At 47.1% G+C, this 922,746-nt stretch carries 854 protein-coding genes, 11 tRNA genes, 3 rRNA genes, 1 other RNA gene, 4 pseudogenes and 2 riboswitches (2 of these 875 running past the window's edge); of the genes and pseudogenes, 169 read left to right on the top strand and 704 right to left on the bottom strand.

The genetic code is table 11. The features are described from left to right. The 4 genes in view from F4V51_RS12080 to F4V51_RS12065 are tightly spaced (at most 30 nt apart) and all read right to left on the bottom strand, a layout consistent with a single transcriptional unit that may run on beyond the window. A protein-coding gene (locus tag F4V51_RS12080) for a class I SAM-dependent methyltransferase (RefSeq protein ID WP_153978140.1) crosses the window boundary here: on the bottom strand, positions 1–1,467 show its 5' portion. Its footprint begins 714 nt before the window's first position; only the first 1,467 of its 2,181 coding nucleotides appear in the window; the start codon lies at positions 1,465–1,467; the stop codon falls past the left edge of the window. 30 nt (positions 1,468–1,497) lie between these two features. Next, positions 1,498–2,313 (bottom strand): aminoglycoside phosphotransferase family protein, encoded by an 816-nt coding sequence (locus F4V51_RS12075; protein ID WP_153978139.1) that lies wholly within the window; start codon positions 2,311–2,313, stop codon positions 1,498–1,500. A gap of 17 nt (positions 2,314–2,330) precedes the next feature. Beyond that, positions 2,331–2,921 (bottom strand): GNAT family N-acetyltransferase, encoded by a 591-nt coding sequence (locus F4V51_RS12070; protein WP_201281197.1) that lies wholly within the window; start codon positions 2,919–2,921, stop codon positions 2,331–2,333. Between the two features lie 6 nt (positions 2,922–2,927). Further along, positions 2,928–3,374, bottom strand: coding sequence for a RidA family protein (locus tag F4V51_RS12065; protein WP_153978138.1), 447 nt, complete (start codon positions 3,372–3,374; stop codon positions 2,928–2,930). 370 nt (positions 3,375–3,744) lie between these two features. Between F4V51_RS12065 and F4V51_RS12060 the strand changes: the two genes are divergently transcribed. After that, positions 3,745–4,689, top strand: coding sequence for a glycoside hydrolase family protein (locus F4V51_RS12060; protein WP_153978137.1), 945 nt, complete (start codon positions 3,745–3,747; stop codon positions 4,687–4,689). 132 nt (positions 4,690–4,821) lie between these two features. On the opposite strand, the gene F4V51_RS12055 is transcribed toward F4V51_RS12060, so the two are convergent. Then, entirely contained in the window at positions 4,822–5,694 is an 873-nt protein-coding gene (locus tag F4V51_RS12055) for an AraC family transcriptional regulator (protein WP_153978136.1), read from the bottom strand. A gap of 125 nt (positions 5,695–5,819) precedes the next feature. Here F4V51_RS12055 and F4V51_RS12050 point away from each other — a divergent pair, with 125 nt between their 5' ends. From F4V51_RS12050 to F4V51_RS12020, 7 genes are all read left to right on the top strand, one after another. Then, complete coding sequence (locus F4V51_RS12050) at positions 5,820–7,109, top strand: Gfo/Idh/MocA family oxidoreductase (RefSeq protein WP_153978135.1); 1,290 nt, start codon at positions 5,820–5,822, stop codon at positions 7,107–7,109. A gap of 133 nt (positions 7,110–7,242) precedes the next feature. Then, complete coding sequence (locus F4V51_RS12045) at positions 7,243–9,060, top strand: cache domain-containing sensor histidine kinase (protein WP_153978134.1); 1,818 nt, start codon at positions 7,243–7,245, stop codon at positions 9,058–9,060. Next, positions 9,038–10,639 (top strand): response regulator transcription factor, encoded by a 1,602-nt coding sequence (locus tag F4V51_RS12040; protein WP_153978133.1) that lies wholly within the window; start codon positions 9,038–9,040, stop codon positions 10,637–10,639. The genes F4V51_RS12045 and F4V51_RS12040 overlap by 23 nt, the downstream gene beginning before the upstream one ends. Positions 10,640–10,764: 125 nt before the next feature. Further along, on the top strand, positions 10,765–11,679 hold the full coding sequence (locus F4V51_RS12035; RefSeq protein WP_153978132.1) for a carbohydrate ABC transporter permease: 915 nt from the start codon (positions 10,765–10,767) through the stop codon (positions 11,677–11,679). A gap of 5 nt (positions 11,680–11,684) precedes the next feature. After that, the gene (locus tag F4V51_RS12030) at positions 11,685–12,524 is read left to right on the top strand and encodes a carbohydrate ABC transporter permease (protein ID WP_153980665.1); all 840 of its coding nucleotides are present in this window, start codon (positions 11,685–11,687) and stop codon (positions 12,522–12,524) included. A gap of 41 nt (positions 12,525–12,565) precedes the next feature. Then, complete coding sequence (locus F4V51_RS12025) at positions 12,566–13,882, top strand: ABC transporter substrate-binding protein (protein ID WP_153978131.1); 1,317 nt, start codon at positions 12,566–12,568, stop codon at positions 13,880–13,882. Between the two features lie 32 nt (positions 13,883–13,914). After that, positions 13,915–15,561: an MGH1-like glycoside hydrolase domain-containing protein gene (locus tag F4V51_RS12020; protein WP_153978130.1), complete on the top strand. Its 1,647-nt coding sequence runs from the start codon at positions 13,915–13,917 to the stop codon at positions 15,559–15,561. A gap of 125 nt (positions 15,562–15,686) precedes the next feature. Here the strand turns inward: F4V51_RS12020 and F4V51_RS12015 are convergent, their stop codons facing one another. Then, positions 15,687–16,031 carry a hypothetical protein gene (locus tag F4V51_RS12015; protein ID WP_153978129.1) on the bottom strand — a complete coding sequence of 115 codons (345 nt, stop codon included), beginning with the start codon at positions 16,029–16,031 and terminating at the stop codon, positions 15,687–15,689. A gap of 121 nt (positions 16,032–16,152) precedes the next feature. On the opposite strand from F4V51_RS12015, the gene F4V51_RS12010 reads away from it, so the two are divergent. Then, positions 16,153–16,560: a hypothetical protein gene (locus F4V51_RS12010; protein WP_153978128.1), complete on the top strand. Its 408-nt coding sequence runs from the start codon at positions 16,153–16,155 to the stop codon at positions 16,558–16,560. A gap of 186 nt (positions 16,561–16,746) precedes the next feature. Here the strand turns inward: F4V51_RS12010 and F4V51_RS12005 are convergent, their stop codons facing one another. The 13 genes from F4V51_RS12005 to F4V51_RS11945 all read right to left on the bottom strand — a co-directional run bounded on the left by F4V51_RS12005 (position 16,747) and on the right by F4V51_RS11945 (position 32,399). Beyond that, positions 16,747–19,920 (bottom strand): bifunctional cytochrome P450/NADPH--P450 reductase, encoded by a 3,174-nt coding sequence (locus F4V51_RS12005; protein WP_153978127.1) that lies wholly within the window; start codon positions 19,918–19,920, stop codon positions 16,747–16,749. Between the two features lie 363 nt (positions 19,921–20,283). Beyond that, positions 20,284–20,841, bottom strand: coding sequence for a glutathione peroxidase (locus F4V51_RS12000; protein ID WP_153978126.1), 558 nt, complete (start codon positions 20,839–20,841; stop codon positions 20,284–20,286). A 237-nt stretch (positions 20,842–21,078) separates the two neighbouring features. Beyond that, on the bottom strand, positions 21,079–21,804 hold the full coding sequence (locus tag F4V51_RS11995; protein WP_153978125.1) for a LutC/YkgG family protein: 726 nt from the start codon (positions 21,802–21,804) through the stop codon (positions 21,079–21,081). Further along, entirely contained in the window at positions 21,794–23,311 is a 1,518-nt protein-coding gene (locus F4V51_RS11990; RefSeq protein WP_153978124.1) for a LutB/LldF family L-lactate oxidation iron-sulfur protein, read from the bottom strand. Before F4V51_RS11990 ends, F4V51_RS11995 begins: the two co-directional genes overlap by 11 nt. After that, on the bottom strand, positions 23,308–24,036 hold the full coding sequence (locus F4V51_RS11985) for a (Fe-S)-binding protein (RefSeq protein WP_095358490.1): 729 nt from the start codon (positions 24,034–24,036) through the stop codon (positions 23,308–23,310). The genes F4V51_RS11990 and F4V51_RS11985 overlap by 4 nt, the downstream gene beginning before the upstream one ends. A gap of 91 nt (positions 24,037–24,127) precedes the next feature. Continuing rightward, a complete protein-coding gene (locus F4V51_RS11980) occupies positions 24,128–24,889 on the bottom strand; it encodes a DeoR/GlpR family DNA-binding transcription regulator (RefSeq protein WP_153978123.1) in 762 nt (253 codons plus the stop codon). A 2-nt stretch (positions 24,890–24,891) separates the two neighbouring features. Beyond that, positions 24,892–26,385, bottom strand: a complete 1,494-nt coding sequence (locus F4V51_RS11975; protein ID WP_153978122.1) for a rhamnulokinase — start codon at positions 26,383–26,385, stop codon at positions 24,892–24,894. Between the two features lie 204 nt (positions 26,386–26,589). Then, positions 26,590–27,105: a DUF2500 domain-containing protein gene (locus F4V51_RS11970; protein ID WP_236146745.1), complete on the bottom strand. Its 516-nt coding sequence runs from the start codon at positions 27,103–27,105 to the stop codon at positions 26,590–26,592. A 109-nt stretch (positions 27,106–27,214) separates the two neighbouring features. Next, complete coding sequence (gene pepF / locus F4V51_RS11965) at positions 27,215–29,017, bottom strand: oligoendopeptidase F (protein WP_153978121.1); 1,803 nt, start codon at positions 29,015–29,017, stop codon at positions 27,215–27,217. A 179-nt stretch (positions 29,018–29,196) separates the two neighbouring features. Next, positions 29,197–29,556 carry a winged helix-turn-helix transcriptional regulator gene (locus tag F4V51_RS11960; protein ID WP_095287596.1) on the bottom strand — a complete coding sequence of 120 codons (360 nt, stop codon included), beginning with the start codon at positions 29,554–29,556 and terminating at the stop codon, positions 29,197–29,199. A 204-nt stretch (positions 29,557–29,760) separates the two neighbouring features. After that, a complete protein-coding gene (hxlB, locus tag F4V51_RS11955) occupies positions 29,761–30,324 on the bottom strand; it encodes a 6-phospho-3-hexuloisomerase (RefSeq protein ID WP_153978120.1) in 564 nt (187 codons plus the stop codon). 4 nt (positions 30,325–30,328) lie between these two features. Further along, entirely contained in the window at positions 30,329–30,961 is a 633-nt protein-coding gene (gene hxlA / locus F4V51_RS11950; RefSeq protein WP_153978119.1) for a 3-hexulose-6-phosphate synthase, read from the bottom strand. 355 nt (positions 30,962–31,316) lie between these two features. Further along, positions 31,317–32,399 carry a lactonase family protein gene (locus tag F4V51_RS11945; RefSeq protein WP_153978118.1) on the bottom strand — a complete coding sequence of 361 codons (1,083 nt, stop codon included), beginning with the start codon at positions 32,397–32,399 and terminating at the stop codon, positions 31,317–31,319. A 214-nt stretch (positions 32,400–32,613) separates the two neighbouring features. On the opposite strand from F4V51_RS11945, the gene F4V51_RS11940 reads away from it, so the two are divergent. Continuing rightward, entirely contained in the window at positions 32,614–33,546 is a 933-nt protein-coding gene (locus F4V51_RS11940) for an AEC family transporter (protein WP_110822519.1), read from the top strand. Here F4V51_RS11940 and F4V51_RS11935 read toward each other — a convergent pair. From F4V51_RS11935 to F4V51_RS11915, 5 genes are all read right to left on the bottom strand, one after another. After that, positions 33,521–34,111 carry a DUF2062 domain-containing protein gene (locus F4V51_RS11935; RefSeq protein ID WP_153978117.1) on the bottom strand — a complete coding sequence of 197 codons (591 nt, stop codon included), beginning with the start codon at positions 34,109–34,111 and terminating at the stop codon, positions 33,521–33,523. The two genes, F4V51_RS11940 and F4V51_RS11935, sit on opposite strands and share 26 nt — an antisense overlap. 56 nt (positions 34,112–34,167) lie before the next feature. Continuing rightward, positions 34,168–34,626: an OsmC family protein gene (locus tag F4V51_RS11930; protein WP_153978116.1), complete on the bottom strand. Its 459-nt coding sequence runs from the start codon at positions 34,624–34,626 to the stop codon at positions 34,168–34,170. A gap of 197 nt (positions 34,627–34,823) precedes the next feature. Then, on the bottom strand, positions 34,824–35,597 hold the full coding sequence (locus tag F4V51_RS11925; protein ID WP_153978115.1) for a DeoR/GlpR family DNA-binding transcription regulator: 774 nt from the start codon (positions 35,595–35,597) through the stop codon (positions 34,824–34,826). A gap of 145 nt (positions 35,598–35,742) precedes the next feature. Continuing rightward, a complete protein-coding gene (locus tag F4V51_RS11920; RefSeq protein WP_153978114.1) occupies positions 35,743–36,873 on the bottom strand; it encodes an NADH-dependent flavin oxidoreductase in 1,131 nt (376 codons plus the stop codon). Between the two features lie 240 nt (positions 36,874–37,113). Beyond that, positions 37,114–37,791 carry an SOS response-associated peptidase gene (locus F4V51_RS11915; RefSeq protein WP_153978113.1) on the bottom strand — a complete coding sequence of 226 codons (678 nt, stop codon included), beginning with the start codon at positions 37,789–37,791 and terminating at the stop codon, positions 37,114–37,116. 307 nt (positions 37,792–38,098) lie between these two features. Here F4V51_RS11915 and F4V51_RS11910 point away from each other — a divergent pair, with 307 nt between their 5' ends. Continuing rightward, positions 38,099–40,096 (top strand): beta-galactosidase, encoded by a 1,998-nt coding sequence (locus F4V51_RS11910; RefSeq protein WP_153978112.1) that lies wholly within the window; start codon positions 38,099–38,101, stop codon positions 40,094–40,096. A 461-nt stretch (positions 40,097–40,557) separates the two neighbouring features. Here the strand turns inward: F4V51_RS11910 and F4V51_RS11905 are convergent, their stop codons facing one another. From F4V51_RS11905 to F4V51_RS11880, 6 genes are all read right to left on the bottom strand, one after another. Next, positions 40,558–40,983 (bottom strand): SMI1/KNR4 family protein, encoded by a 426-nt coding sequence (locus F4V51_RS11905; protein ID WP_153978111.1) that lies wholly within the window; start codon positions 40,981–40,983, stop codon positions 40,558–40,560. A gap of 38 nt (positions 40,984–41,021) precedes the next feature. After that, positions 41,022–42,125 (bottom strand): colicin E5-related ribonuclease, encoded by a 1,104-nt coding sequence (locus tag F4V51_RS11900; RefSeq protein ID WP_153978110.1) that lies wholly within the window; start codon positions 42,123–42,125, stop codon positions 41,022–41,024. Between the two features lie 355 nt (positions 42,126–42,480). Further along, on the bottom strand, positions 42,481–43,029 hold the full coding sequence (locus tag F4V51_RS11895) for a hypothetical protein (protein ID WP_153978109.1): 549 nt from the start codon (positions 43,027–43,029) through the stop codon (positions 42,481–42,483). 416 nt (positions 43,030–43,445) lie between these two features. Next, the gene (locus tag F4V51_RS11890; RefSeq protein WP_153978108.1) at positions 43,446–45,992 is read right to left on the bottom strand and encodes a beta-mannosidase; all 2,547 of its coding nucleotides are present in this window, start codon (positions 45,990–45,992) and stop codon (positions 43,446–43,448) included. A 202-nt stretch (positions 45,993–46,194) separates the two neighbouring features. Beyond that, complete coding sequence (locus F4V51_RS11885; protein ID WP_153980664.1) at positions 46,195–47,235, bottom strand: LacI family DNA-binding transcriptional regulator; 1,041 nt, start codon at positions 47,233–47,235, stop codon at positions 46,195–46,197. A 182-nt stretch (positions 47,236–47,417) separates the two neighbouring features. Beyond that, positions 47,418–48,365: a DMT family transporter gene (locus F4V51_RS11880; protein WP_236146744.1), complete on the bottom strand. Its 948-nt coding sequence runs from the start codon at positions 48,363–48,365 to the stop codon at positions 47,418–47,420. 162 nt (positions 48,366–48,527) lie between these two features. Between F4V51_RS11880 and F4V51_RS11875 the strand changes: the two genes are divergently transcribed. Next, on the top strand, positions 48,528–49,403 hold the full coding sequence (locus F4V51_RS11875) for a LysR family transcriptional regulator (RefSeq protein ID WP_153978107.1): 876 nt from the start codon (positions 48,528–48,530) through the stop codon (positions 49,401–49,403). Between the two features lie 130 nt (positions 49,404–49,533). Here the strand turns inward: F4V51_RS11875 and F4V51_RS11870 are convergent, their stop codons facing one another. The 6 genes from F4V51_RS11870 to F4V51_RS11845 form a co-directional block, all read right to left on the bottom strand. Then, positions 49,534–50,016 carry a tetratricopeptide repeat protein gene (locus tag F4V51_RS11870; protein ID WP_153978106.1) on the bottom strand — a complete coding sequence of 161 codons (483 nt, stop codon included), beginning with the start codon at positions 50,014–50,016 and terminating at the stop codon, positions 49,534–49,536. A 140-nt stretch (positions 50,017–50,156) separates the two neighbouring features. Further along, positions 50,157–51,014 carry a heme o synthase gene (cyoE, locus tag F4V51_RS11865; RefSeq protein ID WP_153978105.1) on the bottom strand — a complete coding sequence of 286 codons (858 nt, stop codon included), beginning with the start codon at positions 51,012–51,014 and terminating at the stop codon, positions 50,157–50,159. A gap of 151 nt (positions 51,015–51,165) precedes the next feature. Then, a complete protein-coding gene (locus F4V51_RS11860; RefSeq protein WP_153978104.1) occupies positions 51,166–51,732 on the bottom strand; it encodes a hypothetical protein in 567 nt (188 codons plus the stop codon). Between the two features lie 198 nt (positions 51,733–51,930). Next, entirely contained in the window at positions 51,931–52,275 is a 345-nt protein-coding gene (locus F4V51_RS11855; RefSeq protein ID WP_153978103.1) for a DUF3243 domain-containing protein, read from the bottom strand. 93 nt (positions 52,276–52,368) lie between these two features. Continuing rightward, on the bottom strand, positions 52,369–52,911 hold the full coding sequence (locus F4V51_RS11850; RefSeq protein ID WP_153978102.1) for an MFS transporter: 543 nt from the start codon (positions 52,909–52,911) through the stop codon (positions 52,369–52,371). Then, complete coding sequence (locus tag F4V51_RS11845) at positions 52,908–54,353, bottom strand: FAD-binding oxidoreductase (protein ID WP_236146743.1); 1,446 nt, start codon at positions 54,351–54,353, stop codon at positions 52,908–52,910. The genes F4V51_RS11850 and F4V51_RS11845 overlap by 4 nt, the downstream gene beginning before the upstream one ends. 123 nt (positions 54,354–54,476) lie before the next feature. On the opposite strand from F4V51_RS11845, the gene F4V51_RS11840 reads away from it, so the two are divergent. Next, on the top strand, positions 54,477–54,668 hold the full coding sequence (locus F4V51_RS11840; protein WP_153978101.1) for a hypothetical protein: 192 nt from the start codon (positions 54,477–54,479) through the stop codon (positions 54,666–54,668). A gap of 104 nt (positions 54,669–54,772) precedes the next feature. On the opposite strand, the gene F4V51_RS11835 is transcribed toward F4V51_RS11840, so the two are convergent. The 28 genes from F4V51_RS11835 to F4V51_RS11700 all read right to left on the bottom strand — a co-directional run bounded on the left by F4V51_RS11835 (position 54,773) and on the right by F4V51_RS11700 (position 77,783). Beyond that, positions 54,773–55,702 carry an NAD(P)/FAD-dependent oxidoreductase gene (locus F4V51_RS11835; RefSeq protein WP_153978100.1) on the bottom strand — a complete coding sequence of 310 codons (930 nt, stop codon included), beginning with the start codon at positions 55,700–55,702 and terminating at the stop codon, positions 54,773–54,775. A gap of 188 nt (positions 55,703–55,890) precedes the next feature. Next, on the bottom strand, positions 55,891–57,522 hold the full coding sequence (locus tag F4V51_RS11830; RefSeq protein WP_236146742.1) for an S-layer homology domain-containing protein: 1,632 nt from the start codon (positions 57,520–57,522) through the stop codon (positions 55,891–55,893). Positions 57,523–57,626: 104 nt separating this feature from the next. Then, on the bottom strand, positions 57,627–58,229 hold the full coding sequence (locus F4V51_RS11825; RefSeq protein ID WP_153978099.1) for a nitroreductase family protein: 603 nt from the start codon (positions 58,227–58,229) through the stop codon (positions 57,627–57,629). A 124-nt stretch (positions 58,230–58,353) separates the two neighbouring features. After that, entirely contained in the window at positions 58,354–58,602 is a 249-nt protein-coding gene (locus tag F4V51_RS11820; RefSeq protein ID WP_153978098.1) for a hypothetical protein, read from the bottom strand. 110 nt (positions 58,603–58,712) lie between these two features. Continuing rightward, positions 58,713–59,468 (bottom strand): acyl-[acyl-carrier-protein] thioesterase, encoded by a 756-nt coding sequence (locus tag F4V51_RS11815; protein WP_153978097.1) that lies wholly within the window; start codon positions 59,466–59,468, stop codon positions 58,713–58,715. Positions 59,469–59,535: 67 nt separating this feature from the next. Beyond that, positions 59,536–60,393: a helix-turn-helix transcriptional regulator gene (locus F4V51_RS11810; RefSeq protein ID WP_153978096.1), complete on the bottom strand. Its 858-nt coding sequence runs from the start codon at positions 60,391–60,393 to the stop codon at positions 59,536–59,538. 101 nt (positions 60,394–60,494) lie between these two features. After that, positions 60,495–61,043, bottom strand: a complete 549-nt coding sequence (locus tag F4V51_RS11805; RefSeq protein ID WP_127536166.1) for a glutathione peroxidase — start codon at positions 61,041–61,043, stop codon at positions 60,495–60,497. Between the two features lie 109 nt (positions 61,044–61,152). Then, positions 61,153–61,788, bottom strand: a complete 636-nt coding sequence (locus F4V51_RS11800) for a hypothetical protein (RefSeq protein ID WP_153978095.1) — start codon at positions 61,786–61,788, stop codon at positions 61,153–61,155. A gap of 107 nt (positions 61,789–61,895) precedes the next feature. Beyond that, positions 61,896–62,549 (bottom strand): GntR family transcriptional regulator, encoded by a 654-nt coding sequence (locus F4V51_RS11795; protein ID WP_162009927.1) that lies wholly within the window; start codon positions 62,547–62,549, stop codon positions 61,896–61,898. Positions 62,550–62,707: 158 nt separating this feature from the next. Continuing rightward, positions 62,708–63,712: a tyrosine-protein phosphatase gene (locus F4V51_RS11790; protein ID WP_153978093.1), complete on the bottom strand. Its 1,005-nt coding sequence runs from the start codon at positions 63,710–63,712 to the stop codon at positions 62,708–62,710. Between the two features lie 47 nt (positions 63,713–63,759). Then, a complete protein-coding gene (phnE, locus tag F4V51_RS11785) occupies positions 63,760–64,599 on the bottom strand; it encodes a phosphonate ABC transporter, permease protein PhnE (RefSeq protein ID WP_153978092.1) in 840 nt (279 codons plus the stop codon). Continuing rightward, positions 64,596–65,387 carry a phosphonate ABC transporter, permease protein PhnE gene (phnE, locus tag F4V51_RS11780; RefSeq protein WP_153978091.1) on the bottom strand — a complete coding sequence of 264 codons (792 nt, stop codon included), beginning with the start codon at positions 65,385–65,387 and terminating at the stop codon, positions 64,596–64,598. Before phnE (F4V51_RS11780) ends, phnE (F4V51_RS11785) begins: the two co-directional genes overlap by 4 nt. Position 65,388: 1 nt before the next feature. Then, positions 65,389–66,156, bottom strand: a complete 768-nt coding sequence (phnC, locus tag F4V51_RS11775) for a phosphonate ABC transporter ATP-binding protein (RefSeq protein WP_153978090.1) — start codon at positions 66,154–66,156, stop codon at positions 65,389–65,391. A 32-nt stretch (positions 66,157–66,188) separates the two neighbouring features. Then, positions 66,189–67,109 (bottom strand): phosphate/phosphite/phosphonate ABC transporter substrate-binding protein, encoded by a 921-nt coding sequence (locus F4V51_RS11770; protein WP_236146741.1) that lies wholly within the window; start codon positions 67,107–67,109, stop codon positions 66,189–66,191. 393 nt (positions 67,110–67,502) lie between these two features. Beyond that, a complete protein-coding gene (locus F4V51_RS11765) occupies positions 67,503–68,054 on the bottom strand; it encodes a GNAT family N-acetyltransferase (RefSeq protein ID WP_153978089.1) in 552 nt (183 codons plus the stop codon). Between the two features lie 51 nt (positions 68,055–68,105). Further along, positions 68,106–68,600 (bottom strand): P-loop NTPase family protein, encoded by a 495-nt coding sequence (locus F4V51_RS11760; protein ID WP_153978088.1) that lies wholly within the window; start codon positions 68,598–68,600, stop codon positions 68,106–68,108. Between the two features lie 278 nt (positions 68,601–68,878). After that, the gene (locus F4V51_RS11755) at positions 68,879–69,304 is read right to left on the bottom strand and encodes a GNAT family N-acetyltransferase (RefSeq protein WP_153978087.1); all 426 of its coding nucleotides are present in this window, start codon (positions 69,302–69,304) and stop codon (positions 68,879–68,881) included. Positions 69,305–69,337: 33 nt separating this feature from the next. After that, a complete protein-coding gene (locus F4V51_RS11750) occupies positions 69,338–70,114 on the bottom strand; it encodes a class I SAM-dependent methyltransferase (protein WP_153978086.1) in 777 nt (258 codons plus the stop codon). A 66-nt stretch (positions 70,115–70,180) separates the two neighbouring features. Beyond that, complete coding sequence (locus tag F4V51_RS11745) at positions 70,181–70,744, bottom strand: GNAT family N-acetyltransferase (RefSeq protein ID WP_416226535.1); 564 nt, start codon at positions 70,742–70,744, stop codon at positions 70,181–70,183. A gap of 171 nt (positions 70,745–70,915) precedes the next feature. Further along, positions 70,916–71,413 (bottom strand): GNAT family N-acetyltransferase, encoded by a 498-nt coding sequence (locus F4V51_RS11740; RefSeq protein ID WP_153978084.1) that lies wholly within the window; start codon positions 71,411–71,413, stop codon positions 70,916–70,918. A gap of 50 nt (positions 71,414–71,463) precedes the next feature. After that, a complete protein-coding gene (locus F4V51_RS11735; RefSeq protein ID WP_153978083.1) occupies positions 71,464–72,360 on the bottom strand; it encodes a hypothetical protein in 897 nt (298 codons plus the stop codon). After that, a complete protein-coding gene (locus F4V51_RS11730) occupies positions 72,357–72,608 on the bottom strand; it encodes a hypothetical protein (RefSeq protein WP_153978082.1) in 252 nt (83 codons plus the stop codon). The genes F4V51_RS11735 and F4V51_RS11730 overlap by 4 nt, the downstream gene beginning before the upstream one ends. Positions 72,609–72,920: 312 nt before the next feature. Continuing rightward, positions 72,921–74,003, bottom strand: coding sequence for a Gfo/Idh/MocA family protein (locus F4V51_RS11725; protein ID WP_153980659.1), 1,083 nt, complete (start codon positions 74,001–74,003; stop codon positions 72,921–72,923). A 67-nt stretch (positions 74,004–74,070) separates the two neighbouring features. After that, positions 74,071–75,243, bottom strand: coding sequence for a Gfo/Idh/MocA family protein (locus tag F4V51_RS11720; RefSeq protein ID WP_153978081.1), 1,173 nt, complete (start codon positions 75,241–75,243; stop codon positions 74,071–74,073). Then, positions 75,240–76,130 carry a sugar phosphate isomerase/epimerase family protein gene (locus F4V51_RS11715; protein WP_153978080.1) on the bottom strand — a complete coding sequence of 297 codons (891 nt, stop codon included), beginning with the start codon at positions 76,128–76,130 and terminating at the stop codon, positions 75,240–75,242. Before F4V51_RS11715 ends, F4V51_RS11720 begins: the two co-directional genes overlap by 4 nt. A 268-nt stretch (positions 76,131–76,398) precedes the next feature. Further along, positions 76,399–76,896 (bottom strand): metallophosphoesterase family protein, encoded by a 498-nt coding sequence (locus tag F4V51_RS11710; RefSeq protein WP_153978079.1) that lies wholly within the window; start codon positions 76,894–76,896, stop codon positions 76,399–76,401. 33 nt (positions 76,897–76,929) lie between these two features. Next, positions 76,930–77,364, bottom strand: a complete 435-nt coding sequence (locus tag F4V51_RS11705) for an Rrf2 family transcriptional regulator (RefSeq protein ID WP_110822552.1) — start codon at positions 77,362–77,364, stop codon at positions 76,930–76,932. A gap of 41 nt (positions 77,365–77,405) precedes the next feature. After that, on the bottom strand, positions 77,406–77,783 hold the full coding sequence (locus tag F4V51_RS11700) for a DivIVA domain-containing protein (RefSeq protein WP_095287646.1): 378 nt from the start codon (positions 77,781–77,783) through the stop codon (positions 77,406–77,408). Positions 77,784–78,036: 253 nt separating this feature from the next. Here F4V51_RS11700 and F4V51_RS11695 point away from each other — a divergent pair, with 253 nt between their 5' ends. Then, entirely contained in the window at positions 78,037–78,603 is a 567-nt protein-coding gene (locus F4V51_RS11695) for a TraR/DksA C4-type zinc finger protein (RefSeq protein WP_153978078.1), read from the top strand. Between the two features lie 130 nt (positions 78,604–78,733). Here the strand turns inward: F4V51_RS11695 and F4V51_RS11690 are convergent, their stop codons facing one another. The 3 genes from F4V51_RS11690 to F4V51_RS11680 all read right to left on the bottom strand — a co-directional run bounded on the left by F4V51_RS11690 (position 78,734) and on the right by F4V51_RS11680 (position 82,153). Continuing rightward, positions 78,734–79,378: a winged helix-turn-helix domain-containing protein gene (locus F4V51_RS11690; protein WP_153978077.1), complete on the bottom strand. Its 645-nt coding sequence runs from the start codon at positions 79,376–79,378 to the stop codon at positions 78,734–78,736. A 108-nt stretch (positions 79,379–79,486) separates the two neighbouring features. Continuing rightward, entirely contained in the window at positions 79,487–80,764 is a 1,278-nt protein-coding gene (locus F4V51_RS11685) for an MFS transporter (protein ID WP_153978076.1), read from the bottom strand. A gap of 405 nt (positions 80,765–81,169) precedes the next feature. Then, a complete protein-coding gene (locus F4V51_RS11680) occupies positions 81,170–82,153 on the bottom strand; it encodes an LLM class flavin-dependent oxidoreductase (protein ID WP_162009926.1) in 984 nt (327 codons plus the stop codon). A gap of 462 nt (positions 82,154–82,615) precedes the next feature. Here F4V51_RS11680 and F4V51_RS29055 point away from each other — a divergent pair, with 462 nt between their 5' ends. Continuing rightward, the gene (locus F4V51_RS29055) at positions 82,616–82,930 is read left to right on the top strand and encodes a hypothetical protein (protein WP_236146857.1); all 315 of its coding nucleotides are present in this window, start codon (positions 82,616–82,618) and stop codon (positions 82,928–82,930) included. 56 nt (positions 82,931–82,986) lie between these two features. Further along, complete coding sequence (locus F4V51_RS29050; RefSeq protein WP_268893545.1) at positions 82,987–83,442, top strand: transposase; 456 nt, start codon at positions 82,987–82,989, stop codon at positions 83,440–83,442. 121 nt (positions 83,443–83,563) lie between these two features. Here F4V51_RS29050 and F4V51_RS11670 read toward each other — a convergent pair whose 3' ends face one another. The 3 genes from F4V51_RS11670 to F4V51_RS11660 form a co-directional block, all read right to left on the bottom strand. Next, complete coding sequence (locus F4V51_RS11670) at positions 83,564–84,568, bottom strand: Gfo/Idh/MocA family protein (RefSeq protein ID WP_153978074.1); 1,005 nt, start codon at positions 84,566–84,568, stop codon at positions 83,564–83,566. A gap of 2 nt (positions 84,569–84,570) precedes the next feature. Then, the gene (locus F4V51_RS11665) at positions 84,571–84,945 is read right to left on the bottom strand and encodes a replication termination protein (protein ID WP_095287651.1); all 375 of its coding nucleotides are present in this window, start codon (positions 84,943–84,945) and stop codon (positions 84,571–84,573) included. A gap of 305 nt (positions 84,946–85,250) precedes the next feature. Further along, positions 85,251–86,399, bottom strand: a complete 1,149-nt coding sequence (locus F4V51_RS11660; RefSeq protein WP_153978073.1) for an acyltransferase — start codon at positions 86,397–86,399, stop codon at positions 85,251–85,253. A 63-nt stretch (positions 86,400–86,462) separates the two neighbouring features. Between F4V51_RS11660 and F4V51_RS29375 the strand changes: the two genes are divergently transcribed. Both F4V51_RS29375 and F4V51_RS11650 read left to right on the top strand, forming a co-directional pair. Then, on the top strand, positions 86,463–86,642 hold the full coding sequence (locus F4V51_RS29375; protein ID WP_153978072.1) for a DUF202 domain-containing protein: 180 nt from the start codon (positions 86,463–86,465) through the stop codon (positions 86,640–86,642). 43 nt (positions 86,643–86,685) lie between these two features. After that, positions 86,686–86,868 carry a hypothetical protein gene (locus F4V51_RS11650; RefSeq protein ID WP_153978071.1) on the top strand — a complete coding sequence of 61 codons (183 nt, stop codon included), beginning with the start codon at positions 86,686–86,688 and terminating at the stop codon, positions 86,866–86,868. A gap of 191 nt (positions 86,869–87,059) precedes the next feature. Here the strand turns inward: F4V51_RS11650 and F4V51_RS11645 are convergent, their stop codons facing one another. The 11 genes from F4V51_RS11645 to F4V51_RS11595 form a co-directional block, all read right to left on the bottom strand. After that, complete coding sequence (locus tag F4V51_RS11645) at positions 87,060–87,662, bottom strand: general stress protein (protein ID WP_127536191.1); 603 nt, start codon at positions 87,660–87,662, stop codon at positions 87,060–87,062. Between the two features lie 233 nt (positions 87,663–87,895). Continuing rightward, positions 87,896–90,415, bottom strand: a complete 2,520-nt coding sequence (gene hrpB / locus F4V51_RS11640; RefSeq protein WP_153978070.1) for an ATP-dependent helicase HrpB — start codon at positions 90,413–90,415, stop codon at positions 87,896–87,898. Positions 90,416–90,527: 112 nt separating this feature from the next. After that, entirely contained in the window at positions 90,528–91,334 is an 807-nt protein-coding gene (locus F4V51_RS11635; RefSeq protein ID WP_095287656.1) for an SDR family oxidoreductase, read from the bottom strand. Positions 91,335–91,545: 211 nt separating this feature from the next. Next, positions 91,546–92,376, bottom strand: coding sequence for a protein phosphatase 2C domain-containing protein (locus tag F4V51_RS11630; protein ID WP_227779378.1), 831 nt, complete (start codon positions 92,374–92,376; stop codon positions 91,546–91,548). A 20-nt stretch (positions 92,377–92,396) separates the two neighbouring features. Further along, positions 92,397–93,149 carry a vWA domain-containing protein gene (locus F4V51_RS11625; RefSeq protein ID WP_095287658.1) on the bottom strand — a complete coding sequence of 251 codons (753 nt, stop codon included), beginning with the start codon at positions 93,147–93,149 and terminating at the stop codon, positions 92,397–92,399. Between the two features lie 33 nt (positions 93,150–93,182). Next, on the bottom strand, positions 93,183–95,276 hold the full coding sequence (locus tag F4V51_RS11620) for a protein kinase family protein (protein WP_153978068.1): 2,094 nt from the start codon (positions 95,274–95,276) through the stop codon (positions 93,183–93,185). A 156-nt stretch (positions 95,277–95,432) separates the two neighbouring features. After that, positions 95,433–95,708, bottom strand: coding sequence for a WXG100 family type VII secretion target (locus F4V51_RS11615; RefSeq protein ID WP_017689071.1), 276 nt, complete (start codon positions 95,706–95,708; stop codon positions 95,433–95,435). 197 nt (positions 95,709–95,905) lie between these two features. Then, positions 95,906–96,454 (bottom strand): WXG100 family type VII secretion target, encoded by a 549-nt coding sequence (locus F4V51_RS11610; protein ID WP_095287660.1) that lies wholly within the window; start codon positions 96,452–96,454, stop codon positions 95,906–95,908. Positions 96,455–96,460: 6 nt separating this feature from the next. Next, positions 96,461–97,291: a hypothetical protein gene (locus tag F4V51_RS11605; RefSeq protein ID WP_153978067.1), complete on the bottom strand. Its 831-nt coding sequence runs from the start codon at positions 97,289–97,291 to the stop codon at positions 96,461–96,463. Between the two features lie 16 nt (positions 97,292–97,307). Continuing rightward, positions 97,308–101,312, bottom strand: a complete 4,005-nt coding sequence (gene essC, locus F4V51_RS11600; protein WP_153978066.1) for a type VII secretion protein EssC — start codon at positions 101,310–101,312, stop codon at positions 97,308–97,310. A gap of 55 nt (positions 101,313–101,367) precedes the next feature. After that, positions 101,368–101,688, bottom strand: a complete 321-nt coding sequence (locus F4V51_RS11595) for a hypothetical protein (protein ID WP_062326145.1) — start codon at positions 101,686–101,688, stop codon at positions 101,368–101,370. A gap of 422 nt (positions 101,689–102,110) precedes the next feature. On the opposite strand from F4V51_RS11595, the gene F4V51_RS11590 reads away from it, so the two are divergent. Next, entirely contained in the window at positions 102,111–102,350 is a 240-nt protein-coding gene (locus F4V51_RS11590; protein ID WP_095287663.1) for a hypothetical protein, read from the top strand. Between the two features lie 99 nt (positions 102,351–102,449). Here F4V51_RS11590 and F4V51_RS28830 read toward each other — a convergent pair whose 3' ends face one another. The 6 genes from F4V51_RS28830 to F4V51_RS11565 all read right to left on the bottom strand — a co-directional run bounded on the left by F4V51_RS28830 (position 102,450) and on the right by F4V51_RS11565 (position 107,634). Beyond that, positions 102,450–102,602, bottom strand: coding sequence for a hypothetical protein (locus F4V51_RS28830; protein ID WP_167301694.1), 153 nt, complete (start codon positions 102,600–102,602; stop codon positions 102,450–102,452). Positions 102,603–102,804: 202 nt separating this feature from the next. Further along, complete coding sequence (locus F4V51_RS11585) at positions 102,805–104,280, bottom strand: aldehyde dehydrogenase family protein (protein WP_153978065.1); 1,476 nt, start codon at positions 104,278–104,280, stop codon at positions 102,805–102,807. Between the two features lie 101 nt (positions 104,281–104,381). Next, positions 104,382–104,930: a GNAT family N-acetyltransferase gene (locus F4V51_RS11580; protein WP_162009925.1), complete on the bottom strand. Its 549-nt coding sequence runs from the start codon at positions 104,928–104,930 to the stop codon at positions 104,382–104,384. Positions 104,931–105,043: 113 nt separating this feature from the next. Beyond that, on the bottom strand, positions 105,044–105,382 hold the full coding sequence (locus F4V51_RS11575) for a L,D-transpeptidase (protein ID WP_153978063.1): 339 nt from the start codon (positions 105,380–105,382) through the stop codon (positions 105,044–105,046). Positions 105,383–105,437: 55 nt separating this feature from the next. Beyond that, positions 105,438–106,529: a ribosome small subunit-dependent GTPase A gene (gene rsgA, locus F4V51_RS11570; protein WP_236146740.1), complete on the bottom strand. Its 1,092-nt coding sequence runs from the start codon at positions 106,527–106,529 to the stop codon at positions 105,438–105,440. Positions 106,530–107,040: 511 nt separating this feature from the next. Next, on the bottom strand, positions 107,041–107,634 hold the full coding sequence (locus F4V51_RS11565; RefSeq protein WP_095358552.1) for a DUF2087 domain-containing protein: 594 nt from the start codon (positions 107,632–107,634) through the stop codon (positions 107,041–107,043). A 170-nt stretch (positions 107,635–107,804) separates the two neighbouring features. Between F4V51_RS11565 and F4V51_RS11560 the strand changes: the two genes are divergently transcribed. The 3 genes from F4V51_RS11560 to F4V51_RS11550 all read left to right on the top strand — a co-directional run bounded on the left by F4V51_RS11560 (position 107,805) and on the right by F4V51_RS11550 (position 109,948). Then, positions 107,805–108,803 (top strand): YpdA family putative bacillithiol disulfide reductase, encoded by a 999-nt coding sequence (locus tag F4V51_RS11560; protein WP_153978062.1) that lies wholly within the window; start codon positions 107,805–107,807, stop codon positions 108,801–108,803. A 5-nt stretch (positions 108,804–108,808) separates the two neighbouring features. After that, on the top strand, positions 108,809–109,252 hold the full coding sequence (locus F4V51_RS11555) for a DUF441 domain-containing protein (protein ID WP_095287669.1): 444 nt from the start codon (positions 108,809–108,811) through the stop codon (positions 109,250–109,252). Positions 109,253–109,435: 183 nt separating this feature from the next. Then, positions 109,436–109,948 carry an ADP-heptose synthase gene (locus F4V51_RS11550; RefSeq protein ID WP_095287670.1) on the top strand — a complete coding sequence of 171 codons (513 nt, stop codon included), beginning with the start codon at positions 109,436–109,438 and terminating at the stop codon, positions 109,946–109,948. An 84-nt stretch (positions 109,949–110,032) separates the two neighbouring features. Here the strand turns inward: F4V51_RS11550 and F4V51_RS11545 are convergent, their stop codons facing one another. Both F4V51_RS11545 and F4V51_RS11540 read right to left on the bottom strand, forming a co-directional pair. After that, entirely contained in the window at positions 110,033–110,482 is a 450-nt protein-coding gene (locus F4V51_RS11545; RefSeq protein WP_153978061.1) for an NUDIX domain-containing protein, read from the bottom strand. Between the two features lie 125 nt (positions 110,483–110,607). Further along, positions 110,608–110,904, bottom strand: coding sequence for a HesB/YadR/YfhF family protein (locus F4V51_RS11540; RefSeq protein WP_095358555.1), 297 nt, complete (start codon positions 110,902–110,904; stop codon positions 110,608–110,610). Between the two features lie 495 nt (positions 110,905–111,399). Between F4V51_RS11540 and F4V51_RS11535 the strand changes: the two genes are divergently transcribed. Then, positions 111,400–113,145 carry an ABC transporter ATP-binding protein gene (locus tag F4V51_RS11535; protein WP_153978060.1) on the top strand — a complete coding sequence of 582 codons (1,746 nt, stop codon included), beginning with the start codon at positions 111,400–111,402 and terminating at the stop codon, positions 113,143–113,145. A gap of 12 nt (positions 113,146–113,157) precedes the next feature. Beyond that, on the top strand, positions 113,158–115,248 hold the full coding sequence (locus tag F4V51_RS11530) for an ABC transporter ATP-binding protein (RefSeq protein WP_153978059.1): 2,091 nt from the start codon (positions 113,158–113,160) through the stop codon (positions 115,246–115,248). Positions 115,249–115,474: 226 nt separating this feature from the next. Here the strand turns inward: F4V51_RS11530 and F4V51_RS11525 are convergent, their stop codons facing one another. The 7 genes from F4V51_RS11525 to F4V51_RS11495 all read right to left on the bottom strand — a co-directional run bounded on the left by F4V51_RS11525 (position 115,475) and on the right by F4V51_RS11495 (position 122,371). Further along, entirely contained in the window at positions 115,475–116,122 is a 648-nt protein-coding gene (locus tag F4V51_RS11525) for a YdcF family protein (protein WP_162009924.1), read from the bottom strand. Next, complete coding sequence (locus tag F4V51_RS11520; RefSeq protein ID WP_236146739.1) at positions 116,115–116,669, bottom strand: hypothetical protein; 555 nt, start codon at positions 116,667–116,669, stop codon at positions 116,115–116,117. Before F4V51_RS11520 ends, F4V51_RS11525 begins: the two co-directional genes overlap by 8 nt. Positions 116,670–116,769: 100 nt before the next feature. Beyond that, a complete protein-coding gene (locus F4V51_RS11515) occupies positions 116,770–117,480 on the bottom strand; it encodes a hypothetical protein (protein ID WP_153978057.1) in 711 nt (236 codons plus the stop codon). Further along, positions 117,477–118,544 (bottom strand): ATP-binding cassette domain-containing protein, encoded by a 1,068-nt coding sequence (locus F4V51_RS11510; RefSeq protein ID WP_153978056.1) that lies wholly within the window; start codon positions 118,542–118,544, stop codon positions 117,477–117,479. Before F4V51_RS11510 ends, F4V51_RS11515 begins: the two co-directional genes overlap by 4 nt. Positions 118,545–118,550: 6 nt before the next feature. After that, a complete protein-coding gene (gene argS, locus F4V51_RS11505; RefSeq protein WP_153978055.1) occupies positions 118,551–120,278 on the bottom strand; it encodes an arginine--tRNA ligase in 1,728 nt (575 codons plus the stop codon). A 619-nt stretch (positions 120,279–120,897) separates the two neighbouring features. After that, entirely contained in the window at positions 120,898–121,233 is a 336-nt protein-coding gene (locus F4V51_RS11500) for a four-helix bundle copper-binding protein (protein WP_095287680.1), read from the bottom strand. Positions 121,234–121,300: 67 nt separating this feature from the next. Continuing rightward, positions 121,301–122,371 carry a CobW family GTP-binding protein gene (locus F4V51_RS11495; RefSeq protein ID WP_153978054.1) on the bottom strand — a complete coding sequence of 357 codons (1,071 nt, stop codon included), beginning with the start codon at positions 122,369–122,371 and terminating at the stop codon, positions 121,301–121,303. A gap of 173 nt (positions 122,372–122,544) precedes the next feature. Between F4V51_RS11495 and F4V51_RS11490 the strand changes: the two genes are divergently transcribed. Then, the gene (locus tag F4V51_RS11490; protein WP_095287682.1) at positions 122,545–123,063 is read left to right on the top strand and encodes a MogA/MoaB family molybdenum cofactor biosynthesis protein; all 519 of its coding nucleotides are present in this window, start codon (positions 122,545–122,547) and stop codon (positions 123,061–123,063) included. Between the two features lie 99 nt (positions 123,064–123,162). Here F4V51_RS11490 and F4V51_RS11485 read toward each other — a convergent pair whose 3' ends face one another. From F4V51_RS11485 to F4V51_RS10970, 104 genes are all read right to left on the bottom strand, one after another. Then, complete coding sequence (locus tag F4V51_RS11485) at positions 123,163–123,720, bottom strand: hypothetical protein (protein WP_153978053.1); 558 nt, start codon at positions 123,718–123,720, stop codon at positions 123,163–123,165. Between the two features lie 77 nt (positions 123,721–123,797). Continuing rightward, on the bottom strand, positions 123,798–124,817 hold the full coding sequence (locus F4V51_RS11480; RefSeq protein WP_153978052.1) for an acrylyl-CoA reductase family protein: 1,020 nt from the start codon (positions 124,815–124,817) through the stop codon (positions 123,798–123,800). A gap of 37 nt (positions 124,818–124,854) precedes the next feature. Continuing rightward, positions 124,855–125,508 carry a hypothetical protein gene (locus F4V51_RS11475; RefSeq protein ID WP_153978051.1) on the bottom strand — a complete coding sequence of 218 codons (654 nt, stop codon included), beginning with the start codon at positions 125,506–125,508 and terminating at the stop codon, positions 124,855–124,857. Between the two features lie 383 nt (positions 125,509–125,891). Next, on the bottom strand, positions 125,892–127,346 hold the full coding sequence (locus tag F4V51_RS11470) for a nicotinate phosphoribosyltransferase (protein WP_153978050.1): 1,455 nt from the start codon (positions 127,344–127,346) through the stop codon (positions 125,892–125,894). 165 nt (positions 127,347–127,511) lie between these two features. Next, positions 127,512–128,075, bottom strand: coding sequence for a cysteine hydrolase family protein (locus F4V51_RS11465; RefSeq protein ID WP_153978049.1), 564 nt, complete (start codon positions 128,073–128,075; stop codon positions 127,512–127,514). A gap of 71 nt (positions 128,076–128,146) precedes the next feature. Further along, complete coding sequence (locus tag F4V51_RS11460) at positions 128,147–128,950, bottom strand: NUDIX hydrolase (protein ID WP_095287688.1); 804 nt, start codon at positions 128,948–128,950, stop codon at positions 128,147–128,149. A gap of 58 nt (positions 128,951–129,008) precedes the next feature. Continuing rightward, a complete protein-coding gene (locus F4V51_RS11455) occupies positions 129,009–129,434 on the bottom strand; it encodes a PaaI family thioesterase (protein WP_153978048.1) in 426 nt (141 codons plus the stop codon). A gap of 298 nt (positions 129,435–129,732) precedes the next feature. Continuing rightward, positions 129,733–130,146: a YlbF/YmcA family competence regulator gene (locus F4V51_RS11450; protein WP_095287792.1), complete on the bottom strand. Its 414-nt coding sequence runs from the start codon at positions 130,144–130,146 to the stop codon at positions 129,733–129,735. Positions 130,147–130,412: 266 nt separating this feature from the next. Next, positions 130,413–131,969, bottom strand: coding sequence for a tRNA (N6-isopentenyl adenosine(37)-C2)-methylthiotransferase MiaB (gene miaB / locus F4V51_RS11445; protein ID WP_127536216.1), 1,557 nt, complete (start codon positions 131,967–131,969; stop codon positions 130,413–130,415). Positions 131,970–132,382: 413 nt separating this feature from the next. Further along, positions 132,383–132,955: a phosphate propanoyltransferase gene (pduL, locus tag F4V51_RS11440; protein ID WP_017689107.1), complete on the bottom strand. Its 573-nt coding sequence runs from the start codon at positions 132,953–132,955 to the stop codon at positions 132,383–132,385. A 200-nt stretch (positions 132,956–133,155) separates the two neighbouring features. Further along, complete coding sequence (locus F4V51_RS11435) at positions 133,156–134,121, bottom strand: dipeptidase (RefSeq protein ID WP_153978047.1); 966 nt, start codon at positions 134,119–134,121, stop codon at positions 133,156–133,158. Between the two features lie 103 nt (positions 134,122–134,224). Then, positions 134,225–134,485: a stage V sporulation protein S gene (locus tag F4V51_RS11430; protein ID WP_019005392.1), complete on the bottom strand. Its 261-nt coding sequence runs from the start codon at positions 134,483–134,485 to the stop codon at positions 134,225–134,227. Positions 134,486–134,602: 117 nt separating this feature from the next. Beyond that, on the bottom strand, positions 134,603–135,397 hold the full coding sequence (locus tag F4V51_RS11425; protein WP_095358572.1) for a TIGR00282 family metallophosphoesterase: 795 nt from the start codon (positions 135,395–135,397) through the stop codon (positions 134,603–134,605). Positions 135,398–135,553: 156 nt separating this feature from the next. Further along, complete coding sequence (rny, locus tag F4V51_RS11420; protein ID WP_153978046.1) at positions 135,554–137,095, bottom strand: ribonuclease Y; 1,542 nt, start codon at positions 137,093–137,095, stop codon at positions 135,554–135,556. Positions 137,096–137,401: 306 nt separating this feature from the next. After that, positions 137,402–138,139: a regulatory protein RecX gene (locus F4V51_RS11415; protein WP_153978045.1), complete on the bottom strand. Its 738-nt coding sequence runs from the start codon at positions 138,137–138,139 to the stop codon at positions 137,402–137,404. 279 nt (positions 138,140–138,418) lie between these two features. Further along, positions 138,419–139,483 carry a recombinase RecA gene (gene recA / locus F4V51_RS11410; protein WP_095287695.1) on the bottom strand — a complete coding sequence of 355 codons (1,065 nt, stop codon included), beginning with the start codon at positions 139,481–139,483 and terminating at the stop codon, positions 138,419–138,421. A gap of 236 nt (positions 139,484–139,719) precedes the next feature. After that, positions 139,720–140,976 carry a competence/damage-inducible protein A gene (locus F4V51_RS11405; protein WP_153978044.1) on the bottom strand — a complete coding sequence of 419 codons (1,257 nt, stop codon included), beginning with the start codon at positions 140,974–140,976 and terminating at the stop codon, positions 139,720–139,722. 108 nt (positions 140,977–141,084) lie between these two features. Further along, the gene (pgsA, locus tag F4V51_RS11400; protein ID WP_153978043.1) at positions 141,085–141,672 is read right to left on the bottom strand and encodes a CDP-diacylglycerol--glycerol-3-phosphate 3-phosphatidyltransferase; all 588 of its coding nucleotides are present in this window, start codon (positions 141,670–141,672) and stop codon (positions 141,085–141,087) included. Between the two features lie 322 nt (positions 141,673–141,994). After that, the gene (locus F4V51_RS11395) at positions 141,995–142,486 is read right to left on the bottom strand and encodes a YajQ family cyclic di-GMP-binding protein (protein ID WP_153978042.1); all 492 of its coding nucleotides are present in this window, start codon (positions 142,484–142,486) and stop codon (positions 141,995–141,997) included. Between the two features lie 149 nt (positions 142,487–142,635). Further along, complete coding sequence (locus tag F4V51_RS28825; protein WP_164764158.1) at positions 142,636–142,800, bottom strand: hypothetical protein; 165 nt, start codon at positions 142,798–142,800, stop codon at positions 142,636–142,638. A gap of 73 nt (positions 142,801–142,873) precedes the next feature. Next, a complete protein-coding gene (locus tag F4V51_RS11390; protein WP_153978041.1) occupies positions 142,874–143,929 on the bottom strand; it encodes a helix-turn-helix domain-containing protein in 1,056 nt (351 codons plus the stop codon). A gap of 71 nt (positions 143,930–144,000) precedes the next feature. Further along, the gene (locus tag F4V51_RS11385) at positions 144,001–144,768 is read right to left on the bottom strand and encodes a DUF3388 domain-containing protein (RefSeq protein WP_095287700.1); all 768 of its coding nucleotides are present in this window, start codon (positions 144,766–144,768) and stop codon (positions 144,001–144,003) included. Between the two features lie 187 nt (positions 144,769–144,955). Further along, on the bottom strand, positions 144,956–145,219 hold the full coding sequence (locus tag F4V51_RS11380) for a DUF3243 domain-containing protein (RefSeq protein ID WP_095287701.1): 264 nt from the start codon (positions 145,217–145,219) through the stop codon (positions 144,956–144,958). A 120-nt stretch (positions 145,220–145,339) separates the two neighbouring features. Continuing rightward, positions 145,340–146,089 (bottom strand): elongation factor P 5-aminopentanone reductase, encoded by a 750-nt coding sequence (gene ymfI, locus F4V51_RS11375; RefSeq protein ID WP_397332215.1) that lies wholly within the window; start codon positions 146,087–146,089, stop codon positions 145,340–145,342. A gap of 22 nt (positions 146,090–146,111) precedes the next feature. Beyond that, a complete protein-coding gene (gene yfmH, locus F4V51_RS11370; RefSeq protein ID WP_153978039.1) occupies positions 146,112–147,392 on the bottom strand; it encodes an EF-P 5-aminopentanol modification-associated protein YfmH in 1,281 nt (426 codons plus the stop codon). Between the two features lie 3 nt (positions 147,393–147,395). Further along, positions 147,396–148,676, bottom strand: coding sequence for an EF-P 5-aminopentanol modification-associated protein YfmF (yfmF, locus tag F4V51_RS11365; RefSeq protein ID WP_153978038.1), 1,281 nt, complete (start codon positions 148,674–148,676; stop codon positions 147,396–147,398). A 130-nt stretch (positions 148,677–148,806) separates the two neighbouring features. Beyond that, positions 148,807–149,634: a spore cortex-lytic enzyme gene (gene sleB / locus F4V51_RS11360; protein ID WP_153978037.1), complete on the bottom strand. Its 828-nt coding sequence runs from the start codon at positions 149,632–149,634 to the stop codon at positions 148,807–148,809. 190 nt (positions 149,635–149,824) lie between these two features. After that, positions 149,825–152,554 (bottom strand): FtsK/SpoIIIE family DNA translocase, encoded by a 2,730-nt coding sequence (locus F4V51_RS11355; protein ID WP_153978036.1) that lies wholly within the window; start codon positions 152,552–152,554, stop codon positions 149,825–149,827. Between the two features lie 90 nt (positions 152,555–152,644). After that, a complete protein-coding gene (locus F4V51_RS11350; protein ID WP_095287706.1) occupies positions 152,645–152,875 on the bottom strand; it encodes a YlzJ-like family protein in 231 nt (76 codons plus the stop codon). Further along, a complete protein-coding gene (locus tag F4V51_RS11345) occupies positions 152,872–153,645 on the bottom strand; it encodes a ClpP family protease (RefSeq protein ID WP_236146738.1) in 774 nt (257 codons plus the stop codon). Before F4V51_RS11345 ends, F4V51_RS11350 begins: the two co-directional genes overlap by 4 nt. Positions 153,646–153,861: 216 nt before the next feature. Then, complete coding sequence (locus F4V51_RS11340; RefSeq protein WP_095287708.1) at positions 153,862–155,541, bottom strand: ribonuclease J; 1,680 nt, start codon at positions 155,539–155,541, stop codon at positions 153,862–153,864. 472 nt (positions 155,542–156,013) lie between these two features. Further along, entirely contained in the window at positions 156,014–156,892 is an 879-nt protein-coding gene (gene dapA / locus F4V51_RS11335; RefSeq protein WP_153978034.1) for a 4-hydroxy-tetrahydrodipicolinate synthase, read from the bottom strand. 46 nt (positions 156,893–156,938) lie between these two features. Then, entirely contained in the window at positions 156,939–158,156 is a 1,218-nt protein-coding gene (dapG, locus tag F4V51_RS11330; protein ID WP_095358586.1) for an aspartate kinase, read from the bottom strand. 417 nt (positions 158,157–158,573) lie between these two features. Then, a complete protein-coding gene (locus tag F4V51_RS11320) occupies positions 158,574–159,170 on the bottom strand; it encodes a dipicolinate synthase subunit B (RefSeq protein WP_153978033.1) in 597 nt (198 codons plus the stop codon). Further along, positions 159,167–160,066 carry a dipicolinate synthase subunit DpsA gene (dpsA, locus tag F4V51_RS11315; protein ID WP_095358588.1) on the bottom strand — a complete coding sequence of 300 codons (900 nt, stop codon included), beginning with the start codon at positions 160,064–160,066 and terminating at the stop codon, positions 159,167–159,169. Before dpsA ends, F4V51_RS11320 begins: the two co-directional genes overlap by 4 nt. A 139-nt stretch (positions 160,067–160,205) precedes the next feature. Then, positions 160,206–160,652, bottom strand: a complete 447-nt coding sequence (gene dut / locus F4V51_RS11310) for a dUTP diphosphatase (RefSeq protein WP_170948039.1) — start codon at positions 160,650–160,652, stop codon at positions 160,206–160,208. Beyond that, complete coding sequence (locus F4V51_RS11305; protein WP_110822591.1) at positions 160,612–161,895, bottom strand: M16 family metallopeptidase; 1,284 nt, start codon at positions 161,893–161,895, stop codon at positions 160,612–160,614. The genes dut and F4V51_RS11305 overlap by 41 nt, the downstream gene beginning before the upstream one ends. Before the next feature lie 95 nt (positions 161,896–161,990). Then, a complete protein-coding gene (locus F4V51_RS11300) occupies positions 161,991–162,986 on the bottom strand; it encodes a polysaccharide deacetylase family protein (RefSeq protein ID WP_153978032.1) in 996 nt (331 codons plus the stop codon). A 176-nt stretch (positions 162,987–163,162) separates the two neighbouring features. Then, on the bottom strand, positions 163,163–165,265 hold the full coding sequence (pnp, locus tag F4V51_RS11295; RefSeq protein WP_153978031.1) for a polyribonucleotide nucleotidyltransferase: 2,103 nt from the start codon (positions 165,263–165,265) through the stop codon (positions 163,163–163,165). A 233-nt stretch (positions 165,266–165,498) separates the two neighbouring features. Next, complete coding sequence (gene rpsO, locus F4V51_RS11290) at positions 165,499–165,768, bottom strand: 30S ribosomal protein S15 (RefSeq protein ID WP_056700672.1); 270 nt, start codon at positions 165,766–165,768, stop codon at positions 165,499–165,501. Positions 165,769–165,927: 159 nt separating this feature from the next. Then, positions 165,928–166,866, bottom strand: coding sequence for a bifunctional riboflavin kinase/FAD synthetase (locus F4V51_RS11285; protein ID WP_153978030.1), 939 nt, complete (start codon positions 166,864–166,866; stop codon positions 165,928–165,930). Between the two features lie 70 nt (positions 166,867–166,936). Further along, on the bottom strand, positions 166,937–167,860 hold the full coding sequence (truB, locus tag F4V51_RS11280; protein WP_153978029.1) for a tRNA pseudouridine(55) synthase TruB: 924 nt from the start codon (positions 167,858–167,860) through the stop codon (positions 166,937–166,939). Next, complete coding sequence (locus F4V51_RS11275; protein WP_153978028.1) at positions 167,854–168,831, bottom strand: DHH family phosphoesterase; 978 nt, start codon at positions 168,829–168,831, stop codon at positions 167,854–167,856. The genes truB and F4V51_RS11275 overlap by 7 nt, the downstream gene beginning before the upstream one ends. A 19-nt stretch (positions 168,832–168,850) precedes the next feature. Then, the gene (gene rbfA / locus F4V51_RS11270) at positions 168,851–169,210 is read right to left on the bottom strand and encodes a 30S ribosome-binding factor RbfA (protein ID WP_095358595.1); all 360 of its coding nucleotides are present in this window, start codon (positions 169,208–169,210) and stop codon (positions 168,851–168,853) included. A gap of 25 nt (positions 169,211–169,235) precedes the next feature. Then, on the bottom strand, positions 169,236–171,806 hold the full coding sequence (infB, locus tag F4V51_RS11265) for a translation initiation factor IF-2 (protein WP_153978027.1): 2,571 nt from the start codon (positions 171,804–171,806) through the stop codon (positions 169,236–169,238). Next, entirely contained in the window at positions 171,799–172,128 is a 330-nt protein-coding gene (locus tag F4V51_RS11260; protein ID WP_170948040.1) for a L7Ae/L30e/S12e/Gadd45 family ribosomal protein, read from the bottom strand. Before F4V51_RS11260 ends, infB begins: the two co-directional genes overlap by 8 nt. After that, positions 172,118–172,426, bottom strand: coding sequence for an RNase P modulator RnpM (rnpM, locus tag F4V51_RS11255; RefSeq protein WP_095287722.1), 309 nt, complete (start codon positions 172,424–172,426; stop codon positions 172,118–172,120). The genes F4V51_RS11260 and rnpM overlap by 11 nt, the downstream gene beginning before the upstream one ends. Positions 172,427–172,452: 26 nt before the next feature. Further along, on the bottom strand, positions 172,453–173,550 hold the full coding sequence (gene nusA, locus F4V51_RS11250; RefSeq protein ID WP_095287723.1) for a transcription termination factor NusA: 1,098 nt from the start codon (positions 173,548–173,550) through the stop codon (positions 172,453–172,455). Between the two features lie 123 nt (positions 173,551–173,673). Next, a complete protein-coding gene (gene rimP / locus F4V51_RS11245; protein WP_095287724.1) occupies positions 173,674–174,135 on the bottom strand; it encodes a ribosome maturation factor RimP in 462 nt (153 codons plus the stop codon). A 256-nt stretch (positions 174,136–174,391) separates the two neighbouring features. Beyond that, positions 174,392–178,714: a PolC-type DNA polymerase III gene (locus F4V51_RS11240; protein ID WP_153978026.1), complete on the bottom strand. Its 4,323-nt coding sequence runs from the start codon at positions 178,712–178,714 to the stop codon at positions 174,392–174,394. A 146-nt stretch (positions 178,715–178,860) separates the two neighbouring features. Beyond that, a complete protein-coding gene (proS, locus tag F4V51_RS11235; RefSeq protein WP_153978025.1) occupies positions 178,861–180,315 on the bottom strand; it encodes a proline--tRNA ligase in 1,455 nt (484 codons plus the stop codon). 62 nt (positions 180,316–180,377) lie between these two features. After that, positions 180,378–181,649 carry an RIP metalloprotease RseP gene (gene rseP / locus F4V51_RS11230; RefSeq protein ID WP_153978024.1) on the bottom strand — a complete coding sequence of 424 codons (1,272 nt, stop codon included), beginning with the start codon at positions 181,647–181,649 and terminating at the stop codon, positions 180,378–180,380. Between the two features lie 113 nt (positions 181,650–181,762). After that, positions 181,763–182,902 (bottom strand): 1-deoxy-D-xylulose-5-phosphate reductoisomerase, encoded by a 1,140-nt coding sequence (locus tag F4V51_RS11225; protein WP_153978023.1) that lies wholly within the window; start codon positions 182,900–182,902, stop codon positions 181,763–181,765. A 77-nt stretch (positions 182,903–182,979) separates the two neighbouring features. After that, positions 182,980–183,774 (bottom strand): phosphatidate cytidylyltransferase, encoded by a 795-nt coding sequence (locus F4V51_RS11220; RefSeq protein ID WP_153978022.1) that lies wholly within the window; start codon positions 183,772–183,774, stop codon positions 182,980–182,982. Between the two features lie 16 nt (positions 183,775–183,790). Beyond that, positions 183,791–184,558: an undecaprenyl pyrophosphate synthase gene (locus F4V51_RS11215; protein WP_095358604.1), complete on the bottom strand. Its 768-nt coding sequence runs from the start codon at positions 184,556–184,558 to the stop codon at positions 183,791–183,793. Between the two features lie 89 nt (positions 184,559–184,647). Further along, positions 184,648–185,202, bottom strand: a complete 555-nt coding sequence (gene frr, locus F4V51_RS11210) for a ribosome recycling factor (protein WP_095287800.1) — start codon at positions 185,200–185,202, stop codon at positions 184,648–184,650. Continuing rightward, positions 185,202–185,930, bottom strand: a complete 729-nt coding sequence (pyrH, locus tag F4V51_RS11205) for a UMP kinase (RefSeq protein ID WP_095287801.1) — start codon at positions 185,928–185,930, stop codon at positions 185,202–185,204. The genes frr and pyrH overlap by 1 nt, the downstream gene beginning before the upstream one ends. 229 nt (positions 185,931–186,159) lie before the next feature. Further along, the gene (gene tsf, locus F4V51_RS11200) at positions 186,160–186,810 is read right to left on the bottom strand and encodes a translation elongation factor Ts (RefSeq protein WP_153978021.1); all 651 of its coding nucleotides are present in this window, start codon (positions 186,808–186,810) and stop codon (positions 186,160–186,162) included. A 120-nt stretch (positions 186,811–186,930) separates the two neighbouring features. Next, positions 186,931–187,629 carry a 30S ribosomal protein S2 gene (rpsB, locus tag F4V51_RS11195; RefSeq protein WP_047842496.1) on the bottom strand — a complete coding sequence of 233 codons (699 nt, stop codon included), beginning with the start codon at positions 187,627–187,629 and terminating at the stop codon, positions 186,931–186,933. A gap of 272 nt (positions 187,630–187,901) precedes the next feature. Beyond that, the gene (locus tag F4V51_RS11190; protein ID WP_153978020.1) at positions 187,902–188,537 is read right to left on the bottom strand and encodes an endolytic transglycosylase MltG; all 636 of its coding nucleotides are present in this window, start codon (positions 188,535–188,537) and stop codon (positions 187,902–187,904) included. A 3-nt stretch (positions 188,538–188,540) separates the two neighbouring features. Beyond that, on the bottom strand, positions 188,541–189,110 hold the full coding sequence (locus tag F4V51_RS11185) for a DUF6115 domain-containing protein (RefSeq protein ID WP_153978019.1): 570 nt from the start codon (positions 189,108–189,110) through the stop codon (positions 188,541–188,543). A 66-nt stretch (positions 189,111–189,176) separates the two neighbouring features. Then, on the bottom strand, positions 189,177–189,491 hold the full coding sequence (locus F4V51_RS11180) for a hypothetical protein (RefSeq protein ID WP_153978018.1): 315 nt from the start codon (positions 189,489–189,491) through the stop codon (positions 189,177–189,179). 51 nt (positions 189,492–189,542) lie between these two features. Continuing rightward, on the bottom strand, positions 189,543–190,952 hold the full coding sequence (locus tag F4V51_RS11175) for a flagellar assembly protein A (protein WP_153978017.1): 1,410 nt from the start codon (positions 190,950–190,952) through the stop codon (positions 189,543–189,545). 69 nt (positions 190,953–191,021) lie between these two features. Then, positions 191,022–191,810, bottom strand: a complete 789-nt coding sequence (locus F4V51_RS11170; RefSeq protein ID WP_153978016.1) for a FliA/WhiG family RNA polymerase sigma factor — start codon at positions 191,808–191,810, stop codon at positions 191,022–191,024. A gap of 15 nt (positions 191,811–191,825) precedes the next feature. Further along, positions 191,826–192,269, bottom strand: coding sequence for a hypothetical protein (locus tag F4V51_RS11165; protein ID WP_153978015.1), 444 nt, complete (start codon positions 192,267–192,269; stop codon positions 191,826–191,828). A 4-nt stretch (positions 192,270–192,273) separates the two neighbouring features. After that, entirely contained in the window at positions 192,274–192,771 is a 498-nt protein-coding gene (locus F4V51_RS11160) for a chemotaxis protein CheD (protein ID WP_153978014.1), read from the bottom strand. After that, positions 192,764–193,384: a chemotaxis protein CheC gene (locus F4V51_RS11155; RefSeq protein WP_153980656.1), complete on the bottom strand. Its 621-nt coding sequence runs from the start codon at positions 193,382–193,384 to the stop codon at positions 192,764–192,766. Before F4V51_RS11155 ends, F4V51_RS11160 begins: the two co-directional genes overlap by 8 nt. A gap of 9 nt (positions 193,385–193,393) precedes the next feature. After that, entirely contained in the window at positions 193,394–193,852 is a 459-nt protein-coding gene (locus tag F4V51_RS11150) for a chemotaxis protein CheW (RefSeq protein WP_153978013.1), read from the bottom strand. A gap of 36 nt (positions 193,853–193,888) precedes the next feature. Beyond that, positions 193,889–195,958, bottom strand: coding sequence for a chemotaxis protein CheA (locus F4V51_RS11145; RefSeq protein WP_153978012.1), 2,070 nt, complete (start codon positions 195,956–195,958; stop codon positions 193,889–193,891). A gap of 33 nt (positions 195,959–195,991) precedes the next feature. Beyond that, positions 195,992–197,404: a protein-glutamate methylesterase/protein-glutamine glutaminase gene (locus F4V51_RS11140; RefSeq protein WP_153978011.1), complete on the bottom strand. Its 1,413-nt coding sequence runs from the start codon at positions 197,402–197,404 to the stop codon at positions 195,992–195,994. A 33-nt stretch (positions 197,405–197,437) separates the two neighbouring features. Next, the gene (locus F4V51_RS11135; protein ID WP_153978010.1) at positions 197,438–198,325 is read right to left on the bottom strand and encodes a MinD/ParA family protein; all 888 of its coding nucleotides are present in this window, start codon (positions 198,323–198,325) and stop codon (positions 197,438–197,440) included. Next, positions 198,322–199,674 (bottom strand): flagellar biosynthesis GTPase FlhF, encoded by a 1,353-nt coding sequence (flhF, locus tag F4V51_RS11130; protein WP_153978009.1) that lies wholly within the window; start codon positions 199,672–199,674, stop codon positions 198,322–198,324. The genes F4V51_RS11135 and flhF overlap by 4 nt, the downstream gene beginning before the upstream one ends. Continuing rightward, positions 199,671–201,704, bottom strand: coding sequence for a flagellar biosynthesis protein FlhA (gene flhA, locus F4V51_RS11125; RefSeq protein ID WP_153978008.1), 2,034 nt, complete (start codon positions 201,702–201,704; stop codon positions 199,671–199,673). The genes flhF and flhA overlap by 4 nt, the downstream gene beginning before the upstream one ends. Positions 201,705–201,728: 24 nt before the next feature. Then, a complete protein-coding gene (gene flhB, locus F4V51_RS11120) occupies positions 201,729–202,811 on the bottom strand; it encodes a flagellar biosynthesis protein FlhB (RefSeq protein ID WP_153978007.1) in 1,083 nt (360 codons plus the stop codon). A gap of 23 nt (positions 202,812–202,834) precedes the next feature. Further along, complete coding sequence (gene fliR / locus F4V51_RS11115) at positions 202,835–203,623, bottom strand: flagellar biosynthetic protein FliR (protein WP_153978006.1); 789 nt, start codon at positions 203,621–203,623, stop codon at positions 202,835–202,837. A gap of 10 nt (positions 203,624–203,633) precedes the next feature. Further along, positions 203,634–203,903: a flagellar biosynthesis protein FliQ gene (gene fliQ, locus F4V51_RS11110; RefSeq protein WP_024630226.1), complete on the bottom strand. Its 270-nt coding sequence runs from the start codon at positions 203,901–203,903 to the stop codon at positions 203,634–203,636. 25 nt (positions 203,904–203,928) lie between these two features. Continuing rightward, positions 203,929–204,684 (bottom strand): flagellar type III secretion system pore protein FliP, encoded by a 756-nt coding sequence (gene fliP, locus F4V51_RS11105; protein WP_153978005.1) that lies wholly within the window; start codon positions 204,682–204,684, stop codon positions 203,929–203,931. Next, a complete protein-coding gene (locus tag F4V51_RS11100; protein WP_236146800.1) occupies positions 204,681–205,217 on the bottom strand; it encodes a flagellar biosynthetic protein FliO in 537 nt (178 codons plus the stop codon). Before F4V51_RS11100 ends, fliP begins: the two co-directional genes overlap by 4 nt. Before the next feature lie 11 nt (positions 205,218–205,228). Continuing rightward, positions 205,229–205,594, bottom strand: a complete 366-nt coding sequence (locus F4V51_RS11095) for a response regulator (RefSeq protein WP_095287820.1) — start codon at positions 205,592–205,594, stop codon at positions 205,229–205,231. Positions 205,595–205,622: 28 nt separating this feature from the next. After that, a complete protein-coding gene (gene fliY / locus F4V51_RS11090; protein ID WP_153978003.1) occupies positions 205,623–206,891 on the bottom strand; it encodes a flagellar motor switch phosphatase FliY in 1,269 nt (422 codons plus the stop codon). Continuing rightward, complete coding sequence (fliM, locus tag F4V51_RS11085; RefSeq protein WP_095287822.1) at positions 206,881–207,879, bottom strand: flagellar motor switch protein FliM; 999 nt, start codon at positions 207,877–207,879, stop codon at positions 206,881–206,883. Before fliM ends, fliY begins: the two co-directional genes overlap by 11 nt. A 39-nt stretch (positions 207,880–207,918) precedes the next feature. Beyond that, the gene (locus F4V51_RS11080; protein WP_153978002.1) at positions 207,919–208,380 is read right to left on the bottom strand and encodes a flagellar basal body-associated FliL family protein; all 462 of its coding nucleotides are present in this window, start codon (positions 208,378–208,380) and stop codon (positions 207,919–207,921) included. Then, positions 208,380–208,601: a flagellar FlbD family protein gene (locus F4V51_RS11075; protein WP_153978001.1), complete on the bottom strand. Its 222-nt coding sequence runs from the start codon at positions 208,599–208,601 to the stop codon at positions 208,380–208,382. Before F4V51_RS11075 ends, F4V51_RS11080 begins: the two co-directional genes overlap by 1 nt. Positions 208,602–208,669: 68 nt before the next feature. After that, a complete protein-coding gene (gene flgG / locus F4V51_RS11070) occupies positions 208,670–209,485 on the bottom strand; it encodes a flagellar basal body rod protein FlgG (RefSeq protein WP_110822614.1) in 816 nt (271 codons plus the stop codon). 80 nt (positions 209,486–209,565) lie between these two features. Further along, positions 209,566–209,952 carry a TIGR02530 family flagellar biosynthesis protein gene (locus F4V51_RS11065; protein ID WP_153978000.1) on the bottom strand — a complete coding sequence of 129 codons (387 nt, stop codon included), beginning with the start codon at positions 209,950–209,952 and terminating at the stop codon, positions 209,566–209,568. Continuing rightward, the gene (locus tag F4V51_RS11060; protein WP_153977999.1) at positions 209,949–210,482 is read right to left on the bottom strand and encodes a flagellar hook capping FlgD N-terminal domain-containing protein; all 534 of its coding nucleotides are present in this window, start codon (positions 210,480–210,482) and stop codon (positions 209,949–209,951) included. The genes F4V51_RS11065 and F4V51_RS11060 overlap by 4 nt, the downstream gene beginning before the upstream one ends. Positions 210,483–210,501: 19 nt before the next feature. Beyond that, positions 210,502–211,812 (bottom strand): flagellar hook-length control protein FliK, encoded by a 1,311-nt coding sequence (locus tag F4V51_RS11055; protein ID WP_153977998.1) that lies wholly within the window; start codon positions 211,810–211,812, stop codon positions 210,502–210,504. A 27-nt stretch (positions 211,813–211,839) separates the two neighbouring features. Beyond that, a complete protein-coding gene (locus tag F4V51_RS11050; RefSeq protein ID WP_153977997.1) occupies positions 211,840–212,778 on the bottom strand; it encodes a MotE family protein in 939 nt (312 codons plus the stop codon). A gap of 44 nt (positions 212,779–212,822) precedes the next feature. Then, entirely contained in the window at positions 212,823–213,275 is a 453-nt protein-coding gene (gene fliJ, locus F4V51_RS11045; RefSeq protein WP_153977996.1) for a flagellar export protein FliJ, read from the bottom strand. A gap of 11 nt (positions 213,276–213,286) precedes the next feature. Continuing rightward, positions 213,287–214,606 carry a flagellar protein export ATPase FliI gene (gene fliI, locus F4V51_RS11040; protein ID WP_095287830.1) on the bottom strand — a complete coding sequence of 440 codons (1,320 nt, stop codon included), beginning with the start codon at positions 214,604–214,606 and terminating at the stop codon, positions 213,287–213,289. After that, complete coding sequence (locus tag F4V51_RS11035; RefSeq protein ID WP_153977995.1) at positions 214,593–215,447, bottom strand: FliH/SctL family protein; 855 nt, start codon at positions 215,445–215,447, stop codon at positions 214,593–214,595. The genes fliI and F4V51_RS11035 overlap by 14 nt, the downstream gene beginning before the upstream one ends. Then, positions 215,440–216,456 (bottom strand): flagellar motor switch protein FliG, encoded by a 1,017-nt coding sequence (gene fliG / locus F4V51_RS11030; protein WP_095287832.1) that lies wholly within the window; start codon positions 216,454–216,456, stop codon positions 215,440–215,442. The genes F4V51_RS11035 and fliG overlap by 8 nt, the downstream gene beginning before the upstream one ends. A gap of 11 nt (positions 216,457–216,467) precedes the next feature. Then, complete coding sequence (fliF, locus tag F4V51_RS11025; RefSeq protein WP_153977994.1) at positions 216,468–218,051, bottom strand: flagellar basal-body MS-ring/collar protein FliF; 1,584 nt, start codon at positions 218,049–218,051, stop codon at positions 216,468–216,470. 147 nt (positions 218,052–218,198) lie between these two features. Continuing rightward, positions 218,199–218,510: a flagellar hook-basal body complex protein FliE gene (fliE, locus tag F4V51_RS11020; protein ID WP_127536266.1), complete on the bottom strand. Its 312-nt coding sequence runs from the start codon at positions 218,508–218,510 to the stop codon at positions 218,199–218,201. Between the two features lie 58 nt (positions 218,511–218,568). Further along, positions 218,569–219,018: a flagellar basal body rod protein FlgC gene (gene flgC / locus F4V51_RS11015; protein WP_153977993.1), complete on the bottom strand. Its 450-nt coding sequence runs from the start codon at positions 219,016–219,018 to the stop codon at positions 218,569–218,571. A 5-nt stretch (positions 219,019–219,023) separates the two neighbouring features. Next, a complete protein-coding gene (flgB, locus tag F4V51_RS11010) occupies positions 219,024–219,431 on the bottom strand; it encodes a flagellar basal body rod protein FlgB (protein WP_153977992.1) in 408 nt (135 codons plus the stop codon). Positions 219,432–220,419: 988 nt separating this feature from the next. Further along, positions 220,420–221,820 (bottom strand): ATP-dependent protease ATPase subunit HslU, encoded by a 1,401-nt coding sequence (gene hslU / locus F4V51_RS11005; protein WP_153977991.1) that lies wholly within the window; start codon positions 221,818–221,820, stop codon positions 220,420–220,422. A 130-nt stretch (positions 221,821–221,950) separates the two neighbouring features. Beyond that, positions 221,951–222,493: an ATP-dependent protease subunit HslV gene (hslV, locus tag F4V51_RS11000; protein WP_095287838.1), complete on the bottom strand. Its 543-nt coding sequence runs from the start codon at positions 222,491–222,493 to the stop codon at positions 221,951–221,953. Between the two features lie 27 nt (positions 222,494–222,520). Beyond that, positions 222,521–223,864, bottom strand: a complete 1,344-nt coding sequence (gene trmFO, locus F4V51_RS10995; RefSeq protein ID WP_371859911.1) for an FADH(2)-oxidizing methylenetetrahydrofolate--tRNA-(uracil(54)-C(5))-methyltransferase TrmFO — start codon at positions 223,862–223,864, stop codon at positions 222,521–222,523. A 15-nt stretch (positions 223,865–223,879) separates the two neighbouring features. After that, positions 223,880–225,979 (bottom strand): type I DNA topoisomerase, encoded by a 2,100-nt coding sequence (gene topA, locus F4V51_RS10990; RefSeq protein ID WP_153977990.1) that lies wholly within the window; start codon positions 225,977–225,979, stop codon positions 223,880–223,882. Positions 225,980–226,090: 111 nt separating this feature from the next. Further along, the gene (gene dprA / locus F4V51_RS10985) at positions 226,091–227,221 is read right to left on the bottom strand and encodes a DNA-processing protein DprA (protein WP_153977989.1); all 1,131 of its coding nucleotides are present in this window, start codon (positions 227,219–227,221) and stop codon (positions 226,091–226,093) included. A 242-nt stretch (positions 227,222–227,463) separates the two neighbouring features. After that, entirely contained in the window at positions 227,464–228,393 is a 930-nt protein-coding gene (gene sucD, locus F4V51_RS10980; RefSeq protein WP_095287842.1) for a succinate--CoA ligase subunit alpha, read from the bottom strand. A 181-nt stretch (positions 228,394–228,574) separates the two neighbouring features. Next, positions 228,575–229,735, bottom strand: a complete 1,161-nt coding sequence (gene sucC, locus F4V51_RS10975; RefSeq protein ID WP_153977988.1) for an ADP-forming succinate--CoA ligase subunit beta — start codon at positions 229,733–229,735, stop codon at positions 228,575–228,577. A gap of 257 nt (positions 229,736–229,992) precedes the next feature. Next, on the bottom strand, positions 229,993–230,448 hold the full coding sequence (locus tag F4V51_RS10970; RefSeq protein WP_095287844.1) for a MarR family winged helix-turn-helix transcriptional regulator: 456 nt from the start codon (positions 230,446–230,448) through the stop codon (positions 229,993–229,995). 228 nt (positions 230,449–230,676) lie between these two features. Between F4V51_RS10970 and F4V51_RS10965 the strand changes: the two genes are divergently transcribed. Beyond that, complete coding sequence (locus F4V51_RS10965; RefSeq protein WP_153977987.1) at positions 230,677–231,105, top strand: organic hydroperoxide resistance protein; 429 nt, start codon at positions 230,677–230,679, stop codon at positions 231,103–231,105. Positions 231,106–231,379: 274 nt separating this feature from the next. Continuing rightward, positions 231,380–232,984: a YifB family Mg chelatase-like AAA ATPase gene (locus tag F4V51_RS10960; RefSeq protein ID WP_153977986.1), complete on the top strand. Its 1,605-nt coding sequence runs from the start codon at positions 231,380–231,382 to the stop codon at positions 232,982–232,984. A 143-nt stretch (positions 232,985–233,127) separates the two neighbouring features. On the opposite strand, the gene F4V51_RS10955 is transcribed toward F4V51_RS10960, so the two are convergent. The 8 genes from F4V51_RS10955 to rplS all read right to left on the bottom strand — a co-directional run bounded on the left by F4V51_RS10955 (position 233,128) and on the right by rplS (position 240,255). Next, entirely contained in the window at positions 233,128–233,685 is a 558-nt protein-coding gene (locus tag F4V51_RS10955; RefSeq protein WP_236146737.1) for a nitroreductase family protein, read from the bottom strand. Positions 233,686–233,942: 257 nt separating this feature from the next. Next, positions 233,943–234,347, bottom strand: a complete 405-nt coding sequence (locus F4V51_RS10950; RefSeq protein ID WP_153977985.1) for a YraN family protein — start codon at positions 234,345–234,347, stop codon at positions 233,943–233,945. After that, positions 234,341–234,649 (bottom strand): EscU/YscU/HrcU family type III secretion system export apparatus switch protein, encoded by a 309-nt coding sequence (locus tag F4V51_RS10945; RefSeq protein WP_110822623.1) that lies wholly within the window; start codon positions 234,647–234,649, stop codon positions 234,341–234,343. Before F4V51_RS10945 ends, F4V51_RS10950 begins: the two co-directional genes overlap by 7 nt. Next, positions 234,646–236,697, bottom strand: coding sequence for a DNA ligase (locus tag F4V51_RS10940; protein ID WP_153977984.1), 2,052 nt, complete (start codon positions 236,695–236,697; stop codon positions 234,646–234,648). The genes F4V51_RS10945 and F4V51_RS10940 overlap by 4 nt, the downstream gene beginning before the upstream one ends. Before the next feature lie 30 nt (positions 236,698–236,727). Further along, positions 236,728–237,426 (bottom strand): ribonuclease HII, encoded by a 699-nt coding sequence (locus F4V51_RS10935; RefSeq protein WP_153977983.1) that lies wholly within the window; start codon positions 237,424–237,426, stop codon positions 236,728–236,730. Between the two features lie 544 nt (positions 237,427–237,970). Beyond that, the gene (gene ylqF, locus F4V51_RS10930; protein WP_153977982.1) at positions 237,971–238,834 is read right to left on the bottom strand and encodes a ribosome biogenesis GTPase YlqF; all 864 of its coding nucleotides are present in this window, start codon (positions 238,832–238,834) and stop codon (positions 237,971–237,973) included. Positions 238,835–238,996: 162 nt separating this feature from the next. Then, positions 238,997–239,614 carry a signal peptidase I gene (lepB, locus tag F4V51_RS10925; protein WP_153977981.1) on the bottom strand — a complete coding sequence of 206 codons (618 nt, stop codon included), beginning with the start codon at positions 239,612–239,614 and terminating at the stop codon, positions 238,997–238,999. 299 nt (positions 239,615–239,913) lie between these two features. Next, positions 239,914–240,255: a 50S ribosomal protein L19 gene (rplS, locus tag F4V51_RS10920; protein WP_018883527.1), complete on the bottom strand. Its 342-nt coding sequence runs from the start codon at positions 240,253–240,255 to the stop codon at positions 239,914–239,916. A gap of 307 nt (positions 240,256–240,562) precedes the next feature. On the opposite strand from rplS, the gene F4V51_RS10915 reads away from it, so the two are divergent. Next, positions 240,563–241,528, top strand: a complete 966-nt coding sequence (locus F4V51_RS10915) for a polysaccharide deacetylase family protein (RefSeq protein WP_153977980.1) — start codon at positions 240,563–240,565, stop codon at positions 241,526–241,528. Between the two features lie 3 nt (positions 241,529–241,531). On the opposite strand, the gene F4V51_RS10910 is transcribed toward F4V51_RS10915, so the two are convergent. The 21 genes from F4V51_RS10910 to F4V51_RS10810 form a co-directional block, all read right to left on the bottom strand. After that, positions 241,532–242,779: a hypothetical protein gene (locus F4V51_RS10910; protein WP_153980654.1), complete on the bottom strand. Its 1,248-nt coding sequence runs from the start codon at positions 242,777–242,779 to the stop codon at positions 241,532–241,534. A gap of 148 nt (positions 242,780–242,927) precedes the next feature. Next, positions 242,928–243,305 carry a VOC family protein gene (locus F4V51_RS10905; protein WP_153977979.1) on the bottom strand — a complete coding sequence of 126 codons (378 nt, stop codon included), beginning with the start codon at positions 243,303–243,305 and terminating at the stop codon, positions 242,928–242,930. A gap of 223 nt (positions 243,306–243,528) precedes the next feature. Next, positions 243,529–244,302, bottom strand: coding sequence for a tRNA (guanosine(37)-N1)-methyltransferase TrmD (gene trmD / locus F4V51_RS10900; RefSeq protein ID WP_153977978.1), 774 nt, complete (start codon positions 244,300–244,302; stop codon positions 243,529–243,531). Between the two features lies 1 nt (position 244,303). Next, positions 244,304–244,816 carry a ribosome maturation factor RimM gene (gene rimM / locus F4V51_RS10895; RefSeq protein WP_095358712.1) on the bottom strand — a complete coding sequence of 171 codons (513 nt, stop codon included), beginning with the start codon at positions 244,814–244,816 and terminating at the stop codon, positions 244,304–244,306. A gap of 249 nt (positions 244,817–245,065) precedes the next feature. Then, positions 245,066–245,296 (bottom strand): KH domain-containing protein, encoded by a 231-nt coding sequence (locus F4V51_RS10890; protein ID WP_024630185.1) that lies wholly within the window; start codon positions 245,294–245,296, stop codon positions 245,066–245,068. 23 nt (positions 245,297–245,319) lie between these two features. Continuing rightward, positions 245,320–245,592 (bottom strand): 30S ribosomal protein S16, encoded by a 273-nt coding sequence (gene rpsP / locus F4V51_RS10885; protein WP_024630184.1) that lies wholly within the window; start codon positions 245,590–245,592, stop codon positions 245,320–245,322. Between the two features lie 54 nt (positions 245,593–245,646). Beyond that, positions 245,647–247,023, bottom strand: coding sequence for a signal recognition particle protein (gene ffh, locus F4V51_RS10880; protein WP_024630183.1), 1,377 nt, complete (start codon positions 247,021–247,023; stop codon positions 245,647–245,649). Positions 247,024–247,083: 60 nt separating this feature from the next. Beyond that, positions 247,084–247,434 (bottom strand): putative DNA-binding protein, encoded by a 351-nt coding sequence (locus tag F4V51_RS10875; RefSeq protein ID WP_153977977.1) that lies wholly within the window; start codon positions 247,432–247,434, stop codon positions 247,084–247,086. A gap of 226 nt (positions 247,435–247,660) precedes the next feature. Beyond that, the gene (gene trhA, locus F4V51_RS10870; RefSeq protein WP_153977976.1) at positions 247,661–248,308 is read right to left on the bottom strand and encodes a PAQR family membrane homeostasis protein TrhA; all 648 of its coding nucleotides are present in this window, start codon (positions 248,306–248,308) and stop codon (positions 247,661–247,663) included. A 123-nt stretch (positions 248,309–248,431) separates the two neighbouring features. Next, a complete protein-coding gene (gene ftsY, locus F4V51_RS10865) occupies positions 248,432–249,445 on the bottom strand; it encodes a signal recognition particle-docking protein FtsY (RefSeq protein ID WP_153977975.1) in 1,014 nt (337 codons plus the stop codon). Between the two features lie 73 nt (positions 249,446–249,518). Further along, positions 249,519–253,094 (bottom strand): chromosome segregation protein SMC, encoded by a 3,576-nt coding sequence (smc, locus tag F4V51_RS10860; RefSeq protein WP_153977974.1) that lies wholly within the window; start codon positions 253,092–253,094, stop codon positions 249,519–249,521. A 195-nt stretch (positions 253,095–253,289) separates the two neighbouring features. Next, positions 253,290–253,988, bottom strand: a complete 699-nt coding sequence (gene rnc, locus F4V51_RS10855) for a ribonuclease III (protein WP_095287860.1) — start codon at positions 253,986–253,988, stop codon at positions 253,290–253,292. Between the two features lie 13 nt (positions 253,989–254,001). Then, a complete protein-coding gene (fabF, locus tag F4V51_RS10850) occupies positions 254,002–255,240 on the bottom strand; it encodes a beta-ketoacyl-ACP synthase II (RefSeq protein ID WP_095287861.1) in 1,239 nt (412 codons plus the stop codon). A gap of 178 nt (positions 255,241–255,418) precedes the next feature. After that, entirely contained in the window at positions 255,419–255,652 is a 234-nt protein-coding gene (gene acpP, locus F4V51_RS10845; RefSeq protein WP_024630176.1) for an acyl carrier protein, read from the bottom strand. A 152-nt stretch (positions 255,653–255,804) separates the two neighbouring features. Next, a complete protein-coding gene (gene fabG, locus F4V51_RS10840; RefSeq protein ID WP_095287862.1) occupies positions 255,805–256,554 on the bottom strand; it encodes a 3-oxoacyl-[acyl-carrier-protein] reductase in 750 nt (249 codons plus the stop codon). Between the two features lie 37 nt (positions 256,555–256,591). After that, on the bottom strand, positions 256,592–257,524 hold the full coding sequence (gene fabD / locus F4V51_RS10835) for an ACP S-malonyltransferase (protein WP_153977973.1): 933 nt from the start codon (positions 257,522–257,524) through the stop codon (positions 256,592–256,594). Between the two features lie 27 nt (positions 257,525–257,551). Beyond that, complete coding sequence (locus F4V51_RS10830; protein ID WP_153977972.1) at positions 257,552–258,541, bottom strand: beta-ketoacyl-ACP synthase III; 990 nt, start codon at positions 258,539–258,541, stop codon at positions 257,552–257,554. A gap of 8 nt (positions 258,542–258,549) precedes the next feature. Then, positions 258,550–259,545 (bottom strand): phosphate acyltransferase PlsX, encoded by a 996-nt coding sequence (gene plsX / locus F4V51_RS10825; RefSeq protein ID WP_153977971.1) that lies wholly within the window; start codon positions 259,543–259,545, stop codon positions 258,550–258,552. Beyond that, entirely contained in the window at positions 259,542–260,090 is a 549-nt protein-coding gene (gene fapR, locus F4V51_RS10820) for a transcription factor FapR (protein ID WP_221192561.1), read from the bottom strand. The genes plsX and fapR overlap by 4 nt, the downstream gene beginning before the upstream one ends. Positions 260,091–260,506: 416 nt before the next feature. Beyond that, complete coding sequence (gene rpmF / locus F4V51_RS10815; protein WP_090923906.1) at positions 260,507–260,680, bottom strand: 50S ribosomal protein L32; 174 nt, start codon at positions 260,678–260,680, stop codon at positions 260,507–260,509. 63 nt (positions 260,681–260,743) lie between these two features. Continuing rightward, positions 260,744–261,250, bottom strand: a complete 507-nt coding sequence (locus F4V51_RS10810) for a YceD family protein (RefSeq protein ID WP_153977970.1) — start codon at positions 261,248–261,250, stop codon at positions 260,744–260,746. A gap of 454 nt (positions 261,251–261,704) precedes the next feature. On the opposite strand from F4V51_RS10810, the gene hmpA reads away from it, so the two are divergent. After that, positions 261,705–262,943, top strand: a complete 1,239-nt coding sequence (gene hmpA, locus F4V51_RS10805; RefSeq protein WP_153977969.1) for an NO-inducible flavohemoprotein — start codon at positions 261,705–261,707, stop codon at positions 262,941–262,943. A gap of 257 nt (positions 262,944–263,200) precedes the next feature. Further along, positions 263,201–264,433 (top strand): nucleotidyltransferase, encoded by a 1,233-nt coding sequence (locus F4V51_RS10800; RefSeq protein WP_153977968.1) that lies wholly within the window; start codon positions 263,201–263,203, stop codon positions 264,431–264,433. Between the two features lie 158 nt (positions 264,434–264,591). Here F4V51_RS10800 and F4V51_RS10795 read toward each other — a convergent pair whose 3' ends face one another. Beyond that, positions 264,592–265,632, bottom strand: a complete 1,041-nt coding sequence (locus tag F4V51_RS10795; protein ID WP_095358723.1) for a SepM family pheromone-processing serine protease — start codon at positions 265,630–265,632, stop codon at positions 264,592–264,594. Positions 265,633–265,837: 205 nt separating this feature from the next. Between F4V51_RS10795 and F4V51_RS10790 the strand changes: the two genes are divergently transcribed. After that, positions 265,838–267,088: a nucleoside recognition domain-containing protein gene (locus tag F4V51_RS10790; RefSeq protein WP_153977967.1), complete on the top strand. Its 1,251-nt coding sequence runs from the start codon at positions 265,838–265,840 to the stop codon at positions 267,086–267,088. On the opposite strand, the gene coaD is transcribed toward F4V51_RS10790, so the two are convergent. The 16 genes from coaD to F4V51_RS10710 form a co-directional block, all read right to left on the bottom strand. Further along, positions 267,066–267,572, bottom strand: coding sequence for a pantetheine-phosphate adenylyltransferase (gene coaD / locus F4V51_RS10785; protein WP_095358817.1), 507 nt, complete (start codon positions 267,570–267,572; stop codon positions 267,066–267,068). The two genes, F4V51_RS10790 and coaD, sit on opposite strands and share 23 nt — an antisense overlap. A 1-nt stretch (position 267,573) precedes the next feature. After that, on the bottom strand, positions 267,574–268,182 hold the full coding sequence (rsmD, locus tag F4V51_RS10780) for a 16S rRNA (guanine(966)-N(2))-methyltransferase RsmD (protein ID WP_153977966.1): 609 nt from the start codon (positions 268,180–268,182) through the stop codon (positions 267,574–267,576). Positions 268,183–268,931: 749 nt separating this feature from the next. Then, positions 268,932–269,594: a hypothetical protein gene (locus F4V51_RS10775; RefSeq protein ID WP_153977965.1), complete on the bottom strand. Its 663-nt coding sequence runs from the start codon at positions 269,592–269,594 to the stop codon at positions 268,932–268,934. A 717-nt stretch (positions 269,595–270,311) separates the two neighbouring features. Continuing rightward, the gene (locus tag F4V51_RS10770; RefSeq protein ID WP_153977964.1) at positions 270,312–270,737 is read right to left on the bottom strand and encodes an Imm44 family immunity protein; all 426 of its coding nucleotides are present in this window, start codon (positions 270,735–270,737) and stop codon (positions 270,312–270,314) included. Between the two features lie 26 nt (positions 270,738–270,763). Further along, the gene (locus F4V51_RS10765; protein WP_153977963.1) at positions 270,764–271,054 is read right to left on the bottom strand and encodes a hypothetical protein; all 291 of its coding nucleotides are present in this window, start codon (positions 271,052–271,054) and stop codon (positions 270,764–270,766) included. 102 nt (positions 271,055–271,156) lie between these two features. After that, a complete protein-coding gene (locus F4V51_RS10760; RefSeq protein ID WP_153977962.1) occupies positions 271,157–271,462 on the bottom strand; it encodes a hypothetical protein in 306 nt (101 codons plus the stop codon). Positions 271,463–271,619: 157 nt separating this feature from the next. Beyond that, the gene (locus tag F4V51_RS10755; protein ID WP_153977961.1) at positions 271,620–274,667 is read right to left on the bottom strand and encodes a beta-galactosidase, LacZ type; all 3,048 of its coding nucleotides are present in this window, start codon (positions 274,665–274,667) and stop codon (positions 271,620–271,622) included. Between the two features lie 163 nt (positions 274,668–274,830). Next, positions 274,831–275,661, bottom strand: a complete 831-nt coding sequence (locus tag F4V51_RS10750; RefSeq protein WP_153977960.1) for a carbohydrate ABC transporter permease — start codon at positions 275,659–275,661, stop codon at positions 274,831–274,833. Further along, entirely contained in the window at positions 275,654–276,541 is an 888-nt protein-coding gene (locus F4V51_RS10745; protein WP_095287984.1) for a carbohydrate ABC transporter permease, read from the bottom strand. The genes F4V51_RS10750 and F4V51_RS10745 overlap by 8 nt, the downstream gene beginning before the upstream one ends. Positions 276,542–276,687: 146 nt before the next feature. After that, entirely contained in the window at positions 276,688–277,971 is a 1,284-nt protein-coding gene (locus tag F4V51_RS10740) for an ABC transporter substrate-binding protein (protein ID WP_153980653.1), read from the bottom strand. A gap of 365 nt (positions 277,972–278,336) precedes the next feature. Beyond that, entirely contained in the window at positions 278,337–280,109 is a 1,773-nt protein-coding gene (locus F4V51_RS10735; RefSeq protein WP_153977959.1) for a sensor histidine kinase, read from the bottom strand. Positions 280,110–280,127: 18 nt separating this feature from the next. Continuing rightward, positions 280,128–281,657, bottom strand: coding sequence for a response regulator transcription factor (locus F4V51_RS10730; protein WP_153977958.1), 1,530 nt, complete (start codon positions 281,655–281,657; stop codon positions 280,128–280,130). A 354-nt stretch (positions 281,658–282,011) separates the two neighbouring features. Next, complete coding sequence (locus tag F4V51_RS10725) at positions 282,012–282,941, bottom strand: SMP-30/gluconolactonase/LRE family protein (protein ID WP_153977957.1); 930 nt, start codon at positions 282,939–282,941, stop codon at positions 282,012–282,014. Then, positions 282,917–283,579 (bottom strand): SGNH/GDSL hydrolase family protein, encoded by a 663-nt coding sequence (locus tag F4V51_RS10720; RefSeq protein WP_153977956.1) that lies wholly within the window; start codon positions 283,577–283,579, stop codon positions 282,917–282,919. The genes F4V51_RS10725 and F4V51_RS10720 overlap by 25 nt, the downstream gene beginning before the upstream one ends. Before the next feature lie 47 nt (positions 283,580–283,626). After that, the gene (locus F4V51_RS10715) at positions 283,627–284,418 is read right to left on the bottom strand and encodes an alpha/beta hydrolase (protein WP_201281196.1); all 792 of its coding nucleotides are present in this window, start codon (positions 284,416–284,418) and stop codon (positions 283,627–283,629) included. Positions 284,419–284,612: 194 nt separating this feature from the next. After that, the gene (locus F4V51_RS10710) at positions 284,613–285,503 is read right to left on the bottom strand and encodes an AraC family transcriptional regulator (protein ID WP_312027117.1); all 891 of its coding nucleotides are present in this window, start codon (positions 285,501–285,503) and stop codon (positions 284,613–284,615) included. Positions 285,504–285,598: 95 nt separating this feature from the next. Here F4V51_RS10710 and F4V51_RS10705 point away from each other — a divergent pair, with 95 nt between their 5' ends. From F4V51_RS10705 to F4V51_RS10695, 3 genes are all read left to right on the top strand, one after another. Beyond that, positions 285,599–287,626 (top strand): beta-galactosidase, encoded by a 2,028-nt coding sequence (locus F4V51_RS10705; RefSeq protein ID WP_153977955.1) that lies wholly within the window; start codon positions 285,599–285,601, stop codon positions 287,624–287,626. Between the two features lie 452 nt (positions 287,627–288,078). Next, a complete protein-coding gene (locus F4V51_RS10700) occupies positions 288,079–289,050 on the top strand; it encodes a helix-turn-helix transcriptional regulator (RefSeq protein WP_153977954.1) in 972 nt (323 codons plus the stop codon). A gap of 17 nt (positions 289,051–289,067) precedes the next feature. Next, complete coding sequence (locus tag F4V51_RS10695) at positions 289,068–289,748, top strand: AlkZ-related protein (protein ID WP_153977953.1); 681 nt, start codon at positions 289,068–289,070, stop codon at positions 289,746–289,748. 176 nt (positions 289,749–289,924) lie between these two features. Here F4V51_RS10695 and F4V51_RS10690 read toward each other — a convergent pair whose 3' ends face one another. Both F4V51_RS10690 and F4V51_RS10685 read right to left on the bottom strand, forming a co-directional pair. Beyond that, positions 289,925–291,439 carry a UxaA family hydrolase gene (locus tag F4V51_RS10690; RefSeq protein WP_153977952.1) on the bottom strand — a complete coding sequence of 505 codons (1,515 nt, stop codon included), beginning with the start codon at positions 291,437–291,439 and terminating at the stop codon, positions 289,925–289,927. After that, a complete protein-coding gene (locus F4V51_RS10685) occupies positions 291,436–292,953 on the bottom strand; it encodes a tagaturonate reductase (RefSeq protein WP_153977951.1) in 1,518 nt (505 codons plus the stop codon). The genes F4V51_RS10690 and F4V51_RS10685 overlap by 4 nt, the downstream gene beginning before the upstream one ends. 191 nt (positions 292,954–293,144) lie before the next feature. Here F4V51_RS10685 and F4V51_RS10680 point away from each other — a divergent pair, with 191 nt between their 5' ends. The 3 genes from F4V51_RS10680 (at position 293,145) to F4V51_RS10670 (ending at position 296,790) form a co-directional block, all read left to right on the top strand. Then, the gene (locus tag F4V51_RS10680; protein WP_153977950.1) at positions 293,145–294,014 is read left to right on the top strand and encodes an AraC family transcriptional regulator; all 870 of its coding nucleotides are present in this window, start codon (positions 293,145–293,147) and stop codon (positions 294,012–294,014) included. A 107-nt stretch (positions 294,015–294,121) separates the two neighbouring features. Beyond that, positions 294,122–296,095, top strand: a complete 1,974-nt coding sequence (locus tag F4V51_RS10675) for an elongation factor G (protein ID WP_153977949.1) — start codon at positions 294,122–294,124, stop codon at positions 296,093–296,095. A 17-nt stretch (positions 296,096–296,112) separates the two neighbouring features. Then, complete coding sequence (locus F4V51_RS10670; protein WP_153977948.1) at positions 296,113–296,790, top strand: tetratricopeptide repeat protein; 678 nt, start codon at positions 296,113–296,115, stop codon at positions 296,788–296,790. Positions 296,791–296,923: 133 nt separating this feature from the next. On the opposite strand, the gene F4V51_RS10665 is transcribed toward F4V51_RS10670, so the two are convergent. The 4 genes from F4V51_RS10665 to F4V51_RS10650 form a co-directional block, all read right to left on the bottom strand. Then, positions 296,924–297,979 (bottom strand): phosphotransferase, encoded by a 1,056-nt coding sequence (locus F4V51_RS10665; protein WP_153977947.1) that lies wholly within the window; start codon positions 297,977–297,979, stop codon positions 296,924–296,926. A 144-nt stretch (positions 297,980–298,123) separates the two neighbouring features. Then, complete coding sequence (locus F4V51_RS10660) at positions 298,124–298,750, bottom strand: GDSL-type esterase/lipase family protein (RefSeq protein ID WP_153980650.1); 627 nt, start codon at positions 298,748–298,750, stop codon at positions 298,124–298,126. Between the two features lie 182 nt (positions 298,751–298,932). Beyond that, positions 298,933–302,100, bottom strand: coding sequence for an MMPL family transporter (locus tag F4V51_RS10655; RefSeq protein ID WP_153977946.1), 3,168 nt, complete (start codon positions 302,098–302,100; stop codon positions 298,933–298,935). Next, positions 302,097–302,555, bottom strand: coding sequence for a MarR family winged helix-turn-helix transcriptional regulator (locus F4V51_RS10650; protein WP_153977945.1), 459 nt, complete (start codon positions 302,553–302,555; stop codon positions 302,097–302,099). Before F4V51_RS10650 ends, F4V51_RS10655 begins: the two co-directional genes overlap by 4 nt. 211 nt (positions 302,556–302,766) lie before the next feature. Here F4V51_RS10650 and F4V51_RS10645 point away from each other — a divergent pair. Continuing rightward, positions 302,767–304,121, top strand: a protein-coding gene (locus F4V51_RS10645; protein ID WP_153977390.1) for an IS3 family transposase whose coding sequence is annotated in 2 segments (ribosomal slippage) — positions 302,767–303,220 and positions 303,220–304,121 — 1,356 coding nt in all. Because the reading frame shifts where the segments join, the coding sequence is not laid out codon by codon here. Positions 304,122–304,227: 106 nt separating this feature from the next. Here F4V51_RS10645 and F4V51_RS10640 read toward each other — a convergent pair. The 9 genes from F4V51_RS10640 to rpiA form a co-directional block, all read right to left on the bottom strand. Beyond that, on the bottom strand, positions 304,228–304,665 hold the full coding sequence (locus tag F4V51_RS10640; RefSeq protein WP_153977944.1) for a GNAT family N-acetyltransferase: 438 nt from the start codon (positions 304,663–304,665) through the stop codon (positions 304,228–304,230). Positions 304,666–304,730: 65 nt separating this feature from the next. After that, the gene (locus tag F4V51_RS10635; protein ID WP_162009923.1) at positions 304,731–305,717 is read right to left on the bottom strand and encodes an N-acetylglucosamine kinase; all 987 of its coding nucleotides are present in this window, start codon (positions 305,715–305,717) and stop codon (positions 304,731–304,733) included. A 105-nt stretch (positions 305,718–305,822) separates the two neighbouring features. Beyond that, positions 305,823–306,536 carry a class I SAM-dependent methyltransferase gene (locus F4V51_RS10630; RefSeq protein ID WP_153977942.1) on the bottom strand — a complete coding sequence of 238 codons (714 nt, stop codon included), beginning with the start codon at positions 306,534–306,536 and terminating at the stop codon, positions 305,823–305,825. 21 nt (positions 306,537–306,557) lie between these two features. Further along, positions 306,558–306,908, bottom strand: coding sequence for a hypothetical protein (locus F4V51_RS10625; protein WP_153977941.1), 351 nt, complete (start codon positions 306,906–306,908; stop codon positions 306,558–306,560). 51 nt (positions 306,909–306,959) lie between these two features. Then, positions 306,960–307,913, bottom strand: a complete 954-nt coding sequence (locus F4V51_RS10620) for an alpha/beta hydrolase (RefSeq protein WP_153977940.1) — start codon at positions 307,911–307,913, stop codon at positions 306,960–306,962. Between the two features lie 132 nt (positions 307,914–308,045). Then, a complete protein-coding gene (locus tag F4V51_RS10615; RefSeq protein WP_153977939.1) occupies positions 308,046–309,752 on the bottom strand; it encodes a hybrid sensor histidine kinase/response regulator in 1,707 nt (568 codons plus the stop codon). A gap of 14 nt (positions 309,753–309,766) precedes the next feature. Next, complete coding sequence (locus F4V51_RS10610; protein WP_153977938.1) at positions 309,767–310,855, bottom strand: cobalamin B12-binding domain-containing protein; 1,089 nt, start codon at positions 310,853–310,855, stop codon at positions 309,767–309,769. Between the two features lie 240 nt (positions 310,856–311,095). Beyond that, the gene (locus F4V51_RS10605) at positions 311,096–311,557 is read right to left on the bottom strand and encodes a MarR family winged helix-turn-helix transcriptional regulator (RefSeq protein WP_153977937.1); all 462 of its coding nucleotides are present in this window, start codon (positions 311,555–311,557) and stop codon (positions 311,096–311,098) included. Positions 311,558–311,702: 145 nt separating this feature from the next. Continuing rightward, positions 311,703–312,374 carry a ribose-5-phosphate isomerase RpiA gene (rpiA, locus tag F4V51_RS10600; protein ID WP_095287900.1) on the bottom strand — a complete coding sequence of 224 codons (672 nt, stop codon included), beginning with the start codon at positions 312,372–312,374 and terminating at the stop codon, positions 311,703–311,705. 666 nt (positions 312,375–313,040) lie between these two features. On the opposite strand from rpiA, the gene F4V51_RS10595 reads away from it, so the two are divergent. Both F4V51_RS10595 and F4V51_RS10590 read left to right on the top strand, forming a co-directional pair. Further along, positions 313,041–314,783: a methyl-accepting chemotaxis protein gene (locus F4V51_RS10595; RefSeq protein ID WP_153980649.1), complete on the top strand. Its 1,743-nt coding sequence runs from the start codon at positions 313,041–313,043 to the stop codon at positions 314,781–314,783. A gap of 42 nt (positions 314,784–314,825) precedes the next feature. Continuing rightward, positions 314,826–318,539 (top strand): non-ribosomal peptide synthetase family protein, encoded by a 3,714-nt coding sequence (locus tag F4V51_RS10590; RefSeq protein ID WP_153977936.1) that lies wholly within the window; start codon positions 314,826–314,828, stop codon positions 318,537–318,539. 68 nt (positions 318,540–318,607) lie between these two features. Here F4V51_RS10590 and F4V51_RS10585 read toward each other — a convergent pair whose 3' ends face one another. Together F4V51_RS10585 and F4V51_RS10580 are read right to left on the bottom strand one after the other, a co-directional pair. After that, the gene (locus tag F4V51_RS10585) at positions 318,608–319,228 is read right to left on the bottom strand and encodes a TraX family protein (protein WP_227779358.1); all 621 of its coding nucleotides are present in this window, start codon (positions 319,226–319,228) and stop codon (positions 318,608–318,610) included. 57 nt (positions 319,229–319,285) lie between these two features. Beyond that, the gene (locus tag F4V51_RS10580; RefSeq protein WP_153977935.1) at positions 319,286–319,753 is read right to left on the bottom strand and encodes a GNAT family N-acetyltransferase; all 468 of its coding nucleotides are present in this window, start codon (positions 319,751–319,753) and stop codon (positions 319,286–319,288) included. A gap of 196 nt (positions 319,754–319,949) precedes the next feature. On the opposite strand from F4V51_RS10580, the gene F4V51_RS10575 reads away from it, so the two are divergent. From F4V51_RS10575 to F4V51_RS10560, 4 genes are read left to right on the top strand one after another with little or no spacing between them, the layout of a single operon-like run. Further along, complete coding sequence (locus tag F4V51_RS10575; RefSeq protein ID WP_153977934.1) at positions 319,950–321,398, top strand: spore germination protein; 1,449 nt, start codon at positions 319,950–319,952, stop codon at positions 321,396–321,398. Further along, positions 321,395–322,543, top strand: coding sequence for a Ger(x)C family spore germination protein (locus F4V51_RS10570; protein WP_153977933.1), 1,149 nt, complete (start codon positions 321,395–321,397; stop codon positions 322,541–322,543). The genes F4V51_RS10575 and F4V51_RS10570 overlap by 4 nt, the downstream gene beginning before the upstream one ends. 45 nt (positions 322,544–322,588) lie before the next feature. Beyond that, entirely contained in the window at positions 322,589–322,795 is a 207-nt protein-coding gene (locus F4V51_RS10565) for a hypothetical protein (RefSeq protein WP_153977932.1), read from the top strand. Positions 322,796–322,810: 15 nt separating this feature from the next. Beyond that, a complete protein-coding gene (locus tag F4V51_RS10560; protein ID WP_153977931.1) occupies positions 322,811–323,911 on the top strand; it encodes a GerAB/ArcD/ProY family transporter in 1,101 nt (366 codons plus the stop codon). Positions 323,912–323,955: 44 nt separating this feature from the next. On the opposite strand, the gene fucU is transcribed toward F4V51_RS10560, so the two are convergent. Further along, positions 323,956–324,429, bottom strand: a complete 474-nt coding sequence (gene fucU, locus F4V51_RS10555) for an L-fucose mutarotase (RefSeq protein ID WP_153977930.1) — start codon at positions 324,427–324,429, stop codon at positions 323,956–323,958. Positions 324,430–324,678: 249 nt separating this feature from the next. On the opposite strand from fucU, the gene F4V51_RS10550 reads away from it, so the two are divergent. Both F4V51_RS10550 and F4V51_RS10545 read left to right on the top strand, forming a co-directional pair. Further along, positions 324,679–325,101: a MarR family winged helix-turn-helix transcriptional regulator gene (locus tag F4V51_RS10550; RefSeq protein ID WP_095358757.1), complete on the top strand. Its 423-nt coding sequence runs from the start codon at positions 324,679–324,681 to the stop codon at positions 325,099–325,101. A gap of 33 nt (positions 325,102–325,134) precedes the next feature. Further along, positions 325,135–326,430, top strand: coding sequence for an MFS transporter (locus tag F4V51_RS10545; protein WP_153977929.1), 1,296 nt, complete (start codon positions 325,135–325,137; stop codon positions 326,428–326,430). A gap of 83 nt (positions 326,431–326,513) precedes the next feature. Here F4V51_RS10545 and F4V51_RS10540 read toward each other — a convergent pair whose 3' ends face one another. The 4 genes from F4V51_RS10540 to yicI all read right to left on the bottom strand — a co-directional run bounded on the left by F4V51_RS10540 (position 326,514) and on the right by yicI (position 334,424). Then, on the bottom strand, positions 326,514–327,812 hold the full coding sequence (locus tag F4V51_RS10540; RefSeq protein ID WP_153977928.1) for a bacillibactin exporter BcbE: 1,299 nt from the start codon (positions 327,810–327,812) through the stop codon (positions 326,514–326,516). 187 nt (positions 327,813–327,999) lie between these two features. Beyond that, a complete protein-coding gene (locus tag F4V51_RS10535; protein WP_153977927.1) occupies positions 328,000–330,927 on the bottom strand; it encodes a glycoside hydrolase family 3 C-terminal domain-containing protein in 2,928 nt (975 codons plus the stop codon). A gap of 15 nt (positions 330,928–330,942) precedes the next feature. Continuing rightward, positions 330,943–331,968 carry a phosphotransferase family protein gene (locus F4V51_RS10530; protein WP_153977926.1) on the bottom strand — a complete coding sequence of 342 codons (1,026 nt, stop codon included), beginning with the start codon at positions 331,966–331,968 and terminating at the stop codon, positions 330,943–330,945. 137 nt (positions 331,969–332,105) lie between these two features. Then, positions 332,106–334,424 (bottom strand): alpha-xylosidase, encoded by a 2,319-nt coding sequence (yicI, locus tag F4V51_RS10525; RefSeq protein WP_153977925.1) that lies wholly within the window; start codon positions 334,422–334,424, stop codon positions 332,106–332,108. Positions 334,425–334,598: 174 nt separating this feature from the next. Here yicI and F4V51_RS10520 point away from each other — a divergent pair, with 174 nt between their 5' ends. Further along, positions 334,599–335,513, top strand: a complete 915-nt coding sequence (locus F4V51_RS10520) for a helix-turn-helix domain-containing protein (protein ID WP_153977924.1) — start codon at positions 334,599–334,601, stop codon at positions 335,511–335,513. A gap of 68 nt (positions 335,514–335,581) precedes the next feature. On the opposite strand, the gene F4V51_RS10515 is transcribed toward F4V51_RS10520, so the two are convergent. From F4V51_RS10515 to F4V51_RS10415, 21 genes are all read right to left on the bottom strand, one after another. Continuing rightward, entirely contained in the window at positions 335,582–336,502 is a 921-nt protein-coding gene (locus tag F4V51_RS10515) for a hypothetical protein (protein ID WP_153977923.1), read from the bottom strand. Between the two features lie 437 nt (positions 336,503–336,939). After that, positions 336,940–338,796, bottom strand: coding sequence for an adenine deaminase (gene ade / locus F4V51_RS10510; protein WP_153977922.1), 1,857 nt, complete (start codon positions 338,794–338,796; stop codon positions 336,940–336,942). Between the two features lie 277 nt (positions 338,797–339,073). Next, positions 339,074–341,449, bottom strand: coding sequence for an RNA polymerase recycling motor HelD (gene helD, locus F4V51_RS10505; RefSeq protein ID WP_153977921.1), 2,376 nt, complete (start codon positions 341,447–341,449; stop codon positions 339,074–339,076). A gap of 291 nt (positions 341,450–341,740) precedes the next feature. Then, positions 341,741–342,202 carry a pyridoxamine 5'-phosphate oxidase family protein gene (locus F4V51_RS10500; protein ID WP_153977920.1) on the bottom strand — a complete coding sequence of 154 codons (462 nt, stop codon included), beginning with the start codon at positions 342,200–342,202 and terminating at the stop codon, positions 341,741–341,743. Between the two features lie 132 nt (positions 342,203–342,334). Further along, positions 342,335–343,399: an FUSC family protein gene (locus F4V51_RS10495; protein ID WP_153977919.1), complete on the bottom strand. Its 1,065-nt coding sequence runs from the start codon at positions 343,397–343,399 to the stop codon at positions 342,335–342,337. Positions 343,400–343,761: 362 nt separating this feature from the next. Beyond that, positions 343,762–344,475: an HD domain-containing protein gene (locus F4V51_RS10490; protein WP_236146735.1), complete on the bottom strand. Its 714-nt coding sequence runs from the start codon at positions 344,473–344,475 to the stop codon at positions 343,762–343,764. A gap of 2 nt (positions 344,476–344,477) precedes the next feature. Next, positions 344,478–345,917 (bottom strand): NAD-dependent malic enzyme, encoded by a 1,440-nt coding sequence (locus F4V51_RS10485; RefSeq protein ID WP_153977918.1) that lies wholly within the window; start codon positions 345,915–345,917, stop codon positions 344,478–344,480. A gap of 176 nt (positions 345,918–346,093) precedes the next feature. Further along, positions 346,094–348,166: a beta-galactosidase gene (locus F4V51_RS10480; protein WP_153977917.1), complete on the bottom strand. Its 2,073-nt coding sequence runs from the start codon at positions 348,164–348,166 to the stop codon at positions 346,094–346,096. A 36-nt stretch (positions 348,167–348,202) separates the two neighbouring features. Further along, positions 348,203–349,315 carry a glycoside hydrolase family 53 protein gene (locus F4V51_RS10475; protein WP_153977916.1) on the bottom strand — a complete coding sequence of 371 codons (1,113 nt, stop codon included), beginning with the start codon at positions 349,313–349,315 and terminating at the stop codon, positions 348,203–348,205. A 37-nt stretch (positions 349,316–349,352) separates the two neighbouring features. Then, positions 349,353–350,231: a carbohydrate ABC transporter permease gene (locus F4V51_RS10470; RefSeq protein ID WP_062321957.1), complete on the bottom strand. Its 879-nt coding sequence runs from the start codon at positions 350,229–350,231 to the stop codon at positions 349,353–349,355. A 29-nt stretch (positions 350,232–350,260) separates the two neighbouring features. Beyond that, positions 350,261–351,151, bottom strand: coding sequence for an ABC transporter permease (locus F4V51_RS10465; protein ID WP_153977915.1), 891 nt, complete (start codon positions 351,149–351,151; stop codon positions 350,261–350,263). 248 nt (positions 351,152–351,399) lie between these two features. Next, positions 351,400–353,082, bottom strand: a complete 1,683-nt coding sequence (locus F4V51_RS10460; RefSeq protein ID WP_153977914.1) for an extracellular solute-binding protein — start codon at positions 353,080–353,082, stop codon at positions 351,400–351,402. Positions 353,083–353,211: 129 nt separating this feature from the next. Continuing rightward, entirely contained in the window at positions 353,212–354,834 is a 1,623-nt protein-coding gene (locus F4V51_RS10455; RefSeq protein ID WP_153977913.1) for a response regulator, read from the bottom strand. A 72-nt stretch (positions 354,835–354,906) separates the two neighbouring features. Beyond that, a complete protein-coding gene (locus F4V51_RS10450; RefSeq protein ID WP_153977912.1) occupies positions 354,907–356,673 on the bottom strand; it encodes a sensor histidine kinase in 1,767 nt (588 codons plus the stop codon). A gap of 306 nt (positions 356,674–356,979) precedes the next feature. Further along, positions 356,980–357,678, bottom strand: a complete 699-nt coding sequence (locus F4V51_RS10445; protein WP_153977911.1) for a hypothetical protein — start codon at positions 357,676–357,678, stop codon at positions 356,980–356,982. Between the two features lie 130 nt (positions 357,679–357,808). Beyond that, positions 357,809–359,332 carry an ABC transporter substrate-binding protein gene (locus F4V51_RS10440; RefSeq protein WP_153977910.1) on the bottom strand — a complete coding sequence of 508 codons (1,524 nt, stop codon included), beginning with the start codon at positions 359,330–359,332 and terminating at the stop codon, positions 357,809–357,811. 151 nt (positions 359,333–359,483) lie between these two features. Continuing rightward, positions 359,484–360,392: a carbohydrate ABC transporter permease gene (locus F4V51_RS10435; protein ID WP_153977909.1), complete on the bottom strand. Its 909-nt coding sequence runs from the start codon at positions 360,390–360,392 to the stop codon at positions 359,484–359,486. Positions 360,393–360,410: 18 nt separating this feature from the next. Further along, positions 360,411–361,397, bottom strand: coding sequence for an ABC transporter permease (locus tag F4V51_RS10430; RefSeq protein ID WP_176476010.1), 987 nt, complete (start codon positions 361,395–361,397; stop codon positions 360,411–360,413). Positions 361,398–361,594: 197 nt separating this feature from the next. Then, positions 361,595–363,208: a response regulator transcription factor gene (locus F4V51_RS10425; protein WP_153977908.1), complete on the bottom strand. Its 1,614-nt coding sequence runs from the start codon at positions 363,206–363,208 to the stop codon at positions 361,595–361,597. Between the two features lie 4 nt (positions 363,209–363,212). Next, positions 363,213–365,009 carry a sensor histidine kinase gene (locus tag F4V51_RS10420; protein ID WP_153977907.1) on the bottom strand — a complete coding sequence of 599 codons (1,797 nt, stop codon included), beginning with the start codon at positions 365,007–365,009 and terminating at the stop codon, positions 363,213–363,215. Between the two features lie 86 nt (positions 365,010–365,095). Next, the gene (locus F4V51_RS10415) at positions 365,096–365,263 is read right to left on the bottom strand and encodes a hypothetical protein (RefSeq protein ID WP_153977906.1); all 168 of its coding nucleotides are present in this window, start codon (positions 365,261–365,263) and stop codon (positions 365,096–365,098) included. Between the two features lie 214 nt (positions 365,264–365,477). Here F4V51_RS10415 and F4V51_RS10410 point away from each other — a divergent pair, with 214 nt between their 5' ends. Further along, positions 365,478–366,851, top strand: a complete 1,374-nt coding sequence (locus tag F4V51_RS10410) for a hypothetical protein (RefSeq protein ID WP_416226534.1) — start codon at positions 365,478–365,480, stop codon at positions 366,849–366,851. Positions 366,852–366,862: 11 nt separating this feature from the next. On the opposite strand, the gene F4V51_RS10405 is transcribed toward F4V51_RS10410, so the two are convergent. The 3 genes from F4V51_RS10405 to F4V51_RS10395 form a co-directional block, all read right to left on the bottom strand. Further along, positions 366,863–367,462 (bottom strand): DUF4269 domain-containing protein, encoded by a 600-nt coding sequence (locus F4V51_RS10405; RefSeq protein WP_153977904.1) that lies wholly within the window; start codon positions 367,460–367,462, stop codon positions 366,863–366,865. Positions 367,463–367,481: 19 nt separating this feature from the next. Beyond that, complete coding sequence (locus F4V51_RS10400) at positions 367,482–367,688, bottom strand: YwbE family protein (protein ID WP_153980646.1); 207 nt, start codon at positions 367,686–367,688, stop codon at positions 367,482–367,484. 128 nt (positions 367,689–367,816) lie between these two features. Beyond that, positions 367,817–368,281, bottom strand: coding sequence for a hypothetical protein (locus F4V51_RS10395; RefSeq protein ID WP_153977903.1), 465 nt, complete (start codon positions 368,279–368,281; stop codon positions 367,817–367,819). A 159-nt stretch (positions 368,282–368,440) separates the two neighbouring features. Between F4V51_RS10395 and F4V51_RS10390 the strand changes: the two genes are divergently transcribed. Next, entirely contained in the window at positions 368,441–369,076 is a 636-nt protein-coding gene (locus tag F4V51_RS10390; RefSeq protein WP_153977902.1) for an efflux RND transporter periplasmic adaptor subunit, read from the top strand. A gap of 9 nt (positions 369,077–369,085) precedes the next feature. Beyond that, complete coding sequence (locus tag F4V51_RS10385; RefSeq protein WP_153977901.1) at positions 369,086–370,627, top strand: DHA2 family efflux MFS transporter permease subunit; 1,542 nt, start codon at positions 369,086–369,088, stop codon at positions 370,625–370,627. 78 nt (positions 370,628–370,705) lie between these two features. Here the strand turns inward: F4V51_RS10385 and F4V51_RS10380 are convergent, their stop codons facing one another. The 3 genes from F4V51_RS10380 to F4V51_RS10370 form a co-directional block, all read right to left on the bottom strand. Continuing rightward, a complete protein-coding gene (locus tag F4V51_RS10380) occupies positions 370,706–371,470 on the bottom strand; it encodes a polysaccharide deacetylase family protein (RefSeq protein WP_153977900.1) in 765 nt (254 codons plus the stop codon). A 67-nt stretch (positions 371,471–371,537) separates the two neighbouring features. Further along, complete coding sequence (locus tag F4V51_RS10375; protein WP_153977899.1) at positions 371,538–372,476, bottom strand: aldo/keto reductase; 939 nt, start codon at positions 372,474–372,476, stop codon at positions 371,538–371,540. 116 nt (positions 372,477–372,592) lie between these two features. Continuing rightward, on the bottom strand, positions 372,593–374,617 hold the full coding sequence (locus tag F4V51_RS10370) for a Na+/H+ antiporter (RefSeq protein ID WP_153977898.1): 2,025 nt from the start codon (positions 374,615–374,617) through the stop codon (positions 372,593–372,595). 210 nt (positions 374,618–374,827) lie between these two features. On the opposite strand from F4V51_RS10370, the gene F4V51_RS10365 reads away from it, so the two are divergent. Then, on the top strand, positions 374,828–375,127 hold the full coding sequence (locus F4V51_RS10365; protein ID WP_153977897.1) for a hypothetical protein: 300 nt from the start codon (positions 374,828–374,830) through the stop codon (positions 375,125–375,127). Positions 375,128–375,215: 88 nt separating this feature from the next. On the opposite strand, the gene F4V51_RS10360 is transcribed toward F4V51_RS10365, so the two are convergent. Continuing rightward, a complete protein-coding gene (locus F4V51_RS10360; RefSeq protein ID WP_153977896.1) occupies positions 375,216–375,698 on the bottom strand; it encodes a MarR family winged helix-turn-helix transcriptional regulator in 483 nt (160 codons plus the stop codon). Between the two features lie 187 nt (positions 375,699–375,885). Between F4V51_RS10360 and F4V51_RS10355 the strand changes: the two genes are divergently transcribed. Together F4V51_RS10355 and F4V51_RS10350 are read left to right on the top strand one after the other, a co-directional pair. Then, positions 375,886–376,410 (top strand): NAD(P)H-dependent oxidoreductase, encoded by a 525-nt coding sequence (locus F4V51_RS10355; protein WP_127536391.1) that lies wholly within the window; start codon positions 375,886–375,888, stop codon positions 376,408–376,410. A 243-nt stretch (positions 376,411–376,653) separates the two neighbouring features. Then, positions 376,654–377,787 carry an FAD-dependent monooxygenase gene (locus F4V51_RS10350; protein ID WP_153977895.1) on the top strand — a complete coding sequence of 378 codons (1,134 nt, stop codon included), beginning with the start codon at positions 376,654–376,656 and terminating at the stop codon, positions 377,785–377,787. 73 nt (positions 377,788–377,860) lie between these two features. On the opposite strand, the gene F4V51_RS10345 is transcribed toward F4V51_RS10350, so the two are convergent. The 8 genes from F4V51_RS10345 to F4V51_RS10310 form a co-directional block, all read right to left on the bottom strand. Then, complete coding sequence (locus tag F4V51_RS10345; protein ID WP_153980645.1) at positions 377,861–380,437, bottom strand: beta-mannosidase; 2,577 nt, start codon at positions 380,435–380,437, stop codon at positions 377,861–377,863. Positions 380,438–380,517: 80 nt separating this feature from the next. After that, positions 380,518–382,104, bottom strand: a complete 1,587-nt coding sequence (locus F4V51_RS10340; protein ID WP_153977894.1) for a helix-turn-helix domain-containing protein — start codon at positions 382,102–382,104, stop codon at positions 380,518–380,520. Next, complete coding sequence (locus F4V51_RS10335; RefSeq protein WP_153977893.1) at positions 382,101–383,852, bottom strand: sensor histidine kinase; 1,752 nt, start codon at positions 383,850–383,852, stop codon at positions 382,101–382,103. Before F4V51_RS10335 ends, F4V51_RS10340 begins: the two co-directional genes overlap by 4 nt. A 29-nt stretch (positions 383,853–383,881) precedes the next feature. Further along, positions 383,882–384,736, bottom strand: a complete 855-nt coding sequence (locus F4V51_RS10330; protein ID WP_236146797.1) for a carbohydrate ABC transporter permease — start codon at positions 384,734–384,736, stop codon at positions 383,882–383,884. 40 nt (positions 384,737–384,776) lie between these two features. Beyond that, positions 384,777–385,655, bottom strand: coding sequence for a carbohydrate ABC transporter permease (locus F4V51_RS10325; protein ID WP_153980644.1), 879 nt, complete (start codon positions 385,653–385,655; stop codon positions 384,777–384,779). Between the two features lie 170 nt (positions 385,656–385,825). Then, entirely contained in the window at positions 385,826–387,139 is a 1,314-nt protein-coding gene (locus F4V51_RS10320; RefSeq protein ID WP_153977891.1) for an extracellular solute-binding protein, read from the bottom strand. Positions 387,140–387,333: 194 nt separating this feature from the next. Next, entirely contained in the window at positions 387,334–389,418 is a 2,085-nt protein-coding gene (locus F4V51_RS10315) for an acyltransferase family protein (protein ID WP_153977890.1), read from the bottom strand. A 591-nt stretch (positions 389,419–390,009) separates the two neighbouring features. Further along, on the bottom strand, positions 390,010–392,661 hold the full coding sequence (locus F4V51_RS10310) for an adenosylcobalamin-dependent ribonucleoside-diphosphate reductase (RefSeq protein WP_153977889.1): 2,652 nt from the start codon (positions 392,659–392,661) through the stop codon (positions 390,010–390,012). 335 nt (positions 392,662–392,996) lie between these two features. Between F4V51_RS10310 and F4V51_RS10305 the strand changes: the two genes are divergently transcribed. The 3 genes from F4V51_RS10305 (at position 392,997) to F4V51_RS10295 (ending at position 397,249) form a co-directional block, all read left to right on the top strand. After that, positions 392,997–394,757 (top strand): DEAD/DEAH box helicase, encoded by a 1,761-nt coding sequence (locus tag F4V51_RS10305; RefSeq protein WP_153977888.1) that lies wholly within the window; start codon positions 392,997–392,999, stop codon positions 394,755–394,757. Between the two features lie 2 nt (positions 394,758–394,759). Beyond that, on the top strand, positions 394,760–396,010 hold the full coding sequence (locus F4V51_RS10300; protein ID WP_153977887.1) for a YqhG family protein: 1,251 nt from the start codon (positions 394,760–394,762) through the stop codon (positions 396,008–396,010). A gap of 180 nt (positions 396,011–396,190) precedes the next feature. Beyond that, positions 396,191–397,249 (top strand): hypothetical protein, encoded by a 1,059-nt coding sequence (locus F4V51_RS10295; RefSeq protein ID WP_153977886.1) that lies wholly within the window; start codon positions 396,191–396,193, stop codon positions 397,247–397,249. A 101-nt stretch (positions 397,250–397,350) separates the two neighbouring features. Here the strand turns inward: F4V51_RS10295 and F4V51_RS10290 are convergent, their stop codons facing one another. After that, positions 397,351–397,575, bottom strand: a complete 225-nt coding sequence (locus F4V51_RS10290; RefSeq protein WP_095358801.1) for a YqzE family protein — start codon at positions 397,573–397,575, stop codon at positions 397,351–397,353. Positions 397,576–397,797: 222 nt separating this feature from the next. Between F4V51_RS10290 and F4V51_RS10285 the strand changes: the two genes are divergently transcribed. Next, complete coding sequence (locus F4V51_RS10285; protein ID WP_153977885.1) at positions 397,798–398,559, top strand: N-acetylmuramoyl-L-alanine amidase; 762 nt, start codon at positions 397,798–397,800, stop codon at positions 398,557–398,559. Here the strand turns inward: F4V51_RS10285 and F4V51_RS10280 are convergent. The 4 genes from F4V51_RS10280 to F4V51_RS10265 form a co-directional block, all read right to left on the bottom strand. Continuing rightward, positions 398,534–399,421, bottom strand: a complete 888-nt coding sequence (locus tag F4V51_RS10280; protein ID WP_153977884.1) for a divergent polysaccharide deacetylase family protein — start codon at positions 399,419–399,421, stop codon at positions 398,534–398,536. The genes F4V51_RS10285 and F4V51_RS10280 overlap by 26 nt on opposite strands. Before the next feature lie 141 nt (positions 399,422–399,562). Beyond that, positions 399,563–401,173 (bottom strand): extracellular solute-binding protein, encoded by a 1,611-nt coding sequence (locus tag F4V51_RS10275; RefSeq protein ID WP_153977883.1) that lies wholly within the window; start codon positions 401,171–401,173, stop codon positions 399,563–399,565. A 141-nt stretch (positions 401,174–401,314) separates the two neighbouring features. Further along, positions 401,315–402,208, bottom strand: a complete 894-nt coding sequence (locus F4V51_RS10270; RefSeq protein WP_153977882.1) for a carbohydrate ABC transporter permease — start codon at positions 402,206–402,208, stop codon at positions 401,315–401,317. Between the two features lie 21 nt (positions 402,209–402,229). Beyond that, entirely contained in the window at positions 402,230–403,186 is a 957-nt protein-coding gene (locus F4V51_RS10265; protein WP_153977881.1) for an ABC transporter permease, read from the bottom strand. A gap of 223 nt (positions 403,187–403,409) precedes the next feature. On the opposite strand from F4V51_RS10265, the gene F4V51_RS10260 reads away from it, so the two are divergent. Further along, a complete protein-coding gene (locus tag F4V51_RS10260) occupies positions 403,410–405,167 on the top strand; it encodes a cache domain-containing sensor histidine kinase (protein WP_153977880.1) in 1,758 nt (585 codons plus the stop codon). An 81-nt stretch (positions 405,168–405,248) separates the two neighbouring features. Here the strand turns inward: F4V51_RS10260 and F4V51_RS10255 are convergent, their stop codons facing one another. The 11 genes from F4V51_RS10255 to F4V51_RS10205 form a co-directional block, all read right to left on the bottom strand. Beyond that, the gene (locus F4V51_RS10255) at positions 405,249–409,019 is read right to left on the bottom strand and encodes an S-layer homology domain-containing protein (RefSeq protein ID WP_153977879.1); all 3,771 of its coding nucleotides are present in this window, start codon (positions 409,017–409,019) and stop codon (positions 405,249–405,251) included. Between the two features lie 261 nt (positions 409,020–409,280). Beyond that, positions 409,281–410,822, bottom strand: coding sequence for a response regulator (locus F4V51_RS10250; RefSeq protein ID WP_153977878.1), 1,542 nt, complete (start codon positions 410,820–410,822; stop codon positions 409,281–409,283). Positions 410,823–410,920: 98 nt separating this feature from the next. Beyond that, the gene (locus F4V51_RS10245) at positions 410,921–413,248 is read right to left on the bottom strand and encodes a glycoside hydrolase family 95 protein (RefSeq protein ID WP_153977877.1); all 2,328 of its coding nucleotides are present in this window, start codon (positions 413,246–413,248) and stop codon (positions 410,921–410,923) included. A gap of 111 nt (positions 413,249–413,359) precedes the next feature. Then, on the bottom strand, positions 413,360–415,414 hold the full coding sequence (locus F4V51_RS10240; protein ID WP_153977876.1) for an alpha-galactosidase: 2,055 nt from the start codon (positions 415,412–415,414) through the stop codon (positions 413,360–413,362). Between the two features lie 149 nt (positions 415,415–415,563). Beyond that, positions 415,564–417,948 carry a glycoside hydrolase family 95 protein gene (locus F4V51_RS10235; protein ID WP_153977875.1) on the bottom strand — a complete coding sequence of 795 codons (2,385 nt, stop codon included), beginning with the start codon at positions 417,946–417,948 and terminating at the stop codon, positions 415,564–415,566. A 155-nt stretch (positions 417,949–418,103) separates the two neighbouring features. Then, positions 418,104–419,750 (bottom strand): extracellular solute-binding protein, encoded by a 1,647-nt coding sequence (locus F4V51_RS10230; protein WP_153977874.1) that lies wholly within the window; start codon positions 419,748–419,750, stop codon positions 418,104–418,106. Between the two features lie 63 nt (positions 419,751–419,813). After that, on the bottom strand, positions 419,814–420,713 hold the full coding sequence (locus tag F4V51_RS10225; RefSeq protein ID WP_201281195.1) for a carbohydrate ABC transporter permease: 900 nt from the start codon (positions 420,711–420,713) through the stop codon (positions 419,814–419,816). A 17-nt stretch (positions 420,714–420,730) separates the two neighbouring features. Next, entirely contained in the window at positions 420,731–421,615 is an 885-nt protein-coding gene (locus F4V51_RS10220) for an ABC transporter permease (protein WP_227779402.1), read from the bottom strand. Positions 421,616–421,944: 329 nt separating this feature from the next. Then, the gene (locus tag F4V51_RS10215; RefSeq protein ID WP_236146734.1) at positions 421,945–424,155 is read right to left on the bottom strand and encodes a helix-turn-helix domain-containing protein; all 2,211 of its coding nucleotides are present in this window, start codon (positions 424,153–424,155) and stop codon (positions 421,945–421,947) included. A 277-nt stretch (positions 424,156–424,432) separates the two neighbouring features. Then, the gene (locus F4V51_RS10210; protein ID WP_153977872.1) at positions 424,433–428,320 is read right to left on the bottom strand and encodes a X2-like carbohydrate binding domain-containing protein; all 3,888 of its coding nucleotides are present in this window, start codon (positions 428,318–428,320) and stop codon (positions 424,433–424,435) included. A 349-nt stretch (positions 428,321–428,669) separates the two neighbouring features. Continuing rightward, a tRNA-Leu gene (locus F4V51_RS10205) sits at positions 428,670–428,754 on the bottom strand. A gap of 362 nt (positions 428,755–429,116) precedes the next feature. Beyond that, positions 429,117–429,248, top strand: a riboswitch (cyclic di-AMP (ydaO/yuaA leader). Between the two features lie 5 nt (positions 429,249–429,253). On the opposite strand from F4V51_RS10205, the gene F4V51_RS10200 reads away from it, so the two are divergent. Further along, complete coding sequence (locus F4V51_RS10200) at positions 429,254–429,718, top strand: C40 family peptidase (RefSeq protein WP_127536424.1); 465 nt, start codon at positions 429,254–429,256, stop codon at positions 429,716–429,718. Positions 429,719–429,797: 79 nt separating this feature from the next. Here F4V51_RS10200 and F4V51_RS10195 read toward each other — a convergent pair whose 3' ends face one another. The 4 genes from F4V51_RS10195 to F4V51_RS10180 all read right to left on the bottom strand — a co-directional run bounded on the left by F4V51_RS10195 (position 429,798) and on the right by F4V51_RS10180 (position 431,598). After that, a complete protein-coding gene (locus F4V51_RS10195) occupies positions 429,798–430,127 on the bottom strand; it encodes a carboxymuconolactone decarboxylase family protein (RefSeq protein WP_095287967.1) in 330 nt (109 codons plus the stop codon). A gap of 129 nt (positions 430,128–430,256) precedes the next feature. Next, positions 430,257–430,472: a hypothetical protein gene (locus F4V51_RS10190; RefSeq protein ID WP_095358831.1), complete on the bottom strand. Its 216-nt coding sequence runs from the start codon at positions 430,470–430,472 to the stop codon at positions 430,257–430,259. A gap of 118 nt (positions 430,473–430,590) precedes the next feature. After that, positions 430,591–430,920 (bottom strand): hypothetical protein, encoded by a 330-nt coding sequence (locus F4V51_RS10185; RefSeq protein WP_095287969.1) that lies wholly within the window; start codon positions 430,918–430,920, stop codon positions 430,591–430,593. A 96-nt stretch (positions 430,921–431,016) separates the two neighbouring features. Further along, complete coding sequence (locus F4V51_RS10180) at positions 431,017–431,598, bottom strand: xanthine phosphoribosyltransferase (RefSeq protein ID WP_153980641.1); 582 nt, start codon at positions 431,596–431,598, stop codon at positions 431,017–431,019. 203 nt (positions 431,599–431,801) lie between these two features. Between F4V51_RS10180 and F4V51_RS10175 the strand changes: the two genes are divergently transcribed. Beyond that, positions 431,802–432,860, top strand: a complete 1,059-nt coding sequence (locus F4V51_RS10175) for a YkvI family membrane protein (protein WP_153977871.1) — start codon at positions 431,802–431,804, stop codon at positions 432,858–432,860. Positions 432,861–432,996: 136 nt separating this feature from the next. On the opposite strand, the gene F4V51_RS10170 is transcribed toward F4V51_RS10175, so the two are convergent. Next, positions 432,997–434,159, bottom strand: a protein-coding gene (locus F4V51_RS10170; protein WP_416226484.1) for an IS3 family transposase whose coding sequence is annotated in 2 segments (ribosomal slippage) — positions 432,997–433,895 and positions 433,895–434,159 — 1,164 coding nt in all. Because the reading frame shifts where the segments join, the coding sequence is not laid out codon by codon here. Positions 434,160–434,281: 122 nt separating this feature from the next. Further along, positions 434,282–435,412 carry a glycosyltransferase family 4 protein gene (locus tag F4V51_RS10165; RefSeq protein WP_153977870.1) on the bottom strand — a complete coding sequence of 377 codons (1,131 nt, stop codon included), beginning with the start codon at positions 435,410–435,412 and terminating at the stop codon, positions 434,282–434,284. Between the two features lie 192 nt (positions 435,413–435,604). Between F4V51_RS10165 and F4V51_RS10160 the strand changes: the two genes are divergently transcribed. Further along, positions 435,605–436,999: an RsmB/NOP family class I SAM-dependent RNA methyltransferase gene (locus F4V51_RS10160; protein ID WP_153977869.1), complete on the top strand. Its 1,395-nt coding sequence runs from the start codon at positions 435,605–435,607 to the stop codon at positions 436,997–436,999. 110 nt (positions 437,000–437,109) lie between these two features. Here F4V51_RS10160 and F4V51_RS10155 read toward each other — a convergent pair whose 3' ends face one another. The 5 genes from F4V51_RS10155 to F4V51_RS10135 all read right to left on the bottom strand — a co-directional run bounded on the left by F4V51_RS10155 (position 437,110) and on the right by F4V51_RS10135 (position 442,780). Then, positions 437,110–437,655, bottom strand: coding sequence for a GNAT family N-acetyltransferase (locus F4V51_RS10155; RefSeq protein ID WP_153977868.1), 546 nt, complete (start codon positions 437,653–437,655; stop codon positions 437,110–437,112). Between the two features lie 102 nt (positions 437,656–437,757). Further along, a complete protein-coding gene (locus F4V51_RS10150; protein ID WP_153977867.1) occupies positions 437,758–438,831 on the bottom strand; it encodes a hypothetical protein in 1,074 nt (357 codons plus the stop codon). A gap of 101 nt (positions 438,832–438,932) precedes the next feature. After that, positions 438,933–439,736, bottom strand: coding sequence for a Cof-type HAD-IIB family hydrolase (locus tag F4V51_RS10145; RefSeq protein ID WP_153977866.1), 804 nt, complete (start codon positions 439,734–439,736; stop codon positions 438,933–438,935). Between the two features lie 645 nt (positions 439,737–440,381). After that, complete coding sequence (locus F4V51_RS10140) at positions 440,382–441,128, bottom strand: pseudouridine synthase (RefSeq protein WP_153977865.1); 747 nt, start codon at positions 441,126–441,128, stop codon at positions 440,382–440,384. Continuing rightward, entirely contained in the window at positions 441,125–442,780 is a 1,656-nt protein-coding gene (locus F4V51_RS10135) for an RsmB/NOP family class I SAM-dependent RNA methyltransferase (protein ID WP_153977864.1), read from the bottom strand. Before F4V51_RS10135 ends, F4V51_RS10140 begins: the two co-directional genes overlap by 4 nt. 217 nt (positions 442,781–442,997) lie before the next feature. On the opposite strand from F4V51_RS10135, the gene F4V51_RS10130 reads away from it, so the two are divergent. After that, entirely contained in the window at positions 442,998–443,543 is a 546-nt protein-coding gene (locus tag F4V51_RS10130) for a thioredoxin family protein (protein ID WP_153977863.1), read from the top strand. Positions 443,544–443,712: 169 nt separating this feature from the next. On the opposite strand, the gene F4V51_RS10125 is transcribed toward F4V51_RS10130, so the two are convergent. From F4V51_RS10125 to F4V51_RS10115, 3 genes are all read right to left on the bottom strand, one after another. Continuing rightward, a complete protein-coding gene (locus F4V51_RS10125; protein WP_153977862.1) occupies positions 443,713–444,213 on the bottom strand; it encodes a DUF309 domain-containing protein in 501 nt (166 codons plus the stop codon). Next, positions 444,200–445,015 carry a GTP diphosphokinase gene (locus tag F4V51_RS10120; protein WP_095288001.1) on the bottom strand — a complete coding sequence of 272 codons (816 nt, stop codon included), beginning with the start codon at positions 445,013–445,015 and terminating at the stop codon, positions 444,200–444,202. The genes F4V51_RS10125 and F4V51_RS10120 overlap by 14 nt, the downstream gene beginning before the upstream one ends. Before the next feature lie 140 nt (positions 445,016–445,155). After that, positions 445,156–446,253, bottom strand: a complete 1,098-nt coding sequence (locus F4V51_RS10115; RefSeq protein ID WP_153980640.1) for a quinone-dependent dihydroorotate dehydrogenase — start codon at positions 446,251–446,253, stop codon at positions 445,156–445,158. A 270-nt stretch (positions 446,254–446,523) separates the two neighbouring features. Between F4V51_RS10115 and F4V51_RS28820 the strand changes: the two genes are divergently transcribed. Further along, a complete protein-coding gene (locus F4V51_RS28820) occupies positions 446,524–446,661 on the top strand; it encodes a hypothetical protein (RefSeq protein WP_164764163.1) in 138 nt (45 codons plus the stop codon). A gap of 78 nt (positions 446,662–446,739) precedes the next feature. On the opposite strand, the gene F4V51_RS10110 is transcribed toward F4V51_RS28820, so the two are convergent. From F4V51_RS10110 to F4V51_RS10100, 3 genes are all read right to left on the bottom strand, one after another. Then, positions 446,740–448,182: a L,D-transpeptidase family protein gene (locus F4V51_RS10110; protein ID WP_153977861.1), complete on the bottom strand. Its 1,443-nt coding sequence runs from the start codon at positions 448,180–448,182 to the stop codon at positions 446,740–446,742. A gap of 231 nt (positions 448,183–448,413) precedes the next feature. Further along, positions 448,414–448,656: a ferredoxin gene (locus F4V51_RS10105; protein ID WP_062322102.1), complete on the bottom strand. Its 243-nt coding sequence runs from the start codon at positions 448,654–448,656 to the stop codon at positions 448,414–448,416. 118 nt (positions 448,657–448,774) lie between these two features. Then, the gene (locus F4V51_RS10100; protein WP_153977860.1) at positions 448,775–450,076 is read right to left on the bottom strand and encodes a DNA polymerase IV; all 1,302 of its coding nucleotides are present in this window, start codon (positions 450,074–450,076) and stop codon (positions 448,775–448,777) included. Positions 450,077–450,591: 515 nt separating this feature from the next. Between F4V51_RS10100 and cimA the strand changes: the two genes are divergently transcribed. After that, positions 450,592–452,211 (top strand): citramalate synthase, encoded by a 1,620-nt coding sequence (gene cimA / locus F4V51_RS10095; RefSeq protein WP_153977859.1) that lies wholly within the window; start codon positions 450,592–450,594, stop codon positions 452,209–452,211. Positions 452,212–452,285: 74 nt separating this feature from the next. Here cimA and F4V51_RS10090 read toward each other — a convergent pair whose 3' ends face one another. Continuing rightward, positions 452,286–452,834: a TlpA family protein disulfide reductase gene (locus F4V51_RS10090; RefSeq protein ID WP_153977858.1), complete on the bottom strand. Its 549-nt coding sequence runs from the start codon at positions 452,832–452,834 to the stop codon at positions 452,286–452,288. 242 nt (positions 452,835–453,076) lie between these two features. Between F4V51_RS10090 and F4V51_RS10085 the strand changes: the two genes are divergently transcribed. After that, positions 453,077–453,565, top strand: coding sequence for a M67 family metallopeptidase (locus tag F4V51_RS10085; RefSeq protein ID WP_153977857.1), 489 nt, complete (start codon positions 453,077–453,079; stop codon positions 453,563–453,565). Here F4V51_RS10085 and F4V51_RS10080 read toward each other — a convergent pair. The 3 genes from F4V51_RS10080 to F4V51_RS10070 are packed head-to-tail and all read right to left on the bottom strand — an operon-like array spanning position 453,551 to position 456,816. After that, entirely contained in the window at positions 453,551–454,288 is a 738-nt protein-coding gene (locus F4V51_RS10080; RefSeq protein WP_153977856.1) for an exonuclease domain-containing protein, read from the bottom strand. The genes F4V51_RS10085 and F4V51_RS10080 overlap by 15 nt on opposite strands. Next, positions 454,285–455,370, bottom strand: a complete 1,086-nt coding sequence (locus F4V51_RS10075) for a DUF294 nucleotidyltransferase-like domain-containing protein (RefSeq protein ID WP_153980639.1) — start codon at positions 455,368–455,370, stop codon at positions 454,285–454,287. Before F4V51_RS10075 ends, F4V51_RS10080 begins: the two co-directional genes overlap by 4 nt. Positions 455,371–455,412: 42 nt before the next feature. Next, positions 455,413–456,816, bottom strand: a complete 1,404-nt coding sequence (locus F4V51_RS10070; RefSeq protein ID WP_095288008.1) for an ammonium transporter — start codon at positions 456,814–456,816, stop codon at positions 455,413–455,415. Positions 456,817–457,171: 355 nt separating this feature from the next. Between F4V51_RS10070 and F4V51_RS10065 the strand changes: the two genes are divergently transcribed. Continuing rightward, positions 457,172–457,600, top strand: coding sequence for a MerR family transcriptional regulator (locus tag F4V51_RS10065; RefSeq protein WP_095288009.1), 429 nt, complete (start codon positions 457,172–457,174; stop codon positions 457,598–457,600). Positions 457,601–457,628: 28 nt separating this feature from the next. Further along, the gene (locus F4V51_RS10060; RefSeq protein ID WP_153977855.1) at positions 457,629–458,309 is read left to right on the top strand and encodes a zinc metallopeptidase; all 681 of its coding nucleotides are present in this window, start codon (positions 457,629–457,631) and stop codon (positions 458,307–458,309) included. A gap of 40 nt (positions 458,310–458,349) precedes the next feature. On the opposite strand, the gene F4V51_RS10055 is transcribed toward F4V51_RS10060, so the two are convergent. Then, a complete protein-coding gene (locus F4V51_RS10055) occupies positions 458,350–459,261 on the bottom strand; it encodes a glutamate biosynthesis transcriptional regulator GltC (protein WP_095288011.1) in 912 nt (303 codons plus the stop codon). A gap of 79 nt (positions 459,262–459,340) precedes the next feature. Beyond that, positions 459,341–459,970: a rhomboid family intramembrane serine protease gene (locus tag F4V51_RS10050; protein WP_153977854.1), complete on the bottom strand. Its 630-nt coding sequence runs from the start codon at positions 459,968–459,970 to the stop codon at positions 459,341–459,343. A 146-nt stretch (positions 459,971–460,116) separates the two neighbouring features. On the opposite strand from F4V51_RS10050, the gene tpx reads away from it, so the two are divergent. Continuing rightward, positions 460,117–460,635, top strand: a complete 519-nt coding sequence (tpx, locus tag F4V51_RS10045) for a thiol peroxidase (protein WP_095288013.1) — start codon at positions 460,117–460,119, stop codon at positions 460,633–460,635. Between the two features lie 73 nt (positions 460,636–460,708). Here tpx and F4V51_RS10040 read toward each other — a convergent pair whose 3' ends face one another. From F4V51_RS10040 to F4V51_RS10025, 4 genes are all read right to left on the bottom strand, one after another. Further along, positions 460,709–461,101: a DUF1499 domain-containing protein gene (locus F4V51_RS10040; RefSeq protein ID WP_095288014.1), complete on the bottom strand. Its 393-nt coding sequence runs from the start codon at positions 461,099–461,101 to the stop codon at positions 460,709–460,711. Positions 461,102–461,286: 185 nt separating this feature from the next. After that, positions 461,287–461,479: non-coding RNA, 6S RNA (gene ssrS / locus F4V51_RS10035), on the bottom strand. Positions 461,480–461,530: 51 nt separating this feature from the next. Beyond that, positions 461,531–462,340, bottom strand: a complete 810-nt coding sequence (locus tag F4V51_RS10030; RefSeq protein ID WP_095288015.1) for a YesL family protein — start codon at positions 462,338–462,340, stop codon at positions 461,531–461,533. Between the two features lie 205 nt (positions 462,341–462,545). Beyond that, positions 462,546–464,108 carry a degradosome RNA helicase CshA gene (locus tag F4V51_RS10025; RefSeq protein ID WP_153977853.1) on the bottom strand — a complete coding sequence of 521 codons (1,563 nt, stop codon included), beginning with the start codon at positions 464,106–464,108 and terminating at the stop codon, positions 462,546–462,548. A gap of 303 nt (positions 464,109–464,411) precedes the next feature. Here F4V51_RS10025 and F4V51_RS10020 point away from each other — a divergent pair, with 303 nt between their 5' ends. The 4 genes from F4V51_RS10020 to F4V51_RS10005 all read left to right on the top strand — a co-directional run bounded on the left by F4V51_RS10020 (position 464,412) and on the right by F4V51_RS10005 (position 468,486). Continuing rightward, positions 464,412–465,233, top strand: coding sequence for a YitT family protein (locus F4V51_RS10020; RefSeq protein ID WP_095288017.1), 822 nt, complete (start codon positions 464,412–464,414; stop codon positions 465,231–465,233). A gap of 174 nt (positions 465,234–465,407) precedes the next feature. Continuing rightward, positions 465,408–465,596 (top strand): hypothetical protein, encoded by a 189-nt coding sequence (locus F4V51_RS10015; RefSeq protein ID WP_170948057.1) that lies wholly within the window; start codon positions 465,408–465,410, stop codon positions 465,594–465,596. Positions 465,597–465,759: 163 nt separating this feature from the next. Next, positions 465,760–466,941 (top strand): putative glycoside hydrolase, encoded by a 1,182-nt coding sequence (locus tag F4V51_RS10010; RefSeq protein ID WP_153977852.1) that lies wholly within the window; start codon positions 465,760–465,762, stop codon positions 466,939–466,941. A 180-nt stretch (positions 466,942–467,121) separates the two neighbouring features. After that, a complete protein-coding gene (locus tag F4V51_RS10005; protein ID WP_153980638.1) occupies positions 467,122–468,486 on the top strand; it encodes an MATE family efflux transporter in 1,365 nt (454 codons plus the stop codon). Between the two features lie 94 nt (positions 468,487–468,580). Here F4V51_RS10005 and pfkA read toward each other — a convergent pair whose 3' ends face one another. Beyond that, positions 468,581–469,552, bottom strand: a complete 972-nt coding sequence (pfkA, locus tag F4V51_RS10000) for a 6-phosphofructokinase (RefSeq protein WP_127536449.1) — start codon at positions 469,550–469,552, stop codon at positions 468,581–468,583. A 54-nt stretch (positions 469,553–469,606) separates the two neighbouring features. Beyond that, the gene (locus tag F4V51_RS09995; RefSeq protein ID WP_153980637.1) at positions 469,607–470,632 is read right to left on the bottom strand and encodes a tetraprenyl-beta-curcumene synthase family protein; all 1,026 of its coding nucleotides are present in this window, start codon (positions 470,630–470,632) and stop codon (positions 469,607–469,609) included. Positions 470,633–470,865: 233 nt separating this feature from the next. On the opposite strand from F4V51_RS09995, the gene F4V51_RS09990 reads away from it, so the two are divergent. Together F4V51_RS09990 and F4V51_RS09985 are read left to right on the top strand one after the other, a co-directional pair. Continuing rightward, a complete protein-coding gene (locus F4V51_RS09990; RefSeq protein WP_153977851.1) occupies positions 470,866–472,206 on the top strand; it encodes a polysaccharide biosynthesis protein in 1,341 nt (446 codons plus the stop codon). 35 nt (positions 472,207–472,241) lie between these two features. Then, a complete protein-coding gene (locus F4V51_RS09985) occupies positions 472,242–473,417 on the top strand; it encodes an MFS transporter (protein ID WP_153977850.1) in 1,176 nt (391 codons plus the stop codon). 131 nt (positions 473,418–473,548) lie between these two features. On the opposite strand, the gene F4V51_RS09980 is transcribed toward F4V51_RS09985, so the two are convergent. Continuing rightward, positions 473,549–473,746, bottom strand: coding sequence for a cold shock domain-containing protein (locus F4V51_RS09980; protein WP_095288023.1), 198 nt, complete (start codon positions 473,744–473,746; stop codon positions 473,549–473,551). Between the two features lie 163 nt (positions 473,747–473,909). Here F4V51_RS09980 and F4V51_RS09975 point away from each other — a divergent pair, with 163 nt between their 5' ends. The 5 genes from F4V51_RS09975 to F4V51_RS09955 all read left to right on the top strand — a co-directional run bounded on the left by F4V51_RS09975 (position 473,910) and on the right by F4V51_RS09955 (position 477,981). Beyond that, positions 473,910–474,143, top strand: coding sequence for a hypothetical protein (locus F4V51_RS09975; protein ID WP_095288024.1), 234 nt, complete (start codon positions 473,910–473,912; stop codon positions 474,141–474,143). A 3-nt stretch (positions 474,144–474,146) separates the two neighbouring features. Continuing rightward, positions 474,147–474,332, top strand: a complete 186-nt coding sequence (locus F4V51_RS09970) for a hypothetical protein (RefSeq protein ID WP_095288025.1) — start codon at positions 474,147–474,149, stop codon at positions 474,330–474,332. 197 nt (positions 474,333–474,529) lie between these two features. Beyond that, on the top strand, positions 474,530–476,320 hold the full coding sequence (gene pepF, locus F4V51_RS09965; RefSeq protein WP_153977849.1) for an oligoendopeptidase F: 1,791 nt from the start codon (positions 474,530–474,532) through the stop codon (positions 476,318–476,320). A gap of 137 nt (positions 476,321–476,457) precedes the next feature. Further along, the gene (locus F4V51_RS09960; protein WP_153977848.1) at positions 476,458–476,841 is read left to right on the top strand and encodes a LapA family protein; all 384 of its coding nucleotides are present in this window, start codon (positions 476,458–476,460) and stop codon (positions 476,839–476,841) included. Positions 476,842–476,940: 99 nt separating this feature from the next. Further along, positions 476,941–477,981, top strand: a complete 1,041-nt coding sequence (locus F4V51_RS09955; protein WP_153977847.1) for a M42 family metallopeptidase — start codon at positions 476,941–476,943, stop codon at positions 477,979–477,981. Positions 477,982–478,087: 106 nt separating this feature from the next. Here the strand turns inward: F4V51_RS09955 and F4V51_RS09950 are convergent, their stop codons facing one another. The 9 genes from F4V51_RS09950 to F4V51_RS09910 all read right to left on the bottom strand — a co-directional run bounded on the left by F4V51_RS09950 (position 478,088) and on the right by F4V51_RS09910 (position 487,518). Continuing rightward, a complete protein-coding gene (locus F4V51_RS09950; protein WP_153977846.1) occupies positions 478,088–479,026 on the bottom strand; it encodes a hypothetical protein in 939 nt (312 codons plus the stop codon). 148 nt (positions 479,027–479,174) lie between these two features. Further along, positions 479,175–481,106 carry an ABC-F family ATP-binding cassette domain-containing protein gene (locus F4V51_RS09945; protein ID WP_153977845.1) on the bottom strand — a complete coding sequence of 644 codons (1,932 nt, stop codon included), beginning with the start codon at positions 481,104–481,106 and terminating at the stop codon, positions 479,175–479,177. Positions 481,107–481,173: 67 nt separating this feature from the next. After that, positions 481,174–481,752, bottom strand: a complete 579-nt coding sequence (locus F4V51_RS09940; RefSeq protein ID WP_153977844.1) for a TetR/AcrR family transcriptional regulator — start codon at positions 481,750–481,752, stop codon at positions 481,174–481,176. Positions 481,753–481,765: 13 nt separating this feature from the next. Beyond that, positions 481,766–482,575, bottom strand: coding sequence for a DUF92 domain-containing protein (locus tag F4V51_RS09935; protein ID WP_153980636.1), 810 nt, complete (start codon positions 482,573–482,575; stop codon positions 481,766–481,768). 225 nt (positions 482,576–482,800) lie between these two features. Continuing rightward, entirely contained in the window at positions 482,801–483,574 is a 774-nt protein-coding gene (locus F4V51_RS09930) for an ABC transporter permease (protein ID WP_095288032.1), read from the bottom strand. Positions 483,575–483,591: 17 nt separating this feature from the next. After that, a complete protein-coding gene (locus F4V51_RS09925; protein WP_153977843.1) occupies positions 483,592–484,368 on the bottom strand; it encodes an ABC transporter ATP-binding protein in 777 nt (258 codons plus the stop codon). A gap of 24 nt (positions 484,369–484,392) precedes the next feature. Beyond that, a complete protein-coding gene (locus F4V51_RS09920) occupies positions 484,393–485,421 on the bottom strand; it encodes an ABC transporter substrate-binding protein (protein ID WP_153977842.1) in 1,029 nt (342 codons plus the stop codon). A gap of 39 nt (positions 485,422–485,460) precedes the next feature. Next, complete coding sequence (locus F4V51_RS09915) at positions 485,461–486,909, bottom strand: aryl-sulfate sulfotransferase (RefSeq protein ID WP_153977841.1); 1,449 nt, start codon at positions 486,907–486,909, stop codon at positions 485,461–485,463. A 51-nt stretch (positions 486,910–486,960) separates the two neighbouring features. Beyond that, entirely contained in the window at positions 486,961–487,518 is a 558-nt protein-coding gene (locus F4V51_RS09910; protein WP_153977840.1) for a MarR family winged helix-turn-helix transcriptional regulator, read from the bottom strand. A 354-nt stretch (positions 487,519–487,872) separates the two neighbouring features. On the opposite strand from F4V51_RS09910, the gene F4V51_RS09905 reads away from it, so the two are divergent. Then, positions 487,873–488,280 carry an SHOCT domain-containing protein gene (locus F4V51_RS09905; RefSeq protein ID WP_153977839.1) on the top strand — a complete coding sequence of 136 codons (408 nt, stop codon included), beginning with the start codon at positions 487,873–487,875 and terminating at the stop codon, positions 488,278–488,280. Positions 488,281–488,389: 109 nt separating this feature from the next. Here the strand turns inward: F4V51_RS09905 and F4V51_RS09900 are convergent, their stop codons facing one another. The 6 genes from F4V51_RS09900 to hemE form a co-directional block, all read right to left on the bottom strand. Continuing rightward, the gene (locus tag F4V51_RS09900) at positions 488,390–489,022 is read right to left on the bottom strand and encodes a fumarylacetoacetate hydrolase family protein (RefSeq protein ID WP_153977838.1); all 633 of its coding nucleotides are present in this window, start codon (positions 489,020–489,022) and stop codon (positions 488,390–488,392) included. Positions 489,023–489,073: 51 nt separating this feature from the next. After that, positions 489,074–489,817 (bottom strand): glycerophosphodiester phosphodiesterase, encoded by a 744-nt coding sequence (locus tag F4V51_RS09895; protein WP_153977837.1) that lies wholly within the window; start codon positions 489,815–489,817, stop codon positions 489,074–489,076. Between the two features lie 34 nt (positions 489,818–489,851). Further along, complete coding sequence (locus F4V51_RS09890) at positions 489,852–491,276, bottom strand: CapA family protein (RefSeq protein WP_153977836.1); 1,425 nt, start codon at positions 491,274–491,276, stop codon at positions 489,852–489,854. Between the two features lie 164 nt (positions 491,277–491,440). Next, complete coding sequence (hemY, locus tag F4V51_RS09885; protein ID WP_153977835.1) at positions 491,441–492,865, bottom strand: protoporphyrinogen oxidase; 1,425 nt, start codon at positions 492,863–492,865, stop codon at positions 491,441–491,443. Further along, positions 492,865–493,815 carry a ferrochelatase gene (gene hemH, locus F4V51_RS09880; RefSeq protein WP_153977834.1) on the bottom strand — a complete coding sequence of 317 codons (951 nt, stop codon included), beginning with the start codon at positions 493,813–493,815 and terminating at the stop codon, positions 492,865–492,867. The genes hemY and hemH overlap by 1 nt, the downstream gene beginning before the upstream one ends. Beyond that, on the bottom strand, positions 493,808–494,872 hold the full coding sequence (gene hemE, locus F4V51_RS09875; protein WP_153977833.1) for a uroporphyrinogen decarboxylase: 1,065 nt from the start codon (positions 494,870–494,872) through the stop codon (positions 493,808–493,810). The genes hemH and hemE overlap by 8 nt, the downstream gene beginning before the upstream one ends. 194 nt (positions 494,873–495,066) lie before the next feature. Here hemE and F4V51_RS09870 point away from each other — a divergent pair, with 194 nt between their 5' ends. Next, positions 495,067–496,278 carry an MFS transporter gene (locus F4V51_RS09870; RefSeq protein WP_153977832.1) on the top strand — a complete coding sequence of 404 codons (1,212 nt, stop codon included), beginning with the start codon at positions 495,067–495,069 and terminating at the stop codon, positions 496,276–496,278. Positions 496,279–496,367: 89 nt separating this feature from the next. On the opposite strand, the gene F4V51_RS09865 is transcribed toward F4V51_RS09870, so the two are convergent. Continuing rightward, entirely contained in the window at positions 496,368–497,573 is a 1,206-nt protein-coding gene (locus F4V51_RS09865) for a cytochrome P450 (protein WP_153977831.1), read from the bottom strand. A gap of 422 nt (positions 497,574–497,995) precedes the next feature. Here F4V51_RS09865 and F4V51_RS09860 point away from each other — a divergent pair, with 422 nt between their 5' ends. After that, entirely contained in the window at positions 497,996–499,210 is a 1,215-nt protein-coding gene (locus F4V51_RS09860; RefSeq protein ID WP_095358945.1) for an asparaginase, read from the top strand. A gap of 125 nt (positions 499,211–499,335) precedes the next feature. On the opposite strand, the gene F4V51_RS09855 is transcribed toward F4V51_RS09860, so the two are convergent. Then, entirely contained in the window at positions 499,336–499,968 is a 633-nt protein-coding gene (locus F4V51_RS09855) for an O-methyltransferase (protein WP_153980635.1), read from the bottom strand. Between the two features lie 240 nt (positions 499,969–500,208). Here F4V51_RS09855 and F4V51_RS09850 point away from each other — a divergent pair, with 240 nt between their 5' ends. From F4V51_RS09850 to F4V51_RS09835, 4 genes are all read left to right on the top strand, one after another. Further along, positions 500,209–501,360 (top strand): THUMP domain-containing class I SAM-dependent RNA methyltransferase, encoded by a 1,152-nt coding sequence (locus tag F4V51_RS09850; RefSeq protein ID WP_095358946.1) that lies wholly within the window; start codon positions 500,209–500,211, stop codon positions 501,358–501,360. Positions 501,361–501,561: 201 nt separating this feature from the next. Then, positions 501,562–503,556, top strand: coding sequence for an LTA synthase family protein (locus F4V51_RS09845; RefSeq protein WP_153977830.1), 1,995 nt, complete (start codon positions 501,562–501,564; stop codon positions 503,554–503,556). Positions 503,557–503,615: 59 nt separating this feature from the next. Then, entirely contained in the window at positions 503,616–504,041 is a 426-nt protein-coding gene (locus tag F4V51_RS09840; protein ID WP_153977829.1) for a cytidine deaminase, read from the top strand. A 215-nt stretch (positions 504,042–504,256) separates the two neighbouring features. Continuing rightward, the gene (locus tag F4V51_RS09835; protein ID WP_153977828.1) at positions 504,257–504,994 is read left to right on the top strand and encodes a DsbA family oxidoreductase; all 738 of its coding nucleotides are present in this window, start codon (positions 504,257–504,259) and stop codon (positions 504,992–504,994) included. Between the two features lie 151 nt (positions 504,995–505,145). Here the strand turns inward: F4V51_RS09835 and F4V51_RS09830 are convergent, their stop codons facing one another. From F4V51_RS09830 to F4V51_RS09820, 3 genes are all read right to left on the bottom strand, one after another. After that, positions 505,146–506,051 (bottom strand): prenyltransferase, encoded by a 906-nt coding sequence (locus F4V51_RS09830; RefSeq protein ID WP_153977827.1) that lies wholly within the window; start codon positions 506,049–506,051, stop codon positions 505,146–505,148. Positions 506,052–506,348: 297 nt separating this feature from the next. Then, complete coding sequence (locus F4V51_RS09825; protein WP_095288052.1) at positions 506,349–507,179, bottom strand: aldo/keto reductase; 831 nt, start codon at positions 507,177–507,179, stop codon at positions 506,349–506,351. Between the two features lie 178 nt (positions 507,180–507,357). After that, positions 507,358–507,639: a hypothetical protein gene (locus F4V51_RS09820; protein ID WP_095358951.1), complete on the bottom strand. Its 282-nt coding sequence runs from the start codon at positions 507,637–507,639 to the stop codon at positions 507,358–507,360. Positions 507,640–507,841: 202 nt separating this feature from the next. Here F4V51_RS09820 and F4V51_RS09815 point away from each other — a divergent pair, with 202 nt between their 5' ends. Further along, positions 507,842–508,240, top strand: coding sequence for a hypothetical protein (locus tag F4V51_RS09815; protein WP_153977826.1), 399 nt, complete (start codon positions 507,842–507,844; stop codon positions 508,238–508,240). A gap of 82 nt (positions 508,241–508,322) precedes the next feature. Here F4V51_RS09815 and F4V51_RS09810 read toward each other — a convergent pair whose 3' ends face one another. The 10 genes and pseudogenes from F4V51_RS09810 to F4V51_RS09765 all read right to left on the bottom strand — a co-directional run. After that, positions 508,323–508,544: a YuzB family protein gene (locus tag F4V51_RS09810; RefSeq protein ID WP_095288055.1), complete on the bottom strand. Its 222-nt coding sequence runs from the start codon at positions 508,542–508,544 to the stop codon at positions 508,323–508,325. Between the two features lie 21 nt (positions 508,545–508,565). Further along, complete coding sequence (locus F4V51_RS09805) at positions 508,566–508,868, bottom strand: heme biosynthesis protein HemY (RefSeq protein ID WP_095288056.1); 303 nt, start codon at positions 508,866–508,868, stop codon at positions 508,566–508,568. A gap of 150 nt (positions 508,869–509,018) precedes the next feature. Then, complete coding sequence (locus F4V51_RS09800) at positions 509,019–509,270, bottom strand: hypothetical protein (protein ID WP_095288057.1); 252 nt, start codon at positions 509,268–509,270, stop codon at positions 509,019–509,021. A 148-nt stretch (positions 509,271–509,418) separates the two neighbouring features. Then, positions 509,419–510,651 (bottom strand): M14 family metallopeptidase, encoded by a 1,233-nt coding sequence (locus tag F4V51_RS09795; protein ID WP_153977825.1) that lies wholly within the window; start codon positions 510,649–510,651, stop codon positions 509,419–509,421. Between the two features lie 237 nt (positions 510,652–510,888). Beyond that, positions 510,889–511,698 carry a glutamate racemase gene (gene racE, locus F4V51_RS09790; protein ID WP_095288100.1) on the bottom strand — a complete coding sequence of 270 codons (810 nt, stop codon included), beginning with the start codon at positions 511,696–511,698 and terminating at the stop codon, positions 510,889–510,891. A gap of 229 nt (positions 511,699–511,927) precedes the next feature. Beyond that, complete coding sequence (locus F4V51_RS09785; protein ID WP_095288059.1) at positions 511,928–512,323, bottom strand: YtxH domain-containing protein; 396 nt, start codon at positions 512,321–512,323, stop codon at positions 511,928–511,930. A 179-nt stretch (positions 512,324–512,502) separates the two neighbouring features. Beyond that, positions 512,503–513,468 carry a DUF4261 domain-containing protein gene (locus F4V51_RS09780; protein WP_162009922.1) on the bottom strand — a complete coding sequence of 322 codons (966 nt, stop codon included), beginning with the start codon at positions 513,466–513,468 and terminating at the stop codon, positions 512,503–512,505. 11 nt (positions 513,469–513,479) lie between these two features. Next, on the bottom strand, positions 513,480–513,941 hold the full coding sequence (locus F4V51_RS09775; protein ID WP_153977823.1) for a DUF86 domain-containing protein: 462 nt from the start codon (positions 513,939–513,941) through the stop codon (positions 513,480–513,482). Positions 513,942–514,116: 175 nt separating this feature from the next. Next, a complete protein-coding gene (locus tag F4V51_RS09770; protein ID WP_153977822.1) occupies positions 514,117–514,404 on the bottom strand; it encodes a Dabb family protein in 288 nt (95 codons plus the stop codon). A 250-nt stretch (positions 514,405–514,654) separates the two neighbouring features. Continuing rightward, positions 514,655–515,038 (bottom strand): annotated as a pseudogene (locus tag F4V51_RS09765) (holin family protein); the annotation flags it as partial. Between the two features lie 447 nt (positions 515,039–515,485). On the opposite strand from F4V51_RS09765, the gene F4V51_RS09760 reads away from it, so the two are divergent. Then, positions 515,486–516,082 (top strand): helix-turn-helix domain-containing protein, encoded by a 597-nt coding sequence (locus F4V51_RS09760; protein ID WP_095288064.1) that lies wholly within the window; start codon positions 515,486–515,488, stop codon positions 516,080–516,082. Positions 516,083–516,305: 223 nt separating this feature from the next. Here F4V51_RS09760 and F4V51_RS09755 read toward each other — a convergent pair whose 3' ends face one another. After that, positions 516,306–517,454, bottom strand: a complete 1,149-nt coding sequence (locus F4V51_RS09755; protein WP_153977820.1) for a sn-glycerol-1-phosphate dehydrogenase — start codon at positions 517,452–517,454, stop codon at positions 516,306–516,308. Positions 517,455–517,612: 158 nt separating this feature from the next. Between F4V51_RS09755 and F4V51_RS09750 the strand changes: the two genes are divergently transcribed. Continuing rightward, on the top strand, positions 517,613–517,804 hold the full coding sequence (locus F4V51_RS09750) for a hypothetical protein (protein WP_153977819.1): 192 nt from the start codon (positions 517,613–517,615) through the stop codon (positions 517,802–517,804). A 116-nt stretch (positions 517,805–517,920) separates the two neighbouring features. Here the strand turns inward: F4V51_RS09750 and F4V51_RS09745 are convergent. Beyond that, positions 517,921–518,005 (bottom strand) — tRNA-Leu (locus tag F4V51_RS09745). A 200-nt stretch (positions 518,006–518,205) separates the two neighbouring features. On the opposite strand from F4V51_RS09745, the gene F4V51_RS09740 reads away from it, so the two are divergent. Together F4V51_RS09740 and F4V51_RS09735 are read left to right on the top strand one after the other, a co-directional pair. Beyond that, entirely contained in the window at positions 518,206–519,198 is a 993-nt protein-coding gene (locus F4V51_RS09740) for a Gfo/Idh/MocA family protein (protein ID WP_153977818.1), read from the top strand. Between the two features lie 218 nt (positions 519,199–519,416). Continuing rightward, positions 519,417–519,779 carry a winged helix-turn-helix transcriptional regulator gene (locus tag F4V51_RS09735; RefSeq protein WP_153977817.1) on the top strand — a complete coding sequence of 121 codons (363 nt, stop codon included), beginning with the start codon at positions 519,417–519,419 and terminating at the stop codon, positions 519,777–519,779. Between the two features lie 80 nt (positions 519,780–519,859). Here the strand turns inward: F4V51_RS09735 and F4V51_RS09730 are convergent. The 5 genes and pseudogenes from F4V51_RS09730 to F4V51_RS09710 form a co-directional block, all read right to left on the bottom strand. Next, a pseudogene (locus F4V51_RS09730) lies at positions 519,860–521,244 on the bottom strand (diguanylate cyclase). Between the two features lie 399 nt (positions 521,245–521,643). Continuing rightward, complete coding sequence (locus F4V51_RS09725; RefSeq protein WP_236146733.1) at positions 521,644–522,387, bottom strand: spermidine synthase; 744 nt, start codon at positions 522,385–522,387, stop codon at positions 521,644–521,646. 231 nt (positions 522,388–522,618) lie between these two features. Next, positions 522,619–523,521: a LysR family transcriptional regulator gene (locus F4V51_RS09720; RefSeq protein ID WP_153977815.1), complete on the bottom strand. Its 903-nt coding sequence runs from the start codon at positions 523,519–523,521 to the stop codon at positions 522,619–522,621. 57 nt (positions 523,522–523,578) lie between these two features. Next, positions 523,579–524,316 (bottom strand): SDR family oxidoreductase, encoded by a 738-nt coding sequence (locus tag F4V51_RS09715; protein ID WP_153977814.1) that lies wholly within the window; start codon positions 524,314–524,316, stop codon positions 523,579–523,581. Positions 524,317–524,334: 18 nt separating this feature from the next. Next, positions 524,335–524,619: an Atu4866 domain-containing protein gene (locus tag F4V51_RS09710; protein ID WP_153977813.1), complete on the bottom strand. Its 285-nt coding sequence runs from the start codon at positions 524,617–524,619 to the stop codon at positions 524,335–524,337. A gap of 159 nt (positions 524,620–524,778) precedes the next feature. On the opposite strand from F4V51_RS09710, the gene F4V51_RS09705 reads away from it, so the two are divergent. Next, a complete protein-coding gene (locus tag F4V51_RS09705; RefSeq protein ID WP_153977812.1) occupies positions 524,779–525,711 on the top strand; it encodes an AraC family transcriptional regulator in 933 nt (310 codons plus the stop codon). 80 nt (positions 525,712–525,791) lie between these two features. Here the strand turns inward: F4V51_RS09705 and F4V51_RS09700 are convergent, their stop codons facing one another. Continuing rightward, the gene (locus F4V51_RS09700; protein WP_153977811.1) at positions 525,792–526,226 is read right to left on the bottom strand and encodes a MerR family transcriptional regulator; all 435 of its coding nucleotides are present in this window, start codon (positions 526,224–526,226) and stop codon (positions 525,792–525,794) included. Positions 526,227–526,431: 205 nt separating this feature from the next. Here F4V51_RS09700 and F4V51_RS09695 point away from each other — a divergent pair, with 205 nt between their 5' ends. Then, positions 526,432–527,313: an SDR family NAD(P)-dependent oxidoreductase gene (locus F4V51_RS09695; protein ID WP_153977810.1), complete on the top strand. Its 882-nt coding sequence runs from the start codon at positions 526,432–526,434 to the stop codon at positions 527,311–527,313. 86 nt (positions 527,314–527,399) lie between these two features. Here F4V51_RS09695 and F4V51_RS09690 read toward each other — a convergent pair whose 3' ends face one another. Beyond that, positions 527,400–527,918, bottom strand: coding sequence for a MarR family transcriptional regulator (locus tag F4V51_RS09690; protein WP_153977809.1), 519 nt, complete (start codon positions 527,916–527,918; stop codon positions 527,400–527,402). A 136-nt stretch (positions 527,919–528,054) separates the two neighbouring features. Then, entirely contained in the window at positions 528,055–528,615 is a 561-nt protein-coding gene (locus tag F4V51_RS09685) for a nitroreductase family protein (protein ID WP_153977808.1), read from the bottom strand. A gap of 292 nt (positions 528,616–528,907) precedes the next feature. On the opposite strand from F4V51_RS09685, the gene F4V51_RS09680 reads away from it, so the two are divergent. Both F4V51_RS09680 and F4V51_RS09675 read left to right on the top strand, forming a co-directional pair. Next, complete coding sequence (locus F4V51_RS09680) at positions 528,908–530,071, top strand: oxalate decarboxylase family bicupin (RefSeq protein WP_153977807.1); 1,164 nt, start codon at positions 528,908–528,910, stop codon at positions 530,069–530,071. A 78-nt stretch (positions 530,072–530,149) separates the two neighbouring features. Next, a complete protein-coding gene (locus F4V51_RS09675) occupies positions 530,150–531,289 on the top strand; it encodes a zinc-dependent alcohol dehydrogenase (protein ID WP_153980634.1) in 1,140 nt (379 codons plus the stop codon). 116 nt (positions 531,290–531,405) lie between these two features. On the opposite strand, the gene F4V51_RS09670 is transcribed toward F4V51_RS09675, so the two are convergent. The 8 genes from F4V51_RS09670 to F4V51_RS09635 all read right to left on the bottom strand — a co-directional run bounded on the left by F4V51_RS09670 (position 531,406) and on the right by F4V51_RS09635 (position 540,369). Further along, positions 531,406–532,191 carry a class I SAM-dependent methyltransferase gene (locus F4V51_RS09670; protein WP_153977806.1) on the bottom strand — a complete coding sequence of 262 codons (786 nt, stop codon included), beginning with the start codon at positions 532,189–532,191 and terminating at the stop codon, positions 531,406–531,408. A gap of 161 nt (positions 532,192–532,352) precedes the next feature. Beyond that, positions 532,353–534,320: a PTS fructose transporter subunit IIABC gene (locus tag F4V51_RS09665; RefSeq protein WP_153977805.1), complete on the bottom strand. Its 1,968-nt coding sequence runs from the start codon at positions 534,318–534,320 to the stop codon at positions 532,353–532,355. Between the two features lie 86 nt (positions 534,321–534,406). Further along, complete coding sequence (pfkB, locus tag F4V51_RS09660) at positions 534,407–535,318, bottom strand: 1-phosphofructokinase (RefSeq protein ID WP_153977804.1); 912 nt, start codon at positions 535,316–535,318, stop codon at positions 534,407–534,409. 2 nt (positions 535,319–535,320) lie between these two features. Beyond that, positions 535,321–536,067, bottom strand: coding sequence for a DeoR/GlpR family DNA-binding transcription regulator (locus F4V51_RS09655; protein WP_153977803.1), 747 nt, complete (start codon positions 536,065–536,067; stop codon positions 535,321–535,323). A 264-nt stretch (positions 536,068–536,331) separates the two neighbouring features. Continuing rightward, positions 536,332–536,706: a hypothetical protein gene (locus F4V51_RS09650; protein ID WP_141236946.1), complete on the bottom strand. Its 375-nt coding sequence runs from the start codon at positions 536,704–536,706 to the stop codon at positions 536,332–536,334. A 242-nt stretch (positions 536,707–536,948) separates the two neighbouring features. Continuing rightward, positions 536,949–538,376, bottom strand: a complete 1,428-nt coding sequence (locus F4V51_RS09645) for an NAD(P)-binding domain-containing protein (protein WP_153977802.1) — start codon at positions 538,374–538,376, stop codon at positions 536,949–536,951. A gap of 398 nt (positions 538,377–538,774) precedes the next feature. Continuing rightward, entirely contained in the window at positions 538,775–539,728 is a 954-nt protein-coding gene (locus tag F4V51_RS09640) for an SDR family NAD(P)-dependent oxidoreductase (protein WP_201281192.1), read from the bottom strand. A gap of 119 nt (positions 539,729–539,847) precedes the next feature. Then, complete coding sequence (locus F4V51_RS09635) at positions 539,848–540,369, bottom strand: TetR/AcrR family transcriptional regulator (protein ID WP_153977800.1); 522 nt, start codon at positions 540,367–540,369, stop codon at positions 539,848–539,850. A 407-nt stretch (positions 540,370–540,776) separates the two neighbouring features. On the opposite strand from F4V51_RS09635, the gene F4V51_RS09630 reads away from it, so the two are divergent. From F4V51_RS09630 to F4V51_RS09620, 3 genes are all read left to right on the top strand, one after another. Beyond that, positions 540,777–541,196 (top strand): MarR family winged helix-turn-helix transcriptional regulator, encoded by a 420-nt coding sequence (locus F4V51_RS09630; protein WP_095358982.1) that lies wholly within the window; start codon positions 540,777–540,779, stop codon positions 541,194–541,196. 30 nt (positions 541,197–541,226) lie between these two features. After that, positions 541,227–541,877 (top strand): nitroreductase family protein, encoded by a 651-nt coding sequence (locus tag F4V51_RS09625; RefSeq protein WP_153977799.1) that lies wholly within the window; start codon positions 541,227–541,229, stop codon positions 541,875–541,877. A 90-nt stretch (positions 541,878–541,967) separates the two neighbouring features. Beyond that, the gene (locus tag F4V51_RS09620) at positions 541,968–542,264 is read left to right on the top strand and encodes a putative quinol monooxygenase (protein WP_153977798.1); all 297 of its coding nucleotides are present in this window, start codon (positions 541,968–541,970) and stop codon (positions 542,262–542,264) included. A 192-nt stretch (positions 542,265–542,456) separates the two neighbouring features. Here F4V51_RS09620 and F4V51_RS09615 read toward each other — a convergent pair whose 3' ends face one another. Together F4V51_RS09615 and F4V51_RS09610 are read right to left on the bottom strand one after the other, a co-directional pair. Continuing rightward, on the bottom strand, positions 542,457–544,487 hold the full coding sequence (locus F4V51_RS09615) for a YheC/YheD family protein (RefSeq protein WP_153977797.1): 2,031 nt from the start codon (positions 544,485–544,487) through the stop codon (positions 542,457–542,459). Between the two features lie 234 nt (positions 544,488–544,721). Then, positions 544,722–546,206: an amidase family protein gene (locus tag F4V51_RS09610; protein WP_153977796.1), complete on the bottom strand. Its 1,485-nt coding sequence runs from the start codon at positions 546,204–546,206 to the stop codon at positions 544,722–544,724. Positions 546,207–546,395: 189 nt separating this feature from the next. Here F4V51_RS09610 and F4V51_RS09605 point away from each other — a divergent pair, with 189 nt between their 5' ends. Then, positions 546,396–547,898: a hypothetical protein gene (locus F4V51_RS09605; RefSeq protein ID WP_095288093.1), complete on the top strand. Its 1,503-nt coding sequence runs from the start codon at positions 546,396–546,398 to the stop codon at positions 547,896–547,898. Positions 547,899–548,814: 916 nt separating this feature from the next. Then, entirely contained in the window at positions 548,815–550,029 is a 1,215-nt protein-coding gene (locus F4V51_RS09600; RefSeq protein WP_153977795.1) for a helix-turn-helix domain-containing protein, read from the top strand. Positions 550,030–550,665: 636 nt separating this feature from the next. Here F4V51_RS09600 and F4V51_RS09595 read toward each other — a convergent pair. Together F4V51_RS09595 and F4V51_RS09590 are read right to left on the bottom strand one after the other, a co-directional pair. Continuing rightward, entirely contained in the window at positions 550,666–551,139 is a 474-nt protein-coding gene (locus F4V51_RS09595; RefSeq protein WP_162009921.1) for an NUDIX domain-containing protein, read from the bottom strand. Between the two features lie 10 nt (positions 551,140–551,149). Continuing rightward, positions 551,150–551,995 carry an AraC family transcriptional regulator gene (locus tag F4V51_RS09590; protein WP_153977793.1) on the bottom strand — a complete coding sequence of 282 codons (846 nt, stop codon included), beginning with the start codon at positions 551,993–551,995 and terminating at the stop codon, positions 551,150–551,152. Between the two features lie 242 nt (positions 551,996–552,237). Between F4V51_RS09590 and F4V51_RS09585 the strand changes: the two genes are divergently transcribed. Together F4V51_RS09585 and F4V51_RS09580 are read left to right on the top strand one after the other, a co-directional pair. Further along, positions 552,238–552,783 (top strand): RNA polymerase sigma factor, encoded by a 546-nt coding sequence (locus tag F4V51_RS09585; RefSeq protein WP_153977792.1) that lies wholly within the window; start codon positions 552,238–552,240, stop codon positions 552,781–552,783. After that, positions 552,758–554,407, top strand: coding sequence for a DUF4179 domain-containing protein (locus F4V51_RS09580; RefSeq protein ID WP_153977791.1), 1,650 nt, complete (start codon positions 552,758–552,760; stop codon positions 554,405–554,407). Before F4V51_RS09585 ends, F4V51_RS09580 begins: the two co-directional genes overlap by 26 nt. 113 nt (positions 554,408–554,520) lie before the next feature. On the opposite strand, the gene F4V51_RS09575 is transcribed toward F4V51_RS09580, so the two are convergent. The 4 genes from F4V51_RS09575 to F4V51_RS09560 all read right to left on the bottom strand — a co-directional run bounded on the left by F4V51_RS09575 (position 554,521) and on the right by F4V51_RS09560 (position 559,149). Then, positions 554,521–555,042: a MarR family winged helix-turn-helix transcriptional regulator gene (locus tag F4V51_RS09575; RefSeq protein ID WP_095288105.1), complete on the bottom strand. Its 522-nt coding sequence runs from the start codon at positions 555,040–555,042 to the stop codon at positions 554,521–554,523. Between the two features lie 48 nt (positions 555,043–555,090). Beyond that, a complete protein-coding gene (locus F4V51_RS09570) occupies positions 555,091–555,900 on the bottom strand; it encodes an alpha/beta hydrolase (RefSeq protein WP_153977790.1) in 810 nt (269 codons plus the stop codon). A gap of 395 nt (positions 555,901–556,295) precedes the next feature. Then, positions 556,296–556,366: transfer RNA gene (locus F4V51_RS09565), tRNA-Ser, on the bottom strand. Positions 556,367–557,661: 1,295 nt separating this feature from the next. Next, on the bottom strand, positions 557,662–559,149 hold the full coding sequence (locus tag F4V51_RS09560) for an outer membrane protein assembly factor BamB family protein (RefSeq protein WP_236146732.1): 1,488 nt from the start codon (positions 559,147–559,149) through the stop codon (positions 557,662–557,664). A gap of 555 nt (positions 559,150–559,704) precedes the next feature. Between F4V51_RS09560 and F4V51_RS09555 the strand changes: the two genes are divergently transcribed. After that, the gene (locus F4V51_RS09555; protein ID WP_236146731.1) at positions 559,705–560,286 is read left to right on the top strand and encodes an Ltp family lipoprotein; all 582 of its coding nucleotides are present in this window, start codon (positions 559,705–559,707) and stop codon (positions 560,284–560,286) included. Between the two features lie 1,210 nt (positions 560,287–561,496). On the opposite strand, the gene F4V51_RS09550 is transcribed toward F4V51_RS09555, so the two are convergent. The 4 genes from F4V51_RS09550 to nrdR all read right to left on the bottom strand — a co-directional run bounded on the left by F4V51_RS09550 (position 561,497) and on the right by nrdR (position 563,763). Next, the gene (locus F4V51_RS09550; RefSeq protein WP_153977788.1) at positions 561,497–561,886 is read right to left on the bottom strand and encodes a hypothetical protein; all 390 of its coding nucleotides are present in this window, start codon (positions 561,884–561,886) and stop codon (positions 561,497–561,499) included. Positions 561,887–561,945: 59 nt separating this feature from the next. After that, positions 561,946–562,101: a hypothetical protein gene (locus F4V51_RS09545; protein ID WP_153977787.1), complete on the bottom strand. Its 156-nt coding sequence runs from the start codon at positions 562,099–562,101 to the stop codon at positions 561,946–561,948. A gap of 937 nt (positions 562,102–563,038) precedes the next feature. Next, positions 563,039–563,111: transfer RNA gene (locus tag F4V51_RS09540), tRNA-Ala, on the bottom strand. 184 nt (positions 563,112–563,295) lie between these two features. Beyond that, entirely contained in the window at positions 563,296–563,763 is a 468-nt protein-coding gene (nrdR, locus tag F4V51_RS09535) for a transcriptional regulator NrdR (protein WP_095288107.1), read from the bottom strand. 113 nt (positions 563,764–563,876) lie between these two features. Here nrdR and F4V51_RS09530 point away from each other — a divergent pair, with 113 nt between their 5' ends. Further along, positions 563,877–564,101, top strand: coding sequence for an alpha/beta-type small acid-soluble spore protein (locus tag F4V51_RS09530; RefSeq protein ID WP_095288108.1), 225 nt, complete (start codon positions 563,877–563,879; stop codon positions 564,099–564,101). Positions 564,102–564,251: 150 nt separating this feature from the next. Here the strand turns inward: F4V51_RS09530 and F4V51_RS09525 are convergent, their stop codons facing one another. From F4V51_RS09525 to F4V51_RS09470, 12 genes are all read right to left on the bottom strand, one after another. Continuing rightward, positions 564,252–564,815 (bottom strand): lytic transglycosylase domain-containing protein, encoded by a 564-nt coding sequence (locus F4V51_RS09525; protein ID WP_095358995.1) that lies wholly within the window; start codon positions 564,813–564,815, stop codon positions 564,252–564,254. Further along, complete coding sequence (coaE, locus tag F4V51_RS09520; protein ID WP_153977786.1) at positions 564,812–565,408, bottom strand: dephospho-CoA kinase; 597 nt, start codon at positions 565,406–565,408, stop codon at positions 564,812–564,814. Before coaE ends, F4V51_RS09525 begins: the two co-directional genes overlap by 4 nt. Positions 565,409–565,417: 9 nt before the next feature. After that, positions 565,418–566,173: a manganese efflux pump gene (locus F4V51_RS09515; protein ID WP_153977785.1), complete on the bottom strand. Its 756-nt coding sequence runs from the start codon at positions 566,171–566,173 to the stop codon at positions 565,418–565,420. Between the two features lie 372 nt (positions 566,174–566,545). Continuing rightward, complete coding sequence (gene mutM, locus F4V51_RS09510; RefSeq protein ID WP_095288112.1) at positions 566,546–567,376, bottom strand: DNA-formamidopyrimidine glycosylase; 831 nt, start codon at positions 567,374–567,376, stop codon at positions 566,546–566,548. A gap of 113 nt (positions 567,377–567,489) precedes the next feature. Continuing rightward, positions 567,490–570,144: a DNA polymerase I gene (gene polA / locus F4V51_RS09505; RefSeq protein ID WP_153977784.1), complete on the bottom strand. Its 2,655-nt coding sequence runs from the start codon at positions 570,142–570,144 to the stop codon at positions 567,490–567,492. A 222-nt stretch (positions 570,145–570,366) separates the two neighbouring features. Further along, positions 570,367–571,026, bottom strand: coding sequence for a phosphate signaling complex protein PhoU (phoU, locus tag F4V51_RS09500; RefSeq protein WP_095288114.1), 660 nt, complete (start codon positions 571,024–571,026; stop codon positions 570,367–570,369). Positions 571,027–571,090: 64 nt separating this feature from the next. Continuing rightward, positions 571,091–571,846 (bottom strand): phosphate ABC transporter ATP-binding protein PstB, encoded by a 756-nt coding sequence (pstB, locus tag F4V51_RS09495; protein ID WP_095288115.1) that lies wholly within the window; start codon positions 571,844–571,846, stop codon positions 571,091–571,093. A gap of 232 nt (positions 571,847–572,078) precedes the next feature. After that, complete coding sequence (locus F4V51_RS09490; RefSeq protein WP_153977783.1) at positions 572,079–573,254, bottom strand: methyl-accepting chemotaxis protein; 1,176 nt, start codon at positions 573,252–573,254, stop codon at positions 572,079–572,081. A 149-nt stretch (positions 573,255–573,403) separates the two neighbouring features. Beyond that, entirely contained in the window at positions 573,404–574,135 is a 732-nt protein-coding gene (locus tag F4V51_RS09485) for a response regulator transcription factor (protein ID WP_153977782.1), read from the bottom strand. A 117-nt stretch (positions 574,136–574,252) separates the two neighbouring features. Then, positions 574,253–576,082: a two-component system histidine kinase PnpS gene (gene pnpS / locus F4V51_RS09480; protein WP_153977781.1), complete on the bottom strand. Its 1,830-nt coding sequence runs from the start codon at positions 576,080–576,082 to the stop codon at positions 574,253–574,255. A 28-nt stretch (positions 576,083–576,110) separates the two neighbouring features. Continuing rightward, a complete protein-coding gene (locus F4V51_RS09475) occupies positions 576,111–576,458 on the bottom strand; it encodes a cupin domain-containing protein (RefSeq protein ID WP_153977780.1) in 348 nt (115 codons plus the stop codon). 288 nt (positions 576,459–576,746) lie between these two features. After that, positions 576,747–577,616, bottom strand: coding sequence for an SDR family oxidoreductase (locus F4V51_RS09470; RefSeq protein WP_201281191.1), 870 nt, complete (start codon positions 577,614–577,616; stop codon positions 576,747–576,749). 362 nt (positions 577,617–577,978) lie between these two features. On the opposite strand from F4V51_RS09470, the gene F4V51_RS09465 reads away from it, so the two are divergent. Next, complete coding sequence (locus F4V51_RS09465; RefSeq protein ID WP_153977779.1) at positions 577,979–579,538, top strand: histidine kinase N-terminal 7TM domain-containing diguanylate cyclase; 1,560 nt, start codon at positions 577,979–577,981, stop codon at positions 579,536–579,538. Between the two features lie 156 nt (positions 579,539–579,694). Here the strand turns inward: F4V51_RS09465 and F4V51_RS09460 are convergent, their stop codons facing one another. The 4 genes from F4V51_RS09460 to citZ all read right to left on the bottom strand — a co-directional run bounded on the left by F4V51_RS09460 (position 579,695) and on the right by citZ (position 583,768). Next, on the bottom strand, positions 579,695–580,120 hold the full coding sequence (locus tag F4V51_RS09460; RefSeq protein WP_153977778.1) for a hypothetical protein: 426 nt from the start codon (positions 580,118–580,120) through the stop codon (positions 579,695–579,697). A 135-nt stretch (positions 580,121–580,255) separates the two neighbouring features. Beyond that, positions 580,256–581,197, bottom strand: coding sequence for a malate dehydrogenase (mdh, locus tag F4V51_RS09455; protein ID WP_153977777.1), 942 nt, complete (start codon positions 581,195–581,197; stop codon positions 580,256–580,258). Between the two features lie 15 nt (positions 581,198–581,212). Continuing rightward, entirely contained in the window at positions 581,213–582,505 is a 1,293-nt protein-coding gene (icd, locus tag F4V51_RS09450) for an NADP-dependent isocitrate dehydrogenase (protein ID WP_153977776.1), read from the bottom strand. Positions 582,506–582,655: 150 nt separating this feature from the next. Beyond that, a complete protein-coding gene (citZ, locus tag F4V51_RS09445) occupies positions 582,656–583,768 on the bottom strand; it encodes a citrate synthase (RefSeq protein WP_153977775.1) in 1,113 nt (370 codons plus the stop codon). A 468-nt stretch (positions 583,769–584,236) separates the two neighbouring features. Here citZ and ytvI point away from each other — a divergent pair, with 468 nt between their 5' ends. Then, positions 584,237–585,355, top strand: a complete 1,119-nt coding sequence (gene ytvI, locus F4V51_RS09440; protein WP_127536527.1) for a sporulation integral membrane protein YtvI — start codon at positions 584,237–584,239, stop codon at positions 585,353–585,355. Between the two features lie 88 nt (positions 585,356–585,443). Here ytvI and F4V51_RS09435 read toward each other — a convergent pair whose 3' ends face one another. The 8 genes from F4V51_RS09435 to F4V51_RS09400 form a co-directional block, all read right to left on the bottom strand. Further along, complete coding sequence (locus F4V51_RS09435) at positions 585,444–585,845, bottom strand: FxsA family protein (RefSeq protein ID WP_153977774.1); 402 nt, start codon at positions 585,843–585,845, stop codon at positions 585,444–585,446. Further along, positions 585,846–586,352, bottom strand: coding sequence for an acyl-CoA thioesterase (locus F4V51_RS09430; RefSeq protein ID WP_153977773.1), 507 nt, complete (start codon positions 586,350–586,352; stop codon positions 585,846–585,848). A 135-nt stretch (positions 586,353–586,487) separates the two neighbouring features. Beyond that, on the bottom strand, positions 586,488–587,915 hold the full coding sequence (gene pyk / locus F4V51_RS09425; RefSeq protein ID WP_095288128.1) for a pyruvate kinase: 1,428 nt from the start codon (positions 587,913–587,915) through the stop codon (positions 586,488–586,490). 107 nt (positions 587,916–588,022) lie between these two features. Continuing rightward, positions 588,023–589,063 carry an acetyl-CoA carboxylase carboxyltransferase subunit alpha gene (locus F4V51_RS09420; RefSeq protein ID WP_153977772.1) on the bottom strand — a complete coding sequence of 347 codons (1,041 nt, stop codon included), beginning with the start codon at positions 589,061–589,063 and terminating at the stop codon, positions 588,023–588,025. After that, a complete protein-coding gene (accD, locus tag F4V51_RS09415; RefSeq protein WP_095288130.1) occupies positions 589,064–589,957 on the bottom strand; it encodes an acetyl-CoA carboxylase, carboxyltransferase subunit beta in 894 nt (297 codons plus the stop codon). Between the two features lie 409 nt (positions 589,958–590,366). Beyond that, a complete protein-coding gene (locus F4V51_RS09410) occupies positions 590,367–590,555 on the bottom strand; it encodes a hypothetical protein (RefSeq protein WP_017689496.1) in 189 nt (62 codons plus the stop codon). A 251-nt stretch (positions 590,556–590,806) separates the two neighbouring features. Continuing rightward, entirely contained in the window at positions 590,807–591,295 is a 489-nt protein-coding gene (locus F4V51_RS09405; RefSeq protein WP_095288131.1) for a phosphatidylglycerophosphatase A family protein, read from the bottom strand. A gap of 224 nt (positions 591,296–591,519) precedes the next feature. After that, a complete protein-coding gene (locus F4V51_RS09400; protein ID WP_153977771.1) occupies positions 591,520–595,509 on the bottom strand; it encodes a DNA polymerase III subunit alpha in 3,990 nt (1,329 codons plus the stop codon). A gap of 243 nt (positions 595,510–595,752) precedes the next feature. Here F4V51_RS09400 and F4V51_RS09395 point away from each other — a divergent pair, with 243 nt between their 5' ends. The 3 genes from F4V51_RS09395 (at position 595,753) to F4V51_RS09385 (ending at position 597,030) form a co-directional block, all read left to right on the top strand. After that, positions 595,753–596,082: a YtrH family sporulation protein gene (locus F4V51_RS09395; RefSeq protein ID WP_095288133.1), complete on the top strand. Its 330-nt coding sequence runs from the start codon at positions 595,753–595,755 to the stop codon at positions 596,080–596,082. Between the two features lie 21 nt (positions 596,083–596,103). Then, the gene (locus F4V51_RS09390) at positions 596,104–596,592 is read left to right on the top strand and encodes a sporulation membrane protein YtrI (protein WP_095359015.1); all 489 of its coding nucleotides are present in this window, start codon (positions 596,104–596,106) and stop codon (positions 596,590–596,592) included. A 96-nt stretch (positions 596,593–596,688) separates the two neighbouring features. Further along, entirely contained in the window at positions 596,689–597,030 is a 342-nt protein-coding gene (locus F4V51_RS09385; protein WP_153977770.1) for a YtpI family protein, read from the top strand. Positions 597,031–597,183: 153 nt separating this feature from the next. On the opposite strand, the gene F4V51_RS09380 is transcribed toward F4V51_RS09385, so the two are convergent. The 3 genes from F4V51_RS09380 to F4V51_RS09370 form a co-directional block, all read right to left on the bottom strand. Further along, positions 597,184–598,518, bottom strand: coding sequence for a DRTGG domain-containing protein (locus tag F4V51_RS09380; RefSeq protein ID WP_153977769.1), 1,335 nt, complete (start codon positions 598,516–598,518; stop codon positions 597,184–597,186). Between the two features lie 171 nt (positions 598,519–598,689). Beyond that, positions 598,690–598,977, bottom strand: a complete 288-nt coding sequence (locus F4V51_RS09375) for a hypothetical protein (RefSeq protein WP_076289792.1) — start codon at positions 598,975–598,977, stop codon at positions 598,690–598,692. Between the two features lie 96 nt (positions 598,978–599,073). Next, complete coding sequence (locus F4V51_RS09370) at positions 599,074–599,421, bottom strand: YlbF/YmcA family competence regulator (protein ID WP_095288137.1); 348 nt, start codon at positions 599,419–599,421, stop codon at positions 599,074–599,076. A 279-nt stretch (positions 599,422–599,700) separates the two neighbouring features. Between F4V51_RS09370 and F4V51_RS09365 the strand changes: the two genes are divergently transcribed. The 5 genes from F4V51_RS09365 to F4V51_RS09345 are packed head-to-tail and all read left to right on the top strand — an operon-like array spanning position 599,701 to position 606,049. Then, positions 599,701–601,068: a YheC/YheD family endospore coat-associated protein gene (locus tag F4V51_RS09365; protein WP_153977768.1), complete on the top strand. Its 1,368-nt coding sequence runs from the start codon at positions 599,701–599,703 to the stop codon at positions 601,066–601,068. 30 nt (positions 601,069–601,098) lie between these two features. Then, complete coding sequence (locus F4V51_RS09360; protein ID WP_153977767.1) at positions 601,099–602,289, top strand: YheC/YheD family endospore coat-associated protein; 1,191 nt, start codon at positions 601,099–601,101, stop codon at positions 602,287–602,289. A 60-nt stretch (positions 602,290–602,349) separates the two neighbouring features. After that, entirely contained in the window at positions 602,350–603,723 is a 1,374-nt protein-coding gene (locus tag F4V51_RS09355) for a YheC/YheD family endospore coat-associated protein (RefSeq protein ID WP_153977766.1), read from the top strand. Then, positions 603,723–604,829, top strand: a complete 1,107-nt coding sequence (locus tag F4V51_RS09350; RefSeq protein ID WP_153980631.1) for a YheC/YheD family endospore coat-associated protein — start codon at positions 603,723–603,725, stop codon at positions 604,827–604,829. The genes F4V51_RS09355 and F4V51_RS09350 overlap by 1 nt, the downstream gene beginning before the upstream one ends. A 35-nt stretch (positions 604,830–604,864) precedes the next feature. Continuing rightward, positions 604,865–606,049 carry a YheC/YheD family endospore coat-associated protein gene (locus F4V51_RS09345; RefSeq protein ID WP_153977765.1) on the top strand — a complete coding sequence of 395 codons (1,185 nt, stop codon included), beginning with the start codon at positions 604,865–604,867 and terminating at the stop codon, positions 606,047–606,049. A 158-nt stretch (positions 606,050–606,207) separates the two neighbouring features. Here the strand turns inward: F4V51_RS09345 and F4V51_RS09340 are convergent, their stop codons facing one another. Then, a complete protein-coding gene (locus tag F4V51_RS09340) occupies positions 606,208–606,894 on the bottom strand; it encodes an HAD hydrolase-like protein (RefSeq protein WP_095359022.1) in 687 nt (228 codons plus the stop codon). A gap of 294 nt (positions 606,895–607,188) precedes the next feature. Between F4V51_RS09340 and F4V51_RS09335 the strand changes: the two genes are divergently transcribed. Further along, positions 607,189–608,907 carry a methyl-accepting chemotaxis protein gene (locus F4V51_RS09335; RefSeq protein ID WP_153977764.1) on the top strand — a complete coding sequence of 573 codons (1,719 nt, stop codon included), beginning with the start codon at positions 607,189–607,191 and terminating at the stop codon, positions 608,905–608,907. 142 nt (positions 608,908–609,049) lie between these two features. On the opposite strand, the gene F4V51_RS09330 is transcribed toward F4V51_RS09335, so the two are convergent. Further along, the gene (locus F4V51_RS09330; RefSeq protein ID WP_153977763.1) at positions 609,050–610,039 is read right to left on the bottom strand and encodes a Gfo/Idh/MocA family protein; all 990 of its coding nucleotides are present in this window, start codon (positions 610,037–610,039) and stop codon (positions 609,050–609,052) included. 415 nt (positions 610,040–610,454) lie between these two features. Between F4V51_RS09330 and F4V51_RS09325 the strand changes: the two genes are divergently transcribed. The 4 genes from F4V51_RS09325 (at position 610,455) to F4V51_RS09310 (ending at position 614,050) form a co-directional block, all read left to right on the top strand. After that, positions 610,455–612,083, top strand: coding sequence for a thiamine pyrophosphate-binding protein (locus F4V51_RS09325; protein ID WP_153977762.1), 1,629 nt, complete (start codon positions 610,455–610,457; stop codon positions 612,081–612,083). Positions 612,084–612,099: 16 nt separating this feature from the next. Then, positions 612,100–612,468, top strand: a complete 369-nt coding sequence (locus F4V51_RS09320) for a carboxymuconolactone decarboxylase family protein (RefSeq protein WP_153977761.1) — start codon at positions 612,100–612,102, stop codon at positions 612,466–612,468. 184 nt (positions 612,469–612,652) lie between these two features. Continuing rightward, complete coding sequence (locus F4V51_RS09315; RefSeq protein WP_153977760.1) at positions 612,653–613,003, top strand: hypothetical protein; 351 nt, start codon at positions 612,653–612,655, stop codon at positions 613,001–613,003. A 54-nt stretch (positions 613,004–613,057) separates the two neighbouring features. Further along, positions 613,058–614,050: a 3-oxoacyl-[acyl-carrier-protein] synthase III C-terminal domain-containing protein gene (locus F4V51_RS09310; RefSeq protein WP_153977759.1), complete on the top strand. Its 993-nt coding sequence runs from the start codon at positions 613,058–613,060 to the stop codon at positions 614,048–614,050. Positions 614,051–614,138: 88 nt separating this feature from the next. On the opposite strand, the gene F4V51_RS09305 is transcribed toward F4V51_RS09310, so the two are convergent. From F4V51_RS09305 to F4V51_RS09275, 7 genes are all read right to left on the bottom strand, one after another. Further along, a complete protein-coding gene (locus tag F4V51_RS09305; RefSeq protein ID WP_153977758.1) occupies positions 614,139–614,708 on the bottom strand; it encodes a manganese catalase family protein in 570 nt (189 codons plus the stop codon). Between the two features lie 139 nt (positions 614,709–614,847). Continuing rightward, positions 614,848–615,123: a spore coat protein CotJB gene (locus F4V51_RS09300; RefSeq protein ID WP_153977757.1), complete on the bottom strand. Its 276-nt coding sequence runs from the start codon at positions 615,121–615,123 to the stop codon at positions 614,848–614,850. Beyond that, on the bottom strand, positions 615,113–615,352 hold the full coding sequence (locus F4V51_RS09295) for a spore coat associated protein CotJA (protein ID WP_095359029.1): 240 nt from the start codon (positions 615,350–615,352) through the stop codon (positions 615,113–615,115). The genes F4V51_RS09300 and F4V51_RS09295 overlap by 11 nt, the downstream gene beginning before the upstream one ends. Positions 615,353–615,581: 229 nt before the next feature. Next, entirely contained in the window at positions 615,582–616,955 is a 1,374-nt protein-coding gene (locus tag F4V51_RS09290) for a hemolysin family protein (protein ID WP_153977756.1), read from the bottom strand. A 58-nt stretch (positions 616,956–617,013) separates the two neighbouring features. Continuing rightward, complete coding sequence (gene yfkAB / locus F4V51_RS09285) at positions 617,014–618,150, bottom strand: radical SAM/CxCxxxxC motif protein YfkAB (RefSeq protein ID WP_095359031.1); 1,137 nt, start codon at positions 618,148–618,150, stop codon at positions 617,014–617,016. Positions 618,151–618,372: 222 nt separating this feature from the next. Further along, positions 618,373–619,491 (bottom strand): HD-GYP domain-containing protein, encoded by a 1,119-nt coding sequence (locus F4V51_RS09280; RefSeq protein ID WP_236146730.1) that lies wholly within the window; start codon positions 619,489–619,491, stop codon positions 618,373–618,375. 69 nt (positions 619,492–619,560) lie between these two features. Next, the gene (locus tag F4V51_RS09275) at positions 619,561–620,994 is read right to left on the bottom strand and encodes a bifunctional metallophosphatase/5'-nucleotidase (RefSeq protein WP_153977755.1); all 1,434 of its coding nucleotides are present in this window, start codon (positions 620,992–620,994) and stop codon (positions 619,561–619,563) included. A 120-nt stretch (positions 620,995–621,114) separates the two neighbouring features. Here F4V51_RS09275 and F4V51_RS09270 point away from each other — a divergent pair, with 120 nt between their 5' ends. Together F4V51_RS09270 and F4V51_RS09265 are read left to right on the top strand one after the other, a co-directional pair. Then, complete coding sequence (locus F4V51_RS09270) at positions 621,115–621,864, top strand: molybdenum cofactor biosynthesis protein (RefSeq protein WP_153977754.1); 750 nt, start codon at positions 621,115–621,117, stop codon at positions 621,862–621,864. Positions 621,865–621,984: 120 nt separating this feature from the next. Further along, positions 621,985–623,034: an HD-GYP domain-containing protein gene (locus F4V51_RS09265; RefSeq protein WP_095359034.1), complete on the top strand. Its 1,050-nt coding sequence runs from the start codon at positions 621,985–621,987 to the stop codon at positions 623,032–623,034. A gap of 135 nt (positions 623,035–623,169) precedes the next feature. Here the strand turns inward: F4V51_RS09265 and F4V51_RS29045 are convergent, their stop codons facing one another. The 9 genes from F4V51_RS29045 to F4V51_RS09225 all read right to left on the bottom strand — a co-directional run bounded on the left by F4V51_RS29045 (position 623,170) and on the right by F4V51_RS09225 (position 631,076). Continuing rightward, a complete protein-coding gene (locus tag F4V51_RS29045) occupies positions 623,170–623,301 on the bottom strand; it encodes a YjcZ family sporulation protein (protein WP_218029803.1) in 132 nt (43 codons plus the stop codon). A gap of 136 nt (positions 623,302–623,437) precedes the next feature. Further along, positions 623,438–624,160 carry a M23 family metallopeptidase gene (locus F4V51_RS09260; RefSeq protein ID WP_153977753.1) on the bottom strand — a complete coding sequence of 241 codons (723 nt, stop codon included), beginning with the start codon at positions 624,158–624,160 and terminating at the stop codon, positions 623,438–623,440. A gap of 208 nt (positions 624,161–624,368) precedes the next feature. Continuing rightward, positions 624,369–625,766: a Fe-S cluster assembly protein SufB gene (gene sufB, locus F4V51_RS09255; protein WP_095288223.1), complete on the bottom strand. Its 1,398-nt coding sequence runs from the start codon at positions 625,764–625,766 to the stop codon at positions 624,369–624,371. Between the two features lie 20 nt (positions 625,767–625,786). Beyond that, the gene (gene sufU / locus F4V51_RS09250; RefSeq protein WP_095359036.1) at positions 625,787–626,218 is read right to left on the bottom strand and encodes a Fe-S cluster assembly sulfur transfer protein SufU; all 432 of its coding nucleotides are present in this window, start codon (positions 626,216–626,218) and stop codon (positions 625,787–625,789) included. Further along, positions 626,208–627,428 carry a cysteine desulfurase gene (locus tag F4V51_RS09245; RefSeq protein WP_153977752.1) on the bottom strand — a complete coding sequence of 407 codons (1,221 nt, stop codon included), beginning with the start codon at positions 627,426–627,428 and terminating at the stop codon, positions 626,208–626,210. The genes sufU and F4V51_RS09245 overlap by 11 nt, the downstream gene beginning before the upstream one ends. Next, a complete protein-coding gene (sufD, locus tag F4V51_RS09240) occupies positions 627,425–628,729 on the bottom strand; it encodes a Fe-S cluster assembly protein SufD (protein WP_095288226.1) in 1,305 nt (434 codons plus the stop codon). Before sufD ends, F4V51_RS09245 begins: the two co-directional genes overlap by 4 nt. A gap of 24 nt (positions 628,730–628,753) precedes the next feature. Further along, the gene (sufC, locus tag F4V51_RS09235) at positions 628,754–629,536 is read right to left on the bottom strand and encodes a Fe-S cluster assembly ATPase SufC (protein WP_095288227.1); all 783 of its coding nucleotides are present in this window, start codon (positions 629,534–629,536) and stop codon (positions 628,754–628,756) included. 365 nt (positions 629,537–629,901) lie between these two features. After that, complete coding sequence (locus F4V51_RS09230; RefSeq protein WP_153977751.1) at positions 629,902–630,477, bottom strand: DUF1802 family protein; 576 nt, start codon at positions 630,475–630,477, stop codon at positions 629,902–629,904. A 137-nt stretch (positions 630,478–630,614) separates the two neighbouring features. Continuing rightward, positions 630,615–631,076, bottom strand: coding sequence for a Dps family protein (locus tag F4V51_RS09225; protein ID WP_153977750.1), 462 nt, complete (start codon positions 631,074–631,076; stop codon positions 630,615–630,617). A 298-nt stretch (positions 631,077–631,374) separates the two neighbouring features. Here F4V51_RS09225 and mtnK point away from each other — a divergent pair, with 298 nt between their 5' ends. Next, entirely contained in the window at positions 631,375–632,592 is a 1,218-nt protein-coding gene (gene mtnK, locus F4V51_RS09220; RefSeq protein WP_153977749.1) for an S-methyl-5-thioribose kinase, read from the top strand. Between the two features lie 22 nt (positions 632,593–632,614). Then, a complete protein-coding gene (gene mtnA, locus F4V51_RS09215; protein WP_153977748.1) occupies positions 632,615–633,688 on the top strand; it encodes an S-methyl-5-thioribose-1-phosphate isomerase in 1,074 nt (357 codons plus the stop codon). 163 nt (positions 633,689–633,851) lie between these two features. Here mtnA and F4V51_RS09210 read toward each other — a convergent pair whose 3' ends face one another. Next, positions 633,852–634,154 (bottom strand): YunC family protein, encoded by a 303-nt coding sequence (locus F4V51_RS09210; protein WP_153977747.1) that lies wholly within the window; start codon positions 634,152–634,154, stop codon positions 633,852–633,854. A 336-nt stretch (positions 634,155–634,490) separates the two neighbouring features. Between F4V51_RS09210 and F4V51_RS09205 the strand changes: the two genes are divergently transcribed. After that, complete coding sequence (locus F4V51_RS09205) at positions 634,491–635,066, top strand: hypothetical protein (RefSeq protein WP_153977746.1); 576 nt, start codon at positions 634,491–634,493, stop codon at positions 635,064–635,066. A 136-nt stretch (positions 635,067–635,202) separates the two neighbouring features. Here the strand turns inward: F4V51_RS09205 and F4V51_RS09200 are convergent, their stop codons facing one another. Then, positions 635,203–635,589, bottom strand: coding sequence for a DUF423 domain-containing protein (locus F4V51_RS09200; RefSeq protein WP_153977745.1), 387 nt, complete (start codon positions 635,587–635,589; stop codon positions 635,203–635,205). Between the two features lie 283 nt (positions 635,590–635,872). On the opposite strand from F4V51_RS09200, the gene F4V51_RS09195 reads away from it, so the two are divergent. Together F4V51_RS09195 and F4V51_RS09190 are read left to right on the top strand one after the other, a co-directional pair. Beyond that, positions 635,873–636,307, top strand: coding sequence for a hypothetical protein (locus F4V51_RS09195; RefSeq protein ID WP_127536554.1), 435 nt, complete (start codon positions 635,873–635,875; stop codon positions 636,305–636,307). 53 nt (positions 636,308–636,360) lie between these two features. Then, the gene (locus tag F4V51_RS09190; RefSeq protein ID WP_153977744.1) at positions 636,361–637,209 is read left to right on the top strand and encodes a DegV family protein; all 849 of its coding nucleotides are present in this window, start codon (positions 636,361–636,363) and stop codon (positions 637,207–637,209) included. A 100-nt stretch (positions 637,210–637,309) separates the two neighbouring features. Here F4V51_RS09190 and pdaA read toward each other — a convergent pair whose 3' ends face one another. Both pdaA and F4V51_RS09180 read right to left on the bottom strand, forming a co-directional pair. Further along, positions 637,310–638,092, bottom strand: a complete 783-nt coding sequence (gene pdaA, locus F4V51_RS09185; protein WP_095359049.1) for a delta-lactam-biosynthetic de-N-acetylase — start codon at positions 638,090–638,092, stop codon at positions 637,310–637,312. A 120-nt stretch (positions 638,093–638,212) separates the two neighbouring features. Next, positions 638,213–638,611 carry a hypothetical protein gene (locus tag F4V51_RS09180; RefSeq protein WP_153977743.1) on the bottom strand — a complete coding sequence of 133 codons (399 nt, stop codon included), beginning with the start codon at positions 638,609–638,611 and terminating at the stop codon, positions 638,213–638,215. A gap of 149 nt (positions 638,612–638,760) precedes the next feature. Between F4V51_RS09180 and cysC the strand changes: the two genes are divergently transcribed. After that, positions 638,761–639,396: an adenylyl-sulfate kinase gene (gene cysC, locus F4V51_RS09175; RefSeq protein WP_153977742.1), complete on the top strand. Its 636-nt coding sequence runs from the start codon at positions 638,761–638,763 to the stop codon at positions 639,394–639,396. Between the two features lie 105 nt (positions 639,397–639,501). Here cysC and F4V51_RS09170 read toward each other — a convergent pair whose 3' ends face one another. From F4V51_RS09170 to F4V51_RS09130, 9 genes are all read right to left on the bottom strand, one after another. Continuing rightward, positions 639,502–641,340 (bottom strand): ABC transporter ATP-binding protein, encoded by a 1,839-nt coding sequence (locus tag F4V51_RS09170; RefSeq protein ID WP_153977741.1) that lies wholly within the window; start codon positions 641,338–641,340, stop codon positions 639,502–639,504. A 3-nt stretch (positions 641,341–641,343) separates the two neighbouring features. Then, the gene (locus F4V51_RS09165) at positions 641,344–642,534 is read right to left on the bottom strand and encodes a nucleotidyltransferase domain-containing protein (protein WP_153977740.1); all 1,191 of its coding nucleotides are present in this window, start codon (positions 642,532–642,534) and stop codon (positions 641,344–641,346) included. After that, positions 642,524–643,006 (bottom strand): lasso peptide biosynthesis B2 protein, encoded by a 483-nt coding sequence (locus F4V51_RS09160; RefSeq protein ID WP_095288242.1) that lies wholly within the window; start codon positions 643,004–643,006, stop codon positions 642,524–642,526. The genes F4V51_RS09165 and F4V51_RS09160 overlap by 11 nt, the downstream gene beginning before the upstream one ends. 4 nt (positions 643,007–643,010) lie before the next feature. Continuing rightward, positions 643,011–643,310, bottom strand: a complete 300-nt coding sequence (locus F4V51_RS09155) for a lasso peptide biosynthesis PqqD family chaperone (RefSeq protein ID WP_153977739.1) — start codon at positions 643,308–643,310, stop codon at positions 643,011–643,013. Continuing rightward, positions 643,307–644,251: an aldolase gene (locus F4V51_RS09150; protein ID WP_153977738.1), complete on the bottom strand. Its 945-nt coding sequence runs from the start codon at positions 644,249–644,251 to the stop codon at positions 643,307–643,309. The genes F4V51_RS09155 and F4V51_RS09150 overlap by 4 nt, the downstream gene beginning before the upstream one ends. Before the next feature lie 137 nt (positions 644,252–644,388). Continuing rightward, the gene (locus tag F4V51_RS09145; protein ID WP_110821067.1) at positions 644,389–644,520 is read right to left on the bottom strand and encodes a paeninodin family lasso peptide; all 132 of its coding nucleotides are present in this window, start codon (positions 644,518–644,520) and stop codon (positions 644,389–644,391) included. A 55-nt stretch (positions 644,521–644,575) separates the two neighbouring features. Then, on the bottom strand, positions 644,576–646,513 hold the full coding sequence (locus F4V51_RS09140; protein WP_153977737.1) for an asparagine synthase-related protein: 1,938 nt from the start codon (positions 646,511–646,513) through the stop codon (positions 644,576–644,578). Continuing rightward, entirely contained in the window at positions 646,510–647,781 is a 1,272-nt protein-coding gene (locus tag F4V51_RS09135; protein ID WP_153977736.1) for a sulfotransferase family protein, read from the bottom strand. The genes F4V51_RS09140 and F4V51_RS09135 overlap by 4 nt, the downstream gene beginning before the upstream one ends. A 376-nt stretch (positions 647,782–648,157) precedes the next feature. Further along, positions 648,158–649,489: an MFS transporter gene (locus F4V51_RS09130; RefSeq protein WP_153977735.1), complete on the bottom strand. Its 1,332-nt coding sequence runs from the start codon at positions 649,487–649,489 to the stop codon at positions 648,158–648,160. A gap of 261 nt (positions 649,490–649,750) precedes the next feature. Between F4V51_RS09130 and yhbH the strand changes: the two genes are divergently transcribed. Together yhbH and F4V51_RS09120 are read left to right on the top strand one after the other, a co-directional pair. Further along, complete coding sequence (gene yhbH / locus F4V51_RS09125) at positions 649,751–650,917, top strand: sporulation protein YhbH (RefSeq protein WP_095288248.1); 1,167 nt, start codon at positions 649,751–649,753, stop codon at positions 650,915–650,917. Further along, positions 650,914–652,350, top strand: coding sequence for a SpoVR family protein (locus F4V51_RS09120; RefSeq protein ID WP_153977734.1), 1,437 nt, complete (start codon positions 650,914–650,916; stop codon positions 652,348–652,350). Before yhbH ends, F4V51_RS09120 begins: the two co-directional genes overlap by 4 nt. A 92-nt stretch (positions 652,351–652,442) precedes the next feature. On the opposite strand, the gene F4V51_RS09115 is transcribed toward F4V51_RS09120, so the two are convergent. The 4 genes from F4V51_RS09115 to F4V51_RS09100 all read right to left on the bottom strand — a co-directional run bounded on the left by F4V51_RS09115 (position 652,443) and on the right by F4V51_RS09100 (position 659,560). Further along, positions 652,443–654,923: an EAL domain-containing protein gene (locus tag F4V51_RS09115; protein ID WP_153977733.1), complete on the bottom strand. Its 2,481-nt coding sequence runs from the start codon at positions 654,921–654,923 to the stop codon at positions 652,443–652,445. Between the two features lie 356 nt (positions 654,924–655,279). Then, positions 655,280–656,284, bottom strand: a complete 1,005-nt coding sequence (locus F4V51_RS09110; RefSeq protein ID WP_153977732.1) for a LacI family DNA-binding transcriptional regulator — start codon at positions 656,282–656,284, stop codon at positions 655,280–655,282. Positions 656,285–656,414: 130 nt separating this feature from the next. Continuing rightward, the gene (locus tag F4V51_RS09105; protein WP_153977731.1) at positions 656,415–657,419 is read right to left on the bottom strand and encodes a globin-coupled sensor protein; all 1,005 of its coding nucleotides are present in this window, start codon (positions 657,417–657,419) and stop codon (positions 656,415–656,417) included. A gap of 245 nt (positions 657,420–657,664) precedes the next feature. After that, positions 657,665–659,560, bottom strand: coding sequence for a PrkA family serine protein kinase (locus F4V51_RS09100; protein ID WP_095288253.1), 1,896 nt, complete (start codon positions 659,558–659,560; stop codon positions 657,665–657,667). A gap of 358 nt (positions 659,561–659,918) precedes the next feature. Between F4V51_RS09100 and F4V51_RS09095 the strand changes: the two genes are divergently transcribed. Further along, entirely contained in the window at positions 659,919–660,785 is an 867-nt protein-coding gene (locus F4V51_RS09095; protein WP_153980629.1) for a DUF2161 domain-containing phosphodiesterase, read from the top strand. A gap of 110 nt (positions 660,786–660,895) precedes the next feature. Here the strand turns inward: F4V51_RS09095 and F4V51_RS09090 are convergent, their stop codons facing one another. The 3 genes from F4V51_RS09090 to F4V51_RS09080 form a co-directional block, all read right to left on the bottom strand. Continuing rightward, positions 660,896–661,585, bottom strand: a complete 690-nt coding sequence (locus F4V51_RS09090; protein WP_397332082.1) for an FMN-dependent NADH-azoreductase — start codon at positions 661,583–661,585, stop codon at positions 660,896–660,898. 185 nt (positions 661,586–661,770) lie between these two features. Beyond that, positions 661,771–662,994: an aminotransferase-like domain-containing protein gene (locus F4V51_RS09085; RefSeq protein WP_153977730.1), complete on the bottom strand. Its 1,224-nt coding sequence runs from the start codon at positions 662,992–662,994 to the stop codon at positions 661,771–661,773. A 140-nt stretch (positions 662,995–663,134) separates the two neighbouring features. Then, on the bottom strand, positions 663,135–663,791 hold the full coding sequence (locus F4V51_RS09080) for a response regulator transcription factor (RefSeq protein ID WP_153977729.1): 657 nt from the start codon (positions 663,789–663,791) through the stop codon (positions 663,135–663,137). 428 nt (positions 663,792–664,219) lie between these two features. Here F4V51_RS09080 and F4V51_RS09075 point away from each other — a divergent pair, with 428 nt between their 5' ends. Then, positions 664,220–664,630 carry a uroporphyrinogen-III C-methyltransferase gene (locus tag F4V51_RS09075; protein WP_095359067.1) on the top strand — a complete coding sequence of 137 codons (411 nt, stop codon included), beginning with the start codon at positions 664,220–664,222 and terminating at the stop codon, positions 664,628–664,630. Next, positions 664,627–665,691: a phosphodiester glycosidase family protein gene (locus tag F4V51_RS09070; RefSeq protein ID WP_153977728.1), complete on the top strand. Its 1,065-nt coding sequence runs from the start codon at positions 664,627–664,629 to the stop codon at positions 665,689–665,691. The genes F4V51_RS09075 and F4V51_RS09070 overlap by 4 nt, the downstream gene beginning before the upstream one ends. A gap of 347 nt (positions 665,692–666,038) precedes the next feature. On the opposite strand, the gene F4V51_RS09065 is transcribed toward F4V51_RS09070, so the two are convergent. The 7 genes from F4V51_RS09065 to F4V51_RS09035 all read right to left on the bottom strand — a co-directional run bounded on the left by F4V51_RS09065 (position 666,039) and on the right by F4V51_RS09035 (position 677,256). After that, positions 666,039–667,055 (bottom strand): LacI family DNA-binding transcriptional regulator, encoded by a 1,017-nt coding sequence (locus tag F4V51_RS09065; RefSeq protein ID WP_153977727.1) that lies wholly within the window; start codon positions 667,053–667,055, stop codon positions 666,039–666,041. 150 nt (positions 667,056–667,205) lie between these two features. Then, positions 667,206–670,577: a GH36-type glycosyl hydrolase domain-containing protein gene (locus F4V51_RS09060; RefSeq protein WP_153977726.1), complete on the bottom strand. Its 3,372-nt coding sequence runs from the start codon at positions 670,575–670,577 to the stop codon at positions 667,206–667,208. A gap of 122 nt (positions 670,578–670,699) precedes the next feature. Further along, a complete protein-coding gene (gene bglX, locus F4V51_RS09055; protein ID WP_153977725.1) occupies positions 670,700–672,865 on the bottom strand; it encodes a beta-glucosidase BglX in 2,166 nt (721 codons plus the stop codon). 81 nt (positions 672,866–672,946) lie between these two features. Continuing rightward, positions 672,947–674,542 (bottom strand): type 2 periplasmic-binding domain-containing protein, encoded by a 1,596-nt coding sequence (locus F4V51_RS09050; protein ID WP_153977724.1) that lies wholly within the window; start codon positions 674,540–674,542, stop codon positions 672,947–672,949. A 54-nt stretch (positions 674,543–674,596) separates the two neighbouring features. Then, entirely contained in the window at positions 674,597–675,502 is a 906-nt protein-coding gene (locus F4V51_RS09045; RefSeq protein ID WP_153977723.1) for a carbohydrate ABC transporter permease, read from the bottom strand. A gap of 18 nt (positions 675,503–675,520) precedes the next feature. After that, on the bottom strand, positions 675,521–676,480 hold the full coding sequence (locus tag F4V51_RS09040) for an ABC transporter permease (protein WP_153977722.1): 960 nt from the start codon (positions 676,478–676,480) through the stop codon (positions 675,521–675,523). Positions 676,481–676,491: 11 nt separating this feature from the next. Then, positions 676,492–677,256 (bottom strand): alpha/beta hydrolase, encoded by a 765-nt coding sequence (locus tag F4V51_RS09035; protein WP_153977721.1) that lies wholly within the window; start codon positions 677,254–677,256, stop codon positions 676,492–676,494. A gap of 466 nt (positions 677,257–677,722) precedes the next feature. On the opposite strand from F4V51_RS09035, the gene F4V51_RS09030 reads away from it, so the two are divergent. Further along, a complete protein-coding gene (locus F4V51_RS09030; RefSeq protein ID WP_153977720.1) occupies positions 677,723–678,652 on the top strand; it encodes a serine hydrolase domain-containing protein in 930 nt (309 codons plus the stop codon). A gap of 89 nt (positions 678,653–678,741) precedes the next feature. On the opposite strand, the gene F4V51_RS09025 is transcribed toward F4V51_RS09030, so the two are convergent. The 16 genes from F4V51_RS09025 to F4V51_RS08950 all read right to left on the bottom strand — a co-directional run bounded on the left by F4V51_RS09025 (position 678,742) and on the right by F4V51_RS08950 (position 696,891). Continuing rightward, positions 678,742–678,996, bottom strand: a complete 255-nt coding sequence (locus F4V51_RS09025) for an AbrB/MazE/SpoVT family DNA-binding domain-containing protein (RefSeq protein WP_024629045.1) — start codon at positions 678,994–678,996, stop codon at positions 678,742–678,744. 171 nt (positions 678,997–679,167) lie between these two features. Beyond that, positions 679,168–679,632, bottom strand: a complete 465-nt coding sequence (gene trmL / locus F4V51_RS09020; RefSeq protein WP_095288268.1) for a tRNA (uridine(34)/cytosine(34)/5-carboxymethylaminomethyluridine(34)-2'-O)-methyltransferase TrmL — start codon at positions 679,630–679,632, stop codon at positions 679,168–679,170. A gap of 137 nt (positions 679,633–679,769) precedes the next feature. Continuing rightward, the gene (gene serC / locus F4V51_RS09015) at positions 679,770–680,858 is read right to left on the bottom strand and encodes a 3-phosphoserine/phosphohydroxythreonine transaminase (RefSeq protein ID WP_153977719.1); all 1,089 of its coding nucleotides are present in this window, start codon (positions 680,856–680,858) and stop codon (positions 679,770–679,772) included. Between the two features lie 229 nt (positions 680,859–681,087). Next, the gene (gene glnA, locus F4V51_RS09010; protein ID WP_095288270.1) at positions 681,088–682,512 is read right to left on the bottom strand and encodes a type I glutamate--ammonia ligase; all 1,425 of its coding nucleotides are present in this window, start codon (positions 682,510–682,512) and stop codon (positions 681,088–681,090) included. A 402-nt stretch (positions 682,513–682,914) separates the two neighbouring features. Continuing rightward, complete coding sequence (aroF, locus tag F4V51_RS09005; protein WP_095288271.1) at positions 682,915–683,979, bottom strand: 3-deoxy-7-phosphoheptulonate synthase; 1,065 nt, start codon at positions 683,977–683,979, stop codon at positions 682,915–682,917. A gap of 236 nt (positions 683,980–684,215) precedes the next feature. Further along, complete coding sequence (locus tag F4V51_RS09000; RefSeq protein ID WP_153977718.1) at positions 684,216–685,169, bottom strand: 4-hydroxy-3-methylbut-2-enyl diphosphate reductase; 954 nt, start codon at positions 685,167–685,169, stop codon at positions 684,216–684,218. 67 nt (positions 685,170–685,236) lie between these two features. Beyond that, a complete protein-coding gene (locus tag F4V51_RS08995; protein WP_095359077.1) occupies positions 685,237–686,697 on the bottom strand; it encodes a sensor histidine kinase in 1,461 nt (486 codons plus the stop codon). A gap of 1 nt (position 686,698) precedes the next feature. Beyond that, positions 686,699–687,388, bottom strand: a complete 690-nt coding sequence (locus F4V51_RS08990; protein ID WP_095288273.1) for a response regulator transcription factor — start codon at positions 687,386–687,388, stop codon at positions 686,699–686,701. Between the two features lie 188 nt (positions 687,389–687,576). Then, entirely contained in the window at positions 687,577–689,256 is a 1,680-nt protein-coding gene (locus tag F4V51_RS08985; RefSeq protein ID WP_153977717.1) for a S1C family serine protease, read from the bottom strand. A 147-nt stretch (positions 689,257–689,403) separates the two neighbouring features. Then, positions 689,404–690,066 (bottom strand): response regulator, encoded by a 663-nt coding sequence (locus F4V51_RS08980; RefSeq protein WP_153977716.1) that lies wholly within the window; start codon positions 690,064–690,066, stop codon positions 689,404–689,406. After that, the gene (locus F4V51_RS08975) at positions 690,063–691,100 is read right to left on the bottom strand and encodes a HAMP domain-containing sensor histidine kinase (protein ID WP_201281190.1); all 1,038 of its coding nucleotides are present in this window, start codon (positions 691,098–691,100) and stop codon (positions 690,063–690,065) included. The genes F4V51_RS08980 and F4V51_RS08975 overlap by 4 nt, the downstream gene beginning before the upstream one ends. 3 nt (positions 691,101–691,103) lie before the next feature. Continuing rightward, positions 691,104–692,138: a cell wall-active antibiotics response protein LiaF gene (liaF, locus tag F4V51_RS08970; protein WP_153977715.1), complete on the bottom strand. Its 1,035-nt coding sequence runs from the start codon at positions 692,136–692,138 to the stop codon at positions 691,104–691,106. 180 nt (positions 692,139–692,318) lie between these two features. Next, on the bottom strand, positions 692,319–692,537 hold the full coding sequence (locus F4V51_RS08965; protein ID WP_153977714.1) for a hypothetical protein: 219 nt from the start codon (positions 692,535–692,537) through the stop codon (positions 692,319–692,321). 112 nt (positions 692,538–692,649) lie between these two features. Further along, positions 692,650–693,300 carry a 3D domain-containing protein gene (locus tag F4V51_RS29370; protein ID WP_153980627.1) on the bottom strand — a complete coding sequence of 217 codons (651 nt, stop codon included), beginning with the start codon at positions 693,298–693,300 and terminating at the stop codon, positions 692,650–692,652. 283 nt (positions 693,301–693,583) lie between these two features. Next, on the bottom strand, positions 693,584–695,521 hold the full coding sequence (gene thrS, locus F4V51_RS08955) for a threonine--tRNA ligase (RefSeq protein WP_153977713.1): 1,938 nt from the start codon (positions 695,519–695,521) through the stop codon (positions 693,584–693,586). A gap of 416 nt (positions 695,522–695,937) precedes the next feature. Beyond that, a complete protein-coding gene (locus F4V51_RS08950; protein WP_153977712.1) occupies positions 695,938–696,891 on the bottom strand; it encodes a putative sporulation protein YtxC in 954 nt (317 codons plus the stop codon). A 172-nt stretch (positions 696,892–697,063) separates the two neighbouring features. On the opposite strand from F4V51_RS08950, the gene F4V51_RS08945 reads away from it, so the two are divergent. The 4 genes from F4V51_RS08945 to F4V51_RS08930 all read left to right on the top strand — a co-directional run bounded on the left by F4V51_RS08945 (position 697,064) and on the right by F4V51_RS08930 (position 700,526). Beyond that, the gene (locus tag F4V51_RS08945; RefSeq protein ID WP_095359083.1) at positions 697,064–697,468 is read left to right on the top strand and encodes a hypothetical protein; all 405 of its coding nucleotides are present in this window, start codon (positions 697,064–697,066) and stop codon (positions 697,466–697,468) included. A 304-nt stretch (positions 697,469–697,772) separates the two neighbouring features. Continuing rightward, positions 697,773–698,267, top strand: coding sequence for a cation:proton antiporter regulatory subunit (locus F4V51_RS08940; protein WP_153977711.1), 495 nt, complete (start codon positions 697,773–697,775; stop codon positions 698,265–698,267). A 4-nt stretch (positions 698,268–698,271) separates the two neighbouring features. Beyond that, on the top strand, positions 698,272–699,510 hold the full coding sequence (locus tag F4V51_RS08935; protein ID WP_153977710.1) for a cation:proton antiporter: 1,239 nt from the start codon (positions 698,272–698,274) through the stop codon (positions 699,508–699,510). Positions 699,511–699,620: 110 nt separating this feature from the next. Next, positions 699,621–700,526, top strand: coding sequence for a YitT family protein (locus F4V51_RS08930; RefSeq protein WP_153977709.1), 906 nt, complete (start codon positions 699,621–699,623; stop codon positions 700,524–700,526). A 126-nt stretch (positions 700,527–700,652) separates the two neighbouring features. Here F4V51_RS08930 and F4V51_RS08925 read toward each other — a convergent pair whose 3' ends face one another. From F4V51_RS08925 to F4V51_RS08895, 7 genes are all read right to left on the bottom strand, one after another. Next, the gene (locus F4V51_RS08925; protein WP_153977708.1) at positions 700,653–701,666 is read right to left on the bottom strand and encodes a zinc-binding alcohol dehydrogenase family protein; all 1,014 of its coding nucleotides are present in this window, start codon (positions 701,664–701,666) and stop codon (positions 700,653–700,655) included. Next, positions 701,663–702,628: an aldo/keto reductase gene (locus tag F4V51_RS08920; protein WP_153977707.1), complete on the bottom strand. Its 966-nt coding sequence runs from the start codon at positions 702,626–702,628 to the stop codon at positions 701,663–701,665. The genes F4V51_RS08925 and F4V51_RS08920 overlap by 4 nt, the downstream gene beginning before the upstream one ends. 214 nt (positions 702,629–702,842) lie before the next feature. Beyond that, complete coding sequence (gene mqnC, locus F4V51_RS08915) at positions 702,843–703,982, bottom strand: cyclic dehypoxanthinyl futalosine synthase (protein ID WP_095288286.1); 1,140 nt, start codon at positions 703,980–703,982, stop codon at positions 702,843–702,845. 381 nt (positions 703,983–704,363) lie between these two features. Then, a complete protein-coding gene (locus tag F4V51_RS08910) occupies positions 704,364–705,533 on the bottom strand; it encodes a trans-sulfuration enzyme family protein (RefSeq protein ID WP_153977706.1) in 1,170 nt (389 codons plus the stop codon). Then, positions 705,526–706,713: a PLP-dependent transferase gene (locus F4V51_RS08905; RefSeq protein ID WP_153977705.1), complete on the bottom strand. Its 1,188-nt coding sequence runs from the start codon at positions 706,711–706,713 to the stop codon at positions 705,526–705,528. Before F4V51_RS08905 ends, F4V51_RS08910 begins: the two co-directional genes overlap by 8 nt. A 24-nt stretch (positions 706,714–706,737) precedes the next feature. After that, on the bottom strand, positions 706,738–707,655 hold the full coding sequence (gene metA, locus F4V51_RS08900) for a homoserine O-acetyltransferase MetA (protein ID WP_153977704.1): 918 nt from the start codon (positions 707,653–707,655) through the stop codon (positions 706,738–706,740). A gap of 239 nt (positions 707,656–707,894) precedes the next feature. Continuing rightward, a riboswitch (SAM riboswitch) is annotated at positions 707,895–708,020 on the bottom strand. A 261-nt stretch (positions 708,021–708,281) separates the two neighbouring features. Further along, the gene (locus F4V51_RS08895; RefSeq protein WP_153977703.1) at positions 708,282–708,425 is read right to left on the bottom strand and encodes a hypothetical protein; all 144 of its coding nucleotides are present in this window, start codon (positions 708,423–708,425) and stop codon (positions 708,282–708,284) included. Between the two features lie 49 nt (positions 708,426–708,474). On the opposite strand from F4V51_RS08895, the gene corA reads away from it, so the two are divergent. Then, a complete protein-coding gene (gene corA, locus F4V51_RS08890; protein ID WP_095288290.1) occupies positions 708,475–709,410 on the top strand; it encodes a magnesium/cobalt transporter CorA in 936 nt (311 codons plus the stop codon). 98 nt (positions 709,411–709,508) lie between these two features. Here corA and F4V51_RS08885 read toward each other — a convergent pair whose 3' ends face one another. The 8 genes from F4V51_RS08885 to F4V51_RS08850 form a co-directional block, all read right to left on the bottom strand. Further along, positions 709,509–710,510 carry an HRDC domain-containing protein gene (locus F4V51_RS08885; RefSeq protein WP_153977702.1) on the bottom strand — a complete coding sequence of 334 codons (1,002 nt, stop codon included), beginning with the start codon at positions 710,508–710,510 and terminating at the stop codon, positions 709,509–709,511. Positions 710,511–710,691: 181 nt separating this feature from the next. Further along, positions 710,692–711,570 carry an ROK family protein gene (locus tag F4V51_RS08880; protein WP_095359093.1) on the bottom strand — a complete coding sequence of 293 codons (879 nt, stop codon included), beginning with the start codon at positions 711,568–711,570 and terminating at the stop codon, positions 710,692–710,694. 70 nt (positions 711,571–711,640) lie between these two features. Beyond that, the gene (locus F4V51_RS08875; protein ID WP_153977701.1) at positions 711,641–712,330 is read right to left on the bottom strand and encodes an MOSC domain-containing protein; all 690 of its coding nucleotides are present in this window, start codon (positions 712,328–712,330) and stop codon (positions 711,641–711,643) included. A 30-nt stretch (positions 712,331–712,360) separates the two neighbouring features. After that, positions 712,361–713,467, bottom strand: a complete 1,107-nt coding sequence (locus F4V51_RS08870; RefSeq protein ID WP_227779417.1) for a phosphodiester glycosidase family protein — start codon at positions 713,465–713,467, stop codon at positions 712,361–712,363. 5 nt (positions 713,468–713,472) lie between these two features. Beyond that, entirely contained in the window at positions 713,473–714,366 is an 894-nt protein-coding gene (locus F4V51_RS08865) for a 5'-3' exonuclease (protein ID WP_153977699.1), read from the bottom strand. 174 nt (positions 714,367–714,540) lie between these two features. After that, on the bottom strand, positions 714,541–714,906 hold the full coding sequence (locus F4V51_RS08860; protein WP_153977698.1) for an arsenate reductase family protein: 366 nt from the start codon (positions 714,904–714,906) through the stop codon (positions 714,541–714,543). Positions 714,907–715,100: 194 nt separating this feature from the next. Beyond that, the gene (locus F4V51_RS08855) at positions 715,101–716,084 is read right to left on the bottom strand and encodes an RluA family pseudouridine synthase (protein WP_153977697.1); all 984 of its coding nucleotides are present in this window, start codon (positions 716,082–716,084) and stop codon (positions 715,101–715,103) included. Then, positions 716,081–716,656, bottom strand: a complete 576-nt coding sequence (locus F4V51_RS08850) for a cob(I)yrinic acid a,c-diamide adenosyltransferase (RefSeq protein WP_153977696.1) — start codon at positions 716,654–716,656, stop codon at positions 716,081–716,083. Before F4V51_RS08850 ends, F4V51_RS08855 begins: the two co-directional genes overlap by 4 nt. Before the next feature lie 227 nt (positions 716,657–716,883). On the opposite strand from F4V51_RS08850, the gene F4V51_RS08845 reads away from it, so the two are divergent. Further along, positions 716,884–717,495, top strand: a complete 612-nt coding sequence (locus tag F4V51_RS08845) for a DedA family protein (protein WP_153977695.1) — start codon at positions 716,884–716,886, stop codon at positions 717,493–717,495. A 123-nt stretch (positions 717,496–717,618) separates the two neighbouring features. On the opposite strand, the gene F4V51_RS08840 is transcribed toward F4V51_RS08845, so the two are convergent. The 7 genes from F4V51_RS08840 to F4V51_RS08810 all read right to left on the bottom strand — a co-directional run bounded on the left by F4V51_RS08840 (position 717,619) and on the right by F4V51_RS08810 (position 721,884). After that, positions 717,619–718,158, bottom strand: a complete 540-nt coding sequence (locus F4V51_RS08840) for a bifunctional adenosylcobinamide kinase/adenosylcobinamide-phosphate guanylyltransferase (RefSeq protein WP_162009919.1) — start codon at positions 718,156–718,158, stop codon at positions 717,619–717,621. A gap of 34 nt (positions 718,159–718,192) precedes the next feature. Continuing rightward, complete coding sequence (locus F4V51_RS08835; RefSeq protein WP_153977693.1) at positions 718,193–718,744, bottom strand: type 2 periplasmic-binding domain-containing protein; 552 nt, start codon at positions 718,742–718,744, stop codon at positions 718,193–718,195. Between the two features lie 158 nt (positions 718,745–718,902). Beyond that, positions 718,903–719,124 carry an aspartyl-phosphate phosphatase Spo0E family protein gene (locus tag F4V51_RS08830; RefSeq protein ID WP_307721001.1) on the bottom strand — a complete coding sequence of 74 codons (222 nt, stop codon included), beginning with the start codon at positions 719,122–719,124 and terminating at the stop codon, positions 718,903–718,905. A 189-nt stretch (positions 719,125–719,313) separates the two neighbouring features. Further along, on the bottom strand, positions 719,314–720,522 hold the full coding sequence (locus F4V51_RS08825) for an aminotransferase class I/II-fold pyridoxal phosphate-dependent enzyme (RefSeq protein ID WP_153977692.1): 1,209 nt from the start codon (positions 720,520–720,522) through the stop codon (positions 719,314–719,316). A gap of 13 nt (positions 720,523–720,535) precedes the next feature. Next, positions 720,536–721,036, bottom strand: a complete 501-nt coding sequence (locus tag F4V51_RS08820; protein ID WP_024628343.1) for an Lrp/AsnC family transcriptional regulator — start codon at positions 721,034–721,036, stop codon at positions 720,536–720,538. Between the two features lie 183 nt (positions 721,037–721,219). Continuing rightward, the gene (locus F4V51_RS08815) at positions 721,220–721,615 is read right to left on the bottom strand and encodes a spore coat protein (RefSeq protein ID WP_095359105.1); all 396 of its coding nucleotides are present in this window, start codon (positions 721,613–721,615) and stop codon (positions 721,220–721,222) included. A 38-nt stretch (positions 721,616–721,653) separates the two neighbouring features. Next, entirely contained in the window at positions 721,654–721,884 is a 231-nt protein-coding gene (locus F4V51_RS08810) for a hypothetical protein (protein WP_153977691.1), read from the bottom strand. A gap of 99 nt (positions 721,885–721,983) precedes the next feature. On the opposite strand from F4V51_RS08810, the gene F4V51_RS08805 reads away from it, so the two are divergent. Next, positions 721,984–723,204, top strand: coding sequence for an NAD(P)/FAD-dependent oxidoreductase (locus F4V51_RS08805; RefSeq protein WP_153977690.1), 1,221 nt, complete (start codon positions 721,984–721,986; stop codon positions 723,202–723,204). A 71-nt stretch (positions 723,205–723,275) separates the two neighbouring features. Here the strand turns inward: F4V51_RS08805 and F4V51_RS08800 are convergent, their stop codons facing one another. The 4 genes from F4V51_RS08800 to F4V51_RS08785 all read right to left on the bottom strand — a co-directional run bounded on the left by F4V51_RS08800 (position 723,276) and on the right by F4V51_RS08785 (position 728,159). Beyond that, on the bottom strand, positions 723,276–724,490 hold the full coding sequence (locus F4V51_RS08800) for an MFS transporter (RefSeq protein WP_153977689.1): 1,215 nt from the start codon (positions 724,488–724,490) through the stop codon (positions 723,276–723,278). 120 nt (positions 724,491–724,610) lie between these two features. Further along, entirely contained in the window at positions 724,611–725,177 is a 567-nt protein-coding gene (locus tag F4V51_RS08795) for a hypothetical protein (RefSeq protein ID WP_153977688.1), read from the bottom strand. 125 nt (positions 725,178–725,302) lie between these two features. Then, on the bottom strand, positions 725,303–725,680 hold the full coding sequence (locus F4V51_RS08790; protein ID WP_095359229.1) for a DUF350 domain-containing protein: 378 nt from the start codon (positions 725,678–725,680) through the stop codon (positions 725,303–725,305). 112 nt (positions 725,681–725,792) lie between these two features. Then, complete coding sequence (locus tag F4V51_RS08785; protein WP_153977687.1) at positions 725,793–728,159, bottom strand: endonuclease MutS2; 2,367 nt, start codon at positions 728,157–728,159, stop codon at positions 725,793–725,795. Between the two features lie 188 nt (positions 728,160–728,347). Between F4V51_RS08785 and F4V51_RS08780 the strand changes: the two genes are divergently transcribed. Beyond that, positions 728,348–728,713, top strand: a complete 366-nt coding sequence (locus tag F4V51_RS08780) for a phage holin family protein (protein WP_095288311.1) — start codon at positions 728,348–728,350, stop codon at positions 728,711–728,713. A gap of 244 nt (positions 728,714–728,957) precedes the next feature. Beyond that, positions 728,958–729,350, top strand: a complete 393-nt coding sequence (locus tag F4V51_RS08775; RefSeq protein ID WP_323131808.1) for a cupredoxin domain-containing protein — start codon at positions 728,958–728,960, stop codon at positions 729,348–729,350. 102 nt (positions 729,351–729,452) lie between these two features. Here F4V51_RS08775 and F4V51_RS08770 read toward each other — a convergent pair whose 3' ends face one another. From F4V51_RS08770 to leuB, 15 genes are all read right to left on the bottom strand, one after another. After that, a complete protein-coding gene (locus F4V51_RS08770) occupies positions 729,453–732,260 on the bottom strand; it encodes a hypothetical protein (RefSeq protein ID WP_153977686.1) in 2,808 nt (935 codons plus the stop codon). A 138-nt stretch (positions 732,261–732,398) separates the two neighbouring features. Continuing rightward, a complete protein-coding gene (gene pheT / locus F4V51_RS08765; RefSeq protein WP_153977685.1) occupies positions 732,399–734,852 on the bottom strand; it encodes a phenylalanine--tRNA ligase subunit beta in 2,454 nt (817 codons plus the stop codon). Between the two features lie 69 nt (positions 734,853–734,921). Further along, the gene (gene pheS / locus F4V51_RS08760; RefSeq protein ID WP_153977684.1) at positions 734,922–735,956 is read right to left on the bottom strand and encodes a phenylalanine--tRNA ligase subunit alpha; all 1,035 of its coding nucleotides are present in this window, start codon (positions 735,954–735,956) and stop codon (positions 734,922–734,924) included. Between the two features lie 417 nt (positions 735,957–736,373). Next, positions 736,374–738,269, bottom strand: coding sequence for a ribosomal protection-like ABC-F family protein (gene abc-f, locus F4V51_RS08755; protein ID WP_153977683.1), 1,896 nt, complete (start codon positions 738,267–738,269; stop codon positions 736,374–736,376). Positions 738,270–738,827: 558 nt separating this feature from the next. After that, positions 738,828–738,898, bottom strand: a tRNA-Gly gene (locus F4V51_RS08750). An 11-nt stretch (positions 738,899–738,909) separates the two neighbouring features. After that, positions 738,910–738,983 (bottom strand) — tRNA-Pro (locus F4V51_RS08745). 142 nt (positions 738,984–739,125) lie between these two features. Further along, on the bottom strand, positions 739,126–741,252 hold the full coding sequence (locus F4V51_RS08740) for a bifunctional diguanylate cyclase/phosphodiesterase (protein WP_153977682.1): 2,127 nt from the start codon (positions 741,250–741,252) through the stop codon (positions 739,126–739,128). Positions 741,253–741,630: 378 nt separating this feature from the next. Continuing rightward, positions 741,631–742,587, bottom strand: coding sequence for an aldolase catalytic domain-containing protein (locus F4V51_RS08735; protein WP_095288318.1), 957 nt, complete (start codon positions 742,585–742,587; stop codon positions 741,631–741,633). Between the two features lie 99 nt (positions 742,588–742,686). After that, on the bottom strand, positions 742,687–743,997 hold the full coding sequence (locus tag F4V51_RS08730) for a DUF4129 domain-containing protein (protein WP_153977681.1): 1,311 nt from the start codon (positions 743,995–743,997) through the stop codon (positions 742,687–742,689). Further along, the gene (locus tag F4V51_RS08725; protein WP_153977680.1) at positions 743,994–745,118 is read right to left on the bottom strand and encodes a DUF58 domain-containing protein; all 1,125 of its coding nucleotides are present in this window, start codon (positions 745,116–745,118) and stop codon (positions 743,994–743,996) included. Before F4V51_RS08725 ends, F4V51_RS08730 begins: the two co-directional genes overlap by 4 nt. Positions 745,119–745,120: 2 nt before the next feature. Beyond that, positions 745,121–746,089: an AAA family ATPase gene (locus tag F4V51_RS08720; protein ID WP_153980625.1), complete on the bottom strand. Its 969-nt coding sequence runs from the start codon at positions 746,087–746,089 to the stop codon at positions 745,121–745,123. Between the two features lie 124 nt (positions 746,090–746,213). Further along, positions 746,214–747,317: an ATP-binding protein gene (locus F4V51_RS08715; protein ID WP_153977679.1), complete on the bottom strand. Its 1,104-nt coding sequence runs from the start codon at positions 747,315–747,317 to the stop codon at positions 746,214–746,216. A gap of 465 nt (positions 747,318–747,782) precedes the next feature. Continuing rightward, positions 747,783–748,199: a hypothetical protein gene (locus F4V51_RS08710; protein WP_024628323.1), complete on the bottom strand. Its 417-nt coding sequence runs from the start codon at positions 748,197–748,199 to the stop codon at positions 747,783–747,785. 362 nt (positions 748,200–748,561) lie between these two features. Beyond that, positions 748,562–749,101 carry a peroxiredoxin gene (locus tag F4V51_RS08705; RefSeq protein WP_062320195.1) on the bottom strand — a complete coding sequence of 180 codons (540 nt, stop codon included), beginning with the start codon at positions 749,099–749,101 and terminating at the stop codon, positions 748,562–748,564. 288 nt (positions 749,102–749,389) lie between these two features. Next, positions 749,390–750,475, bottom strand: coding sequence for a 3-isopropylmalate dehydrogenase (leuB, locus tag F4V51_RS08700; RefSeq protein ID WP_095288324.1), 1,086 nt, complete (start codon positions 750,473–750,475; stop codon positions 749,390–749,392). A 215-nt stretch (positions 750,476–750,690) separates the two neighbouring features. On the opposite strand from leuB, the gene F4V51_RS08695 reads away from it, so the two are divergent. Beyond that, positions 750,691–751,671 (top strand): aldo/keto reductase, encoded by a 981-nt coding sequence (locus F4V51_RS08695; protein WP_153977678.1) that lies wholly within the window; start codon positions 750,691–750,693, stop codon positions 751,669–751,671. A gap of 169 nt (positions 751,672–751,840) precedes the next feature. Here F4V51_RS08695 and F4V51_RS08690 read toward each other — a convergent pair whose 3' ends face one another. From F4V51_RS08690 to ilvB, 4 genes are all read right to left on the bottom strand, one after another. Then, positions 751,841–753,382, bottom strand: coding sequence for a 2-isopropylmalate synthase (locus F4V51_RS08690; protein WP_153977677.1), 1,542 nt, complete (start codon positions 753,380–753,382; stop codon positions 751,841–751,843). A 123-nt stretch (positions 753,383–753,505) separates the two neighbouring features. Beyond that, positions 753,506–754,498 carry a ketol-acid reductoisomerase gene (ilvC, locus tag F4V51_RS08685; protein ID WP_095288327.1) on the bottom strand — a complete coding sequence of 331 codons (993 nt, stop codon included), beginning with the start codon at positions 754,496–754,498 and terminating at the stop codon, positions 753,506–753,508. A 301-nt stretch (positions 754,499–754,799) separates the two neighbouring features. Then, positions 754,800–755,282 carry an acetolactate synthase small subunit gene (gene ilvN / locus F4V51_RS08680; RefSeq protein ID WP_095288328.1) on the bottom strand — a complete coding sequence of 161 codons (483 nt, stop codon included), beginning with the start codon at positions 755,280–755,282 and terminating at the stop codon, positions 754,800–754,802. Further along, positions 755,279–757,030 (bottom strand): biosynthetic-type acetolactate synthase large subunit, encoded by a 1,752-nt coding sequence (gene ilvB / locus F4V51_RS08675; RefSeq protein WP_153977676.1) that lies wholly within the window; start codon positions 757,028–757,030, stop codon positions 755,279–755,281. The genes ilvN and ilvB overlap by 4 nt, the downstream gene beginning before the upstream one ends. A gap of 601 nt (positions 757,031–757,631) precedes the next feature. On the opposite strand from ilvB, the gene F4V51_RS08670 reads away from it, so the two are divergent. Next, positions 757,632–758,075 carry a GNAT family N-acetyltransferase gene (locus tag F4V51_RS08670; RefSeq protein ID WP_415752995.1) on the top strand — a complete coding sequence of 148 codons (444 nt, stop codon included), beginning with the start codon at positions 757,632–757,634 and terminating at the stop codon, positions 758,073–758,075. A 6-nt stretch (positions 758,076–758,081) separates the two neighbouring features. Here F4V51_RS08670 and F4V51_RS08665 read toward each other — a convergent pair whose 3' ends face one another. From F4V51_RS08665 to F4V51_RS08625, 9 genes are all read right to left on the bottom strand, one after another. Then, a complete protein-coding gene (locus F4V51_RS08665; protein ID WP_095288331.1) occupies positions 758,082–758,456 on the bottom strand; it encodes a hypothetical protein in 375 nt (124 codons plus the stop codon). Positions 758,457–758,663: 207 nt separating this feature from the next. Further along, complete coding sequence (locus tag F4V51_RS08660) at positions 758,664–759,626, bottom strand: ABC transporter permease (protein ID WP_153977674.1); 963 nt, start codon at positions 759,624–759,626, stop codon at positions 758,664–758,666. Then, complete coding sequence (locus tag F4V51_RS08655; RefSeq protein WP_153977673.1) at positions 759,627–760,706, bottom strand: ABC transporter permease; 1,080 nt, start codon at positions 760,704–760,706, stop codon at positions 759,627–759,629. It abuts the gene before it with no gap. Continuing rightward, the gene (locus F4V51_RS08650) at positions 760,699–762,237 is read right to left on the bottom strand and encodes an ABC transporter ATP-binding protein (RefSeq protein ID WP_153980624.1); all 1,539 of its coding nucleotides are present in this window, start codon (positions 762,235–762,237) and stop codon (positions 760,699–760,701) included. The genes F4V51_RS08655 and F4V51_RS08650 overlap by 8 nt, the downstream gene beginning before the upstream one ends. Before the next feature lie 343 nt (positions 762,238–762,580). Continuing rightward, entirely contained in the window at positions 762,581–763,621 is a 1,041-nt protein-coding gene (locus F4V51_RS08645) for a BMP family lipoprotein (protein WP_095288334.1), read from the bottom strand. Positions 763,622–764,176: 555 nt separating this feature from the next. Next, positions 764,177–764,536, bottom strand: a complete 360-nt coding sequence (gene rplT, locus F4V51_RS08640) for a 50S ribosomal protein L20 (protein WP_095288335.1) — start codon at positions 764,534–764,536, stop codon at positions 764,177–764,179. Positions 764,537–764,625: 89 nt separating this feature from the next. Beyond that, positions 764,626–764,829 (bottom strand): 50S ribosomal protein L35, encoded by a 204-nt coding sequence (gene rpmI / locus F4V51_RS08635; RefSeq protein ID WP_017689665.1) that lies wholly within the window; start codon positions 764,827–764,829, stop codon positions 764,626–764,628. A 24-nt stretch (positions 764,830–764,853) separates the two neighbouring features. Further along, a complete protein-coding gene (gene infC, locus F4V51_RS08630; protein WP_153980623.1) occupies positions 764,854–765,348 on the bottom strand; it encodes a translation initiation factor IF-3 in 495 nt (164 codons plus the stop codon). 305 nt (positions 765,349–765,653) lie between these two features. Continuing rightward, positions 765,654–766,892 carry a glycosyltransferase family 2 protein gene (locus F4V51_RS08625; RefSeq protein ID WP_153977672.1) on the bottom strand — a complete coding sequence of 413 codons (1,239 nt, stop codon included), beginning with the start codon at positions 766,890–766,892 and terminating at the stop codon, positions 765,654–765,656. Positions 766,893–767,592: 700 nt separating this feature from the next. Between F4V51_RS08625 and F4V51_RS08620 the strand changes: the two genes are divergently transcribed. Continuing rightward, entirely contained in the window at positions 767,593–768,120 is a 528-nt protein-coding gene (locus F4V51_RS08620; RefSeq protein WP_153977671.1) for a phosphatase PAP2 family protein, read from the top strand. Between the two features lie 50 nt (positions 768,121–768,170). Continuing rightward, entirely contained in the window at positions 768,171–769,319 is a 1,149-nt protein-coding gene (locus F4V51_RS08615) for an MGDG synthase family glycosyltransferase (RefSeq protein ID WP_153977670.1), read from the top strand. A gap of 104 nt (positions 769,320–769,423) precedes the next feature. Here the strand turns inward: F4V51_RS08615 and F4V51_RS08610 are convergent, their stop codons facing one another. The 3 genes from F4V51_RS08610 to F4V51_RS08600 form a co-directional block, all read right to left on the bottom strand. After that, the gene (locus F4V51_RS08610) at positions 769,424–770,977 is read right to left on the bottom strand and encodes an ABC transporter substrate-binding protein (RefSeq protein WP_415752989.1); all 1,554 of its coding nucleotides are present in this window, start codon (positions 770,975–770,977) and stop codon (positions 769,424–769,426) included. 98 nt (positions 770,978–771,075) lie between these two features. Continuing rightward, complete coding sequence (locus tag F4V51_RS08605) at positions 771,076–771,978, bottom strand: carbohydrate ABC transporter permease (protein WP_153977668.1); 903 nt, start codon at positions 771,976–771,978, stop codon at positions 771,076–771,078. Between the two features lie 30 nt (positions 771,979–772,008). Then, positions 772,009–772,914: an ABC transporter permease gene (locus F4V51_RS08600; protein ID WP_153977667.1), complete on the bottom strand. Its 906-nt coding sequence runs from the start codon at positions 772,912–772,914 to the stop codon at positions 772,009–772,011. A 402-nt stretch (positions 772,915–773,316) separates the two neighbouring features. On the opposite strand from F4V51_RS08600, the gene F4V51_RS08595 reads away from it, so the two are divergent. Next, on the top strand, positions 773,317–775,569 hold the full coding sequence (locus F4V51_RS08595) for an AraC family transcriptional regulator (protein ID WP_153977666.1): 2,253 nt from the start codon (positions 773,317–773,319) through the stop codon (positions 775,567–775,569). A gap of 101 nt (positions 775,570–775,670) precedes the next feature. On the opposite strand, the gene trmB is transcribed toward F4V51_RS08595, so the two are convergent. Both trmB and F4V51_RS08585 read right to left on the bottom strand, forming a co-directional pair. After that, on the bottom strand, positions 775,671–776,420 hold the full coding sequence (gene trmB, locus F4V51_RS08590) for a tRNA (guanosine(46)-N7)-methyltransferase TrmB (RefSeq protein WP_153977665.1): 750 nt from the start codon (positions 776,418–776,420) through the stop codon (positions 775,671–775,673). A gap of 151 nt (positions 776,421–776,571) precedes the next feature. Next, the gene (locus F4V51_RS08585) at positions 776,572–776,772 is read right to left on the bottom strand and encodes a hypothetical protein (RefSeq protein WP_095288345.1); all 201 of its coding nucleotides are present in this window, start codon (positions 776,770–776,772) and stop codon (positions 776,572–776,574) included. Positions 776,773–777,077: 305 nt separating this feature from the next. On the opposite strand from F4V51_RS08585, the gene F4V51_RS08580 reads away from it, so the two are divergent. The 4 genes from F4V51_RS08580 to F4V51_RS08565 all read left to right on the top strand — a co-directional run bounded on the left by F4V51_RS08580 (position 777,078) and on the right by F4V51_RS08565 (position 780,815). Next, complete coding sequence (locus tag F4V51_RS08580; RefSeq protein WP_127539338.1) at positions 777,078–778,031, top strand: tRNA modification radical SAM protein MnmL/YtqA; 954 nt, start codon at positions 777,078–777,080, stop codon at positions 778,029–778,031. A gap of 1 nt (position 778,032) precedes the next feature. After that, the gene (locus tag F4V51_RS08575) at positions 778,033–778,617 is read left to right on the top strand and encodes a tRNA 5-(aminomethyl)-2-thiouridylate-methyltransferase MnmM (protein ID WP_153977664.1); all 585 of its coding nucleotides are present in this window, start codon (positions 778,033–778,035) and stop codon (positions 778,615–778,617) included. Positions 778,618–778,829: 212 nt separating this feature from the next. Further along, the gene (locus F4V51_RS08570) at positions 778,830–779,807 is read left to right on the top strand and encodes a type I phosphomannose isomerase catalytic subunit (RefSeq protein WP_095288348.1); all 978 of its coding nucleotides are present in this window, start codon (positions 778,830–778,832) and stop codon (positions 779,805–779,807) included. A gap of 27 nt (positions 779,808–779,834) precedes the next feature. After that, on the top strand, positions 779,835–780,815 hold the full coding sequence (locus F4V51_RS08565) for an alpha/beta fold hydrolase (protein WP_153977663.1): 981 nt from the start codon (positions 779,835–779,837) through the stop codon (positions 780,813–780,815). A 124-nt stretch (positions 780,816–780,939) separates the two neighbouring features. Here the strand turns inward: F4V51_RS08565 and odhB are convergent, their stop codons facing one another. The 10 genes from odhB to F4V51_RS08515 all read right to left on the bottom strand — a co-directional run bounded on the left by odhB (position 780,940) and on the right by F4V51_RS08515 (position 789,985). After that, on the bottom strand, positions 780,940–782,223 hold the full coding sequence (gene odhB, locus F4V51_RS08560) for a 2-oxoglutarate dehydrogenase complex dihydrolipoyllysine-residue succinyltransferase (RefSeq protein ID WP_095359138.1): 1,284 nt from the start codon (positions 782,221–782,223) through the stop codon (positions 780,940–780,942). Positions 782,224–782,228: 5 nt separating this feature from the next. After that, positions 782,229–785,102 (bottom strand): 2-oxoglutarate dehydrogenase E1 component, encoded by a 2,874-nt coding sequence (locus tag F4V51_RS08555; RefSeq protein ID WP_153977662.1) that lies wholly within the window; start codon positions 785,100–785,102, stop codon positions 782,229–782,231. A 560-nt stretch (positions 785,103–785,662) separates the two neighbouring features. Then, positions 785,663–785,736, bottom strand: a tRNA-Pro gene (locus F4V51_RS08550). A 211-nt stretch (positions 785,737–785,947) separates the two neighbouring features. Beyond that, on the bottom strand, positions 785,948–786,379 hold the full coding sequence (locus F4V51_RS08545) for an NUDIX domain-containing protein (protein ID WP_153977661.1): 432 nt from the start codon (positions 786,377–786,379) through the stop codon (positions 785,948–785,950). Between the two features lie 155 nt (positions 786,380–786,534). Continuing rightward, entirely contained in the window at positions 786,535–786,891 is a 357-nt protein-coding gene (locus F4V51_RS08540; RefSeq protein WP_153977660.1) for a cupin domain-containing protein, read from the bottom strand. Continuing rightward, positions 786,888–787,373 (bottom strand): GNAT family N-acetyltransferase, encoded by a 486-nt coding sequence (locus F4V51_RS08535; RefSeq protein WP_153977659.1) that lies wholly within the window; start codon positions 787,371–787,373, stop codon positions 786,888–786,890. Before F4V51_RS08535 ends, F4V51_RS08540 begins: the two co-directional genes overlap by 4 nt. 193 nt (positions 787,374–787,566) lie before the next feature. After that, complete coding sequence (locus F4V51_RS08530) at positions 787,567–787,989, bottom strand: GNAT family N-acetyltransferase (protein WP_153977658.1); 423 nt, start codon at positions 787,987–787,989, stop codon at positions 787,567–787,569. 142 nt (positions 787,990–788,131) lie between these two features. Next, on the bottom strand, positions 788,132–788,506 hold the full coding sequence (locus F4V51_RS08525) for a YybH family protein (protein WP_153977657.1): 375 nt from the start codon (positions 788,504–788,506) through the stop codon (positions 788,132–788,134). A 49-nt stretch (positions 788,507–788,555) separates the two neighbouring features. Then, positions 788,556–789,050, bottom strand: a complete 495-nt coding sequence (locus F4V51_RS08520; protein WP_153980622.1) for an 8-oxo-dGTP diphosphatase — start codon at positions 789,048–789,050, stop codon at positions 788,556–788,558. Between the two features lie 149 nt (positions 789,051–789,199). After that, a complete protein-coding gene (locus tag F4V51_RS08515; RefSeq protein WP_153977656.1) occupies positions 789,200–789,985 on the bottom strand; it encodes a DUF3891 family protein in 786 nt (261 codons plus the stop codon). Between the two features lie 196 nt (positions 789,986–790,181). Between F4V51_RS08515 and coaA the strand changes: the two genes are divergently transcribed. Then, complete coding sequence (gene coaA / locus F4V51_RS08510; protein WP_095359147.1) at positions 790,182–791,111, top strand: type I pantothenate kinase; 930 nt, start codon at positions 790,182–790,184, stop codon at positions 791,109–791,111. A gap of 61 nt (positions 791,112–791,172) precedes the next feature. Then, positions 791,173–791,535, top strand: a complete 363-nt coding sequence (locus F4V51_RS08505) for a DUF423 domain-containing protein (protein ID WP_110821130.1) — start codon at positions 791,173–791,175, stop codon at positions 791,533–791,535. Positions 791,536–791,606: 71 nt separating this feature from the next. Here F4V51_RS08505 and F4V51_RS08500 read toward each other — a convergent pair whose 3' ends face one another. From F4V51_RS08500 to F4V51_RS08400, 22 genes are all read right to left on the bottom strand, one after another. Next, positions 791,607–792,140 (bottom strand): histidine phosphatase family protein, encoded by a 534-nt coding sequence (locus F4V51_RS08500; protein WP_236146796.1) that lies wholly within the window; start codon positions 792,138–792,140, stop codon positions 791,607–791,609. 43 nt (positions 792,141–792,183) lie between these two features. After that, positions 792,184–792,966, bottom strand: coding sequence for a glutamate racemase (gene murI / locus F4V51_RS08495; protein WP_153977654.1), 783 nt, complete (start codon positions 792,964–792,966; stop codon positions 792,184–792,186). A 98-nt stretch (positions 792,967–793,064) separates the two neighbouring features. Further along, positions 793,065–793,451, bottom strand: coding sequence for a hypothetical protein (locus F4V51_RS08490; RefSeq protein ID WP_153977653.1), 387 nt, complete (start codon positions 793,449–793,451; stop codon positions 793,065–793,067). A gap of 24 nt (positions 793,452–793,475) precedes the next feature. After that, on the bottom strand, positions 793,476–793,916 hold the full coding sequence (locus F4V51_RS08485; protein WP_153977652.1) for a hypothetical protein: 441 nt from the start codon (positions 793,914–793,916) through the stop codon (positions 793,476–793,478). Between the two features lie 91 nt (positions 793,917–794,007). Beyond that, entirely contained in the window at positions 794,008–794,703 is a 696-nt protein-coding gene (locus F4V51_RS08480; protein ID WP_153977651.1) for a GNAT family N-acetyltransferase, read from the bottom strand. A gap of 1 nt (position 794,704) precedes the next feature. Then, a complete protein-coding gene (locus tag F4V51_RS08475) occupies positions 794,705–795,070 on the bottom strand; it encodes a hypothetical protein (protein ID WP_153977650.1) in 366 nt (121 codons plus the stop codon). A gap of 139 nt (positions 795,071–795,209) precedes the next feature. Beyond that, a complete protein-coding gene (locus tag F4V51_RS08470) occupies positions 795,210–796,079 on the bottom strand; it encodes a protein kinase family protein (protein ID WP_153977649.1) in 870 nt (289 codons plus the stop codon). After that, positions 796,076–796,624, bottom strand: coding sequence for a GNAT family N-acetyltransferase (locus F4V51_RS08465; protein WP_236146729.1), 549 nt, complete (start codon positions 796,622–796,624; stop codon positions 796,076–796,078). The genes F4V51_RS08470 and F4V51_RS08465 overlap by 4 nt, the downstream gene beginning before the upstream one ends. Continuing rightward, a complete protein-coding gene (locus F4V51_RS08460; RefSeq protein ID WP_153977648.1) occupies positions 796,621–797,202 on the bottom strand; it encodes a DJ-1/PfpI family protein in 582 nt (193 codons plus the stop codon). Before F4V51_RS08460 ends, F4V51_RS08465 begins: the two co-directional genes overlap by 4 nt. Positions 797,203–797,222: 20 nt before the next feature. Beyond that, positions 797,223–797,345, bottom strand: a complete 123-nt coding sequence (locus tag F4V51_RS29250) for a hypothetical protein (RefSeq protein ID WP_261780056.1) — start codon at positions 797,343–797,345, stop codon at positions 797,223–797,225. Positions 797,346–797,382: 37 nt separating this feature from the next. Then, positions 797,383–798,240, bottom strand: a complete 858-nt coding sequence (locus F4V51_RS08455) for an SDR family oxidoreductase (protein WP_153977647.1) — start codon at positions 798,238–798,240, stop codon at positions 797,383–797,385. A 98-nt stretch (positions 798,241–798,338) separates the two neighbouring features. Further along, a complete protein-coding gene (locus F4V51_RS08450) occupies positions 798,339–799,655 on the bottom strand; it encodes a F390 synthetase-related protein (RefSeq protein ID WP_153977646.1) in 1,317 nt (438 codons plus the stop codon). Next, positions 799,652–800,512: an MBL fold metallo-hydrolase gene (locus tag F4V51_RS08445; RefSeq protein WP_153977645.1), complete on the bottom strand. Its 861-nt coding sequence runs from the start codon at positions 800,510–800,512 to the stop codon at positions 799,652–799,654. The genes F4V51_RS08450 and F4V51_RS08445 overlap by 4 nt, the downstream gene beginning before the upstream one ends. Then, positions 800,506–801,501, bottom strand: a complete 996-nt coding sequence (locus tag F4V51_RS08440) for an NAD-dependent epimerase/dehydratase family protein (RefSeq protein ID WP_153977644.1) — start codon at positions 801,499–801,501, stop codon at positions 800,506–800,508. Before F4V51_RS08440 ends, F4V51_RS08445 begins: the two co-directional genes overlap by 7 nt. Further along, complete coding sequence (locus F4V51_RS08435; protein WP_153977643.1) at positions 801,498–802,718, bottom strand: ATP-grasp domain-containing protein; 1,221 nt, start codon at positions 802,716–802,718, stop codon at positions 801,498–801,500. The genes F4V51_RS08440 and F4V51_RS08435 overlap by 4 nt, the downstream gene beginning before the upstream one ends. Beyond that, positions 802,708–803,709: a beta-ketoacyl-ACP synthase III gene (locus tag F4V51_RS08430; protein ID WP_153977642.1), complete on the bottom strand. Its 1,002-nt coding sequence runs from the start codon at positions 803,707–803,709 to the stop codon at positions 802,708–802,710. The genes F4V51_RS08435 and F4V51_RS08430 overlap by 11 nt, the downstream gene beginning before the upstream one ends. 169 nt (positions 803,710–803,878) lie before the next feature. Beyond that, positions 803,879–804,760 (bottom strand): TIGR01777 family oxidoreductase, encoded by an 882-nt coding sequence (locus F4V51_RS08425; RefSeq protein ID WP_153977641.1) that lies wholly within the window; start codon positions 804,758–804,760, stop codon positions 803,879–803,881. A 79-nt stretch (positions 804,761–804,839) separates the two neighbouring features. After that, entirely contained in the window at positions 804,840–805,361 is a 522-nt protein-coding gene (locus F4V51_RS08420; protein WP_153977640.1) for a hypothetical protein, read from the bottom strand. A gap of 186 nt (positions 805,362–805,547) precedes the next feature. Further along, positions 805,548–806,279 carry a YdcF family protein gene (locus F4V51_RS08415; RefSeq protein WP_153977639.1) on the bottom strand — a complete coding sequence of 244 codons (732 nt, stop codon included), beginning with the start codon at positions 806,277–806,279 and terminating at the stop codon, positions 805,548–805,550. A gap of 180 nt (positions 806,280–806,459) precedes the next feature. Beyond that, a complete protein-coding gene (locus F4V51_RS08410) occupies positions 806,460–807,011 on the bottom strand; it encodes a nucleotidyltransferase family protein (RefSeq protein ID WP_323131807.1) in 552 nt (183 codons plus the stop codon). 277 nt (positions 807,012–807,288) lie between these two features. After that, entirely contained in the window at positions 807,289–808,146 is an 858-nt protein-coding gene (locus tag F4V51_RS08405) for an EamA family transporter (RefSeq protein WP_153977638.1), read from the bottom strand. A 50-nt stretch (positions 808,147–808,196) separates the two neighbouring features. Next, positions 808,197–809,153 (bottom strand): metallophosphoesterase family protein, encoded by a 957-nt coding sequence (locus tag F4V51_RS08400; RefSeq protein WP_153977637.1) that lies wholly within the window; start codon positions 809,151–809,153, stop codon positions 808,197–808,199. A 211-nt stretch (positions 809,154–809,364) separates the two neighbouring features. On the opposite strand from F4V51_RS08400, the gene F4V51_RS08395 reads away from it, so the two are divergent. The 3 genes from F4V51_RS08395 to F4V51_RS08385 all read left to right on the top strand — a co-directional run bounded on the left by F4V51_RS08395 (position 809,365) and on the right by F4V51_RS08385 (position 811,944). Next, positions 809,365–810,135 carry a DeoR/GlpR family DNA-binding transcription regulator gene (locus F4V51_RS08395; protein ID WP_153977636.1) on the top strand — a complete coding sequence of 257 codons (771 nt, stop codon included), beginning with the start codon at positions 809,365–809,367 and terminating at the stop codon, positions 810,133–810,135. 73 nt (positions 810,136–810,208) lie between these two features. After that, positions 810,209–810,754 carry a TetR/AcrR family transcriptional regulator gene (locus F4V51_RS08390; RefSeq protein WP_153977635.1) on the top strand — a complete coding sequence of 182 codons (546 nt, stop codon included), beginning with the start codon at positions 810,209–810,211 and terminating at the stop codon, positions 810,752–810,754. Positions 810,755–810,795: 41 nt separating this feature from the next. Then, positions 810,796–811,944, top strand: coding sequence for an MFS transporter (locus F4V51_RS08385; RefSeq protein WP_236146728.1), 1,149 nt, complete (start codon positions 810,796–810,798; stop codon positions 811,942–811,944). Between the two features lie 334 nt (positions 811,945–812,278). Here the strand turns inward: F4V51_RS08385 and F4V51_RS08380 are convergent, their stop codons facing one another. From F4V51_RS08380 to F4V51_RS08345, 8 genes are all read right to left on the bottom strand, one after another. Continuing rightward, positions 812,279–814,168, bottom strand: coding sequence for a rhamnogalacturonan lyase family protein (locus F4V51_RS08380; protein ID WP_236146795.1), 1,890 nt, complete (start codon positions 814,166–814,168; stop codon positions 812,279–812,281). 236 nt (positions 814,169–814,404) lie between these two features. Beyond that, a complete protein-coding gene (locus F4V51_RS08375; protein WP_153977633.1) occupies positions 814,405–815,922 on the bottom strand; it encodes a sulfatase family protein in 1,518 nt (505 codons plus the stop codon). Positions 815,923–815,951: 29 nt separating this feature from the next. Further along, the gene (locus F4V51_RS08370) at positions 815,952–818,357 is read right to left on the bottom strand and encodes an AraC family transcriptional regulator (RefSeq protein ID WP_153977632.1); all 2,406 of its coding nucleotides are present in this window, start codon (positions 818,355–818,357) and stop codon (positions 815,952–815,954) included. Positions 818,358–818,400: 43 nt separating this feature from the next. Further along, a complete protein-coding gene (locus F4V51_RS08365) occupies positions 818,401–819,273 on the bottom strand; it encodes a carbohydrate ABC transporter permease (protein ID WP_153977631.1) in 873 nt (290 codons plus the stop codon). Between the two features lie 56 nt (positions 819,274–819,329). Next, positions 819,330–820,301, bottom strand: coding sequence for an ABC transporter permease (locus tag F4V51_RS08360; protein ID WP_153977630.1), 972 nt, complete (start codon positions 820,299–820,301; stop codon positions 819,330–819,332). A 24-nt stretch (positions 820,302–820,325) separates the two neighbouring features. Next, positions 820,326–821,912: an extracellular solute-binding protein gene (locus F4V51_RS08355; protein ID WP_236146727.1), complete on the bottom strand. Its 1,587-nt coding sequence runs from the start codon at positions 821,910–821,912 to the stop codon at positions 820,326–820,328. A gap of 190 nt (positions 821,913–822,102) precedes the next feature. Next, positions 822,103–822,285 (bottom strand): hypothetical protein, encoded by a 183-nt coding sequence (locus F4V51_RS08350; RefSeq protein ID WP_201281189.1) that lies wholly within the window; start codon positions 822,283–822,285, stop codon positions 822,103–822,105. 97 nt (positions 822,286–822,382) lie between these two features. Beyond that, a complete protein-coding gene (locus F4V51_RS08345) occupies positions 822,383–822,901 on the bottom strand; it encodes a GrpB family protein (RefSeq protein WP_153977628.1) in 519 nt (172 codons plus the stop codon). A gap of 211 nt (positions 822,902–823,112) precedes the next feature. On the opposite strand from F4V51_RS08345, the gene F4V51_RS08340 reads away from it, so the two are divergent. After that, positions 823,113–823,394 (top strand): SunI/YnzG family protein, encoded by a 282-nt coding sequence (locus F4V51_RS08340; protein WP_153977627.1) that lies wholly within the window; start codon positions 823,113–823,115, stop codon positions 823,392–823,394. Between the two features lie 111 nt (positions 823,395–823,505). Here F4V51_RS08340 and F4V51_RS08335 read toward each other — a convergent pair whose 3' ends face one another. The 10 genes from F4V51_RS08335 to F4V51_RS08290 all read right to left on the bottom strand — a co-directional run bounded on the left by F4V51_RS08335 (position 823,506) and on the right by F4V51_RS08290 (position 837,458). Then, positions 823,506–824,468, bottom strand: a complete 963-nt coding sequence (locus F4V51_RS08335) for a glycosyl hydrolase (RefSeq protein WP_236146726.1) — start codon at positions 824,466–824,468, stop codon at positions 823,506–823,508. A gap of 91 nt (positions 824,469–824,559) precedes the next feature. After that, positions 824,560–825,570: a carbohydrate ABC transporter permease gene (locus F4V51_RS08330; RefSeq protein ID WP_095359178.1), complete on the bottom strand. Its 1,011-nt coding sequence runs from the start codon at positions 825,568–825,570 to the stop codon at positions 824,560–824,562. A gap of 30 nt (positions 825,571–825,600) precedes the next feature. Continuing rightward, a complete protein-coding gene (locus F4V51_RS08325; RefSeq protein ID WP_153977625.1) occupies positions 825,601–826,500 on the bottom strand; it encodes a carbohydrate ABC transporter permease in 900 nt (299 codons plus the stop codon). Continuing rightward, positions 826,497–829,082 carry a DUF5696 domain-containing protein gene (locus tag F4V51_RS08320; protein WP_153977624.1) on the bottom strand — a complete coding sequence of 862 codons (2,586 nt, stop codon included), beginning with the start codon at positions 829,080–829,082 and terminating at the stop codon, positions 826,497–826,499. Before F4V51_RS08320 ends, F4V51_RS08325 begins: the two co-directional genes overlap by 4 nt. A 14-nt stretch (positions 829,083–829,096) precedes the next feature. Beyond that, on the bottom strand, positions 829,097–829,717 hold the full coding sequence (locus F4V51_RS08315) for a YIP1 family protein (RefSeq protein ID WP_153977623.1): 621 nt from the start codon (positions 829,715–829,717) through the stop codon (positions 829,097–829,099). After that, entirely contained in the window at positions 829,698–831,164 is a 1,467-nt protein-coding gene (locus F4V51_RS08310) for an NHL repeat-containing protein (RefSeq protein WP_153977622.1), read from the bottom strand. The genes F4V51_RS08315 and F4V51_RS08310 overlap by 20 nt, the downstream gene beginning before the upstream one ends. Positions 831,165–831,175: 11 nt before the next feature. Then, on the bottom strand, positions 831,176–832,039 hold the full coding sequence (locus tag F4V51_RS08305) for a carbohydrate ABC transporter permease (protein WP_017689719.1): 864 nt from the start codon (positions 832,037–832,039) through the stop codon (positions 831,176–831,178). 2 nt (positions 832,040–832,041) lie between these two features. Continuing rightward, positions 832,042–832,953 carry a carbohydrate ABC transporter permease gene (locus tag F4V51_RS08300; RefSeq protein WP_095288390.1) on the bottom strand — a complete coding sequence of 304 codons (912 nt, stop codon included), beginning with the start codon at positions 832,951–832,953 and terminating at the stop codon, positions 832,042–832,044. 75 nt (positions 832,954–833,028) lie between these two features. Further along, complete coding sequence (locus tag F4V51_RS08295) at positions 833,029–835,956, bottom strand: extracellular solute-binding protein (RefSeq protein WP_153977621.1); 2,928 nt, start codon at positions 835,954–835,956, stop codon at positions 833,029–833,031. Positions 835,957–836,075: 119 nt separating this feature from the next. After that, a complete protein-coding gene (locus F4V51_RS08290) occupies positions 836,076–837,458 on the bottom strand; it encodes an ABC transporter substrate-binding protein (RefSeq protein WP_416226519.1) in 1,383 nt (460 codons plus the stop codon). Between the two features lie 517 nt (positions 837,459–837,975). Between F4V51_RS08290 and F4V51_RS08285 the strand changes: the two genes are divergently transcribed. Further along, the gene (locus F4V51_RS08285) at positions 837,976–839,016 is read left to right on the top strand and encodes a LacI family DNA-binding transcriptional regulator (RefSeq protein WP_236146725.1); all 1,041 of its coding nucleotides are present in this window, start codon (positions 837,976–837,978) and stop codon (positions 839,014–839,016) included. Positions 839,017–839,109: 93 nt separating this feature from the next. On the opposite strand, the gene F4V51_RS08280 is transcribed toward F4V51_RS08285, so the two are convergent. Together F4V51_RS08280 and F4V51_RS08275 are read right to left on the bottom strand one after the other, a co-directional pair. Next, on the bottom strand, positions 839,110–840,288 hold the full coding sequence (locus F4V51_RS08280) for a DUF4272 domain-containing protein (protein WP_153977620.1): 1,179 nt from the start codon (positions 840,286–840,288) through the stop codon (positions 839,110–839,112). 72 nt (positions 840,289–840,360) lie between these two features. Continuing rightward, positions 840,361–841,581 carry an RtcB family protein gene (locus tag F4V51_RS08275; protein ID WP_153977619.1) on the bottom strand — a complete coding sequence of 407 codons (1,221 nt, stop codon included), beginning with the start codon at positions 841,579–841,581 and terminating at the stop codon, positions 840,361–840,363. A 291-nt stretch (positions 841,582–841,872) separates the two neighbouring features. On the opposite strand from F4V51_RS08275, the gene F4V51_RS08270 reads away from it, so the two are divergent. From F4V51_RS08270 to F4V51_RS08260, 3 genes are read left to right on the top strand one after another with little or no spacing between them, the layout of a single operon-like run. Continuing rightward, entirely contained in the window at positions 841,873–842,379 is a 507-nt protein-coding gene (locus tag F4V51_RS08270) for a DUF6773 family protein (protein ID WP_153977618.1), read from the top strand. A 23-nt stretch (positions 842,380–842,402) separates the two neighbouring features. Then, on the top strand, positions 842,403–842,606 hold the full coding sequence (locus F4V51_RS08265; RefSeq protein WP_095288443.1) for a helix-turn-helix transcriptional regulator: 204 nt from the start codon (positions 842,403–842,405) through the stop codon (positions 842,604–842,606). 56 nt (positions 842,607–842,662) lie between these two features. Further along, the gene (locus F4V51_RS08260; protein WP_323131806.1) at positions 842,663–844,120 is read left to right on the top strand and encodes an erythromycin esterase family protein; all 1,458 of its coding nucleotides are present in this window, start codon (positions 842,663–842,665) and stop codon (positions 844,118–844,120) included. Between the two features lie 51 nt (positions 844,121–844,171). Here the strand turns inward: F4V51_RS08260 and F4V51_RS08255 are convergent, their stop codons facing one another. The 19 genes and pseudogenes from F4V51_RS08255 to F4V51_RS08170 form a co-directional block, all read right to left on the bottom strand. Beyond that, the gene (locus F4V51_RS08255; RefSeq protein WP_236146724.1) at positions 844,172–844,594 is read right to left on the bottom strand and encodes a hypothetical protein; all 423 of its coding nucleotides are present in this window, start codon (positions 844,592–844,594) and stop codon (positions 844,172–844,174) included. Between the two features lie 79 nt (positions 844,595–844,673). After that, entirely contained in the window at positions 844,674–845,111 is a 438-nt protein-coding gene (locus F4V51_RS08250; RefSeq protein ID WP_153977617.1) for a GNAT family N-acetyltransferase, read from the bottom strand. Between the two features lie 52 nt (positions 845,112–845,163). After that, a complete protein-coding gene (locus F4V51_RS08245) occupies positions 845,164–845,589 on the bottom strand; it encodes a GNAT family N-acetyltransferase (RefSeq protein ID WP_153977616.1) in 426 nt (141 codons plus the stop codon). 169 nt (positions 845,590–845,758) lie between these two features. Then, positions 845,759–847,843: an S-layer homology domain-containing protein gene (locus F4V51_RS08240; protein ID WP_153977615.1), complete on the bottom strand. Its 2,085-nt coding sequence runs from the start codon at positions 847,841–847,843 to the stop codon at positions 845,759–845,761. A gap of 131 nt (positions 847,844–847,974) precedes the next feature. Next, positions 847,975–850,602: a winged helix-turn-helix domain-containing protein gene (locus tag F4V51_RS08235; RefSeq protein WP_153977614.1), complete on the bottom strand. Its 2,628-nt coding sequence runs from the start codon at positions 850,600–850,602 to the stop codon at positions 847,975–847,977. Between the two features lie 176 nt (positions 850,603–850,778). Next, a complete protein-coding gene (locus F4V51_RS08230) occupies positions 850,779–851,387 on the bottom strand; it encodes a hypothetical protein (RefSeq protein ID WP_153977613.1) in 609 nt (202 codons plus the stop codon). A gap of 32 nt (positions 851,388–851,419) precedes the next feature. Beyond that, positions 851,420–852,013, bottom strand: a complete 594-nt coding sequence (gene pgsA, locus F4V51_RS08225) for a CDP-diacylglycerol--glycerol-3-phosphate 3-phosphatidyltransferase (protein WP_323131805.1) — start codon at positions 852,011–852,013, stop codon at positions 851,420–851,422. 327 nt (positions 852,014–852,340) lie between these two features. Further along, a complete protein-coding gene (locus tag F4V51_RS08220; RefSeq protein WP_153977612.1) occupies positions 852,341–854,266 on the bottom strand; it encodes an FtsX-like permease family protein in 1,926 nt (641 codons plus the stop codon). Next, positions 854,263–855,018 carry an ABC transporter ATP-binding protein gene (locus F4V51_RS08215; protein WP_153977611.1) on the bottom strand — a complete coding sequence of 252 codons (756 nt, stop codon included), beginning with the start codon at positions 855,016–855,018 and terminating at the stop codon, positions 854,263–854,265. Before F4V51_RS08215 ends, F4V51_RS08220 begins: the two co-directional genes overlap by 4 nt. 100 nt (positions 855,019–855,118) lie before the next feature. Next, positions 855,119–856,123 (bottom strand): sensor histidine kinase, encoded by a 1,005-nt coding sequence (locus F4V51_RS08210; protein WP_153977610.1) that lies wholly within the window; start codon positions 856,121–856,123, stop codon positions 855,119–855,121. Further along, entirely contained in the window at positions 856,120–856,809 is a 690-nt protein-coding gene (locus F4V51_RS08205) for a response regulator transcription factor (RefSeq protein ID WP_153977609.1), read from the bottom strand. Before F4V51_RS08205 ends, F4V51_RS08210 begins: the two co-directional genes overlap by 4 nt. A gap of 105 nt (positions 856,810–856,914) precedes the next feature. Continuing rightward, entirely contained in the window at positions 856,915–857,637 is a 723-nt protein-coding gene (locus F4V51_RS08200) for a class I SAM-dependent methyltransferase (protein ID WP_153977608.1), read from the bottom strand. A 297-nt stretch (positions 857,638–857,934) separates the two neighbouring features. Continuing rightward, positions 857,935–858,447, bottom strand: a complete 513-nt coding sequence (locus F4V51_RS08195; protein WP_153977607.1) for a GNAT family N-acetyltransferase — start codon at positions 858,445–858,447, stop codon at positions 857,935–857,937. Next, positions 858,444–858,947: an NUDIX domain-containing protein gene (locus F4V51_RS08190; protein WP_153977606.1), complete on the bottom strand. Its 504-nt coding sequence runs from the start codon at positions 858,945–858,947 to the stop codon at positions 858,444–858,446. Before F4V51_RS08190 ends, F4V51_RS08195 begins: the two co-directional genes overlap by 4 nt. Before the next feature lie 18 nt (positions 858,948–858,965). Then, positions 858,966–859,490, bottom strand: coding sequence for a YfiT family bacillithiol transferase (locus tag F4V51_RS28955; protein ID WP_201281209.1), 525 nt, complete (start codon positions 859,488–859,490; stop codon positions 858,966–858,968). Between the two features lie 90 nt (positions 859,491–859,580). After that, positions 859,581–860,015: pseudogene (locus tag F4V51_RS28950) on the bottom strand (GNAT family N-acetyltransferase); the annotation flags it as partial. A gap of 23 nt (positions 860,016–860,038) precedes the next feature. After that, positions 860,039–860,590, bottom strand: coding sequence for a hypothetical protein (locus tag F4V51_RS08180; protein ID WP_153977605.1), 552 nt, complete (start codon positions 860,588–860,590; stop codon positions 860,039–860,041). Between the two features lie 20 nt (positions 860,591–860,610). Next, positions 860,611–861,054, bottom strand: coding sequence for a hypothetical protein (locus tag F4V51_RS08175; RefSeq protein ID WP_153977604.1), 444 nt, complete (start codon positions 861,052–861,054; stop codon positions 860,611–860,613). Between the two features lie 30 nt (positions 861,055–861,084). Next, positions 861,085–861,771, bottom strand: a complete 687-nt coding sequence (locus F4V51_RS08170) for a class I SAM-dependent methyltransferase (protein WP_153977603.1) — start codon at positions 861,769–861,771, stop codon at positions 861,085–861,087. 226 nt (positions 861,772–861,997) lie between these two features. Between F4V51_RS08170 and F4V51_RS08165 the strand changes: the two genes are divergently transcribed. Further along, positions 861,998–862,771, top strand: coding sequence for a sporulation protein (locus F4V51_RS08165; RefSeq protein WP_153977602.1), 774 nt, complete (start codon positions 861,998–862,000; stop codon positions 862,769–862,771). Between the two features lie 169 nt (positions 862,772–862,940). After that, positions 862,941–864,314, top strand: coding sequence for a hydroxysqualene dehydroxylase (locus F4V51_RS08160; RefSeq protein WP_236146723.1), 1,374 nt, complete (start codon positions 862,941–862,943; stop codon positions 864,312–864,314). A 107-nt stretch (positions 864,315–864,421) separates the two neighbouring features. On the opposite strand, the gene F4V51_RS08155 is transcribed toward F4V51_RS08160, so the two are convergent. Beyond that, entirely contained in the window at positions 864,422–864,712 is a 291-nt protein-coding gene (locus tag F4V51_RS08155) for a hypothetical protein (protein WP_153977601.1), read from the bottom strand. 102 nt (positions 864,713–864,814) lie between these two features. Continuing rightward, positions 864,815–865,384 carry a DMP19 family protein gene (locus F4V51_RS08150; RefSeq protein ID WP_153977600.1) on the bottom strand — a complete coding sequence of 190 codons (570 nt, stop codon included), beginning with the start codon at positions 865,382–865,384 and terminating at the stop codon, positions 864,815–864,817. Positions 865,385–865,611: 227 nt separating this feature from the next. Here F4V51_RS08150 and F4V51_RS08145 point away from each other — a divergent pair, with 227 nt between their 5' ends. Continuing rightward, positions 865,612–866,772: a glycosyltransferase family 4 protein gene (locus tag F4V51_RS08145; RefSeq protein WP_236146722.1), complete on the top strand. Its 1,161-nt coding sequence runs from the start codon at positions 865,612–865,614 to the stop codon at positions 866,770–866,772. Between the two features lie 95 nt (positions 866,773–866,867). Here the strand turns inward: F4V51_RS08145 and F4V51_RS08140 are convergent, their stop codons facing one another. The 45 genes and pseudogenes from F4V51_RS08140 to F4V51_RS07925 all read right to left on the bottom strand — a co-directional run bounded on the left by F4V51_RS08140 (position 866,868) and on the right by F4V51_RS07925 (position 895,957). Next, positions 866,868–867,530, bottom strand: a complete 663-nt coding sequence (locus F4V51_RS08140) for an HAD family hydrolase (RefSeq protein WP_153977599.1) — start codon at positions 867,528–867,530, stop codon at positions 866,868–866,870. Positions 867,531–867,580: 50 nt separating this feature from the next. After that, entirely contained in the window at positions 867,581–867,724 is a 144-nt protein-coding gene (locus F4V51_RS08135) for a hypothetical protein (protein WP_153977598.1), read from the bottom strand. Positions 867,725–867,796: 72 nt separating this feature from the next. After that, a complete protein-coding gene (locus F4V51_RS08130; protein WP_153977597.1) occupies positions 867,797–868,573 on the bottom strand; it encodes a Cof-type HAD-IIB family hydrolase in 777 nt (258 codons plus the stop codon). Between the two features lie 145 nt (positions 868,574–868,718). Next, entirely contained in the window at positions 868,719–869,288 is a 570-nt protein-coding gene (locus F4V51_RS08125; RefSeq protein WP_153977596.1) for a GNAT family N-acetyltransferase, read from the bottom strand. A gap of 32 nt (positions 869,289–869,320) precedes the next feature. Next, the gene (locus F4V51_RS08120) at positions 869,321–869,737 is read right to left on the bottom strand and encodes a YhfM domain-containing protein (RefSeq protein WP_153977595.1); all 417 of its coding nucleotides are present in this window, start codon (positions 869,735–869,737) and stop codon (positions 869,321–869,323) included. A 17-nt stretch (positions 869,738–869,754) separates the two neighbouring features. Next, positions 869,755–870,456, bottom strand: a complete 702-nt coding sequence (locus F4V51_RS08115; RefSeq protein ID WP_153977594.1) for a hypothetical protein — start codon at positions 870,454–870,456, stop codon at positions 869,755–869,757. An 87-nt stretch (positions 870,457–870,543) separates the two neighbouring features. Next, entirely contained in the window at positions 870,544–871,323 is a 780-nt protein-coding gene (locus F4V51_RS08110; RefSeq protein ID WP_153977593.1) for a hypothetical protein, read from the bottom strand. 109 nt (positions 871,324–871,432) lie between these two features. Further along, positions 871,433–871,585: a hypothetical protein gene (locus tag F4V51_RS28815; RefSeq protein ID WP_167301692.1), complete on the bottom strand. Its 153-nt coding sequence runs from the start codon at positions 871,583–871,585 to the stop codon at positions 871,433–871,435. A gap of 515 nt (positions 871,586–872,100) precedes the next feature. Next, positions 872,101–872,173, bottom strand: a tRNA-Lys gene (locus tag F4V51_RS08105). A 9-nt stretch (positions 872,174–872,182) separates the two neighbouring features. Beyond that, positions 872,183–872,256: transfer RNA gene (locus tag F4V51_RS08100), tRNA-Trp, on the bottom strand. A 4-nt stretch (positions 872,257–872,260) separates the two neighbouring features. After that, positions 872,261–872,336, bottom strand: a tRNA-Val gene (locus tag F4V51_RS08095). 124 nt (positions 872,337–872,460) lie between these two features. After that, positions 872,461–872,532: transfer RNA gene (locus F4V51_RS08090), tRNA-Glu, on the bottom strand. Between the two features lie 90 nt (positions 872,533–872,622). After that, positions 872,623–872,739, bottom strand: a 5S ribosomal RNA gene (gene rrf / locus F4V51_RS08085). A 183-nt stretch (positions 872,740–872,922) separates the two neighbouring features. Beyond that, positions 872,923–875,849: ribosomal RNA gene (locus F4V51_RS08080) — 23S ribosomal RNA — on the bottom strand. 270 nt (positions 875,850–876,119) lie between these two features. Beyond that, positions 876,120–877,671: ribosomal RNA gene (locus F4V51_RS08075) — 16S ribosomal RNA — on the bottom strand. Together the 16S, 23S and 5S rRNA genes with 4 tRNA genes alongside form the textbook arrangement of a ribosomal RNA operon. 545 nt (positions 877,672–878,216) lie before the next feature. Beyond that, positions 878,217–878,549 carry an HIT family protein gene (locus tag F4V51_RS08070; protein ID WP_153977592.1) on the bottom strand — a complete coding sequence of 111 codons (333 nt, stop codon included), beginning with the start codon at positions 878,547–878,549 and terminating at the stop codon, positions 878,217–878,219. A 17-nt stretch (positions 878,550–878,566) separates the two neighbouring features. Then, positions 878,567–879,022, bottom strand: coding sequence for an NUDIX hydrolase (locus tag F4V51_RS08065; RefSeq protein ID WP_153977591.1), 456 nt, complete (start codon positions 879,020–879,022; stop codon positions 878,567–878,569). 49 nt (positions 879,023–879,071) lie between these two features. Continuing rightward, a complete protein-coding gene (locus F4V51_RS08060) occupies positions 879,072–879,662 on the bottom strand; it encodes an HD domain-containing protein (protein WP_153977590.1) in 591 nt (196 codons plus the stop codon). Positions 879,663–879,856: 194 nt separating this feature from the next. Next, positions 879,857–880,288, bottom strand: coding sequence for a cytidine deaminase (locus F4V51_RS08050; RefSeq protein ID WP_153977589.1), 432 nt, complete (start codon positions 880,286–880,288; stop codon positions 879,857–879,859). A 78-nt stretch (positions 880,289–880,366) separates the two neighbouring features. Beyond that, positions 880,367–881,128: an aminoglycoside adenylyltransferase domain-containing protein gene (locus tag F4V51_RS08045; RefSeq protein WP_153977588.1), complete on the bottom strand. Its 762-nt coding sequence runs from the start codon at positions 881,126–881,128 to the stop codon at positions 880,367–880,369. 27 nt (positions 881,129–881,155) lie between these two features. After that, the gene (locus F4V51_RS08040) at positions 881,156–882,049 is read right to left on the bottom strand and encodes a PhzF family phenazine biosynthesis isomerase (protein WP_153977587.1); all 894 of its coding nucleotides are present in this window, start codon (positions 882,047–882,049) and stop codon (positions 881,156–881,158) included. Position 882,050: 1 nt separating this feature from the next. After that, positions 882,051–882,707 carry a Type 1 glutamine amidotransferase-like domain-containing protein gene (locus tag F4V51_RS08035; RefSeq protein ID WP_153977586.1) on the bottom strand — a complete coding sequence of 219 codons (657 nt, stop codon included), beginning with the start codon at positions 882,705–882,707 and terminating at the stop codon, positions 882,051–882,053. A gap of 125 nt (positions 882,708–882,832) precedes the next feature. Next, positions 882,833–883,207, bottom strand: coding sequence for a hypothetical protein (locus F4V51_RS08030; RefSeq protein ID WP_153977585.1), 375 nt, complete (start codon positions 883,205–883,207; stop codon positions 882,833–882,835). Then, positions 883,204–883,716, bottom strand: a complete 513-nt coding sequence (locus tag F4V51_RS08025; RefSeq protein WP_153977584.1) for a nucleoside deaminase — start codon at positions 883,714–883,716, stop codon at positions 883,204–883,206. Before F4V51_RS08025 ends, F4V51_RS08030 begins: the two co-directional genes overlap by 4 nt. A 45-nt stretch (positions 883,717–883,761) precedes the next feature. Then, positions 883,762–884,328, bottom strand: coding sequence for a histidine phosphatase family protein (locus F4V51_RS08020; RefSeq protein WP_153977583.1), 567 nt, complete (start codon positions 884,326–884,328; stop codon positions 883,762–883,764). 8 nt (positions 884,329–884,336) lie between these two features. Further along, positions 884,337–884,828 (bottom strand): NUDIX hydrolase, encoded by a 492-nt coding sequence (locus F4V51_RS08015; protein ID WP_153977582.1) that lies wholly within the window; start codon positions 884,826–884,828, stop codon positions 884,337–884,339. 128 nt (positions 884,829–884,956) lie between these two features. Further along, positions 884,957–885,823 (bottom strand): P-loop NTPase family protein, encoded by an 867-nt coding sequence (locus F4V51_RS08010; protein ID WP_153977581.1) that lies wholly within the window; start codon positions 885,821–885,823, stop codon positions 884,957–884,959. A gap of 59 nt (positions 885,824–885,882) precedes the next feature. Further along, on the bottom strand, positions 885,883–886,389 hold the full coding sequence (locus tag F4V51_RS08005) for a hypothetical protein (protein WP_153977580.1): 507 nt from the start codon (positions 886,387–886,389) through the stop codon (positions 885,883–885,885). Between the two features lie 26 nt (positions 886,390–886,415). Then, the gene (locus F4V51_RS08000; protein ID WP_153977579.1) at positions 886,416–887,135 is read right to left on the bottom strand and encodes a class I SAM-dependent methyltransferase; all 720 of its coding nucleotides are present in this window, start codon (positions 887,133–887,135) and stop codon (positions 886,416–886,418) included. A 45-nt stretch (positions 887,136–887,180) separates the two neighbouring features. After that, positions 887,181–887,846, bottom strand: a complete 666-nt coding sequence (locus F4V51_RS07995) for an HAD family hydrolase (protein WP_153977578.1) — start codon at positions 887,844–887,846, stop codon at positions 887,181–887,183. Between the two features lie 174 nt (positions 887,847–888,020). Beyond that, positions 888,021–888,524, bottom strand: a complete 504-nt coding sequence (locus tag F4V51_RS07990; protein WP_153977577.1) for a GNAT family N-acetyltransferase — start codon at positions 888,522–888,524, stop codon at positions 888,021–888,023. Positions 888,525–888,578: 54 nt separating this feature from the next. After that, positions 888,579–888,767: pseudogene (locus F4V51_RS29035) on the bottom strand (hypothetical protein); the annotation flags it as partial. A 42-nt stretch (positions 888,768–888,809) separates the two neighbouring features. Next, positions 888,810–889,229, bottom strand: a complete 420-nt coding sequence (locus tag F4V51_RS07985) for a hypothetical protein (RefSeq protein WP_153977576.1) — start codon at positions 889,227–889,229, stop codon at positions 888,810–888,812. Positions 889,230–889,244: 15 nt separating this feature from the next. Further along, positions 889,245–889,655, bottom strand: a complete 411-nt coding sequence (locus tag F4V51_RS07980; protein WP_153977575.1) for a hypothetical protein — start codon at positions 889,653–889,655, stop codon at positions 889,245–889,247. Beyond that, the gene (locus tag F4V51_RS07975) at positions 889,652–890,098 is read right to left on the bottom strand and encodes a LytTR family DNA-binding domain-containing protein (RefSeq protein ID WP_153977574.1); all 447 of its coding nucleotides are present in this window, start codon (positions 890,096–890,098) and stop codon (positions 889,652–889,654) included. Before F4V51_RS07975 ends, F4V51_RS07980 begins: the two co-directional genes overlap by 4 nt. Positions 890,099–890,313: 215 nt before the next feature. Further along, positions 890,314–890,658, bottom strand: coding sequence for a hypothetical protein (locus tag F4V51_RS07970; RefSeq protein WP_153977573.1), 345 nt, complete (start codon positions 890,656–890,658; stop codon positions 890,314–890,316). 12 nt (positions 890,659–890,670) lie between these two features. After that, on the bottom strand, positions 890,671–891,180 hold the full coding sequence (locus tag F4V51_RS07965; RefSeq protein WP_153977572.1) for a hypothetical protein: 510 nt from the start codon (positions 891,178–891,180) through the stop codon (positions 890,671–890,673). 50 nt (positions 891,181–891,230) lie between these two features. After that, a complete protein-coding gene (locus F4V51_RS07960; RefSeq protein ID WP_153977571.1) occupies positions 891,231–891,713 on the bottom strand; it encodes a GNAT family N-acetyltransferase in 483 nt (160 codons plus the stop codon). A gap of 57 nt (positions 891,714–891,770) precedes the next feature. Beyond that, the gene (locus tag F4V51_RS07955) at positions 891,771–892,070 is read right to left on the bottom strand and encodes a hypothetical protein (protein ID WP_153977570.1); all 300 of its coding nucleotides are present in this window, start codon (positions 892,068–892,070) and stop codon (positions 891,771–891,773) included. An 11-nt stretch (positions 892,071–892,081) separates the two neighbouring features. Beyond that, positions 892,082–892,723 carry a hypothetical protein gene (locus F4V51_RS07950; RefSeq protein WP_153977569.1) on the bottom strand — a complete coding sequence of 214 codons (642 nt, stop codon included), beginning with the start codon at positions 892,721–892,723 and terminating at the stop codon, positions 892,082–892,084. Positions 892,724–892,819: 96 nt separating this feature from the next. Beyond that, the gene (locus F4V51_RS07945; protein ID WP_236146721.1) at positions 892,820–893,215 is read right to left on the bottom strand and encodes an NUDIX domain-containing protein; all 396 of its coding nucleotides are present in this window, start codon (positions 893,213–893,215) and stop codon (positions 892,820–892,822) included. A 98-nt stretch (positions 893,216–893,313) separates the two neighbouring features. After that, positions 893,314–893,802 carry a cysteine hydrolase family protein gene (locus F4V51_RS07940; RefSeq protein ID WP_153977568.1) on the bottom strand — a complete coding sequence of 163 codons (489 nt, stop codon included), beginning with the start codon at positions 893,800–893,802 and terminating at the stop codon, positions 893,314–893,316. Positions 893,803–893,922: 120 nt separating this feature from the next. After that, the gene (locus F4V51_RS07935; protein WP_416226517.1) at positions 893,923–894,405 is read right to left on the bottom strand and encodes a DinB family protein; all 483 of its coding nucleotides are present in this window, start codon (positions 894,403–894,405) and stop codon (positions 893,923–893,925) included. Positions 894,406–894,469: 64 nt separating this feature from the next. Beyond that, positions 894,470–895,210: a metallophosphoesterase family protein gene (locus F4V51_RS07930; RefSeq protein ID WP_153977566.1), complete on the bottom strand. Its 741-nt coding sequence runs from the start codon at positions 895,208–895,210 to the stop codon at positions 894,470–894,472. A gap of 39 nt (positions 895,211–895,249) precedes the next feature. Then, positions 895,250–895,957 carry an AAA family ATPase gene (locus tag F4V51_RS07925; protein WP_153977565.1) on the bottom strand — a complete coding sequence of 236 codons (708 nt, stop codon included), beginning with the start codon at positions 895,955–895,957 and terminating at the stop codon, positions 895,250–895,252. A gap of 377 nt (positions 895,958–896,334) precedes the next feature. On the opposite strand from F4V51_RS07925, the gene F4V51_RS07920 reads away from it, so the two are divergent. From F4V51_RS07920 to F4V51_RS07910, 3 genes are read left to right on the top strand one after another with little or no spacing between them, the layout of a single operon-like run. Further along, positions 896,335–897,219, top strand: a complete 885-nt coding sequence (locus F4V51_RS07920; RefSeq protein WP_236146719.1) for a PRD domain-containing protein — start codon at positions 896,335–896,337, stop codon at positions 897,217–897,219. Continuing rightward, on the top strand, positions 897,216–897,722 hold the full coding sequence (locus F4V51_RS07915) for a PTS sugar transporter subunit IIA (RefSeq protein WP_153977564.1): 507 nt from the start codon (positions 897,216–897,218) through the stop codon (positions 897,720–897,722). The genes F4V51_RS07920 and F4V51_RS07915 overlap by 4 nt, the downstream gene beginning before the upstream one ends. Positions 897,723–897,753: 31 nt before the next feature. Further along, positions 897,754–899,211, top strand: a complete 1,458-nt coding sequence (locus tag F4V51_RS07910) for a PTS transporter subunit EIIC (protein ID WP_153977563.1) — start codon at positions 897,754–897,756, stop codon at positions 899,209–899,211. Between the two features lie 149 nt (positions 899,212–899,360). Here F4V51_RS07910 and F4V51_RS07905 read toward each other — a convergent pair whose 3' ends face one another. The 8 genes from F4V51_RS07905 to F4V51_RS07875 form a co-directional block, all read right to left on the bottom strand. Next, positions 899,361–900,374: a bifunctional glycosyltransferase family 2/GtrA family protein gene (locus tag F4V51_RS07905; RefSeq protein ID WP_153977562.1), complete on the bottom strand. Its 1,014-nt coding sequence runs from the start codon at positions 900,372–900,374 to the stop codon at positions 899,361–899,363. A gap of 2 nt (positions 900,375–900,376) precedes the next feature. After that, complete coding sequence (locus tag F4V51_RS07900) at positions 900,377–901,372, bottom strand: phosphodiester glycosidase family protein (protein WP_153977561.1); 996 nt, start codon at positions 901,370–901,372, stop codon at positions 900,377–900,379. A 238-nt stretch (positions 901,373–901,610) separates the two neighbouring features. Further along, positions 901,611–902,567 carry a radical SAM protein gene (locus F4V51_RS07895; RefSeq protein ID WP_153977560.1) on the bottom strand — a complete coding sequence of 319 codons (957 nt, stop codon included), beginning with the start codon at positions 902,565–902,567 and terminating at the stop codon, positions 901,611–901,613. A 330-nt stretch (positions 902,568–902,897) separates the two neighbouring features. After that, positions 902,898–903,572, bottom strand: coding sequence for a hypothetical protein (locus F4V51_RS07890; RefSeq protein WP_153977559.1), 675 nt, complete (start codon positions 903,570–903,572; stop codon positions 902,898–902,900). A 126-nt stretch (positions 903,573–903,698) separates the two neighbouring features. Then, complete coding sequence (locus tag F4V51_RS07885) at positions 903,699–904,256, bottom strand: GNAT family N-acetyltransferase (protein ID WP_153977558.1); 558 nt, start codon at positions 904,254–904,256, stop codon at positions 903,699–903,701. A gap of 78 nt (positions 904,257–904,334) precedes the next feature. Then, complete coding sequence (locus F4V51_RS29245) at positions 904,335–904,715, bottom strand: pyridoxine 5'-phosphate oxidase C-terminal domain-containing protein (RefSeq protein WP_265333667.1); 381 nt, start codon at positions 904,713–904,715, stop codon at positions 904,335–904,337. 49 nt (positions 904,716–904,764) lie between these two features. After that, the gene (locus F4V51_RS29240; RefSeq protein WP_265333668.1) at positions 904,765–904,992 is read right to left on the bottom strand and encodes a pyridoxamine 5'-phosphate oxidase family protein; all 228 of its coding nucleotides are present in this window, start codon (positions 904,990–904,992) and stop codon (positions 904,765–904,767) included. A 407-nt stretch (positions 904,993–905,399) separates the two neighbouring features. Further along, positions 905,400–906,050, bottom strand: coding sequence for a histidine phosphatase family protein (locus tag F4V51_RS07875; protein WP_153977557.1), 651 nt, complete (start codon positions 906,048–906,050; stop codon positions 905,400–905,402). 415 nt (positions 906,051–906,465) lie between these two features. Between F4V51_RS07875 and F4V51_RS07870 the strand changes: the two genes are divergently transcribed. Beyond that, positions 906,466–907,404 (top strand): hypothetical protein, encoded by a 939-nt coding sequence (locus F4V51_RS07870; RefSeq protein ID WP_153977556.1) that lies wholly within the window; start codon positions 906,466–906,468, stop codon positions 907,402–907,404. Positions 907,405–907,425: 21 nt separating this feature from the next. On the opposite strand, the gene F4V51_RS07865 is transcribed toward F4V51_RS07870, so the two are convergent. From F4V51_RS07865 to F4V51_RS07830, 8 genes are all read right to left on the bottom strand, one after another. Next, complete coding sequence (locus F4V51_RS07865; RefSeq protein WP_153977555.1) at positions 907,426–907,719, bottom strand: RNA polymerase alpha subunit C-terminal domain-containing protein; 294 nt, start codon at positions 907,717–907,719, stop codon at positions 907,426–907,428. A 55-nt stretch (positions 907,720–907,774) separates the two neighbouring features. Then, complete coding sequence (locus F4V51_RS07860) at positions 907,775–908,818, bottom strand: alpha/beta fold hydrolase (RefSeq protein ID WP_153977554.1); 1,044 nt, start codon at positions 908,816–908,818, stop codon at positions 907,775–907,777. 55 nt (positions 908,819–908,873) lie between these two features. Beyond that, positions 908,874–909,386, bottom strand: coding sequence for a DUF4275 family protein (locus F4V51_RS07855; protein ID WP_153977553.1), 513 nt, complete (start codon positions 909,384–909,386; stop codon positions 908,874–908,876). 44 nt (positions 909,387–909,430) lie between these two features. Beyond that, on the bottom strand, positions 909,431–909,982 hold the full coding sequence (locus F4V51_RS07850) for an NUDIX hydrolase (RefSeq protein WP_236146794.1): 552 nt from the start codon (positions 909,980–909,982) through the stop codon (positions 909,431–909,433). A 155-nt stretch (positions 909,983–910,137) separates the two neighbouring features. Further along, on the bottom strand, positions 910,138–910,815 hold the full coding sequence (locus F4V51_RS07845) for an ABC transporter ATP-binding protein (RefSeq protein ID WP_153977551.1): 678 nt from the start codon (positions 910,813–910,815) through the stop codon (positions 910,138–910,140). Further along, positions 910,812–911,936, bottom strand: a complete 1,125-nt coding sequence (locus tag F4V51_RS07840; RefSeq protein WP_153977550.1) for an ABC transporter permease — start codon at positions 911,934–911,936, stop codon at positions 910,812–910,814. The genes F4V51_RS07845 and F4V51_RS07840 overlap by 4 nt, the downstream gene beginning before the upstream one ends. A 65-nt stretch (positions 911,937–912,001) precedes the next feature. Then, on the bottom strand, positions 912,002–913,378 hold the full coding sequence (locus tag F4V51_RS07835; RefSeq protein WP_153977549.1) for a sensor histidine kinase: 1,377 nt from the start codon (positions 913,376–913,378) through the stop codon (positions 912,002–912,004). Continuing rightward, positions 913,375–914,052 carry a response regulator transcription factor gene (locus F4V51_RS07830; RefSeq protein ID WP_153977548.1) on the bottom strand — a complete coding sequence of 226 codons (678 nt, stop codon included), beginning with the start codon at positions 914,050–914,052 and terminating at the stop codon, positions 913,375–913,377. The genes F4V51_RS07835 and F4V51_RS07830 overlap by 4 nt, the downstream gene beginning before the upstream one ends. A 341-nt stretch (positions 914,053–914,393) precedes the next feature. On the opposite strand from F4V51_RS07830, the gene F4V51_RS07825 reads away from it, so the two are divergent. Then, a complete protein-coding gene (locus F4V51_RS07825; protein WP_153977547.1) occupies positions 914,394–915,362 on the top strand; it encodes a cation diffusion facilitator family transporter in 969 nt (322 codons plus the stop codon). Between the two features lie 128 nt (positions 915,363–915,490). On the opposite strand, the gene F4V51_RS07820 is transcribed toward F4V51_RS07825, so the two are convergent. The 13 genes from F4V51_RS07820 to F4V51_RS07765 all read right to left on the bottom strand — a co-directional run. Further along, positions 915,491–915,778 (bottom strand): SHOCT domain-containing protein, encoded by a 288-nt coding sequence (locus F4V51_RS07820; protein WP_162009917.1) that lies wholly within the window; start codon positions 915,776–915,778, stop codon positions 915,491–915,493. A 133-nt stretch (positions 915,779–915,911) separates the two neighbouring features. Next, on the bottom strand, positions 915,912–916,451 hold the full coding sequence (locus tag F4V51_RS07815; RefSeq protein ID WP_323131804.1) for a hypothetical protein: 540 nt from the start codon (positions 916,449–916,451) through the stop codon (positions 915,912–915,914). 15 nt (positions 916,452–916,466) lie between these two features. Next, positions 916,467–916,967 carry a DUF6985 domain-containing protein gene (locus tag F4V51_RS07810; protein WP_153977544.1) on the bottom strand — a complete coding sequence of 167 codons (501 nt, stop codon included), beginning with the start codon at positions 916,965–916,967 and terminating at the stop codon, positions 916,467–916,469. A 15-nt stretch (positions 916,968–916,982) separates the two neighbouring features. After that, the gene (locus F4V51_RS07805) at positions 916,983–918,023 is read right to left on the bottom strand and encodes a glycine-rich domain-containing protein (protein WP_153977543.1); all 1,041 of its coding nucleotides are present in this window, start codon (positions 918,021–918,023) and stop codon (positions 916,983–916,985) included. Positions 918,024–918,154: 131 nt separating this feature from the next. Next, the gene (locus F4V51_RS07800; protein ID WP_236146718.1) at positions 918,155–918,535 is read right to left on the bottom strand and encodes a hypothetical protein; all 381 of its coding nucleotides are present in this window, start codon (positions 918,533–918,535) and stop codon (positions 918,155–918,157) included. A gap of 94 nt (positions 918,536–918,629) precedes the next feature. Then, positions 918,630–919,103, bottom strand: coding sequence for an NUDIX domain-containing protein (locus tag F4V51_RS07795; RefSeq protein ID WP_153977541.1), 474 nt, complete (start codon positions 919,101–919,103; stop codon positions 918,630–918,632). Positions 919,104–919,175: 72 nt separating this feature from the next. Beyond that, complete coding sequence (locus F4V51_RS07790) at positions 919,176–920,039, bottom strand: DUF4085 family protein (RefSeq protein ID WP_153977540.1); 864 nt, start codon at positions 920,037–920,039, stop codon at positions 919,176–919,178. Between the two features lie 17 nt (positions 920,040–920,056). Then, on the bottom strand, positions 920,057–920,200 hold the full coding sequence (locus F4V51_RS29365) for a hypothetical protein (RefSeq protein WP_323131816.1): 144 nt from the start codon (positions 920,198–920,200) through the stop codon (positions 920,057–920,059). A 43-nt stretch (positions 920,201–920,243) separates the two neighbouring features. After that, positions 920,244–920,600: an HAD-IIIA family hydrolase gene (locus F4V51_RS07785; RefSeq protein WP_323131803.1), complete on the bottom strand. Its 357-nt coding sequence runs from the start codon at positions 920,598–920,600 to the stop codon at positions 920,244–920,246. A gap of 101 nt (positions 920,601–920,701) precedes the next feature. Next, a complete protein-coding gene (locus F4V51_RS07780; protein WP_153977539.1) occupies positions 920,702–921,250 on the bottom strand; it encodes a GNAT family N-acetyltransferase in 549 nt (182 codons plus the stop codon). A gap of 15 nt (positions 921,251–921,265) precedes the next feature. Next, complete coding sequence (gene yqeK, locus F4V51_RS07775; RefSeq protein ID WP_153977538.1) at positions 921,266–921,886, bottom strand: bis(5'-nucleosyl)-tetraphosphatase (symmetrical) YqeK; 621 nt, start codon at positions 921,884–921,886, stop codon at positions 921,266–921,268. A gap of 60 nt (positions 921,887–921,946) precedes the next feature. Beyond that, complete coding sequence (locus F4V51_RS07770) at positions 921,947–922,489, bottom strand: GNAT family N-acetyltransferase (RefSeq protein WP_153977537.1); 543 nt, start codon at positions 922,487–922,489, stop codon at positions 921,947–921,949. A gap of 31 nt (positions 922,490–922,520) precedes the next feature. Next, positions 922,521–922,746 carry the final stretch of a DUF5071 domain-containing protein gene (locus F4V51_RS07765; protein ID WP_153977536.1) on the bottom strand. 383 nt of this gene lie beyond the right edge of the window, so only the last 226 of its 609 coding nucleotides appear in the window; its start codon lies beyond the right edge, outside the window; it ends in the stop codon at positions 922,521–922,523.

Raw genomic sequence — 922,746 nt, 5'->3', positions numbered from 1 at the left:
TATCGGCTCCACTTCCGGCTTCTCCTGCTCAATAAGATCCAGCAGAACTCCGCCACCTGGACCGATATCGAGTACACGCTTGCCAACGATATAGTCCAGCAGCACTTTTTTATAATCCCCCGAGCTGTTCATGTCCGCCAAATACGTTTCTTCATTATGGAACCGGTCATACGCATCACGCCGCAGTCCGAACAAATCAAAGAGCAGCAATACAGCCTTCTCATATAGCGGTGATTTCTCCGCTTCAATACAGAATGCAATCAGCTTCTCCGCCGCCGGCGAGAACTCAAAGGTCACAAAAACCGTATCCGGCAGGTCCGGTTGACGTACTAGGCGATGAGTCAGATGCGGATAAACGACCGACTGTTCCTCTTCAATCTGCTCCCATGACCATTGTTCAAGGTACTTTTCAATCATTCGTTTTTTGTAAATGTTCAGCTTTTTGACACCTTTATAGTCGTAATACATCGTATTCATTAACGGTTCAAAACTGATATGACGTACATCGTCTCTGTTGTCTGCCGTTTGAGACATATCTCCATGATGCAGTGAGAGAAGGAACACTTTTACCATTTCCTGCAAGGAAAAATCCCGCAGGGCAGATTCCACATACCACAATGTACGATGAGACAGAGGAGCCAGCATGTTGTCTACATCAATCTCTGTTTGCAGCTTAGCGTACGCCTCATCCAGCGCCTCCCCATTGCGAATGGAAGAGCTTCGGAGCCGGGATAAACGTTCCTTCAAATGCCAGTCTGCGTGACTCGGTTCGCTGATAATCCATCCAACTATTCGTTCTACTTCCGCTTCAACCTGCCGCCATAGCTTCGGATCAACGCCAGCAATGATGCATTGGTTGAGCGCCATCAGAACCGTGTGCAATTCTTCAGCTGTCAGCCAGCCATGAGTAATAAAAGCATGCAGCGGAGCATTCTCGGCAAAAGGTATCTCCCCGCGTATGTATTGTCCAATCAGTCCATGGGTTCCAATGAGAGCATAGATCATTTCCTGTCTTGGCGTAGCTTTTTTCTTCTGAACTGGATTCTCCTCATTAACTTGGGCCGCAGCTTTATCGTCACTACCGATGTTTCCTGTACTGCGATGGATAACATACTCCCTGTATAACTGTGCAGAACCCCTATTGTGTACAAACAGATTCACCCCTGCGCGCTGCCACGCCTTCCTTTGATGCAATGAACCTGCCTTGGCTATCTCTGACCAGACCAGTACTTCCTCCACGATCTCTCGCACCCAAAAGGAAATGTTCAGTTGATCTAGGACGTGCAAAGTCCGCTCGACGTAATCCAGAACGGGATTGGTTCCCTCCAGTTCAGCCATGGAATGAATGCGTTCAAGATTAATATGAGGCTGCTCGGCCGCCGCCAGCAGCTGCAGCCATAATTGCTGCTTATCCTCTGGGATGTTGCCTGTTCTATAAGAATGTATGGCTTCTAATGAGTGCAGCATGTGACATTCACCTCGTTATTTTAGTTCAATTCATCTGTCTAGACGGTTCAATCGATCCTTCACAAGTTTCAGCACCTTTTCTGCTTCATTCCCAGGCAAACTCTCTTCCAGGCGAGCAGCTGCAACGGGCAGAATCCATCGTTCGATCTCCTGCCAGGTTAAGCCTGATAGATGCATGTAATGGTTGATATACCCGTCCACTAGCGTATCACGAGACCTTTCAAACCCCAATCGTATCGCAGGATCAGCATCCTCCGGCAGCGATGCGCTCGTTAAGATAACCCAACTGCGCGCCACATCACCTGCAGGATCGCCTGACATGCCTGTCATCCAATCGATAACATCGTAGCCGTTCTTGATCTCGTTCATCATGACATTATCGGGATGGTAATCACCGTGACAGATCTGTATTTGCTCAGGGAGACGGGTGAGATAATCAAGTATCCGGGCTTTGTCTTCTGCAGACAATAGCTGTGTTCTCTGAATGGCCCCTGACAAAACCTGCTTCTGGGAAGGCAGAACTCTCTCATCATCACTTTGGGCATGAAGCACCTGATGACAGGCAGCCATCTGATGTACTAAATCTTGAAAGCTTGAAGGCTGATGGAACATCATGGAGAATATCGTCTGACCTTCGATCCGTTCAAATACAATACCTGTACGATCTCTTTCAACCATAATTTTTCGTGCCTGAGGCACGGGTAATTTCTTATCATTTAACAACTGTGTAATTCTGAATTCATTATGGATGGCTTCAAGTGAAAAGTTACGATGATACAGCTTCAAAATTTGATCGGAAGTGTAGGCGTAGATGTCCGCAGTTCGACCTTGACCGATAAGCTTCATACTTTAGCCTCCAGCGTTTATTCGAATTCCTTGCCTCTGATTTTGCTAAACACCATGACATCGACCAGGATACCTGTACTGTCCCGGCGCACACTTCGCAGTATGCCTTCCAGGGTGTAACCTGCACGCTCAGCGACCTTGGCACTGCGTACATTCCGAGAATCACAGCGAATCTCCAGACGGTTAGCGTTCAGATATGTTATTGCAAATTGCTCAATTCCCTGGACAGCTTCCGTCATTAATCCTTCACCTGCACGCGACGATCTGATCCAGTAGCCGATCTCGAAGCAGCGTGCATTCCAATCGATACGATGCAGGCCGCTGCTGCCTACAAAATCATCAGTATGCCTATCTCGCAAATGAAGAACAAGATCTGTCCGCTCCATAAACTGTAATCTTGCTTTGCGGACATGTGCTTCAGATTCTTCAAGCGAAGGTACCTTTTCGGCAAATGGCAGCCATGGCCGCAGCTGCTCAACACTCTCGCGAATAGCCTCGTTGACTTCTGAGCCATCTCCCCACTCTGGAGCTCGGATCATGAGACGAGCTGTGTCGAAGCGCTCGGGAAAGGACAGCATAATTGGATTTATTGGTTCCATGTTAGACATCGTCTCCTACTCCTCTACTTGGAATATCGAATCCACAATAAGGGGGAGGTTATCCCGGACGGAAACAGCTCCAAAAACCGAACGTGCATGCACGCCCTTTTCCTCAAATACATCCATCATTAAATCTGAAAACCCGTTCAACACCTTGTGATGTTCCTGATAAGAAGCCGATGCGTTAACAAAACCCTGAACTTTGACCACACGTTTCACCAGGTCCAGTGAACCCAGCACATCCTGGACTACAGCGAGCACCTGAATCCCGGCATTTCGGGCAAATTCATATCCCTGTTCGGTCGTGAAGTCCTCTCCCAATTTGCCACGCTCCAACGTATCCGGACCTTTCCCTGATACATACATTAATCCATTTACTATAACCGCATTAGCATACTTTGCAGCCGGAGCACTTGCCTCAGGCAAAATAATCCCCAGTTCATTCAATCTCGCTGCTATCATCGCTTTCCCTCCCAAGAGACAATGTTTAAGCGTAAACCTATCAATATATTACTATTTTGGATAAACATTAATATACGCTCCATCTTAGGCTTAAGCAATGATTCGCTTTGAACATGATGAACTATAACTTTTCGATTTCTATGAATGTCACTTTGATGAAGTAACGTTATGCTCTAATCTCGCTACTTATAGTTTATCAGATCATTGGATCATCCAAAAACACTTCTACGTTGCAATCCCTCTCACAGGATTATTCCATATATTAATTCTATCCTTTTGAAAACGTTATATTGTAATTCCTGTTATTCTCTATTACGATAGTTATAAACAAGTACAGAAATGATCTGTCTACTCAAAGGAGGACGTTATCTTGAATGCACCCTTATTCCGTGACCCCATCTTCGATGGAGCCGCTGATCCGGTCGTGGTATGGAACCGCGCTGAACAGACCTGGTGGATAATCTACACCAACCGCAGAGCTACCGCAGGAGGACCGAAATTCGCCTGGGTTCATGGCACGGATCTCGGCGTTGCCTCATCCTCCGATGAAGGGCAGACGTGGACCTATCGTGGTACGTTAACTGGTTTGGAGCATGAATGGGGACATAATACGTTCTGGGCGCCGGAAATTTTCTGGCATGATAACACATATCACATGTATGTCAGTTATATTCAAGGCGTGCCCCATGACTGGCCGAATCATGACCGCCACATTTTGCATTACACAAGCCCGGATCTGCTGACCTGGACTTATCATGGCAAACTGGAGCTCAGCTCGAACCGTGTCATTGATGCCTGTATATATCCGCTGCCGGATGGGCGGTTTCGGATGTGGTACAAAGATGAGGCAAATGGATCGCATACCTATGCTGCAGACAGCACGGATCTTTACCACTGGGATGTTATCGGTCCCGTCATTACAGGTCGCGCCCACGAAGGACCCAACGTTTTCCGCTTTCATAACACCTACTGGATGATTGTGGATGAATGGAGAGGACAGGCTGTATACCAATCGGATGATCTGGAGAATTGGGTATGGAACAGCATGATTCTCGACCAGCCGGGGACACGTGAAGACGATGGCGTTATCGGTTTGCATGCAGATGTAGTGGTCCAGGATGATACAGCTTATATTTTCTACTTCACCCATCCCGATCGCATTGAAGGAGTAGATCATGCCAGTGAGCCTGCTCGTCGTTCCTCCATTCAAGCTGCACGCCTGGATGTGGTGAATGGGGTGATGGTCTGTAATCGGGATGAAGAACTGCAATTGAAGCTCCGTCCGGAGACAGATGCGAGTCCTATTTCGGTTTGAACCCATGAGGTAGATGATTAGCATCTTTATATTGTGAAAAATACGGAAAAGACCTGAACAAGTTCCTGCTGATGCAGGCTTAATCAGGTCTTTTTGGATGATCTGCGCATGATCCTGTAATCGCTGCATTGATTATGAAGGACGCGACTTCCCATCCCCCTGCCTGTATGTTCGTGGAGACATCTGTACGGTTCGCTTGAACACTTTGCCAAAATGAGAAAAGTTGCTGAAGCCTGCCCGCCAGGCGATCTCCGTAATGGAGTCCTCGCTCTCGCGCAGCAGCCGCTGCGCTTCCTTCACGCGTAGCAAATTCAAATAATCAATGAAAGTAAAACCCGTGGTTTGTTTAAATAACCGACTGAGGTAATGTGGACTAATTCGAAATTCTGCCGCAACTTCTGGCAGCGTTAGAGGGTTCCGATAATTATCATTCAGGAAGCGAACAACGGCTTGCGTCTTCGGATGAAGGACCGGCTCGCTCTCGACAGGATATACCCTCCCCTGCTCCTGATTGCGATATGCGAGAAGCAGCAATTCAATGGAGCGGTGGCGGAGCAGCAGGCTGCTCCCAGCCTTAGGCTGAATCATCTCATCAATCATTTCTTGAATGATCCGTTCTGCCGTTTCGCTAATAGGTGATGGAAGTCTTAACATCGGAACTTCCCATTCAAAGGGCTCTTTTAACCCCTCCATCAACGCAGGGGCAATACTCATTTCTTCAAAAAGCTCCTGCTTCAGATACAGTACAATTCGTTCATGATCAGGCCTTCCGCTTTCCAGGGTTTTATGTACAGCATTCCGGTCAACAAATACAAAATCCCCGGCTTTGACATGGTAGGAACGGTCTTTAATAAAATAGATGCGTTCCCCCTTCAGGAGATAATAGAGCTCATAATGATCGTGGAGATGATCCGCGGTCATGGAATAATAGCCCACCCTGCGATCATATTCAATATCCAGATGTCCGGTGGAATCGTGGTAAACCGCTCGAAACGGCTGTGACATGAAGCAGCCCCCTTTTCAAGGATTATAGCAAAATAAGCGGGGTTTGAAAGCGATTACGCAAAAAATGCGGCGAAAGAAGTATTCCCTTGTTATAGGCTAGAGCTATATTCAAGGAGGCGATAGATATGGGTAGCAAAAAACGCTATGTACTGGTCGGCACCGGTGGCCGTGCAGAATTTTTTTATGGAGCATTAGCGAAAAATTTCCGTGACCAATCTGAGCTTGCAGCTTTTTGTGATATTAATCAAACGCGGATGAATTATGCGAATCAACTGCTGCGAGAACGATATCAATACAATGAGGTTCCTACCTATACAGCAGACCAGTTTGACCAGATGATTGAGAACGAGAAACCCGATGCCGTCATTGTGACCAGCGTTGACCGTACGCATCACAAGTATATTATTCGCGCGATGGAGCTAGGATGTGACGTCGTGACCGAGAAACCCATGACCATCGATGAGCACAAATGCCAGGATATCCTCGATGCTGCCAAACGGACCGGGCGAAATATCCGCGTTACCTTCAACTACCGATATGCTCCCCATCATACCAAGATCCGTGAGCTGATCATGAACGATACCATCGGTAAAGTAACCTCCGTTCATTTCGAATGGCTGCTCAATACCCGGCACGGTGCAGACTACTTCCGTCGCTGGCACCGCGACAAACGTAACAGCGGAGGTTTACTCGTCCATAAATCCACCCATCATTTTGATCTCGTCAATTTCTGGATGGGCTCCCAGCCCGAAACGGTCTTTGCCTTCGGTGATCTCATGTATTATGGGCGGGAAAATGCCGAAGAACGCGGCGTTACCCAATTTTACAATCGCGCCACCGGCAACCCGCTCGCTAAGGAAGATCCTTTTGCCCTCCACTTGGATTCGGATGCGCACCTCAAAGCGATGTATCTGGATGCAGAGCCCGAGGACGGTTACCAGCGTGATCAGAGCGTATTCGGAGATGGCATTAACATTGAGGATACGATGGGCGTGCTTGTCCAGTATCAGAACAAAGCCATTTTGACGTATTCCCTTGTTGCCTACCAGCCGTGGGAAGGATACCGTATAGCCATTAACGGCACCAAAGGACGAATCGAGATGTCCATCGTTGAACAGTCCTATGTCAATTCACTCGGGGATAAAAGTCTCGAAGGCGCCCTGATCGGCAAAACGCTTCGTGTGCTGCCCATGTTCGATGCTCCATATGAGGTGCATGTCGAAGAGCAAAAAGGCGGCCATGGCGGAGGCGATCCGGTTCTGCTCAATGATCTGTTTGGCGAGCCTGCGGAAGATCCGTATGCTCGTGCTGCCAACCATATTGATGGAGCAAGATCGATCCTGACCGGTATTGCAGCCAACCGTGCGATTTCAACCGGGTTGCCGGTCCACATCAAGAGCCTGGTTCAGTTTTAATTTGATGGCAAGTTGATCCTCGAACGGTCATGATTCAAGGCTGCGTATTTACGCGGTCTTTTTTCCATTTGCAATCTCTTCTTAAGAGCCAGAAGCGAACATGGAATGATCACCAAGTTGAAGGAGGAAATGGATGTTCTTTTCATTAAAAAGCCGATTAATTGCCTTGATTCTTGTCCTGTTCGTCCTCTCGTTCGGCACGCTCTCCTTCCTGCTGTTTGCGGAATCCAGGGCTGTAATTCGTTCCTATATCGAGTCCTCTGCTCTCGAGAAAATGGAGGAATACGGCTCTTACATCGATATGGTACAAATGCAAATTTATGATGTAGCCTCTCTCGTCTTCAATAGCGATATGGCGAAAAGCTGGGATAACGCCATGAGTGATCCACAACTGTCCGAGGGGGAGAAAATGCTGGCTAATCTCGCCATGAGCCGTTTTCTGACGCAGGCCACGAACAGCTATACCAGCATTTCCGATGTGTCCATCTATCGACTAAACGGGCTCCGGATTGGCGGCGAAAATCAGGTCGTTAACAATCCTTCGTTTTTTCAAGAACCATGGTATACGAACTTCTTCACATCTGGAGACCGGTGGCTGGCTGCACATACCGACGTTCATGAAAGGGTCAGGGACCATGGCAACCCGGTGGTGAGCCTGCTGATGCCGCTGGGTACCTTCCATCATGCTACAGCGCGGAATGTCATGAAGGTCAATGTAAGCGAGTCCTATTTCCTCGAACCTCTCAGCCGGATTCATCTGGCCAAGAACAGCACCATTTTTCTGCTCAATGAACAAGGTCGCCCCCTCCTCTCCCAACAAGCACACGAGCTTGGGGCCGGAACGCTATCCGACATCGAGCATATTCGAAACCGCACACCAAAATCAGGCGTTGAATACCTGACCAATGATGTGGGCGGACGAGACATGATGGTATACAAAAAACTCGGGCGAACAGGCTGGATGCTGGTCGGTCTGGCACCGGAAAAAGAGATGTATTCCTCTCTGCACAAACTCCAAACGACAACATTTGTAGTGACCATTGTCATCATCCTGGTGTCCCTGTGTGCTGCGGCCTGGCTGTCCTACGGCGTAACCAAGCCCTTAACTCGCCTGGTTCTGGCGATGAGACAGGTACAGCGGGGTGCATTTGACCAGGCCGAATCCCTGCTTCCCCCAGACCAGAATGTTAAGAGCGAGATTAGTTATGTGATATCTACGTTTCGTTACATGATCATCCGGCTTAGACAGCATATCCAGAATGAATTTGAGCTGAAGCTGCTTCGACAGCAGGCGGAATATAAGGCCCTCCTCATGCAGATTAATCCGCATTTTATGTTCAACACGCTGGAACTGGTCAGCAGTCTCGCGATGCAGCGCCGAACGGACGACACGGTGCAGGTCATTGAGGATCTCGGGAAAATGATGAGGTACTCCATGCATACGAATGATGATCGTGTGTTACTGGCCGAGGAACTTACTTACGTGCGCCACTACATCTCCATTCTTCAAACCCGCTTCGGACCCAAGCTCGATATTTCCACCCAAGAATCGGGCAGGCTGGAACACCTCGTTATAGTCAAGTTTATTCTGCAGCCGCTGATCGAAAATGCAGTCAAATACAGTTTTCAACATCAAACGACTGCTGAGGTGCATATTCGAATCTGCAGGAACAAGGAACATCTGCACCTCCAGATTAAGGACAATGGTCCGGGGGTGCCTCAGGATATCATCACCAGGCTGCAGGATTCTGAGAGTGTTACAGCCCAGCTTGAACCCATGCTTCGCCATTCAAGCTGGCATATTGGACTTGGCAACGTAGTTGCCCGGTGCCGGCTGCATTACGGTTCCCTCTTTGCCATTCATATAACGAACGGGGAAACCCAGGGTACTTGTATTGAACTGGTTCTTCCCGTACAGGAGGAAAATCATGTACAACGTATTGATCGCTGATGATGAGATTGAGGTCCGTGAAGGCCTGAAGCTGAAAGCAGACTGGAGTGGAATGGGTTTTGTCATCTCAGGTGAGGCCGCAAACGGAGTGGAAGCCGCTCGGTTGCTCCAATCGGGACACTATGATCTGCTCCTAACCGATATGAATATGCCGGTCATGGATGGCGTGCAGCTGCTCGACATCTGTAGAACCGACAATCCATCTATTGAAATCATTATTATCACGGGATATGAGGACTTCCAATATGCGAGAGCCGGTGTTCGTAATCATGCCATGGACTACTTATTGAAGCCGGTAACCCGGGGAGAATTGAAAGCGGCATTGATCAAAATCAAGGATGAACTGGATAAGAAACGCAAGGCTCGGGATGAATCCGAAAGGATGCAATGGCGTCTGTCCCAATACTATCAACAGATGAAAACACACTTTATTCTGGATCTCGTCAAGGGTAACAAGCTGCCTCCTTCTTCACTGCCTGAACGAATCCGATTATTTCATCTGGAAGAATGGCAGCATTCGGACGTCTGCTTCCTGACTGCAGGTTTGCGGGAAACGAGCCATGCCCCTGCTTCCGAAATCCGGATTCCGGAGGACATGCATCTCCCATTTCAAATGGTCTGTCATGAGATTGCTGAATCTTATACAGGAACTGCACTTGTATTTCAGGACACATCACATCCTGGAATCATGCATTTCATGATCTTGGACGGAATGCAGCATGAATTCGCGGAAAGGCTCCGCGTACAGATCATGTCCTATCTGACAATGGAAGTGCAGATTGGAATTGGGCTGACGGTGGCTGGACTCGAACGCTGGAAGGAAGGCTACGTCCACTCCCTGCTGGCATGGAACCTGGCTGGACGACAGTCTGGGTACGCTCAGACAGCAGAGGTAACGGATCACAGTCCCCTGATTCCCGAGGAGATCAACCGCGCCATGCATCGTTGTCTTCTCCGGGGGGACCTGGATTCCTTTCGCAGCATGATTCGAAAAGAGCTGGACGATGCCTTTCACAGATCCACTTCCCGTCTAATCCGCTGTCTATTGCAAATTTCACTGCTGATGGAGTCTGCCGCCATGGACTGCATGCGACAAGCTTATGGTACATCATCTCACTGGATCTCTCCTGAATGGGTACTGTGGCTGGAGACTCCCGAACAAGCAGAACGGCTGCTGATGCAGTGGGCACAGGATTTTGTAGACGGACAGCAGTCACCTGAGACCACAGAAGCAACCATGATCGAATCAGCGAAAGGTTATATCGAAGATAACTACATGCAGGAAATTACGCTCACCTCCATCGCAGAGCAATTTAACTATCACCCTTCGTATTTCTCTGAAATGTTCAAGGAAGGTGCAGGCATCTCATTTATTCAATATTTGACGGAAACCCGGATGAAACACGCCACACGCTTACTCAAGGAAACTCAATTGAGTGTATGGGATATCACTGAGCTTACAGGCTTCTCTTCCCCGAGCTATTTCAGCGCTCGTTTCAAAAAGATGCATCACATGAGTCCTTCGGAGTACCGGGTGCTTCAATCCGAAAAAATCACTAGTCAGAATCCGAAGAAATGAGATTCCGGCCGCGTCGGCTCCCAGGTAAGATGAGGTTATCAGAACGTTCACCGTTATCATGTAAGCGGATTCAGTGATTGGAATTGTGAATGTTCAACCACTCTTAGCCTGAAGGGAGGCAAATCATGAAAAAAATGTCCACGCCCTTATACGGCCAGCAAAATAAGACAGCCTACTTGTTCCTGTTACCTTGGCTGATCGGACTGTTCTGTCTAACGCTGGGGCCAATGGCTGCATCGCTGTACTTATCCATGACCAAATTCAATCTGTTATCACCGCCGACGTGGACGGGGCTCAGCAACTATGTACAAATCTTCAGTGAAGACGATACATTTCGCAGATCGCTCGGACTGACCTTCTTTTATGTATTTTTGTCCGTCCCGCTCCGCCTCGCTTTTGCCCTGCTGGTAGCGATGGCGCTAAACAAGGGCATTCGCGGCCTCGGTATATATCGAACCGTGTATTACATCCCTTCCCTTCTGGGAGGAAGTGTTGCCATCGCCATCGTATGGCGCCAAATCTTTGACGGTAACGGACTCGTTAATCAATTCCTGAACTGGTTCGGCATAGCGGGACCTTCCTGGATCGCACATCCCGACTATGTCATTTATACCATCGTGACTTTATCCGTGTGGCAATTCGGCTCGGCGATGGTCATCTTCCTCGCTGGCCTGAAGCAGATTCCGGCCGACCTTTACGAAGCGTCGGATGTGGACGGTGCGAGCAAGCTGCGTCAATTTTTCCGCATCACACTGCCCATGCTGTCACCCGTCATTTTTTTCAACCTGATCATGAGCATGATCAATTCCTTCCAGGCCTTCACTCCGGCATATGTCATCGGAGATGGTCGCGGAGGACCACTCGATGCCACCATGTTCTACACCCTGTATCTATACCTGAAAGGCTTCTCGTTCTTTGATATGGGTTACGCCTCGGCACTCGCCTGGATCATGCTGGTCATTATCGGTATATTCACTGCAATCGTCTTTCTCACATCCAGATTCTGGGTATTCTATGGCGACAATCAGGAGGGAAGGTAATGCATATGCCGTTCAAACGAAAGCTGATTCAGACCGGAAGACACACGGTTATCATCCTTCTCGGTCTGCTGATGCTGTACCCGGTGTTATGGCTGATCTTCAGTTCGTTCAAACCTAACCAGCTAATCTTTACCAACAGCAGTCTGATTCCGACCAGCTTCACACTGGATCATTACGTGAATGGCTGGAAAGGATTACAGGGCGTTTCCTTCGGCCGATTCTTCGGCAATTCAGCACTTATCTCGGTCATGAGCGTACTGGGAAATGTGATCTCCTGTTCGCTCGCTGCCTATGCTTTTTCCAGACTCCGCTTCAAGTTAAAAACGCTGTGGTTCAGCATCATGCTGGTCACAATTATGCTGCCTTACCATGTAACCCTTGTACCTCAGTATATTCTGTATAACGAGCTGCAGTGGATCAATACGTATTTCCCGCTTATTTTGCCTAAATGGCTGGCACAGGACTCCTTCTTCATTCTGCTAATGGTCCAATTTATCCGCGGTATTCCGCGGGAACTTGACGAGAGCGCAACGATTGACGGGTGCGGACAATCCCAGATTTTTTTCCGAATTGTGGTGCCTCTCCTTGTTCCTGCATTGATCACAACGGCAATCTTCACCTTTATCTGGAGCTGGGATGATTTCTTCAGCCAGATGATTTACTTAAGCAAAATCGATCTATTCACCGTACAGCTGGGCATACGTTCCCTGTTTGATCCATCAGGACAATCCGATTGGGGAGCATTGCTTGCCATGTCCACGTTATCCCTGCTGCCTGTAACGATCATCTTTCTGATATTTCAGCGCTATTTTCTCGAAGGCATTGCTACTACAGGTCTGAAGTAAGTTCTATTTTCACAATCACCAATTCGTTAGGAGGATGAACGATGTTTAAGCGACTCATGATGGGAATGGCCGCCTCACTCCTGCTATTTGCAACCGCCTGCTCGGGTACGGATCATACGGGTGCTGGCGGTAATACGGATCAAGGTAACGAACCAAACGGCCAGGTCGAACTGCGTATGATGTGGTGGGGTGATCAGAAACGGGCAGATATTACAAACGAAGCTCTTCAAGTCTTTCAGGAAAAACATCCGGACATCAAAATTGTAGGTGAATTCGCCCCTTCCTCCGGATATTTTGACAAATTAAATACACAGCTGGCCTCAGGCACGGCACCCGATGTATTCTTCCTGGGTGGCAACGTGGTCGATTATGCCAAAAAGGATGTCTTGCTCAACCTCGATCCATATGTCGGAAATGAACTGAACCTGGACGGCATGGATCCCACCATGGTGGAATACGGTCGTCTTGACGGGAAGCTTCAGCATATTTCAGCAGGCGCCAACGCACGCGGAATTGTAATCAACAAGGCGTTGTTTGAAAAAGCGGGCATCCCTCTGCCTGAGACGGACTGGACCTGGGAAGATTATGCCGCAATCAGCAAGGAGCTCTCTGACAAGCTCGGCGATGGCATATTTGGAACGTATAACTTTACGGTGGACGGGATGGATATCTACCTGAAGCAGCGTGGCAAACAGCTGTATGACATGACCAACGGTACGTTGGGTTTTGCACAGGAGGACGTTCTCGAATGGTTTCAATACTGGGAAAAGGCTTCCGCCGACGGTGGTGTAGTCACACCTGAATTGCAGGTCTCCAATCCGCATGATGACACGAGCAAATCGCTGCTGATTACAGGCAAAGCGGCCATGACCCTGCTTCCGTCCAACCAGCTCGCTGCATTCCAGAGCCTGACGGAGGATCCGCTCATTCTGCATCCAGTTCCGCGTGGACCCAAGGGTACAGGTGTGGTATTCGAATCCAGTCAGGGATTGTCAGGCTATGCGAATACCAAACATCCCAAGGAGGTTGCCATGTTGATGGACTTCTGGATCAATGATCCGGATGCGGCCCGAATTCTTGGCAATGACCGCGGCGTTCCGGTTACGGAAACCAATCGGAATCTTCTTCAGGAAGAAGCCGGAGCCGTTGAAGAGCTCGTTTATGACTATACCAATTTTGTATCTGAAGCCACCAAAACGGAGCCTTTTGACGTAAGTTATAACCCTCCTGGGTTTGCAGAATTCTCCAAGCTCGCTCAGACGACAACCCAGGAAATTGGATTTGGACGTAAAAGTGTCGAGGAGGCGGTATCCAGCTTCTACAGCGGTACGCTTCGGATTTTTGAATCCAACCAATAGCAATAACCACCACATCCCCTTAGGAGGCGAACATGGCAGAAGCACTATTAAACCGGCTGCGCCAGATGTCCATTCCAAACCTTATTCAGCCCAGTAAGCCGGAAGACGCAGCTATCTTGCAAGAGTGGCAGGAATCGGGAGTCCGTTTTACCGCTTCAGGCGGAGGTCTGGAACAGGCTTATTATGCAGCAGTAGAGCAACTGCTGGCCTGCATCGTTCCCATGAGAAGCGGAGATCCTGTTCTCCAGGAAGGAGGCATCTATCTCGGCTGCTGGCTGGAGAGCACGGGCACAATTAACGCAGAAGTGCTCTCCCGCCTGCTTCCTTCCGTTTCCCGAGCAACCTATCTAAGCTTTGCAGCTCATCAGCGGGAGGATGGATTACTTCCTTACAAACTGACAGAGACTGGTCCCTCCTTCCGCCAGATTCAATTGGTTACTCCGCTTGCACGAAGTGTATGGAATCACTATCAGCTTCATGGCAAGGACCGGAGTTTCCTGAGTACGATGTATACAGCCATGACACGTTATGACGAATGGATTGCGAAGCACCGGAATACCCGGGGAACCGGATGTGTAGAGGCTTTCAGTACATTTGACACCGGACATGATCTATCACCCAGGTTCTGGCATGTGCCGGATACGCCTTACCAGAATGATCCTGGTGCATATCACCCGGATTCTCCAATATTGCCGTTCCTGGCACCGGATTTAACCGCCAATATCTATTGCCAGCGGATGTATTTGTCCCGTATGGCAGAGGAGCTTGGCGAATCGGGTCTGGAATGGAAAGCAAAAGCTGAATTCAGTCTGGACCGACTCTTTCGCTGCTGTTATGACGAAGAAGATCTGTTCTTTTATGATCGTGATCGCAATGACAAGTTTGTTCGAGTTCAATCGGATGTGCTGCTGCGCGTGATGGCCTGTGAGGTGGGTGACCAGCATTTGTTCGACCAGCTGCTGCAAAGATATCTGCTCAATACAAGCAAGTTTTTTGCCCGATATCCCTTTACGTCCCTAGCCATGGATGATCCCCGGTTCGACCCTTCATCCACCTATAACAGCTGGGGTGGGCCGTCTAATTTCCTGAGCCTCATTCGGGCTCCCCATGCCTTCGAACATCACCATCGCTATGTGGAATTGACATGGGTGCTGAATCCGATCCTGGCTGCGTTATCCAGAGCGAGGCGTTTTGCACAAACCCTTAGTCCATGGACCGGTGAAGAAGGCTTCACAGACACCTACTCTCCGGCCATCCTGTGTCTGCTTGATTTTGTGGAAAGGTTATGCGGCATTATGCCTGTCGGTTCAGACCAGCTGTGGTTTACCGGACTTCTTCCCCCAGCCATGGACCATGGCGAAGAAGTTGCCGGGAGTACGGCCTACAGCCGAACGGTTGACGGGCAACCGTTTGAACTGGTGAATACCTCAGATCAGATGATGGTCTATCGAAAAGGCAGCATTCATATTCAGGCTCCGTCTGGAATCCGGGTGATCACCGATCGTGATGGAAGGCTGGAAAGTATCATTGGGATGAGTGCGCGAACGATTGAGGGTGAGCTTACCTATCAGGGGAAATCCTTTCCGATTCGAATTAAAGGAAATGAGATGCAGGCCTTTACTGGGGATGGTTTGCAAACCGTCCGGGATATTGGCATGATCTATCCAAGCTATCAATAGTAAAAAGGCGCAAGTGCGGAGAAGTCTCCATGCACCTGCGCCTTTGCTTATCCCTAGCATGTCCATTACCGCGGAGAGGGTGTCCATTTCTCACGGTTTATGATGCTGTAGCGTAACAGACTCACTTAAGCTTTTCGCTGCCACGACGGGTGGCGATAAAACTCAATTGTATCAATGAAACTTACGTTGTATTCCTGCTCTACTGCAGACAAATCCAGCAGTTTGCGGTCCATTTCTTTTAATCCCATGACCACGTCATGCCGGAGCAGGTCCATTGCAATTTTGCCTAGAAACCCGCCCTCGCTCTCCTTGTGTCGATTACGAAACTCTTCATTGTATATGAATTCCGGGGTAAAGGATGACTCCACAAACGCATTGACGAGTGTTAACTCTTTCCCTTCCTTGTGCACCGCAATATAGTAATTTCCGCGGTCATCCTTGACCAGATCTTTACTCAGTTCCACGTTCATTGGAATCACTCCCTATATCTCAAATAATGTGCCAATACGATAAAACATGGGCAGGCAATTGCTCACCACCTGACCTGATCCGTTCATATAGTAGGTATAAACGGAGAACGGAGGATGACTTATGAAGTGGCATCATCTCCATACAGGCAAAACGCTGCAGCAGCGTCTGGCGGAGCTGCAGGGACATCTGGCCGAGCTCAATACACCGCGGTCAGGACTTGAACCAGGCCGGATCAAACGGGTATATCCCCGCAATTTCATCAAAGTGAATCGACAACTGTTTATTCCGCTCAGCCTGTTGTCCATCCGTGTGTTTGATACACCTCAGACACGCCGGGGTGTTCGAGTAGGCATTCGTACCGTGTTCCCATCCAAAAATGCTTTTCGAAATATCCGGCTGGTTGGCGTGGGACTTGATTATCTGGAGCTGCAGGGAACCGGCAAATTCCCTTCCCGCATCCTGTTTCCCCTGAGTCAGATCGAATCCATCCATCGTCCAACATTCAAGAAGAAAAAGCAGACACGTTAATCCGCGCTGTTCCCTCTAATCCATACGGCCCATATCATTATAACGCAACCTGCATCGATTTGCCTGCTTAGCGCTTCACGGCAAAAACGGTGAGCACAGAAATTCTCTGTGTCTCACCGCAAAGTTCATTAATTGAAGTTTATCCATGTCATGAACACTGTATTCGACTCTACTTGAGTTATCTCATTATAGCCCTGTCCATACATCCTTGGCATAACGGCCTTCCTGCTGTAAGCGTTCGAGCCATGCATCTGCCTCATCTACAGGCTTGCCACTAATGTCGGTGTATGCCTGCTTGAGTGTTGCCTCCACATCAGGAGCCATCTTGCTGCCGTCTCCGCAAATATACAAATGTCCGCCCTGCTCAAGCAGAGGAATCAGTTTTTCGGCGTCATCCCTCATCAGATGCTGAACATAACATTTATCCTGTCCATCGACTCTGGAAAAGGCTGTGTGAAGCTGGACAAGTCCTTCTTGCTGTGCCGCTTCAAGCTCATTTTTATACAAATAATCATGCTCCGGATTGCGGCATCCAAAGTACAAATGAGCTTCGCCCACGCTCTGTCCCTGTTCCTTCAGAACCCGTCTTGCTTGCAGGAATCCACGGAATGGTGCCACTCCCGTTCCTGGACCCACCATGATAACCGGCACTTCTGCATCAGATGGCAGTTCAAATCCGGATTCAGGCGTTCGGATAAACATGACCACCTCTTCACCCGGTTTCAGGTTTGCCAGATAATTGGACGCAATGCCTTTATACTCCCCTTGTCCGCTCCAAGCCGGAGCACGAACCACACTGACCGTAATACTTGCCTGCTCTGGCTGTACGCGAGGCGAACTCGAGATGGAATAATATCTCGCTTTGAGTGAAGGCAGCAGTTCGAGGAAGCGTTCGAACGGCATTTCGCACGCCTCATACTTGACGAGATAATCCAGCATCGATACGCGCTTACCCCGCACTTCTTCCATATATACCGATTCGTCCAGAAGTGCTTCAAGCTCCTTCTTGTGCGGCGGGCATACGGTGTAGGCTGCCAGCTCTCTCAGCTGTGCACGTGTTGCTGCCTCCTGCAATTCCACGCTGTGGCTGAGCAAGTCATACAGATTAACCGGCTGATGCAGTGGCAAGTGCGCAGCGCTTCGACCGGATGCATCCAAAACCAGGTGTTCCGTACCCGTAAAGCCATAACGCTTGAGTACACGCTCCACGAGTTCCGGTGGATTTTGCGGGAGAACTCCCAGATGATCGCCTTCTTTGTAATTCATGCCTTCAGGCAGCTGAATCTCCAGATGACGCGTGCTCCGGAGGCTGCCAGCATCATGAAGTTCCCGATTTTCCAACACGTGAGCCACATGGGCATCGTACGTATCTGCAAGCGGCGTCACCGCATGCCCACTAACAAATTGCACGGACAACGAGCTGCGCTCACTGCCTGAGCTGCTGTTCAGCTTCAATCCCATCGCCTGTGCCAGATCCGGCCACAATTGTTCGCTCCAGTCCTCAACCTGCTTCTCGAAATCTCCGCTGGCATCACTTTCGCCAAGTGGGGACAGCCGGGTTGCCCCCTTGGAAGAGAGCTGTTCATCAATCAAACGCGGAATACGCTGATACGTGCTGGCCCAGTTATGATCCCCGCAACCAAGAACTGCAAAGCGTACGCCTTCAAAAGCATTGGCTTCTGCATGCTGAATCCATTCCACAAAATTTTTGGCGTTGCTTGGCGGCTGACCGTTGTAGGATGCACTAACAATAATGATGGCACCTTCCTTCGGCAGGTTGCCTACCCGATTATCCAGTGCCTCTACTTCGCTCCGAAAGCCCTGATATCGCGCTGTATCTGCAATCTCACGTGCAATGCCTTCCGCAGTACCCAGGTTGGAACCGTACAGAACCAGCATCGGGGTATGATGGGCATTTGCCGTGTCCAGCTCTTTTCGTTTGACAGCAGGAGTCGGCTCTTCCAACGCTACACCCGGTACAGCCATGACAGGCTGCCCACCACGGGCACGAACACGGATGGTGAATTGGTCCGGCTTCAGCGTCAAGGTCTCTTTCACCTTCAACTGATAATCCGTATGATCAATGAAGTCAAAATGTTTCAAAACCATGCCCAGCACCAGCGTGGCCTCTTGAAGTGCAAATTGCTGCCCAATGCACGCCCGCTGACCGTTGCCAAAAGGTTTATATGCATCGTGCGGCACCTTGCTTGGATCCTCAAATCGCTCCGGACGGAACTCTTCCACATCGTCGCCCCAGGCATCGCGGTCACGATGCAGCTTGGGAATGAGCACACTAACGCTGTCCCCTTTTTTCAACGGATACTCTCCGGCGAGCACAGTATCTTCTTTGGCGTAGAGGGAGAACGCTGGAGCTGTTGGCCACAGACGAAGTGCTTCGTTCAGTACCATACGGATATATTTTAGGCTCCGAACCTGATTGTACGTTGGAACCGGATCCTTCAGAATCTGGTCAGCCTCGGCTTGTGCCTTAGCCAGTTTATCCGGATTTTTCATCAAATAATAAATGGCAAAGGATAATAGTCCGCTTGTTGTCTCATGTCCTGCAATCAGGAACGTAATGATCTGGTAGCGGATATTTTCGTCATCCAGTGTTTCACCCGTCTCCGGGTCCTTACCGCTGAGCATATGGGATAATAGATCGTCTGCGCCCTCCTGAGGCTGCTCTTTACGCTCGGCGATAATATGATCGACCAGCGCGAACATGGAGCGAATATCCTGCTCAAATTGTTTCTTTTTGCTAATCATCAATTTGTCCTGCAAACGGAGACGCTGCAGCGAACTCATGGATTCATCCAGAGCGCGTACCATACTTGTAATAAAGGGGTGAGGTTCTTCCCGATAAAAGCTGTTAAACCGGTAATTGAATCCGCATAACCCGATTGTATCCAGCGTTAGACGTGTCATATCATCGGGTACATTTACCGTTTCATCCGGATTCAGCCGCGACCATTTTTGAACAAGCTGTACGGCCAGATCGATCATTTTATTATGATATCCCTGCATGGCACGCTGACTGAAGCTGGGAAGAAGCACATTATGCGCCTTTTTCCAGTTGGGCTCATCCGTCCAGCTTGTAAATAAGCCATCTCCAGCAAACGCACGAACTTTCGCAAGCGGTGCCCATACACGCTTATCGAATTTGGATTCATCCGTCACCTCGGCAACCAGCTTATGACCCGAAATGTACAGCTCACTCCGTCCCGGGTATTCCATTCGAAAGATCGGTCCGTATTCTTCCGCAAGCTTAACCAGGGATTGCACCGGTTCATCTAAGTTCAATTGTGGCAAGTTACCCAGTGGTCCGTAGGTTTTGGGCTGGGGTACTGACATTGACGACATCTTCTTCACTCCTATTCCAACTCATATGGTCGACCCAATCATAGATAATGACTCTGTTAACTTCAGCAATTGAATAAAAAGGTATACCATCATTTTCTACAAGTACTCACATTTGATTCAAATCATGATAAAACATAATAGAACCAACTGACCAATTTGGTATATCGGTCATTTTTGAGTAAAAAAAATGAGGTGCTTCGTTATCTTACTTTTACCCTAACATTTCCAGTTCCAATCTTCAACAGTCTCAAAGTCATAGGACCATGGGGTCGCCCATGCTCATTGGCCTAGGTGGTCGCTAGGCCTGAAACCTATTCAGGCCTTTCCCACTCTTGATTTTTTACGGCAGCTTCACCACGTAATCTAGCGTTGCCTCAGCAGTTCCCTGATTTTCGTTTCCATCATCAAAGGTTCGACTGTCGTTTCATAGCGGGCACTAACCTCGCCATCCGCTCGGACTAAAAACTTGGTGAAATTCCACTTGATCCCGTGCCCGTCATACAATGCAGGATGTTTTTCCCTTACAAAATGATCCATCCACCGACCTTCTTCCGTTTCAAGATCATATCCCTGGAATGCAGCCTTTTCGACCAGATGACAAAATAGAGGATGAATGGATGTTCCGGTAACCTCAATCTTATCAAACATCGGAAAGGTCACATGAAAATTGCTTTTGTAATATTCGGTGATCTCTGCATTATTACCCGGTTCTTTTTGATTGAACTGATTGCAGGGAAACGCCAAAATTTCCAGGCCTTGTTCGCCATACTTGTCATAGAGCTGCTGCAGCTCCGAAAATTGTCTGGAATAGCTGCACTTGCTGGCCGTGTTGACAATGAGCAGAACCTTTCCCTCAAACCTTGATAAATCAGCAATATGTCCATCCTTTGAAGAAACTTGATAAGCATAGATAGGATTCATATATAGCGCCTCCCATAAGTGTAGACTATAATAAGTTCTTTAACTAAATTATATCTACGCTCCTCTTATAGATGAAATATATAAAACATATTAACTTAATAGTTAACATCTATTATGTATCGTGAAAGTATGCCAAAAAAACAACTGTCCTGAGCAGAGAAAGGATCTACTCCAATGGACAGTTGCTGTGCTGGGTTATTAAAAAATTGATAAATTCGGAAGATTCAGACGTTCACTTTACCCCATAATCAGGCCGTAGACTACACCCGGACCATGTACACCAATCGTCAGATCGTTTTCGATATCGGAAGACCGGCTGGGACCGGAAATAAAATGAATACCTGCAGGAAGGTTCTCTCTTCCTGCTTCATCAAAGCGATTCAGCGTCTCGCCCAAACGGGTATGCAGGCGTTCTACCGGAATGATAATGATTAATACAGTTGGCAGAAGGCTCACAGCGCGTCCCTTCTCCGGTGAAGACATCACCGTAACTGAACCTGTGTACGCAGTCGCATAATCCGCCATGACCACGCCAATATCGGCCTCTGCGGCCCGGGCTTTCCAGTTTTCATCCGGTTTGCTGTTCCATACGGAAATCTGCACTTCCGGCAGCTCTGCTTCAAGCTGCAATTCATCCAATTCCTGTTCGTTCTGACGAATCACATACTTTGCTCCCAGTTCATTGGCTTTCGTAGTAATAAAGGTGGAGGCTTCCTCCAGATTCTTCACTCGAACAATGTGGGCACCCACACTTACAAAGTTATCGGTAAATGCCTGTATCCGTTTCTCTTCATCCCATTCCAGTTCATTCCAGAATGACGGTGCACCTCGAAAAGGCTGCGTTGGTGCATGATTTTGGCGGGGCCTTCTTAGCTTGGCAGCAATACCATTCATGAACTTTTCCTGTTTCTCGCGCGACCGCTTCTCCAATTGGTTCAGCCACTGCTGATGCTCAGTGCTCATGTCTGCTGCCTCCTTGCTCCCGTTCTCGCAAAATGTGCTCCATTCGGTTGCGAACGTTGCTATCCATTTCTTTTGGATTTTGATCCAGTTCCTGATCCAGCTTGCTCCACTGCTGGCGGAATGAACGTTTGGCCAGGCTCGGTGCAACTCGGTATGTGTTCCAGCCCTTGAGCGGACCAAGCTTGAGCGAGATTCCTTCATTGCGTACAACAGCCTTCTGGCCAAGCTGGCCCAGACGAATAGCTGCACTGAAACGTTTGGAGCTAGACACCACTGCGGCAAATCCCTTCATGCCGGCTCCCTCCAGCTTGTTTCCGTGGCCTTCTTCAACCTTGCGTCTGCGTAAATACACGAGCATATCATGTAAAGGTATTTTGACAGGACAGGCCTCATAACAGGCCCCGCATAAACTCGAAGCACTGGCAATATCGTTCCACTCGTCTATATTTCCGTTCAGTGCTGGGGTCAACACCGCGCCAATCGGACCGCTGTAGGTACCACCATAGGCGTGACCGCCTATATGACGGTATACCGGACAAGCATTCAGACAGGCTCCGCAGCGTATGCAATTCAGCAGTTCCTGAAATTCAGGATCGCCAAGCTGCAAGGATCTTCCATTATCCACGATAATAATATGCATTTCATCAGGACCATCCCCGTCTGCTGTTCGGCGCGGCCCGGTAATGCCCGACATATACATGGTCAATTTTTGTCCTGTCGCTGAACGCGGCAGCAGCGTGGCCATCACTTCAAGATCGGTCCAGGAAGGAATGATACGCTCCATTCCCATCAAGGTAATCTGTGTCTTCGGTACAGTGGATACCATACGGGCATTGCCTTCATTTTCGAACAGCACCATGGAGCCTGTCTCCGCAATGGCGAAGTTACAGCCCGTCATGCCGATGTCAGCCTCGAGGAATTTTTCGCGCAGCTTTTTGCGTACAAACCCGGCGAGAACGGTTGTATCCGGTTCAAGGGTTTCCCCAGCTTCTTTTGATAATAAATCCGCAATCTGATAACGATTTTTGTGAATCGCCGGAATAACGATATGTGAGGGGGCTTCCCCAGCCAACTGGATGATATATTCACCCAAATCGGTCTCAATGGCTTCAATGCCGGCAGATTCAAGCGCATGGTTCAGATGTACTTCTTCCGACACCATCGATTTGGATTTGACCACGGACGCAGCTTCATTGTGGGCCGCTATATCGAGGGCAATTGCGGCTGCCTCGGCCGATGTATCTGCAAAATGGATATGGACACCGTTAGCACGAGCATTATTGACGAATTCGTTCAGATAATAATCCAGATGTGCGATGGTGTGCAGTCGAATCTGGCGGCCCCGTTCCCGCCATTCATCCCAGTTTCCGTGTTCCTCCGAAGCGGATTTCTTTCCGTTCCGCAGACGTTCTGTTGTGAACTTGACGGCTTTACGCAGAAAATCATCATTAAGCGCGAGTTCCGCACGCTTCTTCACAGACACATCCATTACACCAGGCTGACTCATCCTGTTTGCACCCCCTCATACAGTAATTCCGCCAAATGCATGACACGTACCGGTTCATTCCGGTAACGCAGATTGCCTGCGATATTCATGAGACACGCCATATCCAGTCCAACAAGTACCTCGGCTTCGGTCTCTTTGATATGATCCACTTTCTCGGTAACCATGGCACCGGATATATCCGACATTTTTACGGCAAATGTTCCCCCGAACCCGCAGCAATCCTCTCCATACGGAAGCGGTACAAATTCCAGCCCTTTCACTGCAGACAACAGCGCCATCGGTTCGTCTTTCACTCCGAGCAGCCTGCTGCCGTGACACGATGGATGGTACGTAACCTTGTGAGGAAAATGTGCGCCCAGATCCGTTATCCCGAGCACCTGCACCAGAAATTGCGTAAATTCATAGGCTTTTGCTTCCAGCCGTTTCGCCTTTTCGAGCCACACCGGATCATCCGCAAACAGCTCGGGATAATGATGAATCATATACGTGCAAGAGCCTGAAGGACAGACTACAAAATCACTGTCGTCAAACGCTTCCAGAATCGTTTTGGCTGCCACTCTCGTCTCATCCCAATACCCGCTATTATAAGAAGGCTGACCGCAGCAGGTTTGGACAGGTGGAAATTCCAACCGAACGCCGTGAGCGGCAAGCAGTCTGACCATCGCTTCTCCGACACGCGGGTAGATGGCATCGCTGAGGCAGGTAATGAACAAGGAGACCTTCATAAATACACGCTCCCATTATCAATTAGTAGTGGGTCTATTGAAGTTAACGTTAAGTATCAAGTCAGAACGAGCTGACTACGTGCCCATTTTCTTATACTGTCGTAATTTGGATGTCATAGTCCTTCAATCGTTTCATGAGATCATCATCAAGCTGCTCATTGAGTATGACCGCATGAACCGCATTCAATCCGGTTACCCTTGCGAACGCTCGCACACCAAACTTGCTGGCATCTGCAAGCAAAATTACCTGGTCGGAGATGCCGACCATTTTCTGTTTCAACCTGGCTTGCAGTTCATTGGATTCGCTAATTCCGCCACCATCCAGATGGACCCCCTTGCAGGACAAGAACAGTTTATCAACGTGATACGTTTCCAGTGAACGTTCGGCAAGCGGCCCGACAAACGATAGCGAACGCTGTGCCAATTGCCCCCCGGTAGAGATCACCTCTATCTTGTCCTTGCTGCTAAGTTCGGTCGCTACCTGAATCGAGTTGGTTAACACCGTCAGGGGAATATCCGGCATGTTCGCAGCCATATAACCTGCAGTGGTGCTGGCATCCAAGAGTATTCGATCCCCGGGGTGAATCATGGCAAGGGCTGCCTGAGCAATTCGCTTCTTCTCTTCCGCATGGGTCGTTTCCCTCACGCGATACGGGATCTCCGGCTGATCATCCTTGATGCTTACAGCTCCCCCATGGGAGCGTTTTAATCGTCCGGCTTGCTCCAGCCGATCCAGATCGCGGCGAATGGTCTCTTCGGTTACCCTGCAGCGATCACTTAGCTCGGACACACGCATGCTTCCGCTTTCATTAACCATCTCGACAATCCGATCATACCGCTCAGCAGCCAGCATGGTTACACCTCACTTCCGGCCTGTGATTTCGATGAGTCCGATAACCTGAGAAATCTGCCGTAAGCCTCTTCCCAAATCAATCTGTCCTTCGGTTCATACTCGGTTACCGGGAACGAATCACGAATGACCCTGCGAGCCTCCCAAATGTCCTTGAACGCTCCGCTGGCAATCCATTGGACAGCCATGTTACCAATTGCACTGCCTTCTGCCGGCCCTGCCCATACCGGTCTGCCAATAGAGCTTGCCGTCCACTGGCACAGCAATTGATTCTGGATGCCTCCGCCGACCATGTGCAATCCATTAAAAGACTGACCCGATAATTGTTCCGTCCATTCCAGTACTCTTCTGTATTTCAGGGCAAGGCTCTCCAGGATGGATCTGGCAATAGCTCCTTGATCCTGTGGTTCTTGCTGTCCCGTATCTCGGCAATACTGGCGAATCCGAATCGTCATGTCACCTGCTGGCATAAACAGATCGTCATCCGGGTCAAACAAACTTGCAAATGGAGGAGCCGCTTCAGCTTGTTGTAATAATTCAGCGTAACTGATCCCTTTCCCCTGACGCTCCCATTCACGCATGCTCTCCTGCAGGATCCAGAGTCCCATAATGTTCTTCAGCAGACGGAATGTTCCGCCAGCTCCGCCTTCGTTCGTAAAATTCAGGGCCAAACTTTCCGGAGTAATGGCAGGATAATCGATCTCCGTTCCCATCAAGGACCAGGTTCCACAGCTCAAATAAGCAAACGAACGATCCGTTGCCGGGACAGCGACCACTGCTGAACCCGTATCATGTTCGGCTACCGCAATAACAGGAATTGATGATATCCCCAATTCACTAGATATACCGCTGCGGAGTTGACCTACTCGTGTACCCGGCATCACCGCATCACCAAACAGCTGATCCGAGACTCCGATGTGAGCAAGTAATTCTCCGTCCCACTGCCCGCTCACCGGGTTGTAGAGCTGTGTTGTCGTTGCATTGGTAAACTCATTTACCGCTTCTCCAGTCAAAAAGTACCGAAGCAGGTCCGGAATCATAAGAAAACGATCTGCTGCATCAAGCAACGGTGAACCGTTCCGCTGCAGGGTTGCGAGCTGGTACAGGGTATTAAAACTTAAAAATTGAATGCCTGTTCGCTCAAAGATCCGCTGGGAGGTTAGCTCATTGCGAATCTGTTCCATCATGCCGTTGAACTGCCCATCACGATAATGATAGGGGTTACCAAGCAATTCTCCATTGTGGCCCAGAAGTCCAAAGTCAACTCCCCAGGAGTCGATCCCCAAACTGCCTGGCTGCTCTCCCTGCTGCTTGACCAGATGCAAACCTTGCAGCACTTCATGATGCAAACGCAGAATGTCCCAGTACATTCGCTCGCCTGCTCTGACCGGCTCATTCTTGAATCGATGAACTTCAGTGGCCGTTATACCCCGGTCATTCAGATGACCCAGCAGCGCCCTCCCGCTGCCAGCTCCCAAATCATATGCCAACACGCTCACTGCCCTACACCAACCTTTCTATACAAATGTTGCTTTTTACCTGCACTTAATTGTTTGTTTGTTTTTGTTTTATACTGTTTAGCTTTATTTTTCGAGTATATCACTGTTGTAAGCGTTTGAATACCCTGTGTTTTGTTCTTTCCCAACAAAAAAACGACCTGATCCTATGGATAAGTCGTTCTTATGTTTGGCATTGCGTTTCGATTACGTATAAAAGCGGCCATTGCTTACACCGGACTGGGGCTGCACATCTCTCTCGAAATGCTTGAACCTTGTGCCCTGGTATGTCAGCATGCCTTGGTCATTTTCCACCAGCATGCCGTAGTTGCTTCCGCCGACGTTCAGTTCCACACGTTCTCCGTTATCAAGTTGAAAGGTTGCATAGTACCAGGTGGAAGCACTGCTATCTCCGCTTCCTCCGGTAACTTGGGTTCTCTTCGCCACCACGGTGCAGTGCAGCGTGAGCAGTGCTGCTGCATTATTAGAAGACCATGTTCGAACCCCTGAAATGATGGCGTACACAATCACACATGCAATGATGAGAAATATAGCACCAATAAATATGGATCCGAATGCACTCATGGCCCCAAACTCATTAAATCCCGAAAAAAAACCTCCCTGATTCCCCTCAAATCCCGGCACACTATTCATGTCGTCAAATACACCGAAGCCGTCTGTGGTTAATCTGCCCATCGATGAGGATATGTTGATCGTTGTCATTCATCATCGTTCCTTTCCGGCTCCAAAATAAGAATGCACCGTCCCTTGCCAAGGAGACGGTGCACGTGAACAACCTTACTAGCCTTGTCCGTATACTATATGAACGTAATTAGGAATACAGACGTTCAAGTTCATCAACCAGATTGCCTACATACGCCACGGCTGCACGAATCGGCTCAGGTCCGGACATGTCCACACCCGCAAGTTTCATGAGCTCTTGAGGTGCCAGACTACCTCCTGCTTTTAATGCTTCGAGCCAGCGATCCACGGCAGGCTGGCCTTCCTCGCGAATCAATCCGGCAGCTGCAGTTGATGCCGTCAAACCAGCTGCATAGGTGTAAGGGTACAGACCCATATAGTAATGAGGCTGTCTCATCCAGGTTAGCTTCGCCCCTTCATCTACAACCAGGTCAGGACCCCAGAACGCGGAAAGAATGTTTCCTTTCAGCTCACTGAGCAGCTTGGCTGTAATCGGTTCATCCTTGGTCGCAAGTGCATATACTTGGCGCTGTAATTCACCTTCAAGCAGATGGGTTACGAAGTTATGATAATACGTGTTGAGCAATTGCAAGATTACCCACCGACGCATTCTTGGATTGTCAGAGCGTTTTAACAGATGATCAGCCAGCAGCATTTCATTCATGGTAGATGGTGCCTCGATGAAATACAGAGAAGGCCTTGTATTGGTGATCCGCTGATAGCGTCCGGCAAGCATGAAATGTCCAGCATGTCCGACTTCATGAGCGAGCGTAAACGCACCGCGCATATTGTTAGCCCATGAGATAAGGATATATGAATGCGCGCCGTAAATGGATGAACAGAAAGCACCCGTTGACTTGCCGGCATTATCTGCGTAATCCACCCAACGTTCGCTGAATGCCCGCTCCACAATTTCGCCGTATTCGGGTCCAAGCACAGCAAGCGCTTCACGGATGAGCGTGCAGGCCTCCTCATATGTAATAGCCGGACTGAATTCAGGGTCCAGTGGAGCCTTGAGATCGCAGAACATAAGCTTGTCCAGCCCCAGCTCGCGTTTCTTGAGAGCCGCAAGTTTGCGCATATGCGGTGCCAACTCCTGTTGAATGATATCCAGGATATTGTTGTACATCTCTTTGCTAACTTGCTGCGGGCTAAGCAGCATATCGGTGACGTCGTCGTAACCGCGAAGCCTGGATAGAACAACCTGTTTCTTTACTTCGGTTGCATAACCTTCGGCAAAAGTATTTTTGTAATCGTTAAGCTTGGAGCTAAAGGCTGCATAAGCAGAACGGCGCAGCTTGGTATCGGAAGACATTTCGTAGTTATTTTCATAGAACGACCAGGAGAGTGGACGGTTGTTGTCATCTCCATCCAGCGCATCGTCGAAAGTCATGTCTGCCAGTTTACCGCGGAGGTAGATCCGGTATGGCGAATCCAATACTTCACCGAGGGAAGCCAGCACCTTTTCCGTCTCCGGTGAGAGACGATGTGCTTTTTCCTGAAGCAGAAGATTCAGGCTGCGAGCATAAGGCTCCAGTCCGGGAAGTTCTTCAATATAACGTTCCACTGTACCCTCGGGAAGATCCGCAATTTCCGAATTGACAAAAGACAAGGAAGACGACAGAGAAGATAGGATATCTCCCGCTTTGGCCGAGTTCTCAATGTTTACCGGATTGGTACTATCCTCTGATTGTTTCAGTCGTGCGTAGGATGCGGTCTTCACAATCCGTTCCTGAAGTGCTTCACGAGCGTCCAGACAAGCCAGCAGCTGTTCTGCACCTTCGCCCAGACGTCCTTTGAACGTTTCAATATCGACAGCTGCTTCTGGAAGTGATCTGAGTTCCTGTTCCCACTCCGCATCAGTCCCAAACAAATCGGTCAGATTCCATGTCGACTCCTGGCTTACCTCGTCGCGTGTACGTATTTTTTCCATCTGTATATGTCCTCCTCCTTGCATTTCCAATATCTCTCATCGTATCATATTACGACCGTTTATACCTGACATCTCCCAAATTGAGACTTTTGGTTCAAGCTGAATCAAAATAAACCGCTAAGGTGTGGAAATATTCCATACCTCGGCGGTTTAGTTGACTTAGGTTATTTGACTCTGACTTATTCTGATTTCCAGATTACATTTTCACCGTAATTTTTGCCCCAATCGTACATGGCTCGCAGGACTGGCATCAGACTATGTCCATGGTCCGTCAAGCTGTATTCTACCCGAGGAGGGACTTCTGCATAAACCTTTCGCTCAATCAGCCGATCTTCCTCCAGCTCCCGAAGCTGGTTTGTCAGCATTTTTTGGGTGATATGAGGGATCAACCGTTTCAATTCACTGAATCGCTTGGTTCCTTCCAGGCCCAGATGCCACAATATAATAAGTTTCCATTTGCCGCCAATAACAGCAAGGGTCAATTCTTTCTCACAGTTGATTTCTTTCAGATTTATCCGTTCCTTGACTTCGGCTGCCATGGCTCCGAGCCCCCTTAACTTACATTCTTATATCAATAGGTACATTATTCGATATAGCTTCTCTTCATTCTACTACAGCATGACCCGAATGCATAGGAAACGTGATCTACACCGTCAAAAGCATGACAGAAAGGACCGGCTTCCCTCTTATATATAAGGGACCGGTCCTGCCTATGTTTTGCATTAAGATCTATGAGCGATATTCTATTCCAAATTCGCGTGACGGCCAAACATGTCCGCCCCGCTCATCTCTTTCTTTTCCATCAACGTGAGTACCAAAGCATCCATAGCAAGCAGCAATCCTTGTTCAAAAAGCGAACCCATCGGCTGAATCGTGACTGCTGCGCCTGACGTTGCCGTGTCCTCTTTCGCAGATGCAGGCAAACGAACGACGGTGCTGGCCAATTGACCAATGGTGGACTCCGGCTTGATCGTGATCAGACCGACAGGAGCCCCAGCTTTACTGGCCTTTTGAGCCATCGCCGCCAGACTGCCTGTTTCTCCCGAACCCGAGCATAACAAAAGAAAATCCTTCGGACTGATGCCTGGTGTGACAGTCTCCCCGACGACAAATACCCGGAGTCCCATCTGCATCAATCTCATGGCAAAAGCTTTCCCCATTAGTCCGGAGCGTCCGGCACCTGCCACAAAAATCTGTTCAGCATTCAAAATATGCTCAGCCATCGCCTGCATCTCCGAATCGTCGATCTGGCTTAGTGTACGTTCCAGCTCCTTGAGAATGTCAGCTGCGTATTGTCTGCTGCTCATTCGGTTACCCTTGTTGAACAAGACGTTGCATTTCAGCCGCAACTTTGGCTTTGTCTTCTTGTCCAGTGATTCCGCCGCCTACAATGACCAGATCCGGTTGTGCTTTGATCACTTCAGGCAATGTTTCCAGCTTGATGCCACCAGCTACAGCCGTTTTTGCGTTTTTCACAGCAGCTTTGATTGTTTGCAGATCTTCGAACGGGCTTTGTCCTTCAGCTTGCAGGTCATATCCTGTGTGTACACAGATGTAATCTACGCCAAGCGAATCCACTTCACGGGCACGTTGTTCAAGGTTAGGCACGTTGATCATGTCCACAAGAACTTGTTTGTTTTGTTTCTTCGCTTCTGCGACTGCACCTTTGATCGTACTGTCATTGGTTGCTCCAAGCACAGTGATCAGATCCGCACCAGCTTCAGCTGCTTTCATGATTTCATAACCACCAGCGTCCATAATTTTGAGGTCTGCAAGAACTTGCAAATTAGGGAATGCTTCCTTCATCGCTTTTACGGCGTGCAAGCCTTCATTAATAACGATTGGTGTACCAATCTCGACGATATCGATATATTGTTCCACTTCTTTAACGAGTGCGATACCTTCAGGAATATTTACCAGATCAAGTGCGAGTTGCAATTTCATGATTCATTTCTCCTTTGTTGTTCAAGTATGTGTATTGCTATATAGGATTCTAAATATTATCCTGCACCAATCAGCCTCTTCAGATGCATGCAACGTTTATTTTGGCTACTCATTCATTGTAGAGGCTGACTTTCCATTCAGGAAGTACGCACTTTGAAGTCAGGTAGTTACCTGCACGATACTATTGATTCATTAATGTTGTTATATGAAGCATAATGAGCAAAATCAATTCAGGAACACTCTGTAGAGAAGTAGCGAAAACAAACTTTTTCCTCAATATCATTAAAAATACCCTGCCATATGGCAGGGTATTTTTTCATGTATCTAAGCATGTACAACTGGATCTATATTCGGTTTAGAAATAAACGGGTTTTACACATACCGGCTTGGATGCACCTGTACTATGTCCTGTGTATTTCAGACGTCCGCTTTCTTGATCTACAGTGAACGTAACGATGTTGTTGGTATCACGGTTGGCTGCTATGAGCAATTTACCGTTCGGTGTCAATGCAAAGTGACGTGGATGTTCACCTTCTGCAGAAACGTGTTCTACCAGTTTCAAATGTCCTGTTTCAGCGTCTGCTGCAAATACTACGATGCTGTCATGTCCACGGTTTGATCCGTATACAAAACGGCCATCATTCGATACGGTAATTTCAGCAGTTGTATTTTCAGCGCCTTCATAGCCATCCGGCAAGGTCGATACAGTGGATACTTCAGTCAGTGTACCTGCTGCTGCATCATAACGGTAAGACGTAATGGAAGAATCCACTTCGTTAATCACATAAGCGAACTGGCCATTCGGATGGAACGCCAAGTGACGCGGACCTGCTCCTGCATGGGTTTTTGTTTCGCTATGCAGAACAAGCTCATTGTTGTCAGCATCGATTGTGTAGATGGCAATCTTGTCAGCACCCAAATCCTGTACCATCATGTATTTGCCATCCGGGCTGAAGAAAGCAGAGTGAACGTGAGGCTTGTCCTGACGCTCTGGATGTGCACCTTTACCCTCATGTTTTTTCTCGTCCAAAAGTGCTCCGACTTCGCCGTTATCCGTCAGCGATTGCAGACCTACCAGTCCACCGTGATAGCTGGAAAGGATCAGGTAACGTCCTGAAGGATCGCGCTGGATATGACATGGTGGAGCTGAGATGGAATCATTACGATTAAGTAAGGATAGTTTCCCTGTGGAAGGATCAATGTTCAGAGCAACCGCTTCGGACATTTTGTTTCCCTCTGGAGACACAGCTTCCCCAATCGCATACACTTTGTTGTTTTCGGCATTAACGTTTACAAACGTTGGGTTTTTCACACCCGCGATGCCGTCCAGCTTGCTTAAGCTGCCTGTATCCTCATTCAATTCATATGCGTAAATGCCCTCATTTTCCGCTTCGGCATAAGAGCCGACCAATACGAGCAAGCGTTTTGATTCACTCATTACAGTTTCCTCCTCTATGTGTATGTAGTCTAGCTGCACCTCTTCTATAATAAATCTGCCATATCAAAATAGCAATCCGTCACCCCTCTTCACGCTCAACCTACAGGGGCTCAAGCACGTTATTGGAGAAATATCATGCGGGTATCCATTCACGATCCAGGACAACTTCTGCTATGATTAGATAGGTTTTTCATCATGAAAGGACTGAATTCGGTTGCTGCAATCATTTCTGCTTACGTTGTATCATGTTTTTTTGCCCATATCCCTGCCAGTCATCGGAGGCATTCTGCTAAAGCGGTTCAAAAATTGGGATACCCGGTCACTATCAACCTTCTCCCTCTATATTCTGAGCCCTGCGCTTATCTTTGATACGCTGCTGCATGCCGAAATTACCTGGACGGACGTCACAGGTACGTTCTGGTTTTCCATTATTAATCTGATCGCGTTATGGGCGCTGGCCGAACTATTAAGCCGGATCTTCCACCTGGGTGCAAGCGAAAAAGCAGGACTCACCCTTGTCTCCACGTTTACAAACTGTGTGAATTACGGGCTCCCGCTCGTTTTGCTTGCCTTTGGACAACTGGGGTTGGACAAGGCCTCGGTCTATGTGATCGGACAGATGATTATTGTGAATACGGTCGGGATCTTCTTTGCAGCCAGGTCGGAATTCACGGTCAAACATGCCATTTTGTCCGTATTCCGTATGCCGTCCATTTATGCCGCAGTCATTGCAATCGTTCTACGGTCCACCGGTATCCGTCTTCCTGAAGCTCTGGATGGTGGCATCGCGATGCTTGCAGCGGGGTATTCCCCAGTTGTGCTTGCCATATTGGGTGCACAGATGTTACGACCACGCGGTTCCGCTGAGCCATGGCAGCCTAATGTACGGCGTGCATTCTGGACTGGACTTGTCGTGCGTCTCGCTGCGGCGCCGGTACTATCTTACCTGATCTTGACCGCACTTCAGGTCGAGGGCACTTTATTTAGTGTACTGCTGATTCTGGCATCCATGCCGACGGCAGTAAACGCAGTAATTTTGGCTGAACAATTCAATGCCTCACCGCAATTTGTATCCCGCTGCATTCTATGGACAACCGCCGCATCCATGGTCATTCTGCCAGTTATGATTGTGATGTCTTCCGGATAAGCACGGGTGCTGGCCCAGGAGACATCGCCGCAAGGCGGCGCTTCTCCAATCTTCGTTCATGGCGACGCCGGAGAGCTCTGACATAGAAGAATTTGACCACAAAATACGAAATGAACCCCAGGATTACGCCAAAGACAGACATGCCTGCGAGGATATCAAGCCCACCCAGCAATAGTTCGCTCAGCGCAGACCAATTGCCTCGAAACAGCTCCATGAAGGCACTCTCGTGCACTGGGCCCTGTCCCATGCTGTGCGCTGGCAATATCCATGACCCGATCTGCTTGGCTAGCGGCATGAGCAGAATCGGCAGAAAGGTCAGTTTTCCGATCACATTGCCCACGATGGCAGCCGGAAGTGAACCGCCAGACAAACGCACAATGGGGTAAAACACGAGATAGATCAGTGATGCCGTGGAGATAACGATCAATTCGAGACCAAAGCCGATCGCAAATCCGGTGGAAACCTTATGTGCTCCTCCTGGAGCACGTAACAATTTAAGAAAATTCAGCTTCAACGCACGCGTCAAACGCGCGAATCGGTTCGCTTTGCTTTTCTGTGAATTCATACCGAACTTCCCCTTATTTTACACAAATGACGGCTCGCGCTGTCTCTTCATTTCTTTTAGACTGTTTTAACATCAGCTGTGACAATGACAGGCTGCGTTTCGATGGTTACATTCCCTGCGACCGCTCTTGATATCATACATGACTCTTCTGCTTTATGTGCAAGTCGATCCGCTTTGGTCAGCTCAGCCTCTGTTGCGTTAGACTGAAGCACAATGCGTGGGCGATGCACAATTCGTTCATACGTAAAAATATTATTGGTGACATCCACCGTTGCTTCCGACTCCAGTGTCAGCTCATGCGGTGTAATATCCGAGCGTTCCAGCATGGCCGCCAGGGTAATTAGATAACAGGTGGAGGCTGCACCCAGCAGCATTTCATCCGGATTGGTTCCTGTACCTGGCCCCCCCATCTCCTGAGGAATGGATATGACCGATTTTAATCCTCCCGCATCAATTGTTCCTTCACTGTTACGTCCACCGTTCCATACGGCTTTCAGATGAAAAGGATGTTTCATTTCACTCATTCCTTTCTTGAAAAGTAAAAAATTGAATCCACACAAGAGAACTCCAAAGTCAGAAAACTTTCAATCGCTGTTATCCCCAGATTTTTCAATCCCTTGTTATAGGGGAAATCCGGTGATAAATGCGACCGCTCCGCTTTTCCAGTTCTTCTGCCCTCTCCGTTCAAGTGTGGATATTCGATTATACTTTTCTATAAATACACTCGTTTACAAGGTATGGATTGTTCGTTCAGTGCGCTCACAAGCTCTTCATTCAACCCCACATCGGTAATAACCTGGGTCACACTGCTGAGTTCTGCAACTCTCGTAAAAGCCTGTATATCGAACTTGCTCGAATCGGCAAGCAATATAACTTCATCCGCAATACTGATCATCTTCTGTTTCACCAGAGCCTGCAATTCGTTCGATTCGCTGATGCCTTTGGTCAAATGCACCCCTTTGCAGGACAGAAACACCTTGTCTACATGGTAGGCATCCAGTGAACGTTCAGCGAGCGGGCCTACAAAAGACAATGACTTGGAAGCGAGCTGCCCTCCCGTGGCAATAACCCTGATCTGTTCCTTGCTGCTTAGTTCAGCGGCCACCTTGATGGAGTTGGTCAATACAGTAAGCTGAATATTCGGCAGCCCTGCAGCCATATACCATGCCGTTGTGCTGGCATCCAGTGCAATCCGGTCGCCTGGCTGTACCATCTTGATGGCTTCTTCGGCTATTCTCCGCTTTTCTTCAGCATGTGTAATCGCCCGTTCAGGATAAGGGATCTCCGCTTGTCCTTCTTCTTTGTATTTTACGCTTACCGCACCGCCGTGGGATCTTCTAAGCCGCCCTGCTTGCTCCAGCTTGTCCAGATCGCGGCGAATCGTCTCCTCCGTCACCCCGCAGCGCTCACTAAGCTCGGTTACACGCATGCTTCCCTGCGCATCCACCCATTCCACAATTTTCTCATAACGTTCAGCCACGAGCATTATTTCTTCACTCCAAACCGTTGATATCCAAGATGAATCCTGTACATCCCATCATACCACAGTGCTACCTGAAGGAGAATTTTATCGGGATGAAGAACGTGCAAAAAGAGGGAGCCTATGCTCCCTCCGTCATTGCTGAGATGTATTATTTATCGTCTGCCAAAGGGAACCAGCCCGGTGTGTTAATGATGGCATTCCACAATCCGTCAGGGATAACCAGACGCTCTTGATCCGCTTTTGTCAGAACGGTCTCGATATCCTCTTCTCGTCCGCTCTCGATTTTCTCTACCCAATCCGGTTCAATAATCAACTCACGTCCGATGGCAAGCAGTGGCACGCCAGTCTGAAGAGCTTCCGCTGCCTCGTCTGCCGTATGGATTGCGCCCACACCAATAACCGGCAATTTGCCGCCTACACGGTCCAGGATAAATTCAATTCTGGAACGGGTATCAGCTTCGCCACGGCGTGGTTTGGACCAGAACTCGTTTAGGGATACATGCAAGTAATCCAGATTTTTTTCTTTCAGCGCATCAATGAGTGCGTAAGTCTCTTCCATAGTCAAACCTGGTGTTTCCGGTTCTTCAGGAGAGAAACGGTATCCGACAATAAACGGAAGCTTGGTATGTTTCGCTACAACCTTATTTACTTCATCCACTACGGCCAGCGGGAATGTCAGGCGTTTCTCAATGCTGCCACCCCAGCGGTCTTCGCGACGATTGGAATGCGGAGAGACGAACTGCTGGATCAAGTAACCGTTCGCACCGTGGATCTCTACACCGTCGAATCCGGCTTCAATGGCGCGACGTGTCGCTTCACCAAAATCGTTGATAATGGACGTAATCTCTTCATCAGACAGTTCTCTCGGTTGAGGAGATCCTGGACGTTCACTGGCAACTGCACTTGGTGCTACCACTTGACCAGCAGGTACAGCCTGTTCCGGAGTGAGACGTCCGGCATGGAAGATCTGAAGTACTGCTTTGGAACCTTGCTGCTTGATCGTGTCGGCGAGGCGTTTCAGGCCCGGCACGAAGCTATCGTCATAGGCTGCAAATTGCGCCGGAAATCCGATACCGTTCGGTGTAACATACGTTACGGCAGTCACGGACATGCCTGCACCGCCAGTGCGACGAGCATAATAAGCGAGTTCAGCATCCGAGACGGTACCGTCGGGATTCGAGGACATATGAGTCATAGGAGCGAGTACGATCCGGTTTTTGAGACTAATGCCGTTTGGTAGTGAAACTTGTTCAAACATTTGGCTATACTTTGGATTCATTCGTGGTTCCCTCCTGATTATAATATCTCTTTAAATAGATATATGAATACGTGTTTCGATTACTGTAACCATTATAGTTACTATTACTCCACATTTCAACTTTTCATTTTTCTAATCTTTTTTGGACGATTCAATTCCTCCATTTATATAAACACAATCACGCTGCATCAAGCTCACAGCAAAAAGGGCGAAGTGAAATTCAACACTCCGCCCTATGGATCACCATCCACAAATATGCGTTTAGAAATTGCGTACATACGCGAGCTTCAGATCCATCTCTTCCACACATTCATAACAATCATGTTCATCGTTAGCAACCATAGGTGTCACCGGGTACAGATTCATATCTGTCGTGTTATACGATTTGAGAAGAGGCAGCAGCTGTGTCACCCGTGTATTAGCGGGGTCAAGCCATGTGTTGATTTCGTCTTCCGAGAGAATCGCCGGCATTTTGCTCCCGAACTCCCGGGTCACCATGTTGGCACCAGTCATTAGCATCGTACAGGTGCGAAGCGGCTGTTTGCGGGTATCTTTCCAAATTTCATATAACCCTGCGATACCAAATAATCCCCGATCCGGCATTACCACTCGTACCGCATAGCTTTTTTTGCCTTCTTTGCGCCAGTAATACAGTCCGTTACATGGGATAACGCATCGTTTCGTTTCCACCAGTTTGTAATAGGATGGGTTCTCATGCACAGTCATCAGGTTGGCATTGACGGCATCACGCCCCCAGAACGGAATAAATCCCCAGCGAAACTCGTCCAATACCCGTTCACCGTCCTGATGCAAAATGATCGGCGTATGCTGCGTCGGACTAATGTTATACCGGTTCTTGTAGTAATACATCACGCGTTCAATCTTGAAATGATCCCTCACTTCATCCAGATCAGCTGCCAATGAAAAACGATTGCACATGCTCAACGCTTCCTTCCCTGTGTGAATTTGAATGTATTGTTTGTAATTAAAGGGAAATTATGCATGGCAATATGCAAAGGATTGATGCGCAACCCAAGCGTTCAAGACGTTACATCTCGAGAAACTTATGAAAATGACAAGATCCTGCTAATCATCACAACATGATGTTATACTCCGCTGAAAACATCCATTATACAATGAGTTAGAAGCACCTTACGTTCATAGGATGACGTTGCTGATATAACCGTTTCAAGCATATGAACTTCATATGCCGTTTACTATTTCGACAACAAAGGAGCTAATTCATATGGAATTCAACCGTCCCGTTCGAATGGGCGTCGATTATTATCCAGAGCATTGGGACTCTGCGTTATGGGAACAGGATGCCCGTTTGATGGCCGATAGCGGTGTACACATTGTGCGTGTGGGTGAATTTGCATGGAGCCGTATGGAGCCTGCGGATGGGCAGTTCGATTGGAAGTGGCTTGATCAGGCGCTGGATATCCTGCACTGTCATGGATTAGAGATCATCATTGGAACACCCACCATGACACCACCACGCTGGCTCACGGAGAAATGTCCGGATATTCTGCCTATCCTTCCCAACGGTCAACGATACCACGAAGGGGTTCGTGGCCACCGCTGCTATAACAGTCCGAGCATGAGAACGTACAGTGCACGCATCGTGCAGAAACTGTCTGAACGCTATGCCAAGCACCCGGGCGTAGTAGGCTGGCAAACAGACAATGAATTCAGCTTCACGGATTGCCAGTGTCCCGCTTGTGCGGACGCTTTTCGCGAATGGGTTCAAGCACGTTATTCGACGCTGGAACAAGTCAATCAACGCTGGGGTACTGTGGTGTGGAGCGGTGAATACAGTGATTGGGAACAGATCACGCCGCCCTATGGGGGATCCACGTTTCAGAATCCTTCATTTTTGCTGGACTATTCCCGTTTTCAGTCGGATTCCATCGTTGCCTTTCAGCAGATTCAGGTCGACATCATTCGCCGTAATTGTCCAGACCATGTGATTACGCATAATTTCCATAGTTATCCGCAGAAGGCGGATCAATATAAAATTGCAGCAGAGCTCGATTTCGCTTCTTTTGATTATTATCCGAATCCATCACCAAACAAAACCGAAACAGCACCATACAGCGGGGCGCTGTCTCTGGATCTGACACGTGGCATCAAACGCCGCAATTTCTGGATTATGGAACAGTTAAGCGGACCGCCAGGATGCTGGTTCCCGATGTGGCGTGCACCACGTCCGGGATTTCTGCGTGCTTACTCGTGGCAGACCATAGCCCGCGGAGCAGATGCCGTTGTGCATTTCCGCTGGCGGAGTGCTACCGTTGGAGCAGAACAATTCTGGCATGGCCTGATTGATCACAGCAATGTGCCCGGCCGGCGGTTTAAAGAATTCCAGCAGCTGTGCACGGAGGTGAACAGACTCGGCGAGCGTCTGCAAGGTTCAACGCTGGACAATGAAGTTGCCATCCTGCATTCGCATGAGCAATTATACGCCCTGCACATTCAACCTCAGGCTCAAGGATTAGACTACTACGAAAATATCAAAGTATGGCATCGTGCCTTGACCAAATTGGGGATCAGTACAGATGTCATCCACTCTTCCGCATCACTGGACGGATACAAAATCATCATTGCTCCTCATCTGTACCTCCTGGACGAGGCAACCGCAGAGCGACTCCAGGCATTTGCGGCTGCAGGAGGAACCCTGATCCTAACACATCGTTCCGGCGTTAAGGATGACCATAATGTATGTGTGATGGCCCCGCTGCCGGGCTTGTTGTCCGCTTGTTCCGGTGTGAGAGTGACCGAATACGACCCGGTAGGCGGCGACACCATCACGATTCGGGATGATCAGGGCAATCGATATGCCGCATCCCAGTGGGCAGATGTGCTTGAACTCGATACGGCACAACCAATCGCTGTATATGCGGATCAATTCTATGCCGAAAGTGCAGTCGTTACACGAAACCAGTGGGGTGCGGGTGAGGTCTATTACATAGCCACCCAGCCGGAAGAGGCTTATTTGCGCAAGCTACTGCGAACGATTGGCGACAAACGCCAGCTTGCGGAAATTGAAGCTCTACCTGACGGGGTACAGATCACCACCCGGACGGGTCCGAATGGATCATTTCGTTTTATTCTGAACTTAAGCCCCGAACCTGTTTCCCTCCAGTTGAATGATACCTATACGAGTGCTCTGGATGGCACAGTCAAAGGCCCTCATCTGGAACTCGGTGCTTACGATATTGAAATTATAGAGATTACTGAGTAAGCAACATCCCGTCCCTCGAATAATGTGTTTATACGAAAAGGCCCGGTATGCAAGTTAAATGCAACCGGGCCTTAACATTTAACATTTAAGTAGATACCATTAGTATACTTGTAGAAATTAAGTGCCCACTCATCCAGTAAAGTTTACTGCAGCTACAGAGCTTTCACTCGTTATTTATCTAATCTTTTTCTTAATGATTTTTTCAACTGCAGGTAAGACAGCAGTTTAGCTTTCCCTAAATACAAATCATTTTGACCATGGAGAGTTCATCTCTAGTTTCATAATATAGCAAATTTGAGCTTCTGGTCTCTCGTATCTCACTAATTTTAGAGTCCAGGAAAATCACGTAATTATTCAATGTGAAGGTAGCGTTTCGCTGACCTACTTCATTTATAATCGTTTCTGTGTTCATTGAGCATAGGAATCAAGTATAGATTCTAGCCATACTGAAGTCAGATCAGCTAATTAAATTGTTGGATAAACTCTGTAAAGTCTGCTGCGATATAAGTATGCAGAGGGTTGTCAGAACGTATCGTTTCTACATAAATAATGCTAGGATCAGGCAAGTTACTGAAATTAAAGCAAAACAGGTTACCCTCCTCATCTATAGCAAAAGGAAAATGATTAAGAGGAAGACTGTTCTTTTGCTCATTGTATACATCTAATATATCAAGATCATCAAATGCGATGAATGTTAGGAAGGAAGAAAACATAACTTTCTTTCCATTGATATTCAATGTCCGTTGTACAGGCTCTGCACCGTGATATTTTTGAATAAAGTTAATGTACTCTGAAGGAAACTGTATACCCCATTTTTTTTCTACTAACCTTACTGCACGCATATCAACAGAAGAATACTCCGTGCTCCAGGTATTATTATCGACCATATGCTCTACTCCCTATTTATGATTTAAATGAATTGTATCTATTTAATCCATTTGATATCATCATCTGACCAGTATGTGCTCCAATCGGGGTCATCCACTTGACTAACTTGGATAATTTCTCCCGTATCATTTCTTCTAACAACATAACCACTATCTTTGTGATAATATACTGTAACCGGTGCATTATTCTGTCCTTTTCTTTGATCAACCCAGTCTACAGTCCCTGCTGGTTCATTTATAGCTTCACTCAGTCGTTGATCATTCCAACCACGTTCAGTAATTTGATCTGCAATACTTTTGCCACCTCTTTTTGTAGGTTCTTGGCTATAGTGAAAGGGCTCTCCAGAATAACTATTCATTTGAGAATTCATCCCATGTCCATTACTTCCACTCGAATCGGTATGAGGTGAATGATGCTGCTTACCATCGATGGACTTTAATCCAACCCTTCTTCCAAAGACACCAAGTAGCATGGAAGTTGTAATATTTGCAGCATACTCTGCCCCGCCCTCCTGCTTCATTTTATCGAACTCAGCTGCTATTTGCTTCTCTGCCTGTTCGCGGGTATCTCCATTGTCCCAACCATAGTTCCAAGTGAAGGCAATTCCGTTACCTATATCCGTAACGGTACCAATGGTATTATCATACAAAAGCTCCCCTGCGGTATCCAGAGGATGTTCTATGAAATCTTTACCTAGTTGGAGAATAGAATCCCCAATTACAGCTACATTCTCCCCAGCCTGATTAAAGAAGGCATCCACATGTTCCTCGATACTTCGTTTAGGAGGTGGGTCATTGGGGCCGCATACGAGATCATTGGTAAGGGATGTACTTTGGTTCGCTTGATAATCGAGAAGCGCCGAGATATTAACCATAGTGGAATCGGTATCCACAAAGCGATCACGTATTTGTTCCAACCGTAGGGACACCATGTGGAGCAGCTCCAGAGTGTTATTCAAGTTTTTCTCCGCATAGCGGTATAGATGGGCAAAACGCTCAGCTGTCTCTCCTTCAAATCCACCAATCAACGGAGTAAGATGGCTGTTTACTTTATCTAGAATTTGCTGCAAGTGCCCGTGGCCTAACTTAAACAGTCCAATCGTATGTGTCATTTGATCCACAGGAATCTGTATCTTTGTCATTGTCTCAACCCTCAGTTCTAAATCTATCCTACAGTTTAATCGATGTTAGACGCTGTTTTTAAGGAGCGATAGTTCTATTTATGTGTAACCATTTTACTATATTTCCCAAACTGAGATTATATTGAATTGTACTTAACTCCGTTGACTTAAATGAAGACAAGGCTTACCTGTATCAAATTCTTATTATGACCTTCCTCGTTCCGATACGTGTTACTTCGTCTAGACCAATCGGGTTTCCTAGGATTAAACTTTAACTGGAAATAGGTTAAAACTTTTTTTGTTACTATGAAATCGTTAAGTCTTAGCGTGGTGCACACGCTTTTTTTGAGAATAAGATGCTTCTCCGCTTTAGTTTTCATGGTGTGTTAACCTTGAAATTATTAACATATGCTTTGAAGTTTTTATATGCATTTTCAATATCGACTACACGAATATCCTGGTTATCTGCGTCGCTTATTTCTGGAATTGGCAGTGGTCCATAGTCTTTAATCTCTGTCGAAATCGGCTCAATACTGGAGAAATATTCAAAAGAAACGATGCGAGCCTGAGTAAACGGTGTCTCTCCTCGATACATTGCTGCCATTTCAGCTAATAACTCGGTTAAGGATTGTGGCTGGGTTTCAGGGAATTCCATTTCTGCAACCTTACCAGCATCATCTGGTTTAATTGGGCCATGTGGAGCAACATACCACTCATCTGCAGTTGCTAACAGACGTTTATAAGAAAGAGTTTCGGGAAGAACTCCTATTGATTTATAGTCGATAGTATTATTTGTTTCTTCAGAAGAAGATTGAGGCCCCTCTGTTTCAACCATGGAGCTATTTTTTGTTGTTGTCATATATCCAATAGTACCAGCTCCAACAATCAAAACTAAAACGATAACAACAATCCATTTTTTATTCATTTGTTCTCCACCTTTATGAAGTAATGATTCCTCTTGTATTTCCGCGTTTAACTTGGCACATCGTCCCATAATATCACTAATGTCCTTAGCTTTAAGGTCCCAGGATTGAACAAATATACACTGTGATTTGATACGACTCTGCGCTAAAAACAACTCCTATATTATACCAAATAAAGTGAAAAAACATAGAAAACCCTACTTCGGAATTTACTTGCAGGTAAGCCAAGAAATTCACCCCAAATCATGGTTTTTATATCTCTTGAGCACAATGATGCCGAAATTCAAAACGCTTCTCTATAATCCTTCGAAGATAAAGTCTTTTAATCCTAATTAACAAAAAAACCGTTGTCTCCCTGGTAAGAAGGAGAATCAACGGTTTTAAATTAAAGAGTTTCTTAGTTAACCAGAATCGAAGATTACAGCTTAATAAAATCAGCCATCGAACGAACTTCAATCGTACCAGTTTCCGAGGCAGCACCAGCATGCTGTAACCCTTCTCTGGACGTGAACTTGACCTTCACCGGAATGCCAGGAATGAGATCGAAGAAGTTATCGGAGAACACGCCTTCAGCTTCTGTAGAGATCCATACCTGTTTAGCCAGGGTATCACTCTCCAGAACCACATATGAACCATCGGACTCCTGCACTTCAGTCACCTGGATCGCAGCTTGCTTCAAGGCAAGATCCTTCGACGGTGCAAAATAGTGTTCCTGTACAATGTCTGCGTGACCCTTCCGCTTCAGTTCCAATCGCAACAGGGTTGCTGCCGCATCGCGGCCTTGGAGCCAGTCGGCGTTGTTCAGGGTCAGGACCTGTTTGCCGGAATTCGACTCCAGACTCACTGCGTGCTCTTCCTCCCGGTATACCGTACCATCGAACCCTATGAGCTGCACTTGCAATTGACCCTCAACCGGCTGCAGCTGATCCGAAATCAGGTAAACATCCGTTCTATCTTCGTTCGTACCATCCACCGAAACCAGCACGTCACTGAAACTGCGTTTGGCATAATACTGCAAGGCCTTCCAGTTACCGAAGTAGTCCATACCTGCCCACGAAGCGACCGGCCAGCAATCATTCATCTGCCAGTAGAGTGTTCCCATACAGTACGGTTTACGGCGGCGATGTGCCTCAATGGCTGTTTTCATTGCTTCAGCCTGAAGCACTTGACTCATGTACAGGAAGGATGGGAAGTCCTTCGGTTCATGCATGTACATGTCCATATACTGCTTGATCAGACGGTTACCTGCACCGTTCTTCTGGTGTGCCAGCATCACTTCGGATTCCAGTGCCAGATCCTCTTCCTCCGCATATCTGCGAACCGACTTGTATTCCGGGAACGACTGGAATCCATATTCGCTCATAAAACGGCCAACGTAAACGTTGTAGTTTTCGAATGGTTCAACGCTGTGCCACACGCCCCAGTAGTGAATATCCCCTTCCGACGTCGATGGATTAGCATGCTGCTTCTCATCATTCGTCAGAGATACGAGTGGCGAAGAAGGCCAATAGTCCACACCTGGTGCATAGGCTTCAACCACTTCCGGAAGTAGCTCATGGAAAATGGCTTCATAATCTGCCCAGATCTTCTCGCGCTGTTCGGCATTATAATCCTTTTTCCAGCCCCAGCCACCGTCTTCAATGTAATGAGCCCAAGCCGAGTCGATTTCGTTATTTCCGCACCACAGTACGATGCTTGGATGATTGCGCAAACGTTTCACATTATCAATGGCCTCATGTCTCACGCTGTTCAGGAACGCTTCGTCACCCGGATACATGCTGCATGCAAACATAAAGTCCTGCCAAACCAGCAAGCCGTACTCATCGCATAATTCATAGAACACATCTTCTTCATAAATACCGCCGCCCCAGACCCGCAGCATGTTCATGTTAGACTCGGCTGCTGAGACAATCTCATGCCGATAACGCTCTGCCGTAATCTCCGTAATAAAGCTGTCATTTGGAATGTGATTGGCACCTTTTGCAAACACGGCAACACCATTCAACTCAAAGTAGAAAGAAGCTCCAGCTTCATCCTTGTCCCGCACCAGGCGAATAGATCGAAGTCCTGTCTTAACAGTCGAATCGGCCAAAACCTGCTCTCCCTTGAGCACTTCCGTAACAAAGGAGTACATATGCGGATCACCTAATCCCCTGCTCCACCACAGCTTCGGTTCGTTAATCGAAAATGGAATTTCGATCGTTTGCACGCCTGCCTGCAGTGAAGCAGCCTGTTCCCATGTCTGTCCATCCGAACCAATACGAATGATAGTTTCAATCGGGTTGAACGTTTCAACCTCCACGATGGCCGTCAGCGAGGCAGCGGAAGCGGTTACTTCATTTTGCCTGATGAATACATCATTGATTTTCACTTCGGACCAGCCTTCCAGACGCGCTTCACGCCAGATGCCGCTGGTTACGAAGCGGGGACCCCAATCCCAACCGTAGTGATACGGTGCTTTCCGGGCAAAAATACTCACCCGTTTATCACCAAGTCCACCGACATCGGACTGATCATTGGATGCGGGCAATGCATAACCCAGCTTCTCAAGCTTGGGCAAATCCTCCTGGATCGGTGACCGAAAACGAATTCGGAGTACGTTACCACTGGCCTTCACAATGGACTTCACATCCACATTCCACACGCGGAACATGTTGTCAGCGGACAATACGTGCTGGTCATTCACATATACATCCGCATATGTATCGAGACCGTCAAATACAATCTCCAGATGTTCCTGTGACAACAAATCCTCGTTTATATCAAAAACTGTCCGGTATTCCCAATCCTTCTTGTCAATCCACTGAATTTCTTTCTCGTTCGTTCCATAAAACGGGTCAGGAATCTTATCCAGTTTCAGCAAATCCGTATGCACACAGCCTGGCACCTGAGCCGGCAACCATTCTTGATCTTCACAAGCCTTGAACGTCCAATTTTGAAAAATCTGTGATTGTATTTTACTCATAACAGCCTCCGTTTATCGATGAAGTGTCTTAAGCGAAACAATTTGTTAGGTTTTGTTATCAAATTATCGAATAACTTACAAAACAAAATTAACATGATAACCCACTTAACGTCAATCCGTTTTTCTCAAATAACAAAATAGGAAAACAAAAAAAGACATGAGCCGTTCATTGCTCATGTCTTCTTCTCTATTCGCTATGCATTTATTCACTTTGATCTTGCTCACGAATGGCATTGTACTCATCCCGGACAACCAAATCGGAATAGATCAACTTGCGTTCATACGGCTCGTGGGGATGATCCATACGCCATAATAATTGATCTACTGCCCTAAGGCCGAGGTTCTCCTTATTGATATGAACCGTGGCCAGAATAGGCTCATCTACACTCGTATTATCAAACCCCGTTACCGCACAGCGCTCTGGCACCGCAATGCCTCGACTCTGTAAGGCACGCAGTACGATTACTGCCGTATGATCATTGGTACAGACGATGACTTCTGGAATATCTTCTAACGGCATTTCGGTTATTGCCTTCTGAATGAGCTTGAGATCCGGTCCCAGCAAGTCAGCATGCTGCATTGTTGGTAGCTGCATTTCTTCAAGCACCGTTCGGTATCCTAACCAACGCTCTCTGAAGCTTGCTGCATCAGGAAGCTGGCCGGCAAACTGGAATCGTCTGTACCCCTTGCTTACGAGCATCAGCACCAGTTCTTTCATACATTTAATATTATCCGTAAATACGGTATCCCCGTGAATAGCCGGGTCTTCATGATCCACCATTACGAGTGGAATTTGAAGTCTATAAATTTCAAGCAGTATAGGGGTGGAGATGGAACCCACGGTTATAATGCCGCTAATCGCTTCAGGATTAAGTACCGAGAACATCCGGTCCGAAGATGGTTCGGTTAATGTTAATATGTCCATCCCCTGTTCGTTAAGGCGGGCGGAAATACCGTCAAATACAGGCCCCCAGTACAGTGAGGAGCGATTTTGGGAACGAATATTGGGAAACAAAATGAGAATCGTGCCTGACTGCACGGGCTTGCTGCTGCGTACAGGCTGTGGCTCAACAGGATATCGCTTGGTTTCTGTTTTGAAATACCCCAGTTGATCTGCCGTTCTCACAATCATTTCCCTGGTTTGTTCACTCACCCCTGGTTTTCCCGTCAAAGCACGCGAGACTGCGAATTTCGACACCCCCGCAGCATCGGCGATTTGCTGCATGGTCACTTTTTTGCCCATATTACTCACTCACCCGTTCTCCCTTAATTTACATTTAGTGTAGCATAAAAAACATAATCCAACAAAACAAGTTATAATTTTGTTTGTTTTGTTAGCCAACACAGATTGCAATTTATATCAAAAAAAGAGTTCGTCCACTCTTCTGGTAAGAGAGGTTCGAACTCTTTTGTCTTATGCCCATTTTATATTCCGGAAGCTCCCTGCTCCCCTAGTTCTGCAGGCAATGTTCCCCGCTTCCTGCGCCAAAACCTGACGTCCAATGATTTAATTTCTGTTATTAATACACCCAGCAGCATCAATGCGGCTCCCGTATAACCTTGCAGCGTTAATGTCTCTCCCTGGAAGCTAAAAGCAAAGGCTGCTGCAAACAGCGGTTCAAGAGAGAAAATGAGACTGGTCCGGGTAGGCGATGCATGACGCTGAGCCAGTGTCTGGAGGATATATCCAATACCACTGCACAGTACCCCAAGTCCGAGAATAGCTACCCACGATTCCGGTGTATCCGGCAATCGCGGACTCTCGAACAGGAACGTAGCCCCGATTCCCCAGATTGCTGCAACCCCCAGCTGAATGGTGCCAAGCGTTAAGGGATCATGTTTCGGAATATACCTTCCAGCAATCATGATATAAATAGCATACGTAAGAGCAGCCAAAATACATAGGATATCACCAGTATGCAGGCTAAGCTCATGCTGGAGTGTGAGCAGACCAAGCCCGGCAACAGCCACAATAATGCTAATCATCAGCCTTGTATCTGGCATGCGTCTATGTAAGATGGTGCTTAGGATCGGTACAAAGATTACGGCCAAACTAATCAGAAACCCTGCCTGCGAAGTCGTTGTCCGCTGTACTCCATAAGTAATCAGCACAAAAGCTGCAAATAATGCAGTACCCATGATGGTTCCTGCCACAAGTGTTTTCAGATCCATTCGGAACAGTCGCCGGTGGAAAATAACCGCTGCGGCAATAAAAGCGATACTGAAGCGAAAAGCAACCAAATTGAGTTCTTGCATGGACTCCAGACCTGACTTCATGAATAAATAGGAGGAACCCCAAATAACAGTTGCGAGCAGCATCTGCAGATCTGCTCTTCTTGAAACATTAACTTGTTTTCCAATGACTCTACCCACTCTGCTTCAACCTTCATTCTATGTATTGTTCTATGCTGAGTCCGTACAAATAACTCGCCTTGGCAAGTATAAACGATCTCTTTCCATTATAAAAATGAATATTTATAATAGTATTTATGAAATAAATTCATGTATTACTCACCGGAAGGAACGGATTGAATTATGTCATTGGTTAAGTATGAAATTCTAAATGCCGTCGTAGAATACGGAAGTCTTACCAAGGCTGCGGATGCCCTGAATATTACTCAGTCTGCTATCAGTCATGCCATTGCCAGTCTGGAGGCGGATTGCGGATTTACATTGTTGAATCGAGGCCGAACAGGTGTGAAGGTTACCGCTGAAGGGGAACGGATTCTTGGTTATACGCGTGAAATATTGCGTTGGAACGAGCTCATGAACCAGGAAATATCCCTGATTCGCGGAGCTGAGGTCGGCACAGTGCGCATTGGAACATTTGCCAGCGTCTCGACCCAATGGCTGCCTGGAATACTGAAGCAGTTCCGCTTACGGCATCCGGGTATAGAGATCAAACTGTGGGAGGGTGACTATGCTGAAATCGAAGCCTGGCTGGCGGGCGGGGCTATTGATCTCGGCTTTTTATCCCTTGGCGAATCGATGTCTTATGAGACCATCCCATTGCAAAAAGACAGGATGATGTGCATCCTGCCTCTAGGTCATCCACTTGCAGATGAGACTTCCGTATCGTTTGAATTGCTCCTGGAACAGCCTTTTATCCTGCCCCGCTGGGGTGGTGACAATGAAATCGAACGTTTAATTCGTCAGCACGCCGCCAAGCTGAATGTAGTCTATGATGTTGCTGAAGATCAGGCCATCATGGCCATGGTTCGAAACGGACTCGGGATCAGTCTCCTGCCTGAGATGGTATTACAAGGTCATACGAATGAACTGGCTCTTGTACCACTCCGCGGTGACCCTTACCGTACCATTGGGCTAGTCTGCCCTTCTCTTGCCAATCTGTCTCCAGCCACCCGCCGGTTTATTGAAGCTGTACAAGAATGGCTGGCGAATACCCCTTAGACTGAAAGGAGGATTCAAGATAAGCTGCAGGATTCCCTTCATTTTTCGAGCTTATGTGCATAGCACGTTTCTTCTTAACTGGGGAGTGAACCTCCCCGGTTATCTTATTTTCATTAAATAAAAATCCGTTTTACTCCCAGATGCGATCCAGTTGATCCGAATAAAAGCGGATGGCCTTATGATAATCATGTATTCCTGGATCCGTTGATGTATCCGCCAGCTGAACCAGCAGCCGTTTCATGGCTTCCGCATGTTCCCCTGTATTGTAGAGTACCATGGCATAGAAGACTTCGAATTCCCGCTGTTCCGGAAACTCTTCCATTCCCGTTTCCAGCCATTTCTTAGCCTGTTCATATTGACCCAAAGTCCGATATGTACTGCCGAGTCCCAGAATGGCTCCTGCTCTGTCTTCCCCCGTTAATCCCTGGCTTAGCGCTGTTTCATAATATGGAACGGCTTGGCGTTCCAATCCAAGTGAATCATGTGCCCAGGCCAATTGATACCATACGTCTGCATTACCCGGTTCCTTCTCCGCCATGGTATGTAATAACTCGATCGCTTCCTGCGTCTTGCCTTCCTGTCTTAACCGTATTGCCTGCTCTAGTTGACTCATATCTCTACACCCTTTTATCCTAAAATTATCCACTTCAATATGAAACATCTGTTAATTATAACAAAAAAAACACCTCTGGTCCTTAATGAAGACAATCAGCTTGTCCACACGTTGTTCCATAAGGCGTTCGTTTTGATGGGTTACCTCCAGGTCGTGTTCACAACCATCAAGATAAAAATAAGCATTAAGTAATTAACCGAAATCAAAAAGTTGATTTTGGCCCATTTCTCGTCATCCTGCGTCTTCAACCCGCTAAGGGTATGGATGAACCAGACCACACTGCTTAGCAGCGATACGATCAGAAAAACAAGTCCAACGTAATTGTAGTAGTACAACAAAAATACAGCAGGGAGCAGCAGGAACACATAAGGCACCATTTGAAACTTGGTCCGTGTAATCCCCTTCACAACAGGCAAAAGCGGAAACCCCGCTGCACGATACTCCTCAACCCGCCGGATCCCGAGCGACCAGAAGTGTGGCGGCTGCCATAGAAATAACAGTGCAAACAGCAACCATGCCCCCATATCAATCTGATTGGTCACCGCACAGTAACCAATTACCGGTGGCATCGCCCCGGCTATGCCGCCAAGAGAGGTGCTCCAGGTAGAGCTGCGCTTCAGCCACATCGTATAGATCACGATATAAGCAAACCACCCAAGAAGCGAAAGCCAGCCTGACAGCGGATTCACCCAGACGTATAACACGGCGAAACCGGCAACACCCAGAATAATACCGTACCATAGCACAAAGGCGGGACGAAGATGGTTGATATACTCGATGCGTTTTTTGGTTCGCTCCATCTTCTGGTCGAGCTCTCGATCCCAGTAATTGTTGATGACACATGCCGAGGCGATAACCAGAGTGGATCCAATGATGACAAGCAGCAGGGATAACCACGAGATATCCCATTTTGAAGCGACCCAGAATCCTACCGCCACCGCAAATACATTGAGCCGCAGAAGTCTGGGCTTCGTTAATGCAATCATGTCTTTAAGCATGAGAAGCCTCCTGAACTATGTAAAAACACCATTCCAATAATGATACATGTACCTCCAATGAATTACAATCTTCTTTAACATTTTGTCATAATCAAAAAAGCATCCCTCCCCGTTCTGACGAACAGGAGGAATGCTATCGAAGCTCATAATGTTATGGGATATATTGCTGAACGATTTTTGTAACCTTACCATCCTGCACCGTAAGGTGATATGGGAATACGGACAGATCCACAATGTTTTTGTTATCGTACAGGGATTCAAATTTGCTGAGAGCAATCGGTTCATTCCACTGAATCTCTGTTCCTTTGACCGTTCCATCGCGATCATACAGCTGCATTAGCACTTCGGCATTGCTGCTTACTTCAATCTTGTCCTGTTCCTTGCTGTCGTTGATAATATAGTATCCATCCGGAGCTCCATCTATACCCGAATCAGGGTTGCGCTGCTCGAACACTTTATCCGCTTCTTCTCCCTGATACCAACCAATCCGGTCCACGATCAAATAGAGTTTGCCATTCTCCTGCTCAAGCTCATCCACATAGGCTGTATACATCTCGGAATTGGCTGCCTGAGCTTCTTTTGCGGAAGCCTGTGAGGAACCGGCACTTTCCTCGGCATTCGCCGGTGTAAGCAAATATGTAGTAAGCACGATGATACCAAGCAACAGTGCAGCAGTACCGAGTATTTTTAATTTCCATTGTTTCGCCGCGTTCTTCATAGGCAGCATCTCTCCTTATATGAACGTTACTATTTCCTTAACCGGAAGGGTTTGTCTTCAAACGGTCATGTGAAAAATCATTTAAACTTTTACTAAAATCATCATACTTGTTTACAATCATTTAAAAGTATCAGCGAGATGAAAAATAGTTACAATAAAAAGAACCTTGAATGCCTCGCATCCAAGGTTCTCTTGTTTTTAATGAGTGTGCTGTGCAAGACGGACCAGCATATGAGCCAGCATATGTCGTTCCTCTTCCTTACCCACATTCCATAGCTCCTGCAGCAATTTCTCTTCACGGTTACGCGGCTCTTCCTTGGCTGCCAGATAATCGGCTACCTTCTCGGCAATTTTAGCCATCTGCTCTTCACCCAAGCCTATGGATTCTCCCAAAGCGATCCGTTTACCCAAATACTCTTTAAATGCATCGAAGTTTTGCAGAATCTGTTCTCTTTCCTCTGGTGCAATTTTGTCGATTGCATTCTCAACCTTCTCCGTTGCCACTTGACCATCTTTATGAATTACATGATTACTCTCATTCATTTTGAATTCCTCCTTGAGCGTAATATTTGGCTTGTCATCTATAATATAAACGTCTCGCTGGAGTTTAATCAGGCTATTTCAATACTTCATCTATTAACGGGTTGCTGCATCATGTGACCGCCATATGGATATACTTCCCCAAACATACAACATAGCACTTAGATAAAACAAAACATCAATCGTAAGCCAGTCGATCAGCAGTCCACCGATAATCACGGCAAATCCTGATGCAGCCGATGTCCAGAAATGATAATTGCCAACCGGCTTGCCCCGTTTACCTGGCTCCGTATTGTCTGCAAGCAGCACCCGTTCACTCATTCGCTGCATGGCATTGCAGAGCCCCATGATGATCTGCAGCAGCAATACCCATATGTAGCTTGTAATCCACGGAAAAGCAATCATTGCTCCTGCCATGCCCAGCGAACTCATCATTAGCCACCGTTTTGCATACACGTCCAGCCGAGGGCCCAGCCACTGTGATGCAGCCGCTGAACTGATTGTAAAAACAGCAAAGGCAAGTCCATATTTGGAGAAGCTGTTACCGAGATTTTTAAGAAACAACAAATAATAAGGATAAATCATACCTGAAGCAAGGGTAACCATGCTCTGTGAACGGACCAACCACTTCATATTCATTTACCGTTCCCTCCGTATTGCTCCATAAAATAGTTCATAAATACATGCTCTGGATCGTACTGTTCCTTCGCTGCAAAGAAAACGTCCTTATGAACGTAGGCCTGATCGAATTGATCCGCTGTGGCATATGCCTCATAGGGCAAATAATAGGTCCCTTTGAAGCGAATCACCGAATCTATGATCCTCTGCAAACTAGCCTTGAACTTACTCTGTTCATCGTCCGACAGCGAGGCATGGAATAGGCATACCAGGCCGAACATATCCTGTGTTGCATAGGATAGAACGGCTTCATCGTCTTTCGGCACATAACGAACGGTTATGTTCAGCAGATCGAGTTTCTCTTGGGAAACGATCTCCCCCATCTCCTTAACGAAAGCAGGAAAAGCATCCATAGGGATAAAATACTCCTGCAGCAAGTCGTTCGTGCCGGGCTGATGATATTCCATAAACGCTGATGGGGAAGCCATCGCATTATTCCGGCTGATCCTCGTTCCGTCCTGTGAATCGAAATATCGCTGCTGCAGTTCCCAAAACCACTCTCTGCCCCAAACCGTTCCGCGATTAAGGTTGAATAGAATTTTGGCAGGCAGCACGCCAGGTTCGCGTACAGACATTTTATTATATTCCTGAAGCGAGGCCCCCGTATCCATCGCATAATTAAGAGCATACATATCGCTAAAATACCCTTCACCCGGCTGAAGTGAGATGCGGGCCAGATGCATCCGCATGTCCGGATCGCCGAGTACATTTTTACGGAAATACGTTGGGTACGCTGATGCCTGAATTCGGTCTACGTTAAGTTGATATAATTCATCGTCCGTCAGCGTCAGTGTCACATCCAAAATCAGGCCAAAGAGTCCATATCCGCCCAGAACCAACGGAAATAGTTCCGAATTGGACGTACGGCTCACTTCCCGGATCTGCCCATCAGCAGTCAGGAGACGAAAGGACTCCACGCTCTGAATCAATGATCCGTTGCGAAGCTCCCTCCCGTGGGCATTCACACTAATCGAACCTCCGACCGTAAAGATGTTTTGAGACTGCATATTTTTGAGCGAAAGGCCATACGGATTGATTGCTCGCTGCACATCCGCCCATGTTGCACCGGCCTGAACGGTTATCCTTTTGGCTTCCGGCTGAATGTCCAGTATACGGTTATAAGAAGTCATATCAATAATGATGCCGTCTCGGTAATAGGTGTGTCCGCCCTGACTATGACGTTGTCCTGCTATGGACACCGTCAGATGATTCTCCCTTGCATCCTTGAGCAGCTCTACAAGCTGCTGTTCCTGATGACCCTGCACGACGCGTTCCACTTTTACCGGGTGTAGGCGACTGTAATCTGTAATGAGATATGGATTCTGATCTTCTCCACCCGTTCTCCAATACGTCCAAATGCATAAAACAAGGAGCAGCAGGAGTACACTCATTTTTTTGAACACATAACGACCTCCTTCCACCCAAAACGTTTCAAACCCATTCCAGCGGTTAATCGTTTACATATACATTACAACGTTTGGAGATGTTAAGGAACACCCTAGACCTGATTGATAAGGAGGATACACATGAGTGAACCTAAAAAAGAAAAGAAAAACAAAGATCTTGAGCCAGGTGTGAATACTGTCCTTCATCCTGATCCCAACAATCCTGGCCCGACAGACATGATTGAGGATGCGATTGGAGATATCGTGGACAATATTTCCGGACATCCCAAAGACAAGTCGGCAGCAGCCCACCAAAATAAAGCAAACAATTAGATTCGCAACCTATTTGCAGCTCAATTAAAAAGTCCTTCAACCTAAACAGGCTGAAGGACTTTTCGTATATCTATAAAAGGAAAACCTGGTCGTACCTGCTTTGTCTACAACTGCTTCACTTTATTTTCCTTTTTGATCTTCTGTAACTCCTTGTGAATCCAGATAGCTGCTATAGAGCCTTCGCCCATCGCTACCGTAGCTTGCTCCGCATGAAGTCCCAAATCTCCTGCAATCCAAACATTTGGGGCTGCCTGCAAACTTCGATGATCCGCTTCAACATGCTTATTATCAGCGATAACCGCTCCAAGCTGCTCTGCAAGCTCGAAATGCACCCGGTTGCCACCAAAAGCAATAAATCCGCGTTCTGATTCATAGATCTGCCCATCTTCGGTCAGTACCCCTGTAATATATCCGTCCTCTGTTTGTTGTACTTCCTGGACCGCAGCTTCAAGATAACGTACGCCTGCCTCCTTCATGCTTCGGTGAAGCTCGGCAGAGATCGGTTTCTGTTCATGGTTGATATACAGAAGATCATTGGTACGCTCGATCAGAATCATGGCCATATTGGCACCAGCTTCTCCTGATCCCAGCAATATGGTGCGACGATCCTGAATTTCATATCCATCACAGTCCGGGCACACGTAGACTGATCTGCCTAGCGTTGGCCGGAGTCCCGGAATCGCAGGGAAACGGTCACTAAGCCCGGTTGCCAGCAGTACAGTTCTTGCTGAATATATAGTGCCAGTGGAACCCGTTAATTGAATCTGTTCCCCAACCCGTTCTGCTTTAACAATACGATCCTTTTCAAATGCAACTCCAGTCTTCTCGGCTTGCATTCTGCCTTTGGATCTTAATTCTTCACCTGATACACCCTCTGGAAATCCCAAAATATTATGATAGGTTCGGCACAGGGTTGACCTGCCTTCTCCAGCATCCACCACCAGCAGCTGATGCGAACTGTAACGTCCCAGCTGAATGGCAGCCTGAAGTCCTGCGAGCCCGCCACCTACAATGATGCAATCATATTCTCGCAACCTTCATCTCCTCCAGTCCATCCTTTTGTCTTGGTATATGTAGATCGCTTCCGATCCTTCTATACATTAAACCGCTCAATCAGACTCAAACGTCCTAGCTCTAGCTTGTACAAAAAATAAATAACCCAAACCGTCCGCATGGTTCACAGTCCGGTTTGGGCCCCTTATTCCTTAGATCCCGATAAAAATTAAAACAGATATGATTCAAAGCGAGAAGCGTTGGAGATGGCATTCCAGACATCTGCGGTTTCCCCGCCCATATACCAATAAGCCAGCCCCGCTATCTTCCGGTCTGTACTCATTCTAACTTTGGCAGTTAAGGATCGGCTCTCCTCTGCCCAGATGTATCTTGCCAAGCCGTTACTCGAATACCCAATAATATATTGCTCCAGACTTGCATTCCACTGTCTCACAGAGCCCGCAGCATGTGCCCGTGTTCCCTGCTCCGCAAGGGTAATATCCCATGAACCTGTTGCCGGGCTAGCCGATGACCAGTCTCTGGTGTAGAGCGGAAGCGCCAAAATAACTTTGGCACGCACAACGTTCGTAAGCATGGTATCGAGGGCATTTTCTACCCAAGGAAGTGAGGCAACCGACCCGGCTATAGGATCTCCATTCCAATGTTCCTCGTATCCCATAAGAACCATGTAATCGGACACGGCGCCAAGCTTGGCATAATCGAATGCTTCCGTCCAGTCCGTACCCAGATCAGGGGATACATCCACCGAGACGACAGCACCAATCGTATGCAGCGAAGCCGCAAGCGACGTCACAAAAGCAGTCATGCCTGCCCGGTCTTCTGGCAACACGTTTTCAAAATCCACATTAATACCATCCAATTGGTATTTCTTCACATAAGCAGTAACCTGAGTCACGACCGACGTCCTGTTCGCTGAACTGGATAACATCTGGTGCGTCATCGCAGCATCAGAACGGTTGCCAAGCAGAGGCCAAACTTCCCGATTGGTTGACGATGCCCATGTGAGCAGCGTAGCGTCTGTATGATCTGTAATCTGCATGCTGCTGTTCAAAAAGAACCACCGGGGAACCAGAGTATTCACCTCGGATTGTTCAACCTGCTTCTTGAATTCGGCTGTAGTGGAGTTATACTGCCAGCCCAGCTGTATTCCCAAGGAATCAGCATTCCCAAGCTGCTGCGACCATTCTTTCTTTTGTAAAATCGCATCCAGCATCACAGCTGCTTCCTCGCGAGTCACCTGATCCTGCGGTCGGAATAAACCATCACTACCACGCATCAGGCCGAGCTGATATACCTTCTGTACATAAGGCTTGGCCCATACCGAAATATCCGATGCATCAACATAAGTTGTAGACAATAGTCCTGTAGAACCGGACGTCTGTTTCAGCATTCTCACAAGCAGGGCAGCCGCCTCTTCTCTCGTTATGGAAGCGTTCGGTTGAAACGTTCCCTGCCCTTTCCCCTCCAGAATGGAAAGGTTGGTCATTGCAGAGACATTGCCGTAATACCAAGCTGTGGTACGGGTATCACTGTATGGACTAATATTATTTTTAACAGGTTTCAGGCCGAGCAATCGAACTGCAAAAGTCGCAAATTCAGCTCGTGTCACGGCCTTCTTGGGCTCGAACCTGGTTTCTGACGTTCCGGCAGCAATACCCTCGCTCACCAAATGAGTTATCGCTTCTTTCGCATAACTGGTGTTAATGTCCTGGAACTGCTGTTTAGACACTGCTGCTTCCACCGAGATGGGGAAGAATGGTACCAGTGCAAGTATACAGAGAGCAACAAACAAGACTGCTGCCACTTGTCGACCAGCACATTTCTCTATTCTATTGTTCACATCAAAAAGCCTCGCTTCATTGGAGTACGATCTTACTCATCGTATCAAATTGAAGCGAGGCCGTATGTGTTTAAATGTTGGAAATCCGCCTAAAAGTTATTACTTTATTTGTGTACTTTAACACGTTCTTCAATCGGCTGGAATTCTTTCTCGCCTGGTGTTGCTGTTGGCTTACCAAATGGCATTTGAGCGATCAGTCTCCAGTGTTCTGGAATATTCCATTCTTGTTTCACTTTCTCATCAATCAGTGGGTTGTAGTGCTGCAGGGAAGCTCCAAGACCTTCCTGCTCGAGTGCTGTCCAGATCACGAGCTGCAGCATGCCGTTGGATTGATTAGCCCAGATTGGGAAATTATCCGCATAGGCTGCAAAATTTTGTTGAAGTTGTGCAATGACATTGTTGTCTTCGAAGAACAATATTGTACCGTATCCGCTGCGGAATCCGGCCATTTTCTCAGCTGTGGATTTGAAGGCTTCTGCATCCCCAACCACTTCACGCAGGATTTCTTCTGTGTGGTTCCACAGTTTATCATGTTGTTCACCAAGCAAAACCACTGCACGGGAAGTTTGTGAGTTAAACGAAGTTGGCGTATACTTTACGGCTTCTTCAACGATTTCTTGAATTTTCGCATCCGAGATTGTGGATTCCTTGCTGATTCCGTAATAGGATCTTCTGTTTTTCAAAGCGTCAAAGAAAGATTTAGACATAACGATTCGCCTCCACATTGGTTTAATATCAAGATTTTTAAAACTAACATTAGTAACTATAATATAGTAACATACATTAGTCAACAAACTATTTTAATCTCACTGAATATCCAAATAGGCAAAATCAATCTTGATTCGTCTCCCGATAATCCGCACGGTATTTCTCTTCAGTCGAAGAGTTGCTCTTGGTTTGATCCTTATTTTTCTCTTCCTGCTGTTCCATATTCAGATCCTCCAAGGGAATGGGGTCCACGGTCTGCTCTTCTTCATACTGGTCAAGCAAACTTTCCTTCTCCGTCGGGAATTGTTCAGGATTATCGTGCGCATGTGCCTTATTCGATTCTTTATTCTGACCTGGAATCTGATTTTTCATTCTTAAACGCCTCCTCTGGTTTCATTACCCTTTCTTTACCTTTTCTGCCTGTCTTCTAAACACAACAAAAAGACCACCCCGAGGATTTGGGCAGCCTTTAATCTCAATATTTAAGCAGCAACATCTTCAAAACTTAACTTTGCTTCAAAAATAATATGCTGCGCATCGGCTCCTGATCGTCCGCGAATCCAGATAACGCCATCTATCGCTTCTGTTCGTTCCACAACCAGTTCTTCTTGCATTCGAATTTCCCGGTGATACGATATCTGCATGCCTGTCAGACGAGCAGCAAGTTCTTCAGCCGTAAGTGCGTCACAGCACACATCGGCATATCTCGCATTATTCATATGACCGTTGCTGTCCGTGCTGCTGTATCGAACAATCAGGCGGTAGTCTTCCTGTGTCTTCAATCCTGAAGGAAGGATCACTTTCTCCGGGGATTCACCCAGCGATAATTCGGGATGTGACTTCACTTCAAAAGGCAGTGCTGCTGGTCTGAGGAGCTTTCGTTTCTCCAGATCGACAAGCGCCCAGGAAGTCCGCGCCTCTGCGATATGATTCCCCTCTGTATCGGTAAGAACATAATCCCTCAGCCACATGACTCCTTTATTGCCTTTATGCCAGGTCTGGAGACTGACTTCTTCCTCCAATCGAGCTTGGCGGAATAGGGTCAAATCCGTCGTGATTAACATCCAGCCCAGCCCCTGATCCAGCATTTCCGATACGGTAATACCCATCCGTGCCAGATCGCGGTCTGCTGCAAGCTGCATATGTTCCAGCAATGCAGAAGGCCGGTATAATGACTTATAGTCTGATTCGGATGACCCAATTCGGTACTGAAATGCATAAGGTAATTCCGTTGTCATTCGCTAAAACCTCCTTCGGTTCGCACCAATTGTGTGTATTAATAAGAGTAATATCATGCCGCATTCATCATTGGGTCTTGTGTAAGCGAGTACGATACAAGTCAGGTGCACAGCCCACATTTTGTTTGAATATGCGGCTGAAATGTGACAAACGCTTAAACCCCGACAATCGACTTGCCTCAGTTACCGAAATATCAGGTTGAAACTGAAATAGCAGTTTGGCCTGATTGATACGGCGGTCATACAGATACTTGAATATGGTGCTGCCCGTCATTTCCTTGAACAACCCTGCAAGGTAAGGCTTGGATAAATGAAGCTCGTTCGCCAGATCATCCAGACCGATATCCTGCATATAATGCGTATCTACATAACCCATGATGTGCTGGACATGACGCTCCTTATCCGATGAAGGGCGATGATCCACCACGATGCCATGGCAAATGCCAGCCACAAAATATAACAGGTCGCACAAACGTGCTGTCATTCGTTCCTGTTTGAACTCACCCGAATGAACGGATAGTTGATCCAGGTTCAGCAGCAGGGATTCGAATTCCGCACGGATGTCACCCGTCAGATTGATTCGGCAGTTTCGGAGCTCATCAAAAGGCATAAGTACCTCGCTGATTCGATCGGGATGAAGGCTGCTGCGAATAAGTGATGGATCAAAGTGCAGTGTTGTGCGTTCATATAATCCGCCAGGTACCGGATGAGCCCGGTGAAGCGTCATCCCATGCATTAGAATGAGGTCTCCTGGTTCCAGGCTGTATACACGGTCGCCTATAATATAGGTGCACTCTCCGGCATGAAAATAATAGACCTCATAGTGCGGATGAGAATGGAATCCGTCTGACGCCCCACTGAAAAAAGTGCGCGTTGAACGATAACTGTATTCCAGCGGTGCATTAAACTGATGCATACGTGTCATTTTGAGCGCCCCCTATGGGAGAGGTTTTCTTATCTAGCATAGAAGCCATGAACGTACCGCTGTTCACGGTTCAACTCATGGCCTCTTCAAAACTTCTATAATTACAACAGCTGCTCAATGCTAGCCTGAACTTCATCCATGGAATCCACAGGTTCGAAGCGTTTAACGACTTGCCCTTCGGCATTAATCAGGAACTTCGTGAAGTTCCACTTGATTGCATCACCGTGCAGCCATTCAGGCGCCTTATCCGCGACCATTAACTTCAGCAGCTTGGCTTGCACATCGGACTCGTCAAATCCGGCGAAAGGCCCTGATTTTTTCAGAAAGTCATACAGGGGATGTGCCGTGTCGCCATTTACATCCATTTTGGAGAACATGGGGAATTTCACTCCATAATTAATCTGGCAGAACGAAGCCGCTTCTTCACTGCTTCCGGGCTCCTGTTCAGCAAATTGATTGCATGGAAAACCGATAACCTGAAGGCCTTGATCCTTATACTTATCGTACAGCTTCTGGATATCATCAAACTGATGAGTATATTTGCATTTGCTTGCCGTATTCACAATCAGCACGGGCTTTCCTTCGTATTGATAGAGCGGGAATCGTTCTCCGCTAGTTTTGGTAACTGTAAAATCGTAGATTGTTGCCATAGATTGGTGCACCTCGTTGTTATGTAGTATGTAGAATGATACGTGTCCTCTATTATATACGAAATGGTCTCTGCTGTATTAAAAAAGTATGGACCCCATCATTTCAGTACTACCTTAACGGATAGACCAGTTGAATCGGTTCTTTGATTAGTGTCTCTTGGAACAGATCATTATGATCGGCTCCTACAATACACAGAATTCTCTTATCCGGATTCGAATCAATTGTGTTTTTCACCCGCTGAATCATAATTTGATTACGCACGACCCAGCGAATGTTGTGAGCTGTTGGATTGATCTGGTTTAACCATTCATATTTCAGACGGGTCATCTCATCAAACTCCACCGAATTGAAGGGTATGTTTCCCGCTGCATGTGTACTCATTTGTTTCAAAAACCATTCATCGTCGATTCGCTGTAATTCTTCACGCTGCTCTTCGGAATAACCTCCAAATGGATCGAAATGATTCCACACATCTAGTTCAAACCAGTCAATGGGTACAAATTCAATCTGGTTTTCCTCACATAATGGAAATATGAGCTCCCAATATTCGCTTGCCGGCTCTCCCCAATATCCCTTATTATTGCGGTCCTTGAGGTATTTCTGCCAGCTTAACGGGTGTACTTCTCCGCATATAATATCCGGTTTAAATTCAGTAATAAGAGATTCATATAGGGCGAGTGAACAATGATATGTTTCTCTCAATTCCGGATTATGAATGGTTCCGAGTATACCTACAACCGTCATTTTCCTCACCTTCCTCTAACAAAATAAGCAGCCCGTGGAGGCTGCGTTATATCCTTCTGAAGCATGTGCATATGAAAATAACCCATACCTTTTTCATAGAAAAAAAGTTAAAACTGACCTGTAGCAAGCATACGCTCTCTGGTAATCGGAATGAGAGATAACACAACCTCTTGAGCTGCGCTATAATCATTGCTGGATAAGGCGTGCAGCGTATCCCGATTAATCCCGATCGCACTGTAGTGTTTGATATGTGGAGTTCGCTTGAAGCGGACGATGGAATACATGTAGAGTTTATCCCGAAACGAATCAAATGTGTTCAGCATAACGCCATTGTTCAAGGATTCCACGATCTCCCGCATGAAAAGAAAATGATGCTCGGTGTATAAAGGATAATCATTCCTTTTCTCGGCGGTTCGCTGAACCTCCACATGAGCTGCGAGTGATTCCAGATTTAAATAGATCTCTCGGTTCGGTTTTTTCATCATTTCAAAAGAATAAAAAAGCATGGATTGTATCTGTTCGATTAGATCTAGAAATTCTTTCCCGCCGACATCCTTAACCAAGACACCGCGATTTTTGAGAGCAGTTACATAACCTTCGGATTCAAGACGAGCAATGGCATGACGAATTGGGGTACGGCTCATCTGGTACTCCTCGGCCAACTCGTTCTCAGATAGCAGGGTTTCGGGCATTAATTCTCCGCAGACCATTCGCTCACGCAGCATCATATATGCTGTATCGACAAGCGATATTTTGTTCATATCATAATCCCTTTCTCCCATTGATGAGGACTTCATTTGAATTTTAACGCAATCTACACATTTCACCCTATATTACCAGTCTTAGGAGAAGTTACGCAACCTAGACGGAGGCAAGAAGGAGTCCGAGCACTGTATTCCAGTGTCTGGACTCCATTTTATTAAGCCAGATATTTGTTTTGAAGAGCTGTCCTTTGCTCTGAGGTAATGCCTAGTCCCTCTGAAAGATACTGCTCGAAAGACCCGTAGTTTTCATCGATTGCTTCGAGTGCAGCCTGGATGAAGGCCGCTTTCATCATTTCCGGAATCGCTCCCTGTAGTTCAGGCATTTGATCCATATATTTCTGATAATCCTTGTTGTTTCCGGATAGGAAACGCTGCATGAGACCGTCCACCGCGAGATTCGTCAGCTCATAGTCTTCAATAACTACTTCTCGCGGCACACCCAGGGTGAGAAGAATCAAGGCACATACAACTCCGGTTCGGTCTTTACCAGCGGCACAGTGGAATAAGGAAGTGTCCCGCTCTTCTTGTAATAGTTCATTTAGAATAAGTGTGCATTTCTCCGTATTTAAAATCATGGCTTTGTAGCCTGCATGCAGATCATGTCCGATCTTCTGCATTTCCTCCGGACTTGCTTCCGCCATAAAGGGAATATTCGTGTTGATCGCATGGCCAATGGCTGGACTTGGACGGCTGGCTACTTCAAAATCGCTGCGCAGATCACAAATCCAGTCAATGCCGAGCGCAGCTGCCGTTTGCAGGTCCTGCTCACTAAGCTCATGCAGATCAGCAGATCGCAGCAGCATGCCCCAACGGGTCGTACGACCATCTTCTGTAAGGTAACCACCCATATCCCGGAAATTAATTACGCCATCCGTGTAGATCATGCGGTCGTTAATGGTGGACACCGACCCATTCGTGAATTTCACATGATAATAGTTGCGGCCAGGAGCCACCGTTCTCGTAAATACCGCTCCTGCCGGGTCAATCTGTATATCTAAAAGCGTGCTGCTGGATTCAATAAATTCCGGACTCACAGAATGGTAAACTGCCTCCACCTCCATGGACTCTGCCATATTCCAGGCTAATGCTATCCCGTTATTCTCGCTATACTTAGCCTGAACCTGGGGGCCTTGTTTTAAAAGTGAATTAGATGTTGACATTGTGCTTCCTCCTCCAAATGATACTTATAATTATGAATGTAAATGAATTAGTTCTGACGTGTTTTTAGCTTCATTTTATATCGGTTTGCCACAAACTCCACGCTGAATACCATGGCGAATACGACCAATCCCACAAATAATGCTGCTGCAAAGTTATAGGATTTCATGGCATGAGTCATCTCATATCCAATACCTCCTGCGCCAACCGCACCAAGAATTGTGGATTCGGCAATGCCGCCTTCCAGCTGCAGCACACACCAGGCGATAAAGGCTGTTTTCACTGTAGGTAAAATACCCTGCATGACAATCTGCAGCCAGCTGGCACCGGTAGAATGCATCGCTTCGAGTACGCCCTTGTCGATCTCCTCCAGTGACTGGGCAAATACTTTGACAAGCATACCTGCCGCAGACACAGCGATCGCAAGCACTCCGGGAAGCGGTCCAAGACCCACAGACACGATAAAGATGAGAGCCCACACGATAGTGGGAATCGCACGAAGCAAGGAAGCAGCGCTTCGAATGATCCAGGCAACGAACGGATGAGGCGTCAAATTGCTTGCAGCCAAAAAGGAGAGAAAGAACGCTACGACAATTCCCAGCACCGATCCAAGAATGGCAACCTGCAATGATTCTACAGCCGCGAGCAGAACATGGCGCCAGGCCGAGAAATCAGGTGGAAACATGGTTCCCATGTAACCGCCGAGTTTCGTAAAGCCTTGGGCAATCTTGGCATAGTCGAACTGCAGCTGGACGAGACTGAACACAAAAAGCACGGCAATAAGCGGCAGACCGATCACTAACAGCTTGTTCCTCTTCGGCTTGGGTGGCTCTGGCATGGAAGTATACAGCGTAAAAGATGGCTTCACTTCGTTCATTTGCATACTCATATGATTCGCTCCCTTACGCGATTGGTGATCGTTTCCACAACAAGAACGATAACGAGCACAAGCAGCACGGCCATGCTGGCTTCCTGATACTGAAACAGCTTCAGCTTGGATTGCAGGATAAATCCAAGGCCACCGCCTCCAACCATACCTATAATCGTGGATGCGCGTACGTTGATTTCGAAGTTGTACAAGCTCCAGCCGATAAACCCGGGAAGGAATTGTGGAAATACGGCTTGGGACAACACTTGAAAATAACTTCCGCCGGCAGCACGAACCGCTTCTACCTGCCCCATATCAATCTCTTCAAGCACCTCGGCAAAGGAACGCGTCAGCATACCGATCGAGATAAGGATCAGTGACATTGTACCGACTACAGCACCCAGTCCAAACGCTGCAACAAGCAGTATCGTCCAGATAATGACCGGAATGTTACGAAACAGAGATGTAGCTGCACGAACAAATACCTGAAGGTAAGGGTGCGGGCTTGTTGTGGCTGCGGCTAAAAAGGATAACATTCCTGCTACAACCGACCCGATGACCATCGCTACCACGCTCATATACAGAGTCTGCAGAGCAGGTTCAATGAGCTGGGAAAGTGTAGAAAGATCAGGTGGAAGAAAATCGAAAAAGATAAATCGAAAGCTCTCTCCTATCCCTGCAAATAAAGTACCTAATGAAAACTCTGCGCCGATGGAAGACCAGATGATGAGAGCGAGCAGCACAATAACAAACAATATCGTCTGGGTGCGTTTCATTTTTCGGGCAGATTGCAACTGAGCCGCATTCATGTCAGGCTGTCTCCTTCACTTGGGGATTGGTCTGGTTGTAAATGAGCCGGATCATATCTTCCGTCAGTTCTTCAGGTGTTCCGTCAAAGACCTTGGACCCTTTATGAATGCCGATGATACGGGTTGCATATTTCTTCGCGATATCCACCTGATGCAGATTGCACAGACAGGCAATGCCTTCCTCTTTGCAGATCGTATACAAGTAATGCATGATCGTCTCCGAGGAAGCAGGGTCGAGACTCGCTATCGGTTCATCTGCCAATATCAAATCCGGCTTCTGCGAAAGCGCTCGTGCAATGCCTACTCTCTGCTGCTGACCTCCACTGAGTTCATCTGCCCTCTTGTACATCTGTTCATGTAAACCAACACGGTGGAGCATAACCTTGGCTGCATCTGTATCAGCTTTGGAGTAGAGACCCAGTGCGCCTTTGAGCGGATTCATGTAGCCTAAACGTCCATGCAGTACGTTATGAAGAACGGATACGCGAGTGACCAGGTTATATCCCTGAAAAATCATACCCATATGGCGTCGAAGTTCACGGAGCTTTTTCCCCTTGATGCCCATGGTTTCACTGCCTTTGAACTGAATCTTTCCGTTAGTCGGCTCGATCATTCGGTTCAGGCTTCGCAGCAAAGTGCTCTTCCCGGCGCCGCTCGGTCCAATGACGACAACGAACTCTCCGGCATTAATCGTCAGGTTCAAGTTATCAAGTGCTTTGGTTCCGTCGGGATATACCTTGGACAACCCTTCCACCTGTAAAAGTGTCATATTATTTCCTCCTTATCTTTCACGTTTGAATTCTATTTCTTGAGCAGTTCCTCTGGGGACATATCCAGTGCTTTGGCGACTTCCCGGATTGGATTAAAATCACTGTCGCTGCCTTCTACAAAACGGGCTGCGCCTACACTTTCGAGGAATTTAGGGTTTTTCGTATCATAGTCCAGCATGAGCTCACGCAGCTGTGTAACCAATTCTTCTGGCAAGTCTTGACGGTAAAGCAGTCGAGCCCCACCGACGATCGGATCCGATTCGGCAATCACGCGGAAATCTTCCTCTTTAACAAGTCCGGATTCAGCCATCATCGGCACCATGAGACTTGACGTACCAATCGCATCCGCATTGCCATTGGCCAGTGCAAGCAGTGATTTGTCATGTCCACCGGAGAACGCTACACTGCCGAAGAAGGAATCCAGCTCCTTATTGGAAAGACCCAGCTCTTTCATCAATGTGGCACGTGGGTACAAATTGCCGGAGGTTGATGCCGGATCAGCAAACAAAAAATCTTTTCCTTTAAGGTCCTGTACACTTTGATATGGAGAGTCATTACGAACGAGGATAACCGTATTCGATTGTTGATCACTTTCAGAACGGACAAGCAGCTTGGCATTGGCCCGTTCCGTAGCGATGATGTAACCAAACGGCCCGATCAGTCCAATTTCGATTTTGCCTGCGCGCAGGGCTTCGATAACCATGTTATAATCTTCAGCTACAAAAATTTCAGCAGGGATACCGGTTGCTTCGGTAATATCTGTTGCTAGCTGTTCCTGGGAACGGTTCATCTCGCCCTCTTCGCTTGGCATAATACCAATCCGAATGACTTCGGGCATTCCACCTTCACTCGAGCTTGAGCTAGCTGAGGCCCCGCATCCCGACAGGATGACAAGCATAAATACTAGCGAGAGGATCAAGCTTTGATAACTTTTGCGTTTACTATTTTTCACAATGTATACCCTCCTGAAATGTGGTTGATTCCATACCGGATTCTCTGGTACACAAGTAGGATACAAGTTGAATGTAAGAAGAATGATTTGGTAAATCACCGAATTTGTAAAACATTCAAGGGTATTAGTAGTCATAAAATTGAATAAACATACTAAATTATGGGCTGAACTACTATCTTCAGGGAGAATATTTGTTGGTTTTGAATGGAAGGGGACGTGCTGATTTACTCATATCGGAGGGATCAATTTACGTTTTCGAAAACCAAAAAAAGAAGCAGAAAATGAACGGATGCACCATGTACCGTCAATGTCTGCTCATTCATTTTAATGATGCGAAATAAAGCTGTGAAATTTCTATCTTCTGTTTACAACCCTGAGGATCATAAGCTCCGTTTATTCCTCTTCTCTTTTTACAATTCCATAATAGATTAGACTTTCGTATTGACCCTCCTTCTTCACATGATCCATGAGGACACCTTCCTGAATCATACCTATCCTTTGAAGAACTTTTCCAGACGCCGGATTAGAGGCAAAGTGTCGTCCATATACTTTATGAAATCTCTTCACATGAAAGGCAAAGTGCAATATCGCTTGTGAAGCTTCTGTCGCATAACCCATCCCCCAATACGCTTCACCGATCCAATAAGCCATTTCGCCATGATCATACCGATGATCATAAGATAAGGCTATCGCGCCATATAGTGTTCCTGTTGCCCTATCACAAATCGCAAATTCATAGTGTTTCTCTTTCTCGAAATTGTGTCGGTGATGCTGAATCCAGGATAACGCACAATCCAATGTGTAGGGATAGGGTAACGTAAGTGTGCTTTTATAAATATTGTAGTTGTTACACAGCTCAGTGACGGTGGCAGCATCGGATTCCTCGAACAATCTCAGGCACAGCCTCTTCGTAGTCAGCGTTTGTTGAATGTCATCATACTGCATGAGGGCCCCTCCTTTCCATTGATGCTTAGCTTTTGATTCTCTTCACAACAACTATGGATGGATTAACTCCAGTTTTTTGTTATCCGTTAAGATGATCAGTTTATGATGGTATGGTTGCAATCTTTTTTCAAACTCCACTCGATTTCGCTCAAAATCCCTTGTCCATTTGTACATCATTTTTAACATCTGTACATCAGCTGTGTAATGACTCTTTTCAATTCCGAGATTTTGTTTGATAAATCGCAATAAGATTCTCGTTTTTCTTTTCCACAAGGGTGTATCCAAAAAGATAATCCGATCTGCCATGTCCCATAAGCAACGGTAAGATGCCCGATCCGTTCCTTCGAATATCCATGCTCCGTGACGATCAATGTCCTGAATCACCGCAATTTGCTCATCCGGTGTACGTTTATTTCTACCAAGAGGTGTCTCATGATGGACTATAGTATCCAGCTCATACCACGGTATATTTATCTTTTGAGAGATTTCCTTAGCCAATGTCGTTTTGCCACTCGCCACAATACCCAAGATTAGAATCTTTTTCATTTAAAATCTCTCCTACGAATTACGCTCTAAGGACCGTGCCGAACGAAATTTTCATACTGGGTGCATACGTAAGCCAGGACTCCTGATTGAAACTCTTGGAAAACGTTAATTCAGCTTCATACTGCTCGCGTGCTTCCTCAGGCTGTAATTCTCTATTAACTAAGTTGTCTAAGATCTCATCGGAATCACCAGGTTCCTGCCCAATTCCTGTCCCAATAGTATTCAGACATGATCTCATACTCCCCTTTGTTATGTAGAATGCTGTGTATAAAGTTTATTTACCGTTCCCTCAAATCATCAGGAAGTCTTACCATGAATCGATCCTGGTTTCTATGGAATTGATACTGTTCGTATAGTTCATGTGCATCTAATGTTCCGAGTAGTCCCATTACATTTTTGAAGCGGTCCGACTGTGTGATTACTTCAATGAGTTTTTTCCCCAGGCCCTGTCCCCGATAATCTTCATGGATAAACACATCACAAAGCCAGAACATGGTAGCCTCGTCTGTTACCACCCTCGCAAATCCCACTTGAATCTCCGCTTTGTAGATTCCATAACATATGGAAGAATGGATGGATTTCTCAATGATTTCCTCTGAGCGCTTGTTCGCCCAGTAGCTCCTTGCAAGAAAGCCTTTTACCGTAGGGAGGTCGATCTTCTCTTGGTTATCACTAATAAGATATTCTCCATATACGAAATTCATTGTCCCATCTCCTTCGGATATGTTTCTCTCTTCCTACAATAATTTTCTCCCTAAAAATAATGCCACTCTGTGTTCTTTATCAATTGTTCCGCCTGATCTATCAATTGAATTTTTAATCTTATTTAATAAGATATCTTTTGGTTTATCGGGAAGCTGTCTATGCTTCGAATTCGTGTTAAGTAATGCAACGTAGTCTCCGCTTGAATATGTAAGAATTTCACTATATTCTCGCACTACTACATTGGTAAAGATTCCTGTCTCCTCCGTGATAGCTCTTCTTTTTTCGATGGATTCTTCGGGGGTTTGGAACGTTGAATCATCCAAATGTGGTGCAAGCTCTTTATAGTGTGATCGTATTTCGTTATGGAGCTCATCAAACATGGGCACATGTATGGTCCAAAAAAAGGCAATCGAACCCGAACTCTCAAGAAGTTCCCATACTTTACGATAACCAAACTTGGGTTCGATAAAATGAAATGCTGTGCCTGAAATAGCTAACTTAAAAGGCCCACCTTCACCGTTCCATTCTTCAAAGGAGCTATTAATCACCTTGATCGTTTCATAGGATTTAAATTTCTCTGCAGTGAACTGGGCCAATCTGTCACCGTATTCAATACAGGTAATTTGTTTGTAATCTCTTTCGACCATTCCTCCCGTGGCTTGTCCTGTCCCGCAACCAATCTCCAGAATTTTATCTTCTCTATCCAGATTTGAATAATCAAATATATCGTTATACATTTCATTTGGGTAGGTAGGTCTATATTTTTCATATTCATTTGCAATTGAATTAAACGTCTCTTTATTCTCCAATTCAATAACCTCCTACGATTCTAATTTAATATTCATCTGCATGACTGAAGTGAATGGCAAGTATACTCAAAATTGTTGGCTCATCCATTCCTCTCTTAATAATCCCATACGGATCGAATCATAGTATGTATTATTGTAAAAGCGGCACTTCCGAAGTCTTCCTTCCAGCTGCATGCCCAGTTTCTCTGCGACCTTCATCATCCTTTCATTTCCTGACCATGTTGTTAATCCTACTCGGACTATAGGTAGCTTATTGAACAAATAGTCGATCCACATCTTCAAAACAGCCGTTCCATATCCACCATTCCAATACTTTGGTTTATATATGACGATCCCCACTTCCATCCAATTGGACGGTTTGTGCTCCCAATAATAATTCACTGTGCCTACGATCTCATCATTAATTTGAATGATCATTCTATGAGCGGGCTCACCGTCTTCTAGCATTTCCTTACTCGTATATTCTTGAAATACAGTATAACTGACATGCTCCAACGGAAAATAAGGTGCGTCCCACTTTTTCCACTCCGGTTGTTCATCTTCATATATCAGCTCGTAGAGCTCAGGGATATCTTCGTGCTCTATCTCCCTAATTAGAACCTTATGATTTAACACCATGGTTTCACTTATGATCATAGAGGGTTTAACTCCTATTCTTTTTCAATGTATTAGTCCTATGTTCAGTTAATTGTGTAGTGGTGTTCGTATAATCGAACAATATATATCACCCTTCTTTTTAATCCATCTCATGACTTCACTGTCTGAACCGCTATTAATTTCATGAAGATCCAGCTTTCACATCTATAATTCCAATTCATATTTAAGCTGTTTTTTGGTATCACCTCCGATTACTTCAACCTTTTCTTCTGTTTCTTTAAATCCACACTTCTCATAGAACCCTTTTCCTATATCATTGTCTTTCGCAACCCAGGCAAATAGATGCTTTATCGGTGCTAACGCTTGAATATATCTCTGAATGAAGCCTGTTCCAATTCCCAGCTTGTGATACTCTGGCCGTATATAGATTCGGATTAATTCATACTCTTCTTCTTGAACTTGAGTTGTTTGGGCAAATCCAGCAATGACGTTGTTATATTCCGCTATTAAAAACTTTCGTTTGGAACTTTGCTGGTCTCTCTCTACAGAACGACTTAAGTTCTCGGTCGAATAAGCAACATTTAGAAAGTTATGAATGTAATCTTTGGAGTAAATGTCCCCATAAGTAAACATCCACGTATCGCGAGCAATAGATTGGATATGAGAGATATCCTCGTCCGTAACAAATCGATATGTAATCATGTGGTCACCTTTCTTCCGTTAAAATTGTAACTTACACGGAAATTCATGAGTTACACGGTTTCTTCTTTTCGGTATATCTCGAACTTGTATGCCTTCCACTCCTGCCTAAGTTCGTCCCAGTTCATAATTCTCCATGGATTAAAAAATGTCTGACCATTTTTATTAAAGAATACATTGTGGCTAATATGGTAGGATGCATGCTGGACCATTCCACCTTCGTTCACCCAAACGACAACATCGCCATGATGTAATTCTTCAGTGTTTATAATAGAATAGTTAGCTCTCTTTAATCCTTCCAAAAATGTTTCGGGATGAACCCACTCATGGATGATCCATTCTTGTTGATTTACAGCAAATAATGTTGCAGACAAGCAATTGCCACCTGAAAGTAAAGGAAAAGTATTCGCATACACTCTTAAATGTGGCGGTGCCGATTCAGGCAATTCAACACATGTCCAATCATCCCATTTGGATGCGTATTCAATTAGTAAATTTTCTTTGATCTCATAAGGGAGTGTTCGCCATATCTCCCGATGAAGCACGATATACTGCTCCTCCTGACCCTGAACTAAATACTCCTCCGGAAAAGAATAATTACTGCAGAAAGGCGTAAGCGGCAAAATTAAGCCTCTGTTTAACTCGAATTGAATATGATTGATTTGCTTTTGTACATTCCTAGATAGATTGGCAAACCATTCAGAATTACTTATAACAACATATTGAACTTCATTTGATAAATTCCAATACTCGAAACTGTTTACCAGTTGAATTTGCTTATAAGAAGCGTGGTTAAAGAATTCTTCCTTAGGGATAATTAAAGTACGGCTAAGAGAATCAGCTATTAGCGATAAGTCCTCTTCTTTAAGAAACAGAAATTCTCTTACTGGTACATATATCTCCAACCAATGATCAATCACATCATTCGGTGGTTCTATCTTTATTTTCATTTTTCTCTCCTCCGATAACTTCCCGGAAAGCCGGAAACGAGCAGCACAAATCCGATAAAAAAGAGGAAGTAGACAAGCCAGCCTGATCCATTGTCATTCAGTGATACAATCTCTCTTGGATTGCCACCGGACGCATAACCTGCTTCCACAATTGCTGCAGAAAGTCTTACGGAGATTCGCTCTACGGTTACCAAACCTACACTTCCCAACATTAGCGCCGCACCTAGTATCTTATTCGTATTATTCATAAGTTAGCACTCCTATTCAGCAAATTCTGCAATATCTCATTATCCTCATTAAGGACGATTACAATTGCAGAAACGATAAATTTCATAAAAATCTCTCCTTGTGTATGATGTACTTACGACTCTCAATTCTAAAAAACACCCTTCTTATCTATGTAATCATATTTACTATTATTTTTAACAACTCACTAACTTCATCCATGATAACCCATATAATGCCATTTGCGAAGGTCTAATAAAAAAAGCAGCCTGGCTGCAGGCTGCCCTCTCAACATTGAAGATGACTCATAAACTATAGATTCACTTGAATAACCTTTACTTCGCGCCGCTACTCCAGACAACTCTTTCACTCATGGCTTTATGCTGGGCAATCAGGCAAAGCTCTGCTGCCTTGAATGCATGTTCCTGTGTCATAGCCGTCTCCGTCCGCTCCAGACAATCCCGGATGAGATCTCCGAAGAACGGATAGCCGACCTGTCCTTTGACACTGTAGCGGTATTCACCTTCATGGTTAACCAGATAGACCTGATCTCCCACCCGCTCTCTCGCGACATCGATATATTTCCGCAATTCAATGTACCCGTCTGTTCCCAAGATTACAGTACGCCCATCTCCCCATGTCCCGAGACCGTCCGGTGTGAACCAGTCTACCCGGAAGTAACCCGATGCCCCATTGTTTCCAATGAGCGACGCTTCGCCGAAGTCCTCCAGTTCAGGGAATTGTGGATGATTGAAGTTATGCACCCGGCTGAACGCCACTTCCGCATCCGTACATGAGGCGAACGTGAGGAACTGTTCAATCTGATGACTTCCAATGTCACAGAGGATACCACCATATTTATCATGTTGGAAAAACCACTCTGGCCGTCCTGGAGCATTCAATCGATGCGGCCCTGTGCCCATCACCTGCACAACCTTACCAATGGCTCCTTGCTCAATCAGCTGCCCGGCATAGATTGCACTTTCAACATGCAGGCGCTCACTATAATAAACCATGTATTTCTTCCCGGTCCGTTTAACTTCTTCCCTTGCCTTAGATAATTGGTCCAATGTAGTGAATGGGGCTTTGTCCGTAAAATAATCCTTGCCTGACGCCAAAACCCTCATGCCTAGTGGCGCACGTTCCGAAGTAATGGCTGCTCCGGTCACTAACAGCACCTGATCATCTGCCAGCACTTGTTCTTCCGAAGCTGCGACCTGTGCTTGTTGGAACTGTTTGCGAAATGCCTCCACTTTGGCAGGATCCGGATCATATACCCACTTAAGGGTTGCCCCTGCTTCCAATAAACCTCCAACCATACCATAGATATGCCCATGATCGAGTGCAACAGCAGCAATAGTGAACTCACCTGGTCCGCATACCACCTCTTTTTTCACACTTTTGGGTGCATAAAACATTCCATCTTTAGCCACGTCATCTCCACCTTTTTCATTAGATTCAAGTACAACGCTTGATATAAACTGTCTACTTAAATGTTTGCGTCAGGTCCGCAGGCTGGCTGCTGCTGTAACTTTTGTCTTTCTTGGTGTTCGAACTGGCAATACGCTCCTGCAAATGTTCATAAAACAACTCTTCATCGATGGGCAGCTCAACCCAATTGTCCGTCCAGGTCGAGAGAAGCATTGCATTAGACAAGGTTAATCCGTGTATACCTTCTTCTCCTGGAGCAATGAGCGTGGCACCTGTTCGGATGGCGTCAATCCAGTTTCGAATCAGTCCTGGGTGGCCGGATTCTGTACCTGTAATCGGAACTTCACACTTCCAGCATTCCGGCTGTCCAAAACCTCCGGTAAACCGTTTATTAAATTCAGGCTCGGATTCCCGAAGGCGCCAGAAGGTCAGCTGACCATCCTCAATCACGATTTTACCGCGGTCTCCGTTGACCTCGAATCGGTTGGTACCTGGAGCTTCACCCGTAGTTGTTACAAATACGCCTGTTGCTCCGTTTGCGTACTCCACATAAGCTGTCACATCATCTTCCACTTCAATATCCCGGTACTTGCCAAACGAACAGAATGCACGCATTCGCACAGGCATCATGCCGACAGTCCACTGCCACAGATCAAGCTGGTGAGGATCCTGATTGATCAGCACGCCGCCTCCTTCACCTGCCCAGGTTGCCCGCCAACCGCCGGAGTCATAGTAACTCTGTGATCGGTACCAATTCGTGATGATCCAGTTCGTGCGTCTTACTTCCCCGAGTTCTCCTGAAGCAATAAGATCTCTCAGTTTGATATATAGAGGATTGGTCCGCTGATTGTACATCATGGAAAACACTTTGCCGCTGGCTGCAGCAGCTTCATTCATCTTGCGCACCTGTTTGGTGTAAACACCGGCAGGTTTCTCGATCATGACATGCAGACCGTGCTGAAAAGCCTGGATTGCCTGCTCAGGGTGATCATAATGAGGTGTTGCAATAATGACCGCATCTATAGTGCCGGATGCCATCATCTGCTCCGCATCCTGCCAGTAACTGACCGAAGCAGGGAAATGACTGGCCACCCAGCTCTCCATTTCCTTTCGGACATCACATACGGCTACCAACTCCGCACCAGGCACATCTCCGACTAACAGGGTTCTTGCATGTGCGGCACCCATGTTTCCAATGCCAATTACGGCTACTCGAATCAAACTCATACCTGTACCTCCTCTTCCAGACGACGCTCGATTTCGCCGAATACCTCAGCAAAATGCTGCAACATCGCTTGGGAATTAAACTCTCCACTGAAATCTTCAATACCGTAGTATCCGTCATATCCCACTGATTTCAGGTCACGGAACACTTGCATCCAATCCACGATACCTTCAGTCAGCGGTGACCAATGACATCTCCATTTCGCAGATACAGAACTCTCCGCACTCTCTCCGTTTTGTTCCTCCTTGTACCACGCTGCATTCTTGACATGGACGTGGGCAAGGTAAGGACCCAGCAGCTCCAGTCCCATTCGATAATTTTCATATCCTTCGTGTACCATGTTGCCTGGATCATACAACACGCCAACATGCTGGGCATCCAGCGACTGCACCAGTCGGTAGGCCAGTGAAGCAGTTGGAGCGATCGTCTGGTGATGCGTCTCTACCACGGCTTTGACATGATACTGCTGAGCCATCTCCTGCACTTCGGATAAATACCTAACGGCTTGGCTGTACAGCTCGGGATAACTAGTATTACGATCATATCCCGGTACACCTACACGCATCATGGATGCACCCAGATCAGCCGCTGCCTGAAACGCCTGCTCGGTCGCTTGAAGATCTCCACAGCTCAGATACGGTACCAGCGCAATGGAACGTCGACCATGTTTTGCAGTTGCTTCACGAAAATCAGGGACCTGTTCCTCCCATTTGGCCGGATCAATTGAACTCCGGTTATGCCTCCAAAAAGAGGGTTCCTCCGTACGTGCGTCTTCCGGTATTCCGCGGAACCTCCACTCGATTCCGTCGATACCTGCAGATTCCGCCGCTGCAGCCAGTTCTTCTGCGTTCAGGTCAGGCGTCGCTACAGTAAATACAGACAGTTTCATCTGGTCATCTCCTTATGTAAACGTATTCAAATTTATTGGATAAACGAATTGTATCATTCCTGCATATGTACAAATAGTGTTCTGCTCCAATAGATGAATAAGAGATAAACGTGGGGCAACATTCCCCATTCAGGGATAACTGCAACATGGCTGTGGTGGATGTCTCCTTACTTCTTCAAGGGTATATGCATACGCAAAAAAAACATCCCTGTTCAGATGTTCATTCTGAATGGGGATGTCATGGTTATTTCATTCATTTAGTCGTTACTTATTTTCGATCAAAAAACACATGCTCCGCATGCAATTTTCCAAGACGAGTCGTCATGATTCCAAATGAATACTGCGGCTGTCGGCGCCGATCCGTCGGTGAACCCGGATTAAATATCAGCACATCGTTGACGGTATGCATCAAGGGAATGTGCGAGTGGCCAAATATGATGGCATCCACCTGCTGACCGGCAAATGTATGAATGGCATTCTGCTCGGTCGTTTTCGATCCCTGGTGTCCATGCACCAGACCTAGACGCAAACCGTCCGCCTCCACGATGCGGGAAAAGCCCAGCTTCTTGCCAATTTCCGGCGGATCCGTATTGCCTGCTACGCCTGCAACGGGAGCATACTCGCTTAACAGCTTATATACACTCCAATCCGACCAGTCGCCTGCATGTAATATGAGGTCAGCCTCCGGCAGCACTTGAAGCAGTGGTTCTGGCAGCTGCTTAGCTCTTTTGGGCAAATGTGTATCCGAAATCACGATTATTTTCATATCTAAGCACACCTCCCTGGTTCAGACAGTAGCCTACTCTGCAGACGGAGGCACAGTCTCCATCTGGGAGCAGGAACGTTCCATATCTTCAAGCGTAATCGATGCGAAGAACTGTTCGACTTTTGCCTCTGCCACCTGATACAGATTCGTCAGCAGACTGTCTATGCGAAGTCCAACATCACAATTGGGGTTGCAGTTACCATGAATCGGAAATAGCGGACCTTCGTCCTTGGCAGCCTGATAGATCATGGCCAAGGTAATTTCACTAGCCGGTTTGGCGAGATAAAACCCTCTCGTTCCGGGAGAGGATTCGACCAAACCTGCCTTTTTCAGCCCGCCCAAAATACGCCGGACAACAACAGGGTTGGTGTTGACGCTTCCTGCAATCATTGCGGAAGTGATTCGTTCAGGCGCGCTGAAGGACAACAACAACAAACAATGCACACTGACCGAAAAATGTGTACTCATGATTAACCACCTTTAACGTAATATAATCCTGGTGTTTCATTCTATTCAGGGAACAAACTCTGTTCCGGGCGTGCCTTGATTTTCAGCTGCCTCACGCTGTATTCCAGCTGCTTCACAATATCATCCAGCTGTTTGCGATCGATTTTCGTCGGATCATCGACGGGTCTGGCCGTCGACTTAAGATCTCGGATCGTAAGCTGCTGCTCCTGCCATTTATCCATCAGATCGGCAATATTGGCATAAAATCGTTCGTAATCCTTGATGACCAGGTCAAGATATGCATCAACTTCATCCGGATCATAGCCACGGAGCTTATAATTGAATTGTTTTTCATGAATTGATAAGGCATCGAGCTGTACGCCCAGTTGTTTAAACAATTGTCTCTGTTTATCCAATCTTCGTTTCATATGTTCATCCATCTTGACAACCTCCATTATAAGAAAAACGTCTATCGACGTATGTTCAAAAGTAGCCGGGACCGTCTCTTCGAGGAACACGGTGCAATACGACTTCGCGGGGAAATCGCGGCAGTTTCTCTCTCTATTTTTTATAACACATTATCGGCCAGATATAAAATCAAACGCCTCTTCAAGGATGCAAAATGATTGTACACCCCCAAAATCGGGTAAGGACAGACTACACACCCCTAAAGCGGGAAAGGAGCATGTCGTTATGAGTACATTAACCAAAGATCAACTTCAGGAACTTAAGAGCGCTCTTCTGGAGCAGCGTGATAATCTGCAGCGTCATTTTGAATCCAACATGGAAGATGGTGCTCCAACTGCGTCACTCAAAGATTCTACAGGCGAGCTGTCATCATACGATAATCACCCGGCTGATGCGGGGACGGAGACATTTGAACGCAGCCGTGATCTGGCTGTAGACGATACATTAACGGATGAATTTAACCAAGTAATTGATGCCCTGGAGCGTATGGAAAAAGGAACCTACGGAACATGTGTCACATGTGGACAGGATATTCCGTTTGAGAGGCTTCAGGCCATTCCATACACGGCCTACTGTATTGACGATACACCGAACCGGGAGCTCAGCAATGACCGCCCTGTGGAAGAGCAGGTGATGACCATGCCTCCAAGTGGTGCCGGGGAGGTCAGACAGCGGAACGCCGGCAAGTTCGATCATGCGGAAGCTTGGGAAGCTGTTGAGGATTATGGTACATCCAATTCGCCAGCTACCGCAGCCAAACGTGAAGTTCGGGATTACGATGAGAACATGTAATTCTGAACATGATTGCGACCTCTCTCCATGTAGATATGGTAGGGTTGAGCAGTGACCATTGGTCCTCATCACACATCAAAAAGCCGCCTTCAGGCGGCCTTTTCTTTGTTGTCGCTTCGGTCTCCCTATATCATTTTTCCTTTGCATCGTCCTTCGGATCCGAACCCTGGTCTCCCGGCTGATGCGGTGGCATTTTACTTTTCGGAGATTCAGTCGGTTCATCCACATGTTGCGACAATGTCGTAAACAGCTGAAAAACCTCCTGATTTTCCTTCTGATCATTCCGCTTCGTATAAGGCTCACACATTTTCGTGATATCCTTGTACAGCTTCTCGACTTCCTCACGGCTCGCATATAACGTCATGTCCGAGATTTGTCCAAACATGTTATCACCGTGCTTCGCCTGTTTCATAAACATCTGGCGGCTCTGTTCATACATTTCATTTAACAGTTTAAGCGTCTCAGAACGAAAAACCTGCTTCAGTGGGGAGTGCTCCCCATCTTCATGACGAAGATGGATTTCTCCCTGAAAAGGTTCGTAGTATTTGGCAATGATGCCATTAATCTCTCGCGTGGATACGATGGTAAGCAAACCAATCTTCTCCAGCTTTTTCACGTGATAATGTACTTTCGCGGGCACTTCCCCAAGTTTATCAGCTATTTCTTTCACGGTAGAAGGTCTTCCCTGTTTATTAAACATATTCAGGATCTGGATCCGATACGGGTCGGAGTAGATCTTGATCTCTTCGATCGTTGACAGTACTTTCTGCTGCATACCTGTATCCTCATTTCCGGAGTACCGTTTGTCCTTATATATGCATATTATACCGTTCAGTCTGGTCCCCGGTCAAAACAGGTCTTACAGAAAGATACAGGAATTAGGCTACATACTGCGCCGGAATGTTTTGCTGAGCAGGAGCGATATGGCCGACATGGCAAGCAAAATGCCAAAAGCAATAAATAACACAGGCGTGGACAGCACTTCTGCTGCAGCACCCGCAACCAGACTTCCAAGCGGTATAGCACTTACGATCAGCATACTTTGTAGTGCAGACACCCTGCCGAGCATACCGGCTGGCGTAACCTCCATCAGATATGAAGCGAGAGGGGTCGTAGCTAATGGTATGCCGAGCCCCATCATCAAGCAAAACATAGCTGCCAGCGGTAGCTGATAAGTGGACATATACGCAGGAAGCGCGGTCATGGCATAACTAAGACCCAGCATGGTAATCCCACTAATAATCAATACACTCTTCCGATATCTGCTGCCTCTGTGAGTCATCCACAATCCACTCAGCACCATACCACCCACCATTAACCCGCTCAGCAAACTTAAGCCCCCTGCTCCAGCATGCAGAATATCGATAACATATGGAGTTCGGAGAACATTGAATGGCATCAGGCAGAAGTTGACAAAGGCAAATAAAAGGGAGCCAATCAACAGCAGGGCATGCTTGCGCATGAAATGAAAGGCTTCAATCATATCCGAAAGCAAACTTCTGGGAGCATCTGTGGAGGATAACTTCTCAGAGGATCCTTCTTCCATGCTGGGATCGGATGGATAGACAACCCGGCTCATTAGCACAGCACTTAATGCAAATAGGCCAGCATCCATCAAAATCGTCCACGTTATTCCAACAGTTGCAATAAGAGCACCTGCAAAGGCAAGCCCGGCAAGTTCAGCCAATCGGGTAGCCGAAGACGACATGGCATTGCCGGAAAGCAGCATGGATTGCGGCAGCAATCGCGGCACGCTGGACATTTCGGCAGGTGACGAGAAGCATTCAAGCAGCGAATTGAGAATCGTGACGACGAACAAATGCCATACTTGCAGTTCTCCCATACCAAATAACAGAGCAGTTACGCCAACAAGCAGTCCCCGGCCCGAATTCGTCAGCACGATGACCTTCTTGAGAGATATGCGATCCACGACCGCTCCGGCAAAAAGGCCGAGCAGAATGTTCGGCAGAAAGTTGACTGCGAGGAGCGTACCCATTAGTAGTTTGGAACCCGTTAACATGTACACCATCCAGCTATATGCAATAGAGTCAATGGAATCACCAAACCTCGCTACCATTTTCCCCAGCATAAACTGCATATAAGGTTTAACTCGTATTAATTCCCCAATCCCTGGCTTGTTTACCGCTGTGCCTTCTCTCATTATTGGATTCCGCCCTTCAACGTTAAAATATTTTTAATGTTAATATTATTTTAACGTAGAATCTCTGGAAATCAACCCTTCCGTGAAAATTTTTTTAACGTTTTGCCGATTGGGTTTACACTAAAAAGGGGGTGTCTCAAAAGCCATGAAATGGCTGCTTGAGACACCCCCTTAGAGTTGGAGATACGTTAGCTCTTGGTGAGGACGCCCTGCGGACGGACCAGACTGGCCGATCCACAGCTGGAACATAGGCCTTGTCCGCCTCATTGCCAAACCGAACGTTTACTTTCAACACATCTCCCCCAAAAAAAATGGTTATACAGCTATCGATTCCAGCCGGAGGTTAAACCGTTTCGGCAGAAAAGTCCTATGTCCAAAGTCCGTACGCAGCCAGCAAAGAAAGGCTCACGCCTGCCTCATTACCTCAGCGAGCAGCTCATACATCCGGCATTTATGTCCAAAATCCGGCGATACCGTAGCCAGCATAATCTCATCGGCATTGTACCGGTCCGCCAGCCGGATCAGCTGGCGCTTCATCCGTTCCGGGCCGCCGACAAGCATCCGTCCGCGTCCGGCCGCCATGATCTGCCGCTGCTCTGGCGTATACTCTCTGGCGGCGACATTCTCGATGGACGGAACCCTCAGCAGTCCGCCGCCTTCCCGGATGTTCAGCAGATAATCGTCGAACACGCCGGCCTGCTTCTCCGCCTGCTCGTCCGTCTCCCCGCAGACGGCAAAAGCGGACACCAGCACCTGCGGTTTCCCGCCTGGAGCTGCGGGAACAAATTGCTCCCGGTATGCCTTCACGGCCTCCGGTCCCCCTTGCCCGCTGATGAAATGGCCGAACGCAAGGCCCATCCCGTGCCGCGCGGCAATTTCAGCGCTGCCGGAGCTGGAGCCCAGCAGCCATAAGTCCGGCGGCTCCGTTGGAACCGGCCTTGGCAAGGGCTGCTCGTCGGAGCGGCGGACATAACCGGCCAGCCGGGCAATCTGATCCGGATAGTGCCGGAACGAGCCGCTGCGCCCGTCCAGCAGCACCCGCGATACATCCGCCGGGCCTCCGGTAGAGCGGCCAACGCCGAGGTCGATCCGCCCCGGGTAAAGGGCGGCCAGCACCGCGAAGCTTTCGGCCACCTTGAACGGGCTGTGCATCGGCAGCATGACGCCGCCGGATCCAGTCCGGATCCGGTGGGTGCCGGCAGCAATAGCCCCTGCGAGAATTTCCGGCGCAGAGCCTGCCAGCACATTGTTGCCGTGATGCTCTGATACCCAATACCGGTGGTACCCCCACCCCTCTGCAAGCCGGGCCAGCCGGACGGAATGAGCTAAAGCCTGTTCGGGTGTCTCCCCTTCGGCAATTTCCGAATAATCCAGGATCGACAACTTCACTGTGATACCTCCTATGACAACAGGCGCCTTCTTTCCGACACCGGTGCTCACTGATTTCTATTCATTCCTGTTTAGTTTATCCATGTTATGCCCAGGCGTCCAATGAAGGAATAGAATGCCGGCTGGCCACGCCCTTTAAATACGTTTAGCGGTTATTCCCTGCCCCGTGATTCATGCCGCCAAAGACGAAAAAAGACGCCCCCTGCGACGCCAGCACAGGAATCATCTTCTGTTAATACACAGCCTTCCTTTCCGTATTACATTTTTCCGCAGCGGGACTATTCTGCCTGCACCTTCAGATTAGTGAGAATTCCCTCAAACCACCCTGCTGCATAATAATTGTGAATCGCCTTTTCGGCTAACGATGTACATTCTTGTCGTTGGGTTTCAACAAGAACACATGGTAACGCTCCGACTTCCGCACCCTGAATCGCTTCCGTTCCCAGCGCATGAAAAGTGTCCTTGAAACCGTATTCACTGCCGTGCTTCAGTTTCTGGTTGACGAAAAAATACGTATCGCTGGAGCATTGCTTTGTGGATGGCACCAAGATCGAGGCCAATGCCAATCGCTACACCTTTGTTTGGCGCAAAGCGGTCAGCAAACACAAAGCGAAGTTGCAGGAGAACGTCCATGCTCTGTTTGCAGACATTCAAGCGGCAGAGCACCAAGAAGAACAGGAGTGCCGAGGAAAAGACCTTGCCGAACTCGGCGAATGTGGCGAGATGAGTAGTGAGAAACTGGAACACCTGACAAGGAAGAGATTCAAGTGGGCGTAAAATACGCCAGCTATCACAAAGAAAAAGTAAAATCCTAGAAATCAAATGTCGGCAAGATTGAGAACTGGACGTACAGCGAAACCCAGGATACGTGGACGTGCCCCGCCGGAGAAACGCTGCATTTCCGCAAAGAGAGCAAGGAGACTCTCCCAAGTGGCTATGAAATTCACAAACGTCATTACCGAAGCCAGAGCTGCGAGGGCTGTCCGCTGAAGGAACGCTGCACGATGGCCGCAGGAAATCGGGAAGTGGTTGTCAGTCTGGAGAGGCTGCATTACCAGAATCAGGCTCGAGACCTCCTGCGAAGCGAAGAAGGTTACGCCCTGGCCGTACGTCGAATGACGGAACCGGAAAGTGTATTTGGACAACTGAAGAACAACCGGGGCTTCCGGCGTTTTCTGCTTCGCGGCATGGAGAAAGTGACGCTCGAGGTCGGTTGGCTTTCGCTTGCCCATAATGTACTGAAGCTAGCGGCAACGGACCAAAAACGCAGAGCAGCGATTCTCCAATAACAGGAGAATCGCTGCTCTGCTTAAATTTTAGACTTTTGAGAAGAGAATGAGCCCGTCACTATCAGTAGAATATCTACTTATGGGACAGCCTCCTGGTGTACATATTGTTTAAATCGTTTTTTTAAATCAATGAAACGCGCTGCCGTGTCCGTGCCGATTGCAAACAGGCATCAATCACCCGCATATTCGCTATCGTGTTATCCGGAGTAAATGGCAGTGGTGTCCCATCCAGCACAGCGGCAGCAAAGGTTTCCGCCTGCAGAACATAAGAATTGGATACGGATACCCGTTCTTCCCGACTGACCGAATCCGTATGAATGATAATTTGCGGTGGAATATCACTATTCTCCCAGCCGAAGACTTTTGGCAACTCAATTCGTCCGTCTGTCCCGAGGATCTCCATCTCCGCCCTCCCGGAAGCCCACATGCCGCAATCAAACGTTAACGCCACGGATCCCGGAAATTCAACAAGCCCCGAAGCCATCATATCCACTCCATCATGTTCCTCGGAGAATAAGGCATGTACCGTAACCGCTTCGGGTTCCTGGCCCAGGTACATCCGTGCTGCCGAGATGGGATACACACCAAGGTCAAAGAGCGAGCCTCCGCCCATATCCCGTTTGAACCTTACATTATCCTTATCATCCGCTGTATTACAGGTAAAGTTGCCATGGATCGCACGAACAGCACCAATCTCTCCACTCGCGATAATCTCCTGAACACGCCGATGCTTGGGATGATAACGATACATGATTGCCTCTGCGAATAGAACGCCGTGCTCCTTGCATACCTGAATCATTTCAGCAGACTCGTCCGCATTCAGTGCAGCTGGCTTTTCGCATAATACATGCTTTCCGGCCTGAGCGGCTTTTATCGTCCATTCCTTGTGCATATGGTTAGGCAACGGAATATATACGGCTTCAATATCGGGATCTGCAATGAGCTCTTCGTAACTTCCATAGCATCTAGCAATGTCCAATTCTTCGGCGAGCGCTTCAGCCTTCTCCTTGCTTCGACTCGCAATCGCAAGCACTTCTCCCCGTTCAGATTGCTGGATTGCCGGAATTACCGCATTCTTTGCAATGGTGGAAGTACCGAGTACTCCCCACTGTAGCTGCTTATTCATGCTCATCTTCCTTTCGTCCCGTAATTGTCCTCTTCTGCCTTGTGCAGCATGCCTAGACAACGGTCTAGGTCTGCCTTGACCTGCTTTTTGTACAATTCGGCTTTTTCCGCTCCATCATCCGTAAAGTGATATAAAACGATTTCCTGAAAATCCACTTTGGGATCGCTGCCCTTCAGCTTCTTCGTCCGATAAAATACACCCTGCTGTACCAGTTCATGCAATGCTCGATATACCTCACTCTGAGGCGGAACATAGCCGTAATCTTTAAATTCCTGCTTCATGGCCTCCAGCATTTCGTATCCATATCCTCTATGCTGTTCAACCATGGTAATGAGATACAGCTTGATAAATGCCCGCTGGGCGATCATAAAAGCCATGCTTGTTCCCCCTATCCTCTACCGCTCTACTTCATATTATAAAACTTGTGTTCGGTTTCTGCCATCATTCTCCGTTTTTCCCGGTTAAGCTGCAGGTGAGAACAAAGCATAGGATAGATACGCAGAATAGTGTGGTAGAACGGCATTAGGGTTATTATTATGAATTTTTCATATAATGATTTTTTAAAATGTAAACCCAGATAAGCTTCCGTTCGACAAAAGCAAACGCTGACTTACATCACAACCCTAGATCACTACCTTCAAGAATGATCACTCTATTGTGAATTTTTCATTTATTGCCTCTTTCACTTTCTGAAATTGGCCTTCGGTACAGTACCCACGATCCATTTTAACCAGCTTACACGCGAAATGCACCAAGTGAGCACACAGGATAGCGCTAAGGCAAGTGCCCACGTTAGAATCATTCGTAAAGTCGGATTCAGGCCCCATGCCACGTAAACATATTCATCTGGAATGTAACTGTACCGCAGCATGAGCATATGCATCAGATAACCGCCGTAAGAAACGCTGCCGATCCATCCAAGCCAGCCCACGGCCAGGTGGTTATGCAGTTTGCCTGCGAGCTGATACATGACCATGATCGACGCAATTAGAAAGAGAGCCATATCCGGCCTAATCAAGCTAACGGTATAAAATGAGATCTGAATGCCTTCCGGCTTTTGAAATTCCAGCATTAATAGATATGTAAACCGAAGACCCATGATTATAAACACGGTCCAATATACCCAGCGCAGCCGATGAATCCACATATTCCAGCTTTTAACAGATAATCCGGCAGCAGCACCTAACACAAAATAGAAAAAGAAATACAGGAAATTTCGATCGGCATAGGTTGTGAATACATCGGTCAGTACAGGAATATTGAGCCGCTCCATAACTCTTGCAATATTCCTCAATTGATCGGCTAACACGAGGTATACAGCTCCCGTAATCAGGACAGCAACCAGGCGTCCCCGTGAATCATAACGGTTATATACATATCGTACGGCCTTTAGAAACAAGGGAAACAGCAAATAAAATTGAATCAGCATGATAATGTACCAAAAATGAGATGTGGTCTTGCCGGTAAGCAGCTTCAAACCAAGTTCAGGGAGATCCTGCCAACTGATGCCGGCCCACCCTTGTGGTGTCAAGGTGAAGTACACCAACGACCACACGACATAAGGTGCGATGACATCCGTTAATCGTTTCTGCATGAAACGGCCGTATTTCAGCTGTTCTCCTGTGTTATAAAACAATACCATGCCCGTGATGAAAATAAATAAAGGGACAGCAAATTTGGAAGTCATCAGCAGGATTGCAAGCAGAACCCCATCTTCCAGTCCGGCTTCCGGAACTAGCGAAAAATGGGCAATGGAATGCTGGAGTACAACAGCTGCAAAGGCAATCCCCCTTAAACTTTCAATTTCTGCAATTCTTTCTTTAAGTGGCATAACGTCCAGCCGCCTTTCTTGGTTTTACAGTAAAAAATAAGTACAATGATAATCGTATAAAAGATGAACGGAGGGATTCCTATCGCTGATTCCGAACTAGACACCCCCACAATTGACTCTCAATACGTACAACAGCATATGGCCAATGAACGGACATTTCTGGCCTGGGTTCGTACAGGAATAGCCATGGTCGGCGTCGGATTCCTGGCTGCCGGATTGGGGGTTCAATTCTTCCTCTTATGACCAGATTGCACACATTGCAGCCATTATAACCGGAGTAACCTCCTTGGTCAGCGGCATTGCCATTATTCTGTGTTCTGCTGCTTCTTATCACCGCAAACGCAAACAAATTAATCGGCAAACCTTTCAAGCCTCAACCCGATTGATTCGCTTCCTGACACTTACTCTGTTGGTCATTGGCCTGGCGCTTGCTATTCTGCTCTATGTATTGTTATTCCCTGCTCCTTAGACTTACCTTTAAACACAGTCAACACTTCATCATGATTCCAGGATGGGATTACTGGGACAAAAGCCGGCTTCCTCGAAGGAAACCGGCTTTTTGAACGCCTGACGGCTCACATAAACCAAATCATGATTTATTGTGGTGCCCCTGTTTAACCTTGTATACCAATCCAGTGTACTAGCCTGAACAATCCAAGCTTACAGGAACGTGTTGTTTCCAAATCGTGCAGCTTTCTCCTGAGCTTCCAATCTCCGCTCTTCCATATCGAGATCCGTTCGCTCTGCTGGCACATCCGTACCATGAGCTGCGTATCGATCACGATTCAGATAGCTCGTGTTGCTGAATACATCATAGACATCCGAATCGCGATCGGTGGAGTCAACCAGGAGAAGGATTTTGCCGTTTTGTACATATTCCTCATACTGTTTGGCATCCTCTTCGGGAATACCGAGTCCGACAAGTCCACCGACCAAACCGCCTGCACCGGCGCCTACTGCCGCTCCCGTAAACGCTGCTGCAATCGGACCTGCCGCCAAAATTGGACCTATACCTGGAATGGCCAGAGCCCCGATACCCGCCAACAGCCCGGCTACGCCACCTAATACGCCACCAGTGGCTGCACCTGCTGCCACACCTTCCGGCGCCTTGGTTCCCGTCTCTTCCCGGATGGCCTTCAACTCGTCCCGATCCTGCGTCACTACCGAAATTTCGTCTGAACTGAATCCTTGCGCTTTCAAGCCCTCTATGGCTTGAGATGCCTCACGTTCTGTATCAAAAACACCTACGATTTTCTTCTGCATAGTGAATTCCTCCTAATTATTTAAGAGTTCGCTTCGCTATGTTATTACCCGCACCATTTTCTTTCAAACGCTTCCAGCCATTATATCGTGCGCAAACACGAATATATACAGCTTTATTCCCTCATAAAACATAAGCTTATGAAGCCATTTTTATCAAAGGGTTCTCTGAAAAGCCAGATCAATATCCAAGCTTTTGAATATGCATTGGTGAGCGAAAAAAAACATCAAGCTCTCTATGTGCGCGGCTTCGCCCGATTGGTCGCCATGGCCTCCAACGGATTGTCTGGCCAGTAATGCTTTGGATATCGGCCTTTCAAGTCTTTTTTCACCTCGAAATACGTCTCCCGCCAAAAGTTCGTCAAATCCCGGGTCACCTGAACAGGGCGGTGCGCAGGGGACAGCAGATGCAGGGTTAACGGCACCCGACCTCCAGCAATACGCGGTGTATCCTGCTGCCCGAACATTTCCTGAAGTCGTACCGCCAGTGTAGGATCTTCAGGTCGGCTATAATCTACCGGAATGCGTGATCCGCTGGGAACCTGAATATGAGTTGGCGCCTCCCGGTCCAATTGCTGCCGTTGTTCCCAGCTCAATCCGCTAAGTAACACGTCCTGCATGGACAGTTTCTTCAGATCCGAAGCTGAACGCATTCCTGCCAAAAAAGGACTGAGTTGATCTTCAAGTTCCGCTGATACATGATCCGCCGCGAGATCCGGCCACCCCGGCAGATGACGATGCAGAAAACGCAATCTGTCCGCCAGCTGCCTGGATGATTTGGTCCAAGGCAGACAGTCCTGACCTTCTGTGCGGATTCCGCTTAGCAGCGCCTCCAGCACCAGATCTTCCGGAGGCTGTGCGATACTGCTCTCCTTCATCAGGATTGCTCCAATTCGCAGCCTTCGATGAGCCCGCACACTTCGTGTACTGCGATCCCATGCAATCTGCACATCCTCTTCTATGAGATCAGCACCATAGTCCAGCAAGAGCTGCTCACCCACCGGTGCAGCCAGCAGGATGCGTGCATCCGCGCCCTGGTCGTCCGCCTCGGCAGCGACCAGATAGGCTGAACGGCTCAGCGACTCCGCCTGGCTGAGCCGTACCCCGCGGCCGCTGCTCAGCAGGTAGCGGCCGTCCTCCCGGCGCTGCCCGATCCGGTCCGGATAGGCGAAGGACAGCAGCAGCCCGCAGCTGTCCTCGTCCGGCCGTTCCGGATCCTCCGGCGCCGGGCCGAGAGCCGTGCGCAGCTGTCGGCTCTCCTGAAGGATGCGCCGTACGGCAGCGAGGTCTGCGACCGACGCAGCCGCTTGCGGCGTACCGCTGCTGCTGGCCAACAGCAGCGCTTCCACGCGCGGGCGCAGATCGGTGCCCGCGCCTGCACTGCCACTGCTGCGGAGGCCGGCAGGCTCCTGCAGCAGTGCCGCCAGCATGCTGGCGTAGCTGGCCAGCCCAAGCTCCGCCGCGCGGAGCAGCATGCTGGCCAGTCGCGGATGCACGCCAAGCGCGTTCATCCGCCGCCCGAAGGGCGTGATGCGGCCTGCGTCATCCAGGCCGCCCAGTTGGCGCAGCAGCGCCTGTGCCTGGCCGTAGGCCGCGGCAGGCGGGATGTCCAGCCACTGCAGTTCTGCAGGGGACTGGACACCCCAGGCGGCAAGCTCCAGCGCCAGCGGTGCGAGGTCCGCGGAGGCAATCTCCGGTCTGGCTGCATCTGGCAGACCGTCATGAACCTCTTCGCTCCACAATCTATAGCACACCCCAGGTGCAATTCGCCCTGCACGCCCCCGCCGCTGATCGGCTGAAGCCTTGGACACCGGCTGGGTAACAAGCCGGCTCATGCCTGTGCGCGGTGAAAATACGGATGCACGACTCTGTCCGGCATCGACAACCACTCTGACACCCGGAAGCGTAAGGCTTGATTCCGCAATGGAGGTAGATAGCACGACCTTACGATTTCCTTCCACTGCCGGGCTCACAGCCTCATCCTGACGTTCAATCGGCATGCTGCCATACAGGCAATGCACCTCGACATGAGAAGCAAGATTAAGCTTCGACAGTTCTCGCTCTGTCCGGTGAATCTCTCTGGCTCCTGGAAGAAAGACCAGTACGTCTCCTTCCTGCTGTGCCAAAGCTTTTACAACCGCTTGAGCCGTGAACGCCTCCAACACAGCTGAAGCGGGTTTTGATACATAACGGGTTTCCACTGGAAACGTGCGTCCCGGACAATCAATCGAGCGGGTCCCTTCCCCAAGCAATGTACAGATCGGGTCAGGGTCGAGCGTTGCCGACATAATCAGAACCTTCAGATCTGGACGCAGCATCGCCCGTGATTCCAGAGCCAGAGCCAAACCAAGATCGCCGTGCAGATGACGCTCGTGAAACTCATCAAAGATAATCATCGCTGTATCTTCAAGCCCCTGATCCTGCTGAAGCATGCGTGTAAGTACCCCTTCTGTGACAACTTCGATCCGCGTGGCCTGACTGACCCGAGTGTCCATGCGGACACGGTACCCTACCGTCTGTCCCACGTTTTCATTCAGAGTTGCGGCCATCCGCGCCGCGGCTGAGCGCGCCGCAAGTCTGCGGGGCTCCAGCATTATGATCTTGCGCCCGTCTAACCATGGTTCCTCTAATAAGGATAGAGGGACTACGGTTGTTTTACCTGCCCCGGGCTCTGCGATAAGCACACCCGTATCCTGCTCTCGAAATAGCTGTTTCAGCTCAGGCAAAACCTGTTGTATCGGTAATTCTATATTCATATTATCGCTCCTAATTCATAAGGCACCATACAATATAATCAATCCAAAGTGAATGTTAGCATTATAACAAAAAAAGCCGTCCCAGAGGAACGACTACTTTGGATCAAGTGTATTAACGCAGCAACGATTCGGCGCCATCAATGACAATCTCTGCACCCGTAATGTGTTTGGATTCAGACGATGCCAGGAAGGCGACGAGATTGGCCACATGCTCCGGCTGACCAGGGCCATCTGCGAGCGGCTGCTCCCCTTCCGGGAACTCCATTGGAATAACGATTTGGTGCAATTCATCCGTTTTTACCGTGCTTTGATCAATATTCGTTGCGATGGCTCCCGGACATATGACATTAACCCGGATTTTGAACCTAGCCAATTCCAGTGCAGCCATCTTCGAAAAGGCAACCTGTCCCGCTTTCGATGTACTGTATGCCGACATCCCAAAGCTGGTGAACCGTTGGTTACCATTAATGGAACTCGTAATAACAATGCTTCCCCCGCCGCGTTTCTTCAGATGTGGGAGAGCGTACTTGATTGTAAAGAAGGTGCCATCCAGATTGGTCGTAATGATCCGCTGCCAATCCTCCACCTGAATTTCCTCAATTGGTGCCGAGACACCGTTAATGCCAGCATTGGCAAACACAATGTCCAAACCGCCGAACAGCTCCACCGTTTCCAGCACCGCTTTTTCCACCCGGGCCGGATCGGAGATATCCACATCGAATGCGCGTGCAGCACCTGGATGTACGGCATTAATTTCGGCTTCCGTCTGAGAGATTCGATCATTCACCAGATCAAACAACGCAACGTGAGCACCTTCATTCGCCAATTTTAACGCCGTTGCCTTACCAATGCCGGAACCGGCTCCAGTAATGATAGCTATTTTGTTTGCAAACCGAGACTTGTCGTTATGTTGTGTCATGCTCCATTCCACTCCTTCTCAGCAATTATGTAAGAATGTACATCCAAGACTTGTGTATCAGCATGATGCAGCATGCTAACTAAGTAGATTCTTCACAAGATTACCCAAAAAGAGCGCCTTTTAAATCAATAACGACAAGTTTTTTCTCAGCTGTTTTTTTACCGCTAATGAAACATAATCAAGACGAAGGATTTATTCGAAAGTAGTTCATCTACCATTCCAGCTCAATGAAAGCGGCATCATCTTCAAGCCCCCCGGTGTGGGCAGCATCCAGCAGTACCTGAATGTGTTCATCCGGGATATATGCCTGTATGGCATCCAGATCATTCAAACCATCTGTGTACAGCTGCAGACGAATTGGTTCATTGGATAGCTTCGCCTCATAAATATGAGGCTTGCCTCCAACTGGCCCTTCCAGGGTAGACCAGCGTTCATTCGTCCGGCAGTGGTTCTGAAAAGCTCCGGATTGTTCCTGACCATTGCGCCACAGACGTATGCGTGAATCCCCTTGCCAAGCCATCCAGATACGGCTTTTTCCCATACCACGAGACAGCTCAATTCGACCACAGACATACATCGCCTGGCTACCTCTGCTTCGCTTCTCCATTAACACTTCGCGTAAAAGCAGGGGCGAGTTGTCCAATAGCTGAATTTTCTTCAACTGCTCTGATGCGGGAACCGTCAGTTCTTGAAGCAGATGCTCCATCGCTTCTACTGTAGGATTAGAGGTTTTTTCCAACCACTCGAGGAGCGCATTGCCCAGAAAACGCGCGGCAAAATCTCCAAGGTAACTCATGCCCACACCATCACACATGACGAACGTACATACATTCCCGTCCATGCGAACGGCAGCAAAGTCTTGACCCGAATCCCCCTGATGAACCGTCTCTGCAGCTCTTCCATAGCCATAGCGACACTTAAAAGCACCCTGATAACGAGTAAGCGGCTGTTCACCGGTCTGTGCGCTAACATAACGAAAGATTCCACGACGCTGCTTCCCTTGGCTTCCTCTCTCACCAGCAGGCAATGCTGCCAATCGCATCGTTTTCAAATAATCCCCTCCTATCTCACAGGCGTAGCAGCAGACATCTGAAACCCGATGGACACCAGTTCTGCACATGTGCCTGGCAGCATCATCAATGCACCGGGTGCGAGCAAATAGTCCGCCTCGACAAGCATTTCACGGTAACTTTCAGGCAGAACCGAAGACATATTGCGCAGCTTCTCTCCATGCTCATCCTTAAGAACGGTTTCCGGTGATATCCCTTTCCATCTTCTCGGTTCAGGGATAGGACCTTCCAATAGGTGATCGGATATAAAAATGTTTTCGACGAGTACATTGCCATCAGGCACACTCATGCCCATAATTCGTTTGGCAATGGGTTCGGGATCTTCGCCCGTAGCCACTCCATCTGTCATATGACAAACGAGCGGCGCAGGACAATCCTGCATATTCGGTATTTCAGCCTGCAGAATCTTCTCTGCCTGCAGAAAGGCTTTGGCCGAATCCGAGAAACGTTTAGGTGTCAGGTCTGGCAACGAACCAACCGCTGCAATTTCGTCGATTCCCTTGATTCCATTCAACAAGTCATAGACGTCATCGCTGTATGCAAGGATGGCAATCCGATAGCGAGGTGTCAATCGATTTCCTTTCGTTGAGCGAAACACCATCTGGCGGATGGCCAAGGCCAGGGCATCATAGACGACATCAATCCGTCTGCGGTTTTCCAGAACCATATTCATGGAGGCACTGATATCAATGAGATAAATAATAAGTGCGGGTGTGCGCTGGGATGCTTGTATTGTATAGTTCATCTGGGCCTGAGCCACCTCCGTCGTTCACTTAATTTACAAGTTGGGAAGATTATAGTTGTTATTGCTCAAAAATTTATTAATGGCACTCATTCGCGCTGCGACTTTGCCTACCCCTTTGAAGTATGAAGCATCCGAGTTATACAAATTTTTAAAATCCCGGGCATAGGACTCTGCGTTTTCGATCTTTTTACCTTTTTGTGCATTATACGCCTTGTTATAATGAGCAATCAGCGTAACCACGTTCTGAGCACGTTTTTTCTTAAGTGCAGCCTTTCGAGCAGCTTCCTCGGCTGCTTTTTGCGCTTCCAATTTGCGCTGAGCTTCAGCCGCTGCCTTGCGCTCCGCTTCCTGCTTCGCTACTTGAGCATCATGCTCTTTCTTCCAGACCAGGTAGGCTTCATACTTCGCCTGCTTGTCATACTTCTCCTGCAGCGCCTTCTTGGCTGCATCTTTCTTCTGCTGTTCCTGCTTTGCGAGATAAGCCTCGTATTTTGCCTGTTTATCGTATTTCGCCTGAATAGCTTTCCGTTCTTCTTCCTTTTTCTGTGCTTCAGCCAGTTTTTGCTTTTCCTCGGCTTCCAGCTTCGCCGCTTCGGCCTCCTGCTTCTTCTTCTCTTCTTCCTTTTGCTTCAGCGCAGCAGCTTTTGCGGCTTCTGCTTCTTCGGCAGCCTTGATCTCTGCCAGTCTTGCTGCTTCTTGTTCCTCCTGCTGCTTGACTTCGGCCTGATCAGCCAAAATTTTGACAGTCGGCACGGTACCGGCGAGCAATACAACAAGGACAGCGGAAGAGATCATGAACTTTTTGGATTTGTAAAAAGGAACGCGGACAGGCTGTGCGGCTTCTTCCTTGGGATTCAGCTTGGCATCCAGCCCGGTGATGGCAGCCTCAACTTCCATCTGCATCGCACTGTTAGCCGGAATGAAATGATACAGCGAACGGTATACTTCCAGGGCTGCTGCAGGCTTATCTTCATCCTCAAGAGCGCGGGCCTGCAGGAAGAGTCTGTTGACCACAGCTTCCTGTCCAGGCGGTGCTTCAGGTATCGACGTGGACGAATGATGTCCATTAGCTGAATTCGAATCGGCTACGCCAGTATCCGGTGCACTTGCGACTGTCTGGCTCGCCGCTTCACCATTGGCCACATCTGCTGCTTGGTCCTCAGGTTCCTTCACTCCAGCCGCTTCCGCCCGACTGGCATTAGCTGATGCCAAGGCAACAAACCATTCACCAAATGTTGGGCAGCTGCTCAAATCGTGACTCTCCCAGGCACGGATGAACAGATCGGATATTTTGGAACCCCATCGATTCTGAAGTGAGTCCCGCATGGCAAAATAGCGTTCACTCACCGTTTGCATTTCATGCTGGTCAAAATAGCTTTCTCCCCATGCCTTCTCCACAATGTTCGAATCAGACCAGCTCAGCATCTCGGCGATAATAACTGCACCAGCAAAACGATCGGCATAGGAGCTCCACAGACCACTATGTACTGCCCGGTGAGCTGCATACCCAGGTGAACCGGCAAGTAGAGCATCTGGACGATCCATTTTGGAACCGTACATCTGCTCTACATCGACAAGTTCAACCGCGGATGGAGCTCCCAGGTTTTCCACTTCGGAAAAAAACGGAATCATCACATTGGGTGCGGACAAATCACAATGAGCAAGTCCTCGTTGCTCCATGGCCGAACCAGTCCCTGCTAGTGCTCTGGCCAACTTCAGACTTTCTTCTGCAGTCAGCTGTTTCTGATCACTGATTACATCAAACCAGGTCAGACCCTGCACCCACGGCATCAAAACCGCGTACAACAAATCGGGATGTTCACCAATGAGCGCTCCGTTTCTTTCCGGAGTGAGCACATCACGCTTGCATACCTGCAAACCTGGCAGTTCACTATAAGGCTCCATATGCTCAGACTGATAGACCATAGCCGGGATACGGAATTTAGGGAAAAATACTTTTAGTGCTTTGGCCCCACTTATTGAACCATTTCGGGGTATTAACTGGTAAACGATCCCTTGCCTTCCGGCTTGGGCGTATGCCAGACCGGGCGCAGCCGGGTGCTGCCCAATGGTATAGGCAATGTCATTGATCACCACTTCATCCCCGGGATTCGGTTGAAAAGACATGCTCATCCCTCTCTCTGTCATTCTGTCATAGTGCAGCAAAAACCGGGAGTCGTAAAACGCCCGGTTTTTGCTGTAGTTATACATCTTCAGCTTGCTGCCTGCGTACGATCCAGTGCCGGGTCAGACATGACATCGGCCTGATCTATGTAAAGCAGTTTAGCGAGCTTGGTCAGCTGTACGGAATTTGTTGGCAATAGCCGTCAGTTCCGCGCTGATGCTGTTCAGCGTTTGAACGAATGATTGCATTTGTTTGCTTGCTTCCTGGAACTCTTGGAAGAAGCGTTGTTTTGTCATACCTTCCCATTGTCCTTCCATGCTAGTGATGGATTGAGTCAATGTAGAAACGATTTGCTGACTTTGCTCACCGCTTTGTTTGAATTGGTTGGAAACCTGATCAAGTTGTTCTGGGGTAACTAAAATGCGTCCTGCCATGTGTAAATTCCTCCTTGGTTTGTGCAATTAAATTTTTGCTTGTTCAAATTGTACTATACCAAGATCGATCGAACAAAAGCCGAAGGACCTAATCCTATTTACCCCATTTTTGGTGATTGAAACTTCCCCTAACAGACTATTTACATAAATGATTCACTTTCTGCTGTCCTTATTTCGCACTTCGGTAAACGGCTTAATCAGGATACCACAGGTTCGGTTCCTCTTCTCCCCCGAAAGGTAGGATCTGTGAATCTCCACGCTACAGGTTCAGGCTGCATCGCCTGGATCAATGTAGCCGGAGAACCGTCGGGCGGCGCAGCATCCTGCACCCGGTATACTGCCGCCACCGCGGAAAGGGGATCGGATACTACAGCAGCAGCTGCGGCGTGTGTAGGCATGATTTCCCCTACACGATTGTTTTCTAGAACGTTAAGCATATTGACCGCATTGCCATAGGCTGTGTTCACATGACTCAGCACTGTACGATACTCCATGTCTGCCTGCTGGAATAACAAGGCTTTGCGTCCCAACTGCACGCTTAAGTCCATAAAACGACGCACCGCATCTTCGCCAAGTCGCTTGCTGTGACTCCATTCACTCATCACCGCAGCCCGGGCCTCAATATCCCACTCCAGCGAATGGATTGCCTGTTCCAACACTGTCATCTTTTGCTGTATTTGCTCCGCCGCATACTGAATCTGCCTGCTCAGTGCCCGAAGCACATCCGGTTCCACACGAATGCGCATTTACCATCACCTTTCCTCTTCCCCTGCAGGCTGTTTAAGCCAGTCCAGCAGCATCTCGTGAAACTGTTCTCTCGTCGTCAGCGCCGCTACAAGCCAATCATCTGAAGCGGCTGTACTCATGCGGAACAACCAGTTGGATACAGCGCTAGCAGCGAATGCTGCTGACTGTGACTTCCAACCTTCTCCGTTCCATACAAGCAATCGCAGTTCACCGTCCGATTCTTTGTTAACCAGACAACGTGCAAGAGCCAGCGAACCTTCCGGGTCGTTTGTCTCCTGTGCCAGTTCATCAGCAACTGCAGATTCTTCTTTGTTGTTAAGCTCGTTCATAACATCATAGAATTTTTTCTTGGAGCACATCAATGCTGGCTTCTCTGCTGGTGAATGGCCACTCCATTTCATCCTTTGAATCAGGAAGTCAATCGCTTCACGAACGTTCCCGAGATCGGATAACCGGAAGGAGTCTGGTTCATCAGCAACACGGGAAACTTCAACGACCCGTTCGTCCGTGCAATGGATATAACTTTCATACGAAGTGCCGCTGGATGTGTAGCGAATCCAGCAAGCCCTGTCTGACAATCCAGCAATGGCTACTCTGGAGAAAACGGTCGGTGTCATGATCAGCTCATTGCTGTCCTGATCCTGAATCAAATATCCCTTTTCGAGCAGAGAAGTTTTGACGTGCTCCCATTCCACAGCGATGTCTTCTGCCATGTAACCGCGGAAGGGGTCTTCAACGCCAAGCAATCGGTCTGAACCGAGAATCCCGGCCAGGAAAAAAAGTTCTTTTATTTGCAAAGTGACTACCTTTTGCTTGGAATCATGAACCGTCAACATTATGAGCCACCTCCCCTCAAACTACAACATGCCATCGGTCACGAATTTCAGAAATCCAATCTGTCATTTTCCAGGTGTCATCACAAGGAACTGCACCTTTAACCCTGGAATATTTGCGTTTAACATAATAACCTTGACCTGGTGGCAGTACCTTCAGCCCAGCTGAACTGCCCCCAGATTCGGTATAAGGAATACGGAAGAACGAGAGATCGTTAGGGTCTAAAGTCCCGAACAACAATCCACTCTGGGAAGCCTTCACATCACTTACCCAGTCTGAACCAAACGTTGGGAAATCAGCTGGAACACCCGAAAGTATAACATGTATCCCGCGATCCCGTCCTTGACGAACAATCGCTCCCAATTGATCTTTCACATTAAAATCATTCAACTGCTTGGATAGGGTATCCGCATCATCGATGACAAGCACGATCTCCGGTCCACCCTTTAACTCGCCTCTTTTTAGAACTTCATCGTACAACTGTTGGATCACAGGCGCAAGCTGTTCTTCACGAGACACATGTCCGCGGACATGGGGCAAACTGCTGATCTCTCCCAGTCCTCCGGTACCATATCTCATATCTACCGTATATATTTGCACATCTTCAGGAGAAGCATGATACGCCAGAGATAACATCCATGTCAACAAAAATGTTGTTTTACCGCCCTCCATGGGACTAGTGACCATAAAATGCGGACCTTCACGCAGGTTCAGCAAGAAAGGCTCGAGATCATCGGTCAACAAGCCTACAGGAACATTCACCGTTGAGAATTCTCCTGCTTGGGCAAATGCCCCCGTACTTCCAAGTAAATCCTTGAGCTTCACTTCTTCAGGAAGCGGAGCAATCTGCGGAGCCTCTTCTCCTGTCCAGCTATCCCGAATCTCTGCGATCAACCCGCGGAGAGCAGACGAACGTTTCCCTTCATCCTCACCGGACGAAGGCAAAGCCGCTTGGAACATTAATGGTGGCACCTGTCCTTTTACAAGACCTCTGCCTGGTGGAAGCTGGCTTGGTGCCTTGGAAGGCCGTCCAACTGCGTAATAATAGTCACTTGGATCGGATAGTTCAAAGGAGACCGCGTTTGGTATGTTGCTTCTGAACTTCTCGAAGACATCAGTCACCCGATTCGCAGTCAGAATGAACGTGATGCCAAGACTTCCACCTTCACGAAGAATCGTTTCCAGCAGTTCATTCTCTTCTGGATAAGCATTACGGAATGATAGATAACCATCAATTACAACAACAATCTGTGGAACAGCAGCATGTGCTGTACGACGATAAGCCGAAATCGTTTTAACCCCTGCCTCCGAGATCATATCCTTGCGCTGTGCTGACAGCTTCAGAATATACCGGAAAAGCCGCTTGATACGATCCTCTTCTTCGGCCATCAGAACGCCACCGATCTGCGGCAGTCCTGTAAAGTCCTTCATCATCCGTCCCATATCAATAATGTATCCATGCCATGGATCCGTACGACGAGAACGTGCCAGTGACATCAGCAAAGTCTGGACAAACGTCGTTTTACCCAAACCAGGCATACCGTACACAATCAAATGTCCTTGATCTACGGGGAGTGCAAGAGGCATCTGACGCTGGTTAGGCAGGTCGTCAAGCAACCCAACCACCGGCTTCAATCCACTTGCTCCGCCGTCAAGCAGCAGCTCTCTGTGCTCTTCATCCTGCCAATCCGTCAGACTGTCCCATTCGAGTGTCTCTGGAAGGGGAGGCAGCCATGGACCAGGCAATCTTTTGATACCTGCATCTGCCGCAGACTGTGCCACATAATCAATGAAGACCTGTAGTTGTTTAGGAACATCTTCGCCTTTGAGGACTGCCCTGCGTTCGCCAGTCAAAAGCGGTTCTCTCTTACCGTTAAGACGCACTTCCATGACAGGCAGTACAGTTGATGTGTCCTCCTGCTGGTTATAAGGCGCACCACTCCAGGCAAACTGCATCTCCTCAAATACCTCATCACTGCCGACCTGGAAATATCCGCGGCCTGGCTTAGTAATCCATGCTGCATTAGGGATTTTAATCATATCCCGGCTGTCTCCCTCGCTCTGTACACGAAGACAGATGCGGAAACGGGAGTTACTCCAAATTTTGTCATCCACTACGCCTGCCGGCTTTTGAGTTGCCAGAATCAGATGGACACCCAGTGTTCGGCCAATAGCCGCAATACTAATCAACTCGTCCATGAATTCCGGCTGGTCCCGTTTCAATTGGGCAAACTCATCAATAATAATGACCAAATGAGGCAATGGCTGTTCGTGTCTGGAACGTAAAATCTTGTAATATTCATCAATGTGCTGAAGGTTGCCGGCATCATTCAATATCTTCTGCCTTCTGACCAATTCGGCACGAAGCGAGATGTTGGCACGTTCAATCAAATTGCCATCCAGGTTGGTGATCGTACCCACCACGTGAGGCAGGCCTACAAACGTATTGGACATCCCGCCACCTTTATAGTCAATCAACATAAAGGCCAGGTCATGGGGATGGAACTCGGCAGCCAGGGAGGCCACTATAGACTGAATGACCTCACTTTTACCGGAACCCGTCGTCCCTGCGATCAATCCGTGTGGGCCGTGACCCTGACGTTCAATTTTATCATGCAGGTTGATGGCAATTTTCTTGCCACCTGCGCGCACGCCCATGGGTACAGGAAGCGTATCCGGATATCGTGTCTGGCCCCAGCGGGTGATTACATCTAGGTCTTCAACACGTGAGGTGCCAAGCATATCAAATAACGGAAGGATTTGCGGGATGTCCGAAGCCGAAGATCGCTTCAACCGAATGGGAGACATGTAACGTGAGAGTGCCTCAGCGGTCTCTTTTGATATTACATCTGGTGTGTACGTCTGCTGTACAACGTCAGCATCTTCCGTTTTTTTGATGTACACGCCTTTGCCTTTGGATGCTTCCATGATCAATTGACAATGCATCGGAAGGGATTCCTTGCGGTTTGCCAAAATAATGGTACACACATCAATTTCCTGTGCAGATTCAAGCAATAATGGAAGAAGAGGCTCTTCTTCAATAAGCTGCGTGTCCGAGAGAACTACCACATAACATGGAGTCTGCACACTTTTTTTGTATCGGTCCTCTTTGTTGTTCCGACGACGGTTTAACACGGAAAACAAGCTGTCCGCCAATTGATGCGCACCGCTGTGCCTGTCGGCCATATAGCGTTGTCCCTGATCTTCATCCCAGATATGGGGTAACCAGCGCAGCCAGTCCCATTCCTTCGCTTCTTTTTCTTCATAAAAAGCAGCAAGCTTCAATTCATCCGGCGAATGCCGCACCGTGAGTTGTGAAATGATGACGCGCAGGGAAGCAAGCACTTCCTCCCGATTCCCCACCAATCCCATCACTTTCGACTGGAACAGCGGGAGTGTAATGGAAGCATCGGATACCGTCTCAAATTCTGCTGCAAGTTCATGAGCTGCCTCAATTAATTCATCTTTTTCATAACCATCCACTCGTGGGACCTGCAGTTTAATTCGGAATGGAATTTCTCCCGTACCGATCCGGACCTGCAAGAAATCGTCATCTTCCGGTGAACGCTCCCATAAGGAGCTGTTGCGATTCTTCACGACTTGAAGACAAACATTGGGATCACCATGAATTTCGTACAGGCTCTTGACCTGCTCGGCTTGAGCTTCCTTGAGCTCTTCACGGTGCTTATCCAGTTGTGCTCGGTACATGGCCTTACGTTCTTCGATTTTTTTGCGATACGTCTTTTTGTTACTCAGATACACAAAAAACGGAATGGTATATGACGTAAGCATCATCATGACAGTCATCATCTGAAACATCATAAAACTGGGGTTGCCCATTTTGCCCGTCATGTTGATATATACGTAGAATCCGATACTGACCATCGTCATCATGATCGGTATTATAATAGAAATCATTGAAAACGTAGGTTTGCTCGGCTCTGTTGGAGGTCTGAGAATTTCCAGCCTTTCTTCCTTAAGAACCGGTGTCATTCTTGGAGAACGTTGATATAACACATTCACGAAGAGAAGACCTCCTTATCATTGGTTCGATAATGAATGTATACGTCAAGTAACCTCATTCGTTGCTGTCCTGCTGAAATAATGAACGTCTTCCGTATACAGGTGCTTCTTCTGTAGTGGTGGAGAAAGCCCGCTGAACCCGTACACAGCTTCCTTGCCGCAGGCCCGTTTCCATCAGCTGCTGCGAGTTCTGCGGAGAGAACCACAGACCTTCGGGAAATTTGGCTTCAAGGATGTACTGGATACCATCACCAGGCGCCTGTCCAAAGATCCGAACCCCCAGCAATGTTTTTAAATGTTCAATCGTACACTCATCCGGGACTTCAATGTCGAACCATTCACCTTCCTCCCGGCCGGAATACACGGTAAGAATCATCATAATCCCTCCCATGGTCTCATATGTAAATTGTCCTAATGTCAAATTAAATCAAAAAAATGCGGATGAATCGTTATTCCAACCCTATTTTCTTACATTAACACCCTGTTTGCAATGTACAACCTGTATTTTTGTTACATATGACCCACATAATTATTAAAATATCGTCCGATGGACTCAGAACTTTTGAGGCATTAATCACGTTACTGGTTGCGAGGATGCGAAAACGCTTCTCTTTTTCCCATATAAATGGGAGAGAATATTCTGTATTCGGGACTTCCTATTCCTTCGTCCACAATCAAATTGTGAACACTTTTCAAACATTGCCCACCTTTATGTTTTCATAAGCTGATTTTAAGGTAATTTTAAGCATTGGAATTTAATATAACCAGTATGAAATAACTCTCGTGAGGTGATTTCTAGTGAGAACACTAATAACTTTTCAAAACAAATCAATCCCTGTATATTTCAATCAAGAAAACAAACAACCTATGCAAAAGACATTAAGACTGCTTAGCAGTGCCCTTGAGCATAAAATCAGTAATGGGAAACGTGCTTTGCAAAAATGTCTGCACTCTTTGATTAGCATTGAGATTGTCGGCTGTGAGGCCATTCTGCACAGCCGCAGTGAAAATGACTCTCTAGCCTTGTCACTTTATTAAAGCAGAGTCGGTAAAGAAATTGCATATGCAAGGAAAAAAGGAAGCTGTCCATGAAGACAAGCTTCCTTTTTTTGATAAAGGCAAGGTTCTCTATTTATTTTAATGTACTTTGCTGACAGCATAAGTAGTCTCATACTCCTCTGCAATTTCGGCTCTGCGGATCCGAATGACAAACAGCCGAACCAGATTGGCACGTGTATGCTCTTCCTGACAAGTGTTCAATTTTCTCAAAATAAAACGGTCAATGGACATGGAATTCAAGCCCCTTTACCTTTGGATTTACGGATCGGTACTCCCGTGTATCCATAAATAACCAGATTGGACGAGCCCCAAACAGGTTTTCCCTCGGATTTCTTCATGTCCAAATTGATGATGTAAAAACGTGCAAAAGCCCGCTACCTCAAGGTAGGAGCGGACTTTCGCATTCCATGTCGATCTATCTCGAACGATTGGTTTAATTGATGCCAGGATAATCCCGGTATTCATGCTGCAGACTGATCCAACGGGTACGTGTGAATTTCTCGATGGCCCAATCGCCACCAAAGCGGCCAATCCCGGAGGATTTTTCGCCGCCAAACATGACATGTGCCTCATCATTTACAGATTGGTCATTCACATGTACCATGCCGGATTCAATACTCTGAGCTACCCGGTAACCTCTCTCCAGATTGCTTGTAAATACAGAACCACTTAATCCATATGGTGTATCATTCGCCAGACGGACAGCTTCTTGCTCGTCCTCTGCTCGCATGAGGACGGCCACCGGACCAAACAGTTCCTGTTGGACAATATCCTGTTCAGGTTTGACATCCACAAGCACCGTCGGTTCCAACACACTGCCCTTACCTGATCCGCCATGAAGCAAACGCGCTCCCTCTTCCTGAGCAGTTTGAATCCATTCCAACAAGCGTTCTACTTCTTTTTCACGAATAAGGGGACCTATCATCGTTTCTGAATCTGCAGGGTCGCCTGTCCGTAAGCGCTTCGTTTTGTCCACGAACGATTTGACAAATGAGTCATATACGTCAGCATGTATGATGATCCGGTTGAGTGCCATGCAGATCTGCCCCTGATGAAGAAATTTGCCAAAAACCGCAGCCTCGGCGGCTTGCTCAATGTCTGCGTCTTCGAGTACCACCATTGCATTATTACCGCCAAGCTCAAGTGCTGTTTCTTTCAAATGTTCTCCTGCCAGCTTCCCGATCCCCTGCCCGACCTTGGTCGATCCTGTAAAGGAAATCACCTTGGGAATGGGATGAGCAACAAAATAATCTCCTATTTCACCGCCACTTCCGGCAACCACATTCAGGACACCTTCAGGTAATCCGGCTTGTTGAAATAAATCCGCAATCAACCAGCCTGCCGTAATTGGCGTGTCCGATGCCGGCTTAATAACTACACCATTCCCCAGTGCAATGGCCGGAGCAACGGAGCGAAGACACAAATGGAGCGGGAAGTTCCAGGGTCCAATGACGCCGACCACACCCTTGGGTTCGCGTATGACTCGGTTTTCTTTGCCTGGTGTGTTAGAAGGAATCAGCTCACCTTTCATTCGGTAGGGGAACGAAGCTGCTTCATCCACTATACGTTTCGCTGCGGCAAACTCCGATTCTGCCTTAATACGCGTACTCCCCGATTCTGTAATCAGCAGATTCAATATTTCTTCTTTGCGATCGGTCATCAAGGATGACACTTTTCGCAATATGCCTTCTTTTATACCTGGCAGGGACTTTCTCCATTCCAATGAACTTTTTTGGGCGGCTTCATATGCCCGATCTATGTCCGTCTTACTGGAAGAACGCCACGTTGCAATCACTTCGCCTGTATAAGGGTTCATGTTCTCCATCGTTTTCTCACCGGAGCCTTCAACCCATTCGCCATTGATATACTGTTTGGTCCAAGTTGCAGGTGTTTTCTCCATTAAAGTCATCTGGCTGCGCCTCCTAATCAAGATTAGATGTCCTTCTTCTATAAGAAGTGTAGTACTTCATTAACCTGATTAAAGATTGCGCAAACGCGTCACTGATGACTCTACCAATCCGACGGAGGCGCCTCCTGTCTGGCAAACTCATTCAGATTCTCCCAGCCGTAGGCTATCTCAATCAGATCTTGCTCTCCTATTCGTATGGGTTGTGTATGGACAGGACTTCCACCCATCTTTTCATAAAAACGGCATGCCGAATTTCGCTCCAATGCCCAGATCAACAGACCCTTCATGTCCAGAGAATGAAGATACCGAACAACTTGCACAGCCAGTTGCTGACCAATTCCCTTTTGCTGCACATCTTGAAGCAAATAAATGGCATACAACTCTGCATCATAAGGCAGCTTACCTTCGCGCTCCCTTCCTCCGCAGGCAAATCCGACAATATTCCCTCCCGGCTGTTCAGCCACCACCAGAATCTGATTTTTTTCGTCAGAGCGAATGGTTTGCTCCCATTGAGATATTCTTGATTCTGTAGTTAAATGATCCAAAAAATCATCCGGTACAATATTGCGATATGTCGTCTTCCAACTCTCTGTATGTACACGGGCAATTCCTTCTGCATCCCCTTCACGGGCTCGTCTTATCTGTACCAAAAACACTCACCTACCTCTCGGATTGTAGTGATTGTACATTATTATAAGCATGTCAATCCCATTCACCAAATATATCCACAAAATCCGATTTAAGAGAGAGTAGCGATCAGCCCTTAGGGCCGGATCGTTACTCTTGTGCCTACGGATACCTTGGAAGAGAGATCCAACACGTCTGGATTGTACATACGGATACATCCGTGTGATACAGACTTGCCGATAGATGAAGGTTCATTCGTCCCATGGATGCCATAATGAGGTTCAGATAACCCCATCCATAGAACACCAAAGGGTCCACCCGGATTTTCTTGTTTATTGACTATGGTAAATTCTCCGTTTGGAGTCTGCGTAAGCATCTTCCCTGTTGCTACAGGATACCCCTTAACTACCTGATCGCCATCTAGAAGATATAACATGTGATCGGACAGATCCACGATAATTCTGTATTCCGTCATTACGACATCCCTCCTGACCTATTCTATGCGGAAGCCATAAGGATGCCCGCCTAATTTAAGCCTCTTCCCAATCGTTCACTCTCCGGGCATGTTTGGGTTTACGTGAATTCGAAGGTTTGCTTGTAGCAGTCCGCCGCTTGGAAGCAACTGCTTCTTTCCGCTGCTGATACTGCAATTCCTTCTGCATTTTCAAGTAATTGTTTAGCCTTTTTTCTTCCAGAGACCCATTTTGAATGGCTTCGATAACAGCACAGCCCGCTTCACGTGTATGACTGCAGTCTACGAATCGGCATGCTTCTGCAAGTTGTTCAATTTCACCAAACGCCTGGGAAAGTCCATCATTGCCTTCATCCCACAGGTTCAGTTCACGCATTCCAGGTGTATCAATGAGCACAGCCCCTTGGGGCAAAACGAACATCTCCCGGTGGGTAGTCGTATGCCTTCCCCGACTGTCGTCCTCCCGAACGGATTGGGTAAGCTGCACATTCCGTCCCATCATCCAGTTGACAAGAGTAGATTTGCCACTCCCAGAAGAGCCCGTCAAGGCTACTGTGGTCCCCGGTTGCAGATAAATTTCAAGTGAAGCTTTCCCATAATCCTCAGCAGCCGACAGCGCAAGCACTTCAATACCTGGGGCAATTCCCTCTACCATTGACCTTTTTTCCTCTACATCAGTGCAAAGATCACTCTTGCTCAGAACGATGACTGGTCTAACCCCTCCATTCCAAGCCATCATAATATACCGCTCCAACCGTCTAAGGTTAAAATCATGATTAAGCGCTGCGACGATCAGCAACGTATCTACATTGGCAGCAATCAGCTGCTCTTTCGTTACCGACCCGGCAGCCTGCCTGGATACTCGGCTCTTTCTTGAGAGAATACCGTGAATTGTAGCCTCTTCTCCGGGCTCTCCCGTAATGGCTACCCAATCCCCTACCGCAGGAAGTGTCCCTGTCTCCAGGTTGTCATGACGCATACGTCCCGATACCCTTCCCCAGCATTCGCCACCGGCTGTAATAAGACGCTGCAATTGTCCGTGGTCGGCTATGACTCGCGCGGGTTTTCTCAGTTGCTGTTCCATCCCGGATTGCTGCCAAAATTCCTGCCATTCAGCAGACCAGCCGTACTTCTCCATGTAATTGTTCAAATTAGAATTTCCTCCTAAAATATGTTTTTATAACTACCTACCAATAATGTGAACGAGCCCTCCAGATTGGATTAAACGCAAATAAAATAAACCACGAGTGATAAACCACCCGCGGCAATTCGATGTTACAGAATCAAGATTTTCCTATAAGCACTATCCGCAGAATGTTACGTTTAACAACCTGCAGCATGCAATACAGGACACCCTTCTTTTCCGATAATCAAAAAAAGCCACGGGTGCGTCACCCGTGACTTCATCTGCACATGTAATCGTACGCTATACGAATGTGGACACACCTGTCCAATCCACATACATTTACATGCTTTGATCCGTTCCGGAGACGCTGTCCATATTCAAATTAACGTATACTGCCGTTAGGTTTGTCATATAACATCGCCTCCCTTGTAGATTTATCCAACATGTTACACACTGTACTCTGCTTTTGTCAAGCCTAATTATACGCTTCCTGTCTGATTTAATTTCATTGCTTTCATTTCTTTTATGATAATCGCTATTTTACCTGATCCCAGCGTGTCCACATTTCCTTCGGATTAAGCTCGTAGATCCCATCTTCCCGATACATAAATTGATGCATGATGAATTCACGGCGAATGGTGGCAAAATCCTCATGGTACGTACGTATAAATTCATTGATTTCTTTCTCCGTATACTTGCGTCCGAATTCAAGCTGTTCAACCAGATGACCAAGCACGATCAGCTTCTTCTTGTACTGCGCAGGAATTTGACGCAAGCGTCCATCTTTGGAAAAGAAATTTCGCATAACCGATGCTTTTAGCGTTTCGTTCACATCACTCATATCGGCTACCTCCTCCCTTTTAAAAATAAAGTCAACGGAAGCCTGAGCATGCTCCCGTATAAAGGATGGGTTAAGGGAGAAAAACACCGTATTTTTCTCTCTCCGTTCCTTGATCAATGCTGCTTCTCTCAACTTGGATGCGTGATGAGTAACTGTGGGCTGTGACAGATTCAGCTTCTCGGCAAGAGCCTGTCCGTGCAGTTCACCCTCAGACAGCAATAACAGCATACGAAGCCGGGTAGGATCAGCCAAGGCTTTGTGGTAAGCCACGATTTTCTCCAATTGCATAGGCGTCGCCTCTTTCGTTTAGATAAATATCTAATTTGATGTTAATCTTTTCTCTCAGGAAAGTCAAACCTGTTATTCGGAATTTTCTTCCGTCAATTCCTGGCGTGAACTGGCATTACATGACTATTTACGGTAGGATAATATTGCTTGAATGAAGGAGGAGTAAGAACATGGAAGATGTAATTATCATTGGCGGAGGCCCTTGTGGTCTATCTGCTGCCATCGAATGTGAACGGCTGGGTCTGTCAGCTGTCATTGTAGAGAAGTACAATATTGTCCAATCCATCTATCTGTATCCAACCCATATGCAATTTTTTAGCACAGCGGAACTGCTCGAGATCGGAAATGTCCCGTTCAGTTCGCCAAATGACAAACCTTTTCGCTACGAGGCACTCGCCTATTATCGCAAAGTAGCCGAACACTTCGGCCTGCGTGTTCATAATTATGAGGAAGCCCGCGAAATCAAACGTAGAGACGATGGAACCTTTGAAGTACATACGGTCAACCGCCGCGGGGAAAGCCTTGTTCATCAGGGACGCAATGTCGTTGTCGCAACAGGATACTTCGACCACCCGAATTACCTCGGTATTCCGGGAGAAGACAAAGATAAAGTGACTCACTATTTCCGGGAAGCACATCCCTACACCCGTACGCGTGTAGCAATTATCGGTGGCAGCAATTCGGCTGTGGATGCAGCGATGGAGCTCGTCCGTGTAGGCGCCCACATTGACATGGTATATAGGGGTACGGGTCTGTCCGAGCATATCAAGCCATGGGTACGCCCTCTATTTGAGAGCATGGTCCAGAAAGGCCGCATTACGCTCCATCTCGGTGCACGGGTTAATGAGATTTTGGATGATTCCATTCGCCTGCTTCATGCAGATGGATCAACAAGTGAACTTGATAACGACTTCGTTCTGGCTTTGACCGGTTTCCGTCCGGATCGCAAACTGCTTTCTTCCGTCGGCGTTGAAATGTCAGATGACCTGGACAAACCAGTGTACAATGTGGAAACGATGGAAAGCAGCGTACCAGGAGTTTACGTTGGCGGAGTCATCGCCTCAGGACGCAATGCCAATGAAGTATTCATCGAATCCGGTCGCTGGCATGGAAAATATATTGCGGAGCATATCGTAAGTCGGCAACGCGGGCAGGCTGAAGGGAATTGAAATCCATGGATATGACCTCTTTGCTGTTGCTCGTCTTTGCAGCACTTGGTATTATCAGCAGCAATACCCCTGTGACCGTAGCCATGGTATTTTTGCTCCTGTTACGTGTATTGAATGTGAACCAGGCTTTTCCCTGGCTTGAAAAATACGGACTAACGCTTGGCATCATCATCTTGACCATCGGGGTCATGGCGCCCCTTGCCAGCGGCAAGATGAGTCTGCAGACGATCGGGGAGTCTTTCCTTCACTGGAAATCGCTGCTTGCCATAGGTGTGGGCTTACTGGTGGCTTATCTGGGTGGACGGGGCGCTACGCTCATGAGCACGCAGCCAACCGTTGTTGCTGGGTTACTTATTGGAACCGTACTTGGGGTTGCCCTATTCAAAGGAGTCCCTGTAGGACCACTGATTGCGGCAGGGATACTATCCCTGCTGCTCGGCAAATCCTGATTGAAGTTGGGACTTGACATTCTACTGACTGGCTGTATTTCCCACCGTTGTATGATATACTACTATTCATGCAATTCATGCATCCATGTCCATAGCAGAGAAATCAATTTAATTTGTATTCGTTTGCATAACCAAATTGATTCACCTCGCAATTATTAATGGCCGCAGGAGGATTCAGGTACCATGTCACGTCAGTTTATTACAGAAGCCGTGATGGTGGCTATTTACGGTCAATTGCTCGCGCCACCCGCGCCTGTTGAATATATTGTTCCTTATACCACCGTCTTGGAGTTATATGAATTTCAGGTCAGCCCGGATCCCTTGATGGATAACCCGGCTGATGATCAGCATGTTAAATCAAAAATTAACGAGATTATTTCTTATTTTGAAGAACCGCTGAATAAGAAAAAGATTGAACGTGCCCTATCCGTTCCTTGGGCAAAAAGCCCGTCCATCCTGTTTGGTGATCAGGTGTCCATCGCTATTATCAATGCGGTGGATACAGCTCAGTATGGGGAGTATTTCGATCCGATTGAGACAGAGCTGCTGCTCACTTCACAGCGCCTGAGCATCCCCATTCTCACGGATCAGGTTGAACTGATTGCACGAATTATAGAGTCATCGGCCCCTGTACAAGTATTTGATATTGATGACTTTGATTTTGCGATGGACGAAGAACCGCTCGATCAGGTCTAGCTGATCTGAAGAGTTCTGTATGCGCATGTGATAATAGACCAAAGAAGCCTTCCCCCGTTGGAAAGGCTTCTTTGGTCTTGACGTTTAATCTAGTATTTTACCGTCAAGCAACATACGACTTAGACTATTCAGCACCGGAAGTGATTTCGGGTCAAAAAACTTCAACCCTGCCTCGCTGTTTACTCGCGACTCCACCAGATGATCCTGAATGATTCGGGCTCGGAACAGGGCGATCACATAATAATCTTCATCCCCGCTGGAATGCAGTTGTCTCAGGTCGGGACCCGAATGCAGTGTTTCAAGTGTCATGCTGTTTGCTGTCCATCCCGTCTCCTCCCACAATTCCCGATGAGCTGTATCTTCAATGGCTTCGCCAGGACGCATCTGTCCAACGGGAATACGCCAATGACCTTGCTCGGCGTGCTGGATCAACAACAATTCACCTCGTTCGTTTTCAGCCCAAACTGCAGCCTTCACCACAATATGGGAGCGGTGTGCAATATATTGGGCCAAATCTCGGGCTGGCGGATTCAATTCCTATCCCTCCTGTTCGAAGCCGGCAGAAGCCAGCGGTACAATCCATGCTTAGACACATCTCAATTCAGTTCCTTCACCTCGTTGCACAGGACGAACTGAAGGTATCGCGAGAACAACCCTGATTAGACCTCAGTATAACGATATTCGATATCTTGTCCTTCTTCCACTACATCGACATGCAGCTTGTGGCCCTTCAGGTACCAATAATCGTGATCTTCCATAAAAAAGCGAATCCCCGAAACTTCGGTTTGTTCAGCCGGGTGACGCGGTTCCTCAACAGCGATTCCCAGTGAAAAACCAGGGTGAAGACCTCCGCCGGAGCTATAACGCGCAAAGAATCGGATGCTGTCTCCTTCGTTCAGGTTTAGTTCCTCTTTATACCAGCGGGCAGCGCGGTCAGATACATGTATGGTACTCATTTGATGTCAGCTCCTTCTCTATATATATGTTACATCATATCGCTTGATGGGCTTGAGTTCAAACATTACACCACAGAAATAAACAAAAAAGAGCTGCTCATGTAATTGTGAAAAAAGTTTGACAGATCCCAAAAGGCGGTGTTAAGATGCAAACATACGAGATCCACATTCAATTTATTTCCAAAACAGAAAGGGTGATTACGGTGTTTAACATTCATATGGATGGTCTATTCAGCTCACAATTAAATACCGGAGCGCCCTCGAAATCGTTATTCCGTACTTAAGTCAGCACTGCAGTAATCCTGAATAAGGTTAACTGCCGCGCACACTTTCGAAACTTATGTTCAGCGGTGGCTCTGCTCTCGGAGCCATGCGCCGTATGATTGATATCCAAGACATACCGCCTGCGTGCGGTATGTCTTTTTTTGTGGGTAGAAACCGGTACACATGAGTAGATAACGTATTTCACTGACACTTGAAAGGAAGGGATACCACTTGTTCTCTGTACTCAAAAACCTGGCCTGGTTCTTCCGGCTGGAACGCAAACGATACCTGATTGGTGTCATTTTGCTTATTCTCGTGGGTGTAGCCGAACTGCTCCCCCCTCGTCTGCTAGGCAATGCCATTGACGAGATTGTGCGCGGTTCCATTACTGGTGCCTCACTCACACGTTACATTTTACTTATTCTAGGAACAGTCGTTATTATCTATCTAACCACGTACATATGGATGCACAAACTGTTTGGTGGTGCGAATCTGGTTGAACGCTTGTTGCGTTCACGCTTCATGGATCACCTGCTGCGGATGACCCCGCCTTTCTTTGAGAAGAACAGAACGGGAGATCTGATGGCTCGTGCGACCAACGACCTTCGTTCTATTGCCACAACAGCAGGCTTCGGCATGCTGACACTAACGGACTCAACGGCCTTTCTGGCAACCGTATTGTTCGCGATGGGTTTTCTGGTGAGCTGGAAACTGACCCTTGCTGCGATTCTGCCGCTGCCATTTATCGCGATTGCCATGATGATCTACGGGAAAGCCGTCCATCAACGTTATACCTTGGCACAAGATGCGTTCGGGGACATGAATGATCAGGTTCTTGAATCCATCGCGGGTATTCGTGTGGTTCGTGCTTATGTTCAGGAACGTCTGGACCAGAAGCGGTTTGCTGATGTCACCGAAGACGTTTATCGCAAAAACCTGGCTGTAGCCAAGATGGATGCACTGTTTGAACCTACCATTCGGCTGTGTGTCGGTCTCAGTTATGTAATTGCGTTAGCCTATGGGATATATCTCGTGTTCCACAATGAAATTACCCTCGGAGATCTCGTATCGTTCAACATGTATCTGGGGATGATGATCTGGCCTATGTTTGCCATTGGCGAACTGATTAACTTGATGCAGCGCGGCAGCGCCTCACTGGACCGGGTTAACGAAACTTTATCTGTAGAGCCTGCTGTCCAGGACGTTGATCAGCCAGCTCATATTAAGAATCCTGAAGAGATTTCGATGCAGGATGTGACATTCCGTTATCCAAGTTCCACTGTCGATAACCTTAGTCATGTCAGCTTCTCGCTTCGCCGTGGTCAGACACTCGGTGTCGTGGGACGTACGGGAAGCGGTAAGTCCACCCTGCTTAAACAGCTGCTTCATGAATACCCTGCCGGTTCCGGTACATTAAGCATATCGGGACATCCGATTCAGGAGATCGCCAAGGATGACTTACACAGCTGGATCGGTTACGTTCCGCAGGAACAAGTGCTGTTCTCCAAGTCGGTTCGTCAAAACATTCAATTCGGCAAGCCGGGTGCAAGCGATGAAGTCATTATGGAAGCCATCCGTACCGCAGCCTTTGACGGAGATTTGGGGACATTATCCGATGGACTGGATACGCTTGTTGGTGAAAAGGGAATTGCACTGTCGGGCGGACAAAAACAGCGGGTATCTCTGGCACGTGCCTTTATTGCCGATCCGGATATTCTAATCCTCGATGATGCCTTATCAGCAGTCGATGCAAGAACGGAAGCCAAAATCATTGAAAATATACGCAACAAACGCTCGGGCAAAACCACGCTGATCTCAACACACCGCCTGTCCGCCATTGAACACGCAGACCGGATCATCGTACTGGAGCACGGGAAAATTACGGAAGAAGGAACCCACCAGGAACTGCTTGCCATGAACGGCTGGTACCGTGAGCAATATGAACGGCAACAGGTGGAATCCAATCTGTCCACGTAGGAGGTCAACGTTTTGAAGTCGAATACAGGCAAAAGGCTGCTTCAATATGCCCTGAAAGCCAAAGGTACTTTTATTGCAGCATTAATCATGTTAACGATCGGTGTAGCCGCTGAGCTCGCTGGTCCGTTCATCGCCAAGTCGATGATTGACAATCATCTGCTCGCCATTGAACAGCCGTTCTATGAAACGGAGGCTTCATCCGAAGCCGCTGTATACAACGGCAAGAATTACAAACGAGAAGGCAGATTCGAAGCCGGTGAAGTGAAAGGTGCCGAGGTCAGAGTACTTCAAGCCGGCAAAAGCTTTTATTTCGTCAATGAAGCCGTAACTGCACCCGATGGGGATCGTTCATATGAGAATGGAACCTTAACGGTTACGCGTGCGGGTGAAGTGACCGGCCAATATGCGGCAGAGCCGCTTTCCGCTGGTGAACTCTTTGCTTTTTACAAACCTGAAATGCCAAGCATCTATCAATTAATTGTATATTACATGATCTTTCTCGTGATCTCGGTCATTATGGAGTTTGGTAAAACCTACTGGCTGCAATCCTCTGCAAACAAGGTCATTCAAAGGCTTCGTAATGATGTCTATGCCCATATTCAAAGGCTGCCCGTACACTTTTTTGATAATCTTCCCGCAGGTAAAGTCGTTTCTAGGGTCACAAACGATACGGAAGCTGTTAAGGATCTGTTCGTTGCCGTGCTATCGAACTTTTTCTCAGGGATCATTACGATTACAGGTGTATATGTCGCCCTCTTCCTGCTGGATTTCCGCCTCGGACTGATCTCGTTGTTCGTTGTACCGATGCTGATTCTGTGGATTGTGCTCTACCGTAAGTTCGCTACCCGTTACAATACCATTATTCGTTCACGGCTGAGTGAGATCAATGCGATCATTAATGAATCCATTCAAGGGATGTCCATTATTCGCGTATTCCGTCACCAGAAGCAGACCAAACAGGAATTCGAAGATCTGAACGACGATTATATGAAACATCAGAACAAAATGCTGAACCTGAACGCCTTCACTTCTCACAACCTGGTAAATGTACTGCGGAATATCGCATTTGCCGTTGTCCTATGGTACTTCGGCTCTGGGGTACTGGGCGGAACAAGTATCATCTCACTGGGTGTTCTGTATGCATTCGTCGATGTTCTGGGTCGTTTGTTCCAGCCGATCACCGGCATGGTCAACCAACTGGCAAACCTGGATTCCTCCCTCGTATCCGCTGGACGTGTATTTGAGCTCATGGACGAACAGGGTGAACCTGTAACCGATGGCTCGATGCCGAGGTACAAGGGAAATGTGGTATTTGACGATGTATCCTTCGCTTATAAAAAGGACTACGTGCTGAACAATATTTCGTTCAAAGCCTCCCAGGGCCAAACCGTTGCCTTGGTTGGTCATACCGGTTCGGGTAAAAGCTCGATTATTAACCTGTTATTCAGGTTCTATGATCCGCAAAAAGGCAAGATTACCATCGACGGTCAAAACGTCAAGGAATTGCCGAAACAGTGGATTCGGCAGCATATGGGGATCGTGCTTCAGGATCCATATCTGTTCACCGGCACCATTGCGTCTAACGTAAGTCTTGGAGATGAACGAATCACCCGAGCACAGATCGAGCAGGCGCTTCGTGATGTGGGAGCAGAACGGATCCTGGCACATCTGCCTCAAGGATTCGATGAACCCGTAATCGAAAAAGGAAGTACGCTGTCTGCCGGACAACGTCAATTGATTTCTTTCGCCCGAGCACTTGCCTTCGATCCGGCTATTCTTATTCTCGACGAGGCAACGGCCAATATCGATACGGAAACGGAAGCCTTGATTCAAAATGCACTGGAAGTCCTCAAAAAAGGACGGACCACATTCATCATCGCTCACCGACTCTCAACGATTCGTTCTGCTGACCAGATTCTGGTCCTGCACCGCGGTCGCATTGTGGAACAGGGTGCTCATGATGAACTGATGGAGCTTCAAGGACGATATTATCAGATGTATCAGCTTCAACAAGGGGCACAAGCGGTTGGCGGAGGAAATGAGAGCAGAAGCTCAAGTCAGGCTATTCCTACAACCCCTTCCTTGGCTGGAGGTAATCTATAACTCTTTATTCGTAAAACATTCATTGACCATACAATGTCTAAAGTTCTCTTTTCCCGCCCTGCGTGCAGACTTTCCGGTCTGCGCACAGGGCGTTTTTCTAATGTAAACAAAGCGAAGTGCACAAGGAGGTTCATAAAATGAGGAGGCGTACGATTGAAAACGGATGGACTTATCGCAGCTGCCCAGTTGTGCAAAAAGAAAAGACAACCCACATTTCGCCCGAAGGCTACTGCAGATTGTCTATCCATCCTTTTACCGTATACCCCATATATAACACAGTCTCTCGTGCCAAAAATGGAATTTGGCTGCGCCAGGTCTGATAGGCTGTCGTTTGTGTTGGAGACGGAACAGCATCCATGCCTAGCTCGCTTGCCAGCTTCATGGCCCGCTTCATATGCAGCGGGTCACTTACAATGGTATATTTCTGGTATCCTGCCTGATCCCCAATCGCAATGGTATTAACCAGGTTCTCCTCTGTAATTCTTGATTGTGTTTCGATCAGAATATCTCTGGGATCTACACCATGTTCAACTGCGTAATCCCTTCCCACTTCTGCCTCAGAGCGCTCCCCCTCACGTCCAGAACCGCCGGTAAAAATGAGTTTGGGTATTATACCCTGACGATATAATGCAATCGCATGTTCGATTCGCTCTCGAAATACAGATGAAGGACGATCCCCGTCCACAGCAGCACCAAGAATGACAGCCGCATCACTTTGTCTGGTCGATTGCTCTGATGTGTATTCCGTGATCAGCCAGGCCGTAATGAGGGTCCAGAGAATGCCTATCAGCGCCAAGAAAGTAATGGCAATGAACAGCCAGCTTCGCTTTCCTCTTCTTTTACGTTTTTGTTCCCCTACCTTGCCTTCAATCACGCTGATTCTCCTCGTCCATGCTTTGAGCATGCAAGCTCTCTGAATGCATTTGTTCAAGCCGCCGCAGCGCCGCAGCCGACTCAGCATTCAATCCAAGCTGTGCTATCCAGGCACCCGTATACTGTTGAAGGCTGATCTCAAGCTCCTGCGCACGGGATTTGAAATCCTCCAGTTCCTTGATCATGCGCGATCGTCCCTCAGGACTAAAGGTTTCGTGAATTCGTTCCTTGAAATAATGGTGCACAATGCTGTTCCGCTGCTTCCATAATTCATTCAACTGACGGGTTTCTTCATCTGAAAACGTAAAGTGATGCTTAACCTCATGAATGAGTTGCCCAAGTGAACTGCTCATTTTCCGCTCATACAGATCTTCCAGATCTTCATCGGATACAACTTTGCCTTGAGACAGCTTCATCAACAGGATCAGATTGACCAGCTGCTGCTCAAGAGCCTGTCCATAGTAAACAGCTAATCCATAGTATGCAAACAATTCTCTGGAGTGTTCGCTATCCAGCATGTCACCATGCTGCATGTCTGAGTTTTGCAAAAGCGAGCGCCCCTTTCATTCCCGTACCCATTTCCCGTTTTATGTTCCTCTATCGTAACTAAAGAAAGAGCAACATTCAAGTCGTAGGGATTAACGGCTTCTAACTCCGTAGATCACTTCTTCCAGCAAGCCATATATGAACGGAGAGCAGGATGAATGCGTACATTATAGCCCACAGGATGGGCACTAAGAGAGTTCCCCACTTCGCTTCTTCAAATAACATCATTTCACGCACAAGATAGAAAGCTGGGGGCAAGACTTTGCTTAACCATTGCAGCCAGTTTGGCAAATGACTTGCGAGTGAACCCTGCACAAATGAAAGAAGCAGCATAACAATCAAACCAGACAGACTGCGACTAAGCCGGGGAATATACGATTTTTGAAAGAAAAGACTTACAGCTAAACCCAGTAGAGATAATGCCAAATGTCCCGACCACGCCATCGTCCACTCTCCGCCAGTCGGCCGTCTCTCGAACATGCCAAACATCACAGGATACAGCACGGTGATCACCACAAGCGCACATTGCATCAGCCAGGTGCACCATAATTGGCCAAGGATAACTTTTCGTCGGTTTCCTGCATGCAGCACAAGCAATTGAATTTGCCCTGCTGGCTCTGCGTTCATTACGGTCAATCCCAGCCAGGCAGATCCAAAAAATAGAAGCATGGCCGTAACACTATAACTGTCCGCCACCGGGTTCGGCTGATATGAGTAGATCAGGAGCATGGAGATGATATACATCACAACGGGTGCAAAATACTTCTGTGAACGGATGTATTGCCTAAGCAAATACCGGGTTAGATAAATCATGGAGATTCTCCTTCCATCGTTTCCAAGCGAGAATGGGAGGAAGCAGGTTCGGCGGTGCTTTTCTTCCGATGATCGGCCGGATGATGACCTTCCAGCAAATGCTCCATATGTACTCGGCTTTCCTCTTGCAAAACAGACACAATCGAACCACCCGCCGCAATAATTTCATGGATCACATGATCGGTGGTACTGCGTTCAACTATCCAGTCCCATACTACCTTGTTGCGATCAGGCATCTCCCCATGACGATGGATCTGCAGAACACCCTCCTGTTCAACAAGTTTCGAATATGTATTGAACAGCTCCGTATTCGATCCCTTCATTAAACTCTGGACTTGGACAATGGGCTCTCCCAACTCTTTTAGATCTTCGCGTTTCCAATGCCGTAATACACGACCGTTTTGAAGCACATAGACCTGATCGGCCAAACGCTCAATAAATAGCGGTTCATGACAAGCTGTCACAATGGAGGTGCCTTCCTTCTTCCATTGCTGCAGCAGGGTTACGACCGCCTCCTGGGCAGGGAGGTCCAGGCCGGATAACGGCTCATCCAGCAGCATGAGCCCATCTGGACCTGGCAGCATCGCTTGAATCAAGTTGACCTTTTGAAGCGTTCCTTTGGATAACAAGGATAATTTCTGATCGAGCGCAGACCCAAGATAGAGTAACTCACTCAGCTCGTTTATTCGTTGTCGCAGCAGCGCAGGTCGGATGCCACGAATCCGGCCCATTTCCCACAAATATTCGTCTGAAGTGAATGGCAAACGTGGCAATCCGTCGAGCGCGTACATCTTCTTTTCTTTTATCGTCTGATACACCAAGCCATGATCAGGAACCAGGAATCCTGCCAAGGTGCGCAGCAGGGTACTTTTACCTGAACCATTTCTGCCCACCAGCACAGCGCATTCTCCAGCTTCCACATGTAAATTAATCCCGCTCAATACGGACACGCCTCCGAGTCGTTTGCTCACATGCTGAAGCGAGATACCTTCGCGCAACTTGCCTGCTTCCTCATGTTTAGTACCATCTGCTTCACAACCAGTTTTACGCTTCCCCCATTTCACAGTACATCACATCCGCTCAGGTGCCCGGACGCCGAGCAAATAGAGACTGCGGACAATACGTTCAGCTGTGCACTTGGTTAGATTCACCCGGAACGGCCGTACTTCAGCGGGGGCGTCAGCGATCCGTTCGGCGTGATAGAAACGGTTGAATGCCTGAGCCAGATCAATTGCATACTTGGCAATCACCGAAGGTTCATTGCGCCCAACGGCTTTTTCAAGATATTGCGGATAATCAGCCAATAACTTAAGCAGCGTCCAAGAAGTGTCTCCAACGGTTGCTGCACGATCTGTCACATCATTAAACTCTGTATCATTTGAGGAAGTCACTTGGCTATTTTCATTATCATTGTTCGCATCCTTCACCTTGGCAAGTACACTGTTAATCCGCGCATAGGTGTACTGCACATAAGGTCCGGTCTCCCCTTCGAAACTAACTGCACTTTCCAAAGAGAAATCCACATCATTCAGCCGGTTATTGCGCAAATCACCAAAAACAATCGCTCCTACACCTACGGCTTCCGCAACGTCCTGCGCGTTGTCCAGGTTTGGGTTCTTCTCTTCAATGATCTGTAAAGCCCGAGCAACCGCTTCATCCAGCACTTCCTGCAAAAAGACGACTTTACCGCGCCGGGTGGACATCTTCCGCCCTTCAAAGCGCATCAATCCGAACGGAATATGCTCACAGTTCGCAGCCCACTCATATCCCATCCGGGACAGTACGGCAAACACCTGTTTGAAATGCAGCTTTTGCTCTCCCCCAACGACATATAACAGCTTATCTGCCTTCATCACATCATGACGATAAACGGCTGTCGCCAAATCCCGTGTCGGATAGATGGTTGTTCCGTCTTTTTTGATAATCAGGCAAGGCGGCATATTCTCTTCCTCCAGACGCACGACTAGTGCTCCGTCGCTCTCTTCCAGCAGACCCTTGGTTTTGAGATCTTCCACAACGGCTCCCATCTTGTCATTGTAGAAGCTCTCACCGAGAGTATGATCAAATTGTACATTCAGACGTTCATACATCCGGTCAAATTCCTTCATGCTCACCTCAACAAAGAACGCCCATAACCGTCTGGCCTCTTCATCTCCCTGTTCCAGTTTGCGGAACCACTCACGTGCCTCGGTCTCCAGGGTTGGGTCATTCTCCGCTTCGTCGTGGAACCGTACATAGAGTTCAAGGGAAGTACGGATAGGTTCTGCCTGAAGCGCTTCATCGTTACCCCAGCGTTTGTAGGCAGCAATTTGTTTACCAAACTGGGTTCCCCAGTCTCCAAGATGATTAACACTCACCGGGACATATCCCGCTTCACTGTATAACCGATATAGCACTGCACCAATAACCGTTGAACGAAGATGTCCAATACCGAACGGTTTCGCGATGTTGGGAGATGACATATCAATTAATACACGTGCATCCTCGCCGATCTTGAGCTTACCGAACGAAGGTTGGTTCACCCATTCCAGTAATTCCGAGGACCACTTTTCCCGGTTAAACTGGATATTCACATAAGGCCCTGCTGCTACAACTGTAAGGTCTGCTGTCTTCAGTTCGCCGGCAATCTCCGCAGCAATCGCAGCAGGTGCTTTCTTCCGTGATTTGGCGAGTACAAAACAAGGGAATGCTGCATCCCCAAGCTCCGGTTGTGGGGGGATTTCCAAAAGCTTGAGAACCTCTTCTTCCTCCAGCCCCGTAAGAGGAGCAAGATGAGCTGCCGCTTGTTTCATTAACATAATAAACACTCCTTTATCTGATATGGATTAACAACATATAAAAATAAAAAAGCTCTCGTCTCTATAAAAGAGACGAGAGCTGATCTGACAGTTCCCGCGGTACCACTCTAGGTGAACAACCTCGTACGGCCATATGTTATATGGCGCCCGAAGCTGCTCCGCTTGGTGCGAATAACGGCCGCATGCCGGATTACCCTCATGAAGATGCTTCGTCTTTCACTCCAATAAGCATCACTTCGGATAACCATCTCACGGGTGCGGTTCACACAGGTCATGTCATACCGGCTTTCACCTGCTCCGGCTCGCTGTTAAGCATGATTCTGGTTACTCTCCCGATCACGGATATTCATCGTTTCAATTCATTGCCATCATTATACATATCGCTTATGACTTTGGCAACCTGCGGGAAATATTCTCCGATGAAGACAGCTCCGCTTCTATCATCCTATTCTGTAGGCATCCCATATGCGGTGCATGCTTTCACGTGCTCCTCATCGCAAAAATCCCCTCCTGATTGCAACGTATCCGCACATCTGGTTTGATGTACTCTGCGTTGATTTCAAGAGGGGATTGCGCCAATCATATTCAAATCCATTTGGCCGCTCATTCATGCATCTATTTAAGCTACTGCTGCCATCAAACGGCAAGCTTCTGCACATTTACGGCAAGCTTCGGCGCATGCCTGACAGTGATCGTGTTCATGTTTGCTGCATTCTGCTGCACATGCTTCGCAAGCCTTTACGCAAAGTTCGCAAATTTCAGCGATAAAATCACTTCCACGCGTCATGGCTTGAGCAGCGAAACCACAGATTTCGGCACATTCGCGGTCCAGTCGGATACAGTCACGAAGCATCGCCAGATCGTATTCTTTCAAGCTGGATATGTAACATACATTGCAAGCATTCATGCACTCCAGGCAAGCATCAATACATTGTTGATATTGTTGTTGTGTCATTTAAAGTTACCTCCCAGGCAAAGTTTGCTATGCTTCTTAATACCCAGTTCGGAGGAACCTTGAATCATCAAGCCTGATTTATGGATTCCATTTCCAGTAATTGATGACGAATAACAGCCTGGTCAAAATGCTCACCTATGAACACAGCCACATTGGGCACGTCTCCCTGAGGAGTGATTTTCATATAGTCCGATTCCCGATATGCATACTGAAACCAGAAGCGGCTAGCTGTATCACTAAAGGAGAGAATGCCCTTGGCTCGGTAAACATCCCGCGGCAATCCAGCTATAAACCGCTCAAAAGCTTCGCTGTTCACCGGTTGGTTGAAATAGTGCGTATACACCATAACATGCTCATGTGATGCGTGCGGGGTGTGATTTTCATGATGATGTTCATGGTGATGTTCATGACTATGACCACAACCATGCTCTGAACATGCCTCAGTATGGACATGCTCTGTCGCAGCCTCTTGATGATCCGATTCAGCTGCAGCCTGATAGGCATGCACACCCTCCCCACTTTGAAGGAGCATATCCATGTCGACTTCACATCTCACGGCTTGAATAACCGGGGCAAAACCGTTCCACTTCGTGAGCAGCTGCTGCAGATCACTTATTTCCTGTTCACCAACCCGGTCTGTTTTGTTCAGAATCAGTACCGAGGCACAGCGAATCTGCTCCTGCATCAGCTTGAACGTCTGTCCCTTCTGCTCTTGGTACAAGCCAGACAGATGTGCTGCATCCACAACGGTAATCAGACTTTTCAGCTCAAGACGCATATACAGGGACGTCTCTGTCACGGCATCCAGAATTTCCATCGGGTTGGCTGCTCCCGTCGCTTCAATGACAATGACATCCGGCGACTCCTCCTGCACAAGATCAGCAAGCTGAAGTCCCAGGTCTCCTCGAACCGTACAACAGATGCAGCCCCCGAGCATTTCGGTCATGGGTACTTCAGCATCTACCACCTGACCATCGAGGTTTACCTCACCAAGCTCGTTCATGACTACTGCAGGACGCAAGCCTGCTTGCTGCCAATGTTCAATCAACTGCACAAGAAGCGTCGTTTTTCCGCTCCCCAAAAAACCTGACAATATATATACGGGTACAGACTTTTCTTTTTCACTCGTTACACTCATTGCTATACACCTCTCTGGCTGACCATTGTGTGAAACATACTAGTTCTATATCTTGCGAGTGTACACCATCCTGCATTCAATGTGCAATATGGAGCAATTCTTTCCGGCCGCGCATTGCCTGAAACTGCCGAATGGTCTATGCTATGAGAAAATATGGATTAGGAGGGTGTCTCATGACCAACTCAGTGGAACAACATCGTCAAGAAGCACCGGACAAGGTCTCTTGCATGATTGTCACCGTATCCGATACCCGCACCAAAGACACGGATACCAGCGGACAACTCATGCATCAACTGCTGACCGAGGCAGGATATGAAATAGCCGAATATATCATTACGCCAGACGAAACCGAGCGTATCCGCACCATTCTGCAGGATGCAGCCGTACGGGATGATATTGAAGCCGTACTGCTCAGTGGGGGTACCGGGATTGCTCCCAGAGATACAACGTATGAAGCCGTATCCTCCCTGCTTGACAAGGAACTGCCCGGCTTTGGTGAAATCTTTCGTTTCCTCAGTTATACCGAGGATATCGGTTCAGCTGCGATTCTGAGCAGAGCCGTAGCCGGAACGATTGGACGTACGGCTGTTTTCTCAATGCCGGGCTCCAAAGGTGCAGTCAAGCTTGCAATGGAAAAAATCATTATTCCAGAGCTGCGGCATGTGATGCGCGAAATATACAAACCCGTCTGAATCATCAGACGGGTTTGTTATTTTTTATCCATTTATTTAATTCATCCCATGAATGAACAACTAAGTTTGACGATGCTGCTGCTTTTCCTGCCTTTGGGATCAGTTCAACTGATTCAGAACATGCTGAAACACTTGGGTTACCTTTTCTTCATAAATGTCCTTCTCTCCACCTGAAGCGGTGTATACAAGTGACACATACCCTTTGCTTCGAATCGTTGTTTGGCCAAGTGCATTTTCAATCACTGCCTGCTCGTCAGAAATCCCGTACATTTCTTTCATTCGTGCGGTTCGTGTGTCCGGATCACCAAAAATGTGAACCTTCACAATATGTCGGCCGCTGCCATTCAGCAGGTACATATAGGAGATTCCACCTTCGCCATCATCTGCGGACATGTTGTTCATTAACTTGATGTCTTTGGTGGCAAAAGCTTTATCCAGCTCCTGTATCAGTGGTCCGTTTAAGCCGTGTCCCTGACTCTTGGCTCTCATGTTGCCCTCTTCCGTAGCTTGCCCACTGTACACCTTTCGCTCCTGCTGAACTGATTCATTTGAACAGGCAATAAGCGATCCCAGGCATAGTACGATCATAACTCCAGCAAACAAGGACCTCGAACCTCTTTCTACTGCCCACCGCGTTCCTTCTTTTTCAACACGCATACGTTCCCTTCCTTTCGCACCACTTCTTGCTTCGTGGCAATCTTAGGTAGGATTAGCATGTCTAGGAGAAAAGAATCTTATTCGGTTGGTATGTCTGCCAACGTATTTACCACGGTACGACCGACCGCGCCACCCTGCAAAATGTTCTCCAGCGTGTGTGGCAGCTGTGCCCAGGTGATCTCCTGAATGCCCAGCTCCAGCGCACGATCCGGCTTCCAATCCCCGCCAAGGAGGTTCCACAAGCGTTCCCGTCTCTCCATCGGACAATACACTGAATCAATCCCGATTAACTGAATGCCCCGTATGATAAACGGAAATACGGTAGATTCAAACCGGGATCCAGCAGTCAATCCGGATACAGCAACGGCACCACCATATTGAACCTGTTTCAGGCGTTCGGCCAGTGCCGGGCCTGCAGCAGGATCCACAACCCCTGCCCACAGCTGTTTGCCCATCGCCCCTTTGGCCGGAGCGTCAGCTTCTTCGCGTGTAATAACGTGTGAGGCTCCAAGATCTATAAGCAGCTTCTCCTGCTCTTTCTTTTTTCCGGTACTAGCTGTTACTTCAAAGCCAAGCTTCGCCAGAATGGCCACGGCCATACTCCCAACGCCGCCGGTTGCTCCCGTAACCAAAATCTTGCCCATGTCTGGTGTAACCCCTGCCTGAAGTAAAGCATCTACCGACAACGCCGCCGTAAAGCCAGCTGTACCGATTGCCATCGCTTCCTTCTCGCTGAGACCTGGTGGCAGCGGAACCAGCCACTCGCTCCGTAGACGAGCGTATCTGCTGTAGCCTCCAAAATGAGACACCCCTGGCTCAAAGCCTGTGCTGATCACCCGGTCACCCGGGGCAAATCGTCCACTTACGGACTCTTCTACCATACCTGCCAAGTCGATGCCAGGTACCATGGGATATTCACGAACAACTCCGCCTTTTTCGATTGTAGCGAGTCCATCCTTATAATTGACACTGGAATACTGTACTTGCACAGTCACATCTCCATTCGGCAGATCTTCTTTTTTCAACTGTTCTACCGCTGCCTTAACTCCGCCTTGTTCTTGACTTCGAACGACATATGCCGGAAACGTATTCTCCATGTAAATCCTCTCCTTATGTTTGGTGATTTTTCTGATCTTAAGCTGTACTTCTTCTATCCACTAGCAAATACACGAGCGGTCCAATCAGTGGCACCAATCCTGTTAATGCCCATACACGCGATCTGCGGCTGAACACGGCATCCCTATAGATTGCAATAACGGAGAGCAGTGTCAGCACAACAAAATCAATCGTCATAATATGTACAAAGGAAGATTGCCTGAATGCTTCCATATATACAGCCGGATGGCCTTGAATGAATCCGTAGCATGCCGTACCCAACGTCAACAATAAAAGTATACCATACGTCAGTTTGTGTCCTGCAATCCGCCCAATGATAGATCTGCGACGATAGCCAAAATGAAGCTGTTCCGTTCCCCGTCTACTCCGCTTTGGTGACGACCATGCGAAATAAGGAAGCAGGGCAAAGGCTCCCAAGCCAAAAGACAAGAGCACGAACGGCCAAACAGGCATACGGCTTCCACGCTCATTGGCAGGTGTTTTCAACAGGAGACATGCAAAGATCGCTGGATAAATGCCCAGCCATGAGAACACGGTCATCAACCATGCTTCCTTGCTCTGCAGCGTAATCAGCTCTCTGAACACAGGATCGCTCCCCACCTGCTTTCCAGGCGCCCAAATCCATGCATATGCCAAGAAGGCAAGCCAGATCATTCCCAAGATCCATTTCACGATGAACACCTCCCTCAATTTTTCATCCCCCGAGGCTGCAGGCTTGAAACAGAAAACGTACGATTCTAGAATTGCTCGCGAATTGGATTCTGTCCGTGATGTCCATGTGCCACTCCTTAAGACTATGCAGATCCATAATTTCTGAACGATGTAGAATTTTGACGTCTTTTACCATTTCCCGAGAAATAATGAAGCCATGTCCAATTACATTCTATCTTCAATCCTTAGTATACTGCGACTCCTAGACCATCTGTCATGAAGTTGGACACAGCCGCATGAATTCATAAAACCAAGCCTGCTGCAGTCGATGAACGGCTGCAGAACAAATCTGAAACCAAAAAGGCATAACTCGGTAAATATACCGATTATGCCTTCTTCTGTTCTCATTCCTCTGTAAATTGTACGTGTTCAGCAATCAGCTTCTGCTTCATATTCCATGCGGCCGGACTGATGTTCACACGGTAAATCTCCGGATTGAGTTTACGCAAATACTCTGGCCAGAACAGATCCATCTGTTCACGATGGTATCTGCGGATTTCATCCAGGGTAGGCAGATCATATACTTTCAACCCATTCACAAAGATTGGTTCAAGCATATTTACCGCTTCATAGCGCGTTACGGTCTTTTTGAGATACGGGTGTAGCGGGTTGAACAGCTTGAGCGGCCCGCCCTGAAGCGGCTGTTCTTCTCCAGGATAGCAGATATAGTCTGCAATGGCCTTGCCATGCTTCGGATCAATGATCCGGAATACTTCTTTTTTGCCTGGGGTGGATACCTTCTCGGGGTTGGCCGATATTTTGATCGTTGGCAGCATCGCACCATCCACTTCACGTTCGACCAGTTTGTAAACACCGCCAAGGGATGGCTGATCGGATGCTGTAATCAGCTGTGTACCCACGCCCCATGTATCGATGCGAGCGCCCTGAGCTTTCAGGTTGAAGATCGTGTTCTCATCCAGGTCATTGGACGCCACAATTTTAACGTAATCCAGTCCTGCCTCATCCAGCATTTGACGTGCCTGAATGGACAGGTAGGCAAGGTCACCGCTATCCAGACGGATGGCATTCATTTTCTTGCCCTGGCTTTCGAGCATTTTGGCGGTTTTGATCGCATGAGGTACTCCACTGTTCAGGGTATCAAAGGTATCTACGAGCAAGGTCACCTGATCGGGCAGCACTTTGGCATAGACGTCAAACGCCTCCTGCTCACTCATGAAACTCTGTACCCAAGAGTGGGCATGTGTTCCTGCTGTCGGAATGCCAAAACGTTCTCCTGCCAGCATGTTGGACGTTGCATGGAATCCCGCGACATATGATGCCCGAGCACCCCATATGGCTGCATCAGCTTCCTGAGCCCGCCTGGTTCCGAATTCTAGCAGCGTGTCCTGACTCGCCACCTGTTTGATCCGCGACGCCTTCGTTGCAATCAACGTCTGATAGTTCATGAAGTTAAGTATTGCCGTCTCCACCAGTTGGGTCTCCATAATGGAGCCTTCTACCCGAATGAGCGGTTCATCAGGGAAAACGAGCGCACCTTCCTTCATGGAATGAATTGTCCCCTGAAATGAAAACTGGAGCAACTCTTCCAGAAAGACCGGATCGTAATTTTCCTCTTGTTTGGATAAATACTTGATGTCTTCCATGGTGAAGCGAAGCTGGCTGATATAGTTCACAATCCGTTCCAATCCGGCGAATACGGCATAACCGTTACCAAAAGGAAGCTTGCGGAAATAGGCTTCAAACACCGCTTTTCGTTTGTGAGTTCCATTCACCCAGTGTGCATACATCATATTAATTTGATATTTATCCGTATGTAAAGCCAGGCTAGTCGTCTGCATTTGTCTCATCCTCTCTGACTTCCGCTCGTTACACAAGTGTATCCTGTGCACTCGGGTCAACATGTGGAGACTCCTTACTTTTGTATCAGAACATGTGTAAGGATACGAGTCTCCGGATTATTTCCTGCTCATCATCATTTTATTAACACCATCGCTGAACCCAGGCTAAGCCCTTGCAAGTACGGTCTCACTGGCCTTAATGACCTGAGCCCCAAGGCTTGATTGAAAATGTCCGAGTGCCCATTCATGTCCCGCCGGGTTGAAGCTGGCAACGGCATCTTCATACACCGTAATGTGAAAACCTTTGTTGTACGCATCCACTGCCGTATGCAGAACGCAAATATCCGTACATACCCCAATCAGTGCAATGTCTGTAATCCCGCGTTCACGCAGCCTGAGTTCCAGGTCTGTACCACAGAATGCGCTGTATCTTGTTTTGTCCATCCACCGAATATCTTCATGACGTTCCTGCATCACCTGTGCCAGACGGCCATATAGCTGCCTTCCCTCAGTCCCTCTAACATTATGCGGTGGGAAAAGAGCCGTTTCCGGATGGTACGGATCACTCTCTTCATGCAGATCAACTGCCATGATGACTTCATGCTTATTATTACAATATGCTTCCGTTATCGCGGCAACTGTCTCCTCAATCTCGATCGCAGGCTGGCCTACAGGCAAGGATCCGTCTACGAAATCACGGGTAAAATCAATCACAATCAGTGCTTTCATCGTCCACACTCCCTTTTGAGAAATAGGTTGGGTTGATCCAGATACACTCCTTAATGATGAACCTTCCGAAATTAAGTATAGATCGACAGACGGGGTACAAGTTCCGTGAAACGATAAAGCTGTGCCGGACGCTGTGAGTACTGGTTGGAGCTTAGCAGGTTCCCTTCTTCGTCTCGCACCTCTTCCACAATCCCTTTTCGACTGCGAGTGGAAGTGATTTTCCGAATGAAGTTTGGTTCTTCAAAATCTGGTACCACACTCTGAATGACCTGGTATAATTCGCTTAACGTAAAATCACGCGGCAGAAACTGTCTTGCAATCGTCGTTTCCAGCATCTGCTGCTGTATGCGGCGATATGCATCCTCAATGATTGTCCGGTGATCAAAGGCAAGCTCCAGCTCCTGCAATGCTTCCTGTATGGTAAACAGGCCTACATCTTCAGCATCATCTGCCGCCTGGCGATGCTCCAGCATCCATTCTTCTACAAGCGCGAAAAATGCATGAGAGATGATCCATCCCCTCGGATCACGCCCGGGTTGACTATATACATTTAGATATTCCAGATGTCCGCCGTCGACACCGGTCTCCTCCATTAGCTCCCGCTTAGCAGCATCATAGATGGACTCATTTTCCTGACAGAATCCACCGGGCAAAGCCCAGCGACCTGCAAAAGGCCAGCCTTTGCGCTTGATCAGCATCACTTTCAGTTCACGAATGGGAAGTGTCTTGGTTACCGTCTTGCGTTCTCTCTTGGTTAAGGTGAACATCACGATATCCGCAGGAACGCCATCGGGGGTACGATATTTCTTGGAACTATAGGCAAGTGCTGCCTGTTCATCGTTCTCTTCATTGACGTGTTCGTAGTTTTCGCTCATGGGCACCACCGACTACTTTCATTTTGATAATCTCATTATGACATAATTATGCCGTTTGTCAACCTTTGGATTCTGTGCTTGGTGTTTTTGATCGTGCTACACGGAATGTGGCTGTTGCCATACATCCCAATGTACCTGATGCATCACGAATTTCCGCTTGAGCGGTGAGGCTCCGTCCGGCTTGGTGCAGCACCGTTGCTGTCACCATTAACTCCCCCTGTTTCATCGGTGCCAGAAAATGCACATTCAGATTGGTCGTCACGCAGCTGTCCACGGCCATTGCTGCAGTGGCTACCATCCCCATCGCTTGATCCATCAGGGAAGTAAGCACTCCGCCGTGAATAATCCCCATCGAATTCGTATGATGTTCGCCAGCCGTTAATGCGATCTGTACTTCCTTTTCATTTCCTTTGATATAACGACAACCCAGGAACCCCCAGAATCGTTCACTGCCCTCTTCGACCATTTTATCCAAAATATCCATTTTCCATTTCCCCTTTGTTGCACATTAATGTTATCGACTAAGTTGTCTATAATTTTTATTGCACCTGTAATTCTGCTGCGGACTCTCGGATGCTATCTCCTTCATACCGTTGGTCATTACTAATAAGCCTGCTCTTGCCAGCCTGGTCTTATTCCTGTTAGGCGTTCGTCAACCGTACACGCACAAAAGAACCCCACTGCGTGGAGCTCTTCGAAATGTATTTCAAGATCGATTGTGTTAGCTCCCTCTTCCTATAAGTCAAAAAAGGCACGGACCGCGTCCGCACCCTTCTTGTCCATTAACCGCAGCTGGTCGGAGGTGAATCCGTGCCTGCCTCCACATTCACTTTTTCGGAAACGGTATCCCGAATGACAGAGATGACAAGTTGAAGCAGGTAGTTGATATCGCTTTGGCTCTGCTGGAACTCGGTTACCAATGGGATGCTGTCCAGTTCATCCTGCAATTCTTCAATTTCCTGTTCAATTTTGCTGACCATCTCAGCATTTTTGAAGCTTTCGAAGGCAACGATCTCCTTCTGTTTCTTCTTGATTGTTGCAATCAATTGCTGGATACGCTCATGATCGCGAATTTTGGACTCAGCCTGTTGGAAATGTCTTACTTCCTCGCTTGTGCCGAGCATATCAGCCAATTCTTTGGCTTTTCCCATAATGTCGTCGCGTATGACCAGATTGCGCGTATCGTAGGTAGGCATTCCATAATGGTTGTACTGCACTTCTTCTTCCTGCGCCACTGAAATCGCTCCATTTCTATGAGATATTATAAGATGAATGTTTATTTTCGCATCAGCCGCTCCGATTACATTGCCATCTTTCAATCGCTGTTACCCCCGGATTTTCTGAACTAATTTTCATAGGGTAAAATCCGGTTGTAAAGGCGAACGCTACGCTTTTCCAGATTGGCACTGCACTCTCCACTACGTGCAAACCCAACATTCATCTTATTCGGTTGTGTTGAGTATTACTGATTAGCGGCTACCGGCTCGGTAAGCAGGTTGCCACGGATATAAAAAGTCATCGGATCGGTAATTTCCACGTTCACAAAAGTACCAATCAATTCTTTGGGTCCTTCGAAATGTACCAGCTTATTACTGCGTGTACGTCCTGCCAGGACGTTGGAATTCCGCTTGCTCTCACCCTCGACGAGCACTTCAACGATCTTGCCACGCTGCTGTTCATTGCTTCTGTGGCTGTATTCGTTGATGGTTTCATTCAGGCGTTTCAAACGTTCCTTCTTCACTTCCATCGGCACGTTATCCTCCATCACCGCAGCAGGCGTACCTTCGCGAGGAGAATAGATAAAGGTATAAGCAAAGTCATACCCTACTTCGCGCACCAGTGACAACGTGTCTTCGAACTGCTCATCTGTCTCACCTGGGAAACCCACGATAATGTCCGTGGTCAGAACGACATTAGGGATCGCTCTCTTAATCTTATCCGCCAGCTGGAGATAGTGTTCACGGCTGTACTTACGGCTCATGCGCTTCAACACTTCCGTGCTACCAGACTGTACTGGCAAGTGGATATGTTCCACCAGGTTTCCGCCCTTGGCAAGCACCTCAATCAGTCGATCATCGAAATCACGAGGGTGACTGGTTGTAAACCGCACACGCGGAATGTCGATTTTGCGAATATCGTCCATCAGGTCACCGAAGCTGTATTTCAGATCCGTAAAATCCTTGCCATAAGCATTCACGTTCTGCCCCAGCAATGTGATTTCCTTGAATCCCTGTCTTGCCAGCTCACGAACCTCGGCGATTACATCTTCCGGTCTGCGACTGCGCTCTTTCCCCCGTGTAAATGGAACGATGCAATATGTACAGAATTTGTCACAGCCATACATGATATTCACCCAGCCGCGCATGCCTTCACGTTTCTTCGGCAGGTTCTCGATAATGTCGCCTTCCTTGGACCAAACCTCAACAACCATTTCCTTGCTGAAGAGTGCTTCCTGAATCAGATGTGGCAATCGGTGAACGTTATGCGTACCAAAGATCATATCCACAAAGCCATGCTTTTGCATGATCCGGTTCACGACACCTTCTTCCTGAGACATGCACCCGCATACGCCAAGCAGCAGTCCTGGACGCTCCGTTTTCAGCGTTTTGAGGTGACCCAGCTCACCAAACACCTTATCTTCCGCATTTTCACGGATGGCACATGTGTTCAGCAATATAATGTCCGCTTCTTTGCGGTCCTCGGTTGCCTGATAACCCATGGATTCCAGGAGTCCCTTAATGGTCTCGGAATCATGCTCGTTCATCTGACAGCCGTACGTGTATACGATATAGTGTTTGCCTTTACCAATCGTTTTCAGTTCATCCGGCACTGCATTCTCATAGAGCACCTGAACGTCTTCCTTGCCCCGTTGTTTCTCCTGACGATGATTAGGCTCCGACTTGATGTTGATCTCACGGCCCCGAATTCGAATCTTTTTGCTGAATTCATCTTGCGAAATTACTTTGGCATCGGAGAAATCAAAATACTGGGAGTAATCCTTTTTTGAGTCTTTAGCCATTTCCTTCGGTCACTCCTTACAGCCTCTATTAATAAAAGTTTCAAGTTCTTAAGACAACACGCTGCATCAGGCAGTTGTATATACGTTCGATATGAGCAGCAACCTCTACAAAAAAAGTCACCATCTCATATTTCTAACTTCGTTATCTCTCTTGGATTCTTATCGATTTCATGCAATATGCACCAAAAGAGCATTACATCAAATTATAACATGAACTGGGCTGTAATTCCACATTCCAAGCCGCCATTGATTTAACTATCCTACCATACAAACTCTGCGTCATACGTGACACAAAATACACAAAAACCCGAGCACAACCCCCTTCGCTGTGTAAAACAGCTTACCAGGATGTACTCAGGTTTTTTTAAGTTACACCAACCGAAGAAAACTCAGTTGAATGTCGGTTCATTTGATTAGTCGATGATTTCAGCAGTGTCGCCGTTACGAGCGCCAGCAGCATTTGCTTCATCTGTGTCAATATGCATGTCCAATGCGAAAGAGTCAGATACACGAGCCAGTACATTTTCAAGTACCAGTCCACGATCTCCGCCAAGGCGAACTTTCAGCATTTGTTTGTCTTCGATACCCCATTTAGCAGCATCGGAAGTATGGAAGTGGATATGACGGGCAGCAACGATAACACCTTTATCAATCGTAACTTCACCAGCTGGGCCTTTGATCGTGATACCAGGTGTACCTTCAATGCTTCCGGACTCGCGAACAGGTGCCTTAACGCCAATGGCGAAAGAGTCTGTCATCGAGATTTCCAGTTGTGTCTCAGGACGCACAGGTCCAAGGATACGCACTTTATCAAACTGTCCTTTGGAACCGATAACTGCTACTGTTTCGTTCGCAGCATATTGACCAGGTTGGGACAGAGGTTTAAACTCAGTCAATTCGTAGCCTTTACCAAACAAAATTTCAACGTGCTCTTGGGATACATGAATGTGACGGGCAGATACGCCCACTGGTACTGTTTTACTCATCGTGAATTTCACTCCTTGTTTATCTGTGGCCTACGATTAGGCTCTTAACAATCCAATGGTATTATACCCCTTTTTGACGTGAAATGAAAACGAACTGCTGAAAATTCATGAAATACACTTATTTCACTATCAATAATATCCTTATTCTGTAAAACAATCTGTAGTGAATGCAGTGCTCTCGCTGTAGTAATTGGTGTTTATTACAAATTCCCCTCAGGCAGATGTTTCCCAAGATAACTCATGGCATTATCCCACAACCAGCCGCGTACCAGCTTCTCGTCGTAATGTTGGAGAAGGTTTTCGATCAGCCTCGGGTACTGGCCAGTGTGTTCAAGATCTTGAATGTATGTGGGTATGCCATCAAAATCCGAGCCCATCATCAGGTGCTGCTCCCCGCCAAGCGAACAGATCTGTTCAATATGAGGCAGCAAATGTTCGATTCTAACTTCTCCCTCCTGCTTCACAAACCAGGGAACAAACGTTAGCCCAATTCGCCCTTCCCGTGCAATGATCGCCCGGATCTGGTCATCCTTCAGATTACGCACATTTGGACAAACCGTATAGCTATTGGAATGCGAAGCAATAAACGGACGCTCACTCAGATCAGCCAGTTCCCAGAATCCCCTCTCCGTGAGATGTGACACATCCAGCAGCATGCCAATCCGGTTACAAAGACGGACCAGCTCCCTGCCCCTCTCGGTCAATCCTGCTCCGCGCTTCTCCAACACACCATCAGCTGCCCAGTTGGCATAATTCCAGGTGAGCCCTACTATCCTTACTCCCATTTGGTAACATAGCTCTAGATAAAACAGGTTCCCCTCGAGTCCGTCTACACCTTCCAGCGTCAACAGCCCCCAAGGATTTGACGTTTGACCGACCTCACCAACCTGTTCCCGCCATAATAATTGGTTTACGCCCCTAAGCCGTTCAGGGCTCTTCTCCACACGTGTGCGATATACTTCCAGCTGACCAACCACATGTTCAAACTTGCCCCTACCGAGCACTTCAGGCAAATAAATGGCAAATGCCTGCAGAGCCACATTCCCTTGCATCATCCGCTCCAGATTGACATCCAGTGCGGCACCATCCTCGAAGGACAGTTCAGATTGCATTAACATTTTGCTGAGCGCATCACAGTGAAAATCGGCTACTTGCCACTTGGTCATGATTAACCCTCCCTATGTAAACCCTAATTCGTATTAAACCTATAGACAGAATGCAAAAAAACCTGTCTACTCTGTAAACAGGTTCAATGCATGATCACATGTATTATCTGGGCTCCACAATCAGCTTAATGGCCGTTCGATCCTCACCGTCTATCACAATGTCTGTAAAAGCTGGAATACAAATCAAGTCAACTCCGCTTGGTGCTACAAATCCCCGGGCTATCGCTACCGCTTTAATGGCTTGGTTCAGTGCTCCCGCTCCAATGGCCTGCAGTTCAGCATTTCCACGTTCACGAAGAACTCCTGCAAGTGCGCCGGCTACGGAATTGGGATTGGACTTTGCTGAAACTTTTAATACTTCCATGGTAAGTACCTCCCTGGGAATGTTGAATGTTTGTTTCCACTTACTAGATGTTATTCGCGGGAGGTAAAAAAATTCCTTCTTTTTAGACGGGTTTCCTTGCAAAATGGGACAATACCCCTATTCCATGCGCCACTCGTCTTCCATCAGTCGGATTTTTTCAATTTTCGTTGCTGCACCTGTGGACTCGTCAATTTCAACGAATACACCGTGGAAATGCCACTTGCCGTCATCAACTACAAAGCGTACCGGCAGCTGGGTGTAAAATTTCCGCAGCACCGCTTCACGCTCCATACCGAGTATACCGTCACGCGGCCCAACCATGCCTGCATCCGTCAAGTATGCTGTCCCACCCGGTAAAATACGGTCATCGTTGCTTTGTACATGTGTATGTGTGCCTACTACCAGTGACGCACGCCCATCCAGATGCCAGCCCATGGCAATTTTCTCGGATGTCGCCTCGGCATGCATATCAACCAAAATGCATTTATGATCCCGGCGCAATTCATCCACAATCTCATCCGCAACGCGGAATGGGCAATCAAGTGCAGGTAAAAACGTACGACCCTGCAAATTCACGATCGCCAGCTCCTTGCCTTCACCCTTGACCACCGTGTATCCTCTGCCTGGTGTTCCTGGTGGAAAGTTGGCAGGTCGGATCATGCGTGGTTCGTCATCTATAAAATCAAAAATGTCCTTATTGTCCCAAGTATGGTTGCCAAGCGTAATCCCGTGCACACCCCAGTTGAAAAATTCGTTGGCAATAGCCCCCGTGATTCCACGGCCAGCTGCTGCATTTTCCCCATTTACAATAACCACATGTGGTTTATATTTCGTCTTCAGATATGGCAAGTTCTCCTTCAAAGCCTTACGTCCAACATTACCCACAATATCACCGATAAACAGCACTTTCATTGCATTGCCTCCTTAATTCCCCGCAAGCTTAACTTGGTATAACCAGCATCAAGCCTTTGCGGGTATCCCTAACCCATTAGTTCGTCCAATCAAGCCCATTACCGGGCTTTCAACAGGAAAAGTGGCCCACTACAGCGGCCACTTTTCCGTAAAGCTCTATTTAGCGTATTCAACCGCCCGGGTTTCCCGGATGACGGTGACTTTGATATGACCCGGATAATCGAGTTCATTCTCGATCATCTTCGTGATGTCACGTGCGAGACGGAATGCTTCCGCATCGTCGATTTTCTCAGGCTGCACCATAACGCGAACTTCGCGTCCAGCTTGAATGGCATACGATTTCTCGACACCTTCGAACGATTCCGAAATCTCTTCCAGTTTCTCCAGTCGCTTGATATACGTTTCCAGTGTTTCGCGGCGAGCACCCGGTCTTGCTGCAGACAGTGCATCTGCTGCACCAACCAGCATGGCAATGACCGAAGTTGCTTCGCAATCCCCGTGATGGGACGCGATACTGTTGATTACTACCGGATGTTCTTTGTATTTCTTCGCCAGCTCCACGCCGATTTCAACGTGTGATCCTTCCACTTCGTGATCCAGCGCTTTACCGATGTCATGCAGTAGACCTGCACGTCTTGCAAGTGTAACGTCTTCTCCGAGTTCGCCAGCCATCAGTCCAGCCAGATAAGCGACTTCCATCGAATGCTTCAAGACGTTCTGACCGTAACTTGTACGGAACTTCAACCGGCCCAGTATTTTGATCAGATCCGGATGCAGACCATGTACACCCACTTCAAAGGTAGCTTGCTCACCATATTCACGGATGCGCTCGTCCACTTCTTTGCGGGATTTCTCCACCATCTCTTCAATGCGTGCCGGGTGAATGCGTCCGTCAGCTACCAATTTCTCGAGGGCAGTACGGGCAATCTCACGACGGATCGGGTCAAAGCCCGACAGAATAACTGCTTCTGGCGTATCATCGATAATAAGGTCAATCCCCGTAAGGGTTTCAAGTGCACGGATGTTACGTCCTTCACGACCGATAATCCGGCCTTTCATTTCTTCGTTAGGCAAAGTGACAACAGATACGGTTGTCTCTGCCACATGGTCAGCCGCACAACGCTGAATGGCAAGGGTAATAATTTCGCGGGATTTCTTGTCCGCTTCTTCCTTCGCCTGCTGTTCAATGTCCTTGATCATTTGAGCCGTCTCATGACGAACTTCCTGTTCTACGTTGGACAGTATGATACTGCGTGCATCTTCCATGGTGAGGTTGGAAATACGCTCCAGCTCCGTCACCTGATTTTTGTAGATCATTTCGATCTGCTGCTGTGTCTCATCAATACGTTTCTCTTTGTTGGCCACTTGCTCTTCTTTACGTTCGAGTGATTCCATCTTTTTATCCAGCGACTCTTCTTTTTGCAACAATCGTCTTTCTTGTCGTTGAATTTCGTTCCGACGTTCACGAGTGTCTTTTTCAGCTTCGGCCCGAATGCGATGAATCTCATCCTTTGCTTCCAGCACCGTCTCTTTCTTCTGTGCTTCTGCCTCTTTCTTCGCGTTCTCAACAATCTGTACGGCAGCTTGTTCCGCACTGGAGATTTTAGCCTCTGCAAGAGATTTGCGAATAAAATATCCGACTCCGAACCCAATAACGAGCGCGGCCACAACGAGAACGATCGTGATTGCAGGATTCATACTGTTCACCTCCTCGTTGGTTCCTCCAAGGCACTCCTTGGGTCAATTTGCTGTTTTCAAGCTTACATATGTTTGGGAATAACGATACCTACGGCGATCCCCCGCCGATTTTCATTTCAAGTGTACATGTTACCACGTACTATTCGCCGCCTTCAGCGAATCCATAATCATGAAGGGTAAATCCTAAGAAACCGAAACCGCTTTTTTGGAAGGAAAAAGGGTTGTCCATTTCTTACAGACTCATGTCCATTTTAGTATTTGACGAAAGAAATTGTCAAGAGAATGCAGTACACTGTGTAGTCTCTGTTAATCCCATGGTAACAACTCGTCATCTTCAGAATCTTCGGCTTCATCTTCTTCAATTAAACAATTCACAACCTTACGTACCATATCCATAGGAAATCCACGTCTCATCAAGAAGGGAAGCGTTTTGCGTTTCTTCTCTGCAATGTCCCCTTTGACTTGGTTCCATTTCTTCCGCCCTGCGGTCAAAGCTGTCTCAAACTCCACATCCGCATCGACGCCTTCAAGCGCTTCAACGATGAGCTCATTGGCAATGCCCTTTTGACGAAGCTCTTGCCTTATCCACAGTTTTCCCTTCCTCTGGCCTGTCATACGCTGCCTTGTCCATTCCTTCGCAAACCCTTCATCGTCCACAAGCTTCTCCTGCTCAAGCCGGTCCAGCACTTCTTCAATTAATGGTGCTGCAAACTCTTTCTGACGAAGTCGCTGGCTTAATTCATGCCTTGTACGCTGTTTGTGCTCTAAGTAACGTAATGCCTGAACATAGGTTTGCTGCCGCTCATCCGCTACTATGATCTCTTCGAGATCTTTCTTCACAAATGTGTTGCCCCGGGTCATTCTATATTTGATCATTACATCTTCCAGAACCGTAATCGAGTACATACCGAACGTGATCCGGTACCGGGCCTGCCTGCTTTTTGTTCGTTCTACCCGTGTAATCGTAAGTTCTTCGTTATCCGGGAATTGGGAGATCCCCTCCAGTTCTGCTGTTTCGTACAAATCATCATCATGTTGATCCATTCAGGTCTCTCCCTCCTTTTTGTTTTGTTCAACTCTTTATCTTTCTGATTATGAAGTACCTATCTACTTAAAGAAAACTGCGACCAAAATGCAAAAAGCCGGGATTCCCACCCGGCACCAGCTCACTCAATAAATGTGCTAACAGCTCCTGTCCAATGGACAGGAGCTGTTAGACAGCGCGAGATCACGCGCCGTCTCCCTAGCAGGATCGAATCAATTCATCCCAATCCGGGAAGTCCAGTAAATGAACGCCTTCTGGGGCCTCCCAGCCAGGAAGAATTACTCGTTAATCTCAAACAATTCTTGTTCTTCTGCTTCTTCTTTTTGTTGATCTTCGCTCGTTGGAGCTGGAACTACTGTCGTCAGATTGCTCGCTTCACGAATTTTTTGCTCGATCACTTGAGCGATCTCTTTATGTTCTTTCATAAACTGCTTCGCATTTTCGCGACCTTGACCCAGGCGTTCGCCTTCATAGGAATACCAAGCACCGCTTTTATTAACGATATCGAGTTCTGTACCAATATCAATGATACTACCCTCTCTGGAGATACCTTCACCGTACATGATATCTACTTCTGCTTGTTTGAACGGTGGTGCAACTTTATTTTTGACAACCTTCACACGAGTACGGTTCCCGATGATGTCATTACCTGATTTAATACTCTCAATACGGCGAACATCCAAACGAACTGTAGAGTAGAATTTCAGGGCACGTCCACCAGGTGTTGTCTCAGGGTTACCAAACATTACGCCAACTTTTTCACGAAGCTGGTTGATAAAGATGGCAATGGTTTTGGATTTGCTGATTGCACCAGACAATTTACGCAACGCCTGAGACATCAGACGTGCTTGCAAACCAACGTGGGAATCCCCCATTTCGCCTTCGATCTCAGCTTTTGGTACCAAGGCAGCAACAGAGTCAACAACGATAATGTCAACAGCACCACTGCGCACAAGTGCTTCTGCAATTTCCAATGCTTGTTCGCCCGTATCCGGCTGGGACAAAAGCAATTCATCAATGTTAACACCCAGTTTACTAGCATACGTTGGATCAAGTGCATGCTCGGCATCGATAAATGCAGCTTGTCCACCGACTTTTTGCACTTCAGCAATCGCATGCAATGCTACAGTTGTTTTACCTGAAGATTCAGGTCCATATATTTCAACAATCCGGCCTTTAGGCAAGCCGCCTGTTCCAAGTGCTATATCCAGAGCCAAGGATCCGCTGGGTATGATTTCCACTTGCATGTGAGTTGACTCACCCAGTTTCATGATAGATCCTTTACCAAATTGCTTCTCTATTTGACGGAGCGCCATATCAAGCGCGGCACGACGGTCTGACAATATGCTCACACCCTTTACTGTTTATAAGATAATGATACCTTGTTTTAACACGTTTGCCAAGCTTTTTTTCGAACATACATTCGTTTTTTTTGTAAGGCCGAGGCGCCTCTTCCTGGGCAAAACTTGCAATGAAACAGAAAAAAGAACCGCAAACAAGGCTAAATGCCTAATTCTACGGTTCTTCCGTCTGCTATGATTATACTTGATTACCGCTTTAAAAGCAATTCAAGGTATACCTAGTCCATCGCGACGAGTTTGCGCCATAAGCGGTATAAAATAGCCTTGGTCGAACGGATGCGGACCGTCTCCCGATTACCATTGATACGCAATTCGTGAATCTCCGTCTCTTTTCCCCGCTCAGCAAGAGCGATAAAAACCAGACCTGGAGGCTTACGCTCAGAGTAACCTGGACCTGCTACTCCTGTAACGGCCAGACCAAAATCGGAATCCCCTATCATGCGTACCTGCTCAGCCAATACTTTAGCAACTTCAGGGCTTACAGCCCCGGGAGCATCTTCCCCCTCCAGATAGTCATGAGGAACATTCAGCAGCTTTTCCTTGATCTCGTTGGAATAACATACGATTCCGCCTTTGAGCATGGAAGCACTGCCTGGAATCGAAGTCAGACTCTGCATGACAAGCCCTCCTGTACAGCTCTCAGCGGCGCTCAGGGTCAGACCCATATCAGCCATCATGGTTACAATTGTGTACTCTATAGGCACATCCTCGTTCGCGTAGAGGTGTTCAGGCAACCGTTCCCGAATGAGTACCTCCATGGCATCCAGCTTTTGCTTGGCCTCATTCTCACTCGGCGCCTTCGTGGACACCCGTACCGTTACTTCTCCTTCACTTGCATAAGGTGCAATCGTAGGGTCGGTTTGGCTATCAATCAGGTCGAGCAGACGGTCTTCCAATGCCGACTCACCGATCCCGGCAAATTTCAGCATTTTCGAATAAATTGGCATCTCTTTCGTAAGAACATGCTGGAACAACCAAGGTTTGACCTCCTGCTCAAACATGGGGATCAGTTCTTTCGGTGGCCCAGGCATGACAATATAATGCTTCCCGTTATCTGAGATGGCATTACCCGCAGCAAGGCCGGTTTCATTAGCCAGCGGGGTCCCTCCTTCAACCACGATGGCTTGACGCCGGTTATTCTCCGTCATCTCCACATTGCGATCCCTGAAGAAGCTTTCGATTTTATCCATGGCCATCCGATCAATATGTAGGCTGCGTCCCAACACTGCTGCTATGGCATCCTTGGTTAGATCATCCTGCGTAGGTCCGATACCGCCTGAGAACAAAATGACGTCAGCACGCCCTTGGGCAATTCGAATAGCTTCACTTAGACGATTCAGATTGTCCCCTACTACAGTTTGAAAATAAACATCAATCCCGATAGCAGCCAATTCACGGGATAAATATCTGGCATTCGTATTTACGATCTGTCCGAGCAGCAACTCTGTTCCGACTGCGATAATTTCTGCCTTCATTCAGCATCCTCCTGTATACAATGTGAGTGATCAAAGGGCAATAGGATGTTTTCCTATTGCCCTTTGCGCAAGCTGTCCTTCATAAATTACCCGTTTTACCTTAAACTTTTACGCTTTTGATAAATTAAGCAAATTTTTGTTTTTGATGAAATAATCAATGCCGGACCAAATCGTAATGATCGCTGCCGCCCAAACGGCTATAACATCAACATGTACGCCCGTATAAGAGAACGGGAAGTTGTTAAGCAGAAGCAAAACGATGGCTACGATCTGTATTACGGTTTTCAGTTTGCCCCAGCTGCTGGCCGCCACAACCGATCCATCCAGCAGAGCAATTTGGCGAAGGCCGGTCACCGCAAACTCCCGGCTGATAATGACAACAGCGATCCATGAATCCAGCTTACCCATCTCAACAAGTGAAATGAGTACTGCAGTCACTAACAGCTTGTCAGCCAGCGGATCGAGCAGCTTGCCCAAATTGGTGACCATATTGTTTTTCCGTGCCAGGTATCCATCAATTCCATCCGTACTGGCTGCAATGATAAAGATAATAGCAGCGATCAGCTGATTATACGGAAGCGAAAAACTTCCAATCTGCATAGGCTCCGGATAAAATGGAAAGTCCACGAGCAGAAACACCATTAAAAAAGGGATTAAGCAAATTCGTGCAAGCGTAATCCGGTTGGGTAAATTCACAAGACGCCCTCCCTCTTATCCTCCAATACTTCAAACAATCATCTTAATCCCGTATCCATCATTCGGAAGGTGAACATGTAAAATGCACTGAGTACACCACGGATCTCATATGTAAAAACGCAAAAAATAAAGTCAACCGTTCAAACGCAAAATCGTTTAAAACGTTCCGGCGACCTCCAAAAGATGTACTGCTTTTCACAAAGTCAGCAAAACGATGATGACTGGGCTTTATGCTTGATTGCTAGCAATGCACACTTAGTATAATATACGCCAATTGCAGTGTCAAAACACGTTTTTCACAACAAAAATGGACGTAACAAACTTATTTGAAATTGGTATATTGCAAATCAAGAGGCAGATTGGCACCATTCAAAAGCTGCATAACCGCTTGCAAATCATTTTTACTCTTACCAGTTACCCGGAGCTGGTCCCCTTGAATCTGGCTCTTCACTTTCATTTTGGAATCACGAATCAGAATATTGATCTTTTTGGCGACATCCTGGTCAATCCCCTGTTTAAAACTCAGACGCTGGCGCACTGTCCCGGATGAAGCTGGCTCCACTTTGCCATAGTCAATGTTCTTGAGCGGCAGATTCCGCTTGGCCATTTTGGATTGAAGTACATCAATGACAGCCTTAAGTTTGGTCTCATCGTCGGATACGATTGTCAATGCATCCTTATCCAGCTTCAAGCTGCTTTTGCTGCCTTTAAAATCGTAACGTGTGCTGATTTCCTTTTCGGTCTGTGTAACGGCATTCGTTAATTCCTGCAAGTCCATTTTGGACACGATGTCGAACGAATTTTCTGAGCTCAATCTGGTCACCCTTTCAATTAATCATTTGTTCTGTGTAACATTATAGAGGATTCGCCCCGGAAAAGTCTAATTTTGAGGGGTAAACAAACGAAAAAGCATTTTCAGCCACCGCTTTTGCAGTAACCAAAAATGCTTTAACGCACAGCAATCTAATATCGGCTGCGGTTGGGCTGTCTGAACATGTCGAGCACACCCAGAACGACGTGCGCAAGTCCGAAGCCCAAAATTCCGTAACCCCAAGCGCTTGGAGTCAAATAATAACCCAGGAGGCTGACAATGATTCCTAAACCTGTGACGATCCAGCTGACTGTCATAGCCATCCACCTCGCTTTACCGAAAGTTAACTGCTAGTGAAGACAACCTTATTGTCCCCCGCAGTTAAAGCCCTTATTCGCCGCTTGTGGCAGAGCCTTCGGTTCCTGCATCGGAGCCTTCGACAGAGTTCGCATTCGTTCCGGACGACGCGCCTGTGCTTTCATCTCCCAATTGGAGACGAATCCGGTTCGTGGCCTTACCATCTGTTACGACTTGCCCACCAACTTCAATGGTCGTAGCCGCAGCATATCCAGACTTAATGTACAAGCCGGTACTATCCAGATCAAACGACATACTGTCTCCATCGGCTGTCATACCAAATTGCAGTTTTTCTCCGCTTGAATTCTCACCTTTGTACACTTCCAGCCAGCTCTGACCTGAAGCATTAATGGTAACCTTAACCGGTTTACCTGCACTTCCGTTTACTTTGAAATTTGTAATATTACCGGATTTACCATCTTCAGCAACCGTTACAGTCCCAGCATTATCTGCAGGCTCTTGGTCTTCGGTGTCATCCGGAGTTTGTTCGTCCGTCTGACCTTCGGTACCCTCACCAGTCACGTCAGTACCCCCACCATTGCCGCCTGCTTCTCCTTCTGGTTGACCGGTTTCTTGTCCTCCAGATTCGTTATCCGGTGGAGTAGACGCTTGACCGTTATCCGTCGTCTCATCCGGTTGATCATTCGGCGTTTGCTCACTATCTGTAATTTTGGTTTGATCCACGCCTTGTGTATCCGCGTCATCCCTGTTCATGACTACATACACGTACAGCAAGGCAACAATCAGAATCGGAAATGTCCACATTAACGCTACAGACATCCATCGATTGCTGCGCTCCACAGGTCGACTCGACCGTTTTTGAATCACGGGCTCCATGGTTGCTTCCGTTTCCTCTGCCGGTACATCTTTCTTGTGTCCCTCCAGCAGCTCATCAGGGTTTAGTCCCACCGTCTCCGCATAGGTTTTAATGAAAGCTCGCACGTAGAAGCTGCCAGGAAGCACTTTATAGTCCCCAGCCTCTATTGCTTCCAAGTACCTCTTGCGAATTTTAGTCATTTCCTGTACATCGTCGAGACTCATCCCTTTTTGCAGCCGGGCCTCTCTTAACTGCTGACCCAGTTCAGACATGCTATCTCCTCCTTATGTTTATCTTTTTCTCTTTGGTTGTTGCTATCTATTCCATGATTCCGTACGGAGCATTACAGTTCGTCGGTGTAACTGGCCGTAAACGTATCATAAATAATTTCCTCATTCGGATTGTTGCGAAGTTCAATAATGATATCAAAATCGTTATAGTCATATTCTGATTCCTGCACAAAAATATCAGGATGCTCAATGACCTTGGTACTCGGCATCGTCATAATGTCCTGCAGCAGATTATAATGCCGTTCACTGGAACGAATCGTACTTACAATACCATCAATGATGAAGACATTGTTTGGGTTCATTTCGTCCTCGGAGAGTTGGCTTCTTATCGTTTGACGAAGCAAAGTAGACGAAACAAACGTCCATCGTTTCATCGCACAGACGCTACCAGCGATAATGGATTCCGTTTTTCCGACACGAGGCATGCCCCGAAGGCCAATCACCTGATTGCCTTCCCTTTTAAATACTTCACCCAAAAAGTCCACGAGTAACCCAAGTTCGTCCCGTGTGAAACGAAAAGTTTTGCGATCGTCCGAGTCGCGGTCAATGTAACGGCCATGACGCACAGCCAAGATGTCGACCAATTTGGGTTGGCGCAGAGCGGAAACCGTAATGCTGTTCACCTTTGCAAGCATTTCACCCAGCAAACGAATCTTCTCATCGTCGTCGGATTCAAGCAGCATTCCTCTTGTTTTGCCTTCAACACCATTAATGGTCAATATATTTACTTCAAGCATCCCCAGCATGGAGGCAATGTCCCCCAACAAACCGGGTCTGTTCTTATGTATTTTATATTCCATATACCATTGTTTAGATTCCATTTAAACACCCCGTAATGCAATATTCCACATTGTTCGACAGCAACAGATCGTGCCCGAAGGACACCGAACTGAGACATCTTCTAAAAATGGGTCACGTTAATGATATATAAAAAGAAAATGAATTACAAGAACAGGTCTGTAATCATTAGAGAAAAGCCCCCTTGCGGGAGCTTTCCATCGGTGAATCTTATGCGTTTTGTTTGGCCAATTTGACCATCAGGCGCGCAATCGTACGACGCTCTTCAGCATCGCCGACATCCCATATTTCCTTCAATGCCCGGTTGGAATGGTTCGCTGGATCCACTTTCTCATCCAGAAAGTCACCAATCTCATACGCAAGTTTGTTGATGGTATCTTCACTCATCCCCATCTTCTCTGCTTGCTGTACGCGATCACCCAAGAACTTTTTCCATGTGTCAAAACTGCTGAGCACCGTTTTTTCTGTTGACATGATAAATCCTCCTTAGCTGTCGCATGAGATTTAAAATCAACAGTTGTAATATGTGCCTATCGAGCAATTAATATTCAGGATAAATCATCCAGCAGCCTAGCCCCACCAAACTGCCAGTCTTCAGGTAAGCCAGCCGCCATTCGGGCTAATGATCTGGCCGTTAATATATCCGGATTCCGGTAGTGCGAGAAAATAAACAAGAGAAGAAATTTCATCAGGCTGCGCAAGTCTCCCGGCTGGAATTTCCTCCTCCAGCATTTTCAGTTCATCCTGATCCAGATGATTCAGCATGGAGGTCTGAACGGCTCCGGGGGCAACTGCATTTACAGTAACACCGGAAGGTGCAAGCTCTTTCGCAAGAGCTTTTGTAAAGGCATTTACACCCCCTTTCGTGGTGGAGTACAGTACCTCACATGATGCACCTGATAAACCCCAGATGGAGGATACGTTAATAATTCGTCCGTATCGCTGTGAAATCATGTGAGGCATCATGATCTGAGTACACAGAAATGTGCCTTTCAAGTTAATGGCCATTACTTCATCCCATATTTCATCCGTTACGTCGGACAACAACCCATAATGCGATATGCCTGCGTTATTTACCAGAATGTCAGGCAATAATCCATGAGACTCCAATTTCTCACGCATACGCTCAATCTGTTCCCGGCTGCGGAGATCCGCTGACACCGTCATGACTTTGCCGCTGCCCTTTTCCATGCACCTTCTGGCTGCTTCATTGGCTGCCTCATGGGATTTCATATAGTGAATAACCACGTTCATACCGACCATTGCAAATCGTTCTGCAATAGCCGCTCCTATACCTCCGCTTGCTCCAGTAACCAGTACTGTCATGTCTCCAATCGGCTTCATTTGTCCTGTTCCCCTCTCCATATTACGGACTCACGACAAGCGATACAGCCAGCTGTTCCCAGCGAATATGCTCTTCCAGTCTGCGATTTACTTCTTCGAGTGTGATGGATTCATAGATCGGAATCATGTTGAAGAAATCACCGCCACGGAACTGCTCACGTGTAAATTCATGAGCAATATTCTCCGGTGAATTAAGCATGCGCAGATATCCCCCGATTTTCTTTTTGCGTGCGCGCTCAAAGTCCGAAGCTTCGAATCCCTTTTTTACAATGACATCAACTTCTTCCCGTATGCGGGCCAGCAATAGATCCGGGTCTTTCGTATCACCACCAACAACCGAGAATGCATACTGCGGCGAACTAATGTATTCGTGTCCGAAGCTATCCGAGATGAGATCCTCATCATACAGTTTTTGAAATAGGGCCGTGCTAGCGCCAAACAAAAGATCCAGCATTAACTTAGTCGTCATATCACGCCGGAGCAGGTCTTCCCCCGAGAATCCAACTTCCGTTTCCTTAAAGCCAAACAGACACTTGGGCAACGAAACCGCGAGTCGTGCTTCTCTCCTGGACTCCACAACCCCAGCAGGCTCCTGTTCAAATATCCGTTTGATTTCACCTTGAGGTTCGTAGTTTTTCTCTGCCTGGTTCGAACGAACCATATCCATGACTTCTTGAGGCTCTACTCCACCTACAACAAATAAAAGCATATTGCTTGGATGATAAAACGTATTGTAACACGTATACAGCGTCTCTTTGGTTATCGTGCCGATCGATTCCACCGTTCCCGCAATATCGATATGGACGGGGTGTTTCTGGTACATCGCTTCAATCAATCCAAAATAGACACGCCAGTCCGGATTATCGGCATACATATTAATTTCTTGTGCAATAATGCCTTTTTCCTTGTCCACATTCTGGTCCGTAAAATAAGGATTTTGCACAAAGTTGACTAATGTTTGTATATTTTCATTCACATGTTCTGTCGCAGAAAACAAATATACCGTCTGGTCGAAGCTCGTAAATGCATTGGCAGATGCCCCATTGGATGCAAAAGTTGCAAAAATATCACCTGTTGGCTCCTCAAACATTTTATGTTCCAGAAAATGAGCGATACCGTCGGGAACCTGAACTTCTTCCTGACCTTTCACCTGAAAATGATTGTCTACAGAGCCGTATTTGGTTGCAAACGTGGCAAACGTTTTTTGGAATCCGGGTTTAGGCAATACATAGACATGAAGCCCATTATCCATGACTTCGTAATACAGCGTTTCCTGCAAATGTTCGTAATGTATGCTCTCCACCAGTTATTCCCCCTTCTCATCCCGCAAGAAGTAGATCGTGTCCAGACGGAATTGCTCTGCCGCCTCACGAACGTTTTCTTTGCTGATTTGCTCAACCTGAGCGAGCAGCTCGTCAGCGGTCCGCTCCTTACCCGATAACTGACGATTGAAGTCGTACGCAATCATCTCAAAAGCGGAATCCTGCATTTCTTTGAGCAGATTGCGGATCATCGCTTTGGTCTGGGACATTTCCAGATCACTAATATTTCCGTTTTTCATTTCATCTAACTGCTGCTTGATGATCGTCACGGCTTTTTCATAGTTGGGGATTTCAATTCCGGATTGGATCGTTGCGATACCTTTATGTCCGTCATACCGGGAGGAAGCATAGTACGCCAGACTCTCCTTTTCACGAACATTAACGAACAATTTGGAATGCGGATATCCTCCAAGAATACCGTTGTACATTAATGCTGCAGCATACTGCGGGTCGCCATACGTAATGGATGTGCGAAGTCCCATATTCAGTTTACCTTGGTTAACATTTAGTCGTTCAACGACCGTCTCCACTTCTTTGTCACCGCGAACGGCCTGGTTGGTCTCATAGTTAGAAGAATGGGTACGATTTACATCGAAGTGTTTTTGAACTAGACTCTCCACTTCTTCGAGCGTTGTATCGCCTACAACATACAGATCCATGCTGGCCTGCTGCAGCCACGTCTGATAAGCGGTCGTTAGCACATCGGGTTCAATTCCCGGCAGATCCTGACGTTTCCCTAATGGATGCAAGCGGTACGGCTCATTTTTACACATTTCCTCGATACAGCGTTCTGCCGCATAACGCATTTTATCATTAACAACAGACTCCAGCTGTTTGCGGACGGTCTCACGTTCTGAATGCACATAGGTCTTTCTGAAATGCCCATCTTCCGTTGCCGGACGGGTAAGTACCTCCCCCAAAAATGCAAAGGAACGATCCAAAAGCTGTTCATCCCCACCTACAAAGGAATCATTAATTGTATCCATCCGGAACTGTACAATCTGATAGTCTCCACGCTTGTATACGTCAAAACCAAAACCAGCTCCATACAAATGCTCCAACTGTTCACGGAACTCCGTTGTTTCAGGATAAGACTGGGTACCACGACGGAGCACAAATGGCGTAAGCGCTACTTTGGTGACCGTTTCTTCCTGCAGCGGGACTCCTGCATATAACGAAATGGCAAAAGTCTTGAAACGTTTAGTGGGCAATACATGGATACGAAACTCCTTTTGACTGCCCCGTTCAAATCCTGATGTATTCAAATGTCAAAACCCCTTTACGGCGTCATTTGTTAGGCAATATTTCAGTAACTCTCAAGTGCAACAACCATTTTAACCCATGCAAAAGGCAAGAAGCAACCGAAGACGCGTCTTCTGGTTGCTTCCAACATCATCACATACAAAAGATATGCTGACCGATTGTTTTCACCTGAGGACGGGTCCAGATCCACTTGGAAGTAGCCGTCTTGGGATTGAAGTAATACAGGCAGCCACCGGATGGGTCCCAGCCATTCATTGCCTGCTCAACCGCTTTACGGGCCTGAGCATTGGGTTCCAGATAGATCTGCCCGTCAGCTACAGCGGTAAATGCACCAGGCTGGAAAATGACACCGGATGGTGTATTTGGAAATTCCGGTGATCTGACACGATTCAATATAACTGCAGCTACGGCTACCTGACCTTCGAAAGGTTCACCCCGGGATTCACCATATACTGCATTGGCCATAATCTTAATTTCATTTTCGGTAAGGCCCATGGAATTGGCGGAACCCATGTTGTCCTGCTCTTTGTTTGCATTGTCGGTTTTGTCCGTACCCTGGCCTGACGATTCCTTGTGCAGTGGAGGCTCGGTCGGGGACCATTGTTTAGTTGCATTGTACAATTTCAGTTTAGTTTTGGCACCAACCACGCCATCCGCTTTCATACCGAATTCAGATTGAAACCACTTTACGGATTTTAGCGTGCTGCTGCCAAAGTTACTATCGATTTTACCATTGTAAAAACCTAAGTACTTCAGTCTGCCTTGTAGCTCGTATACATCCTGCCCATAACTTCCATATTGCACGGTGTTGCTGCTGAAGGTGGGCATCGATTTCTCTTCCATCTGGGAAGGATTTGGTTTGGATTCTTGGGTTGCCGAATGGTCAGGGAGCAAATAACGAATTCCCAATGCAGACATCAGCAAGATCGCAGTGAAAAGCCATATGTTCATTTTTCGCATCGACTGTGCTCTACCTTTCTCTTGTGGGATTAACAGAATCGCTAACGTTATTATGACAAGCCTGCTTGCTTCCTATGCACCAAATCATCCGATCTTTGGACAACATGGCAAAACCTCAACGACCATCAACAACAAAAAAAGCCCCCAACTTATTGTCAGGGGCTTGCATAGATACAATTCTTAGTCGTACTTAAGAACTTATTTTGTTTTGTTGATATTGTTCCAGCGAAATTAGAACCTCCCTAGGCTTACTGCCCTCATACGGGCCAATAACGCCACGTGCCTCCATGGAGTCGATCAGACGTGCAGCGCGAGTATAACCCACACGCATGCGCCGCTGAAGCAAGGATACGGAAGCTTGCTTCGCTTCCAATATAATTTGTACAGCCTGCTCGTACAGTTCATCCAGTACTTCATCTGCCGCTTGAACGGAGTCATCGACTTCAGGAACAAGTGATTCATCGTACTGGGCTTCGCCTTGTCCACGCACATAATTAACAATATTCTCAACTTCTTCATCACTCATGAAGGCTCCCTGCACCCGTACAGGCTTGGAAGCGCCCATTGGCATAAACAGCATATCGCCGCGACCCAGCAGTTTCTCGGCTCCTCCCATATCTAAGATCGTCCGGGAGTCCACCTGTGATGACACACCGAATGCGATCCGGGAAGGGATATTGGCTTTGATGACACCTGTAATGACATCTACGGAAGGCCGCTGCGTGGCGATGATGAGATGGATTCCGGCTGCACGTGCCATTTGCGCAAGACGGGCAATGGCATCTTCCACATCCCCGGCTGCAACCATCATCAGATCCGCAAGCTCGTCCACTATAACAACGATATATGGCAACACGGCTGCCGGATTATCCTTCATCAGATTGTTGTAACCTTCGACGTTCCGTGTACCCGATTTGGAGAACAGCTCATACCTTTTCTCCATCTCGACCACTATCTTTTTGAGGGCCAGCGAGGCTCTCTTGGGATCCGTAACTACCGGAGCCATCAGATGAGGAATGCCATTGTATACATTAAGCTCAACCATTTTCGGATCGACCATCAGAAATTTAACTTCGTCCGGTTTCGCTTTGTACAGAATACTTGTGATAATCCCGTTAATACATACCGATTTACCAGAACCCGTAGCACCTGCAACAAGCAAATGGGGCATACGGGCAAGGTTGCCAATGATGGTCTGACCAGAAATATCCCGTCCAAATGCAATCGTCACTTTGGATTCTGCATCCTGAAACGTAGATGTTTCCATAACCTCACGCATCGTTACAACGGAAACTTCACCGTTAGGCACTTCGATACCGATTGCTGATTTACCCGGAATCGGTGCTTCCATCCGAATATCCTTGGCCGCTAATGCCAGTGCAATATCATCCGTCAAACTTACAATTCGGCTAACTTTTACACCTATATCCGGCTGAATCTCATAACGCGTAACAGCTGGTCCTCTAACCACTTCAAGGACTTTCGCCCGCACACCGAAGCTTTCCAGTGTGGCTTCAAGCTTCCGGGCCGTTTGCATATAATCTTTTTGATCTCCGCCCTTACCGCCGTTATTAGGCTTCGCAAGCAAACGGAACGAAGGCAGTTTATAAGGCTTCGGAGGTGGTGGAGGCGGTTTAACAGGCTCCATTTCCTGCCCCTCAACACTTTCGCCGTTCATCACCGAAGATGAATCATTTACCCCACCAGATTGTCCTTCCGGGCTGTTCTCCATTTCACTCAGGTCATCAGCACCCGCCTCGTTTACAGGCCAATCCGCTCCATCTACCAGTTCATCACTAATTTTGATCGGAATGTCGTCATCCTGGCTTGAATCTGAAATGTCATCAGGAAACGGGTACGCATCGTCCAAATCGTCATCCTTCACATGATCCTCGGATCTGACGTGTTCGAAGAAATCACGAATAATCGGAGCTGAACTGGTTTTCGGTGCAGCAGTCCTTTCAGTAGAGGCTGGAACATCTGAGACAAATGATGGCTCCTCAGTCCATGATTCTGCGAAATGATCCGGCTCAGCGCGGTATAACACTTGCTCTGCCGGTGGCTGCTCTTGCTCCATCTCTCGGTCTGATTTGGTTGTCTCCCGATCCGCACCCCACTTACCAAACAATTGAAAGAAAATGGGTGCTTTCCGCTTGGGAAGATGCATCTCTTCCAAGTCATCCTCTTCATCGTCTTCGATATCCGCCGGAATAGGAACCACTTTACGTGCTGCTCCACCTTTTTTCCCCGAGGTTGTTACAGCAGATCGTGCGGATGGTCTGGACTCCAGCTTTTTGTAGATCGAACTGCCGGCATCCCATACCTTGGTTCTGAATATACGCACCAGATCGACATAGGACAGATTCGTAATCAGCATAAAACTGATAATAAACATCACGATCATGATCAAACGCGCGCCTAGACTGCCGAACAACCACAGGAACAGAGCAAACTGAGCAGCCCCAATGTAGCCGCCACTTATGTCCTTATTCAACATGGAATCACGTTCACCTGGGGCAGGTTGAAGCAGTTCGGTTTGCATATCATTATGTACTTGTGTAATAACCGCTCCAGGCTCGAGCGCACCCACAGGGATGAGCTTCTGATGCATTGCAGATACGGTACTCATCAACGTTAACGCAAACACCAGAAGAACAAGCCCCGTCTTGCGAGTAGTCCAACCGCTTGGCCACTTTCGATGAATCATAACCATCAATCCGTAGTAGATCCCAACCAGCGGAATGGCAAAATAGAACTTCCCTAGCATTAATCCGAACATTTTGGATAGTGAACGTCCTACGGTTGCTTCTCCGGATAGAGCGATAACCGCGAGAGTAATGAGCACAATACCATAGATTTCATATTTTAAAACGCCGCTGAACGCAGCGCCTTTTTTCTTCTTCTTTTTTCTTCTGGCCAAAATCAGGTCACCCCCAGAAGAATATTATACCATACAAATATAATCCGTACATATGTTCTTTTCTTGCCCTATTTGTCTTTTTTCGTCATGTTATGTTGGTCCCGGGTTACCGGAAAGAGGAACTTTGGAGCCAGGCATATTGGCAGGATCAAGGTACGCTTCCAGCGGGCAGTCAAGCAAACGCACGATAACTGCTTCGCTCTCACTAACCGGTCTGATCTGCATCAATAAACCGTTAATCTTGACTTCACGCGTATCCTCCCCTTCATTCCACATCCCCGACCAGAGATGTTCCGGCGGCATTACAGTATACATGGTCATTGCGTAAGCCCTCCTGCCTGCAGGGTCTGTCTCTTGTCTCCGATAAGTTTGTTCAGCTGGGCAATGGCTTGTCCAATGCCGCCAACCGCATCCATTAATCCGTATTTGACTGCATCAGCACTCCCTACAGCTGTACCGATATCCCGGTTCAATTCCCCTGTCTTAAACATGAGTTCTTTGAACATGTCCTCCGAAATATTCGAGTGCGTGGTGACAAAGCGAACAACCCGTTCCTGCATTTTCTCCATATACTCGAATGTTTGAGGTACCCCAATGACCAGTCCATTCATTCGGATGGGATGAATCGTCATTGTTGCACTTCCGGCAATCAATGAATAGGTGGAAGCTACTGCAATTGGAACCCCAATGCTGTGTCCTCCCCCAATAACAACGGTAACGGTAGGCTTGCTCAGAGAAGCTATCATCTCGGCAATGGCCAACCCTGCCTCTACGTCTCCTCCCACAGTGTTCAGAATGATCAGGATGCCTTCAATCCGGGAATTCTGTTCAGCAGCAACCAATTGCGGGATAATATGCTCATACTTCGTTGTTTTATTTTGCGGAGGCAGAATCAAGTGACCTTCAACCTGTCCAATAATCGTCATACAGAAAATATTGGACTCTCCTGCAGGTGACTGAGTCTGTCCGAACTGCTGGATGGCCTCAGTAACGGGAGCCAATCCTTTGTCATCTTGGGCAGGTATGCCAGGTGTCTCTGTCTCGGGTTGATTCGACTTGGATGTCTGTTTGCCATTTATATACTCACTCATTAGATTAATCCCCTTCCCCATAACCATTTTAATGTATTCCTTAGTATGGGGAATTTTCCAGCCTACTTATACCCAATGATCTGCCAAAAATCCCTCACACCCTCCATGAATCCAATCCAAAAAAAACAAAAAAAGCCCCTGATCTACGAGGAACCGTCCAATATTACTCGTAGATCAGGGGCGACTGTGTGCCTGAATATATAATTTTAATGTATTTTAAACTTCCATGATAATTGGCAAAATCATCGGTCTGCGACGAGTTTGCTCATACAGGAAGCGTCCCAGTGCGTCTTTTACATTCGTTTTGAGTGAAGCCCACTCGTTTACGTTCTCACTCATCAACTTTTGCAGAGTGCTGCTGACAATACGGTTGGCTTCATCAAGCAATCCTTCGGATTCCCGTACGTATACAAATCCACGGGAGATAATATCCGGACCAGATACAATTTTACCATCCTGTTTGCTCAGGGTAACTACAACGACAAGAATACCATCTTGGGATAACAGTTTGCGATCGCGCAATACGATATTACCTACATCGCCTACACCCAATCCGTCGATCAGTACATTGCCTGCAGTAACTTTACCAGCCTTGCGTGCTGCTCCGCCCTGAATCTCAACCACTTCACCGATATCCGTGATGAATATGTTATCAGGGTCGATACCTACAGATTCAGCAAGAACGGCATGGCGGCGCTGCATACGGAACTCCCCGTGAATTGGCAGGAAGAATTTAGGTTTCATCAGGTTAAGCATCAGCTTGAGCTCTTCCTGGCTACCGTGTCCGGATACGTGTACACCGCTGTTCGCACCACTGTAATGCACATTAGCTCCGAGACGGAACAGTTCATCAATGGTACGGCCCACATACTTCTCGTTACCTGGTACCGGTGTTGCTGCGATAATAACGGTGTCTCCAGGAAGAATGTCTACTTTACGATGAGTAGAACGAGCCATCCGAGTCAATGCAGACATTGGCTCGCCTTGACTACCTGTGCAGAGAATAACAACACGGTCAGCAGCCATTTTACCTACTTCTTCAGGTTCAATGATCATGCCGTCCGGAATATCCAGATAGCCCAGATCCGAAGCAATACCTACAACATTCACCATACTGCGTCCAATGACAGCCACTTTGCGGCCAGTTACTTCTGCTGCATTAATGACCTGTTGAATCCGGTGTACGTTGGAAGCAAAGGTAGCCACAACAACGCGCTGGCTCGCTTTACGGAAGATATCTTCTAGAACGATACCCACATTTTTCTCGGAAGGCGTAAAGCCTGGTTTCTCGGCATTGGTACTGTCAGACAAAAGCGCAAGTACGCCATTCGTACCGATCTGTGCCATACGTTGAAGATCCGCATATTGACCATTTACTGGTGTGTGGTCGAATTTGAAGTCACCTGTGTGAACTACAGCACCTTCTGGTGTTTCAACACATACACCAACGGAATCCGGAATACTATGGTTAGTAGCAAAGAATGTTGCTTTCAATACTGATCCAAGTTGGATCTCGGAATCAGCATCAATCAGAATGCGTTTGGTTTCACCCAGCAAATTGGCTTCTTTCAGCTTGTTTTCCACCAGTCCGAGTGTAAGCTTCGTTCCGTATACAGGAACGTTAAGGTGTTTCAGAACATACGGCAATCCACCGATATGATCTTCGTGACCGTGAGTCAAAATGATACCTCTTACTTTGTCACGATTCTCAGTCAGGTACGAAATGTCAGGAATGACAATGTCGATTCCAAGCATATCTTCTTCAGGGAATTTAAGGCCAGCATCTACGACTACAATGTCGTTAGCGTATTGGATAACATACATATTTTTACCAATCTCGCCTACGCCGCCCAGTGCAAAAATCATCAGTTTATCGTTATTATTTTTCTTAGACAAATGAATCTGAACCTCCTATGGTAGTTGGACGTCGTACCTTATTATTTTATTTATTGTAAGTTAAAAAAGTAATCTCCACATGACAAACCAATAGATAGGCATGTATGCAAAAGAACACCTTTATTCACGATATTTGGAAGAAGTTCTTCGAAGCAATTCCCCTTCACCAACAAGTTGGATTTGAAATCATTCCTTCTTAGCCGTTCCTTCCCTTTTCACCGCAAAGCCACATCTCGAAACGATGTCGCTTTCAATTTCAAAAAAATACCGCACCCAGTCACTTGACATCATTATACATGATTAAAAACAAAAAAAACAAGTCACTCTGTCGTTGAGCACTAGGTTTCCCTTTATCAGCAAGGTTGAAACAACCCAAAAAAGCGAAAAAGAACCGCTTCTTCTTTCGCAGAAGAGCGGTTCCTGTCTGATTAAAATAGGTTACCAAGATTAATAATTTCAAGTCTTGTGACTGCTATTCATTAAACAAGGCACGGATAAAGCCCTGCTCGTCTTCGGTTGGGGCAATGAGCGGCAGACGTACAGAACCCACATTCATCCCACGTAACGTCAGTGCATATTTCACTGCAACCGGGTTCGGCAAAGGCTGAGGACACTCAAACAAACCTTTGAACACCGGGAAAAGCTTCTGATGCAATTTCGTTGCATTTTGAGTGTCTCCGCCGACAAAGGAATCAATCATCTGCTTCATCTCTGAACCAACCACATGGCTCGCGACGCTAACAATGCCGTAAGCCCCCACTGTGATTGCTGGTAAGCCTGACGCATCGTCTCCCGTATATACTTTAAAGTGATCGGGTGCACCTGCAGCGACGAGTGTCACATGCTCCAACGAAGCACATTCTTTCGTAGCCACGATATTCGGTATCTGAGCCAGTCGAAGCGTTGTAGCAGCAGACAAACAGGCTGAGGTACGCCCTGGGACGTTATATAGCATCACGGGCAGTTTGGTTGAGCTCGCGATGGCTTCGAAATGTTGGAACATGCCTTCCTGGCTTGGTTTGTTGTAATAAGGAACGACCAAAAGGACCCCATCCACGCCGACACGTTCAGCTTCTTGAGTCAGATGGATCGAATGGGCAGTATTGTTAGACCCTGTTCCGGCAATGATTTTGCATCTTCCTGCAGCATGCTTAACTGCAAACTCAAAAAGCTGCACCTTCTCACTGTCGCTAAGTGTAGGAGATTCACCGGTTGTACCGGACACCACAAGTGCTTCAGATTTTTGATCTGCAATTAAATAGTCTATTAGCCTTGCAGTTTCCTCCCAATGAATCTCCCCCTGTTCGTTGAACGGAGTGACCATTGCTGTAATCAATCTTCCAAAGTCCAATTCGATTTCCTCCTTCAAAACAGGTCTGGCTCCGATCGCTTCTAAATTACAGATGAAGTTCGAATGAGGTATGAAGCGCCCTCAGGGCCTGAACCATATCTTCTTTTTTTACAAGTACCCAGATGGTTGTGTTCGAATCTGCCGATTGCAAAATCTGAATGTCAGCCAGTGTTAACGATTCAACGATTCTTGCCATGATGCCAGGCACACCGTTAATTCCACCGCCGATCACCGAAACTTTGGCACAGCCGGACAGACTTTGAGGTTTAAGACCAATCTCTTGCAATACTTGAATTGCTTTTTCAGAGTCACTGTCAAATACCGTATAGACGACTCCTGAAGGGGTAACATTAATAAAATCAACACTAATCGAATTTTCAGCCATGGTTTTGAAGACTTTCAGCTGCAGCCGGTCTGCGCCTCCAGGTACATCTACTGTGATTTGGGTCACATTGCTAACGTAAGCAATACCCGTCACATAACGATCTACTATGCCTGTCTGCACATCCTGGAAGCCTTCCGGATGGGTAACAAGGGTTCCTTCGCTGTCTGCAAAAGTGGAACGCACGCGCACAGGAATCTGGGATTGCATTGCAATTTCAACTGCTCGGGGGTGAATAACCTTGGCCCCGTGATGCGCCATATTACAGATCTCCGCATAACTCACCACAGTTAACGGACGTGCATCCTCTACAATTCGCGGATCGGCAGTCAAAATGCCGTTTACATCCGTGTAGATATCCACCATCTCCGCATGAAGAGCAGCCCCCAATGCCGTTGCTGATGTATCACTACCCCCACGACCTAAAGTGGTAAAGTCCCCGCTCTCTGTCTGCCCTTGGAAACCCGTAACAATAACAACACGATTCTTTTGAAGCTCCTCCAGCACACGAACAGGACGGACATCCAAAATCCGGGCATTCCCGAAATTGTCGTCCGTCACAAAGCCTGCCTGCGCACCAGTCAGTACAGTGGTGGGGATGTTTTCATGTTCCAGAAGACTGCTGAGCGTTGTAGCTGATATGATTTCACCGCAGCACAGTAATAAATCCTTTTCACGTGCAGACAGCGAATTACCATTTTGTGCTGCCCAGTCGAGCAGTGTATCTGTAGCATAGGGTTCACCCCGGCGGCCCATAGCGGACACAACAATGACAAGACTAAGTCCTGCCTCAAGTTCACGTTTAATATGACGGAGCACGTGCTCTCTCGCCTGAACTGTAGAGAGCGACGTGCCTCCAAATTTCTGTACCATGATACGCATCTTAATTCCTCCATTTGTGTACGCAAGAAGACTGGACACGGTCAAATCAACAAATGGATCAACCCAGGGAGCGTTCCGATGCAATAAATTCAGCAATGATTACGACATTATATGCCGTTTTTCCTCTGTAGATTGCTCAAAGCAATTCACAAACTGAAGCTCGGTTGTACACCGATCACGACATGCATATCTTCATGAACGCATCCCGCTTGCGATCATTTCACTGCAAGCAGGAATGCCCTTCAACGACAGGAACGCGTACACAGAAAGCTGTTAAACTTCCGACATATCGTCCCCCATGATTTTCTTTGTCTACCCTAACCAAGTTCAATTCTTCATGCGTATAACCGTTATCCTGGAACTTCTCCACTGTGAAATCAAACCCGTAAACATTAGTTAAACTTGGTTAATAAACGATTAAGCCTGTGCAGAACGTTCCACAATCATCGGCTGTAACTGTTTACCTTCCAGTGCACTCCAGCATGCTTCCGGAATAAGTTCCATTTTTGCTACTAACGAGTTTGGTTTCTTCACCGGATCATCCTGCCCAAACGGTACAAAGTACATATATTTTGCCACAAGCAGTTTGGCGATGTTCGCGGCATTCAGTCCCAGACCATCATTTGTGGAGATGGCAAGCACGACCGGACGCTGATTCCTCATCTGGGCTTTGGCTGCCATCAGCACAGGGCTATCGGTCATCGCATTAGCCAGCTTACTGGTGGTGTTCCCTGTGCAGGGAGCAATCACGAGCACATCAAGCAATTTGGATGGCCCGAGCGGTTCCGCCTCAACAATTGTAGAAATGATATCATTACCTGTTATATCTTTCAACTGTTTTTGCCAGTTCTGAGCCGTACCAAAGCGTGTATCCGTTGTTAATACCGAATTGGAAATAATTGGAACGACATTTGCACCCTCAGCCACAAACCGGCTAATTACCGGCATAACCTCTTCAAACGTACAATGAGAACCCGTAATCGCATAACCTACCGTTTTACCCTTCCAGTTCATAGTTCAACCTCCCGTGCGTTTTGTTCTTCCAAAAGCAAACGGATCAACACGTCGGCAATAATGCCGCCAGCCGTTTTGGGAGCAACAATGCCGGGGAGGCCTGGCGCTAGAAGCGCTTTGATGCCGCGTTTTTCAGCATATCTGAAATCGCAGCCGCCAGGAGCGGATGCGAGGTCAATAATGACTGCTTTTTGCGGCATTCTGGACAGGATTTGTGCTGTGATTATCATAGTCGGTATCGTATTAAAAAGCAAGTCAACTGCCCCGGTTTGAGCGGCCAAATCCGTTGTCATGAAAGGCTTCCAGCCCATGATGTTAGCCCGGGCCGCATCTTCTTCCCGCCTGATTCCCACCCGTACATTTGCCCCTAGACCCTGGAGCGTTTTCGCCATTGTGAATCCCGTTCGGCCGAGCCCAAGCACAATACATTCCGACCCGTGGATCGTGAAGTCCGTCTCCCGAATCGCCATAGCGACCGCTCCCTCAGCTGTCGGTATCGAGTTGTAGAGCGCAATATCATCACGATCCAATACCTCAATAAGCCGCAATCCGTTATCCACGCACAACTCACGCAAAAATGGCTTTGCCATTCCTGTGAAAACAATACAATGCTCTGGCAATGCCGCTATCTGTTCTTTTTTAAGGAAAATCGGCAAGTCACTGAATGAGGTGCTCACTTTCCCCTGATCATCACATCCAACCACGGGCAGCACCAGCACATCCGCTGATGCCAACACCTCATCCTCCAGCTCATGATGTTCGATCCCCGGAATAGAACGCTCCAGCTTGTCGAAACCGACCACACTCACTGTGGCATCCAGCTCTGCGCATTTTTGAATGACTTCAAGCTGCCGCGCATCTCCGCCCAGGACTACTATCCGGACTCCGGTCAGCATCGGGACGTCACTCCTTTCACCACATGTATGCCTTATCGTATGCAGGGGCCCACAGGGGGGTGAAAACATTTCCTATCTCTTCTTCAAACAAAAAAGGCCTTCCCATATGGGAAGGCCCTTCGTCATTCGTAGCCGTTTATTATTTTCCGGTATGACCGAATCCGCCTTCGCCGCGAACCGTTTCCGAAAGCTCGCTCACTTCGGTTAGTTCAACAGCAGGCACAGTCTGAAACACGATCTGAGCAATGCGTTCACCCCGTACAATAGTGAATGGCTCCTGGCCTAGATTAATCAAAAGCACTTTAACCTCACCCCGGTAATCCGCATCGATGGTACCCGGTGTGTTTAAACAGGTAATGCCATGTTTGAACGCCAGGCCACTGCGTGGGCGAATCTGTGCTTCAAGGCCCGCAGGCATAGCCATAGCCAGACCTGTCGGAATCAGCGTGCGCTGTCCCGGCTGCAGTACAACGTCCTCCTGAAGCGCAGCAACTACATCAAAGCCTGATGCAAGCTCCGACATTTTTTGAGGCAGTTTAATATCTTCATTGCCCGGTAACTTTTGAATTTGAACGTAATGCAACAAAATCATCCCTTCTTAATCCAGCAATGGTGCGATCAGAGGCACCGACCATAGCAAGCGCAAACGGCTCCGCGAACATCAGGTCAAGTACAGCATCGATATCTTCCATCGTTACTTGTTCAATTTTGGCTATCATCTCATCCAGCGTATGGTGTCTGCCCAGCATCAGTTCGTTTTTACCCAAACGATTCATCCGGCTTCCCGTGCTTTCCAAACTGAGAATCAGGCTTCCCTTCAGCTGTTCCTTTCCTTTGCGCAGCTCATCTTCCGTCAGACCGTTAACGGCAAGATCCTGCAGAACCTCTTTGGTCAGATCCAACACTTCTTTCGTTTGTTTCGGTGCAGTACCTGCATATATCGTAAACAGCCCGCTGTCCGCATGAGAACTGTGATAGGAATATACGGAATATGCCAGTCCGCGTTTTTCACGAATTTCCTGGAACAGTCTGGAGCTCATGCCGCCACCAATAGCATTGTTTAATACTACCATGGCAAACTGCAGTGGGTCTCCAATTTTGCAGCCCGGGAACGAAATACAAATGTGGTTCTGTTCCGTTTTCTTCTTGTGAAAGAGCTGCCCGCTCTGGAATTTGGGAACGGTAATCTGTTCGGCCGCACCATGAACGTCAAATGATCCAAAGTGTTTTTCCATCAACTCAATGACACTGTCATCAATATTACCTGCAATACTAATCACGGTGTTCTCAATGGTGTAGTGCTCTTTCATATAAGCACGCAGATCGTTCGAACCCATCGCTTTGAGTCGTTCCTCCGTACCCAAAATCGGGTAAGCCAGTGGATGCTCTCCATAAGCAGCCGTAGCCATCAGATCATGCACCATATCATCCGGTGTATCCTCGTACATTGAAATCTCTTCCAGGATGACGTTTTTCTCTTTGATGAGCTCGCCATCATCCATTTTGGAGCGGAAAAACATGTCAGACAATACATCTACAGCGATAGGCAGATGCTCATCCAGTACTTTAGCATAATAACACGTGTATTCTTTTGAAGTGAACGCGTTTACGTTACCGCCGATAGCATCAAACTGTTCCGCAATTGCCTTGGCATCGTAACGATCCGTTCCCTTGAACAACATGTGCTCAATAAAATGTGATACTCCATTGTTAACAGGCTGCTCGTTGCGCGATCCTGTCTTGACCCATATACCAAAAGACACGGAACGACAGGTCGGAATCTGTTCCATGACTACCCTGAGGCCATTGCCCAGCTGAATTTTTTTCACGGTTGGCCCTCCTACATCTCTATAATTGCCCTGATCTCCAAAAAACGAAATCGACATTTGGTTCCAACTGTTTGATATTAACAAAAAAACGCCGCTCACTCAACCGCTGGAGCTTTTATGCGTTCCGAAGATAACGTCTCACTTACTGTACCAAGAACGAGGCCTTTGGCACGAATCGACTCAATCATGCCTTTCAGTGCTCCTGACGAGGATGCCGTGGGATGCATCAAAATTAACGTACCCGCTTCCACTTTTGCCCCAATTTTATTTACAATGGAAGCTGAACTTGGCTTTCTCCAATCGACGGTGTCCAGTGTCCACAGGACGGTTTGCAACCCCATGCTTGAGGCAATGTCCACCGTTTTTTGATTAAAGTCACCTGACGGGGGAGCAAACCAGCGGTTTTCCACCCCTAGCGTCTCCTTGAGCAGATCCTCTGTCATGCTTATCTCAAGTCTGGCCCGTTCTGCGCTCAATCGACTCATGTTCGGATGAGAATACGCATGGTTGGACATTTCATGACCTCGTTTCTGAATCTCTTTGGCGAGCTCCGCATTTTTCTTTAACCAGCTTCCATCCAGAAAAAAGGTCGCCTTCACCTTCTCGGTATCGAGCGTGTCAAGCATCGGGATGATATACTCATTCCCCCAAGCCACATTAATCATAAACGAAACCATCGGCTTTGCCGGATTCCCCCGATATACCGGATGAGCCCCAAGATCCTTGAGCTGGATTTCCGGTTCAACCTGACGATAAACATATGCAATTTTGGTATTGAGATTGCCACCAAGTGCCTTGCGATACGTGGCTTCCACATCAATCTCCCAGCCGTTATATCCCGGTATCGCCTTCCATACCCTGTCCACTTTGGCGTTGACCGGAGCTACTTTTGTTTCGGCCGCTTTATCCCGGATCGCCGACAACAGGGCATCCTCTCCAGTCGCCTCTTGAAACATATCAAATGCATTTTGTGTCCCCGGGCCATCCCGAATCTCCGTAATGTATGTACGTACACTGCCTACTTGTCCGACCAGTATGACAGCCGCCACACCCGCCAGAACTGCAACCAGCTTTTTAGATTGGTTTTTCACAGTTCCATCCTCCCGCCGTCTTTGTCCCCATCATATGAGGACAAGGGCAAGAATATGAACAAATTCAGGCAGTCTTTCGAAACCCATTACCGTTTCCGATTTTAGGCGTTAAAAAAAGAGCCAGAAATACACATTCTGTCTCTTCATTCAATGGATCTGTAAAAAGTAAGCAGAGCTTAGGACTGTGCCGGAGCTTCAGCCGTCAATACTGCTTTGCGGGACAAGTTGATGCGACCTTGTTGGTCAATTTCCGTTACTTTAACGGTAATGGAATCACCTACGGCTACAACATCTTCTACTTTGGCAACACGCTCTGTTGACAGTTGTGAGATGTGAACCAGACCCTCTTTGTTCGGCAGAACTTCGACAAATGCACCGAATTTCTCAACACGTTTTACTTTGCCGACATAAATCTCGCCGACCAGCACTTCGCGTACGATTCCTTCGATAATCGATTTTGCCTTATCGTTCATGTCCTGGTTGGAAGAAGCGATAAATACGCGTCCGTCTTGTTCAATATCAATTTTAACACCAGTTTCCTCGATGATTTTATTGATAATTTTACCACCAGCACCGATAACATCACGGATTTTATCCGGATTAATATGCATAGTCGTAATTTTTGGTGCATATTGAGACAACTGCTCACGCGGTGTTTTCATTACTTCGGTCATTTTGCCCAGGATATGCATACGGCCTTCTTTGGCTTGAGCCAAAGCTTCGGACAAGATTTGACGGTCAATACCATCAATTTTAATATCCATCTGGATCGCTGTCACACCTTCAGGTGTTCCTGCCACTTTGAAGTCCATGTCACCCAGGTGATCTTCCATACCTTGAATATCACTAAGAATGGATACATGCTCTCCATCTTTGATCAGACCCATAGCCACCCCTGCAACCGGAGCTTTAATTGGTACACCAGCATCCATCATGGCAAGCGTACTTGCGCAGATACTTGCTTGTGAAGTTGATCCGTTTGATTCCAATACTTCTGATACCAGACGAATGGTGTACGGGAAGTCCGTCTCCGAAGGAATAACTTTAGCAAGAGCACGTTCACCCAATGCACCATGTCCAATTTCACGACGTCCCGGAGCACGCAATGGACGAGCTTCACCCACGCTGAATGGCGGGAAGTTGTAATGATGCATGAAGCGTTTGGTTTCTTCCAAGCTGATTCCGTCCAGAATCTGAACATCACCCAATGCACCCAACGTACAAATGCTAAGCGCTTGTGTTTGACCACGTGTGAACAAACCGGAACCATGTGTACGCGGCAGCAATGATGTATCACACTCAATTGGACGAATCTCCGCAAGTCCGCGTCCGTCCGGACGAACCTTATCATGTGTGATCAAGCGACGCACTTCTTCTTTGACAATGTCGTGCAGCACTTCTTTCACGTCTTTGAGCAGTTCAGGAGTTTCGATGTATTGCTCTTCAAAATGAGCAACAGTTTCGTCATTCACTGCATCAATCGCATCTTGACGAGCATGCTTCTCAGCGATTTTAACCGCTTCTACCAAGCGAGCACTCGCATATTCACGTACAGCACTGTTCACTTCAGCATTTACTGCGTGCAGTTTTACAGCCATTTTTTCTTTGCCGGCCACTTGAACTAGCTCTTCAATGACAGCCACAATGTTCTTGATTTCATCATGTCCGAACATGATGGCTTCAAGCATGACTTCTTCCGGAACTTCGTTTGCTTCTGCCTCTACCATCATGATGGCATCTTTGGTTCCTGCAACAACGAGTTCAATTTCACTGACTTCAAGCTGTGCAATGGTTGGGTTAATAATGAATTCGCCATCAATACGTCCAACTTTTACACCACCGATTGGTCCGTTGAATGGTACGTCCGAAATGCTCAATGCAGCCGATGTACCGATCATGGCAGCAATCTGTGGTTCACAGTCCTGATCAACACTCATAACGATGTTAAGAACTTGTACATCATTACGGAAACCTTCAGGGAACAACGGACGAATTGGACGGTCTGTCAGACGACTAGCCAGAATAGCTTTCTCACTTGGTCTTCCTTCCCGTTTAATGAATCCGCCTGGAATTTTACCTACAGCATACAATCTTTCCTCATAGTTCACCGTGAGTGGGAAAAAGTCCAGATCTTTCGGTTCGCTTGATGCTGTAACGGTACACAAAACAACCGTATCTCCGTATGTTACTTTAACAGCAGCATTTGCCTGTTTAGCCAAACGTCCTGTTTCAAGCACAAGCGTTCTTCCACCAAGCTGCATTTCAACACGCTTTTCCATGAAATCCCTCCTTCTAATCGTTCCTAACACATTGGATTCTGCATTTTCTCAGTATTTCCTGCTTGTCCTGCATTCATTAACTTGCAAAACAAAAGCTCCTTGCGGAGCTGTCATCTACAAATATATGGCAACATGTTCATCTACAAAACAACCCGGCTGTAAACTCCGCTTGTCCCTCAATACAGAGGAACGACGGAAAACAGCCAGGTTGGTTTTGAAAACATGTACGATAATTAACGACGCAATCCGAGTTTCTCGATCAGTGCGCTGTAACGTTTAACATCTTTGTTTTTCACGTAAGCCAAAAGCTTACGACGTTGACCTACCATTTTCAAAAGTCCACGACGTGAGTGGTGGTCTTTCTTATGCGTACGCAAGTGGTCTGTCAAACTTCTGATGTTTTCCGTAAGGATAGCAACTTGCACCTCAGGTGATCCAGTATCGGACTCATGAGTTTTGTGCTCGTCGATCAGTTGTTGTTTACGTTCTTGAGTCAATGCCATCCTATTCACCTCCTTCATTATAATCGCCATTAGCCTCGTTACCGCCGGTGAGAGCGTGCAACCAAGCCAAGGTTGTCTGTTGTCTCAAACGACAACGTAGTACATTATATCATAGTTGCCTAACCAAAGTAAATGTAAACATACATTTTACTCAGAATTTCAACCTAAGAGTCTTGCCGCAGTCAAAGCATCTTCCCGAATCTGGCTGATCAGAGCGTCGATGGAGTCAAACTTGCGTTCTTCCCGAATATAGTGAACCAGTTCTACCTTCAGTTCCTCATCATAGAGATGCCCTTCAAAATCAAGCACATGTACTTCAAATGTAGGCTTCATCCCGCTATCGTGGAACGTAGGCTTCACACCGAGGTTCATTACCCCTCGCAACGACTGTTCACCATGATATACGCGTACAGCATACACACCTTTTGCTGGTGCCACATAATGATCTGTCAACTCGAGATTGGCAGTAGGGAAACCAATGGTCCGGCCGCGTTTCTCTCCGTGGATAACGGTTCCTCTGATACTGTAAGGACGTCCAAGCCACTGACTTGCCTCATCCATTTCTCCACGTTTAAGCAAACCACGAATTAATGAACTGCTGACCTTCTCCCCATTAAGCAGGAAAGGAGGCACAGTTTCCACAGCCATCTCACTGCCGCCGAGCGAGCGAAGCATCTGTTCATCGCCGGCTCCCTTGTGACCAAAGCGGAAGTCAAAGCCAACGACCGCCGTTCGTGTCTGAAGCGGAATCAACAGATCATGTACAAACTGCTCCGGTGTCAGATGTGAAAATTCTTCATTAAACTCCACAACATATAACACGTCAACGCCCATCTCTGCCAAGATATCTTCCTTATCTCTCAGGGGCGTCAAATAACCTTCATAATCGCCTTTGCGCATGACTTCCTTCGGATGCGGATGGAAGGTCATTACCGCTGACTGCATGCCCTTTTCACGAGCAATACGGACAGCTGACAGAATGACGCTTGCATGTCCGAGATGCATTCCGTCAAATTGGCCAATGGCCAGCACCTGGGGTTGTCTACGCAATTCATCGGAAGTTAATGTCTGCGGATACGTTAGCATTACGGTTTTCATACAATCATTCACCTGCATTTCACTTAATAGACCGAGCTTAACATCACATGAACCTAAACTCAAGGCCTCTTTATTCCGGTAAAAAAACCTTAACAGCTCGAACTGTTGGTTTATGTTCATCCCGTTCGAAAATACCGAGAAATGTGCCATCCTGAGCATATAACCGCAGAAGCCCTGGCTGTTCCACGGGCGGCTCCAATAAACGTGCAGACAATTTCTGACCTTGGAGAGCGCCTTTGGTGTTATCCTCTGGAACTTTATGGGCAGGCATGTAGTCAACGGCATCATCTACCGAAATCAGCACTTCAGCCAGCGTATCTGCGGACATGTGCTGCTCCACATCCTCAAATCGCAAACACCGATCCGCTGTAATTCCCGCAGAAATGGTACGCTCAAGCTGTACCATGGTAGATGGGTATCCCAGTTCTCGGCCGATATCTACGCACAATGTTCGAATATATGTCCCTTTGGAACATAAAGCACGGAAGGAAATATCTGTCGTATCGCCATGCGTTTCGATTCCGGTCAGTTCAATCTCGTAAATCGTAACCTCACGGCTCTTACGCTCCACTGTTTTGCCTTCACGTGCAAGCTCGTACAGACGTTTACCGTCGACTTTTACCGCTGAATACATGGGTGGAACCTGCGAAATTGTACCCTTAAACTGTTTCAGGACCTCAAGCACCTGTTCTTCGGTAACTTGGACTGGATCTTCCGAACGTTCAACAACCTCACCTGTCAGATCCTCCGTGTCCGTAGACAGGCCCAAGCGTAGTGTTGCCAAGTACTCTTTTGGAAGTTCCTGCATGTATTCGACTACCCTTGTGGCCCGTCCAAGGCAGAGCGGAAGTACACCAGTAACTTGTGGGTCCAACGTTCCGGTATGTCCAATACGCTTCATTTTCAGAATGCGTCGCATTTTGGCAACAACATCATGCGAGGTGAAGCCTGCAGGCTTGTATACAGGCAAAATCCCTTCAAGTGGTTTTACCATTGCGCATTCACCTGCTTCAGCACTTTGGCTACAATCTCTTCCAACTCACCTTCCACACGACACCCGGCAGCCAGTACGTGGCCTCCTCCGCCAAATGTCTGTGCAAGCGCTGCAACATCAACTTTACCTGCCGAACGAAGAGACACTTTTACCGCGTTATTGTTGATGACTTTGAAAAAAATCCCCACTTCTACCCCTTGAATATTACGGGGATAGTTTACAACGCCTTCAAGATCCTCGTTAGCCGCTCCACAAGCAATCATATCTTCCGGCGTAATAACCACCCAGGCAATTTTTCCATCCTCTGTCATTTGCAGACTCGAAAGCGCCTGATTCAAAACCCGAACTTGGGGAAGCGTAACCTGTTCAAGCAAAATTTGCGCAAGGTACGGTCCATTTACACCGTGCTCCAGCAATTTGGATGCTGTTGTCATTACATTGGGACTGGTATTCGCGTACCGGAACCCGCCTGTATCCGTAAGCAGCCCTGTATAGATAGCCGTTGCAGCATCTTGATTCAACGTCACCGGGAACATGTTTACAAAATCAAACAGGATCTCGGCAGTAGCTGCTGCATCCGGCTTAATGATATTAACCGTTCCATAAGCATCATTGGTGGGATGGTGATCAATATTTAGAATAACAGCATCTTCTTCGAAATAATGGCGAGTTAGGCCCACTCTTGCAAAGTCTGCACAGTCTACACAAATCACTGCTTTATATTTACGCTGCGGTGGTTGTTCGGTCATGTTCACGATCTCGTCAGCATTCCACAAAAAACGCATACGCTGCGGGATTTCACCTTCATTGATCATCGTGAATGTCTTCCCCAGACATGACAGCAGCCAGCCCACTGTTACCGTCGAGCTGACTGCGTCACCGTCCGGCTGTACATGCGACACGACCAGGTAATCATCATGCTCCAGCAGGAATTGCTTTCCTGCCTGAAGCGCCTGTTCATAAGTGTGCATTGCCGTCTCCTTTATGCTGTTACTGGGATTCGTTCTTGTCGGTACCGATGTCGCCAAGCAGCTTCTCAATCCGGCTACCATAAGCGATCGATTCGTCGATCTTGAATATCAATTCAGGTACATGGCGAAGTCTAATTCGCTTGCCCAGCTCGGAACGCAAAAATCCATTTGCTTTATCCAGTGCTTTAAGCGAGTTATCCTTTTGCTCCTGTTCACCGAAGACACTCAGATAAACTTTGGCTTGCGACAAGTCGTTAGTCACGTCGACACCTGTTACGGTAATGAAGCCGATACGTGGATCTTTCAGTTCGGACTGGATGAGCACGCTCAATTCTTTCTTGATCTGCTCGCCCACTCTACCTGTACGAATCTTGGCCATAGTTGTTCACCTCATGCTTCCTTGCTTATCGTTGTACCGTCTCCATAACAAAGGCTTCGATAACGTCGCCTTCTTTGAGATCGTTATAGTTATCAAGAGTAATACCACATTCGTAGCCTTGAGCTACTTCTTTGGCATCATCCTTGTAACGTTTCAGTGAATCAAGCTTACCTTCGTAAAGAACAATGCCATCACGAATCAAGCGTGCTTCAGCAGAACGTGTAATTTTACCAGAGGTAACCATACATCCTGCAATGGTACCCACTTTACTGATTTTGAACGTGCTGCGAACTTCAGCATGACCGATAACATTTTCTTTGTAGATCGGATCAAGCATTCCTTTCATCGCCTGTTCAATCTCTTCGATTACGCTATAGATGACACGGTGAAGACGAATGTCTACCTGCTCTTGATCTGCAGTTACTTTCGCCTGATTATCAGGACGAACGTTGAAACCGATCACGATGGCGTTAGATGCCGCTGCCAAGATAATGTCGGATTCAGTAATTGCACCAGCACCGCTATGAATGATCTTCACGCGTACGCCTTCAACCTCGATTTTGGCAAGTGAACCCTTCAATGCTTCAACAGAACCTTGAACGTCACCTTTGATAATGACATTCAGATCTTTGATTTCGCCATCTTTGATGTGTTGGAACAGATCGTCCAGTGTTACGCGTGTGTTGGTACCCAGATCGGATTCACGCTGCGTAATCGCACGTTTATCAGCGATAGAACGAGCTTTACGCTCATCCTCGAATACCATGAACGGATCTCCCGCACCTGGAACTTCAGTCAAACCTGTAATTTCTACAGGAGTAGAAGGTCCAGCTTCTTTCAGACGACGACCTTTGTCGTTCACCATTGCACGAACGCGACCGAAGCAGTTACCTGCTACAAAGGCATCTCCAACTTTCAACGTACCATGCTGTACCAAAATACGGGCAACTGGACCGCGTCCTTTGTCCAGCTCGGCTTCAATGACTGTACCACGGGCACGTTTGTCCGGGTTCGCTTTGTACTCGTTCACTTCAGCAACGAGCAGGATCATTTCTAACAAACCTTCCAGACCCATTCTTTGTTTCGCCGAAACGTTAACAAAGATGGTATCTCCGCCCCACTCTTCCGGAACGAGTTCATAGTTGGTCAATTCCTGTTTAACTCTGTCCGGATCTGCACCTGGCTTATCGATTTTGTTAACCGCAACGATAATTGGAAGCCCCGCTGCTTTTGCGTGGTTAATAGCCTCGACAGTCTGTGGCATAACGCCGTCATCCGCTGCAACAACGATGATGGTAATATCCGTTACTTGTGCACCACGAGCACGCATCGCGGTAAACGCTTCGTGACCCGGTGTATCCAGGAACGTAATTTTTTTGTTGTTGATTTCTACCTGATACGCACCGATATGCTGCGTGATACCGCCAGCTTCGCCGCCCGTTACATTCGTTGAACGAATGGCATCAAGCAGGGTTGTTTTACCATGGTCAACGTGACCCATAATCGTTACAACTGGAGGACGGGATTGCAGATCTGCAGGATCATCATTTTCTTCGACAGTCTCGAAGCGATCGTCTTCCACCACAATTTTCACTTCAACCTCAACACCGAATTCGCCTGCAAGCAGAAGAATCGTATCGATATCGAGCTCTTGGTTAATTGTAGCCATAACACCCATACCAATGAGTTTCTTGATAACTTCGGAAGCATCTTTGTGAAGCAGCTTCGCTGTTTCACCCACAGTCATATCACCACGTACGATGATTTTCTTAGGTGTGTTATCAATTTTCTCGCGTTGTTGGTACTGCTGCTGGTTTCTGTTACGGTTGTTCTTGCCACCACGATTACCGCGGAAGTTGCCGCCACGGTTGTCATCGTAACGACGTCCTCCGCCGCCGCCACTGTTTGAACGGTTGCCGTTGTTATTACCGGAATTTCCTTGACCGCCTCTGCGCTGACCTTGACCTTGGTTCTGTCCTTGGCCACCGCTGCGGTTGCCGCTATTGCCAGTGTTGCTTGGTCCAGCACTTCTTACTTGACCGCCACCACTGTTGTTCGTACGTTGTCCTGAACCTTGTGGACGTGAAGCTGTACTGCTCTGTCCGCCTTGCGAAGGTCTGGAGCGATTACCTGTTTGTCCGCCCTGGCTGGAGCCTTGGGCAGAGTTCGTTCTGTTGCGGCTATCTTGGCCGCTGGGTCTTTGGGAGCCGTTGTTATTGTTTGAATTTGGTCTATTGTTCATACCTACCTGCTTTTCCTGTTGTATTTTTGTTTGTACGGGACTACCGGATGAATTACTGTTGTTCGGCGTGTTCGCTCCGCCGGCCGGCTTACTGCTGTCCACTGTTTTTTCACTGCGCACGGAGGAAGTAGCGACTGATTTTGCCTCGCTGCTCTGTTTGGATGCTGCAGTGGATTTTATATCTTTAAAAAATTGTTCCACCTTACCCACTGAACCATTCTCCATGACGCTCATATGATTGTTTACGGGAATATCCAGTTTTTTAAGAATGGTTATAATTTCTTTGCTGCTCATATTAAGGGACTTCGCATATTCATAAACTCGCAATTTATCCTTGTTTTCCTGTTTACTCAATATACTCCACCTCCGACATTATACCGACTTGCTTGGAGATCATTTTTGCAAACCCACGGTCCGTTACCGCAAGAACAACCCGCGTTTCTTTACCGATACTTGAACCCAGACTATCCCGGTCAAATCCGATCACTAGCGGAACTTTGTAGGTTCCGCATTTGTCGCGAAATTTCTTCTGTGTATTGGCCGAGGCGTCACCCGCAACAATAACCATCTTAGCTTCGGAAGAACGGATCGCCTTGAGCACGATTTCTTCACCTGTCACCAGTTTGCCTGCGCGCATGGAGAGTCCCAGATAAGACAACGCTTTGTTATTCATCATGATCACGCTCCTGCGCTGCGATGAAATCATCTTCAACCGAAGCGAAATCAGCAGCCAATTGCTCGTAAATTTCAGGTGAAACCTTGCCTTTCAACGCCCGGTCCAAAGACCGGTTTTTGAGTGCAAGTTTAAAACAGGATTCCTTGCCGCATAAATAAGCGCCACGTCCGGACTTTTTGCCAGTCAAATCGATCAGCACTTCATCCTCTGGCGTTTTAACGATACGGATCAGTTGCTTTTTGGGCATCATTTCTTGGCACGCCACACATTTGCGCAGCGGCACTTTTTTCTGTTTCATACGTTAGCGCCCCCCCGTGCTTTACTTTAATCGACGGAGACGGAATCTTGGTGCATTTCTGAAGAAGAATCTTTTTCTCTGCCGAATTCCTGTTCCGCCTGGCTCTCGCTCTTAATGTCGATTTTCCAGCCGGTCAGCTTCGCTGCCAGGCGGGCATTTTGCCCCTTGATGCCGATAGCCAGGGACAGTTGATAGTCCGGTACGATGACACGGGCCATTTTCTCTTCTTCAAATACTTGAACTTCCAACACTTTGGAAGGACTCAATGCATTAGCCACATATTCGTCTACCTGTTCGGAGTAACGAACGATGTCAATCTTTTCACCGCGCAGCTCACCCACAATGGTCTGCACGCGCATGCCTTTAGGGCCTACACATGATCCAACCGGGTCAACTTCCTCATTGCGGGAATGTACGGCAATTTTGGAGCGGAAGCCGGCTTCACGTGCAACGGAGCGAATCTCAACGACTCCGTCAAAGATTTCAGGAACTTCCAGTTCAAAGAGACGTTTCAATAGACCCGGGTGTGTACGGGACAAGATGATTTGCGGCCCTTTGGTCGTATTCTCGACCTTGGTGATGTATGCCTTAATGCGGTCACCATGAACAAATTTTTCATTCGGCATCAATTCAGTTAACGGTAATGCCGCTTCGATTTTGCCCAGATCGATGTAGATATTGCGCAAATCCTGACGCTGCACCACTCCCGTAACGATATCCTCTTCCTTGTCTACGAAAGCGTTGTAGATCAGGCCGCGTTCGGCTTCACGAATCCGCTGGGTCACTACCTGTTTGGCAGTCTGTGCGGCGATACGTCCGAAATCGCGCGGCGTAACCTCAATCTCCGCAATATCTTCCAGCTGGAAGTGTGGGTTAATTTCACGTGCAGCAGGCAACGAAATTTCGGTGCGTGAATCGAGTACTTCCTCCACGATTAATTTACGTGCATATACACGAATAACTCCAGTGTTACGGTTCATATCAACACGCACGTTTTGAGCGGTGTTGAAATTACGTTTGTAGCTGGAGATTAATGCCGCCTCAATCGCTTCAAACAGCACATCCTTGCTGATCCCTTTTTCCCGCTCCAATTCATTCATTGCTTCAATAAAATCCATACTCATGAATGTTGATCCCCCTTTCAAACATGGCATCTCATACGTAAAACGGCGAAAGGCTCAAAACTCATGAGCACCTTGCCGTTATCGTGAGATGTGTCTTTTTCATTAATAAAGTGAACAAGGCACTTAAAACAGAATGGCCAAGCGCGCACTGGCTACCTTATCATAAGGAACCGTGTACTGCTTCTTGCCTGCTTCGATCACAAGTTCCCCGTTATCAAAGGAAAGCAATTTACCTTCAAACTCCTTCATTCCATTCACTGCTTCGTAGGTCGTAACAAATACGTTTTTCCCTACGGATTTTGCAACATCCTCCGCTTTTTTCAGTGGACGTTCAGCTCCCGGAGAAGACACTTCAAGGAAATAGACGGTTGGAATCGGATCGTTCTCATCCAGCTTGGCGCTCAGCTGTTCGCTGATCAAGACACAATCATCGATGTCGATGCCACCCTCTTTGTCGACATACACCCGTAAAAACCAGTTGCTGCCTTCTTTGACGTAATCGATGTCAACCAGCTCGAAGCCTTGTTCATTCAAGTAGGGTTGGATCATTTCTTCCACGGTAGATTTAATCTTCGTTGTGCTCAAAACCGATAACCTCCAACTTAGGTTACGCCGACATGTTAAGCCGACAATTTCGTAATACCCAAGATTCTTGTATACCAAAGACTAAAGAGTGGGTTTCCCCACTCTTCAGAAATTCGTACTATCTCGTTCACTTCAGAAATTATAACATAGTCTGGTAATAGTGACAAGTAAGCGATCTTTCAGGTCGATTGTGTACTAATGAAGAAAAAATTACGCAACCTTCTGACAGGTGCTTTTTTGACGGGTTAAGCTTCCATTAAAACAGGGATAATTGATTGCTTTCCGGCAGCCCTCGGAAACAGCCCATCCCCGACAATAGTTCGACAATCGTTTTACTTGCCTTGGATTTTTGCTGAAAGTCTTCAATCGACAGAAACTCACCATGATCTCTTGCCGCCGCAATATTACGTGCTGCATTATCACCGATCCCCGCAAGTGCGGAAAATGGAGGAATCAGTGCATTTCCGTCCACGATAAATTTTGTAGCTTCAGAACGGTACAAATCAATCGGCTTGAGTGAGAATCCACGAGCTGCCATTTCCAGAGCCATTTCAAGCACAGGAAGCATGTTTTTTTCTTTTGGCGGTGCCTGGAATCCCAATTGTTCAATTTCAACAATTTTCCGATAGATCGCATCGTACCCCTGACACACCAGCTCGATGTCAAACTCATCTGCACGAACTGTAAAATAGGTTGCGTAGAATTCAATCGGATGATACAGCTTGAAGAATGCAGTACGAACTGCCGAAATAACATAAGCGGCCGCGTGGGCCTTCGGGAACATGTACTGGATTTTGAGACAAGAGTCAATGTACCATTGTGGCACTTTGCAGTTTTTCATCTCATCAATCCACTCCTGAGGCAACCCCCGCCCTTTACGAACACTCTCTGTAATCTTAAAGGCCAGACTTGCGTCCATCCCTGCTTTATAGATGAGGAATAACATGATATCATCCCGGCAACCAATTACCGTTTTAATGTTACATGTACCATTCTTGATCAGTTCTTGTGCGTTTCCAAGCCATACCCCTGTTCCGTGGGACAACCCCGAAATCTGCAATAAATCGGCAAAGGACGACGGCTGGGATTCGACAAGCATTTGACGCACAAACTTCGTCCCCATCTCCGGCACACCAAAGGTTGCAACAGGTGAACGGATCTGTTCAGGAGTTACTCCCAGTGCTTCCGTAGAGTTGAACATGCTCATGACTTTTGGATCATTCATCGGAATGGTGGTTGGATCGACCCCGGTCAGATCCTGCAGCATACGCATCATGGTGGGATCATCATGTCCTAGGATATCCAGTTTCAACAAGTTCTCTTCAAAGGCGTGATAATCAAAGTGAGTTGTTTTCCACTCTGCAGTAACGTCGTCCGCAGGATATTGAACAGGAGTAACATCTTCCACTTCAATATAATCCGGTACAACGACAATGCCCCCGGGATGCTGTCCCGTGCTCCGCTTGACCCCTGTACAACCTGAAGCCAGTCGATTCAATTCTGCTCCGCGCCATTTCTTATGATGCTCTTCCTCATATTTCTTGGCGAAACCAAAGGCTGTTTTCTCGGCAACGGTACCGATGGTGCCAGCTCGAAACACGCTTTTTTCACTAAAGAGTACTTTCGTGTAGTTGTGAGCATGTGGCTGGTAATCACCCGAAAAGTTCAAGTCGATATCAGGAACCTTGTCCCCCTTGAAGCCAAGGAACGTCTCAAACGGTATATCTTGCCCTTCTCCCTTCAGTCTGCCTCCACAGTCGGGGCATTCCTTCTCTGGAAGGTCGAATCCACTTGGTACACTTCCGTCCAGGAACCATTCGCTGTGTTTACATTCAGAGTTTACACAGATATAGTGAGCCGGAAGCGGATTAACCTCGGAGATGCCAAGGAAGGTTGCGACAACCGATGATCCTACAGATCCCCGGGAGCCTACCAGATAACCATCCTGATTCGATTTTTTTACCAGACGCTCCGAGATCAGATAGTTGGCAGAGAAACCGTATTTGATGATCGGCTGTAGCTCTTTCTCTAGACGTGCCACGATGACTTCAGGCAGGTCTTCCCCATATATCGACTTTGCCGTATTGTAGCAGGTGTTCCGAATTTCTTCGTCTGCACCTTCCAATATTGGCGTAAACAGCTTGTCCGGGAACAGCTTGATTTCCTCAAAGCGATCAGCAAGTTCAATCGTATTTGTGACGACAACCTCGTAGGCTTTGTCCTGACCCAGGAACTGGAATTCCTCCAGCATTTCTGCTGTGGTTCTAAAATGGGCATCCGGTTTACGCTGGTCTTTCAGCGGACTGAAACCGGTAATTCCGTGGATGGTAATATCCCGATAGATTTTATCCCTTGGCTCCAAATAGTGCACATTGCCTGTAGCAATAACCGGCTTGTTCAATTTGGCTCCGATATCAACCACTTTGCGAACTGCAAGTTTCAATTCTTCCGGTGTGGCCACGAGTCCCTTATCCACGAGATGCATATACATCGTGAGGGGTTGAATCTCCAAAACGTCGTAAAACTCGGCGATTTCTTCGGCCTCTTCCAGTGATTTATTCAGAACTGCCTCGAAGAACTCTCCTTTTTCACAACCGGATATAATAACCAGTCCTTCGCGCAAGCCGACCAGCTTGGACTTCGGAATACATGGGACACGCTTAAAGTATTCCGTATGAGACAAGGACACCAGCTTGTACAAATTCTTCTTGCCGACATCATTCAATGCGTAAATCCCGCAGTGGAATGGACGTGTATTCGACAAATCAACCCCGACGTAATCGTTCAACCGGTCCAGCATGGTTAAGCCTTTTAACTGGGCTGCATCATTCACGAGTCCATTCAGGATTCCAGCAAGGGCAATCGTATCATCAATCGCCCGGTGATGGCTTTCCAGTGCGACTTTGTATTTATCAGCCAGTGTGTTGAGTCGGTGGTTTTTCATTTTTGGATACAAAAGCCGTGCCAATTCCAGCGTATCCAGTACAGGGTTTGGCAGCTCAGGCATGCCCAAATTTTTAAGGGACGCCTGGATAAAGCCCATATCGAATCGTGCATTGTGCGCGACCAGCACACCATCACCCGCAAACGCAACAAAGTCACGAATGACCGGTTCAAGCTCCGGTGCATCTTTGACCATTTCATCCGTAATGTTGGTCAATTGCTGAATGTTGTACGGAATTCGTTCGTGTGGATTTACAAATGTGGCAAACCGGTCGATCTCTTTGCCCTCTTGCACTTTGACCGCAGCAATCTCAATAATCTTGTTCTGTGTAACGGATAGACCCGTTGTCTCGATATCGAATACGATGTAGGTCGCTGTTTTCAGATCAATTGGCTGTGGTGCCAGAACAACGGCAACGGAATCATTCACTACATTGGCCTCTAGGCCGTATATCATTTTGATGCCGTTTTTCTTCGCTGCTTTGGCTGCCTCCGGATAGACTTGTACTCCACCGTGATCCGTGACAGCAATTGCCGTGTGTCCCCACTCCGCAGCAGTTTTCACATATTTATCGATGGAGGTTACAGCATCCATGGTACTCATGGTTGAGTGCAGATGGAATTCCACCCGTTTCTCCTGCGCGGTATCTTTTCGTGATGGAGGTGCCTTGATTTCGGTCAGATCCGAAGGAATCATGGCCAGTTCAGGAATTTGCATAAATCGGTCGTACTCTACGCGTCCGCGAACCTTGACCCATTTCCCATTGGCCAGAAGGCTCAAGATTTTAACATCCTCTTTTGTCTTCGCAAACATCTTCATTTGCATCGAATCTGTAAAGTCGGTCAGATAGAAGGTAAACAGTGTATTTCCGTTCCGCAGCTCCTTGCGGTCCAGACCAAAGATCGAGCCTTGAAGCGTAATTTTCTTCTCTTCATCCTGAACGTCCTGCATCGGTACAGCCGGCTCTTTGATCTCATAGCCCATCTGCAAGCGTACATCGCCATGATCCTCGTCTTCCGGCGCTTCCATTTCGGTCACTTCGCTCATCATCTGTTCGATGACCTGTCGCTCCTCAACCTTCTTCTGAGCCTGAAACTGTTCCATCGCTTCCTTATTGCTTCCCACTTCACCAACTTGTAGTTTAATGCGGAGCGGGAGATGAAAATATTTTTCATAGAATGTTGTAATCGCCTGATCAATCTGTTTCTTACGCGCGAGCTCCATCGATGTAGAATCACTCATGGTCAATTGCAGCAAATCTGCTTCACATTCAAAGGTAGTTCGGTTCATCCATCCATTTACGGATGGAATCTCGCGAGTGACCCATTCCAGAAACAGATTCCAATATTCACTTACAATATCACTTGGCTGCACTTGCTCTGTATACTTAAAACCAAATGTAATTTTGGCGATATGATTCATTTTCTCCTGAATATGCAGGCTAAACGTACGATAGATCGGTGCAGGAACTAACGTATCCTTACTGATCAGGATATGCCATTCCCGGTTGCTGCGATTCGTCTCTACCTGTTCAATCCATCCGTCCAGAAAATAGGGATCGGTCAGACCTGCAGGCAGTTCTGCCTGTTTCATCAACAATTCAAACCGTTTTCGTTTCTCCTCGAATCCACTCATCGTGTTCCTCCTTGTACCCCCTTAAAACATGAAAAGCTTCTGCAATCAAAAATGTCCCCGATCCGAACCCGCACCGACTCATTTTATCCGACAGAAGCCTTCCATTACTTACTCATACGGTGAATAGTCCTGATGTTAATGATGACCTAGTAGGCTCTTGCAAACACGACTGTGTTCTTCGCCTTTTCACCACAAGCCAGGCACGTATGCTTTTCTTCCGCAGGCTGGAACGGAATGTTCCGGCTTGTTGCACCTGTTACTTCTCTTACTTTATCTTCGCAAGCTTCGGAGCCGCACCAGCCGGCCAGCGTGAAGCCACGTTTGTTTTCCATCAATTCCTTCATCTCATCGAGCGTATCTACAGAGTAGAAGTTGTCCGACATAAATGTGCGTGCACGTTCCAGCATATCAGATTGAACCTGATTGAGCATATCCTGAATTTCTTCCACCAGATTCGCCTGCTCTACTACTTTTTTCTCACCAGTAATCCGAGACACAAGCACACAAACACCATTTTCCATGTCACGAGGACCAATCTCGAGACGAACTGGAACTCCGCGCATCTCGTATTCATTGAATTTCCAGCCTGGACGAACATCACTGCGGTCATCCATTTTAACACGAATGCCTGCTTTTTTCAGTTCAGCGAACAATTCGTCCGCACGACCCACAACGGCATCACGCGTTTTTGGCGGTCCAATCGGAATCATCACGACTTGGGTTGGTGCCACTTTTGGAGGAAGTGCCAGACCACGATCATCACCGTGCACCATGATCAGCGCACCGATCAAGCGTGTACTTACGCCCCACGATGTCGTATAGGCATGCTCAAGTACATTTTCACGGCTGAGATACTGAATTTCAAATGCTTTGGCAAAGTTAGTACCCATGAAGTGAGAAGTTCCGGCCTGTACGGCACGTCCATCTTTCATCATCGCTTCGATGGAGTATGTATCCACCGCACCTGCAAATTTCTCTGAAGGCGTTTTTTGACCACTGATAACCGGGATAGCCAAATACTCTTCCACGACTTCGCGATAGATTTCAAGCATGCGCATCGTTTCCTCACGTGCTTCTTCTTCCGTTTCGTGAGCTGTATGACCTTCCTGCCAGAGAAATTCGCTTGTCCGTAGGAAAGGCAATGTTCTTTTCTCCCAACGAACAACGTTAGCCCACTGGTTGATCAGAACAGGCAGATCACGATAGGATTGAATCCATTTGGAATACATGTGACCAATGATGGTTTCGGAAGTCGGACGAATTGCCAGACGTTCTTCCAGCTTTTCACCACCAGCTTCGGTAACCCAAGGCAATTCCGGGTTGAATCCTTCAACATGCTCTTTTTCTTTTTGGAAAAAGCTCTCTGGAATGAACATCGGGAAATACGCGTTGCGATGGCCCGTTTCGCGGAAACGACGATCAAGTTCATCCTTGATATGTTCCCAGATCTCAAATCCATCCGGCTTGAACACAATACATCCGCGAACCGGCGAATAATCCATCAGATCGGCCTTTTTAATAACATCAATGTACCAACGGGAGAAATCCTCGCCCTGTGGTGTGATTTCAGTCACGAATTGTTTATCATTTTCCTTTGACATAAGACTCCAGCGTCCTCCCATAACGACCCGCTCTGCAAATTCAGAGTGTAGTCAAACCATAATTATCCGTTAATTAAACGTAGTATATCATTATATGTTACAGCCAGCATCAGTACAAACAGCATGGCAAAGCCTATAAAGTGAACCATACCCTCACGGTTAGGATCAACAGGGCGTCCTCTTAGCGCTTCAATTCCAAGGAATACCAATCGGCTGCCATCCAGCGCAGGTATTGGCAACAGGTTGAAGATTCCAAGGTACAAACTCAAAATAGCCGCCCATCTTGTTAGCTGTTCAATGCCCTGTTTGGCAATCTGACCTGTTACTTCAAATGTACGTACCGGTCCGCCAATGTCGTCCATGTTAAACTGATTAATCAGATGTTTGAAACCTTCAAAGATGACTTTTGTGGTATCCACCATGGCTAAACCTGATACTTTGAACGTTTCTGCAAATCCAACAGATCGGGTTGGCAGTGTTGGCACAATTCCTACCTTACCACCCTCTTGTCCCTCTACAGTCCGGGGGGTAATCGTTATATTGAATGTTTCTTCTCCCCGACGCAGGGTCCATTCCATTGGCTTGTCTTTCGACTCAGCAATCATAGCCACCATTTTTTGCGAATCCGTACCTATAGCCGTACCATTGATAGTCTCAATGATATCTCCTTCTTTCAGGTTGGCCTGGTCGGCAGCGCCGCCCTCAAGTACTTCACCGATTTGCAGATTTTTAGGGTTTTCCACCGGAACTCCGGCCATTTGTGCATACACAGCAAACAAGACAAAAGCCAGAATGAAGTTCATCAATGGTCCAGCAAAAATCGCCATCGCCCGTTGTCCAACCGTCTTGCTGCCAAACTGCCGGTCTTTCGGAGCAATCTGTGTTTGTTTACCGCGACTAACGAGCATTGCTTGTGGATGTATGCGGTATTGTTGTACCTCTCCATCAACATCCAATTGCATTTTCAACGCATTCTCCATATCAATGGAGATCACTTCGCCACGTATTACATTTTTACGATTATCCAATTGGTCCAAATAAATCATTTTCACTTGATCATCCGACGGTCTAACCGCAATGGTCTGACCCTCTTGGATTTCTACAAGCTCGGGGTCTTCACCAGCCATGCGTGCATATCCGCCAAATGGAAGCAAACGCAATGTAAACTGGGTCTCGTTTCTTTTATATGAGAACAATTTGGGACCAAAACCGATCGCAAATTCCCTTACAAGAATACCGGCGCGTTTGGCAAAATAATAATGCCCCCATTCATGAACCGTCACGATGACAAAGAACATGAGCACCGTTAGAAATACAACTTGTATGGTTTCCAATCCCTATCCATCCTCCTTCACGGCACGAACCGAAGTCTGTCCCTTTAGATTATCATTATTCCAAGGTGCCGCACAAGAGAATCACTTCTTCCATATTTGTGATGAAAAAAGGATTACAGACTAAAAGCATGTTTACGACTTTCCTGGTCACATCTTGCAATTTCTTCGAGATCAGGATTGTCCACATTGCGGTGTGCATCCAGCACGGAAGCAATAATATCCTCTATTTTAAGGAACGAAATCTCTTTGCGCAAGAAGCGTGCTACAGCAACCTCATTCGCGGCATTAAATGCCGTAGTTGCAGTCCCTCCCATTTTACCACACTCATAAGCGAGTCTTAAACAAGGGAACCGTTCCATATCCATCTCACGGAATTGCAGCTTGCCTGCTTGGGCCAAAGATAGTCGCTGTGCTGGTGAAGGCAGCCGATCCGGATAAGTTAACGCGTACTGAATCGGAACACGCATGTCCGGATTGCCAAGTTGAGCAATGATGCTCGTATCCTCAAATTCAACATAGGAGTGTATGATACTCTCTGGGTGAAGCAGCACGTCAATCTGGTCATAGGTCAACCCGAACAACCAATGAGCCTCTATCACTTCCAAGCCTTTATTCACCATCGTTGCGGAATCAATCGTGATTTTGGAGCCCATCGACCAATTGGGATGCTTCAGTGCATCTTCAACCGTAACATTCTGCAGCTGTTCACGTGAGTAATCGCGGAAAGAACCCCCTGAGGCCGTAAGGGTAATACCTGCTACCCGGTTACGGTTTTCTCCGTTCAAACATTGAAATATCGCAGAGTGCTCGCTATCGATCGGCAGCAGAGAGACACCCTTTTCCACAGCTCGCGCCGTCACAATATGTCCTGCCGTCACCAGTGTTTCCTTATTAGCAAGCCCTATTTGTTTGCCTGCTTCAATGGCAGCCAGTGTTGATTCGAGCCCTACGCTCCCCATGACAGCTGTCACTACAGTATCTGCGTCTGTCCCGGCCGCTACTTCTACCAAGCCCTCTTTTCCATAGAAGAGCTGCGTTCCCGCAGGTAAGTGCGGGGCGACCGTCTCAGCCAATTCTTTGGTTCCTACCGATACCTTTTTTGGCCGATAGCGATTGGCTTGTTCGATTAAAAGTTCAGTATTTCCTCCGGCAGCCAAACCCTCCACCTGAAAAAGCTCAGGATGCATGTCAACGACATCCAATGTTTGAGTTCCAATCGAACCGGTGGATCCGAGAATTGCTATTTTCTTCATGCTGCACCTCATCTTTATTTATCCATTGCGTGCATAATTTCGAATCCATTTGTTATACACGTCTTATGTTCAAAACATTAGTAAGGCAGAAGCATTAATATATGTACAAATGGAAACACAACAATCCAGCTGTCGCACCGATCCAGAATACCTCCATGCCCAGGAAGAAGGTTGCCGGAATCCTTAATATTGTACACACGTTTGTAAGCGGATTGGATCAGGTCTCCCATTTGGCCGACTACAGCACAGGCGAGGCCAATCCATATTGCTCTCTGCCAAGATAACAAGCCATCCGATAACATCGCAAACACAACAGATGTTACAATAGCAATCACAATACCGCCCAACGCGCCTTCCACTGTTTTGTTAGGACTTATTGATGGCCACAATTTGTTCTTCCCCATAAGTTTCCCAACAAAGTAGGCACCTGCGTCACTGGCCCAGATCGAGCCTAATAATAGGAATGTCCAAAATAGCCCGTGATGAAGATGTCTGGACTCAGCAATATAATAAAAACCGATGCCTATATACAGCACACCCAAAAAGAGCATGGCTATTGTATTCACAGGAATCCTGTTCTTGGTTATCACCGAGGCCGTCATTAAAACAAGCATAACCAGCCAACTAATCTGGAACAGCGTCAGCGGTCTGCCTTCCCACACCATTTCCCATGGAAAGACAAGTGCAAAAACACCTGCATATCCAATCAGGGCTACACCTGAAAAAGGTTGTACCCCCGTCATTTTCACAAATTCATAATAACCGATGAGAGCCATAAGCAGTACCAGGCCATGATACCATGGTCCGCCCAGCATGCAAAAACCCAAAAACAACACACCTGCTACTATCCCTGTCGTTAATCGCTGTTTCAACGGCTTCATCCTCCATCTATTTCAAACCGCCGTAACGCCTTGTTCTGCGCTGATATTCGGCTACTGCTTCAAGCAAGTGCTGTTTGCCAAATTCGGGCCAGTATATATCCGTAAACCATAGCTCGCTATATGCAAGCTGCCAAAGCATAAAATTACTGAGCCTTAATTCTCCACTTGTCCGGATTAACAGATCCGGATCAGGCATATCCACAGTCAACATATGTTTGTCTATGAGCTCAGGTGTAATGTCTTCTGCCGAGAGTTCCCCCGACTGGACCTGCAGCGCAATCTGCTTCACACAGTCCGTCATTTCTCGTCGACTTCCATAATTCATTGCAAAATTCAGTACAAGCCCCGTATTGTGTTCCGTGAGACGAATTGCTTCACGTAGGGCATTAACGGTATGTGAAGGTAACTTCTCTTCCTGCCCCATCATGCGTATGCGGACATTCTTCTCTATAAGTTCATCTAACTCAATCGCCAGAAATTCTTGTGGAAGTCTCATTAGAAAATCCACTTCTTCTTTTGGACGTGTCCAGTTTTCTGTCGAAAAAGCATACATCGTCAGATATTTGATGCCCAGTTCATCCGCCGCGATGGTTGCACGTTTTACTGCCTTCATGCCATTCTGATGCCCAGCTATGCGTGGCAGACCCAGACGTTTGGCCCATCGACCATTCCCGTCCATAATAATAGCAACGTGCTGCGGGATATTATCCTCGGATATAGTCAGCGTTTCCTGCTTTTCAGCCCCATTCCACCACGACCGAACCCGTTTGATCATTCCTGTTCCTCCAAAATCCCTGAAGTTTCTTCACCTGAAGACTAGAAAAAGAGACAAAACCCCACCGTATTGGAGGGGCTGCGCTTGTCTTACACTTCCATAATTTCTTTTTCTTTGGCAGCGAGTACCTTATCGACTTCAGCAATAAACTTGTCGGTCGATTTTTGGATATCGTCCTGATGTCTCCGGGACTCGTCCTCGGAAATCTCTGACTTCTCCATTTTTTTGATATCATCATTCGCATCACGACGAATGTTACGAATCGCAACTTTTCCTTCTTCGCCGAACTTTTTCGTCAGTTTTACGAGTTCTGTTCTGCGCTCCTCCGTAAGTGGCGGAATGGACAAACGAATCATGTTACCATCGTTGGCCGGTGTCAATCCCAGATCCGACTTCATGATCGCACGTTCGATTTCGCCCATAGAAGATTTGTCCCATGGCTGAATCATCAGCGTACGGGAATCTGGTGTGCTAATATTCGCGAGTTGATTAAGTGGTGTCATTGCTCCATAGTACTCTACCTGAACCCGGTCCAGCAGAGCTGGAGTTGCACGTCCTGCACGCAAAGTGGCAAGATCACGACGTAACGCTTGAATTGCTTTATCCATACGTTCTTCGGCATGTTTTTTAACCGCTTCTGGCATTAATCTACACTCCCTTTAACGATTGTTCCGATACGTTCACCCAGAACTACACGTTTGATGTTACCTTGTTCTGTAATGGCAAATACGATCAACGGAATGTTGTTGTCCATACAGAGTGAGGACGCCGTCGAATCCATTACACCAAGATTTTTGTTAAGTACATCGAGGTAAGTCAATTGCTCATATTTCTCAGCTGTACTATCCTTGAACGGATCGGCCGAGTATACGCCATCAACTTTGTTTTTAGCCATCAGGATGACTTCTGCTTCGATCTCCGCTGCGCGCAGTGCTGCTGTTGTATCCGTGGAGAAGAACGGGTTACCTGTACCTGCTGCAAAAATAACGACACGGCCTTTCTCCAGATGACGAATGGCTCTGCGACGGATATATGGCTCTGCAATTTGCTGCATGGCAATTGAAGTCTGTACACGGGTAGGCACTTCAATCTGTTCCAATGCATCTTGCAGTGCTAGCGAGTTCATTACTGTAGCTAGCATTCCCATATAGTCGGCTGTTGCTCGATCGATGCCGTTTTCGCTGCCGGCGATTCCACGCCAGATGTTTCCGCCACCACATACGATGGCAACCTGCACACCAAGTTCAACAACTTCTTTTACCTGCTGAGCAATCGACGAGATCGTCTCTGCATCAATACCATAGCCGTTTTGACCGGAAAGGGACTCCCCACTAACCTTTAAGACAACGCGTTTGAATACTGGCTGTTCCAATTGTTCACCCTCCACTTTAAACTTGAGCACCTTCGGTGTTCAATCAACAAAACTTCTCGCGCATGGCCTCCTGCTTAAAAAGAAAGGAACACGACTGTGTTCCACTCTTTTAGAAAAACGTTTAACCGGTTAGGCACTGTTTTCCTGAGATATAAGGGAGCTCTGCTTCGAAGTTTTATCATTCTTATATCTTCGAAAACCAATTTCTGCTTGCCGGTATAAAACCGTCTTATTTGTTCACTTGGGACATAACTTCTTCTACGAAGTTATCTACTTTTTTCTCCAAACCTTCACCCAGCTCGTAACGAACGAAACGACGGATGGAGATGTTCTCACCGATTTGGCTGATTTTTTCGTTCAGCAATTGGGAGATTGTTTTGTCTGGATCTTTAACGAAAGATTGTTCCATCAGGCAGTACTCTTCGTAGTATTTACCGATACGGCCTTCAACCATTTTCTCAACGATTTTTTCTGGTTTGCCTTCGTTCAGCGCTTGAGCTTTCAAGATTTCTTTTTCTTTTTCCAGCTCTTCTGTAGGAACTTCTTCACGAGTTACGAATTTCGGACTAGCTGCAGCGATTTGCATAGCGATGTCTTTAACGAAATCTTTGAATTGGTCTGTTTTACCTACGAAGTCAGTTTCGCAGTTAACTTCTACCAGGACACCGATACGGCCACCAGCGTGGATATAAGATTCTACAGTACCTTCAGTAGCTGCACGTCCTGCTTTGTTTGCAGCTGCGGAAAGACCTTTTTCACGCAGAATTTCAGCCGCTTTTGTGATATCACCATTTGCTTCTTCCAGTGCTTTTTTGCAATCGAGCATACCAGCGCCCGTTTTTTCACGAAGTTCTTTTACTGCACTCGCGTTAACTGCCATTATTAATTCCCTCCAAAATAAGTATTGTACGTACACGTACACTCTAAAAAAAGGGCAGTGAGAGGTTATCCACCTACCAACCACCCTTTTCATTTAGTTCATTCGTTATGTTCGAATCTATTAAGCGGAAGTTTCTTCGCCTTGGTTAGCTTCGATCACGGCATCAGCCATTTTACCTGTCAACAACTTAACAGCGCGGATTGCATCGTCGTTACCTGGGATAACATAATCGATTTCGTCCGGATCGCAGTTTGTATCAACGATACCTACAATTGGGATACCCAATTTGCGAGCTTCAGCAACAGCGATACGCTCTTTGCGTGGATCGATGATGAACAGGGCGCTTGGCAGGCCTTTCATATTTTTAATACCGCCGAGGAATTTCTCCAGACGATCTTTTTCTTTGCGAAGCAAGATAACTTCTTTTTTAGGCAATACAGCGAATGTACCGTCTTCTTCCCAAGCTTCCAGTTGTTTCAAACGATCAATACGTTTTTGAATAGTTTGGAAGTTAGTCAGAGTACCGCCCAACCAACGTTGGTTAATGTAAAATTGACCAGCGCGTTCAGCTTCTTCTTTAACAGAATCTTGAGCTTGTTTCTTAGTACCCACGAAAAGAATTGTACCATTCTCTCCTGCGATTCCTTTAACGAAGTTGTAAGCCTCTTCGACTTTTTTCACCGTTTTTTGCAAATCGATGATGTAAATTCCGTTTCTTTCAGTGAAGATATAACGATCCATTTTTGGGTTCCAACGACGAGTTTGGTGACCGAAGTGTACCCCAGCTTCGAGAAGCTGCTTCATGGAGATTACTGCCATCTTCACACACCTCCTAATATGGTTTTTATTGTGTCCTCCGCCGGCATCATTTTTCGCCAAGACTCTCCATCAGGAAAGCACCCTCAACAAAATTAGCACATGCGTGTGTTTTAACACCGTTATCTAATATAGCATAACTGTTTGGCTGATGCAACAGTCTTTGAAAGCAAAAATACCTGGTCGCACAACGTTTTTATGTTATGTGAAATCTGCAACTATAATTATTGCTCAATTAGACTATAAAATAAAAGAACCGTCTTGCCTGAGTGTACTCAGCTTGACGGTTCTTGAGTAATTTTGGCGATGATGGATTCGAAGCTTTCCCCTTTTTCAAGTGTGTACGTTCCCACCTGAATCTTGGTGTTGATTCGCTCTGCCTTTCCCGCCCTAATGAAGGCCTGGGCATCATCTACTATGCCAGCTTTCTCGAGATTTCCAGCGACAATCGCCAAACTGTTACCAGAACGCACTCTAAATGTGACTGTTGCCTTTTGAGGCGTATTCGGTGACGATGGCTCCGCTGCTTTTGGCTCGCTCACATTATTCGGACTCTCATTGCCACTTGAAGCGGGCTGCTGAGGCTCCGTGGGAGCTTCCGGATCACTTGTATCCTCTGCCTTCTCCGGAGCAGCAGCCGTTTCTCCCTGCATTTCACTGCTCTCCTGTTTCTTCTTTTGTACCCATTCGGCTTCCGTATACAGTTCTTCCTCTGTACCCACAAGCTTCAAATCCATGCTTTTGGCAGCCAACTCCAACTCTTCCTTCGTCAGATTGGCTGCAGTTGCAGCCGGATCCGTTTCCAAACTGCTGTCAGTTAGGGCGTTTTGTCCCACTGTGGCAAGCTGAAGCAGTATTGCTCCAATGATCATGCCCGTTCCAATTCCAATCCATAGGGAGCGCTTGTCCATCTCTTAGCCTTCCTCCCGTTCTGCCAGCTGAAGAATCAGCTGTACTTCTCCACGTTGTATGCCAGTCTGTTTTGCGATCGCATCCACAGATTTGCCTTCACCATACAAATGAAACACTTCTGAATACCGATCTTTGATTGACTCTCGCTCATTGACAGGCTCTTGGCCACTTGGTGTTGGCTCAGCTACTGAAACCTGCTTTGCGGCATCATCTCTCACGCTGGCCACAAGAGCCTGAGCCTGCAACGCATTGAATTCATCCTTTGAAATATCTGAAACATGATGAATTTCGGACTGTTTGCTTTTTTCAAGTTCATTGAGACGCTTCTGCAATTCTTCAAGCTGCATTTGCATGCGTTGATCTGCAGCTGCCGCCTCTCCCTTCATTTCAGCAACACGCTGAATAAGGGCATCATTATCACTTTCGATTTCAGCCATGTAATGTTCAAGTGTGGATTCCATCTCTTGCACTAATTGTTGGCTCGGTTCTGGCGTCTTATTTTTCTTGGGCATGATGAATGCATATGCAATGGCACAGGCACCTAATATGACAATAATAACCCATGGTGACAAATTGGTTCCTCTCCTTTGGATATCGCCTTCAAAGCTCAAGTCTTCATTTTTGTAATACGGAAAGGGTTACAATGACAGATCCACATGCTTTCCTTTGTACGGATGCTCCGCAGGTTTGACTTGCTCTGACATCTGGATCGTCTCCTGCTCCCGGGAGCCCCCTTCGTGCTCTCCATCACTAGATTGACCGTCTCGTACACCTGTATGTGCTGTTTCTTCCATCGCTTCACTGCGCTGTCTTGCCTCTTCTGCTTCCTTGGCCGTCTGCACCGCCAGTAAACTCTGGTCTGTGACCGGCCGCTGCTGATATTCGCTCTGATACCGACCGGCTTCACTTGTTCGTGGTACTGCAATCTGCAACTCTACTGCCTTAAAACTCATACGCTCACCTCACGGTTTCGAATGGTTTTCTACCTGTGCCTGATGCTGTACTTAAACGAATGGAGTCATCGTAATGTCCCCGTCATGATAATAAAATGAAATTCTACTAACTGGATTTTTAATAAATTTGGTGTATCTGCCGATAACTATTTTAGACCCACCGTTAATTATTTTCAAAATGTCTACTCGGGCTCTGTTCGTATCCTCAAGTACATTTTCAATTTCAAGTATACGTACTTTGGTTTCTTCATTAAGCCGAATTGCTGATTTTTGTGTAGCCGTAAGCTTAACTCGCATTGCCATTTTGTCAGGACTCAATTGTCCAGCAGCAGCTAACTGATCCAGCAATACCAATGCTTTTTTCGTTTTGTCTAATGAATCCATCTGTTCCCTTAGCCCTTTACGCAATTCACTCAGTTCGTTACGCAGTTTGGGTAGAACACCAACTTCTATCGAAGTTACTGTCGACATGCTGTTCCCCACAATTCGTGCTGAAACATGTTCACCTGCTTGAATGGATCCACCAACAATAAGGCCTTTGGTACCGGCACAGATCACGCTCCTGCCTGCACGGATGTTGGAATGCATGATGCTTTGGGAGACGAGAACATCTTCACCTGCATCTACGTTACCTTCCTGAATAAAGGTGCATTTGACATTGTGACCCGCCTGAATAAGCCCTTTGTTATATCCGATAATACCACCAGTGATCTCAACAGAGCCCCCTGCTTCTAGCTCTGCACCTTCGACACCGCCGACAACGCGAATGTCACCCGCTGCTTTTATTTTAAAACCAGTTAGCACATTGCCACGTATGACCACCGTACCTACAAAATCAATATTACCGATATTGTAGTCTACATCGCCATTTATTTCGTATACCGGGAATACATTCAGTTTGTTCCCTTCCGTTTTGGTCACCAATCCATCCAAAGCGGCATACATTGCAGATCCATCCGGATTAACAACAACATTCTTCCCTACTTTGAATCGTACGTCTTTCCCTGGTCGAAATGGAATTTCTGCACCAGTAACGGCCTGGCCTACTGAACCATCCACTGGAGGGATGCGCTCGGCAATGATTTGACCTGATTTTACATTATTCAACCGAGTTACTTCTTTGTAATCCACCTTGCCATCTTCCGCTTCGAGAGGACGACGTTCATTCTCATCCTCCATGCCGACCAATAATTTGATGTATCCATCCGTCCCAGGCACAGCTGCTATACCCTCTGCAATTTTTAATTGCGTATTCATATAGGCTTCAGGTTGGTTCACAAAAATGAGTAAGGTCTCACGAAGTACACCATACTTTATGCCCTGACCCGCAATAAACTGTTCCAGTTCATCAAGCGTGCAGGTGAATCCTTCTTCCTGCTTGGAAAACTCAAGGTAGGCCGTACTTTTATCTTCCGATAAAACAACACTTAGGCATTGCTCCAAAGCAATTCGCTGTGTCAATGCAGTTCATCCCCCTTTTAGACTTTCCACTCCCCGAAATCCGTATAATTAAGAACTCTATTAAATATATTAATCTTTGCGCATCAACAAATCTTTTTGTTTCTCTAGCGTTCCACGCAATCTTAAAATTGCTTTGGAATGCAATTGAGATATACGTGACGGTGAAAGAGACATTACTTCAGCAATCTCACTAAGTGATAAATCTTCATAATATAAGAGGGAAACCACTGTTCTCTCTTTTACTGTCAACTTATCCAGTCCCTGAACTAACGCATCTTTCAGATAAAACTCATTTACTTTGTAATCCGGATTTTTGGCCTTTTCATCGACCATTAAAGAAAGACGAGTCTCTGACTCTTCTTCCCGAATCGGGTCTTCAAGAGAGCACAGTGACATTACCGCTACTTCCTGGAGCATATGTTGGAAGTCCTTTGTCGACACGTCTAGATACTGACTCATTTCTTCATCGCTTACTGACCGTAGATAGGTTTGCTCCAACTGCTGATAAGCATCTTCGATTCGTTTAGCCTTTTCTCGCACGGAACGGGGAACCCAGTCTCCTTGACGCAAACCATCCAGGATCGCTCCACGAACTCGCCATGAGGCGTACGTCTCAAATTGAAGACCTCGTTCATAGTCGAATTTCTCAAGAGCATCGATTAGTCCCATGACACCGTTACTTTCAAGATCATCTTTAGGAACGTTTTTGGGTAACCCCACTGCCAAACGGCCAGATACATAATTTACAATATGAAGATATTTTTCAATCAACAATTTCTTGGCTTCCAGATCTCCGTGCTCTTTCCACTTTTCCCACAGATCAGCATGGTTCAAATGTGAAGCTTTACGCTCGTCCAATTGCTTTCACCCTCCTTATTTGTCTGTCAGGTGACGAACGGCCTGCGCCAATTCTTCCGGATCTTTGGTCCGTACCAGTTTAGGCGGATCCAATGGGGCGAAACCCGTTGGAGCTTTCGTCTCGGATGGCGGAATTTCTTCCCCAGAGGAGGCGTTCTGTCCACTCTTGAGCAAGTCGTTCAGCTCTTGTCCATCATCTTCGAGTTTAATGTCCACCTGTGAACCTCTTACTTCTGCAGTACCTTGAGGATCGTAATCAAATCCATTACTCCCTGCGGACGGGGCAAGCAACAACCCCAGCCCCCAGCGGATACCAAAAGCAAGAACGTACCAGGCTACGAATCCGATTAACCCGCGAATTAAACTGGTCATCAACAAATTGCTGCTGTATGCTACAAAAAAAGTCAGAATAAATCCGACTATGCCTGCTCCAAGATTAATGCGGTAGTTTCCTATCATAGTTTTATAATTCCTTTACACCCATTTGTACACTTCTAATATTTAAAATCCCTGTTTCACAGTCCATTTCAATGGTCCGGCCGTAATTTCCACCAGTGTCTTCAGCAAGAAGAGGAATATTAAGCTTTTGCAACCATTCCCGGCAAGACTCCGCATTCCTCGGCCCAATACGCATGGTATCTCCGGCTCCTGAAAAAGCAAACATCTGAGCACCACCCGCCATTTTGGACACGATACGTGAACGAGATGCACCGAGTTTTAACATCTTTTCTAATAACTCAGGCAACGCCGTATCGGCATATTTAGCTGTGTTCAATTTTCCTTCTCTTGCAATCTCTGAAGAAGGAAGCATCACATGCGCCATTCCAGCCAGCTTCAACTGTGGATCATACATCGTTAACCCCACACAAGAGCCAAGCCCTGTCGTGCGGATTATGCCAGGAAGGTGAGCAATGTTCAAATCCGCCATACCGACTTTAACGACGCTTTTTTCTTCAATCATGATCCAGAGGCACCCCTAAAGATTCAAATATCTTGGCAAATGACAATGGATCGGGAATCAGGAAAAATTGACCTTCCACCTGATCTTCTCCTTCGAAGAACGATGTGTCAATCAAAAGTGCATCGTCTCCCATTTCGCCAAATTGCAGCAGTCCATAGCTGAGTATTGCCCCTGCCATGTCAATAGCAAGTCCGGGAACCGTTGGATACATCGACAGTTTGGTGAAATCTGCAAGTGATGAAAGATATGATCCAGCCAGAATATTACCGATTTCCGATAATGCAGACTGTTCCATATCCGAAAACATGAGGCCATCTTTCAGCTCAAAACCAGCAAGTCGGTTAAGCAGCATTTTGGCGGCTTCCGGGGTCATCATGAAGAACAGATTACCCGGTGCCTCGCCTTCAACACGTAAAAAGACAGTCACCACGATTCGTTCGTCACCGCCCACTTTTTCAGCCACTTCTTCAAAAGGGAGCATCTGTACTGTCGGCACGCCCATGTCAATCGGTCTATTTAGAAGTTGAGACAACGCGGTTGCGGCGTTGCCTGCTCCAATGTTACCGACCTCTTTGAGCACATCCATTTGGAATCCCTCAAATCGGTTGAACATCTCCACGTGTTAGCCCTCGACACTTTCCAGCTGTACAACTTCGCTTTTATTCAAAACTTCATGCAGATTAAGCATGATCAACAAACGCTCATTTTCCAATTTAGCCACTCCGCGCAGATATCTCGCTTTTACTCCACCCACTACTTCCGGCGGACTGTCAATTGCGCTGCTCTTAATGTCAATTACATCATTGGCAGCGTCAACAATGAATCCAACCTGCATTTCACCTACAGCTACAATGACAATTCGAGTTTGATCCGTATATTCTGTTTCAGGCAGAGAGAACCGACCACGCAAGTCGATAACAGGGATAACAACCCCGCGAAGATTAATAACCCCTTTTACGAAGGAAAATGTCTTAGGGACACGAGTAATTGGCATCATGCGTTCAATCGTCTGAACTTTTTCAACCTCGATACCGTATTCCTCAGATCCTAGTTTAAAGACGATGACTTTCAATTCTTCCATGAATAAAACCTCCCTATAAGTGTAAGGCTTAGTTGCTTATTTAATAAATGCGTTAGGATCAACGATGAGAGCTACTTGTCCATCTCCCAGGATGGTTGCTCCGGAGATTCCTTCAATGGAAGGAAGATAGGTTCCCATGGATTTGAGAACAATCTCGCTCTGTCCGATAAACTCTTCCACGGAAACCGCTGCTAGACGATCTCCTTTGCGGATGACAACGATTTCTGTTTCCGACTCATCCTCATCATTGAAATCAGGTACGCCAAACACTTCGTTTAGCGACAAGTACGGAATGAGGGATTCACGGAACGTAATCATTTTATTACCATGAATATTACGAACTTGTTCACGCTGCACAATGGCCGTCTCCACGATGGAGGACAACGGAATCGCATATTTCTCGGAACCAACTCGTACAAGCATTGCTGCGATAATTGACAACGTCAATGGCAGTTGAACCGAGAAATTAGTGCCTTTGCCTGGTGTGGAATGGATGGTTACATTACCCCCAAGCGAAGTGATTTTGGATTTTACAACGTCCAAACCTACTCCGCGACCAGAGATATCCGAGATTTTGTCAGCTGTACTGAAACCAGGAGCGAATAAAAGCTGATTAACTTCATCGTCGCTCATCTTCGCACCCTGCTCTTCCGTCACGACACCGCGTTTAATGGCAGTTTGTAAAAGCTTCTCACGATAAATTCCTTTGCCGTCATCTTCAATCTCAATGAAAACATGATTGCCACTGTGGAAAGCTCGAAGGTTAACTGTACCCATTTCCGGTTTTCCGGCAGCAACACGTTCTGCGATGGATTCGACACCGTGGTCCACAGCGTTACGCAGCAAATGCACCAGTGGGTCACCGATTTCGTCAATGACCGTACGATCCAATTCGGTTTCTGCACCAGTAATGACCAGGTCAATTTTTTTATCCAATGTTTTGGCTAGGTCACGAATCATTCGTGGGAACCGGTTAAATACGGTATCTACAGGTACCATCCGCAGCTTGAGAACGATATTTTGCAGGTCTGAGCTCACTCTGCTAAGATGAGCCACAGTATCGGATAGATCATTATTACCCGTTTCACTTGCCAACTGCTCCAGACGCGACCGATCAATCAGCAATTCGCTGAATAAATTCATCAGTACATCCAATCGCTCAATATCCACTCGGATCGTACGCGAAGGTGCGGCCCCCTGTTTAGTTGGTGCAACAGGCTGTTTGGCTGCTGGTTTTTCTTCTGTTTTGACCGCAGTTGCGATCTCTTGTGATACAGCTGTTGCTATGGCGACTGTTTCAGCTTCAACTGCAGCTGCAGCCTGATTGGTCATCTGCTGAAGAGTTTCTTGATCTAGCTGAATGACTTTGGCACTTTCTATCTCAGAAATGCTTAAAATACTTTTTTCCAGTTCCTGCGCTTCTTTGGTTGTTATGTAATACAACGAGAAACTGCGCTCAAACTTCTCCTGCTCAATATCCTGAACCGTAGGGAAAGACTTCACAACTTCACCCGAACGCTCCAAGAGATCAAAAACCATGTAGGCACGTACACCTTTCAGCTGACTATCCTCACTAACAAGCACATCAATGTAGAAAACTCGATGCCCTTCCGCGATAGACTGGTCTAGAACAGAATATTGGAATTCATCCAGATCAACAGCTAATGAAATGCTTTCTACCTGCTTAGCCGTTGTTGTAGCAGTTGGAGTTTCACCACCTGTCCATTCACCACTTTCAATGACTTGAAGGGAAGCGACAATTGCGGAAACATCGGCTTTACCTTCTCCACCACTGGTAATATCCTGAACCATGGATTCAAGCGCGTCCAAACTCTTAAACAGAGTATCAAAAATATAGTCCTGCATTTTCAATTTCTCATTACGCACAAGATCTAACACATTTTCCATTTTGTGAGTCAATGATGCCAAATCCTCAAAGCCCATTGTTGCAGCCATACCTTTCAAAGTATGAGCAGAGCGGAAGATGACTTGGACTATACCCAGATCCTCCGGATTGCCTTCGAGTTGAAGCATATTGTCGTTAAGGGATTGCAGATGATCATTAGACTCATCAATAAACATGGATAAGTATTGGTTCATGTCCATTGTGAGGCACCTCCTCCATGAGTTACACTCCGTTTATTTCACTGCTTGAACAAGTTTTGGGGCGATCTCCTGCAAAGGCAGAAGATGACGTACGCATTGCAGCTCTACAGCTGAACGCGGCATTCCATACACCACACAGGTCTCTTCATTTTCCGCAAAGGTAGAAGTTACACCCGCTTCATAAAGCTTTTTCATCATTCTCGCTCCATCACTGCCCATACCCGTCAGCAAAACTAAATGCCGCTGAAGCGACGTAAAAGGCAATAACGACTCAAACATCGTATCCACTGAAGGCCGATGGCCATTCACCGGATGCTGCTCCGTAAGCTTCAGGATATACTTTCCATCGGTTGTTTTAGTTACGACGATGTGATATCCACCAGGAGCGATATAAGCGGAACCTTTCTTGAGAACCATACCTTCTTCAGCCTCAACGACATGCAGCGGACTGAAGGTATTCAGCCGTTGTGCCAGAGACCTTGTAAAATTGGGTGGCATGTGCTGCACAATAATGACAGGTGCAGGCAAATCAGCGGGCAGTTCCTCAAGCAAAGTTTTAAGGGCTCTTGGGCCTCCCGTAGAGCAGCCAATTGCAACAATTTTGTTGAATGCACTATCAGTCCCCGTTACTGCTTTTGGTAATGGTTGACTTGAGGATGCAGCCGTTTGCTCCATTGCCGACCGTATTGGTTCAGCATTCCGCAACTCCTTCGGAGTGTGAAGAGGCTTAATCGGTTTAGGCACCTTAGCTTCTCTTGTATTAGGGACACGATCTGGGCTCTTTCCAGCTTCCAGTTTTTTGTCTGGTCGCTCTTTTTTCTGGTCCGCCAGCGGCATGTTTCGATGCAGCACCTTGGACGGTGGTCGCTCACTTGGTTCACTGTTCGGCCTTGTAACTGGTTGAACAGGATCAATCCTTTTTTGAGCGGGTTTTCTGCGAACTTGTGCAGGAGCATCACGCTGTACTCGCTGAGATTGACGCAAGAGATGTTCCTGAATCTCTTTCGTCTGTTTTAAAGACTCCTCACGCTCTGCTTTTCGCTTGATTTCGTTCATGGCCGCCCGCATCCGCTCGACGAGGGCCTTGCCTACCTGAGCAATATCCTGATCATGTGAAATGGAAGGCTTACGTATAAAATCAAAAGCTCCTGCCTCAAGCGCCATGATGGTTTCCTTCATACCTTGCTCATTGATACCTGATAGCATAATTACAGGCACCGATGACTTCTGCATGATCGATTTCAATGCATCCAGCCCATTCATCTCAGGCATTTCTACATCCATCGTAATTACATCAGGCTTTAAATCCACTGCTTTTTCAATTGCTTCCTTGCCGGTTGAAGCTGTTGCCGCAACTTTAAATTCCGGGTCAGCTTCAATCAAATCCGTGACAATTTTGCGCATAAAAGCGGAATCATCGACAACCAGTACTTGATACACCGCCATGTTTTGTCCACCTCTGTTTCCTTTATTCAAGAATCATGTTGTCTTCCTAAGCCACTTTTTCATAAATCCCCTGATTCCTGTCAAGGTTTCGGCTTCATTAACCGCAGGTTCAGCCAAATATCGAAGGGCTAGCCGCTGTATATCTCTGGAAGCTTTTGAATGGGGATAAGCCAAGCTGTAAGGCACTTGTCTCTTCACCGCTTTAACAACATTCGGATCTTCAGAAACATACCCAAGCAGGGGGATATCCGTTTGTAAAAAACGCTTGGCTACTCCTGCTATTTTTTCCGCCACCTGTTCCGACTCTTGTTCATTTTCAACACGGTTAACGACCATCCGAAAAGGTGTAGCATTTTCCTGACCATGCATCACTTTAACCAGTGCATATGCATCTGTTATGGAAGTGGGTTCAGGTGTGGTTATAATCACACATTCGTCAGCTGCACCAATAAACTTCATATTCTCACGGGAGAGCCCCGCTCCAGTATCAAATATGACGTAGTCCATTTCCTGCGCAACCATTTCCACTTGCTCTGCAAAGAATTCCAAATCACGGTCCGACAACGAAAATAACTCTTTCATGCCAGATCCACCAGCAATGTATGGTAGTCCATTCGCACCAAGCTGAATGATTTCCTGTATGGACTTCTGCCGATACAATAAATGATACAGATTATAGGAAGATGAAGTCCCCATAAGAACATCAATATTAGCCATTCCGATATCTGCGTCAAATACCAGTACCTTCCTGCCCAGCGTTTGCAGCGCAAGGGCAAAGTTTAACGTGAAATTGGATTTCCCTACCCCGCCTTTGCCGCTGGCAATCGTTAAGATTTTCGAAGAGCGTCCACTGCGCAGGGTTTTGTCCAATGCACTCGGTGCTGACACCAAACTTCGAAGAGAGGCTGCCTGGTCCTTCATTTCGCGAGTTCTCCCAGCAATTGTTTAGTCAATGAAGCCGGATCTGGTTTGAGCAAGTCATCCGGAACATTCTGTCCATTGGTCACATAGGCAATTTTCAACGGGAAGTGATGCAGCAGATTAATCATTGGACCACAAGTGCCCGTTTCGTCCATCTTGGTGAAAATGATCTTATCCAGCCCATACTTGCTGAAATGTTCGGTAATTTCAAACATGTCCGCGCTTTTGGATGTCATGCTCATGACGAGAAATGTCTCACTGTTCTCTACTGGTGCAAGCAGGCTTTGCAACTCCGAAACGAGCAATTCGTTTCTATAATTTCTTCCTGCCGTATCCATGAAGATCAGGTCACAATCCTGCAAACGAGATATGGCTCGTTGTGTATCTCCTGGAGACTGTACAACCTCAAGTGGAACATTCAAAATGGAAGCGTAGGTTCTAAGTTGTTCTACTGCTGATATACGGTACGTATCCGATGTAATGAATCCAACTTTCCGATGATGCTTAAACATCTGCTCTGCAGCCAGTTTGGCTATAGTTGTTGTTTTCCCCACACCTGTGGGTCCAGCAACATAAACAATACGAGTGCCAGGCAATATCCCAGCTTCGATACGTTCCTCCAGAAACGTTAAAATCTGTTGCTGAACGGATTGAACGATCTCATTTTCGTCCAGCTCTTTCGCATTCAACTGTGTCTGAACCGTTTCAAACCATGACTCAAAAACTTCCGTCCGCACCTCTTGATCACTCAGCCGCTCTTTAAGATAAAGAAACTCTTCGGGTAGAGAGTCAGCCAAATCATTCTGTCTAGATAATTGAGTCATCATCTTTTTGAGTTCTTTCAGTTCAGACATCAGTTCTTGTTGGCCCTGTTTGTTTGGTTCCTGCACGTCAGACGATGAACCCGAAAAATCCGCCCCTTCCGGTCGCGGTTTATAATCCGTGCTTGACTCAAATTTACCGCGCCCTCTATCTGAATCAATGTTCTTCGATTCAGCATGAGCAGCGGTTTCGTTACGTTGTTCATCGTCGTATTGTTCAACAGCCTGAGCAGCAGATTTCGATTCACTGGCTTCGTTTACAAATGAACGAGCCGTCTGCCTGTACGCTTCAGGAACATACGAACGAGGCACTGGGGCAACTTGGTTCTTTATCTGCTTCTTGGCTTCTTTTTTATCTTCCTCTTCAACCGCAGCTACAACTTCAATTCTCTTTTTGCGAAACATTCCCATCATTCCGCCCACCTTAATTTCTTTGGTGGACAGAATGACAGCGTCACTTCCTAGATCTTTCCGAATTTGAAGCATAGCCTCGGGCATGGTTTCAACAATATATTGTTTTACTCTCATAAGTTCACCACTCCGACACTTTGGATTTCAACATTCGGTTCCAACTCACTATAGGAAAGTACCGGTATGTCCTGCATGGTACGTTCAATGACTTGACGCAGGTACATACGAATGGTTGGAGAAGTTAATACGACAGGTTGTTGACCTGATTGGATTAATCGATTGACCTGCTCGGTCAATTTTTGGTACACACTTTGTGTAGACGCAGGATCCAGTGCAAGGTAACTTCCTTGATCGGATTGTTGTACACTTTCGGCAATTTTCTTTTCCAATCCAGGCCCAACGGTAATCACTCTAAGTGTTTCACCTTTTTGGGAGAACTGTTGGGTGATTTGACGGGAAAGCGATTGTCTTACGTACTCTGTCAGAACATCCGGGTCTTTGGTATACGTCCCGTAGTCAGCCAGTGTCTCGAAGATTGTAACCATATCCCGGATGGAGATTTTCTCGCGCAGAAGTTTTGCCAGCACTTTCTGTACGTCCCCAATGCCCAAAACCGATGGAATCAGTTCGTCGACAAGTGCAGCATAGTTCTCTCTGAGATTGTCCACAAGCGCCTTCGTTTCTTGTCTGCCAAGAAGCTCATGTGCGTGTTTCTTAATCAGTTCTGTCAAATGGGTGGCCACTACGGATGGTGGATCCACAACCGTGTAACCAGCAAGCTCAGCTCGATCTTTGGTAACTTCATCAATCCATAGAGCAGGAAGGCCAAAAGCCGGTTCCGTAGTTTCAATTCCTGTTACAGATTCTTCTTCGTACCCAGGGCTCATAGCCAGATAATGATTCAGCAGCAATTCACCGCCACCAACCACATTACCCTTGATCTTGATGACATACTCATTAGGTCTCAATTGAATATTATCTCGAATCCGAATGACTGGGACAACGAGCCCTAATTCAAGCGCACATTGTCTACGTATCATAATAATGCGATCCAGTAGATCTCCGCCCTGCTGGTTATCAGCCAGAGGAATCAAACCGTAACCAAACTCGAACTCGATTGGATCAACCTGAAGCAAGTTAATTACACTTTCTGGACTTCTAACCTCTTCGATCTGTTGTTCCTCCTCCATCTGTTCTTCTGCCTCTTGTTTGGATTTTAGCGTATTTTGCATCCTCCATGCGGCAAAAGCCAGTATACCTGCCAAAGGTATGGTCGTAATGGCGTGAATTGGAGTGAAGAAACCAAGCATTGCTATTACAAAAGCTACAATATATAAGAGCGTCGGGTATGTAAACAACTGCCCCGTAATATCATCTGCCAAGTTACCTTCGGATGACGCTCTAGTGACGATAAGACCCGCTGCTGTAGAAATCAGAAGTGCAGGAATCTGACTGACCAATCCATCCCCGATTGTTAATACAGAATAGGTGGACAATGCATCTGCAAACGAGAGACCATGTACGGTCATACCGATAATAAATCCACCAATGAGATTGATCAGCAAGATGATAATACTCGCGATTGCGTCTCCTTTTACGAATTTACTGGCACCGTCCATTGCACCGTAGAAATCAGCCTCTCTCTCAATTTTGGAACGACGCTCACGCGCCTGTTGTTCATTGATCAAGCCTGCGTTTAAGTCCGCATCAATACTCATTTGTTTACCCGGCATCGCATCGAGTGTAAATCGTGCAGCAACTTCAGCTACACGTTCTGAACCCTTGGTGATGACGATAAACTGAACAACGACCAGTATGAGGAAGACGATAAAACCAATTGCAATCTGACCGCCCGCGATCCAGCTTCCGAAGGTTGCTACGACAGACCCCGCATTTCCATTTCCAAGAATCAGCTTTGTTGTTGAAATGTTCAATGCTAATCGGAACAATGTCGTAATCAGCAATAATGCCGGAAAGATAGAGAATTGCAACGCTTCCTTGCTGTTCATCGCTACGAGCAATATCATTAATGCAAGTGAAATGTTGACAACTAGCAGCATGTCCAACAACCAGGTTGGGATCGGGAGAATCATCATCAACACAATGCCAATGATACCCGCAAGGACAGCAATATCTTTTGTTTTCAATGAATGTACGGCCTCCGATCCCTTTTATTTCGTTCTGCCCTTTAATTTATATACATAAGCCAGCACTTCGGCTACCGCTTGAAACAAATCAGCCGGTATGGCGTCGCCAATCTCGGCTCTCTGGAACAATGCCCGTGCCAGCGGCTTGTTTTCCATAGTAATGACACCGTGCTCTTTGGCAATCTCCCTGATGCGCAAGGCGACGTAATCCTGACCTTTGGCAATAATCTGAGGTGCTTCCATCTCAGACCCTTCATACTTCAGCGCTACTGCGAAGTGCGTCGGGTTTGTGATGATCACATCTGCATTTGGAACCTCCTGCATCATGCGCTGTACAGCCATGCGACGCTGACGTTCCCTGATTTTACCTTTTATCAGCGGGTCACCTTCCATTTTTTTGTACTCGTCCTTGATGTCCTGTTTGGACATCCGAATGTTTTTCTCGTAATCATATTTCTGATACATATAGTCGAACACTGCGAGTACCATTAAGGCCACAGCGATTTTGACACCCAGATTAAGGGTAATTGAAGCCGAAAAATGTAATATGGCATCCAAAGAAAAATGAGAAAGTGAAGCAATATCCGATTGATAACTTGTAATCGTACTGTAGACTAGATAACCGATAATCGACATTTTCAAAATGGATTTTGCAAACTCCACTAATGAACGGAGTGAGAAAATGTTTTTGAAACCTTTGATTGGATCAAGCTTCTCAAGCTTGGGCTTCAATCCTTCTCCTACTAGTAAAAAACCAACCTGCATATAATTAACAATCAAGGCAACAACCGCCGCACCTATCATTACGGGTCCAAGCAGCAGCATGACTTCAATGCCGTAGCGCATCATTAGGGCCATTACATTCTCGCCGGTAATCTCCAAGCTCAGCCGATTCATAAAGATATCTGTAAATAACCGAACAATGCGTTCTTTGTAAAAATCACTGAATACCATCATGATTAAAAAGGTAAATAGGAGAATGGATGCCCCAGATATCTCCATGCTCTTGACAACCTGTCCCTTTTTGCGTGTATCCTGCCTCTTTTTTGGGGTGGCTTTCTCCGTTTTTTCACCTGCGAATAACTGAAGGTCAAGCTGAAATTTCATTTAAACCCTGTCCTCCGTTTCCTTTAGCCTGGCCTTTGTCCGATCGTTCCAAGCAACTTTTCCATAGATCTGAACATCGCTTCGAACAATTGGCTAAATACAAAGGCGAAGCTCGGAACCATCAAAAGTAAAATGACGATCCCTACCAGAGCCTTTAACGGCATACCGACAGCAAACACATTGAATTGAGGTGCAGTTTTAGCCAAAAAACCCAATCCCACATCCGTCAAAAACAAAGCCACTACAATGGGAGCCGACATTTGGAAGGCTAACATAAAAGTCTCACCTAGCGTCTGAACGAGAAATTCCGCAATGCTTCCATCGGCCATCCGGATAAAAAAGGCGTTGGATAAGGGTATCCACCGATAGCTGTAAACAATGGCGTCCAGGAGATAGTGGTGTCCATTCATCGTCAGAAAGAGTAGCATTGCAAAAGCATATTTGAAATTACCTGTCAGTGGTGCAGAAGCACCAGTCATCGGATCAAATACATTCGCCATACCAAAACCAATCTGAAGGTCAATGAATGTTCCCGCCGTCTGCACGGCTGTCATAATCAGATAGGCTACGAAACCTAGCAGCAATCCTATTAATATCTCCCGGATAATCAACAGAATGTAACTCAGATCAGTAGGCACTTCCTGATTCATGCCATAAACGACATAAACCGTTAATGTTACAAATGCCGAAAGACCAACCTTAATGGAATTCGGCACATTTCGAGCTGAGAATACTGGAGCTGTTACAAAAAATGATGCAATTCGACAAAACATAAGCAGAGCGACAGGAAAACTTTGCAACAATGTCTCCATGTGCGAAAGCCTACCCTATATATCTGTATAAATTATCGAGAATGTTATACGTAAAATCTACCAAAATATTTAAGATCCAAGGTCCGAATAAGAGCACTGCCAAAAGTACGGCAATAATTTTCGGAACAAAAGCTAATGTCTGCTCCTGAATTTGGGTCGTTGCTTGGAACACACTGATAATGAGACCCACAACTAGAGCCAGTATAAGCATGGGTGCGCTAGCCAGCAGCGACGTATATACTGCTTTCCCGGCCAGACCTATAATAAATTCTGAAGTCATGACCGTCCTCCTTCAACTTTCCTGCTCATGTGTTAAAGCTCAGCAGCAGTGACTTCACTACAAGATACCAACCGTCCACAAGGACAAATAGCAATATCTTAAAAGGTAATGAGATCATGACCGGTGGTAGCATCATCATCCCCATAGCCATGAGTGTACTTGCAACCACAATGTCTATGACTAGAAACGGAATGAAAATCATGAATCCCATCTGGAATGCTGTCTTTAATTCACTGATCGCATACGCTGGCACCATGACAGTGATCGGTATGTCTTGATATGTTTCTGGTTTTTCGGTCTGATTATATTTCATAAAAAGCAGTAAATCTTTCTCCCTTGTGTGGGAGAACATAAATTTCTTAATGGGATCTTGTGCCTTTTCAAGCGCTTCCGTTTGCGTAATGTCTCCTTTGAGATAAGGCTGAAGAGCTACCTGATTAATGGAAGACAGCGTCGGTGACATGATAAACAGTGTCAGGAAGAGCGCTAAACCGACAAGCACCTGATTGGGTGGCATTTGTTGTGTCCCCAAGGATGTTCGTATAAAACCAAGAACGATAACAATTCGGGTGAAGCTTGTCATTAATACCAGTATTGCAGGCGCTATACTTAACACCGTAATTAACAGTATTATGGACAGAGAACTACTACTTGGTGTTCCACCATCTCCGCTTCCGATTTGGATATCGATGTTTGGTATCGGTTCGGCAAAGGCAACCGTCACAGATGCCAGGCTGATAAGCCCCATCAAACAACATGCTAGCCAAATCTTTTTCTTCATGAATCCCTCGACCGATCTGTAGTATTGTCTTCTTCCAGGAGCTTGTCCATCTTTTCTTTTCGGTTAGGCATCTGCCGCAGCTTCGACTCGAATAGCTCGTGAAAAGAGGCAGTATCTTCTAGTTCCATTTCCCTTGGTGGTTCTTTCTTACGTAAGCGGGATGCCAACTTGTTGATTAATGGTGAAAGGCTTCCCTGTTGTGAAGAAGCTTCTCTCTCAAAAGAATCAACAATTCTTTGTGCCTCTTCCAAATCTGAAATTTTGTCTAGCAATTGTATATTTTCGCCAACACCGACCAGATAAACATTGCCACCAATTTCTATGATCTGAAGTGACTTGTTCGGCCCCAGCCCTACACCACCTAAAATGCGGACTGTACCACTTCGAAACCATTGCTGATTCCTTTTGTTTAAAAAGCGGAGCAAGTAGACGATAAGGACCAGGATGACGGCCAGGACGACAATCACCCATACAAGCTGAAAATAATAGTTGGTCCCAATGTCAGCTCCTCCAGGAGTATCACCCTGCGCCATCATCATGTATCTTAAACTCCCAGCGTTTTGCTGATCGCTTCGATGACTCGGTCAGACTGGAATGGCTTAACGATGAAATCTTTGGCACCAGCCTGAATCGCATCAATTACCATCGCTTGTTGTCCCATAGCTGAACACATAATGACTTTAGCATTCGCATCGATTTTTTTGATTTCTTTCAGTGCAGCAATACCATCCATCTCAGGCATGGTAATATCCATCGTGATCAGATCAGGACGAAGTTCCTTAAATTTCTCAATTGCTTGTGCTCCGTCCTGAGCCTCGCCAACGACCTCATATCCGTTCTTGGACAAAATGTCCCGGATCATCATTCTCATAAATGCAGCGTCGTCCACGACTAAAATTCGGTTTGCCATCTTGATTCAAGTCCTCCCTAAATTGTGCTTATTGTAATTTCTGAATTCGGTCCCATTGGCTTACGATATCTATAACACGAACACCAAAGTTTTCATCGATAACGACGACTTCTCCCTTAGCGATCAGTTTGTTATTGACCAAAATATCGACAGGTTCGCCGGCCAGTTTATCCAGCTCGACAATTGAACCTTGTGAGAGTTCCAATATATCCTTAATTTGCTTCTGGGTCCTTCCTAATTCTACGGTGACTTTAAGGGGAATGTCCATCAATAAATTCAAATTATTTTCGTCCACCTGACCGTAAGCCCCATTTTGCAAATTGGCGAACTGGACGGGTTGTACATTCACATTCCTATTTGGCATACCGCCGTAGTGTTGTGGTGCACCATACGTTTGCTGTGGCGGCATCCCGTAAGGCTGTTGTGGCGGCATTCCTTGCGGCATATCCATTGGTACCTGTCCATATCCATTATAGTCTGGAGCAGGCTGTTGAGGCGCCTGTGGAGGCATTTGCTGATGAACCGGTAGTTGTTCCGATGCCACAGGTGGAGCTGCCGCTGCTGGTGCTGCATGCGATGGTGTTGTCACTGGCGCATTAGCGGTTGATTCCTGTGCTCCGCCGATCAACATATCCACCATGTGTTTGGCGAAATCAACAGGCAAAAGCTGCATCAGATTGGAGTCAATCAGATCACCAATCAGGAGGCGAAACGATACTCGAATCAACGTTTCGTCATGCGGCAGACTGCTCACACCCTCGCCACTTTCCATATTGAGAATATCAATGCCTGGCGGAGAGATATTCACAAATCGGTTGAAAATCGTAGACATGGAGGTTGCTGATGAACCCATCATTTGGTTCATTGCTTCCTGCACTGCACTAATATGGATCTCATTCAATTCTTCATCCGCAGGATTGCCTTCGCCTCCAAGCATCAGATCAGCAATGACTTGTGCATCGCGCTTTTTGATAACTAGTGAATTGATCCCTTCAAAACCATCCACATAATTGACATGTACTGCAACATGTGGCTTGGGAAACGCTTCTTCGAATTGCGAACGGCTGATGATGGATACCTTCGGTGTTGTAATATCTACTTTTAATCCCAATAGCGTGGACAATGCTGTCGCTGCGCTACCAAACGTAATATTACCGATCTCTCCCAATGCATCTTGTTCCAGCTCAGTCAAAAAATCATCAACTGTTTTTTCAGAAGGATCCGTGCTACCCATCGATTCGGATTGCCGGAGCAAAGCATCGATTTCTTCCTGGGACAAATAATCCTTACTCGTCAAATTCTTCAACTCCTTCGGTGACAATCTTATCTATTTGTACAGCCACACGGTCTTTTATCGTTCCCGGACTGCCCATATACTTCAACCTGTCGCCCACTTTGATGGATAACCCCTCATCAACCGGTTTGTTCAACGTAATGACATCGCCGACCGAAAGTCCAAGGAATTCCGAGATCGAAATTCTGGATTCACCGAGTTCCGCAACAACTGGCAATTTGGCTTTGTTCACACGTTCTCTAAGAGCATCGTATTCTTCTGGCGCTCTTGTTTTCTTCTCTGAAACAAACCACTGATGTGTCGACAGCCTTGACATAATAGGTTCAAGAACGACATGTGGGATACACAAATTGATCATGCCCGTAGTGTCACCGATTTTGGTGCTCAGCGAGATCAAAGCAATCGTTTCGTTGGGTGATACGATCTGCATAAACTGTGGATTTGTCTCCAGTGCTTCCATTCTCGGTGATATGTCTAACACTGTCTTCCAAGCTTCCTGCAAACTTTCGAACGCTCGGCTGAAGATTCGCTCCATAATTGTCGTTTCTATTTCAGTCATTGAAGCTATTTTAGTCGGCGCACTTCCCGTACCACCCAGCAATCGATCTAACATCGCATAACCAACATTGGGGTGAACCTCCAGCACCATTCGTCCTTGCAACGGTTCTGCTTCAAATATATTTAATATCGTCATTTTAGGGATTGAACGAATAAATTCATCATAAGGCAACTGTTCGACCTGAACGACATTAATTTGAACGAATGTCCTTAATTGGGCTGAAAAATAAGTGGTGAGAAAGCGTGCAAAGTTCTCGTGAATTCGAGTCAAACTTCGGATATGATCTTTGGAAAAGCGAACCGCCCGTTTAAAATCATACGATCTAATTTTTTTCTGAGTTTCTTCCTTTTTTAATTCCTCGGCATCCATCTCACCTGAGGAAAGTGCTGCTAATAGGGCATCAATCTCATTTTGTGATAATACATCCACCATGTTCTCACCCCCTTACCGTTTTACAGCGTGCTCTGTTCATTACATTGATGCCATCAAAAAATAAGTAAAGTTCGTGCTGCTCAGCTTCGGTTCAGGCAATGCTTCATTGATCAGTTTCGTCAGTTTTTCATTAAACTGAGAACGTCCCTTGGCTGTTTTCAACTCTTCTGGCTGTGCATCCGCAAAAGTCTGAACAATAATTGGTTTTACGGTAATTTCTTTAATTTTCTCGAAATCTTCTTTTGCTGTAGCGTCATCCAGTTTAAAAGCCAGGTTGACTTGTACGATATGATTGGTGTCTGCCAAATTGGTTTTGATGTCGGTAATCTCGGAAGTAACTTCGACAATTTCATCGGCAGTCATCTTTTTGGCTTCAGCAGCCGAAGCTACGTCTGTTTCAGCTTTGTTACCCGTCTGTCCTTGCATAAATACAAACACAACCACGACAATGAGTGTTATGGCAAGCAAAATCGTTGCCAGCCAGGGCATCATCTTTTTCATCAGGATTCCTCCGTTTGCTGCACTTTGATAGTGGCTGCCTGAACCCCGATTTCACGGTTGTACACTTTGATTTTGGAAATGACCTCATCTGCCTTTTCAAGGACAATCAGTCTCTTTCCTGTTACCAGAGTAATATACGTATCCGGCGTTTCTTCTACAATCTCTACCATTAGTGCATTTAACCACATGGGAGAACCATTTAACCGCGTTACCGAAATCATGCTAAGCCCCCTCTCGATCAATGTGGAGGAGCTCGCTCCTCCACGAATTAAAGCTTTCTAATCAGTTATTAACGTTTCAGGTTAACAACTTCCTGAAGCACTTCATCGGATGTAGTGATGATCCGTGAGTTCGCCTGGAAACCACGTTGAGCGACGATCATCTCCGTAAATTCTCCCGTCAAGTCCACATTGGACATTTCTAACTGACCTGTAATAATGGCGCCAGTTCCTTCCTCTCCATCATTGGCAGTTAAAATCTCCAATTCACCATCTTCATTGGCATTAGCTGTCATCCTATAAAGGTTACCCCCCATCTTCTCTAACCCTTCTGGATTGACTACCTTTCCTATACCAATTTGCGCCCCTGCATTCAAAGTTCCGTCCCCGAGAGTTTCGGTAATGATGCCATCTTGTCCAATAGTAAATGAAACAGCATCTTCGCCAATTGTGATAGGATCACCGCCTGCATCAACTACGAAAAGCCCATCCGAAGTAACGAGGTTGCGAAGAGCATCAACATGGAAATCACCTGCACGTGTCAGATAGGGGACCTCCTGATCCTCACTCAATTTAACAAGAAAAAAACCATCTCCGTTAATTCTCAAATCTGTAGGATTATTTGTTGTTGTTGGACTTCCTGCTAAATGTAGTGTATCTATCGAACCTACCGAAACTCCTAATCCAATTTGTCTTGGATTCACCCCACCGTTAGCATCCGTTGGAGCAGTGGCTCCTCCAGTTGTTTGGCTCATGATATCTTTGAACATCACTCGACTTCCTTTAAAACCTACCGTATTCACATTGGCAATGTTATTACCGATGACGTCAAGTTTTGTTTGAAAGCCCCGCATGCCGGAAACGCCTGAATACATTGATTTCAACATAATTGAAAAGCCTCCCAAATCTACTAGATTACCGCATCAATCGGTCAGCGGCATTCCGGCTCCCATTTAGGGCCAGCCGTTTAAGGAATAATAACAGCACTGTCAATTTGTGTAAAAACATTATCTTTCATGCTTTCACTATCCATAGCTGTGACTACAGTTCTATTTTTAACATTTACAATGAAAGCCATATCCTGCATCAATATTAGTGATTCCTTAGCTCCTTTGGCAGCTGCCTTATCAAGCGCCGTTCCAATCTGCTCCATTTGTTCACTTTTTAATTTGATGCCACGCTGTTCTAGCCTTTTCAGTGCGTGATTACTCAGCTTCAGGAGATTATCCTCAAGCATTTGAGCAAAAGGTTTCTCCCCAGTACTTGATAATTCAGCGCTTTTGTTTGCTCTATGAATTAAACTTGGTGAAGTTGGCCCTGAATACAACCGACCTACCGTTATTCGCTCGTTCATATTAAATTTCCTTGCTCAGCAGTTTGATTATCTCCTAATTGTGGATCTTCATTGTTAGAGACTTCTGAGTCAACGGGACTTTCATCAGCTTCTTCTGATTTAACTTTATTCACCTGAATAATTTCTTCCAATTTAATTTCATCATTACCAACTTTTGCGTATTGAACGCCATCTCTTACAATTATTGAATCAACAACGCCCTGCCGTATGTTAGTACCGTTCGACTCATCCCCAGTAATCCAACTGACTTCCATTCCGATCATGCTAGAGATACTGCCTAAAGACTGATTTAACATTTTTAATTGCGATGAAATGTTAACCAATTGCTCAACAGAGCTGAACTGCGCCATTTGAGCAATGAATTCTTTGTCTTCCATAGGCTGCATAGGATCTTGATTTCGAAGTTGAGTAATTAAAATTTTCAGAAATTGGTCTTTACCTAAGTCCTTACTCGCTGTAGTTGTTGTGGCTTTATTTGCAGCTGAATAGTTAGGCCATGTGTTATTCGTCGATACAATTTCATTAGCCATATTATCACCTCGTCCCCAATTAAGCTTCTGCTGTAAAGGAATCCCTTACCATACTCTCTTCTTCATGATCACTGCGCCAATTACGCAACTCTTCTTGTATACTTGCCGTTGCTATAGCTTCTTCAGAGTGTTCTTCACGTTCACGAGAACGTCTTTGTTGCTGGGATTGACCACCAGACTGACGGCCTCCATCTTGATACATCTGAGATCCGAGAGAACTATTCTGAGTCACTTCAATTCGCTCCACTTGAATACCTTGTGATTGAAGTGAAGTACGAAGCTGCATGATTTGCTGCTCCAATAAATCCTTAGCCATCGTATGTTCTGTCATAAAACGCGCAACCATGTGGCCATTTTGCATCGAAATTTGAACATCTAATTTCCCTAAATGCTCAGGTCGCAATGATATAATCGCTTCTGATAGGCCATTTTTTTGAACAATATCCAACTTCCCAACTACGAATTGAGTCATTTCTTTAGCGAAGTTTGAAGCTTGCATTACGGGTTCTGCAGCTTTGAGCACTTTAGTACCAGAAGTTCTCAGCGAAAGTTCTCCTGCAGTAATGATTCCCTGATCATTTTCTCCATCAAAAATCTCACTTGTCCCAGTTTCAAGATCATTGTGTGGATTTGGAGGCTGTGAACTCACCAGTCTGATTTGTTCAAATTTCTCTATATGATTAGATGTTTTATGCTCTGCATCTGCCTCTGAACTTAAAAGAGAGTTTAACATTTTCCAACCTTCATTAGTGCTAACATCCATACCTGAATCTTTTAATTGATTCTGTATTTGTTGGATTAAATGTCTAAATTCAGTTTGCTCTTTGATTCCTGATACCTTAGGCTCTCTAACAATTGTTATAATCTGCGTTAATGCATCTTGTAATACAAAGCGTGCCGCCGTTGGATGCTCCGACAAATCTAAATTTGATATTGAATTTGCATTCATAACTTCTGGATTGTCAGGGCTCTCTTTTTGCATTCCATTAAGCAGAGAATAGATTTGTTGAATTAAGACCTGTAGATTTTGGAGCATTTCCGGATTATTCTCAAAAACTGAATCCAATGATTCATGATCAGAGAAAATCGAATCTACTATTTTGATTAATGTATCTCCTTCGTCTTCATTTGAAATAAGTGAGAATAAAGTGTTTCCGCCTTCTAAGGTTAAAGAAGAAGTTGGGGCTTTCTCCATTTCACCATTCATTGATTTTGACAAAGACTGCCCAAAAACATCTGATGCTCCAGTTACAGCTTTCCCTTTTGCTCCGATTCCTTGTGATGCAGACACAGCTGCAGATGGGGAATTCACCTGATTAACCATCGACATCTTTTCACCTCCTTTCAGTAAACGTTATTACTTATTTCCCATTAACCGGTTTAAGATTTTCGCCGTTTCAGCTGAATTCTCTGTAGACATATTCTCAAGTAATTGTGAGCGCGTTGCATCGTCTACCGAATTCAAAATGGTCAAAGTTTTATCTGGACTGAGTTTATACGTCTCTAGCAGCAATTTTGCGCCGCTTGAGGCTGACATTGAAGAGAACGTTTGGCTAAGCTGGGTTTTGTCCAGGTTTTTCGAATTGGTAGTAGACGTCGTTGTGGTCGCAGCCGTTTCTTTCTTCAATCTGGATTGCAACGCATCGAGTGCCAGATCTCCGGATGGTTTTGCATCCTTCATCATCATCGTGACATCTGCCGCCGTTTTCGGATCCATTTTCTCCAATACTTTCGTACGCGCAGTCGACTGCATCGCACTTAGAAGAAGCACCATTTCTTCATTAGTCATGTTCTGTAATATAGGCGCCGCTTTGCTTGGACTCATATCCGCATACATTTTGGCCAAATCCTTAATCTGTTTCTGATAATCAGACTCGCTCTCCGGAACCTCAGCGGCTGCAGCTTCAGCTGCTTTTTCCGTTTCATCCAATTTCGCTTGCAGATCACTTGCCTTTTTTGCTTCAGTCGTAGCAGCCTCTTTTGCTGCCTGGAGCTCAGTTTCTTTAGCCGCTACCTGTGACTTCAACTTTTCAATTGTCGCTTCAGCACTTTCCACTTGCTTTTCGCTTTCGTCCAGCTTTTCCTTTTCTGGATCCAGTACAGGATCAGGCACCCAATCCTTGACTACCGGAATTTTGTTAGCTAGCTCAAGCATGTTATTGCGTATATCTACATTAAATAAGGTGAGCAGCACACCGAGCAGTACGACGGTGAAGACAATGGGGATCGAAATCATTAGAAACTTTTCCCAACCGCTACCTGATTCTTTCTCGATATCTGTGTCTTTAACAGCCATTATTCCATTCCTCCTTCACGAGACAACTTCGCTTGCGAAGCCCATCAGATTGCGCGTCCGGCCTTTGCAGCGAAGCGTACAGTAGCCATCTCGTCCAGATCGTTCTGTTCCCGGAGGAGCATCTCCTGCTGAAATTTGATTTTGGCTTTGTCTCTCGCTTCAAGCCACACTTTTTCATCAACCATCTTACCGTTCAAGAACGTCTGATTTCGCTGCACATTGACCTGAGCGTGTTTAACATCCGTATTCTTTTTGGTGATGCACTCATCCAGATGATACACGTATCGCTGCATTTCTTGCAGACTGGATACAGAAGCAGTGCTCTCCGTTGCGGATTGAATGACACGAATCAGTTCGTTTTTATCATTCATAAGTTGTAAAAGGTGTTCTTCTTCTGTTTGAAGTTTGCCGATTGCTGTGGATAACATCCACTCCGCTTGTGTTTTTTCATTGCTCTTCAGGTCAACTACCTTTTGGAAATGATACCGAAATTTCATCGTTTAACCTTTCATCTCCTTGCAAATTCAAGAATCAAACGTTCCTGCACTTCACTCAGTGTTACTTTTTCATCCACTTTTTGCTTGGTAAAGTTCCATATGCTTTCGATCTGATCCATCGCTTCATCAATAGCTGCATTCGACCCTCTTTGATAAGCCCCAATGTTGATAAGATCTTCCGATTCCTTGTACACGGCCATCAATCGCTTCATATTATTAACGGCTTCCAGCTGCTCTTCAGGCGCGATATCTTTCATGACACGACTTATGCTCGCTAACACATCGATTGCAGGGAAATGTCCTTTGTTCGCGATGGACCGATTCAGCACAATGTGACCGTCCAGAATCCCCCTAACCGCATCTGCTATCGGTTCATTCATATCGTCACCATCAACGAGTACCGTGTAAAATGCTGTTATGGAACCGGTTGGTCCAGTTCCCGCACGTTCCAGCAATTTAGGCAAACTCGCAAATACGGAAGGTGTGTAACCTCTCATCGCTGGAGGTTCACCCACAGCAAGTCCAACTTCCCTTTGAGCCATGGCATAACGAGTAACGGAATCCATCATCAACATGACATTCATGCCTCTGTCCCTGAAATATTCCGCTATCGTGGTGGCAATGACTGCCCCCTTAATTCGAATTAATGCCGGTTGATCTGAAGTTGCGACTATGACGACCGAACGCTCCAGCCCTTCCGGCCCAAGATCACGTTCAATAAAATCACGAACCTCACGTCCCCGTTCACCTACAAGGGCTATAACATTCACATCAGCGGCCGTATTACGGGCAATCATGCCCATCAATGTACTTTTACCAACACCCGATCCGGCAAAAATACCCACCCGCTGACCTTTACCAACAGTCAACAGACCATCAATTGCTCTAACGCCTACACCCATAGTTTCCAGTACACGCGGTCGTTCCATCGGATTCACAGGTTTATTCGATGTAGAGAACATCGGCATCCTTGAAGGCAGCAGCGATCCATCCAGAGGTTGACCAAGTCCATCAAGCACTTTGCCCAGCAGCTCTGAACCCACCTGAACTCCAAGCGGCTTCCCGGTACCTACGACATCGCACCCCGGACCAATCGATTGCAATTCACCCAAAGGCATCAGCAGCACCTTGTTATCCCGGAAACCAACGACTTCTGCTTGAATCGGCTTCTCTGATTTCCCCGGGTAGATGTAGCATACGTCACCGATACTTGCGTCAGGACCTTCGGATTCAACCATCAGCCCGATAACCTGTGTGACCTTACCATTAACCCGAACAGGATCAAATTGGCGTAAGTGCTCCATGTAACGCTGTGAACTAAGAACCTTCATGTTGATTTTTTCGCCCCTCATCCTCAAGTGCTATGCGGACCAGTTCTTTTTTTATTTCAGAAAGTTGTGTATCAATACGGGCATCCACGCTTCCAAAAGACGAGCGAATGACACACCCTTTGTCTTTTACCGTTGCATCCGGCAATATTTGAAGTTCGGCTTGTGAGTCGATGGATAAAGACAACTCTTCACGCGCAGCTTGTACAAAAGCAAACTGTTCTGGAGCTACACACAAGGCAATCATTCCTTGTTCACGTTTCCGTGCGAGGTTCTGCCGGATCAATTCGAGAGTATGCTCTGGTTCAACAGTGAGCTGCTTATCAATAACCTTCTCTGCAATTCCGCATGCCAGCTCTACAAGGAAAGGCTCTGCTTCCTGAATAATTTGATCTTTCGCTACATAAGCCTCTTGCAGTACTTCCTGTGCTTCTTTCATCATCTGTTCGATCTGCACTTGGAGATCCAGTTCAGCTTGTACTTTGCCTTCATCAAAACCCTGCTGAAAACCTTGTGAGCGCATCGCTTCAATTAAATGTTCATCCTGCTGACGCTGTTCTTGCCACCAGCTATCGATCTGCTCACGGGCTTCTTTAAGCATGCGTTCCGCTTCCTCGGAAGCTTCGCGTACCTGCTTTTCTGCAAACTCCTTGGCATCCTCCAGCATCTCCGCAGTCAGACGTTTAGTTTCTTCGTCTACACGAGCCTGTAACGCCTCTGTCTCTGCACCTTCTACTTCACTATCTGTTCCGTCAGCTTCAGGACCACCATAATGATGATGATTTTCAAGGCGTTTGCGGTCATCAACCGGCACATACTGGAAAGATTTAATCAAATTAGACAATGATATCATCTCCTCCGCCGCGAGCGATAATGATCTCACCAGCTTCTTCCAGTCTGCGGATCGTTCCTACGATACGAGTCTGGGCTTCTTCCACATCACGCAACCGAACAGGCCCCATGAATTCCATTTCTTCCTTGAATGTCTCGGACATCCGTTTGGACATGTTGCGGAACACTGCATCGCGAACTTCCTCGCTCGCCACTTTGAGTGCAAGCTGCAAGTCTGCGTTGTCGATATCGCGGATGATACGTTGAATGGAACGATCGTCCACGTTGACAATATCTTCGAATACAAACATGCGTTTTTTGATTTCTTCGGCAAGTTCCGGATCCTGAATTTCCAGAGAATCCAAAATGGTGCGTTCTGTACCCCGGTCGACCCCATTCAAAATCTGTACGATCGACTCGATGCCGCCTGCATTTGTATAATCCTGTGTAACCGTTGACGACAACTTTTGTTCCAATACACGTTCCACCTGAGAGATAACCTCAGGGGATGTGCTGTCCATGACAGCGACTCTTCGTGCAACATCAGCCTGCTTCTCCTGAGGCAATGAGGATAGAATTGCTGCTGCCTGCTCGAATTGCAGATAGGATAGTACCAAGGCAATCGTCTGCGGACTTTCGTTTTGAATAAAGTTTAATATTTGGTTTGGATCCGCTTTGCGTGCAAAGTCAAATGGTCTCACCTGCAGCGTAGCTGTCAAACGATTAATAACTTCAAGTGCTTTTTGCGATCCAAGTGCTTTCTCCAATATTTCTCTTGCGTAAGTAATACCGCCCTGAGAGATGTATTCCTGAGCCAGACAGATCTGATGAAACTCCGCCATAATCATATCTTTTTCGGAAGCATCTACTTTACGAACATTGGCAATCTCCAATGTTAATTGTTCAATCTCCTCATCACGCAGATGTTTGAAGATTTGTGCCGACACTTCCGGACCTAGTGTAATCAACAAAATTGCTGCTTTTTGTCTTCCAGTCAAACCTTGACTGCTTGCCTTTGCCAATACGTCCACCTCTATTCGTCAGCCAGCCACGTACGCAGCAGATTGACGAATTCGTCTGGCTTTTTCTTCGCCAAACTCTCCAATTGTTTGCGCACTTGGCTTTCGTTCGTTACACTGTCCAACGTAATGGACGGGAACTCTGTTGCTACTGGGAGAGGAATCTCTTCTTCTTCCTCTTCGTTTTGTTTGCGTCGACGGCGTACGAGGAGGATAACGACTGCTGCGATTAACGCGGCCACCAATGCTCCTACGCCCCACATCATACCTGTTGATAGCTGGAATCCTGTTTCTGCAGCGGCTGCAGTCTGGAAACCTTGGGATATAACCGAAACTTTTTTGGTCAGATCAGCGTCTGTAATTACATTACCTGAATCTGCAAGTGAAGCACGAACGATATTCACCAAAATATTTTCAATTGCATCCTGGACAGGTTGTTGTAATTCTGTTTGTCCTTCAGGTGGTTCAACAGCTACGTTAATGGTTAAATCTTTTACAGTATAAGGACTAGAAATGATATCTTTGGCAATTCGATTGACTTCATAGTTTACAGTGCTTGATGATTCCTCAGAAGTAGAATTCCCCGTTGCATCCGCTGAAGGATACCCAGGAACTTCTTCTTGACCGGTACCTGCGACACCTCCTGTTGGAGTACTCGCACCTGTATAACTCTTTTGAATCTCCTGGACACTGATTTCGATGCCCTTCATGTTCTCTTCATCCACTGGTGTAACCAGATTCTCTTTGCTTGTCACTTTATCGAAGTTAAGCTTGGAAGCAACGAGTACATTTACTTTGTCTTCGCCTACGATTTGAGACAGAAACTGTTTTACATTGTTGCGTACGTCATTTTCGAACTTCTTCTGCAAAGCCATGTTTTCCTGGACTTCGGAAGATAATCCACCACTGCCTCCACGGGCAGTTGGAATCAACTCGGCTTCGTCCGTGTTGGTGATCGTAATATTTTCAATCGGCAGGTTGGGAATAGCAGTTTTCACCAAGTTAAAGTATCCATCCACCGCTGCCTGATTCGGGTGATATCCCGGTTTAAACTGCAAAGCTACGGAAGCGGATGCTTTGTCTTGCTCTTCCAGGCCGGCAAAGATATTATCTTTCGGCATATTGACCAAGACTTTTGCATCTTGAATACCCTGCATGCGCTGGAGTAACTGTTCGACTTCTCCGTTAATGGCATTGTTGTATTTAACATCGAATTCCTTGTCTGTCATCCCGATCGGCGATGAAGACTCCTCAAATGATTTATATCCCAATGAACCATTCTGAATAATCCCTTGTGATCCTATGTTGACTTTTGCAAGTGCAACATCCGTGCTTGGTACCGATATGGTTTTCCCGTCTGCGCTTAATTTGTAGGGGATATTGGATGAATCCAGGTAGCTAATGACTCCTGCTGAGTCACTGGAATTCAAATCAGTAAATGCCACTTCATATTCTGTTTTGGACAGCTGCATAGTTAGTACAACCGCTGCCAGAATTAAAAATAAAAAGGTGGAAACCAGTAAAACTTTCTGTTTTTTGCTGAAGCTATTCCAATACTGGGTTGCTTTATCCCTGTACTGGGCGATTCTCTCATTCACTCTGTCACCCCATCCGAAACTTTGCTTAGTCTGTCCCAAGCCATCAAAGTACCTCTATTACTAAAGTACGAGATTTGCCTCAGGAGCAGCATCGCAGCTGCTTGTTGTAATGATCAGCGCTGGTATCGAAGCGCAATCATGCTCTTTTTACATTTGCGTACGCATAATTTCTTGATACGCTTCGACTACTTTGTTCCGGACTTGCGACGTGAGCTGCAGACTCAACAGGGCCTGTTCTGAAGCGATCATTACCTGATCCACGTTCACATTACCCAATAGAAATTGATTGGACATTTCATGTGCCTGAGTCTCCTGTGTTGCCACGGACCCTAATGCCTCTTGTAAGTATGTACCGAAGCTCTGAATGGTTTCGGCTGGTGTTGATGTTTTGCTAACGGAAGCATTTTGCATCTGCAACGGTTGAACTACCTGTGTGTTAAACATGTTGTTCTGAATCATCAATGTCTCCCCTTTATCCCATTATTCATGTTAAAAATCTCATTGACATTACCGTAATCTATCTTCCGATCTCTAAAGCTTTTGTTATCATTGCTTTGGTTGAATTTAGCGCCGTTACGTTTGCCTCGTAGGACCGAGAAGCTGATATCATGTCAACCATCTCTTTCGCAATATCCACATTTGGCATATACACATACCCTTCAGCGTTGGCATCTGGATGAGAAGGATCATATACAGGTTTCAAAGGTGATTGATCTTCACGAATCTCTGATACTCTAACTCCCTCACCCGAGGACTTATTCCCCATCTGATTCTGGAGGATACTGCTAAACGAAGCTTTGTTTGGTTCGAGAACTACCATTTTTCTTTTGTAGGGAACGGCCTCGCCATTGGATACACTGGCGCGAGTCGTCTCAGCATTAGCGATGTTTGATGATATTACGTCCATCCTCAAGCGTTGGGCTGTAAGGGCCGATGAGCTAATGTCAAAACTATTACTAATATTCACCTAAGTTATCTCCCTTCTACTCCAACACGCATCATTTTAATCTGTTCATTCACTTGTTGAATATAAGCGTTGTAACGCAACTGGTTCTCCGCCAGAAGGCTCATTTCTTTGTCGATATCGACATTATTCTGGTTATTATTCATGGATGTCGAATGATCCATTGTTACTACAGGAGTAGGAACGGAAGAGGAAGGTCCTATGACAAAATGCCTTGAGTCCGTTACTTTCCCCTTAAGAACTGGCATATCTCCATCCGTTTGCTGCTTTAAAATTTTTTCAAAAGATACGTCAGAACGCTTGTAGTACGGGGTGTCTGCATTCGCAATGTTGTCTGCAATCGTTTGTTGTCTAGTGTTGGACGCATCGAGTGCACCTTGTAATCTTTTAAAGCTAATATCATTCAAAAGATTCACGTTTTCCCTCCTCTCCTTAGAAATTATGGGAAAAGATTCAACCTTTTCCCTTTAAATCGCTTATGTTTTTCGACAAAAACATTCGCCTTTTCGCGTTTTTCTAGGACTTAAGTAGAATTAACTCTGATGTTGTCGTATAACATAAGTTTCTTCGAGATTGGCATTTATTACAATAAGAAAAAAGCCCTATCTTTTCTGAAAGACAAGGCTTTTTGTGTATTTTCTGCAAATTATGAATTTTTTCGCAAATATCGAGGCCCATATCATTTTTTAGTTCACATATACAAAACATACGTTTATACATTTTTAAAATTTTGACCAGGTTCTCCCTTTACTTTTATAAACCTGTATGCTGGATAAAATTCATTTATGGGAATATTTCACTTAATTGAGTTAGCAATATTTGCCGTTACAATAAGCTTTTTAGTAACTTACATTCTATAGTTAGAGTCCCTACAAACTAAATAATTGACTTCCCTAAGTTGTTTCCTTAATGGTTCACCTACAAATTAGACAACACTTTTTTAACAATTAAATTTTCCATTAAATATGGAAGTCAACGAAAATGTTTTACTACATCAGCGTATTACTCTGATAGAATTTTTGCGCATTTGCGCAATATTTGTCGGCAAGGTCATTAAACTGATAACCAGACTTGGATAAAACATACAACCTTATATTGGAAGCTGTTCCACCTGCAAACATGAACTTTTTCGAGTTCTTACGACCTCGAATCCTAACAACTGCGGCAAAAGTCCTATTTTTTCCCTACCTTAAAATGTAACTTCAATCTTTTTATCGGCTTATCAATAGAAATCCATTAGCCGGGAACAAAAAAAGGCAGCATTCATCTGCCATAAAAATAAGCAATCACCAACCGATCAGGATTATTCCTTCAACAGTAGTTCAACTTATTTCTATTAAACAGTGAATACCACCATTAAACTTCAATATCATCAAGTTCTTCTGAATACCGTGAAAAGTCTTATTACAGAATATATTGACTCAGGTCACGATCCTGAGCAATATCGTTCAGTTTCTCTCGCACATACTCCGGAGTAATCACCATTCGCTCCAGCGTGAGCTCAGGAGCCTCATAGGACAGATCCTCAAGGAGTTTCTCAAGAATAGTATGCAGACGCCTAGCGCCAATATTCTCCGTATTTTGGTTTACGGATTCAGCAAGCTTGGCAATCTCACGAATAGCCTCATCCGAGAATTCGATTTCAATATTTTCAGTACGCAGCAAGTCGACATATTGTTTTGTCAACGCATTTTGAGGTTCGGTCAAGATTGATACGAATTCCTCCAGAGATAGGCTATTCAGCTCAACCCGAATTGGGAAACGTCCTTGAAGCTCGGGGATCAGATCCGAAGGTTTGGCCACATGGAACGCTCCAGCCGCCATAAACAGAATATAATCGGTTTTGACAGGTCCGTACTTGGTCATCACAGTAGAACCTTCCACGATAGGCAAAATGTCCCGCTGCACCCCTTCACGAGATACATCCGGTCCGCTGCCACGTCCCTGGCTGGCCACCTTATCAATTTCGTCAATAAAAATGATACCCGTCTGTTCAGCTCTGCGAATGGACTCTTGCGTAACGTCATCCATATCGATCAGCTTGCCTGCTTCTTCCTGGATCAGGACTTTACGAGCTTCTTTGATCGCCAGCTTGCGTTTTTTGGTACGTCGCGGCAGCAGGCTTCCAAACATCTCCTGCATATTCATACCCATCTGGTCATTTCCCTGCCCAGCAAACATATCCATCATATTCGGAGCCGTATCCTCAACATCAATCTCGATAATGTCTTCTTCCAGTTTACCGGATAACAAGTCGAATTTGATCTTGCGACGCCGCTCTGCGACATTGGTGTCCGGTTCTGGTTCTTCCTGCTCGGGCGTATTGTTTCCGTTATTGCCAAATATCATTTCAAACGGGTTACGTTGATTTTTGGACTTGGATTGGGAAGGAGCCAGGATATGTACGATACGTTCATTGGCAGCTTCTTCAGCCTTGTCTTTTACCTTTTCGGTGCGTTCCAGCTTAACCATCCGCATGGAGGTTTCAATCAGGTCACGGATCATGGATTCCACATCACGACCAACATAACCCACTTCCGTGAATTTCGTTGCCTCTACCTTAACAAAAGGGGCTCCCACCAGTTTAGCCAGACGGCGGGCAATTTCCGTTTTACCAACACCTGTCGGTCCAATCATCAATATGTTTTTAGGGACAATATCATCCTGCGTATGCTCTGGCAAAAGGCTGCGGCGATATCGATTGCGCAAGGCAACAGCCACCGATTTTTTGGCCTGTTTCTGACCCACAATATACTTATCAAGCTCTGCAACAATTTGTCTTGGTGTTAACGCTTGTGTTTGCATTTCGCTTCCCTCCTACCAGTCTACTTAAAAATCCTGCATAGAAATATGTTATCAAAATTAGGGATAACCCCGCAAATTGATAGGAATAGCCCTAACGGCCATGCTCTATGTTTCAGTTTGCGGGGTTATCTTACAGTTCTTCTACAATGATATTATTGTTGGTATACACACATAACTCTGCTGCAACCTGCAGCGACTCACGGGCAATGTCCTTAGCTTCCAGGTTAGTTGCATGACGTTTTAATGCACGTGCAGCAGACAGAGCGAAGTTCCCACCAGAACCGATCGCAATGACATCATCATCCGGCTCAATGATTTCGCCTCCGCCAGAGATAAGCAGCATTCCTGTCTTATCCATAACGATAAGAAGCGCTTCGAGCTTGCGCAGAATGCGATCCTGCCGCCAGTCCTTGGCAAGCTCCACCGCGGCACGTTGCAGATTTCCATGATGCTCTTCCAGCTTACCCTCAAACTTTTCGAATAGTGTAATGGCATCCGCTACTGAACCGGCAAAACCAGCTACAACCTGTCCGCGGTATAGACGTCTTACTTTTTTGGCCGTATTTTTCATCACAACGCTTTGTCCCATGGTCACCTGACCATCTCCGGCAATCGCTGCCTTGCCATTATGACGAACTGCACAGATCGTTGTAGCATGAAATGACATATCCATGATTCAGCCTCCTCCCACGAAACTAATTTATACGCGTCCCGGAACGGTTAGACCTTCTGCAGCTGCAAAACGGGCAATTCCATCCAGTGCGCGCTGTGCAAGAGCTTCATTTTTTTCTTTTTTGTTACGGATCTTCGTTTCCAGTTTTGGCAGCAAGCCAAAGTTTGCATTCATCGGTTGGAAGTGTTTGAAGTCAGCCGTAGTAATATACTGTGCCATACTGCCTAGCGTTGTCTCTACTGGCAATACTACAAGTTCCTGTCCAAGCGCCGCTTTGGCTGCATTCATCCCCGCAATCAGACCTGAAGCAGCAGATTCAACATACCCTTCAACACCTGTCATTTGTCCTGCAAAGAACAGATTTGGACGTTCCTTGAATTGATACGTCGGACGCAGCAATTTGGGAGAATTAATGAACGTATTGCGGTGCATAACACCATAACGTACAAACTCCGCATTTTCCAGGCCAGGGATTAGCGAGAATACCCGTTTCTGCTCTCCCCATTTCAGATGTGTCTGGAATCCAACCAGGTTATAAAGGGTTCCTGCTGCGTTATCCTGTCTGAGCTGTACTACTGCGTGTGGCAATTCCCCTGTATGCGGGTTAATGAGACCAACAGGTTTCATCGGACCAAACAGAGCCGTTTGTTTTCCTCGCTTCATCATGACTTCAATCGGCATGCAGCCTTCGAAGTAAATTTCCTTTTCAAACTCTTTTAATTGGGCAACCTCTGCCGTAATCAGAGCATCATAGAAAATATCAAACTCTTCTTCTGTCATCGGACAGTTTAGGTAGGCTGCCTCACCTTTATCGTAACGGGAAGCAAGGTACACCTTGTTCATGTCAATGGAGTCTTTTTCAATAATCGGAGCAGCTGCGTCGTAGAAATAGAAGTATTCCTCGCCCATCAGCGCCTTGATTTGTTCGGATAATGCTGGCGAAGTCAGTGGACCGGTAGCTACAACAACGATACCGTCCTCTGGCAAGGAGGTCAGTTCTTCGTTGACAACCTCGATGAGTGGATGCTGATGAAGCGTGGATGTAATCTCTCCCGAGAATCCATCACGGTCAACAGCAAGTGCTCCTCCCGCTGGAACAGCATTTCGATCAGCTGCACCTAGTACCAGGGAGTTCAGCATTCTCATTTCTTCTTTCAACACACCAACTGCATTAGTCAAACCGTTGGCACGCAGCGAATTGCTGCACACCAGTTCAGCAAATTTATCGGTATGATGAGCCGGTGTTTTTACAACCGGTCTCATCTCATATAGTTTCACACGTACACCGCGACTTGCAATTTGCCAAGCGGCTTCAGTTCCTGCCAGCCCGGCTCCAATTACCGTTACTACCTGTTCATTCGTCAAAATCATTTACCCCCATATATGCTAATCCGCTGTTTCTTCTTCCGGTTCCTCTACCGGTTCCTGATGATCACAGGATGTACATTGCAAACGTGTCCCCTGCTTGTTTCGTTTCTCAACCATGAGAGAACCACAACTTGGACAAGGTTTGGCCGACGGTTTATCCCACGATACGAAATCACACTCTGGATACTTGTCGCAGCCATAGAAAATACGTCCTTTTTTACTGCGACGTTCAACCACATGCCCTTCCTTACATTTCGGACAAGTTACGCCAATATCCTTAATAATCGGTTTGGTATTCCGGCAGTCCGGAAATCCGGAGCACGCAAGAAACTTGCCGAACCGACCCAGTTTGTATACAAGCGGCTTGCCGCATTTCTCGCAGATTTCGTCCGAGACCTCATCTTCAATTTCAATCTCTTTCATTTCTTCTTCTGCGAATTCGAGTCTTTTCTCAAATGATTCGTAAAATTCAGCAAGCACTTTGACCCAGTCTTCCGAGCCTTCTTCCACATGGTCAAGATCACCTTCCATATTGGCAGTGAACTCTACATTCAGAATTTCAGGGAAAAACTCCTCCATCTGCTCGATGACCAGTTCTCCAAGCTCAGTCGGCATGAATTTTTTCTCTTCGATTGCCACATATCCACGCTTCTGAATGGTTTCCAGGGTTGGTGCATATGTACTTGGACGCCCTATGCCCAGCTCTTCCAGCGTACGTACAAGTCTTGCTTCCGTATACCGGGGCGGTGGTTGAGTGAAGTGCTGTTTCGGTTCAATCTCCTGCTTCTCTAACCGATCTCCTTTTTTTAGTGGAGGCAGCAAACGATCTTCTTCCGTGGTACCATCATCGTTCCCTTCCACATACACCTTCATGAAGCCTTGGAAGCGAACCTTGGAGCCAGCTGCACGGAAAATGGTATCTCCAGCTGCGATGTCCACAGAGAGTGTATCGAGGACGGCAGAGGACATTTGGCTAGCCACGAAGCGCTCCCATACCAGTTTATACAGTCTGAACTGATCACGGCTCATAAATGATTTGATGGAATCGGGATCACGCAAAATGGATGTTGGACGAATAGCTTCGTGAGCATCCTGCGCATTGGCAGCCTTCTTGGAATAGTTTCTTGGCGTCTCGGGTGCAAAAGCTTCACCGTACTTGCCAACAATATATTCTTTGGCTTCTTCCTGAGCTGATGCCGCAATCCGAGTGGAGTCTGTACGCATATACGTAATGAGACCCACTGTGCCTTCTTTTCCGAGGTCTACGCCCTCATAGAGCTGTTGTGCAACCGACATCGTTTTGGAAGCCCTGAAATTCAATTTCCGTGCAGCCTCCTGCTGCAAAGAACTTGTCGTAAACGGAGCGGATGGATTCCGGCTGCGTTCTTTCTCTTTCACTTCTTTGACGGTAAAATCCGCATTCTCAATTTGTTTCAGGATTGCTTGTACTTCGGCTTCGCTTCCGAGTTCGGTTTTTGCACCGTTCAATTGATGGAACTTCGCTTCAAACGGGTTGCCGTCAGCAGTCAGCTTCGCCGTAATGCTCCAGTATTCTTCTGGAATAAAGTCATCGATTTCATTTTCGCGATCCAAAATGATTTTGACTGCCACCGACTGTACACGTCCAGCGGACAATCCTTTTTTGACTTTCTTCCATAATAAAGGACTGATTTTATATCCGACAAGCCGATCCAGAATTCGTCTGGCCTGCTGTGCATTAACCAAGTCCATGTTAATTTTGCGCGGTGTTTTGAACGCATCCTTGACTGCCTGCTTCGTAATTTCGTTGAAGACAACTCGGCAATCCTCGGTGTCATCCAGTTCAAGTGCATGAGCCAAGTGCCATGCAATAGCCTCGCCTTCGCGATCCGGGTCAGCTGCGAGGTACACTTTTTTCACTTTCTTTCGTGCATCCTTCAGTTCTTTCAAAATCGAACCTTTGCCGCGGATCGTAATATATTTCGGATTAAAATCATTCTCCACCTCAACGCCGATCTGACTTTTCGGCAAATCGCGCACATGTCCCATCGAAGCCTTCACGATGAACTTGCTGCCTAAATATTTGCCGATTGTCTTCGCCTTTGAGGGCGACTCCACGATTACGAGTGAATCCGCCATAGGTTCATCCTCCTCTCAGTCATGAAACTGCTTGTTCCTTTTCATCCTTGTCAGCAATTAAATAACTTCCGTTAATAATCTATTTTCACATGCCGCGTAGTCACAGCATTGTCATACCCTTGCATATTTGGTTCCAGGTAATTGGCTAATCTGTTTTTTTATGATTAAAGATAACAGAACTGAATGCAAATGTCCAAAATCCCAACCGAGCTGCTCTACAAGTTGATCCAAAGATCTTTCGTCCTGCTCCAGCAGGGAGATGATCCTTCTCTCATCAGATGAGAGACTCACCTTAGGAAACATATCCGGGTGATTACCTGCTCCCTTTTCTGGGGAACGTCCTCTATTGTAAGGAAGTTGTTCGGGATTTGGCAAGTCCATTCGGTACTCTTCAAGCAGATCATCCGCGCAGGTGACCAATTTGGCCCCCTGACGGATCAGATTATGTGACCCTCGACTCTTGGGTGATGTAATGGGGCCCGGAACAGCAAATACATCTCTTCCTGCCTCCAGCGCTGCATCTGCAGTAATAAGAGAGCCGCTTAGTATATCCGCTTCTACAACCAGCGTTCCAAGTGTCAAACCGGCAATTATTCGATTACGCTCCGGAAATAGTCCTTGATGAGCACGGGTGCCTGGTGGATATTCCGACAGCAATAGACCTGTTTCAGCAATTTGCTCAGCTAGTTTTTTGTTCTCAGGTGGGTAGATCTTATCAATTCCTGTGCCAAAAACGGCAACGGTTTTACCTTTTGCGCGAAGAGCGGCCTCATGACAAGTGCTATCAATACCACGGGCAAGACCACTTACTATGGTCAACCCTGCATGACAAAATTCTGTCGTCAGTTTCTCGCCTACTTTGCGACCATATACTGTTGGCATTCGAGTTCCTACCATGGCAATTGCCTTTGTATGTAACAAATTCATGTCCCCACGGCCGTACATAACCCAAGGTGCCTGAACGGTTTCCTTCATTAATATGGGGTAATCTTCATCCAGATAGGTAATAACCTGAATTCCTTGTTTATAAACCGCTTCACGCCTATGCTCAATCCAGTCTGCATCGAAAGTATTCACAAGCCTGGTGGCCTGATCTTTACGCAGCCCGGCTTGAACCCAATCTCCTTCGTCATAATGAAGCAAATCCGGAAGGTTGTGCCCCCCTGTCATTAATTTCGAGATCGTTTTCTTCCCAACACCATCCATTTCATGCAAACCAAACAGAATCAAGCTTTTCTCCATACTGTAAGCCTCCCGAGCGGGAAGAACACTTCCCTCATATTGTGTAGGTTGTGACGACAGAATGCAAGCGTTTACTTTATAGAGAGCAATTCAGTTCTCTCATTTGGCAAGTAATTCAACGCAAAAAAGCAACCTTTCACCCCGTTTAAGGGCAAAAGGTTGCTTACCTTTTCCGTATCACAATAGTCGGTTACGAGAGTTATAACTCTCCGCACCGTTTCTACTATTATAATGGAAAAGAATTAATGTGTCGTGCACAAATTTAAAATACCGCGCTCTTCCAGTACACTTACCAGCGTGGAGCCCATCTCGGCAGGCGTAGGCGCAACTTTGATACCACAGGACTCAAGCTTCGCGATTTTTTCCTTGGCTGTACCTTTACCTCCAGAGATAATGGCACCAGCATGACCCATGCGTTTGCCTGGAGGCGCAGTAACACCACCGATAAATCCAACAACCGGTTTGGTCATATTGTCGCGAACCCACTCTGCAGCGTCTTCCTCTGCTGTACCACCGATCTCCCCGATCATGATGACAGCATGAGTCTGAGGATCTTCATTGAAACGTTTGAGGATATCAATGAATTCGGAACCTTTAACCGGGTCTCCCCCGATTCCTACCGCTGAAGACTGTCCAATGCCACGTGTAGTCAGTTGATGAACAGCTTCATACGTGAGCGTTCCGCTACGGGAAACGACGCCAACATGTCCAGCCATGTGGATATAGCCTGGCATGATCCCGATTTTACATTCACCCGGTGTAATAACACCAGGACAGTTCGGTCCGATCAATACCGTCTTTTTGCCTTCCATGAAACGGTCTACCTTCACCATATCAAGGACAGGGATGCCTTCTGTAATACAGATTACAAGATCAAGCTCTGCGTCAACAGCTTCCATGATGGAATCCGCTGCGAATGCAGGTGGCACATAGATAACACTCGCTGTTGCACCTGTAGCTTCCTTCGCTTCTTGTACCGTATTAAATACCGGAAGACTAACAACTTTGCCATCTTCCAGCGTGATATCAACATTAGTCCCGCCTTTGCCTGGTGTTACACCGCCTACCATTTGGGTTCCGTAATCCAATGCGCCCTTCGTGTGGAACATTCCCGTTGAACCCGTAATGCCTTGCGTAATGACTTTTGTATTTTTATCGATCAAAATACTCACGTTGCTTCACATCCTTACGGTTATTTTTCAAGTTCCGGACAGCTCCGGCACTAAGAAAGCAATTTATATCATTCGATTCCATCGCTGGCGGGAACATGAATTAGACGACTGAAGCATTCCGATATAATTCATGAAGATTGCGACCGCTCTTTGGATTGATATAAATGGCCCAGGAATGAACTTATTTTACGAGGGCAACGATTTTTTGTGCACCGTCAGCCATGGAATCAGCAGGTACAATATTCAGGCCGGATTCACCCAAAATTTGTTTGCCAAGTTCCACGTTCGTTCCTTCAAGACGAACAACCAGCGGTTTAGTGAGGCCAAGCTGCTTCGCTGCTTCAACCACACCATTTGCAATGACATCACAGCGCATGATTCCGCCGAAAATGTTAACGAAGATGCCCGCCACTTTGGCGTCAGACAGAATGATTTTAAAAGCTTCTGTTACTTTCTCCGTTGTTGCACCGCCCCCAACATCAAGGAAGTTGGCCGGGTCTCCACCGTAGTATTTGATGATATCCATCGTAGCCATCGCAAGTCCCGCACCGTTAACCATACAGCCGATGTTGCCATCAAGTGCTATGTAGCTGAGGTCGTATTTGGAAGCCTCGATTTCTTTTTCGTCTTCTTCATCCAAGTCGCGAAGTTCCAAAATATCCTTGTGACGGAACAATGCGTTGGAATCAAAATTCAGTTTCGCATCCAGTGCGATAACGTTTCCATCTCCAGTAACAACAAGAGGGTTGATCTCGGCAATGGAGCAATCTTTTTCCACAAATGCAGTGTACAATGCAAGCATAAATTTGACCGCTTTGTTCACCAATTCATTCGGAATATTAATGCTGTAGGCCAATTTACGTGCTTGGAACACTTGTAATCCAATAGCAGGGTCAATAATTTCTTTGAAAATTTTCTCAGGAGTAGCTTCAGCCACTTCTTCGATCTCCGTACCGCCTTCTTCGGATGCCATCATCACGACACGGCCCGTTGCACGGTCAACTACAACACCCACGTAGTACTCTTTGCGGATATCGCAGCCTTCTTCGATCAAAAGACGTTTGACTTCCTTGCCTTCCGGTCCGGTCTGGTGTGTCACCAGTACTTTCCCCAAAATTTCGGAAGCATACGCTCTAACTTCATCTGCGCTCTTCGCTACCTTTACGCCGCCGGCTTTTCCCCGGCCACCTGCGTGAATTTGCGCTTTGACTACAGTCACCGGACTGCCCAGTGCCTCTGCGGCCGCAACCGCTTCATCGACTGTATAAGCAACCTTCCCATTAGGAACGGCAACTCCATACTGTTTCAGTACTTCTTTTCCTTGATATTCATGGATATTCATTCTCGAATCCTCCTATCAACATGACTGCAACAAGGCGGGTTGGTTGACTACCAAAAGACAAATGTTGACTATTTTCACTTAAACCCAATTCATTGTAACACGTTTTTAAAACGCTTTCCTTAAAAAAGTAATGGTTAATAGACAGCTTTTTGATATGGATATCATCCCATATTGTGAATGCTTGGATATTAATGGAAAAACCTCAGACTAATATGTCTAAGGTTTCTCCTTTTCGTTATATCAAAATTATTTCCAGGTTATTTTCTAGCTTCTTTCATATTCGTTTCATGTACCTTCTGAAGAAGCCCTTTAAACTGACCAAGCAGCGATTCAAATTCTGTACTGCTCAGGCAAGCATCCCCCTGAATAGAATCCGGAATGGACAGAGCCTTATTGCGAAGCTCCTTACCTGAATCAGTCAACGTAATAAGCACTTTACGCTCATCCTGTGCTGAACGTTCACGATGAATGAGTCCGGCAGATTGCAGGCGTTTTAATAGCGGTGTCAACGTTCCCGAATCCAAGTAGAGCGCCTCTCCGATTTCTTTAACCGTGCATTCCTCTCGCTCCCACAATACCATCATGACCAAATACTGCGAGTAGGTGACACCCAGCACCTCGAGATATGGCTGGTACATCTTCGTGATTTCACGTGAACAAGCATATATGGCAAAGCATAATTGGTTATCCAGCTTCAAAGCATCCGTTTGCATAATATTAATCCCACCTGCCTATTGTACATTTAATTTCTTATAGAAAGCTCTGTGTTAAGCCTGTATTTTGCACGCTTATATGCACAACCTAAAGACTCTCTCTATATATATTATCACAAATTAGAAAAAAAACAGAATAATTGAGCACAAGGGATTTTACTTTTCCATCTTATTGTTATAAATTAAATTGTATAAAATATAATTGCGAACACAAAGGAGCGAATTGACATGATGACTATTCAACAAAAAATGTATGAAACTACGGTAAAAGCAGTTGGCGGACGTAACGGTTATGTAGAATCCTCCAGTCCAGAACTTCATTTAGATGTTCGCACACCGAAAGAAATGGGCGGTGCAGGTGGAGAAGGTACCAACCCAGAGCAATTGTTTGCAGCAGGTTATGCAGCTTGTTTTGATAGTGCACTAAATATGGTTGCTCGCATGCAAAAAATCAAGTTGGAAGGTACTGAAGTCACAGCTACCGTTCATTTCGGAAAAGTGGAAGACGGAGGCTTTGGCATCGCGGCAACACTTGACGTTCTTGCAAAAGGCGTAGATAAGGCTACAGCTGAGAAGCTGGTAGAAGCAGCTCATCAAGCCTGCCCTTACTCCCGTGCAACACGCGGCAATATTGATGTTGAACTAAACGTACTTTAATTCAATTCGTAAAACAGTTTCATTTCCTCTACCTTGAGGCGGTTAGTATTATTAACGTTATACCCTATTCAGACAATGATTTTCTGATGATATCCATGAGAGTGGATTAATAAAATTCAGAATTCAGGGTTAGAATTGCAGCGATGATGAAGACAGGTTGACGCCCTGATTTCTTTTATATACAATGCTTATTAGAAGCTGAGGAAGCACCTTAATTCGCACACTGGCCCGCATTATGCGCAGCCAAGGACGAAGTGAGGTGTTTCTTTTTATTATGTACGGAAAATTATATAGCGCATGTTTATATGGAATTGACGGGGTATTAATCGAAGTGGAAACGGATTTATCCAATGGATTGCCCCAAACTTCCATTATCGGCTTGCCAGATTCGGCCATTCGTGAAGCAGTAGAGCGTGTTCGTGCTGCTGTAAAAAATTGCGGTTATCAATATCCATTACAACGGATTACGATTAATCTAGCCCCTGCTGACCTGCGTAAGGAAGGCTCTTCATTTGATCTTGCCATTGCTGTAGCTTTGCTAATGACTAGTGGGCAGCTCGTGCTGCCATCCCAGGAAAGAACACTTTTACTCGGCGAACTCGCTTTGGATGGCTCAGTTCGATCCGTACCAGGTGTACTTGCCATGGTGGATCTGGCTAAGCGTCAAGGCTTCACTTCCGTTCTCCTCCCCGTTGATAATCTGGCAGAAGCTTCGTTAATTAGCGGTATTAACGTATATGGAATTGGTCATCTAAGAGACATTGCGCCAGATAAGCCTGATTCCCAGACAAAAGATGGGGTCTTGTCCAAAGCGGGAACGGTTGTTTTGAATAACTTCGCTCACCTTATGAAACCAGCTGCATCTGAACAGGGTCTCTCCAACCCCAATGCCAATACTCTTATTCCGGCTTCGTTAAGCGATGACTACAGTGACGTCCTAGGCCAACATCATGTGAAGCGTGCACTGATGATTGCCGCAGCAGGGATGCATAATATATTGCTAGTGGGTCCACCAGGGACTGGCAAAACGATGCTGATCAAACGTCTGCCCACTATTCTCCCTCCGTTATCCGAGGAAGAATCACTGGAAGTTACCAAAGTGCTGAGTGCTGCTGGGAAACTGAAAGAAACGTCCAACGGTTTGGTCACGGAACGCCCCTTCCGGTCCCCACATCATACGATATCCACCTCCGGCCTCATCGGTGGTAGCGGTATTCCGAAGCCGGGCGAAGTCAGCCTTGCACACCGCGGTATTCTGTTCCTTGATGAGCTTCCTGAGTTTCATCGTCAAGTGCTTGAAGTTTTACGGCAGCCGCTGGAGGATCATACGGTCACCATAAGCCGGGCAAGAGCTGCTTTTACGTTTCCTGCGCAGTTTATGCTTGCATGCTCCATGAATCCCTGCCCATGCGGATATTTGTCCGCTCAATCCGAGGATCAGCGCTGTATCTGCAGCCCTTCCCGCGTTGCAGCTTATCGGGCCAAAATCTCGGGCCCTTTGCTGGATCGGATAGATTTGCAGGTCGAGGTTCCTCCACCTGGCGAATGGCGGAAGGCAGCACCTTCCCCCACTTCTGCCGAGATGCAAGCCAAAGTTGTCCACGCTCATCATATCCAGGCTAAGCGTTATGCGAGCAGCTCTGTGCGTTGGAATAGTCAGTTATCCGGAAGACTGCTCCGCCGAACTGCACGTCTTCCCTCAGAAGCAGACCATCTGCTCCAGCACACACTGCAGGCTCTTAACTTAAGCATGCGTGCTCACGATCGCATTATCAAGATGGCACAGACGATTGCCGATCTGGATCATGACGGCGAAATTTTAACGGCTCATGTAGCTGAGGCGATTCAGTATCGGCAGTTGGATCTGAATTTGTTTTAGACCCTTAGCAGCTCCAGCTCATAACATATAAAATCTCTTCAATGACGCCACTAAAAAAACCGTTCAAGTTATCTCCCTCATTTCACTGAAAGGAGACCTTGAACGGTTTATTGGTTAAGACACGGACAGGGCATTCTATTTACTTAATCAAAAAGGGTAAGTTTGTCTTTGGCCGGTGTACGTTCTTTCGCAGAAGGGATGACCTCCGGATAACCCATGTAGACCATACCGACAATTTTCTCGCCAGCCTCAATCCCCAGTGGTTTGCGGAATTTCGGTGCATACAGGAAAGGCTTGGTTACCCAAAAGGTTCCAATATCTTCACTCCATGCAGCCAGCATAAAGTTCTGCACCAGTGCACTTACTGCAGCAAAATCCTCATCCCATATATTTTGTCTTGGATCCTCTTCCAGAACCACAAGCATGATCGATGGTACCTGCATAACATTGGCTGAAAATTTGTTATCTTCGCCCATCTCTGCTTCAATCGCTTCTGCAAGCTTCTTCCGCCCATCTCCGGTAAATAACAAAAATCTCCAAGGCTCACGCAATTTATGGTTTGGTGCCCACACAGCCGTATCCAACAGCTCGATAATCTGTTCTGTAGGCACAGCTTCTTTCTTAAACTTTTTAACGGTACGCCGGTTTTGAATGGCACTTCTTACTTCATTGACTGTACCAATATGTGTAGATTTAGTCACTGAACTTACCTCCCTATGGAAAATTCTCCATCACAGCCAATTCCCATTGCGCTGCTAACGGACTTTTATAATAAATAAAATGCAATACGATTGGTTACATTCTTGATTATACAACGAACCGTTCTTCAGATTCAAAGAACGCCCATAGAATGAGCTTTGGCTATGTTTCACACAAAAAAGGTGTTTCTAAAATCTGAATTCCATGAGAATCCATTCATTTTAGACAACACCATGTTTAACTAATTCAGTTTATTAATTCAGAACGCATTTTCTATGTGCTCAATAGTTACAATCTGACCTGCCGCATCCAGCATCACAGCAACCACATCAAAACGAATTTGTAATTCTCTCCCTCTTGATTGTTGAAGGTATACGGCTGCCGTGGACCGAACCTGCTGCATCTTACGAATATCTACCGATTCCTGCGGTGTACCATACTTCCCTGCTCCACTACGGCTTCGTACCTCGACAAAGACAAGCAGATTACCATGTGAAGCGATAATATCAATCTCACCACGGCGGCAACGCCAGTTTTGTTCCATAATCAGATAACCTTGCTCACGCAGCCACCTGCAGGCCGCTTCTTCACCCAACTTGCCTTTTTGCTGACGCGTAAGTTTCGGAGTAGAGTTATGTCCAGGTTCAGGCGAATGGCTCACCATGTATCCTCTCCCTCACGTCCGGAAGCGAGGCGGTCTGCTCGGTAAATATAGGTTAACACCTCAGCCACCAGTTGATAGAGCTCTGCCGGAATTTGTTCGTCCAAGTCAAGCTTGGACAAAACTTCCACCAGTGCTGCATCCTCCTGAACAGGAACTCCGTTTTCCTTAGCTTTATCAAGGATTGCTTCCGCGACTTTGCCGCGGCCTTTAGCCACGACGACCGGCGCTTCACTTTCGCCGGGTACATATTTTAAGGCAACAGCCTTTTTGGAAAGAAGATCTGGCTGCGGCTCATCTTTCATACTCGCATATCCACCCCTTTGTAGCGATCAGGGCTGTAGTCGGACGCATTTATTTTTCGCTCAGCACCCGGTTCCTGGCCAACTGGCCAGGGCTCTGTCTTAAAGGTTAGTAATTGATAGCCCAGCTTGTCCAGCGCCTCTTGAATCACTTCCCGCCCGCTATCCAGAAGCGGACCCATGCCCTCCCGATCGTTGAGAACCCGAAGACTGACAATATTGTTGATGACATGCACATCTACCAGTGTTGGTCCGAGACTTTTCATGTCCAGATCAAACCACAATCTGCAATTGGATGCATCCAGTTCACCGCGCTGACCACGCCGGGATTGGATCTGTACCGAAGCCGTTTCTTCTCCATTGGGTCCGGTAATCGGGATGAACCAGTGCATCTGGGCAAAGGTAGAGCCCCGGTCCGTTGTCAGCAGCAACTGCTGACCCGTCAGATATTGCACAGCCTGCCCGGCGGCTTCCTTCAGGGCCGCCGGCGCACTGTCGCTGCTGGCAAGCTGCAGCAGCAAGCCCTTCAGCGAGTCCGCGGTGCCCGGACTCGCCGCTTCACCCACGCGCGGCTGCGCAGCCGCGCCGTGCACCGCCTGCTGCTCGTGCTCTGCACCGAGCAGCTTCAGTACGCGCCCCACCCACGGGTCCCCCTCGTGGGTGACAGGCGCGTGCTGTGCGGTAGCGCCCGCAGGTGCTGCCGCATTTCCCCCAGCCGGCTGCGCATCAGCGCCGGCTGGTACAGGCTGCGGCACGCCTCCGGCAGCCGCAGCCGCCTGGCCGCCCGCAGGTGCAGGGGCGGCCTGTGCTGCCGCACCAGGCTGTGCCGGTGCGGCAGTGGACGCGCTGCGCAGCGCGTCCAGCAGGGCCAGCAGCTTCGGCGCCAGCTGCGCCGCTGTTGGTGCTGCTGCGCCTGTCTGCGCTGCTGCAGGCGAAGCGCTCGCAGCTGCGGGCGTCTCCGCGCGGCCATCTGGTCGCCCAGCCGCGCTTCCTTCCTGCTGGCCGGCAATCCCTCGTCCAGCTGCTACATCCGCTGCTGCCCCAGGTATACCCGGGCGGCCCGCTTCCGTGGAACGCTGGCTCTCTCCAGCGATTCCCGTCCCCGCCTGAATGCCTTGCCTAGCTTTTCCAGCCATTTCCGCTTGTCCGTCTCCAGATTTTATCCCAGCCTCAGGATGCCCTGTGCCTGTGGTGGATTGCACACCACCTCGCACGTCTGTCGCTTCGCCGCTGTTTGACATCGGAGCAGCTCCTGTTCCTGCTCCTGCAGGCGTTGTTGCAGCACCGTACGGCAATGGTGCCGTTTGGCCAGAGGTTCCCGCCTGACGCCCTCCAGCCGGAGACATTCCTGCATCGTCCGTTTGCTGCCCTCCGGCTGCTGTTATAGGCAAACCACCCGACGCAGGCAGCTTTGGTGTGGCTGCCTGTTCACCCATGACCACGGTTTTGCCCGCATTCTGAGTAAGAAATGTTTCGAGCTGCTCCGTTAACCCATTTAGCAGCTGATGAAGGGGTGGACCAAATACCGTTTGATGCAATCCTTTTACCGTTTCCGCCGTAATCGGCAGACCACGCTGAAAAGCAATCCCCGTTGCCTGCACCCACTCTTCCATAGGTACCTGAGCTGGTTTGACAGTCATCATACTTTGAACCATAGCCACATTATCCTTCGTAAGCGGCACACCACTGCGCTGCATAGCAAGCAGTAGTTCCCGATTTCCCTTGGTATCCGGTAAACCTACCTCTTGAAGCAGATTATTCAAGGATGCTTGCGGCAATTCAGACAAATTGCCGGCCAGCGGCTTCATAACGGTCACGCCATTCTCTCCCGGCGGCTGCACTTGAAGTAGTGTGGTTTCCCCTGGGCGAAGTGGTGTCTCGAGCTTGGCACGTACCTGTACGCCCTGAATTTGCAGAACAGCCTCTCCACCATCCTCTGAGACACTTACGACAGATCCACGTACAACTTGACCCTCCTTAAGCTCCAGCGGCTTGGCATTCCCCGGCTTGCTGTCTCCCAGGAGACCACGAATCATCGAGCTAATATTCACAGTTCTCTCCCTCCTTCCTGTACGTCTTGGTTAAAATAAAGTATGCTGCTCGCCGAGCAGATTGCCGAGAAAGCTCCGCCTGTGCATCGGCGTGGCTCCAAGAGCCATGATCTGTTCGCGATGAAACTTTGTTGCATATCCCTTATGTATCGACAGACCATACTCCGGATATAACGTCTCCCATTCCTCCTTGCAGAGCCGATCGCGGGTTACCTTCGCAATGATGGATGCTGCTGCGATGGACTGGCTGTTGGCATCGCCTTTGATAATGGAGATCTGAGGTACATTTACGTCCACTTTTTCGGCATCAACCAATAGATAGTCAGGTACACCATCCAGGGCCTCCACGGCACGCTTCATTGCAAGTCTGGTGGCCTGTTTAATATTGAGACGATCAATCGTTTCTGCATCCGCAAAACCAACTCCTACGGACAAAGCCTTTTCCATAATAACGTCATACAGAGCTTCACGCTTCTTCTCTGTTAGTTTTTTGGAATCATTAACCCCTTCCAGTATCAGATCACGAGGTAATATGACAGCAGCGGCCACCACATCTCCGAATAGACATCCCCTGCCCACCTCATCAATGCCTGCAATTCGCTCAAAACCACTCTCCCAATACTCCCTCTCATGAATCAGCAGATCACGAGGTTCAATCTCTGCTTTTTTCTTCTTGGATTTAGAAGGTTCCATTGGTATCAGTTCATTCATTTCATTATGTTCAGTCATTGCTTTCATCTCCTCTACCCACGCAAGCTTTAACATGTTTCTCTCTATAAGTCATCCATGTCTCGTGTCCCTAAGCACGGCTCGGGAAGTCCCAATTTTTTGACACCCTAATATGTTCAGTCCAAGTAAATTACTTACTCTCTTGATCACACCCTGAACGTGGTACTTTGTTATAGACGCAGATTCTAGCTCTTTGTTTTCAAATTAGCAAAAATTACTTCGTCTTCATTAGCACCGTGATATGCATATATAATAATAAGAGTTTGTTTCTTCATTTATCGGTATCTGAAGATTTAAATTGAAGATATCCTGTGGTCAACCAGGCCAATTGCCTGAACTCTCATCATAGCACGATTTTTACACCTCAGATATATACACAAGACTATCTCATCCTTTCCTATTTGTGGTCATCTTTCATTCCTGTTTTATATTCGCTGCTCTATCATAAGTTCGTTATTTTTTGTATAAATGAAAAAAGCGACCGCTCCCGGTAATCCGGTAACGGCCGCTTCTTTCGGCTCTATATTGCATATGCAAATTCCTTTTAATATGGAGCTTCCATAGAGAAGCGTCCCATCTTGCCTGCACGCAATTCACGCAGAAAAGCACGCGATGCTTTTTCCAGGTCCACACGCCCACCGCTAACAATACAGCCCCGTTTACGACCAACCTGTTCCATGATGGCTATAACGCTATCCGAATCATCTGCATCCTTGGAGAACTCCTGAAGCTCATAGCGTTCCTCCAGAGCATCCCAGTAGTAGCGCATCAGGTAGCTGATTGCAAAGAAGGCGATATCCTCGGCATTAAGGATCTCTTCCTTAATGGCTCCTGTGACCGCAAGCCGATAACCTACGTTCTGGTCCTCGAATTTGGGCCACAAAATACCAGGCGTATCGAGCAGCTCCATCTCTTTACCTACTTTAATCCATTGCTGACCCTTCGTTACACCAGGGCGATCTCCCGTCGCTGCAATATTTCGTCCAGCAAGCCGGTTAATCAATGTGGATTTCCCTACGTTGGGAATACCTACAATGAGCGCACGAACGGCACGCGGGTTAATACCCTTCGCCAGCTGACGGTCAATTTTCTCTTTGAGCAGCAACCGGGCCTGTGCCGGAATGTCTTTTACGTTGGTCCCTGTGGATGCATCCACAGGGAACGCAGTAATTCCTTCATTTTTGAAATAGGCAATCCATTCCTGTGTCACCTTGGCATCCGCAAGATCAGACTTGTTTAACAAAATCATGCGAGGTTTACCCTGTAAAATTTCATCAATCATCGGATTTCGGCTGGAGACAGGCAGACGGGCATCCAGCAGTTCGATGACCACGTCAATCAGCTTTAACTTATCCTGAATCTGGCGTCTGGCCCGGGTCATGTGACCTGGAAACCATTGTATCGTCACCTTGTCTTCACCTCATTATTTAATGATATATAAGCTAAAGCTACAATTCACTTGATTCCTTCATTGGCAAAACACGTTTCCGGTCACGGGTATCCCCATTCTTATTTTGCCCTCTCTGGTATGGAGTAAACGATATATTTAGCTTATATATCCTGAACTTGATTAGTGGTTAATCCACTTGATATCACCGATCGGCCAGAAAATAACATCTGCACGTCCTACGATATCCTCTAGAGACACGTAACCAATCATTCGGCTATCCGTACTGTTCGGACGATTGTCGCCCATTACAAACACATGGCCTTCTGGCACCTTGCCATCCGGGAATTGCTCATTCGGGAAGTCCTTCACATTATAGGTTCCGCCATTCGCTTCGGCTGCGTCAATCGCTCCCTGAATGTAAGTCTCATTCACTTTCTCCCCGTTTACCATAACCGTATCCCCAGTCACCTGAACAGTATCACCCGCTACAGCAATGACACGTTTGATGAAATCACGTCCTTCTGAAGGAACATGGAATACGATAACCTCTCCGCGCTGTGGTTCCCGGATATCGTACAGGATTTCATTTACGATGACACGTTCACCTGTATGGAAATTCGGCTGCATGGAAGGTCCGTCCACGACAAACGGTTTGAATAATAACCATCGAATTAAAATAACGAGCACCAATGCGATCACAATCGCTTTGAGCCATTCGACAATCTCATTTTTGGCTTTTTTGGATCGACTGCCCTTCTCTTCGGCAGAATTGTCCTGGTGTTGAACTTCCTGTTCCATTATTGATCTTCCTCTCTTCACGGTACATGTTATAGCAGTTTACACATCCAGCTTTTCACATCATTCATTTCATTGAATTCATGCAAAATTCTCAAATCAGTTATGTACTTCTACACGAGCATTTCATTTTAGTACAAATGATCCGCATATTACCTATGCTCTAACTGATTACACAAGCCTCCCGGACTCTCACGCGTGTGCCGCCATACCATTTTACTCGGAAGTGTACCTCCGGTTCAACTTTTCCCGGACAAAAACGAAAAGGGCTTGTCTCCAAGCCCTCTCCGGTATCCGTTATATTAACGAATTTCTTTAATTCTCGCTGCTTTACCGCGTAGTTCACGAAGATAATAAAGCTTCGCACGACGCACTTTACCACGGCGAGCCACATCGATTTTATCGATTTTAGGGGAATGAAGCGGGAAAGTTCTTTCCACACCTACACCGTAAGAAATTTTACGAACTGTAAAAGTCTCACTGATTCCACCACCACGGCGCTTGATCACAACACCTTCGAACAATTGGATACGCTCACGAGTTCCCTCGATAACCTTAACGTGCACTTTCAAAGTGTCACCAGGACGAAAACTCGGAATATCTTTGCGAAGTTGTTCTTGAGTAATCGCTTGAACGATATTCATCTATGACTCCCTCCTTCCGTACAGGCGTTCATACTTCTTCCGGAGAACTCCCTGTCTCCTTCATTATCCATAGAGGACCGCCGTATTCCACACAACAGAATTATTGTACCATGCCCTATATCAAAACACAAGGAAAAATAAACATAATATCACAAACAACTCTTCCACCTGAAGTCAACCACATTACGGAAAAAATAATGTAACTTTCTGTCAAGAATGTTCGTCTATGATATAGCTTGGTAGAATACTGAATACCTGTCTGAATTGCACTAAGAAATGAAATTGTATAAGGAGAAACAACCGAACTATGAAACATTGGAAAAGATTTACCCTTGCTTCACTAGCTGCAGTCACTTGCATCATTACGCTGTATGCCTATGCTGTTAATCATCCGACAAATGCACTATCGCACAAAGCATGCACATCCTGGGACATGGTCAAGCGTAAAGCATTCCTGATGTCACACACGGACTACTCTAGCAAGACCGGGCTGAATCTGGCTACCTTTCAAGTTGCGCCTGGTACTGCTACGGAAGTTCCTGTACTCATGTATCACTACATACAGCCCAAAGTGAATAATCACGAAACAGGAAACAAGTCCATCATTAATCTTGAGGATTTCGAAGACAATATGAAGTACTTGCATGATGAAGGGTACAATACGATTACATTGGAGCAGTTGGAAGACTACGTAAATGGTCTGATCTCACTACCCAAGAAGTCCATTGTCATCACTTTTGATGACGGATATCAGAACAATTATACACTTGCCTATCCCGTACTCAAAAAATATAATTTTCATGCTTCTCTCTTTGTCATCGGCAGCAAGATTCAGGATCAACCTGCTGATTTTGATCCCGCCAAAAAAACGTTTATCTCCGAACCGGAGATGAAGGCTGCAGCAGATGTATTTGAGTTTAACAGCCACACCTATAACTTGCACCACAAGGGGTTTATGCGCTGCGGTGAGAGCGTGCCTGTAGGACTTGATACAAGCCTGCTGAACGATGATATCAGGATGATGAAGGAAAAGGGAATCGACACGCCCTATTTGGCATATCCTTTCGGTTACACCAGCACGCAGATGATTTATCAGCTGCAGCAAAATGGGTATCGCATGGCTTTCTCGGTTCGCTCAGGTTTTGTTCATCCGGGAGATAACCCGATGAAGCTCCCAAGACTAACGGTGACGACCGGAACGGATTTAGCCAAGTTGCTTAACCCGGAGGCAGATCAGTCAGATATACTCCCTCTGGTCGACATTAGTCAATAGTAGTTAAATCAACACTTCTCCGCCAGGATATAGAGTCGAGCTGTACAGTCTTTTGGACTGTGGCTCGGCTTTTTTGGAGGTCCATGAGGTCAGTTCAATCTTGGAGCTGGAATACAGGACAGCTTCATTCGCATCATAGATGATGATCTGTTCCTTCCCCGTCTGACAGAGATCCGCATGTACGGCATATCCTTCTTTTTCGAATACTGCAACCGATTGCATCTGTCCATCTACCAAAGAAGGCAGTACACCTCCGCCTCTGCGATAAGCTAATATATAATCCAGTCCACTATCATCCCAGTCCCGTACAGGCTCTATAATCGTTAGCCAGCCACGTGTCGTGCGATCTTCCTTCCAGAGTTCTTTTCCCTCGTAATCCAGCAAAAACATTCCGTCTTTTCCATGCTCATCACCGCGAATGATACGATCAAGACCAGCGATCTGCAAACCGGGCAGCCCGTCGCAAAACTTTCCTAACGCGATGTGCTGCGATTCAATAGAATCGGCATAGCGCCATATCTCGTGGCCGTAACGGTCCATCATTACCGTTACACTGCCGCCGATAACTATTTCAACATGACCATCTCCGTTCACATCTCCAAACCAGATACAATCGGCATGATCGTCCAGATCAGTGCAAGACCATAGTAATGTTCCGTCATGATCAAGCATGTCATAGCCTGCCATTACCTCATCCTTCCCATCTGCATCGATATCGTATACCCATGGGAAATGTCCTACATTGCCTTCGTGCTTCCATAGAAGATTGAAATCATGATCAAGGGCCCATAAGGTTTTATACCGATCTTTGAGTAGGACATCCAGCTTCTGCTCATCCCCGGTCAGATTCGCAAGAATAATGCAGTCATGTGCCTCGTCACCCGGTAAAGAATGTGTGCTTTTAATATCTCCGGTTTTACCGTCCAAAATCAAAAACTGCTTACCCATGATACAAATGACTTCATTGTTCCCGTCTCCATCCCAATCCGCAATTTGAGCGGGGTAATCCGATCCAGGACCACCAGCATCCGGATCAGGCTTTCCCACTTGCCAGAGGAGCTCTCCATCCAGATCATATGCGGTCAGACAGGATACCTGGTGCGGAACATAACGGTCATCGATTCCGCCGTCAGCTTGAACCAGCAGCATCTCTAATCGTCCATCCCCATTCAGATCCCCGAGAAACATTTTGCACCGTTCCCCGGCTTTACTTATATCTATTCTGCCGATCTCGTAAGGCTGATGATTCATCATTTTCCTCCTCCGTTTAATCGTTATAGATTGCTCACCCTAAATTTAACATAAAGATCTCATCTGTTTTTGATAGCTCTTGTTCTGAATTCCTGAAAAAATAAACATTCACATGGTTTACTCTGCAGGATATGAACGCTGCCTCATCTTATTTAGTCCATTCCAAAAATTCCATCCTATTGCCAAAAGGATCGTGAACATAGAAGCGTTTTACTCCTTCATCCGTTCTCGCATCATCATCTATGATATGAACCTGTTTGCTGCTTAAATGATCCTTAAGTAAGTCTAGGTTCTGAACGTGAAATGCCGGATGAGCTTTGGTAGCGGGCACAAAATCTTTTTGTACTCCGATATGAACCTGATGCGTTCCACATAGAAACCATACGCCACCACGTTTTTTTAGAGCTTCAGGTTTCGGAATTTCTGTCCATCCCATAAGGTTATGAAAAAAACTCCGTGCCTCCGCTTCGCATCCTTCTGGTGCCGCAAGTTGGACATGATCCAGACCATAAAAGGTATAATTCATTTCAGTAACCCCTCCAAGTTTCATTTAGTGAAACAACGTTTCATAATTACATTTTATAATAGTTTGCTTATTTAATCCATCTTTTTACATTTTCGAACATCACGAAATTTCCACCCTATACTTCCACAACAACAAAAAAGACCAACCTTATTACCTAAGGGTGGCCTGTATATCTTGTAATCATAGCAATGCTACTTACCATGCGATCTTAAAATATGTGCAGCTACTCGGAAGTCCGTTCCATCTCAGAACGAAGTTTATCGAGCCATAGCCGTTCTTTTTCGGTCAATTCAGCAGTATCCAGCATATCCGGTCTGCGCTCCAACGTACGAATCAGAGATTGTTCTCTGCGCCATGCATCAATATTCAGATGATGTCCAGATAACAGCACATCCGGTACCTTCATGCCTCTGAATTCAGGCGGTCGTGTATAATGCGGATATTCGAGCAGCCCTGTGCTGAACGAATCCGTCACAGCACTCGTCTCGTTTCCGAGTACACCCGGGATCAGACGAGCAACACTGTCAATGGCAACCATTGCAGGCAGCTCACCTCCGGTTAATACATAATCTCCAATGGATAATTCGTCGGTGACGAGAAATTCGCGAATACGCTCATCATAGCCTTCATAATGTCCACAGATAAAAATCAGATGATCTTCTTGTACCAGCTCTTCTGCTTTTTTCTGTGTAAACGTCTCACCTTGCGGACACATTAGAATAATGCGAGGAGGTTTGCTCGATGCTGCGGCTGACTCTTCGCTGTGCTTTTCAAGAACATCCTCTACAGCAGCAAAGATCGGATCAGGCTTTAATACCATCCCTCCGCCTCCGCCATAAGGTGTATCATCAACCGTATTATGTTTATTCGTAGCGTAGTCCCGGAAGTTTACTGCATTCAGTGACACGAGCCCCTTCGTCTGAGCTTTGCCAAGAATGCTTGTCCCGAATACACCTTCGAACATTTCTGGAAATAACGTTAGTACATCTACTCTCATGTTACAGCAATCCTTCCATCAGATGAACCTTTACCAGTTTCTCATTCACATCGACATCAAGCACTACATCGTCAATAACGGGTAACAGAATTTCCTTGCCTGCCGCCGTTTTAACAACCCATACGTCGTTGGCTCCAGGTGTAAGAATCTCGGAGATGGTTCCCAGGTTCTCACCTTCTTCAGTCACAACAGTACATCCCACGATTTGGTGGAAGTAATACTCATTCTCCTCCAGCTCAGCCAAGTTCTCTTTGGAAACTTTGGCTATACCGCCTTTGAACTTTTCCACTTCATTAATGTTTCCGTATTCCTTCAATCGGACGATATACATATTTTTATGCAAGCGCGCGGATTCCACATGAACCAGCACAGGGTGGTTGTCGGGTGTAAACAAATACAGCTCCGCATTTTTTGCAAAACGTACTTCCGGGAAATCGGTTAAAGGCATGATTTTCAACTCACCACGAATTCCGTGTGTATTGACGATTTTACCTACATTCATAAACTCTGCCATACGTTCCTCCTGCATTTCATTCAATATTGTTCGTAGTTATGATCTTCCTACAGTCGTTCCGGTTATAGATCGTTATCCAATCGCTATAATCCTCTAATCTTAAATTTCATGATTCAAAGGTTAAAATTCAGTGATAAAGGCAAGCGTGAGCGTGATTCACGTTTGACGAGCTAGTCAATCATAGTATTTAAGTTTCAGCATGCACGAAAAGGGGCTAGGACATGCATCCTAACCCCCTTTCGTATATCTTTAAGATATGATATCGACGGTAACCCGTTTATCCATCTTAACTGCTGCTGATGTGACGACCGTACGAAGAGATTTTGCGATTCGCCCTTGTTTACCAATAACCTTCCCGACATCGTCAGGATGAACAGTTAACTCGTAAACGACAAGCCGGTCTTTCTCAACCGTCCGAACCGCCACATCTTCCGGATGATCGACCAAAGCCTTAGCAATTATGCTTACTAATTCTTCCATAGATGACCCTCCGAATCAGCACCTTATTTAGTCAATTTAGACTCGTGGAACTTCTTCATCACGCCCGCTTTGCTCAGCAAGTTGCGGACAGTGTCGGATGCTTGCGCACCGTTTTGAAGCCATTGCAATGCTTTATCTTCATCGATCTTAACAACAGCCGGTTGTTCAACCGGGTTGTAGTAACCGATCTCCTCGATAAAACGACCGTCACGTGGGGAACGGGAATCCGATACCACTACGCGGTAGAAAGGAGCTTTGTGAGCACCCATACGTTTCAGACGAATACGAACTGCCATTTGAAAATTCACCTCCTTCAATGAAATCTGTATATTCCTCAGCAACCCTTGTAATCAACGGAAAGGAAACTTCATTCCTTTACCAAGACCCTTCAGCTGCTTCATTGCCTTGTTCTTGCCGCCTTTAGGTCCCATCATATCCGAGAACTGTTTCATCATGCGGCGCATTTCATCAAACTGCTTGATTAGACGATTAACCTCAGCCAGAGATGTACCACTACCTGTAGCAATACGTTTCCGGCGACTATGATTGATCATGTCGGGGTTGCGCTTCTCCTCGGTAGTCATGGAGTACACAATCGCTTCAATCCGGCCCATTTGCTTGTCGTCCACTTTCAAGTCCTTGGCTTGCTTCATCTTGCCCATGCCGGGAATCATATCCATGATCTGATCGATAGGTCCCAGCTTCTTCACCTGATCCATTTGCTCCAGGAAATCCTCGAACGTAAATTCTGCATTACGCATTTTGCGTTCCATTTCCTTGGCTTTTTCGGTGTCAATGTTGGATTGTGCTTTCTCAATCAGGGAAAGCATATCCCCCATGCCGAGGATCCGTGAAGCCATCCGTTCCGGATGGAAAGGTTCAAGAGCATCGAGCTTCTCGCCGAGTGACGCAAACTTGATCGGGCAGCCAGTGACTGCTTTTACCGAAAGGGCAGCACCACCGCGCGTATCGCCATCCAGTTTGGTCAAAACGACTCCGGTCAAGTCAAGCTGCTGGTTAAAGTGTTCCGCCACATTAACAGCATCCTGACCTGTCATACTATCGACCACAAGCAGGACTTCGTCCGGATTCACTACGCTGTGAATCTGGCGCAGCTCTTCCATCAGTTCCTCATCTACATGCAAACGTCCCGCGGTATCGATGATGACATAGTCATTGCCGTTATCCTTGGCATGCTGCAGACCCTGACGTGCGATCTCTACCGGGCTTGTCTGATCTCCCAATGTAAACACCGGAGCCTTGATCTGCTCACCCAGTACTTGCAATTGCTTGATCGCTGCCGGACGATAGATATCCCCCGCGACCAGCAATGGTCGGCTGTTCTGCTTCTGCAGCATTTTAGCGAGCTTACCGGATGTCGTGGTTTTACCAGCACCCTGCAAACCGACCATCATCAGCACCGTAGGCGGCTTGTTCGCTTTAGCCAGTTTCGACTGGCTTCCACCCATCAAGTCCGTCAGTTCCTTGTTTACGATGTCGATGATGACCATGCCTGGCGTGAAGCTTTCCATAACTTCCTTGCCGACAGCTTTCTCTTTCACCTTGGCGATGAATTCCTTGACCACTTTGAAGTTTACATCCGCTTCGAGCAATGCCAGACGTACCTCACGCATAGCTTCGGCAACATCTTCATCCGACACCTTGCCCTTGCCGCGCAGCTTGCTGAACACATTCTGCAATCGGGTCGTTAATCCTTCAAATGCCATGATCCCACCTCCTTAAGCTGTAATACTGTTTTTAGAACCGATACGTTCCATCCCATTTCCTCATTCCCGGAGCTGGTGAACAATATCGTTTATTTGTTTGTTGTTATCAATGGAGACGCCTGCGCGTTCCAGTGCATTTTGCAATTCTTCAAGATTGCGGCTGCGTCGCTCGTGCTTCTCCAGCAAGCCCAGCTTGCTTTCGTAATTTTCCAGCACCTGCTCAGCACGCTTGATATGCTCATATACCGCCTGGCGGCTGATCTCAAACTCGGCTGCAATTTCACCAAGCGAGAAATCATCATGAAAGTAATATTTCAGAAATGTTTGCTGTTTCTCAGTAAGCAAACGTTCATAGAAAGCAAACAGCAAGTTAATCCGGTTTGTCTTCTCAAGCCGGTTTTCTTGACTCATATCAGGGCACTCCCTTCGTCAAGGAAAAACACTTTACACTCTTGCAACGTTCCTAATAATACCGAAAACAAATCAGGATGTCAAGCAAAAATACTTGTCACGAAAAAAACATCTATTTGAAGCATCCAAAACATTGATTTGTGGCTTTTTTCTTCATATCCAACACCTCCAAAACGAACAAAAAACGAATACGTCTCCGTTGAGAAGTCGATTCGTTTTTACGTTTCTATCTGAGCGGCGTAAGGTACAACAGAACGGCAAAGAAATGAAGAATACTGCCAGCGAGCACAAATACATGCCAGATCGCATGATGGTATGGAAAGCCGCGCCATACATAAAATAGTGTCCCAAGTGTATACATCAGACCACCTGCAACCAAGAGGACTATTCCTCCAGAAGGGATCGCCGCAACGAGCGGTTGCCAGGCAATGACGATAAGCCAGCCCATGGCAATGTAGAAGATCGTGGACATAAACAGGAATTTTTTCGTAAAGAAGGCTTTGAAAATCACTCCTGCGATTGCAATGCCCCAGATGACTCCGAACAGACTCCATCCGAGCGTGCCGCGAACAGCTACAAACAAGAATGGCGTGTACGTACCTGCAATAAACAAATAGATCGAGGAATGGTCAAAAAACTCGAACAGATCCTTGGCCTTGCCTTCTTTCAATGCATGAACCATTGTCGAATTCGTATAAAGAAGCAGCATCGTGATCCCGTAGATCGTGAAACTGACGACATGCCAGACTGTACCTTTCATACTCGAAAAAACAATCAACAGCACCAGTGCTGCAACGCTGAGCGCAGCGCCGATTCCATGAGTCACTGCATTAGCGACTTCTTCACGGCGGGAATAGGTGTAGGTATTGGCCATATCAACCGTCCTTTCTAACCCTATTAAGATATCTACATTCTTCCATTATACACCTATTGCCGGTGACTTAACATGTATGTACACGCTCATCAACGGCAATAGGGCTTATCATTTTATCAACTTTTAGGTATTCGCTTCTTCTTCCTCTGTGCCTTGAGCTGGCTGCTCCTGAATCAATCCGGCAAACAAGGCATGTACAAATTGCTCGGAATCGAATGGCTGCAGGTCGTCAATTTTCTCACCAAGACCTACCATCTTCACTGGCAGATCCAGTTCCTGACGAATGGCAACGACAATACCACCTTTCGCCGTACCATCCAGCTTCGTCAGCACGAGTCCAGTCACGCCGCTTTTCTCCCCAAACAGTTTGGCCTGGTTCAATGCATTCTGTCCAGTTGTTGCGTCGAGAACCATCAATACTTCGTGTGGAGCTTCCGGGATTTCACGCTGAATAACACGATAGATCTTGTTAAGCTCCTCCATGAGATTGGATTTGTTCTGCAGACGGCCTGCCGTATCGCAAAGCAAAACATCTGCTCCACGCTGTTTCGCTGCTTGCACAGCATCATACATAACCGCAGCCGGATCAGATCCCGCCTGCTGCTTGATGACTTCAACGCCGGCACGCTGTCCCCATACCTCTAGCTGCTCAATTGCACCGGCACGGAAGGTATCACCAGCAGCCATAATGACTTTTTTGCCCTCCTGTTTGAAACGATGTGCCAGCTTACCGATCGTTGTTGTTTTACCTACGCCGTTGACACCGACAAACAGAATGACGGTAATGCCATCTGGATTCATCTTCAGTTCGTTATTTTGTTCACCGCGCAGGAGGTCTGTCAATTTCTCGGACAATACAGGCTGCAGTTCAGCCGCGTCTTCAATTTTGCGTTTTTTGACCTCAACACGCAGGTCTTCAATCAGGTTCATGACGGTATTGACCCCAACATCCGCTCCAATCAGGATTTCTTCTAGTTCCTCATAGAATTCCTCATCGATCTTTTTGCGGCGAATAACGAGATCGGATACTTTCTCCACAAGCCCTTTACGAGTCTTCTCCAGTCCATCCTTAAACTGTTTTGTTACCGACTCCGTTTTGCTTGCAATGCTGTCTCTCAGCTTCTTAAAGAAACTCATAAAGCCCCTCCATCGTGTACGTAATCTTAGTGCTGTTTATTTAATTAACAAGTTCCTGATGCATATAGATTCTTTAAGCACTGGCTATTTCGGCTTCCTCATCTTCCAGTCTAACCGAAACGAGCTTCGATACTCCGCCCTCTTCCATGGTGACACCATATAGTACATCTGCTTCTTCCATTGTGCCCTTCCGGTGAGTGACAACGATAAACTGTGTCTGTTCGGAGAATTCCCGCAAATACTGAGCGAAACGTACCACATTGGCCTCATCCAGCGCTGCTTCGACTTCATCCAGCACACAGAACGGTACTGGCTTCACGTGCAGGATGGCAAATAGCAGCGCCATGGCCGTTAATGCGCGTTCTCCGCCAGATAAGAGCTGCAGGTTTTGCAGTTTCTTGCCTGGTGGCTGGGCAACGATATCAATTCCGGTTTCCAGAAGCCGTTCCGGGTCCATCAGAACCAGATCCGCACGCCCACCGCCAAATAGCTTTGTAAATACCGTACCGAACTCACGGCGGATTGCATCAAACGTTGTCTTGAAACGTTTAGCCATCTCATCTTCCATCTCACGGATGACTTGATACAACGTCGTTTTAGCTTCCACCAGATCATTTTTCTGCTCATTCAGGAACTCGTAACGTTCGTTAACCCGCTGGAATTCCTCAATTGCCCCAAGATTGACTTCTCCCAGAGCAGAGATGCTGCGCTTAAGCTTCTGTACCTCTGCCTGAGTGCTCTCTACATCTTCAGGTACGGGGTATCGCTCTTTCGCCAGCTCATAACCAAGTTCATAGTCGTCCATCAGTTTACGCAGTATGTTTTCAAGTTCAACATCAAGCCTGTTTACGGAAATCTCCGTCTGACGCATCTGTTCCTCTACCGCTTTTAACTGTGTACGCTGTTCCTTCGTTTCACTCTCCGCAAGTTCAAGCTTCTTCGACAGCTCACTTCGTGCAGCACGCTTGAAATCCAGCTGCTCGGAAGCTTCCGTTTTCTTCAGCTTGAACTGGTTCAGATCTTCAATCTGTTTGACGCTCTCCACCTGCGTTTTCTTCAGGTCTGCTTCCATGGAAGCCAGCAATGTCCGGTTTTGACGTAAATCTTTGACCAAAGACTCCACTTCCCGCTCCAATCGGCGCAGCTGCTCCTCATTCGAGAACCGTTCCTGATCCAGCTTACCCTCTCTGACTTTCAATTCGGTCAACTGGCTCTGCAGCTCTTCCTTCGCAGACTCATTCGCTTTGCGGGCAAACTCTGCAGCATGAATGGCACGGTGAGTTGCCTTCTCTTCCTCTTCCAGCTGCTCCAGCTTCTGCACAGCTGCTTCGCGTGCCGTATCCATCTCTTTGATTTCTTCGGTGAATCCGCTTTTCTCCTGGCCGGCTACCGCAACCTGTTCCAACACGTGGCGCAGCTCGTGCTCAACCTGTTTCATTTCCATCGATGCCTGCTGTTCGGCATTTCGTGTATCATCACCCGATTGACGCAGCTCATCCAGCTTGTCCTGGCATTGTTCCAACTGGGTTTTCACATCGTCAACACTGCGGTGCAGCTTCACAATCTGGTTTTCGGTATCCAAAATATCCTGGTCCAGTTGGTCCAGCTGCCGTTTCCGGCTGAGCAGACTTACATTTTTTTTGTGCTGGCTTCCCCCTGTCATGGAACCGCCCGCATTGACTACATCCCCTTCAAGGGTCACAACGCGAAAACGGTACTGACAGCGTGCCGCGATTTTATTGGCGTATTCCAGCGTTTCGGCAATGATGACATTCCCGAGCAGGCTTCCAATGATATTCGCATAACGGGAATCAAAGTGTACAAGATCCGCACCAATTCCCACGAAACCATCCATGCCTTCAATCATGGAACGCTCACTGGAACCAACGGTACGTGGACGAATGACATCAAGCGGCAGGAATGTGGCCCTACCGAGCTGACGCTGCTTCAGGAATGCAATGGCCTGTCTGGAGACCGACTCGTTTTCCATAACGACATGCTGAAGTGCAGCACCCATTGCCGTTTCCACAGCCAATTCGATTTTTTCAGGAACTTTAACCAGTTCCGCCACGGCTCCATGTACACCGCTAAGAGTGCCCTTGCGAGAAGCTTTGAGGACTTCTTTGACCCCAAGCATAAATCCGTCAAAATCATCCTGCATCTCTTTCATCGTATCCCGGCGGGAGACCTGAGCTTCGCGCTTCTGTTCCCATTTCCGAACCGTACTGCGACTCTCTTCCAGCAGCTTTTGCAAAGATTGCAGTCGTTCACTTTCAGTTATATATCCGCCGCGCAAGTCACTGATTTCTTTACCCAAGCGGACTACTTTTTTCTCAATCTCGGCTTTTCGAGCTTCGAGCGTTTGCTTCTGCTCTTCCCACTTGCCGGATTCCTCGGATGCACGGTTCATGCGACGTTCAAGCGACTCTTTCTGCTGATCGGCGTACCGGATCTCGTTGCGCGTCTGAGCCATCTGGTTCATCAATTCCAGCAAATTACCCTTAAGGCTCTCTTCCTGCTGCTGACTGATACCGCCCGTAACGCCAATAAGCTTCGCCTCTTCTTCAGACAGACGGTTTCGCACGTCACCCAGTTCCTGCTCCAGCTTGCCAAACTTCTCGCGTAATGCAAGCAGCTCAGCCTCACGTTCCCGATGTCGTTCTTCACTCGCAGCAAGTGTAACCGTGAGCTGCTCATGATTGGTTTGCAGATGACGAGAACGTTCTTTGAGCAATTCGCCCAGACCTTCACTTTTCTCCGTGGCTTCACTGAACTGCAGCAAGGCAGATTGCAGCTCTTCTGTCTCCGATTCCAGAATTCGCAGTGCATTCCGGTCGCTTTCCAGCTTGGCATCATGTGTGGAAACAATGGCGGCAAGACCAACTTCCTCTTCTTTTAGCGACTGTAACCGTTCATTCGCCTTGCTCCAGGACGCATGAATCTGTTCGATCTGGTAGACATACATGGAGATTTCCTTCGACTTGAGCTGTCCACGCAATTCCTTGTAGTGAATCGCTTTTTCCGACTGCTCTCTCAGCGGGCCAATCTGGTCCTCCAGCTCTGTAACCAAATCGTGAATCCGCAGCAAGTTCTGCTCCGTCTCGTCCAGCTTGCGTGTGGCATCCCGCTTACGGGATTTGTACTTCACAATACCGGATGCCTCTTCAAAGATACCCCTGCGATCTTCAGAACGAGTACTCAAAATTTCCTCGATACGACCCTGTCCAATAATGGAGTAAGCTTCCTTACCGATCCCGGTATCCATAAACAATTCCGTTATATCTTTCAGCCGACAGGACTGTTTGTTAATAAAATATTCACTGTCCCCGCTGCGATGTACACGACGTGTCACTGTCACTTCACCAAAATCAAGGGCAAGCGCGTGGTCTTCATTATCCAGCGTTAACGACACTTCACCGTAATTGACGGCTTTTCTTGCATCACTGCCAGCAAAGATGATGTCTTCCATCTTGCCGCCCCGTAGTGATTTGGCACTTTGTTCCCCAAGCACCCAGCGAATTCCGTCTGAAATATTACTCTTGCCACTTCCGTTCGGACCCACTACAGCCGTAATGCCGCGAACGAATTCCATCTCTGTTTTGTCGGCGAATGACTTGAATCCACCCAGTTCAATTCGTTTCAGAAACATAGGGTATCCCGTCACCTCCTCTTGCTTATTTCATGTGCTCCTTCAGCGCTGAACTTGGATTAGGAATGAATCTTTTTTCCCATCCTCTCTTTACAAAAAAAAGAGCAAAAAGCAGTCCGGCCGATAATTTCCGCCGGGGCGGACCCGAGGGGCTGCTCTTTGCTCTTCGTTTGTCTATGCGCTACCCGGTAAAGCTCAGGCTTCCGGAAGCTTCAATCGATCAAGCGCTGCGGATGCAGCCTGCTGCTCGGCTTCCTTTTTGGAACGTCCTGTACCTCTGCCAAGCCGTTCTTGACCCATATGGACCTCCGAGACAAACTCACGTTCATGGGCAGGGCCCCGTTCTTCGACGATCCGATACTCAAGAGCTCCCATATTGTGATGCTGAGTGAGTTCCTGTAGTTCCGTCTTGTAATCGCTCATCTGAAGCTTGCCGCCCAGTACGATCAACGGAAAAACATGCTGGTCCAGAAACGTTCTGACTGGCTCCAGTCCCTGATCCAGATACAATGCACCGATGAAAGATTCAAACACATCAGCCAGCAAAGCCGGCCGTGTTCGTCCTCCCGTCAGTTCCTCACCTTTACCAAGAAGTACATACTGACCAAAACCAAGTGCTTCTGCAAATTTGACGAGGGAAGGCTCGCAGACAATTGATGCCCGCAGCTTCGTTAATTCACCTTCCGGACGGTTAGGATACAAATGATACAAGTATTCCGATACAGTCAACTCAAGCACCGCATCGCCCAAGAACTCCAGACGTTCGTTATCCTGGTGCTGACTGAATCGGTGTTCGTTTACATAGGAAGCATGGGTAAACGCTTGTTTTAGAAGCTGCCTGTTGTCAAATTTGATTTGAAGTTTGTGTTGTAACTGCTTCAGATCTTCACTCAAACGAACTAGCCCCTTATGCTTCAAATTTTTTGAGGATAATGGTAGCATTGTGACCGCCGAATCCAAACGAGTTGGACATGACTACGTTCACGTTGGTTTCACGCGGAACATTCGGAACATAATCCAGATCACATTCCGGATCCTGATTTTCCAAATTGATCGTAGGTGCGAGTGTCTGATGAGTCAGAGACAATCCGCAGATTACGGCTTCCACGCCACCAGCTGCACCCAGCATGTGACCTGTCATAGATTTAGTGGAACTTACTGCAAGCTTGTACGCGTGATCACCAAATGCCTTTTTGATTGCCAGCGTTTCGGATCGGTCACCCACAGGAGTTGATGTACCGTGTGCGTTGATGTAGTCCACTTCTTCCGGTTCAATTCCGGCATTGCGAAGGGCCATCTTCATGCAGCGTGCTGCTCCATCCGGATCCGGCTCAGTCATATGATGCGCATCGCCAGTCAGACCGTAACCGATCACTTCACCATAGATACGTGCACCACGTTTTTGAGCATGTTCCAAGGATTCCAGAATCAGAATACCTGCTCCTTCACCCATAACGAATCCGTCACGTCCTGTATCGAAAGGACGACTTGCCTTAGCCGGCTCGTCATTGCGTGTAGACATCGCGCGCATTGCACAGAAACCAGCCAGACCCGTTGGTCTGATTGTCGCTTCCGCACCACCGCAGATCATCGCGTCTGCATCACCATTTGCAATCATCTTGAAAGAGTCCCCAATGGAATGCGTTCCTGTAGCACAGGCTGTTACTACGTTGGTGTTCGGACCTTTAGCTCCGAGAGAAATCGACATTTGGCCAGAAGCCATATTAGAGATCATCATAGGGATGAAGAATGGGCTAACCCGTTTTGGACCTTTTTGCAGCAATGCATTGTGCTGGTCCTCCCAAGTTCCCAATCCGCCAATACCTGAACCGATAGATACGCCAAAGCGCTCGGCTTCGATGTTCTCATTAATTTTCAAGCCACTGTCTTCAACAGCTTTGAAACCAGCTGCTACAGCAAATTGAACAAAACGGTCCATTTTGCGAGCATCCTTGCGATCCATATATTCATCCGGGTTGAAATCCTTAATTTCGGCAGCAATTTGTGTCGTGTATTCACTCACATCAAAGGCCTCAATCTGAGAGATTCCGGACTTGCCTGCCATTAAACTTCCCCAGAACGTTTCCAAATCTTTTCCAAGCGATGTCATTACGCCCATTCCGGTAATTACTACTCTTTGTTTCAAACCGACTCACCTCTATATCGACTGCTTGCGCAATTATTTTGTGGGAATATCCGCAAGCGGATGCTCACCCATCCCGATTCGAAAATCAAGCTGGATCAGCATCGCTGCGGAATGAGAAAAACCAATGAATGATGAGAAGTCCCGCCTGTTCGAAAACAGGTGCGGGACTGAATTGACTTTAGGTATGAGATTGTATGTAGTTTACAACTTCACCTACGGTCGTGATTTTTTCTGCATCTTCATCAGAGATTTCCAAATCGAATTCATCTTCCAATTCCATGACCAATTCTACTACATCCAAAGAATCAGCACCCAAATCTTCTTTGAAAGATGCTTCAAGTGTAACTTCAGCTTCGTCTGCGCCCAAGCGGTCGACGACGATGCGTTTTACACGCTCCAATACATCGGACATCCGGTTCACCTCCTCCTTGGTATTATACGAGAATCGCAGGCAAAATGCCATAGAAGACATATGCGGCTCCCGGCCGGGGAATCCGGCCTTTTTCCGGCATTTCGGATCGTCCAGCGCCTGTTCCCCGACTATTAATTTAAGTCCGGGACGTTTTACATGTACATGCCGCCATCGACGTGCAATGTCTGCCCTGTCATATACGATGAAGCTCCCGATGCCAGGAATGTAACAACTCCGGCAATTTCATCCGGCTGACCCAGTCGGGACAGCGGAATGCCACTCAGCATACCATCTACGAGTTCCTGTGACAATTCCTTGGTCATGTCCGTCTCAATGAACCCTGGTGCTACACAGTTAACCGTGATGCCACGGGAAGCCAGTTCACGAGCCGACGCCTTAGTCAGACCGATGACCCCTGCCTTTGCAGCAACATAGTTGGCTTGTCCGGCATTACCCAGAACACCAACCACAGAAGAGATATTGATAATTCTGCCCGAGCGTTGTTTCATCATTGGACGAGTAACGGCTTTGAGGCAGTTAAATACCCCTTTGAGATTGGTCTCAATAACCTGATCAAACTCTTCCTCTTTCATGCGCATGATCAGATTATCACGTGTAATCCCTGCATTATTAATCAGAATGTCCACATTGCCCCAGGCTTCAAGAGTAGTCTTGACCATTTGTTCAGCTTCATCCATTACTCCAACATTGGCCTGAATGGTGATGGCCTGAACTCCCTTGGCACGAATCTCTTCCGCCACTTCTTCAGCAGCAGCCTGACTGCCTGCATAGTTTACGGCTACATTCGCACCAGCTTCAGCCAGAGCAAGTGCAATGCTGCGGCCAATTCCGCGAGATGCCCCTGTAACCAGTGCGTTTTTACCTTCTAACGGTTTAGACAACCTAATTCCTCCTTTCCCCAAATAACCTGTCATTTAATCACTTTAATGCAGCTGCAGTAGCTTCAAGCGTTTCAAGACTGTTCACATTGTACAATTTTACGGATTTATCTGTTTTTTTAATCAATCCGGTCAATACACTTCCAGAACCAATCTCAACGAAGGTATCTACACCTTGCTCAATAAGCCATGTCACACTGTCTTCCCATAAAACCGGAGAATAGACCTGTTCCGTCAACAATTGCTGAACCTGTCCATTTTCCACAGGTCTTGCTGTCACATTAGCGACTACAGGAACCTTGGCTGGCGAGAATGTTACAGTCTCCAATTTCTCTGCCAGTTTCCCAGCAGCTTCCTTCATCAATGAGGAATGAAAAGGACCGCTAACTTCCAGTGGAATAGCACGTTTGCCGCCAGCTTCCTTCACCCGTTCCGCTACAGCAGCCACACCTTCCTTGACACCGGAAATAACAATTTGACCCGGACAGTTCATATTAGCAAGTTCAACCGCGTGACCCGTTTCGGATACGTCCCGGCAAAGCACCCCCAGCGCTTCCCGATCCGCACCCAGAACTGCAGCCATTGCTCCTTGCCCGCCTGGTACTGCTTGTTCCATATACTGACCACGTGCCCGTACAATGCTCACGGCGTCAGCAAATGTCAGCACGCCCGCTGCAACGAGCGCACTGTATTCACCCAGACTGTGTCCAGCCGTATAGTCGGGCTCAATCCCTTTTTCTTTAAAAGCCTCAAGCAATGCAATACTCGCAGTGAGCAGAGCCGGTTGTGTATTTGATGTCTGTTTCAACTCAGTCTCTGGTCCTTCAAACACGAGATTGCTCAACGAGAAGCCCAGCACATCATCGGCTGTACGGAAAATTTCTGCTGCCGCAGGCACAGACTCATACGCGTCCTTGGCCATGCCTACAGCCTGTGATCCCTGTCCGGGAAATACAAATGCGATTTTGCTCATTAGATTTATCTCTCCCAGCTAACTAATTTACCAAACGAGTACAGATGCACCCCAAGTCAGTCCGCCACCGAACCCAACCATCAAGATGGTGTCACCGGCTTTCATGCGGCCCTCTTCTGCTGCCTCCACCAAAGCAAGCGGAATGGATGCTGCCGAAGTATTGGCGTATTTGTCTACGTTGACAACCACTTTTTCTTCCGGAAGCTCAAGTCGCTGCATAGCGGATTGAATGATACGAATATTGGCCTGATGAGGAACAAACAGATCCACGTCCGTGCGCTCCAACTCCGCTTTACGCAGAACTTCATCCGTTGCTGTACCCATTACACGCACCGCAAATTTGAACACTTCACGGCCATTCATGTAAATGTAGTGTTTTTTATTCTCAACTGTCTCTGCGGATGCAGGCAGACGGGAACCGCCGCCCTCTAGTTGAAGCAGGCCGCCACCAGCACCTTCCGCTCCAAGGTCAAACGATTTGAATCCGCGACCTTCAGGAACTTCACCAATAACGACCGCGCCCGCTCCGTCACCGAACAATACACATGTGTTACGGTCTGTATAGTCCGTGATCCGGGATAGACAATCCGCGCCAATAACAAGCGCGTTGTTGTACATGCCGCTTTGGATAAAGCTGGTTGCTGTTGCCAGGCCATATACAAATCCTGAACATGCAGCGGACAAATCAAATGCCGCAGCGCCTTTGGCGCCGAGCTTATCCTGCAAAATGCAGGCCGTAGACGGAAATGCCGAGTCTGGCGTAATTGTGGCTACGATGATGAGATCCAGATCACTGCCTGTCATTCCAGCAGATTCAAGCGCCTTCATCGCTGCTTCGTATGCCAGGTCCGAAGTGGCCTGATCCGGAGCTGCGATATGACGTTCCTTGATTCCAGTGCGGCTAACGATCCATTCGTCATTGGTATCTACCATTTTCTCAAGGTCACTGTTGGTCAAAATTTTCTCCGGTACATATTTACCTGTACCAATAACCCCTACCGGGCGCAAATTATTCATGTCGTCACTCACTTCCCGCTAATTTCCTTAGATATGCTTTCCACCAATTGGTTCTGCACTGCAATTCTAGCTTGGCGAACAGCGTTTTTGATCGCATTGCCATCGGCTGATCCATGACTCTTCACTACCAGTCTGCTCAACCCGAGAAGCGGCGCACCGCCATGCTCGGTATAATCCAGTTTCCGTTTCAGGCCGCGCAGCTCCGGCATCAGCACCGCTGCAGCCAGTTTGCTTTTGAACGAAGATGAGAACTGTTCCTTAAGCAATGCAAAGATGGCACCTGCTGTGCCTTCCAGCGATTTCAGCAATATGTTGCCGGCAAATCCGTCACAGACAAGCACGTCGCATGCACCTGTAAGTACATCGCGAGCTTCCACATTACCGACAAATCGAATCGGTAGCTGCTCCAGCAGCGGATATGCGTGCTTCGTTAGTTCGTTCCCTTTGCCCGGCTCCGTTCCGACATTGAGCAATCCCACCCGGGGTGAGTCGACTCCTTGTACTTTCTGACGATATAAGCTACCCATAAGTCCATATTGTGCCAAATGTTCGGGCTTGGCATCCATGTTGGCACCCAGGTCAAGTGCAAGTACCCCAACATCATCAATTGTTGGAATCATCGGGGCGAGTGCCGGCCGTTCAATACCTTCCATGCGGCCCACCACGAGCAAGCCGGTTGTCATAAGCGCTCCGGTATTACCTGCAGAGATCATGGCATCCGCTTCGCCTTCCTTAAGCATGCGGCCCGCGACCACCATGGAAGCATCCTTTTTGCGACGAACAGCCTTAACAGGCTCGTCATCCGAACCGATCACTTCCGAAGCATGACGGACTGACAGGTTAGCCGGCTTGATCGCTGACTGATTCAAAAGCGGTTCCAGCTTGGCTTCATCGCCAACAAGCACGATCTGTGTATCTGCCCATTCCGTGGCCGCAGCTATTGCACCTTCTACCGTTGCCTGGGGTGCATGATCGCCTCCCATGGCATCAATGACGATTTTCATTCCAGATGACCTCCCTCTAGGCTGTCGTCTCCACCCGAACGGTAGATGACAAAGTTGCCTTGAAACACCATTTCCTCACCTACATAGGTGAACACTTCAACTTTTGCTTTTCCCTTTTGACCCGAGATCGATCTCACATACGCTTTCGCAATACATTTCTCGGCCAGATGAACTGAACGAACAAATCGAATATCGGCCGAAGCCGTCAATGCAATCTCGTCATTAATGACAGCGACGGCCAGGGAGTTAGCCTGGGCAAATACATAGTGACCACGAGCAATTCCCGTTCTCGAAAATACATGCTCTTCCTTGATCTCAAACAAGGAGATTCCACTTTTGTCCAGCTGCAAATCTACAATATCACCGATAATCTCATGCAGAGGCAGCGAGCGTACCTGGTCATACGAACGCTCTGCCATCAGTTTCATTCGTTCACGAAGCTCAGGAATTCCCAGCTCCAGACGGTCGAGGCGAATCGTTTGAATACTCACCTTCAATTGGCGCGTAAGTTCCTGATCCGTCACAAACGGATTGTCTTCGATCATTTTGGTCAATTGCTGCTGCCTCTGTCTCTTCGGTACACGTTCGATGCCTGACACCCCCCGCTGTATCGTATAAGAAAGCGTCCCCTGCAGGTCCGTTCTATCATTTCACTTCGTTCTCTATAATGGAGCCTCTGATCTTCAGAGGTCATTCAACATACGAATTCATGGTTCTTCTCTATGTAACCCCAAATCTTAGAACCTGGTACTAAAGCATAGTATATCTCATCCTGTGTCAAAAAGAAAGACTGGGCGGGCAAAAACCACTCTCTGCTAAACAGCCGCTCTCCTGCATTCTACGAATCTTTCTTCTTGAAACAATCAACCGAAGTCATCCCGGCCCTTAACACAAACATGAATTTGAACATTCAAAAAAAGTAGTACCTCATCGAAATGAAGTACTACTTGATGTCTAACTATTATTGAGAGATGATCTCTCTTGCTTTGTACGTTCCGCACACTTTGCACACGTGGTGAGCAAGCTTCAATTCGCCGCATTGTTCACATTTCACCATGCCCGGTACAGCCAATTTAAAGTGAGTGCGACGTTTGTCGCGACGCGTCTTGGACGTTCTCCGTTGAGGTACTGCCATTATTCCCACCTCCTTATCAAAATCAACCTTTGCAGGTAGTTGTTACACTAGATTTTCATTTGCTCATTTAAAAAAATCCTTGAGCCCTGCAAGCCGCGGGTCGATAACTTCGTTATCGCAACCGCAGTCACCCTCGTTCAGCTCATGGCCACACTTTGGACATAGCCCTTTGCATGTATCGCTGCATAGCGGTATAAACGGTAGGTGCAGCAGAAAAGCTTCCTCGGCATATAGCTTCAGATCGATGTCCTCTCCATCCACATAGACAGTATCATCTTCTTCAGGCAAGTCCTCCGGCTGTTCTCCCTGCTTGAATTGCTCATGAAAATCAATATGAAGATGTTCACTAATCGGCTTGAGACAACGTGAGCACAACATGTCCACTCCTGCTGACACTTTGCCATGAACATCCACCACGCCCCCCGTTGCTTGTTCTGCAGATAAATCCGCAGTCAGCGGGGTAACGGCTGTGATATCTTGTCGGTTAGAAATCAGTTCCTGAATATCCCACTGTTCATTGAACTGCAGGGGTCGGTCACTGATAGCCACTTTGCGAAATGGCAATAACATTTCCCATCACTCCAAACGAAACCAATTTCATAATTCAGGTTAAATGCTATACGGCAGTTATACAGATCAAGTCTGATCGTTATGCACTTCATATCTTGACTGTATGTATTCTGACGATTCATCGTTAAAAGTATTATGAAATTGACTTAACAAACAAAAATCATTATACCGATTTTCCAAGACGTTTGTCAACACTTTTAACTTTACACCCTTTTGGGAAAGAAAGATACCCGAACGATAAAAACACTCTTCCGCATTATAAACTTTCTCTCCGCCATACGACAAGCTAATCCTTTTACTTGCTTGACGGACACATTTCCTTAATTATTCGTGTGATGTAGATCACACGTCCCCCTTTAGACCCTATCTATACTTGCTATGTGCCACGCATAATAGATCCATGGCGCAAGGGTATCCATCTAATTCGTCAATCCATTTATAGGAGGAAAAATCCATGTTAAGCGAAAATACAATTCGAGTGATCAAATCCACCGTACCTGTACTTGAAGTTCACGGCGAAGCCATTACCAGCCATTTCTATAAAACGATGTTTGCACATCATCACGAACTGCTGAATATTTTCAATCACGCGAACCAAAAACAGGGACGGCAGCAGGCCGCTCTTGCCAACATGGTATACGCTGCCGCCCTGCATATTGATAATCTCGCCGCAGTCCTGCCAGCCGTGCACCAAGTCGCGCACAAACACCGCAGCCTTGGCATCGCCCCGGAACAATACGAAATCGTGGGCACGTATTTGCTGAAAGCGATCAAGGATGTGCTGGGTGATGCTGCGACCGAGGAGATTATTGCTGCGTGGGCAGACGCCTACAATGTCATTGCGGGTGTCTTTATCGGATTAGAGAAGGACCTGTACACAGCGAGCGAGAACCAAAACGGCGGCTGGGAAGGTTTCCGATCCTTCCGGGTTGCTAGAAAGGTGAAGGAAAGCGACCTGATTACTTCCTTTTATCTAATGCCAACGGACGGCAAGCCCATAGCCACATATCTACCTGGACAGTATATCAGCCTCCGGATGAAACCCGAGGGGAATGCATATGCCCAAATTAGACAGTACAGCCTTTCGGAAGCTCCAGGAAAACCGTATTATCGTATTTCCGTTAAACGTGAGAGTGCTCGGATGGAACGGCCGGATGGTGTTATATCGACCTATCTGCATAATCATATCACAGAAGGAAGCTTGGTCGAATTGTCTGCTCCTGCGGGCGATTTCACACTGAACACGGAGGATTCACGCAATGTCGTATTATTAAGTGGTGGCGTTGGGCTCACTCCGATGATCAGCATGTTGAACACGCTGGTTGACAGTCATGTCCAGCGTTCCGTCACTTTTGTTCATGCTGCCCTGAATGGCGAAGTTCATGCTTTTCGTGATCATGTAAATACATTGGCTGAACAGCATGAGAACATACAGGCATTTTATTGTTATGCACAACCGACCCCAGATGACCGCGAGCAATCGCGTTTTCACAGAGAGGGTTATATTGACGCAGCCTGGCTGTCACAGCTGATCCGCGAGCCTCTGGAATCCGAATACTATTTGACCGGTTCTGTCCTCTTTATGCAGGCGATGTATGCGGCACTAGGCGAGATTGGCGTTTCACCTGAGAATATTCATTATGAGTTCTTTGGACCCAAAACAAACCTGATTCCTGCGTCGGAAGCCATTTAATTTATCTCCAGAAGTAATAATAATGGACCATCCATGACTCACCTGAAAGCACGGACCGTATTCATCCGAATGCGACACCGTGCTTTTTTGGCGTTTTCTTAACGCTTTTATTTGAATAACGACGCTCGTATCCCCTATTATTAAGCAAGACGTTTCTGCTCGGTGAAGCAGTAATGACATTAAACGACCCATTTGAACAAAATCCCCAGTCAGGTATTGTACATACACAACCTTGTTATTGAAAGGAGTGCACGCTGATGAAAGCTGTAGGTGTAATTGTTGAATATAATCCGCTGCATAACGGACATGTCTATCACTTAAATGAAGCCAGACGGCTAAGCGGTGCAGATGCCCTTGTGGCCGTCATGAGCGGCCCTTTTCTCCAGCGGGGGGAACCCGCCATTGTGGGCAAAAGGGCTCGTACGGAGATGGCGCTGCACGCAGGCGCCGATCTGGTGATTGAGCTGCCGGTTGCCTATGCGGTACAACCGGCGGAATGGTTTGCCTTCGGTGCGGTCTCGCTGCTGCACCGCACCGGGGTCGTGGACTCGCTCTGCTTCGGCAGCGAGTCCGGCGACCTGGACAGCCTGCAGCGCATTGCGCGCGTGCTGGCTGTGGAGCCCGCAGGGCTGCGCGAGAACATCGCGCGCCGCCTGCGGGAAGGCGCCAGCTACCCCGCCGCGTACGCAGGCGCTGCGGCAGCGCTGGCGCCCGGCGGCGTGAGCGAAGTTGCCGCCGCCGCACTGCTCGGGCAGCCCAACAATTCGCTTGGGCTGCACTACCTGATCGCGCTGGAACGACTCGGCAGCGCGATCCAGCCCTTGACGACGGCACGCACCGGTGCCGCGTATCATGAGGCGACGCCCGGACCGGGGGCGATCGCCAGTGCAACAGCCGTCCGCCGCCTGCTGATGGCGGACGGGCCCCAAGCCGCCGCGCCGTACGTGCCGGCGGCAACACTTGCCATTCTGCAGCGCGAATGGCAAGCAGGACGCGCTCCCGTGCACTGGGAGCGCTTCGCCCAGCCGCTGCTGCACACCGCGGCGACCCGCCGTGCCTCCGAGCTGGCAAATGTCGCCGAAGTCACGGAAGGATTGGAGCACAGGCTGCTCCGCACACTGGCCCAGCTTCCGGAGCCAACGGTCGAATCGCTGCTGGATGCACTCAAAACCAAGCGGTACACGCGCACCAAGCTGCAGCGAATGTTGACCCATATTCTGTTGAATCATGCCAAGGCTGAATTTACCCCGGACAAGCTTGCGGAAGGCCCTGGTTATCTTCGTGTCCTTGGATTCAATTCACGGGGACAAAGTCTCTTGAAACAGATGAAAACGGCCTCGTCCCTGCCTGTTGTGCTGAAACCGTCTGCCTTTACTCACAATCAGCTGGAGCTTGATGTGCAGGCACAAGCAGCATATGCCCTCTCTTATGAGCAGACGGACACACGAACCATGTACAGCGACTATTATGAGCCGCCAGTTCGTTGCTAAATATTGTATTGTAAATAAATTGTTCATAAATGTTCTTATCAAAAAATCCCCTATGCCGTGTCGTTTATTCAAACGATCGCATAGGGGATTTCAATTGGTCTGCTCATTCTTTCCTTGATAACGCGCTTGCTTCTAATCACATTATCCATATCAAGCTTTTATGATTTGGCGGATAGTGTTTTTAGATAAGCGAGGGCATCATCTACCGTATTCACAGGAACCAGCTTCATTTTAGTGCCAATCTGTTCGGCTTTGGCTTCAGCTTCCTGATAATTCTGTTTTGGAACGAAGAAAATCTCCGCTTCTTTTCGATCCGCAGCAACGATTTTATGCACCACACCACCAATGGGACCGACTACGCCTTCTTTGGTGATCGTGCCCGTGCCCGCAATTCGGTGACCTTGGGTAAGATCCCCGGGAGTAAGCTGATTATAAATTTCCAGGGTAAACATCAATCCGGCGGAAGGACCGCCAACCTGAGTATCCGTAAACGTAATTTGTTTATTCGAATCTTCGGGTTTTACTTTCTGTACGGTTCCAATCATTACACCCAACCCAGGCCGGGTAGCACCCGTTTTGCTGTCTTTTACTTCAATCAGCTTCACATCACGGCTAATCGTCTCGCCTTCGCGTTCCAATTGCATTTCTACCGTATCTCCCACTTTTTTATCCTTCAACTGGGCCGATAATACGGTGTTATCCGGTGTAGCTGTGCCATTCACGCCGAGGATAATGTCGCCAGGAGCAATATCTCCTTGGGGTTTCGGATCCTCCGATAAACCAAACACGAAGATATGTTCAGGAACGATGGAATACTTAACCCCCGCCTGCTCGTAAGCCGCTTCCATGGCGGAAGATTGGGAATCGCTCATGAACCATACCTGTTCGGCAGAGTACTCTGCTTCCGTTTTTCCTTGCAGGCGGTCTTCCTTTTTGTCAATCTGCATATTTCGGTTAAACAAGGACGTACCCAGCAAAAACACATTGGCATACGTTGCCGACACCGTCGTCATCATGAATACACCACGTTCTTCCTGGTCCCCATCCTTAACCGTAACCATTGGTTTTACTTCATCCGCGCTGCCAGGCATATAGATGATGTATGGCGTTGGCATATACACTGCAACATAGACAACCAGAGCCACCACGATCACAAAGATCGAAGCTCTGAAGCCGCCAGATTTTCGAATCCGATTCATCGCATGAGCCCCCGTTCTTTGCGTTTCTTCTATAATTATAAGTCTAACATCCTCAATCTCACGCATACAATGGTACAGGCCGGATAGGCCGCAGTATGCTGTCGCTTGTCCGGTCAAGGCCGAAGCGTCCCCTGGACGTCATTCGGCCGTCCAATCCGATTACTGCAGCCGAATGAATCGGCGCTATTTCATATGAGGTGAAACGATGACAATGCAGACCGAGGTTACAGGATCCAACCCGATCAGGTCGGTACTACTTAGTACCGGCGCTTTGTTACTGGTCGTCGCTGTAGTTGTATCTCCAAAAGATGCCTTCGATGCCTCCATTCAAGGATTGGACATCTGGTGGAAAATTATCTTCCCGGCAATGCTCCCATTTTTGATGCTGTCGCAAATGCTCACTGCATTTGGTTTTACAGACGCTCTCGGCGTCTTGCTGGGACCCCTGATGCAGCGTTGGTTTCGCCTCCCCGGCGAAGCTGGACTAGCCCTTGCCGTCGGCATGTGCGGAGGATTTCCTGCTGGGGCGGACACAGCGTCCCGTTTGGTTCGGGATCAGCAAATAACCGGCAAACAGGCCATTATTCTGGTCGCTGCAGCTCATTTCACCAATCCGATGATGATCATTTTGGTCATAGGTGCCGCTTTTCTTCACCAGCCTGCTGCCGGATACTTTCTGCTTATAATTCATTGGCTCAGTGGATGGATTGCTGCAATCATTGCCATTCGTTTCAATCGCAGTCATCACAAACAGTCCACTACAGTCAGTCCCCCCAAGCGAAGCCAGCACCAAGGGCTTTGGTTTCAAATGATGAACGCAGCCCGTGAAGCCCAGGCCCGAGATGGCCGCGGGTTCGGCAAACTGCTGGGTGACACCGTGTCTCATGCGGTTCAGACGCTAATGATGACTGGTGGTTACATCATCGGTTTTGCCGTGTTCATACGACTTCTGGGCCTATACATCACACCCGGCAGTTCGGCTGCCCTCTGGCCTTCTGTATTGGAAGTGCATTTGGGCACATACCATTTAAGTCAAACGCCATGGGCTCCCTTGCTTACAATTCCCCTGATTGCTGCGGTTCTTGGTTGGGGTGGACTGTGCTCCCATTTACAAGTCTCCGCTGTGATGAAATCCGCCGGAATGGCAGGCAAAAGCATGATCTATTTTGCTGCTGTACGTTTCCTTCATGCATTGACTGCCTTTTCATTAAGTGTTTTCCTCTGGATACCCTTCAGCCGCTATAGTGCAGAGGTATGGGCTCCGTTCTGGCCTTCTGCAGTCGCTGATGAGACAACTCTGCTGCCGCTGCAATCCCAGCTTGAAGGCAGCACCGCTGCGGCAGAGATTTTATGGAGCAGCTTCCCGGCAGTCTGTATCGGACTTGCGATCATTCTTGCCGTTATGATCAGCCTGTCGGGCTTGACCCACTGGTTTAACCGCCGTTTTTCTCGCTGATTTTCCGGCGTAGTGCCGTTTCCACTTCCGGGGACACCAGATCGGTTACATCTCCATGGTAATGAGCAATTTCCTTGACGATACTGGAGCTCAAATACGAATATTTCGGATTGGTCATCATAAAGATGGTTTCCGCATCCGGGTTCAGCTTGCTGTTGGTCGAAGCAAGCTGCAGCTCATATTCGAAATCAGTCACGGAGCGTATACCACGAACGATGACCTGAGCTTCCTTTTGCCGAACATAATTGGCTGTCAGATCACGGAAGCTATCCACTTCCACATTAGACAGATGGCCTGTAACTTCTGTAATGAGCGCTTTACGCTCTTCCACCGTGAACAGTGGATTTTTGCTCATATTATTCAGTACAGCCACGATGACGCGGTCAAATTGCTTGGACGCCCTGGCGATAATGTCCAGATGGCCCATCGTTACAGGATCAAAACTCCCGGGATATACGGCAATCCGTTCCTGCCTGTGTATCATTTCAGTCATGAGGAGCCTCCTCTTCTGCTATGCTGTTTTCTCCATCATTCGATGCCTCAGGTGCATAATTATAGATGGACACAGCTGTCTCCCCATACACAGCCTTGCGCGTTTGTTCAAACGGGCCGAATTGCTCAGGGTAACTATATTTGGATTCATATTCAAGCACGATCGTCGCTTCCGGTTTAAGCAGTTCAAGTTCATGCATCGTAAGCATCAGCTCATCCCCGTTTTTCATCCGGTAAGGCGGATCGAGAAACACCAGATCAAAGCGTGTCGTTCGCTTGGCAAGTGCTTTTAACGCACGACCTGCATCATTACGGTATATAGCTGCCTGATCCTCCAGCTTGGTTGCCTTCAGATTGGCGCGGATCACTTCAATACTTTTGGATTCCAAATCAACAAAAACAGCCTTGTCCATGCCGCGGCTCAGCGCCTCAATTCCGAGACCACCACTACCCGCAAACAAATCCAATGCTGTACCGCCCTCAAAATAAGGGCCAATCATGCTAAACAGCGCTTCCTTCACCTTGTCGGTGGTCGGACGTGTTCCATTGCCAGGAACAGCCTTCAGCGGTCTGCCTTTCGCACTCCCGGATACCACTCTCACTGATGAGTCACCTTTTCTCTCTATGTAAGTTTATTGATACAGCTATCGTACCACATAAAGACCTTATTTGAAAAAAAGAACTCCAATCCAACTATATTTAGATCATTGCATTAGTAAAGTAGTTATAAAACAGCTATGTAGACATACTTCCTTTACCACGAGCTATTTCGTGTTGATGGATCATATAAATATCAATGCATGAATCCTGCTCAAGTTGAGTATGGGGAACTCATTAACACTTGATCTAATTAAACTTGGGCCTTAAAAAGGCCCGGGTTTATAGATCCTCTCACAAATCTTTTCAAAGAAACTTATAAATCCTTAAACTCTAAACTTAATTCATCATCATTAGAACGATATGCTGTAAATTGCATTTTAGATAAATTCCCCTAATAAGATTTATAAATTTATCTCACTATGATTTTAGCCTAAATATATATTTTCCCGCTGCAAAACTAAAGTTGTCTATTATTGAAGAGAATGACTATAATTCTTGATCATTCATGTCTTTTTTTTATTTTCTAATTGAGAAACTCTCTTTTTAAGTCTCGAAAATCTACGAAATATAGAGTATAAACCAAATAAAAATATTAACAAACCAAAAGAAAGAATTATAAATTCAGGCCAATAAAACCAGCTCATGTTCATCTCCTCCTTAGTAGCGAAAGTAATACTTAAACCGTGGATCGCTCAGTAAATTATATAAAAAAACGTGAATGTCAACATTCACGTTTTTAATAACTGACAATTTACCAAGGCTTTACAGTGCTAATTGTTACACTATTTGCTTCAGTATTTGCTGAATTAAATATTTGTCCTACCGGAGCAGCATTTCCATATGCTAAAACACCTGAGAATGGCGTAGTTCTATCCATGGTACATTCTCTAGTTTGGGTACATGAGTTAGTTTGTGTGAAACCTACTATTTTACCAATAAGGCCATCACTTCCAACAACGCCGTATCCAGAAAAGGTTACACTATTCGTTATTTTAGGTCTTATTTTCATATCCCTATCGTAGGTGGTCATTTGGGTTCGAAGCGAATGATTTATTGTGCCTTTGGACATTTGGAAAAAACCTTGAATCCCACCATTAATGAAACTATTACTCTTATATCCTTCGAATAATGATGTTTCCGCTGCCATTGTTTGGATACTATTATTTTTTTCTTGATTTAATCTAATAGGAGCGTACTCCTTAATAAAATTCGCATCTTCTTCACTCAATACATCTCCAACTTCATACTTATTGTCGATATTTTGAAGTTCTACAAAGATATCCTGTTCTGACAATTGTCCAACACTACTTAATAAACTTGAGTCATTCGAATCATGTAATGGAGTTGCTAAGACTGAATTAGAGGCTACAAGTAGCATTGACGCAGCTCCAATGGAAGCAATAAGTTTTTTCATTTCTTTTTCCCTCCGTTAAGTTATTATTAAACCTCAAATTAATTTAACAAGAAACTATAGAACCAAATCGTTCTCTTATAATTATACGTTTGAATCAAACCACTTGGTTTCTCTATAGAACTTATCGAATTAACTTATTAAACAATAACTATATTCGGAGTAAAAGTATATAAAATATTACTATTTTGGTTATAAAGTCCTTAAAAACAATAATTTCACCCACAAAAATCGACAAAATAATCTATTCTCTGTCATTCTCATTAAGAACAATCAGATGATCAAAATGACTTTTTGAGAAAAGATTAATATTGCCCATATTAATTGATGTTATAGCATTCCCCTTTACTAATTAACATAAATTCCAGTATTATCTTTCGCCAATCTACCTTCATATCTTGAAAAAAAATATCTATACAAGCATTTGATTGGACGACCACGTAGAATACGACAGACTTGTCCGTTCAGTATCCGACAATACGTCGAAAGACATTTTTTTTAATTTAACATGTATAAAAAGGAAACATTTCGGCCATTCTATAATTATCGACATCACAAGTGTCGTAGACAACCGCGGAGAAGACTTACGTTTCCCCATAAGCTCTTCGTCCGGTTTCTCCTCTCCCATGAAAAATAGGCCCTCGAAAGAGGGCCTGTTTTTATTTACTTTTCTAATATGTATGGAAACTGGAAACCATTCATTACGACTGTATGCCTTCTTCAATAAGCTGTTACATCTTCTTCCACATATATTTCAGGCTCCAGCCAACCGATTTCTTTGAGCCAAACTTCCATGTCATTCAGAAACGCTGCATGATCCAAATTCGCTATTTTGTATTTCTTTATCTTCTCACTCAAAAAAGCATAAAAGGAATGACTTAAATCAAACCGTTGTCTTCTTTTACTGAACTTTTTGTAAAGGTCCTCGTTAACCGTCATGTCAAAATAAAGCACCTGCTCCTTTTTGGCATATCTGACCGAAGACTTTCGTTCATATTCTTCCGGCAGGCAGCGAAAAACAAAAAACAGCTCGATATCACATGCCGGATACTTCATTTCAGCCTGTTCGAAAACAGGCTGTAATTCGTCAGATAGGGAGGCGACGTATGTTAACCCGGACGTATCGGATGTTTTGCCCATTTTCACAGTAACCTACCTCCTTGATTTTTTGATTATTCATGGTTCTCCATCTCCCGGTATTTCCGATTGGAACGCCGCAAGTTAACCATGGAGACCAGCAGAAGAACTACCGGTATGAACAGATTCCAATTCTGCTTAACAATCATCACAATACCGAAGAACGCTATCCCCAGCCAAACCAGAATTTCAATAGACTCAGCCTTGGTTAGCGTAAGCTTAAACGCTTTTTTGGAGATGAGACGAACGAGGTAATACACAAGCACAGCATAGAACACACCCATACCTAGGATTGCGACTAGAGCCATTAGCATTTCCATGAACATGCCCCTCTCACCTCCAAATTGGTTTATCTTAAGTTCCTTTATTTTCCATATATGAAAATGTGTGTCTCAAGTTAGACTCCAAGATATTTTTTCGTTTCCATGTTATTTCTCTTCTGTAATAACCGTTGCGTTGTAGATCACAACACGTTTTCCATTCAGATCAAATAACACTTTATTGCCATATTCCGTATCCTGCACATCGATTTTCCCTTCGTAGGTCTGTATCAGCTCACCGGAGTCACTGTACACCTTAACGACCCGCTCCAGACCCCCGGAGTTGTTGGATCTCATCGTTTTCAGCGCCCGCTCACCCGAAGCCGTATTGAAATACCAGATAAAACACCCCACAAAGATGCCGAGTACAGCCAGTACGGTAACCCATACACCTGCTTTTGCCTTTCTGCTCATAATGAAGCCCCTCCCTTTGTTCCATGTTCCCGTATAGTACGAAGTAGCTTCGATAGCGGTTTCACCAAATGTAGTTCCCTACTTTCTTCCCACAAAAAAAAACAGAGGCCTCCGTTACACGGAGACCCCTGTTCTACATTTATTAAGGATATGACTTTTACAGTGAACGAATGACAAATTCAAATTCCAGTTTGCCGTCCGAGGCAATGCGATATTCCGGATGAACCGGCGCACCCCAGCTATCATCACCGCCAACACCCATCTGTTTGCCTGCTACAGTAACCACTGTATAATGCACTGGCGGCAGCTCGTATACATGCTGCGCGTTTTCCAGTTCGAATGCCGTATACGGCGATACGTTCAGCTCAACTGGAGCTGCAGAAGCCTCAATTTTGAAGCCGCGTCCTGCATCATCCGTCAGTTTCGCCCAGCGTACTCCTGTGCGGTTGCCCGATTCCTGTGGTACCAGGTATGGCGCAACCGTATCCGCCACTTTGCTGCCATGAATGCCCAAGCGAGCACCAAATGCACGATCCGCATAGTTTTCTTCCGGACCCATGGCCAGCCATTCCACGTTGCCATATTCCGGCGAAGTTTTGAAAGACAAGGCATGAATCGGAAGGTCAGGCAAGCCTGCCGTTCCTTTGTAGGCGTTATGAACATGCACGCTTCCATCAGCACGTACAGTATAAGCCACTTTTACCTGTACATCTGCAGAAATGTTGAGCTTGTACGTGAACTCAATGCGATATTGATCCGGTTTCTGTTCTGCCTTCCACTCCACACATCTTGGCAGCAGACTAGCGGCATACCACGCACCCAGTTCGAAGCCCATGGCAGTCCCTTTATCATTATCCGTCGTTGCCCGCCAGAACAATGGTGCAGGAGGCTGAGCAATCGTCTCACGACCGGACAGTTTGAGGGATACCAACGTTCCGAAGGCTTTGGAGAACAATACGTGTGTTTGTCCTACACGGACACCAATATTCACATCCCCTTCAACCACCTGAATATCACTTGTCAGATTCAGATCCTCTGCAGCGGTTGCAGCAGAATCTTGTGTGAAGATAAACTGGCCAAATGCAACTTCGTCTCCTTTATCCGCCCAGAGGGTAGCCTCTTTGAGAACAAACGCAGTATTAACTGCATATTCTCCACCAGCCAGAGTATCTGCATCCAGCGGAAGACTTACTGTTTTCTCGCTTTGTGCTGGTACATTGACTTCCAACGTTCCGCGCAGCACTTCATGTCCTTCACGTTCCAGGCTGTACACCAGTTCCAATGCTGATGTATCTGCGAACAGGTTGCCGTTTACGATTTTGACCCCTTCACGATCCGGGAACAGCTTGATATTTTGATAAAGGTACTTCACTTCCTGCATTTTGGCCGTTACTTTGCGATCCGCATGCACGATGCCGTTCCCACAGAACGAGTAGTCCGAAGGACGATCGCCAAAATCTCCACCGTATGCGAGGTATTCCTTGCCGTAACGATCTTTCTTGTAAATGGATTGATCAATGTAATCCCAGATGAATCCACCCTGATACATCGGGTATTTGTCTTCCAATTCCGTATATTTGTGCATGCCACCGATGGAGTTACCCATGGCGTGCATGTACTCACAGCTGATGTAAGGCTTGGTCGGATTCGCATTCAGGAATTCCTCAATGTCTGCTGGTTTGGCATACATGCGGCTCTCCATATCACTTGTCTCATCGAAACGGCGATCATGGAAAACTCCCTCATAATGCACCAGACGCGTTGGGTCAGCTGATTTGAAGTATTGGGACACTTTATAGATAACTTCACCACCATGTGACTCGTTACCACAGGACCAGATCAGAATGGACGGGTGGTTTTTGTCACGCTCCACCATGGATACAGCCCGGTCCATGACAATGTCGTGCCACTCTGGTTTGTCTCCAGGAATGACCCAGGAAGGCTCAACGGCACCAAGCTTTTGCCAGGAACCATGTGTCTCCAGGTTCATCTCATCAATAACATACAATCCATATTCATCACACAGTTCATACCACAGGCTTTGATTCGGATAATGTGATGTACGAACCGCATTCATATTGTTCTGTTTAATGGTACGCACATCCCAGAGCATGTCCTCTTTGGTAATGGCACGGCCACGGCGCGGGTTGAACTCGTGACGGTTAACGCCTTTGAATACAATGCGTTTACCGTTGATATGCATCACTTTATCGATCATTTCAAATTTGCGGAACCCAACGGACTGGGGAACCACTTCAACCAGCTGACCTGCAGCATCATATACACGGATGTATAAACGATACAAATACGGTATTTCCGCACTCCACAGGTTTACCTTGCCGAACTCTTCCCGAAGACTAACCAGACCATTCGTAACTTCCACACCACCAAATGTTCTCAAGATGTTCCCTTCAGCATCACGCAGCTCAGCTTCAACTCGTGCTCCCGCAGCAGCTTGACCTTCCAGCTTCAGATCGAGGTTCAGCGTGCCGTTGGTATAAGATGGGTCCAGATCCGTTACCACACGCAGATCCCGGATATGTGCTGCTGGTACTGTATAGAGATATACATCTCTGAAAATGCCGGAGAAGCGCCAGAAATCCTGGTCTTCCAGCCAGCTGCCCGTGCTGCGTTGATATACTTCCACAGCCAGTTTGTTCTCTCCATCCTGAAGGAACGGTGTCAGATCGAAGTCCGATGGAGTGAAGCTATCTTCACCGTATCCCACGAACTGTCCATTAAGCCACACATAGAATGCGGATTCCACTCCCTGAAAGGAAATGAATACCGGATTGTTCTGCCATCCTGATGGCAGGTGGAACGTCCGAATGTAGCTTCCAACTGCATTTTTGTCCTGTGGCAGTGCTGGCGGACGCAGTTCGTTCAGTCCATCCCAAGGGTATTGTGTATTTACATATTGAATTTGGCCATATCCTTGAAGCTGAATGTGACCAGGCACTTCGATGTCATCCCAGCCTTCACTGGAGTAATCCGATTGATAGAACAGCTCCGGCCGACAATCCGGACGAATGGCATAATTGAATTTCCAGGTTCCGTTCAGGTCATAACGCATTTTCATGGTTCCTGCAACCTGAGCTTCCTCCATAGTGCTGTAATAACGATGATCCGAGTAAGCGTTTAGACGGTTGACCTCAAAAACGCTTACATTTCCCAGCCAGTTGATATCTGCTTGTGTTGCTTTCATCGGCTCTCTCTCCCTCTAGTGCGAAATGTATAGTATGAATTATTCAAGATTCAAACCTGTATTTCCTCTTCCAATAACAAACAGAAAGACAGAGGTACACCATTGCTGGTGTCCTCTGCGTTTTTTTCTACATCAGTCTTTTCAGATGACATCCACTATTCCTTTATTTCACAGAACCAACCATACCAGCGACAAAGTGTTTCTGCATAATGAAGAACACTAATGCTGTAGGCAGCGTGGCGATGACAATTGCTGTCATGATCACCCCATAATCCGGCGAGTAACTGGAGCCAAGATTAGAGATCAGCAATGGAATCGTTTGTTGATCTGGTGTCTGCAGCACAACGAGTGGCCACAGGTAGTTATTCCAGCTGCTCATGAAAGTAATGATCGCTGCTGCCGCATATGTTGTTTTCATTGTAGGCATGTAGATCTTCAGGAAGATACCCAGTTCGCTAAGACCATCGATCCGGCCTGCTTCCAGCATCTCTTTCGGGAACATTTTGGTGTTCTGACGGAAGAAGAAGATCAGGAAAGCTGTTGTGATGGTTGGCAGTATCACTGCCGCCATTGTATTGATCCCCATAAACGGTGCAATTCCCGAGATGGTAGCGAACATCCGATAGAGCGGTACCATCAAGGCTGCGAACGGAATCATCATGGAAAGCAGCAGGATGTTGAAGACGATGTCACGTGATTTCGTCCGGTACACTTCAAAGCCGTAACCAGCCATGGAACCAATCAATAGGGCAAGCACTGTGGAAATAATGGATACAATGGCCGAATTCCCCAGTGCCTGTACCAGATTGGTCGTATCCAGCAGCTTCGTGAAGTTATCCATGAAAGCCGAGCCGGGTAACAATCTGCCTTTGGTGACATCTACCGAAGCATTCGTGGAGCTGACGAGCATCCAGAAAAATGGGAAGATCGATATGAAGGCCACAAGGGACAGGAATACATAGGTGAAAATGCGTTTCACTTTGTTCTTAGCCATTTTTATCACCTGCCACTTTAAACTGGATGATGGACAATACAATAATCATCAGCACGATGGAATACGAAACGGTTGCCGCATATCCGAAGTCCGGTGAATATTTGAACGAAAGGTTATAGATGTATTGCGAGATGGACATCGTTGCATTACCCGGTCCACCCTTGGTGATGTTCATGATCTCATCAAAGATTTGCAAGGTACCAATCGTTGATGTAATGGATGTGAACAGAATAATCGGTTTAAGCAATGGTACTGTAATTTTGAAAAATTGAGTAAATGCATTCGCTCCATCAATACGCGCTGCTTCATAGATCGATTGGTCGATATTTTGCAGGGATGACAGATAGAAAATCATGTTATATCCGGTCCAACGCCAAGTAACGGCGATTATGATCGTAATTTTAGCCCAGAACGGGTCAGTGATCCATTGAATCGGTTCAGCAATGACATGCAGATTCATCAGGAATTGATTGACCATTCCATCTGCAGAGAACAAATACTTGAATACAACAGAGTAGGCAACCAGTGAGGTTACACAAGGCAAAAAGATTGCAGTACGGAAAAAGCTGCGGAAGCGCAGTGTGCTGTCATTCAACAGAACGGAAATAAACAATCCGAGAATGATCATGACAGGGACTTGAATGATCAGATACAAAAATGTATTGGATACGGCTGTACGGAATGTTGTATCAATAAACAACCTTTTATAGTTATCGAGCCCCGTAAATTCAAGATTGGCACCCACGCCAGACTTGAAAGATAAGAGCAGTGCCTGCAGCATCGGATAGAAGTAGAATGCAACGATCCCGATGACAGCGAGCGAAATAAAAGCCCATCCAGTCAAATTATTTTTCTTTTGGAGACTGTCTCCTGTATTCATGGCTTTCACAGTATGGCTCCTCTCTCTCCATGCAACATGGATAGAACCCATGGAGCCTTCCACCATGTCCGGTCGGCAGTGTGCTTCGCCAGACGGTGGAACGGCTCCGATGCTTCCTTGGGTTCTATAAGTTACCGTGGATCATCTTAGTTTAATTGAGCTTCAGCTTGTTTCTGTGCATCAGCCAGAACGTCGTCGATCGCTTTGCCGTTCAGGAAGTTTTGCATTTCAACAACCAGAATGTCCTCGATTGCATAGGTGTTAACACCGTAATTTACGCTAGGGATTTCTTGAGTCCATTTCGCAAAATCAGCAAAGATTTTTTGTCCACCGAAGTAGTCATCGGCTTGTTCAAACGCTTCACCTTCTGCAGCTGGTTTGTAAGTACCAATAGCACCAATCTTGTTCAAAAGATCTTGGTACAACTGCTCGTCAGAACCAAATGTTTTACTCAAGAAGTCAGCAGCTTCATCAGCACCAGCAACATTATTCATGACATAGAATGAGCTACCACCTAAGTTAGAAGCATGAACAGAATTTGCCTGACCAGCCATCTTCGGAAGAGGTGCTACAGCCCATTTACCTGATTGGGAAGCTTCTTGACGGATGGAAGGTGTAATCCAGTTACCTGTAGGAACGGAATAAACGTCACCGTTATTGAATGCAGATACGAATTGACTCCAGTCAGAGTTCAGCTTAACAATGTTGGCATCCATCATTTTTTTGTAAGTGATAAACGCTTCTTTTAAAGCTTCATTGCCCGCAAGATCTGGTGTTTTACCATCTTCAGCTGAGTACCATTTACCTGCGGATTGAATCATCATACGAATTAAACCTAAGTCATTTGGATCAAGCGTAAGAGAATCTTTACCAGTTTTCGCTTTCACATCTTTACCGATTTGGATGTAGTCGTCCCAAGTAATGTCTTGAAGGTCCTCTGCTTTGTATCCAGCCTCTTCCAGTAGGTCAGTCCTGTAATAGAAACCAGTTACACCGGAGTCAAACGGAACACCATATTGTTTGCCATCAAAAGAAGTCGGCCCCAGTTTGTAATCAGCAAAATCAGAAGCATTGATGATAGAAGACAAGTCTTTAAAAGCATCAGGATAAGCATTCAGGAAGCTTTGTGCACGGTAGTCTTCAATCAGTACGATGTTTGGAAGACCATTTGTTGTGCCAGAGTTCAAACCTGTGTTCAACTTTTGAATAATCGAGTCTTGTGCATTTTCAACGATGTTAATTTTCAGGTCAGGATGATCTTTAGCGTAAGCTTCTTTTGCTGTATTCAATGCAGCAATGTTGAACGATGGGTCCCATGCCCAGATCGTAATCTCATTGGATGCTTTCTCACCCTCGCTAGCCGTGTTGCCTCCTCCTCCGGAAGAACATGCGGACAACAGCAGGACAGTAACGAGCATCAATACCCACATTTTTTTCAAATCATTCAACTCCCCTTCAACCTCTTTGTGTGTAATTTGTTTGCGTTTTCTGAAAGCGGTTGCTTTCGATGTATTCATCTTATCATTCCCAAATCGGCATTCGTTAGTAATAATTTTGTACGGATTTGTCATCTTATTGCCACAATGAAAACCTTTACAGAAACCGTTTGCATTAAATTTGTTTTTTGGTAATTCCTTTTGATTTTGGAGTAAATCGAGCCAAAAATTTTACCATTGAAGCAAAATACCGCTTTCATTTATCAAAATAAAAAAAGCCCTTCGTGTAGAGAACTCTCCACAGAAAGACTTTTGATGCGTGTTAGTTTATAAACTCGTATTGCATCTGTGCCATTTCTTCAGCTTGTAATGAGCGGAAGTGTAACCGTCACTCTAGTCCCCTCGCCTGGGGTACTCATAATCGTCACACCATAAGGGGCACCATACAGCAGTTCAATCCGGTCATGCACATTACGAATACCAATGCCGCTAAACAGCTGCCGATTATTTTTGGGATTAGGCAATGATTCGCCCATTGCAAACCCTTCAATACCATCTCCGTTATCCATGATCTCGCAGATGAGCGTTTCCCCTGCCCGAGAGACAAGAACATGAATGGTGCCGGTCTCTTTGCGGTTAAAGGCGTGGAAGAAGGCATTTTCAATAAACGGTTGGATGACAAGTTTGGGTACATGGTAGTGATTACAGTCGGGTGCTACATAGAAGGCCGCTTTGATTCGTCCACCATAACGGACATGATTGATGAAGACATAGTTCCTCAGGTTCTCCACTTCCTGCTCTACCGTGACCGTCTCGCTTACATCACTGATCGTATTTTGCAGTAAGGCAATCAATGCATTAATCGTCTCTGCTGCCCGATCCTTGTTCCCCTGCTGCACGAGTACCTTCACCGAAGCCAAGGTATTATACAGAAAATGAGGATTGATCTGGCTTTGTAATGCCGCAAGTTCTGCATTGCGCTGTTCCCGCTGGGTCAATACGAGCTGATCCACATAGTCATGAAGCTCATCAAGCATGTAATTGTACGCATGACCAAGCTGCCTGCTCTCATAACTTCCACTAACCGGAATGTAGTTATCGAGATCGCTTTTTGTAATATTGGACATTTGCTTCACGAGCTTGCGCAGCGACTTTGTAATCTGATTGGTGATTAGAAACACCAGTACAAGCGCCCCAGCCACAATGGCGGCACAAATCAAGGCAATGGTTTTGAGATCAAGCAATTGTCCCACAGCCTGATCCTTATCTACCACATTAATAATATAGAAACGGTAAAACGGCAGATATTCGGACAGAACTACGCTGTCCTGCTCCATTACCCTTGCGTTTATACCATTATTATCGCTCTTCGTGGCCATTTGTCTGGCGTAAGATAGAAGATCCAGCTGCTTCGTACCAATCCATTCTTCCCGGTTGGAGGACACAATTTCCCCGTTTTCATTGAGAATGACCACATCGTTGCCTCTGCTCGTGAAACTGCTGTAGAACTGACGGAACACACTCTCTTTGATGGTTACATAAAGCGTTCCGTAAATCCGGCTCTGGGTCCGATCCGCCAATGCTTTGGTAGCTGAGATCATCTGCTGCGTGCCAACGTCGGTGTCCGTTTGGTAATCGTCAAACATCAACCGATTCGGTGTCTTCACAGCGTCGATCGTAATCGGCAGTTCTCTTAACTCCTCCAGTGACATCCTCAGGTGGGACCGATCCGTAGAATAGGTGCGCCCATTAATGCCGCTGATCGTAATGCCGACCTCATAAGATTCCATAATGGACTGGATACGGTCCATCGATTCCCTCATATTATAATAGGACTTGGCCATCGTGAGAGAGTCCCCCTCTCCCTCCGACAGATAGCCGCGAATTGCCCCGCTTTGGCTTACGTTGTTGGAGACGGCCGCAATCGAATCATTAAAGGATTCGAAGGTGGTTTTAATCTGACTAAGCACCTTGGAGTTGGTGATGCTAAATGTCTCGGTAAACAGCTTCGTCGACATATGGACGGTAGTCCATAAAATAAGTACGGAAACGAGAACGATGCTTATCACCATAACGAGAAACAGCTTGGGAAACAATCCGAGACGTGATAATCCGTTCATCCATTTCTTCATGATCTTTTCCTTCTGACTTTATGCCCAGAATTTCCGACGATATCGGCTTGGTGACAGTCCGGTAAATTTTTTGAACACTTTGCAGAAATAGCTGTGATCCGAATAGCCGACCATGCTGCTGATTTCGGAAATGGTAACATCATCCGATCGCAAGAGTTCTTCTGCCTTCTCAATGCGAATTTTGTTCAGATATTCGTTGAATCCTTCTTTTTTATGTGACGAAAAATAACTGGATAGATACGATGGATTAAAATGAAAATGCTTCGCAACTTCAGCGAGACCAAGTGGTTGATCAAAATGCTCATGCATATATTCAAGCAGCATCTTCATATTCGGGTCACTGCGTTTTCCTCCATCACCAGCCGTGCATTCTTCCACTTCAAGCATGAACTGATCAAGCACCTGCATGGCTTCATTCAGACTTGAAGCTCCGTCCACGTTTTTGAAATAAGTATATTTGCTCTCTTCCAGTGCCGAAGATTGTACGTCCATATCCGCAAGGGTAATCGTTACGTTGAAAATCAGATTGCCCAAAAAGGATTTGATCTCGAACACATCCGCAATGTAATCACGTCCCAGGGTAAGGGCATGCTCTTTCAGATACTCCCTGGCTGACTCGGTACGATTCCGCTTCACGTGCTGCAAAAACATATTCACATTAAACTGGTAACCTGCCGTATGCAGAGGTGGAAGTTCGCTGAAGACAAGAATTGAACGGTCCTCATAATAAAAACGATATTCCATGAGTTTAATGAGTTGATTCCGGTACACTTCACCCATCTGGTCAAAAGATGTAAAGCTGTCACTTAAAACCCAGCTGGGTCCTTTGATGCCTGCTCCATTTTCAATGGCCATCTCTTTGATCCGCCCGACCATCCAATCCTCTTTGGCAGGGTCTACATTCAGAAGGAATATAGGCATTTCACTCTCCACTGGTACCATTGCATATTCCACATCAGCAAGATAATTCAGCAGTTTGCTTTCGGTATCCCTCTGATTCAAGTGCGAATGCTTCCCCGAAACAAGGAGGCGAAAACAATGATGTGGAAACGTGTCCCTGACCATAGCCATATCTTTTTCGTCTTCCAATGCAAAACCGGACAGCATCTTCTCCATGAACTGTCCCAGCTTCCACCCTTCATTTGAGGGCTCATACTGCAGTTCGGGAATTTTTCCGGCCGTTCGCTGAAGTACCTGCAGCAGCTCGTCGGTGTCCAGCTTCGGTTTCAAAATGTAATCTGCAGCTCCATGCTGAAGCGTTGAACGCACATATTCGAATTCACTGAAGCTGCTGAGCACAATGACTTCAATCTGCGGCTGGCTCGCTTTAAGCGTTCGTACAAACGCTTCACCGTCCATGATGGGCATCACAATGTCGGTTATGACGATGTCAGGCTTCAGCAAACGCACCTGTTCCAGGCCTTCTTCGCCATTGGACGCTTCTCCGACAATCTTGAATCCTTCCGATTCCCAATTCATATGATGCTTGATCCCCTGGCGTACCAGAAACTCATCGTCAACAATCAGCACCTTGCACAACCGGTTCATGATCGCGACCCCCTTGTCTAATCTTTCCTCTATGTCTCTACAGGTTATACCTTTTTTATATCGGATATAACGGGTCCCCCGTGTTAGCGGTTACAACAATTTTAAAGTTTTGATTCTCTCTTTATATCCCATAATCGTTGTTAAATCAATGGAAATTGAAAGCCAGACGTATACCTGAACAAAAATCCACTTATTCATTTTACACTATTTTTCGACAAAAAAAAGAAGCCTTGGTTCACCTACAGACCATCGGTGTTCCAGGACTTCTTATCATATCTTACGATCTACTTAAGGGTTTAACGATTACTTGAACAAACCAAAACTCTTCATCGTACATTGAATTCCTGCTGTGATTTAATCGGCCAGATGCACACGGCCATACGCATGGGTCTTCTGCCCTTTAACACCGGGCCTAATCACAAAGACAGAACCCGCATCTGGCGTCTCCACCAAACGTTCCTCACTAATGCCTATTCGCGCGGTTGTGATATAGAGATCCTCCAAGTCAGGCCCGCCAAAACAACAGGAGGTTACCTGGTCTGCAGGCACTTCAATCTGCTCCAGCAATTCTCCGTTGTTCGGGTTCCACCGCGTCACTCTTGCGCCGCCCCAATGAGCAACCCACAGCATGCCCTCGCTATCCACCGTCATTCCGTCTGGAAAACCAAAGTCCTCCGGTACCGAAATAACACTCGTCCGATTCGTAATTTCACCTGCTGCGAGATCAAAATCAAATCGGTCAATGGAACGTGTAGGGGTATCGATATAGTACATCACTTGATCATCCGGGCTCCAGCCAAGTCCATTGGAGGTAGACACATCTCGGACCATGGTTCGAACCGGTTTGCCTTCCTCGAGACAATACAATGAGCCTGCTTTACTTTCATCATGCAAACTCATAGTTCCCGCCCAGAACCGACCAAAGGAATCACACTTCCCATCATTGAATCGATTGGTGGCTTTATCGCTCTCGGGATCCTCGATTGCCTTCAATTCTCCCGTGCTCAGATGGTAGGTATGGAACCCGCTTCGGAGTGCCACAACAACCTCATCGCCGCGATAGGGAACAACAGCTCCCACATGTTCACCTACGTCGTAAGCTTGATCCTGGCCTGTTTGAGGATCATAGACATGTACCTTGTAACTTTCGATATCCACCCATAATAAACGATTGTGTTCTGCATCCCAGCATGGACCTTCCCCCAGCCGTGCCGGGGTATGTACTGCAATGTTGAGCTTGCTCAAGCAATCACATCCTTTTATGATTTGGCGCCGCCTGACCATTCAAAACCGATGGCATCCAAAAATGCTTTGGACAAAATCATGTGGCCTGTTGCATCTGGATGAACACGGTCATAGGTCAGAACTGACGTATAGAAATGATCCCAGAATGGGACAAAGGCTGCCTGTGTATCCACCAAAATGGCATCAAACTCATTCGCTACCCTACGCACAGCTTCGCCATAGATATCCATCGTCGCGCGCATCGGATCTTCTGGATTGGCCTCCAGGTAATATGGAGTCATCAAGACAAGTCCTTTTAGATTGGGGCGAACAGAAGCCACAAGTTCTCTCAAAGTGGACTCATACTCTTCCAAAAACACATGCGAATCTGCCGAAAGTGGACGGTCGAACTGACGCCATACATCGTTGATGCCAATCATGATCGTCAACCAATCGGGCTTCAGATCAATAACATCACGGTCCCAGCGCTGCTTCAGATCGCGAATGGTATTCCCACTATTACCCACATTCTGAATACGCAGCATCAATTCCGGATAAATGGAACGCAAAAGTGCGTATACCTGTGCAACGTAACCATGTCCGAGTCCTGAACTGCCTTCACCTACAGGATGTTCACGACCACAGTCCGTGATGGAATCACCGATAAAGAGCAGCTTGTCATTCTTTTGCAATTTCATAGTCGTATCTCCTTCGCCCTATAGCGCATTAAATGAGGGGTAAATGGTTACCATCCTTGATTTTTGAGCCAAGTCAGCAACAGATCCGACCACGCCCGAACAGCATGATCATCTTCAGCAAGGCCCAGACCATGCGATCCTTTTTCAAATACATGCAGATCATAAGGAATACCTTGGGCACCCAATGCAAGTGCATAACGCAAACTGTTCTCGACCGGCACGGCCTCGTCGTCACTTGTATGCCAGATAAATGCTTCAGGTGCGTCAGCTTTAACCTGCTGCTCTGCGCTAAATGCTCTAATCTGTTCAGGCGAGGCATTCGGGCCCAGCAGATTTTCGCGCGAACCAGCATGTCCATACGACTCCATCGTGATAACCGGATAACAGAGGATAACCCGATCCGGACGTGAGCTTTCACGCTCAATCGGATCTTCATGATTCGGCTGTCCTTTATCATACAAGGTACCCAGTGTAGCTGTAAGATGACCGCCTGCAGAGAAACCAAGTACAGCAATTTTGGAAGGATTGATCCCAAATTCCTGGGCATGGGCGCGTACATATCGGATAGCACGCTGACCATCGGATAGTTGTGCAGGATGCTGATGCGGGGCTACCCGGTATTTCAGCACAAATGCACTAATACCTGCACGGTTAAGCAACTCGGCAATTGGAGCTCCTTCGTGGTCAGCAAGAAACCCGTAAGCACCACCGGGACAAACAATGACAGCGCTCTCGGAACCAGGCTGAATAAAAGGTATGAGATGAGGCATCTCTTCTTCATGCCCTTTAGCCGCATGAGGTGCTGCGTGATCCCATAATGGAATGGTTGTTGTTGTCAACTTCTATCATCCTCTCTTAATAGAACGGATACGATCATCCGCTTTCGTTTTCCAATTGAAGGAATCGATATCATCATACGGCAACTGCCCCCATGCATCAATACCTTCCTGGCATCACTTTTGTTCATATGGTCATCGCGGGCGGAAAAACACGGTCACATACATTAATCCAGAGCAACACTTCTCCTACTTCGCTATAAATATAACGTTCGAAACTGCTCAGGTGTTACACCTTCGATTCGCCGAAATGTCGCTACAAAATGGCTCGCATCGCGAAAGCCAACGCGCGCAGCCGTTTCCTTCACGGTCAATTTGCTGTTCCCTGTCATCCATTCCTTGGATTTGCGAATCCGCAGAAGAATAAAATAGCTGTAGGCCGTCATGCCGAATGATTGTTTAAACAACGTATTCAAATGCCTTGGAGTAATTCCTGGCACGGCAGCCATCTGTTCCAGGCCAATATCGGGATCTGCATAATGCTGGTCCATGAATGCAATGAGCGGTGCTAGCCGTTCCACGGCATGCGAGATGGATGATCGGCTGCCGGTCTTGCCGTGTTTTTTGAGCAGGATCAAAAAGCGGTACATATCGGCGGAAGCTTCCAGACCGGACAAGTCCTGGTCGCTACTGATGGAATCCAGCACCTTCCTGCCGTAGTTCTCCAGCGGGCTTCCGGCATCCCATTGATGAAGTGCCGCCTCTCCAAGTCCAAGTGCCTCGGCAATGGCCGGACACTGGGATCCGCCAAACGTAATATAGAGCGTTTCCCACTCCCCTAATGAAGGTACATATTCATGCGGCTCATTCGGAGGCAGGAGAATTCCGGAGCCTTCACCAAGAACGACAGTTGAACCAGCAAAATGGAACTCCCCTGCTCCTTTCACTGTCTGAAGCCAGTGATAACAAGGGTAGCCTGCAGGCCTAAGTACATTCTCCTGATTGCCGTTATAACCAATGCTTTCAATATACAGGGGGAGCGGCTCTTCACGCGGCGTCATGAAATATCTTCGATGGGTTGGTGAGATTAACATGGTGTTCTCCTCTCGATCGGTAAGCTTCAGCCAATACTCAGCTGCTTCTCTCATTTCCATATTCTTATATGAATCATTACTTTTCTTATATTTTAAAAGCTATTTGAATCATATAATATACAATTATTCTTATACAAGAGGTGAACATATTGATTAGCAGCAAATTACCCAAAATGTTCTATGGCGGTGACTACAACCCTGAACAATGGGATCACGAGACCCATCTTGAAGACCTGCGCATGTTTAAACTGGCAGGGATTGATATCGCCACGATTAACGTTTTCTCCTGGGCTCTAATTCAGCCTGATGAGGTAACCTATAGATTTGAAGAATTGGATCAATTAATTAACAGTCTCTATGAAAACGGTGTCTACGTTTGTCTTGCCACCAGCACGGCTGCTCATCCTGCGTGGATGGCCAAAAAATATCCGGATGTACTGCGTGTGGATGCAGACGGACGCAAACGCAAATTCGGCGGACGCCATAATTCCTGTCCAAACAGCCCAACCTATCGCAAATATTCCGAGAAAATTGCCGATAAACTGGCAGAACGCTACAAAGACCATCCTGCTGTCCTGGTATGGCACATCTCCAATGAATACGGCGGAGACTGCTATTGCGACAACTGCGAGAAAGCCTTCCGTGTTTATTTGAAAGAGCGTTACAAGACGCTGGATCAGCTCAATCAAGCATGGAACACCAACTTCTGGGGCCATACCTTCTATGACTGGGACGAAATCGTTCTGCCAAGCAATCTGAGTGAGCACTGGGGCAACAACAACTCGACGTTCCAAGGCATCTCCCTTGATTACTCCCGCTTCAACTCCGACAGCATGCTTGACTGTTACCGTTTGGAATATGATGCGATCAAGAAGCATGTCCCTGATTCCGTCGTAACAACGAACCTGATGGGATTCTTCAAACAGCTCGATTATTTCAAATGGGCCAAATATATGGATATCATCTCTTGGGACAGCTATCCGGGCCTTGCCACACCATTCAGTTTTACCGCCATGGCACATGATCTGATGCGAGGGCTGAAAGATGGTCAGCCATTCATGCTTATGGAACAGACACCAAGCCAGCAAAACTGGCAGCCGTACAACTCGCTGAAGCGTCCTGGGGTAATGCGACTGTGGAGCTATCAGACGATTGCACATGGCGCAGACACCATTATGTTCTTCCAGCTTCGCCGCTCCATCGGTGCATGCGAGAAGTATCATGGTGCGGTCATCGAGCACGTCGGACACGAGAATACTCGTGTATTCCGCGAAGTCGCCCAGCTTGGCAAGGAGCTGCAATTGCTCGGGGACAAAACACTGGATGCTACGGTAGAATCCAAAGTGGCGATTGTGTTTGACTGGGATAACTGGTGGGCCATCGAGAAATCCAGCGGTCCTACCGTTGCCCTGAATTATGTGGATCAAATTCACAAATATTACGCTGCCTTCTTCCGCCGCAATATCCAAGTGGATATTGTCAGCGTGGATACCGATCTTAGCAAGTATGATATTGTTCTTGCTCCGGTACTTTATATGGTCAAACCGGGATTTGCCGCCAAACTGGAGAAGTTTGTTGAAGCCGGCGGAACGTTCCTGACCACATTCTTCAGCGGCATTGTCAATGAGAGTGACCTCGTCACTACAGGTGGTTACCCAGGTGAACTTCGTAAGCTGCTTGGAATCTGGGTCGAAGAGATCGACGCTCTGCTCCCTGAGCAGAAGAACAGCATCGTGCTGAAAGACACATATGGTGATCTTCAAGGCAAATATGAGTGCGGCATGCTGTGTGACCTGCTGCATAGTGAAGGTGCTGAAGTGATCGCCGAGTATGGAGATGATTTCTATCAAGGCATGCCTGTCGTAACCCGCAACACGTTCGGTCAGGGTGAGGCATGGTATGTGGCTTCCGATCCGGAAGAACGCTTCCTGGATGGCCTGCTGGGACAGCTTGCGGCAGCCAAAAACATCCACCCTTTGCTCGAAACACCAGATGGTGTGGAAGTAAGCGCACGTACAAAAGACGGCAAGCAGTATCTCTTCGTCATGAACCACAATGCGACCACTCAGTCGTATGAACTTGGAAATGATACTGCACAGGACCTCTTAACGGATCGTGAACTTTCAGGAAGTGTGGAGATTGAGGGCCGCGGTGTTCAGCTCCTTGAGATGAAGTGAGTTCGTGGTGCAGTGACCCTATCTTTGTTGAAAAAGACAACAAACAGAACGATAGGTAATCATTCGATTCGATACAACGTGTTACGAATTCATCTTAACAAGATTGCTTTTTCTTAGAAATTACGTATATCTCAATCGATTAAACTAGATATAAGCTTCCTTTCATCATACTAGATGCTACTTACCGTATCCGTATAACCGGATACGGTTTTTTGCAAGCAATTGTGGAGTTTTGGTCAGAAGGAAATATTACTCCATAGGGCGAATTTGGACGAGACACATATTATAAGGGCTCCTGCCGGAAAAGCGCTCCTTCATTCACCATTAATCAGCAAATTTAAAGACATACATAGGATTGGTGACACCCAAGATGTCACTAATGGGCTGTTACAATGGATTTAGCACTCCGGCAACCTTTCCGGCGGCCTAACTCTCGAAACGGAGTGGCTGACATGAACAAAATAAATCGGCTTGCTGCCATCGTCATGGCGTTACAGCACGGACTGGAAACAGCACATTCACTGGCAGACAAGTTTGAAGTGTCCCGTCGTACCATTTTGCGAGATATCCAGTCCCTCTCCGAGATGAACGTGCCGATTATTGCTATTTCCGGCCCTGGCGGTGGCTTTCGGCTTATGGAGGGTTATGTACTCCCTCCACTGCAGCTGGATCCGGTGGAAGCCGCAACGCTCATATTCGCTCTTGAGGGAATTAGCCATTATGCAGATACACCTTTTCAAGAGAAACGCTGGACGGTTATGGATAAAATCAAAGGCATAATTCCGGATGATGTCATGGCTCGAATCGATCCTATGCTCAAACAGCTGAATCACTGTATTCCGGAGCGCAGCTATATTCTTCACCATCTGGAACCGCTCCTTGCATGCATTCCTGAACACGGTTGGTTGCGTATCCTGTATCGTTCGGCTGCACGCCAGCGCTGGCTCCAGATCCGTCCGAATCGCATTTATGCTTCTGCAGGATTCTGGTACTGTGATGCATATTCAGAGGAACATGGGGAACAGCGTGTGTTTCGAGTGGACCGAATTCTGGAAGCTGAGTCTATTGACTCCTCCAAAACCGAACAGTTAACGATAGATGCCGAACGCCAATTGAGCCAGCCTCGCCAATTTGAAAAACCTGCCGTTCGTATCAGAGCACGTTTAAGCTACGGTGCCATGGTCGAGGCAGAACAAGACAGGCACATTGGTGAGAAATTGACAGAGATTGCCCCGGATCTCTGGGAGCTTTCTTTCCTCTGTCCAGCAGACCAATGGGATTGGGCTGTTCGTTTCTTCTATCGTCTGGGTCGTGAAGCCGAAGTCATTGAACCCGAGGAACTCCGCAGCGAGATCAGGCAGCATGCCCAGGACGTGTACAGACTGTATGTGAGTGCCAACCCTAATTCCAGTACAACTACATAAAAGGAGATGCCTTAACCATGATTACCGAGCCGATTGTAACCTATGAGGAAGCTGTCCAGCGTATACAGACTGCGGGATTACTTCCACTCGCACCGTTATTTCCTGACTTCCCTTCTCTATCTTCGTTAACGCCATCGGAAAATTGGCATACCGATTCTCCTCTCGATCCCTGGCTTTGGCGTTCACGCCTGGCTGAAGAAGGCGCTGCTGCATACGGCAAATTTGTCAAAAAGAAAGCGATCCTCATCTCCCGTGAATGTTTCCCTTGGGTTCATCGGTTGCTATCTGACAGCAAAAACATCCAGGAGCAGTATGATGCCGGCCTGCTCTCCCGTGACGCATTCAAGCTCTATGAGCGAATCGAAGATCAGGAAGGCATTGATGGACGAGCACTTCGTGCACAGGCTGGTTTCGGCGCCAAGGAAGATAAGAAGTCATTCGATCAAGGGCTATTGGATCTTCAGGGCAGTACAGCCATTGTCATTAGCGGAACCAAGGAAAAGGAAGGTCTCGCAGAAGGCAAAGTGGCTTGGAACAGTTCCTCCTATGAGACGGCAGGTCACTGGATGAGCCGTCAGGGTATCGAACCTTTTAACGGCAGCATCACAGAAGCCCGTGACCTTTTATTGGACAAGCTCGTTGAGCATACGACTGAAGCTGGACTGGTAAAAATCAAAAAGGCGTTTGGCATCGTTTAGACCGACGTCTTGCACTTAAGGTACACTCCGCCAATAGAAACTGGGCATTTAAAATTTCGAATTTTCATTTCTGGACACAAAAAATCCCGGAGGCCACATCACAGTTGCCTACCGGGATTTTTAATTTTTAATAAGTTAACAAAGAATGCCAGCCGAGGAATCAAGGAATGGATAACCTATAGAATTACACCATCTTTGAATATGGCAATTTCCCTGAACCCATGCTGCTCACTAAGTGTCTGAACACGTCCTGAGGCAATGTCAATCAACTGGCTGAAGAGCTGGACTTTCACCTCATCCATCGTCCGTCCTTCAAGCAGTTGACCTGCGTTGAAGTCGATCCAATGTTTTTTCCGATTCGCCAGATCCGATTGCGTTGCAATCTTGACCGTAGGTACCGGACCTCCGAATGGGGTCCCCCTTCCTGTAGTAAACAGTACAATGTGAGCACCTGCAGCTGATAAGGCCGTGACTGACACCAAGTCATTGCCGGGCGCCTCTACAATGTTCAAGCCGGTTTGGGTTACACGTTTGCCATAACGAAGCACATCAACGACGGAAGAACGGCCGCCTTTTTGAGTACAACCCAATGATTTCTCTTCGAGTGTCGTAATGCCACCGGCTTTGTTACCAGGGGAAGGATTCTCATATATGTTCTGACCATGATTTACAAAGTACTGCTTGAATCCGTTAATCAAATCCACCAAATCACCGAAAACCTGTTCATTGGCAGCCCGATTCATCAAAATGGTTTCTGCCCCGAACATCTCTGGCACTTCGGTCAGAATGGCCGTCCCTCCTGCAGCAACCAGCATATCGGCAACCGAGCCCACTAGCGGATTGGCAGTAATGCCGGATAAACCATCTGAACCGCCACACTTCAATCCGATTTTGAGCTTGCTAAGTGGAAGAGGCTGGCGCTGTTCCAGCTCGGCAATCTCCACCAGCTCTTCCATCAGGCGCAAACCCTCTTCAAGTTCATCATCTGTTTCCTGCGCCTTGAGAAAACGAACCTTCGACTGATATTCAGGTGCGATGCATTCGCGGAACTGGTCTACCTGATTATTTTCACAGCCCAGTCCGATAACCAATACTCCGCCTGCGTTCGGATGTTCGACGAGGGAAGCCAGCAGCTGCTGGGTATACTTCAGATCATCGCCAAGCTGCGAGCAGCCGAATGGATGAGGGAAATGGTACACGCCGTCCACTCTGCTTCCGAACTGTGACTGCCCCATACGTGCCAGTGCCTCGCATACCTTGTTGATGCATCCTACCGTATTAACGATCCATATTTCATTGCGTATGCCTGCCTCCCCATTAGGGCGTAAATAGCCTTCAAATGTCCGTAAATGTTCCGGGGGCATATCTGCTTGAACGGATGCACCAGGCTGATACTCATATTCCAGCAAGCCATGCAGCCCTGTTTTCAGATTATGGCTATGAATCCAGTTCCCTTGTTCAATCCGTTCCTTGGCAATACCGATGGAGAAACCATATTTCAGGACATCATCTCCTGGTTCGATTCCATGTACAGCGATCTTATGGCCTTTGGGCACATCATCAAGCAGTGTAAATGAAGCTCCGTCAGGGAGGTTGACCGTTTCTCCCTTTGTGTAATCACGAAGAGCTATGATCACATCATCCTGTGGCTGTATGGCAATCCAGTCATGCGTTGTACTTGTTGTATTCATTCCGTCTCACCTTCCAGTAAAACGATCTCATCAAGAAGCGCTTCGCGCAGCCCTCTTCGCTCATTCAGATTCTCTCCCCAAATGGTTGAATCCGATAATACGGCAGCCAGCCTGTCGTTCAACTGCTGCCGGTCCCTTCGGAGTGAATCATAGCTCTCCCAGTGTGCAGTTAGGGCTGCAAGAACATCCGGGTCATCCTTCAGCACAACAGATTCGCCGTTGAAGCGATGTCCGTGGTATCCGTCTAACGTATTCACCGGGCGGTATAATAACAACAGTCCGGCGAACCCCCGAACCAGGCGTGTCGGCCAGCTGTTCTGAGTTTGTTCATAAGATAATAAGGTAGGCAGAACACGTACCTTGAATTTGCCAATGGTATTTAACGCAATATCCTGAAGCTTATGATTGATATAGGGATTGAGGAATCGCTCGAATACCTCTTCAGCGTACTGGTCAAGTTGATGATCCGGCATATCCAGCGCAGGCACAATTTCCTGATGCACGGCTTCCCTGATCCATGTTCCGAATTGCGGATCCTCCATCGTTTCCCTCACATACTGCTTGCCTTGAAGAATGCCAATGGAGGACATCAAGGTATGCGCGCCATTCAAAATGCGAACTTTTCGTAATTGAAAGGGCTTCAGATCTTTGACCCAGTGAACATTAAGTCCAGCCTGCTTCAGCGGCAGTTTCTTGTCCAGTCCCTCATCAGCCTGGATGGCCCAGAAATGATAAGGCTCTGCCGTGTTAATCAGTTGATCCTCATAACCCCAGCGCCCTGCCAGCGTGTCAGCTTCTTCCTGAGTTGGCGCACCCGTCACGATCCGGTCAACCAAATTGTTCAGGAACAGGTTATGGTCTTTAATCCAATCACGGAATGCATCGGAATAGCCAAAGTCCTCACTGTGACGCAATACGCAGCTGCGCAGTACATCACCATTTCCTTCGAGCAGCTCACATGGCAGATGAATCAATCCTCTGGAAGGATCACCCTCAAACCGTATATAACGCTGATGGAGAAACACGGTCAGCTTGCCTGGAAATGAAGAAACAGGCTCTCCTTCCACGTAATCCGACTGAATATATTTCAATCCTGACTCCGTCGTATTGGAGATAACAAACTCCAGTGAAGGAAGCTCGGCCAGTTCCAAAAATGCCTGCCATTCTTCATAAGGATTCATGCACTGGGAAAAGATCGAAATCATCTCGGTGCGCTCCACGGCTTTACCTTGAGAAAGACCTCGGGTAATCATGGTATACAATCCATCCTGATCCCGGATCTGCTCCAGCTTCGCCTTTCCCCCTTGCCTTGGCTGGGTAACCACCACACTGCCATGGAATTTGCCTTGTCTAGCACTCTCATGAAGCATCCAGTCCACAAATCCCCGCAAAAAGTTACCTTCGCCAATCTGCAGTACCTTTACGGGACGATCCATGATTTCCTTGCACTTGCGCTGCCCGTCGTTTCCCAACAGATTCAGCTTCAATCTTGGTCGTTTGGTGCTCGCCGACATGCACACTCACCTCATCATTTATTTGTGATCATCCGAGTCAGATTCCTCTGGTATATCCATGAATTGAAAACGCTTTAAATTCATTGTATCATCAAAAAAAGGAAATTAAATTGCTTATATTGCGTTAAATATACTCTTTCATGACCAGGCGTGGTCCACCGTGTATGAATTAGCATTAGAAAGGAGTCCTTATGGTACGCTCGCCCGTTCGCACAACCATCCAGTCAGATTCAGGCATTCCCTTTCGACTGGTCTATGCAGATACGAAAGCACCCCACAATGAACTGCCGGATCATCTGCATGATTGGCATGAAATCATTTACGTATATCGTGGTCAAGGGACCATTTTTATCGATACAGATCTTGAAGACATGCAGACAGGGGATTTATTCATCATTCCTGGTAATACAGTACACCGGGCTTTGCCGGATGAGATTAATCCTGTAACCTCTTCAGCTTTGTTTTTCAGTCCCGGATTACTGACAGCGGCTGCAGGAGGGAGCGCTTCAGTCCTGCTCTCCCTGTTCGAGCGATGCCGCAGACGCAGGGTTTATAAAAGACAGCTGACGCCGGAGGAACAAGCCAAAGTGACCGCGTTTATAGAAGAAATCCATGCCGAATTCCAGATGGAGAATCAGCTAAGCGCCCATGCAGCCCTGCTTCGGCTTCAATTGCTGCTCATATTTCTTGAGCGTCTCGAGGACGCAGACCCTGCGCGCTCTGTTCATTCCAATTCCGGTCCGAGTTGGCTGTCAGCTACCTTGTCCAATATTGATGATAAATTGCGCAGCGGACTTTCCCTGTCCGAGCTCGCTCTGCAGGCTGCAGTATCTCCTGCTCATTTCAGCCGGGCATTCAAAAAGTATACTGGCATGACCCTAACCGACTACGCTCTAGCCCGCCGGGTAATCATGGCGAAGGAGCATCTGCTTCGGAATGATGACACTATGGCATCGGTAGCGGATGCCTGCGGCTTTGAGAGTCTGCCCCATTTTTATCGGCAATTCAAAAAAATTACGGGTACCACGCCTGCGGCTTACCGCAGAACAATGAATGGTTAATTTGCAAAAGTGTAACATATTCTTCCATACAGCCCTTGTGGTATGATAATACGGAATAACAATGTCAGAAACGATACGTTTCTTCGGTCAGAGGAGCTTTAGATCCCATGCATAACGAATTCAATCGCCGAAATATCGGTATCTTTGCTCACGTAGATGCAGGCAAAACAACCACAACAGAACATATGTTATATCATGGCGGCATTGTTCGCAGTCCCGGCCGGGTAGATGACGGTACGGCAGCTACGGACTCCCTGGACATTGAGAGAGAACGCGGAATTTCCGTACAGGCAGCCATGACCTCCCTTACATGGAACAATACCGTGATCGACCTCGTCGATACCCCAGGACATATCGATTTTAGCTCTGAAGTGGAACGTTCCCTACGTGTAATGGACGGTGCCATTCTCATTTTGTCAGCTGTGGAAGGGATTCAGTCCCAGAGTGAGACCATCTGGCACGCCCTGAGATCCCTTCGCATCCCCACCATTATTTATATCAATAAAATGGACCGGATTGGCGCATCTGCAGCAGCCATTATGGAACAGGTTCACTCCACGTTCTCTCCATTCGCATGCCCGGTACAATCTTGCGTAAAGGACGAGGATTCATTCATCGGTGTCCATTCCTTATGGCGTGATCAGGCGAATCAGCAAACGATTCCCGGACTCCTTGAGATGATTGCTGAGCTGGATGAAGGGATCATGGAATCCTACATTAATGAAGTCCCTCTGCCATCAGAGCAGATCGATTCAACATTCCGCAAGCTGGTTCATCAAGGAGAGATATTTCCGGTTTGTTTTGGTGCGTCGGGGAAAGGAATTGGAGTATCCGAACTTCTTGATGCGGTTACCCGGTTCCTCCCACCTCCTGCAATCACAGAGAATTCTGCAGTTTCGGGGGTTGTATTCAAAATTGAACGAAACAAAACGATGGGACGAACCGCTTACGTCCGCATGTACGGAGGCAGCATTCACAACCGGGACACGATCTATAACACGACCAGGGGACTGGAAGAAAAAGTGACTCAAATCCGCCAGATGGATGGTCGCAAATGGTCAGATACCGGAGCAGTACACAGCGGGCAGATTGCCGCTCTTTACGGTCTAAGCGAAACGAATGTAGGTGACATTATAGGAAGTCCAGACACCGTTCCTCCCATGCCCCATATGGCGGTGCCTTTGCTGACAGTACAGGTACACGGCCAGGATCCGGCACGTTACCCCGACCTTGTTGCTGCATTGCAGGAGTTAACCGATGAGGACCCGCTGCTTGATCTGCAATGGCTTCCGGAAGATCGGGAATTGCACCTCAAAGTCATGGGAACCATTCAGCTTGAGATTCTGTCGAGCTTGTTAGGCAGTCGTTTTGGATTGGGAGTTGTTTTTGACCCGCCTTCTGTCATTTACAAAGAAACGCTAAACGCTTCAGGTGAAGGCTTCATCGCTTATACGATGCCTAAACCCTGCTGGGCGATTCTTCGTTTCCATATGGAGCCTCTGCCTCGCGGAAGCGGGTTGATCTATGAATCCACCGTTCGAACAGACCAACTGCTGCTGCGGTATCAAAATGAAGTACAGCGCCGTGTACCAGAAGCCCTGTCTCAAGGCATGTTCGGCTGGGAAGTCACCGATCTGAAAGTCACGCTTGTTGAAGGAGAGCATCATGTCTGGCATACGCATCCGCTGGACTTTGTCGTTGCTACGCCGATGGGAATCATGGATGGCCTGGTTCGTACAGGAACGAAACTGCTGGAGCCGCTTCTGCAATTCCGCTTGACGGTACCGGAAGAATACGGAGGCAAGGCACTAAGCGATCTTGTGCATATGCGTGCAACGTTCGAAGCGCCTGTTATTGGCGGCGGGAGATGTATTGTGGAAGGGCAGATTCCGCTAGCCTCTTCCATGGATTATCCGGTGAAGCTCCGCTCTGAAACCGGGGGACGGGGTGTACTTGTCACCTCTTTTGCCGGATATCAGGATTGCCCTCCGGATGTGAAACCGATGCGCAAGCGCAGGGGCGTGAATCCGCTGGATCAATCCAAATATATTTTAAGCGTTCGTAATGCGATAACATCATAAACGGAGTTGAACATGTTGTGCTGATTAAATTTTTGATATTCGGCCTACTATGGCGGATTGTTGGCAATCCGTTTTTGGCTGTTCTGATTCTTCTCATTATTCTGTATTTTCTGGATCGTCGCTATGTCGGGGTGTTCCCCAGTTTCATGAAACCGATCAAACGCATGCGTACGATCTCACGGCTGCGTCAGCAGATTGCGATGAGTCCCAATGAAGTCTCTTCCAAGCTTGATCTGGCCAGACTTCTGATCGAACGCAAACGGTATAACGAAGCGTATGAACTGCTTTTGGAGCTTGAACGTCCCTATGAGCAATCAGCCGAATACTGGGAGGCATTGGGAACGACAGAACTTCACCTTGGTCACATGGAAGCAGGTGAGCGGCATATCCTGCATGCTCTTGACATCAATCCAAGAGTTAAGTACGGTCAGCCGTATCTAACCTTAGCCAATGCCTTTAAGGAGTCAGATCGAGACAAGGCAGTGACATATGTACAACACTTTCAGGATATCCACTCATCCTCGAGTGAAGCTTATTATTTGCTGGGTACCGTCTACCGTTCGCTGGAACGCAACGCAGATGCCAAGCATGCCTATGAGCAATCCCTGAACGTCTACCGCTCCCTGCCAAAATACAAGAAGCGCCAGGAACGCCGGTGGGCTGTCCGCAGCTGGTTCCGCAAGCGCGGATTGTAGGCAGCCCGATATGTCGACAAGTGCTTGGTATACGCTCAGGTAGAGTCAAATGCCATAACAAAAACGCCGGTTCTGTTTCAGAACAGAATCGGCGTTCTTTTGTTTCTGATGTCAAACACTGGAAGCTGCTTGATCACGTTAATAATCTGCGTAGACGCTCTTCATTGTGATTCATCCAGAGGATCCGCTCTCGCAGCTTAATGATCTGGTTAATGGCAACTTCGGGTTCATCCGTTCCTTCAAACATTCGGCTAATAAAATGCATAACCACATCAAGACTGCGCAGCAGAATAAGCTGCGGAATAGCCAGCAGTTCATCCGGCTCCAGAATCACCTGTTTCCGAAATCCTCGGATCAGTCCTTCCAGCGCCTCCCACATCCATTCATCACTCTTGTCCAAAGTTAGCAAGTCCGACATGGGAACAGCCAGCTCCATAACCCGCAGATCCCATGTAGCAAACTCAAAATCCAGAATGGCGCAGATTCGGCCATCGTCATCCGACAAGACGTTTGATGCATTCACATCTCCGTGAACCAGTTGATGTGGCAGACGTTCCATCCCGTTTAGCGCCTCGAACAAAGCTGGAAGCACAGGCAGCAGATCCTGCATTTCTTCTGCGCACGTCTGGAGCTCGCTAGGTGGTGACGTACATAACTGTATCAATTTCTCTGGCGGACAGAGTGGATACGCCTGTTGAATTTGATAATAAGGAGGGTATACAGGTTCTAGAGATATTTCCAGTCCGGCCAGAGCCACAGACAGCAAACCTGCCGCACATCCCAGTTCAACAAGCTGCTCTGGCGTATTCCAGACCGGGTTCTGGCCCGTACTATACGTAAAGAGAGCTGCGATTTTGTTCTGTCCATTCTTCGGATCGTAGATGGAATGGAACGTGTGCCCATCCCCCTTTATGGCTTTGACTGGAGCTGGTACCATAAGTCCGAAATCCGATTCTCTCAATGCCGATAACACATGGTGCTCAAAAGCAATTTTCACAAGATCCGTATGTGTTTCGTACACTCTGAGAACATAACGCTCGTCATCCCGTTTAAGCATATACGTTGTGTTGTTCATCCCGCCGTATCCGCGTTCCGCTTCCCAGCAGGATTGAGGTAGAAATACGGATATCACTTCCTGTATCAGCTGCCGTTCCTGATCCTCATGAGGACGTAAATGAATGTTGTGCACCGATTAATACTCCTTCAACTGTAATATCTATATCGATCGACAAGATAAAATCCCTTATTCTCCCCATCTTAACGTATGCCCCTATGCGGGTCCAGTCTGAATCAGGTATGCCCACAGCCATATCGTAATGTCCTAATGAGTTCTTCAGTTAAAAGGTCTATACCCCATACGATTCAGTTGGTCCGCAATGACACGATACCCTCTTGCATTGGGATGAACACGATCCCAGAATAACAATTCCCGTTCATGCCCTTCAAAACGGTCGTACACCTGAGCACAGGCATAGTTCCCCGACCCTGCACCATTCAGAAAGGAATTATACTGACGAACCCAATACGCTGCTTCTGCGGCTTGAGGATACGGGTTGTACAATCCGATCGTCCGGACCAAATAGGCACTGTTACCTTTTAACTGACGAATATGTCTCATGATCTGTGAAACGTTACTGCGGGTATCTCCCAGCACCTGTGTCATTTTACTGGCACTTGGAATGCCTCCACTCGCCTTGAATGTGCGAATGAGATCATTCCCGCCAATGGATATTGTAATGATATCCGCTTCACGCAGAGACTGTCTTACCCTCGTGTTGGAGGATACCATTTGCATCAGTTCACCTGACGTTAATCCGTTGACCCCCATATTATCCATCGAGACAAATGTGCGAACATTCATTTCTGCCATTCTGCGGTACAAAGGAACAAAGCCGGTGCCCAGCAGCGCGCCTGTGCCTACCGTTAACGAGTCTCCTATGGCCGCATATCGATATACCATCACCGTCGCCCCTCTCTGCTAACTTATGACTGACTGCTATATCTATATGAAAGAACCGAAGACAAGGCGCGGGATGGTGTCCGTAGGCGCACACCTTTATTTTTTACGACATGCACATATCCCCTCCATATGAAAAGCCCCTACGAAAATATTCATATTTCGTAGGGGCGATATGATTTCAGCTACATGCTCATCGTACGGTCCGAATCCGCCGAATCACTCTGATCCTTATTGGGGAAAGGCCACCAGTTGGCCCGGCCGAACATCTTCACCATGACAGGCACGAAGAACGGCAGGAACAGCAATGAATACAGGACCAAGCCACTAAGAACAACGGTAGCAATCTGCATCATGGAGAGAACTCCGGATGGATACATGGCAGCAAAAGTTCCGCTCAGAATAACGGCGGCCGACAGAATGACCGTACCCATGTTTTTCATGGCATACAGCATTGCATCCTGAACTTTCATGCCTTTATTTTCATTGAATCGATCCATCAGGAAGATACTGTAATCCACACCAAGCGCTATCAGCATTACGAATCCGAAGAATGGCGTAACCCAGCTGATGCCGGCAAAACCAAGGATATTCACGAATATCGCCTCGGTTAGAGCCATGGATGTGAAATATGCCAGTAACAGGGAAACGATCAAATATAGTGGCATGATCACGGATCTCAGAAGCAGGACTAGAACGATAAATGTTCCTGCAAGCATGAGCATAACGGTGCGTGTGTAGTCGTTGTTGGAGATCTCCTGTAAATCAGCGAATGTGCTGGTTACCCCGCCGACAGCGATGTCTGCTTTTTCCAGCGCACTACCCTGTACCGCACGGTGAACCGCAGCTTCGATATCCGGTACGCGATCAATCGCTTCAATACCGTACGGATTTTCAGCAAAAATAACATCTATCGTCATGGTCTTCCGATCCTGGGACAGATACGTATCGAATACCTGTGCAAAGTCTTTGTTGCTTAACGCTTCTTCAGGTACATACCAGCCGGCCAGATCGGAATCCGGTGAATTCTGCAGCTGTGTCAAATAATTTTGTGCGGAATCAAGACCACCGGACACCTGCGCAATTCCATCCACACTCTGATTCAAACCATCTGTTAATTGGGTCAGCTGACCACTGAGGTCCGAGAAGCCTTGGCTAATTTTCTCCTGACCACCCTGAAGCTGGCTGAGTCCATCCTGGATGGAAGGAATCTCGCTGATCACTTTACCTTGACCATCTGCTGCCTGCTTCAGCCCGGCTTCAAGCTGTCCTATTCCCGTTACAATCTGACCCAGTCCACTAGCCAGAGCCTGTTGTCCAGATGCAGCGGAAGTGAAGCCTTCGTTAGCCTGGTTGATCCCTGCAGCAGCTTGACTCAGATTGCTTTGAATCTGTCCCAGTGCCTGGGCAAGCTGGGCTGTACCTGTTCCCGTTTCCCCAAGTGTACCTTTGACCCGCAGATAGTCTGCGTCCTGCAGGAGGTCAGGGTATCTTTCTTCAAGCGCTGCAAATGATTCATTCAGACTGGTCAGCGCCGTAGATATGCCTGTGAGCTGCTGCTGAATTTCCCCGGTACCCTCGCCAAGCGCAGCCACGCCTGCTCCAGCCTGACGGTAAGCTTCAAGCAGCTGATTACTCGCCTGAGCCAGCTGGTCAGCACTTGTTTTCGCCTGCCGCAGCCCTGCTTGCAAATCACCAGCACCAGCCGAGCCGTCACGAATTCCTCGCTCAATCTGCTGAAGGCCTTCGGACAACTGGCTAATTCCCGATTGCAGCTGGGACGTACCTTTGCTCAGTTCACCTGCACCACTTGCAGCTTCTTTGATCTGAGGTTCATTTTTGCTTAATTGACTGCTCGCCTCACTCAAACCATCACGGATTTTATCCAGACCCGTCTTCCCTTCCCCGAGTCCGTCCGACAAGGTTCCCACTTGCTGGGTCACTTCGAAATCCTTAATCTCGTCACCCGTCGGCCTTGTCATGCTGCGTACCCCGGAGATTCCTGGAACTTTCTCCACTTCACGACTGATTTTCTCCGCCACGGCCATGTATTTGGCATTGTCCATGGCTTCATCGTTCTGAATAACAATCTGACCCGGCAGGGATTCCCCCGGACCGAAGCTGTCGGAGATAATGTTAAACGCTTTTACCGAATCATACTTCTCACCAATCTCATCCAAGCTGTTAAACGACAGTTTACCATCGTAAGTAGCCAGAAGCGGCACACAGACAGCTGCAACGATAAGCAGCGCAGCCCATGGACGTTTTAGAGAGAAGCGACCCGCTGCTCCATAGATCTTGCTCTCCGCATGTTCGAGTGAACCTTTGGAAGGCCAGAACAGCTTCTTGCCCAGCACCGCCATGAAGAACGGAACAATGGTAACCAGCGCGAGCATCATTACGGCAATGCCGACTGCGACTGCCACTGCGGAACGGTACAGCATAAACTGCGCAAAACCGATGGCGACAAAACCAACCAGCACGGCAAGAGCAGAGAAGAATACCGTTTTGCCTGCTGTCCGATAGGTTGCAATAATCGCTCCCCACGTCGTTTCATGATGGGCCAATTCTTCCTTGAATCGGCTGATGAGCAGGATACAGTAATCGGTACCAATCCCGAACATGACGGCAACCATGAAAATCTGCGTGAAGGTCGAGATCGGGAAATCCACCCCATCGACCAGGAATGCAACAATCTGCTGCGATACAATATAACTGATACCCACGGTAAGCAGAGGGACAAATGGAGCTACAAACGAACGGAATACAAGGAACAATATGAGCAAAATAAATACAACCGTAATATACTCCGATTTCTTGAGTCCCTCCTGAGAACTCTCTACCGTATCTTCATCGATTAATCCTTTACCGGTTATGTAGTGTTCCACATTGACCGAGTCCAGCGTTTCATTGAGATCCTCACGCATTTCCTTGACGGTACGATCTCCCTGATCGATAGACAGGGATGTCAGGATCGTCTTTCCATCAGCAGAGATCATTTTGTCTGACAATTCTGGCTGGGAGAAGGGCTCCAAGATGGACAAAATGCCGAGTTCTTCTTTCTTCGACTCCAGCTGCTTTACAGCCTTTTCGGCCTCTTGTTTGCCTGTAGTACCCAAACCATCCGGGTTATAAAAAACAAGCGCCAGCTGACTGCCCTGCTGTTCGCCTTTTTGTGCAGCAGCTTCATCGAGGATGGCAGCTGCCTGGGTGGATGAGTACCCTTCCGGGACCGAAAACTGTCCTTTTTCCCGAATCAGTTCACTCATGTTGGGGGCTGTGAACATCAATACGGCGGCTACAACTACCCATAACCCCATCAACCACCATCTTGCTTTCAGAATCGTTCTCATTCGCTCTCCTGTCCTCCCTCATTCGTAAGCAAGGTCGCCAACTTCTCAAAGGATTCAATAAAATTCTGTACTTCTTCCGGCTTAAAGTGGACCAGGTACGGCTCAAGAAGCTGCTGTATTTCCTGTTCTGTCTCGCGATATACCTGACGGCCGGTATCTGTCAGAGTCAGATACACCACTCTGCGATCCCGCTCATCTCCCGCCCGATGGACCAGATCACGATCAACAAGCTTGTTAACCAATGCCGTGATGCTGCTTTTCCCGACGCAGAGAAGCTCTGACAGATCAGATGGTGTGCAGGATGGTTTCTCCTCAATCAAACGAAGAGCACAGAACTGGTCTGTTGTCATGGTCTGCCCCACCTTTTCACGGATTCGCGTATCAAACTGTTTGGATACCAGGAACGATGCATCCAGATAACGGTTCACCAAACTTTTGGCATCCGGTGTATTCATGTTTATTCTCCTTTCTGACCTTTTTGTCCATATAGTTCACTTATCGAACTATTCTTCAATGAAACTATTCTATATTGAAACTATAATACAAAGCAATACTTTATTCCTGTTATTTTGTGTTTTCACGACAAAAAACAGGGCGTAAGGCTTAGCTCCCTGAACTGCACCCCAATTGTTAGACATTATCAACAATTGGAGGTGCAGTTTTTCTATGGCTAAATTTACAAACGAACAAAAAATGGATGCAGTTATTAGATATCAAAGCAAATCGGAAAGTGTAAGGGAAATTGCTAATTCACTTGGGGCGAATCAAGAAGTTGTACGGATGTGGATTAAACAAGCTGAGTATCACGGGTTAGCCGCCTTTAAAAAGTCCTATACTTCCTACACTATGCAGTTTAAGATGGACGTACTTAATAATATGAACGAAATGGGGATATCTCCTAACGAAGCTGCAGTCATCTTTAATATTTCCTCTCCAGCATTAATTCGAACGTGGAGGATAAAGCTTAATACGGTAGGGTTAGATGCGCTCATTTCGAAGAAAAAGGGGCGTCCATCCTTGAAGAAAAAATCCAGTAAACCAACAAAGCCAACACGAACTGAAGACTCTACAGAAGCCCTTCAAGCAGAAATCCAACGTCTACGTATGGAAAATGAATACTTAAAAAAGTTAAATGCCTTAGTTCAAAGCAAAAAAAAATCACCAAGAAAGACAAAGTAAAGGTCATCTATGAATTAAGGCAGAAGTACCCAGTGAAGGCGCTTGTAGCATTCGCACAAATCCCACGTAGCACGTATTACAATGTAGTAAAGAAGTTGGATCAACTAGATCCAGATCTGGACTTAAAAGTGGAGATTCAAGCAATCTATGATGAACATGAAGGTCGTTATGGCTATCGACGCATTTGTGATGAACTAGCGAATCGCCAGCAAAAAGTGAATCATAAAAGGGTCCAGCGCATTATGAAAGAGTTAGGTTTAAAGTGCTTAGTACGCATGAAAAAATATAAATCGTACAAAGGTACGATAGGTAAAATCGCAACAAACATTTTAAATAGAAACTTCACATCGGAAGTACCTAATGCAAAGTGGGTCACCGATATTACTGAGTTTAAATTATTTGGTGAGAAGCTTTATTTATCGCCTGTACTAGATTTATTTAATGGGGAAATTATTACGTATACCATTGGCTCAAGGCCAACGTATTCCCTTGTTTCAGAGATGTTAGATCAAGCTTTAGAACGTTTGCCAGAGGACCATCAGCTACTGATGCATTCTGATCAAGGCTGGCACTATCAAATGAAGCCCTATCGTACAAAGCTTGAATCTAGAGGAATTGTACAAAGTATGTCTCGTAAAGGTAATTGTTACGACAATTCAGTGATGGAAAATTTCTTCGGGATAATGAAATCAGAATTCCTCTATTTGAAGGAATTTGAAAGCTTAGAGTATTTCAAAAAAGAACTTAAAAAATATATCGAATACTACAACACGAAACGAATGAAAGCAAAATTTAAAATGAGCCCGGTAGAATACCGAACTCATTTTAATCAAGCTGCCTAATGAAATAACCGTGTCTAACTTTTAGGGGTCACTTCACCCGGCCAAGTCACACGCCCTGTTTCTTGTTTAAATTACGAGGGTCCCCATGATAAAGGTGATCCATGAACTATTCTTCGATTGCATCCTCGTCTTTTTCCAGTACACAACGGAATCGTTCGACACCTGGATATAACTCACCCAAGCTGTATACGACAAAGCCAGTATTACGATAAAATTCCACAGCTTCCTGATCCGTTTCCGCGATGAGCTTGTCCGGATTATACTTCTCCAGCAGCTGTGCAATCATGCCACGGCCATAGTTTTTAAAACGGTTCTCCGGCAATACCGCAATATGCTGGATGGTAATCTCGCTGTTTCCCGTTTTCTCATACCCAACCAAGCCGACCAACTGTCCCTCATCCTCATATCCATCCAGCAGAAGCTCGTCCTTATTCACATATTGCTGCAGCGCATGACCGACTTGCTCCGGGTCCGGGAAAACCGAGTAGGACAGCAATTCCTGCACTTCCGGCTCCTGTATGCGTGATTTCAGATTAATCAACACTCTTATATTCCTCCTATGACTTGCTTCATTCCGTTATCGTATTGTAGTCGTTAGCCTGTCAAAGTTCAAGTCCCATACCCCTGTAGCTGACTCCGAAGCGCAGCGGGGGTACCCTGATTCACCTGAATACCAGCCAATTGAAAAGCATCCAGGATTGCGCCGCCAACGGCTGGCAATTCGCTGGATATGTAATCGAACTCTTTTCCTGTCGATGGATGGTTTTGTCCTAACCCTTTCTGAACAGCAGCCTTCATATATGATGAGGTCAGGCAGCTTCCAGTCAGTGTGTAAGAGACCTGTTGAGATTGAAAACAGCTTGCCAGCATAAGAATACTCACAACAGCTGTATCTGCTGCCGAGTCACATACCCTCATCGCAAGTGGAATTTGCTGAGCGGCAGCTTCCGTCACCAAGGGTGCCATTTGGCTGAATTTGCGGTTCATCGCCTGTTTATCATCAGCAAACCCTGCAGCTCCAAGCGCTGCAAGCTCTGGCACTGAACGCATATTCCAATATGCAAGAATCTGTTCGACGAAGGGATGATCCTCTGGCTCATATCGGCCTGCCAGAACGGAATGCACCGTATCGTAGGACAGAAAACGCGCTGCCGTGGGAGCATAGTGACCAAATTGGTCGTTTCGGAGCCAGATTTCCTGCTCCGTCCTGCCAAGGATCAAAGACCCGGTGCCCCCAATTGCCACGATTCCAGGCCTACCGTTAAAGGCAGCTGTATGAGCAATATGTGTATCGTTTACGGCACTTCTCCTCCCAAGGATGCCTGTTTTGGCAAGAACACCCTCGGCCCAGGTGAATTCTTCTTCCCGGTCCAGACCTGCCATACCCGCTTGAATGGCAGCCACTTGTTCTCCTTTAATGCCAGCCTGCTCCAGCGCTTCTGCTATGCCTCCGAGCACATGCTGCTCAGCATTGGAATCGTGATAACGATTGCAACCTCCCTTTTCAACATAGGACAACAGTTGTCCATCTCCATCGGCTACAGCCACTCTTGTATGACTTCCGCCACCATCAATACCTACCACATATGTATTCATCGTATCCCCCATACTCTGATAATAGACTGTATTCACGACGTTTCCTTATGTCATAGAAAGCAGAACAGCCGGGATGCATAACCTCATACTTCCCGGCAGGTTCTGTTATTGCTTCTGTACGGCAAAACGAAGCAATTCGCAGCGGAACTGTGTCGGCTCATCGTACTTTTCTTCTTCAATGGTCTGAGTTACGTGTTCCTGAAGCAGGATATTCCATCCTGCATATGCCTCTTCAAGCAATTCGGTCGCCTTGGCTGTTGACAGATTTAGTTCGATCAAAGGCTCAATTCGCCGTCCAGTGCTAATCTCCTGCTCCTCTACACTTGTACTCATCGTGATGCAATGAATTCCACCTGTGCGTGTGCCTGCCTGAAGACGACTTAGCGCTTTCAGAAAAGCATTTTCATCGGATACGTGTTCCAGGCAGGAACAAGCTGCAATAAAATCAAATGTATTGGGCCTGATATCATAATGCTCCACGTCTGCTTTCACGGCTTTTACCATATGATCAACCTGATATTTCTTCGCATATTTCCGAAGTCCTTCAACGGCTTCGTCCAGCAGATCCACACCAATAACCTCGCTGTTCGTTTGCTGCAGACGCTGTGCAATTGGAATGGTGTGTCTCCCTACTCCGCACCCCAGATCAAGCACTCGCAGATCCGATTTGTGTGCAAGCAAACGTTCCAGCATCTCCATCACCATTGGCATCGGTCTCGCCATCCACGTTCCGGCTTCAAATAGTTCATTATTCTGATAAAAGTTCGAATGGTAACCTGCCTCCGCTTTGCGCGCTGCTTCGAATTGTTCATTTCCCATGAAAGGCACCCCCGTAATAATCTAGAATTGAATTGTCAGCGTTCCTGAGATCGAAATTAGAATGATGGCCCAAATGACTAACACGAGCAGGGCACCTGTCACAAGCATTTTCCCGGCGTCCCTTTTGTAAGGATCGTCATTAAATAACATTACCCCGCCAATGGCAATCGCTATCGGTGGAAGAAGAATCGCAATTAGAATGAGCAGACCTATGGAGTAACGATCCAATACATCTTCCTCGTATTCTTCCATTTGTGTTGTCTCTGCAGGAACGGTCTTCATTTCAACGAGATTGCCACATGCTTTGCATTTGAACTCGTCTTCTCCCATTTCCTGTTGACAGTAAGAACAAACTCTTCGTGATCGCGGCATGCTGCACCTCCTTGTTACAAGCACCTACTATTAACTACCCACGATATTAAACTAATTTGCGCGCTGCATCATTATCTTGTTCAAGAAGGCATCAAGGACTTCCACATAACGCACTCGATCCACCTGAAAAGCTGTACCGTGACCTGCACGGGGAATCGTCAGCAGCTCTTTTTCCGTAGGACAAGCTTCATAAAGCCGATACACCATCTCTGTAGGGACAAAGGTATCCGCCTCTCCGTGAATAAATAGAACAGGAACCCGCACCTTGGTGAGCTGTTTGAGAGCCGATGCTTCCCCGAAGGAATACCCTGCCTTCCATTTGGAGATCAGACTTGTCACAGGGATAAATGGAAAGGGCGGTAATTTGTACAATTGTTTCAACTGAAACGTAAGCTCATCCTTCACCGATGTATAGGAGCAGTCTGACACGATGGCTTTTACCTGATCCGGCAGAGACTCCCCGCCTGTCATAAGAACCGTTGCACCGCCCATGGAGATACCATGCAGCACAATGTCTGTCTGGTTGCCTACCTTGTTGATCACCCACTGGACCCAATTGACGTAATCCTTCCGATCCAGCCAGCCGAATCCGATGACGTCTCCTTCACTGTGACCATGAGCTCGATCATCAGGCATGAGTACGTTACAGCCTCTTTTCTCTACATAGTACCTTGCAAAACCAGCCATTTCTCTGCCTCTCCCGGAATACCCGTGCGCCAGAATTACCGTCTGACTCGACTTCCCAGTTGAAGCCAACCATATTCCCTGCAATTTCAACCCATCATGAGAGGTGATGCTTACCATTTCACCATCCTGCATGTCCAACCACTCCAGGTCTGAAGCACTGCTGATCAATTCATTATCCGGTTCAGGCATTAGATTCGGATTATCGATTAGAAATGGTTTTGGCGCTCGGCGAATAGCTGTTTTGAAAAAGTATAGTCCTCCGAACCAAGTCACAATAAGAATGACCAGAATAAGTGCGGGAATCCCGTATATTAACATGTATGCTTCTCTCTCCCTCTCAAGATCTTCTACCCCTAACACAGTTAAGGATACATGTTCTTATGTACACTCGTTTTCAGGCGAAAAAACAGGCTTGCTGCCCTAACCTAATTCGTTAAGACAGCAAACCCTTTAAATGATTACCTTCTCCAAAGCTTCACAGGCTTCCTGGTATGCGGGTATCAATTCACCCAGCAATGGCTCAGCCTTCCTCACCTGACCAGTTTTAGCGAGCTGTTCAATCCTTGCAAAAAGTGTCGAACAGTATTCTATTCCTAGACTCAAGCTGCTGGATTTCAGATCATGGGCACATTCCGCAGCTGCAATATGGTCTCCGGAGACAACGTATCTCCGAAGCACTTCAATTTTACCAGGTGTTTCGTTACGATACATGTCCAGCAGCATTTCAAGGATCGACTGTTCACCGTCGCTGTTCAATTCGCCAATCTCTTTGACTATGCTCATATTCAGCACTTCCCGAGGATCCGAGGGATGCTGCCATTTTTGAATGACGTTTTTTAAGGATTCCAGTGTAAACGGCTTGCCAATGAAATCATTCATTCCAGCTTCAAAACATTTTTCTTTCTCGTCGTCCATGACGTTGCCTGTCATTGCAATAATTGGAATGGGATGACGCATTTCATCCTGCTCCATGGCTCTTATTTTGCGTGCTGCCTCAAGTCCATCCATAACCGGCATCATGTTATCCATTAGTATGATTCCATACCTCTTGCTTAGAAAGGCCGCAACAGCCTCTTCTCCGTTGCATACCGAATCGACCTCGGTGATCCCAAGTTTCTTAAGCTGCATCAAAACAACCTGGCGGTTAATCAGATTATCATCTGCGAGCAGGATTGGTCGAGAATAGGGTTCCTGTAGCAAAGCGCCAGAGTCATGCAATGTATCTTGTCCCGTCGGAACTGTGGCTTTTACCGGTTCTGTCTTGCGTCCCATTGGAATTTCAAACCAGAATGTCGAGCCCTGGCCCTCTTGACTAATGACTCCAATCTGACCGCCCATTAACCTCACAAGAGACTGGCATATGGATAACCCCAGGCCTGTTCCTTCGTATTCCTTGGAACGGCCTTTTTCCGTTTGAACGTAGGGTTGGAACAAGGTTTCCTGATCTTCTTCAGCAATTCCGATTCCCGTATCCTTCACCTCAAACCGGATCCATTGGGTGTTCTCATCTTCCCGAACCAGGGCAACTTGAATGCGTATTGATCCATCTTTTGTAAATTTGTTGGCATTTTGAATCAGGTTCATCAAAACCTGTGTAATTCGTGTGGAGTCTCCCTCAAGAACCCCCGAAATTCGGGGATCACATTCCACGGCCAGTTTGTTCCCATTTTGGATCACCTTGGGCTCCAGCAAACGAACGATGTAGTTAAACGTAGGCTCCAGTTCGACATCTCCCATTTCAAGACGCATCTGACCTGCTTCCAGTTTGGAAAAGTCCAGAAGGTCCTGAATCAGCTTCAGCAGAAGTCTCGCTGCTTCTTGAATCACTTGAACCGAATGCTGCTGCTCTTCGGACAAGGGAGAATGCTGCAGAAGTTCAGCCATGCCTAATATTCCATTTAAGGGTGTACGGAAATCATGGCTGATTACGGCTATAAATGAACTCTTGGATTCCCCTGCGGATACGGCTTCTTTTCGAGCGGCATCCAGACTTACGTTATTTTTAGCAAGCAGACGCTGTAGCGTCACCAGTTCGTTGTTCATTTCGGAGAATTCACTAAGAATTCGCTCTTCCTGTTCCTTACTGCGAATAATCTGATCAGATAAATGCTCAATCGTTTTACGCAGCTTTTCGATCTCGCCAGCTTCATTAGACATTGCGTCATTCCTCTCTATTCGCGAATCATACCAACGTTGCAGTTGGCAGATTGCTGAGCCAGCAGACGTTCTGCAACGGCAACAGCCTCATCAGCTCCGGGAGCATAACCATCTGCCCCAACGGTCCTCCATAACTCCCGATCAATGTTGAATGGATAACCTCCTACCATGATTTTCACATGCGAGGTAGCCGGGTGATTACGAATCATTTGGATAAGTTCTTTGGCAAGATGAAGATGAAATGTCATCGTTACTGAAATAGCAACCACATCACCCTGATGACGCTCGATCGCCTCAAGCAGGCTGCCATTCGGAACATTTGCCCCCAAATAATACGTATCCCAACCTTCCATCTCAAACACGTCAGCAAGCATACGCAAACCGATCTCATGCTGCTCACTGCCTACACAGGCTGCAACCAGCTTTTTCTGCTGCGGCTCATGGATCAACCAGCGGGGATACAGCCGCGAGATAATAGCCTGCGTGGCTGCCGTACAGAAGTGCTCCTGAGCGACACTAATCTGGCTAAGCTGCCACATGCGGCCTATTTCATATTGAGTGGGTTGAAAAATATAACGATAAATATCACGAATGCTTGCTCCGCTTTCCAGCTCGGCTTCAACAATGCTAAAAGCTTCTTGGCGTCTGCTATCCAGAAGCGCCTGCAAATAAGATTTGGCAGCATGGCCGTAGGGAAAAGATTCGTTGACGAATCCTTGTGCTACCTCATGATGCTGGGTTTGGTAGATTCCCATTTTCAGATAATCTAGAACAAGTGACTTGGATGCATCATCAAACTCTTCTTCCAACGTCTCTTTGATTAGATTTAAATTAATGGCCAGATCATCCGCCGAAACGTGATAACCTGCCAGCAATGTTTTGAGCCAAGATATATAATGAGTAAACAGGTTAGGACTCTTAACCAGAACGCTCTCAGCCAGATAATTCAAACTATATTGCGAATCCTGTTGAGTCCGCATTCTGCCATTTTCACCAAAACGCTCAAGCAACTCAGGTTGCAGCGTATACTGCTTCTCCGTTATTTTATCAGCCAGCCCACCTGCTGCTTTCAGCAAGCGTTCCCCAGCTTCCTGATGGGTCATTACGTTATCCCTCCTCTTGCTGTGCAATCGTATCAACCATCATGTATATCCACGATAAGAGTCGATTCGATTTCAATCAGCTATTGATCGGGAAATGCATTATATATTATACATGAACTCCAAGGAGAAACATTTCATTCGGAGCTGCATATTAGAACAATTTTCCTATATTATGAGCATTCCTGCAAGTCATCTAGCCAGTTCATGCCCTTTTTTTTCACATAAAAAAACCGGCCTGCGTTATGGACGCAAGTCGGTTTTTCCTTCAGCAGCAAGTCCTAGTTTCTTCAGCAAGCGAATCGCATCCGCTTTTTCGGCTGGCTCTAAACCTTCCATTGCATCAATGATAACCTGATGATGCCCAGGGAATATTTGGGTGAATAGATTTCTTCCCTTTTCCGTCAGCTCCGCGTAAATCACACGGCGGTCTTCCTTGGATGCACGTCTAAACAGCAAATCCTTGTTTTGCAGCTTATCCACTACATAGGTTATATTCCCGCTGGACATTAGCACTTTCTCACCGATTTTTTGCAAGGCTTGTGGGCCCTTGTGATATAACAAATCCAGTACCCCGAATTCTGTCGTATTCAGTCCATGACTCTGAATGTCACGATTGGACCTTGATGTAACAGAATTGTATGCTCGGGCGAGAACCACGAATAATTGCAAAGATAGTTCCCGATTGTCCTCCGTATTCGGCATTTCCATAATCCTCCGTCAATTGTTTGCAAATTCAGGCTGTGCTTCGATGCCAAGCAGCGTTTTCATCCCTCACACAGCACTTCTCAGAACAAATCATTACAATCAATAAGCCAAACACATGTATCCTAGAGTCATCTGATCGATCTTAGGAACGATGGCGCTCATCAATACTACCGTCATCTTTGGCCAGAATCACCGTATCGGCCATGTCAACGAACAAACCATTATCGACTACGCCTGGCAGCATGTTGAGTTGTACATTGAGCTCAGCCGCGTTGACGATGGATTCCATCCGGCAATCCGCAATCAGATTTCCGTTGTCTGTAAGGTAGCGCTCATCTTCATTCATACGCCATTCTGGTCGGCAGCCCAGCTTCTCCAGCGCCTGGAAGGTCCATTCCGATGCAAAAGGAACTACTTCTACCGGCAGTGGAAACTGACCCAATTGTTGAACCGCCTTGCTGCCATCAGCAACAATGATGAGTTTATCACTGTTAGCCGCCACAATTTTTTCACGTAAAAGTGCTCCGCCCCCGCCCTTGATCAGATTGAAATCAGGATCGACCTCATCTGCACCATCAATAGTAATATCCAGTCTGCCAATCTGGTCGAATGGGATGATTGGTATTCCCCACTCGCGAGCCAGCTTGTCCGAAGCTTCCGAAGTCGCCACAGCCTGGATTTGCAGCCCCTCGCGTACACGCTCTCCCAGTCTGCATATCGCAAAATATGCCGTCGAGCCTGTTCCGAGTCCAACCTTCATGCCATCCTGAATGTATTCTGCCGCCCGCTCTGCTGCAATTTTTTTCAGATTCATCTAAAATAAACCCCCGCCTGCTTATGATTTGAAAAATGCACACTGTCTTTATTATAGATAAAACCACTTCCGATGTATATCCATGCCGAATGCCATGCAGCAGGAAATTTGATCTAACGACAAATCCCGGATTTCGCCATTTCCTGCTAAGTAAGTTGATGGTTAGTTAAAATGGTATAAGAAAACTTGCATCCTACGTTCTCCTTCATAGACAAAGGGCCGTTCCTGCTCTTAACACTAATTGTCATCTTTGGATCCATTTCCAAGTTTTAAAGTGTTTTTTTGTATCAGCCTGTTATAAAATAAAGACGGAGACTAGAAAATGGAAATTCCTCCAAATAAACAGTTCTAAATACCTATGTATTAAGTGTCATGTCCGCAAATATGTAAATTATTAAAAAAGTTTTAACGAAACTATTCAATTTAACCACATTTCATACGACATATTAAGTATAGATGTGTTTTAATAATTAGACACCTATGGATTATGAGGTACAAAAGTCTCTGCATTAAGACTGCGAACCCAAGACCATGGTCGCATACATAAGCTCTGGAGGGGGATCAACAAATGACTTGATTGGCTGCATTCATGCAAGCAAATAAAAGGTTTGTTAATTACAAGAAGATCAGGAGTGGAATTTAGTGAAATCATTTAGTTGGAAAAGCATGTCCTTTTTCTCAAAAAACTTATTACTTTCATTCACCAACATCATTATTATCGGGGTAGCACTTATTGCGAGCAGCTATTACTTCCAAAAGACGGTTCTCGTAGACCAGCTGCATGGACAAGTAGAACAAATCACTAAAAAGTGGGCAGAGGGAATCAACCCAGCCGACGTAGAGGCAGCTATTGCAGAAGGCAGTTATGATGGAAAAGTGCAAACCCAGTTGCGTGCTTATTTTGATGAAATGCAAGAATACTACCCGAATATTGCCCAAGCTTATATCTTTGGTGTAGAGCTTGGCGGAGATACGAAAAGAGAAACTTCTCTCGTAGCCATGCCAACCAATCTGAGAGAAGCATTCCAGAGCGATAATGTTAATATTGGCGACATGTATGAACAACCTGTTGTTGTGGCGAATGCCCTCAAAGAAATGCTTAATACGGACCGTCCAACCTTCACGACTTTCTATTCAGATGATTTTGGCACATGGACAACTATTGCTTATCCGATCAAGGACAGCAACGGCAAAATCTTCTCTTACTTTGCAGTCGATGCAGATGCAACAGCAGTACCTGCCGGACTGAAATCACTGCTTAAAAACGGTATCATCATTCTGGTTGCATTCCTTCTGTTGTTCCTGATTATCCAATACCTTGTAGTTAAAAATACGCTATCCCCAATTCGTCACCTGATCAAAGGTATCGATGACGTTAGCCGGGGTAATTTGAATGTTAACATTCCGACAGGAAAAGACGACCTCGGACTTGTAAACGAGAAGTTCAACACGATGGTTCGCAAAATCAATGACACTATCGTTAAAGTGCAAGTCACCTCTCAAGAGGTTAACCAATCAGCCAAAGAGCTGTATGAGGTATCTGAGAAAAACAGCGAGAACGCTGATACCATCAATAGCAATGTAACGCAAATCACCTCCAACATCCGTGGACAGGAACAGGCAAGTATTGATAGCGCCCGTGCCATGGCTGAAATGGCGACTGTCATTCAGACGATTGCCAGCAGTTCCGCGAATGTAGCTGATGAAGCTTATGAAATGGAACGCCGTTCCCAACAGGGTAACACGGTTGTACGCCAAGTATCTCAGCAAATGACACTGATTACGGAATCCGTGAAGAATACGGCTTCAGCAATCCAGGTTCTGGAGAGCCGTTCACAGGAAATCGGAGATATCCTGAACATCATCTCCGGCATTTCCAGCCAAACCAACCTGCTGGCTTTGAATGCATCCATTGAGGCAGCTCGTGTTGGTGAAGAGGGCCGAGGATTTGCCGTCGTTGCTGGTGAAGTTCGTAAGCTTGCTGAACAATCCGAACAATCCACTAGCCAGATCGCCGTATTAATTGAAGAGATTCAAACCGAGATCAAACAAGCTGTCCGCGCAATGGAAAAAGGTACGGCAGAAGTCGATACCGGACTTGACGTTGCAGATCAGACAGGAAAATTGTTTGAAGATATTCTGGAAGCTGCGAAGAAAGTATCGAATCAGATTCAGGAAGTTTCCAGTGCGACAGAAGAAATCTCTGCAAGTACAGAGGAAATGACTGCTACCGCAGATGATCTGTCTGCCAGCGTTAGCAAAACAGCAGAAAGCAGTGAGCGTATTGCCGCTTCCGTTGATGACCAGAAAGCTTCCCTGTCCACCCTTGTTGATTCTTCTACCCGTTTGAACAGCATGTCCGAGGAATTACAGGAATTGATCTCTCACTTTAATGTAAGCAAGTCCTAAAAAACGATAAAACGAACGTTATAATTAAGGAGGAAAATAGACGTGATCGATCATCACTCTTCATCTTCCCAGACAGTGGAATCTGAGTTGCCAGTTCTCCAGATTCCACTGGATTTTGGGCGCCGTCAACAATCATTTTCGTATGAATCAGCTCATATACAGCTGCAGCCAACACAGAGCCGTGAACTCACTCAGAAGTATGGCTCAACGTCAATTTATAACGCGCTTCTGTCGGCATATGCTGCCTTGTTGTTCCGGTTATCAGGAGAACAGGAATTAGGCATTGGCACGCTTGATCCGGATCGTTCTGCATCAGTTCTGCTGCTGCAGGTACATGGCAAGATGAGCTTCCGTGAGCTAATTCGTCAAATTACCCTTTTGCAAGAAAAAGAAGATTCGATGCAGCCAGGTGCCTACCCGGAAACCTTGTTTATGTTTAATAGTGTTCAGCTTCCTCAGGCTCCGCAGGTGCTCAATTGGAGTATCCGTGAGGAGCAGAATGTATACACGCTCGACTTGTTCTTTGATGCATCCCTTCTGAAAGAAGCAACCGTGATGAGATATGCTGAGTACTATCAAACTCTGCTTCTCTCGATGATTCGGGATGAAGACGCAAGCATTGGCTCCGTGGATATTTTGTCCGCCTCTGACCGGACGCTGTACCGCGAGATGAATGATACCTGTGTGTCTCAACCCGAGCATCAGACCATCCACGGCTGGTTCGAAGCTACGGCTGCCGAGTATCCCGATTCGCCTGCTATCACGTCCCCATTCGGCCGGTATAGCTACAGAGAATTGAACGAACGTGCCAATCAAGTCGCACGTGTACTGTTATCCAACGGACTGCAAAAGGGTGAGTTCGTCAGCATCTTCATGGAACGCAGTCTGGAAACGATTATCTCCCTGCTCGGCATTCTGAAGGCAGGCGGTGTTTACGTTCCGATTGACCCTGAACATCCTCAGGAACGCAACAGTTATATCGTAGAAGATACGGCTTCTTCTTTTGTTTTAACCAAGGAGTCCTCTCTAGAAGAAGCTTCACGGTTATTCTCGGGTATTCCGACCGTACGTCAAATTCTGGCTGTGAATGGACGCCTGGCCGGGTTTGCAGCAAGTAATCCGAATCTGGATATTCAGGCAGACGATCTCGCTTACATCATCTACACCTCCGGATCCACAGGCAAACCGAAAGGTGCACTCGTCGCCCATCGCGGGGTTGTGAACCTTGGAAGTGTCGTGCAGCGCGATTGTGACATTCAAGCCGGGGACGTTTTGACTCAGTTTGCTACATACAGCTTCGATGCTTCCGTCTGGGATACGATCGGTGCACTGTTCTATGGAGCAGAATTGTATCTGTTATCTGCCGAGGAACGTGTATCTGTAGAGGAGTTCGCCACAGCAATTGAGCGTACAGGTACAACGATTATTACGATCCTGCCTACGATCTTCTTTAACCAGCTTGCATCCTATCTGTCAGACGAAGGGTTCCACAAGCTGGCCAAGGTTAAAATTATTACCGTTGCAGGCGAAGCCCTGTACGGAGAACAGGTTCGCGCCTTCCAGCGCAAATTTGGTAACCAGATTGATATTGTCAATGTGTACGGGCCTACCGAATGTACTGTGGCGACAACGACACACCGGATCAGTGAACAGGTCCCGGATCATGTGGCTAACATTCCGATTGGTAAACCAATCCATAACTACAAAGTGTATATCGTCAATGAAGAGCAGCAGCTCTGCCCTGTAGGCGTGCCTGGTGAAGTATATATTGCTACCCCAGCACTGGCGAAAGGCTACTTGAATCAACCAGAACGTACAGAGCAAGCCTTTATTGATAATCCTTTTGCAATTGATGAGAAAATCTACAAATCCGGTGATATTGCCAAGCTGCTTGATACCGGTTTGCTGGAATACGTCGGACGTAGTGATTCACAGCTGAAGATCCGCGGTCATCGGATTGAAATTGGTGAGATTGAGGATCACTTTGCTCGCCTTGAAGGGATTCAGGATGTGGTGGTCATTCCGAAGAAAGAATCCGACGGTCAGAACATGCTTGTGGGATATTTCACTTCCAAGGATGGCACGACTCTATCCGTAGATCATATCAAAGCCCAATTGGCTGACAAGCTTCCATCCTATTTTGTACCGAAATGGATCTGTCAGCTTGATGAGATGCCTATCGCACCTACCGGCAAAATTCACCGGAAAGCGATGGTATCCCTACCAAACGAGGAAAGACATGAAAATCGGCCGGATCGGGTCATGCCTGAGACAGAGACCGAGGCGATTATATTCAATGCATGGAAAGAAATTCTGGGACACAGCGACTTTGGAATCGAAGACAGCTTCTTTACGATCGGTGGCGATTCCTTACGAGTAATCCATGTCCTGGTTATTCTCAAGCCGCACTATCCGCAGCTGAAGATTGCCGACTTCTTTGCAGAGAAAACCATTCGTTCCCTGGCACTCCGTGTACAGTCACTTGCGCAGACTACTGAACAAACGGCCCCATCCGGTGAACACACTGGCGTAATGACCCAACTGGCGGAGCATCCGGTAGAATTGGCATCCCAACTGGGCTACCCTGAGATTCTTAAGCCGGAGCATGTTCTGCTAACAGGCGCTACAGGTTACCTTGGTTCACATGTGCTGCAGCAGCTCCTTCTTCATTCGGATGTGACAATCCATACGCTTGTTCGTCGTCCGTCTGACGGTAATACAGCCATGGAGCGTTTAAGCAAGGTTATGGAGGGATATTTCGGCACTGAGATCAGTGCACTTCTCCCTTCACGTGTGGAGATTATCGAGGGAGATCTGGAGAAGCCTAACCTCGGTTTAACCGCTGAACAAACCAGTAAGGTACAAGCCCGAATTGATCGGGTAATTCACTGTGCGGCAGACGTAAGACACTTTGGAGATGCTGAACAGTTTGCCAAAACCAATGTAGAGGGTACAGTAGCCCTGCTGAATCTGGTTCGCAGCAAACCGGGCGCTTCCTTCCATCATGTCTCGACCATGGGCATACCGGAAGATCTGGCGCTCAGTGGACAATGGGAATCATCCCTTCAGTATGACCGTTTCCCGGCAGATCTGCATGTAGAGAACCTGTACTCTGACAGCAAACTTGAAGCGGAGAAAGTACTGATGATTGCAGCTGAGGAAGGAGTACCGGTAAGCATCTACCGTGCGGGTAACCTGACATGTCATTCGGAAACGGGTCGCTTCCAGTCCAACATCGACAGCAATGCCTTCTACCGGATGATCAAAGCGATGCTCCTTCTCGGCAAAGCTCCTGCTGCCGAATGGTTGGTTGATTTCACACCGATCGATTATGCAAGCCAGGCTATTGTGCATTTGGCTCTGCGTGATGACACGGCTGGACGGGTATTCCACATTTGTAATCCCGAGTCGATCCGTTACGATAGTTTGATTGCTTCCATCAATCGTGCGGGATATGAAGTCGAAACGCTGCCTTTTGATGAATATACCAGCTGGTTATTCGATTCATCCATCAGCAAGGATCCAGAGGCCTTGCAGCTCGCCATTGCCCAATTGGAAGGTGACGGTGCGAAGGATTCAGCCTATGTATATGCTTGCCCGGTAACAACAGCGTATGTAGAACCAGCAGGAATTCACTGTGCAAAAGCAGATGACTCATTCATCTCCAGCATGCTGCAATATGCAGTTAACATTGGATATTTCCCTGCTGCTAATCAGCCGCAGCTTGACTCTTCCCCATCTCATATGGTGGAGTAGGACCATTCATAAAAAAACAAACAAGCCACCTGGCCGTTACTTCTGACAGCAAGGTGGCTTGTTTGTTTTTATGTCCAGCGAATAATAGCAATAATGGCAAGATGAGCCGGGTAAAAATAACGCCAGATCCACCTTGGTCCTTTCAAACGAAAACCTGCCCCGTAATACTGCGCAATGGCAATGCCTAACGTAGCCACTACACTGTACATTTGCACCGAGCTGCTGTGGAGCTGGATATAAAGAGCCGTTAACAAAACATGCCCCAGCACAAGTATGGGTCCCTGGAAGTACCGGAATAACAGTACTAGCAGCAGTCCATACATGCCATAATCCATCGCAGATATCTCCATAATGATACCTGCCCCAATAACAATCGGGATACCCAGTAATCGGTTTGGCAGTTTGTCCAGTACCAGCAAAACCAGCAGGGACGACCACAGGGTCCATACGACGTTTAATGACAAGTGATTAAATGCCGCCATGAAAGGGACTTGGGAGAGCACAGCGATCCAAAAAAGACGCCAGATGTATTTTTGTACATTACGTGTATGCTTATACCCGATATAGACAGCAAATGCATATATGGGAAAAGCAATCCGTCCAATAATCCTCAGTTCATCAACCTGCGGATAAAAGACAGCCCCTATGTGATCGATCAACATCGTGATCATGGCGATCCACTGCATCATTGTGCGTTAATCCCTCCCCTATCTATCTCTACTTCGAATATACGTACTACAGGTTAATCACACATTACGTTCATAATACAGGAAGTGGTCATCTTTCGCATACCCCTCTGATTCATATAAAGCCTGTGCCTGTATATTGTTAATCGCTGTGGATAAGGTTATTCGAATCGCCCCTGTCTCGCTGGCGAAGGTTTGTGCAGCCTGCATCAACTTGCGAGCTATACCTTGCTTGCGGTGATCCCTATGTACAAATAAATCGTTTAACACCCATATGGACCCCATGGACACTGAACTGAAGCTTGGATATAACAGAACAAACCCGGCTATGGTCCCTGAACCAGGTTCCGTTTTGGTATCCGATTCTGCCATCCAAATAACAGATTCATCCTTGCTCAACCGCTCCTGAATAAACTTTATGGCCCTCTCCGTATCAGAAACCTGGTTATAAAACATTCTGTACTGGTTAAATAATTCACCTATCTCCTGGGCGTCATCAAGCCCTGCCCGTCTAACTCGGTACTCCATTTATTTCTTCCCCCTAACCACGGAATGATTTCTCATATACTCTATCTATTTTAAGGCAATTACAACCATCCACCCATTCATCATCTGCATCAAAGTTTGCAATCGTTGTCCAAGAAGAATAATTTAAACCAACCTATGCAAACTATACTCTTAAGCCCGGACTTATTCGAAGTTCGCAGTTAAAGGAGTGCTAACTATGGACACGGAGACAATTCTCGGACAGCTCAAACGGCGCCTTACCGGCATCTCCGATATCGTCTATCAACCTTTACAGATAGGCCCGGTGGGCGGTTTTCTCATTTATATTCAGTCCATCGTAGATACAGTGACCATGCGAGAAGCCATTATCAAACCGCTGCTCGAAAAGGTTTCTCATCATGAAGTGGAGCCTCTCTTTTTATCACATGTCATCAGCGGCGAGTTTTTCTCACTGGAATCCAACCGTTCCGATTCCGTGGAGCAGCTGGTGGACGACATTGTTTCGGGTAAAGCAGCCTTGTATCTGGAGGGCTTGTCAGGCATGCTTTCCTTTTCCATACAAGATTATCAAAAACGCTCTGTTCCAGAATCCACAAATGAGGTTGTCATCGTCGGTCCTCAAGAAGCCTTTATAGAGGATATCAACGTAAATATGTCGCTGCTTCGACACAAAATCAAACATCCTGACTTCAAATTAGTCAAGTTCACCATCGGCAAATATACCAAAACAGAAGTTTATGTCGTATACATCGAAGGACTTTGCAAAACGGATATTCTTGAAAATGTGTTGAACAGCCTTGGCGAAATTGACATGGACAGCAGTTTGGGAGTTAGCTATCTGTCCGAGTTTCTGGAGGAGCATCCCCTCTCTCCTTTTCCGCAATATCAGTACACGGAGAGGCCGGATACCGTCGCTGCAGCTTTGGTGGAGGGGCGCATTGGAGTGATGCAGGACGGGACACCCTTCTCACTGCTGCTTCCAGTTACCTTCTTTTCCTTGATGCAGTCTTCGGAAGATTACTACCAGCGCTTTCATTCTGCTTCGTTCATTCGGATCATCCGGCTGCTTTTTTCGTTAATCGCCTTTTTGCTGCCTTCCATTTATGTGGCCGTGACGACCTTTCACCCGGAAATCATACCGACCAACCTGCTGATCACTATTGCTGCCGCAAGGGAGAACATCCCTTTTCCAGCTTTAGTTGAAGCAATCATCATGGAAATCACCTTCGAAGGATTGCGTGAAGCAGGCATACGGATTCCCAAACCTTTAGGCCAGACCGTATCTATTATCGGAGGAATCGTTATTGGACAAGCTGCCGTACAAGCGGGTATCGTCTCTGCTCCGCTGGTCATCGTTGTATCCATTACAGGCATTGCCGCGTTCATTATCCCGCACTTCGAGCTGGGCCTAGCTTTTCGGCTGCTTCGTTTTCCGGTTCTGCTCATGGGTGGAACGTTAGGATTATTCGGTGTGGTCATTTCCATCTATCTGATTTACTGGTATATGGTAAACCTGCGTTCCTTTGGTGTTCCTTACATGCAGCCGTTTGCCCCACTGGTGCTTCGGGATTTCAAAGATACCTTTGTACGGGTTCCATGGTTTCGGATGAAAAAAAGAACCAAAGCCTACGCTGCGGATAATGAAACGAGGCAAAAGACACCATGAGTGCCTGCAACAGGTTTGTTAAAAGTGGACTAGTATTACTTTGCTTCTTCCTTTGCACCGGATGCTGGTCCAAAGTAGAGATCAACGAGAGAACCTTCATTACAGCCATGTACATCGACAAAGGCGAGAAACCAGGCGATATTGAGTTAACGCTCAGCATGCCCCTCCCCAATCGGCTTGCACCCGAAGGCGGCGGATCAAGCAAATCACCTTATGCCATCGTTTCTGCCAACGCACCGACGATAGCAGATGCACTGGAGAGAATACAGACCGATTTAACACGCAAAATCTCTTGGGGACATACACGGGTAGTCGTATTTGGCGAGGCCTATGCCAAGGAAGGCATTCAGGATACGCTGGCATGGATAGCACGTGAACCCCTCTTTCATCTAAGCAGCTACATCATGGTTGCCAAAGGCAAAGCCAAGGATGTCTCCGACCTTACGCCTGTGTTTGAAGAAACACCCAGTGACGTGCTGCGTGAATTTTCCACAGAAGAAAACCTGTTAAAGACTCAGGTGCTTAACGTCTTCGCTGCAGATAAAATGAATCAGGGATTTGCATCCCCGATCCTGACTGCCCAGCAACGTCATATGGCAAGTGAAGAAGGCGAGTTAAAAAAGTGGGTAAGCCAATCTGGCGGTGCACTGTTCAAACAAATGAAAATGGTTGCCTCGCTCTCTGACGATGAAGCACGTGCGGTTGCCTGGGCAGAGCGAACCCTCGACTCCTTGAGCATATCCGTCAAAACAAAAAAAGAAAAAGCAAGCATGACGATCTATGACATGCATTCGGATGTTCACGTTCGATTGGAACGAGGCGAGCCGATTTTTGACATTAAACTGAACGGGAAGGCAGAACTCAATTCGGTCATTCCTGTGCTTAAAGCAAAAGATATCGTGGCAGTGAGGGATATTGAGCAGGCTGCCAGCGAAAAGGTAAGTGCTCATCTGAGAAATGCAATCCAGACTGGAAAGAACCAAGGGGCTGATATTTTGAGGCTCGGATACAGATTGGAATGGAGGTATCCCGAAATGTGGAAAAAACTCCGGCCCAAGTGGATCACTTATGTAAAGAACGATTTGCAGTACAAGGTCACTACTGACATCAATATTCAATTTGTAGGATCGGAGTCCAGCTTCTAATCGGATTCGACAGCTGTTTACCGTCCAACTGCCCAGGAGGTTATCATGATTGTGGTACTAGTTTTTGCAGGACTTTACTTCTTGGACTGGTCTTCGATACGCTCCAGCAATAAGAAAATGAAAGTTGGCTACTTCATCTTGCTGTTCTGCTATCTCGTGTGGAATACACTGGCGGTGAGCTGGCCTGGATGGCCAACTCCCAATGACATGATCCTTCTGGTCTTTGGCTGGGCTGACCGAATATCCCAATAAGGAAAGGGGACTCCCATGAACCATCTCACTGCCGGACAAGCCTATCGCTTCATGTTTGTTTACCTGTATTCAGAGCCTGTCGCCTTTCTCTTACAACGATTATTTAAAATGAGCGGGTATCAGGGCTGGCTGTCCACCATTGGCGGATTCACCATTAGCCTGATCTTCCTTCTGTCTACTTACAAGCTGGGCTCACTTCATCCGGATAAGCCCTGGATTTCATTTGGAGACAGAATTGTCGGAAAATATGTGCATCAAATTTATGTTGGGCTGATCGCCATGCTGTGTATTTACTTGCTATCTATCGATGTGGAAAACTTTCTTGTGTTTCTTCAATCGATGTATCTTCCCGAAACCCCGATATGGTTAACGGCAGGCATAACCGTTTTGTGTGTTTGTCTGTCCGCTCGTTCCGGATTAATCACGATTGTGTTTATGTCAGAAGGTATTTTTGTCGTACAGCTCATCACCTCTACCCTTCTGATACCGACTGTGGGAGGCGGTGGCAATCCGGGGATATTAATGTCTATGCTGACCCATCACGACCCGTCCGAAATCCTGTTCGGCTCCCTCTCAACCATGCCGTGGTTTTCAGAGTGGATGTTGTTCCTGTTTCTTGCACCTGCAATCATGTTCCAGAGGCCTCTGCTCAAGAGTATGTTTTTCGCCGGGGCTACAGTCGTTGTGTTCATCATTCTCTTTTGGATGTTCACAATCATGAATTTTGGGCCATATGTGGCTGCAAGCCTGCGGTATCCTTTGCTGGAGATGATCCGATTCGCCCGCTATGGAGACTTTCTGGATAATCTGGACCCTGTCTTGATTGCCATCTGGTCTACGACCATGTTCACCCGCAGCTCTTTTCTACTGTATGTCGCCTCGGTATGTCTTTCCAAATTGTTTCGCGTTGAACGACAGAAATCCTTTGTTTATTTGCTTGGTGGAACAGCCGCAGCCATGGTGCTTCAATATGCAAAAGACGCAGCCTCCTATGAACTCGCTATTCGTTCCTATGCAGTACCTGCGTATACCGTACTCATTGAATCGATGCCCATCGTGTATGTGGCTGTACACTGGCTTCGTGGCCTAAAAATCAAAAAGGCGAACACAGCGTAAGCTGCTCCATCGCCATGTCTATAGTGTATCTGCATCAATGAAAATCACTTTAATTCCACACGTTGAGTTTGCAGATCAGGACTTACATCAGGGAAAATGACCCCTTTTTTCAAGATGAGATTGGCATACTGGGCACGTTCACCGGTAGCAACGATGGCATAGGCACGGGAAGCCCTCTCATAGAACGAAAATCGCTCTTCTTGATCGAAGGCGTCTGTGATGCCTTCATGCTCCAAGATCAGCCTGCGGTAATCCTCCCATATGATCGGAACAACCTGATCTCCCTTGACTACCTGCATGACGGCTGCAGGCCGTTCTGCATACGTATCAAGTGGATACAACCTCAAAATGGCCTCCAGTAATTCTACGGTTCCCAGCCCATCACAACGGATAAGACGCCTGGCATGGCTGGCTGCAGGGAAATTGCCATCAGCAAGCACCAATTCGTCTCCATGCCCCATCTCGGACATAATCTTAAGCAGCTCTGGAGAAATTATTGCAGGAATGTTTTTCAGCATACTCAGCTCTCCTTGTTAGCTCCACATTGAATGGAGAAAAATGACCTTCGGTATTCCAAGATGACATCCTTAACTTTCCACCTATGCAGTTCACTTCCATTCTATCAGGATTTGCTAAATTCGCACAATCCAATTTGAAAGCGGTTGATATCCAATTTACTTTGACAAAATTGGTTGCATCACATATAGTTGTTATAACAAGTAATTTGTTTGAAGATGATTTACAGGAAAGTGAGGAACGACGTTCGTATGGACTATTCGCTAGAACAATCTGTCGGATTTATGCTGGGCTTCACATATCGCAAAGCCGCTGCTTTACTTGCGACCCGTTTTAAACCTTATGATATAACAACCGAGCAATTCTCTGTTCTGTTCAATATCGATAAGGGAGAAGGCGTGAACCAAAAGGAAGTGGCGAGTCGCGTTTTGAAGGATCAACCCACCACTGCACGCATTATTGATCTACTCGAGAAAAAGGGATGGGTTGAACGTCGGACCAGTGAACAGGATCGCAGAGCTTATCTCCTCTATCTGACTGCGGAAGGAAAAGCGTTGATCGATATTCTGGTTCCCATTGAAAGAGAAATGAATAAAGAACTTGCTGAAGGTATACCTGAAGACCAGATGGAAGCATTTAAACATACTCTTTCCCTCATCAATCGCAACTTGTAAAGAACTGAACATCTCAAGGGGGAATGAATTCATATGAAAGACCGTTCTACACAGGTTAAACTTTGGACTACCGATTTTATTTTGCTCATGCTCTGTAACTTCCTGCTTTTCCTACAGCTGCATATGATTGTTTCTCCTCTTCCTTCCTACGTACAGGAACGATTCCACGCGAATGCATTTGAAGTCAGCTTATTCACCTGTCTGTTTGCGCTTAGTGCAATTGCAGCACGCCTATACTCAGCCAAAGCACTCGAAAAAGGCCTTCGCAATGCCATGATCTACATCGGCCTGTCCGTAGCCCTTCTTGCTACACTCGGGTATTATTTTGCTGCCGGCATAGCTGTCCTGCTGCTGCTGCGCATGATTTTTGGTGTTGGTTTCGGAATGAGCAGTACCGCGTTCCCAACCATGGCCTCTGACATTATTCCGGTTAAACGTATGGGAGAAGGTATGGGCTACTTCGGGTTATCTACCAGTCTTGCCATGTCCATGGGTCCCATTATCGGGGTTACGCTGCTGCAGGGTTCAGGATTCGTGACACTTATGCTGTGTACAGCAGCCGTGATCGTGGTCATCTATCCACTCAGTTTTTCGTTAACACGTAAGAAGGCTGCACGTTCACAAGCAGCACCTCAAACTTCAGCTGGGGCTACAGCGAATGTTTCCAGAACGAAGGAGAAAATTCCTTTTAATCGAAAATTGATCCTGCCCAGTGTGCTGAACTGTTTGTTATCCATCACCTATGGTGGACTTGTCGGATTCATTGTGTTATATGGCAAAGAGGCCAACCTGGCCAACCCTGCTTTATTTTTCTTGTTCAACGCGTTAGCTGTACTGCTAGTCAGACCATTTGCAGGCAGATTGTATGACAGCAAGGGACCCAAAGCGCTGCTTATTCCTGGAGCGATTTTTGTAGCGATCGGACTGACTATCCTCTCTTTTGCAACGTCCATGCCGATTTTATTTGTCGCAGCATTCATTTATGGCATTGGGTATGGTTCCATGCAATCGTCACTGCAGACCTGGATGATTCAGATTGTAGCTCCAACCCAGCGCGGGATGGCAAATGGCATGTTCTTGAATACACTTGATTTGGGGATTGCTACGGGTGCTCTGCTGCTTGGTGCGGTCGCCTCCATGACAAGCTACACCGACATGTACCGGTATTCTGTCATCTTCATGATTGTGTTCTTGCTAATCTATCTTATCCAAGGTAAACGAAGCGGAACTTTCGCAGTCACCGTCCATCCGTTACTTGCCCATACCCATATATCGGGCACGAATTCTGACTCCAAAGAGTCAAATTCAACGACATCTGCTGAAAAATAAAATCGTCAAAAATAAAAAACGCGTTTGCCGGTTGAGAATGATGTTCTCGCCAGCAAGCGCGTTTTTGTGTCTACACAGTTCATTTAAAATGGACTTTTCTTTCGCCTAACGGGTACTCGTCTAGGTACATGATGTGTCTCCGCATTCTGTTCCAACTTGTCAGGGGCTTCCCCCGAGCTGGGCTGTTTCCCTTTTTCAGGCTTAACCGCAAATAATGTGAGCAGGCCACCTACCGCTCCGGTAGCTGCGATTACAATAAAAAGAACAAAATGCGAAGTACCTAGGAGAAGGGATACGACCGGTGGCCCCAAAGAAACGCCAATAAAGCGCATACTGCTGAACAAGGCTGTAATCGTACCGCGCTGCGCTTTGTCAACGCCTTCAGTAATGAGTGCATCTAGACATGGAAGCGTGGCACCAATCCCTACACTACCCAGAGTGAACAATCCCACCACCAGATAGATGTTATCCCAGAGCCCCATAATGATCAAAGATCCGGTCAGAATCACAAGTCCCGTAAAACCCACCCACTTCATGCGAACCTTGCTCTTTCCAATCCATTTACCTGCGAGGAAAGAAGACAAGCACAGAGCCGCCAGCGGAATCGCAAGCACCAGACCTTTCAGAACGCCTTTCAGCTGGTACTCAGACTCCAGCGTCTCCGACAAATAAAACAGCACGCCAAAAATAACAAACATGCAAATTCCACCGATGGCAAAAAGTGAATATAACCAGCGGCCTTTTTCTTTGAGCACTTTACGAACAGATGAGACAAACTCCGAGAAGGTCGGTGGCTTCTCTTTTTTCTTCGGCGTTTTTACCAGAAAAATAACGAGTACCAGGGAAAGCAAACAGAGCACCGGTATGGCCATAAACGGCAGGTACCACAGCCACACGGCCAGCGCAGCACCCAAGATGGGACTTATGACTTTACCGAACGTATTGGATGTTTCGATAATACCCAAACTTTTGCTGACCTGCTTTTCGTCGTCAAACATGTCACCAACAAGTGGTATGACGATGGGAAAAGCACCAGCGGCGCCTATTCCTTGCAGAAGCCTTCCGCCAAGGATGGTCCAATACGCTATGCTTCCGTTCAGCATTAATGCAGCTCCGCCTGCTACCGCACCCCCTGCTGCTGCAATGATAAGGCTGGGGATGATGACCGCTTTACGTCCAAACCGATCAGACAGATACCCTGCAATCGGAATAAGCAGTATGGCAACCACTGCGTATACCGTGATAAGCATGCTGACCTTGAAAGACGAAACTTTCAGTTCACGCTCAATTTGCGGGAGGATCGGAATCAGCATGGAGTTACCCAACGTCATAATCACCGGGATGGAAGCAAGTGCGACGAGGTCCCACTTTTTATCTTTCATGCCTTAACCACCTTTACGAGATCGGAAAACAACACTGTTAGTGTGGTTAGATGGCCTGTTGATTATACGGGATATGTAAAAAAGTTCAGTTACAGCATGATAAAAAACCGTTCCGGTTTGTACCATCCGGAACGGTTTTTTATCATTAAACGTGTTGAAACAGATCATTTTCACTCCGCAGCAATGATTAACATTTTAATCTGAACTGCTGAATGGCAGCGCCACCTTGGAACACAATATATAAGCGCTCAAGTTCCTGCTCAGGTTGAAGTGCACACTTGACCGTTGTCCACTGGATGTCAGAGCGTGCTTGGCCCGGTGTGGATTCAGAACCATTCATAGGCACGGGACATGTTCCAAGAAGCGCCCCATCTGGCCCTCCAGAACGTATCTGCAGCTCGCCACCTTTTCCAAAAGCAGCTACCCGTGCTTCAAATGTATGTGCTCCTTGTGTTCCGTTATTCAGGAAAGCAATCCAGGACAGCTGATCGTCCTTATACAGTGGTTCTCCAGGAATAACTGCCCGAACGGCTGACCGCCCTTCCAAGCACTCGTCCAGAAGCACACCTGCATACTCATCAAAGTTCTCTGCAAATGTTGGCAAGTCCAATTGACGGGCAGGTACAACCTCCCCTTCAATCTCCATATCGACTGTTTGGCGAATATCTTCCGAGGAGCGTCCCGCCATGATGGTCCAGGTCGCTGTCTCTACGCAATATCGGTCACGTGTGACATCCCAGAAGGCAAGCTTTTGAACAGGAATTTCAAAGGATACGGTCTTCACTTCGCCAGGTGTAAAATGGATCCGCTTAAAGCCAATTAATTGCTTCAAAGGCCGCTTTACCCGGGATGTCTGCGGACGCCCATAGATCTGGACTACTTCATCATTTGCAACCTGTCCCGCATTTCGAACCTGCACTTCAACTTTCAATATATCAGCTCCGGATACTCCCTTAATCCGCTGAGCATGAATTGCATCATATTCGAATGGAGAATAAGTTAAACCATGACCAAATGGATACAAAACCGGACCCTCATGGTACATATATGTCGTACCGTTATTAATAATATCGTAATCCATAATATCGGGAAGCTGTGACTCATCCTCATACCAGGTCATATTCAGTCTGCCTGCCGGAGCATAGGTGCCAAGCAGCACATCCGCAACCGCATGACCAAGCTCTTGTCCTGCATGGGTCAAGTATACGATGGCTGGAGCTATGTCCTTCAGTTCCTGAAGTGCAAATGGGTAACTACCCACAATGACGACTACGGTATTCGGATTGGCCTTGCAAACCTCCTTGACCAGACGGACCTGCTCAGACGGGAGCGTAAGACCAGGCCGATCAATCTCTTCCTTGCCGTTAATATAGGGACTGTTGCCAACAACGACTACAGATAGATCACTGGCTTTTGCAGAAGCTGCTGCTCGCTTGATACCATCACTCTCAACATGCTTCACTAGTCGTACTGGCTCCTTCGCTCCAATCACCAACTCATTTGCTTTCGATGCTGCCGCTCCACCTTCTGATGAATCTGCAACGGGTGCCAAAACATGCTTGCCCTGATGTTCAGCAAGTCCTATAGGAAGACCATTCCACGTCCGCAATAAACTGCTGTTATCGATCTCTGGATCAAATTGCACAACTTCCTTAACAAACCATCCCCCGATCTCTGGTGCAATCGCCTGATATTTGCCTTGTTCGGTTAATGTAATATAGCGATTATTGGTCACGCTTCGCAGCGTATGACTTCCCCATCCCCAATCCTGATGAATGAACACAGCCTTCTCCGCACTGCCTTCCGGAACGGCTACAGCAGTTCCTTCCTCTCCGATGGATACTACCTGCCCTTCCTGTGTCTGGAGACTGATACGATCATTTCCGTCTTCATAGAGGATCTCAGCATCAGTCAATCGGTTCCGTAAACCATCTAATATGGTAATCCGATAGGGCAGCGTACCGCTATACCAATCGGTGAATACGGCATCCGCGAGAGGTCCAATGACGCTCACCTTGCGAAGTGCATCCGGCTTAGATGGGAGCACCCCGTCGTTTTTTAACAATACTATGGACTCTAACGCAGCTCGATAACTTAATTTGGCATGCTCCGGCGCACACAGGACAGACTCCGGTATAGACGCGTATGGATTAAGACCCGAGCGGTCCAATTGTCCAAGACGCATACGAACACCAAAAATGTTGCGAATAGCCCGATCCAAATCCTCTTCCTTCAGCAAGTCTCGATCAAGGGCCTCCTGCAATGCAGCTACCACTAGATCCACTTCATCGGTCAGACAATCCACACCTGCCTTCAAGGCACCTGCCGCAGATTCCGCATGCGTCGCATGGTATCCATGATAGTTTACGGTTTGAGAGAGGTCTCCTCCGTCACATACGATAAAACCGGGCATAGCCCATTCGCCCTTAACCACGTCGTTCACAAATGGACTTTCTATTGCAGGGGTACCGTTGATGGAATTATAGGCTGTCATCATGGACAAGGCACCACCTTCAACAAACGGTGTCTCGAATGCCTTAAGATAGTACTCGCGCAAATTTCGCGGATCTATGCTGGATGAACAATTCAGCCGGTCCTTCTCGTTATTGTTGGCGAAAAAGTGTTTCAGCGTAGCTACCATTTTCAAATAAAATGAATGATTCCCCTGCATGCCCTGCACAAGAGCTGCCGACATCTCCCCTGTGAGTAACGGGTCTTCACCATACCCTTCTTCCGTTCTTCCCCAACGCGGGTCACGCTCCAGATCAACGGTGGGTGCCCACAGGGTCAAGCCGTGGCGTTCAGGTTCGCGATGGTGGTAGGCTCTGGCCTCATCCCCAATGACTGAACCTATTTCATGCATGAGTGCTGTATTCCATGTGCTTGAGAGTCCGAGAGGCTGTGGAAAAACGGTCGCTTCCCCTTTCCAAGCCACCCCATGGGCCGCTTCTCCTCCAACGTTGTATGCAGGAATCCCCAGCCGCGGGACAGCTGCTTCGCGTGTAGGAATCAGGCTGATCTTCTCTTCTATTGTCAAACGTTTAATCAGATCATCGAGTCTCTGTTCGAGTGGCAAACCTGCATCCCACATGGGGTATTGTTCATATTCCTTCATACTAACGCCTCCTAGTTATTGGTATGGTTCCATCATCATCTTCCATTGTTCCATGAGTTCCAACGTACGTTGACGAAACTTCTCTCCGTCATGCGGCTGATCAACCTGATATTCATGGACATAAGCATTAAAATAAGAGGACAATATTCTATAGGCCAGCCGGCGTGCCAGTCCCTGATCAGACATATCCAGCGCTTGACCGTAACCCTCGTGAAATGCAGGCTGCGCTGTGGACAGAATGGCTTCAAACTCCCTGTCGGCAAACATGGACCGATCTCCATCTATGATAGCCGCAATGTTCAAAGTATCCTTCTCGTCCTTATCTTCATGTATCAACACGTTTGCTTCCCACAGATCGTTATGGACAAGTACGGGAACGGTCACCTCATCAAATAATGCGCTGTGATCCCGGAACATGCTCGTAATCTGTTCGCGGGCACCTGGCATATATCCAACCTGCTCGGCCTTTGACGCTGTTTCTTCAGCAAAAGCCATCAGTACCTCGGACCAGCGATCCGATCCTCGGATGGTGCCGTCTCCTTGTGGCCAGCCGAAGGATTCACCCTGAATCCGATGCATGGCGGCAGTATATTTGCCCAGCTCGCGGTAGAGCTTATCCTTCTCGGGTAACGAGATCGACGGGTGATTCAGCTGCTTGCTAGGAATAAACTCCATAAACATATAGGTTCTCGGTATGACCGAGCCGCTATTATCACACACAATGACATGGGGAGCCGGAATGCCTGCCTTCTGATAATAATCATAAACAACCGGTTCAGCTGTCATCATCGTGCGTTCAAAGGAAAACAACGGATCACTGGCCTTCTCCGCTTGCGAATCTATTCCTTCTGGGGCCAAACGCAAAATCACATCCGAATAAGCTGCATGCTCCAGCAGTATCCGGTAAGTTGTATTGAAAAGCCCACCCTGCAAGAGGGAGTACTCTTTCACTTTGGTAGCGGTTCCAAAATCCTTCTCCACCAATTGATATAACATCTCGGTTGGAATAGCCTGGTGTAAGCCTGTAGTAATGGTACTCAATTTCTTCAATCTCCTATCTATTGCTGTCTATCCCCAATCATACAATGACCTGCTGGCTGCAGCTACTTCTGCCTGCTTCCGCTGTAGACAAACAGAACGGCACCCTGTGGTACCGTTCTCTGAGTCATGCTTGCTAATTACAATTGAATCGTGAGCGAGCTTACGCCTGCTGCTGCAGTTACTACGATGCCTTGTTCTCCAGCTGTCTGAGATCCACCTTCAACACTGGATACACTTTCGATGCCGCGAAGTACCACATTCCATGGCTTGCCTGCACCTTCAGCACGTACCTCCAGAACAGATCCATTACGAGTTACGTTCACAACCAGCTCCTGCTCAGCCTGTTGGTTCACAACAACCGCTTGAGCCGTGTTGCCATCGGCGAGCTCGAACAAGTGCAGGGAAACTTCATTTGCAAAATCATAATCCGGTTTGCTGTTGGTTGCACCCACTGCAATCAAGCTGTTTGGTTTGATCATCATTGGCAATGTACGGAAGTTGTGATTCTCACGTACGAAACGCCCGCCTTGTACTTTGTTGCCTGTCAGGAAGTTTGTCCATGTTCCTTCTGGCAAGTAGTAAGTTACATCGCCTTCCTTATTGAAGATCGGCGCTACAAGAATCGAATCCCCGAACATGTACTGCGTATCCAGGCTGTATGTTGCAGGATCCTCTGGGAAGTCCAGCACCATGGCGCGCATCATCGGGATACCTTTCACCGTCGATTCCTGAGCAGAATTATAGAGGTAAGGCATCAGGCTGTTTTTAAGTTTGGTGAAGTCACGAACAACGTCCACGGATTCCTCGTCAAACAGCCAAGGCACACGATACGAAGTACTTCCGTGTAGACGGCTGTGGGAAGACAACAGACCGAATTGTACCCAGCGTTTGTATACGTCAGGTGTTGCTGTATTTTCAAATCCGCTGATATCATGACTCCAGAAGCCGAAGCCGGATAGTCCGAGTGACAGACCGCCGCGAAGCGATTCAGCCATGGATTCATAAGTAGAAGAGCAGTCTCCGCCCCAGTGAACCGGGAACTGTTGACCACCTGCTGTTGCCGAGCGGGCAAACAGGGCAGCTTCGTTCTTGCCAATTTTCTCTTCAAGCAATTCAAATACAGCTTTGTTATAGAGATGTGTATAGTAGTTATGCATTTTAACCGGATCAGAGCCGTCAAAGTAGACAACATCCGTCGGAATTCTTTCGCCGAAGTCTGTCTTGAATGAATCTACACCTTGATCAAGCAGTACTTCCAGCTTGCTCTTATACCACTTAACAGCATCCGGATTCGTGAAATCAACCAGAGCCATACCTGCTTGCCACATATCCCACTGCCACACGCTGCCATCAGCTGTTTTTACCAGATAACCGTTCTCCATACCTTCATCGAACAAGTAGGACTTTTCTGCAATATATGGGTTGATCCAAGCACAGATTTTAAGGCCTTTGTCTTTCAAACGACGAATCATGCCTTCCGGATCCGGGAACATCGCTTCATCCCATACGAAATCAGACCATTGGTATTCCTTCATCCAGAAGCAGTCAAAGTGGAATACGGAAAGTGGAAGATCACGTTCAGCCATGCCGTCCACAAAATGGTTAACGGTTGCTTCATCATAATCGGTTGTAAATGATGTTGTCAGCCACAGACCAAACGTCCATGCCGGTGGAAGGGCTGGTTTACCTGTCAATTTTGTATAGTTATCAAGTACATCCTTCGGATTGGCACCGCCGATAATGAAGTATTCCAACGTCTCGCCTTCTACGCTGAACTGCACTTTAGATACATTTTCAGATGCAATTTCATAGGATACGCGTTCAGGATGGTTTACAAATACACCATATCCTTTACTGGACAAATAGAAAGGAATGTTCTTATAGGACTGCTCGCTGCTTGTACCGCCGTCTTCATTCCACGTGTCAACCACTTGACCATTCTTAACAAATGGTGTGAAGCGCTCGCCCAGACCGTAAACGTATTCACCCACGCCAAGATCAAGCTGCTCGCGGAAGTATGCTTCTTTGCTTGGACCTGTAATATAACCAGCCGCTCTCTGACCGCTGCCCGTAATCCGTTTTCCTTCATACAGGAAGCTGACGTCCCAGCCTTTGGTTTTGTCGATTTGAACTTCAAGATTGCCGCTTTTCAAAACAGCTCCTTGTTCATTTTGCGTGATGTCAACATTCACATCTTGATAGTTGAGTTCAAACTCTGGACTCTTTTTTACTCTTCCTTTATGGTGATTCAAAGTTACACGAATAACGTTAGGCATAGGTGAGCTGTACGTTGCTTTCAGCAAGGTACCGTTCAACGTGTCCCCTTTGGTACGAATATATTTAGTTGCCGCATATACGGTCAACGAATCCCCTTTTTGCACAATATCACGAATGTCAGTCGGGTTTTGAATGTGGTATCCTTCACGAGTCATCCAGAATCCATCAGTAAATTTCATGTTTTCTTTCCCCCTTCGGTTATACTATAATAATATTGATATTAAACCTGGTTTTCTTCCGATATTTTGACCAAATATATCACGATTTTGATATTTTATATCCGATTCTCAAGCAAGATCACCAATCTATGGAAACGATTACATTAATAATGATACCCTAAAGGAGGACCTTCTATGGAACGCGAACGATTACGGGAGGACCGAATCCACGGTAATGCGATGTATCCCGTCAGTGTTTATCCGGATATTGAACAGCTTAATGGAGACAGCATTCTGGATTGTCACTGGCACGATGAGATGGAATTTACGATGGTGACTCAAGGCAGTGCTGTGTTCCAGATTGACATGAATACTGTGGAGGTGAAAGCGGGTGAGGCGATTTTTGTGAACCGGGGTGAAATTCATGCAGGCTATCTGAAAAGCGACCTTCCCTGCGTGTTTTCCTCCATCGTGTTCAGTCCGGAGCTGCTGGGCAGCCGTACCTTCGATGCCGTGCAGGAGAAGTTTATCAGACCGCTCGTTCATAAGACACTTATTCCTCCATTTCATATGAAGCCGGAGGATGACTGGGGGCGTGAGATCCTGCTGCATCTCCAGCATATTTTTGCGGATCATGCTAATGGTTCTGAAACCTGTGAGATGACAACCAAAGCCTACCTGTATCTCATTTTCGCCCGTATGTTTGAACACATGCGCCCTGCCGCTGTGAAAGGAACTGTCCCAACAGGCAGCCATGACAAAGTGGAGCGGCTCAAATCAGTCCTCGGCTACATTCACAAGCGCTACCCTGAGCAGCTGAAGCTGAAAGAGCTGGCCGATGAGGCCAATATGAGTGAAGGACACTTTTGTCGTTTTTTCAAGCAGATGGTACAGAAAAGTCCTGTCGACTATATTAACTATTACCGTGTACAGCAGGCCTGTTACCAGCTCGAGAACACGGATCACAAAATCGTGGATATTGCCATGGATGTTGGCTTTGAACATCTGAGCTACTTCATCACCACATTCAAAAAACACAAAAATACAACCCCCTCGCAGTATCGGAAAATGTTTTATGAAAAGGTGGCTATGGAGCCTGCACTTATATGAAGCAAAAAAGGTGCCTACAGCGATTAAGCTGCAAGCACCTTTTATTTTTTACTATGCCTAGTAGCGCATTATTCTTTCAGCGTTTTCCAGGAAGTGTATTCATGAATAGAGAATCCCTTAAATGAGGAGTGCTCTGCCGCCAACTTCTCCACCTGCTTCAGTTGAGATTCCATGTACACTGCACCTTCTTCATAAAATGTAATGAATTCACCTTCCTTGCTCTGCTTCGTCTCTACGGCAATCGAGATCGTTTTGCCCAACTGGGAAGCCTCAGCAAGCTCGTCTTTGGCCACGTTATAGATGGCTGCAGCCGTATCGCGGTATGCCATAATTGTGATCGAATCAAATTGGCGGATCATCCAGCTGCTCACAGCCATCGTTGAACCCGGAATCTTGTAATTATCCAGCCAGAAAGGCAAATCTGCTGCCACAGGCATATTCATCAGGGCAGCGCGGTCAACGATGTATTGAACATTCCCTTGCCACTGGGTAATGACGCTGGCCTGATTCGTTTTCCACTCCGGATGCACATGCGGTTCAATATCAAGATGAATCCCGGCAAATTTCTCGTTGGGCTCTACGGAATCCTGATAGGCTTCAATCCAGTCAAGGAAACTTGCAATCTGACCTCTGCTTTCGGTTAGCCCCCAAGCCGCTCTTCCATCCATTACATCGACAGCGATATTATAAGCTCTGGCCTTACGAATGAAATCTGTATAGTAAGGTATCTTCACATCGCGATTGATCTGCAGATAGATCGTGTTGATATCGTGATCTACGGCAAATTTCAGTACCTCTTGCGGATTCTTCTCAATCTGAGTTGTATCCCATACCCAAGTCGCTCTAATCGGCCCTTCCACGTTCCCATGGATCGATTCATAACTTTCTACAGAACCCTGTGCAATGGTCTTGGATGAGAATGTGACACCCGCAATCAGGACCAGACAGCTGATGATTTTAATAAAATGAAACCCCCGCTTGTTTTGCATATTTGTACACTCCCCTTGTAATTTACCGCTCCATCGTCGTAATCCGGAAGAATGTTTGTCGTTTTACCCTTCATTTTATGAAACAGATAAACAATTCGTTTATGCATTTGCTTTCATATGCAATATCATCTTCTAGACTTACGACGAAAGGATCATATAAGATTATTTCGGGAATTCACACTTCTGTATTCATAGTTCTTAAGTCTCATTTATTAAAAATATTTTAATTTACACAGAAAATTTCCACAACTTCTGTCGTTATTGCCATATATGAATGACCAACAGAAGACCTATAAGCGTTTTCTCTAAAAGAAACAAAAAAAGCCGCCATAAAGGCGACTTCCATCTTACATAGAAACATACATCCATCTATATGTGGTCATTTCTGTTCATCACGTTCTTACAAACTCGCCAGTATAAGAGAACATGCTTTCATTTTATGTCCCGGCAGGCGTAATTGGACTGCTTTCCGTTGTCTCGTCGAATAGCGTCACCAGTTCAATTCCCTCTGCCGAGATCCGTACTAACCCCTTATCGGACAAACGCAGCTCGGGAATAACGACCAGAGCAAGCAGGGAAAGTGTCATGAAGGCATTATTCAGAGTACAGCCTGCCGATTGCAGTGCTTCGCTGATTGCAGCAGATTGTGCAGCAACTTCTTCAAAGGGCTCGGTGGACATTAATCCTGCGATCCGAAGCGGAAACTCGGTTGCACCTTCGTCCGTAATTACGGTAACCCCGCCTTGCATGCGGATTACCCGATTACCTGCCTCCGCCATCAAGGCATCATCGTTACCGATAATGAGAAGATTGTGACTGTCATGAGCTACGGTCATGGCAATGGCTGAAGGGCGTGTGAATCCAATGCCGCCGACAAGTGCAACTGCCTTGTTTCCGGTTTGCTTATGCCGTTCCAGTACTGCGATTTTGCAGATATCCCCCGTCGTGGACACAGCTACCTTACCGTTTTGCACCGTTACAGGAACATGCTTCTCTTTGGTATCCACATGGTTTTCAGTCACATGAATGATTTTGGCCCCAATGGCTCCCTCGGCAATCGGTGCTGGCAGTTCCATATCTTTTGGCTGAATATTAGCTTCCAGCTTCACCGTATTCAACGCTTCTTCCGGATAAGTGAAGCTATCCCAGACAGCCGTCATCTTCCCCTTCTCTGCGACAACATGCCCGGCAGCAATTGTCATGCCCACACGCACATCTGCCAGTCGGCCATCCAGTAAGATAATATCAGCTATATTGCCCGGGATAACGGCCCCAATATCACGAGCCACACCGAAACGTTCAGCTGTGTTTATCGTTGCCATTTGGAAGGCAGTCACGGGTTTGACACCCTGCGAGATGGCCAGTCGGACGACGAAGTCCATGTGTCCTTCTTTGAGAAGCGATTCGGAACTCCGATCATCGGTCACCAGCATCATTCGGCGGGTATCCAGCCCGAGTTCGGTACAGGCTTTGATGGTTTCTGCCACGTCATGCCAAGCTGATCCCTGACGCATTTTGGCATACATGCCAAGTCTCAGACGCTCCACGACATCTTCCTTCGTCACACATTCATGATCTCCAGTCACACCGCTTGCCGCATAAACAGGTAAACGCCAGTCATCCGCTGCCCAGGTAAAGTGACCGTCCGCCACCTTGCCGGCCCGCAGCGTAGCCTGAATTTCTCCAATCATCGTTTCATCCCCGTATACGACACCCGGGAAGTTCATGACCTCACCAAGCCCAATCATGTCAGGGCCCCAGGAGAGGGCCTCAGCCACTTCCTCAGGCCCGATATAAGCTCCTGTCGTCTCCAAACCAGGATGTGTTGAAGGCACACAGGAAGCCACCTGCATATAGGCTGCGAGCGGCGTGGTTCTCGCTTCATCCAGCATAAGCCGCAGACCCTTGAGTCCAAGTACGTTGGAAATCTCATGCGGGTCAAAAAAACCACCGGTTGTACCGGAAGGCAGTACGGCTCTCGCAAACTCCGTCACCTTCATCTGCGTGCTCTCGATGTGGCAATGTCCGTCCAGTAATCCTGGAGCAATGTATTTCCCTTCTGCTTCAATAATGCGTGTATGTTCTCCGATGGTATGACTCACATCTTTGCCAACATAGGCAATACGAGCTCCCTGCACCGCAACGGACATATCCGGCAAAATTTCACCCGAGATGACATTAACCAGCGTCCCTCCCCGAATGACTAATGTTGCCTTCATATCTCCTCGCGCTGTTGCTACCAGATCAGGCACACAATCTGCCATTAATGGCCGTTCAAAAGATGGTTTGTTCATGCCATCGCCTCCTTCATTCATTAACGATCCAAAAAAATATATTGTTACGATTATATGAGTCCGCACGGCATGTGTAAAGAAAATTCCCACCAATTGTGCATGAGTACAAATTCAAGCTCCATAATTATCCATCAAACTAAACACATTCATTCTCATGTCAGGAATAGTTATCCAGACCAGCTCTTCCATTCCGTTTATCATAGTCAAAACCTTACCCTACAAGAAAGACTCCCGTTCTAGGGAACGGAAGTCTTCTCATATAGAAGGATCACCTTGTTTAATCTGTTTGAGCCGCAGATACATGATTAATGTCATATAATTGCTGCGGCTGTGAGGTTATGAACGGACTTGGTTTACCAAGGCTGTACACATGGAGCAGGTGCATCGCTCGGGTACACGCCGTATAGAACAGTTTGCGCTCGTGCTCCTGCGCATATTGTTCTGCTGACCCGTCATAGATCAGCACCGCATCAAACTCCACCCCTTTTGCAAGGTATGCCGGTATGACATGCACACCCCGTTCGAAGGCAAGTGTTGTCTTCTTGATCAATTTCGGCGCAGCAGGCAGTACGCGGCTTAACGCCTCATGAACTTCCTTGCTCTCTTCCGCCGTCTTACAGATTACCGCAACTGATTCATATTCTTCCTGAATGAGATGACTAAGATCCGCTGCAATCTTCTTCATATGCTCCTCCGTATTGGATGACACAATGACTGCCGGCTTCTCGCCGCTGCGATTGAACGGAATGATCTCTTCCCCACCGGGAACCATCCCCCTTGTAAACTCCACAATCTCCTGTGTTGAACGGTAGCTCCGCGTGAGTTCGATCACTTCCGTATTCTCTGGTCCATACAGGTTTGTTAGTGGTCCAGTACCACGAAGTACTGAAGAATGGGCATAGATCGCCTGATTAAAATCACCCAAGGCCGTTATTTTCGCCCGTGGAAACAGTCTTTTCATGAAAGCCAGCTGAAACGCAGAATAATCCTGGGCCTCGTCAATAATCACATGTCTTATATTTGAGTTGATATGGAACCCAAGCAGCAGCTCCCGCAAATACAGATAAGGTGTAATGTCCTCATACGCCAGTTCCTGTACTTTCATTCGGCGAAGAGTCATGCTGCAGATTTCATCCCAGTGGGCAGGCAGTGCCTCGCCTTCCAGCAGTCGAATCATCTGTGCCTGGTCCTGGAACAGATGCGCATACAACTGGCGAATATCCACGAATCGCAGCGATTTGATCCACTTCCGCAATGGCTTGAGCCGATCACTAACCACCATGCGGGCCAGGATCTCCCGTTCCTGTGCAAAATCATCGAAGGTATCCACTTTCCCCTTTTGTTTGCGCTTCAGCCGCTGATAAGCACGCTGCAGATCTTCCGGTTCCATCAGATCCAGCTGCTGATCAACCCAAGGTGCTTCCAATTCACTTTTGCCAAAGGCCGACAATTCCTTCAGCATCCAGTCCCGAAGCATTTCCAGACGATTTACCAGCTTCACGGATGATCCGAAGCTGTAGAATTTCTCAGCCATCGCCTCCGCTGTGACAACCGCCTGTCCCTGGAACCGCACCGGTTTGAATTTCATGCCTTCCGACATCAGGCTGTCCTTGAATCGCGTAATCACTTTCAGGAAGGCTTCGGAAGACTTGAAGCGAATGCCTGACATACGCGCCGTGTATCCTGGATCCTCCATATTGGAGAGGACGTATTCAAGCTGAATGAATGGATCCTCCAGCTGATATTCGCGGCCAAGCCTGCGTTCCAGGTACTCCTGAAACGTCGTTTGCAGCATATTTTCTTCCCCTAGCTCAGGCAGTACCGTGGATACGTAACTGTTGAACATCGGATTCGGCGAAAAGAGTACCATCTGATCGGCCTGCAAATGCTCGCGATACTTGTATAGAAGATAGGCTACACGCTGCAGTGCAGCTGACGTTTTGCCGCTGCCGGCTGCTCCCTGCACAATCAGCATACGTGTACGGTCATTGCGGATAATTCGGTTTTGTTCCTTTTGAATGGTCGCCACAATGCTTTTCATTTGCGCATCCGATGTACGGCTCAGCACTGCCTGAAGAAGTTCATCTCCAATGGTAACCCCAGTATCGAACATAAAACGGATACGACCATCCCGAATGACAAACTGTCGTTTCATTTCGATATCGCCACTGATTTCCCCGCTTGGTGTATGGTAAGTAATTGGTCCGGGGGCACCATCGTAATACAGATTGGATATCGGCGCTCGCCAGTCGTAGACCAGGAAGGATTCTTCCTTCTCATCCAGCAGTGAAGCAATACCCAGATAAATCCGCTCTGCTTGCGGATAACCGTCTTCCTTAAAATCGATACGTCCAAAATAGGGCGAGTGATGCAGTCGTTTCATTTTATCCAGCGCTGCTGCCGTATTCAGATGACTGCGTTCCCGATCCGACAGGACCTGCGATTGCTGCCGCATGCTGGTGGATGTTTCCCCAACATCATCCGCCTCACTGAAGTTCATGGTGACTTCATCCCAGAAGTCCTTTCTCATTTCCACAACTTCATCCCGGAAGGAACCTACCTCCTTTTCAAGGTCGGTTATTTTCCGCTCGATCTGATCGGTTACGATGTCTACTCTCCGCTGCTCCTCGCTCCATTGCTGGTCAGTACTCATATGTTAATACGCCCCTCTTTCCCCGGATTGTGTCCTCAAAAGCCCATTTGACAAGCCCGAAAAGGCTATGGTATAATTAATTAGAAAGTAAACATTTTAATTTTATGTTAATTAGTTCTAATTTTCTGAAAACCATTTTTTATTGTACCAGTGACAGCGTCCCGATGCAAGCGGAGGCGTATTTTGTTGTTTCTACCCTTAAATTACTAACCGTATATACGAAGGGCCTCGTTCCAAATAGACCTCTTTATTATTACCCTTGAAATGATGAATATAGATATGGTTTGTCTTCTATTGACGCAATTCTGCAATGGTCTCTTTCCATCTTGATATGGATGCTGCTTCGTCTTTTAGTTGAAACGTGATTCCTGTTGTGATATCAGCATACGGAGCATGATCCACGCGTACGCCTGCTACTTGAGCCTCATACCGATCTCTAGGATGAACGGCTTCCTTCAACGGAGGAAGAGCCCTGATCTCCAAGCGCACATACATCAACTTATGCTCATGTACGGCAATCAAGGTAGCCTTGCCTGTTCTGTTCATATTCATACTTGTTTGTGTCCCTGACCATAATGCGAGTCTAAGTGTATTTGGGTTCATAGCAATAATCTCACCCACACTAATCATGGCCTGATGCGGCCATCCATCCTCTGAGACGGTTAGCAGCTGCATGGCATCATGCTGTTTCTCTTCCAATTGATCTCCACTCAGCCATTCAACAAATGCTGTATTAAGATGTTTATCGTTCATATTATTCTCCCTCGGTTCATTGAGATGACCTTCATCCCTTGGTTATGTATACAAAACAACCCGGACACAGTTGTCCGGGCTGCACGTTGTATTTCTATTGTATCTGATGGAGAAGCCTGTGTGCAATTGCTGTTAAGGCCACTTAAGCCAGTTCAGCATTTTATCCTGTGACTCGTTGTCTTCCGTCGAGCTATGCACATGTTCAGCAAGCCTATTGAGTCGTTCCAGCTGATATCCGTAATCGTATATTGCTGCAGCAACGATAGATAGTCTCAGCATGCCTTCCTGATCCATATCAAACTGGGATATGGCTTGTTCCATGAACCGATCATTATCCAATATGAACTGCGCTGCCTCTTCCCCATTCGGCTTCAACTTATCCTCGAATTTGAGCAGGGCATGCTCGTGGAATTTAATGACCAATTCAAGATGTGTATCAAAAAACTGATCCATTTCCGGCGTTCGCTGCGCCTGGAAATAATGCCGCTCCACGGAATCCAGCACGTCATACCCTTTTTGCAGGCTCAGCAGCATTTGTTTATATACAACCATCTGCCGCGTCTCGCTGAATTTGGAACGCTTCATTTTCTTCTGTTCTTCCTCAAACAAATTGTACTTGTCCGAGAGCGATTTGATGGAACCACCCAGACTGCCCTTCTCATCCCTGAAAACAACTTCCTTGATCTCATCCGAGATGGACGTACGTAACAGCAGGGACATGCTGTTGAACACATTCTGGATCTGCTTCACAAACTGCACCTTGGGTTTAGGCGGGAATACCGTAATATTAATAAGAAACGCAGATACAATACCAACAAGCGTCAGCAGGAACCGGTTCAATGCAAAATGCCAGTCACCTGAAGCTTCCATAATGGAAACGACGGTAACCAGAGTCAGCCCTACGGTCTCACCCATATTCAATTTAAGACAAATCATAATAACAAGCACAATGATCAATCCCACTGCGATTGGCTCATTGGACAATACCATACCGCCCAAGAGGGCAACAATGGCTCCAAGCGTCGTTGTCTGCAATTGATCCAGGAAATACTTCCAGGAACGATAGATTGATGGCTGCATCGCGAAGATGGCAGCTATGGCAGCCGGTACCGGTGACTGCGGATTCAAGAACATGCTCAGGTACAGAGCAAGCGTTACCGCAATTCCTGTCTTAAGCACGCGTGCTCCAAACGACACGGTAACCCCTCCTTACCTGTACTCTCATTTTGAACGAAACCATTAATAATCATTATTACCCCGTATTTCTTTTTTTGTTGAATTATTTTGATCCAATACTCCACTTTTTCATCCATTAACGATAACAGCAGCTCCTTTTAATGTTCCGTAGCCATGTAACTTCAACATAATTTTTATCAGAACGACTTATTTTACCATGGACGCTGTGTGGTTACCATGTGATTCCTCATAATGTTTATTTCACAAGATTATATAACCTGTTTTCTTGCAAAAAAAAGCAAACCTTTGGAATGTGGTATTTACCACCGCCAAAAGTTTGCTAGTATATTGCTTTGGTTATCGCTCACCATGTACAAGGGCGCTTAACGATCTGTCCCTTCCCACTCCCGCTTGAACTGCTCCACGAACTCTACCATAAACACATGGCGCTGCTCGGCCAGTTCCTTGCCATAGGATGTATTCATGAGCTCCTTCAGTTTAAACAGCTTCTCGTAAAAGTGATTAATTGTCGTGCTACGTCCATTCCGATATTCCTCCCGGGTCATATGCTCCCTCGGCGGAAGGGATGGATCATACATTTCACGGCCTCGCGCACCTGCAAAAGCAAACGTGCGTGCGATACCTATGGCCCCCATTGCATCCAACCGGTCGGCATCCTGCACAACCTGCGCTTCCAGCGAAGATACAGCAGGGCGCTGCCCTCCCGCATAGGAGATTGTACTGATGATGTTAACCACAGCTTCCCGGGTGCCTGGCTCAAGCTGCTGCTGGTCCAGCCAGTCGTTCAGCTTGTTCATCCCCGCTTCCAGGCTTTCGTTCAGCTTCTCATCCGACACATCATGCAGCAGTGCAGCCAGCTCACATACAAATGGATCTGCTCCCATTCGATGGGCTAACTCAACAGCAAGCGCCGTAACTCGTTCAATATGCGGCCAATCATGACCGTCCGTGTGCTTCCCGGCATCCCCTTGGACAAAGGCGCGTGCGGCACCAAGGATAGCCTCGCCGGCAGATGTACCATCTGCATGCTCAGGATGTCCGGATATATTCATTGTCTGACTGGAATTGTCGTCCACGATTACTCTTCCCCGCCTTCTCGGGCCTGTTCACGCGGCACACGCCGGGCAACACCAGTTCTCACTGCAGCTTCAACTACACGCTTACGGATCGACTTGACCACCTTCTCGTTGAATACGCTTGGAATAATATAATATCGTGTACGTTCCTCATCCGAGATGGCAGAAGCAATGGCCTTGGCGGCTGCGAGTTTCATTTCTTCATTAATCTCCGTCGCACGGCAGTCCAGAACGGCTCTGAACATCCCCGGGAAACAAAGCACGTTATTAATCTGATTCGGATAATCCGAACGGCCTGTAGCCATGACGGCCACGATATCCTCCGCTACAGCCGGCATAATCTCCGGTACCGGATTTGCCATTGCAAATACGATAGGGTCCTCAGCCATGGATTGCACATCTTCGCGGGTTAACAGATTACCGCGGGATAATCCGATAAACACGTCTGCTCCGCGAATGACATCCCGCAATGAACCTGACTCCAGCTCCGGATTGGTACGCGAAGCATAATCACTCCATACCTCGTTTTCATAGGTTTGTGTCCGTACAATAGCTCCCTCACGGTCAACACCGATTAACCGGGTGGCTCCAGCGGACAGGAGAATATTGCTGCAGGCCACCCCTGCGGCGCCAATACCACAGACGACGATTTTCACATCATTAATGGATTTACCGACAAGTTTAAGCGCATTAATCAGACCCGCATATAACACAACTGCGGTACCATGCTGGTCATCATGAAAGACGGGAATGTCCAGTTCCTCATTCAGTCTTCGTTCAATTTCAAAGCATCGTGGAGAGGAGATATCCTCCAGATTAATACCGCCAAAAGCAGGTGAAATCGCTTTCACTGTGCGAATGATCTCCTCGGTATCCTGTGTGTCCAGGCAGATCGGGAATGCATCCACACCCGCAAATTGCTTAAACAGCATAGCCTTTCCTTCCATGACCGGCATTGCTGCGCGAGGTCCAATGTTCCCCAGTCCGAGCACGGCACTGCCATCGGATACAACGGCCACCGTGTTCCGTTTGATGGTCAGCGAAAATGCCTTGCCCGGTTCATCGGCAATCGCCGAACATACACGAGCCACATCGGGTGTATAAACACGTGACAAGTCTTCCCGGTTATGAATCGGCGTTTTGGGAGTGACTTCGATTTTGCCGCCAAGGTGCAGCAGAAACGTACGGTCAGACACGTTAATAATGGATACACCTTTGAGCTGGCGTACCGCTTCTATGATTTTGCTGTTATCCTGCGCATCCGTTACCGCAACGGTCAAGTCGCGCACGCTCACATCCTGATTGGTCGAAATCACGTCGATGGCAATGATGTCTCCCCCAGCTTCCGAGATGGCCGAGGCCACTTCGCCAAACTTGATATCTTTCGTTGTCATTTCCAGCCGAATAATAATGCTGTTGCCGTCCAGATTTCTCTGATTCATTCCAATTCCTCCCAGACTGAAAGTCTTGAGTTGCACGTTACCTGTTTCTCTTCGCTGTACATGCACTCTTTTCCTTTATCTTGTCCAGAAAAAGTGACAACTGCTAGATGACTTTATACAAAAAAAGACCGCCCTTGCGTCTGACCTGACGTGTAGGACGGCCTTTCTCATGTATCTTATTTTCGTTCAGCCGGTCTTCTCAAGACGCGAATGTCATACGGCTGCAGATCCAACTGGGCATGAACTTCATCGCCATGTAGCAGGTCCGTATAAGATTGCTTGTCCAGTTCAAGCTGCTTGGTTTCCGGCGTATAGTTCTGTACAAATACATAATCGGATGTACCATCCGTCCGCAGATGCGCAGTGACTCCTGCCGGAAGTTTGGTATCGAGTGCACGTTCAATTCCCAGATCGGCAATCAGCTTGCCATAGAAATCATCATAGAACGGTGCAGTGAAACGAGTAGCGATATAATACGCTTTACCCGATCCCAATCGGTTAACGGTCAATGCAGGCCGACCGGCATAAAAGTCTGAACGATAGGTTGCCAGCGTCTTCGCCCCTTCCAGATGGATGAGATCACATAATTCGATGGCATCGTATTCAGCCTGCAGACCGAGCTCGTTTCCGCTCACAGGAATCGCCCCATTCTGATCCCGGTCATGCAATCCGTCGATCTCTTCGGACCAGATTCCAAGCGTTTTGCGAAGCGGGCCGGGGAAACCTCCCAGGAAGCATAGGTCATTCTCATTGACGATCCCTGACCAATAGGTTCCGACGAATGTACCGCCATTTTCGACAAATCGCTCAATCCGTTCGCCTACACCTTCCCGCACAAGGTAGAGCATCGGTGCGATCAGCAATTTGTACTTGGAGAGATCCGCTTCCATATCGATCACGTCCACAGGTACTCCTTTTTCCCAAAATGCATCATAATGCCACTCTACCGTCTGCTCATACTTCACGCCAATATTACGTGGTCCCTGGGAATCCTTCACTGCCCAGCGGTTCTCCCAATCGAAAATGATGGCCACTTCTGACGGTACGGACGTGCCTACAACTGCTTCCATTCCTTCAAGAGCTGTGCCTACGTCCGTCACATCCTTGAACACACGTGTGTGTTCATGTCCAACATGATCCACGACAGCGCCATGCAGTTTCTCGCTGGAGCCTCTGCTCTTTCTCCATTGGAAGTACTGCACACTATCTGAACCATGCGCTACCGCTTGAAGAGAAGACAGCAGATGCATGCCTGGACGTTTCAGCTTGCTGGTCTCCTGCCAGTTCGTAGAACTTGGCGTACTCTCCATCAGCAGGAACGGCCGCCCGCCTTTGATCGAACGAACGATGTCATGCATCATTGCTATTCTGGAGGCCTGTTTATCTTCCTCGTCCGCATCATGCCATGTCGGGTAGCTGTCCCAGGACAGGAAGTCCAGAATATCGGCAAACTTCCAGTAGTTCAACCCTTCATAGAATTCCATCAGATTTGTGGTGACGGGCAGATCCGGATTACTTGCTTTGAGCGGCTTGGTTTCATGCACGATGAAGTCTGCTGTCTGATCCGTAACGAACCGGCGCCAGTCCAGATTCATGGCATGCACCTGTGTCTCACCATGCGGCGAAGGGGATTCCACCTGACTCCAGTCTGTAACCGTATGGCTCCAGAACGTAGTCCACCAGGAATGATTCAATTCATCAAGCGTGCCGTATTTATTTTTCACCCAGCCGCGAAAAGCCTCCTGACAATAGTCACAATGGCAGTCTCCGCCAAATTCATTGGAAATATGCCAGCCGATAATCGCAGGATGTTGCGAATAACGTTCGGCGAGTTTGGTATTGATCGCCGTTACCTTTTCCCGGTATACGGGAGATGTATAGCAATGGTTATGACGGAAACCGTGCAGGTTGCGAACCCGATTGGCTCCTACACGCAATACTTCCGGGTATTTGGCGGACATCCAGGCAGGTCTTGCACCACTCGGCGTCGCGAGAAAGGCGTAGATTCCATTCGCAGCAAATATATCCAACACACGATCCAACCATTCAAAGGTGTATACACCTTCCTCTGGTTCAAGGGATACCCACGAGAAGATGCCAATGGACATCACGTTGCACTTGGCAAGCTTCATCAGGCGGATATCTTCTTCCAGCACCTCAGGATATTTAAGCCATTGCTCCGGATTATAATCTGCACCATGCAGCATGTGCGGCACCTTCGTACTTACAGGTGGATATTTATAAGTCATATTTCGATTCTCCTTATCCTTATGTTGAATAGCTCTCTATCTGATCAATGCTGAGCCCTTCGGCGTATCCGTTTCGGATTCTTCCGAAGTTACATCAGCCTTCAAAGCTGTAAACGATTCCAATTTGCGGCCTTTAAAATCAAACATCGTCAAATTGCCCCAGTTGTTCGGATGTCCAACAGACCATTCCGGCTTACTCGGAATCCATGCAGGCTCCCAGTAGTAAAAACCTTGACCCAATCCTCCCGGAACCTCACGAATAATCTGAAGTAAGTCCTGCAGGTAGCGCGCTTGGCCTTCCACACTTGCCGGATAACCTGGCAGCAGCAGATCTTCCTGATTCAGAATCCACTCGTGATCTTCGGGTTGCTCCAGTGTCCAGGGATAAGCGGTTTCAACCACGTTAATGGGCTTGCCGTATCTGGCGGCCAGGTCATGCAAATTGTCACGCAGCGCGTCCAGTGTTCCATGCCACCATGGATAGTACGAGAGTCCAATCGTATCGAACTCCACGCCAAGTGCTTCGAAACGGTCGTAAAACTTCCGGCTTTCCACGTTATCCCCGCCACGATCAATATGGATCATGATGTTGATATTGGAATCAACGGATTTAACAGCAGCAATACCGTACTTCACCAGGCCTGCAAAACGTTCCCACTGCTCGTCAGTGTCATGCTCTTCACCGCTCACTCGTCCTTCATCCCACAGCATGCCAGGGGTAATTTCATTCCCGACTTGTACCATGTCAGGCAGCGCGTCATGTTCTTGTAACGTGCGAAGCACATCTGCTGTATAGGTGCACACCGCCCGCTGAAGCTCTTCATAAGACAGATTCTCCCACGCCTTGGGCTTCCACTGGTTGGCCGGGTCTGCCCAGCGATCCGAGTAATGGAAGTCGAGCAGAAATTGCAGCCCTTGTTCTTTGATCCGCTTGGCAATCGTTACGGTTCGCTCCAGATTGCAGAATCCTCCGACAGGATCGTTCCAGATCCGCAGCCGAATCGCATTGGCACCGTTCAGCTTCAGGATGGACAGCAGGTCCTGTTCCCTGCCGTCCGTGTCGCTGTAGCTCCCTCCATGCTGTTCGATTTCATCCATAAAAGACACATCCATCCCAAGAATGAATGGCTTATTCTCCAAGTTGCTCACTTGTTCAACCTCCATTGGATTAGATTTAGAACCAGGCTCAGCCTTTAACTGAACCCAGTGTCATGCCTTTAACAAAGAAACGCTGCAGGAACGGGTACACAATCAGAATTGGGGCGCTTCCGATAAAGATTTGTGCAGCTCTTACCGTGGTTTGAGATATGGTCTCCATCTCTTTCGGGTTCATGGCCATCGTACTCATATCACGCTTAATAATGACGGTCTGCATGAACGTAGCCAGCGGATAATCCTTAGCATTGTTCATGTAGAGCAGTCCGTCAAACCATGAGTTCCAGTGAAATACCATGCTGAACAGTGCAATGGTTGCGATCGATGGCATGGAGATCGGCAGGAAAATACTGAACAACGTTCTGAAGTGATTCGCTCCATCCATCAGCGCCGCTTCCTCAAGCTCTTTCGGAATACCCCGGAAGAAGTTTAACATCAGAATAACGAGGAAGGTATTAACGGCTCCCGGCAGCACCAGCACCCAGAAGGAATCCATTAGGCCGATTTTCTGAATAACCATATAGAAGGGAACCAGTCCCCCATTGAAAATCATACTAAAAACGAAAATCCACGAATAGACGGTTCTTCCTTTAAATTCATTATTTTCTTTCGACAACGGGTACGCCGCCAAAAAGGTAATCAGCAACGTAATTCCCGTACCAATAACGGTCCGCAGCAAGGAAATCCAGAGAGAATTTAGGAAAATCGGATTATTCATCGTTTTTTTGTATGCTTCAAGTGAGAATCCTACCGGCCAGAGGCTGACGAGGTTGGCGTCAGCGGCAGCCTTGTTACTGAAGGATACAGCCAGGACATGAATCATCGGTACAATACACATAATGGCAACCAAAATGAGAAAACAAATATTAATGACGTTGAACACGCGATAAGGCGTTGATTTATGATACATCGTGGTCCCTTCTTTCTCCGTTCATTCGATTAGAATATACGATATCCGGCGTATTTTTTGGCTAGGCTGTATGATACCAGGATCAAGACCATGCTGATGACCGATTTAAACAATCCAATCGCGGTCGCGAAGCCCATCTCTCCATTTTCCAGCGCAGAGCGATATACGAATGTATCAATAATGTCGCCCGTTTGATATACGAGCGGGTTGTACAGGTTGAAAATCTGATCGAACCCGGCGTTAAGCACGTTGCCCAGTGCCAGTGTTCCAACCACCATCAGCATCGGTACAAGAGACGGGATGGTAATATGCAGCGTCTGCTTCCAGCGACCCGCTCCGTCAATCTCTGCTGCTTCATACAGCGCCGGGTTGATGCCGGCAAGGGCAGCCAGGAAAACAATCATGTTATAGCCGAATTCCTTCCACACATCCGTTAGAATGATCGTTGGTCGGAACAAGCTGTTATCGCCAAGGAAGAAATATGGCCCAAGTCCGAATGTCCCGAGTACCCGGTTCACCAGTCCTCCGGTGGATAACAGATCAATCAGAATTCCGCCCAGGATGACCCATGACAAGAAGTGAGGCAGATACACCAAGGTTTGAATCGTTCGCTGGATCGCCATCTTGCGAACCTCATTGAGCAGAATTGCAAACACAAACGGGACAAACAAGTTAAAGATGAGTTTTAGCACAGCAATGATCAATGTATTCCAAATGACCTGCAGGCTGTCCTCGCGTTCAAACAAATATCTAAAATTATCAAGCCCGACCCACTCCGAGCCGCTGATGCCGAGCCATGGTTTGTAGTTCTGAAATGCCATAACAATTCCGCCCATAGGCACATAACTGAATATAATCAGAAAGATGATGGCTGGCAGCAGCATTACGTGAAATGGCCAAGTTCGTTTCAAAGTTCTCATGATTGCTCCCCCTGTAATTCTTCCTACTCAAGGCTTCCTGAGTGGCTTATACTGCGATTATATCAACCGTTTGCATAGGTCAAACAGCACATAAAAGCAATATAAATGGCACAAAAGCAACCAGTTTGGACTCGCTGTCAATCGAGTCATTCATTCACTGCTGACACGCACCTCCTGCAAGCAAATCAATCTCTCCTAACGACAAAAAAAGCGTGCAGACCTGGCTGGTCTGCACGCTCCTTGTATCCTTATTTTTTCACACTGTCATACCATTCGTTGACCTCTTGTGTGATCTGATCGCCACCGCCTGATTTCCACGTTTGTACAAATGTATCGAACGCATCTACAGGATTTTTACCATAAATGATTTCATTGAATGCTTGATTCTCAATTTTGTTCAGATAGTCGAGCTTTGACTTCATCGTTGTCGTAGTCGGACCTGTAAACATGTTTTTGTACGAGATTTCTTCCTGACTAAGCAATACTTTTGCAGCAGCAGGGGTTTCTGGCCCGTAGTTAACGGCCACATCCTTCTCGAGCTTCGTCTCAGGCTCTTTGCCATCAGCCAGGTTCAACAGTGCTTTCATCTGAGCATCCGGAATACGGGCACCATCACGCACAAGCAGATAACGGACAACGTTCACATATCCGCCCTCAATTTGATCAATCGGCAATTGTTTGCCGTCAGCATCCAATTGATAGTCATACTTTTCAAACAGACCGTTATCATACGGGCTTCCTGGTGCAGGATCTGCATAGTTGTCGAACAGGTAGTTCTCATAAGTAAAGAAGGCTTCAGGATGCTCCATGTCTTTCTTGATCAAGATAACACCATTAACAAACTGTGTACCGTGACGCATGGCTTTACCTTCAGGTCCTACTGGAATTTCGATCGGCTTCCAAACGGCACTCGGCACATTTTTCACCGTATCGAGCAGCGGCCATCCGCTCATCCAGTAAGGGCCTGGAATAATACCGGCCGTACCCGCCACGGCAGGCTCTGCCGTTTTGTTCTCATCCCACAAAGCTGCTTCCTGCGGAATGTAACCCTTTTTGAGCCACTCGCTCAATTTGGTCAAACCTTGCTTCATGCCAGGGTTGATGGAGCCATACTCCAGCTTGCCATCTGCACCCAGATTCCATTGAAATGGCAGCGTACCGTATGCACCGAAGATCCAGGATGGATCACCCATCCAGGTGTTCATGGATGTTTTGAAACCGATACTCAGTGGAGTGACCTTATCTGGAGCCAATCCATCCGGGTTGTTATTTTTGAACGCTTCCATTACGGCTTCCAGTTCGTCAATCGTTTTTGGCGCTTTCATGTTCAGCTTGTCCAGCCAGTCTTGACGGATCCAGAGCAGGTAGTCATTGTTGTAGGCATAGTCGAGTACCGGTATACCCATTCTTTTGCCATCACGGCTGTACTGATTCCATACGTTCGGGTCCTGCTCCATTGCTTTTTTCCAAGTATCTGACGCGTATTTATCGAAAAGTGGACCGACTTCCTGATACATGCCGGAATCAATCAAATCCTGAGCCAGCAGGTTATCTCCTACTGTTACCACGTCAGGCATCTCTTGACCGGAAGACATTGCAAGACGAAGTTTTGTCGCGAATGCGTTGTTCGTATCTGTCACAGACCACAGGGATTTGATTTCAATTCCAAATTTGTCTTTGGCCCATTTGGTTGCCACGTTATTTTCCATCGATTCGCCATTTTTGAATTTCAGCTCAGGATCAATTCCCCATGCTGTTGTAATCGTCACTGCAGGATCATATTTTTCTTTGTATTCGTTTTCAACGGCTGGCGTGCTGGAACCCGCACTCTCACCGCCACTGCCTCCACCGCATGCAGTAAGAATGACAGCCAAACACGTTGTCGTAGCCAGGAGCGGCAGCCATCTCTTTTTTGTAGATTTCGCTCTCATTGTTGTTCCCCCTTCAATCAATCGTTTTGGTTACCCTTTCATTATAGGCCTACCGGGCCTTTCAGCCTATGTCACGAAAACAAGATTTCTGCACCTTTGACAACCTATATATTGGAACGGAGGATAAAATTATGCCTGGTCACGGAATTCATTCGGCGTCATGCCGTAATGCTTTTTGAACATTTTGCTGAAATATTGCGGATTTTGATATCCAAGTTCACTCGTGATTTCGTAAATCTTCTTGTTGCTGTTCTTCAGCAGATACAGCGCACGTTCCATGCGCATGCGAATCATATAGTCCCCAAGTCCTTCGCCCGTTTCGGCTTTGTAAATCTTCGACAGATACACGGGATGCAGGTATACCTTGTCGGCAATCATCTTCACGGACAGATCCTGTCCCGTATCTCGGGTGACCATCTCCTGAACCTGCTTGATGACATGCCTGCGGCTTTGGGTTCCCGCCTGATCGGACAACTCTTCCTGCAGCTTCGCAAGCATTTCCGTAGCCCAGCGTCGCAACCGTTCGGGAGATTGGATCAACTGATGTGCCAGCAGCAGGTCAAAGCCTGCATGATCGATCTCGTGCACCAGGTGACCCTGCTTGTGGGCGATATACATGAACGCATTGGTCACAGATAAATACATCTCATACACGTGTTCTCTGGACAAACACACCCGTTCCGCAGCGTCAAATACAGCATTTAACTTGCTTGCTGCAGCTTCCCACTGCTTCGTTTCGAGCAACTGGGGCAAAACCGGTGGTTTATAAAGTTCTTCCAGGGCTTGCCCTGCATCGTTTTCCATCCGCTGGGATCTATCCTTGTCCATGAAAATAATCTTGTTCTCATCCGGTCCGGAAAGGACCAGCGATCCCAGACTTCTGCGGTAAGCCGCAGTCATTTCTTGAAACGGAAACGGCGGTGTAACCACCATGGACAGATCTCCCTGCAGGTAACGAATGACATGCTCCCGGAAAGTATCCACCGGTCCGGTCAATGTCTCCTGGGTCATGGACGCTTCCTCCACCCGTCCCTGATGCTGTAGAAACATGACCAGACATTCATGCGGCCCTCGTCCAAACCAGACTCTGAATTGGTCTCCGAGAACTTCCTCTGCTATATTCCCCACCGCAAAGTCCATCAGGTCGAGTGATTGCTGATCCATGGAAGAGAATCGACCTGTAAGACGAATAAGGAGCATAACCACCGGTTCTTCGGGTTCGAGTCCAATCTCATATTGCTGCAGCTGTTCGCGAAGGGCACGCGTTGTAATTTCACGGCCAAGCAGCAGATCATGCATCAGATTTTCACGCAAAATTTTATAATCCGATTTCCGGCTGTACAGGAGCCTATGATATTTATCAAACTCATCCCACTCCCCGCGGAGTGACGTAATCGCAGCAGAGACCGAAGCCATGAATTCCTCATCATTCACGGGTTTCAGAATATAATCGGATGCCTGCAGCTGAATTGCCTTTTTGGCATAATCAAAATCACTATGCCCGGTCAGCAGAATACAGCGGATATGAGACCATCTGCTGCTCACCTCTTCAATCAGGTCCAATCCGCTCATCCCGGGCATACGAATATCGGTAACGACGATATCGACCGCATTTTCCTCCATGATCTCGAGCGCTTCCTTGCCGGACGCTGCACGAAGCACCGTCGTTACTCCGAGCTCTCCCCACGGAATGGTCATTTCCAGACTCTCCGTTACATACGTTTCGTCATCCACCAGCAGTATATCAATCAACGTTCGTCACTCCCTGTCTGCTACATTTGCAATATATTTTCACTCTCAAAAAAAACAATCAATGGTCGTCAATCACTCTGCATCAGCACTTACTTCTTCCTCATCTATTTCATCTTCTGCTGGCCATGACAAGGCTACACAGAGCCCCCCCAGTGAGGATTCGGTTATATTAATGCCTGCCAGTTCTCCATACCGCAGCTGCAATCGTTGATTCACATTCCACAGACCACAACCCATATCCTGATCCATCGTGCCCCTGAGCTTGTCCAGCAGCTTATCCCGCTCCTCACTGGTCATGCCCTGACCGTCATCTTCGACCTTTAGAATCATAACACCATTCTGTTTTTCTCCGGACACCCTGATCTCTCCAGCATCTGCATCGGCTTCAATGCCGTGAATGACCGCATTTTCAACCAATGGCTGCACGATAAGGGGTGGAACTTCCTGTCTCAACATGCTGTCTGGCAGATCAATGCGGTAACGAATCCGATCCATGCGCATCTGCTGGATTTCGAGGTAACAGTTCACAAATTCAATTTCCTCGTTCAGCGGCACAACGTCACGTTCCTGTCTGGTTGTATAGCGATAGTATCTGGATAAATTGTGTGACATGGCTACCACGGCATCCACACGTTTCAATTTCGCCATACTTGTGATAAAAGAGAAACAGTTATAGAAGAAGTGCGGGTTAATCTGGGATTGCAATTGCTTCAACCGGGCTTCACGTACGTGAATCTGTTCCAGATACACATGCTCAAACAGCTGCTGAATCTGTTCCACCATGGAATTGAATCGCTCGGACAAAAAGCTGAATTCATTCCGGCCCTTGGGCTTAATTCGTACCGAATAATCTTCCTGCTTCAATCGCTGGAATCCGCGAATAAGCTGCTTCACAGGTACCTGTACCTGAACGTACAACAGATAGGCGGCCAGGAAACTCATGCCGAGCAAACATATCATTGAAGAATAAAAAAGCACATTCGATTGATGAATGGGTTTCAATATATCGGATAACGGCATATAATCCACCAGATACCAGCCTGTCGTGCTGGATTTGACCGTATTCACCATGTAAGGTTCGTTGTCAATGACCACCGTGCGATTGTCCACATCCTGAAGTGTATGAATCGCCAGCTGGTCCATCAGCTGATTGGTCAGCTCACGATCCGAGGTTCGGTTATAGATGACACCGGATTCCTCTCGATAATAGAAGGGATCATGTCTTCCATCGTCCTTGAACTTGTCCAGCATATCCCGAATGTTATCGCTGTCGAATTCCAGCTTGATAATGGTCTCTGCGTTTACCGCGGGGTCCTTAATCCCATAAGGAGAAGCGGTAATCCAGCTGAACATGAATTTCTCATCTTTCCCATCCACAATCTTGCGTACATCCCAGCCCGAAACCATACTTTCCCTAAGTGCCTGCTTGTCATAAAAACGGGCATCCCTTTCGGAGACAACCCTGCCCATGGAAGGGGAATATAAATATAATTTCGTTGTCCAGTTCGACGAACTTTCCTGAATGCTCAGCTTGTTCTGGATCCGCTTGACCAGATTGATTGCATCAAGGTCAAAATACCGACTATCGGTATAAATCCGGCGGAAGCTCGCAATATCCGGATCATGGATGAGAAGATTAGGCCAGGACGATAACAGCTCAATGTGCGTATTCACCTGATTTTGGAAAAACTCAAGCTGGTTGCTATTGGAACGATTCAATTCATCCCTGAGTACAGCTGTCGTTTTGTGATTCGAGTACCAGTAGAGCAATACAACGGGGATCAGCATAATCAGAATCAAGATCACCATTTTGGAAAACAGATTGGTCCGGTATGACATTATTCATCTCACCTTGTCTAAAATTGTCGTGACATTAATTGTAATGATGTAAGCGGTAAAAACAATCACTTTTTTTATCCGCATAGTTCTCTGCCTTCACCCATTCATCAGACTTAATCAAACCGGCTCATTTATAGCGTAAGCGTTACCATATTGAGGATAAAGGTCACAAAACCAATATTTCTGCACTAAATTCAACTTCCACAACACAAAAAAGCCAGCCTATTGGCCAGCTCTTCGCGGATAACATCGCTATTGCATACTCCTTAAAATCTGATTCTATATGTATGTATTCCTTGCTGAAACTTATGGTATGGCATAATCGAATACAATGTTCTGACCTTCTACCTCTACATCCAGCACAATATCCCTAAGCTTTCCCCTTACTTGAAGCGGTGACTGTGCAGTACCTGAAAATGCAATTTTGCCGGTGAACGTGCTATGAGGCATGATCTCGAGATGGACCGGCTGGAGTTCAACAGACTTCAGAGCTTCGTATAGCGGATCATCCTGTTGTCTGTAACTTCTCGCCAAGTCGGGCAAAATCACAGCTGCGACGGGCTGCCTGCTATAATTTTTAAGTGTGAGATCACAGCTTACTCTTGTATTTCCATCTAGAGCCACTTGGTACATGCAGGAGCTATCATTCTGAAGATAAGATACACTATGGATGCCTGTGGAACCCCATTTGGCGACATACATCACCTTATCTGTTATGTAGGAATAACTTAAAATAATGACCACGACGATCAGCCAGAGCTGTCTTGCCAGCCGAGGATATGAAGACTTGATTTCTTTGCGGGTTAGATAAAAACTGCATCCTAATAAACCTAGTCCTATAAATAGCGTAATATGTACACCGCTCACGTACGCTGTGGTATAGGGGGATAACCCTATTTTGGATAACATCTGATCTCCCACCGAGTAACCGAGGTGGTGATTAAACGTAAAAATGATTGCAAAAAGCAGCAAAATCGCAGAGAACGCTAATTTCGTCCTCGACACAGGAACACCCCCTATTTAGCCACCTGATTATATCATAATTTTCCTAATTATGGTGTACAATCCATATCAAAAAAATAAATCAAGGCGTCTTCGACTATTGCCGAAAACACCTTGATCATAAGAAGTATCGTTACTTGGCTAGGAATGCGTCGAGCTGTTCCTGTTTGGCTGCAATGATTTTATCGATACCTGCGGCCTTCAGCTTCTCCAGATACTTGGGAATCATTTCGTTTGGATCCACTGCTCCGGATGTCATGCCTGGTTTGAACTGTTTGTTTACGTTATTCACCGCTGCTATTTCGTTTTTGACGGACTGGCTGTTGAAAGTAAAACCAAGTGCAGGCGACTTGACTCCCTTGGCATTAAACTCCTTGAACTTCTCCCACTTCTGAGGATCTTCATTATCCCAGAGGAAGTTCAGGAACTGGTTACCAAGCTGCCATTGGGCACCAGGATTATACGTGCGGCTGTTCGCATCCACGCCTTCAGGCAGCGTGATAATATTATCCTGACCATCCTTTTTCACATAATGCTTGCCTTCGATTCCGAAATTCAACAGATTATTGATTTCCTTGTCCGAGTGGAGCAAGTTGATGACCTGCATCGCTTTTTCAGGCTGCTCGGAAGAACGTGAGATGGCCAGCATGGCACCGGAAGCATCACCGGTTGTGATGGTCGGCTCTGTCATTTCAATCTGAGTCAGCGGGTATCCGACGTACCCTTCTTCTTCCTTGTCCTTCCCCGGTTTCATGCCGTCGGTCCACATAAACGCCTTCCCTGCCTTCGCCTGATCTTTCGGGAAGACGTTGGAAGTTGCCGCATCGCTATTGATGTACCCCGCTTGATACCATTTGCGGGCCAGTGCTGCGGCCTCCTTGAATTCAGGTGTCTCCACTTCGTTCAGCACGGTCGTTGTGCCAGCTGTCTTGGAGATCACTCCAGGTACGGATGCATCACCGAGATAATCCCAGTCCAGATTCTCCAGCAGTCCGTTACCATTGGTGTTCGACATATAGAATGGAGTAACGGATGGTTCATTTTCCTTGATTGTTTTCAGCAGAGGCTCCAGATCGGTCCATGTTTTTACCGTGGTCAGGTCGAGTTTGTATTTATCCGCGAGATCCTGGCGCACCAGAACACCACGTGTAGCTGCCAATTCCTTGTTTGTCGGAACGCCGTAGTTTACACCATCCACCTGTGAACCTTCCAGGAATGCAGGGTCCAGATTTTTTTTGATATCCTGCCCATATTGATCAAGCAGGTCATTCAGGGGCAGGAACGCACCTTTGGCTACGTTGACGGTATAGTTCTGCCATGCCGCCGTGAAAATAATATCCGATTTTTCTCCGGAAGAGATCATCAGATTGAGCTTGTTATCCCACTGTCCCCAGTCGATTGCGTTAATCTTGAGCGTAGCTCCGATCTTGGGCTCCATTTTTTTGTTAATCTCGGCTTCCACCAGTGCCACGTCTTTCTGTGGTGTCCCCGGGTAGTACAGTGTTACCTCATACGGTTTAGCTGCACTTTCCCCTGAACCTCCGTTTTCTGCCCCTTGCGTTGTTCCGCTTTGGTCTGATGAACATCCAGCAAACACCAGGCTGAATGCCATCACGGCTGCCGTAAGTCGCGTCCATACCTTCATTGATTTGATCAACTGAACCCCTCCCAATAATGTTGAACTTTTGCGCACACGATTTCCCCAATTCGCATGTAACCCGGATCTAACTCCGATCCTTCACTGCATTGTATATATGCCCTTTCATTCTATCTTGGGATCATCCATTACCCCGCTGACCGGGACGGAGTTATCCCTTCACAGCACCCACCGTCAGACCTTTAATGAAGTACCTTTGGAAGAACGGATAGGCCAGCACAATCGGACCGATGCCCACGACAGCCATCGCCATTTGCAGCGTTTTGTTAGGAAGATTCAACAATCCGCCCTGTGATGAAATCTGTGAAGAAACATTGGAGTTGGATGTTAAATATTGAATATCGAGCAGTGTTCGGTACATGAGGTACTGAAGACTGATCGTCCGGTTATCAGAGATAAAAATCATACTGAGGTACCAGTCATTCCAGTAGTTCAGTGTGCTGAACAATGCTACGGTGGCCATAACCGGTAAGGAGAGCGGCAGTACGATACGTGTAAACGTTCGAAGCTCACCTGCGCCATCAATCCGAGCCGATTCAAGAATGGATACCGGAATAGAATTGGCGAAGAATGTACGCATCACCAGAACGAAGAACGGTGACAACAATAACGGCAGTATCAAGGCCAGAATGGAATTTTTCAGATCCAGGACATTGACGTATACGAGATACCAGGGAACGAGCCCCCCGTTGAACAGCATCGTGAAGAAAATAAAGAAAGCAAACCATCCGCGGTAGGGCAAATCCCTTCTGGAAAGCGGGTAGGCATATAGTGCAGTCAACGCTACGCTGGTAATGGTGCCCAGCACCGTCACGATGATGGAAATGCCGTAGGAATGGATAATCTGATCCATATCCTTGAACAGAAACTCATAAGCGGTCAGGCTAAACTTCTCAGGGATCAGCTTGTATCCGTTCGCAATGACGGTTGTCTCGTCCGAGAAGGATATGGCGAAGACAAGCAAAATCGGAACGATGCAGGCTATGGCATAGAAGATGAACATTGCGTGTATAACGGACGCGGAACGCCGCGACACTGCAAGTGGGTCACGTGATTTCACAGCAGACTTGCCTCCTCTCTAAAATAATGCATTATCTTTATCCATTCTTCGGACGATCGTATTGGATACAAGCACAAGTACAAATCCGACAACAGCCTGATAGAGGCCAGCCGCAGAAGACATCCCAATGTCGCCGCCAATGAGGAATGTGCGATAGACATAGGTATCCAGAACGTTCGTTACAGGGAACAATGCCCCCGATTCCAATGGAACCTGATAGAACAGACTAAAGTCCGCATAGAAGATTCGGCCGATCTGCAGCAAGGTCATGATGACTATGAGCGGAACGAGAAACGGAACCGTAATAAACCGGATCTGATGCCACTTGCTTGCTCCATCCAGCACGGCGGCTTCGTAGTACTCCTCATCAATACCTACGACAGCTGCGAGATAAATGACGGCATAGTATCCGATGTTTTTCCAAGTGTTCACAATCGGCAAAATGTACGGCCAATACTTCGGCTCCGAGTACCAGTCAATGGGCTGCCCGCCAAAGAGCTGCAGGATTGTCGAGTTCATAAAACCTGAATCCTTGCCGAGAAACGCCAGAACCAGATAGCTAACCACGATCATTGACAAAAAGTATGGCAGGAGCATCAAGGATTGATACAGTTTGGACATCGCTTTGTTCTTTACTTCATTCAGCAGGATCGCAAGTCCTACCCCTACAAACAGATTCAGCGCAATAAATACCGTGTTATACGCAAGTGTGTTGCGTGTGATCTCCCAAGCATCACTTGTTGAGAACAGGTACTTGAAGTTATCCCAGCCGCTCCAGGGACTGCCCCATATTCCGTCGGCGTAATTGACATTTTTGAATGCAATCAGGACGCCAAACATCGGCATGTAGTTGTTCACCAGCAGAAACAGAATCCCTGGCAAAAACATGAGATACAAGACCTTGAACTTACCGAGATTGTACAAAACGGACTTTCGCTTGCGGACGGATCTATCCGGTATATCCGCTACCCGTACACCCTTACCCGCCTGGGGTTGTGTCTTCATAACCTCTTCTCCCTCACTCCTCTTGATTTCCTTCCTCAGGATGAAGCACCGCTGTGTATCCTGTGGTTCAAGTATAACCGCGGGGAGCTCTGGCCCAATATCGGCTGTGGTGACCTTTTCACTTATCAAATGATGACATTGGCATAATACCAAATAAAATAAAAACAAAATAAAAGACGCAGCATGCTGCGTCAACGCTAGACCGTTCTGGACTGTTTACGGAACTCCTGCGGCGTAATGCCCGTGCACTTTTTGAACATTTTCGTGAAATGGGAGTAGTTATAGTAACCCACTTTGCCGGCAATATCCGTGACCTTTACGGTGGATTCAGACAACAAGGTTTTGGCTTTGTCTACCCGCCGCTGCAAGATAAATTCAGAGAGAGACATTCCCTTCTCCTTCCGAAACAGACGGGACAGATATGCTGGATTGAAGCCGGCAAACGACGCCAGTTCCTCACGCATCAGATCTTCGCCAATATGATTCTCGATATAAACGCATAGTTGGTCCACAATCGTCATCGGACTGTGATCATCCGGATACAGGATCGGAATGGCACGATCAATCAGATCCAGGGACCACAGTTTTAATTGCGGCAAGGAACGTGTAACCACACTTTCTTCAGGCTCACGCTCACCAGGGTACAGGCTGCGTACGGATACATTTTTCTGATGAAGCAGGGGATAGACCACATGCAGCATGGCATGATAGAACAGGCGCAGAATCTCTGGAGATAACTGTTCCTGCGCAGCCAGCAGCTCGAATATTTCTTCCACGCGTTCCCGAAGATCATCCACTTTGCCGGTTTCAAACAAAATCGACAACTCCGAAAACCAGGGGATTGGCAGAAATCGGTCCTCCGGTTTCTTTCCCTGCTCATCATATACGAATACTCCCTCAAGCTCCCTGATATTGCGTCGCTCCATATCCATCAGTTCGTTCAGCAAACCCTGCAATTCGGTTACGGCCACGGGTGCACCTACGTAACAGGACAAGCGGCAGTAGAAATACGTCCCACATTCCCGAATATACAGCTGACAATTCTGTGCCACCTGGCTAGCAGCAGGTACGACCCCATCCTGTTCATACGCAAGTACAATATTCAGACCGCTATGGTCCTGAAATACTTCTCCTGGCCGATCCCCGAGGATCATCTCCCTCGCTGCATTCCGAAGAGCATATTCCAGTACCTCCTCATCACGCAGATCGAATTCCCTTACCCATTCCTCTACTGATATGACAATCGGCAGAATGCGGGCGTGCGGGTCAATCTCCGCACCATAAACTTCGGCCAGCTCTTTCAGTCGTGGCCTGGTTAGAGTGACGCGCTGGGAAATGGCGTCTTTCCAGAACCGCTCCGTCAGCAGTGGTTTGTGAGTTTGCCAGCGCTTGTATACCGACTCATATATTTCGTTGGTACGCGAACGCTGCTCCCCGGCCTTGAGTTTATCTACGGCCTGTGTAACCACCTTAAGAAGTTGATCAGCCTGGGCGGGTTTTAGCACATAATCGAAGCTGTTTAACTTGAGCGCTGTCTGGGCGTAGTCAAATAGGGCATGACCTGTCAGAAAGATCGTCAGGATGCCCGGAGCATGCTTCAATACCCAGCTCTGCAGATCCAGACCCGTCTCTCCCGGCATTTCAATATCAGAGATCATGATCGAGATGGACTGGCTCTGAAGCACCATTCGTGCCTCTTCCGCATCACCCGCGCTAAATACCCGATCAATGCCGGCCAAACGCCAATCAATCCCTTCTACCATGGCCTGAAGAGCATAAACCTCATCGTCCACGATTAATAGATTTCGCATCCGTTCAAGCTCCCCCTTCTTCCTCTTCCGTTTGGGCGGGCAGATACAGGATCACTGCCGCTCCGCCAGCATTCAGATTTTGGAACTCCAATTTGGCTGATTCATCGTATTTCACCAGCAATCGGTGAGCAACGTTCCAGATCCCGATGTGCTGTCCGCCTGGGTCTTCCGCATACTTCCCTCGCTGGAGACGCTCAAGCATGTCTTGTTCAAAGCCGACACCGTTATCCTCTACCGAAACCCTTAATATAGTGTTGTGCTGTATAGCTTCAACCTCAGAATATGGACTGGATAACGTTTTCGTTAAGTTGGCTGAGATGCGTATCACGAATGGTTCCGTACGCCGTCTGAATCCATGAATAATGGCATTTTCCACAAAAGGCTGGAGGGTCAAAGGCGGCAGTACAAAATGACCAAGACCTTCATCCACGTCCAGAGAAAAATCCAATTTATTCGGGAACCTGAGCTTTTGAATCTCCAGATAGTGACGAATATGCTCGAGTTCTTCATCCAGCCGGATCACGCGTTTGCCTGCCCGGAGACTAAACCTGAAATAATCGGCCAGATGGCCGGCCATCTGCTGGACCAGTTCATGTTTTTGCAGTGAAGCCAGGCTATGAATAATATTCAGGGAATTCAAGTAAAAGTGTGGGTTGATCTGCATCTGAAGCTGCTTGAATTCGGCTTCCCTGGTACGCAGCTGTTCTTCATAGACATCGATTTTCAGATGCTGAATCTGGCTGGTCATCTGATTGAAGCTGTGCGTGACGAACTCTAATTCCGATGAAGTCGGCGGATCAAGTCTCACGTCGAGCTCTCCACGACTGACCCGTCTCATTCCTTTGATTAGCGTATTCATAGGTCGAAACAGCAGCTGACGCAGGAAAACCAGGGCCGTGATCAAAATGACCGCTGCACCAATAGGCAGCAGGCGAATAATCTGCTGAAAGAACGGCAGGTTGCGAAGCATATCCTCTTCCGGCAGCAGGACGATATAGTTCATGTCGGACATCGCCGAAGGCAAGCCGAGCATCAGGTACTGCCGTTCATCCCCCTTGGATGTAACCTCCGATATGACCTGGTAAGGATTCTTCAAACCGGAGAGATGTGCCGCAGCCAGCTTGATCTGTGCCGAGCTGAGGGCTGAACCGGACAGTGCTCCCCCATTGCTATCCACGATAACGGCACCTCCCCGTTCACCGGACTCAGTGAATTGTTCGGGGTGGTTCAGTGCATTCATATCCACAAGCGCACCAGCGTAGAACTGCTGATTAATTCGGACTGTTTTGACCAGTGCATTCCATCCACCACCGCGAACAATGCTCCATTCTGGCCGCTGAGTCTCATCATCCAATTGTGTCATCTGTACAGGCATGCTCTCCCGGACGAGTGACATTTTGATGTCATAACTGCCCGAAGTCGCCAGCAGCAGATCATCATTTACCGCATCATATAGAAAGAAAGAATCAATCAGATTGTAAAATCCGATATCGGTCATGAATTTGTTCATGATCCGCTGTTTCGCAATGATATAGTCCCCGCTGCCGTATTTCAGGAAAAAAAGCGAAATAATATCCGGGTCCCGCTCGCCCAGACTATATAGGTACCGATTTGTCTCCTGCAGCACTCGCTCATTCTGCTCCACACTCTTCGCCAGATGGTTCATGTTGGTTAGGGATACTTTGTCCCTGACAACTCGAATTGCATAGACATTGTTGTAATACAACAGCAGAAACAGCGGCAGCATGATCAGCGTCAAGCCAACCATGAATTTGAAGCGCAGTGAACGGATAAAGTTCATGGGTTCCCGCCCTCTTATTCTCAATGTTTTATAAGACCCTCTACTCTGTAAACGTTATCAAAAACAAACAACTTACGATTCTGTTTCTAATCTGACCTACCGTCAAATTTCCAAATTTCTTCCTTAACGGCGGCATGTTCATTGTAATCATGCTTATTACGTGCTGTATATATGATGAAGTGACTTTTCTCTGTCAGCTCTGGTGACCTGATCACGTCGTTCATTCGATATGTACCGTCTAACCAATTCTCCATTTGCAAAAAAATTCCTGCTCGTTGTCACACGCACACCTTCCACACAAAAAATAAAGCCTTCCTGCCCTGCTCTTCTCCATGAACGCCCGGTCCTGACATGCATACGATATATCACGCCTTAGGACTAAGGTGGAAGGAGGTATGCGGTGTGAATATTCAATTGGTACCGTTACATTATGTATATCTGGCTTTTATCGTGCTTATTGTGGCTGTCATGATACGGCGCCGGGATACGATGATTATCTGTGTTGCCGGGATTATGACGATTGGATTACTGGCAACAGAGACGTTAAGCGGTGCGGTGTCAGGAATCTTTAATAGTTTTGTATATGCAGCCAAAGAGCTGCTCAGCACGATCTTTATCATCTCGATCATTGTCGCCATGAGCCGGGTACTGATTCGCACAGGTATTAATGAAGTCATGGTTGCTCCACTGACCCGGTTTATTCGTTCTCCGCAGGTGGCCTATTGGGGAATTGGGCTGATCATGATGACGGTCTCCCTGTTTTTTTGGCCTTCGCCAGCGGTAGCATTGGTCGGGGCAGTTTTGCTTCCCGTCGCCGTTCGTGTAGGACTTCCACCCATTGGAGCTGCTATCGCAATGAATCTGTTCGGACATGGGATCGCCCTCTCGGGAGACTATATCATTCAAGGCGCTCCCAAACTGACAGCAGATGCAGCTGGGCTTCCGGTTGCTTCCGTCATGACCGCAAGCATACCGCTCGTCCTCGTGATGGGGGCAGTATCCACACTGACGGCCTTTTGGATGTTACGAAATGAGATGAAAAGTGGCGTCGGCACTCAGATGCGTTCTCCTATCCCAGGCGAACCTCTAATTGGGGCTTCTTCTCCTTCCGAAACCTTACCGGGGTCAGGGGTTGTAACTGTACAACAACGTCAAGCGATACCGATACGACTACAAAAGGCATTCGCCATACTTATTCCATTGTTATTCGCAGTGGATGTGATTCTGATGTTTGTTCTTAAGCTTCAGGGCGGGGACGCTACAGCCTTAATCGGAGGCACCGCAGTATTTATCCTCATCACGGTTACTCTCGCAGCACATCGGCATGAAGGCCCTGAAGAGACAACGAATTATTTAATTGAAGGCTTTCAGTTCGGCTTCAAAGTATTCGGTCCCGTTATCCCGATCGCAGCTTTCTTTTATCTGGGAGATGCAGCCATCACCGAATTGTTTAGTAACCCTCTACCCGATGGTTCACATGGGATAGTCAATGATCTTGGTGTTGCTCTTGCGGGGCTGGTTCCCTTGAATGATACGGTAGGTGCGATCACAATGACCTTGATTGGAGCCGTTACAGGAATGGATGGTTCGGGGTTTTCAGGGATATCCCTGGTGGGGTCCATCGCTTCGATGTTTGCCGGCACAGCAGATTCAGCCCCCGTATTAACAGCACTCGGTCAGGTCGCTGCCATCTGGGTTGGCGGTGGTACCTTAATCCCTTGGGCTTTAATTCCAGCTGCTGCCATCTGTGGTGTCAGTCCATTTGAACTGGCGCGTCGCAACCTGAAGCCGGTACTGCTTGGTTTAGCGGTCACGACGATCGTCGCCATCTTCTTACTATAATTAGTGCAATCTTAATACGTATTTTGAAAAGAAGTACGCTGCCTGGCCCAGAGCCATAGCTCGTTCCTGCTCCAATGGGCTAGATGCAGCAGCTCCTCATAAGGGTCACCCTGTAACCCCAGCACTGCGGCAAAGGCTGGCTCTGTCTTCAATCCACCCCATTTCAGTCGGCGGATCTCGTCGTGACCTTCGGCACCCCAGAGCTGCAGCAGCTCCCATTCGACTAACATATGAAGGTAAGCATTTTGTTTATTGACCGGCAACGATTGGGCGTAAATCTCCAACGGCCAATCCTCAATCTGAAAAGAACAAGTCATGTAGGCACTAGGGATATCCATACCTAGCCCTGTTCCGCGTTGACACGAAAAATGCTCCATTCCGCTAAAATGGTTAGTCACTACCCTCTCGAACGCGTTCAGATCGGAAGCTTCACACAATATATCAAGATCACTGCCAGGAATGTCTATATCAATGGGTACGGTTCCTGCCGGATAAGGGGTATATGCCTCCAAAATGGAGAACAAACCACTCTGAAGAAGCACCCTGTAAGCATCCCGCTGCCGTTCGTTCCCGGATGCCAGATGTGCCAAGACCTCAGCAGTTGTCTTCATGGATTCTGAAGCAGCCGAATCATTCCGCCGCTCCTGTAATCACCTGTTTCACACGACCAACTTGCCCACTTGTCAGACGAACCTTGATGCCATGGGGATGCGTAGGTGATTTGGTCAGCAAATCCTTGACGACTCCCCTTGTCAGTTTACCTGTAGGCTGATCTTGCTTCAGTACGATATCCACTTCCAGACCAGGTTTAATGTTCACTCGTTGTTGTCCGTTCATCATGCAGTCCTCTCCTTCCTCTTGCAACGTCAATCCATTCAGCTATGTTAGAGCGAAGCTTCATCTATTGTAAATCTTTTGGATTTAAAACAAAAGCCATGCCCGCTGCATGGAAACTTGCAGCAGCCTTATTTCGGATCTGAATCCGGAGGGGATGATTTGCTCTTCATGTCCCGCAGAGCGGACCGGTAGATCTCATCCGCACTCTTTTCAATTTCATTAGAGGTTGACTCAACTGGTTCCTCTTGGGGTTCAGGGGGTTTGCGAAAATGAAGCAGAGCCTGACGATACTCACTATCATTTCCTTTTGTTTGAGATTCCTGCTGCCTGGCTTGGTGGCTCACTTCCATCTTGTTTTCCCGCAATTCCGTTTCGGTCTCTCTTGGTCCATCCGGTTCCGTATATTCCACCGGGTCTGAAGAATCCTGCAATTGTCCCTCTGTCTGCTCGTCCCCATGCAGAAGGACAGGCTCCCGCTCTGTCTCAGCCGTTTGTGCAGCCCTGGCTTCTGCAGCTCTGCGGGTCGATCTTGAGTTAAAGATCATGAGAAAAATAACCCCGAGTATAACAATCACGGCCAATATAATCAACATCTAAGCATCCTCCTTGTCATCGCCTGTGGCAACTTATCAATATATTGGTTCCCCAATCTGCGATTTATATTTCATGTTGTTTCGTATAGAGCAGCAGAGTACCGGGAATGCTCCAAACAGGATTGTCAGCAGAAGAACATATTAGGAGGAATGATCCACATGAACTCTCGTGCCATATTGATCAATATCATTGTCATTCTGGTGATTTTGGGGGCAGGTGCCGCAGGCATATACTACTACAACCAATCCACCAGCTACGTTAAGACGGATAATGCATTAGTCACGGGTCAGCCCATATCCATTGCTTCCACCGTTAGCGGCGAACTCCAAACGTGGAAAGGCAAAGTAGGTACCTCGTACAATCAAGGGGATACGATCGGGACCGTCTCGGCAGGCGGTAAATCAACTCCAATTACCATGCCTGTTGCCGGCACCGTTGTCCAGGCGACCGCAGTGGAGAACTCATTGGTTTCTGCTGGTAATCCACTGGCTAGAGCCTATGATTTTAATAACTTGTATGTGACCGCGAATGTGGAAGAAACCGTGATCGACAAAATCAAAAGCGGACAAATCGTTGACGTATACATCGATGCATTTCCAGATACCACACTAACAGGCAAAGTAGATCAAATTGGGCTTGCTACGGCTTCCTCTTTTTCCCTGCTACCGTCGTCCAATACCAATGCCAATTACACCAAAGTTACGCAGGTTATCCCGATTACCATTACGATTGAGGGTTACAAAGGTCTGGGTGTTGTCCCAGGCATGAGCGCCATTGTGCGCGTTCATATATAAGGTCTGCCGATGGATAATCAATTGCCGCTCGGAAGAACCATTGCCGTCCTGCTGCTCGGCGCCTTTATCGCCATTCTGAATCAGACTCTGCTTAATGTGGCGATCCCCCATCTGATGAATGATTTCAACGTCTCGGCAACAACCGTACAATGGTTATCGACTGCCTATTTGCTCGTGAATGGGGTTCTCATCCCCATAACAGCCTATCTGATTGAGTCATTCGGAACCCGTAAACTCTTCACCACAGCGATGCTGCTGTTCACCGTTGGCTCTGCTATCTGTGCAATCAGTCCGGGATTTACAGTCATGCTGATTGGGCGTATCGTACAGGCCAGTGGTGCCGGCATTATCATGCCGCTGGTCATGAACGTATTTTTAACCGTATTTCCACCCGAAAAACGGGGAACAGCGATGGGAACCATGGGGATCGCCATGATGTTTGCTCCAGCTATTGGTCCTACCTTGTCAGGCTGGATCGTGGAGCACTACACCTGGCGCATTCTGTTCTACATGGTTATCCCGCTGGCTTTGCTCGATATCCTGTTTGCTTTTCTCTGGCTGCGAAATGTGTCCAAGCTCAGTTCTCCCAAATTCGATGCGTATGGTGCGCTCTTTTCAACGATCGGATTCGGATTTCTGCTGTATGGCTTCAGCTCTGCCGGTGACAAGGGATGGAGCAGTGCCGTTGTGCTGTTAACCTTGATCATCGGTATTCTGTTCATCACGTTCTTTGTTCTCAGGGAAACGGCAATGAAACATCCCCTGCTGGAATTTCGTGTGTTTAAATACGATATTTTCACCATCTCCACACTGGTCAGTGCCACCATCAACATGGCACTTTTCGGGGGGATGCTTCTGTTACCCATCTATCTGCAAAATATAAGAGGTTTCTCCCCTCTGCAATCGGGTCTCTTGCTGCTGCCAGGTGCACTGCTGATGGGGGTGATGTCACCCATATCAGGAGCGCTATTCGACCGGATCGGCTCCCGCCCACTAGCCATTGTAGGCCTGCTGATCACGGCATTCTCTACCTTTGAATTCAGCAAATTGACCGGGGAAACGCCTTATGGCCACATTATGATGCTGTATACTCTTCGGAGTTTCGGCATGTCCATGCTGATGATGTCCGTGCAGACCGAGGGCCTAAACCAGTTACCTCCTCATCTGACCAGTCACGGTACAGCCATGTCCAACACGATAAGGCAGGTAGCTGGCTCGATTGGAACAGCTCTGCTAATTACCGTTATGGCTACACGTTCAGGCATACATTTGGCTGACTACAGCAATACGGTCACGACAACCAATGTGCCCCTGACTGAACAAGTCGGGCTCCTGGGTTCGCAGATGGCTGCCATAGCAGGCGTGCCAGCTGAACAGGGTTCTACACTGGCGTTACAGCAGCTGTACGGTATCGCAGTTCAGACCTCGACCATTGAAGGCATTAACGATGCCTTTATTGTCGCCACCTGGATTTCCATTATTGGTTTGCTCCTGTCGCTGTTTCTCCGGCGGGCAAGAGCTCGCCCTCGTGCGGTGAAGACAGAACAATAATCTTATTCCTGAAACATAACAAAAGCCGCCGGTCTCTCCTATGAGAAACCGGCGGCTTTTACAATTGTATTAGGAGCGCTATTTAAAGGAAACGCCATCCTTCGCTGCTTCTTTTGCCTTCACTGCAAGCAGTTCAGATACGGTGACGAAGCGGTATCCCTCTTGCTGAAGCTTGGGCAGTATTACTTTTAACGCAGCAACGGTCTGGGCCCTTCCTTCCACCTTGTCGTGGAACAGCACGATATCCCCATTGCGCGCGTTTTTCAATACCTTGTTCGTAATGGCTGCTACCCCAGGAGAAGCCCAGTCCCGTGTGTCCTGATGCCAGGACCATAATACAATGGTATAACCTTTTTGTTTGGCAACATCAATGACCATGTCATTGTAAAATCCCCCTGGTGGACGGAACAGCAGCGGACGTGGGACACCAGCATCCATAATGGATTGCTCGGCAGCCACCATATCCTGCGTAAACTTGTCCTTAGCAGTGGATTTAACCGCATAAGTGTGTGCATAAGTATGATTGGCCACTTCATGTCCTTCATGCTGTTCCTGCATGACCAGCTCAGGATACTTTTCCGCCCATTTACCCAGTACGAAAAAAGTACCTTTCGCTTGGTACTGCTTAAGCAGAGCCAGAATCTGCGGGGTCTGTACCGGGTCAGGACCATCATCGAAGGTCAACGCAATGAGCTTGTCATGGGTAGGGACCTCCCAGACAATCTCTCCTCGTTCTTCATAATATTGACGATTCTTCTGTACCGGCTTCGCATAGGCAGAACTGGTGCCTAGCATGAGAATCAGGGTGAACAATCCGATCGTTCGGGCTGCCTTCAGGTTCATGTTTAAGTCCTCTCTTTATCGTCAAACGTAAACTCCCTGTTAGCATTTCCCGAAATGCCGGAACTATTTAACGGAAAATCTGGTCAATGACTGCGATCTCCTCGGCAGACAACGTTACATCCAAGGTTTTCAGATTGTTGATGACCTGCTCCGGTTTCTTTGCCCCTGGAATGAGTGCATCAATCGAAGGCTGAGTCAGGTACCAGGCCAGCACGAGATGTGCAACCTCGGCATTTTTGGATTCAGCAATGCTGCGGAGCTGTTCCACTTTGTCCAGATTGCGGATAAAGTTCTCACCCGTGAACAGCGGATTTTTGGCCCGTCCATCCTGGAATGTCGTATCCCGATTATATTTACCACCCAGCAGCCCGGCTGCCAGCGGAAAGTATGGAACAAAAGAAATTTCATGCTCTGCCGTGTACGGAAGCAGTTCTTTCTCAGCCTCTCGTTTGAACAGATTGTATTCGGATTGCAGCACATCCACATAACCATCCCGGTTCGCTTCACGCAGCTGTTCGATGGCGAAGTTGGATACACCGATCGCGCGGATTTTGCCATCGTCTTTCAGTTGTTTTAATGCACCTACTGCCTCATCCTTCGGTGTCTGCTCGTCCGGAAAATGGATGTAAAACAAGTCGATGTAATCCGTCTGAAGGCGTTTCAAGGCTTCATCCACAGAAGCTTTCAGAAAAGCAGGAGAGTTATCAATCACCACGCTGCCATCCACGAATTTGTGAGCTGCCTTGGTGGCTATAATGGTTTGTTGACGCTGCCCCGTTTCCTTTAGTACCTCTCCAATTAAACGCTCTGAATGTTCAGGTCCATAGATGAAAGCTGTATCCACAAAGTTAATCCCTTGTTTCAGCGCTGTACGAACCACTTCCTTGCCTGTTTCATCGTTCAGCATATCCGGGTAGATATTATGTCCCCCTACTGCGTTTGCCCCGAGTCCAATCGGGTTAACGAGCAAATCGGTTTTCCCCAAGCGAGTCTGCTTTTGTGTCATAATTCATCCATCTCCTTTTCCTGAGCGTTGGCTTCATGGTTATCGTAGTAGTTCTTCCTGCGATGAACCCATTATATCAGAGTCGTATTCGCATTTAAAATATCGGATTTATCGGGTTAGCTATTTTTCAGTACGGTCGCTTCAACGTCATTGATAAATCGGCGGAGCTTCGCAGCCACGTCTCGATTGATCTCACCATTCTCATATAGCTGTTGAACCGTGTTACGCTGCTCTTGAATGGCTACCATTTGCAGCTCAAGCTTCTCCTGATTGAACGGATCTTCGGTTCTCCCCTGATTCCAGCTTCTGAGTCTGGCGATCACCCGCTCATACTTGGCAATCACGGACAGAGCCACAGGGCGGTTGCCGTCGTTCATATGTGCCCGTATGGCTTTGATAGCCGCTTCCGAAGTACGAAGCTTAACCTGACGAAACTGATCTGCATTTTCTAACATGAACGGCTGCTCGGGCTTCTCCGAGCGATTCGTAAACAGATGACCGAGCACGCGTCCGATCTCACTAATGGAAAACATCATTTGCGTATTGGTGCGGTTAGCCAGCATCATTTCCTTACGGTCCAGCCAGCTGTTACATTTAAACGCCGCTTCGGATGCAATGACGTTCTCATCCATCATACTTTCAATTTCCTTGCGCTCCGCACGCGTGCCAATCAGGTTAATGGCCGTTTCCTGCTTCATGATGTCCTTGCGTTTGCCGGCCGTCATCTGTCCTGCAGCCTGCCTGATGTATTTCGATAAATCAGAGACTACAGCAAGTGCAGCGGCTTTGTTCTCGTCGGTCATCTCGGACTTGACTGCCCGAATGGCCGCATTAAGCATGATGTCCTGTGCCTTTCGTTCTGTCGTTTGCTGAGAGCCATCAGCAGCCTTTTCATCATTCTTGGCGAGTACGGGCAGAAACACGCTTGCTGCGATTAACGTAAACAGAATAACTCCGGCTGCCAGGAATATGATCAAATCCCGTTCCGGGAAAGGCGATCCGTCCTGAAGCACATACGGGATGGAGAATGCACCCGCGAGGGTTACCGCGCCTCTCACACCCGACAGGGAGATGATGGTCATCTCTTTTAACCTTGGTTTTCCAATCGGGGACTTCTTGCGGAACCATTCATTCCCCTGCCAGAACAAATAGATCCAGACAAAACGAAGCAGTAACAATAACACGGATATTAATCCGACATACCCCAGCACTTGCAAATTGTTAAAGGTTACATTCTTGAAGATTGTATTCAGCACATCCGGAATCTGGACACCCAGAATGACAAACACCAAGCCATTTAAAATAAATAGAATAACAGACCATGTGCTTGCAGAGACCACCTGCATCTTCAACTGAACCGATTCCGTTCGGTCACGTTCAATGGCATGGATAATCCCTCCCGCCACAACGGCCAAAATGCCTGAGACGCCAATTTCTTCACTCACCAGATAAATAACGAATGGCGTAAGGATCTGCAGCAGCATATGCACGGTAACGTCCTCCATACCCAAACGCCGGATCCATACACCGAGCCGAATGAGCAGAAAGGATAATAGCGCACCTACCAGCAGACCACCAATGGCAATGATAAGAAAGCTGAATGAGGCCTCCGCCAATGAGAAAACGCCTGTAACGGTTGCTGCTATGGCAAATTTAAATGCAACCAGGCCGGATGCATCATTCATCAAAGCTTCGCCTTCGAGTAGTCTATGTATACTTTTGGGTAGATGTACACGCCCTGCCATGGCGCCAACGGCGACCGCATCAGTCGGGGACAGAATGGCCGCAAGAGCAAAAGCGGCAGGCAGTGGAATAGTGGGAATCAGCCAGTGTATGGCATAGCCAGCCACAACGACGGTAACAAAAACCAAACCGAGTGCCAGCAGCAGAATGGGAGCCCTTAAATTCCACAGTTCATGCCTTGGTGTTCGTTTGCCATCGTTGTATAACAATGGCGCGATAAAGAGCACAAAAAACAGTTCCGGATTCAATGGCAGATGTACCCCTGCAGGAAGAAGCGCAATGGCTACCCCGAGGACAATCTGAATGAGCGGAACCGGGATGAAAGGTACAAACCGGTTCAGGATGTTTGATAAACCGATGAGTACCAGCAATACAAGTACCGCAATAAACAATTCCATGATGGTAATCCCTTTCTCTAAATGAAGTAATAAATCCAATTGGAGTAGTCTTATTTTAACATATATCCGTTTTTGTTATAAAAATGTTGTCATATCCATTACCCCGATAGTGAAGACAAGTAGCTCAGAGTAATAATTCAGTTTGGATTTGTTTATAAGATGTTACAATATGCTCAGGACAATACCCGTTTGGAAAGGAACTTAATATCTATGGCATTTGGAATTAATCGGCAGGAGCTGTCAGAATGGAAAGACCGTGTATCACGGGGCGAGCTTGCTTATCTTACTCATTTTTGGATAGACCCACGTTTCCCGGGCATTACAAGCGTAACCAAAGTAGGCTGCTCGAATCTGGAACGCCTTGAACAATGGTGTCTGGAACATGGTCTTGATCCGCGCTATATTCATCGACGTCAGCCTTTTCCGCATTTTGACCTGCTTGGACAGAAGCAAAAAGAAATTCTGATGGAGATTGGCCTAATGGACCACATTGAACGATTCCATCTGTAATAGTCAGCTTAAAACATGAAAAAACGTCAGCCTTCAACATTCGTCCCAACCCGGGGCGAACCTTGAAGACTGACGCTTCAGTGCCATTTTAACGATGAGTTTGCTCCAGAATCTTCATTTTTTCGAGCAGCTTCAGTTCAATTTTCTTAAGCATGCCTATCATCTGCTGCTGTTCTTCTTCCGTAAGCGCTTGTAACAGTTCCCATGTCATACGTCCACGGTTTGCAGTCAGGGATTTGGCCAGCTGCTCTCCATCTTCCGTCAGGGATAACCACACGATTCTTCGATCCTCTTCACTGCGTACCCGCTGAATCAACCCTTCACTCTCCAGCTGATTCAATACAATGGTCGTAGCGCCGGATGATAAGCTGAGCTGCCTTGCCACATCGACAGCCATACAGCGCTGTTCCCTTAAAAGCATGCCCAATATATGACTCTTAGTCGGATTCAGTTTGCAGTTTGTTTCTGTTTTCTGCTGCTGGTCCAATACCTTATTTTTATATCTGAAGAAGGCCTCCAACAATTGATCAATGTTTGCCAATTGAGAGTTTTGCTCCGTATCCAGGCTCATAAACGTTCCTCCTGCCTTTCATCATAACCTTCCTAACATTGTAACATATTTGTACTTTTTTGTTTGTGAAAATCCGATTGTTCCATGAATCCTTTGTAGTTTGTAAAGTTCATGCTTATTTTTGCGATACATGTGACAAGCTACCTCATAGCATGATAAATGATGCATTTTGAGGAGGTCATGAAGCTTGAATATTTATATTGTTTTCGATAGTGAGGGCGGTCATACACAGGCGCTGGCTGAGGCGATTGCAGCCGGGGCAGCCAGTGTGCACGGCGCCACCGTTCATCTGCACTCCACCGAAGAAGCAGATGTATACAAACTGGTGGAAATGGATGCCATTATCTGGGGATGTCCAGGTCATTTCGGTTCCATCAGCTCCGGTCTGAAAAAATGGATCGACAAGCTGGGTTACCTATGGGCTCAAGGGAAACTCGTGGATAAAGTAGGTGCTGTATTCTGTACGATTGCCACAGAACACGGAGGGCTCGAATCAGCATTACTTCATCTGCTGACCCCGATGCTGCATCAGGGAATGATTATAACCGGTCTGCCAGGAAACTTTGCTGACAACGCCTTATATGGCTCTTATTATGGCGTTGGAGTTACCTGCCCAGTGGATAGTGACGTTCTGTTAAGCGATCAAGGAATTGCTCTTGGCAAAGCCCTTGGAGAACGTGTCGCCCGAATCACCAATCGTCTAATCACCTAGACCGTGTTTCATTCGGGCGGATGTATATTTCCTTCTATTTCTCAAGCCTGCCCTCCCTTCAAGAAGCGAGAAAACAGCGCAGGCTTGAGTCCACTTCGAAGCAAAGTCACAACTGCCTATTGCAAAATTGAAGCGTGTTTGTTTATAATAACTAGTATCTTAAAGTTACTTTTAGTTACTTAATAATTTTTATAAATTTGTTATCAGAAAGTAATATAATAACATAGCAAGGGAATTTTATATATGAATGACAATAATCCATTACAAGTAGATGTTTGTATTGTTGGAGCCGGACCAGGCGGGGCCCTCCTGTCTTACTTGTTGAACCGCCAAGGAATATCAACAGCACTAATTGAGCGTCAGCCTCATCTGCACAAATCATTTCGCGGTGAACTGCTTAACCAGGACGGTGAAGCTGTACTGACCAAGCATGGACTCTATTCGGGTGTAGCACAGCTTGGAGCCATGCCTTTGGAGCAGATTCAATACTGGAAGAACGGACAGATTATCCACACGGTGTACCCTGGTGAAGGAGAATCGCATGTGGGCATCCACGTACCACAGGATCACCTGCTGGATTATATTGTTTCACAATCACAGGCCCTGCCGCACAATCACGAGAAGGTATTATTTAATACGGTGATGACCGGACTGCTTAGAGATAAGACAGGAAACACAGTAGGCATCAATGTTCGGCAAAATGGTGTTCCTGCTTCTATAGAAGCAGCCATTATTGTCGGAGCGGACGGGAGATATTCTGCTGTACGAAAATACGCTGGCCTCACCCCGGATATACGCAAGCATGGGTACGATCTGTTATGGGCCCGAATTCCCGCGCCTGCAGGCTGGGAACCAGCCGTTCGTATGGCGAGCATGAACGGTCAGCAGCTGGCGCTGTTCTCCCAATACGGCGGATATGTACAGATTGGCTGGAATATCCCGCAGGGTTCCTTCTCCAAGCTGCGTGAGCAGCCCTTTGCCCCTTTTGTGGAGAAACTCGTGCAAGCCTTCCCGTGTCTCGCGGAATCGGTAGCTGCACATATTCAGACCTGGAGCGATTTTGTACTGTTATCCGTAGAGAGCAGTTACAGCGAGTCATGGACTCAAGATAATGTGGTTCTGCTCGGCGATGCGGCTCATACCATGACGCCTACAGGAGCCTTTGGGCTCAATGCAGCCCTGGAAGATGCCGATGCACTTGCCGAGATCATCATTCGGATGGCCTCTGATCAATTTCAACCGATGAAACTATTGAAGCAGCTTCAGGTGATCCGCAGCAGCAAAGTGAAACAACAGCTTGCTCGTCAGGTGGAGATGGAGTCCTCCTTTCAACAGCGTTACGAATCCCTCGCTAGCAACCATTCATATAATCGATAGCATTTAATTCAAATCAAACATGCCGGGTGGCTTCTGTTCAGAGCCCATCGGCATGTTTTGCTTCATTTTGCAGTTATATTTCGCGACCGTTCATTGCACTTACACGAAGCTCATTCAGGGGCAGCGACTCCATCTCTGGATGGCGCAAATACACCGTTCGGCTCTCTCCTGGAAGCAGGTCGAAATAGTTGTCACTGAACCGCACACGTCCCAGCGGAAGCTCCAGTTTAACCATTCTTGCGATGGCACCGCTGGCTGTAACGGTAACAGATTGCTCCTCCTCATTCACATGCACACTCAGCTGAGACAACGGCAGCGCGATGTCCTTCGGATCACGCAGGAAATATCGGTTAACCGGGGCAGCAAATCCTTCCGATACAAGTTCAATCATGACTTCTTCGGCACGTCTGCCCTGCAGCACCGCTGCTTCACTTAATACTCCAACCTTGGAAGAGGATTGGGCTTCAACCTCCACCTGCAGTGTATCCGAGTAAACTTTCTCCCCATTTAGCTGATATACATTAATTCGAAGATGGCCCTGTAACCCCTCAAGTTTATCGTTCACGACCCATAGTGCAAGCGGATCGCCTGGTTCATGCTCAAGAGACAGTAGAACCGGATGGAAGAAGGTCTTCCCATAATAAAAGGATGCTTTGGGCAGCAGCTCATAATCAATCATGGACCAGCTCGTTCCCGGCCAGCTGTCGTTCAGCTGCCATACAAGCGCGCCACTATTCCGATGATTGATCCGCCGGAAATGTTCAATTCCATACCGTAAGCCTTCCGCTTGAGTCAGCATCGAGTAGTTCATATATTCTTCAATCGTTTGTGGAATTCCAGTGTAGCCTTCCATCAGAAGAATGCCCTTTTGGTGATTGGTATCCTTGTTGCGATAGGCCATCTCCGGACTTCCCCAGTAGAACTGCCCTTCAGGCATATTTTTCTCAAGCGTATAACGGTTAGCCGAAGCATGCATGCCGAATTCACTGCTGAACAAGGCATCGTCCTTTTTATAATTTTTGAATGTTACGCCCTCAATGCTGTAGTCAAGCAGCGGTGGCTCACCGTGCTTTCTTGGATAAACGGAACCATGCCATACCTGCCAGTTGTGACGGTCACCAACATCCGGATCATTGGCATCATTGCCGTCCTTGTCTCCAAATGGTGAAGATGGCCAATACGGACGGGACGGATCCAGACGTTCCAGAGCCTCAGGAATCAGCTCATGATAGATCAGCTCCCCATAGAACGGACTGGTGATATCTCCGCTGGCAGACTTCATATCGTAAAGCCAGTCAATCTCGTTATTACCGCACCAGAGGGCAAGTGATGCCCGGTTTCGCAGCCTGATCACATTATTTTCAACTTCACATCTGACATTTTCCATAAAATCTTGATTGAAGTCAGGAAATAATGCATTGGCAAAGGCAAAATCCTGCCACACTAATACCCCTTGCCGATCGCATTCATCGTAAAAGACATCCTTCTCATAGATGCCACCTGCCCACACCCGCAGCATATTCATGTTCCCTTCGACGGTCAGCTCAATGAGCTCCCGATATCTGGAGGCGGGAATGGCTCCGATAAGATGATCCGAGGGTATCCAGTTTGCCCCCTTGGCATACATTTTGATTCCATTCAATATAAAAGCAAATGCGTCTTCTCCCAGTTCATTGTGGAGGGCAAGTTCAATGGTTCGTATCCCATAGGGCTCGCTATAACGGTCCACTTCAATGCCATCGGCGTATAGGGTAACCTCCAGCGTATATAAATAAGGTTCACCCAGATCATGCGTCCACCACAATCGCGGTGCTGGCACAACCAGTGTTGTATCCACCTGTCCGCCTTGTACAGTCAGCGCATCAGTTTGATTCACTTCCTCACCGCCCGCATCCAACAATCGGACCTCGCATGTCGTGACCACAGCGCGCTTCAGTTGCTGTCTGCTTCGGAAGGACATCACCGATTTCACTTTTGCCGTAACGTCGATAACTGCCTGTTCTTGGCTGACGGACTTGGTCCGGGCAAACACACTCTCCAGCTTCGCCACTTTGCGTCTCTCCAACCGGACTGCACCCCAGATGCCAACAGTAACCATGCGTGGCCCCCAGTCCCAGCCGAAATTCATCGCCGCCTTGCGCAGCCAAGGCCGTTCCTTCGTATAGGATGACCAGTCGAATGTCTCTTTGTCCCGGTTGTGCAGAGAAAGCGGATCGAATCGAACGGCGATAGCATTCCACCCATGGCGGACCAGTGTCGTTACATTGAAGGTATGGGACATGAGCATGTTGGCTGTTTTCCCCACTTCATGTCCGTTCACATAGACCGTTGCAAACGTATCCAAACCTTCGAAGACAAGTTCGAAATGTTCCTGATCCTCTTCCGCCTTCACCAGGTTAAAGTTGGTACGATACCACCATTCCTTTTGTTCGATCCAACGGCTCTTGGCATCGTTATGCCCGTAGTATGGCGGATCAATTATGCTCCTTGCCACCAAAGCTGAATGAACATCGCCTGGCACTTCCGCCCCGATCCAGAAACGGTCATCCAGCGCCGCAGCCGCAATATCCATCGTCCGTTTTTCCCCGACCTCAAAATGCTGGATCTTCCATTGCCCTGACAAATCCTGACTTGAATCAATCTTCTTCATCATATGCCTCGCTCCCCAGATCCCTGAATCATTCCACATCATCGAAAACGTTTGCAGAAACAAGTACAACCATTCGTCTGCTAGCTTCCTGAAGGCTTGAATGCATATGCCTCTTCGCGGAATTCACTCGGGGTCTTGCCTGTATGTTTTTTGAATAGCCTACTAAAGTATTTTACGTCTTCATATCCACTCATGGCAGCGACTTCACTGACTTTGGCAGGAGAGACTGCTAGCATCTCCATCGCCCGTCGTATACGCATATTCGTTACAAAATCCCCAAACGTTATACCTGTCTCTTTTTTGAACAGTTCGCTGAGATGTCCCGGGTGCAAATGGATTTGGCCAGCCACCTGCTGTAGACTGATTTCTTGTGCCAATCCGGATTCCATGTAAGCAATGGCCTTTTGCACATGCGAAGCCTGCCCTTGGCCCATTTGGCTATAATATGTATGCATCAGACCATATAAATGGTGAAACAGCATATCCTGAAGGGCCGCAGCATCTGCATCAGGTTTCGGCACCCATGGATCATATCGTGCAGGCTCTTTCCTTCCTATTGCACGCATCGTGCGAACCAGCCAGCGTTGTCCTGCGATGACCGCAAAATGCAAACAGGCATTGAATGATTCCGGTGTTACTTCCGGGTCCATCATGAGTTCTTTCACAAGCTCTCGTGTCCATGTGGTGAGTGTGACAGGGTCATTATCGAGCAAAAGGGTTCCTAGCACGGTTTCTTCTTCATGCGTAAGTAATGTTTTACCACCCTTGCGGTTTTTCACATGCTCGATGCTCCAAATCTTATCGTCAAGCAGACTCATATATTGATACGCTGCGGATGCCGTTAAATAGCTTTCGTGAAGGTGTATCTCCCCACAGACCGGATGGCCTACAGCTGCACGCAGCTTACATTTCAGAAGCTGCTCCATATGATTAACTACCGTTCCCAGCGTGTTCAGTAATTCCTGCTGCCTGCTCGTTACCTGCATTACACCAATAATCTGTTCCTTATGAATATGGGCGGCGGCGCCAGGCAGCATATCCTCCAGCATATTTTGCACGGCAAATCTCAGAAGTGCAGCAGAAGAGCGACTCCATCCTAGCGCACGAATAACGAATACAACCTGCTGATAGACCTGACTGCCTTCGAGTGATATATTAGCAAACCCAGCCGCTCCCGGCTTCAAAAATGCTGGACACGAACCTGTATTCACATCACCTTCAATAACCCACCGTTCAAACAACCGCTGTTTATTCTCCTGCAAAAGTCGCCCTTCCTTGGACTTTTCTGCCCAGCGGTCCATCACTCTTTGCTTGGCCTGAAGAACCGTTTTGATGATCTCTTCCGGTTTGCTCGTCTTTAACAAATAATCCGTCACACCCTGGCGAATCGCCTGCTGAGCATAAGAGAAGTCATCGTAACCTGACAAAATAATGACCTCCAGCTCAGGCAGCAATTGCAGCCCTTCATTTGCAAGCTCAAGCCCTGTCTTGCCAGTCATACGGATGTCAGTCATCAAGATGTGCGGACGCTCTTCAGCCAACCGGGATAACGCTTCTTCAGCCGAGGCTGCAGGTGTAAGGAGATCAATTCCCAGCTCGCCCCAGGCAATAACGCTGGCAAGTCCGGTGCGAATGATCACTTCATCATCGACAATCAGTAGTCTCATGGCGATTCCTCCAGAAAGGGTATGGAAAATGAAATACGGGTCCCTCCACCGACACGGCTGTCCATTTCAAGTTGAGAAGCCGTACCATAATGGAGCAGCAATCTCTCATTAACGTTGTGGATCCCGTAACCACCCGCAGAGGGAGTCACTTCCGGCATTCTTTCCTTCAACTGTTCCAGCCTCTCCTGATCCATGCCGACACCATCATCCAGCACCAGTACGTTCATTCGTGCTTCATCCTGGTCTTGACGAATCATGATGGTGATTGTTCCCGGACCATTCTTGGGCTGAATACCATGTACCATGGCATTCTCAACGAGCGGCTGCAGCAAAAGCTTCAGCATCATCCGCTGCTCCAGTGCAGGATCCACAATATAGTGCACCGAAAATTTATCAGGGAAACGGATGGACTGCACCCGTACATAATGCTGGATATGGGCAATCTCCTGCCCAACAGGACAAAAATCCTTGCCGTTATTCAAGCTAATGCGCAGGAAATCACTTAAGCCTTCGACCATATCTGCAATCCGGCTCTCTTTCGACATCAGGGCAATCCAGTGAATGGACGAAAGGGTATTATACAGAAAGTGGGGATTGATCTGCGCCTGAAGTGCCCTGAGATCTGCTTCTTTCTTAAGGGCTTCACCCTGTATAACCTCTTCTTTCAGACTCTCGATATGTGCGCCGAGCAGATTGTAACTCTCTCCGAGTCTGCCGATCTCATCATCACTTTCAGATCGGAACAAGGGCAGCGGCCGATCCGGGTCAATACGGGACAGGTGCCTGGTGAGCACACGGAGTGGCCTTGTCACGCGGCGGACGGTAAACCAGACCAGTCCTGCGCAGATTACAGCAGAAGCAACCACGGCTACAGCCGTGAGAATCAGAATATACCCGTTCTCCGACTTGTATTGATCGTAAGGTACTGTTCCAGTCAACGTCCATCCAGTCAGCTGTTCCGGGTAATAGAGCAGCGTCCGTTTGTTTTCTCCGCTGCCATACGTAGTCGTCCCGCTCTCACTTTGCCGAATCAGCGTCTGCAATCCAGGTTCGACCTGCTCCAGAGTCTGCCCAAGCCGGGATTTATCCATGGAGGACAGGATCTCTCCGGATTGCCCGACCAGCTCCAGACGCCCTTCACCTCTGCCAAGTCCCAGCGCGGCCCAGTCTTTGGAGATGGCCTTTTCATCCAGGCTGATGGCTAGCCATCCGATGGGTCGATAATCATGAATGCTGCGGATGGGACGCACCAATGTGATCACATTTTGTATGCCTGCATAGTTGCGGACCGGGTAGACGCCGGTCCACGTTTTTACCGCATCGCCACGAGGAGCTGGCGGATCGGAAGTACCCGGTTCATACCAGGTAGCCGTTGTCAGAACGGCATCAAACCGATCCGGATATATCGCTATATTCGCGATATATTTCTTAGACGCTGCCAGATTGGTCATTCTGCCAACAATGTCCACACGGTCCAGTTCATGATCTTCATTTCGGCTCAGATACTGCTGAATATCGCGCTCTCCAATCAGAAAAATCGAAATATTCTCAGCGTCCTGCAGCATGTAGCGAAGATTGGCTTCCACCTGTTTCAGCGTGTCCATACCGGACAGTTTCGTTTTCTGCTCGGTAATGCGGGAAGAGATCAGAAATGCGAACAGACCCAGCGCCAGCAGCGGCACAATCATGGAGGCAGTTACGACAACCGAGAGCTTCCTCTGCAGCGATGATGTGAGCCAGCTTCCCAATTCTTTTCCTCCTCTGGATGCGCATTCGTTTAACCTTTAACCGCTCCAGCCGTCATGCCTTTCATAACCTGTTCCTGAAAAACAAGATATAGAATAATGGTCGGAATAACCGACAGGGTCATGGCGGCCAGCGTTAATCCATAATCCGTCTGGTATCCATCTGCGAAGTTCGCAATCGCCAGCGGTAGCGTTTTCAATCCTGTCTTGTTAATGAATACAAGTGCGAACGAAAAGTCATTCCAAGCATGCAAAAAACTCAGAATCGTAACAGTGGACAGAGCAGGCACTGACATCGGCAGCATGATCCGGGTAAATAGTCCCCACAGACCTGTTCCATCGATAAACGCCGCTTCTTCAATATCACGTGGTACACTTGTCAGATATGCCGTCAGTACAAAGATGGCTGTTGGCAATGCAAACGCTGTATACGGCAGGATTAACGCCCAGTACGTATTCAATAGGGACATCTGCTTCATCAGAATAAACAAAGGAACCAGTGTGCTATGAATGGGAATCAGCATACCTACAACGAAAAAGGTCATGACCAGCCCTTTCCAGCGAAACTGGAATCGTGCCAATATGAATGATGCTAGAGCTGCTATAAACAGAGTCAAAATCAATGATCCCAAGGATACCACCAGTGAGTTACCAAATGCCGTTCCCAGTCTGGAGCTTTCCCATGCATTGCTGAAATTGGCCACATTCCATTGGGCTGGCAAGCCAAATGGCCTGCTGTAAAAATCTTCATTCGTTTTGAAGGCACTAATCACAAGCCAGTAAAACGGATACAATGTTAAAATACCATACACCGTCAGCAGCGTCCAAACAATTCCGCTGCGCAGCCGGCGAACCGGGTGGCCTGAAGCTCTTCCTGGTGAAGGCATCGTTACAGGTGTCGTACTCATTTACAGTTCCCCCTCTCTTCTAGTTCTCTTTTTTCTTGCGACTGGTCACCCACTGGCTTGTTCCAATGAGCAGCAAGGAGATCAGTACAATGGTTGTCGAGATAGCACTACCGAAACCGTAACGATAGGTTGTAAACGTTGAATTATACATATACGTAGCGAGCAGCTCGGTTGCATGAGCCGGGCCACCTTTGGTCATGATGTACACCAGATCAAACGACTTCAGACTGCCCGAAATACACAGAATGATCGCAACCTGCACAGTGCCCCAGATCATGGGCAGAGAGATCGATACCAGCTTACGGGTACCCGATGCGCCGTCAATTTTGGCAGCATCATGAATTTCACCAGGAATGTTTTGCAGTGCAGAGATGAAAATAATCAGGTACAAACCGACGAAGCTCCACAGCAGTGGCGGTACTAGAGAGAAGATGGCAATCTTGTCGTCAGACAGCCATTGCAGTTTCCAGCTCTCCAGGCCGAGCGCATCCAGCAGGAAGTTCAGGATCCCAATCTGCGGATGATAGATATACTGCCAGATCATGCCGATAACGACGGTAGACAAGACCATGGGCAGAAACACAGCCGAGCGCAGGAAACGCTGCAGCGGATTGCTTTTGTGTAAAATGACCGCGAGCATCAGCGCTAACGGAATCTGACCGAACACGGAGGCCAGTACAAAAATGACGTTATTTTTCAGTGCCCGCCAGAATACCGGGTCATGCCAGATCTCCACATAGTTGTTCAGACCGATATATTTGGACTCCCCGATGCCGGACCAGTTGAAGAAGCCGTAATAGGCTGACCATACAACCGGAACAAATACAAACAATGCATATATGATGACTGCCGGAGCAAGCCCCAGCATGATAAAGCGACGACTGCGCAGTGCATTCATTCCTTCACTTCCCTTCATTAATACCTTAGAAATCCCCTTCATACCTTGAAGCTTGCAAATGAAACGGAAAACCCCTCCCCTGCCGGGAAGGGGCTATAACTCCTCAGTTATTCCATAAAGTACGATTTACCGAGCGTTTCCAATCTACAACCAATTCCTCATCCATTCTATTAGTTGCCAGCGGCATTGGCTTGTGCAGCCTGAATTTTGGCGGCGATATCTTCCGCTTTGCCGCCCATCAGCAGTTCCTGCAATCCGTTATTAATAACTTCAACCGTTGCAGACCCCAGCTTGGAATCGTAAACCGGATTAATCTTCACTTCCTGCATCAAGTCATACAACTCGACGAACAAAGGATGTGCCTTGGATTTATCCAACTCAATGTTGTAGCTAACGAGTGTACTGCTATCCAGTGTAGCCTTTTGGCCATCAGGTCCTGCCAGGGCATAGAACAGCTCCATGGCTGCCTCTTTTTGGGCCCCACTCAGCTTTTTGCTTACACCCAGACCGGTACCTACCACGCCTGATGTTGTTCTTGGCTCTCCCTCACCACCATCTACCGGGGGAAGAATTGTAATATGTGTGTTGTCTAACACTTCTGCAGGTGCGTTGTTCACCAGGTTCGCCAGGGCCCATCCACCATTCATGACCATGGCTGCTTTCCCCTGAAAATACAGCTGCATCATCTGTGTCTCGTCAATGCTATTGAACCCATCCTGAAATGCTTTGCTGTTACCAAGTTCCTGCATTTTGTTTAACGCCTCGATAAATTGCGGATCGGTAAAACTGGCACCATCCTGGGCTGCTGCTTTCAGAAACCAATCTGTACCCGTAATCCGGTCTGCCAAGGTACTGAAGATCGTCGATTGTGCAACCCAGTTTGCCTTGTTCCCCAGTGCCATTGGAATAACCTTATTTTCATTAAACGTTGCAATGGCCTGTTCCAATTCAGCCCACGTTTCAGGAACTTTGACATTGTACTGTTTAAACAGTGCCTCGTTGTAATAAATGAAGGAACTTGGCGCCAGATTCATCGGTACGGAGTAGATGTTCCCGTCAACCGTATATCCATCCAGAGCGTTCGGGATGAAGTTGTCCTTCCATTCCGGCTTCGCGTCCAGCTCTGTGTTAATAGGCTGAAGCAGATCACCTTTTACAAACTCTTTCGTCATGGCATCCGGCCACATGACAAACAGGTCCGGCATTTCATTCGCAGCCGCTACGGTACGAAGCCTTGTTTTAAGGCCGTCTGTCGGCAAGCCCTCATCCACCACTTCAATATCTGGATGTGCTGCCCGGAAATCTTCAATGATTTTTCGCATGGCTACTGCCTTTGCATCCTGTCCGGTCCAGTTATGCCACAGCGTAACCGTGACTTTATCATTGCTGCCCGTTCCTTCCGAAGCATCACCGCCACTGCAGGCCGCGAGTACCATCGAAAACAAGGCAATTGCCACAAAACCCGAAAGCCATCTTCTTAACATCTCTATACTCCCCCTTGGCTAATTGAATACCCTCATTGTAAATGGTAACGCTATCATAACGTAAGGTGACGATCCACGGATGGAGGGGTGAAAAATATCGGATGCCTACTAGCATAATTAGAACAAAAAGAGCTCTCGACGTGAGAGCTCTATAAGCAAACAATCTATTTATTATGAAAAAGAATTAGTTCAATTTATTTCATGCTGCTTTTGATAAGTGCTGCGAAAGCTTCCGAGCCTTCCTTCGTCAAATGTACGCCATCTTTTTCAAAATACTCGTTGTGTCCCTCGCTTGCACCGTTCCAGTCAATGAGGGAAACATTACTGTAAGATGAGGCTGCTTCGTTCAGTGCTCTGTTAACCGTTCGTTCCCAAGGACGTGGGACACGTACAGTAACCAAATATACATGATTCTCATCCTTAAGGTAATCAAGCACTGAATTTAGGCTTTTGGAATTGAATGAACCGTTGGTTCCAAGTTCAAGTACGACCTGACTGCCCAGTTGATCGTTTCGTTTCAGCCCATCCAGGACATCGGCTGCCTCCCACATCTGACGGCCAACATGACCGTCCACGTGTACCCCGGACATATGCTGCTCCAAGTAAGGCTTGGCATCCAAGATGACCGAATCCCCTATCACGGTATAGTGGATCTTGCCGTCTTCAGCAGGAGGCGCTTGGTCTCCATTCTCTTGCGAAGCATCTCCCGGTTGATTCGGGTTGTCCCCTGTATCAGTCTCGTCATTATCGGCATGATCCGTATTTCCAGCAGCGTCTTCAGCAGTCTGGTTCGGCTCATCAGCAGCCGTTCCATCTCCTTCATCGGATGCCGGTTCTTCCGATTGGGAAGGCGTATCCGGCTTCGACGTCTGCTCTGCTGGCTTGTCTTGCTGATTGCCACCGTCACCTGCAGGCTTATCGTTCTTCTGCGGTGCCGGCTTCTGGCCGGAACCTGCAGTATCAACGGGAGCCGGAAGAACATCCTGTCCTATCTCTTCATGCACAGCATGTTCTCCATTTAATGTGGTAGACATCGATGCAGAATGTGAATCGGAGTTCGCCGCAGAAGAAATCATCATCTGTGACACGGTGAAGCACATAAACAGAACAGACATCACCAATCCACCCCGCTTCAACCATATCTGATGTGTACCAATACCGTTCCGCCCTCTACCCCATAGCCGGGACCAGGTGTCACGGAATCCGTTATAGCGGATTGGATTCTCAATAAACTTTAATGATAATGAAGCCAGCACTACAGTTGCTGTCACCTGTAGAATCATTCGAACCGGATGTAAACCTCCCGTATCGACCACAGGACTTGTCAGAACAATTACAGGATAATGCCAGAGATAGAGCCCATAGGAACGCTCCCCAATCCATCGCAGCGGTTTTGCACCAATCAGGCGTCCCAGCATCGAAGAGGGGTGAGCCAACACAGCGACCAGCAGCGTAGTAGCTATGGCTTGAAGTACCATCCCCCCTTGGTAGAGCGAAGGTTCATATTCACTGCTGTTCAGCATCATGTAGACCAGCAGGGCCAGCGCTGCCAAGCCTGATACATCGAGCACCGCACGATTAAGGTTCGCAAGGGTGGAGGATAGTTTGCGGCTTGGCCATACAACAGCCAGTGCAGCTCCGGCCAGCAAGGCAAAAGCACGCGTATCCGTACCATAGTATACACGGCTCGGGTCCAAATTCGGATTATATATGATAGCCATTGCACCAGCAGATAACTCAGCGGCCACGACAATGAAAACAACGAGCCATCCCTTCCTTTTGAACAGCTTAATGGAAAGGACAAGGAGCAGCGGCCACACCAGATAAAACTGCTCTTCCACTGCAAGTGACCAGAAATGTCCGAACGGTGATGGAGGACCGAAACTATCAAAATAGGATACATCGTGGAAGATATACCACCAATTGCTTATGTATAATACACCCGCTATAACATCCCCACGCAGGGCAGCAAGCCGGGAAGGATCTGTGAAAAGAAGCCAAATCATTACCACTGCAGTCATGGTGAGCATGCCAGGCACGAGACGCCTGATTCGTCTCACCCAAAAATCACCGAGTGAAATGCGTCCATGTTCCTGCCATTGGGACACAAGAATATCTGTAATCAGATAACCTGATAAAACAAAGAATATGCCTACACCGAGCAAACCGCCGGGAATAAAACTCAGATTAAGATGATACCCAATCACAGCAAGCACGGCAATGGCCCGCAAGCCATCCAGTCCGTTCATATGACGCCTGTTGTTCAACGTTTGTGACATTCGCGCCCCTCCTTGTTGCTTCGGGCCCACATCGTGGATGTCTGGGGCAGTTGCAAATCAACTTGGCTTCGCATCGTGATTCTGGTTGTCATTAACATACGTATTGCACCTTTCGTCATTCATTTCCAATATATCGATCAACACTCACGTTTAGCATTATACGCTCAAGCGCAGTGAGATAAATTACAGCAGTAGTTACAAAGTGGTGAAACGATGTAACCTTTCCTGCCAGCTTATATAGCTGTAAAATCATACTCCAAAATTGTCGTTTAATACAGTCTTTTTCTTGGGCTGGTTAATATTACCTCACTGCCATATCAATACAAAAAGACCGCCCACTTCCTCAGCAGCCACAATCCATTATAAACCTATCCCCCGCCGGATTGAAAGTTTTGCCCATAAATGCTTCTAGGTGCCTAGGACTCTGGAGGTGAAAAGGACGAGTCCTTTCTTCATTCCCGGAATCTTCAAGTTGTAATCATCCCTTGAAACCCGCTGAGTCTACGTCAGCTCATACAAAAAGGGCGACCAAAGTGCTGGTCACCCTTACAGTATGTTTCTCAGCACTCAACCTGGCTGATGTCTATCCCTCTAATTACATTTGCTATATCCACATTGGCTGCAAGTCTTGCAGCCTTCAATATTAATCAATGAAGCTGAACCACAGGAAGGACACAAATCTCTCGACGCTGTATAGGTTAATAACGGTTCGTCCACAATCACCGATTCAGAAATTCGATCCAAACTCTGGCCTGCCTCTTCATTAGTAGATACACTCTCTTGAGGGGTGCTCTGTACATGACTCTCGAGCGCCTTCGCTACTGCGTCTGCGATGGACTCTACCCGGTTCACACCAAAGCCAATCGCTCCCGAACCACCGATGCCTTTGAGATGTTTGATAAGAAGCTCCACTTTATGTCCGTGATCACCATATCGCAGGAACAGGGAGCATACTCTTCCCAGCGCTTCCGCCATGGCGAATACATCCGAACCTGCTTTACCCACGTTCAGGAAGATCTCCGCCGGAATGCCCCCAAGGTCGTTAATCGTAATATAAGCCATGCCAAACGGAGTATTTATTTTGTACGTTGCTCCCCTCAGCACCTGCGGACGACTCTTGTACTGTTTATCCAGTACTTTGGCAGCAGACGAAGCCGCCGCGCTTGTTTTGCCCTCGGTCTCGGTTTCTGTCTCTTGAGGTGCGGACGAAAAGGCTATCGTTTCGTTTGCAGCACTTGTTTCTTTTACCGTATCTTTTACCGTTTCTGTCACACTTGTTTGATCGCTTACTTCGCTCTTCCCCTCTTCCTTCTTCGTGGTGGATAGGACCTGTACATCGCGGCTGCCGTCCCGGTAGATCGTGACTCCCTTACAACCGAGATCAAAAGCAAGCTCATACAACTGTGCTGTATCTTCAACCGTAAAATCAGCCGGACAGTTGGCCGTCTTCGAAATGGAGCTGTCCACCCATCGTTGAATCGCTGCCTGTACCCGAATATGATTTTCTGCTGACAGATCCATCGCCGTTACATAATAGTCAGGAAGTTCCTCTCCAGGGTGTTCATCCAGCCACTCTTGGGCAATAGGGACGAACTGCTCATCGTAACCGAGGCGGCTTTGACGGAAATATTTAAAAGCAAAGTAAGGTTCGATCCCTGTCGACGTACCCACCATCGTTCCGGTACTTCCTGTTGGGGCCTGCGTAATTAGCGTTACATTACGAACGCCTTGCTTGCGGATGGCCTCTCCCACTTCCGGATAAGTCCCGACCAGATTTTTCATGAATCCGCTCTGTAAATACGGCTCCACTTCAAAGGCAGGAAATGCTCCCTTCTCGGCCGCAATCTCTGCTGATGCGAGGTATGCTTCTTTTGCGATAAAGCCATACAGTTTATCCAGAAATTCCAGCGACTCCGGGCTGCCGTACCGGATGCGTAGTTTAATCATCAGCTCTGCGAGACCCATCGTGCCAAGACCAACCCGGCGCTCCCGCTGCTGATTCTTCTGATTTTCCTCAAAATGATAAGGTGTCGCATCAATCACATTGTCCAAAAATCTGGCTGAAATGCGTGTTGTCTCCGCAAGCTCCTGCCACGCTACATCATGGCTGGTTTCATCGTAAAATTTGGATAAGTTGATCGCCGATAGATTGCAGACGCCCCATCCTGGCAGGCCTTGTTCGCCGCATGGATTGGTACATATAATCGGATTAAAATACCAGCTGTTGGACATCTGATTGTAATACTCCATAAAGACAACACCCGGCTCTGCTGATTTCCAGGCTGATTCGATAATTGTACGCCATATTTCCCGGGCCTTTACTGTGCGGTAATGGATAACCCGGCGCCCGGCTTCCCTCCATTGCTGCAGATCCCCATTCCACTCGTTATCATACTCGGGGTCGCTCGTATCCGGAAAAACAAGTTCCCAGTCCCCGTCCTGTTTGACGGCTTCCATAAATGCGTTGCTCACACATACGGACAGATTGGCATTGGTAACCTGCCCCATCGTTTGTTTGACCGTAATAAAATCCATCACATCCGGATGCCAGTCGTTCATCATCAGCATAAGTGCTCCCCGGCGGCTGCCTCCCTGTTCAATCAGTCCAGTGGTATAACTGAATAAGCCGCCCCAGGATACCGAACCGCTGGAAGATCCATTGACCCCTTTAACAACTGCACGACGTGGACGGAGTGACGACAAGTTGATGCCAACACCGCCACCGCGAGCCATAATCTCTGTCATTTCAGTCAACGTTTTCATGATGCCACCCCGACTGTCCTGTGGAGAAGGTATAACATAACAGTTAAAGAGGGTCAGCTCATCGCTAGCACCCGCACCAGCAGCAATTCGGCCCCCCGGAACCAGCTTCCAATCGTCCAGTACAGCCCGGAACTTGGATTGCCATTTTTGCTGTTCTTCTGGAGTGGATTCTACAGATGCCATCGCTCTTGCAAGCCGGTCCCACATCTCCTCCGGTGTTTTTTCTATATTAAGTGTCAGCTTCTCCACTTCCGTCTGGATCGTTTCTCCACTGCGAGTCTTCACTTTCACCGTCTGACCCTGCCGTTCGATGATTTCCCCCACTTCCTTTGTCGGAAACTTCGGGTCATCTTTCGTCAGAACAAGTACAACATCTCCTACCTTGGCATGGTTTGAATCGGCATCCTTCCAGGCATAACGGTCCAAAAATATTTTTTCACTTAGTCCTTCCAACTTGTGCGACAATTTGTTCGAATTCATTATGTTTGACAGCCTCCCCAAAAATCCCATTACATTTCTATTATGTGTTTAAATTATGCCAAAACACCACATATAGTGATTTATATTCAGTATAGTACACCATATATTGATTTTCCATGTGACTTAAGTCACAGCTGTCCTTTCTATTCGCCCTGTACTTGGACTAGCTCGCTCATACGCCATCAGACTCTCTCATTCAAAATTTGTGAATTTTTTTGGGACATAACAGCTCGGATTCGCACCTTATTTGAAGGTTGGTTATGAACTGCCTCTCATTCGTCCATACTATGACCTACGAATAAAACGTCATCATGTATGGCAGGGGAGGCATCACCATGAACCGGAAACATCCGCTTCACATGAATCAACCTGCAGCAGAACTGCCCGTTCCGCTCGAAATCGATCGCAGCTGGCTGACCCAACTGGAGTCACGGCTCGATAAAGGCGGTCCTTGGGGAGATTACAGACTCTTTCAGCTCGGCATTCAAGCGGAAGAGACCAATCTGATTCCCAATTTTGATGAAATACAGTGTCTGAAGCATTTGCAGGGACTGACCCCGCTTCCGCACCAGATGGACACTGCACGCAAAGTATTATTTGAAATGTCAGGCCGTGCCATTCTTGCTGATGAGGTTGGTCTGGGAAAAACCATAGAAGCCGGTCTGATTTTGAAAGAATATATGGTCCGCGGTCTCGTATCCAAGGTTCTCATACTCGTGCCTGCATCCCTTGTACTCCAATGGGTAAGAGAGCTAAATTCAAAGTTTGGCATTCCCGCCGTTGCGCAGAAAAAGGCCTATTCCTGGCAAAATGAAGTGGTTGTGGCTTCCATGGATACGGCTAAGCGAGATCCGCATAAGGACATCTTGCTGAGTACGGACTATGACATGATCATTATTGACGAAGCCCACAAACTCAAAAATAAAAAAACGACCAACTATCAATTCATGCTGAAACTGCGAAAAAAATATTGTCTGCTGCTGACCGCTACACCAGTACAAAATGACATGAGCGAGCTGTTCAATCTAATAAACTTGTTGAAACCGGGCCAGCTCGGTCGTCAAGGTGACTTTGCTGCCAACTTTGTCGTGGATAAGCGAATCCCCAAAAACCAGGAACAGCTCAAGGACGAATTGTCCAAAGTCATGATCCGGAACCGCCGTGGCGAAGGACCAGTCCAGTTCACCAAGCGGAATGTTTCCAATGTGAATTTGCAGCTATCTCCGGAAGAACAGGCACTTTACGATGGGGTAACTTCTTTTGTTAAAGATCAATATCAGGAGGCTGGTGGAAACCTGAGCAGCATGCTCTCACTTGTTACGCTACAGCGGGAAGTGTGCAGCAGCCGGGATGCAGTATTTGTTACGCTGGTCAATCTGTCCAAGAAGCTCCCGCTTGACTCCCCGCTCCGGGACAAAATTTGGGATCTGGTTGCCGATATCAAGGCCATTAAGGAAAATACGAAGGCCGAGAAAACGATGGAACTGATTCGAAACATGAATGAGAAAGTCATCATTTTCACCGAATACCGGGCCACGCAGGAGTATCTGCTGAATTATTTTCGCAACAACGGACTCACGGCTGTTCCGTATCGTGGCGGCATGAACCGGGGGAAAAAGGACTGGATGATGGACCTGTTCCGAGGCCGTGTCCAGGCCATGATAGCAACCGAAGCCGGTGGTGAAGGCATTAACCTTCAATTTTGCCATCACATGATTAATTTCGACCTGCCCTGGAACCCCATGCGCGTAGAGCAGCGAATTGGCCGGGTACATCGGCTGGGACAGCAAAATGACGTCAACATCTACAATCTGTCGACGACAGGCACAATTGAAGAACATATCCTGAATCTGCTGCATGAAAAGATCAACATGTTCGAGATGGTCATCGGCGGACTGGATGTTATTCTGGAACGGCTCGAAAAAAAGGAATCCATCGAAAAGAGTCTCTATAAGATCATGCTCGAATCCCAAAACGAAGATGATATTCGCCGCAAAATGGATTCGCTTGGACAATCGCTGAATTCCATTCAGCGTGAAGTCGCCGATGAAGTGCCGACCGTCTCCCTACTGGATCTGGGCAAAGGAGGACACTGACCATGACCATGTCACCCCAAGAAGTTCAGGCCTATGTGACAACCTATCTCGAAGCCCTGGAATGCCAGATCATGGAGCGTTCTCCTGCACATATAACCGTTAAATTATCGCCGGAAGCGGACAAGGCATTAACCAACCGTCCGTACTATTGGGGATTTGTTGAGCGCACTGGAGCTCCGGCTGAGACGATGTCCTTTACGTTCGTATTTGATCCGGCAGCGTATCAGCAAGCTATCGATGCTGCAGAAGCCAGAGCCGCTCAGGCATCTCCCTCGCTCTCTGCAAGTCAGAATGGACCTGTCGGCCCAGGCAACCCGGGTTCTGGTTCTGAAGCAGATGCACCTAAAGAAACCATTCTTGGCCGCTATTTCGGCATTACTCCAGCTCTGCCGCAGCTCGGGCCTGGGCGCATCCTGCGTGAAGACGTCGTCTATGGCAGTCGCAGACTGCAGCAGATTTTCGAGGCAGCCCGTGAAGGCGGCGCATTTGTGAATCTGTTTGAGCAGGCACCCAAACGTCAGCTGCGTGCAGCCGCACCAGCAGTATATGAACCGTGGCTTGGTGTATGTTTCAAAGTGGAATTTGCCTGTGATTTGAAACGGGAGGAGCTCCATTTTCTTGGCATCTCCCTTCGTACAGGTGAAATTATCGAAAAATTTGGTTCCAAGCTGAACCGGCGAGACCTCAGCCCAAGACTGGCCGAAAACATGCATGTCCAGACAGCCAAGGTATCGCTATCGGATGCTGGAACTGCACTCGAGACACACCTTACAAGGCGTCTTCTGGAACTGGACTATGGTTGGGCAGAACAGGCCAAGGCACGACTGGACCTGGAACTTGCTGTGGTTGATGCGTATTACGAAGCCGTTCTTAGGGAGGATACGCCTGAGGTTGAATTAGACGACAATTCCTCAGGAGCTGGTCGTGATTCTGCTTCCACCGGGCAAGAGCTCGGGACGAATTCCATGAGAATTCAGACTATTGCAGGGGATCACTCCCATGTCCCTCCTGTGAATCGAATATCCGCAGGCATGGCTGGATTGGAGACACACTCGGATGCCGAACTTGCTGCTGAACAGGCTGTCCCTTTGGATGAGGAAACGGATACCGAGCAGGAGAAGGCACGCCAGGCGGTTCTGGACCGTGAAGCGATGAAACTGCAATACGAAACCCGCCGGACAGAAATGATCTGGCAGTATGAGCCGAAAGTGAAGGTCACGGCCATAAGCAGCGGCATGTTTCATTTAAGATAGACGCAGACACTACTTTTCCAGCAAATGACGGCAAAAGTAGTGTTTATTCATGAGCAGCCACCCGACAGGTTGCAGCAACCTTTGCATGGCTTGTCCACTAGAATGAACCTAGAAGTGATCGTGCAGCGAATAATCGTCCCTGTTCGTCATAATGTACTCCAGAAAAAGAAGGTGTTAATTATGAACCGAATCTTTCAGAGGCCATGGCTTGTCATCCGCCGGGCAGCAGGCGTGGGTGTCATGTGTCTTTTGGGTTTAACAACGTTGTCCACAACATTGCAGGCAGAAGATGTCTTCGATCTGCAAGCTGCCACTACAGAACTTTCCTACCAATTAACGACTGCAAAAAGCCATGCTTCCCTTGCATCTGACACGTTTGCTCCTGCTGCGGTTCAGCAGTTTGCTCTGCAACAAGTCAAGGCCTTGGGCTCCTTCCAACAGATGGACCAAGGCTGGAACCGGGCGCAGCTAGACTTTACGCCTCTTGGTCCCGGAACGCACAGCTGGCTTGTAAACGCTCATATCGATGGAACACCTGTTGGATATATGATCATCACAGCTAACCGTATAGGGAAACTGCAGCTAAGCGAGTACGGACAGGGAGAACACAATCCGTATGACCTCTCTCTGCTGAAGCAGTCTCTTCAACGACATAATCTGAGTCTGAATGAGTTGTCACATGCAGAAGACATCCAGTTGCGTTATGCCTCCCCTCTTCTTGCCTACTGGAAAGTAGAGCAATCAGGTGCTGGCACCATCTACATCGATGCAACCAACGGTGACACATTACCGAATGGTGCTGTAAAGGCCTTGGAGCGTGAATCGCCGGTTAAATATACTCGATCTCCTTCTCCAACGCTGTCCGTGACTGTACAACTCCAATCCGGGACAGATGAACTACCCGAAGTTGCACCCTTTTCAGCGGATCCGATCAACGTGCAACCGGATTTTGATCCTGCCGATAATCTTTTGTGGATTACTTCGGAAGCCGTCCCTGTAACAAACTTGCAGCCGTTAATACAGCAGTGGAAAAGCCATCAGGCCATCGTCTTCTCGGCAGATGAGCGCAATGTATTATATGGAGGCCCTCTTCCGGTTACCGGATACCAGGTCTGGAGAGGGCATGACGGTTCGGAGAAAATGGAATATGTAGCGATTGGGGGGCATTCCTCCATAAGACGTTTCGTTCCGATCGACACGCTGTTGAACGACGGTTATTTTTATACTTTTAAGCCGTGAGGCCGTGAGTTTTGTATAGTCTCAAATAAACACAAATAAGACGCCTTCCTCTGATTTCATAATCAGGAACGCGTCTTTTTATTGTTGTCGCTACAAGGCGTTTATCCCTTTCCAGAAGAGCTTCGTTTCTGCATTTCCCCGCGTGGATCCAGTGCTTTTTCCTTTTTCCCTACCCACAGTGATACGGCAAAGGGGAGCATGCCAAACCATTTCATCGCCCAAGGCTCTTTTACCTTGGATCGACCTTTCCGCTCTTCCTTCGGTGTATCCATAAAATGAACAACCCGCTGTGTAATATACTTCACCAGCTCATCACTTTTGGCCATCCATCTCTGCCTCCTTCTTTACCTGAGCCATTGTGCAAACTGCTCAATTGTAATTCGCAAGCTTACGATATATCTATTGTGTGCAGAACAGTCCATGCATAAACATTTTTTTTGCTGCCGAGAGTATGAAATAACCAATAATGCACAGTCTAATGCCAAAGGTATCCATCCTTATACGATATTGCATGAGATGCCTATAACGAAAAGGAGCGTGCATACTCCATGGTTAAGCTGTTAGCTGCGTTAGTGGCATGGCTGATCGGGTTCAATACTGTATTAATGTCACCTGCGCAAGCAGCCTCTGCGGTTTTTGAGTCATTCTACCCCAATCAAAAATCAGCGAGTCCTTCCCTGCTGCCTGTAACGGATGGTGACAGTTATCGTTCCACGCACCATGCCTTTGCGGCTCCAGTCATCCTGCTGGATGTGGGACACGGCGGTATTGATGGAGGTACGTCAGATGAAGGAGTCCTTGAAAAAGACATCAATCTGGCGATCAGCCAAAAGGTGTACCTCCTGCTTCGCAGCAAAGGTTATGCTGTCATCATCAACCGGCTGGGAGACTATGCCCTTAGTGACGAAAACCGCTGGCTGAACAGCAGATCCCGGCATCGCAGGGATCTGGCACAGCGCAAGAGTCTCAGTGAAGAAGTAAGCACGGATATCGTGGTCAGCATCCATGGGAACTGGAGTCCCAAATCCTCTACAAGGGGACCGGTTGTCCTTTACCAAAATGAAGGCCGAAGTTTCCTTCTGGCAGACTCCATCCAGACCGAGCTTAATCTTCTGTTTGGCACTCGGCGCGAGGTTGTGTGGGGCAAGCCTTTCTACCTGCTGAATCAGATCAAACATCCGGCCGTTATCGTTGAAACCGGGTTTTTGAGCAATGCAGAAGACCGGGCTATGTTGAATGATCCGGCAGAGCAGAAACGCATTGCCCAGTCGATTGTCGACGGCATTATTTATTATTTGTCGGTAGTGTAGGAGCAGCATGCCAATGCCATACTTCACGGACCAGATCACCGATGCCAACAAACTCAATCTCACCCTTCAGCCGGGTAACGGATTCACGAACGACACTGGATGTATTTAGTCCCGTCTGACCCACATGCCCAATGACAACGCACATATTCTTTTCGACAGCTCGCTTGGCTGCCAATTCCATCTGATGGCGAATATGCGGCTTCGAATTCTGGTCGTCCAGAAAAATATCGTTACCAACCGGAGGCATGTTTTTGGAAACGGCGAGTTCACCCACAACCGAACGAAAATTGGTACGACTGTCTACAAAAAACAGACCTCGTTCCCGGCAAACATCAAGCACAATAGACATGATTCGTTTGTCTGAAGTAACTTTAGAGCCCATATGATTGTTCATACCGATGGCGTAGGGAACATCATCAATCGCTTTCTCCACTCGTTCGCGGACCTCAGCGTCCGTTAGATTGGATGTGATCGCACCAGGACCGAGCCATTCAGGTCTTCCAGATTTGGGTTCCATTGGCATGTGTACGATTACATCCATCCCTTTTTCATGTGCAGCGATAGCGTCTTTTTTGGTGGTGGACAAAAACGGCATGACGGCAAGCGTCAGCTTGACTGGCATGTCCAAAATTTCTGCCGTGCCTTTCATATCATTGCCCGCATCATCAATAATGATCGCCATTCGTTTCGGCTGTGATTGGGATGGAGTCATTACCGCTGCCTCAGCAGGTTTTGTAGTCAGTGATTCAGCACGACAGGTAATCGAGTTCACTCCATAAGTAATAAACAGCATACCTACCATCAACCATGCAGTTCGAATCGTCCATGTACTGGACCGTACTTTTCGTTCAGCCTTTTTCATCCATCGTTCCCTCCTTTGTTCGTTCCCCTCATTATTTGAACAATGAAGAAGGAATATGTTAGACAAAAAAAGCCTGTTCCCTGCATAAGAAAAAGCCCTCCTTAAGGAGAGCCATCCACAATATAATCCATTCCGTCCAGCTTACTTGGTTCCCCATACCTCCATGCGCTGGGCGTACTTCTGGTTGATAATATCCTCCACTTTCTCATCCCCTGCCTTTTTCATATCCTCTAGCATTTTGTCAAATATGACATTGGCCTCTGCTTCAGTCGGTGCAATAATCGCTCTAGTAATGCTTTGGTCCATAATATCCTTGACCTTTTGTGCTGTCAGAGCTTCCGGTGTTCCCCCATCCGGATTGAGGTTATCATATTCAGCGGTATCCCATACCGAATCGCCCAGGCTCTTGATGGCCAGTTCATCCACTTCGCTGCGCTGATATTTGACGGCCATATCGTACGGCTGGCCGTTCGGATCCAACCCATTTTTGATAAACCACAGCCATTTACGAACCCCGCTTGTTTTCACTGTTTCATCCCAGTTATCCTTGAAGCTCTGCAGGAATGCGGGATCAGGTTGACGTTTGCCATCCACCATGGTGTATTGCTCGCCTTCCTTACCCCATAGGAGCAAGTGCTGTCCCTCATCACTCGCCAAATAGTTGAACAGCTTCATCGTTTCTTCCGGGTGTTTATTATTTTTGGTTATGGCAATGGCATCCCAGCCGAGCGAACTTCTCGGTCCAAAGGTCGTTTGGGCCGGGTCTACACCAGGTGCTACGACTTTATATGCGAATAATTGATTTTTCTCTCCACCATCCTTCTTCAACGCGGCATTGCCGTTGCCTGGATCCCAGTATGCGCCTGGTGTGGAGAATACCGCACCTGTTGTGAGCTTCTGAATCCATGTTTGTGTTTTGCTAATGGCGAATTCCTTCTCGATCAGTCCTTCTCTATATAGACGGTTCATATATAACAGCATTTCACGATACTTCGGATCTTTGACATCATACTGCAATCTACCATTATTATCGTAATAGGTTTTTAACCCCCACATGCCCTTGAAGGTACCCAGATTCGCCCCCATATTCTCTCCGTTCATCGTCATGGGAACCGACTCTTTACCATCAATCGTGCTGTATTTCTGTTTAAACTGTTTAAGCAGTGCTTCAAACTCGTCTGTCGTGAGCGGCTCGGATCCATCCGCTTTCTCAGGAGCAAGCTCTTCCAGCAGGCTTTGCCTCATCAGCATACCGAAGACGGGATCACTGTCGAGTCCGTACCAGTTTGCCAGATAATAGTTTTTGCCGTCCGTATAACGTGTCTTGGTCAACGTGTCCCCGTACATTTCCTTTAAATCTGCTCCATATTTCTCGATTAACTCATCAAGCGGAATGAAGGCTCCGCTAGAAATATATTTGTCCAGTGAGGCATCTCCCCGACTCATGACCACAACATCGGGGTAATCTCCACTCGCCAGCATCAAGCTCAGCTTCTCCGTCGGGTTTCCCGTCGGCTGCTGTATGGAGATCTCTATTCCGGTTTTTTCGGTGATTTGCTGGGCAACCGCATCTGTGAATGGCTCACCTTTGGTATTGCCATCAAACCAGGTCAGCGTGATCGGGCCTTGTTCAGCTCCTTTTTCATCTGTACCTGCGCTACCTGTCCCCTCGCTCGAAGAACATCCCGCAAGCAAACCCACGACTAATGCAGCAGTAATACCCATAACCATCCATTTTTTTGTCTTTTTCATTGACACCCTAATTCCTCCCAATGAATGAAGTGACTTGCGTGTATTATGGAGTAAACCGACGAATCTGTACCACCCCCTTTCAGGAGTGAAGGAGTGCCTGCCGAGAAGCCTTCCTCTGGCAGCCAGACCAGCAACAATTAACTAACTCTTTACTGCACCGAGCGTCATGCCTTTGACAAAATACTTCTGCAAAAACGGATAGACCAGAATGATCGGCAACGTTGCAACCATGGTCGCAGCCATTCGTATGGTGTCACTCGAAACAGCATTCCGCTTGGCTGAATTGGCCAGCATCTGCGTTTGCGAGACCATTCCACCGGTCTGAAACTGACTCAGGATTTTGACAAGTACGGCTTGCAAGGTCTTTAAGTCTGAGCTGTACGTGAATGCATAAGAGTCAAACCATGAGTTCCAGTGTCCAATAGCCTGAAATAATCCGACTGTTGCGAGCACAGGTGTGGTCAGCGGCATGACAATTCGAAAAAAAATCGTAAGATCATTAGCTCCGTCCACCTTGGCTGATTCCTCAATCTCATGAGGAAGCTGCTCCATGAACGTTCGAACAATAATCATGTAAAACACATTCATCAGACTGGGTAAAATGAAGACAGAGAACGTATCAATCATGTTCAGCGCTTTGAGAACCATGTAATAGGGAATCAATCCGCCGCTGAAATACATCGTGAAGATGAAGTACAAATTCCAGCCCTTACGCCCCACCAAATTCCGCCGACTCAGCGGATATGCCAGCATCGTGATGACCAGTACTGAGAGCGGCGCACCAATCAGCGTTCGTTTAACCGTGACCCACAGCCCATTCAAAATCTCACTGTCTTTCAAAATCTGGCTGTAGCTGTCCAAGGTTGGCACGCGTGGCCACAAGTAGACACCGCCCCGAACCGTATCCTCCGCGCTATTCAAGGAAAGGACAAGTATATTCCAGAAAGGCAGAAATGTAACCAGTAAAACCAGGACCAGAATGAGATATACAAAAAACTTAAATATTCGATCACCGAATCGGTTTAATAACATCATGAGCACTCCTTTCCTTCTTGTTTAGAACAACGCCTGATCATTCACCTTTCTTGAGATCCGGTTCACAATAACAACGAGTATGAAAGCAACGACAGATTTGAACATTCCAACAGCAGCTCCGTATGAAAACATGCTGTTCTGCAAGCCATATTTGTAGGCATAAATATCGATGACTTCCGAATACTCAAGTACCGTATTGTTTTGCAGGAGATACTGCTGTTCAAAGCCTGCATTCAGAATTCCGCCGACTGCAAGAATAGCCAGTATGACAATGGTTGGACGCAAAGCCGGCAGAGTAATATGCCACATTTGCTTAAATCTGCTTGCCCCATCTACCCTGGCAGCTTCATAAAGTTCAGGGTTAATGGAGGAAATGGCTGCAAGATACATAATGGCGCTGAACCCCATCTCTTTCCACATGTTGGACAAGGCGATAATCCACCAAAACAAGGGTCCATTTTGCAGGAACGCGATCGGATCATCCACAATACCCAGCAGCACCAGAATATTATTGAGCATCCCGTCTGAAGCCAGGAGCGTAATGACAATATTGGCCGCAATAACCCACGAGATGAAGTGGGGCAAATAGGATACCGTCTGTACAAAACGCTTGAAAAATCCCTGCCTGGCTTCATTCAGGACAAGCGCAAGGATGATTGGCGCAGGAAACCCGAACAACAGTGTGAGCAGGCTCGTTGCGAGTGTATTGCGCATAACCCGATAGAAATCACCTGTGGTGAAGAAATATTCAAACCACCGAAAGCCTACAAACTCCGCATGAAAAAACTGCCTAAAAAAAGACTCCCCACCCGGCTGATAATTCGTAAATGCCATATACAGTCCGAACATGGGACCATAGGAAAACAGCAAGGTTGCAATGAAGGCAGGCAGCATAAGCACGAATAACCATTTTTGTTCTTTTAGTCTGCTGATCAGATTATTGCTCCTGACTGTTTTGATAGCGCTTACCTTATGCATCAGATGCCCTCCCCTTTCTTTATACCATCATGATTGGCCTGATTCAGATTCAGCTGATTACCTTTTTATCTTAATTTTGATAGCGCTTGCTTTCCATACTTCAATTCTCCGATAAATGCCGCTTTTTAAAGATGTTTTCGGTGAAAACCGTTATTGGAATTCGATATTTGGTCTGCTATGATGAACTCTATGTAAACACTTTCAATTGAGAGAGGGCTGCAGTATGCGTCCATTTTACAGAAAATACATTTACATGCCTTTTGTTGATTTAAGCTTCAGATCCAAACTCTTTCTTGTTTTTGTACTGGTCACCATTATCCCGATGATGCTGCTGGTTTATTTCTCGTTTGAACTTACCAAATCCAAGCTAACGGAACAGCTGTACATCAACATGATGAATTCAACCGCCCAGATTGCCAAAAACCTGGAAAATAAACTCGATAGCTATGAACATATTTCGGCCTCCATTTATCTCGATAATCGACTTGCCAATTACCTGACGACAGAGTATCAGGATGATCCTTCCTATCTGGATGTTTATAATTACATTGGCAATCGCATCGATACCATTATGGCTGCCTACCCTGATTTTGATAGCACATTCATTTATTCGAACAATCCGTCTCTGCCCAAAGATAATTACTATATCAAGCCTATTACACCCGAGGTTCAGGAGACTGAGCTAGTCCAAAAGCTGCAGCAGTCGTATGGGAATATCATTCACCTCTCCTCCCCGCAAACGGCGGATGGACCTGCCATGTTTACTCTTGCGAGGCTGCTGAATAATAATAGCAATCAATATCCGTACGGGATGCTGGTATTCCAAATTTCCGAGTCGGTTATCTATTCGTTAATGGAGAAGGAAGCGGGAGGCAAAGATATTTTTATCATGAATGACCAAGGCGTAATTTTATCTTCCGCGGACAAAAAATTAATCAATACCCGGCTGCCGGAACTGCTTGATACACATTTTGATGACTCTCTTTCCGGCAGATTCGACACAACCTATCATGGCTTCAAGGCACTCGCCGTCTATAACACGCTCAAAAATGGCTGGAAGACCGTCTCCATTTTCCCATATGAAAGTATTATCAAAGATGCCAAATCACTGTCGCAGCTGATTATCAAAGTGTCCCTTGCCTTTATTGGTGTAGCCCTGCTGCTCATTTATATTACGGCCTCACTGTTCAGCAAACGAATCCGGACCTTAATCCGTATGATTCGCCGGATTGAGCGCGGAGACTTCACTCCAACACATGAGGAACAATTGGGCAGTGATGAGATTGGACAGCTTCACTTCGCATTCCAGCAGATGACCATCCGGTTGAGAAGTCTCATCACCGAGGTATATCAAAAAGAACTGCAGAGCAAGGAAGCAGAACTCGATCTTTTGCAGGCCCAGATTAATCCTCATTTTCTGTATAACACACTGGGCTCGATCTCTTCTCTCGCGATTAAACATCAGGATCCGCAAATTCAGGATATGGTATTACATCTCGCCAAGTTTTATCGGATCTCCTTGAACAAAGGAAAAAGTGTTCTGACCATTAACGAGGAGTTAAAATTAACGCAAAGCTATAATGCCATTCAGCTGATCCGATTCAAGGGGCAGTTAAACTTCATATATACCATTGATCAGGCGATTTTACCCTACTCCACGGTTAAGCTTGCTCTCCAGCCATTTGTTGAAAATGCGATTATTCATGCCGTTTGGAATCAGGAAAGGCCGCTCAACATTCATATCAAAGGGGTCTTCGAAAATGACTCGATCATCCTCTCCGTCATGGATGACGGGATGGGCATGTCGCGTGAAACCCTTCTATCTCTTCTTGAAGACAAACCAGGACGGGGATATGGTATTTCCAACGTGGACCGGCGGATTAAGCTGAAGTTCGGAGAGAATTACGGTGTCCATGTATACAGCAGATTAGGTGCGGGCACGACTGTTCAGATCACCCTTCCGCAAAATGCCCTTTTATAACAATCATGCAATCATGAATGACATCGTTTGATACAAAAATACAGAAGTAGGGCTGCGGATCGCTCCGCAGCCCTTGACGTTTTACTTCTGAATTAAATTGTAGATGACCTGTGCCGCTTCTGCCCGCGATGCAATCCCTTTGGGCTCAAACTTGGCATGTCTGTTTCCTTGAATCAGGCCCCGATTGGCTGCTTCAATTACTGAATCAGCTGCCCATCGTGAAACCAGATTCATATCTCCGAATATGATACCGTTGGTATCAACAGGCTCATTATCCTTCCCCAAGGAATAGCCCTTCATGACCATGACTGCCATTTCCTCGCGAGTAATCGGCAGATCTGGTTCGAAGGCATCCCGGCTTTTGCCGCTTACAATCCCGGCCTTGTACGCGATGGAAATCGGCGCAGCGTACCAGCGATCTGCCGCTACATCGCGAAACTCCATTTCCCCGGCTGTGGTTAGTCCCAGGGAATGTACAAGCATTGAAGCGAACTCGGCCCTTGTGACCTCACGGCCTGGTTCAAACAGGCTTCCATGTGTACCTTGGACAATCAGCTTGGCTGCCAACTCATGAATAACAGGGCTCGCCCAGTGGTAAGCAGGGACATCTGTGAAGGAGCGCTCCAGCTCCAATACAGCATATGTGCCGAATTCACTGATTTCCCCTGTCAGCACATTCGCTGCATATTCTCCTCGGACAAATTCAAGCTTACCTTGTTCTCCTATCGCATACATGCCACCCTTAGACGGTTCAAAACCTTCCACCGCATGCAGACTCAACACGACAGGCTTATCAAGCTTGGAGAGTGTTTCGTTGAACCCCGATTTGCTCTGAATGGATATACTGAATGCGTAAATTTCACTTTTCAATGAAACTCTCGCTTGTGTCATATCCTGTGCTGCGGCAATGCTCTTGTTACCTTCACTGCCAAGTGGAACCATCTTGAGCGTGACGATGCTGCCTTCCTGCTGCTGTTCTGGCAGCTTATTCATAAGCTGCTGAAGCACTTCTGCAGGAATGTGAAGGCTTAGCTTGCTCGATTTCAACACCAGTGCGTTGTTTCCAAGCTGCTTGACAACAGCTGAGGATAACTGCACTTCCTGCGTTTCAGCCTTGATTTCCACGACGGCTTGACCTGACTCTTTGTTCATTTTCAGCATATCTGCTGTGATGGACAGGGTTGTCGTCACACTTTCTTGACTCCCATTGTTCTCATTGATGCTGCTGCCTGGAGTATTGCCAGTGCTTCCTGAGTTTCCTGGATTCCCCGGGTTGCTCGGATTGCCCGGATTGCCCGGAGTATCCTTCATTTCCGTCAATTTCACCAGTCTGGATTCAGCTGCTTCCAGTGTAACCGACCATGAACCCGATACGGACGAAACTTCGCCTGTCCAGAGATCTTTTAGCGAATACGTTTGGGCAGCATTCAATCCGGCACGCTGCAAGTCGATCGTCCGCTCAGCGGAACTGGTCGCGCTGTAGTTAAATAAGGCAAGGTAATAATCATCTCCATCCTTCAACACAAACGTATCCGCAGCATTCGCATTGGTGTTGCCTTCAAGAGGCCTGAATACTTTCCCTTTCTTCGCAACATTTAAAACATCCGTATTGTTATACAGTGCAGTCATGTACTCCTGAGCCTTGGGGTCATGCACATCATCGGAAGCCATCATGACCGTTCCCGCGATGACACCCGAGTTCACTCGGCTGCGGGCTTCGGTCAGACTTGATGCTTTGGCTAGTACCAGATGGTCAGGGTCGGTATAGGAATATATGGTTCCATTTTGCCAGAAGCCGTAGGTCAGCGAATTCAACATGTATTCTGTCTCGTTAATGCTGCCGTACGAATCACATGAGATGCGTCTGCTGTGCGCATATTGGCTTGGAAAGATCGGTGCAATGGATGCACTGATGAACATTTTTCCGTCCAATCGTTCTTCCACATAACGCATACCTTGATTGTAAGCCTGGATGCCGGTGGTTACTTCCTCGTCATAATGCTCCCCTTCAAGAGAACCGTGAGTAAGAAAATCCAGTTTGATGTAGGTAAAACCGAGATTTTTGAACTTATCCAGAAAATAATCCATCCGCATCTTGGCTCCGGGATGTGTCACATCCAGGGGATACGCCCCGTCCAGGGTAGGCAGAGGTTTGCCAGTAGAGTCCTTAAGGACGATATCGCCATAGGTATATTGGTTGTTGGTGCCTTCCACCGTCTGACTCATATTGTTTCCCCAATACACGAATGGTGCCCAATAGATCCCCGCATGCTGACCGTTGCCCTTTATAACGGATACAGCCTGTGCAAGTTCTTCATCGCTCAGGTTATCCCAGTAGGAATCCATGTTGATAAATACATTGCCATCGTTGTTAAAGTTCTCTAAGTTGTTCTTGAAATAGTTGGAGACATCCACAACGTTCTGATAAGACAGTGTGCTGCCATACGCACCCCAGCTATTCCAGCCAAAGGGAACGCCCTGCGGAAGTTCAGGATTTAATTCCAGTGGTGGCGTGATGACTGCATTGGCCTTACCGTATTGTTCGAGACCTGTCCGGTAATCGCTGAACCCTCCCACCATAATCAACGGTGAGGACAGCTCCGTTCCCGTCAGACTGCCATGCGGCTGGGTGTCTCTTGTCACATCAGTGGCAGCTCCGCCATATACGGAAAGCTCATGAATTCGGTTGGCAGAGCCTTGCCAATCAATCCCTGTTTTCCAAGTATCATGGGTTACCGAACCAATCACCAATCCGTTACGTGTTGCGTTATTGAAGATGGCCGTCATTTCATAACTTGTATCTGTCCGGTTCATGGTTTGAGATTTATACCTGATCCATGCATCATTGTCAAAAGGCACGGTGAGTACACGATTGTCCGAGCTATCACCAATGTCCACCCCACCTGCACGGGTCACCGTAATCGGGGACATGTAATTCGTATGGATCTCCGTTTCCCCAATAGCATTCAAACCGGTCAGAAAATAAGCCTTATCTTCATAGAAACGATACACCTGCTTCAACGTCGGTTTGCCAGCAGATGTGTGGACAAATGAAAGCTCGATTCCTTTGCCGAATCCGTCTTCCAATTCCCGTGGTGCGCCAGCAGTGGTATGTTCTTCATAATCTTTGCTCTGCACGAAAGACTCTTCACCGAGTTTCATGCTGCTATATACGCCCCGCAGCTTCTGCCCGTCAGCCCAGCTGTAACCAACCAATCCTGACTGGGTATTATAAGTTACTTCATAATGATCGTTTGCCACGAGAAATCCGTACGTATAATCCGTCACTGAGATCGTTCCATATTGATGTGTATCCCCTGGTGTGCCCAGGTCTTCTTCTTCACCGGGAATCCCGGGCTCTGTCTCATTATCATCTAGTCCGGCAATGACAATTTTGTCGATATCAGGTGAATACCAATTGTTGTCATCGATCAGAATTGAGTTACTGCCTGCGTTCAAGGGCAGCGTTACATCATATGTGCCTACGGTATCCCAATCTGCTGTCTTCGGTGGTTCTTCAAATTGTTTTGCTCCGCCGTTGGCGCTTATGTTGAACGGCCGGGGATCACCTGAAATGTAATAAACGACAACTTTATAATTTCCCGACTCGTTTACGATCACGTTATTGAATAGCAGCGAACTGCCTTGGTACATACCTCCGACCTTCTTGCCCCCCGATGCAGATGGACTATCCGATACACTCGCATTTCCGCTCAGCGTATTTCCCTCCGCTTCGGCTTCATAGCTGTTAGGATCACTGGCACTTACCATGGCTGCCGTTGTACCGATACCTGTCACCAGACAGAAGATCAAAAGGAATATAAAGGATTTTTGCAATACTCGCACTAACATAACATCCCTCCAACTTCAATGATTAGGCTAACGTTAGATTTACATGGATGATGAAGCAGTGAATGACGCAGTGTAATCGCTTTCAATTTATAATTTAGTTTCTCCACCTCCTTTGTTCTTTCGGTGTAATAAGGGATAAGGGCTGCATATTGGTTACATGCCTAATTGTAAAAAGAGCGACAGGATTGATCCATATCGCAATGTTACGATTCATATTTGAATTTCTCTCTTTTACAAAACAATCGGGCGATTTATAAACGTTCAGATCGTTTTCCTGTACTCATTCGGTGTTACTCCTTCATTCTTAAGAAAAAGGGAAATGAAGTAGGACGTGCTCTCGTAGCCTACTCTCTGAGCAATATCATGAATCTTGAGCGAGCCATCCGCCAGCATTTCCCTTGCTTTGCCCAGCCGGATACGCGTCAAATAATCATGGATGGTCATTCCTGTCTTTTCCTTGAAAATGGACCGCAAATAGTTAGGTGACAGATAAACCTGTTCAGAGAGGCTGTTAATCGTAACCGGATGATTGTAATTTTGATCAATGAGGGTGCGTACCTTATGAATCAGCTTTTCATTTTTATCCATAAATCGCTCTCCCAGCAGATTCACGGCATGACCTGCTGCATCCAGAATCAGCCCCTCGATCTCATGCAATGTCGATGCATTATAAATGGAGTGATATAGCTCTGCTCGTTGAACCCCCTTCGAAAAGGGCTCCTGCACCTGCTCAAGCAGCTCATCGACGAGATCGATGGACCAGTCACATATCATCTTTTTCTTGATTCGCATAGCAGCCAGGGCTTCAATATATTGATGCAGCTTCTGTGCTGCCCACTCAAAATCCAGTTGATGTATCGCTTCAAACCATTCTTTCTTCTCAAAAGGCGGCATATGTTCGCTGTACAATTGATTCGATACAGCTTCTGCATGGATCATCGTTCCGGTTCCTTCGTAGAAACGCTCGTTCAGGATTACACGCATTTGCTCATATAAACCGTGGAGATTGGACAATTCAGCAGCTTCGGCCCCAACGGCTGCAGTCACTGTAAAATCGAGTGCACTTCGCATCGCCACTGCCAAGTCCTCCCATGCATAATAACCTGGCTGTTGGTCTGCTTCCATAAACAGCCCTGTCTCGCCTTCCTTGTAATCAACAAAGGTAGCCTTCAGATTCTTCGCCTGGAAATAGTAATTCAGATAAGATACCAGCCGGGTAGTACATTCCTCCAGACTCTGCTGCTCTTCTTCCGCTTCAATGGGATCGATGCTGAACAAGGCCAAGGCATACCGTGATGTAACGGGCAGACGGGTCAATCTACTATAGTCGGACGCAAGCTCCGCAGCACGAGTCATATCTTTTTCATAGGACAGCTCCTTTAGAATCGTGGCTTTAGCAGCCTCTGTGGAACGTTTCTTGATTGCAACCTCTTCACAGCGCTGTTTTACTTTCGAAATAACGCTTTCAATCTCATTCAAATCAAGGGGTTTAAGCAAATATCCGACCGCTCCGACATGAAGAGCCGATTTCACATAATGGAATTCATCATGTCCCGTCAGGAACATCACTTGAATGGAATCATACAACTCATGTATTTTTCGAGCCAGGTCAATCCCGTTCATAATGGGCATCTGCACATCGGTAAGTACAATATCAGGCTGTAGGGCCTCGATTTTCTCCAAAGCCTCTCTGCCGTTGCTCGCTGTCCCAATAATGTAGATCCCCATCTCTTCCCAGCGAATATAATCTCTCATCATCCCAAGCCCGAGCTCTTCGTCGTCTACGAGAAAAATACTGTACATTGAAGTCCCCTCCCTTTAAGCTGTCTCTGTCTCTATTATATGTTTTCTCCTCCATTCGACCAGATCGGTTATGATACAATTGCTTATTGGCATGATCATTAATCAATCAAGTCCAGCTCATGATTCAATGTGTAGCTTCCTCCCGCTTCGGCATGAAAAGTCGTTCTCCGTTCTCCTCTGCATACAGTGTACGTTCCAGACATAAACGTACGGATGGTGGCAGATGTCAGCTCCCCATTCTCCCAGACTGCATCTACTTCGGCATTGCCTTTGGCTCTTAGCCCGGTTATCTTCCCTTTATTCCAAGCCTGCGGCAGTGCTGGCAAGAGATGAATTTCGCCTGCGTAACTTTGCAGCAGCATTTCCGCAATGACCGCTGTTCCTCCGAAATTTCCGTCAATAACGAAAATATTGGTTTCCGCACCGGCAATGCCTGACTTGGAATACGTAAACAGATTATCGAAGCACAGTCCACTAATCAGATGCGAGACATGTTTGTAGGCCATTTCTCCATCATGCAGCCTCGCAAAACCAAGTCCAAACAGGGCAGCCGTAAATTCCACATCCTCCAGCTCCTCTTGCAGCATCCGGTTTTGCATCGTCACTCTTGCTGCCGCACTAAGCTCAGGTGTCCGCTCAGGCGTGATCTGATGCCCTGGATACAGGGCGAATAGATGTGACAGATGCCGATGCTCCGGCTGTGCTTCCTCATAGTCCTCCAGCCATTCCTGCAGCTGTCCTTTCTTCCCAATCTGCAGCGGTGGCAGCATATCAACAGCTTCTCTCAGTTGTTCACCTAACTCCTGGTCCCGATCCAGGAGTTCAATCGACTTCAGGCAAAATTCGAACAGCTCACGCACCAGAATCTGATCTAATGTCGTTCCCATCGAGAGCTGATGCACAGTATCGCCAGCTGTACCCGGATAGAAATGATTCTCCGGAGAATTGGATGGGCCCGTCACCAGCCAACCATATTGGGGATGAATGTCCATATAGTCCAGATAGAATACTGCGGCCTCTTTGAGCACAGGATACGCTGTACTTTCCAGAAAAGCACGACCCTGGCTATATTCATAATGCTCTATTAAGTGAGTCGCGAGCCACAGTCCTCCGGTAACATTCAGCCCCCACGATGTATCCCAGCCGGGAAGTGTGAATCCCCAGACGTTAGAAAAGACATGCGCAACCCAGCCTTCACTGCCATATAAGTTGCGTGCCGTGGACTTGCCGGCTGCTGCCAGGTCTTCAACATACCTCATGAGCGGAAGATGGCTGTCTCCCAGGTTCGTAATCTCTGCCGGATAATAATTCATCTGGGTATTGATATCCAGGTGATAATCACAGCTCCAGCCCATACGGCATGCTTCTCCGTCATTCCATATTCCCTGAAGATGAAGTGGAAGCGGAGAATTGGCACGCGAACCGGCAATAGTCAGATAACGGCCATATTGCAGAAATAGCGCAAACAGCTGGGGATCATCATCCCCACCTCCAGCCAGCAGCCGGATGCGCTGATCGGTCGTCAGATTACTTTTGCTTGCAGTCCCAAGCTGAATGTCGACCTTGTTATACTGCTCTGCGTAATCTTCGATGTGATCCACTCGAAGAAGGGAATATCCTTTGCCTAGTGCCTTATCGAGTGTTATACGACACTCCTGTTTCCACTCCGGTCCCGTTTTGCGATAATCAGTACTGACAGCAAAGTAAATGTAGGCCTCATCCGCTCCATGGACGGTCAATCTTCCGTCTCTCCCGGTAACCGTACCGCCAGCGACAACGACCTTCACGTACCCTTCGGCCGATACACCACAGCTGCCGTTGCTGTGAACATTCTCGGTAGCCTTGCCCTCAAACTTCAATGTACAGTCATCCATTATTGTGGTGCGGAACGATCCCGTGTTTTCCTCCAGACGAAGCGAAAAGGATACGCCCCCAGAGCGATCACTCCATACCCTGGAAACAATCAGGTCGTCAGCATGCGATGCAAAAACCTCACGATACACGGTTGTATCCTTGTTCCTCCAATCAGCCTTGGCCAGCGCAAGGTTTAAGTCCAGCTCACGCCGGAAGCTTTTCTCTAGCGTTCTGTCAGGGCCCTGCTCGGCAAACTGTATGACAACCTTGCACAACCCCAGATTGGTGCCAAAATTCTGCTTGTCGGGCTGCAAATATTGCTTCGCAAGACGATCTCCCTCATCATAATTGCCGGAATAGAACTGACGGCGGATCTCCTCCAGCGCCCTCTTCCCTCCTGCAAAAGCCGGTTCTGGATCTGCTTGACCGGACCAGTAGGTCACCTCAGTCATGCTCCACACTTCACGATGCGGAGCAGCCATGACCACAGCTCCCATTCTTCCGTTCCCGAGCGGCAATCCTTGATGCCAATTCACTGCTGGGGTCGAGTACCATAATGTAAAATCGTCCATTTCACGCCCTCCTGTTCAAATGGGTTATCTAATCTATAATCGCCGAAAACAAAATAAAGCGCGCTGTCTGTGTCCAACATAAGCGCGCCTCTTATAGGTTGATGCAGATTGTCAGCTTCTTTTCACCGTTAATCTGAATATTTTAGACTCTGCTGGTTCCAGTGTTATGCTCATGTGGCCAATGGCTTCCCCTTGTCCCCCTTCCCATAAATCCTGATAACTGTACACCGTACTTGCATCCAGTCCGGCTCTCTCCAGGGAAACCGTTCTATGTGCGGCATTCGCAGCATCAAAATTGAAAACGGCCAAATAAAAACTCTTGTCGTCAGGCGATTCCAGTACAAATACGTCCGATGCCTGCTTCCCGCAATCTCCTTCAAGCGGCCGGAACGTTCGGCCGAGCCGGGCGATGTTCATGATTTCCTTGTTGGCAAGCCAGTCTTTTGCACGCTCCGCTGCCTCTGCCTGACGGAAATCATCTCCGAGCAGTAATACGGTACCTGCAATCACCGAGGCGGTAAAACGGCTTCTTCCTTCATGCCAGCCAGTTGCTTCCTGGTTGAAGCTCTTATACAGCACGGAATGGTCCGGATCATTGTAGCGATACAGCGTATTGTTCATCCACCAGCCATGAGTCAATGAGTTTAACAGGTATTCCGTATCCTGAAGCGTACCGAAGACATCGCAGGAAATGCGGCGACTGTGGGCGAAGGCGTACGGAAAGATCGGCGCAATGGACAGGTTGATAAAGAACGGGCGGCCAATGGCCTCAGGTGAGAGCTTCTGCTGTAAATAAAACATGCCATGGCGATAAGCTGCAATCCCTGTTGTGATCTCGGGGTCGTAATGCTGTCCTTCAAGGGCGCCATGTGCAAGGAAGTCCAGCTTAATATACTCGAATCCTTCCGAGATGAATTTGTTCGCAAACCAGTCCATTCTCAGCAGATTGCCGGGATGTGTCGGGTCTATAGCCAAACCGCCATCTACATCGGGCAAAATCTCGCCTTCCATGTCTCTCAGCAGAATATCCCCGTAGGTATACTGACCATCGGTCCCTTCCACAACTTGGCTGAACTGTTCCGGGCTCCCCCAGAATGTAAATGGTGTCCAATAGGTACCCGCCCTGTGTCCATTTTGCCGTACCCGGTCCAGCGCATCTTTCATCTGTTCAGGTGTAAAGTTGTCCCAGAAGGCATCAAAGTTAATATATAAGGTCTCTTCGTTCTGGAAACCCAGAGACTGCACTTCCTTCTTCAAAAAATCACTTGTCGACGTATACAAGTCATAATCGAGTGTACTCATCGCTGCAGACCAGCTGTTCCAGCCGACCGGAACGCCGCCCTTCCATGGCAGTGGAGCCTCCACCCAAGTGTTGGCACGGCCGTAAGCTTCGAGTCCATCTCTATAATCTTCGTAAAATCCGATGAATGCGAGTGGTGATTCAATGATTTTTCCTCTCACATATCCATGCGGCTGGGAATCGCGGGTCAGCTCACTGACAGCTCCGCCATAGAGATCCAGCTCTTCGATGTGGCCGCTCTTCTCGCTTTTAAACCGGATTCCCGTTTTCCATACCTTATGCGTGAGTGAACCCAGAATCACTCCCCGGCGGCTATCCGGATCGAAAACGACTACAGCTTCGTAGCTTTCGACATCCACTGGAGGTTTGACAACCGTGTATCGAACCCATTTGTCGTTATCATAAGGAATCCGCAGAATGCTGAGCTCTTCCTGTTGATTTCCTGCGTTAAGTGATACCTGCTTGGATTGAACGACCGCGAAGCGATTGACCTTGATCTCTTTATCACTTTGAATTGTGCTCTGTACCAATACAAATGGTACAGACTCGTATACATAGAAATGCTGTTCTAGTTGGGGAAGCTTGGACGACTGGTGCAGGATCACCAAATGCACTCCTTTGCCGAATCCTTCCCGGACAATGGCTTCCTGGCTTTTCAGCTCATGTCTCTCGTAGTGTTCCGTGCTGTATTCCCGACCTTGCCAGCGAAAAGAACTGCGGAAATGGTTAACAAGACAAGAGCGGTTATCATTGCAAGAAGCCTCACCATTTTCAAGATGAATCTCCAGATTCACATGTTCGTTACTCACTTGGATCCGTGTGTCATTCTGCTGCACTTCAACAGCTGTATCGTTCGTTAGCATCATATGCCTCCTCGACGTTGCATGGTTGGTTGGCGGGAGTGGTCATCCCCTCCCCCAAGTCTGCCCTCATTATAAAGACAGGACAGACCGTAATCCATGCACCGATCTTCCGATCCATATCGCGATTTAACACACTTTTCTTGGCAAAATGTTTACTGGTCACCCTCCACTGAAATACTGTACGTTTGGCCAGCTGATGTCGGAAATTTCAGTGTCGATGCATTGATGCGGATGGCGTCGAGCCGAGTGCCATTCGAAGTTACGATGAGCGGGACATCACTACGGAGTACACAATCCGTACCCAGCATGGAGGTGATCTGCGCTTCGGCGAGCTGTCCCCTATCCCACCAGATGCTAACTTCAAAACCTCCTCGGGCACGCAGCCCGGATACGTAGCCTTTCTGCCACGAATCCGGCAGGGCCGGAAGCAATTCAAGATACGAAAGGTGAGACTGCACCAGCATCTCGGCAATGCCGGCGGATGCGGCGAAATTACCGTCTATCTGAAATGGCGGATGCGCGCCAAGCAGATTGGCGTACACTCCGCCATGGTTGTATTGCTCCGTGTCCCCGTCCTGAACCAGACGGAGCATGTTGGAGAGCAGTCGCAAGGAACGGTTACCATCCCGGAAGCGACTCCAGAGTGCGACACGCCAGCCCAGGCTCCAGCCTGTACTTTCGTCTCCGCGACGCTCCAGTGAAGTTCTTGCCGCGGCAAACCATTCCGGTGTTTCCTCCTCAGACAACTGTCGTCCAGGATATATGCCTACAAGGTGCGAAGTATGCCGGTGGTATGTATCCTCATCTTCAAAATCCTCCGACCATTCCTGAAGTTGACCATACTTACCGACTTGCAGCGGCTGCAGGCGTTCTCGTGCACTCTTCAGCTCCTCCCTGAATTCCATGTCTGTTCCAAGTCGGTCCGCGGCTTCCATGCAATTCGTGAACAACTCCCAGATCAGGGAAATATCCATTGTTGAACCCGAGCTGACTGCTGCTACACCTTCTGCTGTACGAAATTTATGCTCTGGAGAAGTGGATGGGGCTGTAGTCCAATCTCCGCTTCCATCGTCAATAAGCCAATCAAGTGCAAAGAGTGCCGCCTGCTTCATGATCGGATAGGCAGTTGTTCTCAAATACGCTTCGTCTCTGTTAAAGGCGTAATGCTCCCATAAGTGCTGAGTCAGCCATACGCCACCCATTGGCCAATACGCCCAGCTTGGATCTCCATCTCCGTAATTTCCAACCGGGGCTGTATGCGCCCATAGATCCGAGTTATGATGAGCCGTCCAGCCACGGGTACCATAGTTAACCTTTGCAGTCTCAGCACCTTTCTCTGCCAGATTACTGATCAGATCCAGCAGAGGCATATGGCACTCCGCCAAATTACAGACCTCAGCCGGCCAATAGTTCATCTCCGTGTTAATATTCAAGGTATAATTGCTGCTCCATGGCGGACGGGTAAGTGCATTCCATATTCCCTGAAGATTGGCGGCCTGTGTACCAGGGCGAGAACTTGAGATCAGCAAGTAGCGTCCATAATGAAAGAGCAGCTCCACAAGTCCCGGATCTTCGGCAGCATAGGTCGTAATCCGCTGGCTTGTAGACATGCCTTCCGGGGCGAGCGGCGTACCGAGCTGCAGTTTCACTCTGTCAAACAGGGAGCGATAATCCGAGATATGGGCGTCCCGCAGACTTGTATATGGTTGGGCTGTAACCATGTTTAGTCGTGAATCATTCATCGCTGTGACACCTCTTCCCTCCCCTTCAGGCATGTTGGCATAGCCATTAAAACTTGTAGCTGCACTGAAATAGAAGGTGGCAGCCGTTGCCCCCAACAGATGTATTCCTTGACTATCCACAATCACCTGTCCATCCTCTGCTGTCACGGCCAGCTGTCCTTCGAAAACCATGCCCTTCCCGGCTCCCGGTTCACCGTATCTAATGGGTTCATCGCTTGTGACATAGCTGGGATCCACATGTTCCGGAGCGGTTCCTGATAATACGAAACGGTCTTCCTTTGCTTGAAGTGTATGCCGAAGCGGGCTGTCCAGGGCGGCATGCACATGGAGCTTCCCCTGTACACTTGCGGTCAGACGCAGCACCATCACCTGATGGGGATTCGAAGCAAACATCTCACGCTTATAGATAACGTTCCCAACCTGATATTCAACGCTGTGCAGTGCCTGTTCTATATCCAGCGTCCGTTTGTAGGAATGATGAATGCCCCCATGCTCAAAACGAAGAAGCAGATCTCCGAAGGGCAAGTAGGATTGCGTATAGGGTCCCTGCATCTCTCTCGTCAGCGTATCTGCCTCCTGGTAGCGTTTCTCCTGTATCAGCTTGCGAACCTTCGGCAAAACCTCCTTCGCGCCCGGATTATTACCGTCTGTAGGATAGCCCGACCATAAAGTGTCCTCGTTCAGACTGATTTTCTCCTGCTCTACTCCTCCAAAAATCATGCCACCGAGACGACCATTACCAATGGGAAGTCCCTCAGTCCATACACTGGCGGGTTTGTCATATTGAAGTTTCATGGGTTCTCTCCCTTATCATATTTTGGCATTGCTACTGACTGTATTGCCTTAAATATCAACTTATGTGCACAATTCTCATCATCCTTAGACTGTGGATACAGCAAACATCAGGTGCCTGGTCCAACTCAGGCACCTGATGTTTGAATTTTTATCTGCTATTTGGACGCCTCGTAGGCCTTTTGCAAAATTTCGAGATAACGGTCCAGCTTCAGGTTTTCCAGACCTTTAACATACGCATCCCAATCCTTGTTCAGATCCTTGTTGCCTGTAATGAATTGAAGCTGGTTCTGCTCAATGTAGTTCCGGATATTGGTTTGCAGCAAGCTTGCTTCATCAATTTCGGTAGGATCAATCCATACGGACCAGATCGGGAACAGCTCTTCTGGCTCATGTCCTTCGTACAGCAGCGTAGCATCATACAGTCTGCGCTCATAACCGTCGGAAGCATAGATATCCGTGCCTTGAACAAAGGTATCCCGATACTCCTTCGGCATATAGAAATGAGCCATTCCGCTCCAGCCCGCATTGCGCGGTGCTTCTCCCTCAGCCATCGGAATCTGTTTAACCATCGGCTTGGAATCCTTGCCGAGTGCCACATCGCCTTCTCCCGGGTCGGTCCAATCGATCCCTTTCAGACCACTCGCCCCGTTCGTTTGACCTTCGGCAGTAAACATATAGTCCACCATTTTAATTAGAGCGATCTGCGCTTCTTCACTTGCCTTGTTGGTGATGACGAATTTGGCTCCCGGAGATACGCCGCCCCCATCATGCGTTGCGAACGATACGCCTCCCGGTCCGGAAATCGGAGGTACAGGGTTATAATGTGCCGAGCGTGTATTGCCAGGATCAATGTTTACGAAGATTGCGGGGTGCATTCCTGCCCCGACGCCGAGAATTTCCGCATCTGCATTTTCCCCAATTTTCTTAAAGGCTTCAGCGTTCTGTGTAAAAGCTCCTGGATCAATGAGACCTGCATCGTACAACGATTTGATATAGGTCAATCCTTCCTTCCACTCTGGCGTAATGGCTGCGGATTGAACCTTTCCTCCGTCCATTTGCAGATAGTTGCGGTCATCATCGTACACAAAGGCATTCATGAGGAATGGAATGATGCGCACACCAAATTCCTCGATGGAGCCGCTAAGAGGTACTTCATCGGCTTTTCCATTTCCGTTCGGGTCCTGCGTTTTGAACGCCTGCAGCACATTTTTGAATTCCTCCGTCGTAGTGGGCATCTCCAGATTGAGCTTTTTGAGCCACTCCGTATTCATCCACATCTTGCTCGGATAGGAGCAGTGGAAACATTCCGTATAAGCAACAAGGCCATAAATATTGCCATCCGGCGCTGTGTTAAGCGTTCTCAAATTTGAGTTACTTTCCATCGCTGCTTTGATGTTTGGAGCATATTGATCAATCAGATCGTTTAACGGCAAGAGGACACCCTGTTTGCCATATTTTAAAAGATCCGCTTGTGAGAATTGGTCAATGTAATGAGTAAGCAGGTAGGCATCAGGATAGTCACCACTTGCCAGTGAGATCTGGCGCTTCTCCTTGGCTCCGTCCGACGGATTGATCTGCCAGTTGAATTTGATGTTGAACTTGTCTTCCACGAATTTGGTGAATTGGTTGGTCGGGATATCGATCCCCGATTCTTGTACGGAAAATACACTGATGTTCACCGGACCGTCTCCTGCAGCCGGCTCTCCTGATTCAGAGCTTGATGAGTTGTCACTTGAGCATCCGCTCATTACCATTGTGAACGCCATGAGCAGCATGAGTATGATTGTCAGACTTTTCTTCAAAATGGATCACTCCCTATAGTAATTTACCGGTGAAGAAAATGATTCCCTAACTCAAGCTGTGAATTAACCCTTAATGGAACCAACCAGCATTCCCTGTACAAAATGACGCTGTACAAACGGATAGATCACCAGCACAGGCAATGTAGCCACCACAATCAAGGAATATTTTAACAGCTCGGCAAGCTGCTGTCTCTCCACCATTTTCGCCGCATCCATTGCACCTGCACTGTTGTTCTGAATAATAATGCTGCGCAGAATGAGCTGTAACGGGAACAGATCAGCCGATTTAAGATAAATAAGAGCATCAAAATAAGCGTTCCACTGTCCAACCGCATACATGAGTACCAGCACGGCGATAATGGGCTTGGATAGAGGGAGAACGATACTCCAGATGAAGCGCATGTCACTGCAGCCATCCATCTCGCTGGCTTCCAGCAATTCCTCGGGAATGGAGGATTTGAAGAAGGAACGGGCAATGATGACTTGCCATACCCAAATGGCATTAGGAATCAGCAGCGCCCAGCGTGTGTCGATCAGATGAAGCTGCTTCACAACCATATACGTCGGAATTAACCCGCCGCTGAAAATCATCGTAAAGGTGATGATCATCATTAAGGCATTTCGGCCAAAAAAGCTTCTGCGTGATAGTGGATAGGCAATCATGATGGTCAAGACCACACTAATAAAAGTACCTACAACCGTATAAAAGATGGAATTACCGTACCCTTTTAAGATTTCAGGTGTGTTGAATAGTGCCTTGTAACCACTGAATGAAATATCTACAGGCCAGAGCCATACACGGCCAGAAGTAACGGCTGCCGGGCTGCTTAACGAGCTGCTGATAATAAAAATTAGAGGATAGATCACCGCCAGTACAACGAGACTGAGCACGATATAGATCGTAATCAGAAACGCTCGATCGGCGGTAGATTCCCTAATCCTTTTTGGTACCGTTGCTGCCACTTGAGGACCCTCCTTTCCTACCAGATACTATTGTTGGTCACTCGTTTTGCCAAACCGTTCACGGTAACCAGCAAAACGAGGTTAATCACCGAGTTGAAAAGTCCGACCGCGGTCGCAAAACTATAGTTGGCATTCAACAAGCCGATGCTGTAAACATAGGTTGCAATGATTTCAGAGTTGGCTAGATTAAGCGGATTCTGCAGCAGGTAGACCTTTTCGAAGCCAATGGCCATGACATTTCCTACATTGAGAATCAAAATAATGACGATGGTTGGCACAAGGCCTGGGAGGTCGACGTGTCTGATCTTTTGAAAACGTGAAGCTCCATCGACTTTGGCCGCTTCATACAGTGTCGGATCAATTCCGGCGAGAGCTGCCAAATAGATTACTGCACTGTATCCTGCGGTTTGCCATATATCCGACCAGACATAGATCGAGCGAAACATTCCGGGTTCACCGAGGAAGTTGACCGATTCAAGCCCGAAAAAATTCAGGGCAATGTTGGCAAAGCCAAGCCGCGGTGCCAGAAACAGCATGATCATGGATACCATTACGACGGTTGAGATGAAATAGGGCGCAAACGATACGAGCTGTACGAACTTTTTAAACTTCGTGCTCCGCACCTCATTAATCATAAGAGCTAAGATGATTGGAATCGGGAATCCCGCCAGCAGCAAATATCCACTCAATAGGATCGTGTTCTTCACCAGTGTCCAAAATAACGGATTTTCGAAGAACAGACGGAAGTTTTGCAGCCCCACCCAGGGACTCCCCCATATACCTTTAATGACGTTATAGTCCTTAAAGGCAAGGACTGCATTAATCATTGGGTAATACTTGAAAATAAGAAAAAACAGCAAGGGTGGAATCACCAGCAGATGCAGCTGCCAGTGCTTCCTCATTTTCCTGCGGGCATTGCTCCATAAGCTCGTTTCTTTTCTCTGTGGCAATGACCTGTGATTCACAACGACTTCCTTTTCCAGAACAACCCCCCCCTGACTATAGTCTGTGATGTTCAATGATGATAGCGCTTACTACACGTTGATCATAGTGGATGGGGATGTCTTCTTAACAGGTACAATTGAGCTGTAGAGCGTACAGTTATCCCTTTTTCGAGGGCACAAACCGGCAACAGACCGGCCATTTCTCCATATAAACCGCTAGATTGCACCAAAAAGACCGCATCGTCCTCTTGGGACAACACGGCCACGGCCATAAGACCTGAATGAATTCATTCGTAGGGAGTCTGTCTATACACACTTGGAGAGATACCATTCAATCGTTTAAAAGCACGCCGGAAGGAATGTGAACTGTTGTACCCCACTCTTGCTGCTATTTCGTCCACGGTATAATTACTGTCCCTTAACAGGATCATCGCCTGATCCATTCGCACTTTGATCAGATGATCGGAAAAATTAACCCCTGTATACTCCTTGAACAGTTGAGAAATGTATTTTTCAGGCCGCTCAACGTGCTCAGCAACGCGATATAGGGTTAGCTCGGCATCCGAATACATCTCTGCGGTATATGCTTTGATCTGTTTAACGATTTGACTATGGGTATCCTTCTTCTTGTTCGCAATCAGTCCGCACAGTTCTTCCATGATTTCGTACAATTCAGACTTAATGGTCTCCAGCGGCTCTGCGGATCCAATGTCGATGACCCGCCGTTTGACGTTTTCGATGGAATCGTATTCCGTAAATGCCTTTTGATCAAGCAGCTTGATAAAGGTTCCCTTCATCTCGCCAATCAGTTGATGTTTCATTTCCATGGATAGCTCACGCTGCTCCATGTTCTGTACCATGATGGCTTCGACAATCCGCTTGGCTTCCTCAAGTTCTCCGGCCCGGATCGTTGTAATCAGTCGCTGCTCGGAGTCGAGCGGATAATAATAGGTTGTATTCTCGGTCTGTGTGTCACTGCTCCAAACCATGCCCCTTGCGTTCATATAGATGGCATATTCAAGAGCTTGATTGGCTTGGTCGAAGGAATTACTGACCTCCGTCACGGACGAGAAGTGATTGCCGAATCCCGACTGGATGGTGATCCGGTAATCATGAAACATAACCTGGGCCAATTCATCCATCGTCTGCGTAATATCTTCTACGGTGCGTTGTGTGTCAGCTTCCTCATCCGTGGAGAAAAACAAAGCGGCCACCTTATCCGATCCCCAATCGGTCATCTGTACATTAGCGCCAAGCTCGCTCAGTGCCTGCTTCAACAGCAGCCGAGAAGCATTTAGCTCATTCAGGATATCAACGTTATCCATGCTGCCATAACCTTTGATCTGAACGAGACCCGCATATCCTGCTCCCTGATGCAAATGAATATCCGCCTGTTCGGCAGCAGACCAAATCTCGTCCCGTGATTTGAATTCACCGGCGATCAGGCGCTTCAAAAAGGCATCCCTTACAAGCGGCAGCTGGCGATTCAATTCCGTCTCCAGCAGCTTGTTCTTGGTGATCATATCCGAGATGTTTCCGCTTAGAAAATCAAACTCATTCCTGGAAGTCCCGTCCTCTCGTCCGAATTGCTCCTTCATCACACTTAGCAGTCGATTGATTGGGGCACTATGACGATAAGCAAGCACCAGCCCAACGAGCAGTCCAAGCAGTAGTGTTCCACCTGTAATGAGCATGCTCATCTTCTTGATCTTGTTTGCATTTTCCAGAAGGAGGTCACGCGGAATCCCTGCCTGATATACCCAGCCGTTAGAATCCGATTGCGTAGTGATAACCAGATCATCCTCATAGAACTGACTAACCTTGCTCGGATCGAATTTCGGATCGGCGATCATCTTGGCCATCTCAGGTTCTCCGCTGCCCTTCAGCGCAATGGTTCTCCCTTCCGCATCGCTAATGTGAACCCAGCCGCCATATCGGTCCGTCATACTGGACAGCAGTCCTACGATCATCTTCTCATCAATGACGACGACAGCTACCGCCGGTGAGGAATCGTTGAAGCTGTCCAAAGGCAGTGATTGCATATATGTAATGACCGACGTTTGCTGGCCTCTGCTGACATAGGAACTGAGCGGCTTAATTTCACTACGATGCGTTTGTTTTAATACTTGCTTCATCCATTCCTCCAGGGATAGATCGGTATAATGAAAATCGGCATAATAATGATTCGGCCTGTAAGAGGAACCCGGGGTAAGGATTAGATTATAATTGGCTAAATAAATATAATAATTTTGCAGGAAATCATTCGTCTGCCCAAATGTCAGCACATTCTCCATGGCTCGCCATATGCCATATACATTCGTTTCGTTATCCCTTTCATTCATCAGGACGTTCAGTTCCTGATTCACGGCAAGCTGTCTAGTGAAGCCTTCGACTTCATCCATGCGCCGTTCCAATATTTCTTGGCCCTTCTCAAGCTGTGTAACCCCATTCTCAATGGAGATGGACTGCGTTACGGAAATGGAAGTCAGATAAGACATGTAGCCACCTATGCTGGGTATGACCAAAATGATGACATACGAAATGAGAAATTTCCGAAAAACACTGGAATTTCGAATGGGCAACCCCTCCATCGCCGAGTTGATTGGTAGCGCTATCATAATCACAGATTATATCATTTTTTGGCTTAGTCAATTGTTTTCTTGCTTGTGCAGCAGCTCATTCATTGCGCTTTATTAATACAGCCCACCCTTTATTAAAAGGATTCAGAAAGAAGGGGACCTATGTGGTCCCCTTCTCAATTAGCACTATTTTCAGCTATTTAACCCATTGCTCTCCACCACTTGCAGCAGGCTTCGAACTATGATTAACCGACGCTTCTTCAATATCTCCGAAAGCCCAATGGGAAGGTGATACATCCTTCCACTGAGGCTGTGAAACTCCCTTAAGCGGGCCTCTTCCCAACACCCGGTTAATGACAACAACGGCTTCTGCTCTTGTCAGCTCAGCATTCGGCCGGAAGGTGCCGTCCTTGTAACCTGTCAGGATTCCCAGGCCTCGGGCTCTTTGAATCGCATCTTTAGCCCAATGACTGCCAATATCAGAGAACCCGCTGCCTGGTTTGGTCGTATCCGGAGCCAGGCTCACAACCAAACTCGCCATCTCTGCACGGGTCAAGGACTGATTCGGTTTAAATGTGCCATCCTTGTAGCCTTGCATCAATCCCATTTTTGCAACCTTGTCGATAGCTGCTGCAGCCCAATGGGAAGAACTCACATCACTGAACGTCACATCTGATAATGCAGCATCTTTTTCAACGACTTTGGCGAGTATGATTGCCATCTCTGCGCGAGTGATCTTGTTATTTGGTCTAAACAATCCGTCCTTATAACCGTTAATGTACGCCGTATGCCGAGTCGTCTCCGTATTCCCGGAGGATTCCTCTCCCGATTCTGTTTCCGGAGCCGGAGTAACTGGAGGCTGTACAACAGGAGATGACGGTCCCCCTGGATTAGAAGGTCCTGATGGATTGCTCGGATTTGTTGGATTCGTTGGATTTGTTGGCCCGCTGTCCCCAGCAGCTATCGTAAATTTCAGTTGATCCGTGAGCATGAGCTCACCAGACTTTTTGACAGCCTTCAGCGTATGCACACCACTCGTCAGGCCTGTTATGCTGTAGATTTCCTGTCTATTTTTACGTCCCTCACTGTACGTATCTACGGTTTGCACCAGATTTCCGTCGATGTAGATCTCCACCTCGCCCTGCTGCGGCCCAGTCGGAGTAATCATACGGATGCCGGTACCTTTGAAGACATACTCAAAGGAATCACCGTTTACTGCTGAATAATGAACATCATTGAGATAATCGCCGCCAAAAATAAAACGGAGGTTCAACGTGCCGAGAGGCTGCGCAGCAAGGTAGGATTTTCTAAGCGTCACCTTATCCCCTGTTACCTCATAATCGGTTCCCTTAACCAGCTCAAGTGAGCCATTCATAATCTTCTTGAAACTATCCGGTTCCTGCAAAAGTGTCACTTCAATATCGGCTTGAGCAGATTCAGCTTTGTCAAAAACAGCACTCACCGGCTGAATGATATTGGGAATCTCCACCTTGAGGAAGTCAAGCAGCATGAACCGCCCTGACTTTTTCACGGCTTTAAGCGTGTGCAGCCCATCTGGCAGCCCTGAGACACTATAGACCTTTTGCTGCGCCAAACGTCCGTCACGGTAAGCACTTACCGTTTCCTTAAACTCACCATCCACGTAAATATCCATGTCGCCCTGGGACGGATCCACTTCCGTAAAAAACTGAATACCCGTTCCTCTGAATTCATACTCAAAATAATCGCCGTTCTGCTCGGCGTAATGCACATCATCCTTATAGTCGCCAAATCCTCTTCCCGTGCTGCGTGACCAGTTGCCGCTATACTTGATCGCGGGATCGTCATTGTTAATCATCGCGAATCGGATTCCGGAGGTGTCAATAACCTTAATCGTGAGCGTCTGCGGATCCCCCGCGCTAAATACCACGTTAAACTTCGTTGTGCCCACGGGCAGTTGGGTGAGGTATTGTTTCTTGATCGTTAACGTATTGTCAAGGACATCGTAGTCATCTTCGCCGAGATCGTCCCCGTTGTATTCCACACCAGTTAACATATTACCGTTCAGGTTTAACGTGATTTTCACATCCGCTTGCTGATCCACTGCCTTATCAAAGTCTGCAGCGGTTGGGCTTAATTCACTGTTCTGCCCACCAGACTCTTGTTCCCTGGTTACCTTAAGTGCATCCAGAAGCATGTATTGGCCCGATGCCTTAACAACCTTCAGGGTATGTGTTCCACTTGGCAGATCTGTTTTGCTGAACAGCACCTGCTGGGCTTCCCTTTCTCCATCGGTATAAGCGCTTATCCGTTCTACCTCACCATTATCGAGAATAATGCTCATGTCCCCCTGCTCTTGATGCTTCTCTGTCAGCAGCTCGATGCCTGTACCTGTGAACGTGTATTCAAAATAATCGCCGTCTTTTTCCGTATAATGCACATCGTCATTGAAGTCACCGAAACCCCTGCCAGTATTCGCATTCCATGAACCTGTGTACCGTATCTCACTGTCGTCATCGTTAACGTAGACCACCTCGGTAACCGTGGTATCGTCTCCTGAAACGGCTGGTACAGCATTCGGTTCATCGGCTACATTGGATTCGCTCGCTGGATCAGCAATCGTTCGATCATTGTCTGTGGAATCCTGAATCGCTATCGTCAGGTCCTGTGAACCCTCTAATTGTTCCTTGCCTCCATTTCGCTTCCAATCTCCGGTATACCGCATGCCTGTATCATCGTCATTCACCGTCGATGTTCCGCTCAGCGCCTTGACTTTCAGCATGCGTGAAGCATGAGGCTCCAATAAACCACTGCTAAATCCCTCGTTAAAGGTACCCAGTTCGGAGTGGCTCCACAGGTCACGGACCGATGCAGGTCCATCCAGACCGATATCGCTCCAATTGACCTTGACCTCAGCACTCCGGTTGCCCAGATTAAAGAGAGCCACACTGTACGTTCCATCTCCGTTATTGGCGTACCATACCTGCTGCTGGGTATCCATCGATACCGGATGAGCCGGACGTCCAGCCTGATTGACAGCGATCACTTCATCATTGGTAAGAAGTTCAAGTCCATAGCTGTCCAGCCTGGTCATGTCATTCCCTGTATACAACGGTGCAGACGAGATCGCCCAGAATGTCATGGCTGTCTTCCGTTCATCCTTGGTGAGCCCATCCATGGAACCATTGCCCACGTTTAGCGAGTCAAAATCATTCCACCCGCCAGTGCCCGCATCACGCCACCAAAGTGCAGCGATTGGAAACAGTCGTGCAATGTTAGCCCACTGTGTTAAACCCACATTGCTGTCGTATGCTTCGACATCCCAATCGATACGCCAGCCATTGGCGTGCTTTTTCCAGAAATCCACGTAGTTATGGTCCAGTGCCCATGAAAGCTCGAACCAGATATTGTGCCTTGCCAAAGCCTTGGACCAAGCCTCCACATCGCCTCGTGCATCCCGGCTCAGATTGTTAATGCCTGATCCTGGAGTCACGCTGTCGAATTTGACAAAGTTAATGCCCCACTCGCCCAGAAGATCTGCAATGGAATCGATGTATTTCTGAGCACATGGATTCGAAAAATCAATCTTGTAGGTATACGCATTCCAAGCATCCATCACGGTAAGCGGCTGATAAGCAATATCCTGCATTCGGCAAGCTCCGCCCGTCCCATAGATCTCAAGGTTTTTATTGTATGCATCAATGGACAATCCGGGAATCAGATAGATCCCGATCTTCTGACCATTGTTATGAACATAGTCGATAACCTCCTGGAATCCGTTCGGATACAGTTCTTGGTTAGGAATCGGTCTTCCGTATTCATCATTATCTCCGTTCCATCCCGCATCAATATTGATATATTCATAGCCATGAGCCTGTAACTTCTCGCGCATGGCATCCGATTGCTTCTTGATGCTCTCCGCTGATGTCCATTTTACGGAAGGGTCATACACCTGCATACTGTAACTGCTCCAGCCCATGTAAGGTTTCTCAGCTAATGTCGTCTCTGCAGCCGCTTCAACCACACGACCTTTGGTCCCTGTAAATCCAAACTGAACTGCCGCAAAGATGAACACCAGAAAAACCATCACTATCCGTTTACCCATTCGCTTCAAATCATCCCTACCCCCTCTGAAATAGTGAATTCAAAATCCATAATGATAGCGCTTTCCTTACGTGAAAAGAATAGTGGATGTATTATGCTCAGGGTAGGTACAATTCGGAATTTTGCGTACATTTCACCATGAAAGCGGGGGTACAACAGCCATAGAACAGGCATTTCTCCCCCTTACACCGAAGATTTTGCAAGTGAGCCGCTGCTATAAGATCGATTCGAAGGACGTTGTTTAAGTAACGATGTGTGTATCGTAGTTATGGTCTTATGGTCAAGTAAAAAGACATAAAAAAAGGTCTCCCGCAGGCGTTAGCCTAACGAGAAACCTTTTCTTCTTATGATGCGGTCGAGAGGACTCGAACCTCCACGGGGGGTTAGCCCACACGGACCTGAACCGTGCGCGTCTGCCAATTCCGCCACGACCGCATATGGCATATCTCCGAGATAATCTATCGCGGCGACAAGAAATAATATATCATGTGAAATTCAGTGTGTCAACACTTAAATGATTTAGTATAAAACTAAGATAACCAAAAGGAATTAAAATCTGCTTGAGAACAAACTTTCCCTGCTAAAAATGAACCACGCTCTCCTCTACTACTCCAATTTACTTATTTGTCCAATTTTTGCGCTGATGAAACACAAATTACGTTTTTGTCATCATAAATAAACATGGAGAACTACTACTTTCCACAAAAAGTCTTGAATTCCGTTAACATTGCAGAAGGAAGAAAGGTTTGACAATTACGCATTTATGCAATATAGTTTCAAAAGGTTACAAAATATTAATTATTCATTTGCCGAGTTTCATGTTTGAAAACGGGGGAACCATTTTGGGTGAATTATTCTTATACATAGGAAATATAGGGAACCTTCTACCGAACCCTTAGCTAACTCCGTAGGCATCGAAGGGAGAACATTGATTTTGAAAAAACTGATCATTTCTATTTTTGGCGCAGCCGTTCTATTTACATCTGGTGCAGCAAGCACTGAGGCGAGCAGTATTAACACCGTCGTTAACAACATGACTGGAATACCTTATAAGTGGGGCGGCACGACGCTGGCCGGGTTTGATTGCTCTGGATTTATGAGATATATTTTCCAAAAATATAGCATTGAATTGCCACGTACGTCACAGCAGCAAGCCAAGGCGGGTACTCCGGTATCCAAGGCCAATATCCGCACAGGGGATCTAGTATTCTTCAACACTTCAGGCAGCGGAATTTCGCATACAGGCGTATACATCGGGGGCGGACAATTCGCTCATGCTTCCAGCAGTAAAGGTGTCAGCATCACCAAAATGTCGAATCCATACTTCAGTGACCGCTATGTAACAGCGCGCCGGGTGACCGGACAATTTATGTATAACAAGATGCTTGGAAAAATATAAGTTGGACAAGAAACAGGCTCTGGAATGCTCCAGAGCCTGTTTTGCTGTCTGGTTATTCAGACTCACTTGCAGGAAAACCTTAGTGCAACGCTTTTTGCACACGCATTGCGCCTTGAGACAGCGCGTGACCGCCGCCTACCGCTCCAGCTACCGCAACCGTCTCCATAATCTCCTGATCGGTTGCGCCCTTCGCACGGGCCTCTTCTACGTGGTAAAACGTACATACTTCGTTATTGGCAAACAATCCGATGCCGAGGGCAATCAGCTGCTTGGTTTTGGCGTCGATGGCACCTGACTGAAAGCATTCACCTGTAAAATCGTGATACGCTTTGACTACGCCAGGCAACACATCGCTTAATTCTCCAATCTGATCCTTGTAGGCATGTACCTTATCATTCATCAATGTCATGGCTACCCGCACATCCTCTCGGCTGATAAGTTTACGAATTCTCGCTGTACCTATCTTCTCTCCCGAGTGGCGGAATTATGCCAAACCATCCATGGTAATTCCATGCATCCGTCTCCAGAGCGGCTCTATTCATTCAGCCGGACTTTGGCGCGGTTCACTAAAGAGCTGATAGCGATAGCTGCGGTCCAGCTTAACCACACGTCTGTTCTGGCGACGGATAAGCACCTGTTCCCCATCCCATGCAACGACAATTCCTGTTACGTCGTTGGATTCCAGACCATCCCGTACCACTCTTACTTTTTCACCCGATAAGCGCAGTGCATCCAATTCTGCATCACTAATCATGTCTATGGCTCCTATGTTTCAAAATAATTTACAAAAAGAGACCTAAATGAAGAGTCATTTAGGTCTCACGTGACTGTATTGGACTGTTATGTCATTCGAAAAATATCCCGACTGAAAGTTACCGCTGCGCGTGCTCTTTGCTGTCGTTCTTCTCGAACCAAAAATCAAGCACTTTGGCGGACATCACACGTTCTTCAAGGTACTCCACTTGATGTGGTGTAAATTGTTCTTTCCAAGCGAAGGACAACTCTTCACACAAGCCTACAATGGTCAGCAACTCTGACCAGGCAACATAGCGTTTGTACCAGAAAAATTGAGGATGTTCAATCATATAGGGATAAAGGTCATCGAATTCCGTATGTTTACAATCCAGGGCACGTTCAAAATGAACTTTCGACTCCGCCAGCTTTTCAATAAAAAATTGTTCTGATGCCGGTTGGTTCCCCATGGTGTTGCCTCCTCTCCCTAACATAACCCCATTATAAATGAAATTCGCGGTCATGCAAAGGCATTGTTCAAAAAATAGGCTTTTTCCTTTAAACTGTCACATTTGGTTATCGTCGAATTGCACGGTTCCATCATTCAGTGAACGAATGCGCACCAAAGCTTCCACCGGAATGCCCTGCTCGCGGATCGTACGTGCACCGGCCTGAAAACATTTCTCGACCACGACACCGAATCCGACGAGCTCCGCCCCTGAACGTTCAATGATCTTAATGACACCGCGAGCTGCATCTCCGTTGGCGATAATATCGTCTATAAACAAAATACGGTCATTCTCATGAATATATTCGCGGGATACCATAATATCGGTTACGATCCCTTTGGTAAAGGAAGGTACACGTTCACAGTAGGCATCGGGATCTGCCAGAAGTGTCTTTTTTCGACGGGCAAATACGAGCGGCACCCCAAGTTCATGTGCTGCGGCAAAAGCAACCGGGATCCCTGAAGATTCCACGGTAATGACCCGTGTCACTCCACTTTCACGAAAGCGAGCAGCAAACTCGCGGCCCATCTCCATTGTCAGTGCAGGATCAATCTGGTGATTCAATAATCCGTCCAGCTTCAGCACCTGATCCGAGATGACTACGCCTTCTTGTAATATTCGTTGTTTTAATATTTCCATCATTCGACCTCCCAAGCCTATCCTATGAGGTAAAAGTATCATAGATGAGGCTGTCAGTTCAAGCGAAATCGGCTTTCCTCCATCATTGACCGATTCTGAGAACGAAAGCTTCTTACAATTGTCATGAGTTACCAGGGTCAAGCATACCTTGTACCATGGTACCCGCATGTCCAAACTATTATGGGGCCTGAGAGGGGAAACGCATGAAACAGGCATTCCGGGTGCTGCAGATCGCATTTACATACATCGGAACGGTTGTAGGAGCAGGCTTCGCGACAGGGCAGGAAATACTGCAGTTTTTTACCCAGTATGGCAAATGGGCCACCATCACCATTGTCTTATCGACCATACTATTTGTCTGGCTGGGCACCAAAATGATGCTCATCGCCCATGATACCGGCTCCCGCTCTTACGAGGACCTGAACAAGCACCTATTTGGCCATAAGGCTGGAAAGTGGATTACCTGGATAACGCTTCTGATACTTATTGGTGTAAACAGTGTAATGCTCGCCGGAGCAGGCTCTGTCTTCGTGGAGCATCTTGGACTGAATTACCAGACTGGTTTGATTATTACGATAGTGGGAACGTATCTGCTTCTTGGACGAGGCATCAAAGCCATATTGCAAATGAATAGCATTGTGGTTCCGATGATGCTCCTGTTGTCCATCCTCATGATTACAAGCACCATACACCATCCCGGTGCCTTACGGTTCGTTACGCTGACTACAGATACCAATCCTATAAAGGTGTGGCTGTCTCCACTATTGTATTCATCCTTCAATCTGGTACTGGCCCAAGCTGTTCTGGTGCCGGTAGGCAATCAGATCCGTGATCGTAATGTCCTGAAATGGGGCGGTGTACTCGGCGGAATCGGCGTAGGCTTTATGCTGTTAGCCGCCCATTTCGCCATGTCAGCCCAGATGCCAGGTATCATGCAGTTCGAAATTCCGATGGGGAGCATTGCCTTCCAACTTGGATGGGCTGTGCAATCTGTGTATGTAACTCTGATCTTCATGGAAATATTCACAACATTCGTCGCAGATATCTATGGTATGACTCTTCAGCTTGGTCAGCACTTACAAGTCCATCCTAGATTAATTACATTAACCATTATGCTTCTGTGCTACTCACTCAGCCAGTTTGGATTCAGTTCTCTCCTATCCATTCTCTATCCAATCTTCGGCAGCCTTGCCCTAGTCTGGGCCGGAAGATTGGTGATCGACCGCTGGGGAAGCTTTCGCGCGAGACATAAAAACTTGTGACGCTAGACATAAAAACTTGTGATTTATACAATGGTCCTAGGCTCTATTGATATTTAATACTCATTTTATCTAAAGTAAAAAGCCGCTGTTTTGGTCATAACCCTGTCAAGTAGACAGTACAAAAAAAAGACAAGATTTAAGCTGCGGCCGTTTCCCGGTATTCTACCGGGGAACGGTCGTTTAGTTTTTTCTGAAATCGGTTTTGGTTGTAAAACAGTATGTATTCATTCACTTGCTGCTCAACCTCTGCTTTGTTTGCCGCCTTATTCAAATAAATTTTCTCCGTCTTCAAATGAGAGAAAAAAGATTCAACACAGGCATTATCTAAGCAATTTCCACGCCTGGAGTGACTGCCTAGCATGCCAAGCTGGTTTAGTTTACGGTTAAATGGCTTCGACGTATATTGAAATCCTTGATCTGAGTGTAGGATTACGCCATTCAGATCCACGTGCTGACGGAGTCTATCCAGCGTGTCATGAACTAAAGCAAGGTCATTTCGTTCAGAAAGATGCCACGCTACAATTTCGTTATTGTATAAATCCTGAATAACAGACAGATACACAAAGTGTTCTCCAGCACGAATATAGGTAATGTCCGTAACCAGCTTCGTTCGTGGTGTATCCGCCTGAAACTGACGCTCCAGCCGATTTGGGTTTACCACAGAGGCTTGTTTTCCAAAGAATCGACGCTTTTTTCGAATGACAGAACAGATGCCTAATTGTTTCATTAATCGGTACACCTTTTTGTGGTTGACTCGAAGGCCTTCCCGTCGTAAAGCAACGGTCATTCGAAGATAGCCAAAGTAAGGATGCACGCGATGAATGGCAAGCAAATGGGATTCTAGTTCATGTTCTTTGTGTCTACGCTCTTTTGCGGCTGCTATGCTTTTTCTCCACTTGTAATAACCCGAGCGGGAAACCGCAGCTAACTTCAAGAGCCAAGCCAGACCATGGCGTGCTCTCAGGTCCTCAATGATTTGAAATCTGGCTGCTTTACTCGTCACTCCTTGTGTAGATTTGGATATTGCTTTTTTAAGTATTCAATCTCCGCCCGCAAATACGCCATCTCTTCTTCCATACTGGAAAACTTGGTTCTAGGGCGTCCCCGTTTGGGTGTAGCAGGTTCTAGACTCATTCCCTGTTTCGCTTTGGCTGCCCACACTTGTACCTGAGATTTATTTTGAATATCTAAACGCGTCGCTACTTCACGTATACTCATATGTTCTTCGTTGACCAGCCGGACGGCCTCCAATTTCAACTCCAAGGAGTACCGCCGGTATGTTTGTCCTTTTTTAGCCATGAAAAAATCCCCTTCGTTTACATGATTAAGTTCATCTTAACAGATGTCTTTTTTCTCATGTCTACTAAAAGGGGATAATACCATTTTCACAGCGGCTTCTTCTCTTTATTTTAGGGATGAATCTAGGCCTTGCTCGCGTATTGCAGGTACAGTTTTTTCAGTTCATTAACTGATCTGCCCAACGAATAGTGCGTTTTGGCCTTCTCACACGCCGAGCGTGCAAGTTCGTAACGGTACGAAGGATCCAGCATGACTTTCTCCAACGCCTCAGCAAGTGCCGAAGGGTCCTCAGGGGGAACGAGCAGCCCGTTGCTGCCGTTCTCAATCTGTTCAGGAATTCCGCCCACATCCGTACCTATAAGTGCGAGACAACTCAGAGCAGCCTCGGCAAACACGGAACCAAAGGCCTCTGCACGGGAAGGAAGTACAAATATATCGAAAAATGGCATGAACTCTTCCGGATGCAGGGTATATCCATAAAAAATAGTCTCGTTATAGATGCCCAGACGCTGAGCCAACTCTTCCAAATCAGGTCGAATTGGACCATCCCCGATTATATGCAGAACATAGTCATGACCTCTCCCTTTGAGTTCCGCGCAGGCTTTGAACAAAATGTCCAGACCTTTGGCCGGAACAAGCCGGCATACCGTAACCAGCTGCGGGATCGCATTGTCATGAGGAATGGGTTTAAAGCGTTTCTCATCAAATCCGTTCGGAATGATACCAATGACGTCAGGCTGCTTCACATAAGGAGACAAATACTGCCGAAATGAATCGGAGACGGTTAACAACCGCTCTGCCTGATGCTCCAGCTCGCCGTAAATGGCAATCAGAAACTGATGATCCAGACCGCCTGGCTCAATTCGTCCATTCAGAATCAACTCACGCTCATAACTGGAGTGAATGGTCTGAATGAGTGGTGTATCTGGAAATACACTTTTCATGGCAAGACCTGCGATGGGATGGTGAGCATGAATCAAATCATAAGGCTTCTGAATCCGCAGCTTCGTCCACCATAAATAATCACGGTAAGTCTGCATATATTTTTGAACGACAGGACTTTCCTGATACTTGGTCCAATCGAACGTTTCGAACTGCACGTCCTCCCTGCCCTTGTTACGAATTCGCTTCGGCAGCGAGAACAAGTCCATCTCCCACCTCGGGGACGTAAACCTCTCCTGCATATACGGAATCATAGAGGATACACCTCCGGGCTGCTCCGGAGGAAAGAAAAGCGCCTGCAGCAATTTCACCGTTAGTTTCCCCCTTTCTAGCTTCAGTCTTTCAGTACATCTTCAATCATGATATATTAGAACGTATGTTTCAGTAAAGAAATAACTGTTTATTCATCACCATTTTAACAACAACGTTGCAGCTTGCAGACCCTAAGGAATGATCCGGTAAGGGTCATACGGACAAGCTAATGAAAAGGAGAGCAACAAGACATGAGCAAGCCTTCACTCCCTGAGTCGTATATACATCATATTCGGGAAATGCTCGGCTCAGAAGCAGAAGCATTTATTGACAGCTATGAAGAGCCTCGTGTACAGGGGTTACGTTTTAATTCCATCAAAGCTACACCAGAGCTCAAAAAGCAGGTTATAGAGCAGTTTAACCTGACCCAGGTTCCCTGGTGCGAGACGGGATACTACTACCAATCGAATGAACGTCCTGGCAAACATGTGTATCACGCTGCAGGACTGTACTATATTCAGGAGCCCTCTGCAATGTCGGCCGTGGAAATGCTGAACCCGCAACCGGGTGAGATCATTTTGGATCTCGCCGCTGCACCAGGTGGCAAAACAACCCACATTGCCTCACTCATGGAAGACCAAGGACTGCTCGTTTCCAATGAAATTCATCCGTCCAGAGCCAAAATCTTGGCAGAGAACGTGGAACGAATGGGCCTTTCTTCAGTTGTTGTTACTAGTGCAGCGCCAGGCGAATTGTCGGCGCGCTTTCCGGCAGCCTTTGACCGGATTATGCTGGATGCCCCTTGCTCTGGCGAAGGTATGTTCCGGAAAGATCCGGATGCGGTCACCGAGTGGAGCGATGATCTGGTCACCCTATGTGTGAACAGACAATGGGACATTTTGCAGGATGCCTATATCATGCTTAAGCCGGGCGGGACTTTGGCTTATTCCACTTGCACATTCAATCGCGAAGAAAATGAAGACATGATGGAACGTTTCGTTGCCGGTTATCCAGATCTGACTCTTGTACGGACCGAACGAATCTGGCCTCACCTGGCCCAGGGCGAGGGACATTTTGTAGCTGTAGTGACCAAAGCAGAATCCCAAACTTATGCATCCCAAGAACAGGAAGATCAACCTCGCAAACGCAAAGACAAAAGAGGCAGGAATCCGCGTCAAACGTCAGCCTCCAAAGAAGTAGAATCCGCATGGAATGCTTACCTGGCCTGGAGCTCTGACCATACAGACACTGTAGCTAACGGAACCGGCAAACCTCTGCTTTTCGGTGAAGCTTTATATGTACTGCCAGAGCGTGCTGCCCAGCTGCTGACCGATGATCGGTTGAACGGATTGAAGCTGCCCCGTCCAGGGCTTCATGTCGGTGATTGGAAAAAAGGGCGCTTCGAGCCTGCTCATGCACTCGCGCTCGCACTGGGACAACATGAGACTGTCAACATGCAGCATGTCTCCCTGGATGCAGAGACCAGCCAAGTAGCGGCATATCTTCGCGGTGAGAGCCTCCCTGCCGAAAGCGGACTTACCGGATGGACGCTTGTGACTTTCAACGGGCTCCCGCTTGGATGGGGAAAAGCCAGTGCAGGACAGCTAAAAAACCGTTTACCTAAAGGCCTTAGACGTATGCAGTAGTCTAGCCCTATCACGACTCAAAGCCGGTGAGCATTAGTGCTCCCGGCTTTATTTTCTATTTATCTATGGAGTTAACAGGTTGATGAAATGTCCTGTTTTTTTAATTTCATTTAGGATTGAAGTGGCTTCTCAAATGTACTATATCCATTGATTTTCCCCACAAAGGTATATCCGTTGCGTGGATAAAATTCATTCAGCCTCTCGTTGTCACCCACACAATCCAATCGCATGACGTGTTTGTTGTCAAATTGGATTCCACTGCTGGACCAACCCAAAATGTCCCGACCCAGTCCGGTGCGGGCGTACTTTCTCCGAATGGCCAAACGATGCAAATAAACGGCGCCATCCGCTTGATGAGCTTTCGGTCCCCATAGGTCGAAATCCCAAGCACTTGGCTGCTGCAACAGAATAACCATCCCTGCCACATCGCCTTCTTTCTTGAACACAAACACATCACCCCGGCGAATAGCCCCTGCTGTATCGTGGGAATCTACACCTTTCAAAAGCGCACTCCACTGGGAAGATCCCTGGCTGCGTAACCATTCAGCTGTCTCCCTAAGCAAGGATAGTACATCTTCCGTGTCTTCCGGCTGAGCCTGCATCGCTCTGAAATCATCGTTAATATATTCGGTAATGATTTTAAATGAGTGCTTCATGGTTCTCCTCCAATTCCAGATCTCGTTAGAACTATTGGAACTATACCCGGAAATGAATTTTTCGTCAAAACAAATGCAAAAAAGGTAAAAGGCCTAAGCCTCTTACCCGTCGATCTTCGCTTCATCTATAATCTGGTTCCGGTACAGCATGGTAAGGTGCAATGTGTCGAATTCAAGGTCCTTGTCCAATTCCTGAAGCAGCACCTCAACCAGATCCCGCCGCTGTGCACTGGTTCCGGGTACCTGATAATCCATATAGCCCGTCAGGTCGGCATGAGATGTATCAATGGTCGCTGTCCCCACAGGTAATCCGCCGCGTTCTTGCAGAAATAGCTCATAGACCCTGAATTCACGGTCCTTGCGCACCAACATGACATAACAGGAATCCTCTGCTTCGTCTATCTCGTCTTCAGAATCATCCCAGTCCTCATATTCAGTAAACTCCTCTTCCTCTGAGTCATCCACAAAGTCGCGATGTACCCACTCCATGGACTCCAACTCATTCCCCTGATGCCACATGCGAAGTGTAATCGTGTCGATCACTTCTTCGTCGAGTTCTCTTACGAGCAGCTCTGCTGCAGCATCAAGCTGGCTCTCGAGGGGCACGTCATACCAGTGTATCTCGCCTTGAATGTCGGCCCCATATTGTTTCAATGAAGCTTCTGCCAGCTCAGTCCCGTCAGCATCGTTAAACACATAGGTCGATATACTTCGTCCCGCAGTTACAAGCTCCATTTCCAGCACATGTTCCCGATCTTCATATGTAAAAGCTTCATCTGCTGCATCTGGAATTACGCGTGAATCATCTACATCCATGTCATCCAAGTCATCCAAGTATTCATCAGACTCGTAATGCATATCATCCGACTCACGCTCAGGATCAAACTCCAGGTTTTGCAGAACCGAATGCAATGTGCCACAGCTGACCAGCACTTCATAATAGATCGCCTCCACTGCATCCGTAAGGGACCGGATATAGGCATGAACCTGATCAATGATGTGCTTTTCCTCATCGGCTGAAACCAATTCCCGTTCCATCTGAAGACTGCCAGACAAACGGTCTCCTTCTCTATATACCAGCAGAAGTGAACCCGCGTATTGATCATTCACCATTATATCGAGCACTTCACCACCTGATGTACGCAGATCCGGAATCAGCTCCACTTTCTGTTTCATGTGCCTGTCCTCCTCCATTTCTAATGGTATTCTCATAGGTTACCCATGAGGCCAGTAGATTATGAAGCAGGAGCCTTTGAAAATGAAAAATGTGGTTGTCATTAGACAGCTAGGACGTGTTTTTGGACAGCATGCGCAACACCCTGCTCGTTATTGGAGAGTGTCACTTCATCCGCAGCAGCCTTCACCTCTTCCGGCGAGTTGTCCATTGCGATCCCTTTGCCTGCATAGGTCAGCATCGAAATATCATTGTAATAGTTGCCGATTGCCAAAATTTCAGAAGGTACAATACCTTTGGATTCGGCCAGTCTCTTCAGCGCTGCTCCCTTGGAGGCTTCCGGGTGCATCAGATCAATGAAAAAGTCTCCGCTGCGAGTCATGTAGTACGGCAAATTCCAAGTTCCCCATTCCTGCTGGACCTTGTCCATCTGCTCTAAGGGGCCAAACGCGGTGAATTTGGCAAGCGGTTCTGACAGGTCTGCCCACTGCGGCAGCTTCAAGGGCTCCATCATGAAGTTGTTGTACATCTCCCGAACCTGTAATTCCAATCCTTCCGGCTGATCCACATATAATCCAAATGCCGTGTTGATGTCAAAATGCACACCATTTGTACGGCAATACGTGACAAAGGGCTCCAGTCCCTGACCGTCCATAGCAAATCTGTGCACAATTTCACGGCTCACCACTTCGGCCGTCACGGCCCCGTTATGTGTAATCACATAACCGTCAAGCCCCATTCGCTTCATAAAAGGAATGGTGTTGGCCGGGCCTCTGCCCGAACACAGAACGATCTCGGCTCCCTGCCGGGAAGCCTGGATCAGAATCTCTTGGGTCCATTCGGTAAGCTCATGATGATCGTTAAGCAACGTACCATCTACGTCAAGCGCAATTAATTTGATTGTCATCGGGTCTTCACTCCTCAACTGTTAAGGTAATCGCACCCTCCCAAACCCTCCCTTCCGAGGGAGGGCCCCAGAGGGCTCTGCCCTCTGGACTCCCGTCTGTTGATCGGCGGGGTGGCGGGTCTTGCTATGTGACGGTGGGCGTGGGAGCGCTTGTCTGCCTGGATCTCGGCTTACACGGAATCCAGGCCAAGCTTAAGGGCGACCATTTCGGGCAGCGCTTCGCCTCCTGCCCGGGGCTCCCTGCTCCGCTCCGCGAAGGACGGGAGCTTGCGCCTGCGGCGCTGAGGGAAGGGCTTCGCCCCCTGCCCGAGCTCCCTGCTCCGCTCCGCGAAGGGCGGGAGCTTGCGCCCACGGCGCTTGAGGGCAGCGCTTCGCCTCCTGCCCGGGGCTCCCTGCTCCGCTTCGCGAAGGGCGGGAGCTTGCGCCTGCGGCTTTGAGGGCAGCGCTTCGCCTCCTGCCCAGGCTCCCTGCTCCGCTTCGCGAAGGACGGGAGCTTGCGCCTGCGGCTTTGAGGGCAGCGCTTCGCCTCCTGCCCGGGCTCCCTGCTCCGCTTCGCGAAGGACGGGAGCTTGCGCCTGCGGCTTTGAGGGCAGCGCTTCGCCTCCTGCCCGGGCTCCCTGCTCCGCTTCGAGAAGGGCGGGAGCTTTACTTACGCAGACTGGCCAGCTCGTCTGCGGTTAGTTCGCGGTATCTGCCGATTGGAAGCTCTGGATCAAGCTGAAGGTCGCCCATGGCTACCCTTTTCAGATAAACCACTTTTTTGCCTACGGCCTGGAACATCCGTTTGACCTGATGAAATTTGCCCTCGTGGATAATGAGAGAGATCGAAGAAATCACTCCCTCCTCCGTCTCCTCATGATGAAGCACGGTCAATTCGGCTGGCATGGCTTCATAACCGTCATCCAGCTGTATGCCCGCCTTGAAACGTTGAACATCCTCGTCATCCACGTTCCCCAATACACGGGCTTCGTATGTTTTCGGTACATGCTTGCGTGGAGATAACAGATCATGCGCAAGCGGACCGTCATTTGTCAGAATAAGCAATCCCTCTGTATCTTTATCCAGCCGTCCTACCGGGAACGGATCGAATACCCGGTCCTCTTTGCGTAGGAGATCCAGAACCGTTTTATCCCTGGCGTCTTCCGTTGCCGACACAACACCCGGAGGTTTATGCAGCATTAAATAAATCGTTTCACGGTAAACGATACGCTCTCCATCGGCTTCAATGACATTGGTCTCCGGATTCACCTGCATACCACTATCCTTCACGGCTTTGCCATCGACAAAAATTCTGCCCTGCTTTACCATTTTCTTGAGTTCACTCCGGGTGCCTACACCCATGTGACTTAGTATTTTGTCGAGACGCTGTGTTTTCTTTCCTTTGTCACTCATACCGATGTCCACCTCCAGCCAGCCGGGTACTCATTTTTCAGCACGCCATCCAGCCATTTCCCCCAACCAAGTGCATATCCATCCACGCATACCAGCGCGTAACCTTTGGCTGCTGCTCCAGGCTTGCACTCGACGCGCGCTTCTTCGATATTCAGCGTTTCGCCCTTCAGATACCTTACCGCTTCTCCACTTGCAGAAGCCAGGTTTATAACCCTTTTCGCCTCAGAGCTGTTCAACGCACAAGCCAGTGGATGAGACGGAACAAACCTTCCGTTTTTTACGGTACCCATAAACCATCCGGGCCGGATCACTTTGAGCCCTTCAAGACGGGATGCGCCAACAGACGATTGATACACACGGTCACCGTAAAATACCGTTTCCCCCAGGAGCTCAAGTTCTAGATGCTCTTCTATGAATTGTTGATACACGGTCCCTGGGTCAATGTTCACCTGATCCGTTCCTCGACCTTTTCCACGATTGGACTTACGCGCATCACGCTCGTTGTTTCTTCCGGCTCTTCCCTCATTTTTGCTGCCTCGAGCTGGTCTTTCAGTCCGTTCTCTCGATTCGGTTCTCATCAAACGTTCACGTTTTCGGTCCTCTTTGCTGAGCTGCTGAGTTACAGCAATCCCTTGATCCTCGGCGATCTTGGATACCGTCTCCTTCTCATCCTCAACGCTCCTGATCCGCTCTGCAATAGTCTCAGGACGATGCTGCAAAACAGCTACATAATGTCCTTCGCCTTCCAACAAGTGAGGCCATAATCTCGCTGTACCACGTGTCTGATCCAGTACAGCACCTGTTTTTTCCGACGTCTCAGGCATCATCTGGCGTACCCAATCCGGTCTTCCCGGAGCGAATCCAGCTGTTTCCGGAATATCATGAACAGTGAAGTCTGGATTGAGGTTCAGAAATTCGGCGATCATGGCTTCATTCTCCTCCGGCGCAAACGTACACGTGGAATATACGATCGTTCCTCCCGGAGCGAGCAGCTTCGCAGCTGTCTCCAGAATATCCCGCTGCATTAGCACACACTTCTCTACCGAGTGATGCTCCCATGACTTAACCATGTCTTCATCTTTTCGGAACATTCCCTCTCCTGAACAAGGAGCATCAATGAGTACCTTATTAAAATAATGCGGAAAAGCACCGGCAATCCGTTCCGGCGACTCATTCAGGACAACAGCATTTCGCACACCGTACAACTCCACGTTTTTGGCAAGTGCTTTGGTCCGTTCGGAATGAATATCATTGGTCACCAGCACACCCTTACCCTGCAGCTTTACTGCGATCTGGGTAGACTTGCCGCCGGGTGCTGCACACAAATCCAGTACATGATCCCCTGGCTGAACACTTAGCAGCTCCACCGGAGCCATCGCGCTTGGTTCCTGAATATAATATAGACCTGCATGATAGTACGGATGTAGGCCTGGTTTCACGCCATGCGGCACATAAAAGCCCGTCCCGCACCATGGAATGGGCCGCATATCAAACGGAGCCAATTCATCAAATTGCTCCATGGATATTTTTAACGTATTCACTCGAAGTCCCGCATGCGGAGACTGTCCATATGATTTCATAAATTGTTCAAACTCATCTCCGAGCAGGTTTTTCATGCGCTCTTCGAAGATTGAAGGTAGCTGTACAGCCATATTCACTCATCCTGTCCTGTTAAAATGCATATTGTTCTATGTTATCATATCCCGGTGCAGCTTTCCTATTGATTCACTGCATATTCCACTACAGCGTGTAATGTTGTATAATGACAAGTAGGTTGATTCTCGTGCAAAAAACGGGTGTTTATGTATATTATCCCAACCTTTATTTTTGCCAAAACTATATTTTGATATGATCGATGGGGGATGTCCAATGAAATCGAAGAAAAAGAAAAGTGCCTCAATCCTGATTTTCCTGGGTATATTCGTGGTCCTAATCGCAGCGCTTGTCGTCGTAAACCAACAATCCAAGAAACAAATGGACGCTGTGGAGAATGCTTATGGTATTGCAGCTTCCAAGCTTAATCCAGCTACACGCGAATTGCTCGATGACCCTAACTATCAACAGATTATTCTGCCGGATGATCTTAAATCCAAAATTGACAATAAGGAAAGCTTTTTCGTTTATTTCTTTGCCTCCGACTGCTCCCATTGCCGGGCCACGACACCACAGTTGATGCCGCTTGTAGACGAAGTAGGTATTGAGCTGCCACAATTCAATCTGCGTGAGTTCGATTCAGGCTGGACAGATTATAATATCGAATTTACACCTACGCTGGTTTATTATCAAGATGGCGTAGAGAAGGATCGCATGGTTGGCGGACTTCAGGAGAACGGTAGTGAGAACGGTTATACGCTGGATGACTACAGACAATTTTTTGACAAGTACAAAGGCAGCTCTGCTGCTTCGGCAAGCTAAGATATAATCATTGACTATAAATTAACATCTCAATTCAAGCTGCTCTTCCCTTTTTACTCAGAGCTTCATAGCCAATAAACGCAGACCAAAAAATCACCCCGGCCAATCCTTATCCAAGGTTTAGCCGGGGTGATTTATGTTATATACAATATGCATCATGCCATCTATACTAATTCTGATTTTCGCCGAAATTGTTCGCCTGCTGCATGGCTTTCATTTTCTCTTCATAGATGCGTCCCCGTGTCGGGCTGCGACGCTGTGGAATGTTGGGTTTCAGTTCCCTAGATCGTTCTTGAAATGCACTAGTCAGTGTCTCATCCCAGATCCGTATGGTCAGATCCCTGTATGGAAAATGCTGCGATTCAGGACCTGCTAGTCCGCTGGCCAGTTCCTTCACTTCCTCGACCAATTCTCCGAGTTCAATCCCTTTTGTACGAGCAGGATAATGCTCCAGCAGTTCGACCGAACTCTGCAACATCATCCGGCCTCCACGAAGGTTTTTGTTTCTGAAATGATATAAGCCAACTGCAATCTGCAGCATGCCTTTATAGAAAGGGTCCCGATCCTGTTCCAGCCATAACTCTTCCAATACCTCATGGCATTCGAAGTAGTCCTGATCACGGTTAAAATAGATCAAATAATCAATATACAGCGGCTCATAGCTGCTCATCGGGATTTTCACCCTTCCTAGCCGAATTCAGAAGAGCCTTCACATCATCCAACAAATCTTTAAGTGCTTCCATGTCATGACGCTCCCAACAGTCGTTAAAGCGCTTCTGAGCCTCAATGGCCTCATTGACGAGATGGTAGAAATACAACTGATGTATGATGGACAGTGTCTTGGAGACGATGTTTGAATCATCTTCAAACTCCTTCTGTGCTTCGAGGATCTGCAGCCGGATAGCTGACATTTCATTATCCAATACAAAAGCGGCTTCTGCCGTTTTCTTCAGCCTTGCCCGCATATCATCCGGCAGACTTTCACGATATTTATAGCTCAGCGAGTGCTCAATCGTAGCCCAGAAGTTCATGGCCAGCGTCCGGATCTGAATCTCGGCCAGCACTTTCTTCTGTCCCAGAGCCGTCTGAACAGGATATTCAATAATCATATGGAAGCTTCGATAACCGCTCTCTTTGAAGTTCGTAATATAATCTTTCTCAATCAATACCGTTAAATCCTTACGTGCGCGGATGTACTCCGCCACTCTTCGAATATCATCCACGAATTGACACATAATACGAATTCCCGCAATATCCTCAATTCCCGTCTCTACCTGATCTAGTGGCACATTCAGACGTCTGGATTTCTCCAGAATGCTGGATATTTTTTTGACACGACCGGTAACGAATTCAATCGGGGCGTATTCTTCCCGTTTCTTCAGTTCCGCTCGCATTGTCTTGAATTTGACTTTCAATTCCTCTACCGCTTGTTCATAAGGAAGTAAAAATGTACCCCAGTCTCTACCGTCCATGCTTATGCCTCCTGTCTCTATAGCGTCCCCTGTTCTAGTTTATTATACATGATGTTCAGCGGGGGGAAGAGTCCCGTACGCAATCCCCTCTTCCAAGCTTCTATATTTTCGCTCCGGGGAATTTCTTATCCTTTATGTTCTTATCTGTGCTCTGCACCGACAGCTTCAGAGATATGACGATAGCCGTCTTTGCGCAATAACTCACGCAATCCGGCATGGATACGCCGATTCACTTCAGGTCCTTCATAAATCAGAGCTGTGTATATTTCCACCAGACTTGCACCGGCTTTAATTTTTTCGTATGCATCTTCGCTTGTAAAAATACCTCCGGAACCGATAATCGGAAGCTTCCCTTCGGTTTGACGATAGATGCGCCGAATAACCTCCGTGGAACGATCCCGAAGCGGTTTACCGCTAAGTCCACCGGTTTCCTTGGCATGCTGATGGGACAGACCATCCCGATTAACCGTCGTGTTGGTGGCAATGATGCCGGCAACGCCGCTATCCGCAATCGTGCTGACCATATATTCAAGCTCCTGGTCGTTGACATCCGGTGCGATTTTGACCAGAACCGATTTGACCGATCCGCCTGCTTTTGTGCGTTGTGCTTCCATTTCACTCATCACTGCTGCAAGCAGTTCCTTCAATTCATTCCCATGTTGCAGGTTACGCAGATCCGGTGTATTTGGTGAACTGATATTCACGACGAACAAATCTGCATAATCGTACAGCGCCCGAATACATTTTTCATAATCCAGGTGTGCTTCTTCATTAGGTGTAGCCTTGTTTTTGCCGATGTTGACTGCAACGGGAATACGACGTTCCTTCAGACGTGCCAATTCACCTGCCATGGCTTCCGCTCCAAGGTTGTTGAACCCCATCCGGTTCACCAAAGCTTCATCTGGAGGCAGACGGAACAGACGCGGCTGATCATTGCCTGGCTGCGCCAGCGGTGTTACGGTGCCGACTTCCATGAACCCGAATCCAATGGATGAGAAACCCGTTACGGCCTGTCCGTTTTTGTCCAGGCCTGCTGCAAGGCCCACTGGGGTAGGGAAATGACAGCCGAACATGTCGACAGCCAGATCTTCCGTTTCACGCACGCCATACATCACCCGCAAGCCGGAAGGCACCGGACGAATACTGCCCATGCCGCTAAGGCCGCCAATAATTAGATGATGGGCCTGTTCAGGGTCCATTTTGAACAACAAGGGTTTAGCAAGACTTCTATATAACAAATCACTCACTCCGTTCTCGTCCGGTACGCCGTAAATATGCTTTCCCGTCTTTTTCATATGTAAAAAAACACTCTACACACAAGTCTATCCGTTTCTTCATCAAAAGGAAAGTAGTTTGCGCATAGACATCCTCATTTTAGCCAAGTCTGCAAGCCACTTTAAACCTTATGGAAGAAATAATCCCGCATACTGGAAATGACGAGGTGAATTCTTTACAATGGGAGCATGGCAACGATATACCAGTACCAATGAACGAAGGAGGGACAACCCATGGCTCCCAAACGTAAACCGCCTGCTTTGCAGCAAAAGAAAGAAGAAGTCAATCGGAAAGCCATTGCTTGGACAGCGGCCAGCGTCATCGGATTGATCATTATTATCGGCGCACTCATCATTATCGCCAATATGTAAACGGTCAAACCGACTGCCAGTCCAGTACATAATGTTTCAGCTGGGGTACACGCCATCGTAACAGATTGCAGGAATCGATTAGTTCAGCCAATGATATGTCTTGTTTGGATTGTTTTGTTTGGGAACAAGCGTATGCTGATAGCGATCCTTCGCTTCCGGTACAAGGATGGTCTCTGGCAGCAGATTCGTTCCAATGCGTACAGGGGTGCCCTGAGGTGCGAGTGCAAACAGTTCCTCCACATCCCCAGTACTCATTCTCACACATCCAAGGGACTCATCCAGCCCAATACTGTCAGGCTCGTTGGTCCCATGGATGGCATAATTCGTATCCGACAGCTGCATGCCTCTTGTCCCAAATTCTCCATCAGAGCGACCATTTGGATTCACGACTTTGTCCGTAATGACAAAACTGCCTTCTGGTGTTCGCCCTCCCCCTAACCCGACCTCATAATTGCGAATAATGGTATTACCGCTAATCAATGCAAGTCTGTGGTTGCTTTTATCGACTACGATCTCCAATGGATCCTGTAAAAAGAGTTCCCCTCCAAGCGTGTCTGCAAATGGACCACCCGCTTGCGGAGCAGGTGATTGCCCGGCTTGTTCCTGACCTGCTTGTTCCTGACCTGCCTCTTTCTTTCCTTGCTGCTGCATCGCAAGTATTGCCGGAAACATGTCTTTCATCCCCGGTGCCGTCTCACCCAATATATTGTTTGGAAAAGGCTGCGCAAGCTGACTTACGTTTTTGGGCCAGGTTTTGTTTTGCTTGTAGTATGTATGGATTGCACTGGACAACGATGCGGCTGCTTCTTGTTTGGCTGTCCACGCTTGTGCAAGCGGCTTGATGTCTTTTGAAACTTCCGGCGGTTCGCAGTTGCACTGGTCGGCATCATAACTTTGGGCTGTTAATCTGCCACTGCTATTGGTTTGCACAATATATTTTACCGGCATGTTCCGTTTCCATAACGCCCAATCGTCAGAAGTCTGCATGCCCAGAACAGCCGATGTTTCCACCTTGGATCCCGCACCAGACCATGCAGCAGCGAGCGCAGTTTCTCCCTGATGGTTCCCTCCGAATCTCGCAGCTGTAAAAACATTCGAATTGGTGGTAGGAGCTGAAACAGCTTCACGATCATCAGAGATTGGGCCATCCGCCCAGTCATCATCCCCGGTTTCCAAAGCCGAGGCCAACGCTTCAGCTGCATCACGATTGAATCCTGGAGCATCTGCAGGCGGTACCAGAGCTAACACAAGAAGCATCAACAGGGTCAGCCACATTTTGCGAATGCGCTGTTTCTTCTCCTTCTGTTCTCCCATCTCCACCAGCTTGTTTTGATAATCCACCCATATGTCTGCAGGAGCCTTACTCCGTTCAAATGCTTCGTAAACTTCGCCCGCTTGCTGAAAACAATAGTTGGCCTTGCCTTCCTGACCTTCACGTACATACTCCTTACCGAGCAAATACCAGGCCATTTTATTATCAGGATGTTTCTTAACATATGTTCTTAGGTGAGTATTCTGCATCCGATCCTCCGCTTGATTTCTCTTTTTCCATTACTATCTTTTATATCGGCAGAGGACGGAATGAAATCCATAGGACTTGAGTACCCGGATGAAACGCAAAGCATTCGACAAAATATCACAACCTGGTAAACTATAAAACCCTTGTCAACATGAATCTCTAGACACTAAAAAAAGCACGTCCCACTGCCTAAGACAGAGGAATGTGCTTCTTCCTGGTTATATGGTGTATAATTAGCCTTCTTTGTTAAAAGGTTCATCCGCTACTTTGATGGAATCTGTTGGGCAGCCATCACAAGCATCTTGCATATCATCGAACAGGTCGTCCGGGATAGCCTTGATTCCTTGGTTAGCGTCGCCATCAAAAATTACTTCTGCCAAACCTTCATCATCATAGTCATAGATGTCAGGCGCCGTTGCTCCGCAAGCACCACATGCAATACATGTGTCTTTTTCAACCCAAGTGTACTTACTCATTACAATCTCTCCTCCTAAAATTCGAAACGTACAGTGTTTTTATCTAAAAAACATATTAAACCAAAGTAAAAGTAATTTCAAATTATTTTGACAACATCAAGAGTATATTATGCCCTATTTAATCAAGACTTTGCAAGTTATCTTTTTGCAGAGACGTGCCCCTCACCTTGTGATTACGGAGCAAAACGGATGGATCATCCCCAAGCATGCCCGCTGTTACAACAGCATTCTCTCCAAATTTGTCACGCAGCTGGTCCATAATGCGAATCAGATTCTCCTTTTTCGGCTTCTGTTCGTATTCAAACAGATCCAGCTGTACAACTGATTCCTCACGTGGAATCAAATTCTGAAGGGTAACTCCCAGCATGCGTACAGGCTTCCCACCATTCCAGTGCTTGGCAAATAAAGCACAGGCTTCTCGGTAGATTATCGTTGCATCCTCCGTAGGAACTTCCATCATCCGTGAACGGGTGATCGTTTTCATATCTGGTGTTCGGATTGTAATCTGAATCCCCTGACTCAGCATCTCGTGCTTGCGCAAACGCCTGGCCACTTGATCACTAATGTTGAGCAGTACCCGGTGTACGTCGTCCATTTCGGTAATGTCCGCTGGTAATGTTGTTGTATGCCCAATGGATTTGTTCGCTTCCCGCTCTGGCTGAACAATCGAATGATTGATGCCATTGGCTGAATTCTTCAACCAGGTACCGTTAATTCCGAATACATCCGTCAGCATCCGTTCATCTGATTTTGCAAGCTGTCCTATGGTTTCGATGCCCAGCTTTTTCAGTTTTTCAGCCGTCTTTTTGCCAATACCGAACAACTCATTGCAGGGTCTATGCCAGAGAATCTGAGGTACATCCCTCATTCGCAAGATGGAAATACCGTTAGGTTTCTTCAGATCGGAAGCCATCTTTGCCAGCAGCTTGTTGGGTGCAATGCCGATGGAACATGGAAGTCCCAGTTCTTCCCGTATTCGTTGCTGGATGCTCTCCGCAATTTCCATGGGTGTGCCGAACTGTTTAGAGCCTGTGATATCCAGATAACATTCATCTATTGAGGTTGCCTCCAGCAGCGGTGTATAACTGTAGGCTATTTTCATAAATGCTCTTGAATATTGTCGATATAGGTGAAAATCAGGACGAATTACGATTAATTCCGGACATTTTTTCATCGCCTGATGCACAACCATGCCTGTTGAAATGCCTTTTCTTCGAGCCGTATATGAACACGTTACGATAACACCTTTTCTTACTTCACTGCTGCCTGCAACAGCTGTTGCTTTACCTCTGTATAGTTCCGGCTCTTCGGCTTCATGCACCGAGCAATAAAATGCGTTCATGTCGACATGCAAAATTACCCTTCCGGCGGCAGGGTAATATCGATCCACATTCGTGTGACGGGTTCCATCCCCAGACATGTACCTCCGCCCTTTCGTACTCTAGTTAATGAAGCTTAAATATCTATTAACCCTATTATATCAAGTTCGTTATGTAAAATCAGTTACGTTTTATTTCCGAATGGATCGGATGAACGATCGAATAATTAGCCACCCTACACTTGCAAAAAGGACTAAAGCAATCAAGAAAATAATTGTATTTTCCCATACAAAATTCATTTATACCCCTCCTATTTTCCATAAATCCCATTTACCAGTCAAAATTCAATATAACATACATTTCGATATCATTCTTACGTGATCATGGAGAAACAAAAAATTTGTTACACGAAACTGCGATTTCTGTGTAGCATTTGGCCATAATGGTGCTATAATAATTAATTATACAAATTCGCGACTTTAGGACAAATCAACGCATGGAGTTTAACACAGTGTAGCGTTGCAGAACCGAAGGATTTACATGCTAACTATTTGAATACTTTTCCAACACAACATTTAACTTTTTAAAAAGCGCTTTATCTCAAAGGAGGATCTTCATGTCAAAGGCCATTTCCATCTTCGATACGACTTTACGTGACGGCACACAAGGGGAGGGTGTCAGTTTATCGGCAGATGACAAGCTCAAAATTGCCAAGAAACTCGACGACCTAGGTGCTCATTATATTGAAGGCGGAATTCCCGGCAGCAACACCAAGGACATTGAGTTTTTCAAAAGAGTAAAAGAATTACATCTCAATGCCAAGGTCGTTGCTTTTGGCAGTACACGTCGCAAAGGAAGCATCGCCAGCGAAGACGCCAATTTGAAACGGATGATCGAATCCGGTGCACAAGCAGCAACATTGGTCGGTAAATCGTGGGATTTCCACGTCCATACCGCCTTGCAAACCACTTTGGAAGAGAATCTATCCATGATCTATGATTCCATTGCTTATTTGAAGCAAAATGGAATGGAAGTTATTTTCGATGCCGAGCACTTCTTCGATGGATTCAAACATAACCCGGAGTATGCTCAAGCTGTGTTAACAAAAGCTCATGAAGCCGGTGCAGACTGGCTCGTGATGTGTGATACCAACGGCGGAACCATGCCGCATGAAGTATACGAGATTGTATCCAGACTCTCTGGAAGTCTCCCTCATGCTCATCTCGGAATTCATACACATAATGACTGTGAACTGGCTGTCGCTAATACGCTTAGTGCTGTACAAGCCGGTGCCAGACAGGTTCAAGGTACGATGAACGGTTATGGAGAACGTTGCGGCAATGCCAATCTGGCTTCCATTATTCCGAACCTACAGCTCAAGCTTGGATATGAATGCGTGTCCGAAGATTCGATGAAACAGCTTACTAACGTAGCCCGCTATGTTAGCGAGATTGCCAATGTGAACATGCCGATCAATCAGCCTTATGTCGGTAATGCAGCCTTCGCTCATAAGGGCGGTATTCACGTCTCTGCTATCCTGCGTGATTCCCGTACTTACGAACATATCGTACCTGAACTTGTCGGGAACAAACAGCGTGTACTCGTTTCAGAGCTGGCTGGACAGAGCAACATCGTCTCCAAGGCACAGGAACTCGGACTGGAGTTCGATCCAAGCAGCGCCAATTCACGTCAGATCATTGAAAAAATCAAAGATTTGGAGCATCAAGGTTATCAGTTTGAAGGTGCGGATGCTTCCCTCGAGCTGCTCATTCGCGAAGCAAACGGAGATATGAAGGAACTGTTCACATTTGAATCCTTCAAAATGCTCGTGGAAAAAGCAGCCGACAAATCCGTTGTTTCCGAAGCATTTGTTAAGCTCAATGTTGCTGGAACAAGCGTTTATACTGCTGCAGAGGGTAATGGTCCGGTGAATGCTCTCGATAACGCTCTTCGGAAAGCACTTGTCCAGTATTTCCCTTCGCTTGCTAACATGCATCTCTCTGACTATAAAGTTCGTGTACTTGATGAGAAGGATGCCACGGCAGCCAAAGTACGTGTATTAATCGAATCCAAAAATACAGAGAATACATGGAATACGGTTGGCGTTTCCGAAAACGTCATTGAAGCCAGCTGGGAAGCCCTTGTTCACAGTTTCCGTTATGCCCTGCTTCAGGAAAAGTTACAGGACGAGCCGAATGTTGTCCACACAGCCATGCATGGATTAAGTAACCATTAACGCTTATTTCCCGGAAAATAAACGAAGCGCCTGTCTCCAAAATCAATGGGGACAGGCGCTTTTTATCTGACTTACTAGTTGATGACTTTCTTGATTTTACGCTCCAATTCCTTCTCGGGCAAAATGCCGAGTATGACTTCCTGGATCACCCCATTCTTGTCAATCAGCACATTTGTAGGAAAAGCGACACCATTATACTTGGCATAGGCTTCCCCGTCCTCATCGAGCAAAATAGGGAACGTCAGTTTGTATTCCTCCACAAAAGCTTTAGCATCTTTCAGCTTATCGTAAGGGGTTACATTGACTCCATACATATCCATTTCATCTTTATATTTAGCAGCCAAGGTATTAAGCGCTGGCGCTTCCTCCTTGCAGGGTTCACACCAGGAAGCCCAGAAGCTGACAAATACAGCCTTTTCCTTCGCTCCTCCTGCGGAATATGTTTTTCCATCCATGCCTTTAAGAGAGAACCCTGGGGCCAGTAATCCCGCTCTCGGTCCTGTTTCGGTTGGGAGCGGCTCTTCTTGCTTGAACACGGCAGCGATCCCGCTATCCGCATTTTGAGCCAGTGCAACCCCAATGAGCAATACAACACCAAGCAGTATGTATATGTTTCGTTTCATGTCCAGCCACCTTCTTGTAGAATCAGCATTTCGGTATGACTTTATTACCGTCACTCACCGCAAGTGGCCCTAACCACTTGATTCGTTTGCACATGGGTGATGTCTTATTACATGTTGTAAAATACTCTCTTTAATATTGTACCCTTTTCCTTTAAAATTTTACAATCAGGGATCATACAAATTCAAACAAAAAAAAGGACCCCTGCCTAAGCAGGAGCCAAAGAGAGAGGGGTGAATACAAAATGGCAGCACTTCACGGACAGCAAAACACGATCTTCATTCCTTCTTCCGTAGAGGAAGAAATGTCGAAACACATGTACAATTCGCTGCCACAGGAAGCCTGCGGGGTTGTGCTGGGTGAAGCTGCAGCGGGCGGCATACGAATCAGTCGGTTTCAGCCAATTCGCAACGTTGCGCCTAACCCGCTGCATCACTTCAGCCTGGATGAGGCGGAATGGATTCGTTGCTTATTCAACGAGCCAAAGCTCGTTGGTATCTTCCACTCACATCCGAAGACCAGTCCCATACCGTCCCATCAGGACCTCATGTCACTTCCAGCTTACGCCGAATTGATCAAGGTGTATCTGATCGGCACACCCGCTCTGACAAGCAAGTCTGAACCTTGTATGCATCTGAATGGTTATGAGATCCTGTACAACGTGAAAGACCCAAATAAGTCAAATGGGCAAAAGTGCTATGAACTTCAGCCAGCACAACTACGCATGACTTAAATGGGTATACAAGTCACCCAGTGTTTCTACATTTTTATGAGTCATATCCTCCAAATAACAGGACCATAGCTGCGCGGTCATCTTGGCATCTTCCAATGCATGATGACGTCCGTATATCGGTATGCCCCTTGATTCCAGCAGTTCATCGAGACCATAGCCCGGTCTTCCCGGCTCCAGCCAGCGAGCCAGCATCATGGTGTCGATCAGCCGATGGCTCAGCCTCACTTTGGAGGTACGCCACAGAGCAGCATTCAGAAATGCCCGATCATGCGCACTTGCATGTGCAACCAGTACACTGCCGCCAACAAAAGACATAAAATCATGCAGGCCCTCCAGCAAAGTAGGTGCATCGACGCACATCTGCTGTGTGATGCCTGTAAGTTCGGTAATGTGTTCTGGTATTGCAGCTTTGGATTGAACGAGTGTATAGAACTGTTCTCCTTCCAGTACTACACCACCACTGATGCGCACAGCGCCAAATGAGAGAATCTCGTCTCCATGCTGCGGCGAAAAGCCTGTCGTCTCCAGATCGAATACAACCGCATCCAATTCATTCAGCGGCGTATGCAGAACTTCCGGTCTGCGCTGCTCCCTCATCATTGAGCGAATGAACGCCATGTGTTGCGCCGTTGGGGCCCCCATTATGGAAGCGATGGCAGAAGGAACCCCTCCCTGACGCAGCGAATTCCAAAATCCAGTATTGCCCCTTGCCGGCTCTCTCATGGACGTCTCCTTTCTGCAAAACGAAGTTGTCTTTGCAGTGCGCGATGCACACGTCGCACCTGTCCTAATGTATCCCGCAATTCATAATGCATCTGTTTTTGCTTCATTTGTTTCTCATCCAGAAAACCACTGCTCTGCTGCAGCCCACCTCTAATGACGACTGGTGTACTGCGTCTAAACTTCAGTGCTATCATAAAAGCTCGCCCTGCCGCATCAAGCAGTGTAAGGGGAACCGCTTCAAGGGACACCAATCTCTGTATGCGCTTGAGCGTAGATGTTTCCTTAATCCCATGCTGGAGTGCCAGGAAACGCGCACTGTTTACCAGTGGAATATATAGTCCATACTTGACGTCGAATCCGCCAGCATGTTCTCCAAACCTTTCTGTGACCACCTGACCGAGAATATTCAGGGTTGCCTTGTGTTTAACCGTATTGCGAAGGACAGCATCAGACAGCTCGGGAACGGCTCTGAATCCATCATAGAAGGCAGCAATCCATTCATCTGCCAGTCCTTTCTCCCCTGCCACAAAACGCATATCCGAAGCAATGATCAAATTGCGCACAGGTTCCCACGCCAGATCCGACCTCCACATCCGAAGCTGTTCCTTCCAAGATTCCAGTGTTTTGCGCCATAACGGCTCTGAACACATCACTTTTCCTTCACATTTGGCATAGCCTAGCTCTTCAAGCATATCAGCCATTCGTCGCCCGAGTTCGGCAAAATATTCCTCTTTTCCCTCATGCGGGTTATCGCTGATGATCATGCCATTGTCCTGATCACTCCATAATGTAGCTTCTTCCCTGCCCGAACTGCCAAAAACGATAAAGGCATAGGGGACGGGAGGCCGGCCGAAGCCTTCCTCTACCATCCCCTGGATGCATAACTCTACTGCTTTCCGGTATATTCGGTCATGCAGTTCATTTACCGTTTGGTACCACTCGATTGGCGACAAGGAAGCGGACAACAATTCCTGGAGCTCATTCTGCAGTACTACACGTGCCTGGCGCAGCTCCTCGGTTGAAGCAGCACCATCGATCCCTTGATAGGACCAAGAATGGTTTATAAACGGGATAGGTTCCATCATGTCCTGCCTCCTTGAAGCGTGATTCAGTCATCATTCACCTTAGGAGCTGAACGTACCGCCACCACTCGTTTTACCTTCAATACTTTTCATTTGCTCAGGGTACCCATAAGTACCGTGCTCACTAAGATCCAGACCCATGGTTTCCTCTTCTTCAGTTACACGAATACCCATGATGGCTTTCATTCCGCCAAGGATAATGAAGGAAACAACCAGTACGAAGGCGAATGCACCTACCAGACCCAAAAGTTGAACTCCCAGCTGATGGAATCCACCGCCGTAGAACAGACCTGCTTGACCTACACCTACACTTTCAGCAAGCTCCGGAGTTGCGAACAATCCTGTGGAAATCGCTCCCCACATACCAGCGATACCATGAACGGAGAACGCGTAGATTGGATCGTCAATTCCTTTGCGATCGAAGAATTGAGCCGTGAAGAATGTGATAATACCTGCCAAAGCACCGATAACCAGAGCTGCCCAAGGTTCTACAAAGGCACAAGCACCTGTAATCGCAACGAGTGCTGCAAGCACACCGTTCAGCATGCTAGGAATATCGGATTTACCAAGAACTGCCCAAGAGATCAACAGTGCCGCAACACCACCCGCTGCAGCTGCAACGTTTGTAGTCAATGCAACATAACCGAAGAATCCATCGCCCATCGCAGACAATGTGCTACCTGGGTTGAATCCGAACCAACCGATCCAGAGAATGATAACACCGAGAACAGAGTAAACTTGGTTGTGACCCGGAATGATGTTAGGTTTTCCGTCTTTGTTGTATTTACCGATACGTGGTTTCAACAGGATCGTAGCTACCAATGCAGCTGTTGCACCTGTCAAGTGAACTACGGTTGAACCTGCGAAGTCTTGCATACCCAGCTCTGCGAGCCAGCCGCCGCCCCATACCCAGTGAGCAACAACCGGATACATGATAATGGTATAAAGTGTTCCGAAAACAATATATACGCTCATTTTTGCACGTTCAGCCATACCACCGCAGGCGATGGCCAGAGATACTGCCGCAAAAGCGAGGTGGAATACAAATTTAATGGTAAGTGGAACATCGGAGAAGGCCAGTGATTCGAAGGATGCAGCCATTTGGTCACCACTCAGGAAAAATCCTGTTGTTCCAAAAAAGCTGTTCCCGTTACCGAAGCCAAGACCGAAGCCCAGAGCCCAGAAGGCAATAACCGAAATACCCAATGTCAGGATCGTTTTACCCGCAATATGTCCTGCATTCTTCATTCGTGTTGAACCTGCTTCCAATAAAGCAAATCCCCCTTGCATCAAGAAAACCAGCACTACAGCCAAAAACGTAAAGGCTGAGTTCAAACCCGTTTGAAGTTCAATGTTCGTCGGCCCCTCCGCAGAAGCGAATGCGCTGACTGGGAAAGCCAGTAACGTAAGCATTAATAACACCGCAACCAACCATTTCTTTCTCATGTACCCCACTCCCTCTTATGTTAAGTTTCTTCACATATCGTGAAACTCTTAATGTCATTATAAGCAGAAGACAGGAAAGTTGACAAGAGTATTTTAATCAAATCAGAAAAATATTTCTGGGAATAAAGTCATGCGTCTTTTTCTTGCACTTAAGTACATATTCATGTCCCATGAGCACATAGACATAGAAACATGCCTCATTCACAATAAAAGCATAACGTTTGACTGTATGGTTAAAGATCATGTATCATAACTATATAGTAAGAAAAGAATGGGGCGGAGTCTGTAAAGCCGCAAGTGGAATCTACAATTCCCTACATTAGAACTTGCAAGCGAGGTGAATACCATTGGGGATATGAAACTGTTTCGGATTGGCGAACTTGCCAAGACCGCTGGTGTAAGTGAACGGACGATTGATTACTACACGAAGCTTGGTTTGATCGCTCCTGAAGAGCGGACAGAAAAAAACTATCGTCTATATAGTAATGAAACTTTAACCAGACTTGAACGTATTGTACAGATGAAACAAGAGAAATATAGTCTCGACGAGATTAAGCAATCTCTTGAGAAGTGGAGTCTGGTTAGCACAGAAGAGCAGGTTGCCAGCAAACTGACAACTCTTGAACTCCATGTTCAACAACTTGAGCGAGAGGTCAATGAACTCAAACCGCTGCTTGGCGAGATGAAACCTGTACAAGCACGTAAGATGATGGCAGGCCTACTCACGAAAAGTGCCGGTACGATGGAAGCCTTGAAAATCTTGCTTGAGAACACCATGATGTAGCTTATTATTAGAAAGCGGAGGAATGAATATGAGTTTTAATAACGGTATGTTCGTTTTGATCATTATCGCCTTCTTGCTCTCCTTGTGGGCGCAATTTCGCGTTAAGAGTACATTCAACCGTTGGTCGGGAGTCCAAAACCTGAACGGCATGACTGGGTATGATGCAGCTCGTCATATGCTGGATGCTAATGGTCTGCACGACGTTCCAATTGAACCCGTGCGCGGGGCCCTCTCCGATCACTACGATCCGATAAACCGGGTTGTACGATTGTCCGAACCTGTATATTATGAAAATTCAATATCAGCTGTTTCCGTAGCCTGTCACGAGGTCGGCCATGCCATACAGCACAAGGAAAGCTATCCGATGCTGGCTCTTCGCCACCGGATCTTCCCGATTGTAAACTTCGCATCTGGACTTGCACCTTTTCTGTTGATTGCCGGTTTTATCTTCAACGCCATGAACCTTGTTGGTCTCGGTATCATCTTCTTCTCCGTTACCGTTGCGTTCCAGCTCATCACGTTGCCCGTAGAGTTCAATGCCAGCAATCGAGCTCGTGAAATCATGGTTTCTGAAGGTTACATTCGCAATGAAGAAGAAAAAGGTGTTGCCAAGGTTCTGAACGCCGCAGCGTTAACCTATGTGGCCGCTGCACTGATCTCCCTGCTTGAATTGATCCGTTACATCGGAATTTTCAACAGTCGCGACTAATCGAACATATATAGAAACAAAAAAAACAATACCCCACCGTTTACTCGGATGGGGTATTGTTTTGCTGTAAACCGAAGTAGTTAAGTAAAAACGAACGAAATGACTGTGCTACAAGTGGCAATTTGTCATCCGCCCGATGGATTAACCCAATGGTCCGCGTTACTTTGGGATGAGAAATGGCAACATGTGCCGGTTGCAGTGGATTGGTCTGGAAAAGTGCCATTTCCGGCAGCAGACTCACTCCCATGCCCGCTGCAACCAACCCGCGGATGGTGTCCGTCTCTTCACCTTCAAAAGCAATTTTCGGCGTAAATCCTGCTTCCAGGCAGGCATGCCAAACGATCGGGCGCAATGAATACCCTTTGCTGAACAGTACAAATTTATCATCTTTGAGCTGTTCAAGTGCAATTTCCTCTTCTCCTGCAAGCGGGTGATTCGGAGGAAGAATGGCATGTAATTCTTCGGTTAGCACGATATCACCTGCGACCTGATCATGCTTTTCCGGAAAAGGTGATATGAAAGCCAGATCCACCTCAGCAGACAGCACGTCACGAATGAGCGTCGGGAACATGCCCTGCTTAAATCTGAATTTGACATTGGGATAACGCTGACGAAATGCGGCCACGACCGAAGGAATCAGATGGATACCCAGACTATGAGGAAAACCAATACGAATTTCACCATGTTCCGGATCCAAAAACTCATGAACTTCCCCGACTGCTTTGTCCAGATCCTTTAAAATCCCTTCAACACGCTTGCAGAAGAGCTGACCTACTGCCGTCAACTGCAGATTCCTCCCCTTTTGCATGAAGAGGTCAACACCCAGCTCTTCTTCCAGCTGATGAATCTGACGACTCACTGCTGACTGTGCGACATGCAGCTCTTCGGCTGCTTGGGTCACATGCTCCTTCTGTGCCACTTTCAAAAAGTAATGCAACTGTCTTAATTCCACTCGCCTGACATCTCCATTCTGCTATACCCTTCTTAGACCTGCCTTCATTCCGTCCTCAGATCATTACACCCATACGTGTTTATTGCTTTCTGAATTTCCTCGGCCGCCACAATCGGATAAGAAGTCCGTAAATAAAGAATCCACCCAACAATCCACCCAAATGAGCCATCCAGTTGATGCCCGACATGGCAAATGAGAAAATAATACCGAATGCAAGCAGTGTATACAACGTTTTGCGTGATGCTTCATCCATCATCGTCCGCTGGAACAGAGCAACATACAGAAACGCACCATAAATCCCGTAAATGGCTCCTGATGCACCTACAGAGATGGTTGTTTCTCCTGCAGAGTTATACCAGGCAAGCGCCAAAACGTTACCCAAAACCCCGCTGCCCAGATATAATAAGCCATATCTTACCGATCCGAGCAAGCGCTCCATCGGAGGTGCGAATACAACCAGCGCAAAGCTGTTAAACAGCAGATGACTAAAACCCGCATGAAGAAAAATGGACGAAAAATATCTCCACCATTCTCCCGAGAAAAGCTCGTGGTTCGTCAAAGCACCAAATCTCAGCAATGTCATCGTATTCGTCGATCCACCATTGGCAGCAAGTATTATAAACATCACGACATTGGCAACCAACAAAATTGACGTCAGCGGGAAAAATTTCAAATAACTTCTCCAATTTTCATACCGAATAAATATCATACGTTTTCCCTTTCACTCCACCCTGTTCAGATCTTCCTTCACTTGGCATTCATTATCATAATTGCACGCCCGAATTGGACAATGCCTTTCATAAAAGATTATAATGGATTTTGGCACGGATCACCAATTTAAGGAGGAACATTATTATGGCACAAGAACGCACAGGCGCAGCCACATTCAAAGGCAACCCTATTACATTGATCGGACCCGAATTGAAAGTGGGCGATCAAGCTCCCGATTTTACATTGAGCAAAAATCTGCTTGAAGATGCATCCCTGAAAGACTTCGCAGGCAAAATCAAACTAATCAGCGTCGTTCCTTCACTGGATACTGGAGTATGCGATGCCCAAACTCGCCGCTTCAACGTTGAAGCCGGAGACCTTGGCGACAATGTTGTCGTTTTGACGGTAAGCGTTGACCTTCCATTTGCACAGGAACGCTGGTGCGGAGCTGCCGGTGTAGACCGCGTTGTAACATTGTCCGATTACAAAACACGCTCTTTCGGCGAAAACTACGGTGTTCTGATCAAGGAATTCCAATTGGACATGCGTTCCATCTTCGTAGTGGATACCGAAGACCGGATTACATATGTGGAATATCTGCCTGAGATGACAGAATCCCCTAACTTCGAGCAAGCCATCGCCGCAGTAAAAGCTTTGCTGTAAAAGGACTCCACGTTCAGAACAAAAGCGAGGAAGGTTCACCTTCTCTCGCTTTTTGTGTTACCATCCATCTATTTCAATCGTTTGCCTTATATTTGGCGAGCTTCTTATCGAGCACAGAAAACAGATTCATGATCGTTCGATAATTGGAACCCAGATCTCCAAGCGAACCACGTGAAGCTGAATACATATCTACTGCACTTCGAACCGGACTTACCGAAATAACTGAAACCGTAATATCCATGGTCCGCCCAAACGTCGTGCGTTTCTCCAGAATAATCTCTCCGACCGAAGGAACCTCGTGAAGCACCTTATAACCCGGAATCTTTTTCAATGTTGAAGAAACCTCTTCCCAGGCTCTTTCTTTGGATAAATTATAATACCGTGTTTTTAATTTGGGATCCTTGGCTCGATCGCTGGTCCCCTCCATACTGCGGATGATACCGACGAGCGTTCTCTTTAAGGTCAAGACCCTTCCTCCTTTGAATGTAACCGTTCCATTTATGTATTCTAGTGTAACATTGTTCAGGTAGTAACAAAAGGGCGTACCGCGCTTTTAACGCAAATACACTGGTCAAAATATAAAAGTTCAAATAAAAAACACCCTGAGCTTCCTGGATTAGAGGAAAGAGTCAGGGTGCTGTACTTGTAAAATAGGAACCCGCCATGCCGTCCGGCTACATTGTCTTATGAACCTGCTTAGCAGGTGGGTGACCGCAATAATGTATTATTTGAAGTCCCCATGTCGTATAGACAGGGCGTTTCAGCAACATTCTGTGTAGATCTCCCGAAGACATCATCATTGGTTCAAAACAACGAATAACCGAAACGTACATCGCAGGATGTACAGTTATTATATCCCTAACCGCATAAAAAGTAAATGGTGACGCCTCATGTTTTATTTTTGCAGATTTTCGTTTTTCACGTCAGAGGCTTCAAGATCACCGATTTTATCTACTCCATCATCATTTTGCGCCGCTTCTTCCTCTTCCTTCTTCTGCTGCATTTTCTCCATCTGCTCCTGCATTTTCATGAAGGTTGCGTAGAAGTTAAAGAATGCAAACCAGGCAATGATACTGATAATAAAGAAGACAAACAATACCGGATACCGGAATCCAATGTAAAACAATAGTCCGCTTCCGAGCAATGTGGAGAACACACGAAACGGTCTGATCAGAGTCAAGAGTACTGCATTCTTAATAATGAGTCCGATTGACATATGATAGTGTACAACCATCGAAAAAAAGTTAAACAAGGATACAAACAATAGCAACAGCAGCACAAGCATGATAATTCCCACTAGCTGCATATTGCGGAACTGTGTCATGTATACCGTGTAATCCAGATACATGATGGCAAACAGCACCGTATAAAATATACCTCCGATTAAGCTTTGTTTGTAGTTCTCTTTGTAGCCTACAAAGAATGTACGGAAGATCGGCACATCCGTGTCACCCATATTCCATTTACGAACGACCGTAAACAGGGCCGATGTTGCCGGAAATAGTGTAAGCGGTGCCACAATAGCTATAGCCCAGTTCATTTGCAATGATTCATTTGCGAGGTTCTGCTGCATAACGAGCAGTTTCATAATCAAGAAAAACAAGAACGGAGACGAACAAATAGCCCACAACAGATTGGTTGCGGCCAGTCTCGTAATCCACTCTGTAAGCCGATAGATCCCACCCATAGCTCCTTTAAATTCCAAACATTTCTCCTCCTCCGCAGCCTTGCGTATAACCTGAAGTCTAATATTAATATACCTTATTATTGATAGGAAAAGCCAGTACTTCCCGAAAACAGATCAGCAACCCTACTTGTTTAAGGGTTCTAGAGTGTAAAGGATTCATACAAATTGAGACATAAAAAAATGGAGCAGTTGCCTGCCCCATTTCTTAAGTCAGTCTTGCATATTATTCAAAAGAAGAATCTTTCGCAGGACGACGTCCTTCGTTGTTGCTTGGACGTGGTTTGCGGTCACGGTTGTAACCACCTTCTCTGCTTCCACCGCCACTGCTGTTGCGATCGCGGTTATATCCGCCGCGTCCGCCACCACTGCTGTTACGATCACGGTTGTAGCCGCCACCGCTGCGGTTGCCGCTGTAGCCGGATGGCTTACGTCCGCCAGAGCGAACATCCGGTTTACGACGTTTTGCACGGATCGGATCTTCTGGAGTCAGATCAACTTGAGCGTCTTTTTTGTCGCCTGTCAGGAGCTTCAGGGAAGCTGACAACAGTTGAACAGAATCATACTGCTCAAGCAATTGGATAGCGATACCTTTGTATTCATTCAGTTCGCCAGTTTGTACGATTTCGAGCAAGCGCTCAGCTGTCAAACGTTGTTTTCCTTCTACTGCTTCAGCCAGGGTTGGCAGAGGCTTACGAGGGATACGGTGACGAGTTACACGCTCAATAAAGTGCAGGTGGTCGATCTCACGCGGTGTAACGAAAGACCATGCAGCACCCTCTTTACCAGCACGACCTGTACGGCCGATACGGTGAACGTAGCTTTCCGGATCTTGCGGAAGGTCAAAGTTCACAACGTGTGTTACGCCGGATACGTCGAGACCACGTGCAGCCACGTCTGTTGCTACAAGTACATCAATGCTTCCATCACGGAATTTACGCATTACCGTATCACGTTGGTTCTGGGACAGATCACCATGGAGACCGTCAGCAGAATATCCACGTTTTTGCAGAGCTTCAGCCAATTCGTCAACACGACGTTTTGTACGACCGAATACGATTGCCAGTTCTGGAGATTCCATATCAAGCAAACGGCTAAGCGCTTCGAATTTTTGACGCTCTGGCACTTCAATGTACGCTTGGTCAATCAAAGGTGCGCTAACTTGTTTAGGGATAACGGACACGTGCTCAGGATTAGTCAGGAATTGCTGAGCCAATTTTTGAATGTTAGGAGGCATTGTTGCTGAGAAGAGCATCGTTTGACGATCAGCTGGGACTTGTTTCAGGATGGATTGGATATCCTCCATGAAGCCCATGTCGAGCATTTCATCTGCTTCATCCAATACAACAGTTTGTACATCTTCAAGTTTAATCGTTTTGCGGTTGATGTGATCCAGGAGACGTCCAGGTGTACCGATGATAATCTGTGGTTTTCTTTTCAGTGCACGGATTTGACGAACGATATCTTGTCCTCCGTAAATTGGCAGGGAGCGCAAACCTTTGAAGCGGGTAAGTTTTTCGATCTCTTCGGCAACTTGGATCGCAAGTTCACGTGTAGGTGCCATGATGAGGGCGCGGATTTTTTCGTCACTTTTGGAGATTTTGCTGATCAGCGGGATACCGAATGCAGCTGTTTTACCAGTACCTGTTTGAGCTTGGCCGATCAAATCCTTGCCTTCAAGCGCAATAGGGATCGATTTGGATTGAATCGGCGTCGCCTCTTCAAACCCGAGTTCGGTGATGGCTTGCAGCACCAATGGTTCTAAATTGAAATCTGAGAAATTTGTCAAAATTATTCATACTCCTTCTATAGGGTGGACATGGTGGACAATCCACTTTGTTGTCTGTATTCTTAAGTAGCGTTAATATTTATAGGGTATCCCATCTGCACGAATTATTTTCACCAATGACCATAATTCATGAATGGGTCCCCAACATAAGACTAAAACTACATACATGTGTTTGAAACATTTCAAATTTTATCGTTCCAATTGGAAAAAGTTCCCTACTCAAGAATATCCACAAATCATTATATCACAAAACAATTCAAGATTACCAGCAATCTGGTTTTAAATATAAATGAGGTGATTAAATTGCCCAAAATAATATGGCACTCTTTGGTGATCATATTGGGTGCTGCAGCTATTGCCTGTGGCTTCAACTGGTTTTTGGTTCCCCATCAGCTGTTAAGCGGCGGGGTATCCGGTATTTCCATGCTTCTTGGTTATTTTACAAGCCTGAATCTTAGTATAATGTACTTTGTTCTCAACATTCCTCTGCTAGTCGCAGGTTGGTTTATTCTTGGACGACGATTTATTATATTAAGCATCGTGTCGGTAGCTGCCACATCCTGGTTTATCGGGTTGCTGCCTGTTTTTGTCGTGGCAACAGACCCTCTGCTCAGCTGTGTGTTTGGCGGCGTGCTCGTAGGTCTTGGTACAGGCATCTCCTTCCGTGTTGGGGGTTCTACAGGAGGACTCGACATTGTGGGTTCCATTTTCACGCGTTACCGGGATTTCCCCATCGGTACCGTTATGGCGGGTATGAATGGGGCTATTATTATGCTCGCCGGTTATTTGAACAATGACTGGAATATTGCTCTCGCCTCCATGGTTTCGATCTATATTACCGGTAAGGTGCTTGATCTGATCCATATCAGCCATGTTAAGGTGACATTGTACATTATCACCAACGAGACGGAAGCGATGTTGAAGAAATTGCTGGTTCGTCCCCGTGGTGTCACCAAGATCAAAACTCAGGGAGCATACACCGACATTGAAAAGGACATGTTAATGACAGTGACTACTCGTTATGAGCTGGTTGAGATTAAACGCATCATCAAGGAAACCGATCCAAATGCGTTCGTTAATATCGTTGAGACAGTCGGTGTCATGGGTTCTTTCCGCCGAAGTTGAGACACATGTACGGTTAACAATTTATTTAATTGTGGTATAATAATTGTGCACGGCTCCTAAATATGATGTATAGCAGGATCTGCCCTTCACTTTCACAGGCCATATGCTTTTCCGATTCGCGCCGAATGACTTACCATTTTGGAATTCGAGTAGGAAAGGGTGATTATTGTGGATATGGAAACGGTAAAACTGTTTGAAATCGTCAACAGATGGTGCCCGGAAATGCTCCCTTTCTTGAAACCGAATGAGCTCGATTCACTTATTGTTCTCCGGGATGGGCTGGGCATTCTGGAGCAGGGAGACGCAATGGAAATCATTCAGTACAGTATTTGTGAGCATCAGAACGACATCTACATTCAATAATATTTTTTTTGATTGATCACGCCGCTTCTTGGGAGGTTATCCTCGCAGGAAGCGGTTTTCATTTTTTCCGAAATGTTTCATCACTTGATTAATATGGTTAAAAGCCCAGAGGCTTTGTTATATAATTCAATCATGGAATGTACATAAAGGGAGTGGGAATAAAATGAACACGTTTTGGGCTTTACTGGCCATGGCCTTGGGGAGCTTCAGTGGAGCAACAGCAACAGCCGATCAGGGTAACCAGCAGCTTCAATCGTTAACCAATAGTTTTAACACCGCCATTATTCAATCCCAAAAGGACCAAGTCGTCATTGATGCGGATAATCCGCCTGCCAAAATTGACCCTCAGCCGGATGCTCCAGTTGTCAAAGGAATTTATGTTACAGCTTACAGTGCCGGAGGAGCCCGGATGAAGGAGTTGCTCGATCTGATTGACAACACAGAGCTTAACTCCATGGTCATTGATATCAAGGACGACCTCGGATACATAACCTACCCTACAGAGAACCAATCGCTACAGAAAATGGGCAAATCCCAACCGTTTATCCGGGATATTGAAGCCTTGATGAAACGACTGCAAAAACATGAGGTCTACCCGATTGCACGGGTCGTTGTATTCAAAGATACGATTCTTGCCAAAAAAAATCCGGAGCTTTCCTTCAGAAACAAGGATGGATCGGTATGGGCCAATGGCAAAGGCGACAGTTTCGTGAATCCTTACAGCAAGGAAGTTTGGGACTATAATATTGAAATCGCCAAGGAAGCCGCCAAGCTTGGATTCAAGGAAATTCAATTTGACTATGTGCGTTTCCCAGAAGGTTTCGAGAACCGTGCGGATATATTAAAATACACCAAAACCGACAAATCACGGGTCGATGTTGTTGCGGAATTTGTTCAATACGCCCGCAAGGAGCTCGCGCCTCTGGGTGTCCGGGTTTCAGTTGATATTTTCGGCTATGCAGCCTCAGTACCCGCTGCAGAAGGAATCGGTCAGGACTTTGTTAAAATCTCCGAAAATGTGGACGTGATCTCACCGATGGTCTATCCAAGTCACTACTCTACCGGATGGTATGGCGTAAAGGATCCTGACAAGGACCCTTACACAACGATCAAAGGCTCCATGGAGGATACACATAAGAAACTCGACCCAATCAAGGATCTCAAGCCGGTAATCCGCCCTTGGATTCAGGACTTTACGGCCAGCTGGCTCGGCAGTGGACACTACATCAAATACGGCAAAAAGCAGGTTGAAGACCAGATTCGCGCAATGAAAGACATGGATGTGGATGAGTATCTGCTCTGGAATGCATCCAATCGTTATACCTCAGGTGTGAACTATAAATGAAGCACTCTTCCCCTACCTATCATCTCCCCGTTCCGCTCACGCGGATCGGGGTTTTTATTATGTTGCCACGTAATTCCGGCCTTTCCCTGTTCAAATTCAGCAAAATCCACTACAATGAATAGCTGTTGTATATAGTTTGATGATCATTCTTATATGAATAGCGAGGCACTTCAAGTGAACATGACTACCACCCGTTTTTCGCAAAAAGTAAAGCAATTCCTGATCATATTTCTACCGATATTCACAACACAAATTGCGCTGTCTGCCATGTCTTTCTTCGATACCAATATGTCAGGCAAGTTTTCCCCAGCGGATCTGGCTGGTGTAGCTATTGGTACGAGTCTGTGGATGCCGGTACAAACCGGGCTTAGCGGTATTCTAATCGGAATCACCCCCGTGGTATCCCACCTGCTGGGTTCCAAGCGCAATGATCAGATCGGCCACAGTGTGATCCAGGCACTCTATCTGGGCATCGCGGTGAGCCTAGCCGTTCTGGCCATCGGAGCTGTAGTACTTACTCCCATTCTCAATGGGATGCCCTTGGAGCCACGGGTTGCCCGGGTAGCTCTTTATTTCTTGAGCGCACTGGCTTTTGGCATCATTCCACTGTTCGGATATACCGTGCTGCGCAGTTTCATGGATGCACTTGGACAGACACGAATAACCATGTTTATTACTTTAGTGTCTCTTCCGGTTAATATTTTGCTGAATTATCTGCTCATCTTTGGACGTTGGGGCTTCCCCCAGCTCGGAGGTGTGGGTGCAGGGGTTGCTACCGCGTGTACATACTGGATCATTTTTTTGATCAGCATCTTCTTTGTTCACCGGATTGAACCCTTCGCCCAGTATGGCGTGTTCCGCCGTCTCTCCGGCATATCACTGGGCAAATGGAAAGAATTGCTCAAAATCGGGGTACCCATCGGGTTCGCTACTTTTTTTGAAACGTCAATCTTTGCAGCTGTCACATTAATGATGAGCCGATTTGATACCATCACGATTGCTGCGCATCAGGCTGCTCTTAATTTCGCCTCTACGCTGTACATGCTGCCAGTGAGCATATGTATGGCCCTCACCATTCTGGTCGGTTATGAGGCGGGTGCAGGACGTTTGAAAGATGCCAAACAGTACAGCTTGCTCGGCATCGGTGGAGCTATTGTACTCTCGCTGCTCACTGCAGTCGTATTGCTCGTGTTCGGGGGACAAATTGCAGGGCTGTATTCAAACGAGCAAGAGGTCATAGCGTTGACTCAGCACTTCCTGATTTATGCCATCTTCTTTCAAATTTCAGATGCCATTGCAACACCGACTCAGGGTGCTCTTCGGGGATACAAAGACGTTAATCCTGCACTGATCATTACGTTTGTGGCTTATTGGATCATCGGTCTTCCAGTGGGATATATTACAGCTACGTATACAGCGCTTGGCGCTTTTGGATACTGGATCGGCTTGATTGCCGGGCTCGCGGTTGGTGCTGCAGCACTTCTATGGAGGCTATTCCTGGTTCAGCGAAAAGCGGCCGTTCGCATGATCGAGCAATCCCGATAAACCGATCGATATAACCTAAACAGATCATCATGTTGAGTCATACAAAAAAAGAGCACAGCCCGTGTAGACGGCGCTGTGCTCTTTTGCTTGTTGTTTATTGAGATAAACGTTGTGCAAGCTCGTAAGTGTTCATATCGAAATCCTTTTTGGTATTAACGACTTTATCGATGTCTGTCAGAACAAGCTCACCTTTGATAATGCCACATCCCTTGTCGGTCTCTCCCGCGATCAGGCTGCGCACAGCAAAGTCTCCCAGACGGCTGGCAAGGTTACGGTCAAACGGAGTTGGCGTACCACCACGTTGAATGTGACCCAGTACTGTTACACGCGGCTCATATGTCGGGCAGCGTTCCATCAGTTCTTTGGCCACATCTTCACCCTTGCCAACGCCTTCGGCAACGATAATGATACTGTGGCGTTTGCCATGTGCGAAGTTGGCTTTCATCCGGTCAGCCACTTCATCCATATCAAATGGAACTTCAGGCACCAGAATCGTTTCTGCACCCGAAGCCAGTCCGGCATGAAGCGCAATATCACCACAGTGGCGGCCCATAACTTCAACGATGGAAGAACGTTCGTGGGAAGACATGGTATCACGCAGTTTGTTGACTGCATCTACCACCACGCTTACGGCTGTATCGAATCCGATCGTGTAATCCGTAAACGAGATATCGTTGTCGATGGTTCCCGGAAGACCCATTGTATTGATGCCGAGTTTACTCAGTTTGTTAGCACCATTGTAAGAGCCGTCCCCACCGATTACAACCAGACCATCGATGCCGCGTGCACGCAGGATGTCAGCCCCCTTTTGCTGACCTTCGGCAGTATAGAACTCTTTGCAACGGGCGGATTGCAGAACTGTTCCCCCGCGCTGAATGATGTCACCTACACTACGCAGATCCATTGGGAATATATCGTTGTTCAACAGACCTTGGTACCCACGTTGAACACCGTATACTTCGAGACCGTGGAACAATCCGCTGCGAACCACCGCACGAACAGCCGCGTTCATTCCTTGTGAGTCACCACCGCTCGTTAAAACTGCGATTTTTTTTACTGCTGTCATGATGTTTCTTCCTCCTCTAGTTTCACTTCAGGCTTCCGCAACAAAGCGCCTGACTTACATATGCTTGCGAATCCAGCGACTGAAGATAAAGAAAAAAACTCTGGTCATTGGACTCTTCTTCATCAAACGCTTGGATATGGCGCGAACTTCCTGCTGTTCGCTGACTTTGGGATCAGACAGGTAAATGGCAAGCAGTCCTTCGATAATCATCCGGTGAAAAGCACTTCCCGGAATATTCTGCACATCACTGCGGGCCATCTCCACAATAAAAGCAATGCGGTCTAGCATCGTCTCCACATTTTCGTAATAATTGCAGAAGTTGAGATCTCCACCGATACGATCTTCATCCTGATCGATTAAATAATCGAGCATAATGTGCAATGCGCATACATGCGGAAAATAGGCAGTATGGATTGAGGCCGCCTGCTCTTCAGTCAGCTGATCATCACTCGCAGCCAGAAACAGCATGAATACGCCCAGCGTAGAGCCGGTAGCGGCGGCAAATTCGTTCCAACGGAACTGAGGTGTACGGTGGCGATGCTCTGCCCACCACTCAAGCAATGCCGTTTCTCTCAGTTCCGGTTTGATGTGCTTATATACCTGCAGGTCCGTGTATAGGCCTGCCAGATCCTGAATTTGAGGCTTGGCGGACGCATATCCAGGCAGCTGACGTGTGAGCTCCTGACATGTCGTCACCAGATTCCGTAAGTATCCACCGTCGTCCTGCTCCTCACGGAGCGCATAATAATTGACCGGTGTTGCTTCGGGATCTACCGCATCAAGCATGGATTGATGGAGAAGCCGAAAATCATTCGGGTCCATCGATGTGCTGCGGTCGCACAGATTGTCCAAATAATCACTAATGGTTTGATAAGAAACGATGAGCGGAATCAAGATGTGCCTCTGCGGCATATCGGGCAAGGCATAAACCGTTCCACCTTCACAGTGAAACTGTTTGTCCTTGAGACTAGCGAGTGCCTGATTGCGCAATTCCTCATTCGGAATTTTCTCAGCCTTAGCTCTCCACTCAGCCAGTTCTTTCCGCGTTTCCGGAATGGTGTACTTGTACACCCTTCTCATCAATTCCAGCGGTCCCCGCGGATATTGATGTCGAGTTTGATTAGATTGGCTCAAAATAAATGTGCCTCCACTTGGTTGAATACGTATTAGAGCGATTTTTAACCAATCCCATTATAATATGAACCCCTTAATTGTACAAATGATCTACCGCATAATCACGGGAAAAAATCGCTTCCGCCAACTAGCCTTTGTGATATACTAAGCATATTTCATCCATCAAAGGAGTCGTTGACATGATGTCAAGTGAGCCTCTCTCGTGGAGACGGTTATTTGCTTTTTTTGTACCGCTAGGCATATCCGCCTCTTTGGTTACCATTTCTCACGTAATTATTAATAGTACACTCGCCAGATCCGCCCATCCGGAGACGGTCATAGCCAGCTACGCTATTGCAGGCAGCCTGCTGACCCTTACGGAACGCCCCTCCACACTGCTGCGGCAAACCTGTTCTGCGCTGGTACGGGACCGTTTGTCCTTTCAGGCCCTCACTTTCGTCACCAAAATATTTCTTGCCTGCGTACTGCTGATCGGATTCCTTATCGTATACTCTCCCATTGGTACAGTGGTTTTCAAATATCTGTTCGGCGTGAGTCCCGATTTATTGTCCAAAGTAATCGATGTCTACGAAATCCTGATGTACGTCAGTATCTTCTCGGTCATTCGCAATATCTATCAAGGCATTATCATTACGAATAATCGGACCAAGTGGCTGACGATAGGCATGTTATTCCGTCTTGGAGGCATGTATGGCCTATCCTTGTATTTCATCTATACAGACAGTATTAACAGTGGTCGTGTAGGCGCTATCATTTTTGCGGCAGGTATGATGATTGAAGCGCTCGTCAGTTTTCTTGAGGGAAACAGCATCAAGCGGGGCATGCCAGCCAAGCTGGAGGATCATCCTGTCGAAAACAAAGGAGACGTTTTCCGCTTCTACAAACCGCTGCTGTTATCCAGTTTTGTCGCCTTGTTCATCGGACCTGTCATTAATATCGTCCTTGGCAAAACGACAGGTATTGCGCTGGCTATTTCTTCTTTTGCCGTAGCCAGCAGTTTGATGCAGCTCATGTTAAGCTTTTTCACCTACATCCATCAAATTGTGCTTAATTTCTATGAGATTGATGCCAAACTGGTGAAAAAATTCGCACTGGTGACCGGATTTATTCCGTTTGCCATGACAGCAGCCATAGCCTATACACCTCTAGGTCCATGGGTACTGGAAAATGTAATGAGTGTTCAAGGAAACCTGCTGCAGCAAAGTTTGTGGACGCTGCGGGCCTTTGTGCTATTTCCGCTGATTTCGCCTTTTCTTGATTTCAGCAATGGGCTAATCCTGCTGCGGGGACAGACCAAAACGATGTTCCGCTCCCAGTCAGCCAATGCCATCTGTACCGTGATCGTCCTGCTCATTCTGGTTAGTATCTTCCCGGCTTGGAACGGCATGATTGGTGCGGTCGCCCAGTCACTCGGTCTGCTGGCAGAACTGATCATTGTATGGCTTGTCATCCGGCGCACGCAGAAGGAACCTTCGATGTCTGCTCCACCGTCCCGCAAGTCATCTTCACTTAAAGGCTAAATACTGAAATGTAATAAAGAATGGAGTCTCTCAACATGAAATTAAGTCACAACGCTCGCCCGGATCAAAACTGGCTGCGGGCACTTATGTTTACAATCTTCGGTTCGACCGTGCTCGTCGTATCCTATCTCCAGCTCTACTTCAGTCATCTGGGATTCAGCCGGGCCGAGATTGGCTACTTGTACGGTATCGGTCCACTTGTCTCCGTTTTCTCCAACATGTTCTGGAGCATGGCCAGTGACCGCTACAAGACGGTTCGCAAAGTCATGATCATTCTGCTCGGCGGACAATTAATTACAGGCGTCATGCTCGCCAATGCGACGTCCTTTGGCCAAGTATTTATCTTGGTGACGTTATTTTACTTTTTCTACTACCCGGTCTACCCGCTTGCCGATACAATGGCGATTACCACCGCAAGCAAATACGGTCGAAATTTCACGTCCATTCGAGTTTTCGGCTCCATCGGCTATGCTTTTTTTGCATTAAGCATTGGGTATTTTCTTGGTTCTTTTGGACCCGGGTGGACGATGTGGGTGTGTGTTACACTTGCGGCCATTACACTTCTGATCGGTTTCCGGTTGCAGGATCAGAATGAACCCTCTGGAAGCAGCAGTAAAATGGATCTCTCCGGGCTCTGGGCAATCCTGAAACGCAAAGATGTGCTGAGCTTTTTCGGATGTGTCTTCCTACTCGCATTAGGGCATCGGATGAACGAAGCTTTTCTCACCATCACGCTGAAGGATCTCGGTGCCAGTGAAGGCCTGATCGGCTGGTCGCTGCTCATCTCTTCCGTGAGCGAGATTCCTATATTCCTGCTGCTCAGCAAGTATGGCAATCGGTATAAGGAGCTTCCTTTACTCACCTTTGCTGCACTTATGTACACCCTTCGTTTATTTCTGATGTCTGTATCGGATACACCAGCGGCTGTTGTCGCCATTCAAACCATGCATAGCGTCACCTTTGGCATTTTCTACGTAACAGCGGTCCGCTATATTACCCGCCTTGTACCCGATGCGTATCGTGCGACAGGTATGGCCCTGTTCACCATCGTATGGTCAAGTGCCTCAGGTCTGCTGAGCGGAACCTTTGGCGGGTTGATATTAGATCATGCAGGCAGACAGGTCTTCTACCTTACGGCCATGGCCTTCTCACTCGCTGCACTTCTTGGTTTCATCCTGAAGCTGTTATCCAGCATGACCAAACGTGCATAATGAGCATACCTTACTCTCTTTTTATAAAATGAACACAAAAAAGCACAGTCTCCGTAGGGGGACTGTGCTTGGGTTCTTTATATTCAGCTAGAAGCCAATCATTTATAAGAAATCCGTTGAACGGAAAAATCTTACAATTTAATTACGTTAGCTGCTTGAGGACCACGGTTTCCATCAGTGATTTCGAATTCTACCGCTTGACCTTCTTCCAATGTTTTAAAGCCGTCGCCTTGGATTGCGGAGAAATGTACGAATACGTCCTCGCCGCCTTCAACTGAAATAAAGCCATAGCCTTTTTCTGCGTTAAACCATTTAACTGTACCTTTCAAATGAACAACCTCCTAAAAATATCGCCATCTATGGCGAATACCCTCATTATACTGTATGACATTCCACTTTGCAATTTATCTTTTCAATAAATGCGGAAAAAATTTGCTTTGAAACGTAGGGTACGGTATCATTTTACCAAAACCGTAAGTTTGGAGACTATCTATGATTAAAAAACATGAAATATACAAAAGAGACAAGTGGAATATGATGACGGTAGAAGTACAAGGTAAATACCTCGTACTCCGTGAAATTTCAGAGGAATGGGGCGAAGAATGCCATACATTTCTCAGCCGTCCTGCCTTGATGCACTGGGCTGAGCGCCGTTTTCCAAAAGCCGATTTCGAGAACCGCGAGGATGAATGGCGTCAGCTGATGGCTGCTTTCAAAGAGGTGTAATGAATGACGCTTGACTCAAGCAATGTTGTCATTTTCATTATCCTTGCCTTTTCACTGGGAGTTGTGCTTATTCTGGGGCGCAGTTCCATCCCGGATCGGCTGCGACGGGGAATGGCCCTAATAGCCACGTTGCTGATTTGTTTTGCTTTTTTCCTGATCGTCTATTTCCTGGCCAATATGGGAGCCTAGTGTTCTCAAATATTTCAACAGGCCCGAGGCCATACTATACCGAACTGCTCGTATAGTCAGGAGGAAGGCCGTTGAAATATCGAAAATCACTGTTTGTCATACTAGTACTCAGTCTGATTCCTTCGTCTCTCTCCGCACAAGCGAGCGAGACGGGAGCAGATTGGTCTATACATCAACTTCATCAAAGGAGGATTCCCATGAGTCAATTATTGAAACGTTCCGAGGTGCCAACTGAACATACGTGGAAACTCGAAGATTTGTTCGCCGATCAGAAAGCCTGGGATCAGGAATACGAAGAAGTAACGTCTCTGACCAAGAAAGCCTCCGAGTTTCAAGGTAAGCTGAACAAGCCGGAATCGCTTAAGGCATGTTTTGAACTCGAAGATGAGGTAAGTCTCAAAATTGAACGCCTTTTTGTGTATGCACGTATGCACCAAGATGAAGACACAGCTAATCCTACATACCAAAACCTGTCCCAAAAAGCACAAAAGCTGAGTGTGCGTGTCGGAGAAGCTCTTTCCTTTGTCACACCAGAAATCCTCTCTCTGCCGGATGATCAGCTGGATGCATTCATTGCAGATGAGAAACTGTCTGCATTCAAGTTCACACTGGAAGAGATGAAACGTGAGAAGGCGCATGTCTTGAGCAAAGCGGAAGAAGCCCTGCTTGCACAGGTGGGCAACTTGTCCCAAGCGCCGCAAACCATCTTCAGCATGCTGAATAATGCCGATCTCAAGTTCCCGAAAATTAAGGATGAACACGGCAACGATGTGGAGCTTACCCACGGAAGCTACATTCAATTCCTGGAGAACCCTAATCGCGAAGTTCGCGAACGTGCCTTCAAAGCCGTGTATGAAACGTACGCCAAACAGAAGAACACGATTGCTGCAGCCCTGAATGCCAATGTCACCAAAAACATGTTCTATGCGAATGTCCGGAAGTACCCTTCCGTAATGGAAATGTCACTGTACGGTGACAACATTCCAACAGAGGTTTACACCAACCTGGTGGACACCATTCATGAAAGCCTCCCGCTGCTGCACCGTTATATGGATCTGCGCAAAAAATTGCTCGGTGTGGATCAATTGCATATGTATGACTTGTTCGCTCCTCTGGTTGATGAGTATAAAATGGACATCACTTATGAGGAAGCAAAACAGACCGTCAAAGATGGCCTGAAGCCGCTGGGCGAGGATTATGCGAATACATTGCAGGCTGGATATGATGACCGCTGGATTGACGTATATGAGAACGAAAACAAACGTTCAGGTGCTTACAGCTGGGGTGCTTACGGCACACACCCATATGTCCTGCTTAACCATAAAGACAATCTGAACAGCATGTTTACACTGGCACATGAAATGGGTCATGCTCTGCATTCCTATTATTCGGATACTACCCTTCCGTATCGGGATGCACAGTACACCATCTTCCTGGCAGAGGTTGCATCCACAACCAATGAAGCATTGCTGATGGATTACCTGCTTAACAAATCCACGGATCCGAAGGAAAAACTGTATCTGTTGACCTATTATGCAGATCAATTCCGTACAACGGTGTTCCGTCAAACGATGTTTGCCGAATTTGAGAAAATCATTCATGAGCGTGCTGAACAGGGCGAGGCCCTTACACCGCAGCTCCTGTCTGAAATTTATTACGACCTTAACGTCCAATACCATGGAAACAGCATGGCTGTGGATAAGGATATTGAGATGGAATGGGCACGTATCCCCCATTTCTACAACAGCTTCTACGTTTATAAATATGCAACGGGCTTCTCTGCTGCAACGAGCTTCTCCAAACAGATTCTCGAAGAAGGTCAGCCTGCGGTAGACCGTTATCTTGGCTTCCTCAAGAGTGGTGGAAGTGACTACTCCATCAATATTCTAAAAAAAGCAGGCGTGGATATGTCTTCTCCACAGCCAATTCGCGAAGCCATGAGTGTCTTCAAAGAATTGATTGAACAGATGGAACAATTGACTAAATAAAGTTGTCTCTCTGTTACATGCAACCTGCATCCCTTGCCCATTTCGGGCAAGGGATTTTATAATCAAGCCAGATGCACAGCGCCTTCTTTGGGGTAATGCATTCGTATTCCTGAATTGTTCAACAAGGAGGCACCACCATGAAAATGCAATGGACCCTCATCGCAGGTCTTGTTTTTGCACTTCTTACCGGAATCTTCGCTGTTATTAATGTGGATTCCGTGCAAGTTAACCTGCTGTTTAACACGGTTCAAATCCCTCTGATTTTGCTGATTCTGGGCTGTACCCTGATTGGCGGAATCATCGTTGGATCCTATGGCATCTTCCGTCAGTATCGATTGCAGCGTGAGAACAAGCAATTGAAATTGCGTGTAACCGAACTGGAGAACACGGCTTCGAGCTATTCTTCACCGGGTTCCACCGCATCGATGGGAGCCTTCGAATCAACTGAAACGGATCGCATGGCTGAGACGGATTCCATCCAGAGTCAGCAGCGCAAAGGAAATTCTGCAGATTCGTTGTAAGAAGAACAAGCAGCCTGCTGGCATAAGGAATGGATGTCCCATTCGACCAGACAGGCTGTATTCTTGTTTGGGAACACTGATTATGAGGAGGAACTCTATATGAATTTTACAATTAATGAATCCTACGTCCTGGATCTTCTGAAAAGGCTGCTGGATACGCCGAGCCCAAGTGGCTACACACACCACATTATCGAAATGATCCGGGAAGAAGCCCAATCATTGAATATTTCGTTTGAATTAAATAACAAAGGCGGAGCGGTACTCACTTTGCCTGGGCAGGATGCCTCCAAGACCATTGGACTCAGTGCACATGTGGATACGCTAGGCGCGATGGTACGATCCATCACTTCTTACGGTACACTCAAGCTAACCTCTGTGGGTGGATTCACCATGCACAGTATCGAAAATGAGTATTGCACGATCCACACACGTGATGGCAAAACATATACCGGTACGATTCTCTCCCTGCACCCTTCGGTTCATGTCTACCCTGATGCCCGCACCTTTGAGCGTAAGGAAAGCCATATGGAAGTTCGTATTGATGAAGTGGTTTCATCCAAGGAAGATGTTCTTGAACTCGGTATCGGCGTCGGTGACTTTATTTCATTCGATGCACGTGCGGTTATTACGCCAAGCGGATATATCAAGTCACGTCATCTGGATGACAAAGCTAGCGTGGCTGCCCTTTTCGGCATTCTGGAATCTGCTCATCGGGAAGGCTGGAAGCCTCTACATAACGTCTCTCTGCTTATTTCGAATTACGAAGAAGTTGGACATGGCGCCTCGTATATCCCGTCCGAGATCAGTGAATTGATCGCCGTAGATATGGGGGCAATGGGGGACGATCTCAGCTGTAAAGAAACGGATGTATCCATCTGCGCCAAAGATTCTTCAGGTCCATATGATTATGACATGACGAGTCGCCTGATTGAACTTGCCAAGCAAGCCAATCTCGATTATGTCGTTGATATTTATCCACAATACGGATCAGATGGCAGTGCTGCCTTGCGAGGTGGAAACAACATTCGTGCTGCTCTGATTGGTCCTGGTGTACATGCTTCCCATTCGATGGAGCGTACGCACAAGGATGCCGTTGTGAATACAGCCAGACTGCTCGCTTCATACATCACAACCAAGTAATCACCCTCTGTATACTTCAGGAGTATAGGAAGATGCCAGCAACAGCTCACATCGCTGTCTGGCATCTTTTTTTACCCTATCATGTTCTCCTAACTGGACATCCACCTTAATCAGCCTGCTCCACATACTGACGATATTGCTGCTCGATTTGTGTTAATTGCCTCTCATGATCACGAATTTCATTTTTTAACACATGCAATGTACGACGGACGGTAAGACGGCCCTCTTCCACCTGCGATTCGGCTTTTCGGATTTTGTCCTGCACCATCCAGTCCACGAAGAGATTATCGAAGAAGTAGTCTGCAAAGGATAATAATCCTCCAAGCTCCAGGTCAGCGTGTACCGCCATTTTCACATCTTCAAGCTCCTTCTGGAATCGCTTCAAATGTCTTCCCGCTTCCGTTAAGGCAGATTGAGCGTCATCCATACGACCGCGTTTGATATGAGTGGATATCATACCTCCGCCCACCATATCGTATATTCCCCAATTCCCTGCAGACTTGAGCGCATCCCCCGCACGGCCTAGTGCACTTAGCAGTCGTTCCCCTTCGCGGTCTGCCTCCTTAAGTTCCTTCATTTCTCCGCGTAAATGTTCCAGATCCTCTGCCAATTGCCTAAGTTCATCGTGATTCGCCAGCAGTTGATTTTCCTTTTTACCCCACAGCACCTTGTAATCATTTTCCCAGAATCGATATTTACTCTGCTCATCCAGTTCGCGCTGCACTTCTTTCCTCTGCTCGTGAATGTCTTGTAACATTTGGCATGCGGTATCATACTCAGCCTTACTCTCCATTAATTCGAGTTCTTCCTTCTCCAGCTTCTCCTGCTTTTTACCAATCAAGTTATAGAAAAATGCAGATAAGGTCATGCCATTCAGCCGGTCCACATCTTTCTGCTCCTTCCGGAGATGCTCCAGGCGCCGCTGTACTTTCGCCTTCCACTCAGCTTCTTCCTGGTTCAACTTCTCCAGGCGATTGTTCCATTTCTCGTAAATTCTCCCCTTTTCCTTGAGCACAGCCAGTTGTTCATTCAATTCTTTATACATAAATGTGGTGTTCTCTCCTTTCACTGGAATGATTTCCTTAATACTTACAACGTAATGGATATGGCTAACGTTTCATATAAAAAAATCGCCACCCTTCAAAACAAGGCGTTAAGCCCTATTTTAAAGGATGACGATTTGTACTTTTAGATTAGGATTTGCTTTTCTCAATCTGCTCTGCAAGCTCATTCAGGAACGTCCAACGTTCCATCAGTTCTTCCAGATGACGCTCTGCTTCAGCCTGCTCTGCCATGAGTTCCTGCAAACGGGCTGAATCACTGAAGGATTCCTCCATCGCCGTGTTGATCCGCGCAAGGTTAGCCTCGGCTTTCTCAATATTCTCGTCGATCTGATCATACTCCCGTTGTTCCTTGAAGCTAAACTTCAGCTTCGGCTTGGCCGTAGATGCAGCAGGCTTAACCTCATCTGTTTTTGCTTTTTTCGCTGCTGACCCAGTATCACTCACCTGAGAAACTCCCGGTGCATTCTTCAGCATCCATTCGGCATACTCACTGTAGTCGCCAACATGTACCCGGATAGCTCCGTTGCCCTCGAAGGCTAGCACTTTATCCACTGTACGGTCCAGGAAATAGCGATCATGGGAGACAACGAAAACAACACCAGGGAAGTCATCCAGGTAATCTTCGAGTACCGCCAGCGTCTGAATATCCAGATCATTCGTGGGCTCATCCAGCAGCAATACATTGGGCGCAGCCATCAATATACGCAGCAGATATAGACGACGTTTCTCCCCACCTGACAGACGGGATATTGGCGTCCACTGCGACGCAGGAGTAAAGAGAAACCGTTCCAGCATCTGGGCTGCCGTGATCAGGGATCCATCTGCCGTCCGCACATTCTCGGCCACTTCCTTGATATATTCAATAACACGCAGAGATTCATTCATCTCCTGATGCTCTTGCGTAAAATAGCCCAGATTAACGGTTGGACCGAGAACGACTTCTCCAGCATCCGGTTCCAGTTTACCTGAGATCAGCTGCAGCAGAGTCGATTTACCACTGCCATTCGGACCCACAATACCTACCCGGTCACCAGGCACAGCGATATAGTTCAGGTCCTCAATTAATTTCCGTCCACCTGCAGATTTGGATAAGTGCTCAATCTCAAGAATCTTCTTGCCCAAACGAGTAGAGCCTACCGAAACCTCCAAAGAGCCAGAACGATTCGGCCCCTGTTGATCCTTTAACTGTTCGAAACGGTCAATTCTTGCTTTTTGTTTCGTAGTCCGCGCCTTGGCCCCGCGACGGATCCAGGCAAGCTCTGTACGCAGCAGGTTTTGCCGTTTTTGCTCCGAGGCTGATTCGCGCTCTTCCCGCTCAGCCTTGAGCTCAAGGAAGCGGGTGTAGTTTGCTTCATAACGGAACAAACGTCCATGGTCCAGCTCCAGCATCACATTCGCCACACGATCCAGGAAGTAGCGATCATGCGTAATCATGAGGAGTGCACCGCGACGTTTTTGCAGATATTGCTCCAGCCAAACAACAGAATCATTATCGATATGGTTCGTCGGCTCATCCAGAATAAGAAGCTCACAGGGGTGAATTAGCGCAGACGCTAGAGCCACCCTCTTGCGTTGTCCTCCGGACAAGTTTCCCATTAGTGCGTCAAATTGACGAATACCCAGTTTGGACAGAATGCTTTTGGCTTCACTTTCCATCTGCCAGGTCTGAAGCTGCTCCATCTGTTGATTCAGACGCAACAACCGCTCTTGCAAGGCAGGATCGGATGGATTCAATTCGAGCAGTTCCATCGTCTCCGTGTATTCACGCACTGTTCTCATCTCTGGGCTATCGCCCTCAAATACTTGCTGCAGTACGGTATTGTCAGGGTTAAATTCAGGATTCTGTGCCAAAAACTGAATACGGACATCATTTCCGATAGCAATCTGTCCCTCATCAGCCGGTTCCATGCCTGCAATTACACGCAGAAACGTGGACTTTCCCGTTCCGTTTACGCCAACGACGCCGATCTTATCCTGATCGCCCATGCCAAACGAGGCGTCCTTGAACAATATTTTTTCGCCATAGCTTTTTGAAATTTGCTCTACCGTCATTATGTTCATTGCTCGTTACCCACTTCTCTGTAAATTGAGATTCAAGAGTCTCTTGATTCCATGCTCATGATGATACTTATACTTGTAAAAAAGAACGACAACCGTCCAGAAATAGTGCCGCTGCAAAAGCAATCCGTTTATTCAGATCTTCCTCATTGAACTCCGGATTCAGCATAATATCCATCTTCAATCGATCCAAAATCCCGATATAAGCTTCTGCCAAAAGCACAGGCTCAGGTACACTTGCACTTTTCAGCACCTCACACACCATGCTCATATACTCATTCATAAAGGCCTTCATGAATTTCATTAGATCCGGATCGTTATTAGGTGCCATAAAAAACAGCTTTGTATGATTGCGCCGCTCGTAATAATAAGTCAGGTGTGTCTTGGCAATTGCGCCAAGCTTCTCACCTGTATTCTTCTGAGATTTCAAGGCGTAATCGAGCCTGCTGATAAAACTGTTACAGTCCCGCTTGGAAACTGCGACGAATAGTTGTTCCTTGCTCTTGAAATATAAATAAATGGTGCCTTTTGCAATGCCAGCTTCTTCAGCAATATCGGACATTTTCGTCTCATAAAATCCTTTTGATCCAAAAATACCATAAGCCGCATCCAAAATAGCCTCCGACTTGTCTCCCTGCACAGTGCTCACTTGCACTCCCTCCCTACAGCGCCAAAATAATACCCAAACCGATAGCCACACATCCGCCGATCACCGAACTCAGCACGTTAACCAGATCGTTGTTCATCCATGTCCAGCCTCGTGCGCGAACGGTCTTGTGACCACAGTGTTCACTGACCTCAACTTCTCGGCCGCATACAGTACAGTGATACATCAACTGGACTGTTGCTCCAAGGTAGGAATCGGCAAATGCTCCAGCCAGTCCACCTACAAGCCCAACACACGTCCAGCTTAGAAATCCGAGCGTTTCAAAGTCTGCGATCCAAGAAAAGATAAATGCCCCTGCTCCAATTAATGCTCCGCCTATTGCCGCCGCTGTTGTCCCAAGTAACGACACACCACCGGAAGCGCCCGGGGTCAGCACCTTCCAACTCACCACGGAACGTGGCGGCTTGCGGCTCAGGCTTCCGAGTTCGGTAGCCCAGGTATCGGATGTTACGGTTGCCATTACACCAATGAAAGCATAGATCCAGGCCGGGTGTGGGAATATCCAGTATCCCAAACATAGAAGCATGCCCATTCCGCCGTTGGCAAACACTTGCCCTGCATCCCGATTGCCTGTCTTGGCATACGATTTCTCCAGCTCCTGCTTACGTTCCTTACGATACTTGGACAACAGGGTTGAAGTTATGAAAAACAAAAGCAGTGTGCCAAACCAAAACAGGTTGCCTGCCCCGTAATAGATCGTTCCCATCAACACAGCCGCCAAGCAACCGGACAGGGTTAGCGACTTCTTCGCGTAGGCTGCACCCGCCACAATAAAAGCGCATACGGCGCCGATAATCCAGTCCATAATCTCTCCTGCATGTGGCAGCATCTATGGTCCACATGACGTTAATGTTATTTTTGAAATTCAATTATACCACGGTTTAAGCCCAATGCCGAAACTCCCGTTGCAAGCAAGACAAAAACCTGATCCGGCAGCTTAGAAAGCTGCGAACCAGGTCTGCTGGAGGAAATATAATGGATCGAAACTGCCCTTTTACAAAAGTCATCGCGTCGTCCGTTCTGTACAGTGTCAGCCTCGCTTGACCCCGCCAATGACGCCATACCGATACAATACACGGCGACCAAACCAGTTGAACAAACGATCCGTGAGAAAACCCATGAACCCCAAGGAGATGAGACCAACAAAAATCCAGTCCGTCCGGAAAAATAACCGTGAATTCCAGATCAGATAGCCTACACCTTCATTGGAAGCAATCATCTCTGCACCGATAATGGCCATATAGGAAGTTCCCATCGCCAATCGAATACCTGTGAAAATGTATGGGGTCGTAGCTGGGACAACTACATGCAGTAAAATCTGCCACTCATTCGCGCCCATACTGCGGGCTGAACGAATCTTATCCTCTTCAATGGACAGGACACCCGTCAGTGTATTTAGTACAACAATAAAAAATGTCGCATACATGATCAAAGCAATCTTGGACTGTTCCCCAATGCCGAACCAGACCAGGAACAATGTAATGAAAGCAATCGGCGGGATAAAACGAATAAAATTAAGAAAGGGCTCGGCAAACAGACGGATGATGTGAACCTTGCCGATAAGCAGCCCTACCGGAATGGCAATGACACTTCCCAGCACCCAACCGGCCAGTACACGTGTGAAGCTGATCCCGATATACTGCATGAGTGTGCCGTCCGCAATTAATTCGCGAGCACCCTGCACAGTATCCCATGGACCAGGAATCACGTCCGGCCCGTAGAGCAATGCACCAAGCTGCCATATCAGAATGACTGTAACCCACAATATCGGTACAGACACCCACTTTTTCTCCAACCATTTCATGGTCCAGATCACCTCAGTTATTCTTCAAAATGGCTTTGAATCTGATCGTACAGGCTATTGAATTCAGCCGAAGCAATATTTCTCGGATAAGACTGAACGTTATGGTAAATATCCGTTATGTTCGACGAAGGCCCCACCGACATAATTCCGATCCGTTCACCGAGCAATAGAGCCTCCTGGATGTCATGGGTGACAAAAATAACGGTCTTATGAGTTTCCCTCCAAATATTCACCAGTTCCTTCTGCATGACTCTTCGAGTCATGGCATCCAGCGCACCGAAGGGTTCATCCATGAGCAGAATCGCCGAGTCATTGGCGAGCACCCGCGCCAGTTGGACCCGCTGCTTCATGCCTCCAGACAGCTCCTTCGGATATTTCCCTTCATGTCCTCCCAATCCCACGAGCTGAATGTAACGGTCCGAAATCGTACGGCGTTCAGACTTGGGCACCTTGGACATCCGAAGCCCGAATTCAACATTTTCCCTTACGGTAAGCCACGGAAAGAGTGAGGAATCCGCCTGTTGGAACACCATTGCACGATCCCTTCCGGGTCTGTCGATCTCCTTGTTGTTCACTTTAAGCTGCCCGCCCGACTTGGAGATAAAACCCGCGATCATATTAAGTAACGTTGATTTTCCGCAGCCGCTGGGACCAAGCAGAACGAAGAATTCGCCGCCCTTGATCACCAGATCAACATCCTTGATAATGTAATGCACTTCTCCATTGGTTGGAGCGTTGTAGGTCTTTCGAAGCTGTTCAATATGAATCGTGTGACGATCTGCGGGTAAGGACATAAGGACACCTCCAGTACGTTTTGGTTATTCGGTATATGTTACTTTATCCGGCAATGCCTGTTTCAGAAGTTCAAGGTTTAACTTGCCTTTGAGATCAAAATCCTGCTCAATAATTCCGTTATCCACCATGTATTGCTTCTGTCCCGCCAAACTATCATAAGCTTCCTGGGTAAAGCCAACGACCCACGGATTGATGGGAAGATCCTTCAATGTTGCTTCCTTGGGTTGCTTTGTCTCCTTGTACATTAGATCCGCCACCTCATCAGGATGAGCTTGGGCATATGTTGAAGCTTGATCCAGCGCCACAAGAAATCCCTTTACCGTTTCCGGATTCGCTTCAATGAACTCATTGCTTGCAACCAATCCCATGCCGAGCCTTACCGGAGTCTGGGACATATCTGTCAGCTGATGCACGCCTTCGAGCGTATCGAACTTGTCGGTTAATGCAGATCCGATAACCCAAGTGGCATCCAGTTCCCCTTGCTTCAAAGCAATATAGGACTCATCGAAGGCCCCTTGCCCAATCTGCTTCACATCACCAAGCGCAAGCCCCTGATCCTTCAAGTACTCATCCCACAGATAAGGAATGAATGTTCCGCGAATAAAGCTTACGCTCTTGCCCTTCAAGTCTGCACCCGTCTGGATCTCATCCTTGGCATACAGCTTCCATGCAGCTGCTGCTTCATCCGTTGTCTGACCCGCAGAAGCGATGATCGAATAATCCCCTTTGGCCAGAGCGTTCAACACCGGGAAGTCAGCACCGTAGGCAATGTCGACCTGTTTGATAAACAGTGCATTCACGCCTTCAGCCGGAGAACCAAACGTAATGCTCTCTGCATCAATGCCTTGGCTTTCAAAGAACCCTTTGGCAATGGCTACCCTGAACGTCGGGTTGGTGCTTGTATCCGCTATGCGGATTTTTACCTTGGCGGCACTACCTTCGGAGCCGCCCTTCGCTTCGGACACCGTTCCGTTTGAAGAACATCCGGAGATGATAAAAGTTATGGAAAGGAGCAATAAGAATGCTCCCTTTAAAATGGCTGTTTTTTTCACAACATGCACCCCGTTCAATCAATTTATCCTCGGCTACCGTTAACTGCCTTGTTTTCCTTCATCGGATGTTGCTACGCAAGCAGCTCCTTCAACAAACGGCAGTGTTGTCTCTACATTGACTACCGAGTCAGAGCCTTTGGCTGCTGCTCCCGGCACTCTGTAGACCGATACATCAATGGCTTCGATCGCCACCTCTTCAGGCTTCTCGAGTTGAGGAACCCATTGATATGGAACCCGGTACGAACGGTAAACCATATTGGTATTACGCCCATCCTTGTACGGAGAAATATACTCCCACACCAGCTCATGCTCTGCAGTAACTTCAAACAATCGGCCATTGGACCCTTCGGTAATCAAGGTGTTACCGTTAGGCAAGCGCTGGGCTGAGCTTATATATGGGCTGTAGAATTTATAAGAATCGGTTGGAACGGAAAATCCAGCTTCAGCAGAGGTATATTGCCACACAATCTCCAGTGTCAACGGGTCAATCTCAAGTACGCGGGAATGATCACGAACCGCGTGTTTCAAGCCATATGGAGAAGCCGGATTCGGAAGACCATAACCTGCCCATCCTCCATTATCAAACACCAGCAGATTGCCCTCGCCCGGCAGTCCTTGAGGAATGATATGCGCATGATGCTGTCCGATAATGGTGCCGATATGCTTCGCTTCAGGAGAGGAATAATCCGGGCCGAGTTTCCAAACAATCTTGCCGCTCTGTCTGTCCGTAATGGCAATAATGTTGGCTTCTCTGGCATCCCATATGATGTTTTCCGGGTTAAAGCGCTCGTCTCCCGCTTCATAGAACCGGTTAGGCCCAACATAGGAAGCCGAGTTAATATGCAGCCAATCACCTACACCCCCGCCAAGGTGACCAAATGAACGCGTATTCGGGTCACGATACAATACATTACGTGCTGCCTCGTCAAAGCCCAATTCTTCAAAATGCTCGTTCGGAAGCCATTCCCACAACACATTGCCTTCCCAATCCACTTCAATAATGGCATCATCAAGCAAAGGTTTATCCGAAATTTGCGGATTGCTTACGTTTTTGTGCGCCAGGATCAGTGTCTTGCCACCCTGTGTTTTCGGAGCAAGGCCAGGAGCATAATACCCTACCGGATTGCCCTCACGCTGATAATCATGGTGCTGGCGGGCGTACCACAATGGTTCGTATCCCGGATCTTCAATATGTTCGTAGCTATTGTATTTCCACACGATGTTGCCATCCCAGTCCACCTGAACCAGGTCCACATTATCCTGAATACCGAACTTTGGATCTCTTCTGCCCGTGCTTCCCAGCACATAACCTCCGGGGAAAATCTTGGCCGGAAATCCGAGCAGTCCTTTCCAGAGGTGAACTTCCTTACCGTTCATATCAATTAATACAACGCCTTCTTCACCTGCCTGGTACACGGTGTAACCACCCCAAGCCTTTTCCGGATTATACAGCGTTGCTCCTGTTGGATAAATTGTTGAGTGTCCCATCGTTCTCATCTCTCCCTTGGATTGTTAGATTCATTCACTACAGTTCAAGCATCAATAACTGAGATAGTTGTTCTTTCCGGAATTCCCCTTTCGCTTCTGTTCAAGGTCGTTGTCCACAGACGGATCTGTCTCATCTCTCGTGTTGCTCTCGGCAAGCTCCAGCAGTGTATCTGAGAATCCTTCCAGATTCGCGATCACCCGCTCATACAATTGGCTTTGCTGTTCCAGTTCCGCAGTGGTGAATCCTTCAAACAGAAGCGTGATACATCGGGCACCGATATTGCTATTGCGGGCATACATCTCCCGACCTTTGGCAGTTATATCGAGCAGGACGGTACGGCGATCGTCTTCCTTGCGTCTGCGGATCGTTAATCCCTTTTTCTCCAGCTTATCAGTCAGTGCAGTAATGGCACCGGAAGTGAAATCCAATTGATCGGCCAGGTCGCCAAGCCGCTGTTCTCCTTCACGAATGATTTTGTGCAGGATGAGCATACCCGGCAGGCTAATGCCTTCCACCGTTATGCGATCCCGCTCCTTGACGAATCGTCTGACCATCTTGCGAAACAGCCAATCCGTTTTCTCCAACGCATCCCAATCTCTCTCGTTCATCTCATTTCCTCCTATCCAGCCGAAACGTTAGCAAGTACGCAAAAAGGCTCCCGAAGACATTCCATATGGAGTAGTCCCGGGAGCCTTTGGTGGTCCAATCAGCTCGCATCCGTATTCAAATTTATTTCACTGTTCATTTAATGAGTGTTAAAATAATTGAGTTCATCATATAACCTACTAACCCAACCTGTCAAGTAAGAATTAAAAGTTATTTATTCTTTTTTGTCTGTTAGGATTTTTTATGCCATTTTAAGTTTCACTTCAGCTTCTCCGGTTAAACTAATCTCAGATCAAAACAACAAGATTAAGCTACGATTCCCTTCGTACTTAAATAGAGAAGCGAGGATGACAGGAATGAATATAAAACGTGTAATGTTTGTGGGTACGATGATTGTGACCATGTCTTTTGCAGGAACCGCCTGGAGCAAATCAGCCATTTCTCCGATTCCCTTGACGGAGTGGTCCATCGTAAGTATTAATACCAAGGATGATAACAAGAATGAGCTGCTGACTGCACTGAACCACTCCTCCGAGGAAGATCTGTATCAGGATCTGTACGCAGGCAAATCACTCAAAACCATTGCCGACGAGAATGATGGAGATTTCAGTCAGGTCGTGGCTTTGCAGGTCAACCAACTCAGGCAGCAGCTGGATGATCGTCTGGCAAGCGGAAGTATCACCCAAGAGCAATATGAGGCACAACATGCGGAAATCGAACAAATTGTTCTGGAAAGCGCCCGTACCTCTTATGAGTGGACCTAACGCGTACAGATGCGTATTTATTCATCTTCTATGATCATGTCAAAAAGGAGCGGTTTCCCGCCCCTGAATGGATGACTGTATAATTATAATTCATACGAAACTCAAAAAATTATTTCGCAGCTGCAATGGTACATTTTCCAACGGATTGACCATCCCAGGCGAGCTCAAGCACATCTCCCTCTACGGTTGGCCCCACACCCTCCGGTGTCCCGGTGAAGATGATATCACCTGCGCCAAGGCCATAGTGATGTCCTACATAATCCACAATGTGTTGAAGATCAAAAATCATGTTGCGTATGTTGCCTCGCTGCACTTCAACACCATTTTTGGTCAGCGTAAAGTCTTTTTCAAGCAAAGCTTCCGTACCGGAAAAGGCCTGAAAACCGCTTACAGGTGCGGAATTTTTGAATCCTTTGGCCGCAGTCCACGGGTGGCCTTTCTTCTTGATGACCGACTGTACATCACGCAGCGTAAAATCGATGCCAAATGCGTACGATTCGATCAAATCCTCTACAGCAACCCCTGGTTCATAATTCTCGCCGATTTGAACGACCAGTTCAGCTTCATAGTGAACCTCCCCACGGGAAGCAGGCAATTCAATTGCCTCTCCGTTCATGGGTACAACCGCATGCGAAGGCTTCATGAAGATCATCGGTTCATCCGGAACTGCGTTACCCAACTCTTCCGCATGAAGTTTATAATTGCGTCCTACACAGTATACGTTACGAATCGTTGAGAGCATCGAAATACGACCACCTTTATTGGATTAATTAGCGAATATGGACCCTAACCTTTACGCCCGGTTGCTCGACTTTTGCAACGCCTGATCCCAAGCGTCAGGACGATTCGTGCACAGCATGAGTTCAGGATCAATTGCAGCGAGGCGTTTCATAATGATCTTATCATCTACGGTCCAGGCCATGACCTGAATGCCATCGTTTTTCATTTCTCGCATCAGTGATTTATCCACGTTGGTATAACCGATCGATAGGAATCCACATTGCAGCTGACGAAGTCTCGCTAATAGATCACCCGGACGAGCATCAATGATGAGACCTGTCGTGATTTCAGGTGCGATTTTTTTGGATTCAGCCAGCGCAGCAGGTTCAAAGGAAGTGAAAACGACTTCGGCCTGCATGTTTCTTTTGCGTACTTCCTCAATAACGGCTGCCGGCAAGCCCGGATACATGTCTCCTTGCGTTTTCAGCTCAATATTCAGACGTACTTTGCCCTTGCAGCTATCCAACACTTCGCTGAGAGCCGGTACGCGTTCCCCCGCATATGCCTTGGACTTCCAGCTCCCTGCATCCAGCTTCTGAATGTCAGACCAGTTCGTCTCCCGTACAAGCCCTTCTCCATTCGTCGTCCGGTTGAACGAAAAGTCATGGATGACTACAGGCACGCCGTCCCGGGACAATTGCACATCCAGTTCGATCCAAGTTACATAAGGCTGCTCCATGGCCAGCTGAAAAGCTGCCATCGTATTCTCAGGTGCTGTGGAAGAAAATCCACGGTGTGCTACACATAGGTTACTCATGTATTCCCACTCCTTAGATGTATTCATTCTTGTATCAGCTTGTTGAAGCTACTCCATTTGTGTCAAACCGAATGCCTGGCGAGAGCTTAGTCATCTGCTCCAATAACAGCTTATTGGCCTCACCTAACATTGGTATGGCTTGACCAAGCCCTGCCTCATATGGAATGACCTTCATGCTGCACTTCGCTTCCGCGCTGCATTCTGCCTGAAAAACAGCTGTTTTCCAGGTTTCTTCCGTCGTTGATTTCGAAAAAATAAAATTGCCTGTGCTATATGCGATCCACTTGCCCTTATAATACTCTACTCCTTGAAGCACGTGAGGATGCCCACCAATGACGAGATCAGCCCCAGCATCCACAAATTCATGTGCCAGTCTGGTCTGATCATCATTGGGTGTACTGACTCGCTCTTCTCCCCAATGTGCTACCACGATTACAAGATCCGCCTTCTGACGAGCTTCTTGAATCGCGTTTACCGCCCCTGTAGAATCATAGGTTTCTGCAACACCGGCGCGATTCCCTTCCGCTTTCCAGGTCGGTTCCGGCACAACCCGGCTGAAGCCAAGCAGTGCGATCTTGATGCCTTTCCGTTCCAGATAGGCAGGCGCATAAGCCTCGTTCCTGTTCATCCCGGCCCCAGTATGCGCAATACCATACTCCTGAAGATAGGTTAGCGTGTCGACGAGCCCTTCAACACCTTGGTCCAAAATGTGATTGTTGGCCAGATTTACTGCGTCAAATCCCGCAGCAGCCATCGCTGCCAATGCTTTTGGCGAAGATTTGTAAACATATGTTTTGTTCTCAGCAGCTGACCCGCCCAGAGTGACGGGTGTCTCCAGGTTGCCTACAGTCAGATCATCATTCTTGAACAGGCTGCCAAGCTTGGCATAAGGGTAATCGTAGCCATTCTTCTCCAGCAGTTCGGCCACCTTGCCAGAGAACTGAATATCACCAACAAAATTAATGGTTACATTCTTCCCTGATCCTGTAGGCTGTGGAACCGTTGTTTGGGCTCCGGAACTTTCATTGCTCTTCGGATTTGATGGTTTGGCTGTTCCCGTCCCTTTTTGCCCTTCTTCGGACCCTTGATCAGACTCCTTACCGCCTGACTCCGTAGTTTCACCGCCGGATGAAACGCTCTCATCTTCAGCAGTTTCTGACTCCGGACTGGTTACTTCCATAGAATCTTGTTCTGCATCCGAATCTGCCTCTGACTCCGCTTCAGGCGAATTCAGCTCATCGCCACCTTTGGCATCCTCCTGATCCTCAGGTTGTTGCTCTTTTACTACAGCTTCATTTGTTGCCGGCTCCGCTTGCTGCTTCTGCACCTCTGCTGCGTAATATATGCCTACCCCTCCGATTGCAGCAATCAGAAACAGATTGATCATCCAGATAATACGTCTGCGTGCACGTTTTTCTTTTTTCTTTTGATTACTTCGATTTGATCTTGGGGGATACATAGGCAGCTCCTCTTCTTCTACAGCAATCCTTTATCATTATATCAGGCATATCCTGGATTTCCATCATTCAATTCACTTGTAAATAAATATCCTGCATGAAAAAAAGCTGCCTCTCCTACAGAATGAATTCATTCCGCAGGAGAGGCAGCCTTATAGTGATTGCATTAATGCACAGCCAGCTTCTGAACTGCCTGAAGCGACATTTCTTTTGCCTGTTTGATACAGTCCGGCAAACCTACGCCTTCATAACCAGCACCTGCAATGTAGACACCCGGCAGCTTACTGCCAAGTTCCTCACGCAGTGCGGCAATATGCTGAAGGTGGCCTACGGGATACTGTGGCATCGATTTGCGTAGGCGGGTAATCTCCGAGAAGATCGGAACGGCCTCTACATCCATCGTTTCCCGCAGATCCTTGAGCACCAGAGCTGTCAGTGCATCATCGGGAAGTTCAACATTTTGCTCGTCACCCGAGCGGCCGACATAACAACGCAGCAGCACTTTGTCATCCGGACTGGTGTGCAGCCATTTGGTCGATGTCCAGGTACAGGCTGTAATATTCCGCCCTTCCTTGCGTGGAACGAGGAAGCCTGAACCATCAAATACATGTTCAATATCCTTTTTCTCAAAAGCAAGAACCACATTGGCTACGGATACGTAATTAATTGCATCCAGCGCAGAGGTGTCCACATGCGGTTTGAGCAGTTCGGATGCCACATACGTCGGGACTGTAACAATCACGTCATCCGCTTCAATACGCTCCCCGTTATTGAGCTGCACACTGTACCTCGTTTGACCACCTTGCTGAACATCCAATGAGAGAACAGACGTATTCAGGCGTTGGTCCACATCCTGCATATCGTGAACCAAGGCATGAACAAGACTCTGAAGTCCTTGGCGAAAATTCAAGAACGCGCTTTTCTTCGTTCCCGTATGTGTCTCCGCAGGTTTACGACCTGTCATCATGCCGCGGATCAGACTACCATAATCCCGTTCCACTTCACCGAATTGCGGGAATGTTGCCTGAAGACTCAGACGACGCATATCCCCGGCATAAATACCGGCAAGCAGTGGCTCGGTCAGGTTTTCAAGCACCTCCGGACCGAGACGCCGTTCAATCATGTAACCGAGGGATTCATCTTCCGCGCTACGGCGCGGTGGAATAAAGAAATCCATCAACGCCCGCAGCTTGCCAGCCGGAGAAACCAGGCCACTTCTCAGAAACGGCTTCAACTCTGTTGGTATTCCGAGCACAAGTCCAGCAGGCATGGGATGAAGCTTGCCCCGCTGCATAATATACGTTTTTTTGGATTCCGGATTCTGGCTTACCAGTTCATGATCCATTTCCAATTCCTTGGCAAGATCAATCATGGCCGTTTTGCGGGCCAGGAATGAATCGGGTCCTTTCTCAATGACAAATCCATCCCGGTGCAGCGTCTCAATCATTCCACCCATGGACGAACTTTTTTCAATCAGTGTAATTTGCGGTTCAATCCCGGCTTCCCGGTAATGCTTCCGAATATAAAATGCCGCGCTGAGGCCGGTCAGGCCTCCACCAACGACAACAACACGACGTTTCCGGTCTTCCATTACACATCCGACCCTTGCTGCCACTGGCTTATGATAACGTCGCTTAACGTTTCCATATAGAGAGGATCGCTGTTGAGCGAATCGATCCGCATTAAGCGCATGTCAATCTCCTTGGCAATCGCTTTGGCCTCAATATCCAGATCATAGAGTACTTCAAGATGATCAGAGACGAATCCAATAGGTGCAACCAGCACATCCTCAACCTGTTCGCGGGACAGTTCCTGCAGTGTGTCCAAAATATCCGGACCAAGCCACGGCTCAGCGGTACGTCCAGCGCTTTGCCATGTAAATTGCCAATTGCTGATACCAACACGTGATGCAATGACTTCGGAGGTTTCAAGCAGTTGCTGCGGATAAGGATCTCCCAGACTTACGATCCGCTCAGGCAAGCTGTGTGCACTGAACAAGACTCGTACATCACCACGCTTCGCACCAGCCTCTTCGAATTCATCCAGCTTGTCACTGACACGGGAAGAGAGAGCCTGGATCAGCTTAGGATGCAGGTGGTAACTCTCAACAAATGTCATTTGAATTCCCAGTTCCTCTGCTTTTTCACGAGCTCGCTTGATGTAGCTGCCCACACTCATTGTGGAATAGTGAGGAGCAAGTACAACACCGATTGCTGTCTGAATTCCGTCCTTCGCCATCTGTTCCACACCATCTTCAATAAATGGATGAGCATGCTTCAGACCTTGATAACAACGGAACTCAACTCCGTTCGTACGTTCATCCTGGCTCAGCGTCTCCTGCAGGGCCTTAACCTGATTATCGGTATTTTCACGAAGCGGGAAAACGCCCCCAACGATAGCCTCATACCGATCCGTCAGTTCCTTCAGTTGTTCCGGCTCAGGCGGACGTCCTCTACGAATATGTGTGTAGTACGCTTCAATACTTTCCATATTTTCAGGTGTGCCATAAGACATCACCAGTACACCTACGGTATTAGTCATTGCTAACCGTCACCCCCGTCTTCAAAACTTCTGCAGAATATTCATGAATATATGCCGTAAGTTCTCTCAATTTCTCAAGAGAAGCTTCCGGGAACAAGCCATGTCCCAGATTAAAAATATAACCTGGCTCCTTGATACCTTCATCAATAATGACTTTTGCCTGCTGCTTAATCAAATCCATCGGTGCTGTCAGCACATAGGGATCCAGATTGCCTTGTACGGCAAATTTGCCACCCAGTCTCTTGCGGCCTTCTGTGATGGAAACTCTCCAGTCCAGACCGATTACATTGGCTTGCAGATCCGTCAGAGTCGGTAGCAGTTCACCGGAGGCCACACCAGGGAAATAGATTTTCGGTACATTCAAATCCGATAATTCGGTAAAGATACGGGTAATCGTCGGCAACACATACGTTTTGAAATCATTTGGAGAAAGGGCTCCAACCCAGCTGTCGAATAGCTGAAAAGCCTTGCCTCCATTAGCAATGTGTGCACGGACATATGTAATTACCATATCACCTAGTTTTTGCATGAGCTTATGCCATACTTCAGGCTCGCTGTACATCATGGTTTTGGTCCGAATGTAGCCCTTGGAAGGACGACCCTCGATCAGATAACTGGCAATGGTAAACGGTGCGCCCGCAAATGTGATGAGGGGAACATCCAATTCCTTGTCCAGAATCCGAATGGTTTCCAAAATATGCGACAGGTCCCCCTCGACATCAATCGGACGCAGACGATCCACATCTGCCGCCGAACGTATAGGGTTATCAATAACGGGACCAATGTTTTTTACAATATCAAAATCAATGCCCAAAGACGCAACCGGATTCATAATATCGGAGTACAAAATAGCCGCATCCACACCGAGTTTACGTACCGGCATGAGTGTAACTTCAGCTGCTAGCTCTGGCCTGCGGCAAATTTCGAGCAAAGAGTACTTTTCCTTAATTTTACGATATTCAGGATCATAACGCCCAGCCTGACGCATGTACCACACAGGAACACGGTCTACTTGCTGCTTGAAGCTGGCTCGAATCAAACGATCATTATAGCTCATGTAAGAAGCCTCCAATAGTTTTTGGACTCATAACTCTCATTATGCCCTTTTTGAAGAGCTGTAACAACCACGTGCCGCTCTGTTCCGATGACAATACTATGACATTCCTTACATCGAATCATCCATATGCCAATTATGGTATAATGAAAGAATGGTGTTTTTTCCACGAATTACAGAAAGGAAGTGAAAGCACTTTGAAAACTTGGAAAGTAAACCTCATCGTGCTTTGGTTTGGACAGTTTCTGGTCAACTCGGGCATGACCATGATTACGCCTTTTTTATCCCTATACCTTGCCAAGGATTTAGGCGTCGTCGGTGAGCACGAGATTGGCATATGGGCGGGATTTATATTTGCTGCCAATTTCCTCACTTCATTTTTGTTCCAGCCCTTGTGGGGCAAACTGTCCGATAAGTATGGACGTAAAATTATGCTGCTGCGCTCCGGATTCGGGATGGCGATTGTGATCGCGCTCATGGGGTTTGCCCAAAATCCGTGGCAGCTCCTCTTGTTGCGTTTGCTCAACGGTACCATCTCCGGTTTTAATCCGGCAGCCGTTTCCCTGATCTCGGGAACAACGCCCAAGGATCGTATGGGTTTCGCCATGGGGATAAGTCAGTCCGGACAGGTAGCCGGAACGATTCTCGGTCCGCTGATCGGCGGTTTGCTCGCAGATGCCGTTGGCTTCCGGCCCATATTCTACATTACAGGCGGCCTCATCTTTGCTGCATCACTGCTGGCCATGTTCCTTGTTCGGGAAAAATTCGACCGCAAGGAAGCGGCCAAACTGCCGGAACAATCCGTATTGTCCGGACTGAAGGAATTAAACAAGTCACCACAGCTGCCCGCATTGTTTGCTGTAACGTTCCTGCTGCAGTTTGCGATGATTAGTCCCATGTCACTCTTGCCGCTGTATGTACAGAAGCTGCATGCATCGGATGTAAACGTGGCATTCTGGGCCGGTCTTGTCGGTGCTGTCACCGGACTATCCAACATGGCCATGTCTCCCATACTCGGCAAGCTCAGTGATCGTATTGGCGCACATAAGGTACTGACCTTCTCTCTTATAGGTACGGGACTGCTGCTAATACCACAAGCCTTCGTACAAACGGTATGGCAGCTCATTTTGGTGCGTTTCGCCATGGGTGTATTCATGGGTGGATTGCTGCCTAGCGTCAACGCCTTGATTCGAGCCTACACTCCAGATGGCATGATCAGTCGTGCTTTCAGTTTCAATACGAGTACGCTCGCTCTCGGGAATATGCTCGGAGCCGTAATTGGCGGTTTTATGGCAGGATTTATCGGCATTGAGGGATTGTTTATCGTATCTGGCGGACTCCTGTTAATCAATATGGTATGGGTTCGAATCAAACTATACAAAAAGCCTGCTCTCGTCAGGGAATCCTGAGCAGGACATTCCTTCACTTGGAACGCATCACAAAAGCCGCATTCATTGCCCTAGGGACATAGAATGCGGCTTTTTTCGTTATCACTTTGTTAAGACTGCTTAACGTGCTCAAATAGAATAGGGTATTCCTTCACACCAAATACAAACGCACTCTGGATTGGCTGCAGTGTCGTTCCCGGAACAAGCTTGATATCCTGCATCTGCTGCAGCATGGTGTGGAGTACAACTCTCGCCTCCAGACGGGCTAACGGGGCTCCCAGGCAAAAGTGAATGCCAAATCCAAATCCCATGTGCCGGTTCGGTTTGCGATCCTCGATAAATTGTTCTGCATCGCCGAAAACTTCGCTATCCCGATTGGCCGAACCCACCCACGAAATTACCTGAGTTCCCTCCTGAATGGTCTGCCCGTTCAATTCAACCGTTTCTTTAGCTACACGTCCAATCGCAACAATCGGCGGGTAGTAACGCAGCGTCTCCTCAACAGCTGATGCAACGTGCTCAGGATGTTCACGCAGCCGCTGCTGCAGCTCGGGTTGTTCAGCAAGAATGCGAACTGCATTGGTAATCAGATTGGTCGTCGTTTCATTACCTGCTGCAAGCAGCAAAATGCAAAAACCAACCAGTTCCTCCTCGCTCAGCTTCTTCCCTTCAATCTCTGCTGCCAGCAGCAAAGAGATCAAATCATCCTGCGACTCCTGCCTGCGTTCTTCCATAATGGCTGTAAAATAGATGGCCAGTTCCTGTTGATTACGTTTTTTCTCTTCCATAAGCTCCTGGAAAGCTTCATCACTGTCATCGCGTGCCCCTTTAACCAAGGCGTCCGACCATATTTTAAACTTCTGCCGGTCTTTTGCAGGGACTCCCAGGAGTTCCGCAATGACGATAACAGGCAGCGGAGTCGCCAGATCATCGACGAGGTTCATTTGACCTTGGGACAACCGGGGAGTGAGTAATTCATCGGCAATCTCCTGAATGCGCGGAGCAAGCGCTTCTATGGCCTTCGGTGTGAATGCCTGATTAACCAAGTCCCTTAACTGCTTGTGTTTGGGCGGATCCGTTGTAAGCATACTGGTGTTTGCACGATCACGTGCGGAAGAAAACAACTTGGGATTTTTCAGTACGTACTGCACATCTTCATAACGAAAGATATCCCAGCATTCACGGTGCTCATCGTATCGGACTGGAGTATTCTCACGAAGTTCGGCGTACACCTGGAAGGGAGATAGCTGCTGCTCAACCCCTTCCAGTTCCCGGATCGGAATATAATTGGCATACTTTCTGGGTGCTCGGTTCATCGTCATTCCTCCAATCGCTAATATATATTTATTTACATATAATGAACACCATATATTATAGACTTTACTGTAAGGCCATACAAATATTTGGCAATAATTGAGCCTCTTCTCCTAGGGAAGCCATTTAAATCCCACGAACCTCATTTTTCAATCAGGATAAAAGTCTTATATGTCATTTTAATTAACATAAAAACCACTAATTAGCTTTACCCCTCCTTTCATTTCTACTTTTATTGATATATATTTATTCATTTAACCTTATAAATAGTAGTTTTTCTCTGAATATCTATCGATTTAACCTTATAATATCTGTTTTTCTACTATTGTCATATTAGTTAACATAAAATACAATCATCTCAATTGATTTACATAGTCTTCTGAACAAACATCACATGTTACTAACCTGAAGGAGAGTGCTAATTATGAGTAAACATTCAAATCTTCGTCCCTGGGCTGTATGGAGTACTGCCGCTTTAACCGCTCTGACCATCTCTTTGTCCCCGGTCGGAACCTATGCCGCTCAAGCAGCTACTGTTGAAGTGAGCGGAACAACCAGTGCGGTACAGTCCACTTCACCTACTACTCCAGCACGGAATACGTCCATTCCCGCCTTGCCTCAATCCTCCAAACAATCTGCATTACCTAATGTACTTGTCATTGGAACAGGCGGAACGATTGCAGGTCAATCCGAGGATGCGACCAGCTTCCAAAATTACAAGGCAGGCACACTCCCCATTGAAGAAATGGTTGATGCGCTTCCCGACAAACAGAAGATAGCAGATGTTAGCACACTTCAATTCGGCAACTCAGGTTCTGGTTCATATACAATGGCAGATCTATACGATCTATCCCTTACCGTAGATAAGGCACTTGCACAGTATGACAGTGTCGTGGTTACGACAGGGACGGATACCATGGAGGAGATCGCTTATTTCCTTGACATGACGGTGCAGAGCGATAAGCCTGTGGTCATTACCGGCTCCATGCGACCTTGGACTGTTATCGGTTCAGATGCCCAAGCGAACCTGTACAATGCCATCAAACTTGCGGGCAGCGGGCGTACTACCTCGTTCGGAACGGTATTGATGCTGAACGATACGATTCAGCTTGCACGTGGTGTAACCAAAACGAATGACTATCGTACGGATACTTTTGAGACACCAATGCTCGGTGCTGTTGGTTACATCGATGAAGAGAATATCCGAATCTACCGCGCTCCGGCACGTGCACTGAAGCCTGAAGGCACAGCCAAGCCGGCATTCGATCTGAGCAAGATTACGAAGGCTGACCTGGCGAAAGTTGAAATTGCCATCTCCTATCAGGAAGCTGGAGGGGAAGCGATCGAAGGTTTCGTACGTGGCGGAGCCAAAGGGATCGTAACCTCCGGTACCGGAGCAGGCGGTATTTCCAGAGCAATGGGACAAGCCCGTACAAAAGCTATTGAAGAGGGCGTCATCTTCGTAACCACGACCCGTACAGGTTCAGGAAGCGTATATGGCGGCGGCAACGGCGTCATTGCCGGGGACAACCTCAGCCCTCAACAGGCACGTATTTTGCTCATGCTCGGCCTGTCATTCAGTGATGATTTTGACACCATCAAAAAATGGTTTGAAACATACGGCACACCTGAAGTTTAATAGCTCTCATACCTTTATCCTAATTTTATAAAATGACAAAAAGAGATGAACCCGGGCCCTGTGATCAGGGATGTGTTCATCTCTTTTTTTTGCGTTTTCAGATGTTGTGTATTAATTTTCCACTTTTACTTCACCCAAGCCAGCGCCAAGCCATCATAATCCGGCAGCATGGTGGTGACAAGGCGCGGGTCACTCGCTATCTGCTCATTGAAACGACGCACTGCAAGCACAGCAGGACCCTGCTTGTCCGGATTCAGCGTACGACCACGCAGGAAACAATTATCACCTACAATGACAGCACCCGGCCGGGCCAGCTTAATGGCATAATCGAGATATACCGGATAATTTTCCTTATCTGCGTCAATAAAGAAAAAATCGAATGTGCGACCTTCCTGTTCCAATTGCTTCAGGCTGTCTGCCGCCGGGCCAATGCGATACTCTACCTTTTCGCCGAAGCCACCTTCCTCCAGATGCCCACGAGCCATCGCCGCGTATTCTTCTTTCAATTCCAGCGACGTCAGCGTTCCCCCTTCCCTCATACCGCGAGCAAGGCAAATTCCGCTGTATCCGCCCAATACGCCGATTTCCAGCACAGCCTCTGCCTTTGATGTCTTGGCGAGAAACGTAAGCAAACGGCCATAAGCCGGTGCAACCGACACCTCCGGCATGTTGTTTGAACGGATGGCCTCTTTTACCTTTAATAACAGCTCATCCTCTTGAAATAATTGATTTACATATTCGTCAGGGGTAAGATTCACCACGTATATCCTCCTTGGACACTTGGACTGCTTTCCTTATGGATGCCAATGTTCTATAATGAATGTTTGTTATCAACACAGGCGGTTAGACTACAGTATCACCTGCTTCTTAGCAAGCTAGTGCTCACCGCATTTCTCATTGTAAGTTTTTTCACGGAATGCGGCAAGGCCGCACCGTTACTATACAGCTGGATGAAGGCATCGTCCTCTTCCGCTTGAAATGGAGTTGAAATGAAACACATGGCTCAATTGCAATTAATTGCGACCTCAGCAATGGGACTTGAGGCTGTTGTAGCTCGGGAATTGAAACAGCTGGGGTATGAGGATGTTACGGTCGAGAACGGCCGGGTTGTATTTACTGGAGATTATATTGATATTTGCCGCTGTAACTTGTGGCTGAGAAGTTCTGACCGTGTCCTTATCAAGATGGGTGAATTCCCAGCAACCACATTTGACGAATTGTTTGAAGGTACCAAGGCACTCCCTTGGGAAGAATGGATCCCTGCGAACGGCGAATTCCCTGTCGAAGGCCGCTCCCACAAATCCCAACTGAGCAGCGTTCCTGCCTCTCAGGGTATCGTGAAAAAAGCGATCGTTGAGAAGCTGAAGCTGACGCATAACACCGAATGGTTCCCCGAGAACGGAGCTCGTTATGTCATTGAAGTGATTTTGCTGAATGACCGCGCCCTGCTTACACTCGACACGACTGGACCAGGACTTCACAAACGGGGTTATCGTAAACTCGTGACTGAGGCTCCGCTGAAAGAAACACTCGCTGCAGCGCTTATCCAGCTCAGCCGTTGGAACGTATCCCGCCCCTTCTATGATCCGTGCTGCGGTTCGGGCACCATGCTGATTGAAGCAGCCATGATCGGGTGGAACATCGCACCGGGACTGCGCCGCTCCTTCAACTCCGAGAATTGGGATGTCATCCCTAAAGAACTGTGGGAACAGGCTCGTGAGGAGGCATTTGATGCGGTTCGTGACGACGTTCCATTGCAGATTTCGGGTAGTGATATTGACCCTGAAGCGATCGAGGTAGCGCAGGCAGCGATCAAGAGTGCGGGATTTGCGAAGGATATTGAAGTCAGCGTACTGCCTGCACACCGGGCAAGACCTCAAGGGCAGTATGGTGTAATTATCACCAATCCGCCATATGGTGAACGCCTGAGCGAAGAGAAGGACGTCTTGAAGCTGATCCGCTCCTTAGGCCGCAGTTATCTCGAGATGCCGACTTGGTCCTTTTTTGCCATCACTTCAACCAAATCCTTCGAAGAAGCTTTTGGCCGTAAAGCGGATAAACGCCGCAAACTGTTTAACGGACGCATTGAGACCCAGTACTATCAGTACTTGGGACCATTACCTCCGCGGAATTCATCACCGAAACAGTAAGGATACGATGTAAAGAGAACGCTCCTGCCTTCATGGCTGGGGCGTTTTTTTGTACGGTTATGCAACCAACGATCTGCATGAAGCACATCTGCTAGGGGCATAGTTGAAATGCCATGAAGGAGAGCTATAATGAATGGAGCCCTGTTTTTACATTCCGTTAACATTAAATGAACAAAACACTGCAACTGGGAGGGAACCTAGATGGTCATCTCACAGCCTACACGCAGCATGACGCCGCGTAGGCTTCTTAATCATCCGCTTACGTTATATCTCATTTTTCTAGTGCTGATGCTGCTGAAACTCATGTGGCTTCATCACAACCTGCATGCCTATAACATCACCATGGGTCTTCTGGATAAAGTCATTGCGATTGGCTCTTTGCTGCTCCTGTCCTTCTGGACCTGGTGGTTGCCTAGACGGGGCATGATCTTATCTCTTGTCGTGCTCAATCTGCTCCTCACAGCGCTGATCTATGCCGATATGGTTTATTATCGATACTTTCAGGACTTTCTAACGATCCCTGTGTTAATGCAGGCCAGACAAGTTGACGCTCTGGGTGACAGCATTGCTACGCTCATACACGCCAGTGACTTGTGGTTCTTCGCAGACTGGCTTGCCATCATTCCGTATGGGGCCATCCTGCTATTCAGCAGGCGAAATCGTATCTCCCATTTGTCTACAACCAGTAACAGGTTGGGGGATTACTCCCATTACCGCGGCAAGAAAAGAGGCATGCGCAGACTCACTGCAGGCGGCATCGCCTTGGTGCTTGGACTATGTCTTGCGGTGGGGCCAATCTATTTTTACAGTAAAACGTGGGCCAAAGGGCTGTTCGACAATAATTGGTGGAACGTCTCCATGTACAACGTGACTGGGCTTCTCGCTTTCCATGGATATGATCTGTACAACTATGCAAAAGACCATATCGGTTCCGGCCCTGAAGCCGATCCTGCAGATGTCGAGCAAGCCAAATCCTTTTTTGCTGACAGACAGAATAACGCTTCTAGTGAAAATGCCCTGTTTGGCAAGTACAAGGATAGTAATCTCATCATCGTTCAAGGAGAAGCCTTCATGAATTTCATGATCGGGCAAAGTATCGGTGGTCAGGAAATCACGCCGCATTTTAACGAACTGATGAAGGAAAGCCAATATTACAGTCATTTTTATCACCAAACAGGTCAGGGCAGAACATCGGATGCCGATTTTGGAGCCAATATCTCACTCCACCCACTGCCTGTAGGATCAGCATTTGTTCGTTACGCTGACCACGCGTATGATTCTTTGCCTTCAATACTGAAGGACAATGGTTACAGCACCAATGTATTTCATGCGTACGAGAGCGGATTTTGGAACCGTTATACGATGTATCAGAACATGAACTATGACAAATTTTACAGCAAAAATGATTTTGAACAGGATGATCCGCTGGGCTGGTCCTTGTCCGATGAGTCTTTTTTCCGACAATCCGTTCAGAAGATGGACAGCGAGGTGACCGAGCCGTTCTATTCCTTCCTCATCACACTCAGCAGTCATCATCCATACGCACTTCCGCAGGATAAACAGCAGCTGGATGTAGGTGAGTTCGAGGGCACGATGTTTGGTGATTATCTGCAATCCGTTCATTATGTAGATTCCGCACTGGGCAGTATGGTGGAGGATCTGAAGAACCGGGGATTATGGGATAAAACCATCTTCATGTTCTATGGGGATCACGATAATTCGATCAAAGAACAAGCCCAGTATGAGCAGTTCCTTGGACGCTCCCTGAATGAACTGGATATGGAACAAATCATGAATGAGGTCCCGCTGCTGGTTCATCTGCCGGACGGAGCCGAGGCAGGAACCATAGACCAACCTGCTGGACAACTGGATATCACTCCATCGGCGCTTCATTTGCTCGGCATCCCAGATGAATATTATCACATGGGGAATGACATCTATGACGGATCAACCCGAACCGTTGTATTGCGAAGCGGTGCATTCACTGACGGTTCTGTATTTTATATCCCTTCAGACGATTATATTTACGAGAACGGTTCATGTTATGATCTGTCCACCCGCAACAAGACAAACATCAGTGCGTGCAATTCAGGACATGATGAAGCTTCGAAGAGATTGCATGTGTCCGATACCGTCATCACGTATGACCTGATCCGGCAATTCCGTGAAGAAAACAGCGCAGAACCTGCTTCCTAGATAAAGCTAATGCCAATGTCGTCGTATCTAGTTTTCAATTAAAGGAGAAACATAAAATCATGACAATTCAATCAGAACCCTTATCCATTGAACAAAAATTATATGATGAAGCAGCGAATTTTGTGAAGCATCGCTACCCTCAGGGTTGGGGTGGCGCAGCAGTAGTTTATACCGCAGCGGGTTCGCTGTTAATCAGCGTTGCTCCAGAAGTGATCAATGATGCCACACACCTGTGCATGGAGACGGGCGCCTACCTCGAAGCACATAAACTAAACGAGAGAGTTACTCACTCCATCTGCGTGGCACGAGATGACGAACATTCGGAATTCAAAGTTCTCACTCCTTGCGGGGTGTGTCAGGAACGTTTATTTTTCTGGGGTGAAGATGTCAAAGCCGCTGTATATGACCCGGATGGAAGGTTAATTTATAAAAGACTAGACGAAATCCAGCCTTACCACTGGTCCCAGGCATACCGGGATAAATAATGATATAGTTCTGCTTCTTTACGTATTTCAAGTATTCAGGTACTTTCGAATCGAAGACTTCAATCATAATTTACTACAAAAGTGTTAAGCGTGCAGCCCACTGCATGTTTAACACTTCTTTTTTGGGACCAGCCCGAGACCTGCCTTGCGTTATTTAGAAAGTCGCTTTATAATTGTAACTAAAATAGTTTCATTTATATGGAGGTTTAAAAAGAATGATTATTGAAATATGGTCCGACTTTATGTGTCCTTTCTGTTATATTGGCAAACGCCGTTTGGAAAATGTATTGGCTCAGTTCCCACACCGTGATGAAGTGAAGCTGCAATTCAAAAGCTTCGAGCTGGATTCTCATGCTGAACTGAACAGCGGCAAAACGAACGCGGAATATCTGGCTGCCAAATACAATATGAGCGTGGAACAGGCAAAGGGCATGAATGCTCAAATGAATGCCAATGCCCGTACGGCCGGATTGGAATATAACATTGATGAGATGATTCCAACCAACTCGTTCTCCGCTCACCGCCTGACCCACTGGGCAGATACACAAGGCAAAATGCTTGAACTCAGCGAGCGTTTGTTCAAGGCCATTTTCATAGAAGGCAAACATGCTGGTGACACGGATGTACTGATTCAACTGGCCGAGGAAGTGGGTCTCGATCGCAGCACCGCTGCCGAGGTGTTGGCCAGCAATCAATTCGCGGAGCAGGTTCGTGCAGATCAGGCTGAAGGCGAGCAATTAGGCATTCGCGGCGTGCCATTCTTCGTATTCGACCGAAAATTCGCGGTATCAGGCGCGCAGCCGGACGACGTGTTCCGGGATGCCATTCAGAAGGCGTGGGATGAACGCTCCCCTTTCACCATGGTTGAATCCAGCACAGCTAACGCAGATGCCGGCGGTGTATGCACTGATGATGGATGCGAAGTACCGCAATCCGATAAACCATCCAAATAACAGAAAAGCAGCAGGAGCAAGGGCAAACCCTTGAACCTGCTGCTTTTTTTCAACTTAAATCCAGTTAATCCTTACGTAAAAATTCATCCATATAAAATAAATAAAAAGTCCGACCTGCCTGACGCAGACCGAACCCTATTTATAACCTCATTTAAAGCAGAAGCCCTACGCACATGATCAGACCGCAGAGCACAGACGATTGCTGGGAAGCTCCCATAAGCGGCAGATACGTCTCGGACGGATTAACTTTGCCCAGTGATTTGTAAACCTTGTACATGGGGATAACGGAAATAATCGCGACAAGACCATAAACGGGCAATGCATGGAACACCACACTTACGATCAAAAGGACATAAGCAAGGATCGTCATCAGCTTGGATAGGCGAAGCGCTCGCTCTTCCCCCCACATGACAACCAGCGTCTTCTTGCCAATTTCACGATCCGCACGCCAGTGCAGAAAATGATGGTTAAACAGCAGCATGGTGGTCAGCATGCCAACCGGCAAGGACAGCAGCAGCGGCGCAAGCGCAAACTCTCCTGTCTGTACATAGTAGGCCCCCAAAACCGGCAGGATACCAAAGGAAACAAATATCCCGATCTCACTATAGCCTTTTCCGCGATAGCCAAATTTAATTGGTGGCGCAACATAGAAATAAGCGATCAAAGCACCGATCAGTGCAATAGCCAGGATCGGCCAACCGCTGACAATCGTTAGAATGAGACCACAAGCCCCAGCCAGCACAAGGAATCCCCAGGTAATAGCCGCAAATTTCTTCTCGGTCATGGTTCCCGAAGTCAAGAACCCGGAGTGCGTCGAAATCGCGCCTTCGGTCTCCGTTGCTTGGGTATCGGTACCGTTCCGATAATCCCATAGATCGTTTACCATATTGGAAAAAATATGAGCGGAAACCGCGCCTACCAGCGTCAGCAAAAACAAAAGAAAACTAAATTCTTTCTGCATGGCGTAGGCGGAGATGGTGCCTAGTATTACTGGAACAACCATTACCGTTACGGAATACAGTCGGGTCATATTTTTAAATAAAGCCCAATTACTCATGATGTATATATGCCTCCTATGATGCTAAATCTTTAACACTTTGTGACGACGTTCACATAATATTAGATTATACACCAAATTGACATTGTTGTGATAGGAAATTTTTGTTCGTTATACCACTGAATCTTCGGTTACTTGCGTTAAAAGCTTTCCTTTATCAGAAGCCTCACTTGGGCAGCATCCTTCGAATCCAAATCGGGCAGCAAGGATGAAAGGGAGAAAAGGCCCTCTCCTTCTTGAAGAGGACCTTTTAGTTTATATCTAGGTGTATGAATCAGATATTCCTTATACCTTCACTCAATCCCAAAAGAGTTGATCCGGATGCGGCCCGGTTCTCTTATCAGAATCCAAGGCATCAATCGATCTAAGTTCATCCGGCGTTAACTCAAAATCAAAAATGTCTGCATTCTCACGAATCCGTTCGGGTGTAACGGACTTCGGTATGGTCACAATCTGATTTTGAATATCCCATCGCAAAATGATCTGTGCCGGTGTCTTTCCATATTTTTGGGCAAGGCCCTTTAACGTGGATTCATTGTTCAGCTTACCTCGCATGATCGGGCTCCAGGCTTCAAGCTGAATTCCCTGTTCCCCGCAGAAATCCTGCAGTTCCTGCTGAATCAGACCTGGATGCAGTTCCACCTGATTGACCGCAGGTACCGTTCCACCTTCATCTATGATTTCGCGCAAATGATGGATTTGGAAATTGCTCACACCAATCGCCCGTACGCTTCCTTCGCTATATAGACGTTCGAATGCTCTCCACGTCTCCTTGTACTGGTCTCTTCCCGGCCAGTGAATTAAGTATAGATCTATGACATTCAATCCCAGTGCCTTCTGACTGGCCTCAAATGCTCTGAGCGTTGAATCAAAACCCTGATCCTCATTCCAGAGCTTGGTGGTCACGAACAGCTCATTGCGGGCAATCCCACTGCTTGCTATGGCTTGTCCCACTTCTTCTTCATTCCCGTAGACAGATGCCGTATCAATACTGCGATATCCTACTTCCAATGCAGTCTCAACCGCTTGCTGCACTTCCTTACCCTTTGCTCTATATGTTCCAAATCCTAGCCAAGGCATCGTTACCCCATTATTCAGAATCGTGCAATCTGTAATATGTTTGGTCATCCTGTACCTCCCGTATGGAATTTGGCTGCTCAAGGTTTATTAACCTTCTGACAGAAATTTAAGCGTTTCCTTCTCTTCCTGTATAGCGACCGATTTCCGGGAGATTCTTGAAAAGGCAGCATGAGAATAAGAACCCGCAACGCTCTATGGCATGCGGGTTCTGTTGTGACAGGAACAGCTATTGATTCCCTTGCCCGTTCTGACTCTGGATGGAGTTCAATCTTCTCTTTTCCTCAGAGAACATCTCTTCTGCCAGCTCAACACCCTGTCCTCCGAGCGAACGTTCAGCCTGAAGCATCGCCTGCTCCGTATGCGCGAGTCGGCGCTCGGCTTGTTCAATGGTCTGCTCTGTTGGATGTGACATGGCCTGAGATACGGCAAAATGAAGTTTGTTCACTGCATTCTGCGCCTGAGATACAGTCGTATTCGCTTGCAAACTGGAATCATAACGCTTCGGCATGAGTATTCCTCCTTGGGATCATGTTCCTGTTACCCCTTTAGGATGGATGATGAGGTCCTGCCTTATTCTTCTTTTGCATAAACAATTTATGAATGTCAGGTCGTGACTCCATTTGAACCTTCATAATCCCTATGGTTGTAACCTTCTCCTAACTCACTGCGTTTATCTTATAGATGACTTTTTAGAAGAAAGAGGTGGTTGTTTGAAAAACCTGAGGATTCCGGTCATCCTGTTGACTTTGTTATTGATAACCAGTGGTTGTGCCTCTGCAACGTATGAAATAACGGGTTATACAAGTTCCTCCATTATTGCCGATATTCCAGTTCCGACGAATGCCAAATCATTAAAAGTCACGACAGATTCAGCAAACCCCAATATCAAAATAAGTGAAATGTATGAATTGAAACATATCGGAGGTGAACAAGGCCTGTATACGCCTGCTGATTATTTTCAGAAATTACACGATGAAGGGTGGGTAGAGTTGGAGGAGAACCGAATGGGACATGTTCATTTCCTCAAAAAAAACGAGACGGTAGTCGCTATCGAAATACGTGAGGATACCTTTGAAATTCATGAAATGAAAAAAGACGCTCCCCTGTAACTCTCCCTACGTGTTCTTGGAACATTGAAAATACCACCAAGTTATCTCTGTGCACAAAAAAAGAGAGGCATCAGCCTCTCTTTTACTTCACGAATTTCGCAACTTTTGCCAGTACTTCTTCTTCTGTCGGCGCACTAATGTACCGACCGTTGATAAACACAAAAGCACGCTTCGCACACGGACCACAGTACGATTTGCACCCAATCTTGATCTCCGTATCCGGAGCCATTTTCTCCAGCTTGGGTACAATCGACTTCAGTCTGATATGATTACACTTTTCGCATACGCGGATATCGTTAGCCATGAGTTCCCCTTCTTCGCGGCCTTAGTGGTCGCCGTGGTTGCCTTTGGAAGGGTTCGTGATGACAAATCCTTCTTGTGGAAGGTACAGGTAGTCAATTTTAACACCATCCAGAAGCGGTTGATCATTCTCAAGAATAACATCGATCTCTTTGTCCGTAGATACTACGGTATCGTTTTCTTTTGGCGTGTCCAGATCAAGACCGTAGTGAGCGTGGTCACCGTGAGCATGCGTGATAACTACACGAAGTTTTTTTCCTTCGTTTTCAGGCTTGTCCAGCTCCAATTTCAATACTTTGGCAGCATTACGAGTAATTTTGCAGTTCATTTCGACTTCATCTCCTATATTGTAATTGCTGGTTCCAACAATTTCAGCATTTCTAAACTCCAGCATCTATTGTAAAGAAAGTTACTCCGCTTCGCAATAACATTGATGCAAAATCAAAGGTAAACCGTATCAATTCACCTTATGACTCCTTTAGGCGCGTGAGGGCAGCACCGGATATTTACGCTCCGCACGGCTGACAAACCAGTTCATCAGCAGCAAAGTAACACCAATATCATCGATAGGCATAAATGGCATGACATCGGGTAGAACCCAATACAGTATGACCGGGATGATGAACAGCAGTTTCTCATGCAAAGGGATCTGCGGAGCCCGCAACAGGCGGGGCAGTCTCTTGAACACTTCAGTCCATCGTTTGAACGACAGCAGTCTTCTCCACTTCATGTGAACCCCTCCATATTCTTCATGAGCCAATGAAGGCACATGATCGTATTCCACTCATTACCCTTTTAAGAATGGTATGATAACCCAAAAAAGACGGGACGCTTTCACAGCGCCCGTATGTTTTATACGAAATAAGATGCTAGAAGTTTCATGACAGGACTTCGGTTCCGGTCTCCCCATCTGACAGCAGCTCAGCCAGCAGCAGACCTACCTCGACGCAGATATCATCAAACTGTTCAACAGGTAATGGGTTAACGCCAAGTCCGACTTCCACCGTGAAGCCCGGCTTCCGAAACTGTTGAATGAACCAGTCCTTGTATCCCGCATCGCTTCCACCTAATTTAACGGCTTTGTAACCCGAGGCCCGTGCCAACCTGCGCGATAACGGCGCACTCTCTCGGGGCTCTAAATCACGGTAATTCCAATAGATCTCTTGCCCCTGACTGTGCAGGGAAACGACAGCAGCGAAGTTGTGTTGTTCTGTCCACTCCGCAAGTGCCTTTGCTTCTGGCTCTGATAACGGTGCCTTGCCCGCATAATCTCGGGGACCTGGTGATGTAATGCCTCTCCGCGCTGCCTCTTCCTCCCAGTGAGCCGGAAATTGATCGTTCAGATCAACCCCTCTAATATTGGCTTTCCAATGGGTAAAATGCGGACGACCGGCATTCCATGCAAGCAGCTGCTTGGCATGTGGATGTCTATTTACAACACCCTCCTGGACGAGCTCCACTCCATCGGGATTGACCATAGGCACGACCCATAACGTCGTTTCCTGCATCCAATGCTCTGTCCTGAATTGTTGCCAAGGCACGCTGTCAGTGTATGCCCTCGCATATTCTTCAACAAAACGCATGATTACCGCACTCGTAAGCCATTCATTGGCATGAACGGACGCATTAACGTGAATATGGCGCGATCCTTCGCCAATCTTTACGTAAGGTATAGCCTTCCCCATCACGCTTGCACCGATTGTACCTGTGGAGATGAACGGATATTGCTTCTCAAGCAAAGCGACATCCCGGCTCAATTCACGGTAACCGTATTCACCCTGTAACCTGACAATAGTTTTTCCATTTGAATCCGGAATATGAATGCATCGCCCACACCAATCCTCAACGTTCGCAAACTCAGGATTGGCGTCACGCAGCTCTTTTTCATTCAGGCCAAAACGTTCTGCGATCCACCCCACGTTTTCCCCAGGCTGAACAGCATATCTGCGACCGGTTCCCGGCAGGATTCGCAGCATCTGTCCAGCAAGCAAGTAGGGCTGTGCCGCTGCCTCCGGGTTCAGGGCAGCCAGCAACGCCCTCGTCATGTGGTGCGCAGAAGCAATGCGGGATAAGGTATCCCCTGACTGAACAATAATCCACTGAAGCTCCATGGTGTCTCCTTTCCCGGCGGGAGAACGCAGTTCTCCCCGTCCTATGCTCTTATTGTGCTACCCTAATATGTATGCGAACCCGGTTGTCCGTCATGTGACATGAATCACGCGAGCCTTTTCCAAGCGCGGTTCTTCGTATAAATAAAAAACCGGAGCGCAAGGGCTCCGGAATGACTGATGAGTGCAGTGGGTTAAGCTTCAACCTCAACTCCAATATGAATGGGTATTACTGCTATGTTACGTTAATCGGGTGACCTGCCACACGACAGGTGTTTTCGAGATCTGTTCTCCCAACCACTGGCGGGTAATATTCTGGAACATGCGTGGGTCTCCCGTACAGAAAAATTGATGCACCGGTGTCTCATCCCCACTTGCCAGCTTTCGTTTATCATACAAAATCGTACTGATTTCCCTCGCCGTCTCATCTGCCGAACTGATCAATTTCACTTCCTGTCCCATGACTTCCTGGATCGTTTCCATGAGAAATGGATAGTGGGTACAACCCAAAATGAGACAGTCAATTGGCTGTTGTTTGATCTGACCCAACGACTGCTCCACCGCAAGTGTTGTTTGTTCGGAACGGAATTCACCCTGCTCTACCAGAGGCACCAATGCGGGGCAAGCCTGACTGACGACATCAATATAGGGGGATAACTGCTTAAGTGCCGAAGTATATGCACCACTTCCTATCGTTCCCACTGTACCGATCACGCCAATGCGCCCTGTTCGAGTAGCCGTAATGGCAGCACGTGCCCCGGGATGGATAACCCCAATGACAGGCACATTCACCTTCGCCCGGATATAGTCAAGGGCTGCAGCCGTGGCTGTGTTACAGGCGATAACGATAACCTTCGGATCGAACTGGATCAAGAAATCAACGATTTGTTCCGTAAATTGTTTAACTTGTTCGGACGAACGGGGTCCGTACGGTGTCCGGGCAGTATCTCCAAAATAAATGATCTTTTCCCGCGGGAGCTGACGCATCACTTCCTTGGCGACGGTCAATCCCCCTACACCGGAGTCTAATATAGCGATTGCTTGCTGCACGAACACACCGCTTCCTTCTTCATTGAATTGGTTCTGATAACGATTTGGGTTCCAGAGCTTTCTTCCTACCGTATGATTATTCCGGCAAAAAGGTACCTACATCTTACCCGATTTCATCTCAGGGTTCAAATAAAAACCCGCACGCTGCGGCTTCCACAGCATTGTCGCACACAAACAAGCAGGCTCCCCTCATTCTTCGAGGAAAGCCTGCTTATTGCCCAGCAATGCTTCAGATATTATCTTTCGAATCATCTGCAGGCAGCTTTGCAACAACGTTAATGCCAGACTCATTTTCATCTTTGTTCTCAGAAGAGTCTACAGACGAATCCGAGTCGGTAATAACAGCAGATACGCGTAATTCCTTCCCTTCAGCGCAGTTCCGCCAGGATTGGATATCCTGAATGACAACGTCTGCCGTTTCTTTTACTTTGGATACGATCTGTGAGCTTTGTTCGCCCACCTTAACGGCCAGTTCCTGACCTTTCTCGGTGACCTGACGCGCACCTTCCGAAATATCCTGACGCAGCTCACGTCCGGATTTTGGCGCCAACAGCAGCGCTGTTACAGAACCCACTACCGAACCGATCAATGCTCCCCACAACAAACTTTTGTTTGAATCCTTCACGTTGCATCTCTCCCTTTACCTTAATGAAGTACCGGATACCAAGCAACAATACATCTTGATGCTTACTGATCCGGGCGAATGCCTACTCTGTTGATGCAGTATAAGCAGCAAGGGCTTGACCTGACACTCCAGATAGCAAAAACTTTTTAAATTCCGTATTGCGCATTAGAATGTCAGCATTAATGATGCCGAGATGATTCGAGCGGCTGTGCAGCATGTGCATCTCCCGGATCAAGATCAATGACATAACGGCCAGGCGCAATCAGCGCAGCCTGATGCTCACAGCGCCAGCGTCTTCCTCCAGAAGAGCCCAGCGTCTGTCCGTCCTGCAGAACATCACCCTGATCGAATATGTAATAGGCCGCCCCAAGCAATGTCTGGGCTACCGTATCCGGATCCAGTCCCGTAAAGTGACACTGCACATCGGGAACACCGAGCGCGGACAACCCAACGGTATCCATAACCAGCTCACGCTGTTCTTCCGTTCCACCTGCCTGATACATGCGGACATTCATTGCTCCATAGAGATGCTCTTCCCGCTTCTGTGACTGAATGTAAGCCTCCGGCTCGACAAGCTTGTCACTGCCGTACCAATACATTCCCTCACAAGGCAGAACTTCCATGACTGCCTGGAGCGTATTCTGGAACAATTCCAGACGCTGTTTGCGAGACATGGCTGCAGAGAACATATCATGAAGACGGATCGAATACTGCGCTGACTTGACGGCATCTCCTGCTTCCGGCCAATGCCATGCTTGCTGCACCGCCCCAGCGAAGCGGGAACGGTCCTTGATCTCGTTCACAGGAAGCATGCAGGTCTGTGCAGGTATATTCCCTTCCTCAAATGAAACCGGATGATCCATATGATAGAAAACAAGCATGTCCAGGTTATGCTCTGAAGGTTCACTTTTCCCGATCTCCGTCGCTGCCTCATCCGTCTTATTCTGTGAGGAGCGTTGATCATTGACCTGCTTCACAGCCAGACGGACTTGTCCGGTATAACGGGTAAGTGCATTCTGCAACCGGATCCGATCTATTTTAGGTTGCTCTCGAAATAACAGCTCTACCATATAAACAGGGTGAAATCCCGAAGGAATATCATTCGCTTCTTTTTTCTCTATTTCATCTTGCCTTTCATTTGTCATGCTGGTTCCCCTCATTCCTTACTCTGTCCCTCGGTCTGACCTTGCTGAAATGGACCAAGTTCTTTTTCCACATAGATACTAACCTGCTCAGCAAACTGTTCCAGAATAGATGGTACCTCTGTGCTTAACGGGTGCAATTCTCCCCGCTCCCAGCTGAAGTAATCCTGTACCAGCGGCTTGCGCAGCGACACGAGACGCTTCAGCACCTCGTAAGTCGAAACGTCAAATACCTTCTCTTCGTGATTGATTTCAATTATGTCATCATAACTGCTGGCATCCCGCATAATGAAACCATCAATAAGATAACTTCCCACATCTGTTACAATCTCAATAGCCAGATGAAGACAGCGTTCCTGGACCAGACCAAGCATAAGACTGCCATCCCAAGCCTGCGCTGCCCGGCGGAGCCCTTCGGCTACTTCCGGCACGGCAGCAAGCCTGCGGGCAATCTGTTCTCTGTTTACGTAATACAATGCAGTCACTTCCCGTTCAGTGAATTATCGATTCCGTTTTCCTCTTCGCTTAAGCCAGAATAGCATCACCGGACAAGCGATCAAAAACACGATAAAAATATATAAAAATTCCATAACGTCTCTTAAATCGCTCATGCCCAGTCTCCTTTAACAACTGCAGAATGAAATGATTAAATTAGATCTCGTAATCCACTGCGATCGACTGTTCTCTGACCTCGTTCATGTACTTGATGACTTCCTGATGAAGCGGGTGGACCTGGTAGGCCTGCAGATCTTCCAGTGATGCAAATTCGGCTGTCAATGAAATGTCGAAAGATCTGTCAGAGCGAAGCACATCCACGCCAACTTCCAATGAGATCAGGACATCAATTTTGCCTTGCAGGTTGCGAAGAACGTTAGCAGCAGCCTCAATGGTTTCTGGAGAACGATCTTTCATTTTAAAAAGAACAATATGTTTAATCATTAAACAAGCACCTCGTTTGCATATATTAGTGGAAATGAATGAATTTTCGTGTAACCAAAATATATCATAACGTTAGTTATTGCGAAAGGATACTTGTAAACGTTCTCTAAACGATAAAAGAATGCTATGCTGAACTGTTCTTTTTTGTATTATCTTCATCCTGTGCAGGATTTGTCTCTTCTGAAGGGGGGTTCGAATCTGCTTCAGGTGCTTTTACTTGCGGCTTGGCCCACTCCCGATCCGAAAGGTCCTCCTGTTTCTTCAGCACGGCAATGGCTTGTCTGAGCTTATCAGGCAGCGGAAGACCAATCCTGGCATAGTTTTCAGTAATGGAAATTAACTCGTTAACCAAGTAGAAGTAGATGGCTCCTCCCTTGATAATGTCTGTTCCCATAAGCAGATCAATACGGTGAGCAAGAAGGATAACGGTCAGCATTAGCCCCTTGCGGGCAAGTCCCCAGAACCCGATGTTGCTATTTAACCCTGTTCCCGACCTCACCGCTGCAGCGAGACCTGTAACATAATCCACAGCCATCGCAATGACAAGCAGACTCAGCAATTCATCCCAAACGCCAAAAGCAAACGTTACGAACGCTCCGGAAATTGCAGCAAAGGTATTTACGGCTGGACTCACGTTTTCACCCCTCTCTCTGAATTGATCATTATACAAAATATGTTAGAGTTAGAGATTTTGACAGACCAATCGCCCGGTTCAAGTTGCGGATTTTATTTTCGGATTTGTGCACATCATTCCGGGATAATGATTAGTACTGCCCACATTTTTTGGTGGATTTTAGGTAATAACCCGCATCATATCAACTAAAATTAGAGAAAAGTATAAAAGTCCTATAATTAGTCTTTAAGACCTAATTTATTGGATTCCACGTTCTCTTTGATCCCTGAAATTTAGTGAAACATTGTAATCTAGGAATATACTAGGAAATGAATTGCACATACCCTAGTCCATAATTCCCTCCTTTAACATTCTCATAGGATTGAGCCCAATCCAAACCAGTGCACCTGGCACTTGAAAGTACCCCGGTTCTTATTGTAGTATTTGGTTAAAAAAATCGGAGGAAATATGCCTAATCAACCAGAACAACATTCCATCCAGGCGTGGTCTCTGATCAACCGTAAATACTTGGGAAAAGGCGTCCGTGTTAAACGATTCCGTAAACCGACACGCTGTCAAATCCGAAACCGCGTTCTTCTAGCCGTGCTGATGGCCAATGATATCAAGTTGTCCCAGCTTGCCGAAGATCTATCCATCTCATCACGCAGCGTGAGCGCGTGGGTGTATGAGGGGCGGATACCCGGCAGTACCAATTTGGACAAAGCGTGCCAATTGCTTGGCTACCCGCGTCACATCCTCTTCAATGAAGAAGTTGTACGCAAAAGCCCGGTCATTTGTCAGCCCGAGCCTTCCCGTTTCATGAAGCGTACGGTGACCCGATCTCCGGTTAGCAACCGTATTCTGACAGGCTTGTGTATGGTCCATGATTTGTCGGTGACAGATGTCAGCCACTGGATCGGGGTTCATCCCGGCACTTTCCGCAAATGGCTGCATCAGGGAACGCTGCCTTCTGCCGCGTTTCAGGAACAAGCGGAACAATTTTTCCGCATCCCGAAAACCATCCTGTTCGCAGATGTCATCCTGAAAGACCGTCGCAACAACTAAATAAGCGAACAGACAAAAGGCTCTGTTCTTCCCACAAGGGAGGACAGAGCCTTTTTAAATGAAACATACCTCTTGATACACCTTTGACGTACTTCCCCTTCACTTTTGCTCCAAGAACTTGTTCGAACTTATAATAAATAATTGTATGATTTGTACGTACAAATCAGAGCAACATACATTGCCATTCCGGATCATTTTATCCGTTGTACAGGTTGGTTTTATTTTAAACGACGTTCAAAGTTTCATTAATATATTTGAGTCCGGTATATCGCTCTCTAAGTGTGTGTGCCGTTGCAAATGCATGTTCCACCATATCCGGTGTAACCCCAAGCTGATCTGTTGTGGTCGGCCCCCCAACCTGCTCAAGCCATGCCGTAAGCTGTGACGCATCAGGTAAAGCAGCATACACATCAAAAACAGGTTCTCGGGACAGACTGGCAAGTTCCTTGTATCGCTCTGTAAGAAGCGCACAAGCTACGCCGACTTTGGCCCCATGCAGAACAGGTTTCCGGCCCGCTGCCATCAATTCCATTTCCCAACGATGAGAAATGTGATGCTCACCGCCGGATGCCGGACGGGAATGATCAATAATTAACATGGAGACACCGGAGATGATTAGCGCATCCATCAATGCGGTTATACCTTCAGCTCTTCCTTCGGCGATGGCTTGAACATTGTCGATGCAGGCCATCAGCGCTTCTTCCGTCATCCGGTAAGCAACCGGACAGAACGGCTCTCCGCCCAGATCACGCGATACAATCCAATCTGCCAGAGACGTATATTTGCCTAACATATCACCGAAGCCCGCTGCGGTCATTGCCTGGGGAGCCTGCTGGGTAATGTCAATATCCGCAAAGATCGCTTCGGGCGGAACAGCTTGAAAAGTCTGCTTGATGCCGCTTACAATGAGCGGAGCTCCTGCTGAAGTGAACCCATCAACCGATGCCGCTGTTGGGACAGACAGAAATGGCTTGTTCATTTTGGCACACACAAATCGCACCAGATCATGTATGGTCCCCGATCCCACTGCGATGATGGCCTGAGTCATTTGTTTTACACCAAGCAGTACCTGCACAATCGCAGCCTCATCGGCAATGATATCCCCCGCGCTGTTCTCCGGCATCTGGAATTCATCTGCTATGATCCCCGCATTCTGCAGGCTTTTTACCACCTCATATCCCGCCACCGGACCTGTCCGGCCATCATATACCACAGTAACCTGGTTATAGCCCTGTTCCAACAGGTACCCCGGTAATCTACGAATTGCACCATGCTCCAAAAAGACCTGCATTTGCACCAGCCGATGATCATGTCCACAGGTACACTGCTGTGCTTCTGCATTCCAAGCGGCAATGCGTTCGTTCATATTCATGTGTTCGTAACCTCCCGTTTCTAAGTTCATGCATATTTGCACTGGAAAAGCCACACAATGAGTATAGGAAAAATTTCAATGATTTTCCTGTTCACACTTTACTTCTTGTACCCGCATTTTGCAAATGTTTTGACAAACTATTTGAAGCAGGTGATCCCATGCAGCTCGGCAAAGATACAGGCCTATCTCTCGGTTTTCTTGCAGGAACGACCCTGGGCAGCGGGATTGCGTTCTTGTTCCAATTGCAGGCGTATGAAGTGGTCGGCAGCGTTTCCCTTTTCGGCATCATTGGTGCCTTGTCCGGACTATGGACAGCGATTTTCTTACGCCAGCGCCAGCGTCAACACTAACAACTGAACCAAGAGGACACATAATCAAAGCTTGTTTTTAGGCATTTCAATTCGTAGAAAAATAAAAAAAGGTTCGAGAGATTGCAAAAGCAATCTTCGAACCTTTTTCTCTTCGATGCGGTCGAGAGGACTCGAACCTCCACGGGGGGTTAGCCCACACGGACCTGAACCGTGCGCGTCTGCCAATTCCGCCACGACCGCATAATATGTATCTTCTCATCCTTGATGAAAAGCACCCGGTTAATAAATTTCTCGTTTCACCGTAATTAAGAGTATACAGGCTCTGGAAGAAGAATGCAATACTTTTTTATGATCTGAAATGGATAGGACATATGTCCTTTTATAGAAATTAAAAACCTCCTATCGTTAGCACCAGATCTTATTGAAGAAGGAGAATGGTTATGACTCAAACGAATCTTTGTTTTATCGGTGTCGGATTTCACGCAACGACCAATATCTACCCTTCTGCTGTAGAAGCAGGGGCTACCATCCAGGCCATCTCCACTCGCAGTATCGAACGTTCTCAAGCCGCTTTGCTGCGATACGGCAGCACAGGATCAGCATATGATAACGCAGCTCTCATGCTGCAAAACGAAGACTGCAGCAACGTTGTTGTAGTAGCTCAACCTCAGGATCAAACGTCTCTCGCCTTGCAATGCATCAAGGCAGGCAAGAATGTCTATGTTGACAAACCCCTTGGCTGGACTGCCAGAGAAGCTGCAGAAATTGCAGATGCGGCCGAAAAGGCTGGCGTTGTACTAATGGTAGGATTTATGAAACGCTATGCGCCTATATATATGAAATTAAAGGAACTGATTGATGGTGGTTCAATGGGTAGAACGCGTTCGTTTCAGATGAGATTTGCGGTTGACAGTACTCCCTTTTGCAAGAATGAAGAACAGTTTATGAAGCTCGCTGCCATCCACATGGTCGATCTGATGCGTTTCCTCTTCGGCGAGGTACAGCAAGTGACGGGTACCACAGTTAAGGATGGAGAACATATTAATCAGAGCATCTCCCTGAAATTTGATAACGGTATTGTGGGCAGTGCCTACTTCGCAGGCATGAGTGCATGGTCACGCGAAAGCGAAAGCGTACTGGTTACATTCGATCACGGCTTTGCTTTAGCAGAAGAAATGAATACACTTACCGTCCATCACTCTCGCACCTCGGACAGCCTTCCCTGGAAGGCTCTTGAAGAGCAGGATACGGTCTATACGCCTTCCAACTCTCCCATGTCTGGCGCATACCGCGATCTCTACCTTCGTGGATTTGTAGGCGAGATGGCGCATTTCATGTCATGCTGCCACAATTATTCGCTTCCGCATTCGAGCGGCAAGGATAATGTCGGAACGATGGCCCTGTGTGATACCATCTTGTCTTCACTCGTCTAACAACTAAATGTTGCTGTGTACCCTGAATCTTACATCAACCCGTTGTTTCGTATAACGAAACCGGGTTTTTTACTGTACATTTCACCTTTTCGTTAATCCTATATCGAGGGTTTATAATCCGAATCAGACATGGTATGCTTTGAAGAGAACATACACACATTTTAGGTACGTAGTACTTAAATTGATACTATACACATAGCTGACGGAGGTGCAGATCGATGAAAAAAATCTCAACCGAGACATGTCCCAAACCCTATGGCTGCGCCGTAGAAGTTACACTTAGCGTTATTGGAGGCAAATGGAAAGGAGCCATTCTGTATCACTTGTTTTCGGGTTCCTTGCGCTTCAATGAACTCCGAAAGTTATTTCCCGACATTACGCAGCGGATGCTCACCTTGCAATTAAGAGAATTGGAGAGCAGCGGGATTGTACACCGGGAAATCTACCCTCAAGTGCCACCCAAAGTGGAATACTCACTTACGCCATTTGGGGAAACACTCCGTCCGATCATATTCAGCATGCGGGACTGGGGAGAAACCTATACAAATGAAGTCGTCCAAGCCAAGACACAGGAAGTATAGTGAACGCAAAAAAGCTGATTCCTTCTCATAAGGGATCAGCTTTTTTATCGTGTATTTCATAGGCGATCTTCCCGGCCTGTTTATGACCTTTCTACGGTCTGAATGGTCACGGTACGATTGCGCCCTTCTTCCTTCGCTTGGTATAGGGCTGTGTCTGCGAGATGGAACAGCTCGGTCGCTGAAGATGAATGCAGCGGATATTCGGCAACCCCTGCAGATATCGTCACGGAGCGATCGATCGGCACGATACTCTCCTCAACCGTTACACGGATAAATTCGGCAATCTGATAGGCGGTTTCAGCTCCGGTATGGCGCAGCAGCACGACAAACTCCTCCCCACCGAAGCGGAACTCACATCCTGCGGCCGAACGGCCAACCTGATCAAACCTGCAATATGCTTCAGGACCTCGTCTCCAGCATGATGCCCGAACGTATCGTTAATGGATTTGAAGCGGTCAATATCCAGAACAATAATGGAGAATGGCGTCTGTTCATCAATCCATTGCTGAATGACTTCTTCAAATGTCCGGCGATTCGTCATGCCTGTGAGCACATCCGTTCTGGCATCATAGGTAAGCTGGTCCGTTTGCTTGCGAAAGTTCACCAATGCACCCAAAACCGTGCGGGTTAGCAAATCTGCCTCCCTGTTCCAATGCGGTTTCATCGTTGGCAGGTCCACTTTACCCTGATCCACCTGATTAACCAGATCGGCCAGATAGACAAACGGACTCGCCAGTTTCCGCGCTACCCGGATGACAATCAGGGTCAGGAGGAGAAACGGAACGGAAGTATACAGCAATAACATGCGAATGTGCTCATTCAACTGATCGTACACGGTCTGGGTTGGAGATACGACCACGACGCCCCAATCGGTAGCAGGCACCTTATGATACCCGGCAAGCGAATCTATGCCAGCCAGATTTTTGTACTGCTCCTTACCTGTTTGATCATTCAGCAGCTTTTGTACAATTTCATTTTTTCTGATGTCCTCACCAATTCTATTGGTATCTGGATGAAATAGAAGCGTGCCCTTGGCATCCACAATAAAAAAATATGAACCATTGCTTGTCCTCAGCTGACTTCCAAAAGAGAGGTTCAGGATATTATTCTCCTGCAGATAGATGTTACCGCCAATGGTCCCCTTAAATTGTCCAGCCGCATCGAAGATCGGTTCACTGACAAAAACATTTCTGCGTTTCGTCCTAGGGGTCAGATAGGCTTCGGAAATATAGGGCGCCTTGAGTTCCATCGCTTTTTTGGCTGCCTCTGATGAAACCTGCACCCCGACGGATAAACCCGAATACGGCGACATGCTGCGTAACACACCCTTCTCATCCACAAGGGCTACAGAGTTAAAATAATTGCTGCTGCGTTGGATCAGTTCCAGCGTCGAATCCAACTTTTTCGTATCTGAATAGTCCATCTGCGGAAAATAGTCTGCAGCATATTTCAAGCTGCTCTGCATGGACTGAAATAGCGAATCCAGTGTCTGACTCATTTGAGCTGCGCTTGAATAATTAAGAGACAAGGTATTGTCAATGAGAGACTGCTTCTGTGTTGTGTAAGACGAAATAAACATAATAGTTAAGGTCATCAGCACCGAAATGGTGACCAGCCCACTGAGCAAGGCGGGAAGGCTGATTTTTTTATAGGTTCTCGCTTTTCTTCGCCATCTGGATGCTTTGTTCTTTGCGATCATTAGTGCTTTCCCCCGGATTTTCATGAAAAGGCATATTCTCACTATTCTATACGAAAGTTGTTATGAATGTATTAATTTTGTATGAATATTTTACAGTTTCTTCAATTAAAATTGACAACTCCATGACAAGCTTTATAAATCAGGCGTCTGTCTTCTTCTCCAGGGTCAAAGCTCGTCCTCGATGATGTATCCTTCCCCAGGCTCCTGTTCAACAAACCCAGCCATAGAGCGCGATTGGAACTCAATAGGAGCATCGCTTCCCACCAGAATTCGATTCTGTATCTCATCCTGCGTTTCCGTAGGTAGTGCAAATGAACGTGTGTAATCAAACTGGTCAGCCATCGTTGCATATATCGCGTTTACAAGTCTGTCATTGCCCGCACGCCCAAATACATTCAACAGTATGCTTCCACCAGAATGCAGCTTGCTTTGAACCATCGTGAAGAAAGATCTGGAGGTAAACTGCTTCGGCGTTCCTTCTGCGGTAAATGCATCGATAATAATATAATCATATGTTCCAGACGCTTCCTGCTGCAGCAGCTCCCGGCCATCTCCCACCATGACTTCACTGCCCTTATATCCAAATAGCGTCTTGCTTAATTCAACAACTTCCTCGTCCAGCTCGGCGATCTTCACCTGGCGGTTTGACAGATAAGTCGAGAGCGTACCAATTCCATGCCCCACTACAAAAACCTTTTCGTATTCAGGCGTGTTCCGCTCCATGAGATGGACCATTGCCCTTGGGTATTCAAGCAGCATTCGTGAAGGCTCATCGAGATCCATTGCTCCCTGAACAGCCTCATTCGAAAACTCCAAAACCCGGAAATGTCCCTTTTCACCATAAAGCCTGGTTGTATCATATACGGTTAACGCATGCTGCTCACTCATATTCCGATATAAAACTCTCACGAGCTGTACTCCTCTCACGTTCCATCCATTACATGCAAATAAACTATTTTTCATTATAACAATTCTGTATCGCCGTACTCCATAAAAATGAGAAAAAAACCGTTCACGGTTACCCGGAAACGGTTTGGAATGGCTTGAGATAAACCCACAAATTTTTTAATAGTGACCAACCCGAATGCGGGATTGGGCAGGTTCGCACATTTTCAGGAAAATCCCAACTTGTCCGTACAGTCATGACCCTATGGCCTCATGCAAAGCTTTGACATATTCCACGCCCAGATTGGAAAGAGAGGTGCTTTTGTGGCTGATCCAGCCCACGTTGATCGATTCCTCGCACTCCAGCGGAACAGGAATGATCTCATTTCCGTTCAAATCAGCGCTGAGAACACCTGTTGAAATGGTATACCCATTCAGACCAATCAGTAGGTTAAACAAGGTTGCCCGGTCGTTGACCTGGATGCTCTTGGGATGGGATAACGTACTCAGAATCTCTTCGGAAAAATGAAAAGAGTTGTACTCCCCTTGGTCAAATGACAGGTAAGGATAGTCCTTCAGCTGCTCAATCGCCACGGATGCTTGCTTCGCCAGAGGGTTTTTCACGCTGATGAAGATGTGCGGTTTGGCTACAAAAAGGCTTGTGAACACCAGTCCGGCATCCTTTAACAACTTGTTAATCACCTTCGCATTGAACTCGTTCAAATACAGAATCCCTATTTCACTTCGCAGGCTCTTAACATCCTGGATAATTTCATATGTCTTCGTTTCCCGCAGGGCCAGCTCATATTCATCTTGACCATACTGCTGTACCAGACGTACAAAGGCATTCACGGCAAACGCGTAATGCTGGGTGGATACCGAGAAATGCTGTGGAGAAGGCTTGGCATTCAAATATCGATTCTCCAGCAATTCTGCCTGCTCCACGACCTGCCGGGCATAACTCAGAAATTCCACGCCTTCTTTGGACAGCGAGATTCCCTTGTTTGTACGTTCAAAAATGGTAATGCGCATCTCTTGTTCCAAGTCACGAATCGCGTTCGAAAGGCTCGGCTGGGAAATAAATAGCCGTTTGGCCGCTTCATTCATGGAGCCACGCGTGGCAACTTCAATCACATATTTTAATTGCTGCAGAGTCAACGTGTTATTCCTCTTTTCGTATAGTTGGTTCTATTATATACCAAAAGAGTATTCGCCTTAAACGAGAGTTGCTGTTGGTCTGACGACAATTTCGTTGACATCCACCTCAGCAGGTTGGCTAATGGCATACAAGATGCTCTGGGCAATGGCCGATGCTGGGATGGACACACGCCGATAATCCTTCATGAACTCGCGCGCTCCGACATCCGTGATCGTGTCGGCAAGCTCCGATTCGGTTACCCCTGGAGAAACAAGTGTTACCCGAATATCTCCACCCACTTCCAGACGTAAACCCTCCGTGATCGCACGGACTGCATATTTGGTCGCACAATAGACGGATGCTGTCGGTGTTACGGCATAGGCACCAATGGAAGCGATGTTGATAAATTGGCCAGCACCCTGCTTTCTCATGACAGGTAACCCAGCGGCAATCCCGTGTAAAACTCCACGAATATTGACATCAATCATTCGATTCCATTCATCCACTTTTAAGGCTTCAAGAGGAGACAAAGGCATCAAACCTGCATTGTTGACAACGACATCCAGACGACCGTAGCGGGTAAGCGCCAGGTCCACAATGCTCTGCATTTCTTCCAGCTGGGTGACATCAAGTGCCTGAACCTCCACGGAGCCTCCCTCAGAACGAATGGAAGATGCAAGTGCCTGCAAACGCTCGACGCGTCTAGCCCCAATAACCACGTGAGCCCCTTGCTGTGCCAGCAATCGAGCCGTTGCTTCTCCAATTCCGCTGCTAGCCCCTGTAACGACAACGACTTTTCCTTTTACATCAAACATGTGAAATCCTCTCCTTTATTATTGGTTATTGATGTTTGTTTCTCTGTACAAAACCATGCCTGCGTGATATAAGATACCTTCTACAAAGTCTCCATCCGCTGTAAAACCCGTATCATCCACATATTCAATATGATTTCCTTCCACGACATAACGTCCTTGATACGCACTTTCCCTTTGACCTCTGGCTTCATCATATCGACCATTCGAGAGCAGTTCATGCCGGATATAACCATCCTTTGTCACCCACATACCAACATAAGGGTGTGCATGCTCCTCTCTGTTACGTGATGGATTGTATTCCATTTCCCAACCTCCTTGCTGTTTTTCAAAAGCTCAATTGCATATCCTTATTATGGAGGAGATCATCGCTCACCAGATAGAAGATTCCCCCAACAATCTTGCCTATTCCTCCAGAACATTCTAGAATAAAATAAACCGATTCGAATAAAGGAGGATGAAACCATGGTTTCATCACTACATATGGATAACGATGTCACTCGTCAGATGCAGGAAATGGCTCAACTTATCGGGCGTTTTACCCCAAATGACGGAATTCATGCTACGGCTATCCCTTCGCTTTCTTTGATTCGTGCTTCGGAAATATCGCAGCCCATCTATTCTGTTCATCAACCTGCTCTCTGCATTGTCGCTCAAGGATCCAAGTTAGTCGTACTCGGACGAGAGAGTTACACCTACGACCGGACACAATATCTAGTCGCATCAGTAAACTTGCCTATTTCAGGACAGGTGGTTCAAGCTACTGCAGAGGAGCCCTATCTATGTGTGCGACTTGATTTTGACTCTAACCAGATTTTTGACCTGATACAGAGTCCAGCTGCGATGCAATCCAAACCGGACAACTCAACCCAGCGTGGGTTATTTGTCAGTTCTACCAAGGTCCCGCTGCTTGAAGCCATCATCCGACTGGTTCGATTGCTCGACACACCTGAAGATATTCCTATACTCGCTCCCTTGTTTATTCGTGAAATCTTATATCGAATTATTCAGGATGAACATGGACACTCGATCAAACAATTTGCTGTTCAAAACAGCCACGCCCAGCACATCGCCAAGGTGATCGAAGTCATCCAATCCGAATATGACAAACCGCTGCGCGTGGATCAGCTTGCCGCCATGGTTAATATGAGTTCCTCCTCACTTCACTACCATTTCAAAGCCATCACTGCCATGAGCCCCATACAATTTCAAAAACAAATCCGGCTGCAGGAAGCCAGAAATATGCTCATTGCCGGTTCAACGGATGCTGCCGATGCCGCATTTCAGGTTGGATACGAGAGCCCTTCCCAATTCAGCAGGGAATATGCGCGAATGTATGGCCTGCCACCAAAAAGCGATATCCAACGTCTTCGTCATACACTTCAAATGGAGTATTAATCGCAATCAAAAAGAACCCACGTCTAAATGACGTGGGTTCTCGGGTTTAATGAAAATATTATAATGTTGGATGGTGCCCATCAGGAAAACATGTTCCTTTTTTCAAAAGCCGACATCTGATTCTCTCCGGTTATAGGACACTCGTCAGGAAACAAGCTCCGCTTATTCAGCTTCTCATCGATAAAATCAACGACCTGCTGCAGCGAGGCAATCTGCGCTTCTATTTTCGTTCGATGGCTCACCAGCATCTCACGTTCTTCCGGGAATTCATCCAGATTCGAATCCATCGACATGTGCAGGTAAGGCTTCATATCCTCCAGAGACATACCTGTCTTTTTCAGACAAGAAATGAGTTTCATGGTTTGAATATCCTCTTGACGGTATACACGGTGCCTGTTCGCCTTCCGATCTGCCCGCGGCAGAAGCTGAATCTTCTCGTAATATCGAATGGTATCTTCCGATAACCCTGCCTTCTCCGCTGTTTCCTTAATGGAATATCGTGCCTCATTACTCATCCGCCTCAGCCTCCTTAGCCCTCATACCTTCATCTTATAACTTGGAGTCAGCTCCAAGTCAAGCTGGATTTCATTCCTACAACCAATCAACATGAACGTTCAAAATTCATTTGATCCAACTGCTTGACTTGGAGTCGACTCCAAATTATAGAATGAGCGCATCAAACAGATTCGTTCTGTAATTCCCAACATACTGGAGGTAACTATGAATAAACCAAATAAACTACACACCGCGCTGATTACGGGATCAAGCTCAGGAATTGGCCTCGAGCTGACCCGTTCGTTATTGGCTGAAGGATGGCAGGTCATCGGCCTCAACCGTTCACCTTTTCCGGCAGAGCAAGACGATATTCAACGTGCATTACGTTCAGGGCAGCTTCATTGGGTTCAGGCTAACCTGACCAACTACGAAAGTCTGAAAATTGCGCTCGATCAGATTAAACTCCAATTCGATACGATTGATGTCCTGTTTAATAACGCAGGGGGCAGTGCGGCAGAGCTTCGTTTTTCTGACCAAGGGCATGAAATGCACTTTGAACTTCAAACCATCGTTCCTTATATCATTTATATGGAGTTATATGACCTTATACGCAGGAGCACCTTCAAGACCGTTGTTAATACTTCAACAAGTGCATTCAGTATGGTCCGACAGTTCAACCTGGACATTTTGGAACGCCCAACTGAATTCAAGAAGCTGTTTGGTCCATATGCCACCTCGAAGCTTGGCCTCTCCTTATGGACACGCGAGTCGGCTGAGGCGGCGAAGTCCGATGGCATTCGTCTTCTGAGCGTAGATCCTGGAGGTAACAATACTTTACGCGGCAGCAAAAAATCCGGTTTGCCCTTTTACATCAAGCCTGTCATGAAACTGTTCTTCCCTCCTCCAAGTCACGGTGCTTCGTTACTGTATAAAGCTGCATTCTCACAGACCAATCACGAATCTGGTACGTTCCTGATTAAAAACAAACCGACTGAACTTCGTTTTAAAGAGCAAGGTCCCTTCATTTTGAAGCGGGTACATGAAATTTATGAGCAAGAGTTTCTATGTTCCATCCCTGCAGGAAGTGGAAATCAAAAAAGCGAGTAACAACTGGAAAGATTGTATTTTGGCAAGTAACATTCTCCCCGTGTCACCACGGGGTTCTCTCCATTCCCGTTTTGTTCCCTGTCAAATCACTCTTCCTCCAGGCCATCCATTAAACTTAGAGTATCCAACTGCTCATAGAAACGAGTCAAATCCAGCACAAATCTCTTTAAAAATTCAAGCTCTATTTTGTTATATTCGCCCAGAAAACGAAGGAATTGATTTTCAACCTTTTCGTGCAGATCGGCATGAACGTGAAACAGCTTTTTGCCTGGTGAGGTTAACCGGAAATAAATTTCCTTTTTGTTGTCATTTAACTGTGTTTTTCGAAGCCATCCTTGCTTCAGCAGTTTATGGGCTACTTTGGAGGTGTTCCCCTTGCTGAGCTCCATTCGTTCAGCTATGGAAGTCAGATTAATGGGTTCGTGTTCCCCAATACACGCAATCACATGCACATCTGTCATGTTCATAGCTGCGTCTGCTGACAGAGTCTTGCGAATAATATTCATGAAAAATAGATTTTCCTGATCATCCTTTTGTTCTTTTTGATGCAAAAGTTTAATAAACAATCCATAGATGTAACGCAGATCCGTCTGTTCCTGATCCATAGTTCCCCAACCTTTTCTAGTCTCGGTCTATTAGGCAAGCTAGGCCTGAATAACATGTATTATACACCGAAGTTTGTTTCAATAGAAACAATATAATCAAAATTAATTTGATATATAGTAAACTCCTGTTCCGGGACTACAGCAGGGTTAGCTTTTGCTCAGCAGAAGTGCGCGACTTGGGTTTCGGTGTTTTGTCGAAGTACCCCATATGCAGCACACCGACTATTCGCTCATCAGACTTCACGCTCAAACCCTCGCAAAAAATGGGAGAATGAATGTATTCCATTGTGGACCAAATCATACCTAGGCCCTGTTCCCAGGCAAGCAGTTGAAAATTCTGAATAACGCAGCTTACAGCCGCATAATCTTCTTCCTGCTTATGGTGATCCTTTTCATTCTTCATTACCACAATAAGGTGCGCAGGCATGCGGCTGAACTTATTTTTCAGCGCCTGCTGCAGTTTGCCGGGCATCAACTTCATCAATTTCATGTTTTGCACCGATTCCAGCATCAGACTGGCCACTTGTTCTTTTGCTTCTGCACGCTCAGCGAGAATAAAACGCCATGGTTCTCGCATGCCATGATTCGGTGCCCAGACCGCATCATTAAGCAGTTCAACAATTAAGTCCGTGGGCACCGGTTGAGCATTAAAGCTGCGGATACTTCGTCGAGAGCGAATCGTATCGGCTATAGTCATATGAACTTCCTCATTTCCGAATAAGTATGTAAAACGCTTGTTTATATTTTGTTTCATATGAAACAATATCAGGGTACTATGAAAAGTGATGAACGTCAATCCTTAAGTTTCAAGCCAACAAACGAGCACAGGCCAGAAGCATCCTCCTTCATGTCTTAGGACTCTGCGGAACATACAAACCATGGATCCCTTCTATTCCCCCTGTCTTTCATAATATCCAGGCCCTGCTTCATACATGTATGAATGACGACCAGGTCTGCATCAGCATGATCTGAACTGGAGGGATAAGCGAATGACAAAAGGATCACAACCTAACGGTAAACCAACCTTTGTTCCACAACCAATCCGAAGAGACGGGGCAGGCGGGCCTGATTTGGGTCCACGCGATGTCATGAGAGACCTTGAAAATCCGGATATGCTGGTTCCACCTGCAACGGATGCAGGGCTGCTCCCCAATCTGAAAATGTCCTTTTCCGATACACATATGCAGTTAAACCATGGCGGATGGTCACGCGAGATTACCGTACGCGATCTGCCCATAGCCACGACTCTGGCTGGGGTCAACATGAGTTTAACTCCAGGCGGCGTACGGGAACTCCACTGGCACCAGCAATCCGAGTGGGCTTATATGATCTGGGGAACGGCAAGAATCACATCTGTGGATCAGGAGGGCCGAAATTTTATCGCTGATGTCGGACCAGGAGATCTATGGTTCTTTCCCAAAGGTCTGCCCCATTCCATTCAAGGACTGGAAGAGGGCTGTGAGTTTTTGCTTGTTTTTGATGACGGCTCCTTCTCCGATCTCAACACGTTATCCATTTCAGACTGGTTCGCGCACACCCCTGCAGAGGTATTGTCTGTCAATTTCGGAGTACCCGAATCTGCATTTCAGTCCAGGCCGACAGATCAGGTTTATATTTTTCAGGATCAGGTTCCAGGTTCACTCGCGAGTCAGGAGATTCCTTCACCTTATGGTACAGTCCCCTTTTCATTCAAACATCGCCTGCTCGCTCAGGAGCCCCTTATAACGCCTGGAGGAAGTGTACGCATCGTGGATTCCACCAACTTCCCTATCTCCACAACCGTCGCTGCTGCACTGGTCGAGATTAAGCCTGGTGGCATGCGTGAATTACACTGGCATCCGAATGCGGATGAATGGCAGTATTACCTTACGGGACAAGGAAGAATGACGGTGTTCGGCGGCAATGGTACAGCACGCACATTCAACTACAGAGCCGGAGATGTAGGGTATGTTCCTGTGGCCATGGGACACTATGTTCAAAACACGGGCAGCGATACCTTATGGTTTTTGGAAATCTTCCGAAGTGACCGTTTTGAAGATATCTCATTAAACCAATGGATGGCACTTACACCTCGTGAACTTGTCCGCGACAATCTGAACGCGCCAACGGAGCTGCTTGATGCCCTGCGCAAAGTGAAATGGCCTGTCGTTTAATTTCATATGTACCTCTATCAAATGGTCCCAAACGGGGTAATTCTCAGAGAACTACTATACGATAGGAGGAATATGATGATGAGAGCCGTTACTTTTCAAGGGACCAAGGATATTCAGGTAAAGCAGGTTGAAGATCCAAGACTGCAACAAAAGGATGACATTATCGTTCGTATTACTTCTACAGCCATATGTGGATCAGATCTTCATATTTATCAGGGAGCATTACCCGCTGAAAAGGATTATGTCATCGGTCATGAACCGATGGGGATCGTGGAGGAAGTCGGTCCTGAAGTGACACGCGTAAAAAAGGGGGACCGTGTGGTCCTGCCTTTTAACATTTCTTGTGGCGAATGCTTCTATTGCAGCCACGACATGGAAAGCCAATGTGACAATTCCAACGGCAACCCGGATATTCATACCGGTGGTTATTTCGGATTTACGGAACGGTATGGCAATCACCCTGGTGGTCAGGCGGAATTCCTGCGTGTGCCTTACGGTAATTTCATGCCGTTTGTGATTCCGGAATCCTGTGAATTGGAAGACGAAGCCTTGCTGTTTCTATCCGATGTTCTTCCTACCGCGTACTGGAGTGTCGAAAATGCCGGCGTTAAACCTGGAGATACGGTAACCGTACTCGGCAGTGGGCCCATTGGCTTGATGACCCAGAAGTTTGCCTGGATGAAAGGCGCGAAGCGGGTTATCGCTGTTGACCGCCTTCCATATCGCCTCGACAAAGCCAAGCGCATGAATGACGTGGAAACCTTCAATTTCGAGAATTATGATGATATGGGCGCACATATCCGCGAGATTACAGGTGGCGGTACCGACGTGGTCATCGACTGTGTCGGCATGGACGGTAAAAAATCCACTTTGGAGGAAATCGGACAGAAGCTGAAGCTTCACGGCGGTGCCCTGAGTGCCATTGAAATTGGCATGAAAGCCGTACGCAAATTCGGTACATTCCAGCTTACAGGTGTGTACGGTTCGTCCTACAACATGTTCCCACTGGGCAGTATGTTTGAACGCAACATCAATCTTAAAATGGGACAGGCTCCTGTCATCCACTATATGCCGGAATTGTTCCGCAAGATTACAGCAGGTGAATTCGATCCGACCGAGATTGTTTCCCATCGCATTGCGCTGGAAAATGCCAGTGAGGCGTATCGAATCTTCAACGATCATGAAGACGAATGTACCAAAGTTGTGCTGAAACCTTAATGTAGGAGAATGAGCACAATAATAAGGCAGATGCCCTTGTACAGGTCATCTGCCTTTTGTGTTGTTTATTCTTATGCCATACTGGATGAAAATAGTTACTTGTTGAATCTATTGAACTATCTCGCTTTTGAGGCCTGAATGAGTACACTCTCTCCCCCGAAGCTTAACAGCTTATTCGGTACTGCCTCTTCAAACCGGAAGAACTTTTTAATGACCGAAGGTGCACAGAGCATGCTTGCTTCAAGTTCCCGTCCATCTGCTTCCGGCAGTCCGGCACGCTTGCACCAATCTTCAAAGAGGAAGGTTTTCTCAAAGGAAACCATCGCTTCCACGCGATATTCCGCCACTTCCATCATTCGAATCCACTCCGACTTGCGCCACGCACGAACATGACTGGGATCGCGGCGCTTCTCAACTTCATTGTAGAATTGATCATATTCATCACGCTCTGGTGCCACGTTATCTATCAGCAGCAGTCTTCCGCCTGGTTTCGTTACCCGGAACGCCTCCGTTAGAAAAGAAAAAACATCGGGAAAATGGTGCGCAGCGATCCGGCAGGTGACGATATCGAAGACATCATCTTCGAAGGGTAAATGCTCCGCATCTCCCGGTACCAAATTCACGTTCTGATGACCGCTCTCCCTAATAAAGCGTTCAGCTACCTGGAGCATCTCCTCTGTCAAATCCAAAGCCGTTACCTGCTTAACAAGAGGGGCCAGTGCACACGCAACGTGCCCTCCTCCCGTTGCTATATCAAGTACATGCATATCAGGACTTGCCCCAGATGAAGCCACGAGCACATCCAAATCCTTGCCTTTGGCATGCAGGGGACTGGTCACATACTTCTCGGCATTTTTGCCGAATTGCTGCTGCACTTTTCCTTTCATTCCGTCATGAGTCATACTGCTTCCTCCTAGCTAATGTTCCAATAGATGAAACATCGTTTCAAAAGTTAAATTATTGTAACTATTTTAGCACAGATCAGGGCCAAGCGAAAATAAAAAGCATTCCCTGAATGAAGCCACTCAGGAAATGCCTTAATATTGTTACATGAGAACACTGCTTATTTTACAACCGTGGGTGACTTTTTCCACAATCCCAATATCAGACCCGAGATTACTGCACCAATCGCAACGGCGAGCAGGAACAACAGAGCATGGTTAGCCAGTGCTGCTACGAAAATTCCTCCGTGCGGAGCCGGTACGTTAATGCTCCAGAGTTGTGTCAGTCCGCCTGCAACGGCCGAACCAATGATACAGGATGTCAGTACACGCAGCGGGTCTGCCGCAGCGAATGGAATGGCACCTTCAGTAATGAAGGACAATCCGAGTACATAGTTCGTTAAGCCGGATTTGCGTTCTTGTTCCGTGAATTTGGACTTAAAGAACGTGGAAGCCAGAGCGATGGCCAGAGGTGGCACCATCCCGCCTGCCATTACGGCAGCCATCCAGGCTCCATCCGTGTTGCCGCTTGATGTGAATACACCAATGGCAAATGTATAAGCTGCTTTGTTGAACGGTCCACCCATATCAATGGACATCATGCCGCCAAGCAGCAATCCAAGCAATACCGCATTTCCTGTTCCGAGATTTCCAAGTGCATCTACAAGCCACGTGTTAAGCGAGCCAAAGATCGGATCGAAGACATAATAACTGATTGCACCAACAATGAGCAGTCCGAGTACAGGATACAGCAAAATGGGTTTCAGACCATCAATGGCTTTTGGCAAGCCTCTGAGCAGCTTACGCAAACCGATAACAACATAACCAGCAAGGAAACCGGCTGCAAGTCCGCCAAGGAAACCGGCATTGGAGTTCACGGCCATCAATCCACCAACCATACCAGGCATCAGGGCTGGACGGTCACCAATACTCATTGCGATAAATCCGGCCAGTACCGGGATGAGGAAGTGGAATGCACCCGTTCCGCCGCCAATCGTCTGCAGCAGCTGGAAGAGAGGATTATCCTCGCCCGCAAGCTGTTCGATCAGGAACGAAATCGCAAGGAGGATTCCTCCACCCACGACAAACGGAAGCATGTGTGAAATCCCGTTCATCAGATCCTTGTAGATCTTGCTGCCTACGCTCATTTTGTTCGCACTCGCTCCGTCTTCCTTCACATTGCCGCCGCCTTCGCTGCGATAGATCGGAGCATCTCCATTCACCGCTTTGCGAATGAGCTCTTCAGACTTACGAATTCCGTCGCTTACCGGTCTTTGCAGTACCGGCTTGCCGTTAAACCGGGCCATCTCCACATTTTTATCTGCCGCGATGATAACCCCTTTGGCACGAGCAATCTCATCTGCGGTCAAAACGTTCTGCGCTCCCTCGGAGCCATTAGTTTCTACGCGGATATTAATGCCCATTTCCTGAGCTTTTTTCTTGAGTGCATCCTCAGCCATGAAGGTATGTGCAATTCCCGTTGGACATGCTGTAACAGCTACGACGAAATCTTCGGAATTCTCATTACCTACAATGGTGCCAGGAGTTTGCTGCGGTGCAGCACCTGCTTCGCTTGCGGCTTTTGCAGCCTTTTCGGCTTTCGCTTTCTCCTTGGCAGCTTCTTTCTCCGCTGCTTCCTCCTGCTTCGCATCAAATAATGCACTTACTTCTGCAGGCGTATCCGCACTCATCAGCTGAGCAATGAAATCGCTATCAATCAGCAGCCTGGAAAGAGCAGCGAGTGTGCGAAGATGAGTATTACCTGCACCTTCAGGAGCAGCAATCATGAAAAAGATATGAGCCGGCTCATCATCAAGCGCTGCAAAATCCAATCCATTTTTGCTTTTTGCAAATACTACGGTTGGTTCGTTCACTGCAGATGTCTTCGCATGGGGCATGGCAATACCGCCGCCAATTCCTGTGCTGGACTCCGCTTCCCTTTTATAGATCATTTCCTTAAACAGAACTGGATCATTAATGCGTCCACTTTTGTTCAGACTTGCAATGAGTTCATCAATTGCTTCATCTTTGGTTGTGGCTTGCAGGTCCATGATCATCGTTTCCTGGATCATCAGGTCTGTTATTCTCATCTGTTACACTCCCCTTGAGTTCAGTCGGCCTGAGCTTGTCAGGCCGACTTTATAAATTACAATTAGCTTGCCTCTGAAATAATGATTTACAATTTGGTGATGGTAACCTCGCCTCGAAGCTGTTCAATGAATTCACGTGTAGCAAGATCATCCGAGAAAGCCGTTGCACTTCCGGAAGCGACTCCTGTACGGAAGGCTTCAAGGATGTCACCATGTAATACATAAGTGCCTACGAATCCTCCGATCATGGAATCTCCAGCCCCAACCGAATTTTTCACCTTGCCTTTTGGCACACTTGCGTGGTACACATCCGATCCCGTAATCAACAGGGCTCCATCTCCAGCCATGGAGATTAATACTTGCTTGGCCCCTGCTTCCAGAAGCTTGCGACCGTACAAGACCAGCTCTTCCCGAGTTTCGATAGTAACCCCGAAAAGTTCAGCGAGCTCGTGATGATTCGGCTTCACCAGCAATGGCTTATGCACAAGAGCTTCCATTAACGCTGGGCCAGTGGTATCAATGACGAACTCTGCACCCGTCTGCTTGCAGACCTGAATGAGACGATCATAAAAATCAGTTCCCAGAGATGGCGGAATGCTACCCGATAGAACGACGATATCTCCCTTTTGCAGCGAGGATAGTTTCTGCAGCAGTTGTGCTGCTTCTTCTTCGCGAATGGCTGGGCCAAGACCGTTAATCTCTGTCTCGTCTCCATGCTTCAACTTGATATTGATCCGCGTATCATCCGCTATGGTCACAAAATCAGTCTGTATCTGATCTTCCTGCAGCTTGTCATTAATGAAACGACCTGTGAATCCGCCAAGGAATCCAATCGCGGTGTTACCTGCTCCCAGCTGATTCAGCACACGTGATACATTGATGCCTTTACCACCTGGAAGCTTCAAATCCCGATTCATGCGATTCAATCCGCCGAGCTTCAGGTCATCCACTTCCACGATGTAATCAATGGAAGGATTAAGTGTTATCGTATATATCATTGTTATCCCTCAATTATTTTAGTTTTCTGCTCTATTACGGCTCGCCAGTGCTCTGGCATCTGCTCGGTAATCAGATCTGCCTCCTCCAGCTCAAACAACTTGGCAAACGTAATTTCACCGATCTTGCTGGAATCTGCCAGCACGTAAGATTTCCCGGACAATTGATGCGCCCTTCTCTTAATCAAGGCTTCCTCCGGGTCAGGAGTCGTATACCCCATCTCGGGATCCACACCGTTGGTTCCAAGAAAACATTTATCAAAACGGAAGTTGTCCATATTTTGTAATGCTATACTTCCGATGACGGCTTTGGTATGGATTTTCATCATGCCACCAAGCAAATAACTTCGAATCCGCTTGCTAACGAGCGCTTCCACATGGGATAGACCGTTGGTCACCACGGTTACGTCCTTGGCTTCAATATAGGGAATCATGGCCAGCGTCGTCGTACCTGCATCCAGATAGATACAATCGCCATTTTCGATCTCCTGTGCAGCCAAACGAGCAATCGTCACTTTTTGTTGAATGTTTTTGGATGTTTTCTCTTCTATGCCTGGCTCGAGCGTCTTTTCGTTCATCAGTGCTGCCCCGCCATGAATGCGTTTCAGCATCTGACGGCTCTCCAAGTCAATTAAATCGCGTCTTATCGTTGATTCGGAAGCACCAAGCACGTCGACAAGTTCCTGTAATTTTACTATCCCTTGTTGATGTAAGCGCTCTATAATTGCAGCATATCGTTCTTCAGTCAGCATCTTCATTCCTCCAACTGCTTCTATAGTAACATAAATTCCGCAAAAAACAATCATTTTCGTTCAAAATAATTTATAAACCTTCAGAAACTTGCATCTTTCGACTTTTGCACTCCATTATCTCCCATAATATTAACTAAAACGTTCACAATCATCCAATACCAAAATCCTATATCTGTGTTCCTGTATCTCAGCAGGTCTATCCATTGCCTATTTACATCAAAAAAATCCTGCAGTCGTTCATCGCATGCAGGATCATCTCAGGCATTACTGGTTTATTCCCGGTTTGGGTTTAAGCCATTTTCCTTCTTCATTTATAAACGCACCCTTGAAACGCCCCATTTCGAGCTGTTCAATCAGCTTCTGCTCATCGGTAGCCAGAATCTCAGCGAGCTGTTCAGAGGTGTAATAATCATTGGGGTCATATTCCAACCAGAGTGGAACCGCCGTATCATACAATTCCTTAATCATATTCTCAAACGATTGTCTTCCCAGATCCTCCATATCCTTATAAAACTGCAGAGGATGAGATACCATATTTCGAAAAGACTTGTTCTCCAGGTTCATCCAAAGTGTATTACAAGCCTGTACGCTCATATAATTCTGCTCAACATCGAAGAACTGAATATCTTCAATCTTCATGTATTTCTCCTGAAACGCAACAATCTTGATTATGGGTACACCCCGCTTACGTGAAGCTTTCTTCAAATGAGCTCTAAACTGTTCGTAGGTCATTTCTTTCATCCACTTACACCTGCCCTTTACATGTTCCATTCGACATTTTACAACAAAACCATGCAGAGTGTAAGTTCTCCAATAAAATAAACAAACCGCACAGCAGAAACTCACTGTACGGTTTGTAATGTGGCTAGCATAAGGCTGGTTCAGCTGGGAACGCTGCTTTTTACCCAGGATGCTGTGAACTCCCGCTCATCGTAATCAAAAAATTGCTGTAAGATCGTCTCCCGATCATCCAAGAACAGCTGGTCTGCTATGGCTGACACCAGTTTAGGAACTGCGCTTTTGGTACCCGAGATGGCAGAAGCGGACAGACCACAGCTTGCAAGGGCAGAGTAATTGAAGACAAACAGCCCATGCAGCTGTGACTCGCCTGCTTCACTTCGGCTCGTCATCGCAAATCCGGGAGTAAGGAAGGGATGTGCATCCAGCAGCTCATTGCGCTGCTCAGCCGGCGCGTCATAACAATCCGCCCAACGAGCTATATGACTTTCCACCAGTTTGAGTTCCGGCCGCAATGCAGGATCACTTAGCAGCCCCGTACTAATCACCAGAAAATCAAAAGCAAATTTCCCCTTGGCTGTGGTCACTACGGCTCCATCCTCGTTTGCTTCCACACCGAGCCAAGGTGAATTCAAATGCAGTTCAAAACCCGGCCAGGCTGCTGCCCGGTTGAAGGTATCATTGGTTGGAGGTTGATTATATTGAAAAAAGTGTGAAATGACCGCGTATTTATCAGCTGCCCCTAATGCATGAAAACGTTCAATCATCCCGGATTGCTCCATCTGGCGTATGGGATTGACACTTGGAAGTTGTGCTCGCCGCACAAACACATGTGCTTCAGCAACTCCTGCAGCAAGCGCAAAACTTGCATTATCAAAGGCGGAAGCTCCTCCCCCTAATACGGCAATTCTTTTGCCGCGCAGCCGTTCAAAATCAATAGCCTCAGATGTATGAGCATACAGTTCTCTCGGCAGTCGTTCTGCAATCATGGGAGGTACGTGCCATTCTCCCCCTCCCTGTATGCCGGTAGCCAGCACGACCTTTCGCGCCAGCAGCGTGCCGCCATCGACACCGGAACCCTCCACATGAAGTCGGTGAAGCCCCTCAGATGCGGGTTCGATCAATTTTAGCTTTACTTCATTGATTACAGGCAGATTCAGCACGTCTCGATACCACCGCAAATAATTCATCCAATCTCCGCGTGGAATCTTGTCCACCGCTTCCCAGCCTTCCAGTCCAAACTGAGCCTCCCACCAGGAACGAAAGGTTAGGGATGGAATACCCAGATCAATGGAGGTCAGATGTTTAGGGGTACGTAGAGTCGTCATACGGGCATATGTTTCCCATGGGCCTTCCAGTCCGGCTTTATTTTCGTCAATAACCAAAATGTTAGAAATCCGCTCACGCAGCAGGCCAAAAGCAGCTCCCAGGCCGCTCTGTCCTCCTCCTACAATAATCACGTCATATACATGACCCTCAGCATGTTCCGTGGAACGCACCCAATTTGCACCGCCATAGGCCAAATATGCGAGATCTTCTTTTACTCGTTGATTCAAAGCTTCTAGGCTCATGATCCCCAACCCTTTCAAGGTACATTAATCGATTTCGATTTAATTCCAGCCATACGTTAAGTTTATGTCATATTTAACTCATTTTTCAGTACTATCACTACATCTACGACACTTTTATTAGCGTTAGTATATGGGTTGCCATTACTTTTTTGAATATGACGGAAGCTTTATTGTCATCCAATCTAAAAATAGCTAACATGCTTGTTGACCGTTACGAAATACACCCTCTAATACATGTTGTCCGCTTCTGAAAGTTGGATGTCATCGTTATGACCAAGGCGTACAACTATAAAAAAAGACCCGGATAATGCTTCCGGATCTGTCTGTCATTCATAAGCAGTATTCATTTATTTCTTTTGTTAGTGATCAATCAATTACTAAATATTAAAAAAAGTAAATTACTTTTTCTGAAGCTGTGCAATGGTTTCAGCAATTCCTTCTGCGAAAGGCGTCGCCTGCACAGGACCAATACTGCGTTCATACTTCTGCCTGCTTAAAACGAGAGGCTCCTTGGTTAAGTATAACATCTCAACGACTTCCTTCATGACCGGCACCCCCAGCCCAATCAGGGACAGTCCTATTTTCCCAAGTGCCATGACTGGTTTCGTTACACCCGCTGCCTGCTGTGCAATCCTAACGATCTCTTTGCCTGCAATAATGCCAGCACCGGGTATGTTCCAGTTCTGATTGTATGTGTTCTCCCTGCTTGCCAGTTCCACTACCATAACCGCTGCATCAGGCAGATAGATATATTCCCGTGGTGTTTCCATATTGCCGATGAAAAAAGCCATTTTTCCCTTTGCGATGGATTCAAGTGTTGATCCCAGATAAGAGGCTTCATTCGCGGTTGGACCATAATAATCAGGCAAACGTACAATCATGACTTGCGCTCTGGACCACCTGCTGCTGAATAACATCTGCTCGTAGGCGAGTCTTGTTTTTCCTTTGCGGGTATGCGGCTGCTTCGGATGTTCTTCCGTTACTTCGTCCATTTGTCTTCTCCCGTAGGGGTAGATCCCATCAATAACCACCACTTTCAGACTCAGCTGTTCAGCTGCCTTCATAACGGATTCACCCAGTGGCAGGAGTCTGCTCTCCATCTCATGGTAAGGCACGTTGGCACAGTGGAACATCACATCCGCATTCCGGGAAGCAGCGACGATTTCATTCGGGTTAAATGCATCACCCACAGCCAGCTGAAGATGGCCGGGGAAACCCAGCTTAGCAGCAAGCTGTTCCAATTTCTGCCGTGAACGTCCATAGGCAACCGTTGTGATCCCCCGCTTAATCAATTCCTGTGTAATGGCAGCACCCGTTCCGCCTGTTGCACCAATAACAATTGCCTTTTTCATCTTCATACATCCTCTCACTCATTTAGTTATTGATCAATTACTTACAGCTCCTGAACTCAATATAACGCATATTTAGTGATTGATCAATAACTAATTTTGAAAAAGGGCATTTACCCTTCCTATCTTTCTTTGAGCTCAGGCATATCCAGTGCTATCGAGACATTGCACAACATGCCGATCGCCAGGAAAACCAACGTTCTTTGCTTCGCTTCGGCAATGCCGGCATGGCTAAAAGCATTCAGAACCATGGTTCTCACTTCGCTAAACCCTTTCTGCATCGCCTGACGAATCACATCCTCCTGAATAGTCTGAGCTTGCATCTGAAGCAGGATTTCGCTATGGTGCGATTCCAGAATTTTCTCGTATGCTTCTATCAATTCGCGCTCCAGTTGATCCGATGCTGCTGTCTCTACAACCTGTCGAAATGAATCAATGACTCGCGCCCATGATACTTCCAGTGCAGATAGCAGCAGGGCTTCCTTCGTTTTGAAAAAACGAAAAATATAAGGCTGGGAAATCTGCGCCCTTTCAGCCACTTGTGCTGTCGTTGCGCGGTAATATCCGATTTCTGCAAATACGTCAATTGCCGCTGAGATAATGTCGTTCCGCCGATTAACTGAAGCCGTTGTATCTTTGGCCATGTCGTTTCACCTCTAACTGTAGTAATTAATTGATCAATAGCTTGAAGTATATAGGATAACACCCGTCTTTGTAAAATATAGCCCTTTTCTACTCAAAAGTTCTTCATTTTTATAGTTGATAGCCATTCTGAATTAAATATAATCTCAATATTTAAGTCTATAACAGGACATCCTACTGCATAGCGTGATGAGGAAGGACTCCGATTGATGTGCATATTTTTTCATATTATTTTGGGTTGCAAAATAAAAAGAGGCATGATATATTAATTGAGCGGTCAATGATTGACATGTCAATTGTTGAGGCATCCATCATTTTTTCAACACTGGCATCGTCGTAAAAAGGCCACAATCGGATTGTGTGAACATAAGCCGTTGTTCATGTCCAGATTCACCCGGGAGGTCTAGTCATGACACGTATCGTTTCAAAGGAAGAGCAGATCATCAATCTGCTGAATGCACTTGGCAACAAAGTCAGCCCGAAGTTCGAGCGGTGCACAGGAATCAGTTCATCTCGCTTTGAGATTCTGTATGAATTGGATCAGGTCGATGAGATCAACCAATCGATGCTGCAAAAAATCATCAATATTGACAGTGCTGCCATCACCCGCCATTTGAAGCAGCTCGAAGCAGACGGCATGGTGACCAGACGCAAAAATCCGGAAGACAACCGGGTTACCTTTGTTCGTCTGACTGATGATGGCCGGAAACATATTGAGGGTTACAAAGTAGAAAAGAAAAATTTTATTCATCAGATTCTGCATGATTTCAGTGAAGATGAAATCCAGGATCTTGCGAGTTATCTGGAACGCATGCAGAACAATTTTTGATACCTTATATATAGAGGAGAGATCCACTGAATGAGTAGCTTTCAAAGTACATTTCAAAAAACGAACGATTTTAACGAGATCACTTACGGCCGTCGTTCCGTTAAACTTTATGATCCAGAGGTAAAAATCAGCCGTGAAGAGATGACCGAAATTCTGGCCGAAGCTTCTCGTGCCCCATCCTCCATCAACCTGCAGCCTTGGCGCTTCCTGGTTGTGGACACCGCTGAAGGTAAAGAGAAGCTTGCTCCTCTTGCCAGATTCAATCAAAATCAGGTGTTGACTTCTTCTGCAGTTATCGGTGTATTTGTTGACATGAACAACATCGAATATATGGAAGAAATCTTCGGCAAAGCAGTAGAGCTTGGTTATATGCCACAAGAAGTAAAAGATATGCAGCTGGCTAAAGTAATGCCTTATTACAAGGCTATGCCAGAATCCGCTCTTCGCGATGTCAACCTGATTGATGCAGGTCTGGTATCCATGCAATTGATGCTGGTTGCCCGTGCTCACGGTTATGATACTAACCCGATTGGCGGTTACGAAAAAGATCAAATCGCTGAAGCGTTCGGTATGGACAAAGAACGCTATCAACCGGTTATGCTGATCTCCATGGGTAAATCAGCCAAAGAGGGCCATCCATCCTACCGTCTGCCCGTTGATACGATTACAACTTGGGCATAATTGATATATCACACTTTTCATTGAACTGCGTCACCCCTTAACTATTGGCAACAATCAAACAATTTATATACATTACGGAGGTAAACACACATGATTATTATTCACGCACACCTGTCCATTAAACCAGATCAAGAGCAAGCATTCCTCGCAGCAGCCAAAGAACTCGTTGCAGCAACTCGCAATGAAGAAGGCAACATCAGCTACAATCTGAACAAAAGCACTGAGCAAGAACATCAGTATGTCATGATCGAATTGTGGAAAGACGAAGCCGCTACAGCAGCTCACAACACAAGTGCTCATTTCCAAGGATTTGTTCAACAAGCAGCAGCATTCATGGCTGCACCGATGAACGTTGAAGTATTTGCTGGCGAAGCCGTTAAACACTAAAATAAGGTTCGCATCGGGTCATTATTTGAGCTTATCCGCTTAAGCTCCCTTGTGGCCTAACAAACAATAAGAAGCCGTCTCCAAAGTCATTTGATTTTGGGGACGGCTTTTTGTCATGGAGAAGGCGAATGTATGGACCATGCTCCTAAGGTTGCCGTGTACGTATTGATCAGATTGAATTCAGATTGGAATTCATTGCAAAGAAAGGGCAAATGGGACCATGTTCTGGGCAACTTCAAACTCTCTATGTGTTGATCCAATTTTGTTCATATTCGCTTCAAATAACCATACTTTGCATAACGGGTCGATTCCTACATCAATCCCTAATTCACATATTCGTTCCGATATATTGGCGGCAATATAATCTGCTATTCTCAATGCAAGCCGTTGAAGTGTGGCAGACATCGCTTCTTGCCTATCGGGATACTCATGCCTAGAGAGCCAGTCCCATGTCGTAAACGCACGCAGAGATCCCGGATGGTTGACCACCTTATGGTCACTTTGTGTGGACAAAAAGGGAAATGCGGATATCAATGACCATTCTCCTTCTCCATTACGAACAAGATGAAGCCTTATATGGAAAGGCAGGCCATTCTGCGTTTCACTTCGGATAAACGTTTGCATAAGGTGACTGTTCTTAGCTGCGATCATCGTGATCAATTCGGTAAATTCCTTCTCACTCATTAGGCGGATATGCTCGTGATCCTTAACGGTGTAACCACCTTCTTCCCGCTGAACAATGAGTATGTCTTCGCCATACGACCCTAAAGAAGGCTTGATGACAGAGGTACCATGCATATCTATAAAAGCCAAAACCTCGTCGCTATGTTTCACTTCTTGATAAGGAATAAGATGCTCCGATAGCTCCGGATCCATTTGTATCATTTCATATATGTTTTTCTTGCTGAAGGAACCCCCTTTTCGTTCATCCGTGAAAGGTACATGTCTCAAGGCAGCATAGACGTTATCAAAATTCGCATTCCCACGCTCCTTCAGCCGGTCGTAAACCACATTCGGAAAAGGACAGTACCTTGCTTCCCACTCTCCATTCTGGTAGACGTATCCTTTAATAAACCGCCATTCCGCGTGTACGTCTGTTGGACCAAAATAATAGAACTCTGCATCATTCCACTTCGCTGCGTAAGCGCAGGCCGCTGCCAACATTTTGTCTGCAGGGTCAGCTGTCAGCATGGCCACAATGGGATCCGGCACCATGCGTCCTGCTCTGGCTACATATTGGGCATATTCCAGCGCATTTGCGGCGCGCTCTCGTTCATGAAACCTCGTTTGAGGACTTATATTTGCTTCCAAGAACAATAACTTACCATCAGGTTTCACAATAAAATCCATGCCAAGCTCATCAATCAGAAAAGGATACGAATGATTGATCAGCTCTGCCATACGAATCGACAGCTGTTCCATTTCCCGAATCTTCAGATCAGCATCGCCCGAGAGCTGCTGCTGCAGCTCATTTCTTGTATCCCCGGTACGGCCGCCTTGGCTTAAATTGCTAATGACGGAATTCGGAGCCCCAATTCTTGGGTACACCTTGGTTGGCACCCACCCTCCTGTACCATTGCGCTGAATATGTACTCGGAAGTCCACTACCTCCTGCATTTCATTCATTGAAGGCACGTAGGGCTGCATAATACATGGACCTTGCGCCAGAACATCCTGCACATGCTGCTCCAGAGCAGAATAGTTCAGCTGACGCTCTGTATCATGCTGACGGCATATGTAATTCTGATCCTCTTTCTTCAAAGTAAAAATGGAATTGCCTCTACAGCCCTGATTAGGCTTCACTATAATTTCGCTATGCTCATCCAAAAATGCCAGCAGCCCTTTGAGATCAAGCAGCCGCTCGGTTGGCACCATATATTCTTGGAAGTGAGTCTCCAGTTTCTGCTGAATCTCGTACTTGCCGTGGATCAGAAATGTCGTAAAGGGAACTCTGCGGCGCAGCCAGTTCTCACTCTCAGATCTGCTCTCAACCGGATCAGGTGCTTCATTCAAAATAACATCCGGCAGAGGCACCCTTTTCTCCATCCAGGAATCCCCTACCTGAAATTTCCCCTTGATACTTTCCTGCTCCATATCAATGCTGCTCGCGTCAAAGAAAAATACGTCCACGCCCTGTCTCCAACCCTCCCCAACGATCGCGCTGATGCGTCTCTCGGGCAGCGTCTGCAGAGGGTCGTTTTTGCCATATACACCGATTAACAACGAACCACCTCATATCCCAAAAATTCTAACGTCGATTATACAGGGCAGAGTTGAACATATTCTGAACATAGAAAAGGCGATCATCCACTTCGGTGAATGATCGCCCTAAACTTTAGAGAGGTTCTGATAACCGCCACCTCCTTAACCTGTGCATCACAAACCTGTTGTGGTTACCGTCTATTGGTGTTAGCTGTAATGTAAATTTCAGATATTTTGTTTGATTGTTCAAACGGATTAGAACTCATCTCTAGGTGCAAAACGGAATTTAGTCGCTTGTTCGTAAGCGTAAGCTAATCGAAAAAGGATCGGCTCACTGTAGGCGGTTCCGACAAACGTAATCCCCTGAGGACCTTTGGTCGTATAGCCATCTTCACCAGCAATACCTGTGTCGATGCACTCACCCGGAACGGTAATTACAGGGTACCCCGCGCGTGCAGACACATCGAGTCCTTCTTCATTGCCCAGGAATATCAGCGCATCTAACTGATGCTCACGAATTGCATGGTCGATGCCTTGGTCCCGGGAAAGCAGACGATTATGCCGCAAGCTCTCTGCGTACACCGGTTCAGACAAGGTACCACTTGTTACGTTCGACCAGATTAGCAAATCCTGTCCATATTTAAGTGCAACACTACTATTTTCCTCATTATATGCGATAAGCTCATCTAACGATTTAACATAAGCATCTGGACCCGCTTGAGCTAAATAATCATTTAATACTTTTTTAAATTCATGTCGCATCACATCCAAATCCCACTTCGCGCTTTCGCAAGGTAATGACACCGGGTCAATGATGATCGCTCCCTGTTCTCTGCATACATTGATAGCTCGTTCGATAACAGCTGCTCGCGCTTCATCCAGATGCTGATAGTAGAAGCGCGGTACGCCAATTCTTGCGCCTCGCAGGCCATTCACATCCAGAAAGGACGTATAATCCGTATAGGCTTTCCGTTCATTGTCATGCATCGCCGCATCATTCGGATCCACAGCGATTATTGTACTGAGCAAAATTGCAGCGTCCTTAACGGAACGTGTCATCGGACCCGCTGAATCTTGGCTGGACGTAAGCGGAATAATCCCTGTACGACTGACCAGACCGATGGTTGGTTTAAGGCCGACAAGGCAATTTTGCGAGGCAGGACTAATAATTGAACCCGATGTTTCTGTGCCCAAGGCAGCAGTACACAGATTGGCGGCGACGGCTGCTGCAGAGCCTGAACTTGATCCCCCAACGAACAACTCTCCAGGACCGTAAGGATTCAACGTCTGTCCGCCCCTTGAGCTGTATCCGGACAACATGGTATTCGACATGAAATTTGCCCATTCCGTCATGTTTGCCTTTCCCAGGAATATGGCTCCGGCCGCTCTTAACTGTGCAGCCACCATAGAATCTGACTTTGCAATATGTTCTGCTAACGCAACCGAACCCGCACTGGTATGCATGTGATCTCCTGTATCGATATTATCCTTGAGCAGGATGGGGATACCATGAAGTGGTCCACGTACTCCCTGTTCCCTCCGTTCCGCGTCAAGCGCAATGGCTTGCTCTATCGCGTCCGGATTGACTTCAATTACCGAATTCAGCTTAGGGTCAATTCTCGTGATCCGATCCAAATACCAACGAACGCAGACCTCCGATGTTAACGATCCGGACTCCATCGCCGACTGTAATGAAACGATGTCCGTCTCTAGTAGAAGTTCATCTAATGTTCTATCCATTTATTAGTCTCCCCTTTTTTTCCAACTACTACTAATGGTTCGACGAGGCTGGCCGTTGTCCTCTAGCCTCATAGAATAGGAAATGGTTTATTTTCCTAAACTAAATCCTTTTCCATGATAATCCCTCAACTAATGGATATGAAGTTATGATATATTTTTAAGGAGAAGTTTTTTTAAGGGAGAATGGTTATGGTTAAACTTTCGCTTTTTGCAATTACCAAGACAATTGAGTGCTTACCGCCAAGAATTGTCGATCATCTATACATGTATGTATACAAGGAAACGACCAGCACCTCAAAAGAGACGTGGCTGTTTGAGCTGATCAAGGAACTCTTAATTCAGAATTTTGGATTTGATACGCCTCATCTGGAAGATCACGTTGAGATTCGGGATAAAAATTATCGCAAAAGACAACAGAGCAAAAAGTATTGGCTCAAGAAATTTAAAGAGGAACTGGATTCGGTGCCAAACAATCCGGTTCTGATTGAGATTAGCTCTTGGAAACTTGCGCTGGAGCAAATGAAAGCATCAAATGCGGGGTTGGATATCGTTGCTGAATCCGAAAGATTGATTGGCGTAAAGGACCTGAATGATTTACCCGCTTTACGCTTGCAACAGATTAGTGAGTGGGCAACCACCAGCTCCACCTACCTCACGGACTATCGTTACTTGTCGAGTAAAAAAACCAATCAGATCAAAAAGGCCATCGACACCGATCTGCACTTTATTGTGGCTGATATTATTGATAAACACGACCTAACCAATGCAGTCGATGTGCAGCCTCATGGCCTGATCGAAGATGTCGTTTTTGCGGAAAAATCAACTAACCTGAAGATCCGAATGGAATTAGATGAAATCACCAACAAACAAACCTATTTTGATGATTATGAGATCAGTGACAATGAGTTCCTGCGCACCATTATCAAGGTGGAGGATGGAGATTTCCTGCTCGCGGATAAAAGCCTTACGAAATCACTGGATGGTACGGATCGGGATATTATTTTCTATGTCCTTTCCCAAAAGGATGAATCCTTTTACACGGATCGGACGATCACGGTTGATATATCCAAGCTGGTCAGCAAAGCTTATAATTCTTCTGGGGTTAAAAACTACGTTGAGATTGAGAAAAGATTGCGTAAAATCAGGTCGTTTGGCTTCCAAGCCGTGATTAAGAAGAAGTCTGAAAAAGCAAGATCCGGTTCTGCCGACTGGTCCATATTTGACTCGGTTGTCATCAACTCCAATCCCAATGGCAGACGTTATGCCGAAATTGTCATCGGTACGTACTTCCACCAGCAATACATTAATCAACAGACCGTCAAAATCTATAGAGACAGCCTCAACTCCATTGAAGGAAACATCTCTAAAATTTTGGTACATGCATTACAGAAAGAGCGTCTGGAGCGGTATGTACAAGGGAACCAATTCATCGATATCTTCCCGCTCAGCTACTTCTTGCGTAAAGTGCGAATGGACAAAAGAAAAACGGAACAAAACATGAAAAAGATCCAGGACGCGCTTGAGGAGTTCAAAAGCCTGAATTTCCTGATTGCCGATTATAAACGACTTCATTCCTCTTTTGAGATCTCGTTTATTCCATTAACACACACGGAAATGCATGACTTTTTCGATCAAGCCGAGCCGCCTATTCAGCTTACCTTTCCTATACAGACTGAACTTATTGGAGAATGAACCTCATTCTCCTATTTTTTTTGCTTATATAGGTTTTCCTGCAGCCCCATCTACCCTGATGATTAGGAATGTTAACTTTTTGTAGTGCTGCTTGATTGAATTTTTATTACTCATTTCTCGTACTGACATTATATTATTACTTTTTTTTCGTACTTCATTTCGTAATAAAAATAAATATCCCTCTGCAGCGCCATTCGTGTGATTCGACTCCATTATTTTATTACGAAAACAACGTACCTGATTTCATTTTCTTACTTTTTACTCGTACTTTAATTAATTATTCACAATATTTAAAGCACTGAAAAGACAGTCTCATTTTTATTACGAAAAACTCGTACTTGGATTCGGTGTTTCAAGCTTGACGCTATAGGGTACCGACCTAAATATTAACGCAATTCTCACTTATTTTTCGTACTTTCTAATAATTATTACTCAAAACTCGTACCTTAATAAAATTATTACCAATTCCACGTACTAAAAAGACCAAAAAAAAGTTCTAGTGGTGTCGAGTACAACCTAAATGCAAGCTTGTAGCCCTATTTTTAATTTTCTAACTTTTTTCTCGTACTATATGTATGGTCTTCAAATTACGTTTCGTTCTTCATTTCTATTTTTATTACGCATTTCTCGTACTTTTCATGGTGTTCCCAATTAAATAGACGGATGCTATAATCTATTTATAGTAAATGGAAAGCTAATAAACATCTCTGTTTAAATAAAAAAAAAGAACCCAACGATATCGTTCTAATAAGTGGATAGTTTGGCGACTGGCACTTATTAAAACCACGAAAAGTCGGGGTCTTGGTCTTGCTTCTTTTTTGATGTGTTCATTATAGCATGTCTTCTAAAAAAACAAAAGCCAAAACCCTTATTTTCCATACCCATTTTTACAGTTGGGAGTTAAGGAGAGGCGCAGATGAAACACCATCCTGATCTATTCGATGCACAGACCCTACATCATGATACTCGTTTGCTTTTCAAACTTAAACTCCTGCTGGGTACCGTTTGCGCATATGGTGGAGAAGTTCCTCTTTCTCAGACCGAACTCGCTAAACGAATGGGTACCTCCACTTATCGAATCCGAATTCTTCTCCACAAGTTAGAACACGAGGGTATTATTCACTACAATAACGCTGGTACATTGTTCTTTGACCGTTATATCTTTGTACGTGATCAAGCGGAAGTTTCACAGGAAACGCTCTATGCCAAAAATTTTGCCTTCTTTACATGCGATGAGTTTTTGTCTGAGGACCGAAATGTTCAACGCTTTGTGCTTCATTACGTTGGCAAAGAGCTTATCTATATTCCAGGCAATTTCCGCTGGGGTTACATTAATGATCTTTATGGGCCAACTGGACTTCTTAATATACGAACGCCAAAAGAAGCGATTACGATTCTTAAGAAGGCTTCCAAATATCTGAAGATCAAAATACATACGGAAAACTTCCAAGTACTGAACGTTCACTCCAAATGGATTGACATGGGTGAAATCTATTCTGAAGGTGCTGAGCTGTGGGTGACCAAACAGCTGATGAAGCATCGTTTTTGTTGTGACTTTATATCCCGGAAAGCGGTTTGGCAAATAGCAAAAGTCATGGAAGATTACTATGCGAAATTTGGATATGAGTATGCAACTGAAATTTTCGACCATGCCCTCTTTAGCATCCAAAATTATAAAAGACGGTCACAGACCTTCTTTAACATGATCTACAGAGAAGATTCTTCCTATATTGTGAATGATGAAAAGAACGAACTGAATGAGATCAGTGCTTATTTTCGGTCCGTTATGGAATCAGCCGAGTTAAACTATGCGGTACAACTATCTGCGGAGCTTGAGCAGATCAAGCAGAAAAAACACATGGCGGAGACCAACCTCTCTGCCAATGATGAGATCTCCATGCTCAATCAAGAACTAATGGAAGCAGCGCATAGCCAACAAGTTAAAGTGTGGGACAAACTTCGTCTCATCCATTCGTGCTGGCTTAATCGTTTCAGACAACATCCGGAATGGTTTATCCAGCATTATTACCGGATCAGAACTCTTCCAGCTCCAATCCTGGAGATCAAAATGGAAATTGAGAAGTATATGAATGGACAAAAAAATACTCGATCTCAAGCGCACATCGTCTAATTTCTATAGGGTTAGATTTATTTGTGCATCCATATGATCCATTTCAGTCTAACTTGTGTTGCAGTGGTTCTACGAAAAAGTAGAATGACTGCTATTTGTTTTTTCTACTTGACCGTTATTGTAAGCTTATCGTTGGATTTAGTAAGATTTGCACTTTAAATGGCGGGATTGAAGTCATCTCATAACTTCCTGTGAATCCCAATTTCGCCACTAAAGCTGTGGATAACGTTTTATCTCATGTGGTTTTGTAGCATAGGTAATGTTTATATTGATTTTGTTCATTTGGATGCATGGATCATTAATGGGTATTTTAATTCATGTCGTGTTGGTTTGTCGTTTCCTGATGTGTACCTTACCGTTATCATTTTGCATAAAAATAAGGGCTTTCCATATCTAAATTTATCCAGATACAGAAGCCCTTATGGATCAAGCCTTTTGAGACACTTTTGTTCCTTGTAAAAAGGTATTAATGAAAGGTGTTAATCTATGGTTTTAAAAAATGGTGTTGACCTAAGATATTGAACTAAGGTGTTGATGAAGGGTATTGAAAGGCTTTGGAACATCTCCATCTTCAAAATATAGAAAACAACATTGAACGGAGTGAACTCCTCTCGCTCCCCTAACTAGAGTAGAACCTTATTCGATATTATCCGCTGTTATTCCATCCTTCAACGTACTTTCCCACCATATTGATGTATCTCCTCTGACAAGCTGTGGGATTAACTTGCGGAAGGGATAAGGCTGCAAATGATGCGCAGCAAGCTCATACACAGACGCCCAATAGAATTCAATATGAGACTCAAGAGATACAGGAGATTGTAACAGATCCAGTTCAGGGACTTTCACTCTGAAAACCTGGTTCATTTCGCAATGTAGCTCCTTATTTTTCTCCCACCGATGCTCTACGGAGCCTAAATATCCATCGATGTAACATGACAGCCCCAGTTCCTCTTCGATTTCTCTTTTTAGGGCATCCGGTGCGCTTTCACCAAATTCAATGTGACCTCCTGGCAAGAACGTATTTTGATGACCAATGGCATGGGCGAGCAGAACCTGATCCTGACTGATTATAATTCCTCTTGCCAGATGATGAAATTTCGAAGTTATCACCTTCACCCCCTTATTTAATCGGTATCCAGATTTGTGGCGCATGATGAGGACCTGCATAAACCTCTAATTCAGGTGTCCCAGCATGCTCATAAGGATTAGATGGGAACCATTCGGAAACAATCTGTTTCCATAGATTTTGCAAGCTCTCAGGCAGAGGCCCCTTTACTTCAAATACACTCCATTTGGAAGCAGGGATGGTGAGGGAGGACAAACCTTCTGGTATTTCACCATGATAAGCTGTACCAATCCAGTACTCCATTTGCTTCCCCTTGATCTCGGTCTGCTCTACACAGACGCCAAGTAATCCTTGAATAGCTCCATTATTCAATGCTATTAAACGATCTTCTGTTCCGTTCGCATAGGCTTCTTCCCACATTTTAGGGATTTCCCGTAAATTCTCTCCATCTGCATAAGAGTAAGCTTGCTTAATTCCAACTAACGTAAATTCAGCCTGTTCAACAATTTTATAATCCATCGGTTCCGCTCCTTTTAAATTTACTTGAATAGCCAAGCGATTATACGATTTAACTGAGGTGCTGCTTTTTCGCACCTCACTTGGTGCAACCCCATGCTGTCTGCGAAAAGCTTTGGAGAAAGATTCAGGAGTGTCATACCCGTATTTATACGCCAGATCAATAATTTTCTGTTCACTCTGTACAAGTTCATGTGCTGCCAGCGTTAATCGTCTCCGCCGTATATACTCGAATACGGTAACATCTGTTAATAGTGTAAACGTACGTTGAAAATAAAAAGGCGAGATATGAGCCTGTGCTGCGATCTGCTCTATTGTTACATTTTCGAGTAGATGTTCTTCGATATACTGTATAGCCTTCTGCAACGATTCAATCCAGTTCATACGGTTGACCACTCCTTGATTTCTATAATAGAGGAATACTTGTTTTGCGGCCTGTCATTATTTGCGTTGATCTGTCCGGTCCGAGTCTTTTTATGGTAACTTTCAATCTGTTCAACTCATGAGCAATCAACCATAATGGATTATCTTAACATGTTCTTTATCAAGAGACAGGATAAAAAAAGTGAATCATTTTCGGCGCTCACTTGTCTATTATATATCCCAACAAGAAAGGAGCAGCGGAAGTGACCGAGCACGAACTCTTCTATTCTTACAACAAGGATGTATATCGTACCTGCTTGTATATGCTCAAAAATATCCAGGATGCCGAGGATGTATGCCATGATGTGTTTGTAACTGTGTTTCGGCAGGACTGGAGAAATGTTACACATCTCAAGGCCTGGATTATGCGAATCGCCATGAATCATTGCCTCAACGTCATTCGTAAGAACAAAGTCAAAAATGACAAACAAGACCATCTGCAGAAGCAGCATGAACACGAGGCTCTTACTAGAGATACGGTCGATGGGATGGTTATGGCTAAGTTATCCTTCGCTGAATTGGAACAGCAATTGCGCCAATTGCCTGACAAGCTGCGAAGTGTTGTAACCCTGCGATACATTGGTGATCTATCTGTTGTGGAAATCTCGGAAATTCTCAATATACGTCAGGGTACCGTTCGATCCAGATTGCACAAGGCTCTTAAATTGATGCGAAAGAAACTGGAGTACTATGAGAAGGTTAACATGAGAGGAGAGAACCGTTTTGAATACAGTAGAATCCAAAGTTAAGAATCACATGAAACATTCAGACCACATTGAATATCCGGATTTTGATAAGATGTTTAACAGCATACAGATGGACGAGCTTCGGGTAGCAGATCAGCTCAAGGAAAGATCACAGCGCGGTAAGACGAAAGTTGCTATTGTCCTGGGTGTATCTGTAGCGGTAATGGCCACTCCGGTATATGCAGCTTTTCAATATGATTGGAGTGATGTCCTCTCCCATAAGTCCGGAATTGAGTCAGCTCTCCAAGCGGGATATGGTCAGTCTATTGAACAAAGCGTCACAGCTCACGGAGTCACCTTAACGGTGCATAACGCTTTTGTGGATGATAACCGAACCGTCCTTCTCTATACGATCAAACCCGGCATGGAAACAGACGGAGCAGAAATCAGATATGATCAGATCGTTTTGAAAGACAGTGAGGGTAAGCCTATTGAAGGACACTATTATCAACAATGGAACGAAGAGCAAGGTGTGTATCAGGGATACTTCGAAACGGACTGGGTGATGTCTGAGAACCAATCCAATCTACAATTCTCCATTACAGGTGTTCGATATTTGCAAGACATTCAGGAGGACATTACACTCGATCCCAAGGACACGAATACTCAGAAATTTAATATACAAAAGGACGGAATCGAAACGGTAGAAGTACAATCCTTCCGGCACACGGAAGATCAAATCATGATTCGTTCCAACGTGACTTTTACAGATACGGCGTTGAAGGAACAGACTTGGGCCAGAATCACAGCCTATGATCCAAATGGGAACATGCTTAAAGAAACCGAAAGCCCAGTCTTCGGTACCGAAGGTGCAACCGGAGCATACTCCAGCACGCAAATATTTTACGAACAGCAGTTCAAAGAGAGAGCAGATCATTTCACCTTCACATATACACATGAGAAAGAGCGAACAGATGGAATCTGGAACGTCGAACTCTCCTTGTCTAAACAGCAAATGGAAACAGGTTCAGTTAAGAAAGAAATGGATATTCCACTGCAGTCATTGGATGGAGAGGCTAAAATCAGTGGAGTAGTGGTGACACCAACCCAGATTCGCTTAACTATTGATCACCAAGAAGACTACTACAGACTGCCTTATCGGACGTATCAGTTGGAAGTGGACGGCAGAGTGTTGGAAGGATACGTTTCCCTCGAAGGCACGTTGAATCCCAACCAGACTGAACTGCGATTTGAGCAGTCCGCCTCGTCTCTCATGGATGTTAATTCTGTGGCCAACAAACCGATAACCTTCATTGCGAAGGACCGAGTTGATGAGCACGCTGGTGACCAGACGTCTATTCGTCTAACGAATATTTCGACTCAGCCACAAACGGTAACAAGGGAGTACGAAGGGTTCCTTATTAACTGGACTTATTATCTCAAGGATGGGAACCTGTACGTTGGGATGTCCAGCCCTGAGTCTACATTTGGCGGGATCAACCAAACGTATTTTCTTGATGCGGGAGAAAAGCAATATCTGACGCCGCTGTATTTCAACGATAGTGATAATAAACATACAGAAGTGTTCCAAGATTTTAAGGGTAAAGACATTGATCTTTATGTATCGAACTATACAACGAAGAAACCGGATGGAGATTTACGAATTCCACTTCATAGCACTAAATAGTAACCAAACCTTAACCAAGATGAAAAAACGATTGCGCAGAAAAATGCCCTTGTTCAAGGGCATTTTTCTTATTCCTATTCTAAGCTATACATTTACATCGATAATCCTAGAATTTAATCGCTGCCCGGATCAATTTTAATGAGTTTGCGCGGTTCCTGTTCCTTCTCACCATACCAAACCAGCACATCGGCGAACAGATCCATAATGCGAATAAAACTCTCCTTGTCGGCTGTTGAAATTTGGTCAGCATGCTTAAAGATATCGTCAAAGCAAAGCTCACGGACAAATTCAGTGTACTTTGCATATACTTCGCGCCCTTTCGCCGAAGGTTTGACATAAATATCTTTGCGGTTACCGCTTAAATGATATTTTTCGAGCAAGCCTTTTTCCGTCAGATTCTTCACATTTTTGGAAAATGTACTGCGGCTAACGCCCAAACGTGCGGCCATCTCTGACATTTTCTCCTCCTTATCCTCTGCTTCCAGAATATATTCCAGGGTCTGGATCTGAGAGGCGGAGAACATCATGTCCGTACCATAGCTTCGCTGCAGCTTATAGGTGTTCGAATATGCATTACCGTACTTGATAATTTTCTCAATCAGCGTCCGATGGTCGCCCATCCAATCTAATTTCATGAGTAATCCCTTTCATATTTAGATTCTCTTTCCTTTACTCTACTGAAATTAGATATGTTTTTCAATCCATGTAATTGCTTCTTCTATGACTTCATGTCTAGTCGGTTCATTAAATATTTCATGCATGAGATGTGCATAGATCTTCAATGTTTTGTCAGTGGAGGCAATGTCACCGTAGAATTCACGTGAATCCAGTTCGCTCACCAGCCCATCGTTTGCTCCATGCAGAACGAGCACCGGGTCCACAAACTGCTTGGCATGTTCTTTTAACCACGCCACGCCGTTCCCCAGGCTATTAAAAAGATCCACAGAAATTTGTTTTTCTACCAGTGGGTCACTTGCGTAAGCGGATACAACCTCAGGGTCACTACATACGCCACTGCCAAGCTCGTTCGGGAAATACGTCCCTGTAGGAAGATCAAGCGGCAGCTCACCAGCAACCTTCGTATTGTAACGGGTAAGTGCTCCTGATAAAACAATACCTTTGACCTTGCCTGGATATTTCGTGCCAAATGATGAGGTTGCAAATCCGCCCATGCTATGTCCAATAACGAATACTGGAAGGCCATTGCTCTCTTGCAAAGCCCTATCAACTACGACATTCACATCCTCGATGAGTTGGTGAAAATCACTGTAGAATGTACGCTTTCCTTCAGATCTCGCATGACCACGATGGTCGAATCGATATACGTTACACCCTCGTTTGTTTAAGTGCATCGTCAACTCATCATAACGCCCGGCATGCTCACACAACCCATGAACAATGACCACGGCTGCCTTCGCCTCTTCGACTGTATCCTTGCTGAAATATAGCTGTGTTCCGTCAAATGATTTAATCGTTGTCTCACTGTGGTTCATATTCATCCCATCCTTTTCATGGTGCTCAAGCATCCAAGAGATCACATCATTGAGCTTTGAGCACATTTAGTTAGCATTGTCATGTCCACTTTACAATGAAATTTAGTATCCTATGAAGATTATATTGTTTCTTACAGAAACAATATAACATCAGTTTTGCGTTATTGTCCATCAAATTTTTAAGCGTTTACATAAAAATTAAAAAGGGATTTATGCACTGAGCAGAGCCATTATCAATGTAGACTCCGCCCAGTTTTTTTAATGCCCTTCGTCTCAAGTTTACTGTGCGATCCATTTTTGGGAGTAAGATAATATGAGCATTTTGGCTACAGACACGGGTAAAAGAAATCCATAAAAAGCAAAAAACCTCTTGGTATCCAAGAGGTTTTCGAGTATGGAGCCTAGGGGGATCGAACCCCTGACCTCATCGCTGCCAGCGATGTTGGAGACAAAGAACAACTCTTCCTCAATTCCTAAAAATACTGGTACATCAATGTTTTTTCTAATACCAATGGCTTTAAGTGGACTGCTTTCTTTGCTTAAACGTGAATTCTGTCCCCGATCCGTCCCCAACTTGACCCCGGCATAAGCTGGGGTCTTTTCATTTGAAAGACAGCTTATTATTATAATTAATCACTGTAGTTCGATAAAGAAAATCCGTCAGTTCTTTCCTGACGGATTTCATACCAGAGAAGAGATTAGTAGCTTTATATTCTTACGCTGATAATTTCGTCTATTTTAATGAAGCGGTAACTTTCCATGCCCCAGACTAGTTTGATTTCCTTCAAGTATGTATTTACCGTTGATACGATTCCTTCATTTATTTTGTCCTCTACAGAAAGACTTTGATAAGGATACGTAGGCGCCGGTTATAAGAGTCGATCAGCGCGCGTTGGATCAACTGTACCTCTTGTTCATCCATTATGGGCTTTTTCTTCTTAACTAACTGCTCCTGTTGCGTTAACAAGCCTCTTTGTGCTCCGGTAGAATCAGTCGTGAAGATTCAAACAAGCCGTTATCAATCAACTTTTTGGCCATTGCTGATTCCCTCCTTAATATTCTGTCCAATAACTCAGATCGCTTGGTCGAGTAGGTGGAATGATTGGAGGTTTAGTCTGCTCAGATTCTCGCTCCCATCCCTCCAAAATAACGGTATTAGCTGTGTCTGACTTGTCTTCCCACGATATGTAATTACCTGCAATGTGCCCGTTTAAAGCGGCCAAGAATGTCAGCCTTGTTTCTTCCTGTCTTTATCGTTAATTCATGGAGTGTAGGGAATCTTCTCCTTACCCCACTGTAGTTATATAAAATTCTCAGCACTTTCCTTTCGTATCATTTAGAATCTGGCATTTCCCCTATACTGTTATTTTAAATTGGATAACGTGCCAGTAATCCAGATTCGCGGAATGTACGTGGCTGGCCAGACAGAAGATTATCAGCTTTAATTATCCCTGACCGTATGCTTTTGACTCGGATGCGGCGTTTTGTTATCTTACCTGATTGATCTTGATATATGATTTCCACCAACCAACCCAAGTATTTTACGGGCATGTTCATCCCTACAACAAATAGAACACTTGTTCGTTTTGCTTATTATATGCGAATATTTGTTCGTTATTCAACAAAAAAAATACCCAGTCATTTGACTAGGTACATCTTTATATCAGCACTTTAAACAAAACGTAATTAATACCACTCAGTTAATAATATAATGTAAGTTTCCACTTTAGAGTGGAGGCATATTGAAATTTAGCACAAATTCTAGTACTCATTTATTTCAAAAGTAATAATTTTATCATATAGAATATAGTCTTTTCTTTGCTTGAATGGTCCTAAATTATTACTATGCTTATCGATAGCAAAAGTAATATTCCCAATTCCCCCAGATTTAGATTCGTACCAATTGACAAAAGCATTAACCTCACTCATTGATAGGTCATATTCTCTTTCTACACCGTTTTGAAGCATAATAACTAGCAAGGCCCTCCCACTAGATGGAATTTCAGGTTCGACAGGAATCTCCGTTTCCGGGTCTTCAGAGTCTTGCTTTACTTTCCCTCCAATCGCATATAAAATGCCATTGTTTGCATGGGCATATATAGTTCCATCTTCGGCAATCGCAGGAGAATTAAATGCTGATCCTTCTATACTTAAGGACCAGATTAGCTTTCCGTTTTTATCTATAGCATTAGCAGCACTCTGACTGAAAAAAAACACATCGCCGTTCTTATCAACTATAGGAGAAGAATTGATACCATAGTTCGTATTATATACCCACTTAATCGTCCCGTCTGAGTTAAGAGCATATAGATTCTTTGTCGCATTAACCACGTATATCGTACCATCATGAGATACGACTGGATCAACTATATTAGCACTCGTCGAAGCAGCATCTGCTTTAAAACTCCATTTCATAGTTCCAGTAGGATCTATAGCGTAAGTATACCCAAGCCTATCACTTGCATAGATCGTACCATCTACGGATACTGCTGGAGCTGTGTTATTGGAGTTCGAAGGTAAACCATACTCCCAGTTTTTTTGTCCTGTTTCAGCATTAAAAGAGTATAGAGATCCAGCTGTACCATTCCCAGCTTTAAATACTAGGGATCCAGTTTTAGTGAGAATAGGATAGCTCCCTCGACTATAATTATGGCTCGCTTTCCATTTAAGCGTACCATTAGGGTAGTAAGCTGCTACTCTCATCGGGCCGACTAGATAATAAACACCTTTATCATCTATTGCTATTTGGGTAGGATATGCTTCACCAAACTTAGTCTCAGTACCAATACCATCATTTAAATTAATAGATTTGAGCTTGTCTGCCCCCATAATAATAAGTTTATCTTCTTTATTGATTACTGGAGAGCCCATAGTCATTTCATCGTTTGTATTGTATACCCATTTAAGCGTTCCGTTAGGATTAATAGCCTGTATTGAATACTTAGGATCTCCTCCTATAAAACTCTTAGTTATTACAGAACCGTTCTCATCTAATATTAGGGATGCATTACCTGGTGCTGGTGTTGTATAACTCCATTTTATGTATACATCCTCGGTTACACCTGCAAATCTAGAATTTCTATCCCAGTTAAAAGAAGTAGGTTGCATTGCATCAGTATCATACGCACCTGACTGGTAGCCACTTCCCTGAACAAATGGGGTAGAAGCAGCATGAGTTGGGGGTATTAAGAAAAACATTCCCGATAAAACCAAACTTGCAAAAGACATTAAGATTTTTTTAGAAAACAAAGAAATCCACCTCTCAGAGAATTATTTAAATCTGATGATCTGGTATTACTCTCATAAATTTTGATAGTATCAAAATCATTAACATGTATAATATCGGAGAGTATTTCAAAAATATTAATAACCCTATATAAAAATATCTAAATAGTTCCATAATTCTGAGAAAAGCATTCATTTGAACACGCCAAAAAGCGACTCTCTCCTAGATTAGGTTAAAACCGCTAATGTTTGTTTTCGTTTTTCTCAATTAAGTGCTACGTAATATTCCATTGTTTAATTCCATTGAATCCAACTCCAACTATTTAACATTACACCTTTCAACCATCCCCCTCTTTAATTTCTTATAATTAAGTATTTCATTCATGTTAGTGAAAGATTTCAAAATGTCTTAACAAAATAAACCTCTACTAGAACAACATAGCAGAGGCTTGACCGATCCTTTCGGGTTTAGTTATATAGTTAACCCATATCGACATTTTTGTAATTGTTCCAAAATATCTAGAAACATTTACCTAGGTCTGATAGACTATCTTTATCTATTACATAGGAGGAAGTACCTTGAACAAGAAACCGATTTATAAGAAGTGGTGGTTTTGGATTGCTATCGTAGTTTTTATCGGAGTGATCGGTAATCTCGGCGAGAAAGAAACTCCAGCCAACGAACCTACTGCCCAAGCAGTATCCCAGCAATCCCAAAAAGAAGATTCATCAACTGAACAAACAACTGCAGACAAAGAGCAAGCAGAGGCCGATAAAAAAGCTGCAGAAGAACAGGAAGCGAAAGATGCAGCTGCAGCTAAAGAATTGGCTAAAAAGGAAGCCGAGGCCAATAGTATTCCACGGGAACATAGAGCGGCATTGCAATCGGCTCAATCCTATGCAAAAATGATGTATATGTCCAAGCAAGGAATCTATGATCAATTGACCTCAGAGTATGGAGAAAACTTCCCGAAGGAAGCCGCTCAATACGCTATTGACAACCTCCAAATCGATTGGAAAGAAAATGCATTAAAATCGGCACAGAATTATGCAGAGAGCATGAATATGTCAGATTCCGCTATTTATGACCAATTGACTTCTGAGTACGGAGAAAAATTTACGAAGGAAGAAGCTCAATATGCGGTAGATAATTTAGAATAGCAAAGACACAGTGTCAGTGTATCCTGGGAAAAGAATATCGGCCCGGTTCAGTATAAAGTATCCAATGTATCATTCCGGATTCAAAATACACGTGTTCATGAAGGCTCTGAGGTCCGAAAAGGCCGTGTATAACAAATTGTACATGATATTAATATATCCACGGTAATCAAGAAACTTTTCAAACAAAAAGGTCCTACAGTCACACATGACTGATAGGATCTTTTCATGTGAAATTCAATCGAAGGAGGATCAATTTTGATAGAAACGCGACACCGGTAATTTCAAGATATCAAATGAGATGAAATATAATATAATTATCCATGGTTGAAAATTATTATTATACATCGGCCTTGTCATATCTGCTTATCTAACTATTGGTTTTCCTATAGAAGAGGAATCATTTTATGCAATCTTACCGTAGCTCTACTTGTTCTCTACAATGTTAATAGGACTCAGAAAAAGAATTATAAAAATGAGACAAAAAATTCAAGCGATGCAAGAACAAAGGTCGCTGATTAGTTAATTGAATGTCTCGCCACTTTCAAAACGTGGACGGTAGAACTGAGATGTGAAAGAATAAAAGGTTACACCTGAAGCAAATTCAAATTTAGTATATACTTTCAAAGAGCATTCAACTAAGCTTACATCAATTATGTTTAAGAGACAGGAAACCATTGAATACTATGAGTCCCTATCTGAAAACATATAGGGGCATCAATTGTTGTTTGAACTAGAGATAATATTAGAGAATTTTCAGAAAAAAATTATTACAATTAGTTTTGTACGGGGATTTATTCAAAATTCGAAATTTTAAAGATCTAACCATATTAGAAAAAGTAAAGGAACGTGGTATAAGGTGACGTTGCACTGATTCGATGATTAACGCACTCAATAATGTATTTTCCATCGAAATAGCCCAGTCTTTTATATTTATGGTCAATCCTGCCGCATATGTCCAGAGAGCGTGAGGCGCCCACGCCCCGCCTTCTTGTTTTGCTCTCGAAAACTGTTTTTTGCCAGCCTATTGGCCTTGGCTACCGACTCGACACTTCTATTGACTTGAAGCATAGGCAAATTTCCTCATTCGGTAGTTTGTATCCCCCTTAACGGTCTTCGCCGCTTCTTTCTTGCTTTTCGGAATTGTCTACACCACTTCACAGCTTCCATAGGCCGCATCTTCACTATTAGAGTCAAAATCATAGGATGTACATTACCTTTCCCCATAAACGATATCAAAGGCATCTGCTGCCTTTTCAAACTTTTCCTCGTTGAATAAAACAAGCTTGGCCCATCTGATCTTAAGGGTAATTTCCTCTTTCACAGCAATACCAAGCAAGAATTCAAGGTCCGTCTGTTCCGTTTGATCCAATCGCTCACAAGACGGATTCGAAGATACTTCGTACACCAAATCAAGCTTTGCACGTTTTGCATCTCGGCAGCAACCGTCTTGAGTTGCACGTTTTCCCCATGACGTTGAACTCTTCTCCTCCTTTGATTTATTCCCTTCAACGGGAAGAGCACTCGCTTCCATCGTGACCGTATCCGGTATACCACCATATGTGAATGACTTCAGATAGAATTTTCCGTAAGGGAGCTTCAATTTCTCACCCTGCTTGTCTCAATGATAGTTCAGAATCTCCGCTCTAATCTCATTGCCCATCACCGGCACCATTCCTTAATCCATTCCCGGTCCCGATCATCCACTGTCATCGTGATGTCGTCTGCCTGGCCGGAATAGCCTTCATTGTTATTAAAGTTCATCAGGTAAGGAGCAAAGTCCTTATTTACGTCTTTGCCTTTAAACTGAAGCCACACCGCCGCATAACGCCCTTCTGTACCAGATTACTCATCGTCTACCCTCCAAGATGGCAGCGTTCTCGATGTCTGCGCTTCAATATATTATACATTCAATTTCACGCCTGCCGTGAAAATCACGGTGTGAATATGATTGAGATTGACATACATCGGGAGTGGGCATGGCATTACAACTGCCTGTCACCTTATAAGCAATTCCGTCCCAGGTCTATCCTTGAATAGTTCGATAAGTCGTTATCCTACCAGGCTCCTCCTCTGACTATCCCTTTCTATTTGGTGCAACATACTTTTCAGCTCGTTTATTCCCAGGGTCTGAGCCTTTACTTGGCTAGAATCTACGCCAGCAATATCATAGCTAGTCGAGAATACAATTTAAATATCAGAAGATCCTGCAAGCACTCCGCTTTCTCTCCCCATAATCCTATTGTAAGCCCTGTGACCTCGGTTTGTTGTTCAACGGTATAGCGATTTCTGGACCCGCTTCACCGAATATGGATGGCTCCCTTGCTATTCCGCCATCGGCGTATTGTTTCATTGGTGTGCTGCTAATCTTGGTTAAAAGATCTTGTGTTGTTAGCAGTTTTCCAATAGTCTGATAAGTCGCAACAATGTTAATTATCTTTTCTGATAGAATCAGATCCATCGTCGCGTTTACTTTTCAGTCAAGATAATGGTTTACGTCATACCACTGCAACTTACTTGATGAGTAAGAACGTACCAATGAAACAAATCTAAGAACCGGAAATATGTATACACATGCAATTGAAAAATTGAACCGTGATGCTGTTCAGACTTTTAATCAATTCAAACAAAATAAAAGGCTTGTCCCCAATCCGTTCCCAATGGAAGTAAAAAATGTAGTAAGTCATTTTTAAAAGCTTCTATAAAAAAAGAAAAAACCCTTACTGTACCAAGGGTTTCAAGAGTTTAATTTGAATGGAGAATAGGGGGCTCGAACCCCTGACCTCGTCGCTGCCAGCGACGCGCTCTCCCAGCTGAGCTAATTCCCCACATATATATACACTTGTCCGCTTCTGCGAAGTTTCACAGGCGACTTCTATATCATATAAAATGCAGCTTTAGCTGTCAATAACTTTTTTAGAACGCAAAGTGTTTGGAGAAGAACAACCTCTGTACAGACAAGAACACTCATAATTACAAGCCCAGACTGCTCTTCTCCCTTAATCCACTTCTTTAATCGTCGAGATCCTCTTTGGACAATAACGATTTCAGTTCTTTCATGAACATATTGATGTCTTTGAATTGGCGATACACGGAAGCGAACCGCACATAGGCCACTTCATCAACCGGGAACAACTGCTCCATCAACAGCTCGCCAATCTGGCGGCTTTCCACTTCAGCTTCTGCAGTGTTACGCAGTGACTTCTCTACCTCGGAAACCATCATCTCGAGCGTCTCTACAGAGACTGGACGTTTCTCACAAGCACGGATAAGGCCACGGAGAATTTTGTCGCGACTAAACTCTTCACGGCTGCCATCTTTCTTGATGACAATCAGCGGTGTCTCTTCAACCATTTCAAACGTTGTAAAACGGCGACTGCACTGCTCGCACTCACGACGACGGCGGATGGATTTTGATTCATTAGCAGGCCTAGAATCCAGCACTTTTGTACCCAGATAGGCGCAATAAGGACATTTCAACTTAGATCACTTCCCATGTTTTTCTTTTACCATAAATTCCCTGTCACTTCTAGTTATGAAAATTGCATTGAAGACACATAATACTTTTACCAACCGCGAGGAGGTGAACAGCAATGGCCCAAAACAGCAACGGTAACTCCAACAACTTGGTAGTAACTCGCGCTTCCGCAGCACTGGAGCAATTGAAATATGAAGTTGCTCAAGAACTCGGAATCAGCATCCCACAAGACGGATACCAAGGTAACATGACTTCTTACGAGAACGGTTCGATCGGTGGATACATCACGAAACGTCTGGTAACAATTGCAGAACAGCAATTGGCAGGTCAATACCAATAATATCTGCTTTGTAATACGTTTGACAGAGGAGCATGGAGCGGCCGGTGAATAACCGGCCTGCTCTGTGCTTCTACTATTAAATAAGACATACGATATCAAAATTCAAACCGATTGTACTCTAGACTACCGCGTAATCCAAGCAATCAGCCATTAGAACGTATTATAGATCTTTACATACTGATTATAATAATAAATGACTCGTTGTACATAGTGCCGGGTTTCTCCAAAAGGAATATCCTTGACTGTCTCGAACGAGCCGTCCCAGACACCATCTCTGATCCATCCACTTACTTTGCCTGGTCCGGCATTGTAAGCGGCAATCATGGCCGTCTCATTTCCGTCAAACTGTTCTGAGAGGTTACGCAGATACCATGTCCCAAGCTGAATGTTCCTGCCCGGTTCATGCTTCAGTTCTTCTAACGAGGTCCCGGGAATTTTGGCCTGCTCCATGATCCAGTTGGCCGTATCCGGCATCAGCTGCATCAACCCGATGGCACCTCTTCTGGATTCCTTGCTTGTCTTGAAATTGGTTTCCACCTTGATGATGGAAGCGATAAGGAAAGGGTCTACCTCATAGCTCTGAGACTGCGCACGAATCTCTTCCTTGTAATGAATCGGATAAAACCACGCCATCCAGTTTGTATTCAGGAACAGCACCAAAACAAATGATACAAACATCAACAGCAGTACCCGTTTCTTGCGCAATAACTTCATATCAGACCCTTATGATGCAAAAATGAAATAACCTGCTGCTCCGTCTCCGACCATAAGCCGCTGTTGTCAATGACCACGTCAGCACGCTGCTTCTTATGTTCAATATCCATCTGCGCGTTAATACGGGCGTCAGCCTGTTCCTCTGTCATGCCATCCCGGCTCATCAGCCGCTCCCGCTGCACGGATCTTGGAACGTAAACAACGACAACCTCATCAAATCCTTTTTCCAGACCGGATTCAAACAATAAAGGTATATCCGATACCACAAGCTTGTCCGGATAGGCCTCTTCATATGCAGCAGCACGTTCCCGCATCTCCTGGCGAATAGCCGGATGTGTTATTGCCTCGAGGGCTTTACGCTCATCGGGATTTTGAAACACAATGCTGCCCAGCTTTTTCCGGTCCAGTGTCCCGTCTTCATTTAATATGGCTTGTCCAAACCGCTGAACAGCGGCAGCCAAAACAGGATGCCCGGGCATCATGACCTCCCGGGCAATCACGTCTGCATCAATCAGCAGCGCTCCCTTACTGGCAAGAAGGGCGGAAACACTGCTCTTTCCCGTTGCGATCCCGCCGGTTAAGCCAATATTCATCGTTTCACCTCATAACAGCTTCATTATTCCCATTATCATCAGTAACAACGCAGGAAGTACGGACAGTCTTCTCATCCAGCGCAGTGCTGAAAAGCGTAATCCGACTTTCATGCCTATTAACAGAAATGCGCCACTGAACAGCGCGATGACAAGTGCAGTCCACAATGTGGGGAAACCGAGCAAAGCAGCTCCGAGCCCTGCACCGAAGGCATCCAGTGACAGCGCGATTCCAAGCCACATCGCCTCCTGGGTGGATATGCTTCCCGAATTGTCCATATCCGCTTTGGAAGGACTGCGTAATATTTGAATGACAACACCTAATTTCCGCAGTTCCAGTGTAAATACCATGCGTTCCAGCGATCCGCCGGATGCAGATGGTTCAAGATCAAGTGCCAGCACTTGATTTCTGCCTTTGACCGGCGCTGCATCGATTACTTGCTCTTCATCTCCGACTACTTCCGTTCCCTCTTCCGATTCGAGGCGATCCTTCCCCTGCTTACGGATTAACTGTATTAATGACCACGCACCGATGGCAATCAGAATAACCGCACCAACGAACGAAGCCATATCAGGAGATACCACATGGGATAACAAAACTCCCACCTGCATGGACAACGCAATGACCAACCCCGAACAAATGGAGATGACAGCAATGGATAACAGCGGGATCTTCGTCCTGCGCAGCCCGTATGTAATCCCGACACCAAAACCATCTAAACTAAGCGCCAAAGCAAGCGCCAGCAATGAAATAAAATGATGCAGCACCCCGGATTCCTCCCCTGTGCGGGAACTCGTTTCCACCTACCGTTACAGATAGGTATTCGCCCGCTTATTTCTGCCATATCAGTATATGGAGGGAGTAATCCATGGGTGCTACGTTTTAATCATTTCGTTCTTTCGGCACAAATTCAAGCTTGCAGATTACATTAACTACTACGATAACAGAATATACTTCCGATCACTGTTATCCCCAGATTTTTTATATTTCGTTCCCCCAAGGGGAAATCCGGTGATAGCCTATGCTTTCGATGTAGCTTTCTTGCAGAAAGCTTGTAGGTGAACGCTTCGCTTCTCCAGTTTTTTTCTGCCCTCTCCGTAGACGTGTAAACGACAATTTCAATTGGTATCATCTTTGGGTTACTTTAGTGGTTGGCACTTCGGACAGTAATGCGTCCCGCGACCGCCAACAACGCTTTTCTCAATCAATGTACCACACGTTGTACAAGGCTCGGATTTGCGACCATAGATTTTCAGTTGATGCTGAAACATGCCCATCTCACCTTGTCCATTAACATACGATTTGATGGAGGATCCGCCCGCATTCACGGCATCCTGCAGCGTAGCTACAATAGCCTCGTGCAGCACCGTCAATTGGGCTTCAGTCAGCGTCTTGGCAATGGTTTCGGGGTGAATGCCTGCCCGAAAAAGGGCTTCGTCCACATAAATATTCCCGATGCCAACGACATATGCCTGATTTAACAATACAGCCTTGATTTTGGTTGTCCGTTTACCAACCGCCTCACGAAATGCGGCCACGGTAAATGCCGGATCCAGTGGCTCAAGGCCGAGCTTCAACAAAGGTTTGGATACGAGCTCTTCGCCCGCTGCAAACAAATGCATGGTTCCAAACTGACGTACGTCCTTGTATCTTAATTCCGTACCATCTGTGAAGTGAAAGATAACATGGGTATGCTTCTCTACTTCTTCGTGCTGCTCGTATACGCCGTATCGACCTTCCATCCGCAGATGAGAGACCAGTACCAGCCCGTCCAACAAAATCCGTAAAAACTTCCCTCTGCGCTCCACTCCGATGATGGTGTGTCCTGCGAGTTCCAGTGCAAATGCATCTATATCGTCCGGCCGCTGAATGATACGCGGCAAGTTAACGGTTACGCGTTCAATGGTCTTACCTACAACAAGCTGATTCAATGTTCTTCTGACTGTTTCGACTTCCGGTAATTCCGGCATGATGTTCTCACCTCCCCTATATTATAACGGAAGTTGAGCTTCAGCGGGACCCCTTCTTATGTCGAATCCTTGTGAGGAAATGTTTGTAAATAAACCGAAATATAAACCGTTTGTTATTTGGCTTCGTACCAGTTTTCCCCGAAACTGACTTCTGCCTTGAGTGGTACCGAGAGCTCCAAAGCTTTTTCCATAACGGAAGGCACCAATTCCTTCATTAGCTCCAGCTCATCCGCAGGTACTTCAAATACAAGTTCGTCATGTACCTGAAGCAGCATGCGGCTCTTCAATTGGCGTTCACGCAGCGCTTCATCCATCTGCACCATGGCAAGCTTGATAATGTCTGCGGCTGTCCCCTGGATCGGGGTATTCATCGCTGTACGCTCAGCGAAGGAACGCAGATTAAAATTGCTTGCATTGATCTCAGGCAGGTAGCGGCGGCGTTCCAGCAGCGTTTTGACAAAGCCATCCTGGCGTGCTTCCTTCACAATGTCGTCCATATATCGACGAACGCCCTGGAACACTTCAAAGTATTGATCGATAAACTGGGCTGCCTCTTTACGGGTAATGTTCAGATTCTGGGATAACCCGTAGTCGCTAATACCATACACGATTCCGAAGTTAACAGCCTTGGCTGAACGACGCATGTCGCTGTCCACCTCTTCGGCCTTCACTCCGAATACGTCAGAAGCTGTTTTGGTATGAATATCCATATCATGAACAAAAGCTTCCTTGAGCCGTTCGTCATCCGAAATATGGGCAAGTACACGCAATTCAATCTGGGAATAGTCGGCAGCCAAAATGGACCAGCCTGGCTCGGAAGGAACAAACACCTTCCGGATTTTGCGTCCTTCTTCCAGACGGATCGGAATGTTCTGCAAGTTCGGGAACTGACTGCTGAGACGCCCTGTCGCAGCGATCGTCTGCCGGTAATACGTATGGACCTTGCCGTCCCGATCCGAAATTTCCTTGAGGAGACCCTCTACATAGGTGGACTGCAGCTTCGCAAGCTGACGATATTGAAGGATCAGCTGTACGACGTCATGATATGGAGCCAGCTTTTCCAGAACTTCTGCATCAGTGGAATAACCTGTTTTGGTTTTCTTCACCACAGGAAGGCCGAGCTTATCGAATAAAATCTCACCGAGCTGTTTGGGGGAATTCAGGTTGAATTCCGTACCGGAAAGTCGGTAAATCTCCGCCATCAGCCTGCTGATCTGTTCCTCGAACTCACGGCCCAAGGCCTGCAGGTCTGCCGTATTGGCTTTGATTCCTTGTTTCTCCATGTCTGCCAGAATACGTGATAACGGCATCTCCAAATCGTGAAAGAGCGCGTTCATCTCATCATTCTCAAGTGCCTGCTCCTGAAGAGGAATAATGGCAGCCACGGCAGCTGCCTTACGGCACAGGAAATCGCCAAGGATTTCTACATCAGGCACCTTGTATCTTGCACCTTTGCCCATAACCGTGTCGTCTTCAGCAAGGGAAGGCAAGCCATACTTCGAAGTCAAGCCGCTAATGGTTTGATTGGATTCCGTCGGGTCAAGCAAGTAGGCAGCAAGCTGCACATCGAAGGATGCTCCGGCGAATTCAAGGCCATGCGCGTGCAGAGCCAGATCGACGCGGTGCAAATCATAACCACGTTTGGGCTTGTCCGAATTACCAAGCCATTCTCGCACCGGAGCCGCAGCTTCAGCGTTTAATACTTCCGGTGACAGGAAGATATACGTCTCACCAGATCCAATCGCTACCCCAATCAATCTCGCTTGATGCGGATTATCACCATGGGTCTCCACGTGGAGTACATCTATGGATTCTAGGGAGGCAAAGAGATCACCAATCGTTTCTTCTGTAGCGATCGTGGATTCCACTTCGGCAGCCGGTACCGCTTCAGCTGCAGAGCCTACACTCCCACTGAATGACAAGCGTTCAAGCAAGGATTTGAATTCCAGCTTGGCCAGTGCAGGACCAGCCTGTTCTTCTTTTAATCCAGCAAATTGCATATCCTCCCAAGTCTGTTCCAGCGGAACTTCCCGGTGAATCGTCGCCAGTTGTTTGCTCATCCGAGCATCTTCGGCGTGGGCTTCAATCTTTTCTTTCATCTTGCCTTTCAGTTCACTTGTCCCGTTCAACACATCTTCTACCGATCCGAACTGATGCAGCAGCTTCAACGCTGTTTTCTCTCCGACTCCGGGAATACCCGGAATATTATCCGACGCATCGCCCATCAGACCTTTGAGATCAATGATTTGGAGTGGCGTTAGACCATACCGTTCCTTAATTTGAGCAGGGTCATACAGTTCGATTTCCGTTACCCCTTTGCGCGTGAGACCGATATGTACATGTTCGGAGGCAAGCTGCAGCATATCCTTGTCACCCGATACAACCAGTACCTGTCTTCCAGCCTCGTCTGCGCGTTTGGTTAACGTTCCGATGATATCGTCCGCTTCAAACCCGGCCAGCTCAAACTGGGCAATACCCAGTCCTTGCAGCAATTCTTTGAGTAATGGAAACTGTTCCGACAGCTCGGGTGGTGTTTTTTCGCGGCCACCCTTATACTCCTGATATCCTTCGTGACGGAAAGTGACCTTACCGGCATCAAATGCCACCATAACATGGGTTGGCTTATGCTCTTCCAGCAATCGGAGCAGCATGGTGGTGAAGCCATACACCGCATTGGTATGCAGCCCTTTCGAATTCGTCAGAGGAGGCATTGCAAAAAATGCCCGGTAAATAATGCTATTTCCATCTATGAGAATAAACTTTTCCATTCCAGCACCTCACGTATCGTATGGTCAAACCCTCAAGTACATCTACTCTCATGATAACATACACACCTGTTACAACAAAAAAGATTGGGCATCTTTTTACACATTCCATCCAGCAAAAAAAGAACTCTCTCCACAGACAGCCTGTCGTGTGCAGGCCGCCGGGAGAAAGTCCCTTGTTTTTGCAGCAAATCGTCCCCAATTCCAATGATTTGCCGTTAATGATTATTGGTTCAGATCCGGACGTTTACCTGTTACCAGATAAACCGTGCTCTCCCCAATGTTGGTTGCATGATCACCTATGCGTTCAATATACCGTCCTACCAACATGAGCAGCATGGCTTGAGAAGCCTGAGTTGGATGAGAGGTCATGAAACTGTATAGATCGCCAATCATATGACTGTACAGCTGGTCAACCTGATCATCCGTTTGTGCCATTTTGTAAGCCAGATCCGTATTTTCCTTCAGGAATGACTCGATGGATTCATCAATCATCTCTTTGACGATTTCCGCCATACGCGGGATATCCACCAATGGCTTAATCAGCTCCTGTCCTTCCATACGAAGCGTAACTTTGGCAACGTCCAAGGCGAGATCGCCCATACGCTCGAGATCACTTGAGATTTTGAACGCCACAATAATACGGCGCAGATCCTTCGCGACTGGCTGCTGGGTAATAATCAGCTTGGAGCCCAGTTCCATGATTTTGTCTTCCAGCGCATTCAGATTCGCATCATTCTTGATGATGACCTGAGCTTTCTCAGCATCCAATGTCCGTAAACTCTCGATGGCACCATCCAATGCCGTCCCTACATGCTCACCCATTTGCCGAAGCAAAATGCGAAGCTCTTCAAGCTCCTGATCAAATTCTTTTCTGCGAATCATAGGTTTCCATGTCCCCCTTGTCCATCATCTCCGGATACGCCGGGTTCGTTCGAATTTAGCTTGCTTAACCGAACCGTCCGGATATATAATCCTCGGTTCGGGAATCCTGGGGCGTGGAGAACAGCGTTTCTGTATCAGCGGCCTCCACAACCTCACCATTCAGGAAAAACACAGTCTTACCCGATACGCGGGCAGCCTGATGCATGTTATGGGTTACCATGACGATGGTGTACTTGTTGTGCAGTTCCTTGACCAGTTCCTCGATCTTTAATGTCGAGATGGGGTCCAGGGCCGAAGTGGCTTCATCCATCAGCAGTACATCAGGTTGTACCGCGAGGGCGCGTGCAATACAGAGACGCTGCTGCTGACCGCCCGACAGACTAAGCGCCGATTTCTTGAGTACATCCTTGACTTCATCCCACAATGCAGCGTGTACAAGACTTTGCTCAACCAGCTGATCCAGCTCCGCCTTCTGGGTAACACCGTGCAAACGTGGGCCATATGCGACATTATCATAGATTGATTTTGGAAAAGGATTGGGCTGCTGAAACACCATGCCTACTCGTTTGCGCAGCGTTTCAACTTCGATTTCATTACTGTAGATATCCGATCCATCGAGCAGAACTTGTCCCTCGACACGTACTCCCGGAATCATGTCATTCATCCGGTTTAACGTACGGAGCAGTGTGGATTTACCACAACCTGACGGTCCGATGAATGCCGTTACAGTTCGTTCCGGCAGGTCCATTGATATATTTTTAAGCGCATGATGCGTATCATAGTACAAATTAAGTCCTTCAATGTGAATGAGTTCCTTCATGGATGTTCACTTCTCCTTCGCTGGAGGGACAAAACCAAGCTCCCTTTACGTTGAGGCCGAGGCCTGATCAATAACTTTCAGTTTCTCGGTCATCCTTAATATCCTACCTTCTCAATGTAAAAAGAGTATCACTTTCGTGTTAACGGAATGTAAAAAAAGACATCCTTCACAAGCCATGACCTTCCCATTACGATCATAGATGGTAAATGATGTCTATCTCTGATTACAATCCTCATCCGGAAATCATAGACTCCAGTTTTTTTCGAATATAATCCGCCACTTCTCCAGTCTGCTTGCCTTCCTCTGCAATGTTGGCAGCAATATGAAGCATACCTTCCACGGCAGAGTTTAAACGATTGAAAGCGGCACTTCCCTCGGTAACATGTACGGAGCTGTCGTCAATTTCAGCAGCACTGGCGCGAACCAGTTCAACGGTTTGTCTGGTTAATTCACCGATCCCTTCGAGCAAGGAGGACATAGCTCCCGCAACCTCACGTGTTTGTTTGGCTAAGGCCCGAATCTCACCGGCTACCACTTGAAAGCCTCGCCCATACTCGCCAGCGTGAGCTGCCTCAATGGAAGCATTCATCGCAAGCAATGCACTCTGATCGGCCAGAGATCGAATGGAATGTGCCATGCCCGCTCCGGTTTCGATGGAGATCAACATATCATTCGCATGCTGGCGCTGCCCTCCCATGTGCTGATGTACACGGTTATAAGAAGCCTCAACCTGCATAAGACTGCTTGCGCCCTGTTCAGACAATTGAATAATTTGTTTCGCATCTTCTCCTGTCTTTCCGGCGGATTGAACCAGCTTCGTGATCGACTCATGAATCCGGGATATCTCTTTCTGGCTCTCGGTAATGGTGTGAACGCGCTCTTCTCCAGCCTCGTGCTGCATCCTTCTTGAAAGGGACATGAGATCCCGCATGGTTAATACGCCAAGCACCCTGTTCTCCTCCGTTACAATGATGCAATCATAGAAATGCTCCTCACTTCGTGACAAAGCTACATCAATCACTTCTGGCGCATCAGCTCGTACATCCACGACTACCGGAGATGAATCAGCAACATGTGATATGGACTTGCGATAAAACAAGTCCGCGGCGAAACGTCCATTCAGTATTCGATACAAGGTTTCCCGCATCAATAACCCCAGCGGGCGATTCTCATCATCACCCAATATTACACATGGATATTTCTGTTCCTGACTCAGTATGCTGGCAGCCTCTCCACAGGTGGTATGCACCCCCACCATGGGAACCTGACGGCAGTATTCTCGGATGGACACCTGATTGTTAAGGGTTAATTCTGTAAGATCATCCTGAGTTAAACGAATCGAATCATGCTCATGCTTATATGTAACTTCTACGGATAGATCAGGCTTCTCTTCGAGCAACGTGGGCATAAATGCGCAATCTCCTTTACGTATGAGCTCCGTCCTGAGATGGGTTATGTAGGTCCTAAGAATCACTCGGACAAGTTCATGCTACTCCCTCTATGTAAAGGAAAATAAAGGTTTATGTAAATTGAACGTAAAATAAAACTCCCCGATCATTACGAACTTGAATGATGGGGAGTTTTTCTTTTTACAACCAGTTTATAACCTACACCACGAATGGAATCAATGTGTACGGATTCCGGGTCCAGCTCCAGCTTTTTACGTAACGAACTGACATGGACGTCTACGGTACGCTGGCCTCCAATATAATCGAAGCCCCAGACCGCATTCATCAGGTCATCGCGTGTAAGTACAACGCCTGGCTTCTTGGCCAAATAGAGCAAAACCTCGAATTCCTTGGGACGCAGACTTATCGATTGTCCACCCAGCGTCACTTCATACTTCAGTGGATAGATCTCAAGTTCGCCCAGTACAATTCGTGAACCGTCCTTGTCCTCTGGCTGCGGCAGGTCATCACCACTGGAATATCTCCTTAATACGGCATCCACTCTGGCAAGCAGTTCCGAAACGCCAAAGGGCTTCGTAATATAGTCGTCAGCTCCGGATTTCAGACCCTGTACCACCTCGGCTTCACCGTTCTTCGCCGTATGGATGATAACGGGTGTAGTTACACCTTGAACTCTTAATTTGTTCAGAATATCGAGACCGTTCATTCCTGGCAGCATCAGGTCCAACAGGATCAAATCAAAGTCCTGGGAAACTGCTCGGTCATATCCTGAAGATCCATGATCCTCGGCGGTAACGTCATAACCTTCCTGTGTCAGGTTGTACGTAAGTAATCTCGATAATGTAGGTTCATCTTCAATAACTAGCAAACGCTGTGCCATGATACCCCTTCTCTCCTTATAGGTTGTCTGTTGCCACAACACTTTTTATATCATAGCACTTATTTGTTAACGCTGTGTAAAGCAATTTATTCGATTTTACAATTCACTTCTTCAGGCCTAGATTTCTTCATCCTGTATCAGGGGAAGGATGACCTTGAACGTTGTACCCATGCCAAGTTCACTCTCAACCGATAACTTGCCATGGTGCAGCTCAACCAGATGCTTCACAATGGATAACCCAAGCCCCGTACCACCAGAGTTGCGAGATCTTCCTTTGTCTACCCTGTAGAAACGTTCAAAAATTCTCGGCAGGTCCTTTTTCGGAATACCAATTCCCGTGTCCGATACGGCAAATACCACCTGTTCCTCGGCTTCACCATGCTCGACCGTCACTTGTAATTTGACACGCCCACCCTCAGGGGTGTAGTTAATCCCGTTCGAGAGCAGGTTAATGAAGATCTGTTTCATTTTATCCTCGTCGGCTTCGATATACAGCTCCTCAGGCACAAACATTTGCAGTCGAATCTGCTTCTTCTCTGCCACTTTGGATAGTGTACCCAGAACCATCTCGAAGAACGAATGCACATGTACAGGAGAACATTGCAGCGGTGCCCGCTTGGATTCGATCTTGGATAACTCCAGAATATCCCCGATTAATCGGTTTAATCGATCGCCTTCATCATAGATGATCTGCAAAAATGATCGTTCCGTCTCTTTGTCCTGCACTCCCCCGCTGAGCAGCGTCTCAGCAAACCCTTTGACCGCGGCCACAGGGGTCTTCAATTCATGGGAAACATTCGCAACGAACTCACTACGCATCGATTCCAGTCTGCGTATCGCCGTAACATCCTGCAAAAGGAACAGCATCCCGCGGTATCCGCCATCATCTTCAGTCATCGGAACACCATCAATACGAATCAGACGTTCCTCGGGGTTAAAGATACTTACCTCCTCATGCATCCGGTCCTGAACAGCTACACTTTCTTCAATCGTCCGCGTTAATTCATAATGTTTCTTCAATTCAATATAGGGTTTACCTGTCACGCGTTCGGATTCAATACCCAGCATACGCTCTGCTTCCCGGTTTACCAGTGCAATCGACTGGGATGCATCAATCATGACAATGCCGCCTGCCATATTAGCCAGGACACTCTGAAGTAGTGCCTCATTATCACGAATTGTCTTAAGCTGTGTCTGAAGACTGTCAGCCATTCCGTTAATCGCCAGCCCAAGCTGTCCAATTTCGTCTCTGCGTGTTACCTTTACCCGTGCATCATACTCCAGTTTGGTAATCCGATGAGCTACCTTTGTTATGTGTTCGATCGGTGAGGTTAATCCCCGAGCAACCCGGTAACTAACCAGAGCCACAATCAGGAACAATAGTCCCAAGGCTACAAACATGATTAACCAGCCGCGCTGTAACCCCTGGTCCACAGCAGCCAAACTCATTGATAATCGGATGTAACCATCGAATTCTCCGCCTGGCACTTCGACCATATCACTTTGATCCGAGTTCACGGGCAGAGCGACATATAACATATCTTCTCCCAGCGTCTCACTGAAACGGATGGACTGGCCATAACCATCGCCGACTGCACCCTTGATTTCTTCCCGGTCCAGGTGATTATCCATTGTCGCAGGATCACTCTCTGAATCTCCAATGACCGTTCCATCCCGATTAATAAACGTTACCCTGGAATCGGTGAGCTTCTCCAGCTCGCCTGCCCGATCCGAATAGTACTTTCTGGTTTCTGCAGAAGTTGGATCGGTCGCATCGTGGAAAGGAAACGTTGCTTTCAGCAAATTGATTTCACGCACCATCGTTTGCTCCAGTGCCGTGGTGTGTGTTGTTTTAAATACTCTGCCCATCGTATATCCAGCCACAATGACGGATACACCAATCAATATCATCATGATGATGGAAAGGCGAACTCGAAACGGTCTCATTAATCTCTTCCTTTTTAGTTAATCTCAATTATAGGTTAGTTAACTCTATCCGATCGCCATGTGTACCTGGTAGTGAAACAACCAGAAACTCTACTTCATTTGCACTTGTATTTTGCATCTGATGAGGCACACCTGGAGGAATCTCCAATCCTTCATGTGGCTCAAGTATATACTCCACGCCATCTAACTCCATACACCCCACTCCGCTCAGAATAAAAAAGAATTGGCGGCTTACGTTATGGTAATGACGTATTTCATCTGTTCCTGCAGGCATGCACTCATGAATAATGCTTAAACCCTCGTTCTGCACGAGATGCCATCCATCACATTGTGCACCCCATATGTAATGTGCTGCGTTTTGTTTGCTAATCTTCATGTTGTATCCTCCCGATAGCTATGTTCCGTCTATCATATCACAGTTGCCTTTGGGACAGATTCGTTTCTAATTGAAACCAGAACCGACATGAAGTACGTTTACTGTACGAAGTCCAAGAGAACATGTATCAAGAATATCATGTAACTATCATTTCTGATCCTGACTTTTGTAAACATCGCACAGAAATTTGGGATCATTGTCAAAACAAAAAAGACGTACCGCCAGCAGCAGCTGAACGATACGTCTTAGATATGTTATTGAAAATACTAACTCGAACTGAGCTTCAAATTATCCGTTAACGACTTCGCCACCGTTGATGTGAATGACTTGTCCACTCACATAGGATGAATCATCCGAAGCGAGATAGACATATGCAGGAGCCAGCTCATCCGGTTGACCAGGACGTTTCATCGGCTGCGTAGCGCCGAACTCGCTCACCTTTTTCTCATCAAATGTCGATGGAATCAGAGGTGTCCAGATTGGGCCTGGAGCTACCGCATTTACACGAATGCCTTTCTCAATAACATTCATGGACAAGGAACGTGTGAAGGACGTGATCGCTCCTTTGGTGGACGAATAATCGAGCAGAGTCGGGCTACCTCGATAGGCTGTGATCGACGTCGTGTTGATAATTGTGCTGCCTTGCTTCAGATGTGGCAGGGCAGCCTGCGTGATATAAAACATCCCGAAGATGTTGGTGCGGAACGTCCGCTCCAGCTGTTCAGGCGTAATATCCTCCAGATTCTGCTGTGGGTGCTGCTCGGCCGCATTGTTAACCACAATATCCAGCTTGCCCAGCTGCTCCACCGTCTGTTGAACAGATTTCTTGGCAAATGAATCATCACCAATGTCTCCGGCAATCAGGATACACTTGCGTCCTTCCTGCTCCACTTGACGTTTGGTTTCTTCTGCATCCTGGTGCTCGCTCAGGTATACGATGGCTACATCCGCGCCCTCTTTGGCATACGTAATGGCAACGGCACGTCCGATTCCACTGTCACCTCCGGTAATAAGGGCAACTTTGTCCAATAATTTGTCAGCCGCCTTATACTGCGGTTTTTCGAACTCCGGCTTAGGGTGCATCTCCGATTCAATTCCGGGACGCTGGTCCTGATGTTGTGCTGGCATCGTTTTTTGCGTTTGTGTATTGGTTGACATTTCACATTCTCCTCTCAAAATGAATGGCTGTAAACTTCTCATTCTGTAGGATGGCATGAACAGTACAGATTATTCCTGCTGCAGCTGACATCATCCAAAACTCACTTCTGCTGTCTCGATACTTACTTACCCTCTCTTTTGGAGGTCAAACAGAAAATAGGATGAATAATAGATTGCACCAAATTTCGATTATTTTTCGAAAATGACCTGTTTCATGACGCAAATTGTATTCCTATGCCGCTTGGGCTGAGGTACAATGTACAGTATACAAATGTGATTTTAATACCTTATACCCGGTATATATCCTGCGTTCGATCAAGCATCTCAAATAACAGATTCTCAATCTGACATGGAGCCAAATAATGGAATCGCACATTAACGCTTATATATCCCTTGTCACCACTTCAGCCGTCCTGAATGTTTTTTTGTGTGTATACACCTATTTTAGGAGAGCAGAAATTTCAAGAGCCAACGTATTTATGCTCTATACGGCTGCCTTATCCGTTTATACCTTTGGTTATGCCATTGAACTCGCCAGCAATACACTGGAACAAATGAAATTCTGGACGGTAGTGGAGTACATGGGCATGCCTTTCTCCGCCTCCCTCGGCTTGATCCTGATGATCCAGTACACAGGCAAGTCACTATCGAAAAAAGCAACGGCAGCGCTGTTCGTCATTCCGACGATTACGCTCTTCATGGTTGCAACCAATGACTACCACCATTTATTCTACAAAAAGGTATGGCTTCGAACAGATAGTTCTGTTCCCTTAATGGATATTGCTGCTGGCCAATGGTATGTTGTTCACGGAGCATTTACCTTTTCCTGTCTGTTATGTGCATGTCTGATCCTGATTGCGCAATGGAAACACACCAAGAAAATGTATCGACTTCAGTTGCTTACATTGATTACTTCCCAACTAATACCGATGACGGGTGCCTTTCTTTATTTAATGGGACTGACGCCAGGAGGAATGGATCCTGTACCGGTACTCATGTGTGTCACTTCATCCATGTACATCTGGGCAATCCTGTCTTCTCGTCTATTGACGATCGTCCCTATCGCCAAAGACAGTATCTTTGAGAGCATGCGCGAAGGTGTTATTGTTCTGGATAGTTCGAATCGTCTGGTCGATTACAACAAGGCGCTGCGCGAGATGCTGCCTGAACTGGAGACAAGCATGGTTGGACAGCCGTTGAATGATATCTGGCTTTCACTGGCAGGCGAGACTTTTCCCGTGGAATACGGAAGGGAAGGCCTGCAGACAGATCTCTATTGGCAGTTACGTGGGCAGACAGTCTGTTATCAGGTCAGAACATCATATGTGTATAACAAAAACGGAGTGACCGTTGGAAGCCTGATCATGCTGATTGATATTACGGAGCAGCGGTTTCTGCAAGAGCAGTTGAAGCAGCTCGCTTATTTCGACGGTTTGACCAAAATATACAATCGAACGCAGTTCCTGCACAAAGGCCGTGAAATTTTGAACGAGGCACAGCTTAGCCATCAGCCAGCCTCTTTTATTCTATTTGATATCGATCATTTCAAACGGATCAACGACACTTATGGACACGAAGTTGGGGATCAGGCCCTTGTTCATGTCGTCTCGGTTTGTAATCGTTATTTGAACTCTGAGATGGTGTTCGCCAGGTATGGCGGAGAGGAATTTGTCATTGCCCTACCGAATGCTACTCTTCAGGATGGAAAGCAGCTCGCCGAGCAGCTACGTGTCGCTTTGCTGAATGACCCTCTTCATGTGGAAGGAAGTCTTGTGCCTATTACTTCAAGCTTTGGGGTTGCCCAGTATAGCCGTGAAACGGATTCACTTGAATCCTTGCTTCGGGATGCCGATAGTGCATTATACGAGTCCAAACGAAATGGACGCAACGCTGTATTTACTCATTCAGTCAGCCTTGCCTAATCCAATATGTTAAACAAATAAAAATAGACAGCCCCATGGGTTGTCTATTTTTGATACTTACATCCCCTGCCTGCTTGTCTACCCGCATGTAAATGCAAGCGTTTTAGATTCTGGTTAACAAGCTGTATCGAAAACAATAGTCTTGCAGATCACTCGTTAGATGATCGTGCGATCAACCATAAGATAAACCATAATGAGCAAGAGGACAGCCAGTATTGTACTGAACATACGAATCTTGCCCTGCTCCGGGCTTACATCACGGTTGCTTTTCACACCTTCTGCTGCGAGACGCAGTGGTTTACCCATAATACCGCCAATGGCAGCAATGGCAAGCAATAAAACAACAACGACACCCATCCACAGGTGAGAATACTCACCCTTCGTCATCAGATATCCCCCTGTGAGAAGCTGGATAACCAACCCATACTGGGCGATGCGGTTCAAGGAACGAACCGATGTAAATGCACCTTCCTGTGCCGCAGTATTCAGCGTGCGGATCTTACCAACAACGAACGGCAAGATCAGATAGAACCCCATGGATAGCGCTCCGACGATATGGAGCAAATACATAATCATTGTCAAAATTTCCATCCTCCTCAACATTTTCAGTGTGCTATACATCACATCTCATTATACTGGGGAACTTATCCAAAGAAAAGAAAACCTCCGGGTTTTCCGGAGGTTTTCTCACTATTCATGTTCAAGAAGTTTTCAAACTTATATGGTCACGACTGAAATGACGTTTCGAACAGAATCCGCAGATTTGTCGAGTCCCGCCTTTTCTTCAGGTGTGAGCTCGAGTTCAAATATCTTCTCAATCCCGTTACCACCCAGAATGGTTGGCACACCGAGGAACAAGTCGTTATAACCATACTCGCCTTCCAAGTAAGCAATCACTGGGATGATCCGTTTTTTGTCCTTCAAAATGGCTTCGGTCATCTGAACCAGTGAAGCAGCCGGGGCATAATAGGCACTTCCGTTACCCAGCAGATTGACAATTTCGCCGCCGCCAACACGTGTGCGTTGTACGATGGATTCAATGCGATCTGCCGGAATCAATGTATCGATTGGAATACCACCAACGCTTGAATAACGAACAAGCGGTACCATGTCGTCTCCGTGGCCACCAAGAACGAAACCACGAACATCCTCAACGGATACATTTAGCTCCTGCGCAATGAATGTGCAATAACGCGCTGTATCCAGGACACCGGATTGGCCGATAACTCGGTTTTTAGGAAATCCTAGTGTTTTATATGCAGCATAAGTCATCGCATCTACCGGGTTACTCAGAATAATGACGATGGAATCAGGGCAATATTTTTTCACATTTTCACACACGGACTTCACGATTCCAGCGTTGGTATTGACCAGATCATCACGGCTCATTCCCGGCTTGCGGGCAATACCTGCAGTGATAATTACAATGTCTGAACCTGACGCATCTTCGTAGTTTGAAGTTCCGACGATATTGCTGTCAAAGCCTTGAACAGGGCTCGCCTCCAGCATATCGAGTGCTTTACCTTTAGTCGGGTTTTCCAACTGAGGAATATCAACCAGCACAACATCTCCAAGCTCTTTTTGTGCAAGCATTAGAGCGGTTGTTGCTCCGGTAAATCCGGCACCGACTACTGTGATTTTCTTGCGCTGAATAGTCATGCCTCTCAACTCCCCTTACAGGTTTTTAATGATTTGATCAGCGAATTCAGAGCATTTAACTTCAGTAGCACCATCCATCAGACGTGCGAAGTCATACGTTACGGTTTTGTTGTTGATGGAAGTTTCCATACCTTTGTAGATCAGGTTTGCTGCTTCTTGCCATCCCAGGTGCTCAAGCAACATAACACCGGACAAGATAACGGAACCAGGGTTCACGACGTCTTTGTCCGCATATTTAGGTGCAGTACCGTGTGTAGCTTCGAAGATCGCATGGCCTGTTACATAGTTGATGTTCGCTCCTGGAGCGATACCGATACCACCAACTTGTGCAGCAAGTGCGTCGGACAGGTAGTCACCGTTCAGGTTCAATGTAGCAATAACATCAAATTCGCCTGGACGAGTCAATACTTGTTGCAGAGCAATGTCGGCAATCGCATCTTTAACGATGATTTTACCCGCATCTTCAGCTGCTTTTTGAGCTGCATTGGCTGCGTCTGTACCGTCTTTTTCCTTGATGATGTCGTATTGTGCCCAAGTGAACACTTTATCGCCGAACTCTTCCTCAGCGACTTCATAACCCCAGTTTTTGAAGGCACCTTCAGTAAATTTCATGATGTTACCTTTGTGTACCAATGTCACGCTCTTACGGTTGTGATCGATAGCGTATTGAACGGCTGCACGTACCAGACGTTTGGAACCTTCGGAGGATACTGGCTTGATACCGATACCTGAAGTTTCAGGGAAACGGATTTTGTTAACGCCCATTTCCTGTTGCAGGAACTGAATCACTTTTTTCACTTCATCGGAACCTTCAGCATACTCGATACCTGCGTAGATATCTTCTGTATTTTCACGGAAAATGACCATGTCTACCAGTTCAGGACGTTTAACCGGGGAAGGCACTCCGTCGAAATAGCGTACAGGACGCAGGCAAGTGTACAGGTCAAGCTCTTGACGCAATGCTACGTTCAGGGAGCGAATTCCGCCACCGATTGGCGTCGTCAGAGGTCCTTTGATAGCTACGATATACTCACGAATGGCTTCGAGCGTATCATTCGGCAACCACTCACCGTATGTATTGAATGCTTTCTCACCAGCAAACACTTCATACCATGCAATTTTTTTGCTGCCATCATATGCTTTTTCAACAGCTGCATCCAATACACGCTTGGAAGCTTTCCAGATGTCGCGGCCTGTACCGTCACCTTCGATAAAAGGAATGATCGGGTTATTAGGCACTTGCAGTGTTCCGTTATCAATCTGAATTTTTTCCCCTTCAGTTGGATGAGCGAATTTTTCTAATTTCATAATCATAATTCCTCCTTGAGTGTTGGTATAATTCCGGTATCATGATACCGCTTGTCTTATCGAAGGAAGGGTCTTGATGACTGACCAGGCTTGCTGGCGGTTTTCGGGACCCTTCACCCCATCCAGTTTATTATACTGGTTTTCCGTCTATTAGCGAAGCTCAACTGAAATGTAACGCTGATCCGTTGGACCTGTATATTCTGCACGCGGACGAATAATGCGGTTATCCGCAAGCTGCTCCAGAATATGAGCTGTCCATCCGGATACCCGGCTGATGGCAAAGATCGGCGTGAACAGTTCCTGTTCGATACCCAGCTGGGTATACACGGAAGCGGAATAGAAATCCACGTTCGGCTTTAGCCCTTTTTGTCCGGTAACCAGTTCTTCAATCTTCACAGACATCTCATAAAGACGGGTGTCATTGTTCATGCTGCCCAGCTCTTTGGACATCTTCTGCAGATGTTTGGCACGTGGATCACCATTTTTGTATACACGGTGTCCGAAGCCCATGATTTTCTCACGATTGTTCAGCTTCTCCTGGATCGCTGCTTCCAGACGATCCGGCGTGCCGATCTCATTCAGCATTTTCATGACGGCTTCGTTCGCACCACCATGCAGGGGTCCCTTCAGTGCGCCAATAGCGGAAGTTACGCCTGAATAAATGTCGGAGAGCGTAGCTACGGTTACCCGTGCTGCAAACGTCGAAGCATTCAGTTCATGATCCGCGTGCAGAACCAGAGCCTGATCCAGCGCTTTAACTGCCGTATCGGAAGGTTCTTCACCGGTCATCATGTACAGGAAATTCTCAGCGATGGAAGCGCCTTCTTTAGGAGCCACAGGCTCTTTTCCCTGACGGATGCGGGCGATGGCTGCCACGATGGTTGGCAATTGAGCTTGCAACTTGACCGCTTTATTTTCATTAGCTTCAGCTGTCATCTCGTCAGCCTGCTCATCATACAGTCCCAGAGCGGATACTGCAGAACGCAGTGCTGCCATGGTACTCATGTTTTTCGGATACAATCGGATTTGTGCAATCAACTCGCTCGGAATCGGCGCGTAATCGCTCAGGCTTTTACGAAGGGATTTCAATTCATCCGTATTGGGCAATTTGCCGAACCACAGCAAATAAGCAACTTCTTCAAAGCTTGCATGTTCAGCCAAATCGTCAATATTGTAGCCACGGTATGTAAGTACACCGTCTACAATGGAACTGATCGAAGAGGTTGTTGCAACGATGCCTTCCAGACCTTTGGTAGCTGTCATATTACATCTCTCCTTTAATAAACGAAATCAAGAAACCACAAAGCATGATGAAGCTCTTAGAAAAGCATAATAATTGGTGTTGAAAACATTTACAATTCATAAAATAGTAAAACCGTCAAAATTCGGGTTTCTTATCTGTCAATCGGTATTTCCTTATAACATCATACTGGATTTTGTCGGTTATGTGAACATCACCAAAGGCCATTCGCACATCAAACTTCTTTATCACGCCTATAAATCATTTTTGAAAGCCTTTACAAAAACAAGGTTGACATTTTATCCTATTTATATAATTCTGTGCGCCTGCACGATGAATATTGCTATATATCCGTGTGTTCTGGCATACTCTAGGCAAAAGAAATAAAAGCTCCTTAGCAGGCCAATCAAACGTTTCAAAACGCTGCAATTGCTCTATATTAACTAGATAGCTTCTATGCTGATCGAAATTGTTAGAAGGAGACGTGACGTTTGGACAGAATTATTATGAAACGCCTGCTGCGCGGCTTGTGGGTCATTATTGCGACCGTTCTGATCGCCTTTGCCATATACTTGCTGTTCCCGCTTCTATACCCCTTTGTCATCGCATGGATTATCGCTTATGCGATGAATCCGCTGGTGAAGCTGCTTCAGGACAAAGCCCGCTTTCCACGCTGGTTAGCTGTGACCCTTTCATTGATTGTCTATTTCGGGGCAATCGTTGTGATCCTTTCCGCAGCAGTAACCCGGATGGTAAAAGAAGTGATATCACTTACCACGAGTTTTGACCTGCATGTGGACGAGATCAAGGAAACCTTTGTCCGCTGGACCCAAAACGATACGATCCAAAACCTGATCGGACAGATTAATGAATTTTATAAGGAAAATCCTAACTACCAGGAAACGATCAACAGCAATATCAGCAAAACAACCGAAACGGTAGGTACGGCTGTCAGCGATCTGGTTACCGGATTTTTCAATATGATTTTGGGTCTGCTGACCTCGCTTCCCAACATGGGAGCGGTATTAATTGTCGTTCTGCTCTCCACGTTCTTTATTAGCAAAAGCTGGACCCGCCACGGCATTACCGTCTCGGGATGGGTGCCTTCTTCAATCCGCAAACCGATTACGGACATATGGAACGACTTAAAGAAAGCATTGTTCGGCTATGCTCGTGCTCAGTTAATCATGATTTCCATAACTGCGGTATTTGTCATGATTGGATTGCTCATCTTACAGGTGAAGTCTGCTTTCACCATAGCTCTGCTAATCGGTCTGGTTGATCTTCTGCCTTATCTTGGCGTTGGACTGGTCATGGTTCCGTGGGCAGCATACCTGTTTATGAACGGAGACCTCTATCTGGGGATTGGTATTTCGGTCGTTTATCTCATCGTACTGATTGCGAGACAGATCATTGAACCAAAGGTGCTGGCAAGCAGTGTAGGTCTGGATCCACTTGCGACACTGGTGGGCATGTTTGTAGGATTGAAGCTCTTTGGCGTACTCGGCCTGATCATCGGTCCAGTCAGCTTGGTCATCCTCGATGCCTTCAATCGTGCGAATGTGCTGCGCGACCTGAGAACGTACATCATCAATGGCCGGGTACGATAGCTTTTGTACATTTTTTAATACATCAAAAAGGCTCCTCCTGCAGGAAAGATCTGCGCGAAGGAGCCTTTAATAATGAATCAACACCATATTAGCGACGGCGGTAGAATGTGATGCTGCCGTTTTTCATTTTTTTCTCAAGCCAACCTAGGAAAAATAAGCGGTACACAGCACGTGTTAACGGAAATACAAGGGTAAATCCGATGATATCCGTAACAAACCCCGGAATCAACAGCAAGAAACCACCCACAAAAATAAAAAGTCCGTCTACCATTTTCCGTCCAGGCACTTTACCGCGTTCCATCTCGGTTTTGGCATCGACGAGTACTTTTCGCCCTTCAAACTGCAGCATCGCTATACCAATCAAGGACGTGAGAATCATGAGAAGCAAGGTCTTCCCGGCTCCGATCCAGTCACTCATCAGAATGAATCCAAACAGTTCAATAACCGGAACGAATAATAATATAGCCCACATCCATTTTCGCATTACCAATTACTCCTTTCCTGAGAGCCACACTTTCTCCAGTGCGCTGTAGAGCTCAGGGGCGGCTTTATCCAGTCTTACCGGCTTCCAATCTCCATTCACCCACACATGCTGGGTAGAGCCTGTTACCAGTCGTTCTCCCGGAAGCGATTCATCAGAAGCCCATACCTGCTCTCCAATGCCGAATTGTACAGTAAGGTCTTCGGTCATGCGTCTAACGTCGTACTCATAATTTAATCGCAGACCACTAAATGCAACAATTCGGGTGAATACCATAACCTCATCATCATACTTTGCAGGCTTATGATACTTCACATCCAGTCCAGTTACGGGAAGCAGTAGCCCCTGTTCCTCCATTTTACGATATGTATACCCCATTTGGCGAATCATCTCGGTTCGACCGATTTCAAACCAATTCAAATAGTTGGCGTGATAGACCACACCCATCTGATCACTCTCTTGATAGCGCACACGCAGACGTGCCGCATACCAGTTTCCATGGTGCTGTTCTTGCATGTTACCCGCCTCCTTGGGTCTACCCTTTATACGTATTTATTCCGTGAAAAGTCTCATAAAGATGGAAAAAAGCAACGGGACAAATGCCCCATTGCTTCATTCCTGTTTTGATCCATCTAAAACTTAATCGTTCAATTAAGCGTTATTTGGAATTTGGCTAACTTTGATCAGGTTGGTAGAACCGGAGCGACCCAGAGGTACACCCGCAGTGATGACAACCAGATCACCTTCTTTGACGATTCCGGATTTCAAACCGCCTTCGATTGCATTCTCGAACAAGGAATCCGTTGAGTCACAACGTCTGCCTTTCACCGGTGTTACACCCCAAGCCAGTGCAAGACGACGGGAAGTTCTATCTTCCGTAGTCACAGCAATGATTGGAGCTTCAGGACGGTATTTGGAAACCATACGAGCCGTATGGCCAGACTCAGTCGAAGTGATGATCGCTTTTGCGTTCAGATCTTGAGCGGACAGCGCAACGGATTGGCTGATTGCCTCTGTAACGGTTGTTTGTTGTGCAACACGTTGTTTCAGATACAGCTCTTGATAAGGCAGAGCGGACTCTGCTTTTTCAGCGATACGGGACATTGTCAGAACGGATTCAACCGGGTATTTACCCGCAGCTGTCTCACCAGACAACATGATTGCATCTGTTCCGTCGAAGATCGCATTCGCAACGTCACTTGCTTCCGCACGAGTTGGACGTGGGTTGCGCTGCATGGAATCCAGCATTTGTGTAGCTGTAATAACCGGTTTGCCTGCAACATTACATTTTTCGATCATGCGTTTTTGTACCAATGGTACTTCTTCCGCAGGAATTTCCACACCAAGGTCACCACGAGCTACCATCAAGCCATCAGACACTTCAAGGATCTCATCCAGGTTGTCTACGCCTTGTTGGTTCTCAATTTTGGAGATGATTTGGATATGTCCAGCATTGTGTTTCTCAAGCAGTTCACGAATCTCAAGCACGTCACTTGCTTTACGAACAAAAGAAGCCGCGATGAAATCGATACCTTGCTCGATACCAAATACGATATCGTTCGCATCTTTTTCAGTGATACCCGGCAGAGAAATGGCAACGCCTGGAACGTTAACACCTTTTTTGCTTTTGATCGTTCCGCCGTTCACGATACGGCATTTGATCTCGGTGCCTTGCACTTCCACCACAGTCAGTCCGATCAGACCGTCGTCGATCAGAATTGTAGATCCTGGCTCAACATCATTTGGAAGATCTGCATACGTAATGGAAAGACGTTCTTTGGTTCCCAGAATTTCTTCTGTTGTCAAAGTGATGTACTCGTCCTGAACCAGTTCAATCGGTTCAACTTCGAGTTTACCTGTCCGAATTTCCGGTCCTTTGGTGTCCAGCAGGATTGCTACGGTTTTGTTCAACTCTTCGCATGCTTGGCGAATCGCTTTGATCCGTCCGCCGTGCTCATCGAAATCACCGTGGGAGAAGTTCAGACGGGCCACGTTCATACCGGCCATAATCAGTTTTTTGGTGTTCTCCAGTGATTCACTGGATGGACCGATTGTACATACAATTTTCGTTTTGCGCATTTTAGGTTTCCTCCGATTTTAAAAGGTCTCTCTGTATATGTCTTTTTTCTTTTTCCAACTATTAAATTTACTATACTTTCGTTCTTTTGTATAGGAAATTCGTCACATCATTCTGCATTTCCCGACAAATTATTCACTGCATCCACTCGAACGGGCTCCTCCGGAGCTTCAACTGGGGCCGGTGGTGTTGGAGATTCGAACGTAACCGATCCGATTTTGCGGAATTTCTCGTACCGATCCTGCTTCAGCTGATCCCCGCTCCAGCCTTTCATCTCTTCCAGATGACGAACAAGAGCTTCGCTGATCGCTGCTGCAGCACCTTCATAATCCCGATGCGCACCACCACGTGGTTCAGGAACAATTTCCTCGATAACTTCCATCTCCAGCAGATCCTTGGCTGTGATCTTCATCGCTTCCGCTGCCTGATCTGCCTTGGACGCATCCTTCCACAGGATGGACGCTGCACCATTCGGAGAGATCGCTGAATAAATGGCATGCTCCAGCATGAGTACTCGATTGCCTACAGCCAAGGCGAGTGCGCCGCCGCTTCCACCCTCGCCGATAACCACAACAATTACAGGCACCGTGAGCTTCGCCATTTCAAGCAGGTTACGGGCGATGGCTTCCGATTGACCTCTCTCTTCTGCAGTATTACCCGGATAGGCTCCTTTAGTATCAACAAATGTAATAATTGGACGGCCAAATTTGTTCGCCTGTTTCATCAGCCGCAGTCCTTTGCGGAAACCTTCCGGATGCGCGCTCCCGAAAAAGCGGGCGATATTATCCTTCGTATCTTTCCCCCGCTGTTGTCCGATGACAGTTACCGTTCTTCCATTCAGTTTCGCAAGGCCGCCAACGACGGCCAGATCGTCGCCAAACATCCGATCACCATGAAGCTCTATAAAATCGGTAAAAATCAGCTGGATCAGGTCAAGTGCAGTTGGACGCTGTTGATGACGCGCCAGATGCATTTTCTGAGCTGCGGTTATGCCGGAATAAATCTCTTCTTCAAGTCTATGATAACGCTCCTCCAGGCGGGCGATTTCATCAGTGAAATCAATGCCCTTCTCCTGTCCAAACTGTACAAGCTCCTCAATCTTTTTGCGCATCTCAACCAGAGGCGCTTCATATGGCAACTCACCCGCCATTTAGACCCCTCCTTTTTCGCTGTGCATATCCAGAAGCTTGGCAAGGGTCGTACGAAGTTCTTTCCGGTGAATCACCAAGTCCAACTGACCATGCTGCATATTAAATTCTGCCGTCTGGAAATCCTCAGGCAGCTTCTGACGAATGGTTTGCTCAATAACAATTCGGCCGGCAAAACCAAATACGGCACCTGGTTCAGCGATATTGATATCGCCCAGACTGGCGAAACTCGCTGATACCCCACCTGTGGTCGGGTCCGTGATGACCGAAATATAAAGTCCTCCCTGCTCATCCAAACGAGCTAGTGCCGCACTTGTTTTGGCCATCTGCATCAAGCTGAGGATACTCTCCTGCATCCGCGCTCCACCAGAGGTCGAGAATATAATCAGGGGCAAGTTTTTCTCCGTTGCGTGCTCTACAGCACGAGTAATTTTCTCCCCTACAACAGAACCCATGCTGCCTGTGAAGAAATCAAAACTCATGACAGCAACAACCACAGGTAAACCTTCAATGGTTCCTTCTCCTGTAATTACAGCTTCCTTCAGTCCTGATTTTAGACGCTGCTGCTCCAGCTTGCTGCTGTATCCCGGAAAACCAAGCGGATCCACGGAAACCATGTCGGCATCCAGCTCAACAAAGCCTTGCTCGTCCAAAACCATGGCAATACGCTCCATGGCATTCAGGCGCATGTGATAGCCGCAAGCAGGACATACTTTCAGGTTTTTCTCCAATTCCTTGCTATATTGAATCGTGCCGCATTTGCTGCACTTGTTCATAAGTCCTTCAGGGATTTCACGCTTTGGACGTTCTACGACTTCCTGGCCTTCGCCACGAACCGCACGCTCGGAAGGTATGGTAGCGTACTTCCGTTTTTTCTGGAATATATCTTTGAACACAACTACACCTCTCCAGCCGTTGATTTTATAGCCGCACCCTGCAGTACATCGCGAAAAGCGACTTCTACAGAGGTACTGCGGTGAACCGTTTACGACCCACACGCTGCAATGGGCCTTGTCCAGGCATTCACAACAAAAAAATCCGCCGGCATAAGGCAAGAATCAGTGGCTTCTATCAGCACGATTGATGTTACCTGTATTACCGAAAGATTGTTGCGCGAAATACTTGAACTTGTCTCGGTAGGGTCTCCGGGAGCAGCCTGGTCAGTCCATAGCCTAACAAAAAAAGAAGGAAGGACAGCAGCATACAATACATGCAAGTCGATTCCTCTCTCCGCTTGCGCGGTCAGCCCCTTATGTACCGATGGTACTTTCTTCTTCGCCAAGGCACCTCTGATGTTGAATCAAATCAGGAATGCAGAATTGAATTCAGCACTTCCTGGACCTCTTCCAATTCCCCAGAAGGGACGCGAATCTCAAATTGCTGCTTGGATAAACTGATGGGACGGGTCTGTACCAGAAAACCTTCTTCCGAAAGCTTGGTCTTAATCTTGTCCGCAACCTTTGCTGTCGGTGCAATGTAAATCACCGTCCACATGCCATGTCCGCCCCCTAAGCTAATGTTCAGAGCCCGTATATTGGACTAATGATACCATACCTCCGTTTTTTTCTGCAAGGAAGGGTTCAGGACCTTAGGGGAGAAAACGGGATCTTGGGGGACATTTGTCCCACTAGGATAACCGATATGCTTAACACTTCGTCTGATATTTTGGCAAGGGATATAAGACGTTCAGGTTCTCCAGGGCAGCGCCTGCCGCCCTGAATGTCCTGCAGCTAGGGAGGAAATGATTAATCGGTAGGGTATTTTTTAGCATTGAGATTTTTGTGGGCAATACGTGCGGAAGCCGCGGCGGCCAGACCGGCGACCAGATCATCCAGGAAGACATGAATGCCTGATCCATCTTCATTCAGATCGTGAATGACGCCTATTTTTTCTTTATCCAGGTAACCAAAACTGGTTAAACCAATCATGCCATATACATGGGTAATGCCAAGGGCCAGAGTCTCGTCCACTCCATACAGGGATTCATCCGCTTCCATAATGGCCTGCAGCGGCTGGGGCAAGAGACGTTTTTCAGCCAGTTCATCCAGAGCAATGCCCGTATACAGCGTATACTGAACCTCTCTTTTTTGCAGTACCGATTTCACACTTGTTACACAATCATCCATCGTCAGTTCCGGGTGGTACCCTTTTTGCAGACGATATACAATTTCAGCGATTGCATCAATCTGTACACCCCGCCGGGCCAGCATAGCTTCTACGATTTCATATGACATATCTCGACCTCCCGCATCGCTCCCCGAGGACCGCGAGGTCCTTCGGTGTTCTCAAGTGTATGCGGCTACCCAGCAAAACGTTCATAAAAAAACACAAATGGACTTCTGCCAGGGGTTAAACGGGGCTCCCCAGGCAGAAGTCTCACTTGGTTTGGTCAAACAAAAGAACCCGTCCGGCATAACCAGACAGGTTCCTCCTTTGGCGATGGGCGCTGCCAAGGCCATTACTTGATTTTAACTGTACCCTCGCCCAGCATCTGTTCCATCTCGGAGAATAGTGTTGGAGACGGTTTAATCCGGTAAGCATCGCTTAACGCGAGCAGCTTCTGCTGCTGCTCATAGAAAAGTACCGTTGCAACCGGACCCGGATGCTGCTGGAGCAGCTGCTTCAAACGTGTCAGCAGTTCCGGTTTCTCGGACTGTGGAGTGATCTTCACAAACACCCGCTGCTGTACGGCCTGAGACCGGCGAATCTGCTCGGATCCATTGGCAGAATCGGTGCTGCCAGGCGACGATACAGACGTCCCCTCAGCTTTGCCTGCGCCTTCCTCTCGGTGCGCTGTTGCCGGCCCTCCGCCTGTGCTGCTGCGTACAGCTCCAGCAGCTGCTCCAGCCCCCGCACCGGCTTGCTGCCTTGCCGGAGCCGCCGGGCGCGAAGGACTGCCGCTGCCGGGCTTCCCGCGCCGTTCGCGGCTGCGCAGCTGCTGTTCCAGTGCCGCCTGTGTGAGCGGCGCCACTTCCTCAGCCAGCAGCTTAAACCCTTCGTCCTGCTGCTGCACTTTGGCACGCACGACGAGCAGTTCGCCTTTCCCGACATGCTGCTGGCTCCGCCGCCATACTTCGGGAAAGAGAACCACTTCGCATCGTTCAATCTGGTCTTCCAGCTCCATGAACGCCATGGCCTTGCCCTGTTTCGTCGTGATCGACTTCACGGACACCACCATCCCGGCAGCGACGGCCATCGTATCGTCGGCCGCTTCGGTCAGCTCCATAATCCGATCTGCCCCGCTCGATTCGAGCACATCTTCATAATCATCAAGTGGATGACCGGAGAGATATAGACCCAACAATTCTCGCTCAAGCTCCAGCTGCTGAGTGGCTGAATACGCAGGAATCTGTGGATATTCAATCTCCCAGTTGGGTGTCTCAACAAAATCAAACAGCTGAATCTGCAGATCCTCGCGCTCCTTGCGCCACTTCAGAGCAGCTTCCACCGTCTCGTCCAGCATCGCAAGCAGTTGAGCTCGGTGTCCCGGCAAAGTGTCAAAGGCCCCCGCCTGAATCAGCGATTCAATGACACGTTTGTTGCAGACACGCAGATCGACACGGCGACAAAAATCGAGCAAACTGTCGAATGGGCGCTCCTTGCGGACGAGCATGATACTCTCCATGGCTTGGGTGCCGACATTCTTCACAGCAGCCAGTCCAAAACGGATAGAACCGGATGCAAATACCTCAGCTTGATTCTGGTCCACTCCGCCGGTCATACCTGTTTCTTCCCGATCTACATGTTTTATCGCAGACGCTTCACTACCGCTTACAGATAACCCCTCTTGTTTCAGGCCTTCAGGCATCACGGTCGAAGCTTGCCAGCCATATGAATCATCACCTTCTTCGGGCATTGGGCCCGGGTCATCCGGCAAAGGTGCATCGCCATATTCTTCCTGACCGGGATGATCATACATATGATTTTCGGTGTTGTTCCCATTGTCCATTTCGGACCTGTCAGTCAGATTGTTCTCCGGTTTGCCGGGTACGGCAAAGACTGGAGTAAACAGAATGCCGCTCTCGTTGACGTCAGGTGGCAGAACCTCAATTCCCATACGACGACATTCCACGACGTATTCTGCAACCTTGCGGTGACTGCCCATAACAGCGGTCAGCATGGAAGCCATAAAATGAACCGGATAATGAGCCTTCAGATATGCGGTCTGGAACGCCAGTACACCATACGCCGCGGCGTGGGCACGCGGGAAACCATAGTTGGCAAACTTCACGATCATGTCATAGACCAAGTCCGCTTCTTCCTCGCTGTAGCCTTGTTTGAGACTGCCCTGAACGAAATGTCCACGTTCCAGATCGAGCACTTCCCGTTTCTTCTTGGACACGGCTCTACGCAGCAAGTCTGCTTCCCCCAGTGAGAAACCCGCCATGCGTGAAGCAATCTGCATGATCTGTTCCTGATAGACGATGATGCCATACGTATCCTTAAGAATGGATTCCAGATCGGCATGGGGATAATCGACCTCAATCTGTCCATGCTTGCCCTGAATATACTTGGAGATGAACTCCATTGGACCCGGACGATACAAAGCGAGAACGGAGATGATGTCTTCAAATACCGTCGGCTTCAGATCCTTCAGCACACGACGCATGCCCGCCGATTCCAGCTGGAATATGCCCATCGTGTCGCCACGGCCAAGCATCTCATACGTCTTTGCATCATCGTCCGCGATATATCGAAAATCCGGAACTTGCCCTTCTTCCCCGATCCAACGCAGGCAGCGTTCAATAATGGAGAGGGTCCGCAGTCCGAGAAAGTCCATCTTGAGCAGCCCAATTGACTCCAGATTTTCCATCGAGTATTGGGTTAGCGCAGTGCCCTCGCTTCCTTCCTGAAGCGGAACAGCATCGGTCAGAGGATCGCGTGATATAACGACCCCGGCAGCATGCGTGGACGCATGGCGCGGCATGCCTTCCACCTTCATGGCCATGTCCAGCAGTTCACGGGTTTTCGGCTTCGTTTCATATAAAGCCTTCAGTTCAGGCGTTGCTTCCATGGCACGCCGGATGTTAATCCCGAGCTGGGCAGGAATGAGCTTCGCCGCCTTATCCACCTCGCCATAAGGTACATTTAACGCCCGTCCAACATCCCTGACTGCTGCACGTGCAGCCATGGTACCAAAGGTAATAATCTGCGCCACATGTGCTTTTCCGTATTTGTCTGCGACATAATCAATAACCTCATCCCGCCGCTCATCACTGAAATCGATATCGATATCGGGCATGGAAATACGTTCAGGATTCAGGAAACGTTCAAAGAGCAGATTGTACTTCATCGGATCAACATCGGTAATATGCAGTGTATAGGCAACAAGGCTTCCCGCCGAGGAACCCCGGCCTGGGCCGGTGACGATCCCTTGTCTATGGGCATAAGCGATAAAATCCCATACGATCAGGAAGTAATCCGAGAAGCCCATACTGTCGATGACCTGAAGTTCATAATTCAACCGCTTATCAAGCTCGGAACGAAGGGCCGAATCCGTCCAGCGTTCTGAGCTCAAATATCGTTCCTCCATGCCTTTTTCACAGAGCTCTCTCAAGTACTGAGAAGGACTCTGCCCCTCAGGCAGCGGTCTGTATTCAGGCAAGATGGACTTGCCAAATTCCAGCTGCAGTTCACAGGATTCGGCAATACGAACCGTATTCCTCAGCGCTTCTTCCACATGAGGGAACAAGCGGGCCATCTCCTGCTCACTTTTCAAATACAGCTGATTGGTACCAATCCGAAGACGACTCTCATCATCAACGGTTTTCCCGGTTCCGATACAAATGAGCACATCCTGAAGTTCAGCGTCCGCTTCGGACAGGTAATGCACATCATTGGTTGCCACAAGCGGAATATCCAGTTCTTCGGCTAGACGAATCAATTGGGGATTGACTCTTTTTTGCTCTGCGAGGCCGTGATCCTGAAGCTCCAGATAGAAATCAGGACCAAAAATATGTTTATAACGAAGCGCAGCCCGCCGGGCCTCTTCTTCCCGTCCATGCAGCAAATGCTGAGGCACTTCTCCACCCAGACAAGCACTCAGGCAGATAATGCCCTCGTGATGAGCCGCCAAACTCTCCATATCAATACGTGGCTTGTAATGGAAACCTTCCAAATGCCCAATAGAGCATAATTTCATCAGGTTGCGGTAACCTGTCATGTTCTTCGCCAGCAAGATCAAGTGGTGAATGGGCTGATCCTTGCGGCTGCCCCGCTCCTTGCGGGACCCTGCGGTCATGTATGCCTCACAACCGATAATCGGCTTGATGCCTCGTTCGATACAGGCTTTATAAAAGGGAACAGCGCCGTACATGACGCCGTGATCGGTCAATGCGAGTGTGGTCATCCCAAGATCTGCGGCCTGGTTCACGAGATCCGGAATACGCGCAGCGCCGTCCAGCAAACTATATTCACTATGAACGTGCAAATGCACAAAAGAACTCATGTTCGTTACTTCCTTTCGCCGCGGATAGCTGCAGCATCTGTCTTCAGAGCCCAGCTGCTGCCTATCTTTCTTCTATATGAATACAATAACTGAATAAAATTTCAGCACGTACAACCGTACTTTATTATTCTATTTTATCATATCGTCCAGGGGCACGCCCATACAATAAGAGTACAAGCCGCTCCCCCTGTTTCGGGCCACTGACAGGAGGTGCGCTGCTGGGTCTGAAAGGGGTGTTAGCGGGTGAGCACATTTTTATCCAAAGCCATTCTTGATTTCTTTATTGCGTTTGGCATTGTGCTGGGCGGCGCGATGATCGGAGGAATTGGTGCTGTTATCTCTCTCCAGCCTCCGACTCAGACGATGCTTGATATTTCCGGCAAAATCAAGATATGGGCGCTTGCAGCCGCAGTTGGGGGCACCATCGATCCGATGCGTGTCATTGAGAGCAACGTTCTCGACGGCAATCTGTCGCCAGCGGTGAAGCAAATTTTGTATCTGATCTCGGCCTTTATGGGCGCTCATATGGGAACCGAACTCGTAAAATGGGTATGCGGCGGAGGGCGGGGTTAATATGGCACCGGGACTGAGCCCATGAGGATTCCGCCTTTTTCACGCTACCGCCCGCTTATGCGCATGACAGCCGTGTTTGTCCTGGGAATGATCGCGGGAAGCGCTGTATACAACGGTGTATTTCACCTGAGTTATAACAAACTCTGGCTAACCAATCAGGAGTTGCAGCTCCAGCTGCATCAGAATGAGGAGGATATCAAAACGCTGAAAAAATACAGTAAACGGCAAACCGTCATTAAGGAAATTAAGGTGCGCGCTGAAGAGTCTGACAAAGGTCCGGACGAAGCATCTCTCAAAATCATGCTGCAGAAGCTGGGGGACGAGCTTGAGGTTCTTCGCGGTCGTGATGTGTTTAATATCGATGAGTACAGCAAAATGACACGCATCATGTTGAATCAGAAAGTATACACGGTAAGGGAAAAACAATATACGGTCCAAGTCAAAACCATGCTCGTTATGGAAGGCGTACTTCAGGTTTGGGTACAAATTCGGATGCACGTTCCGGCTTAACCACTGGGAAGCAGGCTAGAAAAAACTGCCCTTGTCCCTGTCTCGCGTGGTACAATAAGGGCAGTAAATGCTTTCCAGAAAAGGAGCTGCTCATTCGTGTTGATTGATGTTCTCAAGTATGTCCTGATTGCCATTTTCGCTCTAGCCATGGTCTGCTCGGCGCTGAACAGCATTCGTTCGTACCGGGCCGCGAATGCCGCTGACGCTGGCCTTTACCGTTCATGGACCAATATCTGGATGGGTGGCATGCTGATTGTATTGTCCATAATCCTCATGTTTGTCTTCACTGGATCGAGCCTGTCTATTGTTGTGGAAGCGCTCTTTCTAATTATCGGTGCTTACAATCTGTTCGCCGGTTTGCGCAACCGCAGCTACTTTGCCCGTCTACGGGAGCACAGCGGAAATCAGTCAGGCCGTGCGTCCAGGCAATCTGTTTAATGCACGCAGTTATACCCTATCTGCAGCGAAAAGAGGATATTCCACTCATCGATACATGTCTGAATGCCGGCTGTGAACAGCAGTTCGACATGACAATAGTGGGGGATATCCTCTTCGTTATATATGGGAGCAGTGATTCACTAATCACCTGAACTAGCCATGATCAATGGATTGCAGCGTCATGACCGCTTTGCATACGACATTTCCTTCACGGGTAATGACAATGTCCATTTTGCAGGTTCGGCGGCTCGTTTCCAGAATGACGGGTCGAACCAAAATCTGATCCTCAATCTGCACCGGATGCACAAAATACGTCGTCACATTATCCACGACATAATCGTTACCCGTAACATCCCAGGCAGCCCGGCGTCCTGCCTGCGTCATGACGTTCAGCAGCACCCCTTCAGAGATCGTGCCCAAGTCTGTCGCCATCTGCGGAATAATGAAACCATGAAACATTAACTCATTCTGTTCTCCGCGTTCCTCGGCAAACCCGTTCCAGATCAGATGATCGAAGGTCTCGCCGAGCTGCGGCTGCTTCTGCGCGTCGCGCATGGCCTGCAGTACTTCCTTCCGCGTTATGGAGGCAATCAGCTTCCGATTGCGATCCACAATGGGCAGAAAATCAATGCCTTCCCAAGTCATGATCTGCGCGGCAGAAGCCAGTGAGGTTTGCAGCGAGGCCGTAACCGGACGGCGCACGACGCATTTCTCAATGCTCTGGTCTTCCAGAAGTTCGCTCACATCCTTCAGGCTGACAATGCCGATAACCCGATTCCATTCGTCAACTACCGGGAAGCGATGATCTCCCGTTTCGGCAACCAGCTTGTGAAAATCAGCGGCAGAGCTGGTGACCTTGAGCACTTGAAGACGGGGCTTCTGACCGATAATATCCTCCACAAGCATGATTTTTTTCTTGATCAATCGGTCAAAGATTGCTCGGTTAATCATGGAAGCCACGGTGAATGTATCATGTCTGGAAGAAATAATCGGCAGTCCCAGTTCATCTGCCAGCAATCTGACTTCACGGCTTGTGCCGAAACCGCCGGTGATGAGTACACCCGCTCCCTGCTCAAGTGCAAGCGAATGGGCATTATCCCGGTTACCCACAATAAGTAGACTTCCTGCATCTATATAGCGGGCCATGGCCTGCTCTTTCATCGCACCAATCACATACTTATGAAGCGGTTTGGCCAAGCCATCACTGCCTCCGAGCACATGACCTTCCACAATGGTGACCACATCGGCAAAGGTCAGCTGTTCTGACATGCCGCGCGGCCTCTTTTCGATCCGTACCGTTCCAATTCGTTCTTTGGTTACCACCAGCCCGAAGTTCTCTGCTTCCTTGACTGCCCGATAAGCGGTCCCTTCACTTACGCCAAGCTCTCTTGCCAGGCCACGGACCGATATTTTACTGCCGACTTTTAACTGTTCGATATGCTGCAGCAGCTGTTCGTGCTTCGTCACGTTCTCTTCCTGTCCGTCCATCTGTACCACCCCCGAAGATGCATCTGTACTATTCTGTATCTATTATAACACGCTCTGAGGAAAATAACCCCATTCCCCCGCACTTCGTTTATCAACGCAAAAAGACCGATTACCCTTCGGATTGAAGGATGATCGGTCTTCGGATTCTGTCCTGATGCCTTGATGCAAGGCTTATACAGATTTGCTCTGCTCCTGCTTGTCCACCAGCTTCATCTCCCACTGCCGCAGCTTGGCCCGGCGAACAGCTTCCAGTGCACGCTTCTTCTCTTCATCTACACCAAGAATGAAATGAAGGTGCGCACCAATGATTAATAGGGAGAACAGCACCCATACGATGCCAAAAATATTAACCCAGTCCATTCCACCTGCGAAGGAAATACGCGGCAGCGCGATAACCAGCATTGACAGAGCAATAAGCAGATAGATCACATGTTTTGCCTTTTTCAACCTTTTCACCATACACAGCTCCTTCGTTCTTGATCGACTCTATATGTCTAGTCTATGAACCGGAACTGTGCAATATGAAAGATTTAGACAAATAACCTGTTAAACGTTTTACGCCTCAGCTCCACCATACAGATGGCCCAGGCTGTCAGCAATAATTTTGTTCACATCTTCAATGATTACGCTCAGACGGCGCTCCGCATCGAATAGGCGACGGATGTTGAGATTCAGGCTCAGCACCTCAAACAGCTTCTCCATTTTCTCCATCTCGTCCGGTGCCGGCATGTCGCCGCTCATCATGCGCTGCTGCAATTCCATTTGTTGATCACGGAAGCTGTCCAGCATGCGTTTCGCCTCCGGATCAGCTTCGATCAGCTTCATCGCGGACGTAATTTCTTCCACCTCGCTGCTTTCTCTCAGTGCTTTGGCCAGATCATTGGCTTTGTCATAAATATTCACTATTATTCCTCCTCAATTTGGATTGTTCTGCTGCTATTCAATCATTCCCTCAATTTTCTCGTCGCAACGTTCACCCGTGTTTATACACGCATTTCTCTTCTCTCAAACAATGGCTGACCCAGACAGGTCATCGATTCCGATGTCAAATCAATTGCATTTAATCCAAATGGGTCAATCACCAAGGGGTATATGTCCTCATATGATGAAGCACATGCCATGTTCAGATGCCGTTCAACTTCGAGATCAGACATCAAGTTGCCGCCCGGAAGGAGATCCGTGATGTCCACTAAAAAAGTAACGATTCAGGTTACCGGCTCGGGCATCCTGCAGGACGACGTCATCATGCTGGGCGAAGGGGTGCTCAAGGCCCTTAAAATCCCTTCGGGAAGGCCGCTTCAGCTTCAATTCGGCTCTTACCGCCGTGAAGTCACCGTTATTCCGGTTCCCAGATACGACGGCCTTCGCATCAATCAGACGGTAGCCAGCAAGACCGGCCTGGTTCCCCGTTCGGTCCTGAGTGTATCCTATCGTTCAGCCAGCCGTACGCTGCGCCTTGGCCCCTTCATCAGTGTGCTGGTAAGCCAGGATTATCCCGATCAGCCCGATCGGCCCTTTGGCTCCATCACGATGTTCTGTCATGAGCTGGTGAAGGCCTGCCGTAAGCAGGGCGCCTATGTATCCTTTTTCACACCAGAGGATATCGGAGCGGTAACGGGTCATATTCAGGGCTGGGTGTATGATGACGGCTGGAAAAAGACGGTTCTGCCCATTGCAGACGTCGTCAATAACAGGCTGACATCCCGTAAGCTTGAGAACAAACCTAGCGTACAGCATTTCATGAAAGAAGTAAAATCTCTCTACGGCACACAAACCTTCAATGAAAAGTTCCTGGACAAAAATGAAGTGTTTGATGCCTTGAAGTCCATTACAACGCTCAAAAGGGTCCTGCCGGAGTCACATTTGCTGAAGTCCTCTGCCACGCTCAAAACGATGTGCACCCGGTATCCGGTTGTATTTCTCAAGCCTGTGCGAGGTTCGCTTGGTAAAGGAATCATCCGGGTCTCCCGTCAAATTGACGGAAGTTTCCTTACACTCGCAACCAGTGTTGGAGGTACCCGCAAACAAACGTATACTTCTCTGGATAAACTCTATGCCAGTCTGTCCGGAAAAATGAAAACGACGCGATACCAGATTCAGCAAGGGCTGTCTCTCATTGATAATAGCGGTAGGCCCGTCGACTTCCGTGCCCTCGTACAAAAAAACAGATCAGGCAAATGGAGTGTTACATCCATCGTAGCCCGCATTGCCGGAGGCAGCCATTATGTATCGAATCTAGCCCGCGGCGGAAGCCTCAGTACCGTTAAGGATGCCGTGGCCAAAACCCAGCTTCCCGCATCAGCCAAAGCCTCAGCTTATGCCAATCTTCATACGGCGGCGCTCGACATTGCCAAAGGAATTGAGCATGCGATTCCGGCCCATTTCGGTGAACTTGGTATTGATCTTGCGATGGATACCACTGGTCGTGTCTGGCTGCTCGAGGTTAATTCAAAACCGTCCAAGAATGACAATACGCCACTGAGCGAGAGTAAAATCCGGCCCTCTGTCAAAGCCATGCTGGAATACTCCACGTATCTGGCCGGATTCTGAAGAGTGATCCATTACAGGAGGTGCATTCCGATGCCATCATCGCCGCAAACATCAACCATAGCCATCCTGGTCCGTGCTGCAGAGGGATCACCACCGTTCTCGGATGAACTCTTTTGCCGTCGTCTCAGTTTGGAGAGTCATCGCTATAACCTGAATATCATCGTGCTGCCCATATCCGCTGATAGAGATAACCCTTTACCAGAAAAAGGATACATTTACCGTAACGGAAAATGGAAAACAGCTCCTGTTCACGGGGTACAAATGCTGATGGATCGGTGCCTGCTGCCACTTCCAAGACGATGTAGACAGCAGCTTCATGAACTTGCTTTATCGGGCAGCGGGCACATCAGACCCTACTGGTCTGTTTCCCTCCCGGGTAAATGGAAGGTCCACCGGGCAATGTCTCGGGAAAAACAGCTGAGCAGACTTCTCGTTCCCACCGTACTCCTTCAACCTCAAGCTCCATGGGAGCAGTGGCTGAAACGGTGGCCCAAGGGACTTTTCTTCAAGCCTGTTTCAGGAACCCATGGCAAGGAAACATTTCGTCTCACCCAGGAAAATGATACCCCCACATGGGTCATTGAAGGCAGAGATCAGGACAATGAACGTTATCAGCGCAGATTTTATACACGTCATGCGCTCTCAACCTGGCTTGAATCCAAGATTTCCAGTCGCCGGATGATCATGCAGCCATATCTGGATCTGAGTCATCACGGGCATCCATTCGACATCCGTGCCCTGGTGCAAAAAAACAAACACGGACGCTGGACCCTGACAGGATGCATGGTTCGCGAGGGTGCCGAGGGCTCCCTTACCTCCAATTTGCATGGCGGAGGAAAGGCCTATCCCGCTCACTCTTATCTCATGGATCGATACGGGAGTATGCGTGCCAATACCATTTTAGAAGGGATCGACCATGCTGCTGCTCTAATCCCTCCCTTGCTGGAGGGTCAATTCGGCAGACTTGCTGAATTGGGACTGGATTTTGGAGCAGATTCGACAGGTCGTCTCTGGCTGCTGGAGGTCAATTCGAAGCCAGGGCGCTCTTCATTCGCAGAGGCAGGTGACCGACACATGCAGACACTGACTTACACCCAGCCGCTTGCCTATGCTCGTTATTTGCTGCAACAACATGTTCTCACGGACGTCGTTCGTCCAATGAAAATGCCGAATACATCCAGCACAGCTGGCCTGAAACCCATCCCGATTCAAGGCGGCTAGGCCCGCAGCGCCCGCTTGCCATGGAGCCGAAGGATTTTTTTCAGGATAGGAGGATAAATCATGAGTTTGACCTTTTGCAATCTGCATTTTACGCAGCAACCGGATAAAGTGGTTTATGTATCCAACGCACTAATGAAAAGTCTGAATCTATCCGGCAAAAAAACGATACATCTGCGGTTTGGGCGAGACCGGGTGCCTGCAACCATCAAACCGATCAAGAAGGCAGGGAAACACCTCTATCTCGCCTCGGGCATACGCAATCTGATGAACGTTCCCAAGCGGGGCAGCATCTATCTGCGCAACCTGCAAAATGATGAAGTCCAGCTCGGTCCACTGATTGGCGTATTGTCCGATGGACCTGGAACGAGCTCGAATCCATTTGGCTCCCGCACCGGGTTCATCAAGCAATTGCTCCGGGAAGGCGGCCGCAAATCCTATATCTATGCGTTTACTCCAAGAGATATTAACTGGCAGAATGAAACGGTATCCGGTTTTTTTCTGAACGAAAACGGAAGCTTTGTACGGAAAACGGTCCCTTTGCCAGACGTCGTGTACAACAGGTTACCCAGCCGTCGTTCCGATTTCTCGCCTGCCATCAATCAACTGAGGGAACGGTTTGTCCGTCGTAAGATCCCATTTTTCAACTGGAGCTTTTTCAATAAATCGGACATCTACAAGCTGCTCGAGAATGATCCTGAAGCAGGTAGGTACATTCCAGAATCAATCACCAATCCGACTGTCGAACAAATGAGAGAAATGCTGGAGCGACACCAGTTTGTATATTATAAGCCCACAGCTGGAAGTCTCGGTAACGGAATCTACCGCTTGACCTATTCGCCCAAACGCGGATATTTCGCGCGTTATCGCAAAAAAGGCGGCAATGCCCTGCTTCGCTTCGGCTCCTTCAATGGCCTAATGCGCATGCTTCAGGGCAGACATGGAAAACAGCTGCGAGGCTATGTCGTACAGCAGGGAATCCGGCTCATTGAGATCGATGAGTGTCCGATTGATTTTCGCTTCCACATGCACAAAAACGGGAGCAATCAATGGGTCGTCGTCGGTATCGGTGCCAAAAAGGCTGGTCGGGGCAGCGTGACTACCCACATCAAAAATGGCGGCTCCCTGATGACCCCTGAACAGGCGCTTAGCCGTAACTTCGGCGAACGTGCGGGAGAAGTGCTGCAGCAGGCCAAATCCGTCGCTATTACACTGGCCCAGGCGATTGAAACCCAGCACCAGCATCTGATTGGTGAGATTGGCTTTGATCTGGGCATTGATCAGGAGGAACATGTATGGATGTTCGAAGCGAACGCCAAACCCGGGCGCTCCATCTTCCGTCACCCTTCACTCCGGGTGGAGGGAAAATCATCGGTGGAGCACATTTTGGAACACTGCCTGTATTTGAGCAAATTCCGGAAGAGGGACGGCATTTGATGAGCCTTCATGATGATTTCAAACCTGTCATTGCCGTGTTGACCATGCACGACGACCACCGGGGATTCAGGGGAAACCATCAAAATTTTCTGGACATTATACAGACAGGCGAAAACATGGGTTATCAGGTGTATATCGTAACGGTAAGAGATTTGAACGTGAACGGGCCTACGGTTAAGGGCTATACGTACAACAAAGGGAGCGGAAAGTGGACTTCACAGTCCTTCCCTCTCCCTCATGTGCTGTACAATCGCATTCCCTATCGGGAAGATGAGCGAAAGCCCTCCGTTCAGCGGAAAATTGAGGAATGCATGCAAGCGGGGATCGAGCTGTATAATCCGTTTTTCTTCAATAAATGGGATCTGTTCGAATGGCTGAAGAAGTCCAAATCCACCCAGCATCTGATCCCTCATACACGCCGGATGCGAAGTGCTACTACGCTGGGTACGGTGCTGCGGGCTTTTCCCTATCTCTATCTGAAGCCGGAGAGCGGAAAAGCGGGAAAAGGCATCATGATGCTGAAGTTTCAGGAAAAGGAACGTCTGCCGTTCCGGCTCCGAATACAAAGTTCCCGTAAGAGTACCACGTATAAGGCAGCATCACTTGCGAAGTTATGGTCTCGCATTCGCCGGGAAACCGGGCATACGCCTTATATCATGCAGCAAGGAATCGAGCTTGCCTCATCCCGCAAACGCCCCTTCGATCTGCGCGTTCTGGTACAGAAGAATGGCAAAGGACAGTGGAGTGTAACAGGGGTGGGTGCCAGACTGGCGGGTTCGCGAAGCATTACAACCCACGTTCCACGCGGAGGCAGCGTTGAAGATCCCGAGAAGCTCCTTACCGAACTGTTCGGGGAAGAAACAACAACTGCACTAATGAAAAAGGTCAGATCGACATCATTAACGATTGCCCGTCAGGTTGAACGAGGCTCTGGCCATACGCTTGGGGAGATGTCTATGGACCTTGGCATCGATGACCTTGGAGAAATCTGGTTCTTCGAAGCCAATGCGAAACCGATGAAATTTGATGAACCCCAGATTCGTAAAAAGTCATTGGAACGTATTTTCCAATATAGCGCATACCTGGCTCGCCAATCCAAACGATAATGGAAAGGAATAACAGCTAAAGAAGGTGATTGTTTGTGTCCTCACCTGTTCTAGGCATTATGACGTTGTACTTAAACGAACATCGCGCCTTGGAAGAACGGAGCATCTACCGCAGAATGATCCTTGAAGGACGCAAGCGGGGACTCGACATTTACGTGTTCACACCTGCGGATGTACATCCCGGTGGCAAACAGATCGAGGCGATGGTCTTCCATTCGGATAAGGGATGGTCCAGGGAATGGCGTCCATTTCCGGACATGATCTTCGACCGCTGCCGTATACAGCGAAATCGCAGATTCCAGCAGCTGCTCGCCTTTCGCGAGAAATACGGGCACATGCTTTTCCTAAACCGGCCGCTTCGCAATAAATGGACCATACATCAGACCCTCTCGGCAAGATCCGCCTTTCGTGAACATTTGCCGGAGACCGTTCTGTTCCAGGATATGTCTGATGTCAATCGAATGCTTAAAGCTTCTTCGCTAATCTATTTGAAGCCCATAAACGGAACAGGCGGACGTGGAATCCTGCGGATCGAACGCAACAGTAGCGAAGCCAATATGGTCCTGGTCCAGGGACGTGATCAGAAACGGCGTATCATTACCCCGCGTAAAGTCCATTTATCAAGGCTCGGTTCTCTGCTTCAGCATTGGAACATGAAAGATAAATATCTGGTTCAGGAAGGTATTCAGCTCCAGCTTCCCAATGGTCGTGTACACGATTATCGCATGCTCGTACAGAAAAATGGCGAGGGAGAATGGGAGCTGACCGGCTGTGCTGGGCGTATGGGAGCTGAGAAAAGTGTAACATCGAATCTGCATGGCGGCGGTCAGGCCGTTCCCATGAACCGATTGATGAAACAATGGATCACCGATGAGGAGCTGAGGGATGAGATTAATGCCACGGCCGAGAAACTCGGCATTTCAGTGGCCTCATTCCTGGAAGATACGTACGGTGATCTGTGTGAGCTTGCTCTGGACTTGGCGATTGACAAGGATGGCCGCATCTTCCTGCTTGAAGTGAATCCCAAACCGGCACGAGAGGTTTTTGCACGGATTGGTGAGCGGAATATCTATTACAAAGCAATTACTCAGCCACTGGAGTATGCTCTATGGGTGTACCGCAACCGGACAGCTAGTACGCCGAACAAGGTGAAAGTAACCAAACCGGTAACCGGTAAGTCCACCGCAGCCCGAAGGTCCAGGAAATCAAGATTAAAGTAGTTACTTTACTATGGATCTGGGCCTTCAAGCATCTTAAATCGATATTCATGTCATCTCAAAGAGCCTTTATCTCCGCCTCGCCCGTTTAACAGGGCTTCGGAGATAAAGGCTTCTTCCGGTTTCGAACGCTGATATGGTCAGTTCAAGATGTAGTCTTGCTATTCAGCTTCTCTGTATAGACGAGTAAGCTCGGTAAAGTCAGAGATTAATACATCTGATCCAGCAAGTTCTTCGTCACGACCGAAGCCGGCATATGCACAGCCAATGACCGTCTGCCCATTCATTTTTCCTGCTTCAACGTCGGACGAGCGGTCTCCTACCATCCAGGCATCCTGAATCCGGTGTTTTTCAAGCAGTATCTGCACCAGGTTTACCTTGGAAGGTGTCTTATATTGCCCTGCACTGTATACACCTTCGAATAAAGGCATAATCTCGTGTGCAAACGCAACCCCTTTGACATAGTCCTCCAGTCCATTACTCGCAACAAACAAACGAACACCTTGTTCCTTGAGGGCTTGAAGCGTCTCTTTTACATGCGGGTAAAGCTGGGAACTACCCTGGTCAAGACCCTCAATTTCCAATTGAAGCAGCAATTCATCTGCACGACGGTGTGCCGCTTCAGAGGCTTCCGGCATGACCACTTTCCATATATCCTCGAGCAGCATACCCAAGCTTCCCAGCATCCGTTCCTCGGGAGGTGTCTCCCCTTCGAAATGTCCTTCGGCACGCAGTGTATCAAAAAGCTTTTGGTAAGCAGGCAACAGCAAGGTTTCTGTCTGGAACAACGTTCCATCCATATCAAAAATCATCGCTTCCGGTTTTCGCAATACAGTCTCTTTACTCATTTCTAGGATTCGTTCCTTTCGGATTGAAATATGTAATCAGCATCATACCCTTTCCATGATAAACAAAAACGTTTGGCAGTGTAAACCGAACACTGTAAAAGGTTTATTCGGTCATGTCTTATTTATCGATACAAACCATATACAAAATATAAACAAACTATGTATACAAACTTACTTTCATAACGTATAATACTGAAAAATAGTTCTTAAGACTCCTGATCCATAAGTCCTGTAAGTTGCTTTTTTCAAGTTTTTTCGACAAATACATATAACCAAAAGAGAGGAAAAGGAATCATGAAGAAAAAGAGAATTTTCAAAATTTTTTATAAAATCGGGCTGGGTTACCTGCTCGTATTGGCGGTACTGGCTGGAAGCATTCTACTGATTCAGAACAGTATTGGTCAGCTTCAGGAAGAGCTGGATTATCTCGTTGATCATGACATGAAAGTGCATGCCTTGACGTATGAATTGGAGAAAAACATGGTGGATATGGAGACCGGACAGCGTGGTTACGTGATCACTGGACAGGAAAGTTACCTGGATCCATACATAGAGGGAAAAGAAAAGCTAGTCGAGCTCAAGGAGCAGCTAGCGGGCCTTATCTCTGACAACCCGGCTCAATTGACATTATTGCAAGATATACATCGTTCCATGAATGACTGGATTCAAGTGGCCGGAGAGCCGGTTGTCTCCCTGCGTCAGGCTAATGATCTGGATTCCGTCCGTCAGTTTTTTGCAACAGATCCAGGCAAAGCAGATATGGACGAGATCCGCAGTTCCCTGATTACTTTCCGGAACAATGAACTGGCTCTGACAGAATCACGTACAGAGGCATTAAAACAGAAAAACACGATCCTGAACTGGGAACTCTACGGAGCCCTAATCCTTGTTGCCCTTATTTCCATCTTTGCGGCATTGATTTTGTCCCGTGCCATTGTCAAAAACATTCGTACTGTTACCCATGCGCTGAATGACATCGGTTCCTCCAATGGTGACCTGACCCTGCGCATCGCCACCCCGATGAGGGATGAGACAAGAGAACTCGCCGAGTCTGCGAATACGATGCTTTTTGGTTTGCAGCAAATGATGCTGGACATCCAGCGCAACGCAACAGTTCTCAGCACCGCATCGGATCGTATGGATAAAGGTGTGGCGGACAGCCACCTGGCCAGTAAAGAAGTAGCTACAGCCATGGAACGAGTAGCTGAAGGAGCAGATGAGCAGGTTGCTCTTACACAAACGATGGTCGCTGTAATTCAACAATTCCAGACCGGGCTCAGCCGGGTGGCCGCATCTGCTGCAGACGTGGCTGAACGGGCGGTACGCACCGAATCCATCGCCACCGATGGGCAGCAGCGTATTGACAATGCAGTTGGCAAAATGGGAGTTATTGAGCAATCCTTCCTCTCTGTGCAGGAAGCCATTAATGATATTTCCAAGATGTCCGATCAAGTTATCAACATTGCGGATGCCATGTCAGGGATCGCGAGACAAACCAATCTGCTCGCATTAAATGCCGGAATTGAGGCAGCACGTGCAGGAGAAAACGGACGAGGCTTCGCGGTTGTCGCAGCTGAGATTCGCAATCTTGCAGACCAAAGCGCCACATCAGCCAAGGAAATAACAAGCATATTGGAAACCGTGGTCGCAGGTGTTCATAGCACAGTGGATGTTGTGGACGAGAGCACGGCTCATGTTAACGAGGGACTGCGAACCATCGAGGACGCAGGCCATGCCTTCGCCAATATCACACAACATATACATGAACTCAGCGGTCAAATGATGGATGTATCCGCGGTGGTTGAAGAGATCACTTCGGGCAGTGAGGCTGTCATGAATTCCATTAACGAAGTATCGATCGTTGTGGAAGATACTGCATCTGCTACGGAGGAAGTATCCGCCATGACCGAAGAACAGCTTGCCTCCCTGCAGGAAATGAGTGACACTTCCAAACAGCTGAATCAAATGTCCGATGCACTCGACGAACTGGTAAAACGATTCAAGCTGGCTTAACCGTGTAAATACAGCAGCTAAAACAAAAAGAGCAGCTTCCTTAAGGAAGCTGCTTCTTTTTTTATATTTTAATTCTGCAAATTATAAATTAGTTACACTTACTGTTGCTTTCAGCATTTGACTAAGGCAGCAACACAACCAACTAGCGGCTGATCTGGATCGTGTTCCCCTCCGGATTACGCAGAGCTTCCAACACCAATTGGGCACGGTATCCGTCGTTAAAATCATAGATTTTTGCCGGCTGTCCCTGAATACGAGCGATTACATGCTTGAGAACTGGCAGCTCTCCCATCGATTCATCTACCTCTACAGGTGCAAGCGGCTGGCCAACTGGCCCCATCATCAGTTCTTCCCAGTTTTCCAGAGCGATCGTGCCTTCAGTTCCGTAAACGACCATGGATACTCGTTCCTTACCTGCAAAATGAGCAATTCCATTAAGCTGAATACGGATTCCATCCTCCAGCTTCATTACCGCCTGTACCTCATGTTCACATTCTTCGGCATTATCGGGGTACTGGACCTCGCTGCTTACCTCTGTAATTGGGCCAAACACATGCTGTATCATATGGATCCAGTGGATGCCCACCTCAAGGATAAAGCCCCCCTGCTCACGGCTTGAAATCCATGAATTCTGCTGCCATGCACGCGGCCACTGAGGGAATTGCAAAATCAGCTCTATTTTGCGAATCGCACCTATGCTGCGCTGCTCCACCAGTTCCTGCAGCTTCAATACAGAAGGTTCGTGAGGCATGGAGAAATGAATGGCATGGACTACCCCCGCCTGCTCTGCGGCCTCAAGCATTTCTCTCGCCTCTTCTGTACTGTTCGCCAGCGGTTTCTCGCAAAACACATGGATCTTCCGCTTTAAGGCCTCCATGACGACAGGATAATGAAATTTAGGCGGTACAGCAATGTACAATAGGTCAATTTCATGTTCATCCAGCAGCTGCATGTAGTCGCTGTATGCGCTAATTTCCGCATGGGATTCAGCAAAGTTCCTAAGCGATTCATCGTGTGCCTCACATACGGCTGCAAGCTCAATACTTCCATTCAGTTCGGCTTGCTTCGCCTGTTGAATCATATGTAAACCCATCTTTCCTAACCCGATCACAGCCATTTTCAATCGTGTCATTATGTCTCCTCCAATCTGATTTCCATTATAACAGAAGTTAAATGGGGTCCGTTTACTTGCGTTAACATGCAAAGAAAAGCATCTAGCTTCATGCTTATGATCAATTAAAGGTTACGTCTATATCTGACTTCTTCATTTTACATATAATGTAAATCACTCTCATTAGGACATTGGTTGCAGGAATATATAACCATTACATTTTCCTTTATCCTTTAAGCAGTTAAGCGTTACCAACTTAAGAATCAGGTACTTTTGCTTATAAAAATAAGTTGACAAAAAACCACATTAAAAGATAACCTTCGTATTAACAAGGATATATTTCCTTTTACAACCTTAGACAACCACTTGCATTCGAAAAAAATTGGATTATACCCTATGGGTCTTAAAACCTATTTTATGAAGCGAGGTGTCCCGCATGAAAACCGTTGCGGACTATTTGGCAGAAACGCTGCAGAAGCTTGGTGTTACTCATGTCTTTGGTATTATTGGAAAATCGATATGCCCTGCTGTTCTGAAGATGGTGGACCACGGCCTTGAGTTCATTCCAGGTCGCCACGAATCCAGTTCAGGATTCGCAGCAGCTGGTTATGCTCTCCAAACCGGAAGGCTGGGTGTTGCATTCGCCACTTCAGGTCCGGGTGGAACCAATCTTTTAACCGCTGCAGCTCATGCCAAAGCCAATAACCTTCCGGTGTTATTTATTACCGGGCATCAATCCATTCAGGAATTAGGCATTCCACAGTGCCAGGACTCTTCCTCCTATCTGGCCGATCTCGCAGAGATGTTCAAACCCGCTACGTTATTCAGCAAATTGGTGGAGCGTGGCGACCACTTCGGTACATTGCTCAATCATGCCCTCTCCATTGCACTTGGCCCGAACAAAGGTCCGGTTCATCTTTGTCTACCCTTTGACGTTCAGACCGAGCTGCTTGCTGAATGCCGAATTGTCATGCCTGAACCCGAGCCTCTAATTAGCATCTCTAACCTTAATCGAATTCTTCCCCTTCTTCACAAGTCCAGTCACCCATTAATTATCGCAGGCAAAGGCGTCAATCGAGCCAGAGCTCATGATGAGCTATTGCAGTTAGCAGAACAATTCCAAATTCCTGTCATCACGACGCCGGGTGGGAAAGGTGCTATCGCCTGGAACCATCCGTTATATCATGGACCTTGTGGTGTCGGGGGCTTCCCCCATGCCGATGAATTGCTCAACCAGAGTGACCTCTATATCGTACTTGGGTCGCGGCTGAGTGATATGACGATCTGCAATCTCAAACCGGACAATCATCCTGCACATCTCATTCAGTTCGATTCGGATCCTGCCTTTGTCGGCAAAATACTCCACTCACAAACCTTACATATTACTGGCGATCTAAAAGACAATCTGCAGTTTCTGCTTGGTACCCTGACCGAATATGAAGCTCCTAAGAGAGAGTCCACGGCAGTAGACTATACGGTCCCCCTGCCAACGCTACCTAACCTCTCCCTTGCATCCATTTTGGATGAATTGAGCGATATGCTGCCGTATGATCATACCTTATTTGTTGATGACGGAAGTCACGGCTTTCATGCTGTTCAGCGTTATAAAGTGAAAAAACCTGGCAGTTTTGTATTTGACGCATACTTCGCCTGTATGGGGAATGCCATTGGTATGGCGATCGGAGCCAAGGCAGCAGCACCAGACGAGACGATCGTCTGTATTACAGGCGACGGATGCTTCATGATGCTCGGAGCCGAGATCAATGCCGCTGTATGCCACAATCTGCCGGTCATCTTCATCGTAGTGAATAATAAACAGCTGGATATGGCGCTCAAAGGCATGCAAAAAACAACAGGTCGAATCGACGGGACCTTGTTCGAAGTGCCTATGGATGCGTCGAAGTTTGCTGAAGCTCTCGGAGCAGCCGCATTTCGGGCAGAAACACATGGCGAGTTCACCGCTGCAATCAAGGCAGCACAAGAACTGAAACAAGTCGCAGTAATCGAGCTGTTGACGGATCGCGATGAGATTCCGCCTACAGCCCATCGTACCGTGAATTTGTGAACTAGGAGGAGCAAAAATGAGTGAGCAGATTGTTCAAGGGCTGGAGCGTTTCGCGAATCTTTCTGGGGAGTACGGAGCCAAAGCCTTGGCCCCCATCAAGGAACATTTTCCCGAGCTGGCAGAATTCATTATGGGTACAGCTTACGGTGACATTTTCCAACGTACCAGCATTTCGGATCAATGGAAAGAAGTTGCCGTTATATCCTCACTGATTACACAAGGGCAGTTTGAACAACTGGGTGTTCATTATGTTATGGCACTTCGTGTTGGAGTAACTGTGGAGGAGCTCAAAGGAATTCTGCTGCATTTGGCACCTTGTGTAGGGGCGCCGCGTATTATTAGTGCATTTAACGTCCTACTTTCAACGCTAGATGAAATCCAATAATTAACTATTCTACATTTTTATACACGATTCGACTTTATTCTTGATCTCATTACATCTACGCCTTTATAATATGGGTAAATTATCCTCGATCTCAGCTTACATCGTAGAAGCCAGTAACGGTGGCGATAACACCTTGTCCCTGGTAGCAGGATAGCCTAACTCATTTATAAGGAGAGAGACAATTATGGGAAGCTTTATACTCAAGACTGACGTTCCAAACAAGGTGCTTAACATTGAACTGGAGGGATCTTTCTCTCAAGAAGATGGATTGCGTTCCATCTCGGCTTATCAGGATACGATTGCTCCCATTGACCCAACGGAATATGAACTGCGTATCGACTGCAAAAAGCTGAATGTCACCGCTCCGGAAATTGTACCTCTGCTGGAAGGCTGCCTGGCTCTATTCAAAAAGGACGGCTTCAAAAAGGTTGTACTCACACTCGAAAATAATGCCATTTTGAAAATGCAGTTGTCCAGGCTTGGACGTGCTGTCGGACTGGACAACCTCGAAATTGTATCTACCGTTACCACCTAATAAATCAGGCGGACAAGTTGTGGATCCACCCATCCGCTCAAGAGGAGAATGAAGATGGCCGGAATTCGTATTGTGGATATGGATATTTATCATCCAGCACACCAGGTGGACAATGACTTTTACATTGAACATTTTGATGCGAGAGGGGTAGATATTCGGGGATTGTTAAAAGCGCTTGGGCGTGATAAGCGTTACAAAATTAACAACGATGACGAGAACTCACTAAGCATGGCTTATGAGGCAGCCAGTAACCTTTTGGAAAAGACCGGACTGACCGGGGCGGATATCGACCTGATTGCCTATGCAAGTCAAACGCCGGAATACATCTTCCCTACGAATTCCTTGATGATTCATCGTTTAATTAATGGTGCATCCCATACCATCTGTATCGACAGCAACGCCAACTGTGCCGGAATGACGGCAGCCTTTGAACAGGTGAGCCGGCAGATGCTGGGCAATCCCCGAATTCGAAGAGCACTGATTATCGGTTCAGATTATGTAGCCCCGCACGCGAGTCCAGATGATCCTGTCTACTATGCCAATTTTGGCGATGCGGCAGCGGCTGTCATCATCGAACGCGACGAACAGGCCACCGGCTTCATTGATTCCATATACCAAACGGATACCTGTGTGTACGGTAATTCCCTCTTTCCTGCAGAAGGCCTGGCGAAATTGGGTCAGACCGGGGTGGATGCAGGAGCTTTTCATGTCAAATTCACACCGTTCGATGATTCGATCTGCGTTGATGCTGCTTCTGAATCTATTCTCACATTGTTAAGACGCAACGAGATTGCAGCAGATCAGATCAAAGCAGCCTGCTTCTCCCAGTTATCCATCGGTAATATTCGAGCGGTATCAGAGAACATTGGGATCGCAAATGATGTTGCCGTCTACATTGGAGACGAATTCGGCTATACCTCAACCAGCAGTCCCTTCATTGCTCTGCATCGGGCCATAACCTCCGGTCAGGTCGAACGTGGTGATAAAGTGTTGTTCTGGACGGTCGGAGCCGGGTGGCAAAATGTTGCCATGGTGGTCGAATACTAAGCTGGTTTCACTTATACGAAAAGAAGGATGTCCTTTTTCACTTCAAGGGACATCCTTCTTTTATATATGTGCAAGGTAGGTTGCATGATTAGAAGATCTTCTTGGTTTCCCGATCATCCTTCAGGATCTCGACCGCCTCACGGAAACGAAGCGAATGCACAATCTCCCGTTCCCGCAGGAACTTCAGGCTATCCTGGAGATCCACATCATCCGTCAGATCAATTAACCATTGATATGTAGCCCTAGCCTTCTCCTCCGCAGCGATATCTTCATACAGATCTGCAATAGGGTCACCCTTTGCTTGGATGTAGGTTGCAGTGAAAGGTACGCCCGCTGCATTGCTGTAAAAGAGTGCCTTGTCGTGATTCACATAGTGAGCATCCAGGCCTGCCTTCTCCAGCTGTTCAATGGTTGCATCCTTGGTAAGTTTGTAGATCATGGTTGCGATCATCTCCAGATGGGAAAATTCCTCTGTAGCGATGTCATTCAACAGACCGATAATTTTGTCCGGAATGGTATAACGCTGATTCATATACCGAAGGGCTGCAGCCAGTTCCCCGTCTGCTCCACCATACTGTTCCATCAGCAATTTGGCCATATGAGGATCACATTTACTTACCCTAACAGGATATTGCAGCTTTTTCTCGTATACCCACATCTTGCACGATTCCCCCTTCAAAAATACCAAATGAATGTCATCCGATTCGGATCGTTCATACGTTCACTTCCCGGGATCCCGATTCTGGTTTCCGGAAAACCCGGGTACGGCATACTTTCGCAATCAACTCAAACGTTCATTACACCTGCCACGGCCAGGGGGCCTCTAACCACTGCCAAGGATATTTGGAGAACGCATGCCCAAAGTTCATGAGCGGTCCATACAGCTGCTGAAATTCATGGGCTACCCTCATCCGCTCCTGGCTAAACTTGTTATACTGTTCAATACTTTGATAGTCACCCGGGTGAGTATCCAGATACAGATTCAGCTCCACCAACACAAAATCCAAGGCTTGCAGTTCCTCCAGCAACTCATAATATCTGGCGTCACACGCTTTTGCTGCTTCAGGCTCCATCTGCTCCTACCTCCCTCCCTTTTGTTTTTTTGGATGTATAAGGACTGTATAGCGCAGGCCACAATGTTCCGAGTCTCAGCGCTTCTGCCGGACTGTATTGGGGCCAGCCCATCGGCTGGAAAGGAATAAATAACTGCGGAGGAACAAGGTAGGTTTTAATTTCAATCGGTTTACATGGATCAAAAGGCCCCACAAAAGGTGCATATGCGCGAAGCTGTGGATCAATCATTTTCAAACTCCTCCCTTCACTGAATTCGGTCACTCGTCGATAGGCGACTACAACCCTTGCTTTTCCCGTCTATTATCCATATGTCATCATTGTTAAGTTCATCCCAATTCAGCTGAAACAACTCACGGAATTTCTCACGCCTTCTTTTAAACAAAAAAAAGACCCTTGGTTCCTCCCCGCGGGAAGTGTTCCAAAGGTCACATTCATTTCAATATGGTAGTGCATTTCACTACTTGTCCGATTCGGGATCGTCCTGAGCCTCATTCCAAGCAGCAGCCTCTTGTTCAGAGACTGGGCTCCTATACACCTTGACTCGGGTAATTCGTAACCTGGTGGATTCCTCCACTTCAAAAACATAGCCGTTCTGCTCCCGTGTTTTACCTTTGGCTGGGCTGCCTTCAAGCTCTTTGAACAACCAACCGCCAATGGTATCTACTTCTTCGTCATCAATGATGGCCCCGGTCCATTCATGAACCTCTTCAATGAGGGATCGTCCATCTATGGAGAAGGAATCACCGCTGCGTTCCATATGAGGTCGCTCATCCTCGAACTCATCGTATAGATCCCCTACGATCTCCTCCAGAATTTCCTCCGCCGTCAATAATCCGGCGGTGCCGCCGTATTCGTCAACAACAAGGGTCATCTGGGAATGCTTTTTCTGCATCAGTTGAAGGACATGGCTGATTTCCATGGATTCCGGAACGTTCAAGATAGGCCGCACAAGTGAAGCCAGGTCCTGCTGCTGTTCCGGGGCTGCCAATAGCAGATCCGTAATATGGATAAATCCGATAATTTCGTCTTTATCCTCAACGGCAACAGGATAACGGGAATGCTTCGTTGCATTAATAATCTTCAGGTTCTCTTCCAGGGGCAGATGGGTATACAGACAATCCATATCTGTACGTGGTAGCATGACTTCACGAGCAAGCATATCGGAGAAATCAAAGATGTTATCCATCAGTTTGATTTCATCTTTGTCAATGACGCCACTCTTCGCACTCTGCTTCATCAAGATTCTGAGTTCATCTTCAGAATGGGCTTCTCCTTCACTCGCAGGCTCTATCCCTGCCAGTCGCAGCAGTGCATTGGCCGATGCATTGAGAATCCAGATGAATGGAAAAAAGATTTTGTAGAACAGCAGAAGTGGTGCGGACAATAGCAGAGCCACGCCATCAGTTTTTTGAATAGCAAGCGACTTCGGTGCAAGTTCCCCAAGTACAATATGCAGAAACGTAATAATACAGAAACCGACGATAACAGAAACGGTAGAGATCAGCCCTGTATCCGCCACGCCCAGTTTGAACATCAGCGGCTCTACCAGTAATTCGGAAATGGCGGGTTCACCGAGCCAGCCAAGCCCCAGGGATGTCAGGGTAATGCCGAACTGGGTTGCCGACAAGTAAGCGTCCAGTTTTCCATTCACCTTTAAAGCATACCCGGCCAGCCGATTTCCCTCGCTCTGCAATTGAGTCAACCGGGTCTGTCTGACTTTAACCAGAGAAAATTCCGCTGCAACAAATACACCATTCAAGAATACGAGCAGAAAAACGCAAACCAAATTGAACACCAGCTGCCCGAGATGAAATTCGGTATGAATATCCAAGTCGACACTCCCCTTTTTCTATCTATTTCAGGAATATACCTGGAATATCAGCGCCTAATCAGCGCGTAATTGCTTTTCTGGATTTGAAATCCACACCTTTATAATACATGTCCGCCACCAGCAGGTTAGGGCCGCAGCAGGACGCAGCATCACAGTGACAGTTAACGGTCTGATTAAGCGGATGCTCCGCTGACCATTCATGGAACACATCATCCAGCTTCCGATCCCGAATGTTGCCAAAGGCAGGGATGTCAGCAAAATCCGTAACGTACACATTGCCTGTAAACATGTTGACGTTAACGCGATTACGGCCATCCGGATCATTGCGTACGGTCACATTAGGCTCACTGTACAGGCGATTGATCAATTCCCGATCCTGATCGGCCGCACTGCAAGCAAAGAATGGAAGTGTTCCGAACAACATCCACATATCTTTGTCGCGCACATCCAGCAAGCGATGAATGGCTGCTCGCATATGGTCCAGAGACAAGACAGGTAATGTGGAAGCAAAATTTGAGTTATACATCGGATGAACTTCATGACGTACACAGCCCATCTCCCGAATCAGTTGATGGATCCCCTCCAACTTATCATGAGTACGGAAATTAATCATGGATTCAGCCGAGATAAACATGCCTGCTTCACTCAGTTTGCGCGAATTCTCTATCATTTTCTCATACATTTTCACCGCTACTTCACGCTTGACAGGTCTGCCGCTGTTGGCAAAACCGACTTGATGGAAATCATCAGCATTCAGGTAGTTGAATGAGATGTGCATCACATCAAGGTATGGCAGCAGTTTCTCGTAACGACTGAGATCCAGCGTCAGGTTGGAGTTGATCTGTGATCTTATGCCGCGCTCCTTGGCATATTTCAGCAGCGGGATGATCATTTCATCCACTGTCTTTTGACTGAAGCTCGGCTCACCACCTGTCAAACTGATGGTCTGCAGATGCTCCACTTCGTCCAGCCGCTTCAGCATTAGAGGCAGTGGCAGTGCGGGAGCTTCACGCATCGTGAGCATATCCCCTACAGCACAGTGCTCACATCTCATATTGCACAGATGAGTCACGGTCATTTCAACACTGGTTAACACGTGGCGTCCATATGTACGCAAAGAGCCGATCGGATCCCATGGATCATTTGTCGGCGATAAAGGCATCGGTTCAACCGATCCTGAGTTTAGCATGGTCATTGTTCTTCACCTTATTCCTTTTATTAACCTAAAAAGTTTTATTTACATCATACTTTGGCATGATCTTTTTGGAGCTATCTTTTATCATAGCACAATTTTGAACGCTTCGGCATGAAGTGCTCTGTCCATTACATGACAAAAACGCCCATACAACTCCAGGGCCAACCCGGCCCGGATATTGCTATGAGCGCAGTCTCCCTGCTGGCAATAACTTAACAGTGATCAAGAAAATTCATCACAGGAAGGAGTTGGAGGCACGCCCTCATCGCCTTCTACACCAGTAATCATAACCGATAGGGCTGTGGACAGATCTATTTCGTAAGGAGCCTTTAACGTCTGTCCATCCGCATCCTTTAACACCCGAATCCGGGGCCGCTGCGGGATACGTGAATCGATGGATGCAACGACGCCGACTTCCCCCGTGCTCAGCGTCACAGATAGACCTACGGGATAAATTGCCACACAGTCACGGAATTTCTCCAGCATACGCTGTTCATACAACGAGCCAGATCCCGTATATAATACTTCCACTGCCTGGTGAGGGAGCAATGACTTCCGGTATACGCGATTACTCGTCATCGCGTCATACGAGTCAGCCAGTGCAATCCACTTGGCATACTCATGAATTTGAGGACCCTTGAGGCCAAACGGATAGCCACTACCGTCGATTCGCTCATGGTGCTGCAGGGCGCAATGCGCTGCCAGCAGCGGTATGCCTGGTTCATCTTTTAAAATCCGATGTCCATATGTAGTATGCTGCTGAATGATTTTAAATTCCTCATCCGTCAATTTCGCTGGTTTATGCAAAACAACTGGATCAATCTGTGTCTTTCCTATATCATGCAGCAGGGCACCCAGTCCAATTTCCATCAGCTGCTGTCTGGAATACCCTGAGGCGACGCCCAAAACCAGTGTGTACACACATACGTTCAAGGAGTGGTTGTACAGATCAAGATCACTGGAGTTCATATCCATCAGCATGATCATTGCTTCCTTTTGACCACCGATGTCCTCCAGAATGGTATTCATCAGACCACTCAGCGCTTTGCCGAAATGCGGAATCCGGCTTTTGGTCTTCATACCTGACATACTCTGAAACTGCTGCTTGATTTCTACCAGTGCCCTGCGTCTGGTTTCCTCCTGAAGCATATCGGGAACGATGATATCCTCTGTCGCTGCTTCCTTAATATATACGTAACCTACGCCGAGGTCTTTTAGACGTCTAATCAACCGCTCGGTCAGTTCCACATCTTCACTAAGCAGAACCAAACCCTCTTCGCTATAAATCCGTTTCCCCAGCTTCATGCCAGGCTGCAATAGGTTTATATGTACCAAACGCACAGCCTATCCTCTCCCGCTCCGTAGATGTAATTTCCACTAGCCGCCGCTTCAGCAGAAGGCAAGTACTCGTCAATTTCTTTCATGCCAGCGGGATCGCAGGCTATCATCCAACGCCCCTGGTCTTTTTAATTCGATCTCCAGCAGATCCCGTATAAATTCAGGAAGTCGATATGCGATCTCGGTTCCCCGGGCTAACGAAGGGTATCCCACATTGAATGTAAACATGTCTAGTGTTCCGACCACATATTCCTGTTCATCACCCATAGGCTTACCATCGACATATAATGCATTGATCTTATGATATGGGGGACCCGCAGGATCATACTCCATCTCCATACCATCCACACACAGCGTACCAAGTATCTTCCCGCGAAATCCAAATCCGATGATGGGCTTATCCGCATATTCCTGAAGCAAAGACTGTTCCAGCGCTTCACGAATCTCTCTGCCTTTCAGCCTTATTGTACAAGCATTGATCGGAGAAGGACATAGGGAATGCAGCATTCCCTTGCTGATGTCCCCTTGCGGAAGTTCACCCAGGAGTTGGCCAGCGTTAACCAGTGACAGCTCAGCTCCCGTGAAGTGCCTTACTGCCTGCGCGAGCAGCGATGCGAATGGTGATTCCTTCTCATATTTTATCGGAAGAGTTCGGTCAATCATTACAGCTGTCTGTCCAAGAGCACGCTCTGCCTCCGCGCGATGTGCTGCGATAGCCAGTGCAACCTTCTCATCCAGCATCTGATCCTTCAATGGAAAACAGCCACTACTAACCAGTCTGGGCTTGTTCGCATCGCTATCCCGCTCAAGTACAACTTTACCAAGCCACTGACCGAATTTTCCGGCTGCTCCCAGCACTGCATTGCCAATGACCAGAGGTTCCTCGATCACATGGTGAGTGTGTCCGCCAAGAATAACGTCAATGCCCTCAATCTGCTCCGCGAGTTTCCGGTCCGTTGATAGACCCAGATGGGAGAGTATAATGACAATATCCACATTAGGGCGCAGCGCCTCAACTTGCTCACGCAGTGTTTCCACAGGGTCAAGCAGCTTCCATCCCAGCAAGTCGTAAAAAGCAGTAAACGGTGCAGTAGCTCCGAGCAAACCTATCCGAAATGGACCTTTGTCCACAATAAGGGATGAGTTCATCCATACTGGAGGCTGACCACTGGCCTCTTCCACAACATTTCCGCACACGACAGGACACAATAGTCCTGAATAGGACTGTGCCAGCTGCTCCGGTGTAAATGTCAGTCCCTCGTTATTGCCAATCGTTATGGCATCATACCCCGTCAAATTAATTACATCGACGTTGGCTCCCCCAAGTGTGCCCTCTGTCTCTACGGCCATACGATCCATATGATCTCCGATATCCAGAACTAGAACGTTTTCGCTACGTTCTCTCTCTTGTTCAATCATGGCGGCGATAGAGCTCATGGAACCAAAATGACTATGGATGTCATTGGTGTGCAGAATGGTTAACGTTTGTTTTTCCTTGGTGCTCATCACACCGCCTCCTCTCGTCCTTGCCTGACGTACATTCCTCTAATAGATAAGCATAACATTTTCCGCGTCGTTATGATATATTGAAAGGGTTTAGAGATAAAAAAGAGGTGACGCATAAGCATGATATTAACCATACAACTGTTTGCAGGTATTGCCGAACGTTTGGGCACGTCCCTGCTTGAATATGAATATACGAAAAGTCCTTTGACCGCAGCTCTTCTCAAAGAAAGCCTGGCACTCGCCTATCCAGAGGCTGCTTCACAGATTCGAAGTTCCTTTCTGGCGGTGAACCAGGAGTACGCTCCTGCCGATACGATGATTAAGCCCGAAGATGAACTTGCCTTAATTCCCCCCGTTTCAGGAGGTGACGGTACTGGTGGGTCCGAGGATGAGCATAGGTCTTCACTATCCGAACATCGTACTCCGGACGGTATGTTTATGATTACGAAGTCCCCCCTGTCCGTGGAAAAAACAACAGCTCTGGTCATTACCGCAAACCACGGGGCAGCACTGACTTTTGTAGGTACTACGCGTGAAATGACAGGGGAACAGCGAACGGTCCATCTGGAATATGAAGCTTATGTACCGATGGCGCTTTCTCAGATGGCTAACATCGGAAGTGAAATCTCCGAGCGTTGGCCAGGGGTCAGATGTGCAATCAGCCACCGGATCGGTCAGGTTGACGTTGCAGAGATTAGTGTTATTATTGCCGTCTCCTCGCCTCACCGCAGTGATTGTTATGACGCCAGTCGCTACGCTATTGAAAGACTTAAACAAACGGTCCCGATCTGGAAAAAGGAAATATGGGACGATGGTTCCGAGTGGAAGGGACATCAACTGGGACCCTGGAACCCCTTGGACAATTTATAAATAGTCACTCCACCTCTTGCAAGGCTAATTAAATTAGTAAATAAGTCGTTGTCAACCCATTTTTTTCTTGTTATTATAAGCATATATGTCGATATAAGTCGAGGAAAAGGTGGTTTATACGTGAGAGTGCATGTTACTGATCTTAAACCTGGTGATCTGTTAAAAAATGATGTATACAACAGTTCAGGTCTCCACATGCTGATGAAAGGTTCCTTACTCAGCGAAGACGATATTACCAAATTGCTGCAACATGGAATCGATTACGCAGATGTAGAACATACAACATCCAACCTACACTCTGATACGCAAACCATGCCTTCCGATCAGACCCGTCTGTTAACTACCTTGTTTGACGATACGATCAAAGGTACCGAATCTCTGTTTCAGCAAGCGATGGAGAAAGGATTTATTGACGAAGCTCAGGTCGATGAAATTTTGATTAACCTGACAACTCAACTGGAGAAACAGAAGGATGTCGTTTCCCTACTACTTATGCTTGACGGCGATAATGATTATACCTACAACCATTCATTGCAAGTGGGAATGCTCGCGTTTTATATTGCTGGCTGGATGGGCTACAATCCTGAAGAATGCCTGACCGTAGCCAAAGCAGGTTATCTGCACGATATTGGAAAATCCAAGATTTCTCCTGAAATGCTACATAAACCGGGAAAACTAACCCCGGAAGAATTCGAAGAAATGAAGAAACATACGTTATACGGATATGAGATTGTTAAAGAGTCCACGCAGGATGAGATTTTGGCTACGGTCGCCCTTCAGCATCATGAGCGGGAAGACGGAAGCGGCTACCCTCATGGACTGAAAGGGAATGATATTCATCCATATGCCCGTATTACGGCCGTAGCTGACGTTTACAGCGCGATGACGACCAACCGGGTATATCAGACCAAGCAGGAGTTAATCTCCGTGCTGTGCGAGCTGTACAGCCTGAGCTTTGGCCAACTCAACGGAGAAGCTACCCAGGAGCTCATCAAACACATGCTGCCCAATTTTATAGGAAAAAGGGTACTGCTCACCTCGGGGGAAACGGGCATTATCGTCATGAATAACCCTGCAGACTATTTCCGTCCGCTTGTTCAGACATCCACAGCCTTTATTGATTTAGCGAAAGAAAGAGATATCGCCATCGTCGAAATTTATATTCAATAGCTCCATGGTTTCGCAGCGGCACGTAGAAAAATGAATAATTACGAAGAATTACAATACAGGAACTTATTTTATGAAAGTAAAAAGGGAAACCGAATTCCGGTTTCCCTTTTGCTTTATTCAGGTTTGATACGCGTATTACACGCAGAATGCTTTAGTGATGATAACCAACAGAATGAACAATACCAAGATTGCGCCTACCGATGTGAATGGGTTGTATCCACCGATGCCGCCAACATTGCCACCACAGCCATATCCTACCTCGCTCATGTGATTGCCTCCTCTTCATCAGGTATACCCTAACATATGATCTTGCAGGGGAAGCGAACCGGGCGAAATGGCAATATTCGATAAATGGTTTTTTGCCTGCTTCAGGTACGAATCATCGTATACAGCACGCTGGCCCTTATTGTTTTCCTGAATCGAACGAGACCTGAATTCCTTTTTCCTTGCGATACATAATAACCAGCAGTCTCCAGAAGTCATAACTGCCTGTGTCCGTCTGGATATAAGGACGATAGTAATGATAAGCTTCAGCTGCCCAAGGCGGACAGGGCATGTTGGATAGATTCTTCTGCTGCGCGATCCAGGACGCCTGAGCTTCCAGAGTCTTTTCCATCGCTTCAAAAGCTTTCTTCTCTTCACTTGTCATCGGCAGAGCCTCCTGCTCTTCAGATGTGGAACCGAATTCCGATTGCAAATATGCTTCCGGCTCAACCACTCCATCCACACTGGCTGTATACCCGTAAGAAGGGGTACTCGTTTTACGAATTTCATAATGGACATGGGGTCCTGTACTCTGACCTGTACTCCCTTGGTTTCCCAAGAGTTGACCACGCTTCACCCGCTGACCTACACTAACCGCAATTCGCGATAGATGGGCGTAACAATGCAGATACCCACGATGATCCTGTACAGCAACTGTAAGCCCATAACCGCCGAATCCGGAGCCCGTAGCTCCTTCTGCGGCAAATCGTACGGTTCCTTCCATAAAGGCGTATACAGGGCCATTCCAGGGTTCTGTGACGAGGTCAATTCCCCGATGGAACGTTTGTCCACCATGAATGGGATGAATGCGATAACCAAACGAACTTGTAATGCGATATCCTTCAAAAGGATTGAAGCTCATAGATTCACCATCCTTTTCTATCAATAGATGCAGCAATCTATGAAATCGCTTGTGCTGTTGAACCTATTTTATGCGAAAAACAGCGATTCAACCATCCGTTTTTCTGTTACACAAGTCCCTTTTTCATATAAAGTCGGATTATTTTCGTGCATGAAGAAACAAGGACCGGAGGAAATCCCCCGGTCCTTGTCTATGCAGCAAGCAGCAATTAACCAATGCTGCCTTCCATTTCGAATTTGATTAATCTGTTCATTTCTACCGCATATTCCATTGGCAATTCTTTCGTGAACGGCTCAATGAAGCCCATGATGATCATTTGTGTTGCTTCAGCTTCGGTCAGACCACGGCTCATCAGATAGAAGAGTTGGTCCTCAGATACTTTCGATACCGTAGCTTCATGCTCCAGCATAATGTTATCATTCATGATTTCATTGTAAGGAATGGTATCCGATGTGGACTCATTATCCAGAATGAGCGTATCACATTTGATATTGGACTTGGCACCTTCTGCTTGACGACCAAAGGAAGCCAGACCACGGTAGGTTACTTTACCACCATGCTTACTGATGGATTTGGATACAATCGTTGAAGTCGTGTCTGGAGCCAAGTGGATCATTTTCGCACCTGCATCCTGATGCTGATTTTTACCAGCTACAGCGATGGAAAGTACGGAACCTTTTGCTCCACGGCCTTTCAGTACAACGGCTGGATATTTCATTGTCAGTTTGGATCCGATGTTACCATCTACCCATTCCATTGTTGCGTTCTCTTCAGCAACTGCACGTTTGGTTACCAGGTTGTAGATGTTTGGTGCCCAGTTTTGAATCGTAGTGTAACGAACACGGGCATTTTTCTTACAGATGATCTCAACCACGGCACTGTGGAGTGAGTTCGTGCTGTAAATTGGAGCTGTACAGCCTTCAACATAGTGAACGAAGCTGTCTTCGTCCGCAATGATAAGCGTACGCTCGAATTGTCCCATATTCTCGGAGTTAATCCGGAAATAGGCTTGCAGAGGCACTTCACACTTAACGCCCTTAGGCACGTAAATGAAGCTTCCTCCGGACCATACGGCACTGTTCAGTGCTGCGAATTTGTTGTCCGCTGGCGGAATTACCGTAGCGAAGTATTCACGAAGGATTTCCGGGTGCTCTCTAAGAGCCGTATCGGTATCCATGAAGATTACGCCTTGGTCTTCCAGTTCTTTTTGCATGTTGTGGTATACAACCTCAGATTCGTACTGAGCGGATACACCTGCAAGGAACTTTTGCTCGGCTTCAGGAATACCCAGTTTATCAAAGGTTTCCTTGATTTCGGAAGGAACCTCTTCCCATGTTTTACCTTGTTTTTCAGAAGGACGAACATAGTACTGGATATCATTGAAATCCAGCTCATCGAGATCTCCGCCCCATTTTGGCATTGGCATTTTCTCGAACTGTTTCAGTGCTTTCAAGCGGAACTCGAGCATCCACTCCGGTTCGTTTTTAATCCGGGAAATTTCGGTAACGACTTCTGCAGTCAGACCTTTACCGGTTTGAAAGATGGATTTGTGCTCATCGCGAAAACCATATTTATACTCTTCCATTTCTGGTGCTTTTTTAGCCATCTTGCTCTACCTCCCTATCGTTATTGTACATTGTCCTCTTCGTCAATCCCTTTGCGTAATGCATTCCAGGCCAGAGTGGCACATTTGATGCGTGCAGGGAACTTGTTCACACCGGATAGGGCTTCGAGATCTTCATAATCGTCGAAATCGACTTCTTCCCCTTTCATCAGTGAGGAAAAACGGTCAGCCAGATCGAGTGCCTGCTCCATCGATTTGCCTTTGACAGCATCGGTCATCATGGACGCCGACGACATGCTGATGGAACAGCCTTCTCCCGTATACTTGGCTTCCTGGACGATTCCGTCTTTCAGTAAAAGCTGCAATGAAATCCGGTCGCCGCACGTAGGATTGTTCAAATTCACCGTGACAGCGTCATTATCAAATGTTCCGCGATTACGCGGGTTTTTGTAGTGGTCCATTATAACACGCCGGTACAGATCATCAAGTTGCATCGCCAAAATACTCCTTTGTCTGAATTAAGGCGCTGATAAACCGGTCCACATCTTGTTCATTATTATATAGATAGAAGCTGGCACGAGCTGTTGAGCTGACTTGCAGCCAGCGCATAAGCGGCTGGCAGCAGTGATGTCCGGCTCGAATGGCTACACCACTCGCATCCAGTACAGTAGCCACATCATGTGGATGTACATCCCCCAGGTTGAAGGTGACCACACCAACATGACGCTGCGCTGGACCATAGATGGTCAGCCCGTCAATCTCTGCCATACGTTCTGTTGCATAAGCTGCCAATACACTTTCATGATGGGCAATCTCATCCATGCCAATCTGCTCCAGAAAATCGATGGCTGCGCCCAGACCTACCGCACCTGCGATAATAGGGGTTCCGCCTTCGAATTTCCACGGAAGCTCTTTCCAATTGGATTCATAGAGACCAACATCATCAATCATTTCACCGCCGAACTCAACCGGTTCCATGGACTCCAGCAGCGCCTTTTTGCCGTAAAGTGCACCGATTCCGGTTGGTCCGCACATTTTGTGACCAGACAATGCATAGAAATCACAGTCGAGATCCTGTACGTCCACCTTCATATGCGGAGTGCTCTGTGCGCCATCAACAACGATGACAGCGCCATTGCGGTGTGCAATTTCAGCAATTTGTTTTACCGGATGAATAACACCCATGACATTGGATACATAAGCGATTGCTACAATTTTTGTTTTGTTCGTAATCGTCTTCTCCACATCTGCCAAATCGATATTGCCATCCGGCTGAAGCGGAATGTATTTCAATGTTGCACCTGTCTCCTTGGCTACCTGCTGCCAAGGAATCAGGTTGCTGTGATGTTCCATTGGTGTAATAACGATCTCGTCGCCTTCTTTGCAGACAGACCGGCCGTAGGACGAAGCCACCAAATTGAGGGCTGTTGTTGTCCCACGGGTGAAAATGATCTCCTGTGTGCGACGTGCATTGATAAACTTGGCAACCTTCTCGCGTGCACCTTCATAGGCATCCGTAGCCCGGCTTCCAAGTGTATGCACACCGCGATGCACATTGGAGTTCTCAAATTCATAATAATGCTTAATCGCATTGATAACGGCCAGCGGCTTCTGGGAAGTCGCTGCGTTATCTAAATATACGAGCGGGTGTCCGTTAATTTCCTGGTGGAGGATCGGGAACTGCTCGCGGATGGACGGGTTCATTGTCCCAGTTTCCGTTCAATAAGGGACTGCAATTGGGTACGCAGTGCTTCCAGAGGAATATCCGCCACCACCGGAGCCAGGAAGCCGTAGATAATCAGACGTTCAGCATCCGTACGGTTAATCCCGCGAGACATCAAGTAATGGATCTGTTCAGCATTGACTTGACCTACGGAAGCCGCGTGACCTGCTGTAACATCGTCCTCGTCGATCAGAAGGATTGGGTTGGCATCTCCGCGTGCTTTCGGGCTCAGCATCAGTACTTTCTCTGTTTGCTGACCGTCCGCTTTGGTTGCACCTTTCTCAATCTTCGTGATTCCGTTGATAATGGCAGAAGCTTCTTCACGCATAACTGCGCGAGTAATCATCTGGCTCGGCGTGTTTTTGCCGAAGTGACGAGCTTCTGTAGTGTAGTTGATTTTTTGGGATCCGGAACCAACAGCGATGACTTTCGAATCCGAGCTGGAGCCATTGCCTTTCAGCACGGACATCGTGTTGCTGGCTGTATCGCCGTTGTTCATTTCACCAACGATCCACTCGATTGTTCCATCGTTCTCAACCACTGCACGGCGGAAGGAAACGTCAGTAACATTCGTAGACAGCTGATGAACAGACGCGAAACGTACTTTTGCACCGGATTTTACGAAGACTTCCACGACACCGTTATGGAAAACAGGTGCGGACAGTTCGCCGGAAACATAGTTGTCAACGTAAGTTACAGAGCTGTTCGCTTCAGCAACAACGAGGACATGAGGTGCAAATGTAGCAGTTGCATCATCTGTGAGCAAAACAGCTTGAAGCGGAACTTCAATTTCCACATTTTTAGGAACATACAGGAATACTCCACCGTTCCAAAGAGCCGCATGCAGAGCAGCAAGGGAATGCTCATCTGCCTTCACAGCTGTGTTCAGGTAAGGTTTTACCAGATCACCATGCTCGCGAACCGCAGTAGCTAGATCCGTGAAAATAACGCCTTTGGCTGCCAGATCAGCAGATACCTTGGAGTATACTGTGCTGGAATTGCGCTGGATAACCAGACTGCCTTCAGCTTGATCCTGAACGAGATCTTTAATCGAAGCAGGTACTTCTTCCAGAGAAGAAATAGCTTCACTTGCTTTATATGTGCCATATTCGCTGACATTCCAGCGTTCGATTTTCTGTTTTTCCAGTTTCGGAAGCGCAAGACCACTTGCAAGCTTAAGGGCTTCAAGCCGCTGCTCGGTCAACCAGCCGGGTTCGTTGTTACTTTCCGACAAGGCGCGAAGCGCTTCAGATTCAACCGGAAGAATTGTTTGTGTAGTCATTGATTATCCTCCTCCGTTTTGTCTTTACGCTTCTTGGCCTACAGTTTCATCCGTGATTCCCAGCTCTTCCTTAACCCAGTCATATCCTTCTGCTTCCAGACGGTGAGCCAGTTCAGGTCCGCCAGATTTCACGATACGACCTTGCATCATAACGTGCACATAATCAGGTGTAATGTAGTTCAACAAACGCTGATAGTGAGTGATGATAAGGAATCCACGATCTTCGCTCTTCATTGCATTTACACCATTTGCTACAATTTTCAGCGCGTCGATATCCAGACCGGAGTCGATCTCATCAAGAACTACGATTTTTGGATCAAGCAGCATCATTTGCAGAATCTCGTTACGTTTTTTCTCACCACCGGAGAAACCTTCGTTCAGGTAACGGTGTGCAAACTCTGGATTCATGTCGAGTTCTTTCATTTTGCCTTCCATTTGACGAATGAACTTGATCAGGGAGATCTCGTTACCTTCGCCGCGACGTGCGTTAATTGCACTGCGCAGGAAGTCGGAGTTCGTTACGCCTGCAATTTCGCTCGGATATTGCATAGCCAGGAATAGACCTGCACGCGCACGCTCATCTACTGCCATGTCCAGTACATCTTCACCATCAAGGGTTACTGTACCGTCTGTTACTTCATATTTAGGGTGACCCATCAGAGCCGATGCCAATGTGGATTTACCTGTTCCGTTCGGACCCATGATTGCGTGGATTTCTCCACCTTTCATTTCCAGGTTAATGCCTTTCAGGATTTCTTTACCTTCGATCGTCGCTTTCAGACCTTCAATGACGAAATTCGTAGCCATGTGTATTGTTTCCCTCCATTGATTAAATTGATGTTTGCTGTCGAAAACGAAAAAGCGCCTATTAAATATCTGAACAGGGCTTCCCCTGAATTTCTACAAGTACCGCAATTTCCAAAGCAATAATCACTTTAGAATAATTCTAAACTGATTCTCATTGATTATCAAGTCATTTCCGAGAACACTTGTCCTCTCAGGAAACATGATTCTACCTGATTCTATAATAAAAGCGGGTTTGAATCAAATGAGAAACCGTTATTTCTTCCAATTCACAGTGAGAAAAATCACTGTAATTCATTATATCATTCCATATTAATCAGCCAAAAAGGGCTTATCCATAATCTGGACAAGCCCTTCCTTATTTCATTTTATATCTTGAGCATATCGTTAATCTTCTGTACCTGTTCGTCAAAATCCGCAACATCCACCACCGGCGTCATTTCGCGCGGCACCGGACCATTCGGAATGGAAATCCAGGAACGGCACCCATTATATTCGGGCAGCACCGGTATTTCCATCGGTTCATTCAAACGGTACACACGGAGTATCAATACATGTAACGGATCTTTCCGTTTCCACTTCAAGCGGTCTTCGGCAAAATCCGATGTCCACATATGAAAGTCATGAAGTCGATCCAGCATTTCCTGATCTTGGATCTCCAAATCCTGTATCACTTCGGCATAGGCAGTGATGCGGATTGTCGAAGCTTCGGGCACCCATTCGGCCAGTGATTCTTCAACATACGAATGATCAGAGGACTTAATCAGTTCTTTACGCTGATGTTCATAAGTCGGATACAGATAAAATGCCGGACTTTTCAGCTCAAAATGTCTGGTTTCCTCCACAATACCGCCTTTGCGCATCACCAGAATCTGGCGACCGTTTTCCAGCGCTTTAATTGCGGAAGCCCACTCTTTTAATGCCGGTATCGTTGTGCCTAACATGCGGATCTCCTCCCGTAATCTGTCTTGTCAGCAGTATAGACGCTTTGTCTGTTCCTGACAACAGCTTAAGATCAAGGGTTTGGGAAGTGCTCCTTATAGAAGACATTAACCGTATTACGCGGCTCTATAGCTGTAGCTTAACCCAAGAAGGAACGCAGCATCCACATGTGTTTCTCCAGTTCGGCTTTGAAACCAGTCAGCATGTCGGATGTCGGCTGGTCTTCTGCAGCTTCCGCTACTTCAATACCTTCCTGGTACTCATTGGACAGCGTAGCAAAGTCCTCGATCAGGTTTTGCACCATTGTTTTTGCATCTTCGCCACCTGCAGCTTCCTGAATGGAAGCGAGCTCCAGATACTCTTTCATGGTAGCAGCAGGGCTGCCTTTCAGCGTAAGAATACGCTCAGCGATTTCATCCATTTGTACAGTAACTTCATTATAAAACTCTTCAAATTTCACATGCAGCGTGAAAAAGTTTGGTCCTTTTACATACCAGTGATAGTTATGGATTTTGACGTACAGGACGTTCAGGTTAGCTACCTGACGATTAAGTACTTGTTCTACTGATTTCGCTTGATCTGTTTTGTTTTTTGTAGCCATGTGAATCCCATCCTTTATTATAAAATTAGTCTATTATGTAAGATTGACAATTGAATCTGTCTTACATAACAGAGAGTTAAACAGTTCGTCACCGCTGCTTAGCGGCTGGCCTTGTAGGTGCTAATTTGTGAACCGTCCGGCCTATTTGTTTTTACCCTGGCACACTGGCTTCGAAACAAGTCCAACAAGGCTCGCCTTAAAAAAAGGGTACAAAAAACGGGTTAATTCCGATATACTGACTTATACCAAGCAAAGAAGTGGGTTTTCCTGTTTCTTCATATATATGGAGGTGGCATCCTTGTCTCAATATCACCCGTTAACCCCCCAAGAAGCAATCGAACTGGCCAAAACCTTACCGGGTCCATTTACGGCAGATGCAAATCTGGAATGCCGTGAGATCGGAGACGGTAATCTGAATTTGGTTTTCCATATCACGGATCAGAACTCCGATAAAAGTATCATTATCAAACAGGCCCTTCCTTATGCGAAAGTCGTTGGCGAATCTTGGCCTCTGTCCCTGGTTCGTGCCCGAATTGAACGCGAAATTCTCCAGGAAGAGTATCGTCTCTGCCCGGGGATGGTGCCAGAAGTGTATCACTATGATGATGATCTCGCGTTGACGGTTATGGAAGATCTCAGTGATCATGTAATTATGCGCAAAGGGCTCATTGAAGGTGTCACATACCCTCTCTTCGCACAGCATATTGGAGAATTCATGGCAAGAACGCTTTTCTTCACATCCGATCTCGGCATGAATCAACAGCTGAAGAAGGAAAAGCAGGGTCGATTCGTGAATCCCGATCAGTGTAAAATCACGGAAGATCTGATCTTTGACGAACCATACCGGATCGCTGAGAAAAACAATTATGAACCTTCCATCGAGGACGAGGCGGAAGCCCTTCGCACAGACGGAGCATTGCATCTGGAAGTGGCCCTGCTTCGGGAAAAATTCCTCACCCATGGACAAGCTCTGCTTCATGGTGACCTTCATACGGGAAGTATTTTTGTCACACCAGAATCGACCAAAGTTATTGATCCCGAGTTTGCCTACTATGGTCCGATGGGATTCGACGTGGGTGCCGTACTCGCCAACCTGCTTTTGAACTATGCTTCTCTGCCAGGCTGGATTCAGGATGAAAACGCACTGCGTGACCGCGAAACGCTGCTGCTTGATATGGTTCGTGATGTATGGAATGAGTTTGAGACCCGCTTCCGTGCATTATGGGAATCTGATCTCGTTGATCCAATGGCGAAAGCCCCAGGATATCAAGACCTTTATGTACAACAATTGTTCAGAGATTCCATTGGCTTCGCGGGTGCGAAAATGGTACGCCGCATTGTTGGCCTTGCCCACGTGGCAGATATTGATACGATTCAGGATGCTGCAGAACGTGAACGTGCTCAGCGCAAAGCACTTGCTATTGGTAAAACGTTAATCAAGAACAATCGCCGACTGAACACCATTGGTGAAGTGCTGGACCTTGTGTCCACAGCCATCTCCTCAATCAAAGTTTAAATTTAGGAACGGAGGAACATCCATGACAACCCCTGAACATCAGCCTCTGTCCTCCCTCAACTGGAAACAGGACAAGCTTGAAATGCTTGATCAACGCCTTCTGCCCGAAACGATTCTGATGCTTAAGCTATATACCCCTGAAGAAGTGTGGGAAGCCATTCACTCCATGAAAGTCCGCGGTGCTCCAGCTATTGGAATCGCTGCGGCGTTCGGTGTCGTATTGGGGGCCAAAGCTTACGATGGACTTGTCATCCAAGGCTGGCTCGATCATGTAAAATCCACTTGTGCCCATCTGGCGACTTCACGCCCAACAGCGGTGAATCTGTTCTGGGCACTCGATCGAATGATGCAAAAGGCAAGTGCTCTGGCCGAAACTGGAACAAGCATCGAAGACAGCAATGCTGCACTCGAAGCAGAAGCACTCTTAATTCAAAAAGAAGATGAAGAGGTTTGCCGGATGATCGGAGAACATGCACTTCCACTCTTCGAAGATGGTATGGGTGTGCTCACGCACTGCAACGCTGGTGGACTTGCCACAGCCAAATACGGCACGGCAACCGCGCCAATGTATCTCGCTCAGGAACGTGGCATTCAACTGAAAGTATTCGCAGACGAGACTCGTCCTGTTCTTCAAGGCGCACGGCTTACCGCATTTGAACTACAGCAAGCGGGTATCGATGTTACCCTTCTGTGTGACAATATGGCAGGTATGGTGATGTCCAAAGGTTGGATACAAGCCGTTATAGTTGGTACAGACCGCGTCGCGGCAAACGGTGATGTGGCGAACAAAATCGGAACATACAGCGTAGCGGTACTTGCCAAAGCGCACAATATTCCGTTTTATGTGGCCAGCCCGCTGTCCACCATTGACTTGTCCACACCTTCCGGGGATCTCATCCCGATTGAGGAGCGTTCTGCCGAGGAAGTAACCGAAGGCTTTGGCAAACGTACAGCACCACAAGGGGTGAAAGTATTTAACCCTGCATTTGATGTAACGCCTAATGAGTATGTAACAGCAATCATTACGGAAAAAGGTGTTGTTCGTGCTCCGTTCAAAGAAAACCTGGCTGCCTTGTTTGCCAAAGAAGAAGTATAAAGTCGCATCTGACTTAGATGCTGGTGATGCGCATAAAAAAAGGGGCCATAGAGCCCCTTTTTACTTTTTCTTATAAAACATTGCATAACTCAGTCCTGTCGCATCAGCACTGTTTCGAAGCTACCTCAGCTGCTCACTTCATTTCATCGGACGTTGTCCCGAATCAGATCATCTTCAGCAATGCCTCTACACCTGTCATCCCAACCGTTATGCCCATCGCTTCAGCTTCGGTTGTGACGGACTCCATCGGCGCGTGCAGCAGCTGATCCAGCGTTCTCACACCAACCGCTCGAGCTGCAATAATCTTGCGATCCCCAAGCTTTTCGTTAAGTAATCCGACATCAAGTGCTCCACACATGATATATCCTTTGGATGTGTTGATTGTCAATAACGTCGTTCTGGGTAACTTCACTTCCACCCCAACCAGCACATGCTCTCCAACTACAATCGGCTCCATGCTCACCATAATCTCACGATCCACCTCCTATTCCCGCAGGTCAGGATAATTGTATGCCCCATTCCGATTCTCGGTGTGGACACCTGCGGAAAACAAACTAAAAGGCTTAAAATTGTCCCTTCAAATTTAAATTGGGTTATTTAGGATTCATACTAAATTTCTCACCACATCCCATAAAATTAAATAGATGCAGAATATGTATCCAGCCATATGAAAACTGTTTCAGCCCCGCAGTATTGCTTGTTATTTTCTGCGCCTCTAGTACTATGATTATTGCCACATTAATGATATAGTGAATTGAAGCGTATTTATCGACTGACATATCTACAAACGGGGCTGGGATGAATGAAGGAAACCTTATCCAACGGAGAAGAAGTTGGCTTTTTATTTAATGTCGACATTCTTATCAAAAGCCGCTCGAATGCCTTGGCGCTACAGTCCCTGTTGGAGCTCATGAACAAAGAGGAACAAATTGCGGACTTTCGCATTCAATCTGGCTTAGAGCTTGGCAAGATTATTGAAGCAACGATCCAGTCCAGAAAAGATTCGATCACCTCCCTTCACCACGAACGGAAAAAATCTCAATTGAGCGGACTGAAAACAGCTCCATCGAATCAATTAACTAATTCATCAAACTCGGCAAAACCACAAGACCAAAAGGAAACGGTTTCTTCTCAGAATTCAGCTGCACCAGAGTCGGCCAGTTCTTCTCTGGGAAATTCCTTTGATGAATGGATTGATACCCTCATTAAGGAAAACCGGCTTACACGAATTGTGGTCAACAACAAGAACGGCAAACATCAGAGTATTCCATGCCGCATTTTGAATTTTGATCGGGATAACAGCATTGTAAGTGTCTACCATGTAGATGAAAAACAGGTCTACTCATTCCGAACGAATGAAATTGACGAGTTTTTGTAGATCCATTACGAACACAAACCAAAAAAGCAGCTTACGTGGAAATTTCACATCATTCCTCGTAAGCTGCTTTTTCCATTCTCACGTAAGCCGAATCCTACTTCTCGCGGACAATTGACCAGTTTGGTAATCACCCAAGTTAGGAGCGCTCTTTCCCTCGTTGCCACACATCTAAGGCAAATAACAGCCATCCAGCAATAAAAGCAACTCCACCAATAGGTGTAATGGCACCTAAAACTTTGATGCCCGTAATACTAAGTACATATAAGCTGCCGGAGAACACAATAATACCGATAAACAATAGACGCGCTGCCCATTTTAGCTTGGAGGACACCCCAAGTTGACCAGCTGTTAACCCAACAATCAACAGGGCCACCGCATGAATCATGTGATACTGCACTCCGGTTTCATATACGGCAATGGCATCTGCGCCGATTTTTTCCTTAAGCATATGGGCACCGAACGCACCAATCGCTACAGACAGCATTGTCATTACGGCTCCAACGGTCATCCATACTCGTTGCATTTTCACTTCTCTCCCCTTATGTCATGTCACATTAATGTTTATTTTAGCGAATCTCCGAGCTGTTTACCAGTTCAGTGGAATGTTATGAGCTTCCATACATATGGCGTTGAGATGTGGATCAAAAAGGTTGGTCTAATGGGGCATAAAGTAAAGAGAAACCTTGATTTTTATCGGTAGTTATGGAAAAGTAAAAGGGTCTGTACTCCTGTAACCATCAGGAGAATCACCATGATTAAATGAGGTTAATAACAATCAATAACGATTAGGGAGGGATATGATATTCATGGAACATCAAAATACGTATGAACAAGCCGGCAGCAATGATCCTTTTGCGACCAATCCGGCAGATCCAACAGATCCCGTACTGAACAGAACAAAACATTCAGGTCCGGGTATCGCAAGTTTTGTCATTGGACTGGTAGCACTCTTAGGTTTTATTTTGACCTTCTTCCTCGCCACCATTGCACTCAGCAGTGCTCTTGGGACGATAACACAACCTGTGCAGGTTGAAGAAATTGCTTTGCATCCAGCTGTATTGATGGCATCCCTGTTTATCCTGGTTTGCCTTGTTCTAAATCTGGCCGGTCTTATTCTAGGAGTCATCGGCCTTGTGCTTAAAAATCGTAAAAAGGTATTTCCCATTATCGGTACAATCCTTAATGGTATCATGATCCTTACATTTGCAGGACTCATTCTGGCAGGCATTTATATGACCTAAAATAACTAGATCACAACCATTTAGCCAAATTCTCGTATCCAAAGGAGATCGACATGTCAAGAATCAAAATTTTTGCAGATAGCACGAGTGATCTTAATCCAGAATGGATTAAGACTCACGATATTGGGATTATTCCGTTGTACGTTGTATTCGGTGATGAATCCCTGAAGGATGGTGTTGAGATCACACCTGAACGGCTGTATGAGCGGGTTAGCAAAGACGGACGACTGCCCAAAACAGCTGCTCCATCCCCTGCTGATTTCATGACGGCTTTTCAACCATACATAGAACAAGGGGACGACATCTTGTATATCAGTTTGTCATCTGAGCTTTCATCCACTTATCAAAACGCACTGCTGGCAAGTTCAGAGTTTCCCGAAGGCCGTATCTCTGTTGTGGACTCACTTAATCTTTCCTCCGGCATTGGACTGCTTGTGATGAAGGCAGTGTATGCTGCGCAGAAAGGTCAGAGCCTGAAAGAAATCACTCATTTGGTTGAAGCAGTGAAGCCCAATGTACGGACCGAATTTGTCATTGATACTTTGGAGTATCTGCACAAGGGTGGACGCTGTTCAGGCATGCAAAACCTGATCGGAAGCCTTCTCAAGATTCGCCCCGTCATTCGCGTAACAGATGGCAAGATGTCACCAGCCTACAAAGTCCGTGGAAAAAGGGAAAAGGCGCTGGATCAAATGCTGCAAAATACACTCAACGAAAAGCACCAGATTGACACAGACCTCATCATTGTTGTACATACCATGGCTGAAGAGGATGCACTCGAGCTGCAGAAATCCCTGCAGGAACAAACGGGTGGACGGGTAGAATTAACGACAGCAGGATGTGTAATCTGCAGCCATTGCGGACCCAAAACAACAGGTATCATCTATAACACGGTTTTGTAAAAAACAATACACGTTGACGCTGGTTAAACAACGATAACCAGCGCATAAAGGGCATCCTGGCTGCACACAGCCAAGGATGCCCTTTTACATTACTCTTATACTAATAACTTTTTGTTTTCAAGTCATTCAAGCTCTTGAATGCATATCCTTGTTTCCGTGCTTCATCTATGATCGAGCCCAGTGCCTCTGTGTTATCTTTGGAGACGGAATGCAGGAGAATAACAGCCCCAGGATGTAACTGTTTGAGCACCTGTTGTCGTGCATAGTCAGCTCCGCGCTGTACATTGACATCCCAGTCCTTGTAAGCCAGTGACCAGAATACATTGATATACCCCTGAGCATGGCTCTCCGCCAGCGTACGGTTATTGAAAATACCACGAGGCGGACGCAAAAAAGTGGCTTGCTGGCCGGTTAAACGATTCACTTCGGCCTTCACCTGTTCAAGCTCTGTTTTCAGCTTTTCGTTGGATACCCGAGTCATATCCGGATGGCTCCAGGAATGGTTGCCCACAATATGTCCCTCAGCAGCCATGCGCTTAACCAGTTCCGGCTGATCCTTCAGATAATGACCAGTGACGAAAAATGCAGCAGGAACTTTCTTATCACGCAGCACATCCAGAATGGCAGGTGTAAATCCGTTCTCATATCCGTTATCAAACGTAAGATACAACTCTTTTTGTTTGGTATCCCCCAAAAAGATCGCTTCGTTGTTTTCCAGGATCGACTTAAAACCTTCCTGGTCAATAGAGGGCAGCTGCCCGTTTTGGCTTCTCTTGAAGCCAAAGTGATATGCTCCGGTAACGGGCGATGCTTCGGTGTGCACCGGAAAAATGCTGAACGCCGATAAGGCAGTCAACAGCATATATAAAACCAGTCGCTTCATTTTCAACCGCTCCTGTTCCTGAATAATGGGTTGTCGCTTCCTATCACGAGCCCCTTCAGGTAATATGCCACAGAAACAGCGAATGTATGTACCTTTTCCATGACACATGCCATGACCGCATTAGAATCGTTTGTTGCTTTGTTCGGGTTGATGCAGCAGCTCAATTAATGTTTGCGGCTTACCGCTGGAGGACAACCATTCCCTGACCGTTTCGATCGCCTTCGTTTGTCCGTCACCACGATCACGCCAGGTCAGCAGTTCGATCACCTTAATAATAAGTGCTGACATGCTGTCGTAATCCATCTCTGACCGATCTGCACGCATCTTATGATATAACGCCTCTTGCTCCCAATCGAGCAATATTTCTTCACCAATCGTTGGTTTCATCAAGGTGTAAGCCCTATTACACCCGGAGCATCGTACGGTCGTTACCTGTTGTGAAGCAAAACTCACATGGATGTCATGCTCACAGTCCGCACATTGAAAGCTGACCTGTATGTTCTGTATTTTTTCGTTCATAGTGCTCTTCCTCCTGCTATGGGTGTACTACTTCTATACCCGAAAATGATGAAGTTCACGCTAAACCTCAGATCATTAAAAATAGTGCTATATTCTTGTAAATATGTTAAAATATATTACATATCATGCGTTGGAGAGGCGGATTTTCCATGTCGAAGGAAGAGCGCAATATTACTTGGCAGCAATCGAGTTTAAGCAGGCATGCACGGGAATTACATAACGGCCATCGCAGCCGTGCGTTGTGGTTTACCGGATTATCCGGTGCTGGTAAATCCTCACTTGCATTTGCCTTAGAACAGCATCTGCATGTTCGAGGTGTTCGCTGTTATGTACTTGATGGAGACAATGTGCGTCATGGACTCAATCGCGATCTTGGTTTTACATCGGAAGATCGACAAGAGAATTTACGCCGCATTGGTGAAGTGGCCAAATTGATGGTAGACGCCGGATTACTCGTTCTTTCAGCCTTTATTTCTCCTCATGCACAGGATCGGGAAATGGTCAGACAATTATTTGAGCCTGAAGATTTTATTGAAATTTATGTGCAGTGTTCCATCGAAGAATGTGAAAGGCGCGATCCAAAAGGGTTGTACAAAAAAGCTCGCAGCGGGGATATCCCTCATTTTACCGGAATCTCGGCACCATATGATGTTCCAGAGGATCCTTCACTGATTATTGATACGGAACAACTGCCTTTGGACGAAGCCGTTCAAAAGATTGTGCAGTACCTGGAATTGACAGGTGCACTTCAGCTTCCCCTCGCTCCCACTACCAGTCAAATTTAATCCGAATACGTATAGGTTCAGGTTATGGACCCGTTATAAACAAAAGGCACAGTGATGATCATGTGCCTTTTTTGGAATGTGCGTGAGTATGATCTTTTCCATCTTTTACTGGCCTACAACACCGGCCTGCATATTCAACAACTTGCTGAATGTTCCTACCGGGTCAGTGGATAATTGTTGGTACCCTCCCTGCTGGATCACCCGGCCTTCCTCCAGTACAATCACCCGATCCGCGGTGCGAATCGTGGACAATCGATGGGCAATGACAATAATGGTAACATGTCCTTTGAGTCGTTCAAGCGCCTCATGGATGTGCTGCTCATTCTCACTATCCAGCGCACTTGTGGCCTCATCCAATATGAGTACAGACGGATTGCGCAGCATCGCTCTTGCCAGTACCAGACGCTGACGTTCCCCTCCGGATAAACGAATCCCACGATCTCCAATCATTGTATCCAATCCGTGAGGAAGTTTGCGGACAAATGCTGCAGAGGAGGAAAACTGCAAGGCTTGCCACATCTGTTCCTCACTTGCATCTGGGTCAACCAGTCGCAGATTCTCACGAATGCTGGTATGGAACAGAAATGGATCCTGGGACACATATCCGATTGAACTTCTCCACGCCAATAACTGCTCCTCAGACAGTGGAACACCATCGATGAGAATTTGCCCACTTTCTGGACGGACCAGCCCCATAATCAGATCAATTAAGGTACTCTTTCCAGCACCTGATTTACCCACAATAGCTGTCATCCCCTTCGCAGGAATGGATGCAGTAACATGTTCGAGCGAATAAGTTGAACTGCCCTCATAGCGGTAATTGACATTTATACATTCGATGGATCGCATCAGTTCAAGTGGCTGAATCGCATGATTGTCTTTTTCGATATTCCGGTTTGGAGCCTCTGTATCTGTGGTGGAACGACTAATTTCACGACTTAAATTGGTTTCGGCCTGCAGCTTTCTGACGAGCTGAAAGGCGGGCAGCATTGAGCTAATATATTCCAGATTGGACTGAATGGATGTAAACCTGGGCCACAGCCGGGAGAAAATGAGAATGATCAGCAGTAAACTCGCCGGAGGTACAGCAAGAACATGCAGTGACAGGTAGATGAAGGCGGCAATAATAACAGCAGAGGATACGCGATGAATGAGCTGTGTTCCACTGTTCAACTGGCTGAATTGAATGACATTTCGCTCGATGCGTTTGCATATTTTTTCAAACCATCCGATATGCGACTCCTCAAGCATGTTGCTCTTGATATCCTTGATCCCGTTAAAATGCTCTGTAATACCATTATAATAGTGCTGGGATAGCTCGGATGTCTGATCACCGATCTGTTTGGCCCGCTGCACGAACTTCTTGAGCACGAAGAACAACAGAAGTCCAAAGACCAGTACAATCGCAGTTAACTTCGCGGATAGCCAAAAAGCGAGCCCAATCTGAATTGCTGTAAAAATCAAGGACGCCGCCATTTGCAGGATCAGATTCGTGCCTTGACTGACTCGGGCAAGTTCTGTCGTTAATATATGGTTAAAATCGGATTTTCGTTTTTGGAGAAAAAAAGACCATTTGGCCATAATGATGGCCCGGTACGTTTCCTGTCGCAAAGTTCTTATAAATTGCTGTTGAATTCGGGTATTTCGAATAGTTTGCATACGTTGGAGCCAGGCCTGTCCGGAGAGGATAACCACGAAAATGCTCAATATCAATACTAATTGACTGTTGTCGGAAAGCCGACCTAACCATTCGGACAGCCAGGATAACTGTAAACCGGTGGTACCCATCTCAAAAATACCGATCAAACTTAACATCGGGACAAGCATATAAATGCCAATTCCCTCCATCAAACTAATGCAGATCATGCCTAGTAAGTTCCAATAGAGAACGGGTCCTGTTACCTCACGAAGCTTGCGCATATAAAATCGAAGTTCTGAAATCATTCGTTAACCCCTTTCCGTCATCGCGTTCCTTTTCATTCGCCGCCAGAACCAGAGGAAAGGACGTAACGGAAAATACAAAAAGTGCAAAGAGCGTGGAAGCGGCATTTGTTCCACATCCCAGGTACTTGGATATAATCGTTCAATGAAGAAAAACATCTTCTGTCTGGTACTTCTCAGTGCAAACAGATAGGAGCGGTAACTACGTAAATTCGCCGGCGTGTCCAGCATATCATTCATAAATAAAACCCCATGCTTAGCCAGCCGTTCTCCTGCTCGTTCTTGAGAGAACATTAAGCTGCGATAATCAGCATCCAGTGGTGTGTTCATCAGCACGGATACAAGGCGAAGCGCTTGTGCACCAATAACGAGCCGCCCTTCAGCTTTCAGGCGTCTGGTTAACAGGTTTACATCTATAGGCATGCTGCGAATCATCTGATCGATGTCCATGAGCCAGCGCAGTCTGAACCAGCCATGTCGGGCGCCGTGAGTTACCAGATATGCCCATAAGTCTTCTCTTTCCAGCATGCGGATCGGGGTTTGCGTGTACGTACTGAATCGACTGCGCTGCCACAGCAGCTCAAAGTCCGTTTCTTTTCCGGAATCCGGATTAAGGCGCCAGTGGATTTCCACTTGCGTTTTCTTGAGAGGATGCTTGTAACAGATATGATGCTCCCGCCACTTCCAGCTCTGCACCGTAGGGCGCCGTTTGCCTTCCTTGGATACATAACCGAGCCTTTCCAGAATCTGTTCGGCAGAATCCACATCATCAAAAGGAATAAGAATGTCCAAATCCTTGGATGTTCTTAAGGATACATCTCCGTAGAGATCGTGGGCGAGTGCTGGTCCTTTTAACGTAATACTTCGAATTCCCTGTTCATTAAAAGCTCCGCAGACCTGTTCCATCTCCGCGGTCAGATGCAGCATGCGAAACGTATTCGCCGTATATTCCTGCCTTAAACTCTCCACAACAGACACAGGAATGAAAGGAGATTCTAATGTTTTGAGTTTCATATATAGGACCGAATACAATCTGTGATGATAGACAAGTCTTAGAAAGAGCTTCCAGTCTATTCCTTCGGTTATAGCTTTGATTGCTTCCGGAGCAAGTGCGTGCAGCTCATCTCTCATGATTATCAAAATGAGCTTGAGCTCCTGTGGAAACCCTTTTGTATAGTCATCAAATTCAGGATTCATAGACAATTTCTCCAGTTCCCTTCTCCGGACAACGCTTGCCAAACACGCCGACAACCGTATATTGGTCCATAGTATCTGCTCCGGTTACGATAATCTTCCCACTTCGCAGCCAGGCATGAGCCATCATTTGTCCTTGCTTATTACGTGCAGTTCCCATGTACAGCGTACTCTCTATTTTGCGGCGTTCCAGCATCTTCATTGCAGCGATCGCCATGACTAGACAGCGGCTTTCCCATAATGTGTACTTGCTCGCCAGCAAAATGGCCTTGGAAACATGTCTAATCGCTATAATCTGATTTCGATTCAATCCGTTCATCGAGGTTTCATATTGTGCTGTTCCGAGCCCAGGGGCAATTTTGGCAAAAGGTCTGGCTTTGAGGATTCGTGCCCACCCCAAATGAATATAAGCCTCCCATACCATAAGCCTGACTTCACGGGGCAATGAACGATAAGCTTTGATTTTGCGTAACATCGTCTTAATCCTCGTAAACAACGTCGATTAATCCCTCACGGGACATGTGCTCAAGAAACGGAATGACTTGCGCATGACAAGTATCTGCATCAATCTCGTATTCGGAAGCCAGAACATCAACCAAGCCCGCGATTGTCCGTTCCTGAGACAGCAGTTCCCAGATGCGCCCGCCAGTACTGCCCAGATTGTAGTACTTTCCACTTTGTATACTCATCATGACCTTTTCTCCGCCCATATCACTGACAAGATTGCCTTCCTTCTGCTTCACACGATCTTTCCAATCGAATTGTTTTGTACTTTTCATTGTTCTGTGTGCACCCCTTTACGTACATGATCTGTGATCCGTTCAACCATCTCAAATGCAGTAAAATCAGAACCGGACCTCGTCAATCTACCAATTTCTACGCTCGCTGATAATCTGGAAACAGTCTCGAACAGCCACTGTGCAAGGCCTTGCCTTGCGACAAGAGTACTTCGGAAGGTATGTGTACACAGCAGGTGAAGTCTTTCCAATCCGTGAACCTGCGTCAATTGAATAGGCTTCCTTACGTCATCCGGTTTGGGATTCAGCTCGAAAATGCCGGCAAGCGGGACAGATCTCTCATGAAAATAATGCTGAACCGGTATCGCATACTTCGTTATCTCGGCATGCACGGTGGCATAATTCTCTTCTTTCATGCCAAACCCATCCAGGCTGGGCTGCCACAGCTTCTGCTGCGGATACCCTGGAGATACAATAGCTCTTCCTCCGGCATCCCAGGTTAGTGCAACGACGTCATCGGTCAAAAGCGGATACCCCCGTGAAGCCAGAGCCGCTGATAAAGTGGATTTCCCAGCACCTGAGTGCCCCACAAATGCATAAGCCCAGCCATCAATAACTACAGCACTTCCGTGTAGTGGAAGGATGCCCCGCTGCATCATGATGACGGCCATGCAAGTACCTAGAATAAACAATCGGACCTTTTTTTCATCAGCGTCCTGCTTAGGGTTAACGATAATTCTGCGTCCTTGCTCAATCAGGAAGATGCCTGCATCTTCAATTCGAAAAAAAAGACTGCCGTCACGAGATACGAAATTTTCATTCCCCACATCCCACGCTTCCCAAAGCGTGGTTAAATCGGCAGACTGGATATGTACGTCAATATCACCAGCATCCTGACTACTGTTCTGCACGATCTGGAGTTCTGGCATTTGAAATTGGCTTAGCCAACGCAATCCATATGCTTCATACTGCACAGGCAACAATGAATGACTCCTCCTTAGCAATGCTGAATGTAAAAAAGCCCTTATATTCATAGGAATCAAATATAAGGGCGGAGGCGAAAAGATAATCTTGTCTTTCCGCCCTTTAAGTATGATAGCTCTTCGTAAAACTTAATAACTTAGGAAGTTGGATCGTAGAGATCAGCATCGTGATCGGAGATCCAGTCGATTTGTCTGAATCCAGTTCCAGCCATAGTTTGGTTTACTTCCAACACTTCCAGTGCAGGTGCTTGCCATTCTTTCTTTTCCATTGTTGTCACCTCCTTTCAAGAGTTTACAATGCTGCCTAGTATGTAAATCTAACGTTCAAAATTTGCGGATGAAGCGATATACGATCAGGCTGTGCATCATCAAACGCATATCGGGGTGAGAAGCAAGTTCAGGCCGCGGCTGCGGAATGTTTTTAAGCGCCAATCGTATCCGGTCGGTGTTTAATATGCCGGCTACACGACTATCAGAACATAGCGTCTGCACTTCTGCGGTAAAAGCACCCCAATCAGGGATCATCCGGTGCAGCCAATCCGCGGGCTGTATGCCGCGAACACGTTGATTGAGTCTCACCTTATCAGGCAATTCAGGTGAAGTTGCACGCCGGATCAGGGAGCGATCTGTTCCCTTGCTGACATACTGTTCGATGGGTACCGACAGGCAAAACTGTATGACACGGGCATCACTGGTGGGATCACGCTCCCATGCCCGGTAACGCAAGGAACATTTGGTAGCTACTGCTCCATTCTTATTTGCTATGGCCAGATTGTTGAATTTCTCGGCTCTTACTTTCAGCGCATCTGCTCTAGCGCCTCCCTGAAGCATAACCAGTGATCCGAGTCGCTCCAGCACCCCAGTTCTATTCGCAAATTCCGGATGTATAAGTTGGCTCGTCGCGACATTGGCAGCCCCCTTCGAGGCAGTATGGAAACGTTCCGGGTAGGCTTTTTGTGCGGTAATACGAGCAATTCTGGAAAATTTCATGCCGGTTCGATGGGAATATTGCCTCATCTCCTGCAGCATGCGTAGCCAGCGGCCGCGTTTCATCAGACTCGCGTAATAGTCCAGGGCTGGTCCCCAGGAGATCGTGAAATTCCCTCTGGCTCCTGTAAGGAGCACACCTGCATCCTGCTGGCTTGCCTTTTCGTAAAACCCTCGGATCCAGAACGAATTTTCGAAATACTTATAAGGCATTTCCATCATGTCCAGCCAGGTATCGATCTCACTAAAAGGACTTCTGCCCTCAAAATCAAGATAGTTCTCCGATATATTCCCGATATGATCCACTGTGGAGCGAATGAAAGGTCGTTCATCAGCCAGCAGCGTTTTGGAAGTATAATCCGTGAAATCAGACACAGGCACGTAACTGTACGCATTCAGCCTCTTCCCCTGACTGCGCAGGGAGCCAGAAGCAAAGCCGACAACAGCACCGGAATCCAATCCACCGCTTAATGCAGCTGCTACCTGCCGATGGGTTCGTAAGCGGGCACTGACCGCCTGAGTGAATACATCGCGGAATGCTTCAACGTATTCCCCATCGGATTTGAGAAGCAGCGGCTCTACTTCGTCCCAGCGATGATACTGCTTCAGTTCCACTTGGAGAGTGGCTGCTCGGAAGACCAGGGTATGAGCAGGAGGTAACTGGTTCACTCCACAATAAGCCGTCATGTGAATATCTGCCGAGCCATGCATTTCGGGGATGGCCAGAAATTCGGATAACCAGGTCTCATTCAAATCCTTGGTGACTCCGTCCAGATCAAGCAGAGGGCCAATCAGTGTGCAAAATGAGAAACGTTTGCCGTCATGCCGATAATATAACGTCCTCATGCCGGTGATATCCCTCGCTGCAAACAATGTCCGCTTGCGGTCATCCCAGATTGCAAAAGCAAAGTCACCAATCAGCTTGCTGGCTGCCTGTTCACCCCATTGCTGATAGGCTCGCAAGATCAGTTCACTGTCCGAGAGGACGGACAACTGGCTTCTGGAGATGAATAACTGATCAGCGAGCTGCTCCCGGTTATCCAAAATAGCATCCGCGGTTATTGTGAGACCACTGACCTCATCAACCAAAGGCAGCTTCTCATGGACTGACTCGGGTGTGATCCACTGAGCATGACAACTCAGGAATGCCTGGTTCCCTTTCCAAACCCCGGTTGTATCTGCCGGAATATGTCCCAGGCTCGCGTACAGACGCCAGCTATCTTCCCAAAACGCTTCCTGACCATCGGTATGAACAATTCCCGCTATGGCACTCATGACTTTCCTCCCCGAAGGATCTTGCGCTGGGATGCCCACGCACTGATTTGATGACCAAATGGAATCCAGGATTTAATTCGCTGAAGCTTGCTATGAGCAGATGCCAGCTGCCTCTTCAATCGTTCCTGCTCACTGTATCCTCGCTCCAAGCGGTTATCTGCTGCACGAAGTGCTGCTTCCAATTGTCTGATTGTGGCAAGTGCAGCCAAGGTTGGATCTGTATCGGATTCCGTACGGTGGGCTGCTCCGTGCATCTCATCACTCGCCGTACTTATGGATGGGGATCCCTGTATGCTGTAACTCGGTTGCCATCTGCAACCTGTTGCTTCCATAAACTGATGACCAAGTCGTTCAATGACTTCCTGATCCGGGCCTGCTTCATAACGAACTCCTGTCCATTGTTCCGCCTCTTGCAGCTGTTCAGAGTAACCCATACGATGGAACACGTCTGCCCCCAGAACACGGCAATATGTTTCGACTTCAGTTGGACTTAGTATACTTTTCCAGTTGTTAACAGAATTTTTGTGTGCTTCTTGATGCGTAGACAAGAACGGGTCTCCGACCCCCATACTGTAGAACATGTTGGATTTCGAACTGTTTACATGAAGTCCATATTGCTCCATGCCCTCTTCATATCCAACGCCGAGAAACTCACACAACTTTTCAACTTCTTCTTTAGGCTTGGAGACCAGCTGTTCATAACGAAGCTCATGTGCATTTGCATGCTTTACTGCAAAATAATCATTTAAGCGAAGCAAGCCAAGCGTAAGATCAACGGCTTTCATATTCAGATGCGGGCTTTTTAGGCTGCTGACCAGATCAAACCCTTCTCCTTGGTTACGATTAACTTTCTTGTAGGAAGCAGCGATGGAGAGTGGATTACGCTGAAGGTGGATACGCTTGGACTCTGGAAAAAGTCGATCCAGCCATTCGAGCATATAGTAATAACGCGGAGATTTATCGACAACGAAATCTGCTGCATTCCCCTGCAGAAATCCGTTATATATTTCAAGGGCAAAGCTCCTGCATGCCTTTTCATATACATCATCTGAGACCATGGAACTATAAAATTGACGAATAATGGGGCTTCCTCCGTAAGGACGAGCATCTGCTTTCGACAGATCCACCAGATTCATCAGAAACCACATTTCCTGGGTTGCAAATATGCGGCTGTGGTTCTGCAGCATGACGGTGGATAGTGAGCTTCCACTACGAGGGACACAGAGCAATAAGACAAGTCCGTTACCTTGAACATCTACCACCGGCATCCCCTCCTCTGTCCGAATATAATGAGCATGCAGTTGGTCATCGAATTCTCATCCTTTTTTCTGAAGAAACAGAAGATGTACAAATCCAATTCTATGATGTTTCGACATCTTTCAGATACGTTGTGTATTCATAGTTTTACTCTATGATACAAAATGTATCATGTCAATCTTTTATTTTCACTTTTTCATAATTTCCTTTTCCGTTCACTCTTCACCCTCCACCGACAACTCAGCACTCCATACTTATTCCACTGTCCCTACGAAATATGACTGTGCACAAACATGAAAAAACTCCGAATCTGTTTCTGATAAACAGTTCCGGAGCAGCTATTTTTTTATTATTTCTTTTCAAAAAAGGTTCTGTTTTATTGATCCACTATGCCTTAGCGTTCACTCCAGGAGAAGGGGCAATGGATTCCAAAATACGGTTGTCTTCCCGATCTGCCTCAAGTGCGTCGTTCATGCCTTGCTTCACCTTAACTGTCATTAGAACAGCCATGCCTGCAAGGAAGAAAAAGAGCAGGGAAAGAATGCCCCACCTGCTTGAACCTGTAATCTGGCCCACCCAGCCAAAAACAAACGGACCAAAAATGGATGAAAATTTGCCGGTGATGTTAACAAAGCCAAAATACTCCCCTGTTCTGCCTGAGGGCATCAGGTTGCTAAACAATGAACGGGCAGTCGATTGACTGATACCTTGCACTACACCAACGAGTCCGGCAAGCAAGTAGAAATGGATGGCTTCTGTCATGAAATATCCGAGGATAACAATACACACGTAGATGGACAGACTCAACATCAATATCCGCTTCGCCCCCCATCGCTGTGCCCATGCGCCAAGCAGCAAGGTGCATGGGAAACCGATAAATTGGGTGAGCAGCAGCGCAAGCATCAAATCCGCTGTCCCGATGCCAATACTTGTCCCATAGATCGTCGCCATTAGAATGATTGTATTGATCCCATCATTAAAAAACCAAAAAGCTACCAGCATTCGAATCAGCTGGGGAAAACGAAGCATCTGGCGAAAGGTTTGGCGCAATCTGCGTATGCCTACCTCTGCGTATCCCTTCCACGATTCAGGCATATCCGGTGCCGCAGGACGGCGTGGAGCATGACGGAACAACGGGATGGAGAATAACAGCCACCAGAGCGCTACGGAGATAAAGGCAAGTCGCGTACCTGCCAGTGTACTTCCCATCCCGAACCAGCCAGGCTGCTGGATCATGAGCATGTTGACTGCCAGCAGTAATCCTCCGCCGATGTAACCATACGCATACCCTTTGGATGAGATCATATCCCTGCGTTCCGCAGAAACGAGATCAGGCAGCATAGCATCATAGAAAGTATTCCCGCCAGCAAATCCAATGGTCGAGATGACAAGCAAGGCGGAGGCCAGCAGCCAGTCCCCTTCCCCAACCGTGCTGAAGCCCAGTGTTGCAATCATTCCCGTGATAGCAAAGACGCGCAGAAAATCCCCTTTACGGCCAGACAGATCCGACAACGCTCCCAGCAGCGGGGTTAACAAGGCCACACATAACATCCCGATCGAGTGCGTATAGGCCAGATAAGATGCGGCTGTGCCTTCATCCAGTGTTGCCGCAGCTACCGAAGCATAGAAGACCGGAAGAACGGCGGCCAGTACTGTGGTCGCGTATGCAGAATTGGCCCAGTCGTACATAATCCAAGCTTTAACGGCCCGTTTATCCAAGTGGAATCCTTCCTTTACATGCATTCCTGTGAGAATGCCAATTCAATGCCTGTCCCTATTTTAAAGGAAGTTTGTCATACTTGTTCATCATTTCTGTAAAAAAGTTCAAGCTGCAGCAGGCATTTTGAGCGGTGATCGAAATTGCAGTCGCGTAAATTGTATCATTTTATCTCCTCTCGCATCACATATCGTCCCCGCCAGTGAATATACTTAATTACCGACAGGCCAAACTGTGCCGCGTAATTAATGGGGGGTGCCTACATGTCAAATTCACACCAGCCTTACTCGTTCGTCGTATCCCGGGAAGATTGGTCGCTTCACCGCAAAGGGTACCAGGACCAGCAGCGCCATCAGCAAAAGGTTAAGGATGTCATTAAGCAAAATCTGCCTGATCTGATTACCGAAGAAAACATTATCATGTCCGATGGACAACAAATCATCAAGGTACCGATCCGCAGTCTGGATGAGTACCGTTTTGTGTATAACTACCAAAAGCAAAAGCATGTCGGTCAAGGCGACGGTGACAGTCAGGTCGGAGATGTCATCGGTCGTGATCCTGCCTCACAAAAACCGGGCAAAGGCGAAAAAGCCGGAGATCAGCCTGGTCATGATATCGTAGAAGCCGAAGTCAGCATTGAAGAACTGGAAGATATGCTGTTCTCTGAACTTGAGCTTCCGGATCTGAAGCAGAAAGACAAGGATCAGATTGAAACACATACCGTGGTATTCAATGATATCCGCAAAAAAGGCATGCAGTCCAACATTGACAAGAAACGAACCATTCTTGAAAACCTCCGGCGCAATGCCACAACCGGGAATCCGGGTATTCATCATATCAGTCCGGATGATCTGCGTTACAAGACATGGGAAGACAAAATTATTCCGCAGTCCAACGCCGTCATTATCGCCATGATGGATACTTCCGGGTCCATGGGTTCTTTTGAAAAGTACTGCGCTCGCAGCTTCTTCTTCTGGATGACCCGTTTTCTGCGCCGCCAATACGAGAAGGTTGAAATTGTGTTCCTGGCTCACCATACGGAAGCCAAAGAAGTGACGGAAGAGGAATTTTTCACACGCGGCGAGAGCGGAGGAACGATCTGCTCCTCTGTATATATGAAGGCTCTTGATATCATCGATCGGCGTTACCCTCCTTCCAGCTACAACATCTATCCATTTCATTTCTCAGATGGGGATAACCTCACCTCGGATAACGAACGCTGTGTGAAATTGATTGGTGAGCTAATGAAGCGCAGCAACATGTTTGGATATGGAGAGGTCAATCAATATAACCGCAGCAGTACATTAATGTCGGCTTATCGACATATTAAGATGGATCAGTTTATGTACTATGTGATCAAAGAAAAAGGCGAAGTGTACAAAGCTTTGCGCAGCTTTTTCCAAAAACGGGAAGGAGGCAGCGTAAGATGACAGATGAAATCCGCGACCTAGAATACGCCATTGCCGAGATTATGGAGATTGCCGATGGATTCGGCCTGGATTATTATCCGATGCGTTATGAGATCTGCCCGTCAGACATCATCTATACCTTCGGAGCCTACGGAATGCCAACCCGGTTCAGTCACTGGAGCTTTGGGAAAACCTTTCACAAGATGAAGATGCAGTATGATTTTGGCCTCAGTAAAATTTATGAGCTTGTCATTAATTCCAACCCTTGCTATGCCTTCCTGCTGGATGGCAATTCCCTGATTCAGAACAAATTGATCGTGGCCCACGTGCTCGCACACTGTGATTTCTTCAAAAACAATGCCCGTTTCTCCAAATCGAACCGCAATATGGTCGAAAGCATGGCCGCCACGGCGGACCGGATCAGCAACTACGAAATGGAGTACGGAACCGAAGCTGTTGAGTCATTCATCGATGCCGTGATCGCCATTCAGGAACATGTAGATCCTCAACTCATCAAACCCCGTCATTTGGACAAACAACGTTATATGGAGATGAAAATGCGGGAGCAGCGTGGTGAAAAGGCCCCACGTCCAGAAGGACGATATGACGACTTATGGTCGCTTGATGATATGCAGAAAGAGGAAGCCCCATCCGAAGGAATTCAGGTTCATCACTTCCCGCCCGAGCCGGAAAAGGACATCATGTGGTTTATTCAGGAGTTCTCGGAAGTGCTGACGGATTGGCAGCGGGATATCATGAGTATGATGCGTGAAGAGATGCTGTACTTCTGGCCTCAGATGGAAACCAAGATCATGAACGAAGGCTGGGCTTCCTACTGGCATCAACGCATTGTACGCGAGCTCGACCTGAGTAGTGAAGACACGATCGAATTTGCCAAATTAAATTCTTCCGTGGTGCAGCCCTCCAAACAAAGTTTGAATCCGTATTATCTGGGGCTGAAAATCTTTGAAGATATTGAACGCCGCTGGGATCATCCCTCCAGGGAAGAGCAGGAGCGCTTTGGCCGCAAACCCGGTCAGGGCCGTGCCAAAATGTTTGAGGTTCGTGAATTCGATTCCGACACCTCCTTCATCCGTAATTACATGACGAAGCAGCTGACTGAAGATCTGGATCTCTATGTATTCGAGAAAAAAGGCCCGGACTGGAAAATCACCGACAAGTCCTGGGAAAACATACGCGATCAACTTGTATTCTCTCGTATTAACGGAGGATCTCCGTACCTGGTCGTTCAGGATGCCGATTACCTGCGGACTGGTGAACTTGTGCTGAAGCACCAGTATGAAGGGATTGAACTGGACCTGAAGTATATGGAGCGCACCCTCCCTTATCTGTACCGGCTCTGGGGGCGAACGGTTCATCTGGAAACCCGGGTTGAGGATAAACCGATCTGGTTTACCTATGACGGCAAGAAGCACCATAGGAAATTTATGTAAGTTTCTTCTATATAAAAGCGTACCAAAAAAAAAGCGGCAAGTCCCTGGCGTATGGCGGGGACTTGCCGCTTGGCATGTTGGAACAAATTTACTTATCCAAGAATGATGGAATTTCCCGGCAGGCGCAGCGGAACAAAAAAATCATGCTCCACTTCACTTGCTGGCAGAGGACGGCTGAAGTAGTATCCCTGAATTTCCCGGCAGTCATTCTGCATCAGGATATCGAGTTGTCCTTTGGTCTCAATGCCTTCTGCAATAACGTCCATCTTCAGATTCTGTGCCATGGTGATAATCGTTGCCACAATTGCCTGGTCACTCTGATTCTCGGTGATGTCTGTAACAAACGAACGGTCGATCTTCAGCTTATGAATCGGAAAATGCTTCAGGTAACTCAGCGAGCTGTACCCTGTACCGAAATCATCCAGGCTAATCTTGACTCCGAGGGAAGTAAGCTGATTCAGTATGCCTGTTGAGACTGAAGCATCCATCATCATGCTTTCCGTGATTTCAAGTTCCAGGTAGCGAGCTTCCAGCCCTGTTTCCTCCAGAGCAAGCTGAACCTGCTCCACGAGGTTGGACTGATGAAATTGCTGGCTGGACAGGTTTACCGATACCGGAATCAACGGACCGCCGCTAGCATGCCATTCTTTCATCTGCCTGCAAGCTTCCCGCAGCGTCCAGTTCCCAATGTCATAAATGATACCCGTTTCCTCTGCAATGGGAATGAACACGTTTGGTGACAAAATCCCCTTGTGTGGATGCTTCCAGCGAATCAGGGCTTCCACACCGATCATCCGGCTATCTGCTGTGCGAATCTGCGGCTGGTAATACAGGAGCAATTCATTGCGTTCGAGCGCTTTGCGCAGGTATCCCTCCAGCTCAATACGCTCATACAATTCCGAATCAAGTTGTGTAGTATAGAACTGAAATCCGTTTTTGCCATTTTTTTTGACTTCATACATGGCGGTGTCCGCATGCTTCAACAGGGTATCCACTTCCGTTCCATGCTCCGGGTACATGGCAATACCGATACTGGCTGTAACGTAAAAATCATTCTCTTTTAACCGATACGGCAATTGGATGGCTTCAACAATTTGTTCCGCCAGGTTCGTCACACGCTCCTCATTCCCCTGTTCATTCATGACGACCAGTGTGAATTCGTCACCACCCATTCGGGCCAGCATCACGTTATCCATCCCTTTAGGATCGGATGCACGGATTGCCTTAAGAATTCGGTCGCTGACTTCCCTCAGAAAAACATCTCCAATGGAATGGCCCAGCGAATCATTGATCATTTTGAAACGGTCAATATCCATCACCATCACGGCAAACGCATGATTGGATATTTCGGAAGCTGCAATTGTTTCAGCCAGCACCTCATCCAGTTTACGTCTGTTCGGCAGGCCAGTAAGCGGATCATGTGTGGCCTGATGACGAATCATCTCCTGAGCCTGCTTCTCCTCGGTAATATCCTTGATTAGAATATGGCTGCCAACATCGGTACCTTCGATCAAAACAGGTACGACGCTAATGCTTAAATCCAGATGCTGCCCATCCATCCCTTTCATACTTGCCGTATAATAACGCTGTTCAAGGCTTGCACCCGATAAATCCACACTTTGAAGCTCATGGGAACTCCAGTGGATATCAATATGCTTCAATATTTCATCCAGAGAGCGATGAATGACTAATCGCTCCGGATATCCAGTAATCCGCGTAACTGCAGCATTTACTCCTTTGACAATTCCCTCATTGTTTACCGATATAATGGCGTCTGAATGGTTCTCATACAGAGCTTGATACCACTGCTCATTTTCACGAATTCGCTGATCCTTTATGGACATTCGTTGATTGATATATATGCCAAAGAGTGTCAGTCCAAGGGTAAGGAACGTACCTGCTGCAACCAGGTATGCCAGTAGCCCGGGTTCAATCTGCATCATGGAATTTACCATCTGGGCATGCGAATGCTGATGAAATTGCGCAGCGGCCATCCCTGTGTAATGCATACCTGTGATTCCCAGCCCCATAATGAGCCCACTGCCCAATTTGTAAACCCAAGTGAACCGTGTCCGGTGCTGGCTCAAATAAAACATAAGCCATAGTGCTGCAAAGGAGGCACCTGCTGCGATGAGTACAGAAGCAAGCACGATATCTGCCTCATAACTGATTGGAACGGACATGGCAGCCATACCCACATAATGCATACTGGTGATACCTGCAGTCATGAGCAGACCGGCAGCAACAATCTGGCGCACATTGCCCGATTTCCGGCCTGCAATGTGTAACGCAATCCCTGAAGCAGCAACTGCGAGCAGGACGGACAGAACAACTTTGTCCATGGAATAGGAGACATGCATGGGAAGAACAAAAGCCAGCATACCGACAAAATGCATGGACCAGATGCCAAGTCCCATGGACATGGCACCGCTGGCAAGCCATACCCTTCTGGATATTCCTTTCGCCAAGCTTACCCGGCCAGCAAGGTCAAGTGCAGCATATGATGCTAGAGCAGCAATAATGTAAGATAAAACAACCAGTTCCAAGTTATACGTTCCATGTAGATGTTCCACTCTGTCTTTCCTTTCAACCGGGAAGTATCTTGTATGTAGGCATAATGTAAAAAAGAAGGCAGTGCACTGTCCGGGTGACAGGCACTCCCTTCGTTTCATTTAGACTCGTGACCACCAGCTTCTACAGCACGGCAGCCATACATCAGAAACCCGTTAATAGTGATGTCTATAGTCTAAACGTCCTAGTGACGAAAATCAACACTTATTTCCAGTATTAAGGAACATGAATATACGTTGTTAAATTTTAAAAAATGAAGCGATTATAACATGAAGATTCCTTACGGCATCTATGTATTCTGTTCTCGTTTTACATACCCAATAAGCACAGCCATCAGCTGTGCTTAATTCGTGAAGTGTTACCCTTTGACAGGTGCAGTGGTCTGCCGGACAACCAGATTGGAAGGCTCCGTAATTACCGGCGGTGAATAATCGGGATTTTCAATCATTGCAATCAGATACTCAATCGACTTGATGCCGATCGAATAGATGTTTTGATTAATCGTGGTTAACCCCGGTTTAAATACCTGAGCGTAATACGTATTGTCAAAGCCAACGACGGAAATGTCTTCAGGTACGCTTAGACCGTGTTTCTCAATCTCATGAATCGCACCGAATGCGGCCATGTCTGAAGCGCAGACGATCCCTGTTGGTTGATCCTTCAATGCCAGCAATCGCCGTGCAGCCTTGCCCCCCTCTTCAAAGGAGTAATCACATACTTCCAGATACACGGTTGAATACGGAATACCGCATTCGCGCAATCCTTCACGGTAGCCTTCCAACCGAAGATTGGCTACGGCGGGGCCAAGTGTACCCGAGATATAGGCAATCTTGCGATGACCCAACTCATGCAGATGCTTAACACTCATTGCAATCGCATTGGAGTTATCCGTAGTAATATATCCGGCACGTTTGCCAAACAAATCCGTGTCAATAAACATGGTCGGAATCTCGGCTTGAACCAATTCCTCGATACTTTTGTTGTCTCTTCCTTCTCCGAACACAACAACGCCATCCACATTCCGGCTGCGGCAATGTTTAATAAACGAGTATCCCGGATCGTCGAACCGCGTGGACAAACGGACCAGATCATAACCGCTATTCTCCAGTGCTGTCTTGATTCCTTCCAGCAATTCCGAAACAAACGGATTGGTAAAAGGAACTGTGAGCAGCACCCCTACCGTCCATGAACGGCGTTTTACAAGTCCGCGTGCCACCACATTCGGTTGATATTTCAATAGTTCAATGGCTATATTGACTTTTTTGCGAGTTTTGTCACTTACATCGGGATAATCGTTCAGCACTTTGGAAACGGTTGCAACAGATACGCCCGCTTCTTTGGCCACATCATGGATAGAAGCCACCTGATCACCTCAACCTCTTTCAAATCCCCTGTCTCCGGCTGCATTTACTATGACATTCGGCAGGTTTGTCTACCCATTATAGCTTAAAACAGCCAGAAACGGTATCGCAGGATCTTGGGTTGCTAACAGCCTATTCTTGCCTGTCCAGTTTTCTCAGATCCAGTGCGAGTTTTTCCATCGTGGTTGCAAATACCGCAAGTTCCTCCGAACGTGAAGCTTGGCGTCTCGCTCCTTGAGATGTGTGCTGCGACTCTTGCTGTACACTTCCAAGCTTCCTCATAATCTGTTCGAGATTGGCCTGGATCTTTCCCTGCGCCTCACGGGAATTGGCGGCAAGCTTCCGGACTTCACTTGCAACAACCTCGAACCCCCGGCCAAATTCACCTGCATGTGCAGCTTCGATGGCTGCATTCAAGCCGACCAGATGACTTTGCTCCGAAATTTCACGAATGAGTTCTCCCATCTTGCCGATCTGATGGATCTCATCTGTTAAGGCCTCCAGCAATTCATGAGCTTGATCCTGCGAGGCAGCGGTTTCTCTCGCGACGTCCGAAATAGCCTGGGCATTCTCATTCAATTCACAGATCATTCCCGTAAGTTGCTGAGTAATCTGCGTAATGGCCGTCAAAGTATGCTCTTGTTCTGCAGCAAGCTGGTGCAGCTTTTCCTTTTCCTTCTTTTCATAAGCTTCAAGGACAAGCTGGGCGTCGAGATTAAACATTTTGCTCAGCGCCTGAATCACACGATGCCAGGAATCAGGGATGACTTGCTGAAAGATGCTTGTTGCAATATCGAGATAAACCATATATGTCCCCAGATAATAATCTTCCGATAATCCAATGCGTGAATGTACCAATCCAATCGCAATACGCTGTTCAATATAAGCGTCGTCCACTATGCCGTCCGTCATGGACAGCCAGTACATTTGCTGCGTTTCTTTCAGCCGTTCAATGGAAGAAAACCGTGTAATCATCTCAGCGAGTTCAGGATAACCTCCGACATGATTATAGAAGTGATCCACCACGTCATGTACAACCTTCTGGAATACCGGCCTGTGGTCGGCAAGCAATTGCAGATCCGCTCTGGTGAGTCCAATATAATCGAGTTGCTTTTGTCTTGCTGCAGTAATACTCATAACTAGTTCCGTCAACTCCTTAATAACTACTAAAAAACACCAATTTGTAAAATGACTGTACCGATTATAGACTAAATGACCTAAATTTACATATACCATTAGAACTAATTTGTCATGAATTTGACTTCTGGTGTCAGTTTTTTCGCAAATTTCATCCACTGTTCATGCAAAAAGACTCCTTCACCAGCCGTGAAGGAGCCTCACAGCAGGCATCAGGAGCCTGATCCGGAATGGTTTTGAACCTGTTAGCGATTCAGCAGACTGCCCACATAACGCAGCAGTTCATTTGCGCTGGCTGCCGTATATCCATGTTCTTCGATTAGGCGTTTGATAACCTCGTTCATCCGTTTCAATTGTGTAGCATCTGGTGTTTTGGTTGAAGTTGTAATCTTGACGATGTCTTTCAGGTCTGCGAACAGCTTCTTCTCAATCGCTTCCCGCAGTCGGTCGTGGCTGCTGTATTCAAACTTGCGCTCTTTGCGGGAGTATGCTGAAATTCGGATCAGAATCTCTTCCCGGAATGCTTTTTTCGCATTTTCGGATATGCCGATCTGCTCCTCAATCGAACGCATTAAACGCTCATCCGGATCCATCTCCTCATCGGTTAACGGATCGCGAATTTTGGACCAGTTGCAGAAGGCCTCGATGTTATCGAGGTAATTTTCGAACAGCGTTTTGGCAGACTCTTCAAACGAATACACAAATGCCTTTTGCACTTCCTTTTTGGCCAGTTCATCATATTCTTTACGCGCCAGAGCAATAAAGTTCAGATAGCGTTCGCGTTCTTCTTTGGTAATGGAAGCATGCTGATCCAGACCGTCCTTGATTGCCCGCAAAATATCCAACGCGTTAATGCACTGAAGGTTTTGCTTAATCAAAGCACTGGATATCCGGTTGATGACATAACGTGGATCGATGCCGGACATGCCCTCATCCAGATACTCATTTTGCATTTCACGCAGATCAGCTTCCTTGTAACCCTCCACTTCCTCACCATCATACATCCGCATCTTTTTGACGAGATCCATGCCTTGTTTTTTCGTTTCCTTCAGGCGCGTAAGTATGGAGAAAATGGCTGCGGTCCGCAGCGCGTGCGGTGCAATATGAACATGTTTCATGTCACTTTGCTGAATGAGCTTTCCATAAATCTTCTCTTCTTCGGAGACCTTCAGATTATATGGAATAGGCATTACAATCATCCGGGATTGCAAGGCTTCATTCTTTTTATTCGAAATAAACGATTTGTACTCAGACTCATTGGTATGAGCAACGATCATCTCATCGGCACTGATTAAGGCAAACCGGCCTGCTTTGAAATTGCCCTCCTGCGTGAGCGATAAGAGGTTCCACAGAAACTTTTCATCACATTTCAACATCTCCTGGAACTCCATCAATCCACGATTCGCCTTGTTTAACTCCCCGTCAAAACGATACGCACGCGGGTCGGATTCGGAACCAAACTCGGTAATGGTCGAGAAGTCGATGCTGCCCGTGAGATCTGCGATATCCTGGGACTTCGGATCAGACGGACTGAATGTTCCGATCCCTATTCGGTTGTCCTCGGAGATGATAACCCGCTCTACCTTGACGCGGCTGATATCCCCGCCATATTCGGTGCGAAGTCTCATTTGGCAGGATGGGCACAGGTTGCCCTCAATACGGACACCAATCTCTTTTTCCACTTCGGGACGAAGCTCCAGAGGGATTAAGTGCAGGGGTTCCTCATGCATTGGGCATCCCTCGATAGCGTAAACGGCCCCTTTTTCCGTTCGCGAGAACTGTTCAAGACCACGCTTCAGCAAAGTGACGAGTGTCGACTTCCCTCCACTTACCGGACCCATAAGGAGCAAGATCCGTTTCCGTACATCCAGACGTCGTGCTGCCGAATGGAAATATTCCTCGACCAGCTTCTCAATGGAGCGATCCAGTCCAAAAATCTCCTGTTCAAAAAACTTATACCGTTTATGCCCCCCGACTTCTTCCACGCCAAACGATTCAATCATCTGATACACTCGTGCGTGAGCCGTCATTGCCGGAGTCGGGTCCTCTCTCAGCAGAGCAATATAATCTTCAAATGTTCCATTCCAAGACAAACGGTCACTCTCTGCCCGATATTCCGCAACGCGTTCAAAAATATTCATGCTTGGTACCTCCCATGGCTCCTTTAGTGTGATTGTCAACCATTCCGAATGGTATGAAGAAATCAATAGAATTGCAGCTCCTGCTTGAATACCAATCTGCGGTCCGGATTAGTCCCGCCACCCTCTGTCCAAACGTCTTGTATTGTTGTGAAAAGTGTATTACATACCTATGCGGCAAATCGGATAAGTTGACCTCTTTTTTTCAATTCATAATTCATAATTTCAGCTTTTCCCTGTTCTATCAGACATCTTGTGCCCTCAGAAAAAAATGCACGGTTATGATATAATTAAGGTTCTAAATTCAGGAAACCGGACAACGTCCCGACGTGGACAACTTCTTGGGAAAGGAGGAGGAATGATGGCAGTAAAATACGAGACCGAGTTATATTCGCCACTAAAAGCCTTTTTTGAAAAGCAGGGATTCCTGATCAAAGCTGAAGTCAGACATTGCGACCTCGTCGGAGTCAGATCCGATCAAGACGAGCCCCTTATTGTGGAGATGAAAAAAACCTTCAATCTTTCCCTGCTGCTTCAGGGGATGCAGAGGCTAAAACTTAGTCCATTCGTTTATCTGGCTGTAGAGCGCAATCGGAGCAAACGCGGGGCTGTTAACCAGCGCTGGAGCGAACTCACAGCACTGTGCCACCAGCTTGGGCTTGGCCTGATTACGGTGACGTTCTATAAGACCAAATCACCATTCATTGATGTGCTGTGTGAGCCTGCGGTATTGAACCGCCGTACAACCCGGATTCCTTCCCGTAAAGGTGGGGTAAGACGTCAACGGCTGCTGAGGGAATTCGAAGAACGCAGCGGAGACTATAACACGGGCGGCAGTACCCGCAGGCAGCTGGTAACCGCATACCGGGAGAAGGCGCTGCGTGTCGCCTCTGCCCTGCGAACCCAAGGTGAAGCTTCTCCTGCCGTACTCGCAAGAGAAACCGGAGTCGGATCGGCTGCAGCCATTTTGCAGAAAAATTACTATGGGTGGTTCGAACGATTGTCTCGCGGTAAATACGTACTTACGATCAAAGGGGCACAAGCCCTGATCGAGCATTCTCATATGCTGGAAGACCATGATACGTTGGAGCATGATCTAATGGTGCCAGGGAATCTGGACTTCTCCGAGGATTTTATTGTGGAAGAGCTAGGAAAAATTGCGGAGGCAACTGAGCAGTATCGGGTACTCGAAGACGAAGCTTCTGGCCAATTGTCCAAAAATAAATAAACAGTTAATTAAATCAAGATCAATGTTTCAGCAATCACGATGCATACAAAAGAGCCTGTCATCTCGGAGGAGATGACAGGCTCTTTCTAAATAATTCTATATCATAGCGATTAGAAGCTTGCTGCTACTTCAGTTGCCAATTTCAGGCCAGCATCCACGATCTCTTGGGAACGATCAGGTGAAGCGTTGTGACCTTCAACGATAACGAGCTCAGGGTTTTGGATACCCCAGAAGTTCAGTACGTTTGTTACATATTTTACGGACATTTCAGCAGATGCCATTGGCTCAACGGAGTATACGCCGCCACGTGCATTCAGCAATGCCACTTTTTTGTCGCCAACCAAACCTACAGGGCCTTCAGCTGTGTATTTGAACATTTTGCCAGCTTGGCTCAGGTAGGAAATGTAGTTTACCAGTGGTGCAGGAACAGTGAAGTTCCACAGTGGGAATGCAAATACTACTTTGTCAGCTGCCAGGAATTGATCTTGCAATTGTGCTGCGAGTGCAGCAGCTTGCTGCTCTTCAGCAGTTGCTTCGATACCGTTAGCTGCTTTATATCCACCTGTAATTACAGTGTTACCGTAGTAAGGGATATCTGTATTGTAGAGATCCAACTCAGTGATGGTGTCACCTGGGTGAGATTCTTTGTATGCGCTCAGAAATGCATCGTACAATTTTACGCTGACTGCTTGATCCGCAGGACGGTCGTTTGCTTTTACAAATAGAATGTTGGACATGTTCGTTCCCCCGTTAATTAAAATATATGAGTGTTTCTCCTGAAATCGCGTTGAATACAACATATATAAAGAAAACAACAACTCATTAATACATATTATATATAAAAATGTTAGTGGATGCAATAAGGTAATTACTTTGGGTTATGAACTCTTTTTATTTGTTCAACAAAATTTCATCTATTTACTTAGGAATTGCAGATCTCACTTTCTTTTGAAGAAAGCCCACTCTCGCTCTCTGTATCATGCTGCTAATTGCGAGCAGTGAATTCTGAGATGGCTTCACTGATCAGGTTCATGCCCAGCAGCAGCTCGTCGCGTCCAGGATGACTGAAATTCAATCGAATGTGGCGGTGATCCTGGACACCCGTGGAGCAGAGAGAACCTGGCAGAAAGGACACACCTTTGGAAAGTGCCACTTTGAGCAGTGCTCCGCTATCCAACCCCTCGGGAAGTTGAATCCACAGATACATGCCTCCTTTGGGAATGGTATATTGAACCCCTTTCCATCCAGGCCTTTTGAGCAGCTCAAGCATCAGCTTCAGTCTGATTTTGTACTCCCGGTTTAGCATGGAGAGATGGTCACTCCATTTAAATGGAGACTGGGCGAGCAGCTGATATAATAACCGCTGATTCATTGGACTGGACTGTCCATCTGCAATCCGCTTGACTGAAGCCATGGCTTGTATCAAGGCAGGATGTCCTGCGGCCCAGCCCGTGCGCAGTGCAGGTGCAACCGTTTTGCTGAACGAACCAATATATAGTACATGCCCGCCTTGATCAGCAGTATCTAGCGCAAATAACGAAGGAAACCTGCGATAGAAGTCTGCCGTCTCCAGACCGTCGAAGTGGAGCTCTCCATACGAGTCATCCTCAACAAGCAAAACCCCGTAACGAGAGCACAGATCAAGCACAGCCTCTCTCCGTTCCATGGACCACAGCACGCCCGTCGGATTCGAGAAGCTTGGCGCAGCAAAAAGCAGCTTCGGTCTAAGCTGCTGCATGTGGTGCTCCAATAGATCTGGCAATATGCCGTCTGAATCGCCAAGGACAGGCACAATTTTGGCCCCTTGCATTTCCAAAACTTCAAGACAACCCGGAGAGGTAGGGTGTTCTACCAATACGGAATCCCCTGGCTCCAGCAGCAGACGCATCACCAAATCAATTGCCTGCTGGGTTCCTGTGGTTAATAAAATCTGTTCTGGCACTGTACGTATGTCTTTTCGGATATTCCAGTCGGTGTCCAGCCACTCTCTCAGAGGCCTGTAGCCTCCTGGCTCACCATACTGAAGAGCAGATGGCCCAGAACTGAATACAGATACGGCTGCTTCTTCCAGCAGCTTGAACGGAAATAATTCCTCTGCAGGTAACTCTTCGGCCAGAGAAATGAAATAATCCCGGCCAGACATTTCACGAATATCCCGGAGTGGTGAAGACAACAGCCTGTTTGTACGGGAGGCGAAGAAATATTTCATCGGTCCGTTCCCCTTTCATCAATTCCGAACTGTGCTCGCAGTCCACAACCACTTCAACCTATTCCTGCTGAGCGCCGAATATGACGATTGGACCCGCCTCCTGATTCAAATCCTGCACCTTTATAAATGAAGAACGGTTTTCAGGATAGCGTCTTGGCCTGTCTCGCATATAAGGCATAGCGTTCAATAGCTTGTGCGCGGCTGCTTACATCCAGCTTCACATAGATTTTGCGCAGATAGTTATCAATGGAACGTCGGCTGACGTTAATCTCACTGGCTATTTTATCATAGGTTACGCCCTGAACAATTCTTTCCATGATAAAAGTTTCGGTTTCTGTCAGTTCCACCAGAAATTCTTCTCCTGGAGAGTCAGTCGGCTGAGCCCATTCCGTACTTGTAAGCCAGGAAATTGGAATGGATACGCATCCCTCCCGCAGCCCGGAGATAAGGTGAATCAGCTGGCTAGGGGAAGCCTGCTTCGACAGCATGCCGCTTGCACCAAGACCCATAAGATGACGAAACAACTTCACATTGTCTTCATCGGTCAAAATAATAACATGACTATGCACGGATGCATTCTTCATCTGAGTAATATATGGATCTGCTTGCCCTTCAGGAAGCCGATAGTCCATTAGAATAAGATCGGGTTGATGGATCTTCACCAATTCTAGTCCTTCTGTACCTGTTGAGGTCATTCCCCGTACAAGTAAATCCTGCTGCTCTTCCAATATCAATTTGGTACCCAGCATGCTGGTGGGGTGGATATCTACGATGACCACCTGCCATACTTTTTTCATGATTGTTCCCCCTGGTTATGTATTGGACAAATACTTTTCTACTTTTTTGCCTTGATTCTATCACCATACTTGCGACAGTCCACGTATAGAAGAAGCAAAGTCGAATGATGTCGAAATATGATGAATAAATGGATGAACAGCCATACAACTGCTTTATTTCACAAAAACTGCATCATGACATTGCAATATATATGCCTCACTCATGCAAAATATAGTATAATTTTCCTGCATCTCTAGCTAAAAAGGTCGAAAATCCTGCCCAAAGTTCCTACTTATTGCATCTATAAGAAATTGTATCCTAGGACTTCCATCCGATGCAATCTCTTTTTATCCTATTACTTAAAGAATTTCATTTTTGCGTAATCAATAGTGGCATGATAGAATGAGGATTGGTATTTTTTAAACTATTTATAACCAGGAGTGATGATATGAAACCTTCTGCTCAACCTTCTGACATCCATCACACCCGGAGCGCCAAAGGCAAGGCCGGATCTTCAGTCAAGCTTTTTCTGGTCATGTGGATTGTTCTCATTGCACTGGGAGTTGTGGGAACCTACTACTATAGTAACCATCTTCAGAAGCAGATGCTTAGTCAGATTCAGGCCCATAATCAGCAGCAGATTGCCGCGCTAAAAGCGGACTATGAAAATCAGCTAACAACGATATCGAAGGAAGTAGCCGACCTGCAGGGACAAGTTCAATCCTTCAACGAGCTGCTGACGTTTACTAAGGATAATGCAAGCGACAAAACGGATAACAGCAATAAATTGTACACCCAGCTGAGCGAAGTCAAAAAGCAACTGGAAACCCTCCAGAAAAAGATGGACCTGCTCAAATGATTACACCCGTAAAACAGGTTAATCGTTTTTTTATGCTTGCACTTGCTCCTTTTATTGGATTGATCATCTGTTTGCTGCTGTTTCGCCCCCCGCTTGAACCCGGGGATTTGATTCATTCCGGACTGTCAGAGGAAACGATTACTCCCCAGACCCAGGCTATACGCCAGGAGCTTGCTGGGGCCAAGGAAGCTGCCGTTCAAACTTCTTCTTCTATTAAAAGAACGACAGAGCTGTATAATCGTACGACCAGTACGATGTCTACCATTGTTCAATCGGCGTCGGCACAAGCCGCACGTCCGGAAACGATATACAACCAGCGTATTTCGTCCAAGCTCGGCGTTCCCATTGAACGGGTTAACAGTGACCGGCTTACAATTGAACTCTATCGAGTGAACCCTGGCACATATAAGGGTTACGCAATGAAAGTTAAACTGAAGAACCCTACGGCCATGAAAATGGCCATGAGCAGTGAACCTGGAAAGGCCGAGACAACCATGCAGGCCGTTAAGCGAAATGGCGCAATCGCCGGAATTAATGCAGGCGGATTCGCGGATAGCGGTGGCAAACGATACCCGCTCAGCACAACGGTCATGGACGGTAAATATGTGAACGGCTTCCAAGCCAGTTTCAAGGATCTGTTTTTTGTAGGACTTAACGATACGGGCAAACTGGTAGGCGGCAAATTTTTTGATAAAAACTCCCTGGACCGCCTCAAACCACAGTTCGGTGCAACTTTTGTACCTGTCCTGCTTCAGAATGGCAAGAAAACAGCCATTCCTGCTAAGTGGAAGGTTTCGCCCAAGAGGGCTCCACGTACCGTAATTGGCAATTACAAGGATGATCAGCTGCTTATTATCGTCGTGGATGGATATAACGAAAGCGGAAGCTCTGGTGCGACTCTAGAAGAGCTTCAGGGTCGTCTATACAAACTTGGCGTAGTGGATGCCTACAATCTGGATGGCGGCGGCTCCTCCTCGCTAATCCTGAACAATCGGGTTGTGAACAATCCATCAGACGGCAATCTCAGACCTGTACCTACTCACTTTTTATTTTACAAATGATTCTGTATAGGCATTCCTTTTCTTCCTTTATTGGTTATAATAGAAGAAAGTGCTAAATGTACAGGAGGTGGCAAGTGTATGTCGTTCTCATTGACATTCTGGATTATTGCAATTGTACTTGCTTTGTTCATGACAGGCATTTTCACTGCAGCCTACAACAACGACAAAACCAAGGGCCTTTAATGGCCAAGCCTCTCCTTGTGAGAGGCTTTTTTATTGTGTTCATATACCAAGAGACAAGGCTTAAAAGAATGCTGTAATTCTTCTAAGCCTTGTCTCTCGGGGTACAGCACTGACATCGTTGAAGCTATTTGTGATGATACAACTGACGTAGTCATCCTCTCGCATCAAGAGCTAACCACCCGTTCATGGCGAATAGGCAATGGGATATCTTCTGGAACCTGTCTGCAAACTGAACCACCCTCCACCAATGTAACGTAGATTCGTTCATGATCCACCGGTTCTCCGGCAATAATTTTGATTAACTGCTCCGCTGCAAGGGAACCCCATTTCCTTTTGGAATAGTCAATGGTGACCAGCCTTGGTTGAACATATTTGCTCAGTTCAATGTTGTCAAAACCGATGACATCAATATCCCGGCCAATCTGCAGCTCACTTTCGGCCAAGCGATTACACAGACCAATAGCCATCTCGTCATTGAGACAGAATACCGCAGCCGGTCTCGTATACTCTTGAATAATTAACTCAGCGGCCTGCTCTCCGCCACTTTTCTCAAAGTCTCCTACAATCTCGATCCATTCCACATTTGCTTCCCGCTCGGTTACTTGTCTTACCGCTTTCATCCGTTGTGCCGAGTCAAATGAACCCTCCGGACCAGTTACGACATATATCTTCGTATGTCCCTGCTCGATCAGATGTTCCATCGCCAGTGTAGCTCCTGCCTTGTTATCCAGCAGTACCTGATTGATATTCGGATGATGAAGCTCTCGGTCCAGAACGACAATTTTATGTCCCCGATCGGCATATTGCAGCAGCTCCTCGCTGGCAAACGTATGATCGAGTATAACCGCCCCATCAATCATTCGCTCCGGAAGCATCCGGTGGGACTGTTTGCCACTGCAGACAATCAAGTCATAGCCCTGAGCGTTGCAAACTGTCTTCATTCCACTAAGCAAATCCCCGTATACATCTCCGCTAAAGTCTGTCAGAAATACACCAAGAATTTTGGACTCCCTTTTCTTCAACGTACGAGCGGCAGCGTTCGGAACATAGTTCAGCTCTTTGGCAATGGCCAAAATTTTGGAGCTGGTCTCATCTGTCACTTTATTGCTGCCATTCAGCGCATAAGACACGGTGGAGATTGAAACCCCCGCCTTTTTGGCGATATCCTTGATACTGACCACAATCTTCGCTCCCCTGTTATTTCATCAGGCCCTCCGGGCTGGAGGACCTGACTTCTTGAATAGTTGGTAAACGGACTAACCCTTATCTGATACACTCCGGTTACAGAATCATCTTTCGATCCCTGTTACCCCAGTGTTCTTCTACCATTTTTAGCTGTAAATCTCGATCACGTTACCTTCGGCCAGACCTTGCTCAAGGGTTGTACGCGAAATACGCAGTCCCCCCTGACGATAAGGCTGCTGCAGTCTCGTCGTCTCCAGTTCCTTGCCGTTCAGCAGCACACGTTGTACCGTTTCTCCACCAAGATGATAGACAAAGGTCACATTCTTTCCGTTATATTGGAAATCAAAGTGCAGGCCGTCCAGACTTGCCGGAAGGATGGGATCAATGACGAGATCCTCTTCCTCTTGACGAATGCCCAGTGCGTTCGAGATCAGTTGGTTCATGTAAATCCCTGGTCCGCTGGAATAGATTCTCCAGCCGCCTTTTACCTGAACCTCACCTGTGCGAAGCTTATCGAACTGCTCCTGCGCATCGTAGCGGTTGTTAAATTTACCATCAGAACTGCTGAAGTAAGCATTGCTCTGGCGGAGATCCGCATTAGGCACGACTTGCTGAATACCCACAGGATTGATGATGCCAAGGCCGTTCCATACTTCCTCGGGATTACCAAGTTTCGCCATGGCTTCAATGTAGCGAATATGTGCATGCACATATTGCAGACCAACTTCACGACCGAAGTTGGACGCCTGTTCAGCACGTTTGAAATGAGTGCTTACCCCTCCATCGTATTGGGCTGGGCGGTTCATAAGCCGCACGCCGTCCGGGCAGAACAATTTTTCCTTAATCAAACGATAGTGAGACGCTGCTTGTTCTGGCTCCAGAAGCTCCGCAATCATGCTGCGTGTCATCGGCAGCAGACGGTACTGAATGCCAGTCTCGCTGTCATCCGGATGCAGCATCCGCTTGGCTTGCTCTGGATCTTCCATATATACGAAACCAGGAATAACGTCGGTATCCAGCATATATTTGTTGAAGTCCTTTTTCACCCCTGCAGCCATGCTGCTTAATTCTGCCGCTAGTTCCGGCTTCACAGGCACAAGTGCTCTGGATAGCTGGCTCAGTGTTTGATACGTAAGGGCAACGGTCCAGCTGCTGACCATATACTGTTTCAGTTGGGCATTCGCGGGTTGAAGTGTATCATCCCAGTCTCCATCACCATACGAGGAAAGGAATGTATCGTGCAGGAAGTGGCTGCGGATATATTCGAGCTCTTTCTGCGCATGTTCCAGCACCGATGCTTTCTCTTCACTAAAATGGAAACCATGTTTAACGGTGTAAGGAACCTCTTCATCCAGAATGGAGTAATCCTTGGTTGCAATCAGGTAGTCACTCAGTACTTTAAGCGGCCATACAATGATATCCCCATGGCTCTCTTCCTGCTGAATTTTGAAGTAACGGTCAAACATGAACCATTGCGGCCAGTTGCCGTCATCCTCATACTGGTGCGAATACACCATTTTCAAAATATCGCGGACCTGTTCATATTTTTGCGTAGCCATAAAGTATTCGACCGGCCCCTGACATACATCCCGTGTACCCCAAGCTGCGCCGCCATATTGCTCCAAACCGTGCGGAACGGAGTAATGGACCAGCATATTATGGGTATACCACCATGCAAGCGCATTGACCTTGAACAGCTCTTCTGCATTCGGCTTCCCAGGACGCGACAGATGGAACCCATTCATGACTTTCGCATAAAAGGCACGATAAGCATCGACTTCCTCCTCGAAGCTGCGTGTAGACAACACCACACTCTCTCCTTCAAGCAGGCCTTGAATGGTCATTGTCCATTCAGCCGTACTCCCCAGCTGCAAGGTGAAAATGGATCCGTCACCCGAATTCACACCACTCGCCAGTCGGGTCTCATCGCCAACTTTGACTCCCGCTCCGCTCACAGACATGCGATATTCCAGATTCGGGTATTCCTTGGCGCTGAGGCTGTCCGTATTCGCCTTAATGCGAAGTTCACCGTTCTGTTCGGTGACACGGGCAGGCAATTCATACTCATTCACATTCATGGTGATCTGATTGGTGATCAGGTAGCGATAAGCGATTCCTTTTTCCGATTTCACATGCAAACGTATTTCAGGAGTATCCAGTGTTGTATAGTTCGTGACAATCAGCGTGTCCTGATCCGTTTTGTAATACCAGCGCACATAGTTGAAGCCCATCTCGAAGAGAGACGGCATGGTGAGCAGATGGAAGATTCCGTCCATCTCTACGTAGATCCGCTGACCGGAGGATTTCGCGATATTCAGCGCACTGCGGGCATTGCTCATCATTTTGTTAAAGTTCGTATTGCCCACAACGATGTGTGAGTTAAAAATACCGTACATGTAGGAAGTCGTCGTAATTACATTCTCGCCCAGTTTCACATTGTTTCCGCTCATCAAAATATGACCATGCGGACGCTCCACGCGCATTTCCTTTTCCTTGAGGACGATATGCTCATAAGTGTCTGTGAAAAATGCCAACAGTTCGCCATTGGCACGTTCTTCCTGTTGTCTGGTTGAAGCCGGGAAAAGGGCATTCACTTCGTCATCAGACATAGCCAAAGTACGAAGCGGCTCACCCAGAGTCGGGTTCAAGGAAACTTTAGGCAAAGCGTTGGCAGAGCTAGCTTCAGCAGCTCCGTTCCCTGTACTTTTCGCTTCATATTCGTTCCAGGCTTGCTCCACAACATCCTTATACTCCAGTTCCTTAATGGCTGCCGCATGATTCGCCTGGAACAGGCCATAGAATACAAAGCGGGCTTCGCCATTCAAAACCACAGTTTCTGACTGAAGGGCTGTATATGCAAATTCATATTGATATACTTCATTTGCGAGCGAGGGTTTAAGCAGGCTTTCCGGAATATTCGTTTCCTTGTAGCTTAAGCCAAAGAATTGGAATCCATCGGTTGAATACCCCGTAGCACGAGTTAGAGATCCCTGCTGCACATAAGGAAATACCCCGCCCTGCGGTTGATTTTGCCTGGATGCTACGACATACCCCCATTTGTCATCCTCAAATACGGCATGATCGATATATTGCGAAAGATAGGCTTCATTGCTTCGTACCGCTCCGGGGTCAGCTATGCCAATGTCTTGGCCGTAGATGACATCCACTTTTTCCCCGTGGCCGTTAACCGTTACATCCCAGAACCAGACTCCCCGAGCTGACGGTGCAAAAACAACCTGATAAGTCACACCTTCTGCATTTCCTGCCCACACCAGTCGGTCTCCGTCGTGATGAACCTGGCTCTCGGAATGGATGCCGAGCATTGGGACATAACGAATACTGGATTCGTCATGAAAACGCAAATAGAGATTATTCATGGACCCGTCTACCGGGCTTGTCATTAATTGATTGATCATGGCCTGTCCACTTACTGCCTGGAACAGATCACCGCTCTCCCAGAATGTGAAGTTCAGCTCGCCAGCTTGAATGTTGATTTGCGATCTAGTCATCGTATTCATGTATCTATCCATATCCTCCTATCCTGCCTTCTTCCCCTGCCAAGCAGCATGAAGAAGGCAGTGCAGCTTCACTGCATTTTTATGCTAAAATCCAATCACTCACTTGCCATAACTCGCATTCATTAAACCAACTTGAACGTGCTTTCCAGCGTATCGCGGCTGTTAGGACCGACAAAAATCTGGAATGTGCCTTTGTCACTGCGATAAGACAGATCGGAATGATGATAGCGAAGTTGTTCCTCATTTAACGTAAATGTAGCCGTACCACTCTCGCCAGGCTCAAGTGCGAGTTTCGTATAGCCCTTCAGCTCACGCATTGGACGTACTACCTCACCTGTTACATCACGCACATAGAGCTGAACCGTCTCCACACCTGCGCGCTGTCCGGTATTCGTTACACGAATCTGGATGCTGATCGGTTGATCAGCAGTCATCTCCTGGCTGGACACTTCCAGATCACCATATTCGAATGTGGTATATGACAAGCCATAACCAAATGGAAGCAGTGGATCGTTCGGGCTATCAATGTACTTGGAAACATAACGTTCTTCCGTTTTCTCCGGGTTCAGAGGGCGTCCTGTATTGAAGTGGTTATAATACACCGGGATCTGACCGACGGACTGCGGGAATGACATCGTCAAACGTGCCGATGGATTCACTACGCCTGTGAGAACATCTGCAATTGCTGCTCCGCCTTCACTACCAGGGAACCACGCTTCAAGAACGGCATCAGATTCTTCAAACACACCGTGCAGATCCAAAGGACGACCATTAAAAATCACGCTAGCTATCGGTTTACCTGTCGTCTTCAACTGTTTGATGAGTTCAAGCTGAGCTGCTGGCAGACGAATATCGGTACGCGAACCACCTTCACCGCTCATTTCAGAATCTTCACCCAGAGCCAGAACGATAAGGTCTGCTTTGCTCGCCGTTTCCATGGCTTCAGCGATTTGTTCGGAGGTAATCGTATGAACGCCACTTCCTTGGGCCATGTGAACCTGTCCATGCTGCAGACGGTCCTGCAGTGCCGTTCCCAGCTTGACAGCATCCGCCTTCACGCCTTCACAAGACCACCAGCCGAGAATGTCTTCACTCTGGGCAAAAGGCCCGATCAATGCGATATTCGCTTCCGGCTGAAGCGGAAGTACACTGTTATCATTTTTCAGCAAAACAGCCGATTTGGTTGCCAGCTCGTAGGATACCTGACGATGTTCCTTCGAGAATACAATCTCGCGCTCGCGTTCCGGGTCAGCGGCACGGAGTGGATTGTCGAACAATCCCAGTTTTTCTTTGAGCTGCAGAATACGGAGTACAGCTTCATCGATAAGCTTCTCTTCCACTTCACCGCTCTGGATCAGCTCAGGCAGATGATTAACATAACAAGGGGTCATCATCTCGATATCCACGCCTGCGCGAATGGCACGGTATGCCGCTTCACGATCATCTTCAGCTGCACCATGCGCAATCATCTCGCGGATGGAAGCCCAATCCGAGATCAATACACCATCGAAGCCCCACTCGTCACGTAAAATGTCACGCATCAACTTTTCATTACCGCTTGCTGGGATGCCATCGACTGTATTGAACGAAGCCATCACCATTTCGACACCTGCATCCAGGGCTGCTTTGTATGCTGGCAAATAATACTCACGCAGATTGCGCTCGGACATATCTACCGTGTTATAGTCACGTCCGCCTTCAGCAGCACCATATGCTGCAAAGTGTTTAACGCAAGCAGCGAGACGATCTGGATCATCCTTCAAACTGTCGCCCTGATACCCACGTACAAAAGCCGCCGAAAACAGGCTGTTGAGGTACGGATCTTCGCCTGTCGTTTCCATCACGCGGCCCCATCGTGGGTCACGTACCAGATCCACCATTGGGGAAAATGTTACATGCAAACCGGATACTGCGGATTCGCGTGCAGCAATTTCTGCACTTTTCTCAGCCAAATCCGTATCCCATGAACACCCAATCGCCAGTGGAATCGGGAAAATCGTTTTAAAACCATGCACGACATCCGCCATAAACAACAGCGGAATACCGAGACGGCTTTTTTTCAGATAGGCTTGTTGTACATCAATAATGGCCTGTGCGCCTGACAAGCCCAGGATGGAGCCACTGGCAACGACAGATTGCTCTGTGATCCCCATTTCTTCCATCGGTCCAGTAATCTGGCCTTGGGCATCTGTCCCTTCGTAAAAATTGGCGGTCAATTGAAGAAGCTGCGCCGTTTTCTCCTCCAGCGTCATCTGTTTGACCAGGTCAAGCAACTGCTCATTATTCATATCCGTTATCCTCCACTACATACTGTTGAAATAAAGAACCCGGCTGCGTTCGGGGAGAGACCGCGCACCGGGTTCAGAATGTTACTTCAGATTGTTCAGCTCATCCAGAACTGGTTGAACCAGTGACATTTTGCTGTTCACCCATTCTTTCCAGTTGGCTTCCAGATCGCCACTTTTCAGAATCAGGTTGGCATACTCGTTTTGGTATTCAAATGTAGCCTGGTTTTTCGCTTTGGAATCATACAATTGAACATCCCAATCGTAGGTAGCGAGTGCACCGCCCTCAGTTCCGAGTTTCGCTTTATCTTGGAAGTGTTTAACCGCTCTGTCACGATATTCTTGCTTGATCGCCGGGTTAATCATGCTGAAATCGTCACCCAGCAGGTACAAACCTTCGAAACGGCTTGGATATTTATCTTCCAGCGTAGTACCTTCAGGCAACAGGCTTACCAATTCGTTGTTCTCGCCATATTTCCAGTCTTTGTCTTTGAAGCCCATGTTCAGAAGCAGTTGTCCTTCTTCACTGATGGAGTAGTCCATCAGATCCATGATACGCTCGAATTTCTCATCGCTGATATCCGGGGAGAAGATCGTCGCGGACCAGTAGTTTACTTGCTCCAGGTTACGATACTTGCCATCGTCGCCTACAACGATCGCTGTGTGAACCAGCTCATCGCTATCAACACCGAGGTTTTTCTTCATTTGAGTATCCATATCTTGTCTGTAAGATGCCAGACCGCCAAGGCTTGTCACAGCAGCTACACCGTTAACTCTGAAATTGTCGCTGCCTTCGCTGTTTTTCCAAGTATAGAACTCAGGGTTAAGCAGGCCTTTTTGATAAGCTTCTTGCATCAGTTTCAAACCTGTAAGCGTTTCAGGATCTGCAGGACCCCAGTGATATTTGCCATCTTCACCTTTGTAGAAAGCAGATTCCACACGAGCATGCTCGCTGTTGGCAACAACGATGTTTGTCAATGCATCATCAGCGTTGTAGGACAAAGGAACAAGTTTGTTTCCAACTTTACCTGGATCCTTGTCTTTAACCAGTTGTGCGTACTCCATCAGTTCGGAAGTTGTATAAGCATCTTTCAATTCGAACCCAACGGCTTCTGCCCAGTCTTTACGCAGTGCAATGACACCAATTTGGTTCACCAGCGGATCTGCCGGTTTGTTTTCAAAATATACAGGTCTAGGCAGAATGTACGTACCGCCTTTCAATTCTTCCAGCTTCTCTCCAAGGCCAGTCAGCTTGTAAGCTGCCGCCACGTTAGGCCAGCGCTCTTTCCAGTCATCCGGGAATTTGTAGAGCAAACCTTGGTCGATGTAGTTCATGGCATCGCCGTGAACATAGTTCCAGCTGGCTACGTCAGGAAGGTCACCGGAGTTGATCCACAGACGAAGCTTCTCGCCCCATGAATCCCACTCTACGAAGTTGTAATCCCAAGAGATATTGAATTTGTCCATCCAGTATTTGTGGAACTCATTATCCATTTGGCCATCTTTCAGTTGAATCGTACTTGCTACGGAAATATCCAGCTTATCTTTGTAGTTTCCGTTTTCGTCTTTCTCGTTACTTCCCGAAGCACCTTCGCTTGAACAAGCGGTCACCATCAGCATGACTACACTAAGGGTGATGGCAAAGAGTGATCGTACAGATAGCTTCTTCTTCGTTTTCATGTTTTACCCCCATGGTTTTGTTAGAATTTTTGACTCAAAATCCTATGTGTATAATCAGGTCTTGATAGCCCCTGTTAATACCCCTTTGGCAAAATGCTTTTGCAGCATCGGGAAGAAGCACATAATTGGAACCATTGTGACAAATACGGCTGCCATCTTCATCCCTGTGGAGAATTTGGATGCGGCTCCGGCTGCATCCACGCTGGATGCGTTGGAAGCATTCGTCTGAGATTCGACGATAATGGTCCGCAGTACGTTTTGCAGTGGTAACTGATCCGCCTTTCGCAGGAAGATCATTGCATCATACCAGCTGTTCCAATATGCCACGCCGTAGAACAGCGTGATGGTAGCAATGATTGGTGTAGCCAGCGGAAGAACGACGGAGAACAGTATTCTCCACTCCCCTGCACCATCCAGTCGAGCTGACTCCATTAAGGATTCCGGCAGTGTGTAGAAGTAGTTCATCATCAGGATCATGTTAAATGCACTGAAGCTTCCCGCCAGAATAACGGACCATAGCGATCCCGTCAGATGAAGAGATTTCATGATCAGGTAGAGTGGTACGATACCACCATTGAAGATCATGGTGAACAGCACTAGGAAAAAGATAAATTTCTTAAATGGAAATTTGCTGCGACTTAGTCCATACGCCATGCTCGTAGTCAGGAACATACTGAGAGGCAAGCCAATCACCAGCAGGATCAATGTATTTTTGTACCCCGTCAGGATGCTTCCGTCAGCGAACAGCGCCTTATAGGAATCAAAGGTGAATTCTTTTGGGAACATTAGCATTGGATTGTCCGCATACTCTTTTTGAGTGGCGAACGAGATCATGATGACATTCCAGAACGGAATCAGAATCATCAGGGCAAGCACAAGTAAGATGGCGAAGATAACGTAATCCAGAAGCGTCATTCGTTCTGTACCAATCTTCGATTTTTTGTTAGCTTTCTTGCTCATTACATTTTTCCTCCTTTCTTATCGGAACAATCCATCTCCGCCAAGCAGCTTCGCAAATCTGTCAGCAAGGAGCAGCAAGACCATATTCACGAGGGAACGGAACAAGCTGACCGCAGTCGAGAACGAGAAGTCGGTTGATGATTGGAACGTAATCCGATAAATATACACATCGAGTACTTCCGATACATTTTTGGTTGCGGCATTCGCCAAGTTGAAGATCTGATCGAAACCGGATGACATCAATCCACCGACAGACAGGATAAACATAACGGTGATAGTCGGCAGGATGTTCGGCAGCGTAATGCGGAACATTTGCTGTAACCGTGAAGCTCCATCGATCTGTGCGGATTCGTATTGATCCTGATCGATACCCGAGATCGCAGCGAGGAAGATGATGGCACTCCATCCGCTTGATTTCCAGATATCTGTTAACAGAAGCATCGGTACAAAGTTGGATTCGGAACCCAGGAAGTTAATCGTTGGCAATCCAAGCAATGCTAGCGTGCTATTCACCAATCCGTCATACGCCAGCACATTGATGACAACCCCGGATACGATAATCCATGAAAGGAAGTGAGGGAACGTAAGAATCGTTTGGAACCACTTTTTCCCTCTACGCATCCGCAGTTCGTTCAGTAACAGGGCCAATATAATCGGGAATGGGAATTGAATAATCAGCTTCAAAATGTTGATATACAATGTCCGCCATACCGCGTCAATAAACGTTGGATCCCGGAACACGTATTTGAAGTTCTCAAATCCGCTCCAAGGACTTCCCCAGATCCCCAGGTTCGCCTTGTAATCCTTAAATGCCAGTGACAGGCCGCCCATTGGCAGATAGGCGAATAAGATTAGCCAGACAAGCCCCGGGATAAGCAGGGTGTACGTCATTCTGTGCTTCCAGATTTCACTCCAGAGCGAATTTCCTCTCAGGTTTCCCTTCAGCTTTTTGCTAGGTCCTTCGGCTGCAGGTTTCAATTTGCATCTCCTCACTCTACTTTGGTCTTGTCGTTATACAGAAAATCAAACATGGTTCTCAGGTGCTGCTCCCAAAATCTCCATTCATGAGCTCCCGGAGATTCAACGTACCGGAAATGATAGGCAGTTCCCTGCATGTACTCGGCGAATCTGCGGTTCATTTCGATAAATGGGTCACTTTCACCGCAGCAGCTCAGCACATCCGGCAAAGGTCTGCCCTCTTCCAACAATTTGGCTGACAGCGCGTAAATGTCCTGATCGGGCTTTACCTGTAACCGTTCTCCAAAAACCGCTTTCATTTCCTTGATCATACCTGGTGGCATATTGGGATCATGAAGCCTGGTCTGAATGTCGGTTACTCCGGATAAAGAAACCACTTTGCGATAACGTTCGGGATAAGTCAGCGCACACTTCAGAGCCCCATATCCTCCCATGGACAATCCCGCAATGTAAGTCTTCTGGGGATCCGTGTTCAGGTTGAGCTGACGTCTGCAAAACTCGGGCAGCTCCTGAGTAATGTAATGGAAGTAATTCAGGCCGTACTCCATATCGGTGTAGTAGCTTCGGTTCGCTTCTGGCATAATGACCGTACAGCCATATTGTGCAGCGTACATCTCGATTGTAGTCAATCGCTGCCAGGTACTCGCATTATCGCCTGCCCCATGCAGCAGATATAGCGTACCGCCTGAAGTCTCTCCGGAGTCACTGGACACTACGTGTATGCTTGTGTTCATGCATAACGTAGGCGATCCGGTTTCGATCGTGATGTGTGCCATATGGAACCCCTTTCATCATCAGCTGTTGCCTGTACTTTCTCTACTCTTGCTTTTCCGCTGTGACTTCTTCCCATTCCCCCGTAATCTACTAGGTTATCGAAACGATTTTCTCGAATCGTTTCAAAACATAGCTAACGTTGATTCACATGGACTTAAAAACAGCATTTCTTACTTGGAAGCGATTTCTTCGAATCGTTTCGAATAAATCATAATCCCGATGAGTAAATCCTGTCAATAACCTTTTTACAAATTTCGCGTTATTTTCTCAAAAAACTTCTTATTCAAGTGTAAATTTGCGTCAAAAGGCACTTTATTTGTGATAATATACCCTTTTGGTAACCGTTTGCACATCTTTCATTGACATCACCTTCGGATTGTACTAACATAATTTCTGATTTTGGTTCCAGATTACGGAAACGTTTCACCAGCCCTAAAATGTCGTCTTTTTTAATGAAAGGATGTTATTATGTCCAGCATTGTTCAACGCTTTGTTCAACATATTGAGGCTCAGCAATTAAACGTACTTTCAGTTCGTGTGCTGCAGCATGGAGAAACACGTGGAATGTGGGATCGGACTGAGGATAAGCGGCGCTTACAGCATTCGATCAGTAAGTCGTTTACCTGCATGGCTGTAGGATTGGCACTCGAAGAAGGCATATTTACGCTCGAATCCAAACTGGGAGAATACTTCACATGGCCAACACCAGCGCCGGACCAAACAGCATTCTCTCCTGCGGATCTCACACTGTATGATCTGCTGCGGATGTCTTCAGGGCATGATGTGCCTGTGCTCTGGGCGGAGGAACGGGCCACGCTTGCGGAGAAAGATTGGGCTAAATATTACATGTCACTTCCAATCGACAGAGTCCCTGGCGAGGCATTTACATACAGCAGTGCCGATACTTTTATGATCTCGGCAATGTTTCAGGCAGCCTCGGGCCAGACCGTAAAAGATTATCTGATTCCCAGACTGTTTGATCCGCTGGAGATTTATAACGTCGAATGGGAAACCTCTCCACTGGGCATTACATTAGGCTGTGCGGGCTTAAAGCTTACAAATGAGGAATTAGGCCGGTTCGGACAGTTCTTGCTTCAGAAGGGCTATTGGAACGGCAGTCAGCTGGTTCCTGCGGAATGGATAGACCAAGCAACAACTCGCCAGATAACAACGCCGGGTGAAGGGGATTGGGGACAAGGATACGGATATCAATTTTGGCTATGTTCTCATAATGCATACCGTGCTGATGGCGCTTATGGTCAACTATGCGTGGTCCTGCCCGAACTGGACGCTGTAGTTGCCGTTAGTAGTGACGAATTGAACATGCAGGGGATTTTGGACCTGATCTGGTCTGATATCCTTCCCCATCTTGAAAGTAACCATCAAGCAACTCCATAGCATAATAAATTATTGTAGTTTTTCAAAACTTTTTGAAAAAACAAAAGAAGTATCATGCCTTTATCGGTCATGATACTTCTTTATTTTACTTACCCGTGCTGTGGAAGCTGGGTCATTTCATCTAGACATTGTGCGCATATGTAACGCTCTTTGAACTCATTGACTTCTTCCATTGATCCGCAGAAAATACATTTTGGACGGTATCTCTCCAGAATGATATGGTCCCCTTGTACTAAGATCTCTACAGGATCTCCCTCATTCATTTGATACCTTTTACGCAAAGATTTAGGCAATACGATCCTACCCAATTGGTCAACTTTGCGAACTACTCCAGCTGGCTTCATAGCTACGGCACACCTCTCCTATCTTACTCTAAATTTCTAGGTACAATTGTACTATGTTTAAAGATTCGCCAAGATTTTGTCGAATCCTGCTGGAAATAAACATTTTTTGTCCTTTTTTTTGAAAAATGTTTTTTTAGCGAATTCTAACAAGCACCTGAACGCGAATTTGGATCAATCCAAGCCCGGGAAATTCAATTGTCGCAATGCTTCATATACGATAATTGCCGCCGAATTGGACAAGTTTAATGAACGTACATCACCTGTCATGGGCATTCTCATGCAAGTTTCCGGATTGGCAGCAATTAATTCAGGAGGTAGTCCTTTGGTCTCTTTGCCAAAAACCAAAAAATCTTCATCCTGGAACGTAAAATCGCTATAGTTGTTCTTCGCCTTCGTGGTTGCGTAGAAAAAGCGACCCTCCGGATACTTTTCCTGAACCTCTGCGAATGAATCATGATATTCAATGTGAACTGCATGCCAGTAATCCAGACCAGCCCGCTTCAAGGTAGCATCATCCGTCCGAAACCCGAGTGGGCGAACCAGGTGCAGATGGGTTCCCGTAGCCGCGCAGGTGCGAGAAATATTGCCGGTATTCGCGGGAATCTCCGGTTCAACCAGAACGATATGCAAAGCCATATGTGTTCAATCTCCTTTAAGTTCATGTTTCTGTTGCAATCCTCTAATTCTAAAGAAAAGCCTCCCACACGTCAATGTGGAAGGCTCTGGAAGGGCTAGATTGGAAGGCTAAGGCCTCTCATCCTTTCCCCTAAGATTTATCCATTTGTCTTCTGAAAGTGGCTCATAAAGTCTGTCAGTGCCTTAACACTCTCATAAGGCGCTGCATTGTAGATGGATGCACGAAGGCCTCCAACACTGCGGTGTCCTTTTAATCCAACGAACCCTTCCTGTTCGGAAGCCTTAATGAATTGTTTCTCCAATTCTTCCGAAGCAAGGCGGAATGTCACATTCATCAGGGAACGGTCTGCAGCATCAACACAGCCGCGATAGAAGTCGCCTGAGGAATCTATTGTATTATAGAGCAATTCCGCTTTCTTGATGTTCTTTTGTTCGATCCCTTTCAGTCCACCTTGTTCTTCAATCCATTTCAGAACTTCATTGACCATGTAAACAGAGAAAGAAGGCGGGGTATTATATAGGGAATTGTTTTCGGTATGTGTGCTGTAACGAAGCATCGTTGGAATCGTTTTAGGCGATTCGCTTACCAGCTCCTCCCGAGCAATTACCACTGTAATCCCGGATGGTCCAAGGTTTTTCTGTGCACCTGCATAAATCATGCCAAACTGATTAAGATCGAATGGTTTACAGAAAATATCACTCGACATGTCAGCAATTAAAGGTACAGATCCCGTGTCCGGGAAAGACTTGAACTGTGTACCCTCGATCGTTTCATTGGATGTCAGATGTACATAAGCTGTGCGGTCAGGCAAACTCAGGTTCGATACATCAGGCAATTTCATGTATTTATCAGCCTCGGAAGAAGCTGCAATGTGGGTTTCACCAACCAGCTTTGCTTCAGACAACGCTTTTTTCGCCCAACTGCCTGTCATGACATAGCTTGCAGTTTGGCCTGCCCCGAGAAGGTTCATCGGCAGCATCGCGAACTGGGTGCTCGCTCCGCCCTGAAGAAATAGTACCTTGTACCCCTTCGGATTGCCTAAGAGCGACAGCAAACGCTCCTGAGCTTCATTATGTACGGACTCGTACACTGCCCCACGGTGAGACATCTCCATAATCGACATGCCTGTGTTACGAAAATCAACAAATTCTGCTTGCGCACGCTCCAAAACCTCCAGTGGCAGTGCCGCTGGTCCTGCATTAAAATTATACGCTCTCTTTGTCATTTTTCCCCCGCCCTTTCCATCCGTAGCTTACATATGAAGTAAATATTATCGCTATGATATCAGTATTCCCTATCCGCATCAAGGGCAATAAGCACTGAAGCGGGCAATTAGGGTCATCAAAATACTTTATCACCCTGCAAAGTTAACGTACTACATCATCCATTCATGGAAAAGCCTCCGAGAGCGAGTCCCGGAGGCTTAAATTGTAGGTACACTTGTTTCGATCGGATTAGCAATCGAAGTAAAGGCTGTACTCGTGCGGATGAATGCGAATAGCTACAGCTTTTGCTTCATCACGTTTGAGGTTGATGTAGTTCTCGATGAATTCTTTCGTGAATACGCCGCCTTCAGTCAAGAACTCGTTGTCTGCTGCCAGAGCATCAAGCGCCTCTTCCAGGGAAGCTGGAACGCTGCGGATGTTTTCTTTGTCAGCATCCGACAAGTCATAGATGTTTTTGTCGAGTGGACCGTAACCAAGCTCAGTTGGGTTGATTTTGCGTTTGATTCCGTCCAGACCCGCCATCAGCATTGCGGAGAATGCCAGGTAAGGGTTAGCAGTAGAGTCAGGCGTACGGAACTCGATACGACAACCTTTAGGTGTCACAGCTGCAACCGGGATACGTACTGCTGCAGAGCGGTTACCTTTGGAGTAAACCAGGTTTACCGGTGCTTCGTAACCAGGTACAAGACGTTTGAATGAGTTTGTACTTGGGTTAGTCAACGCGATCAGAGCTGGTGCATGGTACAGAATTCCTCCGATGTAGTGCAGAGCCATTTCGCTCAGGTTTGCATATCCCGCTTTGTCGTAGAACAATGGGGAATCGCCATCGAAGATGGATTGGTGAACGTGCATTCCGCTACCATTATCACCGAACAATGGTTTCGGCATGAATGTAGCTACTTTGCCATATTGACGTGCTGTGTTATGCACGATGTATTTGTATACAAGCAGGTTATCTGCTGTTTTCTTCAACGTATCAAAACGGAAGTTGATTTCGGCTTGACCAGCGGTTGCCACTTCGTGGTGATGACGCTCGATCGACAGGCCAGCTTCTTCCAACAGACGACACATTTCACTACGGATATCTTGTTGAGTATCCACTGGTGCTACTGGTACATATCCGCCTTTTGTGCGAACTTTGAAGCCCAGGTTGCCGCCTTCTTCCTTGCGGTTCGTGTTCCAAGAGGCTTCTTCGGAATCAACGTAGTAGGAAGAGCTGTTTGTACCACTCTCATAACGTACATCGTCGAAGATGAAGAATTCGGACTCAGGTGCGAAGAATGCCGCTGTACCTACACCGCTCTCTTTCAGGAAAGCTTCAGCTTTAACAGCGATGCTGCGTGGGTCGCGCTCATAGCGCTCGCCATCTGGTGTGAAGATATCACACATAACATTCAATGTAGGGTGTGCAGTGAACGGATCGACATAAGTCGCTTCAGGATCTGGCATCATAACCATATCGGACTCTTCGATTCCACGGAAACCTTGGATAGAAGAACCGTCAAAAGCTACTCCATTTACGAATGTGTCTGCATCAACAGCCGAAGCTGGCAACGAGATGTGATGTGCACGACCAGCTAAATCTACAAAACGAAAATCTACCCACTCGATGTTGTTCTCTTGAATTGATTTCAATACGTTTTCAACCGACATGTATTCGTCCTCCCAAATATTCCGAACAATAAACAACCCCACGAAAGAAAATGTCCATATTCGAATTTTTTTCTGTCGTCATTATAATTTCTTAAACATGACATCGTCAATACTTATGTAAGGTATTTTTTGCGACTATGTTAGCTATACTTACATTTTATAAATCCAATAAATTCACTTAACAACGTATTTAATATACATTTAACCGAGTTAATGCGGTAAAGTAAGCGTAATAACATCCTAAAACATGGGAAAAACATTACATCATAAATGTTTCTTATCACTATTGATTAATAAATGTATTCAATGCCTACTTGATATGAAAAACCGGACATCCCCCTCCTTCATTCTCAAGAATGAAATGAGGGGAAATGCCCGATTGTATTTTGGCTAACTATAAGATTAGACGCCCACTCTTGCCGGGAAAAACTCGGCAGGTTGTTTGGCTGTATTAAACGTTTTGCCCACGATTGGAGCGAGTTTCTCCAGATCCTGAAGCAAGTTGGCGAATTGGTCAGGGAACAGGGATTGTACTCCGTCGCCTGTCATGGAGTTGTCTGGATCTGTGTGCATCTCGATGATCAGTCCATTGGCACCAGCAGCAACAGAAGCTTTCGTCATCGGTTCTACCAGTTCACGGCGTCCTGTACCATGGCTAGGATCGGAAATGACAGGCAGATGGCTAAGAGACTGCAGCACAGGAATCGCCGACAGATCGAGCGTATTGCGAGTATAGGACTCAAACGTACGAATGCCGCGCTCGCAGAGCATTACATTAGGGTTGCCGCCGGCAAGGATGTACTCAGCTGCGTTCAGAAGCTCATCGTAAGTCGCACTGAAGCCGCGTTTCAGCAATACGGGTTTGCCGCATTCGCCCAGCTTGCGCAGCAAATCGAAGTTTTGCATATTCCGAGTACCGACTTGCAGAATATCCGCGTACTCCGCACAAATATCCACGTATTCCGGAGTCATGACTTCCGTGATGGTCAGCAGATCATGTTTCTTGCCAGCTTCAGCCATCATGATGAGCCCTTCTACACCTGTTCCCTGGAAGCTGTAAGGACCGGTACGAGGTTTAAATGCACCACCGCGCAGGACCTGGCCACCAGCAGCTTTCACGAGACCGGCAATTTCATCAATTTGGGCAGCAGATTCAACCGCACATGGTCCACCCATAACGACGAGTTCTTTTCCGCCGATATCCACTCCCTTAATGGAGATGACTGTGTCTTCAGGGTGGAAGTCACGGCTGGCCAACTTGTAGGACTTCGAGATTCTTACGACATTCTCTACACCTTTCATTTGACGAAGATGTTCCTGCATTTTAGGTTCCACCTTGCCAATCAACCCGATAATGGTACGATCTTCTCCGCGGGAGATATGCACCTGAAGCCCTTCCTTTTCAATCACAGCGACGATATCCTGAATCTGTTCCTCCGGTGTTGCCTTACCTGCAATAACGATCATAATTAATTCCCATCCTTCCTTGTATGAGAGCACCCAACTGTTTCGATGTGCATCTGATTATAATTAAAAGTTCTGTCGCGCTTAAACGCTTGTTCGCTTTTAAGCTTTTATCCACTAAAGTAAATATATCATAGTCAGCCATTCTCGTCAAGATGACTACGGGTGTGCTTAATACAAAAAAATCCTGTGCCGCATGCCCAAATTCAGGACTGCAGCACAGGATTCTTCGATTTTTGTTACGTTGTGCGGGTCTTCTCCCGCACTGGGGGCAGCAGTTTGCTCATGTTGACGGTACGCTTGATTTCCCACGTCTCCGGTTGATCATGCTCATATTGCTCCAGATAACTGATAACTTCCTTCGTGATCGGAGTCGGCGTCGAGGCACCTGAAGTTACGGCTACCTTGTTTACCCCTTTCAGCCATTCCTGCTTGATCTCGGACACATCTGATACCCGGTAGGCCGTTACACCCGCAATCTCTTCCGAGACTTGTGCAAGCCGATTCGAGTTGTTACTGCGCGGGTCACCCACAACGATAACCAGATCAGACTGACCGGCCTGCTCAGCCACAGCTTCCTGACGAACTTGTGTAGCCAGACAGATCTCGTTATGAATTTCAGCGCCCGGGAATTTCTCCAGAAGGCGGCTCATGATGTGTTTGATATCCCATTGGCTCATCGTCGTCTGATTGGTAATGAGAATCTTGCCAGCCGGCACATTCAGTGCATCAATCTCTTCTTCCTTCTCAATCAAATGCACCTGGTCAGGCGCAACTCCTATAGCCCCTTCGGGTTCAGGGTGATTCTTTTTGCCGATATAGATGATCTGATAACCTTCAGCCGTTTTCTCCCGGATCAGGTCATGCGTCTTGGTTACATCCGGACATGTAGCGTCTACTGTAGTGAGCCCTTTATCCCGTGCCATCTTGCGCACCTCAGGAGATACACCGTGGGCCGTAAAGATGACCGTACCGCTCTCTACCTGACTCAGGATTTCCATCCGGTTCGGACCATCCAGTGTAATGATGCCCTCATCTTCAAAGGAATCCGTCACATGTTTGTTATGCACAATCATACCCAATATATATATAGGCCGTGGTAAATCAAGATTACGTGCTGCCTGACGTGCCAATACCATGGCATCCACAACTCCGTAACAATACCCTCGCGGCGAAATTCGCAGTACTTCCACTTGGTTGCCACCCGCTTTCTTTTTCAGCATCACTGCCGATGTAATTGCAGTCCAGTCTATTATACCTTTATTCGATAGGTGGAGCAAAGACAACTGGCATCCAGATGATGAAAGTCGTTCCTTCACCGCGTCTGGTCACGACCTCAACAGAGCCCATATGCTCCTCAATAATCCATTTAGCGATGGATAACCCAAGTCCAATGCCCGGTGTAGCGCCGCGGGATTCATCCGCACGATAGAAACGATCGAAGATAAACGGCACCTCATCCTTATCCATACCGATTCCCGTATCACTGATCCGGAGACCAACCTGCCCTTTGTATAGGATGGCGTCAAGCGTTACCGATCCGTCCGGAGTGTATTTGAACGCATTTTCTATGAAAATAAAGAGCATCTGCTGTAGATAGTCTTTGCTGCCGTTCACATAAATTCCATTTAAAATCGATAAATCGCCAACCCGCCATTCCGCGTGGTGATCCAGAAAATGTGCTCTGCGAGCTACTTCTTGCACCAAAATTTGCAGCGGAATCGGATTCAGTTCTATTTTCTGTCCAGTATCGGCCCTTGCCAGTGACAGCATGTCACTAATCAACCTGCTCATGCGTTTGCCTTCATCCGCCATGTCTTCAATCGCTTCAAGCGACATCTCCTTGACGGTTTCCTCGTCCAGATTCGGTCGGTCATTCCCTTCCTGATCCCATAGCTTTTTCAGGAAATCAACATTCCCTCGAATGGTGGTCAAAGGTGTACGCAGCTCATGAGAGGCATCGGACACAAATCTGCGCTGAGCAGCATTGGTCTCCTCCAGGCCTCGGAAGGACAGTTCTGTCCGTTCGAGCATGTTATTCACCGTTTCAATCAGGCGGCCGATTTCATCCTTGGGACCTGTATATTGTATCCGGACACTCAGATCGTCACCAGATTGAATCTGATTGGCTGCATCAATGACGTTGACGAGAGGGCGCATCGATTTGCGGGCAAGAATGAGACCTGAAGTAATGGCCAGTGCCATGGCCACAAGCCAGCCAAAGATCAGAATGTTAAGCAGTGCCTCCAGCAATCGTTCCTGTGAACTTACATTGGCACCGACCTGAAGAAGCCCCCTAATTTCATTGGTTCCCTGGAGAGACAAGGGCTGCTGATTGACCAGGAATGGTGTACCATTCACATATATCTTGGATATCCCACGTTTTTCAAGGATTTCATTCGTTTTCAAAACCGGGAATTGGATGCGAACCTTCTCCATGTTTCCGGAGATTTTGCCAGACTGACTTTGGTAATCCCAGAGTTGGATGTAAATTTGGGCTTCCTGCAGCTGACTTTCGGTAAATGGGTCCAGATCAAGCGTCTGAGATAACGGGTTAACTCCGATCTGGTCTGTAATACGCGCACTCTTCGACTTTAGCTGCTGTTCGACTTCCTGATACGTATTGAAATAAACAAAGGCATAGATTACGACACCCCAAAAAATAAGCACAGCTGCCAAGATGCCAGAATACCATGCGGTTAGTTTTAACCGAATGGACATGTCAGGAGTCACCTCTCAGAATATAACCCGCTCCCCGAATCGTTTGGATTAAGCGTTTGCCTCCATACTCTTCCGTTTTTTGCCGGAGCATCGCAATATATACTTCCAGTACGTTTGACTCCCCGCTATAATCATAGCCCCAGATCTTATCCATGATCAGATCACGTGAGAGTACTCTTTTCGGATTTTGCATAAACAAGTTCAATAGTTCGAATTCCTTCGCTGTCAGCTCAAGACGTTTCCCGTCACGCAGCACTTCACGTGAGTCATTATCCAATATAATATCTTCGTAGACGAGCCGGTTATCCGGCGTTTCTGCAATATCTGATTTGCGACGCAGTAAGGCCCGGACACGAGCAAGTAATTCTTCCAGAGCGAATGGCTTCACCAGATAATCATCCGCTCCGGTATCCAGACCGGTCACCCGGCTCTGAACCTCGTCCTTCGCGGTTAACATAAGCACAGGTACTTTGCTTCCGGCTTCCCTTAATCGGCGACATACTTCGAAACCGTCGATCTGAGGCATCATCACATCCAGCACGACTACATCCGGTTCCTTATCCATCAATTTACTGAGACCCTCAGCCCCATTGGAAGCAGTCTGTACCTCATAACCTTCAAACGCCAGCCCCCGGCGGAGCATGGACACGATTTTTTCATCATCATCCACAATCAAAATAGTTGAGCGCATGGTCTTTCTCCTTTATTCTCACATTTTAATCTCATTGTAACAGCCAGAAGCGAAGTCTGCATCTTGGCCGCATTTTTCGCTTCTCCAAGCTTTTGCTCGGTATCTGTAATGATGCCTTCATTAGGACAAAAAAAGCGAAAGGGCCCTCAAACCCTTCCGCTCTTCTGAATCTCGAACTACCATTCAAGTTATGGTTGTGTTTGCTGCTGTTGATCCGATGTTTGTGAAGTATCATAGTCATTTTTGTTTCCGATTTTAATTTTGACATCCATCTTCTTGCCATCGCGTACCACATTCAGCGTAACTTCGCTGCCGATTTCCTGAGTTTTGATGAAATCAATCAGGTCTTGGCTTGTGCTGTACGGCGTTCCATTCGCACCCGTGATGATATCATAGGCACGCAGATCGGCTTGGTAAGCCGGAGACTGATAGATGGTGCTGGCTACGACAGAACCTTCAGTAATATCCGTTCCCATTTGTTTCGCTACTTCAGGCGTCAGCGCCATCAGGGACGCACCGATGAACGGTACCGGTTCTTTTGGAACTTCTTTATTTTCTTTCAGATATTTCACGGCATCCGAAATGACGCTTGAAGGAATCGCAAATCCAATACCTTGCGCATCAGCGCTAACGGCTACGTTCATACCAATGACTTCACCGTTAAGGTTAAGCAGCGGACCACCTGAGTTACCTGGGTTAATCGACGCATCGGTTTGCAGCAGATGGCTGTATTCGCGGGTTTTGCCTGTTTCTTCGTCCGGAATGCTGATTGTACGTTCTTTGGCACTCAGTACACCTGCAGTTACAGTATGCTCGAACCCTTCTGGGTTACCAATGGCAACAAGCCATTCACCAACCTGTGTGCTGTTTGAGTCGCCAAGCGGAGCAACAGGGAAATCATCGTCACCGCTGTTTTTCTCAATTTTCAATACGGCAAGGTCAAGATCGAAGCTGCTTCCCAGCAGTTTGGCTTCGTAAGGTTTGCTGTTGTTCTCCAGTGTAACCTGAATGACATCTGCACCTTGAATAACGTGCTGGTTCGTCAGGATATATCCTTCTTTGTCAAAAATAAATCCGGAACCAATGCCGAGCGGAACAAGCTGATTGCTTCCCTGCTGCTGCTGTTGGCCTTGGTTGCTATCCGTTCCACCGCTTCCGTTACCTCCGTTACCGAAGAAGTATTGATATAACGGATCACTCATCGTGGATCCACCTTGGCTTCCACTGCGTGTGGACTGCTTAGCCAATGTTTCAATCTTTACAACCGCAGGACTTGTGCTCGTCACTACAGAAGAGACATCCTCTTTACCTGTTGGCAGAAGTGATGCAGTTACATTATTGCTGCTGCCCGTATTCGTAGAAGTCGATTCCTGACTTGTGCTTTGCTTCTCTGCACTTGTTAAGGCTTCTTGCGGAGTAAACATGTTCGTGCGGTCTGCCGTGTACATCAGTACTGTAATGACCAGCATCCCTGCTATAAAGGAAAACAATAATGATCTGACCGAGGAGCGAGGCTTACGGTTGTTGTAGTTCCAGTTTCCATTTCCGTTTTTACCACCGCTGCCACCATCTCCACCGTTTCCGGAACCGCTGCCTCCGTTGCCCCGGCCCGCCTGTTCGGAAGATCCATTATTGTAATACATCGGAAGCGGCTTGACAGGATCGGGTCTTGTGATCTGTACATTGCCCTCTTCACGATTGCTATGACTTACATGACTGCTTGCTGTATCTTCATTATTCACAGACTGAAAAGGCCCATAAGAATAATAGTAAGAGGATTCGTCCGTTCCGGATGTATTGCGGTTATCCGCTTGCTTTGTTTGGTCTTCCTCGTCTTGACGGTTCGGTCTATAATTACGTTCGTCCATGCTTTCTACCTCCCAATCTCTTTTTCACAAGAGATATTCTTTAACTGTCCTTATTTTGTACTTTAAACCTTAACCGTACCTTAAAAACAATTAAAAAGGAGATAAAAGCACGCAATAATAGAACATTTTTCCCGTTAAATCAGCATTTTAGTCCTTGTTCTTCACCCAACCCTGACGATGAGCGTAAATGGCCAGTTGTGTACGATCATCCATTTCACACTTCATTAGTAGGTTGCTTACATGTGTTTTGACGGTTTTGATACTAATATGTAGTTCTTCTCCAATATCTTTGTTGGTTTTGCCTTCTGCAATGAGCAAAAGAACTTCCTTCTCCCGTTCGGTCAGACCGGATTCGTTCTCTCTCGCCGTGCGCTGCCTGATCCCCCGGGTTAATGCCTGGGACACATCTCCCGTCATGACAGGCATTCCCCGATAGGCTCCCTGAAGCGCATAGATTAATTCTTCAGCAGATACAGTCTTCAGGACATAGCTGACGGCTCCCGCCTCAATGGCCTGCACCACCAGATCATCCTCAAGAAAACTAGTAAGCATAACTATTTTGGAACCCGGAAATTCACTCATGATGGCTTGCGTTGCCTCGGCCCCGTTCATGACAGGCATCATCAGGTCCATCAATATAAGATCAGGCATCTCACTTTGATCCAGCTTGCGGAGCTGGTTAAGCGCATCCTGTCCATTTCCCGCTTCTCCCATGACATGAAATGTTGGCTCAAGCATCAGGTACGTTTTCAAGCCCATTCTCACCATATCATGATCGTCTACAATCATTACATTTACTTTTCCGGTCATTCCGTTTCCCCCTCTGGTTCATCCGGGAATTTCGGGATAAGCACCCGTACTGTCGTTCCCGCTCCCGGTTTTGAAATAATCTGGACATCCCCGCCAAGCTTTTCTGCCCGTTCACGCATGGTGGACAATCCATAGGACCCTGGCCGCTCCACTTGCTGCATGAAGCCCTGACCGTCATCGCTTATGCTCATGCTGATCTGATGCTCGCTCTCCCGTATGGACAGACTAACAAGGCCAGCCTCCGCATGCTTCACTACATTGGCGACGGCCTCCTGAATAACAAGAAACAGTTGGTGCTCGATGGCATCCGAGACGCCGCCATCCAGTTCCAACTCTTTCACTCCCTTTAATCCGTTCTGTCTGCAATAATCCGGGAACCATCGATCGAGTGCCTCCGCCAGGTCCCTTCCTTCAAGTTCCACCGGACGAAGCTGCGCAATAAGACCACGCATCTGACGTTGTGCAATATGCGACATTTGGATTAATTGGTCGAGTACTTTGTTTCCGTGCTCCGGATTCATCTCCAGCAGTTTGGGCAGGGAAGACGCTGACATATGAATGGCGAACAACTGCTGGCTGACCGTATCATGCAGATCCCTCGCCATCCGTCTGCGTTCTTCAAGCACCGCTCGTTCGGAAGCCTGTTCTTTTTCGATCACTTCCTGCTCGCCCAGACGCTGGAGCAGTCTCATTTTTTTCTCAATCGAATCCATCATGACGTTAAACTCCTGATATACCCGGCCGAAAGAGGCATCATCTGCCTCAGGCATGCGAACGGCCAAGTTACCCTTGGATACTTTCAGCATATTCAGATCGAGCAGGTCGATTTTGCGCTGAAGCCGCAGTGCAGCAATATATCCGGTAACTATAGTCGCCAGCACAACGACAGCCACATACGTCCATGCGCGCTGTCGTCCTGTTCCCATTAACACCTCTCCGTACAGCAAGTAGAACCCGCCCAGTGTAATCAGCCCGGTCAGGACAAAATACATCATCAGTTCCCACTTGTTGGCCTTGAGAATCGTTCGAATCATGCGTTAACCCACCTTATTTACTTTGACGTCTCCGATAAATACACTTACTACGATCCGAACCTTTTTTCCTGCTTCCCGGTAATGGGAAGTTTCCGCCTGGGCACTGCTGAGGAATCCACCCCGTTTTTGGTTCAACAGCGACATGTCTCCTATAAAGGAGTTCGTGGTGACAGTGACTCCCAGATCCATGTCTTCCGGCACGAATACCTTTACATCCCCAATAAATGAGGAAATGTTGATTTTGGTTTCGCCATAAGGGATTTGGGCTTTCGTCAAGTCGATGACCGTATCACCGATAAACGCCGAGATATTCATTGGTTTAAGGGAGAACACCTCCTGTCCCATATAGAGGTCACCGATAAATGCTGATTTGTTAACGGTGTCTCTGTTGCCGTAATCTCCATATTCACTTCCGTATCCGTCATCACCATAGTGGCTTCCATACCCGTTTCCATCTGGACCATGGGAATGAGAATGATGCTTTTTCTTATGCTGCTGTCCCTGATGCAATTCATCTTCAGCCGCATTGGCGTATGGATCATAATGGTAGTTTTTAGGCTCCTGTTTGGGTTTCCCAAATGTCTTTTCGAATTGCTCATCAAAAGAAGAAGGCATTTCCAGGTCCTCGGAAGACAAGGGCTGATAAGGTTCAGGCGGCGGTGGTGGCTGCATTTTGTCCTGATGTTTGCGATCCCGGCGACGAGGCCCAATCAGAACAAACAGCCCTCCTCCAATTAACATGATTGGAATGAGATAACGAATGAACTCACCCATGGAATAATCAATCCAGCCGAGATTTCGTGACAGGAAGTATCCGCCTATAGCTAGTACAATGACGGGTCCAATCATGGCATAACCGCCATTGCGACGAATTTCAGTCACTCCTTTTACGCCCCACCAGATTAGAAACAGCGGCCAATATGTTCTAAATATATATCCTATATCAATGTCATAACCCAATTGCCGAAACAAAATGATTGCACCAACGGCAATCAACGGTATGCCAACCCACCAGCGGTCTCGCATAGATCGTTTCATCGCTCATGTCTCCTTCGTCTGTATTCTGTACCCAGTGTACCTCAGACAAGGGTTCGATAACAGCGGCGGCAGATGGAATTCGTCTCGGTCTCCAGACGGAGGACTGAGGATATTAATGTAAAATTTATCAAAAACTAAAAACACCCCGGAGCGTTTGCTCCAGGGTGCCTGAATCTTTATTTATTTTTGAAATTTGCCTGCACGGCCTACTTGGCCTGTTTGTCCAGTGTTTTCTACACCGAACTCTGCATTGTATTTTTCATCAGGTGTTTGGAAATTTTCTTGTACTTTGTTTTGCTGGGATTGCTTCACTTTGCTTGCCGCAGTTTCTTGTCCAAACTCTTCATTGTACTTCTCGTTTGGCGTTTGGTACCCTTGTCCTTGTGTTCTTTTAGCCACAACGAATCACCTCTCTCTTCATATTTACGCTGCACTGCTGCTGCGCGGGGTTCGTCCCCAGTCAATATTATGTGAAGAGAGCACTTCAGTTATTCATCCTTAACATCCCAGATTAAACAGCCTTGTCTAACCATGAATCCGGCACGGATTTATACACATCGATCGCTTCAGACAACTCGTCCAGCATCTTTTCCGTGCATTTTCCGTCGCCTTGTTTAATCACCTGTACCTCGACGTCCTTTTTGCCCCATTCCTTATACACTTGCTTCGTGGTCGGAAAATAAAGGTCAATTTTATTACCTTTGATGGCTGAACCTGTGTCCGCCACGATACCGTAACCATATCCGGGAATATAGAGAATGGAACCAAGCGGGAATAATTTGGGGTCAGCAGCAATGGTTGACACCGTCTCTTTGTCTCTTCGTACCTTCACTCCGGAGTAAGTAATACCATACTGAGGATGTTTCGGTCCTTTACCGGTTGACTCTATACCTGCCGTGTAACCCGTTGCGGTCACTTTTTGAGTCCCCAGTACCTGTTCTGAGCGCGGTGCCATTACAGGCATGGATGGGTCGAGTACAAGCTGCTTGCCTGGGACATCCGGTTTAGGAATGACAATGGGCTGTGGAGACCACAATAAAGCCATATAGACCATCGTCGTGACCTGTACCTGATCACTGTATTCATAATCATGGATCGATACCTCGGACTGACTTTCTACATGGCGCGTTGCAGCTTGATTCTCCCGTTTGATTACATGCATTACTTCATTTTCCTCTTCAAATGTATACGCCTCTGCCTGATTCCAGGACAATACCAACCCAATGGAGATGACCATCATTGAAATCAGAACCCGTAATTGTTTTGTTGTCATTGCGTTTTGCTTTTTCATTTTAAAACCTCCCCCTTACTGCAAAGGTTTTCCAAAAAGCAAAATGCTTATACATTTTCTACTCCACTAGGTTCCAGCACGTAAATAATAGCAAAAAACCGTCCAGGAGCATGGATTAGGCCATGCCCTGACGGTTTTTCTCTAATGCATATATTTATATTGATCTTGTGCTGATTTCTTCTTTCAGTTGAGCTACGATTTCATCCACAGGTTTCATGCCGAGATCGCCTTCTCCGCGTTTACGCACAGACACAGATTCAGCACTGCGCTCATTCTCCCCAACAACAAACATATAAGGCATTTTCTCCAGTTGTGCCTCACGGATTTTGTATCCAAGCTTCTCGTTGCGCAAATCAGCCTCGGCAGAAATTCCCGCGCGCTTCAGTTTCGCTTCCACTTCACGTGCATAATCGTCGAAGTTTCCAGATACCGGAATGACTTTTGCTTGAACAGGAGACAGCCACAGTGGGAATGCTCCCGCAAAGTTCTCCAGCAAGAATGCAGTGAAACGTTCCATTGTACTGATTACGCCGCGGTGAATAACGACCGGCCGATGTTTCTGACCGTCATCTCCGACATATTCCAGTTCGAATCGTTCTGGAAGCAGGAAGTCCAGCTGTACGGTGGACAATGTTTCTTCCTTGCCCAGTGCTGTTTTGATCTGCACGTCGAGTTTCGGACCATAGAATGCTGCTTCACCCTCTGCTTCATAGAAAGGCAAGTCGAGTTCTTCCACAACTTCACGCAGCATGCGTTGGGACATTTCCCACATTTCATCGTTTTGGAAATATTTCTCGGTATCCTGCGGATCACGGTAAGACAGGCGGAAGCGATATTCATGAATACCAAAATCCTTGTAAACCGTTTGGATCAATTCAATAACACGAGCGAATTCTTCCTTGATCTGATCTGGACGACAGAAAATGTGTGAATCGTTCAAGGTCATCGCACGAACGCGGTGCAAGCCAGTCAGTGCACCAGACATCTCGTACCGGTGCATCATGCCGAGCTCGGCAATTCGGATCGGCAGGTCACGGTAGCTGTGCATGCTGGACTTGTACACCATCATATGGTGCGGGCAGTTCATTGGACGGAGTACGAGTTCTTCGTTATCCATTACCATTTTAGGGAACATGTCCTCTTGGTAGTGCTCCCAGTGTCCGGACGTTTTGTACAATTCCACATTACCGAGAACCGGTGTATATACGTGCTGGTATCCAAGACTTTCTTCCAGATCCACAATGTAACGCTCCAGCGTACGACGCAGTTTGGCGCCATTTGGCAGCCAGATTGGCAGACCTTGTCCGACCAATTGGGAGAACGTGAACATTTCAAGCTCTTTACCAAGCTTGCGGTGGTCGCGTTTACGAGCTTCCTCCAGGAAGTGCAGATGCTCATCCAGCTGAGCCTTTTTCACAAAAGCAGTACCGTAGATACGCTGCAGCATTTTGTTTTTGCTGTCACCACGCCAGTATGCACCAGCGACATTCATCAATTTGAACACTTTGATCTTGCCTGTGGAAGGTACGTGCGGTCCACGGCACAGATCGAAGAACTCGCCCTGCTCATAAATGGTAATTACGCTGTCTTCCGGAAGATCACGAATCAATTCGAGCTTGTAAGGATCGCCCACTTCTTCAAACGTTTTGATTGCTTCATCACGGCTGACTTCCTTACGTACGATTGGCAGGTTTTCACTTACGATACGTTCCATTTCCTTCTCGATCTTTTGCAGATCCTCCGGGTTAAGCGGGTGTTCCAGGTCCATATCATAGTAAAATCCGTCTTCGATGACAGGTCCAACGCCAAGGTGAACCTCTTTGCTGCCATATAGGCGCTTCACAGCTTGAGCGAGCAAGTGAGCTGTACTATGACGCATCACTTCAAGTCCGTCTGGTGAGTCAAAAGTTACGATCTCTACCAAAGCTCCCTCGTGAAGTTTGGTCGACAAGTCCACCACAATTCCATCCAGTTTCCCTGCTACGGCGTTTTTACGCAATCCGCTGCTAATGGATGCTGCTACGTCCTCAATACTGCTGCCATCGGCGTACTCACGTACGGAACCATCCGGTAGTTTAATGTTAACTGCCATTTGTCTCATTCCTCCTGTAAATGTAACCTTGTCCATCAACATCATGGACTGATGATCTATTGCTATTCCTGCTGATTGGCAAAGAACGCAAAAAACACCCGTCCCGGTAAAGGGACGAGTGTTGTATACTCGTGGTTCCACCCTAATTCAGCTGCTTCATTCTTAATTGAAAATACAGCCCTCATTGGCATGACGGTAACGGGCATGACCCGGCATATCCTTACTCACGGAACGATGACATTCATCTCCGTTTTCAAAACTGCAGCTACAAAGGGGTAAACCAAACGTGGCATCCGGAGGAAATTTCAGCCTGGTTCCCTCTCTCTGCACCGACCGTGCGTATGGTCCTTGTCTTTGTCAACGCTTTTGCTTATTGGTAAAAGTTCATCCATAAAACATGTTAATTATTTCATGGATCAACAGTTATTATAATTGCCGAGATCACTTGCGTCAAGGCCTGACAGGAGGCCGGAACGAAGCACTTCACACTCCGGGCAATGATGGCATAATTGAACCTTGTCCTCGAAGATCTGGCGAATTGTCGATATAATCGGCAGATCGGGTGTGTTTGTATGAAGCATCACTTTTTCGGGAGATATCGAGATAAGTGTGCTTACAATCATGTCTTCAATATCCATTTCCAGTTCAAGACCAGGCATCTCCACGACGACTTGCTCATCTTTTTGTACAGGGAGCTGGTTAAACCCTGCATCTAGAACCTGAAATTCATGCGAGCCTTTGTGGACCAGATGAACCAACGGAACTTTGGCTTCCTGAAAGAACACAAAATATTTTAACAATCCCATGAATTCTTCGTATTGGCGATCCATCCAAAATTCATCCAGTGCGTACTCCACCAGTTCATGCAGTTCCTGCTTGTATTGCTTCATTCGAAAATGAAGAATGCCTTCCAGGTGAAAGAAATGAACCTCCTCCAGATCATGTCTAAGACCATTTGCGAGGGTTAAGCGCCGTTTCTCTCGAAGCCCTGGCTGATCCAGATCACCGTTAAATAACAAGGGCATGCAGATCCGGTGTACCTTCTCCACTTCATATTCATCCATAACGGAACAGGCCTTGGAAATCATGTTTTCTACAATGGAGCGCTCCCGGGTATCCATAATGAAATCAGCCAGTCCTTTGGCAAGCAAGTCACTGATCTGAGGCAGCCACTGCTGAAAATCCACGTGATTTTCATTCCCTCTGCAGACCCAGGCTGCTTTGCCGTCATTATGTTTGAAAGTGAGCCGGAAACCTCTTTTGCTTATATGTAAACCTTTGGTTTTTTCTTTGATGCAGCGATAAAATTGATCTGCTTCCTCTTGCCCTGACACATCGGTCCATACGGCGAACAGCTCCACAAGAATCACTCCTTTCCTTCCTGTTCAAAGTATATGGCAAGGCCGAGGGGGATATACGAAGCGGATTGATGGAAAGCGTGTCATCATTTCTCAGTATATTTGTAAAGAGGTTTGGAGTTCAGACAAAAATGTGTTATTATTTTGATAACAGTATGTTTCACGGAAAAGGGGGGAAGCCAAAATGAGACAACAACCTAGAATGCTCCGCAGTGCTTTTATCATCATTTTGTGTTTGTTCCAAGCGTTGTGCTTCCCTATTCCGATGCAGACAGAATCCGCTGTTGGCGTATCCGTTGATGCCACTTCCAATAAGGAAGTGTTATTGCAAATACCCGAAACTCAGCAAAAACCTGCTATCCGCAAATACTCGCAAGTCATGGTCAAGCTGATTGCAGTGACGAATAACAAGCCTGTATTTTTGGTGCTTGCCTTATTGCTGATGCTGCGAATTCCTACTCCGCGTCTGCCCTTTAAACCGTTGATTTGTCTGTTTAAGCGCAGATTATTTCTGCTACCCATTAAATTCACCAGTATGTATTTGTCCCTCGCCCCTCATGCACCAAGATACGTAAACGCCCTTCACTAAGCGTTGCACCGTATGTTTGGTTGCCATGCATAGAGACATCTCTGTCCAATAGACGGTGTACTTGTGCATAACTTATAACCCTTTAAGCAAACGTTAGTTAACGACAAAGTTAACAGTGTGTCACGATATTGTATTTGTCATATCCAATTTCTTTCAAAATTCAATGTATACGGCTGTGTGTCAGGAGTACCTGGCTCTGTTTGCCCGCATCATTTAATGTTTCTTCCAAATACAGATCATTCTATTTTCGGGAAATAAGCCTGTCTTCTGTGGCCAGCCCTCAATTTAAGGAGGCATATTATCCATGGATGTACGTGAAACAGATTTGCCGGGAATCGGCAAGAAGTTCCAGATTGAAACGAGCAGTGGAGATAAAATTGTGATCATTATTCATGATGACGGACGGCGTGAAATGTACCATTTTGAATACGACGATCCGGATCAAAGCATCTCCATGATTACACTTGATGATTATGAAGCCAGACAAATTGCCGCTATCGTTGGCGGATTGACCTATAAGCCTAAACAGCTTGAAAATATTGAAGTTACTTTTGACGATCTAATTATCGAATGGTACAAAGTCGAAGCCTCCTATGGATGCATTGGCAAGTCCATCGGTGAACTGGACGTACGTCAAAACTCTGGGGCAACGGTTATTGCCGTTGTAGAGAAAAACCACAAAAAACATATCAGCCCCGGTCCTGAGGTCGTGATTACTGCAGAGTCTACCGTTGTTGCCGTTGGCGAGCGCAACCAACAGAAACTCTTCAAATCCCTCCTCCTGACCGGAAGGGGGTGAGTCGATGGATCATCTGATTTTTGAAGTAGGTCTGGCGCTCGTTCTAATTGCTGCCGCTGGCCTCTTATCTGCCAAATTGCGTTTTTCGGTCGTCCCGTTTTACATTCTGATCGGGATGGCAGTTGGTCCACATGCCATGAAAATATGGCATCTGGACTTCCGTTTTATTGAAAGTCAGCCTTTCATCGAATTTATGGGCCGGATTGGTATCCTGTTCCTGCTCTTCTATCTCGGATTGGAATTCTCGGTAGGACGTCTGATCAAATCCGGTAAATCCATTGCCGTCGGCGGTTCGATCTATATCGCGATTAACTTTACGCTTGGATTAGTTTTCGGATTTGCATCCAATTTCCCACCTGCTGAGGCACTTGTTATTGCTGGGATTACCACCATATCCTCCAGTGCCATCGTGGCCAAGGTGTTAGTCGATCTGAAACGTACTGCCAATCCGGAAACGGAAATGATTCTTGGAATTATCATGTTCGAAGATGTATTCCTGGCTGTGTACATCTCCATCCTATCCGGATTGGTGCTCAGTGACTCATCCTCGATCGGAGGCGTCATCGTATCCGCGCTTATCGCGCTTGGATTCATGCTTATTGTCATCATACTGGGGCGCAAAGCGACTCCACTGCTCAACAAATTGCTTAAAATACGCTCCAATGAATTGTTTTCACTTGTGATTTTTGGTGCATTGTTCCTGGTAGCCGGATTCTCCGAAACCATTCACGTGGCCGAGGCCATCGGTGCATTACTAGTTGGTCTGGTCCTTGCAGAGACAGAACACGCCAAACGGATTGAGCATCTGATCCTGCCGTTCCGTGACTTCTTCGGAGCCATCTTCTTCTTCAGCTTCGGATTGTCCATTGATCCTCTGTCCCTTGGCGGAGAAGCCGTATGGCTGGCTCTGATTGCTGTTGTGATTACGCTATTCGGTAACTTCCTGGCAGGCATGCTGGCTGGACGCAGTGCGGGACTGTCTCCAAAAGCTTCTGCTAATATTGGTTTAACCATTGTATCCCGCGGTGAATTTTCGATCATCATGGCCAACATGGGTAAAGCCGGTGGACTCTTGCCGCTTCTCCAGCCGTTTGCCGCACTGTACGTACTGATTCTGGCCATTCTTGGACCGTTATTAACCAAAGAGTCCAAACATGTGTTTAGAATTTTGGATAAAATATTCAAGTTCAAAGATCCTCGGAAGAAGAAAGAAGAACCGAAGGTTTTACAGAAAGAAGGATAAAATCTGTACCTGTTCAGAACAGGCACAGGATCGTAACTGCGGCTCCTCGCCGATCTTCTGTGATCAACCCAGGGAGAATGGCTCGCCAGCCGCACAAAGGAGGATGACGTATGAAAGCACCTCTGATATCGGCTAATCCGGTGCCACAAACCGCTAAAACCAGAATATCATCCACGCGCCGCTTCCTGAATCTTTTGCTGGTGATCGCCGGTGGGATTCTGGCCTCCGTGGGACTTGAATTATTCCTGCATCCCAATAAGATTATTATTGGAGGCATTACAGGCCTATCTTCTCTATTCGCCCATTGGACTGAGATGAGAATTGGATTGTTCCTGTTCTTATTCAATGTTCCGTTTATATTTTTATCCTACAGGCTGGTACAAAAGAAATTTGTACTCGTTACTGTACTGGGTCTGGTTGTCTTTTCGATTGGTGCCATCGTGCTTCATCCCATGCCGCCTCTAGTTGAACATCCGCTGGCTGCCGCCATGTTCGGCGGATTATGTCTGGGTGTTGGAATCGGACTTGTGGTGCGGTATGGCGGGACACTGGATACGCTGGAAATCGGTGATCCGTCCTCCCGGCCACCTGAACGAGTATTTAGCGGGAAACGGATGCTTATCGAAAAAATAATCATGCTGCTCAACTTGCTGATTCTGACAGCCGCTGGTGTTGTCTTTGGTTGGGATCAAGCGATGTACTCTGTTATTGCCTATCTTATTGCATATGAAACGGTCTATATCGCGTTCCGCGGATTTACGACCACTCGCAAATTGTACATTCTGACTACCCAAAGCTCGCAGGTTGAAAAAGCCGTTCGCAAACGTCTGCGACGGGAACCCAGATCTCCTGTACCCTCTTCAGAATCTGTTTCCTTATTGCCTGCTGAAGGATGGATTCATCACATTCCGGGGGCATTGTACTATGAAGTTCACTTTCTGGAGATGATCTGGTTGAAATCCATTGTGCGCCATATTGATCCGCACGCTGGGATTATCACCCATCCGGAGAAATGACCCAACGACTTGAACCCCAAAAACCTCTCTCTGACCCTGTGATAGAATATCACTTCAGGTTAGAGAGAGGTTTTTTATTCCTGCAATTATTCCTTTTTCTTTATTTTCAATATCCTACACTTACTTTTACAGTTCAACTATAGCTTTAACTACATGTGTATCTGGGAGCAACCACTTGTCCATAGCGGAAGGAAGCTCAGTTAAAGGCTCTCGGTGCGTAATGTAGCCATCCATGCTGAGCTTTTTCTGCCGCAAAGTCGATATCACTTGCTCAAAATCCGCACGCGTTGCATTACGGCTGCCCAATATGCTCATCTCTCGCTTATGAAACTCAGGATCATGAAACGTAATATCGGCTTTGACCAATCCTACATAGATCAATTGTCCACCATGAGCTACATACCGAATGGCCTCATTCATGGACTGTACATTACCTGTTGCATCAAATACAGCTGAAGCGTAATCCCCTTCTGTCACTTCAGCAACCTTCTCCATCACTTGATCTGTTGCCTGTATTACAACATCTACCCCGGCCCAGGTGCGGCTTAGTTCCAATCGGTCCAGGTTCCGATCAATGGCGATTACTCGGGCACCTGCCTGTTTCGCAAAAGCCATGACACCAAGTCCGATCGGGCCTGCCCCGATTACTATAATCTGTTCCCCAGGCTGCACACCTGCTCTTCTTACGGCATGAGCACCGATACTGAGCGGTTCAACCATCGCTGTTTCATCCAAGGTAAGTCCTTCCGCCTTAATCAAATGGGAAACAGGCACGCTGATTCTTTCGCGCATCCCTCCGTCCACATGTACTCCCATGACCTGCATAGATGCACAGCAATTGGTTTTCCCTGTTCGACAGGCAATACAGTGACCACAGTGCAGATAGGGAATAATGCTTACCTGATCTCCAACTTGAAGGCCAGCAGTATTCGGGCCAATGTCATCAATGATCCCTGACAGTTCATGTCCCAGAATACGAGGATAGGTAAAATAGGGCTGGTTGCCTTTATACGCATGCAGATCCGTCCCGCAGATGCCAATCCGCTTGATTGATACAATGGCCTCATGTTCAGCTCGAATGGGTTCGTCGGTTTCCTGTATTGTCAAACGATTGATCTCTTCACACACAACAGCCTTCATCCCTGTTCCCCCTTCGCTGCTTTCTGTTGTGGTTCGTTATACTCGGGACGACCACTAGTCCACGTTATGTTATGAACGGGTGCCAGAATACGTAGTACCTTTGCCAAAAGCTCTTCATCGAGTGGTTCATCTACCCACTCTGCATTATGACGGATGTTATTTTCACTTGCGCTGCTCACCAGTGTGGTTGGGATCTGTTCATTGGCCGTAGCAAACTGCACAGCCAGCTTGGCAATATTCACACCTTGCTCTGCACAGAACTGCGCAGCTTCAAGACAGACTTGTTTGACGCGTTCATCTGCCGGATGCCAGGCGGGTGTGCCTCTTGTACCTAATAAGCCCATCGACAGAGGCGAAGCATTGACAAGGCCAACTCCCTCTTTTTCCAATAACGGCAGCAGGGACAATAGTGAGGTATCATTCAATGCATAATGACAATACGAGATGATGGCATCGGCATCAATCTGCGGCAGCACTTTCTCGAACAAGGGCAGGGGCAGACCACAAACTCCCGCATGACGAATGACACCCTGCTCTTTCAGTTCCAGCAAGGCTGGATAGGCTTCTTCAATAATGATCTCTGCTGGTGCAAACTCAATATCATGGAGGAACAGAATATCGATATAATCGGTGTTCAATCGGTCCAGACTTTCTTTGACACTATCCTGAATGCGCTTACGGGAAAAATCAAACTCATTCTCACCGTATCGTCCCGCCTTTGTTGATAAAATATATGAACTGCGAGGATGGCTTCGTATCGCTTCTCCCAGTACCGTCTCTGCCTTGGTTAGACCATAATAGGGTGACACATCTATATAGTTCATTCCGGCATCCAGAGCTGCATGTACCGTACGAATCCCTTCCTCGCGGTCAATATCGCGAAATACCGAACCCAGGGAAGAAGCACCAAAACTCAACACAGGTACATCGAGACCGGTCCTGCCAAGCATCCTTCTTTTCATTCACTTGCTCCTCTCCAGCATGTCTGTGGCTCCGTTTCTTTCATTTTAACAGTTCAATATCATTATAAAATATCGCCATATGCGTAATATGTACTCTTTCATGACCTCGGAATAGCCCCTTATGGCAAGCATCCTACAAAAAAACACGGATTACCCATTCAATGGGTAACCCGTGGTCTTCATTCTATTATCTAGATTTAGATAAATTCTCTTATTAGTTCTGCATGACAAAATCTTGCTGCACCGAATTCTCTTCTTCATCAAACATGCGCAGGATATCGTATCTTGTATTACGCTGTGCTGGAATATAACCCGCCTCACGAATGAGCTGAAGAATCGAGCCAATATTGACTTTGTATGTAGCACCCGCAGCGGATACGACATTCTCTTCAATCATCGTGCTGCCGAAATCATTACAGCCAAATTCAAGTGATTTTTTACCGATTTCAGGACCCATGGTTACCCATGAAGATTGAATGTTTTTGATATTATCAAGTACAAGTCGGCTGATCGCTACCGTCTTCAGGTATTCTTCCGGAGTTTGGCGCTCCAGTTTCAGATTCGTATTATCCGGCTGGAAAGTCCAAGGAATGAATGCCAGGAAGCCTTCGGAGTCATATTTGTTCGCAATACACTCATCCTGGGCTTCACGTACCCGAAGCAGGTGAAGTGCACGTTCTTCCATTGATTCGCCCAAACCGATCACCATTGTTGCAGTTGTGTTCATCCCGATCCGGTGAGCTGTCTGCATAACGTCCATCCAGTCGCGCCATGAACCTTTCAGACGGCTGATTTTGCGGCGTGTACGGTCATCCAGAATCTCAGCACCTCCACCTGGCAAGGAATCCAGTCCAGCTTCGTGAATGGCACGTACGACCTCTTCCAGCGTAAGACCATCCGAAACTTCTACCATTTTCATAATCTCCGCTGGTGAGAAGGAGTGCATGGTAATGTTCGGGAAACGTTCTTTGATTGCTTTTAACAGATCCGTGTAATAGCTGAAAGGCAGGTTGGGATTCGTTCCGCCTTGCATCAGAATCTCAGTACCGTTCACATCTTGTGTTTCCTGAATTTTCTGGAAGATCACTTCGTCAGGCAATACATATCCTTCATCTGATCCAGGTCTGCGATAAAAAGCACAAAAACGGCAGTACACATCACACACGTTGGTGTAGTTGACGTTACGCCCAATGACAAATGTTCTGTATGGCTCAGGGTGCATACGCTTCATAATAACATTGGCAGCTGCCCCGATTTTGTCGACTTCATTCGATTCAAATAGCTGAATGGTGTCTTCCAGGTCTAATCGTTCGCCCCGAAGAGCTTTATCTAAGATACGGTCTACCGTACTCATCGTAAAAAGCCTCCCTCATGAAGAGAAAATATGTTCACGATCCGTCCCGACTTGTATATATGCCAGTCTTGTGCATGATTGGTTGGTTCCAAAGGATTGTGCAGAAATAGAAATTCTAGATGGATTGGAACCTTTCGATCCATTCTGGTTATTGAAAAAACGGCTCATTGGGAATCTATGCATAAGACGCATCGCTTGCAAGTGCTGGTGGCAACATCGCATTTCTGTACTCTGTCTATCGTAACACAGGTTACATGTGAAAAAAAGCACCTTATGGAAAGGTGCCCTAAATTTAAGTAAAAATATTGACATATTCATTCTATTATAATTCCAGCTTTTTTAGACTTATTTATTGATTGCTCTATTAGCTCAAAATGATGATTATGATTCCTGAAGCGCCTGATCCAGATCGGCAATCAGATCGTCGATATCTTCCAGCCCGACTGAGAAGCGAAGCAGCCCATCGGTAATGCCCCGTTCAAGGCGAACCTCAGCAGGCATCGCTGCATGAGACATCATCGCCGGATAGGACAAAATACTCTCCACAGCACCCAGACTGACGGCCACAATTGGCAGTTTGACCCGGTTAAGCACCGCTTTGGCACGATCACCCGAACCTACGTCAAATGAGACAACCGCTCCATAACCCGTGGACTGGCGCTCGTGAGCTTCACGACCCGGATGCTCCAGCAGTCCAGGATAGTATACTGCGGTAACATCGCTGCGTCCGCTTAGCCAGGCGGCCAGCTTCGCCGTGCTTTGTTCACTGTGTGCCATACGCGCTCCAAGTGTTTTCATGCCGCGCATCAGAAGCCAGGATTCTTGAGCACCGAGTACGGTACCAAGTCCATTTTGAAGCTGTTTAAGCTGTCTCCCCAGCTCTTCGGTACGGGCAACGGCAAGTCCTGCAAGTACGTCACTATGTCCACCAAGAAACTTGGTTGCACTATGTACAACAATGTCCACGCCGAGCTCAATCGGGCGCTGATAATATGGCGTCATGAATGTGTTATCGAGAATGGTGATTAGTTCATGTTCCTGTGCCCAGGATGTGACGGCAGCAATATCCGTGATCCGCAGGGTTGGGTTGGAAGGTGTCTCCATATAGACAGCCTTCGTATTTGGCTTAATGGCCGCCTTCACCTCTTCAATATTGGTCATATCCACAAACGTCGTCTCAATTTGCATTCTGCTAAGAATGGATGTGAGCAGTCGGTATGTTCCTCCATACACATCTTCTGTTACGATCATATGGTCGCCTGCCGAGAACATCAGGAACACACTGGAGATTGCAGCCATTCCTGAAGAGTAGGCGAATCCTCGAGCTCCACCTTCAAGCAGTGTGATGTAATCCTCCAACGCTTGACGTGTCGGATTACCCGAACGGCTGTAATCATGCTGTGGTGGATTAAAGATATCAAAATGATGGAATGTGGATGCCTGGTAGATCGGTACGCTGGAGGCTCCTGTTGTTTTATCCACTTCGTCACCAAAATGCAGCAGCTTCGTATCAAACTTCAATTCGGATTGCTTGTTGTTCTGCTCACTCATGATGTACGCCTCCTTCAACCTCACGCTGCGCAGCTTCCAGGGCATTCCCCAAATCCGCAATCAGATCTTCTGCATGCTCAATTCCTACGGAGAAGCGTAGCAAGCGGTCATCGACACCTATGGCGTCGCGTATTTCGAGCGGGATATCTGCATGCGTTTGTACCGCAGGATACGTCATCAATGATTCAACGCCGCCAAGACTCTCGGCAAAAGCAATTAACTTGATATGGCGCAGCAGCGGTTCAACTAAACGGGCATCTTTAACTTTGAAAGAGAAGATGCCTGTGTTTCCTCTAGATTGTTTCTTCTGCACTTCGTATCCCGGGTGATCTGACAAACCAGGGTGATATACTTCCCCCACCGATGGATGTTCCAGCAAATACTTGGCAATGGTAAGTGAATTATACTCATGTCGCTCCATTCGCAGCGCGAGTGTCTTCATGCCTTTCATCAACTGATAGGAATCACTTGGAGATAGTACCGCACCAATGGAGTTATGCAGGAATGCCATTTCGGCTGACAATTCCTCGCCCTTGGTGATAATCAATCCGGCAAGCACATCGTTGTGTCCACCCAGGTATTTGGTTGCGCTATGAACAACGATATCTGCTCCGAGCTCGATCGGACGTTGGAAGAATGGCGTCAGCAGTGTATTGTCCACAATCGTCAACAGGTTATGGCTTTTCGCCCAGGAGCTGACCGCTTCAATATCCGTAATCATCATAAGGGGATTGGTTGGCGTCTCGATAAATACAGCTTTGGTGTTCGGCTGACGAATGTCTTCCATGGCCACCAAATCATTCGTGTCCACGTAGCTTGCCGTTACGCCAAACCGGGACAGGATACGCTCTAGAAGACGATACGTTCCCCCATACAGATCCAGTGAGACAATCAGATGATCTCCCTGTCCAAACATGGCGAAGATCGTTTGCAGCGCTGCCATGCCTGAGCTACAGGCAAAACCGGCATCACCGGATTCGAGTGCAGCTGCAGCTTCTTCCAGTACCTTACGTGTTGGATTGGTCGTACGAATGTAGTCAAAGCCTGTGCTCTGCCCGAGCTTTGGATGTCGGAACGCCGTTGATTGATAGATGGGGAAATTCACGGCACCAGTTCCCGGCTCATTGACGGATCCGATTTGAGCCAAGCGGCTTTCGATTTTTAACTTATTGTCTTCCATTGCAGTATCCTCCTGTAATCTCGATTAGATTTGCGGGCCAATATCGTAAGGCGTCTCCTGATACACATAGTAATTGAGCCAATTAGAGAATAATAAGTTTGCATGTGCCCGCCAGGTTGCCGGAGGAACACGGGATGGATCGTCATTTGGAAAATAGTTTTTTGGCAGTGCGATATCCAATCCCTTGGATGCATCGCGGTCATATTCCCATTTCAAGGACAATGGATCATACTCCGCATGCCCTGTCACAAAAATTTGTTTGCCGTCTTTGGTGGCAACGAGGAAAATGCCAGCTTCCTCCGATTCGGCCAAAATTTCGAGGTTATCGTTTTTCTCAATATCCTCGCGCCGAACTTCGGTATGACGGGAATGTGGAACATTGAACACTTCATCAAATCCGCGAAGCAGCTGTACGTGAGATTTGTTGATCGTATGTGGAAATACGCCAAAACACTTCTCTTCCAGCGCTACCTTAGGTACACCGAAATGATGATACAGACCAGCCTGAGAAGCCCAACAGATGTGCATGGTCGATGTAACGTTGGTTTTGGTCCAATCGAAGATCTCCTGGATTTCCTTCCAATAATTCACGTCTTCGAAATCCATCTGCTCAACAGGGGCACCTGTAATGATCATTCCGTCAAAACGGCGGTGTTCAATCTCATCAAAGGTTTTGTAGAACAGATTCAGATACTCCTGTGACGTGTTCTTCGATGTGTGGGACTTGGGATGAACCAGAACGATATCGACCTGTATAGGGGTGTTCCCCACCAAACGAAGCAATTGGGTTTCTGTTGTTTCCTTGGTAGGCATCAGGTTTAATATAGCAATGCGTAGTGGACGAATATCCTGCTGGTAAGCATGTGTCTCGTCCATTACGAAGATGTTCTCACCTGCGAGGACTTCCTTGGCAGGCAGTGCGTCTGGAATTTTAATTGGCATGATGTACAACTCCTCCTTGTGCATAGATAGATGCAGCCATCACAGGCTTGATGTGTACCACATCAAAATCGTTCTAGACTGCCATGAGCTTGTCTATAGGTGGAGAATTGCAAAAAGCGCAACGCTCTAACCTGACAAACTCAAGTTCCATAGCGAAAATCAGTGCTGAGAAGTCGGTGCATATAACAAAGACCTTCCTCGGATTCCGAGAAAGGTCATATGTAAATAGATATGCGCCTCTCTCATCTCTCAGTTACAACAGTGCCTCAATGGACACTTAGTCGCTGCAAGAATTAGCACCGTGCGGTATACCGCCGGTTGCCGGGTTTCATCGGGCCAGTCCCTCCACCTACTCTTGATAAGATTTCGCCTTATTCGATTGTGTAATTAGTGTACTTCACCGTCTACTTTAAAACATTAATCCTCTCACGTCAAGCATGTAGTTTTATGTCTGTTCATGTAGGCCGGAACCGTTTGTCTATCGCTGTCATACACTGCTTCAGGGCGCGAAATAGACACATTTTTGCGCTTGAAAGCACCATGTACCAGCGGTATACTAAACAAGTGTTGCAAACCCTTATGTGAGAGGTGACATATTCAATGGATGGCGACCCGAGGCCTGACTGTCAGCCGTATTCCGACAAACTGCATAGAGAATTGACATCAGCATGCCGGCAGCGGGACGTTATTTCCGTTTGGTTATAGAGCGAACGCAGTCCTGACTTCCAGGCTCCGCTGCCGACCGGCTGATCTGTTCTTTTTGCGCCCATATTGATGAAAATCCGCCTGTTTGGCGGGTGCAGAAGGAGTGGATGAACGATGAAAATCCGGTTGGTAAACAACGGTGTATTTATCCCGGTGGACGATATTGAGCAGGCGCTAACGCCACCAGCTGAGGGATTTTACTGGATCGATGCAGACGTTGATGATCTGGCGGTACTTCAGCCGCTGTTCATGATGCATGATCTGGCTGTAGAGGACTGTTTGAGTGATGAAGAGCAGCGTCCTAAGATTGAAATTTATGAGAGCCATTATTTTATTGTCGTAAACAGCATTCGTTTTGATGACGAAGAGATCTTTTTGCGTGCGGTTAACCTGTTTCTAGGGAGACACTATATCATTAGTGTTACGAAGCAGAAGGTCAGCGAACTGCGGACCTTGAAGCCTATTCTGTGGGAACAGGAAGTCAGCACTCCCGATCGTCTTCTGTATCTGTTGGTCGACTTGATTGTGGATAACTACTTTACCGTCGGCGACCGGATCGAAGCACGCATTGAGAAATTGGAAGAAGATATTTTGATGCATACGAAAAAGTCCCATTTGAATGAAATTATCGGGCTGCGCAGTGAGATTCTGTGGCTCAAGAAAGTGCTTGGACCTCAAAAAGAGGTCATCAATACGCTCAACAAAAAGGATTTGCGTCTCATCGATGACCAGCTGCAGAAGTACTTCAGTGACATCTATGAGAATGCTGTGAAAATATCCGAGACGTTCGAGACTTATCGAGACCTAATGGGAAACTTGCGAGAAGCCTACCAATCCAGTATCGCCAACCGGGCGAACGAAATCATGCGCGTGTTTACCGCCATTACAACGGTGTTCATGCCCCTGACGGTCATTACCGGCATCTATGGGATGAACTTCAACAACATGCCTGAGCTGGACTGGAAGTATGGATATTTTGTAGTCATTGGCCTGATGGTGACCCTTGGCCTGAGCATGTTCTTTATTTTCCGCAAAAAAGATTGGATCTGAACGTATTCATTCAAAAAGACGAAGCACTCCATTCAGGGAGAAACAGCTTCGTCTTTTTTTCTGTACTCAAAAACTTCTCTCGAAACGATATGGGCTGCCTAGCCCGCGTTCCGCTCTGTTTCTACATGTCTTCGGAATCGAATGCGGATCATGCGCAGTCTCTCGTACACTTGCTCCAGATTGCCGCTAACCGGCTTATCCCCGCCGTATACTCTATGTAATACAGGTTTCAGGAAACTGTCTCCCAGCTCCTCGTATGCACTCCAGACCGCCTCCTGCTCCTGCTCAGGCATGACTGCAAGCTCTGCATCCAGGAGGCTATCCGTATCATAACCTTCCGTATCGAGTGTCTCCAGCAGTTCAATCAGCTCTCTGCGGGATAGTCCGGAGCGATTCACAATCTCTTCCAGCGTATACCCTTCCTTCATACCCTCAAGCACCTGCTTGCGAGTGGTGAACTTGTCCAGCTCCTGCTTATATTTCTGTTCTTTTTGCTTGTACAACCAGCTCTCATATTCATCTTCGGACAATACCGTTTGCACCCAATCAAGTGGAAAAGCCGTAGAACGCTCTACTCCGCTTGTTAGCTCCATCCACTCCTGACCGTATTCATTTGCTTTGCTCTCCCCAACACCTGGTAACTGCATCAGTTCCTCCATGGTTTGTGGTACGAATGCACTGATCATGCGCAGCAAACGATTCGTTGCAATAAAGTATGGGGCCTTCCGGTCAGACGCTGCCCTTCTTCTCCGCCATGTGCATAGATCAGCATATAACTCTTCATTGCCGTAGCGTTCACTATAACAATGAAGACGCTGTCCACCATAACTGCGTAATTTCAGATCATCCGTCTCATGAAACAGTCCCTGAATCAATGGCCGGTAACCTTCACTCATTCGAATCGCCAACTGGTGACGATAAATATGGAGCAGTTCTTCCCAGGAGCTCCCCTCATACCAGATGCTGTCTTCGCGATCTCCTTCCTCATAATGGCTCCACCCGAGATGCCAGGCACCTTCCTCCTCACCAATCCACAGCTGAGCGTGTTCCTCATGTTGACCTGACAATTTGGACAATCTGTTCATGAAAATGACTTCCATCGATTTCCCCTCCTTAATATTGCAGCCTATTCACAGTTAGATGAGCCGCCTCCAGGCAACAAAAAAAGCACCTCTCCTGCAAATTCATTGCAAGAGAGGTGCTTCCTCATTAACCGTAGTATGCTGTTGCTCATATCTTACCACAATGGAAAAATTCGTCAACCACTTGTGATCAATTGAATTATTTGTTCAAAGCCAATTTGGCCAAGGCCAGCGATCCGCACAAACCGGCATTGTCACCAAGGCCTGGCGGAACGACATACTCGTCGATTCCCGAGTGAAGGGCCGGATGCTGAACATATCCATTTAACAGCTCCTGCAATTTGCTGCGCACCATGGGGAACAGATGCTCCTGCTTCATGACCCCTCCACCCATCACAATTTTTTCCGGAGTGAGAATCAGTACATAATTCATGAGTGCGTGCGCCAGATAATGTGCCTCAATCTCCCAGGCTTTGTGATCTGCTGGCAGCTCATACGCCGGTTGGTCCCAACGTTTATTGATAGCTGGTCCCGCTGCGAGTCCTTCCAGACAGTCCCCGTGGTATGGACAAAAGCCTTCATATGTATCCTCAGGGTGTCTGCGTACAATAATATGTCCCATCTCTGGATGAGATAAACCGTGAACCATTTTACCGCCTACGACTGCTCCGGCACCAATACCTGTTCCGACAGTGATATACAGACAGCTCTCCAGCCCTTGTGCTGCTCCCCAGGTCGCTTCTCCAAGCGCAGCTCCGTTTACATCCGTATCAAACGTCATCGGCACATCAAAATGTTCCTTGAGTTTGCCAATAATATCATACTGACCCCAATGAGGCTTCGGTGTAGTTGTAATATATCCGTACGTAGGACTTCCTTCAATCGGGTCAATCGGTCCAAAAGAACCTACGCCCAAAGCTTCAATCCCTTTGCCTTCAAAGAAAGCGATAACCTGCGCCATCGTTTCTTCCGGTGTGGTTGTAGGAAAACTTACCCGTTCAAGCACCTCACCATTTTCAGTTCCAATCCCACATACAAATTTGGTTCCCCCAGCTTCAATTGCGCCTAAAATCGTCAAGTTAGTCACACTCCCAAGTTAGTTTAAAGTGAAATTCATCTTTGGTTCTGGACGATGATATGTTGTGAACCTACTGCCCGCTCTCCAGCTTATCCAAACGTTTCAACAACGTTTGCCTCCAACTATCCGAAAGCGATGGAATAGCCAGTAATGCATGCATGCCGGCTGCATCCTTCTTCCCTTGATGCATGACCCGGTTGGCCTCGAGAACGGTCATGGATGCAGGGTCTGTGCGGATACGCCTGAACGGAGAGTCAGGAGCGACTTCTCCCTCCTCCAGTACGCGAAAATAGAAACCGGTATAGCCGCTTTCCTGAAAATACACAGGCAACTCTTTGAAATCATACCGGGCAGCGAGTTTGAAGCAGGGTTGTCTTGGCTGGCTAACCTGAACCAAAGCTCCGCCCAGTTCATACATATCACCAATCCGGACTTGATCCTCAGAGCAGCCTTCCACCGTTAAATTCTCACCACAAGCTCCCCAGTCCAGCTTGCGCTCCATCAGTTGTTCCAGTGCGGAATATCGACTGTAATCGTATACACATACAGCCTTATCCGGTCCGCCGTGATTCTCCAGGTCCGCCTGGCCATCTCCTGTCATTCCAGTGAATGACAGGAAAACCGGGCCGGATACGGGAAGTTTGACAATGCCGCTTAGCACTTCACGCTTCTGGCCAGGCAATGGCTGAGGCTGGCCCACATTAATGGCAAGAACAGCTGTATTACGTTCTGCTGACTGTTGATCAGGTGTGAGTGTCATGTGCTTGTTACCTCCCATAAAATTAGTACTTTAACGGACTGAGCTGCCAAAAACGAGTGTATTACTTAACAACCGCCCTGGTGAAGTCAACATCTTGCCACCTGCATACAAGCCCGAGGAAGCTCCGCCATCCAGGTTCATGGCCTGCTTGGCACCAAGCTTCTGCATGACTGCCGCCCATTCCTTAATGGTGGCTCCCGACACAGTTGCAAGCATTACTGAACCGTCACCCATGATGGCAATCCCGCTTCTGGCACCAGAGGCATTCAGAATCTTGGTATCCTTGAATCCTTCGCTGGTTGGGTTCACGGCGACTTTACCGTCTTTCACAAGACGAGGACCAGCACCAACAGCAGTTACTACGTCTTCCCAAGGAATCTCTTTGCCTGATGCATTGGTATATTTGTAGTTCATTTCTACAGTCGAACCCACAGAGAAGCGATCTGCAGTAGATTTCTGATTGCCCGTAAAGACCAATACCGATCCATTCTTCGGAATCGCTACATTGTTATTGGCTACTTTTTTGGTGACAATCCCTTTCTCCATCACAACTGCAGTACCACCCTTGAATCCAACTTTGGGGCCGCGCTCCGGAGTATAGAGCATTGATATGCTCGCATTCGCAGAAGGTGTACGGTTAATGAATGTTGCGTACCAGCTGCGTGACTTACCTGCTGAATCGGTAACTTTACCTGTAAGACTTACCTGAAGTGAATCCATCATTGCTGTTCCATCTTCCTTGAAACCTATCGTTGTTCCGTATCGTCCAATATGTATGACTTTTCCATTTGCTATTAACATGCCATAAGGATCTGGTGCTCCGTTATACGCTTCAAAAAATGCCCCGTTAATGGCTGCTTGAGCACCATATGATTTTACAATGGACGGCAATGTTGCCGTTTGTCCTACCTGTTTCTTGGCTAATCCTACAGTCACCGGTGTTCCTTTGGGAATGCTTACCGTTTGTACGGTGAAATTTCGTCCTGCTGCTTTTACTTTCTGTACTTTGGTGCTTATTGCCGCTTTTGCATCAGCTATTTGCGGAGCGCTTACTGCGCCTGATAGTAATACCGGCAAAGCCAGGACGAGGGCCATAGCCCCTGTCCACCACTTTCTACCGGCACGTTTGGTCTGCATGTTGCTCACCCTATTGCCACTCCCATCCAAGAGCCCAGGCTCTTCATCTCAAGTTGTTCGAACTTGTCCATCACCGTATCCGGATCAAGACGCAATTCACATACATCCAGTGCGCAGGCTACCGGAACAGCGCAGTGAATCTCTGCCAGTTTACGGGACAGATGCAGCATGTCGAGATCATTCTCGATTTTTTTACGTACCGATGGCGTGAGTTTATCCAAATTATCCAGAATACCCTCAATGGTGCCATATTCCTGTACGAGTTTTAGAGCTGTTTTCTCACCGATTCCACGTACTCCAGGGTAATTGTCACTTGCATCTCCCATCAGACCTTTCATATCAATGATTTGACGAGGAGTCAACTGCTTCTCTGCCATGAGAGATTCAGGCGTATACACCATGTAGTTGCCGTGGCCTTTTTTCATAATAATAATGCTTGTCCGGTCATTAATCAGCTGCAGCATATCATGGTCGCCGGTCAGCACCATCACGTTCATATCCGTCTGCTCCGTATAATACTTGGCCAGTGTACCGATGCAGTCATCGGCTTCATACCCTTCCGCTCCAATATTCGGAATACCCAGGCTGTCCATGACTTCACGGATCAATGCAAACTGGGGAATCAGATCATTCGGTGCTTCAGGACGATTGCCTTTGTATGCCGCGTACTCTTCACCGCGAAACGTCTTGCCACCCATATCCCAGCAGCATACCACATGACTTGGTCCGAAAGTCTGAACCGCATCCCAGAAATAACGGATAAATCCGTATACCGCGTTGGTTGGCAAGCCTGCCTTTGTCCGTCTGATATATCCGCTTGCAGATGTCGCATAAAATGCACGGAACAACACCGCCATACCGTCTACCAGCAACAAAGTAGGTTCATTACGTTGATTCACTTGATTTTGTTCTCTCCTATCTGTATATAGCAAATAAAATATCGAAACTAATTCTATCATTATAGCATAGTTCCGCCAAGGATCGTTCAGCCAAAAAAGCCCTGAATGTTGAACATTTCAGGGCTACTAATCGGCTTCATTTATGAATGGACAGACACGTTACTCAGCCTATTGCTAAACGTTGTTCCATTGCTGTTCATACGTCTCTTCCTTGAATCCTACGGTCACCTGCTCCCCATCTGTCACGATGGGACGCTTAATCAGACGGCCATTGGAGGCAAGCAGACGAATCTGTTCTTCAGCAGACATGCCAGGCAGCTTGTCCTTCAACTGCTGCTCCTTGTACACTTCTCCACTTGTATTGAAAAACTTCTTCACTTCAAGTCCGCTCTTCTGAATGAGCTCGGTTAATTCGGCCTCAGTTGGGGGTGTGTCAAAAATGGGGATTAACTCCAGCTCATGGCCTTGAGCTTCAAGCCATTTTACTGCTTTGCGGCAAGTTCCGCATTTTGCATACTGGTATACTTTCAGTTTACTCATGACAATTTCCTCCTAAAATGCTCCGGTTTTGATTTATCTCTTCCCTTGGTTTGCTTCGCAAATCCAAAAGTCGAGCTAAATCAATACCATCGCCATAAGTTTAAATCGATTTCAAAAAAACATGGAACAAGGAGTGTCTGCTCCTCGGATCACAGCTGCACCTTAATTGGATTCACAAAGGGTAATTCGGGCCCCTACAGCTCTTCCCTTGGCTTCGCCTCGTTATCTAAACGTTTCTCCAGCTCAGCCATATCTGAAGGAAGGGGTGCATGGAACGTCATGCGTTCCTGTGTAAGTGGGTGAACAAACGATAGCTCACAGGCATGCAATGCCTGGCGATCGATCCACAAATCCCGTTCTTCCCGCAAGACAGCTGTCTGTTCGTCAATCTCGTCCTCAGGTAGTGTCTTATACATTCGGTCCCCGATCAACGGACATCCGATAGAAGTCATATGTACACGAATCTGATGAGTTCTGCCACTCTCCAGCTTCAGGCTGACTGCACTAGCAGTTCCTCCGTCCCACCGGGTTACCGTGCTGTACAACGTTCTTGCTGCATAGCCGTCAGGTGTAACAATACGGCGATGAGGCTCCTCCGGATCACGATCAATAGCGCCATCAACGGACCCCTGTTCAGGGGAAGGACTCCCATGCACAAACGCAATGTATTTTTTATCTACGGTTCCTGCGATCATTTGTTCAGACACATGCTGATGCACATATGGATTTTTGGCAATAGCCAGCACCCCGGAAGTTTCCTGATCCAGACGATGAATAGGTCTAAACCGGAAAAGCTCTCCCTTGGACTTCCAGTAATGAACAACACCATTCGCCAACGTTCCTGTATAGTGTCCATGTGTCGGATGCACAATTATGCCGGCATCCTTGTTAACAATAAGCAAATGTTCATCTTCATACAAAATGGAAAAAGGAATGGATTCCGGCAAAATGTCATCCGATTCCTCCTGTTCCATCCGAATCTCCACGATATCTCCAGCCGATACCTTCACGCTGATATACACGCGTTCTCCATTTAACATAATTCCCTGCTCCGTGATCTTCAGCCTGGACAAGAGCTTGCGCGATACCTGCAGCCGCCGCTGAAGCACGGTTTTCAGCAGCCAGCCATCTTCATGTTCGGGAACGGTGTAGACAATCGGCGAATAATAGCCGCTCATTCTTTGCGGCGGAACACTTTTTTGCTCCGTACATATTCAATATCCGACACCTGCTGTCTGGCATTGGCGGTCCGTGCTACAACGAAGAAATAATCAGACAGACGGTTCAAGTAACGGCGTACCGAAGGATTAATATCTGTATGCTGTCCCAATGTTACCGTGCGGCGCTCTGCACGGCGGCATACCGTACGGCACACATGAAGCGCTGAAGACAGCGGGCTGCCTCCCGGGATAATGAACCGTTCCACTTTCGGGTTCTCCGCGTCATACTGATCAATCCATTGTTCAAGCCGGGTGACCATGTCATCCCGCACTTTGTATTTGGTTTCGCTGATTTTCACAAACGCCAGGTCCGACCCACAATCAAACAATTCTTGCTGAACCTCCAGCAAATGTTCGCGCAAATCCTCGAATTTCCCCTCTGTATCATCGATCTGACTGATTGCCTGGCCGACAAAACAATTCAGCTCATCGATGGTACCGTAAGCTTCAACGCGGTCGTCATCTTTGATCACCCGTCCTCCGATGACCGAAGTTTGCCCTTCATCACCTGTTCGTGTATAGATGCCCATTTGCAATCCCTCCAAATGTTTAATTTCATTCACATGGCAAAACATCGGTTAATACTTAATATGCCTGCCCTTCTAATCTCAACTTAACCAGTATACTTGACCTCTGCTTGATACGGAAATGCATTTTTTTCAGAAACCGCTTGTACCCTTTGCACGTATATATGAATTGGCGTGCTCTGCCCGAGTATACGTCAAATTCAGGTAAATCAAAAGTAGAGGAGACGATTATGCAAAACTGGATAACCGATTTCATGGAACAATACGGCTACATAGGGATCGCACTCATTATTGCGCTCGAAAACGTATTTCCTCCCATTCCTTCGGAGATTATTTTGCCTTTTGGCGGATTTATGACGACGTACACCAGCCTCACTCTTCCAGGTGTTATCATTGCGGCTACCATCGGTTCTGTGCTGGGTGCAGTGATTCTCTATGGAATCGGATTGCTGATTGATGTAGAGCGTCTGGAGAAAATTGTAGATCGCTGGGGACATATTCTGCGAATCAAAAAAGAAGATATCCACCGTGTTGATGCATGGTTTGACAAATATGGAATGTGGACGGTACTATTCTGCCGCATGGTGCCACTTGTTCGCAGTCTCATCTCCATTCCAGCAGGCATGTCCAATATGAAATTCGGTTTGTTCGTCCTCTTCACCACCATCGGGACACTCGCCTGGAACATTATTTTGGTCTTGGTTGGGGCTGCGCTTGGCGCTTCTTGGGAAAATATTTTGCACTTTATGGACGTCTATTCACTGGTGGTATATGCGCTGCTCGCCATTATCGTGGTTGGTTGCGTGATCTGGTGGATCAGACGTATGAAAAAAAGCAAATAGAAATCGCGTCTTATGCAACTGAATTGTAATCATAATCATATATTACTCCATATAAATAAGCCTCCGTACCACAGGTTGTGGTTATGGAGGCTTTTGTTTACCTGGCTTCTTGACCTACTATACTCAGGAATCGTGGTACCGCACTTCTCGCTTCTTCAGATCAATGGCTAGTCCCGATACCACCATGTACATGCGTTCCGAGTGAGACTGCAGTGCACGATTCACCGAAGCCATCCTTGCGGCAAAAATACGCTCCTCTTCCGATGGATACAGGGAACCCTGCATTTCATTGGTAACGACCAGCAACTTGCCCTGATAAGATAGTAAGGCATCAAGCAGCTGTTGTGTATGTACGCGTTGTTGATCAAGATCATCCGTTGCTCTAAATCCGGCAGCCATCCACGAAGTCAGACTGTCCACTATGACAATTCGCTGATCAGCCAGAAACAGATTCGATTCCCGATTGATCTGATGAATGACTTCCGTCAGGTGATGGCCATTTCCGGCTGAAATGGCTCGATAATGAGCGGATGGCAGTTCCGGAATCACCGGATCATGATCGCCTGTGGATAAATAGATTCCTTCCCGGCTGATTTGAGCTGCATAACCTAGGGCAAACCGGGTTTTACCACTCCCTATCCCGCCAGTGACCGTAATCAGCAATCCGCTCCCCTCCTTCAGTTACCATACTTATACGCTATTCTGTCAGCGCCTTCAGCACTTTTTTGGATTCTTCAACATTGGCAGCCGATAGCGGAATGGTAGCAAACAGATTTTGGGCGGCATATTCCACATCCTTAAACATCTGCATATCTTCGAGTGGGATGCCATAGAGATGGGTTTCTTGCTTCATATCGGTGCCATCGTCTCCCTGACCATCCTCAACTAACACTCCGCCCTCAAATACACCACGCTTATATTTCTCAGGATCAAATGTATCATCCAGCGGAATATTGGAACCATTGCTTCCGTATTGTTTCATATCTGCCTCGGGCAGAATGAAAATATCATGACTGCCTGCAGCGTATTCTACCATAATCTTCTGTACATCATACATGGCGCTTGTAATGACTTCCACTTTAGGTTCCTCACCCAGTTTCTGCTGCAGATTGGCCTGTAACTGTTCTCCGATTACGGATGGATTACCTTGATTATCAATGATAAAAATGGTAAATCCGTCTTTACCACCACATCCAGCGAGCAGAAAAATCAATGATACGAGTGCGGTTAGCCCCCAAAATCTCTTCATTCCAGTTCCCCCTTTAGTCTCCTTAGTACAATATATCACAATTGTTCCACGCAAAAAAATAGCCCTTACAAATAAGAGATTTCTTAACCCATCAAAAAAGAAGACCCCTAAGGGCCTCCTTTAACATAAATATGGGTAACGTTTTCGTAAGTATCAATTTACCTGCCTTTTATCGGGTTAGCTTTCATATATTCATTGATCTTCAGATCCAATAAACTGCTGATTTCAATCACAATCTCTGAAGTAAAGGATTTCTCCTCCATAAAAATCTGTTCCATCTTGCGACGAAGCATGTGGATCTCATCTTCCAAGGAAATGTCATGCAAAGATTCGTGATCTGGTCTCACCGACCATCGGTCGCCTTGATCGCCTTCAGCCAGGTACTGCCCACGATTAGTCGGTAAATCATATTCTACACAAAACAATGCTAACCCCTCCTTGGAAAATTAGTTTCCAAATATATGAAAAACATATTTCAAATTGAAATTATATCACAATATTTAGTAAAAGAAAGTTATTTTTTTCTAAGTTGCAAAATGTCCACATTTTCGAAAACACCCTACTTCTTATTAACCCTCTTTTTGCAGTTTGTAAACAAAATTTCCGATTCGTTCCAAAGCTTCATTCAATTGGGTCACTGAAGTGGCGTAAGAACAGCGCAAGAAGCCTTCTCCCTGTGGGCCAAACACGTTACCAGGAACAGCAGCAACTTTATTTTCGGTCAGGAGACGTTCGGCAAAAAGATCAGAGTTCAGGCCCGTACTTTGAATACTCGGGAATGCATAGAAGGCTCCCTGAGGTTCATGGCAATCCAGGCCGATGTCACGGAATCCCTGTACGATAAGACGTCTGCGCTGATTATAGGATTCGACCATGCGGTCTTTCTCTCCCAGTCCATTCGTTAACGCCTCAAGTGCTGCGACCTGTCCCATCGCTGGAGCACACATTACGGTATACTGGTGGATTTTCAACATGGCTGCGATAAGTTCCGGATGACCGCACATGTAACCAATCCGCCAACCCGTCATGGCAAAAGCTTTGGAGAAGCCGCTCACAAGAATCGTGCGCTCCTTCATATCCGGGATCGAAGCGAAGCTGACATGTTTTTGAGTATACGTCAGTTCTGCATAGATTTCGTCAGCAATGACGATCAGGTCATGCTTTTTGATGACTTCTGCAATAGGCAACCAGTCTTCGTACGTCATAATCGCACCGGTCGGATTGCTTGGATAACACAAAATCACCACTTTGGACTTCGGTGTGATCGATGCTTCCAGTGACTCCGCAGTCAATTTGAATTGGTCCTTGGCATACGTTTCGACACCCACAGGAACCCCTCCGCCAATTGAAGCAATTGGTGAATAGGCTACATACGAAGGCTCCGGAATGAGAATCTCATCTCCTGGTACAATTAATGCACGTAGAGCAAGGTCAATCGCCTCACTACCGCCAACCGTAACGATAATTTCATCCTTGGGATCGTACTTGGTATCAAATTGAGTATCCAGATAATGACTGATGGCTTCTCTCAATTTGGGCATTCCCGCATTGGATGTATAACTTGTCATACCTCTCTCGAGGGAGTATACGCAAGCTTCACGCATATGCCAAGGCGTTACAAAGTCAGGTTCTCCGACACCGAGAGTAATGATATCCTTGTTGTCACCAACCAGGTCGAAAAACTTCCGAATCCCGGATGGGGGTATCTGCTGAACCAGAGGTGCCAGATACGAGGTCATCTTCTTGTTGTTCCCTGTTGTCTGTTCATTCACTATCATGACACATCTTCCTTTACGGCGAGATCATGAGACGGTTATCTTCCTGATGGTCTTCAAAAATGATCCCGTCCTGTTTATATTTTTTAAGAATAAAATTGGTTTTGGTCGAAAGCACAGAATCAATTGGAGACAGCTTCTCTGATACAAAGTTAGCGACTTCACGCAGGTTGCCACCTTCTACTTCTACGAGCAGATCGTATGCACCTGACATGAGATAGACGGATTTCACTTGTGGATACAAATAAATGCGTTCGGCGATACCCTCAAAACCACGACCGCGTTCCGGTGTGATCTGTACTTCAATCAGGGCTGTCACTTTCTCATCGTCGATTTTGCTCCAGTTAACCACCGTGGCATACTTTACAATAACGTGGTCCTGTTCGAGCTGGGCCACAGCGTTCTTGATCTTGTCTTCAGACTCCCCAAGCAGTGTAGACAGCAGCGCCGGAGTCCTTCTTGCGTCTTCCTTCAGCAGATCCAGAACTTTTAATTGCAGATCGTTCAAATCTTTCATGACTTTCCCTCCAGCGTCATCCAGGTTCCTGAAAATGAATTAATACTTATATTACATGAATTTAACGTCTGTGCAAAGCTAAAAACCGCCTGCCCTCAATTCAGGCAAGCGGTGGTATGGTCTGGACAATCTATGCTTCAATCCTTATTCCTAAGGTTGTGCTTCAACCTGTTCGCAAAAAGGTTACATGTAATAAGGGTTACCGTAATTCGGTTGATGCTGAGGCACATTAGGCGCCTGGCTATATGGACTGGAAAGGGTATTCTTTTCCTGAATGAACTGATGACATTTCTGCTGCGTTTGTTGTGCAGATTGGATCGATTTGTCCAGCTCGCTCCGAGAGGCTTTGGAAGAAGCAGAATACATGTTGTTCTGCTGCATCAGGTTAAACAGCTCTCCTTGCAATCTAAGGGTATCGTTCGTCAGATCTGTAAACATTCTGCGGGTAACAGGGCAGGAAGATTCAGTCGTTGCTGTAGTATATTCACGGGAAGTTCGTCTTAAATCTGCAAGAATCGACTTCAGCAGATCCTGCTCCTGCATAAAATTTCCACCAGATGACAAAGATTGAGAGTACACGCGGTTTCCTCCTATACATTTAAAATATCTTGGACTACCTAAGACTGTGTTGGTGCAAGGGACTGATGCTGCTGAAGGGCATGGACGAGTGTGTTCAGATGCTGTTCATGTGAGCGTACATACTGATTCAGAGCTTGCTGGATTTGCGGGTTATGTGTGATGGAAGCTGTTGCTGCACACTGTTTGATCAGCATTTCTTCATTGGAGATCGAATCCGCAATGTAGTTCAGTTCCTTGGGGCTAAGCGCCTGCATCTGCGTATTTTGCATGTGCTTTTTTCCTCCTTAACCTAAAGTTTATGCGAATTTATTGTTACCTTGTCCTGCAAAAGTATACTTATTTAACAATCCAAACCGAGGTGATTCATAATGGAACTTATTAATGGCAATACATTCTGGCCAACTACATTCACATCCTCATACAGTTATCCTGTTCTAGAAGGCGAGATCTCCTGTGACTGTCTCATTATCGGTGGTGGTATGGGAGGAGCATTGTCCGCCAAACTATTAACCGAGAGAGGTGTGCGTACAGTCGTTATTGATAAAAGAGAAATCGGTCATGGGAGCAGTATGGCAAACACCGGACTACTTCAATATTCCAACGACAAAACGCTTACCTCCTGTATCAATACCTTTGGTGAACAACGTGGGGTACGCTTTTATGAACTGTGCCGTACTGCCATGAAGAAATTAGAAGAGACGGCTTCGAGTCTAGATCTTGATCCATGGTATATTCCTCGTAACAGTTTGTACTGTGCAAGCCTTGAAGAAGATGTCGCTCTTCTGGAAGAAGAATACCATACGCTCAAAACCCATGGCTTCGATGTTGAGCTGTGGAACCGGGACAAAATTAGTGCGAACTTCCCATTCAGCAAACCGATGGCACTGTATACCCATGGAGATGCCGAAGTTAACCCTTATAGGCTGGTACACGGCCTGCTGCAGTCTGCTTCAAAAGAAGGAGCCCAAGTGTATGAACGGACGGAGATGATCCATTGTGAATATGGTGAAGAAGGCGTCCTCTGTTACACTCCGAACGGGACAATTCGTGCCAAGCAGGTTATCTTCTCTACCGGTTACGAGACTCAGGAGATCAAAAATGACCGTGGCGCTTATCTGAAGAGCACCTATGCAATTGCAACCAAGCCACTGAAAGATCTTAGCAGCTGGTACAATCACAGCATGATATGGGAAACAGCTCGTCCATATTTATACATGCGCACCACCCCGGATGGCAGAATTATTGCGGGAGGTCTCGATGAGGAAATTCCGCGAGAAGACCAGCGTGCGATTCGGGCCGAGCATAGAGGTGAGGATTTACTTAAAAAGGTATCTAGCTATTTCCCACTTCCGGATCTGGAAATAGACTATGCCTGGGAAGCGGTATTCGGCAGCACCCATGATGGACTTCCGCTGATTGGTCCTCATCCTGAATACCCGAACTGTTACTTTATCGAAGGATATGGGGGCAACGGGACCGTATATAGCATGATTGCTGCATCTCTTATTGCGGATGTGATTACTGGGAGCCATAACGAAGACATGGAACTGTTCTCTCTGACCAGAACCACTAAACCTTCCCCCGTGTAAAATAGAAAAAGGTGCAGATCAGGAGTGGGTTTCCTGATTCTGCACCTTTTTTTTGGTTGTGACCAAACGGATCAGGACGATGGCTTCCCCTGCTCCGTCCCTACTAACATTTTACGCATAAAGAACCAGCCGACCAATGGGAAAACTCCCAAAACCACGATGAGCCAGGTTAACGTACGAAGCGAAGGGCCATTGATTACAATAATGATAAACACGGCAAGACCAGCCAGGCGGCCTGTCATCAGACAGAGCTCCCTTAAAACGACAAGTTCAACCCTTTTCTCCACATTTTCGCCGCTCATGCCCATCAAGTCGAATCCTGCCGCAATCATGGGGAGCATGTATAACGGCATGGCCAGCGCTGAGCCAACCCCCATAATTAAAAGCGTGCCATAGCTTACCTTCCAGATGAGAGGCAGAAGAACGAGAAATAAGATAATTGCCCCCGTCAACATACCTTTTGATCTATAATGTGGTTTAAACCACTTGCCCGCCATCCAATAACTGACCAAAGCTACGGCGGATGTAATTAATGAGAATTGACCCAGCTTATACTCCTGTTCCGTAGCTACATAAACGAGCAATGCAATTAGAAAGGCGAATACACCCTCCCTTACACCTTGAGCAGCCAATCCTAGCCCCAGCGGTCTCCACTCGCTGCCTGATCTTGATAATTGCTGCCAGGGTTCCGACCAGCGGTAGGTGCCGCTTACTTTTCTCTTTTTCAAAAAAAAGCTGAAGACAACGGCAATCACGTATATCACAAGTGACACGGTAAAAATGAGCCGATAACCCGAATTATCCGCCATCTTCGAGATAATCAATCCCGAGAACCAGGGACCAATGATTCCTGTCATGGAGCCCAACAACCCGACCCATCCATTGAACAGGTCCCGGTTCTCCCGGTCTGTTACTTCAAAGTACACCACATTAAAAGCGATCCAGAACAGACCCAGAGCACATCCAAGCAATATGCCGAGTGGCCATATCCAATCTACCGCTCTTGGTCCAGCCCACAGAACAAGCATATAAAAAATGCCAGACAATGCCGTGCCTAGACGCAGCGCACTCATTTTATTATGTTCTTTGACCCATTTACCGGCTAACCAGAATGTCAATCCAAGTGCAAGCTGTTGGCTTACCGTAAACCATCCCAGCATCGCATAGTCCGGACGACTCTTCCATAGATATACATTCAGAAACGTCCCCGACAAAGCTCCGGCTAACACAAACAATCCATTCACGCCCAGAAGCAGAATGGATTGTCGGCCCAGAGATATCTTCATCTGCTCCCTCCTCATTCCGCTTGAAGCCAGCGCATCGCGGCAAGTCTAAGGGTTAACGTACCCCAAGCAGAGGAAAAACATGACGAATCTCAGGAATATTTCATTTTCAGTGAATGGGAATTACTTCTTGGCGCTCAGATTTTGAATCAGGCGCAGACGGTCATCTTCAGACAAACTATATTGAACTTGGAAACAGCCGGAGCAGACATACATTTGAACTGTAAATGGTGCATCCAGCAGGGAATCGGTTCTTGAAACCGCGTTAGCTACAGGAGTAAATGTGTCCTTCGTGGACGTTTGTGTACCTGCGAGAATCATGAATTCACGGCAATGTGGACATTCCGGTACTTCTTCCTGCAGATCCAGCTGTTTCTCCACACCTTCTTCATACAGAATCAGATCATTCCCATCGTCCGCGTATTTGGTTAGTGTTCGCAGCTCAGGCAATTTCAGTTCAACTTCATCTCCCCACAATGCCGCGAGGTCAGTGGTTTGATCGTTGTCCTGAGCATCATCCACATCGTAAATATCACTGACTTCATCTTCATCCTCTTCTTCACCAATGTTGATGTTCAGCGTACGGTAACCCTTCAGTTCATTGTGACAGTACGGACACTCTTCTTCAGGGCCCAATTCCTCATCCCATACAATCTCGGTGTGACACCACGGACATACTGTTGTTTCCAATTGAATCAACCTTTCTTTTATACAATCTTATTGTCAGGTGTTCATGACGTATATGACACCAATAGCAAAAAACACAATGGAAGCCGCAAACAAAATTCGGATCAATATCTTCATGCCAGGTCCCCCTACATGATGCTCGCGCCGATGACAAATGACAACGAGACAGAAATAATCATGGATATCAAGCCTACCGCCCGGTTATCCCGCTCAATTTCCTTGTCAATGGAGAATACCGGTGTCAGAAACTCGAACAAAAAATAAGCAATAAGCAGTAGAGCAAAGCCTACAAACGACCATGTCATGGCTTCATAGACAGAAGATTTGGCCTGTATGCAGAATCGAAGCACATTACAGATCCCGAAAATCTTGCCCCCGGTAGCCATGGCAACAGCCACATTGCCCTTCTTGATCTCATCCCAACATTTGTATTTGGTTACAAGTTCAAAACAAGCCAGAAACACAAGCAGCTCCATTATGGCTACCGAGAAAAAACCGAGTACCATCCCCAAGGGATGAGACAGCAATTGGTCAATCGTCCCTTTCACTCACTGTTCCCCTTCCCTGTTCCACTGCCCCTCTCACCACGCAGTGGAACACCGTTGTTTCAAGGTCCGGCTATTCCAATTCTGCAACCGTTACGCCGTTTCCGCCTTCTCCGTAATTGCCCAGCCGGTAACTTTTAATATGTTTATGCTTACGCAGATAATCCTGAATACCGGAACGCAAAATTCCCGTCCCTTTACCATGAATAATATAGATCTGACCCAAGTTCGCCAGGAAGGCTTCATCGATAAAACGGTCCGTCTCCATCAATGCTTCCTCCAGATTGGTTCCTCGCAGATCCAGTTCACTCTTCACGTTGTCATCACGTGTACGCTTCATGCCAGTAACCGGTTTCTGCTTCGGCTTGGCTTCGGGTGCAGATTGCTTCAGTTCCAGATCATCCAGGGATACTTTCATTTTCATAATCCCCAGCTGTACTACTGCTTCTTTGCTGCCCGATAATTCCACGACATGCCCTTTTTGGTTCAAGCTGTATACGTGCACTTCATCTCCTGGGCCGATCGCCCGGGTTTTAGGTGCTGATCCCGTACGCTTCACTGTCTTTTTACGTCTCTCCGGTTCAGCTTCATCCAGCTGTTTGCGGGCAGCAATCAGCTTATGCTCTTTCACGGATGCGCCTTCCTCCATCGCAAGCTGACGCAGGTCCGCAATAATTTTCTCAGCTTCGGCTCTCGCCTTGTCCACGATGTTGCGGGCATCTTCCTCTGCTTTTTCAATCCGGCGCTCACGCTGCTGTTCCAGCTTCTCAAGTTCGGATTGGTGACGGCTCCGCAATTTCTCCATATCCTGACGGAGACGCTCCGCATTCTCCCGTTCCTGCTCGGCTGTAAGCCGGTTTTCTTCCAGGGAAGCAATCATGTGTTCCACACGCTGATCCTCTTCCTTCACTTCGCCACGAGCGTAATCTAGAATGTATCCTGGCAAACCAAGGCGCTCAGCGATCGCAAATGCGTTGCTTCGTCCCGGAACACCGACCAGTAAACGGTAGGTAGGACTTAGCGTATTCACATCAAACTCCATGCTGGCGTTAATGACACCTTTGCGTTCATAAGCATAAGCTTTCAGCTCACTGTAGTGTGTTGTCGCGACCATGCGGCATCCTGTCTGATGCATATGTTCCAGAATGGAGATTGCCAGTGCCGATCCTTCGGCAGGATCCGTTCCTGCACCAAGCTCGTCAAGCAGCACCAGACTTTTGGTAGTCATATTTTTCAGAATCCGGATAATGTTCGTCATATGACTGGAGAACGTACTTAGGTTCTGCTCAATGCTCTGCTCGTCCCCAATATCGGCATATATTGCGTCAAATACACAGAGCTGACTACCATCCTCAGCAGGAACAAACAAGCCGGACATCGCCATGAGGCTTAGTAATCCAATGGTTTTGAGTGTTACGGTTTTACCACCCGTATTCGGCCCTGTCACAATAATGGATGTATAGTCATTGCCCAGTTCAATGTCGGTCGGCACCACATTTTCAATCGCAATCAGCGGGTGACGCCCTTTTTTGAGCTTAATAAACCCACGATCATTCATGCGCGGCAAGGTGGCTTTTAATTCACGGGCATGCCGTGCTTTGGCGAAGATAAAGTCCAGGGAGCCCAGCAAATCGACATCATACAACAGCCACTCACCCTGCTCACTGACAAGTGCTGTCAATTTCTGCAAAATCACTTCAATTTCGCGTTCTTCCCGGATTCGGGTCTCACGCAATTTATTGTTCATCGCTACGATAGACTCTGGTTCGATAAACAGCGTGGCTCCTGAACCGGACTGATCGTGTACGATCCCACCGAAGTATGAGCGGTATTCCGCTTTTACCGGGATAACGAATCGGTCTCCACGAATGGTGATCAGCTGATCCTGAAGCATTTTGGATACGGTGGAGGAACGGATCATGGAGTCCAGTTTCTCACGGATTCTGGCTTCTCCCCCGCGCAGTTCACGCCGGATCTGGGCCAAAGTTACACTGGCGCTATCCGCCACTTCTGCATTGTCATCAATACAGACGCGAATCGCGTCTTCCAGTGCTTTTTGCTCCGACAGCTGATCGCTGATAAAGAACAGGGACTCAATCTTCTCATCTTCGTGAAGAGCTGCAATCTGACGTTTCAAGCGGCGAGCAGCCAAGGTTGTATTGGAAATCCCGAGAAGTTCATGTGGATTCAGGGTTCCTCCAATTTCGGCCCGTTTGACGGATGCCGTGATGTCCACAATCCCTCCAAAAGAAGGTGACCCTTTCAGACGATCAAAAGTGAAGGCTTCATCGGTTTGCTGGAGCAACCGTTTTACTTCTTCCAATTCACTGATGGGTTCCAGTTGTTCCGCTTTCTTCTTACCCATGGTTGTTTGGGCATAGCTTTGCAATGTATTTAAAATTTTGCGGTATTCCAGTGTGTGTAAAATTTTCGTGTCCAAGTGTACAACTCCTTCCAAACTATATCTGTATTATAACGAAAGAAACTTTACTGCGCTATTTAACGAATCCTTCCACACATAAGTTTTGACATCATGCCGCAAACTACAGGTGTCAGGATTTTGCAACCTCTTCATGTGTGATGGTTCCGTATGCATAATCCGATCTGAACTTAAAGGAGGTAAACACGTTGAACTTCTTGGGACATGTTGTACGTTTTATCATCGCTGCAATCGTACTGATGGTTGTCAGCTGGATCGTTCCCGGATTTGCTGTAGGTGGTTTCTGGAGCGCTCTGCTGCTCGCTCTGGTTATTGCACTGCTCGGCTGGATCATTGAAGGCGTCTTTGGCAAAAGGGTCACTCCTTTTGGCCGCGGAATTGTCGGCTTCATTGTCAGTGCATTGGTGATTTGGCTTGGTCAATATATTGTTGACCATGTCGAAGTTAGTTTGCTTGGCGCTATTCTTGCTGCGTTGGTGATTGGGATTATCGATTTGTTCATTCCGGTATCCACACCTTTTGAAGCAGGACGAAGCTCCAAGAATAACAACTAAGAAGCAGCTAACTAATGCAACTGCATAGCACCTGCGATTCTTCCTTCAACCTCTGATGGCCATATGCCAGATGAGGTTTTTTCATTTCCATAACCGCTCAGCCATTCCTCAAGACTAGAGAGAAAATCTTACTGGCTAATCTTCAAAAAAACGACATAGCCTTCATGTACAGGCCTTACCATTTTGCGGTATGATGACTTGAGAAATGATTAAAATTTCATCTATATCATGCTTAAGGAGGCTCATGATGAAAAAGACTATGGCTTGGCTTGCAGCCTGCATGTTAATCCTGGTTCTCGCCGCTTGCGGAGCAAGCAAACAATCAGCAGGTTCGGACAGCAGCGGTGAATCCGATGCAGGCGTAACCGCTAGCGAAGAACTCGTCATTAAAGCGAGCAACTATGAATTTGATCAACCGGAATACCATCTTAAAAAAGGGGTCCCCGTTAACATTGTTTACGAAAACGTCAATGGTAATCATGGCATTCTCGTTCCGGAGCTGAATCTTCAGCTGGACACCAAAAACAACTCTAAAGTTATTACCCCTGACAAGGTTGGAGAATTCGAGATGTCCTGCTCCGTGTTCTGTGGAAGTGGACATAGCAGCATGATCTCCAAAATTATTGTCGAAGAATAAGCCCCAAGACAATGAGCCCCCGTAACGACGGGAGCTCTTTTTGTATTATAACAAATTGTACAATTGTACGATGCCCATGATTTAAGTTATGATCTGATGCCCTTAGGTCTGATCCTGTTCAATCAATTCGATCCATTCGTTATATTCCGTCTGCAACTTCGTATATTCATCCCGCAGCTGGCGATACTCCATGTTCAGCTGCTCTGCCTTCTCCTGCTCCATTTCGCGTTCAACCTGCAGCAGTCGAAGCTGATTCGCAGCGAGTTCGTAGCGCTCACCAATCTCCAGCAGTTCATTTTCCATCGTTTGTTTCTCTTCTATAGCTTCGTTACGGAGCTTATCAAGCTGCTCACGCTCCTGTTCTAGCGCCTCTACCTTTTCAACACTTGCGGCACTTTCGTTCTGCCAGGCATTCAATTCATTCTCAAGCTGGTTCCAGCGTTCCTGCCAGGATTGCTCCTGTACGGCCCATTCATCTGCACGACGCTGCCAAACCTGGTCCTGCTGCTCGGCTTGTTCCACACGAGAGAGTAACCGGGTCTCCCGCTCCTTTAACTCATCCAGTTGTGATATAAGCTCTGCCTGTTTTGCAGACAATTCTTCATGCTTAATCTGCCATTCAAGTGCTTCTTCCTCTGTCTGTGCAAGCAGGTTTCTTTGTTCTGAAATTTGCTCAGTTAGCTTGGCAGCATGCTCGCCGGATGTTGCAATTGCTTGTTCCAGTGCCTGCTTTTCCTGATCCAGTTCAGCAAGCTTGCGCGTGTGATTTTCCTCCCGCTGCATTGCATCCCCATAATCGCTGCGGATTTGTGTATAGGATTCCTGAAGTTGGTTTAGCTCTTCACGGATCCGGTTCAGCTCATCTTCAAGCTGTTCGCGCTCCTGCTGCACACGACTTGCCTGTTCGTTATAGCGATTCGCTTCTTCTCTGTACCCGCGAGCTTCTTCCTTAACCACGGTTAATTCATCATGAAGGGACTGTACACCAGACTCCAGTGTTTCATTCTGTTCTGCTGCCTCAAGCACCTGAGTCTCCAGCTCTCCCATTTCGACAAGGCGCTGTTCAGCGAGGTCTTTCCAGGATTTTTCGCTTTCGGTAAGCGTGCTGATTTCATTTTGCAGTGTTCGTACGGCAGCATGAGCCTGCTCCAGAACTTTCTGCAATCTACGCTGCTCATTCTCGGACTTCTCTTCGGCTTCACGAAGCTTCTGAATTTCTTTTTCAAGCAGCCCATGCTGCTCCTGAACTTTCCGAAGCTGTGCTGCAAGAGAAGTTTCTCTCTCCACCGTCTCGTTGTATTGTCGTTTCCATTCCTGCTCCGTTTCACGAGACTTTTGCAAAGCGATTTCCGTTTCACGCAGCTGCTCCTGGAGCTGGGTACTGTCTTCCTTCAGCTGCCCCAACTGCTGTTCAAGTTCTGTTATGCGCCGAGCCTGAACTTCCTGAGCCTGTTTGCGCTGCGCTTGTTCCTTGCGCAATGTATCCTGCTCAGCGCGTTCCTGCTGGAGCTGCTGTTCCTGATCAGCAGCCACTTCCTGGGCCTCTTCAAGCTGCTTGCGTATATCCTTAAGCTGGGTCTCAATTTCCGCTACACGACCCTCGGCTTGTGTGCGCTCGGTTTTCAACTGCTGCAGCAGTTTCCCACGTTCTTCCTGCAGTTTGGCCTCAGCATTAGCTGCGGCTTCAGTGAACTGAGAAGCTGCCTCGGCTCTTACTTGTTGTAATTGCTCCTCATAGGCTGCTTCTTTTTCCATCCATTCCAACTCGGCCTGCTCTGAAGATTCGTGGAAATCGGCTTTTAGCTTCTCGATCTCTGTTAAGTGTTCCTCTTTCGTTTGTTGTAGCTGTGATGCCTGATCTTCCTGGACCTTGCCAAGCTGGAGTCTTAATTGCTCTTCTGCCTGCTGCTTCGCCTCTTGCAAGCGTTGATCCGTTTGGGATTGAAGTTCACGGTATTGAAGCTCGGCCTCTTCCTGAACCTTCTTCAATTGACTCTCGGCCTGTTCCAATTCGGACAAAATCGCTGCCTCAGCTTCCTCTTTGGCTGCCTGCACTTGCTGTGCCGCCTTTGCCTCGATTCTCTGGCGTTCTGCGACAGCACGACTCTCCGCTTCCTTAATCTGTGCTGCTGTTTTATCCTGAAGTTCCTTGTACTGTCCTGCTGCCTTCGCCTGGCTCTGCTGCAACTCAGCAGCAGCCCGTGCTTGTACTTCTTTTAGTTGAGCTGCTGTCTTATCCTGCAGTTCTTTGTATTGCCCTTCTGCCTTTGCCTGGCTCTGCTGCAATTCGGCTGCAGCCCGTGCCTGTACTTCCTTCAGCTCCGCAGCTGCCTGAGCCTGAGCCTGCTTAAGCTGGTTGGCCGCCTTCTCTTCAGCTTCTTTCAGTCGCAATTTCATCTTCTCTTCGGCTTCCTTCAGCTGCGCAGCAGTCTGTGACTGCAACTTTTGTTCACGAGCTGCAGCCTGACTTCGTTCCTGTTCAAGCAATGATTGCAGCTTGTTTACTTCATCCTGCTTCTCGGATTGCAGCTTCGCCATGGCCTGTTCTGCCTCAGTCTTCTGCTTGGTCGCCTCAGCCAGCGCCTGGTCACGACGCTCCAGCTCCTTCTGATGTTCACTTTGAATTGCATTCAGCCTGTTCAATTCATTTCGAAGTTCTGTCCGTTCACCAGTCAGCATTTTCAGTTCATTACGGATCTCCTGGGTCTGAAGAGACTGTTCAGCCATATGTACAGCCGCCAGTACCGCAATACGCGGGGTATCCAGACGGGAATGGTTCTTGGAAATTGCGCTCATGCGCTCATCCACCAGATTAGCTACTTGTTTCATATAGTCGGCACTGCTGCCAACCAGTTTATAGGAAGTCCCGTAGATCTCTACGGTGACGCGTGTACGATCAGGTGTAGTCACAGTTGTGCCCTCCTTCAAGTCTGTATGTTGATTCTAAGCTGTAATGACAAAAAAGTCACATCGATCCTCTAATGCTAAGGATTCGATGTGACTTCAAGCAATTCCTGCTAATTGTTGTTCAAAAAATTGTCTTCGGTTCTATTTGCGCAATTCTGCTCCGAATTGCTCCTCCAGACGGGCAACTACACGAGCATGAACCTCGGTGATTTCCTCGTCCGTCAGCGTACGCTCGCGGTTGCGATACACAAGCGCCATCGCCACGCTCTTCTTGTCTTCACCCAGTTTGCTGCCTGTGAACACATCGAATACCTGTACGGTTTGCAGCAGCTCTCCTGCAGCCTCACGAATCGAGCTGAGCATGGCTCCTGCTTCAATGTCTTTACTTACGACTACGGCAATATCGCGTTCAACAGCCGGGAAACGCGGAAGCTCACGGTAACGGATATCTACGTCTGCTTCACTATAGATTGCCTCAAGAGCAATCTCTGCGATATACACATCGTTCAGATCATATTGTTGTTGCAGTTCAGGATGCAATTGACCCATGGTACCGATCAATTTACCTTCACCGCCGTCCTTGCCTTCCAAATATACGGAGGCAGAACGTCCCGGATGGAACCCTTCCGGACTATTTGCAACAAGACGAATGCGTTGTTCCAATCCAACATAGGAGAACAGGTTCTCAAGCGCACCTTTCAGATCGAAGAAGTCCACTTTTTCTACCCCTACATTCCACTGCTGAGCGGCACGGTTACCTGTAAGAAGCAAGCTCAGGACCGGAATTTCATGCGGCTGCTTCGTCAGCCTTTCTTCTTCAGTGAAGAACACGCTGCCCACTTCGAATACAGCAAGTGAATCCTGCTTCCGGTTCATGTTGTACACTGCTGCATCCAGCATTTGCGGCAGAACGCTTGTGCGAAGCACGCTGCGATCCTCACTCATAGGCATAGCCAGCTTCACAGCCTTGCTTCCTGCAGTCAATGCCGGGAACAAGGACGCTTTATCCGGATGTACAAAGGAGTAGCTAATCATTTCCTGCCACCCGCTGCCTGCGAGCAGTCCACGAATGGTACGGCGCATTGCCTGTGAGCGTGTGTAGGCTCCTGGTGTTGTCGGTCCTTCAATTAATGTAGTTGGAATGTTGTCGTATCCGTACAAACGGGCAATTTCTTCAAAGAGATCTACGTCGCGGGTAATATCGCCTCTGCGCGTTGGTACTTCCACATCAAGCAATCCTTGTTCCGCATCGCCGCATGCAAAGTGCAGACGAGCAAAAATGGTTTTCACCTCAAGCAGTGAAAGGTCGGTTCCCAGATAACGGTTCAGTCTGTCCAGTGACAGCTGGATAACAACCTTCTCTGCCACCTCGGCTCCGGCTTCCACAATTCCCTGGTGCACTTGGCCTTCAGCATAGCGCTGAATCAATTCAGCCGCACGGTCCAATGCCGTGATAACAGCCCCCGGGTCAACTTCCTTCTCAAAACGCATGCTAGCTTCGGAACGCAGCCCCAATTGGCGCGACGTTTTCCGAACCGTTCCGCCGTCGAACTTGGCGGACTCGAGCAGCAGATTGACTGTGCCTTCCGATACCTCGGAATTCTCGCCACCCATAACACCCGCAATGGCTACCGGTTTCACGCCATCGGTAATCAGCAGCATATGCGGTTCCAGCTTGCGCTCCTGACCATCCAGGGTCACGATCGTTTCGCCTTCCTTAGCCATGCGTACTTCAATATGACCTTTTTCCAGTTTATCTGCATCAAAGGCGTGCAGCGGTTGACCGTACTCCAGCATGACATAGTTCGTGATATCCACGATGTTGTTAATTGGACGAACACCAGCAGCCATCAAACGGTTCTGCATCCAGAGCGGAGAAGGCCCTAGTTTGATGCCTGTTACATAACGTGCAGCATAGTGACTGCATTGTTCCTGCGCCGTGATTTCCACCGAGATATGATCGGCAGCAGCATCACCGACTTCAACCAGCTGTTCCTTGGGATTAGGCAGCTTCACTTCACGACCCAGAATGGCGCCAACTTCATAAGCTGCACCACGCATGCTCAAGCAGTCGGAACGGTTTGGTGTCAGATCCAGTTCAAGCACATGATCGTCCAGACCAAGCACCTGGCTGATTGGTGTGCCGATTTCCGTTTGCTCCGGCAGAACAAGAATGCCTTCCTGCTGATCTTTAGGAAGCAGCTTGTCGTTCATGCCGAGCTCTTTTGCAGAGCAGATCATGCCAAGTGAAACGACGCCGCGCAGCTTGGCTTTTTTGATATCCAAACCGCCAGGGAGCTTCGCTCCAACCAGGGCTACGGCTACCTTTTGACCCGCATCCACATTTTTCGCACCACATACGATCTGAAGATCCTCTTCCTGACCGGCGTCAATGATGCATACGTTCAATTTGTCCGCATCCGGATGCTTCTCCTTGCTCTTCACATACCCTACAACCACTTTGTTTACGCCCTGGTTGCGGTTCTCCACTACATCGATTTCGATCCCTGCACGTGTAATTTTCTCTGCCAGTTCCTGTGGCGTCACACCTTCAAGGGCAATATAATCAGACAGCCAATCTGTCGATACTCTCATGGACGTTCACTTCCTTAATCTATAAATTGGTTTAGCTAAATTTCCTTTAGCGCTTGCTTATCGTAAAGTCTACAGCCGTCCGAATTGCTTCAGGAATGCCATATCACTGTTATAGAAATGACGAATGTCGTCGATACCGTACTTCAGCATCGCGATACGTTCTACCCCCATACCAAAGGCGAAACCGCTGTACTTCTCCGGATCATAACCACCCATTTCCAGCACCTTCGGATGAACCATACCGCCGCCCAGAATTTCAAGCCATCCGGTTTGTTTACATACTCGACAGCCGCTGCCGCCGCATTGTACACAGGTTACATCCACTTCAGCACTCGGCTCGGTGAACGGGAAGAAGCTTGGACGCAGACGAATTTCAGTGTGAGCACCGAACATTTCACGCACAAATTGCAGCAGAGTACCCTTCAAGTCGCTCATGCGAATGTTTTCGCTGATGACCAACCCTTCAACCTGATTGAACTGGAAGGAATGCGTAGCATCGTCATCATCACGGCGGTATACTTTACCCGGGCAGATGACCTTGACAGGTACTTCCCCTTTCATGCTTTGCATGGTGCGTACTTGCACCGGAGACGTATGGGTACGCATCAGCAGGTCATCTGTTACATAGAAGGAATCCTGCATATCGCGCGCCGGGTGATTCTTCGGCAGATTCAGTGCTTCAAAGTTGTAGTAATCCATCTCCACCTCAGGACCTTCCGCTACGCGATATCCCATGCCGATGAAAATATCTTCGATTTCCTGTACCACTTTGGTTAGTGGATGCAGACCGCCTTGACGTCCACGACGTCCTGGCAGGGTAACATCAATGGTCTCGGACTGAAGACGCTTCGCTGTCTCTTCCTTCTGGAACTGCTCCTGCTTGCTGTCGATGACTTCCTCAATGGCACCACGAACATCGTTGGCCACCTGCCCGATTACGGGACGTTCCTCTGCACTAAGTGCACCCATGCCACGCAGAATTTCGGTCAATGCACCCTTTTTCCCCAAATACTTCACACGCAGATCACCAAGCGTCTGCGGATCGTTCACGCCGGACAATTGTTCCAGCGCTTCAATCTTCAATGCTTCTAAACGTTCTTTCATGTGTAATTGCCCCCTTTATGTGGTGTTATTGCAACAAAAAAAGGCCTTTTCTCCCCAAAAGGGACGAAAAGACCGTGGTACCACCCTTGTTAGACATCCGGTGCTGACTGGCCCTTCCGGCCTGCAACATGTCTGTCTCACTCTGTACGGAATAACGACCGTTAACCGTTTGCCCCTACTGCTGAGCCTCAGCAAATGCTGCCAAGTCAAGTTCAGGGAACCGCTTCGGAGTGAATTTCGGCAGCCTTGTTCTACAGAAACGCTCTCAATCTACGGCGCTTCCTCCCTGTCCAGAGGCACTGCTTACTTGTCTCCATCATCACGTTTGTTAATGAATTAAACCTATATCGACGTATTTATCGATGATCGTTCATAATTATATGCAAATTCAATCGAAATAGCAAGCCAGTCAATCATCTATTTTTTGCTCGCATCCTTCCGCCGAAGCTGAATTAACCGCTCTTGAATGTCACGGATCTCAGCGGCTTCCGCAGCTCGTTCTTCAGCAGCTTCCGGATGGGCAAGGATATCTGTGCCTGCATTGCTCATGGGAGATAGCAGTTCGGACAGTCGCATTTCCAGGCGTAATCGTTCATCATCCGATTCCCGCTGGCCAAGTGAATAATCTCGGAGCTTTCTTGACTCTTCCCAATCTAGAACTCCTCCATCAAAGACCGTAACCTTCCCTCCTGGCTCCAGATCAAGCAAGCGATTTGCCAGCATTTTGGTCAGCATTCGATCATGAGACACAAGGACCAGAGCACCCGAAGCCTGTTTTAATACATTCTCCATCACTTCCTGAGTATCAATATCCAGATAGTTTGTCGGCTCATCCAGAACCAGCAAGTTTGCACCGCCAAAGTATAATCTCAAAAAGGCAACCCTGCATTTCTCTCCCATACTCAGGTTCCCGATGCGCTTGAATACATCCTCTCTGGTAAATAGAAAACATCCCAGAATGGTTCGGGCAGCACTCTGAGTCATGGATGGGAGACTGAGCAAGCTGTCCAGCAGCGTCTGATTCTCGGGAAGTCCCTCAAGCTCTTGAGAAAAGTAACCGATCTTCAGCTGTGGATGCCTTCTCACCACCCCCTGCTCTGGTTCAAGTTCACCAATCATCAGCTTCAGCAGGGTCGTTTTCCCCGTACCATTCGGTCCACGTACGGCAAGCCGATCCCCTCGCCCGACGGCAATTCCCAGATTGTGAAATAACGGATGTCCTCCCGGATATGCGAAGCAGACGTCTCTCATCTCAAGCAGCTGGCGTGCAGCTAACGTGTCAACTTGCAATTCCATGTTTAGCTTGACTGCATCGCGAGGTTTCTCTACCCGCTCATTCTCCAGCCGTTCCAACTGCTTCTGTTTTGCATGGTAACGTGAAATGTTTTTGTTGGCTTTGGCTTTGTAAAAGCTCTGAGTGATCTTAACCTCCACATCCGTTGCTGAATTGTGGGCCTTATGGAACCACTCCTGATAATTGCGAATGGTCTCTTCAAGCGCTTTGCGCTCCAGTTCCTGTTTGCGGTATAGGGTTTCCTGTTCTCGTCGTTCCCTCTCCTTATGAACTTTGTAGTCAGAATAACCACCTTTATATTTGGTCAGCGCTTGCGGACTAAACTCAATGACACCTGTTGCTACCTGATCAATAAAGGTCCGGTCATGTGAAACAAAGAGCAGCGTGCCGCTGTAATTGGATAGCCACTCTTCGAGCCATTGCATGCTATCTTCATCCAAATGATTCGTCGGTTCATCCAAAATAAGAAATTTGGGTTTGCTGACCAGCAGTCCTGCCAGCCTTGCCTTGGTTTTTTGTCCACCACTTAAGGAGTGATAGGATCTGTTCCAGTGCTCCGAGCTTAACCCCAGACGGGTCAACACCTTTTCCACCTCGGTCTCCCACATGTAGCCGTTCAGCTGCTCATATTGCTCCATGGCTACGGTATAGGCTTCAAGCAGCCGCTGCTCATCTTCGCTCCCGCTCATGCCCATACGCCGTTCCAGTTCTTCCAACTCACATTTCACTTCATAGATCCGGCCACTTTCCTTCCGTACGGCATCCAGTACCTTCATACCGGGGTCAATTAGAGAGCGTTGACGCATGAATCCCCACTCATTCTGCGGGACGTGGCGCTCAATATGTCCTCCTCCCTCCTCTTCCCCTAAAATGATGCGTAACAATGTGGTTTTACCGCACCCATTGCGACCGAGAATCGCAAGCCGCTCACCTTCGTTAATTTCCAGATTTAATCCTGCAAATAATTCCATCCCGTTCCATTCTTTTGATACTTCATGTAGGCGTACCAATGTCATCATAAGACTTCATCCTTCCTGCGGTAAAAATCAAATTCATCCCGAGCTTCTTCGAGATGATATCGTTAATCTCGATCACGCAGAGCTGCCTCGGCCCGCAGGAAACCTTAGACATCATTTCCTGAACAAAAAAAACCGCTGGCATCCGCCGGCGGTCTGGCAATTCAGGTTTGGATAAAGCGTCAAAAAACAAGCATAAGGTACACGCAGGTGTGACAAATAAATACCCAAGAAAAGGTACACAAACCCCAATTCTCGGCTAGCACACACACCTGATCCCATAGCTGAATTTGGACACACGAATCCCCTCATTGCTCAGCCGCTTCGGCTGACTGCGTCATACTTCTTCTGCAGTTACTGGGGTTCAATTCATGTGTCTTACTTCATGGGACGTGTGGTTACCTCTCATTCATGTATAGTATCAATTTCTCCGTTATTGTACCAGAAGCTGGGATAATTGCAAAGCTTAGAATGAATGTTAGAAAGAAAATACTGCGCTTTCATCACTTTGAGTAAAAAAAGAAAACCCTCTTGTTATGAACAAGAAGGTTTTCTAAGTTAAGCGGGTGATGGGAATCGAACCCACGCTACCAGCTTGGAAGGCTGGAGTTCTACCATTGAACTACACCCGCGCGATTGACGATCGGGACGACACGATTTGAACATGCGACCCCCTGGTCCCAAACCAGGTGCTCTACCAAGCTGAGCTACGTCCCGTTAAGTTCCTAAGAATCTTAACACGGTTTTTACAAAAACTAATATAACATGTTCATCCGGTCCTTGCAACTTTTAATTCCCATTTTTTGCTGTTGGGTCACAAACGAAAAAGACAGAAGCGCTTCCCGCTCCTGTCTCATTGCTATCCTGTAGGTTTATCCACATCTCGTAAAAAACGCTTTTCAAAATCTGCCGCCACAATGGGTTTACTAAAAAAGTATCCCTGTGCTTCATGGCAGTGCTGATCCCGAAGGAACACCAGCTGCGACTCGTTCTCCACTCCTTCGGCAGTCACCTTCAATTGCAGATGATGAGCCATGGACGTAATGGTGGAGACGATCGCTGCATTATTGCGATCCTCCATGACTTCGTTCACGAATGAACGGTCAATTTTGAGACGATCAATCGGCAGATCCTTCAGGTAATGCAGAGAACTGTATCCTGTTCCAAAATCATCAATACTGATTTGCACACCAATCTCTTTAATTTTGCGAAGTTGTTCAAACGCACGGTCTTTGTCAAATGTCATACTTTCGGTAATCTCCAGTTCCAGCCAATCCGGCTCCAATCCAGTTTCCCTCAGTATGCCGTTGATGTTATCCAGCAGATGGGAATGTCTGAACTGTCTCATCGAGAGATTGACAGACACACACAGTTTGCGGTATCCAGCTTCCTGCCATAGCTTGTTCTGTGCACATGCCTCCCGAAGGACCCACTCGCCCAGCGGTACAATTAGTCCGCTCTCTTCTGCCAATGGGATAAACTCTGCAGGTGAAATTGCGCCGCGCTGTGGATGCTCCCAGCGTACCAGAGCCTCCATACCAACGATTAAACCACTTGCGATATTGATCTGTGGTTGATATACAAGATAAAACTGACCTCGATCCAGCGCTTTGCGCAAATCATTCTCCAGCTGCAGTCGTTCCTGTGCCTTCATCTGCATTGCATGAGCATATCGGTTCAGTTCGATTCCCTGTTCCTTGGCGTTATGAAGCGCGGTATCCGCATTTTGAATGATTTCCTCGGGTGATCCCCCGTCATGGGGATATATGGCCATGCCAATTCCAAGCGTTATATGATAGTCGTTGCCATCAACCATAACCGGCTTTTCAAACAGCTGCAAAATCGATCTTGTTCGGCGCAGAGCATTTTCTGTATTCCAGAAGTCTGTCATCGTGACCACGAACTCGTCCCGGCCAAGACCATACACTTCTTCGCCAGGCAGAGACGATTGCTTCAGACGCTGCCCCACTTGACGAAGAACACGGTTAGCAGCCTGCTGACCGAGGGAGTCGTTAATTGTTTTGAACCGGTTGATATTAAGTACGAGTACACCGACGAGCTCGTCCTGCTTCACGGCTTCATCCATCAATCTTTGGAGTCTCTGGGAAAGGCGGCGGCGATTTGGCAGACCCGTTACATCGTCATGATGAGCAATATAGTTCATTTTGGCTTCAGCAGCCTGCTGCTTCAAAAACGGTGTATCCACTACCGTTGTATATAGTCCTTTTTGTACAAAGAAATATCCCAGACAATTCATCCACAATGCAAATAACAGATTCAAGTCACTGATCTGCGTTGCAGAAATCAAGTAGCACTCTCCGTAGAAGAAACACAGGGCCCCACACAGAATAGAAGGCAAATCTCCCTCTTTACCCTTCTTCCACTTCAAAAACAACACAAATGCGGTGATCCCGTAAAGAAGACCGACCAGGAAGTGAATTTTCATAAACGTTTCACTTAACACTTCTTGCTGGGTTAATTTCGGCAGCCAGCTCCATTCCTGAACACTAGCTGTGTACAACAGGACAAACGTACCCAGCGTTCCGCTAAATAGTAAGAACTTACGCGGTAATGCAATCTCTTTTTCTCTCACTGCATAAATAAGCAATAAACCCACTGCACAGACCACAGAGCCCAGCGTCATCAATTTGAGGGAAAATTCGGATTCCATCATGGCGCCACTTGGCATCTCTTCTGCATATGAAACGATATGAATTAATTCAAACAGGCCAATCAACAAAAAGAGTGTTGTAATCATGATTCTGCGCAGGGTTAACTTTTGGGTCTGGAACAACCAGCTTTGGTTGTAAATCCCGATACAGGCTGCAGCTGCAACGAATCCGCCGAGTAGCGTCAGCACAGGGTATCCGGATATGATTAGATCAGAGCTTACAGAGGAACGATACCATTGACTTACGAGGAAACATAATAAGCCGCCTAATGCGACCAAGCTTACTTTTCTCTGATCTTGCGAATTTGCCTTCATGCCTTGTTTATCCTTCCCGGGATCACCTATCCTGAATAACCTTTAGCCCTCGCCTGTGACGTTCAGGTTTGAAAACTTTCATTGTTACACCATTCGACAATAAATATTTACCAACGTTCAATTCACATGCCAATACATGCTATCTGGTACATAATAACATTTAATTCTGCGGACGTGAACTAAAAAATAGTTGAAAATAGGAATATGTATTCATATCCACGTAGAAAAACAAGGTATTAAGAACTAAAAAAACATGGATCTCCAATTGGAGTCCATGTCCCTTTAGTTTGCAACAGCATATCAGACTATTTTCCATACCAAGTGCATTGCGGGGAATCTGATACGTGACCGTTGCTTTTATGATGTTTACCGAAAAAATTATTTATCAAAATTCACTTCAGGCGTTGTCAATTTATCATAGAAATCCACAACGTTATCCTTCTCGGCTGACGAACGCAGGGCCATTGCCGAACGCGGATGCTCGTCGAGTGCTCCTGTGATCATATATGGCAGGATGTAGCCCCATTCTTCTTTTTCGCGAAGAGGAACCATCAATTGTTCCAATACGCCAAGTACCGGACGCAAGTTATATTTCGTTCCCTTCAGATGCGCCACAAGAAGTTCGGTCGGGCAGTTACCTGCTGCACGGCCCATACCATATACGGAAGCATCGAGCAGTTCAACGCCAAGCTCTGCAGCCACAAGTGTATTGGAGAATGCAAGCTGCATGTTATTGTGAGTGTGAACACCGAGACGTTTGTTTGGCAAGTGGGTTTTGAACTTTTCAACGAGGTACTTCACGTCGTTATGGTCAAGGCTGCCATAAGAGTCAACGATGTACACAACGTCTACGGAGCTCTCTTTGATCAATTCAAAGGCTTCGAGCAATTCGTTCTCCATGACATTCGACAAAGCCATGATGTTCAAGGTTGTTTCATATCCACGATCATGGAATGTTTGAACAAGGGCCAAAGCCTTGTCCACATCTTTGCTGTAGCAGGCTACACGGATCAGATCCAGCATGCTCTCGCTGCGTGGCAAAATATCATTCTCGTCCACACGTCCGACGTCAACCAGAGCAGACAATTTGGTATTTCCTTTTTGTGGGATCACTTTGCGCAGGAAGTCATCATTCAGAAAACGCCATGGTCCTGCTTCTTCGGCACCTTTCAGCAGTTTCGGCGAGTTTTTATAACCGATTTCCATATAATCAACGCCTGCCTCATTCAATCCAGCATATAGCTGTTGAACGAAGTCCACGCTAAAGTCCCAATTATTTACCAATCCACCATCACGAATGGTGCAATCTACAATTTTGCAATGATTTGTCTTCATTTGTCTGCTCCTTTTCTGACCAACTTGTGTATTCCTCTCATGATACTTGAACGTGACAAGAAAAGTAAAGGGATAAACACGTTATTGGGTCTAATGGTTCTATCGAGACTTCCAGTTCCGATCAATCTCGGACATTTCGGAAGGGTTCGGAGCCTTTTTGCCATAACGAACCGCGTTATATGTCCTTGTTAACATGTCGGAAAATCTCTCTGTATCTTGCTTGTCTGAAGATGACTTATGAAGCAGGATCTTCTCTGCTGCTTCCAGCGGAGTCTGTGCAGCTTCAATTTCCACGCCTTGCTGTCTGGCTTGATCTATCCATTTTCTGTAGTAATAACGTACCCGCTCCGCCTCCTGTGAGGGAAGTGTTTCTTTTTTTCGGAACCAGGGTTTGCGTGGTCTCACGGGTGTTTCCAGCGTTTCACTAATATCGATGTATTCGGTCCGCGGCTCGGCCCTCCGCTCCCTGGGTTCCATCATCCCCCTCAATCGCTCCATAAGACGGTTTATAGTCTTTCGTCCCAATCTGAAGATAAGCCATAGAATCAGCGCAGCAGAAGCACCTAGAACGAACCATCCCAGCATGTCCCAGAAAACAGATGGTTCTGACTGCTCTGTCACTCTGCCTGGAAGCTTAGATGGGTCAATACCAGAGTCTGGTGTCAAGGGCAGCTGCGGATCGGAAGATGGGCCTATTAGTCCTCTGATCCATGCGAGCAGACGATCCCGCAGTGGAGCAAGCCAGGCGGCTAGACTGGGAAATGCTCCGATACCTGCAATGATTAACAACATCCATATCAACCGCTGATGATTCGCTCTGTTGAATTCCCGAAGCACAATCTTTCTCTTGCCATCATTTAATACGGCTCTATCCAGCTGTGCACTGTAGACATTAAGGAGACAAGCAACAAAACTGATGAAGCCCGCTGCATATAATGCTCCTCCATAGGTCTGCAATGGGAATAAGGGCTCGAACCAATGCGAGAAAATGCCTCCTATTATAGACCCGACAACGCCGAAGATCTGCCATCTCCACATCAAGGTGGAGCGAAGCGATGGTTCTGGTGCCAAGCCTACAAAGGCTGATAAAGCCCCCCACAGAAGAGCAGTGATCAATTCCGGTCCCGTAAATCCGATTATCCAAGCCGCGATAAGGGATACAACCACCCCCAGGAGCAGAGCTCCAACTAGCCGAAGCCACATACGGGTTCCTAATCCTTGAAACCTGTGGCCCAGCAGCACGCCAATGCCGCTTGTCAGAGCATAGATGATCAGCAGAATATAAGGAAAATGACCATATGCGTAGAATGAAGTAAGGGTCAACAAGGGAAACACATAAACGCCAATCAGCAGCGTCGCGAGCAGAGACATCCCTATTCTTGATTTACTTTCCCAGGTCGAATCACTCATGCACTCACCGCCTTGCTGCTCTTCGTACCGCTGTGATTTGGCTCCACAGGCAGAATGGTTACCCGGTGTCCCTGTTCATGCAGGCGAGCAATCTCATGCTCCATGGCAGCAGAAACGTAAGATGTAATCAAAAGATAGCTTCGTGCTTGATGAGCTTCCTCATTGCGCTTCACTTCATCATTCAGAAACTGTTCCATGGGAACCATACATTTCAGCTCGGTTTCAGCCATTGCCTCCAAAAGCAGCTCCAGATGCGGGCTGCCATAATCGGGTTCAATTCGAAGCGGATCACGCCCGCCATTTACCCGATAGCCGTTGTGAGCAAATCCGGCAGGAAGTCCTCTGCCAATCGCATCGGCTGCAGCCGTTGCCGCATAGCTCAATGCACGCTCAATCGGCTCAGGTCGGGTTACTACACTCCACATATCCTCCGACTCCTGAATATTTACAATAATCCAGGACTGCGGATCAGCTGTCCAGCCTTGCTTGTATACCTGCAGCTCACCTGTACGTGCGCTTGCTTTCCAATGAATTCGGTTCATGGGATCGCCTGCACCGTAAGGACGTACGCCAAGAATAAGAAATGGATCCTCCACGATCCAGCGGGATACCTCTACCTCCCCCTGCCACACCTGGTAAATGGCAGGCAGATCTTCAGCAGCGACCAGCGAAGGATATACGATCATGGACAGATGAACAGGGATCGGTTGGGTACTGCGCCAGACGCCAAACAGATCTCCACCTGTCATGGTCACCGTATTCAACGTGTAGATACCACGTTTACTGCATATAATCGGATGCTTGCGTGTAATTCTCGTAAATGGTTTCAAGGTAAATATACTTTTGTGATTCTGGTAAATATCTCCCTGGCTAATATCCATGCCTGAACCACTGCGAAATACAAAGGATCCGGGCATCATTGCCTCTAGTCTCAGCCAGGGTACTGTGACCCGCTTCTCATTCGCTATTGTTTCCACCATCTCAAGCTCATCGCCTGCGTAACAGCGCAGTTTGCTGAATTCACGTGTATACTTCAGTCTTCGTAATGCCGGGCGTCCAAACCATACACCTTGTAGGCCAATGATAATGCCCCCTACAATGACTAGCCATAATAGTGCCATAATTACCGTCCACTGCCGGTGCCAATGCTCTCCGTTGGCACCTCTGCCTGTGTCAGAATCTCATGAATGATCCGCTCCGCAGCGCCTTCCTGTTGCCTCACCCTGTTACGGAATACAAGTCGGTGAGCCAGTACAGGTTCAGCCAGAACCTTGATATCATCTGGTAGAACGTAATCCCTGCCATGCAATGCGGCCCATGCCTGACACGCCTTCAGTAAAGCTTGCGCTCCCCTTGGACTAACACCAAGCGAAAGCTCAGGATGTCTGCGTGTCTCTTCTGTAAGACGAACCATGTATTTAAGCAGGTCTTCTTCAACCTGGACGGACTGGTATGTACGCTGCGCCTCAAGAAGCTGCTCACGACTTAATATGGATGTAAGATCGTTAACCGAACGACCGGCTACAGTCCTTCTCAGAATCTCTACACTTTCATCACTGCTTGGGTAACCCATGCGAATTTTCATCATGAATCGATCCATTTGAGCCTCAGGCAGCGGGAAGGTCCCCTGATTATCAATCGGGTTCTGGGTTGCTATTACGATGAATGGACGTTCCAGCTGTCTCGTTGAGCCATCAATACTGATCTGTCGCTCTTCCATACATTCCAGCAAGCTCGATTGGGTTCGCGGTGTAGCCCGATTGATCTCGTCGGCCAGCACAAGGTTCGCGAACAACGGACCGGCTCTGAATTCGAAGTCACCAGACTTTTGATTGTAGAAGTGAATCCCCGTCAGATCAGACGGCAGCAGGTCAGGGGTGAATTGTATGCGTTGAAACGTACAATCCAAAGATGAAGCTACCGATTTGGCCAGCATTGTTTTTCCTGTACCCGGTACGTCCTCAAGCAATACATGTCCTGAAGCGATAACTGCGGTCATGATCAGTTCTATGGTTCGCTCCTTGCCTACAATAACCTGTCCCACATGCTTCGTCAGATGTTTATTCATCTGTTCCATTTCCTGAATATTCATCATGCACCTTCCTTTCGCAAGCTATGAGTATGTATCCGCATTCATTCTAACTATAACCCATAATGCTTCCAAAAAAAAACAAAAGGAACCGGCCAACATGCCGATTCCTGCTCATCCTGCCGTATTACACTAATGGGAGCATAATTATAAACCGGGTTCCTTCACCCTTTTTACTGTCAACCGAGATTGTGCCTCCATGGTTTTTGATGATGCGATAACTTACCGAAAGACCCAGTCCTGTCCCGCTCTCTTTTGTCGTGAAAAATGGATCGAACAGACGTACAAGCGTGTTGTGGTCCATACCCTGACCGTTATCCGTAATAGAAATCTGCACATACCTGTTCTCGGTTTCAGTGGAGATTCGTATGAGACCTGTATGCTCCTCGCCTACGCCCTCGATGGCATCCATTGCATTTTTCACCATATTCAGAATAACCTGCTTAATCTGTTTAACATCAATGGAGACGTTCATCGGCGCGTCTGCTTCATCGAGGGTAATTTCGCACCCTTTCATCAAGCCTTCGCTCTCCGTTAGTAAGACCACCTCTTTGAGTAAGGAATCCACCGACATAATAGTCTTCTGCGGTGCAGACGGTTTGGAGGAATTCAGGAATTCGTAAATAATATCGTTCGCCCTGTCAATCTCCGTCAATATGATCCTGGCGTATTCATCTTTCCCCAATTGCAGCAAATGTGGGCGCAGTAGCTGTATAAACCCGCGGATCGCTGTCAAAGGATTGCGTATTTCATGCGCGATGGATGCTGAAATGCGTCCCAGCATGGCAAGCTTGTCATTCTGATAAGCAGTCTGTTCTATTTGTTTATAATCCGATACGTCCTTGACACTGAACAAAAAATCTCCATCCATCTGATCTCCGTAGGTTACCGTGACCAGCCAGTGTCTGCCATACTCATCAATCAGTTCATGATAGCGCTTACGGTGGAAGATGGTCTCCCGGTAGATCCGTAAAATTTTCTTTTTCTTGAATCGGCTCATCTGTGGATGATGCAGCATTTGCATCAGGGTGCAGCCGCTCAACAGACTTCGGGGAAGCTCCAACAATTTTGCCATTTGAACGTTAATAAACGTCAATACACCGTTGCTGTCAAACAACATAATACCGCTATCCAAATGCTCCAGAACATTTTCATATTTGTTGTAATCCAGATGTACAGGCGGGAAACTGTTCGTTGGGTGAGGCACTGTATCCTGAAATTCACTAATCATGACAGGTTCCTCCTTTTCACGTAAATGATAAACTTGCCATTCGGACATCATATCATCACAGAAACAGGAAGGGCCGATTTATTTTTCATTACCGGTGCCCTTTCGTTGGGGGGCTGAGCCGAAAATATGGATGGCACGTCCGGAACCTTAGCTGGTCTATTCCCGGTAACCAACAATTGATCCGGAAAATAATATATGTGGTTTGTTCCATTCAAAACCTTCTCCTATTCCCAAACACGAACATTTTATTTGCTCCGCCTCTTTTGCAAGTCTGTTTTTATCATAGACAAGTTTATAGAAGAGAGTCAATCAGAGAAAGTGTCGAATGGTAATTATTTTAAGAAAAACCTCGAAATACCCGTTTTTCAAAACACAAAAACGAAGCCTTTTCGCAAATATCGCGAATCAGCTTCGTTCATATCCAAATGATTACATAACAATTTATAGCCTAGCATTCAAATTAATCTATAGTCCGCTTTTATTGTGCTGAATTTTAAGTCTGCGCTGGCTCATTACGGCTAATCGACGTTTGAGTTCGCTCTCCCACTTCTCATCCTTCATTTCCTTGGCCAGTCTTAAGAGGTCAAGTGACATGTCAATCTGTCGCTGAACAATGACCATAGCATCCTCGCTCTCGCGGTTGACGCAATTTTCGAAGATTGCATCCTCATCTTCTGTCACGTAATCCTGAAAATCAATCTCGGAAGCTCCGTCGCCATGCGCATATTCAGCCAAAATTTCATATTCATTTTCCACTTTGTAATGCACTTCCACCCGGTGGCATACCGGACAAAACAGCAGGGGAACATTATGAACCTGGGTGCGGTAATGCTTCAGCGTGCCCTTTGTTCCCACCATACTTGCCCCACAACAGTAACTCATTTTTGTTCACCCTCCTTATTACGTGCCGGGACCTTATATTTAGAAATGGTCTCCCTAGCACCTGCAGCTTTTCTGAAAAAGAAGTTGTTCCATCAGTGTATCTCATTCATTACCATATTATCATGGTGATGGCCCGAAAATATTTACGGGGTTTCCATACCCTATTCGCCTCAAAGGCCTTCAATTCCTCTTTCAGGAGATGTAAAAACCTCTCATTCCTATAATACTTCATTAACACGTTTTTTGCCCTGTCTAAACACCCTAATCCAACTTCCAAATTATATTTGGGAAAAAGGGTGCAAAAAGCCCTCAATCCCGAGTGGGATGAGGGCTTGAACCACAAACGTTCAAGTTAATCAGGCTTACAGGTTGCTGTCGCCTGGTTTCCAGTTCATTGCACACAATCCGCCGGATTGCAGTGCTTGCAGTACGCGAAGTGTTTCTTCAACACTGCGGCCTACATCGTTGTGGTTAACTACTTGGTATTTCAATTCGCCTTCTGGATCGATGATGAACAGACCGCGCAATGCTACGCCTTCTTCTTCGATCAGAACGCCGTAATCTTTAGCCACTTGCTTCGTGATGTCGGAAGCCAGTGGGAAGTTCAATTGACCCAAGCCATTGCTGTCTTTAGGTGTGTTGATCCAAGCTTTGTGGCTGTGTACGGAGTCAACGCTCACGCCAAGAATTTCAGTATCCAAAGCTTTGAATTGCTCGGAAGCATCGCTCAAAGCTGTAATTTCAGTTGGGCACACAAATGTGAAGTCCAAAGGATAAAAGAAGAATACGAGCCATTTGCCACGGTAATCGGACAATTTAACGGAACCAAAATCTTGTCCGTCTCCCGATACTGTTTCCATTGCGAAATCTGGTGCTGGTCTACCAACCAAACGTTCTGCCATAACTAAAAATTCCTCCTTTGGGATTATGTAAGCATCCATATGGATTGCTCATCATCAAGAAAAGCGCTGACGCTTTTCCTGTTATTAAAATGGTTTGATACTTGATAACAAGTACAAGTAAAATGTTATCATCCGGACTTCTCAAAGTCAAGATTATAAACGTTATTTTTTTATAATAATTATAAATAAGAAATTTTCGTGCCAAAAATCTAATGCCCAACATATAAAGGAACAGCCCTCAATCTCTCCTATTGGAAAGCTAAGGGCTGCCCGATCATGATGTCTGAATTATGCCTGTTTACGGATCGCTGCAACGATCAGATCGCCCATTTCCGTAGTACTGATGGCTTTGCTCTTATCTACAGCAATATCACTTGTACGGTGTCCTGCATTCAGCACTTCAGCTACAGCAGCTTCAATGGCATCCGCACCTTCAGCGTAACCAAAGGTTGTACGGAACATAAGTGCAACAGACAGAATCGTTGCGATTGGATTGGCCAATCCTTGACCAGCGATATCTGGCGCCGAACCGTGAACCGGCTCGTACAGACCGAAGCTGCCTTCGCCCAGTGATGCAGAGGCCAGCATACCGATTGAACCTGTCAGCATTGCTGCTTCATCACTCAAGATATCTCCGAACATATTTTCCGTTACGATGACGTCGAAGCTGGCTGGACGACGCAGCAGCTGCATCGCACAGTTGTCAACGAGAACGTGCTCCACTTCAACATCCGGATATTCCGGAGCTACCCGGTTTACCACTTCACGCCATAGTCTGGATGTCTCTAGTACATTGGCTTTATCCACAGATGCGAGTTTTTTGCGGCGTCCTTGAGCAATTTCGAATGCTTGACGAACAATTCGCTCCACTTCCGTTACATTATATACACAGGTATCCACAGCTTCTTGCCCCTGGGAGCCTTCACGTCTGAATTTTTCACCAAAGTAAATGCCTCCTGTCAGCTCCCGAACCACCATCAGGTCCGTGCCTTCCAGTACTTCAGGTTTCAATGTGGATGCATCCTTCAGGCAGTCAAACACAACTGCCGGGCGCAAGTTGGAGAACAATCCGAGCGCTTTGCGAATTCCCAGCAAACCCGTTTCCGGACGGAGTTCCTTGCTGTTGTTGTCCCATTTTGGACCGCCAACGGCTCCGAGCAACACGGCATCCGCACTTTTACATACGGTAAGTGTTTCCTCTGGAAGAGGTGTGCCTTTTTCATCGATCGCAATTCCGCCAAACAGTGCGTGCTCGGTTTCAAAACGATAACCGAAAACTTCCTCCGTGCGTTTAAGTACTCTCTCTGCTTCCGCTACGACTTCCGGACCGATACCGTCACCTGCGATGACTGCAATTTTTTTTACGTCTGTCATGGGTTGTCCAACTCCTTCATTCATTCTCAATCGAACGTGTCATATTTAACTCTCTCTTTTGTATCATATTCAGTGGTCATTTGACCAAGATATACAATCTATGACTTTAATAGATTTTACCTATAAGAGATTTCAGGTCTGTTGTTCTGCTCGTCAGACTGGAGTAAAATAATACGTGAAGTCAAATTCAGGTAACTCAGGAGGGATTGCAAATCATGCAATACACGTACTTGGGAAAATCAGGTCTTAAAGTAAGCCGGATTTGTCTCGGCACCATGAATTTTGGGCCTGCTACAGACGAAAAAGAAGCATTCCGTATCATGGATGCAGCACTCGATGCTGGCGTTAACTTTTTTGATACCGCTAACGTTTATGGTTGGGGTGAAAATTCCGGCCTTACCGAGGAAATTATCGGTCGCTGGTTCAGTCAGGGTGGCGGCAGACGTGAAAAAGTGGTGCTTGCGACCAAGGTGTATGGTTCCATGCATGATGAAACGGACGGTCCCAACAACGATGCCGGACTCTCTTCCTATAAGATCAGACGTCATCTGGAAGGTTCCCTTCGCCGCTTGCAGACAGACCATGTAGAGCTATATCAAATGCATCACGTGGATCCGGCGGTTTCCTGGGACGAGCTATGGGGAGCATTTGAAAATGCTGTCCATCAAGGCAAAATTGGTTATGTCGGATCAAGCAACTTCGCTGCATGGCAGATTGCCATTGCTCAAAGCGAAGCAAAAAATCGCCATTTTCTCGGTTTGGTGTCCGAGCAGCATAAATACAGTCTTAACTGTCGTTTGCCTGAACTCGAAGTGCTGCCTGCAGCCAAAGAGCTGGGCCTCGGCGTGATTCCGTGGAGCCCACTGGATGGTGGCTTGCTGGGCCGCAATGCACTTCAGAAGCTGGAAGGCACACGCAGCGGCGGCATCGCGGAACGCATTGAACATCATAAAACCCAGCTTGAAGAATTTGCAGCACTGTGCCGCGATCTTGGTGAACCACAAGATACGATTGCTTTGGCTTGGGTTGCAGCCAATCCGGCAGTGACCGCACCAATCATCGGTCCTCGTACGCTGGAGCAGTTCGAAACTGCGCTTAAATGTCTTGAAGTCACATTGGATGAAGCGGTACTTAAACGCCTTGATGAGATATTCCCGGGTCCAGGTGGACATGCCCCTAACGCATATGCGTGGTAATCTGCTCTAATTGCAATTTTCTATATTCCGTCCTAATTGATAAACATATATATCATTCAAGCTATAGCAAAAAGTCTGACCTTAGATCCATACCTAGGGTCAGACTTTTTTAGCTTGCTCTCCAAACAAGCAGTGCAGTTCGAGTGCATTGGATGCCTGCTGCGTCTGTTTACAGATTCACGTTGACACGGTTGGTGTATGTTTTACGTTTCTCAATCAGCTGGTTAAGGCCATCCACATAAGCACGTGCACTTGCACCCAGAATATCAGTGCTTACACCGCGCCCCTGAACGGAAACCTGGTTCTGTGTCAATACAACATGCACTTCACCGAGTGCATCTTTACCATGTGTAACCGACTTGATGGAGTAATCGGACAGTGTAACCTCTTCCCCGCTCACCTTGTCAATCGCATTGTAAATGGCATCAACGGAACCATTACCTTCCGCTTGCTGTTCAACGGTGTTACCGTCAAGCATAGCGATACGGACTTTGGCTGTCGGAGTCGATTCATCCCCATATGTCACGAAGATGGACTCCAGTTTGTAAATCTCAGGAGCATCCTGCAGCTTCTCTTCGATCACCGCGAGCAAGTCCTCATCCGTGACTTCTTTTTTCTTGTCTGCCAGATCTTTGAATTGGGCAAAAGCACGATTCAGTGCTTCTTCATCCAGTTCATAACCCAGCTCAATCAAGCGCTCACGGAACGCGTGGCGTCCAGAGTGTTTACCCAGTACGAGCTTGCTTTCCTTCAGACCGATTGTCTCTGGCGTCATGATCTCGTAAGTTGTTTTTTCTTTCAGCATACCATCCTGATGAATACCGGATTCATGTGCGAAGGCGTTCGCACCAACAATGGCTTTGTTTCCTGGAACAACCATTCCTGTCAAACGGCTAACGAGCCGGCTGGTACGTGCAATTTCCGAAAGCTGCAGAGAAGTTTTGGCCTGGAAGAATTCCTGACGTGTCTCCAGTGCCATGGCAATCTCTTCGATTGCCGTATTTCCGGCACGCTCACCGATTCCGTTAATCGTACCTTCGATCTGATCTGCACCGTTCAAAATGGCGGCAAGTGTATTAGCGGTTGCCATACCCAGGTCATTGTGACAATGTGCACTCAGCTGCACTTTTTCAATACCATGAACATTCTCTTTGAGATGCTTGAAAATGTTACCGTACTCATAAGGACTCAGATACCCTACTGTATCCGGAATGTTAACTACCGATGCGCCTTCCTCAACAGCCATGTTCACCATTTCAACAAGGAAGTCATACTCCGTACGGCCTGCATCTTCAAGAGAGAACTCAATTTTGGAAAATGACTTCTTCGCATAACGAATAGCAGAACGAGCCGTATCCAGCACCTGCGCTTTGTCCATGCGCAATTTATGCTGGCGGTGAATCGGTGAAGTTGCCAAAAATACGTGAATGCACGGGTCCTGTGCACCTTTCAGCGCTTCTCTAACCGCGTCAATATCCTGCTCTCTGGAGCGGGACAAGCCGATAACCGTAATATTTTTAACCGCTTTCGCTACTGCATTTACCGCTGCCAGATCGCCTGGAGATGCTGCCGGAAAACCAGCTTCCATCCGGTCAATCCCAAGCCGCTCGAGCTGATGGGCAATTTCCACCTTTTCACGAGTGTTCAAATTGACTCCCGGGGATTGTTCTCCATCACGCAGCGTTGTGTCGAATACATAGATTTTACGCACGCCTCGCACCTCCTAGACTGTAATGTATGTTTGCCTCTAAACCAGCAATAGCGGCACACGCATAAGCACGGCCGCTATTTCCGGTTAAAGCTGTAAAATTGCTATACTTATAAGTGCATGTTCTTATTTCTTGATCCAGTGCATCATTTCACGCAATTGTCCGCCAACCACTTCGATTGGGTGTTCAGCTTCGTTGCGACGAGTTGCTGTCAGGAACGCACGACCGGATTGGTTTTCCAGGATGAAGTCACGTGCGAATTTACCTTGTTGGATATCGGAAAGGACTTCTTTCATCGCTTTCTTCGTATCTTCAGTTACAACGCGAGGTCCAGTTACATAGTCACCGTACTCGGCTGTGTTACTGATGGAATCACGCATGCTTGCAAGTCCGCCTTCATACATCAGGTCAACGATCAGTTTCAATTCGTGCAGACACTCGAAGTACGCCATTTCAGGAGCATAACCAGCTTCAGTCAACGTTTCGAAACCAGCTTTTACCAGGGCACTTACACCGCCACACAGAACCGCTTGCTCACCGAACAGGTCTGTTTCTGTTTCTTCGCGGAAGGATGTTTCGATAACGCCTGCACGTGTGCAGCCAATACCTTTTGCATATGCAAGACCGATGTCTTTTGCTTTACCTGTTGCATCTTGCTCGATCGCGATCAGGCCCGGTACACCGAATCCTTCCACGTAGGTACGACGTACCATGTGGCCAGGGGACTTAGGAGCTACCAGCAGAACATCGCTGTCTTTTGGAGCAACGATTTGACCGAAATGAACGTTGAAACCGTGGGAGAAGAGCAATGCTGCGCCTTTTTTCAGGTTAGGTTCGATTTCGTTTTTGTATACAGAAGCTTGCGTTTCGTCAGGGAGCAAGATTTGAACCACATCTGCACGGCTAGTTGCTTCAGCTGGAGACAATACTTCAAATCCGTCATTTTTTGCAGTGTCAAACGATTTACCTTCACGAAGTCCGATGACTACATTCAAACCGCTATCACGCAAGTTTTGTGCTTGGGCGTGGCCCTGGCTACCGTAACCAATTACGGCAATCGTTTTTCCTTTCAATACGCTAAGCTCTGCATCCTGTTCATAATAAGTAGTTACTGGCATGTTTATAAGTCCTCCTTTGTATTGTAAAGAACCCTTCATTAATGAGCGGGTGTCTCAATGGACCGGCATGCTGGCTGTTCCAGCAACTCTGGTCTGATCCGATCCGTTCAGACACCCGCCCTTTAATGCGGGGGTGTAGCTCTCTTTTCAAGCGTTACATCACTAAAATGTTGAATTGCAGCAGATGCAGGATCACGATGTCATTCAAGGATCACCTGCAGTCTGTTGTACTGCTTCTTCTCGTATCCTTCGTTGCTTACCCGATATGCATATTAGACCATAGATTTAGATCTATTGGCAATTATACGTTTCCACGTACCAGTGCAGTTACTCCAGTCCGCGAGAGTTCGCGAATGCCATACGGCTTAAGCAGCTCGATCATGGCGTCGATTTTGTCGGTATCTCCAACAACCTGAACCATTAGACTACTTGGACCAATATCGACAACCGACGCACGGAACGTTTCAACCACTCCCATGATTTCAGGGCGTTCGGAAGGTTCTGCTTTTACTTTAATCAAAGCGAGTTCACGGGCAACCATCGGCTTGAGACTGAAATCCACCACTTTGATTACGTCAATGATTTTATAGAGCTGTTTCTCAATCTGCTCCAGCGTTTTGTCGTCACCAATCGTGACAATGACCATACGGGACAAGCCCGCTTCTTCGGACTGACCTACCGTAATGCTCTCAATGTTGAATCCACGTCGACCGAACAACCCAGATACCCGCTGCAGGACGCCAGGCTGATCGTTGACCAAAATCGAAATTGTATGTCTAATCATTCCTCAGCATCCCCCATCAGCATTTGATCAATTGTTGCTCCTTGCGGAACCATTGGATATACATTTTCTTCTTTGCGAACAACAAATTCTACAACGACTGGTCCAGGTGTATCCAGCGCTTCCTGCCATGCCCGTTCAGCTTCTTCCTTGTTCGTGGCACGCAGTCCTTTTACACCATATGCTTCAGCCAGTTTTACAAAATCCGGGCTTCCTGCGAGATCGATGTGACTGTAACGGTTCTCGTAGATGATTTCCTGCCACTGGCGAACCATTCCAAGCACCTGGTTGTTGATGATGACAATCTTAACCGGGATATTGTTGATCGCGCAGATTGCCAGTTCTTGTGAACACATCTGCATTCCGCCATCGCCATTAATGGAGATGACCAGTCTGTCCGGATTCGCCATCTGTGCACCAATTGCCGAAGGGAATCCAAAGCCCATTGTTCCGAGTCCGCCGGAGGTTACCCATGAGCGAGGTTGATTGAACTTGTAGTATTGCGCCGCCCACATCTGATGCTGACCAACGTCAGTAGTCACGATCGCCTCACCTTTGGTTGTATCATTCAACAACTCAACTACCCATTGTGGTTTTAACTCGTCTTCGGAATCCGTGTAGCTGTAAGGCTTCTCTTGCTTCCATTGCTTGATCTGGTCTCTCCAGGCATCCGCACGGTCGGCACGCTGCACTTCCTTGTTGGCTATTTCGAGTACCGTCTTCACATCCCCAACGATCGGGATATCCGTCGCAATGTTTTTGCCAATTTCTGCTGGATCGATATCGATGTGCACAATTTTGGCATGTGGTGCAAAACCGTCGAGTTTACCTGTAACCCGGTCATCAAAGCGAGCTCCGATGTTGATCAGCAGATCCGCTTGTTGAATCGCCTGGTTGGACGTGTATGTTCCGTGCATACCCGGCATTCCGGTCCAAAGTTCATGTCCGCTTGGGAAAGCACCCAGTCCAAGAAGTGTCGTTGTAATTGGAATACCTGTTTTCTCAACAAATTCGAACAGTGCTTCGTGTCCACCGGAGTAAACGACTCCGCCACCTGCAAGGATCATCGGACGCTCTGCTTCCTGAATGGCCTGAGCCAGTCGATCAACCTGAAGTTTGTTTGGCACCGTCCGAGGGTTGTAGCCTCTCAGTGTCACTGGTTCAGTAATTGGCTCAAACAAGGTTTTGTTGGCAGAAACATCCTTCGGAATGTCGATTAACACCGGACCTTTACGTCCTGTATTGGCAATATGGAATGCCTCATGAATGACACGCGGCAGATCTTTAACGTCTTTTACCAGATAGCTGTGTTTGGTAATTGGCATTGTAATACCCGTGATATCCGCTTCCTGGAAAGCATCCGAACCAATCAGGCTGGAAATGACGTTCCCCGTAATGACAACGAGCGGTACGGAATCCATATATGCCGTTGCAATTCCGGTTACAAGATTTGTTGCTCCCGGACCGGAGGTTGCGATACAAACACCAACTTTACCGCTTGCACGTGCATATCCGTCTGCTGCGTGAATCGCACCTTGTTCATGCCGAGTCAGTACATGCTTGAAGTCCTCGAAACCGTACATCGCGTCGTAAATGTACAACACCGCTCCGCCCGGATAACCGAATACGCACTCGACACCTTCCAGCAACAAGCTTCTTAGCAGAATCTCAGAACCGCTAATGACCTCCGGCTTCATCCATTTTTCACGTAATTCATCTGTTGATCGTACTTCTGGAATTTGAGCTCCCATCAGTCATCCTCCTCTCGGAATTTACATCATTCTGACATTTGAAGTTACAAAAAAACCTTCCATCCCTGCAAACAAGTTAATGCTTGCGAGGGACGAAAGGTTGTTGCTTCCGTGGTACCACCCAACTTTGTCCGAAATTTCGCAATAACGGACCTTACCAGGTACAAAAAAACGATAGGTCAAACGGACATAGCCGTCTTCCATACCTGTTGTCTGTAACGCAGACATACGATTTTCCCTAATACGCGAATGGAGTGACATCCAATGCTTTTCAGGAAAACAGCTCCGAGGTGAGCTCGTATATAAGGGATTATGGTGGTGGTTTCAGCAGATCCAGCCACTCTCTGAGCAAAAGAGCCCTTAAAACTTCGTCCTCTTCATAGCCGATTAAATATTCTCGTTAAATGTTAGGAACATTATATGATTCCTCCAACCGATAAGTCAATACCTGATTTGGATAATTTTTTTAAACGCCCTTTATCTCGCTACTCCGCTACTTAACGTTACCCTATTCCCTTCACTTCATTCAGTCACCTTTTATCTTGCTCCAGGCATAGGATATACGAGCAGCACGACTAGTCTTGAAAGGAGGATCAGCATGGTGATTCGGCAACGCAATTCGAGGCTGGATGATGGCGCCATCATGAGTTTAATTGACTCGCAACTTGTTCCTCTATCCCATATGAGTACCAATGAAATCAACAAAATACGCAAAGACATACCCCTGCGTATGAACAGGGGCATGACCTTTGTTGTCTCACCGGACCCGAACAAAGAAGCTGTAGCATTTATACATTTTCTTATGCACGGCGAGTTGTTATATGTCGATATGATGGCCGTTGATACAAAGGAACAGCGAAAAAGGTACGGTCAGACTTTGCTGCAAAAAGCTGAAAACTTCGCCGCATCACGAGGCTGTAAAAGATCCAAAGTAATGGTCGACGAAGGCAATACAAAAGGGCTGCAGTTTTATCAAAAAAATGGATATAGTACCGTTCGTTATATTATGATAAGCCGCTGTTACGAAATGGAAAAGAATATTTAGGTTCTCCTAGAAAAATCCTGGTGGACGTGGTCCATACGGTCCGAAACCGGGTCCCGGACCATAGCCTGGACCATATCCGGGGCCGGGTTTTGGTCCAGGTCCGTAGCCTGGTCCATACCCAGGACCTCCATAGCCAGGACCCCCATAGCCCGGTCCCGGGCCGTAAGCGTAAGGCAATGTGGCGATTGCAAGCAAGTCAAACAAAACCAGTGGAAGAATGGCTTTTGTGCGCACTTTTTTGCCATTTACACGCTTTAGCACTAATTTATTGCCGGATACTTTCAACAGCTTCCCCGTAACCCGAGTGCCGTCTTTTTTCACCGCAACGATATTTTTTCCCACCAATTTCAACGCTTCACGACGCGTAACATGTTGTTTCATACTTTCCCCTCCTCCTCGGATCATTCAAAACAGTGTATTCGTCCATCACTCGCTTCGCCTGTTTCTTTGTCCCTAATTGAAAATATGGGTCTCTACCCTGACACCATGGAAATGTATGAATTGCTATTTGCACAACAAAAAAAGCCCGCACGAAGCGGACTCTTTCTCTGATAAAAATCATTATATCGTTTAATGAATTGCTTACGTCTACCTTTTCCCCGGATCGTACGGTTCACCGAGTGCAGACGGAGCTGACGAACGTCCGACTGCCGCGATAAGAACAATAATCGTGAGCAGGTATGGCAGCATATAAATAATTTCCTGGGGAATACTTTGAGACCATTCGAACAGCTGCACATAGTTTCGAATTGCTTGTGAGAAACCGAAAAATACAGCAGCACCAAATGCGCCAATTGGATTCCATTTACCAAAGATCATCGCAGCGATCGCAATGTATCCTTGACCAGAAACCGTATTATGCGAGAACGTACCTGTTGTTGTCAGTGTGATAGCAGCTCCACCGATCGCAGCCAGTGCACCACTGATCATTACACCAACATAACGATAGCGACGAACTTTGACACCTACAGTATCAGCCGCGCTTGGGTGTTCACCCACGGAGCGCAAACGAAGGCCGAATGGCGTCTTGAAGAGAATGTAATACGTCAGGAATACAAGAATGATCGCCAGATATGTTGTCGGGTAAACGTTCTTGAACAACGCTTCCCCGAGCAAAGGAATATCCTTGAGAAGTGGCACATCAAATTTGCTGAAGCCCTGCACCAAAGGTGAGTCCCCTGATCCTTCAAACAACAATTTAACCAAATATAGTGTACTTCCTGCTGCCAGGAAGTTAATGACGATACCACTGATAACCTGGTCAGCCTTAAACGTAATCGATGCAACAGCGTGAATAAGAGATACGAGGACACCTAATGCAATAGCAACCAGTACCCCCATCCAGGCTGAGGAAGTTCCACCCATCCCTGCCTCTTGGGCATAGTGGGCCCCAATTCCGGCTGCAAACGCACCAAAGACCATAAAACCTTCAAGTCCCAGGTTAGTTACACCGGATTTTTCAGAGAATATTCCACCAAGGGAAGCAAAAATCAATGCCGTGGCAAAGACAAGCGTCGTATTGATAATTTGCCCAATTGTCAACAAGTCCATCTACAACACCTTCTCTTTCTTGCGCTTGGAGTAGAACGGTTTAAGTACCCAGCGCACGATGCCTTGTGCCGCAATGAAGAAGATAATCGAACCAATTACAATCCGAATAATCTCTGGCGGTACATCCGCAGCAAAGCTCATACCAGCAGATCCATAGGTAAGCGTACCAAATAGCAACGCCCCCAGGAGCACACCAAACGGATGGTTCAAACCAATCAAGGCAACGGCAATGCCGTCAAAACCTGTTCCTGGAGATCCCGACATAACTGTCTGATACTGGAATACACCAAGTACCTGGAAAGCTCCACCAAGACCCGCAAGCATACCACTGATAAACATGGCTTTTACGATATTGCGATTCACATGCATACCTGCATATTCAGCCGCATTCGGGTTGTGGCCTACAGCGCGGATTTCATACCCTTGCTTCGTTTTCCACATATAGATATAAAAGAGAACCGCCATAACCAAGGCTATCAATGTACCCAGGTGAACACGGGAGTTGCCCATTAGTTCAGACAACCAAGTCAAGCTGATTGAAGCTGATTCACTAATATCTACTGAACGGTTTTCCCCTTGAAGCAGCAAAAATTGCCGTACAATCAGGTTGGCCAGATACAGACCAATCCAGTTCAGCATGATACTGCTGATAACTTCGTTCACCCCGCGAGCGGCCTTGAGGTAACCTGCAATGGCTGCCCACAGACCACCAAATACTGCACCAGCAATCAAAGCCAGCGGAGCATGAATATAAATCGGGAGACCTGTAAACTTAACTCCTACAAACGTGGCTGCAGTCATACCGACAAGAAACTGACCTTCTCCACCGATATTAAACAGTCCCGCACGGGCTGCAAATGCAAAGGCAAGACCTGTCATGATCAAAGGTGTCATTTCACGCACTGCTTCTCCGAAGTTGTACATGTCACCAAAGACTTTCTTGAACAATGCGCCATATGCATCAATTGGGTTGTATCCTCCAATAAGCATAACGATACCGCCCAGAATTAACCCCATAAGGATTGCAACGATAGGCAAAATAAAGGAATCACGGGTAAACCATTTCAATACTTTACTCATGTACAGTACCTCTCTTTTGGGTGCTGCCCGCCATCATCAAGCCGAGCTCCCTGTCATTCGTTTCTTCCGGCAGCACCTCACCGACAATCTTGCCCTCATAAATGACAGCAATGCGGTCCGAAACGTTAATTATTTCATCGAGCTCGAAGGAAATCAGCAATACCGCTTTTCCTTGGTCACGCTGAGCAATCAACTGTTTCTGGACAAACTCAATAGCACCTACGTCCAAGCCACGTGTTGGCTGAGCTGCGATAAGCAGTTCCGGGTTCTTATCGACTTCCCGTGCAATGATCGCCTTCTGCTGGTTACCCCCAGAAAGGGACCGGGCTTTGGTTTCAATGCTAGGTGTCCGCACGTCAAATGCCTCAACAAGACGTTTTGCCTGCTTTTTGATCGCATCGAAATTCAGGAATCCTTTACGTGTATAAGGAGACTTGTAGTAAGATTCCAAAACAATATTTTCACTGACTGAGAAATCCAAAACCAATCCGTGCTTATGTCGGTCTTCCGGAATATGACCTACGCCCGATTCCGAAATATGGCGCGGGGAACGGTTGGACAATTCTTTTCCTTGCAAAAGAATCGATCCGCTATCCACTTTGCGCAATCCAGTCAGAGCTTCAATCAACTCGCTCTGTCCATTGCCATCTACACCTGCAATCCCCAAGATTTCTCCTGCACGAACATTCAGATTCAGTTCATTCAGAACAGAAATTCCCTCTTTGTTTTTGCTGGTCAATTTACTGACTTCAAGGACGTTTGCACCAGGCGTTGCCGGCTTTTTATCCACTTTAAATGTGACATTACGGCCAACCATCTTTTCAGCAAGCTCGTTGGGATTGGTTTCCGATGTCTTTACAGAGTCGATCACTTTCCCTCGGCGAATAATCGTGACCGTATCCGAGATCTCCATAATTTCTTTCAACTTATGTGTGATCAGGATAATGGATTTGCCTTCTGCCACGAGTTTTTTCATGATGACCATCAGTTCCTTGATCTCCTGAGGAGTCAGAACTGCCGTTGGTTCATCAAAGATCAGGATATCAGCGCCGCGGTACAATGTTTTTACGATTTCAACGCGCTGCTGCATACCGACTGAAATGTCATGAATTTTGGCATGCGGATTCACTTTGAGTCCATATTGTTCGGATAAACGCTGCACTTCAGCAGCCGCTTTTTTATAGTTAATATTGAGACCTTTTGTTGGTTCAGATCCCAAAATAATGTTCTCTGTTACCGTGAACGGCTGAACAAGCTTAAAGTGCTGATGCACCATGCCGATCCCAAGCTCGATTGCTTTGTTCGGGCTATCGATCATGACAGGCTTGCCATTCACTTCAATGGAACCTTCATCTGGCTGATAGAGACCAAATACAATATTCATCAACGTTGACTTACCAGCGCCGTTTTCGCCCAGTAGAGCATGGATCTCGCCTTTACGAAGCTGAAGGCTGATAGCGTCGTTGGCAACAATGCCTGGAAAACGCTTCGTGATTTGTTTTAACTCAACGACGGGGGTTGCTGCACCCATGTAATCACCCTTATAACTGATATAGTGTGGTTCCGCAAACGTAAGAAAAACGTCTATCGACGTATGTTCAAGGGAAAAAACCGCTTTTGTTGCGGTCACTTTCCTTCTCCTGAGATTATCGAATCCATCCAGCACAGCTGAAATGTATACATTCCATAATCTTAAGAAAAGCTCCTTACGGAGCGATATTCCTAAAACATTGATTCTGCATTTGGAACGATTCCAGCAGCATCTTGTTAACTAGGTACAAATGTTATGATGGCTTGAGCAAATTTTCCTGTCTTGACAATCATAAGGCCGGTCAAGACCGGCCTCGTGATTATTCAATTCGCGGGCGAAGCAATTACTCTGTAGGTACTTTGATTTCGCCGCTGATGATTTTTTCTTTGTATTCGTCAACTTTAGCAAGGATGTCAGCAGATACATTTTTTGTAGAAGTATCAGCAATACCTACACCGTTCTCTTTCAGAGTCAGGTTTTCAGAACCGCCAGCAAATGTGCCGTCGATAACTTCTTGGTTTACTTTCTTAACTGCTTCGTCAACTTTTTTGATCATGGAAGTCAGTGTAACATCATCACCGAACTCCAGAGATTGGTCTTTATCCACACCGATTACCCAAACATCTTGTCCTTGTTTTTTGCGGGCAATGGCTTCGTTGAACACACCGTTACCTGTAGCACCGGAAGAGTGGAAAATGATATCCGCGCCTTGGTTGTAGATTGTAGCTGCAGCTGCTTTACCAAGGTCTGGTTTGTCAAATGCGCCTGTATAGTTGGAGATCAATTCAGCATCAGGGTTAACTGCTTTAACGCCTTCTCTGAAACCAACTTCAAATTTCTTGATCAGTGGGCTGTCCATACCGCCAACAAAACCGATTTTGTTCGTTTTTGTAGTCAGACCGGCAACAACGCCAACCAGGAAGGAACCTTGCTCTTCAGCAAATGTAACGGATTTAACGTTAGGAGAATCTACAACACTGTCGATGATCGCCAGTTTGGATTCAGGGTTTTGGTCAGCAACCGTTTTGATTGCGTCAGCCAATTGGAAACCGATACCCCAAGTCAGGTCATATCCACCTTTAACGAATTCGTTCAGGTTAGGAATGTACTCTTCATCGGATTTACTTTGCAGGTATTTAACTGCTGTACCTGTTTCAGTTTCGGTTGCTTGCAGGGCTTCCCAAGCGGATTGGTTAAAGGATTTGTCGTTAACGCCACCTACGTCAGTAACCATACCGATCTGCAAATCGGATTTTGCTTCAGTGGATTCGCCACCTGTTGTTCCACCAGCATTTGTTTCTTCCTTAGGTTTGCTTCCGCAACCTGCGAGCATTACCGATACTGCCAGCAACATGACCAAAGACAAGCTGAGCATCTTTTTCATTTCTCTTGTTCCCCCTTAATGATATATACCTAATTCCTACCCAGGTCGATATTGAACGATGAACAGATGTCTGATATGACTTTTATGCGGAATGTATGGTTTCTTGGACATAAAGAGTACATTCACACCTTATCTTTACCGGATCATCTGCCGAAAAACCGAACATTATGACTAGGAGAGAAAAGTTTAGGACTAGCCTACTAGAGGTGATTATACATTTAACCAGTGTTAAAATCCAGATGTTTCATGACTAAAAATCACATATTTTTAGACTTTTATTGTTGAAAACGCTTAAAATTTTAGCAGTTTAACACGCTAACGTTACAACGATGTGATGTTATATAACAAAAATATACCATCATTATCACCATTAGCCAGTAACTCCTAGTTTTCATTTGCATTATATGAACGTTCGGTTTTTATGTATCTGCCAGAGGGCTGATAGCTGTCAACCGCATCCAATCTAAGTTTGTCCTTCCGGACCCCGGTGTATTCGTCCACACTTTCTGGCGTAAAAAAAGCCGCCATAAGGTACGGCGGCTTGCATGTTACAATTTAAGCGTTGATTTTGCCTTTAGCTACAGTAGCCAAAGAGTTGAACGCATTGATGTCGTTAACGGCCAGATCAGCCAACATTTTGCGGTTCATGTCTACTCCAGCAAGTTTCAATCCATGGATCAGTTTGTTGTAAGACAAACCGTTTTGACGTGCTGCTGCATTGATACGAACGATCCACAGTCTGCGGAAGTTACGTTTCGTGTTGCGACGGTCACGGTATGCGTAAACCAAGGATTTCATTACTTGCTCGTTAGCTGTTTTAAAAATGCGGTGTTTGGAACCGAAATAACCTCTTGCCAGTTTCAAAACCTTTTTATGACGACGACGTACTACAAAACCGCCTTTTACTCTTGCCATATTAAAGAACCTCCCAAATAAATATTAAATGTATCCGTGGTATGTGTACGGCCGTAGCCGATCCCCCATACGGAATGTACTAATTAGAATTAGCCTTTCAAGTTAGCCAAACCTTGTTTCAAACGTCTTACGTCCCCGGCTGCCATTACTGGGTTACCGTTCAGTACGCGCTTAGCACGTTTGGATTTGTGGGAAAGCAAGTGGTTTTTGTGTGCTTTGTAACGAAGGACTTTACCGGAACCGGTAATTTTGAAGCGTCCTTTCAAACTGCTGTGTGTTTTCATTTTAGGCATTTTGTGTTTCCTCCTTCAATGTTATCAGGCTTTTGGAGCCAGAATCATGATCATACTGCGGCCTTCCAATTTCGGTTGACGCTCGATGGTGCAGAGTTCTGCAACTTCCGTCTTCACGCGCTCCAAAATCCGTTGACCAATGGCGGCATGCGCAATTTCACGTCCGCGGTAACGAACGGAACATTTCACCTTGTCGCCTTCTTTCAAAAACTTAACTACATTACGAAGCTTCGTTTGATAATCGTGCTCCTCAATATTGGAACGGAACCATACTTCTTTAATGTCAACAATTTTCTGGTTCTTACGGGCTTCTTTTTCTTTCTTTTGTTGCTCATAGCGGAACTTGCCATAGTCCATGATGCGACACACCGGCGGCTTAGCCTGTGGTGCCACATTGACCAGATCCAAGTTCAGATCAATCGCCATTTGCAGTGCTTCCCGAATGGGCTTGATCCCAATTTGTTCTCCTTCAGCTCCGACAAGGCGCACTTCCTTCGCCCGAATCTCATCATTAATCATGTGATCTTTACTAATAACCGTCCACCTCCAGGTCATTTTGAATACTGTTAAACAAAAATAAAAGGGATGCCGGTCAAGCTACCGACATCCCTGTAATCAACACAATTCTTCATGAGTATACACTTCATAAATTATTGGGATCGTTGACCAGCCAACGTTAATGTTGGTCAGGTGAGAAGTCGGACTTCTGCTTGTGATTCCATTGCTATTCATTTAACGCACTTGAATACTATAACATCTCCATCAACTATAGTCAATATATTTTAGAATATTTTCTATAATCTTTGTTGTGAAGCTGTTCATCCTTACCCTTGCTTGCTCTGTACCTCATCCAAACGTACAACACGTGTATGCTGGGTGTGGCTCCATTGTTTGTTGTTCTGCGTGAAGAACGCATAGAACGTAATTGGATACCAGGATAGCAGATAGATCGGGAATACAATCAGATACAGATACACTTTCGCAAAAGTGACTTTTTCCAGTGCCATCGACAAGAGGAATGTCAAAATGTTCAAACCAATGGCTACGAAGCCTACCCATAATGGGAAGTATCCGTAGATGTTAGCAATATGCGGTCCGCTGAATATGGCTGTATCCACCCACATAACAGCAGTCATCAGGAATGTCAGTAATACAACGTATACGTTGGCACCATATACGGCAAGGTCGAATTTGACCAGGCTTCTTTCCTTAATACTTTGCCACAACAGTGGGAAGAAATATCTCCGCGCTACCGTAAAGTGACCTTGCATCCAGCGTAGACGTTGTCTTGCTGAAGCTTTGAATGTCAAAGGCTTCTCATCAAATACTTTTGCATCATAGTTAAACACAGGATACACATTACGCTGCACACTGCGCATCGTAAACTCCAAGTCTTCGACCAGGCTAGTCGCACCCCAACCGATTTCCTTCAGCAAATTCGTTTCAAAGCACATTCCTGTACCGCCAAGGAAGTTGGCCATGTTCAGGTTATGACGGGACAACTGCCACAAACGGTTAATGTACCAGTACGATACCCCGTAAGCTGCAGTAATCCAAGAATCTTCCGGATTTTTCGTATCGATATAACCTTGAATAACACGCGAACCGTTACACAAGTCGTTATTCATCTCAAGCAAGAAATTGCGATCAACCAGGTTATCAGCATCAAACATAACAACGGCGTCATACTGACGCGGCAATTTCCACAGATATTTGAGCATCCACTCAATGGCGTAACCTTTACCTCTGAGGTCGGCGTTTGTACGCACACATGCGTTCAAGCCATGATCTCTGACGATTTGAGCTGTACCATCCGTACAGTTATCACAGATAACGAACACATCGTACAGATCCTCTGGATAATCGAGTTGTTTCAGGTTCTCCATCAACGCACCGATGACCTGCTCTTCATTGTGTGCTGCAACGAGTACAGCGAAAGATTTTGTAGCAGGATAATGTTTCTTTTTCTTTTTCTTATACAGACCGAACAGCGAAAACGTGAATTGGTACACGGCTAGCAGTGCCAGAATGACCTGCATCGTGACGAATATAGCGTCCAACATCGTTCTCTGTTACCCCCTTTTTTTCAAACCCTGTTTACTTTAGCGTTTCTCTACCTGATTCTGCATCTTTGTTTTTTTGTAATGTGCAGAATATGACCCTGGTCTTTTGTTTACTACGCAAGTATTTCAAGCATGGTTGCTTCCAATTTGGCTGCTTTATCGATTTTGGATGCTTTTCAGCTATTTGTCAAAACCGCAATTTCACTTCCTAAAGCAGAAATGTGAACATTAAACGCTGAATTGGCAGTTCGTGATACTGCGCCCTCGCATTCATGCCTGTTATATCTTATTTTCAGCCGATTGCTTGATTTTTATTTCTAAAGTCCCTGCTTTTTTCATTACCCAGTACTGTCCAACCAGAGGCTATATGAAAAATAACGCAAACGGACACCAAAAAGTTCAATATAAAACTCACATTTTTTTAACCTCATTTCAGCCATGTTGAATCATTGTATCTTTTTTAGCTCGTCCGAGTCAAAAAGTTAAGTTGGATGATTAACCACTCTTTAACATGAATTTTACGTTGTTCACATGTCTTCTTCTTGAAAAGGACAACATTTAAAAATATGATAAACATATACCTGAAATAACCTGAACTTCACGAAAAACGGTTATATAGTAATCAGGACAACACCGGACACAGGAAACATACCGGAAATACTGCCGCCAATTCGGGCGGCCTGACTGGCAGGAGGCCAATATGAGCCGTTTATTCGTTAAGTTTCAAGCGTACGATCGCAATGTGTTTATGTGGATTAATGGTCGACTTCATAATCGATTTATGAATTTTTGGCTGTACTATCTCACCCATCTGGGCGGAGCGACATTTTCTATTGCCGTATCCTTATTGATATGGCTGCTTGCTCCAGCCCCTTGGAATACGACAGGCCTACAGGCATGTATCGCTCTGGCTGTGAGCCATATTCCCGTAGCAATCGCCAAACGGTTGTATCCTCGCATCCGGCCATATCTGGCCATGCCGGAGACGATCACCTTCCGCAATCCCCTGACGGACCACTCATTTCCTTCAGGGCATACAACCGCTGTCTTCTCGGTAACCGTTCCGTTTATGACTATGGAACCTATTTTGCTGGCGACGCTGCTGCCGGTTGCACTGATTGTCGGATTCTCTCGAATTTACTTGGGTTTGCACTATCCTTCGGACGTGCTTGCAGGTGCCACAATCGGTACTTTAGTCGCACTTGCGACAGTTGCATTATGGTCCTAAAGCAGATATGTTAGACTAAGGAAAACCTAGCAGGAACAGGTGAAGCAAGCGTGGAGAAAAAACGAGTTTTACTACTTTCCGAAGGCTTTGGAGCCGGTCATACACAAGCCGCTTATGCACTGTCCAGCAGTTTGAGAAAGCTCTCTCCGGAAGTACAGACCAAAGTGCTCGAACTGGGTAGTTTCCTTAACCCCAGGGTCGCACCACTTATTATTACGGCATACAAAAAAACGGTAACCAACCAGCCCAAACTTGTCGGATATGTATACAGGCATCAATATAAAAAGTCTTTAAACCGATTGACTACACTCGCATTGCACAAGCTGTTTTACACACATACACGTAGTGTCGTACGACAGCTTCGTCCAAATGCCATTGTATGTACGCATCCCATTCCAAGTGCCGTCATATCAAGATTAAAGCGCCTCGGTGTGCAAGTGCCACTCTGCACGGTCATTACCGATTACGATGCGCATGGCACGTGGATCAGTCCCGAGGTGGACTTGTATCTGGTATCTACTGAAGAGGTCAAGTCCAAATTGATGCTGCGCGGAGTTTCCGCGGACAAGATACGGGTTACCGGCATTCCGGTACACCCCAACTTTTGGGAGCATCCCGGCCGGGATGAGATTCGTGCCAAGTTTAATCTGAGAGATATGCCCACCGTTCTTGTTATGGGCGGCGGCTGGGGAATGCTCAGCGATGAAGTGGTCAATAAGCTTCTGACTCGCTGGCATAATAACATTCAGATCATCTTCTGTCTCGGACGCAATGACAAAATCCGGATCAGCATGGAACAGAACCCGGAGTATAGGAAAGAAAATATTCACATTATCGGATACACCAAAGAAGTGGATAAGCTTATGGAAGTATCCGATCTGCTAATAACCAAGCCTGGTGGAATGACATGCACCGAAGGACTCGCCAAAGGTATACCGATGTTATTCCATAATCCCATTCCGGGTCAGGAAGAAGAGAACGTTCAATATTTTACCGCCAGAGGACTGGGCGAACCGATCACTTCGCTTGATGTCGTGGTTAAATGGATGAATAAATTGTTACATAAATATCCCGACATCGTCCGTAAACGCAAACGCCATTTGGAACAGATTGCCAAATATCGTCCGATGGAAAGTGCACAAAGCATCATTGATCTTCTGGACCTGCGGCCGTTCCAGGCTGATCAGGCCAGATTATGATCAAAAGTTCGATAAACAAGCCACATACACTTATACAAAGAAAAAGGTGCCTTCCATCTGAAGGCACCTTTTTCATGTCTAGTAAAAAAAGAAATAAATACAAACTACTGAATGCCCGCCGATTTCAAATATTCCTGCCATTGTTTGGTATACTCTGCTTGTATTTTCTCTAGCCCCGCCTGCTTAGCTTTTTCCATAAATGTGTTCAGGCCTGCTTCAACGTCTGCAACCAAACCAACGTTCAGTGGATACAGATACTGTTTCTCCACTTGCTCAAGCGCAGCCTTCTCCGCCTGAAACGGTGTCCAATCCTCCGCAAATCCGGTAAAGATATCCGGCTTCTTAATTTTATCGAGCTCCTCGAACATGGCGAGTACGTCGTCGAACGTTTTATCATAGAGCATGAAGTCCGGATTCCGCCAAGCCCAGCCATTCATGCCCTCGCGCGGGAAGCCATTGGTTTGAGCATCGCCCACCATTTTGTAGTACCCATCCTGCACTTCAAAGTTCTTGCCTTCTACACCGTATTCCGTAAGCCAGTTGTAACGTTTGTCTGTTACCAGCTTCTCATAAAAAGCGAGTGCCTTTTCCGGATTTTTGCTGCTTCGCGGTATGGCGAATCCATTGTGAATCGGATGAACCGGCTGTGCAAAACCTTTGGCATTTGGATAAGCAAAGTATCCCAGCTTCCAATCAGGATGCGTAGATTGGACTTTGATCACATCCGCATTAAACTTGTTCGGGTTCTCGCCCGATAGAACAACAGCCGCCTTGCCATTTTGCAGCAGTGAATTCGATGTGTCCTTTACGTTCAGCACGTTTTTCGGAAAAAACCCTTTATCCATCCAGCGTTTGTACGTTTTCAGATCCTCCAGATGCTGGGCTGATCCCCAATAGGATGTGATGGTTGACGGTGAATCGTACATAATATCAAGTCCGTAAGGGAGCTGACCAGCCGTATTCACCAATTTGGAGGTCAACTGACGGATGCCGTGAGTGTGATTGGAATTGTTGTCCGCGATCGGAATCATGCTCGGTTCATTGGCTTTGATTCCTTCAAGATAAGCTTCAAGCGTCTCCAGAGATTCTGGTTTGGGCAAATTATACTTTTCACGCAGGTCCTCACGGTAAGCAATTCCTTCTGTCACATATTCGATCCAGGTCGAAGGTACGGTATAGATTTTTTCATTGATTTTAACAGCGTTCCACATGTCATCGGGTACGTGGGATTGCAATGTTGGTGCAGCCTTCGGCAGCAGCTCGTCGAGCGGCAGGAATGCTCCTTTTTTGGCATACGATTGATAGAATGTCCAGTCCGCAGTGAAAATTAGGTCAATCGGCTGGCCAGAAGACAGAAGCAGTTTATATTTTTGATCCCAATCCGTCCAGGAAGTGTAGTTGAATTTTACGTTGACGTTCAGATCAGCCTCAGCGAGTTTGTTAATCTCGGACTCAATGACAGGCAAGTCTTTGGGCGCGTCCCCAAGCATATAAAACTGAAGGGTGACCTTCTCGCCTTTGTCTGTTGGTGAAGTGCCCTCCTTGCCCCCTTGTACTGATCCCCCAGATCCGTTATTACACGCGGCTAATACCCCGGCAAACATCATCAGGGCCAGCACCAGAGACAGGTGCCGAATTATTTTGTTGCGCATATGCATCCTCCCTTTTGTAGGAAACCTTATATGTTAGCGTAAACTGCCAGGACGCGAGCAGTAGTAAACGAAGAACTGGCGGACGCCCCGAGCATTTTTACGTTCTAACCTTTTACCGCACCAATCGTAAGACCTTTGACAAAATAGCGCTGTACAAACGGATAGAGGAACAATATCGGACCCGTCACCACAATCGCCATAGCCATCTTGGTTGATTCCGTAGGTACATCCAGGCTGAGTGTAATTCCTGTGCCGATGGCCATCTGATCAATGAAAGTAATCGTATTCATCGTGTTATACAGGTAAAACTGCAGCTGGTACATATCCGGGTTGTTAATGAACAGGGACGAAGTAAACCAGTCATTCCAGTACCCCAGAGCTAAAAATAAACCTACGGTTGCGATCCCAGGCATCGCCAGTTTCAATACAATGCTGAAGTAAATGCGGAAATCATTCGCGCCATCCATTTTGGCGGATTCAACCAGCTCATCCGGAACGGCGGAACGGATAAAGTTTTTCATCAAAATGATGAGAAATGGCGTCATCAATCCAGGGAAAATCAATACGGTATACGTATCCGTCAGATTGAAGTAATTTGCCAGCATAATGTACCAAGGCACCAACCCACCGCCAAAGAGCGTGGTGAAGTAGATGAAGAAAGAGAAGGTATTGCGGTATTTAAAATCTTTGCGCTGCAGTACGAAGCCCGCCATCGTAATGAGAAACAGTCCGAGCGCGGTCCCCACAACGGTTGTAAAGACAGTCACTCCGTATGCTTTCAGCACTTGAGTAGGGAACTTGAACACCATTTGATAGCCTTCCAGGGAAAAGTCTGTTGGAAAGAGATGATATCCATCTCTTACAATCGATTCATTGCTGCTGAACGAGCCGGATAGGATTAGAAGAAAAGGCAGCAGGCACATGATGGACAAAATCAGAATGACGCCATAAGCGATGATCTTAAACAGCAAGGTAAATTCCGAATCTCTGGCACGGGTAGTATGCATGATGGTTCTCCCTTCTGCCCGTCGGGCGGTTTAGAACAAGGCGTAATCCTCATTTACTTTTCGAATGATATAGTTCACGGTCATGATCAAAATGAAGCCGAATAGAGACTGGTACAGGCCTGCTGCGGTAGCCATTCCGATATCAAAGGTCACTTTCAGGGAGCGATACACGTACGTATCAATGATGTCTGTGGCGTTATACAGCACACCGTTATTGCCAATAAGCTGATAAAAAAGATCAAATTGTCCCTTCATAATGCTCCCCAGAGAGAACAGAAGCAGAATGACAAAGGTCGGTTTCAGCATCGGAACGGTAATATACCAGATACGCTGAAAAATATTCGCTCCATCAATTCGGGCAGCCTCATAATACTCGTCACTGATCCCGGTAATAGCCGCCAGATAGATCACCATACTGTAGCCAAGATTCTTCCATAGATAAAAGATAATGATCAGGAACACCCATATCCAGGGTGTGTTATAAATATCAATCGGGCCTGCTTCAAAGCGTTTGAGCACCGTGTTTACAAAACCGGATTCGTAGTTGAACATGTTGTAAGCGATTACACTGAGTAGTACAAAGGAGATGAAATAGGGTAAGAACATCACGGATTGCGTAATTTTCTTAAAGAGCTTGCCACGGACTTCACTTAACATAATGGCACAGAAAATGGCGAGTCCGTTCCCCAGTACAATGAAAGCCAGGTTATAACCGACCGTGTTGGTCGTAAGCTTCAGCAGCATGCCGGACTGCCAGAGAAACTTGAAGTTTTCCAGCCCTACGAAGGGACTGCCGAATAATCCGCCTTCAAAGTCGTACCGGGTAAACGCATAATAGATACCCACCATCGGAAAATACGAGTTAATGAGAAAAAAGATCAGTGTAGGCAGCAGCATCAGAAACATGATTTTGTTTTTGTTCAGTTCTTTGAGCATGGCTCGATCCCTCCCGGATTTCTTGCAGCGCAGATGCGCCGTGGAGCTCTGTTTTTAGTGTAGACGCCCTTCCCGCTCCCGGATACTGAAGCTTCCCCCCGGAAAATGAACGATGTTGCCAAACCGGGTATGAACAATGTGAACCAACACTGAAAAGAACTCCAGTACGTTCACAAATGTTGATATCGTGCATAACCTGGGCATCGTGAACAATTCAGCGAAAGTTGAACGATATGTACTGAAACAACCTTTTAAACCTTGTACAACATTGATGTAAACGCATACATGATATATAATTTGAAGGGCTACCCTCATCCAAAGCGGCCTGCTGTGAAACAGAGCATAACGCTGTGAAATAAGTTTTTCTCACCCAAAATGCACATGTTCAGGGGGAACTGATTGATGCGCAAACGTTCGGAGGACAGTCAAAACGTATTTTCTCGGATACTGATTGGCATCATTGTCAGTACCGTTGCTACCCTGCTCGTCGCTTCTGCCATTCTCTACGTCAACTACAATCGCATCGCTCTCCGCCAGGTCTATCGCACTGATATGAACAGTCTCACACAGACCAGCCGCGAAGTATCCAAAATGACCGAAACGGCCAAATCGTTGTCTTATCAGATTTATCAGGACTACAGCATCTCTGCACTTCTCCTGTACTCTAAACCAAGCATTTATGAAGTCACTCCAGCCATGGAGCAGCTCGATAACTACCGCATGTCCCTTCCCTTTATCGAATCCATCTATGTATACAACTCCAAAAGCAACGAATTCTTTATCAGTTCAGAAACACGTAATGGTCAGCAGACCCTAGCCGAATTAGACGACCAGGGGATTAAGGATATCCTCCAGCGATTTCATGAATACAAACCCTTTGTTCCGATCCCGCGTACTTACCAGGTTGGTTCTACAGAAGAAGTTGAAGTGAATAGCTACACCTATCTCTGCTATGACACGATCAATGATAATGCCGAATTAAACTACGCCGTCGTAGTCAATATCAAGGACGATTGGTTAAGTCCCAACATCAATGCAGTGGATCAGCCGGGCAAAACATTTATTATTAACGAAAACGGACAGCTGCTGTCTGATTTTGGAGATCGGACCTTAATGCAGGATCTCTCCAAGGAAGCTTTCATGCGCCCCATTCTGCAAAATACGGAGCAATCTGCCTACTTTACCGCTGACGTTGACGGGGAAAAATCACTTATCACCTATACTGCACCTGATAATTTGGGATGGCGTTATGTACGAATTACACCTGATCATCTGATCACTGCTGATATTCGCAGCATGCGCACACACACCGTTCTGTTTTGTCTGGGCTTGCTGATTGCTGGATTGCTGCTCTCTTACCTAGTTTCTCGGAAGTTATATCACCCCATCGATAAAGTCATTGTTCGCATGCGAGTTATGGAAGCCGAGCGTCGTGGCAGTCTGCACATCTTGCGTCAGGATTATTTGCGCGGTGCTCTACAGGGGCGAGAGACAGTCTCCGGGGGGATTTTGGAAGAGCGCATGAAGTTTTATGGTTCGTCTGTCCAGGTTTATCGTCCGTCCAGACTGGTATTGTTGCGTATTGATCGTTTTTCTGATTTTTGCGAAACCTACCGGGACGATATCAAGCTGGTAAAATATGCGATGATGAACATTTGCATGGAATCGGCGGAATTTCGCTACCACACGGAAACCGTCGATATGGGCGGGGACATGATTAGCCTTCTTTTCAATCACAAAAATCCTGATCAGCAAAACGTACAGGATGAAGAGGAAGATATGGAGGAACTACTGCGTATGCTGCAGGATGCGGTAATGCTGCATCTGAAATGCTCCGTTTCGTTCACTGTCGGGCCCGAGGAAAACTCTTTCGAGGATGCGATCGCCGGCTACCCCCACTCAGCGGAGGCTTCCCTGCACCGATTATTCAGCGGTCCGGGCTGCCTGCTGTACACAACTGACATCATGGCGTATCAGGCCAAGGAATATGCATTTCCGGCAAGTAAAGAGCGGCAGCTCATTGATTGCCTCATGACAGGAAAAACATGCGAAGCCAAACAAATTTATACGGATATTGTGGATGAAACGGCAGCATACCCTTTTACCGTATTCCAGTTGGCTCTATCCCATCTGACGATGACACTGAACCACGTACGCAATACGCTTAAGAAAAATAACCAGCTTACACTGAACACGATCTCGGACGCTGCAATGCTACCTCTCCATGAAGCGGAGGAGCTCCGTGAAGTCCATGCCCATTTCTATCGTCTATTCGATGAGTTGGGATTAAAAGTGGAAGAGAAGCGAACGCTGAGGCATGAAGAGCTCCTACGCCGAATTAACAGCATTATTGAACGGGACTATGCCGACACCAATCTCTGCCTCACCTCCATTGCTGAGGAACTCACCATGTCGCCCATCTATATCAGCAGGCTGTATAAACAACTCACGTTAAAAGGACTAACGGATGTGATTAACGAGACACGAATCATCAAAGCCCAGCATCTGCTGATTGAGACCGAGAATTCCGTTGCAGATATTGCAGAGAAAACGGGATTCACGAACAGCTCCTACTTTTATCGCATGTTCAAAAAGTTTAATGGAGTGACCCCCAATGATTATCGTCGCAAGGAACTGCGCTCCGAGCAAATGTAATGATATTGATATCTCCTAAATGATCTTGAAGAAGAAAAATCAAAAAAAAAAAGCTGCACACGAAGTGATGAGTCTCTCCTCCATGTGCCGCTTATTCATTATTACTCTTGGTCTTCTCCGGAATCATCCGAAGCTTCACGTACTTTGTACTTGTCCAGACGCATCTGCTGATACTCACGCAGCGCTTCTTCACCCACAATTACTTCCACACGGTGAATGTTCATGCCTTTACCCATGAATTTCTGCTCGTATTCTGTCATGACATGCTCTTCATTCAATCCATCACGGTGAAGGTTCAGGGACAGATTAGTCATCTGCAGACCGTAGTCGGCAATCGCGTTAAGCGAGAACTCGAACAAGGTCTCCGAATCGGTTTTGAAATGAATTTGGCCCTTGGCGTTAAGCAGCTCCGTGTATTTCTTCAAAAACCGCGGATGAGTCAAACGGCGGCGTGCATGCTTGGCTTTTGGCCATGGGTCACTGAAGTTCAGATAGATTCGTTCCAGTTCAGCCACTTCGAACACTTCCTCGATCTGTTCAATGTTCGCCAGCACAAGCTTCACATTGGGCGGAGTTTCTACATCACACTCACTCCACGCATTACGGGCCTTCTCACTAGCCCGGCGCACCAATTCATCATACATATCGATACCGATAAAATTGTATTGCGGATATTTATAACTCATTTGGCTGATAAATTGACCTTTACCCATACCAAATTCAACAAAGATCGGATGGTCATTGCCAAACAGTTCAGACCATTTCCCCTTGTACTGTTTGGGTTCCAGAACAACAAGATCCACTTGCTCCTCCAGATTTTCCCGAATCCCTTTTCTGCCACGTAAACGCATTTTATTCCTCCGTTTGTCCATACTTGTCTCAGACTCATTTTGCCGAAGAACCGGCCAATTGTAAAGAGCAATGAAAAAGGAATCTTCGGATCTGCCACTTGGGGCAAATCTCAAAGATTCCCTCTTCGATTTATTTGGAATTGGGGTCCAACTACTTTAATAGTTCATAGTCTACCTTATCTTGGTGTGAAAAATCAAATGTCTTTTCGAAAGCTGTGCGAACTTTTTGTCTTGCAGCCGCTTCCACTTTCGGATTTCCATTAAAACGAACACCTGTCAAAGCCAGTGCTTCTTCTGCCGTCAGTTCTACTGATACATGATGAAGGTTATTGTTTTTAACTTGGGAATTCATTCATATCACCTCACGGTTTAGTATGGTCCATGACGTCAATTTTGATTCAAATGCTATGATGAATAGTACCCATTGGATGCTGTCTGACGTTAAGTTAAATATAACACAAGGTGTAAACTATAGCAAGCGAAAAACCTTGATAAACCAGTCTATTTTTGAGTTCGAATTCCCCTTTTTTTGCGTTTTTTGATACAATGGTTAAAGTCCATGGAGACACGGATTATTACAATCCGTTCTATCACGTGAATAGATAAACATCTGTCTCTCCCGAGAGGGAATGCGGCAGCCAAAGGAGCACCCTGAAGATGAATGCACCTGCAATACAACCTCCTCTTTCCTGGGGAGATAAACGATTCCACACCTGGAATTATGAAATGCGAAACGAGTTCAACAATAAAGTGTTCAAAGTTATGCTTGATGCAGGATTCACCTGCCCAAACCGTGACGGTTCAATTGCCAAAGGCGGATGTACCTTCTGCAGTGCACGGGGATCAGGAGATTTTGCCGGCAGCCGGCGGGATGATCTGGTTACCCAATTTAATACGATTCGGGACAAACAGCACCTCAAATGGCCTACGGCCCAGTACATTGGCTATTTCCAGGCATATACGAACACGTATGCTCCTGTGGAGCAGCTCCGTGAGTATTTTGAAGTGATTTTACAACAGCCCGGTGTCGTTGGTCTGTCCATCGCCACTCGCCCCGATTGTCTGCCTGACGATGTTGTGGATTACCTGGCCGAACTGAATGAACGTACCTACCTGTGGGTTGAAATGGGACTCCAAACCATCCACGAGTCGACCTCAACGCTCATCAACCGCGCGCATGATACGAAATGTTATGAAGAGGCCGTAGAGAAACTGCGGAAACGGAATATACGTGTGTGTACACATATCATCTATGGCTTGCCTCAGGAAACGCATGAAATGATGCTGGATACCGGACGCGCAGTAGCCAATATGGATGTGCAAGGCATTAAGATCCATCTGCTGCACCTCATGCGCAAGACGCCAATGGTCAAACAGTATGAAGCCGGGCTTCTTCGATTCCTGGAACAAGACGAGTACATCAAACTGATTGTCGATACACTCGAGATGCTTCCGCCGGAAATGATTGTGCATCGCCTCACCGGTGATGCTCCGCGTGATCTGTTGATTGGGCCGATGTGGTCCATGAAAAAGTGGGAAGTGCTGAATTCCATTGACCGCGAATTACGTTTACGTGATTCATGGCAGGGTAAATATTGGAGGGGAGCATAAGATGGGCTTTCTCTCGGTTCTTAGCTGCGCCCATCAATGGGTATCCTCCCGTTTGCAGCCCGGGGATTTTGCGATTGATGCTACAGTAGGCACTGGTGCGGATACCCTGTTTCTCGCACAGCAGGTTGGGAAACGCGGCCAAGTCATCGGTTTCGATATCCAAAATGAAGCGCTGACTCTTGCACAAGCCCGAATTCGTAAACAGGAAGACGGCTCAAAGCTCGGTTCCATCTCCCTGATGGAGTTAAGTCATGATCGCATGGCTGAAGCTGTTCCCGAGCAATGGCAGGGCCAAGTTGGCGCAGTCATGTTTAACCTGGGATACCTGCCGGCCGAAGGTGCGGATGCTTCTGTTATTACTCAAACGGACAGCACGATTGGGGCATTGGAAGCAGCACTAGGCCTATTGCGACCACGCGGTATAATTACAGCTGTATTGTATCCGGGCCATGAGGGTGGTGCACAGGAGGCAGATGCCGTACTGGCCTGGTGTTCGGCGTTGCCTGTAGACCAGGCACAAGTTGTGATGTACCGCCAGCTGCAGCGTGCAGCCTCTCCATTTCTGATTGGCATTGAGAAAAAGTAATTTCCTTTACTCTCCAAATGCCATAAAATAAACACATTAAACAGCACGACATCACTGTTTATAAATATGGGCCAAGCTCTAATCTTGGCTCGTTTACTATGACGATGCGTGCTTTACATATTTGGCTGCTGCAACCGTATACAATCCGGGCTGCACAGACATGGATTTGATTAAAGCGATTCACCACTTCATATACTAGAGGAGAGATTACGATGTCTAAGCCATACCCACTACAATTTCAACCCGAGTTTAAAGAACGTGTATGGGGAGGTCGGGCGCTGGAGCAATTCGGTCTGACACCACCCGAAGGACATATTGGAGAAGGATGGATGATTGCAGATCATCCTAACGGTACAACCAAAGTCATTAATGGCGAACTTGCAGGTAAAGGTCTGGATGAAGTGCGGGAACAGCTGGGCACTTCGTGGCTCGGAACAAAAGGTGTATCCGAAAAAGGCGGACGCTTCCCCCTCCTGATCAAACTGCTGGACTGCAATGATGATCTATCCGTACAGGTTCATCCGACAGATGATTATGAAGCCCTTCCTCCAGGTGAACTTGGCAAAACAGAAATGTGGTATGTGCTGGATGCGAAACCGGGAGCGCACATCATCTATGGTCTAAACGAAGGAGTCGATCGTGCGGTACTGAAGGAAGCATTGGAGAATGGCACGGTAATGGATACGCTCCGTCAAGTACCGGTTGAAGCGGGAGATACGTTCTTCATCCCTGCCGGAACGGTACATGCTCTGTGCGCAGGAGTAGTCGTTGCCGAGATCCAGCAAAATTCGGATACCACTTATCGGATCTACGATTATAATCGTCCAGGACTGGATGGAAAACCACGCGAGCTGCATGTTGAGGATTCCTTGAATGTGACTGCCTATGAGGGCGCTGGTGCTACCACAATGAAAACGAATAACGCGACACCAGGCGAATGGCTGAAGCTTGCGGAATGCCCTTATTTTGTTGTAGAAAAAGGAATTGTTACGGATCGGTGGGAACTCTCTACTCATGCTGACAGCTTCACCATTCTCGTCGTTTGTGAAGGGAACGGAACCTTGGAATGGGACAATGATACCCAAGAAAAAATTGAATTGAGCGCTGGACAATGCTACCTGCTGCCTGCCAATCTTGGAGCTTATACGCTGGATGGCAATACGACAGTTCTTCGTTCTTATTTACCTTAATCAAACCAGTGAAGGAGGGGTTACACGATGCAGGAATCTACGTTTGCCCTTGTGGGTAATGAAGGTACCCGCATTCATGTCTACCGCTGGCTTCCCGATCCGGAATGCGATATCAGAGGCGTTGTACAGATTGCGCACGGCATGGCCGAGACCGCAGCACGATACGTTGAATTCGCCAAGTGTCTTACCAGTCACGGGTATGCTGTCTACGCCAATGACCACCGAGGACATGGGAAATCTGTCGAGAATCCGAAACTGCTTGGCAATGCCGGAGCAGACGCTTTTCGCTGGATGGCAAGTGATATGATCAATCTCGGTGAGGTTGCATCCAAGGAACATCCGGGGGTCCCTTTGTTTCTGATGGGACATAGTATGGGGTCGTTCCTGGTACAGCATCTGATGTATGCTGGACATGAACGTTACCATGCATTTATTTTGTCCGGAACCAATGGGAAGCGTGGTCTTCTCCGATTTGGCGAAAAACTCGCACTCATGCAATGTAGTATCCAGGGTGCGGCACATCCGAGCATGCTGCTTAACGCCATTGTGTTTGGCGGCTTTAACCGTTCCTTCCGTCCGGCAAACACACCATTTGATTGGCTATCGCGTGATGCGGACGAAGTTAAACGATTTATCGACGATCCATTGTGCGGGGCTATCTGTACCGCCGGATTCTTTCGTGATTTTTTCAAACTGTTGTTGGAAATCCATACGCCTGAAAACATGAAGCGGATTCCAAAGGATAAAGCAGTGTATCTGTTCTCCGGAGAACTGGACCCTGTGGGACTGAATGGTAAAGGTGTGTATAACCTGGTCTCCCAGTACAGACAGCTACAGATTCAGGATGTAGAATATCGCCTGTACCCCGAAGGACGGCACGAGATGCTGCACGAGACCAATCGTGAGGAAGTATGCTTGCATGTGGTCAACTGGCTAGAGCGTCACACGCCGGGCTCCAAGCAAGACCGCACGAATGAGATTCGTGATACACTCGCTGATACGGTCTGACTTTCCTTACAAAGCTATAGCAATACGAAAGCCCCTACCGAGGGACACAGTTTGCACTGTGCACCAGGTAGGGGCTTTCTGCTAGGTGAACCTATAATGATTGCTAATGTTGTTTCGGTCCGTGTTACCCTTCGATCAGCAAGGATTCTGGATCTTCCAGCAGTTCCTTCACCGTAACGAGGAAGCGTACTGCCTCGCTACCATCGATAATACGGTGATCGTAAGACAATGCGATATACATCATTGGACGATTTTCCATACGTTCTGCATCGATCGCCACCGGACGAAGCTGAATCTTATGCATACCGAGAATACCCACTTGAGGTGTATTCAGGATCGGTGTAGACAACAGGGAACCAAATGTTCCGCCATTGGTAATCGTAAACGTACCGCCTTGCAGGTCGGAGAGCGCAAGAGAGTTGGAGCGAGCTTTGGAAGCGAGGTCCGCAATACTCTTCTCAATCTCAGCGAAGCCCAGTCGATCTGCATCGCGAACAACCGGAACAACAAGACCTTCCTTGGCAGACACTGCGATTCCGATGTCGTAATATTTTTTGAGTACAACATCTTCTCCATCAATCTCAGCATTGATGGTTGGGAATTTTTTCAGTGCGCCAACCACGGCTTTAGTAAAGAAAGACATGAATCCCAGGCCGATATCGTGCTTCTCTTTGAACTTGTCCTTACGACGTTTACGAACATCCATGATTGCAGTCATGTCTACTTCGTTAAAGGTTGTCAGCATTGCAGCCGTTTGCTGTGCTTCTACCAGACGCTTCGCAATGGTAGCCCGGCGACGGGACATGCGTTGGCGTTCAACCGGCTTAGCATAAGTAGAACCTCCAGCTGCCGGAGCACTCGCTGGTGCTGCTGGAGCTTTGCTTGCAGGAGCTGGCGTTGAAGCCGGTGCCTGCGTGTTATGACTTTTTACGTCTTCCTGATACACACGTCCGATTGGATCTTTGCTTTGCACCTGGTCCAGCTCAATGCCGCGCTCGCGAGCAAGCTTGCGTGCCGCTGGTGAAGCCGTTTTGGTTCCATTCTCGGAAGATTCCGGAGCTGCAGCTGCAGGTGGAGTCGCTACTGCTACTGCCACTGCTTCTGGAGCTGGGGCCGCAGCCTGTTGCTGTTCTGCAGCCGGCTGGGAAGCGGGTGCTCCGCTTCCTCCTCCTGTTCCTGCTCCCAGTGTACCAATCGTTTCTCCGATTTCAACGGTCTCGCCTTCCTGACGAATAATTTTCTCGAGTACTCCGCTCTCTTCGGCACTGATTTCGATATTCACTTTATCTGTTTCCAGCTCCAGAAGAACGTCACCCTGATTTACGGTTTCGCCTTCTTTGACAAGCCATCTGGAAACCGTTCCTTCAGTAATTGATTCACCCATTGCAGGTACTTTAATTTCACTCACAGCTGTTACCTCCCCAGTGGAATATTATTCTTCGTCGTTTGCTTCAACGCGGATGTAATAATCTGTTGCTGCTCCATGCTATGCACACTTTGATAACCGCTGGAAGGACTCGCGTGTTCCGGACGGCCTTCGTATCTCACGGTTGTGCCTTCCGGTGCAATAGCGCGCAAGCGAGGTTCCATGTATGTCCAGGCTCCCATGTTTTTGTTCTCTTCCTGAACCCAAACCAATTCTTTCAGCTTGCTGAAACGTGCAAGTACGCGCGAGATTTCTTCCGCCGGGAACGGATACAGCTGTTCAACACGAATGATGTGAAGCCAGGACCAGTCGGCTTTGTCTTTCTCAAAAGCATCCTCGAGATCGATGGCGATCTTCCCACTGCACAGAATGATGCGTTCTACGCGATCCGGTTTGGTTCCAAGCCCTGCTTGTTCAAGTACAGGCTCAAACTTGCCTTCACTGAACGCTGCAGCGGGTGATGCAACACGCGGATTACGAATAAGACTCTTCGGCGACATCAAGACCAGAGGACGTGCATCTTCTGTTTCAGTCAACGAAGCCTGACGGCGCAGCAGATGGAAATACTGGGATGCACTCGTCAAGTTCGCAACCGTCATATTATCTTCTGCACAGAGCTGCAGGAAACGTTCAAGACGGGCACTTGTATGCTCAGGTCCCTGCCCTTCATTGGCATGAGGAAGCAGCATGACCAGACTCGACTTCTGAGACCATTTGGCACGGCCAGCGGATACGAATTGGTCAAAAATAACCTGTGCACAGTTGGCGAAGTCACCAAATTGAGCTTCCCAGATGACAAGCGTATCCGGAGAGTACACGTTATATCCATACTCAAATCCAAGTACCGACTCTTCCGACAGCGGGCTGTTGTAAATGGCAAACGCCGCACGAGCTTGTGGCAGATGATGCAGCGGGCAAAATGTTGTCCCGTTCTCCGAATCATGCAATACCAGATTCCGGTGAGCGAAGGTTGCACGTTCTGCGTCCTGTCCGCTGATCCGAATTGGCTTGCCGTCAGCCAAAATTGTGGCAAATGCCAATGTCTCGGCAAGACTCCAGTCCACTTTTTCGCCCTCGTTCAGGGAAGTACTGCGACGCTGCAGAATACGCTGCAACTTCGGATATACATTGAAGTTCTCTGGCCATTTCAACAGATCGGCATTAATGCTGCGCAGATTTTCCAGCGGTACTGCTGTTGGAATAAGCGACACCGCCTCAGGTTGAGTGGCTTTCAGTTGTGACTGCTCATGAACTTCGTTTTTCTTCATTTGTTCATAAGCTTCTTTCAGGCGATTCGTTACGGCATCGCGAATGCTGCCAATAGATGCATCATCAACAACCGCTTCCTGCTTGAGCTGGTCCTGATACAGATGACTCACTGTAGGGTGACTCTTCACTTTTTCATAGACCTTCGGTTGAGTTGTCTCTGGATCGTCCGTTTCATTGTGACCATAGCGGCGGTAACCGATCAGATCAATCAGGAAATCCTTCTTGAACTTGTTGCGGTACTCTGCTGCCATGCGAATCGCCGCGATACAAGCTTCCGGATTGTCTGCATTCACATGCACAATCGGAATCTCGTAACCTTTGGCAAGGTCACTCGCGTAATAAGTAGAACGGGAATCGCTGCTATCGGTTGTAAACCCGAGACGGTTGTTCACAATAATATGAATCGTTCCGCCGTTCTGATAGCCAGGGAGTGCTTTGAAATTGAGCGTTTCGGCCACAATGCCTTCACCAGGGAAGGCTGCATCGCCATGCATCAGAATTGTCGCTGCTTTTGTAACGTCCTGTTTCGGATATCCCGGATCACGCCGATCATCCTGCGCCGCACGTGCAAAGCCTTGAACGACAGGGTTAACGTACTCCAGATGACTCGGATTGTTAGCCAGTGTCAGACGAGCCTGTACTGCTTCACCATCTTTTACAAAGCGGTTCGCACCAAGGTGGTATTTGACATCCCCTGTCCAGCCGTAATTGATTCCTGTCGATCCTTCAGACGGAACCAGATCCTTGTTCGGGGAATGATGGAATTCAGAGAAAATTTTGCTGTATGGTTTACCCAGGACATGAGCGAGCACGTTCAGGCGACCCCGGTGAGCCATCCCCATCAAAATGTGGCTTGAGCCCGAGTGTGCCATAATGCGTACTGCTTCATCCAGCATCGGTACGAGCACGTCGTTTCCTTCAATCGAAAAGCGTTTTTGTCCCACAAACGTTTTGTGAAGGAAATCCTCGAACTGCTCCACCTCAACCAGACGTTCAAGCAGTGCCTTCCGTTCATCCTGATTCAGTGGTGCCGGGGAAGTCCGGGATTCAGCACGGCGGTTAAGCCACTCGCGTTCATGAACTTCATGAACATGGCTGAATTCATAAGCGATCGGACCTGTATAGATCTGGCGCAGACGCTGAATGGCATCCCAGCCGTTGGTTGTCTGTCCATCTGCACCTTCCCAGATCAGGGATGCGGGCAGTGCTTTCAAATCTTCTTCATTCAATTCAAAATGCTTCGGTTCCAATAAAGATGTATCTGAATCCTCACTTATGCCAAGCGGATCAATATCCGCGGCAAGGTGACCATAAGTTCGAATATTCCAAACCAGTTTCCCGGCTGTAACCGCTTTCTGTAATAATTGAATATCCACGCTCCCGGAAGCTGTTTGGGCGTTGCCGGAATAAGTGGCTGTATGTGCATCTCTGCCGGGCATCGGCGGAGCACCCCATTGTTCAAACAATTCCCGATATGCGGGTGTAACCGATTCAGGGTCTTGAGAGAATAATTCATATTGTTCTTGTACGTATCCCAAATTGGGTCCATAGTAACTTTCCCAGGGCTTCTTGTTGCCTTCCTCGATCGTCATCGACGTTCCCTCCGTCTTGATTTAGTCGTGTTTTTTGACGGAAATCATTGACTAAGCCGTAATTTGCGTTCGTTCAACATTTTAAGCGAAATTTTTCATGAAGTCCAATCATCGTGATGTTGGGGGTAAATAACGTTGTTCCGACGCTCCCGTCAAGGTTTGTCTGCGTTTTCAAAAACATAATAAACAATAATTGGATATGCCGCCAACACAGATGTCGAATCGTGTCCGAATCTGCTCGAGGGTTCCATCTAGCTCAATGTAAATCGAATTCGTTTTCTAATGTCTATTCTATAAACTTTTACGCTCAGGAGCATTTCCTATTTTTAGTTCAATTGATGCATAAATTAGATGAATCAGATAAATGGAGCATAAACTCTGCATATCGCAGATAAATCTGTTCCCATGTTTCCGCATTAACCCCCTTTAATATGAATTGTAGTCCATAACCAGTCAAAACAAACCGTCCAGTTAAACATTAACCATATGAGAACAGATTCAACAAAAAAAGACCGTGAATCGACAGATTCACAGCCTTCGCTTCGGTGTACCGTTTCGAATCGGAGTAGCGGGATTTGAACCCACGACCTCACCCACCCCAAGGGTGCGCGCTACCAGGCTGCGCTATACCCCGATAAATAGCAAATTGAATTCGCGAATTATAGTGTAGTTCTTTTTCATATTCCAAATCGCTAAATCCCATTGCGGGATCCCAATCAACATATATCCAAATTATACCGTACGCTCGCTTCACCTGGCAATATATAACCATTGGGTCTACCTATGGGTTTCTTTTAAAACGCTGCCGTACCTATTACATGTATCCCGATATCCAATCCTGGCTCTTAACTACGTTCAAAAATCATATGTGAGGCAAATGGTGTTAAGGAGAGCTGCTGAACCTGCTCCATTGCAAACCAAGCGGCACCCAATGAATCTTCCCCATCCGGTTCTTTCCTGATCTCACTTGCCTGCTTGTCCGACTTCAACTGCACATCATACAAAATACCGATATGATAAAGCTCCTCAGGCATTCCCTGATACACCCAATGCACAACAGTGGATTCCGCAGTCCGAATAGTCACCTGCACATCTGTAAGTCCCGTTTCTTCTTCAATCTCGCGGTGCAGGGCGGTCTCCGGCTGTTCTCCGAATTCCAGCCTGCCACCAGGCAGATCCCAATGACCTTTATATGCCCCTCGTGCTTTATGAATTAACAATATCTTGTCGCCCCATCGAATAAGACCGTATACCCCCAGATGTGTATGTTGATTCATGAATGATTCCTTCTTTCATCCGTGAGGTATCTGACCTGTTCCTCCAATTGTCGTATCCGCTTATTCATCTGATAAAACGATGGAGTGAAGATTAACCCCGTTATAATGACGACCACCCAGAGCATACTCAAGGCTTCACCTCCCCCTTTTCAGATTCATTTAGCATGCAAGGACAAACGAATATCCAGCTCACTTCCTTCGATCAACATGGCTGTTAACCCATGCTCCGAACCGGAACGATGGTTCTCACCGTCCATCCAGAATGCAGCTTCTCCAGCTTGGATAACTATACGTTCCCCCGTTTCACCTTCAACCCAGCCTTCACCTTCAAGTACCAGAAACACCTGCTCCCCAACAGCCGGATGAAGACCCAATTCTCCGCCGCCAGTGAGTTTGAGATAAGATACCTGGAAACCCGAGGTGTTTCGAAGTATTCGCGTAATTTCTGCTCCACTACTTCCAAAAGCCGTAACGATTCGCGCATTTTCAGGTGCTAACCGATAAATTCTCACTTGTTGTTTTCCTCCACTAGAGTATCCAAGTCCACCGCCAGGCGGATCATATCCACGCAGCGAATACCGTCCTCGATAATCTCTTCATCGTAATGTCTTACAAAATAGTCTCGATCAACTCCTATAATGCGAAAACCGCAGCGCTGATACAGCTTCAACTGATGAAAACTGGAATTGCCAGTTCCGATCTCGACAGTACGACAGCCCAGCCTGCCCGCTGCTTCAATCGCTTCCTTAATCATGTGCTTGCCGACGCCTTGTCCCTGTAATTCTTCCTGAACGGCAATATTAACAATCTCAACAGTCTCGGGCCGGGTCTTAAGCAAAACAAACTCGCCTACCATCTCGCCCTCATATTCGGCGATAAAACATAGACCACGACTTAAATATTCGTCTACTTTGGCTTTGGAGGGATCAGCCATTAGCAAAAGTTCATAGGGCTTCTCCTCTTCCCAATCCAGTATTCGGAACGTTAGTCTCATGCGGATCTCCACCTTTTCATCGTACAATATTCATTTACGGCCCGTTTGCAGAAGCCTATGTATCAGCTTAAATGCTAAATTTGGATGATTCTCGTCACACGTTGGCATTAGGATCAATAGCAAAATACATCTTGCCTTCTCTGTTAATCCGGTCGTATCGAAGTCGTATCGAAACATCTTATAACTCTATTTACTATAAGTACGCTGCTCCATTCTGATTGGAATAATGGCGAACCATCATGCCGCTGGCTCTGCGCATTCCCTGCTTCTCATAGAAAGGCTGCGTTTCGGTATCACATAACAGATCGATCATGTACAAACCCTGGAGCCTCTTCAGCATCCTCTCTGTTAGCGTTGTCCCAATCCCCTTACCTTGGAACTCCGGCACCACTTCCAGTAATGGAATGTATGCACTAAGCACCCCATCCGAAATAGCTTGAATAAAGCCTATGACCATCCCTGTCTCATCATCCACTGCAAGCTCGGCTGCATACGATTGCTCCAACAGTCTCAAAAAAGTCGCCTTCGACGGTGGATTGGGCCAGCCATCAAAAAAATGTTCGCTCAGTTGTTCCACGCCAATTCCGTCCAAATTCGATCGGTACGAGATTCTCATTGCTCACCTCTCCCTCCAAAAAAAGCAAACCTCATTATATCACAATATATGGATACAGATACATAGAAATGGATGATACATTCTGTTCTAGTCCCTAGTACGTTCTTAACCCTACCGCATTCATGATTTCTTTGGTAAAGTTTTACCGTCTTTCCCCTGCGCTTAGATGCTCATGAATTAACTTCCATTCTCCATCCGGCCCAGTAGCAAACACATTCGTCGCTCGACCGTTCCCGGAAGCCGGCTTCCCTTGGTAAATACCTTCCCAATGATAGGTGTAGATGCAGACAGCCTGTGTCTCACTCACCGCAATCCAGGAGAGATCTTCTGCTGTATATACTTCTTCTTTTACCATGTCCCAAGCCTGTTCAAAATAGGAACGAATGGCTTCCTTTGTGGTGCAGGAGGTGCCTGTAAACCAATACACCGCATCGGCCGAAACCCATTTGCTCACCTCATCAAAATCATGTGTATTCGTTGCTGCGATGTATCCCTCAAGCGCTTCTTGGTATCCCATTATTTCATCTCCCTATGGCACTCCTTATCATTTTCACTGCTCTCTATCTCTATCTCAATACCGCATCGGTATACATCATAAACGTTTCTTTTAGCGTAAGGTTCGTCGACTTTTCCCAAATCACGCTTCGCTCGAAAGTACCTTCTTGAAAGAAGCGCGGGAATCGTTCTGCAAACCAATCCTGCATAGGCAGTTCAAGCGCCTGTTCCACCGGGACCCACAGCAATTCACCTTCAGGCGGATCCTGCAATAATTCACCTTCAAAAGAAGTGGCCAAATAATTAAAAACCATATAGCGCAGTCCCTGCTCGGGATCACAAAACTCATCCAACCCTTTGTATGTAATCTCACGGACCTCAAGTCCCGTTTCTTCCTTCACTTCCCTCATGGCTCCGTCCACAATGCTTTCCGGGAAATCTACCTTGCCCCCCGGTGCAATATATCCTGGAAACCCCTTACGATCAGGTCTGTTCATCAACAAAACCTTGCCATTGTGCTTGTCCCACACCATACACATCGTAAATATGTCAATTCTGGTACTCATCATTATCCTCCTGCCGCTGTTCTCCCTTGGTTGTACATTAACATTTCTGGTCATCCCTTGAATTTTCCTGCCTCTTCGCCAGGATAAAAAAACAAAAGCAAAACAGACCTCGAATTTATCTTCGAGGCCTGCTATTAATCCTGAATGATTCAGTCCATACTTGTAATCAATACTCTGCGTTCTTTCCACTCGGCACGACGATAAGCCTGAAGCAGGCCAAATTTGCGAATACTTGCTTTGGGCACCGACTTGTAAGGCAGACCAACTGTGAATTCCTGAGTAAATGGAAAGTAAGAGAGTCCTACTTTATCACCTGAGATCCATTCAGCCCGAATCGGTTCTCTCCCACAGGCATCGAAGGTGCAGCTTAGTCCCTCTGCAAAAAAATCATAGCGCGATGCGGGGGTTCCCGGCTCCTCCATACAGAGAAAAAGGCTTAGCTGATCACAGAATAACATGATCTCCAGGTCGCCTTGCAATCTGAGCTTGAGTTCATCTCCGCCGCCGAGCTGCTGCTGCCAATCTTCCTGAAATCGTTGTTCTTTCTTCAAATATTCCCTGATATCATCATCATCGATAGGGTTAGCACCCAAGGTGTTCTGAAATAGCTCCGTGTACATCATGCTGCACAATAGCCCGGCATACAGACTTTTTTCACGGACTTCTTCAATTCCTTTTTGGTAAAATACAAAACGTGGACGTAGCGGGAAATCCCGAAACGAATACGGGGACTGGCTGTAATCATTCCAAAAAGGGGCGGAATCCAGCTCAATCCAGCCACGGTCATGTTCTCTTGCTGCAAGAATAAGCTCCTCCCGGTGACGGGAATCAGCAAGCAGCTCATCTTTCCAGTGGGAAGCCATCACGCCGGCTACTTGTCCATGCTCATGCTGTGCGGTCAAAACAAAATCATGCTCTCTCTCATATACGATCATTTGCTGTCACCCTTCCGCATGGTATACTTCGACTTTTACATATACTGGTACAAATTGTCCCGTTATCACTTCACTTTTTCTTCTTCGCCCGGACGGCATAACAAATTTGCAAATGTAAAGGTGTTGTCAGTTGCCTGAAATTTGGTACACTAAAGATTGTGTCACTGATTACATTACATACAGAAAGCGGGATCTCATGAATTTATACTCTCCTTACATCGAGTTTAACCGCAAGGAATGGGCTGAACTGAAAGAACATCAGACCACCCTTCCACTGACGGAAGCCGAATTGGAACAACTAAAGGGATTGAATGAAGAAGTATCCATTCAGGAAGTGGAGGATATTTATTTACCACTTACCCACTTTATTGACTTATATGCAAGAGTTTCACGTGAATTGAATCGATTAACGGCTTCTTTTTTAAAAAAGGAACAATCTCCCGCTCCCTACATCATCGGAATTGGGGGCAGTGTTGCCGTGGGCAAAAGCACGACAGCCCGTTTGCTCCAGGCCATGCTCGCCAGAGGTAAAAACAAACCCAAGGTTGACCTCGTTACGACCGACGGTTTTCTATATCCCAATGCCATACTGGAAGAGAAAGGCATCATGAACCGGAAGGGATTCCCCGAAAGTTATGATATCAAATCTCTTATTCAGTTCATGGGCGATGTAAAATCGGGTAAACCGGAAGTGAAAGCTCCAGTGTATTCCCACCTTGCGTATGATGTCATTCAAGGAGAAGAGCAAACGATCTGCCAACCGGACATCCTGATTATTGAAGGCATTAATGTCCTGCAGGTGAAAAAGGAAACACCGCTGCTTGTCAGCGATTTTTTTGACTTTTCCATCTATATTGATGCAGAAGAGGAGCACATCCGTCATTGGTACATTGAACGTTTCAAGCTGCTGCGCAGCACTGCATTCCAGAATGCAGATTCCTTCTTCCATGACCGCTTTGCCAACATTGGTGAAGAGGAAGCTGTACTGACGGCCAGTCAGATCTGGCAGGACATTAACGCCAAGAATCTGCACGAGAACATTTTGCCAACCAAGGGTCGTGCCAGATTAATCTTAAGAAAAGAAGCCGACCACTCGATTCAGCACATTAAACTGCGCAAACTGTAATTGCTGTCAGCAAGCTGTACCGAAGATCCAACTACCCCTCTACTAAAGGAGACAATAGCCTATGCAAACCTTGGTTGTACTCGGTAGTATCATGATGTTTCTCGCCGTAGCTCTCGGAGCGTTCGGTGCTCACGCGCTCAAGCGAAAATTATCTGCAGACATGATCAAAATATACGAAACCGGAGTTCAGTATCACATTGCCCACGGTCTCGGATTGATCCTTCTGGGCCTGATTGCGGACCGCCTGGAACAGTCTTCGCTCATTATGGCAGCCGGATGGCTGCTGTTCGCAGGCATCCTTCTATTTTCGGGCAGTCTCTATGCACTGAGCATAACGGGTGTCCGCAAACTTGGTGCAATTACTCCGCTTGGCGGAGTCGCATTCCTTGCCGGATGGGTCATGGTCATCATTGCCGTTCTGTAATACAGAACGGATTGTAAACGAAAAAGAGTGTTCTAGCCGATGTAGATGATCGCTGGAGCACTCTTTGTTGTTTAATCTGTCCATATTCTGCGAATGGATGGTGGCCCCTGCTCTCCTCGCTGCCGTTCCAGCACATACACATCGGGATTGGTTAGCAGCCTCCACTCTTCGTAACCAAAGGATCTTTGATAATGGCGAAGGAGCAGAGATAGCATGTTGCCATGAGTAATAACAGCCGCAGATTGCTCCGGGCGACTCCAGCATTCCTCCAGCACTTCCATCCCACGTGCGGTCGCGATGCGTGACGACTCTCCGCCTTCTTCTGCGAAGTTCTCATCCGTATATGTCCGTTCCAGCATTTCCATCCAGTTCTCCAGATGGCGAGTGCTGAGCACTCTTTCCTGAAGACGCTCATCGGTATGTATATGTTGAGATGCAGCTCTGGCGAGCGGTGCTGCCGTCTGGAGCGCTCTTTTCCACGGACTGGAGACAATGTAAGCAATGGGATGAACAGCAAGTTTCTCCGCCAAACGCTCTGCCTGACGAAGACCATCAACTGTAAGTTCGGCATTCGGCTCCTGTCCTGCTGCCTTGGCGTGACGAATGAGGTAGATCGATTGCAGGATTCTCTCCTCCCTCTGTTACAGCTCATCTGGACATCGCGTCAAGATAACGAAGAGCAGCCTTCATTTTCTCCTGATCCTCCAATTGTCCTCCTGAACTCAAAAATGTAACCTGCTCCTCCGGTCTCTTCCCATGCTGTTCCGTCAACTCAAGCAATTGCTTCAGACGGTTGACCGTGCCTGTACTGCCATCAATAATCTGTACATGATCCGGAAGTACAGTCCGGAGAATATCTGAATAGAACGGATAATGTGTACAACCAAGTACAACCGTACCGTATGAATCCAAATCCAGATCAGCCAGCTTCCGGCGAAAATACGCAGCACTTTTTTCCGGATCAAAATCCAGCTGTTCACACCATTCCACGATTTCAGGCAGTGGCATGGAATCCACACTATGATGGTCATCCACACGGGAAACGAGTTCGTTATATTTGCTCTGACTCAAGGTTAGTGCCGTTGCAAATACAAGAACTCTTCTCCCGCTTTCACGATTCATCTCTACGGCCGGCTTCACCGCAGGCTCCATTCCGATGACCGGGATATCATACCTGGCACGCAAATCCTTTACCGCCAGACTTGTCGCCGTGTTGCAGGCAATCACGATTGCTTTTACATGTTCCCGCACGATCGCTTCCGCGCAATCAAAGACATGCCCTCTTACTTCATCGGCCGATTTGGTTCCGTAGGGGACATGAAGCGTATCTGCATAATACAAAAACTGTTCTTCAGGCAGCTGCTGTAAAGCTTCATGCAGGACGGTTAAACCGCCGATGCCCGAGTCAAAAAATGCAATTTTCTTATTCAAGGGTTTCACCTCTATAACGTATTCTTTTGGGTACCAGGTCCAGGAACCTGTATTTCCTGCTCATGATGACTGGAGGTGAGGATTGTTGTTGAGAATTACTATTCTTCACTCATTTTATACTGTCTAAGCCAGTCTTTGCCACTGTTCCACTCGTTCACGGAATTCCGCTCCCCGAGCAGCTCCGTACTTGCCTGAGCCATAATCCATTCCCTTAGGCCGTTATCGGAGCTGGACGCAAGTTTCTGTAAAAGCACATTCAGCCCTTCCTCACCGGTGTTCAGGATTAAACCGTATGCCTTCGGACTGCCTGCAATATAATCGTTAGGATTACTGCTGCTCATGATTACAGATTCATTAACCATCTCCTGCAGGCTGTGCTCAATCACCCCTGATATACTCTGTTCCTCGGGCTGAACCGAGCACGCTCCCACCATAAATACAATACTCAGGGATACCAGGCTGCGTACCAAATGTTTGCGTATCATCGGACCACGCCTTTCAACAAAAGTTTAACGAAACAGGGAACTGCCATCCATTTCCCAGTACCGCTGCTCCTCTGGCACACGGTCCAGGAAATCCGTATAGGATCCAATCCAGTCTTGAGGCATGTAATGTTCGAAAGACGCCGGCTCGGGAAACATGGAGCAAAACTGCCTTTGGTCGAAATCCACAAGGAATGACGGTACAAACTTCAACCACGCGTCACCGTCTGGATGCTGCTTCCTAAATTGATAGAGACAGTCTTGCAGCTCTGCGGCGGTTACTCGCTCATCCTGAATGGCCTGCAGGAATTCTGCAGCGGTTTCCTGGTTCAGTATTTCGATGCCGAACCGTTCCTCCATCTCCACGTTCAAAAACCAGTACTCCCGCTCAGTTACATACCAGCAAAACGTTCCTCGAAACCGTACTCCCGTAATGGTATTCTGCGCATATTCAGGTTCTGTCTTCATAATTATACTCCTCCCGGTAAATACGGATATGAGCTTCAATGACATGTTGCAGATCCTTTTGTACATATATCCGAATCACCGGGTTCACCCTCTATGACGAAGTCGTAATGCTGAAATCCATGCCGTATTGGTACAGTCCCAGTTTGCGGGCCACCTGCTGTGAGGAAAGATTGTCCCAGGATGTACTGTAGAGAGGAATGCGTCCACTCTCTTGCACGTGGAGCTGCCAGCATTTGACCGTCTCCACCCCATATCCATGTCCACGGTACGCAGGAACTGTATGCAGGCTCGCTTCTGCGCCCAGCTCCGAAGTTCGGGCAGAGCAGCATACGGCTACGGCGGAATCTCCAATAACATAAGCGACTACAGGTGCTTTTGCATGCAATCGCCCGATGAGATCGGGAAAATGCTCTTCAAGCAAAAACGTATGATGGCGCTCAATAAGCTGCACACGTGAGTGCCACTTATCCCATTTCTCCCGGAAGACAAATGCAGGCCCCATCCATAGATGCTTGACGGGCTTATATGCCTCGATCGTCCCTAGCACCTTCGGAATGTCAAGCGGAAGCTTCGCTTCAGTCGCCAGCTGATCCATAAGGTTTGGCGGCAGGTGCTCATTGTAATAAGCTAGATGGCCCCTGGAAGTCATGCCAATAAACAAGGCAGGCGCATGCCCGCCTTCCGGTTCGTTAATGCCAGTCAGACGCTGCTGCGTGTTCATCGTATATAAGGTCTGTGCCTGTATTTTCATCAAGTCAGACGGTTCAATATTGATTAGGCGATCCATATTATTTAACCAGCCTTAGTAATAACTGCTCGCCTTTACTTCGTTTATGAACAGACTTTTCCAGAAACTCGGGCAGTTGCCGCAATTCAGCCGGACGATATCCGGGCCCGCAGCCACAACTATGGAAGGTGATTCCGTGGCGATAAAGAATCGCTACCTTCTTCCATTGTTTCAGATCACTTTGCTTCGGTGCTCTAAAATCTTTTCCCATGCTAACCATGGGTGCCGCACACTGCGGGCATTTAAATTCAAGCCTTTCATACACTTCAGGAACGAGATCATGTCTCGATGTTTGCTTAAATGATTTGCGGCAGTCGAAACAGGCATATGTGTCTTTGTATGGTCCTGACATGGCATATCTGCACAAAGAGCTGCACCTCCCTCATTAATTTCCATTATACGGTATATTCCAGGGAGATACGAATGCAAACTGGCAATTCCTAATGGGGAATATACTGAACTGAATTTTTGGATCCATCATTCACCAGTAATACATTCATCCTGTCTTACGCCAGCTTCCAGGCTTCACCGAGTTCCATCACGGATGCATAGCGACGGGCCCGATCAGGATCCACTGCTCGAATTACAACCTGATATAAGGCTTCTCCAGCCTTCCACTTGGCATATGAACGGTCCTTCTCTCCACCAAGCAGTACGAATGCCGCAGCACCCATGTTGAATACATTGGTTACTCCATCAATGGTGGTACCCAGCTCAAACTCCTCAGGAGACATGAAGCGGGATGAACCCCACAACCGTCCCATGGTATTGGTAAACGAACCCTTCTGATACAGGTCGATATCACAAATCTTGATCCTATTTTGTTCAAAATCATAGATCAGACTGCCGTCATAGAAATCAACAGCCACATACCCTTTTCGTTCCACCTCAATATGAAAATTCAAGATCTGCTCCATCGCCTGAATTTGCATCTTGATAGGGAGTTGCCTGAAACGATAATACGGTGAACGTGGATCTTCATATTTCGCTGGAGCCGGAAAATACCACTGGGAATGCAGACATTCTCCATCCACCCAATCAAATACACAGACATAACCCCGTTCCGTTGCAAAGTGGTCTCTTAGTCGAATCAAAGCGTCATGCTTCAAATCCTCGTAGACTGAAACAGAAGATCTCAAACTACGGATGGCTTCCTGCGGACTATTAAGTGTATTCGCATGAATGGTACGTGCTCCTGCATATTTTACAAAGAGCCTTGTTCCGTCCTCCTGTAGCATACCAAAAGACAGATTGCCGGAATCCTGCTGATCAAATACGCGAAATACCTTGCCCAGTGGCCGTAACCATTCGAAAGAATGGTACTCTTGTAATACGAAGGCATACCCGTCTACTTCCAGATGAACAACCTCGGTCATATGGACCTCACAGATGGATAAACGTATGTCATATGGGCTTCATCATAACCTTGTCCCCCAACTTCAAGAGCATAATTCTCTATGCCATACGTTTCGAATCCGTACTTTTCGTATAACCGTCTGGCTGATTCATTTGTCGTAACCACGCTCAGATTAATTTGCCTGATGCCCTCCAATGCCTCTCCCCGTTTCAATACTTCCCGAAGCAGCCTTGAAGCAAGACCATACCCCCGATATGGCGGTGCCACGTATACCCCCCAGATGAATCCCTTGTGTCTGAGTTTCATGCCGGATTCTCTCTTGAAACCCATCATTCCAGCCAGTATTCCTTCTGCTGTATAGGCTCCAAGAATGTAATCATCGGGCTCAGTATGTATGCGATCCTGCACTTCACTCATAGGAAGCTGAACAGACAACTCGTAAGATGCTCCGAAGGACTCCGGATGATTTTTCAGTGCCTCCAGACGCAAAGACCAGTATTGATCGGCTTCATCACGCCGAATAATGCGAATATTGAACATACTCTGCTTGAAATCATCCCTCATACTTCGATCACTCCTTGCATCACGTAAGGATAGTCGATCTGCCGCTTCACATTCTCGGCTGCCTCCTGTCCGGCAAGCAATCCCAGTACATAAATTCCGAGATCAATCGATGTGGCAACACCACCGGCCGTAATGACATTTCCGTCCTTTACAATCCGGGTCTGGATGACCTCGGCTGCGTACGGCTGAAGCAGATCATACACATTAGGATGAGTCGTTGCCTTTTTGCCGGAGAGAAAACCTGCCGCACCGAGCAGCAAAGAGCCCGTACATACCGACACCTTCATCGGGACCTTCTCTGCCTGTTTCAGCCATCCCACGAAAGCTTCATCAAACCGAAGTTTGCGCGTACCCATACCTCCAGGAACAAAAACCATATCGTATTCACCCAAGTCCGGCTTCACTCGATCCACTTGGAGCGTTAATCCGGATTCGTCCGTGACCTGATCGGTCAACGCACAAGTTTCCCATGTACTGCCCTTGGTTGGTTCAAAAAAATTCAGCCGGTTGATCACATCATAGAATCCTGCAAAATCTAGAAAGGTTAAACCATCAAACAAAACAAAAGCAATTTTCAACGTGAAAACCTCCCATGTTTTTATTTCGACGCGTCTCGTTCCATCGCTTCCTTCACCCAATCACGTTCAGGGAGCTTGCTGTTGATCCGGAATAACAGTCCTACAACGGCTAAAAGCAATACAATCACGATGACTTCAAACAAGTTCAAGCCCTCCTGACTAGAATTAATAAGGTCTGCCCTATTTCAGACCATGCGCAATAATCCACTCCAACCACTTCCACGGAAGCAGCGTTTTGCCAATAATGAGCACACGAGATCCTTTGCCGAGTGCATAGCGGAGCCGTGGTGCACGCATGCGTGCAATGCGGGCGATCAGGTCAGCCACTTCCTGCGGATCGGGCGCAGTCTGACCTGCATGTGCAGAATAACGAAGCACTGCATCCAGTTTTTCTTTATAAGGGGAGTTATCATTGCGGTGAATTTCACCCAGTCCTTTATTCCAAATAGGTGTGCGATACGCTCCCGGCTCAACCAGGACTACCTTTACGCCAAACGAAGCCATCTCATGCCGAAGACTTTCGGTGAAACCTTCCACGGCAAATTTGGAAGCGGCATAAGGCGCATAGCCCGGGAACCCCGACAAACCGCTGACACTGGAGAGATTGATGATGAGTCCCCGCTTCTGTTCACGCATGACAGGAAGCACCGCACGCGTCATTGCAATGAGACCGAAGAGATTCGTCTCCATTTGCCGCCGCCAATCGTCCATCGTTACTTCCTCAATGAAACCACCAACCGCAAACCCTGCATTGTTCACCAGCATGTCAATTCGCCCATACATCTGAAGCACAGCCGCAACAGCAGCCTGTACCGAATCCGAATCCGTCACATCCAGACGTATATAATGCAATCGATCTGCAACGCCTGCTTGTTCGGCCAGCTGGACTAATTGTTCATTCCGGCTCAGATCGCGCATGGTTGCGGCAACCCGGTATCCCTGCTTGGCAAGTGTAATCGCAGTAAGCATGCCGAACCCACTCGAGGTGCCTGTAATTAACGCTACAGGTGCAGTCTCTCCCTTAATGTTCTGTACCATCTCCCCGTCCACCTTCCTCCATTGAATCGATTAGCTTCTCCCTTTCTATCATCACATGACTGAACATAGCTGAGTATCCGCTTCGCTTAAGTCCAAGTTCAACCACGTTGTCTCTCCACTCTACGCAGCTTGATCATTCCCGGTTCGAATGTATAGGGAACGTAATCCGTCTGTGGCACAGTACACTCAAGCCGCTCCCCCAGTTTCAGCAGTTGACGCTGCACCTCGCTCTTCACCCAATCGAGATCATCACTATCCCCCCCAAGTCGAAGAGCGATTTCCAGTGATCCGTCCCTACGCTGAACGACCCGGTAGTGCTCCAGATTCGAAGAAGCGGCAATAACCGCGCGGGTGATGAAGTCCGGAAATACAGGTACCTCCTCGCCGGTATGTCGATGTGAAAAATAAAGCGTATCATCACAGCGGCCTTCGATCCGCTCAATGGCGGTAAAGGGAGAGCCGCAGTCACATGGGGCGGCTGCCTCGGTTAGAATGTCATTCAGCCGATACCGGATTATCGGCTGTGATGTCCTGGAGAAGTCCGTAATAATGGGAACAAATCGCCGGGAAACAGGATCAATAAACTCTTTTTCGATATGGACAATATCTTCATTCAAATGCAATGTGCCAAGACGGCAGGTCGCACCCAGAAACCCCTCTGTACATTGGTAGACTTGATGAATGGTTTGACCAAAGACGCGCTCCAGCACCTTGCGATCAAGCGGATCCAGGACTTCGGCCACAGAGATGATTTTCTCGGGTGTCACGGTCAGTGAAGCCGCTTGATATGCATCGGCCAGCATTCTAAGCATCGATGGAGGAGCTACCCACACGGTGGGACGATACTCTTCCATACGCTCGACCAAGGTATGCACGGGTTCCAGCAGATCAAAATATTGAAATTGCAGCTTGCCCCGCTGCACCGACTCATATAGATTACTGTTAGCCCGCAGGAAAAAGGCAATCTTGGCAGGCTTCCACAGCCCACCAGGCAGCAGTTTGGCCAGCACTGTCCCCGTCCAGGCGTCCTGCTCCCGCTCACTCACAAGAAATAATCCCCGGTTCCCCGATGTCCCGGAGGAAAGACCGACCGTAATGCCTTGAACGGACGGCTTAAAATCACGTGTGTCCTCACTTTCACCTGCGAGAGTCATGGCTTCGTTCTTCGAAATCCCGACCGTGTTGAGCTGGTCGAAATGCTGCATCATGATCGTTTTATCGATTATTGGAAAGCTTCTCCATGCGGATGTTTCAGCATCTCCCCACCACTCTCGGTAAAATGGAGACTGTGCACGAACTTGCCCGATATGCCGAAGGATCTGACGTTCCTGCCAGTGTTCGAGCTCCTTACGTGATTTCCATTTTCGCAGTCCGCGTGCCAATGCATAATGATAGACTATACGCATGGTGCTCATATGTAATTCCCTCCCGTCCCCCACGCATTCAGCGCTTCCAGGCAGTGGCTGGGTACAATCCGAATCTCGGGAAACTGCTGGTGTAACCGAACGAGCTTGTCGAAATTCATTCTGTATTCGGAGCGATCTGACATGATGATGCCTGCCAGTGCATGCGGTCTGCGCTGTTCACGAAAAGCCCGGCTGGACCACACCGCATCGGCGCACAGAAAATAGTCCTGTTCGCCCGTGCTGAGCAGGATGCCCATCATGCCTTCTGCATGACCGGATACCTCTACACCAAGCAGGCTGCCATCACCGAAAAGATCGTGTACCTCAGAAAAGGGGAAGTCGTCTCCCGCCTTCGTCCATCGCTCTGGCTGTGTCATCACGGGCAAGGATCGGTCTGCAAAATCTTCCGGCAAAAGTCCGGATAGAAACCCGGCTTTCACTGCAGCAACCGGACCGAGTGAACGCACGGCCTCATACGCTTGGGGCAGATAGATGAACTGTGCCTCCGGGAAGTCACGCACCCCTGCGATATGATCACCATGAAAATGGGAAAGAATGATATATCGAATATCCGACGCTTTTAACCCTAACCTTGCAAGGAATTGTACCGCACTGTCCTCTTCACGATACACCACAGGCGTAATATGGCGATACAGCGCATTGGGCAGATGTGCCGTTTCCTTGAAGAAACGGGAGCTGTATCCCGTGTCCAGCAGCATCGGACCATGCACGGGATGAATAATACAGGCAAAGCCCGCAGGAAAGGGCACTGGTCGTAAACTTCCGCCTCTAATGGTCAGAAACTCCGGATGGGTACAGAAGCCAGCAGCCCCCAGATGAAGTTCTACCTTCGTTGTTGTCAGCATGATTCTGCCCTCCACCAATCTGCAAACTGCTGCAGGCCTTCTTCAATGGTTACTCGTGGTGTATATCCTATCCGCTCTCGGGCGTCATGAATATTCAGCGTTTGCGGGATGGCTAACGAACCCACGGTGTATCTGGTCAGCTGTGGTTCGCCAAGCATAGGCAGGAGACGATGCACAACCTCCAGCAGCGATGCTGCTCCATAAGCTGCCCTGTAAGGAATAGTTCGGCGATGCAGCCGCATCTCAAGCAATTCAAACAGATGACTCACCAGTTCGTGGAAAGGCCGCGGGTCGCCATTGGAAATATTGTAGGCCCTCCCTAGTGCCTCAGACGGCGCACTCCAGCATAACAGCAGCGCATCCACGACATTATCCACACAGGTGAGATCAATGACAGCCTGGCCGCCCCCAATCATAGGAACACCTGATTTACGGTTAGCTGCGACGATTCTGGGGAAAAGCGTCTGATCATACGGACCGAAGATGGCTCTCGGGCGAATCATGATGGAAGGAAGTCCGTTTGCATGTGCCCGAAGCACCACGTGCTCCGCCATTCTTTTGGTAGCTGCATAATGATTCACTGGTTTGGCTGGCATGGGATCATCCTCATGAATGTCATATCGGGGTCTATAATTAAAATACACACTGGGCGTTGATACGTGGATGAATCGCTGTACATCCGCTCGCCTGCAACCGTCGACCAGATGCTGTGTCGCTTCCACATTGCTGCTGTAAAAGTCCTGGTATTTGCCCCAAGGCGACGATAGCGCCGCACAGTGAAAGACGGCATCCTGATTGGCACATGCCTCAGCTGCTACGGACTTGTCACGCAGGTCACCTTGATAAAATTGAATTCCTTTGGCTTCCAGCTGAATACCGTATTCTTTTTTGCGGCCCATGCCCGTCACTCTCCAGCCCTGTTCTGCGAGCCTTAGCGCCAGATGTCTGCCCAAACAACCTGTTGCTCCTGTAACCAATGCTCTATTCATGGTTGTTCACCGTTCCATTCTATGTCGTGAGTCAATGCTTCAGTCAGAGATAGCTTGTGCTTGCGTGCAAGACGCCAGGCGGACAGCACCACGGCCGCTTGTTCCAGCATGGGGCGTCTATCATTCTTCAGGTGTACGACATCTCTAGTACCTCGCCAGGCTGCCATCCATGCTCGCCACTGATCCGGTCGTCCCATCTGCTGCAATCCGCTGCCCAGCATCGGGAGCATGAGCATGGCCCTGCTCTGCTGCCTGGGAGTTACCAGGATACCTTCCTTCACCAGCGACTCAGGCGTAGTAATGGCACGCACCAATTCATCCCCAGGATAGAAGAGATGGATTCCGCTTGTAGCCCTCGGATTGCACTCAATGGCAACCACCCGCCCCTCCGGTCCTTCAATAAAATCAAAACCAATCTGACCGCTAAATCCGGTAGCCTCTACAAATTGCTGAACCCACTCATATGTACCCTCGTGCTCCACGTGTTCGAAATAGACACTGGCTCCCACGCTGCCTGTGCGATAGCGGCTGTCATACGTACTATGAGCCACCATGTTCCCTTCATGAGCAACGCTGTATGTGCACAATGCTCGCCCAGAAACGTAAGCCTGAGCTACCCAAGGGAGGGCTGATGATATTTCTGCCTCACCTGGAGGAACGTTCCGTGAGCCAGGCATGCGAACTCTGGCGGCAAATCGGGAATACACCGGCTTCCATACCCACTTCCCTTCCGTTTCCAGAACAGATTGGGTCTGAATCCATTCTTCCCGGCTGGTAATCAAACGTGTATCCGGTACAGCAAGGCCCATGGATTGTGCAAGCTGGATAAAATGAAACTTGTGATGCAGCTTATGCAGCTGCTCCAATGGAGAAACAAGAACATGGCAATACGGGCGCAATCTCTCTGCTCCCTGCGCAATATAGAACACTTCTTCACACATTGGAAGCAGCAGGTCGATCTGCGATGCTTGAATAATCCGTTCGAGCTCAGACAGATATGCCGCTGTTTCATGACGCGGGGATGGTACAACATAGCATTGCTCCACTGCACCGGACAATCTGCATAGATGACGTGATGCACTCTCCGCAACATACACACGATAACCTGCGCGCTTGAGCATGCGTGCCAGATCTAGTGTAACGGGAGCACGCCCCCCAGTGAGTAATACACTTCGGATTGCAGCAGCATGATTCGATTCTCTCAATCTAGTAATCAAAAATAAGTCCTCCCAATGACAATCCAGCGGCCGTTCCGATCAGGAGCACCCGATCACCTCGCCGAATACGCTGCTGCTTGATCGCCTCATGCAGTCCCATGGGAATGGATGCGGCAATGGTATTCCCATGGTTTCGTGTAATGTCCATAAAGCGGTCTTCGGGAATATTTAATTTTTTGCGGATCAATCTCATGGCCATGGCACTTCCCTGATGCGGAATGACCAGCTTAAAATCTTCCATCCGGTTTCCGGAGGCCTTCAGCATATCGTCCATGAATCCGGGAAGAAGCCTGGAAGCCATCCGGAAGATCGCCTGCCCATCCATGTGAAAAAGGTAAGGCTCCGGCTGATCGGCCACATAATTGGAGGCATGCAGCCGTGTACCCCCACCGGCAATTTCCGAGAATCTCGCCCCCCGGCTGTACGTCCTCAGGGAAGCATGCACAATTCGGGAAGATTGCTCTTCTTCGGAACGTTCGATAATGACCGCGGCGGCTCCATCGCCAAAGAGGGCCGCACTCTCCTTATCCGACCAATTCAAACCTGCAGAAGCGATCTCTGTTGCTACGAGCAGTACCCGGCGATAACGACCCGCATCCACCATATAGGAAATGACGTCCAGGCCGTTTAGAAAGCTCAGACAGGTTGCATCCATATCAAATGCCGGTATGCCTGATTCCTGTTCTCCCATGGCTTGTTGGATGAATACCGCTGTACTTGGCAAAGGCTGCTCCTTCGTTCCGCTGGTGCACACCAGACAGTCGATATCGGCAAATTGCAGTCCTGCGTCGGCAAGCGCAGCTTCTGCAGCTCTCGCCCCCATGAACGAAGATGTTTCCTGACCGGAAGCATAATGGCGAACACCTACGCCCGTGGCTTTGGACACCCAACCTGCCGGCACATTCAAGCGGATATCCAGCTCCTCGTCCGTTACTTTTCGCTCCGGCAGATACTTGCCCGTTCCGGCAATTCTCACTCTTCTAAGTTGCATTTCCCCAACCTCTTTCTGTTTCATCTGACTGATTCAAATGACTTTTACACTGCACCAGAGATGCCGAAACGTCAGCGGACCCAAATCTCCAGAACATACAGCAGAAGGGCAGATCATCTGCCCTTCCGAATGAAACATTGTATTCGACATTCTTTTTCAGTAATTCATACTATTTCAGAATCTCATCTAGTGCGGTGTCGAGCGTATCGTGCTTAAACGTGAACCCTTCCTGCTCTATCCGCTCTGGGATAACCCAGCGGCTTTTGAGAACCAGCTCCGTTTCGGTCCGAATAAATCGCGCTCCTACTTCAAGCATCCATCGAGGAGAAGGAAGCCCAATGCGGACGCCCATATGACGTCTCAGGCTCTCCATCAGTTGGCGATTGGTAACCGGATGCGGAGACGAAGCATTAAACACCCCTTCAAGTTCCGGATGCTGCTGTAGATAAAGGACCATGCGAAATAAATCTTCGATATGAATCCAGCTGAACTGCTGTGTTCCGGGACCCTGTGACCCACCCAAGCCAAAACGCACCAAATTCGTGAGCGGCTCCATGACGCCGCCTTTGCCCAGTACAATCGCAATTCGCAAGGCAATCTGGCGGGTAGAAGGCAGACTGAATTCGAAGAAAGCCTGTTCCCATGCCTTAGCTACATCCACCGAGAATCCGGAGCCAATCTCACCTTCTTTTTCGGTCATGGGGCGGTCTTCTGCATGTCTGTAGATCGTGGCCGTACTTGAATTGATCCATAGTTCAGGTGGAAGGTCACATTCAAGAATAGACTCGCCAAGAATACGTGTCGTGCTGGTCCTGGACTCTAGGATAATCCTGCGATTCTCGTTGGTGTAACGACAGTTTACAGATTTTCCGGCCAGATTAATCAACATCTCAGCACCTTCAAGGGCTTGCCTGATACCATCGGAGTCCTCCCAGGCAATATGACCTGGCTGACGTGAGATGATGAGCACCTCATATCCAAGTTTCTTGAACCTTTGTGCAAAATCCTGACCGACAAATCCCGTACCTCCGGCCAATACAACCTTCTTCACGTGATCCCCTCATTTCCATAAGCGATAAGACAATCTCTCCTATATGGATAAACACGGTTACTGCACGTTTCGTTCGATGTTATTTGGCACCCATGGCTGCATACAGCCGATCCCGCTCTTGAATCGCCCAGGTGTTTGACGGATTATGCTCCAACTGATAACGGAGTTCATCATAAAAATCATGAATCATGAATCCTTCAGGCAGTGTCCCAAGCATGCTTGCAAAATCATACTCCGGCAGGGCCTTCTGTCCTTCCCCAACCTGCTTCAGCCAGTTCATCCACGAGGCAAGATCAAGCACTTCTTCCTGCCACAGTTCTGCCTGTAACCCCAGAGCATCCTGAAGCTGTTCATAGGAAGCCGGATCAGGGAACTGCCGACAGGCCTTAACAGCCAGATCATACAGCTCCATTAGAGCAGGCCGAACTTCATGCTTGATTTCCATGTCCAAACCTTCCGTAAAATCCTCAGCCCGGATGCTTGAGCCGTCATCATATAATAAGGGTGCTTGTGCAAGCAGACGTACAAATTCTTCCATGTCGTTCGTTGAAATCTTCTTTTGCTCATAGAGAGCAGGTAACATATACGTGGTAATCGTCATTCACTCCTACATCGTTCTTCTATTAATGACGTATATTATAACATGATTTGGCTGAGTATCCTTGAATTCACTTGAACAACGACAAAAAGCAGTCAAGCCAGAATCCATTCTGCTCAACTGCTTTTTGCACATGTTCTGAGATTCAGCACCTCGTGAAACTTTTGAATGTGAATAGAGAAGATAACTCTACATAAAAGCCTTGACCACTGCAAAATACTCACGGATCATGTTGATCGGTTTCAGGTATCCCGGAGACGGGGCCGAAATGCCGTATTCGGCAGCGTAGCCATTTTTGGCAGCCAAGTACTTGGAGCGGAACATATGGTAGTCACTGGTTACAATCATGATCTCGGGGTGCTCCAGCCCCGCTTCGTCTATAATTTTTTTGGAAAAGGCCATATTCTCCTGCGTGCTCGTTGACTTGTCTTCCATAATAACCTGGGCTGGCGTTATTCCCTGGTCCACAAGATAGTTTTTCATGGCGAGTGCTTCAGGGATCGACTCCCCTGGCCCCTGACCTCCGGATACAATAACCGGCGTCTGCGGATGGTTGCGGATATAGTCCAGACTGGCATCCAGTCTCTGCTTCAGCGTCAGTGATAACTCTGTGCCTCTGATGCCTGACCCCAGGATAATGACATAATCCGCCTGCTCCGGATCGTTCGCATTTAGCTGTGTAAATACCAGTGCTTCAATAATGACAAAGGAAACCGCGCCAATACCGAACACCGTCAACAAAATGCGCTTAAGCACCACATGCTTCTGGTAGTCAATCCGTCGAAGTATGATAAAAGCGACCGTAAGCAGCCCAAACAACATCACCGCGAAATTTCGGCCCCAGAATATCAGAAAAACGACAAAACAGGCTACCAGAAAAAGATCAATGATCAGGCCTTTATCTTGAATAAACTTTTTCATTAACCGGGTAACACTCCTTCTTAAACCTGCACCGCTTGCTCTCTACGGATCCCACAATCAGGCTGTTGTATACCAAATAAACAAATGATATGAATGTTCGTTACGACCCAAATTTGCCACCAGGCTCCATGGATCGTATGTAAGCAGGTTCAACGGGAGGTCCATTACGGCTTTTGAAACTCATCCCTTCACAATTGTGAGCTTCAGCCATTGCTCCTGCCAGCGCTTCTTCTCTACACGCCGGTTGTACTCCAAGATATTCTCGTATAACGGACTGCGGCGAACAGTTAAGGCATACAGGTCATCCAATCCATACGGGGCACAGAACCTGATCTGGTCCTGTTCATCCAGCTGAACGCCTATAGCGGTTACGATCTCGGGCCAGTATCGCAGGGCATCTTCTGTAGACTGATAAGGCACGGTGCCATTGCGCAGATGCATTCTCGCCTGGTTTTTCACGGACCACTTGGGATTGCCCGTCGCCTCCCGCAGCTGCAGCTCCAGTTGGACATCACGGTCTTCATTCAGATCTTTGGGATCGAAGTATACTACATCAATATCGCTGTGCAGTTCGCGCTGAGTATAGCCATGGAGAAGATCCCAGATATAATTACGAATATACCCCGCACCGATGTAACACTCAGGCAGCCCCAGGCTCCGAACCTGCCGCAAATCATGCATTAATTTCTCATGTGCCTTAATGGACTGGATGAATCTCTCCTCAAGCAGCACCTGATCCTCTCCTTACTTTTTTGCTCGTTAGGCCCTATTCTATGACTCTACCTCATTGAACTCCTCTGACTCCAATATACCATGCTTGCGTACCTTCGATAAAATAGACAAAACCCCTCAGTCATACCTGGAAGATCATCTTGGACAGATGCTCCTTAAGGTATGTCTCCACTGAGGGGATTAAAGGAAGATTTATTGGGAAGCTTCATTGGGAAGCTTCAGAAGCCAGAAACAGCAGCAAGGGCATACACCATGTATCCAAAACCTGGAGTTAAAATCATCCCCACATGCCGATCAGCAGGATTCCACCAAAAATGACGATGGAGCAGAGTATCCGCTTTTTCCCCTGCTGCTCTTTTAACAATAAAATGCCGAGGAACGCCGCAAATACCGTTCCAACTTCACGCAAAGGGCCCAATCTCGCCATGGGAGCCTGCTCTAGAGCAAACAGGAATAACAGGTACGAACCTGGGTTCAATAGTGCCCCAAGCATAATAGTGGATCGGTTCACTTTCCACTCCTGGCGTAATTGCCGGGAAGCCAGAAGCGCCGGTGTCAGTCCGGCAACGAATCCGATGTTCGTCACTTCAAGCAGTGACAAGGGCGAGATATGCTGCAGGTTTAAATTGTCCACAAATACATAACTGGTCGTGCATAGTCCCACACATAAAGCCATAAGGACCGGCTTCAATCCCTGTTTTCGTGAGCCCTGCTTGGCATCTTTGCCTCCTACCCCGCTAAGTACCAGAAATCCACCGAGCATGCAGGCAATCCCGATCCATCCGAACGAAGACAGGGTTTCTCCCAGGAAAAAGACACCGATCAGAGGCACCAGCAAGGTACTCGTTCCCCGCATAATCGGATAAATCTGGGACAAGTCACCAAGCTCGTAGGTTTGAGATAACAGCCAGGAATACAACGCCTGCAGAGCCATCGATAAAACCAACAGGGCATAAGCCGCCATGGTTAAGGGTTCACGTACCAGCTCCACAATGAGTACAGGCAGCAGGATGACGGTAGGAATCATCATAATGGACCACAGAAACACACTTTTATTCAAACTTCGTTTGGTGAACATGCTCCAGACAGCATGAGCCATTCCGGATGCGAGCACCAGAAATATCGGTAAAATCATACGTTATTAATTCCTCTCTAATTGCCTTGCTCTATTGAACTCTATTTCGCTTAAGTGCTCTCAGGTTGATGTTCCGGCTGTTCCATGACGAGTGATCCGTCTTCGAGACGAATCCAGGTATCGAAGCTGCGCTGACCTGCCTGCAGCTGAATGACCCTTCCTCCGCGCAGCATACCTTCTCTTCCATAGGTATTGTGCCCGCTTGAGCGCCCGTAACAGAGACGAATGCCGTGAAGTTCGCCGTGAAAATCATTCACGTGATCATGTCCGCAGAACGTACCCATCACATCGCCCATCTCCAGCAGCGCCGAGAACAGACCGGAGTTGACTTGTGCAGCACAGACCGGTTCGTGCTTGCTGCCGTAACATGTCTGAGTGTCCCACATCACTTGATATTCCGGAATCGGGATATGGAAAAACGCCAAGGCTGGAAGCTTCTCCCCACGGCTGCGGCCGGGATTCACGCGTGTGGATTCAGACATCAGCCACTGGATCTGATTGGGCTGAACCCAGCCATAACCGGGGATCTCCGGGAACGACGAATAGCTTCCCGAATCAAGAAAATACAACACGGCTGCCGGAGCGCCATCCGCTCCTGCAATCTCAAGTGTGTAATTGCCCATCCCTGCAATTTCTCCCGGGCCCGGCTCTGTTACCGTATGGTGATGCTCCTGAATGACATCCATCAGACCAGCCGGTGTAATCCGATTTTCGGTATCATGATTACCGTACACAAATGCCCACGGAATCCCACATTCCTCCACAACAGATACGGCTTCACGGAAAGCCTGTTCTGGATACTCGCACGCCTTTTTCCCGGGATCAACGGGCCCTGTGTAGATTACATCACCCGTAAATACAACGAGGTTCGGCTGCTCTGTTTCAATGACCGTTTTCATCAACTGACGGGTACGCAAGTCTTCAGGCCGACCATCTTTCCAATGCAGATCCGTAAACTGAACAATTTTGAACGTTTCATCCGCTTGAAATGCAAGCTGGCGTCTCATATTGGTTCCCCCTAATGGTTCGTTATGTACATACACCACATCTCTGTGGTTTTTTGTGGTTTTATGTTGATTGTTTGATCCGATCTTATCTCTACCTCTTCATCCTGTCAATACATTTATTCCGGTCATGCAGCAAGCATACTATAGCTAGAAGTATAAAAATTAACGTAGAATAGAAAAAAGTACGAAATGGATAACGGGAGGATATTGTATGTCATTAACCTACGAAGAACGAAGACAGACCATTCTGGCTCAATTGGCCACCCAGGGAAAAGTTCAGGTGCAGCTGCTGGCTGACCACTTTCAGGTATCAACGGAGACCATCCGGCGCGATTTGGACCGGCTTGAAAAAGAAGGTGAATTGCGTAAAGTTTATGGCGGTGCAGTACGTGTACGCTCAGGAATGATTGAAGACCCTTTTCAGAAGCGTTCATTACTGCAAATGACCGAAAAACAACGTATCGGCGCTGCTGCAGCATCTCTAATTGAGGATGGGGAAACCGTAATGCTGGACAATGGGACAACGACGCTTGAAATCATGCGCCAGCTGAAAAATCGGTCACAGATCACCGTTATTACCAACTCTGTACCCATTCTTGCCTGTGCGCTGGAGGATTTCGCAGGTAAGATCATTTTTGCCGGAGGCGATATCAATCCAGCGGTACAAGCCTCGACGGGGCATCTAGCTCATGAATTGTTGAATCAATTCAAAGTTAATAAAGCTTTCATCTCTGCCGGTGGTATATCGTTAACGGATGGCATCACAGATTATATGCTGGAGGAAGCCCAGATCTCCCGTAAGATGATGGAACGTGCGGAGGAATCCATTCTTGTAGCGGACCACACCAAATTTGGACGCTCCACCTTTGCCCAGATTGCACCCCTGGATCAGATCTCCATGGTCATCACGGACGATGGATGTCCCGCAGAGTGGGTAGACACGCTGCACGGAATGGAGATTGAAATGGTTCACAGAATTTGACAACCGAATTGAATTGTTATAATTTAGGGTATAATGATCGTTCTATCTGATCCTAAAGGGAGAGATTGCAGCTATGAGCAGCAAAAAGGAAATGCTGTTGAACGTGGCGGAAAATTTATTCTATCAGCATGGATTTCATTCCATTGGCCTGAAGCGAATTATCACGGATGCAGATATTGCCATCATGACCTTATATAATCACTTTGATTCCAAGGATGACCTCATTGTGGAAGTTCTTCTTCGGAGAGAACAGCGATATCTGGAACAGCTGAGACAATATGCCGATAACAAGGCACAGCCCCTGTTTCTGAATTTAGCTGAAGGGCATGCACGCTGGCTGATGGAGCACGAGTCCCGAGGTTGTATGTTCTTGCGTGCCAAGGAAGAGTTTGGCGGCGATCCGGAACATGTGATTGTTCAAGCTGTGCATGCGCACAAAAAACATGTGATGACCCTGATAAAAAAATTGGATGCGTCCATTACGGACCGGGATATGATCCGATTTTCCCTACTCTTGGAGGGCTCCACCGCGCTCGCTGAGACTCAAGAAGTAAGTATTGTCTGCCGGGAGCTGCTTGACATGACTCGAAACAGTTTCAAGTTGTCCCACACCGGGTGAGTTATAGTTCAACTCACTTTTTTTATTTCAGCAGAAATATAATGATCGTTCTATCTAAAAAGGCGGTGGATATGTTGAAACGAATTATTTTTCCCGGGATCGCACTTATTTCGGTATGTTATGCGTTCGGGAGATTCAGTTATGGTCTGTTTATGCCGGAAATTTCGCAAACGCTGCAGCTGAATGATACCCAGTCAGGTGCAATCAATTCAGCTACTTACATTGCCTATTGTCTCTCTTTGATCATTGCACCTTTAATTATTAATCGCATCGGTCACTACCCGGTTATTCAAATGGCAGGCTTAAGCGCCATACTTGGTTTACTTGGCATCGCCCTTTCTCCAAATGCCTTGGTCCTAACCATAGCCGTATTTCTCGCGGGACTGAGCACAGGCCTGGCTTCTCCTGCCTTGGGTAACACCGTCTATGCGGAACTTCAGCCTGAGCAGCAGGCCAGAGGCAACAGCTGGATTAACACGGGAACAAGCTTTGGCATTATCGTTTCCGGCCCAATTTATCTATTGTTCAGTGAATACTGGCGCTGGTCCTATATTTTTTTCGCCATTCTTGGCGTTTTAGTTTTGTTGTGGAACAGACGCGTTCTATCGCCACGCAAAACCGAACCTTGCACCAAATCACTCTGGGCATGCATGAAACCCACTAGACCTGGTATAGCTCTGCTTATGGCTTCTCTATTGACAGGCTTCAGTTCTGCGATCTATTGGACGTTCGCGCGAAGCTTTCTGACGGACGAAAAAGGGGCCTCCGATTCGGAAGCCGTATTGTTCTGGATTGTGATGGGGGTTTTGGGGATTCTGGGCGGTTGTGCCGGCCGAATTATCGATCGAATCGGTATCGGGCGTTCCTATCATGTCGGAATCCTGCTGCTCGCCATTTCCCTTGGTGTTATTATTCTGCCATCCATGACTGCCAGTCTGACGTCTGCCGTTTTGTTCGGAAGCACCTACATCTTCCTGACCAGCGTGTTTATCGTGTGGGCAACCAGACTATTTCGTCCAAATACGTCGATCGGGATCAGTCTTGCCTTTCTTGCACTGGGTGCAGGACAGTTCTTCGGCTCTTCCATTGCGGGTTACACGATTGATGCATTCTCCAATACGACAGCATTTATCGCGTTTGCCGTACTGGGACTGTTTGGATTGCTGATTCGGGTCAAAGTAGCAGATTGACATCTATGCAGCTATACGGTCAACACATCCACTGGGCACATCGGTTTCCGATGTGCCCAGTGGATTCTGGTGTATTGGCATGGGTAGGAACCATCTGTTAATACGTGGACGCCGTATCCATCACACACTGTGATGTGATATAGTCTGATTGAATCTGATTGTGATAATGGATCAGCAGATGGCACATCAAGCTCACTGAAAGCTTTATTTTTCATTGCAGCTGATGATGTCATTTTCCCTTCTATTGATTACCTCGGCTTGCAGCACAGCTGCAGAATGATATGCTTTGGCGAAGATCACGCATCTGAAACATCTCCTTCCGCAGGATTATAGCTTAGTCCCTGTTGTACACGGCAGGGCGAATATTCGGATACGGAGGTTCTGACATGCCTTCGCCCAGATAATAATCTGTCAGGAGGGATTGCATATATCCTTTTACAGCCAGGCCATTGCGATATGCCGGATTATGCGGCAGCGTGTAGAGGCGGACATCCGACGGGATTGTTGTTGTATACAGACGCAGCTCCTTGAAGTCATTTGTTTCATAGAGAACCTCTTCTCTCCAGTCTCCAAGCAGATCACCATACAGGACAGGGGCATTTCTGGAATTCACACGAACATCGTCCGCGGTAAACAGACGTGTTGCCTCATTCTGTTCCCAGTTCCACTTTTCCACAAAATTCTTGTCCAGCAGTTCACTGAGCACATCCCCGTCCCACCAAATTCTGAAATTGGTCGAAGGCTGGACCGAACTGATCACTTCGCCGTCCACGTTGTAGATGTTGCCTGAGCTGGACCACATCTCAAGCCCGCTGTGCCGGGGATCAATATCGGCCAGTGTCCCTCGTGCAACGTCCTGCGGAAGTTCTCCTGTGCGAATAATCTCGCCCGTTGCAGCATCAGCATAAAACCAAGGAAATTGATTAACGTTCCCGTTCTCGGCCTGCTGGATACCGAATTGTTCCAACCCCGGCCGATTCGGATCGATATCTGTGATATGGAACCGATCACCATGGACTACACCAGGTAGACTATATAACGTTTCCCCATTATCATCGAGTGCCCATCCGCCAAATGAAACCTCGTCTTTCCCATCCTCATCGAGATCTAATATGCGAATCTGATGGAAAAACTCGCCGTCCGCTCCAGTGTGTCTCCAACGCTCATTCAATGCTCCACCTGCATAGTCGTAAGCTGACGTCACATACTGAAAATTGCGGCTGAGTGCACGATTCTTAAGTGCTGTAATCAGGCTGGGATGCTCCCCGTCCAGATAGGCAATGCCGAAGTGGCCGCTGAGCGGACCATCGGCTGCATAATCATTGGTGATGGTTGTGCGTGCTGCCTCAATACCGGTCAGTCCATCCACAACAGACACATATTGCGCACGCTCGGCTGAAGCAGGGATAATCTTGCCATCCGCAAAGGTCACACCTTCAAAGGTACGCAGCAGCACTTCGGCCTTCCCATCACTATCGAGGTCAAACACGGTAATATTGTCGTTATCCCGCCAACCCCCAAGTCCAGCAACCCCGAATTCGCTGACGGAAGCAGGCGGTGCGTTATAGGTATCAATGGTTGTCACACTGTATGGACCGAGATCAATCCGCCAGAGGAAACCTTCAGTCAGGCTGTACGCCTCCACATATTTGTTGCCCCCGTTGACAGGGATCCGGGTCACCACAACTTCGTATTCTCCATCACCATCCAGATCACCTGGCCAGCCATGCTGCACAAAATAATCGGATGGATTGGACGTTATGTCTTGCAATGGAATACGGAAGTAATCTCGAATCTCAGGGTCGGCTGCAAGCTCCACTTCGGCAATTTCCCCCTGCAAAGTCCCACTCACGTAAGATTTCACAATATACGTATGACTCTGGGTTACATCTACATTCTCATCTGTGTAGTTCGTTCCTTCGGCAAGTGGATAATCATTCAGCTTGATCTCCTCGGACCCTGTACGGCGATAAATATCAAATGTAACCTGCTGTGGTTCTGTACCCAGCAGACGCCAGCTAAGATATACCTTGTTATCACCCAGATATACGGCAGTAAGCCCTCTTCCCAGATCTTCAACCAGGCGCGGCGCAGACCCTCCTGCAGCATGTGCCCGAGGTATACTGCCTTCCGGTGAAGTTATACCAGACAATACTATCAATCCGCCCAAAAGCCAGGTTAACCATACTCTATTTTTTCCTACTGCAGTCGTTATGGATTTCATCAACGGTTCCCCTCCATTATTTGGATTAACCTAACACTATGCATATCAAAAAAGGCAAAGCCTGTTATCTCCGCCCCATGAACCAGTCGGTGAGATCGACTGATCTGGTTTAGTGATAATCAACTTTGCCTCCGGCTGCCCGGTCAACAGCTATTTCTATCCAACCTGTTCTAACGTGGACAATGGTATGAGTTTTCATTAGGAAATGTCAGTGAGTATTAGAGCAGCGATTGCTCTCACGACTCTAACGGCTTGGTTCCTCCCCGATCGTAGAAAAATGGGCCCTTCGCCCAGCTAACCGCCAGATGCATCAGCAGCTCCGTCTTCAACTGCTCCCTGATGCTGGCATGCTGCTGTTCCTCATACAGATTCGTCCATTCATGCGGATCAGCAGTCAGATGATACAATTCGCCTCTGGTTTCATGCACTCGGGAAGCAGACTCCGCGACAGAACCTTCAATGTACAGAATAAGTTTCCACTCTGCTGTCCGCCACATATAGGCTGGCGCTGAATGGGGCGCGGTTACACCTTTGCCATGAAATTCGCAAAATGTTCCGCGGTGCCGGAGATTGCCCAGCAAATCCACCCCGGGTAACATCGGATTGGCGTCAAGTCCGGCTGCACGCGTTAACGTCGGCACCAGGTCCACCAGCTCCGCGGGCCTCCGGTCCATTGTTCCCCGCTTGTCAGGCGGAATATAGGTACCCGCCAGGATGAGCGGCACTCTTACGCTGCTGTCATACAGATTATATTTGGTGAAGCGATAATGCCTCTCCCCAAGCATTTCTCCATGATCCGATACAAATACAATCAGTGCATGGTCCAGCCTTCCCCGTTTCTCCAGCTTCTCAAGAGCCTGTCCAAAATAATGGTCTAGCCAGGAGCAATTCGCCCAATACCTCAGTGTGGTCCTTCGCCGCTCTTCCGGACTTCGCTTCTCCCACACACTCTTCTTGTCGAGGTACGCAGCACGACTATTGCTGTTCAGGTCATCCGAAGCTGCCAGATGTGTTGAAGCTTCCTCTTCCCATGGCGGCTGAGGAATGTCCGGAATATCTTCCAGCTTGTAGAGTTCTTCAAACTCCCGAGGTACATTGAATCCGGCATGCGGCTTCAGGAAGGACAGATAAAAAAATAACGGCCTCTCCGGATCTATTCCCTCATCCAAAAACTGCAGTGCCTGCTCGGCTACCCATCCGTCTCGATGCTGATTCATGGGAATCTGGCTCGTAAGACCCGTGTAGCCGTTAACGTTTTCCTCTCCACCGCCAAAGTCCTTCGTCTCCTGATGGTATGCTTCAAGCGCTTCAGGATGAGAATCCCCCATCATGGTAGCCCCTTGCTCGTAATGACCGCTCTGCCGGGAGAGACCGATGGACCTCACTTCGAACCCGCGCGTAGAAGGTTCATCCACGCCATCGCCATGATTCCAATGGGTTTTCCCGAATCCGGCAGTTTGATAACCTGCACGCTGCATTAATGCTGGCAGGGGCTCGGACGGTAGTTTGTCTTCCTCAAAGAGACCGCCGTAATTCGTGCGAACTCCAAGCTGTGATGGATAATATCCCATCATCATCGAACTACGGCTTGGTACACACATGGGGGATTGGCATACCGCTTCACGGAACGTAATCCCTTCGGAAGCAAGTCGGTCCAGATTCGGCGTATGAATATGCTCGTTAAATGTTCCAATGCAGTCCCATCGCTGTTGATCCGTCATTAGAAAAATAATGTCGGGCTTGGTCTGTGACACGTTACATTCCACTCTCCTTCGTCGGAAGATTAGACAGAGCAGTTGCCCCGAGTATGCTCACTCTGCTTACGAACGTCCTCCCGGTATCGACTGGGTGTCGTTCCCTCGCTTTTCTTGAACAATCGGTTAAAATAACTGGGCTGATAACCAACCTGCTCTGCGATTTCATTGATTTTGACGTCTGTGGATTCGAGCAGTACCTTTGCCCGACCTAGTCTCACCTCTGTCAGATAGTCCACAAAGTTCTGTCCGAATGCCTGCTTGAATGCCCGGCTTAACGTGTAGGAGTGAATTCCGTGAATGTCCGCGAGTTCATCCAGCGATAACGCTTCTGCATATTGTTGTTCGGCATGCTCCTTGATCTGATGCACAGCCATCTGTATCTGCTTCTCCTCCTTGCCAGTGAATTCCTCCACACATACATGCACGATTCGTTCCTTGAACCATGAGAATAACTCATCCAGGTCACGCAGCTGCAGCACCTCTTCATACACCGCCAAACCGAATAGTTGTACCGGATCTTCGCCTAACTGCAGCAGGGTGTGCTGGATCCGGGCGAGCAGTTGAAAAACGGCCTGTCTGGCCTGATTCTCTGCCGCTTCTACATGGGCGTAGCTGCCAATGAACAATCGGAAGCGCTCCATGGCTGTTCCCTGATCGCCGTTACGTAAGGCCGAGATGATGTCCTGTTCCAATTCAAGCGGATACGTTCCCTGTTCCTTCCGATCCTGTTCTGCTTTTTCAATCATATCGATGATGCCTGCACCTGAAGAAAACTGCCTTTGCCTCAAAACCGCTCTCGACTCTCTGACCAGCTGCGGTATATGAGAAGCATCGGATGTGATCTTGCTAATCGAGATCGTCATACGTACATCCAATTCGGACTGCACGATCTCCAGCCATCGCTGCCCTATTGCAATGAGTTGTTCCCGGGATGCAGGTGCCCCCGGTTGGTCATCTGGCGAGATGGCGATCAGCAGAGCGATCGACATGTCGTGATAGTTGAGTATTTCTGTGGGGTAAGGGAAATCTTCGAGCTGTGTTCCCAAAATCTCGGCTGCCGCCAAGCTGATCCATTCTGGTGATTCACTCCGATTGAGGTAGCCGCCCTCTTGAAGGGTAACAGGACCCGGACGTATATGAGCCAGCATAATCATGAACTGCTCCTCGTGGAGATTCCATCCCACTTGGGACAGACGTTCCCGCCATTCATGGTCACTGGGTAACAGCAAATGACCTAGCGTCAGCTGGATCAGCAGACTCTCCCTCGCGAGTGGCAGATGTTCCTCCAGCCGCCGCTGGAGGGATTCACGTTCACGATTCACGCCAATCCAGTGCTGTTCGATATGCTTGATTTCATCCAGCTGCACGGCCGAGCTGGATGCTGCTGCTCCATTTGGCCATGAAGTCCGAGCAGGAACAGCAGCCTCTCCGTCCACACCGTTTGCAGTAAATATTCGCAGCAATCTCGTGAATGGCTTGTAGAGCTGTAGCGAACCAATCCATGACAGGAGCAGAGCGAGTAACAATCCACTTCCGTTAATGAGCAGAACGATTCGGGGTACGGACACAATCGGAGCTACAATTTCATTCAACGGAGCCGCAGATACGTAAGTCCAATCCGTACCCAATCTGCGAAAAGTGCCGGACTGAATCGAATAGGTCATACCCTCGTATTCCATCAGGAAGGAGCTGGGCTTCTCTTCAAGCTTGAGCACATGTTCACGGACAGCTTGCTGTAATTCACCCAGATTTTGATCCTGAGGAAGCAAAGGTACTCCCTGTTCATTCAGCAAAAAGGTCGTCCCGCCCTCATACGGAGACAAGGTCTGCAGCATGCTGCCAAGCTGTTTGTTATCCAAAGTAATGGTTAACGCACCCAAAGCATCATCACTTCCACTCGGAAGCCGGTTCACCATCATCATGGAGGCGCCATCCATGGAACGGGACCAATAGGTGGCCCGCGGCTGTTCAGTCAGGCTGTGGTACATCTCAATTTCCTTAGGGTCGCTCATAAAATCATACCGCTCCGAATCCATCTTCACGGCTCTGGGTTCTTCCAGATACAGTTGAACCTTGCCAATCAGCGTATTGGAATTCTTAATCATCAGCAGCAATCGATAGAGCTCATGAACCTGCTTGTACTTGTAGACAAAATCGAGATCCTTCAGACGGTTATCGAACACTGGATCGAAGGCCCATTGTGAGAAAGTCAGTTCAAGCGCATCCAATTGTTCGCCGACCCAAGCGGTGCGTTGTTCAAATTGCCGCAAATGCGTTTGCTGCAAAATATGCTCCATTTTGACCGTAATCCATCCATAAAGGAGCACTCCCGTAATAACCCCCGGAATGCAGGCGATCAGCAGAATCATCATCAGACTGCGCCTGAAATAACGCCCTTTGGGCATAGGAACTCGTGTACGCTTGAACAACATCTCTCTGTACCTCCTTTCCGGGAATACCCACCTGAATGCAGATTTATCCTTTCACTGAGCCAACCATAGCTCCTTTTGCAAAATGCTTCTGAATAAACGGATATACCATCAGCACCGGCAGAATGGCTACAATGATGGCGGCCATCTTCAACATCTCTGTCGGTGGTGTCTCTACCTGCTGTCCAGGTGCGACCAGATCAATATTGGACGCGTTCAGCAGCATGTTTTGCAGCAGCACCTGAATCGGCCACTTCGCAGAATCATTCAAATACAAAAGTGCCGCGAAAAATTGGTTCCAGTATCCTACCGCAAAGAACAAGCCAAATGCCGCAAGTGCAGGCATCGACAAGGGGAGTACAATCGTGTACCAGGTCCGGATCGCACTGCAACCATCGATGGAGGCCGCTTCACTGATCTCCGCAGGCAGGCTGTCGAAGAAATTTTTCATGAGCAGCACCGTCCAGCCATTGGCAAGCGCAGGCAGAATTAATGCCCAGATGTTATTGATAAGCCCGAGCTCCCGGACCAGCAAGTAGTTCGGAATAATTCCCGGACTGAACAAAATGGTCAGTACGATCAGGAACATCAGTACTTTTCGGAAATAAAACCTCTTCTGGGACAAGGCATAGGCCAGGGAAGAGGATACGGCCAGACTGCACACTGTGCCTACAGTTGCTAGAAAGGCACTGTTCCCCAGCGAGCGTGCGAAGGCAGGCGTGGAGAGCAGATAGGTATAAGCTTCCGCAGACCAGCGCTGCGGGAAGAGTACGATTTTCTTTTGCAGATATTCTCCCGGATCGGTGAACGAAACGACAAAAACATAGTACAGCGGAAAAAACATCGCCACCGCCAGCAGCCCAAGAACGATTGCATTCAGAGACTGACCAATCCTCTCACTCCATTTCAAACGATGCATCTCAAGACCTCCTCCCTCCCACTAGTTCTTATAGACACGGACCGGAAACACAGGTACTAATAGACCCCTTCTTGACCCATGCGCTTCACCAAACGGTTTGCAATCACGACGAGCGCCAGTCCAACCACTGATTTGAATAATCCAACCGCCGTACTGTAGCTGAAATCTCCCTGCTCAATTCCCGTACGGTATACATAAGTGTCAAATACTTCAGCCACTTCAGATACAGCACCGTTGTACATCAGGAAGATCTGTTCAAATCCTACCTCCATGATGTCCCCCAGTCTTAAAATGAGAAGCACGACGATGACACTCCGGATGGCAGGAAGCGTAATGTGCCAGATCTGACGGAGCCGTCCCGCCCCATCCATTCGTGCTGCCTCATACAGCTGGGTATCCACACTTGCCATGGCAGCGAGAAAAACGATCGTTCCCCAGCCGGCTTCCTTCCACATCGCCTGCAAGGTGACCATGATCCAGAAGCTGTCCGGGTTCGTCAGAAAGTCCACCCTCGGCCAGCCCCATAAGGCAAACAGCTCGTTGATCAATCCCGTCCCCTTGGCGAACAGCAGGAGTGTCAGTCCCGCAATGATGACCCAGGAGAGGAAATGCGGCATATAGATCACCGTCTGAATCAATCGCTTGTACGTCATGTTACGCAGCTCATTGAGCCCCAGCGAGATCAGAATCGGGAATGGAAAAAACAAGATCAGATTCAGCAGGCTGATTGCCAGTGTATTTCGAAACAGCAAGGCAAAGTCTGGATTGGCAAACAAGGTGGTAAAGTGCTGCAGCCCAACCCACTCACTGCCCAGAATTCCTCGGAAGGGGGAATAGTCCTGGAACGCAATGACGATGCCCCACATCGGGATATATTTGAAAATGAGAAAGAACAGGATGCCCGGTAGAGCAAGCAAATATAATGATCGATCGCGCCGCAGCGCGGAGAGCCATTTCGTGCGTCTGTTTCTTTTGGATGAAGTCTGCCTTCCCTTGTGTGTGCTAAAGTGCTGCTCGGTTACGCTCATGGGCTGCAGCTCCTTCCCTCAGATTCATTGTCCGTTTCTTTTCTTGTAAGCCTCCGTCATCTCATCACTCATGGCCTGGACATTTGGATCATTCCGCAACGATTCCACAAAGGTATCCCATGCTTCAATGGGCTCCCGGCCCAGAATGATTTTGGCCTTGAGATCCTGTATTTTCTTGTTTAATTCGGGCAGAATCTTCTGTCCAGTCTCCGATTGAAGACCCGCAGACAGATCGGCTACACTCGTTTTGTCTCGTTCGGCCTCCACTTTTTTGAATAGTTCATTCGCCTGGGTCTCTTCTTCTGTCTCACCCGTGGTATCCCAGGGAAGATCAATAACGTTAACGATATGATTAAAATCCGAGGCGTTGTCCGCCGTTAATTTCTCGGTACTTGCTACTTTTTTGCCATCGACCACTTCATAATGGGTACCTTCAATCCCAAACTGCTGAATTTCAAACACTTCCGGGTTCATCCAGGTATCGACGAGTTGGAGAATTCGTTTCATCTTCTCTTCCGGTACACTTGCAGGAATCGCCAGAATGCCGTTGTAACCCGAGCCTTTTGGGTTGTAGCCATTCAGATTGGTCAGAGGGTAGAAGTCCGTGTACTTAAAGGAAGGATCGACTTTCTTCAGATCATCGGCATAGATTTTGCGCATCGTGCCTGTCTTGTCCACAATAATGCCTGCCTGATTGCGCTTGAACAATTCCCTTGCCTGTGTCAGCTTCAGCGACAGAAGATCCTCGGGCATCATGCCGCTGCTGTAGGCTTTCGTCAGATATTGAAGGGATTCCCTGACCTCGGGAAGCAGCTCCCTGTATACCAGTTTCCCCTCGGTTTTATCCCACTTCCAACTGCTGTTGCTTCCGATAAAAGAGTTCTCAATGGCACCCAGTACCGGGCCGAGATTGCCATTCCAACCGAGATCATCCGGACTGACATAAGCAGCAAGCGCTGTTGTATCCGGTTGTCCGTTGCCATCAGGGTCCTGTTCCACGAATGCCTTCATAACATCGAATAATTCATCTGTTGTCTCAGGCACCTGCAGGTTTAATTTGTCGAGCCAGTCCTTCCGGATAATGAAAAAGGAATCTCCCGTCACCGGCCTAGGGCGTGGTATGCCATAATTGTTGCCGTCTGCTGCCTTGGTTGTTTCCCAGGCAATATCGGGAATGCCCTTGCTCAGGTTCGGATATTCCTGGATATATGGCGTGATATCCCAGAACGCTCCTTGCTTGACCATCTTGGTAAAGGTGCTTCCAAACGGATCGTTAATCATGATGAGATCAGGAATATCGCCAGAAGCGAGCGTCAAGTTCAGCTTGTCGCTGTAAATATTGTTCGAAACCCACTGAATACTCATCTTGGAGTTCGTCGCTTTTTCGATCGCCCGTTTGATTACATTGTCATCAGCTGCAGGAACCGCACTGGGTGTAATGGTCATAATGCTAACCTCCAGTGGATCATTCGCATTGCCGCTGCTGCCGCTACTTTTACTCGTTTGCCCCGCTTCTTGACTTCCGCATGCACTAAGCACGACAGACATGACCAACACAACGGATATAATCCAGTTCAATTTACGGGTGTTACGGTTCCCCACATTTAGCATAGGCTTTCCCATCCTCCTTAGTCTCTTAAACCTATCGTATTAATCGGATTAACGATTAAAAAAGGGGCTTTGACTGACCCTGGAATGAGGTTGTTCCTGGTCACCTCAAAGCTTTCACTCACTATAACGAACACCCGTATTTCCTGCAATTGCACTTTTTTGCACTGGTAATCATGGCAGTAAGTAGACCTTAAATGCCTTGGTACGGTTGGATGATCAGCTCATCCCACACCTGAACTTCAATATAACGTTCCGGGCCCCTTTCACCATTCCGATTCCATTCCTGAGGCCACCCATAGAACTGAACGACCTGCAGAATTTCATCTTTGGTGTACACCTGCTTACGATACGGCTTATCATCCGAATAACGCATGGTTGGGAAGAGGTCTGATATGCGTTCAGGTCTGTCATACAGATCACGCCTTTGTCAGCGATATATATATACACTCTTCTATTAAAACTGGCGTTATTTATGCCTCGTGCAGTCTGGCCTTCTGGATGACGGATGGAATAAAAGAAGCCTTAGCTGCGGTGTATCCCACACGGTCATGTCTGAACTGCTGTTCCAGCTTTTTCTTCAACGCGTAGTACTCTTGCATAACCTCCGAGTCTCTTCTGAGAACATCGCGAAACAGCAAGTTATCCGTCCATTCCAGGCTCCTATACTTGTAGACGTGGAGATGATGCGTACCTGCTCTCCATTGTCCTTTTCGGAAAAACAAACGTTCCGGGAAATCCGACTTGGGTACATACTCGTACCCCAGTTCTCCCAATGCTTCTATATGTACTGCCTTCACATCGTTCAACTCATGTACTCCTGCCATCATATCGATTAATGGTTTCGCCCCAAGTCCCGGCACAGACGTACTCCCAATATGTTCAAAATCCACGCAGATTTCTGCCAGCACTTTCATGATGTTATTGCGTTCTACGTGATATTCCTCAACCCATCTTGGGTCATATTCGGATATGACGACTTCTTCTCTCATAGCGATTTAGACCTTTCTGTCCCTTACATTTATTAGTCATAGTGTACATCATGTGAACATTGATGGAAATAACTGTTGTACATCATTTCGGTCTAGCCTTCATGGTTTATTTAACATATTTCGCTATTAACGAGGAAATATTAACCATTTAATGATAAACTAATAAAAAAGTGGTTCACTTTATAATCATGACTGATTAGGAGGACATACGATGTTAGGTGTAAAAGTAGAGCAAAAACATGATCAGCTGATTATTCGCTGGCAGTTTTCTAAAATTAGCATTCCGATCCCAGACATCCAATCCGTTACGCTTGATGAAACCTATGGTGGAAGTGAGCCTTCAGCCATTCGAATCGGTGCAGCGTATGGGGCTTCTGAAACCATCCTAATCCGCACAACCCATCAATCCTACGTTCTGTTCACTTCCAATGAGACTTTATTTCCGAAAATTAATGCTCTGATATCCAGCACAGCGAGTAACCCTTACATTTGATCCACATCAGTATCTATAAAAATCACAACGAAAAAAGCGCTGGCATCCGCATAATTACTTATGCCATGCTAACGCTTTTTAGGTTCACGATGCGCTGAACGCCTTGAACGACTATTTCCAGCTCCACTCAGGCAACTGATCCAGAGTTATGACATAGTCGCTGTTGTACACTTCTCTTAAGAAATCCACAGTATTATGCTGGCCACCCCTCAGAAATTCACCTGTCCAGGTACAGAACCAGCTCCAATGAATGCCCTGCTCCTCCATCTGCTGCGGATCAGGAATGGAGCCGTTTTCCGCGAGTGCTATCATTTTGCTGTCACTCACCAAATTCCGTAAGTTCTCGTAACGTTCTGCAAGTGGATCATGGTCCCCTGCTTTCGGATATACATCCACGCTCACAATGTCCACAACATCATCGCCCGGATACCATTCCGGCTGTTCCGAGTTCCACACCCAGATAAGATTATTTAGCTCATGTTGGTTAACTAATCGATCATACAGCAGACGATACAACTGTTTGGCAGGTTCAGGTCCTTTTGCTCCCCACCAGAACCACCCTCCTTCAGCTTCATGAAGTGGGCGGAATAACACGGGTACACCTACATCCTTAAGCTCTTGCAGATGCCCGGCGATCACATTGATATCCCGGATCAACAAGGCATACTCATCCGATTCGGGGTGAGCCAGCGTGGAGGCGAGATCGAACGTTGTGGCCTCCGTATAAAATCCCCGCCACCACTCTTTGCCAGGTTCATCGATAAGGTTAGACGGGGCATTCCAGTGCCAACACAAGGTCACGATCCCGCCTTGCTGATGCCATGCAATCATATCTCGTATTTCCTCGGAGGTCGCCCCCCGCTCTGTTCTTGAAGGTGAGTATTCCATCAGATCAAACCCAATCACAGCCGGTTTACGTCCCGTGTTCTCATTAATCCAGTTCAGGTTGCTGTATTCCTGCTGACCCGAAAGTACTGCAGACCCATAACTTTTTACCAAGTACCTCATCAATTCCCTGGCCTCGGAAGTCGCATCATGATTCACCAAGGTACTGCTTATCTTATTTTCTGTCATTGATAATCCTCCATTCCAAGGCAGGGTACATAGCCACCCAAATATCAAAATGAACCGAATTACGTATCCCATATGAGTACACCAAGCCCGCTTAACCAACAACGCCAGAACGCTCAATACTTTCCACGAAATAACGCTGTACAAACAGATACAAAATAATCAGCGGCGCAATCGCCAGCAAAATGCCTGTATCCACGATCATCGCAACATAGTTTGGATCGGCCTTCATGCCGGAACTCGAACCAAACCCCATCAGCTGAGGAATCAACTGATTCGCTTGAGCGGGTAATGAAGCGACCTTCAGCGAGATCAGTGAACTTTCACTCATGAACAGCGCCGAATAGAACGTATCATTGTACTGCCACACAAAAGAAAACAGGATAACCGTGATCAGTGGTGAAATGGCATTGGGCAGCATAATTCGGGCAAATGTACGGAATCCGCCCGCGCCATCAATCAGTGCGGCTTCTTCGATTTCTTTGGGCATACCCTTGAAGAACTGTCGAAAAATATAAATGAACAGCCCTGCCTTCAGCCCTCCGGCCGTCGCTGCAGTAATCATGGAAGGCCAATAGGTGTTTAACAGATTGACCCCCTCCCTGCCCGTAAACAGCTGTATGATGCCCAGAAAGTCGAAGCTGCGGAAATGCAGATACATCGGCACCATCAACGTGCTTGTCGGCACCAGAATAGTGAGAATCACCAACACAAAGAGCACATTGCTGCCTGGAAAAGTAAAGCGGGCAAATCCATATCCGGCAAGCGCACAGGATATTGCCGTCAACAGCGTCGTTATGGTAACAAACAGCAAGGTGTTCGCGAGCAAGGGCAGGTAATCCATTACCTGTGCCGCCAGCCTGATATTGTCCAGCGTGAAATGCTGGGGAATCATATAAATGGTTGGATTATAAATGTCTTGTTTATCCTTAAATGCAACCGAGATTTTAAGAAATAACGGATACAGAATAATAAATGAAATGCCGATGATCAATGCATATCTGAATATGGAATACAGTAGGTCCGATGTTTTATTTCGAACTCGCTGCAGTTGATAATTCTGCTTCGGAACCACTACCATGCGATCCGTTCCCGACACAGCCATAGTCTAGTAGCCCTCCTTTTACATGATCCGTCAGTTGTAATGCACCCGCCGTGACAATACCCAGCCAACAATGAGCAGCACAAGCCCGATCACCAGTGTATAGAGCCAGGACATCGCCGAGCTCAGGCCAAAATTCTGGGTCTTAAATGCAGTTTGGTAGATAGCTTGTGTGACCGGACTTCCAGCAAATGAATCAATAATCGTATAAATGACATTTGTCAGTATCAACGGACTGACCATTGGAAATGTAATTTTCCAAAATGATTCATAGGCGGTTGCCCCTTCGATTTTGGCTACTTCATACATGGAACCGGGTACGGACTGCAGGGCGGCGAGAAAGATCAGAATCTGAACACCTGAGCGGCTAATAATCTCGTAAATTCGCATGATCGCTTCCACGATATAATCCACATAGGCCAGCGGGAGTCCTACATCGGCCAGCATCCGCACGATCGAAATCACGTTAAACGAAGCTCCTCCATCAGCCGTCGATTCAACGGCGCTGGCGTCGCCCATCAGATTGATCAGACCTGCAGATTCAGCTGCCGCTACTGCACTGGAGGCCAGAATAACGGGCAGGAAGAAGATTGCCCGCGCCATGGTTCTGCCCTTGAACTTCTGATTCAGCAGGGTCGCCGTAAACAAACTGAAAAACAATATCATGGGCACATTTAGCAGCATGGCACCAACCGAATCAATCAGGATCCGGTTAAAGGTAGCATCCACGAGAAGTGCATCCTTAAAATTTTTCAGTCCGACAAAGTCAAGAACGTATCCTCCGGGAGCCACTGACAAGTTGCTGAAGCTGAACCGAATCGATTGCAGAAGCGGTGCGGCAAAAAGGAAGATGAAACCAAGCAGCCACGGCGAGATAAATGCCAGACCGAGCAGTGCTCTCCGTGATTTCAATGATAAACGCAGAGTTCTCATTGGCTCACTCCTTCCACGGCATAGTCCATTTTGCCAACTGACACTCCGTCTACAGTTACCCGATCGTCAGTGTAGTTTACAAGGATAGTCGTACCGCCGCTGTACGTGACCCGGACCACGCCTTCCTGAATTCGTTCATGCCCGGTCATCTGCTGATTCCCCAACCCTTTCAACACCTCATTTGCTTCCTTGTACAGAACAACCGCGTCATTTATCCAATCTTCGTACGCAGTAGCATAAGCCGAATCATAATTCGTTAACTTCAGCCTGGATGATGGTTCATGAGTCCATTGGAAATGCGGAGCTGCACCAAGCTCAAGACTTCGCAGCAGCTGCTTGCGCAGATCCTGATCTCCTGTTGTATTCAAGGGAGATGCTGCGTAGTTCATATAACCATGAATGACCATTTCATAAAAAGGAACTTGCTCATCGGTAATGTTGAACCAACTGGAGCCTTGAGGCACATCCACTACATGCTCCGCATATCCCCATGCATAGGCATTAGCCGATGATAACATCATGCTGGGATATTCCTGCTGCAGCTTGCCAAGCTGCTCCTTCACAATGTTCTTGGTCGTCTCGCGGTGAATGACACGGCTATCCCGATAATCGGAAGCTAGAACCTGCCCGAGATCACGGAGTGATAATCCGCTGAGTTCCAGTTTTGAAATGGTCTCGGCAAATTCGCCAACCACATAAGGAAGCTTCGCAGCCGAGAGCAGATAATAGCTGTCCTTGCTCTGATCCATTCGGTTGAGAGCAGGACTGTAAGGATACAATTCCGCGGTCTCCTTGGTTACAAACCGGGCCGCATCGGAAGACGGCGCAAAACGCGAGTCATCATGATAGATCCGCTGGAATGCCACATCAGGGAATAACGTTCCCCCAGACTGCTGCAATTGGGCAGACAGCTCCTGCAGCTCAGAACGACTGCCTACCTCACGATCCAGCTTCACTTGGGTCGGTGTATGGTGGCTGAACCCGCCACCGAACCAGCCCTGATACCTCATCTGTACGCGGCTCACACCTTCCTGCTGTAACTTTGCTGCCATGCGGGCAGCCTGTTCATACGTCGTCATGGCTAGTGTGGTCCGATAAGGCACACCCAGAAAAGAGGCTTTTTGGTCGACTGCACCGAGTACACTCACATAGAACGGCAGCTCCGTCTGTTCTTCCAGCGGCTTCAGCACACCCCCATCCACCAACTGCTGCTGATATAGGCGAGCCATACCGGAATAACTGGCATCTTCTCCATGCAGGAAATGATATCGGACCTGGATATCTCCGCGATAAGGCTCTTCACTCAGCAGTTGAATCTCCTGCATTTTCTGCGAGGTATACATCTCCAGTTCATCCTCCCCACGCAGGGAGAAGGTCGCATGCACATGGTTGTAACTGTTCTGCCTGCCTCCGATATCGGCAGAGATGCTGGCCATTCCGTCTCCTTTTTCAATCACGGCAAACCAGGCATGCTCCCCGTTCTTGAGACCAAATACAGGCATATGGGCTGATTCGCTGACCTGGGGCCGACTGAGCGAATTGTCGTTAGGATCTGCACCGTATACACGCTGTACATACTGCTCTTCCTTGACCTTTCCGTTATTCAGATGGATTAAGCTGCCTGACCCGTCCGGCACGAACATATACCCTTCGCCTCTGGTATCCGCAGCACCGAAGTATGCGAGTAAATCCATGTTACGAATACGATATTGACCACTCTCTTCCACTTGACTCAGAGGTACGATCACCACCAGCGAGCCTTGATCCAGCCGATATTCCACCGGGATGACGAAGCTTGGCTTATCCGATACCCCGCCACCTTCAACCCCGTTTTCCTGATTGTCATAAGCAAGATCGTCTGCGGTGTAACCCGCTGTCTCAAAGGCATCCAGCATCTTGTTCAGAACGAGCTGCTTCGAGATCTGTCCGTCCAGCCTTTCCAGAACATCCGGGTTGTCCTTGGTTGGATAGTAACGGGCAGAAGCATACCTTGCAGCGGTAGCATCCAGTTTCAAAAGAACCTTTTCCTCCAGACGCTGTTTGCTAATCAATCTGGGCAATGCATCAATACCGAGCGAGGTATCTCCAAGGGTGTAGGTAATCCGGATTCCCCCATCCACATTGGCAGCAACAAATTGTTTGTTGGTAATACTGGTGCTGAAATTCGGAAAGTTCTCCAGTGTACCTATCGCATCCCGGAAGGAGATGTTGAGTTGGGACGACAGAACTTCTTTCTCATAAGCCGAGGCCAGGCCATCTTGGGTGCGTTCTTTCGGATTGCTGTACCAGATCTCTCCGCTAGCTCCGTCACGCACGGCGATCTCGGTTGTCTCCTCGTTATAATAAAGCGCCAAACCCTGGTCCTCAGCGACCAACTGCATGCCTGGCACACCCTGCGAGGTATCCGCTAGATACTTCAGTGTCTCCGTTTCGGCTGGTATCGCCTCGGTTGTTGCTTCCAGATAAGCTGCTACTTCTATAGCGGGTAATCCCCTGTTGTTCATATACAGCAGTCCGGCTGTCATCAGAATCACAGCTGTGCCGCTGGCCAGCACCGTATATAATCGTTGCCTTTTGATCACGGATGCCGCCTCCTTTAGGTCCGAAAAATCAACTCGCGGTATATGTTATAACCGAATTCATATAATTGCTGCAGCATACTGAACACGAGCGCTCCGAGGAAAACGATAATCCCCATCACAACAAGCGTCAGCAGCATCGTAATGATCGTTTTGAAGACCGTATATTGGTGCACCGTCATTGTGCCAATGAACAGGAGCAGCAGAAACCAGAAGAAGGCGATGCTGTTAAACAGATAATAAAAAGCAGTCTCCTCCTGCACCATGAACCGGCTGATCACAATCATCGGGGCATAAATCAAAATAACCGGAATGAGCGAGTATCCTGTCGCCAGAAAGATTTCCCTGAACCTGCCTTCCCCTTCCATCAGCGTCGTCACCGACCAGTTGGCAATGCACCATAGAAAGAACGGCACCGCCACCGTTGCAATCTCCACAATACTGTTGATGGTGCGAGGATCAGTAAAATTGACGAGAAATCCCGCGTACTGCTTTTGCAAAGTCATCATGATGATGGTGAGCGCGAGTGCCAAAAAGGCAACAAGCATCCGTCCCCGGTTATCCGACTTGAGGTCCCAGTATGCATCGATAGGGTGAAAAATGAGATGCAGCGGAAACTTAATGTAATCCTGCTTCACGGTCAATCTGCCTCCTCCGTCTCCATTTAACCGCCACCCGGGCCAGGATCAGAATGAAAATCAGGGCAATACCTGCAGTCAAGAACGTGCCGAAATGTTCCTTCATCATCTCCCGCCGGTATCTTTTGAACGCCACCGAATAACTCTTGCGGTCCATCCCAAGCTCGAAGTAACCGAGAGCCTCCTTATTTTTCTTCTCCATGAGCAAGGATTTGCCGATACCGATATAGGCAATGTCATAATTGGCATTCAGCTTCAGTACTTCTTGCCAGATATGCACAGCTTCCGTATCCTCACCCTGATAATGAAGGGCAACCGCCTCATTCACATGGGTTCCAAACCGAGTCGGCTCATAGACCACCAGATTGCTCTTTCCCCGGTCAAGAACCAGTTGGTGATTGCCGGATTGTTCAATGGCAACGGGTGTTTTGAGCGTGCCCACCTGATTTCCTTTGCCACCGTAGATATAGAGCAGATGACCCTCGTCATCGTAAGTGAACACCCGATTCTGTGTCGCATCGAGTACACTGTACATGCCGTTGCCCAGCACTTTCACATCAATGAGCTTGGATGGCCCTGTGTTGTTGCGGAACCGGATGTCCCCCTTGACGTCAAAGTAACCAAACCGCTTCAGCACATCTTCTCCGGACGGATTGAGTCGTTTGATCGGCTCATTCGAACCAGGATCGATATTGGTTGCGTAGACAAACCCTTTATGGTCGATATCCACGCTCGAAAACTCGGTCGGTACAAACAGGACCATCTGTGCCCGCTGGGCCTTGGTGGAGAACATGCGCCAGATATATTCGCCGTAGTCCCGCTCCACCTTATTGGTGCCGACGTAACCGATGAACTTCCCCGTCTCGTCAAACTGCATGATTCCTTCGTAAACGCCTTGAGCTACCACATAAACCCGGCCCACATGGTCAACCGTCAACTTCAGCGGCTGGAACTGAAAGTCCGTCGCCAGAACATCCGACTCGGGAGCATTGATAATCCGATCCAATTGTCCGTCCGCATTCAGGATCACGACTCGACTGTTCCCGGTATCTGCGACGTAGATTCGCTCCTCTTCATCCACAAACAGTCCACCGGGAGCGTTGAATGTTTCCTTGCTGCCTTCTCTCGTGAACCCGTCCATGACCCGAAGAAGCTTGTACTCTGCGTCCAATATGACAATCCGGCTGTTGCCGCTATCCAAAATATAGATCTGACCGGATGAAGATACATTCACATCACTGGGATCCTTGAATTCCCCAATGCCCAAATCGCTGCCCGAGATGGTTCGTTTGGGCAGATACGCATCCGGGGAAGGAACGGCTTCTCTCCAGGAGTTGTAGTTATAACTCTCATACGGCGCCGAAGAAGCTGCCGCAGGCACGGCATTCGCCAGCAGCAGGGATACTGCCGCCAGGAGAACAAGCCATCTTTTCACTGTGCGTGCCATATCGCTCCCCCTCAATCCTTCATGCCCGAGCTCGCCATCGTCTCAATAATGCGGCTCTGCGAGAAAATAAACAGTGTAATCGGCACACTCATCAGAATAAGTGCCACCGCAGCACCTGCTCCTGCCCGGGATATTCCGCCTTGAATAATCTGGCCTGCTGCGTAATGCAGTGTCTTGAGCTGCTCGCTGTAAATGTAGCCATTGCCGTCACTGCCCCATAACATCTGGAACAGCAGTATGATTAAGGTCAGCCAGGCCGGCTTCACATTCGGCATGACGATCGACCAGAAGATCCGGTATTCACTCGCACCATCAATCTTCGCCGCTTCCAGCAGCGCATCCGGAATCTGCTCCATGAACTGCTTCATCAGATACAGGCCAAGTGAATAGGCGAATGCCGGAATGATAACGGCCCAATAGGTGTCGATCCAGCCAAGCCAGGACATGATCATATAATTGGGAATCGCCGTTACCGCAGGGGTGAACATGAGCGATAGCACAACGACCTGGAACATGAACACTTTGCCCGGAAATTTATGCTTGGCAAGTGGATAGGCTGCTGCTGAAGCCAAAAGTACATGGCCCACAATGCCAATGCCCGTAATAAAAACGGTATTGAATATATATCGTGAGAAGGGCACCCACGAGTCGCTCAGCAGATTCAGCAGATCCGTAAAATTGCTGAACGTTGGATTTTTGACAAACAACGTCGGTGGAAAAGTAAAAATCTCATCCAGCGGTTTGAATGCATTGTTGATCGCATAGATCAGCGGCAGTACCATAAAGGCGCCAAATACGAGCAGAAGGGCAAACAGGGAGAGACTGCCGGATAACGAGCGATTCACCCGCTTTTTGCCTGTCGCAATTGCAGCCATAGCTATTCTCCCACCCTTCGCAGCAATTTCTGTACCAGCAGGTTAGTGCCCACCATAATCATGAAGAGTACGGTTGCAATCGCCGAAGCATAACCCATCTCAAACCGTGTTGTACCAAAGTCGATCAGGTGCGTGACCACCGTCTCAGCCGCATAGTTCACGCTTGGAAACCCAGCGAGTGCGATGGAGACGTCTGCCACGGCAAACGAGGTGGTGAGTTGAATGACTGCACCGAACATTAGCTGCGGCCGCATGGAAGGCAATGTAATATACCAGAGCTCCTGCCAGCGATTTTTGACGCCGTCTACCGCACCTGCTTCATATAACGTCCGGTCAACTGTCTGCAATCCGGCGATGAATGCCAGAAACCCTGTACCCAAGCTCAGCCACAGCTGCACAAGGATAAGAATAGGCATGATGTACGCCTCGGTCTTCAGCCACTGAATCGGCTCCAGCAGAAAGCCCCATCGGATCAATAATCCATTGGCAATACCGTAGCGATCGCCCGAGAAGATCATCAACCAGATAAAGTAGACATTCCCTGAAATGGATGGCGCGTAGAAGATCAACGTCATGAATGCCCTCCATTTGGGCGTCAATTCATTAATGATCCAGGCAAACACAAAGCAGGCAATATAACTGATGGGTCCGGTAATAATGGCAAACAGCAGCGTATTCTTGATGGCAATCAGGAATACGTCATCCTCCAAAAACAACCGAGTGTAGTTCTGCCAGCCAATAAATCGCGGAAACTCCAGCATATTGAAATAGGTGAAGCTGAGAATGATAGAGATAACAACCGGGATCACGGTAAACATGGTGAACAGAATCATGTAGGGAGCCAGCAGGACATAGGAATGCTTGCTGGCTTTCATCTCCTGGAGCTTCCAGCTCCACCATGATTTCATGCCCATCCTTGAAGCCTTCTCAGGAGGACTGTGTTGACCGTCTCGGAGTGATATTTGTGACACTGTTAACCCTCCCTCTGCTTACGGAAGACCAAATTCATTACGTTTGATCCGAATCTCGTCCTGAATATACTGGGTATAGTCCATAATGGATTCTCTGGCTTCCACTTGACCAACCACCGTCTTGTAAAAGGCATTGAACAGATGGCGCCCGGTAAAATAACCCCCTGGCACTTCGGGAATGCCCTTCACCGTTTCGAATTGTGCCTTAAGATTGGCATAATCCTCAGCTGGCCACGGCAATGAATCAAGCGCCTTGATGTTGGCCGTTGGATAACGCGCAGCTGCGCCCATCAGTCCTTCCATCTCGCGGCCGAATTCAGCCTGTACCGGTGTGCTGGTCCACCATTTCATGAACTCCCACGCGGCTTCCTTATCCTTGGCGCTCTCCAGCATCATGACTGCGCTGCCTCCGCCCGGCACATCCCGATTCAATGTGCCATCCGCCTGTACCGTACCCGGGACAGGAACGAAGCCCCATAGTCCGCGAATCTCCGGTGCAAATACGGATAGCTGGTTATACATCGTGTAATCCGTCAAGCCGATCGGCATCTGCCCTGTTCTGAAGCGGTTGGCAAAGTCATATTCCCGCTCCAGCTTGTAATCGGTATAGAACTCTGTCCACTGCTTGAATGTCTCGATCCCTATACGTGAATCCAGATCGGATTCCTTGCCATCGTTGCGGTAGAAGGATCCTCCATTCTGTAGAAGCATCGTTGCGTATTGCGAGTTGGGCGGAATGTTGACACCCTGCATATTGGCCTGAGTCACAACCGGCATGCCGAATTCCATATGGTTTTTGCTCAGAATAGCCAGCAGACTTTCGACGTCTTCCCACGTTTGAGGGACTTCAAGCCCCAGTTCTGCGAGCACGTCTTTTCGGTAAAAGAGCATATTAAAGGTCTGTGTTTCCGGCAGGGCATACACTCCCGAATCATAGACATAGGGGATGATCGCACTTTCTCTGAACTCCTGTTCCACTGAGGTATAGTCAGCGAACTTGGTCAGATCCACTGCCGAGTTCCTCATAGCAAAGTTTACCGGCAGGTCATTGCCGATCTGCATCGCTACATCCGGTCCTTCACCGGACAACGTAGCCGGCAATAACGTCCCCATATTCACCAGCTTCAGATTGACATTAATGCCGCTCTCCGGCGTAAAGGTCTCATCAATCATCGCCTTCATCGTATTCGCCTGGTCACGTCCACTGCCGATCCAAACTGTCACCGTACGCTGGTCTTTTGAAGTGGCAACATTGCCGATTTGGTTATAGTCAATGAAGAACGAATGATAGAATGTCTTCGCTTCATGGCCGACCTTCGCCAGCGCTCCCATCCCTTTATGAGGGATACTGGTGTCAATGGACGTGACATACAGGGCATCAATTTCAAGCGGCTGCTCCCGTGCCTGCTGCACCCATGTTCCGAGCCCACCTGTATTCGTTTTGTAAGCTGCCAGCCGTCTTGGTATGGTATCCGGCTTGTCAATCATCTCGTCCAGCTGCTGTGCCATCGTCTTGATCAACGCTTCCTGATCACTGGACTGGCCAGATAGAAGGCGAAGCTGCGCTGCCACGTCCTTGAGTCGTTTACTCTCCCCGGCAAATACCTCCAGCAGATTCGGAATTTGCTTCTCCACCCGGTAATCCCGGAATTCATCCGGCTTGGTGCCAGTGATCATCAGAATTCGCCGATACATGGAGTTCAGGTTATACAGACTATCCTCTACATTGCGGATCAACGGTGCGAAGTCACCCAGGCTGTTCTCCAGCCGTATGACATGTTTGCCTTTTTCCAGCTGAAACTTGTAGGGTTCCTTCCCGCCCAGCACATCCACGCGATAGTCGCTTTGGTAGCGGAAAGGTGCTTTTGCCATCTCGGCAAATGGGACCTCACCATCGATGGTCAGCTTGCGCGTGGAATAGATGCCTTTGACAAAATTCTGCTGTGCAGTTAAGCCGATATGATATAGTCCACTCTCCGGCACATCGACCTCCCACTCAATCCACTGTCCCGGCAAACGCCAGTTGTAACCACCAATCGTATTGACGCGCACCTGGGAAGCACTATACGGGAATACCGCTGAACTTGATCTTTCGCTGGTCGGGTACAACGTTGGTGAGGATTTGGCAATGGCCGCTTCTCCTTCAATCCGAATGAGTACATCTTTTGGCTGTCCGGAAGTATCCGTCTGCTGTGCCCCTACGGTTTCCGCATAAGGAAGGACATTCTTCTCGTTGAAGAGCCGCAAGGATCGAATGACCATCGGTTCACGCGTAGATTTCAGCGTTAGGGTGTGTTCCCCTTTTTCAAGAAAGAACTTGAATGGTGCCTGCTCGTATCCATCTGAATCCTGGAACGTCTCTTCCAGCCAGCGGGGTTTCTCCACCTGCTTCGGACGAAGATCATTCCCCTGATTATCCTGTTCAATTGGTTCTTTCTCACTGCTCCATACCCGGTCAAATTGCAAATAAGCCGCTTCCGCAAATGGAAGTTCACCGTCAATATAAAGTGCACGCTCAATCGCGGAACTTTTGCCTTCTACGGGAAAATAAACTGCAGAGAGATTGTACATTCCGGTTTCCGGCACATCGACAACCCAATCGACCTCTCCTGTCTCGCCTGTATACAAGGAAACCCCTTCCTTGCCTTCATAATCGATCAGTTTGCGGACCTCGTCACCCTCAGCTCGTATGTAGTCCCCCACTTCAATGGTGATATCCACCTTTGGCCGCAATGCTTCACCTGCTTGGATTACATATTGTTCGTATCCCTTCTTCTGCCTCGTCTGCTGCAAGATTGCATCCACCTCAATAGCTGGCAGACTGCCAGGCGGGACATCCGCACTCTCCACATCCGTACCGGAAGCGAAAAACAGCAAAATGCCGGCTGCAGCCGCTACGAGTACAGTAGGCAGGATCCATCGGTTTCGTTGTAGAATTCCAGCCATTCTACGAGTCCTCCTCATCAAGGCTGATGCCAGCAACACCCTGGTTGGAATTCAGAAAAACGGGGTTTCGTGCATGATTACAGGCACTGGAAACCCCCTCTCTGAATCACTTGCTGGTGTTATTGCTTGCCAAGTTTATCAACTGCAGCTTGTGCCTGAGCCTTATATTTCTCAGCTGTCGCTGTAACGGACGCATTGTTTTTGATGATGTCGTTCACATAATCTCCGATGGGATACCCTGCGTAGGCATCATCGAGCAGGATACGTCCCGTACCGGCAATATGCTCACGAATCATGGCAATGTCCTTCTCGTCGGTATAACGGCTCTCGAGGTAATCCTGACCCGGATACTCTTCAATCTGCGGGATATCATAGGTCTCTTCATAAATCTGGTAGACAATCTTAGGATCCTCTACACCTTTGGGAATGAATTTCGCTGAGGCTGCGTTATTGGCGTAGGTTATATCCTTGCTGCCCTGAGGTCCGTTCGGAATGGGAACTACACCAGCGGCAAAGGTGATATCGCCCAGCTGCCATTCAGCGGCAGTGAATAAGGCAACGTCTCCGTCCTTGAATGTATTGCTTTCCTCCCAGTTGGTTTTGTCGCCCGTTTTAACCTTCACGACATTCTCCACGTTATACAGGCGTTTAACGAATTCGGCTGCTTCAATGGTTTTGGGATCGGACAATCCTTCTTTTGCATTTTCGTCATCTACGATCGTGCCGCCATTGGCAGCGGTAAAGTGACGAAGCACGTCAATCGGCCAGCCGGAGAATCCGTATACGTCAATTTTGCCGTCGTTATCCGTATCTTTCGTTGCCTGTTTGGCCAGTTCCATGAATTTGTCCCAATTCCACTTACCCTGGTTATAGAGCTCCTGTGGATCAGGCAGCGACATTTTTTTGAACAGGTCACGGTTATAGTGAAGTCCCAGACCAATGCTGATTGGATTATCGAATGAGTAGTAATCACCGGCGATGGCCGGATATTTGGTAATCAAATTGGCTTCTTGATTGATGTTGTTCTCGGCTGTGGTGAATTCGGAGATCGGCAGCAGCTGCCCTTTGAGGATTGCGGGAAGAGCGGACTTGTATTCCATCTGGACGATGTCTGCGAATGGCTCGCCAGCCAGCGCAGTCGTGGTGAATTTATTCATATATTCTTCAAACGGGACATTAACAAACTCGATTTTTACGTTATATTTTTTTTCGACTTCAGCAATCTTATCGAGACGGGCCTTATCCGATGCTGTCTCCCCCGCTGGCGTCAGATCCCACCAGGCAGCAACCTTGATGACACGTCCACCGAGATCCGGTACATTCGCTGCCACCTCTTCTGTCTCGCCTTCTGTCTCTGTTCCGGCGGTTTCGGTCGTGGTGCCCGAATTGGGAGTCCCCTCTGGATTCGTGCCATTCTGCGCTGTCCCACCTCCACTGCAAGCGGATACAAAAAGCATCACGGCCAGTAACATTAACGGCAGAACGTTCCATTTTCTAATCATGTTTTTTACAACCTCCCCGAATGTGTATGCCTGAAATGGTCATATCAAATCACTAGCATTCACTCACCTAATAAAATCAGCACACCACCACCATTTGTTATTTTAACGTTTGGTTTGAACAAACAAAATTTAACATAGCCAAATGTAAGCGTCAACATTTTATTGTTAACATTTTCTATTTTATCTGATATTATGCTGATATAACCCATAAATACGCTGATGAGAAGCAATCTAGAAAGATTTTTTTCATCCTAAACTTTGATTCACTATCTCTATTTCTCTAAAATTTTGTTATTTTATAAAAATAACAAAAAGATAATAACGAGTGACATATTCCGATCTTTTCTCTCACCAAACTTCATCATTCCAGTTTCTTGTCCAACTTCGAACGATATAAACACTAACATTTTTCATTCTGTATCCGTTATTAGATTAGAGGAAATATATCATGATATACTGGAATCAGTTTCATGCTACATGGTCAAGAATACGGCAGAACTAAGAATGTAAGGATGGTATGATGAAGACGAAGGTAACAATTCAGGAAATTGCACATTTTACGGGTCTGTCAAAATTTGCGGTTTCACGTGCGCTCTCGGGTAAATCCGGTGTGAGCGACCAGACACGTGATATCATCCTCAAGGCCGCTGGCAAACTTGGATATTTCAAAGATAACAGCCTGTTATCTGGCGATATGAACAACGGCAATGAACTTCACGACCCTCAAAACATACGGTGGAGCGGAACGATTCTCATTCTGTTTCCCAATGTCCGTTATCAGAACCAGGAATCCGTCTATTGGGGTCCTATCTTTAACGGGATATCATCCAGACTGAACCAGAAAGGGTTTAACATCCTCACTCTGACCGAGCCTTCTACAGATCAATTATTTACACTGCTGAATCCCGATGCCATTCGGGGCATTATTACAGTCGGTTCAATAACGACACCTATTTTGCTAGAAATCAAACGTCTGGGAATACCTGTTGTTATGGTGGATCATCTCGATCCAGTCTTCCACAGTGACAGCATTTTTACGGATAACTTTGCTTCCATGCGTGAAATTATGCTATATCTCCTTCGTAAGGGCTTCAAAAGCTTTCAATTTGTTGGAAACACCAGTGACGCCCACAGCTTTTATGAACGTTGGATTGCTTACAGTTCTGTGCTTATGGGTAACGGGATAGAGATGAATCAGATACCTGAATTGTGCAGTCCTGCGGTTGATGATTTCCGGCAAACATTTACCTCTGTGATCCATGAAGCGAACTTGCCAGAGGTCTTTGTATGTGCCAATGACTTCTTCGCACTCTACACCATTGAAGCACTGGAGAGCATGGGGATTAGCGTACCTGAACAATGTATTGTCACCGGTTTTGATAACACGTACGACAATATTCCCGTGCTTGCCACGGTCAATGTGAACAAGGAATTAATCGGTGCACGTGCAGTGGACCAGATGTTGTGGCGCATTATAAACCCGGAAAGTAATGTGGAGAAAAAGCTGATCATGGCTGATGTCCTCATTCGGGAGCAATATGGCCGGCATAGCGGATAAACCACGCTAACGACAAAAAATCCCCCAGCCAGTGTTTCTACTGGCTGGGGGATCTTAAAGTCATGCCTAACATATCAAAGTCCGCTAAACCTATTACGTATCTGTCCGCACGTCATCCCATTCCTGATCCATATAACAGATCAGCCAATTCAATGCCCGGTGGCGTTCGTAAGCCACGCCTCCATTCAATCCCGCGGGAGGTGTTTGCTCATTAATCCGGCTGTTCACACATACCCAGTTGTAGCGATAGATCAGGTCGGCCGCATCGAGAATTTCACTTTTGCTGCGCAGGGATGCACCCGCGAGGAAGTCCTCGAAGCTGTCCTTTTGCTGCAAATAACCTACGGCCTGTCCAACGTTACATAGCTCTACTGGAGCTCCCAGCTCATCGACGTAACCAAGCGCCCACAACATGACGTGGTAAGCCTCGTATCCCCACGAAAAGGTGATGACTTCCTGCTGCTGCGCACCATACTGCAGAATAAATCTTTTCTCCGCAGGGGAGAAAAATGAGGCAGCATCGTACTTGTCGATGACTTCCTGAACGAGTGCTGCTGTGTCTTCTGGACTTTCTCCTGCACCGAGGCACTCACCCTTGAGTGCTGCGAGACATAAGGCTACCGCTCTTTGTGCCACTTCTTCCACACTTCGGATCGTTGTATGCTCATCTCCAGCCCTTGCGGGTAAGTGCACATTGAATGGAATTCCCTGCGCTGCCATAATCGACTCGGAATTTTCCTTGCGGCGAGTGCCTGACTCGGACGGTGGTCTGACATCATCCAAAAGACTCGTGTGCGCTGTCACTTGGTAATCCTCTACCTCGGATTCCCCATTCACGTCCAGCAGCAGCTGTCCTTGTGCGTCCAGCAGGGAGCCGCCTCCCCAAAAAATAACCGCATCGAGCCCTTGAGCAAGCTTCAACAATTCTTGGAAGAACTCCTCCGATATATCCTCTTCGGTCTCAATGCCAATGACCATGTTCAGGGTCGAGCATTTGATCAGCACTTTTTCCTGTACTGCCGGGTTACGTCCTTCAATCTGACTCATGAACCCCATCATGCCATTCATCATCGAAGCGAATTCTTCAGGATGTGTCTGACTTGTCATGATGTTGAAGCCCTTGGTTTTCTTACTGAGCCACTTCTTGCGGATAACCTGAATATGCGTCTTGTCTTCCTTGCGTATGATCTTATCCTGTGGATAGATGGATTGAATCAGTTCAAACAGCTGGTCCAGGTCAAACTGGGAGCTGTATAATGCGCAGTTTCTCATGGTGCTCACCTTTTTCTATTAAGTTCATATCATTCATAATTAAACAAGGACTCCCGGACAGAACCTAGCTCACTAGTCCTTATATGGATCAAATTCATTGCCACCAGCCATGGCAACGCCAACAGGGCGCAGCACATGGTTGATTTTCAGAGTGTCTGCATGAGCATTCAAGACATCCTGCAGCTTTTTATACACAAACGGGCTTTCGTCCGTGCCTGCACCCCTCAGCTCCACGCCATACGCCCGAATGGCCGCATGCATCTGTTCTTCACTTATTTCGCCGCCCATGCGAGTGCGCAGCTTGTAGTTCATTTTCCCGGCAGCCTGGGTACGACTCATGATCCGTCCAGCCCCATGCACCGTGCTGCGGTAGGATTCCGCGTTCTCCTCGCTGTGGATGCCCTCCACAATCACTGAGATATCTCCCATGCTGCCTCCGACAAAACCTAGCTGTGCAGGTGCCAGCGGGGTGGCTCCTTTCCGCACAACGACCACGTCTTCGCCCATATGCTGTTCTTTCCAGGCAAAGTTATGATGGTTATGCACCGAGTACTCCGCACTCGCCCCAAGAATACCAAGCACCTGTTCTATAACATAATCTCGTCCTGCATAGGCATACCGGCCTGCGAGTGTCATTCCATCCCAATACATTTCGCCCATTTCGCTGTTCAAGTCAAACAACGTTGGTGGCTGATCCATGGATTCTCCAGGCGCTTTCCCGCTGAACTCACGACCTGCAGCCAGATTGAGGAAACCGCTCGCGACTTTATGACCAAACCCCCGACTGCCGAAATGATTCGCAACCCATACTTTACCGGTTAATTCCTCTACGAAAATATCCACAAAGTGATTGCCGCTGCCTACGGTACCAAGCTGGTTGCGTGCGAGTGTTTTTAATTTGTGCTGCAGCCCAGGTTCAATCGAATCGAACAGCTTCCAACTCGCATCATCAAACAGCTCATGATCAACCGGAGTTGGATTATTGCGACCCACGCCGAACGATACGTTTGCATTGATATCATCCATAATAACGGCAATCTGTTCCTTGATATCCTCCCACATGAGATTTGTACGTACCGCCTTGTTTCCGCAGGCAATATCGTATCCAACGCCCGAAGGACTAATCATGTTACGGTAGGCGACAACACCTCCGATCGGTTGCGAGTACCCTTTGTGATGGTCAGCCATCAGTGCAACGCCAAGCACATCTCCATGCTGTGAACACGTCACTGCCTGACTCACTGCATTCTCCAGCGGCTCCCCCCATACCTTGATGTTATCCACGATTCTCATGTTATGTATGACCTCCAGTCTTATCAAACACTTTGTATATATTACCAAAAACCATACCAAATGGGCAGTACATCAATGCCTATTGGATGAACAAATTGCTGCTCTGATGGCAGCACCTTCTAATGATCGCTGTATGGTATCCGAACAATTTCAGGTTTCCATCCCCACCACATGCATCCTATATTAAACAAAATGACATATATATATTGCAAAAAGACTCAAATAATATTATCATAAGGCCCATAGGAAATATTCTCCACATTTTCAATTCCTACAAAGGAGAGGTCAATCATGAAATGGTTCAACAAAAAGGGCAACCAGGATGAGCGTATCGTCAATCTCAAAAACAAGGTGTACAAGGAAGCTTACATATTAATTATGTATCTATGCGGCATCTCCATCTTGGTCAAAAGTTTTTTCCAATGGGAAACGTATTCCATGTTGACGGAATTGATCGTCATTCTCGCAGGAAGTATTTATTTCGGAGTTCGATCCGTCATGCTGGGCATTTATTCGGATGAAGTTGAGGTCCACGACCAGACAAGCAAAATTTCGTATAGCCAGCGAAACGTAATTACGGGTCTCATTATCGGTATTTCGATGGCCTTGTTCCTGGGCATAAGAAGCTCGGTTATGTTTGCCGATACGTCACATGAGAAGTGGTGGTATTTCTTCCTCGTGTTCATATTTTCACTGCTGCTTTACATCCCGCTCTTTGCAGGGTTTAATGTCATCGTTCATCACTTTGCAAACAAGGCGAGTCAAAAGGCCGCAAGTAAAGATCAGTGTGATTCATAGAAAGGATACAAGGGTGAATGGGCATGAAAAATATACGATTGAAAGTCGCCAGGGTAGAAAAAGATCTATCACAGGATGATCTGGCACGGATCGTCGGTGTATCGAGGCAGACCATTGGTCTCATAGAACTGGGCAAGTATAATCCGTCTCTCAGCTTATGTATCGCCATATGCAAGGCACTCTCCAGAACACTGAATGATCTGTTCTGGGACGATGAGCAGACATAAGCCGGAACGTTCTTTACGGAATCATTATGATATTTATAGATGGAGGAGGCGTTATTTTGAGCTATTTCAGCAAACGAAAAACGGGTGCAGTGCTTGCACTGTCTACAGTCATGCTGGTGAATCTGCTCTACCCAACCGGATATGCAGGTGCAGCTTCATCAACCGCTGTGGAGACCATTCATGGACAGGTAACCCAGGTGGAAACTGCAAAAAAATCGGATGAGAAAATTGCAGAATGGAACAAGTGGGCTAGAGATCACGCATATCGACTGGAGAGCATCCAGCCTGCGAAGACAGGTCAGGAGAGCGATTCCTTCTCGGACCTCGAGATGTTGAGACCCCTGCTCCATGACAAGCGAATTGTATTCCTTGGTGAAAGCTCTCATGGGGTTGCCGAGTTTAATCTGGCGAAGACCCGGCTGATCCAGTTTTTGCATCAGGAAATGGGATACAATGTTCTGGCATTTGAGAGCGGTCTCTCCAACACGTCGCTGGCTAATGCCACGGCCAACCAGCAGCATGCGGAGCAAACGATGAAAAACGCCATTTTCGGCGTCTGGTGGTCCAAGGAAATGATGCCCTTATTCGATTACCTCAAAACAAGTACAAAAACCGAACAGCCCCTCATTCTAACCGGTTTCGACATGCAGCTGCAATTCCCGTTGTTGGATGGTAAGTGGCTGAAGGATAAAGAACTTGCGAATCGTCTCGCACACACGGAACAAAAACTAGCCAGTTTCTCTGCAGGAACGGACCTGAAAGCCTATCGAGCTGAGAAAAATAAAATCATCCAGATATACCAAGACGTTCTTCAATCCCTGAGATCCGAACCGAACCAGGCCTATCTGCAAAAAGAATACCCGGATCAGCCCAAGCTTTCCATGCTGCTAGAGCGAAGCCTCAGTGATCGAATTCGCGTCGCGAAGGAATATGTCGATCTTTCCATCCGTGCTACAAGTGAAATGAATGAGGGCAACTATGAGACATTTCTAGATTCCATGGAATGGCGCGATCAGGCGATGCATGACAATCTCATGTGGCTTGCAACCGAAGTTTATCCAAACGAAAAATTTATAGTATGGGGACATAATGATCACATCAGAAAGGCGCAGAGCGAAGTCATGGGCTCGCCCTATCCCATAACCATGATGGGGGAGAAACTTTCGGAAGAAATGAAAAAATACAGTTATGTTTTGGGATTGTATGCATCAAGCGGCCAAACAGCAGATAACTCCGGAGGACTTCATGCCGTTGAGCCAGCAGCACCCGGTTCCATTGAAGCTATTATGTCTGCGACGAACACACCGTATAGCTTCCTGGATCTTCGGTACCAGAACAGAGAGACCGGGAACTCCTGGATGTTCGAACCACGATTTGCATACAGCTGGGGCATGATCCCTGAGAGCCTTGTCCCGCGTGATCAGTATGACGGCATTTTGATGATTGACGACGTACATCCGCCGCAATATATCCGCTCCTCCTCATTAGATTCTCAAGAACAAAACAAGGAATAAATACAAAAAGAGAGCTGTCAGCTCTCTTTTTCCTTGCTGTTGTACCAGTTCTCACTTCTTGCTGATTTTGAATTTGAACTCCCATGTTGCCGTGTTACCCGAATATCGGCCTCTGTTCTCTTTTACAACAACGGAAAGAGTCTTATTCGTTGATTTGGAAAATGAAGATACTTTGACATTCGCGCTCTTGCTTCCGATATCCGGAATCTTATCCTGTTCTTCGGCTTCCGCTTTTAATTTCAGCGTATCGGTTGATTTCAGATTTAATGTAACCGATGAACCCTCCTTCAGGTTTTTACCGTTCACGCTTGCCCCTATCGCCCATTCGTTGCCGACGGAGTTGTTCTCTACCAGTTCGGCGCTCACCAGCGTCACCGTTACCTTAAGCGTTTTGGCAGCGGCGTAGGATGTTGGGGAACATACGGCGAAGATCAAACTCACAATCATCAAGACATTAGCCCATTTTTTGAACACGAGAGTGCCTCCCTCAGATTCATGAAGTTTTCATATTGACTATGCCTTATTCGCCTTGCTCCTTAAGTAATCCTTCTGGTCAGTTAAAATGCTTCCGGTACCCTTGAACCTTCTCATCCTTGAATCCAAGCTTTTCATAGAAAAGATGTGCTTCCTTGCGTTGATCTCCAGATACCAGAATCATGTATTCGCACCCGAGATCTCTCGCAATCCGTTCAATCTGGAGCATCAGCTTCTGACCGATTCCCTGTCTTCGTACCTGATCAGATACGATCACATTCTCCACAACCATGAAGGGCTTGCATTGACCCACGAGATCCATGCATTCGATCCCCATAACAGATCCGGCCAGCTCGCCATTGTAAAATGCACCAAGCACATGATAATGACCATTTTGCTGTATGTACTTAAACATTTTCTGCATCTGCTCCTCATTGGTGGGGGTCCCCATCAACTCATTGTACAATTGGCTTAAGGCCGGCAAATCCTGAAGTTCAATGCCTTTGATTGTAACCATAGATCGATCCTCCTAAATTCCTATCATGTTGTTCCGTACTCTATATCTTACCCTACGTCAGATCCTTCTTAAAGTAATAATGACGATGTCCTGTTGGCGCGTTCTCGAGGGTTGTCATTAATTGGTATCCATGCTTCTTGTAGAAGCCCGGTGCCTGGAACGAAAATGTATTCAGCATAATAAAATCACATCTTTTCTCACGTGCAATACGTTCAATCTCGAGCAGCAATTGGGAACCATAGCCTTGGTGCCGCTGCTTCTCATCCACCCAGAGGATATCGAGTTCCAACCAGTTCCAGCACAGCGTGCTGAGGACGCCGGCAACGATATCCCCTGCCTCATTTTTGATATTAAAATTCAATTCCTCATACCGATGCTTCAGATCCTCACTCAGATGAGCGGCATTAAATGCAATCAGTTGATTACGCACATAGGCTGATTCTTCCGCATTACTTGGATTCAACGTACCTTCGGACATTGTTCATTCTCCTCCCTGTCACTCTCGCCGTTATAAACGGAATCATTCCTATACATTCCTTGAATATTCTAACATTATTGGACTGCATCCAGCATAAAAAAACGCACCTCCAGAGGAGATGCGCAGCACCTAATATTATATGATTGCTTGAATTGAAAAGCCACTAATTTTAAAGCAATTCTTCTCTCGTTTTAAGCATGACCTCTACGTATCCTGTGTCCATTCTGCCCAGCACGTCTCTAGCCTGCACGTGGATTTGAATCGGGGTTTCACTTGATGCAAGAGCTCTGACATACAGCTTCTGTCCTTCCACTCTGACTTCAGCTAGCTGCGAGTCCGGTGACTCTGCTGTGAGAATCAGTGTTGAACGGTCATCATCTTCATCTTCAAACATGTATGCCAGATCGATCTCGGTCTCTTCGTCACCAACATAAACCGTGTTCCCAGCGGGGGCTTCCACCAGAACTGGTGCAGCATCATCGAAATCGTACATCGGTAAACGTTCAATCAGACCCATATGCAAAGTAAAGTCAGGCTCGTCTCTGAGCATAATGGAATTGTAACGGATATTTAAGTTTTGCAGTAAAGGCAGGTCAGCAACTCCGGTAGGGATATGATTCAGTTGGTTATCGCCAACGTCCAACACTTGAAGGGAACTCAGGCCACTTACATCAAGTGATGTTAACTGATTGTAGGACAATACCAGTTCCTCAAGGTTTGAAAGTCCTGACACATGGACCTCTGTAAGTTGATTGCTGAATAAATCCAGCTTCTTCAAATGCGTAAAACCTTCAGCATTCACAAGGCTGATGTTATTCCCGGATAGGTCAATTTCCGTAACGTTCATGCCTTTGAAAATTTCATATCCTGTCAGGTCAGAGATGCCCGCATCTCGCGCATACAGTCCTCCGTCCGTCTGTACCAGTGCTTCCACCAGTTCCTGCTTGGTTAACGGATCATCCACATCCTTCTCAAGCCAATAGGCAACAGCTCGCGCTAAATTAGGATCAGGGAATTGCCTGCTGATCGTATTCGCAAGGACCGTGATTTTGAGCTGTGCAGTAACACTGGCACCCTGGTTATCGACAGCCTTGACTGTCAGTACAGCTTCTCCTTCTGCCACTGCTGTGAGCTTGATTGTCTGACCATCTACCGCAGTAGAAACAACCGTTTCATCTCCATCTATAATACTAAATTGCAGGACTTCTCCATCCGGATCACTGAAGTAAGAGGAAGCCTGAAACTCCAGAGACGCATGATCCAGAATAAGTTCCTGATCGGGCAACCCATCGTTAATCACCACTGGGGTTTGATTTTCAGGTTCAGGGTTGGAAGGAGTTTCTGGATTGGTTGGATTGGTTGGATTCGTTGGCGTTGATCCGCTGCCTCCTCCTGTATTTCCACTTCCACTGCCGGAATTGTTTCCACTCCCATTCGTTGCGTTTCCACCAGAATTACCTGTAACTCCACTACCTGTAGTCGTCCCTTCAACTTCCGTCACTTGATCTGGCTTATCCGAATCAGAACCTGAAGCAGCATCATCCAGTTCTGATGATTGTTCAAGCGTCTTGATCGCGTCGCTTCCACGCAAAGCAATCACAGCCATTTCTTGTCTTGTTGTAGCACGTTTCGGAGCAAACTGGCCGTTCTCGCCCTTTAACAAGCCCAGTTTAACTGCCTGCTTCACGCTGTCTGCAGCCCATGGACTGATACTGGAAGCATCCTTGAAAGATAGCATGGGGTTCGTACCCCCTGCTTCAGTAAATCCTCTAAACTGAATCAAACGCATCAGAGTCACTGCGAGTTGTTCCCTGGTGACCAATCCGTCCGGACGAAATGTGCCATCAGGATAGCCTTTCATGATTCCTGCAGAGTTTATCAATTCAATAAAAGCAAGGTGATCCGTCTCTGAATTCAGATCCTTGAAAACTTCGGATGGATTCTGAACTCCAGACTCCTGATTCAAATCCGCCATCCGAACCAAAATATACGCCAGATCACCGCGTGTAAGACTCCCTCCCGGATGAAACAATCCATCCTGCGTACCTGGGAACATCTGTTGTTCTGTAACAATCTCAATGGCCTGTTTCGCCCAAGACGAGGCTTGCTGTAAGTCATTTGTGCTCCCGGTTCCTGCAGCCGCCCCTACGGTACCAGGAACAGTAAGTGTAGAGACAGACAATAGAACTGCCAGATAAGGTAAGATTCTGTTGCTTTTGTTTCGTGTTTTTCCTTTGGATAGATGTGTTGACATGGTTAAGCTTTACCTCCCACATGACTCTAACCATGCTTCTTCTTAAAAAGCAAAGTTATTAATTGTCTTTATTGTAGGAGAGACTTCCATGAGAAAATAGTCTACAAAACGATAGACAGCTTGCTGTACACTCACAGCCAGCCCTGCTGCTCGGCAATCTGTACGGCATGCGCACGACTACTCGCGCCTAGCTTCGCAAACACCCGCCTGATATGCGTATTAACCGTTCCTGCGGAAATCCCAAACTCAGCTGCGATTTGTTTGCTGGTTAACCCTTCAGCAATGTATCCAAATACTCGTTGCTCCATGGGACTAAGTCGCACGGAGGGAATACCACCCCGATTTTCTTTTGCAAATGCGGATAGCAGCTCCTTTACATAGGCCAGTTTAATGCCCGAATCTGGTATGGAATGCGTACGACGCAGGTGCAGGTAATGCTGCAAAAGGCTCTTGACCGGTTCGCCTTCGTTTATAAAAGAACGAATGTAGCCCTCGGAACTGCCAATCGCTATAGCCCGCAGCAGCGGAGCCATACACTCCTCCTGATGCCCTTGGCGTTGAAGAATCTGAGCCTCAAGCAGTCCGCACTCGACTTGTTCCGTTAACCAGTTCCGTTCTTCAGCAAGTGTACGTATGCGTTTCAGCTCATTCAAGGACTCTTCCTCATCCCCTAACAGGAGTTTAGCCCGCACACGTACAAGCGAGCTGAATACCTGATCACAGCTGATCTCAGGGTTCACGATTTCGATAATGGAGTCATCAACCACAAGTTGTGCTGTGGCTACAGGTTGAATCTCGAGTTGCAAACGGTATTGATGTGCCTGAATGATCGGCTGCCAGTATTCCAGATCCTTGACAGATAACAGAACACAGAGCTGCTGCAGCAGCTTCATCCCTTCATTTGGTCTGCCTTGAGCCGTTTCTATTCTTGCTTTGAGAACGTAGGCAGGGACCAGAAGTGCAGCGACTTTGATCTGGAGTGCAATGTCAAGCGCACGATCCGCATAATGAATCGCTTCGGACAAGCGGTTTTGCTCCAGCTTTATTTCTGCATAGCCAGTACCATAATAGGAGGTCACATAAGAACTCTCGGCAAACCAACGATTCGTGATTGTACCGAAGCATTGTTCGCCTCGTTGCAAGGAACCGTTCACACCGTGGAAGCTGCGCAGACGCATGCTTTCCCTCCGGTCATAATCCATATACTGAAACGCAATATCATCCGGATAACCTTGATCAATATAGGATATCAGATGATCAGACAGCCCTTGTAAATCCCTGTTTAGATAAGCCATATAAGCCCTCATCACACAAACGACCTGCAGTAAGTAACTGCTTATCTCAGGTGGCAATTGGCCCTGTAAATGCACCTGAATCATGTTCTCCAGTCCATCCAGCTCTTTCATCATCTCACCATATGGCCGTTCACGAGCAATAAGAAATAAATAGGACATATACAGTTTGGGACGAGCCTTCACTACCTCCTGTGGCAGAACATCGAAGTACCTTCGAAGTGTCCACCATTCTCCCATAATAAAATGTGCAAATAATTCCTCCAGCAGCCGGGCTGCATCCTGCACATGCTGTCCATGAATATAATGATCCAGTGCTTCAGCTGCATATCCTTGCTGTTCGTACCATCGTGCAGCCTTCGCATGAAGTGCGTTCACTTGTTCCGTTCCGGAACGAGCAAGCTCACGCCGCAAAAAGGATGAGAACATATGATGATAACGGAACCAGTACGCTCCCCGATCCATTGTAATTAGAAACAGATGCTCCTTCTCCAGATGTCTGAGCAATTGCGGAGCTTCCCCTATATCGGTCAGTGCTCTACATAGATCTCCATTCATCCGCTGTACGACAGAGGTGCTGAGCAAGAAATGCTGCATTTCCGGGGATTGCCGATGAAACACTTCCTCCAGCAAATATTCGGAAACTGACCGATCACCGTAGTGATGCTGATCATCCTGAGAAGTTGGAGCCAGTCTATTGGCACTGCGCGATCTTACTTGGTCTGTGCTATCGGTATAAGACAGAGCGAGAAGCTTAAGCCCCGCCACCCACCCTTCCGTCTGCTGCACCCAGTCATGTACATGAGAACTGGTAACGTTGAGCTTCAGGGCATCCTGACAGAACTTTACTCCTTCTTCGGCAGTGAACGCCAGATCCTGAAGCATAACCTGCCTAAGCTCACCGCGAAGCTTCAGCTTCTCCAGCTTCAACGGTGGAGATGTCCGACTCGATAATACGAGATGAACGGACGGGGGCATATTCTCAACAAAATACTCCATTTGTTCATGAATCTCTGCTTGGGTTACAGCATGGTAATCATCCAAAATGAGTAACACCGGTTGCTCTGCCAAGGCAAGGTGATTCATTAACAACACCAGTGCTGATCGCGGGTTCATGCTGTATCCTCGCAAAAAATGAGCTAGAATTTCTCGGCAGAAATCCGGCTTAACCCGATCAAGCGCGTGAATAACATACAACCAAAATTGAAGCGAATCCTGATCTTTGTCATCCAGACAAACACAGGCTGCTTGCTCGTGCTGCACCCAGCTGCCTAACAATGTGGACTTCCCGGAACCCGCAGGAGCAGTAAGCAGCGTGACTTTAAACTTGTATAATTGTTCTCTGGTTGAACTGAGCCTTGGACGATCCAACGTATTTGCAGGCAAGGGAGGCAGTTCCAGTTTGGTCTTTAATATCATGAATTGAATCCAGTTTTCCTCTGGACCCGCGGTATGCTCTTGGTGCATTAAAATCCTCCTGAATCAGCATATTTATGCATTTTCCGATATGTATCATGTGGTATCAGCTACTACTACAAGTATACTCGGGAACGCTGCTAAGGCCCTATATTTTTTTGATTGCTGTTGTATCATAGAAAAACGGAACCTGCATTGTTCATGCCTGCTCCGTTCTATGGTGTAAACTATTCGGGTAACTCTAATACCCATTTACGCAATGCATTAATTTCTATAAATAGGTCTTTACCGTCATCTTTCGGTCTTGATATCTCTAGCCCACTTGGTGGATGGTACTCATGCAACATCTTGAACCATAGGAATTCAATAGATCTCAAAATTTCCAGCAGAAACGTGCGGGCATGTATGGTGAACTGTGTGAGTATATGATGGGGAACTAGCTCCATCCGTATAGTGAACCTTAATTGTCCATTTGCATACTGCTCCATTTCAAGCAAGTACGGATCAATCCCATAACTCACAGAGACTTTGCCTTGCTCCATCAACTTGCGAATCGCTTTCAGATAATCGCGCCAGATATTCAATCCACTCGGGACCTCATATCCGATTAAGGGTTGTCCACTATCATCAACTACGTGAATAGCCATCTGTAGAGCGTCAAGTTCAAAGTTTCTACTCCTCATCAATCGATTTATCTGATTATGATCATTTACATCGGCATACTGAACTTCCGGCTGTTGTGTCACAGCCATCAGCCAGTTATCTACTCCCGTTTCCTCCTCTATCAATGAACCTGGTTTGACTAGCAAAATTTTAGCTTCAATCAGTGCTCTCAACCTCCTTCATCTGACAGGTAAACCGTGGTTCACTAATCTATTCCTAATTGGAGCATCTTATAGTTCACCCGTATGTAATTCATCCCGGATAACAGTGTAATGCCTGCTGCCACCCACAGTAGAGCCATGTCCACTCGGATATCCGTCAGCAGGTGGAATGGGTAATTGCCCAGCAGTATTGCTATGATTGCAGCAACCTGCAGCACCATTTTAAGTTTGCCATACTGATCTGCTGCGAGAGCAATGCCCTGTTCGGTTGCGACCATTCTTATTGCCGTAATCAAAATCTCACGTCCAATAATGATAACCGCGATCCATGAACCGATCATATTTTCTTGTACCATAACGAGCAGAGCCACGGAAATCAACAGTTTATCGGCAAGTGGATCCAGCAATTTCCCCAGACTGGTCACCTGGCTATACTTCCTGGCAATATAACCATCCAGCTTGTCTGTCCCCGCAGCAATAATGAAAATAATTACCCCAAAAGTAGTCCCATGCTGATTCATGATTTGCAGAATTCCACTCTGCCCCAGAATTGAAGGCGATAACGGAACAAAGCACAGCATAAATAACGGAATTAAAGCGATTCTAGCGAGCGTAATTCGATTAGCCCAATTCATCATATCTCCCCCTTTCATGGTAACTTATCCGAAAGTTCTCTTACTTCTAATGATTTCGTCCAACAACCAATTATCACCTGTTTTTCCAGGGGGTATATTTTGATTGTGTCATCTAAACCTACACAAGAAACTAGCCAGCATACGATATGGACATGCAAAACATTTTTATATTGACAGGTTCAACACAGAGTCGGATTTCCTTGTTTATAGAATGGAGCAACTGCTTGATATAGCGGAATCAATTCCTTTTTCCTGATAACAAAAAGGCCAGGCTGCAGAGAGACAGTCTGACCTTTTTACGTGATATTTTGCCACATCATTCATTCCGATCTACAACGCTTCCTTAATAACCCGCTTGTAATACCACACCGATAACAGTCCAAAGATGGAATACAGCAGTGTATACAGAATCATGACAATGATTGTTGGTGTCACCAGTTCCGTACCGAAGAAGAACCACCCGGATTTCACCGCAAAATAGCTATGACTCAATCCCACCACCAGCGGAATTCCGAAATTGAAGACCTGCTTGAGTTGAATGCCGTGCAGCAGATTGCCCTGTGTGAATCCGAGTTTGCGCAGGATGGTATAGCTCGGTTTTTCTTCTTCACTTTCATTCATTTGTTTAAAGTATAAGATACATCCAGAAGTAATCAGGAAGGTCAGACCAAGGAATCCGACAATGAACATAATCAGCCCCATACTGGTGCGTTGGTTATTTCTGAACTCGATCTGCGAGAAGCTTGGGGTCGTAAGCTGCTGTTCTTGGAAAACGCCATAAGCCTCTTCTGCTTGTTTCTCGTTCACAATGCGCACACCATAGTAATCCGTCGGCTCGCCTTCTTGCAAGGAAGGATCCAGATCCTTCTGAAGCTGCTGATAGACCGTGTCATCCACCACAGCTACGGGTGTGCCCTTGGTATAGTATACGGGAAGGACTCCCTGTTTGGTTGTACCGACCAGCTGTTGATCGATGGTTTGATTCAAGCCATGCAGAACGATTGAACCCTTTTCCTGAATGGAAATCATCTGCTTAATAACATTACCGTACCCCATAAAGATCACTTCACCGGGCTTCAGATCCATATCATCGACCATGCTGTCACTGACCACGCTGCTGAACAGAAGCTCTCCTTTTAATGAATCGTCCATTACTACGCTGGCATCGATTTCAATATAGATGGGCTGTCTGTGCTTCACCTCGTATGGGATCTGTTTCTCCTCAAGCTCTGCTACAAAGCGATTTTTTACACTCGCCTGAGCAAAAGAGAAATCTTCCGGCAGGCTCTCTTTGGCTTGCGCTTCAGCCGAATAGTATGAAATATAACTCAGTGACAGCATACCGATGGCAAGTGCGGACACTGTCGTAATAATCGTAAGCAGCAGCGCATTCGACTTCATACGGAACATGATCGAGGATAGCGACAAGACTTCATGGATGGAAAGGTAGCCGTTTTTGCTTTTGCGAATCAGATTAAATATAAAACTGACTGAACCTTTGTAGAACAGATACGTCCCCAGGATGACCGAAAACAGGATCAGGAGCATCATGTACATCAGCTGCTGCATATCCAGTGCATGGCCGCTGAACATTCTTGCGGATAATACGTATCCGAACACAATCAGGACAATACCCAGAATGCCGATGATGATCTGTGCGATAGACATCTTCTGCACCTGCTGCTCAGCCTTGGCCGTTACCCGAAAGAGCGAGAGAATACTCTGTGCCTTGATAAAGGTATAATTCATCAGCATGATAAGCAAATACAGCACTGCAAACACAATCAGGGTTTGGACCAAGGCCATCGGAGAGAAATACAGTTTCGTTATCGCATCAATGCCAAGGATCTTGAACAAAATCATCAGCACCAGCTTGGAACCAAGGAAACCGATCAGAACACCGAGCGCCATGGAGCCAAAATAGAGAATGCAATTTTCTGTACTCAGAATGCCAAAGATTTTTCCTTTCGTCAGCCCAATCAACTGAAATAAACCAATCTCCTTGCTCCGTCTCTTAATAAAGATGGTGTTGGCGTAAAGCAGGAAAATGCCCACAATGACGATCAATAATACGGAAGACGTACCAATCGCCGCCGCTCCTTTGGTCGAGGCCGCCACTTCATCCATGGAAGGATCATACTGCAGCGTCACAAATGAAAAATATAAAGCCACGCTAAAAATAAGCGCAAATACATATAAATAATAGCTCTTCAGGTTCTTTCTCAGATTGCGGAAGATGATGTAACGCAAGCTCATTGCTGCACACCACCCAACACGCCTTGGGTTTTGATAATGTCGTTGAAGAAGGACTGACGGGACTCGTCTCCTTTATTCAATTGAGTGTAGATCTGCCCGTCCCGGATGAAAATCACCCTGCTGCAATAACTCGCGGCAACCGGATCGTGAGTGACCATCACAATGGTAGCCTGATGCTTGATATTCATTTCGCTTAATTTGCCAAGCAGATCCGAAGCTGATTTGGAGTCCAGTGCGCCTGTCGGCTCATCGGCAAATATGATGCTCGGATCATGAACAAAGGCTCGCGCAGCCGAGGTGCGCTGTTTCTGACCACCCGAAATTTCGGATGGGTATTTGTCTTTTAGTTCATAGATGCCCAGTTCACGAGCAATTTGTTCGAACTTCCGATGTGCTTCCTGCTTAGGCACGCTCGTGATGGAAAGCGGCAGCATCACATTTTCCTTCACGGTGAGTGTATCCAGCAAATTATATTCCTGAAAAATAAAACCAAGATGATGTTTGCGAAATTCAGCAAGCTGCTTCTCCTTCATCCCGGTGAACTCCTTGCCTTCGATCTCAATGGATCCCTGACTTACCCGGTCTATCGAAGAGAGCACATTAAGTAATGTCGTTTTCCCTGAACCCGACGGTCCCATGATGCCTACAAATTCTCCTCTGCCAACCCCGAGATCTATCCCTTTCAGCACTTCCTGCTTATTCAGTTTGTTGCCATATACTTTGCTAATTTTTTTGGCTTCCAGTATCCACATATCCCACACACTCTCCTTTGGTATATGTCTATCATAGGCGGGATCTGCCAACTTATCGTGCGATTCACCGAACAAAACGAAAAAGCATGTGACATTGTTGTCACACGCCCGCAAGATGCACCATGTCGTTTTTCCGGGGGAAGGTTAATTTAACGGTTGTGCCTTCGCCGGGAGCAGACTCAACGTGAATGTCCATATGAAGCGTTTGGGCCACCTGCCGGGTCAAGTACAGCCCCATTCCGGTAGCCGCACCTTCCAGCCTGCCTCGGGTTGAGGTGAAGCCTTTATCGAAGATACGGGGTAAATCCTGCGCTTCAATCCCACGTCCGTGGTCCTGAATCGACAGAACGTGATGTCCTTCCTGCTCCCAGCTTTCGATGATAATATCCGAGGATTCACTGTATTTCACCGCATTGCTTAGCAGCTGCCTTATCATAAAACTCAGCCATTTACTGTCGGTCAGAACACGCGTAACCCCTAGAGACACATCGAAACCGATGCCTTTGGAAATGCACCAGGATTTCAAGGCTCGAATCTCTGCATTCAAAATCGGTTCAAGCTCCGTCTCTTCGATAAAAAGATCGTTATGCATAAATGGAATTCGCTTCTGATGCAGCTGTTGATCGAGCAGTTGATGAATTCGCAGCCACTCGTACGTCATCTGATTCCGCAGTTTCTCATCCGGGGTACGTTCGATCATTAACTGCAGCGCCGTGAGCGGTGTCTTCACTTCATGGATCCAGGATAACATCTGGTCCTTCTCCTGCTCGAGCAGAATCAGACTGGATGACGATTCCTTCCGATAGCGCTCGGTCTGAGAGGTTACGGCATCCTGCACGATAAGCTCGTAGGGACTTTCGGCTGTATCCAGATCTGCCAGATCATAGGTATGGTCCCAGGTCGTTAGTTTTTTATAAAAACGGGTCTCCCTCGGATATCTCGCCCAGATAAACACAATGCAAATCACCACATTCAGGATAACCACGTATGCCAAGGATTGTAGGGGTATGGAAGAGTCCATATAGGCAACAAACAAAATGATGAACTGCATGGCTACCAGCAGCAAGATCCAGCTGAGCTTTTCTCTGATGTATTTGCCGATCATGCTTCGGCCTCTTCTGTTGCCATATATCCCTGTCCCACTTTCGTTTCGATATACCCATCCAGCCCGATTGACTCGAGCTTCTTCCGAAGCCGATTGACGTTGACCGTCAGCGTGTTATCACTCACAAAGTGTTCATGATCCCACAAGCTTCGAATCAGTTCCTCACGGGTGACAATCTGATTTTTGTGCTCTACCAGCACTTTGAGAATAAACATCTCGTTTTTGGTCAAAAGAACCGCTTCAGAACCCAGCGTAAGTGTATTCTTCACATATTCTATCGCTGCCCCGCGCCAGGTTCGAAGTTCGATGCGTTCCGTGTTGTAGTTATACACCCTCCGCAATGTGGCCTGGATTTTCGCGATTAAGACGTCGAAATGGAAGGGCTTCTGGATAAAATCATCCGCTCCCAGGTGCATGGACATGACCATATCCGTAGGATGATCCCGTGAGGACAAAAAGATAATGGGCACGTTCGAGTGAGCACGAATCATTCGGCACCAGTGAAAACCGTCATACTTGGGCAATTGTATATCAATGATGACCAGCTGCGGTTGAACGTCGCTATACTCCTGCATCACTTTGCCGAAATCCTGTATGCCATATATGTCATAAGACCATTGGGACAGCCTTTCCTTGATCTCGCTGAATAAGGATTCATCGTCTTCTATGAGCATAATTTTAAACAAGGTCCTTCACCACATTTCCGTTCTTCTAAGGCTGGAATGAGTTAATTACGAATGAACTAATCCCATCTCAGTATGTTGTCAGTTTACAGCGAAGTTGAAGTTAGATCAAAGGGAAAGTGGTTTTCTCCATAAGGTCACCCACAGGATCGACAGGCCGAAACGATGATCTTCCTTACCCATTGCCTGCATCGGGCGCAGCTCCACGCATTCAAACGGATCTTCCAGCAAATAAAGAAGCTTCTCCTCTGTAAAAGCCAGTCCACCCTTCATGGATCGCTCTTGATACACTTCCCAGTCATTCATCACAGTCTCGGGTCCTCCCAACCCTCCAAAACCGGGAGCAAAACATGTCATGCCAAAATAACCCCCAGGCTTGAGTGCATCGGTAATCATCTGAATGTAAGGGATACGCTGGTGTGGCAGCAAGTGGTGCAAACAGCCGGAATCATAGACAAGGTCATACTCCTGCTGCGGTTCTAGTTCAAATACGGATCGGCATTCAAAGTTCACATCCAACTGCATTTCGGCAGCTCGTTCCTTGGCCCATGCAATTGCTGTTTCGGAAAGGTCATACGCATCGACGCTGTACCCTGCCTGTGTCAAATAGAGTGCATTCCGCCCGGGTCCGCACCCAAGCTCCATTGCTTTTTCGCCCGTAAGTAAACCCGAATTCACTTGCTCAACCAGATTCTCATCAGGCTTGTTAGGGAAAAAGGGAATCGGACGATCCCGATCTTCATAGAATGGCTCCCAGAATTGCTTCGCTGATCTAAACTCTGCATCCAGCATATCATACAGATCCTGTACATTTTTAATCGTCTTTTCCAACGCAATACCCCTCCTTGAATTCCGCCAAAAAGTGCTTCTGCCTAATTTCTCTTATTTATGAAACTAATCGTTAGTTATCCAGGCAAACCCCATGATATCTAGCCGTTTAACTCATCATATTGCTTCAAAACCATACACTATATTATACCATTTTTTCCGAATATATCTCTATCTTTCTTGTGCGTTACAATAGGTAGAGCTTTGATAATATGAGTAAAAAAACAGGACTTATCGCAGGAGATTTATCTCTGCTTAAGCCCTGTTTTTACTGCTACGCTCAAATGTATATTATTAATTTTAAACCGTTCTCAATTTCTTCGTTAAATAAAGAACGACGTCATCATCAATGATGGTTTCATCCCCTGGCATAAGGTAGCGATCATGCTTGTGAATTCCCCTACCATCCGGGATATATCCGCGGCGCGCATACAGAATCTGGGCTTTGCCATAATCGGTGAATACGCCAACCCCAATCCCTGCTATATCCGTACGTTCTTGAATCAATTCCTCCGCGCAATCCATTAATCGTGAACCTATGCCTTGACGCTGATATTGGATCAGCACATTGAAATCATTAATTTCAGGGATTCCCTGCTCCTTGAACGATGGGTATGGTGAATTCCATAGGACATTGACGTATCCCGCAAATGCTCCTTCCAGCTCGGCGACCAATGTGACGCGTTCACCCTTTTCCTGTTCTGCCAGGTAGTGAAGGTACTGTTCCACAGGTTTGACCCAGCCTTGTTTCTGGAATGCCTGAGAGATTAAGACTGGATCATGCTCATTCAACATTCGGATATGTATGTTCATTTTGTCTCTCCCTTACAACATCGTTTAGATTTTAGTAACGCACCCGTTAAATCCATATCATACTGGATAGTTCCCTTGGAGGGATACGCTGTCCATTGCTCCAAAAAAGTATAGAACATTTCTCCAAAGCTCATGCCCGAAGGTAAGGCATCTACCAATTTAAGCCCTCCAATTTCATGATTCGGAAGCTCAAAAGACATAGAGTTGAACTCGTCAACAGAGGCATAATAAACCATACCGAGGTTTCCATTCATTTTGTAAATACCAAAAGGCTCAAGATTGAACCTTATTGCTCCTGTCTCTTCGTAGAGTTCCCTGCCTGCAGCGTTCAGCGGAGTTTCACCTGGTTCACAAGTGCCCCCCGGAAACTCCCATCCTTTGCGTTTATTGTTATAAACAACTACGTATTTCTCCTGAAACTGTGTAACCATAATCACGAATGCAATTCCTCGTTCAGGCTGCTCCATTTCATTCAAATAAAACCATTTCGGCTCTTTCACAATAGCTGCACCTCTCTGTTAGATCCCCAGCCTTTTTCTGAGCGAAGTGATATGGGCAACATGGTGTCTGCCATGCCAGGAGTAAACCCCCAGGTTGTAATCCAGTCTCGTCGTTTCCTGCGAACCCGGATGATAGAATTGTTTAGCATAATCCTCATCGGATAATGTATGCAGCAGTGCAACCCAGCGTCGATGGAGCGCATCCAGTATTTGCAGGGAGAACTCAATATCCAATTCCCTTGAATCGTTTAGCTCTGCCCAACGCTCTTCATAATAAGGTCTTATCGTTGGTGTGTCCTCGGTGAGAGCCAGTTTGAAACGGATCATGCTGTTCATGTGACTGTCTGCCATATGGTGTATAACCTGCTTGAGCATCCATCCACCTTCCCGGTAGGGCAGACTTAATTGCTCGTCACTTAATCCTTTTACAGCCTCTCTCGCACGTTCTGGAAGCTCGGCAATATCCTGAATCCACTGCTCCCTCTGGGGGGCTGTAATTTCGCCGGTATGTTCGAATATGCCTATCGGGTAACGCAAATCCATTCTCCATTCCTCCTTGTCATATTCCATCAACCAACAGTCTCTCATTTGACCTTCGTGCAGCTCATGTTCCCTCAACAGCCTGATTTTTCTGAACCCGCATTTCTCATAACAAGCGATGGCCCGTACGTTCCATGTCTGGGGATCCATCACCACTTTCTTCGCCAGCTTCTCATCTATTAAATAGGCTACCATAGATTGCACAAGTTTTGTGCCCATACCTGTATTCCAGTACGCTACATCGCCTATGAATTGATCTGTTCCATAGATCGTCACATCCGTATCTCCATAGCCATATTCATTTCGTTCATCTTCTTCAAGTTCATAAAATTGAATATAGCCTATAGGCCTACCATCCACCTCAATCAGGCAACGACTCGTGGCATCCTCCTGTCTGTAAAAATGTTCTCTTACCCGCTCCAGATCATGCGGCTGATCTCGTCCCTCGTAATATTGCAGTACTGCCGGGTCAGACAGCCACTGAACCAGATGAACTTCGTCTGCTTTTTCCAACAATCGTACAGTCATCTCATTGGATCGGTATATTGACTTCACTCCACACTCTCCTTAATCATCACCATGTGCTCTTTCTTGACCCAATTTAGAGTTTTTCCGAGTACCTTCTCTTGATGCACATAATAGATCTGGGGATCATTTATTGAATGAACATTCTCACCCAATGGAGAGATCGTGAAGCGCACTCTATAAGTACCTGCTTCATCAGGTATGGACAATCCCGTGAAATTTCCATTTTCGTTAGTCGTATTAATATCCTCATCCTGCAACGCTTGATGAACGAGCTGTTCCAATTCGCCTGATGTGCCCACAGAAGGAGGCATGAAATATGAATCGTCCAATTCCTCATTGAAAGACAGATTGCCCCAACCGAAAACCACGGGGTATACCATGTGAATTCCATTGTCTTCTTTGGTACGAGTGATCTGCATATCCACCTCATACTTATCCGTATCGACCTGACGAATGGTGCCTTTCATGCTGACATCCTGCTCCTTCAGACTGGGGACCAAGTTATTGTAGATAAGCAGGACAAGAACAACTACAATAGCGATCCCCGTGATCCAGAATATGGTTTGTTTTCGCATTGGTCCACCCCCCTGACTGCTTAGCTGCTTTTTTGCAAGATTTCATACTCCGATAAGGACTGTGTCAACCGATCCAATTCGGGAGATGCCGTCCAGTCACTTGCGGTGTTGATCCCGTATTTGATGGTATGTATTACACTGCCCGCAGACATGTACAGATTGTGATGAACCCCCGGTTGAACAACAATGTGTTGTCCTTCTGTAACAATCCGAAGATGTAAAATGGATTGGCCTTCTTTATATGATGCGTAAGCAATCCAGCCAGCTTGAACGAGATAATGCTCGGTCACATGCAGATGAAGATGGCTGTTCTGCCATGCTCCTTCGCGAGAGGCAACCGTTCTACAATAATAGCTCCCGTCATCTGCTATCATTTTATATTTACATTCTCTATTGTCCATCTGCTCGTAAAATACTTTAACATCGTCTTCAAGCTGCAGTTCCTTCGTTTTGTTTCGATTCATATCATTGCACCTCAAACTGATAAATTGTTATCATATGGCGGTTTTTACCGCCTTCCAGATGTACTTGTGCTCTCGCACAGCAATTCTTCCGTTCATGTGATGCTCCTGGATTTTCACCTGTAATTGTTCCCGATACTCGGGCAGTGTGTAATCTGGATTGCCTGGAACATCGGAGAGAAAAAGTGCAAATTCCTGTTCATTCGGGAAAATCATGAACGCCTCATTGAACTCCTCAATCTCAATCTGCTCGTATCGGTTGCGCAGCAATCGTTCCTTCACCTTGCTTACGTCTGTATGTATGCCGAAGATCATGCCGCCACTTCGCAGCACTCTTCCATGTTCAATGATGGAAGTAGGCCCTCTGCGGTCATAGATCAGATCAAACTGTTCATTTTCAAAAGGGACTTCGGTCTTCGTTGTGGCATACACAAACTCAACATTGTTCACTTCGCTTGCCGCTTCAAGTGCAGCCTGAGCGATATGAAGCAGCTCCTTGGAATTATCAAAACCGGTAATATGACGGGTATATGCCGACATTTTCAGTGTAAAATCCCCATCACCACAGCCCGCATCGAGCACGGATTGATGCTCATAAAGCAACCGGATCAACCGTTCTTCAAAAATGTGCTCTGCCGATTGACCTTCCCAGGTATATGTAGACCTTGCCTTATACCCTCCGTTTCGCAGGGCGATCATATCGTACCAATCCATTCCCATCGTTACAGCTCCTTCCAGAAGGAAATTCCTAATTAAACAATATTCGACATCTGGAGTTCGTTTCTCCTGTCTTTTCACTATATTATTTTTGGACTAAGCGAGTGCTTTGCTCGTTCTGAACAGCCATTCACAACAAATTTGAAACGACTATCTCATCGATTCCGTATTAAGGTCGAAGTCATATTATTTTCCATGTATAAACCATTATGATCTGGAGGTTAAACGGATGTCTTTTTTCAAGAAAATGTTAGCCAGTGTAGGTGTGGGAGCAGCAAAGGTCAACACGGAACTCGATACACCAGAGGTCGAGCCAGGAGGAGTCCTTAAGGGAACCGTATATATTCAAGCTGGAGATGTGGAACAAAATGTGGACCGGATCTATCTGACCATCAACACGCATTACATAAGAGAACGTGATGATCGCAAAGTAAGGGAAACAGCCGTGGTGGCCAAATATTTGCTGACCGAAGGATTTACACTTCAACCTGGGACGAAGCTTGAGAAGCAGTTCTCGTTCGACCTGCCAGAAAACCTTCCAATCACGCTCCATAGCGCAGAGGTCTGGGTAGAGACCGGCCTGGATATCTCAAGTGCCGTTGACCCTTCAGATAGGGACAGACTTCGCGTTGTGCCCACTCAAAATATGCGTACCGTGCTGGATGCCATCGACATTCTTGGTTTCCGGCTGCGGGAAGTAACCAATGACTATGCTCCAAGACTTGGCGGCAATCTGCCATTTGTACAGGAGTTTGAGTTTGTGCCTACAAACAAGTTCAGAGGATACCTGGATGAACTGGAAGTGCTGTTCTATCCGATGGGCGATTCCATGGAATTGCTGCTGCAGATCGACCGAAGAGCACGTGGTCTTGGCGGCATTTTTGCAGAAGCGATGGGTACGGATGAAAGCTTCGTACGTTTGCATCTCTACGACAGACATTTGGAGCGAGGAGCTCACTCTGTAGCCCAAGGTCTTGAAGAAGTCATTTCCAAGCATCTATAAATTCAATTCTTGTCGTAAATCAACAGCTCTCAGGCTGCATTTCATGCGGTCAGAGGGCTGTTTTTTCATTTGTTGATTAATTAATAGCCTCCTACGGGATCTTCTTGATCAGCTTGCCTGCTGGAAATAATGGGTATATTAAATAAAAAACAGAGGAGGCGAGTTTCACTTGAGTGCACAACGTGAGAATCAGGAAAAGAACGAAGATTCAACGATTATCATTGGCGCAGGCCTGGCTGGTTTAAGCTGTGCCTTTGAACTTGCGGACCACGGAAAGCCCGTACTGATCCTCGAAGCAGCCCCATATGTTGGTGGACGCACAGGTAATTGGGAAGAGCGCGGGATGGAAGTGGAATCGGGATTTCATAAATTCATTGGATATTATAAAGAATTGCCAAAATTACTTGAACGGGCAGGCATAGATTTGGATCAGATGCTGGCGTGGGAAACAACCATGCAAGTCCGCCATCCTGATGCTGAGGAGTACGGTGATTTTGGACTGGACATTATCCATGCTCCTCTTAAAACATTATCAGGCGTACTAGGCAACAATGATTTTATTACACCTAGCGATAAGGCCTCCCTTGTCCCGTTTCTGACTGCAGGGTTCAAGGACTGCGTCTCCCGCCCTGAAGAACTGGATGAGATCTCGCTGCTTGATTATGCAAAACAGCATGGAGTAAACGAGCAGGCGCTGGAGCGCATCGTTGAACCGTTATCTTCCGGCATTTTCTTCATGCCTCTTGAGCAATATTCGGCATACGCCTTCTTCGGCCTCTTTCTTCCGGGCATCCCGCGAATTCATAAAATGCGGATTGGCGCCTTCACCGGGGGCATGACGGATGTGATGTGCACTCCTCTTGCAGCAGCAATCGAGCAAAAAGGAGGGCAAATTCGAACCAACGCCCCTGTAACCCGATTGTTAGTTGGAGCGAATGGTTTGGAAGGTGTGGAATTAAAAGATGGTGAACAAATTAAAGCGAAGCGAATCGTCGTGGCCGCCAATATCCGTCGTTCCCAGCAATTGCTTGAGGAGCATTTCAGTGAGCATGAATGGTTCCAACCTTTCCTGACCCTGGAAGCGATGCCGCATGTTACGGTACAATTCGAATCGGCACTTCCTCTTCTGCCCGAAGACCGGACAACCTTTGGACCCGGTACTGATGTTGGTTCGTTCGGAGAACAATCCCGCACTACGTTTCGTGGACGACCTGGGAGAGCTTCCATCATTATGGTTAACCCGGATGAGCTGATTGATCTGCCAGATGAGGAAGTCTGGCATCGGGCTCGGAAAGGCCTTGCTGCCATCGGACTTCATGAAGGGGTCTCATCCGTAACCGAGTATCGTATTGTACGAGGAAATGAAAACTTTTATCGAATCGCCCCAGGCAATGAACGCAAGCGTCCCGAACAGGTGACTCCAATCCGTGGACTCTATCTTGCTGGTGATTATACCAAACAGCCCATGTTTACCACGATGGAAGGCGCCGTGTTATCTGGTCAGAAGGCAGCAGCTGGCATTCTGAAGGAAGCGACTGAATAATCATCTGGCTTGCTAATATCGATACAGCAAAATGGGCAGCCTTCGCCGTCATGACCTGACGAGCCGGGCTGCCCTTGGTGTATAGAAAAAATAAGATCTCATAAACTCTAAGAACGTTGCTTTCTCTTCATGAGGCCTGACCGGATTCCATAATAAGCGGCGGCAAACAGGATAGAACCAACCCCATAGAGAAGAATCAAGCTCGCATCCCATCGAACGATAGCTCCAAAGGCAACTTGGGTTTGCAAGTTAGTAGCCGATGAATAGCTATCTGACATATCAGGTACGTAAGTCGCTGTCATCCACATACCTTGAACTACCTTCCAACCGATCAAACCCAAAATCATGAACAGTGTAACCAGCAATGATTCAACGCACAAACGCTTATTGATCCTCATCCGTTGGCCCCCTTATACACGGTGTGTTTATCCATCAGTGTGGATAAAATAAGATCCACTACATCACCTGTCTTTTATGGTAGCTCTCCCCGTGAACTGAATTTAATTCTTCAATATGTGCTCGATTTCCTGTCTTAAGCTGTCTTTGTTATTGTCCACATATTGATACAGAAGATCGAATACCTCTTCATTATCTTCCTGCATGCTCAAGCTTCCGGCTTGCAATTCTACCCGCTGCAAGACTTCATGAATGTGCGGCCCATGTGTTTTCAGCGACGTGGCTACATCGTGCTCAGACAATGCATTCACATTCTGCCTCAGTTGCTCGGAAGTGACGCCACTCCCGGATAATTCGTGCTGGATACTCTTCAGGATCTCGGCATCAGCCTCGTTCCCGATCCGCTGCATCGCGGTTATCGTTTCCTGCAGGAATCCTCCACTTGCATTCTCCAAAAATCCAGTCATGCCGTTCATGGACAGCTCGGTATCCAGATCAATAATCAGGATAACGTCACGCAGAACCTGCGGAAGTTCAGGCCCACATTCACGAATGGTTGCAAACTCCGCACGGTATAGATCCATGGCCACACTCCCCACCACTTCTTCCCCAGACATGGCTTCAAGCTGATCCAAAGGCAATAATTGTTGTAATTCTTCCTGTAAGGTATTCATCCATTTCCTCCTATATACACTAGACCCATTTGCGGTCCAAACAACCTCTCGGTCGTTTGAACTTTTATATCATAGCAGAATAACCTATTTTAATTGAATACATTCATCATTTCTCCTGGACAGGCTATCTTCAAATTTACATAGAGTGTCTTGAAGTTAACCTTCATTTGACCTGCGGAAAACGATCCATTGTTATGATCTTCACATCAAGAGTCATGGGAGGGGTAATGATGCGCCTGGCCTTGTTTACCGACACCTACATTCCCGAAACCAATGGTGTTGCCGGTACGCTGCACCGCCTGAGTAATCACATGAACCGCAGAGGTATCGAACATCTGCTGTTTACTCCGATGTCTGTCATTGATGGCAGCGACTCCGCTTCGGTACGAGCGGTCGCCAATATCCCCTTTTTTCTGTATCCGGAATGTCGGATCGCCTTACCTAACCGGACCTCCATCCATCAACAGCTGCAAGCTTTTGAGCCAGATCTGCTGCACATCGCCACACCTTTCAATATGGGACTTCTCGGTCTCAAGTATGCACTCAAGCATCAACGGCCTCATGTGGTCTCCTATCATACCCACTTCGATCGCTACCTCGAATATTACCGATTGAAAAGCATGATTCCTCTCTATTGGAAGTACATCAAATGGTTTCATCGATCCGCCGATGCCACCCTGGCACCGTCCTTGGAAACTTTAAACACACTCCAGTCGCAAGGTATTCAGCGTCTCAAGCTCTGGTCACGCGGCATTGACTGCGATCTATATGCACCAGATAAACGAAGAGATGCGATTCGTACTCGCTACAATATAACAGCCCCTCTTATTTTACTCTACGTTGGACGAATTGCCCCAGAAAAGGATATCGCTACGCTCACATCTGCCATGCAGCATCTGCCTGAACACATGCAATCCCGTGTACATTGGCTCATTGTTGGGGACGGACCCCTGCTTCCCAAAATGCGTTCGCAATGCCCGCCGAATGTGACATTTACCGGTTATATGCATGGCGAAGAGCTTGCTGCTATGTATGCTTCTTCGGATTGGTTTGTGTTTCCTTCCTGTACAGAAACTTTTGGAAATGTGGTGCTGGAAGCGATGGCTTCCGGACTGCCTGTTCTTGCTGCAAATGCGGGAGGGGTGAAGGATCTGGTGATGCATCACCGCAGTGGTGTTTTGTTTGAGCCGGGCAATTCCGAGGCCCTGATTCGTGAGATATGTCTCTGGGGCGATCACTTGGATCAGCTTCAGTTAATGGGTCTGGAAGGCAGGAAGCTGGCTCTCCAGCGATCCTGGGAGCATATTTTTGACGGATTGATCAGGGACTACGAAGAAGCTATTGAGAACCGCAGCACACGCTCGAAGTCTCGAATCATAACAGCCTGAACCTTGTTAGATAGACAATGCTTGAATTTGAAGTCGGTAATGCTAGAAAAAGTGGGGATGCAGCCAGCATCCTCACTCTTTCAACTATTCCTTTCTTATAGCAAGGGCAGCAATTCACGCAGATGCGTGATAGAATGCAGAGGACGGGCCGTGATGCTATCCTGCCAAGGCTGGTTGACTTTCATCCAGATGGTGTTCATGCCTACATTGGCAGCTCCCTCAACATCGTTCGTCGGATGATCTCCTATGTAAATGCACTGCTCGGGAGACAGACCGAAATGATCGAGTGCTAGTCGAAATATCTGCGGATCGGGCTTTTTCACCCCAGCTTCTTCCGAAACAATAATCAGGTCAAAATCATCTCGAATTCCAAGCTGATCGATTTTGCCATACTGTATATCTGTTTTGCCATTGGTGATTAATCCGGTTTGATATTTGCTTCGGAGCTGCTGCACCACTTCCCGCGCCTCTTCCATCAGCACCGCGCTTCTTACGTACTCCTTGCCATAGAACTCCATAAGCTCATCATGTGGCGGATACACGAACCAAGGCAGCTCCTGCAGCAATTCATGGAATAGAAGCGGTTTATCCTTATAACCATCTTGATCAAGTTCAATAATTCGTTGACTGATATTATCGGTAGTTTCCAGATGGCTGAAGTATGTCTTTAACAGGCTTTGGGTAAATCCCTCGAAAGTTCGCGTTCTGTTCAAAATGGTATTGTCCAAGTCAAAAATAATGGCTTTAATCTGGTCCATTGTACTTCACCCCCCTTAGCTTTGCCTTAAATTTCGTAAATCGTCCCTCGCTAGGAGTCTTTCTCCAAAAATTGCTCCAGCTTCTGATTTATTCGGGCTTGCTCCTGCATTATTTTTTTGGTTTTCACTTCGATGCTAAGTAACGTGACTGTCATGACCAAGATACACACCAAAAGAATCAATTCTTCGATCACCCTCACCTCTTTATCTACCATTTTATATTAAAATCCATATTAAGGATATATTTTACATTAAATCCTTGTTGCTCATATCAGCTTAAACTTCTTCAATGCATGGGTGACTCCGTCCTCACTCGCCTTTAGAGTAACGTAATCTGCGCTTTGTTTAAGACGTTCTCCCCCATTTCCCATTGCGACCCCGAGGCCAACAAACTCTAGCAGATCAATATCATTCTCTCCATCACCGAAGGCCATGGCTTCCTTTCTGGTCAGATGGAGATAGTCAAGGACTCTCGCAGCAGCTGCAGATTTGGATACTTCGTTTTCTTCCAGCACATTGAACACATACGGATGAAATCTCACAAAGCGCAATGAAGAAAATCTGTCCTGAAATTTCTCTGCCTCTGTCTCATCCGCATATAAGCACATGCAAACCACTTCCTGCTCCAAAGAATCCATTTTCTGCGGAGAATGCGTTACGCCAAGGGTTTCCTGCAAGGCTCCTATGACGCGGACATCCTTGGCACATACACCATTCATTGCAAACGACTCTGTAAAATAGGAAATGCTGTGATTGTTCAATTCGGCAAATTCACTTAATTCCCGGACCATCTCTCCAGAGAGCACGGACTTATGTATAATCTCATCCCCGATTTTGATCAATGCCCCATTGGCTGAAATAATGGTATCAATCCCCAAATCAATGAACTCCTCACACAAACTGTAGGGCCTGCCTGTGACAAGCACCACCCGTATGCCTTTATGTATCAATTCGCGAATGGAATCCGACGTAGATGATGATAAACCACGGTCTGTTTCGCTCAACAATGTACCGTCTACATCGAAGAACACAATTCGAATCAAACGTTCTTCCCCCTAATCTGCATAAATTGAATTGAATACACTATGGAAGACAAACCTCAACAGAAAGACTCCTCTTATTTTGAATGTCTCACTTCTTAAAAGAGATGACCCCTGTGCAATCCAGGCTGTCATCTCTTTGGGGCTTCTAATTTGCTGCAAAATCCTCTACACTGCATAACCACACCATATGGTCCGTTCCCTCGCCCCAGTAGTTGTGTGCCACGGTGTAGGGCTCTCCAAACTTTCGCTTCCACTTCTTCTGCGCGGTCCGGTAACCGCTATCCAGGCAAAATTGCTTAACCCCTCGCTTCTGAAGTTCAGTTGCGAGCGCCCGAATGAGCATCGAGCCCAGTCCCTGACCTTGAACTTCCGGCAGTATGTATAAGCTACCCAATTCTCCGATATGATTCAGTCGATTCTCACTGAGAATTCGGATCTCCTCACCGCAGGGCGCATATGAAATCGTCCCAACGACGTTATTTCCGCGTTTAGCCAGCAGAAAAAAAGATCCGGCATCAATAGACTCACTAGACTTGTCCGGATGTAATGTTGATTGAAGCAGCGACTTTTTATGTTCAATTTCATCCTTAATATCATCTTGAAGTGAACCCAGTCCCTCTTGATTAAACGCCTGCGTAATGGAACGTTCAAACACCAGGTAGGCACCTTCCACATCTGTTGAATTTAAGGGTTGAGTGATAGTTAGTTGATCCATATATAACGGTCTCTCCATTTCATGATGTCTGATTAATCAGAATGCTTCTCAATTAATGCTCTTAGTTGATTTGCATACTCTAGCGATATGCTATATCCTGTGGTGGTGTCTATCCCGTCTACCAACAGGGCCTTCATTTCAGGATCAGTACCTATTGAAAAATCATATTTGGTCACGGAATGATCCGTATTTATTATACTCATCTTGTATTCCGCGGCATAATTCAGATTTCCGGGTAAAAGTTCCGCGTTTTCTATCGCATTCATGATCACCCGAACTTCGCTATGCTCATCGAACTGAATATCTTGGCAAGCTTCAAATGTGTAATCGGGGTTACAGGTTAAAGTGATGAGCGAGGGAAGATTTTCATCTGAACCAGAAGTATCGGTATGTGTGCAGCTCGCAAGGATAACAGCGAACAAACATAAGAGCAGTGCTCCTTTTTTCATCCGCAAACACCCCCTCGTTATCTTCCCATATCCACATTCAGATGCTGCAGCTCAGGGTCCCAAGATTGGAATAACAAGCTCAACCGCTGCACCGTATCGGTCACAAACGCCTGTACCAAATCATCAGTCAAGTATGTGGGCACGATTCCGGGCTCATTGGCCTGCTCGTTAAAAAATGAAATTGTACGATCCCTCCAGCGCAGAATCTCTTCTGCGGTTAAACGACCCTCGACATCATAACTCAGAGTATTTTTAAGCATATCCCATGCATCCCGACTCCAACTAGCATAGTGATAGAGGTTAAAATCAATCTGATCCGTCTCCTGGTAGTACAAACGGCCAAGTTCATCCTTGGTTCGCTTCACATCGTTGGTTTCATCCGTGCTGGTGACTCGTTCCACAAATTTAGGATACACACTCCGGAACCAGTAATAATCCGTCATGCAATGCATGAAATAACCGCGTACAAACCACTTCCAGCCTTCATCTGAACGTTGTTGAATATAGACGGAGTATAGCTCTTGTAAACGTGCGATATATTTCTCGTCATCCTTAGGGTTGAAGTGAGTGTATTCCTTGTCCTCCCTCGTTGTACCCTCACGCATGTGAATGGAATCCGGTGCGATATTCCCAAGATAGAATGAACCTTGTTCAACACGTTCTGGAGTGGCATCAGCAAATAGCACAGCGACATGTAAGTGAACCATAGGCAATGGCATGGAATATTCTCCTTTACACAAGAGTCTGCTGCTCATAGAACCGATAAGAAACATTACTTAACAGCATTTAGCCGAGGAAAAGCAAATTCATCCCTGAACTCGTTCTAACAGAATTGTATTAAACAACTGTTCCAAATCTGTATGAAGAGCCGGCTGTTCACGAACCAACAGACTGATGTACTCCGATCCGCACTCATAGAAAACCAGACGGTTATAAGGGGCTGCGTCCCCCCAATGATTCAATTCCAGCCCGAATTTTTCTCGTATCCGATTCTCGATATATCGCGCATAGCCTTCGTTCCACTCCAGCCAGTTCCAGTACTCTCCTTGTTCCTCTGTTAAAGAGCTGAATAACGCTTTTCTTGCTGATTGTACCTCGACTACATCCCCGCTCTTTAAGGCAATCAACAGTGAATTGATCCGCTGGATCACATTCTCATCCTCATAAGGGAATTCGTAATCCAGCTCCCATGTCACACGTTTAATCTTCTCCATCCTATGTTTAATGGGAAGACGATTTCCGATCTCCCCATATTTCTCATGGACATAACAATGAACATACTCGTGAAACAGAAACACTTTCTGCTCAAAATTTTGGAAGGCGGAGTCTGTCACAATTGCACACATTCGTGCGTTCATATGGTGCACTGGCATGGCTGCCAGACACTCGTCAGGGATATTTAGATCATCCGGAACAGTTTTCACCCATTCATACTGCCCTTTCTCTACCGAGTAATCATACATATATAATAGGGCTTCAAATGCAACAACCACAGGATAATGCTCTGCAAATAAAGGATGTATGCTGACCAAGTCTTTTTGAAGCTCGTTCAACTCGTTGATTTGTTCTAAGAAAGTATCCACCATGTCATTTGCCCTCTCTTTACTTCATTGATGTATTAATCATACTAAACTAGTAGAAATAAAACACTGAGAGAAAAATGATAATCTTGTGGTTGGTTGATTCATGATAGAATTAGAAACGTCCCCCACGTTTCTCGCTTAGATAGATATCCAGTGCTTGGATTCCACGTTGAGCGAGTTTTATAAACAGGATAAGAGCATACAGACCCAATCCGTATAACGCCAAGTTAAATATAATTGCAAAGGATGACACTATTGAAAACAATACTTTTTCCTCCTAATCCACCTGATCAAAGCAAAAATGTCTAAGCTACAGGCACGTTATTTTTTAATTATCATTCCTATTCTAGCATATTTTCCCTGAAATCACTTTCAAGAGGATTAATGAGTAACACTACCCCAGTACATGCTCGCGTACAACCGACTAACGTATAGCAAACTAACATTACGTTTTCAGTAGTTCAATAATCGCAGTTCTTCGGACAGCCCGTAAATATTTATGCAGTCATTAATATTTTTCAAAGCCTCGATGCTCTTCACATTTGGGGACTTCAATATCGTCTCGTATACTTGGCTTCGTCTTACTCTTCTTTATCGTTACATGCCATAGAGTTTGAGAATACACGAAAAAACCCTTGAGTTTTCCTCAAGGGTTTCTTATATTCAGCAGACTCCATCGTTAGTGTAGTTTACTCTCAGCTAAACTAACCATGGTCCATTTTGATAATTTTAGAAGTTACACGCCGGATGAATGATCGCCCGACACGGAGATAGAAAAAATGAGCCATGAAGGGCTCGAACCTTCGACACCCTGATTAAAAGTCAGGTGCTCTACCAACTGAGCTAATGGCTCATAATAAAATGGCAGGGGCAGCAGGAATTGAACCCACACCAACGGTTTTGGAGACCGTTGTTCTACCTTTAAACTATGCCCCTATAATGGTGGAGGCTGAGGGGCTCGAACCCCCGACCCTCTGCTTGTAAGGCAGATGCTCTCCCAGCTGAGCTAAGCCTCCATATCTATGACCCGTAGGGGATACTCTCACTTCGCTCGAGACTGCGCAGCAGTTGCTAACGATGATGATCCTCCGACGAACCTTTGGGATTCTCATTCCCTTGTTGCTTTAAGAAGTAAAGTTATGACCCGTAGGGGATTCGAACCCCTGTTACCTCCGTGAAAGGGAGGTGTCTTAACCCCTTGACCAACGGGCCTTAATAGCTCTCAACAAACAAGAAGCTGTAAAATATACCAACTGGGCTTTTGGATCATATGAGCCAAAAAAAATACCCCAGTGGGGTTTCGCTTGGCAGCGTCCTACTCTCCCAGGACCCTTCGGTCCAAGTACCATCGGCGCTAGAGGGCTTAACGGTCGTGTTCGGGATGGGTACGTGTGGAACCCCTCCGCCATCGCCACCAAACGAGCATTTGTGTAACAAATGCGTTCGCGTTCCATTCGGTCCTACACATCGGTGTGGATGAATGGTTCAGCGTCTGTGGAACTGAAAATCATACACACATTGGAGTGTTGTACCGATTTTCATTTCAGAGATTATTCTCTGAAAACTAGATCCGAAACGAAATGTGCGACTAGAACCTGCAATTTGGATAAGCCCTCGACCGATTAGTACTGGTCAGCTCCATGCATTACTGCACTTCCACCCCCAGCCTATCTACCTCGTCGTCTTCAAGGGGTCTTACATACTGGGAAATCTCATCTTGAGGGGGGCTTCACGCTTAGATGCTTTCAGCGCTTATCCCGTCCGTACATAGCTACCCAGCGGTGCTCCTGGCGGAACAACTGGTACACCAGCGGTACGTCCATCCCGGTCCTCTCGTACTAAGGACAGCTCCTCTCAAATTTCCTACGCCCACGACAGATAGGGACCGAACTGTCTCACGACGTTCTGAACCCAGCTCGCGTACCGCTTTAATGGGCGAACAGCCCAACCCTTGGGACCTACTTCAGCCCCAGGATGCGATGAGCCGACATCGAGGTGCCAAACCTCCCCGTCGATGTGGACTCTTGGGGGAGATAAGCCTGTTATCCCCAGGGTAGCTTTTATCCGTTGAGCGATGGCCCTTCCATGCGGTACCACCGGATCACTAAGCCCGACTTTCGTCCCTGCTCGACTTGTAGGTCTCGCAGTCAAGCTCCCTTATGCCTTTGCACTCTTCGAATGATTTCCAACCATTCTGAGGGAACCTTTGGGCGCCTCCGTTACTCTTTAGGAGGCGACCGCCCCAGTCAAACTGCCCACCTGACACTGTCCCCGTACCCGCTAAGGGCACCAGGTTAGAACCTAGATACGATCAGGGTGGTATCCCAACGGTGCCTCCACACAAGCTGGCGCTCATGCTTCAAAGGCTCCCACCTATCCTGTACAGATCGTACCCAAATTCAATATCAAGCTGCAGTAAAGCTCCATGGGGTCTTTCCGTCTTGTCGCGGGTAACCTGCATCTTCACAGGTATTAAAATTTCACCGGATCTCTCGTTGAGACAGCGCCCAAGTCGTTACGCCATTCGTGCGGGTCAGAATTTACCTGACAAGGAATTTCGCTACCTTAGGACCGTTATAGTTACGGCCGCCGTTTACTGGGGCTTCGGTTCACAGCTTCGGGATTACTCCCTAACCGCTCCCCTTAACCTTCCAGCACCGGGCAGGCGTCAGCCCGTATACTTCGCCTTACGGCTTCGCACAGACCTGTGTTTTTGCTAAACAGTCGCTTGGGCCTTTTCACTGCGGCCCCCTCGTGCTATTCACACTACCGGGGCACCCCTTCTCCCGAAGTTACGGGGTCATTTTGCCGAGTTCCTTAACGAGAGTTCTTCCGCGCGCCTTAGAATTCTCTTCTCGCCTACCTGTGTCGGTTTGCGGTACGGGCACCTTCATCTGGCTAGAGGCTTTTCTTGGCAGTGTGAGATCATGACCTTCGCTACTGTAATTTTCACTCCCCATCACAGCTCAGCCTTAGATGTGCGGATTTGCCTACACATCAGCCTTACTGCTTGGACAGACATCCATCAGTCTGCGTCACTACCCTACTGCGTCCCCCCATCGCTCGTAACGATTTACGGTGGTACAGGAATTTCGACCTGTTGTCCTTCGACTACGCCTTTCGGCCTCGCCTTAGGTCCCGACTTACCCTGAGCGGACGAGCCTTCCTCAGGAACCCTTAGGCTTTCGGCGGATCAGATTCTCACTGATCTTTTCGTTACTCATACCGGCATTCTCACTTGTATAATGTCCAGCGCTCCTTACGGTACACCTTCAACCCTTATACAACGCTCCCCTACCCCTGATGCAAGCATCAAGCCATAGCTTCGGTGGTGTGTTTAGCCCCGTTACATTTTCGGCGCAGAGTCACTCGACCAGTGAGCTATTACGCACTCTTTCAATGGTGGCTGCTTCTAAGCCAACATCCTGGTTGTCTGTGCAACTCCACATCCTTTCCCACTTAACACACACTTGGGGACCTTAGCTGATGGTCTGGGCTGTTTCCCTTTTGACAATGGATCTTAGCACTCACTGTCTGACTCCCGGAAGTAAGTCTATGGCATTCGGAGTTTGACTGAGCTTGGTAACCCTTGCGGGCCCCGCACCCAATCAGTGCTCTACCTCCACGACTCTGTTTTCCGAGGCTAGCCCTAAAGCTATTTCGGGGAGAACCAGCTATCTCCGAGTTCGATTGGAATTTCTCCGCTACCCCCACCTCATCCCCGCACTTTTCAACGTGCGTGGGTTCGGGCCTCCAGTGCGTGTTACCGCACCTTCACCCTGGACAGGGGTAGATCACCCGGTTTCGGGTCTACGTCCACGTACTACGAGCGCCCTATTCAGACTCGCTTTCGCTGCGGCTCCGGCTCTTCACCTTAACCTTGCACGGGAACGTAACTCGCCGGTTCATTCTACAAAAGGCACGCCATCACCCCTAAAATGGGCTCTGACTTCTTGTAAGCACACGGTTTCAGGTTCTATTTCACTCCCCTTCCGGGGTGCTTTTCACCTTTCCCTCACGGTACTGCTTCACTATCGGTCGCTAGGAAGTATTTAGCCTTGGCAGATGGTCCTGCCGGATTCATACGGGGTTTCACGTGCCCCGCACTACTCGGGATCCGTCTCGGAGAGAGCAGACTTTCAATTACAGGGCTTTTACCTTCTTTGGCGGGCCTTTCCAGACCTCTTCGTTTAACCGGCTCCTTTGTAACTCCATGTGAGACGTCCCACAACCCCAGAGAGCAAGCTCTCTGGTTTGGGCTGTTCCGCGTTCGCTCGCCGCTACTGACGGAATCACTATTGTTTTCTCTTCCTCAAGGTACTTAGATGTTTCAGTTCCCCTGGTATGCCTCACACTAACCTATGTATTCAGTTAGGTGTAACTGGATATTACCCCAGCTGGGTTTCCCCATTCGGACATCCCCGGATCAAAGCTTGCTTACAGCTCCCCGAGGCAGTATCGTTGTTCGCCACGTCCTTCATCGGCTCCTAGCGCCTAGGCATCCTCCGTGTGCTCTTAGTAGCTTAACCAAATGCTCATGATGAGCAATGCAGTTATCACTAATATTTGAAACTTGTTTACACAAGTTCAGCTAAAAGGAATGTTCTAATTCGCAATTTTCGTTTCGATATCTAGTTTTCAAAGAACAAGCTCCATGCAAAAGCAAGCTGTTTGAGAGTTTGAGCTCTCAAAACTGAGCAACGAGTGAGTTAAAAGCTTTACGGAGTAAAACTCGCTTCGGAAGCATACTTCCTGAAGACTTGTTGAATGTTTCCGCTACGGGAAACGATTCTCCATAGAAAGGAGGTGATCCAGCCGCACCTTCCGATACGGCTACCTTGTTACGACTTCACCCCAATCATCTATCCCACCTTCGGCGGCTGGCTCCTTGCGGTTACCCCACCGACTTCGGGTGTTATAAACTCTCGTGGTGTGACGGGCGGTGTGTACAAGACCCGGGAACGTATTCACCGCGGCATGCTGATCCGCGATTACTAGCAATTCCGACTTCATGCAGGCGAGTTGCAGCCTGCAATCCGAACTGAGACCGGCTTTTTAGGATTCGTTCCACCTCGCGGCTTCACAGCCCGTTGTACCGGCCATTGTAGTACGTGTGTAGCCCAGGTCATAAGGGGCATGATGATTTGACGTCATCCCCACCTTCCTCCGGTTTGTCACCGGCAGTCACCTTAGAGTGCCCACCCGAAGTGCTGGCAACTAAGATCAAGGGTTGCGCTCGTTGCGGGACTTAACCCAACATCTCACGACACGAGCTGACGACAACCATGCACCACCTGTCTTGAATGTCCCGAAGGAAAGGTACATCTCTGCACCGGTCATTCAGATGTCAAGACCTGGTAAGGTTCTTCGCGTTGCTTCGAATTAAACCACATACTCCACTGCTTGTGCGGGTCCCCGTCAATTCCTTTGAGTTTCAGTCTTGCGACCGTACTCCCCAGGCGGAATGCTTAATGTGTTAACTTCGGCACCAAGGGTATCGAAACCCCTAACACCTAGCATTCATCGTTTACGGCGTGGACTACCAGGGTATCTAATCCTGTTTGCTCCCCACGCTTTCGCGCCTCAGCGTCAGTTACAGCCCAGAGAGTCGCCTTCGCCACTGGTGTTCCTCCACATCTCTACGCATTTCACCGCTACACGTGGAATTCCACTCTCCTCTTCTGCACTCAAGTCATCCAGTTTCCAGTGCGATCCGGGGTTGAGCCCCGGGATTAAACACCAGACTTAAATGACCGCCTGCGCGCGCTTTACGCCCAATAATTCCGGACAACGCTTGCCCCCTACGTATTACCGCGGCTGCTGGCACGTAGTTAGCCGGGGCTTTCTTCTCAGGTACCGTCACTCCTTGAGCAGTTACTCTCAAGGACGTTCTTCCCTGGCAACAGAGCTTTACGATCCGAAAACCTTCATCACTCACGCGGCATTGCTCCGTCAGGCTTTCGCCCATTGCGGAAGATTCCCTACTGCTGCCTCCCGTAGGAGTCTGGGCCGTGTCTCAGTCCCAGTGTGGCCGATCACCCTCTCAGGTCGGCTACGCATCGTCGCCTTGGTGAGCCGTTACCTCACCAACTAGCTAATGCGCCGCAGGCCCATCCTCAAGTGACAGATTGCTCCGTCTTTCCAGCTTCCTTCAGGCGAAGAAAGCAAGTATTCGGTATTAGCTACCGTTTCCGGTAGTTGTCCCAAGCTTGAGGGCAGGTTGCCTACGTGTTACTCACCCGTCCGCCGCTAACCATCACAGAAGCAAGCTTCTCTTCAAGTCCGCTCGACTTGCATGTATTAGGCATGCCGCCAGCGTTCGTCCTGAGCCAGGATCAAACTCTCCAATAAAGATGAATTTCAGCAGCGCGGTTAGACGCTATGAAAATCATCTAAAGTATTGAAAAGAGCGATTAGCTCATTTTGAATCTGACGAGATTAAAAATCTCATTTGTTGATCTTGCAAGCAAGATCATTTACTCACTCGTTGTTCAGTTTTCAAAGATCAAACTTCGTTACCGACTGTTTCAAGGCCGGAATTAGAATATATCACATTTCATTATATCTTGTAAAGTTTTTTCTCGAAATATTTTTTTCGAGAGTTTCCCATGCCTTTTCGGCCGGAAAAATAATATATCATGTTTGAGGATTGTTTGTAAAGTGTTTTTTCGAGTCTTCTCGAATTTCTAAATCTGCGGAATTGAATTATATATTTGTAACGTTTGCTTTGGAATAATTGCTCGATAGCTTAATTAGAACAAACAACCGACTAGTCAGCCGGCTGCCAACTTATTTTATTAGGGCACACAACAAACTGCAGTAGAAGGTTTCATGACCACACCATACTTCGCCTGTTACTCACACATATAGATAATTACAAGTGATCTTCTTACGACCTAAGTCACTCGTTCACCACTGATGACATGCCAATGCAGATGCTTCGAATCCTGGTAACTACCAAGGTTCGTCACAATTTTGGAAGCGCCCGTACGCTCCACCATACCGGCAGCGATCTTTTTAATGACCTGCATGATTTCAAGCATCAGCTCGTCGTCATTCGTTTCTTCTTCTGAGATGAAGGATTGAATGTGGATCTTCGGAATAACCACGATATGATGTTCATAGTAAGGACGGGTATGATGATAAGCCAGTACATTATCCGTCTCCATAACAATTTTCACTTTCGCCTTGCCGCTGAGAACTTCCTCACAATAAAAGTCTTGTGTCAAATGGAACGCCCCTTTTTTCAGTTGGATTTGATATAGCCTGCCTTCTTTAGTACATACTCTGTGACGGGATTAATCTCTGGGACCGGTTGGGCCAGATCAAAGTATCGGAGCTCTAACCCTTCATCGTCCATAACAACTGGATTACCCTTGATTCCTTTAGCTTCATAAACAGCCGTCACATTGTATACTTCGTCTCCATGGGGATACTTATAATACATATCTTGACCCGAGAAAACGGTAATGAGCTTGTACGTCTCTGCCCTTAAACCCGCTTCCTCATACAATTCCCGTGCTGCCGCCTCTTCCAGCGACTCACCAGGTTCAAGCGAACCACCGAGCGTTCCCCAGTCAAGACTGTCTGTACGTCTTTGCAGCAACAGATGGCCTTCTTCGTTGAACACCAATACACAAGAACCTGCCATAATCAGCGGCCGCGAGCCAACCAGTTTTCGAAGTTCCATAATGTAGCCCATGAGTGCTCCCTCTTCTTCCTCAATGAATATGACCAGTTCATCCGCGTTACTACGATTTATTCAGAATTCCCTGATCTATGGAGTTTTGAATTAACTGCTGCACGTACGTCCACAATGTATCCGAAGCGTCTGCCATTTCACGATTTCTATTGATGACTTGATCACTTGTAACGTTGTATTTTAACCACGTATCTCCTTCATTCTGATAATTGTGAATTAGAGGCTGTAACCGATCCAGAGCCGAGGCAAATTGTGCCTCATTCGTTTCCTTTGACTCAAACTCTAACCAGAGATTATGCATTTCTTCAGCCTGTTCCTTGGGCAGCATGCCGAACAACCGATGAGCCGCCTTGATCTCACGATCGAATTTATCCGTGTACCCCGTTGTATCGTAAGCAAATGTGTCTCCAGCATCAATTTCAACCAGATCATGAATAAGAAGCATCTTAATGACTTTCAGGATGTCCACCTCCTTATTCGCGTGACTCTGTAAAACCAATGCCATCATGGCTAGATGCCATGAATGCTCCGCATCATTTTCACGTCTATCGCCATGGATAATTCTTGTTCTCCGTTCAATTGTTTTCAGTTTATCAATCTCAATTAGAAATTGAATCTGATCCTGTAAAGATTCACTCATGATATATCCTCCTTTAGATGCGAAACCAACTCTATTTCATAAGATCATACCAGTAAACTTTATATCTAAAATCCAGAGACAAGCCATACTCTAGTCCCCCACTGCTTCCAAAAGTATTGAACAGCTGCCTGCAGCATGTCTGGCTTTTGCCGGATATCCATAATCTCAAACATTTTTGCACCTTCTTTCTTTCCTTATGATCTTGAATATTTCTGTGGCAGAAGCTGCCCAATTGTTGTTTTGGTGTATCCTTCTTCTCCCTGCAAAATGACTTGCGTGCCCTGCCCATAATCACTGATCAATTCTCGGCAGATACCGCATGGTGAAACCACGTCCAATTGTGGATCAGCATTTTCCGTGGGATCATCCGGATTGATCTCCGGATGCCGTACAGCAACAATGGTCGCAAATTCGTGTTCCCCTTCCGAAATAGCTTTGCCAATCGCAATGGCTTCCGCACACACCGAGACACGACCAATGTAGGCTTCCAAATGTACCGCGGTATATATCTTTCCAGATTGCGTTCGCACTGCGGCACCAATGTGATGTTTGCCCTCGCAGTATAAACGCTTGATGATGTTCTTGGCTTCCTGGATTAATTCCAAATCTTCTGTCATGATTGTCATGATGTCTCTCCTTTTAAAAAACTGTTTATACTAGAAATGTCCAAATCAGTATTACAATTCGTAGAATTATGGAATCATTTATTTCTTATAGTTGTGGATCTCTCTCAACATAAACTCCGCATATTCCAGCAGCAGAGACTCACTGAGATTCAGGTTCTCCAGCTCCCCATTATAGTTTGCAAGACATTGCGAGATAACGTTCTTGTACTTCATAGGAAGCCCCTCCAATGCCCACTCTCCAGCTTCTCGCTTGGAATAGATCACTGAATCTCTCACATATAGCAAAACACGCGACAAGTTCAATACATAATAGACAGGATTATCCACGATTTCTTGCGAAGCTGAAGCCACGTCTGACGCAATGGATGCAAGCATATACTCACGTTTCACAGGATGGAAGAGTTCCTTAATAGGTATCCCATGCAAGACAATTCCCCTGTCATAGATGACCGCGATGTGTGCGACAAGATCCGGATCATCGAACCCTCCGCAGAGATAGTGCTCATCCGTTCGATACTTTTCCCGGTGATATGCGGAGTAATGGAATTCGAACGGAGTTGGATATGCCAGGTTCGCGATTGTGGATTCCAGTACAATACTTAGCTCAAACCCTTTCGTCATGCGCATCTCGTCTTCAATATGTATGAGCTTCTGTGCAATTCTTCGATATAGATCAGCAGATTGTTTGTCCCGGCAGACCACCAAGATATCAATATCGCTCTGGTTCGGATGGAAGCACCCCATGGCCATGGAACCGTGCAAATAAATTCCCACGAGCGAATCCGATAATTCTTCTTTTAAAATATGAGTAACGTCTTGCAAAACAATTCGTTCATCCAAGGAAAAAACATCCTTTCAGGTGCGCTCTTAAATATCCAATTCAATGTTCATCTCACGCACAAAAACAGCCGTCCCTTTAATTCTCACATCCATGCCCTGTCCTTGCCGGGTCACGCTCACTTCAACTTTTCCATCTCTTCCGATCTCATGTCCCTGCTCCACGACGAACTTGACCTGCTCCGCTTCACGGTTCACATAGGTTAAATAGTAGGCACCCATCACCCCGGAGGCCGTTCCTGTTACAGGATCTTCCGTGGTACCTGAGTAAGGGGAAGAAAAGTGTCTGGCATGCATCATCGCCTCGGTATCACGCGTTTCGAAGCTAAAAGGATGCAGGGAAGCCTTGGGGTTTTCAACTAAAACCTCAGGAAACTTAGCAGAATCTGGTTTCATCATGGAAAAGGACCCCAGTTTACGAATGGGGATCAACAACGTCCAGGTTCCTGTGCTTCCATACACGATAGGCATGGATGGATCCAGATCATCCGAGGTTAGATTTATACTGCTCGCCAGCTGACCGATATCACCTCTGAACGGCACAAACTGAGGTTGATCCTGCTTCATCTCCATGTTGATCGTGTCACCAACCTGCTCAAACCGTATAGGTAATATGCCTACATTGGTCTCGATCGCGATTGACTCCTGATTCCCCAACAGTCCACGTGTCTTCAAACCATACAGCGATGCCATCGTGGCATGACCGCACAGATTAATTTCATGGCCAGGCGTAAAATAACGCAATCTCACATCGGCTGTCTTCGAGTTAAGCACAAACACCGTTTCATTAAAACCAACCTGATGCGCAATCTGCTGCATGACCATCTCACTTAGTTCATCAGCATCAAAGACGACTCCTGCCGGATTGCCTTTGCCTGGAACTGCTGAAAATGCATCATAATGGTAGACCTTAACCTCACCCATGTTAAATCCTCCTTCTCCTAGGTTCAATGAGACGCACATCCCCATATAGCTCTATGACTTTTCCATCAATTACGATTCCGTCCCCGTCTTGGCATGCATAGACTTCCGCACCGTTTGTATCTGCATAACTTTGGAGCGAATCGAGACTGTCTTCCTCTCCGTCCCAATGGGGTGCAAACTCGAAATCAACGAGTCCAAGCGCACGTTTGTCCTGAAGACCCACGTGATTCTCGTCTGCATCCTTGCCATATCCGGCTATTTCAATGGTTGGTGTAGTCAGAATACTGCCTGCGCTGACTCCGATCAACATACCGCCTTTCTGCACATAGGAACGCAATAAATCCAGTACGTTTCTTCTCTGTAATAAATGTAGAAAATAAAATGTATTTCCGCCGGATAAATGAATCGCATCAGCTTCCAAAATCTGCTCAAACGTGCTTGGATCATATTCCAGGTCCAGATCATAATAATGAATGTTCTCGATACCCAGTTGATTATAGTAACGAACGATATGCTCAAAGTATTCCCGCTCCGGGTCGGAACAAGAAGGAATATAACCGATCGACGGCTTGTCGCGACCGAATAACTCCAATATCCTTTGATTCAATTGTTCATTGGTTTGAAAGGGTAGATCACTTAATAAAACCAACTTGGCCATACTCTTCCTCCTTTGCATATAAAATAGATATCCCGTTCTGCAACTGATCTTAGGCTTAGCTTTGCTTCCTATCAATTCCATGTCACTCTATCTTTCTCATGACTACATTTGCAATACCAACACACCTATTGCAACTGCCCGTTAACGTACCTTCTATGGTAGACAGAAGCATCCTGGGCCCACAGCAGCAATTCGTTCCTGCTTATAAAGAATTCTTCTTGAACCTTGATAAAGGGGAACATTGCTCCGTTAAAGGAACCCGATGCCGTAAAACTTCTTTGTTCGGCATGAATAATGCTCATCACCTGTTCTTCAGTCATACTTAGATATTCCGCTGTTTCCTGAATCGTCATTAACGCCTTATCCTTAGCAACTTCCTTCTGTGCTACTTGATTTGGCTCGTTTACGTTCTCTTGATTCGATAGGAAGAAGCAGTCAATTATAAATGAAATGCCTAAGATGACACTAGCAAGCAGAATCGAGACTGGAATCGATTTCATTGCTTAGCCGTCTCCCACTCTGTATTAAGTAATCCTCTACTAATATTCCATTTGGCGAGCATCGCCCTCTGTCTATTTTCCAGGTCAAGATATGGCGCTGCAACACAGGAAATGGTGTCAAACATATGGATGAAATGAGGACCCTCCTTGAAACGGCGAAGACCGCCATACTCTTCATCGTCCGCTGCCCATACAATTCTTTTGATTCCCGACATTAATATGGTGCAAGAACACATGGGACAAGGTTCACAAGTCGTGTACAGAGTTAGGTTGTTTTTCGTGAATCTCTTCCGGTCTAAATCCAGCAAATCCTTCCCCGCTCGGCGAATGGCGTCCACCTCAGCATGTGCGGTAGGATCGCATTCGGAGAATACTCGGTTCCTCCCTTTACTCACGACATCCCCATCCTCATCCACGATTACTGCGCCGATCGGATAAGTCCCTTCAATACACGCCTGATCTGCTTCTTCCAGCGCCAAAACTAAATACTCATAATCGGATAACCTCATCTGGGATTCCTCCTTCAATTGGTTGTCTTATGAATTTGTTTACCGTTAAAAGTTCTTAATGGTGTAAATTCCCGCCTCGCCAAGAAAATCTCTTCTTGATAATCCTTTTTCTCCAAGCAAAATCCTGTAGTTGGTTATCGTGCCATCATGTGAAATGATATAAATGTTGCCATCCTGTTCCCTGCACCATTGGAGAAGCCCACTAGCAAGTACGTCAAATTGATGTTCATCCATCCGGTTAATACCTTCCTCCCAATACTCCAATCCAAAATTCAGTACGCTTAGCCCGGGGAACTGAGTATCAAGCTCCTCCTTGGAATAGATCTGATCACAGATGAAGGGAACGAACTTCGGATTCTGAGGAAACATTCTTGGACCAACAAGCGGACATATCGTAAGATGTTCTCCTGCGCTTAGAAGAAGTGCTGTTTCAATGGTACGTCTCGTTGGACTCACCAAGATAATGTCATGAGGATCAACCCTCAATTGTTTACACAGCGTTGTCACCTGACTCTTTCCCCGTTCGGTGAGACCAGGGTGAAGCTCATTTAACCGGTTCGGGTAATCTATCAAATGTTCACCATGACCATGACGAATAAATGTAATGTCCATATATCCCTCTATCTCTGAATGAAATGTTGGATGCTCTTCGCATCATGCAGATTATGCAGTTCCTTTTTCAAAAATACCGGGTAGACCTTCAGGTGCTCAAGCTCATCCAAGGGAAACCAACGGAACGTTAACTTTCCGTTATCCTCCAGCCCTTTGAATTCGATTTCGCTATACAGCTTATGAGCTTCCGGTAAAGCGATGACATAATAGAATCCAATCTCGTGAAACTTCTGGCCGTCGTAATCGAAAAAATCTTCATTAACAAATGCAAGCCTCTGCACTTCAACATGGATGCCCAGTTCCTCCATCATTTCTCGCACGATAGCCGCTTCAGTCGCCTCACTCATTTCGACCCGTCCCCCGGGCAGATTCCAGAAATCGTCCTGCTCCGCCTTATGCAGCAGAACTCGTCCTGCATCCATCACAATGCCTGCCACGCGGAAGTTGAACTTATTGTTATTCCTCTCATATGAGATGTTATTGTTGTTGGGATTTGTCATTGCACAAGTAAACCTCCGTTATGTATTGATTAATCTCTAAACTCGCTACTCGTAAATCTTGCCCATATACAGAGCTTCATTCTCAACTTCGTGGACAAGCTCGAATAACGTCTTTTTCATTGCCTGCGTCATTCTCCTCCCCCACCTTTAAATGCCTCATTCAGAATGTTCTCCAGTTCGTTCTGACAAACAGACAGGTTATACTCTGAGTTATCCAGCCAGGAATTATCCATCTTCAGTATCTGATAAATCTCGGTTTCGAGCTCCTTTCTTGCCTGAAGCACCTTCACGGTGCCTGAAACCCCATGATATCCTCTTGAAGCTCCCCACCCCTGGTTCGTGTAATACTGAATAAATCCGTCGGACCATTCCTTGGGTCTTTCCTTGACTGATTTATCAAAGGTATACGCAATATCCTTCTGATCAATATAGATTAATAGCGGATTCAGTGCTTGAACGACGCGCTCCAGCTCTAGCACATAGTTGACATTATCTGCTCGGGATTGATTGCATTTCACAAGGCCCATCGTTAATGGGTTCTGGATAAAACAGCATTCAAAGATAATGACAGTATCATCATTATCCGCTAACACGCTTTTGGAGAAGCTTCGCCATTTAGAAGTGATCAGATCTTTATTTTGTTCAAAAGGTAATTCGTAAATATCCCGGCTGAAAATCTCCTGCACCGTATGGTCAGGAAACGCCTCTCCCAGTTCCTCTTTTATTTGGCGATAAGGAATCAGATAACCATTACGATACGCCAACGCTCTGCTCTCCAATATATCTCTGCATGCTTGATGAGAATCCAATAAATCTACAAACTCATCTGCAGTGAAAAAGGCTACACCTTCATAATCAGCAGGGTGATTCAGATCCCCTTCCTGGAAAAGCTTTACTCGCAGCCCTCGCTGAATCAGGATGTCGGATACCATTTTGGCAATGGTAGACTTCCCCGAACCAGGTAACCCTTCAACCAGAATTAATTGTCTCGCCATAATTACATCACCTTAATTTCGTTTCAAATTTAATAGACTTTCGGTATCGTGACCTATCCTCAATCAATATCTGCAATAATCCACTGTTCCGAATCCCCCTCTTCTTTCTTTTTCCAAAAAACCATGGTGAGGCTGGATTCATCATCGTTCTCATCTAATTCCGTTACCGTCACTACTCCCTCGTAAAGCTTCCTTTGTTCACGAATGATAATGTCGCTCATGGAGACAATCTTGCTAACTTTGGTTCTGGTCATGCCCGATACGGGCGACTGCGAATCTATGAGGCTCATGTACCCCTTCTCATCCTCTTCCCATATATAACGCAGGCGGGCGTTCATAAGTTTAACGATCTCCAGTTCATCACCTGTATAATTCGCTTCATCAATGTACACTGGCGGGATGTCTTGGGGCTCAGTTGGTGACGCTACTTCTTCATTTTGTTCTGCTTCTTCTGTCGTAACTTCTAGCGAAGGTTTCGCCGGGTTCTGTGTGTCTTTCATACTCGTTTTATTCTGACATGCGACCAAGAACAGTAATAATCCAAGCATAACGGTTAGCTTTCTCATCTCCAGCCCTCTCATTATCCTTTCATTTATTCTCCTAAACTTCCCAAAATCACGATCTGCTTTGGACGCTGAATCCCGACAGTGTTTAGACGCTCTATTATGGAAAGGCCACGCTGGGCAAATGTTTCATAATCTTCAAACGCCTCAGCCCGTTCCATATGCTGCTTGCAGGCCTCCGAGACCAACCGAATGTCCCGTTCTGCCATGACATCTTCTTTTGGCTCATTGAACTCATAGATTGAGCGGATGATAATACCACTGGCAGAGATGATATCCATAACCTCTTGGCGAGTATAGGTGTGACGATGATATATTCCCAACCGCTGATCTACATCTGCACCAAAATGATGGTACAGGATGTGCGATAGCTGGGCTTCATTGGGATCATCTCTGACCAATTCATTGATGAGAAATAAACCGTCCCTCTTCACTACTCGTTTCATTTCTTCAATGACATTTACGCCCGGGGGCAGATGATGCAATGCATTTGAGATGCAGACGGTATCAAACGTTTGATCCGCAAAATCCATCTTTGCTGCGTTCATCTGCACAAACTGGATCTTTTCATGGCACGCATATGCGGCTTCTGCCTGCCGTAAAGAATCCGTATCGGTATCAATGCACGTGATCCGTTCGATACCACTGAAAATTTCAAGTAGGGTAGGAATGTATTTTCCTGAGCCTGTACCAACCTCCAACATCTGACCAGCCTGATACGCTGCCAACTGCTTTTTCAACTCATCCATGGATTACACCGTCCCCGTTATGACCTTCCCCCAGCTTCCAGAACTCTACAACAATTTCAGAACTTCCGTCAGATCCCTGCACACATATTCCGGATGGATATGCAGAGGTTTAGTTTTGCCTTTGCGGTTTAACCAGACAGCCTGGATGCCAGTGTTTTGAGCTCCCTGTACGTCACTTGTCAACGAATCGCCAATATGTATGACGTCATGCCGGGACAGATCATATCTGGCTAATGCTTCATTAAACATCTCGGGTCTTGGTTTGTAAGAACGGACATCTTCACTGGTAATCACACCTGCTGCCTCAATGCCATGCTTCTCCATTGCAGCTCTTACATCATCTGTATCGATATTCGAGAGGATATATACAGGGATGTCTATCGATTGCAGAAAGGGAATGGAGTCCTCAAATATCCCGGGATCACGCCAGTGAGCCAATTGCTCCTGATTAAGCAGCTCCGCGACACCATCTGCTTGAAAATGTCGGAGCGTTGCTGTCAGGGACTGTACATTGAGTACTCGTTGGGTCGTAAACTGACTGCCGTGGCTTGCATGGAACATTTCGGAAAATGCCTTCCACCAAAAATCACCTATTTCGGCTGTTGTACATTCAACACGCGCTGCGGCTTGTATTTGTTCGTAGATCACTGGAAGTATATCGTCGTCTTCATGCACAACTGTCCCATAGAAATCAAGGAAATTGGCCTTCATCCTATCCCCTCCGATGTGTCAAAAATCCCCATATAATCCAATTCAAACTTCCTATGTATGTTACAATTTCTCTTTGATACATCATAACCCATAATGTGGAATTTGCGAACGGTTCAAGTATGCTATCATTCTTTCTATAGAATAAAAAAAACACGCTGCTCTGCATGACTTGCCTCATGCAAAGGGCGTGGTATGGTGATAAAACTTGCTATCTACTTTCATCACCGGAAAAGCATCCGGCAGTGCCTCACGTGTAACCGAAACGAATCCATTTTTCTCGTAAAATCGATGTGCTGCCACGAACTGCTGTGTCGTTCCAAGGTAAATATCATGCACAGCCATCTCCTTGGCCCACTGAAATGCCTGTTGCAGCAGTCGTCTCGAAACTTGCAGTTCTTGTCCCCTGTAATTTTTGGCTACAAACATCTTCCTGAGCGCAGCTTGTTCCTCTCCAATATCGAGCAATGCAATCGTACCCACCACTTCTTCATTGGCAAGCGCGATCCAGAAGTTCCCGATACCTTTTTGATAAAAGGTTTCAATCTCAAGCAAATCCGGCTGATCCTCTCCAGTGATGGAAATCTGGTATTCCTGCTGCTGTATCTGCAAAATCAAACGGATTACCTGGGATTGATACTCGGCAGTGTACTCTTGTATATTGATCGTAGGGTTATTCATGATGTTTTCTCCTTGGACGATTTCATTAACTTCATTAATCTTCTGTGATTATTTCTGATCTAGTAACTGTTCATCAAACCACACATCTTCAACGTCTTCTGCAATTAAAAATCGCCAACCTGGCGCGAGTCGCAGGTACTTCTTAATTTTGGGATCCCATTCATCCACGTGTTCTGTATGTAATGGTACGAAAAAGCCGTCTGCATCCGAATATTCCCCCGCCCAGATGTACCATCCGGTTGTATCTCCAACAGGTTCCAAGTGCAGCCTGTATAAACGCTGTCGTCACAGTGAGGACCCACCCTCGATAACGCCGTAATATTGTTTGTACTGGGCGATCCATTCCTCCTTGGAAAAGTCCACAAAGTCATATGGCTCACACTGTCTGAGATATTGTAACTGCTCTTCTGCTTGCTGTCCTCCCAATTGGTCCAGATACGTTATTGTGTCCTCGAAAACGGCACCACACAGCAGCTGTACATCCACATAACTGCCCGTATCCTGATTCTTTCTTTTGGCTTGCCAGATGAGCTGAGTGTCCTCTACATGACCGATTGCAAACAACATGATACATAAGATTTTGAGATAATCATTGTCCATCACATTTGGATTGTCGATTTCTTGCTGCAGCAGTGTACGAATACGCTCCCTGTCCCGGGAGTCCGGCTCCAAGCCGAACTCCTCAAGAACCTTTTCTTCATTCATCCGGTTTCTCCTTGTCTACTTCAGGATCTTGTTTAATTCTTCCGCTTTTTTCCTGCTATCCATTCTAGCATAAAAATAAAAGGCAATGGTGTGCAGCACAATCGACAAAAGCCACATGCCAGGGAACCACGGTGCGATAAAGTGGAACATCTCCTCTGAGAACAACCACACACCCGCCGTACCTCCGAGAATGTTAATGGTAGACGAGATCACAATATTCCAGATCGGTTTCAACGTAAAGTAGTTCCACAGCGCATCATACATGACTCCAAATACCACGGCTGCGATGAACGCAATTCCGGCGAGGTTCCATAGATACCCCATCTGGATTGTTTGATCTTTGAAGAACAAGGTGATCAGCAGCGTGACCCATAGCAAAGTTATTGTAAATACCTGAAAAAACGAATGCTTGAGATTTGCGATCATAATAATTTCCCCCTGAAATTTTTGATATAGTACCGACTGACGTAATAGCTGGATCCATCCTTAAGCTCAACCTGGATTCTGGCATGATCTGTGGCGGCGAACGCCTGGATGTGTTTAACATTGATCATCGTTGAGTTGTTAATCTTCAGAAACTGGGACGAATCCACGTCTTCTTCCACATATTTAAGACGTTTGCCAAGCAGATAGCTCTCTCCCGAAATTACACGTACATTGCACATTCGATCCTCGGACTCAATGGCAAGAATTGAGCTTGGCTGGATCTGGACATTGCGATTATTCTTCGGATTGATGACGACCAGCTGTCTTTCCAAGTGGCTAATCGCTTTATCAATCTCATCCCAACGCTGTTGTTCGGCAGGATTGGTCACTATCTTGGCGAGACTTCGTTCCATGGATGCATCTGTTTCAAATGTCACTTTCACGTGTTACCCTCCTCTCATCACTCATATTACAGGCAAAGCAAAAACCAGCATACTGAATTGCGTTTTGTTGCAAGAAGTTGCAGGTTTGTTGCACATCAGCTGACTAATGTATGAAGTTCGAATAAATCGCATTTCTTTTTAACCATCAATTAACGTTGTTATGTGAATTTATCTCCATTGTATATGTACTCTAAAGAATGCTGTATGGGGAATGATCAGTATTCCCCATTGTATTCCACATAACTTGTTGGCTTGAATCGAGACACGTGATACGGCATATATACACTTTGAGAATGTGGTGACAAGCGTTCAACATAATCAATTGCTGCTTCTACCATCTCATCCGATGCAAAAACCGACTCATTCAGAAATCCACTCAATAACGCGGCATCCCCTTTATACTTCAGTATAAGATAGCCATAACCCGGATCGGCAATCACCAGATCAACGATTTCCTCTTCCGCAGGTTCTCTTGATCCATCATAAAACCTAACGATCATGTCCAGATCTCTATGAAACACATCTACATTGCACGAAAATTTCAGATATTCGAATTTCAATTCCCGGTCTCCTTACCCCTTATCCTCAATTTCAAAATACATCTCCTGATGTTGCAAAATCTCCTTATTTATACTCATGATTACTTCCTCAGATTGAACGCGATATTGATTGAACAAGTCCTCAATTAATGGATACAGGTTGGGATCTTGCTCCAAATCTGTTGGCGTAACCTCACGCCACTGATCTCCGATTCTATTTTTATCTATAATCACACGCTCGATGTTATCCAGCAGAGCTACCATCTCATTCTGATTAAAAAAACGCATTCCATTGCGGATGCCGCTCCAGCTCTTCATCTCCATAATATTGTAAGCCGAGAACCAGTAAAACTCCGCCAGACTTTTCGTGTGGTTATGATAGGAGTAGAACAGGAATAGTGCTTGTTGGCCTTCATTTAACTGGTGGTACATCTCTGCTTTGGCTGCAACATCTTTACCTCGAACGGAAATGAGCATCGGCTGGACACACAACCAGCTAAGTTGCGATGAACCCAAGTCTGCCTGTTTGATTTTGGCTCGCATAACATTCTCCTCTCTTCTAATGATTCATAAACTTTTCGGCATGGTTATGGTCAATCCATTCGTTTATGAAAAACGAACTGGAGACCATGTACTCCAACCCTTCGAATGCCCGTGTCACGAAAACCCACCTTCAAATACAGGCTCTGTGCTGCCACATTCTGTTCATTTACAGCGAGGATAACTTCCTTCATGCCTGGCTCAATCTGCTGAAGCAATGGACCGATCGCCTGCATGGCAGCCCGTGCATACCCTCTCCCCTGATGTTCCAACGTAATGGATAATGCTCTTATCAAGATTGCTTTCGAATATTTCTTTCCTTCGGCGTATTCCGATTTTTTATGTAAAATAAAGAAGCCTACCGGTGTCTCCTCTTTTAAAATCACAATGGGAACCTTATCGGGGTTGGAGATGGCCTCCTCGATCACTTCTGCAGGTAATGCAGTAAACGAGAACTGCTCTCCGGTCAGTGAAAAATTGGCTAATGCCTCATCATATCTCTCGTGATATTCCGTAAGGCGAATAACTTGGTGCATAAGCAGTCACCTCATTTTTTATGTAGCGCAGCACAGCACTTTCCTAATGGTTCTACTCTACTCTGCCATCAATACTCTTATGATACGTGTCGCGTTGTCGAATTTCATTTGATTATTTTTCTGATGGAAGTCCCATCCTTGGTTTATCGCATATTGAACGAGTTTGGAAATCAGCTTGGGCTCATAGAGTAAAATATCCCTTGTATCTTCCCAAGGGACCACAAACTCTACGAAGGTAGATTTGAACGCATTCGAATATATACGGATAATTATATCGTAGGCTTGCTCATCCACAACATAGAGGAATAAAACCTCATTGACCGTCATTTTACGGACTTCTTTCTTATATACCTTCAACAAAGCACTCCCTAGCTTGAGGTTTTGGTGTGTAAATCTTCAAATACGTTCCATTCCGCAAACAATTGTTTTAGTCTTAGAGCAGTTGTATGAATGAAATGTTCCAGAACGTCCATGGATAAAATACTCAAATCTTCCGCGGGCTCATGCGCAGGATTATTCAAGAAATCCACCTTCACTTTCCTGTACTGAACTACCTCTTGTTCAAGCAAACCACCCAAATCATAGGCCTTACCCGCATTCAGTTTATTCAGCAGCTCATGAGACTCAGAACGATTACGCAAAATCATAAATTCCAGCTTCGTTACCTCCTGCGTGTACCTCTTCCTGCCATGAGGATGTTCTTCATATGCAGGGTAGATATCAAAGGTCCACACACGGTCCGTATAAATATGGGCGATGTATCCGCACAAATACTGCCAGAATGCAGGATCACGTTCCGCCTGCTGCCTATGGGACTCCCAAAACGTCCGAAGCTCTTCATCTGTTGCGAATCTGCCTTCTTCGATCATTAGATGTGTTTTTGCCTTCTCACTGCGCACATCACTTCTCACGTGAATTGAATCAGGAGCCAGACTTCCCAGCAAGAATTCCGGAGATGGATTAGAACTGATTTCAGATGCAACCGCAAAATGTACCATGGGCCAAGGCATACGTATCACTCCATTCTGTTATTTGTTTTCCTTAACGCAGAATCCCCTGCTTCTCTTGAATCAAATCTATAATAGTCGGCCTCTGCACCTTATTAATCATATCGATCTCGATTTCATCCAAACTTCAAATGTTAGTTGCAACGACTCTTTATTCTCGTCCTCAAAATATAGTGTTCGTCCATCCTCAGCTAGTTTTCCGTCTAAATTAACTCTGACGTTAAACAGAAACATGACAAATACGACCTCATTGCCATCCGGATAGGTATACTTCATTCTCTCACCCGTGTAGATGGAAGCCAGTTCATACGAAATCACATCCAGGCCAGTCTCTTCCTTCACTTCTCTGATCATGGTTTCTTCGATACGCTCTCCGGGCTCCATACCGCCACCAGGCAATCCCCAGTCACCGTAATCGGATCTACGCTGCAGCAGAATTCTCCCATGATCATCTCTGATAATGGCCCCGCCTGTAACCACAATTCGACTTGTCATCTCCGCTGCTCCTTCTTTAAACTTGTAGTCCTGTCTGACGAATCTGCCATGTATAGCAAAAATGGATACGACCTCGTCGCATCCATGGATATTCTCGTTTATTTGATGAGATAGTCTACCACAGGATATGAGATCACATTCCGATCTCTGTAGGTAGATGTCACCGCTTCCTGATGAGTGCTGAGAATTCCATTTTGCAGCATAACGGGTCTGAATCCTCGCTCCATCGCTCCATTATAAGTGAATAGAACACATTCCTCTGCGGCAAAACCGGAGATGATCACGAGCTCAACACCATGACTCTTCAGTACAGACTCCAGCTCTGTCTGCCAGAAAGCATTGGAGCTTTCTTTCGTAACGGTGAGATCCTTCTCATTGACATTCACCTCGGAAATAATCCGATATTCCTCCGGAGATGATTCTTCCAACCCTTCGACGTCTTGCACATGAACCACCACATGATCATTTGAACGAAGCACATCTGCAACGTGGTTGATATACTCACAAGCGTGGTCTATCCCTTTTTGTTCGACTCGACCTCGCACAATACTCTCTTGCATATCCACGATTAGAAAACCTATTTTCATCCGAACACTCCTTGAAATTTTGATTTACTGCCTTATTGGTGCTTCTAAATAAAGAATGCTCCCAATATATGTATTCGATTATTGCAGGCGGTACTCCTCTATATCTGCTGCAGCTTATTGTTATGCTGAGGCTATGACGTTCTTTTTCAGCATCATGATCTGCCCAATATGATACGCATTGTGAATGCACACATTAGATATGACGTTCCACCACGGAGCATTAAAATAAGAAGGGATGGTCAGTTCCAGTTTTGCATCATCACTTTCTTGTACGGCCTGAATCCATTGAACAAACGTAGATCCGACTCGTTCAATACTCTTCTGCCACTCCTCTTCACTAACGCGGGAAGGGTCCACATAAAACGTTTCATCATTATCTATATGATGATCCATTCTTACTTCACCTTGGATAAAACGATCCAACCATCTCTCATTCCAGAATATCAGATGATGCACCAGCCTCCAGATGGATTGACCTTCATCATTCGTCCATGCAGCCTGAGCAGCAGTTACATCACGTAACATCTCATCCAGCGGTATAAACCAGCTCTTGTCATGATGACAGGCAGCCATTTGGTCCAGCAATACCAATTTAAAACTCATGATTAACTCTCCTCCTCGTTCCAAAACGTCTCTACAAAATCGTTTAAATTGCTTATATGAAATTTCACGCCATTCTCCCTGTCCTGATTGCAACAGCATAATCTTCTCGGCCATTTGTTTGAGCCATGAAACTGGCTCTCTCCCAATCATATTCAACCATTACATGTTCCATGTTCCAGTTCCCCTGCGCATTACGATAAGCAATCGCATATTCCGCGTGAGGCGAGTTGGATTCCATGACATGCGGATAGGGCGAATCATCATGATAAGCAGGCAAACCGACACTGCCTACGTTCACGATCACCTTTTTTTTCGGCAAATATTTCAATTGAAACACATGACTGTGTCCGCAAAAAATATAACGCTGCGGTACATTCAGAAGTTCGTTAGCCAATTGAACCGTATCTTTATACCGAACCCCTTCCTCCGTTACTTCTTCCAGCAAATACTGATCATGCTCCCACGGTGTACCGTGGCAAAATAATAACTCTTCGTACGCCCACGTACGATGGAATGATCTGATCCAATTTTCAATTCTCTGATCAAGAAGGGGCTTTACAAATTGAAAGGTTTCCGATGAGCTTTCTTGTTGCAAAAGCACCTCGTCACAATTCCCCATCACATGTACGATATTCTCCTGGTCCATTAATAATCGCGCTGTCGCAAGCGGATCAACCGGGCCAAACAGGCTATCCCCCAAATTGACGATAAGGTTTATGTTACGGGCAGCAATATCTTGTAACACGGCCTCTAATGCCAAGTAATTACTATGAACATCTGAAATAATGGCAACAGACTTATGCATGTCATCCCTCAACTTTTTTGAACAGTATCAAGACCAAAATCAGTCCTTGAACAGCTCGTCCAGCATGCGATGGCGATTCTCCAAAAAGCTTCGCGTGATCTGATAATGCTCCGTATCTTCATAAGCCATTTTCTGAATACAGCTATCATCAAAATTCAATATGTCTGCATCGGGATAACCCAGCAAAATGGGGGAATGGGTTGCAATAATGAATTGGGATGTCCCGGAAAGGTCATGAAGAATGCGCAGCAAGGATAGCTGTCTGGCAGGAGACAGTGCGGCTTCGGGCTCATCCAGCAGGTAGATGCCTTTCGATCTGAAGCGGTTCACAAACAGATTAAGAAAGGACTCTCCATGAGATTGCTCATGCAGCGAACGCCCGCCATAGTATTCAAGAGAACCCATCTCATCGACATGTGAGGCAAATTGATAGAAGGATTCAGATCGCATAAAAAAACCATTCGTAATCTTTGGCATCCAGGCGAGTCGCAGATAATCCCCTAATGAAGATTCCGAAGCATGCATCTCAAAGACGTTATTCCTACCGCCTCCAGCTGCATTGAATCCACATTGATGAGCGATTCCCTCCAGCAGAGTGGATTTGCCCGATCCATTTTCACCGACAAAAAAAGTAATATTATTACTGAATTCCAACCGCTTCAAGGATTCTATGGCTGGTATATCAAACGGATACTTCTTGCGATTCTCGACCTTATCCATCATGAGCTCCACACTTCTAAGATACATAGGCACACTCCTATTCTTGTAAGATTTGGCTCCATCTACCTGAATATGATCAACAACGGGTTAGGCTCACTGCACCTTGAAAGGTGATCATGGCTCCTTTTTTTATCCAATACGGCAGGCTCCTTTTCGTTTACACACTCCCTATATTAAACGACGAACAGATGGATGACAAAAATTATGGTTGACGGTGGCAGATCAGGTTCTATATTATGTACGAAGAACGTTCTGCATAAAATATATAATGAATTGGCGTGTTACCACCCCAGAGGGCATGAGCCAAGAAGCGAACCTGAGACTATATTCGCTTCTTGGCTCTTTTTGCGTTCCGGAGGTCTGAAATGAAAGCGTTAACTTTAGAAACGAGGAGGCGGTGAACCGTGAGTAAAGAAATGATGCTGCAGGTAGAGCGGGTCGTCGGCAGCAATATTGTTCTGGCCCGGTCGCACCAGAATACCAAGGAGTACGTGCTGATCGGCAAAGGGTTGGGATTTGCATTCAAGGTGGAAAGCACCGTCCAGGCCGATGATCCGCGAATTGAGAAAAGGTTCCGGCTGGAAGACCGGGAGGAGTGGGGGCAGGCGCAGGAGCTGATGAAGGACTTAGACCCAAATGTCATCGACATCTCTGACCGAATTATTCGTCTCATCGCTGATCAGTTTCCCGGCAAGCTGAATGACAAGATCTACCTCGCTCTTCCGAGTCATATTCAATTCACCTTATATCGTATCCGTAACGGGATGGAGATTCTGAATCCTTTCCTCACGGAGACAAAGCTCAGTTTTCCGAAGGAATTCGAAATCGCCTCGGAAGCGGCGGCCATGATCGGAGAGGCCTTTGGCGTAGAGGTACCGGAGGATGAGGCCGGGTTCCTGACATACCATGTGTACTCCTCCGTAAATCACGTCCCTGTCGGACAGCTGGTTAAGGTATCCAATGTGATCAGCAAGCTTCAATCCATTATTGAAGAGGAGGGTGGCGTTCGCTTTGACCAGGGAAGCCTTAGCCAGGCAAGACTCATGATACACCTGCGCTTCTCCATGGAACGCCTGTATCAGCAGCCGATGACGGCCCCCACTTTCGCACAATATGTGAAAAATGAATATCCGTCCGAATACCAGCTGGCCAGAAAACTGAGCGCTGTTATGGCCGAGGATTTGGGTACAGAGGTACCCGAGGAAGAAACAGCTTTTCTCGCCATGCATTTATATCGGCTTTTTCAAACCCATGCCAAAACCAACAACAGAAAGGACAACACACAATGATCTGGAAATGGAAAAACAACAAATCTGCCAAAACATCTGAAACAATATCCGTCGCCTCCCCGCTCACCGGAACCTGTGTCAGTTTGGAAGAAGTGCCTGACGAAGCGTTCGCGCAAGGACTTATGGGACCGGGAGTTGCAGTGATTCCCCAGGAGGGCAGGCTGGTCGCCCCTATCGACGGCACTGTGGTGCACCTGATCAAATCGCACCATGCCGTAATGATTGAGCACGCTTCCGGGCTGCAGCTGCTGCTGCATATCGGTATGAATACTGTCAGCCTGCAAGGACAGGGCTTCACCCCCCTAGTTCAGACTGGGGATCAGGTCACTATCGGTCAGACCCTGATTGAATTTGACCTGAATGCGATCGCTTCAGCCGGTTATCCGGTCATCACCCCTGTCATCGTTGCGAATGCGGCTGAACAGCAATGGGAGTCGCACCCGGAGTGTGGCCGCGTAGAAGCAGGCATGGGAACTATCATGAAAGTCAGCTTGTCCAAATAACCTAAATCAAAATAAAGAAAGGAAGAACAATATGCTCAAAGCACTGCAAAAGCTGGGAAGATCCCTGATGCTTCCTGTAGCAACCCTGCCTGCGGCAGGAATTCTTCAAGGCCTCGGTCTTCTTAATTATGAAAAGGACATTCCGCTCGGTCCCGTGATCGGGGGATTTCTTAATCAGTATGTAGTTCCATTCCTGAATGAGGGAGCGGGGGCGATCTTCGGCAACCTTGCGCTCATCTTCGCCATTGGGGTGGCAATCGGACTGGCGGGGGATGCGGTCGCCGCGCTTTCTGCCCTGATCGCTTATATGGTGCTGACGCGGATTCTGGGAGTCGTTCCAGGTGTATTCGGCTATATTCCTGACGATGTTAAGCTGGATATGGGCGTATTAGGCGGGATATTTGCCGGACTGCTTGCAGCCTATATGTATAAAAAATACCATAATATCAAGCTTCCTGACTGGCTCGGCTTCTTCTCCGGCAAACGCTTTGTGCCGATGGTCACCGCAGGCTCCATGCTGGTTTTGGCCATCCTGTTCGGCATGATCTGGAGCCCGATTCAGGATGCCATCGGCGCTTTCGGCGCCTGGATTGTAGACTTTGGCGGCGTTGGCTCCATGATATTCATGATCGCCAACCGCCTGCTTATCCCGCTTGGTCTGCATCATGTCCTCAACTCCATTGCCTGGTTCCAGATCGGAGATTATACCAATGCAGCCGGGGAAGTCGTGCACGGCGACCTGACCCGCTTCTTCAACGGAGACCCTACGGCAGGCATGTTCATGTCTGGCTTCTTCCCGATTATGATGTTCGCTCTTCCGGCGGCGGCGCTTGCCTTGATCCATACAGCCCGGCCTGAAAAGCGCAAAATGGTCGCTTCGATCTTTATCGGCGCAGCGGTGGCTTCGTTCTTAACGGGTATTACGGAGCCGCTCGAGTTCTCCTTCATGTTTGCGGCGCCTCTGCTGTACGTGGTACATGCTATTCTTACCGGTGCAGCGGCCCTGATCATGTACCTGCTGGATGTTAAGCTTGGCTTCGCCTTCTCGGCAGGTCTGATCGATTACCTCGTAAACATGAAGCTGTCGACCAATCCGCTGCTCTTGATCCCGGTCGGTCTCGCATTTGCGGTCGTCTATTATTTCCTTTTCCGGTTCATGATTCTCAAGTTTAACCTGAAAACGCCGGGACGCGAGGATGACGCGAATGATGCCGATGCCCCCACCCATGCTTCCGCCGTGGCAGCGGCGTCTGCCGACACCAAGGCTGGCAAAGTGCTCGCGGAGATCGGTGGCGCAGACAATATCGAGAGCATCGACGCCTGCATCACTCGCCTCCGGCTAGTTGTTAGGGACGACAAAGCGGTCAACGACCAGGCGCTCAAACAGCTTGGCGCTTCCGGCGTCATGAGGCTCGGTGGCGGAGCTGTGCAGGTCATCTTCGGCACCCAGTCTGAAATCCTGAAGGATGAGATTAAGAGGCTGATGTAACGCTCGTCCTCCTTTGAGTTTAAAAGGTCGAGAACAGGGTAACATACCCTGTTCTCGACCTTTTTTTGTTAACCAAGAAGCGAAGGATATTCTATTGAATCGGTTTTGATCGAAAAAAGAGAGCAAGCTCTACGCTCACTCTCTCGGTGTTAATAGACAAATTTGCGCTGTGCCCAATAACTGAACAAAAAGATGGACACCTCCGTCAATACCTTGGCCGCGATCAGCGGGATAATCAGTTTTTCGTTATAGAAATATAGCAGTCCGTAATTTAATAGCAGTACCAGAATGACCAGTGAAAAGTATTTCGGTAATGACTGACGTACCTTGGACGTTTTCCCGGCTGAAAATACATATTTCCGATTGATCGTATAGTTGAAGATGGAGCTGCATAATCTCGCTGCAACGACCGACAGAAATAGATTATGCGTGAAGTACTGGATGACAAACAGTAGTCCAAAATCGATCAGCGCGGACAGTACCGATGACGTACTGAACATGAGAATCGGCATATAAATGCGGAACGAGTCTACCAGCGGGCGAAAATGAGAGGATTTGTTATGATCCAGATATACCGTGTCAATAAACTCCTCGGTGATTTCGTAGCCCTCTTTGCGTGCAGTTAATAACATGTTCATCTCGTACTCAAAACGATCACCCGGGATCTCACATAACCAGTCCAGCATCGAATAGGGAAAACCACGCAGACCGGTCTGTGTGTCGTATACTTTGGTCCCCGTTGTGAAAGAGAAGACCGCTCGTGTGACGGTATTACCGAAACGACTGCGTGCAGGAATCGTGCCGCTGAAGCGGCGGCTTCCGAGTACAATACCTGGTGCGGTTTGCTCCAGCAGTACATCGAAGATACGCCGGATATCATGCGGCAGATGCTGACCGTCACTGTCTGCACAGACGACCCCACCTTGTGGTCCGAATTCCTTGATGTACTGGAATCCTGTCTTGAGTGCTCGTCCCTTGCCGAGATTCACCGGATGAGTCAGCACGGTGCATCCATACGCTTCAGCCGTCTCAAAAATCCCTCGGAATTCCTGCCCGCTGCCATCATCCACAATCACAATCGGCCCCAATTGGAACGTCTGCAATTGCAAAATTAGATTTAATAAACGCACGTCCGGTTCGTAGGATGGAATTAATATAGTCATGATCATTGTCCCTCCTTGAGGTAAAGGATGTCACTTACGCCGCGTTCCTGATTTCTGCCCAGAGGATTATTCACGACTCTGCCCATGAAATACATCGTGGATGAACCACCGCCGTCCAGGTTATAGGCCTCTGTTGCGCCTAGGCCCTTCATTACATCCGCGAGCTCTGCCAGCGTCATTCCCCGGCTGTCATCCTGCCGTCCATCCACGACAACAAATACATAATGATTCGGAGCAATCATGCCAATGGCCGTTCTCGGATTCGCATCCTGAATGGAACGATTACCGAAGTTGTTATCGATTTTTACACTGCTAAAATCACTTACGATCTCCCCGTCCTGAATCAAGATGGGTCCAAATGACAGCGTATTGGTTGCACCTTCGGCCAGCAGCTCCGAAGAGGAAACTTCCGTTTCGTTATACGTCTTCATCGTCCCGTCAGCAAACAGCGCCATCGCATCACGAACCGGATCATCCCGGTATACCGTACCGTTCCGAATAATTACGCCATCACTACGAAAACCGTAGTAATCACCATTAATGGCGAAAATCGCGTTGTTCGCTGCTGCAATCTCTGAGGTGTTCTCCGTAATGTTGGTGCCGAAGCTATTATCCGCCAAAGCCGATTTCAGACTGCTTGCGTCCGTCATCTGCACATCTGCAACGTAATACGTAATCTGATCTGCACCGGAGCCGGTCTGCACCTTCTCGATGCTCACCTGCATATCGTCACTGGAATAGTTCCAGTCGTCTGAGGTAGCATTGACCTCTGCGGCTGCGTTTGACGCATCATTTGCACTGCTGCTAGTGGCCGAAGCGTTGTCATCCGCCACGACGACTTCCACATGCCGAATCAGGTAACGGTCAGCCAGACTGTAGACAATTCCGCCGATTCCAAGGATAACGACAAGCGTGGCAATCAGCCATTTACGCCTTTTATTCGGGATTGCTTTTCTATGTGGATCATTCGGATTGGGTTTATCATACATTCTCATCATTGAAGCCACCTCTTCATCATCTAAGTTCTTAAGGCCATGATAGGCGGGATAGCTTAAATGAATCTGAAACCTATTCAAAGGCAAAAAAAGAAGGTCACCTCCTCCCTTTCAGGGGGTAGATAACCTTCAAACAAATAGATACATTTATGAATGACTTCAACATATGGTTGGCATAAACAAGAATGTGATCAGACTCCTTTCAATTATGAGAACCGATACATTCATCTCCTATCTTCACTTACTCACCTGCAAATAGTGCATCATACGCAGGACATGGCCGCTTCTTCAGAAAATCCGCTAATGCGGGCGGCTGCTTGGCGTAAATTTCTTTTAAGGATGTGCCATGGTAGATGTTGCCGATGACGACCGGATGACACAGCTCACAGATGAGAATGTCTCCATTGCCATGCAAATGCAGCTGCTTCGTTCCGTCCACACAATTAGAGAAATACACGCCTGGCTGCTCGTGTAGCCCCAACAAATCAGCAAAACGATCCATGCAGGTGAAGTATAAGGTGGTGTCTTCCTGCTTGTGTTCAATCAACTCTTTTACAGATCGAACAAGTGATTCCCTGGAAACAATGCTGCTCCAATCGCTGTGCGGCATCATGATACTGTTCTGAATCTCGTGAATCCGCACACCCAGATCATAGACCTTTTGGCTAATGGCCAGCATATTCGCTTGTGTTCCCTCAAACAGCAGGGTTTCCAGCACCGTCTCCAGTCCAGCTTCTGTACACAACCGGATATTCCGCTCCAGCCTCTCATACATGCGGGGATGAACACGATAATAGGCGGAATAGGCATTCGCATCGGTATAGTTGAACGAAATATGAATATTGGACAACCCTGCATCACGCAGCGCATGAATTCGCTCTTCCGTCAGTAAACTGGCGTTTGTATTCAATTGCGTATCGATTCCATGAGCTGCACAATACTTTACAATATCCAGACAATCCTGATACTTGAGGGTCACTTCTCCCCCGGATAAACGCACACGTTTCAACCTCGGAAGCTCTCCGATGATCCGAATCACTTCCTGTGCATCAATACATTGTCCATCGTCCCGATTATAGGCACAGCAATAGTCACACTTGAAATTGCAATTGGAAGTCACCCCGACTTCCAGCCCCTCCAGCTCGTATACACCGGGTGTTTCCAGCTCGAGTGATTTATATCTGTTTTTTGCAGTCAATTCCATATACCTCCTGGTTCCCTCATCCCATGTAGTTACAACCTGGAGATTATAGCGGAAGCATACAGGGTTCGGATATGACATTATGTACGCCAAGTACGATGAAAAATAAAATAAAACCCATCTCTCCGAAATCATCGGGAGTGGGTCAGGTTCGTATGTACTGTGGATTAGATGATATAAAATGAGAGTTCCAGGATCTCCGCTTGAGATACCGCCTTATATAGCCCGATTATGACCATCCTTGTTACCTCCTTATTACCTAAGTGATAATTAAGTAATATGCAACTCTACTGCGCTAATTGCTATCATTAATATGGTCAGAATCAACTAAGATTTGCTTGTTACAGATTTCAGAGATTTAATTGCCTCATTCATCAAAAAAGGTTCTGTTATCCACCTTCGCGGATGTGAAAAGCGTCCCTTCTTATCAACAGCACATACTCTACGATCTTTAACAGACTCCGACCAGTTGATGACTTTGGACATCTTATCTTCAAATACTTTATCTACAAATCCCATTATTACAAACCGTGACTTGTTGCATTCTGCCAAAAATGAATCTTCAGAATGAGTTATTGGGTCTTCAAGTAATGCCATTAATTCACTTGATATGACTTGTTTTGCTCGATTATGATATACTTCTGCTTTTAGTCCAACAGGTTGTCGAATATTAGAAAGGTTGTAAACACGTAAAATACCACTGATCATGGATTGGTCCTCATAACTACATTTGATTGCCTTAATTATGTTTCGCATAGTCAAGTCTGCGTAATCATCTACCTCAAATGTATCCGACAGGCTTGTGCCGTTTTTAAAAGAAGTCCATTCTGGCGTCGTTGTTTTTAGTTCAAAACTTCCTGGGTTTGTCATTATAACCATACCTAATTGGTCAGTAGATTCACCAAAGTGAACAGATGTATTATGTCTTATTAGTAATGTTTCATTATCATGGTTAACTCTCAACATAGATGCTGTGACACGTTCTGGATATTTTCTTCCCATTTAACAATACCGCCCTTCAGGAAAATTTTTATCTGCAGAATCTTGTAACTATCACATACCGTGCTAATAAAAATATTACTAAATAGATACATCGCCCTAACCTCAGTACTCTAAAGGTCACTCCTATTAATCAGATCTAATTATAGAGTACATCTTCAAGTCCCGAAGCTCATTCTTTACCTTCATGTAATTTCTCAAAATACCCTCAAATTTCATGCCTACCTTCTCCATCACCTTGGCCGAACCTGTATTATCCACCATACATCTGGCTTGAATTCGCTCCAATCCTACTTCCTCGAATCCAAATTGGATGATCTTGCTTACCACTTCTGTCATGATGCCCTTATTCCAATACTGGTCGGACAACACATAGCCCAATTCTACTCTCATACTGTTGCTGTCACAGCCTAAATAATTGCAGCTGCCAATCAGCCTTTTGGTCTGTTTATCCTCAATCCCCCATGGCCCGAGCTTGTCCGCCTCATAACGGTTCATGACAAAATCGATAAAACCTTTGGTATCCTCCTTGCTCTGATGAGCTTCCCACGTGGTGAATTCAGCAACGGCAGGAACCGAGCAATAGCTGTACATATCGTCCAGATCATCGTAGGTGAGAGGACGAAGCAAGGTTCGTTCCGTTTCCAAAATGGGAAATGGGTCAAAATAGCTTTCAATCGTATTCATACACGTCTCTCCCTAGAATATTGGATTAAAGAAACATACTAAAGTTCGGTTATCATCTACGTTCTTTCAATATAAGTATCATGGCCACAATCTGTGCTGCTTCCACTGCCCGTCTTGCAGCTCATACCGAATTCGTGTATGCTTACGCCCCGAATCTCCCTGCCAAAACTCAACTTCTCGAGCATTCACAGCATATAACCGCCAATGGGACGAAACAACATCCGGGTCACTTTGAATCCGTTCCTTTTGAGCTTCAATAGAGCTATCTAATACTTCCTCACTCTCCAATTCCTGACTCTGGCGCCCTGTCATGGCAACCGCTCTGGCTCCAGCCGAGCGTTTCCGGAAGTCATCTGCTCCTGCTTCATTTCCCATATCCGCGGCTGTACCCCTTATACGAACCTGTCTCCCGAGCGCAGGCCAATAAAATGTCAGTGCCACGTGCGGGTTATCCTCCAACTGCCTTCCTTTCCGACTCTCGGAACTGGATGCAAAGTAAAACGCCTCATCAATGACAATTTTTCAAAATCAATACTCGCGCATCCGGATAACCATCTTGATCCACCGTTGAAATTGTCATGGCATGAGGTTCCTTCACGTTGGCCTTAATCGCCACTTGCAGCCAGTCCAGAAACAACTCCCCAGGACGCTCCGGCAAATGAAGGATGTCCCAAGGAGGGAAAGGGCCAGACAATGCATGCAAATTCCGCAACAACTCACTCGATTCAGCACTCATTTGATCACTCCTACCTTCCAATTCATTCCATTGTAGCGCAATTGTAATGTACTGGAAACAGAGATTTTTAGAATGCATATAATAGAATACGGTCATAACTAAGACGGCAGATTTGTCCAACCTATAAATACGTTCTGTTAGGGCTTTAGCTTAATCGACCTTCTAGTTAACTAGAGAGTAGCTACTTCTTACTCTTAATATTCACCCTAATAAATGCAGCAATCGCCATAATTCCTGCTGATACAGATGACCTTATTTTCAATTGTGCAATATCCGAAAAATCTGTGGGCGGATTAAACAGCATGATACATAAATAATATAAATACACGACTATAGAAATAACCAAGACTACATTTGCAATTCTTTTTTTCAACAAAATTGATCCCTTTCTACTATGACTTCAACTATCATTTGTCTCCACCTATGAATTCTCCTCCGCTTAACCAAACCAAATGGCTCACCACATTCATGCTGCTCAATATCCAACCGTTATCACTCTTCTCAATCGTGTGCATACTGGTATGATCGATCGGATGAAAGCTGGATTTATTGCTCCACTCCCGCTTATCGAGCAAATAACAGAGGATATTAATCACTCCGCCGTGCGTAATCAACAGAACGTTGGACTTTATCTTTTGCTCTTCCATGTCTCTGCAGAGTGTATCGAAAGAGGCACATATTCTGTTATAAAAATTCCGTGGACTTTCTCCTCCTGGAAAAGGAGAATCCATCTCAAGAGCATTGAAATAAACTCCTGGGTAATTCTTTTCTGCCTCCTCATGGAGCATGCCCGCCAAATAACCATTATTCATCTCTCGCCAATCTTTCACAAAGCTGCTCGGAATATTTAATTTCTGCTCAACCTCCCTTGCCGTCTGTACTGCACGAGGAAGATCACTACTTATAATCGTATGGATATCATACTGCTCGGCATGATGCTGCAGATAATTACCTAGTTGTTCTGATTGACTAATCCCTTGTTCCGTAAGCCCTCGCTGGCTCCATCCACCTCGATACCCTTCGTCATCCGCGCCGTGTCTTACTAGAAAGATCTTCAAGGCTATCCCTCCTTAACCTGTTCACGTTAAAATATTTCGCCAGATTACTTTCCCTCGTTGGCCCCAAGCTCTGGACTTCCCTGAAGTTCACTACAAGTTCTACGCCTTCAACTTAGCCCCTTCCCTTGTATACTTCTTCTCGTAATTCTATGTAGACTTCGCGTCTCTCTTTATACGCCTAGTCTTGTCACTCTCATTCTTGTATATCATAAAAATTTGATATAAATCCTTATTATACTACGAGCGAAAATAAACTGATACAGCATATCAACCATGCATTAATCCACAATTTAGAGGCAAAAGAAGACCTCATCGCTATACTTATGCCATGTTCAGCCCTTCATTTGTACGTCATACTTTACTTCATCAAGTGCAGATGCAGACTCTGCATAACGGAATGAAGGAGGACAAGGATATGTCCAAACGAAACATAAAACTAATGCCTTTTGCTGACCTCTCAGCATATATGGGTGGTTTCAAGATCGTTTCCACGCAGTGGGGTTCCGATGGGAAGGTGTACGTTCTGTTAATAAATCAAGTGCCGGAGAGAGAACGGGACATGTTCGTTCAGACCCATTTAAATCAAACCTACACCTACAAAGTTCTGATTGTATCTGAGAAACATGTAGAAGAGGTCGTGATCTGGGGACAAACTTACAATTATCATTATGTACAGCCGCTGCATGATCATCTTTTGCTTGTCGGTGCACGCTGTACCTATTATGGCAATGGTCAGTATGACCTGAATGCCAGAGTGTGTAATATGAATGGAAAGCCAATTCGGGATTTTCTGTTAGGAGACGGGATTCAGAGTGTTCAGGTGACAGAGAATGGAACGATCTGGACCAGTTACTTTGACGAAGGTATATTCGGCAATTACGGATGGAGCGATCCGATTGGTTCCTGCGGTCTGCTGGCTTGGGATGAGCAAGGTAACAAACTCTATGAAAACCGCGCAGCTGATATCGCCGACTGTTACGCACTTAATGTCGTGAATGAGGATCAAGTATGGTTTTATTATTACACCGATTTCGAACTGGGTTGTATCTCAGGGGGGACCGTGGATTCCAAGGTCACGTTTGTGAAACCGAACATATCCGGTTCTTCCGGATTCAGTACGGATGGTTATCACTTCTTGTTCGATGCCGGATACGGTAAACACGGGACGTTTGTTCTCAAAAAAATGGATAAACCAGGACGACTGACGAAGGGGCAAAAGATTGAATTGGTTAACGAAGCCAATAAACCATTGAAGCAGGCACGGCAGGATTTTCGCGAGCAGCGACTGCTCCTTAGTGAAGAGAATTTATTGTACCAGTTGACGATCGAGGAATTGGTTTACGGTCTGGATTAGTGGTCATTGGAGTGGAGAGGGTTATCTCGCAAAGGACAGTCCCTCTTCCTCCAGTGCTTGTCTAAGTTTGGGTAACGCAGATGGGCCTATACCATGAAGCTTCAGGATTTCTTTCTCGGTATATCTCGAAAGTTCAGCCAACGTTGTAATTCCCTCATTTTCTAAGGCACGTCTGGCAGGTGCAGACAATAAGGCCAGAAATCCTTCTTTCGGCTTACGTTCAGATTCGCAAATCGGACAAGTTGGGCAGTTACTTTTTTTGTAATACGAATGTCCATGTTCACATGTTCTTCGTGTTCCTTTGTCGTTTGTCATATGAGATCTCTCCTCCAGACTTTAGTAGATTATAAGTAAGTTTATCCAACACCGACTAATCCACAATAGACTTATACAACTCCATCAACCACGCAGCGAACTGTTCCTTTTCCTCAAACTGAGGATAGTGTGCTGAATGTTCAAACACCTTGAACTCTTTGACTGGAGCCTCTAGTTCATCGAAATACTTCCTTGCCGCATTCACGGATGTCATATAATCATATTTTCCCATGACAAAGTATGTCGGAATCTCCAGCTCTTCTACAAGGTCGGGTAAGTGCTGGCCTGATTCCTCCTTCAAAAGCAGTTCCTGCGTAGCCTGAATGCCCATGAAGTATCGGATGACATCCAGTGCATTGTATTCAGGACCGAACAGGAAGCCGAGTATATAATCCCTATTTTCATTGATCTGTCTGGCTGCACCGCCGTATTTGCGCACCATATTCCGAGGCGTATACTTCTCCCCTCGCTCAATTGGACTTCTTAGACGTTCCAGACTTGCCACGTCCTCTGAATGACCAGCCTGCTTCGCCTGAGCAAGGATGTAATCCAGACTATCCAGCTCACTCTGTACATGATCAGCGACTTGCCCAATACCGATGTATGCATGGAATTTGTCTGGTGCCTTGGCGGCAGCCTTCGTTCCTATGTATGTACCAAATGAGTGACCTACCAAACTGACCTTATCCTGTCCAAGTTCCTCAGTTACATAATCGGTTAATGCCAATAAATCCTCTACAAGCACATCCGTTGTCAACTCTGAATAATCCTCCAGAAAGTGATAAGACTTTCCACTCCCGCGTTGATCATAATGCACAATGGTAAAATGCTGTTCGAGCTCCTCTTGATATTTTCTGACATAAGGAATTTCGGAGCATCCCGGACCACCGTGTACAAAGATAAGGATGGGATTGTCCCGATTCGTTCCCCGAATCATAACCTCATGGCCTGCGCCGTTAATCTCAACTTGCCTCATCGTGCTAATACTGTTCTCTCCCCTAATTCCTGGTGTCCATGTCGGAAATATAAGCGAGATTATGACCATAAGCAAAATGAAAATCAGGAAGCGTTTGGATATTTTAACGAGCTTCTTACGCATTGGGATATCTCCTTTTGCACAATGATTCGTTGAAATGGAATTCTGCTGAGTAATGTTACTTTAATGGACTAATTTTATAAAAATAAGGCCCACACATGTCTTCATGCGTATGTACATAGGTCCAGGTAAACTCCTGGTCAAAGATATAGATATCTTGTTTAGAATCAAAGTCCGCTGCAACGACTGCCATCGCATTCTCATAGACCTGGATGAACGGCGTATGTTGGTACATGACATACAAGTCATTTTTGATCTCGGCATCAAAAGCATCTCGTGCTGAATTGCCCGTTAAACACGCTTGTTTCTTATAACTAAACATATGCCATTTATATTCGCTGTAGTAGATCGCTTCTTTTGCCTCGTCATCCAGATTGCCGGCAAATACCTCATCCCACTGCTGAGTAATGCCCTCCGATTCCTCACACAGTTCCGTCACCTGAACGCCCTTATTCTCCAGATTTTGTTCAAACATATATCTACGATATACAAGCTCGATCCGCGAGTACGCCACATTCAGTTCACTTTCAGGCAAAACGTCTAACATCTTATCGATTTGTTCTCGAATCATGTTGACCTCCGTTAGAATTAAATTAGGTATATTGAACTTGGACATCATCTTTGTTCCTTACGTTTATCTTCTTCCCTCAGTACATAAGCCAATTGATACATCTCCGCAATATCATGTCTATTCTGCTCCTGAAATCTCCGAATGGCTTCAGCAATCTCTACTACCTCTACGGCAACAACCTGCTCTCCATCCACCGGATTCAGCGGATCACCTACAAGTTCAACATCTCCATATCCAATTACTCTCACAAAATGAGGATGTGGAATATGTGGTCGATACGGCTCAGTGGCGTCAGATGCGCAATAGAATTGACCGAATATTCGATACGACCGCAGCTCCGCACCCAGCTCTTCCATCACTTCACGCTTCAATGCTTCTGAATATCTCTCTCCAGGTTCCAATGTTCCTCCCGGCAGCTCCCACTTGCCATTATCCAGTTGAAACACCACGCAATGCTTCCCGATGAAAGGGATAATGCTCACGTTGCTCACCAGCGCCTCATCCACGATATTGTTCAACCTGAACTCCGCCGTCACCGTCCCCCAATGAATAGAGGTACTCAGTGCAGGAAAATGTTCAATATCTAAGCTTTGCATCAAGCATCAGACCCTCTCTAGATAAAGTAAAATCTTCCACTTCATTCTTTCTTCAATTATAGATGAAAGGATAGAAAAAAGGCCACCTTCCCTCATGGAATAGGTGACCTTCTCATCATAGATTCAGAGAACAATACGATCTCATGGCATGCGCCTTATTTGTGCACCAGTTTCCCGTTTTCCAAAAAGAGAACCCGATTACACAGCGGAAGAACCCGCTCATCATGCGTAACCATTACCGCACTCTTGCCCTGCTCTGCAACCAGCTTCGCAATCATGCCAACAATATCGAGCCCCCGATCTGCATCCAGACTGGCTGTCGGTTCGTCCGCCAGCAGCACAGCCGGATCATTCATCAACGCCCGTGCAATGGCAACCCGCTGACGTTCCCCGCCAGACAGCTTCTCGGCATATGCTTTACGACGGTGAGATAAGCCTACCGTATGAAGCAGCTCATCCACTCGCTTCGCGGCCGTGTTTTTGTCCGTTCCGGCAAGCTTCGCAACGACCATCAGCTGCTCTTCGACTTTCAGATAAGGAATAAGGTTGGCGCTTTGAAAAATAAAACCGAGCTGTTCAAGCCTCACATCGGAAATGTCCTGCCTATTTTTGCCCATGATCGATACACCATCGAGCAGAACCTGCCCCTCCGTTGGTTCAAGAAGTGCACCTGCAATGGACAGAAATGTACTTTTGCCTGAACCGGAAGGACCCATGACCGCAACAAGTTCGCCTTCCGCAACTTCAAGATCCAGCTTATCCAGTATCGTACGTTTGACCCCGCCATCCTCAAAGGTCTGTGTAATTCCCTGCAATACCAATCGGTTTCTCATGCTGCCGTCCTCCCAATCGCATCAAGCGCATCAATTTTGGTAACCTTCCAGACCGAGAACAACGAACCTGCCATAGACATGATTACAAATAAAATGCAGGTCAGTGCCAGGGTGGACATGCCTAATTGAAACGGCATCGAAGCTGGCAGGATGGACTCAAACAGTCGGACAAGCAGAACACTGATCACCAAACTGCCGACGGACAGAAGTAATACTTGTAATGACACACTGCCGGCCAGATACGCATTGCGCGTTCCGATGGCTTTCAAAATGCCAAATTGACTCGTTTTCTGAATGGTGATGACGTAGAAAAATACCGCGAGTACAAACGCCGAGATGACAAACAAAAAGGCGATCATCATGAGCAGCGAGCCCTGCTCTTCCTTATAGCCAGGAATGGCCGATACCGCCTCGGACTTCGTAATCACTTCCGCATTCGGCAGTGCAGCACTCAGGCTGTCAACCTTCTCACCAGCATCCTTAATGGCAATGGCATTGTATGACGAAGCATTGTTGCCCGCTGTATCTGGACTGGTACGCGAACTTCCTTTCAATGCAAGCCATTCCTGTTCATTCAGAAACACGACCGGCGAGTGGCTAAAGGACTCATTTTGCACAAATCCACCGACTGTCCACTCCATCCCCGACGCTTGATCCACCAGAACCGTTCCAATGGTCACGCCGGACTCTGACAGCTTTTGATCCACTACAACTTGTCTGTCCTTCTGCTCCGCAATCGGAACTCCTTCAGTGACGGTTGGTGCAAGCCAGCCTTCCGGGTTCACCATAAACAGAGTGACATCTATTTTCTTGGTGTCGTCAGCCGGGCTAACGGTTGTCATTTTCACACCCAGCGGCTCTGCGTTATCTTGCCCTACCACCGAGCGCGACTGTTCAAGCTGATCCTGATTCACCTGCGAACGGGTAAAACGATGATTAGAATCCTGTTCGAGAACGAAATGGGTTGCTGCCATATTTTTGATCGACGCGGCGTTGTCATACGCCAGCCCCTGCGCAAGACCTGTAACAAACAGTACCAAAAATGAAACCAGTACCATAATGGTAGCAATTAACGCATACCGCCCTTTGGCAAACCTCATCTCTCTAATAGCCAAGTACATATCTCTGACCTCCTCTTGATAAACCAAGTATAGGAGGTGAAAATGAACGGCAAATGAATAACAGATTACATCTGCGGAAGAGTCACAGTGAAGGTTGTACCTTCGGACGAACTGGAGACTTCAATTGTACCGTCATGAATCCGGACAATTTTCTGCACAATGGCAAGCCCAAGCCCGGTCCGACCGGAAGAACGCTCCCGAGCACGGTCCACCCTATAGAAACGATCGAACAGGAATGGCAGATGCTCTGCCGCAATCCCGTCCCCTGTATCCCGAATTTGGATTACACAGTGGGTATCGGTCTGCTCTGCTCGGATCTCGATGCTTCTTCCTTGCGGAAGATGATTCACTGCATTGCCCAGCAGATTCATCCATACCTGCATGAGCAGTACTTCATTACCAACCAGCTGGATGGATTCGGGTACCGATATCCGGAGCAGCAGTTCCTTATCTTCCAGCTGCCATTGCAGCACCTGAACGGCTTGACGGAATTGATCGCGCAGAGAGAATTCTTCTTTCGTCAGATCCTCTTGGCCTTGTTCGAGGGATGACAGCAGAAGCAGCTGTTTGCTGAGCAACGAGAGATGGCGGCTCTCTTCTTCAATAATGGATGCATAGTGCTCCCTCTCCTGTTCAGGAAGATCCCGATTGGAGAGCAGTTGGGCAAAACCCTGAATCGAGGTTAGTGGGGATTGAATCTCATGCGAAACGTTCGATACAAACTGTTGACGAGCCTGATCTACCCGCTCCAGCTCACGACTCATCGTCATAAAGTGCTGAGCCAGTTGGCCAATCTCATCCCGCCTCTTCGTGGGCAATTTCAGATTATAGCTCCCCTGTACAATACGCTTGGTCGCCTCCGACAGACGTTCAATTGGATTGACCAAGTAGCGCGTACTGATGAGAAAGATCAAAATGCTAATCCCTACTGTAAGTGCCCCAATCAGCGCAAAAAAGATACGCAGTTCGCCAAACTGCAAAATGACGTCCGGACGCATAAACAGGCCATAGCTTGTATTTCCGATCTGAAGTGGAACACCAACGGTATTGCTTAGCTGATTGTCAAAGAAACCCGTGATGAAGGGTTTGCTTGGAAACTGGGCAACACCATGGTAGACCTCACCGTCAAGAACCCTATCTACAGCTCGCTTGTCCAGATCCTTTTCGCGGAACTCGCTACCGTAGAATTCATCATTCCCCTTGCCATCTGTCACATAGATCTCGTAACCGAGAGCTGCGGCATTGTCCAGATACGGCTGCATCATGTCTGGCTCCCGCTCCACAAACTGCTTCATTTCCATGGCGATGCCGACCAGCTTCTCGTCATTGAAGGACTTAAGCTTCGCATGATAATAGATATTGGATAAAAGAAAACCGAGCATGCCGCTGACCACAATGACAGCGATTGTAATGAGGAAGACTCGAACATACAAGGTCCTCAACGGGTTTTCACCTCCATCTTGTAACCGATCCCCCGTACCGTATGAATGACAAAGTCATCTGTATAATCAGCAAACCGATCGCGTAACCGCTTGATGTGCACATCCACCGTACGGTCATCTCCTTCGTAATCTGCGCCCCAGACAAGTCTAATTAATTCATCTCGCGAGAATAAACGACCTGGATATTGTGCCAGCTGGGAAAGAAGCTCGAACTCCTTCATGGGCAAAAACAAAATGGATTGACCATCAGATACCTCCACGTTATTCCGGTCAATTATGATGCGATTCATGCGAATGATATCACTTGAGGTGCGGTGATAACGGCGAAACAGTGCCTTGACCCTGTAAATCAACTCTTCGGGTTCAAACGGCTTCGTCACGTATTCATCCGTGCCTTTCAGATAGCCCTCCCTCTTGTCGGATAGCTGGTCCCTTGCCGTTAGCAGCACAATCGGTATGTCATACTGCTGCCGGATGAAATCGCATAGCTCCAGTCCGTCCATGCCTGGCATCATCACGTCCAGGATCGCCAGATCAATCGGTGTTTCTTTGATTAGCTTGACCGCTTCCATCCCATCCTGTGCTTCATGCACCTGATACCCCTCTTTGGTCATGACATGCCGAAGGAGTGCCCTAATGTTGGCGTCATCGTCCGCCAGAAGCAGGTGTTTCATATCGTTTGTCCGCCCCTCTGTTTCTAAGTTGAATGAATAATGATCATATTTATTGGTTTGAATTTTGTTACGAGTACTTCCGCACATGGATCCTGCACAGATGGTAGCACAAAAGCCAAGTCGTTCGCCAGCACACCACTGGAAGCAATGCTTTTCGTGTTTATATTTTGTTGAATCTGGTTGACACTATTATTAGGCACATCTATAATAAAACCATAACATATGAACGTTCGCTCATATATTCATTTGATTAATTAGATTCATGCAAGGGATATCCTAAGTCACAATAGCAATTATCATTATTACATAACGGAGCCATGCTCCAAAGGAGAGGATCTCGTATGTCCGGACATCACCACAATCACGACCATGGACACCAACATGCACATCCCAATAACAAGAAAGTACTGCTGTTTTCCTTCATTATCATTACGCTCTATATGATCGTAGAAGCTGTAGGCGGCTTTGTGACCAACAGTCTGGCCCTCATCTCCGATGCAGGACATATGCTGTCAGACGCAGTCGCTCTGGGAATTGCTTTACTGGCGTTTACCTTTGGGGAAAAGGCAGTGAATACTGGCAAAACCTACGGATATAGACGATTTGAGATTTTGGCTGCTACCTTAAACGGAGTCACCTTAATCGCCATCTCCCTATACATCTTTTACGAAGCAATCGGCCGCTTCATCCATCCACCGGAAGTAGCCACGTTCGGCATGCTGATCATCAGCATCGTTGGGTTGCTCGTGAACATTCTCGTTGCTTGGATTATGATGCGCGGCAGCGACACGGAGAATAACCTCAATATGCGAGGTGCCTACCTGCATGTCATCAGCGATATGCTGGGTTCCATTGGGGCCATTGCGGCAGCACTGCTGATGATGTTCTTCGGCTGGGGCTGGGCAGATCCACTCGCAAGTGTAATCGTAGCCGTGCTGGTTTTGCGAAGCGGATTCTTCGTAACGAAGTCTTCCCTGCATATTTTGATGGAAGGCACCCCGGCGAATGTGGATGTTAATGACCTCGTGCAAACAATTAAAAAAGTAGACGGTGTCCATGGCGTTCACGATGTTCATGTATGGTCCATTACTAGTAACCTGAATGCACTGACCGCTCATATTGTGGTCGATGGAACATTGACCATCTATGAAGCTGAGACGCTTGTGCAGAAGATCGAACATATGCTGGAGCACAAAGATATCAAGCATGTCACCTTGCAGGTAGAGTCCGAGAACCACCTTCACGACAGTTCAGTATTATGTACGGTTAAGGGCGACGCACCTGATGCGCACGCACATCATCACCATTGAGAATGGTGCAACGTATAGCGGTAAAACAAAAACAGGGCATTCCCTCAAGGGAATGCCCTGTTTTTGTTTGGTGTATATCTGTCTTCTCTTATCGGTTGGCCAAGCTCTAAACCATCTGATTTTCTGGATTACTTGTACTTAGAGAGCAGTTTATGTTTCTTTTGATCAAATTCATAGTCAGTAATGATGTTTTTTTCCTTCAGCTCACCTAACTGCAAAAGTTGTTCATGAACATTAACGGGCGGCTTTTTTAACTTATTAGCTCTAACCAAAACAACAATTGAAAAAGGGATTGCATACAACATGGTTAACAGCGCCAAAAATGCAGCATTATCTGGATCTTCTGGCCCTAAACTGAATATCGCAAAAAACGTTAATGTGAACAACACGATCCCAATGATCGACAATGCTTTCAAATCCATTCCTCCCAAACATTATGTACTTCTTATTGACGAGATAACTGATGTTAATTGCGAAGCTTGTTTTGAATCTCTTGGCCTGTTCTTTGTATTCTTCTTCATTACTCATTCTTCCACTGGCAGAAGGTCTCTAACTTCCATTATTACATAAAACGCAGCCATGGCAAGACAAGTACACTTCATGTTTAGCACATTTCGGGTAACCTGGCGGGATTGTCGGTTGATCGTCATCCTCTTCAATCTCGGACCACTCCAGATAATTGTCCAGAGTAACATCTCCTTTAGTAAACGTATGAATCATGATCTGTAATTGCTCCAAGCAGGGTATGAGCGACTCTTCTCGCGGTTTATAACTTAACCTCTCCCACCCCGCTCCAGCAATAGCATATATAATCATACGGAGCACAAAATCTTTTTCCTCTTCAAAGGTATCTATAGACCAAGGCATCTCATCGATGTCGAAGCCAACCGTTCCAATGCCTACGATGGACTGGTCCCGCTGGGCCAACCAGATGGTCATTTCCCTCTCACGGTTCGTCCTGGCGAGCATCGAGCCACTGATGGAGAGCACTTCTATAAACACTGATGTTAACCCATTGGACATTCCGATGGATTCGATCACTGGTACAGCATGTACAGGCATTGAAATGGTATTTCCGATTCTGCCCACCCCTTATAACCAATACTACTCATCCGATTCAGTCCAGATGGCAAATTCGCCATACCCCAAATACTCACGTACTTCAAGAACCTGATGACCAAGCATAACTATTTCCATACCGTTCTCCGTGTCCCAATCCGTACTTCCACCTAGTATGGCTCCCAAGATCTGATCATCCGAATTAGCTGGATTCCGATAAAGTTCAACTTCGCCAACCGCCATGAACGTGAGAATCCCCCTACCTTCCATTTCGGCTAAGCCTGCAGGGTAGTCCACCGTATCACTTGACATTTTCTCTGTTTTCCATTCATATGCCCGGTTGCATATGTCGTTAACCGTTTCGTCCGGCAAGCGATTCAGCACATTTTGGATGTACCCCTCTGCTTCTTCTAAACGAATGTCTTCCGTATTAAATCGATACTCCACCTCGGATTGGAACAGCTCAAGCATCCCATATCCAGAGACCCGATTCTCATCTGCTGGCTCTTCTACATCAACACGTTCCAAATGAAATCTATCCGTCATACGATCCCTCTTTCATTAATCCCCGCCTCCGCCACAAGATGAGCAGCTGGATGAGCTGCAGGAAGAGTCAGAAGAGGAGCTACTGCACGATGAACCAGAATTTCCCGAGGAGCCGCTGCTGTCGTTACAATGATCGGCATAACAGCTTGAACTGCTTGAACAACTGCTGCTTGACGAAGCTCCTTGCCCAGCCTTTTCCGGTGGGATAAGTTCCTGTTCGAGACGACCCATGTGCACTCCGTACGTTGCCTCATGATACATGGAGTGATATACCATGGCACTTGCCATGATGAGAGCCACATCGACTGAACCTGAGGATTCGAGGGATAGCTCTTTTTCGCTTAGACTTGCTGATCTCTGCAGCCTCTCAATCAAATAAGAAATGACCTGTGCAGCTTCAGGATCTTCCTGCATGCGTCTAGTGTGGAAAAATTGATTCACCAATTCAGTTCGATCTCCCTGAGCGATCAGTGTCTGCAGTTCACCGGATATCGGGTAGCTGAAGAACTCCCCCCAGATTGCGGAGCTATATGGAGTGAACTCGAATAATTGACAGTACACCCAGTCAAACCATGCCCGTGCGCCTGGATTCTCACGGCGGGTAACTGCCGGCTCATGATGTACCGTGGAACCCATAAATTCTGCACAAAAATCAGCATAGGATTTGGTAAACATCAGCATTTCGTGCCATAACTCGTCTACCTCATCGCTAAACATCGGGACCTGTTTTAGCAGAGAAGCCATAACAAAGTATCTTTTAAGCTCGAGCAGCTTCCATCGATACTCCAGCTTTTTCATATGAGGATATTCCTGCTCCATACGGAGCTTTAGTTTATTCGAAAAATGCTTATTAAAGCTCTTCTCCAATTGTTGAACGGTTTTATCGTAGGAAATGTCATCACGCAGTCCCAGATTCAAAGGTAATTTTTTTCGTCTATACGTAACTCTCGTGTGCCCTCTGCGTCTTCCTTTTGAACGAAAAATCCTGATCCTGCGCCGAATCACCAAGGCTGCAACCACCAGTAATCCTGCTGCAATGTAGTAGTAGATAGGCATAATAGCGCCTCTCCTCTCCGTTGTTCTTTTTCTATGTATGGGTGAAACTACCATTAGTATAAATGACGATTCAAAACTATTAAAGAGCCCTTATGCATACATGCCAGGGCCTTTGGTTCAGATACTCATTGTTAAGATAAGGCAATAGTCAAACTGGTAATAAGGAGCAGTAGCGTTACCGGAGCCCAGATTCTTCGTTCCCACACGCTGCGTGTTATCAGATTTAGGATTGTTCCCAGCACCAGATACCCAACAATAAACCAAATTGCTGTATTTGCAAACGAAGACCACTCAGGCAATAGCATACCCGCTCTACTCAGTACAACTAAACCAATGAATATGAGAATAGTGATCTGCAGCAAACAGGAATAACGCATGGTTGTCGGATATTTCCCGGGAAACTTCCCACCCATCGCTGCCTCTCCCCACGGCATACCTGCAGCGAGTGCCACTTGAAAGAGAATGACAATCAGAATTAGGACAGAAAACAATATCGAAGACACCAATATCACCAATTCACATCCCCACATCTAAATGTAGTATCTTTTCCTTATACTTTATTGATGCAAATCGGTCAGTATTCTTCAAACCACAATCGATATTGGATTATCTATCAAAATGTGCTCGTTCTTCTTGATTGGAACTGAAAATGTAATCCGGGTAATGATTGGCTAAAGGTGGACGTTCATGCTCACGGAAAAATTGCAAATCCTTCATCTCTTCACTATTTGATGTTAATTGCCCCGATAGGATTCTGCATTCAAATACAATGGTTAGATATTCAACTTGATGACCGTTATGATATGTAAAACGTTGACCTTCTCCGCCGTAGACACCAATGATCTTTTTGGGTTCAACGACAAGACCTGTCTCCTCCAATGCTTCTCTGACCATCGCTTGTGCTGGTGTTTCACCAATCTCAATTGCTCCAGCAATTAGCCCCCATGTTGATTCATTGTGTTTACGTCCAAATAGAATCTCTCCATGTTCATTTCGAATAATACCAGCCACACCTGGCATAAATATGAGATCATTCCCAATCTTAGCTCTAAGGTTCTTATAGTAATCAGACATGCTCATAAATGCTGTACCTCCCTCAAGACACCATTAATACAATGCTACAACTGCAGACAATCTTCATTCTTTATGTCGTTACTCTTCTTCTACAACAATATCCTGGCACTGAATAATCAGTTCAGACATTTCTTCACCATCAAAAAGCATATGTAGTTCATATCCATTTTCGATACAATATAGTTCTTGATAGAGCCAGTACCTACCGACAATGATCCCTTCTTGCTTGATGATCTCAGGTGCAATAAACGTAATCTTATTTAAATTCGTGAACCCTCCACGGGTATCGAATCGAATGACCAAGTCCGAATCCGAGACCAATTCCGTCACGGTGCAATCATGAAAATGGACCTGGTTACGAATATGTTCAGGAATAGGTTCAGCTAGCTGCGCCTCTCTATATTCCTTCGAGATCAGCTGCATTTGAGCCTCATTTAATTTGCTCTGTTTTTTCAACTGCAGCATGACTTTTTTAGTGCAATAACCCAGGGAAAATACACGAATATCTGCAATTTGGTCATAGATCTCTTTCGGTAATTGTGCAATCTTGTTTTCGCAGTTCCATTCCACATTACCTTTAAATTCTTGTTTGCTGCCCAACTCATCAAAAGGTGGCCTCGCATCGTAATTTGCAATTAATTTCTCTATATGCTCTCTTTCCTCAGTCGGCATATGATAAACCATCGTATCCTCTTCCGATACCTCATCCCCACTAATAAATTTCTCCGCACGCACCAGAACCGCACCATCCTGCTCCAGCATAAAACGGGGATCGACATTGTAAACATCGCGTTGAAACTTTACATGCTCTTTTTCTTTTCTTTTATATAATCGAAGATAAAGCTCTTCATCCATTTGTTGGGCTCCGCTGTGTACTCGCATACCAAAATGGAGATGTGTTTGTTGGCAAAGTTCATACCACTCTTTTGTAAGATATTTCATGCGCACTCCCTCCTATTTCAATTCTTCAGTTTGGCTTGGATGATCCAATAAACTGCATCTAAAATGTCTCCTGCTATGTAATCAGGTTCCGTTTCCTTCCACTTGTTTCTGTACGTTGTTAATGATGATTCTCCCCAGCCTGTTCTTACAAGAACCTTCATAGCTCCAACAGCGTGAGCAGCAAGCATATCCGTATCGCCTACGTCAAATAACGATACATCTTGATAAATCTAGATGGTGCTGCTGTGAAGCCTCTAACAACATGCCCGGTTTGGGTTTTCGGCAGCTGCATTCTTGTTCATGTGGGCAAATATAGGATTGATCGAATCCGTATTCACTAAATTGTTCTTCAAACTCTTGGAACGTTGCCTCTCCACGCGATATCCGATACTGATTCGTTATAGCAAATACCTTGATTCCATTTTTCTTCAGAAGCGCTATAGCTTCTTGTGCATTAGGGTATAATTCAAAATCTCTAGGATGAATAAAGTGGCCTGTGCTACCGATGGTTCCATCTCTGTCCATAAAAACAGCTTTTATGTCCAAATTTGGTTTCAGCATGGTTTATTCCTTTCCCCGTTAACTACCGGAATAAGATCATGTTATTTTTACATTTCTTCATGGCGTTCATGCTGATTTTCCAAGGATTACAACGGAAGAAGTCAAGGATGTAGAAACTGCCTCTTCAATAGAGCATAGATAACCGTATCCACAAACTGATTCTTCCAATAATAATGTTCCTTTAAAATTCCTTCTTCTCTGAATCCAATATTCTCAAGCAACTTTCTGGATCCCTTATTATTTGGCTCTACATAGGCTTCAATTCGGTTTAATCCAAGATGGCTTAATCCAAATTCAGTGATTCGTTGGATCGCCTCGCTCATATACCCTTGTCCCCAATACTTAGGTGCTAATTCATAGCCTATGTGAGCTTTGTAATGATTTTTCGCCCAACTATGAAATCCACATGTGCCAATCACCTTGTTCTCCGATTTCAACGTAATTCCCCAGCGAATGGCCTGTTCTTGATTAAACCGATCATTCCATCTATGAATGAGCTCTTCCGCTTGTTCAACACTCGTAAAACTCTCTACATCATAAAACTTCGTCACTTCATGTGAAGAAAAATAATGAAATAGATCTCTTGAATCTTCTTGTTTAATCTCTCTTAATACGAACCGAGCTGTCTCTAATACGGGAAATTGAGGCATATTCTTCTCCTTTCATTATCGATTCAATTCTAGCAATTCTTCTCTCGCTTCTATAAGCCAGGGATGTACTAATTTAAGCTTGGAACGTTGTTCCCATACATGGTTCAAATAGATGAGTATTCCATCATTGAGATTGGATTCATCTACTTTATCTCGTATCTCTTGCAGGTAACCATGCTCTCCCGGTAAATTCCAAGATATTTTGTCTGAAATGAAAAGTACTTTATCCAGTAAACTAGAATGTGGTTTAAGCGTGGTATGACATTCGATTGCACTTAGTATTTCTTGATCATTGATATGAAATATTTCTTTTGCCATAGCTTTAGATAACTTCTGGTGAATGATTCTATCATACTTATATTCTTCATCCATGATTTCTACCGCTAATGCCTTTGCCAGATTTAGCATTTCACTTACTGGAACCACATTACTAATATCGTGCAATAATCCAGCTTGTTCTGCCTTTTCAGGGTCGGCTCCAAATAATCCGGCCACTCGCTTTGCTTCTGCGGCAACGTCTAATGTGTGTTTCAGGGTTTCTGGATCATTATGTGCTTCGAAGAATGAATGAATATTTTGACTTAAATCATTGGATAATTCCACATTCAATACATATGGCTTAAGAATTCGATTCATGTTTTGACCACCTATACGTAAATTTAACTAACAGTCCCATCCCTACACGATTAGTGACATCTACCGATTCCAATCACTCGATAACATACTATATGTAACAATATTCTCATAATGATCATGAAGCCATTGCGCTTCTCTAGAAATCCCCTCATTGATGAAACCAACCCGTTTTGGTATCGATCTGCTTTTAAGGTTAGTTTCTGCACATTGTATAATTACACGATTTAATTTCATTTCATTGAATAAGACATCCAGTAGCCTTGTGATACTTTTGGTAATAATCCCTTGACCTTCCGCTGATGCCGCTAAAAAATATCCAATACTAGTTACTTTATTCTTCCAATCAATATAATGTAATGCGATCATTCCAACCAGTTTACCATCGAACCACAAGCCAGCATCAAAGCCGTTTTGATCTTCATAATTTTGTTTCCACATCTCTATTACTGGATCTAAGTCTTCTGGGGATTGCCGCTTATCCACCCATAGCAACCATTCTCGAAGATGCATTCTGTTCTCATCAATTAATGTGTACAGTTCATCTCTTTCTTGCGGTTGAATTAGATTGATTACTATCGATTCATTCACTTGAAACGGAAACAAATTAATCCCTCCATATTTAAGATGCTAATGGTTAATCGGTGCCTATATGTTTAATTTTCAAGCTTTCTAAAGAAACAAGGTAATTTGATAATGTCGCATATTTATTTTTCATTTTCAATGTTTGCTCATTTTCATGGACATATCGTGAAAATAAGCTAATGTCTGTTTGTATTATTTCCTGTCTAAGGTTTTCAAGCTCATTAAATTCTTCTATTTGTTCTGTCGTGAAGCCTGACAATCCACTATGTATTGTTTCT

Origin of the sequence: Paenibacillus xylanilyticus (genome assembly GCF_009664365.1) — a bacterium.
Taxonomy (GTDB): Bacteria; Bacillota; Bacilli; order Paenibacillales; family Paenibacillaceae; genus Paenibacillus; species Paenibacillus xylanilyticus_A.
Note: the sequence above shows the minus strand (reverse complement) of the source record. Positions and strands in the feature narration are given on the sequence as shown.

Excerpts from the sequence above, each read along its gene's own strand:
- F4V51_RS10635 (WP_162009923.1), bottom strand. The coding sequence starts at position 305,717 with ATGAATACATATGTGGTAGGTATTGATGGTGGCGGAAGTCATACAAGA.
- F4V51_RS08440 (WP_153977644.1), bottom strand. The coding sequence starts at position 801,501 with ATGAATAGAGCATTGGTTACAGGAGCAACAGGTTGTTTGGGCAGACAT.
- F4V51_RS09625 (WP_153977799.1), top strand. The coding sequence starts at position 541,227 with ATGAGTAGCTTTCAAAGTACATTTCAAAAAACGAACGATTTTAACGAG.
- F4V51_RS10560 (WP_153977931.1), top strand. The coding sequence starts at position 322,811 with ATGAACCATCTCACTGCCGGACAAGCCTATCGCTTCATGTTTGTTTAC.
- F4V51_RS10135 (WP_153977864.1), bottom strand. The coding sequence starts at position 442,780 with ATGGCTGTACAGCTACCTTCAATCTTCGAAGAGCGCATGAAAAACCTG.
- F4V51_RS08035 (WP_153977586.1), bottom strand. The coding sequence starts at position 882,707 with ATGGCCAAGTTGGTTTTATTAAGTGATCTACCCTTTCAAACCAATGAA.
- F4V51_RS11065 (WP_153978000.1), bottom strand. The coding sequence starts at position 209,952 with ATGAACGAGCGAATAACGGTAGGTCGGTTGTATTCAGGGCCAACTTCA.
- F4V51_RS08995 (WP_095359077.1), bottom strand. The coding sequence starts at position 686,697 with ATGTCCATTCGGTTAAAACTAACCGCATGGTATTCTGGCATCTTGGCA.
- F4V51_RS08910 (WP_153977706.1), bottom strand. The coding sequence starts at position 705,533 with ATGAGTGAGCAGAACAACAAGCAATCCGAATTGAAGTTTGATACGAAG.
- F4V51_RS08695 (WP_153977678.1), top strand. The coding sequence starts at position 750,691 with ATGCAATACACGTACTTGGGAAAATCAGGTCTTAAAGTAAGCCGGATT.
- F4V51_RS09655 (WP_153977803.1), bottom strand. The coding sequence starts at position 536,067 with ATGCTGACTGAAGAACGATATGCTGCAATTATAGAGCGCTTACATCAA.
- F4V51_RS09360 (WP_153977767.1), top strand. The coding sequence starts at position 601,099 with ATGCCATCATCGCCGCAAACATCAACCATAGCCATCCTGGTCCGTGCT.
- F4V51_RS11925 (WP_153978115.1), bottom strand. The coding sequence starts at position 35,597 with ATGCTCGTGGCTGAACGTTATGAGAAAATTGTGGAATGGGTGGATGCG.
- F4V51_RS08875 (WP_153977701.1), bottom strand. The coding sequence starts at position 712,330 with ATGACACTCACACCTGATCAACAGTCAGCAGAACGTAATACAGCTGTT.
- trmB (WP_153977665.1), bottom strand. The coding sequence starts at position 776,420 with ATGCGTTTACGTGGCAGAAAAGGGATTCGGGAAAATCTGGAGGAGCAA.
- F4V51_RS11885 (WP_153980664.1), bottom strand. The coding sequence starts at position 47,235 with ATGGGCAAAAAAGTGACCATGCAGCAAATCGCCGATGCTGCGGGGGTG.
- F4V51_RS10075 (WP_153980639.1), bottom strand. The coding sequence starts at position 455,370 with ATGGAACCTATCCCGTTTATAAACCATTCTTGGTCCTATCAAGGGATC.
- F4V51_RS11935 (WP_153978117.1), bottom strand. The coding sequence starts at position 34,111 with ATGAATTCACAGAAAAGCAAAGCGAACCGATTCGCGCGTTTGACGCGT.
- truB (WP_153978029.1), bottom strand. The coding sequence starts at position 167,860 with ATGGTAAAACCACTTGAAGGGATTTTGCCTGTATACAAGCCTGCAGGC.
- F4V51_RS07995 (WP_153977578.1), bottom strand. The coding sequence starts at position 887,846 with ATGAAGGCCAATTTCCTTGATTTCTATGGGACAGTTGTGCATGAAGAC.
- F4V51_RS11645 (WP_127536191.1), bottom strand. The coding sequence starts at position 87,662 with ATGCAGAAGAAAATCGTAGGTGTTTTTGATACAGAACGTGAGGCATCT.
- F4V51_RS11415 (WP_153978045.1), bottom strand. The coding sequence starts at position 138,139 with ATGGATCAACATGATGATGATTTGTACGAAACAGCAGAACTGGAGGGG.
- F4V51_RS08300 (WP_095288390.1), bottom strand. The coding sequence starts at position 832,953 with ATGGGCATGAAATCATGGTGGAGCTGGAAGCTCCAGGAGATGAAAGCC.
- sufC (WP_095288227.1), bottom strand. The coding sequence starts at position 629,536 with ATGGCTACGAATTTCGTCATTGAAGGTCTGAAAGCGACGATCGAAGGT.
- F4V51_RS10735 (WP_153977959.1), bottom strand. The coding sequence starts at position 280,109 with ATGAAGAAATGGATGAACGGATTATCACGTCTCGGATTGTTTCCCAAG.
- F4V51_RS09475 (WP_153977780.1), bottom strand. The coding sequence starts at position 576,458 with ATGAAGATTAGCAAACAAAACGCAGCACATTACATATGGGGTGCACAA.
- F4V51_RS08790 (WP_095359229.1), bottom strand. The coding sequence starts at position 725,680 with ATGGTACTCGGTTTTTTCTCGGTAGCCATAATGGAGCTGCTTGTGTTT.
- F4V51_RS10235 (WP_153977875.1), bottom strand. The coding sequence starts at position 417,948 with ATGAAACTTCAATATGACAAACCCGCCAGTGTATGGACTGAGGGACTT.
- F4V51_RS10160 (WP_153977869.1), top strand. The coding sequence starts at position 435,605 with ATGAGCAAGCCTTCACTCCCTGAGTCGTATATACATCATATTCGGGAA.
- F4V51_RS12055 (WP_153978136.1), bottom strand. The coding sequence starts at position 5,694 with ATGTCACAGCCGTTTCGAGCGGTTTACCACGATTCCACCGGACATCTG.
- F4V51_RS10760 (WP_153977962.1), bottom strand. The coding sequence starts at position 271,462 with ATGAGCAGAAAGGCAAAAGCAGGTGTATGGGTTACCGTACTGGCTGTA.
- F4V51_RS08715 (WP_153977679.1), bottom strand. The coding sequence starts at position 747,317 with ATGATTAGTGAATTTCAGGATACAGTGCCTCACCCAACGAACAGTTTC.
- F4V51_RS12015 (WP_153978129.1), bottom strand. The coding sequence starts at position 16,031 with ATGAACGTGGAACTGAGTAAAGATCTGGTCAAGGATGACCGCGGAAAT.
- F4V51_RS11350 (WP_095287706.1), bottom strand. The coding sequence starts at position 152,875 with ATGACCATGTATACTGTAATGCCGCCGGAACATCTCTGGTCGGGGATG.
- fabD (WP_153977973.1), bottom strand. The coding sequence starts at position 257,524 with ATGAGCAAAATCGCATTTGTATTTCCCGGACAGGGATCACAGGCTGTA.
- F4V51_RS08520 (WP_153980622.1), bottom strand. The coding sequence starts at position 789,050 with ATGAGTACCAGAATTGACATATTTACGATGTGTATGGTGTGGGACAAG.
- F4V51_RS08935 (WP_153977710.1), top strand. The coding sequence starts at position 698,272 with ATGGATCATCTGATTTTTGAAGTAGGTCTGGCGCTCGTTCTAATTGCT.
- hxlA (WP_153978119.1), bottom strand. The coding sequence starts at position 30,961 with ATGAAATTGCAACTCGCACTTGATCTGGTAAATATTCCTGAAGGTATC.
- F4V51_RS09470 (WP_201281191.1), bottom strand. The coding sequence starts at position 577,616 with ATGTCAACCAATACACAAACGCAAAAAACGATGCCAGCACAACATCAG.
- rpsO (WP_056700672.1), bottom strand. The coding sequence starts at position 165,768 with ATGGCATTGACTCAAGAACGTAAACAACAACTGATCGACGAGCACAAA.
- F4V51_RS11690 (WP_153978077.1), bottom strand. The coding sequence starts at position 79,378 with ATGCAGCAGAAAGTACTGTCAACGATCGAAGAGATCAAGATCTACTCC.
- sufU (WP_095359036.1), bottom strand. The coding sequence starts at position 626,218 with ATGCAACTTGATGATCTGTACCGGCGTGTTATAATGGACCACTACAAA.
- F4V51_RS09835 (WP_153977828.1), top strand. The coding sequence starts at position 504,257 with ATGATTATTGAAATATGGTCCGACTTTATGTGTCCTTTCTGTTATATT.
- F4V51_RS08660 (WP_153977674.1), bottom strand. The coding sequence starts at position 759,626 with ATGGACTTGTTGACAATTGGGCAAATTATCAATACGACGCTTGTCTTT.
- F4V51_RS08005 (WP_153977580.1), bottom strand. The coding sequence starts at position 886,389 with ATGAGAAAGCTAACCGTTATGCTTGGATTATTACTGTTCTTGGTCGCA.
- F4V51_RS08725 (WP_153977680.1), bottom strand. The coding sequence starts at position 745,118 with ATGGCACTATTATGGCTAGTCATTGTAGGGGGCATTATCATTGGCCTA.
- F4V51_RS08645 (WP_095288334.1), bottom strand. The coding sequence starts at position 763,621 with ATGAAAAAGATGCTCAGCTTGTCTTTGGTCATGTTGCTGGCAGTATCG.
- F4V51_RS08220 (WP_153977612.1), bottom strand. The coding sequence starts at position 854,266 with ATGAGCTTGCGTTACATCATCTTCCGCAATCTGAGAAAGAACCTGAAG.
- F4V51_RS11765 (WP_153978089.1), bottom strand. The coding sequence starts at position 68,054 with ATGCAGTATGATGACATTCAACAAACGCTGACTACGAAGAGGCTGTGC.
- F4V51_RS07935 (WP_416226517.1), bottom strand. The coding sequence starts at position 894,405 with ATGAGTTTTAAATTGGTATTGCTGGACCAAATGGCTGCCTGTCATCAT.
- aroF (WP_095288271.1), bottom strand. The coding sequence starts at position 683,979 with ATGATCGTTATTGCAGGTAAGGCAACACCGGAGGAACAGATTCAGGAT.
- F4V51_RS09820 (WP_095358951.1), bottom strand. The coding sequence starts at position 507,639 with ATGCCGAAGCGTTATGATTCCAGTTTGCAAGCGAATACGACTGTATCT.
- rimM (WP_095358712.1), bottom strand. The coding sequence starts at position 244,816 with ATGGCAGAGTTTATGAATGTAGGTAAAATCGTCAATACACACGGAATT.
- F4V51_RS09800 (WP_095288057.1), bottom strand. The coding sequence starts at position 509,270 with ATGAAGTGGAGAAGACTGCTGTCGTTCAAACGATGGACTGAAGTGTTC.
- rpsB (WP_047842496.1), bottom strand. The coding sequence starts at position 187,629 with ATGGCAGTAATCTCCATGAAGCAGCTTCTCGAAGCTGGGGTACACTTC.
- F4V51_RS10755 (WP_153977961.1), bottom strand. The coding sequence starts at position 274,667 with ATGAAAGCAACACAAGCAGATATCAACTGGCTGGGAAATGTAAGCGTT.
- F4V51_RS08710 (WP_024628323.1), bottom strand. The coding sequence starts at position 748,199 with ATGAGTTACTGTTGTGGGGCAAGTATGGTGGGAACAAAGGGCACGCTG.
- F4V51_RS10375 (WP_153977899.1), bottom strand. The coding sequence starts at position 372,476 with ATGACACAAAAGCAGACTCGCTTGGGGAAAACCGATTTGCTCGTTAAC.
- glnA (WP_095288270.1), bottom strand. The coding sequence starts at position 682,512 with ATGTCGGTTGAAAACGTATTGAAATCAATTCAAGAGAACAACATCGAG.
- F4V51_RS10105 (WP_062322102.1), bottom strand. The coding sequence starts at position 448,656 with ATGAGTAAGTACACTTGGGTTGAAAAAGACACATGTATTGCATGTGGT.
- F4V51_RS10695 (WP_153977953.1), top strand. The coding sequence starts at position 289,068 with ATGATTACCGAGCCGATTGTAACCTATGAGGAAGCTGTCCAGCGTATA.
- F4V51_RS08775 (WP_323131808.1), top strand. The coding sequence starts at position 728,958 with ATGATGAAAAAGACTATGGCTTGGCTTGCAGCCTGCATGTTAATCCTG.
- F4V51_RS08940 (WP_153977711.1), top strand. The coding sequence starts at position 697,773 with ATGGATGTACGTGAAACAGATTTGCCGGGAATCGGCAAGAAGTTCCAG.
- F4V51_RS09960 (WP_153977848.1), top strand. The coding sequence starts at position 476,458 with ATGAAAATGCAATGGACCCTCATCGCAGGTCTTGTTTTTGCACTTCTT.
- abc-f (WP_153977683.1), bottom strand. The coding sequence starts at position 738,269 with ATGATGACATTGGTACGCCTACATGAAGTATCAAAAGAATGGAACGGG.
- F4V51_RS10250 (WP_153977878.1), bottom strand. The coding sequence starts at position 410,822 with ATGTACAGTATTTTTCTCGTAGACGACGAAGAGCTCGGGCTTGGGATG.
- F4V51_RS12050 (WP_153978135.1), top strand. The coding sequence starts at position 5,820 with ATGGGTAGCAAAAAACGCTATGTACTGGTCGGCACCGGTGGCCGTGCA.
- F4V51_RS10220 (WP_227779402.1), bottom strand. The coding sequence starts at position 421,615 with ATGAGGAAGCACTGGCAGCTGCATCTGCTGGTGATTCCACCCTTGCTG.
- F4V51_RS09650 (WP_141236946.1), bottom strand. The coding sequence starts at position 536,706 with ATGAAGATTGAAGATATTCAGTTCTTCGATGTTGAGCAGAATTATATG.
- F4V51_RS08855 (WP_153977697.1), bottom strand. The coding sequence starts at position 716,084 with ATGAGCGGCTATTATTCGCCGATTGTCTACACCGTTCCCGAACATGAA.
- F4V51_RS11840 (WP_153978101.1), top strand. The coding sequence starts at position 54,477 with ATGAGTGAACCTAAAAAAGAAAAGAAAAACAAAGATCTTGAGCCAGGT.
- F4V51_RS11730 (WP_153978082.1), bottom strand. The coding sequence starts at position 72,608 with ATGAATAATACGAATAAGATACTAGGTGCGGCGCTAATGTTGGGAAGT.
- F4V51_RS08600 (WP_153977667.1), bottom strand. The coding sequence starts at position 772,914 with ATGCTCAAAGAACTGAACAAAAACAAAATCATGTTTCTGATGCTGCTG.
- F4V51_RS11735 (WP_153978083.1), bottom strand. The coding sequence starts at position 72,360 with ATGAAAATAAAGATAGAACCACCGAATGATGTGATTGATCATTGGTTG.
- F4V51_RS07930 (WP_153977566.1), bottom strand. The coding sequence starts at position 895,210 with ATGCATAAGTCTGTTGCCATTATTTCAGATGTTCATAGTAATTACTTG.
- F4V51_RS10775 (WP_153977965.1), bottom strand. The coding sequence starts at position 269,594 with ATGAAAAAACTTATTGCTTCCATTGGAGCTGCGTCAATGCTACTTGTA.
- F4V51_RS11625 (WP_095287658.1), bottom strand. The coding sequence starts at position 93,149 with ATGAACTATACAATACAAGCATCCCAGCGCACACCCGCACTTATTATT.
- F4V51_RS10545 (WP_153977929.1), top strand. The coding sequence starts at position 325,135 with ATGAAAGACCGTTCTACACAGGTTAAACTTTGGACTACCGATTTTATT.
- F4V51_RS08150 (WP_153977600.1), bottom strand. The coding sequence starts at position 865,384 with ATGAATACCTTACAGGAAGAATTACAACAATTATTGCCTTTGGATCAG.
- F4V51_RS09075 (WP_095359067.1), top strand. The coding sequence starts at position 664,220 with ATGAAACCTTCTGCTCAACCTTCTGACATCCATCACACCCGGAGCGCC.
- F4V51_RS29375 (WP_153978072.1), top strand. The coding sequence starts at position 86,463 with ATGAACGGAGGGATTCCTATCGCTGATTCCGAACTAGACACCCCCACA.
- F4V51_RS10065 (WP_095288009.1), top strand. The coding sequence starts at position 457,172 with ATGAAACTGTTTCGGATTGGCGAACTTGCCAAGACCGCTGGTGTAAGT.
- corA (WP_095288290.1), top strand. The coding sequence starts at position 708,475 with ATGAAAATCCGGTTGGTAAACAACGGTGTATTTATCCCGGTGGACGAT.
- trhA (WP_153977976.1), bottom strand. The coding sequence starts at position 248,308 with ATGGCCAATACCTACACCTATTCCCGCCGTGAAGAAGTCGCTAATGCA.
- rplT (WP_095288335.1), bottom strand. The coding sequence starts at position 764,536 with ATGGCAAGAGTAAAAGGCGGTTTTGTAGTACGTCGTCGTCATAAAAAG.
- F4V51_RS07905 (WP_153977562.1), bottom strand. The coding sequence starts at position 900,374 with ATGACTATATTAATTCCATCCTACGAACCGGACGTGCGTTTATTAAAT.
- F4V51_RS09195 (WP_127536554.1), top strand. The coding sequence starts at position 635,873 with ATGGAACATCAAAATACGTATGAACAAGCCGGCAGCAATGATCCTTTT.
- F4V51_RS09590 (WP_153977793.1), bottom strand. The coding sequence starts at position 551,995 with ATGAACTGGATTGAATCGTTGCAGAAGGCTATACAGTATATCGAAGAA.
- F4V51_RS08365 (WP_153977631.1), bottom strand. The coding sequence starts at position 819,273 with ATGCATCGTTTGAAATGGAGTGAGAGGATTGGTCAGTCTCTGAATGCA.
- ffh (WP_024630183.1), bottom strand. The coding sequence starts at position 247,023 with ATGGCATTTGAAGGATTAACGACCCGATTGCAGAATGTGTTCAGCAAG.
- F4V51_RS09680 (WP_153977807.1), top strand. The coding sequence starts at position 528,908 with ATGACAAAAGGATCACAACCTAACGGTAAACCAACCTTTGTTCCACAA.
- F4V51_RS09530 (WP_095288108.1), top strand. The coding sequence starts at position 563,877 with ATGGCCCAAAACAGCAACGGTAACTCCAACAACTTGGTAGTAACTCGC.
- hmpA (WP_153977969.1), top strand. The coding sequence starts at position 261,705 with ATGTTAAGCGAAAATACAATTCGAGTGATCAAATCCACCGTACCTGTA.
- F4V51_RS11150 (WP_153978013.1), bottom strand. The coding sequence starts at position 193,852 with ATGGAAGAATTGAAAGTCATCGTCTTTAAACTAGGATCTGAGGAATAC.
- acpP (WP_024630176.1), bottom strand. The coding sequence starts at position 255,652 with ATGTCCGATGTATTGGAGCGTGTAAAACGCATCGTCGTCGACCGCTTG.
- F4V51_RS10605 (WP_153977937.1), bottom strand. The coding sequence starts at position 311,557 with ATGCCGAATACGGAGGACAATCGGGAACTATCTTTGCAATTATTCGTG.
- F4V51_RS11815 (WP_153978097.1), bottom strand. The coding sequence starts at position 59,468 with ATGACAACGGAATTACCTTATGCATTTCAGTACCGAATTGGGTCATCC.
- F4V51_RS09270 (WP_153977754.1), top strand. The coding sequence starts at position 621,115 with ATGATATTAACCATACAACTGTTTGCAGGTATTGCCGAACGTTTGGGC.
- F4V51_RS12075 (WP_153978139.1), bottom strand. The coding sequence starts at position 2,313 with ATGAAGCTTATCGGTCAAGGTCGAACTGCGGACATCTACGCCTACACT.
- F4V51_RS11135 (WP_153978010.1), bottom strand. The coding sequence starts at position 198,325 with ATGAAGGACCAGGCAGCCTCTCTTCGAAGTTTGGTGTCAGCACCGAGT.
- F4V51_RS11870 (WP_153978106.1), bottom strand. The coding sequence starts at position 50,016 with ATGAGTCAACTAGAGCAGGCAATACGGTTAAGACAGGAAGGCAAGACG.
- F4V51_RS11905 (WP_153978111.1), bottom strand. The coding sequence starts at position 40,983 with ATGGTCGATAATAATACCTGGAGCACGGAGTATTCTTCTGTTGATATG.
- F4V51_RS11060 (WP_153977999.1), bottom strand. The coding sequence starts at position 210,482 with ATGGCTAATGAAATTGTATCGACGAATAACACATGGCCTAACTATTCA.
- F4V51_RS10385 (WP_153977901.1), top strand. The coding sequence starts at position 369,086 with ATGGATAATCAATTGCCGCTCGGAAGAACCATTGCCGTCCTGCTGCTC.
- F4V51_RS09760 (WP_095288064.1), top strand. The coding sequence starts at position 515,486 with ATGCCTAATCAACCAGAACAACATTCCATCCAGGCGTGGTCTCTGATC.
- F4V51_RS07785 (WP_323131803.1), bottom strand. The coding sequence starts at position 920,600 with ATGCTGAAACCAAATTTGGACATAAAAGCTGTTTTTATGGACAGAGAT.
- F4V51_RS10390 (WP_153977902.1), top strand. The coding sequence starts at position 368,441 with ATGAACTCTCGTGCCATATTGATCAATATCATTGTCATTCTGGTGATT.
- F4V51_RS10290 (WP_095358801.1), bottom strand. The coding sequence starts at position 397,575 with ATGGCCAAAAGTGATGAGCTGGTGAAGTATATTACACAGCGGGTTGTT.
- F4V51_RS07790 (WP_153977540.1), bottom strand. The coding sequence starts at position 920,039 with ATGAAATATCTTACAAAAGAGTGGTATGAACTTTGCCAACAAACACAT.
- F4V51_RS07990 (WP_153977577.1), bottom strand. The coding sequence starts at position 888,524 with ATGAATAACCCTACGATCAATATACAAGAGTACACTGCCGAGTATCAA.
- F4V51_RS10120 (WP_095288001.1), bottom strand. The coding sequence starts at position 445,015 with ATGGACGGTAGAGACTGGGGTACATTTTTACTTCCTTATGAACAAGCG.
- F4V51_RS11555 (WP_095287669.1), top strand. The coding sequence starts at position 108,809 with ATGGATATGACCTCTTTGCTGTTGCTCGTCTTTGCAGCACTTGGTATT.
- F4V51_RS10650 (WP_153977945.1), bottom strand. The coding sequence starts at position 302,555 with ATGAATACACCGGATGCCAAAAGTTTGGTGAACCGTTATCTGGATGCA.
- F4V51_RS10330 (WP_236146797.1), bottom strand. The coding sequence starts at position 384,736 with ATGCCTTCACCAGGAAGAGCTTCAGGCCACCCGGTTCGCCGGCTGCGC.
- leuB (WP_095288324.1), bottom strand. The coding sequence starts at position 750,475 with ATGACAGACGTAAAAAAAATTGCAGTCATCGCAGGTGACGGTATCGGT.
- F4V51_RS09080 (WP_153977729.1), bottom strand. The coding sequence starts at position 663,791 with ATGAAAAAAGTATGGCAGGTGGTCATCGTAGATATCCACCCCACCAGC.
- F4V51_RS10970 (WP_095287844.1), bottom strand. The coding sequence starts at position 230,448 with ATGCAAACGGATGCTTTGAAGCTGGATAACCAATTATGCTTTGCCATA.
- mutM (WP_095288112.1), bottom strand. The coding sequence starts at position 567,376 with ATGCCGGAATTACCGGAAGTCGAAACAGTCAGAAGAACATTGAATCAG.
- fliI (WP_095287830.1), bottom strand. The coding sequence starts at position 214,606 with ATGAAGGTTCTTAGTTCACAGCGTTACATGGAGCACTTACGCCAATTT.
- F4V51_RS11860 (WP_153978104.1), bottom strand. The coding sequence starts at position 51,732 with ATGAAGAACGCGGCGAAACAATGGAAATTAAAAATACTCGGTACTGCT.
- pduL (WP_017689107.1), bottom strand. The coding sequence starts at position 132,955 with ATGAGTAAAACAGTACCAGTGGGCGTATCTGCCCGTCACATTCATGTA.
- F4V51_RS08535 (WP_153977659.1), bottom strand. The coding sequence starts at position 787,373 with ATGAGACTAACGTTCCGAATACTGGATTGGGAAGAGGAGAAGCCCTAT.
- F4V51_RS11895 (WP_153978109.1), bottom strand. The coding sequence starts at position 43,029 with ATGAATAAAAAATGGATTGTTGTTATCGTTTTAGTTTTGATTGTTGGA.
- F4V51_RS08655 (WP_153977673.1), bottom strand. The coding sequence starts at position 760,706 with ATGAGTAAAGTATTGAAATGGTTTACCCGTGATTCCTTTATTTTGCCT.
- pdaA (WP_095359049.1), bottom strand. The coding sequence starts at position 638,092 with ATGAAGCGACTGGTTTTATATATGCTGTTGACTGCCTTATCGGCGTTC.
- F4V51_RS11795 (WP_162009927.1), bottom strand. The coding sequence starts at position 62,549 with ATGAACAAAATATCGCTTGTCGATACAGCATATATGATGCTGCGTGAG.
- F4V51_RS11800 (WP_153978095.1), bottom strand. The coding sequence starts at position 61,788 with ATGACGGTTGTAGGTATACTCGGAACCATTCATAATCCGGAATTGAGA.
- plsX (WP_153977971.1), bottom strand. The coding sequence starts at position 259,545 with ATGAAAATCGTCATTGATGCCATGGGAGGCGATCATGCACCCCAGGCA.
- F4V51_RS08060 (WP_153977590.1), bottom strand. The coding sequence starts at position 879,662 with ATGAGTGAATCTTTACAGGATCAGATTCAATTTCTAATTGAGATTGAT.
- F4V51_RS07915 (WP_153977564.1), top strand. The coding sequence starts at position 897,216 with ATGATCTGGAAATGGAAAAACAACAAATCTGCCAAAACATCTGAAACA.
- F4V51_RS11595 (WP_062326145.1), bottom strand. The coding sequence starts at position 101,688 with ATGATTCTTACCGTGTATTCCGGCCGGGAGGAAGGTGAATGGTTCGAC.
- F4V51_RS09850 (WP_095358946.1), top strand. The coding sequence starts at position 500,209 with ATGGCTCAATTGCAATTAATTGCGACCTCAGCAATGGGACTTGAGGCT.
- F4V51_RS10800 (WP_153977968.1), top strand. The coding sequence starts at position 263,201 with ATGAAAGCTGTAGGTGTAATTGTTGAATATAATCCGCTGCATAACGGA.
- F4V51_RS11435 (WP_153978047.1), bottom strand. The coding sequence starts at position 134,121 with ATGACCAAGTGGCAAGTAGCCGATTTTCACTGTGATGCGCTCAGCAAA.
- trmL (WP_095288268.1), bottom strand. The coding sequence starts at position 679,632 with ATGGCTTTGCATATCGTTCTGGTTGAACCGGAGATTCCCGCGAATACC.
- F4V51_RS09915 (WP_153977841.1), bottom strand. The coding sequence starts at position 486,909 with ATGGGACACTCAACAATTTATCCAACAGGAGCAACGCTGTATAATCCG.
- mdh (WP_153977777.1), bottom strand. The coding sequence starts at position 581,197 with ATGACTATTCAGCGCAAGAAAATCACAGTAGTCGGTGCCGGATTTACC.
- F4V51_RS12010 (WP_153978128.1), top strand. The coding sequence starts at position 16,153 with ATGAAGTGGCATCATCTCCATACAGGCAAAACGCTGCAGCAGCGTCTG.
- F4V51_RS09830 (WP_153977827.1), bottom strand. The coding sequence starts at position 506,051 with ATGAGTAATTGGGCTTTATTTAAAAATATGACCCGACTGTATTCCGTA.
- hemY (WP_153977835.1), bottom strand. The coding sequence starts at position 492,865 with ATGGAAGACCGGAAACGTCGTGTTGTTGTCGTTGGTGGAGGCCTGACC.
- liaF (WP_153977715.1), bottom strand. The coding sequence starts at position 692,138 with ATGAAACGATCTATGCGAGACCGCTGGTGGGTTGGCATACCGTTGATT.
- F4V51_RS08805 (WP_153977690.1), top strand. The coding sequence starts at position 721,984 with ATGGAACTTATTAATGGCAATACATTCTGGCCAACTACATTCACATCC.
- F4V51_RS29370 (WP_153980627.1), bottom strand. The coding sequence starts at position 693,300 with ATGCATGTAATCAAACGGGAGAATCAAGCTGCAACGCGCCATGTAGAA.
- F4V51_RS11875 (WP_153978107.1), top strand. The coding sequence starts at position 48,528 with ATGTCATTGGTTAAGTATGAAATTCTAAATGCCGTCGTAGAATACGGA.
- F4V51_RS09145 (WP_110821067.1), bottom strand. The coding sequence starts at position 644,520 with ATGGAAAAGAAAGAATGGCAAGCACCTGCACTGGAAGTGTTGGAAGTA.
- trmFO (WP_371859911.1), bottom strand. The coding sequence starts at position 223,864 with ATGATTTTGACGAATGAACAGGTAGTAACGGTAATTGGAGCCGGGCTG.
- F4V51_RS11515 (WP_153978057.1), bottom strand. The coding sequence starts at position 117,480 with ATGATTTATCTAACCCGGTATTTGCTTAGGCAATACATCCGTTCACAG.
- cimA (WP_153977859.1), top strand. The coding sequence starts at position 450,592 with ATGTCAAAGGCCATTTCCATCTTCGATACGACTTTACGTGACGGCACA.
- F4V51_RS12045 (WP_153978134.1), top strand. The coding sequence starts at position 7,243 with ATGTTCTTTTCATTAAAAAGCCGATTAATTGCCTTGATTCTTGTCCTG.
- F4V51_RS07870 (WP_153977556.1), top strand. The coding sequence starts at position 906,466 with ATGTCCAAACGAAACATAAAACTAATGCCTTTTGCTGACCTCTCAGCA.
- F4V51_RS10380 (WP_153977900.1), bottom strand. The coding sequence starts at position 371,470 with ATGAACCTGAAGGCAGCCCGAACGATCGGATTGTTCACCCTGATTCTC.
- F4V51_RS11155 (WP_153980656.1), bottom strand. The coding sequence starts at position 193,384 with ATGTTCAACCGATTTGAGGGATTCCAAATGGATGTGCTCAAAGAGGTC.
- F4V51_RS09945 (WP_153977845.1), bottom strand. The coding sequence starts at position 481,106 with ATGAACATAATGACGGTAGAGCAAATTTCAAAAAGCTATGGCGAAAAA.
- citZ (WP_153977775.1), bottom strand. The coding sequence starts at position 583,768 with ATGACAGCTACCAAAGGTCTGGAAGGCATCGTTGCAACAACCTCTTCG.
- rpmF (WP_090923906.1), bottom strand. The coding sequence starts at position 260,680 with ATGGCAGTACCTCAACGGAGAACGTCCAAGACGCGTCGCGACAAACGT.
- F4V51_RS08175 (WP_153977604.1), bottom strand. The coding sequence starts at position 861,054 with ATGAATCGAAACAAAACGAAGGAACTGCAGCTTGAAGACGATGTTAAA.
- F4V51_RS07855 (WP_153977553.1), bottom strand. The coding sequence starts at position 909,386 with ATGATTCGAGAACAAATCGATAAGATGTTAGACGTTTTGCCTGAAAGT.
- F4V51_RS08265 (WP_095288443.1), top strand. The coding sequence starts at position 842,403 with ATGAAAAATATACGATTGAAAGTCGCCAGGGTAGAAAAAGATCTATCA.
- F4V51_RS28825 (WP_164764158.1), bottom strand. The coding sequence starts at position 142,800 with ATGACAGTCAGCTGGATCGTCACAGGTTTAGGAATCATTGTCAGCCTC.
- F4V51_RS09975 (WP_095288024.1), top strand. The coding sequence starts at position 473,910 with ATGATTAAAAAACATGAAATATACAAAAGAGACAAGTGGAATATGATG.
- hxlB (WP_153978120.1), bottom strand. The coding sequence starts at position 30,324 with ATGAGCAGCAGACAATACGCAGCTGACATTCTCAAGGAGCTGGAACGT.
- F4V51_RS08485 (WP_153977652.1), bottom strand. The coding sequence starts at position 793,916 with ATGAAGACAGAACCTGAATATGCGCAGAATACCATTACGGGAGTACGG.
- rbfA (WP_095358595.1), bottom strand. The coding sequence starts at position 169,210 with ATGGCCAAGATTCGTACAGGTAGAGTGGGCGAGCAGATCAAGAAAGAA.
- F4V51_RS11910 (WP_153978112.1), top strand. The coding sequence starts at position 38,099 with ATGGAATTCAACCGTCCCGTTCGAATGGGCGTCGATTATTATCCAGAG.
- pgsA (WP_323131805.1), bottom strand. The coding sequence starts at position 852,013 with ATGATGAATTGGGCTAATCGAATTACGCTCGCTAGAATCGCTTTAATT.
- F4V51_RS10100 (WP_153977860.1), bottom strand. The coding sequence starts at position 450,076 with ATGTCTGGGGATGGAACCCGTCACACGAATGTGGATCGATATTACCCT.
- F4V51_RS11945 (WP_153978118.1), bottom strand. The coding sequence starts at position 32,399 with ATGAGTGAATCAAAACGCTTGCTCGTATTGGTCGGCTCTTATGCCGAA.
- F4V51_RS08360 (WP_153977630.1), bottom strand. The coding sequence starts at position 820,301 with ATGAGCGTAACCGAGCAGCACTTTAGCACACACAAGGGAAGGCAGACT.
- F4V51_RS11995 (WP_153978125.1), bottom strand. The coding sequence starts at position 21,804 with ATGAGCACTGAGCATCAGCAGTGGCTGAACCAATTGGAGAAGCGGTCG.
- F4V51_RS08945 (WP_095359083.1), top strand. The coding sequence starts at position 697,064 with ATGAGACAACAACCTAGAATGCTCCGCAGTGCTTTTATCATCATTTTG.
- F4V51_RS08730 (WP_153977681.1), bottom strand. The coding sequence starts at position 743,997 with ATGAGTGATTCGACCTGGGAAAGTAAATCAAGAATAGGGATGTCTCTG.
- F4V51_RS10145 (WP_153977866.1), bottom strand. The coding sequence starts at position 439,736 with ATGACAATCAAATTAATTGCGCTTGACGTAGATGGTACGTTGCTTAAC.
- F4V51_RS07885 (WP_153977558.1), bottom strand. The coding sequence starts at position 904,256 with ATGAATACGATTGAAAGCTATTTTGACCCATTTCCCATTTTGGAAACG.
- F4V51_RS09810 (WP_095288055.1), bottom strand. The coding sequence starts at position 508,544 with ATGGCTAACGATATCCGCGTATGCGAAAAGTGTAATCATATCAGACTG.
- F4V51_RS10965 (WP_153977987.1), top strand. The coding sequence starts at position 230,677 with ATGATGACTATTCAACAAAAAATGTATGAAACTACGGTAAAAGCAGTT.
- F4V51_RS07910 (WP_153977563.1), top strand. The coding sequence starts at position 897,754 with ATGCTCAAAGCACTGCAAAAGCTGGGAAGATCCCTGATGCTTCCTGTA.
- polA (WP_153977784.1), bottom strand. The coding sequence starts at position 570,144 with ATGGAAAAGTTTATTCTCATAGATGGAAATAGCATTATTTACCGGGCA.
- F4V51_RS10910 (WP_153980654.1), bottom strand. The coding sequence starts at position 242,779 with ATGAATCATCAGCCTTACGAGATCGGCAGAATAGATATAAGTAAAGCC.
- F4V51_RS09320 (WP_153977761.1), top strand. The coding sequence starts at position 612,100 with ATGAGTGAGCAGATTGTTCAAGGGCTGGAGCGTTTCGCGAATCTTTCT.
- sufD (WP_095288226.1), bottom strand. The coding sequence starts at position 628,729 with ATGACTACACAAACAATTCTTCCGGTTGAATCTGAAGCGCTTCGCGCC.
- F4V51_RS07900 (WP_153977561.1), bottom strand. The coding sequence starts at position 901,372 with ATGATGAGAATGTATGATAAACCCAATCCGAATGATCCACATAGAAAA.
- F4V51_RS12000 (WP_153978126.1), bottom strand. The coding sequence starts at position 20,841 with ATGAATCCTATCTATGCTTATCAAGTTTCTTCAAAGGATGGACATATT.
- F4V51_RS10905 (WP_153977979.1), bottom strand. The coding sequence starts at position 243,305 with ATGAATTATACCTTTTATGGTCTGGATCATGTCCAACTTGCGGCACCA.
- F4V51_RS07830 (WP_153977548.1), bottom strand. The coding sequence starts at position 914,052 with ATGAAACACCTGCTTCTGGCGGACGATGACGCCAACATTAGGGCACTC.
- F4V51_RS11160 (WP_153978014.1), bottom strand. The coding sequence starts at position 192,771 with ATGATTGAAGAAAAAAGCGTCGTTAAAGTCGGTATGGCGGATTTGAAC.
- F4V51_RS09750 (WP_153977819.1), top strand. The coding sequence starts at position 517,613 with ATGCAGCTCGGCAAAGATACAGGCCTATCTCTCGGTTTTCTTGCAGGA.
- F4V51_RS11455 (WP_153978048.1), bottom strand. The coding sequence starts at position 129,434 with ATGGATATTTTGGATAAAATGGTCGAAGAGGGCAGTGAACGATTCTGG.
- F4V51_RS11705 (WP_110822552.1), bottom strand. The coding sequence starts at position 77,364 with ATGAGTACACATTTTTCGGTCAGTGTGCATTGTTTGTTGTTGTTGTCC.
- F4V51_RS10005 (WP_153980638.1), top strand. The coding sequence starts at position 467,122 with ATGACTACCACCCGTTTTTCGCAAAAAGTAAAGCAATTCCTGATCATA.
- F4V51_RS08250 (WP_153977617.1), bottom strand. The coding sequence starts at position 845,111 with ATGGTTACAATCAAAGGCATTGAACTTCAGGATTTGCCGGCCTTAAGC.
- F4V51_RS11540 (WP_095358555.1), bottom strand. The coding sequence starts at position 110,904 with ATGAGTACCATACATGTATCTGACCGCGCTGCCCGCTGGTATAAAGAG.
- F4V51_RS08985 (WP_153977717.1), bottom strand. The coding sequence starts at position 689,256 with ATGGACGAACGTAATTATAGACCGAACCGTCAAGACGAGGAAGACCAA.
- F4V51_RS11405 (WP_153978044.1), bottom strand. The coding sequence starts at position 140,976 with ATGAAGGCAGAAATTATCGCAGTCGGAACAGAGTTGCTGCTCGGACAG.
- F4V51_RS08845 (WP_153977695.1), top strand. The coding sequence starts at position 716,884 with ATGCAAAACTGGATAACCGATTTCATGGAACAATACGGCTACATAGGG.
- F4V51_RS08050 (WP_153977589.1), bottom strand. The coding sequence starts at position 880,288 with ATGACAATCATGACAGAAGATTTGGAATTAATCCAGGAAGCCAAGAAC.
- F4V51_RS09045 (WP_153977723.1), bottom strand. The coding sequence starts at position 675,502 with ATGAGCAAGAAAGCTAACAAAAAATCGAAGATTGGTACAGAACGAATG.
- F4V51_RS11565 (WP_095358552.1), bottom strand. The coding sequence starts at position 107,634 with ATGCAATTGGAGAAAATCGTGGCTTACCACAAAGCCTTGGCTGATCCT.
- F4V51_RS08275 (WP_153977619.1), bottom strand. The coding sequence starts at position 841,581 with ATGAGAATCGTGGATAACATCAAGGTATGGGGGGAGCCGCTGGAGAAT.
- F4V51_RS11660 (WP_153978073.1), bottom strand. The coding sequence starts at position 86,399 with ATGCCACTTAAAGAAAGAATTGCAGAAATTGAAAGTTTAAGGGGGATT.
- F4V51_RS10740 (WP_153980653.1), bottom strand. The coding sequence starts at position 277,971 with ATGTGGGTATTGATGCTCGTTACTGTCCTGCTGTTGTCCGCATGTTCT.
- F4V51_RS09210 (WP_153977747.1), bottom strand. The coding sequence starts at position 634,154 with ATGGTGAGCATGGAGCCGATTGTAGTTGGAGAGCATGTGCTGGTTGGG.
- F4V51_RS09860 (WP_095358945.1), top strand. The coding sequence starts at position 497,996 with ATGAGTAAACATTCAAATCTTCGTCCCTGGGCTGTATGGAGTACTGCC.
- F4V51_RS10340 (WP_153977894.1), bottom strand. The coding sequence starts at position 382,104 with ATGAGACTACTGATTGTCGATGATGAAGTGATCATTCGCACCGGACTT.
- F4V51_RS10460 (WP_153977914.1), bottom strand. The coding sequence starts at position 353,082 with ATGAGAGCGAAATCTACAAAAAAGAGATGGCTGCCGCTCCTGGCTACG.
- F4V51_RS11585 (WP_153978065.1), bottom strand. The coding sequence starts at position 104,280 with ATGACTTTAATGGAGAAAACACCTGCAACTTGGACCAAACAGTATATC.
- mqnC (WP_095288286.1), bottom strand. The coding sequence starts at position 703,982 with ATGAGTACGGTAGACCGTATCTTAGATAAAGCTCTTCGGGGCGAACGA.
- F4V51_RS08930 (WP_153977709.1), top strand. The coding sequence starts at position 699,621 with ATGAAAGCACCTCTGATATCGGCTAATCCGGTGCCACAAACCGCTAAA.
- F4V51_RS08170 (WP_153977603.1), bottom strand. The coding sequence starts at position 861,771 with ATGGGAATGGATTGGTACGATATGATCGCCCTGCGAAACGGAGGGTAT.
- F4V51_RS08720 (WP_153980625.1), bottom strand. The coding sequence starts at position 746,089 with ATGAATATTCAGGAAATGGAACAGATGAATAAACATCTGACGAAGCAT.
- phoU (WP_095288114.1), bottom strand. The coding sequence starts at position 571,026 with ATGATTCGCAGAAAAGAATTTGATCAGGAGCTTGAAGAGCTTCGCATT.
- F4V51_RS10400 (WP_153980646.1), bottom strand. The coding sequence starts at position 367,688 with ATGAACGGACAACAACGAGTGAACATTAAACCTGGTCTGGAAGTGGAT.
- F4V51_RS10050 (WP_153977854.1), bottom strand. The coding sequence starts at position 459,970 with ATGATATTTATTCGGTATGAAAATTGGAGAAGTTATTTGAAATTTTTC.
- F4V51_RS08000 (WP_153977579.1), bottom strand. The coding sequence starts at position 887,135 with ATGGATGAGTTGAAAAAGCAGTTGGCAGCGTATCAGGCTGGTCAGATG.
- thrS (WP_153977713.1), bottom strand. The coding sequence starts at position 695,521 with ATGGCAGTTAACATTAAACTACCGGATGGTTCCGTACGTGAGTACGCC.
- F4V51_RS10295 (WP_153977886.1), top strand. The coding sequence starts at position 396,191 with ATGAACCGAATCTTTCAGAGGCCATGGCTTGTCATCCGCCGGGCAGCA.
- F4V51_RS08345 (WP_153977628.1), bottom strand. The coding sequence starts at position 822,901 with ATGAGAGAAGAAGTCGTCATATCCGAATATGACCCAAGATGGGTTGAG.
- fliQ (WP_024630226.1), bottom strand. The coding sequence starts at position 203,903 with ATGACTTCAGAATTTATTATAGGTCTGGCCGGGAAAGCAGTATATACG.
- F4V51_RS10890 (WP_024630185.1), bottom strand. The coding sequence starts at position 245,296 with ATGGAAGAATTAGTAAGCATAATTGCTAAGGCTTTGGTCGATCATCCG.
- F4V51_RS08525 (WP_153977657.1), bottom strand. The coding sequence starts at position 788,506 with ATGGGATACCAAGAAGCGCTTGAGGGATACATCGCAGCAACGAATACA.
- F4V51_RS10010 (WP_153977852.1), top strand. The coding sequence starts at position 465,760 with ATGAACACGTTTTGGGCTTTACTGGCCATGGCCTTGGGGAGCTTCAGT.
- F4V51_RS08570 (WP_095288348.1), top strand. The coding sequence starts at position 778,830 with ATGTCTAAGCCATACCCACTACAATTTCAACCCGAGTTTAAAGAACGT.
- F4V51_RS11990 (WP_153978124.1), bottom strand. The coding sequence starts at position 23,311 with ATGAGTCAGCCTGGTGTAATGGATGTGTCTGTGAAGAAGCGTGCGGAA.
- F4V51_RS10730 (WP_153977958.1), bottom strand. The coding sequence starts at position 281,657 with ATGAACCGGTTGTGCAAGGTGCTGATTGTTGACGATGAGTTTCTGGTA.
- F4V51_RS28955 (WP_201281209.1), bottom strand. The coding sequence starts at position 859,490 with ATGGATTTGCGTTACCCGATAGGCATATTCGAACATACCGGCGAAATT.
- F4V51_RS09070 (WP_153977728.1), top strand. The coding sequence starts at position 664,627 with ATGATTACACCCGTAAAACAGGTTAATCGTTTTTTTATGCTTGCACTT.
- F4V51_RS29045 (WP_218029803.1), bottom strand. The coding sequence starts at position 623,301 with ATGAGCGAGGTAGGATATGGCTGTGGTGGCAATGTTGGCGGCATCGGT.
- F4V51_RS11450 (WP_095287792.1), bottom strand. The coding sequence starts at position 130,146 with ATGCCTACCTACGATACGCGCAATCTGGTCATACGCGACGACATTATG.
- F4V51_RS10595 (WP_153980649.1), top strand. The coding sequence starts at position 313,041 with ATGTCCTTTTTCTCAAAAAACTTATTACTTTCATTCACCAACATCATT.
- F4V51_RS10470 (WP_062321957.1), bottom strand. The coding sequence starts at position 350,231 with ATGTATCATAAATCAACGCCTTATCGCGTGTTCAACGTCATTAATATT.
- F4V51_RS10830 (WP_153977972.1), bottom strand. The coding sequence starts at position 258,541 with ATGAATAATTTGCGCCCGGTAGGGGTTATTGGTACAGGTAAATATGTA.
- miaB (WP_127536216.1), bottom strand. The coding sequence starts at position 131,969 with ATGGCTAAAGACTCAAAAAAGGATTACTCCCAGTATTTTGATTTCTCC.
- hemH (WP_153977834.1), bottom strand. The coding sequence starts at position 493,815 with ATGACTAATACCGTAGGTGTACTGGTGATGTCTTATGGCACACCTGAA.
- rplS (WP_018883527.1), bottom strand. The coding sequence starts at position 240,255 with ATGAATATCGTTCAAGCGATTACTCAAGAACAACTTCGCAAAGATATT.
- F4V51_RS08025 (WP_153977584.1), bottom strand. The coding sequence starts at position 883,716 with ATGAGGTTATCCGATTATGAGTATTTAGTTTTGGCGCTGGAAGAAGCA.
- nusA (WP_095287723.1), bottom strand. The coding sequence starts at position 173,550 with ATGAGTATGGATTTTATTGAAGCAATGAATGAATTGGAGCGGGAAAAA.
- fliE (WP_127536266.1), bottom strand. The coding sequence starts at position 218,510 with ATGATTCAGAACAACATGTTTAACACACAGGTAGTTCAACCGTTGCAG.
- F4V51_RS10565 (WP_153977932.1), top strand. The coding sequence starts at position 322,589 with ATGATTGTGGTACTAGTTTTTGCAGGACTTTACTTCTTGGACTGGTCT.
- F4V51_RS08325 (WP_153977625.1), bottom strand. The coding sequence starts at position 826,500 with ATGAGAACTCTGCGTTTATCATTGAAATCACGGAGAGCACTGCTCGGT.
- F4V51_RS09090 (WP_397332082.1), bottom strand. The coding sequence starts at position 661,585 with ATGTTGTATTCAACGCGATTTCAGGAGAAACACTCATATATTTTAATT.
- F4V51_RS10215 (WP_236146734.1), bottom strand. The coding sequence starts at position 424,155 with ATGTCTTATCTGACTTCCATTTCCGTAACGCAGTCCATCTCCATTGAG.
- ilvB (WP_153977676.1), bottom strand. The coding sequence starts at position 757,030 with ATGGGAGCTCAAATTCCAGAAGTACGATCAACAGATGAATTACGTGAA.
- F4V51_RS09995 (WP_153980637.1), bottom strand. The coding sequence starts at position 470,632 with ATGAGAAGGGTGTACAAGTACACCATTCCGGAAACGCGGAAAGAACTG.
- coaE (WP_153977786.1), bottom strand. The coding sequence starts at position 565,408 with ATGAATATTGGCTTAACCGGCGGGATCGCAACGGGAAAGAGCAGTGTT.
- F4V51_RS11915 (WP_153978113.1), bottom strand. The coding sequence starts at position 37,791 with ATGTGCAATCGTTTTTCATTGGCAGCTGATCTGGATGAAGTGAGGGAT.
- F4V51_RS11900 (WP_153978110.1), bottom strand. The coding sequence starts at position 42,125 with ATGACAAAGATACAGATTCCTGTGGATCAAATGACACATACGATTGGA.
- F4V51_RS09165 (WP_153977740.1), bottom strand. The coding sequence starts at position 642,534 with ATGAATCCTGAATTTGATGACTATACAAAAGGGTTTCCACAGGAGCTC.
- F4V51_RS11050 (WP_153977997.1), bottom strand. The coding sequence starts at position 212,778 with ATGGCTGTTAAAGACACAGATATCGAGAAAGAATCAGGTAGCGGTTGG.
- F4V51_RS11190 (WP_153978020.1), bottom strand. The coding sequence starts at position 188,537 with ATGGACAAGCGCTCCCTATGGATTGGAATTGGAACGGGCATGATCATT.
- F4V51_RS08390 (WP_153977635.1), top strand. The coding sequence starts at position 810,209 with ATGAGCAGCAAAAAGGAAATGCTGTTGAACGTGGCGGAAAATTTATTC.
- F4V51_RS10140 (WP_153977865.1), bottom strand. The coding sequence starts at position 441,128 with ATGAGTGACAAAGGAAAGAAAACACAGCGTCTCGACAAAATACTAAGT.
- F4V51_RS09685 (WP_153977808.1), bottom strand. The coding sequence starts at position 528,615 with ATGACTATAGCCGATACGATTCGCTCTCGACGAAGTATCCGCAGCTTT.
- fliJ (WP_153977996.1), bottom strand. The coding sequence starts at position 213,275 with ATGAAATTTCGGTATCATTTCCAAAAGGTAGTTGACCTGAAGAGCAAT.
- F4V51_RS08155 (WP_153977601.1), bottom strand. The coding sequence starts at position 864,712 with ATGAGGATCAATAAGCGTTTGTGCGTTGAATCATTGCTGGTTACACTG.
- F4V51_RS10570 (WP_153977933.1), top strand. The coding sequence starts at position 321,395 with ATGAGTGCCTGCAACAGGTTTGTTAAAAGTGGACTAGTATTACTTTGC.
- F4V51_RS08800 (WP_153977689.1), bottom strand. The coding sequence starts at position 724,490 with ATGAAGATATCTCTGGGCCGACAATCCATTCTGCTTCTGGGCGTGAAT.
- F4V51_RS10240 (WP_153977876.1), bottom strand. The coding sequence starts at position 415,414 with ATGATGCTAACGAACGATACAGCTGTTGAAGTGCAGCAGAATGACACA.
- F4V51_RS07950 (WP_153977569.1), bottom strand. The coding sequence starts at position 892,723 with ATGCCTTGGCCCATGGTACATTTTGCGGTTGCATCTGAAATCAGTTCT.
- F4V51_RS11605 (WP_153978067.1), bottom strand. The coding sequence starts at position 97,291 with ATGTTGACGGTTCATGATTCCAAGCAAAAGGTAGTCACTTTGCAAATA.
- F4V51_RS11820 (WP_153978098.1), bottom strand. The coding sequence starts at position 58,602 with ATGAAAAATCAGATTCCAGGTCAGAATAAAGAATCGAATAAGGCACAT.
- F4V51_RS08120 (WP_153977595.1), bottom strand. The coding sequence starts at position 869,737 with ATGAAAAAAGGAGCACTGCTCTTATGTTTGTTCGCTGTTATCCTTGCG.
- F4V51_RS10725 (WP_153977957.1), bottom strand. The coding sequence starts at position 282,941 with ATGGTCAGGCGGCGCCAAATCATAAAAGGATGTGATTGCTTGAGCAAG.
- F4V51_RS10365 (WP_153977897.1), top strand. The coding sequence starts at position 374,828 with ATGGCATTTGGAATTAATCGGCAGGAGCTGTCAGAATGGAAAGACCGT.
- fucU (WP_153977930.1), bottom strand. The coding sequence starts at position 324,429 with ATGCTGAAAAACATTCCTGCAATAATTTCTCCAGAGCTGCTTAAGATT.
- F4V51_RS09430 (WP_153977773.1), bottom strand. The coding sequence starts at position 586,352 with ATGCAAGAACAGCACCATGGAAACTGGTATGCGGCACGTCTGCGTGTG.
- F4V51_RS07825 (WP_153977547.1), top strand. The coding sequence starts at position 914,394 with ATGTCCGGACATCACCACAATCACGACCATGGACACCAACATGCACAT.
- F4V51_RS09900 (WP_153977838.1), bottom strand. The coding sequence starts at position 489,022 with ATGCTCTCAACGATTCGTAACGTATACTGTGTAGGACGCAATTATAAA.
- F4V51_RS09525 (WP_095358995.1), bottom strand. The coding sequence starts at position 564,815 with ATGAAGTTATTGCGCAAGAAACGGGTACTGCTGTTGATGTTTGTATCA.
- F4V51_RS10465 (WP_153977915.1), bottom strand. The coding sequence starts at position 351,151 with ATGAGAACTTTGAAACGAACTTGGCCATTTCACGTAATGCTGCTGCCA.
- F4V51_RS09375 (WP_076289792.1), bottom strand. The coding sequence starts at position 598,977 with ATGGTGAAAAGGTTGAAAAAGGCAAAACATGTGATCTATCTGCTTATT.
- F4V51_RS08420 (WP_153977640.1), bottom strand. The coding sequence starts at position 805,361 with ATGACGATTACCACGTATATGTTACCTGCTCTCTATGAGCAAAAGAAG.
- fliR (WP_153978006.1), bottom strand. The coding sequence starts at position 203,623 with ATGGAGACATTGTTGCAAAGTTTTCCTGTCGCTCTGCTTATGTTTTGT.
- F4V51_RS08925 (WP_153977708.1), bottom strand. The coding sequence starts at position 701,666 with ATGAAGGCTGTTGTGTGTGAAGAGATCAATCGTTTGACAATACAGGAA.
- tsf (WP_153978021.1), bottom strand. The coding sequence starts at position 186,810 with ATGGCAGTTAACGCGAGTGCAGTAAAAGAACTTCGTGAAAAAACGGGC.
- F4V51_RS08470 (WP_153977649.1), bottom strand. The coding sequence starts at position 796,079 with ATGACCGAGGTTGTTCATCTGGAAGTAGACGGGTATGCCTTCGTATTA.
- pheS (WP_153977684.1), bottom strand. The coding sequence starts at position 735,956 with ATGAAAGAACGTTTAGAAGCATTGAAGATTGAAGCGCTGGAACAATTG.
- F4V51_RS11470 (WP_153978050.1), bottom strand. The coding sequence starts at position 127,346 with ATGCAGACGACTAGCCTGGCTTTACATACGGATAAATATCAAATTAAT.
- F4V51_RS09135 (WP_153977736.1), bottom strand. The coding sequence starts at position 647,781 with ATGCCGGTGGTAGATGTTCAAGGTAACGGACTTGTCTTATTGCTCTGT.
- F4V51_RS10710 (WP_312027117.1), bottom strand. The coding sequence starts at position 285,503 with ATGAGAGAAGCAGCTGAGTATTGGCTGAAGCTTACCGATCGAGAGGAG.
- F4V51_RS10255 (WP_153977879.1), bottom strand. The coding sequence starts at position 409,019 with ATGTTAGTGCGAGTATTGCAAAAATCCTTTATATTCCTTTTGATCTTC.
- F4V51_RS11855 (WP_153978103.1), bottom strand. The coding sequence starts at position 52,275 with ATGAATGAGAGTAATCATGTAATTCATAAAGATGGTCAAGTGGCAACG.
- F4V51_RS08455 (WP_153977647.1), bottom strand. The coding sequence starts at position 798,240 with ATGGTACAGAACATTAAGGGAGAGACTGCACCTGTAGCGTTAATTACA.
- F4V51_RS09645 (WP_153977802.1), bottom strand. The coding sequence starts at position 538,376 with ATGAGCCTAGAAGCTTTGAATCAACGAGTAAAAGAAGATCTCGCATAT.
- F4V51_RS28830 (WP_167301694.1), bottom strand. The coding sequence starts at position 102,602 with ATGTCCATTGACCGTTTTATTTTGAGAAAATTGAACACTTGTCAGGAA.
- F4V51_RS08545 (WP_153977661.1), bottom strand. The coding sequence starts at position 786,379 with ATGAATCAACATACACATCTGGGGGTATACGGTCTTATTCGATGGGGC.
- F4V51_RS10765 (WP_153977963.1), bottom strand. The coding sequence starts at position 271,054 with ATGTTCATGGAAATGCTAATGGCTCTAGTCGCAATCCTAGGTATGGGT.
- F4V51_RS09905 (WP_153977839.1), top strand. The coding sequence starts at position 487,873 with ATGAATATAAAACGTGTAATGTTTGTGGGTACGATGATTGTGACCATG.
- F4V51_RS08650 (WP_153980624.1), bottom strand. The coding sequence starts at position 762,237 with ATGGGTGCAGCAACCCCCGTCGTTGAGTTAAAACAAATCACGAAGCGT.
- F4V51_RS10060 (WP_153977855.1), top strand. The coding sequence starts at position 457,629 with ATGAGTTTTAATAACGGTATGTTCGTTTTGATCATTATCGCCTTCTTG.
- F4V51_RS09925 (WP_153977843.1), bottom strand. The coding sequence starts at position 484,368 with ATGTCCTTACCCGCAGATCGTCACACGATTCATATTGAACAGCTTCGA.
- F4V51_RS10675 (WP_153977949.1), top strand. The coding sequence starts at position 294,122 with ATGCATAACGAATTCAATCGCCGAAATATCGGTATCTTTGCTCACGTA.
- F4V51_RS09410 (WP_017689496.1), bottom strand. The coding sequence starts at position 590,555 with ATGTGGACGGTGATTTACATTGCACCGACAGCAAAGGTTGCGGACAAG.
- F4V51_RS09155 (WP_153977739.1), bottom strand. The coding sequence starts at position 643,310 with ATGAAAAGTACAAAACAATTCGATTGGAAAGATCGTGTGAAGCAGAAG.
- F4V51_RS10310 (WP_153977889.1), bottom strand. The coding sequence starts at position 392,661 with ATGAATTCGAACAAATTGTCGCACAAGTTGGAAGGACTAAGTGAAAAA.
- F4V51_RS09700 (WP_153977811.1), bottom strand. The coding sequence starts at position 526,226 with ATGAGTAATGAGGCACGATATTCCATTAAGGAAACAGCGGAGAAGGCA.
- F4V51_RS08110 (WP_153977593.1), bottom strand. The coding sequence starts at position 871,323 with ATGGTGGATACTTTCTTAGAACAAATCAACGAGTTGAACGAGCTTCAA.
- F4V51_RS08015 (WP_153977582.1), bottom strand. The coding sequence starts at position 884,828 with ATGACAAATCCCAACAACAATAACATCTCATATGAGAGGAATAACAAT.
- F4V51_RS11665 (WP_095287651.1), bottom strand. The coding sequence starts at position 84,945 with ATGGCTTTTATGATCGCCCAGCGGGCATTTATCAAGCTGTATCTCATT.
- ade (WP_153977922.1), bottom strand. The coding sequence starts at position 338,796 with ATGAACAAACCATCTTTTGAACGGCCATTAATGGCAGATTGTGTGCCT.
- F4V51_RS10660 (WP_153980650.1), bottom strand. The coding sequence starts at position 298,750 with ATGGTATATCGATATGCGGCCATAGGAGACTCGTTAACGGTAGGCACA.
- F4V51_RS09050 (WP_153977724.1), bottom strand. The coding sequence starts at position 674,542 with ATGAAAACGAAGAAGAAGCTATCTGTACGATCACTCTTTGCCATCACC.
- F4V51_RS08240 (WP_153977615.1), bottom strand. The coding sequence starts at position 847,843 with ATGTCAACACATCTATCCAAAGGAAAAACACGAAACAAAAGCAACAGA.
- dapG (WP_095358586.1), bottom strand. The coding sequence starts at position 158,156 with ATGCGTATCATGGTACAGAAATTTGGAGGCACGTCGCTCTCTACAGTT.
- F4V51_RS10285 (WP_153977885.1), top strand. The coding sequence starts at position 397,798 with ATGGTTAAGCTGTTAGCTGCGTTAGTGGCATGGCTGATCGGGTTCAAT.
- F4V51_RS08125 (WP_153977596.1), bottom strand. The coding sequence starts at position 869,288 with ATGGATCAACTAACTATCACTCAACCCTTAAATTCAACAGATGTGGAA.
- flhB (WP_153978007.1), bottom strand. The coding sequence starts at position 202,811 with ATGAAATTTCAGCTTGACCTTCAGTTATTCGCAGGTGAAAAAACGGAG.
- serC (WP_153977719.1), bottom strand. The coding sequence starts at position 680,858 with ATGACAAAGAGAGCGTATAATTTTAATGCAGGACCAGCGGCACTGCCA.
- F4V51_RS11980 (WP_153978123.1), bottom strand. The coding sequence starts at position 24,889 with ATGCTGGCTGCTGAGCGGTATGATCGGATTGTCGAGATGGTTAATGAA.
- F4V51_RS11985 (WP_095358490.1), bottom strand. The coding sequence starts at position 24,036 with ATGAAGGTCTCCTTGTTCATTACCTGCCTCAGCGATGCCATCTACCCG.
- F4V51_RS11100 (WP_236146800.1), bottom strand. The coding sequence starts at position 205,217 with ATGGCGCAGGGTGATACTCCTGGAGGAGCTGACATTGGGACCAACTAT.
- F4V51_RS10575 (WP_153977934.1), top strand. The coding sequence starts at position 319,950 with ATGGACACGGAGACAATTCTCGGACAGCTCAAACGGCGCCTTACCGGC.
- F4V51_RS08810 (WP_153977691.1), bottom strand. The coding sequence starts at position 721,884 with ATGCAAAATACGCAGATGCAGGCGCTTAGCCCCAAGGAACTGAACTAC.
- F4V51_RS10195 (WP_095287967.1), bottom strand. The coding sequence starts at position 430,127 with ATGACATTGATGAATGATAAGGTACATGCCTACAAGGATCAGATTGGA.
- F4V51_RS11630 (WP_227779378.1), bottom strand. The coding sequence starts at position 92,376 with ATGCGATTGGCAGCATTGCCTGCTGGTGAGAGAGGAAGCCAAGGGAAG.
- pfkA (WP_127536449.1), bottom strand. The coding sequence starts at position 469,552 with ATGACAGCAGTAAAAAAAATCGCAGTTTTAACGAGCGGTGGTGACTCA.
- F4V51_RS09955 (WP_153977847.1), top strand. The coding sequence starts at position 476,941 with ATGAATTTTACAATTAATGAATCCTACGTCCTGGATCTTCTGAAAAGG.
- F4V51_RS09890 (WP_153977836.1), bottom strand. The coding sequence starts at position 491,276 with ATGTATCCCCCAAGATCAAATCGAAGTAATCAAAAGAAAAAAGAAAAA.
- F4V51_RS11575 (WP_153978063.1), bottom strand. The coding sequence starts at position 105,382 with ATGACGGAATACAGAATTATCGTGGATCTGTCCGATCACATGTTATAT.
- F4V51_RS08445 (WP_153977645.1), bottom strand. The coding sequence starts at position 800,512 with ATGCTGACAACAACGAAGGTAGAACTTCATCTGGGGGCTGCTGGCTTC.
- F4V51_RS09950 (WP_153977846.1), bottom strand. The coding sequence starts at position 479,026 with ATGTATAAAGAATTGAATGAACAACTGGCTGTGCTCAAGGAAAAGGGG.
- F4V51_RS09825 (WP_095288052.1), bottom strand. The coding sequence starts at position 507,179 with ATGACCAAACATATTACAGATTGCACGATTCTGAATAATGGGGTAACG.
- F4V51_RS11140 (WP_153978011.1), bottom strand. The coding sequence starts at position 197,404 with ATGGCGGTGTATCAAGTACTGGTTGTCGATGATTCCGCTTTTATGCGC.
- F4V51_RS09715 (WP_153977814.1), bottom strand. The coding sequence starts at position 524,316 with ATGTTTGATGTAAAAGGAAAAGTCGTTGTCGTTACAGGGGCTAGCAGC.
- helD (WP_153977921.1), bottom strand. The coding sequence starts at position 341,449 with ATGAGTACTGACCAGCAATGGAGCGAGGAGCAGCGGAGAGTAGACATC.
- F4V51_RS11165 (WP_153978015.1), bottom strand. The coding sequence starts at position 192,269 with ATGATAGGAAACTACCGCATTAATCTTGGAGCAGGCATAGTCGGATTT.
- F4V51_RS09205 (WP_153977746.1), top strand. The coding sequence starts at position 634,491 with ATGAAGGAAACCTTATCCAACGGAGAAGAAGTTGGCTTTTTATTTAAT.
- F4V51_RS10300 (WP_153977887.1), top strand. The coding sequence starts at position 394,760 with ATGACCATGTCACCCCAAGAAGTTCAGGCCTATGTGACAACCTATCTC.
- hslU (WP_153977991.1), bottom strand. The coding sequence starts at position 221,820 with ATGCAAACACAAGCGTTAACACCAAGACAAATTGTTGCAGAGCTTGAT.
- F4V51_RS12040 (WP_153978133.1), top strand. The coding sequence starts at position 9,038 with ATGTACAACGTATTGATCGCTGATGATGAGATTGAGGTCCGTGAAGGC.
- F4V51_RS11490 (WP_095287682.1), top strand. The coding sequence starts at position 122,545 with ATGACCAACTCAGTGGAACAACATCGTCAAGAAGCACCGGACAAGGTC.
- F4V51_RS08215 (WP_153977611.1), bottom strand. The coding sequence starts at position 855,018 with ATGTGGATACTGGAAGCCAAAAAAATTAGCAAAGTATATGGCAACAAA.
- F4V51_RS10515 (WP_153977923.1), bottom strand. The coding sequence starts at position 336,502 with ATGCAAAACAAGCGGGGGTTTCATTTTATTAAAATCATCAGCTGTCTG.
- rpmI (WP_017689665.1), bottom strand. The coding sequence starts at position 764,829 with ATGCCTAAAATGAAAACACACAGCAGTTTGAAAGGACGCTTCAAAATT.
- F4V51_RS09740 (WP_153977818.1), top strand. The coding sequence starts at position 518,206 with ATGACTCAAACGAATCTTTGTTTTATCGGTGTCGGATTTCACGCAACG.
- F4V51_RS08380 (WP_236146795.1), bottom strand. The coding sequence starts at position 814,168 with ATGAAATCCATAACGACTGCAGTAGGAAAAAATAGAGTATGGTTAACC.
- F4V51_RS11550 (WP_095287670.1), top strand. The coding sequence starts at position 109,436 with ATGTCACGTCAGTTTATTACAGAAGCCGTGATGGTGGCTATTTACGGT.
- F4V51_RS09865 (WP_153977831.1), bottom strand. The coding sequence starts at position 497,573 with ATGAACCGAGCACCCAGAAAGTATGCCAATTATATTCCGATCCGGGAA.
- F4V51_RS08285 (WP_236146725.1), top strand. The coding sequence starts at position 837,976 with ATGATGAAGACGAAGGTAACAATTCAGGAAATTGCACATTTTACGGGT.
- F4V51_RS10015 (WP_170948057.1), top strand. The coding sequence starts at position 465,408 with ATGGAAACGGTAAAACTGTTTGAAATCGTCAACAGATGGTGCCCGGAA.
- F4V51_RS12005 (WP_153978127.1), bottom strand. The coding sequence starts at position 19,920 with ATGTCGTCAATGTCAGTACCCCAGCCCAAAACCTACGGACCACTGGGT.
- F4V51_RS11610 (WP_095287660.1), bottom strand. The coding sequence starts at position 96,454 with ATGCGCATTCGTGTGGAACCGGATGTGCTTCGGGCACTGAGCAGGCAG.
- F4V51_RS09930 (WP_095288032.1), bottom strand. The coding sequence starts at position 483,574 with ATGAAATGGTTGGAGAAAAAGTGGGTGTCTGTACCGATATTGTGGGTT.
- F4V51_RS10125 (WP_153977862.1), bottom strand. The coding sequence starts at position 444,213 with ATGAGCAGCTATGAGCCGCTGTATATTGATTATTTGATCTATTTTAAC.
- F4V51_RS11685 (WP_153978076.1), bottom strand. The coding sequence starts at position 80,764 with ATGAGAGAAGGCACAGCGGTAAACAAGCCAGGGATTGGGGAATTAATA.
- F4V51_RS11240 (WP_153978026.1), bottom strand. The coding sequence starts at position 178,714 with ATGAGTGGATTCGAGGAGAAACGAAAACGGTTTGAATTGTTGATGAAA.
- F4V51_RS09485 (WP_153977782.1), bottom strand. The coding sequence starts at position 574,135 with ATGGCACAGCGTTTGCTAGTTATTGAAGATGAACCTACATTATCGAGA.
- F4V51_RS09330 (WP_153977763.1), bottom strand. The coding sequence starts at position 610,039 with ATGACACGATTGAAAATGGCTGTGATCGGGTTAGGAAAGATGGGTTTA.
- pheT (WP_153977685.1), bottom strand. The coding sequence starts at position 734,852 with ATGAGAGTATCGACAGATTGGCTGTCTGATTATATTGCCCTTGAAGGT.
- F4V51_RS11145 (WP_153978012.1), bottom strand. The coding sequence starts at position 195,958 with ATGGACATGAACCAATACTTATCCATGTTTATTGATGAGTCTAATGAT.
- F4V51_RS10915 (WP_153977980.1), top strand. The coding sequence starts at position 240,563 with ATGAAACATTGGAAAAGATTTACCCTTGCTTCACTAGCTGCAGTCACT.
- yicI (WP_153977925.1), bottom strand. The coding sequence starts at position 334,424 with ATGAAATTTACTGATGGATTCTGGATGACTCGTGAAGGATACCACATT.
- F4V51_RS11755 (WP_153978087.1), bottom strand. The coding sequence starts at position 69,304 with ATGAATTTCGTATATGGAGAATATCTTATTAGTGATAACCAAGAGAAG.
- flhF (WP_153978009.1), bottom strand. The coding sequence starts at position 199,674 with ATGAGAGTAAAACAATATATTGTTGAAACCATGCCCGAGGCTATGCTT.
- F4V51_RS09805 (WP_095288056.1), bottom strand. The coding sequence starts at position 508,868 with ATGAACTGCAAAATTACTCGTAATGCTGCCAAAGTATTGAAATTGGAG.
- F4V51_RS10795 (WP_095358723.1), bottom strand. The coding sequence starts at position 265,632 with ATGAATCGGATTCGAAAATCTGGCGGCTTCAGAGCTTCGATCTTTGTG.
- F4V51_RS09570 (WP_153977790.1), bottom strand. The coding sequence starts at position 555,900 with ATGAACCACAGTGAGACAACGATTAAATCATTTGACGGAACACAGCTA.
- F4V51_RS10535 (WP_153977927.1), bottom strand. The coding sequence starts at position 330,927 with ATGAAGGAATATGAACAATACCCCATGTGGGATGCAGGTTTGCCACTC.
- F4V51_RS11710 (WP_153978079.1), bottom strand. The coding sequence starts at position 76,896 with ATGAAAATAATCGTGATTTCGGATACACATTTGCCCAAAAGAGCTAAG.
- F4V51_RS09260 (WP_153977753.1), bottom strand. The coding sequence starts at position 624,160 with ATGAGCTTCAATCCTTTTGAAGGATATCGCATTACAAGTTCGTTTGGT.
- F4V51_RS08040 (WP_153977587.1), bottom strand. The coding sequence starts at position 882,049 with ATGGGTGAGGTTAAGGTCTACCATTATGATGCATTTTCAGCAGTTCCA.
- F4V51_RS29240 (WP_265333668.1), bottom strand. The coding sequence starts at position 904,992 with ATGAGTGCTGAATCGAGTGAGTTGTTGCGGAATTTGCATGCATTGTCT.
- F4V51_RS08920 (WP_153977707.1), bottom strand. The coding sequence starts at position 702,628 with ATGAAAAGAAGGATGCTTGGCAGGACCGGTCTCGATGTACCTGTGTTG.
- F4V51_RS09300 (WP_153977757.1), bottom strand. The coding sequence starts at position 615,123 with ATGGAGCCTGAAGCAGCAAAAGCGTGTGACGCCAGATATTATGAGTTG.
- F4V51_RS10540 (WP_153977928.1), bottom strand. The coding sequence starts at position 327,812 with ATGAAAGATAAAAAGTGGGACCTCGTCGCACTTGCTTCCATCCCGGTG.
- phnC (WP_153978090.1), bottom strand. The coding sequence starts at position 66,156 with ATGACACTTTTACAGGTGGAAGGGTTGTCCAAGGTATATCCCGACGGA.
- phnE (WP_153978091.1), bottom strand. The coding sequence starts at position 65,387 with ATGAATGCGGCTCAGTTGCAATCTGCCCGAAAAATGAAACGCACCCAG.
- F4V51_RS09985 (WP_153977850.1), top strand. The coding sequence starts at position 472,242 with ATGAAATTAAGTCACAACGCTCGCCCGGATCAAAACTGGCTGCGGGCA.
- F4V51_RS09225 (WP_153977750.1), bottom strand. The coding sequence starts at position 631,076 with ATGGCTACAAAAAACAAAACAGATCAAGCGAAATCAGTAGAACAAGTA.
- rnpM (WP_095287722.1), bottom strand. The coding sequence starts at position 172,426 with ATGAAACAGAAAAAAGTGCCGCTGCGCAAATGTGTGGCGTGCCAAGAA.
- dprA (WP_153977989.1), bottom strand. The coding sequence starts at position 227,221 with ATGGAGAAAAGCTTGATTCTGTTTGGTTTGCATGAAATGGATGGTGTT.
- hemE (WP_153977833.1), bottom strand. The coding sequence starts at position 494,872 with ATGAGCTATAATGATCGTTTGATTCGAGCCAGCTTCAAGCAGCAAGTA.
- F4V51_RS10320 (WP_153977891.1), bottom strand. The coding sequence starts at position 387,139 with ATGTTAAGAAGATGGCTTTCGGGTTTTGTGGCAATTGCCTTGTTTTCG.
- argS (WP_153978055.1), bottom strand. The coding sequence starts at position 120,278 with ATGTTAATGAAACAAGCGGCAGCTCATCTTGCTCCTCTTACGGGGCTG.
- F4V51_RS07840 (WP_153977550.1), bottom strand. The coding sequence starts at position 911,936 with ATGTACTTGGCTATTAGAGAGATGAGGTTTGCCAAAGGGCGGTATGCG.
- F4V51_RS10690 (WP_153977952.1), bottom strand. The coding sequence starts at position 291,439 with ATGAATACAACAAGTACAACGCATGACTGGATTGCCATACAGCCACAG.
- F4V51_RS09420 (WP_153977772.1), bottom strand. The coding sequence starts at position 589,063 with ATGGCGGGTGAGTTGCCATATGAAGCGCCTCTGGTTGAGATGCGCAAA.
- F4V51_RS08740 (WP_153977682.1), bottom strand. The coding sequence starts at position 741,252 with ATGAAGGCAAATTCGCAAGATCAGAGAAAAGTAAGCTTGGTCGCATTA.
- F4V51_RS09035 (WP_153977721.1), bottom strand. The coding sequence starts at position 677,256 with ATGGCACACATCACGATCGAAACCGGATCGCCTACGTTATGCATGAAC.
- F4V51_RS08665 (WP_095288331.1), bottom strand. The coding sequence starts at position 758,456 with ATGAAACAACATGTTACGCGTCGTGAAGCGTTGAAATTGGTGGGAAAA.
- F4V51_RS11075 (WP_153978001.1), bottom strand. The coding sequence starts at position 208,601 with ATGATTTCGGTAACGCGGTTAAATGGTTCTCCCATGTGGTTAAATGCA.
- F4V51_RS09705 (WP_153977812.1), top strand. The coding sequence starts at position 524,779 with ATGGTTTCATCACTACATATGGATAACGATGTCACTCGTCAGATGCAG.
- cyoE (WP_153978105.1), bottom strand. The coding sequence starts at position 51,014 with ATGCTTAAAGACATGATTGCATTAACGAAGCCCAGACTTCTGCGGCTC.
- F4V51_RS11460 (WP_095287688.1), bottom strand. The coding sequence starts at position 128,950 with ATGAGCGAAAACTACGAACACGTCAATGAAGAGAACGATGAACAGGCA.
- F4V51_RS08180 (WP_153977605.1), bottom strand. The coding sequence starts at position 860,590 with ATGCGAAAACAAACCATATTCTGGATCACGGGGATCGCTATTGTAGTT.
- F4V51_RS10625 (WP_153977941.1), bottom strand. The coding sequence starts at position 306,908 with ATGCCGCGATCACGAAGAGTTTGTTCTTACTGTCAACAGGAAATGGGA.
- F4V51_RS11810 (WP_153978096.1), bottom strand. The coding sequence starts at position 60,393 with ATGACACGTATGCATCAGTTTAATGCACCGCTGGAATACAGTTATCGT.
- F4V51_RS07925 (WP_153977565.1), bottom strand. The coding sequence starts at position 895,957 with ATGTATCTTAGAAGTGTGGAGCTCATGATGGATAAGGTCGAGAATCGC.
- F4V51_RS10450 (WP_153977912.1), bottom strand. The coding sequence starts at position 356,673 with ATGTCATACCGGACCAATCTGTTTTCCAAAATGGTGATCTTGATTCTG.
- metA (WP_153977704.1), bottom strand. The coding sequence starts at position 707,655 with ATGCCAATTAAAATTCCAGACGCACTGCCTGCCAAGGAAGTCCTCGCA.
- F4V51_RS08465 (WP_236146729.1), bottom strand. The coding sequence starts at position 796,624 with ATGAGGGATGATTTCAAGCAGAGTATGTTCAATATTCGCATTATTCGG.
- F4V51_RS08020 (WP_153977583.1), bottom strand. The coding sequence starts at position 884,328 with ATGGACATTACATTTATTCGTCATGGTCATGGTGAACATTTGATAGAT.
- F4V51_RS11740 (WP_153978084.1), bottom strand. The coding sequence starts at position 71,413 with ATGATTACATATCGATTTGTTACGGACGAGGATATCTCTCATATCCAA.
- mtnA (WP_153977748.1), top strand. The coding sequence starts at position 632,615 with ATGACAACCCCTGAACATCAGCCTCTGTCCTCCCTCAACTGGAAACAG.
- yqeK (WP_153977538.1), bottom strand. The coding sequence starts at position 921,886 with ATGAATCGAATTCTTAAGCCATATGTATTGAATGTGGAATTATCCAAT.
- F4V51_RS09325 (WP_153977762.1), top strand. The coding sequence starts at position 610,455 with ATGAAAACCGTTGCGGACTATTTGGCAGAAACGCTGCAGAAGCTTGGT.
- F4V51_RS07810 (WP_153977544.1), bottom strand. The coding sequence starts at position 916,967 with ATGACGGATAGATTTCATTTGGAACGTGTTGATGTAGAAGAGCCAGCA.
- F4V51_RS10180 (WP_153980641.1), bottom strand. The coding sequence starts at position 431,598 with ATGGAAATATTAAAACAACGAATATTACAAGAAGGCGTAGTCATCTCG.
- F4V51_RS08480 (WP_153977651.1), bottom strand. The coding sequence starts at position 794,703 with ATGGATCGCCTAATCAATATTGAACCGTCTGACTTGATGAAAATACAG.
- F4V51_RS08330 (WP_095359178.1), bottom strand. The coding sequence starts at position 825,570 with ATGGCTGTGTCGGGAACGGATCGCATGGTAGTGGTTCCGAAGCAGAAT.
- F4V51_RS07805 (WP_153977543.1), bottom strand. The coding sequence starts at position 918,023 with ATGCCTATCTACTACTACATTGCAGCAGGATTACTGGTGGTTGCAGCC.
- sleB (WP_153978037.1), bottom strand. The coding sequence starts at position 149,634 with ATGCGAAAAATGAACATATGGCTTTTCACTGCGATCTTGCTGATGTCT.
- F4V51_RS09200 (WP_153977745.1), bottom strand. The coding sequence starts at position 635,589 with ATGCAACGAGTATGGATGACCGTTGGAGCCGTAATGACAATGCTGTCT.
- F4V51_RS09405 (WP_095288131.1), bottom strand. The coding sequence starts at position 591,295 with ATGTCATATGAAATCGTAGAAGCTATGCTGGCCCGGCGGGGTGTACAG.
- F4V51_RS12025 (WP_153978131.1), top strand. The coding sequence starts at position 12,566 with ATGTTTAAGCGACTCATGATGGGAATGGCCGCCTCACTCCTGCTATTT.
- F4V51_RS11620 (WP_153978068.1), bottom strand. The coding sequence starts at position 95,276 with ATGTCTTTTCAACCGAATCCCGGGGATGAAGTGGTGATCAATGACATT.
- rny (WP_153978046.1), bottom strand. The coding sequence starts at position 137,095 with ATGAATCCTGCAATCACGATCGTTCTCGTTGTGGCCGCGCTCGTTATT.
- F4V51_RS09670 (WP_153977806.1), bottom strand. The coding sequence starts at position 532,191 with ATGACTCATGACGGAATGAAAGGAAAAGTGCAGCAGCAATTCGGCAAA.
- F4V51_RS10720 (WP_153977956.1), bottom strand. The coding sequence starts at position 283,579 with ATGAAATTGCAAAAGAATGACAAGCTGCTCTTTATCGGTGATTCCATC.
- F4V51_RS11805 (WP_127536166.1), bottom strand. The coding sequence starts at position 61,043 with ATGGCAACAATCTACGATTTTACAGTTACCAAAACTAGCGGAGAACGA.
- F4V51_RS08145 (WP_236146722.1), top strand. The coding sequence starts at position 865,612 with ATGATGCGCCTGGCCTTGTTTACCGACACCTACATTCCCGAAACCAAT.
- F4V51_RS09030 (WP_153977720.1), top strand. The coding sequence starts at position 677,723 with ATGTCCAGCATTGTTCAACGCTTTGTTCAACATATTGAGGCTCAGCAA.
- F4V51_RS11055 (WP_153977998.1), bottom strand. The coding sequence starts at position 211,812 with ATGTCGATGGTTAATCAGGTGAATTCCCCATCTGCAGCTGTGTCTGCA.
- F4V51_RS10190 (WP_095358831.1), bottom strand. The coding sequence starts at position 430,472 with ATGATTAGTGATGCAGAATTGGATGCACTGCGCTTATCGGGTGAAAAA.
- F4V51_RS10485 (WP_153977918.1), bottom strand. The coding sequence starts at position 345,917 with ATGAATCAGAGAAATCTGGACGGCAACAGCATTATTATTCGGCTGGAA.
- F4V51_RS09600 (WP_153977795.1), top strand. The coding sequence starts at position 548,815 with ATGAAACACCATCCTGATCTATTCGATGCACAGACCCTACATCATGAT.
- trmD (WP_153977978.1), bottom strand. The coding sequence starts at position 244,302 with ATGAGAGTAGATGTACTAACGTTATTTCCAGAAATGTTCGAAGGTGTA.
- F4V51_RS11425 (WP_095358572.1), bottom strand. The coding sequence starts at position 135,397 with ATGAAAGTGCTGTTTATCGGTGATATTGTGGGTAATGTTGGACGTAAG.
- F4V51_RS12035 (WP_153978132.1), top strand. The coding sequence starts at position 10,765 with ATGAAAAAAATGTCCACGCCCTTATACGGCCAGCAAAATAAGACAGCC.
- F4V51_RS09910 (WP_153977840.1), bottom strand. The coding sequence starts at position 487,518 with ATGAACGAGAGAGATTGGGATGCGTTGGAGAAAACGGATTGGCTGTTT.
- F4V51_RS08825 (WP_153977692.1), bottom strand. The coding sequence starts at position 720,522 with ATGATAGTGAATGAACAGACAACAGGGAACAACAAGAAGATGACCTCG.
- F4V51_RS09315 (WP_153977760.1), top strand. The coding sequence starts at position 612,653 with ATGGGAAGCTTTATACTCAAGACTGACGTTCCAAACAAGGTGCTTAAC.
- F4V51_RS11500 (WP_095287680.1), bottom strand. The coding sequence starts at position 121,233 with ATGACACAACAACAATATCAACAATGTATTGATGCTTGCCTGGAGTGC.
- topA (WP_153977990.1), bottom strand. The coding sequence starts at position 225,979 with ATGGCGGATTCACTCGTAATCGTGGAGTCGCCCTCAAAGGCGAAGACA.
- F4V51_RS07850 (WP_236146794.1), bottom strand. The coding sequence starts at position 909,982 with ATGCAAAGCTTAGATATTGAACATTTTCCTGCACTGAGTACCTCTATT.
- F4V51_RS09990 (WP_153977851.1), top strand. The coding sequence starts at position 470,866 with ATGATGTCAAGTGAGCCTCTCTCGTGGAGACGGTTATTTGCTTTTTTT.
- F4V51_RS08065 (WP_153977591.1), bottom strand. The coding sequence starts at position 879,022 with ATGGGCTACATTATGGAACTTCGAAAACTGGTTGGCTCGCGGCCGCTG.
- F4V51_RS08515 (WP_153977656.1), bottom strand. The coding sequence starts at position 789,985 with ATGATCGTATATGAGAGAGAGCATGATTTTGTTTTGACCGCACAGCAT.
- F4V51_RS10425 (WP_153977908.1), bottom strand. The coding sequence starts at position 363,208 with ATGCGAAATCTATTAATCGTGGACGATGAGGTTTATGCTCTTCAGGCC.
- F4V51_RS07860 (WP_153977554.1), bottom strand. The coding sequence starts at position 908,818 with ATGCGTAAGAAGCTCGTTAAAATATCCAAACGCTTCCTGATTTTCATT.
- F4V51_RS10410 (WP_416226534.1), top strand. The coding sequence starts at position 365,478 with ATGATACGGCGCCGGGATACGATGATTATCTGTGTTGCCGGGATTATG.
- F4V51_RS08210 (WP_153977610.1), bottom strand. The coding sequence starts at position 856,123 with ATGATCGGCAAATACATCAGAGAAAAGCTCAGCTGGATCTTGCTGCTG.
- F4V51_RS10945 (WP_110822623.1), bottom strand. The coding sequence starts at position 234,649 with ATGAAAGATGAGCCGCAGCCAGATCTTCTTTCCAAAAAGGCTGTTGCC.
- F4V51_RS11480 (WP_153978052.1), bottom strand. The coding sequence starts at position 124,817 with ATGGAGAATACGTTTCCGGCATATGTCGTTCGAAGTCAAGAACAAGGC.
- ymfI (WP_397332215.1), bottom strand. The coding sequence starts at position 146,089 with ATGAAGCCGATTGGAGACATGACAGTACTGGTTACTGGAGCAAGCGGA.
- F4V51_RS07795 (WP_153977541.1), bottom strand. The coding sequence starts at position 919,103 with ATGAGCATGTCTGATTACTATAAGAACCTTAGAGCTAAGATTGGGAAT.
- F4V51_RS09120 (WP_153977734.1), top strand. The coding sequence starts at position 650,914 with ATGACAGATGAAATCCGCGACCTAGAATACGCCATTGCCGAGATTATG.
- F4V51_RS10325 (WP_153980644.1), bottom strand. The coding sequence starts at position 385,655 with ATGAATGCACTGCGCAGTCGTCGCTTTATCATGCTGGGGCTTGCTCCG.
- F4V51_RS09735 (WP_153977817.1), top strand. The coding sequence starts at position 519,417 with ATGAAAAAAATCTCAACCGAGACATGTCCCAAACCCTATGGCTGCGCC.
- F4V51_RS11970 (WP_236146745.1), bottom strand. The coding sequence starts at position 27,105 with ATGACAACGATCAACATATCCTCATCGATGGGCAGATTAACCACAGAC.
- F4V51_RS28820 (WP_164764163.1), top strand. The coding sequence starts at position 446,524 with ATGGCTCCCAAACGTAAACCGCCTGCTTTGCAGCAAAAGAAAGAAGAA.
- ftsY (WP_153977975.1), bottom strand. The coding sequence starts at position 249,445 with ATGAGTTTCTTTAAGAAGCTGAGAGACAGCATTGCAAGCAAAACGGAG.
- F4V51_RS08395 (WP_153977636.1), top strand. The coding sequence starts at position 809,365 with ATGTCATTAACCTACGAAGAACGAAGACAGACCATTCTGGCTCAATTG.
- icd (WP_153977776.1), bottom strand. The coding sequence starts at position 582,505 with ATGAAATTAGAAAAATTCGCTCATCCAACTGAAGGGGAAAAAATTCAG.
- F4V51_RS10745 (WP_095287984.1), bottom strand. The coding sequence starts at position 276,541 with ATGAATACAGGAGACAGTCTCCAAAAGAAAAATAATTTGACTGGATGG.
- F4V51_RS10350 (WP_153977895.1), top strand. The coding sequence starts at position 376,654 with ATGAATGACAATAATCCATTACAAGTAGATGTTTGTATTGTTGGAGCC.
- F4V51_RS09795 (WP_153977825.1), bottom strand. The coding sequence starts at position 510,651 with ATGGAGCTTCAGTGGATTATTGTTCAGTCAGGGGATACCTTATCCCGC.
- F4V51_RS07865 (WP_153977555.1), bottom strand. The coding sequence starts at position 907,719 with ATGACAAACGACAAAGGAACACGAAGAACATGTGAACATGGACATTCG.
- F4V51_RS08335 (WP_236146726.1), bottom strand. The coding sequence starts at position 824,468 with ATGACAGAAAATAAGATAAGCAGTACCTTGGTGAATCATGATGCGACT.
- F4V51_RS11095 (WP_095287820.1), bottom strand. The coding sequence starts at position 205,594 with ATGGCAAACCGAATTTTAGTCGTGGACGACGCTGCATTTATGAGAATG.
- F4V51_RS10370 (WP_153977898.1), bottom strand. The coding sequence starts at position 374,617 with ATGGAATTGTTTATTGCGGTACTTGTATTGCTGGTACTCATCGGTTTA.
- F4V51_RS10210 (WP_153977872.1), bottom strand. The coding sequence starts at position 428,320 with ATGGGTAAACGGATAGTGATGGTTTTTCTGGTGTTCATCTTTGCGGCA.
- F4V51_RS08735 (WP_095288318.1), bottom strand. The coding sequence starts at position 742,587 with ATGAAGACAAATCATTGCAAAATTGTAGATTGCACCATTCGTGATGGT.
- F4V51_RS08350 (WP_201281189.1), bottom strand. The coding sequence starts at position 822,285 with ATGCGTTATTCGGATGATAAGCCGTATCGTAAGCAGGTGTACACCAAA.
- F4V51_RS09895 (WP_153977837.1), bottom strand. The coding sequence starts at position 489,817 with ATGAGTAACCTATGTGTAGCACACCGTGGATTTTCTTCCACAGCACCT.
- F4V51_RS08295 (WP_153977621.1), bottom strand. The coding sequence starts at position 835,956 with ATGGCTGGAATTCTACAACGAAACCGATGGATCCTGCCTACTGTACTC.
- F4V51_RS12020 (WP_153978130.1), top strand. The coding sequence starts at position 13,915 with ATGGCAGAAGCACTATTAAACCGGCTGCGCCAGATGTCCATTCCAAAC.
- F4V51_RS09970 (WP_095288025.1), top strand. The coding sequence starts at position 474,147 with ATGACGCTTGACTCAAGCAATGTTGTCATTTTCATTATCCTTGCCTTT.
- F4V51_RS10750 (WP_153977960.1), bottom strand. The coding sequence starts at position 275,661 with ATGGCTAAGAACAAAGTGAAACGCATTTTCACCTATGTATTCCTGTCC.
- F4V51_RS09335 (WP_153977764.1), top strand. The coding sequence starts at position 607,189 with ATGAAGAAAAAGAGAATTTTCAAAATTTTTTATAAAATCGGGCTGGGT.
- F4V51_RS08195 (WP_153977607.1), bottom strand. The coding sequence starts at position 858,447 with ATGAACATACATATCCGAATGTTGAATGAGCATGATCCAGTCTTAATC.
- frr (WP_095287800.1), bottom strand. The coding sequence starts at position 185,202 with ATGCCAGAAGCGGTTAAAAAACATGCCGAAGAACGTATGGATAAAGCA.
- F4V51_RS08400 (WP_153977637.1), bottom strand. The coding sequence starts at position 809,153 with ATGAGACGCCAGCTTGCATTTCAAGCGGATGAAACGTTCAAAATTGTT.
- F4V51_RS08310 (WP_153977622.1), bottom strand. The coding sequence starts at position 831,164 with ATGGCACGCACAGTGAAAAGATGGCTTGTTCTCCTGGCGGCAGTATCC.
- F4V51_RS10405 (WP_153977904.1), bottom strand. The coding sequence starts at position 367,462 with ATGAAGACAACTGCTGAGGTCTTGGCACATCTGGCATCCGGGAACGAA.
- ilvN (WP_095288328.1), bottom strand. The coding sequence starts at position 755,282 with ATGATTAGACATACAATTTCGATTTTGGTCAACGATCAGCCTGGCGTC.
- F4V51_RS11320 (WP_153978033.1), bottom strand. The coding sequence starts at position 159,170 with ATGAACTGGAAGGGTAAAACGGTAGGTTATGCGATTACGGGTTCTCAT.
- F4V51_RS09400 (WP_153977771.1), bottom strand. The coding sequence starts at position 595,509 with ATGAGTTCTTTTGTGCATTTGCACGTTCATAGTGAATATAGTTTGCTG.
- bglX (WP_153977725.1), bottom strand. The coding sequence starts at position 672,865 with ATGAATAATGAGCAGTTGCTTGACCTGGTCAAACAGATGACGCTGGAG.
- F4V51_RS11390 (WP_153978041.1), bottom strand. The coding sequence starts at position 143,929 with ATGTCTGAACTGGGTCAGCAGTTAAGAGAGGCCCGGCTGCAAAAAGGG.
- F4V51_RS08430 (WP_153977642.1), bottom strand. The coding sequence starts at position 803,709 with ATGCAACTTAGAAGAGTGAGAATTGCCGGAACGGGCAAGTATCTGCCG.
- F4V51_RS10155 (WP_153977868.1), bottom strand. The coding sequence starts at position 437,655 with ATGAAGCACTCATTTAAAATCATTACCGAATATATTAACGATGATTTC.
- coaD (WP_095358817.1), bottom strand. The coding sequence starts at position 267,572 with ATGATACACAGGCAGGAACGGATTGCCGTATATCCCGGGAGTTTTGAT.
- F4V51_RS09275 (WP_153977755.1), bottom strand. The coding sequence starts at position 620,994 with ATGAGCACCAAGGAAAAACAAACGTTAACCATTCTGCACACCAATGAC.
- F4V51_RS12030 (WP_153980665.1), top strand. The coding sequence starts at position 11,685 with ATGCCGTTCAAACGAAAGCTGATTCAGACCGGAAGACACACGGTTATC.
- F4V51_RS11430 (WP_019005392.1), bottom strand. The coding sequence starts at position 134,485 with ATGGAAGTATTAAAAGTTTCAGCAAAGTCCAATCCCAATTCCGTAGCC.
- F4V51_RS08580 (WP_127539338.1), top strand. The coding sequence starts at position 777,078 with ATGAATGCACCTGCAATACAACCTCCTCTTTCCTGGGGAGATAAACGA.
- F4V51_RS09465 (WP_153977779.1), top strand. The coding sequence starts at position 577,979 with ATGGAATCGCACATTAACGCTTATATATCCCTTGTCACCACTTCAGCC.
- F4V51_RS10175 (WP_153977871.1), top strand. The coding sequence starts at position 431,802 with ATGAAACAGGCATTCCGGGTGCTGCAGATCGCATTTACATACATCGGA.
- F4V51_RS08290 (WP_416226519.1), bottom strand. The coding sequence starts at position 837,458 with ATGATTAGAAAATGGAACGTTCTGCCGTTAATGTTACTGGCCGTGATG.
- sufB (WP_095288223.1), bottom strand. The coding sequence starts at position 625,766 with ATGGCTAAAAAAGCACCAGAAATGGAAGAGTATAAATATGGTTTTCGC.
- F4V51_RS08620 (WP_153977671.1), top strand. The coding sequence starts at position 767,593 with ATGAGCCGTTTATTCGTTAAGTTTCAAGCGTACGATCGCAATGTGTTT.
- F4V51_RS10395 (WP_153977903.1), bottom strand. The coding sequence starts at position 368,281 with ATGTTGATTATATTGGCCGTGATTGTTATACTCGGGGTTATTTTTCTC.
- F4V51_RS08280 (WP_153977620.1), bottom strand. The coding sequence starts at position 840,288 with ATGAGAAACTGCGCATTATACAGCTCCCAGTTTGACCTGGACCAGCTG.
- F4V51_RS10360 (WP_153977896.1), bottom strand. The coding sequence starts at position 375,698 with ATGAGCCTGGATACGGAGCAAAACTCTCAATTGGCAAACATTGATCAA.
- F4V51_RS10700 (WP_153977954.1), top strand. The coding sequence starts at position 288,079 with ATGAACAAAATAAATCGGCTTGCTGCCATCGTCATGGCGTTACAGCAC.
- F4V51_RS08705 (WP_062320195.1), bottom strand. The coding sequence starts at position 749,101 with ATGGCAGAACGTTTGGTTGGTAGACCAGCACCAGATTTCGCAATGGAA.
- F4V51_RS09105 (WP_153977731.1), bottom strand. The coding sequence starts at position 657,419 with ATGAGTATTACTGCAGCAAGACAAAAGCAACTCGATTATATTGGACTC.
- F4V51_RS10265 (WP_153977881.1), bottom strand. The coding sequence starts at position 403,186 with ATGCATAAGGTAAGCGCTATCAAAACAGTCAGGAGCAATAATCTGATC.
- F4V51_RS11725 (WP_153980659.1), bottom strand. The coding sequence starts at position 74,003 with ATGTTTTATGCACCCAAAAGTGTGAAAAAAGAGGTGGTATGCGGACCA.
- F4V51_RS09390 (WP_095359015.1), top strand. The coding sequence starts at position 596,104 with ATGAGGATTCCGCCTTTTTCACGCTACCGCCCGCTTATGCGCATGACA.
- hslV (WP_095287838.1), bottom strand. The coding sequence starts at position 222,493 with ATGGATATGTCATTTCATGCTACAACGATCTGTGCAGTTCGTCATAAT.
- F4V51_RS09340 (WP_095359022.1), bottom strand. The coding sequence starts at position 606,894 with ATGAGTAAAGAGACTGTATTGCGAAAACCGGAAGCGATGATTTTTGAT.
- F4V51_RS09140 (WP_153977737.1), bottom strand. The coding sequence starts at position 646,513 with ATGAGTGCCATAGCGGGAATTGTTCATACCGATGGTCAGGAAGCGTTT.
- F4V51_RS09245 (WP_153977752.1), bottom strand. The coding sequence starts at position 627,428 with ATGAACCCGTCCATCCGCGAGCAGTTCCCGATCCTCCACCAGGAAATT.
- F4V51_RS09380 (WP_153977769.1), bottom strand. The coding sequence starts at position 598,518 with ATGGACGGACAGGAAGAGAACGTGACGAAGCACGAACAGCTGCTGCAG.
- F4V51_RS09095 (WP_153980629.1), top strand. The coding sequence starts at position 659,919 with ATGGCAGTAAAATACGAGACCGAGTTATATTCGCCACTAAAAGCCTTT.
- F4V51_RS09350 (WP_153980631.1), top strand. The coding sequence starts at position 603,723 with ATGAGCCTTCATGATGATTTCAAACCTGTCATTGCCGTGTTGACCATG.
- F4V51_RS08575 (WP_153977664.1), top strand. The coding sequence starts at position 778,033 with ATGGGCTTTCTCTCGGTTCTTAGCTGCGCCCATCAATGGGTATCCTCC.
- F4V51_RS07960 (WP_153977571.1), bottom strand. The coding sequence starts at position 891,713 with ATGCACCAAGTTATTCGCCTTACGGAATATCACGAGAGATATGATGAG.
- F4V51_RS08895 (WP_153977703.1), bottom strand. The coding sequence starts at position 708,425 with ATGGGCGCAAAAAGAACAGATCAGCCGGTCGGCAGCGGAGCCTGGAAG.
- F4V51_RS11465 (WP_153978049.1), bottom strand. The coding sequence starts at position 128,075 with ATGAAAGCACTGATTGTGATTGATTTTACCCGTGATTTCGTAGACGGA.
- F4V51_RS11930 (WP_153978116.1), bottom strand. The coding sequence starts at position 34,626 with ATGAAACATCCTTTTCATCTGAAAGCCGTATGGAACGGTGGACGTAAC.
- F4V51_RS11275 (WP_153978028.1), bottom strand. The coding sequence starts at position 168,831 with ATGCACACTTATGAACAGGCGCTTCAGGCAGGAAAGCAATTCCTGCTG.
- F4V51_RS10085 (WP_153977857.1), top strand. The coding sequence starts at position 453,077 with ATGGCAGCACTTCACGGACAGCAAAACACGATCTTCATTCCTTCTTCC.
- F4V51_RS10430 (WP_176476010.1), bottom strand. The coding sequence starts at position 361,397 with ATGAAGACACAACCCCAGGCGGGTAAGGGTGTACGGGTAGCGGATATA.
- F4V51_RS10585 (WP_227779358.1), bottom strand. The coding sequence starts at position 319,228 with ATGATGCAGTGGATCGCCATGATCACGATGTTGATCGATCACATAGGG.
- F4V51_RS11960 (WP_095287596.1), bottom strand. The coding sequence starts at position 29,556 with ATGGCAGCCGAAGTCAAGGAACGGATAAATCTGAAAGAAATCAACTGT.
- F4V51_RS08405 (WP_153977638.1), bottom strand. The coding sequence starts at position 808,146 with ATGATTTTACCGATATTTCTGGTGCTCGCATCCGGAATGGCTCATGCT.
- F4V51_RS10810 (WP_153977970.1), bottom strand. The coding sequence starts at position 261,250 with ATGTTATTGCCATTTCGCAAAGTGGCTATCAGTGACCGACCCCTGCAG.
- F4V51_RS10950 (WP_153977985.1), bottom strand. The coding sequence starts at position 234,347 with ATGGTGAGCCATTCGCCTGAACCTGGACATAACTCTACTCCGAAACTT.
- F4V51_RS10070 (WP_095288008.1), bottom strand. The coding sequence starts at position 456,816 with ATGAGAAAGAAATGGTTGGTTGCGGTGTTATTAATGCTTACGTTACTG.
- F4V51_RS09935 (WP_153980636.1), bottom strand. The coding sequence starts at position 482,575 with ATGGACTGGATTATCGGCGCCGTATGCGCTTTTATTGTGGCGGGTGCA.
- F4V51_RS08975 (WP_201281190.1), bottom strand. The coding sequence starts at position 691,100 with ATGATTCGAACGATTCTCAAGGCCAACAAGTGGGAACTGATGATGTAT.
- F4V51_RS10960 (WP_153977986.1), top strand. The coding sequence starts at position 231,380 with ATGTACGGAAAATTATATAGCGCATGTTTATATGGAATTGACGGGGTA.
- F4V51_RS09845 (WP_153977830.1), top strand. The coding sequence starts at position 501,562 with ATGGTCATCTCACAGCCTACACGCAGCATGACGCCGCGTAGGCTTCTT.
- F4V51_RS09690 (WP_153977809.1), bottom strand. The coding sequence starts at position 527,918 with ATGGATCAGGAACAGACGGATCTGCGTTACATCTATGGATTGTTTATT.
- F4V51_RS08610 (WP_415752989.1), bottom strand. The coding sequence starts at position 770,977 with ATGCATATGCGCAACAAAATAATTCGGCACCTGTCTCTGGTGCTGGCC.
- F4V51_RS08870 (WP_227779417.1), bottom strand. The coding sequence starts at position 713,467 with ATGCAGACCAAACGTGCCGGTAGAAAGTGGTGGACAGGGGCTATGGCC.
- fliM (WP_095287822.1), bottom strand. The coding sequence starts at position 207,879 with ATGGTGGATGTATTATCACAAAATGAGATTGATGCCCTATTAGCAGCA.
- F4V51_RS08115 (WP_153977594.1), bottom strand. The coding sequence starts at position 870,456 with ATGCCATTGCCTATGGTTCACTTACATGTCGCTGTGCTATTTGCTGAT.
- F4V51_RS10875 (WP_153977977.1), bottom strand. The coding sequence starts at position 247,434 with ATGAGTCAAGAAAACCGGCTTGAGAAGACAAACCGGATTAACTTGCTG.
- F4V51_RS08415 (WP_153977639.1), bottom strand. The coding sequence starts at position 806,279 with ATGAAAAAGTTTATTCAAGATAAAGGCCTGATCATTGATCTTTTTCTG.
- F4V51_RS08885 (WP_153977702.1), bottom strand. The coding sequence starts at position 710,510 with ATGGAAGTCATTTTCATGAACAGATTGTCCAAATTGTCAGGTCAACAT.
- F4V51_RS10415 (WP_153977906.1), bottom strand. The coding sequence starts at position 365,263 with ATGGAGAATTGGTTAGACGGTACATATCGAATGAACGACGTGATCAGG.
- F4V51_RS09620 (WP_153977798.1), top strand. The coding sequence starts at position 541,968 with ATGATTATTATTCACGCACACCTGTCCATTAAACCAGATCAAGAGCAA.
- F4V51_RS11715 (WP_153978080.1), bottom strand. The coding sequence starts at position 76,130 with ATGAAACTGTCTGTATTTACTGTAGCGACGCCTGACCTGAACGCAGAA.
- F4V51_RS12065 (WP_153978138.1), bottom strand. The coding sequence starts at position 3,374 with ATGATAGCAGCGAGATTGAATGAACTGGGGATTATTTTGCCTGAGGCA.
- F4V51_RS08355 (WP_236146727.1), bottom strand. The coding sequence starts at position 821,912 with ATGCTAAATGTGGGGAACCGTAACACCCGTAAATTGAACTGGATTATA.
- F4V51_RS08835 (WP_153977693.1), bottom strand. The coding sequence starts at position 718,744 with ATGAAGAGATTTTGGGGGCTAACCGCACTCGTATCATTGATTTTTCTG.
- F4V51_RS09100 (WP_095288253.1), bottom strand. The coding sequence starts at position 659,560 with ATGAATATTTTTGAACGCGTTGCGGAATATCGGGCAGAGAGTGACCGT.
- F4V51_RS11920 (WP_153978114.1), bottom strand. The coding sequence starts at position 36,873 with ATGAATCCAAAGTATAGCCAAATGTTTGAACAAGTTTCACTACCAAAC.
- F4V51_RS07940 (WP_153977568.1), bottom strand. The coding sequence starts at position 893,802 with ATGAAAATAGGTTTTCTAATCGTGGATATGCAAGAGAGTATTGTGCGA.
- F4V51_RS11380 (WP_095287701.1), bottom strand. The coding sequence starts at position 145,219 with ATGTCAACAGAAAAAACGGTGCTCAGCAGTTTTGACACATGGAAAAAG.
- F4V51_RS10620 (WP_153977940.1), bottom strand. The coding sequence starts at position 307,913 with ATGTTAATATACGGGATTCCCGCACTTATTCTGGTCATTCTTATTGTG.
- F4V51_RS11080 (WP_153978002.1), bottom strand. The coding sequence starts at position 208,380 with ATGAAAAAGATGATGCCCTGGCTGGCAACGATTTTGCTTGCCATAACA.
- F4V51_RS09295 (WP_095359029.1), bottom strand. The coding sequence starts at position 615,352 with ATGATTGATCCACAGCTTCGCGCATATGCACCTTTTGTGGGGCCTTTT.
- sucC (WP_153977988.1), bottom strand. The coding sequence starts at position 229,735 with ATGAATATCCATGAATATCAAGGAAAAGAAGTACTGAAACAGTATGGA.
- F4V51_RS10280 (WP_153977884.1), bottom strand. The coding sequence starts at position 399,421 with ATGAAAAAGGCTGAACGAAAAGTACGGTCCAGTACATGGACGATTCGA.
- F4V51_RS08565 (WP_153977663.1), top strand. The coding sequence starts at position 779,835 with ATGCAGGAATCTACGTTTGCCCTTGTGGGTAATGAAGGTACCCGCATT.
- F4V51_RS10550 (WP_095358757.1), top strand. The coding sequence starts at position 324,679 with ATGGACTATTCGCTAGAACAATCTGTCGGATTTATGCTGGGCTTCACA.
- F4V51_RS09780 (WP_162009922.1), bottom strand. The coding sequence starts at position 513,468 with ATGACAAATGAAAGGCAAGATGAAATAGAGAAAAAAGAAGCGAATGAT.
- F4V51_RS09365 (WP_153977768.1), top strand. The coding sequence starts at position 599,701 with ATGTCCACTAAAAAAGTAACGATTCAGGTTACCGGCTCGGGCATCCTG.
- F4V51_RS10150 (WP_153977867.1), bottom strand. The coding sequence starts at position 438,831 with ATGAAACAGAAAGTGGAGCTGATTCCGGATCTGCGTACATCAGGTGGT.
- F4V51_RS10610 (WP_153977938.1), bottom strand. The coding sequence starts at position 310,855 with ATGACCCATCAGGAAGCTGGGGAACGCTTGCTGAAAGCAGCAGGTGGG.
- ilvC (WP_095288327.1), bottom strand. The coding sequence starts at position 754,498 with ATGCCAGTAACTACTTATTATGAACAGGATGCAGAGCTTAGCGTATTG.
- F4V51_RS11225 (WP_153978023.1), bottom strand. The coding sequence starts at position 182,902 with ATGAAGAAAATAGCAATTCTCGGATCCACCGGTTCGATTGGAACTCAA.
- F4V51_RS11760 (WP_153978088.1), bottom strand. The coding sequence starts at position 68,600 with ATGAAAAAGATTCTAATCTTGGGTATTGTGGCGAGTGGCAAAACGACA.
- F4V51_RS09310 (WP_153977759.1), top strand. The coding sequence starts at position 613,058 with ATGGCCGGAATTCGTATTGTGGATATGGATATTTATCATCCAGCACAC.
- F4V51_RS09840 (WP_153977829.1), top strand. The coding sequence starts at position 503,616 with ATGACAATTCAATCAGAACCCTTATCCATTGAACAAAAATTATATGAT.
- F4V51_RS08860 (WP_153977698.1), bottom strand. The coding sequence starts at position 714,906 with ATGAGTAAACTGAAAGTATACCAGTATGCAAAATGCGGAACTTGCCGC.
- F4V51_RS09610 (WP_153977796.1), bottom strand. The coding sequence starts at position 546,206 with ATGGATAGAACATTAGATGAACTTCTACTAGAGACGGACATCGTTTCA.
- F4V51_RS09180 (WP_153977743.1), bottom strand. The coding sequence starts at position 638,611 with ATGAACGAAAAAATACAGAACATACAGGTCAGCTTTCAATGTGCGGAC.
- F4V51_RS11215 (WP_095358604.1), bottom strand. The coding sequence starts at position 184,558 with ATGATCAAACGGGTTCGGTCGTGGTGGAATGGGGCTGAAAAGCAGGAA.
- F4V51_RS09635 (WP_153977800.1), bottom strand. The coding sequence starts at position 540,369 with ATGGCCAAAGATACAACGGCTTCAGTTAATCGGCGGAACGACATTATC.
- F4V51_RS08595 (WP_153977666.1), top strand. The coding sequence starts at position 773,317 with ATGCGCAAACGTTCGGAGGACAGTCAAAACGTATTTTCTCGGATACTG.
- F4V51_RS09305 (WP_153977758.1), bottom strand. The coding sequence starts at position 614,708 with ATGTGGGTATACGAGAAAAAGCTGCAATATCCTGTTAGGGTAAGTAAA.
- F4V51_RS08450 (WP_153977646.1), bottom strand. The coding sequence starts at position 799,655 with ATGAGCACCATGCGTATAGTCTATCATTATGCATTGGCACGCGGACTG.
- cysC (WP_153977742.1), top strand. The coding sequence starts at position 638,761 with ATGTCGAAGGAAGAGCGCAATATTACTTGGCAGCAATCGAGTTTAAGC.
- F4V51_RS09170 (WP_153977741.1), bottom strand. The coding sequence starts at position 641,340 with ATGATTTCAGAACTTCGATTTTATATGCGCAAGCTTCGTGAGGTAACA.
- F4V51_RS11260 (WP_170948040.1), bottom strand. The coding sequence starts at position 172,128 with ATGATGAATAACAAAGCGTTGTCTTATCTGGGACTCTCCATGCGCGCA.
- F4V51_RS08490 (WP_153977653.1), bottom strand. The coding sequence starts at position 793,451 with ATGATACGCAAACATTTGGTACGCAGCCTGGTATCCCTGAGTATTGTA.
- F4V51_RS11285 (WP_153978030.1), bottom strand. The coding sequence starts at position 166,866 with ATGAAAACCGTAATGCTAACGTATCCGCAGACATTAACTTCCGATGAA.
- F4V51_RS11485 (WP_153978053.1), bottom strand. The coding sequence starts at position 123,720 with ATGCGTGTTGAAAAAGAAGGAACGCGGTGGGCAGTAGAAAGAGGTTCG.
- fapR (WP_221192561.1), bottom strand. The coding sequence starts at position 260,090 with ATGATCGAAGACAATCCGTTTGTGACGGATCAGGAACTTACGCGCCAA.
- F4V51_RS08605 (WP_153977668.1), bottom strand. The coding sequence starts at position 771,978 with ATGCATACTACCCGTGCCAGAGATTCGGAATTTACCTTGCTGTTTAAG.
- F4V51_RS09490 (WP_153977783.1), bottom strand. The coding sequence starts at position 573,254 with ATGCCCACGTTGCTCGAAGAGAAGCCTGATCTATCCGTAGAAGTTACA.
- F4V51_RS08270 (WP_153977618.1), top strand. The coding sequence starts at position 841,873 with ATGAAATGGTTCAACAAAAAGGGCAACCAGGATGAGCGTATCGTCAAT.
- F4V51_RS10580 (WP_153977935.1), bottom strand. The coding sequence starts at position 319,753 with ATGGAGTACCGAGTTAGACGGGCAGGGCTTGATGACGCCCAGGAGATA.
- F4V51_RS07945 (WP_236146721.1), bottom strand. The coding sequence starts at position 893,215 with ATGACAAGTCGAATTGTGGTTACAGGCGGGGCCATTATCAGAGATGAT.
- F4V51_RS09190 (WP_153977744.1), top strand. The coding sequence starts at position 636,361 with ATGTCAAGAATCAAAATTTTTGCAGATAGCACGAGTGATCTTAATCCA.
- F4V51_RS10305 (WP_153977888.1), top strand. The coding sequence starts at position 392,997 with ATGAACCGGAAACATCCGCTTCACATGAATCAACCTGCAGCAGAACTG.
- F4V51_RS10420 (WP_153977907.1), bottom strand. The coding sequence starts at position 365,009 with ATGAACTTTATCCGTTCACTGCGCTTCAAATTCATGGTTGGCTTGACG.
- F4V51_RS09575 (WP_095288105.1), bottom strand. The coding sequence starts at position 555,042 with ATGAAATTAGATTGGATGGGCGACCATCGGACGCTGATTGAGAAAATT.
- pfkB (WP_153977804.1), bottom strand. The coding sequence starts at position 535,318 with ATGATATATACGATAACACTTAATCCTTCCATTGATTACATCGTGGAA.
- F4V51_RS10480 (WP_153977917.1), bottom strand. The coding sequence starts at position 348,166 with ATGACTTATAAATATCCACCTGTAAGTACGAAGGTGCCGCACATGCTG.
- F4V51_RS09230 (WP_153977751.1), bottom strand. The coding sequence starts at position 630,477 with ATGTTAGGCACAACGATACCGGCATTAAAAGAGTGGGCTTCCGCAATT.
- rpiA (WP_095287900.1), bottom strand. The coding sequence starts at position 312,374 with ATGAATCTGAAAAAAATTGCAGCAGAGCGGGCGGCAGAATACATTCAG.
- pyk (WP_095288128.1), bottom strand. The coding sequence starts at position 587,915 with ATGCGCAAAACGAAAATTGTATGTACAATCGGTCCATCCAGTGAATCA.
- F4V51_RS07845 (WP_153977551.1), bottom strand. The coding sequence starts at position 910,815 with ATGAGAAACCGATTGGTATTGCAGGGAATTACACAGACCTTTGAGGAT.
- F4V51_RS08370 (WP_153977632.1), bottom strand. The coding sequence starts at position 818,357 with ATGTTGTTCAAGCGTACACGAGTTCCTATGCCCAAAGGGCGTTATTTC.
- pnp (WP_153978031.1), bottom strand. The coding sequence starts at position 165,265 with ATGGAAAAGCGTGTTGAAATGCAGCTTGGTGGAAGAACGCTTGTGCTT.
- F4V51_RS08165 (WP_153977602.1), top strand. The coding sequence starts at position 861,998 with ATGTCTTTTTTCAAGAAAATGTTAGCCAGTGTAGGTGTGGGAGCAGCA.
- F4V51_RS10630 (WP_153977942.1), bottom strand. The coding sequence starts at position 306,536 with ATGGGAAATGAACAATTCGAAGCAGCGCGCAAAGCGGAGGCAGGTTAC.
- phnE (WP_153978092.1), bottom strand. The coding sequence starts at position 64,599 with ATGAGTATGCAAATGAACGAAGTGAAGCCATCTTTTACGCTGTATACT.
- infC (WP_153980623.1), bottom strand. The coding sequence starts at position 765,348 with ATGATTAATGATGAGATTCGGGCGAAGGAAGTGCGCCTTGTCGGAGCT.
- F4V51_RS08530 (WP_153977658.1), bottom strand. The coding sequence starts at position 787,989 with ATGAGAATCTCGTACCGATCGAATTTGGACGGAATTGGCGTGGAACAA.
- flgG (WP_110822614.1), bottom strand. The coding sequence starts at position 209,485 with ATGTTGAAATCAATGTATTCAGGCGTTTCCGGCATGCGGGGCTTTCAA.
- F4V51_RS10315 (WP_153977890.1), bottom strand. The coding sequence starts at position 389,418 with ATGTCACAAACGTTGAACAACAGGCGTCATATGAACGGACTGGATGGC.
- F4V51_RS10680 (WP_153977950.1), top strand. The coding sequence starts at position 293,145 with ATGGTACGCTCGCCCGTTCGCACAACCATCCAGTCAGATTCAGGCATT.
- F4V51_RS11790 (WP_153978093.1), bottom strand. The coding sequence starts at position 63,712 with ATGTCAACATCTAATTCACTTTTAAAACAAGGCCCCCAGGTTCAGGCT.
- F4V51_RS12070 (WP_201281197.1), bottom strand. The coding sequence starts at position 2,921 with ATGTCTAACATGGAACCAATAAATCCAATTATGCTGTCCTTTCCCGAG.
- F4V51_RS09085 (WP_153977730.1), bottom strand. The coding sequence starts at position 662,994 with ATGAAATATTTCTTCGCCTCCCGTACAAACAGGCTGTTGTCTTCACCA.
- F4V51_RS07985 (WP_153977576.1), bottom strand. The coding sequence starts at position 889,229 with ATGAATGAAGAAAAGGTTCTTGAGGAGTTCGGCTTGGAGCCGGACTCC.
- F4V51_RS10080 (WP_153977856.1), bottom strand. The coding sequence starts at position 454,288 with ATGAGAGAGCCGGCAAGGGGCAATACTGGATTTTGGAATTCGCTGCGT.
- fliP (WP_153978005.1), bottom strand. The coding sequence starts at position 204,684 with ATGAAGAAAAAGATTTGGCTAGCATGTTGTTTGATGGGGCTTATCAGC.
- F4V51_RS09755 (WP_153977820.1), bottom strand. The coding sequence starts at position 517,454 with ATGAATATGAACGAACGCATTGCCGCTTGGAATGCAGAAGCACAGCAG.
- F4V51_RS08905 (WP_153977705.1), bottom strand. The coding sequence starts at position 706,713 with ATGGAAGACAATAAGTTAAAAATCGAAAGCCGCTTGGCTCAAATCGGA.
- F4V51_RS11635 (WP_095287656.1), bottom strand. The coding sequence starts at position 91,334 with ATGACACAACATAACGACAAGTCTCGGTTTGCAAACAAAATAGCTATC.
- F4V51_RS09060 (WP_153977726.1), bottom strand. The coding sequence starts at position 670,577 with ATGAATACGATGACTAGATCGCAAATCAACATTCAAGCTGGCGAGCTG.
- F4V51_RS11385 (WP_095287700.1), bottom strand. The coding sequence starts at position 144,768 with ATGGAATCTAAACAATGGTATATGGAATATAAAATACATAAGAACAGA.
- F4V51_RS10615 (WP_153977939.1), bottom strand. The coding sequence starts at position 309,752 with ATGTCTAATGAAGCTGGCGAGATCGAAAAGCTGCGTAAAACGATTGAG.
- F4V51_RS09665 (WP_153977805.1), bottom strand. The coding sequence starts at position 534,320 with ATGAGAATAACAGACCTGATGATCCAGGAAACGATGATCATGGACCTG.
- F4V51_RS10685 (WP_153977951.1), bottom strand. The coding sequence starts at position 292,953 with ATGTCGGCGAGCACCAAACGACCAAGATTGAAGCTGAATCTGTTGGGA.
- F4V51_RS08505 (WP_110821130.1), top strand. The coding sequence starts at position 791,173 with ATGCAAACCTTGGTTGTACTCGGTAGTATCATGATGTTTCTCGCCGTA.
- proS (WP_153978025.1), bottom strand. The coding sequence starts at position 180,315 with ATGTCAAAGGAAAATGATAAACAATTCGTGACTGAAATCACACCACAG.
- F4V51_RS09605 (WP_095288093.1), top strand. The coding sequence starts at position 546,396 with ATGGTTAAACTTTCGCTTTTTGCAATTACCAAGACAATTGAGTGCTTA.
- F4V51_RS11700 (WP_095287646.1), bottom strand. The coding sequence starts at position 77,783 with ATGGATGAACATATGAAACGAAGATTGGATAAACAGAGACAATTGTTT.
- coaA (WP_095359147.1), top strand. The coding sequence starts at position 790,182 with ATGAATTTATACTCTCCTTACATCGAGTTTAACCGCAAGGAATGGGCT.
- F4V51_RS11345 (WP_236146738.1), bottom strand. The coding sequence starts at position 153,645 with ATGAGTGAGTATATAAATGGCAAACAGACATCCAAGTCGAATCAACCC.
- F4V51_RS11695 (WP_153978078.1), top strand. The coding sequence starts at position 78,037 with ATGAGTACATTAACCAAAGATCAACTTCAGGAACTTAAGAGCGCTCTT.
- F4V51_RS08820 (WP_024628343.1), bottom strand. The coding sequence starts at position 721,036 with ATGAAAGATTTGAACGATCTGCAATTAAAAGTTCTGGATCTGCTGAAG.
- yhbH (WP_095288248.1), top strand. The coding sequence starts at position 649,751 with ATGTCAAATTCACACCAGCCTTACTCGTTCGTCGTATCCCGGGAAGAT.
- F4V51_RS10500 (WP_153977920.1), bottom strand. The coding sequence starts at position 342,202 with ATGAACGATAAACATCTTAATACAGCATTTGTTGAATGGCTGAGTGGA.
- F4V51_RS11615 (WP_017689071.1), bottom strand. The coding sequence starts at position 95,708 with ATGGCAGGACGCATTTTAGTTACCCCAGAACAACTTGATCAGGTTTCC.
- pstB (WP_095288115.1), bottom strand. The coding sequence starts at position 571,846 with ATGAAGGAACTCATTCACATTGAAGGACTTAATTTGTACTATGATACG.
- lepB (WP_153977981.1), bottom strand. The coding sequence starts at position 239,614 with ATGGAACAGGAAGTTCAACACCAGGACAATTCTGCCGAAGAGAAGGGC.
- F4V51_RS10345 (WP_153980645.1), bottom strand. The coding sequence starts at position 380,437 with ATGAAGAAGATTGATTCAAGTCAGGATTTGTCAGGGCAATGGAAGATC.
- F4V51_RS08850 (WP_153977696.1), bottom strand. The coding sequence starts at position 716,656 with ATGGGCATCTATACACGAACAGGTGATGAAGGGCAAACTTCGGTCATC.
- F4V51_RS08030 (WP_153977585.1), bottom strand. The coding sequence starts at position 883,207 with ATGAAATCGATTCCAGTCTCGATTCTGCTTGCTAGTGTCATCTTAGGC.
- F4V51_RS11720 (WP_153978081.1), bottom strand. The coding sequence starts at position 75,243 with ATGAGTTTGATTCGAGTAGCCGTAATTGGCATTGGAAACATGGGTGCC.
- F4V51_RS08555 (WP_153977662.1), bottom strand. The coding sequence starts at position 785,102 with ATGACGATCGAGGAAGGCAACAAGAAGCCCTGGGAAAGTTACTATGGA.
- F4V51_RS10260 (WP_153977880.1), top strand. The coding sequence starts at position 403,410 with ATGCGTCCATTTTACAGAAAATACATTTACATGCCTTTTGTTGATTTA.
- yfkAB (WP_095359031.1), bottom strand. The coding sequence starts at position 618,150 with ATGACCATGCTAAACTCAGGATCGGTTGAACCGATGCCTTTATCGCCG.
- dpsA (WP_095358588.1), bottom strand. The coding sequence starts at position 160,066 with ATGCTGACCGGAGTCCGGATAGTAGTCCTGGGCGGAGATGCGCGGCAG.
- F4V51_RS11560 (WP_153978062.1), top strand. The coding sequence starts at position 107,805 with ATGGAAGATGTAATTATCATTGGCGGAGGCCCTTGTGGTCTATCTGCT.
- F4V51_RS11825 (WP_153978099.1), bottom strand. The coding sequence starts at position 58,229 with ATGTCTAAATCTTTCTTTGACGCTTTGAAAAACAGAAGATCCTATTAC.
- F4V51_RS08235 (WP_153977614.1), bottom strand. The coding sequence starts at position 850,602 with ATGCACCAAGAGCATACCGCGGGTCCAGAGGAAAACTGGATTCAATTC.
- F4V51_RS08010 (WP_153977581.1), bottom strand. The coding sequence starts at position 885,823 with ATGGCGAGACAATTAATTCTGGTTGAAGGGTTACCTGGTTCGGGGAAG.
- F4V51_RS07980 (WP_153977575.1), bottom strand. The coding sequence starts at position 889,655 with ATGATCGCAAATCTCAAGCATTCGTTTTTTCAGGTATTTACAATAACT.
- F4V51_RS08625 (WP_153977672.1), bottom strand. The coding sequence starts at position 766,892 with ATGTTGGACGCTATATTCGTCACGATGCAGGTCATTCTGGCACTGCTA.
- F4V51_RS08245 (WP_153977616.1), bottom strand. The coding sequence starts at position 845,589 with ATGTCCGAAGGTACGTTGAATCCAAGTAATGCGGAAGAATCAGCCTAT.
- F4V51_RS09160 (WP_095288242.1), bottom strand. The coding sequence starts at position 643,006 with ATGTTACGCAAAATCAAAGCTTATCGTTCATTGCCCCGTGAAGTCAGG.
- F4V51_RS09640 (WP_201281192.1), bottom strand. The coding sequence starts at position 539,728 with ATGAAAAAGGCAATTGTTATTGGTGCAACAGGCGGAACGGGTGCTGCC.
- F4V51_RS11890 (WP_153978108.1), bottom strand. The coding sequence starts at position 45,992 with ATGAGTAAAATACAATCACAGATTTTTCAAAATTGGACGTTCAAGGCT.
- F4V51_RS08980 (WP_153977716.1), bottom strand. The coding sequence starts at position 690,066 with ATGACCGGAAAAGTAAATGTAATGATTGTAGACGATCATGATATGGTG.
- F4V51_RS09770 (WP_153977822.1), bottom strand. The coding sequence starts at position 514,404 with ATGATTAAACATATTGTTCTTTTTAAAATGAAAGATCGTTCTCCAGAA.
- F4V51_RS08340 (WP_153977627.1), top strand. The coding sequence starts at position 823,113 with ATGTTAGGTGTAAAAGTAGAGCAAAAACATGATCAGCTGATTATTCGC.
- F4V51_RS09710 (WP_153977813.1), bottom strand. The coding sequence starts at position 524,619 with ATGGAATACAATCCATCACGTAACAGAGAGGAGCATGCACACCCTTAT.
- F4V51_RS10655 (WP_153977946.1), bottom strand. The coding sequence starts at position 302,100 with ATGAGAACGATTCTGAAAGCAAGATGGTGGTTGATGGGGTTATGGGTA.
- pnpS (WP_153977781.1), bottom strand. The coding sequence starts at position 576,082 with ATGAGACCGTTTCGAGTTCGCCTTTCCATCATCATGATGATATTGATT.
- F4V51_RS10110 (WP_153977861.1), bottom strand. The coding sequence starts at position 448,182 with ATGCAGAATACTCACCTAAGAACATATGTTAAGAAACATCCTGATAAT.
- F4V51_RS09695 (WP_153977810.1), top strand. The coding sequence starts at position 526,432 with ATGAATAAACCAAATAAACTACACACCGCGCTGATTACGGGATCAAGC.
- F4V51_RS09675 (WP_153980634.1), top strand. The coding sequence starts at position 530,150 with ATGAGAGCCGTTACTTTTCAAGGGACCAAGGATATTCAGGTAAAGCAG.
- F4V51_RS10275 (WP_153977883.1), bottom strand. The coding sequence starts at position 401,173 with ATGAAAAAGACAAAAAAATGGATGGTTATGGGTATTACTGCTGCATTA.
- pepF (WP_153977849.1), top strand. The coding sequence starts at position 474,530 with ATGAGTCAATTATTGAAACGTTCCGAGGTGCCAACTGAACATACGTGG.
- F4V51_RS09355 (WP_153977766.1), top strand. The coding sequence starts at position 602,350 with ATGAGTTTGACCTTTTGCAATCTGCATTTTACGCAGCAACCGGATAAA.
- F4V51_RS07965 (WP_153977572.1), bottom strand. The coding sequence starts at position 891,180 with ATGCGAGCCAAAATCAAACAGGCAGACTTGGGTTCATCGCAACTTAGC.
- F4V51_RS07890 (WP_153977559.1), bottom strand. The coding sequence starts at position 903,572 with ATGGGAAGAAAATATCCAGAACGTGTCACAGCATCTATGTTGAGAGTT.
- F4V51_RS10130 (WP_153977863.1), top strand. The coding sequence starts at position 442,998 with ATGAAATCGAAGAAAAAGAAAAGTGCCTCAATCCTGATTTTCCTGGGT.
- smc (WP_153977974.1), bottom strand. The coding sequence starts at position 253,094 with ATGTTTCTGAAACGAATTGAACTGGGTGGATTCAAGTCATTCGCCGAC.
- F4V51_RS10245 (WP_153977877.1), bottom strand. The coding sequence starts at position 413,248 with ATGGACGATTTTACATTATGGTACTCGACCCCAGCAGTGAATTGGCAT.
- F4V51_RS10520 (WP_153977924.1), top strand. The coding sequence starts at position 334,599 with ATGGAACGCGAACGATTACGGGAGGACCGAATCCACGGTAATGCGATG.
- F4V51_RS10935 (WP_153977983.1), bottom strand. The coding sequence starts at position 237,426 with ATGACTGAACATAATGAAATGAATGAACTGATACCAATGGAACCTTCT.
- F4V51_RS08585 (WP_095288345.1), bottom strand. The coding sequence starts at position 776,772 with ATGAATTCCCAAGTTAAAAACAATAACCTTCATCATGTATCAGTAGAA.
- F4V51_RS08385 (WP_236146728.1), top strand. The coding sequence starts at position 810,796 with ATGATCGTTCTATCTAAAAAGGCGGTGGATATGTTGAAACGAATTATT.
- F4V51_RS08140 (WP_153977599.1), bottom strand. The coding sequence starts at position 867,530 with ATGGACCAGATTAAAGCCATTATTTTTGACTTGGACAATACCATTTTG.
- F4V51_RS10270 (WP_153977882.1), bottom strand. The coding sequence starts at position 402,208 with ATGATGTTATTAAACCGATTCGGTGATCGAATATTTAAGTTTTTTGTA.
- pepF (WP_153978121.1), bottom strand. The coding sequence starts at position 29,017 with ATGGAAAAAATACGTACACGCGACGAGGTAAGCCAGGAGTCGACATGG.
- F4V51_RS08990 (WP_095288273.1), bottom strand. The coding sequence starts at position 687,388 with ATGCGCTCAACTATTTTGATTGTGGATGATGATGAAAAAATCGTGTCC.
- F4V51_RS09025 (WP_024629045.1), bottom strand. The coding sequence starts at position 678,996 with ATGAAGCCAGCTGGAGTAGTTCGCAAAGTTGACCAATTGGGTAGGATC.
- F4V51_RS11495 (WP_153978054.1), bottom strand. The coding sequence starts at position 122,371 with ATGAGTGTAACGAGTGAAAAAGAAAAGTCTGTACCCGTATATATATTG.
- F4V51_RS09630 (WP_095358982.1), top strand. The coding sequence starts at position 540,777 with ATGACACGTATCGTTTCAAAGGAAGAGCAGATCATCAATCTGCTGAAT.
- F4V51_RS10090 (WP_153977858.1), bottom strand. The coding sequence starts at position 452,834 with ATGAAACGAAACATATACATACTGCTTGGTGTTGTATTGCTCATTGGG.
- F4V51_RS11670 (WP_153978074.1), bottom strand. The coding sequence starts at position 84,568 with ATGAATAAGCAGCTACAGTGGGGAGTACTCGGTACTTCCACCATTGCA.
- F4V51_RS08305 (WP_017689719.1), bottom strand. The coding sequence starts at position 832,039 with ATGGCTGCAATTGCGACAGGCAAAAAGCGGGTGAATCGCTCGTTATCC.
- F4V51_RS07780 (WP_153977539.1), bottom strand. The coding sequence starts at position 921,250 with ATGCCTCAATTTCCCGTATTAGAGACAGCTCGGTTCGTATTAAGAGAG.
- rpsP (WP_024630184.1), bottom strand. The coding sequence starts at position 245,592 with ATGGCAGTTCGTATTCGTCTGAAACGTATGGGTGCTCACAAAGCTCCT.
- F4V51_RS29365 (WP_323131816.1), bottom strand. The coding sequence starts at position 920,200 with ATGAAGGTTCTTGTAAGAACAGGCTGGGGAGAATCATCATTAACAACG.
- F4V51_RS11180 (WP_153978018.1), bottom strand. The coding sequence starts at position 189,491 with ATGAGTTTTAAGGCAGTAGAGTTGCAGATTGCAGTACCACGAACAAGT.
- F4V51_RS10185 (WP_095287969.1), bottom strand. The coding sequence starts at position 430,920 with ATGGGGAACCAACCGGCATCAGAACAATTTTTTATTGAAAAGCTGGCG.
- F4V51_RS11850 (WP_153978102.1), bottom strand. The coding sequence starts at position 52,911 with ATGAATATGAAGTGGTTGGTCCGTTCACAGAGCATGGTTACCCTTGCT.
- F4V51_RS10790 (WP_153977967.1), top strand. The coding sequence starts at position 265,838 with ATGACAATGCAGACCGAGGTTACAGGATCCAACCCGATCAGGTCGGTA.
- hrpB (WP_153978070.1), bottom strand. The coding sequence starts at position 90,415 with ATGAATATAGAATTACCGATACAACAGGTTTTGCCTGAGCTGAAACAG.
- tpx (WP_095288013.1), top strand. The coding sequence starts at position 460,117 with ATGGCACAAGAACGCACAGGCGCAGCCACATTCAAAGGCAACCCTATT.